Here is a 922,746-nt window from a genome sequence, read left to right as displayed (position 1 = left end):
CCCGGTCCAGGTCGAGGACATCGCGCACGTCGCCCTCGCCGAGGACCTCGCCCACGGCGTGGACGTGACGAGCGTCGCGACCGTCCCCGCCGACGCCGTCGCCACCGGCGACTTCACGGCCCGCAAGGGCGGCACGGTCGCCGGACTGCGCGTCGCGGAGGCCGTCCTGTCCCTCGTCTGTACGGAGGACTTCGAGGTCGAGCGGCACGTCGAGGACGGCGACCGCGTCGAGCCCGGCCAGAAGCTCCTCAGCGTCACCACCCGCACCCGGGACCTGCTCACCGGCGAGCGCAGCGCGCTCAACATCCTGTGCAGGCTCTCCGGCATCGCGACCGCCACGCGCGCGTGGGCCGACGCCCTCGAAGGCACCGGCGCGAAGGTCCGCGACACCCGCAAGACGACACCCGGACTGCGCGCCCTGGAGAAGTACGCGGTGCGCTGCGGCGGTGGCGTCAACCACCGGATGTCGCTCTCCGACGCCGCGCTGGTCAAGGACAACCACGTGGTGGCGGCCGGCGGGGTCGCGGAGGCGTTCAAGGCCGTCCGGGACCAGTTCCCCGACCTGCCGATCGAGGTGGAGACCGACACCCTCCAACAGGTCCGCGAGGTGCTCGACGCGGGCGCCGACCTGATCCTGCTGGACAACTTCACCCCCGCCGAGACCGCCGAGGCCGTCGCGCTCGTCGCGGGCCGCGCGCAGCTGGAGTCCTCCGGCACGCTGGTCCTGGAGAACGCCCGCGCGTACGCCGGGACCGGCGTCGACTTCCTCGCCGTCGGCGCCCTCACCCACTCCGCCCCGATCCTCGACATCGGCCTCGACCTGCGTGAGGCGGCTGTCTGATGCTGCTCACCATCGACGTCGGAAACACCCACACCGTGCTCGGCCTGTTCGACGGCGAGGAGATCGTCGAACACTGGCGCGTCTCCACCGACTCCCGCCGTACGGCCGACGAACTTGCCGTCCTCCTTCAGGGACTCATGGGGATGCACCCGCTGCTGGGCGAGGAGCTGGGGGACGGCATCGACGGCATCGCGATCTGCTCCACCGTGCCCTCCGTCCTGCACGAACTGCGTGACGTGACCCGCCGCTACTACGGCGACGTGCCCGCCGTCCTGGTCGAACCGGGCATCAAGACCGGCGTGCCCATCCTGGTCGACAATCCCAAGGAGGTCGGCGCCGACCGGATCATCAACTCGGTCGCCGCCGTCGAGCTGTACGGCGGCCCCGCCGTCGTCGTGGACTTCGGCACGGCGACGACGTTCGACGCGGTCAGCGCGCGCGGGGAGTACACCGGCGGCGTCATCGCGCCCGGCATCGAGATCTCCGTCGAGGCGCTCGGCATACGGGGTGCCCAGCTGCGCAAGATCGAGCTGGCGAGGCCGCGCAGCGTGATCGGCAAGAACACCGTGGAGGCGATGCAGTCGGGCATCGTGTACGGGTTCGCCGGCCAGGTCGACGGGGTCGTGACCCGGATGGCACGCGAACTGGCGGACGATCCGGGCGAGGTGACCGTGATCGCGACGGGCGGCCTGGCGCCGATCATCCTGGGCGAGTCCTCGGTGATCGACGAGCACGAGCCGTGGCTGACACTGATCGGCCTGCGCCTGGTCTACGAACGGAACGTCTCGCGCATGTAGGGCCGTGGTGTCCCCGGGGAGGGCGGCGCCGGGCCCGTCAGCGCCGGTTCCCGTCCGGGCGGGGCGGGGCGGGGCCTCGGGCCGCTGGGCCTCGGATGGGTTCACCGCCGGGGAGGCCACCGACTACGGGCGTGTCCCAGGGTCCCGGGGTACGACTGCGGGCCCTGTCCAGTCCCGTAGGGGCGCCGGCGGGTGCCGTGCCGGGGCGCCGGGGACGGGGGCGTACGGGAAGGCCGAACCAGGGCTGCCGGGGTACGGAGGCCGTACGGGGCGCCGTGCGGTGGCCGTACTGGCCGTACCAAGCCGGGGCTCCTCGGTGAGCACCGCTCGACTCCCGACCGCCGTCCGCACCCGCGCGGGCGGCCACCACCCGTCGGGCCGTCCGCACCCGCGCGCGGCGTGTCCCGCGCGGCGTTCGTCCTCGCCGAGCCGCCCGCGCCGAGGCCGCGCCCCGCGCCCGCGCGGCAGTCACCACCCGTCGCGCCCCGCGCCGAGCCCACCCGCGCGGTGGCCACCCCCGCCGAGCCCACCGGACCCCCGCCCCCGCCGCGCCGCACCCGTCGCGTTTAGACGATTTTGTGCGATTCGTGAGTATCGTCACCTCATGCCCACGCCCTACGGATCCCGCGGCGGCATGGCGTTCGGCGCAGACGAGTTGCGTGTGCTCCGAGGCGCCCTCGCCGTCGCCCTCCACCCCGCTCCCCTCCCCGACGCGGACGTTCAGGCGTGCCTGCGCCTCGCCGAGTCCGTGGACGAGGCGGTCCGCGAGGCCGGCCGGCTGCGCGCCTTCCTCCTCGCCGACCTCGCCCGCTACCGTGCCGCGCTCCCCGGCTCGGCCGCCGGCTATCTGGAGCTTCTCCAGGACGCCCTGGCCGCCGGGTACGACCCCCGCCCGGAGGACCTCATGGCTCTGCGTACCCTGCGCGCCGCACCCGCCGCCGAGGCGCTGCTCGGCCGCTGCCAACGGCTCGCCGAGAGCTCCGTACGGGCCCGGCTCGCCGGCCGCTCTCCCGCCGCCCCCGCGCCCCGTACCCGGCTGCTCGCCCTCCAGGGGGGCCGCGCCGCCGCCGACCCGGACCGGCCCGAGGAGGAGCCGGACAAGGCACCGGCCAAGGACCCCGTACCGCCGCGCCGCCCCGCCGCGCCGGGGCGGCCCGTACCCGGCCGCCCGATGCCCAAGCCGTCCGAGGTCTTCCCGCCGCGCCGCAAGCCCTCGCCCCCGCCGGAGCGGCGAGCCGCCGGATAGCTACTCTTGGGCCATGGACTACGTATCCGCTCTCCTGCCGCCCGTGGTGATGGCCGCCTTCTTCATCGGCCTGGTCGTGACGATCGTCAAGAGCCAGGGCGGGGACAACAAGGCCAAGGAGGACGCGGCCGTGGACGCGGCCCTCGCCCGCGCGGAGGCCGCGGAACAGCCCGGCGGCGCCACCCGCGCCTGAGGGCCCACCTCCCACCGCCCGACGGCGGCAGATCAGGACGTACGACTTCCGTCATGTCGTACGTCCTTTTTGTTACGTCAATAACCGGCCATTCGGGCATCCCGCACTAGGGTGACGATGTGCCCCGCCAATTGGGAGACCTGGAAGACGCCGTCATGAGCCGCGTCTGGCAATGGAACCGTCCGGTCACCGTCCGGGAAGTCCTCGAAGACCTTCAGCGGGAACGGTCCATCGCCTACACGACCGTCATGACCGTAATGGACAATCTCCATCAGAAGGGCTGGGTCCGCCGGGAAGTCGACGGCCGCGCCTATCGATATACGGCGGTCTCCACCCGCGCCGCCTACGCGGCCGCCCTGATGAACGAAGCCTGGTCGAAGAGCGACAACCCCGCGGCGGCCCTTGTCGCCTTCTTCGGGATGATGTCCCCGGCCCAGCGCGACGCACTGGAGGACGCGGTCCGTATCGTGCGGCCCGACCGGCGGGAGGCCGCTGTCCCGCGTACGCCGCCCCCGTCGCGCACGTCATCCGAAGTCCCGCCCGAAGTCCCGCCCGAAGTCCCGCTCGAAGGCCCTCGGGAAGTCCGGTCCGACGGGCCTGCTGAAGTCCCGGGTGAAGTCCCCGCCGAAGTCCCGTCCGAGGGCGCCGACCGAGAGCCTCCCGGAGGGCGATAGCGTCGAGTCATGTCCTCTGAGGAACCGAAAGCCGCGGCGAATGGCATCACCGTCCGGCGGGCCAGGACGAGTGATGTGTCCGCCGTCCGCCGTCTCGTCGACCCGTACGTCGGCGAAGGCATCCTGCTCGACAAAGCGACGGTGACTCTTTACGAGGACATCCAGGAGTTCTGGGTCGCGGAACGTGACGACGACGCCACGGTCGTCGGATGCGGCGCACTCCATGTGATGTGGGAAGACCTCGCCGAAGTGCGCACACTCGCGGTGGATCCGCGCTTCCGGGGTGACGGCATCGGACGCCATGTGCTGGACAAGTTGTTGCAGACCGCCCGTTGGCTCGGCGTCCGGCGGGTATTCTGCCTGACCTTCGAAGTCGACTTCTTCATGAAGCACGGCTTCGTGGAGATCGGCGAGACTCCTGTCGACGGAGATGTCTACAGTGAGCTGCTGCGTTCCTATGACGAGGGTGTCGCCGAGTTCCTCGGTCTCGAACGGGTGAAGCCGAACACCTTGGGCAACAGCCGGATGCTTCTGCACCTGTGAGTGGCTGAAGAACCCGAGGTTCTATGTCCGAATCGCGCACGTTTCCCGTGTTCCTGTGCTACAGAACCTCTGCCGGGGGTTTGTGTTTTCCTGAGAAAAGCGGTTTCCTTTCGGCGTACTGCATTTTCGATGAAAGGAAAACCCGGTGGCACAGAAGGTTCAGGTCCTTCTTGTTGACGACCTCGACGGCGGCGAGGCGGACGAGACCGTCACGTTCGCGCTGGACGGCAAGACCTACGAGATCGACCTCACGAACGCGAATGCGGACAAGCTCCGTGGGCTGCTCGACCCGTACACCAAGAGTGGCCGTCGTACCGGTGGCCGCGCCGCCGGTGGCCGGGGCAAGGGTCGCGCCGCAGCGGGAGGGAACAAGGACACCGCGGAAATTCGCAAGTGGGCCAAGGAGAACGGCTACAGCGTCAACGACCGCGGTCGCGTTCCGGCCGAGATCCGCGAAGCCTACGAGAAGGCCAACGGCTGACATTCCGCACCGGCCGATACCCCACGAAGCAATCGGGCCCGGTGGCACTCCGCCGCCGCCGTGTCCACGAGTCGAACGAGATGGGGGACATCCCCACCGCTGTCCCCATGTCCGGCACTGCCTCCGGGCCCGTGTCCGAAATGAGTGAGAGCCGGCAGCACCGGCTCCACCTCGCGTCCCGGCTCGGGGGGCCGCAGCCACACGGCGGCCCCCTGCTCCGCCCCCGCCCGACCCTCCCGCGTCCCGCCGCGATGCCGGACGCCCGCCGGTCCCCGGGGGCCGCCCGCCCCCGGCGGCTCCGGGGCGGTCATCCGTCCGCCGGAACCCAGGGCGGTCAGTTCCAGCGCGACGCCGCCCCACTCCAGCCAGTCCAGGAGCCCCGGCAGCTCGTCCGCGCCTCCCGCGGCCACCAGGAACCGCATCCGGCCCGCCACGAGGGCCACCGGCCCCGTCCCGGCCGCGCCGATCCGCCGCAGCACGGCGGCGCCCGCGCCGGCCGGCAGCTCCAGCACGTCGAAACGGAGCCCGGTCAGCAGCGCGACCGGCGGGCCCGCCGCCGTGGCCCAGCCCAGCTCGTGCTCGTACCAGGAGGCGACACCGCCTTCGAGCGGCAGCGGCGCGCGGGGGAGCGGGACGGGAAGGGTCACGCACGGACCAACTCCCCACCCCGGCTTCGAGTTACGCGGTGAGGTCGCCGTCTCGCTCCATGTGTTCGTTCCGGGGGCGCGCGGAAGCGTTCGGGAGTGCAAGGGTGTTCGCCCGTAGCGGAGCCAACCGGGGTGCGCCGCATGGAGTGTCAGTGCTTACGGGTAAGACATTCCTAGTGGGAGGGGCGACACGCGGTTCCGGACGTCTCGCGTTCGCCATCGGCGTACCGATAGCGGGGGTATCTGTCTGGCCTGCGGGAACATCGTCTCGCACGATCAGGTTGGAGCATGTGTCGGCTGTTCGTGAGGAAAGTTCGCCGCCGAGGCGGGGTGATCACGGCGGATGTCGGCAGTTGGAATGAGCGGTCCCCGCTTGCGGGACTAAGCTGCGGAAGGACAGGGAGGGGACCGACCCCTTTACTGCCTGACCGCTCTGAGGAGCGATTAACGATGTTCGAGAGGTTCACCGACCGCGCGCGGCGGGTTGTCGTCCTGGCTCAGGAAGAAGCCCGGATGCTCAACCACAACTACATCGGCACCGAGCACATCCTCCTGGGCCTTATCCACGAGGGTGAGGGTGTCGCCGCTAAGGCCCTGGAGAGCCTCGGGATTTCGCTCGAGGCGGTCCGCCAGCAGGTGGAGGAGATCATCGGACAGGGCCAGCAGGCTCCGTCCGGCCACATCCCCTTCACGCCCCGTGCCAAGAAGGTCCTGGAGCTGTCGCTCCGCGAGGCCCTTCAGCTCGGCCACAACTACATCGGCACCGAGCACATCCTGCTCGGCCTGATCCGCGAGGGCGAGGGCGTCGCCGCCCAGGTCCTCGTGAAGCTGGGCGCCGATCTGAACCGGGTGCGGCAGCAGGTCATCCAGCTGCTCTCCGGCTACCAGGGCAAGGAGGCCGCCACCGCCGGCGGCCCGGCCGAGGGCACCCCCTCGACCTCCCTCGTCCTGGACCAGTTCGGCAGGAATCTCACCCAGGCGGCCCGCGAATCCAAACTCGACCCGGTCATCGGGCGCGAGAAGGAGATCGAGCGGGTCATGCAGGTGCTGTCCCGCCGTACGAAGAACAACCCCGTCCTCATCGGCGAGCCCGGTGTCGGCAAGACGGCGGTCGTCGAGGGACTGGCCCAGGCCATCGTCAAGGGCGAGGTGCCCGAGACCCTCAAGGACAAGCACCTCTACACCCTGGACCTCGGCGCCCTGGTCGCGGGCTCCCGCTACCGGGGTGACTTCGAGGAGCGCCTGAAGAAGGTCCTCAAGGAGATCCGTACCCGCGGCGACATCATCCTGTTCATCGACGAGCTCCACACCCTCGTGGGTGCGGGCGCCGCCGAGGGCGCGATCGACGCGGCTTCGATCCTGAAGCCCATGCTCGCCCGCGGTGAGCTCCAGACCATCGGTGCCACCACCCTGGAGGAGTACCGGAAGTACCTGGAGAAGGACGCGGCGCTGGAGCGCCGTTTCCAGCCCATCCAGGTCGCCGAGCCCTCGCTCCCGCACACCATCGAGATCCTCAAGGGTCTGCGCGACCGTTACGAGGCGCACCACCGCGTGTCCATCACGGACTCCGCGCTGGTCGCCGCCGCGACGCTCGCCGACCGGTACATCTCGGACCGCTTCCTGCCCGACAAGGCGATCGACCTGATCGACGAGGCGGGCTCACGGATGCGCATCCGCCGGATGACCGCTCCGCCGGACCTCCGCGAGTTCGACGAGAAGATCGCGAACGTCCGCCGCGACAAGGAGTCGGCGATCGACTCCCAGGACTTCGAGAAGGCAGCCTCTCTCCGCGACAAGGAGAAGCAGCTGCTGGCCGCGAAGACCAAGCGGGAGAAGGAGTGGAAGGCCGGCGACATGGACGTCGTCGCCGAGGTGGACGAGGAGCTGATCGCGGAGGTCCTGGCGACCGCCACGGGCATCCCCGTCTTCAAGCTCACCGAGGAGGAGTCCTCGCGCCTGCTGCGCATGGAGGACGAGCTCCACAAGCGGGTCATCGGCCAGAAGGACGCCATCAAGGCGCTCTCCCAGGCGATCCGGCGTACGCGGGCGGGTCTGAAGGACCCCAAGCGACCCGGCGGCTCGTTCATCTTCGCCGGCCCCTCCGGAGTCGGTAAGACGGAGCTCTCCAAGACGCTCGCCGAATTCCTCTTCGGCGACGAGGACGCGCTGATCTCCCTCGACATGTCGGAGTTCAGCGAGAAGCACACGGTGTCACGGCTCTTCGGTTCCCCGCCCGGATACGTGGGGTACGAGGAGGGCGGCCAGCTCACCGAGAAGGTCCGCCGCAAGCCGTTCTCCGTCGTCCTCTTCGACGAGGTCGAGAAGGCCCACCCCGATATCTTCAATTCCCTTCTCCAGATCCTGGAGGACGGTCGGCTGACCGACTCCCAGGGCCGGGTCGTGGACTTCAAGAACACGGTCATCATCATGACGACCAACCTCGGGACCCGGGATATCTCCAAGGGCTTCAACCTGGGCTTCGCCGCCCAGGGCGACACCAAGTCCAACTACGAGCGGATGAAGAACAAGGTCAACGAAGAGCTGAAGCAGCACTTCCGGCCCGAGTTCCTCAACCGTGTGGACGACACGGTCGTCTTCCACCAGCTGACCGAGGAAGACATCATCCAGATCGTCGACCTCATGGGTGCCAAGGTGGACGAGCGCCTGAAGGACCGGGACATGGGCCTGGAGCTCTCCCCGTCCGCCAAGGCGCTGCTCGCCAAGAAGGGCTACGACCCCGTGCTGGGCGCCCGGCCGCTGCGCCGGACCATCCAGCGCGAGATCGAGGACATCCTCTCCGAGAAGATCCTCTTCGGTGAGCTGCGCCCCGGTCACATCGTGGTCGTGGACACCGAGGGCGAGGGCGACGAGAAGAAGTTCAACTTCCGGGGCGAGCAGAAGTCGGCACTGCCCGACGCTCCGCCGATCGAGCAGGCGGCCGGCGGCGGTGCCGGTCCGAACCTCGCGAAGGAAGCGTGAGCGGACGCTGAACGCGGACTGAGGAGCGGCTGAGCCCAGTCCCAAGGGGTGGCCCGAGACCGTACGACGGTCTCGGGCCACCCCTTTGTCGTGCTCCGGGACGGACGCGGGGTGCGGGTGCGGGTGCGGGCGGGGGCGGGGGTGGGGTTCAGGCGGCGTTCCGCCGTGCTCCGGGGCGGTCGCGGGGGTGTCGGTGGGGGTGGGTCCGAGTGTTTCCGGTGGACCCGGGTGGGTGGACGAGGGGGTGGGGTTCGGGCGGCGCCCCGGCGCGCCCCGAGGTGGTCGCGGGGGTTCCGGCGGGAGTGCGTTCGGCGTGCTCCCGTTGCCGACAAGGGGCGCGGACGCTGCGGTTCGCTGGTGTTCCGGCGTACCGGAGCGAACCGGGGTGGGCGAACGACGGGTGGCTCGGGGTGCCCCGGCGAGCCCGCCGAGGGGCGTCGACCGGGGTGGGCCGTCGGCGCTCCGGCGCCGCTGCGCCGGGGCATCGACGGCCTCCGGCGTGACAAGCCGCACAGCCGTTTCCCGGCCTACGACCCGGAATAGTGGTGAAGCGGGCTTTTCGGGCGGGACCATCGGACAGGCCGGACCCGGGACCTTGGTCCCGAGGCTCCGGAGGGCCGCCCCGCCCCGGCCGTCCGACGGAGAAACACCCGCCTGACGTGCGCATAAGCGTCTCCTTATATCGGACATTTCCTATCCGGTGGGACGGGCGGCCGGTGTCGTCAAGGGGTCGGGGTGCCGGTGTCGTGGCTACGACGACATGTCGTAGATGGGTGGTTTGGGGTGGGATGGGCGGTCGGGTTACCAAGGGTGGGCAAGCCCCCGGTGCCCATGAAGCGCCGGGTCCACCGACGCCCGGAGGTTTCTCCATGTCGCAGCGCACCACGCCCCGCCAGTCCACGCTCCGTACCCGTGCCGCCGTTCTGGCCGGCGGGCTCGGAGTGGCGACGGCGCTCGGAGCGGGGGTCGCGTTCGCCGCGAACGACAGCGGTGACGCCGGCGCCCCCCGAGCGTCGGCCACCGCCGCCGACCACCAGCACGCCGAGAAGGCGGGCTTCTCCCAGGCCGCCGGCAAGAAGGAGACCAAGCGGCACCCCACGTGGGCCAAGCCGGTCTCCAAGTACACCCTCAGCGCCACCTTCGGTATCGGCGGCGGCCGATGGGCCCACAACCACTCGGGCCAGGACTTCGCCGTGCCCGTCGGTACGAACGTGAAGGCCGCGCACGACGGCACCGTCGTCAAGGCCGGCCCCAACGGTGCCGGTGACGGCCCCGCGTACGGCAACGCCATCGTCGTCAAGCACGGCGACGGCCCCGGCGCGAAGTACACGCAGTACGCGCACCTGTCCAAGATCAAGGTGAACATCGGCGAGAAGGTCGACAAGGGCGAGCGCATCGGGCTCTCCGGCAACACCGGTAACTCGAGCGGCCCGCACCTGCACTTCGAGATCCGTACGACGCCCAACTACGGCAGTGCGATCAACCCGGTGAACTTCCTGCGTTCCGCCGGTGTCACGGTGTGAGGCCCTGACCCCGCACCATCAGCTCGATGGCGACCTCGAGGGCGGCGTTCCGCTTCTCCTCGGGGTCGCCCTCGACGTCCTGGAGTGCCATCAGTCCGGCGTGCATCGCGAAGATCGCGGCGAAGCACCGTACGCGGTCGGACAGGGTGCCCTCGGACCGGTTGAGCAGTTCCATCAGCCGCAGCATGTGGTTCTTGAACGGCTTGCCCACGCTCAGGTCGCGCATCGCCGCCTGGTTCTCCTGCGCGAAGCGGAAGAGGGGCGCCGCGGCGGCGAGCGAGTCGCTGTAGCGGCGCAGGATCTCCTTCTTCACCTCCAGGGTCGACGGCTGGCTCTCGCCCCAGGCGATCAGCTCGTCCATCGGCCGGGACAGGTCCTCGAAGAGGCCGACGACGATGTCTTCCTTGGTCTTGAAGTGGTAGTAGAGAGCGGCCTTCGTCACATCGAGGCGCTCGGCGATCTCGCGCAGCGAGGTCTTCTCGTACCCCTGCTCGGTGAAGAGTTCCAGCGCCACGTCCTGAATGCGCTGACGGGTGCCGCCCCGACGCGGCTGCGCTGTGCTGTCCATGGCTGCTCTCCCGAGGATTACTTACTTGACGACCGGCAAGTGAACCGTCTACCTTCCCAAGTGTACTTAACTTGCCGGGCGGCAAGTAAGTGGCGGGGACGTACCAAGACAGACCGGATGCAGGGGAGTTGGGGACCATGGCGCTCGACGCGGTGGGGTCGGAACGGAAGAAGGCGGAGCCTGAGCCGCGCAGCGTGCGGGTCGTCCTGCTCGCACTCATGATCGCGATGCTTCTCGCGATGCTGGACAACATGATCATCGGCACCGCGATGCCCACGATCGTCGGCGAACTCGGCGGACTGGAGCACCTCTCCTGGGTGGTCACCGCCTACACGCTCGCCACCGCCGCCTCGACCCCGATCTGGGGCAAGATCGGCGACATGTACGGGCGGAAGAACATCTTCCTGCTCGCCATCGTCATCTTCCTCATAGGCTCCGCGCTCAGCGGCATGGCGCAGGACATGGGCCAGCTCATCGGCTTCCGCGCGATCCAGGGCCTGGGCGCGGGCGGCCTCATGGTCGGCGTCATGGCGATCATCGGCGACCTCATCCCGCCCCGCGAGCGCGGCAAGTACCAGGGCATGATGGCCGGCGTCATGGCCCTCGCCATGATCGGCGGACCGCTGGTCGGCGGCACCATCACCGACCACCTCGGCTGGCGCTGGAGCTTCTACATCAACCTGCCGCTCGGCGCCGTCGCCCTCGCGATGATCGTGACCGTGCTGCACCTGCCCGCCGTGGAACGCGCCAAGCGGAAGATCGACTACCTCGGCGCCGCCCTGCTGACGGTCGGCATCACCTCGATCGTGCTGGTCACCACCTGGGGCGGTACGGAGTACGCCTGGAGCTCCCCGGTCATCATGGAGCTCATCGCGATCGGCGTCGTCACCCTCGTCGCGTTCGTGTACGTGCAGACCAAGGCACCCGAGCCGATCGTGCCGCTGCACATCTTCCGCAACCGCAACTTCACCCTCATGCAGATCATCGGCTTCCTGACCGGCTTCGTGATGTTCGGAGCCGTCCTCTTCCTGCCGCTCTACCAGCAGTCCGTGCAGGGCGCCTCGGCGACCAACTCCGGGCTGCTGCTCCTGCCCCTGCTGCTGTCGATGATGGTCGTCTCGCTCTTCGCGGGCCGGGTCACCACCAACACCGGCAAGTACAAGATCTTCCCCATCGCGGGCAGCGCCCTCATGGTCGTCGGCCTCCTTCTGCTGGCGCAGATGGACACCGGGACCTCCCGGCTGACCTCGGGCCTCTACATGGCCGTGCTCGGCGCCGGCATGGGCTTCCTGATGCAGATCACCATGCTCGTCGCGCAGAACAGCGCCGAGCCGAAGGACATGGGCGTCGCCTCGTCCACCACCACCCTCTTCCGTACCCTCGGCAGCTCCTTCGGTGTCGCCATCATGGGCGCGCTGTTCACCAGCCGGGTGCAGGAGGAGATGACGGCGCGCGGCGGTGACGCGGTGACCCAGCAGTCGGCTCAGCTGGACGCGGCGAGCCTGGCCAAACTGCCTGAGGCGGCGCGCGAGGCGTACCAGTTCGCGGTGGCCTCCGGCACGCACGTGGCGTTCCTGGTGGCCGGATCCGTCGCCGTGATCGGCTTCCTCGCGGCGTTCTTCGTCAAGGAGGTCCCGCTGCGGGGCACCGGGCCGGAGAAGGCGGACGCCGCCAAGGGCACGGCGGCCGACGGCGGCGGCGCGGCGGCTGCGGACGGGGACCGGGTCCCGCAGTCCGCGTAGCGCGGGCGCCCGGCACGGCGGCGTCGCGCACTGCGGGGCCCCTGTGGACAACCGGGGCGTTGTCAGTGGGCCGTGCCAGCATCGAAGACGTGAACAGTACGCACACAGGTCAGCAGCCGCAGGTGCCCGTCACGCACCTGCGGCAGCTGCGTCTCGCCAAGGACGCCATGGACCGGGACTGGGCCGGACCCCTCGACCTGGACGCGGTCGCCGCGCACGCCGGGTATTCGCGCTACCACTTCCTGCGCGCCTTCAAGGCGGTGTACGGGCAGACCCCCGGCCGCTATCTCTCCCGCAGGCGGATAGAGCGCGCCGCGGAGCTGCTGCGCTCGGCGAATCTCACGGTCACCGAGATCTGCGTCCTCGTCGGCTTCAGCAGCCTCGGGACCTTCTCGAAGAGGTTCAAGGAGCAGACGGGCATCAGCCCGAGCGCGTACCGCGCGAAGCACGCGGGCCGGGGGGCCGCGCGCATACCGGGGTGCTACGCGCTGCTGTGGGCCGGTGGCTTCCCGCCCCGTGACGCCGCCGCGCCCGCCCCGGACCGGCCCGCCGAGGACCGCAATTCCGGAGAAGCCCGCTGACCGTGCCGGTGCCTACCGTGGGACTGGAAGGACGGGGCACGGGAGCGACTCGTGCACCGCACATCTCTGCGAGGAGCGCGTCATGATCAAGGGTCTCGCCATCTCCACCGTCTGGGTGCTCGACCAGGACCGGGCCAAGGAGTTCTACGTGGACAAGCTCGGTCTGGAGGTCCGCACGGACATGACCCTGGGCGAGGGCGGAATGCGCTGGCTGACGGTCGGTGCCAAGGACCAGCCCGATGTGATGCTGACCCTGATGCTGCCGGGCGGGCACGCGGTGGACGAGGAGTCCGCGGCGGCGATCAGGACACTCGTCGGCAAGGGCATGCTCGGCGCGGGCGTGCTGGCCACCGACGACATCCACGGGGACTACGAGAAGCTGAAGGCCAAGGGCGTGGAGTTCCTCCAGGAGCCTCAGGAGCGTCCGTACGGCACGGAGGCGATCTTCCGTGACGACTCGGGGAACTGGTTCTCGTTCACCCAGGTCAAACAGGGCGATCTCGACCTGGAGAAGGAGTGGGCGTCCTGACCGGGGGCGGTGACGGGGGTGGTGGCCGGTGCCGGGCGGCGGCGGGCCGGGGTGCTCAGTCGGGGAGGGCGATGATCGGGAAGCTGCCGGTGGTCGTCGGGGCGTGTTCGGGGAGCCAGAGGACGGCGATCGCACCGCCCGTCTCCTGCGGCGCGGGCGCGGGTGCCGATGCCGATGCCGGTGAGGGGGCGTTCCGTGTCGGGCCCCGGGGCGGGTCCTGGGTCTGGTCTTGGGCTGCGGGGTCCTGGTTTGCCGGGTCGCCGGGCGGCGCTGTTGCGCCCGACACTGCTCGGGGCGCGGGTACCTCGGCCGATGCTGCCTTGCTCGACGATGTCCTGCTGGCCGGTGCCCTGGTCGGCGGTGTCGTCGGGGGAGCTGTCTCGGTCGGTGGTGTGTCCGGCGGCGCGTTGCGGAAGGTCAGACGGGCCCCGAGGACCCGGGCCTGACCCGCGGCGATCGTCAGCCCGAGTCCGTGGCCGTGGCCCGCGCGGTCGCTGGCTCCCGTACGGAAACGGCTCGGCCCTTCGCGCAGCAGCTCCCCGGGGAAGCCGGGCCCGTGGTCGCGTACGCGCACCACCCGGCCGTCGACGGTCACCTCCACCGGTGTGGCGCCGTGCTTGGCCGCGTTGGCCAGCAGATTGCCGAGGATGCGCTCCAGCCGGCGCGGATCGGTGTTCACCCACGACTCGTGCACGACCCGGACCCGGACGTCCGGATCGAGCAGCGCCACCCGCCTGCCGACGAACTCACCCAGCTCGATCTCCTGGAGCTCGGCCCGTTCCGACGCGCTGTCCAGCCGGGCCACCTCCAGTACGTCCTCGACCAGCGTCCGCATCGCCTGCGCGCGGTCCCTGACCAGTTCGCTCGGACGGCCGGGCGGCAGCAGTTCGGCGGCCGTCAGCAGGCCCGTCACGGGGGTGCGCAGCTCGTGCGCGATGTCCGCGGTGACCCGGCGCTCCGCCTCGATGCGTTCGTGCAGCGCGTCCGTCAGGGCGTCGACGGCGCGGGCCAGCTCGTCGGTCTCGTCCCGTACGACTCCGCCGACCGCCTCCCGTACCCGCACATCCGTGTTGCCCTGCGCGACCCGGCCCGCCGCCGCTGCCGCCTTGCGCAGCCGCCGCGACAACTGCCCGCCGATCAGCACGCCCAGCGCACAGCCCCCGACCACCACGCAGACCGAGCCGATCAGCAGCGCCCGGTCCAGGTCCTTCATGATCGTCACGGACCGGCCCGCGAACTCGCCGCGCAGCGAGAGCACCCCGTTCTCCAGCGGTACGGCGGCCCAGACATCGGGCGTGCCGTCCGGCGACTCACCCACATAGGTGGCGACCCTGCCCTGCCGCGCCGTCCGCCGCAGCTCGTCGGGGAGCGCGGGGTCGTTGAGCGTCGTGCCGAACTTCAGCTCGTGCGTCGACTCGTACATGCGCTGTGCGAACAGCAGCCGCTCCAGCTGCACCTCGCGCGCGTTGTCCAGCATCGAGACCTTGGCGGCGTTGTGCACGACGAGGCTGAGCGCCATCGCGGTCAGCGCGCCGACCGCCGCGATCGCGACGCTGATCTTCCACCGGACGCCGGTGCGCAGCGCGAACCGCTTCATGCCTTGAGTTTGTAGCCGAAGCCGCGGACGGTCTCGATCCGGTCCTGGCCGATCTTCGCGCGCAGCCGCTGCACATGGACGTCCACCACGCGCGTGTCACCGCCCCAGCCGTAGTCCCAGACGCGTTCCAGGAGCCTGTCGCGGGAGAGGACGGTGCCCGGCGCGGCCGAGAACTCGATCAGCAGCCGCATCTCGGTCGGTGTCAGTGCCACCGGTTCGCCCCCTTTGCGGACCTCCATGCCCTCCGTGTCGATCTCCAGATCGCCGAAGGACCGCGCGCCCTGCGCGTCCGCCCTGTCCTGCCCGCCCCACTCCCCGGCCGGGCCGCCCGCGTGCCCGAACCGCCGCAGTACGGCCCGGATCCGGGCGACCAGCACCGCGCCGTCGAACGGCTTGGTCACGTAGTCGTCGGCCCCCGCCTCCAGGCCCAGCACCACGTCGATCGAGTCGGCGCGCGCCGACAGCATGATCACGGGCACCGTCGACTCGTCCCTGATCCGGCGGCACAGACTGACCCCGTCGAGGCCCGGCACCATCACGTCCAGCAGTGCGATGTCGGGCCGGTCGGCCCGGAACGCCTCCAGACCGGCGAGGCCGTCCGGCACCGCCGTCACCGTGAAGCCGTCGCGTTCGAGGGCGAGTTGGGTGGCCTCCCGGATGACGTCGTCGTCCTCCACGAACAGGACATGGGTCTCCACCATGCGGCAGCTCTCAGCTCTCTCGGTTCTCTCGGTACGCGGCCTGCTCGGCGGTCGTGGCTCTCGCGGTACGGGCGACGTTCTCAGCACTCTCAGCCGTCACTCTCAGCCGTCACTCAGTCGTCGTTCCTCAGCTGTCGTTCCTCAGCCGTCCGTCTTCACGGAAGGGGCCGGGAAGACGGTCAGGGGGTCGTCGCCGTCGGCCCCGCCGCTGCCGAAGTGGTTGCGCACCCGGTAGCGCTCGGTGAAGGTGGTGCCGCCCCAGGCGTACGTCGCGATGTCCTCGCCGGACGGATACGCCACGCGGTCGCTCCACGCGTACACCTGGCGGGTCACCACCAGCTCGTCGCGGTCGATCGTGGCGTAGACGCCGGGGGTGTCGGCGGCGAAGACGTTCGTGTAGGGGCGGGCGCCCGCCTTCCGGTAGACGTACGTCCCCAGTCCGACGGTGTCGTCGCACGTCCGCACGTTGATCACCACGTCCGGCTCGGTCCCGCCGGTGAGGTTTCCGTAGGAGACGTCCAGCGGGTAGGCGTTCCTGGCGCAGGGCTTGAGATCGGTCTTGAGCCGCGCGTTCACCGCGGGGTCCCGGCGGAGCAGGGTCAGCGCGTCGTCCGGGGCGGGCACCACGACGAATCCGGAGGCCGGCGGCGGGGAGGGGGCCACGGTGGTCAGGGTGGCGGGGCCCTCGTCCCGGACACCGGTGGCGCTGCTGGAGCCGCCGACGGTGAAGAGTCCGAAGACGAGGAGGGCGGTCAGCGCGACACCGCAGGTGGCGGCCGTCGCGCTCGGCTTCATCCACCGCAGGACCCGGATACTCCGGCCGGGCCCGCCCGGATCCTCCCCGCTGCCGGTGCCCCGGCTCTCGCTTCCGCCCCTGCCCCGGCGTTCGCCGCTGCCGGTGCTGCCGGTGCTTCGGCCGCCGCCCGCCCGCGTCAGGCCGCGCACCTCTCCCGCACCTCTTCCCCCTCGCACCGCTCCCGCCCCCGTTCGTCACCGCAGTCCCGTTCGCGGCTCTCCAGCTCCTCGCGGAGCCGGGCCAGTGCCCGGTGCAGCGTGCTCTTCACCGTACCGGTGGACATACCGAGCGCCGCCGCCGTCTCCTCCGTGCTCATCCCCTCCCAGTGCCGCAGCACGACGACACTGCGCTGCTTCGGCGCCAGCGCCCCGAGGATGTCGATGAGCAGGGCCCGGTCGGCGTGCTGTGCGGAGCCGTCCTCGACGCGCGGCTCGGGCAACTGCTCGGTCGGCACTTCCTCGAACTTGCGCGCCCGCCACCACTCCGTACGCGTGTTGATCATGACGCGGCGCAGATAGGCGTCGGCGAGGCTCTTGTCCGCGATGGCGTCCCAGCGGCCGAACGTCCTGGCCAGAGCGGTCTGGAGCAGGTCCTGCGCGTCGACGGGGTCGGGGACCAGCCGCCGGGCACTGCGCAGCAGGGCCTCCTGCCGGGCACGTACGTACTCCTCGAACGCGAGCACCTCGCCGTGCGCCATGCCAACCGCCTCCCACCCCGTGAAACCGTCCACCGCTGCCGTGATCGTCCTGGCCCTGCGGTTCTGAAATTACGGAGGCGTTGTCACGAGGCCGTCCGCTCCGCCCCTCGGCGGGCGCACGGACATCCATCGGTTGTGTAACGGCGGGGACGGAACGGACGTACGAGCCGCGATCGAATGCGAGCCCGAACGGAGGTGGCGGGCGCCTGAGAAGGCCCCGCGCGGCCCGCTCCGGCACGGACGGACCGCCCGTGCCGGAGCGAGGAGAACGCGTGGTCAGCTGAGCGGCAGCCGGTACAGATCGTCGGCCAGCGGCTCGACCAGCCCGTCGGCCACCAGGCCGTCCAGCGCCCTGGCCCGCTGCACCGGTTCGTCCCAGACCCCGTCGAGCACCGCCAGCGGGACGGGCGCGACCGCCTCCCGCAGTACGGCGAGCAGCTTGCCGCGCACCTGGCGGTCGGTACCCGCGTACGTCTGGCCGCGCCGGGCCGGACCCTGGTGCAGCGGTTTCCCGGCCAGCCGCCAGGCGCACCGCGAGGCGATGGGGCAGCGCGCGCAGTCCTCGTTCTTCGAGGTACAGACCAGCGCGCCGAGTTCCATGGACGCGGCGGCCCAGCGGGCGGCCGTCTCCTCGTCGTCGGGCAGCAGCGCGCGGGCCATCTTGCGCTCGGCGGCCGTCGTCGCGTTGGGCGGGTACTGGACTCCGGCGGCGGCGCGCGCGAAGACCCGCCGTACGTTCGTGTCGAGGACGGCGTGCCGCTGTCCGTACGCGAACGACGCCACGGCCGCCGCCGTGTACTCACCGATCCCGGGCAGCGCGAGGAGGTGGGAATGCTCGCGCGGTACGTCGCCGCCGAATCGCTCCGTTATCGCCAGGGCCGCCCCGTGCAGCCGCAGGGCCCGGCGCGGATAGCCGAGCCTGCCCCAGGCGCGTACCGCCTCGCCGGGTGCCTCGGCGGCCAGGTCGGCCGGGCGTGGCCAGCGCGCGAGCCACTGTTCGTACACCGGGAGCACCCGGGCGACCGGGGTCTGCTGGAGCATGAACTCGCTGACCATCACACCCCAGGCGCCCGTTTCGGGGCGGCGCCAGGGCAGGTCGCGGGCGTGCGCGTCGAACCACGCGAGGACGGGGTCGTGGAGGGCGGCCGGGTCGGGAGCCGGCGCCGTAGTCGCATAAGTCGCAGTCATGGCAGCTCCGATCCTGGCACGTTCCGGGGTGGGGGCGGTGCAGCGGGCCGCTGTGGGCCGGGCGTCGCAGGGGGGTGAGGGGGCGTGAAGGGGGCGCGTCGGCGGTTGTACGCAACCGGCCGACCGGGAAAACCGCCCCGCCCGCCCCCTGCCCGTGTGCCCGACCCGTACCGCACTCCCCTTTACCGCTCCGGGTGCGCGGCCGCTCAGCCGCGTGAGCCGGGCTGGTCCGGCTCACGGCGGCGCCTGCCGGACCCCGGCACCGCCCGGTGATCCGCCCGGTGATCCGCCCGGTGATCCGCCGGGCGTTCCGGTCCCGCGCCGGACGCCGAGCCGTACCCCGGTCCGTACCCGGCTCCGTACTCGCCGCCGCCCCCGTGCTCGCCCCCGTACCCGTACCCGTACCCGTACCCGTGCCCGTATCCGCCGGCCCCGTGGCCGCCCTCGTACCCGCCTCCGTACCCGGAGGCCGCGTCCCCGGCCGGCCCCGCAGGGTCCTGCCCACCTGAGTACTGCCCCGCGGAGTACTGCCCGGCGACGTGCGTCCCCGCCAAGTGCGTTTCGGCGGCGCGCGGTTCGGCGGGACGTACGTCACCGGTCAGCGGGCCGTGTCCCGCGAACCAGACCACCACACCCGTACGGCTCGTGCGCATCGTCTCGATCAGCGCCCGTGCCGGGCGCGTCAGCCCGAACACCACGAGCACCGCGACCAGTCCGCCGAGCAGCAGCCCGACCGCCACGTCGTGCGGGTAGTGCACCCCGACGAAAACCCGTGAGAAGGCGGCGAACAGCGCCAGCGGAAGGGTCAGGAACGCGATCGCCCGCCAGGCGAGCGCGAGCGCGACCGCCGACGCCGCGGCTATGGTCGAGTGGTTGCTGGGGAAGGACCAGTCGCCGACCGGCGGGCAGGTGGCCAGTGAGGCGGCGGCTCCGGCGACCGCCCGGCAGGGACGTTCCTCCTGCACCGCGCTCTTGAACACTTCGCTGCACACGTACGCGACGGCCGTGGCCAGCGGTCCGACGACCGCCTTCGCCATGGCGCGGGAGTCGCGGGACCGGGTCCGCCACCAGCTGATCAGGAACAGGACCGCGAGGACGACGATCACGGCCTCCGTCCCGATTTCCACGAAGTGCCGCACCCAGGACGGCGATTGATGGGCCAGATCGGTAATGTCGCGGTAAAGCCCGCTGGTGACGGAGGGGTCCATGGTCACGGACCGTACCTTCCGAACTCCCGCTCGCGCACCTCGTGTTCGGAGTCGGAGGCCCTGACGGACGTGGTAAATGGGGTCACAGAGGTGGCCGTTCCGGGATGATGATCCGTAAAACTTGCACGACGGGCCCCATATGGGGCAAGAGTTGGCCAGGAACTCTCGTAGAGTTGCGCCGTGGGATCTATGCGCAATCCGGTCGGGCCGCTTCCCTCCTCCATCTACTGGCGACGGAGGGCGATCGCGGCGACTCTGACCGCCCTGCTCGCGTTGCTGGTCGTGTGGGTCGTCACCTCCGGTGGCGACGACGGCGGGAAGAAGCGCGACGACGGGGCCAACGGCGACACTCCCGCACCGTCCATCACCCCCGGCCCCTCCGGATCGGGCCCCGCCATAAGTGAACAGCCGGGCGGACGCGACGAGCCGGGCGACACCGAAGGTGACACCGGCAGCGCCGGAACCGGCGGCGACCCGGGCGGTACGGACGCGGGCGCCGACGACGGGGGCACCGGTGACGGCGGCAGCGGCGGTACGGCGGGTTCGGCCGGGGCCGGCGGCACCGCGAACGGCGGCGGTGCGGGCGGCGGTGTCGCCGACGGCGCGAGCGGCAGCACCACGGGCGAGCGCCTGCCGGCCGGATCGGCACTGCCCACCTGCTCGGCGAGCGCGCTGACGCTGAAGCTGGAGAGCCGCAAGGTCGCCTACGAGCCGGGCGAGAAGCCCACGTTCAGGATCGTGGCCACCAACGGGTCCGCCAAGGACTGCAAGGCCGACCTCGGCCCGAAGTCGGTCGTGCTGACCGTGACGGACTCCGAGAGCGAAGAGATCTGGTCCTCCAAGGACTGCCCGAAGACCGACCGGCTGCTGCTGAAGGTGCCCGCGGGCGGAACGGTCACCAGGACCGTCGTCTGGGACCTCAACCAGAGCGCCCCCCGCTGCGCCACGCCCCCGCCGGGCAAGGCCGGGCCGGGTACGTATCTGGTGGAGGCGGCGGCCCCCGGCGCGACCGTCAAGCAGGGCCAGACGTCGATCCGCCTCGACAAGGACTGACCGGGAGCCCGTTTCCTGCATACGCCTTCGTCCAGGCGTCTTCGTCCGGATGTCTTCGTCCAGATGTCTTCGCCCGGACGTTTTCACCCGCACGTTTTCGTACGTACGTCAGGAGGGCCGCACCACCGCCTTGACGGTGCTGCGGCCCTCCTCCCTCACGTATGACCGACGTACGACTGCGGTACCACCGCCCGACGTACGAGGCGCGCCCCCGGGCGAACCCCCGCCAGGAATGTCAGACGTACCGCTCCAGGATGGACGACTCCGCCAGCCGCGACAGGCCCTCGCGCACGCTGCGCGCCCGCGCCTCGCCCACCCCGTCCACCGTCTGGAGATCGTCCACACTCGCGGCGAGCAGCTTCTGGAGCCCGCCGAAGTGCTCGACCAGCCGCTCGATGATGGTGCCGGGCAGCCGGGGCACCTTGGCCAGCAGCCGGTAACCGCGCGGCGAGACCGCCGAGTCCAGCGTCTCCGGCGAGCCGCTGTACCCCAACGCCCGTGCCACGACCGGCAGATCCAGCAGCTCGGTGTGGGAGAGCGCGTCCAGTTCGGTCATCGCCTCGGCGACCGTACGGGACCGCTTCGCGGTCGGCTCCGGTACGTAGTCCCGGACGACCAGCTCCCGCTCGGGCTCGACACCCGCGATCAACTCGTCCAGCTGGAGGGCGAGAAGCCGCCCGTCGGTGCCCAACTCGACGACGTACTCGGCGATTTCCGTGGCGATCCGGCGCACCATCTCCAGGCGCTGCGAGACCGCCGACACGTCCCGGACCGTGACCAGGTCCTCGATCTCCAGCGCGGACAGCGTGCCCGCGACCTCGTCCAGCCGGAGCTTGTACCGCTCCAGCGTCGCCAGGGCCTGGTTGGCGCGCGACAGGATGGCCGCCGACTCCTCCAGGACCCGGCGCTCCCCGTCCACGTACAGCGCGATCAGCCGCATCGACTGCGACACGGAGATCACCGGGAACCCGCACTGCTTGGACACCCGGTCCGCCGTGCGGTGGCGGGTGCCCGTCTCCTCGGTGGGGATGGAGGCGTCCGGGACGAGCTGCACCCCGGCCCGCAGAATCTTGGTGATGTCTTTGTCGAGGATCAGCGCGCCGTCGAGCTTGCACAGCTCACGCAGCCGCGTCGCGGTGAACTCCACGTCCAGCACGAAGCCGCCCGTGCACATCGTCTCGACGGTCTTGTCCATGCCCAGGACGATGAGACCGCCGGTGTTCCCCCGGAGGATCCGCTCCAGGCCGTCGCGCAGCGCCATGCCGGGCGCCACGGCGCTCAGCGAGGCCCGCATCAGCGCTTCGGTGCGGGATCCACCGGAGCCACCACCGGACTTTCCGGGTGCTGCTGCCCGGTCGTTGGCTGCCACTGCACTCCTCCGGCTCGTACGGATGGGCGAGACCAGGGCAAAGTCTACCGGCGGTCCCTGTCGTCCCGTGGGGCCTCCGCGCGAGCCCGGCGCGGAAGCACGCTCAGCGCCGCTCCCATGTCGGCGACTTCTGTGACCTTCATACCGGCAGGGATCCTTCCCGGGTCGGTCGGCACCAGGGCGTGGGTGAAGCCCAGCCGGTGTGCCTCGGCCAGTCGGCGCTGGACGCCCGTGACCCGTCTGACCTCGCCCGCGAGGCCCACCTCGCCGATCGCGACGAGGTTCGTCGGCAGGGGGGTGTCGCTCGCGGCCGACGCCAGGGCGAGCGCGATCGCCAGGTCCGCGGCCGGTTCCGACAGCTTCACACCGCCGACCGTCGCGCTGTAGATGTCCCGCTTGCCGAGGGCGCTGATCCGGCCGCGCTGCTCCAGCACGGCCAGCATCATCGAGACGCGGGAGGTCTCCAGGCCGGACGTGGTGCGCCGGGGGGACGGGATCTGCGAGTCGACGGTCAGCGCCTGCACCTCCGCGACCAACGGGCGGCGGCCCTCCAGCGTGACCGTGAGACAGGTGCCGGGGACGGGCTCGTCGCGGCGCGTGAGAAAGAGGCCGGAGGGGTCGGCGAGGCCGATGATGCCCTCGTCGTGCAGCTCGAAGCAGCCGACCTCGTCCGTCGTGCCGTACCGGTTCTTGACGCCGCGCACCAGCCGCAGCCGCGCGTGCCGGTCGCCCTCGAAGGACAGCACGACGTCCACCAGGTGCTCCAGCAGCCGGGGCCCGGCGATGGCGCCGTCCTTGGTGACGTGGCCCACGAGCAGGGTGGCCATCCCGCGCTCCTTGGAGACCCGGATGAGCGCGCCCGCGACCTCCCTGACCTGCGCCATCCCGCCGGGAGCACCGTCGATCTCCGGCGACGCGACCGTCTGTACGGAGTCCAGGATCAGCAGCGACGGCTTCACCGCGTCGAGATGCCCGAGGACGGCGGAGAGATCCGTCTCGGCCGCGAGATACAGATGGTCGTCGATGGCCTTGATGCGGTCCGCGCGCAGCCGCACCTGGCTCGCCGACTCCTCGCCCGTCACATACAGCGTGCGGTGCTCGGCGTCGGCGGCCTTCGCCGCGACGTCCAGGAGCAGCGTGGACTTGCCGACGCCCGGCTCACCGGCCACCAGCACGACGGCTCCCGGCACCAGCCCGCCGCCGAGGACCCGGTCCAGCTCGGGCACGCCGGTCGAACGCGCCGTGGCCGTACGCCCGTCGACCTGGCCGATCGGGAGGGCGGGCGAGGAGACCCGGCCGGCGGCGGTGGTCCGGACGGCGGGCGCGCCGTACTCCTCGATCGTGCCCCATGCCTGGCACTCGGGGCAGCGGCCGAGCCACTTGACGGTGGTCCAGCCGCACTCGGTGCAGCGGTAGGACGGCCGGTCCTTGGCGGATTTCGTACGGGCGGCAGGCATGGCGCCACCGTATAGGCGACCACTGACAGTCCGTGCCGCGGCGGGGACTTGGGGGGTCGCCGGGTTGAACAGGCGGGGCAGGACACGGCCCGCGCGTCCGTTTCACCCGTAAGGATTAAAAGTAGGCAAGGGTGGAGAAGGTGGTGCGCTCCCCTGTCTACCGTCGCCGGGTGACGAGCAGCAGACTGGAGCCCCCGACACACACCACCGACGCATCTCGCGCGCCCCGGCGCGCGCCCGGATCGGAGCCGTCGCCCCCGTCCGGCACGTCCGGCGCCTCCGGACCGGAGCCGTCCCCACCTCGTACGGACCGGCCGAGGGACGACCGGCCGAGGAGCGAACGGTCGCGTACGGACCGGTCGCCCGCGCGGTACGAGCCGTATCTGGACGGGCTGTTCACCTACTGCCTCTCCGTGCTCTGCGACCACGACGCGGCGACCGCCGTGCTGGGCGAGGTCCTGGCCGTCTCCGAGCGTCACCACGGGCGCTGCCCGGCGGGCGACGGCCCGCGCCGCGCCTGGCTCTACGCGCTCGCCCGGTGGGCCTGTCTGCGGCGGCTCACCGAGCAGCGCGCGAGCCGCCCGGGGGCGCACGCCGGGCGCCGCGAGCCGGGACCGGCCCGCCCGGCGGCCCCGCCCGCCGCCGTACCGCCGGACGTCGCCGCCCGCCGGCGGCGTGAACTCGCCACGCTGGCCTGGCCCGAGGCCGCGGGCACCACCCCCGAGCAGCGCGAGGTGCTCGAACTCGCGGTACGTCACCGGCTCGACGCCCGCGACATCGCCGCCGTGCTGTCCCTGGCGGCGCTGCCCGCCCGCGAACTGCTCAACTCCGCCGCCTGCGAGGTCGAACGCACCCGGGCCGCCCTCGCGGTGGCCGAGACGGGCCACTGCCCCGCCGTCGCCCAACTCATCGGCGACGAACAGGTGTTGCTCTCGGCCGCGCTCCGCCGCGAGCTCGTCCGGCACGTGGACGACTGCCCGCGCTGCCGCCGCGCCGCCGAGCGCGCCGAGGCGGCGGGCCCCTGGCCGGGCTCTACCGCCGCCGCGCGCGCCAGGCGCCTCTCCGGCCCGGTCCCCGACGGCGAGCCCTCCCGGAAGCTGTCCCCCGCCGTCCTGCCGCTCGTCGAGGCACCCCGGGCGGCGGTCTACGGCGCCGTCGCGAACACCCCGCGCTCCCGGGCCACCACCCCGCGCTTCGGCCGCGACGGTTTCCCGATGGACCCCAAGGACCGCGCCGCCCGCCGCGACCGCATCCGCGCGCGGGCCGTCACCACCACCGTCGTGGCGACCGTCGTCGCCGCGCCCGTGCTCGCCCTCTGGGCCGCCTACCGGGGCGAGGCACCGGCCACCGGCGACGGCGGCGGGACCTCGGTCAGCGCGGGCGAGGCCGAACGGCACGGTACGCAGGGCGCGGATCCGTACGACACGTACGACATGTACGAGAACGCGGGCAGCGCCCGGAACCGGGCCGGCGGCGGTGGGGGCCCGGACGTCTCGGTCGAGGTCGTCGGCGACGGTACGGGCGCCCGGCCCGGCGGGTCCGGGGCGGGCGCGGGGCGGCTCGCCGTCACGGCCGAGTCGTCCGGCGACCGTACGAGGATCACGCTCACCGCGACCGGCGGCGAGGCCGTCACCTGGTCCGCCCGGACCGGCGCGTCCTGGCTGCGGCTGAGCGGTACGTCCGGCACACTCCCGCCCGGCCGTTCCGTCACCGTCCATGTCCACGTCGACCACGCCCGCGAACCGTCCGGCCCCTGGCGCGCCCTGGTCGCGCTGACCCCGGCGGGCTCGGCGGTGGCGATCAGCGGTTACGGGTACCGGCCGCCGTCCTCGTCGGACCCCGGCCCCGCCCGTCCGCCCGCCCCGACCCACCGGCCGTCCTCGGCCCCGCCGGACCCGGGCGGCCCCGGCCCGACCCACCCGGGCGAACCTGCCGACCCGGGCCCCGGCACCCCGACGCCCCCGACCACCCCACCCCCCACCACGTCGGCCCCGACCACCCCCACGGACCCACCCGGCCCGAACACCCCGGCCGCGCCCTAGCCGGTCCGCAGGCGGTCCACCGCCCGCACCCCACCCACCGCGCTGGCCTGGTCACCCGACCCCACCGGGTGACCTCACCCGACCTCACCCGGTCACCCCACCCGCCGCGCTGGCCCGGTCACCCGGTCGCCCGACCTCACCCGGTCACCCCACCAGCCGCGCTGGCCCGGTCACCCGACCTCACCCGGTCACCCCACCCGCCGCGCTGGCCCGGTCACCCGACCCCACCGGGTCACCCCACCCGCCGCGCTGGCCTGGTCGCCCGACCCCACCCGGTCACCCCACCCACCGCGCTCACCCGGTCAGCACGCTCCGCCCGGCTCACCCGCCCGTCGGGTCCGCCGGGTGGGGTGCGACCAGGGGCAGCGCGCTCGCCAGGCGGGTCTCGCACAGGCCCACCAGCACGTCGTACCCGGCCTTGCCCATCAGTTCGGTCAGCTCCGGCGCGTACGTCCGGAACACCGGCTCCCCCGCCCCGTGCGCCGAGGTCGCCGACGTGCACCACCAGTGCAGGTCGTGCCCGCCGGGGCCCCAGCCCCGGCGGTCGTACTCGCCGATCGTCACCTGGAGCACCCGCGACTCGTCGGGCCGGTCGATCCAGTCGTACGTCCGCCGCACCGGCAGCTGCCAGCACACGTCGGGCTTGGTCTCCAGCGGTTCGCGGTCCTCACGCAGCGCCAGGATGTGCAGGGCGCAGCCCGCGCCCCCCGCGAAGCCGGGCCGGTTCTGGAAGACGCACGAGCCCTCCCAGCGGCGCGTCTTGCGGGCGCCGTCGTCGTCCTTCTCCACCCAGCCGCTGTCCGTCCCCACGTCGTGGAACTGCCACAGCTCCGGCGTGAGGCGCTTCACATGCCCGGCGACCCGCTTCTCGTCGTCCTTGTCGGAGAAGTGCGCCCCCAGCGTGCAGCACCCGTCGTCCGCGCGCCCCGCCTCGATCCCCTGGCAGCCGCTGCCGAAGATGCAGGTCCAGCGCGAGGTGAGCCAGGTCAGATCGCACCGGAAGACCTGCTCGTCGTCGGCCGGATCGGGGAACTCCACCCAGGACCGCGCGAAGTCCAGCCCCTTCTCGTCGGGGACAGCGGGGACAGCGGACTTGTCGGACGTGGCACGCCTGGCCGGCTTGTCGGCCCCGGCGGGCGGAATCTGCTTGCGCTGCTTCTGGGCGCCGAGGGCTTTGCCCGGCTTCGCCTTGTTCGTCTTGGGCACGCCTCCAGCGTATGCGTGTCGTCGCAGTAGCGTTCGCCCATGAGACTCGGAGTTCTCGACGTCGGTTCGAACACCGTCCACCTGCTGGCGGTCGACGCCCATCGCGGCGCGCGGCCGTTGCCCGCCCATTCCCACAAGACCGAGCTGAGGCTCGCCGAACTGCTCGACGCGGACGGCGCGATCGGCCCCGAGGGTGTCGAACGGCTCGTGGCGACGATCGCCGACGCGCTCCAGGCCGCCGAGGACAAGGGCTGCGAGGCGGTGCTCCCGTTCGCCACGTCCGCCGTGCGCGAGGCGAGCAACGCCGACCGGGTTCTCGCCCGGGTCAAGGAGGAGACCGATGTTGACCTCCAGGTCCTCACCGGCGACGAGGAGGCCCGGCTGACCTTCCTCGCCGCCCGCCGCTGGTTCGGCTGGTCGGCGGGGAAACTGCTGGTCCTCGACATCGGCGGCGGCTCGCTGGAGATCGCGTACGGCATGGACGAGGAGCCCGACGCCGTCGTCTCCCTCCCGCTGGGCGCCGGCCGCCTCACCGCCGGGTGGCTGCCCGGCGACCCGCCCGACGCGCAGGACGTACGGGCGCTGCGCCGCCATGTGCGGGCCCAGATCGGCCGTAACGTCGGCGAGTTCACCCGCCTCGGCGAGCCCGACCATGTCGTGGCCACCTCGAAGACGTTCCGGCAGCTGGCCAGGATCGCCGGGGCGGCCCGTTCCGCCGAGGGGTTGTACGTCCAGCGGGACCTGAGCCGTAAGTCGCTGGAGGAGTGGGTGCCGAAGCTGGCCTCGATGACCGCCGCGCGGCGGGCCGAACTGCCCGGTGTCTCGGAGGGGCGGGCGCACCAGCTGCTCGCCGGGGCGCTCGTCGCCGAGGCCGCGATGGACCTGCTCGGCGTCGAGGAGCTGGAGATCTGCCCCTGGGCACTGCGCGAGGGTGTGATCCTCCGGCGGCTGGACCAGCTGCCGGTGACCGAGGAGTAGGACCCCGGGGCGGAGAGCCGGGGGAACCGGGGAACCGGGGCCCGGACGGCCGGGAGAGTCGGGGAAGCCGGGGACGGAGGGCCGGCGGCGCCGGGGGCGGAACGGGCACCGGGGAATGCCGGGAGGAGAACGGACGAACCGTTGCACTCGTCACTTTCCGCTTCCTGGCCCGCGATGCGGCCCACCGCTGCCCGTACCCTGTCCCCGTGGCAGAACCAGTGGTGCGCGTCCCGGATGCGAAGGTCGCCCTGTCGACGGCCTCCGTCTATCCGGAGTCCACGGCGACGGCCTTCGAGATCGCCGGGCGCCTGGGCTACGACGGCGTGGAGGTCATGGTCTGGACGGATCCCGTCAGTCAGGACATCGAGGCCCTGCGCCGCCTCTCCGACCACCACCGGGTACCGATCCTGGCCATCCACGCGCCCTGTCTGCTGATCACCCAGCGGGTCTGGTCGACGGACCCGTGGACCAAGCTGCTGCGCGCGCGGTCGGCCGCCGAGCGGCTGGGCGCCTCCACCGTCGTCGTGCATCCCCCGTTCCGCTGGCAGCGCCAGTACGCGCGCGACTTCGTCTCCGGAATCTGGCGGATGGCCGGTGAGACGGATGTGCGCTTCGCCGTCGAGAACATGTACCCGTGGCGCTACCGGGACCGCGAGGTGCTCGCGTACGCCCCCGACTGGGACGTGACGAAGGACGACTACCGGCACTTCACCGTCGACCTGTCGCACACGGCCACCGCCCGGTCCGACGCGATGGCCATGGTCGAACGCATGGGCGACCGGCTGGGCCACATCCATCTCGCCGACGGCAACGGCTCCGCCAAGGACGAGCACCTGGTCCCGGGGCGCGGCAGCCAGCCCTGCGCGGAACTGCTGGAACGGCTCGCGGGCAGCGCCTTCGACGGGCACGTCGTCATCGAGGTGAACACCCGGCGCGCCATGTCCTCGGCCGAACGGGAGGCCGATCTCGCGGAGGCGCTCGCCTTCACCCGGCTCCATCTGGCCGCCGCGCCGTCGGCCGCGCGGGCGACCGCACAGCCGGAGGGGCCGTCGGAGGGGCCGCCGACAGGACCACATGCGGGACCGGCGGCACGAACACCGGCCGGGCCGTCGGCGGAGACCCGCCCCCCGGGCCCCCGTGTCTCCCACGCCGGGACCCGGCCCCGGACCCGCCGCCGATGACCGCCGCGGCCCCCCGCCGCCGTGGCCGCCCCGCGCGTACGGACGCCGACACCGGGCCCGGCACCCGTGAGCGGATCCTGACGGCCGCCCGCAAGGAGTTCGCCGACCGCGGCTACGACAAGGCGTCCGTGCGCGGCATCGCCAAGGCGGCCGGGGTCGACCCGGCCCTCGTGCACCACTACTTCGGTACGAAGGAAGAGGTCTTCGGCGCGGCCATCGAGGTCTCCTTCGAACCGGCGCTCGTCCTGCCCGCGCTGCTGACCGGCGGCAAGGAGGGCATCGGCGAGCGGCTGGCGCGCTACTTCATCAGCGTGTGGGAGAACCCGGCCTCCCGCGCCCCGCTGCTCGCGATCCTCCGCTCGGCCCTGACGAACGAGGCCGCGGCGGCCCTGTTGCGCAAGTTCGTCCTGCGGCGGCTGCTGGAGCGGATCGCGGTGGAACTGGACGTGCCCGATCCGACCCTGCGCGCCGAACTGGCCGCCTCGCACATGATCGGGATCGCGTTCCTGCGGTACGTGCTCAAGGCGGAGCCGCTGGCGTCCGTGGAGACCGAGGAGATCGTCCGCCGGGTCGCCCCGACGCTCCAGCGGTATCTGGCCGAGGACTGACGACCGGGCGCGGTGAGCCGTGGAGCAGGGCCGGGGGACCGTGCGGCCCTCCGGACCGCGACCGGGTGCGACTGTTCGGGAGTGACTGTTCGGGTGCGACTGTTCGCGAGGAACCGTTCGGGGGTGACTGTCCGGGGGTGACTGTCCGGGGGTGACTGTTCGGGAGTGACCGTTCCCGACCGGATACTCGATACCGGATACGCGATTCGCGGCCCGTTCCCGACCGAAAGCTGAACGGGCATCCCGCATTCCGGACCGAGCGTCCACACCCTGGAGCCGGGGGCGTACGCTCGAAAAAGCCCCGTCCGCCGAAGGATCTGCCGAAGGAGCGAGCGACGATGCCCGAGCTGAGGTCCCGCACTGTCACCCACGGCCGCAACATGGCGGGCGCACGCGCCCTTATGCGGGCGTCGGGCGTAGCGAGCGAGGACATCGGCAAGCCGATCGTCGCCGTCGCCAACTCCTTCACCGAGTTCGTCCCCGGCCACACCCACCTCGCCCCCGTCGGCCGGATCGTCTCCGAGGCGATCAAGGCCGCCGGGGCGGTCCCGCGCGAGTTCAACACGATCGCCGTGGACGACGGCATCGCGATGGGTCACGGCGGCATGCTCTACAGCCTGCCGTCGCGCGACCTGATCGCCGACTCCGTCGAGTACATGGTCGAGGCGCACTGCGCGGACGCGCTGATCTGCATCTCCAACTGCGACAAGATCACGCCGGGCATGCTGATGGCCGCGATGCGGCTCAACATCCCCACGGTCTTCGTCTCCGGCGGCCCGATGGAGGCCGGCAAGGCCACCCTGGTCGACGGCACGGTCCGCAAGCTGGACCTGATCAACGCGATCTCGGACGCCGTCAACGAGTCCGTCTCGGACGAGGACATCCTCCGTATCGAGGAGAACGCCTGCCCGACCTGCGGCTCCTGTTCCGGCATGTTCACCGCCAACTCGATGAACTGCCTCGCCGAGGCCATCGGTCTCGCCCTGCCCGGCAACGGCTCGGTCCTCGCAACCCACACCGCCCGCCGGGCGCTGTACGAGAACGCGGGCCGCACGGTGGTCGACATCACCAAGCGCCACTACGAGGGCGGCGACGAGACCGTCCTGCCCCGCGCCATCGCCACCCGCGCCGCCTTCGACAACGCCATGGCGCTCGACATCGCCATGGGCGGCTCCACCAACACGATCCTGCACCTCCTCGCCGCCGCCCAGGAGGCCGGGCTCGAATACGGACTGGACGAGATCGACGCCGTCTCCCGGCGTGTCCCGTGTCTGGCCAAGGTCGCGCCGAACGTCGCCCCCGGCGGCACGTACTACATGGAGGACATCCACCGGGCCGGCGGCATCCCCGCCATCCTGGGCGAGCTGTACCGGGGCGGTCTCCTCGACGAGGGCGTCCGCTCCGTGCACTCGGACTCGCTCGACGAGTGGCTCAAGACCTGGGACGTGCGCGGCGGTTCACCTTCCGAGGAGGCCGTCGAGCTGTGGCACGCGGCGCCCGGCTGCAAGCGCTCGGCGAGCGCGTTCTCCCAGTCCGAGCGGTGGGACACGCTCGACCTGGACGCCGAGGGCGGCTGTATCCGCTCGGTGGAGCACGCGTACTCGAAGGACGGCGGGCTCGCCGTGCTCAGGGGCAATCTGGCGGTCGACGGCTGCGTGGTGAAGACCGCGGGCGTGGACGAGTCGATCTGGACCTTCGAGGGCCCGGCCGTCGTCTGCGAGTCGCAGGAGGACGCCGTCGAGAAGATCCTCCGCAAGGAGATCGCGGAGGGCGACGTCGTCGTCATCCGTTACGAGGGCCCGCGCGGCGGCCCCGGTATGCAGGAGATGCTCTACCCCACCTCGTACCTGAAGGGCCGCGGCCTCGGCAAGGCGTGCGCCCTGGTCACCGACGGCCGCTTCTCCGGCGGTACGTCGGGCCTGTCGATCGGCCACGCCTCGCCCGAGGCGGCGTCCGGCGGGACGATCGCGCTGGTGCGGGACGGCGACCGCATCCGGATCGACATCCCCGGCCGCTCGATCGAACTGCTCGTCGGCGAGGAGGAGTTGGCGGCCCGGCGGGAGGCGCTGAACGGGGTGTACGAGCCGGTCGCGCGGGAGCGCAAGGTGTCCGTGGCGCTGCGCGCGTACGCGGCGATGGCGACGAGCGCGGACAAGGGCGCCGTCCGGGACATCACCCGCCTCGGCTGACCCGGGCGCCGCACGTCGGGCGCCGGGCACTGTCGCCATACGACGGCCCGGCCCTGTCGGTCGGTCACCACGGCCCCGGCACCCGGTGTGTGTCACCAGACGCGTGTCACCAGGTGTCGGGGTTCTCGCTGTCCACCGCGAAGACCGAACCGTCCGGCGCCCCGGCGTAGACCCGGCCGGGCGCGGTCACCGGCGCGGGCAGCGTCGACATGTACGCGAGCCGGCCCGACAGCAGCCGGGGCTTGGTCCGGCCGATCACCGCGCCGTCCGCCGTGTCGACGGTGAACAGCTGACCGTCGGCGGCGGAGAAGTACAGCCGGTCGCCCGCCGTCACGACGGGCCGCGACGCGCGGGCCACGTCGGTCTCCAGCTCCCAGCGCACCTCGGGGCTCCGGCCGTCGCCCCCGCCGTCCCGGCCCGCGCCGCCGTCTCCGGTCCCGCCGCCTTCACCGCCGCCGTCGCCCGCGCCGCTTTCGCCCGTACGGCGCCCGGCGGTGACGTCGAGGGCCAGCAGGGTGCCGCCGCGCGCCAGCAGGTACGCGGTGTCCCCCCGTACCGCCACCTGCGCGTCGGGCAGGGAGTAGGGCAGCGCCGTACGCCGCACCTCCCCGCTCCCGGGGTCGTAGCGCACGACCGCGTCCGTCATCGACTCCGCGTCGAGCGATGTGAGGAACAGCGCGCCGTGCTCGGTGGCCACCGGCGTGAGGTTGCCGTCCAGCCGCCGCTGCCAGGCGAGTTGACCGGTCTGCGGGGCCACCGCGCTGACCAGGGTGGTGTGCCCGTCGTCCGAGGACTCGGTGGCGTACGTGTGACCGGTCTCCGTGCTGTGCAGGGTGAGGACCGGGTAGGTGTGCCCGGCCAGCTCCCGCTCCCAGCGCCGCTTCCCCGTCGCGCCGTTCAGCGCCTCCACCCGTCCGCCGCCCTTGACCACCAGGACGGTGTCCCCGGCGTGATGGACCCCGCCCTGACCGGCGGACACGTCCACCGTCCAGGCCGGGGTTCCGTCGTCCTTCTCGTACGCGCGCAGCCGCGCGCCCTTCGCGGAGGTGAGCACGGTGTGGACGAGGCCGCCGGAGACGACGGGCACGGACGCGCTCTCGCCGTCCTCGGTGCTGACCCCACCGTCGCCGCTCTCCGTACCCTTCCCGCTCTCCGCGTCCCGCGACCAGAGCATCCGCCCGTCGGCCGGGTCCAGCCGTGCCGCGGCGATACCGCCCGACGAACAGAGCAAGGTCGCGGGCACACCGGACGCGCCCGGGGTGTACGAGCACGCGGGCGCGGCGCCCGCCGTCGCGCCGTCGCCGAGGGACGGGGTCCGCCACGGCGTGAACGCGGCACCACTCGGGTCCGCCGCGTTCCCGCCCGGCCGGGCCGCCGGGTCCCGCGCGTCACCGAAGCCCTGCGCGGCCCAGAGCCCGCCGTACACCAGCACGACGACACCGACCGCGAGCGCCGGCCACTTGAACCGCCCGAGGGGCCGGCGTCGATCGCCCGCCGCCCCCGGTCCGTCCGATCCGCCGGTTCCGCCGTTCCCCGCCCCCGGGGCGGTGTCCCGCGCCGCGTCGGCCCCCACGCCCGTCGTCGCTGTCGAACGTGCCCCCACATGGGTGCGCTCCGGGTCCGCCGTCACCGTCAACGGGCGCTCCAGGGAACGCCGTTGGGACGGTATGAAGGCGTCCGCCTCGTACGACGGCGGGAGCAGCTCCGACATGATCTCGTCCGGCGTGGGCCGCTTCTCCGGTTCCTTGGCCAGACACCGCCCGACCAGCGGCACCAGATCGTCGGGCAGCCCGACCAAGTCCGCCTCGTCGTGGACCACTTGGTAGGCGACGATGTAGGGGCTGTCCGAGTCGAACGGCCCGCGCCCCGTCGCCGCGTGGACCAGCAGCGAGCCGAGTGCGAACACGTCGGCCGCGGGCCCCACTTCACGCGGGCGCTGGAACTGCTCGGGCGCCATGTAAGGCGGCGACCCGATCAACTTTCCCGTCTCGGTGCGCAGTTCACTGTCGACGGGCCGCGAGATGCCGAAGTCGATGACCTTGGGGCCGTTGTCCGTGAGGAGTACGTTGCCCGGCTTGAGGTCCCGGTGGACGACCCCGGCCCGGTGGATGTCCCGCAGCGCCTCGGCGAGGCCCGCCGTCAGCCGGCGCAACTCGGCGGGCGACAGCGGGCCGTTGGTCTTCACCTGCTCGGCGAGGGTCGGACCGGGGATGTACGAGGTGGCCATCCAGGGCCGTTCGGCGTCCGGGTCCGCGTCCACGACGGGAGCGGTGAAGGCGCCGCTGACCCGGCGCGCGGCGGCGACCTCTTGGCGGAAACGCGCCCTGAACTCCGGGTCGGCCGCGTACTGCTGGTGCACCACCTTCACGGCGAGGCGCAGCCCGGACGCGGAGCGGGCGAGATGCACGACGCCCATGCCACCGGAGCCGAGGCATGCCTCAAGGCGGTAACTCCCGGCGTATTCCATGTGTGAGTCCCCCGTGCCGCTTCGAACGAGCGCGACGCACGGAGCCTAGTCGATGCCGCGACGATGGCCGAAGAGTGTTGCTAGCCTGCGAGTCGTAGAGGATGAACGTTCAACAAGATCATCAAGGGGGAGGACAGCGATGTCTGTTGAAGAGGTAGGAGAGGTTACCGAGGCGAGAGAGCCTGAAGGGCCTATTGAGGTGTCGGCGCAGACGGGGGTGGATGTCGAGATCGGGGGTGCCGACGCCGCCGTGGTGACGCTCGACGCGACCGTGGCCCGCTATCCGATCGCACCCGGATACCGCGTCAACGTCCGCTCCGGTCCGGGTACGCACTACTCGGTCGTACGCACATTGCCGTACGACGCGACGGTGCCGGTCTACTGCCAGAAGGCCGGACAGTCGGTCGCCGGTCCCTACGGCACGTCGAACATCTGGGACAACATCGGCAACGGACAGTTCGTCGCCGACGCGTACGTCAGGACGGGCAGCGACGGATACGTCGCCCCGCGCTGCGCCTGAGCGTGCCGCGCTCGACCTGCCGCGCCTGAGGCCGTCCCGCCCGAGCCCGCGTCGCCCGGGGCCGTGACCCCGGGTCCCGTTCCGGTGCCGAGGTGAGGCCCAAGGACGGTGGAGGCACGGCCGGCGGACGTGCGAGGTGAGGCCGACGGCCGGCCTGGGGACGTTCGAGGGATAATCGCGGCGTGAGCGAAAGCAGGAGCGAGACCAAGGGCGCGAGCCCGCAGGAGCGCGGCGAAGCCGCCGGGACCACCCACGCGGAGAGCGCGGGCGGCCCCGGCGGTCCCCGGCCCGAACCCCTCCGTTTCTTCGGTACGACCTGGGTCGCCCACGACGGCGGCTACGCCGCGCGCCGGGCCGCCGTCGCCGTCGGATCACTGGCCGTCGCGGCGGGAGCCTGCCTCCTGCTGCGCTTCGCGTACCAGGGGCTGACGATCGCCGACGCCAGTCCGTTCGTCGGCGGCCTCGTCGTCGTGATGTTCGCGGTGTGCAGCGCCATCGCCTTCCGCAAGACCTGGGAGGGCTTCTCGCGGCGCCCCGTCGACCGCGCCCGTGAGGAGGCACTCCGCAGCCTCAAGGGCATCGGCTTCATCGGCTCACTGCTCGCGTATTTCGTGCGCTCCCTCACCGAGGCGCCGGGGGAGCGGCTGCGGCGTACGGAGTACGAGACGGCCGTCGGACAGTACGAGCGCCGCCGCACCACCCGCACCGGCAACCCGGCCGCCCGCGACAAGTCCAGGACCAGGCGCCCCAGGCGCTGAACGCGCGCCGGGCACGTCCCGCCGTCCGGCACCTCCTGCCGCGCGCCCCCTGGACCCCGCGACCTCGGCCCGTCCCCGGCCCCGCCGTGCTCCGCGCCCCCGAGCCCGTCCCCGCCGTACGCCGCGCCGCTGAGCCGACCCGTTCGACCCCGCCCGGGACATCTCCGGACGTCCCGCGCCACCATGGGCCCATGACCGATCGCGCGCTCTCCTTCGACTCCGTCGCCGGGCAGTACGACTCCGCCAGGCCCGGCTACCCACCCGCACTGCTCGACACCGTCGAGCACCTGTCCGGCCGCCCCCTCCGGGGCGCCCGCGTCCTCGACATCGGCGCCGGGACCGGCATCGCCACCCGCCTGCTGCGGGCACGCGGCGCCGACGTCACCGCCGTCGAACCCGGCCCCGGCATGGCCGCCGTACTCCGCGCCACCGAGCCCGGCACCCCGCTGGTCAGGGCCTTCGGCGACGCCCTGCCCTTCGCGGACGCGTCCGCCGACCTGGTGACATACGCCCAGTCCTGGCACTGGACCGACCCCGCCCGCGCCCTCCCCGAGGCCCTGCGGGTACTGCGCCCCGGCGGCGCGCTCGCCCTGTGGTGGAACATCGCCGACACCACCGTGCCCTGGATCGCCGCCCAGGAGGAACGCCTGCTCGGGCTCTCCGGCCACGGAGCCCACAGCTCCGACGGACACCGCGCCGAGAACCTCCCCGACGGCCAGCGGCGCGAACGCCGCGTCCTGCGCTGGACGCGCACCGTGCCCCTCGCCACCCACCTCGCCAACCTCGACAGCCACTCCCGCTTCCGCCTGATCGGCGAAGAGGCCACCGCCGCCTGCCTCGCCCGGGAACGCGCCGAACTGCTCACCGTCTTCCCGGACGGCATGGTCGAGGAGGCGTACGCGGTCGAACTGACCGTCACACTTCGTCCCCCCGCGTCGTCATCCGTGGGAGACCCGCCGTCCGAGCGCTGACGCCTCCGGGCGTCCACGGCGGGCGTGACCCACGCACCCGACCCGGCAGAGGAGCACCCGGCCATGGCAGACCTGGCGGACTTCGAACACGAGCGCACGAGGCTCTGGGGCATCGCGTACCGCATCACCGGCTCCGTCGCCGACGCCGACGACGCCGTGCAGGAGACCTGGCTGCGCTGGCAGCGCATCCCCGACGGGGAGGCGGACGACCCCCGGCCGTATCTGACGACCGTCGTCAGCCGCATCTGCTACGACCAGCTCGGCTCCGCGCGCGCCCGCCGCGAGTCGTACGTCGGGCCCTGGCTGCCCGAACCGGTGGTCACCGAGGGCGGGCCCGAGGACCGGGTCACGCTGGACGAGTCCGTCGGATTCGCGATGCTCACCGTGCTGGAACGGCTGACCCCGGCCGAACGCACCGCGTTCATCCTGCACGACGTCTTCGCCGTGCCCTTCAAGGAGATCGCCGACGTGGTGGGCCGTACGCCCGCCTCCGTAAGGCAGTTGGCCTCCCGCGCCCGCCGCCGCGTCCGGGACAAGGCGCCGCGCCGCGCCGTCGACCGGGGCGAACACCGGAGAGCCGTCGACGCGTTCCTGTCCGCCGTGACGGGCGGCGACTTCGACGGGCTGCTCGCGATCCTCGACCCCGAGGTGGTGTGGCGCACCGACGGCGGCGGCAAGGTCACCGCGGCCCGGCTGCCCGTGGTCGGCGCGGAAAAGGCCGCCCGCTTCTCACGGCACCTCATGCGCGACTTCGACCCCCGCACCATGCGCGTCGCCGTACGGGAGGTCAACGGCGCGCCCGGCCTGCTGTTCACCGACCCGCTCCGCGGGCGGGTCGTCGTCTTCGCCTTCCACGTCCAGGACGGGCTGATCACCGAGATCGGCGCCGTCGTCAACCCGGAGAAACTGCGCCACCTCGACCCCGGGGAGCTGTGACCCCGGGGAGTCGCGATCCGGGAGTGGTGACCCGGGAGTCGCGACCCAGGGGTTGTGAGCACGCTCACCGTCACAGAAGGGCGGGCCGTCTCGTCACGTTGACATGACACCCACCCAGGGCCCTTCCGCTTCCTCTTCCCCCTTCTCTTCCTCCTCTTCAGAAGGACGGCGCCGGGTCGTCGTGGTCGGCGCGGGCTACGCGGGGCTGATGTGCGCGCTGCGCCTCGCCCCGTACGCCCACGTCACCCTCGTCGACCCGGCCGACCGGTTCACCGAACGTGTACGGCTCCACGAACGCGCGTCCGGCCGCCCCGACGTGACCCACGCCCTCGCCCCCTGGCTCCGCCCGGCCGGCATCACCCATGTCGCCGCCCGCGCCACGGCGATCGACACCGGGGCCCGCGAGGTCCGTACGGACGACGGCAGGACCCTTCCGTACGACCGGCTGGTCCACGCCCTCGGCAGCCGCACCCGCACCACCGGCGACCACGAACGCGCCTACACGGTCGAGTCCGCCGCCGAACTCCACAAGCGCCTCCGGGACACCCCCGGCTCCCTGACCGTCGTAGGAGGCGGCCTCACCGGCATCGAACTGGCCGCCGAACTCGGCGAGACCCACCCCCACTGGCGCGTCGGCCTCCTTACGGAGGGCGTCGTCGGGCCCGGCCTCTCGGAACGGGGTCGCGCCCATGTCCGCGCCGCCCTCACCACCCGGGGCGTACGCCTCGAAGAGGGCCGCCGCGCCACCGGCCCCGACGACATCGACGCCGACGTGGTCGTCTGGGCCGCCTCGATGACCCCCAACTCCGAGGTGGCGCGCGCCGCCGGGATCGCCCTCGACGCCCGGGGCCGCGTCGAGGTCGACGCGGCGCTGCGGTCGGTGTCCCACCCGGAGGTGTACGCGGTGGGCGACTCGGCGGCCGGGCACACCGCCACGGCCGGTCCGCTCCGCATGGGCTGCGCCGCCGCGCTCCCCTCCGGTTCCCAGGCGGCGGGCGCGATCGTCGCCGACCTGCGGGGCGAGGAGCCGAAGCCGCTGAACTTCTCGTACTCCATCCAGTGCCTGAGCCTGGGCCGCCGGGACGGACTCGTCCAGTTCGTCCGGGCCGACGACTCGCCCCGCGACCGCGTCCTCACCGGGCGCCCGGCGGCGTACGTGAAGGAAGGCATCGTCCGGGGCACGGTCGGGGTCCTGAAGCAGGCGTCCCGCCGGCCCGGCCTGATCTCGCACATCCCGGGCTTCGCCTGACCGCGCCAGGTCCCACCGTCCCCGCTCTCACCGTCCCGGTTCCCGCTGTCCGGTTCCCACTGTCCCGGCTCCGGACGACCTCACCCGGTCGGCCGCGCCTGCCCTGACCACTCCCGCGCCGACCGTCCCGGCTCTCACTGTCCCAGCTCCGGACGGCCCCACCCCGTCGGCCGCGCTTGCCGCCGACATCGACGTCCCACCGACCGCCTCTGCCCCAGCCGTCCCCACCCCCGCCGTCCCAACCCCCCTGTCCCGGCTCCGGGCAGCCCCCAACCCACCCTCCGAACCCCCGGCTTCTTGACGGTGCGGCGCGGGCGGGCGCATTATTCATCGCATGATGAATAAACCGCGCGACGCCGTCCGCGCCCACGGGCTGCACGTCACGAGAGGCGACCGCACCGTCCTGCGTGATCTCGGTTTCGCCGTACCGCCCGGCCGGATCACCGGCCTCCTCGGCCCCTCCGGCTGCGGCAAGTCGACCCTGATGCGCGCCGTCGTCGGCACCCAGGCCAAGGTCACCGGCACCCTGGAGGTCCTCGGCCGCCCGGCGGGCGACCCCGCCCTCCGGGCCCGCATCGGCTACGTCACCCAGGCGCCCTCCGTCTACGACGACTTGACGGTCCGTCAGAATCTGGCCTACTTCGCCGCGATCCTCGACCCCGGCCGCTCCAGGCGCGACGCCCGCGAGGAGACGGTCCACCGCGCCATCGCCGACGTCGACCTCGCGTCGCACGCCGACGCCCTCGCGGGCCGGCTCTCCGGCGGCCAGCGCAACCGCGTCTCACTCGCGGTCGCCCTGCTCGGCACCCCCGAACTCCTCGTCCTGGACGAGCCGACCGTCGGCCTCGACCCCGTACTCCGCCGTGACCTGTGGGAACTCTTCCACCGCATCGCCGCCGACCGGGCCGCCACCCTCCTCGTCTCCTCCCACGTGATGGACGAGGCCGAACGCTGCCACCGCCTCCTCCTCATGCGGGAAGGCGAGATCCTCGCCGACGACACCCCCGACGCCCTGCGCACCCGCACCGGCTCCGACACGGTCGAGGACGCCTTCCTCCACCTGGTGGACGCGGCCAACGCGCAAGCCGAAGTCCGCACCCCCCGCCAGGAGACCTCCCGATGACGACCACCCCGGCCCCGCGCACCGCCCCCACCCCGGCCACGGCTCCCGCCGCCCACGCCCCGCGCGCCCTCTCACCCGCCCGTACCCTCGCCACCGCCGCCCGCGTCCTGCGCCAGCTCCGCCACGACCCCCGGTCCATCGCCCTGATGATCCTCGTGCCGTGCGTGATGCTGGTCCTCCTGCGCTACGTCTTCGACGCCGACCCCCGCACCTTCGACGCCATCGGCGCCTCGCTGCTCGGCATCTTCCCGCTGATCACGATGTTCCTGGTCACCTCCATCGCCACCCTCCGCGAACGCACCTCCGGCACCCTCGAACGCCTCCTCGCCATGCCCCTCGGCAAGGCCGACCTCATCGCCGGTTACGCCCTCGCCTTCGGCGCGCTCGCGGTCGTCCAGTCCCTCCTCGCCACCGGACTCGCCGTCTGGGGCCTCGGCCTGGACGTCGTCGGCTCGCCCTGGCTGCTCCTGCTGGTCGCACTCCTGGACGCCCTGCTCGGCACGGCACTCGGACTGTTCGTCTCGGCCTTCGCCGCCTCCGAGTTCCAGGCCGTCCAGTTCATGCCGGCGGTGATCTTCCCCCAGCTGCTGCTCTGCGGACTGTTCGCCGCCCGCCCGACCATGCACCCCGTACTCGAAGCGATCTCGAACGTCCTGCCGATGTCGTACGCCGTGGACGGCATGAACGAGGTCCTGCGCCACGCCGACGCCACCGGGAACTTCGTACGGGACGTGCTGATCGTCGCCGGATGCGCCCTGCTCGTCCTCGGCCTGGGAGCGGCGACCCTCCGCCGCCGCACGGCGTAACCCCGCCCCGTGGCGCCACCCCGGCTCGCCGGTCCGCCACTCGGACACACCGGGCCCGCCCCCGCCGCCGGTGCGAGGATGGCCCGGATGTTCCGTACGACGGCTCGACCCACCCCACCGGCGAGGTGACCCGCATGACCAAGACCATCGCAGTCCTCGGTACCGGCAAGATCGGCGAAGCCCTCCTCAGCGGCATGATCCGCGCCGGCTGGCGCCCCGCCGATCTCCTGGTCACCACCCGCCGGGCCGACCGCGCCGCCCAGCTCCGCGACCGCTACGGCGTCGAACCGGTCACCAACGCCGAGGCCGCCAAGCGCTCCGACACGCTCATCCTCGCCGTGAAGCCGCAGGACATGGGCACCCTCCTGGACGAACTCGCCCCGTACGTCCCCGCCGACCGCCTGATCATCAGCGCCGCCGCGGGCATCCCCACGGCCTTCATCGAGGAACGCCTCACCTCCGGCACCCCCGTCGTGCGCGTCATGCCGAACACCCCCGTCCTCGTGGACGAGGGCATGTCCGTCATCTCGGGCGGCAGCCACGCCACCCCCGCCCACCTCCACCACACGGAGGAGATCTTCGGCGGCGTCGGCAAGACGGCGCGCGTCCCCGAGTCCCAGCAGGACGCGGCGACCGCCCTGTCCGGCTCGGGCCCCGCGTACTTCTACTTCCTGGTCGAGGCGATGACCGACGCCGGCATCCTCCTCGGTCTGCCCCGCGCCCAGGCCCACGACCTCATCGTGCAGGCCGCCATCGGCGCCGCCGTCATGCTCCGCGACAGCGGCGAGCACCCGGTGAAGCTCCGCGAGGCCGTCACCTCCCCGGCGGGCACCACCATCAGCGCCATCCGCGAACTGGAGAACCACGGGGTGCGGGCCGCCCTGATCGCCGCGATCGAAGCGGCCCGCGACCGCAGCCGCGAACTGGCCTCCGGCAACGGCTGACCGTCACGCCCCCCGGCGTCCGGTCAGCCGGACGCCGCCGCCTTCACCAGCTCGTCCGTCGCCACGACCGTCGCGAAGCCGCCCCCGTGCAGGGACACCGCGGTCGCCCGCGCCAGCTCCGCCGCGCTCAACTCCCATCCCCAGGGCCCCTCTTGACCGAAGGTGTACGTGGCGTCGAAGGCGAAGAACACCTCGTAGCCGAGATTCCCCGCCATCCGCGCCGTCGTCTCCACGCACATGTTGGTCTGGATCCCCGCCACCACCAGCTGCCGGATTCCCGCCGCCGTCAGCCAGGCGCGAAGGTCCGGCGTGCCGTAGAAGGCGGAGTTCACCTCCTTCACCACCACCAACTCCGGGCCCGGCGCGCCCTTCTCACGGCGCCGCTGGACGTACGCCTTGAAACCGTTCCCCTCGTACCCCGGCCGCAGCGGCGAGTCCGGCTTCGTCGAGTCGTGCCGCGTGAACACGACCGGCCGCCCGGTCGCCTGCCACGCGTCGATCAGCGCGGCGATGTTGTCGTCCGCCTCCGGGTTGTTCCGTACGCCCCAGTGCTCCACCTCCTCGAATCCCTGCTGTACGTCGATGACCACCAGTGCCGCGTTCTTCGCAATGTCCATGGACACCATGCTGCGGCCGGGAATCGAGGGACTCCAGGGGTACAGAAGTCAGCGGTCGATGGTTTACTGCCACGCATGGCCGACCTGTCCGCCCCCGCTCCCGTCCCGGTTCCGGCCGTGACCCCGGCTCCTGTTCTGGCCCCGGTCCTGGCTCCTGTTCCGCAACGGATCGCGCTGCTCGCCTTCCCGGGTATCCGCGCCTTCGACGTCTCCGTCATCACCGAGGTCTGGGGCGTCGACCGCACCGACCGGGGTGTACCGGCCTTCGACCTCCACCGCCCGGCGGCCGACCCCGCCCCCATTCCGCTACGGGGCGGACTCACCCTCACCCCCGACCGCACCCTGGGCTGGCTCACCCGCGCCGACCTGATCGTTGTCCCCGGCCTGGACGACCACGTCACCCCCGCACCCGCCCCGGTACTCGACGCCCTCCGCCGCGCCCATGCCCGGGGGACCACGATCGCCGCCCTCTGCGGCGGCGCCTTCACCCTCGCCCAGGCCGGCCTTCTCGACGGCCGCCGCGCCATCACCCACTGGAACCTCACCGCACTTCTCCGCGCGCACCACCCCCAGGTCACCGTCGTCCCCGACGCCCTCTTCCTCCACGACGGCAACATCTGGACCTCCGCGGGAACAGCGGCGGGCATCGACCTCTGCCTCCATCTCGTCCGTACGACCCACGGGGCCGAGACCGCCGCGACCATCGCCCGCTCCATGGTCACGGCGCCCTACCGCACCGGCACCCAGGCCCAGTTCATCGAGCGGCCCACGCCCCGTGCCGACCGTGACGAGGACGCCCTCGCCTCCGTACGCGCCTACGCCCTGCACCATCTCGACGAGCCGCTCACCATCACCGACCTCGCCGCCCACGCGGGCATGTCCGCCCGCTCCTTCGCCCGCCACTTCCAGGCCACCACCGGCACGACCCCCCTGCGCTGGCTCATCGCACAGCGCCTCGCGGCGGCCCAGAAGCTCCTCGAACGAACGGACCTGCCCATGGCCGAAGTCGCGGGCCGTACGGGCTTCGGCAGCGAGGTGACGATGCGCCAGCACTTCGCGACCCAGCTGGGCACGAGCCCACGCGACTACCGCGCCGCCTTCCGCCGGCGGGCCGGGGCCGGCCCGATCGCCTCGTAGGCCGAGTGCGCCACCGGCCGGGCTCCTGCCCCCGTACGCCCCGAGGTTGACACGTCCGGGGCCCCTCCGTAATGTTCTCCGAGCTGTCCGACGTGAGCATCGACCCCGGTCGATCCCCGGACAGTCATTCCGCAGGACCCCGCAATCGCGCGACACCCGGTCGCTCTCTTTTGCGTGCGCTTTTGCGAAATGAGGAATCCGTGTTCGAAGGAACGCGAACCCCGATTAGCGTCGGGGGAACGGTTCCGCTAAAGTCTCACTCGTCGGAACGGCCGCAGGGCCGGAAAGACAATCCCGCTGACTGGGAATCAGGCGCCGAAAGGTTCTGATAGAGTCGGAAACGCAGGACAGCAACACAAGCAAGACAGCAAGACAGAGTAGGACAGCAGAACAGTAGAAAAGTAAGACCGAAGGGAAAGCCCGGAGGGCCCGGAGACGGGGCCGAAGGAAGCGTCCGTTCCTTGAGAACTCAACAGCGTGCCAAAAGTCAACGCCAGATATGTTGATACCCCGGCCTGGTCCACGGTTATCTGTGGGTTGGGTTGGTGGTTCCTTTGAAATGAAACACAGCGAGGACGCTGTGAATGACCGGTCTTATTCCGACTGGTTGTTCCGCTCTCGTGGTGTCACCCGACTGGTAACGGTTGGGAAAGCATTCACGGAGAGTTTGATCCTGGCTCAGGACGAACGCTGGCGGCGTGCTTAACACATGCAAGTCGAACGATGAAGCCTTCGGGTGGATTAGTGGCGAACGGGTGAGTAACACGTGGGCAATCTGCCCTGCACTCTGGGACAAGCCCTGGAAACGGGGTCTAATACCGGATAATACTGTTCCCCTCCTGGGGAATGGTTGAAAGCTCCGGCGGTGCAGGATGAGCCCGCGGCCTATCAGCTTGTTGGTGGGGTAATGGCCTACCAAGGCGACGACGGGTAGCCGGCCTGAGAGGGCGACCGGCCACACTGGGACTGAGACACGGCCCAGACTCCTACGGGAGGCAGCAGTGGGGAATATTGCACAATGGGCGGAAGCCTGATGCAGCGACGCCGCGTGAGGGATGACGGCCTTCGGGTTGTAAACCTCTTTCAGCAGGGAAGAAGCGCAAGTGACGGTACCTGCAGAAGAAGCGCCGGCTAACTACGTGCCAGCAGCCGCGGTAATACGTAGGGCGCAAGCGTTGTCCGGAATTATTGGGCGTAAAGAGCTCGTAGGCGGTTTGTCACGTCGGGTGTGAAAGCCCGGGGCTTAACCCCGGGTCTGCATTCGATACGGGCAGACTGGAGTGTGGTAGGGGAGATCGGAATTCCTGGTGTAGCGGTGAAATGCGCAGATATCAGGAGGAACACCGGTGGCGAAGGCGGATCTCTGGGCCATTACTGACGCTGAGGAGCGAAAGCGTGGGGAGCGAACAGGATTAGATACCCTGGTAGTCCACGCCGTAAACGTTGGGAACTAGGTGTTGGCGACATTCCACGTCGTCGGTGCCGCAGCTAACGCATTAAGTTCCCCGCCTGGGGAGTACGGCCGCAAGGCTAAAACTCAAAGGAATTGACGGGGGCCCGCACAAGCAGCGGAGCATGTGGCTTAATTCGACGCAACGCGAAGAACCTTACCAAGGCTTGACATACACCGGAAAGCATCAGAGATGGTGCCCCCTTGTGGTCGGTGTACAGGTGGTGCATGGCTGTCGTCAGCTCGTGTCGTGAGATGTTGGGTTAAGTCCCGCAACGAGCGCAACCCTTGTTCTGTGTTGCCAGCATGCCCTTCGGGGTGATGGGGACTCACAGGAGACCGCCGGGGTCAACTCGGAGGAAGGTGGGGACGACGTCAAGTCATCATGCCCCTTATGTCTTGGGCTGCACACGTGCTACAATGGCCGGTACAATGAGCTGCGATACCGTGAGGTGGAGCGAATCTCAAAAAGCCGGTCTCAGTTCGGATTGGGGTCTGCAACTCGACCCCATGAAGTCGGAGTTGCTAGTAATCGCAGATCAGCATTGCTGCGGTGAATACGTTCCCGGGCCTTGTACACACCGCCCGTCACGTCACGAAAGTCGGTAACACCCGAAGCCGGTGGCCCAACCCCTTGTGGGAGGGAGCTGTCGAAGGTGGGACTGGCGATTGGGACGAAGTCGTAACAAGGTAGCCGTACCGGAAGGTGCGGCTGGATCACCTCCTTTCTAAGGAGCACTTCTCACCAGGTTCGCCTGGTCAGAGGCCAGTTCATCGGCGAACGTCCGGTGCTGGTTGCTCATGGGTGGAACGTTGACTATTCGGCACAGTGGGCTGGTTGTTCTCGCGAGTACTGCTCTTCTTCGGAAGAGTGTGGAAAGCGGGGGTGACGGGTCGGCTGTGCCGGGCGCGCTGTTGGGTGTCTGAAGGTACGGGCTGTTGCTCGTCCTTCGGGATGCCGGCCCCGGTGAACTCGTCCTGTACAGGGTGGGGTGGCGGGTGGTTGGTCGTTGTTTGAGAACTGCACAGTGGACGCGAGCATCTGTGGCCAAGTTTTTAAGGGCGCACGGTGGATGCCTTGGCACCAGGAACCGATGAAGGACGTGGGAGGCCGCGATAGGCCCCGGGGAGCTGTCAACCGAGCTTTGATCCGGGGGTGTCCGAATGGGGAAACCCGGCAGTCGTCATGGGCTGTCACCCATACCTGAACACATAGGGTATGTGGAGGGAACGAGGGGAAGTGAAACATCTCAGTACCCTCAGGAAGAGAAAACAACCGTGATTCCGGGAGTAGTGGCGAGCGAAACTGGATGAGGCCAAACCGTATGTGTGTGATACCCGGCAGGGGTTGCGCATGCGGGGTTGTGGGAGTGCACTTGATCAGTCTGCCGGCTGGTCGGAGAGTCAGAAACCGTACAGGTAGGCGAAGGACATGCGAAAGGTCCGGCGTAGAGGGTAAGACCCCCGTAGCTGAAATCTGTACGGCTCTCTTGCGTATTTCCCAAGTAGCACGGGGCCCGAGAAATCCCGTGTGAATCTGGCGGGACCACCCGCTAAGCCTAAATATTCCCTGGTGACCGATAGCGGATAGTACCGTGAGGGAATGGTGAAAAGTACCGCGGGAGCGGAGTGAAATAGTACCTGAAACCGTGTGCCTACAAGCCGTGGGAGCGTCGCTGGCAGCACTTGTGCTGTCAGTCGTGACTGCGTGCCTTTTGAAGAATGAGCCTGCGAGTTTGCGGTGTGTTGCGAGGTTAACCCGTGTGGGGAAGCCGTAGCGAAAGCGAGTCCGAACAGGGCGTCTCAGTAGCATGCTCAAGACCCGAAGCGGAGTGATCTAGCCATGGGCAGGTTGAAGCGGCTGTAAGAGGTCGTGGAGGACCGAACCCACCAGGGTTGAAAACCTGGGGGATGACCTGTGGTTAGGGGTGAAAGGCCAATCAAACTCCGTGATAGCTGGTTCTCCCCGAAATGCATTTAGGTGCAGCGTCGTGTGTTTCTTGCCGGAGGTAGAGCACTGGATAGGCGATGGGCCCTACCGGGTTACTGACCTTAGCCAAACTCCGAATGCCGGTAAGTGAGAGCGCGGCAGTGAGACTGTGGGGGATAAGCTCCATGGTCGAGAGGGAAACAGCCCAGAGCATCGACTAAGGCCCCTAAGCGTACGCTAAGTGGGAAAGGATGTGGAGTCGCAGAGACAACCAGGAGGTTGGCTTAGAAGCAGCCATCCTTGAAAGAGTGCGTAATAGCTCACTGGTCAAGTGATTCCGCGCCGACAATGTAGCGGGGCTCAAGCGTACCGCCGAAGTCGTGTCATTCGTACACATAGCCCCAACGGGCGTGCGGATGGGTAGGGGAGCGTCGTGTGCCGGGTGAAGCCGCGCCGGAAGGCAGTGGTGGACGGTTCACGAGTGAGAATGCAGGCATGAGTAGCGATACACACGTGGGAAACGTGTGCGCCGATTGACTAAGGGTTCCTGGGTCAAGCTGATCTGCCCAGGGTAAGTCGGGACCTAAGGCGAGGCCGACAGGCGTAGTCGATGGACAACCGGTTGATATTCCGGTACCCGCTTTGAAACGCCCAGTACTGAATCCTCTGATGCTGAGACCGTGAAGCCGTCCTGGAGCCTTCGGGCAAAGGGGAGTGGTGGAGCCGTCGGACCAAGGTGGTAGTAGGTAAGCGATGGGGTGACGCAGGAAGGTAGTCCAGCCCGGGCGGTGGTTGTCCCGGGGTAAGGGTGTAGCCCGAGAGATAGGCAAATCCGTCTCTTATTGAGGGTGAGACCTGATGCCGAGCCGATTGTGGTGAAGTGGATGATCCTATGCTGTCGAGAAAAGCCTCTAGCGAGTTTCATGGCGGCCCGTACCCTAAACCGACTCAGGTGGTCAGGTAGAGAATACCGAGGCGTTCGGGTGAACTATGGTTAAGGAACTCGGCAAAATGCCCCCGTAACTTCGGGAGAAGGGGGGCCATTTCTGGTGATCACTCTTGCAGTGTGAGCTGGGGGTGGCCGCAGAGACCAGCGAGAAGCGACTGTTTACTAAAAACACAGGTCCGTGCGAAGCCGTAAGGCGATGTATACGGACTGACGCCTGCCCGGTGCTGGAACGTTAAGGGGACCGGTTAGTCACATTTCGGTGTGGCGAAGCTGAGAACTTAAGCGCCAGTAAACGGCGGTGGTAACTATAACCATCCTAAGGTAGCGAAATTCCTTGTCGGGTAAGTTCCGACCTGCACGAATGGCGTAACGACTTCTCGACTGTCTCAACCATAGGCCCGGTGAAATTGCACTACGAGTAAAGATGCTCGTTTCGCGCAGCAGGACGGAAAGACCCCGGGACCTTTACTACAGTTTGATATTGGTGTTCGGTTCGGCTTGTGTAGGATAGGTGGGAGACTGTGAAGTGGCCACGCCAGTGGTTGTGGAGTCGTCGTTGAAATACCACTCTGGTCGTGCTGGATGTCTAACCTGGGTCCGTGATCCGGATCAGGGACAGTGTCTGATGGGTAGTTTAACTGGGGCGGTTGCCTCCTAAAGAGTAACGGAGGCGCCCAAAGGTTCCCTCAGCCTGGTTGGTAATCAGGTGTTGAGTGTAAGTGCACAAGGGAGCTTGACTGTGAGACCGACGGGTCGAGCAGGGACGAAAGTCGGGACTAGTGATCCGGCGGTGGCTTGTGGAAGCGCCGTCGCTCAACGGATAAAAGGTACCCCGGGGATAACAGGCTGATCTTCCCCAAGAGTCCATATCGACGGGATGGTTTGGCACCTCGATGTCGGCTCGTCGCATCCTGGGGCTGGAGTCGGTCCCAAGGGTTGGGCTGTTCGCCCATTAAAGCGGTACGCGAGCTGGGTTTAGAACGTCGTGAGACAGTTCGGTCCCTATCCGCTGCGCGCGCAGGAGTCTTGAGAAGGGCTGTCCCTAGTACGAGAGGACCGGGACGGACGAACCTCTGGTGTGCCAGTTGTCCTGCCAAGGGCATGGCTGGTTGGCTACGTTCGGGAGGGATAACCGCTGAAAGCATCTAAGCGGGAAGCCTGCTTCGAGATGAGGACTCCCACCCACTTGATGGGGTAAGGCTCCCAGTAGACGACTGGGTTGATAGGCCGGATATGGAAGCACTGTGAGGTGTGGAGTTGACCGGTACTAATAGGCCGAGGGCTTGTCCTCAGTTGCTCGCGTCCACTGTGTTAGTTCTGAGACAACGAATGACTGTGTTTTCGCCCGGTTGTTCAGCAGTTTCATAGTGTTTCGGTGGTCATTGCGTTAGGGAAACGCCCGGTTACATTCCGAACCCGGAAGCTAAGCCTTTCAGCGCCGATGGTACTGCAGGGGGGACCCTGTGGGAGAGTAGGACGCCGCCGAACAATCTTTAGCCTCAACCCCCGGCCCATGGCCGGGGGTTGAGGCATTTCTGCGTTCGGAACGAATTTCAGGAAGCGGTTTTCACCGGCCGTCTACAGTCGGCCCATGAGCTATGCACTCGTCATCTTCGACAACGACGGCGTCCTGGTCGACAGCGAGCCCCTGTCCAACACCCTCCTCGCCGCCTATCTCACCGAGCTCGGTCATCCGACGACGTACGAGGATTCCCTCCGCGACTACATGGGCTCCGCCATGCACCGGGTGCACGACCTCGTACACGAGAGAACCGGGCAGCAGCTGCCGCCCGACTTCGACGAGACCTTTCACGGCCGGGTCTTCGCCGCGTTCGAGCGGGAGTTGGAGCCCGTGGAGGGTGTCACCGATGTGCTGGGCAAGCTGGCCGCCGAGGGGCGGCCGTACTGCGTCGCGTCCTCGGGGAGCCATGAACGTATCCGGGTGGGACACCGCAAGACCGGGCTGGACCGGTGGTTCGAACCCGGGACCGTCTTCAGCGCGCAGGACGTGGGACGGGGGAAGCCGGCCCCGGACCTCTTCCTCCACGCGGCCGACCGCATGGGCGTCTCTCCCGCCCGGTGCGTCGTGGTCGAGGACAGCCCGCTCGGCGTGAGGGCCGCGCTGGCGGCCGGGATGGACGTCCTCGCCTTCACCGCGATGACCCCCGCGGAGAAACTGCCCGGCGCCACCGCGTACTTCTCCTCGATGGCCGAGCTGCCGGAACTGCTCGGCTGATCCATCTACCCCTCGGTAGCGGGGAGCCCTACGCTGTCCGGCCATGACAGCCAAGCCGGTCGGCACCGATGTACGGCTGAGACACGGGCGCTTCGCCCTGGCGCTGAGCTTCCTCGTGCAGGGAGTCGCCTTCGCCCTCCTCGTCACCCGCATCCCCGCCATCCAGGACCGGTACGGGATATCCGACGGCATGCTGCCCGCGTTCCTCGCCGCCGTGCCGATTCTCGCCGGGGTGGGCAGCGTCCTCACCGAGCGCGTCGTCGCGAGCGTGCCGCCCCGCCTCGTGCTCCGCTGGACCCAGCCGCTCGTACTGCTGGCTCTGCTCGGCGTTGCCGCCGGCGACCAGGTGTGGCAACTGGCCGTCTCGCTCGGCGCGTTCGGGCTGTCCGTGGGTGCGCTCGACGCGTCGATGAACATGCTGGGGGTGCGCCTTCAGCGGGCGTACGGGCGCAGCATCATGCTCGGCTTCCACGCCGCGTACAGCCTCGGCGGCATCGTCGGCGCCTCCCTCGCCTGGGCCGGTGCCCACTGGGACCTGTCCCTGCTGGTGTCGTATCTGCCGGTCGTCCTCGTCCTGCTGCCGGCCACGCTCGTCGGCAGCCGCTGGTACACGGACGCCGACACCGGCTCCGCCACCGCTACGCCCACGCCGACGGAAGGCCGCGGCGCCCCCGGGAGCGCCGTGGCCTTCCGGGCGCTCCTGCCGCTGTGTCTCGTCATGACCTTCGCCTACATCGGCGACTCCACCGTCTCCAACTGGAGTGCCAAGTATCTCCAGGACACCCTCGGCAGCTCCGACGAGCTGGCCACCGTCCCGTACAACGCCTACATGGTCACCACGCTTCTCGGCCGCGCCGCCGGCGACCTCGGTGTGCGGCGCTTCGGGCCCGTCGCGGTCGTCCGGTTCGGGGCACTGTTCGCCGCCGCCGGGTTCGCCGTCGTCGCGATGGCGAACGGCGCGTGGGCGGGAATCCTCGGGTTCACGATGCTCGGGTTCGGGCTCTGTGTGCTCGTGCCGCAGTGCTTCGCCGCCGCCGGGCGGATGTTCCCGGACGCCGGCGACGCGGCCGTCGCCCGGCTGAACATCTTCAACTACGTGGGCTTCCTGATCGGCTCGCCGCTGGTCGGGGCGCTCGGTGACGCCTGGAGCTACCGGGGCGCGATGCTCGTACCGATGCTGATGATCCTGGCCACCCTCGTGTACGCCCGCTCGTTCGCCGACGGTGCCGCCCGATACGGTGGCGGGCATGACCGCTCGCGCGCTGCTGATGTGGGATGACGCCGTCACCGCCTACGACTTCGGGTCGAGCCATCCGATGGACCCGGTACGGCTGGCACTGACCAGGGAGCTCGTGCGCGCGTACGGGCTCGACGACCAGGTGGACGTGGTGTCCGCGCCGGCCGCCGGGGAGTCCACGCTGAGGCTCGTGCACCACGAGGAGTACCTCGACGCGGTTCGGCGCTGCTCGGCCGATCCGGGGTCCGCCGACGGGTCGTACGGCATCGGGACCATGGACGTACCGGCCTTCGCCGCGATGCACGAGGCGTCCGCGCTGATCGCCGGCCAGTCGGTCGGTGCGGCCGAGGCCCTGTGGCGCGGCACGGCGACCCACGCCGTTAACTTCGCCGGCGGCCTGCACCACGCCATGCCCGGCGCGGCCTCGGGCTTCTGCGTCTACAACGACGCGGCCCTCGCCGTCGCGCGCCTGCTGGAGCTGGGCGCGGAGCGCGTCGCGTACATCGATGTGGACGTGCACCACGGGGACGGTGTGCAGGCGGCGTTCTGGGACGACCCGCGGGTACTGACCGTGTCGCTGCACGAGCACCCCCGCACGCTGTTCCCGCAGACCGGCTGGCCGGAGGAGACCGGCGGCGGCGAGGGCGAGGGCGGCGCGGTCAATCTGCCGCTGCCCGCCGGGACCGGTGACGAGGGCTGGCTGCGGGCCTTCCACGCGGTCGTGCCGGAACTCCTGGCCGACTTCCAGCCGCAGGCGCTGGTGACCCAGCACGGCGCCGACACGCACTTCGAGGATCCGCTGGCGCATCTCGCGGTGTCGCTGGACGCGCAGCGCGCCGTACAGGCGTCCTGCCACGAACTGGCGCACGCGTACGTCGAGGAGGCCCGCTGGCTCGCGCTCGGCGGCGGTGGCTACTCGATCGTGGACGTCGTGCCGCGTTCCTGGACGCATCTGGTGTCGATCGCGGCCCACGCGCCGATCGACCCGGCGGCTCCGGTGCCGGAGGACTGGCGGGACGCGGTCTACGCCCGTACACGGGAGTCCGCACCGCGCCGGATGACGGACGGGCGGACACCGGACTGGCGGCCGTGGGAGGCGGGTTACGACCCGGCGGACCGGGTGGACCAGGCGATCCGCGCGACCCGCAAGGCGTCCTTCCCGCTGCGGGGGCTGCTGGCCTGACCTGGGCGGTCGGGTCCCGGTCGGTCGGGTTCCGGGCGGCGCGCGGTCTCCGGCCTCGGTTTCCGCCGGCGTCATCGTCGAGGTGTCGGTCGGGACGCCGGTCGGGGTGTCCGTTACGCCAACTGTGCGGCGGGCGGGCTGTTCTGGCCCCGTCGCCGGTGCCGTACGGAAGTATCGGGCCCGTGTTGAGCACCGGACTTCCACGGGCCCGTCTGCGGGACCATCTGCTGGCCGCCGGACTTGCCGGGCCGGTGGCCACCAACCGTGAGGACAGCCTGCGCAGTTACCGGCTGTTCGCCGCCCACGATCCGCGCGCGACCCTGGGCCTCCGCCCCGAACAGCCCTGGCCCGAGCGGGACGTGCTGCGGCTCATGGCCGACCGGTGCGGTGTCTCCGGCGATCCCGCCGAGGTCTCGGGCGGTGATGTCATCGACCCCGAGCGGACGTTGAGCGGTCTCGACGCCTTCGCCGGGCGACTGCGCGCGGCGGCCGGGCGACGCGCTCCCGTGCTGTTCGGGACCGGGCACCCTGACCGGCTGGGCGGCTTCTACGGGGGGCTGGCAGACGCTTTGTCGGCGGCCGGGTGCCTCGTCATCACCCCTGCGAAGGGGCGATGTATCGACATAACGACCCGGTTCGGCGTACGCACGCATGCCCTGGACTACGTACGGGGAGTCGCGTTGGTGCGGAAATCCGGGGCATCGCGCGCCGGGAGTGAGACCGGCGCGCACAGCCATTCGCCCCTCCCCGTTCGGGTGGCTCTGGAGTCCGCGGCGGCGCTCGGCGGGCCCCTTCCCGAGCTGGTCGTCGGGGACCACGGATGGGTCTGCGGGGCAGGTCAGTTGGGGATTGAGGCCATCGGGCTCGCCGCCACCGACGACCCGGCGCTGTTCGTCGGGGAGGCGGAGGGACGGGTGTCCGTGGTGGTTCCGGTTGACGACGGTGTCCGGTCGGATTGCTACCGGCCACTGACACGCTATGTACTCAATCGAGCGTGTCTGTCACAGTAGGCGGCCTTGTGCTGCTCCTCTTCCCCACTCGTATCACCCGCCCCTACTCTGGTTGTGAGCGCACAACGACGAAGAGTCACCGGAGGGGAAGCCGGTACGCGTCGGGTGCGGAAGGTACAGGTGGATTTTCATGACTGCTGGCAGCGAGACGCCTCTCAACGAGGTCAGGTTCCTTACCGTGGCGGAAGTCGCCTCGGTGATGCGAGTGTCGAAGATGACCGTGTACCGGCTGGTGCACAGCGGTCATCTGCCGGCGATCCGGGTGGGCAGGTCTTTCCGGGTGCCGGAGCAAGCGGTTCACGAGTATCTCCGCGAGTCCTTCGTGGGGGTCGAATCCGCCTGAGATTTCCCTCGGATTACGTCCCTCACTCGGCGGCGGGTAGGCTGGGCCAACGTAGGTCGTGTGGGCCCAGACGCCCCGCACCGAGTGAAGAGAAGTGAGCGAGGGTTGTCGTGGGCTCTGTAATCAAGAAGCGGCGTAAGCGGATGGCCAAGAAGAAGCACCGCAAGCTGCTCAAGCGCACCCGCGTTCAGCGTCGTAACAAGAAGTGAGCGACAGCTGTTCGTGACACCGCGGCCCTTCCACCTCACCGGTGGAAGGGCCGCGGTGCGTTCCGGGCGGGGCCCCGCGTGCCCGTGCGGCGTGTCCGTCCTGCTGCCCGTCCGGGTGGCGCGGGTTCCGCTCCGCGGTCGGTTCGGGTCAAAGATTCGCGAAGGTGCGGGGGAGAGCCCCGTGACGCGGTCCGGGGGCAGCGGCGACCCGCTACGGTGACGGCTGGGGCAGGCAAGGTGCTTGGGCCAGACATCGAAATCCAGGGGAAGGCGCTGATCTTGGGCAAGGTCGTGCTCGTGACCGGAGTGGCCCGCCAGCTCGGCAGTCGTCTCGTACGGAGAATCCTGCGCGACCCCGAGGTGGACCGGGTCGTCGGCGTGGACGCCGTCGCTCCCGAGCAGCGGCTCGGCGGCGCCGAGTTCGTCCGCGCGGACATCCGCCAGCCCGCCATCGCGCGCGTGCTGGCCGAGTACGCCGTCGACACCGTCGTGCACATGGACGTGACGGGCACACCGCTGGGCGCCGGCGGCCGGACGGCCGTCAAGGAGACCAACGTCATCGGCACCATGCAACTGCTCGGTGCCTGCCAGAAGTCGCCCACCGTCCAGCGCCTGGTCGTCAAGTCCAGCACCAGCGTGTACGGTTCCGCGCCCCGCGACCCGGCCGTCTTCACCGAGACCACCCCGCCCAAGTCGCTGCCCAGCGGTGGCTTCGCGAAGGACGCCGTGGAGGTCGAGGGGTACGTGCGCGGCTTCGCGCGCCGCCGGCCCGACGTCGCCGTCTGTGTCCTGCGGTTCGCGAACATCCTGGGGCCCGCGGCCGATTCGCCGCTCGCCGAGTATCTGTCCCTGCCCGTGCTGCCGACCGTCCTCGGCTACGACCCCCGGCTTCAGTTCGTCCACGAGGACGACGTGCTCGACGTCCTGCGGATAGCCCTGCACGAGCCCCGGCGCGGCACGCTCAACAGCGGGACCTTCAACATCGCGGGTGACGGCGTGCTGTTGCTCTCGCAGTGCTCCCGGCGGCTGGGCCGGCCGACGGTGCCCGTGCTGCTGCCGGCCGTCACCTGGGTCGGCTCCGCGCTGCGGACGCTCGGGGTGACGGACTTCTCGCCGGAGCAGATCCGGCTGCTGACCCACGGCAGGGTCGTCAGCACGGATCAGATGCGCGAGACACTCGGGTTCACCCCCACGTACACGACGGCGGAGACCTTCAGCGATTTCGCACAGAGCAGGGGTGCCGGGCTGTTGCCGCCGGAGGCTGTCGCCGACGCGGTCGACCGGTTCGCCACCCTCGTCAGCAAGGAGCGCAACTGACATGGCCGATGCCAAGGTCATCCCCTTCGGCGAAGAGCCCCGGTCCCGGCGGGCGGCGCGGCGGCGCGCCGCCGCTTCCGGGTCGGGGGCGGCGCCCGGCCCGAACGCGCTCTCGTCCGTGCCCGGCCGTCCGGGCGACGGCGGGGGCTCCCCGGAGGGCTCCCCGGAGGACTCCTCGGAGGGTTCGTCGGCCGCCGACGCGCGTACGCCTGACGCCTCGGGCACGCCTGACGACCCGCGGCCCGAAGGGCCCCTGACGGAAGCCGAGGCCGGGCCCGGAGACGAGCCCGCCGGTGAGGGCTGGGACCGGCGGCTCGCCCAGGGGCTCGCCTTCCTGCGGCGCCGGGTCACCGGGGACTACGAGGTCGACGAGTTCGGTTACGACAAGGAACTCACCGACCAGGTCCTCATGTCGCTGATCCGGCCCCTCTACGCGAACTACTTCCGCGTCGAGGTGAAGGGCATCGAGAACATCCCCTCCGAGGGCGGCGCCCTGGTGGTGTCCAACCACTCCGGCACCCTGCCGCTCGACGGGCTGATGATGCAGGTCGCCGTCCACGACAACCACCCCGCCGGCCGCCATCTGCGGCTGCTCGCCGCCGACCTGGTGTTCATGCTGCCGGTGGTCAACGAACTGGCGCGCAAGGCCGGTCACACCCTGGCCTGTGCCGAGGACGCGGAACGGCTGCTGCGGCGCGGCGAGATCGTCGGCGTGATGCCCGAGGGCTTCAAGGGGCTGGGGAAGCCCTTCGGCGAGCGGTACAAGTTGCAGCGCTTCGGCCGGGGCGGCTTCGTCTCGACGGCCCTGCGGCACGGGGTGCCGATCGTGCCGTGCTCGATCGTGGGGGCGGAGGAGATCTACCCGATGGTCGGCAACTCCAGGACGCTGGCGCGGCTGCTGGGATTCCCGTACTTCCCGATCACGCCGACGTTCCCGTGGCTCGGGCCGCTGGGCGCGCTGCCGCTGCCGACGAAGTGGACGATCCAGTTCGGCGAGCCGATCCCCACGGACGGCTATCCGCCGGAGGCGGCGGACGACCCGATGCTGATGTTCAACCTGACCGATCAGGTACGGGAGCAGATCCAGCACACGCTCTACAAGCTGCTGGTGCAGCGCCGGTCGGTCTTCTTCTGACCCGCTGACCCGCTGATGACCGGCTGACCCGCTCCCCGGTCCGGGCACGAACGAGAACGGACGAGAACGAGAGAGGCGAGGGCCCACCGGCCCTCGCCTCTTCCGTTCCGCGCTCAGTGCTCAGTGCTCAGTGCTCAGCGCTCAGCGCCTCGCGTCAGTCTGCGTCCCCCGTGCCGATGCCGAGACCCGGCAGCAGGTCGGGCAGCAGCGGCGGGATCGTGACGTCCGGAGCGGGCGGCAGGCCGCCCTGGCCGGGCGCCGACGGCAGGTCGCCGTCCGAGGGCGGATCGAGCAGATCGCCGGGGGCGCCGGGCAGCAGCCCGGTGTCCTCGGAGGCACCCGGACTTGACGGGCTCGGCCGCTCCGCGCCGTCCGGGCGGCCCGTGTCGGGGGCCGGGTTCGACGGCGACGGCCCGTTCTCCGTACCGTCCCCGCCGTCGGAGTCCTGGGTGGCTCCGCCGGGGTCCTCGGTGGGCTTGTCCTTGTCGGGCGGATTCGGCAGCAGCGCCTGCAACGGGGCGACGTCCTCGTCCATGGCGTCGAACACCGAGCTGACCTGGCTGCCCACATCGTTCAGCTGCGGTGGCAGCCGGTCCCGCAGGCCGTTCCAGATGGCGCGGTGCGACTCCGAGAACGAGGAGAGCGTCGCGATGGACCTGATCTGTCTGTCCCGCTCGTACGCCTGGTGGAGCAGCCGGTGGCCCTCCGTGGCGTCGTGCTTCATGCCGTTGAGCGCCCGGCGGATCTCGCCGAGCGATTCGTGGTCCAGCGAGCCGGACCGGCCGCGCTCCAGCAGCCGCCGGGCCTCGCTGAGCCGGGTCGAGGCATGGTCGAGGTAGAGGCCGCCGCGATCGGCGTCCTCGTCGGCCATGCCGAGCTTGAAGTCCTCCATGCCGCGCTTCAGCCCGTACAGCGAATCACCGGGCAGCGCGTCGGAGCTGGCGGCGGCGACCCCGCCGAAGGCTCCGGCGGCGACACCGACCGTGAGTCCTCCGGCCGCGAGCCCCTTGGACCAGCGGGATCGGGGGCGGAGCTTGCGGAGCGGGGACGCCCGGTGGGCACCCCGTCCGGACGCCCGCCGCTGCTCGGGCACCGCGGGGCCGGTGGACGCCTCGCCCGCCGTGCCCTCCTGTGCCATGGCCTCCATGGCGGCCACGAGCCGGGCTCGTTGCACCACTTTGACCTCGGGGTCCAGCGTGGGTCTCGGTAGCTCGCCGAGCCCGTTCGCCAGGGCCAACAGCCGTCCCTGTTCGGTCGGTTCCGTCGGTTCCGTCGGTTCGGCCGGCGCGGCGGGCTCCTCCGCCGCGCCGCCCCGGGGCGTCCGGTCGTCCAGGGCTTGGGCGAAGGCGTTCGCCCGCCGGTGTGCCGAGACGTTCGCGATCACTGGCGGCACCTCCTCTCGTCATGACATCGACTCCCCTGGGGGTTCGGAAGGTTGCACGCCTAGAGCGCATCCACAGGGAGCCTGCATCCCGCACAACGAGCGTCGCGGCACTTGGGTTACGCGCGAAGGATGATCGGACCAGTGCGTGATCGTGGGGTCACCGAGGCGTCACCGACGGTGAGTTGAACGGCGGGCCGGGACGGCGGCCGGCGTCAGCGGGCGTCCTCCGGGAGCAGCCGCGCCAGCGTGCGCACGGCCCGGTACTGCAAGGTTTTGATCGCTCCTTCGTTCTTCCCCATCACCCGTGCCGTCTCGGCGACCGAGAGTCCTTGCAGGAAGCGCAGGGTCACGCACTCCTGCTGCTGGGGATTGAGTTTCCGTACGGCTTCGAGCAGCGCGGCGTTGGAGAGGGACTCGAGGACGGAGTCCTCCGGGCTGCGCTGCACCTCGTTGGCGTCGAGCATCTCGCCGGTGGTCACTTCCAGTCGGAAGCGGCTCGATTTGAAGTGGTCGGCGACCAGGTTGCGGGCGATCGTGACCAGCCAGGCGCCGAAGTCGCGGCCCTGCCAGGTGAAGGTGGAGATCCGCCGCAGGGCGCGCAGGAAGGTCTCACTGGTGAGGTCCTCCGCCGTCGCCTTGCTGCCCACCCGGTAGTAGATGTAGCGGTAGACGGTGTCGCTGTACTGGTCGTACAGCCGGCCGAACGCTTCGGCCTCGCCGGCCTGGGCGCGCTCGACGAGTTCCATCATGCGGGCGCTGTCGCTGTCCGCCGTGGGGCGGCGGACGGGGGTGGAGGCGCCGGTGGTGCTGCTGTTTCGGCTTCCCCGTCTGCCGACCGCCGCACCGCCGTTCGCCAGGGCATAGCAAGGACCAATCGGGCCGCTCACGGCAGGGGCCGCGGCGGCGAGTGCGGGGACGGCGTACGCGGTGGGGACGAAGCCGCGCAAGCGGTCGAGGACCGATGCGCGCAGCGTAGCCAGGCCCGAGGCGTCAACCCCGACGTGTGGGTACACGGGACTCCCAGAGGCAGAGCTTCCATCACGTTCAGTGCGGGACCGTTCACTCGTCATGGCGACGTGTGGGGTCCGGTATGCGTCTGAGGAGAATAACGCTTCGTATAGGCGGGACTACACCCAGTTGCCCAAATCATCGATTACGTCGCTTCTGTTACGCCTATACGGCGAATCAAGTAGCACGTCGTGAGCGCTTTTTGATCGCTTGTAGTCACGATGTGTCGGCTGACGTGATCGATGACGCTCGGTTTCCGGACGGAGTCATGCGTCCGCGCGCCCCGTACAGCACCGTGTCCGGTGCTGTGCCCAGTGCGGTGTTCAGCGTCGCGTGCGGTGTCTGTCCGGCGTCGAGTGGGGCATCGGGTGCGGTGTCACGTCCGGTGCCGCGCCCGGTGTCGCGTTCAGCGGCGGCGGCGGTGCAGTGCCACCGCGGCGGCCGTACCGCCCGCCAGCGCGCCGACCCCGGCGGCGGCCGGGATGCCGACCTTGGCCGCCTTGCGGCCCGTCCGGTAGTCGCGCAGCCGCCAGTCGTTGTCCTTGGCGTGCCTGCGGAGCTTGCTGTCCGGGTTGATCGCGTACGGATGTCCGACCAGCGACAGCATCGGGATGTCGTTGTGCGAGTCGCTGTACGCCGCGCAGCGGTCCAGGTCGAAGTCCTCGGTCGCCGCCAGCGCCCGTACCGCCTCGGCCTTCGCCGGGCCGTGCAGCGGCTCGCCGACGAGCTTGCCGGTGTAGACCCCGTCGACGGACTCGGCGACCGTGCCGAGCGCGCCGGTCAGCCCGAGGCGCCGGGCGATGATGGTGGCCGTCTCCACGGGCGCGGCGGTCACCAGCCAGACCTGCTGCCCGGCGTCGAGGTGCGCCTGGGCGAGGGTGCGGGTGCCCGGCCAGATCCGGTCGGCCATGTACTCGTCGTAGATCTCCTCGCCGATGGACATCAGCTCGGCGACCCGGTGGCCCTTGACGATGGACAGGGCGCTGTCGCGCGCGTCCTGCATGTGCTGCGGGTCCTCGACACCGGCGAGCCGGAACCAGGTCTGCTGCCAGGCGAATCTGGCCAGTTCGCGGCGCTGGAAGAACTTCCGTTTGTACAGCCCGCGCCCGAAGTGGAAGATCGCGGCGCCCTGCATGACGGTGTTGTCCAGGTCGAAGAACGCCGCCGCGCGCGCGTCCCCGAAGACGGGGAAGTCGGGAACGGCGGGGTCGGCGATACCGCTCGGTGCCGCGCCGACGCCGTCGATCTCCTGCGACGACTTGAGTCCTGCCTCTGCTGCGGCCTCACCCGCGAGCACGCTCCGTGCCGTCGCGGAGCGCTTGCGGGGGGTGAGCCATCCCAGTGCGGCCATAGCGTGAGCATAGTCAGTCTGTTCGGTACTTCCGCCCGCGCCGGGGTGCCGTCGGTGTGAACTCTCCGGGAACCGGAACGCGCGCGGGCGCGGCGCGGGGGCCGCGCGAGGGTGCGGGCGCGGGTGCGGGCGGCCGGCGGGCGCGGTCGCGGGACGGCGGAGAATGGCCGCCATGAGCCCTCTTCTGCGCCGTACGAGGAAGAACCCCGCCGACCGGCTGGTGACGCTGGTCTCCCGGCCCGGCTGTCATCTGTGCGACGACGCGCGCGCCGTCGTGGCGGCGGTGTGCGCCGAGACCGGGGCGTCCTGGGAGGAGAAGGACATCACCGTCGACGAAGAGTTGCACCGCGCCTACTGGGAGCAGATCCCGGTGGTGCTCGTCGACGGCGAACAGCACACCTTCTGGCGGGTGGACGCGGATCGGCTGCGCAAGGAACTGGGGCGCTGACAGAAAGACGGTTACGATCGTGGGCGCTTTGCCGAGCCTTTTCCGGAGAGCCGGTTGGTCGGCTCCGGCGGGCGCGGCGAAGCGGTCTCGGGGGCAGTTTCATGAGGAGTTGTACGGTTTTGCCCCCACCATGGGTTGAACGGGCCGGTACGGCCGAGCGTTCAAAGATCGCCCGTTCGGGTTGCGTGACCCCGGTCACGTTGCACGGACAAAGCGGACACAATCTTTGTGCACGCGTTCACAAAGGCATAACCTGCACAGGACGGGGCGGTCCTGGGACATACGGCCGCCTACAGCCCCGCTCATCCCGCAGGAGCACCGTGGCAACTGGCCGAACTCACCGACCGGCGACCCGTAGCCGAGGAATCCCCGAGGCCACGGTCGCCCGGCTTCCGCTGTATCTGCGGGCGCTGACCGCGCTTTCCGAGCGCTCCGTACCCACCGTGTCCTCCGAGGAACTCGCCGTGGCCGCCGGGGTCAACTCCGCGAAGCTGCGCAAGGACTTCTCGTATCTCGGTTCCTACGGGACCCGCGGTGTCGGATACGACGTGGAGTACCTCGTCTACCAGATCTCCCGCGAACTCGGCCTCACGCAGGACTGGCCCGTCGTCATCGTCGGCATCGGCAACCTCGGCGCCGCGCTCGCCAACTACGGCGGCTTCGCCTCCCGGGGTTTCCGGGTCGCCGCGCTCATCGACGCCGATCCCGAGATGGCCGGCAAGCCGGTCGCCGGGATTCCCGTCCAGCACACGGACGAGCTGGAGCGGATCATCAGCGACAACGGCGTCTCCATCGGCGTCATCGCGACCCCGGCGGGCGGTGCCCAGCAGGTCTGCGAGCGGCTGGTCGCGGCCGGTGTCACCTCGATCCTCAACTTCGCGCCGACCGTGCTGACCGTGCCGGACGGGGTGGACGTACGGAAGGTCGATCTCTCGATCGAGCTCCAGATCCTCGCCTTCCACGAGCAGCGCAAGGCCGGTGAGGAGGCCGCCGCGGCCGAGGCCGCGGGCACACCGCCGCCGGTCCGCTCCACCACCGGCCGGAAGGGACCCGACGGGGACGTCCCCGCCGTGATGCCCGCATGAGTCTTCTGGTCGTCGGTCTGAGCCACCGCAGCGCGCCCGTGAGCGTGCTGGACCGGGTGTCGCTGTCCCCGGACAGCCAGATCAAGCTGCTCCAGGACGTGCTCGCCGCCGAGCCCGCGACCGAGGCCGCCGTCCTCGCGACGTGCAACCGGGTCGAGCTGTACGCGGACGTGGACAAGTTCCACGCGGGCGTGGCCGAGTTGTCCACGCTCCTCGCCCGGCACAGCGGTGTCGGCCTGGACGAGCTGACCCCTCATCTCTACGTGCACTACGAGGACCGGGCCGTCCACCATCTCTTCTCGGTGGCCTGCGGACTGGACTCGATGGTCGTCGGCGAGGGCCAGATCCTCGGCCAGATCAAGGACGCCCTCGCGCGCGGCCAGGAACTGCACACCGCCGGACGGCTCCTCAACGACCTCTTCCAGCAGGCGCTGCGCGTCGGCAAGCGCGCCCACAGCGAGACCGGGATCGACCGGGCCGGGCAGTCGCTCGTCAGTTTCGGTCTCGAACAGCTCGCCGCGGGCGCGGACGTCGCCGCCTGGGCCGCCGGCCGGCGCGCGCTGGTGATCGGCGCCGGGTCGATGTCCTCGCTCGCCGCCGCGACCCTCGCCCGTGCCGGGGTCGCCGAGATCGTCGTCGCCAACCGCACCGCCGCCCGCGCGGACCGGCTGGTGGCGATCCTGAACGAGCCCGGCGGGACGGGGGTCAGGGCCCGCGCCGTCGGCATGGCCTCCGCCGAGACGGAGTTGACACGTGCCGACATCGTCGTGTCCTGCACCGGCGCCACCGGTCTCGTCCTGACCGCCGACACCGTCGGGACGGCACTCGCCGGCGGCCGGGAACTCGCGCTGCTCGACCTGGCCATGCCGCGTGACATCGACGCGGCCGTCCACCGCCTGGGCGGCGCCCGGCTCGTGGACATCGAGTCGCTGGCGGACGCGTCCGCCGACGCCCCGATGGCGGCCGACGTCGACCAGGTCAAGCGCATAGTCACCGACGAGGTCGCGGCTTTCGGCGCCGCCCAGCGCGCCGCCCACATCACCCCGACCGTGGTCGCCCTGCGGGCCATGGCCGCCGACGTCGTCACCAGTGAGATCACCCGCCTCGAAGGCCGGCTCCCCGGCCTGGACGAGCGGCAGCGCGCCGAGGTCACCCAGACCGTCCGGCGCGTGGTCGACAAACTTCTGCACGCCCCGACCGTGCGGATCAAGCAACTGGCCGGCGAGCCCGGCGGCGCCGGTTACGCGGACGCGCTGCGGGAGCTGTTCGACCTGGACCCGGGGACGGTCGCGTCCGTCAGCCGGGCGGACCGGGGCGGAGCACCGGACGAGGCCACCGGCCGCACCACGGTCGACGTGGGCACGGTCGACGTGGCCGCCCTCGACCTGAGCGTGGTTGACCTCGGCACGGCCGACGCCGGAACCCGGGGGCGGCCATGACCCACCCGACACCCGGCACCGGGACACCCCTGCGGCTCGGCACCCGGCGCAGCAGGCTCGCCCTGGCCCAGTCCGGCCAGGTGGCCGCCGCCGTCACGGAGTTGACCGGACGGCCGGTGGAGCTGGTCGAGATCACCACGTACGGCGACACCTCCCGCGAGCAGCTGGCCCGGATCGGCGGCACGGGTGTCTTCGTCACCGCGCTGCGCGAGGCACTGCTGCGCGGCGAGGTCGACTTCGCCGTCCACTCCCTCAAGGACCTGCCCACCACGCAGCCCGAGGGCCTGACGCTGGCCGCCGTGCCGCGCCGCGAGGATCCCCGGGACGTGCTGATCGCGCGCGACGGGCTGACCCTGGACCGGCTGCCGCACGGCGCCCGGATCGGTACGGGCTCGCCGCGGCGCGCGGCGCAGCTCAACGCGTACGCCCGCGGTCACGGTCTGCTCATGGAGACCGTGCCGATACGCGGGAACATCGACACCCGTATCGGCTACGTCCACGGCGGTGAGCTCGACGCCGTCGTGCTCGCCGCGGCGGGCCTCAACCGCCTCGGCAGGGCGGCCGAGGTGACCGACTTCCTGTCGGTGGACTCCGTCCTGCCGGCCCCCGGCCAGGGGGCACTGGCCGTCGAGTGCGCGGCTTCCGACCCGGAACTCGCCGCCGCCCTCGCCGGTCTCGACGATCCGCGCACGCGGATCGCCGTCACCGCGGAACGTTCCCTGCTCGCCGCCCTGGAGGCCGGTTGCAGCGCACCTGTGGGTGCGCTGGCCGACCTGCTGGGCGACGGACAGGACGCGCGATTTGTCAACGAACTGCGCCTGCGTGGCGTCGTCGGCACAACCGACGGCTCGACGCTCGTGCAGTTGTCCATCACCGGTCCCGTACCCACGTCGCTCGGCGACGCCGTCGCGCTCGGTCGCGAACTCGCGTCCGAGATGCTCGCCAAGGGTGCGGCCGGTCTTATGGGGGAGCGAGCACATTGAGCCCCATCGCCGACCACCCGGCCGTCCACGCATCAGGGCACGTCACCTTCCTCGGTGCCGGACCCGGTGATCCGGGTCTGCTGACACTCCGCGCCGTCGAGGCGCTCGCGGGGGCGGAGGTACTGATCGCCGAGCCCGATGTGCTCGACGTCGTACGCGGCCACGCGCGTGCGAGTGTGAGCACCCCGGAGCTGACGATTGTTGACGATGCGTCAACAGCCGCCGGTATTCCCGCGATCAGGGATGCCGTCAATCTTGTCATGGAGGCCGCGCGCGGCGGCAAGCGGGTCGTCCGTGCGGTGACCGGGGACCCCGGTCTCGACGGCGACACCGGTGCCGAGATGCTGGCGTGCGCCGCCGCGGGCATTCCCTTCGAGGTCGTGCCCGGTATCGCCGCCGCCGTGGGGGTCCCCGCGTACGCGGGGGTCCCGCTGCGGGACGCGCACGGCACGGACGTCCGTTTCGTCGACAGCCGGACGGCCGGTGAGCGCTGCTGGACCGAACTCGGCGCCAGCGACGGCACGGTGGTCGTCTCGGCGACCCTCGACACGGTCGCCGCGACCGCCGGGGAGTTCGTCGCGGCGGGCCGCAAGCCGGACACGCCGATCACGGTCACGGTCGCCGGTACGACGACGCGCCAGCGCACCTGGACGGCGACGCTCGGCACGATCGCGCTGACCCTCAAGCAGGCGAAGGTCCTGCCGTCGGCGGCCGGGCACCAGCCGGTCATAGCCGTGGTCGGGGAGCGCAGCGCGCCCGCGCAGCGCGACCAGCTCGCGTGGTTCGAGTCGAAGCAGCTGTTCGGCTGGAAGGTGCTCGTCCCGCGTACGAAGGAGCAGGCCGCCTCGCTCTCCGACCAGCTCCGGTCCTACGGCGCGGTCCCGCACGAGGTCCCGACCATCGCGGTCGAACCGCCGCGTACGCCCCAGCAGATGGAGCGCGCGGTCAAGGGTCTGGTCACCGGGCGTTACGAGTGGATCGCCTTCACGTCGGTCAACGCGGTGAAGGCGGTGCGGGAGAAGTTCGAGGAGTACGGGCTCGACGCCCGTGCCTTCGCGGGGATCAAGGTCGCCGCCGTCGGTGAGCAGACGGCCGCCGCGCTGGTCGACTTCGGCGTCAAGCCGGACCTGGTGCCCAGCGGTGAGCAGTCCGCGGCCGGGCTGCTCGACGACTGGCCGCCGTACGACCCGGTCTTCGACCCGATCGACCGGGTGTTCCTGCCGCGTGCCGACATCGCCACGGAGACGCTGGTCGCCGGGCTGATCGAGCTGGGCTGGGAGGTGGACGACGTCACGGCCTACCGGACCGTACGCGCGTCGCCGCCGCCCGCCGAGACCCGGGAGGCCATCAAGGGCGGCGGCTTCGACGCGGTGCTGTTCACCTCGTCGTCCACCGTGCGGAATCTCGTGGGTATCGCGGGCAAGCCGCACAACGTGACCGTCATCGCCTGTATCGGTCCGGCCACCGCCAAGACGGCGGAGGAGCACGGGCTGCGGGTCGACGTGCTGTCGCCGGAACCGTCGGTGCACAAGCTCGCCGAGGCCCTGGCGGCGTTCGGCGCGCAGCGCCGGGCGGCGGCGCGGGAGGCCGGCGAGGCGGTCACCCGGCCGAGCGAGCGCCGGCCTGGTTCGAGACGGCGGCGTACGACGACCTGACGGGCGGCGGCCCCGCGCGGGCCGCTCGTCCGGTCGCGCGGGGGCGGTTGTACCGGTCGCGTGGTCCCGTCGCACGCGGTCCCGCCCACGGGGGCGGGACCGGGCGGCCGGGCGGCGTAGCGTGGACGGGGCACGGAACAGCTGTCCTTCCCGGATACATGAGGCGATCCACCATGACTGTGTACGGTTCCTTCCCCGGTTCCCGGCCCCGCCGGCTGCGGACCAGTCCCGCGATGCGGCGGATGGTCGCGGAGACGCGGCTGCACCCGGCCGATCTGGTCCTGCCCGCGTTCGTGCGCGAGGGCGTCGGTGAGGCCGTGCCCATCGCGGCGATGCCCGGGGTCGTCCAGCACAGCCTGGACACGCTGCGGAAGGCGGCCGTCGACGCGGTGTCGGCGGGGGTCTCCGGGATCATGCTGTACGGCGTGCCGGAGGAGGCCCGGAAGGACGCGCTCGGGACGGCCGGGACCGACCCGGAGGGCATCCTCCAGGTGGCGATCCGCGCGGTGCGCGAGGAGGTCGGCGACGATCTGGTGATCATGTCCGACCTGTGCCTGGACGAGTACACCGACCACGGCCACTGCGGGGTGCTCGACGCGGCCGGGCGCGTCGACAACGACGCGACGCTGGAACGGTACGCCGAGATGGCCCAGGTGCAGGCCGACGCGGGCGCCCATGTGCTGGGCACCAGCGGCATGATGGACGGCCAGGTCGGCGTGGTCCGCGACGCGCTGGACACGATCGGCAAGGAGGACGTGGCGATCCTCGCGTACGCGGTGAAGTACTCGTCCGCGTTCTACGGCCCGTTCCGGGAGGCGGTCGGCTCCTCGCTGACGGGCGACCGCAAGACGTACCAGCAGGACCCGGCCAACTCCCGCGAGTCCATGCGGGAGCTGGCACTGGATCTCGAAGAGGGCGCCGACCTGGTGATGGTGAAGCCGGCCGGTCCGTATCTGGACGTGCTGGCGAAGGTGGCCGCCGAGGTGGCCGTCCCGGTGGCCGCGTACCAGATCAGCGGCGAGTACTCGATGATCGAGGCGGCGGCCGAGAAGGGCTGGATCGACCGGGACAAGGCGATCCTGGAGTCCCTGACCGGGATCAAGCGGGCGGGCGCCGGCACGATCCTCACGTACTGGGCGACGGAGGTCGCGCGGAAGCTGTGACGCGGGCGCTCCGGGACGGGGCGCCGGGAGAGAGGCCGTGCGGGGCTGCGAAGCCCACCGCGCGGCCTCTTTGTGTTGCTGACCGGCGCGGCCGTGGGTCCGGACGGGATCATGGCCGGCCGCGGCCCGGCCACCGCCGAACTGCGGGCCCGGCCCGGCGCCGACATCGAGCTGGGCCGATGTGAACGGGGCCACCAGCCTGCCGCTGGCCCCGGGCGCCGGCGACCTGTGGGCGGCGGTGGAGGCCGTCACGTTCGGCGCCGCGGACGTATTCGTCGTCACCAAGGACTCCGGAGTGCCCGACGCCCTGGACACCATCGCCCGTATCCGGGCGGCGCTGCCGGACACACCGCTGGTGGTGGGCGGCCGGGTCGGCCCGGTCACCATCGCCGCCACGCGGGCGGCTGCCGACGGGGCGATCATCGGCGGCGCCCTCAAGAAGGACTCCGGCCACTTCACCCGCGTCGACGCGGCCCCGGCACGGGAGTTCACGGCCTGAGACGGCGGCGGCCCCCGCCTGGTCGACCGCCGCCGACGGAGGTCCCCCGCCCCCGACGAGCCGGACGCGCCCGGCTGGGTGAGAGCGCCGGGCGCGGTGTCGAGCGGCGGCCTCCGGCGCAGGACCCGAACCACCATCCGTAGCGGCCGTGTTGCATGTGACGAGCGTCACATGCGGGGATGTGTGGTCCGAAGCAGCGTTCCGGGGGCGGCTCGCTGTCTGGGGGGTGGATGGGACGACAGGGCCTGTCCGCTCCGGCCACCCGGGTCGGAGGCTGACGCTTCAGGGGAGTTGCTGATGATGTCCATCGGTTCGCACAGGCGGAAGTACGGACGGCGGGCCGTGGCCCTCCTGCCCGTGGTCGCGCTCGCGGGTGCCGCCGTCCTCGCGGCGGGCGCGGGAACGGCGGGCGCGTCGTCCACGAGCGCGGTCACCTCCGTCCGGGCGGCTTCCACGGCTTCGGCCGCTTCCGCGGCTTCGACCGTGCGGGTGGTCGCGCCGGGCGAGCGGATCGCTGTCGCGGCCAGTGAACTGTGGCTGAAGGAAGAGGGCCTGTACGTCGTCGCCCCGAAGGTCACCGACGATCTGGAGGTCGTCGAGGTCGGCGACGTCCTGCCCGGGAAGGTGTCCACGCTCGCCTGGGGCGACGCTGCCGGCGTGCTCTACGCGGGCGTCCACCGCGGCCCGCTGTCGCCGACGGCGAAGGTCACCATCAAGGTCGGGGCCCGCACGCTTCAGGCCGAGGTCGTCGCTCTCGCCGGTACGCCCGGCTGGGGCGCGTACTACGCCTTCGACGCGACGGGGGACCTTTCCGCGAAGCCCTCGATCACCGTCCAGAGCTGAGCCGGCGGAACACCGGCCGGGAACTGCCGCCGCCGCCCGGGGGACGGCGGCGGCAGTCGCGGCACGCGTTTCCGCTCACCCCCACCGTGGCGAGGTCCGATTGAGCAGCCCCAGCGACGACGAATTCCACACCTTCATGACCGGCCGGTGGCCCAGCCTGGTGCGTACCGCGTATCTGCTGACCGGCGGCCACCACGACGCCGAGGACCTGGCCCAGGCGGCGCTGGCCCGCGCCTACGTGAAGTGGGACAGGGTGCGGCGGAGCGACGACCGGGCCGCGTACGTCCGCAAGATCATGATCCACGTGCACGCGGACGGGTTCCGCCGGCGGACCGTCCGCGAGTGGTTCACCTCCCGGCTTCCGGAGACCGCGGTGGCCGACCGGACCGACCAGGTGGCCCACCGTGGCGCGCTCGTCGACGCACTCGCCGGGCTGCCGCTGCGGCAGCGGACGGCGGTGGTGCTCCGCTACTTCGAGGACATGACCCCCGCCCAGATCGCCGCCGCCATGGGCACCCGGGAGGGCACCGTACGCGGCCAGATCACCCGGGCCCTCGCGAAACTCCGCGACGACGGAGTCCTGGCGGCCCGTACGGGAAGCCCTCAGGAATCCCGTACGCACCCGAGCGACCCGGTCGCGCTGAAAGGAAGGCCCCGATGAACCAGGACGAGCCCCTGGCCACGGCGCTTCGCGGCGCCGCCGCGGCGGTGCCGGTGGGAACGGCCCCCACGTCCGCCGTGATCCGCCGGGGGAAGACGATGCGCCGCCGCCGGACGGCGCTGCGGTCCGCCGTCGTGGCCGCCGCGATTCTCGTCCCGGCGGGCGGCGTGCTGTTCGCCGCGACGTCCGGTCCCGTGCCCGCGCCACCGCTGCCGGTGGCGTCGGCACCCGCGTCGGCGCCGGTGCGGGTGGTGGACCCGGGGGAGGAGCTGCCGCTCGGCCGGGGCAACACGATGACGCTGACCGATCAGGGCATGTCCCTGGTGACGCCGGGCGTTTCGGGCGCCGAGGAGAAGTCGACGGAGGTGGGTGAGGCGCCGGGGGGCATCTCGGCCACCGTCGCCACCGACGACACCGGCACCTTGTGGGCCGGCATCCACCGGGGCCCCGAACCGCCCGCCCGCGTGACCGTCGCGGCGGGCGGCCGGACGACGACCGCCCGTACCGTCACGCTGCCCGGCCGCCCCGGCTGGTTCGCCTTCTACGCGGACGACGCCCGCGGCAGCACCGACGACTTCACCATCACGGTCCAGGGCTCCGACGGCGCGATCCTGGACACCCTGACCAAGTCCGGCAAGGGCTGAACTCCCTTGCCAACCAGGCCCGTTGTGGCGCCCGGGACGTGCTCGGCCGATCGTGGCGGTGGGCAGGCGGGCATGGTGCCGAGGGGAGCGTCCTCGCGAGATTCCTCGTGGCGCCGGACGACACGTCAGCGGCTCCGGCCCTCCAGGCCGGGCCGGGACGGGCATTCGCGTCTCACTCCTTCGGCGGCTTCGATCCCGAAGAGGCCGTGGCCGAGTGGGAAGGCCCGCTGTCCGGCGGCGGCTTCGAGGAACCCGTCGAAGCCGGTGACCCTCGCATTGTCGCCGCCGGACAGTGCGGGGCGCGTCGTCCTCGCCCTCCCGTCCCGCCCGTCCACCGCACTCGTGGACGCCGGGCACGGAAGAGGGGTACGTCAGATCAGCAGCCGGACCGGCTTCCCGATGGCCTCCCGCAGTGCGGCGAACCAGCGTGCGGCCAGTGCGCCGTCCACGGGCCGGTGGTCGGCGGAGAGGGTCAGCGTCATCATGTCCGCCGTCGCCAGACCGCCTTCCTCGGTGACGACCGGCGTCCGGGTCGTCGTACCGACCGCCAGGATCGCGGCCTGCGGCGGATTGATGATCGCGCCGAACTCCTCGACCCCGTACATGCCGAGGTTGCTGATGGTGATCGAACCCCCCTGGAGGTCGCTCTGGCGCAGCGCGCCGCTGCGGGCCCGCTCGCTGAAGGCGCGCACCTGGGCGGAGACGGCCGACAGGGAGAGCGACTCGACTCCCCGCAGCACGGGGGTGACCAGCCCGCTCTCGGTGGCGATGGCGACCGAGATGTCGACGGTGCGGAAACGGCGCACGGTGTCGGCCGTCCAGATGACGTTCATCTCGGGTACCTGGACGTGGGCCTTGGCGATGGCCTTGATGAGCAGGTCGTTGACCGAGATCCGCGTCTCGCCGTCGACGTTGATCCGCTGCCGCAGGGCGAGGAGTTCGCCGACGTGGATCTGTCCCTTGACGTAGAAGTGCGGAGCGTCGCGCTTGCTCTCCGTCAGTCTGGTGGCGATGGCCCGCCGGATCCGGGAGTGCGGGATCTCGTCGTACGCCGCGCCGACGAGGACGGGAGCCGCCGAAAGGGGCGCCGAACGGGGCGCGGCAGGAGGCGCGGAAGCCGTCTCCGTCTCCGTCTCCGTCGCCGTGGTCGTGGTCGTGGCCGTCACGGGACCGGCGGCGGGTGACGCTGTCCGGGCGGCGATGGCGTGGGTGACGTCGTCCCGGACGACTCGGCCCCCCGGCCCTGTTCCGGTGAGGGTGTCGAGGGCGATCCCCGCTTCGCGGGCCAGCCGCCGCGCCAACGGACTGGAGAAGATCCGCCCGCCGGACGGCGGGAGGGCGATCTCCGGTGCGGCGGCGGTCGGGATGGCCGGTCGGGGAGCCGGGTCGGTTGTCCGACCGGCGGTGGGACCGGCGGCCGGTCCGGTGGCCGGTCCGGCGGCGGGAACCTCCCGCCGGACGGCCGGCTCGGCCGTGGGCCGCTCCACGACGCCCAGTTCCGCGAGAAGCCTGTCGAGGTCGCCCACGTCCTCGCCCGGCGCGGCGATGACCGCGATCGGGCTGCCCACCTCGACCTCGGTGCCGGTGGGTACGAGCGCCTTGAGTACGGTCCCGTCCGCGTCGGCGGGCACGTCCACCTCGGCCTTGTCGGTCTCGACGGTCATGAGTACGTCGCCCGCGCGGAACGACGCCCCCTCGGGCACGGGCCAGCCGGACAGGACCGCCGCCGTCGAACCGGCCGCGACCTCCGGCATGCGGAGCAGCTCAGCCATGGTTTCCTCCGTGTTGCGTAGATGTCGGCGGTTCAGCGAGCGGTGATCTTCTCGAGCTCGGCGGCGACCTCGTCGGTCCCGGCGATGGCCGCCCGCTCCAGCACCTTGCTGATGCTCGGGGACGCCTCGCCTCCGGTGACCCGGCGGACGGGCTGGTCCAGCCAGTCGAAGAAGCGGCGCTGGATCTCGTCCGCCAGCCACCCGCCGTAGGACGTGCCGACAGCTCCCTGTTCGGCGATCAGGACGTTGTTGGTCTTCTGGATGCTCGCGCCGATGGTGTCCCAGTCGATGCTCGCCCGGTCCAGCCAGCGCAGGTCGATCACTTCGGCGTCCGTGTCGCCGCTCTCCACGGCCTCAAGTACGTGGTTCGTCATGGCCAGGTAGGTCAGCACGGTGAGGTCCGCGCCCTCGCGCCGTACCGCCGCCTTGCCCACCGGCAGGCAGAAGTCCAGGTCGTCCACGGGGACCTGGCCCGTGGACGGGTAGAGGTCCACGTGTTCCAGGACGACGACGGGATCGTCGCAGCGCAGCGCGCTGTTCATCAGACCGATGTAGTCGAAGGGCGTGGAGGGCGCGGCGACGCGCCAGCCGGGGGCGGTGGCGAAGATCCCGGCCGGGTCCATGGAGTGCTGGGAACCGTATCCGGTGCCCATGGCGACCTTGCTGCGCAGCACGAGGGGTACGTCGGCGGTGCCCCCGAACATGTGGCGGGCCTTGCCGATCTGGTTGAACAACTGGTCGGCGGCCACCCACATGAAGTCCGCGTACATGAATTCCACCACCGGCCGGTAGCGCCCTTCCAGCGCGATGCCGCCCGCCAGGCCGGCGAACGCGTTCTCGCTGATGGGCGTGCCCAGCACACGTCCGGGGAACGCGTCGGCGAGGCCCCGGGTGGCGCCGTTCGTCCCGCCTTTGAGCCGGTGGACGTCCTCACCGAGCACGATGATCCGCTCGTCCTCGGCCATGCGCCGTGCCATGACGTCGGCCACCGTGTCGATGAACTTGCGTTCCGTCAGCTTCCCTTGGACGGAGGCCGGTTCGGCGGTGCGCGCCCCGTCGAACTCGCGGAGGTCGCCGCGAATACCCACGTCCCGGAAGTCGGGGTCCGGCCACAGGCCCGGCCTGATCCGCCGCTGGCCCGGCTTGCCGCCGGGCTTCGGTTCGAGGAGTTCGTCCGCGACGGACTCCATCTCGGCCTTCACCGCCGCCGTGCACCGCGCCACCTGCTGCTCGGTGAGGATGCCCCGGCGGACCAGATGGGACGTGAGGAGTGCCAGCGGGTCGCGGTCCCGCCACTGCTTCTCCTCCTCCTTGGCGCGGTAGCCGAAGGCGCTGCCGGGGAACGGGCCGTTCTGGTGGAAGTAGCGGTAGACGTCCGCCTCCACGACGGTGGGGCCGCCTCCCGCCCTCATGTGTGCGACCGCTTCGCCGGTCGCGAGGTACACCGCGAGCGGGTCCATCCCGTCGACGCGCCAGCTGGGGATGTTGAAGCCCGATCCGCGTGCGGACAGCCGTGGTTCGGCGGTGACCTCGTCGACGTGGGTGGAGACGGCGTACTGGTTGTTCTCGATGAAGAAGCACATCGGGAGCCGCCATGCCCCGGCGAGGTTGAGGGTCTCCAGGACGGATCCGATGTTGACCGCGCCGTCCCCGAAGTACGAGACGGAGACGGCGTCCGTGGCGGCGTGCCGGGCCGACCAGGCGAATCCCGCGGCCTGCGGAACCCCGCCGCCCACGATGGCGTTGGTGCCCATGGCCCCGGCCTCGCGCCACTGGAGGTGCATGGATCCACCGCGCCCGCGACAGAACCCGTCGGCGAGGCCGCAGATCTCCGACAGGCCCCGGGAGAGCACCGTGCGTATCGCGTCGGGCAGGGGGACCAGCGGGTCGATCCCGTCGGGGGCGACGTACCCGAACGCCTTGGCGAGGAACTGGTGGTGCCCCCGGTGCGAGCCGTTGACGTAGTCGCCGCCGGTGAGTGTGAGCACCGAGCCGACGGCGCCGCCCTCCTGGCCGATGCTGGAGTGCGCGGGACCGTGCACCAGGCCCTGGGACGCGAGGGACAGGACGTATTCCTCGAAGGTCCTGATGAGGAGCGTCTGGGTGAACATCGAGGTCAGCAGCGCCGGTTCGGCGGCGTCCCAGTCCTTCCTCGTCGCGGCGACCTCGACCCAGGGGGCGGCCGGGCTGAGTTTCTTGTGTGTGGGCACGGACGCCTCCAGGACATGAGCACATGGCTCGGCTGGGCTCGAACACCCAAGCTCTTGCGATGTCTCACAGTCGCGCTCAATGGATCCATAATCAAGCTTAAGTTACCAATATGTTACTTAAGGATTGCAGGTCGGGGCATTGACTAGGCACGTTAAGAGCGTGATGGTCGGCGTTGAGCAATCATGGATCCATTGGAGGATGGTCATGTCGATGACACCGAACGACCCCAGCGACCTCCAGGAGTTCGAACAGGACACCTGGTGGGAAGCGGTACGGGCCGAACTCAACGCGGACGCCCAGTGGACGGAGGCGGCCAAGTACTTCTCCGCACGCATCGAGCTCCGTGGCGACCGCGCCTCGTGGACCGTGGACACGCGTGACGGGCATGCCGTATCGGTGCGGCGGGGCACCCACCCGCAGGGAGCCGACATCACCGTCGTCGCCCCGGACGCGGAATGGCGCCGGGTGATCGACGGGCGGACCGACTGGTTCGAGGGCACGTCGCCCGGACTCGGCCGCATCACGGTGGAGGGCGACGGCATCGCCGCCATGCGCAACGTCAAGGCGATGTGGCGGCTGCTCGGCGCGCTGTCCACGGCGGGCAGACCCCCGGCCGCGCCCGGCCCCTACTCGCCCGCCCCCGAGACCGGCCGCCACACCGCGGTCACCGGCCGCTACATCGAGGTCGGCGGACTGCGGACGTACTACGAGGAGGCCGGCGAGGGGATCCCGATCGTCTGCGTCCACGCGGCGGGCCAGGACACCCTGATGTACCGCCATGTCGTGGAGCAGCTGTCCGACGAGTTCCGCGTCATCTCCCTCGACGCCCCCGGCCACGGCAAGACCCTCGAACCGGCCGGCGGCGCCTTCCGCGACATCAGCGACCACGCGGACTTCAACGAGGCGTTCATCGACTCCCTCGGCCTGGAGAACCCGGTCGTCGTCGGCTGCTCGATGGGCGGCAACATGGTCCTCGAACTGGCGGCCCGGCGGCCCGGCTTCTACCGCGCCGTCATCTCGGCGGAGGGCTCCGACCACACGCCGACCGTCAGCGACACGCTGCTGGAGATGCTGCTGCTGAACGGCGCGCAGATCCTGGAGGGCTGGTCCCGCTCCATGACCGGCCACCGTACGCCGCCCGACCGGGCGCGCGAGGTCGTGTGGCAGTTGCGCCGGGTCTGCCCGGAGGTGATCGCCGCCGACCTCACCGGCTACGCGGGCTTCGACCGCCGCGATCAGGTCGGCCGTATCCAGAGCCCGGTGCTCCTGCTGCGCGGTGACGCCGACTGGCTGGTCCCGCAGGACATGGTCGAGCAGGTCTCCGGCCGTATCCCCGGCAGCCGCATCGCGGTCCTGGAGGGCACCGGCCACTACCCGATGATCGAGAACCCCGTCGAGTTCAACCGGGCCGTGCGCGACTTCGTCAAGGAGACCCTGTGATGAGCGGCCTCTCGGCCGGCCTCCCGCGTCCCGGCACGCTGCCCGCGCCGCTGGCGGGACTGCCGGTGGCCCAGATCGGCATCCTCGTACCCGACCTGGCGGCGGGCATCGCCACCTGGTCGGCACTGCTGGGAGCCGACGACTGGCTCGTCTACACCTACGGCCCCGAGACCGTTCCCCGGCTGACCTACCGCGGCGAGCCGGGCACGTTCCGGATGCGGGTCGCGCTCACCGGGGACGCCCCGCAGGTGGAACTCATCGAGTCGCTGGCAGGGCCGAGCATCTACACGGAGTGGATCGCGGAGCACGGCTACGGCCTGCACCACCTGGGCTTCCGGGTTCCGTCCGCGGAAACGGCCGTCCGCGAGATGCGGGCGAGCGGTGTCGGTCTGCTCCAGTCGGGCGGCGGATACGGGCAGGACGGTGACGGCGGGTTCGCGTACTTCGACACCCAGGACAGCGTCGGTCTGCTCGTCGAGGCCATCGAAGTGCCCGAGCGCCGCAGGCCCTCCGAAGCACCGCCCCGGGGGCGGGGGTGACTCCGGCAGGGCGGCGCGGCCTGCCGGGACTGGCGGGCGTCGAGCACATCGGCTTCACGGTGCCCGATCTCAAGGCGGCGACCGCGTTCTTCACCGAGGTCATCGGCTGCGAACCCGTCTACACGCTGGGGCCGTTCCGGTCCGACGGCACCTGGATGGCCGACCATCTCAACGTCCACCCGAGGGCGGTGGTGCACGGCCTGGCCTTCTTCCGCTGCGCCAACGGCCCCAACTTCGAGGTGTTCCAGTACGAGTCCCCCGACCAGCACCCCGTCCCGCCGCGCAACAGCGACATCGGCGGCCACCATCTGGCCTTCTACGTCCAGGACCTGGACGCGGCCGTCGCCCATCTGCGGGCGCACCGGGTGACGGTCCTGGGGAAGCCCACCGACAGCACCGGCCCGAGCGAGGGGCAGCGCTGGGTGTACTTCCTCACCCCGTGGGGCATGCAGCTCGAACTCGTCTCCTTCCCGCGCGGCAAGGCGTACGAGAGGGCGCTCGGTCAGCCGGACGGGCGCGGGGGCCGAGGGGTGAGACTGTGGCAACCTGAAGTGCCAGATGAGCCGCCACGTTAGGGAGACCATGCCAGGCATCGACGGTTCGTCCTCGGTCGCCAGTCAGCGGGTCGCCGACACGCTGCGCAAGCAGATTCTCCTGGGGAAACTGCGCCCCGGCGCGAGGATCATGCAGGAGGAAGTCGCGGCGTCCTTCGGCTCCAGCCGGCTGCCGGTCCGCGAGGCCCTGCGGATCCTGGAGTCCGAGGGTCTGATCGTCCTCAAGGCGAACAGCGGGGCGTGGGTCTCCCAGATGGACCTTGCCGAATGCCAGGCGACGTACAAGCTGAGGGAGCGGGTGGAGCCGCTGACTCTCAGCGAGTCGATCCCGAATCTCACGTCGGACGACTTCACAAGGCTGGACGAAATCCAGCGTGAGATCGAGGCGAACGACGATGTCGACCTTTTCCTCAGTCTCGACAGAGAGCTTCACCTGATCACGTACTCGGGCTGCGTCGATGAACAGCTCCGCACGATGGTGCGGCGTTTCTGGAATACGACCCAGCATTACCGGCGCGCGTACGCCCATCTCATTGATCCGACCGGGCGCGAGCTGATCAATTTCGAGCATCGGCTGATCATAGAGGCGATCAAACGAGGCGATCCGGTCGACGCCGAACGCTTCCTGGCGGGGCATATCCGCCGTACGCGGCTCGCGCTCTCCCGCCATCCGGAACTGTTCGCCGAGTAGAAGCCGAGTAGAAACAGCTGAGCGGCCCGGTGGCCGCGCAGCCGGACAACGGCACCATCAGCCGGCGCACCCCGCTTTCGCACGGCTTCGTTCACCTGCGTTCGTCCACTGCCGGGCGAGCTTCGTTCGCCTGTCCCCGTCGACGTCCGGGCGAGCTTCGTCCACCTGTCCCCGTCCACTTCCAGGCGGGCCGCGGTGCGGACGACCGCCCCTTTTCCCCTGCCTTGACAAGCCGTCCCGCGACCCGGGGCGCCCATCACGTCCATGGCCAATATGGATCCATAAAGTTGATCACGTTGCCGAATCGTGACCGATATTGTTCCATGCTGGCGATTGACGTGGGGTGATTCAAGGTGGAATCTCGGGAATGCCAAAGGGTTCTTCACTGATGGATCCATTTGATGGATGCCCCGCTCGGCGGAAGATCCCCGTCACCCGCGTCGTGGCTCATGCCCCACCCGGCCCACCACGGCGACGAGAACGCACCCCACCCGGGCTGTCGCCCCGGACCCACACCCTCAGGCCGCGCAGTCCCGCCCATGCCCTCGCATCGGCGGACTCCGCCGCTTCTCCGAAGGAGCGCGCCGTGAAACGCCGCACAACTGTCGCCATGACCCTCGCGATGTCCACCCTGACCGCTGCCCTCGCCGGCTGTGGTGCCGAGCCGGCCGGCGGCGCCGGGGGAGACGCCAAGACCGTCGGACTGATCCGGTTCTCCGGGTCGGACGTCTATGCCAACAGCGCTCTCGACGCCATCGCCGCCGCCGGCAAGAGCAAGGGCTGGAAGGTGACGGAGGTGGACGCCAATGGCAGCGTCGACGCCGCCAACACCGCGCTGACCAACCTGGCCACCAAGGGCGTCGACGCCATCGCCATCTCCGTGTTCCCCACCGAGGCCCTCGCGTCGGGCGTCGCCTCGGCGCGGTCCGCGGGCATCCCCGTCGCCAACTGGGGAGGCGGCCTCGGCACGGGCGTGCCCATCGCCGCGGACGTGTCCATCGGCGGGCCGATGGCACAGCGGGTGGTGGACGACCTCGGGGGCGAGGGCGCGCTGCTGGCGCTCGGCTACCGTCCCGGACTGCCCTGCCAGCGCCGTGAGAAGGCACTGGAGGAGGCGGTCGCGAAGACGGACATCACGGTCGACGCCCAGCAGATCACCATCCCCGGCCAGGTCGAGTCGGCGGACAAGGCGACGCAGGCGTGGGCCCAGGCCCACCCCAAGGGCGGCAAGCTCGCCGTGTGGGCCTGTTTCGACGACCCGGCGACGGGCGCCGCCGCAGCCCTTCAGCAGCTCGGCCGCACCGACGTCAAGGCATACGGCCTCAACGGCACCGCCGAGGCCCTGTCCCTGGTCAAGGCCGGGAAGCTGACCGCGACCGAGTGGATCGACGGACCGTCCCAGGGGCGCGAGATAGCCGAGCTGCTGGAGAAGTTCTGGGCCGCCCCCGACGACTTCGAGCCGGTCGAGATCGACGGCGACTACAAGATCGTCGACAAGTCCAACGTGGACGACTTCCTGGCCGAACACCCCGAGTTGAGGAAGTAGCCATGACAGCGTCACCGACGCCGGCTCCGCCACCGATGCCACCGACGGCGGCTCAGGCCCTGACGCCGCCCGGCGCCGGGGAGCCGGCACCGGGCGGCCGGACGGACCCCCTGGTCCGGGTGCGGGGACTCACGAAGGCGTACGGTGCCATCCGCGCCCTGCGCGGCGTCGACGTCTCCTTCCGGCGCGGCGAGATCCACGGGCTCGTCGGAGCCAACGGCGCCGGCAAGTCCACGCTGATCCGCTGCCTGGCCGGTCTGGAGCAGCCCGACGCGGGCGACGTCCTGGTCGACGGCGCGGTCACCCAGCTCCACGGTCCGGCCGACGCGGCCGGCCTCGGACTGGCCTTCATCCACCAGGAGCTGAACCTGGTGACGTCCTTCACCGGGTCGCAGAACATCATGCTCGGCAGCCACAAGGGCTCGATGCTGAGCCCTCGGCGATTCGGGGGTGTCCCCGGCGCGGTGCTCCGGGCCGCCCGCCGGGTCGGGATCGACTTCCCGCTCGACGTCCCCGTCGCCGGACTGACGGTGCATCAGCAATGGCTCGTCACCATCGCGCGAGCCCTGGTCGAGGACCGGGCCCTCATCGCCATGGACGAGCCGACCGCCTCCCTGGACGCCGAGGAGGCGGCCAAGCTCCTCGGGGTCACCCGTGAACTGGCCGCCTCCGGTGTGGCCGTGGTGTTCATCAGCCACCGGCTCGACGAGGTGACGGAGGTGTGCGACCGGGTCACCGCCTTCAAGGACGGATCGGTCTCCCTGTCGCTGCCCCGGGCGGAGATCACCCGCGAAGCACTCGTCCGTGCCATCGTCGGCCACGACGTCACGCCCGGTGCCGGTGTCACGGCCTTCGAGCCGGCGGAGCGCGCCGAAGCCGCCCTGAGCCTGCGGGGCATCGGCCGTGGACGGACCGTCCGCGACGTGTCCCTCACGCTTCACCGGGGCGAGGCCCTCGGTATCGCCGGCCTCGTCGGCTCCGGACGTACGGAGCTGGCCCGGCTGATCTTCGGCGCGGATCGCCCCGACAGCGGCACCATGGTGCTGGACGGCGAGCCGTACCGGCCGCGCACCATCGCGCACGCCATTGAGCGGGGTGTCGCGTACGTCCCCGAGGAACGGCGGTCCGAGGCACTCTTCCTCACACATTCGGTCGAGGAGAACCTCCACATCACGACATGGCACCGCCGCCGCCTCGGCCGGTGGCTGCCGTTCATCCGCCCCCGCGCGTCCCGGGCCGCCGCGAACGCCACCTGCCGCGCCCTCGGCATCAAGACGGCCGATGCCCGCCGACCGGTCGTCGGCCTCAGCGGGGGCAACCAGCAGAAGGTCGTCATGGGCCGCTGGCTGGCCACCGATCCGAAGATCCTGATCCTGGACGAACCCACCCGCGGCGTGGACGTGGGCGCGCGCGCCGACATCTACGCACGGATCCGCGCGGCGAACGAGTCCGGTTCCGCCGTCCTCGTCATCTCCTCGGAGTTCGAAGAACTTCTCGAGTGCGACCGCGTCCTCGTCATGGCCGAGGGCCACATCGTCGGCGAGCTGACGTCGGACGAGATCACCGTCCGGAACATGCTGCGCCTCTGCTACGCGTGAGCCACGCCGCGCGACCGAGAAAGCCGGGAAACCCGGAGAACCGAGAACGCGACCGAGAAAGCCGGGAAACCGGGCGAACCGAGAAACTGGAGAACCCCGCCATGGAAGGCACCATCGAACAAGCGGCGAAGTCGCCGGCCGCCCAGGGGGCCGCCGCACGGGGCGGCGCACAGCGCGTTCTGGTTCTGACGGGCAGGTACGGAACCCCCGGCGTCCTCGTCCTGCTCCTGATCGGCTTCACCGCCGCCGGTCCGACGTTCCTGACCGGTCAGAACCTGCTGAACATCCTCAACCAGAGCGCCACCCTGGCCGTCGTCGCCGGCGGCCTCACCCTGCCGCTGGTGGCGGGCAAGTTCGACCTCAGCTTCGCGGCCGTGGTCAGTCTCTCCGGCATCCTGGCGGTCGGCTTCCTGGAGCGCGGCGGACTGCCCTGGTTCGCCGCCATCCTGCTCGCCCTCGCGGCGGCCGGAATCATCGGGCTGGTCAACGGGCTGCTCGTCGCGCAGCTGCGCATCGACCCGATCGTCGCCACCCTGGGCACCAGCACCATGCTGCTGGGCCTCAACTACGCGTATTCCAGCGGCACACCCATCACTCTCGATTCCGGACCCTTCACGGAGATCGCGCGCGGCTCGGTGCTGGGCGTCCCCGCGCCCGTCATCCTCGCCGCGGCCGTGCTCGGCGGTCTGTGGGTCGCGCTGAACTTCACGCTGCTGGGGCACCACATGCGGGCGGTGGGCACCAACCAGGTGGCCGCCCGCATGGCCGGCGTACGGGTGGCCCGCATCACCGTGATCGCCTTTGTGATCTGCGGACTGTGCGCGGGCCTGGCGGGCGTCCTGCTGTCGGCGCGCATCGGCAGCGGGCAGGTGACGGCCGGTGACGGCTATCTGCTGAACGCGTTCGCGGCGGTGTTCCTGGGCGCGTCCGTGGTCAGGGACGGTGAATTCCACATCGTGGGCACGCTCGTGGGCGTGCTCATCGTCACCGTCACCTTCAACGGCCTGTCCCTGCTGGGCGCCGAGTCCTACGTCCAGTTCCTCTTCCAGGGCGGAATCCTGGTCGCCGCCACCGCCTTGAGCAGCACCAGCCGGCGCATGCTGCTCGACTCGGCCCGGCGCTGACGGCCCCAGGCGTACGCACCCGTTTCCCGTCCCACCGTTGCGAGAGGCATCCCATGAGCAGCACCGAAACCGAGAAGCGGATCAAGGTCAACGGAACGGAGCTCTTGGTCCGTGACACCGGCGAGGAGAACCTTCCCGTCGTCCTGGCCCTCCACTCGCTGTTCCTCGACGGCCGCATGTTCGAGGGCTTCAAGGACGCCGCCGCCGGTAGCTACCGGGTGATCCGCCCGGACTTCCGCGGTCAGGGCGGGAGCGCCGCGGCCGAGGGCGACTTCATCCATCTGGACACCGTCACCGCCGACGTCATCGCGCTGGCGGAAGCCCTGGGCCTGGAGCAGGTGCACCTGCTCGCCCAGTCCATGGGCGGTGACGTGGGCTTCCGGGTGGCCGCGGCCCGGCCCGGACTGATCAGGTCGATGGTCGCCCTCGGCTCGTCTGCCTGTTCCGAGCCCGCCGGTCAACTCGTCGTCTTCCGCGAGTGGGTCGACAAGGTCGGCCGCCAGGGCTTCGTCGGTGACGTGCTCCAGGAGACCATGGAGATCATGTTCGGCGCCACCACGCGCGACGACCCAGCCAAACGGGACATCGTCGCGCTGTGGGAGTCGCGGATCGCCGAAGTACCCAGGACCCTGCGCCCCGCGATGGCGGGTGTCATCGAGCGCGGCACCGCCGTGCACCTGCTGCCGCGGATCAGCGCGCCGGTCTTCATCGTGTCCGGCGAGGAGGACAAACCGCGTCCCGTCCCGTGGCAGGACGAAATGGCCGAGCACCTGCCGAACGCCACCCTGTGGCGCCTGGAGAAGATCGGTCACAGCCCCATCCTCGAAGCCCCGGACGTCGTACTTCCCCGCGTTCTCGACTTCTACGACCAGGTGGAGAAGTCCTAGGCGGTGTCCGGGGCCTCGGGAGTCTCCGGCGCCTCAGGTGTGTCCGGTGCGTCCGGAGCCTCCGGGGCTTCGGCCGGTTCGGGGGCATCGGGTGCGTCGGGTGTGTCCGGTGCGTCCGGAGCCTCCGGGGCTTCGGCCGGTTCGGGGGCCTCCGGGGGCTCGGCGCCCTCGATCATGTTGGTCTCGCCGAAGATCGTGGCGTGCTCCAGCACGTCCTCGGCGGGGTCGTCGATCTGGCCGATCGAGAGCACGGTGAAGCCGCCGTTGTGCGAGTTCGTGTGGGTCTCGTCAGCGGCGGCGCCACTGGCGGGAAACACAGCGGCCAGCGCCGCCGCGCTCAGGGTGGTCAGGGCGCGAATGACTCTCATGTGGTGGAAGCCCGTCTGCTCGTCGTACGACTCTTGGTCCGGTCTGTCTATTGCGCAGACCGACCGGAAAAGTCACGGCTGACAGCGTGTGTCGGGGTGGTTTTCACCTCACCGGCGCAGTGTGCACGACGGTCAGGTTCAGCGGACGACGTCCGAGGTGAAGGCCGCCCAGGCGGTGGGGGCGACGGTGAGCACCGGCCCGTCGGAGACCTTGGAGTCCCGGACGTGCACGGCGGCGGGGTGCGCGGCGACCTCGACGCAGTCGCCGCCTTCCTCGCTGCTGTAGCTGGACTTGGACCAGTGGTAGCCGACCTCGACGCAGGCGCCGCCCTCGTCGCCGCTGTAGCTCGACTTGCGCCACTCATAGGCGACTTCGAGGCAGTTGCCGCCCTCGGTGCCGCTGTAGCTGGACTTGAACCACTGACGTGGGGTGCTCATTACTCTCCTAGCAGCCGGTCCAACAGGCCCTTCGTATGTTCAGGGTTGAGGGCCTGCGTCCGCAGCATCGCATATTTGCGAGCCAGGATGCTGACCTCATCCGGGTCCTCGACAAAGAGGCTGCCCCGCTGATTCTCGATGTAGGCGACGTGCTGATGCTCGGGTGTCTCCATCAGGACGAACGGTCCGTTGAGTCCCGCGTGGGTGTTCCGGCCGAACGGCATGATCTGGAGGGTCAGCCACGGGAGGTCGGCGCTCTCCCGGAGATGGCGGAGCTGTTCCCGGTAGGTCTCCTCGTCGCCCAGCCGGTCGTGGAGTACGGCTTCACTGATCACGAAGCTGCACGTCGGCGGCTCCTCGCGCGCGAAGATACTCTGGCGCTCGATACGCGCGGTGGTACGCCTGATGATCTCGTCCGCGGTGAAGGCGGGCACCCTGTTGCGGAACACGGCTCGCGCGTAGCTCTCGGTCTGGAGCAGACCGGGCACCACCTGGTTCTCGTACCAGGAGATGGCGATGGCCTCCGCCTCCGTGTCGATGAACTGCTCGGCCCACGCCGGATACAGGTCCACCTCCGGCATGTGCTCAAGCGCCGTCATCAACGCCCCTTTTGTGTCCAGCACTTGATCCAGCAGCTCCGCCAGGTCGGGCTTCAGCAGCCGACGGCCCTGCTCCACCGACGCGATCGTCTCCTCGTGTACACAGGCGATCTCGGCGAGTTGGCGCTGCGTCAGGCCCGCCACCTGCCGGAAGAGGGACACCAGTGAGCCCACGAGCTTCATCGCCGAGGCGTTCTTCCGCAGTCGCTTTTTGTTGTGCATGCCCGTTCAACTCCCCGTCCCCGTTCGTACGTCACGCCTCTACCGCCCGTACGAAATCTTTGTACGGGCTCGCGCACTGCACCAGCGTAATCACGGGCAGTGACACTCGCCCTGTGAATGAGACGAAACCATCCCCCGCGACACGCGAGTGCTTCTACCGCCGTGAGCGCCGATCCGTGCCCGCCGCCAGGCAGTTCGTACGTGAGGCGGTGATCGACTGGGCCCTCGGGACCCGGCTGGACGACGTTTTGCTGTGCGTGAGCGAGCTGGCGACCAACGCCCTCATCCACGGGGTCCCGCCGGGCCGGGGCTACCGGCTGCGGCTGCGGTTGCTCCCGGACGGGGTGTTCCGGGTCGAGGTGCACGACAGCGGCGACGGCCGGCCCGACGTCCGCGAGCCGTGCGGCGAGTCGGGCCGGGGCCTGATGCTCGTCGCGGCGCTCGCCGACAAGTGGGGGGTGGCGGAACGCAGCCCCGGCAAGATTGTGTGGTGCGAGTTCGTGATCTGACGGGGGCCGCGCCCACCCATTCGGTTGATGGGAAACGTGCCCGTGAGCATTTACCCTGTGGGCGAATCGGCGAGGGTCGAATGCCGAACGGGATTTTCACCATCGGAGATCACGCATGAATGACCACAAGGATTCGCACGGGGTTTCCCGGCGTCAATTCGTCACGCTCTCCGGCACCATTGGTGCCGCCGGGCTCCTGGCCGGCGCGGGCGCGGCCGGGAGCGCGGCGGCGACGGCCGACCCGGTGTACGGCGAGCCGTTGACCGGCTCGTGCCCCACGCCGCCCCCGCCCGGGGGCGCGAACCCCTGCCCGCCCGCCCAGCTCCAAGCCCTCTGCGGCAGCCCGACCGACACCGATCCGCTGTGGCGGGACGTCCAGTCCTGCACGCAGGGGACCCCGGGCCCCAACTGCCTTCACGTCACCCCGAATTATGTGGTGCTGCACGGCAGCCCGCAGAACCAGCAAAATTATCTTCTGCTGCCGAGTTGCCGGATCAAGGGCATCGAATGCCCTTTCATCACGACCTCGGCGGCGGCGAACTACTGGAACGACGCGTGGGAAAATGCACGAAGCGGGGGGAGTGTTCCTGTTCAGTACCCCAATATCGGATTGGGGATCAACTCGCAGATCGCCCGGCGTTTCGACCAGCTGCACATTCATATGGCCGGTGTCCGGCCGAGCACACAGCGGCGTCTGCAAGAGCTGGAAATGACGGGCCGTATGGCGACCCAGCCCTCGCAATGGGCCGCCTCCCAGTACCAGGTGGCCGTCTCCGGCCCCCCGGGCGCGGGGGACCGCACGTACCGGGCCCTGAGGCTCCCCAACCTCGGGCAGAACCTCTTCACTCTGCTGTCCCGGTACGTGGTGGTGCCGAACGGGCTCGCCATGGCGAATCAAACGCTGATCGTGGTCCCGAAGATGACGGCGGCCGGGTTCGCCGGGACGTTCTACGTTCTGAACAGCGACCCCTCACTCCACGACGGCACGAGCACGTGCGACTTCCTGCTCGTGTACCGCTGACCTCGTGTGCCGCCGACGCGCCGGGTGGCGAGCGCGTACCGGCGTGGAGGCGAGGCCCGGCGGGGCCGGTCGGTTGTCGACCGCCGGGCGTGAGAGGTGACCGTCCCGTCCCGGACGAATTCGGCGTCGGCCTTCCCGGCGGTGCCGTGACCCGTCAGGTCCTGGGGGACATGGAGCAGGCTCAGCGGGGATCGGTGACCTGCGTGTGCTGTTCGGGGGCGGCGGCGGTGGCGTCCGCGGGGGAGTGGGACGCCCTCGCGCGGCGGAGGTCGTCGGCCTCGTCGCGAACAGCGTCGAGCCTGATCTCCAGGGTGGCGACCCGTTCACGGCAACGCTCCAGTTCGGCCCGGACGAACTCGGCGTCGGCCACCTGGCGGGCCGTGTCCTCGCGGATCGTGAGGGTCTCCTCCGCGAACTTCCGCTCCGCCGTGTCGAGCGCGTCGACAGCCATCTCGGCCGCCTCCTCGGCGAGCGTGGCCCGTTCCTCGGCGGCCAGGATGCGCTGTACGGACGCGCGGGTGACGCTGTCGATCCTCGCCTCGGCCGCCGCGGAGTCGGTGATGATCGCCAACTCCTCGATGTAGGTGGGCAGGTCGGCGGAGAGCTGCTTGATGAGCGCGACCAGTGCGTCACGCGACTGAGCGGCACGGTCCGCGTCTCCGGAGCCGTTGGCCGTCGGCGCGGCAGTCATCGACCCCGTCGAAGCGCCGGTCGCGCTTTCCCCCACGCCCGGGGCCTGGTTCGGGCCCCGGCCCGGGACCTGGGCTGCGGCGTACGCCGGTTCGGAGGGTCCCTCGGCCAGGGATTCCCCGTCAGGCCGGGGCGTCACCTCCGGGCACCCGTGGGTGTGGCCCGGAGCGGTAGCGGGCCGGGAGGGCTCGGCGGCGTGCGTCCCGGCCGACTTCGCGGCGTTCTTCGCCTCGGCGGCGGCGCGCTTGTCCTCCTTGCGCTGCTGCCGCTTGGCGCGGAACTTCCGGAAGGCGCCGAGCGCGTTGTGGTCGGGGTGCCCGCAGTAGCGGTGCGCCGCCCCCTCGGTACCCGGCTCGGCCGGGTTGTCGCAGTCCGGGTACGCGCAGGTGGGGACGGTCCCGGCGGCGGTGCTGTTCATGGTCTGCCTCTCATCGCTGGCGTGACGGAGTTCCGGGATTCCTGAACTCCGGGGCCACGTAGCCGAACTGGTGCTCGGTGCCCGCAGCCGGGGGACCGGTCCGGCCGTCGTTCGTCGTGGCCCGTGCCTACTCAGTGAGCCGAGGCCGCGGAACGTTACAAGCCGGCTCGACGACGGTCGGTTCCGCGACGGCCGGCTCCCCGGCGTCCGTGCTGTGGTCGTCCGTTCCGTGATCGTCCGGGCGGTTGTCTGTAACGTTCGGCGCCTTTCCGACTCTGAGTCCGGTGTGAACGCGACGCCAGGTCACCGCGACCACCACCGAACCGAAACGGAAACCCCCATGTGCCGAACCAGGCGCCACCGTCCCCTGCTCCGGATCACCACCGCACTGGTCGCCGTGGCCGTGGCTGTCGGGCTCTACCTCTTCCAGCCGTGGCGCCTGTTCACCACCGTCCGGGTGGACGAGAAGCCGCCGACCGCCACCGCGCAGCCTGCGGCGTCAGCCCCGGGGCAGTCCCCCTCGACCGCCGCCGAACAGCCGTTGACCGGCATGTTCCTCTCGCACGAGCACGAGACGAGCGGTTCGGTGTCCGTGCTCGAACCCGGTGACGGGACGACGACGCTGCGCCTGACGGACCTGCGTACCTCCGACGGCCCGGCGTTGCGGGTCTGGCTCAGCGACCAGCCGGTCGAGCGTGACGGGGGCGGCAACCTGGACGACGGTGAGCACATCGACCTCGGCTCCCTGAAGGGCAACGAGGGAAACCAGAACTACGCCATCCCGGCGGGAACGGACCTCGGCGAGTTCTCCACCGTGACGATCTGGTGCGAACGCTTCAGCGTGTCCTTCGGCGCGGCCGAACTGGATCGCCCCGCCTGACACGTCCGTGAGCCGGCCCCGGGGCGTGAGGACGCGCCGGGGCCTCCGCGACGGGGCCGGCTGTCTCCAGCAGGCCGCGCCCGTAAGCTCGGCCTACGGTCGGCTCCAGTCCCGGAACGCGTTGAGCAGCAGGCCCCTGGCGTCGGACGAGATCCCGTCAGGGGTCAGTTCACCGGTCGCGGCGATGGTCTGACGGAACTGATCCAGATACCTCTCGCACTTGGCACACTCGGCCAGGTGGCCGACGAACCGCTGCTCGTCCTCCTCGGAGAGGGCGCCCTCAAGGAAGTCGGTCACCAGTTCCACGAACTCGTCGCAGTTCACGCCAGCTCCCTTCCGGCCACAGCCTCATGGGCACCGGTCAGATACGTCTCCAGTTTGCCACGCAGCAGTGCCCTGGCCCGGTGCAGCAGAACGCGCTGGTTCCCGGCCGAGACCGCCAGCAGGGAACACACCTCGGCCGAGCCGTACCCCGCGACATCGCGCAGCACGAGCACGGCGCGCAGACGGGGCGGCAGCTCGTCGATCGCCTCCGCGATCACCCCGCGTACCTCGCCGCGCAGTACCTGCTCCTCGGGAAGGTGCCAGGGCTGCGGCTCCTGACCGACGGCCCAGTGCCCGGCGTACGGCTCACCCGCACCACGGAAACGCGAGGGGTCGACCGTCGGGCCCTCCTCCTCCGTGAGGAGACTGCCGAGGGGAACGGTCCTGCTCTCCTTCGTACCGCGCGCCTTGGCCGTGTTGACGAGTATCCGGTAGACCCAGGTCTTCAGCGACGACCGGCCCTCGAAGCCCCCGATGCCCTTGATGACGGCCAGCCAGGTGTCCTGGACGGTCTCCTCGGCGGACGCCTTGGTCGACACGAACGACATCGCGAGGCGCATCATGCCGCCGGACCAGCTGTCCAGCACCAAGGCGAACGTCTCCTCGTGACCCTCGCGCAGCCGGCTCACCAGCACGTCGTCCGGGGGCAGTTCACGTGCGCCCGCCATCCGTTCCCCCTCATCGACCGCCACTTGAGACGGCCACCCTATGCGCCGCGCCGGACTGAAGCGTTTCGCGTCTGCCTCAGCTGGTGCAAAGTCGCTCAACTCATCTTGTGGAAGGCTAAGTTGTGACGTGACGACCAAAGGGCCCGCGCCGCGGTGGTGTCACTCGCAGAAGATCTGCACCTTGGAGTCGGGGTCGTTGACGTCGACGATGACGTCGTCGAGTTGCTCGACAAGATCCTCAAGGTGCTGCGGCTTGAGCTCGGTGAGGTCGATCGGCACCCCTGACTTGCTCAGTTCCGTGTTGACCCGGGCGAGCGCCTGCGGCGGGAGAAGACTCGCGAGCCGGACCCCGGCGCGCAGCAGTTGCAGCGGAACCCGGATGTTGACCCGGCTCGCCCCGTCCTCGCCGTCGGCGGAGCCGTCCGTCGATTCGACCACCACGCGCAGGTACTTGGGGCGGGACTTCGGTCCGGACGGGGTGCCCGGCGACGAGTCGGGCCGGTCTCGTTCGAGGGCGGTGATCAGCCGCTCGGCCTCGTCGGCGGTGATCTTGCCCCCGGCCAGCATCTCCAGGATCTGGCGGCGTTGCTCGTTCACGGAGCTTCTTCCTCTCTGGCTCATCTGACGCTGACCAGGAAGGCGGTCCGGCCCTCCGCGATCTCGAATCGGGTACCGGGCAGCGCCCACACCAGCCGGCCGACGCCGCGCAGCGCGCCCAACGCGCCCACCGGGCTCACCCTGGTGGCGAGGCAGGCGATCAGCCCGCCCGGCACGGCGAGCAACAGCAGCGGTGACAGCATCAGCAGCACCGGCAGGACGGGGACGTACAGGCGCCGACGGCGGCCGTCGGAACGGCGGTAGCGCACCGTCACCAGCTGGGGGATCATCGAGGTCCCTCCAGCTCGGCCAGCGCCTCCTGGGCGGTGATCTCTCCCCGTCGCAGACGGTCGACGACGTCAGAGGCGCCGGTGGGCGCCGGGTCGCTGTCCACGAAGTCGAGGTGCTCGGCGATCCGTTTCAGCCGGGACTTGATCGTCGGGTAGCTGACCCCGAAGATCCGCTCCATCTCCTTGATCGACCCGTGCGACCGTACGAACGCGGCGACGAACACCTGGTCCTCGATGTCGAGTTGAGCCAGCTGCGGCGGCTCGAACTGCCCCTCGATCGCGACGCCGCTGCCGGCGAGGCGGACCCGCTCGACCACGAACGGCTGGCCGCGCGTCAGGTCCGTCAGTTCCTGCCAGTCCACCCTCGGCTCCCCCGCTCTCGGTGCCACGCCCTAGGTGCCACGCCCTAGGTGCCACGCTCACTATTCATTTGTATATTGAGTTTTTCAAAGCGTCAACCAGCTCACCTTGATTTAGTTAAGTCGATCTTCAAGGAACTTGATTGTTGGCCTGTCGGGGAGGATCAATCCCACCAGAACGTCCACGCCGGCTGCCCCAGCACCTGGTGGGCCGCGTAGGCCGACAGGGTCGTGTGGCGGCCCTGCTGGATGTTGTCCGGGCAGAACGCGAAGTGCTCCGCCGCGAGCGCCTCCGCCTCCTCCTGGGTCGTCGGCGGGGCGGCCACCGAGACCACCAGCTGGTCGAAGGTGAGGCCCACCACCCGTATGCCGAACCGGTCCTCCCACGACCGCAGCACCGCCGACAGCCGTGCCACGTCGTCCTCGTGATTGACCGGGCCCGTCCAGCCGATCGCCGCCGGGATGTCCGCGCTGCGGCGGGCCGGGACCAGGGCCAGACGGGCGCCGTGCATCCAACTGCCCTCGTCGGTGAGGATCGAGGCGACCTCGGCCGCCTCCTTGTCCGGGTCGGCCGACGACCCCGCCGGAGCCGCCGCCGGCCCCGGCCACTCGTCGTCCTCCAGGCCCTCCCACATCTCCGCGAGGACGTCCTCCGCGTCGTGGTCACCCGGATACGACACCGACTCCGGGCTCAGGTCCCACGACTCGGGCCACTCCTTGCGGTGCCCGCCGTGGACCAGCAGCGGATGCAGCCCGGCGGTCCTGCGGGCCGACAGCATCCCGGCCCACGCCCCGGGGGCCGCCGGTTCGTCCGCGTACCAGAGCAGTGGTTCGTGCCAGGTCCCGTCGATCGTCTCGTCGACCAGCCTGCCGGGCGGCAGGTCGAGACCGGCCTCCCGGCCCGAGGGGTCGGTGGCCAGAGCGGGCAGAGGATTGGGGAGCGTCGCCATGCGGAAAACCTTAAAGCCCGCCACTGACAACGCCGTTGGGCAGCGACGGCAAAGTGCCCGTGCGGGGCGGCGCGAGACGTAAGGATGGTGCGGACCAACCCGCGGACCCTGATTCCAGGAGCCTGAACTTGTCCTACGCGCACCATGTCGAGCAGTTCCACGGACTGCCCGCGTACAACTTCCCTCCGTACGCCGATCCCGCCGCCCTGCCCCCCGCCGACGCCGTCGCCTGGCGCTTCGAGCGGGAGCCGTACGACTTCGAGGAGGACGCGGACGTCTGCTGGAAGCGCTTCACCGAGTCGGTGGAGATGGAGAAGGTACGGGCGATGATCTTCGGACAGCCCTGGTACGACGGCGACGGCGGCATGTCCGACGACGGACTGATCCAACTCGCGCCCCGGCTCACCGCGCTCGAAGCGCTGTTCCTCGGTGATCTGGAGGACGAGCAGGCGATGATCTCCACGATCTACCAGAGCGACCTCGCCCCGCTCCTGGCCGCCTTCCCCCATCTCAAGGAACTGGCGATACGCGGCGGGGAGGGGCTCGACTTCCCCGTCTCCGGCCACGACGAACTGCGCGTCCTGCGCGTCGAGTCCGGCGGGCTGCCCCCGCACGCGGCCGAACACATCGCCGCCGCCCGGCTGCCGTCGCTGGAGCGGCTGGAGCTGTGGCTCGGCGACGAGAACTACGGCGGCGGCGTCACGGTCGAGCAGCTCGCCCCGCTGTTCGCGGGCGAGGGCAAGCCCGCGCTGCGCCATCTCGGCCTCCAGAACAGCTTCATCCAGGACGAGTTGGCCGTCGCGCTCGGCGCCGCGACGGTCGTGCCGCAGCTCACCTCACTGAGCCTGTCGATGGGCACACTCTCCGACGACGGGGCGGAGGCACTCCTCCAGGGGCAGCCGCTCACCCATCTCCACGAACTCGACCTGTCCTTCCACTTCCTCAGCCACGCCATGATGCTGCGGCTCTGGACGGCCCTGGAGCCGGCGGGGGTGCGGGTGAATCTGACCGTGAGGCACCAGGCCGAGCCGGACGACTGGGACGAGGACGGCCGGTACATCGCGGCGTCCGAATGAGCACCGTCCCGTTTCCGCACCCCTGTCGAAAGGCCGTACCACCATGTCCCGCGAACCCGTACCGCAGGCCGCCGAGTCCGCGGACCCGGACGACGTCCTGATCGCCAGCAAGTATCTGAACAGCCGATACCCCTGGCAGGATCCCGCCGAGCAGGTGCCGTACGGGCGCGTGCTGCTCATCGCGGCCACGCTGAAGTGGGACCCCGCCGCCGTCGCCGTACGGCTGGAAGCACTGGGGTACGCCGACATCGAGCGCCCCGAAGGCCCGTTCCCCGGCGCCGTCGAGCCCGACGACGTGCGGCTGATCACCGGTGTGGACAGGAGGTTCGGCGCCCAGCCGATCGACCTCGGCACGACCGTGTCCCTGCGGCAGGTGGCCGAGTCGGCGGCTCTGACCAACCGCGCCCCGGCCGATGTCGCACGGCGGCTGACCGACCTCGGTTACCGGGTCGGGACCGGCGCCGGGCCGCTGCCGGAGTCCCCCCATCTCCGTGACATCACCCTGGTCCGTGCCGACCGCAGGGGCGAGTACTTCGACTGGGGCGCCGAGGTGTCCGCCGGTCAGGTGCTGGAGCTGGCACAGGAGCTGTCGTGCAGCCCGTACGTCGCCGCCGCACGGATGGTCGCGCTCGGGCTGCGGCTGCCGTACACCCCCGACCCCGGCGACGAGCAGCTCCTCGGACACCGGGACGCCACCTCCACCACCCCCAACGGCGGCGGATGGTACGGCCGGTGGTGGTCCCCGCCCGTCGGGCACATCCTGACCGTCGCCCGTGAGACGGGCCGCTCGCACGCGGACATCATCGCCCGGCTGCGTGAACTGGGCTGCCAGCCGCCGGACGGGAACGTGCCCGACGAGCCGGAGCCGGACGACCTCGTCCTCCTCAGTGAGAACGTCGACGGCCGGGCGCCCTGGATGGTCAAGAACCACTCCGTCGGACTGCGCGTACGGCACATCCTGCGCGCGTCCCTCGCCACCGGGCGCAGCCCCGCGTACGTCGCCGGGCGGCTGACCGAACTGGGCCACTGGCTGCACGAGAACGCGATCCTGCCGGAGACCGCCGACGAGGCCGACATCCGTCTGCTGGCCACACTCACCCGCTCGTACAAGGACGACGTCCACCTGGAGGACGTCCTGCGCAGCGCGACCCTGACGGGCCGCAGCCCGTCGGACGTCGCCGCCCGTCTGACCGCTCTGGGCCACCGCCTGCCGGACGAGGCGACGTACCCGGACATCCGGCCGCTGGCGCGCGCGGAGTAGCTGCCTGGGTGGCCGCCCGGTGACTACGGGGCGGGCGTCTCCGGGCTGTCCAGCCAGAGGCGCCGGCCGGTGGGGGTGACGGTGAGTCCGTACCGGGCGCGGTCCGGTGAACCGGCCCGCCGCCACCGGGCGTACGCGGACTCCACCTCGTCCCAGAGGCGGCGGGGGCCGTGCTGCCGGACGTCGAACCCGGTGGCGCCCGGCACGTGGTCGACCGAGGCCCAGGAGCCGGTGGTGCGGTCGGCCAGCCAGACGGTGAACTCGCCGTCCGGGCCGTGGCCCACGGCGTAACGGCACTCGGGGACGAGGACGCCCGCGCTGAACGCGGCGTTCTCGTCCCCGAAGACCTCGCGGGGGTCGAGGCGCGTGCGGGCGGCCGTGGCGTCGTTCGCGTCCGTGGCCCGGACGGTGGCCATCACATCGCGCTCGGGGGCCTCCTGCCGGTTCCACATGAAGGCGCAGTCGCCGACGACGGGGCCGCTCGCCGTGCCGTCGTCGGCCACGGTGAGGCGCAGAAGGACACCGTTGTAGAGGCCGGTGCCCCACGGCAGCACGATCACCCCACCGGGCGTGGTCTGTTCCACGAAGGCGTACGGCACGGTGTGGAGCGCGTACGTGGCGATGACCCGGTCGTACGGCGCGCGGGCCGGCCAGCCCCGGTCGCCGTCCCCGGTGATGACGGTGGGGGTGCGGCCGGCGTCCTTCAGGCGGGCGCGGGCGGTGTCGGCGAGGCGGGGGTCCATCTCGACGGACACCACGTTCTGGTCGCCCAGCCGGGCGGCGAGCAGCGCGGCGTTGTAACCGGTGCCGGTGCCGGCCTCCAGGACCGTCATGCCGTCGGTCACCGCGAGTTGGTCGAGCATGAGGGCCACGACGCGCGGCATGCTCGCGGAGCTGGACGGGACGAGCGCGAGCGCGGTCGGTGTCGCCGTCGCGCTGTCGTCGTGGGCGTTGTTGTCCTCGTAGTCCTCGACCTGGGTGACCAGCGCCTGGTCGTCATGGACGAGCGCGCGCCAACGGTCCGGTTCGGTGGCGCGGTCGACCGGGTGGTAGCCGCCCTCGCCACGGACCCAGACCCGGTCGGGAATGAACAGCCCGCGGTCGACCCGGGTGAACGTGTCACGCCAGGAGGCGCCGAGACGGCCCGCCTCGGCCAACTGCCGGGCGAGACAGGCCGGAGAGCCTTCGCCGCTCACCTCTTCGGTGTCTCCGGACGCTTCGGATCGGGCGGGGGAATCGGCCGGTCGGGTTTGTGCCCGTCACTCTCGGCCGTGTCGGGCTTGCCGCCGTGGCCACCGCTCATGTCCGTTCCTCTCCACTACCGCTCCACACCGGCCCACTTGCCGTAGTCAAAGCGTAGCGGAGAGTAACTGCCCTCGGAAAGTGACACGTTCGAGTGATGCTCGGCAAGATCCAGCCGACAGGCCCTAGAGCCGCTCGGGCGTCCGGATGCCCAGCAGTGCCATGCCCCGGTGGAGGGTGCGGGCCGTCAGGTCGCAGAGGAAGAGGCGGTTCTCCGCGACCTCCTGCGGCGGGGCCGGCTTGATCACCGGGCATTCGCTGTAGAACGTCGTGAAGAGGGACGACAGTTGGTACAGGTACGCGGTCAGCTTGTGCGGTTCGTACGCCGTCGCCGCCTCCGTCAGTACCTCGCCGAACTGGTCCAGGTGCAGGCCCAGGGCCCGTTCCGCCGGGGCCAGTTCGAGCTCGGGGTGGGGGACCGGTGTGCGGTCGCCCGCCTTGCCGAAGATCGACCGGGTACGGGCGTACGCGTACTGGATGTAGACGCTGGTGTCGCCGTTCAGCGACACCATCTGGTCCAGGTCGAACTTGTAGTCCCGCGCGGCGGACGTCGACAGGTCGGCGTACTTGACCGCGCCGATGCCCACCTGTGTGCCGCGTTCGGCGATCTCGTCCTCCGTGAGGTCCTTCGCCTTCTCCCGGACCACCGCCGACGCGCGCTCGACCGCCTCGTCCAGCAGGTCCACCAGCCGCACCGTCTCACCCTCACGGGTCTTGAACGGCTTGCCGTCCTTACCGAGGACGGTGCCGAAGGCGAGCTGGACGGCGTTCACCCGGTCGTTCAGCCAGCCCGCACGGCGGGCGGTCTCGAAGACCATCCGGAAGTGCAGCGACTGGCGGGCGTCCACCACGTACAGGAGGGTGTCCGCCTTCAGGTTCCCGACCCGGTCGCGGATCGCGGACAGGTCGGTGGCCGCGTACCCGTAACCGCCGTTGGACTTCTTGACGATCAGCGGGGTCGGATTGCCGTCCGGGCCCTTCACGTCGTCGAAGAAGACGCACAGCGCGCCGTCGGAGCGGACGGCGACGCCCGTCTCCTCAAGGATGCGGCACGTCTCTTCGAGCATGTCGTTGTAGCCGGACTCGCCGACGACGTCCTCGTCGCGGATCTCCATGTCGAGCAGGTCGAACACCGAGTGGAAGTAGATGTTCGACTCGTCCACGAACCGCTGCCAGTGGGCACGGGTCCCGGGGTCGCCCGCCTGGAGTGCCACGACCCGGTCCCGGGCGCGCGCCTTGAACTCCTCGTCCGAGTCGAAGAGCGCGCGGGAGGTCTTGTAGACACGGTCGAGGTTCGACATGGCCTCCTCGCCGGAGACCTCGCCGCCCCGGTTGTGGTCCAACTCGTGCGGGTGCTCGGTCAGATACTGGATGAGCATGCCGAACTGCGTGCCCCAGTCGCCGATGTGGTGGCGCCGGACCACGTTCTCGCCGGTGAACTCCAGGATCTCGACCATCGCGGCGCCGATCACGGCGGACCGCAGATGACCGACGTGCATCTCCTTGGCCACGTTCGGCTGCGCGTAGTCGATGACCGTCGTGCCGGGGTCCGTGGCGTAAGGGACGCCGAGCCGGTCGTCCGCGAGGCGGGCGGCCAGCGTCTCGATGATCGCCCGGTCCGTGACGGTGATGTTCAGGAAGCCGGGGCCGGAGACCTCGACCTCCTTGAAGAGGCCGCCGCCCGCCAGCGCGTCCACGACCTTCGTCGCCAGCTCGCGCGGATTGCCCTTCAGCTTCTTGGCGAGGGCCAGCATCCCGTTCGCCTGGAAATCCGCCCGGTCGCTCCGTCGCAGCAGGGGGTCCGCGGGGCCGGCCTCCGGCAGGGCTGCCGAGAGGGCGTCCGCGATGCGCTGATCGACGGTCGAGGCGAGGGAAGTGACCGGGGCCATGGGCGGGGAGCCGTTCCGTTGGAGGGGGTGTGCGTGAACCTATTCTTCCATGGGGCAACAAGTCGTTTTCGCATTGTCGTAGTGGCCTGGGACAATGGCCGTCGCCGGTATCGCAGGCGTACGGGCGCATTCCGCAGGGCGTAGCAGCAGCAGAAAGAAGGACGTGCCGACCGTGGCTCAGAGCACCGAGACCGACTGGGTCTCCCGTTTCGCGGACGATGTCATCGCCGAGTCGGAGCGGCGTGCGCCTGGCAAACCGGTCGTCGTCGCGTCCGGCATCTCGCCCTCCGGCCCGATCCACCTGGGCAACCTCCGCGAGGTCATGACGCCGCACCTCGTCGCCGACGAGATCCGCAGGCGGGGGTACGAGGTCAGGCACCTCATCTCCTGGGACGACTACGACCGTTACCGCAAGGTGCCGGCCGGGGTCCCCGGCGTCGACGCGTCGTGGAGCGAGCACATCGGCAAGCCGCTGACCTCCGTGCCCGCCCCGGCCGGGTCCGCGTACCCGAACTGGGCCGAGCACTTCAAGGCGCAGCTGATCGCGTCGCTGGTGGAGCTGGGCGTCGAGTACGACGGGATCAGCCAGACCGAGAAGTACCTGGCGGGCACGTACCGCGCGCAGGTCCTGCACGCGATGCGGCACCGGGGTGACATCGACGCGATCCTCGGGCGCTACCGCACGAAGGACACGTCGGCCGGGAGTTCCGGCGGGAAGAAGCCGCAGCAGAAGAAGGTCGAGGAGGCCGAGCTGGAGGCCGCCGAGGGATCGGGCGCCGCCGGCGAGGACGACGGCAGCGGCGGCTCGGCCGGCTACTTCCCGTACAAGCCGTACTGCGGCGACGAGGGCTGCGGCAAGGACCTGACCACGGTCACGGCGTACGACGACGAGACGACCGAGCTGACGTACGTCTGCCAGGCGTGCGGCTTCGGCGAGACCGTACGGCTCAGCGAGTTCGACCGCGGCAAGCTGGTCTGGAAGGTCGACTGGCCGATGCGCTGGGCGTACGAGGGCGTGATCTTCGAGCCGTCCGGTGTCGACCACTCGTCGCCCGGCTCGTCGTTCGTCGTCGGCGGCCAGATCGTGCGCGAGATCTTCGACGGGGTGCAGCCGATCGGCCCGATGTACGCGTTCGTGGGCATCTCCGGGATGGCGAAGATGTCGTCCTCCAAGGGAGGTGTGCCGATCCCGGCCGACGCGCTGCGGATCATGGAGGCACCGCTGCTGCGCTGGCTGTACGCGCGGCGCCGGCCGAACCAGTCCTTCAAGATCGCGTTCGACCAGGAGATCCAGCGGCTGTACGACGAGTGGGACGCCCTGGAGCGCAAGATCGCCGACGGTTCGGCGCAGGCGGCCGACGCGGCGGCGTACTCGCGTGCCACCCGCACGGCCGCCGGTGAGCTGCCGCGTACGCCGCACCCGCTGCCGTACCGCACGCTGGCCTCCGTCGTGGACATCACGGCGGGTGCCGAGGAGCAGACGCTGCGCATCCTCGGCGATCTGGCCCCGGCCAACCCGCTGACCTCGCTGGACGAGGCGCGGCCCCGGCTGGACCGGGCGGAGAACTGGATCACCAGCCAGGTGCCGGCCGAGGCGCGCACCGTCGTACGCGACGAGCCGGACCGGGAGCTGCTGGAGTCGCTGGACGAGCAGACGCGCGACGGCCTGCGGCTGCTGGCGGCGGACCTGGACGCGCACTGGTCGCTGGACGGGCTCACGACGCTCGTCTACGGCGTGCCGAAGGTCCTGGCGGGGCTGGAGCCCGACGCGAAGCCGACGCCGGAGCTGAAGGCCGCGCAGCGGTCGTTCTTCGCGGTGCTCTACCGGCTGCTGGTGAGCCGGGACACCGGGCCCCGGCTGCCGACACTGCTGCTCGCGGTGGGGGCGGACCGGGTGCGGGTGCTGCTGGGCGGCTGACCTCGCACAACCCCTGATGAGGGCCCTTGTCCGACGGATCGGACGAGGGCCTTCGTCATGCCGCCGCCCAGGTCGCCGCAGGTGTTTCCGGGCCGTTCGGCGCAGGTGGCACCGCACCGCTCGGCGTGGTGTCACCGCATCGTTCGGTGCACTCGTGGTTCGGCCTCACGCACGACGAAATCCGGCATTTCGGACGCGACGCCGGAGGCATGAAAGAAACCGTGGAAATCGTCGGCTGGGTCCTCGGGATCCGGGGAGCCATCGGCGTCACCGGACGCGTCCTCAGTGACAGCGACCGGGGTCTGGTGCACACCGTCATCGACAGTCCGCCCACCGCGCTGTACGTGGTACTCGCGGTCGTGGGCGCGGCGCCGGCCCTGTGGGGGGAGGCGACCCGCGGGACACGCGAGCAACGTGTCTGAGCGTGTCCGAACTCGTCGAACGTGTCTAGGCGATGTGTTCGGCGTCCTGCGCGTCGAGTTGTTCCTGGTAGCGACGGCGGAAGTCCTTCAGGTACGCGCGCAGGGAGCTCTCGCTCAGCGGGCCGCCCGAGCGGCCCGTCACGCCGTACAGGTCCTGCAAGTAGATCGCGAACTGGCGGGCGTTGGGATAGTCCTGACGCTCACTGACGTACCTGCGGAAGGCCGTGAAGTACGCCTCCTCGCGGCTCATCCCGTCGGGCAGGGAAGCGGTCGGCAGCTCCTCCAGCTCCGGCTCGGGCTCGGACTCCTGCTCGGGAGCGGGCTCGAAGTCGGTCGGGGGCTGGGGGCCGAGGGGGCGGCGGGACGGGGCGTCCCGGTGGGGCTGCTGCGCCTGGTCCGGGGCGGTGGCCTGCTGGTCCTCGTACCGCTCGGCCGGGTCGGCCGGCTCCGCGTGCCGCTCCCCGTACGGGGCGTACCGCTCGTCGGCCTGCTGGTGCGCCTGCTCGTACGGCTCGTACCGCTCCTCGTACTGCTGAGGGTCGTACGCGGGGTCGTACGCCCCCTGGTACGGGGCCTCCGGCGGGCGCTGGGCGGCGAACCAGGGGTTTCCCTGCGGGGCGTCGACGGCGTCCGGGGCCTGGTGCTGCTCCTCCTGCTCGCGCGCCCACTGCTCCTCCTTCTGGAGCTGGATCCACTCCTCCTCGGTGAGCTGCGGCTGCTGTTCCTGCTCCTGCTCCCGGTCCCGCTGCTGCTCCTGTGCCTGCTTCAGCTTCGGCGGGGGTCCCACCTGGGGGAGTTCGGCCACGGGCGGGGCGGCTGTCACCGACTGGACGGGGGCGGGCGCGGGCGGGAGAAGGGCCGGTTCGATGCCGGCGGCGGCGAGTCCGGCGGGGCCGGTCTCGGTGAGCGGGACCCCGTACTTGGCGAGCCGCAGCGGCATCATGGCCTCGATGGGCGCCTTGCGGCGCCAGTTGCGGCCGTAGCGGGCCTGGAGACGCGCCTGGTAGATGAGGCGGTCCTGTTCGAGTTGGATGATGTCCTCGTAACGGCGGATCTCCCACAGCTTCATCCGGCGCCACAGCTTGAACGTCGGGATCGGCGACAGCAGCCAGCGGGTGAGGCGGACACCCTCCATGTGCTTGTCGGCGGTGATGTCCGCGATGCGGCCCACCGCGTGACGGGCCGCCTCGACCGCGACGACGAAGAGGATCGGGATCACCGCGTGCATACCGACGCCGAGCGGGTCGGGCCAGGCGGCGGCGCCGTTGAAGGCGATGGTGGCGGCGGTCAGCATCCAGGCGGTCTGGCGCAGCAGCGGGAACGGGATCCGCAGCCAGGTCAGCAGGAGGTCGAGCGCCAGCAGGACGCAGATGCCCGCGTCGATTCCGATCGGGAAGACGATCGAGAACTTGCCGAAGCCCTTCTGCTCGGCGAGTTCGCGCACGGCGGCGTAGGACCCCGCGAAGCCGATCGCGGCGATGAGAACGGCGCCGGCGACGACGACGCCGATGAGTATTCGGTGCGTGCGAGTGAGCTGCATCGCGGCCACCCGTGGCCCCTCCCGTCATGGACATCTGGCGGGCACAGCCTGGCACATGTGTACGGGTGCTGTTGCCCGGGGAGCCCTGCGCGGCCGGGGAGTTGGCGGGCGGGGGCCGGACGGGCGGGTGCTTTGTCCGTGATTGCCGGGCGGACTGTGATGGGGCTGTGACGGACTCGTGAGTGGCGGGAGCGGTGGCCCGGGGGAGCGGGGTGGGAGGGGCGGTCCGGGCGGGGGCGGTGGCCTGGTGGGCGGGGGCGCGCGTGGGCAGGCGGGGGCGGGGGAGCGGTCCGGTCCGGGCGGCCCCGGGCGTCGGCCGGGGGCCTCGCCGGCCCACGGCGTGGCCCGCACGCGGCGTCACCGGTCCACTGCCTTGCCGACGCACGGCGTCACCGGCCCGCTGCCTCACTCGCACGCGGCCTTACCTGCCCGTTGCCCCCGGGGCTCGGGGCGACCGGGGGCTCCGGTTGTCGGCCGGGAGCCGGGGGCCTTACCCGCCCACGGTGTCATCCGTCCGCTGCCTCACCGGCCCACGGCGTGACCCGCACGCTGCCTTACCGGTCCACTGCCTCAGCGGTCCGTTGCCTCACCGGCCCACGGCCTCACTGGTCCACGGCCTCAACGGCCCGGTGCCCCCGGGGGCTGGGGGCGGCCGGCGGCTCGGGGCGGCCCGGGGCGGCCCGAGGCCGACGTCAGCTCGCTGCCTTGCTCGCCGACGGCAGGGTCGCCACCACTTCCTTGGCCGCCTTCGTCGCGTCCGCCACCAGGTCCGCCGCCGCCGGGGACTTGGCGCCCGCGTAGCCCGCGCCGTTGTACGTGAGCGTGATCACCACGTTCTCCGAGCGGGCCGCGATCGTCACGTTGCCGAACAGCTCGTCCGTCATCGTTATGCCGTACGTGATCGCCGTCGCCTCCGAGCCGACACCGGCGGCCGGGGCCGACTTCACGTTCTTCGCGCCCTTGGTGCCCTGGGCGGTGGCGACCACTTCCTTGTAGTACTCCGCGGCGCGGTCCTGGCCCGAGCCGAGGGTCGCGTCGGAGTCGTACCGCATGAAGGAGACGTCCAGCCACCGGTACTGCGAGCCCTTGACGCCGTTGTCGTCCAGGCCGTTCCACGAGCAGCTGCCGCGCGTCGTGATGTCCGAGGACTTGCCCGCCGAGCCCGACTTGTCCTTCGTCGCGGGCACCAGGTCCGCGACCGTCTTCGCGCTGACCGTCTTGCACAGGTCCGCCGGCAGGGTGGCGAACTTCGCGGGGGCGACCTTGGCCTCGGCCTTCGACGTCGCGGGCGCGGGCTTGTCCGCGTCCGTGGGGCCCTCGGAGTCGGACGAGCAGCCCGCCGCGACGACCATCAGCGGGACGGCCGCGCACGCGAGCATGCGAAGGCGGGTGCGGGTGCGGGAGCTGCTGGGTCGCGGGGCTGATCGCTGCATGGTTCCTTCACTCGGTCACTCGGTGGTCGTACGGTCCGATCGGCCACGGTAACCGGCCGGGGCCCGCCGCCGGGTGCGAGCGGCGTACTCGGCCCCGCGCCGGCGCCCGGCCGCGACGGCGCTCCGGCGCCGCTACTCGTCGAGCTGGTCGGCCAGCTGCCGGGCCAGTCCCCTGGCCTTTTCCTGGAGTTCCTTGCTGTCGGGGACCGTCGTCGGGTAGGTCGGCTGCTCCGCGTACCGCACCGTCACGACGACGTTGGATGTGCGGAAGACCACGCTGACCGTACGGCGCTTCGCGGCCGAACCGGACGACGCGTATACGTCGTCCACGAACGCCGCGTCGCCGAGATCCTCCAGCAGGCGGGGCTGGAGGCCGGGGGGCGGGTCGCTCTCGGAGGGGGTGGAGGTCGCGCCGGTGCCGGGTGCTGAAGCGGTGTGCGGGGTCTTGTCGGCGGAGGGCGACCCGGAGGGGTCCGGGGCGGCGCCGCTCGCGACCGGTTCGCCGGCGTCGTCCGTCCCGCCCGGCTTGTCCGCGCCCTCCGCGCCCTCCGTGCTGGACGCCTCGTCGGACGGGTCCTGCGAGACCGCCGCGGGCGGCGGCAGGGCGGCGGCGTCCTCTTTCTTCGCGTACACCTCCTGCGCCTTGTCGGCGTCACTCACCGACGGGTCGTAGGAGACGACGCGTTCCACGTCGATCACCAGGTGGTGCGAGGCGCTCGGGGCGTCGGCGGACCACGAGCACCCGACGCGGCGGTCGGTGTCGTACGTCACCGCGGCCGTGCCCTTGAGCGCCTTCTGCTGCTGCTCCTCGGGGAGCTGGGCGGCGCCCGGCAGCAGATCGCGCAGCGTGGCGCGGTCCACGGAGCCGCACGGCTCGCGCAGGGTGCGGTACTTGCCCGGCGGCGCGCTGGAGGCGGTCGGCGTACCGGCCTTGGCGTCGATGCCGGAGTCGTCGCCGCCGTCGCCGGAGGTGCACCCCGCGACGAGCGTCACGAACAGCGCCATCAGGCCGGTCGCGTACGCCTTCGCCTTTCGCTGCACGGTCCCTGGGCTCCCTTGTCTGCGCGGTGGTCGGTGTGCTGGTCTGCTTGCTGGTCTGTCTTGTCCGGTCGGCGGGCGGATCCGTGTGCCGGTTCGCGTGAGGCGGACGTGAGTTCTAGCTGGTCGTACAGGCTAGAACTACGCAGGTGCCGCGCCGGTTCCGGGTCCGGCGCACATGGCGGGTTCATGCGAAAAGGGTTTGCCGCCGCATGGCGTGCGGTGGACACAATGTGTACCTCAAGCACTGCCGTAGATGCCGGTTCGTTGTCTGGTTTGGCGTTCCTGGTTCCGGTTTTTGCTCTTTCAGACTTTCGGGGGAATCGAGGAGTTATGTCGTACGTCGAAGTGCCGGGAGAGAACGTCCCCATCCGTATGTGGACCGACCCGGCGTCCGTCGAGGACGTCGCGATGCGCCAGTTGCGCAACGTGGCGACGCTGCCGTGGATCAAGGGCCTCGCCGTGATGCCGGACGTCCACTTCGGCAAGGGCGCCACGGTGGGCTCGGTCATCGCGATGCGGGACGCGGTCTGCCCGGCGGCGGTGGGCGTCGACATCGGCTGCGGCATGTCGGCGGTGAAGACGTCCCTGACGGCCAACGACCTGCCGGGCGACCTGTCCCGCCTCCGCTCCCGGATCGAGGAGGCCATTCCGGTGGGGCGGGGGATGCACGAGGACCTGGTGGAGCCGGAAGGGGCCGGGGCGGGCTGGAGCGACTTCTGGGCGCGGTTCGACGGGATCGCCGAGTCGGTCAAATTCCGTCAGCAGCGCGCCGTGAGGCAGATGGGAACACTAGGTGGCGGTAATCATTTTATCGAGTTTTGTATCGATTCGACTGGTTCCGTCTGGCTGATGCTCCACTCCGGCTCCCGGAACATCGGCAACGAACTGGCCGACTTCCACATCGGCGTGGCCCGGAGTCTCCCGCACAACCAGGACCTGATCGATCCCGACCTGGCGGTCTTCGTCTCCGACACCCCGCAGATGCGGGCGTACCGCAACGATCTGTTCTGGGCGCAGGAGTACGCGAGCCACAACCGTGCCGTGATGATGGACCTCTTCAAGGAGGTCGTCCGCAAGGAGTTCAGGAAGGCCGGGGTCACCTTCGAACCGGTCATCTCCTGCCACCACAACTACGTGTCGGAGGAGCGGTACGACGGCATGGACCTGCTCGTCACCCGCAAGGGCGCGATCCGCGCGGGCAGCGGCGACTACGGGATCATCCCCGGCTCCATGGGCACCGGCTCGTACATCGTGAAGGGACTCGGCAACGAGGCGTCCTTCAACTCCGCGTCGCACGGCGCGGGGCGGCGCATGAGCCGTAACGCGGCGAAGAAGCGTTTCTCGACCAAGGACCTGGAGGAGCAGACGCGGGGCGTGGAGTGCCGTAAGGACTCCGGCGTCGTGGACGAGATCCCGGGCGCGTACAAGTCGATCGAGAAGGTCATCGACCAGCAGCGGGATCTGGTCGAGGTGGTCGCGAAGCTCAAGCAGGTGGTGTGTGTGAAGGGCTGACGGGGGCGGTCGGGGTCGGTGAGGGCGAGGAGTTCCGTGCGCCGGAGCCGGCCCCGGCCCCGGCGGATGCCGATCAGCGCTCGCGGTGCACCTTCGTGTTGGACGCCTGGGCGCGCGGGCGGACCACCAGGAGGTCGATGTTCACGTGGTGGGGGCGGGTGACCGCCCAGGTGATGGTGTCCGCCACGTCGTCCGCCGTGAGCGGTTCGGCGACCCCCTCGTACACCTTCGCCGCCCGTTCGGTGTCCCCCCGGAAGCGCGTGGAGGCGAACTCCTCCGTCTTGACCATGCCCGGCGCCACCTCGATCACCCGGACCGGGGTGCCCACGATCTCCAGCCGGAGCGTTTCCGCGAGGACGTGTTCGCCGTGCTTGGCCGCGACGTAGCCGCCGCCGCCCTCGTACGTGCCGTGACCGGCGGTGGAGGTGAGGACCACCACCGTGCCGTTGCCGCTCGCGGTGAGGGCGGGCAGCAGGGCCTGGGTGGTGTGGAGGGTGCCGATGACGTTCGTCTCGAACATCCGGCGCCAGTCCTCCGGGTCGCCGCCGGCGACCGTGTCCGCGCCGAGCGCGCCGCCCGCGTTGGCGACCAGCACGTCCACGGACGGGAGTTCGGCGAGCCCGGCGGCGAACGCGTCGACGGCCGCGCGGTCGGTGACGTCGAGGACATGGGCGGTGGCGGAGTGCCCGGCCGCGTTGATCTCGGCGGCCAGCGCCTCGATACGGTCCTTGCGGCGGGCGGTCACGACGACGTGATGGCCTGCCGCGGCGAGCCTGCGGGCGGTCGCGGCGCCGATGCCGCTGCTCGCTCCGGTGACGACGGCGGTGGGGATGCCGGCGACGGTCATGGCGTGCTCCTCGCGCGTGGGGTCGGCTGATCGACTTGCGGCCAGGATAAGCGGGTTGCGACGGTCAGTGGCCGCGCGGGGCGTACATCAGCACGGCCATGCCGACGAGACAGATCAGCGCCCCGGTGATGTCGTAGCGGTCGGGGCGGTAGCCGTCGGCGACCACGCCCCAGGCGATCGAACCGGCGACGAAGACGCCGCCGTACGCCGCGAGGATGCGGCCGAACTCGCCGTCGGGCTGGAGCGTCGCGACGAACCCGTACAGGCCGAGCGCGATGACGCCGGCGCCGATCCAGATCCAGCCCTTGTGTTCGCGCACGCCCTGCCAGACGAGCCACGCGCCGCCGATCTCGAAGAGGGCGGCGACGGCGAACAGGGCGACGGAGCGGGCGACGAGCATGGGGCCAGCCTGCCACGGGGCGGTGACGGGCGGCCCGCCGGACGGCCGCACGGGATCCCCGCCGGGGTGTGCCGTGAGGTGTGCTGTGAGGTGCGGAGGCCGGGACCGCCGGGACCGGGCCCCGCCAACTACGCCGCCGCGCCGCCGAATTCGCGGACCGCCTCGTCCACGATCGCCGCGAGCCGGGCGTGGTGCGCGCCGCGCCAGTAGACCCGGTCGCAGGACGTGCACCGCGCGAACACGTCGTACGTACGCTGCGTGCCCCGCTCCAGTTGGTCCGCCACGGAGTCCTTGTCGGCGGGGCCGAGCGACCCGTTGCACGCCGTGCAGCGCGTCCAGGGGGCCAGCGCGGGCGCGAACCGGCGCAGTACGTCGCGCAGTTGGTCGTCCGTACGGTCGCTGTAGATGTACGCCCCCGCCCAGATCTCCCGGCGCCGCAGCAGACCCCGGTCGCGGGAGAGCATGACCCGCCGTTCCCTCGCCGACAGCGCGGCCAGCGCCGCGTCGCCGATGTCCTCGCTCTCGTACGCCGCGTCGACACCCAGCAGCCGCATCCGGCGGGCCAGCGTGCCGAGATGGACGTCGAGCAGGAAGCGCAGCGGCGCGCCCGGTACGTGCTGGGGGCGGACCACCGCCCGTACCTCCACCGACTCGCCCGCCGACGGGACGTGCGACCGGGCCACCGGGCTGCCGTCGACCAGGAGTTGACCGGCCTCGGTGAGGGGGACGCCCAGGGACTCGACCACATGGCCGAGCGTGGACGAGCCGTCCGTCGTGACGGCGGTGGGTCCGCCGCGCCGTCCGGCCGGGACGAAGACATGCAGCTCAGGGGCGAAGGTGAGGTGGATCTCCGGTCCGTTCACGCCGTCAGCATGACACCGGGGCGCTGCGGCGGGCCAGGGCTTTCCGGGCGAGGCGCCCGCTTCGTCCCGGGGCCGGTCGGAACCCTCCGGGGGGCCGGTCGGAACCGGTCGGGGGCCGGCCGTGACCGTTCAGGGCCGCCCGGGGACGGCCCCGCAGGACCGCGCCGGGCCCTCATATCGCCTCGTCCGCCCTTTCGCCTGCCGCTTCGAGGTCGAGCCGCCATTCGTTGCAGCGCATGAGGTGACCGGCCGGATACTCGATCTCGGCCTCCCCGAGCAGCACGAAGCCCGCCTTGCGGCAGACCCCGTTCGACGGCGCGTTCGCCACCGACGGGTGCGCCATCAGCCAGCGGTGCCGACCGCCCGCCCGCGCCAGCTTCGCCACCTCCCTCGTCGCGGCCACCGCGAGCCCGCGTCCCTGGAACTCGCCCAGCACCGTCCAGCCCGCCTCGTACACCCCCTGGTCCCGCCAGGTGGTCGGCCAGAAGCCGATGTTGCCCACCGGCTCCTCGTCCGGCAGCAGCACGATCCGGAACATCAGGCCGTCGGCCATCGGGTTGGTGCTCAGCGCCACGTATCTGAGATGCCGGGACAGGAGCCGCTCCTCCGACTCCGGGCCGCCCAGGTGCGTCATCAGCTCCGGCGCGTTCGCGGCACGCAGCAGCCCGAGGTCCCGCAGGGACCATGGCTCCAGCCGCACCCGGGGTGCTGTCATCTCCATGGAACCGACTGTAGGGCGGACCACTGACAACGCCCCGGGAAGCCCACCCCCACCGGGCCGACGGCGGACGACGGACAGCGGACGACGACGGCGGAAAGCGGACGGCGGCACAGCAGGCCGGCACATGGGCACACCGGCCACCCGCGCCCCGGCCGACCGGTGCCCCCGCGCGGCGGACTACTCGACCGCGCGCGCGTACGCCGTCGGCGGCACGCCCACCGTCGCCGTGAAGTCCCGCACCAGATGCGCCTGGTCGCTGTAGCCCAGTTCCGCCGCCAGCGCCGCCCAGTCCAGCTCCTCCCGCGCCTCGGCGCGCTCCAGCGCCTCATGGATACGGTGCCGCAGGATCACCCACTTCGGCCCGACCCCCACATACCCGGCGAACAGCCGCTGCAACGAGCGCACCGACAGCCCGGCCGCCGCCGCCAGCTCCGCCGCCCGCCGGATCGTGCGGTCCTCGCCGACCAGCCCGACCACCCGCATCGCCTCGTCGGCCCTCGGGTCGGGCCGCGCGCCCACACCGAGGAGATACGCGTCGAGCGCGGCCACCCGCGCGTCCTCCTCAGGAGGGTCCAGCACCGCCGCCACGTCCGGGTCCGTCGCGGGCAGCACCTCGGCGACCGGCACCCGGCGCCCCGACCACGCGGACACCGGCGACGCGGGCGCGTACGGCCGGAAACCGCCGGGGCGGAACTTCACCCCGCACACCCGCCCGCGCCCCTCCAGCCGCTGCGTGAACAGCTCCAGACCGATCCCCGCCACCTCGCCCCACGGCGGGGCCGCGCCGAACCGCTGGAAGACCACGTTCACCGAGGGATGCGGGACGACGTGCGAGTCGTACGGCTCCGACAGGTCCCAGTCGATCAGCCAGTACGACTCCACGTACCGCCGCAGCTCCGGCGCGGGCAGCCGGCGCCGGAAGTGGACCCGCGCGAACAGGGCGGAGGCGTCGACGATGCCTCGGGTGTCACGCCGTGGAGCTGCCATGGCGGGATCCTATGTCGCGTTTGTTCAATACCCGCAGGTCCGCCGTGCCTAGCGTCGGCCCCATGAACGACAGCATCAGCAGCCTCCTCGAAACAGCCTCCGCCGACGCCCTTCCCGTGCTGCGCGGAGTACGCGACGACCAGCTCACCGGTCCCACCCCGTGCCCCGACTACGACGTACGGGGCCTGCTCGACCACCTCTTCCAGGTGGTCACCCACTTCCAGGTGCTCGCGGCCAAGGGCGAGGCCGACTTCGGTGCCGCGCCCGAGCGGCTGGGCGACGACCGGGGCGAGCGTTTCGCCGCCGAACTCGCCGTGCTGGCCGGGGCGTGGGCCGCGCCGGGCGCGGAGGACGGCGTCACCGGCGCGATGGACATGCCCGCGCGGACCGTCGGCTCGATGGCCCTCGGCGATGTACTCCTGCACTCCTGGGACCTGGCCCGCGCGACCGGGCAGCCGTACGAGCCGGACGCAGCCGTCGTACGGATGGTGAGTGCCGAGTTCGCGGAGCTGGTGCCGACCGGGCGGAAGATGGGCGCCTTCGGCGAGCCCAGGCCGGTGACGGAGGACGCCACCCCGTTCGACTCGCTGCTCGCCCTGACCGGCCGGGATCCGGCGTGGCAGCCGTCCGTGGCGGTCGGAACCGCCGGGGCCGACCGTGAATGAGCGGACGTGATCGGACCGAGGGTTGGTCTGAACGAACAGGAAAGTATCTGAACAAATCCGGTGCTGGAGTGCGAGTGCGCGCACTCCAGCACCGGAAGTCTGTCCCCCGTTGTCCCCCGTGTTCGTGCTCCGATCCTGTCACCTCGACGGCCTTCCGCGCATTGCCGGATTCCGGCAATCTTTACGCGTCCTTGATGCCGGTTGCCATCGCCCGGCACGCGTCTGACAGGGTGGAGCGCAGCCGCGTTAAGAACACGTCAGGACGGATCGGGAAGCCGGGGGGCTCGAATGACGGAACGGACGACGGAACGTACGGCGGGACTGACAACGGAACTGAGGACGGAACGGGCGACGGAACGGGCAGCGGGGCGCACGCCGGGGCGGAGCACGTACCGGAGCGCCGGTCCGGGGCCGTTCCAGGAGTACCTGACGGGCTACGACCGCATCCTCCGGGACGTCTCGGTGACCGGCCGCCGCCTCACCCGCGACGAACTCGACTCCCGGCGCGCGCTGGGCGAGCAGGCCGCCGAGGCCGGGCACGGCCTGCGCGCCCTCGTCAGCGGGCATCTGACCGCGACCCGGGACGCCTGGCCGGTGTCCCCGGCCGACGCGGCGTCCGCCGACAGTGTGCTGGCCGCCGTGGAGCAGGCGGTGGACGCGTTCGCCGAGGGCTACGAGCGGGCCCAGCGGCTCGCCGTACGCCGGGAGGAGGCGTCCCGGCGGGAGTTCATCGACGACCTGCTGCACGGGCGCAGCGACCTCGGCAGGCTCGCCGAGCGGGCGGGGCGGTTCGGGCTCCAGCTCTCCCACGCGCACGCGGTGGCCGTGGCGGTCGGGGAGACGGCGTACGCGGAGACCGACTCCGTGCCGCGCCGGGTGGAACTCGCCCTGGTCTCCCGGTTCGGTGACCGCCGCATCCTCCTCACCACCAAGGACGGGCGGCTCATCTGTGTCGCGCCCGCCGACGAGAGCGACGTCCTCACCTACTTCGCGAAGCAGGCGCACGCGGCGACGGACGGCGGGCGGGTCGCCATCGGGCGTGCGCACCCGGGGGCGGGCGGTGTCGTGCAGTCGTACGAGGAGGCCCTCAACGCGCACGATCTCGCGGTGCGCATCGGACTGGACGAACCGGTGCTGCGCGCGGACGACCTCTTGGTCTATCCGGTGCTCAGCCGGGACCGGGAGGCGCTGACCGATCTCGTACGCAGCGCGCTCGGTCCTCTTAAGGAGGCGCGCGGCGGCGCCCGGCCGCTGCTGGACACACTGGCGGCGTACTTCGACTCGGGGTGTGTGGCGGCGGAGGCGGCGCGGCGGCTGAACCTGAGCGTGCGGGCGCTGACGTACCGGCTGGAGCGCATACACAAACTGACCGGATCGGACCCGGCGGACCCGTTCCACCGCTACACGCTCCAGACGGCCGTGATCGGCGCGCGGTTGCTGGACTGGCCGGCGAGGGAACTCTGAGGGCGAGGGAACTCCGAGAAGGAGAATCCGAGAAGGAGAATCCTGGAGAGGAGCCCGGAAGCGGGGTTCGGGAGCGTGGTCCGGGACCGGGGTTCGGACCCTGGGAGCGATCACCGCCCGACGGCACGGAAGCGAGATGAGTCACTCTTTGTGACCGATCTGGGCCCTCCCTTTCCATTTGCCATTCCTTTACCATGTTCTTCCGTCCCTTCGGCCGACCATGGCGGGGACACCCGACCGACCAAGAAGGAAGCAGCAGTTCCACGATGGAGCCTCCTAGTACCAGCCGTGCCAGTTCCCCTCCGCGTTGTGCGACCGGCGGAGCGGAGGTGGCACGGTGACCGAGATCCTTTTCCTGCTGACAGCCCTCGCGCTGACACTCGCCTGCGCCGTCTTCGTCGCCGCCGAGTTCTCCCTGACCACGGTCGAGCGCGACAGCCTGGAGCGCGCCGCCGAGGCCGGTGAGCGCGGCGCCGAGAGCGCCCTCAAGGCCGTCCGGCGGCTCACCCTCCAGCTGTCGGGCGCCCAGCTGGGCATCACCGTCACCTCCCTGGTCATCGGCATGCTCGCCGAGCCGTCGATGGCCGTGCTGCTGCGCGGCCCGCTGGAGGCGATCGGCCTCGGTTCGGCCGCCCCGGTGGTGGCCACCGTCCTCGGTGTCGCCGTCTCCACGGTCGTGCTGATGGTCATCGGCGAACTGGTCCCCAAGAACTGGGCGATCTCGCGGCCCCTGGCCGTCGCCAAGGTCGTCGCCGGCCCGCAGCGCGGCTTCACCGCCGCCTTCGGCCCGCTCATCCGGCATCTCAACAGCACCGCGAACCGGTTCGTCCGCCGGATGGGCCTGGAGCCCACCGACGAGCTGACCTCCGCCCGTACGCCCGACGAGCTGATCGCCCTGGCCCGGCACTCCGCCGCCGAGGGCGCGCTGGAGCAGGACTCGGCCGAGCTTTTCGTACGGACGCTGCGTCTCGGCGAGCTGACCGCCGAGAACGTGATGACGCCCCGCGTCGACGTCCAGGCGCTGGAGGCGGGCGCGACGGCCGCCGACGCCGCCAACCTCACGTACGCCACCGGCCTCTCCCGCTTCCCGGTCTACCGGGTCAGCCTGGACGAGGTGATCGGTACGGTCCACATCCGGGACGTCCTCGCCCTGGAGCCGGAGCGGCGCTCCCTCGTGTCCGTCACCGAGCTGGCGACCGAGCCGCTGCTGGTGCCCGACACCCTGCCCGCCGACCGGCTGCTGGACCGGCTGCGCGCCGCGCGCACGATGGCCGTGGTCATCGACGAGTACGGCGGCACGGCCGGGGTGGCCACCATGGAGGACATCGTCGAGGAGGTCGTCGGCGAGGTCCGCGACGAGCACGACCCCGTCGAGACCCCCGACCTGCTGCCCGCGCAGCCGAGCGCGGACGGGCGCGCGACCTGGGAGGCGGACGGCGGCGTACGGATCGACGAGCTGGCGCGGATCGGGCTGGCCGCCCCGGAGGGTCCGTACGAGACCGTCGCCGGGCTCGTCGCCGCCCGGCTGGCGCGCATCCCCGTCGAGGGCGACACCGTCGAGCTGGACGGCTGGCGGCTGGATGTCCTGGACATCGAGCACCATGTCGCGGAGCGCGTACGCGTCACCGCGCCGGCACGGGCCCGCACGACGGGTTCCGCAGACCCGGACGCGGAATCCCGGACGGACCCGAAGCCGGACCCGAAGGCCGACGCGAAGACCGATCCGGACCCGGACACCGGCGTGAAGACCGATCCGGACCCCGGCACCGGCTCCGGCGCCGACACACGCACCGCCTCACGCCAGTTCGCGGGAGAGACCCGATGACCGCCCTGCAACTCGCCATCGGCGCACTGACGCTGCTCACCAACGCCTTCTTCGTCGGCGCGGAGTTCGCCCTCATCGCGGTCCGCCGCAGCCAGGTCGAGCCGGACGCCCACAAGGGCGACAAGCGGGCCCGGACCGTCCTGTACGGGCTGGAACACCTGTCGGCCATGATGGCGACCGCCCAGCTCGGCATCACCGTCTCGTCGCTGGTCCTCGGCGCCGTCGCCGAACCGGCCATCGCGCACCTGCTGGAGCCCGGCTTCGAGGCGGCGCGGGTCCCCGAGGCGCTGGTGCACCCCATCGCGTTCGTGATCGCGCTGACCGTCGCCACGTATCTGCACATGCTCTTCGGCGAGATGGTCCCGAAGAACATCGCGCTCGCCGCGCCCGCCCGGACGGCGCTGCTGCTCGGCCCGCCGCTGGTCGCGCTGACCCGGGCGCTGCGTCCGCTGATCTTCGGCATCAACGCGTTCGCCAACGTCCTGCTGCGGCTGATCAAGGTGGAGCCCAAGGACGAGGTCGCCGCCGTCTTCAACGACGACGAACTCGCCCGTATGGTCGCCGTCTCCAGCGAGGCGGGGCTGCTCTCGCCGGCCGACGGCGAACGGCTGCGGGACGCGCTGGAGCTGGGCACCCGCCCGGTCGGCGACATCCTCGTACCGCTGCGCCGGATGGTCACCGCCGACCACCGGGTGACGCCCGAGGAGCTGGAGCGGATCGCGTCGTCCGCCGGTTTCTCGCGGATACCGGTCACCGGGCCCGCCGGAGCCGTCCTGGGCTATCTGCACATCAAGGACACGCTCGGCGTCGCCGACCGGACCAAGCCGTTCCCGCGCTCGGCGCTGCACACGGTGACCCGGGTCCGCATCGACACCCCGCTCGACGACACGCTGACCGCGCTGCGGGCCGCGGACAGTCATCTGGCGGCGGTGACGGGTGAGGCGGGCACGGTGCTCGGCTTCGTGACGATGGACGACGTGCTCGGCGAACTGGTGGGCGAGGCCGCCACGAGCTGACGGACCGTCACCTCCGTCCGGCACCCGGCGGCCGTCCTCCTGAAGAGGACGGCCGCCGGGGCGCGTTCCGCGTGCCTCCTGAAGCGCGCGCCTACTAAAGAGGACGCCCGACGCGCACGTTCCAAGCGTTCTGAGGAGCGCGCCTCCTAGAGAGGGCGCCCGACGCGCACGTTCCACCGGCCGTTCCGCCCGCTCAACTCCGTGGCCGTCAGCGGCAGTACGTCGAGCCGCCAGAACGCCCCCGGCGCCGCGCCCAGCGCGTGCACCGTCAGCGCCCGTACGACATCGGGCTCGGCCACCGCGACCAGGCGCCCCGACGCGGGGCTCCCGTCGGCCCCCAGCCCGTCGAGCCAGCGGCCGAGGCGGGTGATCAGCGACTCCAGCGGCTCGCCGCCGTGCGGGGCCGCCGCAGGGTCAACCAACCAGGCCGCGACGGCCTCCGGTTCCGCGGCGGCCACCTCGTCCAGCCGCCTCCCGTGCCACCGGCCCATCGCGCAGGAGCGCAGGTCGTCCAGCGGCTCCGCCGCCAGACCGAGGGCCGCCGCCGTCTGCCGGCAGCGCTCGGCGGGAGACGCGAACACCCGCCCGGAGCCGCCCCCTTCCCCGTCGGCGTCGGCCAACGTGCCCGGAGCGGTGGCGCCTTTCCCGTCGGCGTCGGCCAACGTGCCGGGAGCGGTGGCCCCTTCCCGGTCGGCGAACGCGTCCCGCGCCGCCTCGGCCGCGCGCAGCCCGGCCGGATCCAGCGGCCCGTCGCCGAAGCGCGCCTCCCGCAACGCGGTGCTGAGCGCGGGTGAGATCAACGTCACGCGGGTGGTCACAGGCTGCCCCTCCAGGCTCGTCAGGGTCGTACGGCCCCCGGTGTACGGCCCGCGCGGGGCACCCGGGCGGGACCTCCGGGAGCCCTCCCGCACCGGCCGTCTCCGGGATGCCCGAGCGGTCGGCCTCTTGGCCCACCTGCCCGATCGCGGTACGTTCACGTCGATATCACGACGGCGAGACGGAAGCCCGGTGGAATTCCGGCACGGTCGCGCCACTGTATGCCCGGCGGCTCCCGCGTACGCGCGGCGGGACGGCCTGGTGAGTCAGACCCGATGGCCGTCGTGCGAGCTCCACCGAACGGGACGCGAGTTCCCAAGGAGGTTGTGCCGTGGCTGAGTCCATCGTGCCCCCGGCCGTTTCTTCGTCCGCCGGATCGGCGATACCCCAGTTGACTCCCTTGCCCTTGCGGGCGGTTCTGCCCTGGGCGGTCTTCGTGGGGACGCTGATGCTGGTGCTGCTGTACTTCGTCGGTGCCGAACAGGGCGCGACGTCGGTGTTCTCCGGGGCGGGTGTGCACGAGTGGGTGCACGACGGCCGTCACCTTCTCGGCTTCCCCTGCCACTGATCCGACGGACGGAGCCCTTCGGAGAACACCACCATGCACACGTCCACCGTGAGAAACCTTCTGGTCCGCGGCATGATCGCCGGCGTCGTCGCCGGTCTGCTCGCCTTCGCCCTCGCGTACGTGGTGGGGGAGCCGTCCATCGACTCCTCCATCGCCCTGGAGGAGTCGCAGTCCGCGCCCGCGCACGAGCACGACGAGGCGGGTGCGCCGCCCGCCGAGGAGGAGGAAGCGGAACTGGTCACCCGGCCCGTGCAGTCGACCTTCGGCCTCGCCACCGGCGTCCTCGTGTACGGGGTCGCCCTGGGCGGCATCGCCTCGCTGGCGTTCGCCGTCTGTGTCGGCCGGGCCGGCCGGTTCCGGCCCCGGGCGACGGCCGCGCTGGTCGCGGGTGCCGCCTTCACCACCGTCTATCTGGTGCCGTTCCTCAAGTACCCCGCGACCCCGCCCGCCGTGGGCAATCCCGACACCATCGGGAAGCGCACGACGCTGTTCTTCCTGATGATCGTGCTGAGCGTGCTGGTCGCGGTCATCGCCGTCATCGCCGGGCGGCGGCTCGCCCCGACGCTCGGCAACTGGAACGCGACCGTCGCCGCCGGCGGCGGCTACGTACTGGTCATGGCGGTGGCCTGTCTGCTGCTGCCCGCCAACACCGACGCGGTACGGGAGACCTTCCCGGCCGCGCTGCTCTGGGAGTTCAGGCTGGCCTCGCTGGCGGTCCAGGCCGTGCTGTGGACGGCCTTCGGGCTGATCTTCGGGGCGCTCGCGGAGCGTGTCCTCAGTCCCGGTTCCGCCGATGTCCGGGCGGCCGGGCAGGGCGGGCAGGGTGATCGGGAGGCCGTCACCGGGACCTCGGCGGCGCGCACCGGCTGACGCCGGAGAGTGACGACCGTTCGTCTCCCAGTCTCCCCGTCTGCCTGCTTTTCTTGTGTTCGTGTGCCTGTGTGCCCGGCGGAATTCCCGCCGGGCACACAGGCACACGTCACGCAGGGCCCATCCGTATATGGGAACCGTCAAACGCGCCCCTCGCGCCGTATGGGACCCGTCAACGTCGCCGGCGTCCGGGAAAAAAGAGGATTCCCTCTAGAGGTCCACGACTTTCCGACCTCATTCAGGAGTCCACGATGGCCGATCCGGCCTTCGTCGCCATCACGATCGCACTGTTCGCGGTGGTGGCTCTCGTCGCCAAAGGTGTGGCGAAGCTGTGACCGCCGACAACATCGCCGGTCTCGTCGTCGCCGTCGCCCTGCTGGGCTATCTCGTCCTCGCCCTTCTCTTTCCCGAGAGGTTCTGAGGCCCGATGAGTCCCGTCCTCTCCGGTGTGTTCCAACTGCTCGCGCTCCTGGTGGCGCTGGCCCTGGCACACCGACCGCTCGGCGAATACATGGCACGTGTCTATTCCTCCCCGCGACATTTGCGGGCGGAGAAATGGATCTACCGTGCCATCGGTGCAGATCCGGCCACCGACATGCGCTGGCCCGCCTATCTGCGCGGAGTTCTCGGCTTCTCGCTGGTAAGCGTCCTCTTCCTCTACGCCCTGCAACGGGTCCAGGGCGCGCTGCCCGGCTCGCTCGGCTTCTCGTCGATCGATCCGGACCAGGCGTTCAACACCGCCGCCTCGTTCGTCTCGAACACCAACTGGCAGTCCTACTACGGCGAACAGGCCATGGGTCATGTCGTGCAGACCGGCGGCCTCGCGGTGCAGAACTTCCTGTCGGCCGCCGTGGGCATGGCCGTCGCCGTCGCCCTCGTACGGGGCTTCGCCCGCTCCCGTACCGGTGAACTCGGCAACTTCTGGGCCGACCTCGTCCGCGGCACGGTCCGTATCCTGCTGCCGATCTCGCTGGTCGCGGCCGTTCTGCTGGTCGCCTGCGGCGTGATCCAGAACTTCGCCGGCATCCACCCCGTCGGCCGGTTCACCGGCGGCGTCCAGCAGTGGAACGGCGGCGCCGTCGCCTCCCAGGAGGCCATCAAGGAACTGGGCACCAACGGCGGCGGCTACTTCAACGCCAACTCCGCGCACCCCTTCGAGAACCCCGGCGGACTCTCGAACCTCCTCGAAATCTTTCTGATCCTGCTCATTCCCCTCTCCCTCACCCGGACCTTCGGCCGGATGGTCGGCAGCGTCAAGCAGGGCTACGCGATCCTCGCCACGACGGTGATGATCTGGCTCGCCTTCACCGCGTTGATGATGTGGACCGAATTCCACCACGGCGGCCCGGCGTTCGACATCGCCGGAGGCGCGACGGAGGGCAAGGAGACCCGGTTCGGGATCGGTGCCTCGGCCATTTTCTCCGTGGCGACGACCCTCACCTCGACCGGTGCGGTCAATTCCTTCCTCTCCTCCTACACCGGCTTCGGCGGCGGAATCGCCATGCTGGGCATGCAGTTGGGCGAGATCGCACCCGGCGGAGTGGGATCGGGGCTGTACGGAATTCTCATCATGGCCGTCATCGCGGTATTCCTCGCGGGTCTGATGGTCGGCCGCACCCCCGAATACCTCGGAAAGAAGATCGGCACCCGCCAGATAAAATTCGCCGCCTGCTACATCCTCGTCACCCCGGCCCTGGTGCTCTGCTTCACCGGAATCGCGATGGCGATGGACACCCCGGAGAACTCGCTGACGAACAGCGGCGCGCACGGATTCTCCGAAATTCTCTACGCCTACACGTCCGGCGCCAACAACAACGGTTCGGCGTTCGCCGGGCTCAACGCCGACACGCAATGGTTCAACACCTCCCTCGGCATCGCCATGCTGCTCGGCCGCTTCCTGCCCATGGTGTTCGTCCTGGCGCTGGCCGGGTCGCTCGCCGAACAGCGGCCGGTGCCGACGACCTCGGGCACCCTGCGCACCGACAAACCGCTTTTCAGCGGTCTGCTCGTCGGCACGATCATGATCGTCGCCGGACTGACCTACTTCCCGGCGCTGGCGCTGGGCCCGCTCGCCGAAGGACTCGCGTCATGAGCACCGTCACCTCCACCCGCGCCACCCCCGCGCCCCGCTCCGGTCCGGGCGGCGACCGGCGCGTCGGGGGCGGTCTGTTCGACCCCCGGCAGCTGCTCGCGTCGCTCCCCGACGCCCTGCGCAAGCTCGACCCTCGCGTGATGGTCAGGTCACCCGTGATGTTCGTGGTCGAGGTCGGCTCCGTGGTGACCACCGCCCTCGCGATCACCGAGCCCGGCGACTGGTTCGGCTGGGCGATCGCCGTTTGGCTGTGGCTGACCACGATCTTCGCCAATCTCGCGGAGGCCGTCGCCGAGGGCCGCGGCAAGGCACAGGCCGACACGCTCCGCAGGGCGAAGACGGACTCGGTCGCACGGCGCCTGCGGGGGCGGAACGCGGAGCCCGTAACAGAAAATCGTGGGGCCGAGGCCGAGCGGAGGGCCTCCGGGGAGGACCCGCACGCGGACCGGGGTGCCGGGGCGCTGGAGGAACGGGCGCGCGGAACGCTGGAGGCGCGGGGCGCAGGGACCGAGCCGGGTGCGGGGACACTGGAGGCCCGGGGCGCAGGGGCCGAGCCGGGTGCCGGGGCGGTGGAGGAGCGGGTGCCCGGGACCGAGCTGCGGGTCGGCGACCTCGTCGTCTGCGAGGCGGGCGACATCATCCCCGGGGACGGCGACGTCGTACGGGGCGTCGCCTCCGTCGACGAGTCGGCGATCACCGGCGAATCGGCCCCCGTCATCCGCGAGTCGGGCGGCGACCGCAGCGCGGTCACCGGCGGGACGAAGGTCCTCTCCGACCGGATCGTCGTCCGGATCACCACCAAACCGGGCGAGACGTTCATCGACCGGATGATCGCCCTGGTCGAGGGCGCGGCCCGGCAGAAGACACCCAACGAGATCGCGCTGAACATCCTCCTCGCCTCCCTCACCGTCGTCTTCCTGCTGGCGGTGGTCACCCTCCAGCCGTTCGCGATCTACGCGGGCGCCGAACAGTCGATGATCGTGCTCACCGCGCTGCTCGTCTGTCTGATCCCCACCACCATCGGCGCGCTGCTCTCCGCCATCGGCATCGCCGGCATGGACCGGCTCGTGCAGCGCAACGTCCTCGCGATGTCGGGGCGCGCCGTCGAGGCGGCCGGTGACGTCTCGACGCTGCTGCTCGACAAGACCGGCACGATCACCCTCGGCAACCGCCGGGCCGCCGCCTTCCTCCCGGTCGAGGGCGTCACCGCCACCGAACTCGCCGACGCCGCCCAGCTCTCGTCGCTGGCCGACGAGACACCCGAGGGCCGCTCCGTGGTGGCGCTGGCGCGGGAGGCGTACGGCCTGCGGGAGCACGGGCGGGGCGAGCCGTCCCACGAGGAGTTGACAGGAGCGGAGTCGACGGGTGTGGATTCGACATACGAGGAGTTGACGCACGCGGAGTCGACGGGCGCCGCCGTGAGGGAGGCCGGTGCGACGGACACCGGCGCGACGGGCGCCGATCTGACGGGCGCCGAGTGGGTGCCGTTCACCGCGCAGACCCGCATGTCGGGCGTGGACGTGGACGGCCGCATGATCCGCAAGGGCGCGGCCGGTTCGGTCGTCGCCTGGGTCGAACGGCAGGGCGGCGGGCGCGTCGCGCCGGACGCGGGCGCCCTCGCCGACCGTATCGCCGAGGACGGCGGTACGCCCCTGCTCGTCGGCGTCCACGACGAACGCGGCGCACGCGTCCTGGGCGTCGTCCACCTCAAGGACGTCGTCAAGGACGGGATGCGCGAACGGTTCGGCGAACTGCGCCGCATGGGCATCAGAACCGTCATGATCACGGGCGACAACCCGCTGACGGCCCGCGCCATCGCGGCCGAGGCGGGCGTCGACGACTTCCTCGCCGAGGCCACACCCGAGGACAAGATGGCGCTGATCCGCCGCGAACAGGCGGGCGGCAAGCTCGTCGCGATGACCGGCGACGGCACCAACGACGCGCCCGCCCTCGCCCAGGCGGACGTCGGCGTCGCCATGAACACCGGCACCTCGGCCGCCAAGGAGGCCGGGAACATGGTGGACCTGGACTCCGACCCGACCAAGCTGATCGAGATCGTGGAGATCGGCAAGCAACTGCTGATCACCCGGGGAGCGTTGACGACGTTCTCGATCGCCAACGACGTCGCCAAGTACTTCGCGATCATCCCCGCGATGTTCGCCGTCGCGTACCCCGGCCTGGACAGGCTCAACATCATGGGCCTGTCCTCGCCCGAGTCCGCCATCCTCTCGGCGGTGATCTTCAACGCGCTGATCATCGTCGCGCTCGTCCCGCTGGCCCTGCGCGGCGTGCGCTACCGCCCGCTGAGCGCCGACCGGATGCTGCGGCGCAACATCGGGATCTACGGCGTGGGCGGCCTCATCGCCCCGTTCGCCGGCATCAAACTCATCGACCTGCTCATCTCCCTCATCCCCGGAATCGGCTGACGCCCATGAACATCTCCGTCAGAAGCACCGCACGGCTCCTCGGAGCGGGGCTGCGCGCCCTGCTCGTCCTCAGCGTCGTGTGCGGCGTGCTCTACCCGCTCGCCGTGACAGGCCTCGGGCAGGCCCTCTTCCCCCATCAGGCGAACGGCTCCGAGATCACCTCGAACGGGAAAGTCGTGGGCTCCGCGCTCATCGGCCAGCGCTACGACCTGCCCCTGAAGAAGGGCGAGGAGACACCGGCGCCGGACCTGAAGTGGTTCCAGCCGCGGCCGTCCAACGGGCTCGGCACCAACTCCGTCAACACGCGGTACCAGTTGATCCTGTCCGGCGCGACGAACCGGGCCGGCGACAACGCCGAGCTGATCCAGTGGATCAAGGACGCCAAGGCGGCGGTCATCAGGGACAACTCCGTGGACGGCCACCGCGTCAGGCCCTCGGACGTGCCGCCGGACGCGGTCACCTCGTCGGGCTCGGGCCTGGACCCGGCGATCTCCCCGGAGTACGCCGACCTCCAGGTCCCCCGGGTCGCGAAGCTGAACGGCCTGGACGAGGCGGCGGTACAGCGGCTGGTGGACAGGCACACGGACGGCCGCGTCCTCGGCTTCGTGGGCGAACCACAGGTGAACGTCCTGAAGTTGAACATCGCGCTCAAGGCGCTCGACGAAACGTAAGGCGAGGTGACGTGAGTTGAGGTGAGGTGAGGTGAGCCGGTGTGGCGGTCGCGGTGGCGCCGCACGACACGCCACACGGCACGACGGACCGGCGCGGCGCCATCGGCGAACACCGCACCGGTCCGTACCGGTTGGGCCGGAGTCCGTACCGGTCGGGACAGAGTCCGTACCGGTCGTACGGATCCGGAGTCAGGTCAGAAGGGCATCCGGCCACGCGTGCGGCGTCCGGCGGAGCCGCTGCGCCCGACGGCGCGCGAACTGCTGCTGAACGGCTTGCGCAGCAGCCTGCCGAGCGGCCCGGGGGCCTTGCCCGCGGCGCGTCCGCCGGCACCGAGCGTGCGCTGGGTGCCACGTTCGGGGTGGCGGGAGAGACGGGGTACCAGAAAGGCGAGCACGAGTAGTACTGCGCAGACGGCAACGATACCGACGATCATCATGTGCGGCCTCCTTGTGTGGTCTTCGTGGCGTTCGACGCGGCTTGGTGCGCGGAACGGTGCTGTGTTGCGGGTACCCGAAGGCCCGCCCCGTACGCGGCGGGAGTCCTTCCGGTACGCGGACGGACTCGTTCGCGTGTGCGGCCGGACCTGTTCGCGCATGCGGCTGGACCGTTCCGGTACGGGACCGGAGCCGGTGCCGTACGCGTCTTGACCTGGTCCCGTACCCGGCCGGTGCCGGTGCCGGTGCCGTACCCGGCCGGACCTGGTCCCGTACGCCGCCGGACCTGGTGCCGTACCCGGCCGGTGCCGTTCCCGTACCCGGCCGGACCTGGTCCCGTACGCCGCCGGACCTGGTGCCGTACCCGGCCGGAGCCGTTCCCGTACGCGCTGGTTGCCCTGTACCAACTCCGTCCGTGCCGTCGCGCGGCTACTCTGCATATCCGTAAATCTGGGTATGTACGCGGGGGCCGGGCGATGCGCCGATTACTGCTGTTGTTCGCCGTCACCGGGCTCCTCGCGCTCTCCCCGCTCTCCCCGCTGTCTCCGCTGTCTCCGCTCGCCCCGGCGGACCTCGCCTCGGCCGCCGAGGACAGCTGCCGGTCCGGGCAGTTGAAGACGGCGAGGGTCGCCACCTCGGTACGGCTCAAGCACGAGGGCGAGACGTACACGAAGGCGCAGACCGACCTCGTCGTACAGGTGCCGAAGTCCTGGAAGTTCGCGCGGGATCTGCTGCTGAACGGGGACACCGAGCGGTACCGGTCGGCGATGCGGTGCGTCCTGCGCTACCCCGACGACCCCTACACGTACCGCGACACGGAGGCCCGCCCCCGGCCGCCCGAGGTGACCGTCCAGAAGAAGTGGATCACGGTACGGCTGCGTGCCGTCACCTACGTGGACGGCACCAGGGACCGGGACTTCGGGGTCTGGCGCATCACCGCCGGCAAGCGCCACTGGACACTGACCCTGATGCGCCCGCCCGCCCTCGACACGGCGTGGTGGCAGAAGATCACGGTCGACCTGGGCGGACGTGCGGCCCGCAGCATGTCCCCGACCCCGACCGAGGGGTCCCCCACCCACCTCACCTGGGTCCGCGACAAGCCGGGCGGCGCACCGCCCGGGATCCGGATCGTGGTCCAGCCGCCGGCGAGCAAGTCCCTGATCACCGTGTGGGGCGAGAAGCCCTGGTACCTGGCGCAGTCGGTGATCTGGATGTCCTGGGACCTGGTGCTCCTGCCCGTCATGCTGTGCCTGGCTCGCACCCTCCGCCGTACCCCCGTCGCCACCCTGCCCACGCCGGCCGAGGAGGCCACCGGGCGCAATCTGCTCCTGTGGGTGTACGCGGGGTTCGCCGTGGTTCTGCTCTCCACACTGGACGACCTGCTCCCCAACCTGGCCGGCGACTACGGCGTGTTCATGTGGCTCCCGGACCACCGGACGGCCGTCCACCTGGTCGTCGCGGCGTGCGGCGGCGCAGCCCTCTGCCTGGTGGGCAGGCCCCGGATCGCCGCGTGGGCGGCCGTTCTGACCGCGACGGCGTTTCCGGTGGTGGTGGCGAGCGCGCCGCACTGGTTCGGGCTGCCCGCCGATTTCTGGCTGAACGATCACGACCTCGCCGCGGTCGAACTCCTCCGGCGGACGGGCGGGTTCCTCTGGCTCGCGTCAGCGTGCTGCTGCGTCGTCTTCGTCTGGCTCGTGGGCAGCGCGTCGGTGGCGCGACGGCTTCGAACCGCACCCGGCACCACCACGCCGGGGACGCCCCAGCGGGGCCACGTCCCCTGGTGGCTGCTGGTCGTCTGCGTCTTTCTGGCGGCCGTGATCGTGGCGCTCGCCGTGTGGGCCAAACAGAACACCTGGGAGCAGGAGTCATGGCTCGCGGCCACAGACGACCGGTACGACCGCTGGCACCTCTCCAACCTCCTCAACGCGGTGGCGTGGCTGCCCTCCGACTGGCCGGACTGGTTCACCGGCTGGATGGCGTGGGTTCTTCGTGCGGGAGCGCTCCTCGCCGTACTCGCGGCCCGGACCAGGGCGCCCCACGCGTCCCCGGTCCTGCCGGACACCCCGGAGACGCGGGTGCTCGCCGTGCTGTTCGTGACGTCGATCTCGCCGGTTCCGGGCTGGTACCTGGGTGTCTCCACTTCCGTGCTGGACGCGCTGCTGCTCCTGCTCGCCTGGTGGCTCCTGCTCGCTCTGGGACACCGGCGGTCGGTGCTGTCCAGGCAGCTGCCGACGGGTACGCCCCTGCGCGAGGTGATACGCGAGTCGGACCGCCCCTGGCTGGTGGAGTCCGCGCGCACCTACCGCGACTTGCACCTGCAACTGCGCCGCTGGGAACAGGGCGACCAGGAGGGCAACCGCGCCGACCTGGAGCAGAAACTGGACAGCCTGCACCGCTGGAACCCCGGCGACACCACCTCCCCGCACGCGGGCGAAGACCTGCCCGACTCCGTGGACGCCATAGAACTGATCCTGGCCTGGGGCCCCAGAGACACCTGGTGGCACAACGCCTGCCGGGCCGCGTTCCTCGCCGCGGTCGTCGCCCTGCCGGCCACGGCGGTCGCCTTCTGGGCGGACCTGGTGCGGGGGCCGCTGTGGAGCAACGTGGCCAGGGACCAGTTCGGGGTGATCAACCTCGTGCAGTACGTGCTCGCGTCGGAACTGATCTGGGGGGCCGCCGGCTTCGTCCTCGGCGCCCTCTGGCGTGTCCTGCCGGGCCGCCGCGGCCCGGCGAAGGCGCTGGGCCTCACCCTCGTGTACGCGGCCCCGGTCGGCCTCTACTGGATCGGCAGCCGCGCGCTCGGGGACACCATCGGCACCCTGGCCCTCGATGTCGCGCTGACCCTGCTCATCCTCACGACGACGGGCGTCGCGATGGACATCGACACCTTCCGCCAGGAGGGCCACCACTGGCCGACGAAGGCGGCCCTGCTCCTCTCCATCTACCAACTCCGCACGGCCTCCGTCCAACTGGCGTTCTTCGTGGCCCAGGTGGTGGCCCTGGTGAGCGTCTGGCAGCAGCTGAAGGGCAACGACCCGATGATCCTGATCGACCCCCAGGGCCCGACGGGCACCCAGGGCGGGCCGTCGACGGAGGACGGGCCGTGAGGTCACGCCGTCAGCTTGCCGCCCGGCCCGCCCAGACCCGGCGCTCCGTGCGGACCGTCAGGTCGTCGCGGCGCAGGACGCTGTGCGGGCCGGTGGTGTCGAGGAGACGGTCGAGGGCGGCGAGATCCTCCGGCGGGAGCGCTTCGGCGGCGGTGTCGCGCAGGCCGCGCAGGGATCTCAGGGCGTAGCGGGCGATCACCTCGTCGCCGGAGCCCTCGATGTCCACGGCGACGGTGCGTTCGCCGTCGACCGAGAAGCCGGCGGCGGTCAGCATCGGCCCCCAGTCGGCGCCCCGGTGGGGCACGTGCTCGGCGTGGAAACGGTCGGACGCCGCGTGACAGCGGTCCTCCAGACCGGGCCGGTCCTCGGGGGCGTCCGGGGGGAGGAAGCGGGGGAAACCGGCGAGCTCCACGACGGCGAACAGGCCGTCGGGCGCGAGGAGTTCGCGGACCCGGCGCAGGGTACGGGCCGGGTCGGCCATGTGGTGCATCGAGGCGGATGCCCAGACGAGGTCGGGTGAGCCGAGGTCGGGCCAGCTGTCCCCGTCGAGATCGGCCCACGTCGTACGGACCCGGTCCTCCACACCACGGGCGCACGCCTTCTCGCGCAGCCGTTGGAGATGCTCGGGGGAGGAGTCGACGGCGGTGATCCGCGCGTCGGGGAACCGGTCGAGGAGGGCGAAGGTGCCCGTTCCGGTGCCGCAGCCGAGGTCCACGACGTGGCGGGGATCGCCGGTGAGGGGCAGCCACGCGGTGATGGCGGCGATGTGCTCGGCGAGTACGTCCGCGTCCAGATCGAGGATCTCCGCCTGGGCGTCGGTGTCGGGCTGGCCGGGGTGTCCGTGCTGGCCGGGGTGTCCGGGGTGGGCCGGGTGGCGGTGGGCGTGGACGTGCGGGTGTGAGTGGGTCATGGCGTCACCGTAGGGCGGCGATGCGCGCTTGGCACGGTCTCTTTCGTATGACGCAAGACGATGGCCGTCTGTGCTGCCGCAGGCGCAAGATCACGCCGCCGCCGTCACTCGACGGGCTCCGGAGTTTCGCCGCCACGGTTGTCGCGCTGGTGCCCCCGGCGGGCGTCACGGTCGAAGATCCCCAGCAGCTCACACGGTCCCCCCTCCGCGCCGATCGCATGCGGCATCATCGTCGGGAACTCGGCGGCCTGGTTCGTCTCCACTCGGATACGCCGATTGCCCAGCATCAGGATCGCCGTGCCCGACAGAACGACGAGCCACTCCCGGCCGGGATGGGCGCGCATCCGCCCCGGATTGTCGGGCGGCGGCTCGGTCATCCGCTGGCGGATGACGCTCATACCCGGATCGCTCCTGACGGGCCAGCGCATCCGACCCCGGGCGGCATCGATCGTCGGGCTGATGACGACATCGTCCGTGGCGGTCTCGACGAGCTGATCGAGCGTGGTGTCCAGCGCACGGGCGAGCGTGACGAGCTGATCGAGCGCGAGCCGGCGCTGCCCGTTCTCGATCCGGCTCAACGAGGACTGACTGATCCGCGCCCGCCCGGCCAACTCCCCCAAGGACCACCCCTGCGCGAGCCGCAGCGCGCGGATGCGTCTGCGTACGAGGCTGTCCAGGCTGTCCGCCCCGCCGTCACTTTGCGTCATGGGCAACAGGGTATGCCTGAGGGGCGGGGGTGGTGGGGGTGGAGAGCGGGGGCGGGGCGGGCCTTGGGGTGGCCGGCGGGGGGTGTCGGCGCGCGGGCGGGCCGGCGCGTTGCTGGGGTGACAGCCGCACGCCCGAGGGCCAAGCCCCGCGTGGGCGGGGACTACACCGAGGCCGGGACCACCCGACAATTGGAGTTGTTGTCGGCTACCCGGGACTGACCCCGCATGCGCGGGGACCACGCGGTGTGCTGCTGGTTTGGCAGGGCAGCGGCGGGACCAACCCCGCATGCGCGGGGAACACCGGTCCCAGCGAGTGCCCGCCCGGCGGGGGCGGTGACCACCGTGACCGATCCAGCCAATGCTGGGCGAAGTTCATGGAACTCACGAGTGGTTACGTGCCGTCATCGTCTCGCCACGGTCCCGTGCCCCCGTCGCCGGGAACACGGGCCCGGCGAGCACTACCAGCCGTGCTCGGCCAGCACTCCGGAGCCGCTCAGGTAGCCGAGAAGTCCTCCTTCGGGGTACTCGATGATGTCCTCGGGCAGTTCGTGGACGCTGAACCACTGGAGCGCGAGGCATTTCGAGGGCTCCCTGTTGACGGGCTGCCCGGTCCAGTCGGTGGCTTCGAAGAAGAACCCGATCCGATCGACGGTCTCGCTCTGCTTGTGGTGCACGACGTGCACCAGGCGCAACCTGGCCGGGTCGACCTCGACACCGGTCTCCTCCAGCAACTCACGGGCGGCGCCCGCGCTGAGGGTCTCCATCTGATCCAGCTTGCCGGACGGCAGGTGCCATCGGCCGCGCCCGTACGGGCCTCCGCGCTGGGAGAAGAGGAGCTTGTCTCCATCGCGTAGAAGGACGTGCGTGTCGATAACGGGCTGTGCGGGGTGCGAGTTCATGGTTCCTGTGGGGTGCTCAGCGGTGTCGGGGCGGCCGACGTTACCGAGGGACGGGGAATCGCGTCGGCGATCGAGGCCGCGATCTCCGATGGGGTGACGTTGTCGGTGCCGACGATCAGTACCTTCACGTCCGCCGCCCTGAGCATCCGGGCTGTCCGCTCGTACAGCTCGACTTCGCGGCCGGGTGCGGTCGGGTCGAGGTGGAAGCGGTTGCGGGGGCCGCGTGCGGCTATTCGTTCGGCGACAAGGCGAGGGGAGGCGGTGAGGATAACTGCGAGGTCAGGCATCAGGACGTGCGCGTTCAGGTCGAGCAGGAACTTGACGGGCACGCCGTCGAGTTGTTGCATCACAAGCGTCGAGGCGAGGTAACGGTCGCAGACGACGGTGTCGCCGGCAATGAGCCGGGGCTCGATCTCGTGCTCGATGTGTTCGTACCGGTCGGCGGCGACAAGGCAGGCCAGGGCGCGCCCTCGGATGTGACTGAAGTGGTCACGGATGAAGGCGCCGAGGGGGCTGGTGGTCGGTTCCACGGTCTCGTGGACGGCCTGCCCCCGTCTGGCCAGTTCTTGGCTCAGGGCTTGGACGGTGGTGGTCTTTCCGGCGCCGCTGGGGCCGTCGAGGGTGATGAACCGACCGCGTGCCGACGTGATGGTCATGCCGCGGTCTCCCGGTTCGGCTGATTGCGTTCGTGCTGTTCGCGGGTGAGCGCGGCCAGGGTGCTGCGGACATCGGCCAGGGGAACGTCGCCGAACTGGATCCCGACGGAGAAGTTGAACTCGTCTCGCTGGCGCATCGACTCGTCGGCCCCGTCAGCGGTCAGGTCGACGTCTGTGTAGGCGAGCAGTGTGTCGGGGTCGTGACCGGCGTCCGTAAGGGTCTTCCATACGGGTGTTCCGGGGTAGGGACGGAATTCGAAGACACTGGCCCGTACGTCGCCAGGGGCTCGATCGGCGATGCTCCAGAGGTTGCGGATGTGTCGCACGGTCGCCCGGATGTCGTCCTGAGTCTCGCCGGGAAAGCCGAGGATGAAGTACCCCTTGACTCCGATTCCGTGTTCGACAAGGCGGCGGGTGACACGCTCGGTCATCTCGGCGTCGATGCGCTTGTCCATCGCGCTGAGGATACGGTCGCTTCCTGATTCGATTCCGAGGGCAACTTCTCGCAGGCCGTTCTTGACGAGCAGTTCGAGTTCGCTGTTGTCGAGCCGGTCCAGGACGTTGATACGTCCTGTCGCGTCCCACACGTACCGTTCGCCGATGTGGTGCCGTGCGCAGGCCGCCATCTGTGTGGTGATGACGCGTGAGACGCCGAGAAAGAGGTCATCGACGAACCGGAAGGCGCTGACACCGTACGCGGCGTGCAGCGTGTCGAGTTCGCCGATGATGTTCTCGGGCTCGCGAACCCGGATCGTGACATCGGGGTTGGCGCTGAACGCGGCTCCGCAGAAGGCGCAGTTGTAGGGGCAGCCTCTGGAGCCGACGATGTTGGCTTCCAGATGCCCGGTGCGGGCGGCCTTCGTCAGGAAGTCGGTGCCACGGCTGGTCGCGAGGTGGTGGTCGGCCCGGGTGGGTGTGGCCCGGTAGGGGTCCTGGGGCAGGAAGCCACGGTTGACGTATGGCAGGGCGTTGATGTCGGGACCGAGCAGGTGCGCACTCGATCTTCCGACCGGGGGGATCCCTGCGGCTCGGGTTCCGAGCAGGGGGTCACGCCACAGGACCCCAGGCAGTTCACGTCGGCGCTGTTCGTCGTCCAGGAGAGCGGCGACGCGCAGTTCACCCTCGCCGAGAACCAGCGCCCGCAGGTTGGCCATGCGCGGATCGGCCAGCACACGGTCCGGCATGGCCTTGGCATGGTGGCCGCCGACCATGAGGGCGATGCCCGGAGAGAGACCGGCCGCGATGCGGGCTGACATCTCGTAGGTGGGGGCGAGCAGGTTCATGGCAGCCCACCGGGGCTGCGCCGCGTTGACGAGTTCCGCTGTTTCCGCGACTCCCAGCCCGTGGGCTTCCGCGTCGAGGACGCCCACGTTGAAGCCGCCGACCTCCTTCGCGTACGTGGCGATGTAGGCCATGCCCAGTACGGGAAGCGTGTAGTCGTTGGTCCGGGGCCGTTGCCCGTAGTCACGCAGTGGCGCGTTCACGAAAAGCGCGTCAAGTGGGTGGGCCGGATCGGCACCGTTGATCAGCGATAACCGTGACATGGATCCTCCAGGTCAGCGGGCATGGGAGCCCCAGGTGAGTGTGGAGAGGGTCAGGGTGTGCAGGGCGGTGCGGTCAGGGCCGGCCATGGCGGCCCACTTCGGGCCGAACGACTTGTCCTTCTTTCCGGGCCAGTCGTGGCCAGGCGCGATCCGCGCGGCCCAGGTGCGTACAGCGAGATCGTCGTGGGGGTAGACGCTGAAATCGCCGGTGTAGTCGGCGGTCGCCGCAGCGGCCGTCCAGGGGCCGATGCGCGGGACACTCGTGAGCGCGGACACCAGATCGTGGGAATCCATTCGCTCCCACTCGGTACGGTGCCGCTGGTACGCGGCGGCGGCGGCCCGCAGGACGCCGCAGTGGAACTTGGCCCCGACATGCGCGAATTGAGTGTCGTCCAGTTCCAGGACCCGAGTGGCGGTCGGGGCGACGGACAACGTGCCCGCAGGACCCTCGACGGTGGTGCCGAAGGCGTCGCACCATGCCCGGTACAGCTTGCGAGCCTGCCCGGCCCGGACGACTTGCCGCAGGATCGCGGTGGTGAGGGCGTCCCACAGCCAGGGATTGGCCGGACGCCACGTCGGGCCGAGGTCGTCGAGGCCCCGCCGGAGTTCAGGGGGCACACTGCCGGGCAGGCAGCGGGGGTCCGTGGTGATGAACACCGGCTTTGCGTCTTCGGCGCCCTGCACGCACACCGTGTGCGGGCCTTCCTGATCCCACGACAGCACCCAGACACCGGAGGCCGTACGCGTGGCTCGTGCGTGGGCGCCGACGCTGGTCTCGGTCCAGGCGGGGTGATCAGTCGTCAGAACGCCGGGCATGGGTACTCCTCGTGGTGGGCGGGTGCTGCGTCGTAGCTTCCCGCGTTTGGATGGCGGACAGGAGGAGTTCCGCTTCCCGTGGGCCGATCGGGCCCAGCGTCAGAGCCGCGTCGCTGTCGCAGCGGACACAGTCGTGATGGAAATACAGATCGAGAAAGCCTCCGCCGGTGACGGTTCTGAAGGCGGCACCGAGTCTGCGCATGAGCTGTTGAGCCTCGGGCCACTGGTCCAGGTTCCGTTGGACCTGCTGCGCGGGCGCGCCCAGGAGGAGCGCGAGGTGGTCGGCGGTCGTGACGGTGACATCGCCGAGGACGATGCTGTCCTGGCGGGCGGCGAGACCGGGGATGTGGAGTCTGTGCTGTCGCAGCTTGGCGCTCAGGGCGTCGGCGGTCTGCTGGGTTTTCATGGAGTCTCCGGTGCGATGGAGGCCAGGCCGGTACCGGGTTTCATGCCCGAGCCGCGATCGCGGCGGTCAGGGCGAGGAGAAGTCCGGTGACGCTGAGGCAGGTGAAAAGGCCGTGGACGATGACGGGGTGCGTGTGGTGGGCGGTAAGGAAGCGGCCCGGTCGACGGGGATTCGGCATGTGTGGTTGTTCCTTGTCCGAAGGTGACGCGGCGGGTTCAGCCGGAGGAGTACTGCCGCTCCGTTTCGGCCCCGGCGCGGTGCGGTCGGGCTCGGTTCGCCCCGCTGGAGAGAACCGGGGCGTTCGTCGTGCTTGGACGCCTGCCGGCGTCGAAGGGTCTCCAGCAGGCGCCGCAAGGAGTCGATGTCCGTCTGTCGTTCGTGCTCGGCCACGACGAGGGGGAAGCCGGGCCGAGGCAAGGTCATCTCCCAGAATGCGCAGGGCACATGGGGTCCGTCGCCACTGTTCGCCAGCCGTGTGTCCTGCCCGGTCGCCATCAGTCCGGCACCGGTCCGACCGTGACCGTGCACCAGGTGCACGTCCCCTTCCGTCCCCACTCGCGTGCCAGGTACGCGACGAGCCGCAGTCCGCGTCCGCCCTCGTCGTCCGGGCCCGGGTCCCGCACTTCCGGAGTGCCGGTCGAGTGGTCGTCCACCTCGATCCGTACCTCACGGGTGCCGTCGCAGGTGAGCCGGAGCGACACCGAGCCGGCGTTGCCGTGCACGATCGCGTTCGTCACGATCTCACTGACCACCAACTGCACGGTCCCGATGGTGTCGTGGTCCGTGACACCGGCCTCGTCCAGTACGGCGGAGGTGACGCGGCGTGCGGTCGCCACATGCCTCGGCCGGGCGTCGAGTGACAAAAGAGCGTGCGCAGTTCTCATCGGGCCCATCCCAGTTGCCGTCTCGTCAACCTCCCGCGTGGTGTGGAGAGAAGCCGGTAAGCGACCGGACTCGACGGCCGAAGGGGGATCCGTCAACGGCACCAGGGGCATGGGACTCCTCCGAGATCCTGATTCACGGGTCATAGAACAACCCACGTCAGGAGATGTACTCACGCCCTGGATTCGCAGGGCGATCGGTGGGAGGACCAGTTGACCCCGAAGCTTCGTCACGCGAACAGGTCACTGTGGTTACCCAACGTGGGTAATCTTGAACGTGCCTGACCATCCGTTCAACGACGTCGTTCGTCCCGTGCAGCAGAGGAGTGCCAGTGCCCGGACCACTGCCTCAACCGCTTCCGCCGGAGCTGCTGACGAGCCCCGAGTGGCAACGAGCTTGTCGAGAGCGCGACTTCGAGACCGTATTCCGCCTGGTGAAGGTGAAGGCCGGTATCTATCCGTCTCGGGTGGCTGCCCTGTGCGGCCTGACTCCGAGCCGGGTCGGCGAGATCATGTCCGGGCAGCGCAGGCTCGCGCACATCGATGTCATCGAGCGCGTCGCGGACGGTCTGCGTATCCCTGGCGCCATGCTGGGACTTGCTCATCGACCCTGGGAAGTTCCTTCATCGGCCCCGATAAGTCCGACATCGCAGGCACGCTCAGCACCGAGAGACGGTGTCATGGGCTCCGACCCGGACAGTGACGTCGAACACCAGGAGGAACTGGACGAGTTGCTGTCGCTCGCCGACGGCAAGGTCACGCGATCGACGCTTCTCGCCCTCAAGTCGTCAGTGGAGGACTACTGGCGCCGAGACGACGAGCACGGAGGCGCGCCGTTGCGTCCGGCGGTCGTGGGGCATTTGCGTTATGTGATGGAGATGATGGGAAGCGTCCGCGCTCCCTTGCGTCAGGATCTCCAGTCACTCGCCGCCGAACTTGCCCGTCTTGCCGGATGGGCCTACTTCGACGCTTGCCAGTACAGCACCGCACGCACGTACTTCACGCAGGCGCTGCGGCTCTCCCACGGGCAGGACGATTACCTCTTCATGGCCAACGTGCTGTCCTGCATGAGTCTCCAAGCCACGTATGAGGGGCAACCCTCGGATGCTGTCGCACTGGCTTGTAAGGCTCAGGACACGGCCCGAGCGGCCGGGGACCAGCCACTCGTGATGTCGATGCTCCATATGCGCGAAGCGTTCGCTCACGCCACTCTCGGCGATGGTTCTTCCTGTCACCAATCCATTGGGCGGTCTCGGGACGCGTATGAGAATGCCCGTGACCGGGAAGACGAAGCGCCGTCCTGGGTCAGGTACTTCGACGAGACGAAGCTGATCGTTGACACTGGTATTGCGCTGGCCAAGCTGGGCGACTGCCATCGAGCAGAGCCGTTGATCGCCGAGGGTTTGCGCCGAGAGACCGACGCGCAGCAGCGCGGGCGCGCGTTCCACGCCTTCTGGCTGGCCACGGCCCAGCTGCAACAGGGACGGCTGGAAGCCGCGTGCGAGAGCGCCGGCTTTGCTCTGGATCTCAGCGCATCGCTCGACTCACCCCGCGTGGCGGGCCACGTTCGCGAATTTCACCGGCGCCTCGCCCCGTACGCGCGCGAGACGCCGGTGATTGTGTTTGAGCAGCGTCTCCGCGCGGCAGTCGGCTGACTGCTGTCGGCAGGGGACAGGCGTGCTAACCGACGGTTCCGGTCGCCTCGTCCAGCAGGAGGTACAGCAGGCCGACAAGGCTGCCACTGCTGACCACTTCACGACGGTCGATCATTCCGCGGATCTCCGAAAGCGGAATCCACTCGATGCGGTCGGTTTCGTTCTGCTCGGTCGGTGGCCCGATATAGGTGGCCGCGTCAGCGCGAAAGACGTGGTGCTCGGAGTCGGTGATCCCGTTCGCGGGCTGTGCGTACACCAGGGGTTTGAGAGACTCCACCCGCCATCCGGTCTCCTCCTCCACCTCCCGCGCCGCCGCCTCTTCGGGAGTTTCGTCGGCCTCGATCAGGCCCATCGGCAACTCCCAGCCCCACGTGTCCGTGATGAAACGGTGGCGCCACATCATCAGCACCCGTTTCTGCTCGTCCACGACCGCGGCGACAGCGAGATGCCGCATGCGGACCACATGGTGTTCCCAGCGCCGACCGTCCGGCTGCTGGACGTCGACCATCCAAAGGTTGACCCACGGGTTGCTGTAAATCTGGCGTTCGCCGTGAACTGTCCACCGCATGGGTCGACTCCCTTTCGCCTAAACGGGGCACACCCCCGGATGCGCGGCGACCAACCTGACTGCCTGGAGAGGGACTTGACGCAGTGGGACCAACCCCGCCTGCGCGGGGACCACAGCACCCAGCCGAGCAGCGAGTTGACGTCCGCAGGACCAACCCCGCGTGCGCGGGGACCGCCGGCCGGTGGGGCACGGTCACGGTGATGGCCTGGGACCACCTCCGCAATCGCGGGGACCGCAGCCCTCGCAGGCGGTGAGGCCAATGCTAAGGCGGACCAACCCCGCGTGTGCGGGGATCACAAGGTCCGACCTCGGCTTTTGCGCCCTCGGCCGGAAACCCCCCGCGTGGGCGGGAACCAACGCGGTGGTCACACCGTTCCAACGGCGGTGGGTCCACTTGACGTCGATGAGCGCGCGATCTCGCTGATTGCGGAACCAACTCGCGCACGCACGGGCCACTCCTGAGCGACTGTGGGCCGGCGGTGTGGGAACGGGTCCCCCTGATGCGTGGCCTTTGCGGAAAAACTGCAACACGCACCCGGACACGCCGATCTCCACCCGCATTCGCTGTGCGCGTTGCTGACGGCTCCCAGTTGGTTCCGGATCCGTCGCCCGGTATTTCCGACCGGCTCGGCGAACTGCTCGTTCAACTTTTCGACGTCGGCTCGATCTCCCCACGATCGAGGGGGGAACTGGCAGCCTTGCACTACGTTCTACGCGAGAGCCGAATGTAACGGACCGGAGGAAACGCCACATGGCTGACGAGACAGAGCAGGCCAAGGGCACTGCGGGATTCCTGCTCGAAATGGGAATGCTTAAGCGTGCCAAACGGAGCGGATGGTGGATCGCCGGAGTCAAAGACCCCGAGACGATCGCGGAACACAGCTTCCGCGTCGGTCTCATCGGCTCCGTGCTCGCGATGATGGAAGGGGCGGACCCAGCCAAGACCGCGCTCCTCGGCCTGTGGCACGACACCCAGGAGACCCGCGTCGGCGACATTCCGCACATTGGCCGGCGCTATCTGGAAGCCGCCTCGAACGAGAAGGTCACGGCGGACCAGGTTTCCGCCGCGCATGCGGCCGTACGCGAGGGCGCCCGGCGCATCGTTGAGGAATACGAGAACGGCGACTCGCTCGAAGTGACTTGCGCCCATGACGCGGACAAGCTCGAATGCCTCATCCAGGCCGTTGAATACCGCGAACAGGGCTACGCGAATGTTCAGGGCTGGATCGACAGCAGTCGGCAGGCACTCAAGACCGCTTCCGCTCAAGCGCTTGCCGAAGCGGCCTTGGCCATGACGTCGGTGGAGTGGCAGAAGACGTATCTCCGCTGACGCGGAGGCACGAACGGTAGGCGGTCCCCTCCATTCGGTCGGCGAATCTGGTTGCGATGGGAGGAACGGGTGACCCCGCGTGCGCGGGGACCACGTCACCCCGGCGAGGGGGTGGACGGTGTCCACGGGACCAACCCCGCGTGCGCGGGGACCACAGTGCGCGACCTGCGTCGTTAGTTGGGCGGGCTGCTGACTTTACTTACTTTGCACAGAGCTGACCTTTGGCGCAGAACGGGAAAAGGATGACTCATCGCCAACCCCCTCCCGTCACACGGCTTTCCAGGTCCTTCTGCGCCCAGAAGCCAAGCCGGCATGGCACCCCCCGAGCGTACCGGTCGAGTGATCAGCCGCACCGGCAAGGACCTCGCCCATGCCGCCGCGGGCACCCCGGAGCCACACCCCGTAGCGCGTTTCCCGGGGGCCGCGCGTTCGCGCCATCGCGTCGTCCTCCATCCCGGAATCGGAACCGCCCGCCGAACTCCCTCGCCCAGCGTCCGACTTGGTGCCCGCGCTGGCACACTGACCCCCGTGATGGAACTCAACGGCCGCGTCCCCGACCCCGAGCAGTTGAAGGCCCTGGGGCTGACCAACTACGGGCACTTCACCACCATGCGGGTCGACGGCCAGCGGGTGCGGGGGATGGAGTTGCACATGGAGCGGCTGGGGCGGGACTGCCGGGTCGTGTTCGGTGCCGCGCTCGATACCGGTCGCGTACGGGAGTACGTGCGTCGTGCCGTGCGTGCGCATGGCGACGGGACGTCGTTCGTGGTCCGGGTCAGTGTGTTCGATCCCGGGCTCGACATCGGGCACCCCTCGTCGCCCGCGACGCCGCACGTGCTGGTGACCACCCGGCCGGCCGGGGCCATGGCGCTTCCGCCGCTGCGGGTGAAGACCGTTCCGTATGTACGTGATCTGCCCGCGGTCAAGCATCTCGGGCTGTTCGGGGCCCTGCACGCCCGGCGGGAGGCGCAGTTGGCCGGATATGACGACGCGTTGTTCCACGGCTCCGACGGGCTCGTGTCCGAGGGAGGGACCTGGAACGTCGGGTTCGTCGATGCCGCCGGCTCCGTCGTGTGGCCCGAGGGCGACGTACTGCCGGGCGTCACCATGGCGTTGCTCCAGCGGCACCACGCGCACATCACCGCTCCCGTGACGCTCGGCGCCGTCGGCGCGATGGCGGCGGCGTTCGCCACCAACACGAGCATCGGTGTCCGGGCGGTCGCGGCCGTCGACGACATCGCACTGCCCACCGACCATCCGGTGCTCACGGCGATGCGCGAGACCTACCTGAGCCTGCCCGGCGAGGCGGTCTGAGGAGCGGCGGCCCGCCCCGAAGGCCCCGCCCGCTCAGGTGGACTCGCCGCTCACGGCCACACCAAGCAGTACGGCTGGTGCCCCGCCTCGTGCAACCGGTGGCTGAAGTCCTGCCACTCGTGAAGCAGTTGGTAGACGTTGAACGCGTCCCGGGGGCCGCCCCGGTCCGGGACCGTGGACCAGATGAAGGCCGCCGCGCCCACCGATTCCTCGCCGATGCCGCGCAGGGGGTCCACCGCCGTCATGGGGAGTTTGACCACCGCGTAGTCGGGGTGCAGCACCACCAGTTCCAGTGGCGGGACCTTGTTCAGGGGCATGCCCTGGATGCCCGTGAGGACCATCGCGGCTATCGTCTCGGGCTTGATCTTGGTGAACATGCCGCCCATGCCCAGCTCGTCGCCGCCCAGTTCCTCCGGGCGCATCGAGATCGGGACGCGGGCCGCCGTGGCGCCGTCCGGGGCGCCGAAGTACTTGTAGGTCACTCCCACCCGGCCGCTCCCGGGGATCCGGCCCTCGGTTCCGCCGACAGGGGGCAGGCCGCCGGCCTCGCGCTCGCGGCGCCGGTGCTTCCCCCGCCGGGCAGGGTCGGGCCCGAGGTCATCGGTCCCCTCGCCCAGTCCGCCACCGCGATGCATATCTCCACCCGACCACTCGCAGCCCTGGCCGCGCAACCCGATCATCGTGACAGTGACCTCCCCCACGGACGACCGGTGAAACACCCGTCCGCAGATACGTCGAAGCCTCTGACACCATGGATTGCGTGAGCTTCACCTATGCGCCCCAGTTTCGCAGACGCGGGGGCGTTGACGCCCTTATGTAATACGAGGAGACCGCGCGCCCCGCTCATCGGTGGCCGAGATCCTTCGCCCAGGCCGCCCGACCCCGAATCGCAGATCAGGACCAAAGTGTCGTATTCATACGAAGCCCCCGTATCGCAGGCCCTTTTCGACCGTGCGTCGATCGTGACCCCCGGTGGTGTGAATTCCCCCGTCCGGGCTTTCCGGGCCGTGGGCGGTACGCCCCGGTTCATGGTGTCCGGTGACGGTCCGTACCTCACCGACGCGGACGGGCGGGACTACGTCGACCTCGTCTGCTCCTGGGGGCCGATGATCCTCGGGCACGCGCGGCCCGAGGTGATCGAGGCGGTGCAGGCGGCCGTCGCGCGCGGGACGTCCTTCGGTACGCCGGGGGAGGGCGAGGTCGCGCTCGCCGAGGAGATCACCGGCCGGGTCGGGCCCGTCGAGCAGGTGCGGCTCGTGTCGTCCGGCACGGAGGCCACCATGTCGGCGATCCGGCTGGCCCGGGGGTTCACCGGGCGAGCCAAGATCGTGAAGTTCGCCGGCTGCTACCACGGGCACGTGGACGCGCTGCTCGCCGCCGCCGGCTCCGGGGTCGCGACGTTCGGGCTGCCCGACACGCCCGGCGTGACCGGCGCGCAGGCCGGGGACACCGTCGTACTGCCGTACAACGACCTGGACGCCGTCCGCGCCGCCTTCGCCGCGCACCCCGGCGAGATCGCCTGTGTGATCACCGAGGCGTCCCCCGGCAACATGGGCGTCGTGCCGCCGCGCGACGGGTTCAACGCCGGGCTCAAGGAGCTGTGCGCGGCCAACGGGGCGCTGTTCGTCTCCGACGAGGTGATGACGGGATTCCGTACGTCCCGGGCGGGCTGGTACGGCATCGACGGCGTCGCCCCCGACCTGATGACCTTCGGCAAGGTCATGGGCGGCGGCTTCCCCGCCGCGGCCTTCGGCGGGCGCGCCGACGTGATGGCGCACCTCGCGCCCGCCGGCCCCGTCTACCAGGCGGGCACGCTCTCCGGGAACCCGGTCGCCACCGCCGCCGGGCTCGCGCAGCTGAGGCTGCTGGACGACGCGGCGTACGCGAAGGTCGACGCCGTCTCCGCCGAGATCCGGGGCCTGGTCTCCGACGCCCTCGGTAAGGAGGGCGTCGCGCACCGGGTGCAGACCGCGGGCAACATGTTCTCCGTCTTCTTCACCGCCGACGAGGTCCGGGACTACGCGGACGCCAAGCGGCAGGAAGCCTTCCGCTTCACCGCCTTCTTCCACTCGATGCTCGCCGACGGTGTGTATCTGCCGCCGTCCGCCTTCGAGTCCTGGTTCGTCTCCACCGCCCACGACGAGCGGGCCCTCGAACGCGTCGCCGCCGCGCTGCCCGCCGCCGCCCGAGCCGCCGCGGAGGCCACCGAGGGCGGAGCGGGCGCATGAGCGAGCACCTGAGCGAGGAAGCGAACGAGCCGGTGAACGGGCGAGCGGACGGGCCGGTGAACGGGCGAGCGGACGAGCCGGTGAACGGGAGCGTGAACGGGCCGACCACCGTCGTCCATGTCGTACGGCACGGAGAGGTCGAGAACCCGGACGGCATCCTCTACGGGCGGCGCTCCGGCTACCACCTCTCCGAACTCGGCCGCCGGATGGCCGACCGCGTCGCCGAGCACCTCGCGGGCCGCGACATCACGTACGCCGTCGCCTCCCCGCTGGAGCGCGCCCAGGAGACCGCGGTGCCCGTCGCGGCGTCCCACGGCCTGACCCTGCACACCGACGACCGGCTCATCGAGGCCGCGAACGTCTTCGAGGGCAAGACCTTCGGCGTCGGTGACGGCGCGCTGCGCTCGCCCGCCAACTGGCGCCATCTGACGAACCCGTTCCGGCCCTCCTGGGGCGAGGCGTACGTCGACCAGGTCGCCCGCATGAAGGCCGCCCTGGCCGACGCGCGCGACGCGGCCCTCGGGCACGAGGCCGTGTGTGTCAGCCATCAGCTGCCGATCTGGATCGTGCGCAGCCACTTCGAGCGCCGGCGGCTGTGGCACGACCCGCGCCGCAGACAGTGCACGCTCGCGTCGCTGACCACGTTCACCTACGAGGGGGAGAAGCTGATCTCCGTCGCCTATACGGAACCGGCGCGCGACCTCGTACCCGCGCATCTGCTCGCCGGTGCCAAACCCGTGAAAGGCGCGTCGAAAGCCTTCGGAGCGTAGCCGCGCGAACGCCCACCGTTCTCGGCGGGGAGGGGCGCCGGAATGTCACCCTCGACCGTTCCCGAATGTCACAACGGCTGTCGCAGAGCAATGCTTTGTTCATATCTGGAAACAGTCGGAACCTGTGAGTTCCCTGTGCCCTCTCCCCTCATGTCATCCGCAGGACCGGCGGACGTGAGATGAGCGAGCGCGAATGGGGACGTGATGCGCGACCTGAGCCGAAGGAAGCTGCTCGGAGCCGGAATCGGGGCGGCGGCCACCGCGATCGGAATCGGAGGCTGCGGGAACCGGAGCGGTGTGCCCTGGGACACCGGTGCGGGCTCCGGCGCCGGCTCCGGTTCGGGCCCGGACGGAGGCAAGAAGGACGGCGGCCGGGCGGGCGCGAAGCCGAGTGGGAAGAACATGCGGCTGATCGGTGACGGTTCGACCGCCGACACCGGAAAGCAGCCGCACCAGCCGCCCGCGCCCGTACCGCTCGAACCGGGCCAGACCCCGCCGCAGTTCGTGGTCTTCTCCTGGGACGGCGCGGGCGAGGTCGGCAACGGCCTCTTCCCGCGCTTCCTCGACCTCGCCAAGGAGCACGGCGCGGCGATGACGTTCTTCCTCTCCGGCGTCTATCTGCTGCCGGAGTCGAAGAAGCGGCTCTACCGCCCGCCGGGCAACCCCGTCGGCGCCTCCGACATCGGCTATCTCACCGACCCGCACATCAAGGAGACCCTGGCGTGCGTCCGCCGGGCCTGGCTCGACGGCCACGAGATAGGCACCCACTTCAACGGGCACTTCTGCGGCGGGTCCGGCTCCGTCGGCAACTGGTCGCCGCGGCAGTGGCGCGACGAGACCGAGCAGGCCGTGAACTTCGTCACCGAATGGAAGACGAACACCGGCTGGAAGGACCTCGACCCGCTGCCGTTCGACTACCGCAAGGAGCTGGTCGGCGGCCGTACGCCGTGCCTGCTCGGCCAGGACCGGCTGCTGCCCACCGCCCGCACGATGGGCTGGCGGTACGACGCGAGTTCACCGGGCGGCCGGCAGACCTGGCCGGTGAAGCGGCTGGGGCTGTGGGATCTGCCGTTGCAGGCCGTGCCGTTCCCCGGGCATTCCTTCGAGGTGCTGTCGATGGACTACAACATGCTCGCCAATCAGTCCCGCGATTCGACGCAGGGGGTGCCCTCGAATTATCCGGCCTGGCGCACCCAGGCCACCGAGGCGTATCTCGCCGGATTCCACCGCGCGTACGAGTCGAATCGCGCGCCCTTCTTCATAGGCAATCACTTCGAGAAGTGGAACGGCGGCATATACATGGACGCCGTCGAGGAGGCCCTGAAGAAGATGGCGGACAAGAAGGACGTACGGCTCGTCTCCTTCCGGCAGTTCACCGACTGGCTCGACGTACAGGACCCGGCGGTCCTCGCGAAACTCCGTACGCTGGATGTCGGGCAGAGTCCGGCGGGGGGCTGGAGCGGGTTCCTGGGGGCCGCGTGAGGCGTACGGGCCACGGGTGAGGGGGGCGAACAAGATCCCCGAACGGCCCATGCGAAACTTTTCACATGAACTTCGGCCGAGCTCTCCCAAGCCGTTCGAACCGACGCCGCGCCGTACTCCCGGCCGTCGCCGCGCCGGTGGCCCTGCTCACCCTCGCGGCGTGCGGCGGCGGAGCCACCTCCGGCGGTGGCGGCGACACCAACTTCGTGACGAACACCGGCGGGATGCAGACCGTCGCCTCCGCCGACCGCGAACCGGTCAACAAGATCGCCGGGGAGACGCTCGACGGCAAGCGGCTCGACGTGGCCGACCTCAGGGGCAAGGTCGTCGTGCTCAACGTCTGGGGCTCGTGGTGCGGACCCTGCCGCGCCGAGGCACCGTACTTCGCGAAGGTCGCCAAGGAGACCGAGGCCAAGGGGCAGGACATCGTCTTCGTCGGGCTGAACGCCCGCGACGCCAACAAGGGCAACGCCATCGCCTTCGAGAAGGACTACGGCGTCACCTACCCGAGCATCTACGACCCGGCCGGCCGGCTCATCGTCAACGGCTTCCCGAAGGGCAGTCTCAACCCGCAGGCCATCCCCTCCACGATCGTGCTCGACCGGGACGGGAAGATCGCGGCCCGCTCGCTCAAGGCGCTGGACGACAAGAAGCTGCGCGAGCTGATCGACCCGCTGATCGCGGAGAAGTGATCCCGTGGAGGCACTGGCCGCGCTGCCCGACCTGAGCGGGACGATCACCGACGGGGCTCTGCTGGCCGCGCTGCCGATCGCGCTGCTCGGCGGGCTGGTCTCGTTCTTCTCGCCGTGCGTGCTGCCGCTCGTGCCGGGCTACCTCTCGTACGTCACCGGCATCAGCGGCACGGATCTGGCCGGGGCCCGGCGCGGGCGGATGGTCGCCGGCGCGGTGCTGTTCATCCTCGGCTTCACCGCGGTCTTCGTCTCCACCGGCGCGTTCTTCGGCTACATCGGCGGCAACCTCCAGGACGACCGGGGGCTGATCTCCCGGATCCTCGGCGTGCTCATGATCGCGATGGGCCTGTTCTTCATGGGGCTGATGCCCTGGCTGACGCAGCGCGAATTCCGCATCCACCGGCGGCCGGTGACCGGTCTGGCCGGCGCCCCGCTGCTGGGCGCGCTCTTCGGGGTCGGCTGGGCGCCGTGCATCGGCCCGACGTTCTCCGCCGTGAACATGCTGGCCTTCGATCAGGCGACCGCGGGGCGAGGGGCCATACTGACCGTCGCGTACTGCTTCGGTCTCGGGGTGCCCTTCGTGATCGCCGCCGTGGCGTTCCGCAAGGCGCTGGGGCTCTTCGGCTGGATCAAGCGGCACTACGTGTGGGTGATGCGGACCGGCGGCGTGATGATGATCGTGACCGGGCTGCTGCTGGTGACCGGCGTGTGGGACGGCATCATGCAGAACATGCAGACGTGGACCAACGGCTTCACGGTGGGGATCTAGTTCCATGAGCACGAGCACGAGCAGGACAGAGAGCAAGTCAAAGGGCGCGGCAGAGAGCACGGCGGAGCGCGCGGCGGACACAACGGACACGACGGCCGCCGGGACGCCCGACGTGGCCGACGCGCCCGACGCCTCCGACGTGACCGCCGAGGAGAGCGCGGCGGACGCCCAGGACCTGGGCGCCGCCGGGTCGCAGCTCTCCACCGCCCCCCGCGAGGAGTTGCCCGTCGGCGGCCCGAGTCTCGGCCCGCTCGGCTGGGCCCGCTGGTTCTGGCGGCAGCTGACGTCGATGCGCGTCGCGCTGATCCTGCTCTTCCTGCTCTCGCTCGCCGCGATCCCCGGCTCGCTCATCCCGCAGAACAGCGTGGACGAGCTCAAGGTCCGTACGTTCCAGGAGAAGCACGGGACGGTCACCCCGATCTACGAGAAGCTCCAGCTGTTCGACGTCTACAGCTCGGTCTGGTTCTCGGCGATCTATCTGCTCCTCTTCATCTCGCTGATCGGCTGTATCGTCCCGCGCACCTGGCAGTTCACCGGCCAGCTGCGCGGCCGTCCGCCGGGCGCCCCCAAGCGGCTGACCAGGCTTCCCGCGTACACGACGTGGCGTACGACAGCCGGTCCCGACGAGGCCCGTGAGGCGGCGCTCGCCCTGCTGAAGCGGCGGCGCTTCCGCGCGCACACCGTCGGGGACGCGGTCGCCGCCGAGAAGGGATATCTGCGCGAGGCGGGCAATCTGATCTTCCACGTCGCGCTGATCGTGATGCTGGTCGCGTTCGCCACCGGGCAGCTCCTCAAGTCCGAGGGCGGCAAGCTGATCCTGGAGGGGGACGGTTTCTCCAACACCCTCACGCAGTACGACGACTTCAGGTCGGGCTCGATGTACGACACCGACGACCTGGAACCGTTCAGCTTCACCCTCGACAAGTTCATCGGGACCTTCGAGCGCAACGGGCCGCAGATCGGTACGGCCCGCGAGTTCGAGGCGCACGTCAGTTACACGACGGACGCCGGCGGCAAGGAGCGCAAGGCGGTCATCGAGGTCAACGAGCCCCTGGAGATCAAGGGTTCGAAGGTCTATCTGATCGGGCACGGTTACGCGCCCGTCGTCACCGTCCGCGACGGCGCGGGCAAGGTCGTCTTCAAGGGCGCGACCCCGCTCCTGCCGATCGACAACAACATCACCTCGACCGGCGCGATCAAGGTGATGGACGGCTACCGCGACCGGAACGGCAAGAAGCAGCAGCTCGGCTTCAACGCCTTCTTCGTCCCGACGTTCGCGGGCAAGGGCAACGGCAACATGTTCAGCCAGTTCCCCGAACTGGACTATCCCGTGCTGGCGCTCACCGGTTACGTGGGCAGCCTCGGCGTCGACTCCGGGCTGCCGCAGAACGTGTACCAGCTCGACACGTCCAAGATGAAGCAGTTCAAGGACGCCGACGGCAACAAGCTGGCGAAGCGGCTGCTGCCCGGCGAGACGATGACCCTGCCGGGCGGCGCGGGCACGGTGACGTTCGAGAAGGACATCAAGGAGTGGGCGACCTTCCAGGTCTCCCAGCAGCCCGGCAACGGACTCGCCCTCGCGGGCGCGATCGGCGCCGTCCTCGGCCTGGTCGGCTCGCTCTTCATCCAGCGGCGCCGGATCTGGGTCCGTACGACGGCGGGCCCGGACGGGGTCACCGTCGTGGAGATGGCCGGGCTGGGGCGCAGCGAGTCGGCGAAACTCCCCGAGGAACTGGGGGACCTGGCGCTGACACTGATCGCCGGGACCCCGATCGCCCCGGCGGCGTCGTCGTCCGGACCGGCGTCGTCGTCGGAACCGGCGGTGTCGTCCGGACCGGCCGCCGAGGCGGCGCAGGACGCCCCGGGCGCCCGCGCCCTACCGGGCACGTCCACCACCGCCACCGCGAACCCCACCGCCACCACCACCGGAGAGCCTGTCGAAGGGGCTGAGAAGTGATCCTCGCCGCCACCACCAACGAGAGCCTGGCGAACACCGCCAACGTGCTGGTCTATTCGTCCATGGCCGTCTACACCCTGGCCTTCCTCGCCCACATCGCCGAGTGGGTCCTGGGCAGCCGCAGCAAGGTCGGCCGCACCGCCGCCGCGCTCACCGGCGCCGGGACCGCCACCGGCACCGGCACGACGGCCTCCGTCACCGTCGAGACGCGCACGGCGGAGCAGGACAACGGCGGCGGCACCACCGTCCTGGCGCGCCCCAAGGTCGTCACGCGCTCGTCCGGCGGGCGCCGCGACGTGCCCGACGGCCCCGGCGCCGCGGGCGGCACGCTCAAGGGCGATCTGTACGGCCGTATCGCCGTCGCCCTGACCGTGCTCGGCTTCCTGATCGAGGCGGCGGGCGTGATCAGCCGCGCGATGGCGGTGCAGCGCGCGCCCTGGGGCAACATGTACGAGTTCTCCACCACCTTCTCGACGGTGGCGGTCGGCACGTACCTCGCCTTCCTGCTCACCAAGAAGAACGTCCGCTGGATCGGACTGCCGCTGGTCACCACGGTCCTGCTCAACCTGGGCGTCGCGACGACCGTGCTCTACACCGAGAGCGACCAGCTGGTCCCCGCCCTCCACTCGTACTGGCTCTGGATCCACGTCTCCACCGCGATCTTCTGCGGCGCGGTCTTCTACCTCGGCGCCGTGGGCACGCTCTTCTACCTGCTGCGCGACGGGTACGAGTCCAAGATCGCCCGGGGCGCCACCGTCGGCCGCGCCTGGGCCTCGGTCATGGAACGGCTGCCCGCCGCCGCCACGCTCGACAAGTTCTCGTACCGCGTGAACGCCGCCGTCTTCCCCCTCTGGACCTTCACGATCATCGCGGGCGCGATCTGGGCGGGCGACGCCTGGGGCCGCTACTGGGGCTGGGACCCCAAGGAGGTCTGGTCCTTCATCACCTGGGTCGCCTACGCCTGTTATCTGCACGCGCGCGCCACGGCGGGCTGGAAGGGCCGCAAGGCCGCGACGCTGGCCCTGGTCGCCTTCGGCTGCTGGCTGTTCAACTACTACGGCGTCAACATCTTCGTCACCGGAAAGCACTCGTACGCGGGCGTCTGACCGGGTTCACGTCTACGACGCGACACAGCGGCGCGCCCCCGGATCACCGGGGGCGCGCCGCTGTCGTACGTGCGGAGACTCAGGCCGTCGGCGGGGCCTCGTCGGCGCTGCCGCCCTTCTCACGGCGCTCGATCTCGGCCTCCCGGCGGCGCAGCTCCGCCTCGCGCCGCGCCGGATCGGCCGGCGGACCGGCGTCGGTGCCGGACTTGGTGTCGGTCTCCGCGTCTGCGTCGGCGGAGGACTTCGCCTTGTCGTCGTCCTTCGCGGCCCCGTCCTTCGCGGCCCCGTCCTTCGCGGCCCCGTCCTTCACGGACGCGTCCTTCGCGGACCGGTCCGTCCCGGTCTCCTTCTCAAGGGACTTGAGGAAGTCGGGGTTGTCGTCCGGCGCGACCCAGCCGCCCCGGCGGCCCGCCCCGTCCGTGGAGGCGGTGCGGACCCTGCCGACGAGCAGCCAAGCGATCGAGCCGACCAGCGGGAAGAGCAGCACCAGAATGGCCCAGAGCGGCTTGGGGATGTGGCGGATGTCTTTCTCGTCGGTGGTGATGCAGTCGATGAAGGCATAGATGCTGAGAGCCAGCGGCACCAGAATCATCAGTACCCGAAGCATGGGCGGTCCCCCTGTGCGTGGAGATCGAGTACGGAGCGGTGGCCCCGGTTACCGGACCAGGGTAGCGAGTAGCAGATACTTGACGGCATGGCTTATGACGATCTTCGCTCCCTGCTCCGGGCGCTGGAGCGCGACGGTGACCTCAAGCGCGTCAAGGCGGAGGTCGATCCCCATCTGGAGGTCGGCGAGATCGTCGACCGGGTCAACAAGGCCGGAGGGCCCGCGCTGCTCTTCGAGAACGTCAAGGGCTCCGACATGCCCCTGGCGATGAACGTGTACGGGACGGACCGCCGGCTCCTGAAGGCGCTCGGGCTCAAGGCGTACACCGACATCAGCGACAAGATCGGCGGGCTGCTGAAGCCCGAACTGCCGCAGGGTTTCGTGGGGATGCGGGAGGCGTTCGGGAAGCTCGGCACGATGACGCACGTGCCGCCGAAGAAGGTGAAGCCCGGCAGCGCGCCCGTGCAGGAGGTCGTGCTCACCGGCGACGACGTGGATCTGGACCGGCTGCCCGCGCTGTTCACCTGGCCCGAGGACGGCGGCTCGTTCTTCAACCTCGGTCTGACGCACACCAAGCACCCGGAGACCGGCGTCCGCAACCTCGGGCTCTACCGGCTCCAGCGGCACGACAAGCGCACCATCGGAATGCACTGGCAGATCCACAAGGACAGCGCGAACCACTACCAGGTCGCGGCCCGGCGCGGTGAACGGCTGCCCGTCGCCATCGCCTTCGGCTGCCCGCCCGCCGTGACGTACGCCTCCACGGCTCCGCTGCCGGGGGACATCGACGAGTACCTGTTCGCCGGTTTCGTCCAGGGCAAGCGGGTCGAGATGGTCGACTGCCGTACGGTGCCGCTCCAGGTGCCCGCCCACGCCGAGGTCGTCATCGAGGGCTGGCTGGAGCCGGGGGAGATGCTGCCCGAGGGCCCGTTCGGCGACCACACGGGTTTCTACACGCCCCAGGAGCCGTTCCCCGCGCTGACGATCGACTGTGTGACGATGCGCGAGCGCCCGCTGCTCCAGTCGATCGTGGTCGGCCGGCCGCCGACGGAGGACGGCCCGCTGGGACGTGCGACGGAACGGTTCTTCCTGCCGCTGCTCAAGATCATCGTGCCTGACATCGTGGACTACCACCTGCCGGAGTCCGGTGGTTTCCACAACTGCGCGATCGTCTCGATCGACAAGAAGTACCCGAAGCACGCGCAGAAGGTGATGCACGCCATCTGGGGCGCCCACATGATGTCGCTCACGAAACTGATCGTGGTCGTGGACGCCGACTGCGACGTCCACGATCTGCACGAGGTGTCCTGGCGGGCGCTGGGCAACACCGACTACTCGCGGGACCTGACGGTCGTGGAGGGCCCGGTCGACCACCTCGACCACTCCTCGTACCAGCAGTTCTGGGGTGGCAAGGCGGGCATCGACGCGACGCGCAAACTCCCCGAGGAGGGATACACGCGGGACGGCGGCTGGCCGGAGATGGTCGTGTCCGACCCGGCGACCGCGGACCGGGTGACGAAGCGCTGGAGGGAGTACGGCCTGTGAGCAGTGCCGCCGAGGGAGCCGACGGACTCGTCGGGCAGGGACGGCAGGGAGGGCAGGGCCGCCGGGCAACGCCCGGTCGCCAGGGACGGCGGGGCCCGAAGGAACAGCAGGGGCCCCGGGAGCGGCGGGAACAGCCGCCGGGGCCCGGACCCGCGCGGTCCGGCAGCCGTACCCGGGCGTTCCTGCGCCTGGTGATGATCGAGCACTCGGTGTTCGCGCTGCCGTTCGCGTACATCGCCGCGCTGACCGCCATGTTCCAGGTCGACCGGTCCATCCACTGGGTCACGCTGCTGCTCGTCACGGTCGCCATGGTGGGCCTGCGGACCTTCGCGATGGCCTGCAACCGGATCATCGACCGCGAGATCGACGCCCGTAACCCCCGCACCGCCGGGCGCGAGTTGGTGACCGGCGCGGTGTCGGTGCGCTCCGCGTGGACGGGCGCGCTGGTCGCCCTCGTGGTGTTCCTGGGCGCCGCCGCCCTGCTCAACCCGCTCTGTCTGGTGCTCGCCCCGGTCGCCGTGGTCCCGATGGTCGTCTATCCGTACGGGAAGCGGTTCACCAACTTCCCGCACGCCATCCTCGGGTTCGCCCAGGCCATGGGCCCGGTGGGCGCCTGGATCGCGGTCACGGGGGAGTGGTCCTGGGACGCGGTGATCCTCGGGCTGGCCGTGGGCGTCTGGATCGGCGGCTTCGACCTGATCTTCGCCAGCCAGGACGTCGAGGCGGACCGCGCGCACGGGGTCAAGTCCGTGCCCGCGCGCTTCGGCATCCCGGCGGCGCTGTACGGCGCGCGGGGCGCGCACGTCGTGACGACGGGCCTGCTGGTCTGGTACGCGCTGGCCACCGGCGCGGGCGTGTTCTTCTGGGTCGGGCTGCTGATCGTGGCCGCCGCGTTCCTCTACGAGCACCAGGTCGTGAAGCCGCACGACCTGTCGCGGCTGAACCGGGCCTTCTTCACGGTGAACGGCTTCATCGGGATCACGCTGTTCCTGTGCGGGCTGCTCGACCTGCTCGTGCGTGGCCTGACCGCCTGACCGTACGGCGCCTGACCGTCGGGTCGTCGGGTCGTCCGGGCGCCCGGTCGTCCGGGCGCCCGGCCGTCGGCCGGTCAGCGCAGGGGCGCGACCGCCGGCTGTTTCGGCCGGCGGAAGAGGAACGCCGCCAGCACCCCGCCGATCAGCCCGAAGAGATGCCCCTGCCAGCTCACCGACGGATTCGACGGCAGGACGCCCCAGAGCGCCGAGCCGTACATCACCAGCACCAGCAGTCCCACGACGATGTCCACGGCCCGGCGGTTCACGAAGCCGCGTACCAGCAGATAGCCCAGCAGTCCGAAGACCACACCGGACGCGCCCGCCGTGACGGAGTTGTCCGCCGCCGTGAGCCAGACGCCCAGCCCGCCGACCACCATGATCGTGAGGACCACGCGCAGGAACAGGCCGATGCCGCTGAGCGCCGCGAGGAAGCCCAGCACCAGCAGCGGCACCGCGTTGGACGCCAGATGGTCGAAGCCGTGGTGCAGGAACGCCATCGGGATGATGTCGCGCAGCTCACCGGTGTCACGCGGGCTCAGCCCGTACGTGGCGAGCGCGCCCGTCGAGGAGTCCACCGCCTCCAGGACCCAGAGCAGCGCCACCCAGCCCAGCATCAGTCCGGCCGCCGCCTTGAGACGGCGCACCGCGGTTCTGTCGACGGATGAATCCGGCATGTCGCCCCCAAGGGTCGTCCTGCTCCCAACCCCTGGAACGCGCGAGGGACCGTCCCCGGTTCCTGCCCCGGGCCGCCGGATAGGGTCGGACGCGTGAAAGCCGGATCGGACCACGAGAGCCAAGAGGACCACGGGGGCCGACGGCGCGCCGAGCGGCCCGGGACGCGGCCCCGGCGGCCGTGGGTCGTCGGAGTCTCCGGCGCGTCGGGGACCCCGTACGCGGCGGCCGTGCTGCGCGGGCTGCTCGACGCCGGCGAGAGCGTCGATCTGATCGTCAGCCGCGCGTCGCGCCTCACCCTGCTGGACGAGACGGGGATCTCCTACCGGGACGCGCACTGGCGGGAGGACCTGCGGGCGTGGCTGGCGCGCGGCGCCGACGGGAAGCCGGGCACCTTCGCCCCCGACGTGTCGGACGTACGGCACTGGGCCGCCGGTGATCTGGCCGCCGGGCCGTCCTCGGGGTCGTACCCGGTCAAGGGGATGCTGATCGTCCCCGCCTCCACGGCGTGTGTGGCGGGTGTGGCGCTCGGCCTGTCGAAGGATCTGCTGCAACGCGCGGCGAGCGTCACCCTCAAGGAGCGCCGCGCGCTGGTCGTCGCCGTCCGGGAGACCCCGCTGGGCGGCGGGACCCTCAAGCACCTGGTGGCCCTGGACGAGGCGGGCGCCGTGGTGCTGCCCGCGTCCCCGGGCTTCTACGCGGGGGCGACGCACATCCAGGACCTGGTGGACTTCGTGGCCGGGCGCGTGCTGGACGCGGTGGGGGTGCCGCACGGGCTGTACCGCCGCTGGGAGGGGGAGCTGGGGGGCTCCCGTACCGAGTCGGAGGGCTCCAGCACGGGGTCGGAGGGCTTCCGTACCGAGTCGGAGGATTCCCGTACGGGGTCGGAGGGCTCCCGTACCGGGCGGGGAGCGGTGCGCGGGCCGGGCCCGGATTCCGACGGACGCTGACCACGTGCCGCCGTCCCGTCCCCCGGAGACTCGCCACCCTGCCTTAGATTGCATACGTCAATTTGCGAGATCGCTGAACAATGGAAGGCTTCAGGCATATGGACGCCGTGGATAGGCAGCTCATCCAGGCCCTCAGGGAGAACGGCAGAGCTTCGTACGCCGAACTCGGCCGGCTCGTCGGGCTCTCCGGGCCCAGCGTGACCGACCGCATCAACCGGCTGGAGGCGGCGGGCGTCATCATCGGCTACCGCGCCACCGTCGACTCCGCCTCGCTCGGTCTCGGGGTCACCGCGCTCATCGGCATCTCGCTCTCCGACGCCGCCGACCACGAGGACGTCGCGCACCGGCTGCGCGGGCTGGGCGAGATCGAGGACTGCTGGTTCATCGCGGGCGACGACTCGTACATGCTCAAGGTCCGCGCCGGGGACGTCGACGGGCTGGAGAAGACGATCCGCCGCCTCGGCAGTACGAAGGGCGTCTCGCGGACCCGTACCACCATCGTGCTCTCCACGAAATGGGAGAACCGGGTCGGGGAGCTTCCCGACGAAACGTAGGCGTACGGTGGGTCGCAGCCCGGTCACGTTCGGGCGTTCGGCGGGTTTTCGGGACAGCGGTCGGCACAACGGTCGGCATACACGGCACACAGTGGGAGGCGCCGCATGACTGCATCTGTCATGGATGTGGGGCTCAAGCGCGAGCTGGAGGAGAAGGTCAGAACCGGCGAACGGCTGACCCGTGAGGACGGCATCGCCCTCTACGAGTCCGACGACCTGGCCTGGCTGGGCGGTCTCGCGCACGAGGTGCGGACCCGCAAGAACGGTGACGTGGTCCACTTCAACGTCAACCGTCACCTCAACATGACGAACGTCTGCACGGCGTCCTGCGCCTACTGCTCGTTCCAGCGCAAGCCGGGCGAGAAGGACGCGTACACGATGCGCATCGAGGAGGCCGTACGGCTGGCCACGGAGATGCGCGGCGAGAGCCTGACGGAGCTGCACATCGTCAACGGGCTCCACCCGACGCTGCCTTGGCGCTACTACCCGCGTTCGCTCAAGGCGCTCAAGGAGGCGCTGCCGGAGGTCTCGCTGAAGGCGTTCACCGCCACCGAGATCCACCACTTCGAGACCATCTCGAAGCTGTCGGCCAGCGAGATCCTGGACGAACTGATCGACGCCGGGCTCGAATCGCTGACGGGCGGCGGCGCCGAGATCTTCGACTGGGAGGTCCGGCAGCACATCGTCGACCACCGCACCCACTGGGAGGACTGGTCGCGCATCCACCGGCTCGCGCACGAGAAGGGTCTCAAGACCCCGTGCACGATGCTGTACGGGCACATCGAGGAGCCCCGGCACCGGGTCGACCACGTGCTGCGGCTGCGTGAACTCCAGGACGAGACCGGCGGGTTCCAGGTCTTCATCCCGCTGCGCTACCAGCACGACTTCGTGGACATGCAGGACGGCAAGGTCCGCAACGTCCTCCAGGCCCGGACGACGATGGCGACCGGCGCCGAGGCGCTGAAGACGTTCGCGGTCTCGCGGCTGCTGTTCGACAACGTCCCGCACGTGAAGGTCTTCTGGGTGATGCACGGGGTGCAGACCGCCCAACTGGCGCTCCAGCACGGCGCGGACGACATGGACGGCTCGGTGGTCGAGTACAAGATCACGCACGACGCCGACAACTACGGCACACCGAACAAGCTGGGCCGCGAGGATCTGCTCGAACTGATCCGCGACGCGGGCTTCCGGCCGGTGGAGCGGAACACGCGCTACGAGATCATCCGGGAGTACCCGGGCCCGGACGACGGCCGGCGCGAGACGCCGCAGCCGATGCGGGTCTGAGAGCGGGACAGAGCCGGTCCCGTCCGGCCCGGCTTGGTTTCGTGAGGTGGCCCCGGCTCGTCGAGCCGGGGCTTCTCGCGTTCTGGAATGGGCTTGAGCGCGCGGCCGGGTAATGGCTAGCGTGCGCGTATGCCACTTACGTTCGTACTGGACCCGCCCGTCGGCCCGGCCCTGCGCGACGGTGTCGTCGCCCTCTGGACCGATGTCTCCGAGGCGGGCGGCGCCGTCGGGTTCGTCCCGCCGGTCAACCCCGACGACGTCCAGGCCGAGCTGGCCAAGCACCTCGTGGCGATGGTCGAGGGGCGGACCCGGCTGGTCGTCGGGTACGACGAGGCGGGCGCGGTGGCCGCCACCGCCTTCCTCACGCTCAACACCCACCGGCTGATGCGCCACTGGCTCTGGCTCTACACGGTGATGGTCCACCCCGGGCACCAGGGCAGGGGGTACGGCCGCGACCTGATGGACGCGGCGGCCCGCGCCGCGCGCGGCATCGACGGCATCGAGGCGATCCGCCTCACCTGCCGGGGCGGCACCGGCCTGGACCGCTTCTACGCGTCGTGCGGCTACAAGGAGGTGGGCCGGGTGCCGGACGCCATACGGGTGGGGCCCGGCGACGACCGCGACGACATCACGATGCTGCTGCCGCTGCACTGAGCGGTGCGGGCGGTGCGGGCGGTGCGGACCGTACGGGGCTGCCGGGGCTGTACGGGGACGGGCCGGGGGCCGGTCCAACCCCCGTACGGGCGGCGGCGCGCGGCGTGCTTCACTGGACGGGTACGTCGCCGCAGACGCCACCACGAGGAGAGAGGGCCGCCGTGACCGCCCGAACGAGCGCCACCATCCGCTACACCGCGATGCGCCTGGGCATCTTCGTCGGCTCCTTCGTCGTCGTCGCCCTGCTGGTCCAGTTCGGTGTGCTGCCCAAGGGGCTCGGCGACTCGAACGCCGTCTGGGTGCTGCTGCTCTCGCTCGTGATCTCGGCGCCGCTCAGCTTCGTCCTGCTCCGCAAGCAGCGTGACGAGATGTCCGCGCAGATCGTCGGCAGGGTCGACTCGGCGAAGGCCAAACTGGAGGCCAACCGTACGCAGGAGGACGGCGCGACGAGCTGACGCCCGTCGTTCGGGTCGGTCCGGGGCCCCGGTCCGGCCGCTCCCGCCTCCGCGCACGGTACGGCGGTGGTGCGGGGCCCGTTCGTCCCGTATGTCCCGTCGGCCGCGCATAAGCGTCGCGTAAGGGCCGGGTAAGTTTGGTCACACCCGTACGCCGTCCCCCGACACCCCGGCACCCGTCCGTGCCGGGGTTTCCTTGTGTCCAGGGGCAGTTCGCGCATCCCGTCGCGGACCGATATCTCAAAGCAGACCTTTCAGTATCCCAAAGCCCTGGTGTTAATGTATCGGCCATGAAGACATCAGTGCGCCCTCATGCCGTGAGCCTCGTGCTCGTGGCGCGCCTGCATGTCGACCTCTGCCGCTGCATGTCCGCGGTCTGTCGCCGCTCGCTCTGATCCGAGCTGGCTCCATGCGGCGGCGCCACCTCTGAGGCGCGGGCGCCGCACCCCCCAGTTCCACCCCTCGTCCCCGTACCCCCGTATGCCCAACTGGAGTGTGTCCGTGTCCACGAACTCCGAGCCCACCACCACCGGCAAGGCCGACCAGGCCGAACAGCCGGCCGGATCGGGCCCCGGTTTCTCCCTGCGCAAGGTCCCGTTCTGGGCCCAGATAGTCGCCGGTCTCGTCCTCGGTGTCCTGCTCGGCTGGCTCGCCCGCAGCCAGGACATCAGCTGGCTCTACAGCACCCTGGACCACATAGGCGGGATCTTCGTCCAGCTGCTGAAGCTGGCCGTCGCCCCGCTGGTCTTCTTCGCGATCCTGGTCTCCATCACCAACCTGCGCAAGGTCAACAACGCCGCCCGGCTGGCCTCGCGCACCCTGCTCTGGTTCCTGATCACCTCACTGATCGCCGTCGTCATCGGCATCGTGATCGGCCTCCTCACCAACCCCGGCTCCGGCACCGGCCTCACGCCCAAGGACGGCGGGAAGCCCGAGGGTTCGGGCTCCTGGATCGACTTCCTCACCGGCATCGTGCCGACGGACGTCATCACCCCGTTCACCGAGCTGAACGTCCTCCAGATCGTCTTCCTGGCCGCCGTCGCCGGTATCGCCGCGCTCAAGCTCGGCGACCGCGCCGCACCGGTCCTCGCGCTCAGCGAGTCCGTGCTCGAACTGCTCCAGAAGGCCCTGTGGTGGGTCATCCGGCTCGCCCCGCTCGGCACCGTCGGCCTCATCGGCACCGCCATCGCGGGCTACGGCTGGGACCTCCTCGGCGACTACGCGACCTTCACCGCCGACGTCTACATCGGCTGCGCGCTGGTCCTGTTCGGGGTCTACCCGCTGCTGCTGGTGACGGTCGCCAAGGTCAGCCCGCTCCAGTTCTTCAAGGGCGCGTGGCCCGCGATCCAGCTGGCGTTCGTCTCCCGCTCCTCGGTCGGCACGATGCCCGTCACCGTGCGGGTCACCGAGCGGCTCGGCGTGCCGAAGGAATACACCAGCTTCGCCGTCCCGTTCGGCGCCACCACCAAGATGGACGGCTGCGCCGCGATCTACCCGTCGCTGGCGGCGATCTTCATCGCGGAGATCTTCAACGTCCAACTCGGCATCCAGGACTACCTGCTGATCGCCTTCGTCTCGGTCGTCGGCTCGGCGGCCACGGCGGGCCTCACCGGCGCGACGGTCATGCTGACCCTGACCCTCTCCACGCTGGGCCTGCCCCTGGAGGGCGTGGGTCTGCTGCTCGCCATCGACCCGATCCTGGACATGATGCGTACGGCGACGAACGTGGCGGGCCAGGCCCTGGTCCCGGTGATCGTGGCCGCCCGCGAGAAGATCCTGGACCACGACAAGTACAACTCGGCGTCGGCGTCCCCGATCGACGAGCCGGAGCCCGAGCCGGAACCGACGGCCAAGAACGCGGTCCCGGTCGCCGCGTGACCCGCTGAACCCGCTGTCCCGAGGCGGCGCCCCCGGCCCTTCCCGGCCGGGGGCGCCGCCTCGTCGTGCCCACGGCGGGCCCCGGAGGCACGAAAAGGCAGGAGCGGGAAGGGCGGGACCGGGAAAAGGCAGGAGCCCTGCTCCCCGCACTGGACGTGCGGGGAGCAGGGCTCCTTGATACTGCGTGTTTTCCGTGCGCGATCGACCGACCCGGGCAACTAGGCCGGGGTGACGTTCTCCGCCTGCGGGCCCTTGGGGCCCTGGGTGACGTCGAAGTTCACGACCTGGTTCTCCTCGAGGGAGCGGAAGCCGGTCGCGTTGATCGCGGAGTAGTGGACGAAGACATCCGGGCCGCCGCCGTCCTGGGCGATGAAGCCGAAGCCCTTTTCAGCGTTGAACCACTTGACGGTTCCGGTAGCCATAAGCCCTCCTTGGGCCAAAGGGTTGCCCTGCTCCAGAACCTGCATACAAGTCTGAAAACTACAAAAGCCTGCGGGTCACATGCTCCGCAGGCTCTGTACTGCAAGGGAAACCAAACTGCAACTTGCGGCGAGCCTAGCACGCGTCTCACGGGCTGCGGTAGGGGGAAAAGATCACTCAAGGATCACCTCACCCGGATGTTTGAACAGCCCCTGGGACGCCTACGGGACCCGGTCCCCGGCCCGTCGCGGAGACCCGCCCGGCACCCCCTTCCGCCCCCCGCCGCCCCACGGGTCTAGCCTCGCGGTGTGGACAGCTCATCTGAAAGCACAGCGCGCCCCGGGGTGGACGGAAGCGATCACTCCCGTGTCCGGCCGCGCGTCGGTCACATCCAGTTCCTGAACTGCCTTCCCCTTTACTGGGGCCTCGGCAGAACGGGAGCGCTCTTCGATCTTGAGCTGACGAAGGACACCCCGGAGAAGCTCAGTGAACGTCTCGTCCGCGGTGATCTCGATATCGGTCCCGTCACCGTGGTCGAATTCCTGCGCAATGCCGAGGACCTTGTCGCATTCCCCGATCTCGCGGTCGGCTGCGACGGTCCCGTCATGTCCTGTCTGATCGTCTCCCAGGTGCCGCTCGACCAACTCGACGGCGCCCGCGTCGCCCTCGGCTCGACCTCCCGGACCGCCGTTCGGCTCGCGCAGCTGCTGCTGGCCGAGCAGTACCGGGTCAAGCCCGACTACTTCACCTGCCCGCCCGACCTCGGCGTGATGATGCAGGAGGCCGAGGCGGCCGTCCTGATCGGCGACGCCGCCCTGCGCGCCTCGCTGCACGACGCCCCCCGCCTCGGTCTCCAGGTCCATGACCTCGGGCAGATGTGGAAGGACTGGACGGGGCTGCCGTTCGTGTTCGCCGTGTGGGCGGCGCGCAAGGACTACCTGGCGCGGGAGCCGGAGACCGTACGCCTCGTGCACCAGGCGTTCCTCGCCTCCCGGGACCTGTCGCTGGAGGAGGTCACCAAGGTCGCCGAGCAGGCCGCGCGCTGGGAGACCTTCGACGCCGAACTGCTGGAGCGCTACTTCACGACTCTCGATTTCCGCTTCGGGCCCGAACAGCTCGCGGGGGTACGGGAGTTCGCCCGGCGCACCGGACCGACGACCGGATATCCCGCCGACCCCCGGGTCGAACTGCTCCGGGCCTGAGAAGGTAGGGGCAGTACGTACGGGGGACGGCGGCACGGGGAGGGGACGGGTATGCGCCCGCTCGACACGGACGAACCGCGCGTCATCGGCCCGTACCGGCTGCTCGGCAGACTCGGCGCCGGCGGCATGGGGCGGGTCTATCTCGCCCGCTCGGAGGGCGGCCGTACGGTCGCCGTGAAGATCGTCCATCCGCACTTCGCCCTGGACGACGAGTTCCGCACCCGGTTCCGCCGCGAGGTCACGGCGGCCCGCCGGGTCGGCGGCGCCTGGACGGCGCCGGTCCTCGACGCCGACCCGGACGCCGCCACACCCTGGGTCGCCACCGGCTACGTCGCCGGCCCCTCGCTGACCCAGGCCGTCGCCGCACACGGCCCGCTGCCCGCGCCGACGGTACGGGCGCTGGGCGCCGGGCTCGCCGAGGCACTGGGCGCGGTCCACGCGCTGGGCCTCGTCCACCGCGACGTCAAACCGTCGAACGTCCTGCTGCCCCTCGAAGGCCCCCGGCTCATCGACTTCGGCATCGCACGCGCCACGGACGGCACCGCCTCACTCACCTCGACCGGCGTCTCCGTCGGCTCGCCCGGCTACATGGCGCCCGAGCAGATACTCGGCAAGGGCGTCACGGGCGCCGCCGACGTCTTCTCGCTGGGCGCGGTGCTCGCGTACGCCACCGCCGGGGTGGGCCCCTTCACCGGCGACTCGTCCGCCGCGCTGCTCTACCAGGTGGTCCACGGGGAGCCCGAACTGGGCGCGCTGAACGGCGGGCTGAAGGACCTGGTGGCCCACTGCCTGGCCAAGGACCCGGGCGCGCGCCCGGCCCTGGCCGAGATCGCCGCGCGCCTCGCACCCGGCGGCGCGGCCCCCCTGATGGACGCGGGCTGGCTGCCGGACCCGCTGGTACGGGAGGTCGGCCGGGCCGCCGTACGAATCCTGGACCTGGAGACGGCCGCGCCCGTACGGGACACCTCCGGGCCGCAGCCGGTGTACTGGCCCGCGCCGCCGGGGCCCGACATCCACCCGCCGACGGCCGGGTCCGCCGGATCGGCGCCCCCGCTCGGCGAGTTCGGGGCACCGACGTACGACGACGCGCGGGGCGGCCCGGACCCCCGGATGTCCCTCTCCGTCACGGCGGGCCCAGACGGGCCGCGCCGCCGCAAGGTGAGCTGCACCGTCGTCCTCGCCGTCGCGGGGGCGCTGGCCGCCGTGATGCTCGGCGGCGTCCTGCTGTTCGACCAGCTCCGTACGTCCGGCCTGTCCGACCGCAAGGACTCGGCGGGCGGCGCCCCGAGCGCGTCGGCGCCGAGCGCGTCGGCGCCGAGCGCGTCGGATCCGGGGGACACCGACCCGGGCACACCGACACCGGGCTCACCGGCGCCCGGTACGTCGGCGCCGGGCGACAGCGCCACGGGCGCGCCCGCCGCCGTACCCCAGGGCTTCGTCGGCACCTGGACCGGCCCGACGACCACCGAGGACGGGCTGCCGCACGGCGACTACACGGTCGAGATCAGCGCGGGCGGCAAGGGCGACCCCGTCCTGCGGTCGACCAGTTCCCTCTCGCTCCTCGGGGTCGAGGCCGAGTGCCACGGGGTGGGCACCCTCGTCTCCGCCACCACGAAGGAGATCCGGATCGAGGAATCGACCGACCCCGAGCGGCCCGGCGACGAGGGGCTGTGCACGACCACGGAGGACGCCCCGCTGACGTTCGCCCTCACCGACGGCGGCGAACTGCGCTTCACCTCCCGCGAGGAGGCGGCGGGCAACCCGAGGGGCACCCTGACGAAGCGGTAGGCCGTACGCGTCCGGCCGCCGCCGCACGCCACCCCCGCCACCCCGCCAGCCCGCCACCCGGAGCGCGCGGGCCCCTGGCGTACGCTGGATCGGACCGTAGATCCACTGATACACCGCCGAAAGGTGACGCCCCGGTGACCGAGAAGGCCGACCAGCAGTCTGTGCTCGACCGTGCTGCCGAGGGTGGCCGGATCACCCCCGAAGAGGCGCTCGACCTCTACCGGTCGGCCCCCCTCCACGCGCTCGGCGCCGCCGCCGACCGGGCGCGCCGCCGGCGTTACGCCGGTACGGAGCACATCGCGACGTACATCATCGAGCGGAACATCAACTACACCAACGTCTGCGTGACGGCCTGCAAGTTCTGCGCCTTCTACGCGGCCCCCAAGGACACCGACAAGGGCTGGACCCGCGACCTCGACGACATCCTGCGCCGCTGCGCGGAGACCGTCGAACTCGGCGGCACCCAGATCATGTTCCAGGGCGGCCACCACCCCGACTTCGGTGTGGAGTACTACGAGGAGCACTTCGGCGCCATCAAGGCCGCCTTCCCGCAGCTGGTCATCCACTCCCTCGGCGCGTCCGAGGTCGAGCACATGGCCCGGATCTCGGACGTCTCCGTGGAGGAGGCGATCCGCCGGATCCACGCGGCGGGGCTCGACTCGTTCGCGGGCGCCGGCGCCGAGCTGCTGCCCGCCCGGCCGCGCAAGGCGATCGCGCCGCTGAAGGAGTCCGGCGAGCGGTGGCTGGAGATCATGGAGACCGCGCACGGACTGGGCGTCGAGTCGACGTCCACGATGCTCATGGGCACCGGCGAGACCAACGCCGAGCGGATCGAGCACCTGCGGATGATCCGTGACACACAGGACCGGACGGGCGGCTTCCGGGCGTTCATCCCGTACACCTACCAGCCGGAGAACAACAAGCTGAAGGGGCAGACGCAGGCCACGCTCTTCGAGTATCTGCGGATGATCGCCATCGCCCGGCTCTTCCTCGACAACGTCGCCCACATCCAGGGTTCCTGGCTCACCACCGGCAAGGAGGTCGGCCAGCTGTCCCTGCACTACGGCGCCGACGACCTCGGCTCGATCATGCTGGAGGAGAACGTCGTCTCGTCGGCGGGGGCGAAGCACCGCTCCAACCGGCTGGAGATCATCGACCTGATCCGCAAGTCGGGCCGGGTGCCCGCGCAGCGGACCACGACGTACGAGCACATCGTCGTGCACGACGACCCGGCGGACGACCCGGTGGACCGGCGCGTCGTCTCGCACATCTCCTCCACGGCGATCGCGGGCGGCACGGCGCACCCGGAACTCAAGCTGCTCGACGCCAACTAGCCGCCCCGTAACGAGCCACCCCGTGCTGACGATCCACGCCGCGCCACTGGTCCTGCCGGTCGGCGCGGCGGCCGTCGCGGACGGTGCGGTCGCGGTGGACGGCGACCGGATCGCGGCCCTCGGCCCGTACGACGAGGTCCTCGCCGCGCACCCGGCCGCCCGGGTCCGCCGCTGGCCCGGCCTCCTCACGCCCGGACTGCGCCAGGACCGGGCCCGCGAACTGCTCACCCGCTGCTACCACCCGGACCCCCGCGAGGCCGGCGAACTGGGCGAACTCCCGCTGTGGGGCGAGGAGTTCGCACGGCTCACGGCCACGATGGACGCGACCCGGCGGGCCGGCAGCGTCCGGCGCGGGCTCCAGCGGATGCTGCGGCACGGCACCACGCACCTGGCCGGCCCCTTCGACGCGGACGACGCGGCGCTGCGGACGGCCGTCTCCCGGTCGGGGCTGATCCCGGTCCGCGCCCCGGGCCTGCCCACGGGCCCGCCGGACCTGGACCCCTTCGCGGCGGGCGGCGATCTGGCCCGTACGGCGCACGGACCGCTCACCCCGGGAGGACGCGCGGACTTCGCGGTCTTCGACGTGCCCGACGAGACGGCCCTGTACGCGGGCGGGGCGGGGACCTGCGTGGCGACGGTGCTCGCGGGGCGGCTCGTGCACCGCGCCCGCTGACGCCGGCTCCTCGCCGGCTCGACGGCGTCCCGGGGCTCACGGCGTGCGACGAGCCCTCCAGGCGGCGCCCCGTGGCGCGGGACGACCACCGCCCGTGCCCGGGGCGGGAGTCCGGCGAGCGGTGAGAGCGGTACGACCCGGGGGCCCGCGCCCGGTGCGGGACTGGCCGCGAAGGGGGCGCGTCGCGGTGGTGGGCGAGCGGATCGCGTACGGTGCGGCGGCGTTCGGCCACGCAGGTGCGGACGACCACGGCCCTGGCGTGGACATCGGGGTTGTCCGCCCGGCTCGCCCACGCCCGTGCCGCAACGGCTTGACCAGTTCAAGGGCGGTGCGGCGGGTCAACCCCCCTGTCCGGGCGCGTCTCACTCCCTGGCGGCGCCCTGGTGCCCCCGCGAAGCGCTGTGCTAGAACAGCGCCCGTGACGGATCGTTTTCTGGTGGAGTGCCTCCCCATCGATCTCTGCCGCGTTTCCAGCGCTTGCTGTTGAGCCTGCCGCGGCATCCTCGGCGATGCCCGCGCAGTGCCCGCGCGCGTCCCCGGTAACCACGTTCCTCGCGCCTTCCGCGTCTCCGGTCCGCGCCCCCGGCGCCCCTCGCGCTTCTCCTTCTTCCGGCCTGCCCGCAGGTCCGGCGACGCTCCATGACTCCGGAGACCCCTCCATGCCGACCTCTCCGTCCTTACGGGAACGGACCCCCCGACCCCGCCACCCCCCTGACACCGGGCCCCTCGGCCGGGGAGCGCCGCCACCGTCCCGAACGCGCCGCCCGGCTGCGCCGCACCGGACTGCGCGTCGTCGCGCTCGCCGTCCTCCTCGGCGCCTGGCAACTGGTGACCGCCCTCCAGCTGTGGCCGCCGGTGCTGGTGCCCTCGCGGTCAGCAGCAGCGCGTCGCCATCGCCCGCGCCCTGGCGGGCGGCAAGCGGCTCCTGCTGCTGGACGAGCCGTTCGCCGCGCTCGACGTCCCTGACCCGGGAACGACTCCAGGAGGACCTGCGCACGGTGAGCGCCGAGGCCGGGACCACCTCGGTCTTCGTCACCCACAGCGTGGACGAGGCGGTCTTCCTCGGCACCCGGGCGATCGTCCTCACCAACCGCCCGGGAACGGTCGCCCTGGACATCCCGATCGACCTGCCCCGCACCGGCGCGGACCCCGACGAACTACGCGGCCTGCCCGCGTACGCCGCCCTGCGCGCCGAGATCGGCACAGCGGTGCGTCACGCGGCCCGCTGAGCCGACCAGCCACATCCGCCCCACCGGAGGAGGAGAACCATGACGACCACCACGACACCCCCCGCCCCGGCCCTGCGCGAACACCGCATCCCCGCCGACGGGCTGTACGAGGGCCCGCGCGAGCTGCGCCGTGTCCCGGAGGGCTGGACCGACCGCCCGTACGAGCGCTTCCGCCTGGTCCCGCTCGGCCGGGTCATCGGCGCCGAGATCCACGGCGTCGACCTGACCCGCCCGCTGGAGGCGGCCGTACGCGCCGAGCTGGACCGGGCGCTGCTGGAGTGGAAGGTGCTGTTCTTCCGTGACCAGCACCTGACCTCGCGGCAGCAGCGGGCGTTCGCCGGGCACTGGGGCGAGCTGGAGACCAACCCGCTGCTCGCCACCGGCGACGACCCGCAGGTCGCCCGGCTCGACCGGACCGCCGTCCCCACCTTCGAGAACGTCTGGCACGCCGACGTCACCTTCCGCGAGCGCCCCGCCCTCGGCGCGGTCCTCCATCTGCGCGAGGTCCCGCCGACGGGCGGCGACACCCTGTGGGCGGACATGGCCGCCGCGTACGACAACCTCCCCCGGGACGTGAAGGAGCGCATCGAGGGAGCGCGGGCGGTGCACGACTTCATCCCCGGCTTCTCCCGCTTCTACCCGCCGGAGCGGCTCGCGGCGCACCAGGAGCGGTTCCCGCCCGTCGAGCACCCGGTGGTGCGCCGCCACCCGGTCACCGGCCGCCGGACGATCTTCGTCAACGCCTCGTTCACCACCCGGATCGTGGGCTTCGCGCGGGAGGAGAGCGACCGGCTGCTGCGGCTGCTCTTCCAGCAGGCGCACGCCCCCGAGTTCCAGGTGCGGTTCGCCTGGCGCGCCGGCGATGTCGCGTTCTGGGACAACCGGGCCACCCAGCACTACGCGGTCAACGACTACGCCCCGCACCGCCGGGTCGCCGAACGTGTCGCCATCGCCGGGGACCGCCCCCACTGACGCGTACGGCGGGGCTGCTTGAATGGAAGGGTGACCCGAGCCTCTCTGGACAAGCAGCCGCACGAAGTCGCCGCGATGTTCGACGGCGTGGCGGCGAACTACGACCTCACCAACGACGTGATCTCCCTCGGGCTGGACCGGCTCTGGCGCAGGGAGGTCGCCAAGGCGGTCGGCGCACGCCCCGCGCAGAAGATCCTCGACCTCGCCGCCGGGACGGCCACCTCGTCCCTGCCGTTCGCCGCCACCGGCGCCTACGTCGTGCCGTGCGACTTCTCGCTGGGCATGCTCCGGGAGGGCAGGAAGCGGTACCCCTGGCTGCCGCTGACCGCCGGGGACGCGACGAAACTCCCCTTCCGGGACGGTGTCTTCGACTCCGTCACCATCTCCTTCGGGCTGCGCAACGTGCAGGACACGGACAGCGCGCTGCGTGAGCTGTACCGGGTGACCAAGCCGGGCGGGAAGGTCGTGATCTGTGAGTTCTCGCAGCCGACCTGGGAGCCCTTCCGGACCGTCTACACCGAGTACCTGATGCGCGCGCTGCCGCCCACGGCGCGGGCCGTGTCCTCCAACCCGGACGCGTACGTGTACCTCGCCGAGTCCATCCGCGCCTGGCCCGACCAGCCGGGCCTCGCCGGGCTGCTCCAGAAGGCCGGCTGGACGAAGGTCGCGTGGCGGAACCTGACCGGCGGCGTGGTGGCCCTGCACCGGGGGACCAGGCCCGCCGAGGTCTGAGCACGGGCGGGCCGGCCGGAACCGTACGAACGAACGGGACCGGGCCGGGCTCGCGCCGAGTGGGCGTGGCGCGGCCGGACCCGCCCCGCCCCCGGGCCGGGTCGGTCCGGTCACCGAGTTCCGGGGGACATCGCCCGCCGGGAGAGCCCTTCAACTCGTCGTCCGGGGCCCACCCCTAGACTGCTTCCGCACCTACATCTGCATCTGCGTCCGTACCTGTATCTGTCCAGTGCCGAACATTCACCGCCGTCGGTACGCCACGACCGGACCCGCCAGCCGAGTCCCACGAGTCTTCGGGAGATCCCGCCGTGACCGAGCCCCGCTCCGAACACACCGCGGACGTCATCGTCGTGGGGGCGGGCCCGGCCGGCTCCACCACGGCGTACCACCTGGCCAAGGCGGGACTGGACGTCCTGCTCCTGGAGAAGACCGCGTTCCCGCGCGAGAAGGTGTGCGGCGACGGTCTGACCCCGCGCGCCACCAAGCAGCTCGTCGGGATGGGCATCGACATCTCCGAGGAGGCCGGCTGGCTGCGCAACAAGGGCCTGCGGATCATCGGCGGCGGCGTACGGCTCCAGCTCGACTGGCCCGATCTGGCCAGCTACCCGGACTACGGACTCGTCCGCAAGCGCGACGACTTCGACGAGCAGCTGGCCCGGCAGGCGCAGAAGGCCGGGGCCCGGCTGCACGAGCGCTGCAACGTCGGCGCGCCGATCGTGGACCCGCGCACCGGCCGGATCACCGGCGTCAACGCCCGGATGGGCGAGGAGAAGACGCCCGTCACCTTCCACGCCCCGCTGGTCGTCGCCGCCGACGGCAACTCCACGCGGCTGTCGCTCGCGATGGGGCTGCACCGGCGCGAGGACCGGCCGATGGGCGTCGCCGTCCGTACGTACTTCACCTCGCCCCGGCACGACGACGACTACCTGGAGTCGTGGCTGGAGCTGTGGGACCGGCGCGGTACCGAGGACCGGCTGCTGCCCGGCTACGGCTGGATCTTCGGCATGGGCGACGGCACCTCCAACGTGGGCCTCGGCATCCTCAACTCGTCGTCCGCCTTCAAGGAGCTGGACTGGCGCGAGGTGCTCAAGGCGTGGTGCGCCTCGATGCCGGAGGACTGGGGCTACACCCCCGACAACATGACGACGCCGATCCGGGGGGCCGCCCTCCCGATGGCCTTCAACCGCAAGCCGCACTACACCAAGGGCCTGCTGCTGGTCGGCGACGCGGGCGGGCTGGTCAACCCGTTCAACGGCGAGGGCATCGCGTACGCCATGGAGTCCGGCCAGATCGCGGCCGAGGTCATCGTGCAGGCGCAGTCCCGGCAGACACCGGGGCAGCGCGAGATGGCCCTGCACCGCTATCCGCAGATCCTCAAGGACACCTACGGCGGCTACTACACGCTGGGCCGGGCCTTCGTGAAGCTGATCGGCAACCCGAAGGTGATGAAGGTCGCCACGCAGCGGGGCCTGACGCATCCGCTGCTGATGAAGTTCACGCTGAAGATGCTGGCGAACCTGACCGACCCGACGGGCGGCGACGCGATGGACCGCATCATCAACGGCCTGAGCAAGGTCGCTCCCAAGTCCTGACCGGCACCCTCTGGACCGTGTCGGACACCGCCTACTCCTCGGCGCCGCTGACCTGGAAGCCCTCGTCGGCGAGCGCCGCCAGGCTCTTGCCGCCGGCGCCCCCGGCCCAGCTCCGCAGGGCCGCGGCGTCGGCGAACCGGCCGACGTTCGTGTCGATCGGGGTGTCCGTGTACTGGTGGAACTTCCACGCGGCCTTGATCCGCGGCTTGCCCGCCGTCACGTAGTCCGCGATCCACAGGGCGTCGCCGGCCTCGCTGGTGGTCGGTGAGCAACGGACTCAACCGGGATCCACAGCAGGCAGGTCGCTTCTCGATCTGACGGCCTCGATCACTTCACGCGCCGCCTCCTCCGGGTCTTCGTGTTCCCACACACGGACGACCAGCCAACCGGCCTGGCGTAGCGCCTCGTTGGTTTCGGTGTCGCGTGCCCTGTTACCAGCGATTTTCTCCTGCCAGAATGCCGCACCCTTCTTGGCGGGACGGTAATGTTCGGGGCAGCCGTGCCAGTAGCAGCCATCGACGAAAACGGCGACGCGCGCCTTCGTGAACACCACATCGGCTGTGCGGCGCAGGTCCGAGACCGGTCTCACCCCCACGCGATAGCGCAGCCCCCGTCTGTGGAGGGCGGAACGCAGCAGCTTCTCGGGCTTCGTGTCCCGTCCCTTGTTGGCGGACATGACCGCTCGGGAAGCGGGCGAAGTGGCCCAGGAGTCAGGGGGAACGGTCTCGGTGGTCACGTAACCGGCGGCACGAGCCATCTGCCATGCCTGTGCCAGATTGGCCGCGCGAGTCGCACCGTCAACCTCGCCGACGTACCGTTCCCGCGTCTGGCCTTCCTGCGACCACCGCAGGTAGGCACGGACGCGACGGGTGCTGCGGTACAGACGCAGCGCGATGGACGCGCGCGCGTACCGACCTCCACCCCGCTCGACCGCGCGTGCCAGTCGACTGCCGGCGGCTCGATCCTGCTCAGCCGCCCGAGCCTCCCTGCTTCCGCCCGCCCTCGGCTTCCATGCCTGATCGGGAGGTGTCTGATCCTTCCACCGCCTCTGCCGATCGCTCGCGGGGCTGGTCACTTCCGCTTCTCCGGGGTCTCCAAAAGGCCAACGGACTTGAGAGCGTTCGCGACAGCCTCTGAGAAAGCCGTCCCCAGCTTGACGGGGACGGCGTTGCCCAACTGCCGCATCTTCTCTCCCCGTGGCCCATCGAGAATCCAACGGTCCGGGAAGGTCATGACTCGCGCCGTTTCTCGCACGGTCATGTATCGGTATCCGTCTCCTCCCCCGTAATTGACGAAGTCGACGTTGTCGAGCCGCATGACGGATTCCCCGCCAGGTACGCCGTGGACGCCCGCCTTCACGGTCTTGGCGGGCCGGTCCAGCAGGTTTGGCGTGTGCCCGGTATACATGCGCGCACCAGGCCATCCGACGTGGTCGGGGAAGCCGCCCACTTGGATTTTTTCCTTGACGGCTTCCTCCGTAATGTACGGAAGCGGTTTTCCTTCGTTCTCGTCGACTCCCGCGATGGCGTCGCGCAACGTACGCCACGGCTCCAGGTCCAGCTTCTTCTTGACTTTCTTGTTCTCGTAGTCGAGGTCGGGAAGGCCGGCGATGACACGATCGCGAACATCCGCAGGCACATTGTGCCGGTTCCAGTACGGTCCGCCCTCGCGCATGGAGTGGATCAGCGATTCCTGGGAGTGGGTCTCCCTCGGCATGAACTCGCCCCAGTCGACATCGAGGTCAGAGCGAAACGCTACGATGATCACTCGATTCCGAATCTGCGGGACACCGTAGTCGGCCGCGTTGACTTCCGCCTCGGTGACTACGTATCGCTGCGACGGCTCAACCGATTCGTTCGCGATCAGTTTTTCAAGTATGTCGTTGTGGTCTTCCCAGGTCGCGTTCTTTTCACGTTCCACGAACGGAAGCCGCATCTCGTTCAAGATGTAGTTGAAGTAGGGTTTGAAAGAAGGTCGGAGCAAGCCGCGAACATTCTCGCAGATGACCGCCTTCGGCTTCATCTCCCGGATGGCGCGGAACATCTCCGGGAACATGTTCCGTTCGTCCTCCATGCCTTTGTGCGCACCCCCGAGGCTGAACGGCTGGCAGGGAGGGCCGCCCGCGAGGACATCGACCTCCTCCGTGACAAGGTCGGTGAAGTCGATGTCGCGTACATCGCCCTGGACGAGCGGCCAGGGCTTCTCCGGCTCATCCGGGTCCGGTGGGTTCGATCTCAACGACTCACATGCTCGCTTGGCGTACTCGTTCACCAGCAGCGGGCGGAAGCCAGCGGCATGCACAGCCATCGCGAGTCCCCCGCCGCCGGCGAACAACTCGACGCAGGATCCGACCTCTTGGCGCTCTTCGCGCAGATCAGGCATGGAAGAACCATACCGCGGAGTGTGTGATCATGGTGTCACGTCTGGCAACTTGGCTCCCATGTGCCCCAGTTGGACCAGATAAGCTGTGTCGCGATCAAGGGTTTCAACGGAACGGGGTGCGCAGATGGGCGACGGCTACAGTGATCAGTTCCGGCTCAGTATCACGGAGGCGCTGAGCACGCAGCTGTACGCCGCCCTGAAGAAATTGGAGCCGGCTCCTCTCACCGCGGAGAATCTTGGCGCGCTCGCTCCGCAGGCTGAGAAGCTCGGCCTTCCCAACATGTCCGGGGTCTACCAGATCTTCCGCCAGGAATCAGGCAATGAGCGACAGCTCGCCTACGTCGGGAAGGCCGATGAGCCGCTTCCCGACCGTCTTGGGAATCACCTCTACAAGTTGTCCGGCCGAGAAGGCATTTCCATCGACGAGATGTCATTCAAGTGTTTGTTCGTTGAAGAAGATCTTTCCTCTGTATCTCCGGAAAAAATGCTGATCAAAAAGCATCTCAAGGAGGGAAAGATCGTCTGGAACAATCGTGGATTCGGAAACAACGATCCTGGGCGCAACCGCGACAAGACCGTGATCAAGAGAAATCACTTCGACCTTGAGTTTCCCATCGACCTTTCTCGCCACGTGGAAGGGCTCAAGCCGGGTGTTCAGTCGCTGCATGACGTGCTGGTGACGATCAAGCGCGGCATACCGTTCCTCTTCCGCTTCAAGCAGGCGGCCGCGTTCAGGGAACGAATGGTCAACGTCCCCGAGGGGGAAATTAACGTTGACCAAGCGCTTCGTTTCGTGGCGCGACACTTGACCGGCAGATGGCAAATCTGCTCTTTGCTCGGTTGGGTGATCATGTACGACGACAGCCCGACGTCCTATCCCAGTGCCCGTCGCTACTACCGGCCGGAGGGAGTTTTCGACCAGGAGCCGAGGACTCGGAAGCCTGGCAAGAACGAGGCCGAGGACGGGATCGAGAGCGAGGACGAGGATGGCACACTCGACGAGTGACGCCACGGAACCGAGAGCGCGTCTTTCTCGACCCTTTCTAGTGGGCCGACCGGGGAACGGGCGGGACCAACTCGAATCGCCTGTTTCTACTCCTCGGCGCCGCTGACCTGGAAGCCCTCGTCGGCGAGCGCCGCCAGGCTCTTGCCGCCGGCGCCCCCGGCCCAGCTCCGCAGGGCCGCGGCGTCGGCGAACCGGCCGACGTTCGTGTCGATCGGGGTGTCCGTGTACTGGTGGAACTTCCACGCGGCCTTGATCCGCGGCTTGCCCGCCGTCACGTAGTCCGCGATCCACAGGGCGTCGCCGGCCTCGCTGGTGGTGTCGTGGTTGAGCCAGAAGTCCCGGTTGCAGTACAGCCCGACGCGGTGGTCCGCGCCCCGCAGCCGCTGGACCTCCGCCAGGAAGGCGTCCTTCGACGCGCAGGAGACGTCCGGGTCCTCCCAGTCGGCGAACAGCGGGTCGCCCGCGTGTTCGGCGGCCTGCTTCACGAAGTACTCCGCCTGCGCCTTCACGCCGCCGGGCCGCAGGAAGTGGTAGAAGCCGACCACCAGCCCGGCGTCCCGCGCGTGCGAAGCCTGCGCCGCCATGCGGGGGTTGAGGTACGAGGTGCCCTCGGTGGCCTTGACGATCGCGAAGTCGAGGCCCTTCGTGGCGAACGACGAGCTCTGGTACGACGATACGTCGACGCCTTTGACAGTCATCGGTGGTGCCTCCTGCGTGGTGCCTGTGGGGGGAGAGGTCGTGCCCTGTCCTTCCGATGCCCGTGCGAGGCGGCGGGCACTCTCGAACACGCGTGTCGCGAGGGACCGTTGGGGGTACGCCGGGGCGCGGGGACGGTACGGAGGCGGGTACGGACCCCGGCGCCGTACGGAGGCGTACGGCACGGCGCCCACGGAGGCGGTACGGACCCCGGCGCCACGGCACGGCGAAGGGCCGCCGTTCCCCGGGGCGGGGGAGCGACGGCCCTTCGGTGGTGCCGGAGGTGCGTTCAGAGGAGCCGGACCGCGCCGGTCGGCGGGTCCCAGTCCAGCGACTTCTCGACCACGCCCGTACCGGAGTTCTGCGCGCCGATGAAGTTGCCGCCGCCGGAGTAGATCGCCACGTGGTACGCGCCGCCCGCCCCGCCCCAGTAAAGGATGTCGCCGGGCTGGAGGTTGTCCAGGGAGACCTGCGTACCGGCGGTCGACTGCGGGCCCGAGGTGCGGGGCAGTTCGACCCCGGCCTGGCGGTAGGCGGCCTGGACGAGGCCGGAGCAGTCCCACGAGTTGGGCCCGGTGGAGCCGAGCACGTACGCGTCGCCGACCTGGGCACGCGCGAACGCCAGCACGGCGGCGGCCGAACCGCTGGCCTGCGTGGTGCTGTACGAGGCCGGGGCGGCGGAGCCGGAGGCGGAGAGCGTGGTCCGCTCCTCGGAGCGCGAGGCGCGCTCCGAGGCGGCCCGGGCGCGGTCGGCGGCTGCCGCCTTCTCCTTCGCCTCGGCCTTGCGCTCGGCCTCGGCCTTGGCCTTCTTGGCGAGCTTCGCGGCGTGGGCGGCGGCGGAGTCCTGCCGTACCCGCAGGTCCAGGTCCGCGGCGATCCGCTGGGTCACCTCGGCGGAACGCGCGGTGCTGTCGGCCAGACCCGAGGTGAGCGTGGGCATCTCGATGGTCTCGGTGACCGGCTCGGCGTTGGCCGGAGCGGCGGCACCGGCCAGCGCCATGGTGCTGAGGACGCCACCGGCAACTCCGGACCGGATCGCCGTTTTCGACGCGCTTCGGCGGGGCTTCCGGTGGCTGGGTATGTGAGCGGTGTGGGACATGGGACCTATCGCTATCAGGGCCTCCGGGTTCCCTTCAAGAAACGTGTGTTGCGCCACAGTTACGTTCGGAATAGATCAATCCGCTTGACAGCGGCCTTTATTGACGCCGTAACGGTCATAACGGACACTCGTGATCATGGCTGTGATCAGAGCCTTTCGGCGAATCACCCCAATTGCCCGCCACCTACCATCCGTTCGCTCCGATGGCCAAGCCCCGCAAATGTCGGGGTTGGGTGGAGTGGTGCAGGTCACAGGAAGGTGACGGCTGAGAATCGTCGGTGAACCGCTCGTGAACGCGTGCACGTGATCCGCCCCCGGGGCCGGCCCCGGCGTCCCGCCGGTCCGTCCCGTCGACGCTCCGGCGTCCCGCGGGCCGATCGCGGACTCCTCCCGGACCTCTCCCGCGCTCCGCCTTCCCTCCGCTCCCGGGAGCCTCCCGGGCGGGCGTGAGACCCATCTATCACTCGCCCGTGTCCATCTCCAATTTGCTGCTCTCCGTGCCGCCTTGATAGGGACCGCACGCCTCCGACCAGCGGTGACTCTCCGCGTTGTTACCTCAAGTGACCGTGCGGGCGCTCCCTGTTCGGTGATCCGAGGGCGCTCCGACACATGATCGATCGTCGGGTGGTGGAGATCACAAACTCCTTCCCCCACCCCGTGTCGCAGATCACAGACCCTGAGGCATAGGATGCGGGGCAGTCCGGCTTGTGAACTGCCTCACATACGCGTGATCTTCGCGGGGCGGCGAGACAGAAGCTCGGTTGAGGACCAACGGTCAGGGACGACTGGAAGGAGCGAGGAGCGTGAATGCCTACGCGCCAATCCTCGTGCTCGGCGCTCTCGGTGCCGCGTTTGCGATCTTCTCCGTGGTGGCGGCCACGCTTATCGGCCCGAAAAGGTACAACCGGGCAAAACTCGAAGCGTACGAGTGCGGCATCGAGCCCACTCCCACGCCGGCCGGAGGTGGCCGCTTTCCCATCAAGTACTACCTGACGGCGATGCTCTTCATCATTTTCGACATCGAAGTCGTCTTCCTTTACCCCTGGGCCGTCACCTTCGACGCGCTCGGGCTTTTCGGGCTCGTGGAGATGCTGCTCTTCGTGCTCACCGTCTTCGTCGCCTACGCGTATGTGTGGCGGCGCGGCGGTCTGGAATGGGACTAAAGGCGCGGAGGGGCTAACCAATGGGACTCGAAGAGAAGCTGCCGAGCGGATTTCTGCTCACCACCGTCGAGCAGGCCGCGGGCTGGGTGCGCAAGTCGTCCATGTTCCCGGCGACCTTCGGCCTCGCCTGCTGCGCCATCGAGATGATGACGACGGGCGCCGGCCGGTACGACCTCGCGCGGTTCGGCATGGAGGTCTTCCGCGGTTCGCCGCGCCAGGCGGACCTGATGATCGTCGCGGGACGGGTGAGCCAGAAGATGGCGCCCGTGCTGCGGCAGGTCTACGACCAGATGCCGAATCCCAAGTGGGTCATCTCCATGGGGGTGTGCGCGTCGTCCGGCGGCATGTTCAACAACTACGCGATCGTCCAGGGCGTCGACCACATCGTCCCTGTCGACATCTACCTGCCGGGCTGCCCGCCGCGTCCGGAAATGCTGATGGACGCCATCCTCAAGCTCCACCAGAAGGTCCAGGGCTCCAAGCTCGGGGTCAACGCGGAGGAAGCCGCCCGCGAGGCGGAGGAGGCGGCGCTCAGGGCGCTTCCCATGATCGAGATGAAGGGGCTGCTGCGGTGAGTGACGAGCAGCGATCCGGGAGCACACCGGAAGACAACCAGCCCGGCGCGAACGTGCCGTCCGAGGTCGGCCGGGCCGGCGAGGTCATCGGCGTACGCAAGGGCATGTTCGGCACCGACACCGGTGGCGGTGACACCAGCGGTTACGGCGGTCTCGTCCGGACCGTGAGCCTGCCCGGTGCCGCGTCCCGTCCGTACGGCGGCCCCGACGGGGTCTTCGACGAGATCGCCGACGAACTCGAAGGCGCGCTGGAGGAGCAGGGACTGCTCCCCGCCCACGCCATCGAGAAGACGGTCGTCGACCGGAAGGAACTCACCTTCCACATCGCCCGTGAGCACCTGCTCCAAGTCGCCCGGACGCTCCGCGACGACCCGGCGCTCCGCTTCGAGCTGTGTACGGGTGTGTCCGGCGTCCACTACCTGGGTGACAAGGGCCGTGAACTGCACGCCGTCTACCACCTGCGGTCCCTGACGCACGGCCGGGTGATCCGCCTGGAGGTCTCCGCGCCGGACAGTGACCCGCACGTGCCGTCCCTGGTCGAGGTCTATCCGACCAACGACTGGCACGAGCGTGAGACGTACGACTTCTTCGGCCTGATCTTCGACGGCCACCCCGCCCTCACCCGGATCATGATGCCGGACGACTGGCAGGGCTTCCCGCAGCGCAAGGACTATCCCCTCGGCGGTATCGCCGTCGAGTACAAGGGCGCCCAGATCCCGGCTCCGGACCAGCGGAGGTCGTACTCGTGACCACCCCACACTCCACCCCACACGCCACTCCTCGTGCCACCACCGAGGGCACCGTCTACACCGTCACCGGTGGCGACTGGGACGAGGTCGTCGAGACCGCGGCCAAGTCGGACGACGAGCGCATCATCGTCAACATGGGTCCCCAGCACCCGTCGACGCACGGTGTGCTGCGGCTGATCCTGGAGATCGAGGGCGAGACCGTCACCGAGGCCCGCTGCGGCATCGGTTACCTGCACACCGGTATCGAGAAGAACCTCGAATTCCGCAACTGGACGCAGGGCACCACCTTCGTCACGCGCATGGACTACCTGACGTCGTTCTTCAACGAGACGGCGTACTGCCGTGCCGTGGAGACGCTGCTGGGCATCGAGGACGACATCCCGGACCGGGCGAACATCATCCGCGTCCTGCTGATGGAGCTGAACCGGCTCTCCTCGCACCTGGTCTGCCTCGCGACCGGCGGCATGGAACTCGGCGCGACCACGATCATGATCTACGGCTTCCGTGATCGTGAAATGATTCTCGACGCCTACGAGCTGATCACCGGACTGCGCATGAACCACGCGTACATCCGGCCCGGCGGCCTCGCCCAGGACCTTCCCCCGGGCGCCGTCGACCACCTGCGCGAGCTGGTGAAGACGCTCCGCAAGAACCTGCCGGAGTACGACGCGCTCGCCACCGGCAACCCGATCTTCAAGGCCCGTATGCAGGACGTCGGCTATCTCGACCTGGCCGGCTGCATGGCGCTCGGCGCCACCGGACCGATCCTGCGCTCGGCCGGCCTGCCGCACGACCTGCGCAAGACCGACCCGTACTGCGGTTACGAGACGTACGACTTCGACATCCCGACCGCCGACACGTGCGACGCCTACGGGCGTTTCCTCATCCGGCTGGAGGAGATGCGGCAGTCGCTGCGCATCGTCGAGCAGTGCCTGGACCGGCTGGAGCCGGGCCCGGTCATGGTCGGCGACAAGAAGATCGCCTGGCCCGCGCAGCTCGCGCTCGGCCCGGACGGCCTCGGCAACTCGCTCGACCACATCAAGAACATCATGGGCACCTCCATGGAGGCTCTGATCCATCACTTCAAGCTGGTGACGGAGGGCTTCCGGGTGCCGCCGGGGCAGGCGTACGCCGCCGTCGAATCGCCCAAGGGCGAACTCGGCGTGCACGTCGTCTCCGACGGGGGCACCCGCCCCTACCGGGTCCACTTCCGCGACCCGTCGTTCACCAATCTCCAGTCCATGGCGGCCATGTGTGAGGGCGGCCAGGTCGCCGACGTCATCGTCGCCGTCGCGTCCATCGACCCCGTGATGGGAGGCGTCGACCGGTGACCACCACACCGAATTCCGAGGTCAGCCTCGGAATGCCCCAACTCCCCGCCCCCGACTACCCGGCCGATGTGCGCGCCCGGCTGGAGACGGACGCCCGGGAGGTGATCGCCCGCTACCCCGACAGCCGCTCGGCCCTGCTGCCGCTGCTGCACCTGACCCAGTCCGAGGACGGGTACGTCACCCGTACCGGCGTCCGGTTCTGCGCCGAGATGCTCGGGCTGACCACCGCCGAGGTCACGGCCGTCTCGACCTTCTACTCGATGTACCGGCGCAAGCCGTCCGGCGACTACCAGGTCGGCGTCTGCACCAACACGCTCTGCGCGGTGATGGGCGGCGACGCCATCTTCGACGAGCTGAAGGAGCACCTCGGGGTCGGCAACAACGAGACCACCGAGGACGGCAAGGTCACGCTGGAGCACATCGAGTGCAACGCGGCCTGCGACTTCGCGCCGGTGGTGATGGTCAACTGGGAGTTCTTCGACAACCAGACCGTCGAGTCGGCGAAGCAGCTCGTGGACGACCTGCGGGCCGGCGAACAGGTCAGCCCCACGCGTGGCGCGCCCCTGTGCACGTACAAGGAGACCGCGCGCATCCTCGCGGGCTTCCCCGACGAGCGCCCCGGCGCCGTCGACGCCACCGGCGGCGCCGGCCCCGCCTCGCTGATCGGCCTCAAGCTCGCCAAGGGCGAGGCGATCCCGGCCCGTACGCCGCGCCCGCGCGACGGAGCGGCCCCGCGGGACACGCCCCAGCCCGGTGCCGAGCACCTCAGCTCGCACGACGCGCCGCAGCAGACCGCGGCGTCCGACCCCGCGAACCCCACGGGCCCCGCGGCCGAGGAGGGGGAGTGATGACCACCGCACCCGCCATGAACGACACCGGCCCGGAGAAGCTCCTCTCGCCGGTCCTGTCCGCGTTCTGGGACCAGCCCGACGCGTGGACCCTGGAGACGTACAAGAGGCACGAGGGGTACGAGGGGCTGCGCAAGGCCCTCGCCATGACCCCGGACGACCTCATCGCGTACGTGAAGGACTCCGGGCTGCGCGGCCGGGGCGGCGCCGGCTTCCCCACCGGCATGAAGTGGCAGTTCATCCCGCAGGGCGACGGCAAGCCGCACTACCTCGTCGTCAACGCGGACGAGTCGGAGCCGGGCACCTGCAAGGACATCCCGCTCCTCTTCGCCAACCCGCACTCCCTCATCGAGGGAATGATCATCGCGTGCTACGCGATCCGCTCCTCGCACGCCTTCATCTATCTGCGCGGCGAGGTCGTGCCCGTCCTGCGCCGGCTGCACGAGGCCGTGCGCGAGGCGTACGCGGCGGGCTACCTCGGCAAGGACATCCTCGGCAGCGGGATCGACCTCGACATCACCGTGCACGCCGGAGCCGGCGCGTACATCTGCGGTGAGGAGACCGCGCTGCTGGACTCGCTGGAGGGACGGCGCGGACAGCCCCGGCTGCGCCCGCCGTTCCCCGCCGTCGCGGGTCTCTACGCCTGCCCCACCGTGGTGAACAACGTCGAGTCCATCGCCTCGGTTCCCGCGATCCTCAACCGCGGCAAGGACTGGTTCAAGTCGATGGGCAGCGAGAAGTCCGCGGGCTTCACGCTCTACTCGCTCAGCGGCCATGTCACCAGCCCCGGCCAGTACGAGGCCCCGCTCGGCATCACCCTGCGCCAGCTCCTCGACATGGGCGGCGGCATGCGTTCCGGCCACCGGCTCAAGTTCTGGACCCCCGGCGGCTCTTCCACGCCGATGTTCACCGACGAGCACCTCGACGTGCCCCTGGACTACGAGGGCGTCGGCGCCGCCGGCTCCATGCTCGGCACCAAGGCGCTCCAGTGCTTCGACGAGACCACCTGTGTGGTGCGGGCCGTCACCCGCTGGACCGAGTTCTACGCCCACGAGTCCTGCGGCAAGTGCACGCCGTGCCGTGAAGGCACCTACTGGCTGGTGCAGTTGCTGCGCGACATCGAGGCCGGCAAGGGCGTCCCCTCGGACCTCGACAAGCTCAACGACATCGCCGACAACATCAACGGCAAGTCGTTCTGCGCCCTCGGCGACGGCGCCGCCGCGCCGATCTTCTCCTCGCTCAAGTACTTCCGCGAGGAGTACGAGCAGCACATCACCGGCAAGGGCTGCCCCTTCGACCCGGCGAAGTCCACCCTGTGGGCCGACCGACACGCGCACCTGGAGGTGAACGCATGACAGTCACCACGTCTGCCCCCTCCGGCGGCGGCGAGGCGGCGGTCCCGCCCGAAGACCTCGTCTCCCTGACGATCGACGGCATCGGCATCTCGGTCCCCAAGGGGACCCTGGTGATCCGCGCCGCCGAACTCCTCGGCATCGAGATCCCCCGCTTCTGCGACCACCCGCTGCTCGACCCGGCCGGCGCCTGCCGCCAGTGCATCGTCGAGGTGGAGGGCCAGCGCAAGCCGATGGCGTCCTGCACCATCACCTGCACCGACGGCATGGTCGTCAAGTCGCAGATCACCTCGCCGGTCGCCGAGAAGGCCCAGCGCGGTGTGATGGAGCTGCTGCTCATCAACCACCCGCTGGACTGTCCGGTCTGCGACAAGGGCGGCGAGTGCCCGCTCCAGAACCAGGCCATGAGCCACGGCCAGTCGGACAGCCGGTTCGAGGGCAAGAAGCGGACCTTCGAGAAGCCCGTACCGATCTCCACCCAGGTCCTTCTCGACCGCGAGCGCTGTGTCCTGTGCGCCCGCTGCACCCGCTTCTCCAACCAGGTGGCCGGCGACCCGGTGATCGAGTTCCTGGAGCGCGGCGCGCTCCAGCAGGTCGGCATCGGCGTGGGCGACCCCTTCGAGTCGTACTTCTCCGGCAACACCATCCAGATCTGCCCGGTCGGCGCGCTGACCTCGGCGGCGTACCGCTTCCGCTCCCGCCCGTTCGACCTGGTCTCCTCGCCCAGCGTCTGCGAGCACTGCTCGGGCGGCTGCGCCACCCGCACCGACCACCGGCGCGGCAAGGTCATGCGGCGCATGGCCGCCGACGACCCCGAGGTCAACGAGGAGTGGATCTGCGACAAGGGGCGGTTCGGCTTCCGGTACGCGCAGCGGCCGGACCGGATCACCACCCCCCTCGTCCGGGGCGCCGACGGTGAACTGGCGCCCGCCAGCTGGCCCGAGGCCCTGGAGGCCGCCGCCAGCGGTCTGAACGCCGCGCGCGGCCGGGCCGCCGTCCTGGCGGGCGGCCGGCTGACGGTCGAGGACGCGTACGCGTACAGCAAGTTCGCCCGGGTCGCGCTCGACACCAACGACATCGACTTCCGCGCGCGCGTGCACAGCGCCGAGGAGGCCGAGTTCCTCGCCGCCCATGTCGCCGGCCGCGGCCTGGACCTGGACGGCACGGGGATCACCAACACGACGCTGGAGAAGGCCCCGGCCGTCCTGCTCGTCGGGTTCGAGTCCGAGGAGGAGGCGCCCGGCGTCTTCCTGCGGCTGCGCAAGGCCCGGCGCAAGCACGGCCAGCGCACCTTCTCCCTCGCCACGCACGTCACCCCCGGTCTGCGGAAGGCGGGCGGCACGCTGCTGCCGGCCGCGCCCGGCACCGAGACCGAATGGCTCGACGCGCTCGCCTCGCAGACCGGGCTGGAGGGCGCGGGAGTCCGCGCCGCCGACGCCCTGCGCGAGAGCGGCGCGGTGATCGTCGTCGGTGAACGGCTCGCCGCCGTCCCCGGCGGGCTCACCGCCGCCGCGCGGGCCGCCACCGCCACCGGCGCCCGGCTCGTCTGGATTCCGCGCCGGGCCGGTGAGCGCGGCGCGATCGAGGCCGGCGCGCTGCCGACCCTGCTGCCCGGCGGCCGTCCCGCCGACGACCCGCGGGCCCGTGAGGAGACCGCCGAGGTCTGGCGGGTACGCGAACTGCCGCACGGCACCGGCCGCGACACCGGCCGGATCGTCGAGGCCGCCGCGACCGGCGACCTCGGCGCGCTGGTCGTCGCGGGCGTCGAGGTCGCCGACCTGCCGGACCCGGCACGCGCGCGCGAGGCGCTCGCCGCCGTCGGCTTCCTGGTCTCCCTGGAACTGCGGCCCAGCGAGGTCACCGACCACGCCGACGTCGTCTTCCCGGTCGCGGCCGTCGCCGAGAAGGCCGGCACCTTCCTCAACTGGGAGGGCCGGGCGCGGCTGTTCGACTCCGCGCTCAAGCCCGAGCAGATGACGCGCAGGCTGGCCACGGACGACGCGCGGGTGCTGCACATGCTCGCCGACGCCATGGACATCCCGTTCGCGCTGCCGAACCTGAAGGCCGTACGGACCGAGATGGACCGGCTCGGCCAGTGGAGCGGCGAGCACGCCGAACCGCCCGTCGCGTCGTCGCGTCCGCTGCCCCGTCCGGGCGCGGGCGAGGCGGTGCTCGCCGGACACCGGCTGCTGCTCGACCAGGGCCGGCTCCAGGACGGCGACGAGGCCCTGGCCGGTACGCGCCACGCGGCCGTCGCCCGGCTCTCGCCCGCCACGGCGGCCGAGACGGGTGTCGCGGACGGCGACGTCCTGGCCGTCACCGGCCCCGCCGGCACGGTCGAACTGCCGCTCAGCGTCACGGAGATGCCCGACAAGGTCGTCTGGCTGCCGCTGAACTCGACCGGCGGCGGTGTCCTCGCGGACACCGGCTCCCGGCCGGGCACGCTCGTCCGGATCGGCCCCGCCGAGGCCCCGGCCCCGGCCGACGCCGTCCCGGCGGACTCGGCTCCGTCGGACGCCGCTCCGTCGGACGCGGTCCCGTCGGATGCCGTTCCGTCGGACGCCGTTCCCGCTTCCGACGGACCGGAGGTCCGCGCATGAGCGCCCTCGCCCCACTCGGCGCGGCCCCCGCGCAGAGCGTCCTCGCAGCCGAGGACCTGTCGATGTTCGGCACCGACCCCTGGTGGCTGGTGGCCGTCAAGGCCGTCTTCTGCTTCGCGTTCCTGATGGTGACCGTGCTGGTCGCCATCGTCTGGGAACGCAAGGTGGTGGCCTGGATGCAGCTGCGCATCGGGCCCAACCGGCACGGCCCCTGGGGCATGCTCCAGTCGCTCGCCGACGGCATCAAGCTGATGCTGAAGGAAGACGTCATCGTCAAGCGGGCCGACAAGGTCGTCTACATCCTGGCGCCGATCATCGCCGCGGTGCCCGCCTTCATGGCGATCGCGGTGATCCCCTTCGGCCCGGCCGGCAACGAGGTCTCGATCTTCGGCCACCGCACGACGATGCAGCTGACCGACCTGCCGATCGCGATGCTCTACGTCCTCGCGGTCGCCTCGGTCGGCATCTACGGCATCGTCCTGGCCGGCTGGTCGTCCGGATCGACGTACCCGCTGCTCGGCGGGCTGCGCTCGTGCGCGCAGATGATCTCCTACGAGATCGCCATGGGCGCCGCGTTCGCCTCGGTGTTCCTCTACTCCGGGACGATGTCGACCTCCGCGATCGTGGAGGCGCAGGCCGACCGCTGGTACATCGTCCTGCTGCCGGTCTCCTTCATCATCTACATCATCACCATGGTCGGCGAGACCAACCGGGCACCGTTCGACATGCCCGAGTCCGAGGGCGACCTCGTCGGCGGCTTCAACACCGAGTACTCGTCGATCAAGTTCGCGCTGTTCATGCTGGCCGAGTACGTCAACATGGTCACCGTCTCCGCCGTCGCCACCACCCTCTTCCTGGGCGGCTGGCGGGCGCCGTACCCGATCTCCACGTTCTGGGAGGGCGCGAACCACGGCTGGTGGCCGATGCTCTGGTTCATCATCAAGGTCCAGCTGCTGCTGTTCTTCTTCATCTGGCTGCGCGGCACCCTGCCGCGCGTGCGCTACGACCAGCTGATGAAGCTCGGCTGGAAGGTCCTGATCCCCGTCTCGGTCGTCTGGCTGATGCTGGTCGCGACCGTGCGGGCACTGCGCAACGAGAACTACGACTTCCAGGACATCGTGCTCTACGTCGCCTCGGCGGTCATCGCGATCCTGCTGCTCTCCTTCGTCGCGGACATCTTCCGCGACAAGAAGGACAAGGCCGCGGCCGCGGCCGAACCCCCACCGCCGCCGTTCGATCCGATGGCCGGTGGATTCCCGGTGCCTCCGCTGCCGGGACAGACGCTGCCGCCCGTGCCGCGCCGGCGCTCACGCGGTGAGCGGGAGCTGGTTGTCAGTGGCGGGGTCAATACTGAGAGTGACGGAAAGGAGGCTGACGGTGCCTGACAACGCTTCCAAGGGTCCGAAGGGTGACGACCCCAACGAGCGCCGGCTGAATCCGGTCGCCGGCTTCGGCGTGACCTTCAAGGCCATGTTCAAGAAGCGGCTGACCGAGCAGTATCCGGAGACGGAGAAGGTGACGGCGCCGCGCTTCCACGGCCGCCATCAGCTGAACCGGCACCCGGACGGGCTGGAGAAGTGCATCGGCTGCGAGCTGTGCGCCTGGGCCTGCCCGGCCGACGCGATCTACGTGGAAGGCGCGGACAACACCGAGGAGGAGCGCTACTCCCCGGGTGAGCGGTACGGCCGCGTCTACCAGATCAACTACGCGCGCTGCATCCTGTGCGGGCTGTGCATCGAGGCGTGCCCCACCCGGGCGCTCACGATGACCAACGAGTTCGAGCTGGCCGACAGTTCGCGCGAGAGCCTCATCTACACCAAGGAGCAGCTGCTCGCCGGTCTGGAGGAAGGCATGGTCGAGTCCCCGCACTCGATCTTCCCCGGCACGGACGAACAGGACTACTACCGGGGCCTGGTGACCGAGGCCGCTCCCGGCACGGTCAGGCAGGTCGCGTACACCAAGGACGGCCGCCCGCAGGAGAGCGCCTCCAGCTTCGGCGAGGACGAACCGGCGTCGAAGAAGGTGATCGGGGAATGAACACGCTCGCCGCTTCCCTCACCTCGACCGGCGAGGCCGTCCAGTTCTGGATCCTCGGCACCGTCGCCGTGATCGGCGCGCTCTGCACCATCCTGATGAGGCGGGCCGTGCACAGCGCGCTCTGCCTCGCCGGGACCATGATCATCCTGGCGGTCTTCTACCTGGCCAACGGGGCGTACTTCCTGGGCATCGTCCAGATCGTCGTCTACACCGGCGCGATCATGATGCTGTTCCTCTTCGTGGTCATGCTCGTCGGCGTCACCGCCGCCGACTCGCTCACGGAGACGATCAAGGGCCAGCGCTGGTGGGCCGCCCTCTGCGGGCTCGGCTTCGGTGTCCTGCTGATCGTCGGCATCGCCAACGCGTCGCTGACGACCTCCGCCGGCATCGGCGTCGCCAACGCCGGCGGCAACGTGGAGGGCATCGCCGCCCTCCTCTTCACCAAGTACGTGTTCGCGTTCGAGATCACCGGCGCCCTGCTGATCACGGCCTCGATCGGCGCGATGGTGCTCACGCACCGCGAGCGGACCGAACGGGCCCTGACCCAGCGGGAGATGTCCGAGCGCCGGACCCGCAGCAAGCACCTGCCGCCACTGCCCGCGCCCGGCGTCTACGCCCGGCACAACGCGGTGGACATCGCCGGTCTGCTGCCCGACGGCACCACGTCCGAGCTGACGGTCAACAAGACCCTGAAGGACCGCGGCCAGATCCGGGACGTCTCCGGAGAGGCCATCGCCGACCTGAAGGCGCTGGAGCAGCGGTCGTCGGAGCGCCTCGGCCGCGCCGAGCGCCGGGACCGTGAGGACCGCGAGGAGGGAGTCACCAAATGAATCCGGCCAACTACCTCTATCTCGCCGCCCTGTTGTTCACCATCGGCGCGGCCGGGGTCCTGATCAGGCGCAACGCGATCGTCGTCTTCATGTGTGTCGAGCTGATGCTCAACGCGTGCAACCTCGCGTTCGTCACCTTCTCCCGGATGCACGGCAATCTGGACGGCCAGATCATCGCGTTCTTCACGATGGTCGTGGCAGCGGCGGAAGTCGTCGTCGGGCTCGCGATCATCGTGTCGCTGTTCCGTTCACGCCACTCGGCCTCGGTCGACGACGCCAGCCTGATGAAGCTCTGAGGGGTCGCTGAATCGTGGAGAACTTGATTGCGCCGCTCATCGCGGCGCCCCTGCTCGGAGCAGGTCTTCTGCTGTGCGGCGGGCGACGCCTCGACCGGGTGGGACATCTGCTCGGCACGCTGCTGGCCGCCACCTCCTTCGTGATCGGCGTGGTGCTGTTCGCGGACATGCTGGGCAAGGGCGGCGAGGACCGCACCCTGCACCAGCACCTGTTCAGCTGGGTCCCGGTGGAGGGCTTCCAGGCGGACATCGCCTTCCAGCTCGACCAGCTGTCCATGACGTTCGTACTGCTGATCACGGGCGTCGGCACCCTGATCCACCTCTACTCCATCGGGTACATGGAGCACGACGAGCGGCGCCGCCGCTTCTTCGGGTACCTGAACCTGTTCCTCGCCGCGATGCTGCTGCTGGTCCTCGCGGACAACTACCTCCTGCTGTACTTCGGCTGGGAGGGCGTGGGCCTCGCGTCGTACCTGCTCATCGGCTTCTGGCAGCACAAGCCCAGCGCGGCCACCGCCGCGAAGAAGGCGTTCCTGGTCAACCGGGTCGGCGACATGGGCCTGTCGATCGCGATCATGCTGATGTTCACCACCTTCGGCACGTTCGCCTTCGCGCCGGTGCTCGCCTCGACCGACGAGGCGAGCGGCGGCACGATCACCGGCATCGCACTGATGCTGCTGCTCGCCGCCTGCGGCAAGTCGGCGCAGGTGCCGCTCCAGTCCTGGCTCGGCGACGCGATGGAGGGCCCGACCCCGGTCTCGGCCCTCATCCACGCGGCGACGATGGTGACGGCGGGCGTGTATCTGATCACCCGGTCCGGCGCGATCTTCAACGCCTCGCCGGACGCCCAGCTGGTGGTCGTGGTCGTCGGAGCGGTCACGCTCCTCTTCGGTGCGATCGTCGGTTGCGCGAAGGACGACATCAAGAAGGCCCTCGCGGGCTCGACGATGTCCCAGATCGGCTACATGGTGCTGGCCGCAGGCCTCGGCCCGATCGGCTACGTCTTCGCGATCATGCACCTGGTGACGCACGGCTTCTTCAAGGCCGGGCTCTTCCTCGGCGCCGGTTCGGTCATGCACGGCATGAACGACGAGGTCGACATGCGCAAGTACGGCGGCCTGCGGAAGTACATGCCGGTCACCTTCGTCACCTTCGGTCTCGGCTATCTCGCGATCATCGGCTTCCCCGGTCTCTCCGGCTTCTGGTCGAAGGACAAGATCATCGAGGCGGCGTTCGCCAAGGGCGGCACCGAGGGCTGGATCCTCGGCGCGGTCACCCTGCTGGGCGCGGCCCTCACGGCGTACTACATGACGCGCGTGATGCTGATGACCTTCTTCGGTGAGAAGCGCTGGCAGCCGGACGCGGAAGGACACGACCCGCACCCGCACGAGTCGCCGAAGACGATGACGATCCCGATGATCATCCTCGCCTTCGGCTCGGTCTTCGCGGGCGGACTGTTCTCGATCGGCGACTCCTTCGTGAACTGGCTGGAGCCGGTCACCGGGCACGAGCACGGCCACCCGCCGATCGGCGCGGCCGTCGTCACCACCTGCACCGTCGTGGTGATGCTCATCGGCGTCGGCGCCGCGTACCTCCAGTACGGCCGCAAGCCGGTGCCGGTCACCGCGCCGCGCGGCTCGCTGCTCACCCGCGCCGCCCGCCGCGATCTCCTCCAGGACGACTTCAACCACGTGGTCCTGGTCCGCGGCGGCGAGCACCTCACCCGCTCGCTCGTCTACGTCGACCACACCCTGGTCGACGGTGTCGTCAATGGCACCGCGGCGTCGTTCGGCGGGCTCTCGGGCCGGCTGCGCAAGCTGCAGAACGGCTACGCCCGCTCCTACGCGGTCTCGATGTTCGGAGGTACGGCAGTGCTCATCGCCGCGACCCTGCTGATGAGGGCGGTGTAATCGGATGTCGTTCCCTCTTCTGACGGCGACGGCGGCCGTCCCGGCGATCGGCGCGATCGTCACGGCGGCCGTCCCGGCCGCCCGGCGCACCGCCGCCAAGTGGATCGCGCTGGCCTTCTCGCTCGCCACGCTCGTCCTGGCGGCGATCGTGCTGGTCCGCTTCGAACCCGGTGGCGACCGCTACCAGCTGACGGAGTCGCACGCCTGGATCGCCGACTTCGGCGTCCGGTACGAGCTGGGTGTGGACGGCATCGGCGCGGTGCTCCTCGGACTGACCGCGCTGCTGATGCCCTTCATCATCGTCGCGGGCTGGCACGACGCCGACCCCGTCGAGACGAAGAACACCCGCTGGCGGCCGACGCAGGGCTTCTTCGCCCTGATCCTGATGGTCGAGGCGATGGTGATCCTCTCCTTCGAGGCCACCGACGTCTTCCTCTTCTACATCCTGTTCGAAGCCATGCTGATCCCGATGTACTTCCTCATCGGCGGCTTCGGGGACCGGGCCCACGCGGGCGGCGACGAGGCGGCCGCCACCCAGCGGTCGTACGCGGCCGTGAAGTTCCTCCTCTACAACCTGGCCGGCGGGCTGATCATGCTGGCCGCCGTCATCGGCCTGTTCGTGTCGGCGGGCACCTTCTCGCTGACCGAGATCGCCGAGGCCCGCGCCAACGGCTCGCTGGACATGGCGACGAGCACGGAGCGGTGGCTGTTCCTGGGCTTCTTCTTCGCGTTCGCCGTCAAGGCGCCGCTGTGGCCGGTGCACACCTGGCTGCCCAACGCCATGGGCGAGGCCACCGCGCCCGTCGCCGTCCTGATCACCGCGGTGGTCGACAAGGTCGGCACGTTCGCGATGCTGCGCTTCTGCCTCCAGCTCTTCCCGGAGGCGTCCAAGTGGGCCACCCCCGTGGTGCTGGTGCTGGCGCTGATCAGCATCGTCTACGGAGCGCTGCTTGCGGTCGGCCAGCGCGACATAAAGCGGCTCATCGCCTACGCGTCGATCTCGCACTTCGGCTTCATCATCATGGGCATCTTCGCGATGACCAGCCAGGGCCAGTCGGGCGCGACGCTGTACATGGTCAACCACGGCATCTCGACGGCCGCGCTGCTGCTGGTCGCCGGCTTCCTGATCTCCCGGCGCGGGTCGCGGCTCATCGCGGACTACGGCGGGGTGCAGAAGGTGGCCCCGGTGCTGGCCGGCACGTTCCTGATCGGTGGTCTGGCGACGCTCTCGCTGCCGGGGCTCGCCCCGTTCGTGAGCGAGTTCCTGGTCCTGGTCGGCACGTTCAGCGTGTATCCGGTGATCGGCATCATCGCGACCCTGGGCATCGTGCTCGCCGCGCTGTACGTCCTGGTGCTCTACCAGCGCACCATGACCGGCCCGGTGAACGAGTCGGTCCGCACCATGCCGGACCTGAAGCTCCGTGAGCTGGCGGTCGTCACGCCGCTGATCGTGCTCCTCCTCTTCCTGGGCGTCTACCCGAAGCCGCTGACCGACATCGTGAACCCGGCGGTGGAGCACACCATGAGTGACGTACAGAAGACCGACCCCAAGCCCGAGGTGGAGGCCGCCCCGTGAGTGCGACAGCTGTCCACAGCCTGTGGACAACGGCGGCGGCGCCGGGAATCGACAAGATCCCGGCCCCCGACATCGAATACGCGCAGCTGGCCCCCACACTGATCGTGCTGGGCGCCGCCGTCGTGGGCATCCTGCTGGAGGCGTTCGTCCCGAGGAAGGGGCGCTACTACGCGCAGCTCTTCCTCTCGGTCGTCTCGCTGGCCGCCGCGTTCGCCGCAGTGGTCGCCCTGGCGGCGAACGGGTACGGCGGCACCAAGGCGCAGCTCGCCGCGATGGGCGCGATCGCCGTGGACGGCCCCGCGCTGTTCCTCCAGGGCGTCATCCTCCTGACGGCGATCGTCGCGGTCTTCACGTTCGCCGAACGCCGCCTCGACCCGGCCAGCCACGGCAACCGGGTCGACTCCTTCGCCGCCCAGGGCGCCTCGGTGCCCGGCAGCGACAGCGAGAAGGCCGCCGTCAAGGCCGGGTTCACCACCACCGAGGTCTTCCCGATCGCGCTGTTCGCGGTGGCCGGCATGCTGGTCTTCCCGGCGGCCAACGACCTGCTGACGCTGTTCATCGCGCTGGAGGTCTTCTCCCTCCCGCTCTACCTCCTGTGCGCGCTGGCCCGCCGCAAGCGGCTCATGTCGCAGGAGGCCGCGGTGAAGTACTTCCTGCTCGGCGCCTTCTCGTCCGCGTTCCTGCTCTTCGGCATCGCGCTGCTCTACGGCTACGCGGGCTCGGTGTCGTACGCGCGCATCGCGGCCGTCGTCGACGGCTCGGTCACCACGGTCGACCCGGTCCTCGCGGACACCATGGGCAACGACGCGCTGCTGCTCATCGGCGGCGCGATGATCCTCATGGGCCTGCTCTTCAAGGTGGGCGCGGTGCCGTTCCACATGTGGACCCCGGACGTCTACCAGGGCGCGCCCACCCCGGTCACCGGCTTCATGGCCGCCGCGACGAAGGTGGCGGCGTTCGGCGCCCTGCTGCGGCTGCTGTACGTCGTCCTGCCGGGGCTGCGCTGGGACTTCCGGCCGGTGATGTTCGGTGTCGCGATCCTCACCATGGTCTTCGGTGCGATCGTCGCCATCACCCAGACGGACATCAAGCGGCTGCTGGCGTACTCGTCGATCGCGCACGCGGGCTTCATCCTGGCCGGTGTGATCGCGATGACCGACGAGGGCATCTCGTCCGTCCTCTTCTACCTGGCGGCGTACTCGTTCGTCACGGTGGGCGCGTTCGCCGTGGTCACACTGGTGCGCGACGCGGGCGGCGAGGCGACGCACCTGTCCAAGTGGGCGGGTCTCGGACGGCGTTCGCCGCTGGTGGCCGCGGTCTTCGCGGTGTTCCTGCTGGCCTTCGCCGGTATCCCGCTGACCTCGGGCTTCTCCGGCAAGTTCGCCGTCTTCAAGGCGGCGGCGGACGGTGGGGCCGGGGCGCTGGTGGTGGTCGGTGTGATCTCGTCGGCGATCGCCGCGTTCTTCTACATCCGGGTCATCGTGCTGATGTTCTTCAGCGAGCCGAAGGCGGACGGCCCCACGGTCGCCGTGCCCTCGCCGCTGACGATGACGACGATCGGGGTGGGTGTCGCGGTCACGCTGGTGCTGGGCGTCGCCCCGCAGTACTTCCTGGACCTGGCGAGCCAGGCGGGTGTCTTCGTGCGGTAGCGCGTATCCCGCGCCCGTCCGTACATGCCGAGGGGCCCCACCGACATCCGGTGGGGCCCCTCGGCGTTCACGGACCGCTCGCCGTTCACGCCGCTGAGCCGGGCCGGGCCCTTCGGCGTTCACGGGCCTCCCGGCCGGGCCGGGCTCCTCGGCGCCGACGGGCCGCTCGCCGAGGCCGGGCCTTCGCCGTTCACGGACCGCTCGCCGTTCACGCCGCTGAGCCGCGCCGCGCCCTTCGGCGCTCACGGACCTCCCGGCCGGGCCGCGCCCCTCGGCGCCGACGGGCCGCTCGCCGAGGCCGGGCCCCTCGGTGTCCACGGGCCGCTCGCCGAGGCCGCGCCCTTCGCCGTCCACCGGCCTCCCGGCCGGGACCGGCCGCTCAGGGGGCGGGCGGCGGATTCTTCGGCAGGCGCAGCGCGCCGTCCACGCAGCCGGCCGTCCAGCGGTCGTTCACGCGTATGCCGTCGCTCTCCCCGTGCTCGCCGCACTCGGACTCGGCCGCCCCGGTGTCGGACGCGTCGGCGCCGCCCAGATGGCCGGCCGGGCCCTTGTCACGGCCGAAGGTGTAGCCGTCCTCGTAGCCGGGCTCGGGCCCGCGGCCCCGCAGGGCGAGCGCCGCCGCCAGTACCCCCAGCAGCACCAGGAGCAGGGCCAGCAGCGGACGCAGGCCCGTCCTCACCCGGCGACCACCCGGCCGGTGACCTCGCCCAGGCCGACCCGGACGCCGTCCGGGCCCGGCGCCCAGGCGGTGAGGGTGACCTCGTCGCCGTCCTCCAGGAACGTCCGCACCCCCTCCGCCAGTTCGATCGGCTCGGTGCCGTTCCACGACAGCTCGATCAGGGACCCGCGCTGCGCGCGCTCGGGGCCGCTGACCGTGCCGGAGCCGTACAGGTCGCCCGTACGCAGCGAGGCGCCGTTCACCGTCATGTGGGCCAGCTGCTGGGCAGCCGTCCAGTACATGCCGGCGAAGGGCGGCTCGGCGAGGACCTGGCCGTTGAGGCTGACCGTGATCCGCAGGTCGAAGCCGCCGGGTACCTCCTCGTCCGCGTCGTCCAGATACGGCAGCAGCCGGTGCGTACGGGCCGGGGGAGCCACCCGCGCCGCGTCCAGGGCCTCCAGCGGGGTCACCCAGGCCGACACGGACGTGGCGAAGGACTTGCCCAGGAAGGGCCCCAGGGGCACGTTCTCCCAGCCCTGGATGTCCCGCGCCGACCAGTCGTTGAGCAGCGACAGACCGAAGACGTGGTCCTCGAAGGCGGACAGCGGGACCGGGCGGCCCATCGGCGACGGGGCGCCGACCACGAAGCCGACCTCCGTCTCGATGTCGAGCCTGACCGAGGGGCCGAAGACCGGTTCGGCGTCGGCGGGGCCCTTACGCTGCCCGGACGGGCGCACCACGTCCGTCCCCGAGACGACGACCGTGCCCGCGCGGCCGTGGTAACCGATCGGCAGGTGCTTCCAGTTGGGGGTCAGGGCCTCGCCGCCGGGCCGGAAGATCCGGCCGAGGTTGGTGGCGTGGTGCTCGCTGGCGTAGAAGTCGACCCAGTCGGCGACCTCGTACGGCAGGCGCATCGTGACGGCGCCGAGCGGGTGCAGCAGCGGCTCTATGTCCGGGCGGTGCGCGGGGACCGTGACCCAGGCGGTGAGGGCCCGGCGCACATCGCGCCAGGCGGTGCGTCCGGCGGCCATCAGCGGGTTGAGACAGGGCTGGGCCAGCAGCGCCGCGTACGGGGAGCCCAGTGTCTGCGCGGCGGCCCCGGCGTCGAGCACGTACCCGCCGATACGGACGCCGAGCCGGCGGCGGTCGGGCTCGTCGGCCGTGCTGAAGACGCCGTAGGGGAGGTTGTGCGGACCGAAGGGATCGCCCTCGGCCAGTTCGAGCGGGCTCTGCTCGGGCATGGGTACTGCCTCGCTTTCCGGATCGATGGGGGACACGTTACGTGGGGGCCGCCCGCCGACGGGAGGGGCGAAGCGCGCGCTATGACCTGAATGGCCGGACTGGGGAGGGGCGTTGGGGTGCCGTGCCGGGGTAGCCCGATCGGGCAGGACGTACCGGCAAATGGGGTCAGTTCCTGTCTTATTTACTTATCGCGAACATACGGGCGGAGCCGGGAAGGCGCCCATGGTGATCGAATCCCGACCGGATACGCTGACTTGAATGACAGCAGCGACACATCGACAATCCATGTGATCGTCAGCAGACAGGAGTATCCCTCGTGACCGTCGTCGGGCCGTTCGGGCTGAGCGTGCGGGACCCGGCTCTTGAAGCCGATGTCCTGAGCGGATTGTCGGCCGTGGAGGCGGGTCTCCTCGAAGCCACCAAGAGTGACGTCCCCTTCATCACGGAGGCGGCCCAGCACCTGGTGCGGGCGGGCGGCAAGCGGTTCCGGCCGCTGGTCGTGATGCTGGCGGCCCAGTTCGGCGACCCGTACGCCCCCGGCATCGTCCCGGCGGCCGTGGTCGTCGAGCTGACCCACCTGGCGACGCTCTACCACGACGACGTGATGGACGAGGCGGACGTTCGCCGGGGTGTCGGCAGCGCGAACAGCCGCTGGGGCAACTCCGTCGCGGTCCTCACCGGCGACTTCCTCTTCGCGCGCGCCTCGCACATCCTGGCCGACCTCGGCCCGGAGGCCGTACGCATCCAGGCCGAGGCGTTCGAACGGCTGGTGACGGGCCAGATCCTGGAGACGGCGGGACCGCGCGACGGGCGCGACCCGGTCGGCCACTACCTCGACGTGCTCGCCGGGAAGACCGGCGCGCTGTTCGCCGTGTCCGGCCGCTTCGGCGCCCTGACCTCCGGTGCGGGCGAGGCGGTCACCGACATCCTCACCCAGTACGGCGAACGGCTCGGCGTCGCCTTCCAGCTCGCCGACGACGTCCTCGACATCGCCAGCGACTCCCACGAGTCCGGCAAGACCCCCGGCACCGACCTCCGCGAGGGCATCCCCACCCTGCCGGTGCTGCTGCTGCGCGCCCAGGCCCAGGAGCACGGCCGCCCGGACGACGTCGAACTGGTCGCGCTGCTGGACGGGGACCTGACGGACGACGCCCGGCACGCCGAGGTCCTGCGCAGGCTGCGCGCCCACCCGGCGCTGGAGCAGGCCCGGCGGGACACCGTCCGGTACGCGGAGGAGGCGCGTGCCGCGCTCGCGCCGCTGCCGGAGTGCTACGCGAAGGCGGCGCTGCTGGAGCTGTGCGACGCGGTGGTGCACCGGGCGGGCTGACCGTCCTGGTCGGGCGTTTCCGTCCGGGGGCCGATCCGCCTGGTCGGGCGGGTGGCGCGCGCGTCCTCGTCCGGCGGACCGACCCGCCTGGTCCACCGGAGTGGGCCGGCCGTTCCCGCGCGGCCGACTGCCGTCGTCCACCGGAGTGGGCCGGCTGTTCGCGCGCGGCCGACTTCCCTGGTCCCCCCTGCGGGCCGGCCTTACCGGCCCACCGGGCCCGCCGCGTACGCCCGTTGGCGCCCCTGGTCGCACACCCCCGACCCCTACTGGATGGGGGAGGGTACGGCTCCGATCGTCATACCGCAGCAGTACGCCAGGTTGCTCCCCCGGGCTGACGCCTCCGCGCGGCCGATTTGGTCTGATGGACAACACCCACCCGGACCACGACAGGTAAGAATGGCGGCAGGGTGGGTAAGCGCAGGGTCCGGAGCCGCCGACCACGGAGGTAACGCACACATGGCACCGAACGACAGCGCACTGATCACCGGCCGGTCCGGCGAGTCCGGCGACGCTCCGGCGGGCCGTGGCAGAGCGTCCCGCTACGTGGTCCCGATCGCGGTGGCCGGTGTGGCCGCGGCGACCATCGGACTCGTCCCCGCGCTCGCCGCGTCGGGCGACCCCGACCTGCCGAAGATCAGCGCCGAGGAGCTGATCGAGAAGATCGCGGCGTCCGAGACCGAGCGGTTCTCGGGCACGGTCAAGGTCTCCACCGACCTGGGCTTCCCGTCGCTGGGCGGTCTCGGCGGTTCCGCCGCCGGGGCGTTCGCGCCGAAGGGCGGCGCCGGGGGCAGCGGTTCGGCCGCCGACCCGACCGCCCGCGCGATGGAGCTGGCCACCGGCGAGCACACCCTGCGGGTCGCCGCCGACGGGCCCGAGCGGCAGCGGGTGTCGATCCTCGACAGCGCCGACGAGTACAGCCTCATCCACAACGACGACGAGGTGTGGGCGTACGACAGCGCCTCCAACGAGGCGTACCACGCCGAGGTCCCGGGTGGCGCCGCGAAGTCCCCCGGCAGGGACGCGGGCAAGGGCGCCGACAAGGGCGGGCCGGTCCCGGAGGACCTGCCCGCCACCCCCCGCGACTTCGCGCGTGAGGCGCTGAAGGCCGCGGGCGACACCACGGCGGTGACGGTGGACGGCACGGCGCGCGTCGCCGGCCGGGACGCCTACCAGCTGCTGATCAAGCCCAAGCAGTCCGGCTCGACCATCGGCTCGGTCACGGTGGCGGTCGACTCCGAGACCGGTACGCCGCTGAAATTCACCCTGCGGCCGAGCGGCGGCGGCAAGGCCGCCATCGACGTCGGCTTCACCAAGGTCGACTTCTCCCGGCCCGCCGCGTCCACCTTCGACTTCACGCCCCCCAAGGGCGCGAAGGTGACGGAGGCCGACGAGGCGGAGCGCGCCGGCGGGAAGGACACCCACAAGGCGCCCGAGGGCCTGAAGGACCTCAAGGACGCCGACGGTGTCATGGGCCCCGGCAGCGAGCCGAACGTCATCGGCGAGGGCTGGACCACCGTGGTCCGGCTCGACACCGGGGGCAAGGGGCCGGGCGGGGCGACGAAGGACGCGCCCGCCGAGGCGCGGCAGTTCCTGGACGCTCTCGGCGACAAGGTCGAAGGCAAGTTCGGTTCGGGCACGGTCTTCAAGACCCGCCTGGTGAACGCCCTGATGACGGACGACGGCGAGGTCTACGTCGGCGCGGTCACCCAGGACACGCTGGTGAAGGCGGCCAACGCGGCGAAGTAGCGCGAGACGCGGCGACGTCACGTCCTCGCCGCGCGTGAGTGGGTCCGCCCCGCCGTACGAAAGCGTACGGCGGGGCGGACCACTGTCCGGTACGGGAGCGGGCAAGGGCGTCAGTGCCTGACGGTGCCGCTCGGGCGCTGCCCGGGTGCTGCTCAGATGTTGCTCGGGGTGCTGCCCGGGTGCTGCTCAGGTGCGCGGACGCTCACCTGCGGTCACCGGGTGGTCAGACGCCCAGCGCCCAGATCGCGTAGGCGGCGGCGTCGCTGTTGCGGTTCAGGGCGGTGTCGCTGATGTTCGCCGTCGTGTCGCACGACGAGTGGTAGCAGCGGTCGAACGCCTGGCCCGACGTGCCGCCCCACTTCTGGACCTGGGCAGTCGTCTTCGTACGCCCGGCGCCGGTGAACAGCCCGCCGACCGGTATGCCGACGTTCTTGAACGAGGCGTGGTCCGAACGGCCGTCGCCCTCGGTCTCGATCTCCGTCGGGACGCCGAGCCCGGCGAAGTACGTCTTGAAGGTCTGCTCGATCGTCGGGTCGTCGTCGTAGACGAAGTAGCCCGGGTTCGGCGAGCCGATCATGTCGAAGTTGAGATAGCCGTCGAACTTGGCGCGCTCGGCGGACGGCAGGCTGCTCACGTAGGCGCGCGAGCCGACCAGCCCCAGCTCCTCCGCGCCCCACCAGCCGAACCGCAGATGCTTTGTCGGCTGGAGCCCGGCTCTGGACACCGCGAGCGCGGTCTCCAGGACGGCGGCGGACCCCGACGCGTTGTCGTTGATCCCGGCGCCCGTCGTCACGGAGTCGAGGTGCGCCCCGGCCATCAGGATCTGGTTCGGGTCGCCGCCGGGCCAGTCGGCTATCAGGTTGTAGCCGGTGCGCCCGCCGGAGGTGAACTGCTGGACGGAGGTGGTGAACCCGGCCGCGTCCAGCTTGCCCTTCACATAGTTGACGGAGGCCAGATAGCCGGGGCGGCCGTGGGCCCGGTTGCCGCCGTTGGCGGCGGCTATCGAGGAGAACTGGGTGAGGTGCGCCTTGACGTTGGTGAGCGATATGTCGGGCGCGGCGAGGACCTTGGCGGGCGCGGGCGTGGGCGCCGTCGCGGCGGGCGCCGGGGCGCCGGCGGCGAACAGCCCGCCGATCGCGAGGGCACCGACGAGGACAGCACGTGCGGGAGCGGTGAGCGTGGCGAGCTTCATGTGGGGGCTCCTGATTCCGTACGGGGGACTGACGGAAGGTGTGCTTGACGCGTGCTGATGGTCGATGTGCGCCTGAGCCACCGTCAAGAGGCGAAATCCGGACACGCGTGTTCGAACTCCGGACACCTATGCTCCTGTCATGCGACCCACTCTGTTCACCGTCGCCCTGCCCGGCCCCGGCCGGCTCAGCACCATGGCCCGCCCCCGGGGCGGCGACTGGCTGGAGGACGAGATGCGCGCGCTGCGCACGGCGGGCGTGGACGTGCTGGTCTGCGCGCTGACCGATCCCGAACTGGCGGAACTGGACCTGACGGACGAGGAGTCGGCGGCGGAGTCGGCGGGGCTGCGCCACGTCTGGCTCCCCATCCCGGACCGTACGACTCCGGACCTGCCGATGGTCCTTCCCACCCTCCGCGCCCTGACGGCGGACCTCGCGTCGGGCGCCCACGTGGTCACCCACTGCCGCGCGGGCATAGGCCGCGCGTCACTCCTGGCAGCCGCACTCCTGATCCTGCGCGGCACGACGGAGGCGGAGGCGTGGTCGGCCCTGAAGGCCGCCCGCGGCCTGCTGGTCCCGGACACGGCGGAACAACGGGCATGGACCTCGGGGCTGGCGGGGCCGGACATGCCCTGAGCGATGGAAGGTCGGCGCGGTGGCGCCCCTACTTCGCGCTGAGTTCGCGCGAGCGTTCGTAGATCTGCCGGGCCAGTGGGTTGGACCGGTAGGGCGAGAGGAGCGAGGGAATTCTCCTCACCTGTCCGTCGATCCGACCCGAGTGAATCGCCGGGTACTCATCCAGAATGGTGTTCCACGTGGTGCACGCCGCCTCCAGGTGACCGATTTGAAGTTGCCTTTCGGCAAGCAGCGAACTGAAGATCAGCTTACTGCGCTGCCTGTCCGTGGAGTCCCGGAGGCGGAAGTGATCGTGCAGAGACTCCACGCTTCCCTTCGGGTCCCCCAAGGCATGTCGAACTTCCGCAGTGGCGTACGCCAAGGTTGCCGAGCTGAAACCACCGAACCTTCTTCCTTGGCTTTCCGCCTGATTCACGGCGCGTTCCGCCTCGCGCAGACTGTTCAACGCGTTCGTCTTCTCGCCTGCCAGGGCGTACGCGTGGGCCTGCTGTCCCGCCATGAAGGCGCGCATGCGGGCGCCGGAATCGGGTGAGGCTTCTGCGGCGGCGTTCGCGAGCCGTACCGCCGGTGCGCCGTGGCCGAGATTCGCGGCCTGCACCGACATGCCCCGCAGCACATGGCAATAGGTCATGCGATCGCCGCTGGCACCCGCGAGTTCCAGACTCTTTACGTAATACTCCTGCGCCCGACCGTGCGCTCCCTCGTCCACCGCCATCCATCCGGTCAGATAGCAGAGGAGGGAGGCAGCGGAGATCATCGATTTGCGAGTTTCGCTCGATGCCGTTGCCTTGAGATACGGGGCAACGGTATTCACCAGGAAGGCGGCAGCCATGGGGCGTGCGTAGCGTCCACCGAAGTCGTCGTCAAGGTCGGACAGACGGTCGGTCATGTCCTTTACCGACTGAATTTCAGCCTGCCCGACGCGCCGCTTGGGATCGGTCCTCATGGCATCCATGCGGCCGACCGCATCGGGCCAGCCCGGAATGGTGAGCGCCACCGAGAAAAGCCCCACGCCGAGTACGCCTCGGCGGGACGGGTCCATGTCCTGCCTTCCGAGGTCGACAAGCCCGTCCAGCGTGGGTGGTTGGGGCGTCGACCCCCTCCGGGGTGCGGGAAAGCCTGCCTCGCTGTGCGTGATGGGGCGGAGCAGTCTCCGGGCGAACGCCTCCAGGATGACCGGCCGCGCGCTCTCCTTGGGCAACTGGCCGTTCAACCACTGTGTGACTGACGGCTGTTGGTACTTGAGAGGGGTTCCCCGTTCGGTTCCGACGCGGTTGATCTCCTGGGCGAGCTGCCGCATCGTCCACCCGGTCTCGCGATACAGCCGCTCAAGTGCTGCGTTCGGCTCCAGTGCCCCCACGGTTCGCATCCCCTCACGGCGGTCTTATGGGTCTTATGGCTTCGCGCCCTGACAAGCGTAGCGCTGTGCGTAGTCGTCGCGTTGCCCAGAGCGACAGGACGAGTTGGAGGAGAGCGGTGACGGACGAAGCAAGCGCCCCCGGGCACGAGAACCCCTCGCCGGTGAGCGAGGTCGAGCTGTTGCACACCCTCGTCGAGGACGGCGGGTTCTGGCGGCTGGCCCCGTCCTGGGTGCCGCGTACCGGCTACGCGCCGCCAACCCCCGCCGTTCTCAGGAGAGTCGCGGCCGGTCTGCGCGGGGGGCTGGAGCGGTGACCGACGAGGACGAGGACGAGGACCGGGACCCGGCCACCCCCGTACCGGAGCGGCCCGAGGACGTGGACCGGCCGCAGTCCGCCACCATGGCGCGCCTGCGGGCGCTGGTCGCCGAGGTGAACCGGCGCGCGTCCGTTCGGTACCCCCGGTGAGACGGACCGTTCGGCAGGTTCCACCCGTAGAAGACAAGAGGCACGACATGACAGGTGCGAAGCCCATGACGAACGACCCTCGCGAGATTGTCCCCGGCACGGTCGGGGACGACGTACTGACCGTGCACCGTCTACGCGTTCTGGACCACCTCACCCGGCAGGCGGTCTGCGGGGCGGGTACTCCCGACGGCGAGACCGACGAGTGGCGGCGCGCCGTGAACTGCCCGGCGTGCCTTGCCGACGGCAGAGAATGAGGCTCGGGGCCTTCGGGCTCGAACGCCGCTCAACCGACCGCGAGCGAGACCCGCACCGCGTCAAGGATGGAGCGCGCGCCCTGTCCGGGCTCGGCGGGAACAGGCCGCCCTTCGCCCGACGGGCATCGCCCGGACTCCTCAACTCGGCAGCGGGAGACGGGAATCCGGATCGGCCTGACCGTGGTGTTCCGAGGTCGTTTCGCTGTGTGCGCACCGGTACGACGGGCAGCCGCCGCCTCGCAGGGCTGCCACTGAGCACGGCCGAGTCCGTTACGGGGGTGGCGCCCGGCGCCCGCCCTTCCCACACTGGTGCCGTACGGGCGACGGGGGGCACGGACATGGCGACGCGCGCGGAACCGGCGGGGGCACCGTTACCGGAGCGGCGGGCGGAGTTGGACGCGATCCGGATGCTGGTCGTGGTCGGGCTGGTGTTCTTCCACTCGGCGCTCGTGTTCGCAGCCGACGACGACTTCTACGTGAAGAACGCCGAGACCACCGAAGCCGTCATGATCATCGCCGGGTTCGGGGTCGTCTGGGCCATGCCGCTGCTGTTCCTCATCTCCGGTCTCGGTGCCTGGCATTCGCTTCAGCGTCGCGGCGCGGGCGGCTTCGCCGGCGAGCGGCTGCTGCGGCTCGGTGTTCCGCTGGTCTTCGCGACCCTCGCGCTGAACCCGCTGCCGCAGTGGCTGCGGCTGCGCTCGGCCGACGCCGGCTACCGCGAGTCGTACCTCGGCTTCCTGCCCCGCTTCTACGACGTGCGCCTGGAGCCCGGGGAGTTCCCCTTCGTCGTCCAGGGCGAGCACTTCGAGACCGGCCATCTCTGGTTCGTCGTGCTCCTCCTGGTGTTCTCCCTCATGCTGGTGCCGTTCCACCGGTGGTTGCCGCGCGAACGCGTCCGCCGCGTCGTCGGCCTGGTGGCGGAGGCGAGCCTGCACCGGCGGGGCGTCGTGTTCCTGCCGGCCCTCGCCTTCGCGGCGATCTGTGCGTTCGCGGGGCTGGAGGAGCAGTACGCGGGCTGGCACCGCTGGTCGTACCTGCTGTTCTTCGTCGCCGGCTTCGCGCTCGCCGGCGACGACCGCTTCCGCACCGTGATGCGGCGCGACGCCGGGATCGCGGCCCGGCTCGGCGCCCTGCTGTTCGTGGCGGCCGGACCCGGGTTCGCCCTGGCCGACGAGCCCTTCACGGAGATGACCGCCCTGGCCACGGCCTCACGGGCGCTGTTCGGCGCGGCCGGATGGTGTCTGGTGATCGCCATCCCGGGTCTCCTCGACCGTCGGCGCCCGGAGCAACCGCGTACGGACCCGGACCCGGACCCGGCCCCGACGAGGCGTCGGCGCCTGTACGGCTGTCTCGCCGCGGCCGTGCTGCCGCTGTACGTCCTGCACCAGCCGATCGTGGTCGCGGTCGCCTACTTCGTGACCGGCTGGTCCGCGCCGATCCTGGTCGAGTACGCCGTGCTCGTGGTGATCGCCCTCGTCCTCACCCTCACCGCGTACGACCTGCTGGTCCGCCGCACGCGGGCGACCCGCTTCCTGTTCGGGATGCGGCCCTGGAGGCGGTTCGAATCTGCTGGTCACAACCGCTCGTTGACAGGCGCTCGTTGACCGCCGCTACGAGGTCGGTCGCCCCGTGGCGGACCGCTCGCCGCATCGTCCGGTCGGTGTTCGTACGACCCGGCGGCCGGTTCCTCCCCTCTCAGGGCCGGTCGACCCGGAAGAGGTAGCAGCCGTATTCGACGTCTCGCACGTGGACCTGGGCGGTGTCCGGGTCGGCGAAGGCTCCCGTCAGGGCGTGGTCCAAGGCAGCGTCGGCGTCGTCGGGCAGCTCCACCAGGTGGCCGCCCAGGATGTGCCCCTCGCTGTCGTAGCGGCGGACGGTGCGCAGGACGCCGGGGCGGGCCCACGGGTAGCCGGTGCCGTCCGGGTCCGGTCCGCCGCAGTCCTCGGCGTGGACGAAGACCGGGCCCTGCTCGTCGTACGCCCCGGGCTCGGCGCCCGTCTCCGCCGCCCAGCGGCGCAGCGGGGCGTACGAGACGAGGGCGATGCGGTCGCCCACGGCGCTTCTGCGCAGGCAGCAGCGGAGCGGGGCGCCGCCTTCCTCGTCTACGTAGGGGCTCATCGGGCGCCCGGCGTCGTCGCGGACGCGGAGTTCCTTCAGGGCGCTGGGGGCGAGGGGCCGGGGCTGGTGGGTCATGGTCATGGCAGCCAGCGTGGCGCGTCGGGGCGCGAGGTGCTGGCGGAAATCCGACGGAAGGTTCCGGGCCGACCGCCCCGCGCGAACCGGGCCGACCCTGACCCCTCGTTCGGCTCCCCGGCTCCCCGGCTCGGCGGCGCGCGTTCCTCGCCGGGTGCCGGGTGCCGGGTGCCGGGTGCCGGACAGGCGCGTTCCGGGTGGACCTACTCGCCGCCCGCCGCCAGGCTCGTCCGTGCCGCGTCGGGTGACTGGGTGCGGATCGCCGCCTGGGCCTCCGCCTGAGCCAGTGCCTGTGCCTGGGACTCGGCCTCCGCCCGGCGCAGCGTCTCCGCCCGCGCCCGCGTACGGCGTGACGTCCGCAGCGCGTCCCACGTCAGGAGCGACAGGGCCAGCCACACCAGCCCGAAGCCCGCCCATCGTTCGGCGGGCATCGCCTCGTGGAAGTAGAGGATGCCGAGGAGGAACTGGGCGACCGGGGCCAGGTACTGGAGCAGGCCCAGGGTCGACAGTGGTACCCGTATCGCCGCCGCGCCGAAGCAGACCAGCGGGACGGCCGTCACGACACCCGTGGCCGCCAGCAGCGCGGCGTGGCCCGGTCCCGCCGCCCCGAACGTCAGCTCGCCCGAGATCCCGAGCCAGACCAGATAGCCGAGCGCGGGCAGGAACAGGACCACGGTCTCGGCGGCCAGGGACTCCAGGCCGCCGATGTTGACCTTCTTCTTCACCAGGCCGTACGTCGCGAACGAGAACGCCAGGGTCAGCGAGATCCAGGGCGGCTGCCCGTAGCCGATCGCCAGCACCAGAACGGCGGCCAGGCCGATGAAGACCGCCGCCCACTGGGCGGGCCGCAGCCGTTCCTTGAGGAGCAGGACGCCCATGGCGATGGTGACGAGCGGGTTGATGAAGTACCCGAGTGACGCCTCGACGACATGGCCGGTGTTCACCGACCAGATGTAGAGGCCCCAGTTGACGCTGATCACGGCGGCGGCGACCACCAGGAGGCCGAGCTTGCGCGGCTGGGCCAGCAGTTCCCGTACCCAGGCCCAGCGCCGTACCACCAGGAGCGCGATCACCACGACGGCCAGTGACCAGACCATCCGGTGGGCGAGGATCTCCACCGCGCCGGAGGGTTTCAGCAGGGGCCAGAACAGCGGGACCAGGCCCCACATGCCGTAGGCACCGATCCCGTACAGCAGCCCTGCCCGCTGTTCGCCGTCCGAGGTCACCGGCCCTCCCTCCCGTGTCGCATACATCTGTTCGATGAAGGTAACGCCGGACGGGCCGGGCTGTCATGTCCGTATCGGCATACGGTCATGACAGTCGGCGGCGGGGAAACGACAGGGCAACGACAGGGCCCGGACCTCGTACGGAGACGAGATCCGGGCCCGGAGTGTGACGGACGGATCAGCCCGCGACCGTCCATGTGTCGTTGCCCGCGAGCAGGCGGGACAGGTCGCCCTTGCCGTGCTGTTCGACGGCGGTGTCGAGCTGTTCGTTCATCAGCGTGTCGTACACCGGCCGCTGGACGCTCCGCAGCACACCGATCGGCGTGTGGTGGAGCGTGTCGGGATCGGCGAGACGGGAGAGGGCGAACGCCGTGGTGGGGCTGGCGGCGTGCGCGTCGTGCACCAGGATCCGGTGCTCGTTCTCCGGCGTCACCGTCACGACCACGAGGTCACCGGAGTCCGGGGCCCGTACGACACCCTTGGAGCCGTCGGCCCCGAAGCGGATCGGCGCCCCGTGCTCCAGGCGGATGACCGCCTCCTGGGCGCGCTCCTTGTCCTTGAGGGCCTCGAAGGCACCGTCGTTGAAGATGTTGCAGTTCTGGTAGATCTCCACCAGCGCCGTGCCCGGGTGGTCGGCGGCCTGGCGCAGCACGCTCGTGAGGTGCTTGCGGTCGGAGTCGACGGTGCGGGCGACGAAGGACGCCTCCGCGCCGATCGCCAGCGACACCGGGTTGAAGGGCGCGTCCAGCGAGCCCATCGGCGTCGACTTGGTGATCTTGCCGACCTCGGAGGTGGGCGAGTACTGGCCCTTCGTCAGTCCGTAGATCCGGTTGTTGAAGAGCAGGATCTTGAGGTTGACGTTGCGGCGCAGGGCGTGGATGAGGTGGTTGCCGCCGATGGACAGGGCGTCGCCGTCACCGGTGACGACCCAGACGGAGAGGTCACGGCGGGAGGTGGCGAGCCCGGTGGCGATGGCCGGCGCGCGTCCGTGGATGGAGTGCATGCCGTAGGTGTTCATGTAGTACGGGAAGCGGCTGGAGCAGCCGATCCCCGACACGAACACGATGTTCTCCTTGGCGAGGCCGAGGTCCGGCATGAAGCCCTGGACGGCGGCCAGCACCGCGTAGTCGCCGCAGCCGGGGCACCAGCGGACTTCCTGGTCGGACTTGAAGTCCTTCATCGTCTGCTTGGCCTCGGCCTTGGGCACGAGGGACAGCAGCTCGTTGACGTGGGCCGTGTCAGGCATCGATGGCCTCCTTGAGGGCGGTGGCGAGCTGTTCGGCCTTGAACGGCATGCCGTTGACCTGGTTGTAGGAGTGCGCGTCGATCAGGTACTTGGCCCGCAGCAGGGTGGCGAGCTGACCCAGGTTCATCTCCGGGACCACGACCTTGTCGTAGCGCTTCAGCACCTCGCCCAGATTGCGCGGGAAGGGGTTGAGGTGGCGCAGGTGCGCCTGCGCGATCGGGTGGCCGCCGGTGCGCAGACGGCGTACGGCGGCGGTGATGGGGCCGTACGTGGAACCCCACCCGAGCACCAGGGTCCGGGCGCCGTCGGGGTCGTCCACGACCAGGTCCGGCACCTCGATGCCGTCGATCTTGGCCTGGCGGGTGCGGACCATGAAGTCGTGGTTGGCCGGGTCGTAGGAGATGTTGCCGGTGCCGTCCTGCTTCTCGATGCCGCCGATGCGGTGTTCGAGGCCGGGGGTGCCGGGCACGGCCCAGGGACGGGCGAGCGTGTGGGGGTCGCGCTTGTACGGCCAGAACACGTCGGTGCCGTCGGCCAGGGTGTGGTTGGGGCCGGTCGCGAACTGGACGCCGAGGTCGGGGAGTTCGTCCGCCTCGGGGATGCGCCAGGGCTCGGAGCCGTTGGCGAGGTAGCCGTCGGAGAGGAGGAAGACCGGAGTGCGGTACGTGAGCGCGATCCGGGCGGCCTCCAGCGCGGCCTCGAAGCAGTCCGCCGGGGTGCGGGGGGCGACGACGGGGACGGGGGCCTCGCCGTTGCGGCCGTACATCGCCTGGAGCAGGTCGGCCTGCTCGGTCTTGGTCGGCAGGCCCGTCGAGGGCCCGCCGCGCTGGATGGCGACCACCAGGAGCGGCAGCTCCAGCGACACCGCCAGACCGATCGTCTCGGACTTCAGCGCCACACCGGGGCCGGAGGTCGTCGTCACGGCGAGCGACCCGCCGAACGCGGCGCCGAGCGCCGCGCCGATGGCGGCGATCTCGTCCTCGGCCTGGAAGGTGCGGACTCCGAAGTTCTTGTGCTTCGACAGCTCGTGGAGGATGTCGGAGGCCGGGGTGATCGGGTACGACCCCAGATACACCGGCAGATCCGCCTGCTGTCCGGCGGCGATCAGACCGTAGGACAGCGCCAGGTTGCCGGAGATGTTGCGGTACGTGCCGGTCGGGAACGCGGTGGTCGCGGGGGCCACCTCGTAGGAGACGGCGAAGTCCTCGGTCGTCTCGCCGAAGTTCCAGCCCGCCCGGAACGCCGCCACGTTGGCCTCGGCGATGTTCGGCTTCTTCGCGAACTTCGTCCGCAGGAACCGCTCGGTGCTCTCGGTCGGCCGGTGGTACATCCACGACAGCAGGCCCAGCGCGAACATGTTCTTCGACCGCTCGGCCTCCTTGCGGGAGAGCCCGAACTCCTTGAGCGCCTCGATCGTCAGCGTCGTCAGCGGGACGGGGTGGACCTGGTAGCCGTCCAGCGACCCGTCCTCCAGCGGCGAGGTCAGATAGCCGACCTTGGCCATCGGGCGCTTGGTGAACTCGTCCGTGTTGACGATGATCTCGGCGCCCCGCGGCACGTCCGCGATGTTCGCCTTCAGCGCGGCCGGGTTCATCGCCACCAGTACGTTCGGCGCGTCACCCGGGGTCAGGATGTCGTGGTCCGCGAAGTGCAGCTGGAACGAGGAGACACCCGGCAGGGTGCCGGCGGGCGCCCGGATCTCGGCCGGGAAGTTCGGCAGCGTCGACAGGTCGTTCCCGAACGACGCCGTCTCCGACGTGAACCGGTCACCCGTCAACTGCATGCCATCACCCGAGTCACCCGCGAAGCGGATGATCACCCGATCCAGACGACGGACCTCTTTGGCGCCGACCGTGCCGACAGCGCCGACAGCGCCGACAGCGCCGACCGTGCCCGGCGCACCGGACGTGCCGTTCGCGTCGGTCACGGCGTTCACGTCAGTCATGGTGGTCACGGCGGTCACGAGAAGCTGTTCGCCGACGACGGACTCATTCATGTCGTCAGCCTCGTCGGCCTGCTCGGCTGGGCTACTGACCTGGCTGGTCACTGAACTGGACCTCCCTCGAGGCGGCTGCTGGGGCGGGGCGGAGCGACCGGCACACCCAGGGGCCACCCTACGTCGGTAAGGGTCACCTTCCCTTGGCCGCTCGTATGATGGACGGCAATTCGAGATGCGTGCCTGTGGCAATTTGCCATGTTTTCTCCGCCCTCGGGCGCTCTGTGTTCATACCTGTCTGTACTGATGTGAACTCAGTCTTTTGGACTAGGACCCGTCGCGCGCCCCCCTCATGACCCCTGTGTGACGTGCCGTCGGACACCGTCAGGAGTTGAGGTACGTCAGCACGGCCAGCACCCGCCGGTGATCTCCGTCACTCGGCGACAGGCCCAGCTTCTGGAAGATGTTGCTGACGTGCTTCTCCACGGCGCCGTCGCTCACCACGAGCTGCCGGGCGATCGCCGAGTTCGTCCGGCCCTCCGCCATCAGGCCCAGCACCTCGCGCTCCCGGGGGGTCAGCCCGACCAGCACGTCCTGCTTACGGCTCCGGCCGAGCAGCTGCGCCACCACCTCGGGGTCCAGCGCCGTACCGCCCCGGGCCACCCGGACGACCGCGTCCACGAACTCCCGGACCTCCGCCACCCGGTCCTTCAGCAGATAGCCGACACCCCGGCTGCTGCCCGCGAGCAGCTCGGTCGCGTACCGCTCCTCCACGTACTGGGACAGCACCAGCACCCCGACCTCCGGGTGGTCCTTGCGCAGCTGGACGGCGGCCCGGACCCCCTCGTCGGTGTGGGTCGGCGGCATCCGTACGTCCGCCACCACGACGTCGGGCGCGGCGCCCTCGCGGGCCAGGTCGCCGACGGTCTTCACCAGCGCCTCGCCGTCCCCGACACCGGCGACGACGTCGTGCCCCAGATCGGTCAGCAGCCGGGTCAGGCCCTCCCTCAGGAGCACCGAGTCCTCGGCGATGACCACTCGTACCCTGTCCTCCACGACCGTGTCGCCCCCATGTCGATCTGCGTCCGCGCTCCGCGTCCGGCCTGCGGTACCAGCATCTCAGTATGCGTACCGTCGTGGGGCCGTCGGCCGGGAAATGATCGGGGAGGCGGACGCTTTCGGAGCGCCGCGGGAGGCGCGCGGGCGACGTACGCGAGCCACGCGCACGAGCCACGCGCACGAGCCACGTACGCGATCCGGCGCACCGGACTGGGGCCGGTGCGCCGTGCTTCACGGGGCGGGTGCGGCCGGTGCCGGGGCGGGTGCGGGGCTGCGGGGGTCGGTGCGGGTCTGCCGGGGTCGGTGTGGGGCCGCGGGGGCACCTCCGGCCCGGCGGCCCCGCCGTCACCTGCGCCAGGGCAGCTCCGCCGTCACCGTCGTGGGGCCGCCGGCCGGGGAGTCTACGACCAGGACCCCGTCGACCGCGTCGAGCCGCTCCGCGAGACCGGCCAGACCGCTGCCCGAGCTGGTGGAGGCACCGCCCCGGCCGTCGTCGGTGACCTGGAGCAGCAGCCGGTCCTGGGTCCGCCACACCTCCACCGAGGCGCGGGAGGCGCGGGCGTGCTTGCTGACGTTCTGGAGGAGTTCCGAGACGGTGAAGTACGCGATGCCCTCGATGGCCGCCGCCGGGCGCGCGGGAAGCTCGACGTCCACCGTGACCGGCACGGTGCAGCGGGAGGCGACGGACGACAGGGCGGCGTCCAGGCCCCGGTCGGTGAGGACGGCCGGGTGGATGCCCCGTGCCAGGTCGCGCAGCTCCTGGAGCGCGACCTTCACCTCGCCGTGCGCCTCATCTACCATCCGCGCCGCCGCCTCCGGGTCCTCCAGCAGCTTCTCCTTCGCCAGCCCCAGATCCATGGCCAGGGCGACCAGCCGGGCCTGCGCGCCGTCGTGCAGATCGCGTTCGATCCGGCGCAGATCGGCGGCGGCCGTGTCGACCACGACCCCCCGGTCCGACTCCAGCTCCGAGACGCGCGTCGCCAGCCGGGACGGGCCGAGCAGCCCGGCGACCATCAGCCGGTCCACACAGGTCAGCGCCCGGACCAGCCACGGCGAGACGAGGACGAGGCCGAGCCCCGTGGCACTGGTCACGACGACCTCGAACGGGGTGTCCACGTAGAACTCCCGGGACCCGTCGCTGAAGATCGTGATCCCGTCCTGGTTCAGATACTCCGGGAAGACCCACTGCCACAGCGGATAGAGGAAGAGGCTCCAGCTGGTGACCACGAAGGTCACCGAGGTCACGAAGGAGAACAGCGCCCACGGCAGGTGGAGAAAGCCGTAGAGCAGATGCCGCCAGGACACCCCGCTCTTGAGGACCGCGCCGACCCAGGACATCACTCCGGCCTTCTCCCCCCGCACCGGCAGCGGGCTCGCGACGTCCAGATCCAGCAGGGCCCGCGCCCTCGCGCGCTCGACGGAGCCGAGCCCCCGGCAGCCGAGCAGGGCGCCGGCCAGGAGCGGGATGCCGAGGAAGGTGACGAGGAGCCCCGCGCTGAGCGAGACGGTCGTCACGACATAGGTGAAGAAGAGGATGCCCATCGGGAGGCTGAGGAGGAGATAGACGAACTCCTTCCACATGCGGCCCGCGAACGGGGCGCGCAGCGCCGTGGGGAGGGTGTGGCGCCCTGGCTCTGTCCGTACGCCGTACTCCGTGGCCATCGTGTCGTCCGTTCTGCCGTTCCGGGGGCGGGTGGTCGTTCTTCCTGTCCTGTCCCTGTCCATGCTGGCCGGTGGGCCGCGCCCGGACCATGAGGCCGGTATCCGTCTTCGCCCTGGGGTTTTCCCCACCCCGGTGGTGCGGTTTCGCGGTGGTCGGGGGGTTCGGTGGGTGTGGCCGAGCGGTTCGTACGGGGCGCCGGGCGGGGGCACCGTACGGGGCGAGGCGTCGGGCGCGGTTTCGGGCGGGGTTTCGGGTGGGGTTCGTGAGCGGGCGCACGCGGGACTCGTATGCCGTCGCACACCTCCGTACGCGGTCGTACGGGGTTGTACGCGGGTCGTGCCCGCGCGTACGGGGTCGTACGCGGGCGCATGCGGCCCTGCGCGCGGTCGCGCCCTGCCGGTACGCGCCCGAGCCCCGTTACGCGCGGTCCGGCCTCGTGGTCCTGGCCGCGTCGGTCATCGGCCTGAGCCCCGTACGCGCGCGGTACAGGTTCGCGCAGGCGGCGGCGCGCCGGTTCGACTCCGCTGGCCCCGTACGCGCGATCAGGCCCCTTCGGGCTTGTACTCGTGCCCGTGCCCGTGCGAGCGCCCCTGCGGGTGTCCGTGCTCGCGTTCACGTTCACGTTCGCGCCACGGCAGTTCGGCCGTGACGACCGTCGGACCGCCCTCCGGCGAGTCCAGTACGAACAGCCCGTCCACCGCCCCCAGCCGCTCGGCCAGCCCGGCCATCCCCGTCCCCCCGTCCAGCCGCGCGCCCCCGCGCCCGTCGTCGGTGACCTGGATCAGCAGCCGCTCCTTCGCCCGCCACACCTCGACGCCCGCCGTACGCGCCCCGCTGTGCTTGCTGACGTTCTGGAGCAGCTCGGAGACCGTGAAGTACGCGATGCCCTCGATGGCCGCCGCCGGGCGCGCGGGAAGCTCGACGTCCACCGTGACCGGCACGGTGCAGCGGGAGGCGACGGACGACAGGGCGGCGTCCAGGCCCCGGTCGGTGAGGACGGCCGGGTGGATGCCCCGCGCCAGGTCACGCAGCTCCTGGAGGGCCAGCTTCACCTCGCCGTGCGCCTCGTCGACCATGGTCGCCGCCGCCTCCGGGTCGTTCAGCAGCTTCTCCTTCGCGAGGCCGAGCCCCATGGCCAGGGCGACCAGCCGGGCCTGCGCCCCGTCGTGCAGATCGCGTTCGATCCGGCGCAGATCGGCGGCGGCCGTGTCCACGACCACGCCCCGGTCCGACTCCAGCTCCGCGATCCGGCTCTCCAGCTCGTCGGACGGCGACAGCAGCGCGCGCACCAGCGCCCGGTCTACGTTGGTCAGCCCGCGCGCGACGTACGGCAGCACCGGCCACAGCACGAACAGGCCCACCAGCGCGATCGTGAACGTCAGGATCCCCCAGGGCAGCCGGATGAACTCGTACAGCAGCGCCCGCCAGGCCACCGGGTCCGTCAGCCCCGTCCACAACCAGGCGAAGAACCCCTCCGAGTCGCGCTCCCGCCGCCGGCGCGGACCCCGGCCCCGCAGCGGGCTCGGCTCGTCGATCCGGACCCCCAGCAGGGCGCGCGCCCGCGCCCGTTCGGCCTTGCCGAGCAGCCGCGCCCCGGCCAGACCCACGGCCAGCCAGGGCAGCCCGATCACCGTGACGGAGAGGAGCGCCCCGGTCGGTACGACGAACATGACGTAGCAGAAGCCGGCCAGCGCGACCGGCAGATTGGCCAGGAGATGCGCGATCTCCTTCCAGGTGTGCCGGTCGAAGGCGAGGCGGACCGGCGGCAGGGGCCGGTCGTCGTCGGGGAGGAGATCACGGGCGGTCATGCCGACCAAGCCTGCCCGGCCGAGGAGGACGGCGCCATGGGGTGGCTGGGAGAGCCGGGGTGGGGATAACCCCCGCTTCCCGGCAAGCCTCCCGCGAACCCTCCCCCGAACCCGCCCGGAAACGGCTTCACCGCTGGTCGCGGCGTCATGTCATGTCCCCGTTCATGACCCCGTCGTGACTGAAGTGCGACCGACTGCTTACGGTCCCTTTAGCAGGGCCTAGACTCCCGTCCGTACAGATCACGGACGAGGATCCGAGGATCCGACGGACGAGGATCGACGGACCGGGACACACGGACCGGGACGCACGGACCAGGATTCTCGGACCGGGTATTCACGGACCGGGATGCGGCAACAGCGATCGGCGGAACGAGGGGCGGGTGACGGACGTGCCGGAACCGACCGTTCTCGCGTCGGAGTACTTCCAGAGCTATTCGGTGGTGGGGCTGCTCGCGGCCGTCGGCGTGCTCTTCGTCGCCGTGGCCTTCGGGGCGGGCCGGCTGCTGCGGCCGGTGGTACCGACGCCGGAGAAACTTCTCACCTACGAGTGCGGTGTCGACCCGGTCGGCGACGGCTGGGCGCACACCCAGGTCCGGTACTACGTCTACGCGTTCCTGTACGTCATCTTCGCCGTCGACTCGATCTTCCTCTTCCCCTGGGCGACGGTCTTCGCGGCTCCCGGATACGGCGCGACGACGCTGGTCGAGATGTTCATCTTCCTCGGCTTCCTGGCCGTGGGACTGCTCTACGCATGGAAGAAGGGCGTCCTGGAATGGACGTGACCCCCACGGATTCCCCCGCCGCCGGTCCCGGCCCGGTCCCGGCCGCCGCGCCGGTCGACCTGCCGGCCCCGCAACGCCTCGGCGTACTCTCCCGGTTGGCGCCCCAGCCGATGAAGGTCGTCCTCAACTGGGGCCGCCGCTACAGCCTCTGGGTCTTCAACTTCGGACTCGCCTGCTGCGCCATCGAGTTCATCGCCGCGTCGATGGCCCGGCACGACTTCATCCGGCTCGGTGTCATCCCCCTCGCGCCGGGCCCGCGCCAGGCGGACCTGATGGTCGTCTCCGGCACGGTCACCGACAAGATGGCCCCGGCAATCAAACGGCTCTACGAGCAGATGCCCGAGCCCAAGTACGTCATCTCCTTCGGCGCCTGCTCCAACTGCGGTGGCCCGTACTGGGACTCGTACTCCGTCACGAAGGGCGTCGACCAGATCATCCCGGTCGACGTCTACGTACCGGGCTGCCCGCCCCGCCCCGAAGCCCTGCTCCAGGGCATCCTCAAGCTCCAGGAGAAGATCTCGCGCGAGTCGCTGGGGGAGCGTTACGGCTCCGGGGGCCACCGGCCCGGTCCGGGCGCCCTGCGCAGCGGACTGGTCACGGCCCCGCCGACACCGGGAGAGACGACCTGATGACGGACGGCACCGCCGCCCCGGACGCGTACGACAGCCTTCCGGACGGCGTCACCGCACTCTTCGGCGCGGACGCCACGGCGGAACGCGCGTACGACCTCCTGACGGTCGACGTCCCCGCCGCCTCCTGGCTCACCGCGCTCGAAACGGCCCGGTCCGCGCTGGGATGCGGCTACTTCGACTGGCTGAGCGCCGTCGACGAACCGGGCACCGGCTTCCGCGTCGCCGCGCACGTCGTCTCGGTCGCACCCGGCTCCGTACGGCGCCTGCTGGTACGGACGACCGTCCCGCACGAGGCCCCCGAACTGCCCACGGCGCTCGGGATCTACGCGGGCGCGGGCTGGCACGAGCGCGAGACGCACGAGATGTTCGGCGTCACCTTCACCGACCACCCCAACCTGGTGCCCCTGTTGCTCCCCGAGAACTTCGAAGGCCACCCGCTGCGCAAGGACTTCGTCCTCGCGGCCCGGGTCGCCAAGGCGTGGCCGGGCGCGAAGGAACCGGGGGAGTCCGCGCCGGGGCACACGGGCCCCAAGCGCCGCCAGATGCTGCCGCCGGGCGTCCCGGACCCGAACGAGTGGGGCCCGCTCAAGGGCCAGCTCCCGCCGGCGCCGGCCCGTACCCCGCGCGCCGCCGGGGAGCGCCCGGCCCGTACGCCGGGTGCCGCCGGTGACCGCCCGACCCGGACCGCGCGCACGGCGGGCGCCACGGGCGAGCGCCCGCCGCGCCGCAACCGCAGCGTGTCGGACGGCTCCGCGACCCAGCAGCCCCCGCCCCCCACCCCTCCCTCGACCGACGCCCCGTGGCACGACCCCCGCCCCGCCTTCGACCCCCCGAATCCGACACCGCAGCCTGATCCGGAGTCCGGGCGGAAGGCCGGGCCCGACTCGGTGCCGGGTCCCGCCGGGACGCCGGACAGTGCGCCGGGCAACCAGCCGGATTCGGCGCCCGACTCCGCCCCCGGCCTCGCATCGGGTGCGACGCCTGGCACCGCCCCTGATGCTTTGCCGGAAGCCAACTCCGGTCCCGAGCCGGACGCCGGTCCCGCCGCGTCGGGGTTGGCGCCAGGCGCCGCACCCGATGCGAGGCCCGGCTCCGGTACCGGCCGTACGCCGGACGCGACGCCCGGATCGGGCGGTCCCACGCCGGATGCCGGTTCGGAGCCGGGTTCCGGCTCCGGTACCGCGCCGGGCAGCGGTCCCGAGCCGGGCCCCGTCGCGGGCGACGGCTCCGAGCCAGGCACGGTCTCCGGTCCCTCGCCCGCCAACAAGCCGGGTGCCGAGACCGGTTCAGCTCCTCGAACCGACGGGGGCGCGGTGCCCGGCACCGAATCCGGTCCCGCGACCGCGCCCGGCGAGGCGCCGAGCGGTACGGACGTCGGTCCGGAAGCGGACCGGGAGTCCGGCACCGGGCCCGACGCCGCGCCCACGCGCGAGCGGGCTCCCGGCCGGGAACCCGCCGCGGACGAGCGCCCCGCGCCGGACGCGGACCCGCGCCCCCGTACCGACGGCCCCGGTGCCGATGACGATGACGACCGACCCGGAGGAGACGCGTGAACGACGTGCTCGACGTCGCCGTTCGGCTGGCCGTCGTCTTCGCCGCCTTTCTCGTTCTTCCGCTCGTCGTCGGGCAGACCGAGCACAAGGTCATGGCCCACATGCAGGGCCGGCTCGGGCCCATGTACGTCGGCGGCTTCCACGGGTGGGCCCAACTCGTCGCCGACGGTGTGAAGTTCGCGCAGAAGGAGGACATCGTCCCGGCCGACGCCGACCGGCGGGTCTTCCAACTCGCCCCCGCCGTCGCGCTGCTGCCCTACCTCCTCGTACTCGTCGCGATCCCCGTCGGCCCCCAGGAGGGCGCGGTCGGCGAGATCGTCGACGCGGGGATCTTCTTCGTCCTCGCCGTGATGGGCATCGGCGTGCTGGGCTCGCTGATGGCCGGCTGGGCGTCGGCCAACAAGTTCTCGCTGCTCGGCGGTCTGCGTACGGCCGCCCAACTGCTCGCGTACGAACTGCCCATGCTCCTGACCGCCGCCTCCGTCGCGATGGCGGCGGGCACGGTCTCGCTGCCGGGGATCCTCGACGCCTTCGAGTGGTGGTGGGTGCCCTGGCAGATCGTCGGCGCGCTCGTCTTCTTCGTCGCCGGACTCGCCGAACTCCAGCGCCCGCCCTTCGACATGCCGGTCGCCGACTCCGAGATCATCTTCGGCGCGTACACCGAGTACACGGGACTGCGGTTCGCGCTGTTCCTGCTCGCCGAGTACGCGGGCATCGTCGTGCTGTGCGGACTGACCACCGTCCTGTTCCTCGGCGGCTGGCACGGCCCGTTCGGCGGTGACGAACTCGGCTGGCTCTGGACCCTCGTCAAGACGCTCCTCCTCGCCTTCGTCGTCATCTGGCTGCGTGTCAGCTATCCCCGGCTGCGCGAGGACCAGCTCCAGAAGCTCGCGTGGACCGTCCTCATCCCGCTCGCCCTCGCCCAGATCGCCCTCACCGGCATCGTCAAGGTGGTGATCCAGTAAGTGCCTCCGATCCCCGGTAGCGGCCTGGCCAAGGGGCTGGCCGTCACCCTTCGTACGATGACGCGCAGGTCCGTCACCGCCCAGTACCCGGACACCCAGCCCGAACTCCCGCCCCGCAGCCGGGGCGTGATCGGACTGTTCGAGGAGAACTGCACGGTCTGCATGCTCTGCGCCCGTGAGTGCCCCGACTGGTGCATCTACATCGACTCCCACAAGGAGACGCTGCCCGCCGCCGCCCCCGGCGGCCGTGAGCGCAGCCGTAACGTCCTCGACCGGTTCGCCATCGACTTCTCGCTCTGCATGTACTGCGGTATCTGCATCGAGGTCTGTCCGTTCGACGCGCTGTTCTGGTCACCGGAGTTCGAGTACGCCGAGACGGACATCCTCGAACTCACCCACGAGCGCGACCGGCTCCGCGAGTGGATGTGGACCGTGCCGGCCCCGCCCGCCCTCGACCCGGGCGCCGAGGAGCCGAAGGAGATCGCCGCCGCCCGCAAGACGGCCGACAAACTGGCCGCGGCGGCGGCCGTCACCGCAGCGGCGGAGGCCGCGCGAGCGGCGGAAGCCCTGGGGGCCGTACCGCCCGAAACCCCCGCGCGCCCCGCGCCCTCCACGCCCCCCGCGTCACCCGAACGGGAGGACGGCGAGTGACCCCCCTCGCGGCCGACCCCGGCTTCCTCTCCCCGACCGGCGTCGAAATCGCCTTCCTCCTCGTCGGCCTCGTCACCCTCGGCGCCGCCGTCATCACCGTCACCACCCGGCAACTGGTCCACGCCGCGCTCTGGCTCGTCGTCGCACTCGGCGGCCTGGCCGTCGAATACCTGCTGCTGACCGCCGAGTTCATCGCCTGGGTGCAGGTCCTGATCTACGTCGGCTCCGTCGTCGTCCTCCTCCTCTTCGGGCTGATGCTCACCAAGGCCCCCATCGGCCACTCCCCGGACGCCGACTCCGAACACCGGTGGATCGCGCTCGCCGTGGCACTCACCGCCGCCGTCGCCCTGGTGTGGGTGGTCGTCGACGCGTTCCGTACGACCTGGATCGACCTCGACGGCCCCGCCCAGGGATCCACCGAGGTCTCCGGCCAGTTCCTCTTCCGGCACTGGGTCCTGCCCTTCGAAGCGCTCTCCGTCCTGCTGCTCGCCGCGCTCATCGGCGCCATCGTCCTCTCCCGCAAGAACGACGCCGCGCGCACACCCACCGCCGCCCGTCACAACGACGCCCCCCGCACGCCCGGCGGCACCCGCGGCCCGCGCGGCAAGGAGCAGCGCTGATGCATCTCGCCTATCCCGCCGTCCTGGCGGCGCTGCTGTTCTGCACCGGCCTGTACGGGGTCCTCGCCCGCCGCAACGCGATCCTCGTCCTGATGTCCGTCGAGCTGATGCTCAACGCCGTCAACCTCAACCTCGTCGCCTTCGACGTCTGGCTGCGCGACACCCTGCACGCCGGGCAGGCCCTCACCCTCTTCGTGATCGCCGTCGCCGCCGCCGAGATCGGCATCGGCCTGGCGATCGTCCTGATGGTGTACCGCAACCGGGGCACCTCGGACATCGACCGGCTCCGCGACAGCGTCGAGAACGACGCCACCGACGAGGCCGCCGTCGCAGCGGTCGCCGCCGCCGAGGCCGACGTCCGGGCACAGAAGGCTGAGGCCACCGCGTGACCACGACCACCCTCGCCATCCTCGTCCCGCTGCTGCCGTTCCTCGGCGCGGTCGCCGGACTGCTCCTCGGCCGCACGGCCCCCGGATTCGTCCGGCCGCTCGCCGTACTGCCACCCCTCGCCTCCGCCGTACTCGCCGTACTCGTCGCCGTGGGCCTCGACGGCGGGGCCGACGGCCCCCGTTCCCCGGTCGACGCCGCCACCCGGCTCACCCCCACCGGCTCCGTGCCGATCGACCTCGCCCTGCACATCGACGGCTTCGCCGCCCTCGTCGCGATCCTCGTCGGCGTCGTCGCGACCTGCGTGCAGATCTATTCGACGGGCTATCTGCGGGACGACCCGCGCTACCCCTCGTACGCCGCGCTCGTCTCCCTCTTCACCTCCGCGATGCTGCTCGTCGTCTACTCCGGCGACCTGATGGTGCTCCTGGTCGGCTGGGAGATCATGGGCATCTGCTCGTACTTCCTCGTCGGGCACTACTGGGAGACACCCGAGGCGCGCGCCGCCTCACTGAAGGCGTTCCTCGTCACCAAACTCGGCGATGTCCCCTTCCTGCTCGGCCTGTTCGCGCTCGCCGTCGACACCGGCACGTTCCGGATCACCGGCGTCCTGCGGTCCGTCGCCGACCACGGGCTCGACCACCCCACCCTGATCGCGCTGCTGCTGATCGCCGGAGTCGCGGGCAAGTCGGCCCAGTTCCCGCTGCACACCTGGCTGCCCGACGCGATGGCCGGCCCCACCCCCGTCTCCGCGCTGATCCACGCCGCGACGATGGTCGCCGCCGGTGTCTACTTCGTGGCCCGTCTCCTCCCCGTCTTCGCCGCCTCCTCGGCGGCCCTCGTCGTCCTCGCCGTGCTGGCCGCGATCACCATGGTCGGCTCCGGGCTCGCCGCCCTCGCGCAGGACGACATCAAACGCGTCCTCGCCTACTCGACCATCGGCCAACTCGGCTACATGACCGGCGCGCTGGCCGTCGGCGACCGGGGCGCGGCCGTCTTCCACCTCATCGCGCACGGTGCCTTCAAGGCGCTCCTCTTCCTCGGCGCCGGCGTGATCATCCACGCCGCCGGCACCAACTCGCTCGCCGCCATGTCCCGCATGGGCGGCCTCACCAAGCGCGTCCCCGACGCCTACTGGACGATGACGATCGCGCTGCTCGCGCTCGCCGCCATCCCGCCCTTCGCCGGCTTCTTCTCCAAGGAAGCCGTCCTCGTCGCCGCCGAACACACCGCGCTCGGCTCCTCCGGCACCGCCCCGGCCGCCGCGGGCTGGACCGTCCTCGTGGCCGGTCTGCTCACCGCCCTCCTCACCGCCGCCTACGCGACGCGCCTGTGGCTCCTCGCCTTCCGGGGCCGCGGCGCCGAGGCGGCCGACCACGGCAGGCAGCCGCTGTCGATGAACACCGTCCTGTGGGTGCTCGCCGTCCCCTCCCTCACCTTCGGCCTCACCGTCGGCGTCATCGCCCCCTGGCTGGACGCCGACAGCCTCGCCCCGACCGTCACCACCGCCGTCCTCGGCACGGGCGTCGCCCTCGTCGGCGCGCTGGTCACCTACGGGGCCTGGACCCACACCACGGCCCTGGCCGCCCGCACCCCGCTGGGCGCCGTCGCCGCGCACCCCGACGCCGAACCCGCCCTCACCGAGGCCGAGGCCATCACCAGCCACACCCCCGCCTACGGCGACATCGCCTCGGCCCCCGACCCCGCCGACCCCGGCCGGCTCCTGCTCGGCCGGCTCCACCCGCACGCCGCCGCCGGCTTCCACCTGGACGCCGTCTACCGCGTCCTGTTCCAACGCCCGGTCCAGGGCGCGGCCTCGCTGGTCCGCTTCCTCGACCGCGAGGTCGTCGACACCTACGTACGCGGTGCGGGCACCGGCACCCGCTGGCTCGGCACCGCCGTACGCGCCGCCCAGACCGGCAACGTGCAGACCTACCTGGGCGCCCTGCTCGCCGGATCGGTCGTCCTGGCGATCGCCGCCGTCCTCGTCGCCGCCGGAGCGTGAGCCGTGATCGATATCAGCCCGTCCGTGATGCAGTTCCTTCTCGCGTTCACCCTCGCCGCCCCCCTGCTGGGCGCGGCCGCGGCCCTGCTGCCCGCCCCGCCCGGACTCCGCGGCACCGGCCCCGACCAGGCCGTACTGCGCCACGGCGTGACCACGACCGGCGTGATCCTCGCCGCCGCGATCGTCCTCGCTCTCGGCTTCGACCACGACCAGCCGTCCAGGATCCAGGCCACGACCGACATCAGCTGGATCCCCGCACTCGACGTGCGCGTCCACCTCGGCATCGACGGCATCTCCCTCCCCCTCCTGGTCCTGACCGCGCTGCTGACCTTCCTCTGCGCGCTCCACAGCTACTACAAGCCACCGACGGGCCCGTCCCCGAAGGCGTTCGTCGCCCTGCTGCTCCTCCTCGAATGCGGCACCCTCGCCACCTTCGCCGTCCTCGACCTGCTGCTCTTCTTCCTCGCCTTCGAGATCGTCCTCGTCCCCATGTACTTCCTCATCGCCCGCTGGGGCGGTGCCCAGCGGCAGGCCGCCGCCTGGAAGTTCATCCTCTACACGCTGCTCGGCTCCGTGGTCATGCTGCTCGGCCTGCTGCTCGTCGGGCTGCACGCGGGCACGTTCGACATGGTGGCACTCGCCACTGACAACGGCTCCGGACTGAGCAGGTCCGTGCAGGTCACCGCCGTTCTGGCGATCGGGATCGGGCTCGCGGTCAAGACCCCGATGTGGCCGCTGCACAGCTGGCTCCCCGACGCCCACACCGCCGCCCCGACCGTCGGCTCGGTGCTCCTCGCCGGGGTCATGCTCAAAATGGGTACGTACGGTTTCGTCCGTATCGTCCTGCCGATCGCCCCCGACGGCATGCGGACCTTCGCGCCCTACCTCGCCGCGTTCGCCGTCGTCGGCATCATCTACGGCTCCCTGGCCTGCCTCGCCCTCGCCCGGCGCGGCGCGGGCGGCGACCTCAAACGCCTCATCGCGTACTCCTCCGTCGGCCACATGGGCTTCGTCCTGCTCGGCATCGCGTCCATGACACCCACCGGCGTCAACGGCGCGCTCTTCGCCAACGTCGCCCACGGACTCATCACCGGCCTGCTGTTCTTCCTCGTCGGAGCCCTCAAGGACCGGTACGGCACGGCCGACCTCGACACCCTCGCCGGCGCCACCGGCGCCGCGCTCTACGGCCGGGCACCGCGCCTCGGCGGGCTGCTCGCCTTCGCCGCCGTCGCCTCGCTCGGCCTGCCCGGCCTCGCCGGATTCTGGGGCGAGATGCTCGCCATGTTCGGCGCCTTCGACCCCGCCCCCGGCCTCAGCCGCCCCGCCTTCCTCACCTTCACCGCGATCGCCTGCCTCGGCACGCTGCTCACCGCCGCGTATCTGCTGATCGTGGTCCGGCGCGTCTGCATGGGCGCCACCACCCGGCCGGCGGGCGCGGAAGCGGCCGGCCCGATGCCCGAACTCGCCGACGTCCACGGCTACGAACTCGCCGCCTGGACCCCGCTCGTCGCCCTCACCGTCCTCGCCGGACTCTGGCCCGCCGTCCTCCTCGGCCTCACCGACCCGGCCGTGCAGAAGCTTCTCGCAGGAGGCACGTCGTGATCATGGCCGCTGCCCAGGGCGCCACCGACGGCGCCGCCAGCCTGGTCCAGTCCGTCGACTGGCTCGCCCTCGCGCCCCCGGCCCTCACCGCCGCCGTCGCGCTGATCGTCCTGGTCGCCGACCTGTTCCTGCCCGGACGCCGCAAGCCGCTGCTCGGCGCCGTCTCCGTGGCCGGACTCGCCGCCGCGCTCCTGCTGCTCCTCCCGCTGCGCTCCGGCGACCGGTCCACCTTCTGCCTCACTGCCGACCCCGGCGTGTGCAGCTACACCGCCGACCACTTCACGCTCGCCATCCAGCTCCTGGTCCTCGGCGGCGCGCTGCTCACCGCGCTGCTCTCCGTCACCGAGGTCGGCGAGGCCGGCGAGACCGGCGTGGCCGCCGGGACCGCAGCGACCGGGGCCGCCGAAGCCGAAACCCGCGCCGGCGCGGGCGCCCGTGCCGACGCCGGAGCCCGTGCCGGAGGCACCAGCGGCACCACCAAGCTCCCCCCGGGCGAGTTCTGGTTCCTGCTGCTCTCCTCGGCCGCCGGAGCCGCCCTCCTGCCCGCCGCCCGCGACCTCGCCACCCTCGTCGTCGCCCTTGAGGTCGCCACCCTCCCCGCCTTCGCCCTCGTCGGCCTCAAACGCGGCGACCGCCTCTCCTCCGAGGCCGCCCTGAAGTTCTTCCTGTCGTCCGTGACGGCCACCGCCGTCATGCTGCTCGGCGTCAGCTTCGTGTACGCCGCCACCGGCACCCTGCATCTCACCGAGATCGCGGACCGCCTCGACTCCGTCCCCGGACAGCTCGGCACCCTGGCCTCGGCGGGCGTCGCCCTGACCCTCGTCGGCTTCGCCTTCAAGACCGCCGCCGCGCCCTTCCACTTCTGGGTCCCCGACACGTACGTCGGCGCGCCCCTGCCCATCGCCGCGTACCTCTCCGTCGTCGGCAAGGCCGTCGGCTTCTCCGGCCTCATCCTGGTGACGGTCGTCGCCTTCCCCGGCCACTCCGACGTCTGGGGCCCGCTCCTCGCCGTCCTCGCCGCCCTCACCATGACCGTCGGCAACGTCGCCGCGCTCCGCCAGTCGCCCACGCGCGCGTACAGCGCCGTACGCCTCCTCGCCTGGTCGTCCGTCGCCCAGGCCGGCTACCTCCTGGTGCCGATCGCGGCTGCGGCGTACGCCGGCACGGACCGGATCGGCTCCACCGTCGCGTACGCCCTGATGTACGCCGTCGTGAACCTCGGCGCGTTCGCCGTCGCGGCCGTGGTCGCCCGTACGAAGCCCCTGAACCGTCTCGCGGACTACCGGGGCCTCGCCTCCCGGCGCCCCCTCACCGCGCTCGCCCTGGGCTTCTTCCTGCTCTGCCTGGCCGGACTGCCGCCCGGTGTCATCGGCCTCTTCGCGAAGGTCACCGTCTTCTCCTCGGCCGTCGACGCCGGGCTCGGGTGGCTGGCCGTCGTGATGGCCGTCAACGTCGTCGTCGCGCTCTTCTACTACCTCCGTTGGACGGCGACGCTCTTCCAGGCCCCCGAGACCCCCGGGGCCGCGCGGGCGGCCGACGCCCCGGCCCCCGCCGGGCCCCTCGCGGTCCGCCCCGCCCCCGCCCCCGTCCTCGCCGCCGTCGCCCTGACGGCCGCCGCGGCAGTCGCCCTGTCCGGAGCCCCCCAGCTGGTCCTCCGCCTGGCGACCGAGAGCCTCTTCTGAGGGAGCCGCCGCCCCGGCGCCCCGCCTCCCCCGCCCGCCCCGCCACCCGTACGGCGTACGCCCCCGCACGGGCCCGCCGGGGAACCCGTGACCCCCGCCTGGCGTTGACCAGTGAGGAAGGGTCCACTGGAGGTGGAGCAGCGTCACGCAGAGGGTTCCCCTGCCGCACGATTTGGAGGGCGTTCCGTGCACCGCCGGCACAACGGGTTGAGGACCGCCGCACTCCTCGGGGGACTGTCCGCCCTCATCATCGTCATCGGCGGCCTCTTCGGCCGGACGGGGCTGATCGTCGCGGTCGTCGTCGCGCTCGCCACCAACGCCTACGCGTACTGGAACAGCGACAGACTCGCGCTGCGCGCCATGCGGGCCCGCCCGGTCAGCGAGTTCGAGGCACCGGAGCTCTACCGAGTCGTCCGCGAGCTCTCCACCACCGCGCGCCGTCCCATGCCCCGGCTCTACATCTCACCGACCCGGGCCCCCAACGCCTTCGCCACCGGCCGCAACGCCCGCAACGCCGCCGTCTGTTGCACGGACGGAATCCTCCAGCTCCTGGACGAACGGGAGCTGCGCGGCGTCCTCGGCCACGAACTGAGCCATGTCCACAACCGCGACATCCTGATCTCCTCGGTCGCCGGAGCCCTCGCCTCGGTCGTGATGTTCCTGGTGAACTTCGCCTGGCTGGTGCCCATCGGCCGCTCGGACGACGACGAGGGCCCCGGCATCGTCGGGCTGCTGCTGGTGATGGTGCTCGGTCCGCTGGCCGCGTCGGTGATCCAGCTGGCCGTGAGCCGTTCGCGGGAGTACGAGGCGGACGCGTCGAGCGCCCAGCTCACGGGCGACCCGCTGGCCCTGGCCAGCGCCCTGCGCAAACTCGAAACCGGCACCAAACAGCTGCCGTTGCCGCCGGAGCCACGGATCGAGACGGCGAGTCATCTGATGATCGTCAACCCGTTCCGTCCGGGGCAGGGGGTGTCGAGAATGTTCTCCACGCATCCGCCGACGGCGGAGCGCATCGCCCGACTAGAGCAGATGGCAGGTGGCCGTCCATGAAGACAATCCTCAACATCATCTGGCTCGTCCTGAGCGGCTTCTGGCTGTTCCTCGGTTACGTGTTCGCCGGACTGCTGCTGTGCGTCACGATCATCGGCATCCCCTTCGGCCTCGCGGCCTTCCGGATCGCCGTCTACGCGCTGTGGCCGTTCGGCTACACGACGGTCGAGAAGCGCGACGCGGGCTCGCCGTCGTTCGTCGGCAACGTCCTGTGGCTGATCCTGGCGGGCTGGTGGCTCGCCCTCGGTCACATCTTCACCGGGATCGCGCTCTGCGTGACGATCATCGGTATTCCGCTCGGCCTCGCCAACTTCAAGCTGATCCCGGTGTCGCTGCTGCCCTTCGGCCGCGAGATCGTCCGTACTGACGAGGCGTTCGCGGGCTGGTGACCCCATCGGGGGCGTACGGCGCGGGGCGCGAGCCCGACGTGCCGTACGCCCCGGAACGCCGCCGGAACCGCACGGAACAGCTCCCGCAACCGCGGCCCGGCCCGTCGGCGTCCTTACCGAGGACACCGCACGAAAGGCAGGTCCACGCCATGTCCCTGATCGGCTGGCTCGTCCTCGGACTCCTCGCCGGAGTCGTCGCCAAGATCCTGCTGCCCGGCCGCGACCCGGGCGGCCTCGTCGGCACCACCCTGATCGGCATCGCGGGCGCCTTCATCGGCGGCTGGATGTCGTCCCGCTGGCTGGACCGCCCGATCTCCAACGACTTCTACGACGCCGCCACCTGGGCCGCCGCCATCGCCGGCGCCCTGGTCCTGCTGATCGTCTACCGCATCCTCTTCGGCCACTCCCGCTCCCGCTGAACCCCGGACGGGCCGCCGCCGGGCGCCGAGCCCGGCCCGCGGGGGCCGCCCGTCGGCACGACGAGGGCCGCCGCCGGGTGCGCCCCGGCCGGCCGGCCCCCGTCCGTGCCCCGACGGGCACGCTCCGCCGTGCGGCCCGGCAACGCCCGTGCGCGCCGGACCGGTCGGTCAGCGGTAGTTCACGTACTGGAGCGCGAAGTCGAAGTCCTGCCCCTTCAACAGCGCCTGCACGGCCTGGAGATCGTCCCGGCTCTTCGAGCTGACGCGCAGTTCGTCGCCCTGTACGAGCGCCTTGACGCCCTTCGGGCCCTCATCGCGGATGATCTTGGCGACCTTCTTGGCGTTCTCCTGGGAGATGCCCTCCTCGATGGAGGCGAAGATCTTGTACTCCTTGCCGGACTGCTGCGGCTCGCCCGCGTCCAGCGCCTTCAGCGAGATGCCCCGCTTGATCAGCTTGGACTGGAAGACGTCGAGGATCGCCTTGACGCGCTCCTCGGAGTTGGCCTGCATCACGATCTTCTCGCCGGACCAGGCGATCGAGGCTCCGACGTTCTTGAAGTCGTACCGCTGGGAGACCTCCTTCGCGGTCTGGTTGAGGGCGTTGTCGACCTCCTGCCGCTCGACCTTCGAGACGATGTCGAAACTGGAGTCGGCCATGTCCTGTGGCTCCTTGGATCGGGTTGTGGAAAAGAGTGCCGCGACGTGCGCCGCGACCGGTGCCGAAAGCACGGCCGGACCGCCGCCCGCCGGTGCGAAGCCTAGCGATCCGCGCCTGCTCCCGGCCGGTTCAATCCGGTGGCGGAGCACCCCCGCGCATCGGGTATCGTTTACGTCGTCGCCAGGGAGCGGGGCTCAACGCGCCGGTCCCACCACGACATCCCATGGCGGTGTGCCCGAGTGGCCAATGGGAGCGGACTGTAAATCCGCCGGCTTAGCCTTCCCAGGTTCGAATCCTGGCGCCGCCACACGGAAGTAACGGCCCCCGGCCCGCGAGAAGCGGACCGGGGGCTGTTTCGTACCCGTCAGTGGGACGGCGGAGCGACGGCCCGCACCGCCTCACCGACCGGCACGGCCCCGCTGATCAGCTCAAGCGTCAGCCCCGCCGCCGACGGCGACTCCACCAACTCCGCCAGGGTCGCGGCCACATCGTCGCGCGGCACCGGACCACGGCCCGTGGACGGCGCCAGGTTCACCAGGCCCGTCCCCGCGTCGTTGGTGAGCATCCCCGGCCGCAGCACCGTCGCCTCCAGCCCCGGCAGCGACAGCACGTACGCGTCCGCCGCGCCCTTCGCCCGCAGATAGTGGTCGAAGACGTCGTCGCCCTCGTGGGACGCGTCGGCGCCCATGGACGAGACGATCACGTAGCGCCGTACGCCCGCCCGCAGCGCCGCGTCGGCCAGCAGCACCGCCGCACCCCGGTCGACGGTGTCCTTGCGCTCCACGGAGCTGCCAGGCCCCGCCCAGGCGGCGAAGACCACCACGTCCGCGCCCTCCAGGACGGCGGCGGTCTCGTCGACCGAGGCCGACTCCAGGTCGAGCACCACCGGTTCGGCGCCCGCCTCCCGCAGTTCCCGCTCCTGTTCGGCCTTGCGGACGATGCCCGCGACCCCGTGTTCGCGCGCGGCGAGCAACCGCTCCAGCCGCAGCGCGATCTGACCATGTCCTCCGGCGATGGCAATTCGCATGGTCACGACCGTACGTCCGACGGGCCGTCCACGCGCACACGCCACCGCTCCCCGCGCGCGCACCACCTCCTACAGAGGTCGCCGTCCCCACCGGCCGCGCCGGTCACGGCCCGCCCTCCGGCCGCCCCTGGCGTCCCTGCCTCGGCAGGTCGGGCGCCACGGCCACCGCCGAGTCGCGGTACTCCCGCACCGCGTTCGTCCGCGCCACCACCCGGCCCCGGTGAATGACGATCCTGCTGTACGCGAGCGACAGCACCCCCTCCAGCCGGTCCCCGCGCACCGCGAGCAGCTCGGCCGGGAAGCCCGCCTCCACCCGTACCTCCGGCAGTCCCATGACCTCCCGCGCGGCCGTGCTCACCGTCCCGTACGCCTCCGCCGCCCGCAGTCCTCCTTGGGACGCGAGCAGATACGCCGCCTCCAGGGGGTCCCCGCGCCCCACCGGATTGGCCACGTCCCGCACGGCGCCGCTGCCGGCCGCCACCCGCACCCCGGCCGCCCGCAGCAGCCGCACCGGAGCCACGCCCCGCTCCCGCGCCCCGCCGCAGCCGCCCTGGGGCAGACAGACGACCGTGACCCCCGCAGCGGCCAGCCCGTCGGCCGCCCGCCCCGCCACGTCCGCCGCCAGCCGGGACAGACCCGCGCAGGGCCCGATCGCGACACCGGGCCGCAGCCCGCCGGCCATCGTGGCGAGCCGCGCGAGCCGGGCCGGATCGCCGCCGTCCGTATGGAGGTCGACGGGACACCCGTGCTCGGCGGCGACGGTCAGCACCGCCTCCGTGTACCCGGCCGGGTCGGGGTCCAGGTCCGGACAGCCGCCCACCACGCCCGCGCCCATCTTCACCGCGTCCCGCAGCATCGCCAGCCCGTCGGCGCCCGCCACCCCGGTCAGCAGGCGCGGCACGGCCACCACCGACAGATCACCGAGCCCGCGCAGCGACCGCCGGGCCCGCAGTACCGCCGCCATGGGCTCCAACTCCTGCGCGTCGCCGATCCGTACGTGCGTGCGCAGCGTCGTCGCCCCGTGCCCGACCTGGAGCAGCGCGGCCTCCGTGGCGCGGCGCTGGACGTCGTCGGGGTCGTACGAGACGGGCCTGTCCGGGGCGACGGCGCTGAGCGCGGTGTCGCCGTGCGCGTGCGGTTCGGCGGGGGCGGGCAGCAGCAGGTGCCCGTCGAGGTCCACGCACGCCCCGGGCGCGGCGAGACTGCCGGCGGTGCCCACCGCCTCGATTCGGCCGCCGCTCAGCCGGACGTCCACGACGCGGCCGTCGGTGAGCCGGGCCCCGCGCAGCAGGAGCGCCGTGGCGTTGGCCGTGGCGCCGTGCGGCGGTCCCGGCTGAGGCTGGCTGTCGGGCATCGGGCTCCGTGCTGGTGGGTGGGGCGGGCTTCCGGACCGGGCCGGGGGCTCCGACCGAGGGCTCTGACGTGCGTGAACACACGGCGCGGACCGAGCCTAGAGCCGCCCGGGGCGGCCTTCGAGGAGGAAGCGAATAGTCATACCGGCGTGGCTCCCCGTGGTGCAGGGGCGATCCCCGGAGCGGCGCCGGAGCGGCACGGAAGCGGCATCGAAGCGGCATCGAAGCGGTGCGCGGGCGGTGCCCGGAGCCGTGCGCGGGCGCGGCACGACGAGCGCCTCGACGGGCTCCCGAAACGGGAGGGACGGGTGTGACGAGAGACGGACGAGGGACCGGGAAACGGATTTGGGCGATCGGCGAAGGAGCGTGTAATGTCTTCATCGCTCGCCCCAATAGCTCAGTCGGTAGAGCGTCTCCATGGTAAGGAGAAGGTCTACGGTTCGATTCCGTATTGGGGCTCAGATGTACGGCGCTCCTCGCCTCCGGGCGAGGAGATCCGGCATCGCAGCGGTGTAGCTCAGTCGGTAGAGCAAGCGGCTCATAATCGCTGTGTCACCGGTTCAAGTCCGGTCACCGCTACACACGGTAGCCGATGGTAGGGGCGATCCTTCGATCGGCTACTCTTTTATGCGTTAACCCGTCAATCTGTCCAGGAGCACTCACGTGGCTGCCACCGACGTCCGCCCGAAGATCACGCTGGCCTGCGTGGAGTGCAAGGAGCGGAACTACATCACCAAGAAGAACCGGCGCAACAACCCGGACCGTCTTGAGATGAAGAAGCACTGCCCTCGTTGCAACTCGCACACGGCTCACCGCGAAACGCGCTGACCCAGGCTCGCACCCGAGGCCGTCCCCTTAACGGGGGGCGGCCTCGTGTCGTTTGACGTGCCCGATCCATAGTTGTGCACCATTCATCAGGGCCATCTCATCAGGAGGGAACGCGTCCATGGCGCTCGACCAGTCCTTCGTCGGACGGAGCTATCCACCCACCGAGCCGTACGAGGTCGGCCGGGAGAAGATCCGCGAATTCGCCGAGGCGGTGGGTGACGCCAGTCCCGCGTACACCGACCCCGACGCGGCGAAGGCGTTCGGCCACCTCGACGTGATCGCTCCGCCGACCTTCGTGTTCGCCATCACCTTCAAGGCCGCCCGCGAGGTCATCGCCGATCCGCAGCTCGGGCTCGACTACAGCCGGGTCGTCCACGGCGACCAGAGGTTCACGTACACCCGGCCCGTCCGGGCGGGCGACCGGCTGACCGTCACCTCGACCATCGAGTCGGTCAGGACGATGGCGGGCAACGACATCCTCGACGTGCGCGGCGAGGTGCGTGACGAGGCGGGCGAGCACGTCGTGACCGCGTGGACCAAGCTGGTGGCGCGCGCCGCCGAGGGGGAGTGACACCGATGGCCACGAACATCGCCTACGACGACGTCGAGGTCGGTACGGAGCTGCCCGCCGCCGCCTTCCCGGTGACCCGCGACACCCTGGTGCGCTACGCGGGCGCGTCCGGCGACTTCAACCCGATCCACTGGAACGAGAAGTTCGCCGTCGGGGTCGGGCTGCCCGACGTCATCGCGCACGGCATGTTCACGATGGCCTCGGCGGTCCGGGTGGTGACCGACTGGGTCGGCGACCCGGGGGCCGTGGTCGAGTACGGCGTCCGCTTCACCCGGCCGGTCGTGGTGCCCGACGACGGCATCGGCGCGGTGATCGAGGTGACCGGGAAGGTCGGCGACAAGCTGGACGAGAACCGGGTCCGCGTGGACCTGACCGTGACCAGCGACGGCAAGAAGGTGCTGGGCATGTCCCGCGCCGTCGTCCAGCTGGCCTGACGCCTCGGCCCGACGCCCCGGCCGGACGCCTCAGGCCCTGACGCCCCGGCGCCCCCACGCCCGGCGGCGCCCGGACGACCCCGGACAACCCCTGAACGGCACGGTCCGGTGCGGAGACGATTCGTCCCCGCACCGGACCGTAGTCTTGTCCCGTGCAGGAACTCCACGACGCCCCCCTCGCCCCCCTGACCACCTTCCGCCTCGGCGGCCCCGCCACCCGGCTGATCACCGCGACCACCGACGACGAGGTCGTCGCGGCCGTACGCGCGGCGGACGACGCGGGCACCCCGCTCCTGATCATCGGCGGCGGCAGCAATCTGGTCATCGGCGACAAGGGCTTCGAGGGCACCGCCCTGCGGATCGCCACCCGTGGCGTCGACCTGGCCGGTACGGCGCTGGAACTGGCCGCCGGCGAGACCTGGACCGACGCCGTCACCCGTACCGTCGAGGCGGGCCTCGCGGGCGTCGAGTGCCTGGCCGGCATCCCCGGCTCGGCCGGCGCCACCCCGATCCAGAACGTCGGCGCGTACGGCCAGGAGGTGTCCAGCACCCTCACGGAGGTCGTCGCCCTCGACCGTGTCACCGGCGAGATCCTGACCCTCGGCAACGCCGACTGCCGGTTCTCCTACCGGCACAGCGCCTTCAAGGAGCACCCCGAGCGCCATGTCGTCCTGCGCGTGCGCTTCGCGCTGGAGGACGCGGGCGGGCTGTCCGCCCCCGTCAAGTACGCCGAGACGGCCCGCGCCCTCGGCGTCGAACCGGGTGACCGGGTCCCGCTGGCCGACGCCCGCCGGACCGTCCTCGGCCTGCGCGCGGGCAAGGGCATGGTGCTCGACCCGGCGGACCACGACACCTGGTCGGCCGGCTCCTTCTTCACCAACCCGATCCTGGACGACGAGGGGTACGCGGCCTTCCTCGCCCGCGCGGCGCGGCGGCTGGGCCCGGACGTCACCCCGCCCGCCTACCCGGCGGGGGAGGGGCGCGTGAAGACGTCGGCGGCGTGGCTGATCGACCGCGCGGGCTTCACCAAGGGGTACGGCACGGGCCGGGCCCGTATCTCCACCAAGCACACGCTGGCCCTGACCAACCGGGGCGACGCCACCACCGAGGACCTGCTCGCGCTCGCCCGGGAGGTGGTCGCCGGGGTGCGTGACGCGTTCGGGATCACCCTGGTCAACGAGCCGGTGACGGTCGGCGTCAGTCTCTGAAGCCGCTGACCGGCCCACGACGCGCCCCGACCGCACGCCCCGCCCCGCACCCCGCCCGCGCCGCACCCGGGCCCAGGCACCCGGCCCCGCGTCAGTCCTCCAGCCAGCCGTCGATCCCCGCCAGCAGCTTGTCCCGCGTGCCGTCCGGCGCCGCCGAGCCCCGTACCGACTGCCGCGCCAGCTCGGCCAGTTCGGCGTCCGTGAACCCGTGGTACTTGCGCGCCAGTTCGTACTGCGCCGCCAGCCGGTCGCCGAACAGCAGCGGGTCGTCCGCGCCCAGCGCCATCGGCACCCCGGCGTCGAACAGCGTGCGCAGCGGTACGTCGGCGGGCTTCTCGTAGACGCCCAGCGCCACGTTCGACGCCGGGCACACCTCGCAGGTCACCCCCCGCTCGGCCAGCTTGCGCAGCAGCCGGGGGTCCTCGGCCGCCCGTACGCCGTGCCCGACCCGGGTCGCGCGCAGATCGTCCAGGCAGTCCCGTACGGACGAGGGCCCGCTCAGCTCACCGCCGTGCGGCGCCGCCAGCAGCCCGCCCTCCCGGGCGATGGCGAAGGCCCGGTCGAAGTCCCGTGCCATGCCCCGGCGTTCGTCGTTCGACAGGCCGAACCCGACGACCCCCCGGTCCGCGTACCGCACCGCGAGCCGTGCCAGGGTGCGGGCGTCCAGCGGGTGCTTCATCCGGTTCGCGGCCACCACCACCCGCATCCCGAGCCCGGTGTCCCGGGCCGCCGCGTCCACGGCGTCCAGGATGATCTCCAGTGCCGGGATCAGCCCGCCCAGCAGCGGGGCGTACGAGGTGGGGTCGACCTGGATCTCCAGCCACCCGGAGCCGTCCCGTACGTCCTCCTCGGCGGCCTCGCGCACCAGCCGCTGGATGTCCTCGGGGGAGCGCAGACAGGACCGGGCGATGTCGTAGAGCCGCTGGAAGCGGAACCAGCCCCGCTCGTCGGTCGCCCGCAGTTCGGGCGGCTCACCGCCGGTGAGCGCCTCGGGCAGATGGACGCCGTACTTGTCGGCGAGCTCCAGCAGGGTCGTGGGGCGCATCGAACCGGTGAAGTGCAGATGCAGATGGGCCTTGGGCAGCAGACGGAGGTCGCGGGTGGCGCGGTCGTCGTGCGGATGGCGCGGGGGGCCGGAAACGTTCTCCATCCAGGGATCTTGCCGTACGCGGGCGGACTCCGGGACCCCCTTTCCCCCTTCGGGGTCTTGCCCGAACGCAAGAACGGGCCCCTGGACAGCGCGTCCAGGGGCCCGTGTTCTTCCGGTCACACGGCTGCCGGGGGCAGCCGGGCGTCAGTCGCGGGCCTCGGCCAGCAGCTTCTGGAGCCGGGCCGCCCCCTCCACCAGGTCCTCGTCGCCCAGGGCGTACGACAGGCGCAGATAACCCGGCGTACCGAACGCCTCACCCGGTACGACCGCGACCTCGGCCTCTTCGAGGATCAGCGTCGCCAGCTCGACCGAACTGGCCGGACGGCTGCCCCGGATCTCCTTGCCGAGCAGCGCCTTCACCGAGGGGTAGACGTAGAACGCGCCCTCGGGCTCCGGGCAGACCACGCCCTCGATCTCGTTGAGCATCCGCACGATGATGCCCCGGCGCCGGTCGAAGGCGGTCCGCATCTCGTCCACCGCGTCCAGTCCGCCGTCGAGGGCGGCGATCGCGGCGGCCTGCGAGACGTTGGCCACGTTCGACGTCGCGTGCGACTGGAGGTTCGTCGCGGCCTTCACCACGTCCTTGGGGCCGACGACCCAGCCCACCCGCCAGCCGGTCATCGCGTACGTCTTGGCGACACCGTTGACCACGACGCACTTGTCGCGCAGCTCCGGCACGACCGCGGGGAGCGAGGTGAACTCGGCGTCCCCGTAGACCAGGTGCTCGTAGATCTCGTCCGTCATGACCCACAGGCCGTGCTCGGCCGCCCAGCGGCCGATCGCCTCGGTGTCGGCGCGGCTGTAGACGGCGCCCGTCGGATTGGAGGGCGAGACGAAGAGCACGACCTTCGTACGCTCGGTGCGCGCCGCCTCCAGCTGCTCGACGGTGACCCGGTAGCCGCTGGTCTCGTCGGTCACGACCTCCACCGGGACACCGCCGGCCAGCCGGATCGACTCGGGGTACGTCGTCCAGTAAGGCGCCGGGACCACGACCTCGTCGCCCGGGTCGAGGATCGCGGCGAACGCCTCGTAGATCGCCTGCTTGCCGCCGTTGGTCACCAGGACCTGGGCGGGGTCGATCTCGTAGCCGGAGTCACGCAGCGTCTTGGCGACGATGGCGGCCTTCAGCTCGGGGAGCCCGCCCGCCGGGGTGTAGCGGTGGTACTTCGGGTCGTGGCAGGCCTCACTCGCGGCCTCGACGATGTAGCCGGGCGTCGGGAAGTCGGGCTCGCCGGCCCCGAAGCCGATCACCGGACGGCCGGCGGCCTTGAGGGCCTTGGCCTTGGCGTCGACGGCGAGGGTGGCGGACTCGGAGATTGCGCCGACTCGGGCGGAGACCCGGCGCTCGGTCGGAGGGATTGCAGCGCTCATACGGGCCATGGTCCCAGACCTCCGGAGACCGGGGCACGGCCGTTCCGCCGACTGGACAGCGGCCCGGCGGACGGGCGGCGGGTCCGGACAAGACCCGGTCCCGTGTTACCTGTTCGACGCATGGCCCCCGAGCACGTACACTCACTGGTCGTTGGCCCTCACCCGCCACCGCCGATCCGCACACACCGTGCTCCCGGTCGGATGCGGTAGGTTGGGGAAAACGCAAAGGGTCGTAGCTCAATTGGTAGAGCACTGGTCTCCAAAACCAGCGGTTGGGGGTTCAAGTCCCTCCGGCCCTGCTACACACTCCTCCGCCAGGATGTGTGCGCATGTACGTACTTCAAAAGCACTGCCGTGCGGCTCCATCGGGCGCGGCGCGGCCACGACCCGGAATCAGGTGAGAGAGCGTGACGGACGCCGTGGGCTCCATCGACAAGCCTGATGCTGACGATGACGAGACCGCAGAGTCGGGCAAGAAGACCCGCAAGGGCGGCAAGCGAGGCAAGAAGGGCCCCCTGGGCCGCCTCGCGATCTTCTACCGCCAGATCATCGCGGAGCTGCGCAAGGTCGTCTGGCCGACCCGCAACCAGCTGACGACCTACACGACTGTTGTGATCGTCTTCGTCGTCATCATGATCGGTCTGGTGACCGTCATCGACTTCGGCTTCCAGCGACTGGTCAAGTTCGTCTTCGGCTAGAGCCAACGGAGGCGGGGGACGCCGACAGGCGTCCTTTTCCGCATGTTCCACCCATTGTGAAGCGCAGGAAGAAGCAGCCACGTGTCTGACCCGAACCTGAACGACGCCAACGAGGCGGTCGAGTCCCGCGCGGACGAGACCGACATTGTTGAGGCGGCGGACGCTGTCGAGCCAGACGAGGCCGAAGCCGCTGACGCGGAGGCCGGCGAGCCGGCCGAGGAGTCGGCGCTGCACGGCGAGGACGCGGACGAGGACGACGAGGCCACCGACGGCGCCGAGTCCGACGAGATCACCGACGGCGCCGAGTCCGACGAGATCACCGCGGAGTCCGACTCCGACGAGGACGCCGAGCCCGCCGAGGAACCCGCCGTCGCGGCCGACCCGGTCGCCGCGCTCCGCGAGGAGCTGCGCGGGCTGCCCGGCGAGTGGTACGTGATCCACACCTACGCGGGCTACGAGAAGCGCGTGAAGGCCAACCTGGAACAGCGCGCCGTCTCGCTCAACGTCGAGGACTTCATCTACTCGGCCGAGGTGCCCGAGGAAGAGATCGTCCAGATCAAGAACGGCGAGCGCAAGAACGTCCGCCAGAACAAGCTTCCGGGTTACGTCCTGGTCCGGATGGACCTGACGAACGAGTCCTGGGGTGTCGTACGCAACACCCCCGGCGTCACCGGCTTCGTCGGCAACGCCTACGACCCGTACCCGCTGACGCTGGACGAGATCGTCAAGATGCTCGCCCCCGAGGCCGAGGAGAAGGCCGCGCGCGAGGCGGCCGAGGCCGAGGGCAAGCCGATGCCGTCCCGCAAGGTCGAGGTCCAGGTGCTGGACTTCGAGGTCGGCGACTCGGTCACCGTCACCGACGGCCCGTTCGCGACGCTCCAGGCGACGATCAACGAGATCAACGCCGACTCGAAGAAGGTCAAGGGCCTGGTCGAGATCTTCGGCCGCGAGACCCCGGTCGAGCTGAGCTTCGACCAGATCCAGAAGAACTGACGCGCCCCGCGCGCGCTCGCAAGCCATTTCCGAGCAGGTCGGACAGGCTCTCGCAGGGGATCGCGCCCCGTATGCGGGAGCGCGTCTGACCTGCTCGGTTTTTGGCCGTGCGACGGTACCCGTTATCGTTGCGCGGTATGCCCGCGTCCGGACGACCGGATTGCCGGGCCGGAACACTCTCACTAGGACCCGGAGAGAGCAATGCCTCCCAAGAAGAAGAAGGTCACGGGGCTCATCAAGCTCCAGATCTCGGCCGGCGCGGCCAACCCGGCTCCGCCGGTCGGCCCCGCGCTGGGCCAGCACGGCGTCAACATCATGGAGTTCTGCAAGGCGTACAACGCCGCGACCGAGTCGCAGCGCGGCATGGTCGTGCCGGTGGAGATCACGGTCTACGAGGACCGTTCCTTCACCTTCATCACCAAGACCCCCCCGGCCGCGAAGCTGATCCTCAAGGCCGCGGGTGTGGACAAGGGCTCCGGCGAGCCGCACGTCAAGAAGGTCGCCAAGCTCACCCGCGACCAGGTGCGTGACATCGCCACGACGAAGATGCCCGACCTGAACGCCAACGACCTGGACGCCGCCGAGAAGATCATCGCCGGCACCGCCCGTTCCATGGGCATCACGGTCGAGGGCTGAGTCCCGCCCGGCGTGCCCCCCGGGCGCGCCCAGTGGAAGGGCCATGCGCGGCCCGCACCACGACCTCCACACCTTGAATGAATCACCAGGAGCAGAAGTGAAGCGCAGCAAGGCACTCCGCAACGCGGACGCGAAGATCGACGCGGAGCGCAACTACCCTCCGCTCGAGGCCGTCCGTCTCGCCAAGGACACCACCACCAGCAAGTTCGACGGCACCGTCGAGGTCGCCATGCGTCTGGGTGTCGACCCGCGCAAGGCGGACCAGATGGTCCGTGGCACCGTGAACCTTCCGCACGGCACCGGCAAGACCGCCCGGGTCCTGGTCTTCGCGACCGGTGACCGTGCCGAGGCAGCGCGTGCCGCGGGCGCCGACATCGTCGGCTCCGACGAACTCATCGACGAGGTCCAGAAGGGCCGTCTCGACTTCGACGCCGTCGTCGCCACCCCGGACCTCATGGGCAAGGTCGGCCGCCTCGGCCGCGTGCTCGGTCCGCGTGGTCTGATGCCGAACCCGAAGACGGGCACCGTCACCCCCGATGTCACGAAGGCCGTGAACGACATCAAGGGCGGCAAGATCGAGTTCCGCGTCGACAAGCACTCGAACCTGCACTTCATCATCGGCAAGGTCTCCTTCGACGAGACCAAGCTGGTCGAGAACTACGCCGCGGCGCTGGAGGAGATCCTCCGTCTCAAGCCGTCCGCCGCGAAGGGCCGTTACATCAAGAAGGCGACCCTCACGACGACGATGGGCCCCGGCATTCCGCTGGACGCCAACCGCACCCGTAACCTCCTCGTCGAGGAGGACCCGGCCTCCGTCTGATCCCGGACGGCGGTCGCGGTCCACGCGGCGTCACAGGTGTCAAGAGCCGGTCCCGGCAGCTCCGTTGAGCTGCCGGGACCGGTTTTCTCATGGGCGGGCTGTCATACCCGTGGGTTACGGTTTCACCCAGGTACTTCGAAAAAGGGGTGGGGCATGACCATGTCGGCATGGGGGCGCATCGGCGTTTCGCTGACGGCGGTTGCCGTGGTGGCCGGTGCGGCCGGCTGTGAGAGCGGTTCCGCGGCGAAGGGCGGGCCGCAGTCGCGGGACACCGTGACGAGCGTCCTGACGGCGGCGTACGAGAAGACGGCGAAGGCGAAGTCCGCCAAGGTCGCCATGACGATGTCGATGCCGGCCGGCCTGCCGGGGGCCGACGGCGGCGGCGACGTCGACATGACCGGTGTCATGGGGTGGGACCCCATGACGATGGACATGACCGTCACCGGCTCGATGATGCGGGCCGAGCCCGGCGCGCCGGACAAGATCCGCATGGTGTGGGTCGAGAACGCGATGTACATGGACATGGGCGCCGAGGCGGCCGAGGACATGGACGGCAAGCGCTGGATGAAGCTGGACCTCGCCGCCGCGGCGGAGGCGTCCGGCGACCCGGCCGCCACCAAGGAGCTCACCGGTGGCCTGGAGAACATGAACCAGGACCCGGCGCAGCAGCTGGCGCTCCTGCTGGACTCGCCCAATGTGAAGCACGTCGGCTCGGAGAAGATCGACGGGGTCGAGACGGAGCACTACAAGGGCACGCTCACGGTCGCCGAGATGCTCAACTCGAACAAGGGCCTGGACGTGCTGAGCGAGAAGGAGCGCGACGAGCTCCTCGCCAACATCGAGAAGACCGGCATCGAGGGGTACGACACCGAGGTCTGGGTCAACGGGGACGACTACCCGGTGAAGATGGACATCGTGATGGACACCCCGCAGGGCGCCGTCACCATAGGCGCGCGGTACAGCGACTACGGGGCCAAGGCATCGGTCCAGGCGCCGCCCGCCGCCGACACCGTCGATCTGTTCGAGATGCTGGGCGACCTCGGCGCCGCCGAGGGCTCCGGTCTCTGATCCGTCCGGCCGGGCTGCCTGGATGCGGCGGCCCGGTCCGCCGCCCGTACATGCCCGCCCGGACGGGTTTACGGCCCCGGCGACCGGATTTGCTCCCGGGTGACCGTGTCACGTACTCTCCACAGGAAGCCAAAGACCGCTGGTCGTCGCCGTGCTCTCGTCAGAGGGTGAGGCGGCCGAAGGATCCGCTGAAAGCGGACGACCCGCGTAGGTGACCGTGGAGAGTTCCCAGGTTCGTCCTGGTTGAGCTACGCCCCGTGCGCCTGCGCCGGGGCGTTTCGTTTTGTGCAGCCCCTTCTGAGCGGTCCTCATCACCCGGAAGGAGGCCGACGCTCATGGCAAGGCCCGACAAAGCTGCCGCGGTGGCCGAGCTGACGGAGCAGTTCCGCAGCTCGAACGCCGCCGTGCTGACCGAGTACCGGGGTCTCACCGTGGCGCAGCTCAAGGAGCTGCGTCGTTCCCTCGGTGAGAACGCCCAGTACGCCGTGGTGAAGAACACGCTGACCAAGATCGCGGCCAACGAGGCCGGGATCAACACGCTGGACGACCTGTTCGCGGGTCCGACGGCGGTTGCCTTCGTCACCGGTGACCCGGTGGAGTCGGCGAAGGGTCTTCGTGACTTCGCCAAGGACAACCCCAACCTCGTCATCAAGGGCGGTGTCCTTGACGGTAAGGCGCTGTCCGCCGACGAGTTCAAGAAGCTCGCGGACCTCGAGTCCCGCGAGGTGCTGCTCGCCAAGGTGGCCGGTGGGATCAAGGCGTCGATGGCCAAGGCCGCGGCGACGTTCCAGGCCCCGCTGTCGGAGTTCGTCCGCACCGCGGACGCCCTTCGCGCCAAGCGTGAGGCCGAGCAGGGCGGTGCCGGTACGCCGGCTCCCGCCGAGGCCGACGCCGAGTAGTTCGGCGCCGCGTCACAGCGGGCCCGTACGCCCGCCGTCATATTCATCCGGCACCTGCCGAAATTAGTGGAAGGACCGCCACCATGGCGAAGCTGTCCCAGGACGACCTGCTCGCGCAGTTCGAGAACCTGACCCTCATCGAGCTGTCCGACTTCGTCAAGGCGTTCGAGGAGAAGTTCGACGTCAAGGCCGCCGCGCCGGTCGCCGCCGCTGCCGCCGGTGGCGCCGCTGTCGTCGTCGAAGAAGAGGTCCAGGACGAGTTCGACGTCATCCTCACGGGTGCCGGCGAGAAGAAGATCCAGGTCATCAAGGTCGTGCGTGAGCTCACCTCGCTGGGCCTCAAGGAGGCCAAGGACCTCGTGGACGGCGCTCCCAAGCCCGTCGTCGAGAAGGTCGCCAAGGAGGCCGCCGAGAAGGCTGCCGAGTCCCTCAAGGCCGCCGGCGCCTCCGTCGAGGTCAAGTGACCTCGTAGCACCACCTCGCCGCCACCCGGCCCGGGGAGCCCCGCACGGCTCCCCGCGCGCCGGTGTGACGGCGACCGCGCCGGCACGGCGCACAGCGTTGACGAACAGGGCGGTCATCCGTACGGGTGGCCGCCCTGCTCCGTTGCCGCGAGGGGTTCCTTGCTCTCCGGCCGGCTGGGAGTATGGTGATCATCGCCGTGCTCTCGATACGACCGGTAACCGTCCGTACGGGGCGGGGGGCCTTGACGAACCGCACGCGGCGCGCAATTCTCAGTTCGCGTCGCCAATATCGATCCGAATCCGAGGCATGAATCGGCGGCGAAGAGGGCAGGATCGATGTGCGCCTACGGCGTGGGTCCGAACGCAGTTGAGACAAGGTGTTGAGAACAACGAGGGTCTCGCAGAACCCGGCCTGGACATCAGTGTGCCAAGTGGCTACACTGACCCTTTGCGCTGCCTGTTAGCTGCTCCCTGCCCGTCACCAGGGGCACCCCCATGCATGACCACGTCGTCTGACCAGCCCTTTCGGGGCCTGTCATCCGGTGTGTCCAGCTCGGGACCGGTACGCGCGTAGTGAGTCCGAGCCCTCGGAAGGACCCCCTCTTGGCCGCCTCGCGCAACGCCTCGACCACGAATACGAACAACGGCGCCAGCACCGCCCCGCTGCGCATCTCCTTCGCAAAGATCAAGGAGCCCCTCGAGGTTCCGAACCTCCTCGCGCTGCAGACCGAGAGCTTCGACTGGCTGCTCGGCAATGCCGTCTGGAAGGCGCGTGTCGAGGCAGCTCTCGAGAGCGGTCAGGACGTCCCCAGGAAGTCGGGTCTGGAGGAGATCTTCGAGGAGATCTCCCCGATCGAGGACTTCTCCGGGTCGATGTCGCTGACGTTCCGCGACCACCGCTTCGAGCCGCCCAAGAACTCGATCGACGAGTGCAAGGAGCGCGACTTCACGTACGCGGCCCCGCTCTTCGTCACCGCCGAGTTCACCAACAACGAGACCGGCGAGATCAAGTCGCAGACGGTCTTCATGGGCGACTTCCCGCTCATGACCGACAAGGGCACCTTCGTCATCAACGGCACCGAGCGTGTCGTCGTGACCCAGCTGGTCCGCTCGCCGGGTGTCTACTTCGACTCCTCGATCGACAAGACGTCCGACAAGGACATCTTCTCCTCCAAGATCATCCCGTCCCGGGGTGCCTGGCTGGAGATGGAGATCGACAAGCGCGACATGGTCGGTGTCCGTATCGACCGCAAGCGCAAGCAGTCGGTCACCGTCCTGCTCAAGGCGCTCGGCTGGACGACCGAGCAGATCCTGGAGGAGTTCGGCGAGTACGAGTCCATGCGCGCCACCCTGGAGAAGGACCACACCCAGGGCCAGGACGACGCGCTGCTCGACATCTACCGCAAGCTGCGTCCGGGCGAACCCCCGACCCGCGAGGCGGCCCAGACGCTGCTCGAGAACCTCTACTTCAACCCCAAGCGCTACGACCTCGCGAAGGTCGGCCGCTACAAGGTGAACAAGAAGCTCGGCGCGGCGGAGCCGCTGGACGCCGGTGTGCTCACCACCGACGACATCATCGCCACGATCAAGTACCTGGTGAAGCTGCACGCCGGTGAGACCGAGACCGTCGGTGAGAGCGGCACCCAGATCCTCGTCGAGACCGACGACATCGACCACTTCGGCAACCGCCGTCTGCGCAACGTCGGCGAGCTCATCCAGAACCAGGTCCGTACGGGCCTGGCGAGGATGGAGCGCGTCGTCCGTGAGCGCATGACCACGCAGGACGTCGAGGCGATCACGCCCCAGACGCTGATCAACATCCGGCCGGTCGTCGCCTCCATCAAGGAGTTCTTCGGCACCAGCCAGCTGTCGCAGTTCATGGACCAGAACAACCCGCTGTCGGGTCTGACCCACAAGCGCCGGCTCAACGCGCTCGGCCCCGGTGGTCTCTCCCGTGAGCGGGCCGGCTTCGAGGTCCGTGACGTGCACCCGTCGCACTACGGCCGCATGTGCCCGATCGAGACCCCCGAAGGCCCGAACATCGGCCTGATCGGCTCGCTCGCCTCGTACGGCCGGGTCAACGCGTTCGGTTTCGTGGAGACCCCGTACCGCAAGGTCGTCGGCGGTGTCGTCACCGACGACGTCGACTACCTGACCGCCGACGAGGAGGACCGCTTCGTCATCGCGCAGGCCAACGCGACGCTGTCCGAGGAGATGCGGTTCACCGAGCCGCGCGTCCTCGTCCGCCGTCGTGGCGGCGAGGTCGACTACATCCCCGGTGACGACGTCGACTACATGGACGTCTCGCCGCGCCAGATGGTGTCGGTCGCGACCGCGATGATCCCCTTCCTGGAGCACGACGACGCCAACCGCGCCCTCATGGGCGCGAACATGATGCGCCAGGCCGTGCCGCTGATCACCTCCGAGGCGCCGCTCGTCGGCACCGGCATGGAGTACCGCTGCGCGGTCGACGCCGGTGACGTCATCAAGGCGGAGAAGGCGGGTGTGGTCCAGGAGGTCTCCGCGGACTACATCACCATCACCAACGACGACGGCACGTACACCACGTACCGCATCGCCAAGTTCTCCCGCTCCAACCAGGGCACCTCGGTGAACCAGAAGGTCATCGTCTCCGAGGGCGACCGGGTCGTGGAGAACCAGGTGCTGGCCGACGGTCCGGCCACCGAGCGCGGCGAGATGGCGCTCGGCAAGAACCTCCTCGTGGCGTTCATGCCGTGGGAGGGCCACAACTACGAAGACGCGATCATCCTCAGCCAGCGGCTGGTCCAGGACGACGTCCTCTCCTCGATCCACATCGAGGAGCACGAGGTCGACGCCCGGGACACCAAGCTCGGCCCGGAGGAGATCACCCGCGACATCCCGAACGTCTCCGAGGAGGTCCTCGCGGACCTCGACGAGCGCGGCATCATCCGTATCGGTGCCGAGGTCACGGCCGGGGACATCCTCGTCGGCAAGGTCACGCCCAAGGGTGAGACCGAGCTGACGCCGGAGGAGCGGCTGCTCCGCGCGATCTTCGGTGAGAAGGCCCGTGAGGTCCGCGACACCTCGCTGAAGGTGCCGCACGGCGAGACCGGCAAGATCATCGGTGTCCGCGTCTTCGACCGCGAGGAGGGCGACGAGCTGCCTCCGGGCGTGAACCAGCTGGTCCGCGTCTACGTCGCCCAGAAGCGCAAGATCACCGACGGTGACAAGCTCGCCGGCCGGCACGGCAACAAGGGCGTCATCTCCAAGATCCTGCCGATCGAGGACATGCCGTTCCTGGAGGACGGCACCCCGGTCGACATCATCCTCAACCCGCTCGGCGTGCCGTCCCGGATGAACCCGGGACAGGTCCTCGAGATCCACCTCGGCTGGCTCGCCAGCCAGGGCTGGAAGGTCGAGGGCTCCGAGGAGTGGATGGAGCGGCTCAAGACCATCGGCGCCGACGAGGTCGCGCCCGGTACGAACGTCGCCACCCCGGTCTTCGACGGCGCCCGCGAGGACGAGATCTCCGGACTCTTCGAGTCCACGATCCCCAACCGCGACGGCGAGCGGATGGTCAAGGCGTCCGGCAAGGCCAACCTGTTCGACGGCCGTTCCGGAGAGCCTTTCCCGGAGCCGATCTCCATCGGCTACATGTACATCCTCAAGCTCCACCACCTGGTCGACGACAAGCTGCACGCGCGTTCGACCGGTCCGTACTCCATGATCACCCAGCAGCCGCTGGGTGGTAAGGCCCAGTTCGGCGGTCAGCGCTTCGGTGAGATGGAGGTGTGGGCGCTGGAGGCTTATGGCGCCGCGTACGCCCTCCAGGAGCTGCTGACGATCAAGTCCGACGACGTGACCGGCCGCGTGAAGGTCTACGAGGCCATCGTCAAGGGCGAGAACATCCCCGAGCCCGGCATTCCCGAGTCCTTCAAGGTGCTCATCAAGGAAATGCAGTCGCTCTGTCTCAACGTGGAGGTGCTGTCCTCGGACGGCATGTCCATCGAGATGCGCGACACGGACGAGGACGTCTTCCGCGCGGCGGAGGAGCTCGGTATCGACCTGTCCCGGCGAGAGCCGAGCAGCGTCGAAGAGGTCTGACGGGTTCGCCGGCCGGACCACGCACCGCGTGATCCGGCTGGCTCTCCCAGACCCTCCCCCTGCGCCCTGGAGGCACGGGCGGGACCCGCTCAGACCATGATTTGAGACTCGACCCCGAAAGAGGGATTGACGACAAGTGCTCGACGTCAACTTCTTCGACGAGCTGCGGATCGGCCTCGCCACCGCGGACGACATCCGGACCTGGTCCCACGGCGAAGTGAAGAAGCCGGAGACCATCAACTACCGCACGCTCAAGCCCGAGAAGGACGGACTCTTCTGCGAGAAGATCTTCGGTCCGACCCGGGACTGGGAGTGCTACTGCGGCAAGTACAAGCGTGTCCGCTTCAAGGGCATCATCTGTGAGCGCTGTGGCGTCGAAGTCACGCGCGCCAAGGTGCGCCGTGAGCGGATGGGCCACATCGAACTGGCCGCGCCCGTCACCCACATCTGGTACTTCAAGGGCGTTCCGTCCCGGCTGGGGTATCTGCTCGACCTCGCGCCGAAGGACCTCGAAAAGGTCATCTACTTCGCCGCGTACATGATCACGTTCGTGGACGAGGAGCGCCGTACGCGTGACCTCCCGTCCCTGGAGGCGCACGTCTCCGTCGAGCGTCAGCAGGTCGAGAACCGCCGCGATGCCGACCTGGAGGCCCGCGCCAAGAAGCTCGAGACCGACCTGGCCGAGCTGGAGGCCGAGGGCGCCAAGGCCGACGTGCGCCGCAAGGTGCGCGAAGGCGCCGAGCGGGAGATGAAGCAGCTGCGCGACCGTGCGCAGCGCGAAATCGACCGGCTCGACGAGGTGTGGAGCCGTTTCAAGAACCTCAAGGTCCAGGACCTGGAGGGCGACGAGCTGCTCTACCGCGAGCTGCGCGACCGCTTCGGCACGTACTTCGACGGCTCGATGGGCGCCGCGGCGCTCCAGAAGCGCCTGGAGTCCTTCGACCTGAACGAAGAGGCCGAGCGGCTCCGCGAGATCATCCGGACCGGCAAGGGCCAGAAGAAGACCCGCGCGCTCAAGCGCCTCAAGGTCGTCTCCGCGTTCCTCCAGACCAGCAACAGCCCCAAGGGCATGGTGCTGGACTGCGTGCCGGTGATCCCGCCGGACCTGCGTCCGATGGTGCAGCTGGACGGTGGCCGCTTCGCGACCTCCGACCTGAACGACCTGTACCGCCGCGTCATCAACCGCAACAACCGCCTCAAGCGTCTCCTCGACCTCGGTGCCCCCGAGATCATCGTGAACAACGAGAAGCGGATGCTCCAGGAGGCCGTCGACGCGCTGTTCGACAACGGCCGCCGCGGTCGCCCGGTCACCGGTCCCGGCAACCGGCCCCTGAAGTCCCTCAGCGACATGCTGAAGGGCAAGCAGGGCCGTTTCCGCCAGAACCTCCTCGGCAAGCGGGTCGACTACTCGGCCCGTTCCGTGATCGTCGTCGGTCCGCAGCTCAAGCTGCACCAGTGCGGTCTGCCGAAGGCCATGGCGCTGGAACTGTTCAAGCCGTTCGTGATGAAGCGCCTGGTGGACCTGAACCACGCGCAGAACATCAAGTCGGCCAAGCGCATGGTCGAGCGTGGCCGCACCGTCGTGTACGACGTCCTCGAAGAGGTCATCGCCGAACACCCGGTGCTGCTGAACCGCGCCCCGACCCTGCACCGCCTCGGCATCCAGGCCTTCGAGCCCCAGCTCGTCGAGGGCAAGGCCATCCAGATCCACCCGCTCGTCTGCACCGCGTTCAACGCGGACTTCGACGGTGACCAGATGGCCGTCCACCTGCCGCTCTCCGCGGAGGCGCAGGCCGAGGCCCGCATCCTGATGCTGTCCTCGAACAACATCCTCAAGCCGGCCGACGGCCGTCCCGTCACCATGCCCACCCAGGACATGGTGCTCGGCCTCTTCTTCCTCACCACGGACGAGGAGGAGCGCGAGGTCATCGGCGAGGGCCGGTCCTTCGGCTCCACGGCCGAGGCCACGATGGCGTTCGACAACCGCGAGCTCTCGCTCCAGGCGAAGGTCGACATCCGCTTCCCGGTGGGCACCATCCCGCCGCGCGGCTGGACCCCGCCGGTCGGCGAGGACGGCGAGACGAACACCCAGTGGCAGCAGGGCGACCCGTTCCGGCTGCGTACGACCCTGGGCCGGGCGCTCTTCAACGAACTGCTGCCCGAGGACTACCCGTTCGTCGACTACTCGGTCGGCAAGAAGCAGCTCTCCGAGATCGTCAACGACCTCGCCGAGCGCTACCCCAAGGTCATCGTGGCGGCGACGCTCGACAACCTGAAGGCGGCCGGCTTCTTCTGGGCGACCCGCTCCGGCGTCACCGTCGCCATCTCGGACGTCGTCGTGCCCGAGGCGAAGAAGGCGATCGTCCAGGGTTACGAGGCGCAGGACGAGAAGGTCCAGAAGCAGTACGAGCGCGGTCTGATCACCAAGGACGAGCGCACGCAGGAGCTCATCGCGATCTGGACCAAGGCGACCAACGAGGTCGCCGAGGCGATGAACGCGAACTTCCCGAAGACCAACCCCATCTTCATGATGGTCAACTCGGGCGCGCGCGGAAACATGATGCAGATGCGTCAGATCGCCGGTATGCGTGGTCTGGTGTCCAACGCCAAGAACGAGACGATTCCCCGTCCCATCAAGGCGTCCTTCCGTGAAGGTCTGTCCGTGCTGGAGTACTTCATCTCCACGCACGGTGCCCGTAAGGGTCTGGCCGACACCGCCCTGCGTACCGCCGACTCGGGCTACCTCACCCGTCGTCTGGTCGACGTCTCGCAGGACGTCATCATCCGCGAGGAGGACTGCGGCACCGACCGCGGCCTCAAGCTGCGGATCGCCGAGCGCGGCGCCGACGGTGTCCTGCGCAAGGCGGAGGACGTCGAGACGTCCGTGTACGCGCGGATGCTCGCCGAGGACGTCGTCGTGGACGGCAAGGTCATCGCGCCGGCCAACGTCGACCTGGGCGATGTCCTGATCGACGCGGTCGTGGCCGCGGGCGTCGAGGAGGTCAAGACCCGCTCGGTCCTGACCTGTGAGTCCGCCGTCGGCACCTGTGCCTTCTGCTACGGCCGTTCGCTGGCCACCGGCAAGCTGGTCGACATCGGTGAGGCGGTCGGCATCATCGCCGCCCAGTCCATCGGTGAGCCCGGCACCCAGCTGACGATGCGTACCTTCCACACCGGTGGTGTGGCCGGTGACGACATCACGCAGGGTCTGCCGCGTGTCGTCGAGCTCTTCGAGGCCCGTACGCCCAAGGGCGTCGCGCCGATCTCCGAGGCCGCGGGCACCGTCCGCATCGAGGAGACCGAGAAGACGAAGAAGCTCGTCGTCACCCCGGACGACGGCAGCGAGGAGACGCCGTTCCCGATCTCCAAGCGGGCCCGGCTGCTCGTCGGCGACGGCGACCGCGTCGAGGTGGGCCAGAAGCTCACCGTGGGTGCCACCAACCCGCACGACGTGCTGCGCATCCTCGGCCAGCGCGCGGTCCAGGTCCACCTGGTCGGCGAGGTCCAGAAGGTCTACAACTCGCAGGGTGTGTCGATCCACGACAAGCACATCGAGATCATCATCCGGCAGATGCTGCGCCGGGTGACGATCATCGAGTCCGGCGACGCGGAACTGCTGCCGGGCGAGCTGGTCGAGCGCTCGAAGTTCGAGACGGAGAACCGCCGCGTGGTGACGGAAGGCGGCCACCCGGCCTCCGGCCGTCCCCAGCTGATGGGTATCACCAAGGCATCGCTGGCCACCGAGTCGTGGCTGTCGGCGGCGTCCTTCCAGGAGACGACCAGGGTCCTCACCGACGCGGCGATCAACGCCAAGTCGGACTCCCTGATCGGCCTCAAGGAGAACGTCATCATCGGAAAGCTCATCCCGGCGGGTACGGGTCTCTCCCGCTACCGCAACATCCGGGTGGAGCCGACCGAGGAGGCCAAGGCCGCGATGTACTCGGCCGTGGGCTACGACGACATCGACTACTCCCCGTTCGGCACGGGCTCCGGCCAGGCCGTTCCGCTGGAGGACTACGACTACGGTCCGTACAACCAGTAGGAGAGCAGCTCGTTTCCGACCTGAGGGCGGCCACCCCGTTTCGCACGGGGTGGCCGCCCTCGGGCGTTTCAGGGCCGTCGTGCGATGTGACGGCGGAGGGCGTGCAGCCGGGCGCGGCTGTTGGGTTGGGACGCCAACAGACGGGCCATGAGGGCGGTCACGCCGTGTTTCCCATCGGCATTCCCGCCGGTCTGTCCATCGGCGAGTGCGCTGCTGAACAGCGCCGTGAGCTGGGGTGCGAGGCCCAGCCCGCTCGCGTACCGGTCCGCCCGCAGTTCGGCGCTGCGGCCGACCGCAGAGATCAGGAACGGCCCCGCCACCACCAGGAGCACCGCGCCGTTGGTGAAGACGACCGCCAGAAAGGCCACCGCTCCCAGGGTCAGCGCGATCGCCTCCCCCATGATGGGAGAGCGACGATGGACCAGAAGGACACCCCTGAGAAGGAGCCGCCAGGCCAGTCGGCCGGGCAGCGCATACCAGTACGTGACGAGCGCCGACCACGCGTGACCACCCGCGTGGTGGCCGAGTTCGTGCGCCAGGACCGCCGCGAGCTGTCCGTCCGGCAGTTTCTCCACGGCATGGCGGGTGACGCTTACGACGTGCCCGCCGGCCACCGTGGAATTGATCTCCGGACTTTCCTCGATCCACAGCGTGTACGCCGCGGCGTCGACACCCGCCCTCGCGGTCACCTCGCGCCAGAGCGGCCGTAACCGGGCCAGTTCGCCGGAGGTCGGGTGGTGAAGTCCGAATACCAGTCGTGCCAGGAGGTCGTCGGACGACCGACAAAGGGCGAGCGCGCCGCTCGTCGCCCATATGCCGACCCACGCCGGGGCGGGTAGCGAGGTCAGTTTCGCCAGGACGAGCGACAGGGCGAGCACGATCAGCAGGCTGAGGAACACCTGGGGAATGTGCAGCGCGAGGTGGACCACCGTGGCCATGTCGACACCGCGATGACGGGCGGTGATGTGCACACGGCCGTCGTGGAGTCCCAGAGCCTCGGGGTCGCTCTCAATGCCCGCCGCCCGATTCGTCTCGTGTTGGGGGTACGAGTGCTCCGCCCGGTCGGGGTATCTGGGTTCGGAACCGGTCACGGCTGGCTCCTCTCGATCGCCGCGCCGGACACGGGCGGCGAGTCGGTACCGGGCTCGATGTAAGGGGGCGGGGACGAACTCGTCAGGACCCGGTTGATTGTCTCGACCACGTAGTTCTTCGTTCCCTCCAACTGGTGGCTCTCCAGTCCGTGTTCGGAGAGAATCTTGTCCACCAGATGCAACTGGTTCGCGATCAGTTCGCTCTGGTCCTTGCGCAGATGCTCCACGACCAGGTGAGTGTCCTCCGGGTGCTGGACCAGATGGATCACCAGCGCGGCGAGGCCGCCCTTCGCCAAGTGGTGCTCGTAGAAAGCGATCTTCTCTGCGGAGATTTTCCGCTCGTACTCCTGCGCTTCGAGGTCCCGGCGTAGCCCTTCCATCCGAACCCGGTGCTCCGGAGGCGCCGCTACGGATTGGTGCCGGGCGACACGCAGTCGCTCGCTCTGCGACCGTTCGCCCTCGTCCGTGCGCAGGCGTACGGTGCAACCCACCCGTAGTCCTTCGTCCTCGGCCAGTGGCGGCGATGCATGGACGGACCGCTGGACCGCTGCCTCGGCCTCCCGGACCGCGTCGATCGGATACAGACGGCTTGCGTGTCGCAGGAGTTGGCCCACACGGGGACCGAGCAGGGCGGGTACGTCACGGACTCCGCAGTCGATCACCTTGTCGGGCGCCAGGACTTGCCAGGTAAGATCCGCGACTGCTTCGAACTGGAACGCGTCCACCGCGCTGGGCAAGGGGAGTCCGAGCCTGAAGTGGTGCAGCGCCATGTCCACCTCGTAGAGCGCGATGTATTGCTTGCCCGGGGCGTCGCTTCTACGCGGCCGGTGCGGTGGTGTGAACACGTCGTAGGTGGCCTGGGCGGTCACGAACACGAGCGCGTGGTCGACATGGGTCCTGGGGCGTCGCCTCGCGTACTCGAAGCGGGAGAGCTGTCGTACGGTGCGGACCGGGTCCTTGAGACCGGTCGGCCGGTCGGCCGGTCGGGCAAGCTCGGGCGGCACGGGGGACTCCGTCATCGATTCTCCTCTCCGAGTGTTTGGCGCGGGACGGCCGTTAGAAGTCGCCCGGCGACCGGCGGGGGCGGGCCGCCGTCCCCACCCGGCATTGTCCGCAGCAGATGGCCGAGCCGTCGGATCTCGGACGGTTTCCGGGCGAGGTCCATCACTAGCCGCGCGAGTACGGGTTCCGCCGCCGGTGCCTGTTCGGCGTGCCTCACCCAGTCGGCCATGATGGCCAGGGCCTGGTCGGTATGGCGGCGATCGTTGAGTGCGAGGCGCCAGAGCGCGGTCAATTGGTCCGCCTGTGAGCCTGACTCACCTAGAGCACCGGCGTACCACTCCAGAACGAGTGGGTGGGAAGCTGCCTCCTCGTCTTCCTGCTCGCAGGCCAGCAGGAAAGCACTGAGTAACGGGCCACGGACTGAGGGATCGTCATCGGCCAGCCTCGACAGCTCGGCAAGCACGGGGCCGCGCGCGGAGAGCAAGAGGAGTTGGACGGCCTCGACCAGTTCCAGCAACTCGTCGTTGAGCTCGCCCTCTACAGGTTCCGTCGCCCGGTCTCTCGTGCGGCAGTACTCGCGTGTGGCCGCGATCAGCGCCTTCAGCGCTTTGTCGCGAAGGACTGGCCCCAGTAACCCGTAGGCGCGGATTGCCGTCCATCGGAGGTTTTCGTCCTCGCCCACGCACCAGTCGTGGAGGATCTCCGGAATGGCCGGTGCTTTGAGGAGGTGTGCGAGGGTGAGGGTGTTGGCTGCGGCAAGTCGCGTGGCGTAACTCCGGCCCTGGGCCCACGGTTCGACGAGATGGGCCAGACCGGAGGATAGATCGGACTTGGTGAGCACCGCCGCAGCGGCCGAAGCCCGGGTGCGAACGAGCGGGCGTCCATCAGTCGCGAGTTCGCGGAGCCACGCCACCAGGGCGGGGCGGGCCGACGGGTAGAGCATCCATGCCGTGTCCAGCAGACGGGTAGGCAGTGCGTCGTCCTTGAAGGCAGCCATGTACTGGTCGACCGGGCCCCAGGCCGTCACCTCGGTTTCCTGGTAGCCGCGTGCGCGGGCAAGACCCAGGCGGGCGGCACGCGAGCTTCCGAAGACGGGCACACCCTGGTGTCTGTTCGGGTCCTCGACGGCGTGCAACAGGAGAAACAGGCTGTCGGCCAGCTCCGCCGCGAGTACGTACGGCGCCCGGTCGAAGACGCCCAACGAGAGGAGAAACGCCTTGTCCCGCAAGTGCTTGGTATCGTCCGTGAACCAGGACTCGACCTGCGTCTGCGCGGACTCAGCCCCGTAGGCGGACAGGTCCTCCTCCGTGGCGTCGCCTGTGAGCACCGCGACAAGCTGCCGTGCGAAGTCGGCGGCCTCCGCCGGGTTGTGATCTTGGTTGAGGAATCCGCTTACCGCAGCTAACTTCCGGACTTGTGCCCATCCCGACGTGCCTCGGCGCGCCTGGACATGCGCGGCCAGGATCTCTTCGATGGGAGGCGGTTCCCAGGACAGGTGCGCAAGGTCCAGCCGCGTGGCCGACTCGGCCACCGTGATGACCAGATGACCGTTCCTGCGAATCAACTGCTCGCGCATGGCGAGCAGATGGGTCTCGCGCAGAGGCCGGGTCCGGCTCACCGCCATGTTGGCCAGCAGATATCCGGCGGGGACGCTGAGAAGATCGCGTACGGCCGCTGGGCTTGTCGTGGAATCGATGGAACGGATGGGCCCGGCACCGAGTCGGTGGAGGAGCATCAGCGCGGCGGCGCGGCGGCCGGTGGAGTCTCCACCGGAGAGAACGAGGACGCGTTCGTCACGCAGGCGGGCCAGCGCCTCCGCGAAGGGCGCGCCCTCCACGAAGGCGACGGACATCCGGGCCAGGGAATCCGACGGGATCTCCCCGGACAACGCGAGCGTCTCGTGGTCCCCGCCCATGTGGAAGCTGATGTTGCCGTGGACGACGCCACCGCCGGTCAGGCCGTACTGGCTCCCCTGGACGAGGTTCCCGGCCAGATTGCGCGGGCTGTGCTCGATGAGATCGCGTCGGGCCGCCCAGGCCGGCGGGCGTTGCTCAGGAGCCGTGTCTGCCTTTTCCCGCTTCTCCTCTTCTCCTCCTTCGGCGGGTTTCTCATCGTCGGTCGTCTTCTCCGGCACCGTCTGGCTCACGTTTGTTCCTTCCCGGCTCGCTGGTCGAAGGAGAAGGTGAAGTCACCCTGGTTGGCGCCGCCGGCCACGCCGTACTGGTTGCCCGCGATGTGCGTGGTGCCCGGGATGCGAAGTTCGACAGGCTTTGCCGCTGCCTTGGTGTCCTCCTCGCCCGAAGTGTCGGACTCCGGTGTTCGCACACCGCTTTCCGTTCCCCTTCGCCGGTCCGTCCCGGGCGCGGGCACCGGTCCGTACAGCCAGGCGGAGAGCCGGCCGTTCTTGCTCTCGGGTGCGATGTGGTGGAAGTCCTCCGGCCGGATGCCGGGGTGGCCGTGCCGGACGATCCCCTGATGAACACTGTCGGACACGCAGAGCGCGAAGTCGTCGGGGCGTTCGCGCAGCGCGTTCCGCAACAGGGTCGCGTCGAGCAGCCGGCAGGCATGGTTGAGATCGGAGCCGACCCACCCGTCGTGCGCGTCGACGGCGACGTACCCGGTGGCGAGGACGGCGCGCAGCCGGATCTGCGCGCTGCTGGCGGCCAGGCGGTTGGTCCTGCGCAACTGGACCGGTACTTCTGTGAGCAGGGTGCGCAGCAACACGCTCACCGGGGCGTTGGCGTCGATCAGTTCCATCACCGAGTCGCCACGATCGGCGCGCAGTCGCTGGGGCGAGCCGATGCCCGCGGCGTCCAGGGTCTGATCGGCGATGTCGTAGAGCATCCGGCGCAGGAACGCCTGCTCGATGTCGTCGCGGTCGCTGTATCGCTCGATGTCGAGGAGCAGGATCGTGCGGTTCAAGGGGGTATTCATGGTCGCCTCTCGGTCGGTTTGCCGAACGACGGCAGACTGGCCGGAGCCGTACCGGAGGGGTGAGGAAGGATGACGCTGATGAAGTGTGACCGTTTGCACAGAAGGGGGCTGGCCCTGTGGAGGTCAGCCGCTGCCGCCCACCCGGCGCAGCACGTCCGGACGGAGGATGATCAGTGTCCGACGGCCGGTCACGATGACCTCGCGCTCACGCAGATCCTTGAAGAGGCGCTGCACCATTTCTCGTGAGGCGCCGATGGAGCCCGCGAGTTCCATCTTGCTCAGGGGTACGGCCAGTTCGATGCCTTCGGGGATGCGGCGGCCGTGTGTCCTGGCCAGTTCCAGCAACAGCGCGGCAAGACGTTCTCGTACGGTGAGTGAGGCGAACTCCAAGCGGCGGCGGTCGCCAGCTCGGCTCCGGTCGCTGGCGAGGCCCAGCAGCTTGAGCATGGCCTCGGGGTGATCGGCCAGATATTTCTGGAATCCGTCGTGGTCGATCACGACGGCCCGTACTGCTTCGAGCGCGGTCACGGTGGCCGAGCGTGGTCTGCCGGTGAGGCTGGCCGACTCGCCGATGATGTCGCCGGGTCCGCGGAGTGCCAGGAGCATCACGTAGCCGTTGGCGGCTGCGGCCGTGACCTTGGTCCAGCCCTGGAGGACCAGCAGGATGTGGGCCGACGGCTCGTACTCGCGCAGCAGTTCCGCACGAGGTGCGAATCGCATCTCGCGCCCCAGGGTGAGCAGCGCCTCACGTTCCGTCGCTTCGAGTCGCGCCAGATACGGGACCCGGTCGTCGAGTCCGTCGTCGCCGGGAATGGGTACGCGTACCACGAACGCTCCCGTCCCTCGCACAGGTCTCGGAATCAACGTGCGGTATCAACGTACTGAAGCGGGCCGCCGTCCAGGGCGGAAACGGCTGAGAGAGCCCTGCTGGCAGCGATCCCGGGCCAGTGAATCGGGCGCCGTCCTGGCCTGTCAGCATTTGTTTTGACCGGAGTCCATGAGGTAGGTACGCTCAGACCTTGTGCCTGGGGTGTGCCTGGGCTCCTGTGCGTGTCCTCAACCGCATGGTGAGTCCGGTCAAAGGCCACCGCGATCTGCGCTCTCTCGCCTCCAGCGGGGTCTTGCAGTATCCGACACACCCGACCGCGTGGGTCGGCGAGTGTTCCAGGTTAGTTTTACTGACGGCACACAGAAACCGGAGAAGTAGTGCCTACGATCCAGCAGCTGGTCCGTAAGGGCCGGCAGGACAAGGTCGAGAAGAACAAGACGCCGGCCCTTGAGGGTTCCCCTCAGCGCCGGGGCGTCTGCACGCGTGTGTTCACGACCACCCCGAAGAAGCCCAACTCCGCGCTGCGGAAGGTCGCGCGTGTGCGTCTGACCTCCGGCATCGAGGTCACGGCGTACATTCCGGGTGAGGGACACAACCTGCAGGAGCACTCCATCGTGCTCGTGCGTGGTGGCCGTGTGAAGGACCTGCCGGGTGTTCGCTACAAGATCATCCGCGGTTCCCTGGACACCCAGGGTGTCAAGAACCGCAAGCAGGCCCGCAGCCGCTACGGCGCCAAGAAGGAGAAGTAAACAATGCCTCGTAAGGGCCCTGCCCCGAAGCGCCCGGTCATCATCGACCCGGTCTACGGTTCTCCTCTTGTCACCTCGCTGATCAACAAGCTTCTGCTCAACGGCAAGCGTTCCACCGCCGAGCGGATCGTCTACGGCGCCATGGAAGGCCTCCGCGAGAAGACCGGCAACGACCCGGTCATCACGCTGAAGCGCGCGCTTGAGAACGTCAAGCCGTCGCTCGAGGTCAAGTCCCGCCGCGTCGGCGGCGCCACCTACCAGGTGCCGATCGAGGTCAAGCCCGGTCGCGCCTCCACCCTCGCGCTGCGCTGGCTGGTCGGTTACTCCCGCGCCCGTCGCGAGAAGACCATGACCGAGCGCCTCATGAACGAACTGCTCGACGCCTCGAACGGCCTCGGCGCTTCGGTCAAGAAGCGTGAGGACACGCACAAGATGGCCGAGTCCAACAAGGCCTTCGCGCACTACCGCTGGTAGTCAGCGCCCCCATCGAGACCGAGAGAAGATTGAGCCTCATGGCCACCACTTCGCTTGACCTGGCCAAGGTCCGCAACATTGGGATCATGGCCCACATCGACGCGGGCAAGACGACCACCACCGAGCGGATCCTCTTCTACACCGGCGTGAGCTACAAGATCGGTGAAGTCCACGACGGCGCTGCCACGATGGACTGGATGGAGCAGGAGCAGGAGCGCGGCATCACGATCACGTCCGCCGCGACGACCTGCCACTGGCCGCTCAACGATGTCGATCACACGATCAACATCATCGACACCCCGGGTCACGTCGACTTCACCGTCGAGGTGGAGCGTTCGCTCCGCGTCCTCGACGGTGCCGTCACCGTGTTCGACGGTGTCGCGGGCGTCGAGCCGCAGTCCGAGACCGTATGGCGTCAGGCGGACCGCTACGGCGTGCCGCGTATCTGCTTCGTCAACAAGCTCGACCGGACCGGCGCGGAGTTCCACCGCTGCGTCGACATGATCTCCGACCGCCTCGGCGCGGTTCCGATCGTGATGCAGCTTCCGATCGGTGCCGAGATGGACTTCAAGGGCGTCGTCGACCTCGTGTCGATGAAGGCCTTCGTCTGGTCCGCCGAAGCCACCAAGGGCGAGATGTACGACGTCGTCGACATCCCGGACACGCACACCGAGGCCGCCGAGGAATGGCGCGGCAAGCTCCTCGAGGTCGTGTCCGAGAACGACGACGAGATGATGGAGCTGTACCTGGAGGGCCAGGAGCCCACCGAGGAGCAGCTGCACGCGGCGATCCGCCGTATCACGCTCGCCTCCAAGGGCGCGGCCGACTCCGTCACCGTCACGCCCGTCTTCTGCGGAACCGCGTTCAAGAACAAGGGTGTTCAGCCCCTGCTCGACGCGGTCGTCCGCTACCTGCCTTCTCCCCTCGACGTCGACGCCATCGAAGGCCACGACGTCAAGGACCCGGAGCTGGTCGTCCGGCGCAAGCCGTCCGACGACGAGCCGTTCGCCGGCCTGGCGTTCAAGATCGCGAGCGACCCGCACCTGGGCAAGCTCACCTTCGTCCGGATCTACTCCGGTCGCCTCACGGCCGGCACCGCGGTGCTGAACTCCGTGAAGGGCAAGAAGGAGCGCATCGGCAAGATCTACCGTATGCACGCGAACAAGCGTGAGGAGATCGAGTCGGTGGGCGCCGGCGACATCGTCGCCGTGATGGGCCTGAAGCAGACCACCACCGGTGAGACGCTGAGCGACGACAAGAACCCGGTGATCCTGGAGTCCATGGACTTCCCGGCGCCGGTCATCCAGGTCGCGATCGAGCCCAAGTCCAAGGGTGACCAGGAGCGTCTGGGTGTCGCCATCCAGCGCCTCGCGGAGGAGGACCCCTCCTTCCAGGTTCACTCGGACGAGGAGACCGGCCAGACCATCATCGGTGGTATGGGCGAGCTTCACCTCGAAGTGCTTGTCGACCGCATGAAGCGCGAGTTCCGCGTGGAGGCGAATGTCGGTAAGCCGCAGGTCGCCTACCGTGAGACGATCCGCAAGGCCGTCGAGCGTATCGACTACACGCACAAGAAGCAGACCGGTGGTACCGGCCAGTTCGCGAAGGTGCAGATCGCGATCGAGCCCATCGAGGGCGGCGACGCGACCTACGAGTTCGTGAACAAGGTCACCGGTGGCCGTATCCCCCGTGAGTACATCCCCTCGGTGGACGCGGGCGCGCAGGAGGCCATGCAGTTCGGCATCCTGGCCGGCTACGAGATGGTGGGCGTGCGCGTCACGCTTCTCGACGGTGGCTACCACGAGGTCGACTCCTCCGAGCTCGCCTTCAAGATCGCCGGTTCGCAGGCGTTCAAGGAGGGTGCCCGCAGGGCGTCGCCCGTGCTGCTCGAACCGATGATGGCCGTCGAGGTCACCACGCCCGAGGACTACATGGGCGATGTCATCGGCGACCTCAACTCCCGCCGTGGCCAGATCCAGGCCATGGAGGAGCGCAGCGGCGCTCGCGTCGTGAAGGGCCTCGTGCCCCTCTCGGAGATGTTCGGCTACGTCGGAGACCTCCGCAGCAAGACCTCGGGTCGCGCAAGCTACTCGATGCAGTTCGACTCCTACGCCGAGGTTCCCCGGAACGTCGCCGAGGAGATCATCGCGAAGGCCAAGGGCGAGTAGCTCGTCCCGAGCACGCTTTAGGCTTGTCACCGGCAAGCCCTGGGGGGCCGGGCACCGCGTACGGGAAACCGCGCGCGATGTCCGGTGCCCCGGGCCCCGGCATCCCAGCAAAGATCACCTGGCGCCGATGAGTAAGGCGTACAGAACCACTCCAGGAGGACCCCAGTGGCGAAGGCGAAGTTCGAGCGGACTAAGCCGCACGTCAACATCGGCACCATCGGTCACATCGACCACGGTAAGACGACCCTCACGGCCGCCATTACCAAGGTGCTGCATGACGCGTACCCGGACCTGAACGAGGCCTCGGCCTTCGACCAGATCGACAAGGCTCCCGAGGAGCGCCAGCGCGGTATCACGATCTCGATCGCGCACGTCGAGTACCAGACGGAGTCGCGTCACTACGCGCACGTCGACTGCCCCGGTCACGCGGACTACATCAAGAACATGATCACGGGTGCGGCGCAGATGGACGGCGCCATCCTCGTGGTCGCCGCCACCGACGGCCCGATGCCGCAGACCAAGGAGCACGTGCTCCTGGCCCGCCAGGTCGGCGTGCCGTACATCGTGGTCGCGCTGAACAAGGCCGACATGGTGGACGACGAGGAGATCCTCGAGCTCGTCGAGCTCGAGGTCCGCGAGCTGCTCTCCGAGTACGAGTTCCCGGGCGACGACCTGCCGGTCGTCAAGGTCTCGGCGCTCAAGGCCCTTGAGGGCGACAAGGAGTGGGGCCAGACCGTCCTCGACCTGATGAAGGCCGTCGACGAGTCGATCCCGCAGCCCGCGCGTGACGTCGAGAAGCCGTTCCTCATGCCCATCGAGGACGTCTTCACGATCACCGGTCGCGGTACGGTCGTCACCGGCCGTATCGAGCGTGGTGTCCTCAAGGTCAACGAGACCGTCGACATCGTCGGTATCAAGACCGAGAAGACCACCACCACGGTCACCGGCATCGAGATGTTCCGCAAGCTGCTCGACGAGGGCCAGGCCGGTGAGAACGTCGGTCTGCTCCTCCGTGGCATCAAGCGCGAGGACGTCGAGCGCGGCCAGGTCATCATCAAGCCCGGTTCGGTCACCCCGCACACCGAGTTCGAGGCCCAGTCGTACATCCTGTCGAAGGACGAGGGTGGCCGTCACACCCCGTTCTTCAACAACTACCGCCCGCAGTTCTACTTCCGTACGACTGACGTGACCGGCGTCGTGACCCTCCCCGAGGGCACCGAGATGGTCATGCCGGGCGACAACACCCTCATGTCGGTCTCGCTGATCCAGCCGATCGCCATGGAGGAGGGCCTGAAGTTCGCCATCCGTGAGGGTGGTCGTACGGTGGGCGCCGGCCAGGTCACCAAGATCACGAAGTAGTTCGCGTGTCTTGACCTGGTAGCTCGACTGCGAGCGACCAAGAAGTGGGCCCCGCACCGATGTTGGTGCGGGGCCCACTTCTTTGCCTCCCGCATGCGTGATGTGATGCGGCGCACATCCCGGTTGGTGATCAAGATATTACTTTGTGTCGTTTTATATCGCTGGACCGGACCTTTGCTCACTGACTATCTTCTCCATGATTCCTTCAAGTGATCTTCATGGTTGTGGGTGGAGTGTGTTTGTGTCCGGAGGGCGTATCGGCGTGCGCGGTGTACGAGTGGCGCTGGCCTTCGCGTTGAGCTGCGGAATGATCGCGGGGTGGTTCCCCGCCGCGGCAGCCGCGGCGCCTGTCCCGTCGGCATCGGGCAGTCGGACGGTCGCCGCCGAGAAGGCCGAGGCCGACCCTCCCGCGCTCTCGGAGGCGGAGGCACTCTCCCAGGCCAAACTCTCCGGTCAGGACGTCGAGGTCGTATCCCTGCGGGGAGAGAGCAGCGAGACGTTCGCGACGCCTGAGGGAAGTCTTGAGGCTCGGGAGTATCTGCGTCCGGTGTGGACGCGGGAGGCTGGGGAATGGCGGCCCATCGACACCGACTTGGCCCGATCGGCCGACGGCGGCATGATCCGACCGGGTGCGACGACCGTGGGGCTTAGCTTCTCCGGTGGTGGTGACGGTCCGCTGGTTCGCATGGAGCGCGCGGGACGGACGCTGGCTCTCTCCTGGCCGTTGGGCGATGTCCCCGCGCCGGTCGTGGACGGTGAGACGGCCACCTACCCGGAGATCCTGCCGGATGTGGATCTGCGTCTGGGGGCGCAGGAGGACGGCTTCTCCCAGCTCCTCGTCGTCAAGTCGGCGGAGGCGGCGGGGAACGAGGCGCTGGAGGAGCTGAGGCTGGCTCTCGCGACCGAGGGCATGCACGTGCGGACCACCGATTCCGGTGGCCTGGAGGCGGTGGACGCGGGCGCTGCGGGAACCGTGTTCGAGGCTGCGACACCGGTCATGTGGGACTCAAGTGCTGCTCCCGCAGGCGAGGGGCGACAGAGCCGCGTGCGCGAGCAGCGGGAGGGATGGATGCCGCGGAGGCGGAACCCGGTCCTGGAGAGTCCGGGAAGCTCGCAGCCGTAGGTGTGGAAGTCTCCGCCGACGGCGATGAGTTGCGGCTCACGCCCGACGCGGACGTGCTCAGGGGTGAGGACACGGTCTATCCGGTCTTCATCGATCCGCAGTGGTACTCACCCAAAGCAGCCGCCTGGACGATGGCCTCCGAGTACTGGGCCTCGTCCCCCCCAGTGGAAGTTCAACGGCAACTCCGACGAGGGCCTGGGGTACTGCGGCTGGGACTATTGCGCGCCGTACGACACCAAGCGGCTCTTCTACCGTCTGCCGGTCTCGAAGTTCGCCGGCAAGTCCGTTCTCAGTGCGGAGTTCGTGGTCCGGAACACGTGGTCCGCTTCGTGCACGGACCGCAGTGTCGAGCTCTGGCGCACCAAGGACATCTCCTCGTCGACGACCTGGAACTCGCAGAACGCCCCCGGCTTCTGGATCAAGGAACTGAGCGCGAAGTCGTTCGCCTACGGGCACGACGGATGCGCGGCCAAGGACGCCGAGTTCAGCGTCAAGGCGGCGGTGCAGGAAGCCGCGGACAAGAAGTGGTCGACCATGACGTTCGGCCTTCGCGCGGCGAGCGAGGGCGACCGCGTGGCGTGGAAGCGCTTCTCGGACAACGCGTTTCTGCGGGTCGAGTACAACCGGGCACCCGCCCAGATCAAGATGTCGCAGCTGGCGATGGAGTACGGAGGCACCTGCAAGAAACCGGCCGCCGCCGCGCGCGTCCGCACGCTGGGCGCGATCTACGCGAACGGTGTGACCGATCCGGACGGTGACACTGTCCGCGTGCAGTTCCAGGCGAAATGGGACTCGGGTGACGGCAAGGGCTTGATCGCCCGCTGGAGCCCGGCGCTGACGTCCGCGAAGAAGTCCGGCTCAAGTTTCTCGATCGCGCTACCCGCTTCCGTGCCGACCAACAGGCAGATCAACTGGTACGCGCGGTCGTACGACGGTGCGCAGTACTCGCCCTGGTCGTACACGGGCGACGACCCGACCGGCTGCTACTTCTTCTACGACACGAGCGTGCCGAAGGCTCCCGCCCTCTCGTCGGGAGAGTATCCGGCGTCCAACCCCGAGAATCCGGACGATCCGTGGTTCGACGGAGTGGGCAAGTACGGTGCCTTCACCCTCGACTCGCCCGAGTCCGATGTGACGAAGTACTGGTACGGGATCAACGCGGATCCGAGTTCGAAGAACACCGTCACCACATCAGCCGGCGCGGCGCAGACCGTGCAGGTGCTGCCGGCGGAGTCGGGGCTCAACTTCGTGACCGCCCAGGCATTTGACGCGGCCGGCAACGGCAGCGAGATCCGCACCTACCAGTACCGGGTCAGGGCGGGTCAGCCGGAACGTGCCGCCTGGCAGTTGGACGAGGGCACGGGCACCACTGCGGCGCAGGGCTCCTCCGGCGCGAGAGCGGCAGCGCTGCGCGGCGGCGCCCTTGCCGGAGTTCCTGGCGTGAAGGGGAACGCGGTGTCCTTCGACGGAGTGGACGACTACGCCGTCACCGACATTCCCACGGTGAACACCGAGATCGGCTTCTCCGTGTCGGCCTGGGTGAAGCTGTCCGGCGTTCCCAGCCACGCCGCGATCGTCGCGGCCCAACCGGGCAACCACTCGCCCGGCTTCGAGCTCTACTACTCGCACTCCTACGGCCGTTGGGTGTTCAATCAGTACACCTCGGACTCACCCGGCGCCCCCGTCGCTCGTGCGATGGCTCCACAGCCGGGTGGGGTGGAGGCGAACCGGTGGACGCATCTGGTCGGTGTCTACAGCGGAAGCACGCAGGACCTCCGTCTCTATGTGGACGGCACCTTGGTCGGCACCACGCCGTACACCACCGCGTGGGACGCCCGCCGCGGGCTGCAGATCGGCGCCGGTTCCTACAGCGGAAGCGCGGCCTCGTTCCTGCCGGGGCAGATCGACGAAGTCCGGATCTTCGACAAGCCCGTGAGCGCGACTGAGGCGGGGCGCCTGTTCCGCCATGAGGGGATCGGCACCGGACGCACCGCACGCGCGGTGTTCCCGCTCGACGAACCGGCAGGCGCCCTGGAAGTGACCGGGCGGGCCGACACCCAGCCGCTCGCCCTTGCCGGTGACGCGCGGCTCGGGGCAACCGGTGTGGCCGGCAACGCCCTGGAGCTGGACGGCACGGGGGACTACGCGCACACGGCGGCTCCTCACCTGGACACCCAGCGTCCGTTCACGGTGTCCGCGTGGGCGAAACTCGACCGCGTACCGGGAGAGGGAGCTACCGTCGTCGCTCAACTCGGCCAGAACCGGCCGGGCTTCGAGCTGTACTACTCCAAGACGTACAACCGCTGGGGGTTCACCCAGTACTCCGGCGACGTACCTGGTGCGACGCAGATCCGTGCCGTGCAGCCGGAGGGGACTTCGGCACGCGTGGGCGAGTGGGTCCATCTCGTGGGCGTGCACGACGCGACCGCGAACACCCTGACGCTGTACGTCAACGGTGTGAAGTCCGCCAGCGTCGCCCAGCCCGCCTCCTGGTATGCGGGCGGCCGGGTCCAGGTCGGTGCGCTGAGCATCGACGGGGGCAGCCTGATTCAGTACTTCCCGGGCTCCATCGACGACATCAGGTTCTTCGACCGCCCGGTGGCCGAGGACGAAGTGCGTCAGCTCTTTCAGCGACGCCCGCTCGTCAAGGCCCGCTGGAAGTTCGATCAGCCCGGCACCGTGACCACACCGGACAACTCCGCCGCGGGTAACGACCTGACCCTGGGCGGCGGCGCACAGCTCGGATCGGGCTGGGTGGACGGGGGACTGATCCTCGACGGTGTCGACGACTACGCCGCCAGCGCGGCGGCGCCGGTGGACACGAGCACCAGCTTCACCGTGACCGCGTGGGCGCAGGCAGCGGCGGTGCCACAGTCCGGTGTGACGCTGCTCAGCATGCCGGGAGCACAGCAGAACGCGTTCGCGGTCCGGTATGTGCCCAGTGCGACACCCGATTCCGATCCGGGCCGTTGGCGCATCACGGTCCCCGACGAGGACAGCGGGAGTGCCGGCTCCGTCGATGTGGAGAACGGCCAGTTCTACAGCGCGGCCGACTGGACCCATCTGGCGGTCGTCTACGACGGGTTCGCCAAGCGATTGCAGCTCTACGTGAACGGTGAACTGGAGGAGTCGGCCTGCGTCGACGCCGACGGCAACGGCGAAGGCGACGACACCGCCTGCACCGACAGGATCTCCTGGTCCGAGAACGTGATCTCTTTCAGGGCGGCCCAGCCGCTGCAGATCGGCAGGCTCAAGAGCGGTACGTCCTGGGGCCAGTACTGGCCCGGCGTTCTCTCCGACGTGTGGGCGTTCCAGGGCACGCTGACCGGTCGCCAGGTAGCCGAGTTGGCGTACGGATTGCCTGGTAGGCCCACCGAGGTTCCCGGCGGCGACGCCTGATCCGCGGCAGTGCCGGGCCCAGGTCGAACGGCCCGGGCCCGGCACTGCCACGACACCTGGGACTCACCATCCACAATCCGCCGGGCGGGCCTGCCCGCGGCGAAGAGAAGGACAAGACAACAGGATGAACGGCAGACCCACGCAACGGCACCCGAACCTGCGGCGCCGCCTGGCACTGGCCTCCGCCGCGGTCATGGTCGGCACGCTCCTGCCGGCGGTGGCCCAGCCCATCGCGGCAGCCGCCGACGGCACCCGGGCTGCCCCGGCCGCTTTCGAGAAACCGGTGGCCGGTACGACCGCCAAGGTCACACCACGCACCGTGATGAAGGGCGCACGCACTCCCGCCGCGCCCCCCGACAGCAAGTGGCCCGTGGCGTCCACCAGCGTGGTGGCCCTGCCCGGTACCGACGCCGTCGGCGCCAAGCCCGCCCTCGTCCCCGGCCTGCCCCTGACCCTGGACACCAAGGTCGGCTCCGGTGCCAAGCCCGCACATGGCGGCGTCGAGACCCGTGTTCTCAGCCGCGCGGCGACCAGGAAGGCCGGCGTCGACGGTGTGCTGTTCACCCTTCGCGGCAAGGACACCACGTCCAAGGGCGTGCCCGGCCAGGTCCGCGGCTCGCTCGACTACTCCGGCTTCGCCGACGCCTACGGCGGCGGTTACGCCTCCCGGCTGACACTGGTCGAACTGCCCGCCTGCGCACTGACCACCCCCGACAAGTCGGGCTGCCGCACGGCCAAGCCCGTCAAGACGGTCAACGACGCCGAGAAACAGACCCTCACCGCCCCGGCAGTGACCCTGCGCGCGGCCGCCCCCACCGTGCTGGCGGCCGTCGCCGCGACCGGGAGCGCCAACGGCGACTACAAGGCGTCCCCGCTCGCGGCGTCGGCGACGTGGAGCACCAATCTCAACACCGGTAATTTCAGCTGGTCCTACAACATGGCGGTGCCCGCCGTACCCGGCAACCGGGTCCCCAACGTCGGTCTGTCCTACTCCTCCGGCTCCGTCGACGGCCGCACCGGCAACACCAACAACCAGGCGTCCTGGACGGGCGACGGCTTCGAGATGTGGCCCGGCTACATCGAACGCCGCTACAAGCCCTGCGCCGACGACGGTCAGCAGGCCGACGACGGCGTCAACAAGCCGGGCGACCTGTGCTGGGGTTATGACAACGCCTACCTGTCACTGAACGGCAAGGCCGGGGAACTGGTGCCCGACGGCACCGACACCTGGAAGCTCCAGAGCGACGACGGCACAAAGATCGAACGCCTCTCCGGGACAACGCGGAACAACGGCGCCCGAAACGACGAGTCCTGGCGGGTCACCGCCCCCGACGGCACCCTCTACCACTTCGGCTACCACCGACTGCCCGGCTGGGACGAGGGCAAGGAGACCACCGACTCGACCTGGACCACCCCCGTCTACGGCGACGACAGCGGGGAACCCTGCCACGGCGCCACCTTCGCCGACTCCTGGTGCCAGCAGGGCTGGCGGTGGAACCTCGACTACGTCGTCGACACCCACGGCAACGCCGTCACCTACTTCTACGACAAGGAGGACAACCACTACGGCCGTAACCTGGAAGCCGAGGACGGCACCCCCTACGTCCGCGGCGGCACCCTCGACCGTATTGAGTACGGACTGAAGTCGACCTCGCTCTACACGGCCAAGCCGCTGGCCAAAGTCACTTTCGTCAACAGCGAGCGCTGCCTGAGCAACGCGCAGACCACCTGCTCCGACATCGACACCGATGCCGCCCACTGGTACGACACCCCCTGGGACCTCGACTGCGACAGCGGCGAGGACTGCGACCAGGGACGTCTGTCCCCGTCCTTCTTCACCACCAAGCGCCTGACCGAGGTCAACACCCAGGTCTGGGACGGCAGCGCCTACCAGCCCGTCGACTCGTGGAAGCTGAGTCACCGCTGGGGCATGGCCGACACGGACTACCAGTTGCTGCTCGACTCCGTCCAGCACACCGGCCGGAGCACCACCCCGGCCATCACCCTGCCGAAGACCACCTTCGCGTACACACAGCTCACCAACCGTCTCGACAGGACCGGCGACGGCTACGCCCCGTTCATCAAGGGCCGCCTTTCCACCATCGCCGACGAATCCGGCGGCCAGATCGACGTCAACTACTCCGCGCCGACCTGCTCCTTCGACGCACTGCCCACCCCGCAGACCAACACCACCCGCTGCTTTCCCCAATACATCGGCGGCAGTGACAGTGACGACCCCGAGCGGCAGTGGTTCAACAAGTACGTCGTCGCCTCCGTCACCGGCACCGACCGCACCGGCAAAGCACCCGACCAGGTCACCGGCTACGACTACCTGGGCGGCGCCGCCTGGCATTACGACGATGACGACGGCCTGACCAAGGAGAAGTTCAAGACCTGGTCCCAGTGGCGAGGTTACGGCCAGGTGCGTGTCCAGACCGGCGGCCAGGGCGGCGCCGGGGCGATGAAGACGCAGAAGGACACATACTTCCTGCGGGGCATGGACGGCGACCGCGAGAACGCCTCCGGCGGTACCAAGGACGTGACCGTCTCCCTCGGGGCCGGCGAAGGAGACCCGATCACCGACCACGAGTCGGCGGCAGGCTTCACGTACAAGACCGCCACCTACTCCGCACCCGGCGGCAAGATCCTCTCCAAGTCGGTCAACCGGCCCTGGCACCACGAGACCGCCAAGAAGGAACGCGACTGGGGCACGGTGACCGCCAACTTCACCGGCACCGCGTCCAGCCGTACCTTCGCCTCCCTCGACGACGGCGTCGGCAGCACGTGGCGTACCACCTCGGCCGCCACGACCTACGACACCGCGACCGGCCGCGTCACCCGGACCGAAGACCTGGGCGACGACAGCCTTCCCGACGACAACACCTGCACCCGCACCACCTACGCCACCAACACCACCAAGAACATCCTCAGCCTCCCCGCTCGGGTCGAAAGCGTCGCCAAGGGGTGCGACACCACACCCAGCCGCCCCGGCGACGTCATCTCCGACGTGCGCTCCGCCTACGACGGCGGCGCATACGGCGCCGAACCCACCAAGGGCGACACCACCGCGACCGCCCTGCTGAAGAAGTACGACGGCACCGTCGCCGCCTACATCGAGTCCGGCGCCACCCACGACGCCTACGGCCGCACCCTGACCAGTACCGACCTGAGCGCCGACGTGACGGTCACCGGTGCCGGGACCGTCACCCGCACCCCGCGTACGGACGGGCGCACCACGACCACCGTCCACGCACCGGCCACGGGCTTCCCCGCCTCCGTCAAGACGACCACACCGCCGGCCGTCGCCACCGACACCACCACCGCGCAGACCTCCACGACCACCCACGAGGGCCGGCGCGGGCTGCCGCTGACCAAGACCGACACCAACGGCAAGGTCACCAACCTCGCCTACGACGCGCTCGGCCGCTCCACCAAGGTGTGGCTGCCCGACCGGCTCACCGGCCAGACCCCGACCTACGAGTTCACCTACAGCACCACCGAGAACAAGCCCGTCTCCGTCGGCACCAGGACGATCGCGGAGAACGGCACCCAGGCCAGCTCCTACGTCCTCTATGACGGCTTCCTCCGCCCCCGCCAGACCCAGGAACCCGGCCCGGACGGCGGCGCCCTGCTCGCCGACACCTTCTACGACGAACGCGGACTCGTCACCAAGGAGTTCGCCCCCTACTACATCGAGGGTGCCCCCTCAGCCGGCCTCTTCCAGCCCGAGAACGCGCTGAGCGTCGAAACACAGAACCGCACCGCCTACGACGGCCTCGGCCGACCGGTCGAAGCCAAGCAGATCGCCGGCAACGGCGACGGCGGTACCGTCCTCAACACCACCACGACCCTCTACGGCGGAGACCGCGTCACCACCATTCCGCCCGTCGGCGGCACTGCCACCACGGTCCTCACAGACGTCCGTGGACAGACCACCGAACTGCGCCAGCACCACAGCCGCAGCGCCACCGCCGCCTATGACACCACCGCGTACCGGTACACACCGCGCGGCGAGCCGGCCAAGGTCACCGACCCGGCCGGGAACGCCTGGACCTATACCTACGACCTCCTCGGTCGGCGAACCACGTCCACGGACCCCGACAAGGGCACGACGGTCAGTCAGTACGACGACCGCGGCCAACTTCTCCGCGCGGACGACGCCCGCCCCGGCACCGGCGCCCTGTGGTACACGTACGACGGCCTCGGACGACAGACAGAGCTCCGCGAGGGCTCCGCCACCGGAACGCTCCGCGCCACGTGGGTGTACGACACCATCAGCGGCGCCAAGGGTCACCTCGCCGAATCCACCCGCTACCACGGCGGCCACGCCTACACCGCCAAGGTCGTCGCCTACGACCGCCTCTACCGCCAGTTGCGCACCTCCTTCACCATTCCTGCCGTCGAAGGTGCCCTCCAGGGGACGTATCTGAGCGGTACCACGTACAACGTCTCCGGCACTGTCCAGGGCACCGGTTATCCCAAGGCGGGCAGCCTGGCAGCCGCCACCGTCGTGTACGCCTACGAGGACCAGACCCTTCGGCCCATCGGGATGAGTGGCATCCAGGGCCTGAACTCCACCACCAAGTACAGCCTCACCGGCAAGCCGCAGAGCTACGAGCTGTGGAACGGGGCCAGCAAGAAGGTCATAGCGACCAATACCTACGAGTGGGGCACCCAGCGTCTGGCCACCTCGCGTATCGACCGTCAGGACATCGCCGGCGTCGACCAGTACAACACCTACCGTTACGACGAAGTCGGCAACATCCTTTCGGTTTCGGACACTTCCCGCTCCGGCACCGACACACAGTGCTTCGCCTACGACGGCCTGCGCCGTTTGACCGATGCCTGGACACAGACGCTCACCAGTTGTTCCTCGGCGCCGAATGGGGTCGCCCTGGGCGGTCCCGCTCCCTACCGGAACTCCTACACCTACGACAAGCTCGGCCAGCGCCTGACGGAGACCGTCCACGACATCGGTGGCGACACCGCCAAGGACATCAGGCGCACCTACACCTACCCGGCCGCCCTCAGTTCGCAGCCGCACGCCCTCACCTCGGTCGCCACGGCCGGCCCGTCCGGGACGTCGCAGGACACCTATACCTACGACGAGACGGGCAACACCGTCACCCGCACTCAGGGCGGAGACACCCAGGAACTCACCTGGGACGCGGAAGGCCACCTGGCCAAGGTCACCGAACCGGTGGAGGGAAGCGCCGACAAGGTCACCGAATACCTCTACGACACCGAGGGCAACCGCCTGATCGGCCGCACCCCGACCGAGACCACCCTCTACCTCGGCTCGACGGAAGTCACCCTGGCCAAGGGCGCCACGACCACCAAAGGCACCCGCTACGTCGACCTCGGCGGCGGCCACCGGGCCGTGCAGCAGAACGACGGCAGTGTCTCCATCACCCTTGCCGACCACCACGGCACGGCTCAGATCGCCATCAACACGGGCACCCAGGCCCTCACCCAGCGCCGCACCCTGCCCTTCGGTGGGGTCCGTGGCACCGAACCCACCAGTTGGCCCGGTACGAAAGGCTTCGTCGGAGGCACCGACGACACCAGGACAACCGGCCTGACCCACCTCGGTGCCCGCGAGTACGACCCCGTGACCGGCCGCTTCATCAGCGTCGACCCGCTGTTGGAGACCGACAAGCCGCAAACCCTCAACGGCTACACCTATGCGGCCCAGAACCCTCTCGCCTTCACCGACCCCACGGGCCTCGGCCTTGCCTGCGGAAGCGGCGGAGACGGATGCCCCGACGACGGTGACCCCATGCCCGAGGGCCCGAAATCCGACGGCAACGGCCTCAATTACGGAGACAAGCCCGGCAGTGACGGGCCCGCTCCGACCGGGGGCGGCTCCGGAAATCTGGGAGAGGAGATCGGCTACGACTTCAACGAAGACGGACTCATCTCGTTCTGGCCCGGAATCAACGTCCCCGCAAACTGGAAGAACGCACAGAGCTACATTGCCGCCTTCTACCAAAAAATGGACTACCTGTGCGAGTCCGGACGTGAGACCTGCGGGGACCCGGCTTTCGCCCTCTTCTCCTCCAATACCAACGGCGCAAAGGGAGAAGCCTGCCGGGCGGTGTTCGGAAAGAACTGCACGGGACGCTTCAAGCAGCTTGGTTGGGGCATGGGAGCCCAGATGCTCGCCGGTCTGGAAGCCGCTGCCATGGGCGGTGAGGGGCCGGCGGGCGGTGGACCGTTCCTCCCGCGGTGGGGTAGCAGTCGCTGTGCCGGAAACAGCTTCACAGCTGATACCAAGGTCGTTCTCGCGGATGGCACCGTAAAGCGCATAGAAGACGTGAGGATCGGCGACAAGGTCCTCGCCACCGACCCCAAGACCGGCAAGACCTACTCCAAGAAGGTCACAGCCGAAATCAAGGGCAAGGGTACGAAGAACCTCGTCAAGGTAACGATCGACACGGACGGCAAGAAGGGAACCAGAACGGCCTCGGTGACGGCGACCGACGGCCACCCCTTCTGGGTACCCGAACTGAACGTGTGGATCACGGCAACGGCCCTCAAGCCGGGCCAATGGCTCAAGACAAGGGCCGGCACGGACGTCCGCATCACCGCACTGAAGCGCTGGACGCAGCAGGCCCCGGTGTACAACCTCACCGTCGCTGACGTTCACACGTACTATGTGCTGGCGGGGCAGACTCCGGTCCTTGTCCATAACTGCAACAAGAATCAGGGCGTGTACGAGTTTCCCGATCAGTGGAACCCTGGGAAGACATACGTCGGCAAGACGCTGAACTTCAAGAACAGGCTCAAGGATCACCTTGACAGTGGGCGGTTGAAGAGCCTCGATGACGTCAAGTGCACGCACGTATGCGGCACAGAGGACGACGTTTTCATCGCTGAGCACCTCCGCATGGAGGAGTTGAAGCGCCAAGGGGTTCAGTTGGGTAACGACCTTACTTCGCCTGGTAAGAAGAAGCTGCAACAAAGAGGGTTCCAGCAGTTGGAGCTCTGGTGAGGGTGGATCGCGTGACCGACTTCTGGAGCATCATCGGGTCGAATCCCGCTCAGTCGGGAGACGATGTGCGGTCAGCTCTCGATCGGGTCTCTGGGCGACTTGATGGGCTGGATGCGACCGATTTGGTCAAGTTTTCCGAGGAGCTGCGCGAGGCTCTTTATAGGATTGACAGGCGGGAGCTAGCGGAGATCCCGGTGGTGTCGGCGGTTGGATTGGAGCTGCCGCAAACAAGTGACCACTTCCTGTATGCGCGTTGCGCGTGCATCTTGGGTGGCAGGGATGCGTACGATGCGGTCTTGGGATCGACCTCAGAGTTCACGTGTTTCGTCAGGCCATTCTTCCAGGCCGCCGAGGGGCTTCTCTATCTCGCTCCTAGCGTTTACAAGAAAAAATTCGGCAGTGAAATGGTGGCGGTCGGCGGATTCCCCATTGAATCAATGTCGAATGCGCAGGGCTGGGCGGAATAGGTCTACCGTGAACGGCGTGCTACGCAAACGCGCCAGTGGTCTTCTGGCATTGCGCCAGCGGTCCTCTGAGCTGCTTTGACGGCAACGCTGACGGCAACGCAGCCGGACGTTGACGGCCCCACGAGTCTTCTCGTGGGGCCGTCGGCCGTTCTGGATGAGTGCAGTGCTACTGGCTGGCAGCCTTGCTACCGAGGACGCTGCCCAAGGTGTCGATGGCTTGGCGTTGGAGGCGGAGTCGGACGTGGGCGTAGACGCCAGCGGTGACGCCGATGTGGGCGTGGCCGAGGAGTTCCTTGATGACGACGAGGTCGACGCCTTGCTCCAGGAGCAGGGTGGCGGTCGAGTGCCGCAGGTCGTGGAAGCGGATGCGTCGGAGGCCGGCCCGGTTGAGGAAGCTGCGGAAGCGGCGGGTGAGGTTGGCCGGGTCGAGAGGTCCACCGGTCGGGGTGGCGAAGACGAGGCCGCTGTCCTTCCATCCCACCCCGGCCTCTCCCTGCTCCCTGTCCTGCCGTTCCTTGTGCTTCTTGAGGGAGTGGATGCATTCGGTCGGGAGCGCGATGCGGCGCTCGGACGCTCGGGTCTTGGTGGGCAGATGGGTGAGGCCGCCGGTGCGGGTGCGCTGGAGTGAGTGTCGGATGGTGGCCGTTCCTGTGTTGAGGTCGAGGTCTTCCCAGTGGAGGCCGAGGAGTTCGCCTTTGCGGAGGCCGGTGCGTAGGGCGAGTTCATACAGCGCGTGGAGCGGGTCGGCGCGGGCTGCGTCGAGAAACTGACGGGCCTCTACTGCGGTGAGCGGACGGAAGCGCCTGGGCTGGTGCGTGGTGGTCTTGACGTTGCGGGCGACGTTTCGGGGCAGTTCGTCTTCGCGGACGGCGTGTTCCAGTGCCGACTTGAGCACCGAGTGCACGTAGGTCACGGTCAAAGCGGACAGCTGCTTCTGGCAGCACTCGCCGATGGCGCAGCACCTCTTCTGTTCGGTGTCCAGGCCCTGGGCGCAGCACTGGCAGGTGGTGCGCAGGCGATCAAGGCGACCCGCTGGCGCGGGTCGCGCGCGGCACGGCCGCCCACCCGGCCCGCTCTCGGCTCCGCCACCGCAGGCCGGCCAGCGACCAGGCCGCGCAAAGACAGCGCAGCGGACGACCGGAAGCGCGGAGGAAGCCGGACGCGTCAGCACGGCGAACGCCAGGCCGAGGGCGAGGCGACGGCGGGGAATTGGCCGGGACGGAGGCCCGGAGGTGGGGCCGGTCGGCTCCGTGGGCTTTACCCACCTCCCCGGGCCGGGGCCCGCGTCGGGCAAGGCCAGGGGGCCACTCGTTCAAATTCCGGGCAGGATCACGACCTGCCCGAGTTGCCGGGCCAGCGTACGGCCCCCTGACCATGCCCGACCCCAACCCGGGCAGGACACCGGCCAAAGCCCACTCCACCCCCCTGACACGCGTAGCCGTCTGACGGCAACGCCGACGGCAACACGGGCGCACAACACGGCACTTCCACGTACTCCAACGGACAGGCCGGAATTCGCTGACCAGCGAAAATGCAGGTGACGACCGCCCGGCGAGCACACGTACTATGTGCTGGCGGGCGAGACTCCGGTACTCGTTCACAATGCAACGCCAGGTCAGAAATGCGATCTGACGCTGGGTGCTGGTCCGAATGCCCGAGAGGGAGTAGGCCTGGAGAACGGTGACATTGAGGCAGATGGCGTTCGAGATCTGATCAATGAATCCGGAAATGCGCACGGCTGCCACACCTGCGATGCCACGACGCCCGGCACCAAGGACGGGGACTGGATCCCAGATCACCAGCCGCCGTCTAGTCTCGTCGCTCCCGGATCTCCTCAGACGGCGTACCCTCACTGTCTGCTCTGCGCTAGGCGGCAGGGTGGGGTCGCCTCACAACTTTCACAAGAAAAGAGCAAGAAGGAATGGTAGCTAATAGTCCTGTAGTTGCATTCCTGGCAAAAATCGAGCACGGATGCCTGATCTTGCGGGATGCGGGAAGTGGCGATGACGTCAGCGACTGGGATCCGGCGTCGAGCAGCTGGTACCGAGAGGGCAGTTCACTCATCTTCGGCGTTCAGGCGAGTGTCGACGGTCCTGTCGAATGCGAGGTATGGAAGTCGGCTCCGCCTATGGTGCTTCCTGCGAACCTCTTCGAGGTGTCGCTCCCGTGTCCGTCCGGGTGGCTCGTATTGCACGATCCGAACGAATACGCCCGAATGCAATTTACGGGATTCCGCAGCTCTGTGATCTGTTCGGTAATGGTGGATGATCCGCAATTTCCGTCAAAGGTTCAGATCTTGCTGAGGGGAGAAGGAAAGTAGCTTCTTGAGGCTCGCAGGAACGGGTGACGCTCTACTCGGGGGGTCTCGCCCGTTCCTCGCACGCGGAGCGAGGGCGTCATTCCGCTGGGGGATGTCGACCTCACCGCGCCCTTCCGGACTGCAAAGTTGAAGCCCCGTCAGGTACGTCCTGAAGGGGCTTCTGCATGGGGTGACTGCAGTAGTTGACGGCAGCGTCAGCGGACGACGGCCGTGGCGGGTGGGTCGTCGGGTCGTTGCGCCGGCGTTCAAACGCGCGGTCAGCTCCGACAGATCAACTTCGCGGTGTCTGACGGCAACGTCGACGGAGAGCCGCTGCTTCAGAGGGGCTGTTGGTGAGGGCGCTGTGGAGGCGTGGGCCGTTATTCGATGGAACCGTTTCCTCATTCACTTCTAGGGTTGCCGGGCAGCAGCTAGATGCGAGGCGACGGGGGAGCAGGGCGATGCGTACGGCGTATCCGCGGACCGGGCATGTGGCCTGGTCGCCCGGGGTCGCGGACGACGATGTGCGGGTGGGGGAGCTGGGTGGGCTGTGGGGGCGGGAAGTTGTCGTCACCGAGAAGGTGGACGGCGAGAACACCACCCTGTACCGCGACGGGCTGCACGCGCGGTCGTTGGATTCCGGGCATCATCCGTCGCGGGCCTGGGTCAAGGGGTTGCAGGGGCGGATCGGGGCGTTGATCCCCGGTGGGGTGCGGGTGTGCGGGGAGAACATGTATGCCCGGCACTCGATCGCGTACGAAGAGTTGGAGAGCTGGTTCTACGGGTTCTCCGTGTGGGACGGCGACTGGTGTCTCGGCTGGGACGAGACCGTGCGGTTCCTGCGGGGGCTGGGGATTCCGGTGCCGCCCGTGCTGTGGCGGGGGACGTACGACGAACGGGCCCTGCGCGCGCTGACGTTGGACCCGGCGCGGCAGGAGGGGTACGTCGTACGGACCGTCGAGGGCTTCGTACGGGGGGAGTTCGGGGCGCGGGTGGTCAAGTGGGTGCGGCCCCGGCACGTACGGACCGGTACGCACTGGATGCACGCGGCGGTTGTCGAGAACGGGCTCGGGGCGGGCGCGGCGTTGTGGGACGTGCGGGCCGGGGGAGCGGTGGACGCGGGAGCCCTGGCCGCGGCGGTGGGTGTGGAGGGGGACGCGGCGGCCGTCGGGGAAGTTGTCGGGCGGCTCGACGCCGACGGGCGGCGGTACGGGGACGACCGGCTCGCAGGGGTTCTCGCCGCGTATCTGCACCGGGTTCCGCGCGGCCGGCTCGCGGGCCGGCTCGTCGCGCCGCTCGGGATGGCGCAGGCGCGGCGGGTCGCGGACCTGGTCGGCCTGCATCCGGCGCTGCACCGGCCCTTCCCCGACGACGAGCGTCGCGCCGGGCTCGCGCGCATGGCGCTCGCCGCCGACCTCGGGGTGCTGCACGCCGTCGCCGGCGCGGTGGCGGCGGACGCGGGGGCGCGGGAGCAGGTCGAGTGGTCCGCGCTGGTCGCCGAGGAGGCCGGGCTCCTGGACCCGGAGCCCTTGCGGGCGCTGCGTACGGGGCTGCGTGCCGAACTCACGGGTCTCGTGGGACGCGCGGGGTTCGACGGGCTCGACGGGCTCCGCCCGGACGCCGTCGAACGCTGCTGGGCCGAAGCCCGTGACGCCTGGGCCGACGGCCGGCTCACCTCTGTCGAGGAGGCCGTCGCCGCGACCTGGCGGTGGCGCGACGGCCACTTTCCACGGCTCATCCAACTCGTCGGTCCTCCAGGCAGCGGGAAGAGCACCTTCGTAGGAGGACTCACCGGGGTCGGGACGCGGATCTCGCTGGACGACCTGCGGGAGGAGCGGGGAGGGCGCGCCGATCAGCGCGCCAACGGGGACGTCCTCCGGGACGGCCTCGACCGGCTCGACCGGGCGCTCGCCGCCGGGGGCACCGTCGTGTGGGACGCCACGTCCCTCAACCGCCAACAGCGTTCGCTCGTACGGACGGTGGCCCGGCGCCGCGACGCCTTCGTCACGTATGCCGTACTCCTCGTGGACGAGGCGGAGTTGGCCCGCCGCAACGGCGTACGGCCGCACCCGGTGCCGCCCGACGTGCTCGCGGGACAGCTGCGCCGCTTCGTACCGCCTTATCCGGGCGACGCGCACCGCACCTGGTACATCGGCGCGGGCGGCGCCGTCGAGGACACCGACGCCGTGACGGCGGGGGGCATGTGATGCGGACCAGTGATCAGCTCTACCACCAGGTGCGCTGGGACCCGCGCTTCGACCCGGCGCGGTTCGTGGTCGGCGTGAGCCGGCGCGGCACGACGCCCGGCCGGATCCCACTGCCCGCGTTCGTGCCCGGCGGGGACATCCCGTGGCACCGCGTGCTGTTCGTGGAGGCGGACGGCGAGGTCGTCTGGGACCGGGCCACCGGCGTCGACCGCATCGACACGACCGACGCGGGACGCGTACGGCACACGCGTCTGCTGCGGGCGCCGTACTTCACGGCGTGCACGGCGTACGCGTACGACGGCCACGACTGGGTTCCGGCCCAGGCCGTCGCCGCCCCAACTCTCCCCGCCACGTTGCGCGTTCTGACCTGGAACACCCTCTGGGACCGCTACGACAGCGACCGCGTCCACACCGCCGCCCGCCGCCCCCTGCTGCTCGCCGCCCTGGAGGAGTCGGACGCCGACCTCGTCGCACTCCAGGAGGTCGAGCGCGAGTTGCTCACGATGCTCCTGAACGCGCCCTGGGTAAGGGCGAGTTACACCCTCGGCGGCGATCCGGACGGGCGGGGCGTGGACGACGACGGGCTGCTGCTCCTCAGCCGGCTGCGCGTACGCGAGGCCGGACGGCATTCCCTCGGCCCCCACAAGGCCGTCACCGCGCTCACCGTGGAGACCGCGACGGGCCCGCTCGTCGTGGCCGCCACCCATCTGAGCAGTGACCACTCCCCGGACGGCGTGGCCCGGCGCCGGGCCGAACTGGCCTCCCTCGCCGAGGGGTTGAGCGGCGTCGACGCCGAACTGATCCTGCTGGGCGACTTGAACGACGGGGCCGGTGGGGACGGCGGGCCGGCTGCCGCGCTCGGGCTGCGGGACGCGTGGAGCGAGGTGTACGGCTCCGAGGACTCCACGCCCACGTTCGATCCGGTCGCCAATCCGCTGGCGGCGGTGGCGTCGCTCTCGGGCCGGGCCGCACGGCTCGACCGGGTACTGCTGCGGGGGAGCGGGGCGGTGACGGGCGCCGTGCTGCGCGGTGACACACCGGACGACGCCACCGGGCTCCACATCTCCGACCACTACGGGGTGGAGGTCAACCTCCGTGTCGGGGAAGCCGGTTCATCTCAGGATGTGCTTGATGCGCTCGACGTGGCCGCCACCGCCCGTACCGCCGTCGCCTGGATACCGCCCCGTGAGCTGTGGCCGCCGCTCCAGGCCGTACGGCACGAGCACGACCCGCAGATCGACCGCTGGCCGCCGCACGTGAACCTGCTTTTCGGCTTCGTCCCGGAGTCCGACTTCGAGCGCGCGGCCCCGCTGGTCGCCGCAGCCGCCGCCGGGACCGCGCCATTTGCCGTACGGCTGGCGGGAGTTCACACCTTCGGACACCGCGAGGACGCCACCCTCTCGCTCGATCCGGCGGCGAGCGGGGGAGACGGCGACGGCTGGACGGGGCTTCGGGAGGTACTGGAGAGGCGGTTCCCGCGCTGCGGCGGCCGGCGGGTCGAAGGGTTCACGCCGCACCTCACGCTGGGGCGGAGCCGGAACCCGCAGCGAGACGCGGCGGCCGTCGAGACACGGGTCGGCGAACTGATCTCGACAGTCGGTGAGTTGGCACTGCTGTCACGGCGGGGCGACGAGCCGATGCGCGTACGGGCGACGGTCGCGCTCGGCACGGGCGGGATCCGCTGGACGGAGGAGGAGGGGCCGAGTGCGTGCCCGGAGACCGTGGACTCCGACGACCTCGCGCGCCTGCTTGCCCGGACCCTGCCGGAGGGCGCCGTGCACGTCGTGGGCTCCCGCCGGATGGGCTGCGCGCCCGCCGGGGCGGACCTGGACCTGGTGGCGGCGCTGCCGGGCGCGGTGGTGGACATGGACGAGATACGGGGGCGGGTGGCTGCCGCGCTCCCGGCCGGCGCGTCCGCCGTACGGGAGGTGCTGGGCGCGCGGGTGCCCGGACTCCGTTTCGCGGTGGGCGAGTTGGGCGTCGATCTGGCCGTGGTCGCGACCGGGGACCTGGACCCGGCCTCGGCCGTAGAGCGCCGGGCCGAGCTGGGCGGGCCGGCCGCTGTCGCGCTGAGCGCGGTGAGCGACGCGGCGGCCGTACGGGACGCGGTCGGCGACCGCCACGACGCCTTCGCCCGGCTGGCGCGGGACGTGAAGACCTGGGCGCGGGCCCGTGGCCTGGACTCGGCGCCGTTCGGCGGGACTCCGGGGCCGGCCTGGGCGGTGCTGGCGGCGCGCACGGTCGCGGACGGCGGGTCGCTGGACCACGGGGAGCTGCTCAGGGACTTCTTCGGGAGCTGGGCGGCCTGGGACTGGCGGATCCAGGTCGGCCTCGCCGACGGGGCCGCCTCGACCACCGCCCCGGTGACGGTCCTGACCCCGACCGCGCCCGTCCGCAGCTGTACCGAGCAGGTCGGACCCGGCCAACGCGACTTGCTGGTGCGGGAGTTGTACCGGGCCTGGGAACTCCTGGAGGACACAGGCGCCTTGGTGTCCGTGCCTCCGCCCCTGCATCGCAGGCACGCCGCGTGGGCGGTGGTGACGGTGAACACGCGGCGCCCGGACACCCTGGGCCGATTCCGAGGCCGCGTAAGGGCGTTGCTCACCGCGCTCGAAGCGGCGGGGGCGCGGGACGCGCACGCCTGGCCCCGGCCGTTCGCGACGGACGCGCACTCCGTCCGCTACGCGATCGGTCTCGGCGCCGATCCGCCGGATGCCGCGACGCTCGCGGGCATCGTGGAACCGTGGGGCCGTGGTCTGCGGGACGTCGATGTCGCGTGGGCGGCGGGCGGCGACGTACCGACGCAGTCCTGACCGCCCGTTGACCGCTGGTCGAGTGGTGGGTGGTGAGCGGTGCGGCGGGTCTGCTCGGGCCGGGTTGCCGGGCAGGGCCGCGCAGCCCTCGCTCACGGACGGGCCCCGTTGTCAGTGGCTCGGTATACGGTGCGTCGCGGTAGGCCGGACAGAGATCGTCAGGGACTCGCGGCCATGGGGGGTGGGTCGGACAGACCCCGGCAGCCGGCTCGGGACCGGAGTCGTTGTGCCGTGTCCCCACCCCCCACTCCGCGCGCCTTAGCAGCCGCCCGCCGCCAATCGCGAGGACCGCGAGGACCGCGACGACCGCGAGGCATGGGAGCTATCCGGAGCGTCGCCCGCCGTCGGCCGCACCACCGTGATCACGGACGGCTGCCGCCGGGGCACCGGCCTGCGCGTTGTCCGTGCAGTCGCGGCAGCAGCCCGGTTCCGCCGCGCGGAAGGCGCGTTCGCGGCGGTCGCAGTTCTGGAACGGGAGCGGGCGTACGACCGCGGGCGCTGCCGGTAGCGGCGGCGGCAGCAGGGCTGTGAGGCGGTGGGCCAGTAGCGCGGCCGGGTGGCGGGTGTCGTCGGGGAGCCGGGCGGCCAGTGTCCGCCGTACGGAGGCGGGCTCCACCCCGCGCTCCAGCCAGGCCGCGACCCCGTCCGAGAGCCGCCCGACATCGCCCTCGGCGAGCACCAGCCGCGAGTCCTGCTGCCTGAGCCCCGCGAGCAACTCGGCTGCGGCGCGGCGCTGTTCGGGGTCGGGGACGGCGGGCCGGGGGAGCGGCGGCGGGGCCGGTCGCGAGGGTGTGGGCGATGGCGATGGCGATGGCGCGGGCGTGGGTGCCGGTTCGCGCTCCGGTGCCGGTTCGCGGTCCGGTGCGGGTTCGGGTGTGGGGTCGGGCTTCGGTACGCCTACGGGTGCCGCTTCCCGCACAGGCACAGGCACAGGCACACGTACAGGCTCCGATACGCGTACCGGCTTCCGTGCTCGTACGGGCTTCCGCGCCACCGACGGCTGGTTGTAGGACACCGTGCGCGTGACGACCCGCCCGCCGGGCAGCCGCTCGCGCGACCGCTCCAGATAGCCCGCCGCCTCCAACTCCCGCAGCGCGGAGGCGATCCGGGCCTCGCTCTCCGGGAAGCGGGCCGTGAGGCACTTGATGCCGATCAGGGCCCCGCCGGGCAGCGACTGGATGTGGACGGCGAGTCCGATCGCGACCAGGGTCAACTCGCGGTGCTGCGCGAGGTGGTTGCCGATGACCGTGTAGCGGTTGGTGCGCCGGGTGTTGACGTGGACGACACCGGATCGGGCGACGGGCCGGGGAACTCCGGCGGTGGCGCGAGAGGGCGCGCTAAGGTGCTGAACATCCATGGGGAAGGGGTGTACTTCCTGCGTGGTCAGGCCCTCGCCCGGGATGTCCGTCCCGGCGGGGGCCGTCGTCTGTGGTGGAGCTGTCGGCGCGAGCATATGCCTGCCAACCCGGTCGAAATCCAGCCCAGTTGCCCGAATTCACCCCTGTGGGTGACGGGAGGCTGGTGGGGTTGGGAAGGGTCTTTTTCCCACGTCCTTGAGAGTTTCTTACGTCGTGCGCCACCCGGTCGCGGCCCACCCGGTCGCGGCCCACCCCGTCCCGGCGCACCCCGTCGCGGCGCACCCCGTCGCGGCCCACCGGGTCGCGGAGACCCGCGACCCGGTGAGCCGCCGCGCCTGTCCCGCCCGTCCCTGCCGGGGAACGGCAAAGCGCGCCGCGCGGGAGACCGCACGGCGCGCTGCGACGGGGTGAGGCACCGACAGGCCGGCGCCGGTACCCGCCGGAGGAACGGGCTTACTCCGTCCCGAAGACCTCCTCGGCGGAGGACGCGGTGATGGACCGCAGGAACCACTCCCGCAGAAGGCCGGCGTCCGCGCAGGTCGTGATCCGCTCCCGGGCGTCGTCGGAGAGGTGAACCTCGCGCCGCTCAAGAATCAGCAGAATGTCTTCCGCCCGGGTCTCGGTACGAGCCTCGTCGCGGATCTCTTCCGAGAGGGGTGAGGTGTAGAAAGAAAGGTCCACGGCCACCAGGTTCCTCCACTGTTCTGCGGCTGGGCGCCTGCCCAGGCCCTGTGCGGTGAGTTCGACGAGCGGGCCGGTGAGCGATTCCGGCGCCTCCCGTAGTGCGGCGGACAGCGACTTCAGTATGGCACCGATGTCCGGATCGTCAGCGTGTGTGATCGCCGAGAGAGTGGCGAGCGCCAGGTCCTTACGAGCCTCGGCCGTGTTCGTGATCAGCGGCATGTTGTGCGGACCGGCGACAAGTGGGCGCAGCGTGAGCGACGCCCATTGCGAGGGGCCGATGTGCACAGGGCGGGACGCCCATTCCGCTGTCGCTCGGTCCTGGCACACGACCAGGAGCAGCGGCGGCGTCTTGTACTTCGCGTACAGATACGACAGGTAGTACGTCCAGCTGGCGGGCTTGTCGATGTCCTTCTTCCCCTGTGCCTCGACAGCGAGAAGTAAGGGCTCGTCGTGCTCGGTCTCCAGGCGCAGGAGCGTGTCGACCCGGCGTTCCACCGGCCGGGCCTCGGTGAGGTCGGTCGGCAGGACCGTGACCGAAGTAGGTGGGGAGAAGGCGACGCCCAGCACCTCGGAGACGCGGGAGAACAGCCCCGGGTACTCCTGGAAGATGCGGTGCATCGCCTCGTGGGGCGCGCTGACCATTCGGGTTCCTGTGGGGTAGTTCGATGGGGCGGGGCATGCCTTCGGCATATGCCATCGCAGCTGTTTCGCTGATCATAAGAGGACAATCCGCCCCATCCGCCGCTCAGTTGGGCGTATTCACCCGCACGGGTGAGTCGGGGCGTACGAGGTCCAGCTCCGCCCACACCGTCTTGCGCGGCACCGGACCCGACACCACTCCCCACCGGTCCGCCAGTGCCTCGACCAGCAGCAACCCACGCCCCGACTCGTCGTCCGGAGAGGGCTGTTCGCGGTCGAGCACGGGGAGGCGGTCGCCCCGGGTGTCCGTCACCTCGATACGGAGCACGTGCCCGTCGTCCGCCCTGTGCAGCTCCAGCAGGAAGTCCCGCCCCGACAGTCGGCCGTGGGTGGCCGCCCTGGCGGCGAGTTCCGCGGTCACCTGTTCCGCCGTCTCGATCGTCCGGGTCGGTTTTCTCGCGTACGCCTCCGAGCGCTGAGACCTGCGGCGGCCTCGTCCGGTTCGACAACGGGGCCGCCCGTACGCGATCCGCAGTGGCAGGAGACCGGCCCCGCCGCACGGCGGCCGACGGCCCAGTGGTCCGGAGTTCCGACCCTCGGCATCGGGATCAGAGCGCGGATGTGCCGCTCACCCCCGGGCCGGCGGCCCGGCCGGGCTCAGTCGGTCGTCTTGACCACCCGGGCGGGGACTCCCGCGACCAGGGTGTGGGCGGGCACATCGCGACTGACCACCGCACCTGCGGCGACCACCGCACCCGCGCCGATGGTCACGCCCTGCAAGATCACGGCGGACGTCCCGATCCACACTCGATCTTCGATGACGATCGGGGCGTAGGTGAGGTACTCGCGACGCTCGGCGAGCGGCAGAGGGTGGCCCCCGGTGATGAGGCTGACCTTCGGGGCGATCATGACACCGTCGCCGATGCGGATTCCGCCCCTGTCCATGAACGTGCATCCCTGGTTGACGAAGACGTTCTTCCCGAACGTCGTGTTCAGTCCGTGCTCGGTGAAGAACGGCGGGTAGATCGTCACCGACTCCGTGAGCGGGCCACCGAACACAACGGAAAGTAGTTCCGCACGGCCTTCGGTGTCGCTGAACGGCAGCACGTTCAGGCGGGACGTCGCGTCGGTCACCTCGGCGATTCGCTCCGCGTGGCGCGTGAACTCGGGTGACCGGACATACATGATCTGTTCTGTGCGGGTGGACATACGACGATCCCACCACCCCGAAGAGGGAGCGATCAAACAACCGCACGGCCTCTCGGGCACAACCGGTCGTTGTGGAAGTAGGTTGAAGCCGTGGATGTCGAAACTCTGCGGACGTTCGTGGCCGTCGCCGGGACCGGCCAGTTCGGGGCAGCGGCCGACGAGCTCGGGATCAGCCAGCAGGCGGTCTCCAAGCGGATCGCGACCCTGGAGAAACACGTTGAGGTCATGCTCCTGGTGCGAACCTCGCGGGGATCCAGGCTGAGCCTGGACGGGCAGCTTTTCCTGCCGCACGCCAAGAGGGTCCTTGCCGCCTTCGAGCAGGCCGAGCGGGCCGTACGCCCGGGCACCCGGCCCCTGCGCGTCGACGTCCTCAACCGGCGCATCGCTCCGGCCCAGGCCGTCTACCAGTTCTACCGCCATCACACCGGGATGAACCTGGACGCGGTCACACTGGGCAACGAGAACGCCGCCCAGGCCGTCCAGGCGGTGCTCGAAGGAACCGTCGACGCGTCCTTCCGCGCCCTGCCGGTGAGCCAGGCCCCCGCCGGGATCGGCGCCGAACGACTCCTGGACTCACCCCTGGAGCTCCTGGTCGGGCCCGGCCACCCCTTGGCGAACGTGCCTCGGGTCAGGCCCGCGGATCTGGCCGGCCACCGCATCTGGATTCCCGGGATCAGGCCGGGCACGGAGTGGGCGGCGTTCTACCAGTCGCTGTCCGGGGCCTTCGGTCTGAGCATCGACGCGCTCGGCCCCCACTTCGGTGACGAGGCGCTGATGGACGCGCTGGCGGACTCGGACTCGCTGGCCACCCTCGTCGGCAGCGGGGACCGGTACCTGTGGCCCCAGACTCACGATCTGCGGCGCGTCCCGTTGCGCGAACCGACCCCGGTGTACCCGCACGTGCTGCTGTTCCGGGCCGGGGACCGGCACCCCGTACTGACCGCGTTGCGCGACCATCTGCGCACCTCAGGGCCCCGTACCCCGGACGACGCGTGGATGCCGGAGTGGATGGACCGCTGATCCGGACGCCCGATTCACCGGACACGCCCCAGGTCCGTGACGCCGCGCCGAGTGTGATCGCGAAGGCGCCTCCACGCTCTGCGGCATCCCCGGTTGCGGAGCGTGAGAGTCCGGGTTGCCCGGTGGGCCGGGGCGCCGGTTGACTGCCGGGCATGGTGGACGACATGGAGCAGGCCGGGGCGTACATGCTCGCGGAGTTGGACGCGACCCCGTTGGGGGAGCTACGGCGGCGGGCCGCGATCGTCGGTGCCCTGTCGGCCGGGCCCGCGTCCTTCTCGCAGGAGTCGGTGTCCTACCGGGTGGACGGCGCGACGCGGTTCGCGTGGAACGACAGCGGCGGCCAGTCGGTCAAGTGGTACTTCACCGACGGCGGGCGGGCGCTGCTGCTCGCGTTCGAGCACGAGGGCGAGTTGAACTACCCCGGCCCGCCGGGCGAGTTCGCGCACCAGCTGTCCTACTACCGGGGTGTCCCCGACGACCTGATGCGGTACGCGGGGGACCGTACGAAGGCGTACGAGAACATGACCGTGGCCGATCCTGACACCGGTGCGGAGCTCCTGACGGCGACCGGGGTGTGCTGGTACGACGGCGCTCACTGGCACGTGGCGGACGGGCTGACGGCGTACTGCGGGGAGAACGGCATCGACCTCGACCTGGAGGCGGGTCTCGACATGAGCCCGTACGTCCTCGACCGGGACTTCACGCCGGAGACCTACCTCGACCACTACTGGTACCGCGACGAGACCGGCGCTCCACCGGCCGCCGAGCGCGCCGCCCTGCTCGACGCCGTCCGCCCGGTCTTCGACCGGTACCCTCCGGCCGGCTGACGCGCCCGCCGTCAGCCCCGGGGTTCGCCCGTCCCCCCGTGGGGTACGCTCTCCGGCCGCGATTGGCCAGGGCTCCGGGGCATATGGCACACTGCTCAGGTTGCTCGGTTGAGTGCCGATGCTGCGCGCCTCCCGTCGGGAGGACCGGAAGCGAGTCCCACAGTACTCGTCGTCCTATCTGCCGCTCACGGCAGCAATGGGGCGGACGTACGGGAATCTTCTGGGAAGCGTCAGCGGGGTACCGGCCAGGCTCCCGGTGGACTTTCGTCCCCGATCTCGTGGGCATCGGGCCCGCATCCCCTCGCAGGGAAGTCCTTCGGGATTTCGTACGAAGAGGGAATGCGACACGCCCGACCGCGTGGGTCGGAGACAGGCGCGATGTGCAAGTGTCGCGAGCCGCCCGGGGGCCAGAGCGTTTCGAGAGAACAGGACTACTGAGTAGCCATGGCGGGACAGAAGATCCGCATCCGGCTCAAGGCCTACGACCACGAGGTCATCGACTCTTCGGCGAAGAAGATCGTCGAGACGGTGACTCGCACTGGTGCGTCGGTCGCGGGCCCGGTGCCGCTGCCCACTGAGAAGAACGTGTACTGCGTCATCAAGTCGCCGCACAAGTACAAGGACTCGCGCGAGCACTTCGAGATGCGTACGCACAAGCGCCTGATCGACATCCTCGACCCGACGCCCAAGACCGTTGACTCGTTGATGCGCCTGGACCTTCCGGCCGGCGTCGACATCGAGATCAAGCTCTGAGAGGCGCGGAAGAGATGGCAAAGCAGATCAAGGGTGTCCTGGGCGAGAAGCTCGGCATGACCCAGGTCTGGGACGAGAACAACCGTGTCGTCCCGGTGACCGTGGTCAAGGCCGGACCCTGCGTCGTTACCCAGGTCCGTACGAATGACTCCGACGGCTACGAGTCGGTCCAGATCGCCTTCGGCGAGATCGACCCGCGCAAGGTGAACAAGCCCCTCAAGGGCCACTTCGCCAAGGCCGACGTGACCCCCCGCCGCCACCTGGTGGAGCTCCGCACCTCCGACGCCGGCGAGTACACGCTCGGCCAGGAGATCACCGCTGCCGCGTTCGAGTCCGGCGTCAAGGTCGACGTCACGGGCAAGAGCAAGGGCAAGGGCTTCGCCGGTGTCATGAAGCGTCACAACTTCAAGGGCCTCGGCGCCGGTCACGGAACCCAGCGCAAGCACCGCTCTCCCGGCTCCATCGGTGGCTGCGCCACCCCGGGCCGTGTGTTCAAGGGCCTCCGCATGGCGGGTCGCATGGGCAACGAGCGGGTCACCACCCAGAACCTGACCGTCCACGCCGTTGACGCGGAGAAGGGCCTGCTCCTCATCAAGGGCGCGGTCCCCGGTCCGAACGGCGGCCTTGTCCTGGTCCGCACCGCGGCGAAGGGGGCCTGACGACATGAGCAGCACCATCGACATCATGTCGCCCTCGGGCGACAAGACCGGGACCGTCGAGCTCCCGGCCGAGATCTTCGACGCCAAGGTCAGCATTCCGCTGATCCACCAGGTCGTCGTCGCGCAGCTGGCCGCGGCCCGTCAGGGCACGCACAAGGTCAAGCGTCGTGGCGAGGTCCGCGGTGGTGGCAAGAAGCCCTACCGCCAGAAGGGCACCGGCCGCGCCCGTCAGGGTTCGACCCGTGCGCCGCAGTTCGCCGGCGGTGGCGTCGTACACGGCCCCACCCCGCGTGACTACTCGCAGCGGACCCCGAAGAAGATGAAGGTCGCCGCGCTGCGCGGGGCCCTCAGCGACCGGGCCCGCAACGCCCGTATCCACGTCGTCTCCGACGTGGTCGAGGGTGCGGCGTCCACCAAGGCCGCCAAGTCCCTGCTCGGCAAGGTCAGTGAGCGCAAGAACGTGCTCCTGGTCGTCGAGCGGAGCGACGAGGCCGCGTGGCTGTCCGCGCGCAACCTCCCCGAGGTCCACCTGCTGGACCCGGGACAGCTCAACACGTACGACGTGCTTGTCTCCGACGACGTGGTCTTCACCAAGGCCGCCTTCGAGTCCTTCGTGTCCGGCGGGGCTGCGCGACAGACTGCCGAGACCGAGGGGAGCGAAGCCTGATGGCCGAGATCACCAGCAAGACCTACACGGACCCGCGTGACGTTCTCGTCAAGCCCGTGGTGTCCGAGAAGAGCTACGCGCTGCTCGACGAGAACAAGTACACGTTCATCGTGGCGCCCGGCTCCAACAAGACCCAGATCAAGCAGGCCGTCGAGGCGGTCTTCTCGGTCAAGGTCACCGGGGTCAACACGATCAACCGGCAGGGCAAGCGCAAGCGCACCCGCACCGGTTTCGGCAAGCGCGCGGACACCAAGCGCGCCATCGTGACCCTCGCCGAGGGCGACCGTATCGACATCTTCGGCGGCCCGACTTCCTAACGGGAGTCGGATCGTTCAGAAGTCCGGAATATTCCGAGGACTGAGAAATGGGTATCCGCAAGTACAAGCCGACGACCCCGGGCCGTCGTGGCTCCAGCGTCGCCGACTTTGTCGAGATCACGCGGTCCACGCCGGAGAAGTCGCTGGTCCGCCCCCTGCACAGCAAGGGCGGCCGTAACAACGCCGGTCGTGTGACCGTTCGCCACCAGGGTGGTGGCCACAAGCGCGCCTTCCGTCTGATCGACTTCCGTCGTCACGACAAGGACGGCGTGCCGGCCAAGGTCGCGCACATCGAGTACGACCCGAACCGCACCGCGCGCATCGCGCTCCTGCACTACGCGGACGGCGAGAAGCGCTACATTCTCGCGCCGCGTGGCCTGGCGCAGGGCAGCCGTGTCGAGAACGGCCCGTCCGCCGACATCAAGCCCGGCAACAACCTGGCGCTGCGCAACATCCCGGTCGGTACGACCATCCACGCCATCGAGCTGCGTCCCGGCGGCGGTGCCAAGTTCGCCCGTTCCGCGGGCACTTCGGTGCAGCTGCTGGCGAAGGAGGGCGCCATGGCGCACCTTCGTATGCCGTCCGGAGAGATCCGGCTGGTCGACGTCCGCTGCCGCGCCACCATCGGCGAGGTCGGCAACGCCGAGCAGTCGAACATCAACTGGGGCAAGGCCGGCCGTATGCGCTGGAAGGGCGTCCGCCCGACCGTCCGCGGTGTCGCCATGAACCCCGTTGACCACCCGCACGGTGGTGGTGAGGGCAAGACCTCCGGTGGTCGCCACCCGGTCAGCCCGTGGGGTCAGAAGGAAGGTCGTACGCGTTCGCCGAAGAAGGCGAGCAACAAGTACATCGTCCGCCGCCGCAAGACGAACAAGAAGCGCTAGGAGCGGGTTTAGATGCCGCGCAGTCTCAAGAAGGGGCCCTTCGTCGACGGCCACCTCATCAAGAAGGTGGATGTCCAGAACGAAGCTGGCACCAAGAACGTCATCAAGACCTGGTCCCGTCGCTCGATGATCATCCCGGCCATGCTGGGCCACACCATCGCGGTGCACAACGGCAAGATCCATGTCCCGGTGTTCGTCACCGAGTCGATGGTCGGCCACAAGCTCGGCGAGTTCTCGCCGACTCGCACCTTCCGCGGCCACGTCAAGGACGACCGGAAGTCGAAGCGCCGCTAAGCGCGGGGTGGAAACGACTATGACTTACACCGAAGGGACAACCATGGAAGCCAGGGCCCAGGCGCGGTACATCCGCGTCACGCCCATGAAGGCCCGCCGCGTGGTGGACCTCATCCGTGGCATGGACGCCACGGAGGCTCAGGCGGTCCTGCGTTTCGCCCCGCAGGCCGCGAGCGTGCCGGTCGGCAAGGTGCTGGACAGCGCCATTGCCAACGCCGCGCACAACTACGACCACTCCGACGCCTCTTCGCTGGTCATCAGCGAGGCGTACGTGGACGAGGGTCCGACCCTGAAGCGGTTCCGGCCGCGTGCCCAGGGCCGCGCCTACCGGATCCGTAAGCGGACCAGCCACATCACCGTGGTCGTCAGCAGCAAGGAAGGAACCCGGTAATGGGCCAGAAGGTTAACCCGCATGGGTTCCGGCTCGGTATCACCACGGACTTCAAGTCCCGCTGGTACGCCGACAAGCTGTACAAGGACTACGTCAAGGAAGACGTCGCCATTCGTCGCATGATGACGAAGGGGATGGAGCGTGCCGGTATCTCCAAGGTGGAGATCGAGCGCACCCGTGACCGCGTCCGCGTGGACATCCACACCGCACGTCCGGGCATCGTCATCGGCCGCCGCGGCGCCGAGGCCGACCGCATCCGCGGCGAGCTGGAGAAGCTGACCGGCAAGCAGGTTCAGCTCAACATCCTCGAGGTCAAGAACCCCGAGGTGGACGCTCAGCTGGTGGCCCAGGCCGTCGCCGAGCAGCTGTCCTCCCGCGTCTCCTTCCGTCGCGCCATGCGCAAGAGCATGCAGTCGACGATGAAGGCCGGCGCCAAGGGCATCAAGATCCAGTGCGGTGGCCGCCTCGGCGGTGCCGAGATGTCGCGCTCGGAGTTCTACCGCGAGGGCCGCGTGCCCCTGCACACGCTCCGCGCCAACGTCGACTACGGCTTCTTCGAGGCCAAGACGACCTTCGGCCGGATCGGCGTGAAGGTCTGGATCTACAAGGGCGACGTCAAGAACATCGCCGAGGTGCGCGCCGAGAACGCCGCGGCGCGCGCGGGCAACCGCCCGGCCCGTGGCGGCGGCAACGACCGTCCGGCCGGCCGCGGTGGCCGCGGTGGCGAGCGTGGCGGTCGCGGTGGCCGCAAGCCGCAGCAGGCTCCCGGTGCCGAGGCCCCCAAGGCCGACGCCCCGGCTGCTCCGGCCGCGGAGGCCGCTCCCACGTCTACCGGCGGAACGGAGGTCTGACCGACATGCTGATCCCCCGTAGGGTCAAGCACCGCAAGCAGCACCACCCGAAGCGCAGCGGAATGTCCAAGGGCGGTACGCAGGTCTCGTTCGGCGAGTACGGCATTCAGGCCGTGACGCCGGCGTACGTGACGAACCGTCAGATCGAGGCCGCCCGTATCGCGATGACCCGCCACATCAAGCGTGGCGGCAAGGTCTGGATCAACATCTACCCGGACCGTCCGCTCACCAAGAAGCCCGCCGAGACCCGCATGGGTTCCGGTAAGGGTTCTCCCGAGTGGTGGATCGCGAACGTCAAGCCCGGCCGGGTGATGTTCGAGCTGTCCTACCCGAACGAGAAGGTTGCCAAGGAGGCGCTGACCCGCGCCGCCCACAAGCTTCCGATGAAGTGCCGCATCGTTCGGCGCGAGGCAGGTGAGTCGTGATGGCGGCCGTTACCAAGGCGTCCGAGCTGCGTGAACTGGGCAACGAGGAGCTTGTCGGCAAGCTTCGCGAGGCCAAGGAAGAGCTGTTCAACCTCCGCTTCCAGGCGGCGACCGGTCAGCTCGAGAACCACGGCCGGCTCAAGCTGGTCCGGAAGGACATCGCGCGGATCTACACCCTGATGCGTGAGCGCGAGCTGGGCATCGAGACGGTGGAGAGCGCCTGATGACTGAGAGCAACGTGACTGAGACGACCGAGAAGACCGAGCGCGGTTTCCGCAAGACCCGTGAGGGTCTGGTCGTCAGCGACAAGATGGACAAGACCGTCGTCGTCGCTGTCGAGGACCGTGTGAAGCACGCGCTGTACGGCAAGGTCATCCGCCGTACGAACAAGCTCAAGGCGCACGACGAGCAGAACGCCGCCGGGATCGGCGACCGTGTCCTCCTCATGGAGACCCGGCCGCTGTCCGCGACGAAGCGCTGGCGCATCGTCGAGATCCTCGAGAAGGCCAAGTAATCCCTCCCAGGGCATTCCCTGGGAGTAGTTCCGCCAGGCTCGGCGGGGGCCCCGCACACGCGGCGGCCCCCGCCGGGAACCGGCAGACGATCAGGAGATAGACGTGATCCAGCAGGAGTCGCGACTGCGTGTCGCCGACAACACTGGTGCCAAGGAGATCCTTTGCATCCGTGTTCTCGGTGGCTCGGGTCGCCGCTACGCGGGTATCGGTGACGTCATCGTCGCCACCGTCAAGGACGCGATCCCCGGTGGCAACGTGAAGAAGGGTGACGTCATCAAGGCGGTCATCGTTCGCACCGTGAAGGAACGCCGCCGCCAGGACGGCTCGTACATCCGCTTCGACGAGAACGCCGCCGTCATTCTGAAGAACGACGGCGACCCTCGCGGCACCCGTATCTTCGGCCCGGTGGGCCGTGAGCTGCGCGAGAAGAAGTTCATGAAGATCATCTCGCTCGCGCCGGAGGTGCTGTAAGCATGAAGATCAAGAAGGGCGACCTGGTTCAGGTCATCACCGGCAAGGACAAGGGCAAGCAGGGCAAGGTCATCGTCGCCTTCCCCACGCAGAACCGCGTCCTGGTCGAGGGTGTCAACCGGGTCAAGAAGCACACCAAGGCCGGCCAGACCGCTCGTGGTTCGCAGACCGGCGGCATCGTGACGACCGAGGCCCCTGTTCACGTCAGCAACGTTCAGCTGGTCGTGGAGAAGGACGGCAAGAAGGTCGTCACCCGCGTCGGCTACCGCTTTGACGACGAGGGCAACAAGATCCGCGTTGCCAAGCGGACCGGTGAGGACATCTGATGACGACCACCACTGCGCCGCGTCTCAAGACGCGGTACCGCGAGGAGATCGCCGGCAAGCTGCGTGAGGAGTTCTCCCTGGAGAACGTCATGCAGGTCCCCGGCCTCGTCAAGATCGTGGTCAACATGGGTGTGGGCGACGCCGCCCGCGACTCCAAGCTGATCGAGGGTGCCATCAAGGACCTCACCACGATCACCGGTCAGAAGCCGGCCGTCACCAAGGCCCGCAAGTCGATCGCGCAGTTCAAGCTGCGCGAGGGGCAGCCGATCGGCTGCCACGTCACCCTCCGCGGTGACCGCATGTGGGAGTTCCTGGACCGTACGCTGTCGCTCGCGCTGCCGCGTATCCGTGACTTCCGCGGCCTGTCGCCCAAGCAGTTCGACGGCCGTGGCAACTACACCTTCGGTCTCACGGAGCAGGTCATGTTCCACGAGATCGACCAGGACAAGATCGACCGGGTCCGGGGCATGGACATCACCGTGGTCACCACGGCGACCAACGACGACGAGGGTCGTGCCCTCCTTCGTCACCTCGGCTTCCCGTTCAAGGAGAACTGACCGTGGCGAAGAAGGCTCTGATCGCTAAGGCCGCCCGCAAGCCGAAGTTCGGCGTGCGCGGTTACACCCGCTGCCAGCGCTGCGGGCGCCCCCACTCCGTCTACCGCAAGTTCGGCCTCTGCCGTGTCTGCCTTCGTGAGATGGCACACCGCGGCGAGCTGCCGGGCGTCACCAAGAGCTCCTGGTAATCCCACTTCCGGGATCAACCAGACGCTCTCGGTAAGCAACTGGTCGGCGGAAGCCCCGTCCCGCATGCCGTAGGCTTGCGGGGTTGGGCGTCCGCCGCCCAAACACTTACTACGCCGTAGGTCCCCGCACCGCACCCGTCCCGCCGTCGAGCGGGGAGAGGGATGGCGCATACAGGAAACCCCGGCGAGAGAGGCCGAAGGCCAATTCATGACCATGACTGATCCGATCGCAGACATGCTCACGCGTCTGCGTAACGCGAACTCTGCGTATCACGACACCGTCGTGATGCCGCACAGCAAGATCAAGTCGCACATCGCGGAGATCCTCCAGCAGGAGGGCTTCATCACCGGCTGGAAGGTCGAGGACGCCGAGGTCGGCAAGTCCCTCACCCTCGAGCTGAAGTTCGGCCCGAACCGCGAGCGTTCGATCGCCGGCATCAAGCGCATCTCGAAGCCGGGTCTGCGCGTGTATGCCAAGTCCACCAACCTGCCCAAGGTTCTCGGCGGCCTCGGCGTGGCGATCATCTCCACGTCCCACGGTCTCCTGACGGGCCAGCAGGCGGGCAAGAAGGGCGTAGGTGGGGAAGTCCTCGCCTACGTCTGGTAGTCGGGAACGGAGGAAAAGCTCATGTCGCGAATCGGCAAGCTCCCCATCCAGGTTCCCACCGGTGTGGACGTCACCATCGAAGGCCGTACGGTCGCGGTGAAGGGCCCCAAGGGGACCCTCTCGCACACCGTCGCAGCGCCGATCGAGGTCTCCAAGGGCGACGACGGCACCCTTCAGGTGCTGCGCCCGAACGACGAGCGTCAGAACAAGGCCCTGCACGGCCTGTCCCGCACGCTGGTGGCGAACATGATCACCGGTGTGACCCAGGGATACACCAAGGCGCTCGAAATCAGCGGTGTCGGTTACCGCGTCCAGGCGAAGGGCTCCAACCTGGAGTTCGCGCTCGGATACAGCCACCCCATCGTCGTCGAGGCGCCCGAAGGCATCACCTTCAAGGTCGAGTCCCCGACGAAGCTGAGTGTCGAGGGCATCGACAAGCAGAAGGTCGGCGAGGTCGCGGCGAACATCCGCAAGCTGCGGAAGCCCGACCCGTACAAGGCCAAGGGCGTCAAGTACGCGGGCGAGGTCATCCGCCGCAAGGTCGGAAAGGCGGGTAAGTAGCCATGGCATACGGTGTAAAGATCGCCAAGGGCAAGGCATACAAGGCCGCTGCCATCAAGCGGCGTCACATCCGCGTACGCAAGAAGGTCTCGGGCACGCAGGTCCGCCCCCGGCTGGTCGTGACGCGTTCCAACCGCCACATGGTGGCCCAGGTCATCGACGACATCGCGGGCCACACGCTCGCCTCGGCGTCGACCCTGGACACCTCGATCCGCAGCGGCGAGGGCGACAAGAGCGCCCAGGCGCAGCGGGTGGGCGCCCTGGTCGCCGAGCGCGCCAAGGCCGCCGGTATCGAGGCTGTCGTGTTCGACCGTGGTGGCAACCAGTACGCCGGGCGGATTGCCGCTCTGGCTGACGCCGCCCGTGAAGCCGGGCTGAAGTTCTAAGCCCCGGTTCCGGAGCTAGCGGACGTAACAGAGAGAGGTAAATCCAATGGCTGGACCCCAGCGCCGCGGAAGCGGTGCCGGTGGCGGCGAGCGGCGGGACCGGAAGGGCCGTGACGGTGGCGCTGCCGCCGAGAAGACCGCGTACGTCGAGCGTGTCGTCGCGATCAACCGTGTCGCCAAGGTCGTGAAGGGTGGTCGTCGCTTCAGCTTCACCGCGCTGGTCGTGGTGGGCGACGGTGACGGCACCGTGGGTGTCGGTTACGGCAAGGCCAAGGAGGTGCCGGCCGCCATCGCCAAGGGTGTTGAGGAGGCCAAGAAGCACTTCTTCAAGGTCCCCCGTATCCAGGGCACCATCCCGCACCCGATCCAGGGTGAGAAGGCGGCGGGCGTCGTCCTGCTCAAGCCCGCGTCCCCCGGTACCGGCGTCATCGCCGGTGGTCCGGTGCGCGCGGTGCTGGAGTGCGCCGGCGTCCACGACATCCTGTCGAAGTCGCTCGGTTCGTCGAACCCGATCAACATCGTGCACGCGACCGTGGCGGCCCTCCAGGGTCTCCAGCGTCCCGAGGAGATCGCGGCCCGCCGCGGTCTGCCCCTGGAGGACGTGGCCCCGGCGGCCCTGCTCCGTGCGCGTGCGGGAGCGGGTGCGTGATGGCCCGTCTCAGGATCACGCAGACGAAGTCGTACATCGGCAGCAAGCAGAACCACCGCGACACCCTTCGCTCGCTGGGCCTCAAGCGGCTCAACGACGTGGTGGTCAAGGAGGACCGTCCCGAGTTCCGCGGCATGGCCAACACCGTGCGGCACCTCGTGACGGTTGAGGAGGTCGACTGACATGGCGGAGCAGAAGCCGCTGAAGGTCCACAACCTCCGTCCTGCCCCCGGAGCCAAGACCGCCAAGACCCGCGTGGGTCGTGGCGAGGCGTCCAAGGGCAAGACCGCGGGTCGTGGCACCAAGGGCACCAAGGCCCGTTACCAGGTTCCGGAGCGCTTCGAGGGCGGGCAGATGCCCCTCCACATGCGTCTCCCGAAGCTCAAGGGCTTCAAGAACCCGTTCCGCACCGAGTACCAGGTGGTTAACCTGGACAAGCTGGCCGAGCTCTACCCGCAGGGTGGCGAGGTCACGGTGGCCGATCTGGTCGACAAGGGCGCGGTCCGTAAGAACAGCCTCGTCAAGGTCCTGGGCCAGGGCGAGATCTCCGTAGCGCTGACGGTTTCGGTTGACGCCGCCTCCGGCTCCGCCAAGGAGAAGATTGCCGCCGCGGGCGGCTCCGTCACCGAGCTTGTCTGAGACGACTCGGACAAGTTGATGGATTGAACGTCCAACCGGGGGTGCCTCTCAAATGGGGCATCCCCGGTTGGTCGTTCCTAGGGGACAGGTACGCCGGTAAGGTGGCGTGCACTGTTGCTGTATGAACCCGGGGGTCCGCCCCCGGACCCCGAGCCACGCGGACTCTCCGCAGGGGTGGTCGCGTGGCTTTTTTGCCTGATATGTATCCGTCGATCCTCAAGACCGTCACCCTTGACGCGCGAGCGCGGGGGTCGCAGGAGGCACCGTGCTCACCGCGTTCGCCCGGGCGTTCAAGACGCCCGACCTGCGCAAGAAGCTGCTCTTCACGCTGTTCATCATCGTGCTGTACCGGCTCGGGGCGCACATCCCCGTGCCCGGGGTCAGCTACGAGAACGTACAGACGTGCGTCGACGCAGCCCAGAAGGGCAACAACAGCCTGTTCGGCTTGGTGAACATGTTCAGCGGCGGAGCGCTGCTGCAGATTACGATCTTCGCGCTCGGCATCATGCCGTACATCACGGCAAGCATCATCCTTCAGCTGCTGACTGTGGTCATCCCCCGACTCGAAGCCCTCAAGAAGGAAGGGCAGTCCGGCCAGGCCAAGATCACGCAGTACACCCGTTACCTGACCGTCGCCCTCGCGGTGCTCCAGGGCACCGGCCTGGTGGCGACCGCCCGTACCGGCGCTCTCTTCAGCGGCTGCCCGGTCGCCTCGGAGATCGTTCCGGACCAGTCGATCTTCATCACCGTCACCATGGTCATCACGATGACCGCCGGTACGGCCGCCGTGATGTGGCTCGGTGAGATGATCACCGACAAGGGCATCGGCAACGGCATGTCCATCCTGATGTTCATCTCCATCGCGGCCGGCTTCCCCGGCGCGCTGTGGGCCATCAAGGAGAGCGGCAAGCTCGCCCAGGGCTGGATCGAGTTCGGCACGGTCATTCTCATCGGCTTCGTGATGGTGGGCCTGGTCGTCTTCGTCGAACAGGCGCAGCGCCGGATCCCCGTGCAGTACGCGAAGCGGATGATCGGCCGCAGGTCCTACGGGGGTACGTCCACGTACATCCCGCTCAAGGTGAACCAGGCGGGCGTCATCCCCGTCATCTTCGCCTCGTCGCTGCTCTACATCCCGGCGCTCATCGCGCAGTTCTCCAGCTCGCAGTCGGGCTGGAAGACATGGATCGAGGCGCACTTCGTCAAGGGCGACCATCCGTACTACATCGCGACCTACTTCGTGCTGGTCGTGTTCTTCGCCTTCTTCTACGTGGCCATCACGTTCAACCCCGAAGAAGTCGCGGACAACATGAAGAAGTATGGTGGCTTCATCCCGGGCATCCGGGCAGGTCGACCTACTGCCGAGTATCTGAGTTACGTACTCAACCGGATCACTTGGCCGGGCTCGCTGTACCTGGGGCTGATCGCTCTTGTCCCAACGATGGCGTTGGCAGGCTTCGGTGGCGCGAACCAGAACTTCCCGTTCGGCGGGACGAGCATCCTCATCATCGTGGGTGTGGGTCTGGAGACCGTGAAGCAGATCGAGAGCCAGCTCCAGCAGCGTAATTACGAAGGGTTCCTCCGCTGATGCGAATCGTCCTCGTCGGACCGCCCGGTGCCGGCAAGGGAACGCAGGCTGCGTACCTCGCCACGAACCTCTCCATTCCACACATCTCGACAGGCGACCTCTTCCGCGCCAACATCAGCCGGGGCACCGACCTCGGTGTGCAGGCGAAGAGCTACATGGACGCCGGGAACCTCGTTCCCGACGAGGTCACCATCGCGATGGCGCTGGACCGGATGGGACAGCCGGACGCCGCGAACGGCTTCCTTCTTGACGGCTTCCCCCGCAACGTCTTCCAGGCCGAGGCGCTCGACAAGGCGCTCACGGCGGAAGGGCTGCACCTGGACGCCGTACTGGACCTGGAGGTCGACGAGGACGAGGTGGTCAAGCGGATCGCCGGTCGGCGCGTCTGCCGCAACGACAGCTCGCACGTGTTCCACGTCACGTACAGCCCGCCGAAGGAGCAGGGTGTGTGCGACGAGTGCGGCGGCGAGCTGTACCAGCGTGACGACGACTCCGAGGAGACCGTCCGCACGCGGCTGGAGGTCTACCACACGCAGACCGAGCCGATCATCGACCACTACCGGGAGCAGGGCCTCGTGGTCACGATCTCGGCGCTGGGCAAGGTCGCCGAGGTGACCGAGCGTGCGATGGCCGCTCTGGAGGGTGGCCGGGTCCCGTAGACCCGGACTCCTTCACGGCGCGAGGCACGGCGCGACACGCACCGGGCACGACGCACCACACAGCACGGCACAGCGGTACGGCCGGGGCGCCCCCAGGGGCACCACGGCCGTACTGCTGTCCGGGCACTACCGTAGAAAGTCTCCCGGCGACGGCACGCTCGTGAAGCCGCCGGGGAGAACCGTTCCGTCGACCGAGTGAGGCAGGCCGCCGTCATGGTGGAGATCAAGACCCCCGAGCAGATCGCGAAGATGCGTGAGGCGGGGCTGGTCGTCGCGGCGATCCACGCGGCCACCGCCGAGGCGGCGGTGCCCGGCGCCACCACCAAGGACCTGGACGAGGTCGCGCGCAAGGTCCTCGCCGACCACGGCGCGAAGCCCAACTTCCTCGGTTACGGCGGGTTCCCCGCGACGATCTGCACCTCGGTCAACGAGGTGGTGGTGCACGGCATCCCGGACGCCGTCACCGTACTGAAGGACGGCGACCTCATCTCGGTCGACGCCGGCGCGATCGTGGACGGCTGGCACGGGGACGCGGCCTTCACCGCGTTCGTCGGCGAGGGTCACGCGCCGGAACTGGTCGAGCTCTCCCGCGTCACGGAGGAGTCGATGTGGGCGGGGATCGCCGCCATGCGGCTGGGCGCCCGGCTGGTCGACATCTCGCGCGCCGTCGAGACGTACATCCGCCGCCAGCCGAAGCCCGGCGGCGGCAAGTACGGCATCGTCGAGGACTACGGCGGCCACGGCATCGGCAGCCAGATGCACATGGACCCGCACCTGCTGAACTATGTCTCGCGCAAGCGCGGCAAAGGCCCGAAGCTGGTCCCCGGCTTCTGCCTGGCGATCGAGCCGATGGTCTCGCTCGGCACTCCGCGCACCGAGGTGCTGGCCGACGAGTGGACGGTCGTCACCACCGACGGCACCTGGTCCTCGCACTGGGAGCACTCGGTCGCGCTGACCGAGGACGGCCCGCTGGTGCTGACGGCGGTCGACGGCGGCAGGGCGAAGCTGGCCGCGCTCGGGGTGACGGCGGCGCCCGATCCGCTGGCGTGATCGGCCCGGCACGGCGGGGTGATCGGCCCGTCTCGGCGGTGATCCGGGTGTCCGGCACCCGTTCCGGGGCGGCGGCGCGGACAGGGCCGTACGGGCGCACGGAGGCGTCCAAGGGTTGGTGATCTCCGGGGATGGGCAGACTCAACGGATTCGTCTTTTGGGGAGCCCTGCCGTAGACTGACGCGTCGGCTCTGGTGTACCCGTGTGTCCACATGCGGGGGCCCGGAGTCGATCAAGGTAGCCGATTCGAAGGGCGAAGCGTGGCCAAGAAGCAAGGTGCCATCGAAATTGAGGGCACCGTGATCGAGTCCCTCCCGAACGCCATGTTCAAGGTGGAGCTCCAGAACGGTCACAAGGTCCTCGCGCACATCAGCGGCAAGATGCGGATGCACTACATCCGAATCCTTCCGGATGACCGGGTCGTCGTGGAGCTGTCTCCCTACGACCTGACGCGTGGCCGGATCGTCTACCGATACAAGTAGATCTTGCCCCACCCCGTTTTCCGGGGTGCCGGCACTGACCCGGAGAACCTCACACCATGAAGGTCAAGCCGAGCGTCAAGAAGATCTGCGACAAGTGCAAGGTGATCCGCCGTCACGGCCGGGTCATGGTCATCTGCGACAACCTGCGCCACAAGCAGCGCCAGGGCTGACGTACGACCTCCTGCATCTCGCAGTACTTCGCGCGACGCGAGCAGCACACGTACATACGCAGTGTCCGACGTCATCCGCACCGGCTGATGGCGCCGACACCTCCGGCGGAGGCCGGGGACCCGGAGAGACCGTCCGGGAGAGTCACTGCGGAAGACCTCCGAATCACACTGGAGCCATGAATGGCACGCCTCGCAGGCGTTGACCTCCCGCGCGAAAAGCGCGTGGAGGTCGCCCTCACCTATGTCTTCGGCATCGGGCGCACCCGGTCCAAGGAGACCCTCGCCGCCACCGGCGTGGACCCCAACGTCCGTGTCCGCGACCTTGCCGAGGAAGACCTCGTCAAGATCCGTGAGTACGTGGACGTGAACCTCAAGACCGAGGGTGACCTCCGTCGCGAGATTCAGGCCGACATCCGCCGCAAGGTCGAGATCGGCTGCTACCAGGGTCTGCGCCACCGTCGCGGCCTGCCGGTCCACGGCCAGCGCACGAGCACGAACGCCCGTACCCGCAAGGGTCCGCGTCGCGCCATCGCCGGCAAGAAGAAGCCGGGCAAGAAGTAGTCCTCAGCGGACGCTCATCAGCGGTCTTCGCTGTAGGACCGACCACCTCCCGTAGGAGTAAGAGATGCCCCCCAAGGGTCGTCAGGGCGCTGCCAAGAAGGTGCGCCGCAAGGAAAAGAAGAACGTCGCTCACGGGCACGCCCACATCAAGAGCACGTTCAACAACACGATCGTCTCGATCACCGACCCCTCGGGCAACGTGATCTCCTGGGCCTCCGCCGGCCACGTCGGCTTCAAGGGCTCGCGCAAGTCCACCCCCTTCGCCGCGCAGATGGCCGCCGAGTCGGCCGCCCGCCGCGCGCAGGAGCACGGCATGCGCAAGGTCGACGTCTTCGTCAAGGGTCCCGGCTCCGGCCGTGAGACCGCGATCCGCTCGCTCCAGGCCACCGGCCTGGAGGTGGGCTCGATCCAGGACGTCACCCCCACCCCGCACAACGGCTGCCGCCCGCCGAAGCGCCGCCGCGTCTGACCCCGCGCACCCCCCGGGGGTGTGCGGAATCACGGGCGGTACGGGGCTCCGGCCTCGTACCGCCCGTATCCTTGTGCTGTTGGCATCAAATAGTGGGTGCCAAGACTGGAGGCATTTTCCATGCTTATCGCTCAGCGCCCGTCGCTGACCGAAGAGGTCGTCGACGAATACCGCTCGCGGTTCGTCATCGAGCCCCTGGAGCCGGGTTTCGGCTACACGCTCGGTAACTCCCTGCGCCGTACGCTCCTCTCCTCGATCCCCGGTGCCGCTGTCACCAGCATCCGGATCGACGGGGTCCTGCACGAGTTCACCACCGTGCCGGGCGTCAAGGAGGACGTCACCGACCTCATCCTCAACATCAAGCAGCTCGTCGTCTCCTCGGAGCACGACGAGCCGGTCGTGATGTACCTGCGCAAGCAGGGCCCCGGCCTGGTCACCGCCGCCGACATCGCGCCCCCGGCCGGTGTCGAGGTCCACAACCCGGACCTCGTCCTGGCGACGCTGAACGGCAAGGGCAAGCTGGAGATGGAGCTGACCGTCGAGCGCGGTCGCGGCTACGTCTCCGCCGTCCAGAACAAGCAGGTGGGCCAGGAGATCGGCCGTATCCCGGTCGACTCCATCTACTCGCCGGTGCTCAAGGTCACGTACAAGGTCGAGGCGACCCGTGTCGAGCAGCGCACCGACTTCGACAAGCTGATCGTCGACGTCGAGACCAAGCAGGCCATGCGCCCCCGCGACGCCATGGCGTCCGCGGGCAAGACGCTGGTCGAGCTGTTCGGCCTGGCGCGCGAGCTCAACATCGACGCCGAGGGCATCGACATGGGCCCGTCGCCGACGGACGCGGCGCTCGCCGCCGATCTCGCCCTGCCGATCGAGGAGCTTGAGCTCACCGTTCGGTCGTACAACTGCCTCAAGCGCGAGGGCATCCACTCCGTGGGTGAGCTCGTGGCGCGGTCCGAGGCGGACCTGCTCGACATCCGCAACTTCGGCGCCAAGTCGATCGACGAGGTCAAGGCGAAGCTGGCCGGCATGGGCCTGGCGCTCAAGGACAGCCCGCCCGGATTCGACCCGACGGCCGCCGCAGACGCGTTCGGCGCGGACGACGACGCGGACGCCGGTTTCGTGGAGACCGAGCAGTACTAGAACACACCCCGGGCCCGGCGCTGGTTCTCCGGCGCCGGACCGGCCGCACCGCCTTTCCGCGGACAACCGTCCGCGGGGAACTGACACCGGTACCTGATACGGCCGGTGCAGATATGAAGGAGTAACCCCATGCCGAAGCCCGCCAAGGGCGCCCGTCTGGGCGGCAGCGCCGCGCACGAGCGGCTGCTTCTCGCGAACCTCGCGAAGGCGCTGTTCGAGCACGGCAAGATCACGACGACCGAGGCCAAGGCCCGCCGCCTGCGTCCGGTCGCCGAGCGCCTGGTCACCAAGGCGAAGAAGGGCGACATCCACAACCGTCGCCTCGTTCTCCAGACGATCACGGACAAGAGCATCGTGCACACGCTCTTCACCGAGATCGCCCCGCGTTACGAGAACCGCCCCGGTGGCTACACCCGCATCACCAAGATCGGCCCCCGTCGTGGCGACAACGCCCCGATGGCGGTCATCGAGCTGGTCGAGGCCCTGACCGTGGCGCAGGAGGCCACCGGTGAGGCCGAGGCCGCGACGAAGCGCGCCGTCAAGGAAGACGCCCTCAAGAAGGAGGAGTCCCCCAAGGAGGACGCCCCCGTCGAGGACGCCAAGCCGGCCGAGGCCGACGCCAAGGACGATGCCAAGGACGGGTCGAAGGACGCCTGAGCGTCTTCACGACAGTCCGGCGGACGGGCCCGCTCCCTCACGGGGGCGGGCCCGTTCCGTTGCGAGAGGAGCTGTGGGTGACCGAGGTGGAAAGCAACGAGGGTGCGGGTCCCGGGTTCGCGCGGGTGCGTGACGACGAGGGTGCCGAGGGTGCGGGTCCCGGGTTCGTACGGGTGCGTGACGACGAGGGTGCCGAGGGTGCGGGTCCCGGGTTCGTACGGGTGCGTGACGACGAGGGTGCCGAGGGTGCGGGTCCCGGGTTCGTACGGGTGCGTGACGACGAGGCTGCCGAGGGTGCGGGTCCCGGGTTCGCGCGGGTGCGTGACGACGAGGGTGCCGAGGGTGCGGCGCCCGGGTTCGTACGGGTGCGGCTGGACCTGAGTTACGACGGGAAGGACTTCTCCGGGTGGGCGCGGCAGGCCACCCGGCGGACCGTCCAGGGGGAGATCGAGGACGCGCTGCGGGTCGTGACGCGGTCGGCGGAGACGTACGACCTGACCGTCGCCGGGCGCACGGACGCCGGCGTGCACGCGCGCGGGCAGGTCGCGCACGTCGATCTGCCCGACGGGCTGTGGGCGGAACACCGGGAGAAGCTGCTGCGGCGCCTCGCCGGGCGGCTGCCGCACGACGTACGGGTGTGGCGGGTCGCGGAGGCCCCGGCGGGCTTCAACGCCCGTTTCTCGGCGATCTGGCGGCGGTACGCCTACCGGGTCACCGACGACCCGGGCGGTGTGGACCCGCTGCTGCGCGGCCATGTGCTCTGGCACGACTGGGAGTTGGACGTGGACGCGATGAACGCCGCGTCCGCCGGGCTGCTCGGGGAGCACGACTTCGCCGCGTACTGCAAGCGCCGCGAGGGCGCCACGACGATCCGTACGCTCCAGCGGCTCGACTGGGAACGGGACGCGCGCGGCGTGATCACCGCGACCGTGCGGGCCGACGCCTTCTGCCACAACATGGTGCGCTCGCTCGTCGGGGCGCTGCTCTTCGTGGGCGACGGGCACCGGCCCGTCGAGTGGCCGGCGAAGGTGCTGGCCGCCGGGGTACGGGACTCGGCCGTGCACGTCGTACGGCCGCACGGCCTGACCCTGGAGGAGGTCGGCTACCCCGCCGACGACCAGCTCGCCGCGCGCAACCGGCTGGCCCGCAACAAGCGGACCCTGCCGGTCGCCGGGGACGTCAGGTCACTGGTCGACCGGGGCTGCGGCGGCTGCTGACGCCTGGATCTCGCCGCGGCGGTGGATCTGGCGGAAGGTGAACTCGGCGACGTCGTCGCCCGTGGTGAAGACGTCCTTGTCGCTCTTCACGACGTCCTTGCCGTCGAGGAAGCCGCCGACGGTGAAGTACACGTATCTGCCGTAGGAGTTGGTCGTCCTGCGGCAGATCGTGCCGCCCCGGCAGAACGTATCGACGCCCGAGCCGGACAGCGACGCCAGACCGCCGCGCGCCTCCTCCTTCGCCTTCAGCGCCTGCGCCTCGGTGGAGAAGACCGCGACGCCCACGGTCACGGCCGTGCCGTCCCGGGTGAACGTGGCGCGGATCACCTGGTCACAGGTGTTCGAGGCGAGGATCGAGCCGAGGTCGCCCTGGGTGGCGCCCGCGCAGTTCGTGGTGCGGTTCGTCGGGCCCTTGGAGTACGTGCGGTCGCCCATCGTCAGCTTCGCGTCGGGGAACAGGGTGTCGGCGCCGAGCGGGGCCGTGTCCTTGTCCTCCGCGGAGATGAAGTCCTTCGGGTTCGGCGGCGGCAGCGGATCCGCCTCGGAGAAGGACGGTTCGGGCTCGGCGGTCTCGCTGGGCGCCGCGGGCAGGTCGCTGGTGCTCGCCGCGCCCGCCCGGTCACCGCCGGCCCCGTCGCCGTCCGTCGACACGACGGCCGTCGCGACGATCGCCGCGACCGCGGCCGTGGCGATCGCGCCGCCGCCTATCAGCATCCAGCGCCTGCGGCGGGCCCGTTGGGCGGAGGCGTCGGCGAGCGCGGCCCAGTCCGGCGTCTGCCCCTGCGAGGACCCGTAGGGCCCCCCTTGACCAAAGCTCATGGCGGGAGTTTAGCGCCGCCCGGGACCGCCGCCGTAAGCGGAATTGGGTTGGAGAGCGGGCCGGGGGGCGTGACAATGCCAGGTATGGGACATCTGGAGGCCGCACACCTGGAGTACTACCTGCCGGACGGACGGGTGCTCCTCGCGGACGCCTCGTTCCGGGTCGGCGAGGGCGCCGTCGTCGCGCTGGTCGGAGCCAACGGCGCGGGCAAGACGACACTGCTGCGGCTGATGGCGGGTGACCTCCAGGCGCACGGCGGGACCGTCACCGTCTCCGGCGGGCTCGGTGTGATGGCGCAGTTCGTGGGCTCCGTACGGGACGAACGCACGGTCCGCGACCTGCTGGTCTCGGTGGCCCAGCCGCGCATCCGGGAAGCGGCGCGGGCGGTGGACGCCGCCGAGACCGCCGTCATGGAGCGCGACGACGAGGCCGCGCAGATGAGCTACGCGCAGGCGCTGAGCGACTGGGCGGAGGTACGCGGGTACGAGGCCGAGACCCTCTGGGACATCTGCACCGTCGCCGCGCTCGGCGTCCCGTACGAGAAGGCCCAGTGGCGCGCCGTGCGCACCCTGAGCGGCGGCGAGCAGAAACGGCTCGTGCTGGAGGCGCTGCTGCGCGGCCCCGACGAGGTCCTGCTGCTCGACGAACCGGACAACTACCTGGACGTGCCCGGGAAGCGGTGGCTGGAGGAGCGGCTCAAGGAGACCCGTAAGACGGTCCTGTTCGTCTCCCACGACCGGGAGCTGCTGGCCCGCACCGCCCAGCGCATCGTGAGCGTGGAGCCGGGCCCGGCCGGGTCGGACGTCTGGGTGCACGGCAGCGGGTTCGCCACCTACCACGACGCCCGGCGGGAGCGCTTCGCGCGCTTCGAGGAACTGAAACGGCGCTGGGACGAGGAGCACGCGCGGCTGAAGGCCCTCGTGCACCGGCTGCGGCAGCAGGCGGCGATCAGCCCCGACATGGCGTCGCGCTACCGGGCGATGCAGACACGCTTCAAGAAGTTCGAGGAGGCCGGGCCCCCGCCGGAACCGCCGCGCGAGCAGGAGATCCGGATGCGGCTGAAGGGCGGCCGGACCGGAGTACGCGCGGTGACCTGCGAGAACCTGGAGCTGACCGGGCTGATGAAGCCCTTCTCGCTGGAGGTCTACTACGGCGAGCGGGTCGCGGTCCTCGGATCGAACGGCTCCGGCAAGTCGCACTTCCTGCGGCTGCTGGCCGGCGACCCGACGGTCGCGCACACCGGCACCTGGAAGCTGGGCGCGCGGGTCGTGCCCGGCCACTTCGCCCAGACCCACGCGCACCCGGAACTGCTCGGCCGCAGCCTGGTCGACATCCTGTGGACCGAGCACGCGAAGGACCGGGGCGGGGCGATGAGCGTGCTGCGCCGGTACGAGCTGGAACGGCAGGGCGACCAGCCGTTCGACAAGCTGTCGGGCGGGCAGCAGGCGCGGTTCCAGATCCTGCTCCTCGAACTGTGCGGGACGACGGCGCTGCTGCTGGACGAGCCGACGGACAACCTGGACCTGGAGTCGGCGGAGGCGCTCCAGGACGGGCTGGAGGCGTACGAGGGGACGGTGCTGGCCGTCACGCACGACCGGTGGTTCGCGAAGAGCTTCGACCGGTACCTGGTGTTCGGGTCGGACGGGGTGGTGCGGGAGACGGCGGAGCCGGTGTGGGACGAACGGCGGGTGGCGCGGGCGCGGTAGCCCGTGCGGGGCGGGTGGGTGGGTGTGGGGTGGCGGCGTGGGGGCGTGGCAATGGGGTGGGGTGGGGGCGTGGGGACGGGGTGGGGTGGCCGCTGCGCGGGGCTGTCCCCTACCCGCCCCTTCCCGAACCGGGGCTCCGCCCCGGACCCCGCTCCTCAAGCGCCGGAGGGGCTGGGTGCAGCCGCTCCTGGGAGAGCCGGGGGAGCGGGGTGGAGCGGCTCCTGGGAGAGCCGGGGGAGCGGGGTGGAGCGGCTCCTGGGAGAGCCGGGGGAGCGGGGTGGAGCCGCTCCTGGGAGAGCCCGACAGGCGGGGGCGGCCGGGTGCCGGACGGGTGTGCGCGGGCCTCGTTTTGACCCGTACGGCGCACCCTGGGTATCCTTCTGGTTCGTTATGCGTATTGGCTTGTTCATTCTCACGTGAGAGGCCCTTACGCCGGTCCACCGGGCCGATGATCCAGCGGCAGGCACGGGTTGCGTCCCCGGCGTCTGCCAGGGCTGTTCGATCGTCCGGGTGGCCTTGTCAGGACTCACTCACTGAAGAAGCGAAGGCTACGACCGTGCGTACGTACAGCCCCAAGCCCGGCGATGTCACGCGCCAGTGGCACATCATCGACGCGCAGGACATCGTCCTGGGCCGTCTGGCGACTACGGCAGCGAACCTCCTCCGGGGCAAGCACAAGCCGATCTACGCCCCTCACATGGACATGGGTGACTTCGTCGTCATCATCAACGCCGACAAGGTGCACCTCTCCGGGAACAAGAAGACCCAGAAGATGGCGTACCGCCACTCCGGGTACCCGGGTGGTCTGCGCTCCGTCCGCTACGACGAGCTGCTCGCCAAGAACCCCGAGAAGGCCGTCGAGAAGGCCATCAAGGGCATGATCCCCAAGAACACCCTCGGCCGTCAGATGCTCTCGAAGCTGAAGGTCTACGCGGGCGACCAGCACCCGCACGCTGCCCAGCAGCCGGTCCCGTTCGAGATCATCCAGGTCGCGCAGTAATTCCGGCCACCGCCTAAGACGAAAAGAAATCTGAGGAATATCGTGGCCGAGACCACCGCAGAGACCCCCGTGGACGCCGCCGAGGGCGAGGAGACCTTCGCCGAGGTGACGACCTTCGAGTCGGAGACCCCCGTCGAGGGCGAGTACACCTCCGAGTCGCTGGCCTCCCGCTTCGGCGACCCGCAGCCGGCCGCCGGCCTGGGCCGCCGCAAGAACGCCATCGCCCGCGTCCGGATCGTTCCGGGCAGCGGAAAGTGGAAGATCAACGGTCGCACCCTTGAGGACTACTTCCCCAACAAGGTGCACCAGCAGGCGGTCAACGAGCCCTTCAAGGTGCTTGAGCTCGACAACCGCTACGACGTCATCGCCCGTATCTCGGGTGGCGGCGTCTCCGGTCAGGCCGGCGCCCTGCGCCTCGGCGTGGCCCGCTCGCTGAACGAGGCGGACGTGGACAACAACCGCGGCCCGCTCAAGAAGGCCGGCTTCCTCAGCCGCGACGACCGTGCGGTCGAGCGCAAGAAGGCCGGTCTGAAGAAGGCCCGCAAGGCGCCGCAGTACAGCAAGCGCTAGGCTCGCTCGGCCCTACCCCGCCCCGGCCCTTGCGGCCGCACGGCACAGGTATGGCATATGTTCGCCCCGGCGGCACTCTGTGCTGCCGGGGCGTTCGTTTTCCGAGCTTCCCGTTCCCTGGACGATTCCCCGGGCGATCCCCGTGTTCTTCTCCTCGGTTGTCGGCGAAGCTTTTCTCGGGGCATTTCTGAGCATTTTTCGGAGGGACAACTGTGGGACGACTCTTCGGCACGGACGGCGTGCGCGGTGTCGCCAATGTGGACCTGACGGCGGAGCTGGCGCTCGGCCTCTCGGTCGCGGCGGCGCATGTACTCGCCGAGGCGGGCACGTTCGAGGGCCATCGGGCGACGGCGGTGGTCGGGCGTGATCCCCGCGCGTCGGGCGAGTTTCTGGAGGCCGCCGTGGTGGCGGGTCTCGCGAGCGCGGGCGTGGACGTCCTGCGCGTCGGTGTGCTGCCCACCCCCGCGGTGGCGTATCTCACCGGTGCGCTGGGCGCCGACCTCGGCGTGATGCTCTCCGCGAGCCACAACGCCATGCCGGACAACGGCGTCAAGTTCTTCGCGCGCGGCGGTCACAAGCTGGCCGACGAGCTGGAGGACCGGATCGAGGCCGCGTACGACGAACACCGCACGGGTGCTCCCTGGAAGCGGCCGACCGGTGCGGGCGTCGGCCGGGTGCGTACGTACGACCAGGGCTTCGACCAGTACGTGGCGCACCTCATCGGTGTCCTGCCGAACCGGCTCGACGGGCTCAAGGTCGTGCTGGACGAGGCACACGGCGCCGCCGCGCGGGTGTCGCCCGAGGCGTTCACGCGGGCGGGTGCCGAGGTTGTGACGATCGGCACGGAGCCGAACGGCCTGAACATCAACGACGGTTGCGGCTCGACCCATCTGGGCCTGCTGAAGGCCGCCGTCGTGGAGCACGGCGCGGACCTCGGCATCGCGCACGACGGCGACGCCGACCGGTGCCTGGCCGTGGACGCGGCGGGCGAAGAGGTCGACGGCGACCAGATCCTGGCCGTGCTGGCGCTGGCGATGCGCGAGGCGGGCACGCTGCGCGGTGACGCGGTGGTGGCGACGGTCATGTCGAACCTCGGCTTCAAGATCGCGATGGAGCGGGAGGGCATCACCCTCGTACAGACGGCGGTCGGCGACCGCTACGTCCTGGAGTCGATGAAGGAGCACGGTTACGCGCTGGGCGGCGAGCAGTCCGGGCATGTGATCGTCCTGGACCACGCGACCACCGGCGACGGCACGCTGACCGGTCTGATGCTGGCGGCACGGCTGGCGAGCACGGGCCGTTCGCTGGCGGACCTGGCGGGCGTGATGCGGCGGCTGCCGCAGGTGCTGGTCAATGTGCCGGACGTGGACAAGTCGCGGGTCACGACGTCGGCGGAGCTGGCGACGGCGGTGTCCGAGGCGGAGCAGCAGCTGGGGTCGACGGGCCGGGTGCTGCTGCGGTCCTCGGGTACGGAGCCGCTGGTCCGGGTCATGGTCGAGGCGGCCGACATCGAACAGGCGCGCGCGGTCGCGGGGCGGCTGGCGGACGTGGTGAAGTCGGCACTGGGGTAGGGGTGTTGGGGGCTGGGGCTGGGGCTGGGGCTGGGGCTGGGGCTGGGTGCCGGGGGTCTGGTTCGGGGGCCGGGCGCCTCAGGTAGTCCGGCCGTCCTGGGTCCCCGTCCCGGCCCCAGCCCTCCGGCCGTCGTGCTCCCCGGCCCGGCCCTTCGGCCCTCCGGCCGCCTGGCCCGTGTCCCGGCCCCTTCGGCCCTCCTGCTCCCCGGCCCGGTTTCCGTCCCGCGGCCCCTCCTACGGCCGCGCTACTCCCCGGTCCCTCCGGTGGCCGCCTTCCCGGCGGCTGTCCGCATGCCGCCGCGCTTCGCCCAGAGCGCCTTCTGTACGAGCAGGGTCAGGGTCCCGGCCAGGACGATGCCGCCGAGGTTGATCAGCAGCTGTTCGCTGGAGCCCCACACCTGCTTCATGTCCGCGTAGGCGAGCGCGACGGCGGCGTTCGCGGCGGCCGGGACAGTGGTCACCGAGATGGCGACGCCGACCAGCGCGCCCGACTTCGCCGAGGTCAGCGAGAGCACGCCGGCCACCCCTGCCAGGACCGCGACCACGAACGAGAACAGGTCCGGGGCGTAGACGAAGGCCGTGTTCGGGCGTTTCGCGTGCAGCATGGACTCGCTGAACAGGCCGAACGCGTTCATCAGCAGGCTGAAGCCGGTCGTCAGCAGCATCGCGGCGGCGAACCCGACGAGCAGCGTGACCAGTGAACGGACGGCGAGTCGCCGGGAGCGCCGTACCACCGCCGTACAGATCCCGGCGAGCGGCCCGAATTCCGGGCCCACGGCCATCGCGCCGACGATCAGGACCGCGTTGTCCAGAACCACACCGCAGGCCGCGATCATGGTCGCGAGGGTGAGGAAGGCCAGATAGGTCACCGACAGCGTGGACTCCTCCTGGGTGGCCTCCGCCAACTGCTCCCACAGCACGGCGTCCGCGCCCTCGCCCGGGGCGTCGTCCTCCGCCTTGTCGGCGCGGCGGGACAGCGACAGCCCGATGTCCTCGACGGCGATCGAACCGCTGTCGTCCACACCGAGGGCGCACAGGTCGGCGATGAGCTCGTCGCCCGCCTCGCGCGCGACGTCGCACAGGACGAGATCACCCGCCGGGTCGCGGGCTGCGCCGGGGACGACGACCACGTGCGTGGTGCCGACGGTCTCCTCGATCGTCTTCACGACCTGGTCGGTGAGCGGGGCGGGCACGATCATTCGCAGATGCAGCACGGTGACTCTCCGAGCCTCGTTCAGAGTTTGCGCAGGGACAGCCGCTGCACCTTGTGGTCCGGGCCCTTGCGGAGGACCAGGGTGGCGCGGCCGCGGGTGGGCGCGACGTTCTCCAGGAGGTTGAGCCGGTTGACGGTGCGCCAGGTGGTGCGCGCGTAGTCGAGGGCTTCCTCCTCGGAGACCTGGGTGTAGGTACGGAAGTACGACGACGGGTCCTGGAAGGCGGTCTCGCGCAGCGCGCGGAACCGGTTCAGGTACCAGCTCTCGATGTCCTCGGCCCGCGCGTCGACGTACACGCTGAAGTCGAAGAAGTCGGCGAGCCCGACCCGCGTACGGCCGTCCTGGCCGGGCAGCGCGGGCTGGAGGACGTTCAGCCCCTCGACGATGAGGATGTCGGGCCGCCGTACGACCAGCTTCTCGCCGGGCACGATGTCGTACTTCAGATGCGAGTAGACGGGCGCGGTGACCTCGTCCTTGCCGGCCTTGATGTCGGCGACGAAGCGGGTCAGCGCCCGGCGGTCGTACGACTCCGGGAAGCCCTTCCGCGACATCAGCCCGCGCGCCTCCAGTTCCCTCATCGGCAGCAGGAACCCGTCGGTGGTCACGCGCTGCACGCTCGGGTGCTCGGGCCAGCGGGCGAGCAGCGCCTGGAGCAGCCGCGCGACGGTCGACTTGCCGACGGCCACACTTCCCGCGACCCCTATGACGAAGGGGGTGCCGCGCTGGGCGCCGTGCCCGTTGCCGGCGTGGCCGAGGAACGTGTTGAGCGCGCCCCGCAGTTGGCCGGTGGCCTGCACGTACAGGTTGAGCAGCCGGGAGAGCGGCAGATAGACGTCCCGCACCTCGTCCAGGTCGATGACGTCCCCGAGCCCGCGCAGCCGCTCGACCTCGTCGGCGGTGAGCGGCAGCGGCGTCTTGTCCCGCAGCGCGCTCCACTCGGCCCGGCTGAGATCGACGAAGGGCGTCGGCCCGTGCTCGGCGCGTCGGGGGGTGGCCGGGGGATGCGGGGGCGGTGTGATCACGTCCGCCATTGTCGGGGGTGGGGGGGTGGTTGTGGGGGGTGGGGTGGGTCACGTGGGGCGGGGGTGATGGACCTGGGGGCCGGGGGCGCGCCCCTGCGGTGATTCCCACCGTGGGAGCGCCCCCGTCCCGGTGGGGTCAGGCCGGCGACCTGACGCGGTCCCAGGCCCCGTCGGCCCCGACCGTCACCGGAATGCCCGCGGATGTCCCGCCGCCGCTCCGGAAGCGCAGCTCACCGGGTGCCGTCGTCCACAGGTCGGCGATGCCGTCGCCGTCCGTGTCGCCGGGCGCCGCGATCAGCGGGTGGGCGGCCGGGGTGAAACCGGTGCCGTACGCGATCCGCCGCGTGTCGTCGGCCAGCGAGAGCGGGTCGGTGCCGCCGTCGGCGGCCGTACTGCCCCGGTACAGCCAGAGCGTGCCGTCGCTGGTGTCACGGGCCGGCAGGTCGGTCCGACCGTCGCTGTCCAGATCGCCCGGAGAGACGATCGTGCGGTCCGACCACCCGTCGGCGGAGATCAGTTGGGCGGCGTCGAGGTAGCCGTAACCCATGTTGGGCAAGTACCAGAGCACGTCGTCGACGACGGCGAGGAGGTCCGGCGTGCTCAGGCCGGGGCTCGGCCGGAGATCACCCAGGGAGATCACCTGGTCGATCGTCGCCGGATCGATCCCGCCCTCCCCGGGTGCGTAGAACTGGTGGATCTCCTGCTCGCCGTTCCGCTCGAGCCGCCCCAGGCCGTCGGTCGGGTGGTACCGGAGCTTGCCGTCCGCCCGGCGGCTCACCAGGTCGTCGTAGGAGTCCCCGTTCCAGTCGCCACGACGGGTGAGCAGCGCGCCGTCCCAGCCCTCGGCGACGGTGACGGGGACGCCCACGGCCCCGTCGGGCCCGGAGCCCCGGTGGAACCGGACCGTGCCCGTGTCGTCGACCGTGTAGAGGTCGGAGTAGCCGTCACCGGTGGTGTCACCGGGACTGTCGGGCAGGCCGGGATCCGCGGCATGGAAGAGATAGCGGAAGGTGACGGATCTGTTGCCGGCCCGGTCGGTGGCGTACACGTACAGCGTGTGCGGACCCATGCGGCCGGGAGTGAATTCCACGGTGACGGAGTTGCCGGCCGGCGGGACGTCGACCCGGGCCGACGGCTCCGAGGAGCCGAACTCGTAGGTGTACGAGACGATGTCCTCCCCTCCGCCGGGGGAGAAGGTGAAGCGACCCGTGGTCCGGGCGGGCGCTCCCTCCTGCCCGTTGTGACCGCTCGGGAACTCGGCCGACACCACCTGCGGTGGCAAGGGGTTGGCGGACCGGGAGGCGCGCGGCGCTTCCGGCGTGACTGCGGGAGCGGCATGCGCGGGGGCGGCGGCCAGGAGGCAGGCGAGAGCGGCTGCGGCGGCGGACAGCCGGAGACGTCCGCGATGCGGAGCACCGGCTCTGCTGACGATGGGCATGATGTGTCCTTCTGTCAGGAGGAGGCGTCCGAACGGGGAGCGGAGGTGGCGGATGGACCGTCAGTTTTTGTCCGGTCATGGCTTTTTGATGGAAGAAAACTGATCGAGTCATTACACAACCTTCACTCGTGCGGGCGCGCCTGCTTTTTGTGTCACGCGGCTCCACGAAGTGGCGTCGCAGTGGACGTCGGCGCGCACGCCGACGTGGGCATCTGTGGGTGGAGGCGTGGCAGTGGATCGTCGGAGTTCAGGCGACCGAGGTGTCCCGCTCGGGGGACGCCGCGTTCGGCCGCGCCGCGCCCTCGGGCGGGGGGCTTTTGAGCAGGGCGGCAGCGACGACGAAAGCCGTCAGGGTGAATCCAGCCGCCGCCAGGAAGGCCGCCTGGTAGCCGCCGAGCAGAGATTCCGCCTCGGTTCCTCCTGCGGCGGTGAGGGTGTTCGTACGGGTGCTGACGATGGCGCTCAGTACGGTCAGGCCGATCGCGCCGCCGATCTGCTGCGTCGTGTTGAACAGGCCGGAGGCGATGCCTGAATCGGCCGGCGTCACGGCCGTCATGCCGAGCCCCATGGCGGCGGGCGCCGCCAGACCGACGCCCAGGCCCATGACGAGGCTGGCCGGCAGGAAGTCCACGAGGTAGACGCCGTCGACGCGGGCGAACGACAGCGTGAGGAACGACCCGGTGATGAGGGCGAGTCCCAGGAGAAGCGTCGCGCGTCGGCCGATCCCGGTGATGAGCCGGGTCGAGAGACCGAGGGACACCGCCGCGATCACCACGGCGACGGGGACGAATCCGAGTCCGGCCTCCAACGAGTCGTATGCCAGCACTCGTTGGAGGTAGAGCGTGCCGAAGAACAGCAGGCCGAACATGCCGGCGATCATCAGGAACTGGACGAGGTTGGCCGCGCCCACGCTTCGCGAGCGGAAGAACCTCAGCGGCAGCAGGGGGTTGGCGGCCGTGGCCTGGCGGACGACGAACCCGGTGAGCAGCAGAAGCGCCAGGGTGCCGAGCAGCAGGGTCCGGGTCGTCCCCCAGCCGATCCGCCCGGCGTCCACGACGGCGTACACCAGGAGCGTCATACCGGCCGTGACCAACAGGGCTCCCAGGAAGTCGGTGCCCTTGCCGATCCCCTCGCCGCGATCCCGGGGGAGTGCCCGCGCGCCGACCAGGGCGAGGACAGCACCGATCGGGGCGTTGATGAAGAAGATCCAGTGCCAGCTCAGCAGATCGGTGAGGACGCCGCCGAGCAGCGGTCCGACCGTCCCGCCGCCCGCGGACGCGAAGCTGTAGGCGGCGATGGCCTGGGCCTGGCGGCGGCGCTCGGAGAACACGGTCGCCACCATGCCGAGGACGCAGGCGGAGGCGACCGCCCCGCCGATCCCTTGCAGGAAGCGGGACGCGATCAGCGCGGTGTCGCTGGTCGCGACACCGCACAGCGCTGACGAGGCGCTGAAGAGCACGATTCCGGTGAGGAAAACGGATTTCCGCCCGATCAGGTCACCGAGCCGTCCGGCCAGCAGCAGGAGCCCGCCGAAGGGGATCACGTAGGCGTTCACCACCCAGATGAGATTCTCGGAGGAGAATCCGAGATCGCGCTGGACCGCGGGCAGCGCCACGTTCACGATGTTCTGGTCGAGGACGATCATCATCTGGCCGACGCAGAGCAGACCGACAGTCAGCCAGGGCGATCTGTCCGCCCGTGTGGTGGGCGCCCGCGTGATGGGCGTGGGTGTGCTGGGTGTGGGCAGGGGCATGGGTCGGCCTCCCTTTGGGGAACTATTTGTTACAGCGGTCATCTTCTGTAACCGTGTACGCCCGGGGAAGGAGGCACTTTTATGTCACGCAGTCACACGGATGTGACCGACCAGGTCACGGCCGAGGCGTGTCCGCTCGTCGAGGTGATCGATCACGTGGCGGGCAAGTGGAGCATCAGCATCCTGGTCGCGGCGGCACGCGGCCCGGTCCGGTTCACCGAGCTGGAACGGTCCGTCGAAGGCATCAGCCGCCGGATGCTCACCCTGAACCTGCGCAGACTTGAGCGCGACGGTCTGCTGACGCGGACGGTTCATCCCACCGTGCCGCCGAAGGTCGAATACGGCCTCACCTCCATGGCGCGCGAGCTGCACTCCTCCCTGGTCGGCCTCGTGGAGTGGGCGGACCGGCATCGCGGCACCATCGCGGAGGCGCGGGCCGCGTACGACTCGGGGTCGGCGGCCTCGGGAGCGGCGGAGACACCGCCGTCGGGGGCGTCGGCGGGCCGGTGAGACAGCTCCGGGCCGGCGCGGAGGTCCCGGCGATGACCGCGCGGAGGTCCCGGCGATGACCGTACGAAGGTACTGGCGATGGCCGCGTGAAGTGACCGCGCCGGGTGACCGCATGGAGTAGTGCGATACCGCCGTCCTCCCAGGTCGGCGCCGATCGGACGGTGTCGTACGCGAGCGCTCCCCGGACCGCGTGACCGCCCGCCGTAGGCTGCCGCGCATGTGTGGAATCGTGGGATATGTCGGCGGGCAGCCGGCGCTCGACGTGGTCATCGCCGGTCTCAAGCGGCTCGAATACCGGGGGTACGACTCCGCCGGAGTCGCCGTCCTCGCCGGGACCGGCACCGGGACCGGCATCCGGCTCGCCTCGTCCAAGAAGGCCGGCAAACTCGCCAACCTGGAGAAAGCCCTGGTGGAACGGCCGCTGCCGGGCGGCTTCACCGCCATCGGCCACACCCGGTGGGCCACCCACGGCGGCCCCACCGACGCCAACGCCCACCCCCACGCCGACAACGCCGACCGTGTCGCCGTCGTCCACAACGGCATCATCGAGAACTTCGCCGCCCTGCGCGCCGAACTGTCCGGCCGGGGCCACACCCTCGCCTCCGAGACCGACACCGAGGTCGTGGCGCATCTGCTCGCCGAGGCGTTCGCGGAGTGCGGCGGGCTCGCCGAGTCGATGCGGCGGGTGTGCGGGCGGCTGGAGGGCGCGTTCACGCTGGTCGCCGTGCACGCGGACGAGCCGGACGTCGTCGTCGGCGCCCGCCGCAACTCGCCGCTCGTGGTGGGTGTCGGCGACGGCGAGTCCTTCCTCGCCTCCGACGTCGCCGCCTTCATCGACCACACCCGCTCCGCCCTCGAACTGGGCCAGGACCAGGTCGTCGAGCTGCGCCGGGACGGCGTAAGGGTGACGGACTTCGACGGCGCGGACGCCGACGTACGCGCCTACCACATCGACTGGGACGCCTCCGCCGCCGAGAAGGGCGGCTACGACTACTTCATGCTCAAGGAGATCGCCGAGCAGCCGAAGGCCGTCGCCGACACCCTCCTCGGGCGCGTCAACGCCGAGGGCTTCCTGACCCTGGACGAGGTACGCATCCCCTCCCGTGTCCTGCGCGCTGCCGACAAGGTCGTCATCGTCGCGTGCGGGACCGCCTTCCACGCCGGGCTGATCGCGAAGTACGCCATCGAGCACTGGACCCGCATCCCGTGCGAGGTGGAGCTGGCGAGCGAGTTCCGTTACCGGGACCCGATCCTCGACACCCGTACCCTCGTCGTCGCGATCTCCCAGTCCGGCGAGACGATGGACACGCTGATGGCGCTGCGGCACGCGCGCGACCAGGGCGCCACCGTCCTCGCCATCTGCAACACCAACGGCTCGACCATCCCGAGGGAGTCGGACGCCGTCCTCTACACGCACGCGGGCCCGGAGGTCGCGGTCGCGTCCACGAAGGCGTTCCTGACGCAGCTCGTCGCCTGCTACCTGGTCGCGCTGTATCTGGGGCAGCAGCGCGGCACGAAGTACGGGGACGAGATCCGGGCCGTCATCCGCGAACTGTCGCGGATCTCGCACGAGGTCGAGCGGGTGCTGGAGACGATGGAGCCGGTACGGGAGCTGGCCCGCTCCCTCGCCGACAAGCGGACGGTGCTCTTCCTGGGGCGGCACGTCGGCTACCCCGTGGCGCTTGAGGGCGCGCTGAAGCTGAAGGAACTGGCGTACATGCACGCCGAGGGTTTCGCCGCCGGTGAGCTGAAGCACGGGCCGATCGCGCTGATCGAGGAGGACGTGCCGGTGGTGGTCGTCGTACCGTCGCCGCGTGGGCGTTCGGTGCTGCACGACAAGATCGTGTCGAACATCCAGGAGATCCGGGCGCGGGGAGCGCGGACGATCGTGATCGCGGAGGAGGGGGACGAGGCCGTGGTGCCGTACGCGGACCATCTCATCCGGGTCCCGGTGACGCCGACGCTCCTTCAGCCGCTGGTCGCGACGGTGCCGTTGCAGGTCTTCGCCTGCGAACTGGCGACGGCGCGCGGCAACGAGGTGGACCAGCCGAGGAATCTGGCGAAGTCCGTGACGGTGGAGTGATCCGCGGCGCGGACCGTGACGGTGGAGTGATCGGTTCGACGGTGAAGTGATCCGGCGAGCCGGCGGAGTGAGAGGCGGGACAAGGCAGTGATCATCGGGGTGGGGATCGACGTGGCGGAGATCGAGCGCTTCGCGGCGGCGCTGGAGCGTACGCCCGCCATGGCCGAACGGCTGTTCTCGGAACGGGAGTTGCTGCTGCCGGGCGGCGAGCGGCGCGGGATCGCTTCGCTGGCCGCCCGGTTCGCGGCCAAGGAGGCGCTGGCCAAGGCGCTGGGCGCGCCGGGCGGACTGCACTGGACGGACGCCGAGGTGTACGTCGAGGAGACCGGGCAGCCACGGCTGCGGGTACGGGGCACGGTCGCGGCGCGCGCGGCGGAACTGGGCGTACGGTCCTGGCACGTGTCACTCAGCCACGACGCGGGAATCGCGTCGGCGGTGGTGATCGCGGAGGGCTGAGCCGGTGCCCCGTCGCGGGGCCGTGGTGCTGATCGCGGAGGGGTGGGCCGTGCTTCCGTGAGGCTGATCGTGGAGGGGTGACGCCCGGAGTTCTGCGGCAGACTCGTGGGCATGCGTACCGCTTACAGCGTGGAGACGGTAAGGACCGCCGAGGCCGAGCTGATGGACCGGCTTCCCGACGGCGTACTGATGGAGCGCGCGGCGGCCGGGCTCGCCGCCGCGTGCGCGGACCTGCTGCGGCGCCGGGGGCGGGTGTACGGCGCGCGCGTCGTGCTCCTCGTCGGCAGCGGCGACAACGGCGGCGACGCGCTGTACGCCGGCGCGCGGCTGGCCCGGCGCGGCGCCGGGGTCTCGGCGGTGCTGCTGACGCCCGCGCGGGCGCACGCGGGCGGGCTCGCGGCGCTGCGCGCGGCGGGCGGGCGGGTCGTGGACGACCCGTCACCGGCACTGGCCGCCGCCGACCTCGTCATGGACGGCATCACCGGCATCGGCGGGCGCGGCGGGCTGCGGCCCGACGCGGTGCCGGTGGCGCGGGCGGCCCGGCGCTCGGGCGCGCTGGTGGTCGCCGTCGACCTGCCGAGCGGGGTCGAGGCGGGCAGCGGCCAGGTGGTGGGGGAGGCGCTGCGGGCGGACGCGACGGTGACGTTCGGCGCGTACAAGCCGGGCCATCTCATCGACCCGGCGCGGGAGTTCACGGGCGCCGTCCGGCTCGTCGACATCGGACTGGACGCGGTCCTGCCGCCGGTGCCGGAACTGGAAGCCCTGCAACACGCGGACCTGGCACGGCTGTTGCCGGTGCCGACGGGCGAGAGCGACAAGTACCGGCGCGGGGTCGTGGGAATCGTGGCCGGTTCGGCGCGCTATCCGGGGGCGGCGGTGCTCGCGGTGGCGGGCGCGCTGCACGGCGGTGCTGGAGCGGTGCGGTACGTGGGCCCCGCCGGGGACGCGGTGATCGCCCGCTTCCCCGAGACCCTGGTCCACACGGGCCCGCCGGCGAAGGCGGGGCGCGTCCAGGCGTGGGTGGTCGGCCCCGGCCTCGGCGACGAGCCGGGCGTCGCGGACGCGCTGGCCTCCGACGTACCGGTGCTGATCGACGCGGACGGCCTGCGCGGCCTGGACGCCGGGGCCGTACGCGCCCGTACGGCCCCGACGCTGCTCACCCCGCACGCGGGGGAGGCGGCGGCACTGCTGGGGGTGCCGCGCGAGGAGGTCGAGTCGGCCCGGCTGGCTTCGGTACGGGAACTGGCCGCCCGCTACGGCGCGACCGTTCTGCTCAAGGGCTCCACCACCCTGGTGGCCTCCCCGGACACCGCCGTCCCGGTCCGCGTCAACCCGACGGGCACACCCTGGCTGGCGACAGCGGGCAGCGGCGACGTGCTGTCGGGCCTGACGGGTTCGCTGCTGGCGGCGGGACTGGACGCCCGCGACGCGGGCTCGGCGGGCGCCTACCTCCACGGCCTGGCGGCCCGCCTCGCGGCCCGGGGCGCCCCGGTGAGCGCGGAGGACGTGGGGGCGGCGCTGCGGGGGGCGTGGCGGGACGTGGTGGCGGGGGAGTGAGGGACGGGAAGCGATGCGGCGCGGGGAAGTGAGGGACCGGAGGCGCGTCGCCGGGAGTCGGGTCGGGGGAGGTGCGTCGCGGGCGCGCCCGGTGCCGGGAGCCAGCCGGCCACGGTGACCTGCCAGGAGTCAGGTCGCCATGGCGATGTCCTGCGGGAAGAGTTGGAGGACTTCGTGCCGGAGGAGCCCGACGCCGTCCTCGGAGCCGTACGCGGCGAACGTCCCGGACAGGTCGCGGATCTGCCGCACACAGCGCGACGCGCCGATACGGGTGGCGAGGCCGAGTGAACGGCGTGCCAGGTCCGCGGCCTGCTGCACCTCGCCCCGGGCCAGCAGGCTCTCGGCCTCGTACGCGAGGAAGACCGCCTTCGTCTTGTCCCGGGTATCGGGAAGTAGCCCGACGCCCTCGGTGATGTGGTCGTGCGCGCGGCGTGGCCGGCCGAGGTCGATCAGGCATCTGCCGGTGTCCACGGCGAGGTCGGCGTGGCTCATCCACGCACACCACCCGGGCGCGGGCTCGGCCGTCGAGTGGAGAAGCTTCTCGGAGCGGGCGAGCGCGCGGTAGCAGTCGCGGGCCTCGCCGAGCATCGCGTGTGCGCGCGCCTTGCGCAGGAGAAGCAGCGAACGGGCCGTGGGGCTGACGGTGCGTGAGAGCGCGTGGCCGAGGCAGTCGACGGCGGCACGGGGCCGGCCGAGCCAGATGCTCTGATACGCGAGGTCGGCGAGGGCCCCGGCGCCCAGGTCGGTGTTCCCGGCCTCGTGGGCGGAGTGCACGGCCGCGTGCCAGTGGCGATGGGCGGCGGCGTGCCGCTCGTGGTCGAACCGGTGCCAGGCGACGGTCTGGGCGAGGGCGGAGGCCAGGGTGTGCAGACGGACACCGAGGGCGCGGGGGTGGCCGCCGCGCTCCAGCAGGCCGACGACGGTCTCCAGATGCCCGTCCAGGAGCGGGCCGGCGTGCTGCCGGAGCGCGGTCGGCATACCGGTGAGGGCTCGGGCCGATTCCTCCAGCCGGTCGACGAACGCGGGGTCCACCGCGCGTCCACCGGTGGCGCCGGCCGCCCATGCCGGTTCGACCGTGGCCCACTGGAGGGCGAGGGACCCGACGGCGGCCGGAGCGAGGGCCAGAAAGGTACGGCGGTCGACACCCATCAGCAGGGCCTTTCTCAGAACGACGACGGCGAGCCCGGCCCCGAGGGCGACGGGAATCTCGTGACCGGGTAACCAGTGGGGCCAGCCCAGAGCGGTGATCTGTTCCCGGGGCACGTCGAAGACATCACCCAGCAGCGCCTGCGAGAACGCGTCCGGCACGACCCGCCTCTCCCACACGGACACCCGCTGCCTCGACGTCCCGGCCCGCAGCCCCCGCCGCCGGGCGGCGTCTCTCATCTGCCGGGCGAGCTCGCTCTGGGACCAGCCGCGCAGCTGCCGCGCGTACGCGAGAGGGTGCCGGATGAGGTCGTCCACGCTCTTATGAAAGCAGGGGCCGCCCGCCCCGGCGGCCGATCGGGGGACCGGGATGACAGGGGGATGACACCGGAACGGTGGTGCGGGGGAGGCGGGTTGCCTTGTAATCGGGATCCGGGCCACCGATCCCGTGCGTGGGGCCGGGGCCCGGACAGGACATGAGCGTCACCGACACATCGAGGGGACAACGCATGGCGACGCACGCACTCCAGGCTCCGTGGGCGATGCGGCTGATCACCGACCGGCTTCCGGTCGGCCTGCCGTCGTACGCGACGGTGACGCTCGATCCGGTCACACAGACGGCCCGCTACACCGACACCGCCGGGCAGGTGATCGAGATGGGCAAGCACGGCACGTCCAGGACGACCGGCACCGTGTCGATGTCCGGCGGCGGCGACGGGCAGGGTCCGCAGTCGCAGACACAGGACGACCACACCACCGACTACCAGTCGGACTGACCGATGGCTCCGACCGTCCTGGTCGTCACCGCGCTGGAGGACGTCACGGCGGACTGGGTCGTCGCCGCGCTGAACGAGCGTGGCGCGCCCGTCGCGCGCCTCGATCCCGCCGACATCGGGCCCGCCCTGACCTTCGGATTCCGCATTGGCGCGGGCGGCCCGGCGTGGGGCGGCCGACTGCGTACGACGAGCCGTGAGGTGGAACTGGACGAGGTGACGGCGGTCTACCACCGCCGCCCCACCCCGTACGCCGTCCCGTTCACGCACCTGCCCTGGCAGCAGCGGGAGTTCGCGACGGCGGAGGCCCGGCACGGGCTCGGCGGTGTCCTGAACCATCTGCGCGGTGCGATCTACGTCAACCACCCTTCGGCGGTCGCCCGCGCGGACTTCAAGCCCGCTCAGCTCCGGCGCTTCGCCGAGCTGGGCCTGGCGATCCCGCCGACCCTCGTCACCAACGACATCGAGGCGGCGCGGGCGTTCGCAGTCGACCACGAGCACGTCATCTGCAAGACGTTCCGTGGCCTGCCCGGCGGCGAGGACGGGCACACCGGGGCGATCTGGGCTCAGCGCGTCGATCCGGAATCGTTCGATGACGCGCTCACGGTGACCGCGCACCTCTTCCAGGCGGAAGTCCCCAAAACGGGTGACGCGCGGGTGACCGTCGTCGGCCGCCGGGTGTTCGCCCACCGGGTCACCGCCCCGGACGGCGTCCTGGACTGGCGCAGGGGCGACTGGGATGAACTGATCCAAGCCCCGGTCACCGTCCCGCCCTCGATCGAGGCCGCTCTGCACAGCTACCTGGCATCGTTCGGACTGGTCTTCGGCTGTTTCGACTTCGCCCTGACCGGTGACGGCAGCGACCCGGCGCACTGGACGGCGATCGAGTGCAACCCGAACGGCCAGTGGGGCTGGCTCCCGGACGCGCCGGCCATCGTCGCCGCGTTCGCCGACATCCTGAGTTCGCGTACCGAAGGAGGCGGCAGACCGTGACGGAAGACCTGCGGCTGCGGGAGACGATGGTGAAGGCCCTCGCCCGGGAGGGCGTTCTCGCCGACCCGGGCTGGCGGCGGGCCGTGGAAGCCGTGCCCCGGCACCTGTTCGTGCCGGGCTGCTATCTGCCCGGGGCCGGACGGGACGGGAACGGGCTGACGGTGTGGGAGCCGGTGACCGCCGCCCTCGACCGGGGCCGGTGGCTGGCCGCCGCGTACGCCGACACCACGCTCGTCACGCAGTTCGACGGCGACGAACCCGACTGGGCGCGGCCCGCCGTCCGCCACGGGGGCGTGCCGACGTCCTCGTCCACGCTGCCGTCCCTGGTGGTACGGATGTGGACGGACGCCGGGATCGCCGAGGGGCACACGGTGCTGGAGATCGGCACCGGGACCGGCTACTCGACCGCGCTCGCGTGCGAACGGCTCGGTTCCGCCGGGGTGACCAGCATCGAGGTGGACCCGCGCCGTCTGGAGACGGCCGCGAACGCGCTGTACGGCTCCGGCTACACCCCGACCCTGGCGGTGGCCGACGGGCTGTACGGGTACCGGCCCCAGGCGCCGTACGACCGGATCGTCGCCGCCTGCTCCTTCCGCGCCGTGCCCCGCCCCCTCCTCGCGCAGGTCCGGCCGGGCGGGAAGATCCTGCTCACCCTGTCGGGCTGGCTCCACGGCTACGCCCGCGTCCTGCTCACGGCCCGCGGGGACGGCACCGCCGAGGGCCAACTGCTGGGCGGCACGGTGTCCTTCATGCCGGCCCGCACCCACGCGGCCCCCGCGTTCGGCAACCCCGCCCACTGGGCCGCGTCGCTCCCCGATACGGCCCGCCCCGCGCGGCACGGCCCCCAACGGATCGACGCCCCGACCGAAGAGGCGTTCCACCTGCGCTTCCTCGCCCAATGCGCCGTGCCCGACGCCCAGACGACCACCGTCGGCGAGGTCGTGCACCTGATCGACGCCGTCTCCGGCTCCACCGCCACCCTCACCCCCGTCGACGGCACCTGGCAGGTCCGCGAGGCCGGCCCGCTGCACCTGTGGCAACGCGTCGAAGACGTCCTGGACGCGTACGACACGGCCGACCGGCCGGGCCCGGAGTCGTTCACCCTGCACGTGTCCGACGAGGGACAGCGCCTGCGCCATCCGGGAATGCGGGGTCTGGCGCTGCCGCGGTGCTGATCGAGTACTCCGGTCTGATGGCGTATTGGGGCCCGACCCCTCACGACTTCGAATCGCGTATTCTCCGCCAGAAGGGTTAACTGCGAAAATCTAGGTCGAACCCTTTTCTTCAGCCTGATTATCACCGTCTGACGCCGTTACGTAAGAAGCTTGGGTAACGGGCACTTGATTTGAGGGAGGTATGAAACAGGGCCCATTTCGGGGCTGAACCAACCCTCATCTGCCAAGGCAGTCTCAATAATTGGGCAGTCTAGGAGGTGCTGTGGGGTAGTCGTCTGGTTCAGAGCCTGCGGGCGTTGATCAGGAGCGTCGTCGGTACGGCTGGCTTGGCGGGATTGTGGAGTTCCCAGCTTTGGCTGAGGCGAAATCCCGATCGGGCAAGCACAGTTGACCACTTCGAGAGGTCCAGCTCCCAGCGGGGCAATGCCCTGCGGGTGCCGTCAGGGAAGGTGAGGAAAGTGGTCTGCGGCAAATCGGAGGCCCGCCTGTGTGCTGATCGGGCGGGGTGTGGCACGGAGAAGACCAACGGCCGGTGGCGGTTCAGACGTGCGTGAATGGCGGGCAGGAGAATAGCGGGGTCGATCAGACCTACAGCGCCGAACACCGAGTAGACCGCGTCGTAGACGTCGGTTCCGTACCGGAGGAAGCGCATCGCCTCACAGGTGAACAGGGTGAGGCGCGAGATGTGCTCGTAGTAGCTCCGGGCTCGGCGAATCTGGAGGTCGATCATGTCGACGGCGGTGACATGGGCGCCCGCCTGATCAGCGAGGTACGCGGCGTTGTGACCGGCTCCGCAGCCGAGTTCGAGTACGGTCCTGCGACACAGGTCCCGGCCGAACGCGTCGTTCCCCGGACCTGTCCACCGGTGAGTTCCCCACTCGAAGCGAGCGGGCGGAGAGTGCGGGCCGTCATCTTTGTGGGGCGTCTGGGCGGCATAAGCCTGCCAGGGAGAGGTCAGCGTGATCATTGGTGGCTCCGGGGACGGCGACGCGTCGTCAAGAGGTGCGGGTTCTGTGAGGCGGAGATGGGTCCGCCCGGGGTGCGATTCCTCGGGCGGACCCACAGCGCTGGAGGGGCAGGAATTCGGTTACGGGACTACCGCTGAGTCCCGCGCGAGGATCAGCCGGCTGTGATCCGGTGGCTGTAAACCTGGGCCAGCCAGCTGCTCTTGAACGCCGTCAGGTCGTCGCGGAAGATCGACATCGACGCGCCGTAGGGGGCAACGACGCCACCCGACTGGTCGGGCACCGATTGGCAGCCGTGAACGAGACGGCCGCCCAATGCGGCATGAGCTTTGATCGACTCGATGCGGCGGTGCTCGTTGAACCAGGCGCCGTGGTACACCTCGTCGAGCATGGCGGCTACTTCGTCCTCCAGTCCGAAGACGACCGACGTTGCCGCGGGAAAGAACCAGCACGGTCCCACGTTGGAGATGTGTCCGTCGATTTCGACCTTGTTGAGAGCCATGAGCGTCGCGGCTTCGCGGAGCATCCGCAGATGATCGGCTGTGATGCCGGGAAGGCCGAGGCCGGTGAGGTGTTCCTCGCGGAACAGGTAGCTGTAGACCTCGTGGGCCGTTGAGAGCACACGTGCCGCATCCCGAGTCTGGACGGCATGGCGCTTGATGAATTCCAGCGCCTTCTGCTCGACCGAGCTTTCGGTGGTCTCCTCCACCGGGACGAGTTCCGACTTCACCAGCTCCCAGTCGGCGACGAGCCAGCTGTCCGAATCGAACCGGAAGAAGTACTCCGCGGGATTGATGGTGATCCGGCGTCCGTCGACACAGATGCCTGGGAGTCGATTCCACCCCCGGTCGAAGTCGACCGGAAGTTCCACAAAGATGGTGCCGTCAGCGACGGCCATGGTTTCTGTGATGGTCATTCGTTTCCTTCGTGCTGTGTGGAGCGGGTTTGCCCGGAAGATGGCGGGCCGGCCGAGAGGGCCGGATTCCTTTGTCGGGTAGTGGTGTTGTGGACAGAAGTGCCGAGGTGAACGGCGTCTGGCCTGTGGGGCTGCCACGAATTTGCGGATGCGGGGAAGTGCGTGCGAGCCAGCGATTCCTCCTGTCGAATGCGCCGTTCGAAATCGAAGATCCGTTCCATTGAAGTGGTCTCCAGGGAGCGGATTGGGGTGAACTGTAGGGACGGGAGGCAGCGCATGGCCCCGGAAAATGACAGCTAGGGCATTCTGGATTTTCTGGCTGCCCTCATGGTCCATGAGGGGGAATCGTCTCTCTCATGTCATATGAGATGGGCGCGGAAGAAATAGTCCGCGTAGGAACGGTGGAAGGAGCGGGACGGCATGAGTGTCGGAGGTGCCGGAATTCCCCGACTGCAGGAGTTGATCTACGTGGAGACGGCCGCCCAGGCGGTGGAGGAGGGGAGGACTTTTGAGCAGATCCGGGCCGCCATTGTCAGACGAGCGGCCCGTCACGCCCTGGAACAGGACACGGCAGGGGCGTACGACCAATCCAAGTGGCAAGCCAGGGAAGCCGACCCGCAACAGCACGTGCACAACACCGTTGATGTGCTGAAGGAGTTGATGCGACTGGGCTGGATCGAGCGACATATCCTGCCGTCCACGCGTACGTCAGCGGCGGCCCACAGCGGAGTCACGTTTTCCATGACTCCGGAAGGTCGTGCATGGATGGAGCTTGTCAAGCACAGTGAGTCGGAGGGGTTCAATGCCCTCGCGGGCGCTCTGATCCAGGCTCATCCGCAGTTCGACGGATATCTGCGATTGGTGGGAGCCCGCCCGGACAGTCAGGACGATCACCTCACCATTCCCCTGCTGCGCAGCGAGCGATCGCTCGACGAGGAACACGGGCATGGCGATTCCTACCTCGACGCGTTTGTCATGAATGTCGCGGCGGCGGTTCGCGAAGGAGGGCTGGGCTGGTCGGCACCGGAGCAGGTGATCGACACGGAGCTGCGCGCGTATGTGTCACAGGCGCTGGGCAGGGCCGCCTCCCGCTCCGTTCCGGGGCAGCAAAACGGGGCCGCGCGGGTGCGGGGTGAGATGGGGACATCGCACCCCGTCGCGCCGCTGTCCGCCGCACAGCGCCGTCGTCGCTTGGTGACGTTGTGCGAAGAGGCCGCGGTTCGTTTGGTGTTCGGGGCAGCCGGGTGTCGGCTGGACTACATCAGCCATGAACTGCTTCGCAGATGGACCCGGTTCCTGGGGCTGGCCAACTTCAGCTATTACGCTCCCGGTCCGGCCGCGCTCCGCCTGTGGGCGACCTCGACGGTGACCGGGTCGGGTGCGGCAGCGGGCTTTCGACGTGCGACCACTCCGGAGCATCACCGCATCGCGATGGATGCCCTGCCCCGCATCTGGAAGACGGAGCGGGGGGTCGCCGGGCAGGAGATGTACCGGCCGGTGTGGCGCATCAGGGCAGCGGTCTGCTGGGAACGGCGCATCAGTGACAGTGTCTTCGATGCGGCACTTGCTTCAGCGGCACGCGGCGAGATGCCGGGCTTGGGATTCAGGGTTCACCTTGACGAGGCGTCGCACGGGCGTACTCCTAGCTCCGCGCGACCGCTGCTCCTGCCGACGAGTTCGGGCCGCTGCCGTGTCTACCACGTCATGCGGATCGATGAGGAGAACAGCCTTGACGGGGTGAAGACATGACGTACAACGGTGATCTGGTCTCGCCGGTCCTCTGGATCAAGCGCGAATGGAACCTGAGCCGCAATCCCTTCCCGGCGACCGGAGTGGCTCGTTTCGGAGGAATCGAGGCACGTGAGAATGGCCTCCTGTACGAGCCGGATGTACATGCCGAGCAATTGAGGCAAGTTGTCGAGAAGTTCGTGCTTCGTATGTCTTACGGCGGATTAAAGTTCGGGTACTTGTGGTCGGAAGGCGTCGTCAACGGCGACTCCGACGCTCGCGGATTCGGTAAGTCCGTTCTCATGCAGCACATGGCTGCTCGGATCAATGCCGATTTTGGCGAGGAGGTCTATCTGTCGGCCGGACTGGACGAGGACGACGCGGCCGAAGTGCCGATCTGCTGTCTATTGACCGGATTTGATACCGTGCAAGTACGCACGCTGGCGGCCGCTTTCTTTGCGGCAGTGGAGAACGCGATCAAGGTTCGGGCCGAGGACGGGACCACACTTGCCGGAAGGATCCGGAAAAGGATCGTGGACAACACCGGAATCAGCGACGTAAAGAAACTGGCTGCCGTCGTGTCCGCCGGACACCGCTCTCTTCTCGGCCGCACTCTCGGGCCGCCTGACGAAAAGCTCATCGCCGCACTGTGTGAGGGTGATCCAACAGCGGCCGAGGAGTATGTGACGGGTATTACCCCGACAACACGTTCGCGCAGTGGTGCTGTCCAGATGGCGACTTTTCTACTCTTCGCCGCAGCAGCGGGAGTGAAGCATGTACTCGTCTTCTGCGACCAGTTGGAGGACTTGGCGAACAGCGGGACGGCGAAGGCAAAGCGTGAGCTGGAGGTTGAACGGTTCCGTGACCTGATCGTCGAAACGATGCCCATGGCCGACATGGTCACCCTGGTCGTAACCATGCACCCCAGGGCGGCCATCACCCTCGAGAATCCCTGGCGGCTGGCCGACCTGCCATCGTTCGCGCTCACCGAACAGAACGCGGGATGCACCGTCAAGCTGCCCCCGCTGCGTGATGCCGCGCAGGCTGCCCAACTGTTGCGCCCCTACCTGCGTGCGGCGACCAAACCGGGCGTCACCCGGGTATGCGGCGACGAACTGTATCCATTCACCGAGGAAGCCGTGAGCTGCCTGTTCAACCGATCCCTGCGGAAACCGCGTGATGTTCTGCGCAAGGCGCACGAGGTGCTGGAGGCTGCGGCCGGCAGAAACCTGGATCGTGTCGATGCTCAGGACGTCATCGACTTCTTCGACGTGACCGATCCTGTGCCGACCGGACTCGGTCGGCCGTCCGGTGTCGACTGGACCCGCGGATGACGGTCGGCGGGCACGGACCGGCCGCCGGTGCGAGAGTGGGCGACAGCTCTCCGATGAGCCTTGGCTGGCAGCGGCCGGGAGCCGAGGCGGCTGCAGGTCGCTGTCCTTGGTGCGCGGCTCCGCTCAGCGTGTGGGAGATCGAGGAATGCGCCTGCCGAGGACCGGCCGAAAAGCGGCAGCAGGACCTGTTGTACGCCGCGGCATGCACGGCCGGCTCACCACAACCGGTGGACCGGCTGAGGGTCATGGTGGAGCGCAAGTTCGACCGGGACATCCCGATGGCTTCCGCAGTGACGGCGCTGGCGGCGGACCGCAGATTCTGCTGGGCAGGACCTGGCCGGTACGGCCTCTTCCGGCACGGTCCGCTCCCCGGACCGCGCACCCTCGAGCAGGTGACCCGGCTGACTCTCCACGCCTGCTCCGGGCCCTTGCGGCTGACGCAGATCCATCACTGGCTGGCCGCATTGGGATATGTCTACCGCCGTGGGTCTCTGCTGCGTGCTGTTCGCGCCTCGCAGTGGATCGTGAGCGGTACGGGCGAAGAGTTGGCCCTGAGCTCGGGCGATCTTGGTTTGCTCCGGCTGAGGACTGACATCGCGCCGGAAACGGCGGACTCGGACTGGCTGTTGCTGCGCGACGGGGTTGCGGGACGATTCGCAGATTTCCGGACCGAAGAGACCATGCGCTACTCGCCTTTGTCGGTACCACCGTGGATGTCTCACGGGCCGGACTGGAGAATCCGGCGGCCGTGAGATGTCCGGCGCTTCTGGCGTCAGCGCACGAGATGATGCCAGAGGGTAAGCAGCGGGGCTTTCATGCAATACATGTGCTGACCAGGCTCGATCCGCCGGTAGCGCTCGACTAGTTCCTCGGCCGCCGTGATGGCGGCAGATCCTACCTCTGATCGATTCATCTCGTCCCAGGGGAAAACCGAGGTGGGGTCGTGCAGTTCCTTACGGGGGAGAATCCGACAGGCTGCCCAGATAATGAGTTCGGGGGCGTACTGCAAGAGGCGTCCATGACCCCTGGTGGAACGAGACAGCGGCAGGGTCGCCAGAGCGTCGCGGGCCGCCCTCCGCGCTTCGATGGCGCGTACGACACCTACCGGCTCCATGCCTGCGTGGAACAGCGCGCGGTAGGCGCCGGAACTCTGATCGTTCCAGAGCGCTTCGAGTCCTTCAGGGGTGGACGCTGTGTGCGCGAGGTCCGGTCCGTCTCCTGAGATGCACGCGAGAGCCATGGTGACCTCGGCCATGGTGTACGGGACAGCGTGCGGGCCGCTGGAGACGCCGCGGAGAGGATTGAAGCTCCCTCGCTCCCAGTTGGCGTTCATCAGCCGTGTGATGTTGGGGCAGGACACCAGACGGTCCTGCGCATTTCGGCCGTTGACGAACTCGTCAGCACGGTCGTGCAGTCGGCGTGCGCGCGCTCGTTCGGTTTCGGTGAAGACATCGATGCGGAAGACCGACTCTTCGAGCAGATCAATCTGGCACGATTCGATGGCTTCGTCGATGATCCGCAGACGCTGCAGGCCGTCGATGCATTCGACTCCGTTCAGCCGAAGTTGTGCCGCGAAGGGCGCTGGTCCCGGTACCGGGCTGACGCTGTCGGCCCCGAGGACGATCGTGCCGACCGCACCGAAGTCCCGCGGAGCTGTCTTCAGCAATTGCGCCAGGGCGAGCGTGCGGCTGCTGTCGTTAAGGTATCCCCGCCTCGCCCTCAGCCGGTGGGGGTCACGTGCTTCGGCGGCCAGCGATGCGAGTTCCAGCGCTGGTACCTCAAGCGCCCAATGCCGCGTGAAGGGCACGGCACGCAGGGGACTTAGACAGATGGAGGGCCCGCCGTAGGACGTGGCCCCGGCGTGAAGCATGACGGTCATAGCCTGTCCAACGCTTGACAGGACGGAGCGTGACGGTCGATTGCTGGCACTTTCCCCGATGTTGTTGCCATCGTGAGGAAAACACCCGGGACGGGTGAAGAGAATCCGGATCGAGCGCCTGGCTACCACGTCCAGTACGACTACTTCTGGTGGTTCCAGCAAGTCCTCGCCACTGCTGAGGCCGTGCTCGGAGCGTTTACCGGCGACGGAGACTACGACCTGCCGCACTTCGAAACGCCGACTGGCCCGACCAAAGTGCAGCGCGACCAGGTGGAGGCGCGTTGGGGCCAACTCCTCACGACTTCGGCTCCCGTATCGTCCGCCGCTGCTCTCACGGCAGAACGTCGACGGGCCCCACCGGTCGTGTCGGCCCCATCGACGTTGTGAAAAGTCGCGTCGCCCACCGCGTTGAGCTATGTACGCGCACCGTCCAACCGCCCGCCGTCCTTCCGCTCTCCCCGGTGTCGGCGGGCCGCAGGTGGGCGGGTCGTGTCGTCCGCCGGACCGGGGCCGACTGCGGTGATGGCAACTCGATCGAGATCACGCGGACACACGGCGGACCCAGATCGCCGTTTCCATGCTGAGGACACGCATATTCGTATCCCTCGCTAGGAGCCTCCGATCAAAAGCAACTCCGCAGCTCGTGAACGGTTCGACCGGCGTCACGCCACCGCCCTCGCCATGGCCGTCCTGATGGTCGCCGGTACGGCGTCGGTGACCACATCCAGAGCCGACGCGACCGGGCGTCATTCCGAGAGACCCTTGTCCATCGACCTCGGGACGGTGACCGTAGCCCAGTTGGACGGTTTCCTCAGCTCCGGCAAGGTCTCCAGTACCACGCTCACCAAGGCGTATCTGGAACGCATACGGGCCCTCAACTCCCAGGGGCCCTCGCTCAACGCGGTACGCTCCGTCAACCCCGACGCGATGAAGGAAGCCGCCGCCGCCGACCGGGCGCGGCGGGGCAAGGGGCCGCACAGCCCGCTGCTCGGTGTACCGGTCATCGTCAAGGACAACATCGATGTGGCGGGTATGCCGACCACGGCGGGTTCGGTGGCGCTCGCCGACTCGTATCCCGCGAAGGACGCACCGATCGTCGCGCAGTTCCGCAAGGCCGGCGCGGTCATCCTCGGCAAGGCCAACCTCACCGAGTTCGCCAACTACCTGACCAGCGGGATGCCCGGTGGCTACAGCTCGCTCGGCGGGCAGGTGCTCAACGCGTACGACACGAGCCAGACGCCGAGCGGATCCAGCGGCGGTTCGGGCGTCGCGGCCTCGATCGGCCTTGCGGCCGTCACCGTCGGGACCGAGACCTCCGGATCCATTCTCAGTCCCGCGTACTCCAACTCCGTCGTGGGCATCAAGCCGACCGTGGGGCTGGTCAGCCGTACGGGCATCGTTCCGATCGCCGCCAGCCAGGACACGGCCGGCCCGCTCACCCGCACGGTCGCCGACGCCGCGGCCACGCTCACCGCGCTCGACGGCAGGGATCCGGCGGACCCGGCCACCGCCTCCAACCCGCTCGTCGGGCACGACTTCGTCAAGGATCTGTCGACCACCGCCCTGGAAGGGGCCCGTATCGGCGTCGTCGCCAGTCAGGTCCCGGCCGCGGGAACCGACAACCGGGCCCTCTGGGACGCGGCCGTCACCGCTCTCACGGCCCAGGGCGCGACGCTCGTCGATGTCACCCTGGACACCTCGGGCCGCTCCTCGACCGTCCTGTCCTACGAGTTCAAGCGCGACCTGAACGCGTATCTGGCCCGGCTTCCGAAGAAAGCCCCGATGAAGACCCTCGCCGACATCATCGCGTTCAACAACGCCCACGCCGGTGCGGCGTTGAAGTTCGGACAGGTCAACGCGCTCAACTCCGAAGCCAAGGACCTCGGCGCCGACAGCGCCGACACGGCCGCCTACCGGGCGAGCCGGGCGCAGGATCTGGCCGACAGCAAGGACCGCATCGACGCCGTCATGAAGGACAACGACCTGACGTCGCTGCTTTTCGCCAACAGCGGGAGCGCGGGCATCGGCGCGAAGGCGGGGTACCCCTCGATCAGTGTCCCGGCCGGCTACCAGGCCGCCAACAGGCGGCCGTTCAGCATCTCGTTCCTCGGCCGGGCGTGGAGCGAGCCCACCCTCGTCGGATACGCCCATGACTACGAGCAGGCCACCAAGCTGCGCCGGCCGCCGACGGTGATCAATCCGGCTCCGTACCGCTGCACGGCTCTCACCGTTTCCACCCGCCCCGGGGACTCCTGCGCTCCCTGACGCGGCCCCGGCCCGGCGGGTATCCCCGGCGCTCGTTTCGTACAGGGGTCCGCCGGCCGGCCACCGGCGGACCCGCTCCCTCCGGGCCTTCTGAGCCCTCCGAATCCCCCGAGCCTTCTGGCGCTCCGAACCCCCCGAGTGCTGGAGCGCGTCACCGATCTCCAACAGGCGGGCGGTGGACATCAGTTCCGGCCGGGCCAGGCGAGGCCGGGCCCGGCCGGTATGCCACGTGGTGCCGACTCAGGTGATCGGCTTCGTCTGCGTGCAGTTCGTCCATTCCACCCACGGCCGCGCGCCGCCGTTCTTGGGTCCGGTGGCGTACGTGGGGTCACCGGTGATGGTCTGGTTCTTCTCCTCGTGCGTGATGTCGATGCCGAAGAGTTTGAACCCGGCGGTGATCTGGCCGGCGGCGATGCCGAAGCCGATGCCCAGCGAGGCGTTCCACCAGTCGGTGTTGGCGTTGTAGTCGAGCCGGGACAGCTTGCCCTTGTCGTGCAGCAGCCGCTCCAGCGGTCCGGCGTTCGCGCCGGGGACCTCCGCCGCCTCCGACGGGGTGGGCAGGACGTCACTCGCGGGGAAGTCGCCCCGGCCGCGCAGCCAGTCCTCGACCAGTTTGCTGTCGGGGTCGTTGTCGAGCACGACCTCGGCCGACTCGGTGTGAATCTTGGACTCGATGGTGCCGCCACCGCCGCCGACGTCGATGGTCACCGGCGTACCGGGGATGTTGGCACCGGCGCCGACCTGGACTCCGGCGCCCGCGCCGTTCTCCTCACTCGTCGTGATGACCAGCTTCTCGGGGCGGTGCTCCTTGCCGTCCTTCTCCTCCTGGTCGTACGTCGCGGCGTTGTACGTCACCGCGACCTGCTGCATGCGCGTGGCCTTGCCCTGGGCGATCTCGCCGCCCTTGGCGTCGACGCTGAAGGTGTAGATGAAGGTGATCTTCCCGGCGTCGGGGCCGGTCTTGGCCCGCATGACCACGATGTCCTCGGTCATGGCGCCGGTGCCGAACTCCCCGGAGATGCTGCCGAGGTCGGTCGGCTTGCCGTCCTTGTCCTTGCCGCCCTTGCCCTTGGTGAAGCCCTTGCCGAAGCTGATGCTGCCCGACTTCTCGGTGCTGGTCTTGGTGATGTCGACGTCCGGCGCCCGCTCCGGCGGGATGTCGGGCATCTTGGCAGCCGCGTCCTGCTGGCAGGCGATCATGTTCGCGCCGGGGTTGTAACCGCTCTGGTAGCGGCATCCGTCGTTCTGCCTGAGGGCGCCGGCGAACGCCTTGGCGTCCGCCAGGTTCAGTTCCAGGTCCTTCTGCGGGTCACCGGTCTTGTTGCCGTTGAACATCCACTGGCCGCCGCTGCCACTGCCGCTCATGTAACTGCCGCTCAGTGACGCGCTGCCGCCCCAGTCCTTCAGGCCGGGTATCCCGGCGGAGATGCTGGCCGTCGCACCGATGCCGCCTTCGCCGACGCGTTCCAGGGTGACGGTGCCGTCCGACCACTGCTGGAGCTTGAGCTGCTCGGAACCGCTGATCTTGATGAAGAGGATCTGGATGACGACGGTGTCCTTCGTCTGCTCCTGCGACAGCAGGCACTTCGCGGGCTGGAACGGGTCGCCCGGCGGCCCGCCGTCGTCGTCCCCGCCCCCACCGTCGTCCCCGTCCCCGTCACCCTTGCCCGAATCGCAGTCCGCGCCGTCGTCGGCGGCGTTGACGATCCGGCACACCGCGTCGTCCAGCGCCACGGCGGTGTCGTCGGGAACGCTGAGCGCCAGGATCGCGCCGATGATCGCCGCGACCACGCCGATCACCGCGACGTACTCGACACCGCCCTGGCCGCGCTCGCCACGGCCGGGAGCTCCGCGTACGCACCGTATGCCTGCCATCCGGACTCCTCCGTACCCCGTCGTACCCGGTCCACCCCGTGGTTCCGAGGAGACTAGAGACAGGTCCGGGCCCACGCGCAGGGCCCCGGGGCCCACTGATGGGCCCAGTTGAGGAAACCGGACCCCAACGGACGCTGAACGGGGCCGATACGGACCGCTGTGGTGTGGCAACGGGCGCATCGCAGGTCGGGGCGAACCGCCCAAGGCGGTCGAAACCGCCGCGTCGGGCCCCCGCCCGTACGCGGGGCGTCGCCGTTACGCCGCCGTGACGACTACCCCTCGTCGAGCCAGATCACTATCCCGGTCAGGTCGTTGAGCACGGCCGCGACGCCCGCCCTGATCGCCGCCGCGCAGCGCTCGGCGGTGAACGAGGCCGGGTCGTACGCCGAGGACGCGGCCAGCCCCTCGCCACGGAACGACGCGCCGGTCCAGTCGACCGCCGTGACATTGCCGGTGGCTCGGCCAGTTCCGCGCCCACGACGAGGAAGGGCTGCGACAGGTGGCTGGGCGTGACCGTCGCGAGCGGGTCGATCAGGTCGTTGCCCGCGCTGACGACGAGGTCGGGGCGCATCTCCATGCCTGCTGGCGAACATGGCAGCGCCGCCTGGTCAAAGTCTCTACCAATCAGGGCATTTGGCCTGTTCGGGTGAGTGAGCCGGGGGGTTGTTCCGTCGTGCGGGAGCCCCCGGCGCCGGCCCGTACCCGTGCGCCCGGAAGCTGCTTGTCGGACGCGGCTCAGCCCCAGGTGAGCGGGTCGAGATGGAGGTAGAAGCTCAGCCGTTCGTGGTCGAGGGCGACGCCGTAGCGGGTGGCGAGCGCCGTGTAGGCGGTCCGCGCCCGGTTCTCGTCCGGCCAGGTCTCCCGCGCGTTGGCGAGCAGCAGGGCCAGATCGGCGTGGCGGTCGGCGGGGCCGAGGCGGCCGAGGTCGATGAAGCCCGACACGTCCAGGGTCCCGGGATCGAGAATGATGTTGGGCAGACACAGGTCGCCGTGGCAGACGACCGTGTCGGCGGCCTCCTGCTCCCGTCGCCGGGGCACCTGCGGGACAAGGCGGGCCAGCAACTCCCCTGCGGGTGTGTGCTGTTGCTCGACGGGAAGAAACTCCGGGTTCACCGCGTCTCGGGCCACGACGTCGCGCGCCACGGCGACCATGGAGTCCAGCCCCCGCCGGAACGGGCACCGGGACACCGGCACCTCGTGCAGTCGGCGGACCGTGTCCCCGATGCGCTCCCAGGCGGCCCACAGCTCCTCCGGGGACACCTGATCGGCGGGTACACCGACGACGGCGCTCGTCACCAGACAGGCGCCCGCGTCACCGGAGTGCCAGTCGAGAACCTCGGGCCCCGGCAGGGACTGTTCGCCCAGCCATGTGATCCGGTCGCGCTCGCCTCTCAACTCGTCCGCGTCCGACGCCGGTACGCACTTGGCGTACCGCGTGGCGTCCGCACGGCGAAAGACCGAGGCACCCGACTCGCCCGAGGTGACCGGCAGCCACTCGCCGTCTCCGCCCCCGGCCCCGACCCCGAGCAGCGTGGGCGACAGGGCCCGGGGCCCGGCGTGATCGCTCATGGCGGTCACTCTAGACACTCCGTCACGGTCCGCCACGATGCGCCTCGGTTGTCGCGGGCCGGCGGGTTCAGAGTGGTTGGCGGAGCGGGCGAGCACGGTGGTCACGACCGAGCCGTGACGCCCAACTCGGCGAGCAGGCCGCGCACGCGCCGCTCGATCTCGTCGCGGATCGGCCGGACCGCCTCGACACCGTGCCCGGCCGGATCGTCCAACCGCCAGTCCAGATACCGCTTGCCCGGGAAGTAAGGGCACGCGTCCCCGCAGCCCATCGTGATCACGACGTCCGAGGACCGCACCGCGTCCGCCGTCAGGATCTTCGGCGTCTCGGCGGAGATGTCGACGCCCGCTTCCTTCATGGCCTCCACCACGGCCGGGTTGACGGCGTCGGCGGGGGCGGAGCCTGCCGAACGGACCTGGACCGTTTCCCCGGCCAGGTGGGTGAGGAACGCGGCGGCCATCTGGGACCGGCCGGCGTTGTGAACGCAGACGAAGAGTACGGAGGGAACGGCGGCGGAGGCAGTCATGGAACCAGGGCGCTTTCTTCGGTCGGTTCAGCGGGATCAGCGGGATAAGCAGGCTCGGTGGAGTCGGTGGAGTCGGTGGGACGAGTGGTCACGGTGGCCCCGGTGGAGTCGGTGGAACCAAGGGCGGCGGGCTGCCGGTCGCCACCCGCACCCGCACCCGCACCCGCGCCCGTCCCCTTCCCCTTCCCCGCGCCTTCGTTCTCGTCCGCGGGAGCCGCCCGGCCGAAGGTGATCGCGACCAGGCCCACGCCTAGCGCGGCACCGATCAACTGAGCGCCGAGGAAAGGCGCGACGGAGCTGGGGGCGATCCCGGCGAAGGTGTCGGTGAACGCGCGGCCGATCGTCACGGCCGGGTTGGCGAAGCTGGTCGAGGAGGTGAACCAGTACGCCGCGCCGATGTACGACGCGACGAGTAGTGGCGCCCGCTCCGCACGTCCGGCGCGGGCCAGGCCGAGGACGAGCCAGATCAGTCCGGCGGTGGCCACGATCTCTCCCAGCCACAGGTGGCCCGCGAACCGGTCCTGGGCGGAGAACCGGACGAGCGGCCTTCCGAACATGGCATCGGCCAGCACGGCGCCGCCGATCGCCCCGGCGATCTGCGCGGGCACGTACAGCGCGGCGTCGCGCGCGGTGAACCCTCCGTCGGTCCGGCGATCGGCGAACCGGACGGCCAGGGTGACCACCGGGTTGAAGTGCGCCCCGGACACCGGGCCGAGCAGCGCGATCAGCACGGCGAGTCCGAAGACGGTGGCCAGCGAGTTGGCCAGCAACCGCACCCCGACGTCCTGGGTCAGTCCGGTGGCCTGGATACCGGAGCCGACCACCACCGCTACCAGCGCGCCCGTGCCGAGCCCCTCCACGGCCACCCGCCGCAGCAGCGGGGCCCGGCTGCTCACGCGGGAATTCCGGCGGGTACGGCGGGGGCCTGGAGCAGGGCGGACAGCTGGGCCAGGGCCTCGGGAAGCACCCAGTAGTACACCCAGGTCCCGCGCCGCTCGGACCCGACCAGACCTGCCTCCCGCAGCACCTTCAGATGGTGGGAGATGGTCGGCTGGGAGACGTCGAACGGGCCGACGAGGTCACATACGCACGCCTCGCCGCCCTCGTGCGAGGCGATGAGGGACAGCAGCCGCAGCCGGACGGGGTCCGACAGCGCTTTGAACATCCGGGACAGCTCGGCGGCGTCCCGCTCGCCCAGCGGCTCACGGACCAAGGGCGAGCAGCACACCGCGTCGTTCTGCCCGAGGACCTTCGGACCAGCTTGTTTCGACATACCTCTATGTTGACGGATATCTAATCGGGTGGCAAGGTCGACTATATCGACGAACGTCGAAACAAGCTGTTTCCGGATGGGAGTCCGCCATGTCCCGCGTTCAGCTCGCCCTGCGCGTCGCCGACCTCGAAGGGTCGATCGCCTTCTACTCCAAGCTGCTGGGCGCCGAGCCCGCCAAGCGCCGCGAGGGCTACGCCAACTTCGCCGTCGCCGAGCCCCCGCTGAAGCTGGTCCTCATCGAGGGCGGGGCCGGCGAGGAGACCCGACTGGACCACCTCGGCGTCGAAGTCGCCACCGTCGAGGAGGTCACCGCCGCCACCGGCCGCCTGAAGGAGTCCGGCCTGGCGACCTTCGAGGAGAACGACACCTCCTGCTGCTACGCCCTCCAGGACAAGGTCTGGGTCACCGCCCCCGGCAACGAGTCGTGGGAGGTCTACGTGGTGAAGGCCGACGCCGGCACCCTGGGCCGCAGCGCCGGGACCGCCGCTGCGACCTGCTGCGGCACCACCGCCTGCCGCACCCCCGACGACCGGTCCGTCGACCCGTCCCGGTCCCCGGCCGAGACCAAGGCCGCCGCCGGATGCGCCTGCGGCGGCTGAGGTCGCGACGACGGGTGACGGCTGCGCGCCACGGCTGAACGTCCCACGGCTGTGCGGCCTACGGCTTCGGGACATCCACGACGGTCACGCCGCGCAGCTCGCGGTGCACGCGGGCGGCGAGCATGCCGGGGTGGCGGGGCTTGCCGTACGGGGTGAGTACGTCCTCGTCGGAGGCGCGCCAGCCGTGTTCGGTCATGCGGTGGAGAGCGCCGGAAACCCCGTACAGCAGCGGCTTCCGCACACGGAGCACGGCGTGTTCGGTCCGGCGCGGGAAGGGGCACTGCCGCAAGGAGAGTTGGACGTGCGCGGCGCACAGCGGCGGCATGGCCGTGAGGGACCTCTCCGGCCAGGTCGGCGGTGAGTCCTCGCGGCGCCAGTCGATGAACAGCCGGCCGTCCTTGTCGCGGTCGGCGGGTTCCGCGCAGACCTGGCACAACATCCGCTCCATGCAGGCGCGTTGCCGGGCCGGGTGCATGGAGTCGTACAGCACGCCCCCCGGATCGCCGGGCGCCTCCATCCGCACCCACAGGTTGCCGTGGCTGTCCCGGTCCCCGGGGCGGGGGCGGGTGTACGCGAGCCGGGCCCCCTTCGGGCCGAACTCGACCGTCAACTCCGCCAGTTTTGACGCCTGTTCGGCGCTGCGCGCGGCGACGTACGGTGTGGCACGCGGCATCCCTATGCCCCCTCGGCGTCGAGGTCGGCGTCCAGACAGGCCGGGCAGTTCACGGCGCGCAGCCACTCGTCCGTCACCCCGTCCGGGTCGCCCGCGCCGCACACGGCCCGGCGGGTGTGAAGGTCAAGCACACGCAGCTTGTGCACGGTTCGTACGTCGTCCCCGACCGTGCCGGCGACGATGTCCGGTCCGTTGTTGGTCATGGTTCTCACGCGTCTCCATTCGTGTCCGTTCCGCCGACCACCGCGCTCACAGCACTTCACCCCGACTTCGGGCGTTGCGGCGGGAGTTCTCGGCGCGAAGTCGCTCTACGGGGGTGGCCGGACGTACGTGTACGGGCTCCGCCTCCCACCCGGCCCCACCACGGACAGGCCGCAGGAACCGGCGCGGGCCGGTGACACCCCTGAACTCCCCAACGCGGTCAGCTGAGTTGGTGTCAACGACGAGCGTTCCGAGGGCCGGGGGGAAGTGGTGTACGGGCACGGGCCGTTCCTCTCCGTAGTGGTTTCACTACCAAGGGCGCTCAGCGTGTCCCAGAGTGGGGAAACTATTCAACGTGTTGGACAGGCACGAAAGGTTGATGACGGCCCCTTGAATCGCAAGGAGTTGAACCCCGACAGTTCTCCCCAAGCGGCCTTTGGGGCGCGTCTGCGCAGCTCGCGAGAAGATCGCGGCTGGAAGCAGGAGGACTTGGCGCATCGGATGGGATATTCCAGCACGCATATTTCCTCCGTTGAAACTGGGCGGAAGCTTCCTACTTTGCGTTTCTCGCGCAGAGCGGACCTTGCCCTTGGCACCGGGGACGCATTCGAGCGTGAGTGGCGCGAGATGCGGCACGGGGTACTTCTGGAGGGCTTTCCGGAGTACGTCGGCTATGAGGGGCGTGCGGTTGAGATCCGGTTGTATGAGATCGGGATCATTCATGGCCTGCTTCAGACGCCGGAGTACGCACGGGCCCTGGCGGACAGCGCCGTACGTCGGGGGGTAGTCACCCCCGAACAGGCAGCTGAAAGGATCTCGTACCTGACGGAACGTCAGAACATGTTGGCCCGGCCGCGCCCTCCCGCGATGCTGGTGGTGATGGACGAGAGCTGTATCCGGAGACAGGTCGGTGGGCACGCGGTCATGTGTGCTCAGCTTGACCGGCTGCTGCAATTCGCCGAACTTCCCAACACCGTCCTCCAGATCGCTCCCTTCGAAATAGGGGAACGTCGTCCGTTCAACTTGCCACTCACTGTGTTGACGCTGTCGGATCTGTCCGTGATCGCGTACGCGGAGTCCCAGATCCGGGGACACCTGGAGCGCGAAACCACCTCTGTGCTGCCCATGTTGGCGGGCTACCATCAGCTACAGGCCGAAGCACTGTCGCAGGCGGCATCGGTGGCCATGATCAAAGAGGTACGAAAGGCAACCTTGTGACGACCAGGACCGAGTCCCCCCGTTGGTTCACGTCCTCCTACAGCGACAACGGCGGCCAGTGCGTCGAGGTCGCCGCCAACTTTGCCGCCACGCGTGGCGTGGTCCCGGTGCGTGACTCCAAGGATCTGGGCGGTCCGGTTCTCGCCTTCCCCGCGAGTTCGTTCGCCTCGTTCGTGGCGGGCGTCAAGGCGGGGGAGTTGGGCGCCTCGTGACCGAGTCCCCCCGTTGGTTCACGTCCTCGTACAGCAACAACGGCGGCGACTGCGTCGAGGTCGCCGCCAACCTTGCCGTCACCTCCGGCGTCGTCCCCGTCCGTGACTCCAAGGACCCGAGCGGCCCGGTTCTCGCCTTCCCCGCCCATGCCTTCGCCGCCTTCGCCGCCTTCGCCGCCTTCGCCGCCTTCGTCGGCGGCGTCAAGGTCGGCAAGTTCGGCGTCGGCTGAAGCAGGCCGCTCCGCGAAGACTCTTGAAGCACCGCGCCCGCCTCTTCGGACGCGGGCGGTCAGCCTTGCGTGTTCCGACCTGCGTTCATGGCACGACTACCCATGGAGAGGGGCCTGATGGTCGACTTTCTCGCTGTACTGAGCACGACGGACGCCGAGGACAAGGCGCGGGCTCTCGCCGCGACGGCCGTGGAGCTGCGTCTGGCCGCCTGTGCGCAGATCGACGGTCCGGTCACGAGCGTCTACCGGTGGGAGGGGCGGGTGGCGACCGACACCGAGTGGCGGGTGCTCTACAAGACGACGGCCGAGCGGTACGACGAACTCGCCGCGCATATCAAGGGTGTTCACGACTACGACACCCCCGAGATCATCGTGACGCCGATCACCGGGGGCAGCGACGAGTACCTCGCGTGGCTGAGGTCCGAGACGAGCCGACCGCAGACGAACAGCTAATCAGCGAGCCCGGCGAGCAGCTCGCCGCGTCGAAGTCCGGTGGCGCAGGGCGCCAGGACCCGGCCGTCTCGGGCCGGTTGACGTACGTGCGGGACGCCTCCTCCCGCGCGTCGATCGGGACCGCCGGCCCGCCGATCGCCTTGACGGACGGTCAGCCCGTCGCGACCATTGAGAGCGCTCTCTTTGTCGTGGACATGATCGGGAGGAACCTGATGTCCCCCACGCGATGGCTCGCCCGCATCGTTCCCCTCGCACTCGTCGGCGCCCTCGGCCTCGGGCAGGCGACCGCCGCCGAACCCGCCGGACCCGCCGGACCCGCCCGGACCGGACCCGCCCAAGCCGCCCCCGCCCAGGCAGTCGCCGCCGTGACGGACGGACCGCCCTCCACCCTCGGCCGCCCCCTCGTCGGCGGCGCGGATCCGAGTGTCATCAAGGTCGGTGATCTGTACGTCTCCGCCAAGTCCGTGGACGGCGGGATCGCCGTGCGGTCGGCGACCACGATGGAGGGGGTCGCCACCGCGCCCAAGCACCAGGTGTGGCAGGACACCGGCGGCCTCGGCGAGGTGTGGGCGCCGGAGATCGTGCACCACGACGGGCAGTACCGCATCTACTTCGCGGCCGGGACCGGTGGAGCCCACCGGACCTACCACATCAGTTCGGTCAGCCCGGACTCCGGCTACTCCGCCGCCACCAAGGTCGCGCTGCCCGACGACAAGTGGGCCATCGACGGGGTGCCGTTCACCTTCGGCGGCCAGCGGTGGTTCGTGTGGTCGGGCTGGTCCGGCGACAGCAACGTCGAGCAGAACCTGTACATCGCCCGGATGAGCAGCCCCACCGCGACCACCGGCGCCCGTTACGTCATCTCGCAGCCGCGCGAGCCGTGGGAACGCGTCGTGGGCAATCCGTACATCAACGAGGCGCCCCAGCCGATCGTCGATCCCAGCGGGCAGTTGCACATCGTGTACTCCGCGAACGGGAGTTGGAGCAACCAGTACTGCATCGCCGACCTGCGGCTGCGGGCCGGTGGCGATCCGACGTACGTGTGGGACTGGTACAAGAGCAACGGCTGTCTGTTCGGTTCGCACGCCGCGACCATGATGGCGGGCTGGGACCCCACGCTGAACGTCGACGGCCCCGGTCACCACACCTTCGTCCTGCCGCGCGGTGACGTCGCCGCCGGGCCGCCGTCCGGCAACCGGTTCCCGACCATGTTCCACGCGGTCGCCAAGGGCACGCCGTATTCATGGGCCAACCGTTACTGGTACAGCGGCACCGCTGTGTGGTGGGGCAACACCACGTACCGCCGGGCCAATGTCCCCGGCGCCACCTCCACCGTCGGGTTCAGCCTGAAGTTCTTCGAGTGAGAGCCCCCTCCGGGCGCCGGGTGCGGTGACGTGGTCCCGGGAAGCGGGGCGGGGCCGGGACCGGGTCGCCTCCGGCGCCGAAAACGCCTGGGCCGGGGGCGGTCCGGCTGCCACCATGCAGGTGTTTCCCGTACGGAGGACGCTTGTTCGTTTTCGTGTGCGCGGGGTGCGGCGCCGAGCTGACCGCCCCGCTGTCCCAGGTCGCCCTGCCGGTCCACGCCCACCAGTCGTACGGGAACGGGATCCAGCTCCCGGTGCTCATGGAATCGGGCACGTACGCCGTGAACCCGGAGCCCTCGGGGCCGCCCTGGCGGCGGTGGGAGGAGATCGATCCCGACGAGGCGGCGGCGCGCGGCGTGTACGCCCCGGTCCACAGCCTGTCCGACGGCGTGCCCGGCGCGGTCGTCGTCGCGCCCGGCGATACGCGCGGCACGGTGTTCGTCCCGGAGAAACGCGGCGGTGCCTGCTGCGGTATCGACGGGGCCGACGGTCCCAACATGGCGTGCGCGACATGCGGCCTTCCCGTGGCGAGCCGGATCGACGACTGCTCGCTCTGGCAGGCGGTGTGGCTCGCCCCCGACGCCGTACGGCGCGTGAACGTCGGCGGCGCCGGCCCCGCGCCGCTCTCCTGGGCGGAGTTGGCGGCGGAGTGGACGGCGGAGGGCAAGGGCACACCACCGTTCGAGCCCATCGCCGCCTGGTGGGGGCGGCCCGCGTCGGACTTCTTCTGGTCGTGGAGCCCGCGCTGGGAGGCCGCCGCCGGCCGGGCGCTCGCCCATCTGCTGGCGGCCTCGGAGGGCCGACGGGTGAACGTACCGGAGGGGTTGACCGCGGTCGTGTTCCAACGTGCCCTCGACGCAATGCTGTTGACGGGTCCACCGGTACGGCGTGCCGTCCTGGCCGGACCGGGGCTGCCCGCCCCCGACCCGGACGCCGGCATCCTCCTCGTACCGGAGCACACGCGTACGGGGGAGGCCTGGGCCCCGGCCGGATCGGTCGGGTCGGCCTGCCGGGTGCCCCTCCCGTTCGGGATATGGCGATGGCTGTCCCTGCCCGAGCCGCACCCGCCGGTCCCCGCGTCGGGCGTCCTGCCCGACGGCGTCCTCCGCGACGACCCGCCCGCGCCAGGCCCGCACCGCGTGTTCCGGATGGACCGGAACACCTTCGAACACACCCTGGTCCGGCTGCCGCCCGTCCGTGACCCTTGGCTGCGCGCGATCCTGGCCGACCTCAGGAATCCCGAACTGGCCCGCCTCTTTTAGGGGTTCGGGCGGGACCTCAAAACTGACGTTGCGTCACCGAACTCTCAAGGGGGCCGCGCCGCCGAGGAGTTGAGAGGCCCCCGGGGTCAGCGCCAGGCGTGGCGGATCTTCAGGCGGCCGAAGCCCATCGTGCCCGTGATCCGTATCGTCGGGCCGCCGGTGCCGGCGCGGCGACCGGGGCGGTAGCGGGTGTCCTTCCACCCGGTGGCCAGGCCTTCGACGTCGACCGTCGCGTCGCGCGGCACGGTGATCTTCGCCCGGCCGGTGCCGAGTTGGAGCTCGATGTCGACCTCGGAGTGTTCGACGACCGCACGGGACAGGTCCAGATGCACCCGGCCCATCGCGGAATGGACCGTGAGGAACCGGGGCACCCGCCAGACGCCGCGCCGCTTGATCCGCCCACTGGCGGCGGCGATCGTGGACCTCGTGGCCGCCTTCTCCGCCGGGAGCGAGCTGAGGGCCGACGTGAGGTGGCCGTGCGTGGTGGCGGTGAGGACCTGGCCGAGGCGGACGTCCATCTCCTCGTGGGAGAGGTGGCCTTCGGCGTACGCGTCCTGGAGGCGCCCCACTGCCCTGTCGCGGTCGTCTTCACGGATGAGCGCCAGCGGGTCTTCCGGCAGAGAAGTCACCTTTTCACTCTAGTGCCGTGCCGGTGCCGCCCACCCGGCCGTTTCCCGCGCGCCCCGTCGTTTCCCGCGCACCTCGCCGATTCCCGCCCGCGCCGCCGTTTCCCGGGCACCCGGCGCGGCTTCGCGTACCGGTCGAGCGGTTCCCGACAGCGCCCGCCTCCCCGCGCTTCGCGTTCCGGCGGGCGCCGGTGGCTCTGAGAGACTGGTGGGGATGACCGGAACCGTACCCACCTCGTCCCCTCGCGCCCGCGCCGAGATCGATCTCGGCGCGCTCCGCGGCAACGTCCGCGCCCTGCGCGCGGGGCTCTCGCCCGGCGCCGAGCTCATGGCCGTCGTGAAGTCCGACGCGTACGGGCACGGCATGGTGCCCTGCGCGCGCGCCGCCCTCGACGCGGGGGCGCGCTGGCTCGGCACCGCGACGCCGCAGGAGGCGCTCGCGCTGCGGGCGGCCGGGATCACCGCGCCGATCCTGTGCTGGCTGTGGACCCCCGGCGACCCGTGGCGCGCGGGCGTCGAGGCCGGTCTGGACATGTCGGTCAGCGGTATGTGGGCGCTGCGCGAGGTGACCGGGGCCGCCCGCGCGGCCGGGCGGACCGCCCGTGTCCAGCTCAAGGCCGACACCGGGCTCGGCCGCAACGGGTGCCAGCCCGCCGACTGGCCCGAACTCGTCGCCGCCGCCCGCGCCGCCGAGGCGGAGGGCACCGTACGCGTCACCGGACTCTGGTCGCACCTCGCGCGCGCCGACGAGCCCGGCCACCCCTCGGTCGACGCCCAACTCGACGTGTTCCACGAGATGGTGGCGTACGCCGAGAAGGCCGGCATCGAGCCCGAGGTCCGGCACATCGCGAACTCCCCTGCCACGCTGACCCTCCCCGAGTCGCACTTCGACCTCGTACGGACGGGCATCGCGGTCTTCGGCATCTCGCCCGGCCCCGAACTCGGCACCTCCCGTGAGCTGGGCCTGCGCCCCGTGATGACGCTCGCCGCGTCCGTCGCGCTGGTGAAGCGGGTGCCGGAGGGGCACGGCGTCAGCTACGGCCACCGGTACCGCACCGCCGCCGACACGACGCTCGGCCTGATCCCTCTCGGATACGCGGACGGTGTGCCGCGCCACGCGTCCGGCCGGGGCCCGGTGCTCGTCGGCGGGGCGGTGCGGCGGGTGGCGGGGCGGGTCGCGATGGACCAGTTCGTCGTGGACCTCGGTACGGGGCCGGAGGCCGACGCCGTCCACGAGGGCGCGCCCGCCGTCCTGTTCGGGCCCGGCGATCACGGTGAGCCGACCGCCGCCGACTGGGCGGAGGCGGCCGACACCATCGCGTACGAGATCGTGACCCGTATCGGCGCCCGGGTGCCGCGCGTGTACGTGAACGCGGACGCGGACGCCGACCGGGAGACGGCGGGCGGCGACGCGTACGTGGACGGGGACACCGACAGGGACGCGTACGGGCACGGGCACGGGGACTTGGGCGAGGACGGACGGGGAGACGCACGGTGAGCGAGAGCAGCGCGGGGGACATGGTCTCGGCCGCCGCGGAGGCCGCCGCCGGAGGCACCGGAGGCACCTGGCGGCTGGCCGGTATCGCCGGGACGGCGATAGGCGTGGTCGCGGCCGGGGCCGCCGCCGGTGTCGCCATCGAGCGGCTGACCGTCGGCCGGGGCATGCGCAAGAAGGCCCGGCTCGCCCTCGACTCGACGGGCCCGTACGGCGCCCTGCGCGGCACCCCCGGCAAGGCCGTCGCCGACGACGGCACCGAGCTGTACTTCGAGGTGGACGACATCGACCCGGAGACCGGCACGGGCGCCCCGCGCCGCCGCCGGCTCTTCGGACGCAAGGCCCCGGCGCCCGTCACCGTGGTCTTCAGCCACGGCTACTGCCTCAACCAGGACTCCTGGCACTTCCAGCGCGCCGCCCTGCGCGGGCTGGTGCGCACGGTCTTCTGGGACCAGCGCAGCCACGGGCGCTCGGCGCGGGGCGCGGCGCAACAGGGCCCGGACCGGGTGCCCGTCTCGATCGACCAGCTCGGGCGCGACCTCGGCGCGGTCGTCGCGGAGGCCGCGCCCGAGGGGCCGGTCGTGCTCGTCGGTCACTCCATGGGCGGGATGACGATGATGGCGCTGGCGGGCCAGTTCCCGGAGTTCGTACGGGACCGGGTCGTCGGCGCCGCGTTCGTCGGCTCCTCCAGCGGCAAGCTCGGCGAGGTCAACTTCGGGCTGCCGGTGGCGGGCGTGAACGCCGTACGCCGGGTGCTGCCCGGTGTACTGAAGGCGCTCGGCTCCCAGACCGAGCTGGTCGAACGGGGGCGGCGGGCCACGGCGGACCTCTTCGCCGGGCTGATCAAGCGCTACTCGTTCAGCTCGAAGGACGTGGACCCGGCCGTCGCCCGGTTCGCCGAGCGGCTGATCGAGGGGACGCCGATCGATGTGGTGGCGGAGTTCTATCCGGCGTTCACCGAGCACGACAAGTCGGGGGCGCTGCCGGCCTTCAAGGACGTCCCGGTGCTGGTGCTGGCCGGGGACCGCGATCTGATCACCCCGAGTTCGCACAGCGAGGCCATCGCGGACCTGCTGCCGGACTCCGAGCTGGTGATCGTCCCGGACGCCGGGCACCTGGTGATGCTGGAGCACCCGGAGGTGGTGACGGACCGGCTGGCCGACCTGCTGGTACGGGTCGGTGCCGTGCCCTCAGCCACTAACGTGGGGTCGCATGGAAGCCCAGCACAGCCCGGCACCTGAGACCGGCCGGACACCTGAGACTCGCCGGACACGCGCGACCGGTCGGACACCGGACAACGGTCGGACACCGGACAACGGCCGGACGTCAGACAACGGCCGGACGTCAGACAATGGCCGGACGTCAGACAACGGCGGGATGCCTGACGTCGCCACGGCGACCGGGACCGTGGCCGTCGGCCGTACGCCCTCCGTCGCCGTACGTCTCTCCATCGACTCACCCGAACGGATGACCGAACTGGGCCGGGGGCTCGCCGCGCTGCTGCGCCCCGGCGACCTGGTCATGCTCACCGGCGAACTCGGCGCCGGGAAGACGACGCTGACCCGGGGGCTGGGCGCCGGGCTCGGTGTACGGGGCGCGGTCACCTCCCCGACCTTCGTCATCGCCCGGGTGCACCCCTCGCTCGGCTCGGGCCCGCCGCTCGTGCACGTGGACGCGTACCGGCTCGGTGGCGGACTCGACGAGATGGAGGATCTGGACCTCGACGTGTCGCTGCCGGAGTCGGTGGTGGTCGTGGAGTGGGGCGACGGGAAGGTCGAGGAACTGTCGGACGACCGGCTGCACGTGGTGATCGACCGGGTGCTGGCGGAGGGGAACGGTAGCGGTACGGACCCGCTCGCCGTGGCGGAGGACGACCGCCGCGAGATCACGCTCACCGGGATCGGCGCCCGCTGGAAGGACGTCGACCTGGCGTCGGCCCTCGCCTGAACGGCCGCCGGTGGGCCGACCGCCGCCGGTGGGCCGACCGCCGGGCGGCCGGGGCAGGGGCGGGGACGCTGTCCGCGTCGATTCCGACGCGATGTCGGTAAACTGTTGCCATTGCCATGGGGCGCGTGGTCACATGGTGAACGAGACGTGGTTAGGTCTACCTAACCCGGCCTGCCCCCGGAGCCTCAGGAGGCATCCATGTCGGCATCAGAGAGCACCGAAGCGCGGAGCACCGACCCGCGACCGTCGGAGCCGACGACCCTGTCCCCGTCACCGGACCAACCGCCCCTGTCGATGCACGCCCTGCTGGCCTCGTGCGCGGCGGCCGACGCCGTCTCGACCCCACCGCGCCCGGCCCCGCCCCGTACGACCGGGTCCCGTACGACCCGGTCCCACGAGGGGTGCGAGGACGAGGCGGCCTGATTCCTCCCGCCCGGCGGTCGTCCGCAGGGCTCCGCAGGACGGTGGGCGCGGCGATTACGGCGACTACCGCGACCAGGGCGACTACGGCGGCTAGGGCGTCTAAGGAACGACGACGACGTTCGAGCCGAGCGTCGCGAACTTCCACATCACGTCGCCGTCCGCCGGTGTCATCCGGACGCCGCCCGTGCGCAGGTTCGGGTCCGGGGTCGCCATCGTGCCGTCGACCGCCGCGCTGAAACCGATGGCCACCTGGTCCACGCTGGTGAACCGCACCACGTGTTCGATGTCCACGCCGTCCGAGCCCGTGACCGAGCCGGACCGTGAGGTGACCTGGTACGTGGCCGGCGGCGGGCTCACCGTGCTCGGCATGACCGGGAACGTACGGGGCTTCTGCCCCTCCTCGCCCACCAGCCACACGCGCTTGGCCTTCAGCGCGTAGACGACACGCGGCCCGGTCCCCGACGCGGCCGGTACCGGGTACGCGTCCTTCTTCTTCTCCTTGGGCGCCGGGGCGGCCGACGCCGAGGCGCCCGGCCTTCCCGGGGCGGCGAGGTCGGCGGGCATGTTCGCCGATGCCTGGTACGCGAGGAAACCGACGGCGGCGACAGCCAGCGCGGTGAGCCCGGCCACAAATCCCGAGCTGCTCCTGGACACCTTTATCCACCTCTCGTACGTACGTCTGCCTGGTGACGTTAGCAGCAGTGCCGAGAGGGGGTCGGGCGCCGTGCCCGGCCCCGGCGCCCCTCCGGGGAGCCGTAGGCTGTTCGCGTGCTTCTGCTCGCCCTGGACACCGCCACGCCCGCCGTCACCGTCGCCCTCCACGACGGGGATTCCGTCCTCGCCGCCGAGAGCCGCATCGACGCGCGCCGGCACGGCGAACTGCTGCTGCCCGCCGTCGACCGCGCCCTCGCCCGTGCCGGTGTCGCGCTCGGCGCCGTCACCGGTCTGGTCGTGGGCGTGGGCCCCGGCCCGTACACCGGACTGCGCGTCGGACTCGTCACGGCCGCCGCCTTCGGCTCGACTCTCGGCGTGCCGGTCCACGGGCTGTGCACGCTGGACGGGCTCGCGTACGCCTCCGGTCTCGACGAGCCCTTCGTGGTGGCGACGGACGCCCGCCGCAAGGAGGTCTACTGGGCGCGGTACGCGGACTCCCGCACGCGGCTGACCGAGCCCGCCGTCGACCGGCCCGCCGACGTGGCGGGCGAGCTGGCCGGGCTGCCGGTCGTCGGGGCGGGCGGCGCGCTCTACCCGGACGCGTTCGGGGACGTACGCGAACCCGCGCACCAGTCCGCCGCCGCGCTCGCGTCCCTCGCCGCGGAGCGCCTGGCGGCGGGCGGCGGGCAGGGGGGTGACGGGCAGGGGGGTGACGGCGGTGACGGATTCCTGCCGCCGCTGCCGCTGTATCTGCGCCGCCCGGACGCGCAGGTGCCCAAGAACTACAAGGTGGTCACCCCGAAGTGACCGATGCGACCGGCGAGACCGACGCCACCGACGCGACCGATGAGACCGGAGCGACCGACGAGACCGAGGTGACCGATGAGACCGACGCCACCGACGTGACCGGCGAGACCGGAGTGACCGACTCCGTCGGCGCCCCGGACTCCCGTGGCGGCAACGGCGTGGCCCTGCGCGAGATGCGCTGGTGGGACATCGAGCCCGTGCTGGCCATGGAGGACGACCTGTTCCCCGAGGACGCCTGGTCGCCGGGCATGTTCTGGTCCGAACTCGCCCACGCGCGCGGCCCCGCCGCCACCCGCCGGTACGTCGTCGCCGAGACCCCCGACGGCCGGATCGTCGGCTACGCCGGACTCGCCGCAGCCGGCGGCCTCGGCGACGTACAGACCATCGCCGCCGCCCGCGACCAGTGGGGGACCGGCCTCGGCTCGCGCCTGCTGACCGAACTCCTCCAGCACGCCACCGCCTTCGAGTGCGAGGAGGTGCTGCTGGAGGTGCGGGTGGACAACCCCCGCGCGCAGAAGCTGTACGAACGGTTCGGCTTCGAGCCCGTCGGTTTCCGGCGCGGCTACTACCAGCCGGGCAACGTCGACGCGCTCGTCATGCGCCTGTCGATGAAGGACGGGCGGCCCTCGCCCGGGGAAGGAACCGAGACCCATGGCTGACGAACCACTCGTCCTCGGCATCGAGACCTCGTGCGACGAGACGGGCGTGGGCATCGTCCGCGGTACGACCCTGCTCGCCGACGCGATCGCCTCCAGCGTGGACGAACACGCCCGCTTCGGCGGAGTCGTCCCCGAGGTCGCCTCGCGCGCGCACCTGGAGGCCATGGTGCCGACGGTGGAGCGCGCGCTGAAGGAGGCGGGGGTGAGCGCCCGGGACCTCGACGGGATCGCCGTCACCGCCGGTCCCGGTCTCGCGGGCGCGCTGCTGGTCGGGGTGTCGGCGGCCAAGGCGTACGCGTACGCCCTCGGCAAACCCCTCTACGGCGTGAACCACCTCGCCTCGCACATCTGCGTCGACCAGCTGGAGCACGGGCCGCTGCCCGAGCCCACGATGGCGCTGCTGGTCAGCGGCGGCCACTCGTCCCTGCTGCTCGCGCCGGACATCACCGCCGACGTGCGGCCGATGGGCGCGACCATCGACGACGCGGCGGGCGAGGCGTTCGACAAGATCGCGCGGGTGCTTCAACTCGGCTTCCCCGGCGGCCCGGTGATCGACCGGCTCGCGCGCGAGGGCGACCCGGCCGCGATCGCCTTCCCGCGCGGACTGACCGGTCCGCGCGACGCGCCGTACGACTTCTCCTTCTCCGGGCTCAAGACGTCCGTCGCCCGCTGGATCGAGGCGAAGCGCGCGGCGGGCGAGGACGTGCCGGTACGGGACGTGGCCGCGTCCTTCCAGGAGGCCGTGGTGGACGTGCTGACGCGAAAGGCGGTGCGCGCCTGCAAGGACCAGGGCGTGGACCATCTGATGATCGGCGGCGGGGTGGCCGCCAACTCCCGGCTCCGCGCGCTGGCCGCCGAGCGCTGCGCGCGCGCGGGCATCCGGCTGCGGGTGCCCCGGCCGGGGCTCTGCACGGACAACGGCGCGATGGTCGCCGCGCTCGGGGCCGAGATGGTGGCGCGGAACCGGCCGCCGTCGGACTGGGACCTGTCGGCGGACTCCTCGCTGCCGGTGACGGAGACGCACGTACCGGGGCGCGGGCACGCTCATCACGGCGGTGCCGTCTCTCACGAGCACGTTCATGAAGTCAGCGGCGAGAACCTGTACTCATGACGGTTGACTCATGACGGTCGCGCTGATGTGGGAGGCCAAGGCCGCGCCCGGCCGGGGTGACGCGTTGCTGGACTGGGCCCGGACCCGGCACCTCACCCCCGCGCCGCCGCGCCGCGAGACGCTCACCGCGCCCGGCGGCCGGGTGCTGGTGCTGACCTGGTGGGACGCCCCGTACGGCGCGGACCTGCCCGAACTCCCGGATCCCCCGGACGAGTTGGTGGCGCGGGCCGTACACCGCTGGCGGTTCGAGACGGCCGACTGACCGGCCGGGGCGGGGCGGGGCGGTCGGGGCCGGCGGAGGCCGGCGCCGGGCTCACGCCTCGGGCAGGGTCTCGCCCGTCTCCAGCAGCGTCTTCAGGCTGGACAGCAGCGCGGGCCAGCCCTCGCTGACGCTCGCCAGGATCGTGGAGCCGGGGGCGAAGCCGTCGTGGGTCACGGTCAACTTGACCGTCTCGCCCACCGGTTCGATCTCGAAGGTCACCTTCGACCGCCGCTCGGCCGCCGCCCTCCGCCGGTACTCCTCGCCCAGCCCGGCCGCCCCGGCGAACTCCGGGGTCATGGTGTGCCAGGTGTAGGAGAGCCGGCGGTACGGCTCCGACTCCAGCACGACCTGTTCCGGGTCGGTGATCGTCACACCGAACTGTTCCCAGGACATCGGCGAACCGGCCCGCCACTCCGACGCGAAGGTCACCCCCCAGTAGCGCCTGGTGAACACCGGGTCGGTCAGCGCCCGCCACAGCTTCTCGGGGGTGGTCCTGATGTAGGTGCGGTAGACGAACGCGGGATCGCCGCCGGTCCTCTCGTTCTGCGTCATCGTGTTCTCCTCCGGTTCCGTTCCCGGTTTCTGCTCCGGTTCCGATTCCAGTGCCGTTCTGAGGTCCGCGAGGGCGGTCGCCCGTGCGCGGTCGTACTTGTTCATCCAGCGGTCGGCGATGGCGTTGATCGGCACGACGTTGAGGTAGTGCAGCTTCTCCCTGCCGCGCCGGACGGCGACGACGAGATTCGCCGCCTCCAGGACCGCCAGATGTTTGCTGACCGACTGCCTGGCCATGTCCAGCTCCGCGCACAGCTCGCGCAGGGTCTGCCCGTCGCGGGCGTCGAGACTGTCCAGCAGCCGCCGTCGGCCGGGGTCGGCCAGCGCTCTGAAAACGTCGTCCATCACGTCGTCCGCCACGCCCCTCACTCATATGCAGCCGTCTGGCTGCCTAAAATTTAGGCAGCCAGACGGCTGCATGTCAAATGGGCGGGAAATCAGGCCATACGGGGCACGAGTGGCGTGGAGTGGCGCCTGATGTCCGGATGTGCCCCGAAGCAGCCGTCGGCTCTCTGAGGCGGTTCCTACGCCGCGCGTTCTATCCTGGGGGGAACGCATGCGCCATTTCATGGGGTGAAGGGGCGGCGGATGAACTGGCTCTGGTGGATTTTCGTCTTCTTCATGATCGGCGGCTTCAGCTGGGTCGCCGATACGGGCCGGAGCGCGCTGCGTACCCGGCACGAGCGACGAGTGGAGCGCATCAAGCTCGTCGAAGGCCGTCGGCTCGCCCTCGCGGAGTCGGCGAGGCCGCCGGAGCCCGTCTGCGGGTGCGCGCACCATCTCGCCAAGCACGACAAGCAGGGCAAGTGTCACGAGAACGTGGAAGTGGCGACGGCCTGGGACGAGAACAGGAAGCCGAAGCGGTACAAGCTGGCGCGGTGCAACTGCCAGCAGTACGTCGGGCCACAGCCGCTCTCACAGATCTACGCGGACGACATCACGGACCTGGACGCGCGCATCATCGACGCCCAGCTCGAACACGCGCGGCGCGAGGCGGTGCGGCGGGAGGAGCAGGACGCGCTGGAGCGGGCGGAGGAGCCCGACGAGCTGGAAGGGCCGGAGCGGGCGAACGAGCCGGAGGGGCCGGAGGAGCTGGAGGGGCCGGAGGAGCGGGCCGCTCGGGAGGTGCCGGAAACGCCGACACGGCTGACGAAACGGGAAACACCGGAAACACCGGAAGCGCCGGAACCACCGGGAGCACCGGACGGCACCGAACCCGGGACCACGAAGGACTAAGGACGACGACTGACGGCCGGCGGGCCGTGCCGTGCGTCGGCCCGGTCCGTAGGTCAGTCCGTCCCGTACCTCAGCCCGGCGTGTCGCCCGTGCCGTCCCGCCCCGGTCGCGCGTCGCGGACCGCGCCGAACAGCACCACGGGCTCCTCCGCGTCCTGCTGCCCCACGCCCACGGCGACCAGCCGTCCGCCCACCCGCCAGGTCCGCAGGTCGCCGAAGTAACCCAGATCGAACAGGGTGGCGTGGAACGGCTCCACCGGCTCCCCGGACAGGTACCGGTCGGCGCGGTCCGCCGTGCCGACACTCCGGTGCGTACCCCACCGGGCGTCGAGGGCGAGGACGACGCCCCAGAGCTCGGTCTCGTAAGCGTCGGTCACGGCGGCATGGCGTCCGCCCTCCCCGGCCCCGGCTTCCTCCCCGGCCCCGTCCGCGTAGAAGTCCTGGCTCACCCGCAGCGCGACGACCGCGAAGTCCGCCCCCGCCCCGGACCGGCCCGGGTCCACGCCGTCCGGCCAGGGCGGACCGTACGGCGCGGTGGCGAGCCGCTCCACGGCTGCGGTCAGCCCGTCGACCGCCGCCTTGAAGGCGAGCGCGCCGCCCCCGGCTCCCGTTCCCTCCGGGGCCCCGGAGGTCACAGCTTCGGCCGGTCGGCCGGGTGCGGGAGCGGCTCCAGCGCGCCCGCGTCGGTGAGCGTCTTGTGTGCCGCGAGCACGGCGTCCGTGGTCGTACCGATATTCAGTACGACTCCGCCCGGCCCGGCTTCCAGGCGTGGCGCGGCGAGGTCGGCGGGCACCCGCGCGGCCCGGTTCGCCGAGAGGAAGACGGACCAGCCGCAGCGCGGCTGGGAGGGCCGCAGGCCGTAGGCGGTCCTGAGGGCGGCGAACAGCTCACGGTCGTGCGTGCTGCCGGTGTCCGCGTCCCAGATGCCCGCCACGGCGGCCAGCGCCTCCGGAAGCCGGTCCGCGAGAGGCACGGGGGCCTCGGGGGCGCCGGGGAGGAGGAGCAGGGCGGCGGTGAAGGGCGAGTACTGGTTCGTACCGCCCGCCACTACCTTGAGCTGGGCGTATCCGCCGTCCGACCGGCGGCCGACCGCGTAGGCCGTGCTGCCGATGATGTCGGCGTCGTCGTGCGGGTTCGCCGTCTCGATCGCGGCGGCGAGGACGTCGATGTCGTCCGGCACACCTGCGCCGGGTGAGGCGCCGTGGGAGTCCCAGCGCCAGTCGGCCAGGGCGCCCGCCGACAGCTCGGTCAGCCGGGTGATCAGCTCCAGCCAGCGCCCGGCCAGCTCCTCGGAGGACTCGGGCCTGGGCCCCCAGGACGCCTTGACGATGGTCTCGCTGGACATGCTCGGCACTCCGCTCGCACTCGTACTTCCGGCTTCCGGCTCCGGCTCCGGGCTTCCGGTGTCAGGATTCCGGCTTTCCGGATTTCCGGCTTCTCGGCTGTTCACTTCTCCCAGGGCGTGTGCACCACGCCCACGTCGATCTCGGCGTCGTCGAACGCCTTCTGCGCGGCGTCGGCGGTCGCCTGGTTGGAGAAGTTCCATTCGACCGGCTTGCCGTTCGCCGCCCGGAGCTGACGCTGCGCCTGTTCGACCCAGCGTGCGGCGACGGCGGGTTCCAGAGTGCCATCCGGGCGCACCTTGTTGCTGTAGCCGAACTTCGCCTCCTTGAACGTCTTGGTGCCGGAGTCCCAGCCGTCGAAGTCGACGGGGCGACCGGTCTGCGGGTCGTTGACCGCGTACTCCTTGCCGCGCTGCACCCCGGAGACCTGCTCCTGGTAGCGCATCCAGCGCTCCATGTGGGGGCCGTACGCGACCGACTTCTTCTCCTTCCAGGTGCCGGTGCCGCCGTCCGCGGAGCCCGTGACCGGATCCTTCAACGAGTCGTACCAGCTCGGCTTCTTCCAGTTGGCGACCTCCTGGCGGCCGGCCTCCCGCGCCGCCTCCTTCGCCGCCGCCGCGTCCTTCTTCGCCTGTTCGGCGGCGGCGACCTCCTCGTCGGAGGCGCCCTCGCACTTCTTCTCCAGCGGCAGGAGTACGGGGACGCCGCCCGCCCGGTAGACCGCGACCGTCCGCCCGGCCGCGTTGACCCCGCCGCTGAGCGAGGGCCGTTCGGTGCCGGGGAGTCCGGGCGGGCCGGGCACCCGGCCGCCGAGCGGGCCGGAGCTGATGAAGCAGCCCTTCGCGGCCAGTTCCCTCTCAGCGTCGTCGGCGTGTTTCTGCGCCTCGGCCGCCGCCTCGTCGGCGGCCTTGACGTCGCCCTTCCCCGCCGCCTTCCGGGCCCGTTCGGCAGCCTCCGCCGCCTTGTCGGCGGCCTCGCCCAGCTTCCCGAGTTTGCCCAGCTTGCCGACCTTGCCGACTTTGCCGCCGATCTTCGCGGCGTTGTAGCCGGGGATGAACGTCGACCCGATGTTCCAGATGACATCGGTGACGGCCCGTGTCTTCTCGCCGTTGTTCCACCGCTCGCGGACCTCGTCGCCGACGAAGACGTCGTCGCCCACCCCGACGACCGTGTTGACGGAGGCGCCGCCCCAGTCGGTCAGCGCGTCGAGGTAGTCGCCGCGCCCCCACTTGTCGCCGGCCTCCGCGGCGTCGTCGGACCACTGCTCGGCGAGGCCGCTGCCGTAGTCCTTGAGGCCGTCCAGGGTGCCGCCGGGGTCGGTGACCAGGTCCCAGACGCCCTTGACGTCGCCCCAGACGCCGTCCACGACGAGGCCCTTGCCGACCTGGGTGACCCGGTCGGCCGCGCAGGAGAAGAAGCCCCAGCCGCCGCAGTCCTCCTCCGGCTCCTGCTGCTCCCCGCCGCCGTCGCCACCTTCGCCGCCGCTCGCGGCCTCGTCGTCCTCCCAGCCGGGTTCGCCGTCCGCGCCCTCGTTCCGGTCCTCGTCGGTCTCCACGGCCACCGGGACGGTGCCGCCGGGGCCCTCGGTCCGGGGATCGGCGGGGTCCGACGGCTCTCCCGGTTCACCGGGGGCGTCCGGGCCGCCGGGGCCGTCCGGGCCGTCCGGGTCACCCGGCTCGTCCGCCCCGTCACCCGCCTCGACCGTGCCACCGCCCCCGGCCGGGCACCCCGCCCCCGTGATCGAACAGACAGCCGACCGCAGGCCGTCCGAGACCTGCCCGCCGACACCGCTCACCACGAGACCGACGACGATCGCCGCGACCACCACGAACAGCCCGGCGTACTCGACCGTCGTCTGGCCCCCGTCCCGCCGCCACCGGATGAACCGCGCGAAGGAGAACGGCCGGTGCTCCGCCCGCAGTTCGGGGGCGAGACGCACCCACTCCCGGCTCTCGGGGCGGCTCAGGAAGACCAGGATCAGTACGGGCAGCAGGAGTTGGGTGAAGCCCTGGAAGGACCCCTCCGCGACGGTGGCGAGGGCACCGACCAGCAGCCACACCTGTACGGCGATCAGCCCCCGCCACCGCCGGATGCCGCCGGTGCGCAGCCGCCTGACGAGCAGCCAGCCCGCCGTACCGGGCGCCGCCGCCCACAGGGTCAGCCCGACGAGTTCGGCGTCCACCGCGTCCGCGTCGGAGGCCGAGAGGAGCAGACCGATCCCGCCGAGCACCGTGAAGCCGAAGATCGCGTAGACCAACCACCGTGCGGCGTCGAGCGGTTGGGGCATCGCGCGCCGCCCCGCCGGACCGCCGGGCGGCAACGCCCCGTCGTACGCCGAAGTTCCCCCGTGCACCGTCATGTCTCCGCCCCCAACTACCCTCGCCGACAGCAGTGTTCGGGCAGCGCGCGTCAAGTCGCCCCCGTGCGGTGGAGCTTATGGCTTGATCACATCGGGGCGCATGGGTCCGGGCGTCCTAAAACGGTCACAAGACTGTCCGCACTGTCCACGCGGAGGATCGGGGCGGCCGGACAGCGGCGGCAGGGCGGCGGCGGAGGCGACACCTTGACGGAGCGGGCGGAGAAGCCGGTCACGGACTCCCGGCGGGGTGGCCGAGCAGCATCGTCGGCGCGCCCGCGACGCGCGTGAGGAAGACCGTGGCGGACGCCCGCCCCTGGAGCTTCATCCTCCGTCGCAGTTCCTCCGGTTCGACCGGCGAGCCGCGCTTCTTGACGGTCAGGACACCGACCTCGCGCTCGCGGAGCAGGGCCTTGAGCCGCTTGAGGTTGAACGGCAGCCGGTCGGTGATCTCGTACGCCGTCGCGTACGGCGTCGGGCGCAGCTCGTCCGCCGTGATGTACGCGATCGTCCCGTCGATCAGCCCGCCGTCCAGCTCGGCGGCGGCCTCGGCGACCAGATGCGCCCGGATGACGGCGCCGTCCGGCTCGTACAGATAGCGGCCGACCTCCCGGACCGGGGGGTCGGGCAGTCCGTGCCCGGTGAGTGTGACGCCGGCGGGCAGCAGGGTGGCGCGCCGGGCGCCCGGCGTGATCGCCGCGCCGTCCGGGGCGTCGGCGGGGTGCCCGTGCGGGGCGTCGGCGCGGTGCCAGAGCACCGCCTCCTTGACGTCGCCGCCGTCCGAGATCCACTCGGCCTCGAAGTCGCCGGGGACCAGTTCGTGCGGGATGCCGGGGGCGATCTTGATGCCGCCCGCGCCGACCGCCCGCACCGCCGCGACGGCCCAGGACAGCGGTGGCGAGTACGCCTCCGGGTCGAAGATCCGCCCCCGGCCGCCGCGCCGGGCCGGGTCGATGAACAGGGCGTCGGGGGCGGGCGCGGCCGACAGGTCGTACGTCGTGACGTCCGCGCACACGACGGCGGGCGGCGGCGCGTCCGGTGCCAGCGTCCGGATGTTGTGCGCGGCGATCTCGCAGGTGTCGGGGGAGCGGTCGACGGCGGTCACGGCGAAGCCCGCGCGGGCCAGTTCGATCGCGTCGCCGCCGACACCGCAGCACAGGTCCGTGATCCGCGCGGGGAGCCCGCCGGGGCCGCCGAGGCCCAGATCCCGGAACCGGCGCGCCCGGTGGGCGGCGACCGAGGTACGGGTGGCCTGCTCGACGCCGTCCGGGGTGAAGTACATGCGGTACGCGTCCCGCTCGCCGAACTTCGCGACCGCCCGCTGCCGCAGCCGGGCCTGGGCGAGGGCCGACGAGACCAGCGCGGCGGGGTGGTCGCGGCGCAGCCGGGTCGCCAGGGCCAGTTCCCGTGCCGGGTCGTGGTCGCGCAGGGCGGTGAGCAGGCTCTGGCCCTCGTCGGAGAGGAGCGCGGCGAGCGCCGAGGGGGAGTGCGGGGCGGGCCCCGGCGGGGGACTGGGGGAGGGGGTGCGGTCGGTCACCGGGCCATTGTGGGCCAGCCGGGCGGACCGTCGTCGCGCCCCGGCGGTGCCTGCGGGGCGCTCGGGCCGGGCGCTGACAGGATGCGGCGCCATGCATCTAGTACGACAAAAGGAAGAAATGGGAGCGGAGTCCCGGAGCGCGCGCCGACGCGGACGGACCCGGACGACCCTCGCCGTACTGCTGATCGCCGCGCTCGGCTCCGCCTGCGCGGCGGAGCAGGGCGACCGGGGCGGCGGGCGGCCCGGCGGCGACGGCGGAGGCGGCGGTCCCGGCCGCGCGCCCGCCGGCGACGGTGGCGGTGCCGGCAGGGGCGGAGGCGGCGGCCCGGTGGAGTCCGCCCCCGCCGGGCCGGTGCCGGCCGGTGTGCGCTCCGCCCCCGCCTGGTTGCGCGGCCCCGGCCCCGAGGCCGGTGCCGCGCGGAAACCCGGGGCGGCGGGAAAGCCCGGCGCCGCCCAGCGACTCGACGCCGCCGCCGTCGCCAGGGTCCAGGCGCTGCGCGCCGTCGCCGCCAGGAAGTGGAGACTCGCGAAGACACCCCTCGCCGCGCCCCCGCCGCCCGCCGTCAAACCCCGGATCACCACCCGCAAGGGCTTCGAGGTCACCGGCGGCGCGAACCTGCCGCCGGTCTTCACCGCCGTCCCGACCAAGGAACGGATCGTCTTCCTCACGATCGACGACGGTGCCGAGAAGGACCCCGAACTGCCGCGCATGATGGACGAGTTGAGGATCCCGTACAGCGCCTTCCTCAGCGACTACGTCATCAAGGACGACTACGGCTACTTCACGAAGATGCGCGACCGGGGCGTCGGCCTGCACAACCACACCCTCACCCACCCCTACCTCCCCGGACTCTCGCCCCGGGAGCAGAAGCGGGAGATCTGCGGCCAGCAGGACCGGATGAAGAAGCGGTACGGCACCCGGCCCGAGCTGTTCCGGCCGCCGTACGGCAACTACGACGCCGCCACCCTGCGCGCCGCCAAGTCCTGCGGCGTCAAGGCCGTGCCGCTCTGGGCGGCCGAGGCGTTCCCGGACCACCTGGAGTGGCGCGAGTGGGACCGGAAGCTGCGCCCCGGCGACATCGTCCTCACGCACTTCCGGGGGAAGGGCGACTGGAAGGGCTCGATGCCCGACATGATCCGCAACGTCATGAAGACGATCACGGAGAAGGGTTACGCGGTCGCGAAGCTGGAGGACTACGTCTGAGGGTCCGTGTCCCGGCCCGGCCGGTCCCGGACGCGGGCCCCGGGAACGGCCCGCCCCGGGGCCCGGGGGAGTCCGTCGGCTCCCCGTCGGCCGCCCGTCGGCCGTCCGTCAGCGTCCGGCCGGAGAGCCACCTCATCGGGCGGCGCGCGGCGCTGAATTGGCACTCAGCTTGACCGAGTGCTAATCGCGGTCATAGTGTCATGTCTGGCACTCCCCACTGGAGAGTGCCAAACGCGTGACACGTCAGGTCCGGCACCCGCGACGACGGATCGGGACTGGTCACGCCACCCAGAGACAGTTAACCCCGTGAGATCTCCGAAGGGGGAGGTCGGATCGTGACGACCGCCAGCACCAAGGTTGCCATCAAGCCGCTCGAGGACCGCATTGTGGTCCAGCCGCTCGACGCAGAGCAGACCACGGCCTCTGGCCTGGTTATTCCGGACACGGCCAAGGAGAAGCCCCAGGAGGGCGTCGTCCTGGCCGTCGGTCCGGGTCGCTTCGAGAACGGCGAGCGGCTTCCGCTCGACGTCTCCGTCGGCGACGTCGTTCTGTACAGCAAGTACGGCGGCACTGAGGTGAAGTACAGCGGCGAGGAGTACCTCGTCCTCTCGGCCCGCGACGTGCTCGCGATCATCGAGAAGTAATTCCACAGTCCCGCTGTGAACTGCGCCCCTGGCCCCCGCATCGCCGGGTGGCCCGGGGCGTAGTTGGTTGTTCGTTCGAGAGGTTGAGAGAAAGCTGCCATGGCGAAGATTCTGAAGTTCGACGAGGACGCCCGTCGCGCCCTTGAGCGCGGCGTCAACAAGCTTGCCGACACGGTCAAGGTGACGATCGGCCCCAAGGGCCGCAACGTCGTCATCGACAAGAAGTTCGGCGCGCCGACCATCACCAACGACGGTGTCACGATCGCCCGCGAGGTCGAGCTCGACGACCCGTACGAGAACCTCGGCGCCCAGCTCGTGAAGGAGGTGGCGACCAAGACCAACGACATCGCGGGTGACGGCACCACCACCGCCACCGTGCTGGCCCAGGCGCTGGTCCGCGAGGGTCTGCGCAACGTCGCCGCCGGCGCCTCCCCGGCCGCCCTGAAGAAGGGCATCGACGCCGCCGTCGCCGCCGTCTCCAAGGAGCTGCTGGACACGGCCCGCCCGATCGACGACAAGTCGGACATCGCCGCCGTGGCCGGGCTCTCCGCCCAGGACTCGCAGGTCGGCGAGCTGATCGCCGACGCGATGGACAAGGTCGGCAAGGACGGTGTCATCACCGTCGAGGAGTCCAACACCTTCGGCCTGGAGCTGGAGTTCACCGAGGGCATGGCCTTCGACAAGGGCTACCTCTCGCCGTACATGGTGACCGACCAGGAGCGTATGGAGGCCGTCCTCGACGACCCGTACATCCTGATCAACCAGGGCAAGATCAGCTCCATCCAGGACCTGCTGCCGCTGCTGGAGAAGGTCATCCAGGCGGGTGGCTCCCGGCCGCTGCTGATCATCGCCGAGGATGTCGAGGGCGAGGCGCTCTCCACCCTCGTCGTCAACAAGATCCGCGGCACGTTCAACGCCGTCGCCGTGAAGGCCCCCGGCTTCGGTGACCGCCGCAAGGCCATGCTCGGCGACATCGCCACCCTCACGGGCGCGACCGTCATCGCCGAGGAGGTCGGCCTCAAGCTCGACCAGGCCGGTCTCGACGTGCTGGGCTCGGCGCGCCGTGTCACCGTCTCCAAGGACGACACGACCATCGTCGACGGCGGTGGCGACTCCTCCGAGGTCACCGGCCGCGTCAACCAGATCAAGGCCGAGATCGAGTCCACGGACTCCGACTGGGACCGCGAGAAGCTCCAGGAGCGCCTCGCGAAGCTGGCCGGCGGCGTGTGCGTGATCAAGGTCGGCGCCGCCACCGAGGTGGAGCTGAAGGAGAAGAAGCACCGTCTGGAGGACGCCATCTCCGCGACCCGCGCCGCGGTCGAGGAGGGCATCGTCTCCGGTGGTGGCTCCGCCCTGGTGCACGCCGCCAAGGTGCTGGAGGACGGCCTGGGCAAGACGGGCGACGAGGCCACCGGTGTCGCGGTCGTCCGCCGCGCCGTGGTCGAGCCGCTGCGCTGGATCGCCGAGAACGCCGGTCTTGAGGGCTACGTCATCACCGCGAAGGTCGCCGAGCTCGACAAGGGCCACGGCTTCAACGCCTCCACCGGCGAGTACGTCGACCTGGTGAAGGCCGGCGTCATCGACCCGGTCAAGGTCACCCGCTCCGCGCTGGAGAACGCCGCGTCCATCGCCGCGCTGCTGCTGACGACCGAGACCCTGGTCGTCGAGAAGCCGGCCGACGACGAGGGCGACGCCGGTCACGGCGGCCACGGCCACAGCCACTGAGGTCCGCAGGTCTTCGGTACGACGCGCCGAGGCCCGGCACCCCTTCGGGGGTGCCGGGCCTCGGCGCGTCAACGGCCGGTCATGCCGAGTACGGCAGCTCCGACGGGCGTACGGGGTCGCGGAACGGCAGCCCCTTCGCGAACCGCTCCACCTCGTCCAGCGCGTGGTCCGCCATCCGGTGCAGCTCACCGCCCAGCGAGCCCGCGACATGCGGGGTCAGCAGCACGTTCGGCAGGTCGTACAACGGCGAGTCGGGCGCGGGCGGTTCGGGGTCCGTCACGTCCAGCACCGCGTCCAGCCGCCCGGCCACCAGTTCCGGCAGCAGCGCGTCCTCGTCCACGAGTGTGCCGCGCGCGGTGTTGATCAGCGTCGCGCCGTCCGGCATGGCCGCGAGCTGGGCGGCGCCGATCAGACGACGGGTGGCCGGGACCTGCGGCGCGTGGACGGTCACCACCTGGGAACGGGCGCACAGTTCGTCCAGCGGTACGGACTCGACGCCGAGCGCCGCCGCCCCGGCGGCGTCCACGTACGGGTCGTACAGCAGGACGTCGAGATCGAACGGGCGCAGCAGTTCGATCACCCGGCGGCCGATCCGGGAGGCGCCGACGATCCCGACCGTACGGCGGTAGTTGCCCACCCCGGCGGTACGGCCCATCCCGCCCCCACCGCCGACCCCGCCCGCCGCCCCGCCCAGTTCCGCGTGCCAGTCGTGCGCCCCGCGCACCTCGCGGAAACGGTGCGCCGAGCCGAGGACCCGTTTGCCCGCGAAGAGGATCGCGGCCAGCGTGTACTCCGCCACCGGCAGCGCGTTGGCCCCCGCCGCCGACGCCACCGCGATGCCGCGCTCCCAACAGGTGTCCGTGACATGGTGCTTGACCGACCCGGCGGCGTGCACCACCGCGCGCAGCCGGGGTGCGGCGTCCAGCACCTCGGCGGTGAGGGGCGGCGCGCCCCAGCAGGTGACGAGCAGTTCGGCGCCGGCGAGCGCGGCGGCGACGGCCGGGTCGAGGCCGGGGCCGGTCAGGGTACCGGCGACCAGGCGCGGATCGACGCGTACGAGCCGGGTCAGCCGGTCGAGACGGTCGGGCGGGAACAGCCGCTCCGCGACACCCGGCCCCATCGAGAGCAGCGCGGACGGCCGGTTGTCAGTGGCGTCGTGCATGGTGGTGGTCGGTCCCCTCGATGGTCCGGGTCGGCCCGCGTCGGTCCTTCGTGGTGCTCCTCGGTGGTCGTGCCCCGACGCGGGGTACGGGGGTACGGCGCGATCGGCCGGTTCTCCGGGGCCGGGTCACCTGGGCCCGTACTTGCGGCCCGTCTTCGACGTGATCCCGCCCAGCAACCCCCGGGGTGCCAGCTTCACCGCGCCCATCAGGGCCTTGTAGCGCGGGTCCGGCACGGACACCGTCCGGCCGCGCGCCAGGTCCGCCAGTGCCGCCGACACCAGCTTGTCGGCGTCCAGCCACATCCAGTTGGGGATGTTGTCCGTCCCCATTCCCGCCCGGTCGTGGAACTCCGTACGGGTGAAACCGGGGCAGAGCGCCATCAGCCGTACCCCGCTGTCCGCCAGGTCCCGCGCGGCGCCCTGGGTGAACTGCACGACCCACGCCTTCGACGCCCCGTACGTCCCGCGCGGCAGGAACGCGGCCACCGACGCCACGTTCACCACACCGCCGCGCCCCCGCTCGCGCATGCCGATGACGGCCGCCGACGTCAGCCGCAGCACCGCCTCGCAGTGCACCTTCAGCATCGTCAGCTCGTCGGCCATCGACACGTCGAGGAACGGGCCCTTGTTGCCGAACCCGGCGTTGTTGACCAGGAGATCGATGGGGTGCTGGCGGTCGTCGAGCCGCTTCTCGACCGCCTCGATGCCCTCGTCCGTGGCGAGGTCGGCGGTCAGCACCTCGGCCTCGATGCCGTGCAGGTCGTGCAGTTCGGTGGCCTGACGCCGCAGGCGTTCCGTGTCGCGGGCGACCAGTACCAGGTTGTGGCCGCTTCCCAGCCCGCCGGACTGGGAGGTGCCGCCCGCCGCCAGCCGCCGCGCGAAGGCGGCGCCGATCCCCGCGGTCGCACCCGTAATCAAAGCAGTCGTCATAGGCGGCACGTTAGACGGTCGCGCGCCCGGCGCGAACGCCCGTCCGGCCACCGGGAAGTGCTACGCCGCTGCGATACGCGCGCCGGGCGCACGCTCCCACCCTCAGACCGCGCCGGCGCTCTCGACACTGCCGACCGTGTTCCCCACGGTGTCGCCCACCGCGTCCCCCACCGTGCCGCCGTACTTCCGCACGTACTCCCGGGCCGCCCGCAACTCCTCCGTGTGCAGGGCCTCCCCGGCCGCCAGCACCCGGGGCAGCAGCTCACGCTCGGTCGTCGCGGCGCGGAAGGCGAGCGCCACCGTCACCTCGTGGTCGGGCCGGTGCAGCACCTCGATCGGGTCGCCCGCGCGGACCTCGCCCGGCACCAGCACCCGGAAGTACGCCCCGGTCACGCCCTGCCGGGTGAAGCGCCGGACCCAGCCCCGCTCACCGAGCCAGCCGCCGAACGTACGGCACGGAATCCGGCCGCTGGTCGCCTCCAGCACCAGATCAGGGCCCACCCGCCAGCGCTCCCCGATCTTCGTCCCGTTCAGATCGGCACCCGACGTCGTCAGGTTCTCCCCGAAGCTGCCGTTGGCCAGCGGACGGCCCAACTCGCGCTCCCAGAAGTCGAGATCCTCCCGCGCGTACACGTACACGGCCTGGTCGCTGCCGCCGTGATGGCGCAGGTCGCAGACCGTGTCCCCGGCCAGACCGCTGGCTCCGACCCCCTTGGGGCCGGGATCGCGCACCGCGACCGGGCCGTCCACCGGCCGCTTGTCGATGCCGGTCGCCCCGCTGGGCGACTCCGTGTACCCGGCGGTCATGGGCTGTCCCACATTCACCGTCAGAAGTTTCATGACGGCACGCTAACCCTCGCCCGCCGCCCACGCCTCTCAAATGCCCGACCGCTCATTTTCGCCATACCCCAAGCATCGCTTATGGTCGAAGGGTGATCGAAGCACGCCACCTCCGTGTCCTGCGCGCCGTCGCCACCACCGGCTCGTTCTCCGCCGCCGCCCGGGAGCTGGGCTGTACGCAGCCGGCCGTCAGCCAGCAGATGAAGGGCCTCGAAGCGTCCGTCGGCACGACCCTGCTGATCCGCACCAGCCGCTCGATGCGGCTCACCCAGGCCGGCGAGGCGCTGGTCCGGCACGCGGCGGGCATCCTCTCCGGACTCACGGCCGCCGAGGAGGAGGTCGCGGCCATCGCGGGCCTGCGCGCCGGCCGGGTCCGGCTGGTCTCGTTCCCCAGCGGAAGCTCCGCGCTGGTCCCCGCCGCGCTGGCCGCGCTGCGCGCCGCCCACCCCGGCACCCGCGTCTCGCTCGTCGACGCCGAACCGCCGCGCTCCGTCGAGATGCTGCGCGACGGCGACTGCGACGTGGCGCTGGCCTTCCGTTACGACTCCACGGGCGGCGCCGGCGAGGGCGAGTGGGACGACCTGGTCGTACGCCCGCTGCTCACCGACCGGCTCGTCGGGCTGCTCCCCGAGGGCCACCGGCTGGCCGGGGCCGACACCGTCTCCATCGCGGACCTCGCCGACGAATCGTGGATCGCGGGCTGCCCGCGCTGCCGCCACCAGCTGGTCGACGCCTGCGAGAAGGCCGGGTTCACCCCCCGTATCGACTTCGCGACGGACGACTACCCGGCGGTGATCGGGCTGGTCGGGGCGGGGCTCGGGGTCGCGTTCCTGCCGGAACTGGCCATGGAGTCGGTGGCGCCCAAGGCGGCCCGGACAGTCACCGTGGAGCCCGCCGTACGGCGCGAGATCGTCGCGCTCACCCTGCCCGACCTGGCAAGGGTCCCGGCGGTGGCGGCCACGCTGGACGAGCTGGAGCGGGCCGCGTCGCGCTGACACCCCTGCGCGCCGCCCGTGCGTGCGCCTGCGGCCGACGCCTCCACATCCCGCCCACGTCGCCCCTGCCTTCGCTCGCGCACTGCCCGCCCGGCCCGGCCGGGTGCGCGATCGGGGCATCCGTCATCGGGGCATGCGTCAGCGACTGCGGGAACCGAATGCAGGAACGTTTCTGCGAAAGGTGGTGACGGGTCAGTCGTGATCCGCCCCGCTCGACCCGTTCACGCCGTTCGTGCCGTCCGGCCCGTCGGATCTGCTCGGTGCGGCCGGTGCTTCCGGTGCGCCGGGCCCGCTCGGCCCGTTCGTCGCCGAGGTCGTGACCAGCCGGGTGCGGGCGCGCCCCATCAGCTCCTCGCGCTCGTCCTCCGTCAGCCCGCCCCACACCCCGTACGGCTCCCGGACCGCCATCGCGTGCGCCGCGCACTGCGCCCGGACCGGGCATCTCATGCAGACTTCCTTGGCCGAGGTCTCGCGGGCGCTGCGAGCCGCGCCCCGCTCTCCCTCCGGGTGGAAGAACAGCGAACTGTCGACGCCGCGACAGGCGGCGAGGAGCTGCCAGTCCCACAGATCCGCGTTGGGTCCGGGAAGGCGGGAGAAATCTGCCATTGCTCATGTCCCCTTGAATCCGTGGAAGCGGGGGTCGCCAGGGCGTGGGATGCGCCCCAGGGCGCCGGGCAGGAGCCCGACGCGCTGACCGCATCGTGCGCATGACCGTACATCTCCTGTGTAAGTAGATGTAAATATGACTCATTGCCAATTTAGCTACAGACACTAGCTAAAGCTCGGAAAAGGCGCTAAATGGGGCATGGCACAGAGTGATCGCACGATGACCTGCGAGGCTCTGCTCTGTGTCCGCACCCTCACGTAGAGTGCCGAGAGCGATTCCTGACCCGTAACTCTTTCGAGTGACCGTCGTTGAGTGGTCGAGGCGGTTGAAGGAACTGGCGATCGGGCACATGCCCGATGGCGTCAATCGCACAGGTGAACACATGTACTCAGCCTGGAGGCTCAAGGTGACGCGCATCAGCTGCGGAGGGCGGCCATGACATCCGTCCTCGTCTGCGACGACTCCCCGCTTGCCCGAGAGGCGCTGCGCCGCGCGGTTGCGACCGTGCCCGGCGTCGAGCGCGTGACGACCGCGGCCAACGGTGAGGAAGTCCTCCGCCGCTGGGGCGCCGACCGCTCGGATCTGATTCTGATGGACGTACGCATGCCCGGTCTGGGCGGTGTCGAGACCGTCCGGCGGCTGCTGTCCGCCGATCCGGGCGCCCGGATCATCATGCTCACGGTCGCCGAGGACCTGGACGGTGTCGCACTCGCGGTCGCCGCCGGTGCCCGCGGCTATCTGCACAAGGACGCGTCCCGCGCGGAGCTTCGCGCGACGGTGACGCAGGCGCTCGCCGACCCCACGTGGCGGCTCGCCCCGCGCCGGCTGCGGTCGGCCGAGATGGGCGCCGCGCCGACGCTCACCGCGCGGGAGATCCAGGTGCTCGAAGGCATGAGCCACGGGCGGTCGAACGCGGAGATCGGGCGTGAGCTGTTCCTCTCCGAGGACACGGTCAAGACCCACGCCCGCCGGCTGTTCAAGAAGCTCGGCGCCTCGGACCGCGCGCACGCCGTGGCCCTCGGATTCCGCTGGGGTCTCGTCCGCTAGGCCTGTCCGCCGGACAGGGCCGCGCGCCCCGGGTCGGCCCTGGTCGGAGCCGTACGGGCAACTCCTCCGGACCGTCGCGGAACCCCGTCCGCCCTGCGGCGGACGGGGCGGCGGAACGGGCCGGCGGCGCCCGTACGCCACAGTTTCCCGCCCGATGCCGCATCCTTGAGTTGTGGAGTTCCTCGGGGACGAGTCGGTCGAGCGGAAGAGGAGGGCGCCAGAGATGAGTTCCGGCGCACCTGCTCATAACGCTTCGGTGCACAACTACGAACGCGGTGCCACGGATCGAAGGCCATCGGGGCACCATGGTCCGATGCGCGATGACGAGACCACGGTGATCGGTGCGCTCGTTCATCGTGCCGTCGAGGGGGACGGGCAGGCCACGCACGATCTTCTGGCCCGGGTGCACCCTCTCGCGCTGCGCTACTGCCGCACCCGGCTCAACCGACTGCCCGGCGACGCCCGCCACTTCGTGGAGGACCTCGCGCAGGAGGTCTGCGTCGCCGTACTGATGGCGCTGCCGCGCTACAAGGACACGGGGCGCCCCTTCGAGGCGTTCGTCTTCGCCATCGCCGCGCACAAGGTCGCCGATCTCCAGCGGGCGGCCATGCGGCACCCGGGCTCCACGGCGGTGCCCTCGGACGAGATGCCCGAACGGCCCGACGACTCCCTCGGTCCCGAGGAGCGCGCACTGCTCAGCAGCGACGCCGAGTGGGCCAAGAAACTCCTCGCCAACCTCCCCGACAACCAGCGCGAGCTGCTGGTGCTGCGGGTCGCGGTCGGGCTGACCGCCGAGGAGACCGGGCAGATGCTGGGCATGTCGCCCGGCGCCGTACGGGTCGCACAGCACCGCGCGCTCAGCAGACTGCGCGCGCTGGCCGAGCAGTAGACGTCCCGGGCAGTAGACGTCCCGGGCAGTATCGAGCGGCAGACGTCCCGAGCGGCAGGCGCCCGGCATCCGCGGCGGGCGCCCGGGGCAGGCGTACCGGCCGGGCGTCCGGAGCGTGGAATCAGACGCCCCCGCTTCCCGTTAGCATGGGCGTCCGCACCGAGCAAGGCCATTGGGGAAGGTGTCATGACTGCAAACGTCGACGGAGTGCCCGGGAAGTTCGCGACGCTCGGGCTGACATACGACGACGTGCTGCTGCTCCCGGGCGCGTCCGACATGGCGCCCGACGAGATCGACACCTCCTCGTACCTCTCGAAGAACGTCAAGGTGAACATCCCGCTGCTGTCGGCGGCGATGGACAAGGTCACCGAGGCGCGCATGGCCATCGCCATGGCGCGGCAGGGCGGCGCGGGCGTCCTGCACCGCAATCTCTCCATCGCCGACCAGGCCAACCAGGTCGACCTCGTGAAGCGCTCCGAGTCCGGCATGGTCACCGACCCGATCACGGTCAACCCCGACGCGACGCTCGGCGAGGCGGACCGGCTCTGCGCCAAGTTCCGGATCAGCGGCGTCCCGGTCACCGACCGCGCGGGCAAGCTGCTCGGCATCGTCACCAACCGTGACATGGCCTTCGAGTCGGACCGTACGCGCCAGGTGCGCGAGGTCATGACGCCGATGCCGCTGGTCACCGGCAAGGTCGGCATCTCCGGCGTGGACGCCATGGAGCTGCTGCGCCGGCACAAGATCGAGAAGCTGCCGCTGGTGGACGACGCGGGTCTGCTCAAGGGCCTCATCACGGTCAAGGACTTCGTCAAGGCGGAGAAGTACCCGAACGCCGCCAAGGACGGCGAGGGCCGGCTGATCGTCGGCGCGGCCGTCGGTGTCGCCGGGGACGCGTACGAGCGCGCCCAGGCCCTCATCGAGGCGGGCGTCGACTTCATCGTGGTCGACACCGCCCACGGCCACTCGCGGCTCGTCGGCGACATGGTCTCGAAGATCAAGTCGAACGGCTCCGTCGATGTCGTCGGCGGCAACATCGCCACCCGCGACGGCGCGCAGGCGCTGATCGACGCCGGTGTCGACGGCATCAAGGTCGGTGTGGGCCCCGGTTCCATCTGTACGACCCGCGTCGTCGCCGGTATCGGCGTCCCGCAGGTCACCGCGATCTACGAGGCGGCGCTGGCCGCCAAGGCGGCGGGCGTCCCGGTCATCGGCGACGGCGGCCTCCAGTACAGCGGCGACATCGCCAAGGCCCTGGTCGCGGGCGCCGACACGGTGATGCTCGGCTCGCTGCTCGCGGGCTGCGAGGAGTCGCCGGGCGAGCTGATGTTCATCAACGGCAAACAGTTCAAGTCGTACCGAGGCATGGGCTCGCTGGGCGCCATGCAGAGCCGTGGCGACCAGCGCTCGTTCTCCAAGGACCGGTATTTCCAGGAGGGCGTGGCGTCCGACGAGAAGCTGGTGCCCGAGGGCATCGAGGGCCAGGTGCCGTACCGGGGCCCGCTCTCCTCGGTCGTGCACCAACTGACCGGCGGCCTGCGGCAGTCGATGTTCTACGTCGGCGGGCGCACCGTTCCGGAGCTCCAGGAGAACGGCCGTTTCGTACGGATCACCTCCGCCGGTCTCAAGGAGAGCCACCCGCACGACATCCAGATGACGGTCGAGGCGCCGAACTACACCCGGCGCTGACACGGCCTCCCGCACGCCCGTGAGGGGCGGTCCCGACAGCTTTCGGGACCGCCCCTCACGGGCGTGCCGGGACGGTTCGGGGATACTGGACCGGCAGACGCAGAGGAAAGGCCACACATCGTGACTGAGATCGAGATCGGCCGCGGCAAGCGCGGACGCCGGGCGTACGCCTTCGACGACATCGCCGTCGTCCCCAGCCGGCGCACCCGCGACCCGAAGGAGGTCTCGATCGCCTGGCAGATCGACGCCTACCGCTTCGAACTGCCCTTCCTGGCCGCCCCCATGGACTCCATCGTGTCGCCGGCGACGGCGATCCGCATCGGTGAGCTGGGCGGTCTCGGTGTGCTCAACCTCGAAGGACTGTGGACCCGTTACGAGGACCCGCAGCCCCTGCTGGACGAGATCGCCGGGCTGGACGGGGCGACGGCCAACCGCAGGCTCCAGGAGATCTACGCCGCGCCGATCCAGGAGGAGCTGATCGGGCGGCGTATCAAGGAGGTGCGCGACTCGGGCGTGGTCACGGCCGCCGCGCTCTCGCCGCAGCGCACCGCGCAGTTCTCCAAGGCCGTCGTGGACGCCGGGGTCGACATCTTCGTCATCCGGGGCACGACGGTCTCCGCCGAGCATGTCTCGGGCGCGGCCGAGCCGCTGAACCTCAAGCAGTTCATCTACGAACTGGACGTCCCGGTCATCGTCGGCGGCTGCGCCACGTACACCGCGTCGCTGCACCTGATGCGCACGGGCGCGGCCGGGGTGCTGGTCGGCTTCGGCGGCGGCGCCGCGCACACCACCCGTAACGTGCTGGGTATCCAGGTGCCGATGGCGACGGCCGTCGCGGACGTGGCCGCCGCCAGGCGGGACTACATGGACGAGTCCGGCGGGCGGTACGTGCATGTGATCGCCGACGGCGGGGTGGGCTGGTCCGGCGACCTGCCGAAGGCCGTGGCGTGCGGTGCCGACGCGGTGATGATGGGCTCCCCGCTGGCGCGGGCGAGCGACGCGCCGGGCAACGGGCACCACTGGGGCATGGAGGCCGTCCACGAGGACGTGCCGCGCGGCAAGCTGGTGGACCTGGGTGTGGTCGGTACGACCGAGGAGGTCCTGACCGGGCCCTCGCACAGCCCCGACGGGTCGATGAACTTCTTCGGCGCGCTCAAGAGGGCGATGGCGACGACGGGTTACAGCGAGCTCAAGGAGTTCCAGCGCGTCGAGGTGACGGTCGCGGACTCGCAGCACAGCCGCTGAGCGCACGCACGCGACGCCCCGGACCCGTGGTTGTGGAACCAACCGGACACGGGTCCGGGGCGTTTCCGTGTGCCCGGCGCAGTGTCTCGGGGCTCCCGGGATTCGGGCTCCGTGCATGCGGGCTCACTGTCTCCTGCTCCCTGCTCCCTGTTTCCGGGCCCCGGCGACCGGTCGGAGCGCGGTCAGTACAGTGGCGCGCGTGGCGAATCTACGCGAACGGATACAGGCGGAACTCGGCGTCAGGGCGGTCATCGAGCCGGGGGCGGAGATCCGGCGACGGGTCGGCTTCCTCAAGGACTTTCTGCGGTCGACCCCGGCCACCGGCTATGTGCTGGGGATCAGCGGCGGTCAGGACAGCACCCTGACGGGGCGGCTCTGCCAGCTCGCCGCGGAGGAACTGCGTGCCGAGGGGCACGAGGCGACCTTCGTCGCGGTACGGCTGCCGTACGGCGTCCAGGCCGACGAGGACGACGCGCGGATCGCGCTGGAGTTCGTCCGGCCGGACCGCTCGATCGAGGTGAACGTCAAGCCGGGCGCGGACGCCGTCGCCGCCGAGGCGGCCCGCGGTGTGCGGGAACTGCTGGGGGACGAGTCCCGGCTGCGGGATTTCGTCCGGGGCAACATCAAGGCCCGTGAGCGGATGGTGATCCAGTACGCGGTCGCCGGTCAGCTGGGACTGCTCGTCGTGGGGACGGACCACGCGGCGGAGGCGGTGACCGGGTTCTTCACCAAATACGGCGACGGGGGTGTCGACCTCACACCGCTGACCGGACTGACGAAGCGTCAGGGTGCTTCCCTGCTACGGGAGTTGGGCGCTCCGTCCAGTGTCTGGGAGAAGGTGCCGACCGCCGATCTGGAGGACGACCGGCCCGCGCTGCCGGACGAGGTGGCGCTCGGGCTGACGTACGCCGAGATCGACGACTATCTGGAGGGCGCCGGCGTCACTCCGGAGGTGGCGGCCAGGCTGGAGTCGGTCTTCCTGGCGACCCGGCACAAGCGGACCGTGCCGGTCACCCCGCTGGACGACTGGTGGCGGAGCTGACCGGCCGAGCGCCGGTCCGGCTGCCCGGTCCGTACGGACACCCGCCGTTTCGTGTCTATGTCCGTGTCGATGTCGGCGTTCGTACCGGTGACGGACCGGGGGCGGCCGGGGCGGGGTGCCCCGGCCGGACGGGTCAGGCTTTCTTCGCCGCCGAGAACGCCGCGAACCCGGCGAGGGCGAAGAACAGGAACGTCATCGCTTCCTTGCCCATGTTCCACGCCTCGGTCAGCAGGCCGAAGTTGTCGAAGAGCATGTCCGTCACGGGCACACCCAGCTCGTCGGACCCGATGATCGCGATGCCGAAGATCTGGCCCAGGTAGACGGCGCCCAGGGCGAGGACGGCGCTGGCCACGGCGAGGATCGGGTTGCGCCCGCCGACCTTGCCGGCGACCAGGCCGATGAGGAAACCGACGCCGATGGCGGCGAAACCGATCTCGCTCTCGATGGCACCGGCGATACCGCCGTAGATCGCGGCGGCGACGATCGCGGTGACCACCGCGGCTCCCAGACCCAGAGCGAGGTTGTTCCGGACCGGCGCGGGCGGCGGCGCGGGCGCGAACGGGTTGCCGGAGGCGGGGGCGGCGGGGCCACCGGCGAAGGGGTTGCCGGAAGACGGCGGTACGGGGCCGCTCGCGTACGGGTTGCCGGAAACGGGCGCGTTGCCGGAGGCGGGCGGCACGGAATCGCCGCCGAACGGGTTGCCGGGCGGCGGAACAGACTGGCTCATTTGAGAAATCCCCCCAGGAATGCCCGCACCGTTGTACGAGCGCCCTGGACCATAGCAGTCCGCTACGACACCGCAGTAGGCAATTGCCCGGCTGTGGCCAAGCGGCGCACCGGTTGCCGGCCGTCCTCGGTGGCCCCGCCGTCCTTCCCGTCCGCGCCGTCAGAGCCGGTGTGCCGCGCCCGCCGGGCTCGCTCCCCGCGTGTCGAGCAGCAACTGCGCCTTCACGGCGAGCCCTTGGAGGTCGTACGTCCGGTGGTGCTGGAGCAGCACCGTCAGATCCGCGTGCGCGGCGGCCTCGTAAAGAGAGTCGGCGCGCGGCACCGGCAGCTCGCGGACGCGCCAGTCGGGGACGTGCGGATCGTGATAGCTGACGGCCGCGCCCAGGTCCATCAGCCGGCGGGCGATCTCGGTGGCCGGTGAGCTCTCCTGGTCGGCGTGGTCCTGCTTGTACGTGACGCCGAGCAGCAGGACGCGGGCGCCGCGCGCGGACTTGCCGTGCTCGTTGAGGAGGGTGGCGCAGCGCTGGATCACGTACTGCGGCATCCGGGTGTTGATCTCCTGGGCGAGGCCGACCATCCGCAGCGGGTGGCCGGGGGTGCGCCCGGCGTGCGGGAGGTAGCTGGGGTCCATGGGGACGCCGTGGCCGCCGACGCCGGGGCCGGGGCGGAACGCCTGGAAGCCGAACGGCTTGGTCTCGGCGCAGCGGATGACGTCCCAGAGGTCGACGCCGAGGTCGTGGCAGAGGACGGCCATCTCGTTGACGAGCGCGATGTTGACGTGCCGGAAGTTGGTTTCGAGGAGTTTGACGGTCTCGGCCTCGCGCGGTCCGCGCGCGCGGACGACCTTGTCGGTGAGGCGTCCGTAGAAGGCGGCGGCCGACTCGGTGCAGGCCGGGGTGAGTCCGCCGATCACCTTGGGGGTGTTGTGGTGGCCGTGGGTGCGGCGGCCGGGGTCGAGACGGCTGGGGGAGTAGGCGAGGTGGAAGTCGCGTCCGGCGCGCAGGCCGGAGCCCTCCTCCAGGATGGTGCGCAGGAACCCTTCCGTGGTGCCGGGGCCCGCCGGGGATTCGAGGAGCACGGTGGTGTGCGGGCGCAGCCGGGCGGCCAGGGCGCGGGCGGCCTCGCCGACGGCGGTGAGGTCGAGTGTCCGGTCGGGGCCCAGGGGGGTGGGGGCGCAGATGACGGCGGTGCGGACCCGGCCCAGCTCGGTCGGGTTGGTGGTGGGCCGGAAGCCGCCGGCCAGCATCCGGCGCACCTCGGAGGCGGCGAGCGAGCCGTCGACGGGGGTGCGGCCGGCGGCCAGTTCGGCGACGGGCCGGGGGTCGGTGTCGTAGCCGACGGTCTCGATGCCGGCCGCCACGGCGGCCTGGGCGAGGGGCAGGCCGAGATGGCCGAGTCCGATGACGGCGAGGTCTGCGGGCATGTGGGCCGTCCTTTCCCATAACCGGAGGCGACAGAGAGCGCAACCCGTGTGGACAGAACGAGCGAGCGCAATGTCAGACTAGGCGTAAATATGACCGATATGCGTCATTACATGGCCGTGCAATACGGGGCAAGTCGGTGGATTTGGCGGACCGGATTCGTCTGTCGTCCGGTGTTGTCCACAGCCGGTGGCTGAAGTCGGTGAGGGCGGACAGAATCGAATAGCCCGAACAACACGGGGGCGACGGGAGGCAGCGGTGAGGACAGCGACACTGGGACCCGAGGAGCGCGCCACGGCTCTGGCGGAGATGGCCGAGCGTGAACTGGACGTGCTGGTCGTGGGCGCGGGGGTGGTCGGCGCCGGGACGGCGCTCGACGCCGTCACCCGCGGCCTCTCGACCGGGCTCGTGGAGGCGCGCGACTGGGCGTCGGGCACGTCGAGCCGGTCGAGCAAGCTGATCCACGGCGGCCTGCGCTATCTGGAGATGCTCGACTTCGGGCTGGTCAGGGAGGCACTGAAGGAGCGCGGGCTGCTGCTGGAGCGGCTGGCCCCGCACCTGGTGAAGCCCGTTCCGTTCCTCTATCCGTTGCGGCACAAGGGATGGGAGCGGCTCTACGCGGGATCGGGCGTCGCGCTGTACGACGCGATGTCGGTCTCGGCGGGCCACGGCCGGGGCCTGCCGACGCACCGGCATCTCTCCCGCCGGAACGCGCTGCGGGTGGCCCCGGCGCTCAAGAAGGACGCCCTGGTCGGAGCGCTTCAGTACTACGACGCCCAGATGGACGACGCGCGCTATGTGGCCACCCTCGTGCGTACGGCGGCGAGCTACGGGGCGCATGTCGCCAGCCGCGCCCGTGTGGTCGGCTTCCTGCGCGAGGGCGAGCGGGTCGTCGGGGCCCGGGTGCGGGACGTGGACGCCGCGGGTGAGTACGAGATCCGGGCCAAGCAGATCGTCAACGCGACGGGGGTGTGGACGGACGACACCCAGGCGCTGATCGGTGAGCGCGGACAGTTCCACGTCCGGGCCTCCAAGGGCATCCACCTGGTCGTCCCCAAGGACCGCATCCACTCCTCGACCGGACTGATCCTGCGGACCGAGAAGTCGGTGCTGTTCGTCATCCCCTGGGGCCGGCACTGGATCGTCGGCACGACCGACACCGACTGGGACCTCGACAAGGCGCACCCGGCCGCCTCCAGCGCGGACATCGACTACCTCCTGCAACACGTCAACGAGGTCCTGGCCGTCCCGCTGACGCGTGACGACGTGGAGGGCGTGTACGCCGGGCTGCGCCCGCTGCTGGCCGGCGAGTCCGACGCGACGAGCAAGCTGTCGCGCGAGCACACCGTGGCGCATCCGGTGCCGGGCATGGTCGTCGTCGCGGGCGGCAAGTACACGACGTACCGGGTCATGGCGAAGGACGCGGTGGACGAGGCGGTGCACGGTCTCGACCAGCGGGTGGCGGCGTGCGTGACGGAGGACACCCCACTGCTCGGCGCCGAGGGCTACCGCGCCCTGTGGAACGCGCGCGCGGGGATCGCCGCGCGCACCGGACTGCATGTGGTGCGCGTGGAGCATCTGCTCAACCGCTACGGCGCGATGGTCGAGGAGGTGCTGGAGCTGATCGCCGCCGATCCGCGCCTCGGCGAGCCGCTCGGCGCGGCCGAGGACTATCTGCGGGCCGAGATCGTCTACGCGGCGTCGCACGAGGGGGCACGGCATCTGGACGATGTCCTGACCCGGCGCACCCGGATCTCGATCGAGACGTTCGACCGGGGCACGCTCAGCGCCCGCGAGTGCGCCGAGCTGATGGCGCCGGTGCTCGGCTGGGACCGGGACCAGGTCGACAAGGAGGTCGAGCACTACCGCAAGCGGGTGGAGGCGGAGCGCGAGTCGCAGCGTCAGCCGGACGACCTGACGGCGGACGCGGCGCGGCTCGGGGCCCCGGACATCGTGCCTCTGTAGAAGGCGCGCGGGGGATCCCGTCGGTGGATCCGCCGGGGCGTGGGACGTTCTGGTGTGATTCCAGGGCGAATTGAGGCGGGTGGGGCGCCCGGTGCGCGGCTTCGCGGCCAGGTTTCGGGCGCCCCAGTTCGAGATACGAACTGGGTTCTGACCTGCGGTCCGTTCGGCCGTACCCCGCCCAACGGCCCCGCGCCCGCGCCCGCTCGGGCCGTCGTCCCGCCGGATCGACGACCCGGGAGCATCGCATGCCCCGGAGTGAGGGACAATGAAGGCTCTGTCAGGGCGCGTTACCGCGCCGCGCGCGGGCAGGCGTCAGGGCATGTCGTCAGACTGGCGTCGTTCGCCCGACGGGCGGGCATTCGGCAGTGCGACGGATGCCGGGCGCAGGCGGACACCAGGGATCGCAGAGGGGACGCATGGCGGAGGCGGAGCAGTCGCGGGACACGGCGCGGGACCCCGGGAACGACGCGGACGACACGGAGCGCCAGGTCGAGGTGGAGGCTGAGGCAAAGGCCGAGGGCCGGCTGCTGGCCGGACGGTACCGGCTCGGTGACGTGCTCGGCCGGGGCGGCATGGGCACGGTCTGGCGGGCCGTCGACGAGACACTCGGCCGTACGGTCGCCGTCAAGGAACTGCGCTTCCCCAGCAGCATCGACGAGGACGAGAAGCGCCGTCTGATCACGCGCACCCTGCGCGAGGCCAAGGCGATCGCCCGTATCCGCAACAACGGGGCGGTCACGGTCTACGACGTCGTGGACGAGGACGACCGCCCCTGGATCGTCATGGAACTGATCGAGGGCAAGTCCCTCGCCGAGGCCGTGCGTGAGGACGGGGTGCTCACCCCCCGGCGCGCCGCCGAGGTCGGGCTGGCGATCCTGGACGTACTGCGCTCGGCACACCGCGAGGGCATCCTGCACCGCGACGTGAAGCCGTCCAACGTGCTGATCGCCGAGGACGGCCGGGTCGTGCTCACCGACTTCGGCATCGCGCAGGTGGAGGGCGACCCGTCGGTCACCTCGACCGGCATGCTCGTCGGCGCCCCCTCGTACATCTCGCCCGAGCGCGCCCGTGGCAAGAAGCCCGGCCCGGCCGCCGACCTCTGGTCGCTGGGCGGACTGCTCTACGCGTCGGTCGAGGGCTGCCCTCCGTACGACAAGGGGTCGGCCATCGCGACCCTCACGGCCGTCATGACCGAACCGCTCGACCCGCCGAAGAACGCGGGCCCGCTGGAAGAGGTCATCTACGGCCTGCTGGCCAAGGACCCGGCGCTGCGGCTGGACGACGCGGGCGCGCGGGCCCTGCTCCAGGGCGTCGTCGACGCCCCCGACTCCCCGGGACCGGAGCCCGCTCTCGACGCGACGCGTGTCGTGGCGCTCCCGCCGCTCGAACCGGAGTCCGGGGACCGGCCGAAGGTGCCCAGGAGCAGGACCGAGGAAGCCGCCGTGAACCGGGGCGCCGCCGCGGCGGGCGCCGCGGCGGGCCGGACGAAGGGCGCCGCCGCGGCGTCCGGCGCGGGCACCGCGGGCGCGGGAGTGGTCACCGCGTCCCCGTCCGTCGGCGCCGGTACCCCCGACGGGGGCACCGCGCGGACCACGGCGACGCGGGCCTCGCTCGCCGACGTCGTCCCGCGCCGCACCCTGATGATCGTCGCCGGGGTCGTCCTGCTGGCGATCCTCTCCGTGGTCCTCGTGGTCGCGCTCAACGGCGGTTCGGACGACAAGGGCGGCGCGGCCAAGGACGATCCCGCCACGTCCGCCGGGAGCACCGCCGGGGACGACAGCAAGAGCGGCACCGGCGACACCGCGGGCCAGGACAAACCGCAGGATCCCGCCGACGGCGGCGCCGGCGAGCCGTCCGACGGCCCGTCGGCCGACAAGAGCTCCGGTACGGACAACTCCGGTACGGGCAGCGGGGATTCGGGCTCCGGCTCCGGTTCGGGACCGGACGGCAAGGGCGTGCCGGACGACTTCAAGACGGTCACCGACAAGCAGTTCCGCTTCTCCATGGCGATGCCGGACGACTTCCGCCGTACCGGTACGGCGGGCCAGAACTCGGGCGCCATCTACAGCGAGGACGGCGGATTCCCCCGTATCCAGGTCGACTTCAGCACCAACCCGACCGACGACGCCAAGCGCGCCTGGGAAGGGCTCGAAGCCCAGATAAAGGGAAGCCTCGGCAACTACAAGCGCCTGAGCCTGGATTCGGTGGAGTACAACGGCTATCCGACGGTCGCCGACTGGGTGTTCGAACGCGATCAGAGCGGCGAACGGGTGCGGGTGCAGAACCGGGGCTTCAAGGTCGACTCCAGCCACGGCTACGCCATCATGATCACCTGTGAGGCGGCCGAGTGGGACGACGACGAGTGCCGGACGCTCCGTGAGACGGCTTACAGCACTTTCAAGCCGACCGGCTGACGGCGGGCGCGGAGGCAGGGCGTAACGAACGGGCCGCGTTGGCGCGAACTCGTGGGTAGTACGACCCGTTCCGGTCATTGATGCGACGCCCGTGAGGGCGGTTCGGGTCGGCGACCGGGGCGGGTCGTGGCCGGTAGGCGCCCGATGCGCCGGGGCGTACGGGCGCGGCTCGCCGGGAAGGTTAAGACCTGTGTTGCGGTGACCCGGCGGCAGACTGGCCTCCGGCCACGTATCGTGAGAAGTCGCGAACCGTACGCAGCCACAATGGGCCGGTAAACGACCGGAATTGGCGGTTTCGCGAGGTCTTCGAGGCTCCGGAGACCCAGGGACAGCGCGTGTGGGAGGCGTCGTGGACGACTACGCGGGACGGGTACTCGCCGACCGCTACCGCCTTCCCCTGCCTCCGTCCGACGAGTTCGACCTCGTCGAGACGCGCGCGTTCGACACCTACAGCGGGCAGGAAGTCCTCGTCCGTCAGGTGCCGTTGCCCGAGGTCGTGGACGCCGAGATGGTCGACCCGGAAGCAGCGGCGGCCACCCGGCGGGTCTCCGGCCGCACCACCCGCAGGCCCACGGACCCGGCGGTCCGGCGCGCCATCGAGGCCGCGCAGAGCGCCGCGCAGATCCCCGACCACCCCCGGCTCGACCAGGTCTTCGACGTCTTCGCCGAGGGCGGCTCGCTGTGGATAGTGAGCGAACTGGTCGCGGCCAGGCCGCTGGCGGCCCTCCTCGCGGAGCGCCCGCTCAACCCCTACCGGGCCGCCGAGATCGCCTCGGACGTGCTCACGGCCGTCCGGGTGCTGCACGCCCACGGCTGGACCCACCGGAACATCACCATCCGCACGGTGCTCGTCTGCGACGACGGCCGTGTGGTGCTGACCGGCCTCGCGGCGGGCGCCGCCGAGGAGGCGCTCTGCGGCTATGTGCCGGTGCCCCAGACGGTCGGCGAGGGCGGCTTCGACGCCGGTTACCGGCCCGCCGGTGAGATCCCGGGACCCTTGCCGGGCACCGTCCCGGGCTCCCTGCCCGGCGCCGGACACCCGCCGGGGACCGGGACGGGCATCGGAGGCGGCGCACGGACGTCGGGCGTGCCGATCGGACCGGCGGGCGGCGGCACGGGCCTCCCGGCGGGCCGGACGGGGCACTCCGAGGCACTGCCGCCGGGGACCGGCGCGCTGGGCGTACCGGTCGGACCCGCGTCGCCCGGCCGCGCCGCGCTGGAGACCGCCCGCTCGGCGGACGGCCCCTACCCGGACGGCTCGTACGGCGACGGTTCCTACGGCGACGGTTCGTCGTACGGCACCGGTGCGTACGGAGCCGGGGGAGGCGACGGGCGGTACGCCGAGGGGCGCCCGTACGGCGATTCGTCCTACGGCGAAGTCCCGCACGGCACCGACGCGTTCGGCCGGCCCCTCGCGGGCCACGGCCCCGACACCGGCGGCACCGAAACCGGCCGGGACGGTCCGCACGGCGGCCCGCACGACCCGGGGGCCGGCGACACGCGTGACCCCCACGACCTCCGCGATCCCCGCGACGGCGATACGGGCGGTCAGGCCCCCGTCGTCCCCTACAGCCCCCGGCCCGCCCTGCCGGCCACCCCCTCACGCGGCGGCCCGGCCGACACCCGCGCCGCCCGCGCCGGAGCCATCGCCGCCTACCGCGCCGGAGCGCGCGCCGCCGCGCGCGTCAACGAGGACCAGCAGCGCGACAGCGGCAGCGTCCCGGTGCAGCGTCCCGTGCCCCTGTCGGACCCCTCGGCCCCCGCGGGCCGGGGCGGCGGCCCCACCGGCGGTACCGGCACGGCAGGCCCCTCGCAGGACGCGAACGACCCCGACTGGTGGGCCGTTCCCCGCGACGGCGACCAGCCGGGCCACGACACGTACGGCTCCGACACCCCCGGACAGGACCCGGACCCCGACGACCCCCAGCCGCCCCGCCGCGTGCGACTCGCGGGCACCTGGCACGACGGACCCTCGGGCCCCGGCGACGGCTCCCGCCCGCTTCCGGCCGGCGGCGGCGACCCGTACCGCCGGGCGCCCGGCACCCCCGGCGTTCCCGCGCTGCCCCAGGCCGGCGGCACCTCCCCGTACCTCCGCCAGGACAACGCGGCCGGCGGCACCGGCGGTGGCGGCGGCTGGCACCCCTCCGGCAGCGGCGACGCCATGCGCGCCGACGCCCAGCGGCAGTCGTCCCAACTGCCCGCCGTCCCCGGATCGTCCGCCTCCCCCGGCCGCTGGGACGAGGTCGTCGCGGGCGGGACGACCCCCGCCTACCGGGGCCCCGCCACCCCGCTCGCCGCCGAACGCGCACGGCAGGCCCGGATAGCCGTCGTCGGCGCCGTCACCGAACGCTGGGCCCCCGAGCAGGCCGGACCGGTCCACGAGAACTGGCAGCTCGCCCCGCCCATCGGCCCGTCCACCGACCTGTGGGCACTCGGCGCGCTGCTCTACCGCGCGGTCCAGGGCCACGCCCCGTACCCGGAGGAGAACGCGGCCGAACTGGTCCAGCTCGTCTGCTCCGAACCGCCCGCCTTCGCCGAGGAGTGCGGCCCGCTGCGCCCCGTCGTCGAGTCGCTGCTGCGCCAGGACCCCACGGAGCGGCCGGACTTCGAGGAGCTGCGCGGCTGGCTGCGCTCGCTGATCCGCTCGGCCCCCGAGCCGGACGCCGGTCTCGACGTCGTCGCCGTGCCCTCCGTGGACGAGCGGCTGCCCATCGTGCGCCGCCGCGGCGAACTGGTCCGCAAGCGCCGCGGCCGTCGGGGCGACGGACGGCACCGTCACAAGAAGGCCAAGGAGCGCCGGGAGAAGGGCGGCCGGTCCGCCGCGCGCGCGTCGCACGGCGAGGCGTACGCCGAGCCGCGCCACGAACAGCCGGAGCGCGTCCTCCCCGAACGGGACCACCGCGACGACGACTTCGGCGAGCGGGAGTACCGCGAGCCGCGCGGCGGCGGTTCGCGCGGGCCCCGCTCGCTCGGCCGGGTCCTGCTCGTGGCGATCCTCACGCTGATGATCGCCGTCATCGCCCTCGCCGTGATGCTTCTGCCGAAGGCCGACGAGGAGAAGCCCGGAACCGGCGCGGCGGCGGACCCGAGCGCGCCCACGAGCGCGCAGCCGCAGAACCCCGACACCGGTCCGGACACCACTCCGGACGGGGGCGACGACGAACCGGACGTCCCCAACTCCTCGACGCCGCAGACCTCCGGGAACCCGGCCGACCTCGCGGACGGCTACGCCCTGCGCAAGGACCCCGAGGGCTTCGAGATCGGCGTGGACAAGACCTGGCAGCGCCGTCCGATCAACGACAGTGGTCAAGTCCGCTACGGGCGCGGCGACTTCACGCTCATCGTGGTGCCGGGCCGGGACACCGTCGCCGACAACGGCGACGACCCGCTCGCCTACCAGCGGGATAAGGAAAGGGAGTTGCAGCCCTTCCGGGACTCCTCCTGGGCCACGGCCTCCGGGCTGCGCCGGATCGACGTGGGCCAACAGCGCATGGCCGAGGGCCAGTTCACCTGGCAGAGCAGCGGCGGCGGCGAGGTCTACGTCCGGAACCTCGCGATGATCGTCGGCGACAGCTACCACATCGTCCAGGTCATCGGCCCCACCGACCAGCGCGACAAGGTCAGCGAGATCTACCAACAGGCCACCGGCTCCTACCGGATCACCGACTGACCGCGCACGCCCGGCCACGCGCCGCGCCCGTACCCCGGCCTCCGCGCCCGTAGCCGCGCCGCGCGTACGCCCGCGCCCGGCCGGGCCGCGTGTCACGGTGCTGTTTCAGGCACGGGGCGCTGTTCCGTGCCGGCGCGTCCGCTCCGTAACCTGTCATTTCCGAGGAACAGGCAGGGGCACGTGGAAGATTCTGAGGGAACGCGCGAGGGGCAACTGCTCGCCGGGCGCTACAGGTTGGGCCCGGCGATCGGCAGCGGCGGCATGGGCAAGGTGTGGCGCGCCTACGACGAACTGCTCAACAGGACAGTCGCGCTCAAGGAGTTGACGGCCGCGCTGTACGTATCGGCCGCCGACCGCGCCATGTTGCACGCCCGCACCCAGAAAGAGGCCCGAGCCGCCGCCCGGATCAGCCACCCCGCCGTGGTGACGGTCCACGACGTGCTCGACCACGGCGGCCGGCCGTGGATCGTCATGCAGTACGTGGACGGCTCCTCGCTCGCCGAGACGCTCGCCTCCCGCCCCGTCGAACCGCGCGAGGCGGCACGGATCGGCCTCCAGGTCCTCGACGCCCTGCGCGCCGCGCACGCGGCCGGGGTGCTGCACCGCGACGTCAAGCCCGGCAACGTCCTGCTCGCACGGGACGGCCGGGTGCTGCTCAGCGACTTCGGGATCGCCGCGATCGAAGGCGACGCCACCATCACCCGGACCGGTGAACTCGTCGGCTCCATCGACTTCCTGGCGCCCGAACGGGTACGCGGCAACGACCCGGGACCGGCCTCCGACCTGTGGTCGCTCGGCGCGACGCTGCACACGGCGGTGGAGGGCACCTCCCCGTTCCGCCGCACGTCGGCGGTGGCCACCATGCAGGCGGTCATCGCCGAGGACCCGCCCGTCTCCGAACGCGCCGGGGCCCTCGGCCCGGTGATCACGGCGCTGCTCCACAAGGACCCGGCGGCCCGCCCGGACGCCGCCGGGGCGGAACGGATGCTGCGGGAGGTGGCGGACGGGCGGGAGCCGCAGGCACCTCAGACACCACAGGCGTACGCACCGACCACACAGGTCACGGCCCCGCCGCCCCAGCACCCCGCGCTGTCCCCGCAGCCGCAGTTCCCGACGCCCCCGCCGCAGACCGCCGCGTCGTACCCCTCGCCGTACGGCCAGGCCCCGTCCTACGGCTACCCGCACACCGCGCACACCGCGCCCGCTCCGCCCGCCGCACCCGCCCGGAACGGCCGTTGGCGGGTCGCGCTCGTCGCGGTCGTCGCCGCCGCGCTGATCGGCGGCGGCGCCGGCTACCTGGCGCTCCAGGAGAACAACCAGGACGATCGAAGCACCGGCGCGGACACGGGCGGGGGGCCCTCGGACGACGGCAAGGAACAGAACGCGAGCGGTACCGGTGGTACCGGCGGCGACAGCGCGGACAGCACCGGCGGGACCGACGCGACGGGCGGCGGCGAGTCCGACCAGGACCCGGGCGCCGGCGACGTCCCGGAGGGCTGGGAACGGGTGGACGACCCGGCGGGCTTCAGCCTCCTCGTCCCGCAGGGCTGGCAACGTCTGACGGACGGCGACCAGATCGACTACACCCCCGACAACGGCCGCCATCTGCTGCGCATCGCCGTCGACACCACCCCGGACTTCAAGGACCCGTACACCCACATGCTGGCCTTGGAGGAGGAGGTGGGCAAACTGCCGGAGTACGACCGGATCAAGTTGCGTCCCAACACCTTCCGGGACCAGACGAAGGCCGCGATCTGGGAGTTCACCTGGACCGAACGGCAGGGTCACGACGGCGAGCGCCGCGCGATCGACCAGATGCACTACTCGCCCGACGGCCTGACGGAGTACGCGCTCTACATGGCGGGCCCGGCCGAGGACTGGTCCACCACCCGCGTCCAGTTCGAGACCGTGCTCACGGGCTGGGAGCCGGACGGCGCGGGCGGCCCGCCGGAGCGCTGATGTCACGGCTCTGCACCCGCTGTCGCCCCCTGGTGGTTTTCGCGGGGCGACGTCCGTAAGGATGTGCGCATGACGAACGACGGGGGACGGGCGAACGAGCCCACCAGCTACGAGCTTCGGCCGCCGCAGCCGCGGTCGCCTCAGGCGCAGTCACCGCAGCCGCAGGGCGGCGGGCACCAGCCGCAGGTGCCGCAGCAGGCGCCCCCCGTCCCCCAGGGCGCCGGGTACGAGCCGACGCAGGCGGCACGACAGGCGCCCATGCGGCCGGACCCGTCGGTCGGGCGGGTGCTGGGCGGGCGGTACCGGCTCGTCTCGCGGCTCGGCCACGGCGGCATGGGCACGGTCTGGCTGGCGCACGACGAGGTCGTGGACCGTGACGTGGCGGTCAAGGAGCCGCGCGTTCCCGACCACTTGAGCGAGCAGGAACGCGACACCGTCCACCGGAGGATGCGCCGCGAGGCCACCTCGGCGGCCCGGATCGACCACCCCTCGGTCGTCACCATGCACGACGTGGTCGTGGAGGACTCCAAGCCGTGGATCGTCATGGAACTGGTGCGCGGCCAGTCGCTCGCCGACCGTCTTCAGGAGGGCACGCTCGACCCGCGTGAGGCCGCCAGGATCGGGCTGGCCGTACTGAACGCCCTCAACGCCGCCCACGAGGCCCGGGTCCTGCACCGTGACGTGAAGCCGGACAACGTCCTGCTCGGGCGGGCCGACCGCGTCGTCCTGAGCGACTTCGGCATCGCCCAGGTCGAGGGCCAGCAGGGGCTCACCGAGACGGGTGCCTTCGTCGGCTCACCGGAGTACATCGCCCCCGAGCGGGTGCTCGGACAGCGCCCCGGCCCCGAGTCGGACCTGTGGTCGCTGGGCGTGGTGCTGTACGCGGCGGTGGAGGGCATGTCCCCGTACCGCCGCTCGAACATCCCCGCCACCCTCCAGGCCGTGCTCTCCGCCGAGCCGCAGATTCCCGCGCGCGGGTCCGGTGCCTTCGGCATGCTCGTGATGCAGCTCCTGCGGAAGGACCCGGCGGCGCGTCCCACGGCCGCCGAGGCACGGGCCGTACTGGAGTCGGTGGCCAGTCCGCCGCTGCCGCCCACGGCGGTGGTACCGCACCCCGCGGTGCCCGGCGGTTCGGACAACAAGTGGGTCCCGCCGGTCCTGTACCGCAACCGCAAGGCCCGGTACGGGCTCGGCGCCGGGCTCCTCGCGGTGGTCCTCGCCGTGGTGCTGATCTTCTTCAACCCGCTCGCCGCCGAGGAACTGCCGGAGGGCTGGGGAGTGCGACCGGAGAAGGAGATCCTCCAGGCCGAGCTGGCCGTCCCGAAGGACTACCGGAGATTCCAGGAGAGTCCGACCGACGAGACGCGCGTCAGCTTCCGCGATCCGAGCGGGGTCTTCGGCATCTTCATGGAGCGGGTGCAGAAGCTTCCCGACAACGAGGTCCTGGCCGCCGCGCCGAACGCGTTCGAGGCGTACTACAAGGGCGGCGGTGAGAACGCCACGGAGATGAAGGACGCGAAATACCGTGAGGCCGACGCGTCGTTCGAGGGCTCCGGCAAGGCTTTCGAGAACATCGTCGACTTCACGGACTACACCGACTCGTCCGAAGTGCCGATCCGCTACCGCTACCACGAGCTCGTCGTCCCCGGAGAGGACGGCCTGCACTGGCGGCTCCGTGTGTCGATGCCCGCCGAGGGGAACGCCGTGACGGACGGCGAGGAACTCTTCTCCGACCTCGTCGAGCACCTGGTGATCGAGAGCGACCAGCTGGCCTGAGCCGCGCGCCGGCGCACCCGCGCCCGGTACCTGGCGAAAAGGTGTTACCGGCGGGTACCCAAGGGTACGGACGCGACATACGCTCGCACTCATGACGGACTCACAGGCCCCCACGACCAACCCCGTCGCTCCGGTGCCCCCGGGCGTCCGCACCGCCGCCGACGTGGTCACCCCGGAGGTGCTCGCCCAGCTCATCCGGGGTGTCGTGGGCTCGGGCCGTACCGCGAACCACGATCCGTCCACCGGCGAGAAGCTCGCCGACCTGCCCGCGTCCACCCCCGAGGACGTCGCCGCGGCCTTCGCGCGCGCCCGCGCCGCGCAGCGGCTCTGGGCGGCCACTCCCGTACGGCGCCGGGCCGCCGTCCTGCTCCGCTTCCACGACCTGCTGCTGGAACGCCAGGCCGAGGTCCTCGACCTCATCCAGCTGGAGACCGGCAAGGCCAGGCTGCACGCGCACGAGGAGGTCCAGGCCGTCGCCGTCGCCGCCCGGCACTACGGGCGCCGGGCCCCCGCGTATCTGCGGCCGAGACGGCACCTCGGCGCCGTACCCCTGCTGACCAAGGTCACCGAACTGCGCCAGCCGCGCGGGGTCGTCGGCCAGATCGCCCCCTGGAACTACCCGCTGGAGCTGTCCGTCGGCGACGCGCTGCCCGCCTTCGTCGCGGGCAACGCCGTGGTGATGAAGCCCGACACCGAGACCGCGCTCACCGCGCTCTGGGCGCGTGACCTGCTGGTCGAGGCCGGACTCCCGGCCGGGGTGTGGCAGGTGGTGATCGGCGAGGGGCCGGTCGTCGGGCCCGAGGTCGTCGAGCGCGGCGACTACATCTCCTTCACCGGCTCCACCCGCACCGGCCGTGAGGTCGCGCGGCGCGCGGCGAGCCGGCTCGTCGGCGCGTCCCTCGAACTCGGCGGCAAGAACGCCATGCTCGTCCTGCACGACGCCGACATCGAGAAGGCCGCCGCCGGGGCGGTGCGCGCCTGCTTCTCCACCGCCGGCCAACTCTGCGTCTCCATCGAGCGGTTGTACGTCCACGAGTCGGTCGCCGACACGTTCCTGGAGCGGTTCGTCGCCCGGACGAAGGCGATGCGGCTCGGCAGCGCGCTCGCGTACGGCGCCGACATGGGCTCCCTGATCAGCGAGCGCCAGCTCCGCACCGTCACCGGCCATGTGGAGGAAGCCGTCGCCAAGGGCGCGCGGATCCTCGCGGGCGGTGTCGCGCGGCCCGACATCGGACCGTACTTCTACGAGCCCACCATCCTGGAGGGCGTCGAGCCGCCGATGTCGGTGTGCGCCGAGGAGACGTTCGGCCCGGTCGTCTCCGTGTACCGGTTCCGCGACGAGGACGAGGCCGTCGAACTGGCCAACGCCACGCCGTACGGCCTCAATTCGAGCGTGTGGACGCGCGACGGCGGACGCGGGCACGCGATCGCCGCCCGGCTGCGCACCGGCACCGTCAACATCAACGAGGGCTTCGCCCCGGCGTACGGGAGCGTGCGGGCACCGATGGGCGGCATGAAGGACTCCGGACTCGGCCGCAGGCACGGCGCCGAGGGCATCCTCAAGTTCACCGAGGTCCAGACCGTGGCGGAGCAGCGCGTGCTCCCGATGGCGCCGTCGATGGGGATGGACGACGAGTCGTACGCCGCGCTCATGACCAGGAGCCTGCGCGCGCTCAAGGCATTGCGGCTGCGCTGATCCGACGGGGAGGAGAGCCGATGTCAGGGGAGAACCGAGCGCGGAGCGCGGAGGACGCGGGCGGGAAGCCGGGTGAGGACGTGGGTGAGGGCGTGCGCCAGGACGCGGGCGGGGGTGCCAGTGACGCGGGCACGGAAGGGGGGCCGGCCCGCGACGGCGACCACGCTTCCGACCACGCTTCCGACCGCGCCGCCGGCTCCGGCTCCAGTCGCGACAACGAGAACGACAACGATCAGGGCCGTGAACACGACCGCGACCAGGACCAGGACCAGGACCACGGCCACGGCCACGACTACGACGTCATCGTCGTCGGGTCCGGCTTCGGCGGTGCCGTCGCCGCGCTGCGCCTGACCGAGAAGGGCTACCGCGTCGCCGTACTCGAAGCCGGCCGCCGCTTCACCCCCGGCACCCTCCCGAAAAGCTCCTGGGACCTCAGGAACTACCTGTGGGCCCCGGCCCTCGGCCTCTTCGGCATCCAGCGGGTCCATCTGCTCGGCAATGTCATGGTCCTCGCCGGCGCGGGTGTCGGCGGCGGCTCGCTCAACTACGCGAACACGCTGTACGAGCCGCCGAAGGCGTTCTTCGAGGACCGCCAGTGGGCCGGTATCACCGACTGGCGGGCCGAACTCGCCCCGTACTACGACCAGGCGCGCCGCATGCTCGGCGTCCGGCTCAACCCGACCATGACCCCCTCGGACGTCCATCTCCGGGCGACCGCGCGGGCGATGGGCGTGGGCGACACCTTCCACCTGGCGCCCGTCGGGGTCTTCTTCGGCGACGGACAGGACGCCGACGGGACGGCGCGGGCCGAGCCGGGCGCCTCCGTCGGCGACCCGTACTTCGGCGGCGCGGGCCCCGCGCGACGGGCCTGCGCGCAGTGCGGGGAGTGCATGACCGGCTGCCGTCACGGCGCCAAGAACACCCTCAACGAGAACTATCTGTACCTCGCCGAGCAGGCGGGGGCGGTCGTCCGCCCGATGACGACGGTGGTCGACATCACCGAGGACCCGGCGGGCGGCCACCGTGTCGGGACCGTCCCCACGCACCGCCGCACTTCCGCGCCGCGCGTGCTGCGGGCCCGCCATGTGGTCGTCGCGGCGGGGACGTACGGGACGCAGACCCTGCTGCACACGATGAAGGACCTGGGGCGGCTGCCGCGCCTCTCCGACCGGCTCGGTGAGCTGACCCGTACCAACTCCGAGGCCCTGGTGGGCGCGCAGACCACCGACCGGCGCTACCGGAAGAAGCACGGCGCGGCGGCGTCCGGCGCGGCAGCGGGCGTGGACTTCACCCGGGGGGTCGCCATCACGTCGTCCTTCCACCCGGACGCCGACACCCATGTGGAACCGGTCCGTTACGGCAGGGGCTCCAACGCGATGGGTACGCTCTCCATCCTCCAGGTCCCCTACAGTGAGAACGGCCGCCGGTTCGCGGGCTGGCTCGGCAACGTGGCCAGGCACCCGGTCCGCGCGGCCCGTTCGCTCTCCAACCGGCGCTGGTCGGAGCGGACCGTCATCGGCCTGGTGATGCAGTCCGTCGACAACTCGCTGACGACGTACCGCAAGCGGAAGGGCCCCGGCAAAGGGTTGCTGACGGCCCGTCAGGGACACGGCGCGCCCAACCCCCAGCAGATCGAGGCGGGTACGCGGACGGCGTCCCTGCTCGCCGACGAGATCAACGGCTTCGCGGGCTCGAACATCGGCGAACTGATGGGCACCCCGCTCACCGCGCACTTCCTCGGCGGCTGCCCGATCGGCGCCGGGCCGGAGCACGGGGTGATCGACCCGTACCACCGGCTGTACGGGCATCCCGGCATCTCGGTCGTCGACGGTTCGGCGGTCTCGGCCAACCTGGGCGTCAACCCGTCGCTGACCATCACCGCCCAGGCGGAGCGCGCGATGTCCTTCTGGCCCAACAAGGGCGAGCCCGACCCGCGTCCGGAGCAGTCGGCGGGGTCGGCGGGGACGGCGTACGTACGGTGCGGGCCGGTCGCGCCGAAGTCGCCGGCGGTCCCGGCGTCGGCGTTCGGCGCGCTGCGGCTGCCGTTCCTCGGGATACCGGCGGTGCCGCCGAAGAAGCGGCCGTAGAAAGCACCCTCCGTAGGAGGAGCGAGGGTAGGAAGAAAGCGGCCTTGGCGGGCGCCTTCCGTAGGAGGAGCGGGCCGCCGCTCCGCGTGCGGGCAGCAGGGAGGCGCTGCACCCCCCTCCGAGTGCAGCGCCTCCGGTCGTGCGGTCGTGCTGTCCTGCTCCGCGAACGCGGCCGTCCGGTGAACCCCGGCTGCCCGGTGGAACTCCCGACGGCGGGTGGCGGAGATCGTTGTTCCCCATGCAGGACCCGCGATCCGGGCGGATGGTTGCCCTTTTCCTCACGGAATCTTTATGTGTCGCGCGTCACATCGCGCCGTACGGGGGCGCCGACCGGCCGACGGGGGCCAGACACGGCAAGGGCCCCGCGGGCCCGGTCCGAAGCGAACCGGACGGGCGCCTGCGGGGCCCTTGGCATCGGCACCGGGGCGTCAGGGCGGCGCGCCGGTGCCGGATCGCGGCGCCGGGGGGAGCGCCGCGCGTTCGGGACGGTGGAGTGGTGAGCGGGGAAGCATCGACGGGGCGGTCGGGGCGGCGGTCGGGGGACTGCGGACGCGGACGGGGACTCGTCCTCCGTATGCGGTCGGCGCCGGGCGTCCCCGGTGCCGACCGCTCTCGGGGTGACCGGGCATGCTGTCCCCTGCCGACCGGTCACTCGAACTGGAGCGAGGTCCCACGACGCACCTGCGCGGTACGTCACACGCCCCAGCGAAGCCACGCGTGGTTTGTTCGGGCCCGCCCCTGGCTGACACGGACACCGGGACCAACGAAGCCTGTCGGGCCGGGTCACGCGCCGTACGGGTGAGGACGCGCCCGAATCCATGTCCGTACGGCCGGAGCCGTCCGCCCACGCGCGGCCCCACCGCTCAGATCCGGCCGCGCGAGAGCTCCAGCAGCGTCATGGCGAGCGAGGTACCCGGTGTGCCGAGCGCGTCCCTGAAGCGGCCGAGGATCTGGTTCTCGCGGGAGAGATTGAGCCGGCGTCCGCCCGACCTGATGCGGGCCTCCTGGACGACCGCCGAGACAGCCATCCGTTCCTGGACGAGGCCGATGATCCGGTCGTCCAGCGCGTCGATGCGCTCGCGCGCGCCGTCGATCACCGTGGCGGCCTCGCCGGTGCGGGCGCCGGTGCGGTCGGCGGGGGCGGTGCGATCGGCGGCAGCGTGGGCGTGATCGGTGGCAGCGTGGTCGGTGGTGGTCATGGAGGGCTCCTCTGTACGAAGGGGAGACCCCGGGCGGTGAACTGCCGGCCCGGACAACGCGGAACGCCCCGGGCCTTGTCGGCCCGGGGCGCCTGGGAAGTCGCTTGTCAGCTCAAGCGGCACGACCATGGCAGCCGGTCGGGCCGGTGCCATAGGTAAAGAAGACGGTCGAGTGCTCGCGCATGCCGGCCAGTATGCCGGAGGGGCCCGGGAGCCCCTCGCGGGGTTCGGATGCTGAGACGAAAAGCCGCCTACGGCCCCCGTTAGAATCGGCCGAACCGAACCCCTTCACCGCCGGAAGGCCGCGCCCGTGCCAGCAGTGCCCCCCGCCACCCCCGACGCCGTCCTCGTCGTCGACTTCGGCGCGCAGTACGCCCAGCTCATCGCCCGCCGTGTCCGCGAGGCCCGGGTCTACAGCGAGATCGTCCCCTCGACGATGCCGGTGGCCGAGATGCTGGCCAAGAACCCCAAGGCGATCATCCTTTCCGGCGGCCCCTCCTCCGTGTACGCCGAGGGCGCCCCGACCGTCGACCGGGCGCTCTTCGAGGCCGGGGTCCCGGTCTTCGGCATGTGCTACGGCTTCCAGCTGATGGCCACCACCCTCGGCGGGACGGTCGACAACACGGGCTCGCGCGAGTACGGCCGTACCGAACTGCACGTCTCCAAGTCCGGCTCCACCCTCTTCGAGGGCACCCCGGACGAGCAGCAGGTCTGGATGTCCCACGGCGACGCATGCTCCGCCGCCCCCGAGGGCTTCACCGTCACCGCCTCCACCGACGTCGTGCCGGTCGCCGCCTTCGAGAACGACGAGAAGAAGCTCTACGGCGTCCAGCACCACCCCGAGGTCATGCACTCCACGCACGGCCAGCAGGTCCTGGAGCACTTCCTCTACCGGGGCGCCGGCATCGAGCCGACCTGGACCACCGGCAACGTCATCGAGGAACAGGTCGCCCTCATCCGCGAGCGGGTCGGCTCCAGCCGCGCGATCTGCGGCCTGTCCGGGGGCGTGGACTCCGCCGTCGCCGCCGCCCTCGTACAGAAGGCGATCGGTTCGCAGCTGACCTGCGTGTACGTCGACCACGGGCTGATGCGCAAGGGCGAGACCGAGCAGGTCGAGAAGGACTTCGTCGCGGCCACCGGTGTCCAGCTGAAGGTCGTCGACGCGCAGGAACGCTTCCTGGCCGCGCTGGCCGGGGTCTCCGACCCGGAGCAGAAGCGGAAGATCATCGGCCGCGAGTTCATCCGGGTCTTCGAGCAGGCGCAGGCGGAGATCGTCGCCGAGGCGGAGCCCGGCGAGCCGGTCGAGTTCCTCGTCCAGGGCACGCTCTACCCGGACGTGGTCGAGTCCGGCGGCGGCACCGGCACCGCCAACATCAAGTCGCACCACAACGTCGGCGGGCTCCCCGAGGACCTGGAGTTCTCCCTGATCGAGCCGCTGCGCCAGCTGTTCAAGGACGAGGTCCGGATGGTCGGCCAGGAACTGGGCCTGCCGGAGGAGATCGTCCAGCGCCAGCCCTTCCCGGGACCCGGCCTCGGTATCCGTATCGTCGGCGAGATCACCCGCGAGCGCCTGGACCTGCTGCGCGAGGCCGACGCCATCGCCCGCGAGGAACTGACGGCGGCCGGACTCGACCGCGACATCTGGCAGTGCCCGGTGGTCCTGCTCGCCGACGTGCGCTCGGTGGGCGTGCAGGGCGACGGCCGCACGTACGGCCACCCGATCGTGCTGCGCCCGGTGTCGTCGGAGGACGCGATGACGGCGGACTGGACGCGGATGCCGTACGACGTGCTGGCGCGGATCTCCACCCGCATCACCAACGAGGTGGCGGACGTGAACCGCGTGGTCCTCGACGTGACGAGCAAGCCGCCGGGGACGATCGAGTGGGAGTGACCTCTTTTTGAGGGGTCTCCCGATATTTCCAGGTCAACGCCGATGCCGTCGCTCATTCGTTTGGGTGGCGGCATTGGCATATGCCCTGGGTAGGCTTGTTGTACGGACCAGAATGTCGTCCATGGGAGGAACCATGACCGCTGAGCCGCTGCCCACCACTCCGTGGCCGGTGCCGCCGCAGGACGGTTACACCGTGGACGACCTGCTGACGCTGCCCGGCCTCCCGCCGCACACAGAGTTGATCGACGGGAGTCTGGTTTTCGTGAGTCCGCAGCGCTATTTCCACAGCATCGTGATCGACATGCTGATGGCCGGACTGCGTCGCACTGCGCCGTCGGAGGTGAAGGTTGTCCGCGAGATGACCGTCCAGCTCGACGAGAGCAACGGCCCCGAGCCGGACCTCTGCGTCGTCCGGGCCGAAGCGGTGACCAGCCGCGAGCAGACCCGCTTCGACGTGGCCGATGTCTCGCTCGCCGTCGAGGTCGTCTCGCCGGACTCCGAGGCACGCGACCGTGACACCAAACCGCACAAATACGCCGGGGCGGGCATCCCGCACTTCTGGCTGGTCGAGATGGCGGGCGCGGACCAGCACCCGGTCGTCCAGGTGTACGAGTTGTCCACGGTGACGAAGTCGTATGCCCTCGTCGGCATCCACCATGAGCGTCTGAAGCTCTCCGTCCCGTTCGACATCGACATCGATCTCGCCGAGGTTGACAATCTGTAGCCCCGCGCAGCCCCTCCCCGGCATCTGACACCCCTCCCGATACGGCACAATTCCCTTTCACGGCAAGGAAGTTCACCCGACAAGATCCACGCGGGGTCCAGGGGTGCGGGGCGGGGAAGGCGGTATTCGGCGTGGCGGTGCAAGTGGCGGGGAAGAGCACGCACGGCGGGGGCTGTACCTGCGGGGACTGCCCGTACGGGGCCCTGGCGGGACATCGGCGGGCTGTCGCGGCCTTCCTCGCGAAACGGGAGGAGTTCGCCGCCGGGCAGGGACTGCCCGCCGCGCTCGCGCACTCGCCGGGCGCGTCCCGGCAGTGGGTGTCCGACGAACTCACCCAGTCCGCGCGCGCCGTCGCCGACCGGAGCCGTGAGGCGGGCGACGCCTGGCTGCACGCCGTCCGGCGGCACACGCTGCTCGTCGTGTGGGGCGCCGTCGCCGCGCTGGCGCTGGTGCAGGCGGCCACCGCCATCGGCGCGGGCTGGAGCGTCGCCCGTACGGCGGGCCTGGTCTCCGCCCTCGTCGTGGCCGGACTGCTCAGCGCCGCCGCCACCCTGCACCGTGCGCGCGGCGGTCTCCTCGCCCCGCTCATCGGCGAGGACAACCGGCTGTCCACCTCCCGTACGGTCGCCTCCGCCTGGGTGCTGCTGTTCGTCTTCGCCGTCCTGGTGCTGGCGCTCCAGCTGGCGGGGGCGTCCGACCACGAGTCGCGCGACGAGCTGATCGCCGGACTCGAAATCGCGCGTGGCGCGGGCATGCTGACCGTGCTGGCCGTGGTGTGCGCGATCGCCGTCGTCGTACGCCGCCTGGTGGGGGTACGGGTGGGTGACCGACGCCTCCAGAAGGTGCGGGCGGCGCGCCCCCGTCTCGCCGACCTGCTCTGCGACGACGGCGGGCGCGGCAGCTTCGCCGACGTCCAGTACACGCTGGTGACGGCCGTCGCCGTGCTCTTCTCGGGCGTACGGCTGGCCCGCCGCCCCGAGCAGCTGCCCGATCTGCCGTGGGCCCTCGCCCTGCTGGTGCTGGTCTCGGCCGCGACGTACTTCGCCGCGAAGTGGGCCGAGGGCGGTCCGCCCGTCGTGCTGTCCGTCGTGCGGGCCCGGGAGGCCGGGGACCTGGACGCGCCGATCCGGACCGGCGACGACATCGAGATCCGGGGGACCGGCTTCGTGCCGCCGGGCGCGGGCACCCCGGACCGGCTGGCCGGCATGGTCGTACGGATCGGGCCCGTCCACATCCATGTCCCGCTCGTACCGGTCCCCGGCGGTTTCCAGAACCCGTCGGACACCGTGCTCACCGTTCCCGTGCCGGTGGACGTGGAGCCGGGGCGGCTCGACGTGCAGGTGGTGACGGCGGCCGGGGTCGAGACCAACCGGGTGCCGATCGACGTCCAGGACTGAGCCCCGGTCCCGCCCGCCGGGCGCGGCCGGACCGGGTCGGGAATCCGCCCCTTCCGGACCGCTGAGCGGAATGTCCGTCCCCTCCGTATGCATGTACGAGGCACGCGGGCACAATCGAGCCCTGCGAGCGACGTGGGCGGCGGAAAGGCAGGGCGTGCGATGACGCACGGATACCGGACGGACAGCTACGGAACGGTCGGTGGTGAGCCCCGGGGCTGGAAGGAGACGGCGGCCAAGTACGCCCTCCTCCCCCTGAGGATCTTCCTCGGCGCCACCTTCATCTACGCGGGGCTCGACAAACTCACCGACAGCGGCTTCCTCGCGGCCGACGGGCCCGGCTCGATCGGCGAGCTGATGCGCAGCGTCCGCGGCAGCTCCGCGATACCCGCGCTGGTCGACCTGTCCCTCAAGAACCCCGAGGGCTTCGGCTACGCCATCTCCCTCGGCGAGGTGGCCGTCGGCCTCGGCACCCTCTTCGGACTGCTGGGCCGGCTCGCCGCGTTCGGCGGCGCGCTGATCTCACTGAGCCTGTGGCTGACGATGAGCTGGCAGTCGGACCCGTACTACTACGGCAACGACCTGGCCTACCTCATGGCGTGGCTGCCGCTGGTGCTCGCCGGAGCGCCGGTGTTCTCCCTCGACGCGGCCCTGGCCAACCGGCGGCGCCGCATGCGGTAGTCCGCCATCGACACGGCGGAGGCCAGGGAGAGCCCCCCACAGATGATCGGGATCATCACGAACCACGGGGTGTCCCACCAGCCTCCGGCGTCACCCGCGAAGACGGTGGCCGCGCCCGTCACCACGAGGCCGGCCACCAGCTTGCCCGGCCTGAACTCATGCCGCAGCACGGGCCACCTCCACCTGTCCGACACCGACGTCGAGTCGCAGGTCCAGTGTGCCCCCGGGCGTCACACCCTTCGGCGGCGCCACCGTACGCGTCCGTTCCCGCCCCGGTGAGAGGTCGATGTCGTTCGGCGCCTCGCCGGGGAGCCGGATGTCCGCCAGCCCCGTCGCCACCCGCACCCTCAGGGTGACGTCGCGCGGTACGACGACCTTGAGCTTTCCGGCGCCGACCTCGGCGCTCGTACGGAGCGTCCGTCCGGCCGGAACCTCGACGGCGGCCAGGTCGAGGGTGCCGACGCCGGTGCCCAGTTCGTACGAGGGCGACACCGAGGCCACGGCCGCCGGGCGCCAGGTCGTGCGCACCCAGTCCGTGCCGATGTCCTTCGGTACGGCCGCCGACGCGGCGAGCAGACCGGCGGTGAGGACCGCGAAGAAGAGCGTGCCGAAGCCGGTGCGGCCCAGGAAGGCGCTCACGGCGAGACCGAGGCCGAACACGCCCAGCGCGGCGGCCAGTCCGATCTGGAGGCTCGTACCGAGCGGCTGGTCGTCCCACGACAGCCGCAGCCCGAGGCCGCCCGCCAGCACGGCCAGCAGGAAGACCGTGCCGCCGATCCCGCGCGGGCCGTGCCGCCCGCAGGAGGCCCCCCTGCGGGCCCCCGCGCCCCGGCGCCGCGCCCCGGTGTCCTCGTCGTCGGGACCCCACAGATAGCCGGACGCCGGCACCGGGCCCGTCGTGCCGTCCTTGACGATCGGGTCGCGCCACCACGACGGGCCGCCGGGCGCCGGCGGCGCCTTCGTCTCCGGGGGAGCCTCCGCCACGGCCGCCGCCGTCCCCGGGTCGAGCGGGCCGCCCTCCTCGATCGTGGCGCGGCGGCGCTGCGACCAGACGCCGGCGCCGATCGCGGCGATCGACAGCATCGTGGCGAAACCGAGCGTGCCGCCGTTGTTGAGGGTCGACAGGAACAGGCCACAGCCCACGAGGGCGAGCAGGACGGCTATCAGTGAGGCGCCGTCGACGCGGCCCGACAGGAGACGGCGCAGCTCGTTCTCGTACTCGCCGTCGACCGGGACCAGCAGCCAGGCGAAGCCGTAGAAGATCAGACCTATGCCACCGGTCAGCGTGAGTACGACGATGACGATCCGGAAGATGACCGGGTCGAGGTCGCAGTACCGCCCCAGCCCGCCGCAGACACCCGCGACGACCTTCTGCCGGGGCGCGCGCACCAGCTGCGGGGGCCGCGGCTGAGGCGGCCGGGTCGAGGTGTGCGGGGCGGACGGAGTCATACGTACATGGTGACCGCCCGCCCGCCCCGTCTCCAGCCGCCCCGACCCTGGCCGGTCCCTGATATCGGGCGGCGGGCGGGCGGGGCGTGTCAGGGTCGTTCTCGGGGCCGCTCTCAGGGCAGGGCCCTGATGCCGGGGCGCGCCCGCGCGTGTGACCATCGGTGGCATGCCGCCCGCCAGCCCCCAGCCCCCGCAGCCTCTGCCCTCGTCATCGTCCGCTTCGTCCTCGTCCTCGTCCTCGTTCGCGTCCGCGTCGTCGTCCCTGTCGTCCGAGCCGTCCGCGTCCGGGGCGTCGTCGGCGTCCGGGTCGTCCGCAGGCACGGGAACGGGGCCGGGAACGGGGCCGGGCGCGGGCACGGGACGGGGAGGCGGACCGGGGGCGGGTACGGGTACGGCGAGCGCGTCCCGCAGCCGCAGCCGCCCGGCGGGAACGGCCCCCGGAGCCGACGAGCCGCCCCTGCGCAAGCTCTACCGCAGCGCCGACGGCAGACTCCTCGGCGGCGTCGCGCGCGGTCTCGCCGGCCATCTGGGACTGCCCGTCGGCTGGGTGCGCCTCGTCTTCCTGGTGCTGTTCCTCGCCCAGGGGCTCGGCGTCCTGCTGTACGCCATCTTCTGGATCGTCGTCCCGCTCGGCGTCGGCGGTACGCCCGCCGAGTCACGCCCTCTTTTCGAGGTCACCGACGACGGGCGGCGCAGGCTGCGCACACCCGACCGGGGCCAGACCTTCGCCCTCGTCGCGCTGTTCGCCGTCGGAACGGTCTTCGTCGGCAGCGCCGACTTCGGCCGGGCCGACACCGGCCGCTACATCTGGCCGACGCTGCTCATCGGCGCGGGCGTCGTCCTGGTCTGGCGGCAGGCCGACAACGCGCGCCGCGCCCAGTGGGCCTCCCTCTCCACGGACAGCAGGCGCCGCCGGGTCTTCCAGCTGGCGCGCGGACTCGCCGGAGTCGCCCTCGTCGGCCTCGGACTGACCGTCTTCATGGTCGTACGGGGCTCGGCGGCCCAGCTCGGCAACGTCCTCACGGCCGCCATCGCCGTCGTCGCCGGGGTCGCGCTCCTCGCCGGACCCTGGCTCGTCCGCATGACCCAGGACCTGTCCGACGAGCGCCTGATGCGCATCCGCGCCCAGGAACGCGCCGAGGTCGCCGCGCACGTCCACGACTCCGTGCTGCACACCCTCACCCTGATCCAGCGCAACGCCGACGACGGCGGCGAGGTCCGGCGCCTGGCCCGCGCCCAGGAACGGGAACTGCGCGCCTGGCTCTACAAACCGCAGGGCACCGGCAAGGACGAGGCGACCGGGCCCGACACCCTCGCCGAGGCCGTGAAGGCGACCGCCGCCGAGGTGGAGGACCACCACGGCGTACCGATCGAGGTCGTGGTCGTCGGCGACTGCCCGCTCGACGACGGACTGACCGCACTCGCGCAGGCCGCGCGCGAGGCGATGGTCAACGCCGCCAAGTACGGTGGCGAGGGCGGGGCCGTACAGGTGTACGCGGAGGTCGAGGGCCGTACGGTCTTCGTGTCCGTACGCGACCGGGGACCCGGGTTCGACCTGGACGCGGTGCCCGGCGACCGGATGGGCGTACGCGAGTCCATCTTCGGGCGGATGGAACGCAACGGCGGTACGGCGAGAGTGCGTTCGGCTCCCGACGGGGGCACGGAAGTGGAGCTTGAGATGGAGAGGGCGGCGGAGGCATGAGCGGTATCGGCGGGACGACGGGCACCAGCGGCGAGGGCGACAGCGGCACCGGAGGGGCGGAGAGCAGGCGCGTACGGGTGGTCCTCGTCGACGACCACCGGATGTTCCGGACCGGCGTGCAGGCCGAGATCGGGCAGACCGCGACCACGGGCGTGGAGGTCGTCGGCGAGGCCGCCGACGTCGACCAGGCCGTCACGGTCATCACGGCGACCCGTCCCGAGGTCGTCCTGCTCGACGTGCACCTGCCCGGCGGCGGCGGGGTGGAGGTCCTGCGCCGCTGCGCCCCGTTCATGGCGGCGGCCGAGAACCCGGTGCGCTTCCTGGCGCTGTCGGTGTCCGACGCGGCGGAGGACGTCATCGGCGTGATCCGCGGCGGTGCGCGCGGCTATGTCACCAAGACGATCACCGGCGCGGACCTGGTGGACTCGATCTTCCGCGTCCAGGACGGCGACGCGGTCTTCTCACCGCGTCTCGCCGGCTTCGTGCTCGACGCGTTCGCGTCGACGGACGCGCCGCCCGTGGACGAGGACATGGACCGCCTCACCCAGCGCGAGCGCGAGGTCCTGAGGCTGATCGCGCGGGGTTACGCGTACAAGGAGATCGCCAAGCAGCTGTTCATCTCGGTGAAGACGGTCGAGTCGCACGTCTCGGCGGTGCTGCGCAAGCTCCAGCTCTCCAACCGGCACGAGCTGACCCGGTGGGCGACGGCGCGCCGACTGGTGTGACCTTCTGCCGGTGCGACCTTCTGTAGGAGGCGGCCGTCCCCAGCGGCGGGTCTCCTCGGGAGGCCGTCCCAGGAGCCGGCCGGGGTCGGTCAGTCCGGGCACAGCCACTCGGTGACGTACTCCCGGTCGCCCTGGCCCAGCAGGCCGCGTACGCATTCACCGGGCGCCGTGTCCAGCGTGCCCGTCAGCGCGGCCGGCGCGTCCTCCGTACGGAGGGTGCCGAACCAGCCGGGGAAGGCGGTGATCCGCGCGTCCGCGCGCTGGTAGCCCAACCGGAGGGCGGTCTCGGGACCGGCGCCGTGCCGTATGTACCGGGTCGTGAACGTCCCCGTACCGCCCACCGGGCCCTCGACGCACAGCCGGCCGCCGGTGAGATCGCCGCAGCCCTCCGGGGTGACACCGGAGGGCGCGAGGAGCAGCCCCGCGCCGAGGGTGAGGGCGGCGGGGGCACGCAGCTGGCGGACGGTCGCGCGGACCCGCCGGTGTCTCATGACGTTCATCGTCCTGCGGGGCGGCCGGCGGGGCATCCGGGCATGGGCCGGGTGGGCGGCTCCGGGGCTCGCGGGCGTGGCGGGCCCGGCAGACGTGGCGTCACGTCCTGCGGGGGCTGCACGTGGGCTACGCGGGGCGGCTGGCGCCCGCGAAGGGCATCTGGTCGATGGGGGCCAGCCGGACGCCCGTGCCGGGCCGGGGCGCGTGGATCATCTGCCCGCCGCCGACATAGAGCCCGACGTGCGAGATGCCCGAGTAGAAGAACACCAGGTCACCGGGGGCGAGCTGGGAGCGGGAGACCCGCCGGCCCGCGTTGATCTGGGTGTACGTGGTGCGGGGCAGGGCGACTCCGGCGGCACGCCAGGCGGCCTGCGTCAGCCCGGAGCAGTCGAACGCGTTCGGCCCGGTGGCTCCCCACACGTACGGCTTGCCGAGTGCCGCGCGCGCGTAGGCGACGGCGGCGGCGGCGCGGGGACCGGGCGCGGCCACGGCCCTCACGACGGCGCCGCTCCGCGCGCGATCGGCGCGCGGCTCGGCCGGTCCGACGCTGCGCGCGTACTCGGCGCGTTCGGCGGCGGTGAGCCGGTCGAGCAGCCTCTCGGCGTCGGCGAGCTTGTTCCGGACGGTCGACTTGTGCGTGGCCAGGTCGGCCTGACGGCTTTTCAGTTCGTCGAGTTTCGCGTCGGCCTTCTTACGTAAGAGGCCGAGTTCCCCGAGTTGCGCGCGCATCCTGGTGAGGGCCTTCGCCTGCTGGAACCCGGCCCGTTCGGCGAGCGCCGCCCCCCGCAGGTACTGGTCGGGGTCGGAACTGAGGGCGAGCTGTACGGCGGGGTCGAGGCCACCGGCGCGGTACTGAGCGGTGGCGATCGCCCCGAGGGCGTTGCGCGAGGCGTTGACCTGCTCCGTCCGCCGCGCCGCCCGGTCCCGCAGCCGGTCCAGGGCCGCGCTCGCGTCGGCGGCCCGCTCCTTCGCGCCGTTGTACTTCTCGGTGGCGATCTCCGCCTCGTGGTGGAGCTTGTCGACCTGCGCCCTCACCTGCGCCGAGGTGAGCCGGGGTTCGGCGTGCGCGGGAGCGGGCGCTTCTAGCCCGGCGGCCGTCGCGGCACCCGCGAGGGCGAGGGTGGCCGCCGTACGTCCGTAGGGGCCGCTGAACGGCCGGTGCTTCGATCGGGGTCGGCGGTGCGCTGCCACGAGGGCGTCCACATCCTTCTTGGGGCTTGGGGCTTGGGGCTTGGGCCGGGGCTTTGCGTTCCGGTCGTCCGTCGAGGACGCTAGGCGGCCCGCTCGTGGAAGCGCGTGTCCATGCCCGCTATTGCCCGGAGCCGGTGGTTCAGCGGCGGATCGTGATCACGTACGGCGGTGAATTCGCCGATTCGCGACGGGAGTTGATCGCTCCGCTGATGCGGGACACCGGACGGCCCACGGCGGTACGGGAGCGGGAACCCGGACCGCCCGGCTGTCGGTGGGCCCGCGTAGTTTTTCGCATGACCACGCGGGGTGAACGCCGAGCGGGCCCGTTCCCGGTCCCTTGGGGGGCGAGGGCGGGACGGGACGATCGGCCACCGCCGTCACGGCTCTGCGGGCTCGGCCGCCCGAGCGCAGCCCGATGCCGGACCGATGCCGGACCGCTGCTGGGCCGGGTCCGTTTCCGGCCGGGGGTGTGTCGTCGGGGGCGCAGGGCCCGGCGAGGACCGTCACGGGGGCGGCGCCTGGCGGCCCCGTGACGGTTCGTACGGGGGCGGGCCGGTATCGGGCGGTCGGGCGCCCGACGGCGTGATTGCCACCGATCCGCTGCGGGCATCACCGCGCGGGCGGCGTGGATGCCGATCGGCCGGCTCGCCTTCGTGCCCTCCGATGCCGGAGGGCCTCCTCTTAGGACCGAGGACCGAGGACCGTGTGCCGCGGGGCGTTGTCCGGACCGGGTGTCGCCGCCGTCGCTCCCGACGGCCCGGCCCGGCCCTGGGACACGGGGCCGGGCCCGGCGTTATGCGCCGGTACCCGTCGTTGTGACCAGCGGTGGCCTGCCGCTGGTCATCGGCCGGAGCGGCCCGGGACCGTCGCGCCGGTCAGACCGGGTGTCGCCGCCCTCACCCCGATGGCCGGGCTCTGATCGCTGCCGGGTGCGCCCGCCAGGACGGGACGGACCCGCCGTCGTGCGTCGGCGCCCGCCGGTACGATCGGCGGTGGCCCGCCACCGCTCACCGGCCCGAGCTGCCCGAGCTGGCTGCCGGAGCCGCCCGAGCCGCCCGAGCCGTCGGGTCGGTCAGGCCGGGCGTACCCCGCCGTAGATCGGCATGTAGTAGATCGACTCCTCACGTACGTTCGCCCCGGGCTTCGGCGCGTGGATCATCATGCCGTCGCCCTTGTAGATACCGACGTGGCTGATGTCGTCGTAGAAGAAGATGAGGTCACCGGGGAGCAGGTCCTCGGTGGCGACGCGCTGGCCCACCTCCACCTGGTCCCACGTCGTACGGGGAAGCTGCACACCCGCCTCCCTCCAGGCGGCCGCCGTCAGCCCCGAGCAGTCGTACGAGCTGGGGCCGGTGGCGCCCCACACGTACGGCTTGCCGATCTGGGCACGGGCGAAGGCGAGCACCTTCTGGGCCTTGGCCGCGTACGTACCGTCCGAGACGCCCGCACCCGCACCCGAGCCCGTTCCCGCGCCGGTGCCCGTACCGCCGCCCGTCGCGGGCGGCTGCTCCTGCCGGGCCGCCTCCTGGCGCCTGCGCTCCGCCTCCTTCTCGGCCTTCGCCTCGGCCTGGCGGCGCGCCTCCTGCTCCTTCTCGCGCTCCAGCTCCGCGAGCCGCGCCTTCTCCTCGGCCGTCAGCTCCGCCAGCAGCGACCGGGCCGCCGCGAGCTTGTTCTGGACCCGCTGCTTGCCCGCCTTCAGCGTGGCCTGCGACTCCGTCAGCGTCTCCAGGCTCTTCGTCGCGTCTGCGCGCTGCTCGGCCGCCGACCGCTGCTCCTTCTGGAAGTCCTCGACGGCCTGCTGCTGGCGGTCGGTCATCCGGTCCATCAGATGCGTCTGCTCGAAGTACGACTCCGGGCTGTCGGCGAACATCAGGGCGGCGGTGGGACCCACCGCTCCCGCGCGGTACTGCGCCGCCGCATACGTACCGAGGTCGCGCCGGGCCTCGTTCACCTTGTCGGCGCTCCGGGCCACCTGGTCCAGGGCCCGGTCCACCGACTCGCGCTGGGTGTCGGTCTCTTCCTTCGCCTTGTTGTACTGCTGGGTCGCCGTACCGGCCTGCCGGTACAGGTCGTCGACCTTCTTCTGTACCTCCTCCACCGAGGGATTCGGCTCGGTGGGCGCGGCGGTGGCGCTCTGCGACGAGAGCAGCGTGACCGAGGCGAGCGCCGCCGTCGTGAAACCGACGGCAGGGGTGTTCGCGCGCACTCCGGTGCGAGTGCGCGATTTGCGATGCGACGCCAAGGCCGGCATCTCCTTCCGTGGACCGCCTACCGGGTTAGCTGTCGGGTTCGGGCGGAACGGAAGGCTGCCCTACGGGCCGGGGAACACGGCCCGATTCACCCCGGTGGAACATGTGGGTCCCCGGTTCCGAACTCCCGTCGTGGAAGCCCGGATTCGGCGCGGACGGTCCGCTTGGCGCTGATCGCCGGTGGAGTACGAACCGCCTCGGCAGGCACGCTAGCCAATATGTGGTGCGGCTGTGAAGGTTGATGGCCGATATGCCCGATACGTTTTCGTGACCTTTCGCATAAACCTCCGTCCGCACCCCCGCGAGGCCATGTGGCGGACCACTGTCGGTGCGGCACTCTAGACTCAGGAAGCGATGAGCAGCCTCTTTGACGACAGCTTCCTGGCGGACCTCCAGACCTCGGCCGAGGAGGAGCCACCGCCGCCACCCGAGGACGCCGAGCCCGGGGGCACCGCTCCGGAGCAGGTGCCCGACGATCTCTTCGGAGGGAAGTTCGACGTGCCCCCGCCCCGGGACGCATACCACCGTGACGGCGCCCCCCGCACGGTCGTGGACCCGGCGGCGCTGCTCGAAGGGCTCAATGACGAGCAGCGGGCCGCCGTGGTGCACACGGGATCGCCGCTGCTCATCGTGGCGGGCGCGGGCTCCGGCAAGACTCGCGTACTGACCCACCGGATCGCGCATCTGCTGGGGACCCGTCGCGTACACCCCGGCGAAATACTGGCGATCACCTTCACCAACAAGGCCGCCGGTGAGATGAAGGAGCGCGTCGAGCAGCTCGTCGGACCGCGCGCGGCGGCCATGTGGGTGATGACGTTCCACAGCGCCTGCGTACGCATCCTGCGCCGCGAGTCGAAGCGGCTGGGCTTCACGTCCTCGTTCTCGATCTACGACGCGGCGGATTCCAAGCGGCTCATGGCCCTGGTCTGCCGCGATCTGGACCTCGACCCCAAGCGGCACCCCCCGAAGTCGTTCAGCGCCAAGGTCTCGAACCTCAAGAACGAGCTGATCGACGAGGAGACCTTCGCCGGCCGGGCCACGGACCCGTTCGAGAAGACGCTGGCCGAGGCGTACCGGATGTACCAGGGACGGCTGCGCGAGGCCAACGCCCTGGACTTCGACGACATCATCATGACGACGGTCCATCTGCTCCAGGCGTTCCCGGACGTCGCCGAGCACTACCGCCGCCGCTTCCGCCATGTCCTGGTGGACGAGTACCAGGACACCAACCACGCGCAGTACACCCTGGTCCGCGAGCTGGTCGGCCCCTCCGGCGAGGGGCAGGACCCGGCCGAGCTGTGCGTCGTCGGCGACGCCGACCAGTCCATCTACGCGTTCCGGGGCGCCACGATCCGCAACATCCTCCAGTTCGAGGAGGACTACCCGAACGCCACCACGATCCTGCTGGAGCAGAACTACCGCTCCACACAGACGATCCTCGGCGCGGCCAACGCGGTCATCGAGCGCAACGAGAGCCGCCGCCCGAAGAATCTCTGGACGAACGCCGGAGCGGGCGCCCGCATCACCGGTTACGTGGCGGACACCGAGCACGACGAGGCCCAGTTCGTCGCCGACGAGATCGACCGGCTCACGGACGCGTCCAAGGCCAAGGCGGGCGATGTCGCGGTCTTCTACCGGACGAACGCGCAGTCGCGTGTCTTCGAGGAGATCTTCATCCGCGTCGGCCTGCCCTACAAGGTCGTCGGCGGGGTGCGGTTCTACGAGCGCAAGGAGGTCCGCGATGTGCTGGCCTATCTGCGGGTGCTCGCCAACCCGGAGGACAGTGTCCCGCTGCGCCGCATCCTGAATGTGCCCAAGCGCGGGATCGGTGACCGTGCCGAGGCGATGATCGACGCACTCGCGGCGCGCGAGCGGATCTCCTTCGGGCAGGCGCTGCGCCGGGTGGACGAGGCGTACGGCATGGCGGCCCGCTCGTCGAACGCGGTGAAGCGCTTCAACACGCTGCTGGAGGAGCTGCGTACGGTCGTCGAGTCCGGCGCCGGCCCGGCGACGGTTCTGGAGGCCGTGCTGGAACGGACGGGGTATCTGGCGGAGTTGCAGGCGTCGACCGACCCGCAGGACGAGACGCGGATCGAGAACTTGCAGGAACTGGCCGCCGTGGCGCTGGAGTTCGAGCAGGAGACGGCCCAGGCCGCGGGGGCGGCGGCGGACGGTGACGGGCCGGGGGACGCGGGCGACGCGGACGGCGACGCGGACGGCGACGGGGGCGGTGACGGGGGCGGTGCGGCCGGGACCGAAGGCCCCGGCGCCGCGCCCTCCGGCACCCTCGCGGCGTTCCTGGAGCGCGTCGCGCTCGTCGCCGACTCCGACCAGATCCCCGACGAGGACGAGGAAGGCTCCGGCGTCATCACCCTGATGACGCTGCACACGGCGAAGGGCCTGGAGTTCCCGGTCGTCTTCCTGACCGGCATGGAGGACGGCGTCTTCCCGCACATGCGCGCGCTCGGCCAGCCGAAGGAGCTGGAGGAGGAGCGCCGGCTGGCGTACGTCGGCATCACGCGCGCCCGTGAACGGCTCTACCTCACCCGGTCCTCGATGCGCAGCGCGTGGGGCCAGCCGTCGTACAACCCGCCGTCGCGTTTCCTGGAGGAGATTCCGGGCGAGCACCTGGAGTGGAAGCGAACGGGTCCGTCGGCCGCCCCGGCCGGGCCCACGTCGGGGATCACCTCGTCGCTGTCCGCGTCCCGTTCGCGGTCGGGCCCGGCGGGCTTCGCCACCCGGCGCGCCACCGAGAAGCCGGTCATCTCGCTCGCGGTGGGGGACCGGGTGACCCATGACCAGTTCGGGCTCGGGACGGTCGTCACGGTGACGGGGTCGGGCGCCGACGCGCAGGCGACGATCGACTTCGGCGACTCCAAGCCGAAGCGGCTGCTGCTGCGGTACGCGCCGGTCGACAAGCTGTAGCCACCGTCGTGGTCGGCGAGAAGCCGTAACTGCCGGAAGGACACACGGAAACGGCGGGCCCGGGGAGGGCCCGCCGCTTCGTTGTCGTTGCCTTCGTTGCTGTTGCTTTCGCTGCCGGGGGTTCTGGCGCCGGGGGTACGGTCCGGGCCGGGCCGGTTACGTCGGGTCGAGACCGTGGCTGCGGAACCAGGACAGCGGGTCGATCGCCGAGCCGCCGGCCGGCCGTACCTCGAAGTGCAGGTGCGGGCCGGTGGAGTTGCCCGAGTTCCCGGAGTACGCGATCTCGTCACCGGCCTTGACCGGGCCGGAGCGGATCTTCGTACTGCTGAGGTGGCAGTACCAGGTCTCCGTGCCGTCGGCGGCGGTCACGATCGCCATGTTGCCGTAGGCGCTGTTCCACTGGGTACGGACGGTGCCGTCGGTCGCCGCCATGACCGGTGTGCCGTACGAGACGGGGAAGTCGATGCCGGTGTGCATGGACATCCAGTTGACGCCGGCCTGGCCGTAGTAGGCGCTGAGGCCGTGCATCGCGACGGGGAGCGCGAACTTGGGGCGGGCGGCCTCGCGGGCCGCGGCCAGCTCCTCGCGCTTCTTCTTCTCCGCCGCCTGACGCTCCTTCAGGTCGATGCGCTCCTGGGTGCGGCTGGCGCGGTCCCCGAAGTCACGCGCGTCGGCGTCGAGAGCGGCGAGCTGGGTGTCGAGCTTGTTGTTCACCGCGACGGGCTTGATCGCGGTCGCGTCGGCGGCGGTCAGCGTGGTCGTCTCGTCCTTCGCCTCTTCGGCGGCGCCGAGGCCGCCGACCGAGGCGGCGGCGATACCGGCGACACCCATCACACAGGCGGACGGCACGGCGACGGTGAGCAGCGCCGAACGCTTCGCGGGAGTGCTGCGGCGCCTGCTGCGGTTGCCTCCGGCGGCCCGGCGTACGGGGCGGGGGGCGATCGTCGCGGCGGTGACCGTGGCGGCGGACGCGAGGAGTTGGTCCTCGTCGGAGTGACCGGAGTGACCCGAGCGGTCGGAGTACGCGTACGCGGAGTTGTCCGGATCGAGATCGAACTCCGATTCCGACACCTGTTCAGGCTCCGGACCGGGTGTGTCGTACTCGTGCTCGCTCGCGTACGGGGCGCCCTGTGTGTAATCAGGCTGCGCGTAGTCGGGCTGGTCGTACGAGGACTGGTCGTGCGACGACTGCTCGTACGCGTTGTCGTGCCGGAGATCGGCCTCGGGCTCGTACGCGGCCGGTTCAGGCACGGCCGGGTCGAAGGCGTGGGGGTCGAATGCCGTGGGGTCGACGGCGGCTGCGGGGTCGAAGGCCGTCGGATCGAAGGCCGGTGCCTCGTAGGAGTCGTACGCCGCGCCGTCACCGTAGTACGGGGGTCCGGCCTGGAACGGTACGTCCGGCTGGGCCGCCTGGCCGCCCGCGTTCCACGCGGTGGCGTCGTAGGTGCCGCTGTCGGCCACGGGCGCCGCCGCCCACTGGTCGGGCGGGGTGGTCGGCGCGGTCGCGTCGTACCCGTAACTCGCCGCCTGGTCGGCCTCGTTCCAGCCGTTCGCGTCCCACTGCCCGCTCGCGTCGTACGACTGCTGGGGCTGCTGGGCCTCTCCCGGATACGCGTCGTACGCCTCGTACGCCGGGTACGGAACCTGGGGAGCGCCCGGCGCGTAGGGGTCGTAACCCGCGCCGCCGGCGCTCCACTGCGCCGACTCGAACTGACCGCTGTGGTCCGCCTCGTACGTGACCGTGCCCACCGGGCTCGTGCCCGGAAGCGCGCCGAAGAGCGGGTCACTGTCGAAGCTGCCATTGGATTGGCCGTCGTGGGCGGCGTATCCGGCGTGGGGGTGCTGGTCGTTCACCAACTTCTCTCTCGCCTCGGCAGCAGGACCAGGGTTCCCGGAGCCGCCTCGACGAACAGCGGGAACCGGAAGGGAAAGCGTGGCCGCGACTGTACCCGGCGGTATGCGGCGGCGACAATCTTCCGCGGCTCCCAGGGCTTTGGGAAACGGGCATTCGGCCGCCTTTCGGCGAACTGCGGGCACACCTTTGGCCCTACGTTCGATATTCGTTCGATTTATTGGATGTCGATGAGGTGTCGAACCGACATCGAATCGAGCGGGAGCACAACTTATTTCGGCGCGGCGGTTTGAGTCGGCGCCCGGCCGTCATGCCACCGATATCGCGCCGCCGGCCTGACCTCCCGTGCCTTCCGCACCGTTTTCCGCCCATGCGGCGGCCTCGGCCAGCTCCGCGTCCGTGAGCTTCTCCGTGCCCTCGTGCTCCAGGACGTACCGGATGCCCGCCGCGAGGGCCGGATGGACCGGCAGCGCCAGATGGCCGATACCGGTCACGCCCACGTTCTGCGCGACCAGGTCCGGGTGGTCGACGCGGGCCGCCTCCACGGGGGACATGACCTGGTCGAGATCGCTCCAGAAGCTCACGAACCGGGTCCGGCAGTCCGGCGCCGGCTCCCTCAGCTCCTCGATCAGGTCCGAACCGGGCCGCATCTGCCGCACGACGGGGTGTGCGCTGGCGAGCGGGATCGCGGCCGTGCCCGCATGTGGCGTGCCCATGGTGATCAGGGTGCGCACCCGCGTGTCACCGCCCTGTCGCTGTACGTAGTACCGGGCGATCAGGCCGCCCAGACTGTGGCCGACGATGTCGACCTGCCGGTGACCTGTCCGCTCGCAGACCTCCTCGATGTGCTGCCCCAGCACCTCCGCCGCGAGCCGGATGTCGCTGGTCAGGGGGGAGAAATTCAGCGATTCCAGATGCCGCCAGCCGTGCCGGGCCAGCGAGCGGCGCAGCAGGACGAAGACGGACCGGTTGTCCACGAAGCCGTGCAGCAGCAGGACCGGCGGGCGGGAGCGGCCCTCGGTGGGCAGCGCCGTGGCTTCCGGGGGCAGCGCGGGGGCAGGGCGCTCCCGGGCGATTCCACCCGGATAGAGGACCAGGTGACCGGCGAGGATCGCCATCTCCAGGAACGAGGCCCGCAGGAGCGTGACCGGCAGCTCCCAGGGCGCCGGACGCCTCACCACGGACGGAAAGACCGACGGGAGGACCGACGGAAAGGGCGAGAAGAACTCGGCGAAAGGCGGGATCTTCATTGACCTACCTCCCTACACCGCGCGGGAAGCGGACTTCCCTTGCGGCTCCCGTGCCGGGTGGGGCCGGCACGACGCAGAGTGAACATGTCCCTGTGTGTGATTTCCCCCTCCCCGGCCACCGCGAAACAGCCGGGTACGAGATGCTGGAGATAACGTTCGTTCACCTCTCCGTCCCTCGCCGGTACGGGGACCCGTGCCAATGACGACGAAGTCGGTATGTGGAGGCAGTGATGGGTGTGACCGGTCCGATCCGTGTGGTGGTGGCCAAACCGGGTCTCGACGGCCACGATCGCGGGGCCAAGGTCATCGCGCGCGCGTTGCGGGACGCCGGTATGGAGGTCATCTACACCGGTCTGCACCAGACGCCCGAGCAGATCGTCGACACGGCCATCCAGGAGGACGCCGACGCGATCGGTCTGTCGATCCTGTCCGGCGCGCACAACACCCTCTTCGCCAAGGTCATCGACCTGCTGGCGGAGCACGACGCGCTGGACATCAAGGTCTTCGGCGGCGGGATCATCCCGGACGCCGACATCCCCCCGCTGAAGGAGAAGGGCGTCGCGGAGATCTTCACGCCGGGCGCGACGACCACCTCGATCGTGGACTGGGTGAACGCGAACGTACGTCAGCCCGCGGGCAGCCCGTAACCGCCCGTCGGTATCGCGCGCGACGCCGGCGTTGCCGGTGCGCCACGACGTCCTGTCGCGGGGGACCGGCTCACCCGCCGGGCCCGGCACGCCGGATTCCTCGCGGCGCCCGGTCACGCGCCTGGCCGGTACGCCGGTTCCGTCGCGGGGCCCGGTCACGCGCCGGGTTGGTGAGCGCGTTCCGTCGCGGCGACCAGTTACGCGCCTGGCCGGTAGGCCGGTTCCGTCGCGGGGCCCGGTCACGCGCCTGGCCGGTACGCCGGTTCCGTCACGGCGCCCGGTCATGTCCCCGCCCGGTCATCGAGGCGATCGGGCGGTCCGGGCGGTCCGGTGGGTCCGGCCGGCCCGGTGGGGGTGGTGGGGCCCGGGTGCGGCCCGGCCGGACGCTGCGCGTCGCCGACGAACAGCCGCTCCTCCGCTGCCACTTGCGGGTCCGCTGTCGGTGGTGGCAGCAGACCGGCCGGGCCGCCTGCGGATGCGGGCCCGCCGTGTGGACCTCCGTCCGGCGGGGCCTCGGTGAGGCCCGTCAGTTCCGCCGTCATCGCGGCGCGCAGCCGCAGCGTGGAGACCAGCCGCTGGAACGCCTCCGACCAGTAGCCCCCCGCCCCCGGCGACGCGCCCTCCGATTCGTCCGGGGTGGCGGTGAGACTGTCCAGCTGGGACGCCTCCGAGGGGTCGAGGCACCGCTCGGCCAGCCCCATCACCCCGCTGAAGCTCCACGGGTAACTCCCGCCGTCCCGCGCGATGTCGAGCGCGTCGACCACCGCCCGGCCCAGCGGCCGGGACCACGGCACCGCGCAGACCCCGAGGAGCTGGAACGCCTCCGAGAGTCCGTGTGCGGCGATGAACCCGGCGACCCAGTCCGCCCGTTCGGTCGGAGGCAGAGTGGCGAGCAGCTTCGCCCGCTCGGCGAGGGACGACGCGCCCGGTCCGGTGGCCGGGGGCGTGGCGGGCGGGCCCAGCAGGGCGCGCGCCCAGTGGGCGTCGCGCTGGCGTACGGCGGCGCGGCACCAGGCCGCGTGCAGTTCGTCCGTCCAGTCGTCAAGGACGGGCAGGGCCACGATCTCCTCGGGCGTACGGTCCCCGAGCCGGCCGGACCAGACCGACAGCGGGGTCGCCTCCACCAACTGGCCGAGCCACCATGACCGTTCACCCCGCCCGCTGGGCGGGGTCGGGCTCACCCCGTCGCGCTGCATCGCCGCGTCGCACTCGTGCGGCGCCTCGACCACGACGGTCGGACCCGCCGGGCCGCCGCCGAGGTCCAGGCTCACGCACGTCGCCGCCCGCGCCGCCATCCGCGCGGCGAGCGCCGAGTCCGGCAGCGCGGACAGCAACTCGGCGGCCGTCGCACGGACGTTGCGGCTGCGGTCGGAGAGCGCGTCCTCCAGGAACGGCTCGTCCGGGGCGGACAGCCCGGCGCGCAGCGAGTCGAGGAACATCAGCCGGTCCTCGGCCCGCTCCGTCGACCAGGTCGTGGCGAGCAGCGCCCGCGCCGCGCCCGCGTCCCGCGCGCGGACGGCCGCCAGCAGCGCGACCCGCTCGGCGAACAGCCCCTCCTCCCACAACTGCCGTACCGCTTCGGTGTCCTGGACACCCGGCAGGACGGCTCCGCCCGAGGCGCCGCGCAGCGCGAACTTCCAGTCCGGGTTGAAGCGCGCGAGCCACAGTCCGCGCGGCCCGGCGAACGCAAGGGCGTGCGGACGCAGATCGTTGCGCCCCCGCGCCGCGTCGAGGAGCGCCGGCAGCGCGGCGGCGGGCGCGCGGTAGCCGTGGTCGTTGGCGGCGGTGAGCCACTGGGGGAGCAGCTCGGTGAGATCGGGTGCCGTACCGCGCCGGCCTCCCGTACCGGCGGGGGCCGAGCGGTCGGCCAGCAACTGGGTCAGGCGCCGGCCCGCGGGCTCGGGCAGTTCACGCCGGTCGTCGGACGGCGCGGGGTCCGGCCGGGCGGCGGCGCGCGCGGGGAGCAGCCCCGCACGCCGCCGCAGGGTGTGCACGGCGGCGGCGTCCAGCAGCGCGGCGGGCGCGTCCCGTCCCGGTGCCATGACGTCCGCCGGGGGCGGGCGGCGGTCGGTGCCGAGCAGGGCCGAGGTGACGAGTTCTTCCCAGGCCGCGCTCCCGGTGCTCGCGCCGCCGGGGAGACCGCCGGGGAGAGTGGTGCCGGTCATCGGGTGCCTCCGTACCTATGAGATGGAGAGGACAGACGGACGGACAGGGTGTGAGGAAGGACGGCTGAACAGGTGGGCCGTGTCCGACCCCGCGCGGCGGCCCCGCCTCGCACGCTCCCGGCGGCCCGCACGGCCGGGCTGTCGGCGACGACGATCCGCCAGGCGTGGTGAGCGCACGCCCTGCCGTTCTGCCGAGCGGCCCGCCGTACGCGCGGACGGCGGCGTGAGGCGGAAGCCGCCGCACGGGTGGTCCCGGCCGTACATAAGGACACGCCGTACGTACGGACGAGGGCCGGGCGGCCGGGCCGCCCCGCTCATGTCAGCTGGACCGTCTCCGGGGAGTGCGCCGACCAGACGGAGAGCGGGGTGAACCCCCGGTGCCCGCACTCGCCGAAGACCGTGACGGGGTCGCCGCCGGACACCGCCACGAGCCGCCACAGCCCCGGCCGGGTGAGCGCGGCGGGCGCGATCGGGAGCGCCGACTCCCCTTCGGCGTCGGCCAGTTGCCAGCCGCCCCCGGCGCCTCCCCGGTCGCCGGGGGCGCCCGGGACCGGCACCGGTATGACGTCGGTCAAGGTCACCGGCCAGGACTCCAGCCATGGGTCGTCGCACAGCGCCGAGCCGTACGCCTCCACCGCCGCCCTGGCCGTCCCGCCCGGTGGCGGCCCCCCGTCCGGCTTCGCGGCACCCGCAGCGGGCTCCGCGCCGACCACCGCCTCGCCCAGATCGGCACGCAACTGCCCCGCCCCCGCGTGCGGCGTCAGCTCCGCCTCGATCACCCGGCCCACCGGCAGCGCCCGCTGCGGCGAACGGCCCGCCGCGCCGAACCCCATTACCAGCGCTGTACGCCCCGACGCCCGCCCGTACAGCCAGATCCGGCGCGTGGTGATCTTGCCGTCATACGTGTCGTACTGCGCGAGCACCAGCCACCGGTCCCTCACCGGCGGCCCCTCGGCGGAGGACGGAAGACCCACGCGCGTACGAACGGTCGTCGCCAGGGGCGCGGGCAGCCGGTCGAGCCCCAGCCAGCCCCGGCCCAGCAGACGCACCATCGCCGACTCTTCGAGCAGCCGCACCGGCCAGCCCGCCCCCGAGCCCGGTATCGCCCCCAACTCCCGCACCCGCGCGGCCAGTCCGGGCGCCTGCGCGTCCACCATGCGCGCCGCTGTCTCCTCCCAGGTCCCGTACCCCGACTGCTCGGCGCCCGCGAGCCCGCCGCGCAGCAGATCCGCCAGCCGGCGCTCTAGCTCCAGCACCCCCTCCGTGATCCTGGCCGCCCTGCGCTCCGCCCGCCGCCTGGCCGCCTCCGGATCGGCCTGCCCGGCCGCCCCACCGGCCGCGTCCCCCGCCTTCGCCTCCCGCTCCGCCCCGCGCTTCCGGCGCTCCGCCAGCCACTCCTCCGCCCAGTCGGGCGCCGCGCCGTCCGCGACATCCGCGACCGTCCGCACGGCGGAGGTCCCCTCGCCCGCCCAGAGCAGCAGCAGCCCCAGCGCGTGCTTGCACGGGAACTTCCGGCTCGGGCAATCGCATCTGTACGCCGGACCGTTCGTGTCGATCACCGTCCGATACGGCGTCTTGCCGCTGCCCTTGCACAACCCCCACACGGCCCCCTCCGCGCTGCTCCCCGCCCCGGACCACGGCCCGGCCGCGCTCAGCCGGGCCCCCGCCTTGCGCGACGCATCGTCCGGCGCCAGGGCCAGCACCTGCTCCGCCGTCCAGCGCACCCCCGCTTCATCCATGCCCACGACGGTAGGCGCCCCCACTGACAATCAGCTCCGACCTGCGGAAACGGCCGATTGTCAGTGCCATGGTGCACGGTGGTCCCCGACCCGGTCGAACGATCTGGAGGGGGATCCATGACCATGCCCGAGACGAGTGCGGTGAGCGCGACGAGCACGAGCACGGGGCCGGTCGGGGGCGCCGGTGCCGAGGTCCTGCGACCGCACGCCGAGGACGCCTTCGCCGACGAACTGGCCGCGCTCGCCGCCGCCGACGACCGGCCCCGGCCGCCCCGCTGGCGGCTGTCGCCCTGGGCGGTCGCCACCTATCTCCTCGGCGGCACACTCCCCGACGGCACGGTCGTCACCCCCAAGTACGTGGGCCCGCGCCGGATCGTCGAGGTCGCCGTCACCACCCTCGCCACCGACCGGGCCCTGCTGCTCCTCGGCGTCCCGGGCACCGCCAAGACCTGGGTGTCGGAGCATCTGGCCGCCGCCGTCAGCGGCGACTCGACGCTGCTGGTGCAGGGCACGGCGGGCACACCCGAGGAAGCCATCAGATACGGGTGGGACTACGCGCGGCTGCTCGCCCACGGCCCGAGCCGTGACGCGCTCGTGGCCGGACCCGTGATGCGGGCGATGGCGGAGGGCATGACCGCCCGGGTCGAGGAGCTGACCCGTATCCCCGCCGACGTACAGGACTCGCTCATCACGATCCTGTCCGAGAAGACCCTGCCGATCCCCGAGCTGGGGCAGGAGGTCCAGGCCGTCCGCGGGTTCAACGTGATCGCCACCGCCAACGACCGCGACCGGGGGATCAACGACCTGTCGAGCGCGCTGCGGCGCCGGTTCAACACCGTCGTGCTGCCCCTGCCCGCCAGCGCGGAGGCGGAGGTCGAGATCGTCTCGCGGCGCGTCGACCAGATCGGGCGCTCCCTCGACCTGCCGGGCGGCCTCGAAGGCATCGCCGAGATCCGCCGGGTCGTCACGGTCTTCCGCGAACTGCGCGACGGCGTCACGGCCGACGGCCGTACGAAGCTCAAGTCCCCCTCCGGGACACTCTCCACCGCCGAGGCGATCTCCGTCGTCACCAACGGCCTCGCCCTCGCCGCGCACTTCGGCGACGGAGTGCTGCGCCCCGGCGACGTCGCGTCCGGGATTCTCGGCGCCGTCGTCCGCGACCCGGCCGCCGACCGGGTGATCTGGCAGGAGTACGTGGAAACGGTCGTGCGCGAGCGTGACGGCTGGAAGGACTTCTACCGCGCCTGCCGGGAGGCCGGCGTATGACGCTCCCCGTCCGGCACCCGGACGCGCGGCCCGGCGCGACCGCCACGACCGGTCACGCCGCCCCGACGGCCGGCTCGACTCCCGCGCCCGTCGGTGGCCAGGTCACCGGCGTGACCCCCACGCTCGGTCTTGCCGACCCGACGGCCGACGCGACCCACACGACCGGTCTTGCCGACCCGACCCACACGACCGGTCATGCCGACCCGACGGCCGGCGCGACTCCCGCGCCCGTCGGTGGCCAGGTGACCGACGCCACCCCCACGCCCGGCGCCGGCCCGGCGTGGCCGGCCGCAGGCGGTCCGCTGCTGCTCGGTGTCCGGCACCACGGGCCCGGCTCCGCCCGTGCCGTACGGGCGGCGCTCGACGCGGCGTCCCCGTCGGCCGTCCTGATCGAAGGCCCGCCCGAGGGCGACGCGCTGGTGCCCCTCGCGGCCGACCCCGCGATGCGTCCACCCGTGGCGCTGCTCGCCCACGCCGTGGACGACCCGGGGCACGCGGCGTTCTGGCCGCTGGCCGAGTTCTCCCCGGAGTGGGTCGCGATCCGCTGGTCCCTCGCGCACGACGTCCCGGTCCGCTTCATCGACCTCCCCGCGACGCACTCGCTGGCCTTCCCCGACGACCGGCGGGACGACGAGGCCGGGGTCCCCGAAGCGGACGAGGGGACCCCCGACGGTGCCCGTGCCCACGACCGATCGGCCCGTGCCCTGCGGATCGATCCGCTGGCCGTCCTCGCCGAGGCCGCCGGGTACGACGACGCCGAGCGGTGGTGGGAGGACGTCGTGGAGCACCGGGGCGGCGCCGGCGACGACCCGTTCGCGCCGTTCGCCGCCGTCGGCGAGGCCATGGGAGCCCTCCGCGAGGAGTACGGCGACGGCGGACACCGCCGCGACCTGGTCCGCGAGGCATACATGCGACTCCAACTCCGTTCTGCCCGGAAGGAGTTCGGGGACGACCGGGTCGCCGTCGTCTGCGGCGCCTGGCATGTCCCCGCACTGGGCGCCCGGACCACCGCCACCGCCGACCGCGCCCTCCTCAAGGGACTGCCCAAAACCAAGTGTGAGCTGACCTGGGTGCCGTGGACGCACCAGCGGCTGGCCCGGCACAGCGGATACGGCGCCGGGATCGACTCCCCGGGCTGGTACGGGCACCTCTTCGGCGCACCCGACCGCCCCGTGGCGCGCTGGATGACCAAGGTCGCGGGTCTCCTCCGTGAGGAGGACCGGCCCGTCTCCTCCGCCCATGTCATCGAGGCCGTCCGCCTCGCGGAGACCCTGGCCACCCTGCGCGGCCGGCCGCTCGCCGGGCTCACCGAGACCACCGACGCGATCCGGGCCGTCATGTGCGACGGCTCCGACGTGCCGCTGGCACTGATCAGGGACCGGCTCGTCGTCGGTGACGTCCTGGGCGAGGTCCCCGACTCCGCCCCGGTAGTGCCCCTGCAACGTGATCTGACCCGCCTCCAGCGCTCCCTGCGGCTGAAACCGGAAGCACAGGAACGCGAACTGGACCTCGACCTCCGTAAGGAGACCGACACCGGCCGCAGCAGAATGCTGCACCGGCTGCGGCTGCTCGGCATCGGCTGGGGCGAGCCGGCCGCCGGCCGGGGCAGCACCGGCACGTTCCGGGAGAGCTGGCGGCTGCGCTGGGAGCCGGAGCTGTACGTACGGGTCGCCGAGGCCGGGGTCTGGGGTACCACGGTCCTCTCCGCCGCCACCGCCAAGGCCGAGTCCCGAGCGCTCTCCGCGACCGCGCTCTCCGAGGTCACGTCCCTGGCCGAGCAGTGCCTCCTCGCCGAACTGACCGACGCCCTGCCCGTCGTGATGAAGGCGCTCGCCGACCGTGCCGCGCTGGACGCCGACGTCGCCCACCTCGCCCAGGCCCTGCCCGCCCTCGCCCGATCGCTGCGCTACGGAGACGTACGGTCCACCGACACGGCCGCGCTCGGTGAGGTCGCCGCCGGGCTCGCCGAACGGATCTGCGTCGCCCTGCCGCCCGCCTGTGCCGCCCTCGACGCGGACGGCGCGGCCGAGATGCGGGGCCATCTCGACAACGTCCACACCGCGATCGGCCTGCTCCCCGACACCCCCGGCCGCCCGGCCGGGGACCTGGCCGGACGCTGGGGCGCCGTCCTGCGCGCACTGGCCGCCCGCGACACGGTGCCGGGCGTCGTCCGGGGCAGGTCCGCCCGGCTGCTCCTGGACGACGGGCGCCTTCCCGAGGACGAGGCGGCCCGCCTCATGGGCCTCGCCCTGTCACCCGGCACCCCGCCGGCCGACGCCGCCGCCTGGATCGAGGGGTTTCTCGGCGGAGCCTCCGGCGGCGGACTGCTCCTGGTCCACGACGAGCGGCTGCTCGCGCTCGTGGACACGTGGCTGACCGGGGTGCCGGACAGTTCGTTCACCGGCGTGCTGCCGCTCCTGCGCCGTACGTTCTCCGCGTACGAGCCCGGAGTACGCCGCACCCTGGGCGAGTTGGTCCGGCGCGGCCCGGCGGGCGACGGCGCGCGGCCCGGACCCGCCACCGCCGGAATCCCCGGCTTCGGAACCGGCGTCGACGAAGCCCGCGCGGACGCGGTCCTCCCGGTCCTGCGCCTGCTCCTCGAAACAACCCCGGCGACCACCGGCACAGCAGCGGACCGGGAACACCGGAACAGCGACAACGACCTCGCGGGGGTGGCCCGATGACCACGGCCGGAACGACGCCGACGACGGACCCGACGACGCGCGCGACACCCGACACGAGGACGGACGTGACGGGGGACGCGACGGGGGACGGCACCACGGACACGGGCCGGGACAGCGCTGCCGACGAGCGGTCGAGGCGCTGGCGGCTGGTGCTCGGCGGAGAGGACGCCGACGGCACCGGCCGGACGCTCACCGGCCAGGACGCGGCGATGGACGGCGCGTTGACGGCGCTGTACGGAGGCGGAGGCGGCGCCCCGGGCACCTCCCGCAGGAGCGGCGGCCCCCGCTCCGCCGGCCTCGGCGCGTCCGCGCCCTCGGTCGCCCGCTGGCTCGGCGACATCCGTACGTACTTCCCCAGCTCCGTCGTCCAGGTCATGCAGCGTGACGCCATCCAGCGCCTCGGTCTCTCCGCCCTGCTGCTGGAACCGGAGATGCTGGAGGCCGTCGAGGCGGACGTCCATCTCGTCGGCACCCTCCTCTCGCTCAACAAGGCCATGCCCGAGACGACGAAGGAGACAGCGCGCGCCGTCGTGAGGAAGGTCGTGACCGACATCGAGAAGCGGCTCGCCACCCGCACTCGCGCGACGCTCACCGGCGCACTCGACCGTTCCGCGCGGATCAACCGCCCGCGCCACCGCGACATCGACTGGGACCGCACGATCCGCGCGAACCTCAAGCACTATCTGCCGGAGTACGGCACGGTCGTGCCCGAACGCCTCGTCGGACACGGCCGCGCCTCGCAGTCCGTGAAGAAGGAGGTCATTCTCTGCGTCGACCAGTCCGGGTCGATGGCCGCGTCCGTCGTCTACGCCTCCGTGTTCGGCGCCGTCCTCGCGTCGATGCGCTCGATCTCCACCCGCCTCGTCGTCTTCGACACCGCCGTGGTCGACCTCACGGACCAACTGGACGACCCCGTCGACGTCCTGTTCGGCACCCAGCTCGGCGGCGGCACGGACATCAACCGCGCGCTCTCCTACTGCCAGTCGAAGATCACCCGGCCCGCCGACACCGTCGTCGTCCTGATCAGCGACCTCTACGAGGGCGGCATCCGCGACGAGATGCTGAAGCGGGTCGCCGCGATGAAGGCGGCGGGCACCCGGTTCGTGGCGCTCCTCGCGCTGTCCGACGAGGGCGCCCCGGCGTACGACCGCGACCACGCGGCGTCCCTGGCCGCCCTCGGTGCCCCGGCCTTCGCCTGCACGCCCGACCTGTTCCCGGAGGTGATGGCGGCGGCGATCGAGAAGCGACCGCTTCCGATACCGGACACGGTCACTTCCTGATCCACACCTGTCCGGGCAGGGCAGATCAGCGAGTGGACACCCGGGCGGACCGGTGCCTGTGACAGGTATCACCGCTCAGGGGTGATCCGCGATTTAGGGGTGCACGGCCCTCGGGGATAACCTGCGAGACGGACATGCCGCGCTCCGGGACTCCGTCTGCGCCCTCCTTGTGACACACGCAGTCACGTTGCCCATCGCGGCACGCCCACGCAGATTACGAACCGCGATCACTGCGAATCTTAGAAGACAGACAAGGGACGGACGCGCGTGGACCTGTTCGAGTACCAGGCGAGGGACCTCTTCGCCAAGCACGGTGTACCGGTGCTGGCCGGTGAAGTCATCGAAACGCCTGAGGCGGCGCGCGAGGTGACCGAGCGTCTCGGCGGCAAGGCCGTCGTCAAGGCGCAGGTCAAGGTGGGCGGCCGGGGCAAGGCGGGCGGCGTCAAGCTGGCCTCCGACCCGGCCGACGCGGTAGCCAAGGCCGACGCCATTCTGGGCATGGACATCAAGGGCCACACGGTCCACAAGGTGATGCTGGCTCAGACGGCTGACATCGCGGAGGAGTACTACGTCTCCTTCCTCCTCGACCGCACCAACCGGACCTTCCTGGCCATGGCCTCCGTCGAGGGCGGCGTGGAGATCGAGGTCGTCGCCGAGCAGAACCCCGACGCGCTCGCCAAGATCCCGGTCGACGCCAACGAGGGCTGCACCCCGGAGAAGGCCGCCGAGATCGTCGCCGCCGCGAAGTTCCCGGCCGACATCGCCGACCAGGTCGCGAACGTCCTCCAGAAGCTGTGGACCGTCTTCATCAAGGAAGACGCCCTGCTGGTCGAGGTCAACCCGCTGATCAAGTCCGGTGACGGCACGATCATCGCCCTGGACGGCAAGGTCTCGCTGGACGAGAACGCCGACTTCCGCCAGCCCGACCACGAGGCTCTCGAGGACAAGGCCGCGGCCAACCCCCTCGAAGCCGCGGCCAAGGCCAAGAACCTCAACTACGTCAAGCTCGACGGCGAGGTCGGCATCATCGGCAACGGCGCGGGGCTCGTGATGAGCACCCTCGACGTCGTCGCGTACGCGGGCGAGGCCCACGGCGGCGTGAAGCCCGCCAACTTCCTCGACATCGGCGGCGGCGCGTCGGCCGAGGTCATGGCGAACGGCCTGGAGATCATCCTGGGCGACCCGGACGTCAAGTCCGTCTTCGTCAACGTCTTCGGCGGAATCACCGCGTGCGACGAGGTCGCCAACGGCATCGTCCAGGCCCTGGAACTGCTCAAGTCCAAGGGTGAGAACGTCAGCAAGCCCCTGGTCGTGCGCCTCGACGGCAACAACGCGGAGCTGGGTCGCAAGATCCTGTCGGACGCCAACCACCCGCTCGTGCAGCGTGTGGACACCATGGACGGCGCGGCCGACAAGGCCGCCGAGCTCGCGGCTGCGAAGTAAAGGTAAAGGTCACCAACACCATGGCTATTTTCCTGACCAAGGAAAGCAAGGTCATCGTCCAGGGGATGACCGGTGCCACCGGCATGAAGCACACCAAGCTCATGCTCGCTGACGGCACCAACATCGTCGGCGGGGTCAACCCGCGCAAGGCCGGTACGACCGTCGACTTCGACGGCACGGAGGTCCCGGTCTTCGGCTCCGTCAAGGAGGCGATGGAGAAGACCGGCGCCGACGTGTCCGTCCTCTTCGTGCCGCCGGCCCACGCCAAGGCCGCGGTCGTCGAGGCCGTCGACGCCGAGATCGGTCTCGCGGTCGTCATCACCGAGGGCATCGCCGTGCACGACTCCGCCGCCTTCTGGGCGTACGCGTCGAGCAAGGGCAACAAGACCCGCATCATCGGCCCCAACTGCCCCGGCCTCATCACGCCGGGCCAGTCCAACGCCGGCATCATCCCCGGCGACATCACCAAGCCGGGCCGTATCGGTCTCGTGTCCAAGTCCGGCACGCTGACCTACCAGATGATGTACGAGCTCCGTGACATCGGCTTCTCGTCCGCCATCGGCATCGGCGGCGACCCGGTCATCGGCACGACGCACATCGACGCCCTCAAGGCGTTCGAGGCCGACCCCGACACCGACCTCATCGTGATGATCGGCGAGATCGGCGGCGACGCCGAGGAGCGCGCGGCCGACTTCATCGCCAAGCACGTGACGAAGCCGGTCGTCGGTTACGTCGCGGGATTCACGGCGCCCGAGGGCAAGACGATGGGCCACGCCGGCGCCATCGTCTCCGGTTCGTCCGGTACGGCCGCCGCCAAGAAGGAGGCCCTGGAGGCCGCCGGTGTCAAGGTCGGCAAGACGCCGACCGAGACGGCCGGTCTCGCGCGGGCCATTCTCGCGGGCTAGGTCGATCTCGCGGGCTGACTCCAGCTTGTCCTGGCTGTACGGTCGTACGCAGCACGGCAGTCGTCACGCCGCTCCACTCGCGTGGGCCCGCACCTTTCAGGTGGTGCGGGCCCACGCGCGTTCCGTTTTCCGGGCGGGGCGGGGCGCGTGAGAGCGGGCGGGGCGGGGCTCAGGGAATCCGGGGGCGCAGCCGCTCCGGCCCGTTCAGGGGCACGGCGTGCAGCGTGGCCCGCAGCTTCAGGTCCTCGCCGGTCAGCCGCTGCGGCCCCATCGGCGCCGGGATCCCGCCCACCCGCTGACCGGGCGCGGGCGCCGGCTCGTACTGCCTGGGCGCCGTGGCGACCGTGAAGGCCGTGGCCCCGATGATCAGCACCGTGACGGCGATCGCGGCCCGTGTCCACAGCCTGGCACGGCGCTCACCGCTCAGCCGTACGGCGGAGCCCGGCGCGACCGCCGGGGCCGACACCGTCTCCACCAGCGCGCGTAGCCGCTCGTGCAGCACCTCCCCGTTCTCCAGGTCGGGCAGCCGCTCCAGCACGGCCTCGCGCGCGTGCAGCAGCCGGTGCGCGGCGGCCGGGGTGGTGGCCTCGGTCTCGGCGGCCGTCCCCGGCAGGTCGAGGCCCAGACCGTCGTAGAGCAGCAGCGTGCGCCGGTGCATCGGCGGCAGGTCGAGCAACGCGCCGCGCAGCGGGCGCCCTTCGCGGTCGCCGCCGGGCGGGTCCGGGTGCCGGTGGGCGCGGCGGAACCGGTGCCAGGGCGAGGTCGCGTAGTCGTACGCCGCCATCCGTACCCACCCGGCCGGGTCGCGGTCGACCGCGACCTCGGGCCAGCGGTGCCAGGCCAGCTGGAAGGCGCCCTCGACGGACTCCTGGGCGAGCGTGCGGCGGCCGGTGAGCAGATAGGTCTGGCGTACGAGGGCCGGGGAGGCACACGCGTACAACTCGTCGAATGCCTGAGCGGGCGTCAGCCTCTCGGTCTCGGCCTCGGCGGCGGCCTCGGAGGAGCTGGAGGCGGCGGCTCGGGCCGGGGTTTCGGAGGGGCTCCCGGGCTCGACCGCGCGGACGGGGCGGCGGTTGAGCGGTCTCTTGGGGCTGGGCTCGCCGGGGAGGACCTTCCGGAGGGAGATGCCGTCGGCGGTCGAGGTCCCCTCGGCGCGGGCCCCCTTCTGCCGCGTCGCCGCCCGGGAGGCCGCAGCGGAGTCGTTCACGTCGGGCGCGTTCGTCGTGTCCGGCGTGTCCATCGCGGCCGGCGCTTCTTCGAACGGTCCCGACGGCTCCCCGCACGCCGGCTCCCCGCCCGCCGCCGCGTCGAGTTCCGCCGCGTACGCCGCCAGCAGCCGGGCGTACGCCTCGCGTCTGCGCCCTCGCGGTGTCGTGCGCCCGGTCTCCCAGGAGCGGACCGTCGCCCGTGTGACTCCCAGCGCCAGAGCGACCTGCTTCTCGGTCATCGCCTTCGCCTCGCGCAGTCGGCGCCGCTCCTTGGGGGAGGGGAGCGGCGGCGCGGAAGAGGTACGAGTGGTGCTCTGCGTCATCGAGCACTCCTCGCAGCACTGTACTGGCCGAAAAAGTACATAAACGTATATTGAGCGACACAGCGGCTATCCGCCTGTTACCCGGTTTGAGCGCGTGTCGTTGGGAGCATGGCCGGGTGACCCAAGTGAGCGAGCGTCGCACCACGTTGTCCTCGGCCTCCGCCACCGAACGGGGCCGGGCCGCCGCGCTGACCGCCGCGTTCCTCCGGGGAGGACTCGCCGCGGGCCTCGGCCTCGGCGCCCTCGCCGTACTGGTCGTCGCGGCCTGGATCAGCTCGCCGTACCCCGACAGCGGAGCCGGGGGAGCCCTGCGTATCGCGGCGGCGCTCTGGCTGCTGGCCCACGGCGCCGAATTGGTCCGGCCCGACACGCTGTCCGGGGTGCCCGCGCCCGTCGGACTCGTCCCCCTGCTGGTCACAGCCCTGCCGGCCTGGCTGGTCTACCGGTCCGCGCGCGACGCGCTGGAACCGGACGAGAACCGGCCCCAGCTCACCGCGCTCGGCGCGGTGTGCACCGTCGGGGGCGGATATCTGCTGGTCGGCGCCGCCGTCGTGCTCTACGCGCGAGGCGGGCCGCTCTCCACGAACACGCTCGACGCGGCCGTCAGACTGCCCCTCGTGCCGCTCCTGTCGGCCGTCGCCGGATCATGGGTGGCGAGCGGACGGCCGCTGCGCCCGCTGCTGGCCCGGCTGCCCGGCCGCGGGGGCGCGCCCACCCGTGCGGTCGGCAGACGCCGCCGGGCCGTCGTCGCCGTGCGGGCGGCCACCGCCGGGACGACGGTGCTGCTGGGCGGCGGTCTGCTGCTGGTCGTCGGCGCGCTGGTGTGGCACGGGGGCGCGGCGCAGGAGTCGTTCCTGGGGCTGACGGCGGACTGGTCGGGGCGGATCGCGGTGCTGCTGCTGTCCCTGGCGCTGCTCCCGAACGCGGCGGTCTGGGGCGCGTCGTACGCCCTCGGCCCCGGCTTCGCCCTCGGCACGTCCGTGACGGTCACCCCGCTGGCCGTCACGGGCAGCCCGGTCCTGCCGCCCTTCCCGCTGCTGGCGGCCGTGCCCGGCGAAGGGCCCGGCATGCCGGTGACATGGGCGGCGGGGGTGGTGCCGCTGGTGGCCGGGCTGGTGATCGCCGGATTCACCGTAAGGGTCGCCGCCCCGCCCTACTCCGAGCGGGACGAAGCCTGGAGCGCACGCGAGACCACCCTCGCGGTGACGGCCGCCGGTATCGGGTGCGCGGTGCTGATCGCGGTGCCGGCCGCGCTCGCGGGCGGGCCGATCGGGACGGGGCGGCTGGCCGAGTTCGGCCCCGTCTGGTGGCTGACCGGGGCGGCGGCGCTGGCCTGGACGGTGGGCATCGGCGTACCGGCGGCGCTGCTCGTACGGGCCTGGCGGCTGCGCGCGCGGCGCGCGACGCACAAGAGAGGAGAGACGAACGGGGCGAACGCGAAGAGGAAGAGGACGGGCGGGAAGAGGGCGGGCGGGACACGGGAGGGCGGCGCGGCGGAGGTTGCGACGACCGGCGCGCGGGCGGTGTGGTGGCGGAGGCGGCCGTGGGGGCGCGGACGGGCGACCGGGGACGGTACGGCCGCCGGGGACCACAGGGGCAACGGGGACGCCAGGGACGACGAGGCGACGGAACCGGCACCGGCGCAGGCACAGGCATCGGCGCAGGACCCGGGCCCTGAGCCCGCGAAGAGCGGGACCGGGGAGGGAAGAGCGGACGGTCCGCCGTCCGGCCGGGCGGACGAGCCGTACCCCTTCCCGCCGATGGAGGTCTGGCACGACCGGGACGCCCAGGAGGCACGCTGGGCGGCGATCCGGCAGGCGTCCGGCGGCCTGATGGCCGACTTCCCGCCGACGCAGCCGCCGACGCCCTCCGAGCAGGAGGCCGAGCCCGAGCCCGCCGAGTATCCGGAGCCCCGGCCCCGGGCCGCACCCTCGCCCCGGTCGGAGGCCGAGCCTTTCCCAGACCCGCATTCAGACCCGCATCCAGACCCGCGTACCGACCCGGCCCCGAACCTCGCCCCCGCCCCTCACCCGGCCTCCGACCCCGAATCGGCCCCGGATCCGCAGCCGGCCCCGCAACCCACCGCCACCACCCCCGCCCCGGCCCCAGCTCCCGAAACCGCCCCCGCCACCGCCGACTGACCCGCACCACCCGAACGAGCGGCGGCCCCGTCCCTTCCCGAGACCGGGAGGGACGGGGCCGCCGTCACACGCGCCAGGGTGCCGCCCCGGCTACTTCTTGACGCCGAAGGCCCACTCCAGGGAATCCGGAAGCTTCTCGTTGCAGGCCAGTTGGCCCGTCTTCGTCAGCGCGTCGTTCAGGCAGGTGAAGTAGTCGCGGTAGATGAGCTGGACGCTGAACGTCGTCGCCACGGCCAGCAGCGCGATGGTCGCCATCACGATCCCGCTCACCGCGACCGGCTTCTGCGGCTTGCGCCCCGTCGCGCCCTGCGCCGGCGTGTCCGGGCCGTCCGAGGTGGCCGGCGTCCGGGCCGCCGCATCCGATGCGCTGTCCGGCCGGGAGGCCGTACGTACGTCGCCGCTGCGCGCCCCCGCCCGGCCGTCGGTGCCCGTACGCGGCAGCTGCGCCTTGGCCCGCAGCGAACTGACGCCCCAGTAGAGCGCGAGCGCGCCGAGGAGCAGCGCGACGTACGGGAAGCCGAAGACGGCGAAGAGGGCCCACATGCCGGCGAGCAGCGAGTAGCGGGCGCGGCGCTGGAACGGGTCGGTCGGGTCCCAGCGCAGTCCGCCCCTGCCGGGCCGGTCGTCCGGACCGTCCTGGCGGCCACCGGGGCCGTCCTGGCCGCCCGTTCTGTTCTGGCTCCCGGATCCGCCGCCGAAACCGCCCGACGAGCGGCCCGGCTGGCGGTTGCTCCACTGACCGCCCCAGGAGGGGCGGTCGCCCTCCGACGACCGGTCGTCGGACGGGTCGCCGCCGTTCTGCGGATCGCGGGGGCGCCACGGCTGGTCGGGCCGGTCCTCCGGCGGCGGCGCGAACGGATTGTCGTCCGAGGAACCCGAGGACCCGGAACCCCCTGAGGATCCCGACCCCCCCGAGGACCCGGAGGACCCGGACGAACCCGAGGACCCGGCCCCCTCGGAGGAACCCGAGGAACCCGAAGACCCAGGCCCGTCGGAGGAAGAACCCGAGGACCCCGTGGACGAGGAGGACTGGCGTTCCCGCAGCAGTAGCACCGGCCCGGCGGGCTGCGGAACAGGGAGTGCCGTGCGGTGTCGTCGGTCCGGCATCTGGTGAACGTCTTCCCCTCAGACCCTTGGCGCAAGGGGTCTCGTGTCGTATGGCCCGCCCTGGAGACGGGGCCGTGTCCCCAGACGCTACCTCCCGCCCGCGCCCCCGTCCCCCGGGGGCCGTGCGGTGTGCCGGTATCGTTGCTGACGGTCGGCTCCTTCGTAGAGTTCCCCGACACGGGGAGCGCGAGTCGTTCGTACGACCACACAAAGCCGCACGACCCGCACGACCCGCGAGGCTGTGCTCGCTTCCAGAAAGGCGTTCCGCCGTGGCCTCCCCGCCGTCCCCGCCCGCCCCCGACGACCCGGTCACCCCGCCGGAACCCGGCTCCCGGGTCGAATTCGGCTCCCCGGCCCGGCTCGTGGTCCTGGTCTCCGGCTCCGGTACGAACCTCCAGGCCCTGCTCGACGCCGTCGCCGCCGATCCCGGGGGTTTCGGTGCCCGGGTGGTCGCCGTCGGCGCCGACCGGGACTCCGTCACCGGCCTCGAACGGGCCGAGCGGGCCGGGCTGCCGACCTTCGTCTGCCGCGTCAGGGACCACGCGACGCGCGACGAGTGGGATGCCGCGCTCACCGCGGCCACCGCCGCGTACGACCCCGACCTCGTCGTCTCGGCGGGCTTCATGAAGATCGTCGGGAAGCGTTTCCTGGCCCGTTTCGGCGGGCGGTTCATCAACACCCACCCCGCCCTGCTGCCCAGTTTTCCCGGTGCCCACGGGGTCCGCGACGCGCTCGCGTACGGGGCGAAGGTCACCGGTTGCACCGTCCACTTCGTCGACGACGGCGTCGACACCGGCCCGGTCGTCGCGCAAGGCGTGGTCGAGGTGCGGGACGAGGATCACGAGGACGGTGGCGTCGCGCTCCACGAGCGCATCAAGCACGTCGAGCGACGGCTGCTCGTCGATGTCGTGGGGCGTCTCGCCCGGCACGGCTACCGCATTGAGGGACGAAAGGTAACAATCCCGTGAGCGTCGAGAAGACCGCCGAAGAGACCGCCGGAACGGCCAGGGCAGCGACTGCCGAGACCGGCGCGGCGACCGCCGCCGAGACCGGCACGGCGCCGGCGGAAGGGACGAAGCGGCCCGTCCGCCGCGCGCTGGTCAGCGTCTACGACAAGACCGGCCTGGAGGACCTGGCCCTCGGTCTGCACGCGGCGGGCGTCTCGCTCGTCTCGACGGGCTCCACCGCCTCCCGGATCGCCGCCGCCGGTGTGCCCGTCACCAAGGTCGAGGAGCTGACCGGCTTCCCGGAGACCCTCGACGGCCGCGTCAAGACGCTGCACCCGCGCGTCCACGCCGGCATCCTCGCCGACCAGCGGCTCGCCTCGCACCGCGAACAGCTCGCCGAACTGGACATCCAGCCCTTCGAGTTGGTCGTCTGCAACCTCTACCCGTTCCGCGAGACCGTCGCGTCCGGGGCCACCCCCGACGAGTGCGTCGAGCAGATCGACATCGGCGGCCCCTCCATGGTCCGCGCCGCCGCGAAGAACCACCCGTCGGTCGCCATCGTCACCAGCCCCGCGCGGTACGGCGACGTCCTCAAGGCCGTACAGGACGGCGGGTTCGACCTGACGGCCCGCAAGCGCCTGGCCGCCGAGGCGTTCCGGCACACCGCCGCGTACGACGTCGCGGTGGCGTCCTGGTTCGCGGCCGACTACGCCGCCGCCGACACCTCCGGGCTCCCGGACTTCCTGGGCGCGACGTACGAGCGGACGAACGTCCTGCGCTACGGCGAGAACCCGCACCAGCCCGCCGCGCTCTACACCGACGGCACGGGCGGCGGACTCGCCGGGGCCGAGCAACTGCACGGCAAGGAGATGAGCTTCAACAACTACACGGACACGGACGCCGCGCGCCGTGCCGCGTACGACCACTCCGAGCCGTGCGTCGCGATCATCAAGCACGCCAACCCGTGCGGCATCGCGATCGCCGGCGATGTCGCCGAGGCGCACCGCAAGGCCCACGCGTGCGACCCGCTCTCCGCGTTCGGTGGTGTCATCGCCGTCAACCGGCCGGTCTCCGTCGCGATGGCCGAGCAGGTCGCCGAGATCTTCACCGAGGTCATCGTCGCCCCCGGTTACGAGGACGGCGCCGTCGAGGTGCTGTCCCGCAAGAAGAACATCCGCGTGCTGCGCTGCGCGGGCGCCCCCGCCGCCACCGTCGAGACGAAGCCCGTCGACGGCGGCGCGCTGCTCCAGGTCACCGACCGGCTCCAGGCGGCCGGCGACGACCCGTCGACCTGGACGCTCGCGACCGGCGACCCGCTGTCCGACGCCGAACTGCGCGAACTGGCCTTCGCGTGGAAGGCGTCCCGCGCGGTCAAGTCGAACGCGATCCTGCTCGCCAAGGACGGCGCGAGTGTCGGCGTCGGCATGGGACAGGTCAACCGCGTGGACTCGGCGAAGCTCGCCGTGGAGCGCGCGGGCGAGGAGCGGGCGCGCGGGTCGTACGCGGCCTCGGACGCGTTCTTCCCGTTCCCCGACGGTCTGGAGATCCTGCTGGAGGCGGGGGTCAAGGCCGTGGTGCAGCCCGGCGGTTCGGTGCGCGACGAGCTGACGGTCGAGGCGGCGAAGAAGGCGGGCGCGACGATGTACTTCACGGGGACGCGGCACTTCTTCCACTGATCCCCGCTGATTCCCGCTGATCCCGGCGCGGGCAACAAGCTGTTGTCCGGACCGAGTTCGCACCGCGCCCGCACCGCGCCCGCAGTGGGAGACCGCACGGCCTCTGTGCCGACGAACGGCGGAAGGCCGTAACCCCCTTCACCGACAAGGGAGTTACGGCCTTCCGGCAGACGCGGGTGCGGCGGTGTCAGTAGCGCGGACGGTTGAACCACGCGGATGCCTGCGAGGTCACCATCGACGCGAGGATGATGCCGCCGATCACGAGCCCGATGACGGCGCTGACGGCGCCGCTCGCCTGGCCGGTCGCGAAGTTGGTGAGCGCGCCCAGCAGGATCAGCGACGCGTAGACGATCGTGCAGACCCGGACCGCCGTGCCGCCGGTGGAGAACTTCACCGCGAGGAAGATCGTCGCGCCGGAGACCACCAGCAGGATGACGACACCGATGAAGCCGAGGCCCGCCAGCGCGTCGCCCGACTCGCTGTCGGCCACGTCCGAGACGGCGGCCAGCGCGATGGCGAAGATGATGGCGGCGATGATCTGGAACCCGGCCATGATGTACATGAGGACACGGGCCGCGGTCATCAGACCGGGCATGGACTGCGGGGGGCCGCCGCCCATGGGCCCCTGCGGGTAGCCGTAGCCGGGCTGGACCGGAGGCGCCTGCGGGTAGCCGTAGTTGGGCGGGGGCGGCTGCTGGGGCTGGCCCTGCTGCGGGTAGCCGTAGCCCGGCTGGCCCTGGGGCTGGCCCTGCTGTCCGTACGGGTTGTTCGGGTCGCCAAAGCTCATGGCGGGGTTCCTCCGTTGATGATGCGGGGAGATCGCGGATCGAAGGAGGAACGTCAAGAACCGAGCGGTCTGTCCCCCAACACTGCCGCGCGCTGCGCGGCTCATCGTGCGTTTGGCATCGACCTTTTGTCCAGCCGGTATCGGTATGCGTTGTGCAAGCGCAACCTGGGCATCTGCCGATGATCTTGACTCCCCGACCGGGCGGGGCACCGCGTCCCGGCCGCCCCCGACCCCCTCGCCGGCCGTGTCCGCGACCCTTCCCCGGCCGTGTCCGCGACCTCCTCCGACCGTCGTACGCGACCCTTCCCCGGCCTCGAATTGGAACAGCGGCGGGGTCATCCGCGAAGATGGGCGCATGACCGCCCAGATTCTCGATGGCAAGGCCACCGCAGCCGCGATCAAGTCCGACCTGACCGTCCGCGTGGCGGCCCTCAAGGAACGGGGCATCACGCCCGGCCTCGGGACCCTGCTCGTCGGGGACGACCCGGGAAGCCGTTGGTACGTCAACGGCAAGCACCGCGACTGCGCCGAGGTCGGCATCGCCTCCCTCCAGCGTGAGCTGCCCGACACCGCCTCCCAGGAGGACATCGAGGCAGTCGTCCGCGAACTCAACGCCAACCCCGAGTGCACCGGCTACATCGTCCAACTCCCGCTCCCCAAGGGCATCGACACCAACCGCGTCCTGGAGCTGATGGACCCGGAGAAGGACGCCGACGGGCTGCACCCGATGAGCCTCGGCCGGCTGGTGCTGAACGAGACGGGGCCGCTGCCGTGCACCCCGTACGGGATCATCCACCTGCTCCGCGCGCACGGCGTCGAGATCAAGGGCGCGCACGTCGTGGTCGTCGGCCGCGGGATCACCGTGGGCCGCTCGATCCCCCTGCTGCTCACCCGCAGGTCGGAGAACGCGACGGTGACCCAGTGCCACACCGGCACCCGTGACCTCTCCGCGCATCTGCGGCAGGCCGACATCATCGTGTCGGCGGCCGGGGTGCGCCACATCATCAAGGCGGAGGACGTCAAGCCGGGCGCCGCGGTGCTCGACGTCGGCGTCAGCCGTGACGAGAACGGCAAGATCGCGGGCGACGTGCACCCGGACGTCGCCGGGGTGGCAGGCTGGATCTCGCCGAACCCCGGCGGGGTCGGCCCGATGACCCGCGCACAGCTTCTGGTCAATGTCGTCGAGGCGGCGGAGCGCGCCGGAAGCGGTAGCGGAACGTGAAAGGGGCACCCATGGGTGCTGGTACGAGTACGGGTGCCGACGCGGCGGAGTCCGCCGACCCCGGCAAACCGGGCGCGCCCGGCGACGGCGGGTCCGTGAGCGGGGCCGCCGTCGCGAGCGGCGGCACGGGCACAGGTGCGGGTACGGGTACGGCGTCGGACGGCGTACGGCACGAGACCCGCGGCGGCGGAGAAGCGGTCGCGGTGCCGACCGGACGAGCGGAAGGCGGCGACAGGGGCGAGGGCGGCTCCGGCGCGGGCGAGGCGGGTGACGGCCCGCCCGGCGCGGGCGGGATCGCCGAGGGCGAGACCGGCGAGGGTGAGGCACGGGGCAGGGCGGACACGGCCCCCAGCACCTCCCGCCGCTTCCCGACCGTCACCCAGGACACCGCGCGCCCCGAGGGCGGCGGCCGTGCCGCCCCGGGCGACGCGCCCGCGCCCGCGCGCCAGTGGCCGCTGCTCACGGTGCTCGGCGCTACGGGGCTGGGTCTGCTGATCGTCGGGGTCGCGCCGTTCGAGGAGTCGTTCCGCTACGGCACGATCCTGATCGGTGTGGCGTTGATCACCGGAGCGATCCTGCGGCGGGTCATGCCGTCGGTCGGCATGCTGGCCGTACGGTCGCGCTTCACCGACATGGTGACGTACGGGCTGCTGGGGGTCGCGATCGTGCTGCTGTCACTGATGACGCAGCCGAGCCCGTTGCTGGAGATCCCGTTCCTGGAGGACGTGGTCCACTCCACGGTTCCGTAGGTCCCTGTCCCGGACGACTTTTGCTCCTGGGCACGCACCCCGGCGAACTCGCACCACAACGAACACGCACGACAGCGAACACGCACGAACGCGCACGACAGCGGACGGCGCCCATCCCCTCCCCCGAGTCAGGACGGGCGCCGTCGGCATGTGGCCAGCGTCACGGACACGCCAAAGGGGATCAAGAGCCCGCAGGTGCCTGTGGCATGGAGGTGACCATTCCGGCATGGTGTGATCGCCGGGAAACGGATGCGAGACTGGGGGACGGAATCGGAGACGGCGTGCGAGGGGGCGCGAGGACCGTCCCGATCGCTCCGGCGCACTTCCTTTTCTGGAACTGAAGCCCCGGTTCCACGCATCCCTTGGGGTGGTCGTCGGCCGGCGGGGGGCGCGCCCGGCACACGGCACATTCAGGAACGCCTGGTGGGACAAGGGGGAAGTAATGCCTCGCTGGAAGGCACTACCGGAGGAACTCGACCCTCAGGTCAAGGAGTTCGCCACGCAGCTGCGCCGGCTCGTCGACAAGAGCGGCCTGAGCATCGCGGCCGTGGCGGACCGCACCGGCTACAGCAAGACCTCCTGGGAGCGCTACCTCAACGGCAGGCTGCTTCCGCCCAGGGGCGCGATCATGGCCCTCGCCGAGGTGACCGGGACCAATCCGCTGCACCTGACGACGATGTGGGAGCTGTCGGAGCGGGCCTGGAGCCGCGCCGAGATGCGCCACGACATGACGATGGAAGCGATCCGGATAACCCAGGCGCGGGACGCGCTGGGGGAGTACGGCGGCGACCCGGTCGGCGGCCCCGGCGGCGCCGGGAGCAGCCGCCCCGGCGGCCGTACGGCGACACCTCCGGGTTCCGGCTCCGGCAGGTCCGGCAGGGGTCCGGCGCCGGACCCCGGGCACGCGGGCGCGTACCGGCCTCCGGCGAACGCCCCGGCGGGTGCGCCGGCGGGCCCGCCGCCCCGCTCGGGCGGGCGCGGCAGGCGCAAAGCGGTGATCTTCGCGGTGGCCCTCGTCGGCGCGCTCGCGGTGCTGGCCGGCGCCTTCCTGCTGACGGATCTCGGAGGCGGCGACACGAAGGAGACCGCCGCGCCCCCGGCGCCGAAACCGACCACGAGCGCGCCCGCGCTGCCCGCCGGGGTGAAGTGCGCGGGTGACGAGTGCGAGGGCGAGGACCCCGAACTGATGGGCTGCGGCGGCGAGTTCGCCGTGACGTCGGCGACCGCGACGGTCGGCACGGCGGTGGTCGAGGTCCGCTACAGCGAGACCTGCGGCGTGGCCTGGGCCCGGATCACCCAGGCCGCCCCCGGCGACACCGTCGACATCGCCTCGGAGCAGGGCGAGGGCACCCCCCAGACGGGCACGGTCAACGCGGACCGGGACGCGTACACCCCGATGGTCGCGGTAGCCACGTCCGACGAGGCGAAGGCGTGCGCGACGCTGACGACGGGCACGAAGGGCTGCACGACACCGGCCCAGTGACCGCTCGGCGCGTTCCCGTGGGGCGCCCCGTTCCGGAGGCCGTACGCCCGGTCGCTGTCCCGGCCCGGCCCCGGAGGCCCGTACCCCGCTGGTCGCGGTCCTCGCCCCGGCCCCGGAGGCTGTGGGCCCAGTCGCTGTCCCCGGCCCGATGGGTCGTGGGCGCGTTGCCCGTGGCGTACCTCCGGCCCAGTGGGCTGTCGGCCAGTTCCCGTGGCGCGTCCCGGCCCCGGAGGGCCGTACCCCGCTGGTCGCGGTCTTCGCCGGGCCTTGGAGGCCATGGGCCCGGCTGCTGTCCCCGGCCCGATGGGTCGTTGGTCGGGGCCCGTTCACCTGGTATCTCTGGCCCCGTGAGTCGTCGGCCTGACCTCCTGGGTGCGTCCCGGCCCGGAGGCTGTGTTCCGCTGGACGCGGTCCTCGCCCCGCTTCGGAGGCCGTACCCCGCTGGTCGCGGTCCTCGCCCCGGCCCCGGAGGCCCGTACGCCTGGTTGCTCCCGGCGGCCCCGTGAGCCGTCGGCCCGTTTCCGCAGCGCGCCCACGTCCCGGAGGCCGTACGCCCGGTCGCTGTCCCCGTCCCGGCCCGGAGGCACTACCCCACCCGTACGCGGCCCCGCCCGGGTCCCCGCTCGTCGCGCCCCGGACGGATGGGGAGGCGGGGCGTCGGATAGCCTGGCCGGCGGTTGTCTCTTCACGTCAAGACAAGATTCACCCCGCCGTCGGAGAGATGGCCCGCCCCAGGGGCACGGCCCCTGCCGCCCGCCGTTCCACCGCTGTCTAACGGAGACCGCCATGACCCGCACTCCCGTGAATGTCACCGTCACCGGCGCAGCCGGCCAGATCGGCTACGCGCTGCTCTTCCGTATCGCCTCCGGCCAACTGCTCGGCGCGGACGTGCCGGTCAGCCTGCGTCTCCTGGAGATCCCGCAGGGCCTGAAGGCCGCCGAGGGCACCGCCATGGAGCTCGACGACTGCGCCTTCCCGCTGCTCCGCTCCATCGACATCACCGACGACGCGAACACCGCCTTCTCCGGCGCCAACGTCGCGCTGCTCGTCGGCGCCCGCCCCCGTACCAAGGGCATGGAGCGCGGCGACCTGCTCACCGCCAACGGCGGCATCTTCAAGCCGCAGGGCAAGGCCATCAACGACAACGCCGCGGACGACATCAAGGTCCTCGTCGTCGGCAACCCGGCCAACACCAACGCGCTCATCGCGCAGGCCGCGGCCCCCGACGTACCGGCCGAGCGGTTCACCGCGATGACCCGTCTCGACCACAACCGGGCGATCTCCCAGCTCGCCGCGAAGACCGGCGCCGCCGTCTCCGACATCAAGCGCCTCACCATCTGGGGCAACCACTCCGCGACCCAGTACCCGGACATCTTCCACGCGGAGATCGCGGGCAAGAACGCCGCCGAGACGGTCAACGACGAGCAGTGGCTCGCCGACACCTTCATCCCGACCGTCGCCAAGCGCGGCGCGGCGATCATCGAGGCCCGCGGCGCGTCCTCGGCGGCCTCGGCGGCCAACGCCGCCATCGACCACGTCCACACGTGGATCCACGGCACCCCCGAGGGCGACTGGACGTCCATGGGCATCCCGTCGGACGGTTCGTACGGCGTCCCGGAGGGCCTCATCTCGTCCTTCCCGGTGACTGCGAAGAACGGCACGTACGAGATCGTCCAGGGCCTGGAGATCAACGACTTCTCGCGCGCGCGCATCGACGCGTCGGTGAAGGAGCTCGCCGAGGAGCGCGACGCGGTGCGCGAGCTCGGGCTGCTCTGACCCCGTAACCCCGCTGCTCCGTAACCCCGCGACCCGGGTAACTCCGCGACCGGAGAAGTCCGTTACCGGGGAACGGCCGCGATCCCGGGGCCCAGGCCCCACGCCTCACCCGTACGTACGCGGAAACACGTGGCACGACCCGGCTCCCGGCAGCCGCCAGCAGGCCGCCGGGAGCTCTGTCGTGTCCGGGGCCGCCGGGCCGCTCCGGGCCAACCGCCGCACGGGGAAAGGGCGTTGTTTTGCCGCTCCGGGTTTTCCCGTTCCGGACAACTCACAGCACCGGTTCGCGCACACTGAGTGCATGAACGGATACGGAGAGGGGCTGCCGGCCTACCGGACCATCCGGATGACGCGGCAGGAGGGGCCGATCGCGGCGTTCGCCGACGAGGAGGCGTGGCGGGCGCGCGAGCGCTACCCCAGGATCGTGGCGATGGGGCTGCCGGTCTTCGTCGGCGCCAGGGAGTGCGAGCGGGGCGGCTGGGAGATCTTCGACCGGGGTGGGGACACCCCGCAGTCGGCCCGCGACAGCCTCGGCGCGTACTTCCGGCGGCTGGCCAAGGACGCGGAGGAAGCCGGGCGTACGAAGGACAGTGCCGCGTACGGCGCGGTGGCCAAGAAGCTCGACTGGGTCGCGGTGAACGAGCTGAAGGTGCTCGGGACGCGGTATCGCGTGGTGCGCGTGGAGCAGTTCATCCGGCTCGGGCCGGACGGGCCCGAGCCGCCCAGGCCGTCGGACCCGGACGCGGGCGAGGTCGGGGAGGCGCACCGGCTGCCCAGCCGGACCCAGGGATTCGTCATCGACCCGTACACCGGTACCGGGATCGCGGACGGGCTGCTCAAGTTCGATCTGACGCAGTTCGTGCTGAAGGCGGGGAGCGCGCCGCCCGAGGTGCGCGGGGACTCGCTGCGGGCGGTGGAGACGCACCCGGGCGGGGTGCTGCTGCCGGCGGCGTTCGCGGTCGCCGAGTGCGGCGAGGGCGGGGAGTGGAAGCCGCACTCCGGCGCGGCGCCGAGTCCGCAGGCGGCGCGGGACCGGCTGGCGATCGACTTCCGGGTCCTGATGCCCGTTCAGCGGCGGCTGAGCGAGGCCGAACGCGAGGTGTACGCGAAGGCGGCGGACCGGCTGGACGAGAAGCGCGGGCCGGGGATCGCGGTGCGCGGCGTGCGGTTCCGGGTGGCGCGGGTGGAGCAGTTGGTACGGATCGGGCCGGACGGCCCGGAGGGGCCCCGGCCCTCGGACTTCGACCCGGACCCGCCGATCGAGGCGCACACGAAGCAGTTGCGCGAGGAGGGACTGCTGGACGCCGGCGAGGAGGACGAGGACGAGGCGTACGAACTGCGCGAGGACGCGAGGGAGATGCAGCGGCTGCTGGAGAAGGAGGAGGTGAGACGGGAGGCGTGGAAGGCACGCAAGGAGGCGCAGAAGGCGGCAGCACGCCGGAACGCGGGCGGCACCGGGAGTACTGGCGGCACCGGGAGCACCGGGAATGCGGGAAACGCCGGGAGCACCGGGAAGGACGGCGCGTAGGGCGCGAAGAGGCGGGGACCGGAGCCGGGCGCGGCAGGGCGGGACCGGGGCGCGGCGCGGCGCGGCCGGGCGCGGCGGGCAATCCGTGCCGGACGGAGCCCGGTTGGCCGGCGGACGTGGCCGAAGCCGGACAGCGCCAGGTGTCCATCGAGGGGCAAGTTGCCCCCTATATCACTGAGTTGGTTCCCTGTTTCCCGGTTGTTTCGTCATGAGCATGGTGACAGCGCGCACATTCTGCGGGACCATTCCGGCGTCGGTCATCGCGCGTAGACCCGTGCGGCGGCCACCGCACGCTCTGAGGGACCTCCGTGTCAACGGACACGGAGTGTCAACCTGTACCCCACCGGAGGTTCTGGAAATGCGCCGACGTCTGGCCATGCCGCTCGCGGCTCTCGCTCTCGCTCTCCCCGCCACCCTGATGTCGGCGAGCTCGGCCGCCGCCGCGCCCGCCGACAAGCCGCAGGTCCTGAGCAACTGGACCCAGACGAGCGCCGCGAGCTACAACTCGTGGGTCTCCGCCCGCAACAACCAGGGCTCCTGGTCCGCGTACGGCTTCGACTGGTCGACGGACTACTGCTCGTCCTCGCCGGACAACCCCTTCGGCTTCCCGTTCCAGACCTCCTGCGCGCGCCACGACTTCGGCTACCGCAACTACAAGGCGGCCGGCACCTTCAGCGCCAACAAGTCCCGTCTGGACAGCGCCTTCTACTCCGACCTGAAGCGCGTGTGCGCCAACTACTCGGGCGCCACCAAGGTCTCCTGCGACGGCACGGCGTGGACGTACTACCAGGCCGTCAGCATCTTCGGCCGCTCCGCGCTGGTCGACGGCAACAAGTCGGTCGCCTGACCCGCACCACGGCGCCCTGACGCGCCGCGGTCCCCCCTGCTCGAAGGCCCCTCGCCTCCCCCAGCGAGGGGCCTTCGTGCTGCCCGGCCCCGCGCCCGGCCCCCGTCGGCCACCCTCGACTCCGAGTGACCCCGAACACTTTCGGCCACCGCGTACGCATGCTTTCCCGGTCCGGGGGCAGGGGCACGGATCCCCAGTGCCGCTGGTGCTGGGCTACGGGGACGGAAGGCCAAACGCGACGTGTCGGCACAACAGACCATCTTTGTGGACGGGAAATGGCGGAATGCCGCCTCCGGAGCCACCCGCGAGATCATCGACCCCGCCGACGCCACGCCGTTCGCGGTGGTGTCCGAGGGCGGGGCCGAGGACGTCGACCACGCCGTGGAGGCCGCGCACCGGGCCTTCGACGGCGGCGCGGGCGAGTGGCCCCGGACCGCCGTCGCCGAGCGGGCCGCGCTGCTGCGGCGCGTGGCCGGGCTGTTGCGGCGGGACCGGGAGAGCCTCGGCGCGCTGGAGAGCCGGGACGCGGGCAAGACCGTCGAGGAGGGGCGCGTCGACGTCGACTGCGTCGCCGACGCCTTCGGCTACTTCGCCGACCTCGTCGCCAACGAGAGCGCCGGCCGGGTCGTGGACGCGGGTTCCCCGGACGTGCACAGCGTCGTCGTGCACGAACCGGTCGGCGTCTGCGCCCTCATCACCCCCTGGAACTACCCTCTCCTCCAGGCGAGTTGGAAGATCGCCCCGGCCCTCGCCGCGGGCAACACCTTCGTGGTCAAGCCCAGCGAGATCACCCCGCTCAGCACCGTCGCGCTCCTCGCGCTGCTCACCGAGGCCGGTCTGCCGCCCGGTGTCGCCAACCTGGTCACCGGCCCCGGCGACCCTGTCGGCGCCCGGATGGCCGAACACCCGGACGTGGACCTCGTCTCCTTCACCGGCGGACTCGCCAGCGGTACGCGGGTGATGCGGGCGGCGGCCCCCGGCGTCAAGAAGGTCGCGCTGGAGCTCGGCGGGAAGAACCCGAATGTCGTCTTCGCCGACTCCTGCGCCACCGACGAGGACTTCGACACCGCCGTCGACCAGGCCCTGAACGCCGCGTTCATCCACAGCGGCCAGGTCTGCTCCGCCGGTTCGCGCCTCATCGTCGAGGAGGGCCTGCGCGAGCGCTTCGTCGCCGAACTCGCCCGCCGCGCCGCGCGCATCCGGCTGGGCCGGGGCTCCGGCGAGGGCGTCGAGTGCGGACCGCTCGTATCGGCGGGGCAGTTGGCGAAGACCGAGGAGTACGTCGCGTCCGCGCTCGCCGAGGGCGCCGTCCTGCGCTCCGGCGGCAAGCGGCCACCGCCCGGTGAACTGCGGCCCGCCGCCGGGTACTTCTACGAGCCGACCGTCCTCGACCAGTGCCACCGCGAGATGCGCGTCGTCCGCGAGGAGGTCTTCGGCCCCGTCCTGACCGTCGAGACCTTCCGTACGGAGGACGAGGCCGTCGCGCTCGCCAACGACACCGAGTACGGGCTGGCAGGCGGCGTCTGGACGGCGGACCCCGGCCGGGCCCGGCGGGTGGCCGGACGGCTGCGGCACGGCACCGTCTGGATCAACGACTTCCACCCCTATCTGCCGCAGGCCGAGTGGGGCGGCTTCGGCAAGTCCGGCATCGGACGCGAACTGGGGCCCACCGGTCTCGCCGAGTACCGCGAGGCCAAGCACATCTACCAGAACCTCGCGCCCCGGCCCGTGCGCTGGTTCGCCGGCTGACCGCACGCGCGCGGCACCTCCGAAGCGCCGACGCGCCGAAGCCTCCGACGCACTCCGACGCACTCCAGGGAAGTGGAGCAGACGACACCCATGACCAGACACGACGACGCGCACGAAGACGCCGGCACGCACCACGCGCACGCCGCGCACGACGCCGTCTCCGACCACGGTGAGGACCGTGACCACGACCGCGCTCACGGCGACGACCACGACCGCGCTCACGACGCCGTTTACGACTACGAGTACGACTACGTCGTCGTCGGAGGTGGTACGGCGGGATCGGTGATCGCCTCCCGCCTCACCGAGGACCCGGGCGTCACCGTCGCCGTCATCGAGGGCGGCCCCTCCGACGTCGACCGCCCGGACGTGCTGACCCTCCGGCGCTGGATGGGACTGCTCGGCGGCGAGCTGGACTACGACTACCCCACCACCGAACAGCCGCGCGGCAACTCCCACATCCGGCACAGCCGCGCCCGCGTGCTCGGCGGCTGCTCCTCGCACAACACCCTGATCGCCTTCAAGCCGCTGCCCTCCGACTGGGACGAGTGGGCGGCGGCCGGGGCGGACGGCTGGGACGCGGCCTCCATGGAGCCGTACTTCGGCAGGCTGCGCAACAACATCGTGCCGGTGGACGAACGGGACCGTAACCCGATCGCCCGAGACTTCGTCGACGCGGCGCAGTCGGCGCTCGGCGTCCCGCGCGTCGAGGGTTTCAACCGCAAGCCGTTCCACGAGGGCGCCGGATTCTTCGACCTCGCCTACCACCCGGAGGACAACACGCGTTCGTCCGCGTCGGTGGCGTATCTGCACCCGTTCCTGGACCGCCCCAACCTCCGTCTGTTCCTTGAGACCTGGGCCTTCCGGCTGGAACTGGACGGCACCCGCGCGACCGGCGTACGCGTACGCGCGGCCGACGGTACGGAGTCGTACCTGCGCGCCCGGCGCGAAGTCGTCGTCTGCGCCGGTGCTGTCGACACCCCGCGTCTCCTTCTGCACTCCGGCATCGGACCGCGCGCCGACCTGGAAGCCCTCTCCATACCCGTCAGGCACGACCTGCCGGGCGTCGGCGAGAACCTGCTCGACCACCCCGAGTCGGTCGTCGTCTGGGAGACCGACGGGCCGATCCCCGAGAACTCCGCGATGGACTCCGACGCGGGCCTGTTCGTCCGGCGCGACCCGGAGGGCCGGGGCCCGGACCTGATGTTCCACTTCTACCAGATACCGTTCACCGACAACCCCGAGCGGCTGGGGTACGAACGCCCCCCGCACGGCGTCTCCATGACGCCCAACATCCCCAAGCCCCGCAGCCGTGGCCGGCTGTACCTCACCAGCGCCGACCCGGACGTCAAACCGGCCCTGGACTTCCGGTACTTCACCGACGAGGACGACCACGACGGCCGTACCCTCGTGGACGGCATCCGGCTCGCCCGGCGCGTCGCCGCCACCGAGCCGCTCGCCAACTGGCTGATCCGCGAGGTCTGTCCGGGACCGGAACTCACCTCCGACGAGGAGCTGAGTGAGTACGCCCGCCGCTGCGCCCACACCGTCTACCACCCGGCCGGCACCTGCCGGATGGGCGCCGTGGAAGACCAACAGGCCGTCGTGGCACCCGATCTGACGATCCGTGGGCTGAGCGGTATCCGCATCGCCGACGCGTCCGTCTTCCCCACCATCCCGGCCGTGAACCCGATGATCGGTGTCCTGATGGTCGGCGAGAAGTGCGCCGACCTGCTCACCGCCACGGCCACGGCCACGGCCGCGACCACCGCCACGTCCGGCGCCACTGCGACCGCCGTGTCCGCGTCGGCACCCGCGTCAGCACCCGCGTCGGCATCCGCCTCCACGTCCACATCGGCATCCGCAGGGACGTCCTCCTCCACCACCGCACCACCGACCCAGACAACCGACCCCACCACCGCACCGGGAGGTGATGCGTGATGACCGCCACCGAACCGGTCTTCTCCGTACGCGATCTGTGGAAGGTCTTCGGACCCAAGGCCGACCGCGTACCGGGGAACCAGGAGTACGCGGCCCTGTCCGCCGAGGAGTTGAGGGCCCGCACCGGCTGCACCGCCGCCGTCCGCGACGTCTCCTTCGACGTGCGCAAGGGCGAGGTCTTCGTTGTCATGGGCCTGTCCGGCTCGGGCAAGTCGACCCTCGTACGCTGCCTCACCCGGCTCATCGAGCCGACCGCCGGACACGTCTCCATGGACGGTGAGGACGTCCTCGCCATGGACAAGACCCGGCTGCGCGAACTGCGCCGCCACCGCGCCGCCATGGTCTTCCAGAACTTCGGACTGCTCCCGCACCGCTCGGTGCTCGACAACGTCGCCTACGGCCTGGAGATCCAGGGCATGCCCCGCGCCGAACGCCGGCTCAAGGCCGCCGAGGTCGCCGCGCTCGTCGGTCTGGGGGGCCTGGAGGACCGCCGCCCCGGCCAGCTGTCCGGCGGCCAGCAGCAGCGCGTCGGTCTCGCCCGCGCACTCGCCGTGGACCCTCAAGTCCTGCTGTTCGACGAGCCGTTCAGCGCGCTCGACCCGCTGATCCGCCGCGACATGCAGGAGGAGGTCATCAGGCTCCACCGCGAGGAGGGCCGCACGATGGTCTTCATCACCCACGACCTGAACGAGGCACTGCGCCTCGGCGACCGCATCGCCCTGATGCGCGACGGCGGGATCGTGCAGCTCGGCACCCCCGAGGAGATCGTCGCCAACCCGGCCGACGACTACGTACGCGACTTCGTCCGGGACGTCCCGCGCGAGCAGGTCATCTCCGTACGCCGCGCCATGCGCCCCGCGCACGCCGGGGAGGACGTGGCGGGCGTCGCGCTCCCGCCGGACACCCTCGTCTCCGGCGCCATCGAGGCCGTCGCGCGCAGCGGCGCGCCCTGCCGGGTCGTGGAGAACGGCCGCACGCTCGGACTCGTCGGTTACCCGGAGCTGCTCGCCGTCGTCGCCGGGCTGGACGGCGAAGCGGAACCGAAGGAGGAGGTGGCGGCGGTATGAGCGCCGCTCCCCACCCCGTGATCGAGAAGCCCGGCCCGGCCCCGCGCGACCCCGGCCGCCCGGACGACGCCCGCACGGGCGGCACCGCCCCCGGCACCGCCCCCGGCCTCCTGGCCCGGATCGCCGGGAACCCCCGCGCGACCCTCGTCCTCGCCGCCGTCCTCGTCGCGATCGTCGGCGCCGTCGTCACCCGGGACGGCAGCTGGCCCGGCGGCCTGACCGTCGACGTCCGGTCACCGCTGGACGACCTCAACCGCTGGCTCGTCGACAACCGCACCACCCACCCCCTCTTCCTCTACTTTCTCCTCCACATCAGCAACACCGCCGAAAGCGCGGTCGACGGCGTGCTGAGCGCGCTGGAGGGCCTCGGCTTCATCGGCGTCACCCTCGCCGCCGTCCTCGTCGCCTGGTACGCGGGCGGCGCCGGAGCGCGCCGCCGGGCCCTGCGCACCGCCGCCACCGCCCTCGCCACCTTCGCCGTCATCGGACTGCTCGGCATGTGGGAACCGGCGATGGAGACCCTGGCGCTGATGGTCGTCGTCGTCATCGTCTCGGCAGTGGTCGGCGTCCTGCTCGGGCTCGCGGCGGGACTGTCCGACCGCTGCCAGCGTGTCCTGCGGCCGGTCTTCGACACCATGCAGGTGCTGCCCGCGTTCTCGTACCTGCTGCCGTTCGTGCTGCTCTTCGACATCGGCACGCCGTCCGTCTTCGTCGCGACCGTGATCTACGCGGCCCCGCCGATGGCCCGCCTGACCGCGCTCGGGCTGCGCGGCGCGGACGCCGCCGCGCTGGAGGCGTCCGCCTCCCTCGGCGCCAGTTCCTGGCAGCGGCTCACTACGGCGCGGCTGCCGCTCGCCCGCAAACAGATGCTCCTCGGCCTCAACCAGACGATCATGATGTCCCTCTCGATGGTCGTGCTCGCCTCGATGATCGGCGCGGGCGGACTCGGCGACGAGATCTTCACGGCCCTGTCCACCGTCGACGTCGGCCTCGCGCTGCCCGCCGGAATCGCCGTCGTCCTGCTGGCGATCTGGCTGGACCGTACGACGGCCGCCGCCGGCGAGCAGCTCGAAGACCCCGCCGCCGCGACCCGGGGCACCTGGTGGGTGCTGTGGGGAGGCATCGTCGCGGCCGTCGCCGGGGGCGCGGTACTCGGAGCCGTACTCGGCCGCAAGGAGTGGCCGGAGGCATGGACCGTCTCCATCAGCGCGCCGGTCAACACGGCCGTCGACTGGATCGAACGCGAACTCGGCTCCGGCGTACCGGTGTTGGGCGGCACTCTCACCTGGTCGGAAGGGTTCGCGAACTGGGTGATCAACCCGGTGCGCGACGCGCTCCTCGCCACCCCCTGGTGGGCGCTGCTGCTCCTGGGCGCGGCGCTCGCGCTGCGGGCCGGCGGGCGGGCCGTCGTCACCGTGGTGCTGTCACTGGCCGCCATCGGCGCGATGGGGCTCTGGGACCGCTCGCTCGACACGCTCTCCCAGGTCCTCGCCGCGCTCGTGGTCACCCTGCTGCTGGGCTTCGCCGTCGGCATCCTCGCGGCGCGCGTCACCCGCGTCGAGCGGGCGATCAGGCCGGTGCTCGACATCATGCAGACGATGCCGCAGTTCATCTATCTGATCCCGGTGATCGCCCTGTTCAGCGGGGGTCGTACGGCGGCCGTCGCCGCCGCCGTGGTCTACGCGCTGCCCGCCGTCGTCCGCATCACCACCCAGGGAATCCGGGAGATCGACCCGTCGGCCCTGGAGGCGGCACGCTCACTCGGCGCCGGTACGGGACAGCAACTGCGCCAGGTGCAGCTCCCGTTGGCCCGGCCCGCCCTGCAACTCGCCGTCAACCAAGGCGTGGTGCTGGTCCTGGCCATCGTCGTCATCGGCGGCATGATCGGCGGCGGCGCGCTCGGCGTCGACGTGGTACGGGGCCTGGCCAAGGGCGATCTGGGACTGGGCATGACGGCCGGCCTCGCGATCGTGTGCCTGGGGCTGCTGCTGGACCGGATCTCGCAGCCGAGCACGGCGGCGAAGGAACGCGCCCTGCTGTGACGGCGGTCGACCCGCGCCGTACGCGCCCGACCACCCCATCCCTGTCCCTGTTCCACGCCCACTCCCGCCTATCCCACCGACATCACGGCTGACCCACACGACCGACGCCCCCACCTGACACCGCGACAGAGAGAAGAACGACGACGTGACCCGAGCGACCCGAGACACCCACGTGAACCACAGCCAGCGGATGCGCACCACCCTCGTCGCCGGAGCCGCCGGGCTCGGCCTGCTCGCGCTCAGCGCCTGCGCCGCCGACATCGGGTCCGGGTCCGCGGCGGCCTCCGACGAGGTCACCCTGACCGTCCCCTCCTGGGTCGGCGCCCGCGCCAACGCCGAGGTCGCCAAGGTGATCATGGAGCGGGAGCTGGACGTGAAGGTCGAGCTCCAGCAGCTGGACGAGCCGGTCGCCTTCGACGCGCTCAACAACGGCAAGGCCGACGCGATCATGGAGGACTGGGGCGGCTCCCCGAAGAAGGAGAAGCTCTACGTCGAGGACAAGAAGACCGTCGTCAAGGGCGGCGACCTCGGCGTCGTCGGCCACATCGGCTGGTTCGTCCCGAAGTACTACGCGGACGCCAACCCCGAGGCCATGGACGCGAAGAACCTCAACGCCTTTGCCAAGGACTTCCGTTCGGCGAACAGCGGTGACCAGGGCGAGTTCCTGGGCGCGGCGCCCTCGTACGTGACGTACGACGAGCACCTGATCAAGAACTTCAAGCTGAACTTCAAGATCAAGGAGACGGGCAACGAGGCCGCCCAGATCAAGGAGATCCAGCAGAAGTACCGCGACAAGGAGCCATTCATCACCTACTGGTGGGACCCGCAGTGGCTCAACGCGGACATCGAACTGGTCGAGGTGAAGCTGCCCGCGTACGAGGAGGGCTGCAACGTCCCCGACACGGCGACGGACTGCGCGTACGCCAACACCCCGCTCCAGAAGTACCTCAACGCGGACTTCGCGGAGAACGGCGGTGACGCCGCCGAGTTCATCAAGAACTTCAAGTGGAGCACCGAGGACCAGAACACCGTGGCGAAGGCGATCGCCAAGGACAAGATGAGCGGTCCGGAGGCGGCGGAGAAGTGGGTCGAGGAGAACAAGTCGACCTGGGAGGCATGGCTCCCGAAGAAGTAACCCCTCGGTCCCGTACCGACGTTCGGCCCGGCACCGAGCCCGGTCCGGCACCGGGTCCGGACCTGGCCCGCCACCGACGTACGGCCCGGCAACGGTCCGGTCCAAGCCGGACCCGGCCCGCCACCGACGTACGGCCCCGGACTCCCCGACCCCCCGGCCCCCGACACCCGGACCCGGCCCGGAGCACCGCCGCTCCGGGCCGGGTCCGGGTGTCCGGGGCCCTACCTCAGAAGTGGCTCAACTCCCTTGAGGCGCGGTGTCCTTGGCGGCCAGTATCCGACGATGAAGACATTCGCGAAGAAGCCGCCGGAGTTCGCCGTTCTCGTCGTACGCGACGCCGACGAGGTCGCCCGCGCCGTCGACCGCGCGCTGGCCATCGCCGGTCCCGACGAACGGCCCAGCCTGGAGCGTGCCGCCGCCCTGCTCGCCGCCGCCCATGAGGCCACCGACCTCGAAGCGCCCGCGAGCTGGGCCTCGCTGCCGGTCGGCACCGCCTGACAGCGACGGCACGAACCGGAACAACGGCCCTGTACAGCAGGGGAGTTACGCCGACTCCCGCAGCACCAGCGTCGGCGTGAAGATCATTGACGGCGGCGGACTGCCCGGCGCCGCGATCTGCTTCAGCAGCAGCCTGGCCATCTCCGAGGACATCTCCTCGACCGGCTGGCGTACCGTCGTCAGCGCCGGATCGCAGGTCAGCGCCGCGTTGCTGTCGTCGAAGCCCACCACGGCCACATCGTCGGGCACCTGTCTGCCCGCCCGCAGCAGCACCGGCAGCGCGCCCAGCGCCATCAGGTCGGAGGCGATGAACACCCCGTCCAGATCCGGGCGTTCGGCCAGCAGACGCCGCATCGCCGCCGCGCCGCCGGTATGCGTGAAGTCGCCCTCCGCGACCGTCACGTCCTCGATCCCGTGCGCGGCCATCGCCGTCCGGAACCCTTCGAGCCGTACCTGCCCCGCCGGCATGTCCTGCGGACCGGCGACCGTACCGATCCGGCGCCGCCCCAGCCCGGCCAGATGCGCCGCGGCCAGCCGCGCCCCCGCCACCTGGTCCGCCTCGACGTAGGTGAGCGGCAGCGGGTGACCGGGCCGGGCCGCCAGCACGGCGGGCAGCCGGATCTCGTGGACCAGCCGGGGCAGCGGATCACCCGCGTGGGACGAGATCAGCACGATGCCGTCGACATGACCCTGCCGCAGATACGACAGCAACTGGTCACGGGAGGTGGCATCGTCCGCCAGCATCAGCACCATCTGCACCCCGGCGGGCCGCAGTACGTCGAGCAGTCCGCCCACGACCCGGCCGAAGTACGGGTCGGAGAACATCCGCCCCACGAACGGCTCGGCCACCGACCGCCGTTCCTGCTCCGACACCACCAGCGCGATCGAGTCGGTACGGCGGGTCACCAGGGAGCGCGCGGCGCGGTTCGGCACGTAGTGCGTGGTCGCGATGGCCTCCTCGACGATCGTGCGCAGCGCCGGGTCCACCGTCGGCGCCCCGTTGATCACCCGCGACACCGTCGCACGTGAGACGCCTGCCACGGCGGCCACGTCCTCCAGGGTCGGGCGCGCGGGCGGGGAGATGTCGGCAGTCATGCAGCCTTTATACCGGTTGGTACTCGGCGGCCGGCGTGGGTCCCCCGGGCAGCGCCGGCCCGGCTACGAGGTGGCGCGCTCCAGGTCGTCCAGGGTGTCCAGTTCGGCCTGCCGCGTTGTGATCAGCGAGGCCGCCAGCTTCTTCGCCGCCGCCTCGCTGCCCGCGTCGACCTCGGAACGGGACAGCTGCACGGAGTGCTCCAGATGCTCACGGATCTGCGTGACGACGAGCGTCTCGAAGGCCGGTCCCGCGGCGTCGCGCGCCTTCGCGAGATCGCCGGGCGTGACCATGCCGGGCATCTCGTGACCCTCGTGAACGTTGGTGAGCGGCAGGCCGAGCTGGGTCAGCATCGGTCGCATACGGCCGAGTTCGGCACGGTGCCCGGTGGCCAGTTCCTTCGCCCAGCCGCGCAGCCGGGGATCGGCGGACCGGTCGACCGCCATGGTCAGCAGTTCGACCGCGCCCTCGTTCATGGGCGTCATGAGCTGGAGCCAGGCGATGTCGGTCGTGCCGTTGAGCGTGCTGACCGGGCTGGGCTGTACGGGAGTTGGCGTGGGCGACGCGTCGCCACCGGCCGCCGAGGAGGACGAGCAGCCCGTCACGGCCAGAGCGGCGAGGAGAGCGAGGAGGGCCGCCGCCGTACCGCGTACCGCCTTCATGGGGGAGTCCTTCCGTGGGGAGCCGTCTTGGACGAGAGGGCGCGAGATGTGAGGGCACGAACGAGAGAGCACGGACGAGAGCGTGAACGGGGAGCGCGGGCACGGGCTCCCCGGCCTGGGACGGGGAGCCCGGCGGAGGGGCGGATGCCCGGGGTCCGGCCGGGGCGGCGCAGCCCCGGCCGGACCGATCAGGACCGTTCCCGTCAGGAAGGCCGTCCGTCCGCACCGCACTTGATGATGGGACGGATGCAGTCGCGTACGCGCCGCTCCATCTCCGCCACGGGCCAGACGTTGAAGAAGTCGCCGTGCATCGTGTAGCCGCGACCCGACGCGAGGGAGAGCCGTGCCGGGTTGCCGTTGACCGGGTACCTCAGCACCTGGCGCAGCTTCGGCACCGGCACCGGGTGGGTCGACGGGCAGGCGCCCGCCACCGGGTACGACATGTGGCTCTTGTGGTCCGCCGAGTCGAGGTCACGCCCGTTCCAGCACTGCGGGAAGTCCAGGTACGACTCCAGCATGGCCCCGGCCGGGCAGTTGACGAAGTCGGTCGACGGATTGACCTCGCCGTGGTGCAGACACGACCAGCGCGCCCGCGTGTTGTCGTTCGGGCCGGTCGCCTTGGCGTTGCCCGCCACGATCCGCAGTCCGTACGGCAGCGGCTGCGTCTGGGCGATGATGTCGTCCCGCACGCCCTCACCCAGGTAGTAGAAGGTGGTGCCGGTCGGCTCCACCTCCCGGGTGCCGTCGTACATGGTCGGGACCCAGTACGACGAGAGGTCCTCCTGCGGAGCACACGTGCTCCGGCCGCGCGCCAGACTGTTCACGTCGGAGCGCGCGTTGGTGGTGTCGTTGCCGAAGAAGCTGTGCATGTGCGAGCCGCCGGGCAGCCCGGGGGCGACGATCGGGTCGTCCGGGAGCCGGTGGCTGTACGGACACTCGGCGAGGAACTCCGAGACGCGGACGACAGCGGCACCCTTGGTGCCGGACTGCGCCTGCCCGCTCGCGGCTGACTCGGTGCTCGCACTGCTCATGTTGGCCTGGAACAGCGTCGCGCCGAGCGCGACGAGGGCCAGGGCGACGACGCGCCGCCGCCAGGACATCAGTCCTTTGCGCAGGGGCGAGCCGGTACGGGAGTCGCGGGGGGTGCGCGGGGTGCGGGAGGGTCTGTGGAGCACGGCACTCCAATCCGAGGAATGGGGGGGTTCCTTGATCACGTCAGAGAGCGCTCTCTTGCGCTGAACGTAAGAGCGGTGCCCAGGGGTGTCAATAGATGCGGCAGCACCAGTCAAGTGGCCCCATATTCAGGGGAGTTGCTCGTTATGAGAGTAGGAGAGCGCTCTCTTGTTCCGGGCGTCCGGGATGGGCGAAATCGGTGACGGGGAGGCGCGGTGGGCGGTGCCGTACACGGTGCCGTGCGCCGGGTCGTACGCCGTGCCGTGCGCCGGGTCGTACGGCACCGCGTACGGCACCCGCGCTCCGACCCTCACCCGGCTTCGGCACCCGGCCCCGCGTTCCCGCCCGTGCCCGGCTCCCTGACCCCGCGCCCGGCCCCCGCCCCGGTGTCCTTCCCACGCCGTCCCCGCCCCGGCGTCTCGCCGCGCCGCCCCCGCACCCGCCCCGCCCCCCCGGGCCCCGTGGCGTCAGCCGCGCAGCCGCGCCGCGCTCTCCCGGACCGCCGCCATCGCCTGCCGCTGGAGCCCCGGCCCGAACGTGACGCGCGTCGCGCCGAGCCTGCCCAGCCCGGCGAACTCCGCCGGGTCGCCCGGAGCCGCCCAGACGTTGAGCGGGCCCTCGATCCCGGCCCGGAGCGCCGGGATCGCCTCGCGGGGCACGGCGATCGGGTACACGCAGTCGGCCCCGGCGGCGACGTACAGCCGGGCGCGGGCGATCGCCGCCGCCGGGTCGGGCACGCCACGGAGGAACGTGTCGACGCGCGCGTTGACGAACAGCGCGTCCCCGGCCGCCGCGCGCACCTCCGCCAGCCGGTCGGCCTGTTGGCGCGGGTCCTTGAGCCGGCCGCCGGCCGAGTCCTCCAGGTTGCAGCCCACGGCGCCCGTGGCCAGCAGCCGCTCCACCAACTCGGCGGGCGCCAGTCCGTACCCGTCCTCGATGTCGGCGCTGACCGGCACGGGCGGCGTGTCGCCGGTGGAGACGGCCCGCACGATACGGGCGACCGCCGCGAACATCTCGTCCGGCGGGGTGGAACCGTCCTCGTACCCGAGCGACGCCGCCACCCCCAGGCTCGGCGTCGCCAGCGCCGGGAAACCGGCCTCCGCGAAGACGCGCGCGCTGGCCGCGTCCCAGGGGCCCGGCAGGACCAGCGGATCCTCGGGCGCGCGGCCGTGGTGCAGCGCGCGGAACACCGTCACCGGGCGGTCCGCGTCCACGCGAGCGACCCCGGCGGGGCGGTCCGCCGTCACGCGAGCGACCCGGGCGTGTGGTGGCCGGGAACCATCCGTGTCGTCACGGCGAACCGGTTCCAGGAGTTGATGACCGTGATCGCCGCGATCAGATGGGCGAGTTCGGCCTCCTCGAAGTGGGCCGCCGCCCGCTCGTACACCGCGTCCGGCACGAAACCGTCCGTCAGTACGGTGATCGCCTCGGTCAGCTCGATCGCGGCGATCTCCTTCGCCGAGTAGAAGTGGCGGGCCTCCTCCCAGGCGGTGAGCTGGACGATCCGCCGCGCCGACTCCCCGGCGGCCAGCGCGTCCTGCGTGTGCATGTCCAGGCAGTACGCACAGTGGTTGAGCTGCGACGCACGGATCTTCACCAGCCCGTACAGCACCGGATCCACGCCACGCCGCACGGCCCGGTCCAGCCCGACCATGGCCCGGAACACCTCGGGCGCGAGTGCGGCCCACGCCATCCGTGGCCGGTGCTCGGGGGCCCGGTCGGTCCCGTGAGTCCCGTCGGTCCCGTGGGTGTGGGCCGTCGTGGCTGTGGTGGCCTGTTCGCTGTCGTTCGTCGTCGTCATACCCATGACGCTACCCGCCTGGTGGCGCAGCGGTATGGTCCATTTCCATGACGGAATCATGGGCCAATTCGCCGGGCGGCCGGGAGCGGTCGGAGAGCGACGGGCGGCCGGTATCCCCCGCCTTCTCCACCTCGTCCCTTGCCCCCGCCTCGCCCGCCTCCTCCGCCACTTCCGCTGCTGAGGTCGCTCCGGTCGCGCCTGTCACCCCTGTGGTGCCGGCCACGTCCGCGGCGTCTGTCACCTCGGTCACCGTCGGCTCCGATCTGCATCTGGAGGTGCGCGGTCCCGGGCTCCGTACGGGGTTGATGGACGCGCTGCGCGAGGCCGTCCGCACCGGGCGGCTGACTCCCGGCACCCGGCTGCCCTCCTCCCGTACGCTCGCCGCGGATCTGGGCATCGCCCGCAACACCGTGGCCGACGCGTACGCCGAACTCGTCGCCGAGGGCTGGCTCACCGCGCGGCAGGGCTCCGGGACGCGGGTCGCCCGGCGGGCCGCGCCGCGCGCCCGGACCCCGAGCGGCCCGCCCGCGCGGCCGGCGCGGCCCACGCCCACGCACAGTCTGCGGGTCGGCACCCCGGACCTCGGCTCGTTTCCGCGGGCGGAATGGCTGGCCGCCGCCCGCCGGGCGCTGGCCGTCGCGCCGTACGACGCGTTCGACTACGGCGACGAGCGCGGGCGGCCCGAACTGCGCGCCGCCCTCGCCGACTACCTGGCCCGCACGCGCGGCGTGTACGCCGACCCCGAGCGCGTCGTGCTGTGCTCCGGGTTCGTGCACGGGCTGGCCCTGATGGGGAGGGTGCTCGCGGCCCGCCGGGGACGACCCACGGGGAAGGCGCGGGGCGGGGCCGCCGGGAAGGCGCGGGCGGTGGCCGTGGAGTCGTACGGGCTCGACTTCCACCGGGACATCCTGACCGCCGCCGGACTGCGTACGCCCGCGCTCCCGCTGGACGAACTCGGCACCCGCACGGCGGAGTTGGCCTCGGGCGAAGGCGAACTGCGCGGCGTCGACGCGGTGCTGCTGACCCCGGCACACCAGTACCCGACCGGCGCCGCGCTCCACTCCGACCGGCGTGCGGAAGCGGTCGACTGGGCGCGGCGCACGGGCGGGCTGATCCTGGAGGACGACTACGACGGGGAGTTCCGTTACGACCGCCAGCCCGTGGGCGCCCTGCAAGGACTCGACCCGGAACGGGTGGTCCATCTGGGCACGGCGAGCAAGTCCCTGGCTCCCGGGCTGCGGCTCGCGTGGATGGTGCTGCCCGAGGCACTGGTGGGGGAGGTGACCGGGGCGAAGGGGCGGGTCGGCACGGTGCCGAGCGCCCTGGACCAGCTCACCCTGGCCGAGTTCCTCGCCTCCGGCGCGTACGACCGGCACGTCCGGTCGATGCGCCTGCGCTACCGGCGCCGGCGCGACCAGCTCGTGGAGGCGCTGGCGGCGCGCGCGCCGGAGTGCCGGGTGACCGGTATCTCCGCCGGACTGCACGCCGTGGTCGAGCTACCGCCGGGCAGGGGTGAACGCGCCATGACCGACTCGGCGGCCCGCCACGGCCTGGACATCCGGGGCCTGTCCGCCTTTCGCCACCCCTCGCTCCCGCCCGTTGCCCGCGAGGCCCTGGTCATCGGCTTCGGCGCGCCCACCGAGAGCGCCTGGCCGGGGGCGCTGGACGCGCTGTGCCGGGTGCTGGAGTGAGCGCTCTCCGGTGGTGCGTCGGGCGGCGGGCGGGCAGCCCCTTCGGTGCGGCGGCGGCCGGGCGCGGGCCGGGCGCGGGTCTGACAAGCTGAGCCGCCCGGCGGCACACCGCACCGATCCGAAGTCGAGGCACCGACCATGAACCAGGCACTGCGCACGCGGCGGTTGGCCGACTTCGCCGCCGTCGGAGCCGTCCTCGCGCCGCTCGGCGACCGGCGGCTCGGGCAGCTCGTCGCGGGGGCCGACCCGCTCGGGGCCGGGATCGGCGGTCGGTCGGGGGAGCTGGACGTCGGCGGCAGGCGCGTTTTCGTCAAGCGGATCCCGCTCACCGAGCTTGAACTGCGTCCCTCGCACGCGCGGTCGACCGCCAACCTCTTCGGGCTGCCGCTCTTCTACCAGTACGGCATCGGCTCCGCCGGATTCGGTGCCTGGCGAGAGCTCGCCACCCACACCCTGACCACCCGGTGGGTCCTCGATGACGCCGACGCCTACCAGGGTTTTCCGCTGATGTACCACTGGCGGGTGCTGCCCGGTTCCGCCCCCGACGGATTCGTGGACGGGTTCGGCGGCATCGACAAGGCCGTCTCGCACTGGGACGGTTCACCCGCCGTACGCCGGCGGCTGGAGGCCCTCGGGGCGTCGACGGCCGAATTGGTGCTGTTCCTTGAACATGTGCCGCACACACTCGGCGGTTGGCTGGCCGAACGGCGGCACGGGGCGGACGGGGAGCCGTCGCCGTACCCCTGGGTCGTGGACGCCCTGACCCGTGGCGCCGACTTCATGAGCGCGCGCGGGCTGGTCCACTTCGACGCCCACTTCCGCAACGTCCTCACCGACGGGCGGCTGATCTACTTCGCCGACTTCGGGCTCGCCCTCAGCTCCGGCTTCGAACTCGCCCCGCCCGAGGCCGACTTCCACGCGCGTCACCGGCTGTACGACCGCTTCTACACGACGACCCATCTCATCCGGCACCATCTGTTCGACGACGAACGCGACGATGCGCGGCACGTCCGGTTCCTGCGCGCGTGGACGGCCGGGCGGCGGCCGGAGGGCGTACGCGATGACGTCGGCGCGCTTCTGGACCGGTACGCGCGTTCGGCGCTCGTTTTGGAGGAGTTTCAGGGGCGGCTGCTCGGCGAGAGCAGGCGGACCGTGTTCCCGGCGGACGAGATCGAGCGCGCTCTCTCTTGATAGGCAAGTGAATGTTTGCCTATGCTCGGGTCGTGGCCGACGACGTCTTCAAAGCCCTGGCCGACCCGACCCGTCGCATCATCCTGGACGAGCTGACCGAGCACAGCGGCCAGACGCTCTTCGAGATCTGCTCGCGGCTGAGCATGAGACACCGGCTCGGCCTCTCACGCCAGGCGATCTCGCAGCACCTCGCGGTGCTGGAGGCCGCCGGGCTCGTCGAGACCCGGCGGGAGGGCCGCTACAAATTCCATGACCTGAACACCGCCCCGCTGCGGCAGATCACCGAGCGGTGGCCCACCACGCCCACCACACCCGCCACGACAGGTCCGCGCCACTCGCCTGCCGTACCCGGCCAACCCACAGCACCGGACACGTCCGTCGCGTCCCCCTCGGAAGAGAGCACCCCGTGAAGATCCATCTGACCAGCGTCTTCGTCGACGACCAGGCCAAGGCCCTGACCTTCTACACCGAGGTCCTCGGCTTCGTGAAGAAGCACGACGTCCCCTTGGGCGAGACGGACCGCTGGCTCACCGTCGCGTCGCCGGAGGAGCCCGGCGGGACCGAACTCCTCCTGGAGCCCCTCGGCCACCCGGCCGCCAGAACCTACCGCGACGCGCTCGTCGCGGACGGGATCCCGCTGGCCCAGTTCGCCGTGGACGACGTCACGTCGGAGCACGAGCGCCTCACCGGCCTCGGGGTCCGCTTCGTCCAGGCCCCTCTGGAGATGGGACCGGTCACCACCGCCGTCTTCGACGACACGTGCGGCAATCTGATCCAGATCGCCTCCCAGGCGCAGTAGCGGGTCCGGTCCCGTCGGCGGCCGGTCCCGCCGTCGCGACAGCTCGTCAGGACAGCTCGTCAGGACAGTCCATCGCGACGGTCCGTCACGACACCGGGGCCACCGCCGCCAGCTCCGCCACGCTCCCCGACATGATCGTGCGCACATGCGCGGTGATGTGCTCGACGGGCCAGTCCCACCACGCGATCGACAGCAGCCGTTCGACGTCCGCGTCCCCGTGGCGGCGGCGGATCAGTGTCGCGGGGTTGCCCCCGACGATGCCGTAGTCCGGTACGTCCCCGACCACCACCGCGCCCGACGCGATCACCGCTCCGTGGCCGATCCGGACACCGGGCATGACCATGCTGCCGTAGCCGAACCACACGTCGTTGCCCACCACCGTGTCACCCCGGCCGGGCAGCCCGGCGAGGAGATCGGCGTGCTCGCTCCAGGAACCGCCCATGATCGGGAAGGGGAACGTCGAGGGCCCGTCCATCCGGTGGTTGGCGCCGTTCATCAGGAAGCGCACCCCCGTGCCCAGCGCGCAGTACTTCCCGATGACCAGCTTCTCCGGCCCGTAGTGGTAGAGCACGTTCCGCGTCTCGAACGCCGTGGGCTCGTCGGGGTCGTCGTAGTAGGTGAAATCCCCGACCTCGATCAACTCCGAGGTGATCAGCGGCTTCAGCAGCACCACCCGTGGCTGGCCGGGGATCGGGTGGAGCAGGGTCGGATCGGCGGGACGGCCGACGGCGTCGGACATGGCGCTTCGCTCTCCTCGGGCTCGGCTGCGACGGGCTCCCGCCGTTTGGCGAGCAAGGCGGCAACGGGTCACCGCATCCTGCCCGACGGGTCGTTCCGCCGGACAATGGGTTTTTCTCCCTCGCCACGCCCGTCCCACCCGGAACAAAGGCCGTAAAAGGGTGGGGATGGCGGTCAGTTGGCGCACCACCTTGGCCCCTGCGGCAACCGGGCATCTAGTGTGTGCGGCGAGCACGGGATTGACAGGGTCGGCGAACCGGCCGGCAGACGGGGGAGGACGGGGCCATGGCCGCCGCGAAACAACGCAGGCTGCGGTCGAGCACAGTGGTGCTCGGCGGTATGGGGATACTCGCTTTGACGATCACCTCGTGCGGGTCCGAGCCGGACCGGCGCTGCGCCGACCGCAACTCGTACGAGGAACTGTCCTCGAACGAATGCGACGACGACGGCAACGGGGCCTACTACTACGGCGGCAAGAGCAGCAAGGGCCGCGTCCACGGCGGCAGCTTCGACAAGTCGGCGGTCGACCGGGGCGGCTTCGGCTGTTCCTCCGGCTCCGGCGGCGGATGAGCGTGCGCCGCCGCCCCACGACGCCGGGCACGCGCTGATGCGGCGGCGGACCATCGAGCCGCGCCCCGGCTGGCAGCAGACCGTCGAGGAGCAGGGGCTCGTCTACCCGCTCACCCGCCACCCGGACGGTTCCCTGCGACCGTACTGGGACGAGAGCGCCTACTACGTCTTCTCCCTCCCCGAGGTCGAGGCCCTCGAAGCCGTGGTCGAGGAACTGCACGCCCTGAGCCTCGCCGCCGCCGCCCACATCGTGAAGAACGACCGCTTCACCGACCTCGGCATCACCGACCGCCGGCTGGCCGCCCTGATCACCGAGTCCTGGCGGCGCCGGGACGAACTGCCCTCCATATACGGGCGGTTCGACCTCCGCTACGACGGAACCGGCCCGGCCACGATGCTGGAGTACAACGCCGACACCCCCACCTCCCTGGTCGAGGCCGCGAGCCCGCAGTGGTTCTGGATGGAGGAACGATTCCCCGGCGCCGACCAGTGGAACTCCCTCCATGAACGGCTGGTCGAAGCCTGGCGCCGCCAGGCGCCGCTACTGCCGCCGGGCCCCCTGCACTTCGCCCACTCCGAGGGCGACGAGCTGGGCGAGGACCTGATGACCGTCGCCTATCTGCGGGAGACGGCCCAGCAGGCGGGCATCGACACCGAGGCCCTGTCTGTCGAGCAGATCGGCTGGGACCGGCTGACCAGGCGTTTCGTCGACGAACGGCTCCGTTTCATCCGCAGCTGCTTCAAGCTCTATCCGTGGGAGTGGCTGACCACGGACCGCTTCGGATCGCGCGTGCTCGACACCCTCGACAACGGCGGCGGCACCGGCAGCACCTGCTGGATCGAGCCCGCCTGGAAGATGCTCCTCTCCAACAAGGCGCTGCTGGCGATCCTCTGGGAGCTCAACCCGGGCCACCCGAACCTGCTGCCCGCCTATCTCGACGGGCCCCGCGAACTCGCCCTGAACGGTGGTTACGTCTCCAAGCCGCTGCTCGGCCGCGAGGGCGCCGGAGTCGTCGTCCACGAACCTGGCCTGGCCCCGGTCGTACGCGAAGAGGCGTGCTGCTACCAGGAGTTGGCGCCGCTGCCGGACTTCGACGGCAACCGGGTCGTGCTCGGCGCCTGGGTGGTCGAGAACGAGGCCGCCGGGCTCGGCATCCGGGAGTCCTCGGGCCTGATCACCGACGAGTACGCCCGCTTCCTCCCGCACGTCATCCTGTAGCGGGAAGAGTTCCCCGGACGCCGGGCGGGCTGTCCCGGATCCGAAGGACCGCCGTCCGGACCCGGGGAGGGTGGCACAGGCCCGACAGTCCGTCCGGACCCGGGTGGCCGGGTGCCCCCGCCCGTCGCACGCCCGACCCCCCGGTCCCGGCCCGCCGAGTTCTCCGGCGCCCGACCGCCCGACCACCCGCCGCCCGTCGGCCCCGCCTACCGGGTCAGGACCGCCCCCAACTGCTCCAGTCCCCAGTCCAGATCCTCCTTGCTGATGACCAGCGGCGGTGCGATCCGGATCGTGGAGCCGTGCGTGTCCTTCACCAGCACCCCCCGGCCCATCAGCTTCTCGGAGATCTCCCGGCCCGTGCCGTACGACGGAGCGATGTCCACGCCGGCCCACAGGCCCCGGCCGCGCACCGCCTCCACCGCGCCGCCGGTCGTCATCAGCCCCAGCTCGTGGTGCAGATGATCGCCCAGCTCCGCCGCCCGCTGCTGGTACTCACCCGTGCGCAGCATCGCGACCACCTCCAGGCCCACCGCGCACGCCAGCGGATTCCCACCGAACGTCGACCCGTGCTCGCCCGGCCGGAACACACCGAGGATCTCGGCCGACGACACCACCGCCGACACCGGTACCACCCCGCCGCCCAGCGCCTTGCCCAGCACATACATGTCGGGCACCACGCCCTCGTGCTCGGAGGCGAAGGTCTTGCCGGTCCGGCCCAGCCCCGACTGGATCTCGTCGGCGATGAACAGCACGTTCCGGTCCCGGGTCAGCTCCCGTACGCCGGAGAGATAGCCCGGCGGCGGCACCAGCACCCCCGCCTCGCCCTGGATCGGCTCCAGCAGGACGGCGACGGTGTTGTCCGTCATCGCGGCTTCGAGGGCGGCGAGATCCCCGTACGGCACGATGTCGAAGCCCGGCGTGTACGGCCCGTAGTCGGCACGGGCCTCCTCGTCGGTGGAGAAGCTGATGATCGTGGTCGTACGGCCGTGGAAGTTGTCCGCCGCGACGATGATCCGCGCCGCGCCGTCCGGGACGCCCTTCCGCCGGTAGCCCCACTTGCGAGCCGTTTTGACGGCGGTCTCCACCGCCTCCGCGCCCGTGTTCATCGGCAGCACCATCTCCATGCCGCACAGCTCCGCGAGCTGCGTGCAGAAGTCGGCGAACCGGTCGTGGTGGAACGCCCGCGAGGTGAGCGTCACCCGGTCGAGCTGGGCCTTGGCGGCGTCGATGAGACGACGGTTTCCGTGACCGAAGTTGAGCGCCGAGTAGCCGGCGAGCATGTCGAGGAAGCGGCGTCCCTCCACATCGGTCATCCACGCGCCGTCCGCCGAGGCGACGACGACGGGCAACGGGTGGTAGTTGTGTGCGCTGTGCGCCTCCGCAGAGGCGATGGCACGCTCTGTTGTCGCCACGGGTTCTCCGTTCGGTCGAGACAAGCCATCCGGTCGGGGCGGGGTAGTGCCCCTGTTTCTATCGTCACTCGCCGGTGCGGACGAAGAAACCTTGCCCCCGGCGTGCCTGGAGAGACAACCCCACGGGCGGACCCGGTTGGATCACGTGTCCGGAAGCTGACGGCGCCCACCCGGCCCCGCCCTCCGTCCGCCCTGTCCGGACAGCGGCCGGGGCAGCCTCCCGGCCAGTGGACGCAGTACCAGACCGAGCACCACTCCTGTCCCCAGCGCCGGTATCGCCCACCACCGGCCGTCCCCGCCGCCGCCCGAAGCTGCTGCCGCCGTCCGCCGCTCCGGAACCCGCGTCCACTCCTTCGCGGACGGCGACGGCGACGCGGCGCCGGACCCGGAGTCCTTCTTCTCGCCCATGACTCCGATCCCCGTCAACAGCGCTCGCAGCGCGGCCGGTTGCTTCGCCCGGTGCCAGACCCCGGTCTCCGGCTCCGTCGCGTTGATCGACGTGTGTATCCAGACCGTCGAGGTGTCCGAGCCGGGATACACCCGGTCCCACCGCCAGGGCCAGGTGTCGTGGGCCATCCATGTGACATTGATCTGCCGTGCGTCCTCGGCCGGGTCCAGCGATGAGGGGCGCTTCGCCGGGCCCTCCGGCGGCCTCCCCGGCTCCTCGCGGCCAGTCTCCGCACTGGTCGGCTCCTGAGCGCCGAGCTGCTGGCTCAGTGCCTCGTACTCCGCGTCGCTGTAGTAGAGCGATGCCGTCTCCGCCCTTTCCGGGGAGGCGATCAGCACGCTCGTGGGTCCACCGGCCGACGCGCTGGGGATGAACAGCATGGTCAGTGCCGTCACCGCGAACAGGACGGCGAGCTGCCCGGCCCTGCTTGTACGGAGAAGCCGCATGATTCCCCCTGCCGACGCCCGCCCCGGACGGTCCGGACCGTGTTGGCGTCACTTCCTGTACACCGCCCGGAACGGACTGGTTCCCATTCCCCGGCACCGAGGGCCGGGGGACGAGAGTCGGGTCACGGGACGACGGGACGACGCGGCAGGGGGTTGGCGCACGCGGTCAGGGCATCGATTCCGCGACGGCCTTCGCGTGGTCCAGCGAGCCCACGCCTTCCAGCCGCAGCGTCAGCGATTCGCCGTCGCCGCTCCCGCCGCCGTACTCCCAGAGCAAGGTGGGACCCGCTGTCCGCGCCGAAGCCGTCCAGTGCGTACCCCGCCTGTCGATCATGCGGAACCGCAGCAGATGCGGATCGGCGAACCACAGGCCCGGAGTCCCGTTCGACTCCCCGGTGTTCAGCGCCACCCACGTGACCTCCTGCCGGATCTGCTTCGAGAACATCAGGTCGAGGCCGGCCCGGAACTGTTCCAGTCGTACAGTCCGGCCGCCGGAGTCCGTCCAGCACAGACTGATGACCGGACGGCCCTCCGCCCCGTCGACCGACACCCGGTGAGGCGCCCCCAAGGCGGTCGGGACCCGTGGTGCGAATCCCGCCTCTCGCTCCGCTTCCCCCATCGAGACCGGATCGGCGCAGCCCGGCGCCCGCGCGTTCGGACCGGGTGTCGCCCTCGGGTCGTATCTCACCCGGACCCCGCCGAAGTCGAACCAGTCCGCCACGGCCGCGCGCACCGGAGGCGTCAGCGTCAGCGCCACCAGCAGCCCCGCGAGTCCGGCCGTCCACGTACGCCTTCCGCGTCGTGGCAGCCCACGGACCCGCACGGCACGAGCGGCCCGCCCCGACGTCCGATCGGGCACCCGAGCCACCGGTCGAGCGGACAGACGAGCCGGGACCTGAGCCGGAATCAGCGTCCGACCCGACCCCGGGCCCGACTTAGATGCCGACGCCAGCCCCGACTCAGAACCCGACCCCGCACCTGGATCAGATTCCCGTTCCGGTTCCGACGCCAGGGCCGGTGTCGGTGTCGGCGTCCGCGTGGACGACGGCACGGGAGCCGCATCGGCGAGGAGTTGGGCCAGCACCCGCTCCGCCATGGTCTCGCCGTCGACGTCCGGCAGCCGCATTCCGCGACCCAGCGCCCGCAACTCCCTCTCCAGCTCCGCCCCGCGCCCCTCCTCCTCCGCGCGCTTGTCGTCAGCCACGGTCGCCACCCCCTTTCTCTCCAGATGGCTTCTCCGCAGACGGCTTCGCCACATTCGACTTCGCCACGGACGGCGACGATGACGGCGATTCCGGCGCGGGGCCGGACGTCAACAGCCCGCCCATCAGCTTCAGCGCGCGGCTCAGCCGTGATTTCACCGTGCCCCGAGGCCAGCCCAGCGCCTCCGCCGTCTCCGCCTCACTCATCTCCAGCAGATAGCGGCACGCCACCACATCGCGGTGGTCGTCGCTCAACTCGTCCAGCGCCGACCACAGTTCGGCATTGCGCTCCTCCTCCATCGCGGCCACCGCCGGGTCCGCCGATTCCGGTATCAGCGGCTCGTCCCGCAACAGGGCCGCCTCACGGCCAGCCACCGCCCTCAGCCGGACGGCGGACCGCACGGTGTTCCTCGTCTCGTTGGCGACGATCCGTATCAACCAGGGCCGGAACGGCGCACCGTCCCGGAAACTCCCCAGCGACAGATACGCCTTGATGAACGCGGACTGCACCACGTCCTCCGCATCCGCGCCCGCGCCGCAGGCCACCGCCACCCGGAGCGCGATCCCCGTATAGGCCCGCACCAACTCCGCGTACGCCTCCCGCTCGCCGGAACGCACACGCGCGACCACAGCCGACTCGTCCGCGACCGTCAGGGTGCGGCCCCCCTCAAGCGTCCCCTCCCGTGTCCTCACACCTTGGATACACCGGTCACCGGAGATCCGTTCCCGACCTGTCGGTGCCACCTGAGACAATGTCCGTATGGTCACTCGTCCTCGCGCGCTCTCCGGTATCCAGCCCACCGCAGGCTCGTTCCATCTCGGGAACTACCTCGGTGCGATCCGGCAGTATGTGGCGCTGCAAGAAACGCACGACGCCTTCTACATGGTCGTGGACCTGCACGCGATCACGATCCCGCAGGAGCCCGCCGCGCTGCGCGCCAACACCCGGCTCGCGGCGGCGCAGCTGCTCGCCGCCGGTCTCGATCCGCAGAGCTGCACCCTCTTCATCCAGAGCCATGTGCCCGAACACGCGCAGCTCGGCTGGGTGATGAACTGTCTGGCGGGCTTCGGCGAGGCGTCCCGGATGACGCAGTTCAAGGACAAGTCGGCCCGGCAGGGTGCCGAGCGCGCGACCGTCGGACTGTTCACGTATCCGATCCTCCAGGTCGCCGACATCCTGCTCTACCAGGCGGACGCGGTGCCGGTCGGCGAGGACCAGCGCCAGCACGTGGAGCTGACACGTGACCTTGCCGAGCGGTTCAACACCCGGTTCGGTGACACGTTCGTCGTCCCCCGGCCGCACATCGTCAAGGAGGTCGCGAAGATCTACGACCTCCAGGATCCGACGGTCAAGATGAGCAAGTCGGCGTCCACGCCGAAGGGCCTGGTCAATCTGCTGGACGACCCCAAGGTCACCGCGAAGAAGATCAGGAGTGCCGTCACCGACACCGGCACCGAGATCCGCTTCGACGCCGAGGCCAAGCCGGGCATCAGCAATCTCCTCACGATCTTCGCCACGCTCACCGGCACTCCCGTCGCGGATCTTGAGCAGCGGTACGAGGGCAAGGGATACGGCGCGCTGAAGGTGGATCTGGCGGAGGCCATGGTCGACTTCGTCACACCGTTCCGCAGCCGTACCCAGGAATATCTGGACGACCCGGAGTCGCTGGACTCGATCCTGGCGGAGGGCGCCGAGAAGGCCCGCGCGGTGGCGGCGGAGACGCTCGCCCAGGCGTACGACCGGGTCGGCTTCCTGCCCGCGAAGCACTGAGCAGGCGCCGAGCACGCCCTGAGCGCGCGCTCGGGACGCTTTGAGCAGGCGCTGAGCAGGCGGGTCGGCGGACGGCCCGGCAGGCACCGACCACGCGTCGGGCGGGCATCGGGAAGGCACCGGATCCACGCCGGGCAGGGGCCGCCGAAGCGGTGAGGGGTCCTGGTCCGGCGGGCCACGCGGGACCCTCCCGTTCCGCCCGGGTCCGCCGCCTGGCCTCTTATCGCATCCGGGCCGCCCGCGCACTGCTGACCAAGGACCCTGGCCAGCAGTGCGGTACGAGCGTCACACTGACTCCGGGACGGAACCGGCCACACCCGTGGCCCTTGCGTCCCGGCGCCACCGCAGGACCAGCGGCACCCGGCAGGACTCGCAGCACCCCGCAGGACCCGAACCACCCGCGACAACCGCACACCACATGGAGGAGAACGACGTGGGGACCGTAACGCTCGGCGTTTCGATCGCGGTCCCGGAGCCGTACGGCAGCCTGCTCCAGGAGCGCCGCGCGGGCTTCGGCGACACGGCCGCGTACGGCATCCCCACCCACGTCACCCTGCTGCCACCGACCGAGGTCGACGCCGCCAAGCTGCCCTCCGTCGAGGCGCACCTCGCCTCCGTCGCCACGGCGGGCCGCCCCTTCCCGATGCGGCTCTCCGGCACGGGCACCTTCCGTCCGCTGTCGCCGGTCGTCTTCGTCCAGGTCGTCGAGGGCGCCTCGGCCTGCACCTGGCTCCAGAAGCGGGTCCGGGACGCGTCAGGTCCGCTGACGCGAGAACTCCAGTTCCCCTACCACCCGCATGTCACCGTGGCGCACGGCATCTCCGAGGAGGCGATGGACCGGGCGTACGGGGAGCTGTCCGACTACACGGCCCATTGGAGCTGCGCGTCCTTCGCCCTCTACGAGCAGGGCCCGGACGGTGTCTGGCGCATGCTGCACGAGTACGCCTTCGGCGGCGGTACGGAGATCGCGGGAGTGCCCTCGCAGAGCACCCCCGCCGGCCTGCCCGCCACCTCGTCCCCGCGTACGTAGCCGGCCCGCAGGCCCGCGCGCCGGACCGGCACTCGCCGGCCCGCAGGCCCGCGCGCCTAACCGGCACTCGCCGGGACACCGCCCGCACACCAGCCCCGCCACCTCCGTCCACCGCCCTCGGCGGACTCAGATCGGCAGTCGCCGGAACACGGCCCTCGGCAGGTGCCGTACCAGCGACATCGCCACCCGCAGCGCCCCCGGCACCCACACCGTCTCCGAGCGCCGCCGCAGCCCCAGCTCCACCGCCACGGCCACCGCCTCCGGAGTCGTCGCCAGTGGCGTCTGCTCGCGCCCGGCCGTCATCCGCGTCCGTACGAAGCCGGGCCGTACGACCATCACATGGACGCCCGTGCCATACATGGCGTCCCCGAGCCCCTGCGCGAACGCGTCCAGACCCGCCTTGCTCGACCCGTAGATGAAATCCGCCCGCCGCGCCCGCTCGCCCGCCACCGACGACAGCACCACCAGCGAACCGTGTCCCTGTGCCTGCATCGCCGCCGCGCACACCAGCCCCGCCGAGACGGCGCCCGTGTAGTTGGTCTGGGCGACCCGGACGGCGGCCGAGGGGTCGGCCTCGTCGTGCGCCTGGTCACCGAGGACACCGAAGGCGAGGAGCGTCATGTCGATGTCGCCCTCCGCGAAGACCTTGCCGAGGACCTCGGCGTGCGCGCCCGGGTCGAGAGCGTCGAACTCCACGGTGCGCACGTCCGCGCCCTGCGTACGCAGCTGGTCGGCGGCGGCGTCCAGCGCGGGCGACGCGCGCCCGGCCAGCCAGACCGTACGCGTACGGCGGGCGATCAGCCGGCGTGCCGTGGCGAGCCCGATCTCGGACGTCCCACCGAGGACGAGCAGGGACTGCGGGATGCCGAAGGCGTCCTTCATGGTGCGGTGCTCCTTGCGGGGAGAGTGCGGTGCGGGATGGTTCAGACGGAGAGGGCGGAGAGGGCGGGACGGGTGGCGGCGGCCGTCGGGGCGGTGCGGCCCCGTCCGGCGACGCGGCCGGTGACGCGACGGCCGGCAACCCGGTCGGTGACGGGGCGGCCGGTGACGGGGTCACGGACGGGGCCGGTGATCGCGGGAGGCATGGACGAGACGGTATCGCCCGTAACGTCATTCTTTGCGCAGTAAGCCGCTATTGATGGCGTACTCGTATGAATGGGTGGTTCGCGGGTGTCGGTGACCGGTGACGTGAGATCGGGCTTCCGGGGTACCCGACCGTTGGTTCCCCGATCCCAGGGCAGGTCTCCGTATGGACTGGCTGAAAAAAATCCCCGTCGTGGGCCCCCTCGTGGCCCGGCTGATGCTGACCCACGCCTGGCGTTCGTACGAGACCCTGGACCGCACCCACTGGACCCGCCTCGCGGCGGCCATCACGTTCATCAGCTTCCTGGCGATCTTCCCGCTGATCACCGTCAGCGCGGCGATCGGCGCCGGGCTGCTCAGTCAGGACCAGCTCGACCGGCTCCAGAACAAGATCAGCGACCAGGTCCCCGGCATCTCCGACCAGCTCGACCTCCACTCGCTGGTCGACAACGCGGGCACCGTGGGGCTGGTCGCGGGCGCGCTGCTGCTGCTCACCGGCATCGGGTGGGTCGGCTCGATGCGGGAGTGCCTGCGCGCCGTGTGGGAGCGGGACGACGAGGAGGAGGGCAACCCCTTCGTCACGAAAGGCAAGGACGCGGTCATCCTCGTCGGCCTCGGCGCCACCGGCCTCGCCTCGTTCGGCGCGTCGGCCCTCGGCTCGACGGCCATCGGCTGGACCGCCGACCGGCTCGGCATCCCGGAGGGTGGCGTGGGCGGGGTGCTGCTCCAGATCGCGGCGATCGTCGTGGCCGCCCTGGGAGGCTTCCTCATCCTGCTGTACGTGCTGACGCTGCTGCCCGGCGTCCATCCCCCGCGACGCCGGCTGATCGTGGCCGCGGTCATCGGCGCGATCGGCTTCGAACTGCTGAAACTGCTGCTCGGCGGCTATGTGCGGGACGTCGCGGGCAAGAGCATGTACGGGGCGTTCGGGGTGCCCGTCGCACTGCTGCTGTGGATCAACTTCACGGCCAAGCTGATGCTGTTCTGCGCGGCCTGGACGGCGACACCGAGCAAGGACGAACCGGCCGGCGGCGAGCGGGAGTCCGTGTCGGCGGGCGGGGGCACCGGAGGGACATCGGCGGGAGCGACGGCGCAGGGCACCGCTCCCCGGCCGACGTGATCCCGGACCGGGCACTCCGAAGAGGCGACTCCGGGCCCCGCCTGATCCCGGACCCCCTGATCCCCGGACCGGCCTCAGGTTGTCAGTCCGGCCCCCGCCTGATCCCCGGACCGGCCTGACCCCCGGACCGACCGGGGCCAGGTCGTCAGGCCCGCCTCCGCCTGATCCCGGCCCCCGCCCGATCCCCGCGCCGGCCCGCCGTTCCTGCTCTAACCCCCCGTACGGCGCTTGACCAGATCCGGCAGCGGCCAGCGGCGGTTCACCAGGAACACCGCGGCCGCCAGCAACAGCAGCGCCCCGCCCGTCACGGCCACCGCGATCCCCATGCCGCTCGCCCCGGGCTTGTCGCCCAGCCCGGCCTGGTCCGTCCCGCCACCCCCGTCGCCTTCACCGTCGCCCGTACCGCCCGCCTCCGTCCGGCCCACGGCCTCCTTCTCGGAGTCACCGCCGACCGTTCCGGGCTTCACCAGTTCGCCGACCGGCTCGACCTTCCCGGCGGCCGTGAAGCCCCAGTCCAGCAGCCGGCTCGTCTCCTGGTAGACCGCCAGGCTCTCGTCGTCGGAGGGGCTCATCACCGTCACCAGCAGGACCCGGCCGTCGCGCTCGGCGACCCCGGTGAAGGTCGAGCCCGCGTTGGTGGTGTTGCCGTTCTTGACCCCGGCGATGCCCTTGTACGGGTCGAGACCGGCATCGCCGGTCAGCAGCCGGTTGGTGTTCTGGATCTCGAAGGTCTCCCGCTTCGGGGCTTTCTTGCCCTTCTTCGGCTTCTTCTCCTCGCCGGGGAACTGCACCCGCACGGTTGACGCGTACTCCCGGAAGTCGCTCTTCTGAAGCCCGGAGCGGGCGATCAGCGTGAGGTCGTACGCGCTGGAGACCTGGCCCTTCTCGTCGTAACCGTCCGGCGAGACCACGAAGGTGTCGAGGGCCTGGAGCTCCTTGGCGTGCTTGTTCATGTCGGCGACGGTCTTCTCCACGCCGCCGTTCATCTGCGCCAGCACATGCACCGCGTCGTTGCCGGAGCGCAGGAACACCCCCATCCACAGATCGTGGACGGTGTACGTGCTCTCCTCCTTCACCCCCACCAGACTGCTGCCCTCGCCGATCCCCGCCAGGTCCTCGAACGTCACCTTGCGGGTCTGCGTCTTCGGCAGCACCGGCAGGACCGTGTCCGCGAAGAGCATCTTCAGCGTGGACGCGGGTGGCAGCCGCCAGTGCGCGTTGTGCGAGGCCAGGATCTCGCCGCTCTCCGCGTCCGCGACGAGCCAGGACCGCCCGGTCAGCTTCTTCGGCAGCACGGGCACGCCCGGCGCGAGGTTGACCTGGGTGCCCGGCTTGCCGAGCAGCGCACCGCCCACCGTGGACATCGACGCCGGCGGCTTCGGCTGCTTGTCCTCCGACCGGTCCGCGGTCGCGTCGTCCGCGAGGACGGGCGCGGCGGTCAGAACGGGCAGCAACACGGCGGCGAGGACCGTCAGCACGGTCTTTTTCAATGCGGGCACGGTCGGAAACGTACATGCCCGGCCTGACGATCCGAACACCGGCGGCCTGACCCGCCGCCACCACCGCCGGGACAGACCACTTTCCGGCCACCCCCGCCCCCCGGTAAGCGGTGGGAAGGCCTCCGGCGATACTGGATTCATGAAGCTCAGCCGCCCCGTGTCCTGGTTCCTGCTCTCCTTCGGGGTGTGGAGCTGGTTCATCTGGATCACCTTCGTCAAGAACCTGTGGCAGGACGGCAGCGGACTCGCCTTCGACGACGCCGGTGACCCCACGGGGTACTTCTGGGTCCATCTGCTCCTCGCCGTCACGTCCTTTCTTCTGGGGACGGGAGTCGGGGCGGTGGGGTTCCGCGGACTGCGCGCGTCGCGGACCCCGGACGGGGGCGGGTCGCGGAACGAACGCGGTGACGAGCACGTAGTACAGAGACAGCGACAGGGATAAAGGGGAATCGGCTCGTGATCGTCGTGGGTGTACTGATGGCGGTTGCCGCCGTCGCGCTGGTGGCCGGCGCGCACTACTACATATGGCGGCGTCTGGTACGCGACACGACCGCCACCGGGGGCACGGCCCGCCGGATCGGCACCGTCGTCGTCGTGGCCCTGCCGCTCCTGGCCTTCGCGGGCGTGTCCGTCGGGCGCGTCGAGGGAGCGCCGTTCGCGCTGAAGCAGATCCTCGGCTGGCCCGCGTACATGTGGCTGGCGACGCTGCTGTATCTGCTGCTCACGCTGCTGGTCGGCGAGATCGTACGGCCGGTGCTGCGCCGGGTGCTGGAGCGCCGGGCGGCGGCGCCCGGTGAGGCGGAGACGGCGGAGCGGACCGCTCCCGTCGAGGAGCCCGCGACCGTCGGCGCCCCGGCCGCGCCGGCCGCCACGACCCCTCCCGGCGCGCCGGAGCGCCCGGCCGCCGACCCCTCCCGGCGGTTGTTCGTCTCCCGCGTCGTGGGCGGCGCCGCTGCCGCCGCCACGCTCGCCACTGTCGGCTACGGCACCGCGAACGTCCTGAGCGGCCCCACGATCAAGCGCGTCACCGTGCCCCTGGCGAAGCTGCCGCGCTCCGCCCACGGCTACCGCATCGCGGTCGTCAGCGACATCCACCTCGGCCCGCTGCTGGGCCGGGCGCACGCGCAGCGCATCGTGGACACCATCAACTCCACCAACCCCGACCTCGTGGCCGTCGTGGGCGACATGGTCGACGGTACGGTCGCCGACCTCGGCCCGGCGGCCGAGCCGCTGGCGGGGCTGCGGGCCAAGCACGGCTCGTTCTTCGTCACCGGCAACCACGAGTACTTCGGCGACGCCCGTGAATGGATCGACCGCGTACGGGAGTTGGGCCTGCACCCGCTGGAGAACGCGCACGTGGAGCTGGCCGGGTTCGACCTGGTCGGCGTCAACGACCTCGCGGGCGAGGACGAGGGCGAGGGCCCCGACTTCGCGAAGGCGCTCGGCGGACGCGACCCGGCGAGGACGTCCGTGCTCATGGCGCACCAGCCCGTCGTCATCCACGACGCGGTCGAGCACCGCATCGACCTCCAGCTGTCCGGGCACACGCACGGCGGCCAGATGTGGCCGGTGAACTACATCGCGGCAGCCGCCAACCCGACCCTGGCCGGACTTGAGCGGTACGGCGACACCGCGCTGTACGTGACGCGCGGCGCCGGGGCCTGGGGCCCGCCCGTCCGGGTCGGCGCCCCCGCCGACGTCACGGTCGTCCAGCTGGCGTCCCGCCAGGCGTAGGCCGCCGGGACCCTCGTGAAGGGCGCCGTCCCCCGGGCGCCGTCTCCAGGCGCCGTCCCCCCGGGTGCCGTCCGCCGCCCCGTCGGCGACAGTCGGAGCATGATGCGCGCCGAGGACGTACTGGCGGTCCTGGAACTGCTCGAACGGGCCGCCGTCGAGGTCTGGCTCGACGGCGGCTGGGGCGTCGACGCCCTCCTGTGCGAGCAGACCCGGCCCCACGAGGACCTGGACCTCGTCGTACGGGCCGAGAGCCTGGAGCACTGCGGGCGCGCGCTGCGCGACCACGGCTTCCGGCTGTCGGGCCAGGACGGGCCGTACCCCCCGGCCCGGGTGGACGACGCGGGCCGGCGGATCGACGTCCGGGCCCTGGAGCTGGACGTCACTCGAACGCATGAACGGGACGCGGCTTCGCTGACCGGCAGCGGACGTGTCCGGGGCCGCCGGGTCGACTGCCGTACGGCGGAGTCCCAGATCGCCGCCCACACCGGCTACCCGATCGGGGCGGACGACGAACGGGACGTCCTGGCCCTGCATCACCGCTTCGGGGTACCGCTGGCCGGGCGGGTGCGCACCTGGCACGAGGCGGCGGGATGGGGCGTGCTGGACGCCGACAACCTCCGGGACGACGTGTGGGCGCACTTCTCGGCCGTCGAGGGCGACGGGCGCGTCGAGCCGAGCGCGGGCCAGACCGTCCTCTTCTCCGTCGAGGACGCCCCGGACGAGGACCCTTCGGTGGAGGGCGCGGCACGGGGCGGCTGCCGCCGCCGCGCGCTGACCGTCCGTCCGGCGAGTCCGGTGAGCCCGGCGCTCGCCCGGCACGTTCACGGCGCGGAAAGGCCCGCCCCGTACGGCCGTTACGGCGTCGTACGGGGCGGGCCCTCACCGGACTGAGCGCGCGCCCCCGGAAACGGTGAGCCGGAAGCGGCGTTCCGCAAGCGGTGTTCCAATAACGGTGCGTCAGAAGCGCCGCGTGATCAGCGCGCGCTTGACCTCCTGGATCGCCTTCGTGACCTCGATACCGCGCGGGCAGGCGTCCGTGCAGTTGAACGTCGTACGGCAACGCCACACGCCGTCCTTGTCGTTGAGGATCTCCAGGCGCTGCTCGCCCGCCTCGTCACGCGAGTCGAAGATGAACCGGTGCGCGTTGACGATCGCCGCCGGGCCGAAGTACTGCCCGTCGTTCCAGAACACCGGGCACGACGACGTGCACGCCGCGCACAGGATGCACTTGGTGGTGTCGTCGAACCGCTCGCGGTCCTCCGCCGACTGGAGCCGCTCACGCGTCGGCTCGTTGCCGCTGGTGACCAGGAACGGCATCACGTCGCGGTACGCCTGGAAGAACGGCTCCATGTCCACGATGAGGTCCTTCTGGACCGTCAGACCCTTTATCGGCTCGACCGTGATCGGCTTCGCCGCGCCGGTCTTCTTGTCGAAGGACGTGATGTCCTTGATCAGGGTCTTGCACGCGAGACGGTTCTTGCCGTTGATCCGCATCGCGTCCGAGCCGCAGATCCCGTGCGCGCAGGAGCGCCGGAAGGTCAGCGAGCCGTCGATGTCCCACTTGATCTTGTGGAGGGCGTCGAGGACCCGCTCCTTGGGGTCGATCTCGATCGAGAAGTCCTCCCAGCGGGACTCCTCGGAGACCTCCGGGTTGAAGCGGCGGATCCGCAGGACGACCGTGATGTACGGCGACGCGGCGGACTCGGCCTCGACCTTGTCGAGTACGGGAGTTGCCATCAGTACTTACGCTCCATCGGCTGGTAGCGGGTCTGGACGACCGGCTTGTAGTCGAGGCGGATGGACTCCGTGCCGTCGTCGCCCACCTCGCGGTACGCCATCGTGTGGCGCATGAAGTTCACGTCGTCCCGGTTGGGGAAGTCCTCGCGGTAGTGACCGCCGCGCGACTCCTTGCGGGCGAGCGCCGACACGGCCATGACCTCGGCCAGGTCGAGCAGGTTGCCCAGCTCGATCGCCTCCAGCAGGTCCGTGTTGAAGCGCCGTCCCTTGTCCTGGACGGACACCCGCAGATAGCGGTCGCGCAGCTCGCCGATCTTCTCGACGGCCGTCTTGATCGTCTGCTCGGTGCGGAAGACCATGACGTTCGCGTCCATGGTCTCCTGGAGCTCACGGCGGATGTCGGCCACCCGCTCGCTGCCCGTCGAGGCGCGCAGCCGCTCGACCTGCGCCACGACGAGGGCGGCCGGGTCCTCCGGCAGCTCCACGTGGTCGGTCTTCGCCGCGTACTCGGCGGCGGCGATGCCCGAGCGCTTGCCGAACACGTTGATGTCGAGCAGCGAGTTGGTGCCCAGCCGGTTGGCGCCGTGCACCGAGACGCACGCGACCTCGCCGGCCGCGTACAGACCGGGCACGACCGTGGTGTTGTCGCGCAGGACCTCGCCCTGGACGTTGGTCGGGATGCCGCCCATCGCGTAGTGCGCGGTGGGCTGGATCGGGATCGGGTCGGTGTACGGCTCGATGCCCAGGTACGTCCGCGCGAACTCGGTGATGTCCGGGAGCTTGGCGTCCAGCTGCTCCGGCGGCAGGTGCGTCAGGTCCAGGTAGACGTGGTCGCCCTCGGGACCGCAGCCGCGGCCCTCGCGGATCTCGGTGTAGATCGACCGCGAGACGACGTCGCGGGAGGCGAGGTCCTTCATGACGGGCGCGTACTTCTCCATGAAGCGCTCGCCGTCCTTGTTACGGAGGATGCCGCCCTCACCGCGGGCGCCCTCCGTGAGGAGGATGCCCATGCGCCAGATGCCCGTCGGGTGGAACTGGAAGAACTCCATGTCCTCCAGGGGCAGTCCGCGCCGGTAGCAGGCCGCCTGGCCGTCGCCGGTGAGGGTGTGCGCGTTGGACGTCACCTTGAAGAACTTGCCGGTGCCGCCGGACGCGTAGACGACCGACTTGGCCTGGAAGACATGGATCTCGCCGGTGGCCAGCTCGTACGCGACCACACCCGCCGAGGTCTTCACGCCGTCGATCTCGACGATCAACTGGTCCAGGACGTAGAACTCGTTGAAGAACTCCACGCCCTCCTTGACGCAGTTCTGGTAGAGCGTCTGGAGGATCATGTGGCCGGTGCGGTCCGCCGCGTAGCAGGACCGGCGGACCGGGGCCTCGCCGTGGTTGCGGGAGTGGCCGCCGAAGCGGCGCTGGTCGATGGTGCCGTCCGGGGTGCGGTTGAACGGCAGACCCATCTTCTCCAGGTCCAGGACCGCGTCGATGGCCTCCTTCGCCAGGATCTCGGCGGCGTCCTGGTCGACCAGGTAGTCACCGCCCTTGATCGTGTCGAAGGTGTGCCACTCCCAGTTGTCCTCCTCCACGTTGGCGAGCGCGGCGGCCATGCCGCCCTGCGCGGCGCCCGTGTGGGACCGGGTGGGATACAGCTTCGTCAGTACGGCGGTACGGCTGCGCTTCGTCGCCTCGATGGCGGCGCGCATGCCGGCGCCGCCGGCCCCGACGATGACGGTGTCGTACTTGTGGATCTTCATTGCTCTGGTCAGCCCCGGCTCTAGCGGATGTTCGGGTCGAAGGTGAAGATCACCAGCGAGCCCAGAAGGATGGTGAACACCGTCGCGGTGTACAGCAGCCCCTTGAGCCACAGGCGCGTGTTGGCACGCTCCGCGTAGTCGTTGATGATCGTGCGCATGCCGTTGGCGCCGTGCAGCATCGCCAGCCACAGCATCAGCAGATCCCAGACCTGCCAGAAGGGGGACGCCCAGCGGCCGGCCACGAAGGCGAAGCCGATCTTGCTGACGCCGCCGTCGAGCACCAGTTGGATGATCAGGTGGCCGATGACCAGGACGACGAGGACGACGCCGGACAGGCGCATGAACAGCCAGGCGGCCATCTCGAAGTTGCCGCGCGTCGATTTGGGGGTCTTCGCGGTGCGCTTGCGGGGCGCCTCGATGAGCGGGGCCGGGTTGTCGGCGTCGTAGAGGCTCGCGCCCTCGACCGGACCGATCACGGCGGTGGAACCCGTCGCGGTGGTGTCTGCGGACATCGGGTCAGCTCCCCCAGATCTCACGTGCGGCGTGGCCGAGCACGGGGTAGATGGAGCCCAGCATCAGGACGAGCCAGACGCCGACGACGCTCCAGAGCATCTGCTTCTGGTAGCGGGGGCCCTTGGACCAGAAGTCCACGGCGATGACACGCAGCCCGTTGAGCGCGTGGAAGAGGACAGCGGCGACGAGGCCGTACTCCAGCACGGCGACGAGGGGCGTCTTGTAGGTCGCTACGACGTCGTCGTATGCCTCAGGGGAGACGCGGACGAGTGCGGTGTCCAGCACATGGACGAACAGGAAGAAGAAGATGGTGACGCCGGTGACTCGATGAGCCACCCATGACCACATTCCTTCCCGGCCGCGGTACAGCGTTCCAGCCGGCACGGAAAAGCCCTCCGGGAGCGGGGATCGGGGCCGGCCGCCATCTTCTACTCGATGAAGCACAGTGGTGTCGGTCGCGCCCGGCCGGGTACGGTCCACCGGCCCTGGCCATCGTAGCGACGCTTTGTCGGTTCGATCGCCCGGGGGCCCGTCGGTGTGATCAAACAGGCAGTCAAACAGCCACGGACGGGCTATCCGGACGGCCGAAGTCGTTCGATTCCTGCGAAACGCGGGGAGCGGGCGGCTCCGCCCTCCGTTCGGACCGGTGCTCGGACCGGTGCTCGGGCCGATTCCCGGGCCGATCCCCGGGCCGGTGTTCGGCGCGCGGTTCGAGCGTGTGCTCGGGCCGGTGTTCCGTGCGCTGTTCGGGCAGGCGCTCGGTCCTCCGTTCGGGCAGCGGCTCCGCACACCGCTCGTCGCCCCGTTCCCCGACCAGGCCCGCGACGCGCGAGCGGGCCAGCCGGCGCAGTTCGTCGGCGGCCACCCCCCACTCCTCGTCGGAGTCGTGAGCCAGCCGCTCGTGGATCCCGGCCAGCACCTGGTTCAGCCGTTCCTCCGGACGGAAGCGGTCGAGGCTGATCACAAACGCGTGCCCGAACGTACTCTCGTACGCGGCGTGGGCCGCCCGCAGCGCGGTCCGCGCGACGGGCGGCGCGTCGTCGTGCGGACCGGCGGACGTCTCGCCCGCGAGCGCCCCGGCGAGATCGGCGGGGGACAGGTCGTAGCTCGCCTCGTCGGCGGCGGCGAGCAGCGCCTCGACCGTCGGGTACGGGCGGTGGTCGGTGAGCCTGCGGGCCCAGCGGCGGTTGGCGCAGCAGGCCAGCAGCGCGCGCTCGACGGTGGCCGTCGGCGCGGAGTTGAAGCGCGTCAGACCGGCGTGCGGATCGCGGGACAGCGGAGGCTCCTCGGACTACGGCGTCATGACCCGGCCGGACCCGTCCGCACACGTCCGACGGGAGGCCGAACGGGTGACAGGAGCAGGGGCAGGAGTGAAGCGGGAGTGACGGAAGACATGGACGAGGCGGATGTTTCGCCACGCTATCGAGGGCGGGTGACGGGTGCCCGACAGATGCGCGAATTTCACCCGGACGGGATGGACTCCACTCGCGCGAGGCACGCACCCGTGGGACGTTCGCCCTACTTCCTTCCTCTTTCTACTCGCCACGCAAGGGATGATCACGCATGAGGTGGAACTCCCCAGGAGCACTGGCCGGCGGCGCCGCCGTCGTCGCGGCGGCCGTCACCCTCACGGTGGTGGCGTGGCCCGACAGCACGCCCGACCACGCCGGTCCGGCCGGTACGGCCACCGCACCGGCCGCCACCTCGGACGCCTCCTCGGCACGCTCCGACACCCGGCCCGCCGCGCCCACACCCTCGCGCAGCTTCGCGCTGTCCGAGGCGCCGCGGACGGTGCCCTCCGTACGGGAGCACCAGGCGGCGCGCGGACCGGGCTGGCGGCCCGGCGGCGGCAGCGCCGTGGTCGTCGCCAAGAACAGCGGACAGCTGGCCGACGAGGGACAACTCCTCGCCAAGGAGCTGAAGATCGACTACCGGGGCACCGCCGGGGCCCGCGCCGGTGACGTCGAACTGGCCCTGGAGTCCGGCAAGCAGGCGGGCCCCGAGTCGTACACCCTCACCGCCCGCGACGGGCGGGTCCGGATCGCCGGACCCGACGAGGCGGGCGTCTTCTACGGCACCCGCACGCTCAAGCAGTCGGTCGCGGCGGACGGCGCGATGCCCGAGGGAGTCGTCCAGGACCGGCCCGACCGCCCGCAGCGCGGACTCAACCTGGACATCGCGCGCAAGTACTACACGGCCGGCTGGATCGAGGACCGGCTGCGCGAGATGGCCGACCTCAAACTCAACCAGCTCGGTCTGCACTTCTCCGACGACCAGGGCTTCCGTATCGCGTCGGACACCCACCCCGAGATCGTCTCGAAGCAGCACCTCACCAAGGCCGAGGTCAAGGGAATCGTCGCCCTCGCCGGAAGCCTGCACATCGATGTCGTGCCGGAGATCGACAACCCCGGGCATCTGGGCGCGGTCCTGGCGCCCCACCCCGAACTCCAGCTCAGGAACGTCGACGGGCAGCCCACCCGAGGGGCCATCGACATCTCGAAGCCCGCGTCCGCGCGGATCGTGGACGAACTGCTGCGCGAGTACGACACGCTGTTCCCCGGCTCGTACTGGCACATCGGCGGCGACGAGTACCAGGCACTGGTCGTCAAGGACCCCGCGGCGTCCTTCCCCCAACTGGCCGCCGCCGCACAGAAGAAGTACGGCTCCGGCGCCTCGGTCCAGGACCTGGCCACCGGGTGGACCAACGACCGCGCGGCCGTGGTCCGGCCCAGGAAGAAGAACATCCAGGTGTGGAACGACGGCGTTCACGCCGGCGGCGCCGTCAAGCCCGACCCGAAGCTCCAGATCGACTACTGGACCGGCAAGGAGATCGGCGCGCGGCCCCCGCTGGACTACCTCCGCGAGGGCCGGACGGTCGTGAACCTCAACGACGAGTTCCTCTACTACGTGCTCGGCCAGCCCAACGACTTCGTCTATCCGACGGGCCGGCGGATCTACGAGCAGTGGACGCCGCTCGTTCTGCGCGGCACGTCGCCGGTGCCGCGGAAGTACTCGAAGCAGATCCTCGGCGCCCGGTTCGCCGTCTGGGGCGACATCGCGAACGCCCAGACGCCCGCCCAGGTGGCGAGCGGGATCAGGCTGCCGCTGGCGGCACTCTCGCAGAAGGTGTGGAACCCGGCGAAACCCGCGCTCGGCTGGAGCCAGTTCACGGCGCTGGTCGACAAGGTGGGCGGATAGCGGACACCGCGGGGGCGGTTCGTGCGGCCCGTCCCGTCAGGTCGTACGGTCCGTCTGGACCGGCGATTGCGGACGTAACCGGTCGCGGTCGGGCCTTCCGTACGTAACGAACCCCACTTTCTTGGCCACGAGTGACGTTTTTCAGCCGTCGGGCGCTTTAATGAGCAGTGCTCTGCCCGCGACAGGAGACGTGAATGAGCCTGCTGGAACTGATCGTTCGGGCGGATGAGCGGGGCCTCGCCGCGAGCGGCGTCGCCTGCCTCGACCGCTGCCTGCCCCTGCTCGCCGACGAGGGCGAGGTGCTGCGCCCGCTCTGGGCGTCCGTCGCCGACGGCGAGCAGAACTGGGCCCCGCGTCTCGAAGCCGCCAGGGAAGCCATGGAGACGGCGGCCGTCATCCACGACGAAACCGCCGTCCTCGTAAGGAAGATGCTCGCCGCCGCGCCCTCCGACTGGGCGGCGGAGCCCCTGCGCGTCTGGGCCGACGGCTGCTCGGTCGCGGCCCTGGAGATCCACCAGCAGTTCGACGCGGCGGGCGACCGGATCATGGGCGCGCCCGGCACCGTCGCCGACGGCACCTACACCGGCTGGGTGGAGCGCTGCCGTACGGGAGTGGCCGACGGCCCCGAAGGACACCCCGGCGTCGGGCCGTTCACCGCGGGCCCCATGGTCTCCGGGGAGCTGCGCCGGCAGATCCAGATCCTGGAGATCCTCGCCGAGACGGACGGCGCGGCGGGATTGCGCCAGGCGCTGGATCTTTCGACGGAGGGCCGGCGGGTGCTGCGCGCCGTCGTCTCCCGGCGGGCCAGGGCCCGCAACTGACACCAGGGTGCCGACGGCACCCGTCCGGCGCCCGAGCGGGTCAGGGGCCGCCCGGCGGGCCGCTTCGCGCTGCCCGCGAACCGGCGAGCCCGCGAACCGGTGAGTGCGCGGGCCGGGCCGCCGCACCGTACGCCTTCCAGAGCCGGCCTCCCTGGCCCCTCCATCCCCTTGAGACACCGTCGGACAACCCGAGTTCCGCTCCCGGGATGACCAATTCAAGGCCCTGTCGCGGCCCCGTCGTTCATCTCGGACGATAAGTTCCCGGCGAACTCGATGTTTTTCAACTTCCTTTATGAGGAAGGAATCTTGCGGTGGATATCGGCGGATTCCCGAAGGATATGCGGAAGCGGCGGGCCCGGAGAACGTGAACGCGCGCCGGGTGGTGGGGAGTTCCCTCCGTTCCCGTCAAATGCGGGATCGCATCGGTGACTTCCGTGGCGGCGAATTCGCCGTTACTCTCCACCCTCAGGGAAACGTGGTACAGACCAGCATTGCCACGGTTGTTCACAGGGGTGGCCCGTGGCGGGCCGTACGGAAACCGGAGTTGAGTGATGGCGAAGTCCTCGGGATCGGTGACGCCTTCGTCGCGTCCGACGAGAGAGCGTGCCCGTTTCGACTGGGCCGGGCTGCGCGCCGATCTGCGGGGCGCGGTGCCGGACGCCTCACTGGCCCTGGTGATCACCGTGCTGATCTACTGGCTGCTCTACGTCCGCGCGGAGAACGGGACTTCGGCCACCGTCAAACTCATGCCGACGATGATGAACGCCGGCGAGTACTGGATGTACTGGATGTGCCAGGCGTTCGGCTGGTCGGCGATGCTCTGGGCGTACGGCACCGTGATATTCGGCCTGATGCGCTCCGGCCCCCGGCCCAGCTGGGGATGGCTGCCCGCCGCCCGGCTGGAGAAGTGGCACCGCACCACGAGCCTGACGACCATCGGTCTGATGTTCATGCACGCGTTCTTCTTCTTCACCGACCAGATCAAGGCCAACCAGGCCGAGTGGTCGCTCGGGCGCAGCGTGTGGGCCGCGTTCGTCGACTCGTTCGTGCCCGGCGGGTACGCGACGGGCACCGGCCGCGTCGCCATCCTGATCGGCCTGCTGGCGATGTACCTGGCCGTTCCGCTGGGTCTCGCCTTCTACCTGCGGCACCGGACCGGTTCGCGCATGTGGCTGGCCCTGCACCGGTTCGTCATCGTGGTCTACATCCTGAGCGCCTGGCACACGCTGCTGTACAGCAGCCAGGCGTGGTTCGACGGCCCGTTCCGCACGATGGTCTGGGCGTTGCAGATCCCGATCGCCGTGCTGCTCCTGGTCCGTCTGATGGCACCGGCCCGCCCCGGCGAGCGCCTGCGGCTGCGCGGCGAGCGGCGCCGTGACGCCGCCCTGCCGATCAGCGCGCGACTGCTCGCCCGGATCGTGGTGGGCGCCACGATCGTGGGACTGGTGGCGGTCATCGTCACCGGCGTGGACGGCGGACGGGCGCCGGAGGCCGCCTCGCTCGTGCCGTGGCCGCACAAGTGGGTGATCTGGGCGGGGCTGGGGCTGTTCACCGCGGCCGTCGCCGCCGTTGTCCTCAGGCTCCGGCCCCGGGCGGCCGGTTCGGCGAGGCCCCAGGGTCCCGCGGCCCCCGCGGAGGAGCGCGCGACGGACACGGTCGACCGGGTCTGACACCCGGCGCGTCGACGGGGACGGCCGCCCGGCGGGCGGGCGGCGGACGTGGGCCGGCGGGGCCGGACGCGGCCGGTTCTCCCGGGAACCGGCCCTTTCCGGCCGCCCCGGATTTCGCGAAAGCGCCGACACGCAGAGATCCGGGGATCCGGGCGACCCGCCGATCCGGGGATTCGCCGATCCGTACTTCCCGACTTCCGTACTTCCGAGTTACGGAGAGCGGGGGATCGGGAGATCCGGAGGTCCGCGCCCAGACCCTTCGGATCTTTTACGACGCGGTGCTCGACGGCCGGGTGTGTGAGATTCGGCCCCGGCCGAGGCGCATTGTTTCCACCCGCCTGAAATCGCCGGGAACTCGGCGGGCTTCGCGGACGACTTCTCAAGTGGGACCCCACCGTCCGAGAAGCGGAGGCGACAATGCGTGGACGTGACAACGCCGGGGCCGGGCCCGCCTGTCGGCCCGCGCCCGGTGCCGGTCCGGGCCGTCGGTACGCACCCGGCGCCGGGCCCGCGCGGCGGACCGCCCCGGTGACCGGCCGGTCCCGGACCTCCGGTCGATGACCACCTCGACCTCGCCTTCCGCGCCTGCCCGACGGCGGCGCCTCCCCGACCCACGGGCGTGGCGGGTCCTCGGCGGCGCCCAACTCGCCCTGCTGGTGGGCGGGTCGCTCATCAACATCGGCACCTTCGCCGTCTACCCGTACCTCGCCGTTCTGCTGCGTGAGCGACTGGGCGTCGGGATCGCACAGGTCGGCGTCATTCTCGGGGCGGCCACACTGGTGCAGTTCGCCGGCGCGCCGTTCACCGCCGCGTTCGCCGAACGCGTCGGGCTGAAACGGTCCCTGGTCCTCGCCGGCTGCCTCTACACCCTGGGCGCCCTGATGTACCTGGGCGGGATGGGCGAGCCCGCGCTGATGGTGGTGGCCCTCTTCCTCAGCTGCGGCGCGGGGGCGCTCTACTCGCCCGCGTACCGCGCGTATCTCGTGCGGTCGGCGACGGTCGAGCAGCGTCCCCAGGCGGTGTCGGCCGGTAACGCCGCCGGTAATCTGGGCATCGCTCTGGGGCCGGTCGCCGGGGCGCTGTTCCTGCGTGATCCCGAGACGCTGTTCACCCTGAGCACGGCCCTCTACGCGGTGCTGACGGTCGGCCACCTGTTCCTGCGTACGGAGCGCCCGGAGCGTACGGAGAGCCCTGAGGGGCCGGAGGGCCCGGCCGAGGTCGGGCCGCCGACGGTGGAGCCCTTCCGGCGGGTGCTCCACGGCCTCGCCCGGGTGCCGTTCGCCGTCACCGCGCTCACCCACTACCTGTACATGCAGTTCTACCAATACCTGGCGGTGTACGTGGACGGGCGGCTGGCCCCGGCCGCCTACGGCGCGATCATGATGGGTTACTCGCTCGGCCTGGCGGTGGTCCAGCCGCTGGCGGCGAGACGCGTCGGACGGACGTCCCACCCGGCGGTGATGGCCATCGGCTTCTCCCTCATGGCCGTCGGTATGACGGCGTTCGCCACCGGCCACCCCGCCGGGGTGGCAGTCGGCGCGGCGGCGATGAGCGCGGGCACGGCGGTGCTGTTCCTCAAGAACGAACTGGAGGCGCTGGCCCTGTCGAAGCGGTCGGCCACGGTGACGTTCGGGCAGCAGCGGCTGGCGGTCGGCGTGGGCGCGCTGCTCAGCGGAGTGGTCGGCGGCGCCGTGTACGGGGTGTTCGAGCGGGCGGAGTGGCTTCCCGGGTTCTGGCTGGTCGTCGCCGCGCAGTGCGTCCTGCTGCCGCCGCTGGTGTTCGTGGCGGGGCGCCCACGGGCCCGGACGAAGGCCAACCCGACCGGCGCGGTGTGAGACCGGGGTGCCGGGGACACGCCCCGGCACCCCGGTCCGTACGACCACCGCGGCACGACCGTGCCCGGGGCCTTTCAGGAGGCGGGTGTCGCGGGCTTCTCGTAGACGGTGACGTAGTTGCCCTCGCCCCTGAACGCCTCACCGCGCCAGCCGCCCCACCGGCCGACGGACGCCAGTCCGGCCAGCCGGGCCATCAGATCGAGTTCGCTGGGCCAGGCGTAGCGCATGAACGCGGGTGCCAGCCGCATCCCGTCGTTCGTGATCAGCATGTGGTGGCCCTCGAACCGCTGCTCGACCGGGTCGTGCCGTACGGCGGTGAGCCGTACGTGTCCCAGACCCACGTCGTGCGCTTCCACCCGCTGGTTCCGGTCGTAACGTGCCACGTCCGGCATCGGGCACTCCAGGACGAACCGTCCTCCGGGAACGAGGCGCTTCGCCACGTTCTCGAAGCAGCGCACCTGTTCGTCCTGCGTCATCAGGAAGAAGAACGTGGAGAACACGACGAACACCATCGCGAACTGTTCGTCTGTCTCGGGGGCGACGTCCGCCATGTCACCGATGGTGACCGGAATCCGCTCCCCGCCCGGCTTGGCGCGCAGGCGCGCGACCATCGCCTCCGACGCGTCGACACCGTGCAGATCGATCCCCTCGGCGGCCAGCGGGATCGTCACGCGCCCGGTACCGACGGCCAGTTCGAGAACCGGCCCCGCGGGCCCCTCCTTGACGAGCTCGGCCAGGAACCGGACCGCTTCCGCCGGATCGATCGCGTGCCATTCGTCGTACACATCGGCGTTCAGCTCGCCGTACGTCTCCGGCCCGTGCTTCTCCATGAAGAGTCCTCCTGGAAGATCGAGTCGCCGCCGGGCACGGCCGGAAGCCCGTGCCGCGCGACGAGGGTCCACTCCACAGGTCGGCCGGCCCGCCCGGAGAGTTCCCCGACCGGACCGGGGACCGGCCGCAGCCCTCGTACGGGCCACCCGCCGCCGCGCCCCGGACGCGGAAACGGGGGCGGCGCCGACGGGCCATCCAGGCGCGCGTGTCCATCTGTCGGCCTCGGCTTCGTCCTGTCGGACTTGGCTTCGTCCGCGGCGGCGGCCCGGCCGGTCGGGCCGGACCGCCGCGCTTCTCTTCGCGGAGGGATCGCCCCGCGCGACGGGCCGATCCCTCCGTATTACTCCCTGTGGCTACTTCTTGAAACCACAGTGGTCGTTGAATCGCTGCTGGAGGTCGTCAAGATATTCGCCGCCCCAGTCGATGCAGCTGCCCGGGGCGTTCACATACACCGGACCCGCGTACGAGGTGTAATTCCCGCTGTCGATGTCCTCGGACGCCGGATCGCCGGCACGCCGTATTGCCGCGCCCACCAACTGGGCGGTTCCCACGGTGTCGCGCTTGGTTATCACGCAGTTGTTTCCTGTCGCGCTGGAGTAGGTGAGATAGACCGTGGCCCCGGTGGAAAGAGGGAACGAGTCGATCTGAACAAATCCGGACCCGCATTCGCCGGCGTACGCCCGTGCGGTTGGTGCCGCCTGAGCGGTTCCCGGCGCGATGAGCAGCGAGGCCGCGGTGAGTGCCATGATTCCCCCGACGGTCGCGAGGCGCCTTCCCGTCTTCGCAGTCGACGAATTTACGCCATTCGCACTTCTGGTCATGGTGAATTCTCCTGTCTTCTTGCTTCGGATGAGAAAAGCCTAACGGAGTGATCGTCGGTGAAAAAGGGCGCCGTTTGCGCCATTGTCACCGATTCAGGCCATGGTGCATGTGAAGTACCCGTACAGTTCATCAGAACCAAACCCCCGGTATCCACGCCGTGTCCGCCCTCGCCATCCCGGCGCGCGGAGACGTTGTCCATCCGGGGAATCACTGGTTCTGCCCCCCTTCGAACCTTTCCCCATGGCTGGTCGAATCACATCAACCGTGGCACCCGGCAGTCAATGAACTGCCGATTCCTTATCCGGTTCGAGGATTCGGAAAATCCGACAGGCCGGCCTTCCTCACGTGGCGAGCCGGTCACCCCGCTCGGCCATTCGATTCGCCACCTGGTCGACGAACAGCCTCATCTCCCGGCCGGGCGGCGGGTGTCGGCGCATGACGAGCCGGGTGTGGACGGCGGGCGCCGGGCCCCGGTCGGGAAGCCGCTGGTCTCACCCGGACGGCGGCCGACCGCCCGATCGGGTGCACGCGGCGGGGGACCCTCCGACGGCCGGGCCGGGGGCGCCGGGCGGTGGCCGGGGCCCCTGGTTGGCGGCGCGGCGTTGCCCCGGGTGGCCGGTCGCCTGACAGTAGGGTGCGGTCGCAGGGAGGGGCTCAGGCGCGTTTCGGCGCATCGAACGAGATTCGAAGAGGACCCATGGCCGTAGAGATCTCGCCTCTGATCAAACCTTCCCGACTGCGGGGTCGGGCAACGCTCGGCGGTGAATGCCTGGCAGAGTTCCTCGGTACGTTCGTTCTCCTCTCCTTCGGGTGCGGAGTCGTCGCGATGGCCGTCGCGGGCCTTCCCGGATCGGGCCGCACCGAGGGACCCACCACGTTCTTCCTGGGCTCCGGGGACTGGCTGCTGATCACCTGGGGCTGGGCGATGGCCGTGGTCTTCGGCGTGTACGTGGCGGGCGGGGTCAGCGGAGCGCACATCAACCCGGCCGTGACCCTCGCGTTCGCGGTGCGCCGCAAGTTCGCGTGGGTGAAGGTCCTCCCGTACATGGCGTCCCAGCTCGCCGGCGCGTTCGTCGGCGCCGCTCTCGTCTACGGGGTCTACGCCGACGCGATCAACGCCTTCGACCTCGCGATGAAGGGGCCGAAGGTCCACGGGCACACGAACGCGACGTTCTCCATCTTCGGCACGTTCCCGGCGCCGTACTTCAACGGAGCTATCTGGGGACCGCTGTTCGACCAGATCGTCGGCACGATGTTCCTGCTGATGTTCATCGTCGCCGTCGTCGACCTGCGCAACACCGCCGTGAAGGCGAATCTCGGCCCGCTGATCATCGGGTTCGCCGTCGCGGCGATCGGCATGTCGTACGGGGCGAACGCGGGTTACGCCATCAACCCGGCCCGTGACCTCGGTCCGAGGCTGCTCGCATGGATCGCGGGCTGGGGGGACCTGGCGGTACCCGGCACCCTGTCCGGGGCCTTCAGCAACTACATGTGGATCCCCATCGTCGGCCCGCTGGTCGGCGGGGTGCTCGGTGTGCTGATCTACGACCTGTTCATCGGCGACGTCCTGCACGTCCGGGCGCAACGCGCCGTGGCGCAGGAGAGCGGCGCGACCAAGCCCGAGAAGGGCACGGACGAAGACTGACCGCACCCGCCGGCCGCAGCACGCCCCGCCGGCACGTCACTGCCTCTCCTCCTACGGACCCGGTCGCCGCGCGCGACCGGGTCCGCGGCAGGACCGCGACTGTCCGGAGACCTGGAACCCGTGCGCGTCAGCCAGGCTGACGCACCGTCTGCGAGTGGAGTCCGCCATGCTCCTGCTTCTGGTCGTCCTCGGCGGGGCCGGGGGCGCCGCGCTCCGCGTCGTCGTCGAGAAGTGCGTCCTGCGCGTATGGCGCGGTGACCTTCCCCCCGGGGTGCCGTTCGCCGTCAACTTCATCGGGTGCTTCCTGCTCGGAGCCGTGCTCGGCGCTACCAACTCCCGGATCCCGCCCGCCGTGTCGTACGTCCTGCTCGGCGGGGCCGTCACCACCTTCAGTGTCGTCAGCCACCAACTGCTGGACCTGTACCGGGGAGGCCACCACCGGATGGCGGGCCTCAGAGCCGCCACCAACTGGCTGATCGGCTCGGCGGCGGCGGTCTGCGGGATCGTGACCGTCAACTGAGCCCGGCCCTTGGCCGCGAGCGGGTCAGATCGGCAGAGAGCCGTACAGCCCGGCGCCCACAGCCGCGAAGACCGCGCCCGACCACCAGGGCCAGGACGGTGTGCGTCTTCCCGCCGCGTAGGAGAGAGCCGTGGCAGCCATGGCGGGCCACAGAATGCCGAAGCCGGCACCGGCGGCCGAGACGTGGTCCGCGGCGACGGCGCGAACCCTGAGGCAGCTGGACCCTCGATTGGGCCAACGTCGGACACCCGGGCGACCGGGCGCACGAGGGCCGGTGTGACAGCAGGGAGAGGACCGCGGTCTTGCCGTCGTGGGTGGTGAGTCCGCGCCACTGCTCGACGCGGCGTTCGACGGTGTTGCGCTGTGCGCATCGGCCCCGGGAGGGCCGGCCACGTTCCGGACGCGTTGGTCACGTGGTCGGCCACGGAGGCACCTGGGCCCCGCATGCGCGTCGGCCGGAGGCGTGGAAGTCGTGAGGACGACCGGGGCCGCCACCCCCCACAGGAGAGGCCCCGGTCGTCATCGACGGGGACGGTGTACGGCCCCGTACTCATGTCAGCGCCGAGAGAGCGTTTTCTGTCACACCGGGGTTCGCCCGCAAAGTTGTTGCGAGTTGTACAAATTATGGACTTGAGCCTCAGGGAGGCCGTAGCGTGCAGGAGCGCGTGGGGGCGCGCGGCAGTGACCAGCTGCGATTCAAGACGGGTTGTGTGGAGTGCTGGGGGACGACGCGGAGCTCACCGCCGCGGTGCTCGCGGCACAGGACGGGAACGAGACTGCGTTCCGGACTGTGTACCGCGCGGTGCACCCGCGGTTGCTGGCTTACATACGGACACTCGTCGGCGAGCCTGACGCCGAGGACGTGGCTTCTGAGGCATGGCTCCAGATAGCCCGTGACCTCGAACGTTTCAGTGGCGACGCCGACCGCTTCCGCGGCTGGAGCGCGCGTATCGCCCGTAACCGCGCCCTCGACCACATACGGATGCGCGGCCGGCGCCCGGCGGCCGGTGTCGACGAGACGGAGCTGGCGGGCAGGGCCGCGGATTCGGACACCGCCGTCGAGGCCATGGAGGCCCTGTCCACCGGTACGACGATGGCGCTGATCGCCCAGCTGCCGCAGGACCAGGCGGAGGCCGTCGTGCTGCGGGTCGTCGTCGGACTCGACGCGAAGAGCGCGGCGCGTACGCTCGGCAAGCGCCCCGGCGCCGTACGGACGGCCGCGCACCGGGGCCTGAAACGGCTGGCCGAACTCCTCGGTCACGAGGACCCGGACGGGCCGTTGGCCATGGACGGCGCGGACCGCCCGGCGGTCGCCCGGGGCGCGCGCGAGGTCGCGGCGAACGGTCTGGGGCTGGGGCCCGTGCCCCAGCAGCGTGCCCGCCACCTGGGCACTCCCGAGCCGGCGGGTGTGACGCATTCACCGCCGGGGACGCAGAAGGACATGTGATGGCGCACGAGCGTGAGACGTGGCTCGACCACGGCACCGCGGAGCTTCTGCTGCGCGGGTTGCCGGTCGAGACCGCCGACGTACACGCGCAGGCGCGGGCGGACCGGCTGGCCAGGGTGCTGGCGGAGGCCGCGCGCGCCGGATACGTGGGCGGGGGAGAGGACACCCCCGGCACGGTGACCACCACGGCGGGTACGGACGTCGGTAGGGCGTTGCCCCAGGCACCCGGTACGGCCTTCGGTACGGCGTCCGATCCGGCGTCCGGCCGGGAGTCCGGCCCGGCAGTCGGCCCGTCTCACGGTTCGGCCTCCGGTGCGGCCGAACTGCCCGGTGAGGCCGCCGCGTTGGCCGCCTTCCGGCAGGCCGTCGGGACCTCGGGCCGCCCCGTCACCCGGTCCCTCTCCCTTTCGCCGTCCCTTCCGGGGAGCGTCCGAGACGCGGGAACCCCGGCCGCCGACGCCATCGGGACCGTACGTCTCGGGCCCGAGCGGCGCGGCGTACGGCTGCCGAGCTTCGGCCGGCCGCTGCGGTTCGGACTGGCCGCCGCCATGGCCGGATGCGCGCTCAGCGGGGTGGCCGCCGGGGCCGGCTACCTGTACGCGCCGTCCGCCGGCGAGGGCCCGCCGCGCCCGACCACGTCCTTCTCCGGCGTCGAGACACCGCGACCCCTGGAGTCCGGCTCGCCGAGCGCCCGCAGCACCGCGCCCCTCCCGGCCGATCCGCCCGGTGACGGTACGGGCCCGGCCGCGCCGGGAACCTCGGATGCCGACCCCCGGCCGGGCACCTCCGGTGCCCCGGCGGGCCCGGAGGACGGCGACAGGGGTACGGCGTACCACGACGGCTGGAATCTCAAGGGGGGCGAGGACTGGCTCGCCCGGCTCGTCCAGGCGTGCCACGAGTACCGGGACGGCACGATCGCCGCCGAAAAGAAGACGTTCCTGGAGCATGTCGCCAACGGGCCCGACGGTGTCGCCCGCCTCTGCGCCCAGGTCCTGCGCGACGGACCGGACGACGACCACCACAACGGCGCCCACGGCAACGGCGGCAACGGGAATGGGAACGGCAACGGGAACGGGAACGGTGGTCCCGGTGGCGGTCCCGGCAGTCCTGGCGGCGGCCCCGGCGGCGGTGGCGGCGGCATCGACGTGCCGGAGAGCGCCGGTCCCGGTTCGGGCGGTACACCGCCCGGCGGGTCGGTCGGCGGCCCGGACGGCGGCGGGAACGCCGGTCCGGACGGCGGGTCGGAGGACCCGACGACCCCCTGGCCCGGCGGCGACTACGGCGAGACGATCGGGCTGTTCCCGCCCGAGCCCGACGGGGCGGTTCTGCTGCCCCAACTCCCGGCGGAGCCGGGCGGCGACCCGAACCTGGGCACGGATCCGAAGCCGGGCGCGGACCCTCTCCCGACGGAACCTGACGCGGACCTGGGCCCCGGTGCCCCGGCCTCCTGAACGCACCGACCGGACCGCACCGACCTGAACGCACCCGTCTCAACGCGCCCCCGCAGCGCACCGGTTGAGCACGCACGGAAGGTGTCGTCGCTCATGGCCGGTTCCCGGCGCCCAATCCGGTCACCCCGCCCCCACTTGCCCGCCCGGCCCCTGTTTTTCGGCCAGAACCGGCGTCCTCGATCATGGTGTGACGTTTTTCCACACGCCGACGCTGTACAGAGTGAGCCGACTGGTCATCGGCCGCGTCGGAGCCGGGGTTCCCCCCGTACCTTCGGCTCGACGCACAGTTGGCGCGGGCGGGATACGTTCCCCCGGTCCCGCCCGCGCCTCTCAACTCCGCTCCGGGCTTCACGCCCGGGTGTCACTTCTCCCAGTACACGACGACCTTGTCGCCCGTCCGCACCTGGTCGAACAGCGACGCGATCTTCTTCTTGTCCCGTACGTTGACGCACCCGTGCGACGCGCCGTTGTAGCCGCTGGCCGCGAAGTCCGCCGAGTAGTGCACCGCCTGGCCGCCGCTGAAGAACATCGCGTACGGCATCGGGGTGTCGTACAGCGTCGAGACATGGTCCTTGGACTTCCAGCCCACGCTGAACACACCCTCGCGGGTCGGTGTGTACTCCGAACCGAACCGGACGTCCATCGTGGACAGCATCTTGCCGTCGATCATCCAGGACAGCGACCGGCTGGTCTTGCTGATGCAGAGCACCCGGCCCGTCATGCACCGTGCGTCGGGCTTCGCCGGCGCGGGCTCGGCGGCCGGCGGACGCAGCTGCGCGGCCGTCGGCTTCTTCGTCGTCGTGAGCAGCCGCTGCCAGGTGACGGTGTCGGTCGTACCGGTGGCCGGCAGCCCGCGCTTGGCCTGGAACGACGACACGGCCGTCGCCGTGACCGAACCGTAGTAGCCGGTGGGGGCACGGTCGAAGTGCGCGAGCTGCCGCAGCCTGGCCTGGAGTTCACGTACCTGGTCACCCTGGTCGCCGGTCCTCAGCACCGTCTTCGGGGTGGGCTTCGGCGTCGTCCTCGGCGGCGCGGACGTCTCGCTCGCGCTCTTCGACGGCTGCGTGGAAGGGGTGGCCGGAGGCTTCGACGCGGCGATCGGCCGGGCCGACGCGGTGGTCTCCCGAGGCGTGCTCGGTTCCACCGCGGCCTCGGTGCCGCTGTCCGGTTTGTCGTTCGTGCCGCCCGTCGGATCGGTCACGACCTGGGCCGAACAGCCCGCGGTGACGGCGAGCACGGCACCGGCGGCCAGCACGACGCGCAGCGTCGCCGTACGCGGCCGTCGCGGCCCCGTCCACGCCCGCGCTCCCGGCCGCGTTGATGTCCTGGACAAGTCCGTCCTCCTGTCTGCCACTGAGCTGTCCGAATGGCGAGTATTCGTGAGTCGTGGTCGTTCCGGTGTGCATCTCATGAGACCGTCCGGGACTCCTTCCGGTTGCCCTGAGAAGGTCTTTTTCGAGTAAAAATTAAGCTGATCGAATTCTGTACGGGACTCCGTATAGGAGAGATCCCGAACGCAGAGCTTTCCCGACGAACGCGGCCACGCGCAACCACGCCAAATCGGAAACGCGAACCAGGAAGGAGGCCGGAGGGGAAGCGGGCGGCAGAGGAGGGGAGGGGAGGGGCTGAGACGGGAGGGGAGGGGGCCGGGGTCCAGCCCTCGCAGTGCCGCTGCCACGACTGGCTCGAACGAAGCGCCCATAAAGGACGTACGGCATGTGGGGTCGACATTTCTCCCCGGTGTGGGAGGCACTCGCGGGGGAGTAACGGGTCCACGCGGGAGAGCCGTGCCCGAATACGTCCGTAGGTCCGCACGTCCGAGGGTCCGTTCGTTCGTACGGATCCGTCGCCGCCCGGAATGAACGGGGGCGACTTCACGCCCCGGCTCATCGGTGGCGGTAGCGGCATCTTCGTCTTCGTCTCTTCGCCGCCCGGACAAATTCCCTGTCCCGCAACGCATTTGACCGCCAATCATGCGCGCGGAATTCGACGGGCCGAATGCCACGTTTTCGATCTTCCGCTTCCGCATCCACCCGGCGCGCGATCCCGCCGCCGACCAGGTCGCACAGGGGTGGGCCGGGCCCTCGCGATACCCGCTCGTCGGCCTTCGCAAGCCCGTGCCATACTCCGCCGCATGCTGGGTGCGACCAATCTGCCGACCTATCTCGTCGGCGTCGTCATGATCATTCTGTTGCCGGGGCCGAACTCCATCTACGTCCTGTCGCTGGCCGCCCGCCGGGGTGTCCGCGAGGGCTACAAGGGTGCCGCCGGTGTCTTCTGTGGCGACGCCGCACTGATGGTCCTCTCGGCGGCGGGAGTCGCCTCCCTGCTCCAGACCAACCAACTGGCCTTCTCCGTCGTGAAGTACGCGGGCGCGGCCTACCTCACGTACCTGGCCTTCGGCATGCTGCGCACGGCCTGGTCGATCTGGCGTACGCGGCACGAGAACCCGGTGGACGAACGAGTCGCCGTGGCGGGCGAGGAGTTGAGGGCCGAGGACGAGCGGCCGTTCCGGCGGGCGTTCCTCATCTGCCTGTTCAACCCCAAGTCGATCCTCTTCTTCATCTCCTTCTTCGTGCAGTTCGTGGACCCGGCCTACGCGCACCCGGAACTCTCGTTCCTGGTGCTCGGGGTGATCGCGCAGGCGGTCAGCCTCCTCTACCTGACAGGGCTGATATTCGGAGGCACGGCACTCGCCTCCGCCTTCCGCCGCCGCAAGCGCCTCTCGGCGGCGGCGACTTCGGCGATCGGCGCGCTGTTCCTGGGCTTCGCGGCGAAGCTCTCGCTGAGCGGCGCGTAGCTCTTCCCGCCGGGCTGTTCCCGCCGGAACCCGTCAGCCCTGGGGGAGGGCAAGCTCCGCCCAGACGCATTTCCCGGGCCCGTTACGGTCCTTCACCCCCCAACTGTCCGCCAGCGCCGCGACGAGCGTGAGCCCCCGGCCGCCGGGCGCCTCCAGATCCGGTTCGCGCACCTCGGGCCAGTCCGACGAGGCGTCGTGCACCTCGATCCGCAGCGTGTCGGCCAGCCGTACGTACCAGGTCTCGATCTCCCGCCCCGGCGAAACGCGGGCATGCCGCCCGGCGTTGGTCAGCAGCTCCGACAGTACGAGCACGGCCGCCTCCTCCAACGGCGCGAGCCCCCACACCGTGAGCGCCTTCCGCAACTCCCACCGCGCCAGCCCGACGCAGCGCGGGTGCCGGCTCCAGCGGAGCACGACGGAATCTCCGAGGTCCGAGTTCATCGATTTCTCCAAAGTTGCTCTCTGTGACATTTCACTCACAGATTGCGGTGCTTGGAGCTAGCCTGTGAAGAGGTTCGATCTTGACAACGAGCCATTCAAGGTGGGAGTTGAACGCATGATGGAACAACGGGCGCCACGCAGTCCTCGGGAGAAGTACGGGGAGGAGCTCAAACTGCGACGTTTGGCGCTGGGCATGACGCAGGACGCGGTGGCCCAGGAGATGATGTGCTCGCCGACGCTGATCAGCCACTACGAGGCGGGCCGCCGCCTGCCGAGCCCGGCGGACGCGAAGCGGCTGGACAAAGTGCTGGGGACGGACGGGTTCTTCGAGCGGTGGCTGGAGGACCTGGACTCCAAGTTCGCCCAATTCTTCTCCGCCGTCGCTGAGTTGGAGAAGCAGGCCGTTGAGATCCGACAGTGGGGTCTCGCTCTCGTGCCGGGCCTTTTGCAGACCGGCGACTACGCCCGTGCGGTATTCCGCGCGTACAGCCCGAACTACCGCACGGAGGAGCTTGACAGACTTGTGGTCAACCGAACGGAAAGGGCCGAGATGCTTGAGGGGGCGTCGGGCCCCGTACTGTGGACGCTGCTGGACGAGGCCGTCATCCGACGCCGTGTCGGAGGGCCGCTGGCGATGGCGGTCCAGCTACGCAAGATCGTCGACATGGCCGAGACGGGACGACTGCGGCTGCACGTAATGCCTTTCGGAGCGGGGGAGCACTCCTTGATGGAGAGCCCCCTCGACCTGATGAGCTTCGAGGACGCGGCTCCGGTCGCGTACGTCGAAGGTCTCCAAACCGGCCACCTGATGGACGATCCGGCCCTGGTTAGCCACTGCCAGGCGGCGTACGATTTGGCCCTCAGTGACGCGTTGTCACTCAAAGAATCACTGGCCCTGGTCCGGGCTGTAGCGGAGGAACACGAACATGGTCAGCAGTGAGCGCTGCACCGCGTGGCGGAAGTCGAGCTACAGCGGAGGAAGCAACGGCAACTGCCTGGAGGTCGCCGACGGCCACCCCATCGTCCCCGTCCGCGACTCCAAGACCCCGCAGGGCCCCGTGCTCGTTTTCCCGGTCACCGGCTGGACGTCGTTCGTGGGAGCGGTCAAGGCGGGGACGCTCGACGGCTGAGCCGCGCATCCCGACCGGGGCCGGAGGACACCGGCCCAATGGATCAACGTGACCAGACCGTCCGTCTCGTACGCGATGTACTGGGTCCGGAACTCCTCGGCACCTGTCTGCACGGCTCGGCCGTGCTCGGGGGTCTTCGCCCGGCGAGTGACCTTGACATCCTCGCCGTCAGCCGGCGGAACTCGGACGACGCCTTCGACCCACTTGTCGGACAAGGGTCGGCCGCAACCAGGTGCCGGGCGGACCCATGAGGATCCGCCCGGCGGAGTGCTGTCGGCAGGAAACTACCGGCGGTCCAGGCCGCGGTCGACGGCCTTGATCAGTTCGCCGTCGGCGGTGTCCCCGTCCAGCGACCAGAACATCGCGCCGCCGAGTCCCTTGGCACGGACGTACGCGGACTTGGTGCGCAGCACCTGCGGGTCGTCGTAGGTCCACATCGTCGTACCGTCGAAGAGCCAGGCGTGACCGTTCCTGAGGTCACGGTGCACGGTGAACGCTCCCGAGTCCGCGAGCTTCTTCAGCGCCTTGTAGTCCTCGTTGCCGTTCGCCCAGGTGCCGGGAGCGGCGCCGGTCGCGGGCTGGCCCATGCCGTTGCCCTCGCCCGAGACGCCGGTCCAGCCCTGGCCGTAGAAGGGCATGCCGACCACGAGCTTTCGCGCCGGGGCGCCGCGCCGCAGCCAGTCGTTGACCGTCTGGTTGACACTGAAGTCGTCAGGCTTGGCGAAGAGCGCGGACTGCTGGGCGGTGGTGGGCTCCCAGGTGCCGTGGAAGTCGTATCCCTGGAGGTTCACGAAGTCGAAGTCCCGCATGACCTTGGCGACTTCGAAGCCCGCGTCGATCTTGGCGGGGGCGGTGGGGACGAAGGCGGTCAGCTCGTAGTGCTTGGGCTTCCCGTGGCCGTGGCGGCCCTTCTGGGACTTGGAGTACGCGTCGAGCTGCGCGCGGAACTCCCGTACCAGCGCCGTGAAGTTCTGCTTGTCCTCGGGGCGGAACACCGTGCCGACGTCGCCGGCCGAACCGGGCCACTCCCAGTCGAGGTCGATCCCGTCGAAGAGCCCGGCCGCCGCGCCCGCGCCGCCGCGAGTGCCGTCGACGGGCAGATTGCCCTTGATGTAGAGGTCGACGCAGGAGGAGACGAACGCCTTGCGGGAGGCGGGGGTGAGGGCGGCGTCCGAGAAGTTCTTGGACCAGCTCCAACCACCCAGCGAGATGAGGACCTTGAGACCGCGGTGCTTCGCCTTCAGCTCACGCAGCTGGTTGAAGTTGCCGGCGAGGCGCTGGTCGTCGGTGTCGGCCACCCCGTCGACGGATCCGGCCGCATCCAGCGGGCGCCCGTAGTCGGCCCAGGCGTCGGACTCTCCGGGGGTGTTGCCGGTGAAGCACTTCCCCTCGGCGCTGACGTTCCCGAAGGCGTAGTTGATGTGGGTCAGCCTCGCGGCGGCCCCACTGGTGTCCATGTCCTTGACCTGGTAGTTCCGCCCGTACACACCCCACTGGGCGAAGTAACCGACGCGCTTGTACGACTCGTGCCGGTCGTGCGAGCCGTGCTTGTCGCCCTGCGAGCCCTGCGAGCCGTGCGAGCCGTGCTTGGCTCCTTGCGGGGCGGGGCTGGCGCCCGCCGAGGGGGCGAGGGTGGCCACAAGGCCGAGGGAGAGGGCGGCGATGGCCAGCCGGGAAAAGTGCTTTCGAGGCATGAGGCTCGTTTCCTGTGCGTGTGCCGGAAGGGAGCGGTGTTCTGCGGTGCGCACAGGAACGTATTGGTCTGGACCATTAACGTCAAGATATACGGCAGTTTTACCAGGGGTAAGTGTCTGTAGAGAGCCAAATCCCCACTCCGGGCGCTAAGTTGCCCGATACCTGCGAGCCGCGACTGGCGTCGGGGCGCGCGTCCGGGCGTGCGCCCACGGTGCGGCCTGGCGCGTCACAGTCCGGAACGAACCTCGGGCTTCCATCTCGGCGAACCTGGCCGCGCGGCTCAGCGCACTGGTGGGTATGAGTGCGGATGCGACGGCGTCGGCGAGCCTCCACCGCCTCCCGGAGACTCAGAACGACACGGTGAGGGCGATGACGACGATGTTGGCGATGAGGTACAGGCCCGTCGCGATGGCGAAAGTGCGGTTGTTGAAGCGCCGCGCCGCCGATTCTGCCATGGGATCGGTCAACAGCCTCATGACGTAGGTGGCGTTGGCGACGCCGACCAGTACGTAGAGCAGGCTCATGAAGTGGATCTCTTCGACCAGCGTCACGTTCAGGAAGGTGCCCAGCGCCTCGTCGACTGCCCGCAGGTTGAGCATGATCGTGAAGAGCGCGGCACCGAGAATCCCGAGCCGTGCGACCATGGCGACCTCGTTGTCCTTCGACCAGATCAGAAACGAGATCAGGGCGACCATGAGAGCCACATATACCGGCAGGATCTGCTTGCCGAAACTCGTGAGGTCCACGCGGGTGAGCTGGAACTCGATCACCAGCTGGGAGTAGTGACTGCTGCCTCCTTGTTTGAGCCGGGGATCGCCGAAGCTCGTCGTGTAGAGCGCGTCACCGACGCCGATCCGGAATCGCGTGATCTTGAAGTCGCCGGGATGGATCCTGGAGTTGTACGTGGAGTTCTTCGCATCCGCCCGGTAGACGAACCGTGACTTGTCCAGTTTGTTTTCCTCAACCTGGATCCGGACGACCTGTTTGTCGAACGGGAAGTTCGTCAGGTTCAGGGTCTGCCGGAAGGTCCCGGCCACTTTGACCTGAGTCCAGTACTCGTTGTCCACCTTCTCGCTGGAAGGCGCGGTCAGCGTCGTCTTCGTCGCGTTGGTGAATTCGAGACGCTGGACAGCGGCGAGGTCCTTGCGTGGGCATACGCTCCACAGCCACAGCTCCGCGTTCACGGTGCTCGCGACCGGATCCACCGCGTAGAGGTCGGTGACGTACGCCCCGACCCTGCAACTGGGCACGGCCGCGGCGGCGGGCGTGGCGATGATCAGCGTGCTCAGCACCGCAGCGACCGCTGCGAGCAGGGCGGCCGCTCCTGACGGGAGCCCGGCCAGGAAGCCACGTCGGCCGTTCGCCGGCCCGCCGTACGAACGGGGCATACCTGCGAGCCTCCAAGGACGCCGGCGGAAGCAGCGGGAACTGCCTCAGGGGAGCGTTTCCACGCGGACCTTAACCCGGCGGCCGAGGCAAGATCGCGATCGGAGCGGCCCGCCCCGCAGACCGGCTCAGATGCACCCGTTCGGCCCCTGCCCAGGGCCGCGGCGCGACTGTCGACCACGCAGGCGGCATGCTCATGACCGCCCAGGCGGTGTCGTCTGTGTGGGCCTGCGGCGGGGCGGTGCGTGCGGTTTCGTCCCATCCCCACGAGAGGACACGATCATCGCGCGCCGACTCCGTTTCAATGCTTCAACTCGCCGTGCGCTACGGAGCGTTCACCGCGTAGGCGGCTCCCGTCGACCGGGGCCCGTCCGGCACGCGGGCCGGACAGGCCCCGGTCGTTCCCGGGGAGGGACGGGGAGGGCTCAGCGCTTCAGCGTGAAGGTGAAGTCGCCGGAGAGCGTGCCGCTCAGGCGGACCGCCGCGACGAGCTTTCCGGTCGTGATCAGCCTCTCGACCTCGGACCGGGACAGACCGCGGCCCTCCGCGATCAGTCGTGCCGGACGGACCGGGATCCGTGCCGCGAAGCGGACCGAGACATCGATCACCTCGCGGTCCAGGTGATCCGATCCGCCCGTGTCGAGGCGCCAGGCGCCGTCCCAGTCGAGAGCGACGCGGTTACGGCGCCGCAGGACCGGATCCCGCAACAACTCGGCTGCCAGAGAGGGGTCGTTGGCATGGAGCCGGTCCAGCAGCTCGGGCCGTACGGAGCGCACATTCGTCCGCTCCAGGACCGTGAGCTTCGTGGTTTCCCCGCATGTGGCGCAGAGTGCGAGGAGCCAGACGTCGATGAGCTTGTGGTGGGCGTTGACGCGGAATTTACCGCTTGTCCGGAAGCGCCCGGACGCGCACGCGTGGCAGCGGCGGCGGACGAGCGGCAGGCAGGTGGGCATGACCACCCAGGTGGTGAGCACAGGAGTACACCGGTTTCAGTGTGAGAAATCCGCAGCAAGAAGCAGCGCGGCGCACCAGCGCGACGCGCGACCGTTCAGCTCTCGGGAGGTCTCACAGGGTGTACAACGGCGTGTCCTTCACCAGACGACGTGGTCCGGCAGCACGGTAATCGCGCACGGCGGCACCGCTCCACCGGTTTTCGAACGACTCGGCGCGTGGGCGGGCTCCGCCGGAGGGACCGGTTTGAGCAGGGGCCGTTGCGTGGTGGAAGGTCGGGCCGAGGGACACATAACCGGCACCGAAACGCCCACGGAGGTAACCGCTCGCGTTCCGGTGCGTCCGCGGTGGTGGGAAGACGGTCCGCGCATCGCCGACGGCGGTGTGCGCGGGATCTCGGACGTCAACGACGGTTGAGGCCGAGCCGCCAATTGCCGCGTCGCGGCGCGCCGGTGGGGCGGGCAGCTGTCCCCGTCCGGTCCCGCCGGGTCGACCGCGTATCCGGGTCCTGGTCCGCCTCGAACAGGCGGGCGCGCCCCGTGTGTTCGGCGCGCCGGGCTTGGGGGCCGGGGCCGGTCAGGATTCCGCGCGGACGCTCTTCTTCGCCAGTTCGAACGCCGGGAGCATCGCCTCGTGTTCGGCGGTGTCCATGCCTCCCAGGTGCATCACCACCAGGCCGTCCGCAGTGGCGAAGGCCAGGGACCGCCTCTTCTGCGGTGAGTCGTTCAACTCGCTGTTCTCCAGGTAGGCGACCTCCACGGCCTGGTAGGGGCCCACCGGGATCTCGCTGTACGTGGCGTCCTCGCTGTCGGGGGACTCCTCCGCGGTGAAGGCTTCGAGGGCCTCGCGCGGGTCGTCGTCCGCCGTGCCGCCCGTCCACACGCGCAGGAAGCCGATGTGACCAGCGGGCTTGGCGTCGATCTCGCAGGCCAGCGAAACGGGCCCCTGGGCGAACGGAACCTCCACCGCCCCGGCGGTCCACTTCTCGGCGATGTCGAAGGTCGCGGGCAGGACGCACGCCGAGCCCTTCGGGCCGACCGTGCCGCCCTTCTTCGCCGCCGGTGCCGGACCCGGTGCCTTCGCGGGCGGTGCGGTGGCCGGCCCGGTGGCCTTCGCCTTCACACTCGTGCCCGGGGCGTCGGCCTTCTCCCCGGCGCAGCCGCCGAGCAGTCCCAGCAGCGCGACCAGCCCGACAGCCGTCACGGTGCTCCGATTTCGGGCCATGACAGTCCGCCGCCCCCACACGATGCACCCCACGCCCGACGACCGCCGAGCCCCGAAGCGGATCATACGGGTACGGTCCGGGCGCCCCGCGACAGCCCGACGGGCAATGCGCCCCAGGTCAGCAACCGTCTCCGTACACTCACGGGCATGGCATGCCGAATCAGCGAACTGGTCATCGACGCCGCCGACGCCGAGCGTCTCGCCGCCTTCTGGTGCGAGGTACTCGGCTATGTCGAACTCGGCCGGGAGGACGACGGAAGCATCGAGATCGGGCCGCCCGGCGTCGGTTTCGGCGGACCGCAGCCCACGCTCGTCATCAGCCCCACCACCGATCCGCGCCCCGCGAAGCTCCGGCTGCACATCGACGTCAGCCCCACCGACACCGACCAGGAAGCCGAGTGGGAGCGCCTGCTCGCCCTGGGCGCCCGCCCCGTCGACATCGGCCAGACGGGCGACGAAAGCTGGCGCGTCCTGTCCGATCCGGAGGGCAACGAGTTCTGCCTGCTGCGCAAGCGGATCCCGGCGCTCTGACCGCTCGCGGGACGGACCACAGGCACTAGATCACCGGCGGTCGGCCCAGCCGGGACATCCGCCACACCGTGCGCCAGCCCATCGGGTGCCGGCTGCCCCCACTGGTCCGGATCCCCTCCGCGAAGCCGCCGAACCAGGCGCGCAGGCCCGACAGGGATCTCGTACGGAGCAGGGTCAGGGCCATCCAGACGCCCAGGTAGACCAGCACGTCGACGTCGCCGAAGTCGCGCAGCCGCCGCCAGGCGGCGTTGCGCCCGCCGGACACCCCCAGGTTCTCCTCCAGTTCCAACTGGGTCACGCCGTAGGGAAGTTCGGGGAGAACCGCTCCGTTGCCGACGACGACCACCCGGGCCGGGGGTTCGTCCTGACCGGCCACCGACTCCAGCAGAGCCAGCAGTTCGGGCATGCGATCGCCCATGGTCAGCACCGCGACACCCACCCGCGGCCGGATCCTGTCCGTCATCACCGTTTCCCTCAAGCCGGCATCGGATGAACGGCGAGCGTACTCCGGAAGGCATCGATGCAGACGAGCCGGGTGGGCGGCGACTCCGTCCTCCACGCGAATCGTCACCGCGGTCGCGGGTGAAACTACCCGTGGTGATTGAACGTTGCTGTCGGGCGCCCATCAGACCGAGCACCGAAATCTCGTCCTATTGAGACGCGGACTAAGTGGCGGAGCCAGGAGGATTTCGCTACGGTTCTGAGATGTTAAATATTGGTCTGGTCCATCGCCTCGGCGCATCGGACGCCGCCCTGTTCGCGAGTGAAGCGGATACGGCCTCGGAACGTGAGCGGAGCAAACGATGAGTCATCAATCACCGGCGGGCGGGGATGATTCCTCGTGCATCTTCTGCCAGTTGCATCGTCCTGATCTCAATCGGATCATGCAAGAGAATGAGACGTTTTACGTCCGCTATGACAATTTTCCTGCCGCTCCTGGTCATGTGGAAATCGTTCCCAAACGACACGTGGAATCCTTCTTCGATCTGACGCCCGGTGAGTTGCAGGACGCCTACGCTCTCATTCTGGCGGCCCGGGAGAGAATCACCGAGGAGTCCCGCCCCGATGGATTCACCATCGGGGTCAACGAGGGGAGGGCGGCCGGGCGGACTGTCGACCACCTTCATATCCATGTGATTCCACGGCATTTCGGTGACGTCGAGGACCCTCGTGGCGGAATCAGGCGCGCGGCTCCCAACTGCGACCCGGACGCCTGGACGAAGAACGGCGCCACGCCGGGCGGGCTGAGGGAATTGACCGACGTCCGGCCGGGCTCTCGCTGACAGCCGGGAAACGGGGGTGGCTTGGCCGGGCGCGGGTGGAACGGGGGCGCCGGCCGGCCGGAGACGCCGGACGATCCTGGGCTTCGGGCAGGTCAGGGTGTCGGACAGGTCATGGGCGTGGGGCAGGCCGGGACCCCCGGCAGGTCAGGGCCTCAGAGGACATCGAAGTCGTCGTGGCCCAGCCGGGAGCAGAGCGAGTTCACCTCGTGCCAGAAGTCGTCCACGTCCATGTCGTCATGACCGTGCCGGGCGTCGACGCTGATGCATCCGATGAAGTCGCCGCTCCGGTCTCTTATCGGGCTCGCGAAAACGGCTCCACGATGGGAGACACGCTGGAATTCAGACCAGGAGAATCCCATCACGGCGTCGGCGCCCGCAGTTGCCCGGCGGGTGTCGAATTCCTGCCGGTTCGTCAACTCGCCGGCCAATGTCCGGACGTCGTACGAGACTTCACCGTTGCGCTTCCAGCAGAGGCCGACGACGCCGACTCCCCTGACGGGAGCGAAGGACCTGGTGATGGGAGTGCTTCCCAGGCGGTACGTGGCGACGCGCCGGAGATATCCGCGCCAGGGATGACGAAGAGACCGGCGAATCAGCCATATATGGAGGCTGAGATCGCCGGTCTCCACGGGAGGTCGGGCATTTCTTGCCACGACCAGCATTTTTCCGAAGTGCAGCAGAACTTGATGGCGGACGACGGAGCGGCGCTCCGCTCTTTGTCTGCTCGCGTACGCCTGGAAAGGCGTGAGGGCGCCGAAGAGTCCGACCGTGCATATGAGTGCGAGAAGCACATGGGGACGCTCTTCCGTCGTCTCGGACCAGAACAGCTCGTTGGGCACGTCGTATTGACGCGCCGCCAGGCCCAGAGTCGCGGCGAGCAGTACCGATCGGTCCGCGATCTTGGCGGTGAGCGTTTTCATGAAGCTACTTTATTCCGGGGGCGACCCGGCTCACCATGTCCCGTCACGTGGAAGAATCACGCGGATTTTCGCTCCCTATGTGTCCCTCCTCCCTGCCTATGTGTCCTCCGATCCGGAGGCAAGAAGACTGATGTCTGACTTCTGATGCTTCCACGCCACCCCCGGAAGTGGCCGGACACCGTTGTCATCCACCACAAGAGCCTCTCCGTCCTCCGTCGCCTCACCAATAACAGTGAAATCCAGACCGGTGGAGGTGAATTCCGCACGGCAGGCGGCCAGGTCGTCCGCCGCGACGGTGAAGGCCAACTGGAAGTCGGACGAGGCGCTCATCGTCAGGGCCAGCGGATCGACTCCCATGAGGTCGGCCACGTCGCGAACCACCGGGTCCACCGGAACGTCCCGCGCGTTGACACGGAAACCCACCCCGCTGGCGCCCCTCAGTTGCTCGATGGTCGCCTTGAGTCCGTCCGAGGTGTCCTGGCAGGCCGTGGCATACGGCTTACGGGCCAGCACACGGCCCTCGGCCACCCGGGCGCGGGGCTTCTTCCAACTGTCCAGCAGTTTCTGTTCGCTGTCCGCCGGCAGCGTTCGCGGGAAGGTGCCCCGCCGGGGGAAGTACGCGACCGCCGCGCCCAGGAGGCCGCACGCTCCGGTGACACAGAGCAGGTCTCCGGGACGCGCCCCGGATCGCCTCAGGACTTTCCCGGGCGGGCAGACGCCCAGGGCCGTGCCGGAGAGGATGAGACGTTCGGCGTTCCCGATGTCGCCGCCCACGTTGAGCGTGCCGAAATCCGCGCACGCCTGATGAATTCCGGCGACGACCTGCCGGAATCCGGCGTCGTCCATCTCGTGCGGGTAACGGATGACACTGAGCAGACCGATGGGAGTGGCGCCCATCGCGGCTATGTCACTGATGTTGGCCACCGCCAGGTAGTAGCCGATGTCGAAGTCCGACAGATGCCCCAGTTCATGCAGGATGAACTTCGGCCCTCGAACGTAGTCCGAGCCGACCACCAGACTCATCGGTGAGCCGATGTCGTAGACCGCGCAGTCGTCCCTCGCGTCGGCCCCCACGCTCAGCAGGACATCCAGGCCGTCCGGTCCCACATCCGCCCCGGACTGATTGTCGAAGAATTGGCTCACGAGTTGTCGCACCCGGGTCGGCTCGTCCGAGTGGACCGGTTCGTGGAGGCTCACGTCTCATCGCGCCTTTCGCCGAGGTGTACGGGATGCCGACCCAGCCGGTTCAGGGCGCTCGCGAATACCGCGGAGGCGGGAAGGTGGGTCGAGTCGATGTCGAGGGGGTGGGGAAGCGCCCGTACGGCGACGCGATTCTCCTCGTCGTGTGCCGTCGGGGGCCCGACCGCCGTGGAGCGGTCGGCCCGGTCGCGGTACTGCGCGCGTCTGCGCTCCCTGCGGACCGCGAGACCGGCGGTCAGATAGATCTGAAGATCCGCGCGGGGGAGAAGGGTGACCGCCACGTCCCGTCCGACGACGACCACATCTCCGCAGTCCTCGACGATGTCGCGGTGCACACGCAGAATTTCCTGCCGCAGATCCGGATCCCTGGAAACCCTCTTGAGATGGTCGTCCAGGGAGGAATCCCAGATGTCCTCCGTGATCTCCTTCTCCTGGAAAAAGACGGCATGGCTCCGAATCAGCTCTCCCGACGGGCCGTATACGGCGGGGAGATGTCTGAGGTCGGAAATCAGGGTGGCCCGCGCCTGCCCGTCGGGCTCCCGCGAGAGCGCGTAGGCGAGGCTCCTGAAGGTGAGTCCGGTGTCCAGAAAAGCCAGGCCGAAGAACTGGGCCAGGCTGCTCGCCAGCGTGGTTTTCCCACTGGCCGTGGGGCCGTCGATGGAAATGGTGATGTGCGGCATGTGCCGCCCTCCGTACGCGTTCGCATTCACGTTCATGTTCACGTTCAATTTGAAGGTTCGTCGTCGGTCGGGCCGGCCCACCAGTCGTGGGTCCGTGTCATGGTCTCGCGCAGCAGTTCCTGGCGGACGACCAAGGCGTAGTCCCACAGCGGGTCGGGTATTCCGAGCAGCCGGCCGACGACGGAGCGAAGATATTGACTTCGAATCGGGCGGCTCCCGTCGAATATGTGGTACTCGCCTTCGTGGCCGCAGAGGAAATACGGCTCTCCGCCGAAGGCCGTCAACTCCCGCAGATCCGTCAGGGCGGTCGACGCGAGTCCGTCGGTCCGGATGAGGGATATGACGTCATGGGCGTCGACGGGAAGCAGATGAAGGTGCGCGTGAGAAATACAGGCGCCGGATCTCATGGCGGAGGACGAACCGTGCTCGAGGATGGTGAGCCGGCCGAAGGTGTGCCGGTACCGGTCGCTCACTTCCGCGAGGATCGTCGCCAGTTCCGCGCCGTGCTCACTCATGAGTTCGGCGAAGCTCAGATAGTGGTCGACCGGAATCAGAAGAAGGTGGCCGGCGCACAGCGGCGACATGTCGACGATGAGGCGGAAGCGCTCGGTGTCCAGCAGGACCCGGCTCGGCGGATCGCCTCGGTACACGGACGAGAACGTCGTGTCCTGCGCGCCGATGATTTCGTCGCAGAAGTCGGATTCGGCGCACTGAATTCCATGCTGCATGGCCGCCCCTTGCCACGGGAATGATCAGGTGCGCCGTTGTGAATGGTTTGCGGGCGTAGTTTACGAAAATTCGGCGCGCCCGCGCAAGCGGCCGAGGTCGCTCGCCTCCGATGTGGCCGAAAGTGACGAGGCGGGAGTCCGTTCGTATGAGTGTCGTCCACCGGTTGACCAGGCGGGAAATTTCTCTGGAGTGGGAGGGCTGGTCCCTTGGTCTACTGTCGAATAGACGCTCGGGTCGAATGCCGAGAAATGATCTCGTTGTCGCTCGAAAGACCGATGCCCGGCATGGGGCCACTGACATAGCGTCGGGGAAGCATCGGCTCCTCACCTGAGCCGGAGAAGCCACGGCCGGAGAATCGCATGCCGCTCATCGCGGGGACGGCGGGCTACGGCGCCGCCGCGGAAGATCTTGCACGTCAGTACGAAAGCGTCTCTTTCCAGGAGGTCCATGGCGAGACACTTCCCTTCTTCCCTCCGCCGCCCGGCAGAGCCGTCGATCTGGGGGCGGGCTCGGGCAGGGACGCGGCGGCGCTGGCCGGGCTGGGATACGACGTGGTGGCGGTCGAACCGACGGCCGAGCTCCGCGAGATCGGCCGCCGGACGCACGCCGACGCACACGTCCACTGGATCGACAGCGCGCTCCCCGGCGTCGAGGGAGTGCGGGGGCCGTTCGACCTCGTTCTGAGCGTCGGTGTGTGGATGCATCTGGACCAGCGGGAACGACGAACGGCCATGGAACGCGTCCGGTCCCTTCTCGCTCCCGGGGGCCGGGTGGTCATCACCCTTCGCCATGGCCCGATTCCCGTCGGGCGGCGGATGTTCGACGTTTCGCTCTCCGAGGTGGTCGTCCTGGGACGCCGTACCGGGCTCCTCCCCCTGCTGGCGCGGGAGCAGCCCGACCGGCTGGGGCGTGCGGGGGTCTCCTGGAGTGTGGTGGTGCTGGAGGCGCCACGCACCTAGGCCCCGTCCGGCGGGCAGGCGGGCAGGCGGGCAGGCGGGGCGGCGGGCACGGTGCGGACCCGCCCCCGTCCTTATCCCTCCGCCCGCGGGATCGACACGTACGAGCCCGCCCCCAGCCGGACCTCGCCCCGTGCCGCGTGGTTGGTCTCGTACCAGCGGTGCGGGGCGCGGAGGCGGAGGCCGAAGCGGTCGCCCGGGGAGACCGCGCGTGAGACGAACGTGAGGGTCAGTTCCACGGGGTGCGTCAGATCGTGGTGGCGGGCGCGGAACGGGGTCTCCGTCAGGAGGGTCGCGTCGTCCTCCCCGGACGGCAGCAGGTACAGCTGGACCAGCAGGTCGAAGTCCGGCAGGTCCGAGGAGAGCGTCAGCACCACGCGCGGGCGGCCCGTGACGGCGTGCGCCGGGGCCGTATGTACGAACGCGGTGTCCGTCAACTCCTCCCGGAAACCGTCGGGTTCGTCCTCCACCAGATCCGGGTCCAGACGCAGCGTGGTCGCCGGTAGGTCCAGCCGGGCCGGTGGGCCCTCGGGCAGGGACGGGGAGTGCCGCCAGCCGCCGCCGATGTGGAAGTACGTGACCCGGTCGGCCAGGAAATCGGGACACGGGCCCCGGCCGAGCACCCAGTCGTACCAGTCGGCGTGCAGGGCCGGCAGGTCGATCACGCAGTCCTGGGTGAACTCCAGCCCGCCGAAGGAGCGTGCCGCCGAGCGGGTGCCCGGGTGGTCCCAGGGGCCCATCACGAGGTGCGAGGCGGTGTGCCGGTCGGGGGGCAAGGGTGCGCCGGGGTGGCCGGCGTCGTGCCGGTCGAGATGGGTGAGGGCGCCGAGCTGGTCGTCGTCGTACTGGCCGGTGATCGTCAGCACCGGGACGGTGACCGGCGCGGCGGGGGCGAAGGACGCCCAGTACGCGTCGTACGCCGGGTGGTCCAGCCACTCCTGGAAGGCCGGCAGCCGTTCGCCGACCGAGGCCACGTCCAGGTCCCGGAACGGCCGGTCGCCGTGCTCCCGGTGGATCTCGCGCCAGTACGCCCTGTCGCCGAACGGCCCGCTGTTGAGGCGGCGCCCGCGGACGAAGGTGAGCCACCGGACGGCGTACGCGGCCGTGAGCCCGCCCACCGCCGGGAAGTCGACGCCCGGACACACCGACGCCACGGGCGCGAGCGCGCGCAGCGCGGGGGGCCGGGTGCCCGCGAGCGCCCACTGGACGAATCCGCTGTACGAGGCGCCGTACGTGACGACGTCGCCCGTGCTCCACGCCCGTTCGGCCAGCCACTCCACCGCGTCGTGCCCGTCGGCCGCGTCGTCGTGGAACGGGCGGAACTCCCCGTCGGAGTCGCCGCGCCCGCGCGAGTCGAGGCTGACGAAGTGGTAGCCGCGCGAGGCGAAGAACCGGCCGTCCGCGTGATACCGGTCCGCCCCGTACGGCGTCAGGACCAGCACCACCGGGCCGGGGTCGGCCGGCGCGTGGTGGATGCCGCGCAGCACGGTGCCGTCGCGGGTCGGTACGGCGACGAATCGCAGGCTCATCGCGCCTCCACCCGGGCCACCGAGCCCGATTCCAGCGCGACCCACAGCGCGCCGTCCGGGCCGACCGCGATCCCGTGCGGCTCCGAGGACGGGGACGAGGCGGGGGATGGAGACGGGGAGGGGGACGGGGACGGCAGGTCGTACTCCGTGACCGTGCCGTCGCCCCTGATCCGGCCCACCCGGCCGGTGCCCCACTCGGTGAACCAGCAGTCACCGGGACCCCTCGCCACGATCGCGTGCGGCTTGGCGGCGCGGTCCGGCAGGGGAAACTCCCGCAGGTCACCCGTCACCGTGATCCGGCCCACCCGGCCCGCGACGATCTCCACGAACCACACCGCCTCGCCGTCCGACGCGATCCCGACCGGGCCCGCGCCCGTCGTCGGCAGCGGATACAGCGTGACGTCGCCGGTGACCGTGACGCGGGCGAGCGCGTCGGCCTGGTTGAGCGTGCACCACAGGGCCCCGTCGGGGCCCGCCGTGATCACCGACGGGTAGGCGCCCGTCACGGGCAGCGGAAACTCGGTGACCACCCCGTCGACGGTGATACGTCCGACCCGGTCGGTGTTCATGGCGGTGAACCAGAGCGCGCCGTCCGGGCCGGAGGCGATGCCGTACGGGGCGCTGCCGGGCGTCGGCAGCGGATACGAGGTGACCTCGCCGGTGACCGTGACGCGGGTGATCGCGTCCGCCTGGTTGAGCGTGCACCACAGGGCCCCGTCCGGGCCCGCCGTGATCACCGTCGGGCGGACGTCCGGCGCGCCCAGGCCGTGCACGGTCACCTCGCCGTCCGTGCCGAGCCGGGCGACCCCGCCGCTCCGCGCCAGAGTCACCCAGAGCGCCCCGTCGGAACCGGCGGCGATGCCGTACGGCCCCGACTCCCGCCCCGGCAAAGGGAATTCACGTACGACGGGTCCACCCGGTCCGGTGGGTGAGGGGTCCTCGGGGCGTGGCACGGGGGGTCCCTTCCGGTGCCCGGGAGTACCCCCGGGGCCGGTTCGGCCGGGCGCGTCCGGGTACCCGCTGGTTCGGAGTACGGCCGACGAGCCTCCCGCCGGGACACCCGTCGGCGCAACCATTTTTCGGGCTCCCGCCGTTCCATCCGCCGTCGTGGTCAGTTCATCTTCCCGTCGCGCGGGTTTCCTAGTCTGTCGCGGACCCGCAACCTGATCGCGGGCAGTCAGACGCTTGGGAGCACCATGACGAAGGTCCGCAACCGATGGCTCAGGCCGCGCGACGGGGACGGCCCGGCCGGGCCGCCCGACGGAGCAGGGCAGATCCCGGGCCGGGGGGACCGGATCACGCCGACCGAGCTGGACGTGTGTCTGCGCGCCTGCGCCGTACACAGCGGAAAGGTGGTCGGCAGCCTCGCCCGCAGACGCGCCGAGCTGGCCGAGCGACTGCGTGCCGTACTGGCCGCCCACGCCTCCGGGCCCGCCGAGAGCGCCCCGGCCGCGCCCGCCGCCACGCCGCTGATCCGCCGGGCGGCCAAGAAGGTCGTCGCCGGGACGGTCGCCGGGACGGGCGGCTCGCTCAGCGGTGAGCTGCTCGACGCGCTGCTGGCCGCCGGGAACAAGGCCCTGGAGTGCGGGTACGAGGACGAGCGGAAGCTGGCGCTGCTGATCAGCGACGCCGTACTGACCCAGCGCAAGAACTCGCGGGCCGGCTGGCGGCTGCGCGCGCGCACGCTGGAGGCCATGGGCGACGAGCCCGCCGCCATCGCCGCGTACGAGCGCTACCTCACCCTGACCGAGGACGACGGCTTCGGGGTCGCGCCCCGCATCGTCGGTCTGCGCACCGCCGGTGAGAAGCAGGACGAACTGCTGCGGCTCCTCGAACGCGGCTGCCCGCAGGCGGCGGAGTACGCGGACGGCCGCGCCACCGACGCCTGGGCCGAGGGCGTCGCGCGGCACGAGGCCGGCGACCGGGCCGGTGCCGAGCCGCTGCTGGTCGGCGCGCTGCTCGCGATGCGCGGCGACGGCAGCCCGGTGACGGACCTTCAGGTCTCCATCGGTCAGTATCTGGACCTGCGTCTGGCGGCCGGCGGACCGGTCGAAGAGGCGCGTGAACTCGCCGCCCTCTACGGCGACATGCGGCGCGGCCGGCTGCGCGGACTGGTCCCGGACCCGACGTTCGGCGACGTCCAGTGGCTGACGCTGGGTGAGTTCCGCAACCAGATCGCCGGCAAGTCCATCTGCCTGATCGCCAACTCGCAGCGCGTCGGGCGCGGTTCGATGGGCGCCGAGATCGACGCGTACGACCTGGTGGTCCGCTTCAACTCGTACCGGATCGACGCCCCGGCCACCGGCCGGCGGACCGACATCCACACCACCATCCACAAGCACGGCTTCAACTGGGACCAGAAGGTCACCACCCGGCTGGTCTTCGGCGGACTCAGCCACGACTGGAAGAACTCCCTGCGCAACCGGCTGGTGCCCGGCGCCCAGACCTACGTCAACGACGAGTCGCTCCGCTGGCCGCTGCGCAACATCGGCCAGGTCGACACCGACGTGTGGGCCGCCATTCCGACCAGCGGCTTCAACATGCTCTGGCTGCTGGACTTCCTGGACGTCAGCCCGACGCTCGACCTGATCGGCTTCGACTTCTACGAGAGCGGTGCCTACCGCGTCAAGGAAGCGATGCGGATGCCCATCACGTCCGTGCACGAGTACACCAGCGAAAAGGCGTGGGTCATGGAACGCGCCCAGAGCGTGACCGACATGAGGATCTCCCTGCGATGACCGCCACCCCCCATGCCCTCGTCGGGCCCACCGCCGCACCGCTGTCCGCCAACGAGCTGACCGGCAAACGGCGGCTGGCCTTCGCGTCCTTCGTGGACGAGAACTACCTGCCGGGCTTTCTGGCGCTGCTGCGCAGCCTGGCGCTCTCCAACCCCGGTGTCTGCGAGGACTTCATCGTCCTCCACGACGACCTGCGGCCCCAGTCGGTCGCCTCGATCCGGGCCCTGCACCCCCGGGTCCGGTTCCACCGCGTGGACGCCGGGCGCTACGACGCGTACGAGAAGGGCGACCAGGACAACTACCTGGTCCGCAAGGCGTACTTCATCCTCGACGTGTTCCGGCTGCGCGACTACGACACGGTCATCACCCTCGACACCGACATGGTCGTCCTCGGTGATCTCTCCGAACTGCTCAAGCTGCGCGACGGACTTGCCGCCGTACCGCAGTTCTTCTACGGGGAGCACAAGCTCAACAGCGGACTGCTCGTCATCCAGCGCGAGTATCTGAGCGACGAGTTCTGCGCCCGGATCGACGCCACCGGACGCGGCGGCGACTACGAGCTGAACAAGCACGACCAGGGCATCCTCAACGCGGTGCTCGACGGGGACTTCGTCCAGCTGGACTCGCGGTACAACTTCGTCAAGCGGCGGCTCTCCGGCGATCTGCCCGTCCCCGAGGACACCGCCGTCCTGCACTTCACCGGACGCCACAAGCCCTGGCAGGGCGGCGAGGCCGGATACGCGCAGGCCGAGGACCGCTGGCGCGAATTCGACCTGACGGACGCGGAGTTCTACGCCGCGTTCATGGACCTCCCCGGCGAACTGCACCACGAACTGGTCATCAAGTACGGCACCGAGCACGTCGAGCGCACCGGGGACGTCGAGTGCGCCCGCAGGGTCGCCCACGCGCACATCAACACGGGCGGCTTCCAGGAGGCCGCGGACATCCTCGGCAGCGTGCACATCCCGGTCGACGAGGCCTGGCCGCACGAGGTGCTGGGACACGCGCTGATGAGCGTCTCCCGGTACGCGGAGTCCGAGGTCCATCTGCACCTCGCGACGACGTTCCCCAGCCGCGCCGCGACGTCCTTCGGGCGCCTCGCGCAGATCGCCTGGATCCACGGCGACGACGCGACGGCGCACGAGTACGCCATGCGGGGCCTGGCCGCCGACCCCACGCACCGGTCCAACCGGCTGATGCGGCTGCGTACCCGGGGCCACGACCTGCCCGCCCCGCGCGAGGGTGCCCCCGAGGACCAACTCGCCCACGTTGCCTTCTACATGCCGCAGCAGGGCAACGCGGGAGACAAGCTGCTGCCGGAGACCGTACGGCTCGCGGTCGGCACCAGCACCGGCCCGAACGGCGGCGCCGACACCGACACCGGCCCGGCCCGCTGGCACTCGATCCACGCCCACCGCCTCTTCGACAAGGCGGCGCTCGCACGGGTCAACGCCCGGCGCGGCCTGGTCATCGGCGGCGGCGGCCTCTTCATCCCGGACACCGCGCCGAACGGCAACAGCGCCTGGCAGTGGAACGTCCCCGACGAGAACCTCAACGGTATCGACGTCCCGATCGTCGTCTACGCGGTCGGCTTCAACGCCTTCGACGGCCAGTCCTACCGCGCCGGGCGCTTCAACTCCTCCCTGCGCCAACTGGTGGAGCGCAGCGCCTTCTTCGCGCTCCGCAACCACGGTTCCATCGACAAGGTCCGCGCCCTGCTGCCGGCCTCGCTCCAGGACAAGGTGCGCTTCCAGCCCTGCCCGACCACGGTGCTGCGCCAGCTGGTCGACGGCTGGACCGACCCGGCCCCCGGGCAGCGCGAGAACACCGTCATGATCAACGCCGCGTACGACCGGGCGGGGCTGCGCTTCGGCCACGACTACGCGCACTTCCTCGCCGAGATGGCGAAGGCGGTACGGGAGCTGGGCAAGCACACCGAGGTGCGCTGTGTGGCGCACTCGCTGGACGACGAGAAGATCGCGTTCGACCTGCGGCGTGAGCACGGCGTGTCGCTGCCGGTCGTCCCGATGTACGACTTCGACAACGACGCGATCAGGGACACCTACGCCCGTACGAAGCTGGTCATCGGCATGCGCGGTCACGCGGGCATGATCCCGTTCGGCTGCGGCACCCCGATCATCTCGCTCATCTCGCACCCGAAGATGGCGTACTTCCTGGCGGACATCGACCGGCCCGAGTGGGGCGTCTCGGTGCACGACAAGAACCTCGGCGCGGTGCTCACCGAGCGGGCGCTGGGTCTGCTCAACGACCACACGGCGTCGGTGGCCGACGTGCACGGCAGACAGCAGGAGCTGTGGAAGGTGACGCAGTCGAACGCGGCGGACCTGCGCGCGATCCTGCGCGGCTGACCACCGGGTGGCGGGTGCCGGCCGCTGACCGCCGACCCCTGACGGCTGACGCGTCACCGTTCCGTTCTCCGGCGCCGTACGGGCTCGTGGCCCGTACGGCGCCGTACGCTGTTTCGGTCCGGGAACATTTGCCCGCTTTTCCGGCGCTGGGCGGAATCCTCTGAGATCGTGCCGTGATGAGCGAACGGGTGGAGCATGTCGACGAGAACGACCAGGTGCTGGGGGTCGTCGAACGCGAGGAAGCGGTACGGAAGAGGTGGCCGCACCGCGTGGCGGCCACGTTCTGCCGTGACCCCGCAGGCCGGATCCTGGTGGTGCGGCGGGCCCGGACGCTGGCCAGGTTCCCGGGGTACTACGACGTGACGGTCGGCGGCGCCGTGGACGTCGGTGAGTCGTACGAGGCGGCGGCCGGCCGCGAACTGGCCGAGGAACTGGGCGTCGGGGCCCCGGTGCGCTTCCTCTTCAAGTTCCTCTGCCGGGGCGGCGTGAGCCCCTACTGGCTGGGGGCCCACGAGGCCCTCGTACCGACGGCCGTGCTTCCGGACCCCGCCGTGATCGACTGGTGGGACTGGATGACCATGGCCGATCTGCTCGACGTCGTGGACGAATGGGGCTTCACACCGGGAGGGCGGGAGGCCCTGCACCGGTATGTGACATCCGGACCCGGGCGCGGACCCGGACCCCGCGACGGCGACGGTGAGGAGAAGCGGCCGGCCCGTCAGTAGTGGACCTGCGGGAACGTCGCCGTCGGGCTGAACAGCGCGGCGTACGCCTCCTCGTGGTGGCGGCGGTGGCGGCCCGCGCGGTTCGCCTCGGACGTCTGGGACGACGACGGGGTCAGCATCCCGTTGTCGGCCAGGGCCTGCACGCGCATCAGCAACGCCCGGATGTCCAGGCCCAGTTCACCGGCGACCGTCTGGAGGTCGAGTCCGGACTGCCAGCTCCACAGCAGCACCGAGTCCATGCTGGACGACCAGACCACCGCGTTGTTCTCGGCCTCCGCCGGGTGGAGCGGGGCGGACAGCGTGTCCGGGTGCGGGCCCGTCTCGCCGAGCGGGGCCGACTCGGCGCGCGGGTGCGGCAGATGAAGGTCCCCCTGGACGCCGCCGCCGTGCGCCTGCTGCTGGTACATCGCGGCGTGCGGGTCGCCGTACGGATCGTCCGCCGGGGCGACGGGCGGCAGCACCTGCTGCGGGACGGGCGCCGGGGCCTGCACCGCCTGCGGAATCGGCTGGGTGTGGATGCCCGACGGGCGGTCCAGCAGCTCCTCGGCGACACTGCGCGCGTCGCTCTTGCCGACCGTGCGCCGCGCCAGCCGCACCTCGCGCTCGCTCAGCCCCATCAGATCCGCCACCGCCCCGTCGTTGCCGACGGTGACGGCGAACGCGGCGAGGGTACGGCTGCGCTCCGCCTGCGCCTCGTCCAGTACGGTCTGGGCCTGCCGTACCTGCTCGTCGGTGGCGCAGAACGCCTCGGCGAGGACGCTGTTCCGATCCCAGAGTTCACGTGGTTCCACGTGGCTAACAACGCGCCGGAACCGGTTGAGAATGCAACCTTCCGTAAATTGCCACCAAATGGATCAAAGATCCACTATCGTACAAAACGGTGAGAGACAGTCGGTCGGCACCAAGTGCGGCCCCGCCCGACCACCCGTCCAGCCCGCTCCCCGCGCGCTCCCCGTGCGCTCAGGCGCGCAGCCGGAGCACCGCCCTGCGCAGCCGCCGGGCCCGGCGCACCACGCGCTGGGCCGCCGCGTTCTGCGGGATGCGGACGAGCTGCGGGCCCACCGCGCCCGGCAGCCCGAGCGTGGTCAGCCGGCGCCGTTTGAAGTACCGCAGCGTGTCCGGGTCAAGCCGCCCCGCCAGGAAACGCTCCGTCGCGGGCCGCAGCCCCGGGTGCATCTGCGGCTGCATCGTGAAGCCGACGGCCGTGACCAGACCGGCGGGGGCCGGCTCCGGGCGGAACGCACCGTCGTCGTCCAGCGGCGGCACGAGCGCGTGCACCAGCGTCACCGGCACCCGGTTGCTGTTCTGGAACGGGGAGAGCCGGTCGAGCAGCAGATCCGTGCCGGTGCGGGCGACCGGGATGCCGAAGAACGCCGACGCCGTGAACAGCGCCGTCGAGAAACAGCCCACCACCAGCGCCGGCTTCAGCCGCGTGTACAGCACCTCGGCCAGAACCGGGCTGTCCAGCACGGTCAGTTCGGCGCCGAGCGCCGCCGCCTCCTCCTCCAGCCGCCGCGACCAGAGGGCCGGGGCGGTGGGATGCGGCTTGAACACCACGTGCCGGTGCCCGAGCGCGACCGCGCCCCGCACCATCCGCAGATGCAGGTCCTCCTCCTCGCGCTCGGTGAGAATGCCGAGCGCCGCGAGGTACTGCCCGAGCAGCAGCGCCGGCGCCGGGTCCGGGGTCGCGAAGTCCCCCGCCACGTCGGTGAGCTGACCGAGCACCCGCTGGAACGCCGGGGTCGGCACCGGCTCGGACGGCACACCGAACTCGGTGAGCAGCAGCGGTACCAGACCCGGTACGAGATCGAGGTGCAGCAGCCTGCGCACCCGGGCGCCGACCTGGAGGTCGAGCCGGTTGCGGGTGGGGCCGTAACTCATCAGCCCGTCCGCGTACACCTCGATCGGCGCGGCCGTGAAAATCTCCGCGAGCGTCAGCGCCGGGCTGACCTGGATCGATTCGAGGACCAGCTCCACCGTGTCGTCGCCCAGGCCCCAGGCGAGGCGCAGATGGCGCTCCCACAGCGGCAGGTCGTCCTCGCGGGGCACCCAGCCGCCGGGGTGGAACGGCGCGATCACGCCGTTCCAGGACAGCACCTCGCCGAACCGGTCGCGCAGCGCCTCGAAGCCGGGCATCTCGTGGACGGCGGGGGTCAGTTCGGGCGTACCGGCGTTGTTGCTCACCACCAGCACGGAGCGGTCGGCGGCCGGGAACAGCCCGGCGTCGATCGCGGCGGCCAGGGTGGCGGCGCCGTACAGGGTGGAGGCGTAGAACACCCGCGTCGTACGGCCGGAGGGGACGGGCAGGGACATCAGGCCGCCGCCTTCCCGGTCGCGCCCTGGCGCCGGCGCAGTCTGCGCAACTGGGTCGAGCGGTCCAGGTCCATCGAGTTCAGCGCCTCTTTCAATACGTCCTGCGGCAGTCGTCCCATGGCCGCCGCACTCATCGTGCGCAATTTTCGAGCCACGGCCGGTTCGAATCGTTCCTTGGCCGCCAGGTGATGCGAAATGATCGCCAGATAGGTGCGTACGGCTTTCAGCAGAAAGCGCTCACCCTCACGGTCCGCCGCCGTTTCCTCGATGACCTGGTCGAACGCGCGGATGAAATCGAGCTGCCGTACATCGCCGATCTGGGTGAGCGACGAGGCGACCCCGCGCCGGTAGAAGATCCCGAGCAGCCCCACGGCGGCGAACGACCCGGCCTCCCGGTGCAGCCGCCAGATCCACGGCCGGTCCTCGGCGGTCCGCAGCCCGTCCGTGAAGTGCAGCAGCCCCCGGTCCGCGAGCCGCCGGTGATAGATCCCGGCCCAGGCGTACGCGTAGTCCACGGACGTCGTCCGGTCGGCGGGCAGGATCGTCTCGCGCGGCGTCAGCACCACCCCGCGCGGGCCCACCGGCACCCGGTGCACGGTCCGCGTCCGGCCGGTGAACTGGACATGATCCGTACGGACGAAGTCGCAGCCCAGCCCCTCGACGGTGGCCAGCAGCCGCGCGTAGTGGCCCGGCGCCACCCAGTCGTCGCCGTCGAGAAAGGTGAGGTACTCACCGCGCGCGGCGTCCAGCCCCGTGTTGCGCGCGGTGGCCAGCCCCCCGTTCTTCTCGTGCCGCAGCAGGACCGCGCCGGGCAGCTCGCGCTCCGCCCGGCGCAGGAGTTCCAGGGTCCCGTCCGTCGAACAGTCGTCGACGAGCAGGAACTCGACATCCTTCCCGCTGTTCGCCGCGAGGCTTCGGAGGGTTTCGGGGACGTATGTCTGCACGTTGTAGAACGGCACGACCACAGAGAGCTTCACCACCCCGGTGACGCTAGGGGGCCGCTCGTCATTCGTTCCGACATTCCAGGGGATGCGAGGTGAACGACACATGGCCGAATGGTTAACCCGCCCCGATCCTGTGCCATTTCGTTCGCTGTCGACCCGCTGTTAACCCTTTATTGCAGTGCCGTTGGGCCGCCAAACGGAATGGCTTCCTAACGTCCAACACGTGCCCTCACGTACCGACCAAGCGGTCCGGATCGCCGTCCTCGCCGACTCCGACACCCGGTGGAAATGGGGCGCGCTCACCGCGCGCCGCATCGCTCCCGCCGACCGCGACATCAAGCTCAGCGGCTTCCTGCTGCGCGGACGAGCGACCCCCACCGCCCGCCAGCTCGCGGAGGTGGGGGCCGAGGCCGACGCCCTGCGCGAGATGACCGGAACGGAGTTCCTGGACGTCCTCCGTGAGGAGGCGTACGACGTCGTCGTCCTCGCCCTCGTCGGCGGCGCCGTCCAGGCGATGCTGCACGGGATCGCGGCACTCGGCCTGCCCGACCGCCCCGTCCTCGTCACCGGCTACGTCGGGGTCGTCTACGAGAAGCTGTCCGACGGGCTCCTGCTGCGCCACGGCGCGGACGTCGTCCTCGCCAACTCCCGCCACGACGCGGCCCGTTTCCGCGACGTGTACGAGGGAGTGGGCGCCGGCTCCGAGGCGGTCACCGAGGCCGCGCTGCCCTTCCTCGGCGGCGCCCGCTACGCCCCCCGGGAGGACCGCGACACCGTCGTCTTCGCCGCCCAGCCGTCCGTCCCGCTGACCCGGACCGACCGCGCGTACCTGCTGCGCCGGCTCGTCGAGCACGCCCGGCTGCACCCGCGCCGCGAGGTGCTGCTCAAGCTGCGCAGCCGGGTGGGGGAGCAGACCACGCACGTCGAGGAGTTCCCGTACCAGCGCCTCGCCGAGAAGCTGCCCGGCGGACCGCCGCCCAACTTCCGCCTGGTGTACGGGAACATGGGCGAGGTCCTGGACGGCACCGACCTGCTGGTCACCGTCTCGTCCACGGCCGCGCTGGAAGCCCTGCACCGCCGTATCCCCACCGCGATCCTCACCGACCTCGGGGTCCGCGAACCCCTCGGCAACCACCACTTCATCGGCTCCGGCTGCCTCGCCTCCTGGGACCAGCTCGACGGCGGACAGCGGCCCAAGGCCGACCCCGTCTGGGCCGACCGGCAGGGCGTCGCCGCCGACGGCTCGTACGCCTCCGCCTTCGACACGGCCCGCACGCGCCTCGCCACACTGCTGGACGGCGGCGCGCTCCCGCCGATCAGCCCCTACTACACGGCGACCACCGCCCCCGGCTACCTGCCGGGCCTCCTCGCCCGCTACCACCTCGCGGCCGACGGCACCCCGCTGACGGCGGCCGGCCGCGCCGGCGCCGCCGGACCCAGTGGCGTCCGCCGCGTGGTCCGCGACACCGTCCGCGCGGCGGCCCGGGGGGCGTACCGCCACGGCGTCCAGCGGGTGGCCCCGGTGATCCGGCGGATGGGCGAACTGTGACCCCGGACCGGACGGGCCCCGACCCGAAGACCGCCGCTTCGGCGGAGGGCCGCGCGGTGAGCCCGGTGCACGGCGACGTGGCGGCTGCGGCGGCTGCTGCGGTTGTGCCCGGCTCCGTGGCCGCTCCCGGCTCCGGCTCGGTGGAGGCCCCGGTTCACGGTGACGTGGAGGCCCCGGTTCACGGTGACGTGGCGGCTGCTGGGGTCGTGCCCGGCTCCGTGGCCGCTCCCGGCTCCGGCTCGGTGGTGGCCCCGGCCTCCGGCCACGCGACCGCTCCTGTGTCCGGCTCCGACCACACGGCGGCCGCGGCGGTCGTGCCCGGTCATGCGACGGCTGCGGCCGTCGTACCCGGCCCCGTGGCCGCGCCGGTTCCCGGCCCCGGCCCTGCGGTGACCTCGTCCGTCCCGCCCGGCTCCGCGGCGACCTCGGCCGTCGTGCCCGGCCCCGGCCCCCGGGTGCGTCGTCGCACCCTGCCGGGCGACGCGCTCGCCGGTTACGGCTGGTCCGGCTGGTCCGGCGGGGCCGAGCAGGCATCCGCCGACGCGGCGGAGGAACGCCCGTACGGACGGCACGACGCCGGGGGAGCACACACCCCCGCGCACCAGCACGACGCAGCAGAGCAAGGAGAACCCCCCATGACCGTCCTCGCCGTGATCCCCGCCCGCGGTGGATCCAAGGGCGTCCCCGCCAAGAACCTCGCCCAGGTCGGCGGAGTCCCGCTCGTCGTGCGCGCCGTGCTCGCCTGCCGGGCCGCCCGGCGGGTGACCGACGTCGTCGTCTCCACCGACGACGCGGCCATCGCCGACGCCGCCCGCGCCGCCGGCGCCGACGTCGTCCTGCGGCCGGCCGCCATCGCGGGCGACACCGCGACCAGCGAGGCGGCCGTCCTGCACGCCATGGACGCGTACGGCGCGATGCGCGGTGCCGCGTACCGGACCGAGGTCGTCCTCCTCGTGCAGTGCACCAGCCCCTTCATCACCCCCGGCGACCTCGACGGCGTCGTGGCCGCCGTCACCGACGGAGGCGCCGACAGCGCGCTGACCGTCGCCCCGACGCACGGCTTCATCTGGCGCTCCGAGAGCGACGGCTTCGGCGTCAACCACGACAAGTCGAACCGGCCCCGCAGGCAGGACCGCCCCCAGGAATACCTGGAGACCGGCGCCGCCTACGCGATGCGCGCCGACGGCTTCCGGGACGCCGGACACCGCTTCTTCGGGCGCACCGAACTGGTGAGCACCGACCCCGAGCGCGTGCTGGAGATCGACGACCCGCACGACCTGGAGCGGGCCCGCGCCCTCGCGCCGCTCCTGGACACGCCCGCGCTGCCCGGCCGCGCCGACATCGACGCGGTCGTACTGGACTTCGACGGCACCCAGACCGACGACCGGGTGCTCGTCGACTCGGAGGGCAAGGAGACCGTCGCCGTACACCGCGGCGACGGCCTCGGAATCGCCGCCCTCCGCCGCGCCGGCCTGGAACTGCTCATCCTCTCCACCGAGCAGAACCCGGTCGTCGCCGCACGCGCCCGCAAGCTGCGCGTGCCGGTGCTGCACGGCATCGACCGCAAGGATCTCGCACTGAAGCAGTGGTGCGACGAACACGGGGTCACCCCTGAGCGGGTGCTGTACGTCGGGAACGACGTCAACGACCTCCCGTGCTTCGCGCTCGCCGGCTGGCCGGTGGCCGTCGCGAGCGCTCACGACGCCGTACGCGCGGCGGCCCGTGCCGTCACCACGACCCCCGGCGGCGCCGGGGCGATCCGTGAGATCGCCACCTGGCTCCTCGGTCCCGGTCTGGACGTCAACACCCCCGCGCCCCCCCATGGCACCACCGCCGACATCTCGACCAAGTAAGGACCTTCTGATGAGCTCGCTGAGCACCAACTCCCGTCTCCGTACCCTCGGCACCCGCACCGCGGGTCCCGGCCGCCCCGTCTACGTGACCGGTGAGATCGGCATCAACCACAACGGCGACATCGACAACGCGCTCGCGCTGATCGACGCCGCCGCCGAGGCCGGCTGCGACGCCGTCAAGTTCCAGAAGCGCACCCCGGAGATCTGCACCCCGCGCGACCAGTGGGACATCGAGCGCGACACCCCCTGGGGCCGGATGACGTACATCGACTACCGTCACCGGGTCGAGTTCGGCGAGGACGAGTACCGCACCATCGACGCCCACTGCAAGAAGCGCGGCATCGACTGGTTCGCCTCCCCGTGGGACACCGAGGCCGTCGCCTTCCTGGAGAAGTTCGACGTCCCCGCCCACAAGGTGGCCTCCGCGTCCCTCACGGACGACGAGCTGCTGCGCGCCCTGCGCGCCACCGGACGCACGGTCATCCTCTCCACCGGCATGTCGACGCCGAAGCAGATCCGCCACGCGGTGGAGGTGCTGGGCAGCGAGAACATCCTGCTCTGCCACGCCACGTCGACCTACCCGGCCAAGGCCGAGGAGCTGAACCTGCGGGTCATCAACAGCCTCCAGGCCGAGTACCCGAACGTGCCGATCGGCTACAGCGGCCACGAGACCGGTCTCCAGACCACCCTCGCCGCCGTCGCCCTCGGCGCCGCGTTCGTCGAGCGCCACATCACCCTCGACCGCGCCATGTGGGGCTCCGACCAGGCCGCCTCCGTCGAGCCGCAGGGCCTCACCCGCCTCGTCCGCGACATCCGCACCATCGAGGCGTCCCTCGGTGACGGCGTCAAGAAGGTGTACGAGTCGGAGCTCGGCCCGATGAAGAAGCTCCGCCGGGTCGCCGGTGTCGTCGCCGAGTCCGCGGACGGCGCACAGCCCGTGGCGGTCTGACAGCCATGAGCCGTCCCTCCGGGGTGCGCACGCCCCCGCCCAGCGCCATCGCATTCGTGGAGAGCCCGGTCCAACTCCTGAACGTGCTGGAGTGGGCGCGGGCGAGCGCGACCGGTGCGGAACTCACCGTGGTCGTCCTGTCGCCCACCGACCCCATGTCGCGCGGCCAGCTCCGCCGGATGGCCGAGCTGGCCCGCGACGCGGGCTTCACGGTGCGCTGGCAGGAGGCCCGCGGCGGCGCGGGAGCGCCGCTGCGGACCGTACGGGAACTGGCCCCGCTGCTGCGCGGGGCCCGGCGGATCGTCATCGGCGACCCGTTCTCCCGCTACGTACAGCTGCTGCTGACCCTCGTCAGCGGCAAGGAGCTGACCGTCGTGGACGACGGGACGGCGACGATGGAGTTCATCGCCCAACTCGTGCACGGCGAACCGCTGGTGCGCTGGCACCGCCGGGGCGGTCGGCGCGGGCCGCGCGAATTGGTGCTGGCGCCGGTCTCCGCCGTCGCGCGGCGCCGGCTCACGCCCTCGCGCACCCGCGGCGTCGAGGTCTTCACCTCGATGCCGGTGGAGGCGGTGCCCGGCATCACGGTCACCCCGAACACCTTCGAGTGGACCAAAGCCACCTTCGGCCCGCCCCGGATCGCCAAGGGCGCGGACATGGTCGGCACCTCGCTCGTGGAGACGGGCGTGGTCGACCTGGAGCAGTACGTGACGGCGGTCGGCTCGCTCGCCCGCACCCACGGCGCGAAGCGGTACTTCGCGCACCGCCGCGAGAGCGTGGAGAAACTGCACCGGCTCGCCACCGAGACGGGGCTGGAGATCGTACGGCCCGACCTGCCGCTGGAACTGATCGCCCGGCGCGGCCCGATCGGGTCGACCGTGCTCAGCTTCCCGTCGACGGTCGTGCACACCCTGCCGCTCGCGCTCGCCGGCACCGGCGTGCGGGTCGCGGTGTGGGACATCGCGCCGGAGTGGCTGAAGGACAACGCGTCACCACGCGCGCAGGGCTTCCTGTCCGGGGTCACGGGAACGGCCAGGGACGTCCACAGGCTGCCGAGGCTGCCCGCCTCCGCGTGAGGCGGGCAGCCGCAGCGCGCGGCGCCGTTCGGTGCCGCGGCGGGCTACGACGCCGGGACGAGTGACGGCTCGGGCTTGAGCCCGCCGCCGTCCTCACACTTCAGCTCCTTCGCCATGGCGAGGGCGAAGGAGTGGGCGAGGGTGGCGTAGGCGTTCTTGAGCGGTCGCACATCACCCTCGGCCTCCGTCGGCATTGCCCGTGACTGCGCCCAGACACTGACGTGGTCGGGCGACGCGAGAGGCTTGTCCTCCGGCGAGCAAGGGAACGTGACGAACGCGGAGTCGTGAGCCGCACCGGCTTTCTCGCCCATGGGAAGCCTGGTGAATTTCCGGGCGGTGTCCTCCTTCGGCGGGGTGCTGCTCAGTCTCCAGACGATACGAATCTCATCGGCCGGGCCGCCGGATTCGGGACGCGGATAGATACTGCAGATCTCTCCGGTCCCGGAGCCCAGGGGTGCGGCCACTCCGGTCAACTCCCCGGCCGCGGCGGCGACGGCGGACTCCCCACCGGTGGGAGCGAACAAGGTCGTACCGGTGATGACTTCGAGCGCCCCGGCCGCGCCCTTGTTCACGGCTCCCACGGCGCACAGTTCGTCGGCCGTCACGGACGTGTCGGCCGCCTTCGCGTCCGTGCCGCCGGATCCACCGCAGCCCACGGCCCCGAACCCCAGGGAACCGGCCAGGGCCACGCAGAGGAGCCCGTGTGTCCTCCGGCGGGTGGTCATCATCAGCATCCTTCTCCGTAGACGTCGTGGTGCCGGTTGACGGGTGCCTTCAGCCGGTTTCCGGATCGTGGCCCTGTTGCTCGGCACGACTGTTGCCCTTTTGATAGCCGGCCAGTTGGGATTCGGTGAGATCAGCGCCGAACTCGCCCTCGGGATCTATTCCATTTCGCGCCATGAACTCGTTCAGCGGCGCCATGGCCCGACCTTCGCCGGAGGAATAGATCGTGCGCCTTTCGCCCTCGTTCAATTCCTTGACCTTGTCCTCGTTCTCGTCCACCGATTTCTCGGAGATCGCACCGACGATCTGGCCGACGGTCCCTTCGACCAGGGGTGGGCCGGCGTCGGAGGCGAGCGGGATGAGGACCGCGGCCGCGCCCACCGCCGGAGCGGCGGGCAGGAAGGCGACAGCAGCGCCCACCCCGACAGCCGTCCCGAATTCGATCAAACCAGCGCGTTTGGCTACCGCCTTCTCGAATTCCTCATGGCTGTCGAGGTTGTCGGCAATCACCTGGTCGGCGCGTGTCTGGTCGAGCATGCCCTGCACCTCGGAGCCGACACGGATGGCGGTCCTGGCGCCCCCCTCATCGACCTTGCCGTCCGGTCCGACCTGCGCCTCCAGCACGCTGCGGGTGTAAACCTGCTCGGCGGTGGAGAGCGTGGCATAGGCGTCGGGGTGCTGACCCACGGCGCTGAGGAAATCGCGGACGGTGCTCTCGCCGTCGCCGCCGGAGGAGTAGTCGAAGTCGATGCGGCCTTCCGTCGGCCCCCCACCGAACACGCTGCCGGGGCCGGTGCCTGCGAGCGCCCAGTTGATGTCGTTGATGTAGCCGGCTCCCATGGTCCCGAGACTGTCCGCCAGCGCCTTCTGCTGATCGAGCAGGGCCGGGTCCGTCCCGTACTTCTCCATGACCTGCCGCATGACCGCCGCGTTGTCCGCGTCCCGCGCGACGTTGCCGTCCGGGTGTCCGGCCGGATAGCCGAGGGTCGCGGCTTCCAGTGCCCGGCCCAGGGCGTCGGGCATGTGGGCGACGGATTTCTCCGCGTCGTCCGGGTGATGCCCGTTGATGTCGGGGAAGCTTTCCCACTTCTCGTTGCCGAAGAAGTCGAGGTAGTTGGTGATCGCGGTGTCGCCGGTCTTGCCGAGGCCGGCCGTCGCGCCGGCGTTGACCGTGCCGTCCTCGTTGTACGCGGTCGGCGGGTCGGTGAAGAACTGCTTTGCCGCGTCCGGGCTGTTGCCGAGGGCCTCCAGCATGGCGGTCATCGGGTCGTAGCCCGCGCCGCCCGCGCCCGACGGGTTGAACGGGTTCGCCATCGTGCCGGGCATCATCTTGCTGTCGGCGAACAGGTACGGGTCCTTCTGGTGGAGCTGGGCCACGTGTTCGGCCATCGGGTTGAGGAACTTCGGGTCGTAGTTCCCGGTCCGCATGATGCCGCCGAGGAGCTGGTACCCGAAGGCCCCGTTGTAGTCACCCTTGTACAACGGGATGCGTTCCGTGCCCAGTTTGCGCAGCTCCGGGCCCCATTCGGCGGTGAACTTCGGGTCGTGGGAGGCGGTGGCCAGGTTCAGCCCCAGATTCCGCTGAAGTTCCTGTACGTCCTTGAGCCGTTCGCTGTCGACCTTGCCGTAGGTGGACGTGTCGGTGGCCAGCTCACCGAAGAACGCGAGGGACTTCTCCGGGCCGAGCTTCTCGTAGAAGTTCCTGGAGAACTCCACCGACTTGCCGTTGTCCGCCAACAGCTCGTTGAGGGCCTGGAGTTCGGTGTGGGTGAGGTCCCGGCCCCTGGCCGCCAGCGCGGCGGCCCGCGCGGCCTCCTCCTGGTCCAGCTTCGTGTACGTCGGGCCGCTGAAGTCCTTGCGGTCGGTGACGTTGGCCTCCAGGGCGTTCTTGAACGCCACGTCGGTGTCACCGCAGGTCTCGACGATCTTGTCGATCTTCGCCTGCCAGGCTGCGACGTTCCGCCTTTCCTGCCGGAGGATCTCCTGGTAGTCCGGATCGTGCGCGCGCTGTTGCGGCGTCAGCTCCTGGATCGAGTTCCGGGCGGTGACCTTGCCCGTGGCGCCCACGTGGACACCGGCCGCCGGACCCTCGTGGTCGCGGATGTTCAGCAGGTCGTCCCTGGCCTTCTTGATGGCCGCGTAGCCGTCGTCCAGGATCAGCTTCACGCCCTTCGCCTCGGCGGCGGCGTCCGTGAACTCCTTGGCCGTCTTGGCGATGAACTCCTTGGTGACGCCCGCGTTGACGCCCTGCCAGGCGGCCTTGTCCGCACCGGACTTCATGCCGTCCTGGGCGTCCTGGGCCAGCCGGTCCAGTTTGCCGGTCATCTCCGCCCAGTCGTCGGCGGCTGCCTTCAGCTTCTCCACCGGGGCATCGACGATGTCCTCGTACTTCAGCATGCCGAACTTCCCCCGACCGCTCCGTCACGTGTCCTGTGCGCCTGTCCGGTTCGTGTGTCCGGTGCGCGTGTACTACTTCAGGTATTCCGAAAGCTTGGAGACCGAGGTCAGATCGCCCTCGATCTTCACCTCGTCCTTGGAGTGGGCGGCCTTCGTGTAGTCCAGGTGGTTCGAGATCCGCGCGCAGGCGTCGAGCAGTGTCCTCAGATGCGTGCTCCAGCGGTCGTTCACCTTGAGCAGCGCGGAACCGCTGGTGAACTGGCTGTTGGTCAGCGCGATCGCCGCGTCGTGGGTGGTGGTACGGGCGTGGTCGCCGTCCTTGGAGAGGCGGACCCGCAGACCGTACGCGTCGTTCCCGATCCGGCCGAGGTCGTCCCGGTTGACCACCAGATCGGCCGCGCCGCCCCCGCCTCCGCCGCCGTCGGCCGGAAGGCTGTTGAGCCGCATGGAGTTGCGCTGGGCCGCGGCCTCACGGAGTCCGGCCCATTCCTCGTCGAACGACATGAATCCCCCGTACGCGTGCCGACCGCTCCGTCCGGTGAACGTGGTCACGGACTCGTACATCTCGCATACACCGTAACGGTTTTGCCGTCGCGGCCGTCAAGTGACCTTGTGAGGAAGGGGAGTTGTGCCGACTTCACCTGAGGCCGCGGGCGCCTGCGGGGAGCACCGGTCTCCGGCGCCCGGCTCGCCCGACACGGAGGCCGGTGTCGGACACCTCGGCACGGGTCGTCCGCCCCGGGCGTCCGGGCGGCCGGTCACCGTCCGTACGGTGGCGGGGCAGGGCCGTACAGCCGTACGGAGAGGCGGAACGGGACACGGCCCCGGCGCTCCGGACCGGAGCGGCCGTCACTGTCCGTCGCCACCCCACGACGGAGGGGCGAGTTTACCCGCCCCCGGGATCCGCTACTCGCTCCTCGCCGCCCTTTCTTACGCCTTTCGGGCTGAAGTTTTGTTGATCGCCGGGCAGCCGCCCCCTCCGAGGGCCTACCCTTCAACAGGTGAACCAGTTGATGTCCCGCGAGTCCGAAGCCGATGCCGACCAGTCCGGAGAGTCCAGCGCGACGGCGCTGCCCGGCACGCTGCCCGAAGCGCTGCGTACCGAGCTGATCGCCTTCCGCAGAGACATGCACATGCACCCGGAGCTGGGCAACCAGGAGTTCCGTACCACCGCCGCGCTCAAGCGCCGCCTGGAGCAGGCCGGTCTCACCCCGCGCGTTCTCAACACCGGCACCGGACTCTTCTGCGACATCGGCACCCACGACGGGGCCACCGGCGCCCGCCCCATGCTCGCGCTGCGCGCGGACATCGACGCCCTGCCGATCCCGGACACCAAGGCCGGGGTCGCGTACCGCTCCACCGTGCCCGACCGCGCGCACGCCTGCGGTCACGACGTCCACACCACCGCCGTCCTCGGCGCCGGTCTCGTCCTGGCCGAGCTGGCCCGCGAGGGCCGGCTGCCCCAGCCGGTGCGGCTGATCTTCCAGCCCGCCGAGGAGGTGCTGCCCGGCGGCGCCCTCGACGCGATCGAGTCCGGTGTCCTGGAGGGCGTCGGCAAGATCGTCGCCGTGCACTGCGACCCGCGTGTGGACGTCGGCACCATCGGCCTGCGTACCGGCCCCATCACCTCCGCCTGCGACCGGCTGGAGGTCTCCCTCGACGGCCCCGGCGGCCACACAGCCCGCCCGCACCTGACCACCGACCTGGTCACCGCCGCCGCCAAGGTCGCCACCGAGGTGCCCGCGCTGCTGGCCCGCCGCGTCGACGCCCGCGCCGGACTCGCGCTCACCTGGGGCCGGATCGCCGCCGGTCACGCGTGCAACGTCATCCCGCAGCACGCCGAACTCTCCGGCACCGTCCGCTGCCTGGACCTGAAGTCCTGGCGCGAGGCGCCGGACCTGGTGCACGCGGCGATCGACGAGATCTCCGCGCTCTACCACGCCAAGTCGCAGATCAACTACGTGCGCGGGGTGCCGCCTGTCGTCAACGATCTGATGGTGGCGGAGCTGCTGCGGGACGCGCAGACCGCCCGGCGCGGTGTCCAGTCGATCGAGGACACCGAACAGAGCCTGGGCGGCGAGGACTTCTCCTGGTACCTGGAGCAGGTGCCCGGCGCGATGGCCCGGCTCGGTGTCCGGATTCCGGGGGACACCGCCCGGCGGGACCTGCACCGGGGCGATTTCGACGTGGACGAACGGGCGATTCAGGTCGGTGTGGAGCTTTTCACCGCCGCCGCGCTGATTGACGGCGACCGTTCGTAACCGGATATGTCGTTTCCCGTTATCGGAGGTTTCGTATCCTGTTCGCGACGATCCGATAACGGCTTCCGTACAGGGCTTTATCTGACATCTACGCGCGTTACGATCGGCGCGAAACCAGCGCCGAGCAGAGGCGCTTTTTGGTCGCCTTGAAGGAGCCCTCCCTTGCGCCGGATCACCAGGATCGCAACCGTGGGCGTCGCGTCCGCGGCGCTCGCGCTGACCGCCACCGCGTGTGGCAACACCTCCTCCTCGGACGCCGCGTCCGACTCCAAGGAGAAAAGCGTCGCCCTCGCCTACGACATCGGTGGTCGCGGCGACCAGTCGTTCAACGACGCCGCGTACGCGGGTCTGGCCAAGGCCGAGAAGGAACTCAAGGTCAAGGGCCACGACGCCGAGCCCTCCGACGGTGAGGCCGACGCGGACAAGATCCAGCGTCTGACCGAGCTGGCCCGCGCGGGCAACAACCCGGTGATCGGCGTGGGCTTCGCCTACGCGCCGGCCATCAAGAAGGTCGCCCCGAAGTTCCCGAAGACCACCTTCGGCATCATCGACGACGCCTCCGTGACCGGCGCGAACATCGCCAACATGGTCTTCAACGAGGAGCAGGGCTCGTACCTCGCCGGTGTCGCGGCGGCCAAGGCCAGCAAGTCCAAGACCGTCGGCTTCATCGGCGGCGTCGAGACCCCGCTGATCAAGAAGTTCGAGGCGGGCTACGCGCAGGGCGTCAAGGACACCGACCCCTCGGTGAAGGTGCTCACCCAGTACCTGACCCAGCCGCCGAACTTCGACGGCTTCTCCAAGCCCGACCTCGGCAAGGCCGCCGCCCAGGGCCAGCTCGACAAGAAGGCCGACGTGATCTACGCGGCGGCCGGTCTGGCCGGCTCCGGTTCCATCGAGGCGGTCTCCGCCGCGGGCAAGTGGAACATCGGCGTCGACTCCGACCAGTACAAGCAGGCCGGTCTCGCGCAGTACAAGGACAGCATCCTCACCTCGGTCACCAAGGACATCGCCGACGCGGTGTTCAACCTGATCAAGTCGGTCGAGGACGGCAGCCCGCAGAACGGCGAGATCCGCTACGGCCTCGACAAGGACGGCGTCGGCCTCACCGACTCCAACCCGGCCTACACCAAGATGGCCGAGGTCACCGCGGCCGTGGACAAGGCCAAGCAGGGCATCATCGACGGTTCCATCACCGTCAAGACCGCTCCGTAGTCACGTAACGACCGCGGCCGGCGGCCACGCCGTACGAGAGACACGGACGACGTCACCGAACCGCGGGCCCGGAGCGACGGCGCGAGCCGCCGCCGCTCCGGGCCCCGGTCACGAGAACCGGCCCCGGTCGTGGTCACGGCCCCGGTCGTGGTCGCGGTCGCGAGGACCGGGACCCGGTCGGTCACGGCGACCGCAGGGGTCACGGCGACCGGCCCGATCGGTCGCCGGATTCCGGTCCCGATCGGTCACGAGATCCGGGCCGGTCACCGGAAACGGCCCCCTTCTCCGCAAGATCTACGCTCACGATTCGGCAGCGCTACGCGTGTAGATGCCTCTCCGGCGCGATAGCTTCACCCCCGCCCTGCCCTCCGCCCCGCCCCCGCTCCTGGCCAAGGAGAGTGCGTCATCAACGCGTCCAGCAGTCCCCCCGCCGTCGAACTGCACGGCATCACCAAGCGGTTCCCCGGCGTCGTCGCCAACCACGACATCGCCCTCACCGTCCGCAAGGGCACCGTGCACGCCCTCGTCGGTGAGAACGGCGCCGGCAAGTCGACCCTGATGAAGATCCTCTACGGCATGCAGAAGCCCGACGAGGGAACCATCACCGTCGACGGCCGGCCGGTCACCTTCACCAGCCCCGCCGACGCCATCGCGCGCGGCATCGGCATGGTGCACCAGCACTTCATGCTCGCCGACAACCTCACCGTCCTGGAGAACGTCGTCCTCGGCGCCGAGAAGCTGCACGGCATCGGCCAGGGCGCCCGCCGGAAGATCACCGAGATCTCCGACGCGTACGGCCTCGGGGTCCGCCCCGACGCCCTCGTCGAGGACCTCGGGGTCGCCGACCGCCAGCGCGTGGAGATCCTCAAGGTCCTCTACCGGGGTGCCCGGATACTCATCCTGGACGAGCCCACCGCGGTTCTCGTCCCCCAGGAGGTCGACGCGCTCTTCGACAACCTGCGCGAGCTCAAGGCCGAGGGCCTCACCGTCATCTTCATCTCGCACAAGCTGGGCGAGGTGCTGTCCGTCGCGGACGACATCACCGTCATCCGGCGCGGTACGACGGTGGGCACGGCCGACCCCGCGCACACCACGACCAAGCAGCTCGCCGAGCTGATGGTCGGCAGCGAACTCCCCTCGCCCGAGACCCGCGAGTCGACCGTCACCGACGTCCCCGTGCTCACCGTCACGGACCTGCGGCTCACCGCGACCGACCCCGACGGTGTCGTCCGCGAGGTGCTCGCCGAGATCGGCCTCACCATCCACCGCGGCGAGATCCTCGGCATCGCGGGCGTCGAGGGCAACGGCCAGACCGAGCTGATCGAGACCCTGATGGGCCTGCGCGACCCGGACGGCGGCGTGATAGCGCTCGACGGCGCCGACATCTCGCACGCGCCCACCCGCACCCGCCGGGAGAGCGGCATCGGCTACATCCCCGAGGACCGGCACCGGCACGGACTCCTGCTGGACGCGCCGCTCTGGGAGAACCGCATCCTCGGCCACGTCACCGAGCGGCCCAACAGCCGCCGCGGACTCCTCGACCCCAAGGCGGCGCGCACCGACACCAAGCGCATCGTGGTCGAGTACGACGTCCGCACGCCCGGCATCGACGTCACGGCCGCCTCCCTGTCCGGCGGAAACCAGCAGAAGCTGATCGTCGGCCGCGAGATGAGCCACGCCCCGAAGCTGCTGATCGCCGCGCACCCGACACGCGGTGTCGACGTCGGCGCGCAGGCCCAGATCTGGGACCAGATCAAGGCCGCCCGCCGGGACGGACTCGCGGTGCTGCTGATCTCCGCCGACCTGGACGAGCTGATCGGTCTCTCCGACACCCTGCGCGTGATGTACCGCGGCCGGCTCGTCGCCGACGCGGACCCCGCGACCATCACCCCGGAGGAACTGGGCACCGCCATGACCGGCGCCGCCACCGGACACCTGGCAGCCCCGGAGGACGAGGCCCGATGAAGAAGTTCGACAAGGACCGGCTGATCCTGGGCCTGGCCGGCCCGGTACTCGCACTGGTCGTCGCCATCGCCCTCACCACGGTGGTGCTGCTCGTCTCGGGCACCAACCCGTGGGAGCCGTACCGGATCATGTTCCAGTCGGCGAGCTACGTCGACGTCCAGGTCCTGATCGTCAACCAGGCCGGTACGTACTATCTCGCCGCGCTCGCCGTCGCCGTCGGCTTCCGGATGAACCTGTTCAACATCGGGGTCGACGGCCAGTACCGGCTCGCCGCGATGATGGCCGCGCTCGTCGGTGCCAGCGTCAGCCTGCCCGGCCCGCTCCAGATCGCCCTCATCGTCGTCACGGCGATGCTCGTCGGCGCCTTCTGGTCCGGTATCGCGGGCATCCTCAAGACCACGCGCGGGGTGAGCGAGGTCGTCTCCACGATCATGCTCAACTCCATCGCCACCAGCCTCGTCGCCTGGCTGATCCTGCCGAAGAACTTCGGCGAGCAGCCCGCCGGGTCCAACAACCTGACGACGGGCGAGATCCCGGAGTCCGGCTGGTTCCCCGGCCTGTCCATGGGCGCCGAGGCCGGTGAGATCTACGGCTTCACGTTCGTCGCCGCGCTCTGCGGTGTCATCTACTGGTTCGTCCTCGGCCGCACCCGCTTCGGCTTCGACCTGCGCGCCACGGGCGCCAGCGAGAGCGCCGCGCAGGCGTCCGGTGTCGACGCCAAGAAGATGGTCCTCACCTCGATGCTGATCTCGGGCGCGGTCGCGGGCCTGGTCGGTATGCCGACACTGCTCGGCGACAGCCACACGTACAGCCTCGACTTCCCCACCGGTATCGGCTTCACCGGCATCACCATCGCGCTGCTGGGCCGCAACCACCCGGTGGGCATAGCCTTCAGCGCCCTGCTGATCGCCTTCCTCGACAAGTCGTCCGCCTCTCTCGACCAGCACGGGTACGAGAAGGAAATCGCGACGATCATGCAGGGCCTGATCGTGATCTCCGTCGTGGTCAGCTACGAACTGGTCCGCCGTTACGGCCTCCGCCGCCAGCAGCAGAAGGTCGGCGAGGAACTCGCGGCGGGCGGCGCGATCCGCACCGAGGCCGACTCCGGGCCACCCGGTCCCGGCTCCGACGGCCCCGGCACCGGCTCGGGTTCCGACGGCCCCGGTCCTGGTTCCGACGGCCCCGGCTCCGATTCCGTGTCCAAGAACGACAAGGGGGCTGCCCTGTGAGTACCAGCACCGTCACCGCGACGAGCGCGGCTCCCAAGAAGGGCGGGGGCCGGCGCAAGCTGACCCTGCCCGTCGTCCTGCTGATCATCGCGGGCGGACTGGCCCTGATCTCCCTGGTGCGGCTGATCAGCGGCGCCGACGACATCACCTCCGTCGGCCAGGTGGCCGGCGCGCTCGAACTCGCCGTCCCCATCGGCCTCGCCGGACTCGGCGGCCTGTGGGCGGAGCGCGCGGGCGTCATCAACATCGGCCTCGAAGGGATGATGGTCCTCGGCACCTGGTTCGGCGCCTGGGCCGGATTCCAGTGGGGCCCCTGGGTCGGTGTCCTCTTCGGCATCCTCGGCGGCGCGCTCGGCGGACTGCTGCACGCGATCATCACCGTCACCTTCGGCGTCAACCACATCGTCTCCGGTGTGGCCATCAACATCCTCGCCGTGGGCGTGACCCGCTACCTCTCCAACTTCACCTTCGCCACCGAGCCCGGCGGCTCCTCCAAGCAGTCGCCACGCATCGACTCGATCACCGAGATCACCATCCCCGGACTCGCCGACGGGCTGGCGGATCTCCAGCAGAAACACTGGTTCCTGATCTCCGACATCGCCGGGGTCCTCGGCGGACTGGTGACCGGCCTGTCGCTGCTGACGATCGTCGCCCTGCTGCTGATCCCCGGCACCTGGTGGATCCTGTGGCGTACGTCCTTCGGGCTGCGGCTGCGCTCCTGCGGCGAGAACCCGATCGCCGCCGAGACGCTGGGCGTCAACGTCTACAAGTACAAGTACATCGCCGTCACCGTCTCCGGCGGCCTCGCCGGCCTCGCCGGTGCCTTCCTGGCCATCGTCGCCACCGGCATCTACCAGGAGAACCAGACCGGCGGGCGCGGTTACATCGGTCTCGCCGCGATGATCTTCGGCAACTGGATGCCGGGCGGCATGGCGCTGGGCGCCGGGCTGTTCGGCTTCACCGACAGCCTCAAGCTGCGCGGCGGCGCGGAGAACGTGCACGCCATGCTGCTCCTGCTGGCGATCCTGCTGGTGCTCGTCGTGGGCTGGCAGCTCTACAAGCGCAAGTACGTCTCCGCCGGGATCTCGGCGGCCGTCGCCGCGGTGCTGTTCCTCTGGTACGGGCTGACGGACCAGGTCCCGAGCCAGTTCGTGGACGCCGCCCCGTACGTGACGACCCTGCTCGTCCTCGCCCTGTCCGCACAGCGGCTGCGCATGCCGAAGGCCAACGGCATGACGTACCGCAGAGGCCAGGGCACATGACGGGCGCCGCCACCGACGCCGGTGTCGACTGGGAGGCCCTGCGCGCGGCGGCCCGGGACGCCATGTCCCGCGCGTACGCCCCGTACTCGGGCTTCCCGGTCGGCGCCGCCGCCCTGGTGGACGACGGCCGCACCGTCACCGGCTGCAACGTGGAGAACGCCTCGTACGGCCTCGGCCTGTGCGCCGAGTGCGGGCTGGTCTCCGCGCTGCACAGTACGGGCGGCGGCCGGCTCACCCACTTCACGTGCGTCGACGGCGCGGGCGCGCCGCTCGTGCCGTGCGGCCGGTGCCGTCAGCTGCTGTACGAGTGCGGCGGGCCCGGCCTGCTGCTGGACACCCCGGCGGGCATCGTCACGCTCGCCGACATGCTTCCGCAGGCGTTCGGCCCGCAGCACCTCGCGTAACTCCGGTTCGCGCGGCTCCCGTTCGCGCCGGCCCCGTTCGCGCCGGCCCCGTTCACGCCACACCCGTTCGCTCCCGCCGTAAGGAACACCATGGACGTCATCTCCGTCATCCGCACCAAGCGGGACCGCGGCGAGCTGAGCCCCGAGCAGATCGACTGGGTCATCGACGCCTACACGCGCGGTGACGTCGCCGACGAGCAGATGTCCGCCCTCGCCATGGCGATCCTGCTCAACGGCATGAACCGGGCGGAGATCGCCCGCTGGACCGCCGCCATGATCAACTCCGGCGAACGCATGGACTTCTCCTCGCTGTCCCGCCCCACCGCCGACAAGCACTCCACGGGCGGCGTCGGCGACAAGATCACACTGCCGCTCGCGCCGCTGGTCGCCGCGTGCGGCGCGGCCGTGCCGCAGCTCAGCGGGCGCGGCCTCGGCCACACCGGCGGCACCCTCGACAAGCTGGAGTCCATCCCCGGCTGGCGGGCCCGGATCTCCAACGCCGAGATGCTGGACGTGCTCGGCTCCGCCGGCGCCGTGATCTGCGCCGCCGGGGACGGTCTGGCCCCGGCCGACAAGAAGCTGTACGCGCTGCGCGACGTCACCGGCACCGTCGAGGCGATCCCGCTCATCGCCTCCTCGATCATGTCCAAGAAGATCGCCGAGGGCACCGGCTCGCTCGTCCTGGACGTCAAGGTCGGCTCCGGCGCCTTCATGAAGACCGTCGAGGACGCGCGTGAACTCGCCGCGACGATGGTCGGCCTCGGCACCGACCACGGCGTACGGACCGTGGCGCTGCTCACCGAGATGGCCACCCCGCTCGGTCTCACCGCGGGCAACGCCCTGGAGGTACGGGAGTCGGTCGAGGTCCTGGCGGGCGGCGGCCCGGCGGACGTGGTCGCGCTGACGCTGGCCCTGGCCCGCGAGATGCTGGACGCCGCCGGTCTGCCGGACGCCGACCCCGCCGGTGCGCTGGCCGACGGCTCCGCCATGGACGTCTGGCGCCGGATGATCGCGGCCCAGGGCGGCGACCCGGACGCGGCGCTGCCCGAGGCCCGGGAGCACGAGGTGATCACGGCGCCGACCTCCGGGGTGCTGACCCGGCTCGACGCGTACGACATCGGCGTCGCCGCCTGGCGGCTCGGCGCGGGCCGGGCCCGCAAGGAGGACGCGGTGCAGGCGGGCGCGGGCGTCGAACTGCACGCCAAGCCGGGCGACACCGTGACGGCGGGCCAGCCGCTGCTCACGCTGCACACCGACACCCCGTCGAGGTTCGACTACGCGCGGGAGACGCTGACGTCGGCGTACGACATCGCCCCGGCCGGGACCGCGTTCACCGCGTCCCCGATCGTGCTCGACCGGATCGCCTGACGCTCCCCTCCCGGCGGTCCGTACGCGTCCTGTACGAGTCCGCTGCGGGGCCTCCGCGGGGGACCCGCGCGGGACTCGTACGGACCGTGTCCGGGGCGCTGCGATGAGTTCCGGCCCCGGGGCCGGTCTCATCGGGTGTGGAAGCCATCAAGACGATCCTTGTCGGCCTGCGCGGACCGGTCACCGCGGCGGACGTCCCCCAGCTCTGCGACCAGCTGGCCGCGCGGCTGAGGGACAGCGGGGCCACCGACGCCGTGTGCGACGTCGCCGCCCTCGGCCGCCCGACCGCGGTGACCGTGGACGCCCTGGCCCGGCTGCACCTCGTCGCCCGCCGGCACGGCTGCCGGATGCGGCTGCGGGGCGCGTGCCCCGAACTGCTCCTGCTGCTGAACCTGACGGGCCTGACGGAGGTCCTGCGGCCCGAGGGAACCACCCGCGACGGCGGCTCCGACGCGGGCCGGGGACCCCCGGGGCACCCGGACCGGCGGAACGGGCGGGCGGGTCCTACCCGGCGTCCTACTCCAGCCGCGCCGGGAGGTCGAACAGCGGGAACCAACGCTCCGTGTCCAGGAACGAGTTGATCCCCGTGATCCGGCCGTCCGCGATCTCGATGACCATGAGCGCCCACGCCGTGTACCCGTCGCCGTCCGGGCTCGGGTGGTAGTGCGCGAACGCGGGCGTGCCGTTGGCCACCGTCGGGACCAGCCGGGAGCCCCGGCAGACCTCGCCGACCCCGAGCATCCAGCCCACGATGTTGTCGTGGCCGCGCAGCCACAGGTCGTACGGGGGCATGGAGAGCGTCGCGTCCTCATGGAGGAGGGCGGTCAGCGCCTTCATGTCGTAGCCCTCGAACGCGGCCACATACCGCTCCAGAAGCTCCTTCTGCTCCTCGTCCAGCGGGTCCGCCGCGTCGGTCGCGGCCGGCGCGGACTCGGCGATCGTCGCGCGGGCCCGCTGGAGCGCGCTGTTGACCGAGGCGACCGTCGTCCCCAGCAACTCGGCGACCTCGCTGGCCTTCCAGGCCAGCACCTCGCGCAGGATCAGCACGGCGCGCTGCTTCGGCGGCAGATGCTGGAGCGCGGCGACGAAGGCCAGCCGGATCGTCTCCCGCTCCACCGCCGTCTCCGCCGGGTCCACCACGGAGGGCAGCACCCGCCCGTCGGGCACCGGCTCCAGCCAGGTGACCTCCGGACGTGAGTTCAGCTTCGCCTGGGACACCGGGGTCGCCTCCGAGAGATCCATCGGCCTCGCCCGTCGATTGCCCGCGTTGAGCATGTCGAGGCACACGTTCGTCGCGATGCGGTAGAGCCAGGACCGCAGCGAGGAGCGGCCCTCGAACTTGTCGAAGCTCCGCCAGGCCCGCACCATCGTGTCCTGCACGGCGTCCTCGGCCTCGAAGGCCGAGCCCAGCATGCGGTAGCAGTAGCCGGTCAGCTCCGTCCGGTGCTTCTCCAGCCGTGAATCAAGATCCTCTGTTGTCGCCAGATCACTCATCGGGTCACCCCAGTCGCCCCCTATGGAACCGTCCCTCGGAAGCTACCTCAGCCCACTGACAATCGCCCCGCTACAGGCGAAAGTCCCAGGTCCCCGGGGCGTACGTACTTTCGGCGGCCCGTCCTGCTCCGGCGGCGCGTGCCTCCGCGTGCCCGGTGGCGCGTACGTCCGGGTGGCGGGTGGCGGGTGGCGGGTGGCGGGTGGCGGGTGGCGGGTGGCGCGTGCCTCTGCCCGGCGGCTCGTACGTCCCGGTGGCCCGCCCGATCGGCGACCCGCCCCGTTCAGCGCCCCGCCACCACCGGGGCCCGCCGCTCCACGCGGGCCGCGTGCGTCCCGTACAGCGTCACCGAGACCACCCCGAGCACCGCGAGCAGCCCCAGCGCGGCCGTCGCGTTCCAGCCGCCCGCGTGGAACGCCACCGCGCCCAGCGTGCCGCCCGCGCTGCTGCCCATGTAGTAGGCGCTCTGGTAGAGCGCCGACGCCTGTGCGCGGCCCGTCCTGGCCGTCCGGCTCACCGCCGACGAGGCGACCGCGTGGCCCGCGAAGAAGCCCGCCGTGATCAGGACCAGCCCGGACAGTACGGCCACGAGCGAGTCCGTCAGCGACAGCAGCAGCCCCGCCGTCGTCGTCCCGACCGCCAGGTACAGCGCGCCGCGCCGCCCCAGCCGCCCCACCAGCCGCCCGGCCGCCGCCGAGGAGACCGTACCGACGAGATAGACCAGGAAGACGGAACCGATCACGCCCTGCGGCAGGCCGAACGGCGCCTCCGCGAGCCGGAATCCGATCGCCGTGTAGACCGCGCCGAACACCGTCATGAAGAGGGCGCCGATCGCGTACAGCCGGCGCAGCAGCGGGTCGGCCAGATGACCGCCGACGGTCCGCGCCAGCGTGCGCGGGTCGAGCGTGCCCGGCGTGAAGTGGCGCGGCCTCGGCAGCAGGACCCGGAACACCACCACGCACACCAGCGCGAGCAGCCCGATCGCCGCGAGCCCGGCGCGCCAGCCCCACACCTGGCTGATCCAGCCCGCCACGATCCGGCCGCTCATGCCGCCGACACTGTTGCCGGCCACGAACAGCCCGATCGCGCCCACCAGCGCCCTCGGCGGTACCTCCTCCGCGAGATACGCCATCGCGGAGGCGGGCAGCCCGGCCAGTGCCGCGCCCTGGACCGCGCGCAGCGCGATCAGCCACTCCAGGTTCGGCGCGAACGGCACGAGCAGTCCGACGGCCACCGCGACCGTCAGCGAGACGGTCATCAGCGTGCGCCGGCCGAAGCGTTCGGACAGGGCGCTGAGCGGCAGGACGAACAGGGCGAGCGCGCCCGTGGCGGCCGACACCGTCCAACTCGCCTGCCCCGCCGTGACCCCGAGGTCGGCGGCGACGGCGGGCAGCAGTGCCTGGGTCGAGTAGAGCAGGGCGAAGGCCGCGATCCCGGCGGCGAAGAGGGCGAGGCTCATCCGGCGTTGGCCAAGGCGGCCGGGAGCCGGGGCGGAGGTGTCGGCGGTTGTTCCGGTGGACGCGGAGGTGAGGGCACCCGTGCGGACGGGCGCCTCTGTACTGAGGTCGGGCATACGACGAACGTACGGAGCCTTCTCTCATGCGTCCAATGCATGGAATCGCCATAATCGTTCCCATGGCGCATCAACGCAGGTCCGACCCCCGGCCGTCATCGAGCGGTTACGTACACGACACCGCACCGTCGAGCCGGCCGCCCGCCCCGCCACCCACGGCGGACCTCGACCCCGCGTCCTGGTCCGCGCTGCTGGCCCCGCGCCTCGCCCAGTTCGCGGGCGTCGCCCGCCACGAACACGTCACCCGCGCCGCGCAGGACATGAACGTCCCGCAGTCCACGCTCTCCCGCGCCATGGTCCGGCTCGAACAGGACCTGGGCGTCGCCCTGTTCGCGCGCACCGGCCGAACCGTCTCGCTCACCCCCGCCGGCCGTGCCTTCCTCACCTCCGTGGAAGGCGCCCTCGCGGAGGTGGAACGGGCGGCGGAGTCCGTACGCGCCGACGCCGACCCCGCCTCGGGCAAGGTCGCCTTCGGCTTCCTGCACACGATGGGCTCCGAGACCGTCCCCGAACTGATCCGCGCCTTCCGCGCCGACCACCCCCGGATCCGCTTCCAACTCGTCCAGAACTACGGCGAGGCGATGCTGGAACGCCTGCGCGCGGGCGACCTGGACCTCTGCCTCACCTCCCCGGTCCCCGAGGCCCCCGACCTCGTCGCCCGCCGCCTCGACGAACAGCGGCTGCTCCTCGTCGTCCCCGACGACCACCGGCTGGCCACCCGCCGCCGGGTCCGGCTCGCCGAGGCGGCGGACGAGACGTTCGTGACCCTCGAACCGGGTTACGGGCTGCGCCGCATCACCGACGACCTGTGCGAGGCGGCCGGGTTCCGCCCCCGGGTCGCCTTCGAGGGCGAGGAGGCCGAGACCCTGCGCGGCCTGGTCGCGGCGGGCCTCGGCGTCGCGCTGCTGCCGCCCCCGGCGGTGGCCCGCCCCGGCGTCGTGGAACTGACCGTCACGGCGCCCCGCGCCGTCCGCGAGGTGGGTGTCGCCTGGCTCGACGGCCACCCCGACACGCCGCCGGTGGCGGCCTTCAAACGCTTCCTGCTCTCCCGCCGGGGCCGCCTGCTGCCGTAGGGCTCGCGGCACCCGGCACGCGCCGGCCGGGGCACCCGCCGCGTCACCGTCGCAGCGACCGCCCGAAGCCCGCCGCCAGCGGCATCCGCAGGCCCAGCGGCGGCGGCGCCGCCAGGGCGTCGGCGACCGGGCGCGAGTAGGTGCGCGACAGCAGCGCCCCCAGGACGAAGTCCGTCGCCAGCGCCAGGACCTCGCCGTGGTGCTGGCGCAGCGCGTGCCCGTCCGAGTGAACCTCGAAGCGGCAGGTGTGCCGGTTCGCCTTCCGGGCACGTTCCGCCAGCCGGTAGGAGAGCGTGGGGTCGCTGCGCTCGTCGTTGGTGCCGTGCACGATCAGCACCTGCCGCCCCGCCAGCTGCGTCACCGGCTCCGGCTCACCGCCCGCCGGCCCGTCGGGCAGCCAGGGCGCCAGCGCCAGTACGGAGCTGACCGCCGGGTGACCGGCGGCGCGCAGGGCCGCGCGTCCGCCCATGCCGTGCCCGGCCAGACAGACCGGCACGTCGCCGTAGCGCCGTACGACCTCGTCCGCCGCCCACAGGGCGTCCGCCGAGAGCTGCGCGTCGGCGCCGTTCCACCCGCGCGAGCGGTAGCGCACCATGTGCACCAGCAGCCCCTCGGGCGCTCCCGCGCGGGCCAGTGCCCGCGCGAGCGGCAGCATCGAGGCCCAGGCCACGGCGGAGGGCCCCCGCGCGGACGTCTGCTCGCCCGGCGGCAGCACGAGCACCACCCCGCCCACCTCAGGAGGCGGGGTCGGGGCGGAGACCGCCCGTCCCAGCCTCGCCCGTGACTCCGTACGACGTCCACGCACCCCCGTGCCACGCCCCGGCGCGCGCCCGCCGGGGCCGGGAACCGCCCGCTGTCCCATAACAGAACAGTCTCAGAAGGTGAGGTGTACGTCAGCCGTACCCGTGGTCACCGTTGGGTATCGGCGACGAGTGATCTACGCGCGTAGGCGTTAGGCTGGCGACATGACGAGCCAGACCCGCCGGCCGCCCACGGCCGACCAGATCCGCCGCGCCCCCAAGGTGCTTCTGCACGACCATCTCGACGGGGGCCTGCGCCCCGCCACGATCGTCGAACTCGCCCGTGAGAACGGCTACGACGGCCTTCCCGAGACCGATCCCGACAAGCTCGGCCTCTGGTTCCGCGAGGCGGCCGACTCCGGCTCGCTGGAGCGGTATCTGGAGACCTTCGCGCACACCTGCGCCGTCATGCAGACCCGCGACGCGCTGTTCCGGGTCGCCGCCGAGTGCGCCGAGGACCTGGCGCGGGACGGTGTCGTGTACGCGGAGGTGCGCTACGCCCCCGAGCAGCACCTGGAGGCCGGGCTCACCCTCGAAGAGGTCGTGGAGGCCGTCAACGAGGGCTTCAAGGAGGGCGAGCGGCGGGCCCGCGCGGCCGGCCACCGGATCCGCGTCGGCGCCCTGCTGACCGCGATGCGGCACGCCGCCCGCGCGCTGGAGATCGCCGAACTGGCCAACCGCTACCGGGACTCGGGCGTCGTCGGCTTCGACATCGCGGGCGCGGAGGCGGGCTTCCCGCCCACCCGCCACCTCGACGCCTTCGAGTTCCTGAAGCGCGAGAACAACCACTTCACCATCCACGCGGGCGAGGCGTTCGGCCTGCCCTCGATCTGGCAGGCGCTCCAGTGGTGCGGCGCCGACCGGCTGGGCCACGGCGTACGCATCATCGACGACATCGAGGTCGCCGAGGACGGCTCGGTCACGCTGGGACGGCTCGCCTCCTACGTACGCGACAAGCGGATCCCGCTGGAGCTGTGCCCCAGCTCCAACCTCCAGACGGGCGCCGCCGCGTCGATCGCCGAACACCCCATCGGCCTGCTGCGCCGGCTCCACTTCCGTGCGACGGTCAACACCGACAACCGGCTGATGAGCGGCACGAGCATGAGCCGTGAATTCGAGCTGCTGACCGAGGCGTTCGACTACACGCTCGACGACATGCAGTGGTTCTCCGTCAATGCGATGAAATCAGCATTCATTCCTTTCGATGAACGACTGGCCATGATCAACGACGTGATCAAGCCCGGATATGCCGAGCTGAAATCCGAATGGCTGTTCACGCAGACCGCCACGACCAGCGATTCTCTGGGCTGAGCAGCACGATCGACGTGCCGCCGGAGCGGACCGGGACACGCGTCCCGGTCCGCTCCGGGGTGTTTGCGGACGGAGTGCGGCCATGGCTAGCTTGCGGGGCCGCTCGTATTCCATTTCCGTCGCTTTCCCCCATTCCCCAAGGGACGTCATTCCTCATGAAGCACTCCGCCGCCAAGACTCTCGGTGTCGCCGCCCTCGGCGCCGCCTTCGCCGCCACCGCCGCGGGTAACGCGTCCGCCGCGACCCCCGCCGTCCCGGACGCCGGTGCCGCCCTCGGCGGCGTCACCAAGACCCTCCCGACGGAGTCCCTCACCGCGAACCTCCCCGACGGCACCTCCGAGGGTGTGACCGCCGCCCAGAGCGCCCTCGGCAGCGGCGTCGGCACGGTCAGCCACACGGCCCCCACGGCCCTCTCCGCCGTCACGGCGGCCAACCCCCTCACGGGCCTGCTGGGCGGCCTCCCGATCGGCGCCCTGGGCAAGTAGCAGGACGGCCCCGGGCCACGCACCACGACGGCGGGGTCCTCCCGAAACTCCTGGGGGACCCTGCCGTGCGGTCGTCGCCGCCCGTCTACCAGGCGGAGGTCGTCGCGTGCTTCTCGCTCGGCAGGAATGCCCAGAGCGCCAGGTACAGCAGCACCTGGGGGCCGGGCAGCAGGCAGGAGACCAGGAAGATCACGCGCATCGTCGTCGCGGAGGTGCCGAAGCGCCTGGCCAGCGCCGCGCACACTCCACCGATCATGCGTCCCTCGCTCGGGCGGACAATCGTGGACATGTCGGTCTCCTTCGTGAGTCCTGGGCGGGAGCTTCTCGTGCGCTCCCCATGACTCCATGGTGCTCCCGAAGTCCGGACAAAGCATCGCTCTACGGGGCGATGCCGACCCTGGTAATCGTCGGGGTCGTGCCCTGAGACGACGGAGACGACGCCTCACGCCGGGCGCGGCCCTCGTCGCGCGCCTCGGACACCCCGCGTCCCACGCCCCGGCCGCGCCGCAGCCACGCCCGGCCCGCCGGGACGACCAGCAGGTGCGCGAGCGCCACGCCGACCGTGTTGAGCAGCAGCGAGTCCACGTCCACGACCTGCCCGGGGATCCCGGTCTGGAGCAGTTCGATCGCCAGGGAGATCAACGCCCCGGCCGCCGACGTACGGGCCAGCGAGGCCAGCGGCGAGACGGTCAGCCTGCCCCCCGCCGCGGGGAGGAGAACCCCGAGCGGGGCCAGCAGGAGCAACCCCTCGCTGATCCGCCGGAACGCCTGGAGCGGCCCGAGGGCGAGATCGGCCTTGATGCCCGCGAGCGGTTCGAAGTTGGCCGCGGTCATCCACATCACGTCCAGCGGGCGCAACGTCAGCCACGCGACGAGCAGCAGATGCGCGAGGAGGAGGATGACCCCCGCCACGCGGAAGCGGAAAGCGGCACTGCCGCCGGGACCTTGGCGCTGCACGACCCCCAAGACGCGGCCGTCGCCGCCAACGGTTCCGGGCCGTTCCAAATGGAGGCCCGCGTGAGACCGGTGTCACTCCCGGGCGGCCGACGGCCCCGGCCGCCCGGCCCGCACGTCCGCGCGGCGCGCCCTCTTCAGGAGGCGGCGGTTCGGGGAGGCGGAAGGCGCGCCAAGCGGACCCGTCGTGCGGCACGCCCTCCTCAGGAGGCGGACGACGCTCCGGAGGACGTAAGGCTCCGGAAGCGGACGCTCCACGAGGTGGCGGGGCGGCGGGGCGCCGGGGCGCCAGAACCGACGCTCGGCGAGGCGGCGGCTCAGGAGGCCGGCGCCCGCGGGCCCGTCGTCGGGACGGGCGCGTCCGGGTGGCGCTTGGTGTCGTCGTCGCAGCGGTAGCCGCGCGCGCCGTACGCGCCCGGCCCGCCCAGCACCACCGAGCCGTCCGTCCAGGCGGCCTCGGTCAGCGTGCACACGATCTGCGCCAGGGCCGCCGTCTGGAGGTCCTCCGGCTGCCGGCTCAGCCGCAGCGTGCCCGCCGGGTCGCCGTCGCGCGCCTCCGAGACGTGCAGCGGGCCCCGTACGTACGTCGTGAAGCCCGCCTCCTGCTCCGTGGCGGACGTCCGCTCCCGCAGCTCGTTCACGAGCGCCTGAGCCATCCGTACGCGCTCCCCGGTCGCCTTCTCGGTCGGCAGCGACGCCGCGCGCTCCACCGGGACCAGCTTGGACCCGCACACCAGATAGACCCGCACCGCGAGCCCCGGCCCGCCCTGGGTGGTCAGATTCCCCCCGGCCACCTCGCACGGCACCCGTGAGGGCGCCGGGCCCGCGTTCACCGGTACCGCCGTCGTCCTGATGCCGCAGCCGCCCGCGGTGCCCGCCAGCGCCAGCGCGCCCGCCAGTACGGCGAGGGACCGGCCGGACGATGTCCTCGACCTCACTGCGCCTCGTCTCCCTCTCCGCGTATCTCCCCGGCTCCCCGGACGCCCCCGGCGCCGTCGTCGCCGAACTCCGCCGGGGCGTCCTCCGACTCGCCGTCCGGCAGCCGCAGTACGAACACCGCGCCGCCGCCGGGGGCGTTGGCCGCGGTGATGTCCCCTCCGTGGATGTGCGCGTTCTCCATGGCGATGGACAGCCCCAGACCGCTGCCCTCCGACCGGGGGCGGGACGCGCTCGCCTTGTAGAAGCGGTCGAAGACGTGCGGCAGTACGGCCTCCGGGATGCCCGGCCCGTTGTCCCGTACCTCGATCACCAGCTCCGGGCCGACCCGGCGCACCGAGACCCGTACCGGCGAACCGCCGTGCTTCAGCGCGTTGCCGATCAGATTCGCCAGGATCACGTCGAGCCGGCGCGGATCGAGGCGGGCCATCATGCCGCGCTCGGCGTCCAGCTCCACCGCGTCCAGCCAGGCCCGCGCGTCGATGCAGGCGGTCACCTGGTCGGCCACGTCGACGTCGTCCAGGACGAGCCGCGCGGTGCCCGCGTCGAAGCGGGTCACCTCCATCAGGTTCTCCACCAGGACGTTGAGCCGGCGGGTCTCGCTGACCACCAGCGTCACGGCGGGCGCGATCATCGGGTCCAGCGTGTCCGCCTCGTCCTCCAGCACCTCCGTGACGGCGGTCAGCGCGGTCAGCGGCGTACGCAGTTCGTGCGACATGTCGGCGACGAAGCGGCGGCTCGACTCCTCCCGCGCGCTCATGTCGTCGATCTTCTTCTGGAGGGAGGCGGCGGCGTTGTTGAACGTCCGCGACAGATCGGCCAGTTCGTCCGTCCCCGACACCCGCAGCCGGGTGTCCAGCTTGCCCTCGCCGAGCCTGCGCGCCGCGTCCCCCAGCCGCTGCACCGGTTTCAGTACGGTGCTGGCCGCCGCCTGCGCGAGCAGCGCCGAACCGATCAGCGCCAGCCCCGTGGCGATCGCCAGCGACCAGGCCAGCGCGTTGAGGTCCTCCCGCTCCTGCTCCAGCGACAGGAGGACATAACCGGTCGGCCCGCCGCCGTTGACGCGGCTGCCGCCGACCAGATACGGCGTCTTGCCGCGCTGGGTGCGCTGCCAGAAGACCTGGTACGGCGCGGAGTTGCGCGAGGTGACCTTCTGCTTGTCGTTCACCGCCGTCCGCAGCGACACCGGTACGTCCTCCAGCGTGAACGTGTCCTGGTCGGACACCCCCGCCACCGGCTTGCCCTCGGCGCGCTCACCGATCAGCACCACACTGAACCCGGCGCTGCTCCGGGCCATCTGCCGCGCGGTGAACTCCAGTTCGGCCTGCGTCGGGCGCAGCGGCAACTGCGCCGCCCGGTCCCGCATCTCCTGCTTGAACTGGTCCAGCGCGGCCGTCTGCGTACGGGAGAGCACCGACTCGCGGTTGAGCCAGTACGCGATGCCGGACGCCGAGACGGCGGCGGTCAGCGCGACCGCGCCGAAGACGACGACCAGGCGCAGCCGCAGACTCGTCCAGCGCAGCCCGGCGAGAAAGGCCCGCTTGCGGGTGCGGGGGCGGTCCGTGCCGTCCGCCGGGCGCCCGGCGGAGCCGGTGTCTCCGTCCGGGGCGCCGGGCCCGCCGGCGGTGGGGTGCTCGTCGGTCACGAAGGCGCGTCCAGCCGGTAGCCCACGCCCCGCACGGTACGGATCAGGGTCGGCGACGACGGTACGTCCTCCACCTTCGCGCGCAGCCGCTGCACACAGGCGTCGACCAGCCGCGAGTCGCCGAGATAGTCGTGCTCCCACACCAGCCGCAGCAACTGCTGCCGGGACAGCGCCTGGCCGGGCCGCCGGCTCAGCTCCAGCAGCAGCCGCAGCTCGGTCGGCGTCAGCTGGAGGTCGTCACCGTTCTTCGTCACGGTCATCGCCGAACGGTCGATGACCAGGCTGCCGAAGGTCGCCGAGTCGGTCGCCTCCCGCTCCCCGCGCCGCAGGACGGCCCGGATACGGGCGTCCAGCACCCGGCCCTGCACGGGTTTGACCACATAGTCGTCCGCGCCGGACTCCAGCCCGACGACCACGTCGATGTCGTCGCTGCGCGCGGTCAGCAGAATGATCGGCAACTGGTCGGTCCGCCTGATCCGACGGCACACTTCGAAACCGTCGATACCGGGCAGCATCACGTCCAGAACGATCAGATCCGGGCGTTGTTCTCGCAGCAGATTCAGGCCGTCCTCTCCCGTCGCCGCAGTGGCCACCCGGTGGCCCTGGCGTGACAACGAGAGTTCGAGGGCCGTGCGGATGGCGTCGTCGTCCTCGATCAGCAACAGGAAAGGCACGGAGGTCATTCTGGCCCATGGGGGGACCACAGTTCGACAGTTGGAGCGCTCCCACCCATACCGCATATCCCACGCCAAGATCAACAACCCCTGTGACACGGCTGTGACAGTCGGCAGACAGCCCCATGAAACTGGCCCGGCAATCTCTTGGTCAGACGGAAAGAGCACACAGAAAAACAGACTCCAGCCGACGGGGGGCGCGAGATGAACTCAACTCACAGCACGGCCTCGAGCGCAGTGGTCACGCGTCTCCACGACGTCGCACGGAGCACCGAGAAGTCCGGCGCCGTGAACGGGCGGGGGTGCGTTCGCGGCGCCGGGCGTCCGTACCGGCCGCCGTACATCGCGGTGGTCGAAACGGCGCCGAAGCCCGCGGGGGAGAACCCGGGCCGGGAGACCGGTCGGGAGAAGGCCGGTCGTGAGCAGGCCGGGCGGGGGAACGAGGGCACGGCGTACGGGAAGGTCACGGGGGAGCGCACCGTACGGACGGAGGCCACGGACGCCGAGACGGCGTTCACCGCCTACGTCCAGGAGCGCCGGGCCTCCCTGTACGCCACCGCCTACCACCTCACGGGCGACCGCTTCGAGGCCGAGGACCTGCTCCAGAGCGCGCTGTTCTCCACCTACCGCGCCTGGGACCGGATCAGCGACAAGGCGGCCGTCGGCGGCTATCTCCGCCGCACCATGACCAACCTGCACATCAGCGCGTGGCGCAGGCGCAAGCTCAACGAGTACCCGACGGAGGAGCTGCCGGAGACGGCGGGCGACACCGACGCGATGCGCGGCACGGAGCTGCGCACGGTGCTCTGGCAGGCGCTCTCGCGCCTTCCCGAGACGCAGCGCACGATGCTGGTGCTGCGCTACTACGAGGGCCGGACCGATCCCGAGATCGCGGACATCCTCAACATCAGTGTCGGCACGGTGAAGTCGAGCATCTGGCGGTCGCTCCGCCGGCTGCGCGAGGACGAGGTCCTCAGCTTCGGACGTGACGAGGAAGAGTCCTTCGGCGAGCTGGTGGCCTGAAGGCAGCGGGGGGAAACACCCTGGGGGGAGCAACACCGGGGGGACATGGGGAAAGTGGGGGAGCGGCCGGCGTCTCTGGGGGAGACGGCGGAAGCGAACCCGGGGGCACGGGGGTGCACCGAAGCAGGACCGGACAGGCTGGGGGGCCTGTCCGGTCTTTGCGCGTTCCGGGGCCGTCGGAGGGGGCCGGTGGCCGTCGGGAGGGCGAGGGCGGGCGTCGGGGCGCGGGCCCGGCCCGCTCAGCGACCGCTGTTCGCGGGGCGGACGGGCGCGGACGGGCCGTGCGACGCGGACGGGCCGTGGGGCGAGGACGGACCATGGGTTGCGCGTGGGCCGTGCGATACGGATGCGCCGTGAGACACGGACGGGCCGCAGGACACGGACGATCCGTGGGGTGCGGACAGGCCGACGGATGCGGACGGGCTGTGGGGTGAGGGCGGGCCGACGGACACGGACGTGTCGTCCGTCGTCGCCGTACGGGGACGGTCGCCGTCCGCGAGGGCGTCGGCGATCCGGGCCAGCGCCTCCGTCTTGGCGCACGGGTGCGCCCCCAGCGCGGTCTGCCGGGCGACGATGCCCCGTTCCGCGCGCATCAGCCGCCAGCCGCGCCGCAGCAGGAACGGCACCGACTTCCGGCCCTCGCGCAGATCCCGCAGCAGCCTGCGCCGGAACGTCGTCGACGGGCGGCCCCGCAGACACAGCGCGTCGGCCAGCACCCCCAACTCGGCGCAGCGCGCGACCACATCGGCCGCGAAGATGCCCTCGGCGACGAACAGCGGCGTACGGCCGATGCCGAGCGCCTCGGTGCCGGTGCGGGAACTGGTGGCGATCGAGTACACCGGGACGGTCGTACGGCCCGTACGGCACAGCTCCAGGATCGCCGCGACCGCCGCGTCCGCGTCCCAGGACAGCGCGGAGTCCCAGTCGATGTCCGAACTGCCCGCGACGAGCGGCAGCGTCGGATCGTCGCCCTCCTTGTAGAAGTCGTCGAGACGGAGCACGGGAAGGCCCGCGCGGGCGGCGAGCGACGACTTGCCGGAGCCGGAGGGGCCCGCGAGCAGGACGACACGCGCGGAGGCGGTTCGGTGGAGACTCACGGGACACCAGTGTGAGGCATACACCCGCACGTGGGATCCCCGGCGACGGCGTTGGTATCGAGGGTCACACCTCAACTACTCTGCGTGCCGTCTCCCTTACACTTCACCGGCGCGCAGACAGGACTTCCATGGCACGTCATTCAGCTCCCCCCTCCCGGCGCCGCGCGCTGCTGCGCGCCGGGCTGACCCTCACGGCCGCAGGCGCGGCGATCGGGCTCGGCGGCGCCGCCGCACAGGCGGCCCCGGCGGCCCCGGTGCCCGCGTCCGGCCCGGACAGCGCGCTCGCCGAGGCCGGGAAGGCGGCCGGCGCGGGCCTCGCGGGCGGGCTCGGGCACGGCCTGGCCGGGGCCCTCGGGCCGGTCAAGGACCTTCAGCTCAACCCGCTCGCCAAGACGGGAGTCGACCCGCTGGACAACGCGGTGGGCACGCAGGTCGCCGACTTCAAGCCGCTGTCGACGGCGGTCCTGACGGAATCGGTCACCGAGGGCGGCGGCCTGGAGGACCTGCCGCTGGTCGGGCCGGCGACGGGGCTGCTGCCCGGCTGATCGGCTCGGTGACAGGACCGCCGCCCGGCTGAGGTGGGCGGCGCGCGTGCGGGTGCGGGGGCGCACCAGAGGCGGTGCCCGCGCGAGGCGCCGAGTGGGCCGTGTGCGCGTGCCTGTGCCCGCGCGGCCCCGGGGCGGACTCGCGTACGAGGGGCGCGTGGGGGCCGCGTACGAGAACTCGCGGGAACGAGGCCTCCTGTACCCGCCTACGTACAGCGGCCCGGCCGAGCGGGGTGCGTGACGGATCCGTCGGCCGCCGTCGGCCGCCGCGCGCAGATTCGGCACGGGTGCCGCAAACGCTGCGGCGGTGCCCGCGTGAGGCGCCGAGTGGGCCGTGTGGGCGTGCCTGTACCCGCGCGGCCCCGGGGCGGACTCGCGTACGAGGGGCGCGTGGGGGCCGCGTACGAGAACTCGCGGGAACGAGGCCTCCTGTACCCGCCTACGTACAGAGGCCCGGCCGAGCGGGGTGCGTGACGGATCCGTCGGCCGCCGCGCGCAGATTCGGCACGGGTGCCGCAAACGCTGCGGCGGTGCCCGCGTGAGGCGCCGTGTGGGCCGTGTGGGCGTGCCTGTGCCCGCGTGGCCCCGGGGCGGACTCGCGTACGAGGAGCGCCCGGGGGCCCGCCCACGAGTACCCGCGCGTGCGCGACGCCGCCCACGTACAGAGGCCCCGCCCGAGCCCGCCCACGTACAGAGGCCCCGCCCGAGCCCGCCTACGTACCCAGGCCCGCCCGCGCCCGCCTCGGTACAGAGGCCCGCCGGAGCCAGCCCGCCTACGGACAGAGGCGGGGTCGAACTCACCTGCCTACTCACCTACGTAAGGAGGCCCGGCCGTCACGACGACGGCCGGGCCTCCTTGCGTGAGGGCGGGGACGGGTCAGTAGCCGGAGCCCGACGCGCCCAGGCTGCCCGTCGGGTGCCACACGGTCTTCGTCTCCAGGAACGCCGTCAGCCGTCCCGTGCCGGGGTCGGCCGTGAAGTCCACCGGGTACGGGCGCACCACCCGCTTGAGGTTGTCCGCCGCCGCGATCTCCAGCTCCTTCGCCAACTCCTCGTCGGCGCCGCACAGATCGATGCCGTTGACGTCCTGGTGCGCCGCGAGCGGGGCGCCCAGCTCCGCCGTACGGCCCGAGAGGACGTTGACGACGCCGCCCGGCAGGTCGGAGGTGGCCAGTACCTCGCCCAGCGACAGGGCGGGCAGCGGGACGCACTCGCCGGCCACGACGACCGCCGTGTTGCCGGTGGCGATCACCGGGGCGACGACCGAGACCAGGCCGAGGAACGACGACTCCCGCGGCGCGAGGACGACCACCACGCCGGAGGGCTCCGGGGTGGACAGGTTGAAGTACGGTCCGGCCACCGGGTTGGCGCCGCCCGTCACCTGGCCGATCTTGTCGGTCCAGCCCGCGTACCAGACCCAGCGGTCGATGGTCGCGTCCACCACGGACGCCGCCTTCGACTTGGACAGGCCCTCGGCGGCGGCCACCTCGGCGGTGAACTGCGCGCGGCGGCCCTCCAGCATCTCGGCGACGCGGTAGAGCACCTGGCCCCTGTTGTACGCCGTGGCGCCCGACCAGCCGCCGAACGCCTTGCGGGCGGCGGAGACCGCGTCACGGGCGTCCTTGCGGGAGGACTGGGGCGCGTTGGCGAGCCACCGTCCCTTCGAGTCGCTCACCTCGTACACCCGGCCGCTCTCGGAGCGGGGGAACTTGCCCCCGACGTACAGCTTGTAGGTCTTGAAGACGGACAGCCGCTCGGACCGCCGTTCCGACTGCCGTTCCGACTGCCGGTCGGACTGTCGCTCGGACTCAGACATCGAGATACGCCTCCAGGCCGTGGCGACCGCCCTCGCGGCCGTAGCCCGACTCCTTGTAGCCGCCGAAGGGCGAGGTCGGGTCGAACTTGTTGAACGTGTTGGCCCACACCACACCCGCGCGGAGCTTGCTCGCCACGGCGAGGATGCGGGAGCCCTTCTCCGTCCAGATACCGGCGGAGAGGCCGTACTGCGTGTTGTTGGCCTTGGCGACCGCCTCGTCCGGTGTGCGGAACGTCAGGACGGAGAGCACCGGGCCGAAGATCTCGTCGCGCGCGACGGTGTGCGCCTGCGTGACGTTGGTGAAGAGGGTCGGTGCGAACCAGTAGCCGGACGACGGGAGTTCGCACGCGGGCGACCAGCGGTCGGCGCCCTCCGCCTCGCCCGCGTCGGCCAGCGTACGGATCCGGGAGAGCTGCTCGGCGGAGTTGATCGCGCCCATGTCCGTGTTCTTGTCCAGCGGGTCGCCGACCCGCAGCGTGGACAGCCGCCGCTTCAGCGAGTCCAGCAGTTCGTCCTGGACGGACTCCTGGACCAGCAGCCGCGATCCGGCGCAGCAGACCTGGCCCTGGTTGAAGAAGATGCCGGTGACGATGCCCTCGACGGCCTGGTCGATCGGGGCGTCGTCGAAGACGATGTTGGCGCCTTTGCCGCCGAGTTCGAGCGTGACCTTCTTGTCCGTGCCCGCGACCTGCCGGGCGATGGCCTTGCCGACGGCGGTCGAACCGGTGAAGGCGACCTTGTTGACGTCCTCGTGCGCGACGAGGGCGGCGCCCGCGTCGCCGTACCCGGGAAGGATGTTGACGACTCCGCGCGGCAGACCGGCCTGGCGGCAGATGTCGGCGAAGAACAGCGCGCTGAGCGGGGTGGTCTCGGCGGGCTTGAGGACCACGGTGTTGCCGGTGGCGAGCGCCGGGGCGATCTTCCACGCGAGCATCAGCAGCGGGAAGTTCCACGGGATGACCTGGCCGGCGACGCCCAGCGGGCGCGGCCCGCCGTGTCCGTCCGCCGTCCTCCGGCCGAAACCGGCGTGGTCGAGCTTGTCGGCCCAGCCCGCGTAGTAGAAGAAGTGCGCGGCGACCAGCGGGAGGTCGGCGTCGCGGGTCTCGCGGATCGGCTTGCCGTTGTCGAGGGTCTCCAGGACGGCCAGTTCGCGCGAACGCTCCTGGATGATCCGGGCGATCCGGAAGAGGTACTTGGCGCGCTCGGCGCCCGGCAGGGCCGACCACTTCACGAACGCCCTGCGGGCCGCCTTCACGGCCCGGTCGACGTCCTCGGCGCCCGCGCGGGCGACCTCGGAGAGGACCTCCTCGGTCGCGGGGGAGACCGTCTTGAAGACCTTGCCGTCGGCGGCGTCGGTGAACTCGCCGTCGATGAACAGGCCGTAGCTCGGCGCGATGTCGACGACCGAGCGCGACTCGGGGGCCGGTGCGTATTCGAAAGCCATCGTGTATCAGTCCACTGTGACGTAGTCGGGGCCGGAGTAGCGGCCGGTGGAGAGCTTCTGGCGCTGCATCAGCAGGTCGTTGAGAAGGCTGGACGCGCCGAAGCGGAACCAGTGGTTGTCCAGCCAGTCCTCGCCGACGGTCTCGTTGACCAGCACCAGGAACTTGATCGCGTCCTTGCTGGTCCGGATGCCTCCGGCGGGCTTCACGCCGACCTGGACACCGGTGAGGGCACGGAAGTCGCGTACGGCCTCCAGCATCAGCAGTGTGTTGGCGGGGGTGGCGTTGACGGCGACCTTGCCGGTCGACGTCTTGATGAAGTCCGCGCCGGCGGCCATGCCGAGCCAGGAGGCGCGGCGGATGTTGTCGTACGTGGACAGCTCACCGTTCTCGAAGATCACTTTGAGCCGGGCGGTCCCGCACTCCGCCTTCACGGCGGCGATCTCCTCGTAGACCTTCAGGTAGTGACCCCCGAGGAACGCGCCCCGGTCGATCACCATGTCGACCTCGTCGGCACCGGCGGCGACCGCGTCCCGTACGTCGGCGAGCTTCACCGCGAGGGCGGCGCGGCCCGCCGGGAAGGCGGTCGCGACGGAGGCGACCTTCACGTCGCTCCCGGCGAGCGCGGCGACGGCGGTCTCCACCATGTCCGGGTAGACGCAGAGCGCGGCCGTCGTCGGGACGGTGCGGTCGGTCGGGTCCGGGTGCAGGGCCTTGGCGGCGAGCGACCGGACCTTGCCCGGGGTGTCGGCGCCTTCGAGGGTCGTCAGGTCGATCATCGAGATGGCCAGGTCGATGGCGTACGCCTTGGCCGTCGTCTTGATCGAACGCGTACCGAGCGAGGCGGCGCGTGCCTCCAGGCCGACGGCGTCGACGCCGGGCAGGCCGTGGAGGAACCGGCGCAGCGAACTGTCGGACGCGGTCACGTCGGCGAGGGGGGCACCGCCCACGGCGAAGCCTGTGGGCGAGGGTGCAGTCGTGGGCATGGTCACCACATGAGCATATCTACGCGCGTAGCAGCATGTACAGGGGGTGGGGTTACGGGGGAGCCGCTGTGACGTGGAGCTACGTCACACGGGGGAGAGGGCGGCGCGGAGGCGGTGAGAGGACGGCGCGGGGGGCGATGAAGAGGTCGGTGGGGGTGCTGCGGGGGCGGCGCGGGAGCGATGAGAGGACGACGGTGGGGGAGCGGTGCTGGGTGGTGCGCGGGCGTTACGGGAGCGGTGCCGGGGCGCTGTCGGGCCGGTGCCGGGGCGGTGCGGCGACGGAGCCGAGGCCGGTATGTCCGCGGCGTACGGCAGAATCGACAGCATGACGAGTTCCGAACAGCCCTCCGAGCCGACCTACGCGGAGCGTGTCTTCCGGTCGCCCGCCGGTATCGCCGGCGGTGTGCTGCTGCTCGCGCTCGGGGCGTGGTTCGGGATCGACGCCGTGGTCCGGGGCCACGGCCGGACACCCTGGCTGGCGCTCGCGGGCCTGCTGTTCGCCGTGCCGCTCGTGGTGGCCTTCACGATGCGGCCGGCGGTGTTCGCGGGCGACGACCGGCTGCGGATCAGGAATCCGTTCCGCACGATCGTGCTGCCGTGGGCGTCCGTGTCCGACGTACGGGCCGGTTATTCGAGCGAGGTGTTCACCGAGGGCGGTACGAAATACCAGCTCTGGGCGGTGCCCGTCTCGCTGCGCAAGCGCAAGCGCGCGATGCGCCGCCCGCCGTCGCGCCGCCGCGGGTCGCCGGCCGCGGACCTGACCGAGGCGCCGCCGCACACCCCGGACGCGGACCACGCGGTCGCCGAGCTGCGCACCCAGGCGGAACGCTGCGCGCCCCGCCCGACGGCGCAGGGCGAGCCACGGGTGCGCTGGGCGTACGAGATCCTGGCCCCGACCCTGGCGGGCCTGCTGGTCCTGGTGATCCTGCTCGCGACGGGGTGACGCGGGGTTCCGCGCGCGTTCCGGAGGTTTCGCGGGGGGCGGGTACGGCGGGCGGGCTCCGGGGTGCGTACGGCGCGCGCTGCGAGCGTGCCGACGGCCGGGGAAAATCGCTGTCCGGCCGCCGGAGCACGGTGATAGACAGCCCGCGTGGAGAAGACCCTGGAGTTCCCTGTCCTGCTGCGGATGATCGACGAGCGAGCGGTCGTGTTCCGGGCCGCCGTCGCCTCCGCGCCCAGCCTCGACGTACGGGTGCCGACCTGCCCCGAGTGGACGCTGCTGGACCTGGTCCGGCATCTGGGCGAGGTGCACCGCCACTGGGCCGACGTCGTCACCGCGGGGCTCACCGAGGGTTCCCCGGCCGACCCGGCATCCAACAGCGACCCTGAGACCGCACTCGACGCCGGACCCGTCAGCGACCCCGAGGCCCATCCCGGGACCGCCCCCGGCACCGCACCCGACAGCGACCCCCAGGCCCATCCCGGTACCGCCCCCGGAACCGAATCCGACCCCGCGCCCGACGTCGCGGCGGGGGCCGCCCCGGCCGTGCCCGGTGAGCCCGCGGCCCTGCTGGCCTGGTCGGCCGGGTCCACGGAGCGGTTGCTGGGCGCGCTGCGGGAGTCCGGCCCGGACCGGGGCTGCCGGACGTGGTGGGGCGGGTCGCAGTCGCCGCAGACCAGCGGTGCCGTCGCCCGGCACCAGGTCCAGGAAGCCGCGGTGCACACCTACGACGCCCGGATCACCGTGGGCGCCCCGCAGCCGCTGCCGGACGACGCGGCGCTCGACGGGGTCGACGAGTTCCTCTCCACCTGCTGCGGAGGCTTCGCGTGGCCGTACGAGCCCTCCGTGATCGACTTCCACGCCACCGAGGGCGCGTCCTGGCGCCTCTCGCTCCCCACCGGCCGGGCGCGGCTCACCCGCCTTCCCGTGCCGGGTACGGGGCCCGAGGCCGCCACCGCCGCCGACGACCCGGACGTGGCGTACGCCTCCGCCCGGGGCACGGCCGCCGAACTGGTGCTGGTTCTGTACGGCCGTGTTCCGCTGGACTCGCTCACGCTGGGCGGCGAACGGCGCCTCTTCGACCTGCTGGAGGCGTGGGACCCGGAGGAGTAGGCCGTGGCCAGGTACTCCCTCGTACGCCGTGAAGGCACCGTACGGGGACCGAGTCCGGCCGGGCGCGCTCCGCCGGGAATCCCCCGGGAGCGCGCCCGTCCGAGGGCTCAGATGCCCGCCGCCTCCGACAGGTCCCGCTTCAGGGCCGACAGCAGCTCCGCGCCCCGTGCGCGGGCCGCCGGCAGGCCGGAGGCGTCCGTGACCGGGATCACCGCCTCCAGGTAGCACTTCAGCTTCGGTTCCGTACCGCTCGGGCGGACGATCACCCGGGCCCGGTACGCGCCCTCCAGGTGGTAGCGCAGCCCGTCCGTCGGCGGGAGCCCGCCCGCGCCCGCCGAGAGGTCCTCCGCCGAGACCACCGTCAGACCGGCCAGCTCCGTCGGCGGCTCGTCGCGCAGCCGGTCCATGGCCCGTGCGATCAGCGACAGGTCCCGTACCCGCACCGACAGCTGGTCCGTGGCGTGCAGGCCGTGCGCCAGCGCCAGATCGTCCAGCAGGTCCGTCAGGCCCCGGCCCTTCTCCTTCAGCGCGGACGCCAGTTCCGCGACGAGCAGCGCCGCCGTGATGCCGTCCTTGTCGCGTACGCCGCCGGGGTCGACGCAGTAGCCGAGCGCCTCCTCGTACCCGTACCGCAGACCCTCCACGCGGGCGATCCACTTGAAGCCGGTGAGCGTCTCCTCGTACCCGACGCCCGCCGCCTCCGCGATCCGCCCGAGCAGCGACGACGACACGATCGACTCGGCGAACACGCCCGTCGCGCCCTTGCTCACCAGGTGCGCGGCCAGCAGCGCGCCCACCTCGTCGCCGCGCAGCATCCGCCAGCCGCTCGCCGCCTCCGCGTCCGGTACGGCCACCGCGCAGCGGTCCGCGTCCGGGTCGTTGGCGATGACGATGTCCGGGGCGGCGCGCCGGGCCGCGGCGAACGCCAGGTCCATCGCGCCCGGCTCCTCCGGGTTCGGGAACGCGACGGTGGGGAAGTCCGGGTCGGGCGCGGCCTGTTCGGCCACCGCCACGGGCGCGGGGAAACCGGCCCGCGCGAAGGCGGCGTTCAGGGTCTCCGTACCGACGCCGTGCAGCGCCGTGTGGACGACACGGGCGGTACGGGGCGAGCCGGGGCTCAGGACGGTCAGCGCGCGCTCCAGATAGGCCGTCAGCACCTCGTCGCCGAGGACCTCCCAGCCGTCCTCCGGGCGCGGCACCGTCGCCAGCGGGCCGACCGCGTCGATCTCCGCCGCGATGGACGCGTCCACGGGCGACACGATCTGGGAGCCGTCGCCGAGATAGACCTTGTAGCCGTTGTCACGCGGCGGGTTGTGGCTGGCGGTGACCTCCACCCCGGCCACGGCGCCCAAGTGCCGTATGGCGAAGGCCAGTACGGGGGTCGGCAGCGGACGCGGCAGGACAGCGGCGCGCAGCCCCGCCCCGGTCATGACGGCCGCCGTGTCGCGCGCGAAGTCGGCGGACTTGTGGCGGGCGTCGTAGCCGACGACGACGAGTCCGTCGCCCTGGCCCGTGGACCTGAGGTACGCGGCGAGCCCGGCGGCGGCGCGGATGACCACCGGGCGGTTCATCCGCATCGGCCCGGCGCCCAGTTCGCCCCGGAGCCCGGCCGTGCCGAACTGGAGCGTGCCGGCGAACCGTTCGGCCAGCGCGTCCGGGTCACCGGAGTCGAGGAGCTTCCGCAGCTCGTCCCGCGTGTCCCCGTCCGGGTCCTCGGCCAGCCACGCCTCGGCGCGCGCGATGAGGTCCTGCTGCACTGTGGATTCCCTTCCTGAGTCCCGGGGTCGGCTGCGCCGCGCGGTGGGTCACCCGGGTCGGACCGGTTCTGCGTCTGCGCCTGTGTCTGCCGTACGTCGGTGCTCACGTTTGGTGCTCAGCGTTTGGTGCTCAGCGTCTGGTGCTCGGTGCTCGGTGCTCGGTGCTCGGTGCTCGGTGCTCGGTGCTCGGTGCTCGGTGCTCGGTGCTCGGTCGCCGGTGGCGCGGGCGTCGGTGGCGGTCTGTGGCCCGTGAGGGTACGCCCGCCCGGCCGTCCCGGCCGGTCGTCCCGCCCCCGCATCCCTCAGATGCGTTCCAGCACCCGCGCGAGCAGCGCGCCCATCTGCGTCGCCGAGTCCCGCCCCGCCTGGAGCACTTCCTCGTGGTTCAGCGGCTCGCCCGACAGGCCCGCCGCCAGGTTCGTGACCAGCGAGATGCCCAGGACCTCGGCCCCCGCCTCCCGTGCCGCGATGGCCTCCAGCACGGTCGACATGCCGACCAGGTCGCCGCCGAGCACCCGGACCATGTTGATCTCGGCGGGCGTCTCGTAGTGCGGGCCGGGGAACTGGACGTACACGCCCTCCTCCAGACCCGGGTCCACCTCTTTGCACAGCGCCCGCAGCCGGGGCGAGTACAGGTCGGTGAGGTCCACGAAGTTGGGGCCGACGATCGGCGAGGCCGCCGTCAGGTTGATGTGGTCGCTGATCAGCACCGGCTGGCCAGGCCGCATGCCCTCGCGCAGCCCGCCGCAGCCGTTCGTCAGCACGATGGTCTTGCAGCCGGAGGCGACGGCCGTACGGACGCCGTGCGCGACCGCCGCGACGCCGCGGCCCTCGTAGTAGTGCGTACGGCCCAGGAAGACCAGCGCGCGCTTGTCGGCGATCGCGTAGGAGCGGATCGTCCCGCCGTGGCCGGCGACGACCGGCGGGGGAAAGCCCGGCAGTTCGGTCACCGGGAACTCGGCCTCGGGTGCTCCCAGCGCGGCGACGGCGGGTGCCCAGCCGGAGCCCATCACCAGGGCCACGTCGTGGGTCTCGGCGCCGGTGAGCTCGCGCAGGCGCACCGCGGCGGCGGAGGCGGCGGCGTGGGGGTCGGCGGATCCGTCGGCCGTGGCCGGGATAACAGATGCGTTCACGCGGATGAGCGTAACCGTTCAGGCCCTACGCGCGTAGATGCCCCCGAGCGCGGTCGCCGGATCGTTGTGCGGTCGTTTCCGGCAAACACGCAAGTCAGCCGCGTGCGGGGGTCGCCGGGACCGTGACCGGCATCACCGTGCGGATCGGGTGCCGGTTCAGCACGCGCGCTTCCGCAGTTCCATCACATAGTCGTGCGGGGCCCCGGCCGACTCGGCGGCCTCGGCCAGTTCGCCGAGATAACGCGCCGACGGCAGGCCGCCCTCGTACCCGTTGAGGACGTACAGCCAGGCCGGCTCCTTGCCGTCCAGCGTGTCCACGCGCACCCGCATACGCCGGTAGATGTCGAGCCCGACACCTTCCCAGCGGTCCATCGAGTCCTCGTCCATCGGCGCGATGTCGTACAGCGCGACGAAGACCTGCGAGCGGGGCGCCTCCACGAGGGTGGCCAGCGCGCCCTCCCAGCCCATCTGCTCTCCGCCGAACGTGAGCCGCCAGCCGTTGAGCCAGCCGGTGCCGCGCAGTGGGGAGTGCGGGGCGCGGCGGGACATCAGCCGCGCGTCGAGGTTGCCGGCGTACGCGGCGTAGAGCGACATGGGGACGAGGGTACGGGAGGTACGCGCGTGCCCGGTGAATGCCCGGCACCCGGTCGGTTCCGGTCGCCGCCCGGTCGCCGCCCGGTCGCCGCCGGGCCGCTGTCGGCTCGCCGCCGGGTTGTCGCCGGGTAGTCGTCCCTCCGCCGTCGGGCCGGGCTTCGGTCCGCTGTCCGGTCGTTGTCCTTCCGAGTGCTTCCGTCGTCGGGTCGTCGTCGGGTCGTCGTCGGGTCGCGGTCGGTTCGCTGTGGGTCCCCGTCGGCTCGACCCGCGGCCCGCTTCCCGCACCCGCGCCGGGACGGTGCCGGGCCCGTATCCGGGCGCGCGTCCGGCCCTCTTCCGTGCGGTTTCCGGGCCGCGCGGGGACCCGGGGCGAAGCATCGTGACGCGTGCGGGACAATGGCGTACGTACTGCATCCTCCGGGGACTCCCCGGACTCCCGGCCGGGACGGCAGACGGGTCGGGTCGACAACGCGAGGCGGACTTTTCGTGACCCGGATCGTGATCATCGGTGGCGGACCCGGCGGGTACGAGGCGGCCCTGGTGGCCGCGCAGCTCGGCGCCGAGGTGACCGTCGTGGACTGCGACGGTCTCGGCGGGGCCTCCGTGCTCACCGACTGCGTGCCCTCCAAGACCCTCATCGCGACGGCCGAGGTGATGACCACCTTCGACTCCTCGTACGAGGAACTGGGCATCATCGTCGCCGACGACACCCCGCCCCTCGAACAGGCCGCCCGCGTCGTGGGGGTCGACCTCGGCAAGGTCAACCGGCGTGTCAAGCGCCTCGCGCTCGCCCAGTCGCACGACATCACCGCGTCCGTCACCCGGGCCGGCGCCCGCGTGGTGCGCGGCCGGGGCCGGCTGCACGGCCAGCAGGCCACCGACGGCTCCCGCAAGGTGATCGTGACCTCGGCCGACGGCGCCGAGGACACCCTGACCGCCGACGCCGTGCTCATCGCCACCGGCGCGCACCCGCGTGAGATCCCCGACGCGCTGCCCGACGGCGAGCGGATCCTCAACTGGACGCAGGTGTACGACCTGACGGAGCTGCCCGAGGAACTGATCGTCGTCGGCTCCGGCGTCACCGGCGCCGAGTTCGCCGGCGCCTACCAGGCGCTCGGCTCGCGCGTCACGCTCGTCTCCTCCCGCGACCGAGTGCTGCCCGGCGAGGACCCGGACGCCGCCGCCGTCCTGGAGGACGTCTTCCGCCGCCGGGGCATGAACGTGATGTCGCGCTCCCGCGCCGCGTCCGCCAAGCGCGCGGGCGACCGCGTCGAGGTCACGCTGGACGACGGCCGGGTCATCTCCGGCACGCACTGTCTGATGGCGGTCGGCGCGATCCCCAACGCCGAGGGCATGGGCCTGGAGGACGCCGGGGTCCGGGTCAAGGACTCGGGCCACATCTGGACCGACCGGGTCTCGCGTACGTCCGCACCCGGCGTCTACGCGGCGGGTGACGTGACCGGCATCTTCGCGCTCGCCTCGGTGGCGGCGATGCAGGGCCGGATCGCCATGTACCACTTCCTCGGCGACGCCGTCGCCCCGCTCAACCTCAAGACGGTCTCGTCCAACGTCTTCACGGACCCGGAGATCGCGACCGTCGGCTACAGCCAGTCGGACGTGGACAGCGGGAAGATCGACGCACGGGTCGTCAAGCTGCCGCTGCTGCGTAACCCTCGCGCCAAGATGCAGGGCATCCGGGACGGTTTCGTCAAAATACTGTGCCGTCCGGGCACCGGGATCGTCGTCGGCGGTGTGGTGGTGTCGCCGCGTGCCAGCGAGCTGATTCACCCCATCTCGATCGCGGTCGACAACAATCTGACCGTGGAACAGATCGCAAACGCTTTCACTGTGTACCCCTCTCTGTCGGGCTCGATCGCCGAGGTGGCGCGACAACTGCACAGCCGCCAGGGCGGGGACGAGGGTTGACGCAGGTCATGGGCGTGCGCGGGCCCCGGGCCCGCCCACCCATACCACGTGTCACCGTCCCATACGTACACCTTCCGATTTTCGGCGCGAAGCTCTGAAAACGGACGGCCGTTGGGGTTACTGTCAGTTTCGTGTTCGCTGCAGAACGTCGTCAGTTAATCCTTGAAATGGTGCGCGCCAACGGAGCCGTGTCGCTCCGGGAGCTCGCCCGCGTCGTCCAGACCTCCGAAGTGACCGTACGGCGGGACGTGCGGGCGCTGGAGGCCGAAGGACTCCTCGACCGCCGGCACGGCGGTGCGGTACTGCCGGGCGGATTCACGCGAGAATCCGGCTTTCCGCAAAAATCCCATCTCGCCACGGCGGAGAAGACGGCCATCGCCGATCTCGCCGCGAGTCTCGTCGAAGAGGGCGAGGCCGTGGTGGTCGGCGCCGGTACGACCACGCAGGAGCTGGCCCGCCGGCTCGCGCGGATTCCCGGTCTGACCGTCGTCACCAACTCGCTGCTCGTCGCGCAGGCGTTGGCCCATGCCAACCGGGTCGAGGTCGTCATGACCGGCGGCACCCTGCGTGGCTCCAACTACGCGCTGGTCGGCAGCGGTGCCGAACAGTCGCTCCAGGGGCTGCGGGTCTCCCGCGCGTTCCTGTCCGGGAGCGGGCTCACCGCGGAGCGCGGCCTGTCCACCTCCAACATGCTCTCCGCCAGCGTCGACCGCGCGCTGGTGCAGGCGGCGGCCGAGGTCGTGGTGCTCGCCGACCACACGAAACTCGGCACCGACACCATGTTCCAGACGGTGCCGACGGACGTGATCACCCGGCTGGTCACCGACGACCCGCCCGCCCACGACGACCGCGCCGGTACGGAACTCCAGGCGCTCGCCGACCAGGGCGTGCAGATCACGGTCACGGGCGGCGCCGCCGGGACGGGCCCCGGCGGCCCGGGAGGCGGCGGCGAGGCCCTCCCGCCCCCGCCGGGCCGCCAGGCCCGCCGGGACACCCCGCTGCCGGGCCAGCGCCGTACGCACGGGGGTGGCGGGCCGGGCCCGCAGCCACTGCGGGGCGCGACGTCGGGCTCGGCGGGCACCCTCGCCGACCAGCCCCCGGACCGCGCCCGGGTGTCGGACCTGCGCCGCCGGTAGGCGTGGTGGCGGGGGCGCACCTCGGGTGTCGGTGGGTGCGGCGGCCAAGTCGCCGGGCGGCCGCGTCATCGGTGGGCGCGATGGCCGGGCGACGGGCCTCCGCCGGGTGAGCCTCAGCCGCGCGGGGGACCTCCGCCGCCGGCAACGCGGCGGCGGCATCCGAACCCCCGCCACCGGCGGGCGCCGTGGCCGGTCTGCGGATCTCCGCCAGGTCGGCCGTGCCCGGCGGGGTGCCGCGTTCCTGTCCGGGCGGCAGGGAGGGTGATCCCTCGGTTGTCGCAGCCGACCGGGCGCGTCCCGTACGGGCTCCGAAGCCGACGTCACCCCGGGGGACACCCGGGCACCCGCCCGGCGGGTGACCGGGTAGGCGAAGGCCCGCAAGACCGGCCGGGGGCGCCAGCCCCGCCCCCACAACGTGCCCCGCACGTCAGCTCAAGCCGTCCCCGCCCCCGTAAAGCCCACCCCGCTCGTCCGCTCGGTCCGCCCCCGCCCCGGCACTCGGAGTGCTCAGGCAGACCCGCCCGGGGCCGCCCCCTCCGGAGCGCGTAGCCCCGTCAGCGTCAGGGTCAGCAGCCGGTCGGCCAGTTCCGGGTCGTCCGGGGTCTGTTCGGCGGCGAGGGCGATCGCGTTCGTCAGTTGCATCAGGTCGTCGATGGACACGTCCGCGCGTACGGCACCGCTCAGCCGCGCCCGTACGAGCAGCCGTTCGCCCGCCGCGCGGAGCCCGGAACTGCACTGCGTCAGAGCCGAACTCTCGTCGTGCGACGCCGACATGAGCGCCCGCGACAGCCCCCGGTACTCACCCGCGTGAGTGATCAGCGCACGCAGCCAGGCCACCAGCGCCTGGCACGGCCGCTCGGCGCCGGCCAGTTCGCGCGAGCGGTCGAGCAGATCGGCGAGGGCCTCCTGGAAGACCGCGTTCATCAGCGCGTGGCGGGTCGGGAAGTGCCGGTACAGCGTGCCGATGCCCACCCCCGCCCGCCGCGCCACGTCCTCCAGCGAGGCGTCCGTGCCGTGCGCGGCGAAGGCGGAACGGGCCTCGCCCAGCAACCGCTCGTAGTTGCGGCGCGCGTCGGCGCGCATGGGCCGGGGCGGCGCGTCGCTGCTGCTCGCCATCGCGGTCCTCCTGTCGCTGCGGGGGCCTGAGCCGTACGGCGGCGGTCCGGGTCTCCAGCATGCCACCGCGCCCGCGCGCCCCATGCCCGTGCGTCCCTGCGCCTCCACGCCCCGTACGCGCTCCACGCCCCGCGCCCGCACGCCCTGCGCCTCATGCCGTACGTCCCGCACCCGTACGTCCCGCACCCGTACGTCCCGCACCCGTACGCCGACGGCCCCGCCGGTCGTACCGGGCGGGGCCGTCGTAGCGCGTAAGGCGAGCGGGTCAGTCCTTGATCTCGCAGATCAGCGCGCCCGAGGTGAGCGACGCGCCGACCTCGGCGGTCAGGCCCTTGATGGTGCCGGACCGGTGGGCGTTGAGGGGCTGTTCCATCTTCATGGCCTCCAGGACGACGACCAGGTCACCCTCCTCGACCCGCTGGCCCTCCTCGACCGCCACCTTCACGATCGTGCCCTGCATCGGCGAGGCGAGGCTGTCGCCGGACGCCGCCGAGCCCGCCTTCTTCGTCGCGCGCCGCTTGGGCCGGGCACCGGCGGCCAGCCCCGTACGGGCCAGGCTCATGCCGAGGCTGGACGGCAGCGAGACCTCCAGGCGCTTGCCGCCGACCTCCACGACCACCGTCTCGCGGCCGGGCTCGTCCTCGGTGTCCGCGTCCGCCGGGGCGGCGAACGGCGCGATGGTGTTGACGAACTCGGTCTCGATCCACCGGGTGTGGATCGTGAACGGGTCGGCGGTGAACGCCGGGTCGGTGACGACGGCCCGGTGGAACGGGATCGCCGTGGCCATGCCCTCGACCCGGAACTCGCCCAGCGCGCGCGACGCGCGCTGCAACGCCTGCTCACGCGTGGCACCGGTGACGATCAGTTTGGCCAGCAGCGAGTCCCAGGCCGGGCCGATGACCGACCCGGTCTCCACCCCGGCGTCCAGGCGCACGCCCGGCCCGGTCGGCGGACGGAAGAGGCTGACGGTGCCCGGCGCGGGCAGGAAGCCCCGCCCGGGGTCCTCGCCGTTGATACGGAACTCGATCGAGTGGCCCCGCACCGGCGGGTCGTCGTAACCCAGCTCCTCGCCGTCGGCGATGCGGAACATCTCCCGTACCAGGTCGATGCCCGTGACCTCCTCGGTCACCGGGTGCTCCACCTGGAGACGGGTGTTGACCTCCAGGAACGAGATCGTGCCGTCCGTCCCGACGAGGAACTCGACCGTGCCGGCGCCGACGTAGCCGGCCTCCTTCAGGATCGCCTTCGACGCCGCGTACAGCTCGTCGTTCTGCTCCTGGCTCAGGAACGGCGCCGGGGCCTCCTCCACCAGCTTCTGGTGGCGGCGCTGGAGCGAGCAGTCACGGGTGGAGACGACGACCACGTTGCCGTGCGTGTCGGCCAGGCACTGGGTCTCCACGTGCCGCGGCTTGTCGAGGTACCGCTCCACGAAGCACTCGCCGCGCCCGAAGGCCGCGACCGCCTCGCGGACGGCGGAGTCGTACAGCTCGGGGACCTCCTCCAGCGTGCGGGCGACCTTCAGCCCGCGCCCGCCACCGCCGAAGGCGGCCTTGATGGCGATGGGCAGACCGTGTTCACGGGCGAACGCGACGACCTCGTCGGCGCCCGACACCGGGTCGGGGGTGCCAGCGACCAGCGGGGCACCGGCGCGCTGCGCGATGTGCCGGGCGGCGACCTTGTCGCCGAGGTCGCGGATCGCCTGCGGCGGCGGACCGATCCAGGTCAGCCCCGCGTCCAGCACCGCCTGCGCGAACTCGGCGTTCTCGGACAGGAATCCGTAGCCCGGGTGGATCGCGTCCGCGCCGGAGTCCTTCGCGGCCTGGAGGACCTTGGCCATGTCGAGATAGCTGGCGGCGGGGGTGTCACCACCCAGCGCGAACGCCTCGTCGGCCGCGCGCACATGCGACGCGTCCCGGTCGGGATCGGCGTACACAGCCACCGAGCCGATCCCGGCGTCCCGGCACGCACGAGCAACACGGACAGCGATTTCGCCACGGTTGGCGATGAGCACCTTGCGCACGATGGCTCCCTCCTGGAAACAAGCTGAGTTTAGGGACTGCCGACACGCACGATCGACCCGTCCCCAGTGGTGATCTTCCCCACACGCAGTGTGATCCGAGGCCCGCCCACATCGCGAAATCCCTTGTGACGCCAGGGTACGCCGGGACTCCGAGCCGCACAGTAATCGGCTTACGCGGCTCTGGTCTCTGTCAGAGCACCCCGGCGCGTCTCGTGAATCTTTGTTGAGTCCCCACTAACGGCTTCCTGTTTCTTTGCCTCGGTCCGGGCCCTTGTCCGGGGGTTTACCGGTCAGTAGCCTTCCCGATGCCGAACGTACTTGAGGTAACAGCCGGGATGACAGGGGGACGAGATGGGTGCCGTGGTGCGCAGACCGGTGGCGGGGGTGGCCGCGCTCGTCCTGCTCGTGGAGGCGGTCGGCTTCGTCTTCCTCAACGGGGTGATGGCCACCGTCGTCGACAACCAGCAGATGTCACTCGCCGGACTCCACCCCGACGCCATGTCCACCGGCGCCTGGGCGGCGGGCGCCGCCCTCGGCCTCTTCCTCGCGCTGTGCGCGCTCCCGCCGGCCCGCGCGGCGCTCACGGACCGCGGCTTCGGCCGGGTGGCGCGCCCCGTGCTGGTCGTCTGCGCGATCCTGCACGCCGTGCTCGGCGCGCTGGCGGTGGGGCTGGTGGGGTGGACGGCGTTCCTGTACCTGATGGTGGTGCTGGGGCTGATCGTGCTGACCCTGGTGGCGTACGAGGGCCGCCCGGCGCCGGGCGCGGTGACCGCGCCGACCGGGACCGACCCCACCGCGGTCTGAACTCACCGCACCTGAACTCGCTTTGGGCCCACGGGAATTCAGGTCCAGAGGTCCGTGATCGCCACACCGTGCTGGGCCAGCAGGCCGCGCAGCAGGGGCAGGGAGAGACCGAGCACGTTCCCGTGGCTGCCCTCGATCGCCTCCACGAACGGCGCCCCGTACCCGTCCAGCGTGAACGCGCCCGCCACATGCAGGGGTTCGCCCGTCGCGACGTACGCCGCGATCTCCTCGTCCGTCGGCTCCCCGAACCGGACCGCCGTCGAACCGGTCGCCGACACGCTGCGCCCGGAGACGGTGTCGATGACGCAGTGCCCGGTCTGGAGCACACCCGCCCGGCCGCGGATCTGCTTCCAGCGCGTGGTGGCGGTCTCGGCGTCACCGGGCTTGCCGTACGCCGCGCCGTCCAGCTCCAGCACCGAGTCACAGCCGACGACCAGCGCGCCGGCGGCTTCCGGGAGCGCGGCCACGACGGTGGCCTTGGCCTCGGCGAGCACCCGTGCCAGATCGGCGGGCGTGGCGGCGGACAGGGCGTCCTCGTCCACCCCACTGACAATCACTTCGGGCGCGAACCCGGCCTGCCGCAGCAGTCCGAGACGAGCGGGCGACGCGGAGGCGAGTACGAGACGACGGCGCTGATCGGTCATGACGAGCAGGGTAGCCACCCGGGGACGGCTTCGGCGCGGGGCCCTGTCGGCCACGGGGGAGGGGGCTCGTCGATCACTGGCAGGACGCCGCGCAGCGTCCGTAACCGGTACGACTCGTCAACCGCGGTGGAACGCCAGGTCATTGACCACGTCGGTAGGGGTCCGCGTACGGCTCCATGGACTGGCGCACCTCTTCGCGGACCGGGTCCATGAGGGGGCCGGGGGCGTAGTGGCGGGCCCGGGCCCTGCCGTGGGGGACGAGCCAGCCACGGGCGACGAGTTCTCGGATGTCGCGGATGGCCTGCTGGTCGCTGAGGTCGGCGTCCTGCTGGTACACGGTGCGGCGGACCTTCGCGTCGGAGAAGGCGGGGAGGAGGGCGTGGACGACTCGTTCGTCCATGCCGGCCGCTTCGACGCCGTCGGCCAGGCGGGTCCAGGCCCGCGACATGACATCGAAGCGCCGCCGGGCCTGCTGGGCCTGGCGGTGGTGTGCCGTCAGGCAGAACCGGATCCAGGGCCGGGTGTCCCGCTCCGGACTCCAGTGCGGGCCGCCCACGTCCTCCAGGATCTGGTAGTACGCGTAGGTGTTCTGCCCCCGGCCGAGCCACTCCTCGATGGAGGAGAACTCGGGCGGTATCAGGGCCTCGCGGGAGAACACCAGGGTGGACAGGGCGCGGGACATGCGTCCGTTGCCGTCCTTCCACGGGTGGATCTTGACGAGGTTGAGATGGGCCATGGAGGCGCGGACGTGGACGGGGGCGTCGAGGTCGCCCTGGTTGAGCCAGTCGATGAACTCCGACATCAGAGGGGGGATGTCCGCCTGGTCGGGTGCGGTGTACGCGGGGACGAGGGGGTCGTCGGGGCTGGTGACGTAGACCGGGCCGTCGCGCCGGCGGCCGGGGCGCTTGTCGAGGTGGTGGCCCTGGAGCATGAAGTGCAGTCCGTTGAGCAGGCCGGCGTCGTACCGGAAGTCGTCTCCGGCGTCGGCGAGGGCCTGGATGTAGGTCATGGCGCGCTGGTAGCCCTCCAGCTCGGCGCGCGTCCTGTCCCCGGTCTCCAGGGGTTCCTCGCCGGACATGAGGGCTTCCACGTCGTCGACCGTCGCGGCGTATCCCTCGATGGTGTTCGATCCGGCGATCGCGCGGGCGGTGAGGTTGCGGCGCAGCTGGCGGGTCCAGCGGGGGGTGGCCCGGAGCATGTGGCGCAGGGAACGGCGCATGCTCTCGATCTCGTCGAGCGCCCGCCGGTCGTCGGCGTCCAGTGAGGGAGTCGCGTACAGCATGACTCCATGACACGATAATTGTGTCATGGAGTCAAACGTGGAGGGCGGATACGGATCACCGTGGCCGGAGCGCTCCGGCCACGGTGGACAGATCGTGGACGCGCCGCGGCGCCGCCCGCGCGTGCGGACGGTGGTGTCGGCGTTCTCCTCGTGGAGGGCCGTCCGCACACGACCGCGCCGCCCGCCCGGCGCCCCGCCGTCTCGTCAGCGCATGCCGGAGACGATCATCGCGAGCACCATCGCCAGGGCGAGGACCACGCCCGCGCGGCTCATCATCGCCTGCATGTCCCGCATGTCCTCGGGGGGTTCGTTCTCAGGATCGGACCACAGCATGCCTTCGATCCTGCGCGTGCGGCGGGCGGGACGCCTGAGTACTCGTACTCAAGCCTCCCGCCCGTTTCGTCGGGCGCCGGCCGGTGGGGTCGGCCCGCTCAGCCCGGCCAGTACGTGCGCGCCCACGCCGTCGGACCCGGGCGGCGGGTCTCGCGGCGGGCGATGCGCGCCGGGTCCGACCAGCCCGGCGGGGGCTGCTCGGCGCCCGGCGCGGGTTCGGCGCCGGCCGCCGCGCGGGCCCGGACCACCGCGAGTGCGGCGGCCAGTTCCTCGGGGGTCGGGTTGCCCCGTACGACCTTGATCATCGCGTCCTCCTACAGAGGGATGTTGCCGTGCTTCTTCGGGGGCAGGCTCTCCCGCTTGGTCCGCAACTGCCGCAGCCCCTTCACCAGATGCGCCCGTGTGTCCGACGGAAGGATCACCGCGTCGACGTAACCGCGCTCGGCCGCCACGTACGGGTTGAGCAGCGCGTCCTCGTACTCCGTGATCAGCCGGGCGCGCGTCGCCTCCTGGTCGTCGGCGGCGGCGATCGTCCGCCGGTGCAGGATGTTGACCGCGCCCTGCGCGCCCATCACCGCGATCTGCGCCGTCGGCCAGGCCAGATTCAGGTCGGCGCCCAGATGCTTGGAGCCCATCACGTCGTACGCGCCGCCGAACGCCTTCCGGGTGATCACCGTGATCAGCGGGACGGTCGCCTCCGCGTACGCGTAGATCAGCTTGGCGCCGCGCCGGATGATGCCGCCGTACTCCTGGTCGACGCCCGGCAGGAAGCCCGGTACGTCCACGAAGGTCAGCACCGGGATGTTGAAGGCGTCGCAGGTGCGGACGAAGCGCGCCGCCTTCTCGGAGGCGTTGATGTCCAGACAACCCGCGAACTGCATCGGCTGGTTGGCGACGACGCCGACCGGATAGCCCTCCACCCGGCCGAAGCCGGTGATGATGTTCGGCGCGAACAGCGCCTGCGTCTCCAGGAATTCGGCGTCGTCCAGCACGTGCTCGATCGCGGTGTGCATGTCGTACGGCTGGTTCGCCGAGTCCGGGATGAGGGTGTCCAGCGCCAAGTCCTCCGCCGTGGGCGCCAGTTCGGCCTCCTCGGGGAAGGCGGGCGGCTCGGAGAGGTTGTTCGACGGCAGATAGGAGAGCAGCGACTTCACGTACTCGACGGCGTCCTTCTCGTCGCCCGCCATGTGGTGCGCCACGCCCGACGTCGTGTTGTGCGTACGCGCGCCGCCCAGCTCCTCGAAGCCGACGTCCTCACCGGTGACGGTCTTGATCACATCGGGACCGGTGATGAACATGTGCGACGTCTGGTCGACCATCACCGTGAAGTCGGTGATCGCGGGGGAGTAGACGGCGCCGCCCGCGCACGGCCCCACGATGAGGCTGATCTGCGGGACGACCCCCGACGCGTGCACGTTGCGGCGGAAGATCTCGGCGAACAGGCCGAGCGCGGCCACGCCCTCCTGGATACGGGCGCCGCCGCCGTCGTTGATGCCGATGACCGGGCAGCCGGTCTTCAGCGCGAAGTCCATGACCTTGACGATCTTCTCGCCGTAGACCTCGCCGAGCGAGCCGCCGAAGATCGTGAAGTCCTGCGAGTAGACGCAGACCGGGCGGCCGTCGACCGTGCCGTAACCGGTCACCACACCGTCCCCGTAAGGACGGTTCTTCTCGATCCCGAAATTGGTGGAACGGTGCCGGGCGAACTCGTCCAGTTCGACGAACGACCCCTCGTCCAGCAGGAGGTCGATCCGCTCGCGGGCCGTCAGTTTGCCCTTGGCGTGCTGTTTCTCCACCGCCCGCGCGGAGCCCGCGTGCGTGGCCTCCTCGATCCGGCGCTGGAGGTCCGCGATCTTGCCCGCGGTGGTGTGGCTGTGCTCTGTTCCGCGGGCGGTTTCCGGCTCGGACATGGGGATGCGGCTCCCTGCGGGTGTGGCGGTCTGGCTGCCTGACGGTCTGGCGGTTCCGAGGCCCGGTCGGTCCTGGGCCCGGTCGGCTGTGATGCTCGGTCGGCTCTTGGGCGTGCGGTCGGATCCGGCGTGCGGTGGTGCGTGCCGTGGTGCGTGCCGTGGTGCGTTCGGCGGGACATGGGGTGGGACATGCGGTCGTGCGTCCGGTGGTCGGCGGTTCGGCGCGTGACGGCTCTGCGTGCGCAGCGTCGGCGCGCGGCTACTGATCCGTAGCGTATCGGCGGGCCCCGCATTCGGCAGTGCGTCGTTGGCCACACCTACGCTTGCCCCCATGACCGAGCACAATGCCGCGGGCAGCCGCTGGAACGACCTCGAACGACCCCCACTGAACCCCACCGCCCTGCGCCGGGGGCTGATCGGGCCGGGGCGCCTCTGGACCTCGCTCGACGTCGTCACCGAGACCGGGTCGACCAACTCCGACCTCGCCGCCCGCGCCGACGGCCTCCCGGAGGGCGCGGTGCTCGTCGCCGAGGAGCAGACACGGGGGCGCGGGCGGCTGGACCGTGCGTGGTCGGCGCCCGCCCGTTCCGGGCTGTTCCTCTCCGTACTCCTGCGGCCCGGACCGGCCGTGCCCGTGGCCCGCTGGGGGTGGCTGCCGCTGCTCACCGGTGTCGCGGTGGCGACGGCCGTCTCGCGCGCGGCCGGTGTGGACACGGCGCTGAAGTGGCCCAACGACCTCCTGGTGACCGTCGGCGGCAAACAGGGCGACGAGCACGCCAAGGAGGAACGCAAGGCGGGCGGCATCCTCGCGGAGCGCGCGGGCGAGGACGCCGTGGTCGTCGGCATCGGCCTGAACGTCAGCCTCACCGAGGCGGAGCTGCCCGTCCCCGGCGCGGGCTCGCTGGCCCTCGCCGATGCCGTGTCCGTCGACCGCGACCCGCTCCTGCGGGCCGTGCTGCGCGGACTGGAGCGGTGGTACGGCACCTGGCGGGACGCCGCGGGGGACCCGGCCGCGTCCGGTCTCCAGGAGGCGTACGTGGCGGGCTGCGCGACACTCGGCCGTGCGGTGCGCGCGGACCTGCCGGGGGAGCGTCAACTGGTCGGCGACGCCGTCGCCGTCGACGGCGACGGGCGCCTGGTGATCGCCACCGAGGGCGGCGGCCGGGAAGCGGTGGGCGCGGGCGACGTGGTGCACCTGCGGGCGGTGTAGGGCCGGGGTGGTGGTGTGCAGGGCCCGTGGTGGCGCGCGGGGACTGGGAGCGGTGCGGTGCGGTGCGGGGCTGGGCGGTCCGGGACCGGTGAGGAGCGAGGGCCTGGTACGTGTACGCCCGGCGCGTCATGCGGGCCCGGGGGGGGTGCGGAGGGTGCCCTTGTACGCGTACGCCCTGCGGGCGGTGCGGGCCCGCGCGTGGTGCGGGCCGGGGGTGGGGCCGGTGGGGAGCGGAGGGCCCTTGTAGGCGTACGCCCGGCGCGTCATGCGGGCCCGGGGGGTGCGGAGGGTGCCGTCGTACGCGTACGCCCTGCACGCGGTGCGGGACCCGTGAGGAGCAGAGGGTCTCGTACGCGTACCCCCGCCCTGATCCCGGCCGCAGCCACCCGCCCTCACCCGGGCTGGCGCTTCCCCGTACGCCGTGATCCACGGTGGCTCCCCGGACCGCCTCCCCGCCCCCGGGCGCCCCCTCCGCGAGCCCCCTTCCGCCCGCCCGTGGCAACTACCCGCAACGTCGACCCCGACAGCTCCGACCTGCCGTATCGTTGAGGCGACCCACGACAGATCGGCAGGGCAGTGCGCAGGGAACGGGCAGGAGGCGGCTGGTGACGGTCGACGACACGACCTCCGGTGGGGACGAAAAGCCACCGTCGGACTCCTCCGGTCACCCCACCCCGCACCACGCCGTCGACCACACGGCCGAGCCCACCGACGACCCCCTCGCCATCCGGCTCGAACAGCTGATCCTCGGCGCCGAGCGCCGCTACACCCCGTTCCAGGCCGCCCGCACCGCCGGGGTCTCGATGGACCTCGCCTCCCGCTTCTGGCGCGCCATGGGCTTCGCCGACATCGGCCAGGCCCGCGCCCTCACCGAGGCCGACGTCCTCGCGCTGCGCCGCCTCGCCGGTCTGGTCGAGGCCGGGCTGCTGAGCGAGCCGATGGCGATCCAGGTCGCCCGGTCGACCGGGCAGACGACCGCCCGGCTGGCCGAGTGGCAGATCGATTCCTTCCTCGCCGGGCTCACCGAGCCGCCGGAGCCCGGCATGACGCGGACCGAGGTCACGTACCCCCTGGTCGAGCTGTTGCTGCCGGAGCTGGAGGAGTTCCTGGTGTACGTGTGGCGGCGCCAGCTCGCCGCCGCCACCGGGCGCGTCGTCCAGGCCGCCGACGACGAGGAGATGGTCGACCGCCGGCTCGCCGTCGGCTTCGCGGACCTTGTCGGCTTCACCCGCCTCACCCGCCGCCTGGAGGAGGAGGAACTGGGCGAGCTGGTCGAGGCGTTCGAGACGACCTGCGCCGATCTGGTCGCCGCGCACGGCGGCCGGCTCATCAAGACCCTCGGCGACGAGGTCCTGTACGCCGCCGACGACGCGGGTACGGCCGCCGAGATCGCCCTGCGGCTCATCGAGACCATGACGCACGACACGTCGATGCCCGCGCTGCGGGTGGGCATCGCGTTCGGCACGGTCACCACGCGGATGGGCGACGTCTTCGGCAACACCGTCAACCTCGCGAGCCGCCTCACCTCGATAGCCCCCAAGGACGCCGTCCTGGTCGACGGCGCCCTCGCCGAGGAACTGATCCGCACCGGTGACACCCCCGTGTCCGAGGCCGAGGCGGCGAAACAGGCGACGGAGGCGGAGAAGGCGGGCGAGGAGCCCCCCGTGTACCGCTTCGGCATACAGCCCATGTGGCAGCGGCCGGTGCGCGGTCTGGGCGTCGTCGAGCCGTGGCTGCTCACGCGACGCCCCAAGCCCGAGAACTGACCCGGGCGGACCGGGCTGCCCCACGGACGAACCGCCCGCCCGACCGGCCGGGCGGCCCGGCCCGGCGCTGAACCGACCGACCGGGCCGGCCGATGGACGAACCGGCCGAACCGCCTCGCCCGACCGACCCCTGCCGAACGCGTCGGCCACCCCCGTCGAACTGCATCGGCCGCCCCCGCCAAGCCCCCGCTGCACCGCTCCCGCCACCCCCCCCGCCAAGCCCCCGCCGAACCGCGCCCAACCGGCGGATCCTGGCCGATCCCGGCGCCCCCCTCCGCGCCCGCGCGGACGCCGCCTATGATCCCGGTCAACGATCGTTAACCGGGAAGCGGGTGGGTGCGGTGGGTGCGGTGGGCGCGGAGAGCACGCGGGGCACGGAGGGCGACGACCGCCGGTTCGGGGAGTACGTCGCGGTGCGGCGGCACGGCCATGTGGCTGAGCTGGTGCTCGACCGGCCCAAGGCCATGAACGCGGTCTCGACGGAGATGGCGCGTTCCATCGGCGCGGCCTGCGCCGCGCTGGGCGCGGACCGGGACGTACGCGTCACCGTCCTCACCTCCACCCACGAACGCGCGTTCTGCGTCGGCGCGGACCTCAAGGAGCGGAACTCGCTGACCGACGCCGAGCTGGTACGGCAGCGGCCGACCGCCCGCGCCGCGTACACCGGCGTTCTGGAACTCCCGATGCCCACCATCGCCGCCGTGCACGGCTTCGCCCTCGGCGGCGGCTTCGAGCTGGCGCTGTCCTGCGACCTGATCGTCGCCGACCCGACCGCCGTCGTCGGACTCCCCGAGGTGTCGGTGGGCGTGATCCCCGGCGGCGGCGGTACGCAGCTGCTGCCCCGCCGTGTCGGCGCCGCCCGCGCCGCCGAACTGATCTTCACCGCCCGGCGGTTGACCGCTCCCGAGGCGCTTGGGCTGGGCCTGGTCGACCAGCTCGCGGGCGAGGCGGCCGACCGCGACGAGGCCCTGGCGCTGGCCTCCCGGATCGCCGCGAACTCGCCGGTCGGACTCCGGGCGGCCAAGCGCGCCCTGCGGCTCGGGCACGGCCTCGACCTGCGGGCGGGACTGGAGGTCGAGGACGCGGCGTGGCGGTCGGTGGCCTTCTCCGGGGACCGCGCGGAGGGTGTCGCCGCGTTCAACGAGAAGCGCACGCCGGAGTGGCCCGGCGAGTAGCGGCGCCGCCGCCGTACCGCCCCGCACCCCCACCCGATGGTGGACGGAGAGTGACGATCACTTGCTCCGAGTGATCGAATCCCCCCGAAGCGCCCTAAGGTGGAGTGATGGGAGAGGACGTACGGCTGCGCGCCGTCGTGGAACTCGCGCAGAACATGGCCTCGGCGCACACCCCGCACGAGTCCTGGCTGGCCGCCGCGCTGGGCGCGCGGGACGCGCTGGCCGGCAGCTTCGCCGCGCTGTCCGTCTGGGAACGGGACCTGGGGCAGCTCAAGGTCCTGGTGAACGCGGGGGAGCTGGCCGAGGGGGAGGAGGAGTTCCCCGAGGACGAGTCGTATCCGGTGCACCGCTTCCCCGAGATCGCGGAGTTTCTGCACGAACGGTGGGCGGGCGGCGGCGAGCCCAACGCGTGGGTCGAGACCGCCGACGGCCCGGCCGCCGAGTCCGGTGAACCGGGCTACTGCCACCAGCGGGTCGCCGCCCTGCGCAGACGCGGCCGGGGCTGCTGCGTCGTCGCGCCGATCGTGCTGCACGGGCGGGCGTGGGGCGAGCTGTACGTGGCGAGGCCGCTCGGCGTCCCGGTCTTCGCGCGCGCCGACGCCGACTTCGCGACCGTCATCGCGTCCGTCGTGGCATCGGGGATCGCCCAGACGGAACGGCTCGAAGAGGTCCGGCGGCTGGCCTTCACCGACCCGCTGACCGGGCTGGCGAACCGCCGCGCGGTCGACTCCCGTCTGGACGAGGCGATCGCGCTGCACCGTACGGACGGTTCGGTCGTCAGCCTCGTCGTCTGCGACCTCAACGGCCTCAAGCGGGTCAACGACACCCAGGGTCACGCGGTCGGCGACCGGCTGCTGGAACGCTTCGGCTCGCTGCTCTCCGTCTGTGGGGCCCGGCTGCCCGGGGCGCTGGCGGCGCGGCTGGGCGGCGACGAGTTCTGTCTCCTCACGGTGGGGCCCCGCGCGGACGCCGTGATCGGGGTCGCCGACGAACTGTGCCGCCGGGCCGCCGAGTTGGAGCTGGGCGAGGGGGTGGCGTGCGGTGTCGCGTCGACCGGGGACGCGATCGGGCCGCTGAGGTCGGCTCGCCGTCTGTTCCGCCTCGCGGACGCGGCGCAGTACCGCGCGAAGGCGGCGCGGGCGGCGGGCCCGGTGGTGGCGGGCCGGGACGGCGAAGTCGTCCGCCTGGCGGACGAGCCGCCCCGTCCCCCGGCGCCGGGGGAGCGCCGGCGGTTCCGGGGCACCCCGCGTACTCCGCCCGGAGGGGCGTCGTCGGGCTGAGGAGCGGCGCCGCCGGTCCGCTGCGGGAAGCCGGGGCCGCCCCGCCCCGCCCCGACGCGGCCTCGCCACCCCCCTAGTGACACGTTGAGTTTCAGTCCGTACGCTCCTGAATATGGATATGCACACTGTCGTCGTGGGGACGTCCGGCACCACCGCCGAAGACGTCGTCGCCGTCGCCCGCGGCAACGCCCGTGTCGAGCTCTCCGCCGACGCCCTCTCCGCGCTCGCCGCCGCCCGCGAGATCATCGAGTCGCTCGCCGCCAAGCCCGAGCCCGTGTACGGCGTCTCCACCGGCTTCGGCGCGCTCGCCAGCCGGCACATCGGCCCCGACCTGCGCGCGCGGCTCCAGCGGAACATCGTCCGCTCGCACGCCGCCGGCATGGGCCCCCGCGTCGAGCGCGAGGTCGTGCGCGCCCTGATGTTCCTGCGGCTGAAGACCCTCGCGTCCGGGCACACCGGCGTGCGCCCCGAGGTCGCGCTGACCATGGCGGACATCCTCAACGCGGGCATCACACCCGTCGTCCACGAGTACGGCTCCCTCGGCTGCTCCGGCGACCTCGCGCCGCTCTCGCACTGCGCGCTGACGCTGATGGGCGAGGGCGACGCCGAGGGCCCCGACGGCGTCCTGCGGCCCGCCGGCGAACTGCTCGCCGCGCACGGCATCACGCCCGTAGAGCTGCGCGAGAAGGAGGGCCTGGCGCTCCTCAACGGCACCGACGGCATGCTCGGCATGCTCGTCATGGCCCTCGCCGACCTCCAGCGTCTCTACACCTCCGCCGACATCACCGCCGCGCTGACCCTGGAGGCCCTGCTCGGCACCGACCGGGTCCTCGCCCCCGAGCTGCACGCCATCCGCCCGCACCCCGGCCAGGGCGTCAGCGCCGACAACATGCTGCGGGTGCTCGCCGGGTCCGGGCTGACCGGGCACTTCCAGGAGGACGAGGCACCCCGCGTCCAGGACGCGTACTCGGTGCGCTGCGCCCCCCAGGTCGCGGGCGCGGGCCGGGACACCCTCGCGTACGCCCGGATCGTCGCCGACCGCGAACTGGCCTCCGCCGTGGACAACCCGGTGGTGCTGGCGGACGGCCGCGTCGAGTCCAACGGCAACTTCCACGGCGCCCCCGTCGCCTACGTCCTCGACTTCCTCGCGATCGTCGCCGCCGACCTCGGCTCCATCGCCGAGCGCCGCACGGACCGGCTGCTCGACAAGAACCGCTCGCACGGCCTGCCCGCGTTCCTCGCGGACGACCCCGGTGTCGACTCGGGCCTGATGATCGCCCAGTACACGCAGGCCGCGCTGGTCAGCGAGATGAAGCGGCTCGCCGTCCCGGCCTCCGTCGACTCCATCCCGTCCTCGGCGATGCAGGAGGACCACGTGTCGATGGGCTGGTCGGCGGCGCGCAAGCTCCGTACCGCCGTCGGCCATCTGACCCGGATCGTGGCGGTCGAGCTGTACGCGGCGACCCGGGCGATCGAACTGCGTACCGGCCTGACGCCCGCGCCCGCCTCACGGGCCGCCGTCGACGCGGTGCGCGCGGCGGGGATCGAGGGGGCCGGGCCCGACCGGTTCCTGGCGCCGGATCTCGCGGCGGCGGAGGAGTTCGTACGGGAGGGCCTGCTGGTGGCGGCGGTGGAACCGGTGACCGGCCCGCTGGCGTGAACCCGCCGGCCCGACGGCACGTGGAAGGGCCGCCCGACAGCCCGGCGGCCCCCTCCTCGTACCGCGAGGCGTACTGCTGGGCGTAACCGACGCCTCAGAGCGCGCCGGCCGCGTCCCGGCGTACCGAGTGCGCGACGAAAGCCGCGCCCAGGAGCAGGAACGCCGTCCCGCCGACGAGATACGGCGTGGTGTCCACGCCGCTTCCGGTGTCGGCGAGAGCGAGCTCCGCGGAGGATCCCGCCGGGGACTCCGCGGCGGAGCCCGCCGCGGGCTCGGCCGAGTCCTTCGGGGCGGTGCTGGTGGACTGCCGCTGACCTGGGCCCTGCTCGTTCGTGGCGTTCGCCGAGGGGACGAACCACAGGGCGCAGAGCAGGATGCCGGCGGCTATGGCCGTCAGCAGCGGTCGGCGTACGGAGACGTACACGAAATCGATCTCCCTTGGGAACACGCTTGGGAAAACGCCGAATTGGCCGGCTGCGCCGATGCTAGTGAAAGCAGCGGGTCGCAGGAAAGTCGCGTGAGCCCGGAAGCCTACTCTCCAGTTATGAGTACTTCGGAGACATCCCGTTTTGTCCGGCTGCACGTGGAACTGGTGCTGGAGATCACCGACCCGGAAGAGCTGACCGCCGCCGCGCTGACCCGTGTGGAATCGGACGATTCCCTGCCCGACGAGGAACGCGCGCATGCCCGCTCCGCCGTACGGGAAGACGAGGCGGAGGCCCTCGCGTACCTGGTGGAACCGTCCGAGCTGATCGGCGAGGTGCCCGGGGTGGAACTGACCCAGGCGTCCTGGAGCAGCGAGGAGATCGACTACGACCCGGAATCCGTGGAGTGGGCCATGGAGGGAGAGGCCGACGACGAGGACAGGGACGGCGAGGACGGCGACCGCGAGGACGGTGACGGCGGCGCCGGCCGGTGACCAGGGGTACCGGAACGGCCACGGCTGCGGAATCGGACGGCACCTCGGCTCCGTTCGGTCCGCGGGCGTGACACCCTTGGGCCCCGGGACGCCGTCGAACGCGGCCCGGGGCTTTCGCACGCGCTTTCCGTGTAGTCCCGGAGCGCGAGTGGTGTTGCCCACATCTTCGTCCGAGAGGGAACCGGACGAACCGGTACGGGTGTTCTTAAAGGTCATAGGCAGGGAATCGGCGACGATGGAGAAGCGTGTGATGACGAACGGCAAGCGGCGCAAGGGCCTCGCGGCCGCGTCCGCACTGCTCGGCGGAGTGCTTGTGCTCTCGGCGTGCAGTACCGGCGACGGCGGGAAGGACGAACCCGGAGCCGAGCGTTCGAAGGATGCGCAGGCGCAGGTGGACGAGGCGGCGGCCAAGGAGACTTCCGAGGCCCAGATAACCATCTCGCCCAAGAACGGCGCCGACAACGCGGGCATCAACGACGACGCGAAGGTCACCGTCACCAAGGGCACGCTCGTCAACGTCGAGATGACGGCCGCCGACGGCACCGCCGTCAAGGGCACGATGGCCGGCGACGCGAAGAGCTGGAAGCCGGACGGCCAGCTGGAGCGCTCCACCACGTACAAGATCGTCGCGTCGGCGAAGGACGGCAAGGGCCGTGAGGCCCACGAGAACTCCTCCTTCACCACCGTCTCGCCGAACAACAGCTTCATCGGCAACTTCACGCCCGAGGACGGTTCGACGGTCGGCGTCGGCATGCCGGTCTCGCTCAACTTCGACAAGGGCATCACCAACAAGGCCGACGTGCAGCGCGGGATCACCGTCACGTCGAGCAGCGGCCAGGAAGTCGTCGGTCACTGGTTCAACGAGCAGCGGCTCGACTTCCGCCCCGAGCAGTACTGGCAGGGCGGCTCCACCGTCACCCTGAAGCTGGCGCTCGACGGGGTCGAGGGCGCGGACGGTGTCTTCGGCGTCCAGCAGAAGACGGTCACCTTCACGATCGGCCGCAACCAGGTCTCCACGGTCGACACCAAGGCCAAGACCATGGTCGTCGAGCGGGACGGCAAGACGATCAAGACCATCCCGATCTCCGCCGGCTCCCCGGAGAACCCCACGTACAACGGTCAGATGGTGATCTCCGAGCAGTTCAAGGAGACCCGGATGAACGGCGCCACGGTCGGCTTCACCGACGACGACGGCAAGGGTGAGTACGACATCAAGGACGTGCCGCACGCGCAGCGGCTGTCCACGTCGGGCACCTTCATCCACGGCAACTACTGGGGCAACGACTCGGTCTTCGGTTCGACCAACACCAGCCACGGCTGCATCGGTCTGAACGACGTGAAGGGCGCGGGCGACAAGAACCAGCCGGCCGCCTGGTTCTTCGACAACTCGATGGTCGGTGACGTGGTCGTCGTCAAGAACTCCCCGGACAAGACCATCCAGCCCGACAACGGCCTCAACGGCTGGAACCTGAGCTGGGCGGACTGGAAGGCCGGCTCCGCCGCCTGATCCCTGTCCACTGTCCCGAACGCGTACGGCGGCGGCACCCGGTCCCGGGCGCCGCCGCCGTACGCGTTCGCGGGCCCGGTGCCCGCCCGGGGGTGCCGCTCCCGCAGGGGCTCCCGCCCCGGGGGTGCCGCTCCCTCCCGTACGCCTGCCCGCCCCGGGGGTGCCGCTCCCTCCCGTACGCGTGCCCGCCCCGCGTGTTGCTCGCGTACGGGGTCCGGCCCGGGGTTCCGCTCCGGTACGGGTGCCCGCTCGGGGGTGCCGCTCCCTCCCGTACGCCTCTCGGCCCCGCATCTCGCTCGCGTACGGGTCCCCGAGCCCCGTGTCCGCCGGGACTCCTGAGGTTTCTGTGTCCTCCCGGGCAACCAATGGCGTCGTCCGTCCGTCTCACTGACCGGAAGCCCGCACAACTCGGGGGCGCGAGCCGGGCAGTGAGCGTAGGTTCGGATCATGCTGAAGACTCTGAGAACCCCGCCGTCGGAGGCGGAGACAGACGCCTGGCATGACGTGATCGCGGCTGCCCATCTCCACGACGTGCCCGCGTCCGTACCGGAACCGGGCCGCACCGAGACGGCCGGAAAGCTGCGCGTGCAGTCGCCCAACGGGCGCGTGCGGCACCTCGTGCGGGCCGCCCCCGACGGATCGTACGACGGCGTCGCCGCGCTGCTGCTCTTCACCGAGGAGAGCAACCGGCACACCGCCTTCCTCGACGCCCTGGTCGTCCGCCCCGAGGCGCGGCGGCGCGGTGTCGGCGCCGAACTGTGGAGCGCGATACGGGCCGAACTGACCGCCGACGGGCGCAGTTCGGTCTCCGCCATGCTCGAACTGGGCGGCGCGGGCGAGGCGTTCGTCGACGGGCTCGGCTTCACGAAGGTGCTGCCGCTGGCCTGGTACGTCCAGCGCGTCCGGGAGGCCGACGCGCGGCTGCCGGAGGCCCAACTGCCCGACGGCTACCGGTTCGCGGCATGGGACGGCGTCGTGCCCGACGCGCTCGCCGACGAGTTCGCGCGGGCGCACGACGCGATGGAGGACGCGCCCGCCGGCGGCATGGACGAGCGGACGCCGCGCTGGGACGCGGAGCGCGTACGGAACGCGGCCCGGCTCGTCGACGACCGCGGCGGCGTCATCCTGACCTCGGTGGTGCTCGCCTCGGCGGACGGCGCGGGCCGGGGCACCGACCGGGTCGCCGCGTACACCGAGGTCGTACTGCGCGATCCGTCGCACGCCCGCGCGCTCCAGTACGACACGGTGGTCGTCCCGGAGCACCGCGGCCGCGGACTCGGCCGCGCCGTCAAACGCCATCTGCTCGCCACGCTCGCCGAACTCCACCCGGGCGTACGGGAGATCAGCACCAGCGTCGCCGACGACAACGCGCCGATGCTGGCCGTGAACGCGGCACTCGGCTACCGGCGCGAACGCCCGGCCGGCATCTTCCAGGCCAAGCTGTAGCCGAGCCGAGCCGAGCCGTCGCCGCACGTCGACGCCCCCGTCTCCCGTTCTCACGTCTTCCGCTCTCCCGACGTCCGCTCGCGGGTTCTCCGCACCACGCTCACCTCACCTCACCACGCTCACGACTCACAACTGCGAGGCCAGTGCGAAGGCATGGGCCGAGACCCAGGTGTACGCCGCCCGTATCTCGTCCACCACGCCGCGCGCACGCAGCTCCACCATGGCCGGATCCCCCCGCTCGGCCGCCGCCTCGATCCCCCGCCAACTGCGGTCCTGCCACCAGAGAATCGTCCGGACGATGCCGTCCCGGTCGTCCAGCCCGTACGCGTCGCAGACCAGCGTGATCCGGCGGGCGGCGTAGGCCACGTCGGGCACGCGCGGGCCGAGATCCAGGAATCGCCAGCACAGCTGTGCCACGTCGTGGATCCGCTCGCCGGGAGCCGCAAGGTCCCAGTCGATCAGAGCCACGGGCAGCGGTTCACCGCCGTCCGGCGCCGCGTAGACGGTGTTCCGGGGGGACAGGTCGTTGTGGCAGACCACCTGGTGCCACCCGCCCGGCGAGGACCCGGCCGTCAGATCGTGAAACTCCCGTACGAGCTCCGCGACCCGCACCAGCCGCGCGTCCGACACCGGCAGATCCGTCAGCCCCTCGATGTGGTCGAGAACCTCCCGCCCCCGCTCGTCCACACCCCGGAACCTCGGCGCCCCGTGCCAGCCCCGCTCCTCGAAGTCCGTCAGCAACTGCCGTACGTACGCGGCACGATGCTCCGGCACGGTGGAAGAACGCCGCACGGTGTCCCCGACCCGTACGACCCGATCGATGAACCCGCCCGGCAGAGGAGTCTCGTCCATGCCCCCACGATGCCAGGACCGGCGCCCCGTGGACGAGGGCCGGGGGAGGTCACGCGCCCTTGCGGATACGGGCGCGCGCCTCGGTCCCCCGGACCGCCGTCGTCCGGGTCGTCGTGTAGAACTCCACCGGGTCGCGGCGGGTGCGCCAGGGAAGCGCGTTCACATAGCCGTCGACCAGACGGAACTGCTCCAGGGCCTCCTCGTGCCGGGACTGGCGCGTCAGGAAGTACGCCAGCAGATGCCGCACCTCCGGCAGCCGGGGATGGTCCGGGGACGCCGCCGCCGTGTCCACCAGGGCCGCGTCCACCAGCGCGGTCAGCGCCGGATCCGTGTAGTCGCGCGTGGTCGCGGAGGCGTCGTGGTGGTCGAACCAGGCGATCAGCGGGAACGCCGACATCAGCGTGCCGGGGGGCGCGTCGGCCGTCGCCTGGGCGGCGAACTCCTCGGCCAGCTGCGCCGATCCGTGCCACCGCTCACCCCAGTACTGGAGGGCGGCCTCGTGCGCCCGGTACAGCGGCGCCGACGTCGGGTGCGGCGTACGGGCCGTGATCTCCGCCCACAACTCCCGCATCTTCTCGGGGCCGTAGCCGAAACCCAGCGCCGTACGGATCTCCACGATGTACGGCGTCGGATCCTCCGGGCCCAGCGCCGCCGCGCGGGCGGTCTCCTCACGGGCCTCCGGCAGCAGCTCGTGGAACCGGTCCGCCTGCTCCGGCGTGGCGTGCCCGACGTACGGCGAGCGCCGCAGCAGCCACGCCCGGCAGAGTGTCGCCGACGCCTGGACCAGCTCCGCGTCCGCGTCCGGGGAGCCCTGGCCGCGCGCCGCCCGCCAGGCCCGCAGCCACGCGTCGTCCAGCGCCGCCGCCTCCCCGAGCACCCGTGTGTACAGCGCCCGCCGCTCCCAGTCCCGGTCCTTCCCGGTCCTGGCCATCACCTCGGCCCCGGCCTCCCACCGCCCCGCCCGCGCCTCCGCGAGCGCGTGCTCCAGCGCGTGGTCCGGCCCGGCCAGATCCGTGTTCTGCCGGTCCCGGGGCAGCAGCCCCAGCTCCGCCTCGGTCCCGAACAGCGAGGACACGGTCCGGCGGGCCCTCAGCCAGAACCAGATACCGATCGCGAAGAGGACAAAGGGCAGAACACGTGCCATCGGTGGCCCCCAGGGACTAGGGAGAAACAGGTGAAGATACGTTGTGGGGGAGATGTGAAGTATGCACGACCGCAGGTCAGGGGGGCAATGGTGCCTGGCGGAACCCGGTCCTTCCGCTTCCCGGTGTGCGCGGCGCCCGCGCCGTCCGGCCCGCCCGTGAAGCTGCGGCGGCCCGGACGGCGCGGGCATGTCGGTTCAGCCGGTTCAGCCGTGGTACGGCGCGGCGACGTCGAGCACCCAGGTGACACCGAAGCGGTCGGTGAGCATGCCGTACAACGGCGCCCACTTCGCGGGCTCCAGCGGACTCACGACGGTCGCGCCCTCGGCGAGCTTCTCCCACAGGGCGCTGATCTCCTCGGCCCGGTCGCCGCGCACGGAGACGAAGAACGAGTTCTCGCCCCGGTTCCAGGGCTGCTGCGAGGGCACGTCGTAGGCCATGACGTGAAAACCGTCGTCACCGGCCACCTCGCCCCACATCACCCGGTCCGCCTCGCTCTCGTCCCGTACGGCGCCCGCGTCCCGGTAGGTGACCACGACGATGCGTCCGCCGAAGACGGACTGGTAGAAGCCCAGCGCCTCACGCGCGGTGCCCCGGAAGTTCAGGTGAGTGGTGGTCGTGACGGACATGACCTGCTCCTTGCCTCGGTGTGACCCATGTGTGCCGCCGCCCCTCCCTGCCGAGCGGCGGCTGCCGTGACCAGGGGGTATGCCTCCCGGGCGGCTCGTATGCCACGGTGGCGGAGGTATAGGACGGGGAGTGTCCGGTACTCCGGGAAGGACGGCGAACCTCACCTACGAGAGAGCGAATCCTTCTGGGCCTTCGCCGCGATCGAGGTCCTGCGCGACGAAGAAGTCCAGGTCCGGGGTGAAGTACCGGCAACTCGGCCGTCCACTGTCCACCTCGGCATGCCCGACATCCGCCGCGACACCGGACGCGGCAGCACCGAGGAGAGATCTTCCATCGGTCCTAAGCTTCGCGGATGACCTACGAAGAGCTGTGCTGGGAACCGACAGCGGCGCTTCCAGAAGGCGAGCCCGAGACGTCCTTCGGCGGGCGTTGGGAGGACCGGCTCTGGTTGAACGTTCCTGGCCCTTTCTACACCGGCATCGCCGACAACTGTTGGACGGGCCGACCGCACGCATCGCGTCATGTGCTCTACGGCGGCGAGTACTTCGGTGAATATGTGTATCGCCAGCCGACGACCACGGTCGAGGTCCTGAACCTGGTGAAAGCGGCCCAGGAAGATCCGTACCGCGGCTATGCCTGCGACGGCGACAGCCGATGGACACCGGAGGCTGTTCGGGACTGGTGGCGCGACCGTGGGCGGGTCACCGAGTATCTGGAGTCCCTTCTGCCCAGATGGTCGTCCAGCGACAGGCCTGGCGAGCGGGAAGCCGCAGAGGGGCTGAGGGACTTTGCCGCCTACATCACTGAAGGGCTCGGCGCGGACCTCCGGAAGTACCTCTTCCGGCTTGAAGAGGGCTGCTACCCGAAGAACTCCGGACCACTGCCTGAGCTCCGATAAGCAATGACGGCCATGGGGTGCTTGGCGCGCTCGCACCTGGACAGCCGTGGAGTGGACGCGGGTGCGAGATGGCGCGACCTCGCGGCCCGACACAGCACCGTCCATCTCAGCTGGCCCGATTTCCGCGGCATCGTCGCGCGCACCGACTCCGAGGAGCCAAACGAAGGTGCGAAGCAGCAGCCCTGAGGACTACAACGAGGAGATGACCGTCTTCCTCTGCTCCAAGTGCGGCACCGCGATCACGCCGGAGCTGGCCGAGCTGGCCGCCGTCCCCGGCCCCTCCGGCGACGAACAAGACCGGGACAAGGAGACACGCCGGGCACCCTCCACTGTTCCGCGAGGCCGCTACGCGATCGATCCCGAGCCCTGGGGACCTCCCTACGTCGTGCAGGACGATCAGGAGGACCCGAAGCCGGCTCAGTCCCGGGGGCCGCTGGTCTGCCGCGAGGGGGGCTTCGTCATCTCGGAGGGCGTCCCGGGCACGGTGCTGATGCACCCTGAGGACGCCCCCGGCCTTCAACCGCTGCCTGACTGGGACAACAGCACCGGCTGCTGCGGGCCGACGGGTGACGAAGGACTCAACCGCGCCTGTCCCTGCGGCTCCCCGGTCGCGACGCTCGCGGCAGACTGCTTCGGGCCCTACGAACTGCACCTCGACCCCGTCCGAACCTACGCGTTCTCCCAGTAGCCACGTTGAACTGCCGCCCTGGAATGCGGACACGCTGGGGACGGCCTCTTGCCCGGCGACTTCACTACTACTTTCCGTTGCGAAAGCACTGTGATGACGAGCTGAGCGTCGAGATGGGCTGGTCCGGACAAGCCTGTGTCAGATGCTCGCTCCTTCGGCCTGATCCGGCCCAACGGCCACGGCCGACTGGCATCCGCTACAACCTGATCGCCCGGATCGCCGAGGCGGAGCGGGAAGGATGGCTGGGCGAAGTCGAGGGCCTCCAGGTCGGCCTCGCTGGCGCGCAGGGCAGCCTGGACGAGCTCGATGCCGAAGCAGCCCGCCGACCCGCCACAGTCGATCTCGGCATGCCGACCTTCGCAGACATCGTCGACCGCACCACCACGTCGACGGATCAGCACTGCCCTATCCTTGGCCCACCAAGTCAGTCCGGGACAGTCAGGATGATCGGATTGCTGAGTGCCGCCATGTGCCCGTCGGGATGACGTACCTCGATACGTACGAACGCCGAATCTGCCGCACTGGTGTGCCACTCCACGACATCCGATCCCGAGTCGGGAAGTGGCACACGGTGCACTTCTCCTCGCTCGGTGTGAAAGCTGACAATGCCCGACTGAACGCCGCGTATTTCCACCCTCGCCACGGCCGGCTCACCGCCGGTCTGCAACCGTTCACCGATCCCGGCGCTCTGAGCACCCGCAGAGATCGTGAACAACAACTCGACTGCGGCCGATTCGGCTGTCCAGCTCCGGCCCGCACGGATCCCGGCGAGGATTTCGCCGGGACTCAGATCCTCGGCCAGTACGACAGTGTGCGGGACGCCGATCTGGTCCTTGAGGTGGGTGTCGCTGTTGCCCATCGCCGGCCGCCACGGTCCCTGTCGGATGTCCGCAGTCAGACTCCGCCCCCAATCGGCCAGGGCCGCCTCATTGTCCGCCTGCCACGGCACGTCCGAACTCCACGGCCCGTTCCACACCTCAACCGCATCGAATCCCTGGTACGGGTACATGAAGGTGCCAGAGGGGTAGGGCGCGTGCGGGTGGGCCACGACACAGAGCCCACCGGCTCGGTGGACCTCGTCCAGATGCCGATCGATCGCGCTGTCCTCCACGCCGTAGCGCCAGTCGACCACCTGACCTGAGGGGACACCCAAAGCGAGCCAGTGCCCGGTTCGGGTGGTGACCTCTTGACCCAGGATCACCAGCGGATCGTCGTCGGCGTCCCGACTCCAGGCGTTGTGCGTCTCGGACGTGTTGTGCTCGGTGGCTGCGAGGAAATCCAGCCCAGCCGCGCGGGCATCAGCCACAAGCTGGGCCGGCGTCAGCTCGCCGCCGCTCGACGCCAGCGAGTGCACATGGCAGTCACCTCGGTACCAGCCGCGCCCCCCGCCAGCCATCTGCGGCGGAGAGGTTTCCAACTCCGACATCCATTTCCCCCACTTGACCCATTGAGAATCTCGAAGCTCAGAGCCGCCCACCGGGATTCCACTCCGCGACGTCGTTCCCGGTACCGATGTCGCATCTGTGGCTCAGCCCGGTATCGGTGCCGCGATCTGGCTCCACGCCACCGACGTTCAGGCCATTCACGATGCTCTCGCCGCCGACGGTCGCACCATCGTCTCCGCACCGGTCGACGGCCCCTTCGGTCGGGCCTTCGCCTTCGCCGACCCCGACGGCTACCACATCACGCTCCACGACCGCGCCTGACAGGCCGAACGCGCCCGTGATCAGCTGTCCGGCTCACGTTCTCGGTCCGGGGTGTGCAGCCCGTCCCACAGGCCGGGAGCAAGCCGACGGGCCATGCGCGGGCCGGCCAGCCGTGACCTGTGGATCGATCACACGGAATCGATCCCGGCGAAGGCACCGGCAGACACCTCCGCCGGCGGTGCGGCCTCAAACCACCCGTGAGAGGGAAACAGCACCTGAGACGGAGCAGGGTCAGCGGCAACTCCAGCCGGGACGGCGGTCCGGGCCTGCCCAGGTCAGGAGTGTGAGGGCGGAGAACCCGGGCACTGGGCGGAGCCGTTCCCGCCGCCGAGCGGGAACGCCCTCGCGGAGCACCTCGTCACCCTTTCTCCGAGCTGCGGTGATGTCCCACAACCGGAGCCGGTGGCGTTCTGACGGTCTGGTTCGCGGCCCGAATCGCGGTTGCCGACCGGATCACTCCGTTACGGGCAGGCACTCGGTGAGCAGGTCGATGACGTCGTGCCAGGCGCGTTGCGCGTGCCGTGGGTGGTAGGCGACACCGGGGACCGTGGGGTGGTCGACCGGCGGGTGGTGGAAGGCGTGCAAGGCGCCGCCGTAGACCACGAGGCGCCAGTCGACGCCCGCGGCCTGCATCTCGGCGGTGAACGCGTCCCGTTGAGCGGGCGGCATGATCGGGTCTTCCGACCCGACCCCGGCCCATACCGGGCAGCGGATGCGCGCCGTCTCGCCCGGTCGGCCCGTGGTCAGTGCGTTGACTGTGCCGATCGCCCGCAGGTTGACGCCGTCGCGCCCGAGTTCCAGAGCGATGGCGCCGCCGGTGCCGTAGCCGACGGCGGCGATCCGGTCGGGGTCGGTGCGTGGTTCGGCGCGCAGCACGTCGAGCGCCGCGTGGCCGATGCCCCGCATCCGGTCGGGGTCGGCGAGCAGCGGCATGCAACGGGCCAGCATCTCGGCCGGGTCGCCCAGATGGCGCCCGCCGTGGATGTCGAAGGCCAGCGCCACGTATCCCCGTTCGGCGAGCGCGTCGGCCCGGCGGCGCTCGACGTCGCTGAGCCCCGGGCCCTCCGGTCCGAGCAGCACGGCGGGCCGGCGGTCGGCGCCGGCCGGGAGCGCGAGGTGCCCGATCATCGTCAGGCCGTCGGCCGGGTACTCGACCGTGCGCGTGGTGATCGTCGTCACGAGCGTCGTCATGAGACTGGACCGTAGTGACCGTCGAGCCCGGTCGGGCCGGTGTTCTGCCACTGGCAGAACGGCGCGGGCGTGACAACAGGAGACAGGAAACAGGTTCCCTACCTGGCTCCTGCCCGCCCGACCGCCCGACCGCCCGACCGCCCGACCGACGGCCCCACCGCACCGGCGCCCCTACCGCGGCAGCGTCGCCGGGTTGCCGCCGTTCGCCTCGTAGCCCGCCACCGCCAGGGCCCGGTGCAGGGTGTACTCCGCCGCCGGGTCCTCGCTGAGGGTCCACGGGAGCGCGCCGACGTGGCCGTCCACCAGGACGAACTGGTGCATCGCCTCCGACCACCGCTCGCCCCGCACCAGGAAGAGCAGCAGCAGATGCCGCACGTGCGCGAGCATCGGGTCGTCGGGGCGGGCCGCGTGGACCGCGAACAGCGCGCCCTCCATGGCCTTCGACACCACCTCGCTGCGGTAGAAGTCCCGTACGAGCGTGATCTCCGGCAGATGCTCGAACACCGCGAACAGCGGCAGCGCCGCCAGCAGCGACCCCTGCGGGGCCCGCGCCGCCGAGGCCGTGGCGAAGCGGTCCGCCTCCTGGCGGGAGCCGTGCCACTTCTCGCACCAGTAGTGCAGGGCCGCCAGATGAGCCCCCATGTGGTCCGGCGCGCGGTCGATGATCTTCGCCCAGAGCTGGTCGAACCGCTCGTGCGGATAACCGAGCCCGCGCGCCACGGCCAGTTCCACGATGTACGGCACCGGATCGCCGGGCGCCAGCAGCGCCGCCTCGTCGCAGACCGAACGCGCCTCCTCCAGGATGATCCGGAAGTCGTCCGTGCCCGCCGCCGAGGAGCGCCACGCCTGCTGCACCAGGAACTCCGCGTGCACCTGCGCCCCGCCCGCGTCCTTCGGCGACTCCGACCGCCACGCCCGCAGCCACGCCCCGCCGACGCCCGGCTTCTGCCGCAGCTCCAGCGACGCCGCGCCCGCGAACGCCTGCACCCGCTGCCAGCGCACCTCGCCCTCCTTGGGCGTCCCCGCGAGGAGCTGCGCCGCCGCCCGCCAGTCCTGGGTGCGCTGGACCACGTCGAGTACGTCGAGCAGGTCCTGGTCCGGGCCGGGCAGCCGCAGGTCCAGCTCCTCCTGCCGTACGAACGCGTACGCGTCCGGGTCTGCGGCGTCCGGCGAGCCGGGCTCGACCTGGTGGATGCCGCTCCGGCGGCGCCGGGCGAGCGGGCCGACGGCGGCCACGACCAGGCCCGTCGCGATCAGGAACCAGAGAATCTCCATGCGTCCCATTGTCCCGGACCCCGCACGCACTCCGAGCCCGGACCCCGCACGCACTCCGAGCCCGGACCCGGCAGGCGCTCCGAGCCCGGACCCGGTCCCGTCCGGCGGGGAGGTCCCGGCCGCCCCTCGGACCTGTCCGGCGGAGAGCCCCCGGCCCCGCTACCCTCGGGGCTCATGAGCGACCAGCACAGCTTCGAGACCATCGCCATCCACGCGGGGAACACGCCTGATTCCCTCACCGGCGCGGTCGTACCCCCCATCTATCAGGTGTCCACGTACAAGCAGGACGGCGTGGGCGGACTGCGCGGCGGCTACGAGTACAGCCGCAGCGCCAACCCCACGCGCTCCGCCCTGGAGGAGAACCTGGCGGCCCTGGAGGGCGGCCGGCGTGGCCTCGCCTTCGCGTCGGGCCTCGCCGCCGAGGACTGCCTCCTCCGTACGCTGCTGTCCCCGGGCGACCACGTCGTGATCCCCGACGACGCGTACGGCGGCACCTTCCGGCTCTTCGCCAAGGTCGTCTCGCGCTGGGGCGTGGAGTGGTCGGTGGCCGACACCTCGGACCCGGTGGCGGTACGGGCGGCCCTGCGCCCCCGTACGAAGGCGATCTGGGTCGAGACCCCGTCCAACCCGCTCCTGGGCATCAGCGACATCCAGGCCCTCGCCGACATCGCCCGCACGGCCGGCGCGAAGCTCGTCGTGGACAACACCTTCGCGAGCCCCTACCTCCAGCAGCCGCTCGCCCTCGGCGCCGATGTCGTCGTGCACTCGACGACCAAGTACATGGGCGGTCACTCGGACGTCGTCGGCGGCGCGCTCGTCACCTCCGACGACACGCTGGGCGACGAACTCGCCTACCACCAGAACGCGATGGGCGCGATCGCAGGCCCCTTCGACTCGTGGCTGGTGCTGCGCGGTGTGAAGACCCTCGCCGTACGGATGGACCGGCACGGCGAGAACGCGGCGCGCGTCGCCGAGATGCTGGTGCGGCACCCGAAGGTCACCCAGGTGTACTACCCGGGCCTGCCCGAGCACCCCGGCCACGAGGTGGCCGCCAAGCAGATGAAGTCCTTCGGCGGCATGGTGTCCTTCCGGGTCGCCGGCGGCGAGCAGGCGGCGATCGAGGTCTGCGGCCGGGCGAAGGTCTTCACCCTGGGGGAGTCCCTCGGCGGGGTCGAGTCGCTGATCGAGCACCCCGGACGCATGACGCACGCCTCCGTGGCGGGGTCCGCGCTGGAGGTGCCGGACGACCTGGTGCGGCTGTCGGTCGGCATCGAGTCCGGCGACGACCTGCTGACGGATCTTCAGCAGGCCCTCGCGTAAGACTCGCGTAGGAGAAGTCCCCCCGTATCAGGGCCGGTCGGGCCGACGGGGGAGAGACGGGCCGGCGCGGGCCGGGAGAGCGGTGACCACCGCCCGCGCACCGGGCCGGAGTTCAGGACGCCGGTGGAAGCTCCGTACCGGAAGGGGCGTCCACCGGGGTCCGCTGTCCGGCCTGTTCGGCCGGCGCGGGCCCCGACTGCCGTGCCGACAGGGCGGAGTTGAACCGGGTGAGGAGCGTGCAGAACGACTCCCGCTCGTCCTCCGTCCAGCCCTCCGTGACCTTCGACATCAACTCCCGCCGCGAGGAACGGACTTCTTCGAGGCGGCTCATCCCGCGCACGGAGAGTTCCAGGACGACGGCACGGCCGTCCTCCGGGTGCGACGTGCGCTTGACCAGGCCGGTGTCGACCAGCGGCGCGACCTGGCGGGTGACGGTGGAGGAGTCGATGCCCATCCCCGCGGCGAGCGCCTTGACGCCCATCGGCCCTTCCGAGTCGAGCCGGTTGAGCAACAGATAGGCGGCGCGGTCCATGGAGTTGCGCACCTGGCCGACACCGCCGAGGCGGGTCTGTTCCGCCCGTCGGGCGAAGACGGCCACCTGGTGCTGGAGGGAGTCGAGCAGTGCGGCGACATCGCCCGGCATGCCGTCGTCGGAGACGGCGTCGTTCACCGCGGCGTCGTTCGAGCCGATGTTTTTCGACGCGGTGTGGTGGGAGCCGATGTCGCGGGAGGCGATGTCGTCGGACACGCCGTCTGTTGAGGCGGTGTCAGCCGCGCGGGTGGATTCGGTACCGGCGGACGACGCCGGTGCGGACTCTAAAGGTGCGGAGCCGGAAGGTTCGGAACCGGAGGATTCGGAGCCGGAGCCCGGGGAGGCCGACACAGCGGAAGTCATGTCCTGAGTAGGGGGCATGGCTGGGGCTCTCTCGTGCGGTGGTCGATTGGTGGGGGACAGAGTACGCGGCTGTGTGCCTGGCCGTACGGGCCCCGCGTAAACCGGTGGCGACCCCGGGGGCGGGCCGGCCGGCGGGTCCGGCGCCGGGCGGCCGGCCGCTCGTTGAGCTGCGAGACTGGCGGTCATGACCTTCGGTACGTCTCGTTCCTCCGGATCATTCACCTCCGCCTCCCCGTACCGCTCCGTGCCCGCCCCGATCCTCGACGACATCCGCGGCGCCCGGAAGATGCTCGCCGGTGTGGCCCGGACGACCGCGCTGGAGGGCAGCCGGCATCTGACAGGTCTGGTCGGCGCCCCGGTCCTGCTCAAGTGCGAGAACCTCCAGCGGACCGGATCGTTCAAGCTGCGCGGCGCGTACGTGCGGATCGCCGGGCTCTCCCCGGAGGAGCGCGCGGCCGGGGTCGTCGCCGCCAGCGCGGGCAACCACGCGCAGGGCGTCGCGCTCGCCTCCACCCTCCTGGGTGTCCGCTCCACCGTGTTCATGCCGGTCGCGGCGCCACTGCCGAAGGTCGCCGCCACCCGCGAGTACGGCGCCGAGGTACGGCTGCACGGCCAGGTCGTGGACGAGACCCTGGCCGCCGCGCAGGAGTACGCGCGGGAGACCGGCGCGGTCTTCATCCATCCCTTCGACCACCCGGACATCATCGCGGGACAGGGCACGGTGGGCCTGGAGATCCTGGAGCAGTGCCCCGAGGTGAGGACGATCCTCGTCGGTCTCGGCGGCGGTGGTCTCGCCGCGGGCATCGCCCTCGCGGTCAAGGCGGTACGGCCGGACGTCCGGGTCGTCGGCGTCCAGGCGGCGGGCGCCGCCGCGTACCCGCCCTCGCTGCGCGCCGGCCACCCGACCTCCGTCCACGAGCCGAGCACCATGGCGGACGGCATCAAGGTGGGGCGGCCGGGCGAGATCACGTTCCCGATGATCCGGGACCTGGTGGACGAGGTGCGTACGGTCTCCGAGGACGAGCTGGCCGGGGCGCTGCTGCTCTGTCTGGAGCGGGCGAAGCTGGTCGTGGAGCCGGCCGGGGCGAGCCCGGTCGCCGCGCTGCTGAGCACCCCGCGCGATTTCCGCGGGCCGGTGGTCGCCGTCCTGTCGGGCGGCAACGTGGACCCGCTGCTGATGCAGCGCATCCTGCGGCACGGGATGGCGGCGTCGGGGCGGTACCTGGGGCTGCGGGTACGGATCACCGACCGGCCGGGGGCGCTCGCGACGCTGCTCGGGGTGCTGTCGGTGGCCGACGCGAACGTGCTGGACGTGAGCCACGTACGGACCGACCCCCGGCTCGGCCTGACGGAGGCGGACGTGGAACTGCATCTGGAGACCAAGGGCCCGGAGCACTGCCGGGACGTCGCGACGGCACTGCGTGAGGCGGGCTACCCGATCCTCGACTGAGCGCGGCGGGATCGTCCGAGCACTGCTGACGCGGCGGGACGGTCGCGACAACGCCGAGCGCGGCGGGACCGTCAGCGCGCCGCTGACCACGAAGGGATGGTCCGAGCACCGTCGGACCCCGATCGTCCCGTCATAGCGACAGCGCCTCTCCCTTCACAGGACCCCGCCCGTCCCTTTACGTCGCTTTACATCCCTTTACGCAGAACTGACACAACTCCCTTGTTGCTCGCGATGTATCGCGTTAGCGTCAGGGCCCTCCCCTGTCGGCTTAAGCTGGCCGATGGCACGGATCGTCCTGTTTGACAGCGTTTACATCACTCCGGGAGTACCTCTATGCCAGGCGCCATCTACGCCGAAGCCCTGGTCAAGACGTTCGGCGACGTACGAGCACTGGACGGCGTCGACCTCGACGTCCCCGAAGGCACGGTCCTGGGCCTGCTCGGCCCCAACGGCGCGGGCAAGACCACCGCGGTCCGGGTGCTGACCACCCTCCTCGAACCCGACAGCGGAAAGGCCGTCGTCGCGGGCATCGACGTGCTCAAGCACCCCAACGAGGTGCGCAGGAACATCGGTCTCTCCGGCCAGTTCGCCGCGGTCGACGAATATCTGACGGGCCGTGAGAACCTCCGGATGGTCGGCCGGCTCTACCAGCTCGGTGCCCGCGAGGCGAAGGTCCGGGCCACCCAACTGCTCGAACGCTTCCATCTCACCGACGCCGCCGACCGCACCACCAAGACCTACTCGGGCGGCATGCGCAGACGCCTGGACCTCGCGGCGGCGCTCGTCGTCTCCCCGCCGGTGATGTTCATGGACGAGCCGACCACCGGCCTCGACCCGCGCAACCGTCAGCAACTCTGGTCCATCATCGAGGAGTTGGTCGCGGGCGGTACGACGCTGCTGCTCACCACCCAGTACCTCGAAGAGGCCGACCACCTCGCCGACGACATCTGCGTCATCGACCACGGCAAGGTGATCGCCCGGGGCACCGCCGACGAACTCAAGGCCCGTACCGGCGGCGAACGGGTCGAGGTCGTCGTCCACGAACGCGACCAGATCACCCCCACCCGCGACGTGCTGGCCCGCCTCGGAAAGGGCGAGGTGATGGTCGCCGACCACACCCGCAAGCTGACCGTCCCGGTCACCGGCGGGGCGAAGCTGCTCGCCGAGATCATCAGGGAACTCGACGCCCGGGGCGTCGAGATCGACGACATCGGACTGCGCCGCCCGACTCTCGACGACGTGTTCATCTCCCTCACCGGCCACGCCGCCGAGGACGCCAGGAACGCCGAGAACGCCGAGAACGCCGACAACGCCGACAACGACAACGACAACGCCGACGACGCGGCGAACGCGGCCCCGGACAAGAAGGACGCGGGCACCTCCGACGAGCCCGGCACCACGGACCCGAAGGAGAACACCAAGTGAGCACCGTGACCGACTCCCTGGTGATCGCGCGGCGGAACCTGATCCGCATGACCCGGATCCCCGAGATGCTGCTCTTCGGGATCATCCAGCCGGTGATGTTCGTGGTGCTGTTCACGTACGTCTTCGGCGGCTCCATCAAGGTCGGCGGCAACACCAACCCCGACGTCTACAAGAACTTCCTGATGGCCGGCATCTTCGCGCAGACCGTCACGTTCGCCACCGCCGGATCGGGCGCGGGCATCGCCGACGACATGCAGAAGGGGCTCATCGACCGCTTCCGCTCGCTGCCGATGGCCCGGGGCGCCGTCCTCACCGGCCGTACCGTGGCCGACCTCGTACAGACCGCCATCACCCTGCTCGTCCTCGCCATCGTCGCGCTGATCGTGGGCTGGCGTCCCGGCACGGCCGAACCCACCAACATCGGGAAGATCCTGGCCGGCTTCGGTCTGCTGCTTCTGCTGGGGTACGCCTTCACCTGGATCGGCGCGCTGATCGGTCTGTCCGTACGCACACCGGAGGCGGCGACCTCGGGCGGGATCATCTGGCTGTTCCCCGTGACGTTCGTCTCGAACGCCTTCGTGGACTCCAGCCAGATGACGCCCTGGCTGCGCCACATCGCCGAGTGGAACCCCTTCAGCGCGACGGTGCAGGCGTGCCGGCAGCTCTTCGGCGATCCCGGCCTGTCCCGGTCCAGCGCGTGGCCCATGGAGTACCCGGTGTGGGCGTCGCTGATCTACTCGATCGTGATCGTGGTCGTCTTCCGCGTCCTCGCGATCCGCAAGTACCGCAAGGCGGCCAGCTGACCCCGCCCCACGACCACGACCGTGTCACCCACACCCACACCCACGCCCGCACCCACGCCCGCACCCGCATCCGCACCCGCACTCACCCGACGTACGTACGCGGACGGCCCCCGCCCATGAGAACTCACATGGGGCCGGGGGCCGTCGACGCGTGTCGGGACCATGAGCCGGGGGACCGGCCCGGGTACGGCGATCAGCCCTGGTACGGCTTGGCGGCCAGGATCTTCACGGACGCCTTCTTGCCGTTCGGCAGTTCGTACTCCGCCTCGTCGCCGACCTTCTTGCCGTTCACACCCGTACCCAGCGGCGACTGCGGCGAGTACGTCTCGATGTCGCTGCTCGCGTACTCCCGCGAGGCCATCAGGAACGTCAGGGTGTCGTCCTCGTCGCCGTCGAAGGCGATGGTCACGACCATGCCCGGCTCGACGATCCCGTTGTCGGCCGGAGCCTCGCCCACCTTGGCGTTCTGGAGGAGCTGGGTGAGCTGGCGCACCCGCAGCTCCTGCTTGCCCTGCTCCTCCTTGGCCGCGTGATACCCGCCGTTCTCCTTCAGGTCCCCCTCCTCGCGGGCGGCCTCGATCTTCTGGGCGATCTCGACGCGCGCGGGACCAGACAGGTAGTCCAGCTCGGCCTTGAGCTGGTTGTACGCCGCCTGGGTGAGCCAGGTGACGTTCTCGCTGGTCTGGGTCACAGGTGCTCCTCGTAGGTACTGGGGATACAAAGCATCGCCCTACCCAGAAGCATGTGCCTTCTCGGGTGGGCGAAACCACGAGCCTAACAATTCCGCGCCGTCAGGGCAGGACGAAAGGCACCAGAATCACATTCTCGCAGATCAGCGACGTGAAACCGAAGGTGATCCGGGCGGGGCCGGGGCCGTACCGGGCCTGGACCACCCGCTCCGGCGGGCGGCTCAGCCGCCGTCGGCCGTGCAGCCGACCAGCTCCGCGCTCGTCGCGCCCGCCGTCGTACGGACGGTGACGACCCGGTCGATCCGCGTCTGCGGCCCCTCGAAACGGACGTCCTTGCGACCCACCTCGGCGCCGTCCTCCGAGCGGGAACGGAGTGTGCACGTCCCGGCAGCGTCGCGGTCCTTGCGGACCTCCAGATGCACCTCGACCTCGGAGTCCGAGACGAGCTTGAATTTGATGAGCTCGCCCGAGACACTCTGGCCAGCCACATAGTCGTACCCGAACCAGCCCACGAGCGCGAGCAGGCCGACACCGAGCACCGAGCCGACGATCCTGAGGCCGCGGTCCGCGCGCTCGTCCGACGAGCGGCCGTAGCGGCCCTCGGGAAGAACCGGTGGGCGTACCGCGGTCATCGATGATTCCTCTCCGGAATTTTCCGTGTCCCGATTCCGTCACTATAGAAGCCGCCCGTTGCGACATATCACCGAGGACCGAGTCTTGACTGACCAGCTGCGTTTGATGGCCGTGCACGCCCACCCCGACGACGAGTCGAGCAAGGGCGCGGCCACCATGGCCAAGTACGTATCCGAGGGGGTGGACGTGCTGGTCGTGACCTGCACCGGAGGCGAGCGCGGCTCCATCCTCAACCCCAAGCTCCAGGGCGACGCCTACATCGAGGCGAACATCCACGAGGTGCGCCGGAAGGAGATGGACGAGGCCCGCGAGATCCTCGGCATCCGCCAGGCGTGGCTCGGTTACGTCGACTCCGGCCTGCCCGAGGGCGACCCGCTGCCGCCGCTGCCCGAGGGGTGCTTCGCGCTGGAGGACGTCGACGAGGCGGCCGGCCGGCTGGTCAGGATGATCCGCGAGCAGAGGCCGCAGGTCGTCACGACGTACGACGAGAACGGCGGCTACCCGCACCCCGACCACATCATGACCCACAAGATCACGATGGTGGCCTTCGAGGGGGCGGCCGACGCCGTGAAGTACCCCGAGGCCGAGTTCGGACCGGTGTGGCAGCCGCGGAAGCTCTACTTCAACCAGGGCTTCAACCGGCCCCGCACGGTCGCCCTGCACGAGGCCCTGCTGGCGCGCGGACTGGAGTCCCCGTACGCGGACTGGCTGAAGCGCTGGGAGGAGTTCGGGCGCGCGGAGCGGACGCTGACCACGCATGTGCCGTGCGCCGACTTCTACGAGATCCGCGACAAGGCGCTCGTCGCGCACGCCACGCAGATCGACCCCGACGGCGGCTGGTTCCGGGTCCCGATGGACATCCAGCGGGACGTCTGGCCGACGGAGGAGTACGAGCTGGCGAAGTCGCTCGTGGACACCTCCCTCCCCGAGAGCGACCTCTTCGCGGGCATCCGCGACAATGCCTGACATGGATGCGACCCAGGCAGTGACACAGCTCGTCCCGCTCGCTAAGGAACTGGACGAGAACAAGGTGACGCCCGGCGTCCTCGGCTTCGTCGTGTTCGCGGTGATGGCGGGCGCCGTGTGGCTCCTGATGAAGTCGATGAACCGCCACATGGGCAAGGTCGACTTCGACGAGGAGTCGACGGAGACGGAGACCGGGCCGACGGCGAAGGAGACGGCCCGAACGCCGGACACCGCCCGCGCGTCGGCGGCCCCGGCGGGTGACGGGCGGACGACGCGGGGCGCGTAGCGGGGAGAGGCGTTCCTGCGGCGCGTGTACGTCGGGGCGGTTCCTGACCCGCGGGCGGACCGGGCTGGTTTGCGGGCGGGCGTGGGCGTGTGACGCCTGGGCGCGTAACCGGGAAAGGCGCGTTCCTGCCGCGCGTACGGATGGCCGGCCCCCTGCCACTGGGTGACCGGCGCGGCTGGCCGAGGACGTTTCGGTACGAGGCCGGTCGGCCGGTCTTGCGGCTGCTGCGGCGCGCGCCCTGCCGTACGGGCGGACAGGGCCGGTCCGGCACGTACTTCTACGCGGGGCTGCCCAGGGCCGGGCGGGCACGCCCGCGTGTGACCGGTCGTTTGCCTTGCGGTTGGCAGCGGGGCGCGCGTTGAGGAGCCCGGGGTCCGCACGCACGTCGAGCACCGGCGGGTGACCGCCGTCCACCACCCCCGTCGGCAGCCCTTCCGGGTGCTGGGTCCGTCCGGGCGGGCCCGCCGCGCGTAGCGATACGTGACCGCGGCCCGTCGGACGCCGGTGGTGCCTCTCCGCTCACCTGAGGCGAGGCCCCCGGGGAGCCGCCTCTGTCAGCTGCGGCCCACCGCACCAACGCCGTTGTCCCCGAACGACTGCCGGAAGGGACCGCGCCGGGCCGGCACGCCTCAACGCACGGCCACGGCTACGGCCCCCGGCCACGACGCACGGTCCGTACGGCCCCGGCTGCCTCAGGCCGCGTGCGGCCTCAACGCGCGCCCACGGCCCCCGGCCACGGCGAACCGCCCGGACCCCCGCCGCCCCGAACCGCGCGGCACCCGCCCGTCCCACCCGAACCGCGCGGCCCCGTCCCACCCGAACCGAGCCGGGCTCAGGCCCCCGCCGATTCCACCCGGACCCCCATCACCTCCCGCGCGTGGCGGCTCGGGACCATGCCCAGGCGCCAGGCCTGCCAGCCGTCCTCCAGCGTGACCCCGCGCTCCAGCATCACCGCGAACGTCGCCGCGCACTCCTCCAGCTTCCCGTCCCGCGACGGGTGCCCGGCGGCCCGCAGTTCGGCGAGTTCCTGTTCCGCGACCGCGGAGCCGACCTCCACGCCGCCCGCCGAGCTGTACGGCAGCAGCGTGCACCGCAGGAAGCGGGCCCAGTCCGCGCCGCGGCGGTCGCCGTACGAGGTGAACAGCCCGGCCGCCTCGTCGCACAGGGCCAGCGCCGACGCCGCCTTGCTGTTGCCCGCGTCGATGATCGCCAGCTCCAGACAGGTCCAGCCCTCGCCGTGCGCCACCCCGATCCGGTGGAAGTCCGCACGGGCGTCCATCAGCAACTGCCGGGCGAAACCGGAGTTGCGGAGATTGCCCGTCTGCGCCGCCCGCTGGTCACGGGTGACCCGGCCCGAGTGGTGCCGGGCGCACGCCAGCCCGTACACGTCCCGCATCCGCGAGAACATCGAGCGCGCCCGTTCCAGTTCACGCACCGCCTGCGCCGCGTCGCCGCACTCCTCCAGCGCCTGGCCCAGGTAGTACAGCGTCCACGCCTCGCCGCGCGCGTCCTCGTTCTCCCGGTGCCGCGCCAGCGCCTGCCGCAACTGGTCGGCCGCCGCGTCCTGTTCACCCTCCACCAGCCGCGCGCGGGCCAGCTGCGTCAGCGCCCACGCCTCGCCCCGGCCGTCACGGGTGCGGCCGTACAGCTCCAGCGCCTGGCCCAACTCCGCGTCGGCGCGCGGGACATCGCCCCGGCGCAGGCAGACCTGCCCCAGCTGGAAGTGCGTCCACGCCTCGCCGTGCAGCGACTCGCCCTCCCGGTGCAGCACCAGCGCCGTCGACAGCAGCGCGGTCGCCTCGTTGAGATTCGCCCGGTCGCGCTCGACGGCCGCCAGCGCGTGCAGCGTCCACGCGCGGTCGGTGCCGAGCGCGGCCGGGGCCTGGAGTTCCAGTGCCTCGCGCAGCTTCGCCGACGCCTCGACCAGATTGCCCTGGTGGTGCAGGGTGATGCCCAGCGAGCACAGCGCGCGGGCGACACCCGCGTCGTGCTGCGCCTCGCGGTACAGGTCGACCACGGACGTCAGGGTGGTGCGGGCCTTGTCCAGCTCGCCGAGCTGCCGGGCCGCGATGCCCGTGCGCCACTGCACGGACCGGGCCAGCAGCCCCTGGTCCACCGCCTGCGTCAACTCGCTGATCTCACCGAGCCGGTAGAGGTCCCCGCGCAGCAGGCAGTAGTCGCACAGCGCGCCCAGCAGATGCAGCACGGCCGCCTGGTCGACGCCCTCGGCGTGCCGCACCGCGTCGGTGATGAAGCTCGACTCGTCGTCCAGCCAGCGCAGCGCCGCGTCCAGCGAGGCGAAACCGTGACCGCCGAACTGGTCCGCGCGCGTCGACGTCTTGCCGTCGACCAGCCGGATCACCGAGTCCGCCAGCTCCGAGTAGTTCCGGATGAGCCGCTCCTGGGCGGCCGTACGCGCGGCGGCGTCCTCCTCGTCCAGCAGCCGGGCGAGCGCGAAGGTCCGTACGACGTCGTGGAGCCGGTAGCGCCCGGACCGTACGGGATCGAGCAGCCCGGCGCGCGAGAGCACCGTCAGCAGCCGCTCGGCCTCCCGCTCGTCCGTGCCGAGCAGCGCGGCGGCGGCTGCCGCGCCGAGCGAGGCGGGTCCCGCCAGCGCCAGCCGCCGCAGCAGCCCGCGCGCCTGCTCGCCCTGGTCGGTGTAGCGCAGCCACAGGGCGCGCTCGGCCGGGGCGACCGGGCCGTACGCCTCCAGATCCGCGGCCAGCCGCTGCGCGGTCCGGGTGCCGAGCGACGAGCCCGCGATCCGCAGCGCCAGCGGCAGCCCGCCGCACAACTCGCCGACGCGGTCCACGCTCTGGGCGTCGTACGGGGCGTCCGCAGGCTCGTCGCCGACGGCCCGCAGCAACTCCTCGCAGCCCGCGCCGTCCAGCGCCTCCACCGGCAGATGGTGCACCCACGCCGGGGTGCCGGGGTCCAGCTCCACGGGCTGACGGGCCGTCACCAGCACCAGGCTGTCCGAGCGTTCGGGGATCAGGGTGCGTATCTGCTCCGCGTCCGAGGCGTCGTCCAGCACGATCGTCACGGGCAGGCCGGTCAGCTGCTGGTGGTACAGCTCGCTCAGCCGCCGGACCTGCTGCTCGGGCGACGACCGCTCACGGAACAGCAGTTGCTCGCGGGGCGCGCCGAGCCGGTTCAGCAGATGCAGCAGCGCGTCCCTGGTCGACAGCGGCGCCTCGCCCGTGTCGCCGCCCCGCAGGTCCACCACGCACGCCCCGCGGAACTGGTCCTTCAACTGGTCCGCCGCCCGCACCGCGAGGGTGGTGCGGCCCGAGCCGGGCGCGCCGTGCAGCACGACGACGGTCGGTTTCGTCTCCGTCGACGCGCGGGCCGCGTGCACCCAGCGCGCGATCTGCCCGACCGCTTCCCGCCGTCCCGCGAACGGTCCTTCGGTGCGCGGCAGATGACCGAAGGACTGTTCGAGCACGCTGCGCCTGCGTGCGGCGGCACTGCGGTCGGAGCCGCGCAACTTCGGCCCGGAGGCGGACTTCTTGCTCGTACGCCGGGTCGCCCGGGTGAGGACCTGCTGCTGGTCCAGATAGGGGCGGATGCCCCGTACCTCCAGCGCCGACAGCCACTGAAGTCTCAACTGCTCGATGTGGCGCGCCTGTTCGGCGGCCCCGGCCCGTCCGGCGGGGCGGCCCGAGGACGCCACCCGGGCGACGCCCGTCGCCGTCCCGGCGACCGCCACCACCACGCCCGTGCCCAGGGCCGTACCCGCGCCCGTGCCGAAGGCCATGTCCGCGGCGACCGCCGAGGCGGCGGCGACGCCCGCCACCAGGGCGGGAGTCCCCAGCGCGCCCGAGCCGAACCGCTCCGACAACGGCCGCCGGGATGCCCCCGCCTCGGCCAGCGCCGCCTCGTACAGCGCGTACTCCTCAACGGCGGCCCCCGCGATCGTGTCCCACGCGCCCCGCCCGCGCGACAGCAGGACCGCGCCGTCGATCCGTCCGCCGGAGCGCCGTACCTCTTCCTCGACCGCCCGTGTCAACAGCCTCTCGGCCTCCGCCCGGTGGCTTTCCCGCATGTGCGTCCCCCTCCGAGTACATCCGGTAACGGGCCCAGTGTCCTGCGCGGAACGCGGGAGCGCGAGGCGGTCCGCGAAGGTGGTGACCCGGCCCCGGGGGGTTTACGCCCCCGGCGGAAACCCCGGCCGGGCGGGCGGCCGGCACCTACGCTCGGACGGCGGGGCGGACGGTACCGGTGTGCGGCTGCGGGAGGCAACCATGGGTGAGGGAGTCCCGAGGGCCGTGCCACGGGCCTTGCCACGGGCGGTACCGGGGCCGGGCGAGGAGGGGCGCGAGGTGCGTGCCGTGGACCGTGGCTTCGGACGCGGCGACTCGGGTGGCGCGGGCCGGGTCACCGGACCCGACGGATCGGACAGGCCGTACGGGTCCGGCCGCTCGTACGGGTCCGGCAGGCCCGGCCCGCCCGGCGCATCCGACGAGCCGCTGCTGCGCGACCTCGTGGGAGCCGCGCTGCGCCGCGCCCGGCTGCGACAGGGCCGGACACTGCGGGACGTCGCCGACCGGGCCCAGGTCTCGCTGCCGTACCTCTCCGAGATCGAGCGCGGGCGCAAGGAACCCTCGTCCGAGGTGCTCGCGGCCGTCTGCCGCGCGCTCGGCCTGCACCTCGTGGACCTGCTGGGCGCCCTGCACACCGACCTCACGTCGACCGCGCCCGTCACGGTGACGGTCTCGCTCACCTCCCGCCTCGGCACCCGGGCCTCGGCCCCGGCGCACCGTGGCCGTCCGCACCGGAACGCCGGCCGTCGCGACGGCCAGGCGATGGGCGTGCTGCTCGCGGCCTGAGCGGGCCGACGCCGCCGCACGGCTGCCGTGCCGGGACCGCGACGGTGTGGACGGACGGTATGGCTGAAGCCGTACGGCCGTACGCCGTACGGATGACGCCCCGTCATGGGACAGCCGAACAGCCCCGCTTTCCGCGGGGGTTCACCAGCTGTCTGCAAGAGTTCTCACAACTTTGCACAGGGGTGACGGACATCGTCTTACGCATCGCGCGTAGATGTGCAATCTTGTCTCCGTGACCGGCGGTGCCGCCCGACACAAGGCGCAACCCATGCTCATCGAGGGTGGGTTGGGGCTTGTGCGCGGTTCGGTGCAACTGGCCATGCTACGCGCGTAGTTGACCTCCCCGTCCCCCACCGCAGAGGAAAATTGCTGTGAACAAGTTCATCCGCAGCGCCGCGATCGGCACCTCCGCCGTCGCCCTGGCGTTCTTCTCCTTCCCCGCCGCCGCCCAGGCCGCCCCCGCCGACACCAAGGCCCCGGCCGGCGCGCTCGCCAAGCTCAGCCACGCCACCGCCGCCTCCCAGCTCAGCAGCGCCGGCATCGGCATCCGCTCCAGCGGCGGCTGCTCGAACCGCAACAACCCGACCTGTACCTCCCTCGACCAGGTCAACTCCGCCACCATCCAGGGCGCCATCACCCTCAAGCGCGCCACCGGCTGCGCCATGACGGTCACCGGCGGCACGGAGACCGGCCACGCGTCGGGCACCTACAGCCACTGGAACGGCTACAAGCTCGACTTCGCCATGTCGAGCTGCCTGACCAACTACATCACCGGCACGTTCACCTCCATCGGCGGCAGCAAGTGGCAGTCGGGCTCGGGCAACGTGTACTACAACGAGGTCAACCACTGGGACGTGACCTACCACAACTGCGGCGGCTGCTGACCGGCCTTCCCGCCTGACGTAGGACAGTCGCAGGGTGCTCCCTCGCACACGGGGGCGAGGGCACACCCTGCGAGGCCCGCGCGTGCGGTGCCGCCGCGGGCGTGGGTCACTCGTCGAGACGCGGACGCGGACGTGCGACGGGTGACAGGGCGAGCTCCGCCCAGACGGCCTTGCCGGGTCCGTGCCGGTCCTCGACACCCCACCGGTCCGCCAGCGCCTCCACGAGCACGAGGCCCCGGCCCCCGCACTCCCCGGCCCCGGGCTGCCGCTTCTCCGGCCGCTCCGCCGACGCGTCGTGCACCTCGATCCGCAGCCGGCCGGCCGTCCGCGCATAGCGGGTCTCGATCTCCCGCCCCGGCGACACCCGGGCATGCCGTCCGGCGTTGGTCAGCAGCTCGGACAGCACGAGCACGGCGGCGTCCTCCACCCGCGAGAGCCCCCACCGCGCCAGGGCCTTCCGCAACTCCTCCCGCGCGAGCCCGACGCACCGCGGGTGCCGGCACCACCGCGACACGACGGCGTCATCCTGGTGGGTGTCCATCAGGCCGCCGTCCTCGGCCGACGGGCCGGTGCGGTTCGTTGTACCGCCCTTTGGTTCATGTGGACTTCCTCATCTGCCGTCCTTGTTGCACGTGTCTCCAGGCAATCTGCTGCCGTTAATCCGGACCAGAGCGAACGCAGTGCATTCATCAGGCATACTCAGAGCAATGGTCGCTCTGACCTGGGAAGTTGTCTCCGAACAGAGCCAAGGGGCAGGCATGGGTCCACGTCACGAGCTGAAGCGGCGCCGAAAGGCGCTCGGCTACAGTCAGGAAGAGTTCGCCCTGACCCTCGGCGTTGCCACATCGACCATCGGACGCTGGGAGCGAGGAGAGATCGTTCCCCGCGACTACATCCGCCCGAAGCTGTCCGCGCTGCTCCGAGTGACACTGGCCGAGCTCGACACCTTGTTGACTCCGGAGAACCCGGAGTGCACCGAGGGGCCGACCAAGCAGGACCCTCATGGGACTGCGGTGAGTTACGCGGCATCCGACGACTACTTAGGTACCGGTGATCTCGACGCGATGATTCGGCGTGATTTCCTGCGGGTGCTGACCGTCACCGGGACGTTTCTGACGCTTCCGGTCGAGAGCAACGCTGTTGCCGAGGACCACCCCGGCGACGTACCCGCCACTGAAGAGCTCGCTGCGTACGCCGCGATCAACTCGTCCCTGTGGCAGCTCTTCTCGTGCGCGACGTCCAAGAAGGCCGCCCTTCCGCTCGTTCGAGATCAGCTGAACAGCGTCACGGGGAGCCTCACACACGCTCGAAGTGACCGAGAGCATCGACAACTCTGCTTGGCTGCCGGTGACCTTTTCCAGTTGGCGGGGGAAGTCTTCTTCGACGCCAACAAGTACACGGACGCCGCGCAGTGTTACACCCTCGCGGGCGGTGCCAGCCGCGAGGCGAGGAGCCCGGATCTGTGGGCGTGCGCGCTTGTCCGGCACGCGTTCGTGAGTATCTACGAACGTCGGTTCAGGGACGCGATGCCACTGCTGACAGCGGCGGCACGGCTTGCTCAACGGGGCGACAGCCAACTGTCCACTCGGTACTGGGTGGCGGCGGTGCAGGCCGAAGCGTACGCCGGACTCGGCGAGTTGGACGCCTGCCAGCGCGCGCTGGACCGCGCCGAGGAAGTCCACGCCCTCAACGGCGTCGTTCAGAACGGGGGTTGGCTACGCTTCGACGGCTCGCGGCTCGCTGAAGAGAGAGGCACGTGCTATGTGGTGCTCGGGCGACCCGATCTGGCGGAACGAGCCCTGGCCAATGCCCTGGGCCAGTCGCTATCCCCCCGCCGTCGGAGCGGAGTACTCACCGACCTCGCAGCCCTCGGCGCCCAGAGGCGGGACGTCGACCAACTTCTCAGCTACGCGTCCAGGGCGCTGAAACTCGCCTCACAGACGCAGTCGGGCTACATGGTGCGCAAGCTGGACGGTCTCCAGCGGCAACTGTCTCCGATGCGTTCCGACAAGCGCGTCGTGGATCTGAGCGACCAAATCTCGGCGCTGACAACCGTTCACTGATCAACCGGCAAAGAGGGGAACCACCGTGACCGAAGAACAAGGCCGCGTCTTCCGTGAGGCGTGGATCACGGGCGTGAAGACGCACTTCCCCGGGGAGCCCAAGCCCGGGTACATCACCCCCTGGGACGACACCCCGAAGTGGGAGCGGCAGGCGGCAGCGGCCGTCTGTGCTCAGGTGCGGGAGTTCGTCAGGATCAGCGACGGCAACACGGCGAACCTCACCCGCGAGCAGAAGGGCCGGTTCGTCGCCACCTGCTGGATCGCGCAGATCCACAAGCACATCGAGGTGCCCAAGCCCGGGTATGTCGCCGACTGGTCCGACCTTCCGGCCTGGCAGCAGGAGACGGACGCCGATATCTTCGAGGCCATCGAGGCTCTTGATGCCGTCGATACCGTCGAGGCGATCTGACCGGCCCCGCACGCGCCCCGCACTCGCCGCACCCCGGTCGGTACCCTGCCGGGGTGACGGAGCAGACCGGGCAGACCGGGCAGGGCGGGCGGCGGCCCGCGAACGACGGGCCGAAGGCTGCCGCCCGCAACCACGCCGCTCTGGTCTCCGCCGCCCGCGAGGTATTCGCGGAGCACGGTCTGGAGGCTCCGCTGTCCGCGATCGCGCGCCGGGCCGGGGTCGGGCAGGGCGTTCTGTACCGGCACTTCCCGGACCGGACCGCCGCGGTGGCCGCCGTTCTGGAGGAGAACGTACGGCAGATCGAGCAGGCCGCCGAGGACGAGGACGCGACCTTCGCCGGCGTTCTCGGTGTGCTGACATGGCATCTCGTGGAGTCGGCGGCGTTCATCGGGCTTCTGCACGCCGACCGCGCGGGCAGCCGCTTCGACATTCGCGCGCACGCCTCGGCCCTGTCCGAGCGCGTCGAGCGTGCCCTGCGAAAGCACCTGCCCGAGGGGCACCGGCTGAGCGCCGCGAACGACTTCGGGCTCGCGATCGCCATGGTCTCCGTGGCCGTCACCGGCCCCACCCGCGAGAAACGGGAACACCAGGCGCTCGCCGCCTGGCGGTTGCTCGGCGTCGAGGTGGGAACCGTGCGGCCGTACGGCGGCGGTTGAGCGGAGACGAGGTGCGGCCGTACGGCGGCCGACCGCCGAAGGCCCCTGTGGTCAGCCGCCGTTGGACTGCCGGATGCCTTCCGCCAGTGCGTCGAAGGCGTACAGGTAACCCCCGGCGGGACCGCTCACCGTCATGTACGCCCTGGTCCCGCCGGGTGTGATGGCCACGTTCGTCGCCGACTCCAACCCCTTGGTCCGGGCGGGCAGTTCGACCGTCGCCAGCCGCTCACCGTGCTTGTCGTACACGGCCATCGCGGCCCGCCCGTGCAGGCCCTGGTAGAGGTTGCCGTCCGCGTCCACGGCGATCGAGTCGGTCTGGGCGATTCCTCCGTCGACGCGGATGGCGGTGTGCCGGGAGGTCACCTCGCCCTCCTTGTCGAGGAGCAGGTAGGAGATCCGGTTCTCGGTCAGTTCGCTGAACCACAGTCCGCGGTGGTCCACGTCGAACGAGATTCCGTTCGGTGCGGCCAGCTCCCCGGCCGGCACGGTGGCCTTCGCGCCGTCACGGCTGATCCGCACCACCCGTCCGAGCGGCTCGCCCTCGGACATGCCGCGTGAGTCGCTGACGTACAGGTTGCCCTCCGGGTCGAAGGCGATGTCGTCGGGGTTCATCCGCGCGCCGTCGACCTCGCCGGAGAAGAACGTCCGTTTGTCGCCACCGCCGGGGGCCAGGCTCACGATCTCGCCGTGGACGAAGTCGCTGAGGTAGAGCCGTCCGTCGTACGGGCTGAACTGCGCCGAGGTGTACGTTCCCCGGCCGTCGGTGTGGACCGACCGGGACGTCCTTGTCCTGACGTCGACGCGCATGACCTTGGGCCTGCCCTCGGGCGCGGTGACGTCGACGACCAGCAGGCCGCCGTCCCCGGCGAACACGGGACCCTCCAGCAAGGTCATCCCGGTCTCCTCGTGCACCTCGGTCAGGTGCATGAACTTCTGCGCGCGGATGGTCCGGTCGGCGGTCGCGGAAGCCGTCTCCCGCGCGGGATCGCCGCTCTCCTTACCGCATCCGGTCAGCATCAGTGTGCCGATCGTGGCGAGCGCGGCAAAAGATCGGGCCGAAAGTCGCTGCATGGGGGGATCACTCTTCCTGTCCACCGGGGGCTCTCTTGACCAGGGGGTACGTGGCGCGCCGGAGGCGCGGACGCGCCCTGGCCGGATGTCGCCGTACCCGCCGAACACCAACCGGACACCACTGTCCGGTCGTTGTTACCGTAGCGGACGCCGCCCACCCGGGGCGGTCCCACCGTCCAGGATCGAGGGCCCCACATGACGACCCCTCACGCGCCGGCTCCCCACGAGGTCGCCGCACTGAGGCAGCGCTACCGCCTCGAACGCGAGCGGCGCGTCCGTCCCGACGGCGCCGCCCAATACCGTTCCGCGGAAGCCGAGTTCGGCTACTACGCCGCCGACCCGTACGTGGCGGGACCGACCGGGCGCGACGCGCTCCGGGACACCGTCGACGTCGCCGTGATCGGCGGCGGCTTCGGCGGCATCCTCGCCGGGGCGCGGCTGCGGCAGCAGGGGGTGGAGCGCGTACGGATCGTCGAGAAGGGCGGCGACGTCGGGGGCACCTGGTACTGGAACCGGTACCCGGGCGTCCACTGCGACATCGAGTCGCACGTGTACCTGCCGCTGCTCGACGAGACCGGCTACGTACCGGAGTGGAAGTACGCCCCCGGTGAGGAGATCCGCCGCCACGCGATGCGGATCGCGGACGCGTTCGACCTCTACGCCGACGCGCTGTTCTCGACCGGGGTCACCGCTCTCACCTGGGACGAGGCATCCGAGACATGGATCGTGGAGACCGACCGCGGTGACGCCTTCCGGGCCACCTACGTCATCGCCGCCACCGGCACGCTCACCGACCCGAAGCTCCCCGGGATTCCCGGCATCGAGGACTTCAAGGGCCACACCTTCCACACCTCGCGGTGGGACTACTCCTACACCGGCGGCACCCCTGAGGGCGGCATGACCGGCCTCGCGGACAAGCGGGTGGGCGTCGTCGGCACCGGGGCCACCGGCATCCAGGTCATTCCGATGCTGGCCGAGGACGCCGCGCACCTGTACGTCTTCCAGCGCACCCCCTCCACCGTGGACGTACGGGCCAACCGCCGCACCACCGCCCGGGAAGTCGGCGCCGACCGCGAGGGCTGGGCCCGGAGCCGGCGCGAGAACTACCTCCGCATCGTCTCCGGCGAACCGGAGGACCGGGATCTGGTGGCGGACCGGTGGACCGCGTCGGCGGGCCTGCTGGAGAAGCTCCTGCCGAGCTTCCGGCGCCGGGGCGACCGGACGGCCTTCGAAGCCGCGTACGAGCTGGCCGACGCCGCCAAGATGAACGAGCTGCGCGCCCGCGTCGAGGGAACCGTCACCGACCCGGAGACGGCCGAGAAGCTCAAGCCCTGGTACCGCTACGCCTGCAAACGCCCCACCTTCTCCGACCTGTACTACCCGGCGTTCAACCGTGACAACGTGACCCTGGTCGACACGGCGGACACCCACGGCATCGAGCGTGTCACCGAACGCGGCGTCGTGGTCGGCGGAACCGCGTACGAACTGGACTGCCTGATCTTCGCCACGGGATTCGACGTCGGGACCTCCGGCATCCTCTCAGGCAGGCTCCCCGTCCACGGCCGGGGCGGCGCCCAACTGCTGCACGCCTGGGCGCGGCGGGGACCCCGCACGCTCCACGGCTTCACCAGCAACGGCTTCCCGAACCTGATCCGGATGGGCTCTCTGCACAACGCCAGTAGCGTCAACTTCACCCATGTGCTGGACGAGCAGGCCGTCCACGCCGCCGCCCTCGTCGCCGCCGCCGAGGCCAAGGACGCCCTGATCGAACCGTCCCGCGAATCCGAGGACGCCTGGCTCGCCGTCCTGGCCGAGGACGCCCCCGACCACGAGCGGTTCCACGCCGAGTGCACCCCCGGCTACTACAACCGCGAAGGCCAGGGCCGCCCGAACGGCCCCTCCGCCTACCCGCACGGGGCCGTCGCCTTCCACCACCTGCTGGAGCGGTGGCGCGACGCGTCCCTGGTCGAAATCCTCCGGACGAGGACGGCCCCGCGTACCTGACGGCGGCGCGCGGACAGGTGCCCGCCTACTGGATGGTTCCCCGCTGTCAGACGGTTCCCAGGTCTACCGTGACGGAGAAGGGCACGGCGGCCTTGATCACGCCGGTGAACATCTCGCCGTCCCGGTACGCCTTGGTGGCGGGGTCGAGGACGTAGGTGTAGATGAGGGGGACACCGGTGGCGGCGTGTTCGACCCGCCAGTAGAAGGGGATGTCGGCCTTGGCGTACTGGTCCACCTTCACGATCCGGTCGGTGGTCTCCGAGCCGGGTGACACGACCTCGACCACCAGGAGTACGTGTTCGGGGCGGGTGGGCGTGAGGTCGATGGTCTCCGCGCGGTAGACGACCACGTCCGGACGGCGGTTGGTGAGGGGAAGGTCCTGCAGGCGCACGTCGAAGTCCGTGTCGGCGTTCCAGTCCGGGCCCGCGGCGGCGTCCAGGGCATTGGCAGGATCCGGGCCGGCCGGTTGTGCCGCTTGGACGCGCTTGGGCTCACAACGACCATCCCGTCCACGATCTCGATCCCGGCACACTGCTCCTCGGACCAGGAGTCGTACTGCTCCGCGCTGATCTGCGTATGCATCCACGCGGGCGCCACCATCTCGGCGGTCATCACGTACCTCCTTCGAGGAGCCTCGACAGGTCCGGTGCTGCTCGGCTCAGCCTGCTGTCCCGCGATGCCACCGCGCCCGGTCCGGAAGCCCGTCGGCAGGAGTCCGCCCGCGCGGGGCCCGTCGACAGCTCCGGGCCCTGTGAGAGGCTGGATCGTATGAACCGGCTCGCTGGTGTGACCTCGCCGTATCTGCTCCAGCACGCCGACAATCCGGTCGACTGGTGGCCCTGGGGGGCGGACGCTTTCGAGGAGGCCGGGCGGCGGGATGTGCCCGTCCTGCTGAGTGTCGGGTACAGCGCGTGTCACTGGTGTCATGTGATGGCCCGGGAGTCCTTCGAGGACGACGTGACCGCCGCGTACCTGAACGAGCACTTCGTCAGTGTCAAGGTCGACCGCGAGGAGCGGCCCGACGTCGACGCCGTGTACATGGAGGCCGTGCAGGCGGCGACCGGGCAGGGCGGGTGGCCGATGACCGTGTTTCTCACCGGGGACGGGGAGCCGTTCTACTTCGGTACGTACTTCCCGCCCGAGCCCCGGCACGGCATGCCGTCCTTCCGGCAGGTCCTCGAAGGGGTCCGGAGCGCGTGGACCGAGCGGCGGGACGAGGTCGGGGAGGTGGCCGGGCGGATCGTGGGGGAGCTGGCCGGGCGGTCGCTCGCGCACGGGGGGCAGGAGCCGCCCGGGGCGGCCGAACTCGACGCGGCCGTAAGGGCGTTGAGCGGGGAGTACGACGAGGAGCACGGCGGTTTCGGCGGGGCGCCCAAGTTCCCGGCGAGCATGGTCGTGGAGTTCCTGCTGCGCCATCACGCGCGTACGGGCGCCGAGGACGCGCTCCGGATGGCGGAGGGCACCTGCGAGGCGATGGCGCGCGGCGGGATCTACGACCAGCTGGGCGGCGGGTTCGCCCGCTACTCGGTGGACCGCGGATGGATCGTGCCGCACTTCGAGAAGATGCTCTACGACAACGCCCTGCTGTGCCGCACCTACGCGCATCTGTGGCGGGTCACCGGGTCCGGCCTGGCCCGGCGGGTCGCCCTGGAGACCGCCGACTTCATGGTGCGTGAACTGCGCACCGCCGAGGGCGGGTTCGCCTCCGCGCTGGACGCGGACAGCGACGACGGCGCCGGGGAGCACGCCGAAGGCGCGTACTACGTCTGGACACCCGGGCAGCTCAGGGACGTACTCGGCGCCGAGGACGCCGAGTTCGCCGCGCGGCTGTACGGCGTCACCGAGGCGGGCACCTTCGAGGAAGGCGCCTCCGTGCTCCAACTCCCTGAGGGCGCGGGCGACATGGACGCCGAGCGGGCGGAGTCCGTACGGCGGCGGCTCCTCGCGGCGCGCGACACCCGGCCGCGCCCGGAGCGGGACGACAAGGTCGTCGCCGCCTGGAACGGGCTCGCGATCGCCGCGCTCGCCGAGACCGGCGCGTACTTCGAACGGCCGGATTTGATCGAACGTGCGACCGAAGCGGCCGATCTGCTCGTGCGCGTGCACCTGGACGAGACCGGCCGGCCGGCCCGGACGTCCAGGGACGGCCGCGCCGGCGCGAACGCCGGCGTACTGGAGGACTACGGCGATGTCGCCGAGGGCTTCCTGACGCTGGCCTCGGTGACCGGCGAGGGCGTCTGGCTCGACCTTGCGGGGCTGCTGCTCGGCACCGTCATGGAGCGGTTCACCGGTGAGGGCGGGGCGCTGTACGACACGGCTGACGACGCCGAGCCGCTGATCCGCAGGCCCCAGGACCCGACGGACAACGCCACCCCGTCCGGCTGGACCTCGGCCGCCGGGGCGCTGCTCTCGTACGCCGCCCACACCGGTTCCACCGCCCACCGCACGGCCGCCGAGGGCGCTCTCGGCGTCGTCAGGGCGCTCGGGCCGCGCGCGCCGCGCTTCGTCGGGTGGGGGCTCGCCGTCGCCGAGGCGCTGCTCGACGGGCCCCGCGAGGTCGCCGTCGTGGGGGCGCGCGGCGACACGGCGACCGCCGCGCTGCACCGTACGGCGCTGCTGGGCACGGCGCCCGGCGCGGTCGTCGCGGTCGGCGGAACAGGTGAGGCCGGCGAAGCCGGGGCGGCGGAGTTCCCCCTCCTCGCGGACCGGCCGGCGGTCGGCGGGCGGGCCACGGCCTATGTGTGCCGGGGGTTCGTCTGCTCCGCTCCCACCACCGAAGTCGACGTGCTGAAAACCCAGTTGGCCGTACGCGTGTAGCAATAGGCTCTGCCTCGGGCACACTTCGGGGCCGCTGTGAAGCATGCGATGTCGGACATAATCGGGGAGTTCATCGATTTGGACCCTCTGTCGTCACACTTCCCTCTTATCTTCATCACGTAGGACAGGCAACAAGTACGCATGGGGGGCATGCGTACAGGGTGATACCGGGGGGAACCGGCGGCCAGGGGGGCCTTGCCGCCGTTCACCCTTGGCCAAGGGGGGCCATGTGGTCACGTCCGTATTCATCGCCGCCGTTTCGCTGGCGCTGTTCTGGATGGCGGCGTTCACGCTGTGGTGGCAGATGCACGCGTGGCGTACGCCGGAGACACTGGCGGCGACACGATTCGACCGGCCGGACGGGGGACCCGCACGCTCGTTCTCGCTGCTCCTGCCCGCCCGTCATGAACAGGCGGTCCTGGAGCACACCGTCGAGCGGCTGCTCAGATCCAGCCACTCCCGTTTCGAGATCATCGTCATCGTCGGGCACGACGACCCGGAGACCGCCGAGGTCGCCGAACGGGCCGCCGCCCGCGATCCGTCCCGCGTCCGGGTCGTCGTGGACACCCATCCGGCCAAGAACAAGCCGAAGGCGCTGAACACCGCACTGCCCCACTGCACGGGCGAGGTGGTCGGGGTCTTCGACGCCGAGGACCAGGTCCACCCCGAACTGCTCACCCACGTCGACCACGCCTTCCGCAGCACCGGCGCCGACGTCGTCCAGGGCGGCGTCCAGCTCATCAACTTCCACTCCAGCTGGTACAGCCTGCGCAACTGTCTGGAGTACTTCTTCTGGTTCCGCAGCCGGCTGCACCTGCACGCGCAGAAAGGCTTCATCCCGCTGGGCGGCAACACCGTCTTCGTCCGGACCGACGTCCTGCGCGAGGCGGGCGGCTGGGACCCGGACTGTCTCGCGGAGGACTGCGACCTGGGCGTACGGCTCTCCAGCGTCGGCAAGAAGGTCGTCGTCGCCTACGACTCCGACATGGTCACCCGCGAGGAGACCCCCGACTCGCTGATGTCGCTCCTCAAGCAGCGCACCCGCTGGAACCAGGGCTTCCTCCAGGTCTACCGGAAGAACGACTGGCGCCAACTGGCCACCCCCGGGCAGCGGTTGCTCGCCCGCTACACCCTCATGACGCCCTACTTCCAGGCCGTCACCGGCGTGGTCATCCCGCTCAACGTGGCGATCGCGCTCTTCCTCGACGTGCCCGTCGGGATCGCGTTCATCACCTTCCTGCCCGCCGTGACCGCCCTGGTCACCTTCGTGTTCGAGCTCGTCGGGCTGCACGACTTCGGGCGGCAGTACGGACTCAGGGTCCGCTTCTCGCACTACCTCAAGCTCGTCGCCGGCGGCCCCTTCTACCAGGTGCTGCTGGCCGGCGCCGCCGTCCGCGCCGTGTGGCGCGAGCAACGTGGCCGCCGCGACTGGGAGCTGACCGCACACGTCGGCGCGCATCTGACCCGAGAGGACCGCCCCGCGTGACCTCCACCCTCCCCGCGGAGGCGACGGAACCGGCCGGCGGCCGGACCACCGACATCGCCCCCGTGACGATCAGCCCTGCCCCGGGCCGCACCGCGCCGGGCCACGCCCCCGCGCCGGACCCCGGCCCCGAGCCCGCACGGGGCCGCCATGCCCCACCGCCCACGGACCTCCGACGGCCGTCGCCCGCACGCCGGTCACCGATACCCCGCCCCGGCTTCCGCTTCCGTTCCTCCCGCCCCGACCTGGCCCTCTGCGCCGTCCTGCTCCTGGTGATCATGGCCGTCCAGGGCTGGAACATCCAGCACTACCCCACCCTCAGCGACGACGAGGGCACCTATCTCGCCCAGGCATGGGCCGTCCAGCAGGGCGAAGGGCTCGCCCACTACACGTACTGGTACGACCACCCGCCGGTCGGCTGGCTCCAACTGGCCGCGCTCACCTGGCTCCCGTCGCTCCTCGTCCCCGAATCCATGACCGTCGGCACCATGCGCTTCGCGATGCTGCTGGTCAGCGCCGCCTGCGCGGTACTGCTCTACGTACTCGCCCGCCGCCTGTCGCTGCCCCGCTGGGCCGCCGGTCTCGCGATGGCGATCTTCGGGCTCTCGCCGCTCTCCGTCGTGCTGCAACGCGAGATCTTCCTCGACAACATCGCCGTGATGTGGATGCTCCTCGCCTTCTGCCTCGCGGCCTCGCCCAACCGGCATCTGTGGCACCACTTCGCCGCCGGCCTCGCCGCCGCCGTCGGGGTGCTCACCAAGGAGACGATGCTCGTCGTCCTGCCCGCCGTCCTCGTCACCATGTGGCGCCACGGGCACGCCGACACCCGTAAGTTCGCGGTCACCGGAGCCGTCACCGCCTGCGTGCTCGTCGGGCTCTCGTATCCTCTCTTCGCCCTGCTCAAGGGCGAGTTGCTGCCCGGCGGCGGCCATGTGTCGCTGTGGGACGGCGTCGTGTACCAGATGACCCGGCCCGGCTCCGGCTTCCTCCTCGACCCCGGCTCCGGCTCCCACGGTGTGCTGCGCTCATGGCTCTACTACGACCGGGTGCTGCTGCTCGGCGGACTGGCCGGCGCGCTCCTGCTGCTCCTGACGTACCGGTGGTCCGTCACCGCGCGGGCGCTCGCCGGGCCCGCGCTCGCCGTCGCCATCCTCACGGCGGTCGCGCTGCGCCCCTCCGGCTATCTCCCGGCGATGTACGTCATCCAGGGGCTGCCGTTCCTGGCCCTGATGTCGGCCGGGATCGCGGCCTCCGCCGCGCACGCGCTGCTCCGCAGAGGCCGCCGCCCGCACGAGAACCGGGCACTGACCGGTGTCCGGTGGACGACCGCCGTCGTCCTCGCCGGGGCCTGTGCCGCGTACGTCGCGCCCCGCTGGTACGACGGCAACCGCACCGCCCTGACCACCGACGCCAACGCCCCCTACCGGGCGGCGGCCTCCTGGCTGGCCACCGAGGTGCCCGACCCGGCCCGCACCCGTGTCCTCGTGGACGACGCCCTGTGGCTGGACCTGGTCCACGCCGGCTACCGGCCGGGTCTCGGCGCCATCTGGTTCTACAAGGCAGACCTCGACCCGGCCGTCAGCAGGACCCTGCCCGGCGGGGTCCGGGACATCGACTACGTCGTGGCGTCACCGACCGTTCGGCGCGACGCCCCCGACCTGCCGCGGGTACGCGACGCGCTCAACCACTCCACCCCCGTGGCCGTCTTCGGGAACGGCCAGGACCGGATCGAGATCCGACGGGTCACGGACCCCACCCCCACCGCCGGAGGCGAACGATGAGCGCACTTCCTGTCCCTCCCCGGAGAACCGGTGAACTGACCGACGCCGAGATCGAGTCCACCGCCGTGGCCGAGCCCGGCGCGGTGACCGTCATCATCCCCACCTTCAACGAGGCGGCGAACGTACGGGAGTTGCTGCGCCAGCTCACCGAGTCCGTACCGGCCAGGCTGCCCTGCGAGGTGCTGTTCGTGGACGACTCGACGGACGGCACCCCCGAGGCCGTCGCCGAGGCCGCCCAGGACTGCCCGTTCCCCGTCGCCGTCCTCCACCGGGACGAACCGGTCGGCGGCCTCGGCGGCGCGGTCGTCGAAGGACTGCGCACCGCCGGGTCCGAGTGGATCGTCGTCATGGACGCCGACCTCCAGCATCCGCCGTCCCTGATACCGGAGTTGGTCGCGGCGGGCGAGCGGACGACCGCCGACCTCGTCGTCGCCAGCCGGTACGTCCCCGGCGGCAGCCGGGCCGGACTCGCGGGCGGCTACCGTGTCGCCGTCTCCCGCGCCGCGACCTGGCTCACCAAGGGCCTCTTCCCGCGCCGGCTGCGCGGCATCAGCGACCCGATGAGCGGCTTCTTCGCGATCCGGCGCAGCGCGGTCACGGCCGACGCGCTGCGCCCGCTGGGCTACAAGATCCTGCTGGAACTGGCCGTACGGTGCCGGCCGCGGGAGATCGCGGAGGTGCCGTTCGTCTTCCGCGACCGGTACGCGGGCGAGTCCAAGTCGACCGCCAGGGAAGGCGCACGGTTCCTGCGGCACCTCGTGGAACTCCGTACGGCGTCGCCCCTCGCCCGCATGGCGGCCTTCGGACTGATCGGGCTGACCGGCTTCGCCCCGAACCTGCTCGCGCTGTGGGGGCTCACCGGGGCCGGGATGCACTATCTGCCGGCCGAGATCGTCGCCAACCAGTTCGGGGTGGCGTGGAACTTCGTCCTCATCGAACTGCTGCTGTTCCGCAGCCGCCGGGCCCACCGCCACTGGGCCGACCGGGTCGGGCGCTTCGCGCTGCTCGCCAACGCCGATCTGCTGCTGCGGATACCGCTGATCGCGCTGCTGGTCGGCCGGTTCGGGATGGAGCCCGTACCGGCGACGGCGGCGGCGATGCTGGCGACGTTCCTGCTGCGGTTCGTGGGGACGGAGACGCTGGTCTATCTGCCCGGACGCGGCGGGCGGCCTGCCGCCGGGGCCTCCGGAGGCGCGCCCGGACGCGGCGGGCGCCGGTCCGTCCCGTCCCCGGGCGCCGGCCCGGAGCGGGCCCACCCCGGAGGGAGCGCCCGATGACTCCCTTCCGCAGGCCGCCCGCCCGGCCCGGCCGCCGTACCGCGCTGCTCGGGGTCGTGGCGATGGCCGCCGGACTGCTGCTCGCCGTCCCCCAGCCCGCCACCGCCGGGCCCAACCTCGTCAAGAACCCCGGCTTCGAGACCCCCGGCGCGGGCGGCGCCATGCCGGACTGCTGGTCGCGGTCCGGCTGGGGCGACAACGACCACACCTTCACCACCGTCCCCGACGCGCACAGCGGCACCGCGGCGATGCGGGTCGAACTCACCCGGCGCGTCGACGGCGACCGCAAGGCGCTGGTCACCGAGTCCGCGGCGTGCGCGCCCGCCGTGACGGAGGGCACGCGGTACGACCTGTCCCTCTGGTACAAGTCCACCACCCCGGACACCGCGATCACGCTGTTCCGGCACGACACGACGGGCGGCTGGCAGTACTGGACGGACCTCAAGACCCTTGACCTGAGCGCCGATTACCAGCGTGCCGAGGTCCGTACCCCCGCCGTGCCGCCCGGCACCGACCGGATCAGCTGGGGTGTCTCCGTCTTCGGCACCGGCAGCGTCACGACCGACGACCACGCCATGGAGGAGGTCACCCTCCCGGCGTCGGACCCGGACTGCACGGGCTCGGCCGCCGACTGCGCCGACGGCCGCTGGGAGGTGCTGGCGACGGAGAATCCGGTGCGTTCCATGCACGCGGTCGTCCTCAACAACGGCAAGGTGCTGCTGATCGCCGGGTCCGGCAACGACCCGGAGCGGTTCGAGGCGGGCACGTTCACCTCGGCGGTGTACGACCCCGAGGACGGGACGTACGAGACGATCCCCACGCCCAGGGACATGTTCTGCTCCGGCCATGTCCAGCTGTCCGACGGCCGGGTGCTGGTGATGAGCGGCAACAAGGGCTATCCCTCGGCGGACGGCACCGTCGGCTACCAGGGATACAAGGACTCGTACGTCTTCGACCCGGCCACCGAGACGTACGCCAGGACCAACGACATGAACGACGGGCACTGGTACCCGTCCGCCACGATCATGGGCAACGGTGACGTGCTGTCCTTCGGCGGGCTGCGCGAGGACTCGTCCGGTTCGGTGACGGCCGAGCGCTGGTCGGCGGCGCAGGAGAAGTGGCTGCCGCTCGGGCAGGTCAACCAGACCTGGTCGTACTGGGGTCTGTACCCGTCGATGGTGCTGATGCAGGACGGCCGGCTTTTCTACACCGGCAGCCACACGTTCGGCAACGGCACGCCCGGCACCGGCGCCTCGATCTACGACTACGACGCCAACACCGTCACCGACGTGCCCGGTCTGCGGAACAAGGACGAGCGCGACCAGTCGACGAGCGTGCTGCTGCCCCCGGCGCAGGACCAGCGGGTGCTGACCATCGGCGGCGGGAACATCAACTCCAACCCGGAGGCGAACCGGCTGACCGACCTCATCGACCTCAAGGAGCCGGACCCGGCGTACCGGGCGGGGCCGCCGCTGCCGCAGGGCACGGTGGACTTCGGCGGCCCCGGCGGGCCGCAGCCGCAGACCGGTGACCAGGGGAAGATGTACGGCTCCGCCGTGCTGCTGCCGGACGGCACGGTCCTGGAGACGGGCGGCGCGCTGCACAACCGGGCCGACCCCGTGTACTCCGCGTCGGTGTTCGACCCGGTGACGGAGACGTACGACCCGGTGGCGGCCGACCCGCAGGCGCGCGGCTACCACTCGTCGGCGTTCCTGCTGCCGGACGGGCGGGTGATGGCGACCGGCGACAACCCGGGCAACGGCTCGTGGAACCACCAGGTGTCGCTCTACTCCCCGGCGTACCTCTTCAAGGGGCCCCGCCCGCGGATCACTTCACCGGTCGACCCGGAGTGGACCTACGGCGACACGCGGCGGATCACCGTCGACCGGCCCATCGCGAATGCCGAGTTGATCCGGCCGGCGGCGGTGACGCACTCCTCGGACCCCAACCAGCGGTTCGTGGAGCTGCCGTTGACCGTCGAGGAGAACGGGGAAGGAGAAGGGGAAGGGGAAGGGGTCACCGTCGATCTGAACGTGACGGCCAATCCGAACCTCGCCCCGCCGGGCTGGTACATGCTCTTCGTGGTGGACACCAACGGGGTTCCCTCGGTGGCCGAATGGGTGAAACTGGGCGGTCCGGCCGCGCTGGCGGACCAGGCACCGAGCGCCCACGCGCACGATTTCGCGGGCGAGTTGGGCAGGCCCGCGAAGAAGCCGCTCAAGAAGCGGACGTCGGTGCCGGTGAGCCCGGAGGTCTCCGGCTGCGACCGGCACTACGGGTCGGCCGACGTCTGCGTACCGACGGTCTTCCCGGACACGGTCCGGGCGACGAAGCGGACGACGCTCACCCGCGCGCGCTGCGACTGGCTCGCGGCGAACGGCTACGGGGCGCTGAAGGTCAACGGGAAGGACGATCCGCTGCGGCTGGACCCGGACCGCGACGGGAGGGCGTGCGCCTGAGGAGCCGGCAGGCGTACGGGGGCGGGCGGGCGTGTGCCTGAGGACACCCGTACACCGAACGGGGGCGGGCACGGCCGGACAACTCCGGCCGTGCCCGCCCCCGTTCGGCGTACGGCCGCCTCGGGACGGTCAGGAGTGCTGGTACGCCACCAGGGAGATCCCGACGTAGTGCGTGACGAACGCGGCCAGCGTGAGCGAGTGGAAGACCTCGTGGAAGCCGAACCAGCGCGGTGACGGATTGGGGCGTTTGAGCCCGTAGATCACCCCGCCCGCGCTGTAGAGCAGTCCGCCGACCACGATCAGGACCAGGACGGCGATGCCGCCGGTGCGCAGGAAGTCCGGCAGGAAGAAGACCGCGGCCCAGCCCATGGCGATGTAGCAGGGCGTGTAGAGCCAGCGGGGGGCGCCGACCCAGAAGACCCGGAAGGCTATGCCCGCCGCCGCCGCGACCCAGACCGCCCAGAGCAGCGTCCGCCCGGTGGAGTCCGGCAGCAGCAGCATGGTCAGCGGCGTGTAGGTGCCCGCGATGATCAGGAAGATGTTGGCGTGGTCGAGCCGGCGCAGGACCGCCTCGCCGCGCGGACCCCAGGTGCCGCGGTGGTAGACGCCGCTGACGCCGAACAGCAGGCAGGCCGTGACGACGTAGATCGCGCAGGCCACCCGGGCCCGGGTCGACTCGGCCAGCACGATCAGCGTGATTCCCGCGATCACGACCGCCGGGAACATCCCCAGGTGGAGCCAGCCGCGCATCATCGGCTTGACCGGAGTCGGCAACTGGAGCTCGGCCGGTCCCCCTTCGGATGGCAGGGGGTTCGCGAGCGAGTCGGAGGCGGGAGGAGTCATGCGCTCATGCTACCTACGGGACCGTAGGTTTCGGTCGGTTGTCCGGCTCTTGGCCGACAGTCCGTGTGCCGTACGGGACAGCGAGTGGTGATGCTCACATGTGCGGCCCTCTGGACAGATGGGCGCGAGGGTCGGATGATCAAATGAGTGCGGTCGGCACCGGATGAGCGGGAACGAAGCGTCCGGGTCGCAGCCCCCACGGGGCACCTACCTACAGAACCCTCACCAAGGAGTAACCGTGGCGCGCGACGCAGGGCTTTCCGGCGGAGAACCCCTCAATCCCGTGGCTTCCACCGCCCCGACCGGCCAGGCGGTCCTGACCCGACCGGACGCCCCGACCGGACACAAGGAGCTCGTCTCCTGGGTCGAGGAGATCACCGAGCTGACCCGGCCGGACCAGGTCGTCTGGTGCGACGGCTCGGAAGCCGAGTACGAGCGCCTGTGCGAAGGGCTCGTGGCGAAGGGCACGTTCACCAAGCTCGACCCCGCCAAGCGGCCCAACTCGTACTACGCGGCCTCCGACCCCACCGACGTGGCGCGCGTCGAGGACCGCACCTTCATCTGCTCCGAGAAGGAGGAGGACGCGGGCCCCACCAACAAGTGGAAGGCCCCGGCGGAGATGCGCGACATCTTCACCGGTGAACAGGGCGTCTTCCGCGGCTCGATGCGCGGCCGGACCATGTACGTCGTCCCGTTCTGCATGGGCCCCGTCGGCTCGCCGCTCTCCGCGATCGGCGTGGAGATCACCGACTCCGCGTACGTCGCCGTCGCGATGCGCACCATGACCCGCATGGGCCGCGCCGTCCTGGACGAACTCGGCGACGACGGCTTCTTCGTCAAGGCCGTCCACACCCTCGGCGCCCCGCTCGCCGACGGCGAGGCCGACGTGCCGTGGCCGTGCAACACCACCAAGTACATCTCGCACTTCCCCGAGGACCGGGAGATCTGGTCCTACGGCTCCGGCTACGGCGGCAACGCCCTGCTGGGCAAGAAGTGCTACGCGCTGCGCATCGCCTCCGTCATGGCGCGCGACGAGGGCTGGCTCGCCGAGCACATGCTGGTCCTCAAACTCACGCCGCCGCGCGGGGAGTCGAGGGCCCCGCAGTACATCGCCGCCGCCTTCCCCTCGGCCTGCGGCAAGACCAACCTCGCGATGCTGGAGCCCACACTCCCCGGCTGGACCGTCGAGACGATCGGCGACGACATCGCGTGGATGCGGTTCGGCGAGGACGGCCGGCTGTACGCGATCAACCCGGAGGCGGGCTTCTTCGGTGTCGCGCCCGGCACCGGTGAGCACACCAACGCCAACGCCATGAAGACGATGTGGGGCAACTCCGTCTTCACCAACGTCGCGCTCACCGACGACGGCGACGTGTGGTGGGAGGGCATGACCGAGGAGCAGCCCGAGCACCTCACCGACTGGAAGGGCAACGACTGGACCCCGGCGTCCGGCACCCCGGCCGCCCACCCCAACGCCCGCTTCACCGTGCCGGCCGGGCAGTGCCCGATCATCGCGCCCGAGTGGGAGGATCCCCGGGGCGTCCCGATCTCCGCGATCCTGTTCGGCGGGCGCCGGGCCTCCGCCGTGCCGCTGGTGACGGAGTCGTTCACCTGGCAGCACGGCGTGTTCCTCGGCGCGAACGTCGCCTCCGAGAAGACCGCCGCCGCCGAGGGCAAGGTCGGCGAACTGCGCCGCGACCCGTTCGCGATGCTGCCGTTCTGCGGCTACAACATGGGTGACTACATGGCCCACTGGGTCAAGATCGGCGCCATGGCCGCCGCCCGGGGCGACGAGGCGAAGCTCCCGAAGATCTACTACGTCAACTGGTTCCGCAAGAACGACGCGGGCCAGTTCGTGTGGCCCGGCTTCGGCGAGAACAGCCGCGTACTGAAGTGGATCGTGGAGCGCCTGGAGGGCACCGGCGAGGGCGTCGAGTCCCCGATCGGCGTGCTCCCGGCGAAGGGCGCCCTGGACACCGAGGGCCTCGATCTGCCCGAGGCGGACCTGGACTTCCTGCTCACGGTCGACAAGGAGGTCTGGCGCGACGAGGCGTCCCTGATCCCGGCCCACCTCAACACCTTCGGCACGCACACGCCGCCGGAGCTGTGGGACGAGTACCACGCGCTGGTGAAGCGCCTGTCCTGACCGTCCTCTTGGACCATTCCCCGGGTACGCCCCCGGAGCCGTTCCCTCACGGCTCCGGGGGCTTCGGTGTTCCCGTGCGCCGGCCCGCGGCCGACCGCTACCCTCGCCGGGTGACCGTGACGCGCGATCTCTACAACGTCCGCCCGCTGCCGTCGGAGCAGGACCCCACCCCGCCGACCCCGGACGAGGAACGCCGGGCGCGGGCAACGCTGTTCACGGAACTCGGCAACGCCGTCGCCGACCACCGCTGGACCCGCTACCCGGCCCACACCCCGGCGGAGCGCCGACGGCTGGTCGAGGTCGGCCGCATGCTGAGCGCGCACTGGGGCGTCCCGGTCACCGTCGAGGCGGAGGACGAGTGCCGGATGCGGTTGTCGCTGCCGGGGCACGAGCTCGGCGCCGCCGGGGGTCCCCCGATGTGCTGAACCCGTGCCCCGTGCGCGAGTTCACCCGCCGCCCACGCGCAGTGGGCCCACGGCCGCCGTCAGCCGGTCACCGCGAGCGTACGGTCCCGGTCGTCCGGGGCCCGCAGCGCCGCCGTGTGCGTGTCCATGAGCTGTGCCGCGAGGATCGCCGACGTCGTGTCGGCGCGGGAGGCGGCGACCACCAGGGCGCGGCCCGCGAGGGCGAGGGCGCGGCGGTGCAGCGCGGCGGGCGAGCCGGACGCGGGGGCCGGGACGTGCGGGGGCCGGACGCCGCGCAGGGCGGTCAGCCGGGCGGTGATCCGCTCCGCCGCGTCGGTCTGCCCGAGGGCGTCGGTGACGGCCAGCAGGGCGGCGAGATGGCCGACGAGCTGGGTGTCCAGCTCCTCCTCGCGGCTTCGGTGCGGGAAATCGGGGTCCGCGTCGGCCATGGTGTGGACCGACTTGGTGCGGATCGGCTCATACATGCGGATGGCCTCCTGCCAGGGTCAGAAGGCCAATCCTACATTGGAATCAGTCTAAAGTTGAGTCTGGTCGAGATCGGATCGGGCGGAGCGCGTACGTCCCGGTGGCACGCCCCTCCGGGAGGGGCCTACGGCTGCGCGTACCCGTCCAGGAAGTTCGCGATCCGGGTCACCGCGTCCGCCAGGTCCCGCACCGCGGGCAGCGTCACGATGCGGAAGTGGTCCGGCTCCGGCCAGTTGAAGCCCGTGCCGTGCACGACCATGATCTTCTCGCGTCGCAGCAGGTCCAGGACCATCTGCCGGTCGTCCTTGATCTTGTAGACCTTCGGATCGAGCCGGGGGAAGAGATACAGCGCGCCCTTCGGCTTCACACAGGTGACGCCCGGGATCCGCGTCAGCAGCTCGTACGCCGTGTTCCGCTGCTCCAGGATGCGCCCGCCCGGCAGGACCAGGTCCTCTATCGACTGCCGGCCGCCCAGCGCCGTCGCCACCCCGTGCTGCGAGGGCATGTTGGCGCACAGCCGCATGTTCGCCAGGATCGTCAGGCCCTCGATGTACGACGACGCGTGCGTCTTCGGCCCGCAGACCGCCAGCCAGCCGGAGCGGAAGCCCGCGACCCGGTAGTTCTTCGACAGGCCGTTGAACGTCAGGGTCAGCAGGTCGGGCGCGATCGCGGCCGTCGGGGTGTGGGTCGCGCCGTCGTACAGGATGCGGTCGTAGATCTCGTCCGAGCAGACGATCAGACTGTGCCGGCGGGCGATGTCGGTGAGGCCGCGCAGCATCTCGTCGTCGTAGACCGCGCCGGTCGGGTTGTTCGGGTTGATGATCACGATCGCCTTGGTGCGGTCGGTGATCCGGCGCTCGACGTCGGCCAGGTCCGGCATCCAGTCGGCCTGCTCGTCGCAGCGGTAGTGCACGGCGGTGCCGCCCGCCAGCGAGACGGACGCCGTCCACAGCGGATAGTCCGGTGCCGGTACGAGGACCTCGTCCCCGTCGTCGAGCAGGGCCTGCATCGACATCTGGATCAGTTCGGAGACGCCGTTGCCGAGGTAGATGTCCTCGACGTCGAGGTCGATGTTCTTCGTCTGGTAGTGCTGCATCACGGCGCGCCGCGCGGAGAGCAGCCCCTTCGCGTCCCCGTAGCCGTGCGCGCCGGAGAGATTGCGGAGGACGTCCTCCAGGATCTCGGGCGGGCACTCGAAGCCGAAGGCCGCCGGGTTCCCGGTGTTGAGCTTGAGGATGCGGTGGCCTGCTGCCTCCAGCCGCATCGCCTCGTCGAGGACGGGACCCCGGATCTCGTAACAGACATTGGCGAGCTTGGTTGACTGGATGACCTGCATGACGGCGAGCTTACGACCGGGTTTCGCGGGGCGCCTGGTGTTTTTGACCACGCCTGTCCACAGTGTGGGACGGCCGGGGCGCGACACGCCCGGCGGGGCCCACATGGAGTTGAGGCAGTGTTCACCTGAGCGGCCCGGACAGTTCACCCGCGCAGCGGCGGGTCGCACAACGCTGGGCGCTCATGAAGAAGCGCAGCACACTCCTCGGCCTGGCGACCGTCACGGTCCTGGCCACCACCACCGCCATGCTCCCGTCGGCACTGGCCACCGGCTCGCACGGGGGCGGCCACGGTCACGGCAAGCCCGGTCACCACCAGGGCGGCACGCTCGACCTGACCTTCCTCGGCCGCTACGAGAGCGGCAAGTTCGACGAGGGCGGCGCGGAGATCACCGCGTACGACGCCCGGACCCGCCGGGTCTTCACGATCAACGCGGAGGCGGGCACCGTCGACATCCTCGACATCCGCGACCCCGCCAAGCCCACGAAGACCGGGCAGCTCAGCACGCCCGGCGCCAACAGTGTCAGCGTCCACGACGGGCTGGTCGCCGTCGCCCAGGAGGCCGCCACCAAGACCGACCGAGGCACGGTCGCGTTCTTCCGCGCCTCCGACGGACGCAAGCTGAGGGAGGTACGGGTCGGCGCCCTGCCCGACATGGTGACGTTCACCCCGAAGGGTGACCGCGTCGTCGTCGCGAACGAGGGCGAGCCCGACTCGTACTGCCCGCCCGGCGGCGAGGAGCCCGCGGGCGTCGACCCCGTCGGCTCGGTCAGCGTCATCGAACTGGACCGGGGGCGCGGCGGCGAGCTGCGTGGCGCCACCGCCCGTACCGCCGGTTTCGAGAAGTGGGACCGGAAGAAGAACGAGCTGATCCGCGACGGCGTCCTGATCTACGGACCGAACGCGTCCGTCAGCCAGGACATCGAGCCCGAGTACGCCGCGGTCTCCGCCGACGGCCGCACCGCCTGGGTGACCCTCCAGGAGAACAACGCGCTCGCCGTCGTCGACCTGCGCCGTGCCGAGGTCGAGAAGATCGTTCCGCTCGGCGAGAAGGACCACTCCAAGCGCGGCAACGGCCTCGACGCCTCCGACAAGGACGGCGTCAACATCCGGACGTGGCCGGTCAAGGGCCTCTACAAGCCCGACGGCATCCACGCCTTCACCGCGGGCGGCTCCTCGCGCGGCGAGTACACCGTCAGCGCCAACGAGGGCGACGCCCGCGAGTGGGACTGCTTCGCCGAGGAGGTGCGGGTCAAGGACGTCGAGCTGAACCCGAAGGCGTTCCCGGACGCCGCCGCGCTCCAGAAGGACGACGCGCTCGGCCGCCTCAACATCTCCAGCACCTCGCCGGTCGACAGCCAGGGCCGGGTCACCGAGCTCAACTCGCTCGGCGGCCGTTCCGTCTCCGTGCGCGACGAGCGCGGCCGGCTCGTCTGGGACTCGGGCGACGACCTGGAGCAGCTGACGGCGAAGGCGTTCCCGGACGACTTCAACACCGACAACGCCGAGAACGACCCCGACAGCCGCAGCGACAGCAAGGGCCCCGAGCCGGAGGGCATCACCACCGGCACGGTGCGCGGCACGACGTACGCCTTCGTCGGCCTGGAGCGGCCGGGCGGGGTCGCGGTGTACGACCTGAGCGACCCGCGCCGTCCGAGGGCCGCCGGATACGTCAACTCCCGTGACTTCGCGGGTGACCCGGAGGCCGGCACGGCGGGCGACCTGGGTCCGGAGGGCGTGCTGTTCGTCCCGGCGAAGGACAGCCCGATCGGCTACCCGCTGCTGGTCGTCGGCAACGAGATCAGCGGTACGACCTCGATCTACCGCGTCAAGTAGCGCGTCGGGCGTCGGGCGTCAGGCGGGGGGCTTCAGGCGCCGGGCGCCAGATGGCGGAAGGGTTGATCAGGGGCGGTCGGTGGGCGTACGCCGTACCGACCGCCCCGCCAGCACGTCCGTGCGCCGCCCGTCCTCCATCACGAACCGGCCGTCGATCAGCACGTGCGGAATACCCACCGGGAGGGTGCGCGGCGCGGCGAACGTCGAGCCCGCCGCCACCGTTTCCGGATCGAAGAGCACCAGGTCCGCCCGGTGGCCCTCCCGGACCAGCCCCCGGTCGGCCAGCCGCAGCCGGGCCGCCGGGCGCGAGGTCAGCCGGGCCACGCACTCCTCCAGCGAGAGCACCCCCAACTCCCGCACGTAGTGGCCGAGATACCGGGGAAAGGTGCCGTACGCGCGCGGATGCGGCTTCGCACCCTGGAGGATGCCGTCGCTGCCGCCGGTGTGCAGGCGGTGGCGCATGATGGCCCGTACGTTCTCCTCGTGGCCCACGTGCTGGAGGATCGTGGAGCCCAGCCGGTCGTCGATCAGCAGCCGGCGGGCGGTCGTCCAGCCGCTCTCGCCGCGCGCCCGCGCCGTCGCCGCGACCGTGCGGCCGACCTGCGCGGTGAGCGCCGGATCGGCGACCCCGGAGATTTCCACGGTGTCCCAGTCGACCGGCACGCCGTGACAGCCGTCCGCGCCGGTCACCTCCATGTGGTGCCGGATCCGCTCCGCCGTCGCCGCGTCCCGCAGCCGCTCCAGGATCGCGTCCTGGCCCCCGGAACTCGCCCAACCGGGCAGCAGCGCCACGAGAGTCGTACAGCCCGGCGTGTAGGGATAGGTGTCCAGCGAGAGGTCCGCGCCGTCGTCCAGCGCCCGGTCCAGCAGGGCGAGCAGTTCGGGCGCCCGGCCCTCGTTCACGCCGAAGTTCATGGTGGCGTGGGCGAGATGAAGGGCGCAGCCCGCCGTACGCGCGAGGTCGACCATCTCCTCGTACGCGCGCAGGGCGCCCGCGCCGTAACTGCGGTGGTGCGGGCAGTAGTAGCCGCCGTACGCGGCCACCACCCGGCACAGCGCGGTGAGTTCGGCGTCGTCCGCGTACATGCCCGGCGTGTACGTCAGCCCGGACGACATGCCGACGGCGCCCTGCTCCAGGGACTCGGCGACCAGCCGCCGCATGCGGTCGAGTTCGGCGGCGGTCGCCGGGCGGTCGTCCGGGCCGACCGCGTACATCCGCACCGTGCCCTGCGGCACCAGGTACGCGGCGTTGACCGCGATGCCCCCGCCGTCGAATCCCTGTCCCTCGAAGGCCCGGTCGAGCCGGTCCAGATACTCGCCCACGGTGCGCCAGTCGAAGTCGACGGAGGTGTCGCCGGGCCCGCCGCCGTTCCAGCCGGTGATCGCCCGGCGCACCTCGGCCAGCGTGCGGTCGTCCACCGGGGCGTAACTCAGCCCGTCCTGGCCGATCACCTCCAGGGTCACGCCCTGCGCGGCCTTCGCGGAGTGGTCGGGATCGCGCAGCAGCGCGAGATCGCTGTGCGCGTGCATGTCGATGAAGCCGGGGGCCAGCGCCAGGCCCCCGGCGTCGAGGACCCGGGTCCCGGAGAGCCGCGCCCCGGCGGCGGGCCCGGCCGGGTGGCGGCGGATCTCCGCGATCCGGCCGCCGCTCACGCCGACATCGGCCCGGTACGACTCCCGGCCCGAGCCGTCGACCACCCGCGCGTCCCGTATGACGAGGTCCATGGGGGCGACGGCCTCAGAAGAACGTACGGACGAACTCGCCGACCGTGCCGTCCGACTCGGTGACCGGGATCAGCTGCCACTTGTCGAACGACGTGCACGGATGCGACAGGCCGAAACCGACCCAGTCGCCGACCTCGATCTCCGCGTCCGGCGACGTGTGCAGCTTGCCGTGCTGGTCGGAGAGACCGGTGACGGTGACGCCGCGTGCCGGGCGGATCTCGCCCGTGCGCGCGTCGCGCACCACCTGGGCCTCCGGGAGGTCGAGGTCGTACGCCGCGTCCCGCTTGCCCGCGTTGACGAACGCCTGCTCGGGGGAGGGCCGGGAGACCACCTGGCCCCACAGCCGGAAGGCGGGCCGGAGCGCCCCCTCGTCGGGGACCCGGTTGAAGGGCGTCAGCCGCTGGTAGTGACCGGAGTCGTGGGAGACGTACGCGCCCGAACGCAGCAGCTTCAGCACCGGCCGGGAGAACACCGGGAGTTCGGCGAAGACCTCCGCGACCGCGTCGAACCACGCGCTGCCGCCCGCGCTGACCACCACCTCGTCCACCGTCCCGGAGAACCGGCCCGCCGCGTCGAAGTCGGCGGCCAGCGCGGTCAACCGGCGCAGCCAGGCACGGACGGTCGTGCTGTCGGCGTGCGGCACCTCGCCCTCGTAACCGGCGACGCCCACCAGCCGCAGGGTGCCCGTGGCGGCGACGGCGTCGGCGACCGGCACGCAGTCCGCCTCCTTGCGCACACCGGTACGCGCGCCCTCGCCCGCGCCCAGCTCCACCACGACGTCCACGGGGCGTGAGCCGCCCGCCTCGCGCAGCGCCTCGTCCATCAACTCGACGCCGCGCACGGAGTCGACGTAACAGATGAAGCGGAAGCCCGGGTCGGCGTCCAGCTCGGCGGCGAGCCAGCGCAGCGCGACCGCGTCGACCAGTTCGTTGGCGAGGAAGATCCGCTGGATGCCGAACGCCCGGTAGACCCGCACCTGGTGGGGGAGCGCGGCGGTGATCCCCCAGGCGCCGTGGTCGAGTTGGCGCGCGAACAGCTGCGGGGACATGGACGTCTTGCCGTGCGGGGCGAAGGCGAGGCGGTGGCGCTCGGAGTACGTCTCCAGGAGCGCGAGGTTGTGGGTCAGGGACTCGGCGGACAGGGTGAGCACCGGGGTGGTGAAGCCGCCGGTGAACAGGTTGCGGCGCTCGGCGGCCAGCTCGGCGACGGTGCGGCCGTCGGCGTCGGGGGGCAGCCCCTTGAAACGGTGGTCCAGACGCTCGTCCTTCAGGTGCTCCACGCTGAGCCGTCCGCCGACCGTCACAGGGCCTCCTTCAGCCATCGTGTTGCACCCTGTGCAACACCCATTGCGTATAGCGCTTCGCGTTGTCTAACATCCGAGCCGTCGCCGGGTCAATGAGCGGGCCCGCCGTCCCCGGTCGGCGGACTCGGGACCGGCGACCCCTTCCCCACCAGCGACGACCGACGAGCGAGGAGTCCCGAGTGCCCGCACCGGTGGAGCCGGACCAGCCGTCCCGCGTGCCCGGCACGCCGCTGTCGCACGGGACGCACCAGACGCACGGATCGCATGTATCGCACGGGACACGTGTCACTTCTGCCCCGTCCGCTCCCGTCGACGCCGTCTGTCTCGGCGAGTCCATGGTCACCTTCCTCCCCTCCCGCCCCGGCCGCCTCGCCGACGTCCCCGCCTTCACCCGCGCCATCGGCGGCGCCGAGTCGAACGTCGCCTGCGCGCTCGCCGCCGCCGGGCACACCGTCCGCTGGATCAGCCGCGTCGGCTCCGACGGCTTCGGCGACCACCTCGTGGCGGCCGTCGGCGCGTACGGCGTCGACACCTCCGCCGTACGCCGCGACCCGGACGGCCGCCCGACCGGCGTCTACTTCCGTACGGCCACGGACCGCGCCACCACCGCCCACGAAGTCGCCTACTACCGCGCCGGATCGGCCGCCTCCGCGATGTCCCCGGAAACCATGGACCCCGCCGACCCGTGGTCCGGCCGGCTCCTGCACCTGTCCGGCATCACGGCCGCCCTCTCCCCGGACTGCCTCGCCCTGATGCGCGACCTCACCGCCCGCCGCCCCGGCCGCCCGCTGCTCTCCTTCGACGTCAACCACCGCCCCGCACTGTGGCGTTACGGCCCCGGACCCGGCGCCGCCCCGGGGGTGCTGCGCGATCTCGCGCGCGGCGCCGACCTCGTCTTCGTCGGCGACGACGAGGCCGCCGGACTGTGGGACCTGCACACCCCCGAGGCGGTCCGCGAGGCACTGCCCGAACCGGCCGTCCTGGTGGTGAAGGCGGGCGCGGGCGGCGCGACCGCCTTCGTACGGGACCCGGGGACCGGCCCGGACACCGGCGCCGACACGGTCACCTCCGTACCGGCACTGTGCGTCGACGTCGTCGCGCCCGTCGGCGCGGGCGACGCCTTCGCCGCCGGCTTCCTCTCCGCGACCCTGCGGGACCTGCCGGCCGCCGACCGGCTGCGGCACGGCCATCTGACGGCCGCCGCCGTGCTCACCGACGCGGGCGACGTCTGCGTCCCGCCCGCCCGCGCCCACGCCGACGCCCTCGCCGCGCTGGACGACCGGGCGTGGCGCGCGCTGCGGCTCGGCCCCGGCTGGGCGTCCGGCGCCCGGGACACCGGCGGCAGTCCCGAAGCGGTGACCGCACCATGAGGACCGCACCGTGAGCCAGACCGTCGACCGCGCGCTCAGCATCCTGCCGCTCCTCGCCCGGGGCCCCGCCGACCTCGGACAGGTCGCGGCCTCCCTCGGCGTCCACAAGTCCACCGCTCTGCGGCTGCTCCGCACCCTCCACGAACACGGCCTCGTCCACCGCCAGCGGGACCAGCGCTACCGCCTCGGCGCCCGCCTCTTCGCCCTCGCGCAGGAGGCCGCGGAGAATCTGGACGTACGCGAGATCGCCCACCCGCACCTGGTGGCGCTCGGCGAACAGTGCGGCCACACCGTCCACCTCGCCGTGATGGAGGACCACGAGGTCCTCTACATCGACAAGGTCGAGAGCCGCTACCCGGTGCGGATGTACTCCCGGATCGGCAAGCCGGTCGCCCTCACGGTCGCCGCCGTCGCCAAGGTGCTCGTCGCCGACCTGCCCGAAGCCGAGCGCCGCGCACTCGCGGATCGCCTCGACTTCCCCCTGTACACCCCCCGTTCGGTCCCGAACGCCGCCGCCTTCCTCAAGGAGCTGGCGACCGTACGCGAACAGGGGTGGGCCACCGATCTCGGTGGTCACGAGGAGTCCATCAACTGCGTCGGCGCGCCGGTCCGCGGCGCCGACGGGCGCGCGGTGGCGGCCATGTCGGTCTCGGCACCGAACGTCGTCGTCTCCGCCGACGAACTCCTCACCCTGCTCCCGCTGTTGTGCCGGACCGCCGACGCGATCAGCCGCGAGTACTCGGGCGGCCCGCCGCACCCGGGATCCGCACTTCCCGCTCCTCAGAAAGTGAACCCATGAGCGACCAGACCCCGAAGACCGCCGTCGTCCCCGCCACCCATGCCACACCGCCGGCGAAGTTCTCGCACGGCGTCCGCAAGGGCAACATCCTCCAGGTGGCGGGGCAGGTGGGCTTCCTGCCCGCCGCCCCGGGCGAGGCCCCGGCCGTGGCGGGCCCGACGCTGCGCGAGCAGACGCTCCAGACCCTCGCCAACGTCGCGTCCGTCCTGGAGGCGGGCGGCGCGAGCTGGGACGACGTGATGATGATCCGCGTCTACCTGACGGACGTCGCGCACTTCGCCGAGATGAACGAGATCTACAACGCGTACTTCGAGGAGCGGAACCTGAAGGAGGCGCCCGCCGCCCGCACGACGGTCTACGTCGGCCTGCCCGCAGGGCTGCTCGTCGAGATCGACGCGCTGGCGGTCCTCGGCTGAACGCCCGGCCGCGCCGGGCCCGGTGACCCCCGGGCCGGGCGCGGCCGGTACGGCACGGGCGCGGGACTCGGTACGGTACGGCTCATCCGCACAGCTCACGGAGGGTGGAGATGAGCGATCAGTACGGCGGCCCGGTGCCGGGGAATCCGTACGCGCAGCCGCAGCCGCAGCCGCAGCAGCGACAGCCGGGAGCGCAGGGGGCCTTCGGGCCTCCGCCGCCCGCGTACCCGCCCGGCCCGGTGCCCCCGTACGCGCCACCGCACCCGAGCCCGTACGCGCCCACATACGGGCCCACGCATCCGGATCCGCGGCCCGAGTTCCTGGCCGCCGACAGCCGTAGCGGCATCGTCGTCGACGAGAACGGTGTGACCTTCGACATCGAGGGCCGGACGGCCGAGTTCCCGTGGTCCGTCGTGCGGAGCGTCCACTCCAGGCCGGGCGCGGTCGGCCACCGTCTTCTGGTGGCCGTCGTCCTGCCCGACGGCCGCTTCTACGAGTGCGGCGTGAAGGCGCGCAACCGGGCGACGCTGGACCGGTGGTTCCGTGAACTCGGCCACGTGCTCCACATTTTTCTCTTCTCCCGCCAGAACGGTCCGGCCGCCTTCTGAACCCCTGACCGATCTCGGCCCGCCCTCTTGCGCGATCTTCGCCGCCCCGCTTTGGTGACCCAAGTCACTGACGGGGACGAGCGTGGAGGCCGACGCATGGCAGATATCACCGACAGCGGTACGGACACCGCCAAATCCCGCCCGCGCAAGTCCAGTTGGCGGTACATCGGCCCCGGCATCGTCGTCGCCGCGACCGGCGTCGGGGCCGGTGACCTGGTCGCCACCCTCATCGCGGGCAGCAAATTCGGCTACACGCTGCTCTGGGCGGCCGTCATCGGCTGCGTCGTGAAGATCTCGCTCGCCGAGGCGGCCGGGCGCTGGCATCTCGCCACCGGCCGCACGCTGTTCGAGGGCTGGCGCAGTCTCGGGCAGTGGACCACCGTCTACTTCGCCGTCTACGTCGTGATCTGGGGCTTCGTCTACGGCGCGACCGCCATGTCGTCGAGCGCGCTGCCGATCGTCGCGCTCTTCCCGGACGGCCCCGGCCTCAAGACCTGGGCCGTCGTCTTCGGCCTGCTGGGGCTGCTGTTCGTCTGGTTCAACCGCTATCTGGTCTTCGAGAAGTTCATGACCGTCGTCATCGGCATGAAGTTCCTGATCGTCGTGTACGTCGCGATACGCGTGGCGCCCGACCTCGGATCGGCGTTCGCGGGCCTCGCACCCGTCCTGCCGGACGGCTCGCTGCTCTACACCCTCGGGCTGATCGGCGGCGTCGGCGGCACGATCACCATGGCCGCGTACGGCTACTGGGTCAACGCCAAGGGCTGGACGAACACCAACTGGATGCGGGTGATGCGGATCGACAACCGCGTCGCCTACGTCACCACCGGGGTCTTCGTCGTCGCCATGCTGATCATCGGCGCCGAACTGCTCCACTCCTCGCAGATCGCCCTCACCTCCGGCGACCGGGGCCTGATCGACCTCGGGGTGATCCTGGAGGACCGCTTCGGCGTGGTGACGGCCAAGCTCTTCCTGATCGGCTTCTTCGCCACCTCGTTCGGCGCGCTGGTCGGCGTCTGGCACGGTGTCAGCCTGATGTTCGCGGACTTCGTGGAGCGTTTCCGGCGCGAGCGCGCGACCGGTGCCGCCGTCGGCGAGGGCACGGTCGAGGAGGTCGCCTCGGGCGCGCGCGAGCGGTCGGTGCCGTTCCGGGCGTATCTGCTCTGGCTGACGTTCCCGCCGATAGGGCTGCTCTTCCTGGACCAGCCGTTCGGCCTGGTCGTGGTCTACGGCGTGCTGGGCGCGTTCTTCATGCCGTTCCTGGCGCTGACGCTGCTGTGGCTGCTCAACTCCTCGCGTACGCCCGCTGAATGGCGCAACGGCGTCGTGAGCAACGTGATGCTGGCGGCGGGCGGGCTGCTGTTCGTCGTCCTGTGCGTGCAGCAGGTGCGGGATCTGCCCTGGTGAGGTGACCTGCCGGGGCGGAACGCGCGGTGGCGCCGTCGGACGTCGACGGCGCCACCGGTCTGTGCGCGGATCGCGGTGCGGCGGTACCGGTGGCGGTGGTGCGCGGTACGGCGCTGCCCGGTACGGCGTCAGGAGTACGGCTACGGCAGGGCGTCCACGTGCGGGCCGACCGCGTTCGACCAGGCGCTGCCGCCGGTGGCGTCCCAGTTGGTGGACCAGGTCATCGCGCCGCGCAGCCCCGGGTAGGTCTTCGGCGGCGTGAACGAACCGCAGTTGGTGCCCCGCGTCAGACAGTCCAGCGCGTCGTTGACGACGCCCGGCTCGACGTAGCCGCCGCCGGCCGCGCTCGGTGTGGCCGGCAGACCCAGCCCGACCTGGGACGGGTCGAGACCGCCTTCGAGCTGCACGCAGGCGAGGGCGGTGAGGAAGTCCACCGTGCCCTGCGAGTAGACCTGTCCGTCGCAGCCGAGCATCGAACCGCTGTTGTAGTACTGCATGTTGACGACGGTCAGGATGTCCTTCACCGCGAGCGCCGTCTTGAAGTACTCGTTGGACGTCGACTGCATGTCGATGGTCTGCGGGGCCATCGTCAGGACGAAGTCGCCGTCCGCCGAGGCGGCGATCGCCTTCAACGCCTGCGTCATGTAGGTGGAGTTGAGACCGTTCTCCAGGTCGATGTCGACACCGTCGAAGCCGTACTCGTCCATCAGCGCGGACACGGACGAGGCGAACGCCTCTGCCGACGCCGCGTCGTTGACCGCGACCGTGCCCTTCTCGCCGCCGATGGAGATGACGACCGACTTGCCCGCGGCCTGCTTGGCGGCGACGTCGGCCCGGAACTGCTCGTCGGTGTAGCCGCCGAGACCGGCCGAGTCGAGGGTGAAGTCGACCTGTCCCGGAGTCGCGGTGGCGTCCGCGAAGGCGACGGCGATGATGTCGTACGCGTCCTGGACCTCGGCGAGCGTCTGGACGGCCGCCCCGTTGTCGAAGTTCTGCCAGTACCCGGTCACGGCGTGCGCGGGAACGGCGGCGGGGGCGACGGGTGCGGTGAGGGCGGCGGGAGTGTTCGCGGCGGGCCGGCCGGTGGGTCCGCCGGCGGCGTTGGCCGCGGGGACGGCCAGCCCGGCGAGGGCGAGGACGCCCGCCGTGGCGATGAGTCGAAGCGTGCGGGAGCGCGTGTTCCTGGGCACTGCATGGCCTCCGTGGGGGGAGAGGTACGGGCGGAGCTGTGGGGGTGGTACGTGAACGGTGGCCACCGTTGGACGTACAAACTGGTCCAGACCATTGGCCTTGTCAAGGGCCGGGACGCGATGGACCCGGAAAACGCAGCAGCGCCACCGGGGGAGCGGTGGCGCTGCTGGTTCGGTGCGTGGGGGTGGGTGTGTCCCGCCGTTACGGCAGGGCGTGGACGTGCGGGCCGACCGCGTTCGACCAGGCGTTGCCGGCCGTCGCGTCCCAGTTGGTGGACCAGGTCATCGCGCCGCGCAGGCCCGGGTAGGTCCTCGACGGCTTGAACGAGCCGCAGTTGGTGCCGCGCGCCAGGCAGTCGAGGGCGTTGTTGACGATGGTCGGGGAGACGTAACCGCTGCCCGCGCCCCGCGTGGAGGCCGGGACACCGATGCCCACCTGGGAGGGGTCGAGGCCGCCTTCGAGCTGGATGCAGGCGAGGGCGGTGAGGAAGTCGACGGAGCCCTGCGAGTAGACCTTGCCGTCGCAGCCGAGCATCGAACCGCTGTTGTAGTACTGCATGTTGACGACCGTGAGGATGTCCTTCACCGCGAGGGCCGCCTTGAAGTACTCACCGCCGGTCGACTGCATGTCGATGGTCTGCGGCGCCATGGTGAGGACCATCGACGGGCCGGCCTTCGCGGACAGCTGGCGCAGCGCCTTGGTCAAGTAGGTCGAGTTGATGCCGTGTTCGAGGTCGATGTCGACGCCGCTGAAGCCGTACTCCTGCATCAGGGCGTAGGCGCTGTTGGCGAACGCCGTGGCGGAGGCGTCACTGTTGATCGTGACGTTGCCCTTCTCGCCGCCCACCGAGATGATCACGGACTTGCCGGCGGCCTTCTTGGCGGCGACGTCGGACTTGAACTCGGCGATTCCCGAGTAGCCGACGGCCGGGTCCAGGTTGAAGACGATCTGTCCGGCCGTGGTGGTCGAGTCGGCGAACGACACGGCGATGATGTCGTACTGCGCCTGCACGTCACGGAGCTTCTGGACGGTCGCGCCGTTGTTGAAGTTCTGCCAGTACCCGGTCAGCGCGTGCTTCGGCACACCGGGCGTGCCCGGGTTGCCGCCGCCCGTCGAGGTCCGGCCGGTGACGGCACCCGACTTGGCGGACTCACCGACGGAGTTGGTCGCCGACACCTGGAACTGGTACGAGGTGTTGGCCGCCAGCCCGGTCACGGTCGCCGAAGTCCCGCCCGCCGTCTGGACCTTGGTGCCGTCCCGGTAGACGTTGTACCCGGTGGCGCCGTTCACCGCGTTCCAGCTCAGCGCCACCGACGACGCGGTCACCGCGCCGACACCGAGCCCTGCGGGCGTGCCCGGGGCCTGCGGGTCGGGGTCCGGGTCGCTGCCCCCGCCGCCGTCCGGTCCGAAGACGGAGACGTCGTCGACGAGGTACGCGCTCTGCCCGTACCAGCCGTGCGTGTAGACGCTCACGGCGCGGGTCGAGGCACCGGTCCGGAACGTCGTGGTGAGCTGCTTCCAGCCGCTCTCGCCGGGCGTCCAGGTCGACACGTCGGTCGTCCCGGTGCCGGAGGCGCCGAGGTACGCGTAACCGCCCTGCACCCACGCGCTCAGCGTGTAGGTCGAGTTGGGCTGGACGGCCACGGACTGCGAGCAGCGGGCGTTGTCCTGCCCGGCGGGCGTCCCCCGCAGCGCGCCGGCCCCGGTCCGTACGGGGGAGCCGACCACGGCCCCGCTCCCGCCGGTACAGGACCAGTTGGCGAGCCCGGACTCGAAGCCGGCGTTCTTGGCGACGTTGATGTCGGCGGCCTGGGCGACACCGCCCAGCCCGCCCACACTGAGGGCCCCGGCGGCCACGACGGCCACCACCCCACCCAGCCAACTCCGCGCCCGCCCCCCGAGGGGTTTGCGTGCCACGGGTCCGGGTCTGCGTCTGCCGTCGGGTACGCGTTCCACTTGTTGCCTCCGCTGGGGGTGTCGGGGAGAAGACGTGCGGGTCAGGAACGGTGGCCACCGCCGGACAGGACCTGGCCGTTAAAATGGTCCAGACCATTCAAGTTGTCAATACCTCCGGCGTCACATTCCCCGACGGGGCGGGTGCGGGCGTACGACCCCCGTGCCGCCGCCCCCGTCGACATGGCGGCCGTCCGCGCGTGGGCCCGTGAGAACGGCTACGTGGTGCCCGCCCGGGGCCGGGTTCCGCCGGGCGTGCTCGACGCGTGGGACAGCTCACGGGGACGGTAGGGCCGGAGGCCCGGAGCGGGACCGCCGACGTTCAGTCGTCCTGGAGGCGGTCCGCCGACGAGCCCGCCACCACGCCCACCACCAGGACCGCGTTGGACATCAGGACGCCCTCGGTCTCCAGGGCGTGCCACTGGAGCGCCATGTTCAGACCCTGGGCCGCCGTGGCGACCGTGAAGACCGCCAGGGCGTGCTGGAACGTCGAGTCGCGGAACGGGTCGCGGTGGAAGCGGCCCGACGCCCAGGTGGCCAGGGCGATGCAGACCGCGTTGGGGATGTGGATCAGCATCAGTCTGCCGTTGAAGGTCTCCAGGTTCTCCGAGGTGGCCAGATGGTCGTTGACCAGCGTCGTCCCCATGTACTCCGTCAGGAGCAGGACGACGATGCCGGCCGCCCAGGCACGCGCGAGCGCGAACACCGCCGCTCCGCGTCCCTCCTCCCGCTGGACGGACGCCCCCGGGTAGCCGTACCTCGTCATCGCCGACCGCCTCCATCAGTGCTCGTGCCTGTGCCTGTCGGTCGAGGGGCGGGAACCTGAATCCCGCGCCCTCAGACCACCGTGAGAATCAGAACCGCCGCGAAGCCGGCCGCCGCCAGCCCGCAGCCCGCCACCAGCACCCCGTACCGGAGCACCGGCGACCAGTTGCCCCGGCCCGCGACCGTCGCCGTACGGGCCGGGGCGGCCGGGTCGTACGTCACCGTCACCGGGTCGCCGACCCGTACGGACCGGCCCGCCAGGTCCTCGAACTCGATCTGCTCGCCGTCCGGTGTGCGGAACGCGAAGAACTGCCGTCGCGCGTCCGACCGGTTGTACGGCTCACGTTCTATCCGTACACACGTGCCCTCTGCCCGATTTCCCGCCCGCAGCGCCCGATTCACGCCCGAAAGACGACGCGCGTAGTGTGCGGTCAACCAGCCGAAAAGAAGAATCATGCCGCCGAGGAAAAGGAAATCACCGCCCGGAACATCCATCGTCAACCGCCTATTCGACCGTGATCGAGTCGATGATTTTGTTCAGATCGCCCTTGCTGAGTTTTCCCTTGACCGCGTCGATCCGTACGGCGTAGGTCCGGTCGTCCGTGTCGAGTCCCGCGACGATCACCCCGTCGACCCGGGTGCCGGCCTTCGGGTCCAGCGTCCCGCCCGGGGTTCCCGTTCCCGAGCCGGCGGCCGAGTCCCGCTGGGTGAACGCGAAGGTGACCTGCCGGGCCTCCAGGTCGCCGTCCGGCCCGGAGACCGTGATCTCCTCCTGCTTGCCGAGCGTCGAGCCGAGCGCGACCCCCGCCTCCGCGCCGATCGCCGCCTCCTCCACCGAGTCGGCGTCGGTGAAGTCGAGCTGCACGGTGATCATGCCGACGGCCCCGCTCTCGTCGGAGAGCGTCGCCGCCGCCGCGTTGTACTTGCTCCGCTCGGCCGCGCTCTGCGCCTCGAACGCGGGCGGATGGGCCACCGTGACCGCCGGGGTCCGGAGCTTCCCCCAGCTCTCCGGGACCGCCGCGCTCTCCGACTCCGTGCCGCAGCCCGCGGCCAGCAGCAGCGTCGCGAGCACACCGGAGACGGTGGCGGTCAGGGTGCCGGAGGGCGACCGGCCGGCCGGCCCGGCCGTCGTCGTCCCCGCCTCGGAATTCTTGCCGTTCTTCCTGCTCATGACGTATGTGCTCCTGTCCCCGGGATCAGTTCGCACAGTAGCTGTACGGGACATAGCTGCGGTTGCCCCCCTGCGGCGCACCCAGGAACTGCGCGTCGTCGAGGTTCTCCTCCTTCTTCTCGGTGGAGACCGAGAAGCCGAAGCTCAGACCCAGGTTCAGCTCGAACCCGTACTCCGCGGCCTCCGTCTGCCCGGTGTACGTGTTGCGGCTCGACAGGCCCTCGTCGAAGAGGAGCTGTCCGAACGGGTCGTCCGCGCCGGGACGCTTCGTCGGCGCGTGGTCGTCGAACATGTAGGAGAACGGTGCCGCGTTGTCGCCGCTGCCGTCCAGCCACTTCTGGGCGATCGCGCGCTGCTCGGCACCCTCGGGGCCCGGCTTGAGGACGACCGAGTTGGTCACGACCTCGATGCCCGTCCGGTTCTCCGTGCCCTTCACACTGCCGCTGCCGCCGCGCTTGTCGTCGCCGTCCTTGCCGTTGTCGCCGCCGACGGTGACCCCGTCCTTGGTGGCGCCCTTCTCGACCGTGCGGGTCATGTCGATGCGCAGCAGCTCACCGGTCGTCTTGTCGTGGCTGACGGTGATGGTGCCGGTCTGCGTCGTGGTGCCGCTCGACTCGCCGCTCAGCGGCCCCGCCTCGTAGCCGACCTTGCCCGTGTACTCGATGGCGGCGCTGTACGTGTACGACTTGATGTTCCGGTAGGTGTTGTCGGTCCAGGTCACCTCGGGCGAGAACTTGAAACTGCCGCCGAGCGTCGCGCTGAGCTTCTTCTCGTCGCCGGGCGACAGCTTCAGACCACCGGCGGCGCTGGCCTCCAGGCCGACCTTGCCGTAGCTGATGTGACGGTTGCCCAGCCGCTCCTCGATGCGCTTGCGCAGCTGCTCCTCCTCGTACATCGGGCCGCTGTCGAAGAGGTAGAGGATGCTGTTGCCGAGCCCGCCGCCGCGCGAGTTGGAGTGCCGGTTGGCCAGCTCGTACGTCTTCAGTTCCTCGATGTCGTCCCGGAACTTCGCGGCCTCCTCCTCGCTGTCGAAGACCCAGGTGTCGCCGTTCGTCACCTTGATCCCCGCACCGAGTTCCACCTTGTCCGAGCCGAACTTGCCGACCTTGGCGCCCGGTTTCCAGTCCTTCTTGGCGGCGACGGACGCGGCGTCGGTGAAGGTCATCATCACCTGCTGGTCCCGGTCGTCGACCGTGCCGTCGCCGTTCACGTCGGTCTTCGACTGGAACGTCTGCTGCTGGAAGCCGTACTCCTCGCCCCACTCGATGAACAGCAACTTGCCCTTGGCGCCCGCCTTGTCGCTGATCGAGGAGATCTGGCAGAGCGGCGGCTCGTAGTCGGCGTCGGTCTTGGGCGCGGCCTGGTTCTCGCCGCCCCCGCCGGTGTCGCACGGGCCGAACCTGACCAGGCACTTGAGCTGTTCGGCGATGGTGGTGTCCACGCCGGTGCCCACCAGGGCCCCCACGACGGCCGCGACGACCACCACCATGCCCGCGTACTCGGTGGCGGAGGTGCCGCGGTCGTCCCGTGGGCCCCCTCGTATCGCTGTCCGTCTCATCCGACCGTCCCCCTCGGTGCCGTGCGACTCGGTGGTGCGGGTACGCGGTTCGCGTGCGGGCGACCGTGTACGTAATCGAACTCGGAGGGTACGGAGGGGCGGACGTCCCTGGCGTGGGTCCGTGGACCCAACCCGGACCCAAAGCCACCTGGGTAACTGGCACCGTCCACCCGGGTCGGCTAGTTTCAACTTCAAATGAAACATGGGTTAACGCCTGACTGCTTCGCCCGATTTGGTGGTGCCTACGAAGTGCCCGGCGAACCACTCTCATCGGAGAGGTGTTCTCTGCGCCCTAAGTCGTGGATAAAGTGCTCCGCAGCAGTCGACGATGAGCGAGTCGCCCGAAGTCGAACTCGCCCGAAGTCGAACGGCTGCGAACAGAACTACCGAACACCGAGCAGCAGTACCCAGCAGAAAAGATCTGCGGCCGCCGGAACTCCGACGGCCGAGCTGAACGGGGATCGCAGGTGTCTACCGCCATAGCTGTCACCAGTCACGACCTGGTGCTGCCACCCACCGACCAGCAGACGCCCCCCGCGGCTCTGCTCCAGGCACCCGATGTCCAGCCGCTGGAGGCCGCGCTGGCGGACATGCAGGTCCTGGTGGAGCAGCACGGTTATGTCGTCGCCGTCTACCCCGCCTCCCTCCCGGTGGCGCACGAACAGCGACTGCACACCGTCCGCTCCGTCCTGGAGAGCGACCGGATCGCGTTCCTCAAGCTGGACCTCCCGCCGCTCGGACTCGCCGTCCTCGTGCGGCAGTTGCGACAGCTGTCGATCTGCGACTTCAGCGCGGGCGTCGTCGCGTCGGCCGCCCGGCTGCTCTCCCACTACATCCACGCGGGAGCGCTCCTCAACTCGGTCGCGAAGCTCGACCGGGTCCCCGTCAGCCTCAAGTCGCACGCCAAGTCCTGGGTGCCCGGGTCACAGTTCGGTGTCCTGGCCAACCCCGACCCCCAGTTGATCAAGATCGGGAACGGTGAACTCACCGGGCCCGAATTCGGCACTCAACTGCTGGTCGGAAAAGGACAATTGCAGTCGGACTGGGTGACGGCGACCCTCGCGCCCGCCTGGAAGGTCCAGGGAGTGCACGAGATGCCACTCCTGGGTGATTCCCCGCGCTGGTGGGGTACGTCCAAGATGGTCGAGTTCGCCGCGTTCCTGCCGGATATCTCCGTTCTTTACCAGCTCGTTTCGTCCGTACGGCGAGAGGTGTGTTCCTGGTGCGGTCTCGAACTCATCGGTGACCGCTGCGGTTTCTGTTCCGCGCCACTCGCGTCGGCGGAGAACCACACACCCGCTCCGGGTGTCCTCAGTCAAGGACCACCAACGCGCCACGGGTCGTAACCCGCCCACCAGGCGGTGCGTACGGACCGGAGGAGACGGCCGGTGACGTGCGGCGACCCGCCCGCCCCGTGCCCGTCCCGCCCCGTCAGTCCCGCCCCAGTCTTCGAACGAGGTTGTCCCGCTCATGAATTCACGGCAACGCCGCGGCATCATTCTCCTTCTTCTCTCCGTCCTCTGCGCCTTCGGCGCCTTCGCCGGCGTGCTCTCGGTGATCAGCGACGTGAATTCGAAGGTCGGCCCCGAGGTGCCCGCGTACCGGCTGAAGGCGGACGTCGCGCCGTACACGGCGCTGGAGGAGGGGCAGTTCGAGAAGATAGAGATGCCCAAACGCTGGCTGTCGGACAACGCGGTGACCGACCTGTCGCTCGTCAACGGCAAGATCGCGGTCACCCAGCTCAAGAAGGGGTCGCTCCTCCAGGACGACATGATGGTCAAGCGGCCCGCGCTCGCCAACGACGAGCAGGAGATCGCCATCATGATCGACGCCGCCACCGGTGTCGCGGGCAAGATCAACGCGGGTGACCTGGTCAACATCTTCGCGACCTTCGCCGCCGAGAACGACGAGACCAAGGCCCAGTCGCGGATCATCGTCCCCAACGCCAAGGTGATCGACGTCGGTTCGCTGACCCCGCTGGAGCCCAAGGAGGACGACCGCGGCCGCAGCGGCGGACCGATCAAGGCCGTTCCCATCACCTTCGCCCTCAAGACCAAGGACGCCCAGCGCGTCGCCTACGCCGAGTCCTTCGCCCAGCACGTACGCCTCGCTCTGCTTCCCGACGACAGCCCCACGACGCTGCGCCCCGGAGAGAGCACCTACACGCTCGAAGGGGACAAGTGAGGGACGCATGACGACCAGACTCCTCCCGGTGGTCGGTGATGCCGACGCCGCCAGATCGATCACCACACTGCTCAGCCAGTTGCCCGACGCGGAGCCGGCCGGGCCGGTCGGCGACTCGACCTCGCTGATCGACACCCTGGCCCGGCTGGCCGCCGAGTCGATCGACGAACTGCCCGAAGTCGTCCTGGTGCACGAGCGGATCGGCCCCGTGCCGGCCCTTGAGCTGATCCGGGAGGTGGCCCTCCGCTTCCCGGCGGTCGGGGTCATCCTGGTCACCGCCGACGCCAGCCCCGGCCTCTTCTCGGCCGCGATGGACTCCGGCGCCCGGGGACTGGTCGGGCTCCCCCTCTCGTACGAGGAACTCGCCCAGCGCGTCCAGGCCGCCGCGGCCTGGTCCGTGGGCGTACGGCGCCATCTCGGGCACGGCGGCGACGTGTTCACCGGTCCCGGCGGCACCGTCGTGACCGTGAGCGGGGCGAAGGGCGGGGTCGGTACGACGGTCGCCGCCGTCCAACTCGCCCTCGCCGCGCGGACGTCGGGCATGACGGTGGCGCTCGCCGATCTGGATCTCCAGGCCGGCGACGTCGCCTCGTACCTGGACGTGCAGTTCCGCCGCTCCATCGTGGACCTCGCCACCATCCAGGACATCTCGCCCCGCGTGCTCCAGGACGCGGTCTTCACCCACCCGACCGGGATCGGGCTGCTGCTCGCGCCGGGCGAGGGCGAGCGGGGCGAGGAGATCAACGACCGGTCCGTACGCCAGATCGTCAGCGCGCTGCGCAACCGCTACGAGGTCGTCATCGTCGACTGCGGCACGCAGACGACGAGCGCGAACGCGGCGGCGATCGAGATGGCGGACACCACCCTGCTGCTGACCACCCCCGACGTGGTGGCGGTGCGGGCGGCCAAGCGCATGGTGCGCCTCTGGGACCGGCTCCAGATCCGCAAGGCGGAGGAGACCACGATCGTGGTCAACCGCTACATGCGGAACACCGAGATCCAGCCGCCGCTCATCGAGAAGATCACCAGCACCAAGGTGTCGCGGGTCGTGATCCCGGCGAACTTCAAGGAGCTGCACGCGGTGGTCGACGCCGGCCGCATGCAGGACCTGGAGTCCAAGTCGACCGTGAAGCAGGCGCTCTGGGCGCTCGCCGGGGAACTGGGCCTGGTGAAGGCCCCCGAAGGCGACCGGAAACAGGGGAAGCTCAAGGGGGACCGGGGCTCCGTCGGGGTCCGGCGCGGGCGGACGAAGTAGTGGACCAGGCAGCGGGCAGACCCGCGTGGCCGACAGGCCGACGAGCTGAGGGGGCACGTTGAACCATGAGCAATCCAACAGCAGAGACGCCGGACGAGGGCGCAGCGGTGACCGCGCCCCGCGGTGACACGCCGCGCCGGGGCCGGACGCGGGACGACCGGGGCCAGGCCGCCGTCGAGTTCACCGGAATGGTGCCGCTCATCCTGGCCGTCCTGATCCTGCTCTGGCAGGGCGCGCTCGTCGGCTACACCTTCTCCCTCGCGGGCAACGCCGCCGACGAGGCGGTCCGCGCCGCGACGGTGGCGGAGAACAGCCGGATCGACGAGTGCACGGACGCGGCGGAGGAAGACCTGCCGGACTCGTGGGACATCGCCGGCATCGACTGCTGGGCCGAGGAGGAGAACGACCTCGTCCGGGCGGAGGTCGAGCTCGACGTACCGATCCTCTTCCCGGGCTTCGACATCGACGTCAATGTCACCGGCAAGGCCGCCGCGCCGAGGGAGAGCTGACCCATGGTGAACCGAAAGCTCCGGGGCGAGGACGCGGTACGGGCGCGGGACGCCGTACGGCACGAGGCCGCCGTACAGCACGACACCGCCGGGTGGCAGGACACCGCCCTGCCGCACGACGCCCCCGTACGGCAGGACACCCCGGTACGGAAGGACGCCCCCGTACGGGACGGGCACCCGCGCCGCGCGTACCGGTCCGACGGCGGCCAGGCGGCGATCGAACTCGCCGGCACCGTCTTCATCCTGCTCATCGCCGGCCTCGCCGTCATCCAGCTCGGCATCGCCGCCTACGCGGTCCAGCAGGCGGGTACGGCCTCCCGGGCCGCCGCCCGCGCCGCCTCCCAGTACGACGCGGGCTGGCAGCAGGTGGGCGAGTCCTCGATGAGCGACTGGCTCGCCCAGGGCACGACGTTCACCTCCCAGCCCGGTGCCGAGGACTACGAGGTCACGGCCGAGGTGGAGATCCCCTCGATACTGCCGATCTTCGACCTGGGCGAGGCGACCAGGAGCACCACCATGCCGATGGACTGACGCTCCGCCCGCCCCGCCGCCGGCCCGCCGGAGCCGGCCCGCCGGAGCCGGCCCGCACCACCCACAGCATCGCACCAGCACCACCTGGGAGTTGAGGACATGAGCCTGAGGGCGCGCATCAGCAGCCCCGAGCCCACCGGACGCAGCGAGGAAAGCCTCCTCGTCGGTGTCTACCGGGCCAAGCTCCTCGAGGAGATCGACCTCGCGGAGATGTCCGCGCTGGCCGCGGCCGAGCGCCGGGCCAGGCTGGAGCGGGTCCTCGGCCACATCATCAGCCGCGAGGGCCCCGTGCTCTCCACCGGCGAGCGTTCCCAGCTGATCCGCCGCGTCGTGGACGAGGCTCTCGGCCTCGGCATCCTGGAACCCCTGCTCGAAGACGCCTCCATCAGCGAGATCATGGTCAACGGACCCGAGCAGGTCTTCGTGGAGCGCAGCGGCCGGCTGGAGCTGCTGCCGATGCGGTTCGCCTCCAACGAACAGCTGATGCAGACCATCGAGCGCATCGTCTCCACGGTCAACCGCCGGGTGGACGAGGCCAATCCGATGGTCGACGCGCGACTGCCGTCCGGTGAGCGTGTCAACGTCATCATCCCGCCGCTGTCCCTCAGCGGTCCCATCCTCACGATCCGGCGCTTCCCGCGCGCGTTCACCCTCCAGGAGCTGATCGGACTCGGCTCGCTCGACGAGCAGATGATGGTGCTGCTGTCCGGACTCGTCCGCGCCAAGTTCAACGTGATCGTCTCCGGCGCCACCGGTACCGGCAAGACGACCCTCCTCAACGCGCTCTCCGGCCTCGTCCCGTCCGGCGAGCGCATCGTCACCATCGAGGACTCCGCCGAACTCCAGCTCCAGCAGCCGCACGTGATCACCCTGGAGACCCGCCCCGCCAACGTCGAGGGCAAGGGCCAGGTCACCATTCGCGACCTGGTCCGCAACTCCCTGCGTATGCGGCCCGACCGCATCATCGTCGGTGAGGTCCGCGGCGGTGAGACCCTCGACATGCTCCAGGCCATGTCCACCGGTCACGACGGCTCGCTCGCGACCGTCCACGCCAACAGCGCCGAGGACGCGCTGATGCGACTCCAGACCCTGGCCTCCATGTCCGAGGTCGAGATCCCCTTCGAGGCGATCAAGGACCAGATCAACAGCGCCGTCGACGTCATCGTGCAGCTCACCCGGCACGCCGACGGCTCCCGGCGACTCACCGAGATCGCCATCGTCGACTCGCACGGCCGCGAGGAGTACCGGATCGTCTCGGTCTGCCGCTTCCTGGCCCAGCCCATGTCCACCGAGGGCCAGGTCAAGGGCCACTTCGAGTACTACCCGCTGCCCCGCAGGATCGCGGAGCGCCTCTACATGCGGGGCGAACCCATCCCGCCCGCCTTCGGCGTCGCGCAGTCCGAGGACGACCTCGCGCTGCGTACGGCGGTCGCCTGATGACCGCCGCGAACCCCGCGTACCCCGAGACCCACGTGACCGCCGCGCCGGCCCCCGGGAACGCCGCCGCCCCCGACCACCGTCCCTGCCCGCCGCCCACCGAGAAGGTCCCCGCACGACATGGATAATCTTCCGCTTCTGACGATCGGCGTCACACTGCTCACGTGTGTGCTCGGCGTCATCGGCGTGCACGTCTACTCGTCGGGCAAGGCCCAGCGCGAGGCGCTCGTCGACCGGATGTCCCAGACGGGGCAGATCACGACGAGCGGCCGGCAGCGCCGCTTCGGAGCCTTCGACCGGCGCCTGCGCGCCACCGGCTTCGGCAAGCGCGTCGAGCGCAAGATCACCGTCACCGGCCTCGACCTGACCCCGGGCGAGTACCTGGTCTACATGGCGGCCGGACTGCTCGGGCTCTACTTCCTCATCGGCGCCGTCTTCGCCTCGTTCTTCGGCGTGCTGGCCGCGCTGGCGGGCCTCTGGGGCGGCAACGCGTTCCTCAACTGGCAGCGCGTCAAGCGCACCGAGGCGTTCATCAACCAGCTCCCCGAGCTGACGCGCGTGCTCGCCAACGCCACCCAGGCCGGTCTCGCGATGCGTACGGCCCTGGTCATGGCGTCCGAGGAACTCGACAACCCGGCCGGCGAGGAACTGCGCAAGGTCGCCGACCAGCTGGCCGTCGGCCAGTCCCTGGACGACGCCCTCGACGAACTCGCCCAGCGCCTGCCCTCCCGCGAACTCGTCGTCCTCGTCACCACCCTCGTGCTCTCCAGCCGGGCCGGCGGCCAGGTCGTCACCTCGCTGCGCAACCTCACCGAGACCCTGGAGGAGCGCAAGGAGACCCGGCGCGAGGTCAAGACGGTGCTCTCGCAGATCCAGGTCACCGCCCTCGCGGTCCCCGCGATCGGCCTCGGCTTCCTGCTGCTCATCAACAACATGACACCCGGCGCGCTCGACAAGATGACCGGCGCCACCGCCGGACAGGTCGGCACCATCCTCGCGTTCGCGCTGTACGCCGTCGGATACATCGCCATCCGGCGGATGTCCCGGATCCAGGTCTGAGAGGGGGAACACGACAATGGGACTGATTCTCGCCGCCGTCGTGGGACTCGCCGTGTACGGCGCCTTCCACGGAGTCCGCCTCTACCGGGCCGACGCCAAACTCCCCAGCGACCTCGCGATCGCCCTGGAGGTCGGCGCCACCCGTACCACCGCCGTCGGTTCCGGCATCGACCGCATGGGCATGCGCTACGCCCCGTCCGTCCTGCGGATGATGGGACCCAAGCGCGTCGACGCGATTCGCCGCCGCCTCGACATGGCGGGCAACCCCGGCGGTATGACCGTCGACCGCTACGCCGCGCGCCGCGCCGTCTACGGCTTCCTCGGCGGCTTCGCCTGCTTCGCCCTGATCATCCGCGGCCAGGTGCCCCTCGGGATCTTCGCCCTGATCTACGGGTTCTTCTGGACCGACGTCATCATCCGCGTCGCGATCAGCAAACGCCGGGACGACATCGAACGCACCCTGCCCGACTTCCTGGACGTCCTCGCCGTCGTCGTCTCCGCCGGACTCGGCTTCCGGCAGGCCCTGGAGCGGGTCGCGGAGCGCTACAGCGGCCCCTGGGCGGACGAACTGCGCATCACCCTGCGCCAGATGGACATGGGCGTCAGCCGCCGGGAGGCCTTCGACCATCTGCGCCGGCGCAACGACTCCGACCAGGTCTCGATGTTCGTCACCGCGCTCCAGCAGGGCGAGGAACTCGGCGCGCCGATCGTCGACACCCTCATCCAGATCGCGAACGACATGCGCCGCACCGACGCGCAGAACGCCCGCCGCAACGCGGCCAAGGCCGTTCCGAAGACCACGCTCGTCGTCACGATGGTCATGCTCCCGGCCACCATGATCCTCATCGTGCTGAGCTTCTACTACGGCTCCGGCGTCGACTTCGCGAACATCCTCGGCTGACCGGGCCGATGCCCGACCGAACGCAGTCCAGCGACAACCGAGCGGGAGGTGAGTCCTCATGACCCCGGCACTGGCCGTACTCACGGGCGGCATCAGCAGCGAACCACTCGGGCAGACCACCGCCACACGCCGCAACGTGCCCTCGCTGCCGATCCAGATCAACGCCCTCCAGGCGCTGTGCCGTCAGGTCTTCGGCTTCCGCCTGGCGATGATCGCGCTCGCCTCCCCCTTCGCGCTGCAACGCACCGCGGCGGGGATCGGCACCTGGCTCGTCGCCTCCGCGGTGGTGGTCACGTTCATGGTGTCGTACCTGCTGTTCCGCGACTGGGAGCGGTTCGGGCCGATCCTGCTGAGGCATCCGCTGCTCCTCGCCGCCGACACCGTGGTCGGCGCGCTCCTCCTCGTCACCGCGTCGCCGGACTCGACCGTCGCGTACGTCACCATCTGCACGCCCCTGCTGGCGGGGCTCGTCTACGGCTGGCGCGGTGCCGTCCTGTTCGCCCTCCTCCAGGCCCTGCTGGTGGCCGGCGCGTACGCCGTCAACACGGACGTCGAGGTCGGCTTCAGCGCCCTGCTGCTGCCCGGCCTGTGCGTCATCGCGGGCGCCGTGGGCACCACCCTGCGCAACCTCATGATGGGCTTCGGCACCGCCAGCCAGGCGCTCACCGAGGCGCGCGCCCGGCTCGCCGTCACCGGCGCGGTCGAGGAGGAACGGGCCCGGCTCGCCCGCGAGATGCACGACTCGGTCGCCAAGACGCTGCACGGGCTCGCGATGGCCGCCGACGGTCTCGCCAGCACCGCCGACCGCATGGACCCGCTCACCGTCAAGCACCAGGCGGAACTCGTCGCGCGCTCCGCCCGCCGGGCCGCCGCCGAGTCCCGCGAACTCCTCTCCGACCTGCGCCGGGAGTCCGGCCTGGACGGCGGCGTGGACGTCGTGGACGAACTCCGGGCGCGCACCGAGGACTTCACCCGGCGCCACGACCTCCCGGCGTCCTTCCGGCCGCTCGGCGAGACGGCCGTGCCGCCCATTCCGCACGCCGTCGCCCGGCACGCCCTGACCATCGCCACCGAGGCGATGGAGAACGCGATGCGGCACGCGCAGCCGTCGTACGTCGAGGTGTCGGCGGGCGTCGTGCGCGACGTCCTGCGCATCAGCGTGTACGACGACGGCAAGGGGCTGCCCCAGGGCACCTCGCTCGAAGACCTCCGGCGGGCGGGCCACTTCGGTCTCGTCGGCATGGTGGAGCGCGCGGCATCGATCGGCGCCCGGATCCGCATCGGCCGGGGCCGGGCGGCGCAGGGCACCGAGGTACGGCTGGAGATCTCGCTGCACGCCCTCGGCCTGTCCCGCACCGGACACCATCCGCACCATCAGCAGCAACCCGAACCTCTGCTCACGTGATCCCCGCTCGCCCGACCCGGATCACCGCTCCGTACCGGTCCGGGACCACCAGCCCACCCACCGTTCCCATCCATGGAGAGGAGGCCGCAGCCATGCCGGACGACGTCTCAAGGAGTTCCGGGCAGCACTGGACCCAGCAGTCGCACGTGTCGCAGCACTCGTCGTCGCACGCCACACCGCTCAGCTCGGAGCAGACCGCCGGAATCCCCACGTCCGCACCGCCGACGGCATCCGGAGGATTCCCCGCCCTGCCGGGCCCGATGCCCGCCGCCCCCGCGCTGCGCGTGGTGGTCGCCGACGACAACCCGGTGGTACGGGCGGGACTGACCGTCCTGCTGTCCGGCCGCGACGACATCGAGGTCGTCGGGGAGGCGGTCGACGGCCGCCAGGCATATGAACAGACGGTCCAGCACCGGCCGGACGTCGTCCTGCTGGACGTGCGTATGCCGGGTGTCGACGGGATCTCCGCCCTGCCGCACCTGGTGCGGCTCGCGCCCGTACTGATGATGACGTACAGCCGGGAGAGCGAGATCGTCCACGAGGCGCTGCGGCTGGGCGCGGGAGGCTATCTCGTGCACGGTGAGTTCACGGCCGACCAACTGGTCGCCGCCGTACGGGACATCAAGCAGGGCCGGGCCCACTTCACGCACTCGGCCTCCAGCGCGCTGCTGGCGAGCGTGCGGGGCGGCGGTGGCGCCGACCCGGGGGCCGGGGCGCTGCCCGAGGGGCTCGGTACGGCGTTCACGGGTGCCGGTTACCAGCCCGTGCAGCCGGGTCATTCGTCTGCGAACGCACATGCGGCTCCTGGCCATCCCCCGTATGTTTCTCCGACAAACAGGCAAGTAACACCCGGAGATCGGGAGTTGAAGCCGCAACAATTTGCTCAAAGGTCTTCGCTTTCGCAAGCGGATATGGCACATTCTCCTCAGGGACAGGCGGTGCCGGGGATGCCGGGCACGGCCGGGGCGACCGGGTCACCGGAGGGCCTCTACTCGGAACTGAGCCAGCGGGAGGTGGAGATCATGGATCTGATCGCGTCGGGCATGACCAATCAGCAGATCGCCGCCGCCTGCTTCATCAGCCAGAAGACTGTCAAGAACCACATCAACCGCATCTTCGCCAAACTGAACGCGGGCAGCCGGGGCGAGGCCATCGCCTTCTGGCACGGTGCGCGCGGAGGGGCGGGCGGCCGTGGCTGAGCGGACGGACAGGCCCGGATCCGGGCGCTGGTACCGGAGTTGGGCCCCGTGGCCCATGGTGTCGGGTGTCGCACCGTCGTACGGTTCTCCTGTTGTCGGCGGGTCCGGTCGGGAGGAAGCCGGAACCGCGAACGACGGCAACGACTCGTACGAGCCGGCCGGTGGACGGCCGGCCGACACACAAGGGGACTCACATGTCGAGCGTCACGCCGAAGACGGCCACCACCACTCTTCTGTCCGTGCGGACCTGGGCGAACACGGCCGTCACGGCGATGAAGCGCCGCGGCGACCGGGGACAGGGCGCGGTCGAGTACGTCGGCGTCATCGTCCTGGTGGCACTGATCATCGCCGCGATCGTGGGCTCGGGCGTCGACGAGTCGATCGCCAACGGACTGACGGAGAAGGTCGGAGAGATCCTGGGCGGGGGAGAGTGACCCGACGAGGCATCCGCGAGTCAGGGCAGGCCGCCCCCCTCTACGTCACGATGGTGGCGGGCCTGCTCTTTCTCGCGCTCGCGTTCTTCGCCGTGGGCCAGGCCGGTGCGGCGCGCAACGGCGCCCAGTCCGGGGCGGACGCGGCGGCCCTCGCGGCGGCCCAGGAGTCCCGCGACGCGTTCGGGGACGAGTTCCTGGCGAACTTCTTCGACCCGGACTTCCTCGAGAACGTCTTCAACGGCGATCTGGTCGGCCCCTTCGTCGGCTGCCCGGCCGCCGAGCAGCTCGCCGACAAGAACGACGTGACCGTGAAGCCGGGCGAATGCCGGCCGGCGGACGGTTTCCGCTGGGGCGTCACCGTCGGGGTCGAGACCCAGGAACCGATGGGCGACAACATCCTGGCCGACACGGCGGACGAGAAGGCCGAGGCCACCGCCACGGCGGTCGTCGTCCCGCGGTGCACGTTCGAGCGGGCGCCGGAGGAAGAGGAGCCGGAGGAGGGCGAGGAGCCCGAGGAGGGCGCTGACGAGCCCTCGCTGCCCGGTGAAATCCGGTGCGACGGCGGGCTCCTGGACCTGAACCCCACGAATCTGGTGCTGCCGGACATGTCTGTCCTGTTCTCCGTCCGACTGGCCGAGGACTGACCGCGAGTGAACGCAAAGGATCAACACTGATGAATATGCGGCATGGAACGAAGGCACGCAGGGCGACGGGGTGTGCCCTCGCGGCTGTGGCGCTGACCGTGTCCCTGACGGCGTGCGGCAGTGGCGACGGGGGCGGCAAGGACGACGCCGCCACGTCGTCCGCCGCGCCCGGCGAGGACAAGTCGAAGGACGACGACGGCGGTACCACGGTGCCGGACACCAGCCAGACCCTCGCCACCATCAACGGCGACGAAGGCATCCAGCTGGTCGTGCACACCGCCGTGCGCGACGAGGCCGGCTTCCTGACCGTGACCGGAACACTCAAGAACACCACCTCGCAGCGCGTCACCGTGCCGATCTCCTGGAACGGCGACGAGAACCAGGTACGGCGCACCGGCAGGTCCCTCGCGGGCATGACGCTGGTGGACAAGCAGGAGAAGAAGCGCTACTTCGTGCTGCGGGACACCGAGGGGCATCCGCTCACCACGACGGGCATCTCCACCTTCAAGGCCGAGGAGAGCTTCACGGTCTTCGCCCAGTTCCCGGCGCCGCCCGACAGCACGTCCCAGGTCGATCTCCTGATGCCGACGATGCCCGCCGCGACGATTGAGATCTCGTGATGGCCGTGACCGCGCGCACGCGCCGGGCAGTCGCCCGGCCCGCGGCGGTCGCCGTCGCCGCGGCCGTCCTGTTCACCAGCGTGCAGTTCACCCTGGCCACGAGCGCGTCGGCCGACGAGTCGCCGAGCACCCCGCCGGGGACCGAGTCGACCTCACCGCCGCCCGAGGTCAACGGCACCTCCCCCGGGCTCAAGCTCCGCGACGGCGCGACCCTCGCCCCGGCGCGGGTGCTTCCGATCATCTCGGTGGTCGAGTCCGAGGGCGGTGAGGAGCGTCGCGAGGACACCAGCGAGACGGTGAAGTTCGCGCTCCAGGCCGAGGTCCTCTTCGGGAAGGACAGCGCGAAGCTCTCCAGCGCCGCGAACTCCCGGATCGCCGCCATCGCCGCGGAGATCGAGAAGGAGGGCGCCACGAAGGTCCGCGTCTTCGGCTTCACGGACAACCTCGGTTCGTCCGCCCACGGCGACGTGCTCTCCAAGCAGCGGGCCGAGGCCGTGCACGGGGTCCTGGAGAAGGAACTCGCCTCCGCGGGCATCCAGTACGAGATCCGCGGTTACGGCGAGCAGTTCCCGATCGCGGACAACGGCAACGAAGAGGGACGCAAGAAGAACCGCCGCGTGGAGGTCTCCTTCCCGCGCGGCGCGGCGGACGCGGCGCAGAACTGAGCCCACCGGGTCGGCAGACCCCCGCACATACGGTCGGCCCGGACTTCGGTCCGGGCCGACCGTATGTGCGCCGGCCGGCCGGCCGGCCGGTGGTCGTTCCCTCCCGGGCCCAATCGTCCGGTTGGGCCCGGGATTGGGCCTGCGGGCCCATGCCCGGGAGGGCGGGGCGCCGTAAGTTCTTCCATGTCGCCAGCGGCTCCGGCCAGGAGGAAGCCGGAACCGCCGGCGGCACCCAAGAACTGATGAGCGTCGGCCGGTTCGGCCGGCCGACACACAAGGGGACGCCATGTCGAACGTCACGCTGAAGGCCGCCACCAACGCCAAGCTCTACGTCGGCTCCTGGGCCAACACGGCCGTCACCGCGATGAAGCGCCGCAGCGACAAGGGCCAGGGCGCGGTCGAGTACGTCGGCGTCATCGTCCTGGTCGCCCTGATCATCGCCGCCATCGTCGGCACCGGTGTGGACGAGACCATCGCCAACGGTCTGACGGAGACCGTGGACGGCATCCTCAGCGGCGAGTGAGCAAGCCACCGCCAGCCCCCACAGGGAAGGCCCGCCGGCATCGTGCCCCGATGCCGGCGGGCCTTCTCTTTGTGCGCGGACGGGCGGGCGGCGTCGGGCCGGCCGGACCGCGTCCGACGGTCAGCCGGCCGAACGGGTCGGTCGCGTCGGGCCGGGCGGGTGGCTTCCACCGGGCGGGTGGCTTTGATCGGGAAGATCGGGCAGGCCGGAGCACCGGGCGTATCGCTTCAGGCCCGGCACCCCTCGCGCGCCGACCGGGCTCGGCCGCGCCGACGACCCGCCGCGTGGGCGAGATCCTGTCCGGCGGAGGATCGTGGATCGGCCCCGGGGCGGCCGGTGCGGGGCACCGCGAGGCGGAGGCCGTCGCTCCAGGACGGCGAGCAGCCCGGGGTGCGGGCCGAGCGGACGGCCGTACGTGTACGAGATCCCCGGACGGCGCCCCTGCTCGCGCTTCGGGGCGGTCGGTATGTCGCCCTTGGTGTGCCCGGCGGACACCGGCATCAACGGCACGGCGGGGAAGCGTCTGACGCCCCGTGCTCGTACGGGGCGTACCCGGGCCACTCCGAACACGCCGCGACGTGCCGTGCCGGACGTTCCGGGCGCGCGAAGATCCGCCGGACACGGCCGAGATGAATAGCCTCTCGTCCGGGATCGTGCCGGGGCGGCGCTTCCCGGCACGCACGATGTCTCCTGTGCCCCCGCAGGGCGCAGGAGGTGCCGCTGCGGGCTCGTCGGCCGCACGCACCCACGTCACCCGACCGCCGGTCACGGCCCCGTCCGCACGGACAGGCCCTACCGCCCGGACACGTCCTCGGGCGTCGTGGACACGGTCAGGCGGACGCCCGGACGGACACCCCAGCGCTCCATCGCCCCGGCCTCCGCCTCCAGTACGTGCCGGGCCCGCAGGCGGGGCAGGGGCATCCGGCCCGGTTTGACGGTGTGCACGTGGACGACCCTCAACTCCTTGTCCAGATAGGCCACATCGATCGTGAAGCGCATCCGGAAGGTGTGCACGCTGTTGCACGGCGTGATCAGCAGAGCGCCGTCGAGCCCGGTCCGCCCGAGCAGGCCGCGCCGCCGGGTGCCGTACGAGGCCGCGATCTCCAGCTCCACCGGCTCGCCCCGGCCCTCGACCGTCAGTCTGCCCTTGCCGTTCCGCCAAGTACCCATGGCGGTAGACCCTACGACCCCACCGTCCGGGCTCCCTTCGCGGTGCCGGGCAGTGGGCCCCTGGACCCATGACCCGCCCCGCGACGCCCCTTAAGGTCGACCTGTGTACGCCACGCTGATCGTTGTCGCCGCCCTCTGGGGCGCGGGCGCCGGGCTGCTCCTGCCGCGCGCCGCCTACCGGCTCTCCGTGGAGCCGGACCAGCCGTACCGCGACAGCTGCGAGGCCGGGCACCCGATCACCGGGCCCGCCAACGGCTGGCTCGGCAGGGCCGGTTGCGCGACCTGCGCGGCAGCCGGCGGCCTGGTCACGGCGCCGGAGCCGGGCGCGCAGGCGGGACCGGCGGCCGGCGCGCCTCCCGGGCGCACGGAGTCCGGTTCGGCGGCGCTCCCCACCACCGACGAGTCCGGCACCCCGTCCGACGAGCCCCGGCCCGTCCTGCGCGGCGCGCGCTACGTCCCCTCGCTCCCCGCCGTCCTGGTCACCGCCCTCGTCTGCGGGCTGCTCGCCGCCGCCACCGGGCCCCGCCCCGAACTCGCCGTCTGGCTGCTCCTCACCCCCGTCGCCGGACTGCTCGCCCTCGTGGACCGCAACGTGCACCGCCTGCCGGACCAGTTGACCCTGCCGCTCGCGGGGGCCGCCGCCGTACTCCTCGGCCTCGCCGCGCTCCTGCCGGCCCACGGCGGCTCCTGGCCGACCGCGCTCCTGGGCGGACTCGCCCTCGGCGGCTGCTACTTCGTCCTCTTCCTGATCAACCCGAACGGCATGGGCTTCGGCGACGTCAAGCTCGCGCTCTCGCTCGGTGTGATCCTCGGCTGGTACGGCTGGCTGGTGCTGTTCGTGGGGGCGTTCGCCGGTTTCCTGTTCGGGTCGCTGTACGGACTCGGGCTGATGGCCCTGCGCCGGGCGAACCGCAAGTCCGCGATCCCGTTCGGCCCGTTCATGATCGCCGGGGCGCTGCTGGGCGTCCTGCTCGGCGCGCTCGCGGCCTGACTTCCAGGGGCGCATCGCGCGACGGAACCCGCGCGAGGGACCCCGGCTCCGGAAAAACGTTCGCGGCCCGTCCGGAGCCCCTGCGACGATCCCCCCATGTCCACCGCGCCCCGTCCCCGCCCCGATTCCTTCGACGCGCTGGTCGCCGAGGCCGACGCCGTCCCCGTCGACGGCTGGGACTTCTCCTGGCTGGACGGGCGGGCCACCGAGGAGCGGCCCCGTGGGGGTACGCGCGGTCGCTGGCCGCGCGGATGGGCCGGGCTGGCGCCGCCCTCGACCTCCAGACCGGGGGCGGTGAAGTCCTCGCCTCCGTACCGGTGTTGCCCCCGCTCACCGTGGCCACCGAGTCCTGGCCGCCGAACGTCGCCCGCGCCGCCGCGCTCCTGCGCCCGCGCGGCGCGGCCGTCGTGGCGGCCCACGACGCACCGCTGCCCTTCGCCGACGCCGCGTTCGACCTGGTCGTCAGCCGCCACCCGGTGCGCGTGCGGTGGACCGAGGTCGCCCGGGTGCTGCGGCCCGGCGGCACCTACTTCTCCCAGGAGGTCGGCCCGGCGAGCGTCTTCGAACTGGTCGAGTGGTTCCTCGGGCCGCAGCCGGCCGGCGCCCGTGGCGCGCGCGACCCCGAACGGGCGAGGAAGGCGGCCGAGGCGGCCGGGCTCGATGTCGTGGACCTGCGGACCGCTTCGCTGCGCACCGAGTTCCACGACATCGGCGCCGTCGTGTACTTCCTGCGGAAGGTGATCTGGATGGTGCCCGGCTTCACCGTCGACCGGTACCGGGACCGGCTCGCCGCCCTGCACCGCCGCATCGCGACCGAGGGCCCGTTCACCGCCACCACGACCCGCTTCCTCGTAGAGGCGGTCAGACCGCGCTGAACGCCGCCGCGCGCCCCCGGATCGCCGGGGGCGTCACGCCGGCGCCCAGCACGGGACTCGCCGACGCCCCCATTGAGTGGCGACTTCTCGCCACTCAAACGGGCCGGAGGGCGCCGCCAACCCGCTGTCCAGCGACTTTCCCTCGCGGGCGCGGCAATCAGGAAACTCCGGAGCGTAACGACGGGCGTGTGTGGCACGCAGCACCACTTACGAAGGGTTATGGTGGAAACCCCCCCTCGGGCCGGTCCGTATCCCCCCCCACGGACCGGCCCGTTTTCTGTTCCCGTCCCGCTCCCCGGCCCACGTCGTCACCGGACAGCTTTCCCGGCCGGGCCCGAGAACCGTGCGACCAGCCCCGCCAGGACCGTGATCAGCCCCGTCCGGCCCAGATGTTGGTGCCCTCGGTGTCCACCGCGAACGTGTCGATCTCCGTCAGCTCCTCGGCCGACAGCGGCGCCCCGGACAGCGCCGCGACATTCTCGTCCAGCTGCTTCACGCTTGACGCGCCGATCAGCGCCGACGTCATCCGCTTGTCGCGCAGCACCCAGCTGATCGCCAGCTGCGCCAGCGACTGCCCGCGCCGCCCCGCGATCTCGTTCAGCCCGTTCAGCCGCCGCACCACCTCGTCCGACAGCAGATCCGGGTCCAGGGACTTGCCCTGGGTGGCCCGGGACCCCTCCGGAATGCCGTGGAGGTACTTGTTCGTCAGCAGCCCCTGCGCCAGCGGTACGAAGGAGATACAGCCCATCCCGGCCGACTCCAGCGCGTCGAGCAGCCCGTCGTCCTCGATCCAGCGGTTGATCATCGAGTACGACGGCTGGTGGATGAGCGCCGGAACGCCCATCTCCCTCAACAGCCGGGCCGCCTCGGCGGTCTGCTCCGCGTTGTACGACGACACACCCACGTACAGCGCCTTGCCCTGCCGCACCGCCGACGCCAGCGCGCCCATCGTCTCCTCAAGAGGCGTGTCCGGGTCGAAGCGGTGCGAGTAGAAGATGTCGACATGGTCGAGGCCCATGCGCGTCAGCGAGGCGTCCAGCGACGACAGCAGGTACTTGCGGGAACCCCACTCGCCGTACGGACCCGGGTGCATCTCGTACCCCGCCTTGGTCGAGACGATCAACTCGTCCCGGTAGGGCGCGAAGTCCTGCGCGAAGAGCTTGCCGAAGTTCAGCTCGGCGGACCCGGGCGGCGGGCCGTAGTTGTTCGCCAGGTCGAAGTGGGTGACACCGAGGTCGAAGGCGCGGCGCAGGATCGCGCGCTGCGTGTCGAGACTCCGGTCGTCGCCGAAGTTGTGCCAGAGGCCGAGGGAGAGCGCGGGCAGCTTGAGACCGCTGCGTCCGCTGCGCCGGTACTCCATGGAGTCGTACCGGTCGCCGGCGGCGGGGTACGAGGGGAATTGAGTCACGCGTCCTTCCCTATCACGGACTTGTGACAGACCGGGTTGGGCCGTCTCGCCGTCGGCGCAGTAATGTGACGGCTCCGGGTGCCGATGGCTGTCCCCTCTTCTCCTTTTCCCGCGGACGGCCCTTCCTGTGACGAACGGGTGGCCCCGCGGTCCGCCCGGCGGGCGGTCCCCGTTCAGACATCGAGAGGTGGACTCAGTGAACTTGCGCGACCTGGTGTACAGGCTTTACGCACGCCGGGTGGAAAGGCGCCTCGACCACACCCAGGTGCTGCCCAAGCACATCGGTGTCGTCCTCGACGGGAACCGCCGCTGGGCCAAGGCATCCGGCGGTACGACGGAACAGGGCCACAAGGCGGGCGCCAGCAAGATCCAGGAGCTTCTCGGCTGGTGCGACGAGACGGACGTCGAGGTGGTCACCCTGTGGCTGCTGTCCACGGACAACTTCGAGCGCCCCGACGAGGAACTGATCCCGCTCCTCGGCATCATCGAGAACGCCGTGCGCGACCTCGCCGCCGACGGCCGCTGGCGCGTCCACCACGTCGGCACGATGGACCTGCTCCCCGACCGTACGCAGACCGTCCTGAAGGAGGCCGAGCAGGCCACGGACGGCAACACCGGGATACTGGTCAACGTCGCCGTCGGCTACGGCGGCCGGCAGGAGATCGCCGACGCCGTCCGCTCCATGCTCCTGGACCACGCGAGCAAGGGCACCTCCTTCGAGGAGCTGGCCGAGATCGTCGACACCGACCTCATCGCCTCCCACCTCTACACCCGCGGCCAGCCCGACCCCGACCTGGTGATCAGGACGAGCGGCGAGACGCGGCTCTCGGGCTTCATGCTCTGGCAGAGCGCCCATTCGGAGTACTACTTCTGCGAAGTCTTCTGGCCGGCTTTCCGCAAGGTCGACTTCCTGCGGGCGCTGCGCGACTACGCGGCGCGCCACCGGCGCTACGGCGCCTGAGCCCCCGCCCCCCAAGCCCTCCGATACCCCTCCCCGGAATCCGCCCGGCGACCCCTCCCGGGCGGTGTCCGCGCCCGGCGGGCCGCCCCGTCGTCCGAGGTTCACCCGCTGTCCGTCATATGCCGTGGCATGGCGGCGGGCGTTCGAGGGAATATCTCCTCCAGGTCGACGTCCGAGCAGAACCGTCAGCGATGACGGCGGGCGTCGAATCTCAGCGGTCGGCCCAGCCGTCCGCCCGGGAGGCCCTTTGCACCAGGTCGAACGTACGGTGACGCGTACGGGCGCCGTGGAGGGCCGGTCCTCGGCCCGCGCACTTGGGCCCGAGTCCGGTCCGCCGTCCGCCGCCAGGCGGGCGACCACAGCCCGTGACGCCGTCGCATCCCGACCTCGTCCGAGGGGGTATGTCCTTCCGTGGTGACAAGCACAAAGCGCCGCATGCCCGACAGGCGCACCTATGTTCTCGACACCAGCGTCCTGCTGGCCGATCCCAACGCCATGCTTCGCTTCGACGAGCACGAAGTCGTGCTGCCGATCGTGGTGATCACGGAGCTGGAGGCCAAGAGGCACCATCCGGAGCTCGGATACTTCGCCCGGCAGGCCCTGCGCCTGCTCGACGACTTCCGCGTCCGGTACGGCCGCCTCGACGCCCCCATTCCGCTGGGCGACCTGGGCGGATCGCTGCGCGTCGAGCTCAACCACTCCGATCCCGGTGTCCTTCCCGCCGGCTTCCGACTGGGGGACAACGACTCGCGGATCCTCGCGGTGGCGCGCAATCTCCAGGCCGAGGGGTACGACGTCACCGTCGTCTCCAAGGACCTGCCGCTGCGCATCAAGGCGTCGTCGGTCGGTCTCCTCGCCGAGGAGTACCGCGCCGAGCTCGCCATCACCGATTCCGGCTGGACCGGAATGAGCGAGATGGCGCTCTCGGCCGAACAGGTCGATCTCCTCTTCTCCGAGGAGACGCTGTACGTGCCGGAGCTGAGCGACCTGCCGGTGCACACCGGGCTCGTCCTCCAGTCCGACCGGGGCAAGGCCCTCGGCCGGATCACGCCCGAGGGCAATGTCCGGCTGGTGCGGGGCGACCGGGAGGCCTTCGGCATCCACGGCCGCAGCGCCGAGCAGCGCATCGCGCTCGACCTGCTCCTCGACCCGGAGATCGGCATCATCTCGATGGGCGGCCGGGCGGGCACCGGCAAGTCGGCACTGGCGCTGTGTGCGGGACTGGAGGCGGTGCTGGAGCGACGCCAGCACAAGAAGGTGATGGTCTTCCGGCCGCTGTACGCGGTCGGCGGGCAGGAGCTGGGCTATCTGCCGGGCACCGAGGCCGAGAAGATGAGCCCGTGGGCGCAGGCGGTCTTCGACACCCTGTCGGCCGTCGCCGGCCGTGAGGTCATCGAGGAGGTGCTGGGGCGCGGCATGCTCGAAGTGCTGCCGCTGACGCACATCCGGGGACGGTCGCTGCACGACGCGTTCGTCATCGTGGACGAGGCCCAGTCACTGGAGCGGAACGTCCTGCTGACCGTGCTGTCCAGGATCGGGGCCAACTCCCGTGTGGTGCTGACCCACGACGTGGCGCAGCGCGACAACCTGCGGGTGGGCCGGTACGACGGAGTGGTCGCCGTGGTCGAGAAACTCAAGGGGCATCCGCTGTTCGCGCATGTCACCCTCAACCGCTCCGAGCGCTCGCCGATCGCCGCGCTCGTGACCGAAATGCTGGAGGAAGGTTAGTTCTCCCCCTGAATGCGGTGGTTGGCGCCGCCCGGAGAGGCCCAAGGAGCCTAGCCGGGCGGCGCCGTGCCGCGCCGCCATTTCCGTGAAACTGATGTGGCAAACGGGGTGTGAGCTATCCCACGCAACGAAGAATTGCCTTGCGGCGTCGGCGTCCGGCAGAGTCTTGCTTCCGTCAGGCCCCGCATACGACACCCCACGCATCATTCAGGGATGCCGCACCACCACAACTCCACAGTCGACGTCGTATGCCGCCCGTGCTTCATCCGGCTACTCCCGTCAAGGGAGTTGCCGACGGGTCCGTGTCTCCCGTGACATGCGGTACGGAGACCAGTGTCAGGGGCACGATTGCATCCGCGAGGTCACGTACGCGGACGCTGCTGGAAGGAAAACCGTGTGAGCCGGATCTCGGTCCGGGGATTCGCCGTGGCATCAGCTACAGCGGTCACCACCGTCGGCGCAGTCGTGGGTGTGGCTTCGGGCACCCCCCAGACCTCGGACGACAATTTCGAGGCGATCGCAGCTGACACGACACTCCTCGCAGACATCCCCGCGGGTCAGCACGCCCAGGTCCAGACCGCGTCTCTGACGCAGCAGGCCGACGTGCAGGCCAGCGCCGCCGACGCCGCGGCGAAGAAGTCCGCCGAGGAATCGGCTCGTATTCAGGCCGCCAAGGACGCCAAGGCGAAGAAGGAAGCCGCCGAGGACAAGGCGGAGAAGGAGCGCGACGCGAAGCTGGCCGAGGAGCGCGCCAGCCGCTCGGAGACGCGCGAGTCGGCCTCGTTCGCGGTGCAGAGCTCGTACTCCGTCGCCGACGTACAGGCGATGGCCCGGCAGATGGTCCCCGCCGACCAGTTCCAGTGCTTCAGCAATATCGTGAACCACGAGTCCACCTGGAACTACCAGGCCGAGAACCCCTCCTCGGGGGCGTACGGACTCATGCAGGCGCTGCCCGCCTCCAAGATGTCGTCCGCGGGCTCCGACTGGCGCACCAACCCGGCCACCCAGATCAAGTGGGGCCTGAGCTACATGGACAACCGCTACCAGAGCCCGTGCGGTGCCTGGGAGTTCTGGCAGGCCAACAACTGGTACTAGGCCGGCCCCGGACCTGACCGGCCCGGTTCGCCACGCTGCTCCGCTCAACCCCGGGAAGCCCCTCTCCGTCCTACGGTGAGGGGCTTCACGCGTGTACGGTCAGATGCACGACTCCGGGGAAGAAGGATCAGTATGTCGAAACTGCCGGGGTGGCTGGGCCGGGTCGGAGCCGAACTGACACAGCTCGGCGAGAGGTTGGGGGAGCGCCGGGCCGAGGCCACGGCGGACGACGCGCCGGTGGGCGGTGCCGTACGGGACAGCGTGCCGGCCCCGCCGGACTACGCGCCCACCGTCGCGGCCAAACCGGAGCCGACCGCCGCCATTCCCTGGGGCATGCGGGTCGCCGCCGAGGCCGCCTGGCGGCTGCTCGTACTGGCCGCCATGATCTGGGTGCTGATGAAGATCATCAGCGCCGTCGAACTCGTGGTGCTGGCCTTCGTCGGCGCGCTCCTCGTCACCGCGCTCCTCCAGCCCACCGTCGCCCGGCTGCGGTCGTGGGGACTGCCGCGCGGACTGGCCACCGCACTGACGGCCGTCGCCGGCTTCGTCGTCATGGGCCTCATCGGCTGGTTCGTGGTCTGGCAGGTCGTGGAGAACATCGACGTCCTCTCCGCCCGCGTCACCGACGGCATCGACGAACTCAAACGCTGGCTGCTCAACGGCCCGTTCCATGTCACCGAGCAGCAGATCAACGATCTCGCGAAGAGCCTCAGCGACGCGGTCGGCACCAACACCGAGGAGATCACCTCCGCCGGTATCCAAGGTGTCACCGTGGTGGTCGAGTTGCTGACCGGCGTCCTGCTCGCGGTCTTCTCCACCCTCTTCCTGCTCTACGACGGCCGGCGGATCTGGGAGTGGTCGCTCAAGCTGGCGCCCGCCGCCGCCCGTCCGGGACTCGCCGGGGCGGGGCCGCGCGCCTGGCGCACCCTGACGGCGTACGTACGCGGCACGTTGATCGTGGCGCTGATCGACGCGGTCTTCATCGGCCTCGGGATCTACTTCCTCGATGTGCCGCTGGCGGTGCCGCTCGCCGTCTTCATCTTCCTCGGCGCGTTCATCCCGCTGGTCGGCGCGGTGATCTCGGGCGCGCTCGCCGTGGTCGTCGCGCTGGTCACCGAGGGCGTGTTCACGGCGCTGATGGTGCTGGTCGTCGTCCTGGCCGTGCAGCAGATCGAGGGCCACATCCTCCAGCCGTTCATCCTCGGCCGCGCGGTGCGGGTGCATCCGCTGGCCGTGGTGCTGGCGGTGGCGACCGGCGGCCTGGTCGCCGGGATCGGCGGGGCGGTGGTGGCGGTGCCGCTGGTCGCCGTCACCAACACCGTGGTCGGTTATCTGCGCGCGTACAGCCAGGACCTGACGCGGCGGGACGGGCCGGTGCCGCACGGTACGACGGCGCCCGTCCCCGCGCCCGCGCCTGCCGCGCCGATCCCGGCGCCGAGCCCGCCCGCCGCACCCCCGGCGCCGCCGGTCCCGCCCGCTCCGGAGGCGCCCGACGTGTCCGACGCCGGCCAGGACACCTCCGGCTCCGGCATACCGCCCGCCGAACCCCGAAGCGGCAAGGAATGATCTCCGAACCGGAACTGGAGGGCGAGCTCCCGGCAGCGGTCCCGGCTCCGAGACGGGGCGACGGCCACGGGCCCGGTCCGGTACTCGGCCAGGGACTCGACCACGAGCCCGAGACGGTGGACTTCGAGGGGAGTTCCCTGGTCGGAGGGGTGTCCCTGCGCCGCAGCCCCTGGGTGTGGGGGCTGGCCGGGGTGCTGCTCGCGTCCGCCGGGTGGGCGGGCGGCCTGTGGGCGTACAACCGGGCGGGACCGGATTTCCAGGGATACGGGGTCAGCCGCAATCTGTGTGTCGACGCCGAACTCCCGGCGCTGACCTCCCGCATCGGCGCGAAGCGGGACCCCTTCGCGGCGACGGACGAGGACGTCACGCTCGACCAGGCCGTCTGCACGGTCAACCTGGTGCCGCAGCGGCCCTGGGAGCCGAAGGGCCACCGGGGGCCGAGCGTGGGGGCGTACGCCGAGATCACGTACTCCCTGCACAAGAAGACCGATCCGGGACCGCAGTTCGACGCGTCCCTGATCCACCCGGCCGACCAGGGGGCGGGGGAGCAGACCCTGAAGCTCGTCAACGGGGTGGGGGAGCGCGCGTATCTGGTGGGCCGGCCCGGTGACGACATCCCCGTGCTGTGGGTCCTCGACGGACAGGCGGTGTTCTCGCTCACCGTGGGCCAGGTCGTCACGTATGACGACGACGAGGACGGCAAGGGCGACGACGGGAACGGGGCGGGCAGTGGTCTCGACCTCGACCAGCAGGCGCTGCTGCATTTCGGCAGGCTGGAACCCGTGCTGGTCGAGGACATGCTGGCGCTGATGGAGCGGCTGAAGAACGCACGGTGAGCGCGGCCCCGCCGTCGGCGGTGGTGGTCTCAGGCGCCGCCGGAACCGTTCATCACGGCCTCGGCGTCGAGCGTCGTCCCCACGGCCTCGATCACGGCCGCGATCTTGATGGCTTCCTGGACGGTCGCGCGCTCCACCCCCAGTCCGCTGAGCACCCGTTCGTGCGCGTCGAGGCAGAGACCGCAGGCGTTGACCGCAGACACCGCGAACGACCAGAACTCGACGTCGGCCTTCGGGACGTCGGGATGGGCGCGGGCCGTCATCCGCAGACCCGTGCGGAGTTCGCCGTACGCGGGGTCCGAGAGCAGATGCCGGGTCCGGTGGAACACGTTGCTCACCGCCATCAGGGCGGCGGCCGACTTCGCCGCCGTGAACGCGTCGGCGGAGAGGCGGGCCCCGGCCTCGGGCGCGACCTCGCGCAGCACGCGTGCGGAGCGGGCGGCGATCGCGCAGGCCAGGAGCGTGCCCCAGAGCCGCTGTTCGGAGAGCCCGTCCTGTTCGGTCACCGCGTCGAGATTGCGGCGCAGGTCCCGCGCGTACTCGGGCAGTGCGGCCTTCAGTGCGTCGAGTGACATCGGAATCTCTCCTTGAGGGGGTGTCGGCCGGGCCGGATCGGTTCAGGTCGGCTCGGGTCGGTCCGGCCGGGGTCCGTGGGTTGTGTCAGGTGTGCCGGGGGTGTCGCGGACACCGGTGCCGGGACCGTTCCCGGGATCGGCCCGCTCCGGGGCGTCCGCCGGCCGCGCCGCCTTCGGCGGGCGGCCCCGGCGCGGGATCGGCCGCGCGTCGCCCGGGAGCCGGCCCGCCTCCGCCAGGGCCCGGCGGAGCAGGAACTCGATCTGCGCGTTGGCGCTGCGCAGTTCGTCGGACGCCCAGCGTGCCAGGGCGTCGTACACCGCCGGGTCCAGGCGCAGGAGGACCTGCTTCCGTTCCGTCACTGGTAGAGGGTGCCCGTGTTCACGACCGGCTGGGCCGCCCGGTCGCCGCAGAGTACGACCAGCAGGTTGCTGACCATCGCCGCCTTCCGCTCGGAGTCCAGTTCGACGATGTCCTGCTCGGTGAGCCGGGTCAGTGCCGCCTCGACCATGCCGACGGCGCCGTCCACGATCAGCCGGCGGGCCGCCACGACCGCGCCCGCCTGCTGGCGCTGGAGCATCGCCGAGGCGATCTCCGGAGCGTACGCGAGGTGGGTGAAGCGTGACTCGATGATGTGCACACCGGCCGCCTCGACCCGGGCGTGCAGTTCGACGGCGAGCTTCTCGGTGATCTCCTCGGCGTTGCCGCGCAGGGAGAGCCCGTCCTCGTCGTGGGCGTCGTACGGGTACTCGATGGCGATGTGCCGGACGGCGGCCTCGGTCTGGGTGGAGACGAACTCCAGGAAGTCGTCCACCTCGAACAGCGCCTGCGCGGTGTCCTCGACCCGCCAGACGACGACGGCGGCCAGTTCGATCGGGTTGCCGTAGGCGTCGTTGACCTTGAGGACGGCGGTCTCGTGGTTCCGTACCCGGGTCGAGATCTTGGCGCGCGAGGTGAGCGGGTTCACCCAGCGCAGCCCGTCGGTCCGGATCGTGCCCCGGTAGCGGCCGAAGAGCTGGACGACGCGGGCCTCGCCCGGCGCCACCATGTTCAGCCCGCACATGGCGAAGGTCGCGGCGATCGCGAGCAGCACGCCCAGCACGATCAGCGCCACCTTCGCGGCGGTCGAGCCGAGGGTCGCGCCGGTCACGACGAGGGCGACCCCGCCGATCAGGCCGACGAGTCCGAGCAGCAGCGCGAGACCGCCGCCGATGCTGCGGGCCTGGAACTCCCGGACCCGCGGCGGCGGCATCTCGGGCAGGTCGTCCACGAGTGGAGTGCTGGTCCTGGACATGAGGGGTCCCCGTTCGTCGTACGGCGGCGCCACTCGGCGCCGCTATCATTGTGATTACACATTAACGCGTTTCGCAACCCTCCGCCCCTCTCATGAGTCGGTTCCGGTGAGACAGGTGCTGATTGTCACGTCGGATACGACCAGATCGGGGCTGTTTGTCACAGGGGACGGTGTTAGCTTTCTGAGCTGATTCCGGTGATTCCGGTGAATCCGGCAACTGAGACACATGGACGCGGTCCGGCGGGACGAACCCCAGACCGGAGAGCGGAGCGGCGGAGCGATGGGCCGAGCGGAAGCGCGAGGGGCCCGGCGGCGTGGAGCGCGCCGGGCGAAGAGGCAGACCGGGGGCATACGCGGCTTCTTCACGCTGAAGAAGCTGCTCGGTACGTTCCTGGGGCTGTGCCTGCTCGGCATGGGCGCGTTCGTGGTGATCTATTTCCTGGTCCCGGTGCCGACGGCCAACGCGCAGGCCGAGATGCAGAGCAACGTCTACAAGTACGCCGACGGCACGGTCCTGGCGCGGACCGGCGAGATCAACCGCGAGATCGTCGGCCTGGAGAAGGTCCCCAGGGACGTCCAGCGGGCCTTCGTCGCCGCCGAGAACAAGACCTTCTACCGGGACTCCGGCGTCGACTTCAAGGGCACCGCCCGCGGCCTGATGAACACCGTCTCGGGCAAGGGCAAGCAGGGCGGCTCGACCATCACGCAGCAGTACGTGAAGAACTACTACCTGAGCCAGGACCAGACGGTCACCCGCAAGCTCAAGGAACTGGTGATCTCGCTCAAGGTCGACCAGCGGATGGACAAGAACGAGATCCTCGCCGGCTATCTGAACACCAGCTACTACGGGCGGGGCGCGTACGGCATCCAGGCGGCGGCCCAGGCGTACTACGGCGTCGACGCCGCGAAGCTGAACGTCGCGCAGGGCGCGTATCTCGCGGCGCTCCTCCAGGCCCCCAACCAGTACGACTGGGCGCAGGCCACGCCGACCGGCAAGCGGCTCGTCACCGCGCGCTGGAACTACGTCCTGGACAACATGGTCGGGCAGAGCTGGCTGGCCGCCTCGGAGCGCACCGGGATGAAGTTCCCGGTACCGGGGAAGCCCAAGCCCGCGCCGGGCGCCGAGGGCCAGGCCGGGTATCTCGTCGAGGCCGCCAACAGCGAGCTGGAGCGGCAGGGCGTCGACAAGGCCGCCATCGACGCCGGCGGCTGGACGATCACGCTCAGCGTCGACAGGAAGCACCAGAAGGAACTGGTCGAGGCCGTCGACAAGCAGCTGGAGTCCAAGCTGAACCGCGAGAAGAACAAGGTCGACGCGACCGTGCAGGCGGGCGCCACCTCGGTGAACCCCAAGACCGGCGCGGTCGTCGCGCTCTACGGCGGGGTCGGCGCCACCGAGCACTGGATCAACAACGCGACGCGCACCGACTACCAGCCCGCCTCCACCTTCAAGCCGGTCGTGCTCGCCTCCGCGCTGGAGAACGGGTCGAAGACCCAGGACGGCGACCCGATCGGGCTCCGGACGATCTACGACGGGACGAGCAGGCGGCCGGTCGTCGGCAGCGACACGCCCTTCAAGCCGCAGAACGAGGACGACCGGGACTACGGCGACATCACCGTCCAGCAGGCGGCCAACAACTCGGTCAACTCGGTCTTCGCGCAGCTGGTCGTGGACGTCGGCCCGGCGAAGGTGAAGAAGACCGCGCTGGACCTGGGCATGCGGGACAAGAACTTCCCCGAGCGGCCCGCGATCACGCTCGGCACGATGGAGGCGTCCACCTGGGACATGGCGGGCGTGTACGCGACGCTCGACAACCACGGCGAGAAGGTCACGCCGTCGATCCTGAAGTCCGCCCGGCACAAGGACCGTACGGTCGACCTGCCCGAGCGGATCGGGAAGCAGGCGGTCAGCCGCGAGACCGCCGACACCGTGACCTCGGCGCTCACCGGCGTGGTGAAGAACGGTACGGCGCACGAGGCCAGTACGGACGCGTACGAGGCGGCGGCCAAGACCGGTACCTCGGAGGACAACAAGTCGGCGTGGTTCGCCGGCTACACGCCCGAACTGACCACCGTGGTCGCCCTGTTCGGCGAGTCGACCAAGGAGGGCGGCGGTCAGGTCACCCTCACCGGGACGGCCAACTCCGGCCGCGCCAACGGTGGCGGGTTCCCCGCCCGTATCTGGGCCGACTACACGCTGGACGCGCTCGGCGGCGGCTCCGACGCCTCGTTCGACCTCCAGGTCGCCGAGGACACCTACACCCCGCCGCCCCCGCCGCCCACGCCCTCCCAGAAGCCCCCGGAGGACGAGGAGTCGAGCCCGCCGCCCGGCGAACCGGACCCGGGCGGCTCCCCGAGCGACCCGCCGGTCTCCGAGCCCCCGCCGTCCAGCGAGCCGCCCGCCCCGCCGCCCGAGCCGGGCGCCGACTCCGGAGGCGGCGGTGACACCGGCGGCACCGACGGCGGTGCCGACAACGGCGGTACCGGCTCCGGGGGCGGAGGCGGCGACGACGGGGGAGGCGGTGGCGACGACCGGCCACCGGGCTTCAGCCCCTGGTCGCCGTAGGCCCTGCCCGTCAGGCACGCGGAACGGCCGCCCGGTTCCTCCGGGCGGCCGTTGCGCGTACGGGTCCCGGCGCGCTCAGCCGCCGTTGACCTTCGCGGCGATCCGGTCGCCGATCGTCTTGTCGATGCTGCGCCAGTACTGGAACGCCCGGTCGAGGACCGGCCGGCTCACGCCCTGGAGCAGATGACCCGACACGTTCGACACCAGCCGGTCGCGCTGCGCGTCGTCCAGCACCGTACGGACCTGGGTGCCCGCCTGGCCCCAGTCGTCGTCCTCGCGCCGCTTCGTGTACGCCTCGCGCACCATCTCGCCCGCTGCGGCCCAGCCCGCCGGGTCGCCGAAGCGCTCCGTGTCGGCGGCCGGGCCGCCGTAGGAGTTCGGGGCGTACGGCATCGCCGCGTTCGACGGGACGTACCGCATCGGGCCGTCCTTGGCGTACGAGTTGACCGGCGAGTGCGGCCGGTTGGGCGGCAGCTGCGCGTAGTTCGGGCCGATCCGGTACCGGTGGGTGTCCGGGTACGAGAAGAGACGGCCCAGCAGCATCTTGTCCGGCGAGGGGCCGATGCCCGGCACCATGTTCGACGGCTCGAAGGCGGCCTGCTCGATGTGGACGAAGAAATTGTCCGGGTTCCGGTCGAGCGTCAGCCGGCCGACATCGATCAGCGGATAGTCGCCGTGCGGCCACACCTTCGTCAGGTCGAACGGGTTGAAGCGGTAGTCGGCCGCGTCCTCGAACGGCATGATCTGGACCTTCAGGCTCCAGGACGGCGCGTTGCCCGAGGCGATCGACTCGTACAGGTCCCGGCGGTGGTGGTCCGCGTCCGAACCGGCCAGTTCGTCGGCGTCCGCCTGGGTGAGGAAGTCGATGCCCTGGTCGGTCTTGAAGTGGTATTTCACCCAGAAGCGTTCGCCCCCGGCGTTGACCCACATGAAGGTGTGCGAGCCGTAGCCGTTCATGTGGCGGAAGGACTTGGGGATGCCCCGGTCGCCCATCAGCCACGTCACCTGGTGCGCGGACTCCGGCGACAGGGTCCAGAAGTCCCACTGCATGTCGTTGCTCCGCAGGCCGGTGGCCGGATGACGCTTCTGCGAGCGGATGAAGTCCTGGAACTTGATCGTGTCGCGGACGAAGAAGACCGGCGTGTTGTTGCCCACCAGGTCGTAATTGCCCTGTTCCGTATAGAACTTCAGGGCGAAGCCGCGCGGGTCGCGCCAGGTGTCGGGGGAGCCGAACTCACCGGCGACCGTGGAGAAACGGGCCAGCGTCTCGGTGCGCTTGCCCGGCTGGAAGAGGTCGGCCTTGGTGAACTGGCTGACATCGTGGGTCACTTCGAAGACGCCGTACGCGCCCGAGCCCTTGGCATGGACCACCCGCTCGGGGACCCGTTCGCGGTTGAACTGGGCCATCTTCTCGATGAGGTAGTGGTCCTGGAGCAGAATCGGACCGTCGGGCCCGACGGAGAGGGAATTCTCGTCGCTCTCCACCGGGATGCCGGCGTTGGTGGTCGTGTACGGAGCCTTGGGCGTCGACTCGGTCACGAGCGTCCTCCCGTTCGATAGGGGGGTCCCGCGGCCGGAATCACGCACCACGGGACGAAGGCGGTCGTGACGACCGCCTGCCCCAGTCAAACCCGCGGACACATCGTCGGCAACATGTGGCCGGGAGGGCGCGGGTACGCGCCCGGCCTCCCGGCTCCGGCTACGGGCGGGTCGAGATCTCGAACCAGACGATCTTGCCGGTGGACAGCCGGGTCGCTCCCCAGCGCCTGGCCAGCCGGTTGACCAGGAACAGCCCCCGGCCGCCCTCGTCCGTGTCCCGGGCCCGGCGCTGACGCGGCAGCTGCGGCGAGTCGTCGCCGACCTCGCAGCGCAGGACGTCGGTCCGCAGCAGCCGCAGCGTGACGGGCCGCTCCGCGTACCGCACGGCGTTGGTCACGACCTCGCTGATCAGCAGCTCGACAGAATCGCTCAGCTCGTCCATGCCCCAGCGCGAGAGCGCCTTGCGAGCGAGCCGCCGGGCCCGGCCGGGCGCCGCGTCCTCCGGCTCCAGGAACCAGTAGGCGACGTCGCTCGGCGCGATCCCGTCGAAGCGGGCCGCCAGCAGGGCGATGTCGTCGTCCCGGTCACCGGGCCCCAGCACGTCCAGCACGTCGTCGCAGAGCGCCTCCAAAGGAGGCGAGTGGTCCGGTCCGGTGAGCTGGGCCGTCGCGGCGAGCCGCTCCCGCAGCTGCTCGATGCCCGTCCAGACGTCACGCAGCCGCGACTCCACGAGCCCGTCCGTGTAGAGGAGCAGCGTGGCCCCGGCGGGCGCGTCCAGCTCGACGGCCTCGAAGTCCACCCCGCCGACGCCGATCGGGGCGCCGGGCGGCACCCGCAGCACCTCGGCCCGGCCGCCCAGATGGAGCAGTATGGGCGGCGGGTGACCGGCGTTGGCGATGGTGATGCGGTGCGAGACCGGGTCGTACACCGCGTAGAGGCACGTCGCCATCCGGTCGGTGCCCAGCCGCTGCGCCTGCTCGTCGAGATGGTGCAGGACCTCCTGCGGCGGCAGGTCGAGACCGGCGAGGGTCTGGGCGGTCGTTCGCAGCTGGCCCATGATGGCGGCCGAGGTCATGGAGTGGCCCATGACGTCGCCGACGACCAGGGCGACCCGGCTGCCGGGCAGCGGGATCGCGTCGTACCAGTCGCCGCCGACCCGCGCGGTCTCGGCGGCGGGCAGATAACGGGAGGCGAGCCGGACGCCCGTGGGCTGCGGCAGCCCCTCCGGGAGCATGGTGCGCTGGAGTTCGTCGGCGATGTACGCCTCGCGGCCGTAGAGCACCGCCTTGTCGATGCCGAGCGCGGTGTGGGTCGCGAGCTGCGCGGCCACCAGCAGGTCGTTCGCCTCGAAGGCGGGACGCTCGGGTCCGCGCAGGAAGACGGCGGCGCCGATGACGCGCCGCCGGCCGCGCAGCGGGGCAAGGATCGCGCGCCGGCCACCGGGGACGGCCATCTCCTCGCCGAGCAGCTCGGGCAGGGCCGCGCGGGCGGCGGCGGAGTCGCCGAAGACCGGCCGGACCCCGCGCAGCACCTCGGAGAGCGCGCCGCCGGGCGGCACCTCGCACAGCTGCGCGGCGGGCATCACATCGGTCTGCGGGTCGAGGACCGCGACCCGGCCCGCCTCGGACTCCGGCATCTGGATGCCCGTACCGGCCGTGCCGGTGGTGTCGCCGTCGTCGTCGGTCAGCCGCAGCCGGTCCGTACGGCGCAGCCTCAGTACGAAGGGCGCGACCGGGCGCTCGTCGCCGACGGGCAGCGGGTCGCGCAGATAGACGAGGATCGCGTCGGAGAAGGTCGGGACGGTCGCCCGGCACAGGCCGAGGACGATCTCGTCCAGGTCGATGCCCCGCGCGATACGGCGGGTGGCGGCGCCCACGAAGCGCAGCCGGTCGCCCTCGCGCCGCGCGATGCCGACCGCGTCCTGCGGGGGCGCGACCGGGACCGTCGCGGGCGAGGGCACCGGTGGTGCCGACGGCTGCGGTACGGCGGCGGCGGTGGCCTCCTGCCGCGGCCGGGTGCGTTCCTGGGACCGGGCAGCCACGGGCTGCCGGCCTTCATGGGAGGTGGGATGCTCCGTCACGCGTGGGATTCCGTCCGTCCGGGCCGGTGGTGCGAGACAACCGTTTCGACTGGCGATGCCACCCTGCTCCTGGGCGCCCCGGGTCTGAGCCCGCGGGAGCCCGCGCCGCCGGGCGCGCCGGGCACACGGGGTGCGCCGGGCGGCCGGGGCGCGCGTGGCACGGCGGTCGCGCCGGGTATGCGAGGCGCGCCCGGCGCACCGGGTACGGAGGCCGCCGGGACCGCGCGCCGGACACCCGCCGGAACGCCGGGCCGTGTGCGGCCCGCGCCACCGTCCGCCCGGGGGGCGGCCGGTGCCTGGCCGGCGCGCGAGGACAGCGCGGCGGAAGCGGAGTCCCGTACGAGGCTCACCCGTCCGGCTCCGGCGACGCCACGGTGGTTTCCTCCGCGACCGCGCGGGGGCACGGGGGCGTGTGTGCCGGGCGTCGCGCGCCGGGCGGGGTGCGAGGGACACGGCCCCGGGGCGTGGACGTCAGGGCGGCAGGCGTCCTGCACGGCTCCACCCCCTCGGTCGGTGTCCAGCGGCCCATCCGCGGCTGTCTGCTGCCTGCCGCGGCTCGTTCGTCGTGCGAACCATTCTCGCGTGCGTCGTACGTCGTACGGCTCGAAGGTCCGGTGGTCATGACTTTAAGTCAGCTCCGCCGGAGTGCCCCCGCGTTGGTCCGCACAGGACCTCGCGGACGACGATCCTACGGTTGACCCCCAGGGGCGCTTCAAGGGTCTCACGGCGTCGGCTGACCCGTCCCGGCGATCACCAAGGCGATCACCGGGGACATCCGCCGTACCTGCCCTTTTGGCTCATCTGGTCCGGACCTTTGCCGGTTCGGGCTCCCGGTCCCAGCCCTCCGGTAACTCCGGCACCGGCCACCCCGGATCGGGCCGCCAGTTCTCCCAGCCCTCGGAGAACGGCGCACCCCACGCCTTGATCATCTCGACCGCCGCCGCCCCGGCCTCCCGGACCCGCAGCGCCTTGCCCGCGTCCAGCAGCCCGGCCCGCTGGGCCTCGGCGAACTCGTCCTCGTCCCGCCAGAGCCAGCTGCGGTCCGGGTAGACGGAGATGTCGAGGAAGTGGTCCTCGGAGTCGATGCCGCCCGACCAGCGCAGCCGGGGCTCCTCCAGATTCACGTACCAGCTGCGGAACTCCCAGCCCGGTTCCCAGAACAGCCACACCGACCAGGGCTCGTCGCGCCTGGCCAGCTTCAGCACACCCGTGCCCGTCCAGTGGGCGCGCGCCGTGGTGCGCGGGGCCGTGTAGCGGGTGGCGAGAGGTTCGTGGTGCACGGGAGTGCCATCGGCGAGCACCGGCTTGACGCACTCGGTGCCCGGCGCCATCCAGACCGCCAGCAGGTCCTCGGTGTCCCGCACGACGGTCACGGGGCGGCAGATGTGCACATGGGCCGAGCCGTTGTCCCGGTAGCGCCAGAGAATCCGCTCGCCCGGGGCCCAGTGTCGAATGCCGTCCGCTCCTGTCATGCGCAGATCCTAGGGCCTGTCGTGCGGATCGGGCCGGGTCATCCGCAGGACGTCCAGCGCCTCGTCCAGTTGCGCCACCGTGAGAACGCCGCGCTCCACGTAGCCGCCGTCCAGCACGACCTCGCGGATCGTGCGCCGCTCGGCCAGCGACCGCTTGGCGACCCGGGCGGCCTCCTCGTAACCGAGGTAGCGGTTGAGCGGGGTGACGACGGACGGGGACGACTCCGCGTACTCGCGGGCCCGCTCCACGTTCGCCGTGATGCCGTCGACCGTGCGGTCCGCCAGCAGCCGGGAGACGTTGGCGAGCAGCCGGACGGACTCCAGGACGTTGCGGGCGATCACCGGCAGCATCACGTTCAGCTCGAAGTTGCCCGCCGCGCCCGCCGTGGCGACGGTCGTGTCGTTGCCCGTCACCTGGGCGGCGACCATCAGGACGGCCTCCGGGACGACCGGATTGACCTTCCCCGGCATGATCGACGATCCGGGCTGGAGATCGGGCAGATTGATCTCGGCGAGCCCGGTGCGCGGGCCCGACGCCATCCAGCGCAGGTCGTTGCAGATCTTCGTGAGCGAGACGGCGACCGTACGGAGCTGGCCCGAGGTCTCGACCAGCCCGTCGCGCGCGCCCTGCGCCTCGAAGTGGTTCCGGGCCTCGGTCAGCGGCAGCCCCGTCGTACGCGCCACCTCGGCGATCACGGCGGCGGCGAAGCCCGGCGGGGTGTTGATGCCGGTGCCCACCGCCGTACCGCCCAGCGGCAGTTCGGCCAGCCGGGGCAGGGCGCCGCGCAGCCGCTCGACGCCGTAGCGCACGGCCGCCGCGTAGCCGCCGAACTCCTGGCCCAGGGTGACGGGCGTGGCGTCCATCAGATGCGTACGGCCCGACTTCACGACGTCCGCGAACTCCTCGGCCTTGCGCTCCAGCGCGCCGGCGAGCCGGTCCAGCGCCGGGATCAGATCGGCGGTGACGGCGGCCGTCGCGGCGATGTGGATGCTGGAGGGAAATACGTCGTTCGAGCTCTGTGACGCGTTGACGTGGTCGTTCGGATGCACCTCGCGGCCCAGCCGCTCGGTGGCGAGGGTCGCGATGACCTCGTTGGCGTTCATGTGGGACGAGGTGCCCGAGCCCGTCTGGAAGACGTCCACGGGGAAGTGGTCGTCCCATTGGCCCTCGGCGACCTCGTCCGCCGCGCTCCGCACCGCCTCGGCGATGTCCCGGTCGAGCACGCCGAGTTCGGCGTTGACGGTGGCGGCGGCGGCCTTGATACGGGCCAGGGCCTCGATGTGGGCCCGTTCGATGGGCCGGCCCGAGATGGGGAAGTTCTCCACCGCGCGCTGGGTCTGGGCGCGCCACTTGGCGTGCGCCGGGACCTGGATCTCGCCCATGGAGTCGTGCTCGGTGCGGTAGTCCGTCTCGTTCGTCATCGTCGTCGTCCCTCCGATGAAGGTGAGCAATTGTCTTGTTCGAAGTGTTCCCAAGTCCCTTACCCGCCAGTAAAAACCTCTGGTAACACTGAGATCGGGGAGGCCATGCACCGTACGAGAGCCACGTTCCGAAGTACCGCCGCCACGCTCGCCGCGTTCGCGACCGTCGTCGGCGGACTTGTCGCACTTACCCCCGCGGCCCAGGCGTCAGCCCCCGCGGGCGCGCCCGCCGCCGTCCGCGCGGCGACCCCGCTGCCGCCCGCCCTGGAGGCGATCCGCGCGGCCGAGGCCACCGAGCTGTACGGCGACCCCGCCGAGCGCCCGGTCGACCAGCGCAGGAGCGGGCTCGTCTCGCTCGGCGACAGCCAGATATCGGGCGAGGGTGTCGGCACCTACGAGCCGGGCACGGACGGGCCCGACAACTGGTGTCACCGATCGCCCGACGCCGCGATCCACCGCACCGGGATCGCGGCCGACGTCACGTACAACGTCTCCTGTTCCGGTGCCTCGTCCGTCAACATCCGGGTCGGCGGCACCGCGCAGTACGCCGACGAACTCGTGCAGAGCGACAACCTCGCCATCAAGGCGCGCAACACCCGGATCAAGATGGTGCTGCTCGTGGCCGGCGCCAACGACGACCTCCGGTTCGGTCCGGTGATGACCGACTGCGTACTGCGCTGGTTCACCCTCCAGGGGCCGTGCGTCGACAAGTACCGGGCGGGCTGGCAGGCGCGGATCGACGGGCTCGTCCCCAAGGTCGAGTCGACCGTCGGCGACCTGCGGGGCGTCATGCGCGACGCGGGGTACGCCGACGGCGACTACAAGCTCGTCGTGATGGGCTACCCGGGCCCGCTCAGCCCCGACCAGGGCGACAATCCCGGCTACTGGGGAAAGATCCCCGGCGGCTGCACGGTGCACGACGAGGACGCCGCCTGGGCCCGTGACGGCGCCGTCCCCGCCTTCCAGAGCGGCATGCGGAAGGCCGCGCGGAACGCGGGCGCGGTGTACCTGGACAACTCGCGGCTCTTCCACGGCCACGAGGTCTGCCAGGACGACGACTGGGCCCGGGGCCTGTTCGTCGACGTCACCAACCCCTTCCCGCCGAGCGAGAACTCGGTCCGGCAGTCCTTCCACCCGAACGCCGCCGGGCACGGCGCCTTCGCGTCCTGCCTGACGCAGCTGTACGACTCCGGTCTGAGCGAGGCGAGTTGCGCCGACCCGGCGAGCACGGGGCGGCCCGTCCTCCAGCCGGGCAACTGGGACGACGTTTTTCAGCCACTGAAGAACGAGGGGACCGGCACCTGTGTCGACGTCACCGGCTCGAAGACCCGCAACGGCTCCAAGGTCACCGGGGCCGGCTGTGACGACGGCCGTGACCAGGGCTGGTGGTACGACACCGGCGCCGGCGCGGGCGCCCGGTCGCTGCACAGCGAGCTGAGCCACGACCGCTGCCTCGACATCCCGTCGGGCGCGGTCCGCGCGGGCACCCAGGTCCGGCTCTGGGACTGCGGTGGCGGCGCGAACCAGAAGTTCACGCGCGAGGCGGGCACCGTCCGGCCCGCGTTGGCGGGCACGCTCTGCCTGACGCTGGCGTCGGCGCAGGACCCGCTGCGGCTCCAGAACTGCGACGGCTCGGCGAGCCAGCGGTTCGTCTGATCCGCTGATCGGTCGATCGGCCGATCAGCTGTTCCGCGCGGCGGAGCACGCGACGCATCCGGCGTCCGCGTGCTCCGCCGCGCTGCTGCTGTAGCGCCGCCCTGCTGTTCTGTCGCCCTGTCCTCGGCCGCCCTGTCGCTCGGGTGGTCGGGTGGTCGGCCTCACCCGGATGGTCCAGCGGCGCGATTGACGGCGTGGGTCGTCGCGTAAAGTGAACTGTCGATCACGTCAAGTGGTCGATCGTTTCCGCTCCGCTTCTCCTCTTCATCGCCGAGGTGGTCGTGTCTCCTGCGCGGGCGCCGAAGAGGCCCCACCCGCACGCGCCGTACCCCCGTGACCTCGACGCGCGGGTGGCTCAATTCGCCTCCCCGGTCACCCGGATACTGCTGGCCGGCGAAGGTCTCACCACACCGCTGCTCCAGGCGGCCTCGGACGGGCGCCTGCGGGCCCGGGTGTGGTCGCTGCGGGAGGTCGCCGCCGAGCAACTGGACCCGGGGGCGCGCAAGCAGTTGCGGCTCTCCGGCCCCGAGCGGTGCCTGGTACGGCACACCGGGCTGGTGCTGGCCTGCGGCGCCCTGGTGTCCGACAACGTCGTGGTGGCGCGGATGGGCGTGGACCCGAGGGTGGACCGGGTCGTGGGCGACAGGGGACGGCCGCTGGGGTTCGCCCTGGCCGACGCCGGGGTCGTGCTGGAGCGGCGGGTGCACTGGGTCGGGCGGCGGCGCTGGCGCGGCGGCGGCCCGTGCGTCTGCAAGGCGTACACCCTGCACGCGGCAGCCGGACCGCTGGTGCACGTCGAGGAACTGTTCAGTCCGCGGGTCGTGCCGGCCGACGTCCGCCTTCCCCAACTCCCGCAAGGACAGCCGACATGAGCGCCGAGACGGGTCCAGGGCCGAATGTGTTCCGTGCGGCTCTGCTGTCGGCCCTGGCGGCGGGCGGCGGGCGCCCCGCCGTCATCGAGGACGACACCACCCGGTCGTACGCCGATCTGGACCGCTGGTCCTCGGACCTGGCCCGGAGGTTGCGTCGGTCGGCCGCCCGGTCGGCTGACCGGCCGCTTGCCCGGCCTGTTGCCCGGCCGCCGCAGGAGGAGCGGCCGTGTGCCGCCCTGCTGCTGCCCAACGGCGCTTCCTGGCTGGCCGCGTATCTGGCGGTGCTCAAGGCGGACATGGTGGCGGTCCCGTTGAACTACGCCCTGACCGGCGCCGAGATCGGCCGCGTCCTGGAGCACACCCGCCCCCGTGTGGTGCTGTGCGCTCCGGAACGAGAGCCGGAGATGCGGGAGTTGGTGGCCGTGCTGTCGCCGACAGGGGCGCAGCCTCAGGTACGGACGGTCGGTCCGGTCCCGCCCGCCGTCGGCACCCCGACCGAAGCCACGTCCCTGCCGCGCGCCGAACGCGGGCCGGAGGCACCCTGCCTGGTGATGCACACCTCGGGGACCACCGGACGCCCCAAGGCCCTGGTGCAGACCGAACACGCCCTGCACCTCACCACCGGCCACTGGCGCCTCCGGCACCGCACCCCCGACGACGTGGTGGCGCTGCCCATCCCGTTGGCGCACACCTACGGCCACCTGGTGGCCGCCGCCACCCTGCTCGCCGGGGCCGCGCTGATCGCCGTCCCCGAGGCGTTCGACCCGCAGCGCTGGGTGGCCAGGCTGACCCGTCATCGGGCCACCGTCCTGGAGGGCGTACCCGCCCTCTACGCGCGGCTGCTCACCGCCGACGCCCCCGCCGTCTCCGGGGGCAGCCTGCGCCGCTGCCTGTCGGCGGGCCAGGAGGCACGGGCGGAGCTGCGGCGCTCCTGGGAGGAGCGCACCGGAGTGCCCCTGCTGGAGAGCTGGGGCATGACCGAACTGGCCGGTCCCGGCCTGGACCCGCTGCCCGGAACCTGCCGCGGCAGCGCGGGCACCCCGGTACCGGGCCTGGAGACGCGCCTGGTGTTCACCGGAGCGGGCGGTACGGGTCCGGGTGGCGCGGGAGTGGGCGGTACGGGTCCGAGTGGCGTGGGAAGGGACGGCGCGGGTCCTGACGGTTCCGGTCCGGGTGGGGGCGGTACGGGTCCGGGTGGCGCGGGAGCGGGCGGTACGGGTCCGAGCGGCGTGGGAAGGGACGGCGCGGGTCCTGACGGCGCCGGTCCGGGTGGGGGCGGTACGGGTCCGGGTGGCGCGGGAGCGGGCGGTACGGGTCCGAGCGGCGTGGGAAGGGACGGCGCGGGTCCTGACGGCGCCGGTCCGGGTGGGGGCGGTACGGCTCCGGGCGGCGTGGGAAGGGACGGCGCGGGTCCTGACGGCGCCGGTCCGGGTGGGGGCGGTACGGGTCCGGGTGGCGCGGGCGGTCCGGGAGCGGGTGGTGGTGCGGGTGGTACGGCGGGGGAACCGGGCACGGCGGGCGAGTTGTGGGTGCGCGGACCGCAGGTCACCCCCGGCCACCGCACCGGCACCGGCGCCCTCGTGCCGGTCTGCGACGAGCGGGGCTGGCTGCGTACCGGCGACCTGGCGGTCCGGGACGAGCACGGCTGCGTCACGCTGACCGGGCGCCTCAAGGACGTGATCACCACACGCGGCTACACCGTCCACCCCGCCGAGATCGAGGCGGCGCTGCGCGAGCACCCCGGCGTCGCCGACGTGGCGGTGGTCGGCCGGGCCGACCCCGAGCGCGGGGAGGCTCCGCACGCCGTCGTGGTCGCCCACCGCGGCCGCCCGGCCGTCCCCGTCGCGGAGCTGCGCGAGCACTGCCGCGGCCTGCTCGCCCGCCACAAGGTGCCCCGGACCATGGAGTTCGTCCCGAGGCTGCCCGTCTCCGCCACCGGAAAGCTCGACCGGGCCGCGCTGCGCGGGCCCGCCGCCACCGCGGTCGAGGAAGGCTGAACCGCCGTGACATCCCCCGATCGTCCTGTCGTCCTCCTCACCGGGGCCACCGGCGGCCTCGGCACCGCCGTCGCCGCCGCCCTCGCCGCCGACGGGGCGCGTCTGGCCCTGACCGCCCGTACCGCACAGGCCCTGGCGGACCTCGCCGACGAGATCCGGGCCGCCGGCGCCGAGGCGCTGCCGCTTCCGGCGGACATCACCGATCCTCGGGCTGCGGGCGCGGTCGCCCGGCGAACGGTCGACGCGTTCGGCCGGATCGACGTGCTCATCGACAACGCGGGGGTGGAGGGCCCGATCGGCCCGTTCTGGGACCTGCCGCTCGACGACTGGTGGGAGACGGTGCGCGTCAACGTGATGAGCGGCGCGGCGGCGGCGCACGCCGTGCTGCCCTTCATGATCGGGCAGGGCGGCGGGCGTGTCGTCAGCATCAGCAGCGCGGCCGGGCGGAGCCGCTGGCCCACGCTCTCCGCGTACTCGGTCTCCAAGGCGGCGGGCATCACGCTCATGGAGAACATCGCCCACGAGGCGCGGGACCACGGTGTCAGCACCTTCAGCCTGCACCCCGGCATCGTGCCGATCGGACTGACCACCGCCGCTGTCACCGACGACGCTCCCGCCACGCCCTGGCACGCACGCCGGCGTGACTGGCTGCTGCGGCAGCTCGGCGAGGGGCGGGGCACTCCGGTCGAGCGCGCCGTCCGGGCGGTCACCGCCCTCGCCGCGGGGACCGCCGACCACCTCTCCGGCCGGTACCTGACCGTCGACGACGTCCTCGGCACCCCGGAACGGGCGGAGAACGGCCCGGACCTGGCCCCGCGCTGACCGGACCGGACCGGACCGGACCCGACAGGAAAGGACCGGACCGGACCCGCCCGGACCCCGCCCGGACCCCCGGACCCCCGGACCCGACAGGAAACGACCGGACCGGACCGCCCGGTCCCGGCGCTCGGACGACGCGGCGCCGGGTCCCGTCAGCAGTCCGGGCGTCGATCGCCGGCTTCCGCCCTCACGGACACCCCACCACGCCCCTGGCGGAGCGGGACGTTCCGCTACCCGAGGCCCGGCCCCCGCACGGGGATGCTGGTGAACGTCGGCGCGGGCGCGGGCTCGGTGAAGAAGTCGTTGCCCTTGTCGTCCACGACGATGAACGCGGGGAAGTCCTCCACCTCGATCCGCCAGACCGCCTCCATGCCCAGCTCCTCGTACTCCAGGACCTCCACCTTCCGGATGCAGTCCTGCGCGAGCCGGGCCGCCGGGCCGCCGATCGAGCCGAGGTAGAAGCCGCCGTGCGAGGCGCAGGCGTCGGTCACCTGCTTCGAGCGGTTGCCCTTGGCGAGCATGACCTTCGAGCCGCCCGCCGCCTGGAACTGCTCCACGTAGCTGTCCATCCGTCCCGCCGTCGTCGGGCCGAACGACCCGGACGCGTACCCCTCGGGCGTCTTGGCGGGCCCGGCGTAGTACACCGGGTGGTCCTTCAGGTACCGCGGCATGTCCTCGCCCGCGTCCAGCCGCTCCTTGATCTTGGCGTGCGCGATGTCGCGGGCCACGACCAGCGTGCCGGTCAGCGAGAGCCGGGTCTTGACGGGGTGCCTGGTCAGCTCGGCCAGGATCTCGTCCATCGGCCGGCCGAGGTCGATCCGTACGACGTCGCTCCCGTCCTCCTGGTCCAGATGCTCGTCGGTGGTGTCGGGCAGGAAACGCGCCGGGTCGGTCTCCAGCTGTTCCAGGAAGACACCCTCGGCGGTGATCTTCGCGAGGGCCTGGCGGTCGGCGGAGCAGGACACGGCGATCGCGACCGGCAGGGACGCGCCGTGCCGGGGCAGCCGGACGACCCGCACGTCGTGGCAGAAGTACTTGCCGCCGAACTGCGCGCCGATGCCGATCTTCTGCGTCAGCTCGAAGACCTTCTCCTCCAGCTCCTTGTCCCGGAAACCGTGGCCGGCGGGGGAGCCCTCGGTGGGCAGCTCGTCCAGGTAGTGCGCGGAGGCGTACTTCGCGGTCTTCAGCGCGAACTCGGCGGAGGTGCCGCCGACGACGATCGCCAGGTGGTACGGCGGACAGGCGGCCGTACCCAGCGAACGGATCTTCTCCTCCAGGAACTTCATCATGGAGGTCTCGTTCAGGACGGCCTTCGTCTCCTGGTAGAGGAACGACTTGTTGGCCGAGCCGCCGCCCTTGGCCATGAAGAGGAACTTGTAGGCGCCGCCGTCGGCCGCGTACAGCTCGATCTGCGCGGGCAGGTTCGAGCCGGTGTTGTTCTCCTCCCACATGGTGAGCGGGGCCATCTGCGAGTAGCGCAGGTTGAGCTTGGTGTACGCGTCGTAGATGCCGTGCGACAGGGCCGCCTCGTCGCCGCCCTCCGTAAGGACGTTCTGGCCGCGCTTGCCCATCACGATCGCGGTGCCGGTGTCCTGGCACATGGGGAGCACGCCGGCGGCGGCGATGTTGGCGTTCTTCAGGAGGTCGACCGCCACGAACTTGTCGTTGGAGGACGCGTCCGGGTCGTCCACGATCCGGCGCAACTGGGCGAGGTGGGCCGGGCGCAGATAGTGCGAGATGTCGTGCATGGCCTCGGCGGCCAGGGCGCGCAGTGCCTCGGGGGCGACCTTGAGGAACGTACGGCCGTCGGCCTCGACGGTGGAGACGCCGTCGGCGGTCACCAGGCGGTACGGCGTGGTGTCCTCTCCCAGCGGGAGCAGATCGGAGTACGCAAACTCTGGCATTTCGGCCATTCCTCACTCGACAGGCGGCGGCTGGCCTCCATCGGGCAGCGCGCCTCTCAGCCTAAGTCGTGATGCGAGGGGCGGTCGGGGTGAGGTGAGACTCAGTAGGAGGCCGGGGTGTGACGCCTTCCCCGAACCTCCCTCGCGCCGCCCCTAGTCGCGATCTATCGCGTTTCGCTACTCTGGTCCGGTGGACCTCGAAAAGCACCCCCAGAAGCCGGTCGTGCCGGCCGAGCCCGACGCCGGTTTCCGGGCCTCCGACGCCGACCGCGACCGGATCGCCGACATCCTGAAGGAGGCGCTGGCCCTCGGCCGGCTGGACGCGGAGGAGCACTCCGAGCGGATCGACGCCGTCTACCGCGCCAAGACCATGGGTGAACTGGAGCCGCTGGTGAGGGACTTGCCCGCGACGGGCGACGGCGTACGCCCGGTGGGCGCGGCGCACGCGTACGGCCCGGAGGACACGGGCGAGCCCGTCGACTCGATGGTCGCGATCTTCAGCAGTTCGCTCCGCAAGGGCCGTTGGCGGGTGGGCCGCCGGACCAACGCCTTCACGCTCTTCGGCAGCATCGAGATCGACCTGACCGAGGCGATATTCGCCCAGCGCACCACCGTGATCAACGCGACCGCCATCTTCGGATCCGTGGAGGTGCGGGTCCCCGAGAACATCTCGCTGCGCGGCGGCGGCACCGGGGTCTTCGGCAGTTTCGAGGTCAGCACCCTGGAGAGCACCGAGCCGGACGCCCCGGTCGTGGTGGTCAACGGGTACGCCGTCTTCGCCTCCATCGAGGCCAGGCCGAAGCGCGGGAAGTTCATCGCGGACCTCAACAAGCGGCTGCGCAAGCACCTGGGCCACTGACGGGCGAACCACCGACCCGGTTCACCGACGGGCGATCCGGCGGCTGTTGATCGGGCGGCCGTCGAACCGGCGGCCGTCGATCCGGTTCCGGTTCGGCGTCCGCGCGTGCTGCGCTTCCGCGTTCGCGTCGGCATTCGGCTCCGCATCCGCTTCCGGTTCCGTCTCCGGTTCCGTATGGGCGCCCGGCCGGAGGAGGGCGAGGGTCCCGATCGCTCCGCTTTCAGGGCGTATTCGGGCACTTCCGGCGGCGCGGACGTGCGCGGGCGTGGTTCCGAAAGACGTTCCGCGCACCGCATCCAGGAGCCACTCAGTGCTTAGGCGTGCGCACAGCGGGTAGGGACTGCTGCATCGTCTCTCGCTCGCGAAGCCGTCGTCAGGAGTGGACCGTGCTGCCATTGCCGCATCAGCCCCTGCAGGTCGCCGCCGTGCCGCCCCAGCGGAGTCCCGCTCGGGAGGATCAGGCCGGACCCTGGCATTCGGAGGCGGTGTGCCGCCGGGACGAAGCCGGCTTGTTCTTCGCCCCTTCCAAGGAACCGACGGCCGCGCGGCTCGCCCGTGAGGAGGCCGCCAAGCGGGTCTGCGGACGCTGCCCCGTGATGGTCGACTGCCGGGAGCACGCGCTGCTCCAGCCCGAGCCGTACGGCGTCTGGGGCGGGCTGACCGCCGCCGAGCGCCGGGTGGTCCTGGCCCGCCGCAGGCGGCGCGAGATCGAGTTGCGGAACGCGGCGTCGGCCGCGGGCCGGATCGCCGCCGCAGGCTGACCGCCCGGCCGGTCACCGTCCGGGTGCCGGGGCGCCCCTCCGTGCCGGAGGGGCGCCCCGCTCCCGCGTGTGCCGTCGGGCCCGGTCGGCCGGGGAGCCGTTCCGTGCGCCGATTCGCGCGGCCTGGTGGTGTGCGTGGTTCTGCGCGCGGCCTCGTGGTTCGCCGAGGGGCCTCGGGTTTCCGCGAGCCTCGTGCTTCTCCGCGCGGTCAGAGGACTGCTTCGCGCAGTCGGGCTACTTCGCGCGGTCGAAGTCGATCGTGCTGTAGGCGCGCAGCTTCGACAGCCGGTGGGTCGAGTCGATCTGCCGGATCGTGCCGGACTTGGACCGCGTCACCATGGACTGGGTGGTCGCGGTCTCCGAGCGATACCGCACTCCGCGCAGCAGTTCGCCGTCCGTGATGCCCGTGGCGACGAAGAACACGTTGTCCCCGGCGACCAGATCGTCGGTCGACAGCACCCGGTCCAGGTCGTGCCCGGCGTCGAGCGCCCGGCGCCGTTCGGCGTCGTCCTTCGGCCAGAGTTTGCCTTGGATCGTGCCGCCGAGGCATTTGATGGCGCACGCCGAGATGATGCCCTCCGGGGTGCCGCCGATGCCCATGAGCAGGTCGACGCCGGTGCCCTCGCGTACGGCCATGATCGAGCCGGCCACGTCGCCGTCCGAGATGAACTTGATCCGCGCGCCCGTCTCGCGGATCTCCCGCACGATGTCGTCGTGGCGCGGGCGGTCGAGGACGACGACCGTGACGTCCTCGGGAGCCGAGTTCTTGGCGCGGGCGACCCGGCGGATGTTGACGGAGACGGGGGCGTTGATGTCGACGAAGTCGGCGGCCTCGGGCCCGGTCACGAGCTTGTCCATGTAGAAGACCGCCGACGGGTCGAACATCGCGCCCCGGTCGGCCGCCGCGAGTACGGCGATGGCGTTCGGCATGCCCTTCGCGTTGAGCGTGGTCCCGTCGATCGGGTCGACGGCGATGTCGACCTCGGGGCCCGTGCCGTCACCCACCCGCTCGCCGTTGAACAGCATCGGGGCTTCGTCCTTCTCGCCCTCGCCGATGACGACGACGCCGTTCATCGAGACCGTCGAGACGAGGGTGCGCATGGCGTTCACGGCCGCGCCGTCCGCGCCGATCTTGTCGCCGCGTCCGACCCAGCGGCCGGCGGCCATGGCGGCGGCCTCCGTGACCCGTACGAGTTCGAGAGCGAGGTTGCGGTCCGGGGCCTCCGGAGCGACCTCCAGCGGTGACGGCAGTTGATGCTCGGTCATCGGAACGCACCTTTCTGTACGGCGACGGCCGGAAATGAGGGTGCTGCGACTCTATCCGCACATCGAATAAATGAGCAGTGGGGCCCACGTATGAGCGAGAACCCGTGATGCGACCATGGGGAGGTGGCACGTGAGCGAGGTAAACAGACGGCGCGGGACATGTTTCTGTCGATGGCGGTGATCGTCGCTGTCGCCGGGGCCTTCTACCTGGCCAACCCCCATGACGAGGACGCGGATCCGCTCCCGGCGGTCGACTACCGCGTCGAGCTGACGACGGCGCAGCGCGCGGCGCCCTATCCGGTGCTGGCGCCGGAGGGGCTCGCGAAGGGCTGGAAGCCGACCTCCGTCTCGTACGCGCGGCAGGACGGTGACGCCTGGCACCTCGGCTTCCTCGATCCCGACCGCGAATACGTGGCCGTGGAGCAGGCGACCACTCCGGCGAGGCAGTATGTCCGGGATGTCACGCACGACGCCGAGAACACCGGGGAGAGCGAGCGGGTGGGCGGCGAGGAGTGGCAGCGGTGGGAGGGGCCGAAGTACGACGCCCTGGTGCGGGACGGTGACGGGGTGACGACGGTCGTGACGGGTACGGCGCCGCTCGAACGGCTCGTCGAGATGGCGGAGGCGCTGGAGTCCGGCGGGGCGTGACGGACGCGCGCGTCCCGGCGGATGCGCCGAGCGGTCATGGGCCGGGCGGTCATGGGCCGGGCGGTCATGAGCCGGGTGCACCGGGTCTTCCGGGTGCTCCGGGTGTTTCTGGTGTTCGGGCTGTGAACGACGGGGCCGCCACCCGGAGGAGGGTGGCGGCCCCGTCGTGCGCCCGGGGGCCGGGCCGGGGGCGCGTGTGCGCCGTGCGTCCCGGACGCTCGGCCGTCGCGTGCTCGTACGTGCGCGTACGTGTCGGTACGCGCGCGTACGTGGTCCTGCGCGGTCGTGCGCGGTCTCAGACGGTCGTGACGACCTCGTCGAACGACAGGCGCGGCGAGCGGGGGTACGAGGCGTTCTCGCCCGGCTTGCCGATGTTCACGACCATCAGGGGCGTGTGGTCGCCGTCCAGGAACTCCTTCTGGACACCGGCGTGGTCGAAGCCGCTCATCGGGCCCGCGGCCAGACCGGCGGCGCGGATGCCGACGATGAAGTAGGCGGCCTGGAGGGCGGCGTCCATGCCGGCGTTCTGCTCACGGACCGGGCGCTCGGAGAAGAAGGCGTCCTTCGCGGCGGGGAAGGCCGGGAAGAGGTTGGGCAGTTCCTCGTGGAACTCGTTGTCCGCGGCGAGGACGGCGACCAGCGGCGCGGTGGACGTCTTGGCCTTGTTGCCCTCGTTCATGTGCTGGACAAGGCGTTCGCGTGCCTCGGGGGAGCGGACCAGGACGACGCGCAGCGGGGTCTGGTTGAAGGCGGTCGGGCCGAACTTCACCAGGTCGTAGACCGCCTGGATCTGCTCCTCGGTCACCGGCTCGTCGGTGAACGTGTTGGCGGTGTGGGCCTCGCGGAAGAGGAGGTCCTGGGCGGCGGGGTCGAGAACGAGAGACATCGGGGGAGTACCTTCCGGGACGGACAGGGCGACCGAATGATCGATCAGGCGAACGTCGCCAACGTACGCCCTCGGTGTATTAACTTTCAACTAAATCAGTCGATCGGGTGACTCGCTTCACACACTGTTGACAATTCACCGGGTCGTGGCGTGCGGGCGCCACGCGTCCCGGCGTCCCGGGGCCGAGGCATCGACGCGCCGACACACCGGCCGCAGGGTGCCGCGACCGGCTCAGGAGTCGCGGTCCGCAGCGGACGCCCCGGACGCCGGGTCGGTCAGGGAGGCGTCCAGCCGGGCGCGGGCGCCCTCCAGCCAGCGGCGGCACACCCGGGCCAGCTCCTCGCCGCGCTCCCACAGCGCCAGCGACTCCTCCAGTGTCGTACCGCCCGTCTCCAGGCGCCGTACGACATCGATCAGCTCGTCCCGTGCCTGCTCGTAGCCGGGCGCCTCCGCGCCGGCGGCCGGCGCCGTCCCGCTGTCCTTGTTGGCCATGTGATCCACCCTCCGTGCGCTCTACGACAACGACATGTACGCGAGGAACGCGCGGCTCACCCGGTGCCGGTGACCCGCACCGTGAACTCGCCCCCGGACACCCGGGCCCGCAGCTCCTGGTCGTCCGAGACGTCCGCCGGGGCACGCACCACCGCCCCGTCCGGCCGCTGGAGCACCGCGTAACCCCGCTCCAGCGTCGCCGCGGGCGACAGCGAGACCACGCGCGCCCGGGTGTGCGACAGCTCCGAGTCCGCGCGGTCCAGCAGATGCCGCAGCACCCGCCTGCTCCGGTCCGCCAGCGCGTCGATCTCGCTCTCGCGCTCCTCCACCATCCGCCGGGGCCGCTCCATCACCGGCCGGGCCAGCGCGTGGGCGAGCCCGCGCTCCTCCCGGTCCAGCAGCCCCTGGACCGTCCTCAGCGCCCGGTCCCGCAGCCCCTGCACCCGGTCCAGCTCCTCGCCGACGTCCGGCACGACACGCTTCGCCGCGTCCGTGGGCGTCGACGCCCGTACGTCGGCGACGAGGTCCAGCAGCGGCGAGTCGGGTTCGTGGCCGATCGCCGACACGACCGGCGTACGGCAGGCGGCCACCGCCCGTACCAACTGCTCGTCCGAGAACGGCAGCAGATCCTCCACGCTGCCCCCGCCACGCGCCACGACGATCACGTCCACCTCGGGCAGCGCGTCCAGCTCCTCGACGGCCTCGACGACCTGGCTCACCGCGTTGACCCCCTGGACGGCGGTGTTGCGCACCTCGAAGCGGACGGCGGGCCAGCGCCGGCGCGCGTTCTCCAGGACGTCCCGCTCCGCCGCCGACGCCCGGCCGCAGACGAGCCCGACCAGGCGCGGCAGAAAGGGCAGCGGCCGTTTGCGGTCGGCGGCGAACAGCCCCTCGGCGCCCAGCGACTTCTTCAACCGCTCCAGCCGCACCAGCAGTTCACCGATGCCGACCGGCCGTATCTCGGCGGCCCGGAGCGACAGCTGGCCCCGCGGCGCGTACCACTCCGGCTTCGCGTGCACCACGACCCGCGCGCCCTCGGACACGACGTCGGCGATCGCGTCGAAGGTCTGCCGGTAGCAGGTGACGCCCACGGAGATGTCGTACGACGGGTCCCGCAGCGTCAGGAACACGACCCCGGCACCGGGCCGCCGCGACAACTGCGTGATCTGCCCCTCGACCCAGACCGCGCCGAGCCGGTCGATCCAGCCGCCGATGAGACGCGACACCTCACCGACGGGCAACGGGGTGTCCGCGGACGTGTGGAGAGCCATGCACCGAGCGTATCGGCCGCCTATGACAACGCGGACCGACGCCGGGACGCGCGGGCCGGGACTTGTGGGCCGAGGACGCGCGGGCCGGACCGCCGCCGCCCCGGACCGTGCGTCCTCGTTTCCTTGTTTCCTTGTTTCCTCCGACTCTCCCGTGTCCCGAGGGGCACGGGAGCCTGGTTCTGGAGTCCCCCCGTGGACGTCAACAGGCGGTTCGAGGCAGAGGACCCGGCGGGAGTACGGCGAGGAGCCCTGGGACTTCGACACGGCGGAACTCGCCTTCCTCACGGCCCTGCGATCCCGGGCCGCCGACGGGCGGGTGCCGCCGGCTCCCAGCCAGGCCGGACGGCCCGAGGACGAATCGTCGCCCCTCGTCGACGCCTGCCTCCTCGACGAGGAGCGACGGCTGGCGCTCGGCGACTGGGCCGCCCACTTCCACGGCACCCAGTGCGGGCGGGGAAGGTCAGCGACCACCTCTACCACCTCCACGCGCCACCCGCGTGGGACTTCTTCCGGGCCTCCGGCACGCCCGAGGAACTCGCGGAGCGCTGCGCCGACTGGTTCGAGAGCCTGCTGAGCCGCCCGGTCGTCCGTACCGAGTGGCTGGGCGAGGCCGCGACGTACGCGACCCGCTGGGAGTTCGCCGACACGGCGGAGGCCCTGGTGGCGAGCGGCGTCACCCCGCCCGAAGGCCCACCGTCCCGCCGCGTGCGGGTCCGCCCCCGACCCGCCGGACAGGGCCGCACGGAGCTTCGCCGCCTCGCCCCATGACTCCTCCTACAGAGCCTCCCTCTGCGACTCCTCCTAACAGATGCTTCTCCTACGTCGCCTCCGGTGCGAACCCTCCCCTCCTTACGGAGCCTTCGGCGCCACCGCGCGGCGCCGCCACCACTGGACCGCGAACACCAGCAGCCCCAGCGCCAGCCAGATCGCGCCCACCACCTGCGCCGACTCCGCCGCCTCCACGATCACCGCGACCAGGATCCCGGCGCCGATCACCGGGGCCACCACATGCGCCAGCACGCGCGGACGCCCCTCCGCACGCCGTACCGCGAACCACCCGACCACCGAGGCGTGCAGCAGGATGAAGGCCGTCAGCGCCCCGATGTCGACCACCGACACCAGACGGTCGAGACCGTCGTCCCGCCGGGCCGCCCAGACGGCGGCGATCAGCGTCACCACCGCCGAGAGCAGCAGCGCCACGCGCGGTGTCCCGCCGTCCGTACGCGACAGCAGCCGCGGCAGCCGCCGCTCCCGGCCCATCGCGAAGAGCAGCCGCCCGGCGGCGGCCTGCCCCGCCAGCGCCGCGAACGCCGCGCCGATCGCCTTGCTCACCGCGACCAGATCGTGCAGCCAGCTTCCTACGGAGGCGTCCACCGCGTCGTAGAAGGCGGACCCCTGCTTGACCGGATCGGCGGCGAGCTGCGCCGAACTCAGCGGCTCCAGGAGCGCCACGAGATACGTCTGCGCCACGAACAGCACACCGGCGAGCGCCAGACAGAACAGCACGGCCCGCGCCACCTTCCGCGAGCCGCCCGTCACCTCCTCGGCGAACGCGGCGATCGCGTCGAAGCCCAGATACGACAGCACCGCGACCGACACCGCGCCGAACACCGCCGTCAAGGAGAAGGTCACGTCCCCGGTGAACGGCGACAGCCAGCCGCGCGTCGCCCCGTCCCGTACGAGCACCACGATCGCCGACACCACGAACACCAGCAGCACCACGATCTCCAGCGCGAGGACGAAGAAGCCGACCCGCGCGGCGGCCCGTACCCCCCACAGATTGAGCAGCGTCGTGACCACGACCGCGATGCCCGTCCAGATCCACCGGTCCACGGAGGGCACCAGCGCCTCCATCGCGATCCCGGCGAAGAGATACGCGACGGCCGGGATCAGCAGATAGTCGAGCATCGCCATCCACCCGGCGATGAAGCCCGGCCCCTCGCCCAGCCCCTTGCGCGCGTACGCGAAGACCGAGCCGGCCTGCGGGGCGACCCGGATCATCTGCGCGTAACTGAAGGCCGTGAAGGCCATCGCCACGGTGGCCACGACGTAGACCAGCGCCACGGCGCCGTGCGACTTGGCGTCGAGCGTGCCGTACACCCCCACCGGTGCCATGGGCGCGATGAAGAGGAGCCCGTAGACGACGAGATCACGGAACCCGAGCGTGCGCCGCAGCCCCCCGACTCCGTGCGCGCCGGGCGGTGTTCCCCCGGGCGGGGCGTCGGCGCCCGTACGCGGAGCCGTACCGCTTCCGCCGCTACGGCCGCTTTTGCCGGCTCGGCCCCCGCCTCCCGTGTCTCCCGTACCCCTGTCGGCCATCGCGTCCCTCCGTCGATCACACGGGCCCGGTCCCGGCCCGCCGGGCGATCCGCCGCCCCGTCCGGGCGGCCTTACGATGGTGAGCATGACTGCTACGCCCAGCCCGACGCCCGACGCCACCCCGAGTGGAGACGCCGCGCGCCGCACCGGCAAACGCGTGCTGCTCGCCGCGCCCCGCGGTTACTGCGCGGGCGTCGACCGTGCCGTGATCGCCGTGGAGAAGGCCCTGGAGCAGTACGGGGCACCGATCTACGTCCGCCACGAAATCGTCCACAACAAGTACGTCGTGCAGACCCTTCAGAAGAAGGGCGCGATTTTCGTCGAGGAGACGGCGGAGGTCCCCGAGGGATCGATCGTCATGTTCTCCGCGCACGGCGTGGCCCCCGTCGTCCACGACGAGGCGGCCGAACGCAGGCTCGCGACCATCGACGCGACCTGTCCCCTCGTCACCAAGGTCCACAAGGAAGCCGTCCGCTTCGCCAACGAGGACTACGACATCCTGCTGATCGGCCACGACGGCCACGAGGAGGTCATCGGCACCTCCGGCGAGGCCCCCGACCACATCACCCTGGTCGACGGCCCCGAGGACGTCGCGGGCGTCGAGGTCCGCGACGAGTCCAAGGTGGTCTGGCTCTCCCAGACGACCCTCTCCGTGGACGAGACGATGGAGACGGTCGACCGGCTCAAGGAGAAGTTCCCGCTGCTCATCTCGCCGCCCAGCGACGACATCTGCTACGCGACGCAGAACCGTCAGATCGCCGTCAAGCAGATGGGCGCCGACGCGGACCTGGTCATCGTCGTCGGGTCGAAGAACTCGTCCAACTCGGTACGCCTGGTCGAGGTCGCCCTCGGCGCGGGCTCCCGCGACGCCCATCTGGTCGACTCCGCCGACGAGATCGACGAGGCGTGGCTGGACGGCGTCACCACGGTCGGTGTCACCTCCGGCGCCTCCGTGCCCGAGATCCTGGTCGAGGGCGTCCTGGAATGGCTCACCGGTCACGGCTTCGAGGACGTCGAGATCGTCAAGGCCGCCGAGGAGTCGATCGTCTTCTCGCTGCCCAAGGAACTGCGCCGCGACCTGCGCGCGGAGGCCGCGATCCTGGCCGAGAAGTAGGGAAGCCCGGTCATCTCCCCGTAACGTTGCGTCCATGAACGTCTTCGGAGTGGACATCGGCGGCTCGGGCATCAAGGGCGCGCCCGTGGACCTGGAGCGCGGCGAACTGGCAGAGCCGCGACACAAAGTGCTCACCCCGCAACCGGCCACGCCTGACGACGTGGCCGGTTGCGTCGCCGAGGTGGTCGGCCACTTCGGCTGGACCGGTCCGGTGGGCATCACCTTCCCCGGTGTGGTCACGGGGCCGGTCGTACGCACCGCCGCCAACGTCGACAAGAACTGGATCGACCTCGACGCGGGCAAACTGCTCGGCGACCGGCTGAATCTGCCCGTCACGATCCTCAACGACGGGGACGCGGCGGGCGTCGCCGAGATGACCTTCGGCGCGGGCAAGGGCCGGCACGGCACGGTCTTCCTGCTGACCTTCGGTACGGGGATCGGCAGCGCGCTCTTCATCGACGGCCATCTCGTCCCGAACACCGAGCTGGGCCACCTGGAACTGAACGGCCACGACGCGGAGAAGCACGCGTCGACCAAGGCCAAGGAGGACCACGACCTCAGCTGGCACCACTGGGCACACCGGGTGCAGAAGTATCTGGCGCATCTGGAGATGCTGTTCTCGCCGGAGCTGTTCATCATCGGCGGCGGGGTCAGCCGCAAGGCGGACAAGTTCATTCCGCTGATCGAGGACATCAAGGCGGAGATCGTCCCGGCGGAACTCCAGAACAACGCGGGCATCGTGGGGGCGGCGATGATGGCGGCCGAACGCTGAGTCACACGGATCGCGGGCACCGGACGACGAGTCCGGCGCCCGCGATCCGCGCGCGGTGTGTGTACTCACGGCTACGGCTACGGCTACGGCTACGGCTACGGCGATCCGGCCGGCACCGGCCACCGGCCACCTGTCCGGCGTCCGAGGTCCGCACCGCACGGTCCGGCGTCCGAGGTCCGCACCGCACGGTCCGGCGTCCGAGGTCCGCACCGCACGGCCACTTGTCCGGCGCCCGCCGCGTCCCCTACCCCCGCCTGACGACGGCGCCGCCCGCCTTCGTGGCGGCCCCGGCTCCCACCCCCGCGCCCGTCCCCGGTCCGCCCTGGGCACGCACGGCCAGGTCCCGGGCGTGCTGCCGTCGTCCCATCTGACGGATCTTCCGTACGGAGGCGATGACACCGGCGACGAGCGTGCCGCCGTACAGCCAGCCCGCCTGCACGGCGAGAGCCGTCACGACAGCCATCGTCTGCCCGCCGAAACCACCCTCCCCGCCGGAGATCGGGATCGTGCCGAACGCGAAGGCGATCGGCACCCCGATCGGGGCGGTCACCAGATCGGCGCCGCGCACCCAGAGCGCCGTCAGGGCGCTGACCGGCAGGAAGAGCGCCCCGTACACCAGGGGCTCTCCGTCGAACAGCCACTCGTCCAGACAGCCGATCCCGAACATCGTGGCGGCGGCGAAGAGCCCGGCGCCGAGCCCGGTCAGCCGGGGACTCGGGAGTCTGCGCAGGGTGCGTACGACGGGCGGCACCCGGCGCGCGGCCGGGGCGGGAACGCGGGGCGCGGCGGCCTCGGCGACACCGCCGCGCGGACGGAGAGGGCTCTGCGGCGGACGTGGCCGGCGCTGGGGGGGACGTGTCCTGTGCTGCTCCACCGGACCAACCTAGGTCGCGGAGGTACCGGAATCAGGCGATGGACACGCCCTTGGGGCCACCTTGGCGTGGCGTTCGACGGGCACGCGGCGTGTCGGGCCCACGGGCGGCGCGGGGGCGCCGCGCGATGCGGCCGTACGCCGTACCGACTGCCGTCCGGTGCCGGGACGGCCCGCCCGTAAACTGGGGGATCGGCCCCCGTCCGGGCCGGGTCGGCCATCCGGCCGTACAGGCCCGACCAGTCCTCACTCCAGGAAGTCGCCAACGTGTCGCTCACGATCGGAATCGTCGGTCTGCCGAATGTCGGCAAGTCGACCCTGTTCAACGCCCTGACCAAGAACGACGTGCTGGCGGCCAACTACCCGTTCGCCACGATCGAGCCCAACGTCGGCGTCGTCGGCGTCCCCGACCCGCGCCTCGCGGTGCTCGCCAAGATCTTCGACTCGCAGCGGATCCTGCCCGCGACGGTCGACTTCGTCGACATCGCGGGCATCGTGCGGGGCGCGTCGGAGGGTGAGGGCCTGGGCAACAAGTTCCTCGCGAACATCCGTGAGTCCGACGCGATCTGCCAGGTCATCAGGGCTTTCAAGGACGAGAACGTCGTCCATGTCGACGGCAAGGTCTCGCCCAAGGACGACATCGAGACGATCAACACCGAACTGATTCTCGCGGACCTCCAGTCGGTCGAGAAGGCGGTCCCGAGGCTGACGAAGGAGTCCCGCCTCCAGAAGGAGAAGGTCGCCGTCCTCGCGGCGGTCGAGGAGGCCCAGAAGATCCTCGAAGCGGGCACGACACTCTTCGCGGCGGGCATCTCGGCGGGCACCGAGAAGGGCAGGCTCCTCCATGAACTGCACCTGCTCACCACCAAGCCGTTCCTCTACGTCTTCAACGTCGACGAGGACGAACTGGTCGACGAGGACTTCAAGAACGAACAGCGCGCCCTGGTCGCCCCGGCCGAGGCCATCTTCCTGAACGCCAAGATCGAGTCGGAGCTCATCGAACTGGACGACGACGAGGCCCTGGAACTGCTCCAGTCCATGGGCCAGGAGGAGCCGGGCCTGGCCACTCTGGGCCGCGTCGGCTTCGCGACCCTCGGCCTCCAGACGTACCTGACGGCGGGCCCGAAGGAGACCCGCGCCTGGACGATCAAGAAGGGCGCGACGGCTCCGGAGGCGGCGGGCGTGATCCACACCGACTTCCAGAAGGGCTTCATCAAGGCCGAGGTGATCTCCTTCGCGGACCTGGTGGAGGCGGGCTCGGTGGCCGAATCCCGCGCCAAGGGCAAGGCGCGCATGGAGGGCAAGGACTACGTGATGCAGGACGGGGACGTGGTGGAGTTCCGCTTCAACACATAGAAAGTCAATACTCTCTTTTCTGAGCTCATCGGAAACTTGAGAAGGGCTCGCCTCCGAAGGCGAGCCCTTCTCTGTTGACACCGCATCGGTAGCCACTGAGACCGGTATACGAGCGGCTCCTGCCTAACCCTTCCCACCAGAGCGCGGCCGGGGTCTGCTGCAGGTTTATTCGCAGGCAACATCCGCGCTCCTCCTCACAGACTTCCGGATCCCACGGACAGGCCAACGGCCCGCTGCATACCCTGCACTCACCACAGACACCCCAGCGAGGCGCGATGCAGGAGTCTTGGAACAGCGACCGCCGCCGCACAGCGATCGGCCGAGCCGCCCTTTCCGTCCCTGCCCGCCAAGCCCTGGCGGACAGACAACTCGCTCCGGACCGAACAGTCCTTGACTACGGATGCGGGCGCGGCGGAGACGTCAGATCACTGAAACGGCTCGACTGTCGCATCACTGGCTGGGACCCGTACTACAGCCCTGACTCACCCACCGTTCCATCCGACGTCGTCCTGCTCACCTACGTGCTCAACGTCATCGAGGATCCGGAGGAGCGCCGCCAGACACTGCTACGCGCCTGGGAACTGGCGACCGCTGTCCTGATCGTCTCCACTCGCCTCTCGTGGGAGAAGTCCAAGGTCCGCGGTGAGGAGTTCGGGGACGGCCTACTCACCAGCCGCCGCACCTTCCAGCACCTCTTCGGCTCCAGCGAGATCCGCAATTACGTCGAGGAGACCACGGGTACACGCTGCGTCTCCGCGGCCCCCGGCATCGTTTACGCGTTCAAAAACGACAGTGCTCGCCTGAGCTACCTCGCCCACCGCATCGTGCCGGACGCTGAATGGCTCACCTCCGAGGACACCACCACGGCCATCGCGTCACTCATCGACTACGTCGAGCGTCGCGGCCGACCACCCCGCGTCGAGGAGATGCCACGCCCCGTGGCAGAGCTACTCGCTCACCTCAAGCCCGGCGACCTCAAGCGCGTCACCCGTGATTCCGCCGACGCAGACAAGATCAACGAGGGCGGCAAGCGCACCACCCTCAACACCCTGCTCTTCCTGGCCGTCGAGCTCTTCAACGGCCGCGGCCCTTTCAGCAACTTGCCGCTCAGCGTCCAGCTCGACGTCCGCGCATTTTTCTCCTCGTACAAGGAGGCGTGCCAACGGGCGGACCGTCTCCTCCTGAAACTCCGAGACGACGGCTACGTGCGCAGCGCGATGCACGCATCCGCCGTCGGCAAGCTCACTCAGACCGCGCTCTACGTGCACCGCCGCGCGGTCGATCGAATGCCGACCATCCTGCGTCTGTACGAGCACTGCGCATCGATCGCCGCCGGCCGCCCGCAACAGTGGGCCGTCGCCAAGCTCAAGCACCAGGGGCGCGCAGTGAGCTGGCTCGACTACCCAGAGTTCGACACGGATCCTCACCCACGGATCGCGTCGTCGTACCTCGTAGACCTGAAGACGCTCGAGACCTCACACATCTCCTACGCCAACTCCACCAATCGTCCTCTGCTCCACAGGAAGCAGGAGTTCTTGGCGCCCGATGACCCGGACTCCCAGAAGTACCGCCGTCTCACCGACTCGGAGATCAAGGCTGGCCTTTACGAGCACCCTCACCTCATCGGCACCGTGCACGGCTGGGAAGCCGAGCTTATCCGCTGCGGGCGTGAACTGCGCGGCCACCGACTGGTGCGCCGCGCAGTCGACTGATCTCGGGACGCGCACCTCCTTCAGGAGGCGTCCGGCTGCATCCGTGCGACGGTCTCCGCAAGCTCCTCCGGATCGAAGTCGAGAACCTGACTGGGGAACCAGGAGAAGCGCAGCCCGTTCGCGGCGACGTCCTCAGGAAGCCCCATCGCGGTCAGGACGTGACTTGGCGTGTACGAAGCGCTGGTGCACGCCGATCCGGTGGCGACCGCGACCTGGCTCTTCAGCCTCACGATCAGCGCTTCCGCGTTCAGGCCATCGAAGGTCACGTTCAAGATGTGCGGTACCGAGTGATCCGCATCGCCGTTGACCTTGAACCGCGTCTTGCCGAGCGCCGTCAGGATGCGCTCGCGCATGTCGCGCGCCTCCCGCTCCCAGTTCCCCCGTCTCTCCTGGAAAACCTTGGCGGCCTCGTAGAACCCCATAATCAGCGGCACAGGCAACGTCCCCGGACGAAGCTTCCGCTCCTGCCCGCCCCCAAACATGATCGGTTCCAGCGGCACCTTGTCCCAGCCACGCCGCCGCGTTACCAGCGCTCCCACGCCCTTCGGTGCCCCTACCTTGTGGCCGCTGATGCTGATCAAGTCGATGGGGGCCTTCAGATCCTCGGGAAGCTTCCCGTATCCCTGGGCAGCATCCACATGGAAGTACGTCGGCGTCTCCCGCAGCTTCTCTGCGAGCTCAGCTACCGGCTGGATGACGCCGGTCTCGTTGTTCACGTGCATCAGCGAGACCAGGAGGGTGTCCGGACGTAGCTTCTCCAGCACGGCCTCCGTGGTGATCCGGCCCGAAGGGCCAGGCTCCAGGAAGTCGACCTCGAACCCCTTGCTCTGAAGATGCAGCAGGGGCTCAACGACTGCCTTGTGCTCGATGGCGGACGTGATGATGTGGCGGCGCTGACGCTTCTGGCCGTACGGGGCGATGCCCAGGAGCGCGATGTTGTTGGACTCAGTGGCTCCGCTAGTGAAGATGACCTCTTCAACCTTGGCTCCGACCGTTCCTGCCAGGAACGCTCGCGCCTCCTTGACCGCCCTCTTTGCCCTGGTTCCGTATTCATGAGTGCGACTGCCGGCGTTCCCGAAGTCTTCGGTCATCCAGTGGAGCACCACGTCAGCGACCCGGGGGTCGACACGTGTTGTTGCTGCCACATCAAGGTACGCCACCAAATCAGCCACCCACTTCTTGGTCATCCATCTGTTGCCATGTACGTCAATCCGTTAACGTACACGCTTACCTGCTAACACACAGCAGGACGTCACCCTGTATGTCAGCAACAAAAGCAGCTCACGTCATCCCCGCGGGTGGCAATGCATCAAGACGGGCACACCCATCCCGCTGATCGCCTCCACTGCTCCTACTGCGCCCTACGCACGCAGGAGGATGTCTTGATACATCGACCGAGGGACACCAGCGACCGCGAGTACGTTAAAGTTGCCGAAGTGGAGAACGAAGCCGTGGCACCTACGACCCGAGTCGTCACCCCACGCACATCTACCGGGTTCGAGTACACCTTCCCGGCAATTCGAGGCATCCAGGCTGGTCGCGAGTTCTATGTCTCGATGTGCCCGCTACGCCTGATCCCCAAGATCTTCATCTTCGACGAGGAAGAGTTGTCCCCCGAGCTGCGCGCCCAGCGCATCCTCAATAAGGGACGCCTCCCCGCCCTGTCCAAGTACATTCTGGACAACCCGGACGACTACATCTTCAGCGCCCTCACTGCCTCCGTCGATGGAGACATGGATTTCGAGAGCCACAGCCCTGACGGCATCGGCTTCCGGACAGGGCAGCTCCGGATCCCCATGGACGCTCGGTTCTTGATCAACGACGGTCAGCACCGTCGTGCCGCCATCGAGCTCGCACTCAGGGAGAACCCCGATCTGGGCGAGGAAACAATCGCCGTCGTCTTCTTTCAGGACGCCGGGCTTGCCCGCTGCCAGCAGATGTTCGCCGACCTCAACCGGCATGCGGTGCGACCGGCGCGCTCCATTGGCGTCCTCTACGACCATCGGGACACGTCGTCCGTGGTGGTCCGCTCGATGATCAGCCAGTCGACCACCTTCAAGGGTTACGTCGAGATGGAGAAGAGCAACCTCTCGCCTCGGTCCCGGAAGATGTTCACGCTCAGCGCGCTCTACTTCGGAACCCAAGCCCTGTTGCAGGGGCTGGAGATCGAGGGCGACAAGGCCACCGATCTCGCGCAGTCGTACTGGGAGGCGATCGACAAGTCGCTCCCGGAGTGGGCGCAGGTCCGTGCCAAAGAACTCTCCGCGACGGAGATGCGCCGAGACTTCATTCACAGCCACGGCATCGCGCTCCACGCCTTGGGCCGTATCGGGAACTCCCTGTTCCGAGAGTCCACCGCACCGTCCAAGTGGAAGAAGCAACTGGCACCGTTGAAGACTGTGAACTGGACCCGGGTCAATCCCCACTGGGAAGGACGCGCGATCGTGGGAGGCCGCGTCTCCAAGAGCCACCAGAACGTAACCCTGACCGTGAACTACCTGCGTACCCACCTGGACCTGGACCTCAGCCCAGAGGAACAGCGTGTGGAAGACGCCTATCTGCGAGGCGAAGCATGAGCACTCCGCTACCTCTTGGTATCCCCGCCGTTCGCCGACTGCCGTTCGACGGGCGGTCCCTCGACGAGGTCACCACCAAGCTGACCGAGGAGATCCGCGAGCTGTATACTGCAGACGAGGTTCCTTGGGTCATCGGTTACAGCGGTGGCAAGGACTCCACTGCAGTCCTCCAGCTGGTCTGGACTGCTCTCAAGGAACTTCCGGCCGAGAAGCGGATCAAGACAGTTCACGTCATCAGCACGGACACCCTGGTCGAGAACCCTGTAGTGGCCGCCTGGGTCACCACGTCGCTGGAAACTATGGAGAAGGCCGCTACTGAGCAGGGTCTCCCTGTTGAGCCGCACAAGCTGACCCCGGAGATCAAGGACACCTTCTGGGTCAACCTCATCGGCCGCGGCTACCCGGCACCGCGTCCGAAGTTCCGCTGGTGCACCGAGCGACTCAAGATCAAACCGTCGAACTCCTTCATCCGCAACGTCGTGGCGGCCCACGGCGAGGCCATCATGGTCCTCGGTATTCGGAAGACGGAGAGCCAGGCCCGCGCTCGTGCGATGGAGAAGCACGAGAAGCGGCGCGTCCGTGACCGTCTCTCCCCCAACGCGAATCTTCCCAACTCGCTCGTCTACAGCCCCGTCGAGGACTGGACCAACGACGACGTCTGGGAATACCTGATGCAGAAGCCCAATCCCTGGGGCTACAACAATCACGACCTGTTGACCATGTACCAGGGCGCTTCGGAAGACGGTGAGTGCCCGCTGGTCGTGGACTCGACCACGCCGTCCTGCGGCTCCAGCCGCTTCGGCTGCTGGACCTGCACCCTGGTCGAGCAGGACAAGTCCATGACAGCCATGATCAGCAACGACGAAGAGAAGGAGTGGATGCAGCCACTCCTGGACCTGCGGGACAAGCTCGACTCCCCCTTCGGATTCGTCGAGGACAAGGACGACCCCGACTACAACCCGGTCAAAAAGCTGCCCCATGCCCGCCCCGACCGTCCGGCCCGCGACTTCCGCCGGATGAACGGCCAGGTAAACCTCTTCACCCGTCGCAGCGACGGTGAAGACGTAGTCGTCCACGGCCCGTACCTCCAGAACTTCCGGGAGAAGTGGCTCAAGGACCTCCTCGACGCCCAGACCTGGATCAGGGCCCATGCTCCCGAGCATGTTCGCAACATCGAGCTGATCACTCCTGCCGAACTCCACGAGATCCGCCGTATCTGGGTCTTCGACAAGCACGAGGTCGAAGACACCGTGCCGAGGATCTACAAGGAGGCAACGGGCGAGGACTTCCCCGGCGGCGCCCTCGATGAACAGCTCGTGATGGGCGCCGACGAGATGGAGCTCCTCAAGGAGGTCTGCGAGGGCGACGAACTGCACTACGACATGGTGCGTGAGTTGCTCTCCGTCGAGCGCAAGTATCGGACCATGTCCCGGCGCTCCGGCCTCTTCCAGGCTCTCGAATCGGCCGTCCAGAAGGGCTTCTACGAAGACCGCGACGACGCGTTCGCATTCGCTCAGCGCAAGAAGCAGTGGCGCAAAGACGCAGAGACCACCCTGACTTTCGACGAAGAGACCGGCACCGATGCTCCTGCGTAAGATCACCCTCGAAGAGTTCGGGGCGTACCGAGGTAAGCAGTCCCTTGACCTCACCGTGAAGAAGAACAAGCCGATCATCCTGATCGGCGGTCTCAACGGCTGCGGCAAGACGACCCTCCTCGACGCCATCCAGCTCGTGCTCTATGGCCCTCGAGCCCGCTGCAGCAGTCGCGGTAACAAGTCGTACGAGACTTTCCTCCGCGAGAGCATCAACCGGCAGCACGACCCGACCCGCGGCGCGTCGATCACCTTGGAGTTCACCGTCACGGTGGATGCCAAGGAGCACTACTACAAGGTCGACCGGAGCTGGCACACCAGCGGCAAGTCCTTGAAGGAGTTCCTCAACGTCCAAGTGGACGAGAACTACGGCGACAAGGGCCAGGCCACACGCCGTGCACAGCCCGGGCTCAAGTACAGCCGGCATCTCAGCCAGGGGTGGGCTGACCATGTCGAGGACCTGCTCCCGCTGGAAGTCGCGTCTCTGTCCTTCTTCGACGGGGAGAAGATCGAGTCGCTTGCCGATCCCGAGCGCGCGGCGACCGTGATCGAGTCGGCTGTCCACTCGCTGCTCGGTGTAAGCACGGTGGAGCAACTTCGCACCGATCTCCTCGCGCTCCAGCGCCGTCAGAAGCTCTCCGACGAAGAGCAACATCTGATGGACAACATCCACGCTCAGGAACAAGAGCTTGCTTCTGTTCAGGAGAAGTTGGATGTTGCAGCGCAAGAACGTGCCGATCGCGCGAAGACCCTTCGCAAGGCTGAACGTGACCTCGGCTCCCTCGAGGATGAGTTCAAGAAGGAGGGAGGCGGGCTCTTCGAGCGCCGCGTTGAGCTGGACGCCGAACGCAAGCAGGCAGCTGGCCAACTGGCCGACCTACGTATCTCGCTGGTCCAGTTGGCAGCTGGCCCACTTCCCTTCCTCCTCATGGGAACGCAGCTCAAGGAGCTCCGTAAGCAGGCCAAACATGAACACTCTGCGGCAGCGGCCGGGCAGGTGCTTGATGTCCTCACCGAACGCGATGAGTGGCTACTCAAGCTCCTGCCTGAGAGCGTCCGCAACGAAGTGACGGAGAAGCTGGACCAAGACAGGGCGAAGCGCTCGAAGTCCACTGCGCTGAAGGTCAACCTTGGCCTGCCTCACGACGCGCTGGCGCAGATCTCCGTACTAGATGAGGGCCTGGTCCGCGATAAGGCCAGAGCAGCACAACTCCTGGAACAGGCTGCCGCCGCCTCCGAAGAGGTGGACCAGCTGGACCGCCAGCTGGCCGGCGTCCCTGAGCAGAGCAAGGTGGAGGCTCTCCAGGACGCCCGGGACGAGCAGATTCAGAAGGTCGTCCGGATTCAGGAGAGTATCGCCCGCGACGACCAGCGGATCCTTGAGCTGAAGCGACGACGAGAAAACGTCACGGCCGCTCTGGAACGAGCTCACAAGAGCTTCGTTCAGGCCAAGGTCAAGGCCGAAGAGGTCGAGCGAATCATCAAGTACTCGGAGAAGGCCCGCAGCACTCTGGAACGCTTCGGAGAGGCTCTTCTCCAGCGCCACATCAACCGCCTGGAAGTCGCCGTCCTGCAGAGCTTCAAGGAGCTCATGCGGAAACAGGGTCTGGTCCATGATCTGAGGATCGATACCGACAAGTTCACGCTCACTCTGTCCGACGGAGAAGGCGAAGCCCTCGACCCCGGGCGGCTCAGCGCTGGCGAGCGACAGCTCCTGGCCGTGTCCCTCCTGTGGGGAGTGATGAAGGTGGCCGGCAACCGCCTGCCTAGCGTCATCGACACGCCTCTCGGCCGCCTCGACAGCCGTCACCGGGAGCACCTGGTCGACCGTTACTTCCCGCACGCCAGCGAACAGGTTCTCCTTCTCTCCACGGACGAGGAGATCGATGAGTACCTGCTGGGCCGCCTGAAGAACTCCGTCGCCCACACGTACACCCTGGTCCACGACGACTCGAACTTCACCACCAGCGTCGTCGAGGGCTACTGGTGGAACGTAGGAGCCCAGAATGTCGCTTGAGAACATCCGCCTCGCTACCCCGAGCAAGGACCGTCTATCGCGCCTCAAGCACACCACCGGCATCACCCAGTGGAACGTCCTGTGCCGCTGGGCCCTCGCCCTCTCCCTGGCAGATGCCTCCACCCCGCTGGTCAAGGAAGTCGTCACCGACTCCAACGTCGAGATGTCCTGGAAGACCTTCGCCGGCCAGCACGGGGACCTCTACCTCGCGCTGCTGAAGCAACGCTGCGTCGCTGACGGACTGGAGCCGACGGACGAGAACGTCTCCAAGACCCTCACGGTCCACCTTGCTCGGGGGATCGGGTATCTCGGTGCGCACAAGGAGATGACGACGGTCGAGGGGCTGATCGGTTCCGTCGCAGCTGCCTAACGACAACTCCGCCTGCCGAGTGGGCCCGCCACCTTTCACGAATGGCTGGCCCGCTCGGTTTTCCGCAGTTACAACCCTGCGGTGACAATCCTTCAGCTTTGATAGATCACTTAACTGGTCGCGACCTAGGATGTCCCTCATGGCATCGGGTCACGGCAGCACCTCTCTCCAGCTCAACCTCCTCGGCATTGGGGAGATCCTCCGCAACAACCGGCTAGTAGTCCCTCAGTTCCAGCGCTCGTACTGCTGGAAGGTGGACCAGGAGGTGCGGGACTACTGGACCGACCTGAGCCGCGCGATCGAGACGGGGGCCGATGAGGACTACTTCCTCGGGACCATCGTCCTGACGCAGGATGGACCTGACGACCGTAAAAAGATCATCGATGGGCAGCAGCGCCTCGTCACCTCTTCTTTGTTGATTGCAGCCATCCGGGAGACCCTGGAGGGCCTCGGCCACACCCAGGCTCGACGGATCGAGGACGACTTCCTGGCCAGCCAGGCATGGGATGCCGAAGATACGGAGCCGCATCTCAAGCTCAACGAGGAAGATCATCCCCCGTACCACGGGATCGTCACCAGGAGTGGGTTGCCGCTCGCGGCCCCAAAGCGTAACGACTCCGACATCTTCAAGGCGTACCGCTACTTCTGCGCGCGGCTCAAGGAGCTCGCCAGTTTGCACGGCGAGTCGGCCACGAATGAGCTCAAGAAGTGGGTCAAGTACATCCAGCACCGGGCCCAGCTCGCTGTCGTAGAGACCCCCTCCGAGGCCGATGCGTACGTAATCTTCGAGACGCTCAACAACCGGGGCGCCGACCTGACGACGGCGGACCTTCTGAAGAACCATCTCTTCGGGGCAGCCAAGATGCATCTGGACTCGGTGCGGAACAACTGGCACAAGAGCATCGGCGCCCTGTCATTGGCTACCGCCGACGACAAGTTCACCAAGTTCCTGCGCCACTACTGGAGTTCACGGGAAGGAAAGGTCACCGAACGCGACCTGTACGCCAAGATGCGGAAGGAGGTGGTCCAGAGCCAGGACGCTCTGTCGTTCTCCCAACAGCTTCTGACAGGTGCCCGCATCTACGCCGCGCTGTCCGACCCGAACCACGAGCTCTGGCTCGACAAGTGCCCTGGTCGAAAGCCGGCCCTCAACACTCTGGTGCTGTTCAATCTAGTCCCGAACAAGATTCTCCTCCTCGCCGCAGTCGAGCACCTCCCAGCTGGCCAGATCGAGAAGTTGCTCAAGGCTCTGATCAGCTGGTCCGTACGCGGCATGGTCATGGGAACAATCAACCGAGGGCGCTATGAGGACGTCTACTCCCAGATCGCGGTAGATATCCGTAAGGGGACCATCGCGAACATCTCCGAGATCCGCGCCCGCGTGAACGAACTCATTGCTTCCGACATCGACTTCAAAGCTCAGTTTGCCCTGCATACCGTCGGACGCAATGAAGCGAACAAGAACGCCCGGTACTTCCTGGGTGCGCTGGAGAGAACGCACAAAAACGAGGCCGAGCCCGAGTTCATCCCGAACGACAACCCGGCTGAGGTCAATCTCGAACACGTGTACCCTCAGAGCGCGGTCGTCGGCGATTGGTCGGAGTTCATCGCAGTAAGTGGAACTCAGGAGGATGCGGACAAGTGGATCTACCGCATCGGCAACATGGTCCTTCTGCAGGCCAGCGTTAATTCACATATCGGAAATAAGCCATTCAAGAATAAAGCCGAGGTGTTTAAAGCCTCTCAGTTTGCGCTGACGAAGATGGTCGGCGAGTGTCCCGCGTGGACGCCGGAAGCTATCCAGTCCAGGCAGGAAATACTGGCTGGCCTAGCAGTCCGAACCTGGCCACGTTAACGCGCTCAGCCGGACCTTCGCCCTCAAGGTCAAAGGTGGCGCCGGTACACACAGAACGGCACCACCTTCGAATCAGCCTAGTTACCAGTCTAGGGAGGCGCTGGCCAAGATCTCGCCGACGTCGTCCTTCTTCTCCTCTGGAGAGTTCCGGAGCCCCTCGAGGACCAAGTTAGAAATGATGACCTCGAGATCCTGGTGCGGCTGACGGCTTATCAGCGTCTGTAGGTGCGCAAGGCCACCGTTCGCATACTCCTCGAAGATCAGGACTCGCTCATCCTGCCGGTCATTCCCGAGGATCTTTGGGTCGTCCTCATGCTCTACTGCTGCGAGCATGTCGAGAAGGACGTCACCGTAGAGTCGGCCCTCCATCAGTGCCAGACGAATCGGTTCGTCGGACTTCTCGAACGCGACGCGCTCACCCTTGCGGCGCCCAAGCACTGCGGCGAACATCATCGCTTCGACCATGGTCGCGAATGGTCCGGTCTTCTTGTCTGCGAGCTTTTCCAGCAGGGGTTCGTAGGAGTGCGGGCGGCGGAAACGATCCGTGGTAGCCATCAGACGGTCACCTCCTCCAGGACAGTGTGCTCGAATTCGCCGTAGGAAACGTACGGCACTGCACGGTTGTTAATCTCCATGGTCTCTTCTTCAGCCGCCCTGTTCGGCGTGAAGGTTCGCAGCACATACATCCGGTTGGCCGCATGCTGTAGGTTCTCCATGACGTGGCCACGAGCCTGTGACTGCGACAGCAGAGTAACGATCTGCGACGTCAAGGCCGGAAGCGCCTTCGAGATCTCTTCCTGATAGGTGAGATCAAGGCTCCCGAAGGGTGCATCCATCACAACTGGGTAGACGCCACTTCCACTGCTTTCAATCGTCGCCTCATCTGCATGACTCTTTCGGGCATTGATACTCCGGGCCACTTCGGAAACGGCTCCTACGAAACTCAGCCCGAGAATCTGGTTCTCGCCGGTGGAGCGGATGGCCACACCGCTCGGCGCGCGCAACTCCAACTCGAAGGAATCATTGAGTTCGGGGATGTAACTCTTGATGAAGATACGGGAGAAGACTTCCTTAACCTTCTTGTCGAGCTGATCCCGGACCTCTTCTGTCTTGATCGCCAGAATCTCGATCAGCGCGTTTCGAACCGACTCGACCAAACCGACCTGAGTCTGAATCCTGCGAGACTCCTCATTCTTGGCCACCGCAGACTTGTATTGGCGAGCAACGCTCGCCAATTCCTGCTCGATCAAGGCCATACGGTTCTCGGATTCCCTGTGCGCAACACGGGCCTCGGTCTCCTTCTCGCCATACTCCTTGCGGCGCTCGACCAGGCGTTTCACGTCCTGAATGTTCACGCCGTCCAGCTGACGGTCCACGTCTGACCGCTCCGCTTCCAGCTGGCTGATGGCAGCGTCCGCGTTCTGAATGTCAGAAGCGTTCAGGGTAAATTGGTCTAGGAGTTCCTGTCGCTTGTCGCTCATGCTGCGCATCTCGCCGCTGACGTGCATCCAACGATGCTGTACATCCTCAAGACCAGCGTTGTACTTCCGCTTGGTGATCTCCTCGTACTCAGGAGTCCCCTCCTCAACGGTGCGGCCACACATGCACAGCTGTTCTTCGAGAATGTCCTCAATGAAGCTGCGTTGGATGCCGGCTGGCAGCTGCCTGCGCTCACGCATGCGGTCCGCAAGTTCGACGACCTTGTCGTCGAGCCCGCCGGTGAGGGCCAGGAAACCATGTTTGGAAAGCAGTTCACGCTTGCGGCTCTTATGGTCCGCAAGGCGTTCCTTCTCCTGGTTGATACGGCGAGTGAGTCGCTCACGCTCTTTCTGTAGCGGCTCGGCCTGCTCGTTTTGACGCAGAGCGCGGCCAATCGACTCAATTTCCTTCTGAAAGGCACTGATTGCTGCGGAATGGCGGAGCTTATCCTCTTCCTCCACCTTCGCCTGTCCCGCCAGTTCCTCCTGGCGATCCGTGAGCTGTTTCAGCCGAGTATCGCCCTTGGAGTCGATCGCACGGGCAAGCTGACGAGAAGCCTTGGGGAGATCGTCGATGGCCCGCTCAATGGCCTCCAAATTGAGGAGCGTCTTGATGGCCTTCTTGACCCCTTCGTTTTCGTTGTTATCGTCGCCGGAGAACATTTTCTCCATGCGCTCGCCGTTGAAGAAGAAGAACTGCCGCAGCCCCTTGGGAAGGATCTTCTCGATCCGGTCCTGGCCATTCGGCACAGACTTGGCTTCGCCGTCGGGCCCGACCTCGGTGACTGTCAGAGACGGGCTAACCTTCTGCTGTTCGTCCGTCTGCTTGTTGACGGTAACGCTCCGACTCACGGAGAAGCGGATGCCCTCGTGCTCGAAGTCGAGTCGGACCCAGGTCGTCGCTTCCTCCCCAAAGGGGGTCTCTTCCCACTTCTTGTCATGGATCAGCCGGTGTTGCTGTTCGACGTCGTCCGAGAAGGTGTCGTACAGCACCCATCCGAATGCGTTGAGCAACGTGGTCTTGCCCGCGCCGTTGTTACCGAAGATGAGAACGGCCGGCTTGTCCTCTCTGACAGAGAGGTCGAGGACCTGCTCACCGTAGAAGGCGCGGAAGTCCCTGAGGGTCAGCTTGAGCAGCTTCACTTGGTCAACTCCCTCACGGCATCCACAATGCTGGGAACCACCTTCGTCGATTCCCTGATGTGGATGTTCTCGTTTTCGAGGTCGATGACCTTCTGAACGAGGTTCCTAGCAGCCGGCGACAGCTCTTTCAGCACCTCACGCACTGTTCGCGCGGAGGGAGGGCCGGCTGTTTCGTCGCTCACGGGTTACTCCTGATTCAAGTCGAGATGCGGGATAGACGAGGGGGCTTGGCGTGAGGTCTTAGGTGTCGAACAGGCCGTAGCGCTCGCGTACAGGTCGTAGGACGTCGAGGGTGACCGCTTCGTTCTCGGCGAGGTAGGCGAACTCTTCGACGCGAGCGAACTCACGGCGGAGCAAGCTGCGCTCGGTCTCGTACTGAATCGCGTCGCCTCCCGCAGGCGGTACGACGACAAAGTCGATGATGTCCGCCCGGTCCTTCCCAGGTGCCTTCCGTAGTACACGGCCGCGGCGCTGGATGAACTGGCGGGGATTGGACGAACTCGCCATGAGGTAAGCGGTGCGCGACGCGGGCACGTCCACACCCTCATCCAGGCAGCGCATGGACGAGATGATTTGTAGCTCGTTGCCTTCAAAGCGGCGCAGAATGTCCTGCCGCGCGGGTCGTTTCGTTTCGGAGGTATAGCGGGCGGCAGCCAAATGAATTTCGTTGCCCACCATGTCCATCACCTGGTCGATCTGACGCGGCCCTTCGATGCCCTGCTCGTAGAGGAGCGGGTGCTTGCCCTCCGCACAGTAGATCAACTGATGGCTGGTCTCCCGGCGCTTCTCAAGCTCCGTACGCAGGACCTGCAGCTTGCCCCGGGCGTGGCCAATAATGTCCGCACGCTTCTTCAGGAGCCGGCCGAGCGGGCTATCTCGGTCGGCCGTCTCCCTCAAATCCGTACCGGACGCGATAAGTCGGGCGATCTTTGCGCTGGTCTCGGCATAGAGTTCGGCTTCTTCGTCGTCCAGCTCTACAAGAACAGGCGTATAGGTGTAGCGACACAGAGCTCCGCGACCGATGGCCTCTCCAATGCCCATCTCGAAGACGATCTTGCCGAAGTAGTGAGTGAGGGCGTCGGTTCCCTCATCGTCGAACCAGCGTTCCGGCGTCGCTGACAGGCCGAGTCGGTACTGGGCCTTCTCGGGCAGCTGAGTGCGAAGATGCCGAGCGCCGAGATTGTGTGCCTCGTCCGCGATAACGAGAAGTTGGCCCCTGTAAGCATCAAGCAAGTTCTGGAAAGTGTCGCCGCCGAAGGTGGCGTTGGTGGTCACAATGACTCCGCCGCTCATACCTCCCAGACCAAGGTTCTGCAGGAGAGCATGGGCACGTGGGGACCACTTGGTGGACGACTCGTACGCGCGAAGCGGGGTCACACCGAACCATTCGATGTCCTTGGCCCACTGATCGACCAGGTGCTGGAACGGGGCCACGACGATGACGAGCAGCGAAGCGTTGTCATCGTTCTTACGCAAGAACGATCCGAGTTGAGCTGCTGCAGAGAGAGCGGTCAGGGTCTTCCCTGTGCCAGTGGCCATGCGCAAGATGCCGCGACCATGATTGCGGAACCAGTTCTGCACAGCTTCTTTCTGGTAATCGCGCACTGCCAGGCTCTGCGGGATCACGAGCGCTCCGGCCGGCGATTGCGGAGACGTCACGATGGGCACCCCGCTAGTCGGAAGATCGTCCAGCTCGTAGCGACCAGCTGTCGCCATTGCACTGCGCTCGACAACCACCTTGGCTGCCTCGGTGAACGACACGACGCGCAGCGTCGGAGTCCGGTCGTGCCACAGGTCTTCGAAGTCTTTACTTATCCGCGCAGCACGATCGGTGTCCCGAGGATCCCAGCTGCGGTATACCTCGATTGCTTCGAAGTTGCCGATGAGGCCTGATCGGGTCTCGTTCGCGCTCCCCTTGAAGGCGACGATGTCGTGACCGTCCCGGAAGACACCGATCTTCTCGTGGTACATCCCAACACGACCACGCTCTTCGACATACGCCAGCTTGAAATCGACCCGCCCCTCGGCGACCAGACGCCCAAGCTTGCCGAGTCCTCGCGCAGCACGCTGGTCTTCCACCGCCTGCTCAAGGTCGCGCAGAGCGGCTCGGTGAAGGACTTCGCGCAGCTCGTACCCCTCTTCGATGTCCTTGATGTCCGCCGGCTCAAGGTAAGGAGACGCAATGATTCGCATGGTGCCGCCGCGCTCGGTGAAGTCGTCGACGCCCTGGCCGAGCGTGGCAATCACTGAGGCTGCGAAGTAGCCCACGGCCCGGTCGTACGTGGTGGAGGCCGCGAGAGCGGGCAGATAGAAATCTTCGACCAGGTGACTGCGATCGCTTCTGTAGTCAGACTCCATGTTGCACCCACGCAGTCGATGTTCCCCAGCCATCAGGTCAATCCCATCTTGCCCATGAGGTCGTCTACGTCAGGCGCTTCATCGACCGGGCGTCCGGATTCCTCGGCGGTCGCCGCAGGTCGGCTAGCCGGGATAGACACCTCGCTCTCACGGAAGCCCTCCCCGAGGCGACGGACCGTTCCCCCGCGCGTAGCGAAAGGAGGGGAGGACATGGTCTGCCGCAGGCTCGACTCCTTGATCTCAAAGTCACGCCGGAGAAGCCGGATGACCTCGTCGGCAGCGACCGCACCGCCGTGGGCGTCGACCAAGTCCGAGACCAACTCCTTGATCGGCTTGTAGACAGGCATACCCCACTCGACCAGAGCCCACATCGTCTTCTGGCTCCGATTGAAGCGCGGATCCGCCTCGATCTGCTGCCTCAGATAGTGGTTGCCGAGCGTGACCCCAGTCTGCGCCTTCAGCTCATCGATGCTCAGTGGGCGGTCTACCTCGCGAAGCACAGCCTCGATCTTGTCGAGCCTCTCGTTCCCACGCTGTGCTGGACCGCACGCCCCTGCTCTAGCAGAGGTAGTGGGAGCTCCACTCGCCGAGGAGTCAGCGTCGGCGACGACTTCAGTGATGGTGAAGAGGGGTTGTTCTGGGACCTCGGCAGTTGGGGAAGCCGCCCCAGTTGTGTTCTGTAGGTACCAGGACCCCTGATGCGTGATAGCGAAGCGGTCCTCCCCGAAGAGCGCCTTCACCACCTGCTCTTGGGAAACCGCCGCACCAAGGGCTTCCTTAATGAGTGAACTACTCAACCCTTCGGGCCTACCTTCGAGCAAGCCTGCGATCCGGTCGGCGGGGGACGGGTACTCTCCAACGTCACCCAGCGGCGTCTCTCGGGCCGGATCTCCTGCATCCGCCTGCTCGCGCCCCGCTGAGTTGTCTGGATGGCCAGAAACGGGAGAGTCGTCACTCTCCGCAATAGGCGTAGTGGATCCACTCGTTCCGGAAATTGCGATCAAGGCAGATTCTGCAACGGGAGCTGGGCGTAGATCCTCATCCGCTGCATTGGCCTCACAGGGCCTCTTTGTGGATGTCTTGTCGGGAATGACCCACATTCCACCCCCCAGAAACGTCGAATCCCGAAGCCGGCAAACCACCTCACCCAGCTCACCGCCATACATCCCTGCCTTCTGTATAACTTCACCGAGGGTTACGTTCGCAACGGGATTTCCATTTACTTGGAGAAGTGTGGTGAGACGCTGCATGAGCTGAGACAGGTCCTCAGTCGCTTCGACGGTCGGAGTGGCCGTGACCTCGGGTTCCTGAAGGGACCACGAGAGCTGATGGCCATTGCTCTCGAACCCGCAGTAGCCCAGCCAATTACCCAGGTCATCAAGGTGCTCAGGCACTGGCACCGCGCTCGTCTGGAGGAGGCGAGCCGCCGTCGACAGGCTGATGACTTCGTCAAGGCTGAGATCAAGCGCCTGTACGGTCGCATCCTCGCATTCGCGCAGATCGGAGCCGTAGATCCACTGTCCGCTCGTGCTCGTGGTCGCATCGTGCCAGTACATGCCTGTGAGGAGACGCAGGACCGTCAGTCCACCTCCGACGCTCTCGCCGAGCCAGGGGTAGCGGTGCAGGAGCCCGCTGATGACATGCGGCTTCTGCAGCTCAAGTTCAACTTGGGCTATCCAGCCACGCGGAACCGAACTGTCGGCCACGCACTGGTTGAAGCTGTAACAGAGATAGCTCCGGCGCTGCTGTATCGCCTCAGAGGAGATGCCATGCTTTTGGGCCAGTTGCTCCAGTGGCACTGGAGCAACTGCACAGAGAAGCTGCAAGACGATGTCCCGGCTGAGGCTGCTGAGCTCCTCGTACCAGCTGCAGATTGTGTTCATGGCCCTCAGAAAGATCGATGTGAGTCCGATGATCTCTATACCGAGGCAGCCACCCACAGCGTGCGGCGGGGAACAACTGAGGCCACCCTCTGAAGATGTCACTACGTTCTGCCCCGCGTACCCCCCTGCACTGAGTCTAAGTTCCCTCCCAGCACCTCAGCGACAGCGCGGTCGTATCAACGGTACAGGGGGTGCCATAGAAGCGCCTTGAGTCCGTTGATCTTGCATGGCCGCGATCTGCCGTCCAGTTGCCTTCTCGCGTTCCGTGCTGTTCACCGTCGCCCCCGAACAGTGACGGTCAGAGGTCCGCGATGAGTGTGGCCTTGCGTTCGCGGAGGACTTCCATGACGACGGCCGGGAGGTTACCGAGGCGGGCGTATCGGGCTTCGAGGTCGTTGTGGTTGGTGGGGCCGAGCTCAAATCAGGTACGCGTGGTCTGGGTCGGTGAGGTCATGTCGATGTCTCTGGGTCTGGCGGTGTGCGGCGGAGTGGCCCGCGGGGGCTCCGGCTATTAGGTGTTGTCCGGGCGATCATGTTCGGAGCCAGATGGTGAGGGCGGCGGCGGTTGCGGTGCCGAGGTAGACGTAACGGCGTTTGTCGTAGCGAGTGGCTACTGCCCGGTGCTGCTTCAGCAGGTTGATGGCCCGTTCGACGGTGTTGCGTTTCTTGTACCGCTCTTCGTCGAAGCCCGGTGGCCGTCCGCCGCGTGACCCTTTGCGTAGGCGGGCGGCCTGGCTGTCGGTCTTCTCCGGGATCGTGTGCCGGATGCCCCGGCGCCGCAGGTACTCGCGGCACGGCCTGTTGCTGTACGCCTTGTCGGCCGCGACGCTTTCCGGCTTCCTGCGGGGCCTTCCCGGGCCGGGCTTCGGGACGCGGATCTTCTCCAGGACCACCTTGAACTGGGTGCAGTCTCCCCGCTGACCTGGGGTGACGATCAGGGACAGCGGGCGGCAGTAACCGTCCGCGCTCAGGTGGAGCTTGGTGGTGAACCCGCCGCGGGAGCGCCCCAGGCCCTCACCTCCCGCACCACCTCCACCAGGCGGGCGTACAGACTCTGCCACGCGGTTTCGCCCTGGTGTTCTGGACCTTCGCCCCCCTTTGAGGCGGGCGCGGGAGGCGGGGTCGGTGCGGGCGCCGGCCGCGTGCTGATGCGCCCGCACGACGGTGGAGTCGACCGAGATGTCCCAGTCGATCTCACCCGCCGCATCGGCGGCGGCCTGGACCTGCTGGAGCAGACGCTCCCACGTCCCGTCACCCGACCACAGCCGGTGCCGTTCGTAGACGGTCTTCCACGGGCCGAACCGTTCGGGCAGGTCACGCCACTGAACACCGGTCCGGACCCGGTGCAGAATCCCGTCGATCACCTGCCGATGATCCTGCCACCTGCCACAACGCCCGTTGCCGACCGGCAGGAACGGCCGCAGCCGTTCCCACTCGGCATCACTCAGATCACCCCGGCCCATGTCCACATCAACGACCCGGACATGAACTAGTCACATGATCGACCGGACAAGCCCTAGGCGCCGGGGTGGGTGATCTAGGCGGCCAGGGCTGAGTCCGTGATCTCCGTGTCTGGCTTGAGGAGGAGGGTCTGGCGCATTCGAGCCGGTGATGAAGGCCGCGATGACGAAGGTTCGGGGGCGGCCGACACCGGAAGACCTTGTCGGTGATGTGGATGTCGGGGACGTTGAGGGCCGGCATGGCGACCGCGGCACCCATCGTCCAGACCTGGACCGGATCGTCCTGGTGGCCGTTGGTGACGACGATGCGGGGGGCGTCCTCGCGGAGGATCGCCGTCTTGGATCCGGAGGAGAGGGCGCGGGACTCAACTGTCACGTCCTACTGGGTTTCGGCTCAGGAGGTCGGGTTCGGTGGAAGGAGGATCCGGCGGTGTCCGGGAATGACGCGCAGGTAGGCGTCGTCGACGGAGATCTGGACGTCATAGCCGGTGATCGGGGCGAGGTTGTACCGGCCGCGAACGACGACTTCGACCCCGTTGGTGACGGTCCAGCGAGTGACGTCTTCTGCATCCGAGCACTAGAAAACACACTGCCCTGCCGTCCAGAAGCGCAGCTCAATCGGGATCGTCGGCCGCTCACCCAATAGACGAAGGCTCGAAGTTCACCAAGAAGGTCGGATTAGCGACGTAAGTCTTGTCCACGTGTGAGGAGATGGCAACGATTTGAGGGGCCGGATCCAGCTGCAGATCGGGGTATTGGATGGCGAGCGTCTTTCAGCGGTGTAAGCAGGACGCTAAGGATCGGAACTATCCCTGTGACCGCCCAAGGTGCGCCCATGGGTGGACCGTTCGGTACCTGGAGGCGGGTGGCCGAAGAGGGCGGCAGCGGGAGAAGTCGTTTCCGCGGAGGATTGGCCTGGACGGTGCGGACGCCTTCGCCGCTGGCGTCGAGAGCGACAAGAAGGCGCGTATCGGCTTCGATCCCGCGGCGCGGTGCCCTTCCCCTGTCGGTATGGGTCCAGGGGTGGCTTGAGCGGCGAGTCATCGGGGAGTCGACCCGCCGCAACTACGAAGGGTTCGTCCGCAACCATCTCGTGCCACACCTGGGGAACAAGCCCCTGGCAGGGCTGGCACGACGGCACTTTGAGAAGTTCGCCAAGGACATCCACGGATCCGGTGCGGGGCTGGCTGCTGCCACGGTCAATGCCCGCATGGTGATGGTGGCCGCCGTGCTGGAGGCGGCCGTCGTCGACAAACGCATCCCGGACAATCCCGCGCGGGGCATCAGGGTGACTCGGCGGGATGCGTCGGCAGTGGACGAGGACGAAATCCCGACTCCGGCCGAGGTCGACCTCATCGCAGCGCACATCGCGCCGCAGTACCGGCCCACCGTCTACCTTCAGTCCGGAACCGGCCAACGGCCCGGCGAGGCTCTGGCCTTCTCAACCGAATGCCGACGGCCCGGCTCCGTCAGAATCCGTTGGCAGGTCAGCTCAAAGGCCAACCGAGAGGACTGCCGGACGGCCTTCGTTCCCCCGAAGAACCGAGTGGAGGGCGAGTATCGCGACGTTCCGGCTGCCCCTTTCATCGAGCAGGAGATTGACTCTCACCTCGCGAGGTGGAAGCCGCTGCCCGTGGCCTTCATCGGGCGGAAGGGTAAACGGCGGTGCCTTGAGGTCTTCTTCGCGCCGCGTCAGCGTGGCAAGGGTGTGATGCCGACCGCCTCCACCTACGGCTACCACTTCAAGAAGGCGTGCGCGTCGGTCGGCCTGCTCGATGTGGACGGCACGGCGAAGTACACGCCGCATAGCCTGCGACACTTCTTCGCCTCGACTGCCTTGGCTAACGGTGTTCCAATCCACGAGGTTTCGCGCTGGTTGGGCCACCGGTCGGTCAAGACCACGATCGACATCTACGGGAACTCTCAGGAATTGCATCAGGCGGGCGAGAAACTGTAGGTCGCGAGGTCAGGGCGGGGCCTGACGAGGACTCCACCCTCCTGCAACTTGGAGGCCTGAGCTGGGAATTTGGCGATCAGATCCCATCTGATGCAGGATTTGCCCTCTGAGGGGGAGGGTGAAAGTGGGTCTACAGCGACGCGCCGACCTGGCGGGGGCAGCTCACCTGGAACTGGTGTCCGCGGTGGCCCAGCTGCGTCCGCAGGACGCGATGGTCGAAGCGATGGTGCGGGGCTGGAGGGCCCAACAAGCCGCTCGCGGGCTCCGCGAGGACACCGTCACCGCCCGGGAACGACTCGTACGCCGGTTCCTGGAGTACACCAACGAGTACCCGTGGGCCTGGGCTCCTGGCCATGTGGACGAGTGGTCACTGTGGCTGACCAGCGAGAGGCACCTCGCGCCGTCCACGATCCGCAGGTATCAGGGCAGTCTGCGCCTGTTCAGCGAGTTCTTGATCGACGGTCGTTACGGCTGGTCGGTGGCCTGCGAGGAAGCCTTCGGGACTCACCCGGTGGCCATCTGCCACGAGTGGAACACCATCGCCCACCTCAATGACTACGAGGGGCGCCCCGAGGCGAGGCCGTTCACCCGCGAGGAGATCCAGCGCTTCCTCGACTACGCCGACGACCAGGTCGAACGGGCGGTCCGGGCCAAGCGCAAGGGAGCCCTCGCCGCCTACCGCGACGCCACCCTCTTCAAGGTCATCTACGGGTGGGGTCTGCGCCGGACTGAGACATCAAAGCTGGATGTGGTGGACTTCGGGCGGAACGCGAAGGCTCCGCAGTTCGGGCGGTACGGCACACTCAACGTCCGCTACGGCAAAGCGAAGAAGGGGCAGCCGCCGCGTCGTCGGAACGTATTGTCGGTGATGGACTGGGCGGTGGACGCGGTCGCCGACTATGTGGAGAACATACGGCCGCGGTTCGGCTGCGAGGATCACCCGGCCTTGTGGGTGACCGAGCGGGGCGGCCGGGTCAAGCCGGCCGAGATCAACGCCCGGTTCGTCGCCTACCGCGACGCGCTGAAGCTCCCGAAGGCGCTGACGGTCCACTCCGCTCGCCATTCTTACGTCACCCACCTCACGGAGGACGGGGTTGACCGGCGGTTTCTGCAGCAGCAAGTCGGTCACGAGAATGACAGCTCCACCGCTATTTACACCCACGTCAGCGACGACTTCATGAACACCGTGCTCCACAGGGCACTTGCGCCCGCGCTTGCCTCGTTCCCCGCAAACAAGGACCGCTGATGGCCGCGAAGCTCGACTACCACTGGCACTTGCGGAAGGTCATGGCCGACCGAGGGCTGTTCTCCACCACCGACCTCATCCCGCTACTGGACAAGCGGGGCATCACCCTGTCGTCCAGCCAGGTCTACCGGCTCGTCGTCGAGCGCCCCGAGCGGCTCAGCCTGAAGATCCTCATGGCCCTGCTCGACATCCTCAACTGCACGATGGACGACCTCATCGAGCCGACCGCCGCGGCTGGTGCCGAAACCGCTACCCGAACAAAGAAGGCTGTCGGTGCCGAGGCAGGCGTCGGTGACCTGCGACCCAAGCGAGCCCGCATCAGCGGTATCGAGCGGCCGTGACCGCACCCGGGCACCCCGAGCGGGCCGTCTCCGACCCGATCGGGCTCATCGCGGACCTGGTCGCGGCCATCGAACATCAGCTGGAGCCGGACCGGATCCGTGCCGTGGTCGCCATCGTCGCGGGCGGACGCTCGAAGTCACGCCTCCTCGCGGCACACCTCACTAAGCATCCTCACGTGCTGAACGACGGTCGCTCGCCGGCACCCAGGGCCGTCGGCGACCTGCTCATCGCCCTGCGTGAGGCCGGGGCACAGGCGGTCTCGCCGCCGTGTTGCGCCGAATGCGGCAGGCAGATACGAACGCTCCAGCGCCGCGGCCAGGACTGGTACTGCTGGAACTGCGGGCGGCCACAGCCCGAGCCATGTGCTGCCTGCGGAAACACCCGCCGGGTCACTTCACGCGACCGGACCGGGCAGCCACGATGCGCCAAGTGCCCGGACGACGACGGACGCGACCCCATCGCAGTGATCGGCGCCCTGATCGCTGAACTGGATCCGCAGGCCGAACGGGAGACGGTCTCCGAGGCGGTCCGTCGATCGGCACCTCGTCCCTCCTACCAGCGGAAACTTGCCTGGGCCCTGGAATCCCACCCAGCTCTGCTGACCGGCGACGGTCACCTCGCACCCCACCCCGCGACCCTCAAGCTGATCGACCTGCTGCACGAGGCCGGCATCGCCGGGATCGTCCGGCCGTCCTGCCCCGGCTGCCACAGAGCCGTACGCATCGACAAGCCTCTGGACGGAAAGCGGGTCTGCCGCATGTGCATCTCCCACTCCCGCATCGAGGAGTGCTCGGGATGTGGAGCCCGCCGAGAGCCCGCCACCCGCGACGACCAAGGCCGGCCAGTATGTCCGAACTGCCTGGTCAGCGATCCGGCGAACCTGGAGACCTGCATCAACTGCGGCCGACGAAGGGTCGTGAACACCCGCACACCGGACGGCCCGCTCTGCCAAGGCTGCCCCTCCTTGCCCACCGCAATTTGCAGTATCTGCGACGCGGAGAGACCCTGCGGCACCTCCCGGACTACGGGTCGGCCATGGTGCCTGGACTGCCAGCGTCACTCCGCGCCGTGCTCGGCCTGCGGCGGCGTCGCGGCGGTCGTCTCCGGCACCCTCGACCAGCCCCTTTGCCTGGGCTGCACCACGCCTGAGGTCTGGCACACCTGCCCCACCTGCAGCGATCCCGATTACCCGCACCCCGGCCAGTGCGCTCGTTGTCTCATCAACCGGCGCCTCAACGAGCTCCTGGGCCCTCCGTCTGATGCCCTCCACCCCGGTCTCGAAGCCCTGCGGAACAACATCGCCACCACCGAGCACCCGCTCACCGCCAATCGGTGGCTTAACAAGCCGTCCGTGTCTCCGGTCCTGGCCGACCTCGCGGCCGGCAGACGAGCCCTGAGCCACGAGGCCCTCGACGAGCTGCCCGACAGCCCGCCACTCGCCCACCTCCGCCAAGTCCTCGTCGGCGTCGGTGCCCTGCCCGAGCGGGACGAGTACATGGTCCGCCTCGAACGCTTCCTCACCGACCTCCTCGCATCACAGCAAGACCCCGAGCAACGCAAAGTCCTGCACCAGTACGCGATCTGGCACCTGACCCGGCGGCTTCGTCGACGCAACAACGGCCGCCCCGTCACCCCGCAGCAGTTCGCCTCCGCGCGTCAACGCACCCACGCGGCCGTCGCCTTCCTTACCTGGCTTCAGGTTCACGACCTCGCCCTGGATACCTGCCGACAGGCCGACCTCGACCAGTGGCTCACCGACGACTCAGCGACCTACCGCCACACGGCCGGACACTGCGTCCGCTGGGCTCGCACCAACAAGCTCACCACCGTCCACGTCCCCGCTGTCCGCTGGAACGGCCCCACCCAGCCACTCGATGACGAGCACCGGTGGAACGTCGCACGCCGACTCCTGCACGACGACACCCTCAAGCCCGAAGAGCGCCTCGCAGGACTCCTTCTCCTCCTCTATGCCCAAGGACCTTCAGCGATCGGCCGGTTGACCATCGAGGACGTCGAGGCCGGCGCTCAGGAAGTGCGTCTCCGTCTCGGCGACGCCCCCGTTCAACTGCCCGAGCCTGTCGCCGCACTGGCCCGCGTGGTTGCAGCGAACCGCAAGGGTCACGCAACCATCGGGGCCTTGACCCCGTCTCCATGGCTCTTCCCCGGCGGCCAGCCCGGACGGCCGATCAGCACCACACAGCTGACCCAGCGCCTGAACCAGCTTGGGATCCGGCCCAATCAGGCCCGCAGCACCGCGCTCTTCCAGCTCGCCACCGAAATCCCGGCCGCGATACTCGCCCGCACGCTCGGCATCCACGCCGACGTCGCTGTCGCCTGGCAACGTCTCTCCGCAGGCGACTGGGCCAACTACGCCGCCGAAGTCAGCCGCCGATAGCGCTCGGCACCTCGACGATCAGCGCGTTGGCGACGGCCGCCAAGCCGTCACCACGGCCGATCCAACCCAGCCCCTCGGGAGTTGCAGCGCCGAGGAACACCGGGGCACCGAGCGCAGCCGCGAGTACCTTCTGGGCTTCCGACCGACGCGGGCCCAGCTTCGGGCGCTCTCCGATCAGCTGGACCGACACATTGCCGATCTCAAACCCGGCGTCCCTGACCAGGCGAGCAGTCTCGGCCAGCAGCGCCGTCGGAGCGGCACCCTCCCACTCCGGGGCGGAGGTGTCGAAATGGGTGCCCAAGTCGCCGAGATCCGCCGCAGTCAGCAGCGCGTTGCACGCGGCATGAACAACAACGTCCCCATCCGGCTCCCCAGCCAGACCCACAGGTTCATCCGGCCAGTCCAACCCTGCAAGACGCAATGGCCGCCCCGCCACAAACGGATGGATGTCCACCCCAGTCCCGATCCGAGGCAGAGGGAAGCGACTACGGGGAACGTCACCAGACGGCGTCGTCATCGGAACGAAGATCTCCTTCGAGAGCAGCCAGTGGCAGGACCACTCCGACACTACCGAAGGGGCTCCAGCTACCGTCCCCCCGCCTGAGGCCAAGTCATTCGGGCAGTTCCAATACCCGACGTCACCATTACACCTCGTACCCCGCGCCTGGCATCGCTGGCGGGAGGTCCTGCAGAACGCCATGCGTCCGGTATCCCGAGGTTCCTCGGAGTGCGACTCCACCGCCTGATGTGCTGGATGTGATGGGTGAACCCCAACGGTGCTGGATCGGTGCTGGATATGATCACTTGAAGGAACGTTTCTTGAATCCGCTTCAACGTGTAGCGGGCGATACGGCCGCCACGTGGGTGGCGCACCACATCGGCAGCTCACAGGGACCCGACTCTTCGGAGTCGGGTCCCTGAGCTGTCCGTGCCGAGATCGCGCTGGGGATGCCCATGAGATGCCTGTGCGGGAACGCGGGCCGCATCTTCCCAGGAGGTGTTCAGGTCGAGAGAGATGTCCGGAGGGAAGCTCGGAGAGCCGACCGCCTACCTGCTCAGTTCCCGCCCTCGGCGTCCTCGTCCCGTGCGCGAGATGCGGCGGGGTGCGGGCTTTGCGGGGTGTCCCAGACGTACGGAGGCGTTGCGCCACTGTCCCTCGTCCCGAACCAGCCTTGGTCCCGTTCGCCAGTGCCGCTGTCCGACGCCCCCGGGCTGAACGTGCCCGCGCCCACGTCGGCATCCGGGTGCGAGGCCGCGTCGGGGAACGGCGAGCCCTCGGGAGCCGGGGAGCCGGAGGCCCAACGCCCGCTGGCTCCCCCGTCGTCCGAGAGTCCACCCTCCGGCCCCTCGCCCCCGTCCTCCTCGGGCGTCGGGAGGAGGGTCCGTCTGATCTCCTCGGCGGCCTCGTGCAGCCCGGTCGCTTCCAGGCCGCGCATCACACGGTGCACCAGCACCGTGTGCTCGTCCATGTCCGGCTTCACGCCCGCCGCCGCCAGCAACAGGAGCAGCCGATCCGCAACCCCTACTTCCTCCTCACGGTCGAACGTCCCCCCACCCTGGCCCTGTCCGTGCCACAGCGGCCCCCCGGCGGACGCGCCCACGGGCGGGACGAGGAGGTGGCGGAAGAGCTCGGGCACCTCCTCGTCGTTGGCCGCCGCCGTGATCTGGGCGAGCGGGCCGATCATGTCGACCGCCTTCTCGATCTCGTTCTCGTGACGGGCCAGCCACCACACGACCGCACTGCCCGCGCTCTTGAGCACGTCGTCGCCCAGGTAGCGCCGCTTGTTGCGCTCGTGCTGGCGCTCGTACTCCCAGATCTCCTCATCCTTGCGAAGGTCGTCCAGCTTCCGAAGGCGCTCGCGGTCGGCGAGCGTGAGGGTCAGAGTCACATCGGCCGCCAGGGCCTTCACCCGTCCACTCCGGTCCGGGAGCAGCACACCCAGCTCGCCCTCCAGGAGGTACCGCGCGAAGCTCGCCCGGCCGGGATTCTCGTGGCGGACGATTTCCAAGGCCCGGCTGATGACCGAGGACACGGCGAGGGCCGACGAGGCGTCGCTGGACCGATTGGCGTGCTCGGGGACCGGCCGCCACCACACGGTCGCGGAGAAGAGGAAGTCGTAGCCGTCCGTCGCGCTCGGCAGCGCCGCGTCGATCACCCGCGTCTCCTGGTACGGCTGCTCGGCGGGCGCCGCGAGCGGCTCGGATTCCCCGGGCTCGTACGGACCGGCCGGCGTGCGCCCACCGCTGAGTACCGTCATCACGATCAGCAGGGAGCCCGAGGCCGTGACCATGGACATGAAGCCCCACAGCCACGCCGACCAGTTCAGGGCGCTTCCGAGTACAGCCGGTGCGAGGCCGCAGAGGGCGACGAACAGCAGGCTGGAAAAGCGGTGTTTCATCGTTCCTCTTCCGTGGTCCGGTGGCCGGTGCCCGCACGCTCGGCACTCTCCGTGCGGGCGTACTGCGCGTGGTCGATATGCTGCCAGCAGAGGGCGGCGACGGCCGCCCGGGACGGGTGGGGCGTGGGCCCCGCCCACTCGCACGCGATGGCATAGAGACGGTGGAGAGCGGCCGGGTTGTCGCGCGTAGCCCCGACCATCACGCTCAGCGCCATCTCCCGCGCGCTGTCGCCCACCACGGCGTTCAGCCAGCTGCTCACCAGCGGGTTCCAGAGCTCCGTAGGCGACTGGGAGAAGACCGCTTCCCAACCCAGGAACAGGTCCGGCCACGGCGGCGGGTCCGGTGTCCGGTCGCTCCTCAACAGCTCCGTGAGCAGCCGGAGATGGGGATCGGAGCCGTGAGGCGACCGGCGTATCCGGTCCCGCAGGCGGTCGATCAGTAACCGGAAGAGCCGACGGTCGCGGGCGGCGAGGTCGAGAAGTGTCTTCTTGGCCTTGAGTGCCGCCTCCCCCTTCCGTACGGCGAGGTGGTGGAGTCGCACCAGTGCCTGATCCGGGTGCGTGGCGCCGAGACTCTGGAGACAGGCGGTGGTCAGGACGCGGGAGAGGCCGTCCGACAAGGGACCGGACCTTGCACAGTCATACATACGCTTGCGGAACCATCCCCCGAACCTCTCGTGACTGAGACCGAGTTCGAGCGCGGCCACGGCTCGCGGGTCGAGGGACCCCCCGGTCGCGCCGTCCGCCCAGCGCACCACGAGATCGAAGAGGTGGTCGGGCCGCCCGACTGCCAGTGACCGCTCACCGAAGCGGACGACGACGTTCATCCGGTCGTCGGCGCTCAGGCCGTGCAGCCCCGCGGCACGACCGATCCAGTTCTTGAGGTCGTCACGCACCCCGGGAAAGTTCGTCCAGAAGTACGTTCGTACCGCGTCGGCGTAGGCCAGCCGACGGAAGCGGAGTCGTCCGTCCGCGCCCCGCTCGATCTCGAGAGCCGTCAACCGCTCCCCGAAATCCATCCGTCCGAGCTCGGTCGCCGTTTCTTCCGCGTGCCTCACCGTCCTCATCAGACCGTGCCAAGCCTCGTAGACGGTGTCGGCGCGGGCCTCCTCGAACAGCGCCGTCGCGAGCAGCAGGGCTCGCTCGGGCGCGGAGCGGACCGCGGTCACCTGTCGGCCCACCTCGCCGGCGCGGTCGGTTACCGCGTGCATCGCGTGGTCGAGCCACCCCGCGAAGTCGGCGCCGAACCGTCCGCTGTCGCGAGCGGCCCTCACCAACCCCGTGAGCCGTGCCAGTTCCCGCATGGGAGAGCGGTCACAGAGACGCTGGAGATCGGCGCCTCCAAGGTCTGCGGGGCGGAAGGCCATTCGGTCCATACGGAGGTGCCGGGTGACCACGGCGATGCCCCGGGGGCGTCCCAGCGTCACCGTGTCCGGTACGAGTTCCGGCGCGTGGGCGTGCTCCATGCCCGATGGCAGGACGACGACCATGTGGGCCCCCGCCTCCTGGACCTGTGAGCGGTGCATGGCCAGACGGCTCTTGGCCTCCGCGTACACCCCTTCGTCGGCGATGCCGGAGAGGTCGAGGAGGAAGCGGTCCCCCACCCCGGGGGCGAGAGGATCCGCGCCTTTCTCGTTGCCCGCGGCGGGAAGCTCCTCGAACCGGACCGCCTCCTGGTCTGCGTCCCCGTCCCCACCGAGCTCGTGCAGCAGCATGATCGCCGCGGCGCGGCGGCCACTGCCGGGTGGGGCCTCCAGCAGCACCACCGACCCCGGCTTCTCCAGGTGGTCGGCGGCGATGCGATAGCCCGCCGGCGGGGCGAACCGGTCGGCCAGACGCATCCGGTCCTCGCGGACGATCCGGAGGGACCCGACCCCTTTGCGGATCATCCAGTCCGGGCCGTCACCGTAGAAGACGTACTGGGATCCCACGCCGTTGTTCACCGGGCCACGCGGATCGTTGACGGTGACGCCGTCCCGCTCGGTCATCGCTCGTCGTCCGAACGCAGGCGTTCGCGCTCGAAGCGCTGATGGACCGTGCCGCTGTTGTCACCCGCCGTGAACTGGACCCCGGTGTTGTCACCCTGGAAGTGAGGGGCGTTGTACTGGTGCCCCCGACCGGTGTTCACGGGCCCCTGAGGCTCGTTGACGAAGGTGCCCGAGAGGTCTCCGTTGAGGTTCCCGATGCCGCCGCGCACGCGCTGCTCGACGTCACGGGTCCGCATCCTGGTGTGTCCGACCTCCTGGGCCGACTTCTCGCGCGATTCCGCCTCCACCCGCTCTCGCGCCGCACGGGCGTCGCGGTCCACCGCGCCGAGTTCGGGCAGCAGCCGGGCGAGAGCGTCGCCGAGCGCCCTCAGGTCCGGTTCGGCGTTGCGGTGGTCGAACCGCCTGTACTGGCAGTCCGCCAGCTCCCGCAAGTCGTCCGGGAGGATGAAAGGGTCGATCCGTGTCGCCTTTCCGACGAGCACGGGGATCACCAGGATCCCGCGGTCGAGCGCGGCCTGGATCTCACGACGGGTCCAGTCCTGCTCGGCTTCGAGGGCGGGGCGGCCGTCGGCCCCCCGCACCTCCGCCCAGCGCGGGCCGATCACGGCGAGGAGCGCCTGACACTCCTCCACTGCCCGGACCAGTTCCACCGGGAAGCGGTGTCCGGGTTCGATCGAGTCGCTGGCGAAGAAGATCCGCTCGCCGCCGAACCGCCTGATGAGCTCCCGGGCGATCATGGTCGCGGCAGATTCCTCATCGCCTGTGCGGTAGTTGACGAAGACCTCGGGCATAAAGGTTCCCTTCGTAAGAGGAAGACAGGGGTGAACGGGCGAACCCAGGGACTGCGGACCAGGACTCCGGGGCCACGATCCGTCCGGGTCATGAGGTCCCGACCGTGCGACGGCATGGCGTGTCCACGGGAGTGCGTACGAATGGGGCCGCATCGCCCGGCGCGTTACCGGTCGTACGTGACCCGATGAAGCCGGGGCCCGGTGCGACGCGTCGGGGCGGGGGCAGACAGTTCCGCCGGCAGTCGCGGGATGCGCGGGCCCGGAGGGGCCGGGCGGTCCAGCGAGCCGGGCTGCTCGACTCGTTGTCAGGTCGTGGAGTCGGTCAGTCGTGCGCGGGGGCAAGCGCCCGTGCCAGCGCCGGTTGCAGATCGCGTACGGCCCGGCTGCTCCGGAACCGGGAGAGTTCCCGTGCCAGACGCCTGACGTCGCTGTTCACCGTTGCCGACGGCACGGCCGGCATGACGCCCAGGAGTTCCCCGGCGATCATGCACGCGTGCTCGACCTCTCCGGAGGCGGCGTGCGCCAAGGACCTGCGGAAGCCGTACCGGGCGCGGGTTCGCATCGCGTGCGAAGGGAGGCGGCGGCACTCCCGGTCGAGGATCTCGGCGGCGGCCTTGGGGCGACCGAGGTCGTACATGCACCAGCCGGTCGTCATCGCCGCCGGATCACTCACGTGGGTGGTCCCGATCACCGGCTCGGAGCCACTGCGGGCGTCGTCGCTGTCGAGCAGCGCGCGCGCCCTGTCGAGGCTGCGGAGGCAGTCGCGCTCGTCACCGGCGAGCGCGTGTCCCTGCGCCTCCCGTTGCGCCGCGAGTCCCCTGATGCGCGGCGGGAGTTGGTCGCTCTGGGCCCGGCGGGCCAGGGCGATGGTGCCCGCGGCGTCGCCGCCGTAGAACGTGACCAGGGCGCGTCGCACGAGCGCGTAGGAACCGAGGTGCGGATCGCCCCCGGCGCGTGCCAGTTCGGCGGCCTCGGCGGTCCAGCCGAGTGCCGCGTCGCTGTCGCCGGATTCTTGGGCCATCCAGCCGGTGAACTCCGCGAACCGCGAGGCGAGCAGGAGTGCGGGGACCCGAGTGGCGGACGCGGCGTCGGCGGCGAGCCCGGCGACCGTACGCGTCTGCGTCTCCAGCAGAGGAAGCAGGACCTTCGGGGCGGTGGACTGGCCCAGCTTGCGCAACTGGTCGAACTGCACTCGGAAGGACGGAAGGAGAGCGTCGACGGCAGCGGATGTCTGACCACCGAGTCTCAGCCCGAGGCCGATCACCGATCCCGTACCCACCGCGAGGACCGCCCGGCGCCCCACGCGCGAGAGGCTCGGGGTGGAAGGGGTATCGCTGGTGTCCGAGCCGGTCTCGGGGCGGACGACCAGGCTCCGCAGCTCACCGTTCGCGCCGAGGAACGCATCGCACCGCAGGGCCAGTTCGGGGGACGCGGAACGCTTCCCGCATTCGACCTTGCTGAGGTGCCCCTTGTCGTAGTTGAGAGCCACGGAGAACTCGGTCAGGGTGAGCCCCGCTTCCTGTCGTAGTCGACGAAGTTCCGGGCCAAATTGCAAGGTTTTACTCATCTCTGACCTCCCCTTGAATGGCGACCGTGAGAGCCGTGCGCCCTCACGGGGCCTCCGTTCGACGTTCGGCGACCTCCACGAAGGCCGACGGCGAACACCCTTCGTGACGGAGTTGTTTCGCTTCGCATCCGAGAGCGAGTTTGGCACGAGGTGCGTCTTGGAAATCGAGGTTCGGCGGGGTTGCCCGTTGCCTCTTCCGTTCTCCCTCTGTTCCTTGTTGTGGCCGGAGTCGGCCACGACCGGGACAAAGCAATCGAGAAGGGCAAGGGTTTGTGCGGGTCGGCGGTCGCCCCGCCCCCCGTCGTCACCTCAGGGTGAATCACTGGCCCATGCTTGCGGCCGACAACCAACGGTTGCCAGAGTGTCGCTGTCTGTCAACCTGTTGGGGGAGTGGCCCTGTGGCGTTCGGTGAGCAGCCGGCCTATCTGCGCGTCGCCGGTGATCTGCGGCGGAAGATCGTCGACGGTGCCCTGCCACCGAACACCCGGCTGCCCTCGCAGGCCCGGATACGCCAGGAGTACGGCGTCTCCGACACCGTCGCTCTGGAAGCCCGCAAGGTGCTCATGGCGGAGGGGCTCGTCGAGGGCCGTTCGGGGTCCGGCACGTACGTCCGGGAGCGGCCCGTGCCCCGGCGGATCGCGCGGTCCGGGTATCTGCCCCTGTCCGGCGCCAGTTCCTTCCGGCAGGAGCAGGCCGAGGTGGGGGTGAGCGGTACGTGGGAGTCGAGCAGCGACCGCGACGAGGTGGCGCCGGAGATCGCGGCGCGGCTGGGAATAGAGCCGGGGGATCCGGCGATGCGGACGCGCTACGTCTTCCGGGACGCCGGGGAGCCGATGATGCTCTCCACGTCCTGGGAGCCGCTGGAGGTCACGGGGCGGACGCCGGTGATGCTCCCCGAGGAGGGGCCGCTCGGCGGGCGCGGGGTGGTGGAGCGGATGGCGGCCATCGGTGTCGTGGTGGACAACGTCGTGGAGGAGGTGGGTGCCCGGCCCGGACTGGCGGACGAACTCCTGTCGCTCGGCGGGGTGCCCGGCCATGTCGTGATGGTGGTGGAGCGGACGTACTACGCGTCGGGCCGCGCGGTCGAGACGGCCGACGTGGTCGTCCCGGCGGACCGCTACCGCGTCGCCTACCACCTTCCGGTCAAATGACGGCCGGCGTGCGCGGGCGGGCCGGTCCGTCGCGCTCCGGTTCCCGGGGCGGGGCCGTACCGCCTCAACTGGTGCGCGGGCGACGGAAGATGACGAGCGCATACATCCGCGCCCCGCACCGTGCCCTGCCTTGTCATGGCCAGATGTGTACCTCCTTGTGGCCTCCCGCATCCGCTGAGTGAAGGTCAGGCGTACGCTCGGGCATATGCGGATCGGGGTTTCCAGGAGATCGGCCGAGCGGTGCGGGCTGTGGGCGGGAGGGGCGCGATGACCGACGTCGGAGCCGGGCTCCCTTGGCTGGTCATATGTCAGGACGGGAACGGCAACCGGTACCGCGTCGGCCGGTACGCCACCAAGGACGAGGCCCAGAAGGTCGCCGACGGTTTCGGCGCCCGGGGGCACGGCCAGTCCTATCTGGTGGAGCGCCTTCAGCAGACCACCCGCTGACCTGCTTTTCTCCGGCCGCCGGGGTGGATCACGTACCGGGGCGCGGGTTACGCTCCGGCGCATGAGTGACGGTGGGATTGCGGACGGCGCGGCCACGACGGTCTTGATCGACACGGTCGCCTGGGTCCGGGTGGAGCGGGGCAGAATCCTCTGCGCCCGTTCCCGGGGCAAGGATGTCTTCTACATCCCCGGCGGCAAGCGTGAAGGCGCCGAGACCGACCTGGAGACCCTGCTGCGCGAGGTCGGGGAAGAGATTGACGTGGCCGTCCTCCCCGCCACGGCGGTGCATCTGGGGACGTACGAGGCCCAGGCCCACGACCGGCCCGAGGGCGATCTCGTCCGGATGAGCTGCTACTCCGGCGACTACACGGGCACCCCGGCGGCCAGCAACGAGATCGAGGAGATCCGCTGGCTCGGCTACGCCGACCGGGACCGGGTCGCCCCCGTCGACCAGCTTCTCTTCGACGATCTCCGGGCCTCCGGCGAGCTGGCGTGAGTCCGCTCGGCGGAGTCCGCGCCCCGGACCGGCCGGGACGCAGGGCCCGTACGCCGGTTGGGCCGTTCTCGCCGAGCCGGATGCCGTACGCGCCGCACACCGTCCCGTACGCGGCGCGCGCCCGGCCGACCGTGTCCCGCGCCGTCCCGTACGCGATCTCGTGCAGCCGTCCCGCCGGTCGCGTGCTCCGCGCGATGGCTGGGTACATGCCCGGGGGAGAACGGGTAAGACGGTGTGGTTCGAGCCGCCGCTCCCTGGTTAGGAGTGTGAAGGGACGACGATCACATTGGTCTCGGCTCAAAAAGAACGAGACTGTGCTGTGATCGTGAACGCCGTACCGGTCCGGGCCGTAGTGCTGAATACTGCGGTGATGGCCGGTCCGGTGCGTGAGCTGGAGGGGACGGTCGCGTGAGCGAGATACCTGGAACGGCGGACGACGTCGTGTGGCAGAGCAGTCCGCCCGGTTCGATCTATGACTACGTGAGAGTCGCCTCGTTCTCGATCGGTCCCGACGGGCTGGTCGACCAGTGGAGTCTGCGCGCCGCCGAGCTGTTCGGGGTCGCCTCCGAGGAGGTCAGGGGCAAGGACCCGATCGAGGTCTTCGTCCCCGCCGACCTGCGCACCCGTGGGCACCGCAAGATCGCCGAGATACTCGACGGCAAGGAGTGGACGGGCCTCGTCCCGTTCCGGATGCCCGGCGAACGCGGCTCGCACGGCATCGCCGAGGTCTATGTGATGCCCAGTGAGACCGACAGCGGCGAACGGGCCGCGCTCTGTCTCGTCGTGGACGTCCAGGCACTCCGTCAGATCGAGACGGAACTCGCCTCGTCGCAGGCCATTTTCGGCCAATCTCCTTTCGGCTTCCTGCTGTTCGACACCGACCTCACCGTCCGGCGCGCCAACCAGCGCTTCGCCGCCGTCTTCGGCGGCTCCGCCGACGACCACCGCGGGCGCACCGTCCACGACTACCTCTCCCGTTCCGAGGCCGACCGGCTCACCGCCCTGCTCCGCCGGGTCCTGGAGACCGGCGAGTCCGCCACCGACATCCAGCTCGTCGGCATGGCGCCCGGCGGCAAGGACCGCCGGCACTGGGCGGTCAACCTGTACCGCGTGCACAGCGGGGCCGGCCGCCCCATCGGCGTCGCCGGGATCGGCACCGACGTCACACGCCGTCAGATCGCCGCCCGCGAGGCCGCCAGCGCCCGCCGCAACCTCGCGATCCTCAACGAGGCCAGCGCCCGCATAGGCAACTCCCTCGACCTGGAGACCACCGCCCGGGAACTCCTCGACGTCGCCGTCCCCGGCTTCTGCGACCTCGCCTCCGTCGACCTCTACCAGGGACTGCTCACCGGTGAGGAGGCCCCGCCCGGACGCGGCGGCTCCTCCGGCTCCGAGACCGGCGGCGGCAGCGCCACCATGCGGCGCGTCGCCTTCGCCAGCGCCGTCGCCGACGCGCCCCTGCTCGGGATCGACCTGACGGGCGACGGCGGGGCCGAACCCCCCGCGGCGGGCGCCGTCCACCGCTACCCCTTCAATTCCCCCTGCGCGAACGCCCTGCGCACCGGCCGGGTCCAGACCGTGCCCGGCGGCCCCGGCAGCCTCGTCCAGTCCACCTTCGCCGTGCCGATGGTCGCGCACGACACCGTCGTCGGACTGGCCCAGTTCTCCCGTACGAAGGGCAGCGAGCCCTTCGGCGAACGCGACCGCGCCCTCGCCGTGGAACTCGCCGCGCGCGCCGCCGTCTGCATCGACAACGCCCGCCTCTACCGCAGGGAGCACGAACGCGCGCTGATCCTCCAGCGCAGCCTGCTCCCGCCGGGCGACCCCGAGGCCGCCGGACTGGACATCGCCTGCCGCTATCTGCCGGGCAACACCGCCACCGAGGTCGGCGGCGACTGGTTCGACGTCATCGAACTGCCGGGCCACCGCACCGCGTTGGTCGTCGGCGACGTCATGGGCCGGGGCCTGCGCGCCGCCGTCGCGATGGGCGAACTCCGTACGGCCGTACGGACCCTGGCGCTGCTCGACCTCGAACCCGCGGAGGTGCTGTCCGCGCTGGACGAGATCGCCCGGGGCCTCGGCACCCCGAGCGGCGCCCAGCAGGCGTCCCGTGTCGCGCACCGGTCGCGCGACGCCGACCTGTCCGAGGTGTACCTCGCGACCTGTGTGTACGCCGTCTACGACCCGGTCACCCGCCGCTGCACCTTCGCCAACGCCGGACACCCCCCTCCGGTGCTCGTGGAACCCGGCGAGGAGGCACTGCTGCTCGACGTGCCGCCCGGAATGCCGCTCGGGGTCGGCGGGGAGCCGTTCGAGCAGGTCGAGGTGGAGATCCCCGAAGAGGCGCTGCTCGCGCTCTACACGGACGGTCTGGTCGAGTCCCGGGACCACCCGATAGACGAGGGTCTGTCGGCCTTCCGGCGGGCGCTCGGCAATACCGCACGGCCGCTCGAAGACGTCTGCGACCACGTGCTCAACACGCTCGACACCCGGCACGGCGAGGACGACATCGCCCTGCTGATGGCCCGTATCCAGGGGCTGCCCGCCGAGGCCGTCGGCGACTGGCAACTGCCGCGCGAACCGCGCTCCGTGGGCCGCGCCCGCGAGGTCGCCCGCGCCCAGCTCCACTCCTGGGGCCTCGATCCGCTGGTGGACACCGTCGAACTGCTCGTCAGCGAGCTTGTCACCAACGCGATGCGCTACGGCGAGGGCGAGATCCGGCTGCGGCTGCTGCGTGACCGCACACTCGTCTGCGAGGTCTGGGACGCGGGCCTCGTCCAGCCGCGCAGGCGCCGGGCGCGCGACACCGACGAGGGCGGTCGCGGGCTCCAGCTGGTGGGGCTGCTCAGCGCGGCCTGGGGGTCGCGGCGTACCCCGCACGGGAAGACGGTCTGGTTCGAACTCGCGCTGCCCGACGGGGACTCGACGGCGGAGCCGACCGTCGAGCAACTCCTCAGCATGTTCTGAGGCGTGCGCTGAGGCGTGCGCTGAGGCGTGCGCTGAGGCGTGCGCTGAGGCGTGCGCTGAAGGGTGTGCTGACGCTTGTTGTGACGCGCGTGCCGGCTCGGCCGGCGGGGCGGCGTGCGGGCCGGGGCGGGGTGCGACTGGGTGCGGTCGAGCGGGGTGCGGCGGGCTGAGCGGGTGCCGGTGTCCGGTTCGGTGCCGCGGACGGCCGGGCGGCCGGGCGGCCGGGCGTCGTGAGGCCGGTGTCTGTCCGCTGTCCCGTCCACGCGATCGGTGTCCCGTACTCCCGCTGTCCCCGCCGCGCGGTCGGTGTCCCGTGCTTCGGTGTCCCGCCGTCCCGCCGTCCCGCCGTCCCGCCGTCCCGCCGTCCCGTCAGAACCGTGCCCGGCCCGCCATCCGGCCCCGGGTGGCGCCGCCGCCGAAGGCGCCGGGCCCGGTGCCCCGGCCACCGTCGTACGGGCCGCCGAGGACGATCCCGCCCCGTACGGCGCCACCGAGCCCGTCCGCCGCCCCCGGTGCCGCGCCGGGCCCGGCCCCCGTCCCGTACGCCGCCACGTCCCGCTCCGCGAGACCCCGCGCGTCACGGGCCAGCCGGTCCGCGTGCTGCGCCTCCGCCAGTGCTCCCCGCGCGTCCCCCAGCTCCGCCGGCGCCCCGGACCGGCCGAGCCGCCGCCGGGCCTCCGCCAGCCGGGTCCGCGCCCCGACGCCCACCGCACCCCGGCGCGCCGTGAGGTAACCGGCCGCCGCGCCGATCGCCGCGCGGGCGCCGAGCGCCGCCGGGCCGAGCAGCGCCGCCGCCCGCCCCTCACCCGGCGCGCTCCCGCGTATCCCCGCCAGCGTCTCGTCCAGTGCCGCGTCCGCCTCCTCGACCCGGCGCAGCGCGTCGAGCGGGTCGTACGGTCCGGACGCCATCTCGCGCCGTACGTCGGCGGCCACCGCCCCGGCCCGTGCGATCCGCTCCCGGAGGCCGGTCACGGGCGGGTCCTCCGGGGCGTCGTCGGGGGAGTCGTCCTCGGAGGTCTCCTCCAGCAGACCGCGCGCCTCCGCCAGGGCCGTCTCCGCCCCGGTCAGCAGGGCGGGCAGCGCGTCGTCGGCCTCGGCGAGTTCGCCGGAACGCCGTTCCACCGCGCCGATCAGCTCCGCCGCCTGGGCGACGGCGCTCTCCGCCGCCCGTACGTGCACCGCGGCCCGGCCGTGGTCGCCCGCCCGGACCGAGCGCCCGGCGTCACCGAGGCGCGCCGTCGCGAACACCAGCCGGTCGTCGGCCTCCTCGACGGCGCACCCGACGGGGGCCGAGGCCGACTCCGCGTACCGCTCGCGCATCGCGCCGAGGGTCGCGGCGGCTTCCCCGCGCCGCCCGGACACCTCCCGGTACGCCGTCTCGGCGGCGGCCAGCGCCTCCGGGGCGGTGCGTTCCCTGTCGCGCAGCTCGTCGAAGTCCGCCGCCACGTCGTCCAGCCGGGCGCCCGCGTCGGTGCACCGGGCCAGGATCTCGTCCAGCACCCGGCGCCGGGTGTCGTCGCCCGCCGGTGGCGCGTCGTCCAGCTGCTGCCGCAGCCGGAAGGCGGCGGCCAGCTCACCCTCGGCGCCGGTCACGGCGGCGAGGAAGGGCCGCGTCGCCTCCTCGCCGAACTGCGCGGTGGCGAAGCCCAGTTCCTCCCGGCTGGTGTGTACGGCGTCGTCCGTGTCGACGAGGGCCGCCCCCGCGCGCCGTTCCAGCTCGGCCGGCGCGACGTGCGGGCGCTCCGGCACCTCGTGGCCCGGCGGGCCGCCGGGCCGCAGCGTCGTACGGGACACGGCGCGGTGCCTGCGCTTGAGGTAGGTGTACGTGCCGAGGATCACCGCGCAGCACACGAGCACGATCGGCAGGATCAGGGCGACGCCCGAGGTGGTGGAGGACGGCGCGCCGGCCGCGGGAACGGCGTCGGTGGCGGACCGCGCGTGGGCGGACGGGGTGTGGGCGGACGGGGTGTGGGTCGTGGGAACGGCGTCGGTGGCGGACCGCGCGTGGGCGGACGGGGTGTGGGCGGACGGGGTGTGGGTCGTGGGAACGGCGTCGGTGGCGGACCGCGCCTGGGCGGACCGGGTGTGGGCGGACGGCGCGTCGGCTGCGGGACCGGCGTCGGCGGTGGACCGGGCGTGGGCGGACGGGGCCTCGGTCGTGGGAACGGCGCCCGCGGGCCGCGTGTCGGCGGCGGAGTGCGCGTACGCCCGGTCGGGGGAGGCGGTGACCCCGCCCTCCCGGTGGCCGGGGCTGGCCGCCGGGACCGTGATCCGGCTCTGCGACGGCGGGGTGACGGGCTCGGCCGCGCGCGCGTCCGGCGACCCGGCGGGCAGCAGCCACAGGGCCGCCATCGGCAGAGCCGTCACCGGCGGGCCCGGCAGGCTGCGGGCGGCCGTGCGTATCCGGTGGCGGCTCGCGGTCTGCGTCACATGTCGGAGGTTATGTCCGGCCCCGGCGGCCCGCGACCGGACGTACGGCGTCCCCTCGGGCGCCCCGGTCGCGGGGCCCGGCGGCCCGCGACAGGGGCGCCCGAGGGTCGCGGTGACTCAGATGCTGAAGCGCTCCTTGCCCAGCATGGGACGGACGCGGGAGGCGAAACCACCGGTACGGAAGGGGCGCTGGAGCAGCCCGGGGCGCAGTTCCTGCGCGAGCGCGGCGGCGATCATGCCCTGGTCCAGCGCGAGAGCCGAAGCGCTGACATGGCCGGTGCTCACATTGACCGAGTCCCGGAAGCCGTACCCGTCGTGGTACGCGCCGAAGTCGCCCGCGATCGCCTTCAGGTTGGCCAGCGCCTCGGAGCGCGCGTAGGGCAGGGCGAGGAACGAGGCGTGCGGGGTCACCACGCCGTTGGTGTACGCGGAGGCGGGCGGCAGCGGCTCGCCGTGCGTGACATAGGTGCGGTCGGTGTTGGAGGCGTAGCCGTCGATGTTCATACCGATCGCGTCCACGCCGTACTCCTGGTAACCGCCCTCGGGCACCTCGGCGGGGGAGAAGCCCCAGTAGCCGTACTCCGCCTCCTTCAGCCCGTGCTCGATCTGGGAGTGGACGAACCGGCGGTGCGTGGTGCCCCAGGAACGCGGCGACCACTCCGGCTCGGGCACGAACAGCGGTACCATCAGGGCCTCGAACATCGAGCCGCCCCAGGTCGGGACCAGCTTGCGGCCCCGGTAGGTGTAGTGGCCCTGGAAGACCCGGATGCCGTCGACGGTGTCGTAGCCCCCGCCGGGCGGCTGCTCCTGGCCGTTCTCGGGGACCATGGTGCGGAACATGTGCCAGTAGTGGTCCGTGGGCAGGCTGCCGTCCGCTATGCCCAGGTAACTGGCCATGCGCGGCTCGGTGTTGAGCGCCCCGTAGTGGTGCGCGGTGGGCTCGCCGGTGTCGGTCCAGAAACCGCCGCGCAGCTGGCCGGGGCCGGCGACCGGGTCGGCGGCGTCGTACGGCGTGTAGAAGTACGACCAGTCGGCGGTGGACAGCAGCCGGGCGACCCGGCCGCGCAGCCGGCTGTCCGCGTCGGCGGCGATGAGCAGGCCCGTGACCAGCCACGCGTTGTCGACCGAGGAGAGGAAGGGGCGGACCGGGTCGCCGGTGCCGGGCCAGCTGGTGAGGACGGAGCCGTCGTGGGCGTCGTACCAGTTGAGCCAGAAGCCGTGATGGCGTTCCAGCTTCTCGACGGCGGTGACGGTCCGGTCGAGCCGGCGGCGCAGGGTTTCCTGGTCGATGACGCCGAGTCCGGCGGCGGCGACGGTGGACCAGAGGCCGCAGCCGATGTTGGTCGGCGAGGTGTTCCGCGACGGGACGGGCCCGCCCGGCGCGGTGAGGTCGATCTTGTCGGCGGCGAGACCGATGTCGGTCGTCATCGCCTCGATCGAGTGATACGTGTCGCGGAACCAGCGCAGCAGCAGCGGTGTATCAGAGGCATGAACAACATGAGCGCGCGACGCGGCGGTGGCCGGCGCGGACAGGGCGGGTGTGGCGGCGGCGCCGAGGGCCAGGGCGGTGGCCCCGCTGCCGGCGGCGGCGAGAAAGGTACGACGGTCCATGAGAGTCCAGCTCCCCTTGGCGGGTGGGTGTGGGGTGATGGCCGGGGGCGTTCCCCGGCCGGGAGGGTGGCCGCCGCCGTGGCCGGAGGTCCCTGCGGAGGGCCGGCCACGGCGGCGGTTCTGTCACGGGAGCGGACGGCGGTCAGGTGCCGACGACTCCCGGACTGTGGGGGGAATTGCGTGGGGGGAAGTAGGGGGACGGGGGATCGGGCGGGGATACGGGGTCGTGGGTCAGGCGCGGGCGAGGCGCAGGAACCGGATGCCGGGGTTGGGGAGCGGGACGGTCAGCGAGACCGTGCCCGTCTCGTCGGCGACGACGGGCGCCAGGGTCTCGACCGGCAGTGTGTCGGCGGCCCGCAGCTTCGCCCACTGGGGCTCGTCGGGCCAGTCGCCGCCGCCGAGGTCGTTCCAGACGGCCTGGATGTTGGCGTGCCGTTCGTCGACCCGATGCGAGAGGGGGGTGTAGCCGGTGCCCGGCTCAAGTCCGTTGATCCGTACGGTCACTGTTCGGTCCAGGGGCGCGTGGCCGTCGATCTTGGACTGGTCGAGTGTGCCGTTCCAGACGAGGACATCGACGGTGGAGCCGTCGTCGGCGCGGGTGGACAGCGACTCCACCAGTGCCTCGGCGCCGTCGCCGGTCACGGCGGCGGGAATCCGTCCGCCGGTCAGCTGGGAGAGCAGATACAGCGCCCAGAAGCGCGGCTTGCGGAGATTGCCGACCGTGAGCAGGCCGAAGCCGCCGTGGAAGAGCCGGGGCGGCCAGCCCAGTTCCTCGAACTGGTCGGAGGCGACCCAGTAGGCGAGCGCGTCGGTGGACGACAGGGCACTCTTCATGCCGCGCAGGACGAACGGGGCGGCGAAGACGGAGTCGCTGACCCGGTGGAAGTGGGTGGGCGTGACACCCCACTCGGTCCACAGGATCTCCGGCTCGGGCCGGCCGGTGGCCGCGGCGAACGCGCGGGTCATCGGGCGGAAGTCGAGCGGCGCGTTGCCGTAGGTGTGGGTGGAGACGAAGTCGACGGGTACGTCGCGCTCCTGGCAGTACTCCAGCAGCGCGCCGACCCAGCCCGCGGCGGCGGAGGACGGGCCGCCGACCCTGATCCGCTCGTCCACGCCCTTCACGGCGCGTACGGCGACCTCGTAGAGCCGGTGGTAGTCGTCCTGGGTGCCGTTCCAGAAGACCTCCAGATTGGCCTCGTTCCAGACCTCGAACTCCCAGCCCGCGACGGTGTCCCGGCCGTAGCGGTCCTGGAGGTGGACGGTCACTTCGCGGCAGAGGTCGCCCCAGTGCTCCCACACGGCGGGCTTGGAGACCAGGGCCCGGTAGTCGAAGACGGTGTACTCCGGGTCGGCCGCCAACTCCTTGGGCATGAAGGAGAGTTCGACCACCGGCTGAAGGCCGGTCGCCAGGAACCGGTCGTACACCTCGTCCAGGCCCGAGAAGTCGAAGGAGCCGTCCGGCCGGACGGCCAGGGTCTCCGGGAGGAAGGTGCCGTGGGCCCGTACGGAGCGCACGCCGATCTCGTCGCGGACGATTCCGAGCGCCTGCGCGTACTCCGCCGCCACGTCCGAGCCGCCCGCGCCCGGCTTGTCCCAGGTCAGCAGCGAGAAGTGCTCCGCGCCGATCATCCGGTTCCAGACCCCGGGGAGGGGGGTGGCGGCCGCCGCCGCGTCGACGGTGACGGTGACCGGGGGAGGGGTGGTGCCGACGGCCCTGGCGCAGCCGGGAACCGCCTCGGAGAGGGAGCCGGCTCCGCCGTCGGACCAGGTGGCGACCTTGTAGAAGTAGCCCCGGCCCGGTGCGGCGAGGGTGTCGGCGTACGGGGGGTGGGGCACGGCCAGCACATCGCCGCCGAGGTGGTCGAGCGGCAGATAGGGGCCGTCGGGGGTGTCGGCGCGGTGTACGAGATAGCCGAGCGCGCCCGGGACCGGCTGCCAGGTCAGCAGCACATGTCCGGTGCCGTCCTCGGCGGACAGCCCGCCGGGGGCCGGGAGTTCCCCGATGCCGGTGAGCCGCTGGTCGCTGGGCTTCCCGATCCGGGTCTCCCAGTCGGCACGAGCGATGGACTTCTCGGTCATGTCGGTACAAACCTTTTCGTCGATGGGTGCGCGGCGATGGCGCGGTGGCGGTGGAGCCGCGGTACGCGTCGGGAAGACCGGCGGGTGGAGGAGGGAGTGGCTACTTCAGGCCGGTGGTCGCGAGGCCCTGGGTGAAGTGCCGTTGCAGGACCATGAAGACCAGCAGCACCGGCAGGATGATCAGCAGGGAGCCGACCATCAGCATGCCGTTGGAGCCGTCGGACTGGTTGGGGTCGGTGGCGAAGGTGGCGAGCGCGACAGGGAGGGTGTATTTCCCCGGGTCGTTCGTCGCGATCAGCGGCCACACGAAGTTGTTCCAGGAGCCCAGGAAGATCAGGATCGACAGCGTCGCCAGGGCCGGTTTGACCAGCGGCATCGCGATCCGCCAGAAGATGTACCACTCGCGGGCACCGTCGATCCGGGCCGCCTCCAGCAGTTCGTCGGGGATCGACTGCATGAACTGCCGCATCAGGAAGACCCCGAACGCCTGGGCGGCGAACGGCAGGACGAGCCCCGCGTACGAGTCGATCAGCTGGAGCTTGCTCATCAGGACGAACAGCGGAAGGAGCATCAGATTGCCGGGCACCATCAGTGCGGCGAGCACCAGCGCGAAAATCTTGTTCTTGCCGCCGAACCTCAGCTTGGCCAGTGCGTAGCCCAGCATCGAGCAGAACACCAGATTGCAGAGCGTCACGAGGACGGCCACGGTGAGGGAGTTCAGGAAGTACAGCGGCACGTCCAGCTTGTCGAGCAGTTCCCCGAAGTGCTCCGTGGTCCATTCGGTGGGGATCCACACGGGCGGGCTGGCGTTCAGCTCACGGTCCGTCTTGAAGGCGGACAGCCCCATCCACAGGAACGGCGCCACCATCAGCAGCAGGCCGAGCGAGAGGAGCGCGTAGACGGCGGCCTTCCGGAGCCGCGCGGCGGGTGTCGGCCTCGCCGGGCCGGCGGACGACACGGGCCCGGCGGGCTCGTTCGTCCCGGCGGGAGCCGTGGGCGGGGGCGTGGTGGTCGGTGCGGCGCTCATTTCGTGTTGTCCTTCAGCAGACGGAGCTGGAGCACCGTGATCGCCATGATCACGACGAAGAGCACATACGCCATGGCGCTCGCGTAGCCCATGTGGAAGAAGTTGAAGCCCTCGCGGTACATGGAGAGCGACACGGTGAGGGTGCTGTTCGACGGCCCGCCCTGGGTCATCACGAACGGCTCCTCGAAGACATTGAGATAGCCGATGGTCGTGATGACCGTGGTGTAGAGCATCGTGGGCCGCAGCAGCGGCACGGTGATCCGGCGGAACTCCTGCCAGGTGCTCGCGCCGTCCAGCCGCGCCGCCTCGCGAATGTCCGGCGGAATGGCCTGGAGACCCGCGATGAAGAGCACCATGACCGTACCGAGATTGCGCCACACGGCCATCACGATCAGCGACGGCATGGCGAGCGCCTCGGAGCCGAGGAAGTCCGGCGAGGTCAGGCCGACTTCGGAGGCCAGGCCCGCGATCAGTCCGTCGGACGGGTCGAGGACGAAGCGCCAGACGACGGCGATGGCGACGATGCTGGTCACGACCGGGGCGTAGAAACCGACCCGGAAGAAGGTGCGGGCCCGGTCGATGCCGTTGTTGAGCAGGACCGCGACGAACAGGCCGACGCCGACGGTCAGCGGGACGCCCACGACCACGAAGTACGCCGTGTTGAAGAGGGACGTGAGGAACTTCTCGTCGTCCATCAGCTTCGTGTAGTTCTCGAAACCGATGAACTCCGCCGAGAACGGGTCGGTGACATTGCGCAGCCCGAAGTCGGTGAAGCTCATGACGAGCGTCGCGACGATCGGCAGAGCCATGAAGACGGCGAAGAGCACCAGGAAGGGGGTGGAGAACAGCCAGCCCGCCCGATGCTGGACGGCGACGGGCCGCAGCCCGCGGCGGCCCGCGCCGCCGGGCGGGGGAGGGGCTCCCGGACCGGTCTTCACCGGGGCCGCGTGCGCGGCCGGTTCGGTCGTGGTGCTCATGACGACTACTCCACAAGCCCTTCGATTTCGGACTGTGCCTTCTTGGCGGCGTCCTCGGCGGACTCCTTGCCCTGGGTCACCTCGGATATGGCCTCGTCGGCCTTGGAGGAGATCTCGGTCCACTTGGGCAGGACCGGCCAGGACTCGGCGGTCTCCAGTTGCTCACGGAAGACCTTGAAGTGGGGGTCGGCGGCCAGCTTGCCGGACTCCCAGGCGCTGGTGTTGGCGGGCAGGTCGCCCGAGCGCGTGAACCAGTCCGCCTGGCCCTCGGTGCCGGTCAGGTACGTGAGGAACTTCTTGGCCGCTTCCTTGTGCTCGCTGTCCTTGGAGACGACGAGGCTGGAGCCGCCGGCCATGGAGGCGGAGGTCTGCTCGGCCGGGACCTTGGCGATGGCCCACTTGCCTTCGAGGTCGGGGTAGTTGTCCTTGATGCCCGTCATGCTCCAGGGGCCGGAGTAGAACATCGGGACATCACCGCTGTTGAAGTCCTTCAGGACGTCGTAGCCGGGGGTGAAGGTCTTGTTGGAGAGCCCCTTCTCGAAGTACGTGCCGTACTCCGCGAGGGCCTTCACGGTCTCCGGGCTGTCCATGGTGGCCTTGCCGTCGGAGACGATCGAGCCGCCGGCCGAGTACAGGAAGGGGGACAGGCTCTGCACCGCGTCCAGGCCGCTGGGCTGGAGATGGAGGCCCCACTTGGTGCCGGCCTTCTCCTGGAAGGCGGCGGCGGCCTGCTGGAGCTCGGGCCAGGTGGCGGGGGGCTTGGTGAGGCCGGCCTTCTTCGCCAGGTCGGTGCGGTAGTAGAGGGCGCGGGTCTCGACGTACCAGGGGACGCCGTAGACCTCGCCGTCCGCCACGCCCTGCTCCCAGGCGGCGGGGAAGAACGTGTCCTTGCTGAAGGTCTTGGTGTCGACCGGCTCCAGGACGCCGAGTTCCACGAACTCGCCCAGGTAGCTGCTGCCCATCTGGGTCACGTCCGGCAGGGTGCCGGCGGCAGCGGCGGAGACCAGCTTCTGGTGGGCGACGTCCCAGCCGATGGGGGTGACCTTGACGGTGATGTGCGGGTTCGCCTTCTCGTACGCCTCGGCCACGTCGGCGAGCTTCTCGCCCTCGGTGCCCATGGCCCACACGGTGAGGGTCTGCTTCTTGTCGGCGGCGACACCCGCGCCTCCGGAGCTTCCGCATGCGGTGATTCCGGCGGCCATCGTGAGGGCGATGGCGGCAGAGATGGTTCTGGCGGTGCGATGCATGGGGCGGCTCCTCCTTGAGCTCTCCGATGTATGCGCTGCCTGTAAGCGCATACATCACTCTGGTACAGGTGTTCCGCGAATCGCAAGAGGCTTGAGTCACACTCGTACAACGGGCCGGTCGGCCGGAGACCCGTTTCCGCAGGCCGGGCACGCTGTGGGCGCCGGAGAACCGGATGCGGGATTTCCGGTCGCGGCCGGCCGCGAAGGGCCGGAGCCTCCGCGAACCGCTCGACATCCGGGCGTCTGCCCCTCGGAACGGTTTCGACGCGTGCGCCGACGAGGCGGTTCTCGACGGGGCGGTTCCTGGATGGGCGGTTTGCGGGTGGGGCCCGGCTGGCCGGTTGAGGGGGAGCTTGGCCGGCGGGGCCCGGCTCTGCTGCGACCAGGGCCGAAGGTGGCGGGGCGCGTGGGTGCTCGGTACGGCGGGAGACCTGCGGCCCGGCGGCGGGGTGCGGGGACGCGTACGGCGGGAGACCTGCGGCCCGGCGGCGGGGGCGTGGGTGGGTACGGCGGGAGACCTGCGGCCCGGCGGCGGGGGCGTGGGTGGGTACGGCGGGAGACCTGCGGCCCGGCGGCGGGGTGCGGGGACGCGTACGGCGGGAGACCTGCGGCCCGGCGGCGGGGGTGTGGGTGGGTACGGCGGGAGACCTGCGGCCCGGCGGCGGGGGTGTGGGTGGGTACGGCGGGAGACCTGCGGCCCGGCGGCGGGGGCGTGGGTGGGTACGGCGGGAGACCTGCGGCCCGGCGGCGGGGGCGTGGGTGGGTACGGCGGGAGACCTGCGGCCCGGCGGCGGGGTGCGGGGACGCGTACGGCGGGAGACCTGCGGCCCGGCGGCGGGGGTGTGGGTGGGTACGGCGGGAGACCTGCGGCCCGGCGGCGGGGGTGTGGGTGGGTACGGCGGGAGACCTGCGGCCCGGCGGCGGGGTCCGGCCCTGCCGTGACCGGGGGCGCCTGGTGGCCCGGCGGCTGGTTCGTGGGTGACCGGGTGCCTCGGGTACGCCGGGGCCGGGCGGCTCGATCCGGCCCCTGCCCGATCCGGCCCGACCCGGCCCGGTAAGCCGGGACGCCCGTACGGCAGCCTCGCGGCTCGGGGCGCGCCGACCGGATGCCCCGTGCGCCCGGCGACCGCACCCCCGCCGCCCCCGTGACCCGACGGGACGCCGCACCCGATCGGCGCCGTACGACCCGTTCCTGCGACGGAAGCGGAGCCGCCTAGATCATGAGGACGCTGCGGGCGCCGGCAAGGAGTGCGCGGGCGGCTCTGCCGAGAACCGTGCCGTCGGCGACGGCCAGTACTCGAAGGTGCCCCTTCGACCTTCGCCCCGTGGCTCAGCCGCAGCCGCAGCTCGCGCGGTGGACGACCGAGACCGGGAGCATCAGGGAGACCGGGTCGCGTGCGGGGTCGCGGAGGCGGTGGACCAGGAGGTCGACAGCCTCCTCGCCGAGGCGGCGCATCGGCTGGCGGACCGTTGTCAGGGAGGGGCGGACGATCCGGCTCAGCGGGATCCCGTCGAAGCCGGTCACCGCGATCTCCTCGGGCACCCGCACGCCGCGCCGCTCCAGCGCGTGCAGCGCGCCGATCGCCATCTGGTCGTTGGCGAACAGGATCGCCTGCGGCCGCTCGCCCGGCCCGGCCCGGTCCAGCAGCGCGTCCGTCGTCCGTTCGCCCTCGGCGCGGGTCATCATCTCCGCGCGCAGGTCCGGTTCGCCGGTCACCGGCAGTCCCGCCTCCCGGCACGCCTCCTGGTAGCCGCGGAAGCGGGCCTCCGCGTCCGGCGACTCGCGCTCACCGCCCACGAAGGCCAGCCGACGCAGTCCGTGGTCGGCGATGAGGTGGCGGGCCAGTTCCCGCTCGCCGTCGGAGTTCGCGACCTCGATGTGGTCGAGATGGTCGATCTCGCGCGGTCCCGCCAGCATCACCACCGGCAGCCGTCGCGAGATGACCTCCAGGTCCTCGGTGGGCACGGTCTTCGCGAGCACGGCGAATCCGTCGACGCGCCCCGCCACCTTGGCGACCAGGCTCTCCGGACCGCCGACCAGCGAGGCCGCGATCAGCAGCGCGTACCCGTGCCGCCGGGCCGCCCGCTCCATGCCCCGGATGATCTGGTCGGAGTAGAGCATCGCCGCGGAGTCGTCGGCCTCGGCGTCCGCCTCGGCCTGTGCGTCGGTCTCGGCGTCCGGGTCCGCGTAGTCGGGGAAGCAGAGTCCGAGGACGCCCGTGGTCCGGCTGGCCAGACCCCGGGCGTTTCCGCTCGGTACGTAGCCGAGGGCGCGGGCCGCCTCCAGGACGCGGTCGCGGGTCTGGGCGCGGACCGAGTCCGGGTTGCGGTAGACGCGCGAGACCGTCGCGATGGACACGCCGGACCGCTCGGCCACGTCGTACACAGTGGGGGCACTCAAACGATCCGACCGTCCGATCTCGCCGGTCGGCCTCAGGCTTCCGGCTCTTCGCTCTCCAGTGGGCCTCGGCTTACCTGCGCCGGGGCGCGTGTAAGCGCATTCACTCTAGGTGCCCGTCTGTGCGGGAGCAAGGTCGCCCTGTTCGGGAGCGGCCTTGCCGCTGCCCGTCGCGCGCCCCGCCGTGCCTCTGAGCACGGTGAACGAGTAGGCCGCGGCGCCCACCATGACGACGGCCGCGCCGGCGTACGCCAGCCCCATCCCGTGGGTGAACGCGTCCCGCGCCGACTCCAGCACACCCGCGCCCGCCTCCGCCGGGAGCCGGGCGGCCACCGCCGCCGCGCCGCCCAGCGTCTCCCGTACCGCGTCGGCGTCCCCGCCCGGGAGCGCCCCGCCGACCCCGGCCGGCAGCGCGTCGGCCATGTCCCGGCTGTAGACCGCCGCGCCGATCGAACCGAGCGCGGCCATGCCCAGCGCCCCGCCCAGCTCCTGGCCGGATTCGAGCACGGCGGCGGCCGAGCCCGCGCGGTCCGGCGGGGCCGCGCCGAGGGCGAGTTCGTTGGCGAGGGTCATGGCGGCGACGAGCCCGCCGATGTAGACGGCGGCTGCCGCGAGGACGAACCAGAGCGGCGAGTCCGTGCGGATCTGGGTCATCCAGGAGCAGCCGGCCGCCGCGAGGACGAAGCCGCCGCCCATCACGTACGCGCGGTCGATCCGCTGCGCGAGAACCGCCGACACCGGCGCCGCCACGAGCACCCCGGACGCGGGTACGAGACTCCACAGCGCGGCCTCGAACGGGCTCAGCCGCTGCACCGACTGAAGGTACTGGGTGAGGAAGACGGCCGTGCCGACCGTCGCGAACATCGCGAGCACGTTCGCGAACACGGGCCCGCCGAAGGCCCGGCGCCCCAGCAGTTCCAGGTCGATCATCGGCTCGTCGAGCCGCTTCTGGCGGCGTACGAAGGTGTATCCGAGCGCCAGTCCGACGACCACGGCCAGCGCGGGGACCGGCGCGAGCCCGTGGCGGGCCCACTCCTTGACGCCGTAGATGAAGGTGAGCAGGGCGGCGAGCGAGAGACCCGCGCTCACCAGGTCGAACGGCTCCCGCTCCTCGCCGGCCTCGTCCGCCCCGTTCACCGCGCCCGCCGCAGACCGTGACTCCGGCACCAGGAACGGCACCAGCACCAGCAGCAGCGCCATCGCCGGCAGATTGATCAGGAAGACCGAGCCCCACCAGAAGTGCTCCAGCAGCAGCCCGCTGACCACCGGCCCGAGCGAGATGCCGGTGGTCATCACACCCGTCCAGATCGTCACGGCCTGCCCGCGCTGCTTCGGGTCGTGGAAGAGGTTGCGGATCAGCGCGAGCGTCGACGGCATGAGCGCGGCGCCGCCGAGCCCGAGCAGCGCCCGTACCCCGATGAGCGTCTCCGCCGAGTACGCGTACGCGGCGGCGACCGAGGCCGCGCCGAAGACCGCCGCGCCCGCCAGCACGAGCTTGCGCCGCCCGATCCGGTCGCCGAGCGCGCCCATGGTGATGAGCAGCCCCGCCAGCACGAAGCCGTACATGTCGAGGATCCACAGCTGCTGGGTGGCGCTGGGCGCCAGGTCCTGGCTGACGTACGGGATCGCGAAGTACAGGATCGAGATGTCCATCGAGACGAGGAGCAGCGGCAGCATCAGGACGCCGAGGGCGATCCATTCCTTGCGGCCCGCGCGGCCGGGTGCGTGTGAGTTCTCCATGACCGGTACGTAATCGGCTGCGCGCGTACGGGGCAAACAGCTGCCTAGTGCACCGGCCCCGATGCCCTGTCCGTGCGGGGAGTCGGGGGTCGGAGCGCACTAGTACGGTGGGTCCATGGCCGTCGATCCGCCCTACCTCCCGCCGTACCTCCGTATCGCTGCCGCGCTCCGCCGCCGTATCGCCTCCGGGGAGCTCGCCCCGGGCGACCGCGTGCCGTCGACCCGTCGCATCACCCAGGAGTGGGGAGTCGCCATGGCGACCGCGACCAAGGCGCTCACCGCGCTCAACCAGGAGGGGCTGGTCCGGGCGGTGCCCGGCGTGGGCACGGTGGTCGCGGAGCCCGACCGGAGCCGGGGCCGGGGCGCGGCCCCGGGGGAGGGGCTCAGCCGTGGCCGCGTCGTGCGGGCGGCGATCGCGCTGGCCGACGCCGAGGGGCTGGGCGCGCTCTCGATGCGGCGGGTGGCGACGGAGTTCGGTACGTCCACGATGGCCCTCTACCGCCATGTCCCCAACAAGGCCGAGCTGGTGCGGCTGATGTCCGAGGAGGTGTTCAGCGGCGGTCCCTCGGGGCCCGAGCCCGCCGGGTGGCGGCCCCGGCTGACACGGGAGGTCCGCTGGCTGTGGAGCCAGTACGAGCGCCATCCGTGGCTGGCGCGGGCCATGGCCGGGCTCACCCGGCCGATGGCCTCGCCGCACGCGATGAGTTACACGGAGCGGACGCTGGGGACGCTGCGCGGACTGGGCCTGACGCCGTACGGGATGATCCATGTCCATCTCGCCCTGCTGGGGTACGCCCAAGGGGTCGCGATGGCGGTCGAGTTGGAGTCGCAGGCGCGCCAGGACACGGGGATGACGGCCGAGGAGTGGATGGCCGCCAACGAGTCACGGCTGGACCCGGTCCAGCTCGGCGGCGCGTTCCCGGTGCTGACGAGTCTCTTCGGGGACGGCGAGTTCGACCTGGAACTCGGCACGCTCTTCGAGTTCGGCCTGGAGCGGATGCTTGACGGCATCGCGTCGCTGATCGAACGCTCCTCGTAGCCGTAGCCGTAGCCGTAGCCGTAGCCGTAGCCGTAGCCGTAGCCGTAGCCGTAGCCGTAGCAACGGCGTCAGCGGTACGGGCCCCGCCCGGTGGTGCGCCGCGATCAGCGGCGCACCACCCGGACAAGGGACCGGGACAAGGACCGGGGCCCGCGCAAGGACCCGGACAGAGGTCCCGGACCGGGCGCCGGAAAAGACCTACCCGTTCCTGCGGCGGATCTTGTCGCCCAGCCAGACCAGCGGGTCGTACTTCTTGTCGGCCACCCGCTCCTTCAGCGGGATCAGCGCGTTGTCCGTGATCCGGATGCCCTCGGGGCAGACCTCGGTGCAGCACTTGGTGATGTTGCAGTAGCCGAGCCCGTGTTCGTCCTGGGCGGTCCGCTTGCGGTCGAGGCCGGTCTCCTCGGCGGCGTCCAGCGGGTGCATGTCCAGCTCGGCGACCCGCATCAGGAAGCGCGGCCCGGCGAACGCGGACTTGTTCTCCTCGTGGTCACGCACCACATGGCAGGTGTCCTGGCACAGGAAGCACTCGATGCACTTGCGGAACTCCTGCGAGCGTTCCACGTCCACCTGCTGCATCCGGTACTCGCCCGCGGCGACCTCCGGCGGTGGCACGAACGCCGGTATCTCGCGCGCCTTCTGGTAGTTGAAGGACACGTCCGTCACCAGGTCCCGGACGACGGGGAAGGCCCGCAGCGGGGTGACGGTGATCGTCTCCTCGCGGCTGAAGGTGGACATCCGCGTCATGCAGAGCAGCCGGGGCCGGCCGTTGATCTCGGCGCTGCACGAACCGCACTTGCCCGCCTTGCAGTTCCAGCGCACCGCCAGGTCGGACGCCTGCGTCGCCTGGAGGCGGTGGATGATGTCGAGGACGACCTCGCCCTCGTTCACCTCGACGGTGAAGTCCTTCAGCTCGCCGCCCTCCGCGTCGCCCCGCCAGACCTTGAAGGCGGCGTCGTACGAGGTGGCGGGAGCGGCGGCGCCGGACGCGCCGGACGTGGTCGGAGTCGTACTGGCACTCACTCGTGGAGCTCCTCTTCGGCGAGATACTTGACCAGCTCTTCCTTGTCGAACAGGTCGAGCAGGTCGGGACGGATGGGCTCGGTCGTCTTCCGGGAGAGGTCGATACGGGGGAGCGCCGGGTCCGCCGACGGGTCCCGTGCCGTGTCCCGGAGCCGGCAGCGCAGATTGACCCGCCGCCAGTCGAGAGCCATGCCCGGCCAGTCCTCACGGGTGTGACCGCCGCGGCTCTCGGTACGCTCCAGCGCCGACAGGGCGACGCACTCGCTGACCAGCAGCATGTTCCGCAGGTCGATCGCCAGGTGCCAGCCCGGATTGAACTGCCGGTGCCCCTCCACCCCGGCCCGCGCCGCCCGCCCGCGCAGCTCGCCCAGCCGCTCCAGCGCCTGCGCCATCTCGCCCTCGCGCCGGATGATGCCGACGAGGTCGTTCATGGTCTGCTGGAGCTCCTGGTGGACGGTGTACGGGTTCTCGGGCGGGCCCTCGGCCCCGGCCCCGGTCCCGGACGCGCCCGTGGCCGCCGTCTCCGGCTCCCCGGCGCCGAACGGCCGCAGCGCCTCGGCCGCCGCCGCGTCGATCTGGTCCTCGTCCAGCACCGGCCGGACATCGAGCCCCGCCGCGTACCCGGCCGCGTGCTCGCCGGCCCGACGGCCGAAGACCAGCAGGTCGGAGAGCGAATTGCCGCCCAGCCGGTTGGAACCGTGCATGCCTCCCGCGACCTCACCGGCCGCGAACAGCCCGGGGACCCCGTCGGCGGCGGCGGTGTCGGAGTCGACGGCTATGCCGCCCATCACGTAGTGACAGGTGGGGCCGACCTCCATGGCCTCCGCCGTGATGTCGACGTCCGCCAGCTCCTTGAACTGGTGGTACATCGAGGGCAGCCGGCGCTTGATGACCTCGGGCGACATCCGCGTGGACACGTCCAGGTACACCCCGCCGTGCGGTGTGCCGCGCCCCGCCTTGACCTCGGAGTTGATGGCGCGCGCCACCTCGTCGCGGGGCAGCAGTTCGGGCGGGCGCCGGTTGTTGTCCGGGTCCTCGTACCAGCGATCGCCCTCCTCCTCGGACTCCGCGTACTTCTCCTTGAAGACGTCCGGGATGTAGTCGAACATGAACCGCTTGCCCTCGGAGTTGCGCAGCACCCCGCCGTCGCCCCGCACCGACTCGGTGACCAGGATGCCCTTCACCGACGGCGGCCAGACCATGCCCGTCGGGTGGAACTGCACGAACTCCATGTTCAGCAGCGGGGCCCCGGCGAGCAGCGCCAGCGCGTGCCCGTCGCCCGTGTACTCCCACGAGTTGGACGTCACCTTGAAGGACTTGCCGATCCCGCCGGTCGCGAGGACGACGGCGGGCGCCTCCAGGACGAAGAAGCGGCCGGACTCGCGCTCGTAGCAGAACGTGCCCGAGACCCGCTCGCCCTCCTTCAGCACGGAGGTGACGGTGCACTCCTGGAAGACCTTCAACCGGGCCTCGTAGTCACCGAATTCGCGGAAGTCCTCCTGCTGGAGGGCGACGATCTTCTGCTGGAGCGTACGGATCAGTTCCAGTCCGGTGCGGTCACCGACATGCGCGAGGCGCGGGTACTCGTGGCCGCCGAAGTTGCGCTGGGAGATCTTCCCGTCCGCCGTGCGGTCGAAGAGGGCGCCCCAGGTCTCCAGTTCCCAGACCCGGTCGGGCGCCTCCCGCGCGTGCAGTTCGGCCATCCGCCACTGGTTGAGGAACTTCCCGCCGCGCATGGTGTCGCGGAAGTGGACCTGCCAGTTGTCCCCGGAGTTCACATTGCCCATGGAGGCCGCGATGCCGCCCTCGGCCATCACCGTGTGGGCCTTGCCGAAGAGCGACTTGCAGATGACAGCGGTACGGGCACCCCGCTCCCGTGCCTCGATGGCGGCGCGCAGACCGGCTCCGCCGGCGCCCACCACCACGACGTCCCACTGCTCGCGTTCGAGTTGCGTCATTGCTGAAGGCTCTCCCTAGCACTAGAAGAGGCGTGGATCGTCGAAGACCCCGCTGGCGAGCAGATACACATAGAAATCGGCGAGGGCGACGCTGATCAAGGAGGCCCAGGCAAGCTGCATATGACGGTGATTCAGCTTCCCGACCCAGCCCCACAACCGGTAGCGCACCGGGTGCTTGGAGAAGTGCTTCAGCTTGCCGCCGATGACATGGCGGCAGGAGTGGCAGGAGAGGGTGTACGCCCAGATCAGCACGATGTTGACGACCATGAGGAGCGTGCCGAGGCCCATGTGGCCCCACTCGTAGTTCTCGTCACGGAAGGCGAGCACCGTGTCGTACGTGAGGATGAGCGCCACCGGCACGGCCGCGTAGAAGAAGTAGCGGTGCAGGTTCTGGATGATCAGCGGGAAGCGCGTCTCGCCGCTGTACGTCTTGTGCGGCTCGGCGACGGCGCAGGCGGGCGGGGAGGCCCAGAAGCCCCGGTAGTACGCCTTGCGGTAGTAGTAGCAGGTCATCCGGAAGCCCAGCGGGAAGATCAGGATGATCAGCGCGGGGGACAGGCCCCACCAGCTCCCGAACAGCTCCAGATTGGGGCCGCCCTTCATGGGCGCGCAGTTCTCCGCCAGACAGGGCGAATAGAACGGTGAGACGTAGGGCGCCGCGTAGTAATGGGCGTTCCCGAAGGCCCGCCAGGTCGAGTAGACGACGAAGGCGAGCAGTCCGGCGGCCGTCGCGGCGGGCGCCAGCCACCAGCGGTCGGTCCGCAGATGGCGGGCGGGGATGGCGGCACGCGAGGTGTCGTGCACGCCCGTGTTCACTTGGGGTCGTTCCGTGCCTGTTGCCAACGAGGACTCCGTGTGGAGTGGTGTGTGGGATCGGACGGGGGAGGGGTCGCAGGGGCGGGGGACGGATGCGGGAGGCTCGGCGGGAGGGCGGGCCCCGTCAGGGGGCGCGCCGGTTCTGGAGGCCCAGACCCTCGTCGTCGGAGTCGGTCCACAGGGCCGCGTTGTACGGCGTGTCCGGGATGGTGACCACGTCCGCGCGCTCCTGGGGCACGGGCCTGGCCGGTACGGCCGGGACGGCGTCGTTCAGTCTGCCGACCATCCGTTCCAGGTCCGCGACGCGCTGGGCGAGTTCGTCGATACGACGGTGGAGTGCGGTCGGATCTTCCGGCTGGGACATGACGTGCCCTCACTTCCGCAGGGGACCGATGCCATCGGTAACGCGCCTGCGAGTGTCGCGCGCCACATCCCCGCTTGTGAAGGGACGTGCAGGGATTCCCCGGAGCCTGGCCGGGACACGCGGGCGGCTCCGCCGGTTCCGCGCCGCTCCGTTCCGCCGCTTTCCGGGGCCCCGCGGGGGCGCGCTGGGCCGTACGGGTGGGCCCCGCGCGGCCTGTCGCCGTGTCGCCGCGTCCGGCGGGAACCGGTGCCTTTCAGTGGGTGGGCAATAGGTGTGATCATCTGCAAATTCCACACCCTGGACGAAGTTCCACACACTGGATGAAGAGGGAGAAGTCATGTCCCAGGTCGGCCCCCCACGCGGGAGGACATGCTCCCGGACCATCCGCTCCCTCGCGCTGCTCACCACCGGTGTGCTCGCCGTGCCCGTACTCGCCGCCTGCACCCCGGGCGAGAACCGCTCGCAGGCGAAGTCCGCCGCCCAGGACATCGGGTCGGCCGCGCGGGACCGGCTCGCCGACGGCGGGACACTGCGCTGGGCCGTGGACACCGTGCCCACGACGCTCAACGCCTTCCAGGCGGACGCCGACGGCACGACGTCACGGATCGCCGCGGCCGTTCTGCCCGCCCTCTTCACGCTCGACGGGAACGGCCGCCCGCAGCGCAACCCGGACTATCTGGAGTCCGCGAAGATCGTCGAGCGCGAGCCCAAGCAGGTGGTGCTCTACAAGCTCAACCAGCAGGCCGTGTGGAGCGACGGCCGCGAGATCGGCGCGGCGGACTTCGTCGCCCAGTGGCGGGCGCTGAGCGGCAAGGACTCCGCGTTCTGGACCGCGCGCAACGCCGGGTACGAGCGCATCCAGAAGATCGAGCGCGGCGCGAACGACCTGGAGGTCCGGGTCACCTTCAACAAGCCGTACGCCGACTGGAGGGCGCTGTTCACCCCGCTCTACCCGAAGGGCGTGACCGGCGCGCCCAACTCCTTCAACGACGGCGCCCGCGCCTCGCTCAAGGCCACGGCCGGGCCCTTCCGGATCAAGGAGGTGGACCGCGCGGACCGCGAGATCACCCTGGTCCGCGACCCCCGCTGGTGGGGCGGGCGGCCCAAGCTGGACACGATCGTGCTGAGCGCCGTGCCACGCGACAAGCGCGCCGCCGCGCTCGCCGCGGGCCGGCTCGACCTCGCCGAGATCGACAGCCCGGTGGCGCGGCGCATCCAGGCGGCCCGCGACGGCAAGGGCAGCGGCGCGGTGGCGGGACCCGGACCGGCCGAGGCGGTCGCCGCGTACGCCGAGGAACAGCGGGGCCTGCGGGACTACGTCGTACGCAAGTCCCTGGAGCCCGCCTTCACGCAGCTGGCGCTCAACGGGGAGACCGGGCCGCTGGCCGACGAGCGGGTACGGCGGGCCGTCGCCCGCGCGCTCGACCGGAAGGCGCTGGCCGAGGCCGTGCTGAAGCCGCTCGGCCTGCCCGCCGACCCGCCCGGCAGCCATCTGGCGCTGGCGGGCCAGCACGCGTACGCCGACAGCAGTGACGCGCTCGGGGACCAGAACACCCAGGAGGCGCAGGCGCTGCTCGCCGACGCGGGCTGGACACCGGGCGGCGCGCTGAAGAAGGACGACGGTACGAAGGCCGGGGGCGAGGCCGAGACAGACAAGACAAGCAAGACGAAAAAGACGGACAAGGAGTCCGAGGGCAGGACGGACGAGAAGACGACGGACGGGCAGACCGACGGGTCCGGGAAGCGGTCCGAGAAGTTGGCCGAGAACGAGGACGGCAGCGACTCCGGCTCCGGCGCGGACGCTGGCTCGGGCGCGGACTCCGGCGCGGACTCGGGCTCCGGCGCGGGCGCGTCGACCGGTGGTGACGACAAGCCCGGCCGCGCCGCCCCCGTCTCCGAGAACGGCACCCGGGTCATGGCCCCGGCGCCCGGCACCGCCTTCCGGGCGTCGATCCTGAGCCGGCGGGCCGGGTGGCCGGCCGAGGCGGAACTCGGCGCGCAGGACCGGCAGCCGGGCGGCATGGCGGGCGCGTACGCCCCGATCGGTACGGCGGCCCCGTCCTCCGAGGCCCCCTCCGAATCAGAATCAGAATCGGATTCGGAGTCGCCGTCGCCGTCGACGTCGGGCTCCGCCTCCGCCTCGACGCCGGCGCCCGCGCCCGTCCCCGCCCGGCCCGGCTCGCTCGCCAAGGACGGCAAGCCGCTCACCCTCCGGTTCGTCCTGCCCTCCGGGCCCGGGTCCGAGCAGTTGCGTACCGTCGGCGAGAAGATCGCGCGCATGCTCGACCGGATCGGTATCCGTACGGACATCAGCAAGGTCGCCGACGCCAACTACTTCAAGGACCACGTCGCGTCCGGCGACTACGACCTCGCCCTGTACTCCTGGCCCGCGACCGCGTACCCGGCGACCGACGGCCGTCCCATCTACGCCAAGCCCGTCCCGGCCTCCGACGGCTCGCTGCTGGTGGAGCAGAACTACACCCGTGTCGGTACCGACCACATCAACCAGCTCTTCGACCAGGCCGCGTCGGAACTGAACGAGGGCGCGGCCCGCGATCTGCTCCGGAAGGCCGACGCCCGTATCTGGGCGGCGGCCGGATCCATCCCCCTCTACCAGCGCCCGCAACTGGTCGCGGCCCGGCCGGACGTGGCGAACGCCGGGGCCTTCGCCTTCGCCTCCCCGCGCTACGAGGACATCGGCTTCAAGGAGTCGGGCCGCGGCGGCCCGCAGAACCCGACCGCGTCCCCGGCGACGACCACATCGCCCGGCGCGACGATGTCCCCGTCCCCGTCCCTGTCCCCGGGCTCGGAGTCGTCCGCCCCCGCCAAGAAGTCCGTGTCCCGCGAGGCGACCGGCGCGGACACCGCCGAGGCAACCGACGGCGAAAGCGACACGGAGTAGAAGGACAGCGGTAGCGCAGAAGAAGAATCGGAGAGAACCACCAGGTCAGACCGTGGAGACCGGACAACGCGCTTGCCCGCCGGGCCTCCCGGCGGGCAAGATCGTGCCGATCCCCTGACCCGGGCGATTCCACACCCCTCGTCGGCTTCCCGCAGCCGCCCCACCTGCACTCCCCGCGCGCGCTCCCCAGCGCCCCCGCCTCTTCTCGGATCGGGCCCGGAAGTCCCGGCCGCACCAGCCCCGTACGATGGGGTAGGCCGTGGCGTGTCCGCCCGGCAGGCGTACGAGGAAAAACAACGCCGCATCCCACGATCGAGAGAAGCGCCAGCCAGCATGCCCACGCGCCACGACATCCGTAACGTCGCCATCGTCGCCCACGTCGACCATGGCAAGACCACTCTGGTCGACGCCATGCTGAAGCAGGCCGGCGCGTTCGCCGCGCACGCCGCCGAGCACCTCGACGACCGGATGATGGACTCGAACGACCTGGAGCGTGAGAAGGGCATCACGATCCTCGCCAAGAACACGGCGGTGAAGTACCACCCCAAGGAGGGCGGTACGGGTGACCTCCCGAACGTGGTCACCATCAACATCATCGACACCCCCGGTCACGCCGACTTCGGCGGCGAGGTCGAGCGCGGTCTGTCGATGGTCGACGCCGTCGTCCTCCTGGTCGACGCCTCCGAGGGCCCGCTGCCGCAGACCCGTTTCGTCCTCCGCAAGGCGCTCGCCGCCAAGCTGCCGGTGATCCTCTGCATCAACAAGACGGACCGCCCCGACGCCCGGATCGCCGAGGTCGTCGACGAGACGTACGACCTCTTCCTCGACCTGGACGCGGACGAGGACCAGATCGAGTTCCCGATCGTCTACGCCTGCGCGCGGGACGGCGTCGCCTCGCTGACCAAGCCGGAGGACGGCACGGTCCCGTCCGACAGCACCAACCTGGAGCCGTTCTTCACCACGATCCTGAGCAGTGTCCCGGCTCCGGTGTACGACGAGGACGCGCCGCTCCAGGCCCATGTCACCAACCTGGACGCCGACAACTTCCTCGGCCGTATCGCGCTCTGCCGCGTCGAGCAGGGCGAGCTGCGCAAGGGCCAGACCGTCACCTGGATCAAGCGTGACGGCTCGATGTCCAACGTCCGCATCACCGAACTGCTGATGACCGAGGCGCTGACCCGCAAGGCCGCCGAGAAGGCGGGCCCCGGTGACATCTGCGCCATCGCCGGTATCCCGGACATCATGATCGGCGAGACCCTGGCCGACCCGGAGAACCCGATCGCGCTGCCACTGATCACGGTGGACGAGCCGGCCATCTCGATGACCATCGGTACGAACACCTCGCCGCTCGTCGGCAAGGGCGGCAAGGGCCACAAGGTCACCGCCCGTCAGGTGAAGGACCGGCTGGACCGCGAGCTGATCGGTAACGTCTCGCTGCGCGTCCTGGAGACCGAGCGCCCCGACGCCTGGGAGGTGCAGGGCCGCGGTGAGCTGGCGCTGGCCATCCTGGTCGAGCAGATGCGGCGTGAGGGCTTCGAGCTGACGGTCGGCAAGCCCGAGGTCGTCACCAAGGACATCGACGGCAAGCTGCACGAGCCGATCGAGCGCATGACGATCGACTGCCCCGAGGAGCACCTGGGCGCGATCACGCAGCTGATGGCGACCCGCAAGGGCCGGATGGAGACGATGACCAACCACGGGTCCGGCTGGATCCGGATGGAGTGGATCGTGCCGTCCCGCGGTCTCATCGGTTTCCGTACGGAGTTCCTCACCCAGACTCGCGGCACCGGCATCGCGCACTCGATCTTCGAGGGTCACGAGCCCTGGTTCGGCGAGCTGCGGACCCGTAACAACGGCTCGCTGGTCGCGGACCGTTCGGGCTCGGTGACACCGTTCGCGATGGTGAACCTCCAGGAGCGGGGCGTCATCTTCACGGAGGCCGGCACCGAGGTCTACGAGGGCATGATCATCGGTGAGAACTCGCGCGCCGACGACATGGACGTGAACATCACCAAGGAGAAGAAGCTCACCAACATGCGTGCCGCGTCCGCCGACACCACGGAGAACGTGGTGCCGCCGCGCAGGCTCTCGCTGGAGCAGTCGCTGGAGTTCTGCCGCGACGACGAGTGCATCGAGGTGACCCCGGAGACGGTCCGTATCCGCAAGGTCGTCCTGGACCAGAAGGAGCGCGGACGCGCGGCCTCCCGCGCCAAGCGCTGACCGCCGGCCGCGCGCCGTACACCGCACCACCCGTCCGCCGGGGCCGTCACGACGGCCCCGGCGGACGTACGTCACCCCCCAGGACCGGACCCGTGAGAAGCGGCGCCGGAGCCCCGGCGTGTCCACCTGTCGGACCGCGCCCTACCGCCTGGTAGCCCGGTCGACGTAGGCTGTTTCGACCCGACATGGGGCGGAACGCTGTCAACTCGTTTTCCCTCCCCAGACGTCCGGATAACGGGTACCGGTCACCGGAAGCTGCGTTAACAGTCCGTTTCGCGGGTGTCTGTCTGTGCTTACTTTGTCCGGATTTCGGGCGTACGGGGCCGGTCGATGTTGTCAAAACGAGACGCTGTAAGTGTGGTTTACAGGTCAGCCGTACTTAATAGTTGGCTGAGCTCGGGTCAACGGGTCAAGCGCTGTGGGGGCGCCGACTCACGAGCACACACGGTGCACTGAACGACCGCCGTCAGGGGTGTCGGCGTCATGGCAGTGCCCGCCCGTCTTGTTTGTGACAAGTGGACTCATGAGGAGGAACCCATGCGCGGTGTCGAGTGCGCCAGTGAGGCCGGGCCGTCGCCGACGACTCGTGCGAGGGGTTATTGCCAGCGCCGCTCATCCGGTCGGGTCGCGGGCAGCGACCGACCCTTCTGAGACCCGGACCACCGCTCAGCTCGCGTTCCTGGGGTGAAATCCACCCCGATCGACGCTTCTCCAGCCTTTCCGCCGTCGGACACTCCCCGGGCGGGGGGTTCGGCGCGGACACATCCGCTCCGGACACCGGGCAGGCACGGAGGAGTATCGCGCGGCGGACCCGGCGGAACGAGTGCACACCACTCGGCCGCTCATCGTGCCGCAGGACCGCGGGTCACCCGACACCCGTGAATGGACACATCATGACCAGTCCAACAGAGACCGAGGCCAACGGACCCTCGATCACCTTGGACAGCGAGACCGCGATCAAGACGGACACCGCGGACGGCAAGCCCCACACCGGGCAGTCGCCGGGCCAGTTGATGTGGACGCGCTTCAAGCGCGACCGGACCGGTGTGATCTCCGCGCTCGTGGTGATCTTCTACTTCGCCGTCGCGGCGCTCGCGCCCGTCATCTCGGCCCTCTACGGCAAGAACCCCTACACGCTCTACGCGCAGGAGCCCGACTACCCCTTCCTGCTCGACGACTTCGCGATGCCCACGGGCAGCTTCGGCGGTGTCTCCGGGGAGTTCTGGTTCGGTGTCGAGCCCAACCTGGGCCGTGACGTCTTCACCATGCTGATCTACGGCATGCGCACCTCCCTCTACATGGCGCTCGTGCTGACCTTCCTCAGCGTCCTCACCGGCGTGATCATCGGTATGGTCGGCGGTTACTTCGGCGGCAAGACGGACTACTGGCTCGGCCGGGTGACGGACTTCTTCCTCGCGTTCCCCAGCCAGCTGTTCTTCATCGCGTTCATGCCCGTCGTGGTCTCGCTGTTCGTCTCCCCGACGGACGAGACCCCCACCTACCTCCGCTCGGTGGCGATCATCCTCGTGATGTGGTTCCTCGGCTGGATGGGTATGGCGCGCCTGGTGCGAAGTTCCGTACTCACCCTGCGCGAGCGGGAGTTCGTCGAGGCGGCCAAGGTGTCGGGTGCCTCCCGGTGGCGGATCGTCCGCAAGGAGATCCTGCCCAACATCGTGACGCCGATCCTGGTGCAGGGCACGTACATGCTGCCCAGCGCCATCCTGACCATCGCGTTCCTCTCCTTCGTCGGCGTCGGCTTCGTCGAACCGACCCCGGACTGGGGCCGCATGTTCGCCATCGGCGCCAAGATCTACGAGCAGGACCCGGCGTTCATGCTCTTCCCGGGCGCCGCACTCGTGATTTTCGTCCTGGCCTTCAACCTTCTCGGTGACTCGGTCCGCGACGCGTTCGACCCCAAGACCGGACGGTGACGTCCATGAGCGGGGGGCCGCTGCCTCCCCCAGCGCCGGGCAACCGGATGGCCGGGCAGCACTTCTGGATAACAAACTCACAGGTAGGTGCAAGCAGCATCATGAAGCCCATCCGATCAAGCCTGATGCGGACCGCGGTCATAGCCGTGGCCGCCGGCTCACTGGCGCTCACCGGTTGCTCGAACGACGGCGGCGGTAAGAGCAACACCAAGGACGAATCCAAGACGCAGGAGGACGCGGCGGCTCAGTCGGCGCCCGTCGCCTACGGTGACGTCGCCGCGTCGACCGGTCCCGCCAAGGAAGTTCCGGGCGCCAAGCCCGGTGGCAAGATCGGCGTCTACCTCCAGTCCGACCTGACGCACATGGACCCGGGTCAGATCTACGTCAGCGACGCCGGTCAGTTCGCGAACCTGATCCACCGCAAGCTGACGAACTACCAGGAGGACGCGAAGGGCAACCTGACCGTCGTCGGTGACATCGCCACCGACTCCGGCAAGTCCTCCGACGGCGGCAAGACCTGGACGTACACGCTGAAGGACGGCATCAAGGACGAGGACGGCACCGTCATCACGTCCGCCGACGTCCGCCACTCGATCGAGCGGATGTACGCGGAGTTCATCTTCGACGGCCCGAGCTTCATCCAGACCTGGCTGAACGGCCCCGAGTACCGCAAGGCGCTCCCGGACGGCCCGTACAAGGGCAAGCACCTGCCCGACACGGTCCTGGAGACCCCGGACGCGAAGACGGTCGTCTTCCACTTCGACAAGGCCCAGCCGGACCTCCCGCAGGCGCTGGCCATGGCCGGCTACGCCATCGTGCCCGAGAAGCAGGACACGAAGGAGAAGTACGACAAGGCGCCGAAGTCGCTCGGCCCGTACAAGATCGCCGACTACAAGGCCGGCAAGTCGATCACGCTGGTCAAGAACACGAACTGGGACCCGGCGACCGACTCGGTCCGTCACCAGTACGTGGACGGCTACGACTTCACCACCACCGTCGAGGCGTCCAGCCAGACCAAGCGTCTGATCGCCGACCAGGGTGAGGCCAAGAGCGCCATCCAGTTCACCACCCCGGTGGACCCCGCGCAGATCCAGGACGTCGTGGGCGACCCGGCCGTCAACAAGCGCACCATCAAGGGCTACCAGCCCTACGTGTGGCAGCTGACGTTCAACCTGGACCGGGTCAAGGACAAGAAGGTCCGTGACGCGATCACCTACGCGATCCCGAACCAGGCCATGATCCAGGCCGACGGTGGCAAGTACGGCGGCGAGCTGGCCGGTGGCCTGATGGCCCCGACCCTGCCCGGCTACGACGCGTCGTACGACCCGTTCGGCAAGCAGAAGACCCCGAACGGCAACGTCGAGAAGGCCAAGGAGCTGCTGAAGGAAGCGGGCTTCAAGGACGGCACGAAGCTGACCTACGCCTACTCGAACACGCCGCGCGCGCAGAAGCAGCAGGTCATCATCAAGGACGCGCTGTCCAAGATCGGCATCGACGTCCAGGCCAAGGAGATCGACTCCGCGAGCTTCTACGAGCAGATCGGCAAGCTCGACAACGCCTTCGACATGTACATGTCCGGCTGGGGCCAGGACTGGTCCTCCCCGTCGACCGTCATCACGCCGGTCTACGACGGCACGCTGGTCGCCGATGGTCAGCCGAACTACTCGCACATCAACGACCCGCAGGTCAACAGCCTCATCCAGGAGGCCGTGAAGCTCGAGCCCGAGGCCGCTGCCAAGAAGTGGGAAGAGGCTCACCACCGCATCGTGGAAGAGATCAACCCGGCCGCCCCGGTCTACTACTCGAAGCAGCTCATGCTGTTCGGTTCGAACGTCGGTGGCGCCCGCTACAGCACCAACTCCAGCTACATCAACATCAACGAGCTGTACCTGAAGACGCCGTAGTGGCACAGCACGGCTGATTCCCGGGGGTGCGCGCCAGGCGGAGCGCACCCCCGGGACCCTCCACGCCCCTCACGTCCAGCCGCTTCCGAAGAGAGCAGCCACCCGCCATGCTTCGTTTTCTCCTCCGCAGGTTGACCGGTGCGGTCGTCATCATGTTCTTGATCGGCGCCTTCACCTTCTTCCTGTTCTACGCGATCCCCCAGGACTTCGCGGCCCTGTCGTGCGGCAAGAACTGTTCGCCTGAGAACCTCGCGGTCATCCGGGCGAATCTCGGTCTCGACAAGCCCATTCCCACGCAGTTCTGGGACTTCATGGTGGGTATCGTGGCCGGCCGTGACTTCGCCATCGGTCACTGTGCCGCCCCGTGTCTCGGTGTCTCCTTCGACAGCGGCAACTTCGTCTGGGACTCGATCATGGACCGCTTCCCGCTGACGCTGTCGCTGACCGTCGGTGGTCTGGTCATCTTCCTGGTGCTGGGCCTCGGTTCGGGTCTGCTCGCCGCGTGGAAGCGCGGCACCGCCCTCGACAAGGTCGTCAGCGGCGCCTCGATGGTGCTCAGCTCCTTCCAGATCTACTTCCTGGGGCCGATCGTTCTCGGGCTTTTCGTCTACAGCACGGGCTGGATGGAGAACCCCAAGTACGTTCCGTTCACGGAGGATCCGGTCGGCTGGGCCGTCGGCCTGCTGATCCCCTGGGCCGTCATGGCGACGATCTTCACCGCGCAGTACACCCGTATGGCGCGCTCGACGATGATCGAACAGCTTCAGGAGGAGCACGTCCGCACCGCGCGTGCCAAGGGCATGCGGCGCTCGTACGTCTTCTTCCGCTACGCCTGGCGCGGCTCGCTCGCCCCCATCGTGACCATTCTCGGCATGGACCTCAGCGGTCTGCTGGCCGGCGCCGTGGTCACCGAGTTCACCTTCGACCTGGCCGGTGTCGGCCGCCTGGCGGTGGAGTCCTCCCTCACCAAGGACCTGCCGCTGACGATGGGTGTGATGCTGTTCGGAGCGTTCTTCATCCTGCTCCTGAACATCGTCGTGGACCTCGCCTACGCCCTCATCGACCCGCGCGTGCGCCTCGCCTAGGAGAACGACCGTGACCACACTGACCAAGACAGAAGACACCCCGGCCCCGACCGGGTCGGAGGCCTTCCTCTCGGTCCGCGATCTGCGGGTGCAGTTCTCCACCGAGGACGGCATCGTCAAGGCGGTCGACGGCCTGTCCTTCGACGTCGAGCGGGGCAAGACCCTGGGAATCGTGGGCGAGTCGGGGTCCGGCAAGTCCGTGACGAACCTGGCCGTCCTCGGCCTGCACAACCCCAAGAGCAGCACGGTCACCGGGCAGATCCGGCTCGACGGCCAGGAGCTGATCGGTGCCCGCGAGGGCGACCTGGAGAAGATCCGCGGCAACAAGGCCGCGATGATCTTCCAGGACCCGCTGACGGCGCTGTCCCCGTACTACACGGTGGGCCGCCAGATCGCGGAGCCGTACATGAAGCACACCGGCGCCTCCAAGAAGGAGGCGAAGGCGCGCGCCATCGAGATGCTCGACAAGGTCGGCATCCCGCAGCCCGCGACCCGCTTCAGCGACTTCCCGCACCAGTTCTCCGGCGGTATGCGCCAGCGCGCCATGATCGCCATGGCCCTGATCTGCGACCCCGACCTGCTGATCGCCGACGAGCCCACCACCGCGCTGGACGTCACCGTGCAGGCCCAGATCCTGGACCTGCTCAGAGACCTCCAGCAGGAGTTCGGCTCCGCGATCGTCTTCATCACCCACGACCTGGGCGTCATCGCCAACATGGCGGACGACCTGCTGGTGATGTACGCGGGCCGGGCGGTGGAGCGCGGCACCGTCCGCGACGTGCTCCGGGAGCCCAAGCACCCCTACACCTGGGGTCTGCTCAGCTCGATGCCGCGCCTGGGCGGCGACCTCAACGAGGCGCTCATGCCCATTCCGGGCAGCCCGCCGAGCCTGCTCAACCCCCCCTCCGGCTGCCCGTTCCACCCGCGCTGCGCCTTCACCGAGCAGGTGACCGGGGCCCGGTGCTCCGGCGAACGGCCCCCGCTGGCGGACGGACGCGCCGCGGCCTGCCACCTCACGGCGGACCAGAAGCAGACCATCTTCATTGATCAGATCAAGCCCCGGCTTGGCTAGGGAGACGCAGAGACATGAGCGAGAACGTCACTCTGCCGAAGCAGGGTTCAGTCGAGGCGACCGACGGGCGGGGCGAGCCCCTGCTCTCCGTCGAGAACCTCGCCATGCACTTCCCCATCTACGGCGGCTTCCCCTTCAAGCGCCGGGTCGGCGCCGTCAAGGCCGTGGACGGCATCGACCTGTCCATCTACGCGGGTGAGAGCCTCGGCCTCGTCGGCGAGTCCGGCTGCGGCAAGTCCACCACCGGCCGGCTCATCACCCGGCTGCTGGAGCCCACCGCCGGCACGATCACCTACGCGGGTCGCGACATCACCCACGCGGGCCGCCGCCAGATGGCGCCCATCAGGTCCGAGATCCAGATGATCTTCCAGGACCCGTACTCGTCGCTGAACCCCCGGCAGACCGTCGGCACCATCATCAAGAGCCCGATGGAGGTCAACGGCATCAACCCGGCCGGTGGGCGGGAGGCCCGCGCGCGGGAGCTGCTGGAGATCGTCGGCCTCAACCCGGAGCACTACAACCGTTTCCCGCACGAGTTCTCGGGCGGCCAGCGGCAGCGCATCGGAGTCGCGCGGGCGCTGGCGCTGGAGCCGAAGCTGATCGTCGCCGACGAGCCGGTCTCCGCGCTCGACGTGTCGATCCAGGCGCAGGTGGTCAACCTGCTCCAGAAGGTCCGTGACGAGCTGGGCATCGCCTTCCTCTTCATCGCCCACGACCTGGCCGTGGTGCGGCACTTCTCCGAGCGCGTGGCCGTGATGTACCTGGGCAAGGTGGTGGAGGTCGCCGACCGCGAGTCGCTCTACAACCGGCCCCGGCACCCGTACACCCACGCCCTGCTCTCGGCCGTGCCCGAGCCGGACGTCGACTCGGCGAAGAAGGAGCGCATCCGCCTCTCCGGCGACGTGCCCTCGCCGATCATGCCGCCGTCCGGCTGCCGCTTCCGCACCCGGTGCTGGAAGGCCCAGGAGAAGTGCGCGACGGACGAGCCGCCGCTGGTCCAGATCACCGGCAACCGGCCGGGCCACCTGACCGCGTGCCACTTCCCGGAGGAGCCGACCATCGCTCCCCGCGAGGAGGACGTGGTCCTGGACCCGGCGCTGGTGAGCCTCGAAGAGGAGCACGGCGCGCCGAGCTAGTACGCGGGCTCCCCCGCGTACGAGCCCTCCCGCGTACGAGGCGGAACGCGCCCCGCGGCACGCACCGCCCGTACCACCCGCGCGTGTACGACCCGGACACCCCCGGCCGCAGCAGCGGCCGGGGGTGTCGTCGTGGGGCGGTCGTCGCGGCCCGGGGCGTTCCCGGACGGCCGTAGTTAACGCGCGCCCCCGTCCCTGATGGAGTGATATTTGGGCCTAAGCGATATTCGGGACTCAGGAGGAACTCCATGAGCGGAGCCACGCACGCCAAGTGGGCCGCGGGCGCGCTCGCCGTCGCCCTCACCGCGACCGCCTGCGGCGGCGGTGGGGGCAGCGGCAGCGGCGGCAGCGGCGCCGACGGAGTCCTCAGCTCCTCCTGGGGCGACCCGCAGAACCCGCTGGAGCCCGCCAACACCAACGAGGTCCAGGGCGGCAAGGTCCTCGACATGGTCTTCCGGGGGCTCAAGCGCTACAACCCGAAGACCGCCAAGGCCGAGAACATGCTCGCCGAGAAGATCGAGACGAAGGACTCCGTCAACTTCACCGTCACCGTGAAGAACGGCTGGACCTTCAGCAACGGCGAGAAGGTCACCGCGAAGTCCTTCGTGGACGCCTGGAACTACGGCGCGAACCTGCGCAACAACCAGCGCAACGCCTACTTCTTCGGCCAGATCGACGGCTACCAGGCCGTCCACCCCGACTCCGGGCAGCCCACCGCCACCACCCTGTCCGGCCTCAAGGTCACCGGCCCGCAGACGTTCACCGTCAAGCTGTCCCAGAAGTTCTCCACCTGGCCGGACACCCTCGGGTACGCCGCGTTCGCGCCCCTGCCCACCGCGTTCTTCAAGGACCACGCGGGCTGGCTCGCCAAGCCCGTCGGCAACGGGCCGTACGCCGTCGACTCGTACACCAAGGGCTCGCAGATGTCCCTGCGCACCTGGGACAAGTACCCGGGCCCCGACAAGGCGAAGAACGGCGGCGTGGACCTGAAGGTCTACACCGACAACAACACCGCCTACACCGACCTGACGGCCGGAAACCTCGACCTCGTCGACGACGTCCCGGCCTCCCAGCTCAAGAACGCCCCCGCCGACCTGGGCTCCCGCTACATCAACACCCCCGCGGGCATCATCCAGACCCTCGCCTTCCCGTACTACGACAAGGCGTGGAACACCCCGGACGCGGTCAAGGTCCGCACCGGTCTGTCGATGGCCATCAACCGCGAGCAGATCACCGAGACCATCTTCCAGAAGACCCGTACCCCGGCCACCGACTGGACCTCCCCGGTCCTCGGCAAGGCCGGCGGCTTCCAGGCCGGGCTCTGCGGCAAGGCGTGCGACTTCGACCCCGCCGCCGCGAAGAAGATGATCGCCGACGGCGGCGGACTGCCGGGCGGGCGCATCCAGCTCACGTACAACGCGGACACCGGCTCCCACAAGGACTGGATCGACGCCGTCTGCAACAGCATCAACAACACCCTCGGCGACGACCGGGCGTGTGTCGGCCGGCCCGTCGGCACCTTCGCGGACTACCGCAACCAGATCACCCAGAAGAAGATGCCCGGCCCCTTCCGGGCCGGCTGGCAGATGGACTACCCGCTGATCCAGAACTTCCTCCAGCCGCTCTACTTCACCAACGCCTCGTCCAACGACGGCAAGTGGACCAACGCCGAGTTCGACAAGCTCATCGACCAGGCCAACGCCGAGAGCGACACCGCGACCGCGATCAAGAAGTTCCAGCAGGCCGAGGGCGTCGTACGGGACAACATGGCCGCCATCCCGCTCTGGTACCAGAACGGCAGCGCCGGCTACTCGGAGCGGCTGAGCAACGTCGAGCTCAACCCGTTCAGCGTCCCCGTCTACAACGAGATCAAGGTGAGCTGACACCGGACGACCGCCCGGCCCGGCGCACCCCCGCCGCGCCCCGCCGGGCGGTCCCCGCGTCAGGCCCCAGGCCCGACCACGACCCCGGGAGCCCCGCATGGGACGTTATGTGATCCGGCGTCTGCTCCAGATGATCCCGGTCTTCATCGGTGCCACGCTGTTGATCTTCCTCATGGTCAATGTCATGGGCGACCCCATCGCGGGCCTCTGCGGCGAACGGCAGTGCGACGCGGCGACCGCCGCCCAGCTCCGCCGCGAGTTCGGCCTCGACAAACCCGTATGGCAGCAATACGCCACCTACATGGGCAACGTCTTCACCGGCGACTTCGGAACGGCCTTCAACGGCCAGAAGGTCACCGAACTCATGGGCACGTCCTTCCCGATCACCATCCGGCTCACCCTCGTCGCGATCGTCTTCGAGATCATCATCGGCGTCACCCTCGGCGTGCTCACCGGACTGCGGCGCGGCCGGCCGATCGACAGCGGCGTCCTGCTGCTGACCCTCGTGGTCATCTCCGTACCGACCTTCGTGACCGGACTGATCGTCCAGCTGCTCCTCGGCGTGAAGTGGAACCTCATCTCCCCGTCCGTCTCCACCGCCGCCCCCCTCGGCGAACTCATCGTGCCGGGCCTGGTGCTGGCCTCCGTCTCACTGGCGTACGTCACCCGGCTGACCCGCACCTCCATCGCCGAGAACACCCGCTCCGACTACGTCCGCACCGCCGTCGCCAAGGGCTTGCCCCGCCACCGGGTCATCACCCGGCATCTGCTCCGCAACTCGCTGATCCCCGTCATCACCTTCATCGGCACCGACATCGGCGCCCTGATGGGCGGCGCGATCGTCACCGAGCGGATCTTCAACATCCACGGCGTCGGCTACCAGCTCTACCAGGGCATCCTGCGCCAGAACACCCAGACCGTCGTCGGCTTCGTGACCGTCCTCGTCATCGTCTTCCTCCTCGCCAACCTGCTGGTCGACCTGCTGTACGCCGTACTGGACCCGAGGATCCGCTATGTCTGAGCCCACCGCCCCCAAGGACGAAGGAGCCATCGCGCCCACCGGCTTCGGCGGCTCGATGGACCTCGCCACCAGCGACGGCGCCGACCTCGAAGGGCTCGAACAGGGCGGTGGCGAAGGGCCCGGCGAGAAACCCCGCAGCCTCTGGTCCGACGCCTGGCGCGACCTGCGCCGCAACCCCGTCTTCATCATCTCGGGCCTCGTCATCCTCTTCCTGGTGATCATCTCGATCTGGCCCCAGTCGATCGCCTCCGGCAACCCGCTCTCCTGCGACCTCGCCAAGGCCCAGGAAGGCTCCCAGCCCGGCCACCCCTTCGGCTTCACCGCCCAGGGCTGCGACGTCTACACCCGCACCGTCTACGGCGCCCGCGCCTCGGTCACCGTCGGCGTCTGCGCCACCCTCGGCGTCGCCCTCGTCGGCACCGTCCTCGGCGGGCTCGCCGGCTTCTTCGGCGGCTTCTGGGACGCGATCCTCTCCCGCCTCACCGACATCTTCTTCGGCATCCCCGTGGTGCTCGGCGGCCTCGTCCTGCTCTCCGTCGTCACCAGCTCCAGCGTCTGGCCCGTCATCGGATTCATGGTCCTGCTCGGCTGGCCGCAGATCTCCCGGATCGCCCGCGGCTCCGTCATCACCATCAAGCAGAACGACTTCGTCCAGGCCGCCCGCGCCCTCGGCGCCTCCAACTCCCGGATGATGCTGCGCCACGTCCTGCCCAACGCCGTCGCCCCCGTCATCGTGGTCGCGACCATCGCGCTCGGCACGTACATCGCCCTGGAGGCGACCCTCTCCTACCTCGGCGTCGGCCTCAAACCGCCCTCCGTCTCCTGGGGCATCGACATCTCCGACGCGTCCAAGTTCATCCGCAACGCCCCGCACATGCTGCTCTGGCCGGCCGGCGCCCTGGCCGTCACGGTGCTCGCCTTCATCATGCTCGGCGACGCGGTGCGCGACGCCCTCGACCCCAAGCTGCGCTGAGGAGCCCGCCATGTTGCTCGAAGTGCGCGATCTGCACGTGGAGTTCCACACCCGCGACGGTGTCGCCCGCGCGGTCAACGGGGTCAGCTACGCGGTCGACGCGGGCGAAACCCTCGCCGTGCTCGGCGAGTCGGGCTCCGGCAAGTCCGTCACCGCGCAGGCCGTCATGGGCATCCTCGACATGCCGCCCGGCCGGATCACCGGCGGTGAGGTGCTGTTCAAGGGCCGCGACCTGCTCACCACCAAGGAGGACCAGCGGCGGAAGATCCGCGGCGCCGAGATGGCGATGATCTTCCAGGACGCGCTCTCCTCGCTCAACCCCGTCCTCAGCGTGGGCGCCCAGCTCGGCGAGATGTTCACCGTCCACCGGGGCGCGTCCCGCAAGGACGCGCGCGCCAGGGCCGTCGACCTCATGGACCGGGTACGCATCCCGGCCGCGAAGGAACGGGTGAACGACTACCCGCACCAGTTCTCCGGCGGAATGCGCCAGCGCATCATGATCGCCATGGCGATGGCCCTCGAACCCTCGCTGATCATCGCCGACGAACCCACGACCGCCCTCGACGTCACCGTCCAGGCCCAGGTCATGGAACTCCTCGCGGACCTCCGGCACGACCTCGACATGGGCCTCATCCTGATCACCCACGACCTCGGCGTCGTCGCCGACGTCGCCGACCGGATCGCCGTCATGTACGCGGGCCGGATCGTCGAGTCCGCCCCCGTCCACGACATCTACAAGGCCCCCGCCCACCCCTACACCCGCGGCCTGCTCGACTCCATCCCCCGGCTCGACCAGAAGGGCCGCGAGCTGTACGCCATCAAGGGCCTGCCGCCCAACCTCCAGCGCATCCCGTCCGGCTGCGCCTTCAACCCGCGCTGCCCCCGGGCCCAGGACATCTGCCGCACCGACGTCCCCCCGCTCTTCGAGGCCGGCGACAACCGGCACAGCGCCTGCTTCTTCTGGAGGGAGACCCTCGATGGCTGAGCCTCTCCTGGAGGTGCGCGACCTGGTGAAGCACTTCCCGCTCACCCGGGGCATCCTCTTCAAGAAGCAGATCGGCGCCGTCAAGGCGGTCGACGGGGTCTCCTTCGGCCTCGCCGCCGGCGAGACACTCGGCGTCGTCGGCGAGTCCGGCTGCGGCAAGTCGACCGTCGCCCGGATGCTCGTCAACCTGGAACGCCCCACCGCCGGCCAGATCCGCTACAAGGGCGAGGACATCACCCGGCTGTCCGGCCGCGCCCTGAAAACCGTACGGCGCAACATCCAGATGGTCTTCCAGGACCCGTACACCTCACTGAACCCGCGCATGACCGTCGGCGACATCATCGGCGAGCCCTTCGACATCCACCCCGAGGTCGCGCCCCGGGGCGAACGCCGGCGCCGCGTCCAGGACCTCCTCGACGTGGTCGGCCTCAACCCCGAGTACATCAACCGCTACCCGCACCAGTTCTCCGGCGGCCAGCGCCAGCGCATCGGCATCGCCCGCGGACTCGCGCTGCGCCCGGAGATCATCGTCGCCGACGAACCGGTCTCCGCCCTCGACGTGTCCGTACAGGCCCAGGTCGTCAATCTGATGGAACGCCTCCAGGACGAGTTCGGCCTGAGCTACGTCTTCATCGCGCACGACCTGTCGATCGTCCGGCACATCTCCGACCGGGTCGGCGTGATGTACCTCGGGCGGATCATCGAGATCGGCACGGACACCCAGATCTACGACCACCCCACCCACCCCTACACCCAGGCGCTGCTCTCCGCCGTGCCCGTGCCCGACCCGGCGGCCCGCTCCCGGCGCGAGCGGATCATCCTCACCGGCGAGGTGCCGTCCCCGGCCCACCCGCCGTCCGGCTGCCGGTTCCGCACCCGCTGCTGGAAGGCGGTGGAGCGCTGCGCCCTGGAGGTGCCGCTGCTCGCCGTGCCCGCGGTCTTCCGGGACACCGGCGGCCCGGCGGAGCACGACTCGGCATGCCACTTCGCCGAGGAACGGCAGGTGGTGGCGGTGACGACGGGGCCGGGGGAGACGCCCGGGGAAGGTGGCGGCCCCGGGGCGGACGGTCCGGATCCGGACAACGAGATGTGATTGAGACGTCCAGCCCGTTGACACGCAGGAAACGTCACCGACGTCTCGCCGATATACGGACGGGCCACATTGGTCGACGTACGGCCGTGCGGGTGCCGTTGGACCGGCCGGGATCCTGAGATCCCGGCCGGTCGCCCAACTCACCTCGGGGACATGGCGGTTGCCCGGAGCCGTTCGGTGGCACGCGGGCCGCGGGCCGTCCACCTCCCTTTCCCGGTGCGGCGGTTGCCGATGCCCGAGTCCGGTCCGCGACCCGGCGGACGGCCGGCGCCGTCGGGCGGTGCGGCGGGTGCCGGTCGCCCGAGCCCGGTGCGTGGCACGGTGGCGTCCATCTCCCCTTCCGGTGCGGCGGTTGCCGATGCCCGAGTCCGGTCCGCGACCTGGCGGACGGCCGGCGCCGTCGGGCGGTGCGGCGGGTGCCGGTCGCCCGAGCCCGGTGCGTGGCACGGTGGCTGCCCAAAGTCCCTCCGTGGCAAAGAAGTTGCCGGGCCGCCCGAAGCCCGTCGGTGATGCGGCAGATACGCCGGATGCGGTGGATACGGCAGGTGCCTCGGGGGCCCTTGTTCCGGGGGCGTTCTGACGGGACCATCGCGGGGTGACATTCACCCGCGGGGCCAGGATCACCGGCGTGGTGCTCTGCGCCGCGCTCGCCGTCGTCGTGACCGCGTGGATCGTACGGGACCTCCGGGTGACGAACGGGCCCCTCGCGCTCTGGTGGCACTGGGCCGATCCGGGCGCCGCCGCCGTCGCACCCCCGCCCGTGACCACCCCGGCGGACCTCGTGCTGCTGGCCGTGTACGCGGTCGTGGCCGTCACCGCCGGACGCTCGGCCGTCGCCGCGTCCGCGATCTTCGCCACCGGACTGCTCACCGTCGCCGTCCGGCTGCCCCAGCTCTGGGTGCTCGGCTCGTCCTGGACGGACGGCCGCGTCCCGGACGGACTGCGCACGCGCGCGCTGTACTGCGCCGTCGGCGCGCTCGGCGCGGGCGTACTGCTGCTCGTCACGGCCGCCGCCGGGCGCAGGGCGCCGGGGGCCGCGTACGGGCGTACGCCCACCCGGCCCACCCAGGGCGTCTCCGTCGCCGCCTTCCTGCTGCTGGGCTCAGCCGCGGGCGTCTGGGCGGCCTGGGAGGTCCACTGGGGGCTCCGGCTCGGCCTCCGCGCGTATCTCGACCGTCTCACCGGCGAGTCGGCCCTGATGCCGCTGCTGGGCACCCCGCCCGGCTGGCTGAACGTGGTGACCGTGCTGCTCTGCCTCGTGGCGGCGGTGGGCGCGCTCTTCCACACGCCGTTCTCCCGGCCGCTCGGCATGACGGCCGCCGCCCTGCTGCTGGGGGCGGGGGTCCCGGCGCTGGCGACGGCCCTGCGGTACGACCGGCTCACCCACCTCGGCGCCCTGCCGGCGGTCGAACTGCTCACCCTCGTCAGTCTGCTGCTCGGTCTCTGCGCGGGCTGCGGGGCACTGGCCGCGCTCGCCCGCGAGGGCGAGGAGGAGACACCGGGAGCCCGCCCGCCCGGGGCGGCCTGGGGACGCCCGGAGCGGTACGGAGACCCGTACGGGTACGGACAGGGGTACGGCCACCCGGCGGGCGGCGGCGGGAGCGGCGGCGGGTTCGCCCCGCCGCCGTCCTCGGGCCCGCCGCCCCGCAGGTGAGGGCGGCCGGCGCTACTCCCCGGACCCGGACCCGGCTTCGGACCCGACGTCCGTCCCGGACCGCGGCCCGGACCCGGACCCGGCCGTTCCGAGCGACCTCTTCAGGAAGTCCACCTGGAGCAGCAGCAGATTCTCCGCGATCTGCTCCTGCGGCGTCATGTGTGTCACCCCGGTCAGCGGCAGCACCTCGTGCGGCCGGCCCGCCGACAGCAGCGCCGACGACAGCCGCAGCGTGTGCGTCATCACGACGTTGTCGTCCGCCAGCCCGTGGATGATCATCAGCGGCACCGCCGGACCCGCGGCCTCCACCAGCCCGTCGTCCGTGACCAGCGAGTTGGCCGCGTACACCTCGGGCGCCTCGGCCGGATGGCCCAGATAGCGCTCCGTGTAGTGGGTGTCGTAGAGCCGCCAGTCGGTCACCGGGGCGCCCGCGACCGCCGCGTGGAAGACGTCGGGACGGCGCAGTGCCGCGAGTCCGGCGAGGTAACCGCCGTACGACCAGCCTCGGATGGCCACCCGCGTCAGGTCCAGCGGGAACCGCCCGGCGAGCGACTGGAGCGCCTCGATCTGGTCGTCCAGGGTGAGCGTCAGATTGTCCTTCACCGCCTTCTCCCAGCCGGGCGAGCGGCCCGGACTGCCCCGGCCGTCCGCGATCACGACGGCGAAGCCCTGGTCGGCGAACCACTGGGACGTGAGGAGCGGATTGTGCGCGGCCACCACACGCTGGCCGTGCGGACCGGCGTACGGGTCGAGCAGGACCGGCAGCGGACCGTCCACCTCCCGGTAGTGCGTGGGGAGTAGCACGGCGCACGGAATTCGATGTGCGCCCCCCTCCGTGAGCTGGACGCGCGGGCTGAGATTCGGCTGCTGGGCGTACGACGTGACCTCGGCGAGCTGCTTGCCCTCGGCCACCACCCGGACCGCCGCACCGCTGACATCCGGCCGGGCGGAAACCAGCACCACGACCTCGCCCGCGCGGACGGCGGTGTGCACCCCGGCCCCCTCGGAGACCCGCTCGGGCCCCTCCGTGACGGCTTCCCGGGCGCTCTCCCCGGCCGCTGTCCCGGCCGTCGCCCCGGACGGGGCGGCGGGCCCGTACGGGATCCGGTAGACATGGATCTCGCCGATCTCCGGCACCGCGGCGGCCTCGCCCGCCGTCGCCGACACCAGTACGTCCCGCTCACCGACGTCGAGCACCGCCCGCAGGTGCAACTCCGGCCCGGTCAGCGCCCGGTCACCGACGAACAGCACCCGCGCGCCGCCCGCCGCCTCCTCGGTGGCCGGGGTGTCCTCTATCCGCACCAGCTCGCCGCCGGGCGTCAAGGCCGGTGCGCCGGCGATGAGTTCCAGCCAAACCGGGTCCGTCTCCTCGTACAGCGACCGTGTTTCACCGGTCTCCGTGTCGACGGACAGATACCGCTGCGCGCGCTGGTCCCGCGCCTGCACGAGCAGTACGGGATCACCCGCCGACGACCAGTGCACGGCCGCGAGGTACGGCGCGGCGGCCCGGTCCCAGACCACCTCCGTACGCGACCCGTCCAGACCGGTCAGGAAGAGCCGCACGTCGGCGTTGGGGGTGCCGGCCGACGGGTAGGCGACGGCGGACGGTTCGCGCTCGGGGTGCGCGGGGTCCGCGATCCACCAGCGCTGTACGTCGGCGCCGTCCACGCGCGCGACCAGCAGCCGGTCGGAGCGCGGCGACCACCAGTAGCCGCGTGAGCGGCCCATCTCCTCGGCGGCGACGAATTCGGCCAGACCGTAGGTGGTCCGGTCGTCCTCCGGCGCGGCCAGTTCGCGGTCGCCGTCCCCCTCGGCGCCCGTCACCCGCAGCGCGCCCCCGGCCACATAGGCGATGTGCCGGCCGTCGGGCGACGGCCTCGGGTCGATCACCGGCCCCGGCACGGGCAGTTCACGCGCCGTCCCGGCGCGCAGCTCGGCGGTGAACAGCCGCCCCGACAGCGCGAAGGCCGCCAACTCGGCCGCTCCGTCGACCGCGTAGCCGACGATGCCCGCCGATCCCTCCCGGCTGCGCTCCCTGCGGGCGCGCTCCTCGGCCGACAACTCCTCCGGTGAGCCCGCCAGCAGCGTTTCGGGGTCGGCGGCGATCCGCTCGCGCGCCGCACCCGATCTGTCGTCCAGGTCGAGCACCCACAGCCGGTTCGTACGGTCCGTTCCCGAGGTGGAGCGGAGGAAGAGCACCCGTGAACCGTCGGGGGCCACCGTGAAGGCGCGCGGAGCACCGAGCGTGAACCGCTGGGTCCGTGCGTACTGGCGAGGAAAGGAGAGTTGTTGCCTCGAGGTCATACGACCGAACCTAGCGTCCCTCCGGGCCGTCCGTGCGCCCCCGTGTGCTGCCGTGCACCGATCGATGCCTTCCGGCGGATAGTTATGATCCATAGCGTCATGTGGGTATGTACCCGCAGGCACATGCGTGTTGCCTGTCCCGATCGAATATCCGCCGACCATCTGTGGAGGTGAACCGCCGTGGCACTCTCGATTTCGGCGGTGGTGCTGCTGGCGATCGTTGTCGTCCTGCTGATCCGGAAATCCGGACTGAAGGGCGGACACGCGTTTGTCTGCGTCTTACTCGGCTTCTACCTGGCCAGCTCCTCGATCGCACCCACGATCAGTGATCTCACCTCGAACGTGGCGGGGATGATCGGCGACCTTCAGTTCTAGCGCGTCCCGTCCGGCGGTTCCGGGGCGGCCGGTCCGATCGGTCCGGCCGGTCATGAAAAGGGCGGTTCTGGGGCCTGGTCCGTACGGCGGGCCCCGGGCGCTCGGGAGGATCGTTCCGGCGTCCGGGCGGTCCCGGCGTGCCCGTGCGGGCCCGCCTCGTACGCTGTGCGTATGACCGATCTTCCCGACCGTCGTCTGCTGCTGGTCCACGCACACCCCGACGACGAGTCGATCAACAACGGCGCCACGATGGCCAGGTACGCGGCCGAGGGCGCCCGGGTCACCCTGGTGACCTGCACACTCGGCGAGGAGGGCGAGGTGATCCCGCCCTCGCTCGCCGCTCTCGCGCCCGGCGGCGAGCCGACGGGCGCCTTCAGCGCGCTCGGAGCGCACCGCGAGGGTGAACTCGCCGCGGCGATGCGGGAACTCGGCGTGGCCGACCACCGGCTGCTCGGCGGCCGGGGGCGGTTCCGTGACTCCGGGATGATGGGCCTGCCGCAGAACGGCCACCGGGACGCCTTCTGGGGCGCGGACGTGGACATCGCCGCCGGGTACCTCGTGGAGGTGATCCGTTCCGTACGGCCGCAGGTGCTGGTCACGTACGACCCGCACGGCGGCTACGGCCACCCCGACCACATCCAGACCCACCGCGTCGCCACCCGCGCCGCCGAACTGGCCGCCGACGCGGCCTTCCTGCCCGGCCTCGGCGCGCCGTACACGATCGCGAAGGTCTACTGGAACCGGGTGCCGCGTTCGGCGGCCGAGGAGGGCTTCGCCCGACTGCGCTCCTCCGGGCCGGAGTTCGGGGGCGTGGCGGACATCGGCGACGTGCCCGGTGTGGTGGACGACGGCGAGATCACGGCGGAGATCGACGGCGGCGCGTACGCGGCACGGAAGGCGGCGGCCATGCGGGCGCACGAGACGCAGATCGTGGTGGACGGGGCGTACTTCGCGCTCTCCAACGGCCTCGGCCAGCCGCTCCTCAGTACGGAGTACTACCAGTTGGTACGGGGCGCCTCCGGCGCGGAGCCCGGCGCGCGCGAGACGGATCTCTTCGCGGGCCTCGGCGCGGGTCCTGCCGGGGCTCCCGGTACGGGTCCCGGCGCGGGGGTGGGCGCGTGAGCGGGCGCGAGGCCGGACGGGACGGAGCCGGGGGCCGTCCCAAGGCCACCGGCGGCGCGACCCGGGCCGACACCGGTGCGGGCGGCGGAGCGCCGGCCGAGTACGGGGCGTGGCTCACCTCCCCGCCGAAACCCGGCCGTATCGCCGCGTACCTCGCCCTCGCCGTCCTCGGGGCGGTGGTCGGCACGGCGGGCGCCCTCGTCCAGGGCGGCTGGTTCCCCGGCGGTCTGATCCTCGCGCTGGCCGCCTCGGCGGGCCTCTTCCACGGAGGCCGCACCGCCACCGGCTCGCAGTTCGGCGTCGGGGCCCCGGCGGCGGGCTGGCTGGTCGCCGTCATCCTGCTCAGCCTCGGCCGGCCCGAGGGCGACGGCGCCTTCGGCGCGGGCATCGGACCGGTGATCTACCTGCTCGGCGGTGCGGTGGTGGCTGTGATGTGTGCCACCATGTCGCGGTCACCGCAACCGGCCGCGAACTCCGGCCGACTGGGAAAGTGATGCGCCCGTCGCGTAACCGTCGGCCTGAATTGACCCCGTCCGTACGGTCGGTGGAATAAACGCTTCCCCCGCTCGGCGGGTGTGGTCCGGAGCAGGACAGTATGGTGGTGCGCGCTCCGGGCCGTCCCCTGGCCTCCGGCTCGGGGGGACCCACTCAGTTGAGTACCAGTAAGAACGGGCGGCGGAGCCAACCCGGGAGAACCTGCTTTGAGTCGTGAAACTGACAGTTCGTCCTCTGGACCCCAGGGGCGCGGCGGAGCCGCGTACCCCTCGGGGACACCGCCGTACGGATCCCGCCAGTATCCGTCGCTGCACCCTGAGCAGGACGCTCCGGACGAGACATCCACGGCCCCGGCCCCGCCGGACGAGCCGAAGACCGAGACCACACTGACCACGCGCATCCGGATCAACATCCCGGGTTCGCGTCCGATCCCGCCCGTCGTCATGCGTACGCCGATGAGCGACGTGGACGCCGGCCCCCCCGGTGCGGGCGGACCGGCCGGTCCGCCCGCACCGGCGGGCCGGGGCGACGACACGGGCGGCGTGCCACGACCCGGCACCGGACCCGACGGCGCCGCCGACGAGGCCCCCCCGGCGGGGGAGAAGAAGCCCCCGGCCAGCGACTGGTTCGCGCCGCGCAAGGCAGGCGCGCCCGGTGGCATGGGCGCGGGCGCCGCCGTGACGGCGCAGAGCCCGAAGGCCCCCGGTCCGGGCGCCGGCGGCGGTGCGCCCGGCGGGCGTACCGACCTTCCGTACGGCGGCGCCGGCGGGCCCGACACCCGGGGCGGCGCGGGCGTACCCCGCCCGCCGGCCCCCGGGGGCAACGCCTTCATGCCGCCCGGCAGCGGCGGCACACCGGCGTACGGCACGTCCGCGCCCGACGGGCCCACCACGGGCCCCGCGAGCGGGACGTCCTCGCTCGCCTTCCTGGACCTGCCGCCCGGCGCCGACCTGGGCGCCTCGGGCGGACCCGCCGGCCCGGCGGGCGCCGGAGCCGGGGGACCGGCCAGGCGGAACGCGCGCGACGACCGGGACGAACGCGGCGGCCGGCCGCGCATGTCCGACGACACCGCCATACTGACCCCGCAGACACCCGCCCCCGAGCCCCCCGGCGGGCTGACCGCGCACCTCGCGGGCGAGGCGGCCACCACCGGTATCCCGGTGGTGCCCCCGGACAGCCGTTCGCCGTTCCCGCCCGGGGACATGTCGGGCGGCCGGTTCCAGGACGGGCAACTGCCCCCGCCCCCCGGCGCGTCGACCGGGCTCTCGTCCCGGGCCGGCGGACCGGACCTGGCCTCGCCGGACTTCCCCGGCCCGCCCGGACCGGCGTCCGGCGGACCCGGCTCAGCCCCGGCACCCGCGCGGTCGGCGAGCCCGCCTCCCAAGAAGAAGGGCCGCTCCAAGCTGATGGCGGCCGGTGTGGGCGTCGTCTTCCTGGTCGCCGTCGCGTACGGCGCCGGGCTGCTCATGAACCACTCCGACGTGCCCAAGGGCACCACGGTCCTCGGTGTGGACATCGGCGGCGGCACCCGCGACGACGCGGTCAACAAGCTCGAAGCGACCCTCGGCAAGCGGTCGACCGCGCCGCTCCAGCTCTCCGTGGGCGGCAAGAAGCGGGAACTCGGCCCGGACAAGGCGGGGCTGAGCCTCGACAGCCAGGCGACGGTCCGCAACGCGGCGGGCAGCGACTACAACCCGGTCTCCGTGATCGGTTCGCTGTTCGGCGGCGAACGCGTCACCGAGCCGGTGATCCCGGTCGACGAGGAGAAGCTGCGCGTCGCGCTCACCGACCTCGCGGGCGACTCGGGCTCGGCGGCCGAGGGCACGATCACCTTCGAGCCGGGCCAGGCCGTCGCCGTACCGGGCAAGACCGGCACGGCACTCGACGTCGAACGCTCGATGATCTCGGTACGGGACGCCTACCGCGCCCAGGTCGAGACGGGCAAGCCCAACGGCGTCGAACTGCCCATCAGCAGCCGCGAACCGACCATCGGCCAGGCCGAACTCGACCGTGCCATGAAGGAGTTCGCGGAACCGGCGATGTCCGGACTGATCACGATAAGGGCGGGTGGCCGGGAGATCCAGTTCGGCCCCGACCGGTCGCTGCCGCAGATCCTCTCCATGAAGGCGGTCGACGGAAAGCTGGTCGAGGTCTACGACAGGGCCGCCATCGAGAAGCTGCTGGACGGTGTCTTCGAGGGCCTGACGATCACCAGGGCCGACGGCAAGGAGCACCCGCTGAACGCCACGGACGTGGCGCAGGCGATGCAGCAGCCCCTGCTGGGCACGAACGCCGAGGAACGCACGGCGGAGATCGACCTGAACCCGCAGGGTTAGGTTCTGTCGCTCGGATCGGGCCGGATCGGTGAGCGCGCGCCGCGTCGGCGGCCGATGTCACGTGGGTGCCGTGGACCGCACGGCGGAGATCGACCTGAACCCGCAGGGTTAGGTTCTGTCGCTCGGATCGGGCCGGATCGGTGAGCGCGCGCCGCGTCGGCGGCCGATGTCACGTGGGTGCCGTGGACCGCACGGCGGAGGAGGGAGGCACGGCGGATGCCGTGCCTCCCTCCTGTGCTGTCAACGGCGTCGAGGCGTGGTGCCGGGGCGCGCGAGCCCGGCCCGATCCGGACGACAGGCCCCGGAGCGGCCGTGTCCGGACAGCCCCGGCCGGCGCGGCGCCTCACGGTGCCGCGCGCGTACGTCACGTACGAGGCCGGTCCGCCGGACGGACCCCGAGCGACACCCGGAAGCCCGCCCCGCCCTACCGGGCCGGGGCGGGCTTCCGCCGGTCGGGGCAGACGCCGGGGCGGGCGCGCCGGCCCCACCCGGTCGCGGTCAGTTGAGTCTCGCCCGTGCCGCGCGGGCCTTGGCGCGGATCGTGGAGGCCGTGGCCGGTTCCACCGCCTCCACCACCGTCGCGTACTCGTCCAGTTCCGCCGCCCCCGCCAGGAAGTCGCCCCGGCGCACCAGCAGTTGCGCGCGCTCGTAGCGGAGGCGGGCCGGATGGGACGGGAGCAGGAGGCTCAGTTCGACGGCCCACAGCGCCACGTCGCCGCGCTCGGGGCGCGTCGAGGCCCACGCGCGGATGTTGTTCAGGATCCGGATCACGACGTGCAGCGGCTCGGCCGGGTTCAGCATCGACGGCTCCAGAGGGGCGCCTGTCGCCCCCGTGACCATCGTCTCGGTCTCCTGCCGGGTCAGCGGCCGCCCGCCCGCGTACGGGTCCACCAGGACGCTCCGGGCGGGCTCCTCGGGCGTGCCCAGGCCGACGACGAAGTGGCCGGGCAGCGCCACCCCGTACACCGGTGCCCCCGCGCGGCGCGCGACCTCCGTCCACAGCACGGACAGCAGGATCGGCAACCCGCGCCCGCGCCGCAGGACTTCGTGGAGCAGGGAGGACTCCAGCCGGGCGTACTCGCCCGGCGTGCCCCGGAAGCCGAGCCGGGCGCCCAGCAGTTCCTCCAGCGCCCGCGCCCACGCGTGCGGGCCGGTGAGGCCGAAGGGCAGCATCCCGGCGAGCCGGTCGAGTTCGATCTGCGCGGCGTCGAGCCCGGCCTCGTCCAGCGCGGGGTCCGCCTCCGTACCGATGAGGAGGCACAGGAGCGCGACGTCGGGCCGCTCCGCGCGCGCCTCGGCGGCGAACCGGGCGCGCCGGTCCTTCTGGGGAAGAGAGGAATCCATGGCCGGTCGCTCGCTCCTCACGCGGCTCGGAAGTGGTGGTAGTGGTGGTGCGTGGCGAAGCCCAGCCCGTCGTACAGGGCGCCCGCCGCCTCGTTGTCCGACTCGACCTGGAGCCACGCGGCGGACGCGCCCTCCTCCAGCGCGCGGGCGGCCAGCGCCCGCATCACCGCGCTCGCCAGCCCCTGCCGCCGCCGCGCGGGATCGACCTCGACGGCCATGAAGCCCGCCCACCGCCCGTCCACGACGCACCGCCCGATCGCGGCGGGTACCCCGCCCGCCCCGTCGCCCTCGGAAGCCTCCTCGGCGACCGACGCGAACCACACGGACGGCCCGGCGCCGAGCACCGTCAGCACGTGCGGCCCCGGTTCCTGGAAGCGCTGGTAGCGGCGCAGCCACGCCTCGTCGCACGCCCGGTCCAGCCGTACGGCCGTCGCACCGGCGGGCGGCCCGTCCGCCAGCGGCGCGAGCGCGCCGATCCGCAGTTCGGCCGTCACCTCGCGTGTCCAGCCCCGCGCCTCCAGCTCCGCGCAGAGCCGCTCCTGGGTCCCCTCCGCGCCCGTGGCGGTCTGGACGTACGCAGGCAGCCCCCGTTGCCCGTACCAGCTCCGTACGCGCTCCAGGGCGTCGTCCAGGGGCATCTCCGGGCCGCCCAGCGGCAGCACCGAGTTGGCGCGCCGGGTGAAGCCCGCCGACGCCCGCAGTTCCCACTCGCCGAGCGCCTCCCGTTCGACGGGCTGCCAGGCCCGCGCGGCCACCCGCGCCAGCTCCGGGAAGGAGGCGGCGGGGCCCCTCCGCCGGGCCGGCGCCGACGGAACGACCTTGCCCGCGACGAGCGAGGATTCCGCGATGCGGACAGTCTCACCCGTACGCCGTGTGATGAGGACCACATCGCCGTCCCAGGATGTGAGCACACCGACCGTGTCGGTGAACTTCCCCGTGCCGTCGAAGGCCCCGGTCAGGCGGCGGACCGAGACGCGTTTGCCCACGTCGGCGGGGGTGATCCGGACCTCGAGCCGTCCTCCGGCCGTGAATTCCACTGCTCTGCGTGCCCCTCCTGTGCGGATCGTGCCCAGGAACGGAGATACTAGGTGCGGGCATCGACGACGCCGCGCTCCCGCGCGCCCGTGGACGGAGCCGCAGATGGCCCGCCGCGCCCTATCGAGGAGGAACGACAGCGTGACCTACGTCATCGCGCAGCCTTGTGTGGATCTCAAGGACAAGGCGTGCATCGAAGAGTGCCCGGTCGACTGCATCTACGAGGGCTCCCGGTCCTTGTACATCCACCCGGACGAATGCGTCGACTGCGGCGCGTGTGAGCCGGTCTGCCCGGTCGAGGCGATCTTCTACGAGGACGACACCCCGGAGGAGTGGAAGGACTACTACAAGGCCAACGTGGAGTTCTTCGACGACCTCGGATCTCCCGGTGGCGCGTCCAAGCTCGGTCTGATCGAGCGGGACCACCCCGTCATCGCCGCACTGCCGCCGCAGGCCACGAACGACTGACATGCGCGCCCCCGGTCCCGTACGGCAGCCTCGCCGTACGGGACCGAGGTGTTTCCCCGTCGTGCCGAAGTACCGTGTGCCGGAGCCGGAGCCGGAGCCGGAGCCGGAGCCGGAGCCGGAGCCGGAGCCGGAGCCGGAGCCGGAGCCGGAGCCGGAGCCGGAGCCGGCACCGGACCCGGTCTCCGCACCGGAACCGGGCCCGGACATCGCACCGGCACCGGACCTGGCCGTCGGCCGCGCGCCGCAACCCCTCGCACCGAAGAACGAGCACCGTCGAGAGAGTGAGCACCGTGTCCGCAGTCTCATCCCGTCTGCCGGTCTTCCCCTGGGACCGGCTGGAGCCCCACAAGGCCACGGCGGAGGCCCACCCGGACGGCATCGTGGACCTGTCCGTCGGGACACCCGTCGACCCGGTCCCCGAGCTGATCCGTCGGGCCCTGGTCGCCGCGGCCAACTCGCCCGGCTATCCCACGGTGTGGGGCACGGTCGAGCTGCGCGACGCGCTGACGGGCTGGGTCGAACGGCGCCTCGGCGCGCGCGGCGTGACGCACGCCAACGTCCTCCCGGTGGTCGGATCCAAGGAGTTGGTGGCCTGGCTGCCGACCCAGCTCGGTCTCGGCGGCGGTGACCGGGTCGCGTATCCGCGGCTGGCCTACCCCACGTACGAGGTGGGCGCCCGGCTGAGCGGCGCGGAGCCCGTTCCGTACGAGGACCCCACCGCGCTCGACCCGGCGGGGCTGCGGCTGCTCTGGCTCAACTCGCCGTCCAACCCGACCGGCCGGGTTCTCGACAAGGCCGAACTGACCCGGATCGTCGCCTGGGCCCGCGAGCACGGCGTGCTGCTCGTCAGCGACGAGTGCTACCTGGAACTCGGCTGGGAGGCCGAGCCCGTCTCCGTCCTGCACCCGGACGTCTGCGGCGGCTCGTACGAGGGCCTGGTGGCCGTCCACTCGCTCTCCAAGCGCTCCAACCTGGCCGGGTACCGCGCGGCGTTCGTCGCGGGCGACGCGGACGTCCTGGGCGGCCTGCTCCAGATCCGCAAGCACGGCGGCATGATGGTCCCGGCCCCGGTGCAGGCGGCGACCGTCGCGGCGCTGGGCGACGACACGCACGTGACCGAGCAGCGCGCCCGGTACGCGGCCCGCCGCGCCGCCCTGCGCACCGCCCTGGAGAACCACGGCTTCCGCGTCGAGCACAGCGAGGCGAGCCTCTACCTGTGGGCGACGCGCGACGAACCGTGCTGGCTCACGGTGGCGCACCTGGCGGAGCTGGGCATCCTGGTCGCGCCGGGGGACTTCTACGGGCCCGACGGCGCCGCGTTCGTACGGGTGGCGCTGACCGCCACCGACGAACGCGTGGAGTCCGCGGTCAAGCGGCTCGGCTGACGGCCGGAGACGAAAGCCTCCTACGGAGGCCGCCGGAAGGCCGCGTACGACGACGCGAAGGGGCCCGGGGAGTACGACGACTCCCCGGGCCCCTTCACGTGCCTTCCCGCGATCCGCGCGGATCGGCCGATCCGCCGGTCTCAGCCGAGCGGCAGGCTCTTGCCGAGGGCACCGGTGGGCAGGCCCTTGCCCAGGGAGTCCGTCGGCAGGCCGTTCTCGGTGACGGAGGTCGCCGCGTCGCCGAGGGTCCGGCCGGCGCTGCCGGCGGTCTCACCGGCGGCGCGCTGGGCGACGGGGGTCGCGGCCTTGGCGACGCCGCCGAGGGTCTCGCCGGCCCCCGGGACGGACGAGGCGATCGTCTCGCCGCCGACCTCGCCCGCCAGACCGGTCGCCTGCCGGGCGCCGTTGTCCAGCGTGCTGCCGAGCGCGGCGCCGTCCAGCTGGGAAACGCCGCCGAGGTCGGCGGTCTGCGGGAGGGCAGCCGCGCCGGCGGAGCCGGCCGCACCGACCACGGGGGCTGCGCCCGCCGCGATGAGCAGCGCGGCACGGGCGATCCGACGGGTCAGGGGGAGGGACATGGTGCTCCTTCGACGGAGAGGAATGTGTCGTGTCCGGCGATCGGACGCAGTGACAACCCCTCGAAGGGCACCCGAGGTTGCGGTGTGCGGGAGTAAAGAATTGGTAACGCGTCGCATTATCCGCTCCGGATAAAAACGGTCAAAAGATCCTCGGTGCGGCGATCCGGCGAACCGTCACTTCCCTGGCAGGACACGGCGACGAGCGCCATGTGGGGGACCACCCCCGGAGGGCGTGTCACGCCTCCCGATCCGTCGCCGCCGCCCCGTCCGGGTGACCCCGCCGTACTACTGCGCGATACGCAGACGGACGTCGTTTCCGGTGGATTTCTCCGGACCGGACGCGCCCTCGGTCTTCCGCCAGCCCTCACGGGACCGCTCGACGCTCCACACGCGGCCCTCGACGGCGACCTCGGTGATCCGCAGATCGGCGGAGTGCGCCACCGCCCAGTGGGCCAGCTCCCAGCCACGGGCGCCGTCCGAGGCGTCGACCGGTACCGCGACCTCGGCCGGGCCACGGGAACCGGCCTCCTCGCCACCCGCCTGACCGCCGGTCTCCTGCCCGCCGGCTGCCCGCGCGTCGGCTGTGGCACCGTCGGTGGACGCACCGTCCCTCGTGCTGCCTCCCGTCGCGGCCCCGCCCGCCTCCGCGCCGCCCGTCCCGGCATCCTCCGCCGGTGTCCCGCCGGACGCCGACCCGGACGCCGACACCCCGCCCGTGCCGTCCGTGCTGTTCCCGGATCGCCGCTCCTCGCCCTTCGCCGCTCCGGCGTCCGCGTCGTCGGTGCGCGGCAGCACCTCCGGCCCGAAGGCGCGCGTCAGTTCGGCCCGTACCTTCGCCGGATCGCCCGGCTCCGGGACGGCGCCGCCCGTACACGTGAGGGTCGCGGCGGCCCGGCCGGTGAGCGCGGCGGACAGCAGCGCCGCGTCCGGCTCGTGCTTCGCGTACGCCTGCGGGAAACCGCTGCGCTGGACACGCTGCGCCGCCTCCGTAAGAGGCAGCCGCGAATAGCCCGGCACCTCGGCCAGCCCGTCGTAGAACTTCCCCGCCGAGTACACCGGGTCCAGGATCTGCTCGACCGTGCCCCATCCCTTGGACGGGCGCTGCTGGAAGAGACCGACCGAGTCCCGGTCGCCGTACTCGATGTTGCGCAGCGCCGACTCCTGGAGCGCGGTCGCCAGAGCGATCGTGACGGCGCGCTCCGGCAGCCCCCGGGTGGTGCCCACCGCCGAGATCGTGGCCGCGTTCGCCGCCTGGTCCGGACTCATCTCGTAGGTGGGGACGTCCCCGTCCGACGGACCGGCCGCCCGCGCCGTGCAGCGCGGCGGTCCGGCGTCCTGGGAGACGTAGCGCACCACGACGTAGCCCGCCAGCGCGAGGAGCACGGTGAACGCGGCGGTGGTACGCAGCAGTCGGCCACGACGGGAGGGGGAGGCGGTCTCGGACACGCCGCCCACCGTACCGGCCCCGACCGCCGGACAGGACCGGCCCGTCCGACCCCGGCCGCGACCGGCGGGCACCGCCCGCGTCATAGGGTCTGGCCATGCCCGATACGAAGCCGGCGACCACGCTGGATCTCACGCTGGACGGCCCGGGGCTCACCGCCCGGCTCGTCGACATCCCCTCCGTCAGCGGCACCGAGGAGCCCCTCGCCGACGCCGTCGAGAACGCGCTGCGCACCCTCCCGCACCTGACCGTCGAGCGCCTCGGCAACAACGTCGTCGCGCGCACCGACCTCGGCCGGGCCGAACGGGTCGTCCTGGCCGGGCACATCGACACCGTCCCGATCGCCGGCAACGTCCCCTCCCGGCTGGACGACAACGGCGTCCTCTGGGGCTGCGGCACCTCCGACATGAAGGCGGGCGTCGCCGTCCAGCTGCGGATCGCCGCCACCGTCCCGGCGCCCAACCGCGACCTCACCTTCGTCTTCTACGACAACGAGGAGGTCGCCGCCCACCTCAACGGCCTGGGAAAGGTCGCCGCCGCCCGCCCCGACCTGCTGGAGGCGGACTTCGCCGTCCTCCTCGAACCGTCCGACGCGCAGGTCGAGGGCGGCTGCCAGGGGACCCTGCGGATCCACCTCCGTACGGAGGGCGAGCGGGCGCACTCGGCGCGTGCCTGGATGGGGTCCAACGCCATCCACGCCGCCGCGCCGATCCTGGCCCGCCTCGCCGCGTACGAACCGCGCCGCCCGTTGATCGACGGACTGGAGTACCGGGAGGGCCTGAACGCCGTCGGGATCGAGGGCGGCGTGGCGACCAACGTCCTCCCCGACACCTGCACCGTGATCGTCAACTACCGCTACGCGCCGGACCGGACCGAGGAGGAGGCGGTGGCGCACGTACATGAGGTGTTCGCCGGCTGCGGGGTCGCGGAGTTCGTCGTGGACGACCACTCGGGCGCGGCTCTGCCCGGCCTCTCGCACCCCGCCGCGGCGGCGTTCATGGCGGCCGTGGGCGGCACCGCGCAGCCCAAGTTCGGCTGGACGGACGTCTCGCGCTTCGGCGCGCTCGGCGTCCCCGCCGTCAACTACGGCCCGGGGGACGCCCTCCTGGCCCACAAGCGGGACGAGCACGTGGCCGTCGAGCGGATCACGCACTGCGAGAACCGGCTCCGGGAGTGGCTGACCTCCTGAACGCGGCGGCCCGTCGTCCTGAAGAGGCGCGGCCGGAACGGTCGGTACGGCGGGGAGTCGTACCGACCGTCGGAATTTCGCCGTTTGTCACCGCCCTCGCTCTACGCTGGCCGGGAAATGGCACAGCAGCGGAGGGAGCAGTCCATGGGGAGTCCTGAGGAAGCACGGAAGCCGGACTCACAGCGTCTGGGGCCGGTGCTGCGCCGCCGGGACCAGGTCCAGGCGGGCACCACCGACCAGCGGCTGCTGGACACCGAGGGCGACTCCGAATGGGTGCACACCGATCCCTGGCGGGTCATGCGCATCCAGTCGGAGTTCGTGGAGGGCTTCGGCGCGCTCGCCGAACTGCCCAGCGCCATCAGCGTCTTCGGCTCGGCGCGGACCCCCGCCGACTCGCCGGAGTACGAGGCGGGCATCAGGATCGGGCGGGCCCTGGTCGAGGCCGGATTCGCGGTGATCACGGGCGGCGGCCCCGGCGCGATGGAAGCGGCCAACAAGGGCGCGCGGGAGGCGAACGGCGTCTCCGTGGGACTCGGCATCGAGCTGCCCTTCGAACAGGGGCTCAACCCGCACGTCGACATCGGGGTCAACTTCCGTTACTTCTTTGTCAGAAAGACCATGTTCGTCAAATATGCCCAGGGATTTGTCGTTCTGCCCGGCGGACTCGGCACCCTGGACGAACTGTTCGAGGCACTGACGCTGGTCCAGACCCGCAAGGTGACCCGCTTCCCGATCGTCCTCTTCGGTACGCGGTACTGGTCCGGTCTCGTCGACTGGCTGCGGGACACGGTCGTGGCCCAGGGCAAGGCGTCCGAGAAGGACCTGATGCTGTTCCACCTCACGGACGACGTGGACGAGGCGGTGGCGCTGGTGACCAAGGAGACCGGCAAGTAGCCGCCTCCTCGCCGGGTCGCCGCTGGACGCCTCCGTAAGGAGGACGCCGCCCCGGCCGCGCGACGGACCGGACCCGAGGCCCGGGGCCCGGTCCGCCGGACCGGGCCTAGGCCAGTCCCCGGCGGGCGACCGCCGGGGGCCGGTGGCCCGCGATGGACGCCACCATGTCCAGCACCTGCCGGGTCTCGGCCACCTCGTGCACCCGGTAGATCCGCGCCCCCAGCCACGCCGAGACGGCGGTCGTCGCGAGCGTGCCGATCAACCGCTCCTTCACCGGCCGGTCGAGGGTCTCGCCGACGAAGTCCTTGTTGGACAGCGACACCAGTACCGGCCAGCCGGTCTCCGTCAGCTCGCCCAGCCTGCGGGTCGCCTCCAGGGAATGCCGGGTGTTCTTCCCGAAGTCGTGCCCCGGATCGATCATGATCCCGTCCCGGCGTACCCCCAGCTCCACGGCCCGCTCCGCCAGCCCCAGCGTGACCCGGAGAATGTCCGCGACCACGTCGTCGTACGCGACCCGGTGCGGCCGGGTCCGGGGCTCGGCCCCGCCCGCGTGCGTGCAGACCAGCCCCGCGCCGTGGCGGGCCGCGACCTCGGCGAGCGCCGGATCCACCCCGCCCCAGGCGTCGTTCAGCACATCGGCGCCCGCCTCGCAGACGGCCTCGGCGACCTCGTGCCGCCAGGTGTCGACGCTGATCACCACGTCCGGATGGCGCCGGCGGACCTCGGCCACGAAACCGACCGTGCGGCGCGCCTCCTCCTCCGCCGTCACCTCGTCGCCGGGCCCCGCCTTCACCCCGCCGATGTCGATGATCGCGGCGCCCTCGGCCACCGCCTGCTCCACCCGGTCGAGCGCGGGCCGGTCACGGAACGTCGCCCCCCGGTCGTAGAACGAGTCCGGCGTCCGGTTGACGATGGCCATGACCACCGGCTCGTACGGGCCGAACTCCCGCCGCCCCAATCGCAGAATGCCGCCGCTCATCCGCTGGTCACCGCCCGTTCCGCCTGTCCGTTCCGCCGCCGGCGACCTGAGGGCCCGGCGCGACAGACCCTAACTGTCAGTGCCGCATGGCACGATCGGCACCGGACGTTTTCCTGCCCCGGGAGAAGCACGTGTTCTTGTTCCTGCTCATCGCGATGGTCGTCGTGGTCACGGCCGTCACCCTCGCCGTGGTCGGCGGCGGCGACCGTGAGGTGCTGCCCGAGTCCGCGCCCGACCGGCTCGTGGACCCGCTGCCCGTCAGCCGCCCGGTCTCCCGCGCCGACCTGGAGGCCCTGCGGCTGCCGGTCGCCCCCCGCGGCTACCGGATGGCGGACGTGGACGAGGTTCTGGCCCGGCTCGGCGCCGAGCTCGCCGAGCGGGACTCCCGGATCGCCGAGCTGGAGGCCGGTCTGGCCGGCGCCCAGGCGACAGCCGCCGGCCGCCCCGACCTCTTCGAGAACCCGGGCGGGGAGGACCGGCGATGAGTGACGGCGTGGTGACGGGACCGGACGGCGAGTCGCGCTGTCCCTGGGGCCTGTCGACCGAGGACTACGTCACGTACCACGACGAGGAGTGGGGCCGGCCCGTCCACGGCGACGACGCCCTCTTCGAACGGCTCTCCCTGGAGGCGTTCCAGTCCGGTCTCTCCTGGATCACGATCCTGCGCCGCCGTGAGGGGTTCCGCCGGGCGTTCGCCGGCTTCCGTATCCCGTCCGTCGCCGCCTTCACCGACGCGGACGCCGCCCGGCTGCTCACCGACGAGGGCATCATCCGCAACCGCGCCAAGATCGACGCGACCCTCGCCAACGCGCGCGAGCTCGCCGGCTGGTCCGCCGGCGAGCTCGACGAGCTGATCTGGTCCTACGCACCGGATCCGGCCACCCGCCCGGTGCCGAGGACGGGCGCGGACGTCCCGGCGGTCACCGACGAGTCCACCGCCCTGGCCAAGGCGCTGAAGAAGCGCGGCATCCGGTTCGTGGGCCCCACCACGGCGTACGCGCTGATGCAGGCGTGCGGCCTGGTGGACGACCACCTCGCGGGATGCCTGGTCCGCCGGAGTCTCGACCGCTGACCGCTGACCGCCGGCCGCCGGCCGCCGCACCGACCGGCGGCCGTCACCGGGACCGCCCGGTCGTCATGCGGCGGCGGTCACGAAGACCCGCTCACCGGCCCACGTAGCGGGGCTTGGCCTTCTCCAGGAACGCCTGGACCGCGATGCCGTGGTCCTGCGACGCGCCCGCCCGGTTCTGGAGTTCGCCCTCCTTCTCCAGCGCCTCGGCCAGCGTGTGACCCGCGCCGTACGCCAGGGACTCCTTCAGCGCCGCGTACGCCAGCGTGGGCCCCTCCGCGAGCGCCCGCGCGACGGCCAGCGCCTCGGCCGCGAGATCGGCGGCCGGGACCAGCTTGTTGACGATCCCCAGCTCGTACGCCTGCTCGGCACTGATCGACCGGGGGAACATCAGCAGGTCGGCGGCCCGGCTCCCGCCGATCAGCCGGGGCAGCGTCCAGGACACCCCGGAGTCGGCCGACAGGGCCACCCCCGCGAAGGAGGTGTTGAAGGAGGCGGTGTCGGCGGCGACCCGGTAGTCGCAGGCGAGCGCGAAGCCGAACCCGGCCCCGGCCGCGACGCCGTTCACCCCGGCGACGACCGGCTTCGGCATCTCGGCCAGCGCCCGCACGACGGGGTTGTAGTGGTCCCGTACGGTGCTCATCGTCCCGCCGCTGCCGTCGGCCGCGTCGGCCGCCAGCAGGGAGACGTGCTCCTTCAGGTCCTGCCCCACACAGAAGGCCCGCCCGCCGGCGGTGAGCAGGACGGCCCGTACGGCGGAGTCGTCGGCGGCCGTGCGCAGCGCGTCCCGAAGGGCGACCTTGGCGGCCACGTTCAGCGCGTTCATGGCCTCGGGCCGGTTGAGCGTGACCGTGGCGAGCCCGTCGCTCACTTCGTACAGCACCGTGTCGGCCATGATGGGATCTCCTCTGCGACTGTGACTGGCTGTCCCGCTGTCCTGTGCCGCCCCAGCATGGCGGAGATCACCGCGGCCCGGCATGTGACCTGCGTCAAACAATCCCGGACGGCAGGGCCGTGAACAGCGGCGAAGTATCGCAGGCGGATCGCCGAATTGAGTCGTTTTGAGAGAGCGCGTTGCGCAAGCGATGCCGTCCGATGTTGGTCATCGGGTCCCGGCATGCGGGATAATGGCCTGGAAGCAATGTGTTCGATGCCGGTGACACAGCGCCTGTCATGGGGCCGCCGGCTGCGATGAGCTGGTTTCAGGAAGGGGAACGAGCATGGCGGCCATGAAGCCGCGGACGGGCGACGGCCCGCTCGAGGTGACCAAGGAGGGGCGGGGCATCGTCATGCGCGTTCCGCTCGAAGGCGGCGGTCGGCTGGTCGTCGAGCTGACCCCCGACGAGGCGGATGCGCTGGGTGACGCCCTGAAGAAGGTCGTCGGCTGACGCGGACAGAACGCGCATTCCTGTGCTGCCCCGCCGCGGACCCGTCCGTGACGGGGCAGCTTTACGCCGTCCCGCCCTTGCCGCCCGCCGTTCCGTCCCCGCCCGCCGTCCCGCCCTCCGACCGCGGACCCGGCTAGCGGCGCACCGCGCACAGCAGCCCGTCGCCCACCGGCAGCAGCGACGCGACCAGCTCGTCCTGCATCTCCCTTATCGTGCGCAGCAGTTCACGCACCCGGAGCACCTCGTGCGGCTGGGCCGCCGAGTCGACCGTACGGCCGTCGGCGAAGACACCCTCGAAACACACCAGCCCGCCGGGTCGCAGCAGGCGCAACGATTCAGCGAGATAGTCCAGGCACTCCAGCCGGTCACCGTCGCAGAAGACCAGGTCGTAGCCGCCGTCGGCGAGCCGGGGAAGCACGTCGCGGGCCCGGCCGGGGATGAAGCGCGCGCGATTGTTGGTGAATCCGGCCGCCCGGAACGCCTCGCGGGCGAACTGCTGCCGCTCCGGTTCCGTGTCGACCGTGGTCAGCACCCCGTCGGGCCGCATGCCGTTCAGCAGATAGATCCCGGAGACCCCGGTGCCCGTACCGATCTCCGCCACCGCCTTGGCGTCCGCCGTGGCGGCAAGCAGACGAAGCGCGGCGCCCGTGCCCGGTGACACCGAGCGGAGCCCCATGTCCCGGGCCCTGTCGCGGGCCCAGCGCAGTGCCTCGTCCTCGGCGACAAAAGCGTCGGCGAACGCCCAGCTTGTCTGCCGGTTGGCGGTAATGACCCTCTCCTGTCCCCGTAGTTGGCGCACGGTGACTGTATCCGCTGCGCGCGGGAACCCGCTGATGGGACCGGGCGTTGTGAAGGTGTGGGGGGACACATGGACGAAGAGCCGGGACCAGGCGCAAATTCACGCAAAGATTCTTATCCGGAGCTAACGGGCGAGGTGGCTATGGTAGGTGCTCCGCTGGACACCACCAGAGTCGATAGGGGAGGTGCGGCTGCGCCCGCGGATCGGGGAGGAGCGTTCAGGCGCTTTCTCAGGCCGGCCGGTGAGCCGAAATCCGTGACCAACTTCGCTGACCGTTCTCGCTCGACCGACTCCGCAGCTACGGCGACCTTCGCATCGGATGCGGAATCGCAGGCGTGGACGCCTCCCACCTGGGAGGAGATCGTCAGCACGCACAGCGCCCGTGTGTACCGCCTGGCGTACCGGCTCACCGGCAATCAGCACGACGCCGAGGACCTCACCCAGGAAGTCTTCGTCCGGGTGTTCAGATCCCTGTCGACGTACACCCCCGGCACGTTCGAGGGCTGGCTGCACCGCATCACCACCAATCTCTTCCTCGACATGGTCCGCCGCAAGCAGCGGATCCGTTTCGACGCGCTCGGCGACGACGCGGCCGAGCGCCTGGCCAGCCGGGAGCCCTCGCCGCAGCAGGTCTTCCACGACACCCACTTCGACGCGGACGTGCAGCAGGCGCTGGACACCCTGGCCCCCGAGTTCCGGGCCGCGGTCGTCCTGTGCGACATCGAAGGACTGTCGTACGAGGAGATCGCCGCCACCCTCGGCGTGAAGCTCGGTACGGTGCGCAGCCGCATCCACCGGGGCCGTTCGCATCTGCGCAAGGCCCTCTCGCACCGTTCCCCGGAGGCTCGGGCCGAGCAGCGCACCTTCGCGGGCGTCGCCGGGGAGGGCGGAGTCGCGTGAGTGGCACAGGTCCGACCCCCGCTGAGCAGCACCTGGGAGACCGGCTCGCCGCCCTGGTGGACGGCGAGCTGGGTCACGACGCCCGGGAGCGGGTGCTGGCGCACCTCGCGACCTGCGCGCGGTGCAAGGCGGAGGCCGACGCCCAGCGCCGGCTCAAGACGGCGTTCGCCCAGTCCGCGCCGCCGCCGCTCTCCGAGGGCTTCCTCGCCCGGCTCCAGGGGCTGCCCGGCAGACCCGCCGACCAGGACGACGACGAGACCCCCGGCCCGTTCGACGGCTCGGCTTTCGGCGGCGGTGTATTCGGCACGCGCGGCGACGCCTTCGGCTACCGCCCGGCGGTGCCGGGCCACTCACCCCTGCCCGGCGCACCGGTGTCCGGCGCGGGCTTCAGGATTCACGAGGTCGGGCGCGTCGAGGCCGATCGCTCGCCGTGGCGGGGCCGCCGGTTCGCCTTCGCCGCCGCGAGCGCCGTGTCGTTCGCCGCGATGGCGCTGGGCGGTGCGCTGCCCGTGGCCGGCCCGGCCGACACCACGGCGCGCGGGACCGGCGCCGGTGTCACGCCGCTGACCAGGGCGACCACCACGGCGCCCGGCGGTGCGACACGGGGCAGGCAGGGCGGCGAGCGGGCCGCGATCCTCCCGCAGTCCGTCGACAGCGCGCGGGAGCTCGCTCCGGGGACGGCGCGTGAGCCGTTCACCCCGCACCCGTTCCGGTTCGCGGTGCTCGACCACTTCTCCACGCCTCCCCTGATACGTCCGGCGGGCTCCGCGTTCCACCTGGCGGCGAACGCCGGACCGGGCGTCCCCCCGGCCACGCCCGACCCCGGCAGTCTCGCCTCGCCCACCCAGCCCGGCGTGCCGCTTTCGCGGCGTCGGTGACCGGGTCCCTGCGCGGCCGTTCGTAAACCTGGTTGAATCCCTGCACGGGTGCCCTTGTCGGGGCATGGACGAGGCAGCTGCGGGGAGAGCATGGACGACGGCAAGCCCACCGGACCCAAGGCGAAGTGGTGGAGCCGCCCGGCATCGGGACGCGCGATACCGCGGGAGCCCGAGGCGCCGGAGCAGCGGAGCACGGAGGACACCACGGAGCTGTCTCCGGTCACCGACGCCGTGCCCCCGCGCCCCGGTGGTGTTCCGCAGCCCCGACCGGCCGAAAGCACCTCGGAGCGCGCCCCGGGGCCGGGGCCCGAGCCGGACGACGGGGACCATCTGCTCGCCCCGCCCGCGCGTACGCCCTCGACGGTGGACGCGGCGGCGGGCAGCACGACGGGCGACACGACGACGGCCACGACGGGCACGGAGCCGGGACCGTCCACCGTCAGCACGGCTGCCGCCACCACCGGCCCGGGACCGGCCGGCGGGACGGAGTCCGCGAGCGGTGCCCCGGCGGGCCGCCCGCAGCCGCTGCACGACCCCGACCCGTACAGCACCCCGCCCTACGGCGGTCCCGGCCCCTGGGCACCCGCGCCGCCCGTGCAACGGCCGGTTCCCACTCCGGCCGGGGGAACCCCCGTACCGCCGGGCCACTACACCGGCCCTGCGGACCAGGTCCCCCCGGCTCCCCTGCCGACCTCGGGATACGGCGTCCCGCCCCAGGGCCCGCCCCAGGGACCCGGGCTCCAGGGCCCGCCCCAGGGACCCGCGCCGTCACCCGGGCTCCCGCCCCAGGACACCGCCCCCCGCCCCACCCACTGGCTCCAGTACGACCCCTGGGGCGCCCCCGGGCACCAGGAGGCGCTCTCGTACCCCGACCCGGGCGAATCCCGCCCCGGGCGCCGGGGCGTCGGCCTGGTGGGCGTCCTCACCCTCGCGCTCTGCACCGCCGTCATCGGCGGCGGCGTCGGCGCGTACATCGAGCGCAACGGCGGCATCACCAGCGTCGACCTGCCCCAGGCGGGCCGCGACGGCGGGAACCGCCCCGCCGACAGCGTCGCCGGGATCGCCGCCAGCGCCCTGCCCAGCGTCGTCACCCTCCATGTCAGCGGCGGCGGCGAGCAGGGCACCGGCACCGGCTTCGTCCTCGACCGCGAGGGCCACATCCTGACCAACAACCACGTGGTCGATCCGGCCGGCGCCGCCGGCGACATCTCGATCACCTTCAGCGGCGGCGAGACCGCCACCGCGAAGCTCGTCGGCAAGGACAGCGGCTACGACCTCGCCGTGGTCAAGGTCACCGGGGTCTCCGGGCTCAAGCCGCTGCCGCTCGGCAACTCCGACAACGTCCAGGTCGGCGACCCGGTCGTGGCCATCGGCGCGCCCTTCGACCTCCAGAACACCGTCACGGCGGGCATCATCAGCGCCAAGGAGCGCCCGATCACGGCCGGCGGCGAGAAGGGCGACGGCAGCGACGTCAGTTACGTCGACGCCCTCCAGACCGACGCGCCGATCAACCCCGGCAACTCCGGCGGTCCCCTGGTCAATTCGAAGGCGCAGGTCATCGGCATCAACAGCGCGATCCGCGGCGCCGAGGGCAGCGGAACGCCGGACGGCGCCCAGGCGGGTTCCATCGGGCTCGGTTTCGCCATACCGATCAACCAGGGCAAGCGCGTCGCCGAGGAGCTGATCAACACGGGCAAGGCGTCCCACCCCGTGATCGGTGTCACGCTCGACATGGAGTACACGGGCGACGGCGCCAAGGTCGGGGCCAAGAGCGCCGACGGCGGCCCCTCGGTGGAGGCGGGCGGCCCGGCCGCGAAGGCGGGTGTCCGGACCGGCGACATCATCACCGAGGTGGACGGCCAGCGGGTGCACAGCGGCGAGGAGCTGATCGTGAAGATCCGCGCCCACCGTCCGGGTGACGAACTGGCGCTGACCATCCTGCGGGGAGGTAAAGAGCGGACCATGACTCTGGTCCTCGGCAGCGCGGACGGCAGCTGAGTGGCGAATGAAGGTACCCTCCGGCCGGTTCCGCCGGGTACCGTGGAGCGGTCCGGGCCTCGACCCGTCACAGGCCCGGCCGACTCGGTCCCGGCCAGGGGTACGGAGAACACAAGGAGCAGCTAGGTGTTCAATGACATAGGCGCGCTCGAACTGGCGACGCTCGTGATTCTCGCCGTGCTCGTCTTCGGCCCCGACAAGCTGCCCAAGGTCATCCAGGACGTTTCCCGTTTCATCCGCAAGGTCCGCGAGTTCTCCGACAACGCCAAGGAAGACATCCGTTCCGAGCTGGGACCGGAGTTCAAGGACTTCGACTTCGAGGACCTCAACCCCAAGAAGTTCGTCCGCAAGCAGCTGGCCCAGCAGGAGGACGAGCTGGGGCTGAAGGAGATCCGCGGCAGCTTCAACCTGACCAAGGAGATGAACGAGGTCGCGGACTCGGTGCACGGCCGGGGCGACAGCGGTGGCACGGACAGCGGCACGGGTGACAGCGCTCCGCCGAGCCTCACCAAGAGCCCGTCCGGTACCTCTGACCTGCTCAAGAAGGACCTGAGTCCCCGGCAGGCGGATCGCCCCCCGTTCGACGCGGACGCCACCTGAGGCCCTCCCTGCCCGTCCCGCCGGTAACGGGTGGCTATCCTCCATCTGTCCGGCAGTGAGACGCCCGTGAGGGCGGGCCGCTCCGGACCCTGAGACGGAGGAGGCGGTCCGGACAGATGGAGACGACGAGTCGGCTGGGGGCGGAGAGCACGGCCGAGGGCTTTCGGCGGGCCACCTTCCCCTGGTACGGACTGGACGACGCGTTCACCGGCCCCCGATGGCTCATGCAGGTGGGCACGGCGGCCGACGGCAGCGTCCAGCACGGTTCCACGGGGCACGGCGAGGAGCCGTCGGCGAGACCGGACCCGTCGGGCGGTGAGAGGGAACGTTTCGCGGCGGTCGTCACGGTCGCCGCGAGCCCCGTGCGGCGCAGCGGTGACGGTACGGGAGTCCTCGACGCCACGACGGTGTCCTCGGCGGCCTGGCTGGCCGGTTCCGCGCTGCTGGTGTCGACCTGGCCCGCACAGCTCGACCACACCCTGCGCGACGACTGGCTGGACCAGCAGACCGAGACGGCCTTCACCCTGGCCGACGATCTGAACGGGTCCGCCTGGTCGGTGCTCTCACTGCCCGTGGACGGCGTACCGACGCCCTTCCACTACCGCGAGTCGGAGTTCGGCTGGGTGCTCGCCGGCTCGACCGCCGACGGCGAGGCCGGGGGCGGGGTGCACCTCGGCGCGTACGGGCGCGGCATGAGCGCGTACGGCCTCGGATTCTCGGTGATCCAGGACCTCGGCAGCTACCTGGGCGAATAGCCCCCCGGGGCACACGGAAGGGGCGTCCGCCACGGCGGACGCCCCTTCCGTGTGCCAGGAACGGATCAGAACTTGTTGCGCGGCGTCAGACCCAGCGTCATGCCCGCCAGGCCGCGCTGCCGGCCGCCGAGCTTCCCGGCGATCGCCCGCAGCGCCGCGCCCGCGGGGGAGTCGGGGTCGGAGAGCACGACCGGCGTGCCGTCGTCGCCGCCCTCCCGGAGCCGTACGTCGATCGGGATCGAGCCGAGCACCGGCACCGAGGCGCCGGTGGTGCGCGTCAGCCCGTCGGCGACCCGCTGGCCGCCGCCCGTGCCGAACACGTCGACGATCTCGTCGCAGTGCGGGCACGGCAGCCCCGCCATGTTCTCGACCACACCGACGATCTTCTGATGGGTCTGTACGGCGATGGAGCCGGCCCGCTCGGCGACCTCGGCGGCGGCCTGCTGCGGGGTCGTGACGACCAGGATCTCCGCGTTCGGCACCAGCTGCGCCACCGAGATCGCGATGTCACCGGTCCCCGGCGGCAGGTCCAGCAGCAGCACGTCCAGATCGCCCCAGTACACATCGGCGAGGAACTGCTGGAGCGCGCGGTGCAGCATCGGGCCGCGCCACACCACCGGCGCGTTGCCCGGCGTGAACATGCCGATCGAGATGACCTTCACCCCGTGCGCCGACGGCGGCATGATCATGTTCTCGACCTGGGTGGGCCGGCCGTCGGCCCCCAGCATGCGCGGCACGCTGTGGCCGTAGATGTCCGCGTCCACGACGCCGACCTTCAGACCGTCGGCGGCCATCGCCGCCGCCAGATTGACCGTCACCGAGGACTTGCCGACGCCGCCCTTGCCGGAGGCCACCGCGTACACCCGGGTCAGCGAGCCCGGCTTGGCGAACGGCACCTCGCGCTCGGCCGTACCGCCGCGCAGCGACGACGCGAGGTCCTTGCGCTGCTCGTCGCTCATCACGTCGAGCGTGACCTCGACCCGGGTGACGCCCTCGACGGCGGCCACGGCCTCCGTCACGTTCGTGGTGATCGTCTCGCGCATGGGACACCCGGACACGGTCAGATACACGGTCACGGCCACCGCGCCGTCCGCCCCGATGTCGACCGATTTCACCATGCCGAGGTCGGTGATGGGCCGGTGGATCTCGGGGTCGTTCACCGTCGCCAGTGCTGCGCGCACCGCTTCCTCCGCGGGAGCGACGGTTCCGTGCGTCTCGGTAGCCATAGGGAGATGGTACGGCGCCGGGGACACGCGCCGGAAAGCGCGTCGGTGCCGGGGCGGGACGCGACGGACAGGGCGTCAGGGACGGTTGGACCCGTCCCGCCCGCGCCCCGGTTCGGGCGGCGGCAGGACACCCTGGTCGGCCAGGTCCCGGAGCAGGTCCTGGAGCTCCGAGCGGATCCAGTCACGGGTGGCGACCTCACCGAGGCCGATGCGCAGCGACGCGATCTCCCGGGTCAGATACTCGGTGTCGGCGATGGAACGCTCGTTCTGCTTGCGCTCCTGCTCCTGGGTGACCCGGTCCCGGTCGTCCTGGCGGTTCTGGGCCAGCAGGATCAGCGGGGCCGCGTACGACGCCTGGAGGGACAGCATCAGGGTCAGGAAGATGAACGGGTACTCGTCGAAGCGCACCGCCTCGGGCGCGAAGATGTTCCACAGCACCCACAGGATGATGATCAGCGTCATCCAGACGATGAAGCGCCCCGTCCCCAGGAAGCGCGCGATGCGCTCGGAGAACCGGGCGAACGCCTCGGGGTCGTAGTCCGGCAGCAGTCTGCGCCGGGGCGTACGCGGCTGGTCGAGCCGCCCGCGCGGCCCGCGCGCCGGGGTACCGCCTCCCGAGAGCGCCGCCGCCCGCTCCCTGCCGTCCCTGTCCGCCCGCTCAACGGCCACGCGCGGCCTCCTCCAGACCGTCGAACCCGGTCTCCCGCCAGTCCTCCGGCAGCAGGTGGTCCAGGACGTCGTCGACCGTCACGGCGCCCAGCAGCGACCCGCTCTCGTCCACGACCGGTGCGGCCACCATGTTGTACGCGGCGAGATAGCCGGTCACCTCGGTCAGCGGCGTGTCCGGCGCCAGTGGCGGCAGGTCGCTCTCCACGATCGAACCGACCAGCGTGAACGGCGGGTCCCGCAGCAGCCGTTGGAAGTGCACCGTGCCCAGGTACTTGCCCGTCGGCGTCTCGTCCGGCGCCCGGCACACGTAGACCTGCGCGGCCAGCGCGGGCGACAGGTCCCGCCGGCGTACCCGCGCCAGCGCGTCCGCGACCGTCGCGTCCGGCCGCAGCACGATCGGCTCGGTCGTCATCAGACCGCCCGCCGTCCGCTCCTCGTACGCCAGCAGCCTCCGTACGTCGGCGGCGTCGTCGGGCCGCATCAGCGTCAGCAGCCGCTCCTGGTCCTCCTCGGGGAGCTCGGAGAGCAGGTCGGCCGCGTCGTCCGGGTCCATCGCCTCCAGCACGTCGGCGGCCCGGTCGTCCTTCAGCTTCCCCAGGATCTCCACCTGGTCGTCCTCGGGCAGCTCCTCCAGGACGTCGGCCAGCCGGTCGTCGTCCAGGGCGGCGGCCACCTCCGCGCGCCGCTTCGGCGTCAGATGGTGCAGCACGTTGGCCAGATCGGCGGGGCGCAGCCGCTCGAACGTCGCGACGAGGTTCTCCGCGCCCTGCCCGTCCTCCTCCAGCGTGAAGCCGGTGACGGCGGACCAGTCGACGGTCAGCGTCTCGCCGCGCCTGCGCAGCGCGCCGGTCTTGCCGCGCCGTACGAAGACCTTGCCGATCTCCCACTCGCGGCGGGCGGGCAGCTGCTCGACGGCCACGTCGAGGACGGTCACCCGCTCGTCGTTCTCCACCAGCACCACCCGCCGGTCGAGCAGTTCGCCCAGGACCAGCCGTTCGGCGGCCCGCTGTTCGAAGCGCCGCATGTTGACCACGCCCGTGGTGATCACCTGACCTGCGGCGACGCCCGTGACCCGGGTCATCGGCAGGAAGATCCGACGCCTGCTCAGCACCTCCACCACCATGCCCAGGACCCGTGGCGGACGGCCGCCGACGCGCAGCATCGCCACCAAGTCGCGCACCCGCCCGACCTGGTCGCCGTTCGGGTCGAAGACCGGCACACCGGCGAGGTGCGAGACGAATACCCGGGAGGTGCTCGACGCCATCACACTCTCCTCCCGGTCCCGGCAACGGGTTCAGGCTAGCCCGTACCGCCGGGCGCCGCCCCGGCGGATCGGTCCGTACGGTACGGGTGGTTCATGGCCGGGACTCGTTGTCGGCGGGCGCGGCCGTCACCGGTACGCTGCGGTCTGCCGACCCCCCGCCGCGCATGAGAGGCAGTGCGTTCGTGACCCTTCTCCGGTCCTCCGTCCGACTCCGCCGGGCCGTGATTCCCGTAGCACTCTGCGTCGGGATGACCGTCGCGCTCACGGCGTGCGGCGGCGACGAGGATCCGGACGCGGGGACCAACGGGGTCGGGAAACTGCCGCCCGCCGGGATCGAGAAGAAGGCCAAGGCGGCGGCGGCGAGCGCGGACGCGGTGCGCCTGTCGGGCACGGTCGTCACCGGCGGCCGGACGTACAAGCTCAGCATGTCGCTCAAGGAGGCCGGCGGGACGGGCTCCGTCAGCTCGGAGGGCGGCGGCGCGTTCGAACTGCTGCGGGTCGAGGACGAGCTGTTCCTGAAGGCCGGCGCGGACTTCTGGACCCACGCCGACGACAAGGGCGACGACGGGTCGGCGGAGGCGCCCAGCGAGGCCGACGCGGAGGCCGCGGAGAAGCTGGACGACAAGTACGTGAAGGTCCCCGAGGACGACCCGGCCTACAAGCAGCTGCGCGGTTTCACCGACAAGAACCTGCTGCTCGACGGCCTGCTGGGGCTGCACGGCAAACGCGGCAAGGGCGACCGCGCCAAGGTCGGGGGCGTCCGCACCATCGAGGTCAACGGCAGCGAGGGCGCGGGCGGCTCGCTCAAGGTGTCGCTGGAAGGTACGCCGTACCCGCTGCAACTGGCCCGCGCGGGTGACGCGGGGACCCTGACCCTCACCGACTGGGGCAAGGACTTCCCGCTGGAGGCCCCGGCGGAGGACGAGACGGTCGACTACGGCACCACCTTGCCCGGCACCTGAGCCGCGCGGTCGGGGTGCCCGCACCGGTTCACCCGAGCTGCCGGACGGCGCACCTGGGCCGCCCCCCGGCCGGGCACGTGCCCCGCGCGGCCCGAGCATCCGGGCAGCCGGACGAGGGACCTGCGCCGCGCGGTCCGAGCATCCGGCCGCCGGGCCGGGCACATGGAGCCGGCCCCGAGCACTTGAGCCGTCCGCCCCGCCCGCTCCCGGCCCTCGGCCTCAGTCGCGCTTCTTCGCGCGCCGGAACAGCAGACGCGGTACGGCCGCCGGAGCGGGCTCACGCGTCGTCGCGGGTGTCGGCAGCGGCGCCGCCGCGTGTGAGCCCTGCGGCAGGTCCGTGATCGCGTCGCGCGGCTCCAGGCGCAGCACCCGCGACTCGCGCGCCCAGCGGTCGGTCATCGTGTCGAAGTCCGGCGCGTTCAGCCGCTTGCCCTTCAGTTCGGCGACGGCCGCCTCCCACGCCTCCGTACGAGGAGCGAGCTCGGTGACGGACGCGGTCCAGGCCACCAGCCGCCCGCCCTTGTCCTTGCTGCGTACGGTCACCTCGGCCGTGGAGCCGTCCACCAGCCCCGGCAGCGGCTGCTCGCCGTCACCGTCCCCGACGAGCAGCGCGGCGCCGTCCAGCCAGACGTGCCACAGGGTGCGGGCGGGGCCGCCCGCCCGCACCCAGATCAGGCCGGACTTCTTGGTGGCCTCCTCGACCAGGGCCGTGCCGAGGTGCGGGGAGCCGGGTGCGGTGTCAGTCATGCCCGGCAGCCTAGGCCCTGACCGTTACGGCCCCGGCGTGCCTACAGCCACCCGTTGCGCTTCAGCATCCGGTGGATGGTGAGACAGACCACGGCGATGCCGCCCAGCACCATCGCGTAGCCGTACTTCCACTGGAGTTCGGGCATGTGCTCGAAGTTCATGCCGTACACCCCGCAGACCGCCGTCGGTACGGCGATGATCGCCGCCCAGGACGTGATCTTGCGCATGTCCTCGTTCTGCGCGACCGTCGCCTGCGCCAGATTGGCCTGGAGGATCGAGTTCAGCAGTTCGTCGAAGCCGACGACTTCCTCGTGCACCCGGGCCAGATGGTCCGCCACATCGCGGAAGTACTTCTGCACGTCCGGCTCGACCAGCCGCATCGGACGTTCGCTCAGCAACTGCATCGGACGCAGCAGCGGGGCCACCGCCCGCTTGAACTCCAGTACCTCGCGCTTGAGTTGGTAGATCCGCCCGGCGTCCGAACCGCGCGGGCTGCCCTTCGCGGGCGCCGAGAACACATCGATCTCGACCTCGTCGATGTCGTCCTGCACGGCGGCGGCCACCGCGATGTACCCGTCCACGACATGGTCGGCGATGGCGTGCAGGACGGACGACGGCCCCTTCGCGAGCAGGTCGCTGTCCTCCTCCAGCCGGTGCCGCAGCGCGCGCAGCGAGCCCTTGCCGCCGTGCCGCACGGTGATGACGAAGTCCCGGCCGGTGAAGCACATCACCTCGCCGGTCTCCACCACCTCGCTGGTCGCGGTGAGTTCGGCGTGCTCGACGTAGTGGATGGTCTTGAAGACGGCGAAGAGCGTGTCGTCGTACCGCTCCAGCTTGGGCCGCTGGTGCGCGTGCACGGCGTCCTCGACGGCGAGCGGGTGCAGCCCGAACTCGGCGGCGATACCGGCGAATTCACCGTCGGTCGGCTCGTGCAGACCGATCCAGGCGAACCCGCCGCCCTTGCGCACCTCCAGCATCGCCTCGTGCGGCGTCAGACACGGCTCGTCCTTCATCCGGCGGCCGGACCGGTAGACGGCGCAGTCCACGACGGCGCTGGAGGCCGAGGGGTCACGGGTGGAGTCGTACGTGCTGTAGGCGGTGTTGCTCTTGCGCAGGGACGGACGGACCGCCGCACGCAGGTCACGGATCATCGACATGGCTGGCTCCTCACGGAGAGGCCGTCGGCGGGGCGTGGCGCGGCCCGGAACGGGGACGTGCGGCGCGGCCGCGCCGACACGGGGTCGGCGGCGGTGTGCCCTGACGGGGCACGGAACACGACGCGGCGCGCATACGTCCACAAAGCGGGCGGCACCGCGAGGACGCGGTGACGGCGTTCGCTACAGACAGGCAAAAACAGTGCTGGTGCAGTGCTCTTCCGTCGTGCGACAAGCCGCGGGCCTGTACGGGGCAGGGCCTCAGACTGAGGCGGTACAGCGCGAGGAAGAGCGGCTGGTACTGGCCGGGTGACTTCGATCCACCGCAGCCTCACCTCCTCCTGCCGGTCCCCCGTGGGGGACGACGTATGTCGGGACCGGAGAGCGACGCTTCCACGTGCTGTCCCGACCGGCGGCCCAGACTAGCAGCCGTTCGGGGCCAATTCGGTCTCTTGCCCGTTAACACGGCGTTCTATGCTCACCGGATGGCAGAAGTTCTCTCACTGGTCGAGGCCCGGTTGCGCTCGGTGTTCGGCGAACCCGACGCGCGTGCCGCGATGACGTTCGTGGGTACGGACCGGATCGAGGTACTCCGCTTCCTCGACACCGGGGACCCCGCCGGACCGGACGGGGGTGCCCTCGTGCGGTACGCCACGCTCGGCATGTCCGCGCGGCCCATGGCCGACCCCACGGTCGTCGTCCCCGACCCGTCCCGGGGACCGCGCGCCGAACTGCTCCTGACCGTACGCGCGGGGCACGCCGACACCGGCAAGGTGCTGCGCCCCCTCGCCGTCCTGGCGGCGTCGCCCCAGGTCGAGGGAGTGGTCGTCACACCGGGCGCCTCGCTGGACATCGGTGAACCGCTCTGGCCGGGCGCCCCGTTCAGCTCCGTGCTCGTCGCGGAGCCCGGCGGACTGGTCCCCGACCTCGAACTGGACGCGCCCCTCGACCCCGTACGGTTCCTGCCGCTGCTCCCGATGACCCCCAACGAGGCCGCGTGGAAGCGGGTCAGGGGAGCGGCGGCCCTCCAGGAGCGCTGGCTGGAACGGGGGACGGACCCGCGCGACCCCCGGCGCGGGTCGGTGGCGCTGGACTGAGCCCGCGGGACGGGGGCAGGGGCGGTTGTACGTGTGAGCCCCCCGGGCCGGGGGTGTACGCGTGGGCCCTCCGGGGTCGCGGAAACCCGTACGCCGCCGGGAGGAGTCACCGTCCCGTACAGGCCACCGGTATGTGCCGGGGTTCTGTGCCGGACGGGTGATCGTCCTTGACGAGGCGTCGACCAGGGAGGACCGTGGGGCAGCATGAGGGGCGAACCAGGGTGCCCGAAGTGCGCCGGCCGGGTCAGGGCACCCGGTCTCTTCGCCGACTCCTGGCAGTGCGACACCCATGGCGCGGTGCATCCGTTGCAGCCGGTCATACCGCCCAGCGTGGAAGCCCTCGGTGTGGTCGTGAACCGCGCCCGTGTCCCCGTCTGGATGCCCTGGCCGCTGCCCGTCGGCTGGCTCTACACCGGCGTGGCGTACGCGGGTGACGACCGCAGCGGCGGCCGGGCCACCGCCGTCGCCTGCGAGGGCCCCGGCCCGCTGGGCGGCACGGGGGAACTGCTGCTGGTCGCGGAGGAGCTCGGGGTCGGCCTCGGGGCGCGGTACGCGGGCATCGAAGGCCCCGACCCGGGGCCGCACATCTGCGTCGACAAGCCCGCCCACGCCAAACTGCTGGCCGCCGGCCGCCCCACCCCGCTCTGGCAGGTGCCCGAGGCCCCGCCGGACCGCGCGGTCTTCGCGGGCGAGGCGCTCGGGCTGTGGCTCTGGGCGATCGTCTGGCCGGAGCAGGCGGGGCTGCTGATGTACGACGAACTGGTGCTCACCGATCTGCGGGACGCGGGCGCCGAGGTGGACCTGCTGCCGTGCGGGGCGCTGTCCCCGCGCCTGCTGCGCTGACGGGCCCCGGGGCACGGGCCCGGGGCGGCGGGCGGCGGGGCCCGAGGTGGCGGGACTCTTCGGCGCCCGCCACCCGTGTCCGCCGCCGTCCCACCTCCGCCGGGCGCCCGTATCCGCCCCGTCCCCGCCCCTTTCCGCCCGCCACCCGTATCCGCCCCGTCCGCCGCCACCCGGCGCCCGTATCCGTCGCCGTCCCCCGCCACTTGCTGCCCCGTTACGCTGGAGCCCCCTTCCCGCCCCGGCCCCTGGAGTACCCGCCGTGCGCATCGACCTGCACACCCACTCCTCGGCGTCGGACGGTACGGACACCCCGGCCGAGCTGGTGCGCAACGCGGCGGCGGCCGGGCTGGACGTCGTCGCGCTCACCGACCACGACACGACACGCGGCCACGCCGAGGCGCGCGCGGCCCTCGACGCGCTGGACGACACCACCGGCGCCGGGCTCACCCTGGTCCCCGGCGCCGAGCTGTCCTGCCGGACCGGCGACGTGGGCCTGCACATGCTGGCGTACCTCTTCGATCCCGACGAACCCCGCCTGCTGCGCGAGCGCGAGCTGGTGCGCGACGACCGGGTGCCGCGCGCGCGGGCGATGGTGGCCAAGCTCCGGGAACTCGGTGTGCCGATCACCTGGGACCAGGTCGCCCGGATCGCCGGCGACGGCTCGATCGGCCGCCCGCACATCGCCTCCGCGCTGGTCGAGCTGGGCGTGGTGGACTCCGTCGACGAGGCGTTCAGCTCCCGGTGGCTCGCCGACCACGGCCGGGTGCACGTCCCCCGGCACGAACTGGACCCCTTCGACGCGGTCCGGCTGGTCAAGGCGGCCGGCGGTGTCACCGTCCTCGCCCATCCGCTGGCCGTGACCCGTGGCCCGGTCATCTCCGAAGCGGTTCTCGGGCGCCTGGCCGAGGCGGGACTCGACGGCGTCGAGGTCGACCACATGAACCACGACGAGCCCACCCGCGCCCGGCTGCGGACACTCGCCGCCGATCTCGGCCTGCTCACCACGGGCTCCAGCGACTACCACGGCAGCCGAAAGACGGTCCGGCTCGGGGAGTACACCACCGACCCGGAGGTCTACGCCGAGCTCGTCCGGCGCGCGGCGGCAGCGGAACGCCCCCGCACGGATGCTGCTCCGTACGGGGGCGTCTCGACATGAGCCGACCCGAAGAATCCGGCGCGGAACCGGTGTGACCGGCGGATCGGCGGGTTCGGGCGGGTCGGGTCGGGTCGGGTCGGGGAGAGAGTTACGAGGCCGGTGAGTCGGCCGGACGGATATAGAGGCGCTGCCCTGTCGAGGCGGCCTGCTGCACGATCTGGCTGACGGAGGCGGCGTCCACAACGGTGCTGTCGACGGCGCTGCCGTCCGCATCGTTCAGTCGCATGATCTCGAAGCGCATACGGCTTCTCCCTTCGTCTGATCCTCCGTAGGAGAACTGTGGGTGACGGCTGGTCCGTCGGTGATTACATAAGGCCACAACGTCTTGCCCTCTGCAAACATTCCCTACACTAAAGAAAATTTTCGGCTGGCTAACCACCGGCGGGCACTCACCGGTACTCGGGGGCACTGGCGGGTCCCGAGAGGCGCACGGACAATGGACCGCGTATGAGCGAGGCAGAGATCACCCCCGAGACGCCCGACACCCCCGGCGTCGCCGAACTCGGCGCCCGCCTGGAGCGCACCAACGAACTGCTCCAGCGGATGCTCGCCGAGGTCGCCAAGACGCCGTCCACCCACGCCATCTTCGTGGACGCCGGTTACGTCTACGCTGCGGCCGGATTACTTGTCGCGGGCACCGAGGACCGCCGGTCCTTCGACCTCGACACCGAAGGGCTCATCGAGGCGTTCATCGACAAGGCGCGGACGATCTTCGCGGACAGCAGACTGCTGCGGGTCTACTGGTACGACGGCGCCCGCCGGCGCATCCACACGCCCGAGCAGCAGGCCATCGCCGAGCTGCCCGACGTCAAGGTCCGCCTCGGCAACCTCAACGCCAACAACCAGCAGAAGGGCGTCGACTCCCTGATCCGCACGGACCTCGAATCGCTCGCCCGGCACCGCGCCATCAGCGACGCCGCGCTCGTCGGCGGCGACGAGGACCTGGTGTCCGCCGTCGAGGCCGCGCAGGGGTACGGCGCGCGGGTCCACCTCTGGGGCATCGAGTCCGGCGGCGGGCGCAACCAGGCCGAGCCACTTCTCTGGGAGGTCGACAGCCAGCGCACCTTCGACCTGGAGTTCTGGCAGCCGTACGTGACGCGGCGGCCGGTCACCACGTACGAGAACGAGGGCGAGCCGCCGCCCTCGCGCGAGGAGGCGCGTTTCATCGGCGCGCAGATCGCCGCGACCTGGCTGGTCGAACGGGGGCGGGCGGCGATGGCGGAACTGCTGCCGGGCCGTCCCTATCTGCCCGGACCGGTGGACCAGGACCTGCTGATCGAGGCGGAGAGACTGCTCCAGCGCTCGCTGCGCGGGCACTCCGTCCTGCGGCGGGCGCTGCGGGACGGCTTCTGGCAGCACATGGAGAGCCAGTTCTGAGTACGGCCGTGCCGGCCGCCCCGGCTCAGTGCGCGTCCCAGAAGGCGCTGAGCGCGGCGGCGGTACGCAGGGGCTGATCGGTGTTGGGGGAGTGCTCGGCGCCCTCGATCACCGTCCGGCGCGCCTCCAGCCGCCGCGCCATGTCGTCGAACGCCGCCACCGGCCAGACGTCGTCCCGCTCGCCGGAGACCACATGCTTGGGCAGCGGCCGTACGGCGGCCAGCTCACCGACCCGGTCCGGCTCCACGGTCAACTGGCGCCCCGTGGACATCAGTTGGGCCGGGCTGTGGCGCAGCCAGCGGCGCCGCAGCAGTCCGCCGTCCACATCGGCCTCCTCCGGCGGCTCCATGGCCTGGATGGCCGCCCAGACCTGCTCCATGTCCAGGCGCGGGTCGGCCAGTACCTCGCTCAGCAGCCGTACGCGCTCCACCTGCGGGGGCGAGATCCTGGCCGGGCCGGACGAGATCAGCGTCAGCGTCAGGAACGGCGCGGGGTCCGCCAGGACGGCCGCGCGCGCGATCTGCCCGCCCAGGGAGTGCCCCACGAGATGCACCGGCGGCCCGACGGCCTCCGCCTGCGCCAGCACGTCCGCCGCCAACTCCCGCTGCGCGTAGGCGTCCTGGGAGTCGGGCCCGTCGGACTCGTACTGCCCGCGCCCGTCCACGGAGACGACACGGTAACCGGCCGCGGTCAGCGGCTCCAGCATCGCGATGAAGTCCTCCTTGCTCCCGATGTACCCGGGCAACAGGAGCGCGGTACCCCGCGCCACCCCCTCGGGCCGCGCGTCGAGCACGGCGAACTCCCCGCGCCGCGTGACCAGCCGCAGCGCACGGGTACGGGGCGGCGGAGTAAAGGTGCGCGGCCGACTCATCCCACGAGCGTAAGACCCACCAACCTCAGCCGCCTCATCCGCAGGGGCCGGCCTCGTGGGGACGGTGGTTTGGGGTGCGCGGTTGGGACCTGGTCGTGGCCGGGGGAGCCCGGGACGCGTGTATGCGTCGTACGGCGGCGGGGCGGTCGCCGCGGGCGCGCACGCCGGTGAGGCCGGGGTCGTGTCTGGCATCGGTGCGGCGGTTCGGGCGCGGCGGGTGCCCAGGTACGCCGGGCATGTCCGCGTGTGTGGCGTCGGCGTGGCGTCGTGGCCGCGCCGGGTCGGCTTCTCGGAGTGACGGTTGCGGCCCGGCAGGGAGTCGGAACCGAGCCGGACGCGTCCCGCCGTGGCGGAACGGCGGTTGGGGCGCGGGGCTTCGGGGCCTGAGCGGCTCGGGTTCCGGTGCGGTGGTTGCGGCCCGGCAGGGAGTCGGAACCGAGCCGGACACGTCCCGCCGTGGCGGAACGGCGGTTGGGGCGTGCGTACATCGGCGCGGCCCCGGGTGTTGTGGCGCCGTTACGACCCTGCGGGCGCCCCGGAACGCCGACGGCCCGGCACCCCCTGCGGGGTACCGGGCCATCGGCGTACGCCGGGTGTCAGCTGTCGGACGGGGCCGCTGTCGCGCGGGTGCGGCGGCGGCGCGGCTTGGTGGCCGGCTCGGCGTCGGCCTCCGGCGCGACCGCCACGGCCTCGACGGGGGCCTCGACCGAGGTCTTGGCGCGGGCCCGACGGCGGGGCTTGGTCTCGGTCTTCGTCGCGGCGTCGACGGCCACGTCCGTGGTGTCGGCGACCGAGGCGTCGGCCACGGTCTCGACCACGGGCTTGGCCGCGCGCGTACGCCGCCGACGCGGCTTGGTCGCCGCCTCGGGTTCGGCCTCCGCCGCCTCCGGCTGCGCCATCGGTTCGACGAACACGTCACGCGCCGGTTCCGCCACGGTCGCCGCGACCGCGTCCGCCGCCTCGGCGGGCACACCCACGCGCGTACGCCGACGGCGGCGCGGGACACGCGGCTCGGCCGCGTCCGCACCCTCGGCGGTGTCCACCGCCGTGGTCGCGGACGGCTGAGCCTCGCCGCCCTCCAGCGTGCTCCCGCCGCGCGTACGGCGGCGCTGCCGCGGCGTACGCGTACGCGCCGGGCGCTCCTCCGTCACGGCGGTCGCCGTCCGCGCGGACTTGCGGCCCCGGCCGCCCGTCTCGCCCAGGTCCTCGACCTGCTCCGCCGCCAGACCGGCACGTGTCCGGTCCGTGCGCGGCAGGATGCCCTTCGTCCCGGCGGGGATGTCGAGCTCCTCGAACAGGTGCGGTGAGGTGGAGTACGTCTCCGGCGGGTCCGGGAAGCCCAGGTCCAGCGCCTTGTTGATCAGCTGCCAGCGCGGGATGTCGTCCCAGTCGACCAGCGTCACGGCGATACCGGACGCGCCCGCGCGGCCGGTGCGGCCGATCCGGTGGAGGTAGGTCTTCTCCTCCTCGGGCGACTGGTAGTTGATGACATGCGTCACGCCCTCGACGTCGATGCCGCGCGCGGCGACATCCGTGCAGACGAGGACGTCCACCTTGCCGTTGCGGAAGGCGCGCAGCGCCTGCTCCCGGGCGCCCTGGCCCAGGTCGCCGTGGACGGCGCCGGACGCGAAGCCGCGCTGGGCGAGCTGGTCGGCGATGTCGGCGGCCGTACGCTTCGTACGGCAGAAGATCATCGCCAGCCCGCGCCCCTCGGCCTGGAGGATGCGCGCGACCATCTCCGGCTTGTCCATGGAGTGCGCGCGGTAGACCCGCTGGGTGGTGTTGGCGACGGTCGCGCCCGCGTCGTCGGGCGACGTGGCGCTGATGTGCGTCGGCTGCGTCATGTAGCGGCGGGCGAGACCGATGACCGCGCCCGGCATCGTGGCCGAGAACAGCATCGTCTGGCGCTTCGCGGGGAGCAGCTGGATGATCCGCTCGACGTCCGGCAGGAAGCCCAGGTCGAGCATCTCGTCCGCCTCGTCCAGGACGAGGCCGCGCACGTGCGACAGGTCGAGCTTGCGCTGGCCCGCCAGGTCGAGGAGCCGGCCCGGCGTGCCGACGACCACGTCGACGCCCTTCTTGAGGGCCTCGACCTGCGGCTCGTAGGCACGGCCGCCGTAGATCGCCAGCACCCGTACGTTGCGTACCTTGCCGGCGGTCTGGAGGTCGTTGGTGACCTGCTGGCACAGCTCGCGGGTGGGGACCACCACGAGGGCCTGCGGGGCGTTGGTGAGCTGCTCGGGGGTGCAACGGCCCGCCTCGACGTCGGCGGGGACGGTGACACGCTCAAGGAGCGGCAGTCCGAAGCCGAGAGTCTTGCCCGTGCCGGTCTTGGCCTGGCCGATGACGTCCTTGCCGGACAGCGCGACCGGGAGGGTCATCTCTTGGATGGGGAACGGAGACACGATGCCGACCGCTTCAAGCGCTTCGGCCGTCTCGGGGAGGATTCCGAGGTCTCGGAAAGTCGTAGTCAGGGTGCTGCCTCTTCTGTGAGACGCGGCACGAGGCGAACGCTGGGGGTCGTACCGCACCTGGGTACTCGGCCGGCCGTGGATTGGCCGGATGGCGCGGGACCACTGCCGTCGCTCGAGCGCTCTTACCGCTGAGGGGGCCCCTCATCTGCGGTCCTACGCAACTGTGCGTGCGGTCCGCGCGGAGGGCGGTCGGGTCGGAGCCGATCGGGCCACCGACCGGGCATCCTCATGGGGCCTGTCCGGGACGATCTCCCGGTCAAACACTGCGATGGCCCACCGAACACTCGGCAGGCGCATTACCACTGTACCCCGGAATCGCGCACATGTGTCGGACGAATTCGCCGGAACGCTCTGCGGGCACCCGCCGGCCGGGCCCCCGGACGGTGTCCGGGACGGGCTCTGCGCGGGGCGCGGGGCGGGCTATTGTGCGCTCCATGGAGACGTCTGACAACGCCACTGCGCCCGAGTCCGCACCGGGGTCCACGCCCGGATCCGCGCCCGCGCCCGTATCCGGGTCCGGGTCCGCGGAGCCCACCGGGATCGCCGCCCAGGACTGGGCGACGGCTTCCGCCGACCCGAGGTACCGGGCGGCGGTCGTGGATCTGCTGGGAGCACTCGCCTACGGCGAACTGGCGGCCTTCGAGCGGCTCGCCGAGGACGCCAAACTCGCTCCGACGCTGGACGACAAGGCGGAACTCGCGAAGATGGCCTCCGCCGAGTTCCACCACTTCGAGAGGCTGCGCGACCGGCTCGGCGAGATCGACGCCGATCCGACGGGCGCGATGGACCCCTTCGCCGCCGCCCTGGACGACTTCCACCGCCAGACCGCGCCGTCGGACTGGCTGGAAGGGCTGGTCAAGGCGTACGTGGGCGACTCGATCGCCAGTGACTTCTACCGTGAGGTCGCCGCACGGCTGGACACCGACACCCGTGGTCTGGTGCTCGCGGTGCTGGACGACACCGGCCACGGCAACTTCGCGGTCGAGAAGGTCCGGGCCGCGATCGAGGCCGAGCCCCGGGTCGGTGGCCGTCTCGCGCTGTGGGCGCGGCGGCTGATGGGCGAGGCGCTGTCGCAGGCGCAGCGGGTGGTGGCCGACCGCGACGCGCTCTCGACGATGCTGGTGGGCGGGGTCGCCGACGGCTTCGACCTGGCCGAGGTGGGCCGGATGTTCTCCCGGATCACCGAGGCGCACACCAAGCGGATGGCGGCGCTGGGTCTGGCCGCCTGAGACCGCGCGCGAGGCGGGTGCGGCGGGTCAGGAGGGCATCGGCCCGCGCAGGACATGGCTCGCGGGGCGGAGCAGCAGCGACAGCAGGACCGTCCCCACGACCACGGCGCCGACCAGCGTCGCGACGAGATGACCGGGGCCGAGCACCGCGTGCGTGAGCAGCGCGCCGAACAGGGAGCCGAGGGAGCCCGCGGCGAACACCGGGCGGCGCGCGGGGAGCCGGTGGGGCAGCCGCTGGAGCGCGGCCCACGAGGCACCCAGTCCGAGCAGGACCGCACCGAGAGCTTCCAAGATCACCGCTGATCACCTCACCAACCGCGCCGTCCGACCGGGTCGTCCGACCGGGTCGTAGCCCGGTCTACCCGGAGTGCGCGCGGGGCAACCCTCCGCGACCCGAAGAGACGGCGAAGGAGTGGCCGGCCCACCACGAAGGAGTGGCCCGGCGGGAAAATCCCGCCGGGCCACTCCCGTTGTCTCGTGGTGCTGTGCGGACGTTCCGAGGTTCCGACCAGGAGCGTCGGCCTGGAGCGCCGAGCCGACCCGGGACGTGCCCGCCGCCCGGCGCCTGCCCCTGAGGGCGGGCGCCGCTACTCGTCGGAGACGACCTAGAGCGCGCCGAAGCCCACCCGTCGTGTCGTCGGCTCGCCGATTTCCACGTACGCGATCCGGTCGGCAGGTACGAGCACCTTCCGCCCCTTCTCGTCCGTGAGGCTGAGCAGCTTCGCCTTGCCGGCGAGTGCGTCGGCCACGGCGCCCTCCACCTCCGCGGCGGACTGCCCGCTCTCCAGAACGATCTCGCGGGGCGTGTGCTGCACGCCGATCTTGACCTCCACCGCCATGTCCCTCCGAACGGTCAGTGCGTTGCGCGGTCAACCGCGCGGTACGCAGCACACATTAGCCCGGAGAGGCGGTGCTCAGGACGGCGACGGGACATGCCCGCAGCGAACACGGACCGCCGGGGCCGCACGGGCCGTGCGGAAGCGCGTGGTCGACCGGCCGGCGCGAGGGCCCGGCACGCGGGCGGGGCGCCGCGTCAGGCGCCGGGGTGCTGCTCGCTGCCGTGCAGCGGGAATCCGGCGATGCCGCGCCAGGCGAGGGAGGTGAGGAGCTCCACGGCCTTGTCGCGGGGAATAACCGATTCGCTGGAGAGCCAGTAGCGGGCCACCACCTGGGAGACACCGCCGAGTCCGACGGCCAGCATCATGGACTCCTCCTTGGAGAGGCCCGTGTCCGACGCGATCACGTCGGAGATCGCCTCGGCGCACTGGAGCGCCACCCGGTCGACGCGCTCGCGCACGGCGGGCTCGTTCGTCAGGTCGGACTCGAAGACCAGCCGGAACGCGCCGCCCTCGTCCTCGACATAGGCGAAGTACGCGTCCATCGTGGCCGCGACGCGGAGCTTGTTGTCGCTGGTCGACGCCAGGGCCGTACGCACGGCGTGCAGCAGGGCCTCGCAGTGCTGGTCGAGGAGGGCCAGGTAGAGGTCCAGCTTTCCGGGGAAGTGCTGGTACAGGACGGGCTTGCTGACGCCCGCGCGCTCGGCGATGTCGTCCATCGCCGCGGCGTGGTAACCCTGTGCGACGAACACCTCCTGGGCCGCGCCCAGAAGCTGATTGCGTCGAGCGCGGCGTGGCAGGCGCGTGCCTCGCGGGCGCGCCGCCTCGGTCTGCTCTATGGCTGTCACGCCGCCTCCCAGAATCGTTCCGTTGCGCGCTGTGCGCCGCCTTGCCATCGTACTTTTGGGTAACCCGGGTGTGCGTGGTCGGGCCGGAGAATTTCACGGACCGGACGGTCGGTGAGCCGCTCGTCCGTCCCGCCGCGAGAACGGCGGCGGAGAAATGTATCCATTGCTGACAAATCCCGGACCCGGTCCTGAGCGCTCGCTCAGCGGTAGTCGTCCTCGTCGAGGGTGACGATACGCGCCTGCTCGGCGGCGTCCGCCTCGTCGGCCTCCGACGACCCGATGCGGGCCGGTGGATCGTCTTCCGACGGCCGTACCTCGGTGTGCTGCTCCGCGGCGTCGGCCTCCGGCGTCTGCGCGTCCAGCTCCTCCGGGGTGCCGGAATCCGTCCCGGTCGTCGGATCTTCCTCGTCGGTACCGTTCGACAATGTGTCCGGGTCGCTTGGGTTCGCCGTCATGAGGCGCCCCTTCCTCTCCGGTTGTCCTGCGTACTTACGAGGGTAGGATCTCCGCCCCGTCAATGCCATGTGCCCCTGTGACGCTGAACACGCGAACCCCTGCGTGACGGTCTCGTAACATTGCCCGCATGTCTTCGACCGAGCTGCCGGAAACCCTCGCCGCCGCCGTCCCGCGGGTGAGTGCCGTCCGGGTCGCCGAAGGTGAGCGGCTCCGTACGGTCTCCCTGCCGGGGCTGACCCTCCACGTCCGCGCACGCCCCGGGACACGCTCCGGGCTGCCGCGCGCGCTGTACGTGCACGGTCTCGGCGGCTCCTCGCAGAACTGGTCCGACCTGATGCCGCTCCTGGCGGACGTGGTCGACGGCGAGGCGGTCGACCTGCCCGGCTTCGGCGACTCCCCGCCACCCGGCGACCGCAACTACTCGGTCACCGCCCACGCGCGTGCCGTGATCCGGCTCCTCGACTCCGGCGGCCCGGCCCGGGGCCCGGTGCACCTGTTCGGCAACTCCCTGGGCGGCGCCGTCGCGACCCGCGTCGCCGCCGCCCGCCCCGACCTGGTGCGCACCCTCACCCTCGTCTCGCCCGCGCTGCCGGAGATCCGCGTGCAGCGCCAGGCCCTGCCGACAGCCCTGCTCGCGCTGCCCGGCGTCGCGTCCCTCTTCGGACGGATGACGCGCGAGTGGACGGCCGAGCAGCGCACCCGAGGGGTGATGGCCCTCTGTTACGGCGACCCCGGCCGGGTCTCCGAGGAGGGGCTGCGGCACGCGGTGGAGGAAATGGAGCGCCGGCAGAGCCTTCCGTACTTCTGGGACGCGATGGCCCGCTCCGCGCGGGGCATCGTCGACGCGTACACCCTCGGCGGGCAGCAGGGGCTGTGGAGGCAGGCCGAGCGGGTCCTGGCGCCGACGCTCCTGGTGTACGGAGGGCGGGATCAGCTCGTTTCGTACCGAATGGCCCGGAAGGCGTCGGTGGCGTTCCGGGATTCCCGGCTCCTGACGCTTCCGGACGCCGGGCATGTTGCCATGATGGAGTACCCGCGGGCGGTCGCGGAGGCCGCGCGCGCACTCGTCCGCGAATCGGAATCCGGCGGAGCGGCGAGTGAGACGAACCGGCCCGCCGGCCGTACAGACGGTGAGAACGCCGGTGGCGACGACCGCAGTGACGACGACAGTGACAGGAGCTGATCCGGGGCGTGGGACGACACAGCCGTAAGGGCCCCGCACCCCGGCGGTCCGACAGCGGGCAGCGGCCCTCGGCCGCGGGCGGCCCCCCGCCCGGCGAAGGGCCCCCGCGCCCCCAGCCGCCCGCCGAAGGCCAGGACCGGGCCGCACCGGCGTACGGCACCCCCGCGCACGGCGTGCCCCGGGTGCGCGGCGGTCATCCCGAGCACCGTGAGCCCGGCGGCGGCTGGGGCGATCAGCAGCGGTACGGCGACCGGCCGGGAGCCACTCCGGGCCGCCCTCCCTATCCGCAGGGCCCCGGAGGCCCGACGCGGGATCCGATGGGACCGGGCGGGCCCACACGGGGAGCGCGCCAGGACGTGCGGTCGGCGCCGCCCGCGCAGCGCCGGTTCCCCGGGCCGCGACGCGAGTTCGTGGAAGCCTTCGACGCCCCGCCCACTCCGCGCACCCGCCCCGACCCGTACGGCACCGGCCGTGACGCCGACGACGCGCGGTGGCGGCCCGATCCGTACGCCTCCGTCGCCGACTGGGACGACGAGAACAGCCGCCCCGGCGCGGCCTCCACCGCCCTCGCGGGCGACTCCGGGCGCGGCTCCGACCGGGACGGCCCCATGGGGCTCCGGGACGCCGACGGCGCCGGGGAACGGCCCGTCAAGGGCGGTCTGGGGCGCACCTTCACCGGGATCGCTGCCATGGCCGTGACCACCGTGCTCGCCGTCGTGGTGGCCGGTCAGGTCGGCGCCGGCGGGGGCCCCCGGGCCGACGCCCTCCCGGCGGGCGGCCTCGCCCGCGACGGCGAGGGCGCCGCCTCGCGCTCGGACGGGCGGCCGACCCCGCAGGAAGCGCCTGTGGCCAAGGCGCCCGCGCCGCCTCCCACCTTCGGCCAGCTGATGGCCCGGCAGTTCCCGCTGGCCGCCGATCTGAGCGGGCCGGGCGAGTTCGACGCGGTGCCCGGCCTCGCCGGTGCGCCGGGCGAGGGCCGCAAGGTCCGCTATCGCATCGACGTCGAGAAGGGCCTCGGGCTCGACCCGGCGCTGTTCGCGGACGCCGTGCACAAGACCCTCAACGACGAACGGAGTTGGGCGCACGACGGCGCCATGACGTTCGAGCGGATCGCGGGCGGCTCGCCCGACTTCGTGATCACGCTGGCGAGCCCACGAACGACGGCCGAGTGGTGCGCCAAGTCCGGCCTCGACACCACCGTCGACAACGTGTCCTGCGACTCGGCGTCCACCGACCGCGTCATGATCAACGCGTTCCGCTGGGCCCAGGGGGCCAAGACGTACGGCCCCAAGGCGATGCTCACCTACCGGCAGATGCTGATCAACCACGAGATCGGCCACCGGCTCGGGCACGACCACGTGAGCTGCCGGACCCCCGGCTCCCTCGCGCCCGTCATGCAGCAGCAGACCAAGACGCTCAGCCTCGACGGCGTCACGTGCAAGCCCAACCCGTGGCCGTTCCCCGGCAGTTGACGCGTCGGCCGGAGCCTGACGCAGGGTGACCGGATGAGTCCTTATCGCGACCGAACGCAATCGCGGTGGGAAAGTTACGTGCATTCACCCCTTCTGGTGGTGTGACGGACAACCGTCCGCCGTTCCACCGTCATGTCCGCTTACGGTCGTCCCGCTGCGAGTCGCCGATCCAACGGCGGCTTCCCACAAGGGAGATCGGGGGTGTGCTCGTGCGGATCGGACTCCTCACGGACGGTGGGTACCCGTATGCGACGGGTGAGTCCAGGCTCTGGTGCGACCGGCTCGTACGCGGGCTCGCCGGGCACGAGTTCGACATCTACGCGCTCAGCCGCAGCGCCCACCAGGAGGGCGCGGGCTGGATACAGCTGCCGCCCCCGGTGCGGCGGGTGCGCACCGCGTCCCTCTGGTCGGCGGAAGGCGACGGGAGGGCGTACGGGCGGCGCGAACGGCGTCGCTTCACGAGGCACTTCGGGGAGCTGATCACCGCCGTGTGCGCCCCGGACGCGGGCGCAGACGGAGGCACGGACGGCGCGGGTGGCGGCACGGGCGTGGCGGGCGGCGCGAGTGGTGCGGAGCCCGGCACGCGCGCGGTGGGCCGCCCGGACGGCACGGACGGCACGGGCGTGAAGCGTGGCGTGAGCGGCGCGGACGCCGTCGCCCCGCGTGGTGCCCGCGCCTTCGCCGACGGGCTGTACGGGCTCGCCGACCTCGCGCGCGACCACGGCGGCCTGCCCACGGCGCTGCGCTCGGAGACCGCCGTACGGATACTGGAAGCCGCCTGCCACGCCCCCGGCGCGCGCCGGGGCGTGCGCGGCGCCGGTGTCCCCGACTACCTCGCCTTCGCCGACCGGGTGGAACGGGCACTGCGCCCGCTCTCCCTCGACTGGTACGACGACGACGGCCTCGGCACCGCCGATCTGTGCCACGCGACGACCGGCGGTCCCGCCGCCCTTCCCGGACTTCTGGCCAAACGCTTCTTCGGCACGCCGCTCCTGGTCACCGAGTACGGCGTCCATCTGCGGGCCCACTATCTGGCCGCCGGACCCGCCGGGGAAGCGCCCCCGCGCATGCCGGTGCGCGCCCTGCTCGCGGCCTTCCAGGGCAGGCTCGCCGCCGAGGTCTACCGGCAGGCGGCCGTCATCACCCCCGGCAACACCCACGCCCGCCGCTGGCAGGAGCGCTGCGGCGCCGACCGCGCCAAACTGCGCACGGTCTACCCCGGTATGGAGACCGGGCGCTTCCGGTCACCGGCCGCCCCGGACGAGCGTGACCCCGGTGACCCGCACACGCTCGTCTGGGTCGGCCGGATCGAGCCCGCCAAGGACCTGATCTCCCTGCTGCACGCCTTCGCCCACATCCGTAAGGAGGAGCCCTCCGCCCGGCTGCGCGTCGTCGGCGCCGCCGCGCAGGGCGCCGAGGCGACCGCGTACCTCGCCCACTGCCGCTTGCTGGCCGCCCGGCTGTTCCCGGACGAGGCGGCCGACGCGCACCCCGACGGCGGGAGCCCCGTCTCCTTCGAGGAGGCCGGCGGGCCCGGCGCGGCGGAGCTGGCGCAGGTGTACGCGGCGGCCGGGGTGGTCGTCCTGTCCAGCATCGTCGAGGGCTTCCCGGTCAGCCTGGTCGAAGCGATGTTCTGCGGGCGCGCGACCGTCTCCACCGATGTCGGCGCCGTGGTCGAAGTCGTCGGCGGTACGGGGCTGGTGGTGCCCCCGCGCGACCCGCGGGCGCTCGCCGACGCCTGTCTCGCGCTGGTGCGCGACCCCGAGCGCCGCGAACGGCTCGGCGCCGCCGCGCGGGCACGCGCGCTGGAACTCTTCACCGTCGAACAGAACCTGGCGGCGTTCCGCGCCCTCTATCTGGAACTCGTCGCGCACACCCCGGTCCGCCACCCCGCCGGGACGGCGGACACGCGGCATGGCCCGCTGCCGTTCGCCGGCCCGGCGGAGGGCCGCATCCCCGGCCACCGGCCCACCGCCCGGGTGCGGACCGTCCCGATCCCCGGCCTGTCGCCGGTCCCGATGGTGCCCCCCGTGTCGATGTCCCCGCCGCCCGCCACCGTCTCCGTTGCCCCGCCCGCGCGGCCCCGGGCGCCACGCCCTTCCACGGAGGCCGTCGCCGTGGGCGCCGGACAGACCGCGGGGGAGAGCGATGCCTGACACGGACACCACCGGCCCGCGCCCGACCCGCCCCGCCCCGCGTCCGGGCCCCGCCGACCCCGTCAAGACGCTGCTGCACAGCCACCGCGAACTGTGCGCACGCGCCGTCGACCCCCTGGAGATCGCCGCCGGCCTGGAGGCGCACGGCGTCACCGACCGGGCGGCCACCCGCTTCCGGCACCGGAACGTCTTCTCCCTCGCCGAGGAGCTGTACGCGCGCGTCCCCCGCCCCGCCGCCACCGGCCGCGCCACCGAGACCTCCCGGGCGAGCGCCCCCCGCCCGGCACGCGCCGCCGACCCCCGCGCCGTGTGGGCCGCGCGCGGGCTGCTCCCCGGCGCCGTGGCGGTCGTCGGCGTCCTCGCCCTGTCGTACGGAACCGACGGCGCCGGGGAGGGCATCGGGCTCGCGACAGGAGCGGCCGGGGCCCTCGCCCTCGGCGCCGCGCTCACCGTCGCCCTCCGGCGCGGCCCACTTCGCGTCGAGGACCACACCGCGCGCGTTTCCCGCCTGTGGGCGTGCTGGCTGCTGGCATACGTCCTGTACGGCGACGGCCTCACGCACCTGACGGGCGGCGCGGGCGGCGACGGTCCCCGGGGGACACCGTCCCCGGCCGAGGCCGCCGCGCCGCTCGTGGCCCTGGCCCTCGGGGTGGTCCCCGCGCTCTGGTGCGCCCACCTGCTGTCCGTCCGGGCGCGGCACGCGCTCGCCGACAGCCACGGGCTGGCCGACTTCGCCGCGCGTGTCCGGCCCGTGCTGCTCGGTCTGCTCGCGCTGCACGCCCTGGCGCTGACCGCACTGGCCGTCCTCGCCGGACTCGCCCTCGGCGGGTCCCCGGGCACCGGCACCGCCCACCCCGTCGCGACCGTCGCCCTCGGCTCGCTGCTCTTCCTCGACCGGCTGCTCACCGTCCACGGCTTCCCCCGGGCGGCGGCCACCGGCCTGATCACCGCCTGCGCCGTCGAGGCGGCGGCCCTCGTCCTCGCGACAGCGGGCGGCGTCCCCGGCTTCGAGCCGGTCGGCGCCCCCGTCCGGGCCCTGGTCGACACGGGAGGAGCCGGCGCCGTCCCGGCACTCGCCTGCGGCGCCGCCGCGCTCGGACTGCTGATCCACTCCTCCGTCGCCCTCACCCGGGCCTCGGCCCACACCTGACCACCGGGGGACCGCCGCACTCCGGCGCACGCCCCCGCGGTCCGGACCCGTCCCGGACCGCCCCGACCTCCCGCGGAGCCGACGCCGCGGGCGAACCCGAAGCACACGGCAATCTTCCAAGGAGACGACAGACCATGACCCCTCAACCCCCAGCACCGACACGTCGGAACGAAGGGGCAGCGCGATGAGGGTCCTGCTGCTCGGCGCCAACGGCTTTCTCGGGCGCTTCGTCGCCGACCGGCTGCTCGCCGACCCGGCCGTGCATCTGACCGCACTCGGCCGCGGCGACGACGCCGACGTCCGCTTCGACCTCGCCAACGGCAGCCCCGGCGCCCTCACCCGGTTCCTGGACGCCGTCCACCCCGGCGTCGTCGTGAACTGCGCGGGTGCCACCCGGGGCGGCGCCCGCGAGCTGACCCGGCACAACACCGTCGCCGTCGCGACCGTCTGCGAGGCCCTGCGCCGCAGCGGCTGCGGCGCCCGCCTCGTCCAGCTCGGCTGCTCCTCCGAGTACGGGCCCTCCCAGCCCGGCTCCTCGACCGCCGAGGACGCGGTGCCACGCCCCGGCGGGCCGTACGGCGTCAGCAAGCTCGCCGCCAGCGAACTGGTCCTCGGCTCCGGGCTCGACGCCGTCGTCCTGCGGGTCTTCTCCCCCGTCGGACCCGGCACCCCGGCGGGCTCACCGCTCGGCCGGCTCGCCGAGGCCATGCGCCGCGCCATCCAGTCCGGCGACGGGGAGCTGAAGCTCGGCGGGCTCGGTGTGCAGCGCGACTTCGTGGACGTACGCGACGTGGCCCGCGCCGTGCACGCCGCCTCGCTCTCCGCCGCACAGGGCGTCGTCAACATCGGTACGGGGCGCGCCGTCCGGCTCCGGGACGCCGCCGCCGTCCTCGCCAGGGTCGCCGGATACGGAGGCGCCCTGCACGAACTGGACACGCCCCCCGGCCCGCCGCGCGCCCATGTGTCGCACGGCCCGCACGCCACCCTCGGCCCGCCGCGCGGCGAGCACCCGTCGGAGCAGCTGGGCGCGGGGCCGTACCCGTACCCCGACGGCTGCGGCGGCTGGCAGCAGGCCGACGTGCGTACCGCGCGCGACCGGCTCGGCTGGCGGCCCCGGATCAATCTGGAGGAGTCACTGGCCGACATCTGGATGGAGGCGGCATGCCGTATCTGACGACCGCCGGTGGCGGCGCGTCCGTCACCGGCGCCGCCCGTCCCGGTGTCGGCGTACCGGGCGACGCGCACCCGCCTCCCACCCCCGTCGGGCGGGCCGAACCGGCCCGCACCGGAGCGCCGTTGGTGCCCGGGGCGGGCCAGCCGAATCCGGCGTATCCGTCCATTCATGACGCTGCCCGGTCACTGGGACGAAAACGTCTCGCGGACCGGACCGGGTGTCTCGGAATGAGAAGCGGCGTGGCAGTGTTACGGAAGGAACAAACGTACTGACCAATCGACCAATCCCCTGTTGAGGTCCCTGTGTCGCTGCCACCCCTGGTAGAGCCCGCTGCCGAGCTCACCGTCGACGAGGTCCGCAGGTACTCCCGTCACCTGATCATCCCGGACGTCGGGATGGACGGGCAGAAGCGGCTGAAGAACGCGAAGGTGCTCGTCGTCGGCGCCGGCGGGCTCGGCTCGCCCGCGCTGATGTATCTGGCCGCCGCCGGTGTCGGCACGCTCGGCATCGTGGAGTTCGACGAGGTCGACGAGTCGAACCTCCAGCGTCAGATCATCCACAGCCAGGCGGACATCGGCCGTTCCAAGGCCGCGTCCGCGCGTGACTCCGTCCTCGGCATCAACCCCCTGGTGAAGGTCGTCCTTCACGAGGAGCGGCTGGAGTCCGAGAACGTCATGGAGATCTTCGCCCAGTACGACCTGATCGTGGACGGCACGGACAACTTCGCCACCCGCTATCTGGTCAACGACGCGTGCGTGCTGCTGGGCAAGCCGTACGTATGGGGCTCGATCTACCGCTTCGACGGTCAGGCGAGCGTCTTCTGGTCCGAGCACGGTCCCTGCTACCGCTGCCTCTACCCGGAGCCGCCGCCGCCCGGCATGGTGCCGAGCTGCGCCGAGGGCGGTGTCCTCGGCGTGCTGTGCGCGTCGATCGGATCCATCCAGGTCAACGAGGCCATCAAGCTCCTCGCCGGGATCGGTGAGCCGCTGCTCGGCCGTCTGATGATCTACGACGCGCTGGAGATGCAGTACCGCCAGGTGAAGGTTCGCAAGGACCCCGACTGCGCGGTCTGCGGCGAGAACCCGACCGTCACCGAGCTCATCGACTACGAAGCCTTCTGCGGCGTCGTGTCCGAGGAGGCCCAGGTGGCGGCGGCCGGTTCGACGATCACTCCGAAGCAGCTCAAGGAGTGGCTCGACGACGGCGAGAACATCGAACTCATCGACGTGCGGGAGCCCAACGAGTTCGAGATCGTCTCGATCCCGGGCGCCCGGCTGATCCCGAAGAACGAGTTCCTGATGGGCAACGCGCTCCAGGATCTGCCGCAGGACAAGAAGATCGTCCTGAACTGCAAGACGGGTGTCCGCAGTGCGGAAGTACTCGCGGTCCTGAAGTCGGCGGGCTTCGCCGACGCCGTGCACGTCGGCGGCGGAGTGATCGGCTGGGTCAACCAGATCGAGCCGGAGAAGCCGGTCTACTGACCCGCGTCCACGGATCGACGTTCACGGATCCGCGTTCACGGTCCACGTTCACGGATCCACGTGATCCACCCGGGAGGCCGGTCCGCACACGCTGTGCGGACCGGCCTCCTCGGTGTGGGTGCCCGGTGGTGGGCGCCCGGGTCAGGCGCGGACCGTCCCGGACCTCACGTGCAGACGGTCCCGGACTTCGGGACCTTGCCGTCCAGCAGATAGCCATTCACGGCGTTCTGCACACAGTCGCTGCCCGCGTTGTACGCGCCGTGCCCCTGGCCCTTGAACGTCAGCTCGACGCCCACGCCCTTGCCGAGCGCCTTCACCATCGCCTTCGCGCCCGCGTACGGCGTCGCCGGGTCACCGGTGTTGCCGATGACCAGGATCGGCGCGGAACCGGGCGCGCCGACGTCCGTCCGCTCCGACCCGCCCGGCACCGGCCACTTGGAACAGCCCAGCAGACCCCAGCCGAGGAACTCCCCGAAGACCGGTGACGCCGCGCGGAACTCGGGCAGCTTGGCCTTCGTCTGCGCGAGCGTGTAACGCTCCTTGGCGTCCACGCAGTTGACGGCGGCGTTGGCCGCCTGGATGTTGCTGTACTGGCCCTTCTCGTTGCGGCCGTTCATCGCGTCCGACAGGACCAGCAGGAGCGCGCCGCTGCCGCCGTCGGCCTCGTCCAGCCCCTGTTCGAGCAGCGGCCAGTACTCCTTCGAGTAGAGCGCCTGGGCGATGCCGTTGGTGGCCTGGGTCTGGGTCAGCTTGCGGTCACCCAGCCCGGCGATGGGCTTCTTGTCGAGCCGGCCGAGCAGCGCGACGACGAAGTCCTCGATCTCCTGCGGCGTACTGCCCGGCAGCTGACAGGCGTCGCCGCGCTTCACGCAGTCCTTCGCGAAGTTGGTGAGCGCGAGCTGGAAGCCCTCGGCCTGGCCGAGCGAGCCCTGCTCGGGCGTCTCGCTCGGGTCGACCACCGCGTCGAAGACGGCGCGGCCCACGGACTTCGGATACAGATGGGCGTAGACGCCACCCAGTTCGGTGCCGTACGAGATGCCGAAGTAGTGGAGCTTGTCGTCGCCGAGGACCTGGCGCATCAGCTCCATGTCGCGGGCCGCGTTGACGGTGCCGACGAACGGCAGTTCCTTGCCGGACCTCTGCTCGCAGCCGGAGGCGTACCAGGAGAGGCCGTTCACGTACGACTTCTGCTCGGCGGCGGTGTCCGGCGTCATGTCCGTCGCGTAGTACGCGTCGAGCTGCTTGTCGTTCCGGCACTCCACCGGGTCGCTGCGGCCCACGCCGCGCGGGTCGAAGCTGACCAGGTCGTAGCGCGTGCGCAGCTTGTCGTAGTCGGTGCCGAAGGAGGGCAGTCCGCTGACCCCGGAGCCGCCGGGCCCGCCGAAGTTGAAGACGAGCGAGCCGATGCGTCTGCCCGGGTCGCTGGTCCGTCCCCGGACGAGCGCCAGGTCGATCGTGTCGCCGTCCGGCTTCGCGTAGTCGAGCGGGGCGGCCATCGAGGCGCACTCCCACTTCGTGCCGCCGGGCAGCGGCGACGGGGCCGGACCGCCGCCCTCCGCCGCCGACGGGGCGGGGCACGGCTTCCAGTTCAGCTTCTGGGACGTCAGATTCCCGGGGGCGGAGCTGCTTTCGGCCCTGTTGCGGCCTTCCTGGCCGTTCGTGCTCGTGTCCGTGTCGTTCCGGCCGCCCGGTCCGTCGCCGGCCCCGGAGTCACCGTCCGGACCGGAGCATCCGGCGGCGGCCAGCAGGGCGGCGACGGTGACGGCGGTGACCGCGGTCAGGGCCGGGCGGCGCCGCCCGGCGGGAGGGGCGGGCGTGGGGAAGGAGGGCGTCGGCATCTCCCCATGGTGCGCCGGGACGGGGAGCGGCGCGCGGCCCGGGGGTCCGGCCGGGTGGTGGCGAGGTTCCGTACGCCCGCACAGAACAGCCTGCATGCATGGAAATGCCGCCTACGGGGCATGCCGCTCCGGCGACGCGGCCCGTGCCGGGCGCCTCCTTCAGAGAGCCCCCTTGCGCGTCAGGTGGTTGAAGCAGATCCACCCCGGCAGCACCGGCAGCCACAGCGTCATCAGCCGGAACAGCAGAACCGCCGGGGCCGCGACCTCCTTCGGCACACCCGTCGCGATCAGACCGATCGTCAGCGCGCCCTCGACGGCGCCCACACCGCCCGGTGTCGGCGCCGCCGACCCGAGCGCGTTGCCCGCGAGGAACACCACGGCGAGGCTCGCGTAACTCAGCTGCTGGTGCCCGTCGTCGAACGCCCGGATCGAGGCGTCCAGGCACAGCACGAACACACCGGTCAGCAGCAGCATCCCGCCGATGCCGGTGACCAGCTTCATCGGCCGCTGGAGCACGTCGAGCATGCGCGGCACCACCCCCGCGAACAGCGAACGCAGCCGGGTCACCACGAACTTCCGGAGGAACGGGATCGCCGTCACGACCAGCACCAGCACCGCGACGGTCAGCAGCCCCGCGATCACCGTCCTCGACGGCGTGAGCGAGGTCGTCTTCTCCGTACCGGTCAGATAGCCGAAGGTGAGCAGCAGCAGGATGTGCGCGCCGAGCCCGAAGAGCTGCGAGGCACCCACACTGGCCACGGCGAGCCCGGGGCGTACGCCCGCGCGTTGCAGGAAACGGGTGTTGAGCGCCACACCGCCGACGGCGGCCGGGGCGACGATCTTCACGAAGGACCCGGCGACCTGCGCCACGACCGTACGCAGGAAGCCGACCCGTTCCGGGACGAAGCCCAGCAGGCTCATCGCGGCGGCCACATAGCTGATCACCGAGAACAGGGCGGCGGCTGCCACCCAGCCCCAGTGCGTCTGCGCGAAGACATTGCCGAAGTTGATCCCGGCGAGCTGGGTGAGCAGGAAGTACGCCGCGATGGCGCCCGCGATCAGACTCAGGAGCGTACGCGGTCTGATGCGCTCCAGCCGGACCGGTTCGACCGGCGCCTGCGGTCTGATCAGCAGCACCTGCCCCCGGATCTGGGAGAGCAGATCCTCCTCGCGCGCCTCGTCGAGCGCGTCCTCCATGGCTTTTTTCTCGGCCTGCTTCTCCGCGCGCAGCGCCTTGCGGGCCGCCTTGCGCTCGGCCTCCGTGGTCGCCGCCACGGCCGCCTCCGTACGGGAGAGCTTCGCCGCCTCCGTCGCCCGCAGCACCGCGTCCCGCTCCCGCTGGGACCGCTCACGGGCGAGCCGGCGCAGTGTCGTGCGCGTGGAGCGGCTGAGCGCGATGGGCTGGAGGAGCGGCAGACAGTCGGCGACGGCGTCCGGGCCGAGGACGTCCACGGCCGTGGACACCGCCCGCTCCGCGCCGATCCGCAGCCCGACGGTGGTGAGGAGCTGCGCGATGTCCATCCGCAGCACCATGTCGCCCGCGGCGATCTCGCCGCCGCGCAGATCCGTGACGATCACCTTGCCGTCCCGGTCGACCAGCAGCGCGTCGCCGGTGAGCCTGCGGTGGGCGATACGGCGCGACTGGAGCGCCCTCACCTGCTCCCAGGCGCCGCGCACCAGCGCGTCGGTGATCTCGCCGTCCGTCAGCGAATCCAGGGAGCGCCCGCCCACGTGTTCGTACACGAGGATGACGGCGTCGGGGCCGAGTTCGGAGGTGGCGATCAGCTTGGGGGCGTTGGCCCCGGCGGCGATCGCGGCGTACGCGAGGAGCGCTTCCTGTTCCAGCGCCTGGCGCAGGGACGGGATCGAACGGCGGGTGCTGATCGAACGCAGGGTGAGCCGGCGCCAGACCCGGTAGAAGAAGCCCTGTGCCTGCTGCTCGCGGTCGACGACCGTGACGTCCAGCGGGGGGCCGTGGTCGAGGGTCACCAGATAGCGGCGGCCCCGTTCGCCCTGCTCGGTGGTGTCACCGGCCTCGTCCGGTTCGGCGCGCATCGCGCTGACCGGACGGAAACCCACATGGCGCAGACCCGCCATCAGCGTCTGGCCGGTGGGCCGTACGTTCGGCGAGCCGACCGCGTAGAGCGTGCCGTAAGCGACGGTCCAGCCGATCAGCACGGTGAGGATGATCGAGAACGGGGTGGTGTAGCCGGCCACCAGCATCGCGAACGCGTCGAGCAGCAGCACCACCCACAGGACGACCCGCCAGCGGGGTCTGCGGGCCATGCCCACGGCGGTCATGTAGGCGATGACGGGCGCCAGATAGCCGTGGACGGGGTCGGTGAGCCCCGCGCCGGGCTGCGCGCGGGTGAGCGCGTCCTGGATGGAGCCGGGCGCCGCGCGGGCGACCCACAGGTCGGTGGCGAGCGTCACGCCGTGCGCGAGGACGGCGGCGAGCACGCCGTCCGCGATCCGCAGGCCGTCCCGTTTGATCAGCCGCTCGATCGCGAAGGCGACCGGGACGAGCAGCACGGCGATGCTGGAGATCAGCCCGGCGACCTTGACGAGCAGGTCGGGGGCCTGGCCGGTGCCCTTGCTGATGTCCTGTTCGAGACCGGAGGTGGTGCCGTGGGCGAACGCGGAGAGGGCGATGACGACGGCGATCGCCAGGACGCCGATGAGCAGCCGCAGCAGGTCGGAGGGGCGGTGGACGCGGGCGGCGAGCAGCGGCTCGTCGCCGGAGAGCGGGTCGGCGTGGCTTCCGGGGGGCGCGTCGCGGCGGGCCGAGTCCTCGGCCCCGGTATCGGCGCCCGCCTCGCTTCCGGCGCCGGGCCGGGAGCCGGTCGCGGGCGCGTCGTCGGAGGTGCCGGTGCCGGTGCCCGTGTCCCCGCGCGCGTCGCCGCCCGTGTCGCGGTCCATGTCTGCGGCGCTGTCTCCCGCGCTGTCTCCCGCGCCGTCTCCGGCGGCTTCTCCGGTGGCGTCCGCACTCGTGTCACCCGAGGCGCCGGTGCCGGACCGGCCCGCTTCGGTCGAGGCGCGCTTCCGGGCCCCGGCGGGGGCGTCGGGAGCCGGTTCGGGGCGTGGCTCGGCGTCAGGGGTGCCGGCCACCGTCGGAGGCTGCACGTCCTGCTCCTCTGTCGAATCCGTGTCTTCTTGGTCTCGTATCACCAGTCACCGCCCGCATGATGGTGGCACGCCAGGGTGACAGAGGGGGGTATCAGGGTGCATTGGGGAACACCGCGTCGGGCGTGGCGGACGCGGTGGGCGCGGCGGACGGTGCGGGGGTGCGGCCGGGTCCCGGTCGTCGCGCGGGCGGACTGTCGGTGCCGTGCGGCAGGATGGGGCGGATGAGGAGCGACGAACCCGACGAGTCGGCCGCGGCCCTGCCCGACTACGCGGAACGGGTGCTCGACGTGGCCGACCTGATCCCGCCCGGCCGGGTGATGGCGTACGGCGACGTCGCCGAGTGGCTCGGCGAGGGCGGCCCCCGCCAGGTCGGCCGCGCCATGGCGCTGTACGGGTCGGCCGTGCCCTGGTGGCGCGTGATCCGCTCGGACGGCGTGCTGCTCGCCGGTCACGAGCTGACGGCCCTGGCCCACTACCGCGAGGAGGGCACCCCGCTGCGGGAGGCCACGCGTGCCTCCACGGGCCACCTGCCGCGCGTCGACATGAGACGGGCGCGCTGGGACGGCCGCCCGCCCGAATCGGACGCCGACGAGGGCGATGCTGCTCACATCTGACATTTTCTGATATTCCACCCCGACGCGGAAGCTCCAGCGCGTCTCCTGAGGACCGTACGGACGAGCGGGCGCCGCGAGCAGCGGCCCGCGCACCGGATCGCGCGTCTCAGAAGACCCCGTCACCACCAGCACCCCTCCAGGACCGGCGATCCACGTGAGCTCCTTCTCTTCCACCGGACGTATTCCGCACCGTCGGGTACGGCAGCGGGACTCCGCCGCGTACCGGCTCGTGCGTACGGCACCGGCGCCGGCGGATCCCCCTGTGCTGGACGCAGCGCAGCGCCCGGTGGTTGACCACGACCGCGGACCGCTCCTCGTCCTCGCGGGTCCGGGCACCGGGAAGACGACCACGCTGGTCGAGAGCGTGGCCGCGCGGGTCGCGCGGGGCGTCGATCCGGAACGGATGCTCGTCCTCACTTTCAGCCGCAAGGCGGCGGTCGAACTGCGCGACCGCACGGCGGTGAGGCTGGGTGGTGCGCAGGGGCCGCGGGCGACCACGTTCCACTCATTCTGTTACGCGCTCGTCCGCGCCCACCAGGAGGCCGAGCTCTTCACCGAGCCGCTGCGGCTGCTGTCGGGACCGGAGCAGGACGTCGCCGTACGTGACCTGCTCGCCGGCCAGCTCGACCTGGAGCGCGAGGGCCGGGCGCACATCCGCTGGCCCGGCGACCTGCGGGCCTGCCTCACCACGCGCGGCTTCGCCGACGAGGTGCGCGCGGTGCTCGCCCGCAGCCGGGAACTGGGCCTCGGCCCGGACTCCCTGGCGGTCTTCGCGCGCCGTACGGGCCGCCCCGACTGGACGGCCGCCGCGTCCTTCCTCGCCGAGTATCTCGACGTCCTCGACATGCAGGGCGTCCTCGACTACGCCGAACTGGTCCACCGCGCAGTGCTCCTGGCCGAGCGGCCCGAGGTGGCCCGGCAGCTGGCGGACCGGTACGACGCGGTGTTCGTGGACGAGTACCAGGACACCGACCCGGCACAGGTCGCCCTGCTCAGGGCGATCGCCGGGAACGGCCGCACACTGGTCGCGTTCGGCGACCCGGACCAGGCGATCTACGCGTTCCGGGGCGCCGACGTCAACGGCATCCTCGACTTCCCCCTCGACTTCCCGCGTACCGACGGCCGCCCGGCCCCGGTGCGGGTCCTGACCACGTCCCGGCGCTCCGGCGCGGAACTGCTCGCCGCGACCCGGCTGCTGACCGGGCGGATGCCGCTGGGCCGGCTGCCCGCCGAGAAGGTGCGGGCACACCGGGAGCTGGCCGCCGTGCGGGCGGGCGGCCGGGTCGAGGCGTACACCTATCCGACCCCGTCGACCGAGCTGGAGAACGTCGCGGACATCCTGCGCCGCGCGCATCTTGAAGAGGGCGTGCCGTGGCGGGAGATGGCGGTGCTGGTCCGGGCCGGCGGCCGGACCATCCCGGCCGTGCGGCGGGCCCTGACCTCGGCGGGCGTGCCCCTGGAGATCGACGGCGACGACGTGCCGCTGCGTCACGAACCGGCGGTGGCGCCGCTGCTGACGGCGCTGCGCGCGGTCGCGAGGGCGGCAGTCCGCCCGGCGGACGAACGGACGGCGGACGAACGGACAGCGGACGAACGGACGGCGGACGAACGGACGGCGGACGAACGGACGGGGGGCGAACGGACGGGGAGTACGGAGACGGACCCGGGGGCGGAGGCCGGGGACGGGGACGGCGCCGACGGTGAGACCGGGATCGGGAACGCGGCCGGGATCGGGAGCGGCTGGCTCGACGTCGAGACCGCGCTCACCCTGCTCGGCTCCCCCCTCGGCGGCATGGACGCCGCCGACCTCCGGCGGCTCGGCCGCGCCCTGCGTGACGAGGAGCGGGCCGCCGGCACCCGCGTACCCCCGCCGTCCGACGTCCTCCTGGCCCGCGCCCTCGCCGAGCCGGAGCGGCTCGTCACGCACGACCCCGCCCACGCGCGCGGCGCCCAGGTCCTCGGGGCGCTGCTCGCCAAGACGCGCGCCCTGCTGGCGGGCGGCGGCACCGCCGAGGAGGCGCTGTGGGAGCTGTGGGACGGTACCCCCTGGCCGGCCCGGCTGGAGCGCTCCGCCCTGCGCGGCGGCGCCGCGGGCCGCAACGCCGACCGGGATCTCGACGCCGTGTGCGCGCTGTTCGACGCGGCGGCACGGGCCGAGGAGCGCAGCGGAGGGCGCGGCGCCCTCAACTTCCTTGAGGAGATCGACGCCCAGGACATCGCCGCCGACACCCTGAGCGGCCGGGCGGTACGGCCCGACGCCGTCCGTCTGATGACCGCGCACCGCTCCAAGGGGCTGGAGTGGCGGCTCGTCGTCGTCACGGGGGTCCAGGAAGGGCTCTGGCCCGACCTGCGGCGGCGCGGCTCTCTTCTGGAGGCCGACAGGATCGGCCGTGACGGCCTGGCGGAACCCCTCACACCCGGCGCCCTCCTTACGGAGGAGCGGCGCCTGTTCTACGTGGCGGCGACCCGCGCCCGCGAACGGCTCGTCGTCACCGCCGTCAAGGCGCCCGCCGACGACGGCGACCAGCCCTCCCGTTTCCTCACCGAACTGGGCGTCGAGCCCAGGGACGTCACCGGCCGCCCGCGCCGCCCGCTCGCCGTCGCCGCGCTCGTGGCCGAACTGCGCGCCACCACCGTCGATCCGGAGGCCACGCCCGCGCTGCGCGACGCGGCGGCCCGGCGCCTCGCCCGGCTCGCCGCCCTCAGCGACGAGGAGGGCCGGCCCCTCGTCCCCGCCGCCCACCCGGACCGCTGGTGGGGCCTGTACGAGCCGACGCGCAGCGCCGTCCCGCTGCGCGACCGGGACCGGCCGGTCGCCCTCTCGGGCAGCGCCCTGGACCAGCTCGCCAACACCTGCGCGCTCCAGTGGTTCCTCGGGCGGGAGGTCAAGGCGGACGAACCGGCCACCGCCGCGCAGGGGTTCGGCAACGTCGTCCACGTCCTGGCCGACGAGGTGGCCTCCGGCCGTACCCCCGCCGACCTCGACGTCCTCATGGAACGGCTCGACTCGGTCTGGGACGCGCTCGCCTTCGACGCGCCCTGGAAGTCCCAGCAGGAGAAGCAGCACGCGCGCGTCGCGCTGGAACGCTTCCTGCGCTGGCACGTGATGGACCGCGCCGGCCGCACCCCGGCCGCCACCGAGCACGCGTTCGACGTGACCCTGGAGGCGGGCGCGTACGAGGTACGGATCCGGGGCTCCATGGACCGCGTGGAGCAGGACGCCCAGGGACGCGCCTACGTGGTCGACTTCAAGACCGGCAAGGCGGCCCCTACCAAGGAGGAGGTCGCGCACCATCCCCAGCTCGCCGTCTACCAGCTCGCGGTGGCCGAGGGCGCGGTGGACGAGGTCTTCGACGGGCGGCGGCCCGAGCCCGGCGGCGCGGAACTCGTCCAGCTGCGGCAGGCCGCGCCGAAGAAGGAGGGCGGCGAGGTCCTGCCCAAGGTGCAGGCCCAGGGGCCGCTCGCGGGGGAGTGGGTCGGTGACCTGCTGGCCACGGCGGCCGGGCGCGTACTGGACGAACGGTTCACGCCCAGCACCGGCCAGCACTGCGCGCACTGTTCGTTCCGCGCGTCGTGCAGCGCGCGGCCGGAGGGGCGGCAGATCGTGGAGTGAGTGCCTCTCCCGGATGAATCCCTCGCGCACATGCACCCTTCGCGACGCCTCCCGCGCCGGAACGGGAACGGCACGAAGGGCACGGAGTACGAGACGTGCCAGAGGTGCGAGGAGACAACAGATGACCGCGATCACGCGGAAGTTCCTGATGCCGGCGCTGGCGGGAGCCCTCACGGTGGCCGGGGCGGCGGGCTGTTCCACCGGAGGGGCCGCCCGGGTGGCCGAGAACGCCGCCGCGAGGGAGGTGGCCGCCGCCGAGCAGGCGGCGTCCTCCACGGGAAGCGCGCCGGCCGACCCGTTCGCGGGACTGAGCGCGGCCGGGATCGCCCGGAAGGCCGTGACGGCGACCAAGAACGCGCGGTCCCTGCGGCTGACGGCGGAGAGCACGGAGAACGGACGCCGCCTCAAGATCGACTTCTCGCTGGACAAGCGGGGCACGTGCTCCGGAGGTCTGCGCCGCGACGACACCGAGGCGGAGTTCGCCGTGGTGGACGGCGTCACGTACATCAAGGGCGACGACGAGTTCTGGCGGGCCATCGGCTCCGCCACCGGCAACGGCAACGACGGCACCGACCCGGACGCGCGCAGCGCCGACCCCGACGGGAGCGCCCCGCCCGACCGGTCCGACGAACTGGTCCAGCTGCTCAGGGGCAAGTGGCTCAAGATCCCGGCGGGCGGGAGCGCCGCCGCCCAGGGCCTGGGCGGCGCGTGCGACCTGGACGCGATGCTCGACGCCCTGGAGACCGCCGACACCACCGGAGTGACCCGGGGCGACGCCGCCGAGGTCGACGGCCGCAAGGCGGTCACGCTGGTGAAGCGGGGCGCCGAGGGGACCCGGACGACGTTCGTGGCCGCCGAGGGGGCGCCCTATCTGCTGAAGGTCTCCGGCGAGGGCGGCCGGACTCCGGGCACCGTCCTCTTCCGGGACTTCGGCGTGCCGGTCCAGGTCACGGCCCCGCCCGCCGACGAGGTGGTCGACCTGGCGGACATCAGGCAGTCGGCGAGCCCGGAGCCCGGCTTCTGACGCCGCGGGGGCACCGGCCGCCGCCGGACGGAGGCGGCCGACGGGGCGCGGGGCGGCAGGTGTGGAGAGGTGGGGTGCGGGGTCCAAGTGGGCAGGGTCGTCAACGTACGACCGTCTGAACACCCGTTCGCGGAACGGACGGTGAGATCCCGCACCCGGCGGTCGTGACGCCCCGATCTGCCCCATCTGTCCGTCATTCGCCTGTCAGTGGTCCCCGATAGCCTCTCTGAAGTGTCCGCACCCCTCACCGATCCCGCACAGCTCAACGAGCTGCTGGGCATCCCGTTCACCCCGGAGCAGCTGGCGTGCGTCACCGCGCCGCCCGCCCCGCAAGTGATCGTCGCGGGCGCGGGCTCGGGCAAGACGACGGTGATGGCCGCACGCGTGGTGTGGCTGGTGGGCACCGGCCAGGTCGCCCCCGAACAGGTCCTCGGCCTCACCTTCACCAACAAGGCGGCGGGCGAACTGGCCGAGCGGGTCCGCAAGGCGCTCGTACGGGCCGGGGTGACCGACCCCGACCCGCTCGACCAGGACAACCCGCCGGGCGAGCCCCGTATCTCCACCTACCACGCCTTCGCCGGACAGCTCCTCACCGACCACGGCCTGCGGATCGGGCTGGAGCCGACCGCCCGGCTGCTCGCCGACGCCACGCGCTACCAACTCGCCGCGCGGGTCCTCAAGGAGGCCCCCGGCCCGTACCCCCACCTGACCCGCTCGTTCCCCGCCCTGGTCGGCGATCTGCTCGCCCTGGACGCCGAGTTGGCCGAGCACCTCGTACCGGCCGGTGAACTCGCCGCGTACGACACCGAACTGCTCGCCTCCCTCGACGGCGCGCCGCTCACCAACGCCGACCTGCGCAAGGTGCCCGAGACCGCCACCGCGCGCCGCGAACTGCTCGAACTGGTCGGGTACTACCGCAAGGCCAAGCGCGCCCGTGACCTGCTCGACTTCGGCGACCAGATCGCCCTCTCCGCCGAACTGGCCCGCACCCGCCCCGAGGTCGGCCGCATCCTGCGCGACGAGTTCCGCGTCGTCCTCCTGGACGAGTACCAGGACACGTCGGTCGCCCAGCGCCTGCTGCTCTCCGGCCTCTTCGGCTCCGGCACCGGCCACGCGGTGACCGCCGTCGGCGACCCCTGCCAGGCGATCTACGGCTGGCGCGGTGCCTCCGTCGCCAACCTGGACGACTTCCCCGCCCACTTCCCGTCCGCCGACGGCACCCCCGCGGCCCGCTACTCGCTCAGTGAGAACCGGCGCAGCGGCGGCCGGCTGCTGGACCTCGCGAACGGTCTCGCCGAGCCGCTGCGCGCCATGCACGAAGGCGTGGAGGCCCTGCGCCCCGCCCCCGGCGCCGAACGCGACGGCATCGTGCGATGCGCCCTCCTCCGTACCCATGCCGAGGAACTGGACTGGCTCGCCGACTCCGTCGCGCATCTGGTGCGCACCGGCAAGGAGCCCGCCGAGATCGCCGTGCTGTGCCGTACCGCCGGTGACTTCCCCGCCATCCAGAGCGCCCTCGTCGCCCGCGACGTGCCCGTCGAGGTCGTGGGGCTCTCCGGGCTGCTCCATCTCCCGGAGGTCGCCGACCTCGTCGCCATGTGCGAGGTCCTCCAGGACCCCGGCGCCAACGCCTCCCTGGTACGGCTGCTCACCGGCCCGCGCTGGCGCATCGGCCCCCGCGACCTGGCACTCCTCGGCCGCCGGGCCCGGCTCCTGGTGCACCGCTCGAACGGCGCGCCCGACGGGCCCGATGCCGCGGACGAACGGCTGGCGGCGGCCGTCGAGGGCACCGACCCCGCCGAGGTGATATCGCTGGCGGACGCGCTCGACACGTTCCTGGAATCGGCCGGCGGCAAGGACGACGGGCTGCCGTTCTCCACCGCCGCGCGCGTGCGCTTCGCCCGGCTGGCGGCCGAACTGCGCGATCTGCGCCGCTCGCTGGCCGATCCGCTCATGGACGTGCTGCACCGGGTCCTCACCACCACCGGACTGGAGGTCGAGCTCTCCGCGTCGCCGCACGCCCTCGCCGCGCGCCGGCGGGAGACCCTGGGCAACTTCCTCGACATCGCCGCCTCCTTCGCCGCGCTCGACGGGGACGCCACCCTCCTCGCGTTCCTCGCCTTCCTGAGGACGGCGGCGCAGTACGAGAAAGGGCTGGACAACGCCCTGCCCGGCGGCGAGAACACCGTCAAGGTCCTCACCGCGCACAAGTCCAAGGGCCTGGAGTGGGACGTGGTGGTCGTTCCCGGGCTGGTCACCGGACAGTTCCCCAACAGCCGGGCGCGCGACGCGTGGACGTCCCAGGCGAAGGTCCTGCCGCACGCCCTGCGGGGCGACGCGCCGACGCTCCCGGAGGTGCCGGGGTGGGACGCCAAGGGCATCAGGGCGTTCAAGGACGAGATGCGTGAGCACCAGCACACGGAGGAACTGCGCCTCGGTTACGTGACGTTCACCCGCCCGCGCTCACTGCTGCTGGGCTCCGGCCACTGGTGGGGCCCGGCGCAGAAGCGTGTCCGGGGCCCGTCGGACTTCCTGCTCGCCCTGCGCGGGCACTGCGAGGCGGGCCTCGGCGAGATCGAGGTGTGGGCCGACGAGCCGCCCGAGGACGAGGAGAACCCCGCGCTGCTCGCGGCGGCCGTGACGCGCGCGTGGCCGCTGCCGCTGGACCCCGAGTCGCTGGACCGGCGCCGTCGCGCGGCGGACACCGTCCTGGCGCACCTGGACGCGCTGACGGCCTCGCCGTGGGCACGGGAGCCGGCGGGCGACGGGGCGGTGGATGACGGGCCCACGGACGCGTCTGTGTGGGACGAGCCCGTGGAGGTCGTGCCGGTGGACGACGGATGGGCGGGCGACGGGCCGCTGTGGGACGAGCCCGTGGGCGACGGGTCGGTGGGCGAGGGATGGGTGGGCGACGGGCTCGCGGACGCCGGGTCGGTGGACGACCGGCATGCGGGCGACGGGCCGTTGTGGGACGGACCGGCGGGGCCGGAGGACCGGGGGCACGCCGAGCCGGGTGAGGCGTACGAGTGGGGGGACCCCGACGCGTGGGAGCCCGCCGGTCCCGACGCGTGGGGTGAGCCCGCCGACCGGGACCACGACGATCCGGCGGACCGGGACCAGCAGGACGGGTGGGACGAGAGGGACGGACGGGACGAGCAGGACGGGTGGGAACCGGGCCGCCCGGCCCGGCCCCGCCCCGCCCGCCCGCACGACCGGGTGACCCCGACGGCCCCGGTGACCCCGGAGCCCCCGGAGCCCCCGGACGACGACCACGTACCCGCCACCCGGCTGCCCGCGCCCCGTCCCGGGGCAGGCCCGCCTCCTGAAGGAGGAGAGCGCCAGGACCGGCTCACCCCCGAGGAGAGCCGCACCCTCGACTCCTGGGACCGTGACCTCGACGCGCTCTCCGGCGAGCTCCTGCGCGCCCGCGCGCGCGTCCGTGACGTCCCCGTCCCCCCGTCCCTCACCGCCTCCCAGCTGCTGCGCCTGGCCGCCGACCCCGACGGCTTCGCCCAGGAGCTGGCCCGCCCCATGCCCCGCCCGCCGCAGCGCGCCGCCCGGCGCGGCACCCGCTTCCACGCCTGGGTCGAGTCGCGGTTCGACGCGCTGCCGCTCCCGATGCTCGGCCCCGACGAGCTGCCCGGCGGCGCCGACGACGAGCCGGAGATCGCCGACGAACGCGACCTGGCAGCCCTGAAGGAGGCGTTCGACCGCACCCCGTACGCCCGCCGCACCCCTTACCGCGTCGAGGTGCCCTTCCAGCTCACCCTCGCGGGCCGGGTGATCCGGGGCCGTATCGACGCGGTGTACCGCGACGTCGACCCGGTGACGGACACCGTCACGTACGAGATCGTGGACTGGAAGACCGGCCGGGGCCGCACCGCCGACCCGCTCCAGCTCGCCGTCTACCGGCTGGCCTGGGCCGAACCGCGCGGCCTGCCGCCCGAGGCGGTCACGGCCACCTTCCTGTACGTACGCAGCGGCGACGCCGTACGGCCCGCGGGCCTGCCCGGCCGCGCCGGACTGGAACGCCTCCTCCTGCACGGCTCCCACGGAGGCGTGGACGACGGGCCCGGCGGAGGACCGGGCGAGGGCATCGACGGCTTCGGCGACCCGGCCGCCCGTACCGCCACCGGCGCCCCCGGCGGACACCCGCCTTCGGCCCGTCCCGAACGGTGAACGCCCGACGGGACCGCCCCCGGGGCCGGATAGGCTCGACGTATGAGCGAGACCCCGGACAGCGCCGTCCGTACGCACACCCGTGACTACATCCGGTCCCACCGGGCGGCCTTCCTCGACGACCTCGCCGAGTGGCTGCGCATCCCGTCGGTCTCGGCGCAGCCCGACCACGACCCGGACGTACGGCGCAGCGCCGACTGGCTCGCGGCGAAACTCGGCGAGACCGGCTTCCCGGTCGCCGAGGTCTGGGACACCCCCGGTGCGCCCGCCGTCTTCGCCGAGTGGCCCTCCGACGACCCCGGGGCCCCGGTCGTCCTGGTCTACGGACACCACGACGTGCAGCCCGCCGCCCGTGAGGACGGCTGGGCGACCGACCCCTTCGACCCCGTCGTCCGGGACGGCCGGCTGTACGCGCGCGGTGCCGCCGACGACAAGGGGCAGGTGTTCTTCCACACCCTCGGCGTCCGCGCCCATCTCGCCGCCACCGGCCGCACCACCCCCGCCGTCCATCTGAAACTTCTGGTCGAGGGCGAGGAGGAGTCCGGCTCCCCGCACTTCCGTGCCCTGGCCGAACAGCACGCGGACCGGCTGGCTGCCGAGGTCGTGATCGTCTCCGACACCGGCATGTGGTCGGCGGACACCCCCACCGTCTGCACCGGGATGCGCGGCCTCGCCGAGTGCGAGGTCGAGCTGTACGGCCCCGACCAGGACATCCACTCCGGCTCGTTCGGCGGCGCCGTACCCAACCCGGCCACCGTCGCCGCCCGCCTCGTGGCGGCCCTGCACGACGAGCACGAGCGGGTCACCGTGCCCGGCTTCTACGACGGTGTGACGCCGCTCGGCGACACCGAGCGCGCGCTCCTCGCCGAGCTGCCCTTCGACGAGGAGGCGTGGCTGCGTACGGCCAAGTCGCACGGCACACTCGGCGAGGCCGGCCACTCGACCCTGGAGCGCATCTGGGCCCGCCCCACCGCCGAGGTCAACGGCATGGGGAGCGGCTACCAGGGCCCCGGAGGCAAAACGATCATCCCGTCGTCCGCCCGTCTGAAGCTCTCGTTCCGGCTGGTCGCCGGCCAGGATCCGGAGCGGATCGAGCAGGCCGTCACCGACTGGATCGACACCAGGATCCCGGCGGGCATCCGCCACCGGACCACCTTCGCGGCGGGCACCCGCCCCTGTCTGACCCCGCTGGACCACCCCGCGCTCCAGTCGGTCGTCCGGGCCATGGGCCGCGCCTTCGACCGGAAGATCCGCTTCACCCGCGAGGGTGGATCCGGTCCCGCCGCCGACCTCCAGGACGTGCTCGGCGCACCCGTGCTGTTCCTGGGCATCTCCGTACCGTCCGACGGCTGGCACGCGCCGGACGAGAAGGTCGAGATCGACCTCCTGCTGAAGGGCGTGGAGACCACCGCCTATCTCTGGAGCGATCTCGCCGCCGCTCTCCGCTGAACAGACACCCATCCATCCGGGGGAGTTGGAAGTACCAGTGAGCACCACCACCAGCGGCGCGGACATCGCCGCACACCGGCCGATCGTCCTCGCCTCCGACAGCGGCATCGACCGGGCCGCGCACCACCGTCTCGACGAGGCGTGGCTGGCCGCCGCCTGGAGCCACCCGACGACGCGGGTCTTCGTCGTCTCCGGCGGTCAGGCGCTGGTCGACGACACCCCGGACGGCCGGACCGAACTCGTCATGACGCCCTCCTTCGAGGCGCCCCTCACCGAGACCCACCGCTACTTCCTCGGTACGGACGAGGACGGTGTCAGCTACTTCGCTCTCCAGAAGGACTCCCTGCCGGGCCGGATGGACCAGCAGGCCCGCCCGGCGGGTCTGCGCGAGGCGGGGCTGCTGCTGTCGCCGCGCGACGCGGGGCTGCTGGTCCACGCGGTGGCGCTGGAGAACTGGCAGCGGCTGCACCGCTTCTGCTCCCGCTGCGGCGAACGCACCGTCATCGCCGCGGCCGGTCACATCCGGCGCTGCCCGGCGTGCGGCGCCGAGCACTACCCGCGTACCGACCCCGCCGTGATCATGCTGGTCACCGACGAACGGGACCGCGCGCTCCTCGGCCGCCAGGTGCACTGGCCGGAAGGCCGCTTCTCGACGCTGGCGGGCTTCGTGGAGCCGGGGGAGTCGATCGAACAGTCCGTGATCCGCGAGGTGTTCGAGGAGGCGGGCATCCGGGTCGGCGAGGTGGAGTACGTCGCGAGCCAGCCCTGGCCCTTCCCGTCGAGCCTGATGCTGGGCTTCATGGCCCGCGCCACCTCCTCCGAGATCACCGTGGACGGCGACGAGATCCAGGAGGCGCGCTGGTTCTCCCGGGACGATCTGCGCGTCGCGATCGAGTCGGGCGAGGTCCTGCCGCCGTCCGGCATCTCGATCGCGGCACGGCTCACGGAGCTCTGGTACGGAAAGCCGCTGCCCAGACCGCTGAACTGACCCGCGACGACGTACAGGAGGCCGGGGGCTTTGTGCCGGCGCGCGCGGGGAGTCCGCCCCCCGGCGCGCGGAAGTGTCCGGCCGACACGCGGGAGCCCCGCAGACGCACGGGAGCCCCCGCCGAGGCGGGGGCTCCTGCGATGCCGTGCCGTGTGCCGTGCCCGTGGGCTCAGGCGCCGACCTTCTGCTTGACCTGCGCGAGAGACGGGTTCGTCAGCGTCGAACCGTCCTCGAAGAGCAAGGTCGGCACAGTCTGGTTACCGCCGTTGGCCTTCTCGACGAACGCCGCCGAGTCCGGGTCCTGCTCGATGTTGATCTCGGTGTACGCGATGCCCTCGCGGTCCATCTGGCCCTTGAGCCGACGGCAGTATCCGCACCACGTGGTGCTGTACATCGTCACGGTCCCCGGCATGTCGTCTCGCGCTCCTCTGGCAGGTTCGAAATCTCTTCGCAGTGGACTGAACGTACGTGACCTGGTCACCATTCCCGCACTTGTAAGACCAATGTGACTCCCCTGTGGACAACCACGGCACCAGCCCCACGGGACCTGGCAGCATGGCGGGGTGACAGCAGCAACGCACTCCTCACCCTTCCCACAGGATTCCGACGGCGGTCAGATCGTGGCCCCGCCCCGTGACGCCGACGCGGTGCTCGACGGACTCGATCCCGAGCAGCGCCAGGTCGCGACGGCACTGCACGGGCCGGTGTGCGTGCTGGCCGGTGCCGGTACGGGCAAGACCCGCGCGATCACGCACCGCATCGCGTACGGCGTGCGGGCCGGGATCCTCCAGCCCGCCAGCGTCCTCGCCGTCACCTTCACCAACCGGGCGGCGGGGGAGATGCGCGGCCGGCTGCGCCAGCTCGGCGCGGGCGGGGTCCAGGCGCGGACGTTCCACTCGGCGGCGCTGCGCCAGCTCCAGTACTTCTGGCCCAAGGCGGTCGGGGGCGAGATGCCCCGGCTGCTGGAGCGCAAGATCCAGCTGGTCGCCGAGTCGGCGGCGCGCTGCCGCATCCGGCTCGACCGCAACGAACTGCGGGACGTCACCGGCGAGATCGAATGGGCGAAGGTCACCCAGACCGTGCCCGCCGACTATCCGGCCGCCGTCGCCAAGTCCCACCGCGACGCCCCCCGCGACCCGGCGGAAATCGGCCAGGTCTACGCGATGTACGAGCAGCTGAAACGGGACAGGTCGGTGATCGACTTCGAGGACGTCCTGCTGCTCACCGTCGGCATCCTCCAGGACCGCCACGACATCGCCCAGCAGATCCGCGGTCAGTACCAGCACTTCGTGGTGGACGAGTACCAGGACGTCAGCCCGCTCCAGCAGCGGCTCCTCGATCTCTGGATGGGCGACCGGGAGAACCTCTGCGTGGTCGGCGACGCCAGCCAGACCATCTACTCCTTCACCGGCGCCACCCCGGACCATCTGCTGAACTTCCGTACCCGCCACCCGGACGCGACGATGGTCAAGCTCGTCCGTGACTACCGCTCCACCCCCCAGGTCGTGCACCTGGCCAACGGCCTGCTGAATCAAGCCAGGGGCCGCGCCGCCGAACACCGGCTGGAACTGATCTCGCAGCGCGACGCCGGCCCCGAGCCCGCCTACACGGAGTACGCGGACGAGCCCGCCGAGGCCGAGGGCACCGCCCACCGGATCCGCGACCTGATCGCCGCAGGCGTCCCGGCCGGTGAGATCGCGGTGCTGTACCGGATCAACGCCCAGTCCGAGGTCTACGAACAGGCCCTCGCCGACGCCGGTGTGCCCTACCAACTGCGCGGCGCCGAGCGGTTCTTCGAGCGCCAGGAGGTACGGGAGGCGGGCGCCGCCCTGCGCGGCGCGGCCCGCTTCGGCGACAACGACGCCCTGCTGGACGACATCGTCGACCTGCCGTCCCAGGTGCGGGCCGTGCTCTCCACCAAGGGCTGGACCACCGACCCCCCCACCGGCTCCGGCGCGGTGCGGGACCGCTGGGAGTCGCTGGCCGCGCTCGTCCGGCTGGCCGAGGACTTCGTCCGGGCCAGGCCGGAGGCGACCCTGGCCCATCTCGTGACGGAACTGGACGAGCGCGCCGCCGCCCAGCACGCCCCGACCGTCCAGGGGGTCACCCTCGCCTCGCTCCACGCGGCCAAGGGCCTGGAGTGGGACGCCGTGTTCCTGGTCGGCCTGACCGAGGGCATGATGCCGATCACCTACGCCAAGACCGACGAACAGGTCGAGGAGGAGCGCCGGCTCCTCTACGTGGGGGTCACTCGCGCCCGGCTGCACATCTCCCTCTCCTGGGCGCTCTCCCGGGCCCCCGGTGGCCGGGCCTCCCGGCGTCCCACCCGCTTCCTCGCCGGACTGCGGCCCGGCTCCGCCGCGCCGGGGACACCGGGCGCGGCGGCGGGCGGCGCGGCGGAGCGCGGCGGCAGGCGCAAGCGGCGCGGCCCCGTGCTGTGCCGTGTCTGCGGCACGACGCTCACGGACGCGGGCGAGATGAAGCTGATGCGCTGCGAGGGCTGCCCCTCGGACATGGACGAGGGGCTGTACGAGCGGCTGCGCGAGTGGCGCTCCGACCAGGCCCGGCAGTTGGGCCAGCCCGCCTACTGCGTGTTCACCGACAAGACGCTGATGGCGATCGCCGAGGCGGTGCCGGGCGACGACGGCGAGCTGTCCAGGATCTCGGGTGTCGGCGGGCGCAAGCTGGAGCGGTTCGGAGCCGATGTTCTGGCCATCTGCGCAGGTGACGAGCCTGCTGGGGAGGACGCGGAGAGCTGACGAAAACTCGTCGGGAAAATAGTTTGCGCGCGCCCCGCGAATCACCATAGGTTCTTAACCACCGGGACAGCAGGCTTCTCCGAGGCCCTGTTCCCGTGCTCTACTTGTCCGAAGTGGTATCCGGATTTCGACACGCCGAGAGGAGGCGATTCCAGTGATCAGCATCAACAGCCGCTCCGTCAGCACCGCCAAAATGACCGATCTTCCGATCGCCTCTGTCTGCACTCTCGCCGTGCTGCGTGCCGGACTGCTCGCCAGTGATGGATCCACGTTCTTCGCCACCGGTCTGTCCGGCGTCCGCGCCGGCCGGATCAACCCCGTGGCTGTTCCTGCCACGGGCGGCAATGAGCGACCGATCAAGGCACTGGCGGCAGAAGCAGCAGCGACAGAGGCCACCGCCTATGCCGTGGCGGCGGCCGGTGCCGAATCGAAGAAGCAGACCAAGCAGCACCACACGATGTGGGCCATCCGTGGGCCTGAACCCTGGAGTGATCCAGCCTGATTCATGATCAGGCCGGCGCCTTCAGGGCCGCGGAACCCCACCCGGGATCCGCGGCCCTTCTGTTTGTCCCGAACGGGACGGACGGAACGAAGGGGCCTCGGGAGACGAACCACCCGGTACCAGCCGACAACCGGCCAACAGGCCGGACCGAACAGACGAGGAAGACACCGCCGTGCAACTCGAAGCGCACGCCCCGTCCGTACCGCCTTCCGAAACGATCACCCCGCCCTGCGCCACGGAGGACTCCACCTTGACCCCCCTCACCGCGCTCACCGCGCTCGACGACGCCATCGAGAACCTCGGCGTCCCCGTTCCCTGCCGCGCCTACGACCCGGAGGTCTTCTTCGCGGAGTCCCCGGAGGACGTCGAGTACGCCAAGTCCCTCTGCCGCACCTGCCCGCTGATGGAGGCATGCCTCGCCGGCGCCAAGGAGCGGCGTGAGCCCTGGGGTGTCTGGGGTGGCGAGCTGTTCATCCAGGGTGTGGTCGTCGCCCGCAAGCGGCCCCGCGGCCGTCCGCGCAAGAACCCGGTCGCGGCATGAACATCACCGGCACCGTCGACCGCCCCCACACGCACGATCCCAAGAAGCTGGCCCCCATGACCTCTTCCCTGCATGAGCCGTCCGGCTCCGCCACCTCAGCCGTCAGTACCACCGGCGCGAGCGACTCGCGCCAGAACAGGACCCGCGAGATGCAACTCATCCCAGAAGCCATGGCACGCGCGCATATGAGCGAGCGCCTGCGTGAAGCCGACGCGGAACGCCGGGCCGTGCGCCTGGTCGCCGCGCGGCGGATGCAGCGCCGCGCCGAGCGCGTGTCGTTGCGCGCCCGCCGCGCGCTGGCCCTGGCGGTCATGCACTGACCCCCACCGGCCGGGCGCTACAACACAGCTGAATCCCGGAAACCCTCCGCCTCGGGGGCCGGTCCTCACGGACCGGCCCCCGAGGCGCGTTCACCGGCGGACCGGTCGCCGTCTCAGGCGCCCGCGCCCGAGTCCACCTCGTCCTGGGCCTTCTTGCCGGTCTTCTTCCGGGCCTTCTTACCGGGCTTGACGTGGGCCTTGTCCTGAGCCGGGATCCCGGCCGGAATCCCCGCCGTCGCCCCGGACGCCGCTTCATCCGCGACGGGTTCCACCGCCACCGGCTCCTCCGCGACGGCTTCCTCCGCCACCGGTTCTTCCACCAGGAAGCCCGGGAGCCACTCCTCCAACTCCTCGCGCAGCCGCACCGTGGCGTTCAGCTGGCACAGCACCCCGATCGTGCTCAGCGTGACGCGGTGTATCAGCAGATAGGAGGGCGGCAGATTCAACTGCTTCCCCAACTGGTGCGCCGGAGAACGCGGATCGGCGATCCGGGCCGCCTGCGTGCGCATCCAGCCCCGGGTGAACGTGAATTCCTCCGCCTCCGCCGGCTCGATGATCGGCAGCAGATACTCCAGCACCGCTTCCGGGTCGAGGGCGATGGACTCCTTGACGAACCCTTCCGTGCGCAGCAGCTCGTACACCGTCTCCGCGTCGCGCTCCAGCGTCAGCCGCAGCGACTCGCCGATCGTCTCGGGCAGCCCGCCCGGCAGCCGGTCCACGGTGCCGAAGTCCAGCACGCCGAGCCGCAGTTCACCCTCGGCCGCCATCCCTTCCTCCCCGGCACCGGCGGGCGGCAGCAACCGGAAGTTCCCCGGATGCGGATCCGCGTGCAGCAGCCCCGTCCGGGCCGGACCCGAGAAGAGGAAACGCGCCAGCAACTGACCCGCCCGGTCGCGCTGCTCCTCGGTGCCGTCCGTGATCACATCGGCCAGCGGCATGCCGTCGATCCACTCCGTGACCAGCACCTGCTCGCTCTGGTGCACCACGTCGGGCACCACCACGTCGGGATCGTCCGCGAACTCCACCGCGTGCTCACGCTGGGCCCGCGCCTCCAGCTCGTAGTCCAGCTCCTCCGAGACCCGGTCACGCAACTCCGTGATCAGGGGCTTGACGTCCATGCCCGGCACCAGCGGCCCCAGCAGCCGGGCGAACCGGCTCAGCTGCGTCAGGTCCGACAGGAGCGCCTCCCCGGCACCCGGGTACTGGACCTTCACGGCCACGTCCCGCCCGTCGTGCCACACCGCCCGGTGCACCTGGCCGATCGAGGCGGCGGCCGACGGCTTCTCCTCGAACTCCAGGAACAGCTCGCGCCACTCCTCGCCCAGCCGCTCCGCCAGCACCTTGTGCACCGTGCTCGTCGGCATCGGAGGGGCCGCCTCCTGAAGCTTGGTGAGCGCCGCCCGATAGGGGCCCGCCACCTCCTCCGGCAGTGCCGACTCGAAGACGGACAGCGCCTGCCCGAACTTCATGGCACCGCCCTTCAGCTCACCGAGCACCTTGAAGAGCTGGTCCGCCGTGCGCTGCTGGAGCTCCCGGCCCACGATCTCCGCGGACATTCCGCCGATCCGCTTGCCCAGGCCCCAGGTGGCACGACCGGCGAAGCCCAGTGGCAGCGCGGCCAACTTGGCAGTTCGGGTGACCGCCTTCCGGGGAAGATCAGACATGCGCCCCTCCAAATCCCAGACAGCCGAGCCGCGTACGGCGATTACCCCACCATTGTGTCGTGCGGCGCGTCCGCAGGGGTCATACCCTCGCGCCCCGGCTGTCCGGCCGCCCCGCACGGGCAGCCCGGACACGGCCTGATCCGCTCCGCACGCCATTCGAGCAGGGGCTGGGTGATCTCCCAGCGCGCGCCGGTACTCGCCGGCAGCTCCCCGTCCAGGAAGGACAGCGCGTGGGCGACGGCGAGACCGGCCACCGTCGTCGCGAGCCCCAGGTCACAGGCCGGGGTGACCGACGCCCGGCGGCCCGACCGCCACTGGGCCAGCATCAGCGGCCACCCCGGCTCCCGGCCGGTCCGCTCCTCGTGCACACACCCCGCGCACGCGGTACCTCCCGGCAGCACCAAGGGGCCCACCACCCCCGTGGCCTCCACGACTCCCGCGTAGAGATGCGGGGTCCCGGTGCCGATCCAGCGTTGCGCGGACACCGGATCCGGCGCGTACGCCGCCAGCCCGTCCCGGGGGGCGACGATCACCAGCGACAGCCCCGCCCCGCTCCCGCTCGCCGTCGCCGCCCGCACATCGGCATGGTCGGAACGCCCGGCCACCGCCCGCCCGCCCCACCGGTCGGTGTCATCGGGGTCCCCCGCGTCCGCCCCACCCGCACCAGCCGGGCCGGCCTCGTCCATCGGTTCCCCCCGATGGCCACGACCGGACGGGGCCCCGTCACCCGCCGCCCACACCGCTCCCGGCGATGCCGCCCTGCCGGATCTGCCCGGAGCCGAGCGCCGCACCAGCTGCCGGGCCGCCACGTCCCTGCGCTCACCCACCGACTCCACCGGCAGCCCGCCCGGCGCCACGTCCCACGCCTCGGTGAGCCCGCCCTCCAGCACATCCACCTGGCCCACCCCCGCGGCCGAGAGCCCGGACGCGATCACCGCCCCCACCCGGCCGGCCCCGCGCACCTGGACCCGCATGGTGCGCCGCGCCGCCAGCCGCTCCATCGCCGCCCCCGGCTCACGATGTGTGACGGACAGCGACGCCAGATCCGCCCGCAACCGGTCCAGCTCGACCTTCCGGCTCCGCAACGCCTGGGCGGCCCGTCCCCCCGCCGTGCTGTCGTCCAGCAGCCCGGCCGCCGCCAGCCGGTCCACCAGCGCGTCCGCCCGGCCCTCCGGCAACCCCATCCCCCGCGCCTCGTCCCGCAGCAGCTCCAGCCCCCGGGTGCCGTCGAGCAGGTCCAGAAAGCTGCCCGTGGCCGTATCGACCGGACCCACCACCACCGCGTGCGCGGGAGTGATTCCGAACTGGACCGTCTGCCGCTCCCGCCAGGCCCGGCGCAGGGCGGGCTTCACCATTGGATGCATATTCGTCTCCCCCGTGATGCCTGATGTGCGATCCGATTCCAGAATGCAGGGAACCGGTGAGAGCTGCGGAGAGTTATCCACAGGCGTGGGGAATTAGCCGTTCAAATGACGGGTGCATGGAGTGGATCAAGATCAATTGGTTCCCGCGACGGGACTTCCCGCACGGACAGCGGGTAACGTCGACCTGTGTCCGTCGACCCTTCCCCGCCCGTCGCCCAGGAATCCCCACCGGAGCGCGCGGGAAACCAGGAGACCGGCGTGACCGGCCGTGCGCAGCGCGGCCCCGCGACGAGCGCCGTCGAGGTCCGCAGAAGCGCCCGGCGCAACAGGACGGTCTCCGCGTACCGCGAGGGCGACCGCACCATCGTGCTCATCCCGGCCCGCATGTCGGAGGCCGAGGAGCAGCGGTGGGTGACCGTGATGCTCGACAAGCTCGCCGCCCAGGAGAGCAAGCGCGTCCTGGGTGACAACGACCTGACGGCGCGCGCCAAGCACCTCTCCGACCAGTACTTCGAGGGCCGGGCCCGCCCCGCCTCCGTCCGCTGGGTCACGAACCAGAACACCCGCTGGGGCTCCTGCACCCCGGCCGAGGCCAGCATCCGCCTGTCCCACCGGCTCCAGGGCATGCCCGAGTACGTCGTCGACTACGTGCTCGTGCACGAACTCGCCCATCTCCTCGTGCCCGGCCACGGCCCCCGCTTCTGGGAGCTGCTGGAGGCGTACCCCCGCACCGAACGGGCCCGCGGCTATCTCGAAGGGGTCGTCGCCGCCGAGCGGCTGCCGCATCTCCCCGACGCCCCCGGACAGTGATCGCGGCCCTTCGGTGATCGTGTACCGAATGTGTACCGGCTTGGCTCAATGTCGCACCCAGCCGTTAGCCTGACGCGACGTGTTCAGTTCGGGATGGGGGACGGTCGTTACGTATGGCGAGGGAATTCCAACGCGGCCACAAGGCCAAGGTCAGTGACCTCACGCCGGGGACGGATCTGTACGTAGGTGTGCAGATCGCGGGGCCCGGCCTGACGTTCGACATCAGCTGTTTCGGCCTCGACGCCAATGAACAGCTCTCGGACGACCGGTATTTCATCTTCTTCAATCAGCCGAAGTCTCCTGAGGAATCAATCCAGTTGCTCGGCGCGCAGTCCGGCGACACCGAATCGTTCCGCGTCACGCTCGACCGCGTTCCCGCCGCCGTCCGGCGGCTCTCGTTCACGGCCACCGTCGACGGCGCCGGACAGATGTCCCAGGTGGGTCCCGGCTACATACGGATCGTCGCGGGTGGCGAAGAGGTCGTCCGGTACGCGTTCGACGGCTCCGAATTCAGCACCGAACGCGCGCTGATGCTCGGGGACTTCTATTTCAAGGACGTCTGGCGGTTCGCCGCCGTCGGCCAGGGCTTCGACGGCGGTCTCGACGCGCTGCTCAGGAACTTCGGCGGCGAGGTCGCCGAGGAGGAGCCCCCCGCAGCCGCGCCGCCCGCGAGCGCCGCCGTGCCGTCGTTCGCCCCACCGCCCGCGGCCCCCGCGCCGTCCTTCGGGGCCCCGCCCGCACCCCAGGCCCCGGCGCCCCCGCCGTCCTTCGGCGCACCGCCGGGGACCCCCGCGCCCGAGCCGCAGCCGGTGCACGGCGCCCCGACCCTCGCCGCGCCGCTCGCACCGCCCCCCGCTCCGTACGGCCAGCCGCCGGGTCCGCCGGGACCCCCGCAGCAGCCGCAGTTCGGCCAGATCCCGGGCCAGGCTCCCGGTCATGCCCCCGGCCAGTTCCCCGGTCAGGGACAGCCGCCGGGCGCGCCCGCGCCGTACGGTCAGCCGGCGCCGCCTCCGTACGGAGGCCACACCCCCGCCGCGCCGACCCCGGCCGTGCCCCAGACCGGCCCAGGGCTCCAGGCAGCGCTCCAGCCCTACCGCGAGGCCCCCACCGGCCAGCGCTGGACCCCGCAGAACCAGCAGCTCATGCGGGTCGACCTCGGCAAGGGCGACGCACCCGTGCTGGCCCGCCAGGGCAGCATGGTCATGTACCAGGGGAAGGTCGACTTCGGCTACAAGAGCGCCGGATTCGCGGGCCGCATCGTCGGCAACGCGACCGGCCAGGAGATGCAGCTGATGCGCTGCACCGGGCGCGGCCAGGTGTTCCTCGCCGAGGAGGGCGCGCATCTGCACCCCATCGAGCTCCAGGGTGACGCCATCTGCGTCTCCGCGGAGAACGTGCTCGCCTTCGACGAGGCCCTTCAGTACGAGGTTCGCCGTATCGAGGGCCACGGCATCCCCGGCGGCGCCCTGTTCACCATGCAGTTCCAGGGCACCGGCACCGTCGTCGTGAAGACCCACGGCGTCCCGGTCGTGCTGCCGGTGACGCCCACGACGTTCGCCGACGCCAACGCCGTCGTCGCCTGGTCGGCCGCCTCCCAGGTGATCCTCTCCAGCCAGGTCCGGCTGCGCCGCAACGCGTATCCGGGGCACAGCGGGGAGACCGTGAATCTCCAGTTCCGGGGAGCCCCCGGCAACTTCATCGTCGTCCAGCCGTACGAGGTCTGAGGGAGCCCTTCACATGAACCAGCAACTCGCGGGCTTCGCCCCGACCCCCGTCACGGCCCGGATGGAGAATCACGGCCGTTCCATGCTCAAGGTCGCCATGACCAGCGGGCAGGACCTGTACGCGCGCACCGGCTCGATGATCGCCTACGAGGGCTTCGTCCAGTACGAGCCCAACCCGCCCGCCGTACGCCAGATCGCCGGCCAGTGGGTGGCGGGCGAGGGCACCCCGGTCATGAAGTGCGCCGGTGACGGCCTGCTCTACCTGGCCGACTACGGCGCCGACGTCGTCGTCGTCAACCTCAACAACGACGCCCTCTCGGTCAACGGCACCAACCTGCTGGCCTTCGACGCGCACCTCCAGTGGGGCGTCGAGCGGGTCAAGGGCCTGGCGAAGTTCGCCGGCCAGGGCCTGTGGAACGTGACGGTCTCCGGGGTCGGCTGGGTCGCGCTGACCTCCCGCGGCACACCGATCGTGGTCGACTGCGGCCGGGGCGAGGACGAGACGTACGTCGACCCCGACGCCCTCGTGGCCTGGTCGCCCGCGCTCAAGGTCAAGGGCAAGCGCAGCTTCAAGGCCTCGTCGCTGATCGGACGGGGCAGCGGAGAGGCGTTCCAGATGGCCTTCTCGGGCCAGGGCATCGTCGTCGTACAACCGAGCGAGGACAGCACCGACCGCCTGCGGGTCCGGGGCTGAGGGGGAGGGAAGCACCATGCAGAGCCCGCTTTTCGGACTCGCGGAGACGCAGTCCCAGGAACGCTATGTCGTGCAGAACCCGCAGCTCCTGCGGGTCGCGCTCACCGGCCAGGACGACGTCCTCGCCCGCAAGGGCGCGATGGTCGCCTACCAGGGACTCGTCGACTTCGACGGCGAGTACCAGCCCGGGGGGCGGCGGCGTTCCCGCGCGCGCACCGGCGAGGGGCTGGACCTGATGCGCTGCTCGGGACAGGGCACCGTCTACTTCGCCAACCTGGCGCAGTACGTGCATGTCGTGGACGTCGAGCAGGAGGGCATGACCGTCGACAGCGCCTATGTGCTGGCGCTCGACTCCACGCTGCACACCGAGGTCATCGCGGTGGACAGCCAGTACGGCATCTCCGGCTCCGGCAAGTACCAGCTCAACATCTCGGGCCGGGGCAAGGTCGCCCTGATGACCTCGGGACAGCCGCTGATGATGCACGTGACGCCCGACACGTACGTGAACGTCGACGCCGACGCGATCGTGGCGTGGTCCTCCGCGCTGCGGGTGCAGATGCAGGCGCAGACGCACTCCTCGGGGGTCCGGCGCCGGCGGGGCAGCACGGGGGAGGGCTGGGAGCTCAGCTTCCTCGGCCAGGGCTTCGCCCTCGTCCAGCCCAGCGAGGTCATGCCGCCGCAGCACGCGGACATCGGGCAGGGTCTGCGCGCGCAGTACGGCGCGGGCCAGCAGGGCGCGCACGGGCAGAACCAGAACAACGTCTGGAACTAGGGTCTGTCGCCCTGATCAGGCCCGGTCCGCGAAGACCTCTCCCGAGGGCGGGTCTTCGCGGACCCGGCCTGGGCACCCGGATCACCCGGTCCTGTCCGCGGGGATCGCGGGGACCCGCTCCGCCGGGCGGAACCGGATCGCCGCACCCGCGTTCCCTACGCGACGGGGCGGCCTCCTGAAGAGGCCGCCCCGTCGCACACGGTCGTGACCGTCAGCCGGGAACCCGCTCGGAGAGCGCGGCGCGGGTACGGGCCAGCAGCCGTACGACCGACCCGTCGGCGACCCCCGCCACCTCGTCGTACTCGAACCAGCGCAGGTCCAGCGACTCCTCGCTGATCGCCTCCACCGCCCCGGGCGGCGCCGACGCCGCGTACTGGACGTCCAGATGCCAGTGGCAGGGCGCCGGAATCGCGTGCCGGTCGAGCTGTACGGGACCACCCGGCAGCAGCGTCAGTCCGGGAATCCCGGACTCCTCCGTGGCCTCCCGCAGCGCGGCGGCGGCCAGCGACCCGTCGGCCGGCTCGCAGTGGCCGCCCATCTGGAGCCACATGCCGAGCTTCTTGTGAAGGGTCAGCAGGACCCGGCCCCGTTCGGGGTCGATCACCAGGGCGCTCGCGGTGACATGCCCGGCCCCACAGGCTTTCCACATGCCGTCCGGGTGGGCCGCCAGGTGTGCCAGATAGATCTCGCGCAGCTCCGGCTGGCCCTCGTACCTCTTCAGTACGCGGACGGTGTCGTCGTGCAGGTTCACTTCGCGCTGTCGCCCTTGTCCTCGCCCGTGCCCGGGTCGTCCTCGCCCCGGTCGCCGTCCTCCGCCTTCCCGTCGCCCGTCCCGTCGGCCTTTCCCTCGGCCGTCCCGTCGGTCCCGTCCCCGGCCCCGCCGGTCCGTCCCGCGGGCTTCGTCCCGCCGTCCGCCGCCTCGCCGAGCAACTTGTCCAGCTCGGAGAAGTCCGCGTGCTCGTGGTGCACGAAGCCGTCCGGGTCGTCCAGGTCCGAGGCCGTCGGCAGCATGTCGGGGTGCGCCCAGAGCCCGTCGCGGCCGTCCACGCCCCGCGCGTCCGTCAGCGAGGCCCAGAGCCGGGCGGCGTCCCGCAGGCGCCTGGGGCGCAGCTGGAGGCCGATGAGGGTGGCGAAGGTCTGCTCGGCCGGACCGCCCGACGCGCGGCGCCTGCGCAGCGTCTCACGCAGCGCGTCCGCCGAGCTGAGCCTGGTCCTGGCCGCCTCGTGGACCACCGCGTCCACCCAGCCCTCGACCAGCGCCAGCGCCGTCTCCAGACGGGCCAGGGCGGCCTTCTGCTCGGCCGTGTCCTCCGGCTGGAACATGCCCTGCTGGAGTGCTTCCTGAAGCTGCTCGGGGTTGGACGGGTCGAGCTGGCTGACGGCGTCCTCCAGCTTGGACGAGTCGACCTTGATGCCGCGCGCGTACCCCTCGACCGCGCCGAACAGATGGGACCGCAGCCACGGCACATGGGCGAAGAGCCGCTGGTGGGCAGCCTCGCGCAGCGCCAGATACAGCCGCACCTCGTCCTGCGGGATGCCGAGGTCCTTGCCGAAGGCGGCGATGTTCAGCGGGAGCAGCGCGGCCTTGCCGGCCGGGCCCAGCGGCAGACCGATGTCGGTCGAGCCGACCACCTCGCCCGCCAGCGCGCCCACGGCCTGCCCGATCTGCTGCCCGAACATGGCGCCTCCCATGGAGCGCATCATGCCGATCAGCGGCCCGGCCATGGCCTGCATCTCCTCGGGCAGCACGTCGCCCATGGCGGCGCCGACCCGCTCGGCCACCGGGTCGACCAGCTGCTGCCACGCCGGCAGGGTCGCCTCGACCCACTCGGCGCGGCTCCAGGCCACGGTCGATCCGGCGCCGGACGGCAGGGACGTCACGGCGTCGAGCCATACGTCCGCCAGCCGTACGGCCTCTTCGACAGCCGTCCGCTCGCCGGGGCCCACGCTCGCGTCCTTGGTGCCGTCGGGGGTGCCCCGGGAGACCGTCTGGCGGGCGATCTGCTTGGCCATGTCCCAGTTCACGGGACCGCCGTCGTAGCTGAGCATCTGGCCCAGCTGCTGGAAGGCCGCACCGAGGTCGCCCGGGTTCATCGAGCCGAACATCGCGGCGAGCGGGTTGTCCCCGCCCGCGCCGCCGCCCGGCAGGCCGAAGCCCGAGAAGGGGTTGCCGCCACCGCTCCGGCCGCCGCCCTGACCACCTCCGGCGGGGTCGTTCTTCTTGCCGTCGCCGTCCTCTGGCTCCTCCGGCGGAAGGCCGAATCCGAATGGGGTGTCACTCACGGGTTTCCTCGGCTCGTTGGGCCGCCGGCACTCCTGCCGGCGGCGACTGCCCGACACCACCAGCGTAGACATCCGAGGCCGCATCCGGGCTCGGTGCTCCGCCAACGCTCGGCCTGCGGCAGGATGGACGCCACCTGGTACGTACGTGTCATACACGTCCGTACTGAAGACAACCGCTGGAGACGCCCGGTGAGTTCCCCAGATCCACAGGTTCGCGGAGCGCGAAACCGCTCGGCCCCGACCCCGTCGCGCGGTCCCGTCGTGGCGGTCACCGGAGCCGCCTCGGGCGTCGGCGACCTGCTCACCCGGCGCCTCGTGGCGTCCGGTGAGATCAAGCAGGTCATCGCCATCGACGAACGCCGCGGCGAGGTGCCGGAGGCGCGATGGCACATCCTCGACGTACGGGATCCGGCCATCGCGGAGAAGCTGCGCGGCGCGGACGTGGTGGTGCACCTGGCGCTCGACCTGGACCTGGAGCGGGACGCGGCCGCCCGTACGGCCTACAACGTCCGCGGCACCCAGACGGTGCTCACCGCGGCCGCCGCCGCCGGGGTGCACCGTGTCGTCCTGTGCACGTCGGCCATGGTCTACGGGGCCCTGCCCGACAACGACGTCCCGCTGTCGGAGGACGCGGAGCTGCGCGCCACCGCCGAGGCCACGGGCGTCGGCGACCTCCTGGAGATGGAACGGCTCGCCCGCCGCGCGCCCCGCGCGCACCCCGGCCTGAACGTCACCGTCGTACGCCCCGCCGTCCTTGTCGGCGGCACCGACACCGCCCTGACCCGCTACTTCGAGTCACCCCGGCTGTTGGTCGTCGCCGGGTCCCGGCCCACCTGGCAGTTCTGCCATGTGGACGACCTGGTGAGCGCCCTGGAGTACGCGGCGCTCGAAAAGGTCGAGGGCGAGCTGGCCGTCGGCTGCGACGGCTGGCTCGAACAGGAGGAGATCGAGGAGCTGAGCGGCATCCGCCGTATGGAGCTGCCCTCCGCCGTCGCCCTGGGCGCCGCCGCCCGGCTGCACCGGATCGGCCTCACCCCGTCCCCGGCGGGCGACCTCGCGTACACGATGCACCCCTGGGTGGTCAGCGTCGGCCGGCTCCACGACGCGGGCTGGCGGCCCCGCTGGACCAACGAGGAAGTCCTCGGCGCGCTCCTCGAAGAGGTCGCGGGCCGTCACACCGTCGCTGGCCGGCGGCTCGGCCGCAAGGACGCCACGGCCGCCGGTGCCGCCGGCGCGACGGTCGCCCTGCTCGGCGCGGCCGCGGTGGTGCGCCGGGCCCGCAAGGCGCGCCGCCGCCTCTGACGGGCGGCAAGCGCTCCCCGGACCCCCGTCCTGTCGCCGACCTCTCCAGGAGGCGGTGGCGCGGGCGGGCACCGAACAGCGGGTACGGGAAGGCACCACTCCGCGGCGCTCGTGCCGTACGGCACGATGGACCGTATGGCAGGCATCGAGGCACAGCGCACGAAGGTGGCGGACACCCGAACGGCCCGCACCGCGGCCCACCCGGGCGAGCGGGCGGCGCGACACCCAGTCCGGCTGGTGGCGATCCGCGAGACCCCGCTGTCCGTGGACGAGGTCTTCCGGGCGGTCGGCGACGACGCGGCGGGAGGCACCGCCCTGTTCGTCGGAGCGGTCCGCAACCACGACGGGGGCGCCGATGTCGACGCCCTCGGCTACTCCTGCCACCCGACCGCCGAGGCCGAGCTGCGCCGGGTCGCCGAGAAGGTGGCCGCCGCCTTCCCCGTCCGCGCGCTGGCGGCCGTCCACCGGGTGGGCGACCTCGCCGTCGGAGACCTCGCGGTCGTGGTCGCCGTGTCCTGCCCGCACCGCGCGGAGGCGTTCGACGCCTGCCGGCAGTTGATCGACGACCTCAAGCGCGAGGTACCGATCTGGAAACATCAGACCTTCTCCGACGGTACGGAGGAGTGGGTCGGCGCCTGCTGAGCCCGTTCGGCACCCGCCCGAAGCCCTGTCGGCACCCGACGTGTCGCCCTCTGTTCCCATGTGGCCCGATTTGCGTAACCGCACCCCTGCGCGGAGCGTTGAAGCAGCGGATGACTAATCTGCTGATCACTCGGTTCGTACACACACATCGGGTTCATACACAAGGGGTAAGGAGGTACGGATGGCCGCGCTCGCCTGGTTGCTGATTCCGTTCTTCGCCGCCGTCGGCGCGGCGATATGGGGAGGCTGGGCCTCAAGGAACCGAACCATCGGAGATGTCGCCGAACTGGCCGGCTACGCACGCTTCCGGGACGCGATGGCGAAGCCCACTCCCGCCCCGACGGACGCCGCCTGAGCCACCCGCACCGCCCGGTCGACCCCGCCCGTCCGGCGGATGCCCGCCGGGGCGCCCACGCCCCCGTACGGACCGGCCCCGGGGGTGCTCCGACAGACCCTTACCGTACTGTCGTTCCATGCCACGCCGCACCGCGACGATGCTCGCCTCCACCCTCGTCCTCATCGCGCTGCTCTGCGCGGGAGTGTTCATCCCGGTCCCGTACGCGGAGATGAGCCCCGGTCCGACGGTGAACACGCTCGGCAAGGCGAACGGCGAGCCGGTGCTCCACATCTCCGGTCGCAAGACCTATCCCACGACCGGTCATCTCAACATGACGACCGTCAGGGTCACGGGCGCGGACTACCGGATGAATCTGGTCGAGTCGGTCCACGGCTGGCTGTCGCACGACAACATCGTGGTGCCGCACAACACGCTCTATCCGGACGGCAAGACGGAGGAGCAGTCCACCCAGGAGAACGCCGAGGAGTTCAGCCAGTCCCAGGAGAGCGCCAAGGTCGCCGCCCTGATGGTGGAGAACATCCCCGTCACCTCACGGGTCGTGGTCTCCGCTGTGGTCAAGGACAGCCCCTCCGAGGGCACGCTGCACGCCGGTGACGTGATCAAGGCGGTGGACGGAAAGACGGTCACCGCGCCGCCGGACGTCGCCGAGATCGTCACCGAGCACCGGCCGGGCGAGGACGTCGTCTTCACCATCGTCCCCGCCAAGGTCGCCCAGGCCGCCGAGAAGGCCGGCAAGGAGCCCGAGGGCAGCGAGCGGGTCACGATCAGAACGGTGCCGTCGGACGAGGGCGACGACCGCGCCATTGTCGGCATCCAGGCCGGGACGGACCACACCTTCCCGTTCGAGATCGACATCAAGCTGGCCGACGTGGGCGGTCCGAGCGCCGGTCTGATGTTCGCCCTCGGGATCGTCGACAAGATCACCCCCGGTGATCTCACGGGCGGCAGGTTCGTCGCCGGGACCGGCACGATAGACGACAACGGCAAGGTCGGACCGATCGGCGGGATCGGGATGAAGCTCGTCGGCGCGCGGGACGCGGGCGCTCGGTACTTCCTGACGCCGGACGAGAACTGCGCCGCGGCGGCCTCCGACATCCCCGACGGCCTGACCCTGGTGCGGGTGAAGAACATCAAGGACGCGACGGCGTCCCTGGGGAAGATCAGGAGCGGCGACACGGCCGGTCTGCCGAGCTGCTCCACCGGCTGACCTGGACGGTCGGCGGGCTGCCCCTGGCGCTGCGGATCGTCGCCGCCCGGCTGCTGACGCCACGTTCTCGCACGTCCGGACGGGCCGCGGGTGCGGCCCGTCCGGACGTGTCTCGTCAGTGCTCCGTGTGGTCGGGCAGAGGTCGGGCAGCGCTCCGGCAGATGTTCGGGCAGTGCTCCGGCCGTACGAGGTCCTACGCCTCGAAGGTGGCGGCCAGCGCCTCGGCCAGCCCCGGCACCAGGCCGGCGCCGGTCAGCACCTGCGTCGGTGAGTCCTTCTCGCGCAGCCGCAGCGCCGAGTCGCGCGTCCCGTCACGCAGTACGGCGACGGTCATCCGTACCTCCTGCCGGTCCGGATGCGCGGCGACCCAGTCCACCAGCGCGGACTCGTCCAGGTCGTCGGGCACCGACGCCTCGGCGGACGGCGGCAGCATCAGACGCTCCACCGTGATCGCGCAGCCCGCCACCGCCCCGGGCCAGGCGATCGTGGCGAGGAACTCGTCCAGCGGTGTGCCCGCCGGGATCTCGTCCTGCTCGACGGGGGTGAGCGGGGCGGGTGTCGCGTCGTCGTCCAGCCCGAGCTGGCCGGCCAGCTCGGGCTCGTCGGCGCGCAGCCGGGCGGTGTCGACAAGGGCGAAGAGTCTGGCCGGCTGGTCCCAGCCCAGGCCGGAGGCGTACTCGTCGATCTCCAGCACCGCGCGGGTGATGGGGGTCGAGGCGACCGGGCCCGACGCCGGGCGGGGCCCGTCGGACGAGGACGCGGAGGAAGAGGAGGAGGAAAGGTTGGACATGGCCAACATCCTGCCTCCTTCCGACCCCCCTGCGGGAACTAGGTAAAGCCTCAGTAAGTTGCATGAGTGGGCCCTACGATCGCCGGGGCCCGTTTACAGTCGCCGATTCAGTTGTTTTCACACGACCGCGAACTTCGAGGTGCGCACGTTGGCTTTCCAGATGCCGGACCGCGGCGGAGGCCCGACCGGGCCACGGATCAGAGTGGGCCGGCCGTCCAGACGTGCCCGGACCCTGCTCATGACACTGGGCATCCTGGCTGTGCTGGCCATGATGTTCGTCATGTTCGCGGGGTTCTGGACCGACTGGCTCTGGTATCGCTCGGTGCATTATTCGTCCGTTTTCACCACCACCCTCTGGACGAAGATCGGCCTGTTCGCGGTCTTCGGTCTGCTGATGGCGGCGGCCGTCGGCGTCAACATCTGGCTGGCGCACCGGCTCCGTCCGCCGCTGAGCGCGATGTCGCTGGAGCAGCAGAGTCTCGATCGTTACCGGATGGGCATCGCCCCGTACAAGAAGTGGGTGCTGGCCGGGATCACCGCGCTGGTCGGGCTGATCGCCGGCGCGTCGGCCGCCGGTCAGTGGCGCACTTGGCTGATGTGGGTCAACGGCGTGCCCTTCGGTCAGAAGGACCCGCAGTTCCACATGGACGTGCAGTTCTACGCGTTCGACCTGCCCTGGTACCGCTTCATGCTCGGATTCGGCTTCGCCGCCGTGATCCTGGCGCTGATCGCGTCCGCGCTGACGCACTATCTGTACGGAGGGCTGCGCGTCACCAGCCCCGGCGCGCGTGCGACAGGCGCGGCGACCGGTCATCTCTCCGTGCTGCTCGGTCTGTTCGTCTCACTCAAGGCCGTGGCGTACTGGCTCGACCGGTACGGGCTCGCGGTCAAGTCGAGTGATTTCAAGGCCACCGGCAACTGGACGGGTCTGCGGTACGTCGACGCCAACGCCTATCTCCCGGCGAAGACGATCCTGTTCTGCATCGCCGCCATCTGCGCCGTGCTGTTCTTCGCGACGCTCTGGCGCCGTACCTGGCAGCTGCCGGTGATCGGCTTCGGTCTGATGGTGCTGTCCGCGATCCTGATCGGCGGCCTCTACCCGGCCATCGTGCAGAAGTTCCAGGTCCAGCCCAACGAGCAGGCCAAGGAAGCCCCGTACATCGAGAAGAACATCGATGCCACACGGGCCGCCTACGGGATCGACGACGCCGACGTGACGGACTACTCCGGCAAGGGCGACCCCGCGCAGAAGTCGCAGCAGCGCGAGGAGGCCGACTCGGCCGCCAGCTACCGGCTGGTCGACCCGAACGTCGTGTCGCCCGCCTTCCAGCAGCTCCAGCAGGAGCGCAAGTACTACCAGTTCCCGGACACGCTGGACGTCGACCGCTACCTCGGCCCGGACAAGAAGCCGCAGGACACGGTCATCGGTCTGCGCGAACTGAACATCGCCGGTATCCCCAAGCGCAACTGGATCAACGACCACTTCACCTACACCCATGGGTACGGAGCGATCGCGTCCAAGGGCACGGGGACGGTCACCGACGAGAACGACGGCACGGTGGGCGCGCCCGACTTCACGGAGTCCGGGCTGCCGACCACCGGCCAGCTCGGCGAGTACGAGCAGCGGATCTACTACGGCGAGAAGACCCAGCAGTACTCGATCGTGGGCGGCCCGCAGAAGGAGCTCGACTACGAGAAGAACGGCGAGAAGACCACCAGCTACAAGGGCGACAGCGGTGTCGACCTCTCCAACCCGGTGAACCGCGCGGCGTACGCCGTGGCGTTCAACGAGCCGCAGATGGTCTACTCGGGCGCCATCGGCGAGGGTTCGCGGATCCTCTACAACCGCACGCCCAAGGAGCGCGTCGAGGCGGTCGCACCCTGGCTGACCATCGACGGCGACGCCTACCCGGCCGTGGTCGACAACAAGATCAAGTGGATCGTCGACGCCTACACCACGACGAACGGCTACCCGTACGCCTCCCGTACGACGCTGGGCGACACCACCGCCGACTCGCTGACCAACAACCAGCGCGCGGTCGTCGCACAGCAGAACCAGGTCAACTACATCCGCAACTCGGTGAAGGCGACCGTCGACGCGTACGACGGCTCTGTCGAGCTGTACCAGTGGGACACCGAGGATCCGGTCCTTAAGACCTGGATGAAGGCGTTCCCGGACACGGTGAAGCCCAAGACGGAGATCAAGCCGGACCTGCTGGCCCATCTGCGTTACCCGCAGGACATGTTCAAGGTCCAGCGCGAGCTGCTCACCCGCTACCACGTCACGGACGCCGCCCAGTTCTACAGCGGCTCCGACGCGTGGCAGGTGCCCGACGACCCGACGAACAAGGACAACAGCGCGGTCCCGCCGTACTACCTGAGCCTGAAGATGCCGGGACAGTCCGGGCAGAAGTTCTCGCTGACGACGACCTTCACCCCCAACGGCCGCCCCAATCTGGGGGCGTTCATGGCGGTGGACGCCGACGCCAACAGCGACGACTACGGCACGATCCGGGTCCTGAGAGTGACCTCCACGGTCCAGGGACCCCAACAGGTGCAGAGCGAGCTGAACGGTGTACCCGAAGTCGCCACGTTCGTCCGGGACATGAGAGGCACCGACTCGGACATCGAGTACGGCAATCTCCTGACGGTCCCGCTCGGCGGCGGTTTCCTCTACATCGAACCGGTGTACGCGCGCGGCGGCAGCGCGAACTATCCGCTGCTGAAGAAGGTCGCCGTCTCCTACGGAGGCAAGCCGGTCTTCAAGGACAGTCTCTCCGAGGCGCTGAACGCGGTGTTCGGAGTGGACGGCGCCGAACCGCCACCGGAGACGACACCGCCGGGCGACGGTGACACCACGACGCCGCCGGCCACCGGCGACGCCGCGCTCACGAAGGCCATCGCCGACGCCCAGAAGGCGTACACGGACGGTGAGGCGGCCCTCGCGAAGCAGGACTGGGTCGCGTACGGAAAGGCCCAGGAGGCCCTCCAGGACGCCCTGGAGCGGGCCGCGGCGGCGGAGAAGGCCACCACCCCGGCGCCGCCGGCCGAGGCCCCGGCGGACGGGGGCGAGGACCCGAGCTGATCAGCAACCACCCCGCGTCGTGGTACGGTTGGGACACAACGACGCGGGGTGGAGCAGCTCGGTAGCTCGCTGGGCTCATAACCCAGAGGTCGCAGGTTCAAATCCTGTCCCCGCTACTCGAAAGACAGAGGCCCGGATCCGATCAGGATCCGGGCCTCTGTCGCGTGCTGCGCCATGTCGGTGTCTGTTCGTGGTCGGTCCGTGACCGTCCGTCGGGTGAAGTGGAGGGTGAGCGGCGGGAGTTGGCGTGAGAAGAGTTTGAGTTGTCTCTCTGTGGGCATGTCGACAAAACGCTGAAGTGACCTTGCTGGCCGCGCTGTACCGGGTGTACGCGGGTAACAGGTGGTGCAACGATGGACTTTATGGGGGACAGGGCAACTCTGTTGGAGACGGGGTGGTTTGTGCAGCCACGGGCGAAGAGTGCGGCCGACGCGGAGAATTCCGGGGACGCGACCGGTGCCGCGAATGCCGACGGCCCGACGGGGAACGCCGACGCCGAGACCGAGGCGCGCCACCGGCGGGCCGCCGACGCCGGTGACGTCGCGTCCATGAGCGTGCTCGGCTCGCTGCTGCTGCGCCGGGGCGATCTCGACGCCGCCGAGACCTATCTGCGCGCGGCCACCGCCGAGGGCGACCGCGCTGCGGCCAACAACCTGGGCGTTCTCCTCCATCAGCGCGGCTACCCCGAGGAGGCGTCGGGCTGGTGGCGCGTCGCCGCCGTCGCCGGGTCCGCCGCCGCCGCGCACGCGCTGGGCCGGTACTACCGCGAGCAGGGCGACGAGCCCGCCGCCGAGTACTGGCTGCGCCAGTCCGCCGAACAGGGGCACGCGCTGGGCGCGTACGCCCTCGCCGACCTGCTGGAACACCGCAGCGACGTCGGCTCCGAGCGGTGGCTGAGGGCCGCCGCCGAGCAGGGGCACCGGGAAGCCTCGTACCGCCTCGCACGGGCGCTGGAGCGGCGCGCCCGGCAGTCCGCGCGTACCGGCCACAGTGCCCGCGCGGTCGTCGCGGTCAAGGGCGTGACCACGGGCCGGGGCGCGGGCCCCGGCGCGCAGACCGGCGCGCGCAAGGGCGCGGGGGGCAACGGCGGTACGGGTCCCGGGCCCGACGCCGACGCGGGCCAGTCGCTCCTCGCGGAGGCCGCCCAGTGGTACCGGCAGGCGGCGGCGCGCGGCCACCGGCGGGCCGCGCTGCACCTGGGCGCGATCCTGGAGAGCCGCGGCGAGCTGAAGGAGGCGGGACGCTGGTATCTGACGTCCGCCGAGGACGGTGAGGCGCGTGCCGCCTGCGCCCTCGGCTTCCTGCTGCGCGACGCCGGTGACGAGGAGAGCGCCGCCGTCTGGTGGCTGCGGGCCGCGCAGGACGGCGACGGCAACGCCGCCAACGCGCTCGGGGCGCTGCACGCTGCGCGCGGCGAACAGCAGACCGCCGAGCGCTGGTACCGCGCCGCGATGGACGCGGGAGACGTCAACGGTGCGTACAACCTCGGGCTGCTCTGCGCGGCCCAGGACCGCACCGTCCAGGCCGAGCAGTGGTACCGCCGGGCCGCGTACGCGGGCCACCGCGAGGCGGCCAACGCGCTCGCCGTGCTGCTCCTCCAGGCCGACGACCCGACCGGCGCCGAACCGTGGTTCTCCAAGGCGGCCGAGGCGGGCAGCGTCGACGCCGCGTTCAACCTGGGCATCCTGCACGCGGGCCGCGACGACGACCGCGCCGCCCTCCTCTGGTACGAGCGGGCGGCGGCGGCCGGGCACACCGAGGCGGCCCTCCAGGTCGGCATCGCGTGCCTCAGGGACGGCGACGAGCAGGCGGCGGAGCGGCACCTGCGGTGCGCGGCCGGCGGCGGCAGTACGGAGGCGGCCTTCCGGCTGGCCACCCTGCTGGACGCCCGGCAGCCCCCGCCCGGCGCTCCGGCGCTCGGCCAGGGCCAGCCGGCCAAGACCGAGTGCGAGCAGTGGTACGAGCGGGCCGCCGAGCACGGCCACCGCCGTGCCCAGGTGCGCGTCGGGATGCTCGCGGCGGGGCGGGGCGACATGACGGACGCGGCGCGCTGGTACCGGGAGGCGGCGGAGGCGGGCAGCCGCAACGGCGCCTTCAACCTGGGACTCCTGCTGGCCCGCGAGGGCAGCGAGCGCGAGGCGGCGCTCTGGTGGTCCCGCGCGGCGCAGGCGGGCCACGGGCGCGCCGCGCTGCGCCTGGCGCTGCTGGCCGCCCGGCGCGGTGAGCTGGCCGAGGGCCAGCACTGGTGCGCCCGCGCGGTGGAGCTGGGTCCGTCCGAGGTGACGGAGCGCGCGGCGCGGCTGCGCGAGGCGCTGCACCAGGAGCTGACCGCGTGAGCGGCGATCACCGGGCGGCCCCGGGCGGCGGGGTCTGACATCGGCTGCCGGTGCCCGGTGCCCGGTGCCCGGTGCCCGCTCGCCGGTCGCTGGTCGGCTCGTCGGCGTTCGTGGGCCGGGGGAGCCCGGCGGGTGCGGCCGCCAGCCCGTCACGAGGCGGAGGACCCGTGTCGTGCGGGGTCACCTCCCCGGTGCCCCGCGTGAGGTGCTGGGCGGGTGTCCTGCCCCCGCCGAAACGGATTTGCGCTGGTCGACGGGGTCACGTAATGTCAGGTTCACCGACGCGGGGTGGAGCAGCTCGGTAGCTCGCTGGGCTCATAACCCAGAGGTCGCAGGTTCAAATCCTGTCCCCGCTACTCGCAGAGAACGAAGGCCCGGATCCGGTCAAGGATCCGGGCCTTCGTCGTGTTCGGGTCATGGGGCGGGCGCGGGGTCGAGCGGGACGTCCGGAACGTCGTTGCCGGGAGTCAGGCCGCGGCGCAGGTGGGGCAGGTGCCCCGGTACGTCACTTCCACGTCCGAGACCGAGAAGCCGAAACGCTCCGCCGCGGGCAGGTCGGCGAGCGGGTCGCCGGTCGGGTGCACGTCGCGGATCGTGCCGCACCGCGCGCAGACCAGGTGGTGGTGGGGCCGGTGGGCGTTCGGGTCGTACCGCTTGGCGCGGCGGTCCGTCGACACCTCGATGACCTCGCCGAGGGTCACCATCTCGCCCAGGGTGTTGTAGACCGTCGCCCGGGAGATCTCGGGCAGTCGCGCGACGGCACGCGCGTGCACCTCGTCGGCCGTGAGATGCACGTGGTCCCCGTCGAGGACCTCTGCCACCACACGGCGCTGGGCGGTCATCCGCCAGCCGCGTTCGCGAAGTCGTTCCAACAGGTCACTCATGAGGGTCAGCTTAACAGTGAGGGTCCCTAGATCCTGAACGAGTGTCGAGTTGGACTCTTGCTTGACTTAGACAAAGTCCACCGTAGGATCGTGGCAGGCATTCGCCGGGGGACGGATCGGGCAGACGATGACGCAGGAGGCGTACGTGACGCAGGGACCGCTCACCACGGAGGCCGGCGCGCCGGTCGCCGACAACCAGAACAGCGAGACGGCGGGCGTCGGCGGCCCTGTGCTGGTGCAGGACCAGGCCCTTCTGGAGAAGCTGGCCCACTTCAACCGCGAGCGCGTCCCCGAGCGCGTCGTGCACGCCCGGGGCGCCGGCGCGTACGGCACCTTCACGGTCACCCGCGACGTGTCGCGGTGGACGAGGGCGGCGTTCCTCTCCGAGATCGGCAAGCAGACCGAGACGTTCCTGCGCTTCTCGACCGTCGCGGGCAACCTCGGCTCGGCCGACGCGGTGCGCGACCCGCGCGGCTTCGCGCTGAAGTTCTACACCGAGGACGGCAATTACGACCTCGTCGGCAACAACACCCCGGTGTTCTTCATCAAGGACGCCATCAAGTTCCCCGACTTCATCCACACCCAGAAGCGCGACCCGTACACCGGCAGCCAGGAGGCCGACAACGTCTGGGACTTCTGGGGGCTGAGCCCCGAGTCGACGCACCAGGTGACCTGGCTCTTCGGCGACCGGGGCATCCCCGCCACGCTGCGCCACATGAACGGGTACGGGTCCCACACCTACCAGTGGAACAACGCGGCCGGCGAGGTCTTCTGGGTCAAGTACCACTTCAAGACCGACCAGGGCATCAAGAACCTCACCACCGACGAGGCGAACCGGCTCTCCGGGGTGGACCCCGACAGCCACCAGCGTGACCTGCGCGAGTCCATCGAGCGCGGTGACTTCCCGTCCTGGACGGTGCAGGTCCAGGTGATGCCGGCGGCGGAGGCGGCCACGTACCGCTTCAACCCGTTCGACCTGACCAAGGTCTGGCCGCACGAGGACTACCCGCCGGTCGAGATCGGCAGGCTGGAGCTGAACCGCAACCCGGAGAACATCTTCGCCGAGGTCGAGCAGTCGGTCTTCAGCCCGGCGCACTTCGTGCCGGGGATCGGCCCCTCGCCGGACAAGATGCTCCAGGGCCGTCTGTTCGCGTACGGCGACGCCCACCGCTACCGCGTCGGTGTCAACGCCGACCATCTGCCGGTGAACCGTCCGCACGCCACCGAGGCGCGTACGAACAGCCGGGACGGTTTCCTGTACGACGGCAGGCACAAGGGCGCCAAGAACTACGAACCGAACAGCTTCGGCGGCCCGTTCCAGACCGACCGGCCCCTCTGGGAGCCCCTGCCCGTCGCGGGCGCCACCGGCAGCACGGAGGCCCCCAGTCACGCCGAGGACAACGACTTCGTGCAGGCCGGGAATCTCTACCGGCTGATGTCGGAGGACGAGAAGGCACGGCTGATCGACAACCTCGCCCAGTTCATCTCCAAGGTCTCGCGCGACGACATCGCCGAGCGGGCGGTCACCAACTTCCGTCGGGCGGACGGAGACTTCGGCAAGCGGCTCGACACCGCGGTCCAGGCCCTGCGCGGCTGACGGCCCTCGCCGAATGAGGTGGAGGCCGGGTTCCGGGACGGACCCGGCCTCCATCGTTTTTCCCGGCAGTCAGCGCCAGCACTCGCGGCCCGCCGTGCGGGTGCCGGTCCGGGCGGAGTCCGGCCGGCCGGACCGGCGGATCGGACCCTGCGCGGGATCGGCTTCCGCCCGGCAGGAACGCGGGACCCGGATCGACCGGTCGGCCCGGTCGGCCCGTACGCGGCCCGGAGCGGCCCGGCCGCAACGGCGGCCCAGACCGGCCTCAGCCGGTCAGCGCCGCCGGCCGCCGCTTGGCCGGGGCCCAGCAGCGGATGATGTCGCGTACCGACACGATGCCGACCGGCTCCCGGTCGTCGCAGACGATCAGATGGCGAAAGCCGCCGTGCGTCATCGCCTGGGCCGCCTCCTCCAGCGTCCAGACCGGTGAGGCGAAGACGACGTCGGTGGTCGTGTGGGTGCCGGCGAGTTCGACCTCGGGATCCTGCCCGCTGCCGATCGAGATCAGGATGTCGCGCTCGGTGATGATCCCGAGTCCGCAGGTGTCGGTGTCCAGCACGACGGCCGCACCGATACGGCGCTCCGCCATCAGTTGCGCGGACTGGCGGAGTGTGTGGGTGGGCCCGATGGTGAGGACCACCGTGCTCATGGCGTCACGGACGAGCATGGGGTGGAGCCACCTCCTCGGTGAACCGGTCCCTCTGCTGGAGAACGGATTCACAAGTTCACAAGTGGGGGGACTTTCAGAGTGGCACCCCCGCCGTGACGCAACAAGGGGGCGGGTGAGGTGAGGAACCCGGCGTGCGGTGATCGACGTCGCACGCCCCAGGCGCGCCAACGACTCCGATTCCCCCGAATGGCCGAGTGTCCAGGCAACAGAACTTGCCAGGACGGCATCGTCCGGTCGGCGGGACCGTCAGTAGCGCTGGTTCAGATAGCCGAGCAGTTCCTCGTGCAGCAGCCCGTTCGACGCCGCCGCGTTCCCGCTGTGCGGTCCCGGACGGCCGTCCAGACCGGTGAACCGCCCGCCCGCCTCCTGGACGACGATCGACGGCGCCGCCATGTCCCACAGCGACAGCTCCGGCTCCGCGCACATGTCCACCGACCCCTCGGCGACCATCATGTACGGCCAGAAATCGCCGTACCCGCGCGTACGCCAGCAGACCCGGGTCAGATCCAGGAACCCGTCGAGCCGGCCCTGCTCCTCCCAGCCCGTCAGCGACGCGTACGCGAACGAGGCGTCCTCGACGCGCGAGACCTGTGACACGTGCAGCCGGCTCGCCGACGAGAGGCTGCGGCCGGTGTACGCGCCGCCGCCCTTGGCCGCCCACCAGCGCCGCGCCAGCGCGGGCGCCGACACCACACCGACCACCGGCTCGAAACCGCCCTCGCCGGCCACCATCAGGGAGATCAGCGTCGCCCACACGGGCACACCGCGTACGTAGTTCTTGGTGCCGTCGATCGGGTCGATCACCCAGCGGCGCGGGCCGGTTCCCTCGATGCCGTACTCCTCGCCCAGCACCGCGTCCCGGGGCCGCGCACGCTGGAGATTGCCGCGGATCTGCTCCTCGGCCGTCTTGTCGGCCTCGGTCACCGGGGTCATGTCCGGTTTCGTCTCGACCTTCAGGTCGAGAGCCTTGAACCGGTCCATCGTCGCGGCGTCGGCCGCGTCCGCCAGGACATGGGCGAGTCGCAGATCATCGTGGTAATCGGGCATGGTCGTCACAGTATCGACCGCGTCCGAGATCGGGCTACGGGCGGCCGGGGAGCGGGACGGCCGCCGCGGACCCTTGACAGCGTGCGAGCCTGCGTCAACTCTGAGTGCGGAGCCGATCGGCCCGGGAGGCAATGATGCCTACAGCGCGTGAAGCCCTACTCAATTCCGCCCTCGCGGCGGTCACGGACCAGCCCTGGTCCGCCGTCAGGATGGTCGACGTCGCGTCGTCCGCCGGAGTCTCCCGGCAGACCCTCTACAACGAGTTCGGCAGCAAGGACGGTCTCGCCCGCGCGCTGGTGCGGCGCGAGGCGGATCTGTATCTGCACGGCGTCGAGCGGCTGCTGGCCGAGCCCGCGGACCCGGTCGACCGGCTGGTGTCGGTGGCCGAGTGGACGGTCTCCGAGGCACGCTCCAGGCCGCTGCTGCGGGCCCTGCTCACGGACGGCTGGACCGAGCGTCACCCGGCGCCGCGTCCCGTACGCCCCTCGGCCGCCCCGGGCGGGGCGCCCGCCCAGCGCCGCGCGGATGCCGGGCCGCCCGCCCCGGCGGACCTGGTGACGGCGGTGCGGAACAGAGCCGTGGTCGCGCTGGACCCGTCGCGGGGCGACCGGCGGGGGCGCCCGGAGCCCGCGTCCCCGCCCCGTGCGGAGCCGGGGCGTGTACCGGCCGGGCGGCTGCGACGGCCGCGCGTGGACCAGGCCCGTGTCGATCAGGCCCGTGTCGATCAGGCGCGGGCCGAGCACGTACGGACCGAGCAGGCGCGGGCCGATTCCGCGCGTACGGATCCGGCGCGCACCCCGCCGCACCGCAGGGCCGAGCCCGTCCTCCGTACGAAGGACGACTCCGCCGAGCTGGCCTTCCGCTGCGAGCTGGCCGTACGTCTCGCCCTCGCCCACGTCGTGGCACCGGACGGCGAGTCCGTGGGCCGCCTGGTGCGCGCCGCCGTCGCCGGGCCCGCCAACGGCGGCGGAGGCGGCGGTGCGGTCAGTGCTGCGAGCCCGAGAGCTGAAGGCCGATGACTCCGACGATGACCAGGGAGATCGAGACGATCTTCAGCGCGGAGACGAGATCGTCCAGGAAGATCATCCCGTAGATCGCCGTACCGGCCGCGCCGATTCCCGTCCACACCGCGTACGCCGGCCCGACGTCGAGCTTCTTGAGAGAGAGGGTCAGCAGACCGAAACTCGCCAGCGCGAAGGCCGCGAACGCGATGGTCGGCCAGAGCCGGGTGAATCCGTGCGAGAGCTTGAGACAGACGGCGAAGCCCGTCTCCAGCAGCCCCGCGACCACGACCAGCAGCCACGCCATCGTCCTGTGCCTCCCGCATCCCTGACCGCGCGTTTCGACATGCCTTGCGGTGTCTTGTCAGACCTTGCCAGGGAGGGGCCGGTTTTATGTGCTCGACCGGGCGTGGAGGCGGCAGACATCCCGCGATCAGTCGCCCTCGCGCCGCTCCCGGGTGGAGAGCAGCCGGCGCAGCGAGTCGAGCCGCGAGGGATCGGCGTGGCCCTCGGCGACCCAGGCGTCCAGCGCGCAGTCCGGTTCGTCGTGGCCGCACCCGCGCGGGCAGCCCTCCGTCCCCGGCACGAGATCCGGGAAGGCGAGGATGACCCGCGAGGGGTCGACGTGGTTCAGCCCGAAGGAACGGATACCGGGTGTGTCGATCACCCAGCCGTCGGCCTTCTCAAGAGGCAGTGCCAGCGCGGAGGTGGTGGTGTGCCGGCCGCGCCCGGTGACCGCGTTGACCTGACCGGTCGTCCGGCGGCGGTCGTCCGGTACGAGCGCGTTGACCAGCGTCGTCTTGCCGACGCCGGAGTGCCCGACGAAGGCGGTCGTGCGGCCTTCGAGCGCCTCACGCACCCGGTCGGCGGCCTCGCCGGTGGCCAGTTCGTCCCGCCGGGTGACCACGTAGCCGATGCCCAGCGGCCGGTAGGTGTCCAGCAGTTCGTCCGCCGGGGCGAGGTCGGACTTGGTGAGGATCAGCAGCGGTTCGAGCCCGGCGTCGAACGCCGCGACCAGACAGCGGTCGATCAGCCGGGGCCGGGGCTCCGGGTCGGCGAGGGCGGTGACGACGGCGAGCTGGTCGGCGTTGGCGACGATCACGCGCTCGAAGGGGTCGTCGTCGTCCGCCGTGCGCCTCAGTACGGAGCGGCGCTTCTCGATCCGTACGATGCGCGCCAGCGTGTCCTTCTTGCCGGTGAGGTCGCCGACGAGCATCACCCGGTCGCCCACCACGGCGGCCTTGCGGCCCAGTTCCCGGGCCTTCATCGCGAGGACGACGGTGTCGCCGACCAGACAGGTGAGCCGGCCGCGATCGACGGTGAGGACCATGCCCTCCGCCGCGTCCTCGTGCTTGGGGCGGATGTTGGTGCGCGGCCGGTTGCCCTTGGGGTTGGGGCGGCTGCGGATGTCGTCCTCGTCCGGGTTCTTGCCGTAGCGGCGCATCGCGTCAGGCTCCCGCTCCCGCGAGCATCTCGGTCCACATCTGCGGGAAGTCGGGCAGTGTCTTGGAGGTCGTCGCGACGTTCTCGATCTCCACGCCCTCGATCACGAGACCGATGACCGACCCGGCCGTGGCCATGCGGTGGTCGTCGTACGTGTGGAAGACACCGCCGTGCAGCGGGCGCGGGCGGATGTGGAGACCGTCGGCGGTCTCGGTGACGTCACCGCCCAGTTCGTTGATCTCCTTGGTGAGGGCGGCCAGCCGGTCCGTCTCGTGGAGCCGCAGATGGGCGACGCCGCGCAGGGTCGAGGGGCCGTCCGCGAGGGCCGCGACGGCGGCGATGCCGGGGGTGAGTTCGCCGACCTCGCCGAGGTCGATGTCGATGCCGTGGACCCGGCCGCCTCCGGTGAACGTCAGCCCGTGGGGCGTCAGTTCGCAGGAACCGCCCATTTCGGTGAAGATGCGGCGCAGTACGTCGCCGGGCTGCGTGGTGCGCGAGGGCCAGTCCCGTACGGTCACCCGGCCGCCGGTCACCAGGGCGGCGGCGAGGAACGGCTGGGCGTTGGACAGGTCCGGCTCCACGGTCAGGTCCCGGCCGAGCACCGCGCTGGGGGAGACCCGCCAGACGTTCGGCTCGCCGCCCGTCTCCGGCTCGTCGACCTGGGCGCCGACCCGGCGCAGCATGTCGACGGTCATCCGGATGTGCGGGAGGGACGGGAGGGTGGCGCCCACGTGCCGTACCTCGACGCCCTGGTTGAAGCGCGGGCCGGAGAGCAGCAGCGCGGACACGAACTGCGACGACGCGGAGGCGTCGATCTCGACGGCGCCGCCGTCCAGCGCGCCGCCGCCGTGCACGGTCAGCGGGAGCGAACCGCGGGACTCGTCGTCGACCCGGGCGCCGAGCGCGCGCAGGGCGTCGATGACGCCGTGCAGCGGGCGTACGTAGGAGCGCGGGTCGCCGTCGAAGTGGACGGGGCCGTCGGCGAGGGCCGCGACGGGCGGCAGGAAGCGCATGACCGTGCCGGCGTTGCCGACGTCGACCGTGGCCGGGCCGTGCAGGCCGTTGGGGAAGATCCGCCAGGCCTCGCCGGTGTACGGGGCGCCGCCCCCGGCGCCCACCGGGGTCATGGAGCCCGCGGCGGCGGAGCTGGAGGAGACCGTCTCCTCGATGCCGACGCCCATCGCGCGCAGGGCGTCCGCCATCAGGAGGGTGTCCCGGGAGCGCAGGGGGCGGCGCAGCCAGCCCGGCTCGGCGGCCAGCGCGGCGAGGACGAGGCCGCGGTTGGTGACCGATTTCGAGCCGGGCACGGTCACCGTCGCTTCGACGGCTCCGCTCGCGTGGGGGGCGGGCCAGAGGGCAGGGTGCACGGCGCTTTCGGTCATGCTCTTCACTTTAGTGGCTGCTCAACGAGCCTGATCTCGATCAAATACGGGGAAATCAGGGCGTAATAATGAGGTGGTATGAGGACGCGGCACCGGTTCGGGGGTCCGTGCGCGTCGCCGGCGGCCCATGAGTCCCGGCCGCCCCACCGGACGCCGACCGGGTGAGCGCCGGGTCCCCGCCGTGCGTCACAGGCCCAGCAGCCAGGTGCCGCCGCCGATCAGCGAGCACAGCGAGACGGCGTGGAAGAGGAACAGCCACAGCACCGCCGGTACGTGCGTCAGCCGGGAGAGCTGGTCCGCGTCGGAGTCGGGGGCGCCGCCGTGCCGTCGCTTGGACTGGAGCTCGAAGGCGGGCCGTACCCCGCCGAGCAGCAGGAACCAGACGGCGGCGTACGCGAACGCGGCCTGGGTGGTGGGGCCGGTCAGCCACGAGATCAGCAGGAAGGCCGCGCCCGTGACGACGACGGTCAGCGCGCCGTACGCGTTGCGGATCATCACCAGCATGGCCAGCAGCAGGGCCGTGGCCAGCCACAGCAGCAGGGTGATGTGGTGCGCGGCGAGCAGCCAGGCGCCGCCGAGGCCCAGCAGGGACGGCGCCGTGTAGCCGGCCGCCGCGGTGAGGATCATGCCGATGCCGGTGGGCCTGCCGCGGCTGACGGTGAGCCCCGAGGTGTCCGAGTGCAGCCGGATGCCGTCGAGTCTGCGGCCGGTGAGGAGGGCGACGAGGCCGTGGCCGCCCTCGTGGGCGATGGTGACCGCGTTGCGCGAGACCCGCCAGACCGGGTGCGGGCCGACGGCGGCGAGCGCCACGACGGCGGTGGCTATCACCAGCCAGTCGTCCGGGACGGGCTGGGTGCCGAAGACGCGGTCCCACAGCTCGGCCGGCGAGGAGGCCGCGAGGGCGCGGGAGGCGGTACTGATCATCGCTCGGACGACTCCTTAGGAGGATGTGCGTCGTCGCAGTGTGGCACTTGCGCGCATGCCGTGACCCGCCCATACGACCTAGAGGGTTTCAAGCCACGTGCGGTCAAGGGCAGTTCAAGTCTTGACGCCACCCGAAAGCGGCTGCCATGGTCTAGACCTAGTAGAACATGGGAGTGGCCAGGCCCCCGCGACAGTGCTCCACCGGACCGTCACCGGACTTCTGCCGCTGTCGATGCAACTGTTCGTGCACCTTCGCGAGTTCCCCACACGAGTGAGTCCGTCAAGGTCGGAGCCGGTCATGTCGCCGGCGTCGGCCGTCCGGACATCGCCACGAAGGAGTTGTCATGCACAAGAAAACCCGTCTCGCGCTCGTCCTGAGCGCGGCGGTGGCACCGATCATCGCCGTCACCCTGCCCGCCCCGGCCGCCTCCGCGCACGGCTGGATCAACTCGCCCGCCAGCCGGCAGGACCAGTGCAAGACCGGCGTTGTCTCCTGCGGCGACATCAAGTGGGAGCCGCAGAGCGTCGAGGGCCCGAAGGGCCAGACCAACTGCCACGGCGGTGTGGGCAGATTCTCCGAGCTGAGCAACGACAGCAAGGGCTGGCAGCGCAGCAACATCAGCGCCAACCAGACCTTCAACTGGACGCTGACGGCGCGGCACCGCACCAGCACCTGGCAGTACTTCGTCGGCAACACCAAGGTCGCCGAGTTCAACGACGGCGGTGCCCAGCCCGGCGCGTCGGTCAGCCACAACGTCAACTTCGGCAGCATCCGCGGCAACCAGAAGGTCCTGGCCGTCTGGAACGTCTTCGACACCGCGAACGCCTTCTACGCCTGCGTCGACGTCAACATCCGCTGACCCGAGCGGAGTCGTAGCCGGCACATGTCCCTGTCGGGGCCGGGACGCACCCCCGGCCCCGACAGGCTTCGGGTGGCGGCGGCCCCACCCTCCCGGCCGCCGCCACCCGTCCCGGCATACCCCGACCCCCTGCGCGCGTCACCGCGGAGTGGGTAGCGTGATCACGCGTCGAGGCGCCGGATCACGGCGGAGGAGTGGTGCAGCATGTGCGGTCGGTACGCGGCGAGCCGGACCCCGGAGGATCTCGCCGAGGTCTTCGAGGTCGAGGCGTGGGAACCTCCGGAGAACGGGGACCCCCTCCCGCCCGACTGGAACGTGGCGCCTACCAAAGAGGTGTACGTCGTCCTGGAGCGCCCGGTGAAGGGCGCCGACGACCCCGCCCCCGTACGACAGCTCCGCACGCTCCGGTGGGGCCTCGTGCCCTCCTGGTCCAAGACCCCCGAGGGCGGGGCCCGGATGATCAACGCGCGCGCGGAGACCGTGCACGAGAAGCCGTCCTTCCGCGGCCCCTTCGCCTCACGGCGCTGTCTCATACCGGCCGACGGTTACTACGAATGGGTGACCGCGCCGGACGAGCGGCGGCTGGAGGAGCAGGGAAAGAAGAAGCGGCCACGCAAACAGCCGTACTTCGTCACCCCGGCCGACGGCTCGGTGATGGCCCTGGCGGGCCTGTACGAGTTCTGGCGCGACCGGACCCTGCCCGACGATCACCCGAACGCCTGGTGGGTGACCTGCTCGGTCATCACGACCGAGGCGGAGACCGCCCCGCTCGGCGTGGCCCCGGCCGAGGGCCCGGCCTCGCTGTCCGACATCCACCCCCGGATGCCGCTGATGCTGCTGCCCGAGCGCTGGGACGCCTGGCTGGATCCGGCGCGTACGGATCCGGACGGACTGCGCGAGCTGCTGGCGCCGCCGCCGGAGGGGCTGATGCGGGCCTATCCCGTGACGACGGCGGTCAGCAACGTACGGAACAACGGTCCGGAGCTGCTGGAGGAACTGGCGGCGCCCGAGGAGGGCACCCTCTTCTGACCCCCTTCGGGCCCTGATCCTCGTCGGGTCCGATCCGCTGCGGGCTTTCGCTTCGGGCGCGGGCTTCCCCTTCGGGGTTACCGGCCCGGTGTCCGTCCGGTGTGATCCTTGGACTCATGCAGAGCGAGATCGTCGACACCCCGGCGGGCGACGCCCGTATCACCTGGCACCCTCCTGAGGAGGAGACGGCGGCCCGCCTCGTGCTCGCCGTCGGCCACGGCGCCGGCGGCGGCGTCGAGGCCCGCGACCTCCGTGCGCTCGCCGCGGCGCTGCCCGCGCTCGGGGTCACCGTGGCGCTGGTCGAGCAGCCGTGGCGGGTCGCCGGGAAAAGACTCGCGCCCGCGCCGAAGACCCTCGACACGGCCTGGCGGGCCCTGTGGCCCGCCCTCGGGAAATCCGGCCTGCCCGTCGTCGCGGGCGGGCGCAGCGCCGGGGCGCGCGTGGCCTGCCGTACGGCGCGGGAGCTGGGCGCCCACGCCGTACTGGCACTGAGCTTCCCGCTCCACCCGCCCGGCCGGCCGGAGAAGTCCCGCGCCGACGAACTGCTCGGGGCCGGGGTACCGACCCTCGTCGTCCAGGGCGGGAACGACCCCTTCGGGAAGCCGGCCGAATTCCCCGGCGGCGCGCGCGGGCCCCTCGGTGCACCGTACGAGTTGCTGGAGGTGCCGTACGGCGACCATTCCTTCGCCCTCCCCAAGAGGGCGGCGCTCACCCAGGACGAGGCCCTGACCGTCCTGACGGACGGCGTCGGGCAGTGGATCCGGTCACAGTCGGCCCGCTGACGACGACGGACGACCACGGCTGGCGACCCGGCGCAGCCCCCCACGCCTCACCGTCGGCCCCCTGACGGAGCGTGCGCGGGCACCCGGGAATGCGTCGCCGGTGACGGCTGTTGTGGGGGATGTCGGTACACAGAAGCTGGAAAGGAAGTCCGTCGCATGGGTTCGACCCTCTGCACCAGCCGGTCGCGCGCCTCCGAGATGGAGTGGACGGTCCTCTCCGCACCGAGGACCGCGACGGCCCGGTCGTCGGCCGAGACCGCCGCGAAGCCCGCCCCGGCACAAGGTCGACTATTCTCCGATTCGAGCGGGTCCGCCTTCGGGCCCGCCGCAGCGTTGGAGGAGGTGGGTCCGGTCACTGGGACCGACACAGGGACCGACGACGGCCGCAGGGAAGAGTCCGCCGCCGAGCGCAACGCCCGTTTCGAGCGGGACGCACTCGGCTATCTCGACCAGATGTATTCGGCCGCCCTGCGCATGACGCGCAACCCGGCCGATGCCGAGGACCTCGTGCAGGAGACCTACGCCAAGGCGTACGGCTCCTTCCACCAATTCCGTGAGGGAACCAACCTCAAGGCGTGGATGTACCGCATCCTCACCAACACCTTCATCAACTCGTACCGCAAGAAGCAGCGCGAGCCCCAGCGCAGCGCCGCCGAGGAGATCGAGGACTGGCAGCTGGCACGCGCCGAGTCGCACATGTCGACAGGTCTGCGCTCCGCCGAGTCCCAGGCGCTCGACCACCTCCCCGACTCCGACGTGAAGTCGGCCCTCCAGGCGATTCCCGAGGAGTTCCGCATCGCCGTGTATCTCGCCGATGTCGAGGGCTTTGCGTACAAGGAGATCGCGGACATCATGGGGACACCCATCGGTACGGTGATGTCGCGACTGCACCGGGGCCGGCGTCAACTGCGCGGCATGCTTGAGGACTACGCCCGCGAGCGCGGGCTCGTCCCGGCCGGCGCCGGAGAGTCGTCGGACGATCGGAAAGGCTCGGGCTCATGAGTTGCGGAGAGCCGCACGAGACGGATTGCGCCGAAGTTCTCGACCACCTCTACGAGTACCTCGACCGGGAGATGCCGGACAAGGACTGCACCAAGTTCGAGGAGCACTTCGACGAGTGCTCGCCGTGCCTGGAGAAGTACGGGCTCGAACAGGCCGTGAAGAAGCTGGTCAAGCGGTGCTGCGGGCAGGACGACGTCCCGGCCGACCTGCGGGCCAAGGTCATGGGACGCATCGATCTCCTGCGCGCGGGTCACGCCGTGCCGGACGAGGACGTGACGGTCGAGTCGGACCGGGCCACCAGCACCAAGGAGTAGCCGGGCGCCGCGGCTGCGGCGCCCGCTGATCGCACCCGCCCCGCCAGTTCGTCGCGGACTCACGCACTCGCCGATTCACGGAGCTTGCGGACTCACGGACGAGTGAGCTGTACACCTGCGGGGCGCGAAAGGCGCACTCAACAGCGCGCCCCCACGTACGCCGCACTCCCACTTCACCCGATGGTGCGAACCACCGCCGTACGCCCCTGAGCCGCCGCCCAACTCGCTAGCCTGACCCTTTGTTTCAGGCCGGTGCCGAGGGTCGAGCGCGGGGTCGAGGGGCGGGGGTGACCGCGAGGTGAACGCCATTCCGGGAGCGGCACGCGCGTACATCTGCTGCGCGGTGCTGGGCGCCCTCGCGTGCGTGCTTCCCGCCTTCGCGACGCCCGGACCGCGCTCCGGCGGGGACCCCGGCTCCCTGGCGGGACCGGGCGGCCTCTGGCCCGTCGTCCTGCTGCTCGGCGCGCTGTACGCGCTCTGCGAGGCGCCGGCCCGCTGCCGCGTCCTGGGTGCGTCGGTACGCGGCTCCATGCCCGTCGCCGCCGGGTCGTTCTTTCCCGTGCTGCTCGCCGCCGCGTTCCTGCTGCCGCCCGCCGCCGCCGCTCTCGTGGCCCTCCCCGGCGGGCTCTGCGGCCAGGTCGCGCACCGGCCGGCCGGGGTCCGCCGGGTCTGGCGCGCGGCCCAACTCGCCCTCGCCACCTGGACCGCGGCCGGGACACACCGGCTCCTCGGCGGACCGGCCTCCTTGGGAGGCGCCGAGTACCCCGGCCACGGCGCCCCCGGTCAGGGTCTCTCCGGCCTTCCCGACCTCCCGTACGCGCTGCTTCCCGCCGGGGCCGCCGCGCTCGCCTTCTGCCTCGTCCTGACCGTGCTCGACGGCGGCATCCTCGTGACCGCCGAGCGCCGCCCCGTACGCACCGCCTGGCGCGGCCTGCTGTCGCGCTCACTCGCGCCGTACGGGGCGCACGCGCTTGCCGGGCTGGTGATGGCCGTGCTCTGGCGCAGCCCGTACGGTCCGCTCGGCGCGCTCCTCGTGCTGCCGCCGATGTACGTCTCCTGCTGGGTCGTCACCCGGTACCACCGCGAGCGCGCCGCCCATCAGCAGACCATCAGGGCGCTCGTCCAGGCCGTCGACCTCAAGGACCGCTACACACGCGGGCACAGCGAACGCGTCGGGCGCGCGTCGGCGATGATCGCCGGTGAGCTGGGGATGGCGGGGGAGCGTCTGGAAGTACTGCGGTTCGCCGGGATTCTGCACGACGTCGGCAAACTCGGCGTCCCCACACGGGTGTTGCGCAAGGACGGGCCGCTGACCCCGGAGGAGCGCCGGGTCATCGAACTGCACCCCGAGTACGGCCACGAGATCGTGCGCGGCATCTCCTTCCTGGGAGAGGCCCGGCTGGCGATCCTGCACCACCACGAACGGCTCGACGGCAGCGGCTACCCGTACGGCCTCGCGGGGACCGACATCCCCGAGTTCGCCCGGGTGGTCGCCGTCGCCGACGCCTTCGACGCGATGACCTCCCACCGCACCTACCGGCGGGCCCGGCCGGTGGCGACGGCGGTGGAGGAACTGCGGCGCTGCGCGGGGACACAGTTCGACCCGGCGATGGTGCGGGCGCTCGTGCGGGCGCTGGACCGGCACGGCTGGCAGACGGCGGTCACGTCCGACGAGACGAGCAAGACGGGCGGGACGGGCGGGACGGGCGAGACAGGCGGGACGGGCGGGACGGGCGGGACGGGCGGGACACGCGGAGCAGCCGGGGCAGGCGGCGCGAGCGAGATGGACAAGGCGGACGAGGCAGGCGGGACGGGCGGGACGGGCGGGACGGGCGGGACACGCGGAGCAGCCGGGGCAGGCGGCGCGAGCGAGATGAACAAGGCGGACGAGGCAGGCGGGGAGGGCGGGGCGGACGAGGCAGGCGGGGAGGGCGCGAAGGACCGGGCGGGGACGCCGGATGTGCCGCCGCCGGTGCCGGACGCGTCGCGGAGGGCGCCGGACGGGCCCTCCGCGACGCCTTCCCTCCCCGCCGAAGCGCTGCTCACAGGCCCTGCGGACGCCCTCACCGCCCCGCGAAAAAACGTCCCGCCACCGAGCCGCCCGCACGACCCCCGCCCGACACCGAACCCCGGCTTGCCCGGCGTGCCCGGCAGCCGCCGGTGAACGCCGGCCAGGGATGCACCGGCGCCCGCACGGCGCGTGCCGCCCGGTCCGCGACATCCGGTCCGTACTCGTCCGGCGCCACGGCGGGTCACCGGAGCCGTGCGAGCGGGTCCGGCGCTCGCGGAGTGCCCCGCCGCTTCACCCACGGCCCGCGCAGCGCTCCCGCCACCGCGGCGGCCTCCGACCGCCACGGACCCCGCCCCCGCGTGCCCCCACGCCCCGCCACCGCCTCCGGCGGCCACGAATGAACCCCCTGCCCCGCGCCTCCCTCACCGTCGCCGCCGTCCACGGCGCCGCCCTCGCGCTCGCCGGGATCGCCCTCGGGCACACCCTCCGGCAGGGACTCGCCGAGCCCCGCACCGCCCTCGCCTTCGGCGTCCTCATCGCCGTCGGCGAAGCCGTCCACCGGGGCGCCCCTCCCGGCGACCGTGACCACGACCGTGAACGCCCCCGCGCCCCCGTGCCCGCCGGACCGGGTCTCGGGACGGCGGGGGCCCTCGCGTACGCCCTGCTCGGCCAGAACGCGGGCCGCCCGGCCGAGCACGGGGTCCTCCAGACCGTCGCCGTCGTCGGCGCGGCGCTCCTCGTCGGAGCCGTACCGCGTCTGATGACCGGCCACGCCCCCGCGCGCGACCACCTGGCGCGCCTGGTGCTCTCCGTCGGCTTCGTGGCCGTCTGCTTCCGCCCGTTCGCCGCCTCCGGTGCGTGGGGCGGACGGCTCGGCGAGGGCCCTGCCCATGTGCTTCTGCTCCTCCTCCTACTGACGGCGACCGCCGGGTGCGACGCGGTCCTCGCCGCGCTGCTCCGCCGTGCCCGCACCCGCCGGCCGTACGCCGCGCTGCTCCGCGACGAACTGCGCGCCCTGGCGGGCATCGGCTCGGCCGTCCGCGCGACCGCCGCGCTGCTGGCCCTGGGCGTCGCCGTCGCCGGGCCGTGGGCGCTGCCCGTCTTCTGTGTGCCGCTGCTGCTGACCCAGCTGTCCGACCGGCGGTACGCGGCGGTCCGCACCACCTACGGCCAGACCATCACCTCCCTCGCCCGCGCCACCGAGATCGCCGGGCACACCCGCCGGGGCCACGCCCGCCGCGTCGCGGAGCTGAGCCGTGCCGTCGGCCGTGAGCTGGGACTCTCCGGCGCCGAGCTGACCGTCCTCGAACACGCGGCGCTGATGCACGACATCGGCCAGCTCTCCCTCGTCGACCCCGTGCCCGACGGCGCCACCGCCCCGCTGCCGGCCGCCGAGCAGCGCCGGATCGCGCTCCTCGGCGGGGCCGTCGTCCGTCAGACCGGCGTCCCGTCGGCGGTCGCCGTCGTCGTGGAGCGGCAGGCCGATCCGTACCGGGAACAGCCGCTCGCGGCCCGCATCGTCCGCGCCGTCAACGCGTACGACGACCTCACCGGTGCGAGCGGCGGGACCGCTGCCGGACTTGACGCCCTGGAACGGCTGCGCCTGCGCACCGCCCACGACTACCAGCCCGAGGTGGTGGAGTCTCTCGCGCGCGTCCTGTCACGCGGTGGTCTGACCCCTGGTCGGGCTGGGTAACCCATGGGTAAGGAGCGAGTGTCCGACCGGGCATGGTTGGATGCGAAGAGGAGTCCAAGAGGGTGTCCGGGGCGACAGACCCGAGCGACCGGCAGGCGGGAATCGTGAAGATCTTCGGGAAGGTACGGCATCGGCCCTCCGCCTCGTGGCGGCAGGCCACCGACCGCGCGTTCACGCTGATCGGCGACGGACGGTACGAGGACGCGGGTGCGCTGCTCACGCGTGCGGCGGATCTGGAGCCCTGGCTGTCGGAGTCCTGGTTCAACCTGGCTCTGCTGCACAAGTTCCGCCACGACTGGGAGCAGGCGCGGGCCGCCGGGCTGCGCGCCGTCGCGCTGCTCGACAAGGAGACCGGGGCACCCGATTGGTGGAACGTCGGCATCGCGGCCACCGCCCTCCAGGACTGGCCGCTGGCGCGGCGTGCCTGGCAGGCGTACGGCCTTAAGGTGCCCGGCGGCCAGTACACGAACGCGGCGACCGGTGAGCCGGTCGGCATGGACCTGGGCAGCGCGGCGGTACGGCTCTCTCCGGAGGGCGAGGCCGAGGTCGTCTGGGGCCGCAGGCTCGACCCGGCCAGGATGGAGATCCTGTCCATTCCGCTGCCGTCGTCCGGCCGCCGCTGGGGCGAGGTCGTCCTGCACGACGGTGTGCCGAACGGCGAGCGCACGACGGCCGCCGGCTCGCACGGTGCGGCGCGCGCCTTCCCCGTCTTCGACGAGATCGAGCTGTGGGCGCCCTCGCCGGTGCCGACCTGGGTGGTCCTGCTGGAAGCGGCGACCGAGTCCGACCGGGACGCCCTGGAGCGCCTGGCGGCCGACGCGGGCTTCGCCGCCGAGGACTGGTCGTCCTCCGTACGACTGCTCTGCCGGGCCTGCTCGGAGAGCCGCATGCCGAGCGCCGAGGGCGACGGCGAGCACCTCGACCCGCACGACCACAGCGAACCGGGTCACCCGGGGCCGCTCGGCCACCGCACGGAGGGCGAGCTGTGGGTGCCCGAGCGCGAGTGCGGCATAGCCGCGCCGCCCGGACTGGTGCGCGGTCTGCTCGACGGCTGGGTCGCCGACAGCCCGCAGACGCGCGAGTGGCGGGATCTCGAAGAGGTCTGCTGACGCCGCGGGGGCGGCCGCCGGGGCCGTAGGCTGTACGGGCACATCGCGCAGGCGGCGGTGTACAGGCAGCAGCGGGTACCGAGGAAGGCGTACTGCGGACATGACGCAGCAGGAGACGGACCAGAAGACCGAGGGCGGGGCCTCCGGGGCGGAGCGGGAGGACGGGTTCGTCGCGGGCGGCGAGGCGGTCACGGGCGGCGACGGGCTGGTGGACGACGAGGGCTTCGTCGTCGACAGCGAGAACGCGGAGGCCCGCGAGGCGGCGTACCGCGCGCGCGGCACGTCGCGTCCGATCACCGTCGTCGGCAACCCGGTCCTGCACAAGGAGTGCCAGGACGTCACCACGTTCGACGACGAACTCGCGTCGCTGGTGGACGACATGTTCGCGAGCCAGCGGACGGCGGAGGGCGTGGGCCTGGCCGCCAACCAGATCGGTGTGGACCTGAAGGTCTTCGTCTACGACTGCCCGGACGACGACGGGGTGCGGCACGTGGGCGTCGTCTGCAATCCGGTGCTGGACGAACTCCCGCCGGAGCAGCGCAATCTGGAGGACGGCAACGAGGGCTGCCTGTCGGTCCCGACGGCGTACGCGGAACTGGCGCGCCCCGACTACGCGGTCGTGCGCGGCCAGGACGTGCGGGGCAAGCCGATCAAGGTGCGCGGCACGGGCTACTTCGCGCGCTGCCTCCAGCACGAGACGGACCATCTGTACGGCTATCTGTACATCGACCGGCTCGCCAAGCGCGACCGCAAGGACGCGCTGCGGCAGATGGAAGAGGGCACACCGCGGTACGAGGTCGTACCGAACGCCTGAGCACGGACACGGCGCCCGCGCTGAGGCGCGGCGAACACGGCCCCCGGCGCCCGCGCTGAGGCGCAGTGGACGCGGCCCCCGTCTCCGCCTCGGGCGCGGCGAACACGACCCCCGGCTCCGGTGCCCGGCATCGCTGGCCGATGTCGGACGCCGTCGGCGTCCCGGCGTGTGAGCGGCCCCGTCCCGGACATCCGGGACGGGGCCGACGTCATCGTGCGTGGCGGTACCGGGTCGGCGGCGAGGCGTGCCGCCGTCGCCATTGGTCCGACAAATGGCCCTGGTCGGCGGCGGGTTGACGCGCGTCGACCGGTACGCCACTCTCTGCCGTACATCTCGCCTCGATTATGGAGACCCGATGCTCCGACGCACCTCAAGACTCCTGCTCAGCATTGTCATGACCCTGTCGTTTGCCTGGGCAGGCTCACTGGTCACCGCCGGCACCGCGCAGGCGGACGGCTGCTACACGTGGTCCGGTTCCCTCTCTCAGGGAGCCAGCGGCGCCGCCGTGACCCAGCTCCAGATCCGGGTGGCCGGCCACGCGGGCAACGGCGCCGTACTCACCATCGACGGCGCCTACGGCCCGGCGACCGCCGCCGCCGTCAAGCGCTTCCAGTCCGCGTACGGACTGGCCGCCGACGGCGTCGCGGGTCCCGCCACGTTCAACAAGATCTACGAGCTCCAGGACGACGACTGCACGCCGATCCACTTCACGTACGCGGAGCTGAACAACTGCAACTCCGACTGGTCGGGCGGCGCGGTCAGCGCGGCCACCGCCAAGTCCAACGCCCTGCGCACCATGTGGAAGCTGGAGGCCCTGCGGCACGCCCTGGGTGACCAGCCGCTCCGCGTCACCAGCGGATTCCGCTCGCACGCCTGCAACAACGCGGTCGGCGGCGCCAGCGGCAGCCGCCACCTGTACGGCGACTCCGCCGACCTCGGCGCCGGTCCGCACACCCTGTGCGCCCTGGCCCAGAACGCGCGGAACCACGGCTTCAACGGGATCCTCGGCCCGGGTTACCCGGACCACAACGACCACACCCACGTCGACCACCGGCCCAGCCGCTTCTGGTCGGCGCCGAGCTGTGGCATCTGACGCACCCCGTCTCAGGCAGGGGCCTCACGCGACGCGCGTGGGGCCCCTGTTGACGTGTGCGCCAGGGCGGCGGCAGCGGCACCGACCGCGTACCAGAGCAGGTCGGGCGCGTTGAAGGTGGACCCGAGCACCAGCCGTACGATCACACTCTCCTGGGCCGGTCCGGCGGTCACCCCGGTGAGCTGAAGCAGCTCGACACCACAACTGAACGCGAACGCCACAGTCCCCGCGACGACGGGCCGTACCCGGGGAGCGACACACACCACGAGCACGTACACGAGCACGGTGTACAGCGCGACGCCCCCGTACTTGGCGACATCCCCGCCCGCGACGACCCGGAGCCCGAGCCCCGCGCCGACGACCCCGAGGGCGACCACCCCACCGGCGAGGCGCGTCCGCGCGACAAGATCCATGCGACCAGCCTAGGCGGCCCCCGCCGGCCGAGACCGTGGGCGGGCGGCCGGGTTGACCGGCCGTCACCCCGGCACCCCCCCAGCGGTGGCGAAGGACCGGCTCCTCATATGAGGAGCGCGACGAGTCAGCCCGCCGCCCACGCCTCGCGGCGCAGCTCCCAGGTGGCCAGTTCGACGGTCCGGCCGTTGTTCTCGCGCAGCAGCAGGGGGTCGTCCGAGAGCCGGAAGCCCGTCGTGCGCGCCACCGCCGCGCTGGCCTCGTTGGACGGTTCGATGCGCAGTACGGCGCGCCGGACCGATGTGGCGTGGAACGCCTGGGGGAGCAGCAGACGTACGGCGCGTGAGGCCAGGCCCCGGCGGCGGTACGGGGCGCCGATTCCGTAGGCCAGTTCGACCTCCGTGCCGTCCTCCTCCGCCACGGACACCATCACCTCGCCCAGGGGCGCCCGCCCGTCCGTCGTGACGGCGAGCTGGAGCGAGCGGCCCTCCGCGCGGCGTACCACGGCGTGGGCCAGATACGCGCGCGCCGCCGCCTGGTCGAACGGCGAGCGCAGCGGCGTCCAGCGGTCCATCTCGGGGTCGTCGAAGAGGGCCGACAGGGCGGCCACGTCGGCGGCGGTCCACTCCCGCAGCTGAAGGCCCTCACCGGCGGGGAGGGGCAGGGGGAGCGGGGTGGTGAACATGCGGTCATCATGCCGGAGCCCCGTGGCGTGTTCCACGGGGCCCGGCACTCCGCGACTCCGCCGGGCCGGCGGACGCCGACGTAAGCCGTCCTCTTTGGAAGTCGTCGTCGAATTCAGAAGTCGTCGTCGAAGCCGACCGTTCCCTCCACCGCCACCTGGTACGCCGACGGGCGGCGCTCGAAGAAGTTCGTCAGCTCCTGGACACCTTGCAGCTCCATGAACGAGAACGGGTTCTCCGAGCCGTACACCGGCGCGAAGCCCAGCCGCTGGAGCCGCTGGTCCGCCACGCACTGGAGGTATTCGCGCATCGACTCCGTGTTCATGCCGGGCAGCCCGTCCCCGCACAGGTCGCGGCCGAATTGCAGCTCCGCCTCGACGGCCTCCTTCAGCATGTCCGTGACCTGCCGCTGGAGCGCGTCGTCGAAGAGGTCGGGCTCCTCCTTACGGACGGTGTCCACGACCTCGAAGGCGAAGTTCATGTGCATCGTCTCGTCGCGGAACACCCAGTTGGTGCCGGTGGCCAGCCCGTGCAGCAGGCCGCGCGAGCGGAACCAGTAGACGTACGCGAACGCTCCGTAGAAGAAGAGGCCCTCGATGCACGCCGCGAAGCAGATGAGGTTCAGCAGGAACCGGCGCCGGTCCGCCTTCGACTCCAGGCGGTCGATCTTCTCGACCGAGTCCATCCACCGGAAGCAGAACTGCGCCTTCTCCCGGATCGACGGGATCTCCTCCACCGCGTCGAACGCCGCCGCGCGGTCCGCCGGATCGGGCAGATAGGTGTCCAGCAGCGTCAGATAGAACTGGACGTGCACGGCCTCCTCGAACAGCTGCCGGGAGAGATAGAGCCGCGCCTCCGGGGAGTTGATGTGCTTGTAGAGCGTCAGCACCAGGTTGTTCGAGACGATCGAGTCGCCCGTCGCGAAGAACGCGACCAGCCGGCCGATCATGTGCTGCTCGCCCGGGGAGAGCTTCGCGAGGTCCGTGACGTCGGAGTGGAGGTCGACCTCCTCGACCGTCCAGGTGTTCTTGATCGCGTCCCGGTAGCGCTCGTAGAAGTCCGGGTAGCGCATGGGCCGCAGCGTCAGCTCGAAGCCCGGGTCGAGCAGGTTCTTTTCCACGGAAGGGGACGGCATTACTGGCAGGCCTCGCAGGACTCGGGGTTTTCCAGGGAGCAGGCGATCGCGTCGGCGTCCGGCGCCGGCTGCGCGGGCACGGCGGCGGCCACCGGCTGGGACCTCGCCGCGCGGGCGATCCGGGTGGCGGGGCGCGAGCGCAGGTAGTACGTGGTCTTCAGCCCCTTCTTCCAGGCGTACGCGTACATCGAGCTGAGCTTCCCGATGGTCGGCGTCTCCAGGAACAGGTTCAGCGACTGGCTCTGGTCCAGGAACGGCGTACGCGCCGCCGCCATGTCGATCAGGCCGCGCTGCGGGATCTCCCACGCCGTGCGGTACAGCTCCCGCACGTCGGCCGGGATCCAACTGAAGTCCGCCACCGAGCCGTTGGACTCGCGCAGCGCCTCACGGGACTGCGCGTCCCAGACGCCGAGCTTCTTCAGCTCCGCCACCAGGTAGGCGTTGACCTGGAGGAACTCACCCGACAGCGTCTCGCGCTTGAAGAGGTTGGACACCTGCGGCTCGATGCACTCGTACACCCCGGCGATCGAGGCGATGGTGGCCGTCGGCGCGATCGCGAGGAGCAGCGAGTTGCGCATGCCGGTCGTCGCGACGCGGGCCCTGAGCGCGTCCCACCGCTCCGGCCAGTTCGGCGTCACGTCGTAGTGGTCCGGGTGCAGCACGCCGCGTGCGGCGCGGGTCCGCTCCCAGGCGGGCAGCGGGCCCTCGCGCTCGGCGAGGTCGCAGGACGCCTCGTACGCGGCGAGCATGATCCGCTCGGCGATCCGGGTGGAGAGCGCGGCGGCCTCGGCGGAGTCGAACGGCAGCCGCTTCTTGAAGAAGACGTCCTGGAGGCCCATCACGCCGAGGCCCACGGGGCGCCACTTGGCGTTCGAGCGGCCGGCCTGCTCGGTCGGGTAGAAGTTGATGTCCACGACCCGGTCGAGGAAGGTCACGGCGGTGCGGACGCTGTCGTCCAGCCGCTCCCAGTCCAGTTCGCCGCTCTCCGTGACGAACGCGCCGACGTTGACCGAGCCGAGGTTGCAGACGGCCGTCTCACCGTCGTCGGTGACCTCCAGGATCTCGGTGCAGAGGTTCGAGGAGTGCACGACGGTGCCGGGCTCGGCGGTCTGGTTCGCCGTACGGTTCGACGCGTCCTTGAAGGTCATCCAGCCGTTGCCGGTCTGGGCGAGGGTGCGCATCATCCGGCCGTACAGCTCGCGCGCGGCGATGGTCCGGCGGGCCTTGCCCGCGGCCTCGGCGGCGCGGTAGGCGGCGTCGAAGTCGTCGCCCCACAGGTCGACCAGTTCGGGCACGTCCGAGGGGGAGAAGAGCGACCAGTCGCCGTCCGTGTCGACCCGGCGCATGAACTCGTCGGGGATCCAGTGCGCGAGGTTCAGATTGTGCGTACGGCGCGCCTCCTCCCCGGTGTTGTCGCGCAGCTCCAGGAACTCCTCGATGTCCGCGTGCCACGTCTCCAGATAGACGCAGGCCGCCCCCTTGCGCCGGCCGCCCTGGTTGACGGCGGCGACCGAGGAGTCCAGCGTGCGCAGGAACGGCACGATGCCGTTGGAGTGCCCGTTGGTGCCCCGGATCAGCGAACCACGCGCGCGGATACGGGAGTACGAGAGGCCGATGCCGCCCGCGTGCTTCGAGAGGCGGGCCACCTGGTGGTAGCGGTCGTAGATCGAGTCCAGCTCGTCCAGCGGGGAGTCCAGCAGATAGCAGGACGACATCTGGGGATGGCGGGTGCCGGAGTTGAAGAGGGTGGGGGAGGAGGGGAGGTAGTCGAGCCGGCTCATCAGGCCGTACAGCGCGGCGACCTCGTCCACGGCGGCCGGGGAGTCGTCCTTGGCCAGCCCGGAGGCGACACGCAGCATGAAGTACTGCGGCGTCTCGATGACATCGCGGGTGATCGGGTGCCGCAGCAGATAGCGGCTGAACAGCGTGCGCAGGCCGAAGTAGCCGAAGCGGTCGTCGGCGGCGGGGTCGATCAGCGCGTCGAGGCGGGCGGCGTGGCGTGTGACGAACGCGGCCGTACGGTCGGCGATCAGGCCCTCCGCGTGGCCCACGGCGATCGAGGACGAGAACGACACGGCGCCCTGGCCGGCGGCCTCGTCCGCGATGGTGCGGGTGAGGAGACGGGCGGCGAGGCGGGAGTAAGCGGGGTCCTCGGAGATCAGCCCGGCGGCGGCCTCGGTGGCGAGCTGCCGCAGCTCGGCCTCGTCGGAGGCGGCGTTACGACCCCGGAGAGCGGCGGCGGCGACCTTGCCGGGGTCGGTGTCGGGCAGGTCGGCGGTGAGGCCGGTGAGGGTCCGCAGCAGGCCCGTGCCGGGCGCGTCGGCGGTCTCGTGGGCCGCCCCGCCGGACGCAGCGGCGGTGCCCCGTCCCGGCTGGTCCCGTTCCCGCTCTGCCTGGACCCGCTCTTCCTGTCCCCGCTCTTCCTGTCCCCGGTCGGCGATCGCTGAAGCCGGATCGGCTGGCGCGATGGTCACGTGGTGCTCTCCCTCGCTCGGCTCTGGGTCAGGAGAGAAGGGGCACGGCGGCGCGCGCCCGCGTACGCCGTCCCGGATGCGGGCAGCGCGCGGCGCGGCGTCACCGGCCCAACCTCGAGGCCCGGACGTCTCGGCACCCGGCTCGGTCGAACCGGATGCGCCGTCGGCAGGTGCTCGGACTCGCGGGCGCGGCAAAGCGCACCACAGCACACCGTTGCGGGACAGTTCCGGATTTGCACCGGATTCTCCTGCGGCGACAGCAGACTTGAGCATACATGTGGGGCCCGTGGGGAGCGGCACCCCCCACATGTTGTGTCAGAGGTGTTTCGCCTTGCCCGGAAAGAGCCCCTACGGGCCTTGGATTTCCAGGCGGTAGGTGAGCAGCGGCGCGAGCTCCTCGTACGGTGCCCAGTCCCGTTCCGGGGTCCGTACGAAGCCCAGCCGCTCGTAGATCCGGTGGGCGGCCCGCATCTTCTCGTGGGTCGACAGCCGCACCCGTACACACCCCTCGGTGGCCCGCGCGCGCTCCACACAGGCCAGCACCAGCGCCTTGCCGACACCCCGGCCCCGGGCGGCGGACGCCACGGCCAGCATGCGGAACTCGGCCTCGCCCGCCCCGGCCACATTGGCCCACGCGGTCCCGCCGGCGGCGTACGTCACCCCGCCGAGCACTTCCCCGTCCGCCCCGGCGGCCACGAGCACCTCGGCCCCGGCGGCGCGCGCGGCGACGTCCCGCAGGCTCGCCAGATACGGGTCGTCCTCCCCGAAGTCCAGCAGCCCGTCGTCCAGATAGGCCCGCGCGGTGATCTCCCCGAGAAGGCCATGCTCGGCGGCCTCGGCCGCCCGTATCAGAAAGCCGGTCTCCGGCTGTATCACCTGTTTCATGACAGCAGTGTGCGACACGGGACGAGAGGGGCGTTGTCGGAGGTCGCCGCTGTCGTCGGAAGCACCTTGCACGGCTGCATGGTGCGCGGCGATCAACGGCGAAGGGCCGCCGTCCCCTCGTCGGGAGACGGCGGCCCCTCACCGGCTCGCTCAGCAGCAGCGGAACCCTTCCCTCGGGTCCGCCTCCCGGGCGTCCGTGCGGCTCCGTTCGAAGGCGCGCCGGGTCATCGGCTCCGCCGTGGGGTCACAGGCGCGGGTGTGCGCCACGTAGTGGTCGTACGCGGACTCGCCCGTCAGCTCCCGTACGTACCAGCGGACCCGGCCCACCGCGTGGCGTACCTTCGCCGCCGGCGTCATGACGCGCCCGCCCCGCTGGGTGCCTTCGTGCGGGCCTCCGCCGCCGCCAGTTCCGCCTTCTCCTCCGGGGTCGCGAACATGCCCGCCGGCGCGACCAGTTCGGACTTCACGTACGGCGTCTCCGAGAGCTTCACGCTCTCGGGGTGGCGGATCGCCCGGTAGCAGACCCGGCCCGCGTCCGCGATCACGACGATGATCAGGATCGCGAAGAGCGCGCAGAGGACGCCGTCCACCGTGGAGTTGGTGACGACCGTGTGCATGTCGTCCATCGTCTTGGCGGGCGGGATCACCTCGCCGTTCTCGATGCCCGTCAGGTACACGTCGCGCTGGGTGAAGAAGCCGACCTTCGGATCGTCGGAGAAGATTTTCTGCCAGCTCGCGGTGAGCGTGACCGCCGCGTCCCAGGCGAGCGGGACCGCCGTCACCCAGGCCCATTTCAGCCGTCCCGACTTCACCAGCAGCGTCGTACAGACGGCCAGCGCCACCGCCGCCAGCAGCTGGTTCGCGATGCCGAACAGCGGGAAGAGCTGGTTGATGCCGCCCAGCGGGTCGTGCACCCCGACCCAGAGGAAGTAGCCCCACGCGCCGACCACCACGGCGCTGGCGAACCAGACGCCGGGCTTCCAGCTGACCTGGCGCATCGGCTTGTACACGTTGCCGAGCATGTCCTGGAGCATGAAGCGCCCCACCCGCGTGCCCGCGTCCACCGTCGTCAGGATGAACAGCGCCTCGAACATGATCGCGAAGTGGTACCAGAACGCCTTCATCCCCGCGCCGCCGATCACCGACGAGAAGATGTCCGACATCCCGAGCGCGAAGGTCGGCGCGCCGCCCGTACGGGAGAGCAGGCTCGACTCCTCGACGTCCTTGGCCGCCCGGGCGAGCTGGTCCGGCGAGATCGTGAAGCCGAGATTCGCGACGGCCTGGGAGGCGGACTCGACCGTGCCGCCGATGACTCCGGCGGGGGAGTTGACCGCGAAGTACAGCCCCGGGTCGATGACGCACGCCGTGATCATCGCCATGATGGCGACGAACGACTCGGTGAGCATCGCCCCGTACCCGATCATCCGGATCTGGGTCTCCTTCTGCACCATCTTCGGCGTGGTGCCCGAGGCGATGAGCGAGTGGAAACCGGACAGCGCCCCGCACGCGATGGTGATGAAGACGAACGGGAACATCGAACCGGCGAACACCGGACCGTCGCCCCGGCTCGCGAAGTCGGTGATCGCGTCCATCTTCATCGTCGGCAGCGCGACGACCACACCGATCGCCAGCAGCGCGATCGTGCCGACCTTCATGAACGTCGACAGGTAGTCGCGCGGCGCCAGCAGCATCCAGACCGGCAGGACGGAGGCGAGGAAGCCGTAGACCACCATCCAGATGACCAGCGTGCCGGCCTCCAGCGTGAACGTGCCGGCGAGCGAGGACTCCGCGACCCAGCCGCCCGCCACGATCGCGAGCAGCAGCAGCGCCACACCGATCAGTGAGACCTCACTGACGCGGCCCGGCCGCAGCACCCGCAGATACACGCCCATGAAGAGTGCGATCGGGATGGTCATCGCGATGGAGAAGACACCCCACGGCGAGTCGGCGAGCGCGTTGACGATGACCAGGGCCAGCACCGCGAGCAGGATGATCATGATGAGGAAGACCGCGATCAGCGCGGCGGCGCCACCGAACGGCCCTATCTCGTCGCGCGCGATCTGGCCGAGCGAACGGCCGTCGCGGCGCGTGGAGAAGAACAGCGTGACCATGTCCTGGACCGCGCCCGCGAAGATCACGCCCGCGACGATCCAGATGGTGCCCGGCAGATAGCCCATCTGCGCGGCCAGCACCGGACCGACGAGCGGTCCCGCGCCCGCGACGGCGGCGAAGTGGTGCCCGAAGAGCACGCGCCGGTCGGTTGGGTGGAAGTCCACGCCGTTGTCGAGCCGTTCGGCGGGTGTGGCCCGCGTCCGGTCGACCTTCAGCACCCGGTTCGCGATGAATCTGGAGTAGAAGCGGTAGGCGATCGCGTACGACCCGAGTGCCGCCGCCAGCATCCACGCGGCGGAGATGTCCTCACCGCGCGACAGGGCGAGAACACCCCAGCCGACCGCGCCCACCAGGGCGACGAGCGCCCAGATCGCGATCGATTTCGGCGTGAGACGCCCGGACGAGTCCTGTGTGGCACGTGCTGGTGCCGGCTCTTGCATGGCGAGTCGTCCCCTCAGTGGTCACCTGCTGAAACTCGCAGGAAATCTAAGGGACCGTCTCGTCACGCGTCACCCCCCTCGCCCGCACGAACGACACGGCGACGGCGTACGGGAACCAGGGAGGTGACGGTGCGCCAGGGGCTGAACATGCCCCGTTCCACGGGGCGTTCACACACCGGGCCGAAGGTTGGCCGATATCGGCCGTCCCGCCCTTCGTGGTCGATCGCCGGTGGGGCTCCGCTCCGAGCCGGCCGGCGCGGCCCTCGGCCCGAGCGGGTCGTCACCGGCCCCTGCCCCGAGCCCGTCGTCACCCGCCCGCGCTTCCGAGCCGGTCGGCCCCGGCCTTCGCCGCCGATGCCCCCCGCGCGCGCCGTGCGGCCCCGTGCCCCCGTCTCAGTCGGTCGGCCTGCGCAGTCGCGCCACGAACTTGTACCGGTCCCCCCGGTACACCGACCGCACCCACTCCACCGGCTCCCCGGCCGTGTCGATCGAGTGCCGCGAGAGCATCAGCATGGGCAGGCCCACGTCCGTCCCCAGCAGTCCCGCCTCGCGCGGTGTCGCCAGCGACGTCTCGATCGTCTCCTCGGCCTCCGCCAGATGCACCCCGTACACCTCGGCCAGTGCCGTGTAGAGCGAGGTGTACTTGACGAGCGACCGGCGCAGCGCCGGGAAGCGTTTGGCCGAAAGGTGCGTGGTCTCGATGGCCATCGGCTCGCCGCTCGCCAGCCGCAGCCGCTCGATCCGCAGCACGCGCCCGCCCGTGGTGATGTCGAGCAGCCCGGCGAGCGTGTCGTCGGCGGTGACGTAGCCGATGTCCAGCAGTTGCGAGGTGGGCTCCAGGCCCTGCGCCCGCATGTCCTCGGTGTACGAGGTGAGCTGGAGCGCCTGCGAGACCTTGGGCTTGGCCACGAAGGTGCCCTTGCCCTGGATCCGCTCCAGCCTGCCCTCCACGACCAGCTCCTGGAGGGCCTGGCGCACGGTGGTGCGCGAGGTGTCGAACTCCGCCGCCAGGGTGCGCTCGGGCGGTACGGGCGTGCCCGGCGGAAGAGTCTCCGTGATGTCCAGCAAGTGACGCTTCAATCGGTAATACTTGGGCACGCGGGCGGTTCGGGTGGCCGCCCCGCTCTCGCTCTCGGTACTGCCCCCGTCCGTGGCCATGGCCTGCCTTCCCGACTCCTGCGCTGCTGCCGTCACCGGCTCCTCCGTCTGTCGCGGCTCACATCGTGGCACGGTCCGGTCGCGGGTCGTCTGCCCGATCCAGGTGTCGGTCCGATAACGGACGCGACAGCCCTCTTATACACCCTTGACACCCCTAAAGGTCTAGGCCAAGCTCCCCGTACTGGTCTAAACCATTAAAGGCCAGGTCTCAGCCCCGGTGGTACTCGTCGTAATTCTTCGCGGTGGGGAGGGGGTTGCAGCAGTCCCTGAGGAGGGTGTGGCGTGAAGCGCAAGCTCATCGCGGCGATCGGTGTCGCGGGCATGATGTTCTCGATCGCGGCGTGCGGATCGGACGACAGTGGTGCGGCGAAGGACCCGAAGGACCGTAGTGACACAGTCACTGTCTGGCTGATGGTCGACGCGCAGAGCACCTGGCCGGAACTGGTCAAGGATGTCAACGCGCAGTTCAAGGCGAAGTACCCGAAGGTCAAGGTCGACGTCCAGTACCAGCAGTGGGCGGACAAGGCCAAGAAGCTCGACACCGCCCTCGGCGGCGACAAGTTCCCGGATGTCGTCGAGCTCGGCAACACCGAGACCATGCAGTACATCCTCAACGGCGCGGTCGCCGAGATCGACCCCGAGAAGTACGACAACTCGGACACCTGGATCCAGGGCCTCAAGGACACCTGCACCTACGAGGGCAAGCAGTTCTGCGTGCCCTACTACGCCGGTGCGCGCGTGGCGATCTACAACAAGGACATGCTCAAGAAGGGCGCCGGCCTCGACACGCTGCCCACGACCGAGACCGAGATGCTCGCGGCCATGGACAAGGTCGCGAAGGAGAACGGCAAGAAGGACAAGCGCTCCTCCAGCCTCTACCTGCCGGGCCGTTACTGGTACGCCGCCATGTCCTACGTCGCCGCGTACGACGGCGCGATAGCCAAGTACGACGAGGGCGAGGCGCAGTGGAAGGCGTCGCTCTCCACGCCCGAGGCGCAGAAGGGCATCCAGCACTTCGTCGACCTGGTCAAGAAGTACAACAAGGCCGACCAGACGAAGGACGAGCAGGACCACGCCAACGTGATGGCCAACGAGAAGGCGGCCCTCATCTACGGCAACGGCTGGGAGTCCGGCTCCGTCGTCGACGGCGCGAACAACGGCAACCCCAAGCTTGAGGGCAAGATCCTCACCGCCGGAATGCCCGGCCCGAACGGCAAGGCGCTGCCCTCCTTCATCGGCGGCTCCGACCTCGCCATCACCAGCAAGTCCAAGGTCCAGGACCTGGCCGAGGAATGGGTCTCGCTGTTCACCAGCGAGAAGTCCATGGAGGTCCTCGCGGGCAAGAACATCCTCCCGAACAACGAGAAGCAGCTGGAGCCCCTGAAGGCGAAGCCGGAGACGGCCCCGATCGCCAACGCGGTGCCCGACGCGTGGTTCACCCCGATCGCGCCCGGCTGGACGTCCATCGAGAAGGAGGAGGTCCTGGAGAACATGCTCCTGGACATCCTCAAGGGTGACTCCGTGGCCGACGCCACGAAGGCCGCCGACGCCAAGATCGACGAACTGATCAACGAGCAGTCCTGACCCACGCGGTCCCGGCCGGGGCCGTGACCCGCACCCCCGGGTCACGCGCCCCCGCCCCAGGGTCCTGAGCGCCAGGGCCTCCGGCGCCCCCGCCCCCGGAGGCCCGTCGGCTCACCGGCGGGTGGGCGGGGCCCGGTCATCACCGGCCCCCGCTCCCCGCCTTTTTTCGGGCGCGGATTCGGTGCAGAGAATGCAGAGAATCAAACGGAAGGTCAGTCACGTGACTGCTGCCGACACGCAGGAGGCCGCCGGACCCCCGGCGCCCCCGGTACCGCGTGACCCGAAAGGGACACCCGGCCGGCCCGCCCCCGAGAGGGGAACGGACCGGACCACAGGGAAGAGACGCCGCAAGAAGGGCGAACTCCTTCCGTTCCTGCTGATTCTCCCGGCGATCATCGCCATCGCCGCCGTGTACGCGTTCCCGCTCACCAAGACCGTGATCATGTCCTTCCAGGACATGGGACGGCGTGAACTCTGGACGGGGGAGCCGGCCCCCTGGGTCGGTTTCGAGCAGTTCACCAACATCCTCGCCGACTCCGAGTTCTGGTATGTCACCGGCCGCACCGTCCTGTTCATGGTCGTCTGCGTCGGACTCACCATGGCCATCGGCCTGCTGGTCGCCCTGATGATGACCCGGCTGACCACCTGGGTACGCCTGACGCTGACCGCGGCGCTGATCGCCGCCTGGTCGATGCCCCTGATGGTCGCCGCCTCGATCTTCCGCTGGCTGTCCGACTCCGACTACGGCCTGCTGAACACCCTGATAGCCAAGGTCGCCGGCGAGGACTTCCTCGGCCACAACTGGTTCCTCGACCCCTGGCAGGGCTTCGCGATCATCACCCTGCTCGTCGTCTGGGGCGCGATCCCGTTCGTCGTGATCACGCTGTACGCGGCCCTCACCCAGGTCCCCCGCGAACTGGAGGAGGCGGCGGCCCTCGACGGCGCCAACGTCGCCGGCATCTTCCGCTTCGTCACCTGGCCCGTCATCCGCCCGGTCTTCGTCATGGTCACCACGCTCTCGGTGATCTGGGACTTCAACGTATTCGGCCAGATCTGGCTGCTGCGCGGCAACAAGCCCGAACCTGAGTACGAGACCCTCGGGCTCTACTCGTTCTCCAAGGCGTTCGAGTCCACCTCCTTCAGCCAGGGCAGCGCGATCGCCCTGATCACCGTTGTGCTGCTCTCCGGCGTGGCCGTGTTCTACCTGCGTCAGCTGATGAAGACAGGAGAGGTCGAATGAGTACCTCCACCACCGCGCCCGCGCCCCTCCCGGCCCCTGTGAAGACCGGGCAGACGCTGCGCCCGGACCGCAAGAAGAGCCGTACGGTCTACGACGTCCTGGGCCTGCTGTTCGCCGTCGTCATGGCGTTCCCGGTGTACTGGCTGATCATCAGCGCGCTGCGGCCCAACCACGAGATCCGGTCGTACGACCAGACGCTCTGGCCGTCGTCGCTGACCTTCGACAACTTCGTCCGCGCGGTCGACCAGCCGAACTTCGGCACCGCCGTCCAGTCCAGCCTGATCGTCTCGGTCACCGCGGTCCTCGGCGGCATGATCATCGCGACCCTGGCGGCCCTCGCCATCGGCCGGTTCCGGTTCTTCGGCCGCCGCGCGCTGCTGATGGTGCTCATCCTCGTCCAGATGCTGCCGCCGACGGCGATGCTGATCCCCATCTACGCCCAGCTCAACGCGATGGGCGGCCTGGACGAGTACTGGGGCCTGATCGTCGTCTACCTGGTCTCGACCCTGCCGTTCGCGATCATCATGATCCGCGGCTTCGTCGTGAACATCCCGGTGGAGCTGGAGGAGTCGGCCATGGTCGACGGCTGTACGCGCATGGGCGCCTTCCGGCGGGTGATCTTCCCGCTGCTCGCCCCCGGCCTCGCGGCGGCGTCGATCTTCGCGCTGGTCAACGCGTGGAACGAGTACCTCTTCGCGTACATCCTGATCAACGACAACTCCAAGTACACGCTCAACGTGTGGCTGATGACCTTCACCACCGAGCGCGGCACCGACTACGGGGCGCTGATGGCGTCCTCGACCATGATCGCGCTGCCCGTGGTGGTGTTCTTCATGATCATCCAGAAGAAGATGGCGACCGGGCTGACCTCCGGCGCGGTAAAGGGATAACGCCGTATGACCACTCTCACGCACAGCTCGGACACCCTGACCCGCGACGCCCTCACGGTCCTCCAGCCCGGCTTCGTCGGCACGACCGCACCGGACTGGCTGCTGCGGCGGATCGGCGAAGGTCTCACCTCCGTCGGCCTGTTCGGCCGCAACATCAGCTCGCCCGACCAGCTGGCCGCGCTCACCGCGCGGCTGCGGGCCGAACGGGACGACATCCTCGTCGCCATCGACGAGGAGGGCGGCGACGTCACCCGTCTCGAAGTGCGGGACGGATCGTCCTTCCCCGGCAACTACGCGCTCGGCTCCGTGGACGACGTGGAGCTGACCCGCGCCGTGGCACGCGAGCTGGGGTCCCGGCTCGCCGCGTGCGGCGTGAACCTCAACTGGGCGCCGTCCGCCGACGTCAACTCGGACGTCGACAACCCCGTCATCGGCGTCCGTTCCTTCGGCGCCGACCCGGCACTGGTCGCCCGCCACACGGCCGCCTATGTGGAAGGGCTCCAGTCCGCCGGGGTGGCCGCCTGCACCAAGCACTTCCCCGGACACGGCGACACGGCGGTCGACTCGCACCTCGCGCTGCCCCGTATCGACGTGGACTCCGACACGCTCCACGCCCGTGAACTGGCGCCCTTCCGCTCGGCGATCGCCGCCGGTTCCCGGTCGGTGATGAGCGCGCACATCCTGCTCTCGGCGCTCGACCCGGACCGCCCCGCCACCCTCAGCCCGCAGATCCTCACCGGTCTGCTCCGTGAGGACCTGGGCTTCGAGGGCCTCATCGTGACCGACGGCATCGAGATGCGGGCCATCGCGTCGACGTACGGCATCGGACGCGGTTCCGTCCTGGCGCTGGCGGCGGGCGTCGACGCCATCTGCGTCGGCGGCGGCCTGGCCGACGAGGAGACCGTCCTGCGGCTGCGCGACGCGTTGGTCGCCGCGGTACGGGAAGGCGAACTGCCCGAGGAGCGACTGGCCGACGCGGCGGCGCGGGTACGCGCCCTGGCCGACTGGGCGCTGCGGGCGCGGGGGTCCTCGGGGCCGGGCGCGGCCGTACAGGAGGGGACCGCGCCCGGCACCGACGTCGGACTGGTCGCGGCCCGCCGCGCGGTACGGGTGACCGGCACGGGCGCGCCTCTTACGGAGGCGCCCTACGTCGCCCGGTTCGCCCCCGTCGCGAACATCGCCGTCGGCGACGAGACCCCCTGGGGCGTCGCCGACGAGCTGGCCGCGCTGCTGCCCGGCACCGCGGGCGACTCCTACGTCAACGGCGCCGGCGCGGCCGGGGTACTGGCGGCGGCGGCCGGTCGCAGGATCGTCGCCGTCGTACGCGACCAGCACCGGCACCCGTGGATGGGGACCGTCCTGGAGGACCTTCTCCGGGCCCGCCCGGACACCGCCGTCGTCGAGATGGGGGTCGACCACGCCGAGCCCCAGGGCAGCCCGCACATCGCCACGTACGGCGCCGCACGTGTCTGCGGCCGGGCGGCGGCCGAGGCCCTGACCGGCCGGGGCGCCTGAACACGACACCCACGCACACGACGGAGGCCGGGAACCTGGCGGGGTTCCCGGCCTCCGTCCGTCGTGTCCCGGCAGACCTCAGATGCCCTGCCAGTCCGGCTTCGCGGCGTACGTGGCGCGGAAGTAGTCGGCCAGCTTCAGCTTGGACGCGGCGGCCTCGTCCACCACGACCGTGGCGTGCGGGTGCAGTTGCAGCGCCGACGCCGGTACGACGGCGGCCACCGGCCCCTCCACGGTCTGCGCCACCGCCTCGGCCTTCCCCTCGCCGGTGGCCAGCAGCACCAGGTGCCGGGCCTCCAGGATCGTGCCGATGCCCTGGGTGATGACATGGTGCGGGACCTCGTCCGGGCTTGCGAAGAACCGGGCGTTGTCCTCGCGGGTCTGCCGGGTGAGCGTCTTGATACGGGTGCGGGACGCCAGCGACGAGCACGGCTCGTTGAAGCCGATGTGCCCGTCGGTGCCGATGCCGAGCAGCTGGAGGTCCACCCCGCCGGCCTCGGCGAGCGCCCGGTCGTACGCCTCGCACGCCGCCTGGACGTCCTCGGCGGTGCCGTCCGGCCCCATGAACGCGTCCTCCGTGAGCCCGAGCGGCTCGACGACCTCACGCAGGACCACCGAACGGTACGACTCCGGGTGCCCGGCCGGCAGACCGACGTACTCGTCCAGCTGCGCGACCCGGGCCCCCGAGACGTCCACCGCGCCCGCGCGCACCCTGGCCGTCAGCGCCCGGTAGACGGGCAGCGGGGTCGAGCCCGTGGCGACGCCGAGCAGGGCGTCGCGCTTGCGGCGCAGCAGGTCCGCGATGGTCTCCGCTATGAGTTCGCCGCCGGCGACGGCGTCCTGGACGATGACAACTTCCACGCTGCGCCCGCCGATCTGGTGAAGGGTGGTCTTCCGACTCTTGTGGTATAGACCAATCTAGCAGAACGGCCCCCGGCGCCGCCGCTCCTTCGGCCCGGCGGAAGCAGGGTTCTCCCCGCCGACGCGCCCGGGTCTCCTGACGGTCATCCCGGGTCCATCCCCGGTCGGCCCGCGCGCCGGACGGCGTCCCGCGACGCGTGCGTACGGCGCCCGGAAACACCCGCGGGCCGCGGCGCCGGGACGGGACCCTCAGCCCGTCCGGCACCGCAGCCCGGAGTTGCAACGGCCGCGAAGGCCGTGAAGGAGGTAGCGACGCAGTCAGGGCAGAGAGCGCCGGTTACCCCGTTCCGCCCTCCTGTGCGGGGAGAGCGGAAGCTTTTACCTGAACATTGTGGACTAGACCATTCTGATCTGTCCATGGATCGGCGACGGCATTTTCCGACCCACCCCCACCACGTCACCCCGACCGCCCCGGTTCACCCCACGGGTACGCTCGCACCCGTGCCCTCCATGAACGACCTCGTACGCCAGCACACCGCCCTGACCGAGTCCGACCTCGAATGGCTCCATCTGCTGGTCTCGGAGTGGCAGCTGCTCTCCGACCTGTCCTTCGCGGACCTCGTCCTGTGGGTCCCCACCCGCGACGGCGCCCGCTACGTCTCCGTGGCCCAGATGCGGCCCAACACGGGCCCCACGTCCTACCAGGACGACATGGTCGGCCATCTCGTCCCCCGGGGCCGCAGACCGCTCCTGGACGCCGCCCTGGACGAGGGCCGGATCGTGCGGGAGGGCGACCCGGAGTGGCGCGAGGAGGTCCCGGTGCGGGTCGAGTCCATCCCCGTACGCCGCGAGGGCCGCGTCCTCGGCGTCATCGCCCGCAACACCAACCTCCTCACCGTCCGCACCCCCAGCCGACTGGAGCTCACCTATCTCCAGTCCGCCTCCGACCTCGCGCAGATGATCGCCGCCGGATCGTTTCCCTTCCCCGGCCAGCAGGTCGACATGGACGCCTCACCACGCGTCGGCGACGGTCTGATCCGGCTCGACGTCGACGGCGTCGTCCAGTACGCCAGCCCCAACGCCCTCTCCGCGTATCACCGGCTGGGACTCGCGTCCGACCTGGTGGGACACCATCTCGGCCGGACCACCGACGAACTGGCCCCGGCGCGCGGCCCGGTGGACGAGGCCATGGTCAAACTGGCCAGCGGATACGCCCCGCGCGAGACCGAGGTGGAGAGCAGCGGCGGGGTCATCCAGCTGCGCGCGATCCCGCTCAAACCGAAGGGCACCCGGATCGGTTCGCTCATCCTGCTCCGGGACGTCACCGAACTGCGGCGGCGTGAGCGCGAGTTGATAACGAAGGACGCCACCATCCGGGAGATCCACCACCGGGTGAAGAACAACCTCCAGACGGTCGCCGCGCTGCTCCGGCTCCAGGCGCGCCGGATGGACTCGCCGCAGGGGCGCGAGGCGCTCAACGAGGCGGTGCGCAGGGTCGGTTCCATCGCCATCGTCCATGAGACGCTTTCCCAGAATCTGGACGAACGCGTGGAGTTCGACGAGATCGCGGACCGGGTGCTCGCGATGGTGTCGGAGATCTCACCAGGCAAGACGGTCCGCCGGACGGGCCGGTTCGGGATTCTGGACGCGGAGGTGGCCACACCGCTCTCGATGGTCCTCACCGAGATCCTCCAGAACGCGCTGGAGCACGCCTTCGACACGGGGGAGCGCGGCACCGTGGAGGTGCATGCCGTCCGCAGCGGCGGGTCCGCCGCCAAACGCCGTACCGACGGCGGCCGTTCGGACGCCCGGCTGCTGATCACCGTCCAGGACGACGGCCGGGGACTTCCCGAGGGGTTCGACCCCCGGCGGGCCGGCAACCTGGGGCTCCAGATCGTACGGACGCTGGTGGAGGGCGAGTTGGGCGGCGGGTTCGACATGCTGCCCGGCCAGGAGCGGGGTACGCGGGTGATCCTCGACGTGCCCGTGGAACCGCACAAGTAGCCGGGCCGCGAATACCCGGCCGGGCGCGGGACCTCGCGCACAACCGACCCGTGCTCGTACAAGTGACCCAATTTCAACGGGTGTTCACCGAGTGCACAGCAGAGAGCCCCGGACCGTGGTGACGGTCCGGGGCTCTGCCTCAAGCTCTGTGACGTTGCGCATCGGGGGGTACTGCGCGCTGCGTTTCGGGGGCGGGGTCATACGTACTCGCTGTACGTGCCGCCGTGCTCAAGGTGGTGCGGGGCTCAGGCGGTCGCGTTACGCGCCCGGTTGCGAGCGGCACGGCGCTTCATCGCGCGGCGCTCGTCCTCGCTGAGGCCACCCCAGACACCCGAGTCCTGGCCGGACTCGAGCGCCCACTGCAGGCACTGCTCCATGACGGGGCAGCGACGGCAGACGGCCTTGGCTTCCTCGATCTGCAGCAGCGCAGGACCGGTGTTGCCGATGGGGAAGAAGAGCTCGGGGTCTTCCTCGCGGCAAACGGCGTTGTGACGCCAGTCCATGGCTGCTACCTCTCTGGGTGTTACGTGCTGATTGCTTGTGAATGTGAACGCTTTCACGAATCCCCCGACAAGGGAAGGGCCGACTCCCAGACGAACTGGGGTGGTCCTGTGTTTGTTGGGGGGGTTCTGGCACTCAGCGGAGGCCGGTGGTGCGGGCCGTCCCGAGCGCCATGTAGAGATTCGCAAACCTCGGCGGCGGATACAACCCCTTCAGGAAAGTTTTTTTTGATTCCTCGGTGTCGACTCAGTCACAGCCGTACTTCCATGGGGTGGATGCCAGCCTAAACGTTCGAGTGAAAGGACTTTTCTTACTTCCACTCACACAATCACACGCAGTGCACGGCGTACGCCTGTGAACGTCACGCTCGTACGCAGTCCCAGGTGGTCGCCGTCCATCTGGAAGGGCAGTGGGACCTTCGATTGCAAGGTGAAGTCGGTCAGGTCGTGCAGCGAAACCGCGTGCCTGCCGTGCGGTCCGCGATCGGGGGTCGAATTGAGCAACTGCGTCGCATAACGAGCCACCGCCGGAGTCGACAGCCGGCTCAGTCCGAGGACATCCAGAGCGGTGTCGAACGAGGCGCCCGGCGACGCGTACAGCGGACGATTGCCCAGGTAGGAGTAGGGAGCGGTGTTGCAGACTATCGACAGTACAAGATCCGTGACCGGCTTCTCGCCGGGGCGGACGAGGCTGATCATGCCGTGTCTGCGATGGGGCTCGTCGAGGAACTGCCGTACCACCTGGCGCACATAGAGCGCGTGCGTCGAACGCTTACCGCGCTCACGCTGTTGTTCGACCCGGCCGACCACTCCGGCGTCGAATCCCAATCCCGCGCAGAAAGTGAACCAGCGCGCGGGAACTGATTCGTCGTCGGTTCCCGGGGTCCCGGCCGCCAGTCCCAGACCGACCGTGCGTTCGCTCCGGTTACTCAGCGCGTCCAGAATGGCGCCGGTCGCTTCCACGGCATCATTGGGAAGCCCCAGCGCGCGGGCGAAAACATTCGTCGAACCGCCCGGTACGACGGCCAGTCCGGGCAGCCGTTCGGGGTCAGGACCGTTGTGCAACAGCCCGTTGACGACCTCGTTCACCGTCCCGTCACCGCCGAGCGCGACGACCAGCTCTATGTCGTCGGAGTCCGCGGCCCGGCGCCCCAGGTCACGGGCGTGCCCCCGGTACTCGGTCGTCACCGCCTCCAGCTTCATCTCGCTGGCGAGCGCGTGGATGAGGACGTCTCGTGTGCGGGCACTGGTGGTGGTTGCTGCCGGATTGACCACAAGGAGTGCGCGCATACGGACGAGATTACCGGCCACCGGCCGCTCACTCGTTCCGGGGCGGACCGCGCGCCGTCCGGGACCGTCCCCCGGGGCCCGCGGGACACCGCGCACCGGCCGCTACGCTGGCGAGGTGACCAGCAGTGAACGGAACACCCCCGACCCGAGTCCCCGGCCCGGCCGGCTGACCGGCGCCGCCGCCTGCGCCGGGCTCGAAGCCCTCGCGCTCGTCGCCGGCGGCGTCTACATGCTCGTGATGGGTCTGCTCGGGCGCCCCGACAGCCCGCAGCAGGCCGGGATGGGCGGCCTGACCCTCGTCGCCCTCGGTGCCATCCCGCTGATCGCCGCGCGCGGCCTGCTGGGGCGCCGCGCCTGGAGCCGGGGCCCGGCCGTCGCCACCCAGATCCTCGCCCTGCCGGTCGCCTACACCCTGCTCGGCGCCAGCGGCGCGCTGATCCCGGCCGGGATCGCGCTCGCGCTGGTCGCCGTGACGGCCCTGGTCCTGCTGCTCAGCCCGACGACCGCGGAAGCGCTCGGCATCCGCGGCCCGGACCGGGCCCGGGGCTGACGGCGGGAGTCCCGCCACAGGCCCGAGAGCTCCCGGGCCCCGGACCACGTCCCGCCGGGCCCGCGCGTCTCATGCGCCGCGTCTCACTCGTCCACGAGCAGCTTCTCGCGCAACTGCGCCAGCGTCCGGGCCAGCAGACGCGAGACGTGCATCTGCGAGATGCCCACCTCCTGCGCGATCTGCGACTGCGTCATGTTCCCGAAGAACCGCAGCAGCAGGATCCGCTTCTCGCGCGGCGGCAGATCCTCCAGAAGAGGCTTCAGCGACTCGCGGTACTCGACGCTCTCCAGCGCCTCGTCCTCCGAGCCCAGCGTGTCCGCCACCGCCGGTGACTCGTCGTCGGTGTCCGGCACGTCCAGCGACAGCGTGCTGTACGCGTTGGCCGACTCCAGCCCTTCGAGGACCTCCTCCTCGGAGATCCCCAGCCGCTCCGCCAGCTCGTGCACGGTCGGCGAACGGCCGTGCTGCTGGGAGAGTTCGGCCGTCGCCGTCGTCAGCGACAGCCGCAGCTCCTGGAGCCGGCGCGGCACCCGCACCGCCCAGCCCTTGTCACGGAAGTGCCGCTTGATCTCACCCACGACGGTGGGTGTCGCGTACGTCGAGAACTCGACACCCCGGTCCGGATCGAACCGGTCCACCGACTTGATCAGGCCGATCGTCGCGACCTGCGTCAGATCGTCCAGCGGCTCGCCGCGATTGCGGAACCGGCGGGCCAGATGCTCCACGAGCGGCAGATGCATCCGCACCAGCTGATTGCGCAGCAGCGCGCGTTCGGGAGAGTCCTCGGGCAGCTCGCGCAGCTCGATGAACATCGCCCGCGCCCCGCTGCGGTCCTGGGGGTCGTGTTGCCTGTGCTCGCTCATCGTGGCCGCCCGCTCTGCCTGCGCCTGCTCCGCCGCCGTCTGGCCGTCGGGCCCGTCCACCGGATGGGGCCGGGCCTGCTGCTCCGGAATGCCCGACTGCGCGCCGGCCGGGTCCTCCGGGACCTCGTGCCCGTCGCGCGGATCCCGGGGGATCCGCTCCTCGTCACGCACCGGACCGTCCCCGTTCCTCACGCCGGCCCGGGTCCCGCGCCGCGCTGTTTGTACAGGCTGATGGAGACCGTGCGGTCCTCGGCCACCGTCGCGTCCACCTTGCCCGCGAGCGCCGACAGGACGGTCCACGCGAACGTGTCACGCTCCGGCGCGCGTCCGTCGGTCGTCGGCGCCGAGACGGTCACTTCGAGCGAGTCGTCGATGAGCCGGAACACACAGCTGAGTACGGAGCCCGGTACGGCCTGTTGCAGCAGGATCGCGCACGCCTCGTCGACCGCGATGCGCAGGTCCTCGATCTCGTCGAGGGTGAAGTCCAAGCGTGCTGCCAGCCCGGCCGTAGCCGTACGGAGCACGGACAGGTAGGCACCCGCAGCGGGCAGCCGGACTTCGACGAAGTCCTGGGTCCCGGGCTCGCCTGCGATCTGGGACACCCTCACCTCCAAGGTGGCACAAGCTTCTCAGGGCTCCGGGAAGGGAAACTCCCGGAGCCTTGCGGTACGTAGTCGGTACGCAGCCGGTCTGGACTGGCGACGCTATCGCGATCCATGGTCCCGTGTCGCAGGGACCCCCGGGCCGGGGCCGCGCTGTCAGTTACTCATAGTAGGCATATGGGTACGCACAGTGGCTAGAGGGGTGCGGCAACCAATTGCGAAGAACAGGCGGATGGTTGACGTACCCAGGGCTCAGACGATCGAACCGTCCACGTAGCACCAGCGCCAGCTCTCGCCGGGTTCGAAACTACGCATGACGGGGTGGCCCGTCTCCCTGAAATGCTGCGTGCCGTGCCGGTGCGGTGACGAGTCGCAGCACCCCACATAGCCGCAGACCAGGCAGAGCCGCAGCTGTACGTGGTGGCTGCCCGACGCCTGACACTCCCGACAGGTGTCGCTCAACGGCTCGGGCTCGGGGCGTGGGAGGTCGGCGACGTGCTGGCACTCACTCATGATGGCCAGATTACGACGTCGGTGGAGGACAGTGGGATGGACCCGTTGCAGCTGATCGCCCTGGTGGCGGGGAGCGCCGTGATCGCGGCGGCGGCCAGAAGGACGCCCGTCCCGGCACCGCTCCTCCTCGTCACGGCGGGACTCGTCGCCGCGTACGTGCCGGGCGTGCCCAGCTACGTACTCGACCCGCACATCGTGCTGCCCCTGCTGCTGCCGCCCCTGCTGCACATGGCCGCCGTGGACAGCTCGTACCTGGACCTCCGCGCCAATGTGCGGCCCGTCGGTCTGCTCTCCGTCGGCTACGTCCTGTTCGCGACACTCGTCGTCGGCTACCTCGCGTACACCTTCATCCCCGACCTGCCGCTGACCGCCGCCCTGGTGCTCGGCGCCGTCATCGCGCCGCCGGACGCGGTGGCCGCCACCGCGATCGCCCGGAAACTGGGGCTGCCGAGCCGGATCACGACCATCCTCCAGGGTGAGTCCCTGGTGAACGACGCGACCGCGATCACCGCGTTCAAGGTGGCACTCGCCGCGGCGGTCGGGGAAGGCGCGAGCTGGGCCGGCGGGATCGGCGAGTTCGCGCTGGCCTCCTTGGGAGGCATCGGCATCGGAATCGTCCTGATGGTCCCGCTCCACTGGCTCCGTACGCATCTGCGCGAGGCACTGCTCCAGAACACCCTCTCGCTGCTCATCCCGTTCGTCGCCTACGCGGCGGCCGAGCAGGTGGGCGCCTCCGGTGTGCTGGCCGTCGTGGTCGTCGGGCTCTACCTCGGACACCGGTCCTGGCAGGTCGACTTCGCCACCCGGCTCCAGGAGGACGCCGTGTGGAGGATGGTCTCCTTCCTCCTGGAGTCCGTGGTCTTCGCCCTGATCGGGCTCCAGCTGCCCTATGTACTGAAGGGGCTCGGCTCCTACGGAGCGGCGGAGGTCGCCGGTTACTCCGTCGGGGTGTTCGTCGCCGTCGTCGTGGTCCGCTACGTATGGGTCTTCCCGGCCACCTTCCTGCCGCGCCTGCTGTCGCGGCGGATCAGGGAACGGGAACCGGACACCACCTGGAAGGCGCCGCTGATCGTGGGCTGGGCCGGGATGCGCGGCGTGGTGTCCCTGGCCGTCGCCTTCTCCATCCCGCTGACCATGCACGACGGCGACGCCTTCCCGGCCCGCAATCTCGTCCTCTTCCTGACGTTCACCACCGTCATCGCCACCCTCGTCGTCCAGGGCCTCACCCTGCCGCCGCTGATCAGGCTGCTGAAGCTGCCGGGGCGCGACACGTACGCGGAGACACTGGCCGAGGCGCAGGCGCAGAGCCGGGCGTCGGAGGCGGCCGAGCGCCGCTTGGACGACCTGCTCGCCGACGAGCACAACGCCCTGGCCGAACCGCTCGCCAACCGGCTCCGGGACGTGCTGGAGCGGCGGCGGAACGCGGTGTGGGAGCGGCTGGGCACGGTCAACGAGCTGACCGGCGAGTCCGCCGACCGGACCTACCAGCGGCTGTCGCGGGAGATGATCGGGGCCGAACGGGATGTCTTCGTGACACTGCGGGACGAGCGGCGGATCGACGACGAGATGCTGCGGACCCTGCTGCGCCGGCTGGACCTGGAAGAGGCGGTGGCCTACCGGGAGGAGGCCGGCTGACGCCGGCCGGAGTCGTCGCACCCGGGGCCGGATCAGGGTCCTTCGGCGGGCTCCGGGCGGCCGGTGATCACGGCGGCGACCGTGCTGCCCGCCGGGAAGGCGCCCTCCCCGGCGAGGACCGTCAGGCCGTGGAGCAGTTTGGCCACGTAGAGACGTTCGACGGGGAGCCCGTGGCGGTCCTCGAAGTCGGCGGCGAAGGAGTCCAGGCCGGGTGTCGTACGGGCGTAGCCGCCGCCGTGGAAGCGTTCGTCGAGGCTCCACGCGCCGCGCGGGCCGCCGAAGGCCGCCAGCTGGAGCGCCCGGACCTCCCCGGCCAGGAAGCCACCCCGCAGCACGGGGAAGCCGATCGCCCGCTGTCCGGGGGCCAGCCCCGCCGCCAGGCCCGCGAGGGTGCCGCCGGTGCCGCAGGCGACACCCACCACGTCCGCGGCGCCGCGCAGTTCCTCTCCCAGCGCCGTACAGCCCCGCGCGGCAGGGGAGTTGCTGCCGCCCTCGGGGATGACGTACAGCCGTTCGGGAGGCACGGACAGTTCCTCGGCCGCGCCGGTCAGCAGCGACCTCAGGACGGCGGGCTCCGCCTTGCGGCGGTAGGTCGCGCGGTCGGTGAAGCGCAGCCGCATGCCGTCGGCGGCGCAGCGGGCGAGGGAGGGGTTGAGCGGGCGGCCGGCCAGTTCGTCGCCCCGTACGACGCCGACCGTCGTGAAGCCCAGCAGCCGGCCCGCGGCGGCGGTGGCCCGCAGGTGGTTGGAGTAGGCGCCGCCGAAGGTCAGCAGGATCCGTCGGCCGCCGTCGGCCGCCGCGCGCAGATTCGGCACGAGCTTGCGCCATTTGTTACCCGGCAGCGCGGAGTGGATCAGGTCGTCCCGTTTCAGCAGCAGTCGTACGCCGTGCCGGGTGAAGCGCTCGTCCTCGACGGCCGTCAGGGGTGACGGCAGCCGTGGCCGCAGGGCGGCGAGGCCGGGGCCGAGCACGTCGGGGTTCACCCGTCCATTGTCGCGCCGGCCGGCGGGAAGGCCCGGGGGACCTACTTGAGGCGCTCGGCGACGCGTCTGCGCAAACCGGTCATGGAGACACCACGGGGATCGATCTTGCCCGGCTGCCACTCCAGATGGCCGATGACCGAGGGCGCGTTCCAGTCGTGGACGCGGCAGACGGCCGCCGCCGCGGCCTCCATGGCCTCGACCTGGACGGCGGGCCAGGGGTCCGTGCCGTCGCCCAGGTTCTCGCACTCGAATCCGTAGAAGTGCCGGTTGCCGTCCGTGTTCGCCTCGTTGTCGGGCGGCAGGGCCTTCTCGGCGATCACGGCGCGCAGCACGTCGTCGTCGCCCGAGCCCGCGTGGTTGGCCCGCCCGTAGCCGACCAGATGGACCCGGCCGTCCTTGGCGATCACGCCGTGGCACAGCGGTCCGGGCAGCCCCGCGTAGCCGTCGCGGCAGATGCGCACGGTGTTCGCGGTGCCCTTGGTGACCGTGTGGTGCATCATCACGCCGTGGACCGGGCCCCAGGGCCCCACGTGGTTGCGGTTGTGGGTGCGCCAGTCGCCGACCTCGACGACGGTCAGGCCCTCGTTCTTCAGCGCGCGGATGAAGCTGCTCGCAGACATGGGTGTGGCCATGGCCGCCTCCTTGACCGGTATGTGGAACGTCTCGTACCGCTGGCTCCTACCCGAACACCCCGGAGTGGACCATGGATTCGCACGTTGTGCGAGCCGATCCGGTCACTTTCCGCGCTCCGGCTGTCCGGCTGTGACAGAAGCCGTGAATGTGCCCCGACCGCGAAGATCCAGTCCCACTCATTTGTGTGATGGCGTCTCAACTGTGCGTGGTGCAAAGCTTGTTCACGCAGGTCAGCCCAAGATGGAGAGGGAGACTCATGTCGGTTGGTGACGAGGTCCGTACAGTGCAGCCGCCTGCCCAGCAGAGCCTGGGGACGGCTGCGGCGCGGAACCTGGCGACCACCACGAAGACGCCGCCACAGATGCAGGAGATCACCTCGCGGTGGCTGCTGCGCGCGCTGCCCTGGCTACAGGTGCAGGGTGGTACGTACCGGGTGAACCGTCGGCTCAGTTACGCCGTCGGTGACGGGCGTGTGACGTTCGTGCAGACCGGAGACCGGGTGGCGGTCATCCCCGCGGAGTTGGGCGAGTTGCCGGCGCTGCGCGGCTTCGACGACGAGGAGGTGCTGGCCGAACTGGCGAACCGCTGCGAGCAGCGGGACTTCCGCGCGGGCGAGACCGTGGTCATCTCCGGGGACGCGGCGGACCGGGTATATCTGCTGGCGCACGGCAAGGTGGAGCAGGTGGGGGAGGGGCCCTACGGGGACGAGACCGTGCTCGGAGTCCTCGCCGACGGGGCGTATTTCGGGGATCAGGCACTGGTGGACGGCAACGCCACCTGGCAGTACACGGCGCGGGCGGCGACGGCCTGCACGGTGCTGGTGCTGACCCGGCTGGACGTGCTCAACCTCGCGGAGCGGGCGGGGTCGCTGCGCGGACATCTGGACGGGCTCGCGTCCGTCCCGGCGCAGCGGACGAACAAGTACGGCGAGGCGGCGATCGACCTGTCCGCCGGCCATGTCGGCGAGGCCGTGGTGCCGCACACGTTCGTGGACTACGACGCGGCGCCCCGGGAGTACGAGCTGAGCGTCGCGCAGACCGTGCTGAAGGTCCACAGCAGGGTCGCCGACCTCTACAACGAGCCGATGAACCAGACCGAGCAGCAGTTGCGGCTCACCGTCGAGGCGCTGCGCGAGCGCCAGGAACACGAACTGGTGAACAACCGCGAGTTCGGCCTGTTGAACAACTGCGACTACGGGCAGCGGATCCAGCCGTACGACGGCGCTCCCACCCCCGACGACATGGACGAACTGCTGTCCCGGCGCCGTGGTTCGAAGCTGTTCCTCGCCCATCCCCAGGCCATCGCCGCCTTCGGCCGGGAGTGCAACAAGCGAGGGCTCAATCCGGCCACGGTCGATGTCGGGGGCCAGCACGTGACCGCCTGGCGGGGGGTGCCGATCTTCCCCTGCAACAAGATCCCGATCTCGGGCGCCCGGACGACCTCGATCATCTGCATGCGTACGGGTGAGAAGGAACAGGGCGTCGTCGGGCTCCAGCAGAGCGGTGTCCCGGACGAGATCGAGCCCGGCATGTCGGTCCGGTTCATGGGCATCGACGAGCAGGCGATCATCTCCTATCTCGTCACCGCCTACTACTCGGCCGCGGTGCTGGTGCCGGACGCCCTCGGCGTCCTGGAGAACGTGGAAGTGAGCAACTGGCGCTGATCCGGTAGGTACGGGTGGGGCCCGCCGTGACGGACCGGACCCGGACCTGTGTCCGGATCCGCGTGCGTCATCGGTCCGCCGTACGGCCGGGCCCCACCCGTCGCCCTCCGGAACGGCCACCCGTTCCGTCCCGGTTCCCCGTCCGCACCAGAGGAAGTGACCTCGACCATGACCAGCACGGATGCCGTCGTCGACGGCCACGAGGCCGTGGCGCTCCTGGAGCGTGCGCGCAGCGTCGTCCACCCCGAACTCCGGGCGGCGGTGGAGTCGTTACCCCCGGCCGTACGGCGCGTCGCGCGCTATCACTTCGGCTGGCAGGAGGCGGACGGCTCACCCGCGAGCGCCGGCGCGGGGAAGGCGATCAGGCCCGCGCTCGTCCTCGCGGCGACCCGGGCCCTGGACGGGGAGCCGCACCGCGCCGTCCCGGCGGCGGTCGCGGTGGAGCTGGCGCACAACTTCACCCTGCTCCACGACGACGTGATCGACGAGGACCCGACCCGCAGACACCGGCCGACCGCCTGGACGGTCTTCGGGACCACCGACGCGATCATCGTCGGCGACGCCCTCCAGTCGCTGGCGCTGCGGCTGCTGGCCGAGGACCGGCATCCGGCCTCCTCACGGGCCTCGGTGCGGCTGACCAACTGCGTGATCGAACTGTGCGCGGGACAGCAGACGGACTGCGCGCTGGAGTCGCGCGGGCCGAACGACGTGTCGCTGGACGAGTGCGTGACCATGGCGATGGCCAAGACCGGCGCACTGCTGGGGACGTCGTGCGCGCTCGGCGCGCTCTACGCGGACGCGGACGACGAGGCGGTGGTGGCGCTCGACGCGTTCGGGAGGGAGGCGGGGCTGGCCTTCCAGCTCATCGACGATCTCATCGGGATCTGGGGCGATCCGGGGCGTACGGGCAAACCGGCCGGTGCGGATCTGGTGGCCCACAAGAAGTCGCTGCCGGTCGTCGCCGCACTGGTCTCGGGGCATCCCGCCGCCGAGGAACTGGCAGACCTCTACCGGCGGCCGATGGACGAGAGCGCCGTCGCGCGGGCCGCCTCGGCGGTCGAGCGGGCCGGCGGACGTGACTGGGCCCAGTCGGAGGCGGCCGACCGGATGGCGCGCGCCGTCCACCAACTCTCCCTGGCCGTACCGGATCTGGCGGCGGCGGGGGATCTGCTGGCCCTGGCCGAGTATGTGACGCGCCGGACCAGCTGAATCGCGCCGAATCGCCAAGTCGCCTGCACCGAAAGGAGGTTGATCGATCTGGACGGATGAAGCAAGGTAGGCGGACCGTTCGGGGTCGCGCACCCCGGACCGACACCGGGCACCGACCCCCGTAACCCCTTCCGCCGCCCCGCTCAGCAGAGGAACGACGTGCGCAGACTCAGCTACTTCATCGCCGCGTCGATCGACGGCTTCATCGGCGACCCCACCGGCGAGGCGGCCTTCTTCACCCGCTTCGTCGACGAGGAGTACTTCGCCTTTCTCAAGGAGGAGTTCCCCGAGACGCTGCCGACCCAGGGCCGTCGGCCGCTCGGCATCGACCATCTGGAGAACAAGCGGTTCGACACGGTCATCCAAGGCCGACGCAGCTACGACGTCGCGCGGGACGCCGGTGTCACCAGCCCGTACGCGCACCTGCGCCAACTGGTGGCGTCACGGACTCTCACCGCCGAGGACCCCGCCGTGGAGATCGTGTCCGGAGACGTCGTCGCCCGGGTCCGGGAGCTCAAGCGGGAGGACGGGCTCGACATCTACCTCTGCGGCGGCGCCACCCTGGCCGGCGCACTGAGGGACGAGGTGGACGAACTGATCGTCAAGAGCTATCCGGTTCTCCTCGGATCCGGAATGCCCATGTTCGGATCGGATTGCGCCCAGGGGGAGTTCACCCTGGAGGCGCACCGGGTCTTCGGCAACGGAGTGACCGTCAGGACGTACGGCCGGAAGCGGTGACCCACGCGGCGACGGAGGCTCCGCTACCGCTACAGTCCGCGCCATGACAGCGGAGTCGACGGAGTCTTGGGCGGGTTGGTACCGGGACCGCCGCGGGGCGGAGCCCATCACGATCATCGCGGACGGACGGCAGGTCCGTACCCGAATAAGGGGAGTTGCTTACGAGGGGGCCGATTTCTCCGTGCTCGAACCCACGGAGGCGGGAGGGGTGTTGTCGTCCTGCGTTCTGGAATGGGACATACCCATGCCCGTGCACGCGGGGGACACGGTCCAACAAGCCACGCTCAGCTGCCTGCTGACGCTCCGTGACAGGCCCTCGGGCGCGCCCTCGTCGTCGGGCCGCGCGGAGCTGAGCCTCACGCTGCGCTGCGGCGGGGCGGCGTACGACTCCGGCATCGTCGGGGCGGGCTTCCAGGACGCCCTGGACCGGATCCGGCGGCAGATGCCGGAGGACACGGAGTTCGGGGGCAGAATCCTGGTGAACGCCTGACGGCGCCGGCGGCCCATGCGCGGACCGGCGGTCCTGCCCGGACCGGCGGCCTTTCTCGGACCGGCGGTCCTGCCCGGACCGGCGGGCCGTTCCGGGCAGGGCCGGCCGGACGTGCCGGGCGTCGGTGCCCGTCCGATGCCGCGCCTGTCCGATGCCGGCCACGTGCCCCACGCCGTCACCGGCCCGGGAAAGCGCTCCGGGCGCACCGGTACTCGACAGCGAGTACCGGCACGCCCGGTGGGTGCCTGATCCGGTGGGGGGTTCGCGATCTGCCGATCGGCGGATCAGCGACGGATCAGGAGGTCTTGGCCAGTGCGGCGGCGAAGCCGTTCGCCCAGAGGCTCTCGACCTGGCTGCGCTCGGCCGCGTCCGGCTGCGAGTTGGTGCAGGACGTGCCGGGACCGCCGCCCGACATCAGCTTGCTGCACGGGGCGGTGTAGTTGTCCGGCAGGCCGAGCACGTGCCCGGTCTCGTGGGCGGTCACGCGCAGGGAGTCGTACTGCTGGTTCTGCGCGTAGTCCAGGAAGATGTAGCCGCGGCCGTGCCCGTCGGTGCTCGCGTACGAGCCACGCGGGTCGTTGCCCTCTTCGTAGGTGAAGTCGGCGTTGCTGCCCTGCTGGAGCTGCACGTTGCCGACGGAGCTGTTCCAGATCTGGGTGCTGCTGGCTATCTGGCCGGCGAACGACGGCGCGCCGGAGGCGTCGTAGACGACGGTGACGGCGCGGACACCCGGGTTGGCGGCGCGCTTCTCGGCCACCGACTTCATGACGGCCTTGTAGAACGCCTTGGTGGCGGCGGCGTCCTCCGAGGAGCCCTCGTACGCGGCGTACGAGGCGGTGGTGGCGGGCGCGACGCCGGTGGGGGCGGCGACGGCGGCCGGGGTGGCGGTGAAGGCGGTGGCGAACGCGAGGGACAGTCCGGCGATCGCGGAAAGTGCCGTGCGGTGGAATCTCATGTGGGGGGCTCCTACTCGTCCGACGAACGGGTTCGGTAGGCAAGAGTGTTGTGCCTCACAGCGCTCTGGGGATGATGCCGAAGGGCGATAGCACGAGAGCATCACCCGGCGTTCCGGCTCGCCCAATTTCCCGCGAATCCAAGCCAATTACTGCGGTTTGAGTCCCTGGCGTCGAGTACCTGTGCGGGCCTACTCTTCAGTACATGGAGCTGGAGGTGAGGCATCTACGCGCACTGTGTGCCATCGCCGACGCCGGAAGTCTGCACAAGGCCGCCCGGCAGCTCGGCATGAGCCAGCCGTCCCTGACGACGCAACTTCGGCGGATCGAGAACTCTCTCGGTGCCGAACTCTTCTCCCGTGAACGCACCGGCTGCCGGCCGACCCTGCTCGGTCACACCGTGCTCAGCCGGGCCAGACCCCTGGTCGCCGGAATGGCCTCGCTCATCACCGAGGCGAGAGCCGCCGCCGACCGGTCCGCCGGGCCCCGGCTGCGGATCGGCGCCACGGCCAGCCGCGCCCTGGCGGGCTGGCTGCGCAGACTGCGCGAGCGGCTGCCGGGCACCGACATCTCGCTCCAGATGGACGTCTCCGCGAACGCGCTGCTGCGCGAGGTCGCCGGGGGCGGGCTCGACGTGGCGTTCGTGCACGAGGTGGAGGGCTGTCCGCTGCGGGTGCCGCCGGACCTCGAACGGCGGGTACTGGTCGAGCGCGAACCGCAGTTCATCTCACTGGCCCGGGACCATCCGGCTGCGGGCAGCCAGGTCGTGGAGCTGTCCGACCTGGCGGCCGACCGCTGGATGATCGACCCGACCGTGGACGGCGAGTGGGACGGCGTACGCCGCGTCCTGGGCGACGCCGGGCTCAACCCGCCGGTCCTGCACGGGGATTACCTGACGGCCTCGTCACTGATCGCGGGCGGCGAGGCGATAGCGCCCTGCCAGCCGACCTCGGTCCCGCGCGAGGACATGGTCGTACGGCCGCTGCGCGACGACCCGCTGGGGGTGCGGCTGCTGCTGTTCTCGCGGCCGGGGGCGTACGACGGCTCCGGCCTCACCGGCGCGGCGGAGGGCGCCGGTGAGGGACCCGGAGGCGCGGAGGTGTACGCGGACCTGCGGGCGGCCTACCGGGAGGCGGCGTTGCAGGCGGTGGGCTACCGCCAGTGGCTCACGCGCAACAAGAGCCCGCTGTTGCAGGCGTCCGCGTCGGCTGCCTAGGACCGGAGGCGCCCGGGGCCGCGCGCCGGGCGCCCGCGGGGCGGCGCGCCCGGCGCGGAGCCGTTGATGTCTCCGCCGGTGTGTGCGACGGCGCGGCGGAGGATCGACGGGGTGGACGGCCCTGTCGTACGTGGCCGCTCCGACAACACAGGGGGACCTTCCGTGCCCCCTCGGGTCCCCGGGGGAGAGCGCCCGTGCCGGGCGCCGTGACCGTGCGGGACGCACGCCCCACGGCCCGGGACCGGAGGCGCCCGGCGCACGGCCGGGCGCGACACCCGCGGGTCGGCCACGTACGGACCTCGTCGCTGCGCCGACGGCGGCGGGCCGCGTCGGCCCACCCGCGCACGGGCACGGTGCCGGGCGGGAGACCGGGGGCAACCCGCGGAAGCGGGGGCGCCGTCATTGGGGGCCACCCGCGTACGGGCCCGGCCGCTGCGGCGGACAGCGCCGGTACGGGTCACCCGCGCGGGCACACGCCCCTGGCCCCCGGAACGGGTGTCGAGGACCCGGACGACCCGGTCAGTTCTCGGTGAGCATGCCGTCCCGGAGTTTGGCCAGGGTGCGGGCCAGGATTCTGGAGATCTGCATCTGGGAGACGCCGAAGCGCTCGCCGATCTGGGACTGGGTCAGTTCCTGTCCGTAGCGGAGCTCCAGGATCTGGCGCTCCCGGTCGTCCAGCGTGCTCAGGAGCGGCGCGAGACTCTGGAAGTCCTCGACCAGTTCCATGCCGGGGTCGCAGGCCCCGACGAAGTCGGCGACGGACGCGCCGCCGCCACCGGCGCCCGCGTCGGAGTCGGCGGGCAGGTCCAGCGAGTCGGAGTTGTAGCCGTTGGCCGCGACCAGCCCCTCGATGACCTCTTCCTCCGTCAGCTCCAGGTGCTCGGCCAGCTCCCGTACCGTCGGGTCCCGGTCGAGCCGTACCGCGAGCGTGTCCTTGGCCCGCGCGAGCTGGATCCGCAGCTCCTGGAGGCGGCGCGGCACATGCACGGCCCAACTGGTGTCACGGAAGAAGCGCTTGATCTCGCCGACGATGTACGGCACGGCGAAGGAGGTGAACTCCACCTCGCGCGAGAGCTCGAACCGGTCGATGGCCTTGATCAGCCCGATCGTCCCCACCTGGACGATGTCCTCCAGCTGGTCGTCCCGGTTGCGGAAGCGCTGGGCGGCGAACCGGACCAGCGACAGGTTCATCTCGATCAGGGTGTTGCGGGCGTACTGGTACTCGTGGGTGCCCTCTTCGAGCACCTGGAGCTGCTCGAAGAACACCCGCGACAGCTCACGCGCGTCACGCGGCGCGACCTTCCCCGCGTCCTCGATCCACGGAAGATCCCCGACCCGTGGCCCCGTCTGCGGTACGGCTCTTGTGGAACGGCTGGATACGGACATGGTGTCGATCCCTTCCCGGATCAGGCGAACAGAGGTTCGGCGTCGCGACGGGTGCCCCGTCCGGGCCCCGTCATGCGCGTCCCACGCCACTTTTTCCGTCACTGCCCGGACAGACGACCGCACCCGGTCCGTCGGGCGGGCCGGGTGCGGTCGTTGATGCCTGGTGACACGGGTGGTGCCGGTGGTGCGAGCCCGATGAGACGGAAGGTCAGGCCTTCTTCGTCTCCCAGAAGATGGTGTCGATCCGGGCGATCAGGTCCAGGGCCTTCTGGCCCGTGGCCGGGTCCGTCGAGCCCTTCGCCGCCGACAGCGCCTTCAGCGTGTCGTTGACGAGCTGGTGCAGCTCCGGGTACTTCTCGAAGTGCGGGGGCTTGAAGTAGTCGCTCCACAGGACCGAGACGTGGTGCTTGGCGAGCTCGGCGCGCTGTTCCTTGATGACAGTGGCGCGGGCCTGGAAGTGGGCGTCGTCGTTGCCCGCCATCTTTTCCTGGACGGCCTTCACCGACTCGGCTTCGATGCGGGCCTGGGCGGGGTCGTACACGCCGCAGGGGAGGTCGCAGTGGGCGCTGACCTTCACCTTGGGGGCAAACAGGCGGGAGAGCATGGAGCTGTCCTTCCTCGTGATCGTCTTCTCAGGTGGGACATTACTCGGTGAGACCCCGGATTTTGCGAGTGCCCCCTGGGGCTTAGGACAAAAGTCCGGGGTCGAAATGGGACGGACGGCGGAACGTACCGTGTGACCGGGAGGTGTCGGATGGCCGAGCACGGGCGCGAGCCCAGAGCGCTGTTGGGGATCGCGGAGGTGTCGGGACCGTCCATGTATCCCACCCTCAGACAGGGCGATCAGCTGCTGGTGCACTATCACGCACCGGTCAAGGCGGGGGACATCGCCGTCCTGCGCCATCCGCTCCAGCAGGATCTGCTCATCGTGAAGCGGCTGGTCGAGCGGCGGGACGGCGGATGGTGGGTGCTCGGCGACAATCCGGGTGCCGAGGGCGACAGCCGGGTGTTCGGCGCCGTCCCGGCCGAGCTGGTGCTCGGCCGGGTCCGGGCCCGCTACCGGCCGCGCGACGGGGATCAGCGTTCCGTGGCCGGCGCGCTCAGCTGGGCCTTCTCGGCGCTGCGGCCGGTGCTCTGCGACCGCTCCGTCTCCAGGCGTTTGCGGGCCCGGTAGGCGGCCACGTTGGCGCGGGTGGCGCACCGATCGGAGCAGTAGCGGCGCGAGCGGTTGGTCGAGGTGTCGAGGTACGCGTTGCGGCACGGCGCGGCCTCGCAGAGCCCGAGCCGGTCCACGCCGTACTCCGTGAGGTGGAACGCCAGGCCCATCGCGGCGATCGCGGCGTACCCCGCCGTCGCGTTCGACGGGTGCTCGGCGAGATGCAGGTGCCAGCGCGGGCGGCCCTCGTCGTCCAGGAAGTCGTGGCCGGAGATCTGCGGGCTGACGGGGAACTCCAGCAGCAGCGAGTTGAGCAGGTCGACGGCGTGCGTCGCCTCGCCGTCGTCGGCCGCCGTGAAGACCGCGCGCAGCCGGGCGCGTACGGAGCGGAAGCGGGTGACGTCCGCCTCGGTGGCGCGGCGCGAGAGCTGCGTGGACTCGCCGAACAGGGCGCGTACGGCGTCGACGGAGGTCAGTGTGTCCGTACCGCGGGCCGGTTCCTCGGTGTTGACCAGGCGCACGGCATAGTCCGAGTAAGAGGCCAATTCCACTTGTAGTCCTTACGGCAGCGGTCTAAGGTCGGGGTCTGAGATCGGTGTAATGGCTGGTCTTGCGTACAGGGTATTACGGGCCTGCGGGAAATCACGGGAGCGGAGGGTTCCGACGGTGGACACGGAGACGGACGCGGGAGCGGCGGCGAGTGCGGGGACCGGGGCGGGCACGGGCCCGGCGGCGGGACCGCCGCCCCCGGGGCGGGCCGACTGGCGGGCCTGGCAGGACAGCTGGGACCGCCAGCAGGAGTGGTACATGCCGGACCGCGAGGAGCGCTTCCGGGTGATGCTCGACATGGTCGGCGCCCTGGTCGGGCCCGAGCCGCGGGTCCTCGACCTCGCGTGCGGGACCGGCAGCATCAGCGACCGGCTGTTCCGGCGGTTCCCCGCCGCCACCAGCACCGGCGTCGACCTCGACCCCGCGCTGCTCGCCATCGCGGGCGGCCACTTCGCCGGCGACACCCGGCTGACCCTGGTGCGGGCCGACCTCAAGGACCCCGGCTGGACGGCGAAGCTGCCGTACGCGTCGTACGACGCCGTCCTCACCGCCACCGCGCTGCACTGGCTGCACAGCGAGCCGCTGACCGTGCTGTACGGGCAGATCGCCGGCCTCGTCCGGCCGGGCGGCGTCTTCATGAACGCCGACCACATGAAGGACGGCGCCACACCCCGTATCAACGAGGCCGAAAGCGCCCACCGCCACCGGGAGCGGGAGCGCGCCAAGGCCGAGGGCGCGCTCGACTGGGCCGACTGGTGGGCGCTGGCCGCGAAGGACCCGGTGCTCGCGGGGCCGACCGCCGAACGGTTCGCGATCTACGGCGAGCACGCGGACGGCGACACGCCCTCCGCCGCGTGGCACGCCCGCGCGCTCACCGACGCGGGCTTCGCCGAGGCGCGTGCCGTCTGGTCCTCGCCGTCCGACTCGCTGGTCCTCGCGCTGAAGTAGGCGGACACGACGGCGGGGAGGGGCGTGACAACCCGTCACGCCCCTCCCCATCGCTGTTGTCCGCCGCTCAGGGCCTACAGCACCTTCGACAGGAACGACTTCGTCCGTTCGTGCCGCGGATTGGTCAGGACCTCGCGCGGATGGCCCGACTCCACGACCACGCCGTCGTCCATGAACACCAGCGCGTCGCCCACCTCGCGGGCGAAGCCCATCTCGTGCGTCACGACCACCATCGTCATGCCGTCCTCGGCGAGATCGCGCATCACGTCCAGCACGTCGCCCACCAGCTCCGGGTCGAGCGCCGACGTCGGCTCGTCGAAGAGCATCAGCTTCGGCTCCATGGCCAGCGCGCGGGCGATCGCCACCCGCTGCTGCTGGCCGCCGGAGAGCTGCGACGGATAGCCGTTCGCCTTGTCGGAGAGCCCCACCCGGTCCAGCAGCTTCTCGGCCCGCGCCCGTGCGACGGCCTTCGTCTCACGGCGCACCTGTACCGGTGCCTCCATGATGTTCTCGATGGCCGTCATGTGCGGGAAGAGGTTGAAGCGCTGGAACACCATGCCGATGTCCCGGCGTTTCAGGGCCACTTCGGCGTCGCGCAGCTCGTACAGCTTGTCGCCCTTCTGGCGGTAGCCGACCAGCTCGCCGTCGACGTACAGGCGCCCGGCGTTGACCTGTTCCAGATGGTTGATGCAGCGCAGGAAGGTCGACTTGCCGGAGCCGGAGGGCCCGATCAGACAGAAGACCTCGCGCGGCGCGACCTCCAGGTCGATGCCCTTGAGCACGTGCGCCGCGCCGAAGGACTTGTGCACGCCCTCGGCCTTGACCATCGCGGTCGCGCCGTTCGTCGTCCGGCCGTTCACCGGGTTCACGCTGGCGGTCATGCGGTGCCTCCCTTCGGGCGGCCCAGGGACAGCAGGTTGGCCTTGATCCGCTGGAACGGGGTCCGCGGCAGGGTGCGCAGCGAGCCGCGCGCGTAGTGCCGCTCCAGGTAGTACTGACCGATGCTCAGGACCGAGGTCATGAGCAGGTACCAGGCGGCGGCCAGGAACAGCATCTCCACCGGGGCGCCGGACGTCTGCCCGATGTCCTGCGCGTACCTGAGCAGTTCGTAGAACTGCACGGTCGCCACCAGCGACGTCGTCTTCAGCATGTTGATGACTTCGTTGCCGGTGGGCGGCACGATCACCCGCATCGCCTGCGGGATGACGACCCGGCGCAGCGTCTTGGCGTGGCTCATGCCCAGCGCGTGCGACGCCTCCGTCTGCCCCTCGTCCACCGAGAGCAGACCGGCACGGCAGATTTCCGCCATGTACGCGGCCTCGTTGAGGCCGAGGCCGAGCAGCGCCGTGAGGAACGGCGTCATGAAGCTGGCCCAGTAGTCCTTGTAGATCGGCCCGAGGTTGATGTACTCGAAGACCAGACCCAGGTTGAACCAGACCATGAGCTGGACGAGGACCGGGGTGCCGCGGAAGAACCAGATGTACGACCAGGCGATGGACGACATCACCGGGTTCTTGGACAGCCGCATCACCGCGAGGACGATGCCGCCGATGACTCCGATGGCCATCGACAGGACGGTCAGGAGCATGGTCTGACCGACACCCTTGAGGATGCGGTCGTCGAAGAAGTAGTCGGGTACGGCGCCCCAGTTGATCTTTCCCTGGGAGAACGCGTAGACGATCGACGCCAGCAGGGCGAACGCCACGACCGCGCTCACGTACCGCCCGTAGTGCCGCACCGGGATGGCCTTGATGGCCTCCGGTGAGGTGGTCACCGCGGGCGGCGCGCCGGGGGAGCCGTCCGACTTCGATATCTCAACGGACACGGATGCCGCCTTTCGGGAGCCTGCGCGGATCAGGTGCCGGCGTTGATCGTGGCTTCCTTGACCGCGCCGTCCGCGACGCCCCACTTGGCGATTATCTTGTCGTACTCGCCGTTCTCGATGAGCGCGTCGAGCGCGGCCTTCAGGGCCTCGCTCAGCTCGGTGTTGCCCTTGGCGACCGCGATGCCGTACGGGGCGGCCTCGACCTGCTCGCCGACGAGCTGGAAGTCGTTGCCGCCGCCCGAGGTCTTCACCGCGTACGCCGCGACCGGGAAGTCCGACGAACCGGCGTCGGCGCCGCCGGCCCGCAGCCGGGTCTGGGCCTGCTGGTCGTTGTCGAACGGCTCGATCGTGATGGCCTTGCCGCCGCCGTCCACGCACTTCGTCGACTCGGCCTTGGCCAGGTCGTGCGAGACGGTGCCGCGCTGGACGACCATCTTCTTGCCGCACAGGTCCGCCCAGCTCGCGATGCCCTTGTCGTCGCCCTTCTTGGTGTAGATCGAGACACCGGCGGTGAAGTAGTCGACGAAGTCGACGCCCTCGCCGACCTTCTTGCCGGTCTCGGAGTCCACGCCGTCCTGACGGGCCTTGGTGTCGGTCATGGCCGACATGGCTATGTCGTAGCGCTTGGAGCGCAGACCCGTGAGCAGGGTGTCGAAGGTGCCGTTCTCGAACTCGAACTTCACGCCGAGCTGCTTGCCCATCGCGTCGGCGAGGTCCGGGTCGATACCGACGGTCTTGCCCGCGTCGTCCTTGTACTCCACCGGCGGGTACGCGATGTCGGAGCCCACCTTGATGACGCCCTTGTCGGCGATCGCCTTCGGCAGCTTTCCGGCCAGCGGAGCGCTCGCGGAGGCGGTGCCGGAGTCCTTGCCGGAGTCCTTCTTCCCGCTGTCGGTCTGGTCGCCACAGGCGGTCAGCAGCAGCGCGCCGGCGACCGCTATCGCGCCGACCGCGGCGATCCGGGACTTCCCGGCGGTGGTACGACTGGTGAGGCTGGCGGTCATGATGAGGATCCTCCGGGCGGACGAGAGACTGTCACGCGGTGGGCACACGCCATCGAGTGTCGCGACCGAGTGTGATTGATTAGGGCATCTTGCCATTCGGACTGGTCCGTTCAGGGGCCTCGTCATGTCAAAATCGGATAACGGGTGACCCTCGTGTCCCAGTGGACCGGCACATCACGACCGGACCAACCACTGGTGAACCTTCTTCCGGCCGGACAATCTCCGGCTCGTCCTTCTTCTCCGGGTGTTTCGTGTCGTACGGCGGATGTGGCTGGAAACTCCGCTATGAGTCATGTCACCGCGTGGAGAAGGGGCGAACGACGACCCGGCGACGAGGCCCGTCCGGTATGAAGGACAGCTACACCCCTCATCCGGGGCTCAGGGCGCGTGTGCGGCGCGCCCGCGCGTGCGTACCTCCTCCTGTCGGGCGTCACCGGCGCCGGCGACGGAGCACGTACGCGGTGCCAGCCCACCCCTCCGTATCCCAGGAGTGGACACCCTCAACTGATGAAGAGACTTAAGGGGTCAAGAACATGGCAGCGGAGATCGTGAATCCTCGGAGTGAGAGCGACACCGCCGGCGACGGCGGCGAGGCACGCGACCGCATCGGAGACAGCGCCACCGACGAACCCTTCGATCCGGCCTTCGCGCTGCACCGCGGCGGGAAGATGGCCGTCCGGGCCACCGTGCCGGTCCGGGACAAGGACGACCTGTCCCTCGCGTACACGCCCGGTGTCGCCAAGGTGTGCACCGCGATCGCCGAGAACCCGGAGCTGGTCCACGACTACACCTGGAAGTCGCAGGTCGTCGCCGTCGTCACGGACGGCACCGCCGTCCTCGGCCTCGGCGACATCGGCCCGGAGGCGTCGCTGCCCGTGATGGAGGGCAAGGCGATCCTGTTCAAGCAGTTCGGCGGCGTCGACGCGGTGCCGCTGGCGCTCGCCACCACCGACACCGACGAGATCATCGAGACCGTCGTGCGGCTCGCGCCGTCCTTCGGCGGGGTCAACCTGGAGGACATCTCGGCGCCCCGCTGCTTCGAGATCGAGCGCAGGCTCCAGGAACGGCTCGACATCCCCGTCTTCCACGACGACCAGCACGGCACGGCCGTCGTGACGCTCGCCGCCCTGCGCAACGCCGCGAAGCTCACCGGGCGCACCCTGGGCGAGCTGCGCGCCGTCATCTCCGGGGCGGGCGCCGCGGGGATCGCCATCGCGAAGTTCCTGCTGGCGGCGGGGCTCGGCGACGTGGCCGTCGCGGACCGCAAGGGCATCGTCAGCCCGGACCGCGACGACCTGACCGACGTCAAGCGCGAACTGGCCCGGCTGACCAACCGCGCCGGCCTGTCCGGCTCGCTGGAGGCCGCGCTCTCGGGCGCGGACGTGTTCATCGGGGTGTCCGGCGGTACAGTGCCGGAGCCGGCGATCGCGTCGATGGCCCCGAACGCGTTCGTCTTCGCCATGGCCAACCCGACCCCCGAGGTCCACCCCGACATCGCGCACCAGTACGCGGCGGTGGTGGCGACGGGCCGCAGCGACTACCCGAACCAGATCAACAACGTGCTGGCGTTCCCGGGCATCTTCGCGGGCGCGCTCCAGGTCCGGGCCTCGCGCATCACCGAGGGCATGAAGATCGCGGCGGCGACCGCGCTGGCGGACGTGGTCGGCGACGACCTGTCGGCGGAGTACGTGATCCCGTCCCCGTTCGACGAGCGGGTGGCCCCGGCGGTGACGTCCGCGGTGGCGGCGGCGGCCCGCGCGGAGGGCGTGGCACGGCGGTAGCCGCTTCCGCACGCGGGGCCGCCTCGACGGAGGGGCCCCGTGTGCGGGCGGGTGTGCGGGCGGGCCGGCCGCCGGTGGTGCCCGCGCCGGTGGACGTACGCCGTCGCCCCCCACCCCCCCTCGGGCCTCGCGGGAGCGGGAGCCGGCTCACACGTGTGTGTGGTTCCGTGGGCCACGCCGCCGTTCTAGGGTCAAGGTCATGTTCGCCGCCTACGCAGCCCGTATCGACCGCGACCAGCCCCTCGACGGCCTTGAGTTGGGCGAACGCCCGGCTCCCGGGCCGCGCCCCGGCTGGTCCACCGTGACCGTCAAGGCCGCCTCGCTCAACCACCACGACCTCTGGACCCTGCGCGGGGTCGGGATCTCGGAGGACCGGTTGCCCATGATCCTCGGCTGTGACGCCGCCGGGATCGACGAGGACGGCAACGAGGTCGTCATCCACTCCGTCATCGGCCAGACCGGCCACGGCGTCGGCCCCCGCGAGCCCCGGTCGCTCCTGACCGAGGTCTACCCGGGCACCTTCGCCGAGCGGGTCTCCGTCCCCACCTGGAACCTGCTGCCCAAGCCCGCCGGGCTGAGCTTCGAAGAAGCCGCCTGTCTGCCGACCGCCTGGCTCACCGCGTACCGCATGCTCTTCACCAACGCCGGTGTACGGCCCGGTGATTCGGTCCTGGTCCAGGGCGCGGGCGGCGGTGTCGCGACCGCCGCGATCGTCCTCGGCAAGGCCGCCGGGCTGCGGGTGTACGCCACCAGCCGCGACGCGGCCAAGCGCGGGCGCGCCGTCGAACTCGGCGCCACCGAGGCGTTCGAGCCCGGCGCGCGGCTGCCGCACCGGGTGGACGCCGTCATCGAGACGGTGGGCGCCGCGACCTGGTCGCACTCGGTCAAGTCGCTGCGGCCGGGCGGCACCCTGGTGATCTCCGGCGCCACCAGCGGCGACCGGCCCTCGCACCCCGAACTGACCCGGATCTTCTTCCTCGAACTGAAGGTCGTCGGCTCGACCATGGGCACCAAGGACGAGCTGGAGGACCTGCTCTCCTTCTGCGCGGCGACGGGCATCCGCCCCGTCATCGACCAGGTACTGCCGCTCGACCGGGCGCGCGAGGGCTTCGAGCGGATGGCCGCGGGCGATCTGTTCGGAAAAATCGTGCTGACCGGCTGAGGGGGAGCCGTGAACACCCTGCTGCCGCCGCTCGCGGTCGTCGGCTGTCTCGTCGCCGTGCTGGGCGCCTTCGGCCTGCTCGCACGGCACGTCCGGCGCCGGGGGACCGCGGGCGCGGCGATCACCGCGGCCATGGCCTCGTACGACGAGGCGTTCCGGGTGACCGCCTACGAGGCGCATCAGGAGATCCAGGCGCGGGCCGGGTGGCGGGCGCCGCTGCCGTCGCCGGACGGTCCGGGCCGCGCGGTCCGGGCGGATCCCCCGCCGGACCGGCCGTACGGGCGGCGCCCCCGGCCCCGTACCCGCCGCTCCGTACTGCGGCGTTGGGCGCGGCGAGCGCGCGGCTGACCCCCGAGTGTCAATCTGCGTTGACATGACCGAGGTGTCAACGTAGATTGACGTCATGAGTGATGCGACGGATCTCGCCGAACGGGCGGGCGACCGTGACCCACGAGTCGGGCTGAGGGCGGTCGCCGCGCTGCGGCGGCTGCTCGAACAGCTCGAAGCCGTCCAGGTCCGCAGCGCCCGGAACCAGGGCTGGTCGTGGCAGGAGATCGCGGCCCAGCTCGGGGTCAGCAGGCAGGCAGTACACAAGAAGTACGGGAGGCAGTGATGTTCGAACGGTTCACGAAGGGCGCACGGGACGTGGTCACGGGCGCCGTCACCCAGGCCGAGCGCACCTCGGCGTCACGGGTCACCGACGAGCATCTGCTGCTCGCGCTCCTCGACTCGCGGGGCACCCGCTCGGCGTTCGCCTTCGCCTCCCTCGGCGTCCTGGACCGGCGGGCCTCCGTGGAGGCGGGACTGGCCGACGCCCGCCGCCAGGGCGGCATGTCGCCCGCCGACACGGCGGCGCTCGCCGGGATCGGGATCGACGTCGCGCGGATCGTCTCGACGGTCGAGGAGACGCACGGGGCGGGCGCGATGCGGGTCGGCGGGTGGGCGAAACGGGGGTGGACGTCGCACCGGAAGTTCGCCCCCGAGGCGAAGAAGGCACTGGAGCAGTCCTTGCGGATCGCCCTGGGGCGCGGCGACAAGGAGATCTCCGACGCCCACATCCTGCTGGCGCTGACGGTACGGCCGGGGGTGGTGTCGGAGGTCCTGGCGGACCACGGCGCGACACACGGCGCGCTGGAGCGGGCCCTGTTCGGGTGACGCGGTGACGCGGTGACGCGAACGGCGGGTCCGGTGGGTGCGGCGGGTGCGGTGGAGCTGGGGGAGACCCTCACCTCCACCGCACCCTTCCTAACCCTTCCGGCCCCGCAGCAGCGCGTCGATGCGGGCCGCCGCCGTCGACAAGTGGGCGCGGGCATCGGTGAGTTGGGCGTCCGTGATGCCGTGGTCGCGGGCCGTGTCGCGCACGTCGTCGCGGAAGCGGTCCAGCAGGCGGTCCAGATCGCGGGCCGGCTCGCCCGTCGCGGGGACGTCCTCGGCCCACGACGGCGCCTCGTCCGGCGCCTCGGGCGACTCGGCCGTGTCCGGCCCGGGTTGCGGGGGCCATACCGAGCCCTTCGCCAGGCCGCCGAAGTGGGTGGACAGTTCGGACAGGCCCTCCCGCAGGCCCGTCGGCCAGTCGCCGCGCGCGAAGTGGCCCTGGACCTGGTCCTGGACCTGCTTGGCCATCCGCAGCATCTCCTGCCGCGCCGTCTCCTGCGCCTCCTTGGCCTGGCGGCGCGCCCGCTGGGCGTCCTCGCGGGCCCGGCGCGACTCGTCCTTCGCCCGGCGGGCCTGTTCCTTCCACTCCTGCTTGGCGCGGCGCAGCTCCTCCTTGGCCGCGCGCCAGGACTCGCCGTCCCCCGGCCAGTCCTCCCGCTCGGTGCCCGCGCCGGACGGGGTGCCGGCCGACGCGGAGGCCGCCGCCGCGCGCATCTCGTTGCGCAGCCGGCCCGCCGCGCCCCGTACGTCGTCCCGGATCTCCGCGGCGAGTTCGGAGACGGACTCGCGGATCTCCAGCTCCAGATCGGCGAGTTCACCGCCGCGGCCCGCCAACTCCTCGCGGCCCGCCTCGGTGATCGAGTAGACCTTGCGGCCCCCCTCGGTGGCGTGCGTGACCAGACCCTCCGCCTCCAGCTTGGCCAGGCGCGGGTAGACCGTGCCGGCGGAGGGCGCGTACAGGCCCTGGAAGCGCTCCTCCAGCAGCCGGATCACCTCGTAGCCGTGGCGCGGCGCCTCGTCCAGCAGTTTGAGCAGGTAGAGGCGGAGGCGGCCGTGGGCGAAGACCGGGGGCATGTCAGAGCTCCTTCTTGTCGGCGGGCGCCGCGTCGGTCGGGGTCGTGCCGGTCGGCGTTCCGCCGGCCGGGGCCGGGGGGTGGTCCGCGTCGTACGGGTTCGGGTCGTCCGCCGGCGGCCTGCGCAGCAGGGCGATCGAGCCGGACACCGTCACGGCCTTCAGCCGCCCCGTGCCCGCCCCCAGCGTGCCGGTGATCTTCTTCGCGCCCCACTGACCGCCCACCCGCAGGTCCTCGAACGCGTTGGAGACCGAGCCGCTGGCCGTGTTGGCCTCGACCTTCGCGTCGGCCGGGTGCGGGAGCCGGATGGCCACCTCGCCGGAGACCGTGTTGACCTTGATGTCCGTCGGTCCGCCCGCGGGTTCGAGGTCGATGGTCATGTCGCCGCTGACGGTGTCCGCCCGCACCGACGAGCCTCCGCAGTCCACGACGGTCAGATCGCCCGAGACCGAGTGGAAGCGCAGATCGCCGGTGACGGCCTGGGCCTCCACGTTCCCGGTGACGGTCTCCGCGCTGACCCGTCCGGCCAGACCGACGAGGGTGGTGTCCCCGCTCACGCCACGGATCTCCGTACGGCCCCTGACCCCGGAGATCACGGCGCTCGCGCCGACGACGCCGACCTCGACGCCCGCCCCCGCCGGGACGGTGAGGGAGACGACGGCACGGCGGCGATGACCTTTGCCGTCGAGCCAGTTGAGGAGGTTCTGCCAGGGCAGGTCCTGGTAGGCGATGGTGAGGGTGGTGCCCGAGCGGGTGACGATCAGGGGCGGCCCGTCGATCTCCGAGATGTCCAGGCGCGCCCCGCCCTGTTCGGCGAGGACCGCGTCGTCGATTCCGACGATGTTGACGGCGCCGTTCACGACGCGCACGCTGAGCGCCGTCACCGGGTCGTCGAATGTGAGCTTCTTGGGCTCACTGACTTCCCACGTCGACTCTGCCATGGTGCTGACCCCCTGGGACCCGGCCACGACGCAACATATCGCGTCTCTTGTTCGACACGATATATCGTGGGTTGGGGAAGTCAAGACCTATCGCGATGCCTGCCGTGGGGGCCTTGGGCGCGTCACTCGTCCCTGCCGGGCATCAACTCGTCCGTTGCGGGCGTCACTCGTCGTCCTCGTCGTCGTCCAGCCGCGCGAGCCATGTCGCCAGACGTTCCACCGGAACCTCGAAGTCCGGGTTGAGATCGACGAACGTACGCAGTTGCTCGGCCAGCCACTCGAAGGTGACCTCCTCCTCGCCCCGGCGCTTCTCCAGTTCCTCGATCCCGCGATCAGTGAAATACATACGGCCAGCGTAACCACCGGATGGGGAGGGGAGGTATCGCACAGCGGCCCCACGGCGAGCGGCACGGAGCGGGCGGCGGAGGAAGCGGAAACGGGGGAGGAACGACGGTGGACCACGACCGAGACCACGGCGAACAGGGCCAGGACGTGCGGGAGGTGACGCTGCCCGGCGGACAGACCATTCTCGCCAGGGTCGGCGTGCTGCGGCCGGACGAGTCGGTCTTCGACGACGTCGGCGCCGTCGACCGGCTCCGGGCGGGCGTGACCCGTGTCAACGAGGTGATCGCGGCGGTCGGCGCGACCGTGGTGGACGCCGCGCGGGCGGCGGGGCCGAGCGAGGTCAGCGCCACGTTCGGCATCGAACTGGCGATGAGACCGGGCGCCGCCGTGGCGGCCGTCCTCGCCGACGGGGAGGCCAAGGCGTCCATCTCCGTCACCCTCACCTGGCAGCCGGGGCGGGAGCCCGCCGGACCACCGGCCCCCGGGAACGAGCCCGCCGGACCACCGGCCCCGGGGGACGCGCCCCGACCGGAACCGCTCCCCCCTGCCGGATCATCCGGCTAGCCTCGTCCCACGTGTCTCAACTTCGGGGGAACGGGGTACGCATGAAAGACGGTCGGTTCGTCGGGGAGCCGCTGGTCCGGGAGCCGCTCGGCGGCGGTACGGGGCGCGGCGCTCCCGGACGGGCCCCGGCGCCCATGTGCGTACGCGCTCCGGCGCGCGGGCGCGTGGCAGGTCGCGGGCCCGTGCGGGTGGCAGGTCCGGGCGACGTGCCCACACTCCGGTTGTCCGCGTCAGCCCCCTCGTCCACGGAGTTCACGCCCTCGTACGCCGCGCGCTCCCCGCGTGTCGACGCATGAGCTCCCTCGAAGACCCCGTGAGCCGGGGAGTGGTCCGCATCGGGCCCGGTGGGTCCGGGTATGACAGGGGCAGTGCCGGATTCTGGGGCAGCGGATTCTTCGTCGCCCCGGAGTGGGTCGTGACCTGCGCGCATGTCGTGGACAAGAGGGTGGGTGCGATGGAGCGGGAGCCAGGGGGCCCAGTCACGGTCACCACCTACGACGACGACCGGCTGGAGGGCGAGATCGCCCGGGTCCTCACCGGTCACGACCTGGCGCTCGTCCGCGTGCCCGGCGCGGGTTTCGCCGACTGCCTCTGGCTCAGCGACCGTTCGGCGGCCACCCCCGCCGAGGTCGAGCTGTACGGCTGGGCGCAGACGTCGGGGGCGTACGGCGGCGAGGAGTTCCTCTCCACGACGGCGATGGCCACCGGAGGCCGCCGCCGCAACCCGATGTGGCTCCAGAACGGACTGGTCCTGCACGGCTGTTCGGGCGGCCCCGTCATCGACGCCCGGCACGGATCGGTCATCGGCGTCATCAAGGGCAAGGGCCAGGGCGACGCCACCATCGGCCGCGCCGAGTCCGTCACCGCCCTGCGCACCCTCGGCGACCAGGGCGCCGACTCCCTCTGGACCGAGGTCCTCGCCGCCCACGACCGGCACCATCTGCGCCGCTTCGAGGGCTCCGGCGACTGCTGGCCCCGGCTGCACACCCGGCTCGCCGCCGCGTACGGCCAGCCGCACAGCTTCACCTCCCAGTCACGTACACAGCTGTACGGGCTCTTCGCCGACGTCGAACCACCGTCCGGCCCCGGCCAGGTGCTGCACCTGGTCAACGGCGCGAGCCGCCGGCTGCTGCGCAGCCCGCAGCGTATGGAGTCCAACGACCCGCGCACCTGGCGCGAGGGCTCCGGGCTGCTCTACGACCCGCGCGAGGGCACGGAGGCCGGACTGGCGGGCCGGGACCTCGAACAGGAAGCCGTCGTGCTGTACGCGGCGATGGTGTACGCCACGCTGCGGGCGTCCCGCGACACCCCCGGCGCCGGGCGGCTCCGCGACTGGGTCGAGAAGGCCGCCAACGCCCTGGAGACCGAGGTGATCCGCGAGGAGAGCCTGGCGCTCCTCGCCGGCGACCCCGAACCGAAGGACGAGCGGTACGCCGAGCGGCACCCCGCGCCGAACCCCGGCCCCGACCGGGCGGGCGGCCCGGTCCACGACGACGTGCTCGTCGTCATCGAGCCCGAGGTGTACGGCACCCACCCCTGGCGCGTCCAGCTGCTCGACTCCGACGGCGGCACCACCACCGTCCGGTACGACGAGGAGGGCGTCCCCCGCTCCGGCCTGGAGGCCGCCGTACGCCAGGGGCTGAGCGAGGCGCTGGCCCGCGCCGACGCCGGGCAGTACGTCGCGGCCGTCGACTTCCTGCTGCCCCGCGCCCTGTTCGACGAGCCCGTCGACGAATGGCGCTCCCGGCTGCCGCGCGCCGACGACCCGCCCAGCGTGCACACGCTCCCGATCGGACGGCGCCGGGTCGTCGCGCTGCGCGACCAGCTGCGCCGCCGCGACGGCGTGACCCCGGAGTGGAACCGGGGCAGGCGGGCCACCGACCGGGGGCCGCTGGTGGCCGTGCCGCTGTGCCTCGACGTCCCGGACGCCGGTCACTCGGCCGCCGCGCCCGAGGGAGAGGAGGCGGCGTACGCCCGGCTGTCGGTGAGCACGGCGGGCGTCACGGGCGCCACCCTGCCGGTGTACTGCGCCAGTACGGCCACCGGGCGCGGCTCCCGCGTCCTCACCCGCGCCTTCCACGCCGGGCATGTCGCCGTCCTGTTCCGCCGCACCGGCGAGGACGGGCACGACGACTGCGCCGAGTTCTACCGCGAGGCCGCGCGCCTCGTCCACGACGTACCCACCGGGGACGCCCTGCGGGAGCGCGTACGGGTGCTCCGCAACCGTGGCGCCGACCCCGATCAGGGCGACCGGGAGACCGCCTGGGCACGGCACCTCGTCCTCATCTACGATCCGCCACACCGGCCGGCGCTGCCCGACGAACCCCTGCGCGCACCTCGGTCATGACAGCCGCACACTCCCGACCGACGACCTGCCGCGGGCCGGATACGGACGACCAGGCTGGGTACGGAGGTCCACGACGCCGGGCACACTCCGGGCCGACACCGACGAGGAGCCAACAGTGAGCGACTGGCGCATCTACCGGGGAGCGGGACTGCCGCACGACGGTGCGCGGCACTTACCCGATCCGCCCCCCTGGCGGGAGTTCACCGCGCGGGACACCGGCCGCACGGCGGGTACGGACGGCGCGAGCGGCACGGACACGGGCCACCGTACGCACGGTACGCCGCGGGAGGCGGACACCGAGGAGGTCGACAACGCGCGCCGGCTGGGCGTCAAACGCCGCCTCGTGGAGTCGTTCCACCCGCGCCCCGAAGAGGTCGAGGCCGTCAACGCCGCGCTGCAACTGCGCCGTCCGCTGCTCGTCACCGGCAACCCCGGCACCGGAAAATCGACCCTCGCCCACGCCGTCGCCCACGAACTGCGCCTCGGCCGCGTCCTGCGCTGGCCCGTCGTCAGCCGCACCACCCTCCAGGACGGCCTCTACCACTACGACGCCATCGGACGGCTCCAGGACGTCCAGCTCGACCGGGCCGTCTCCGGGGACACCGTGCGCCAGCCGCCCATCGGCTCGTACATCAGGCTCGGCCCGCTCGGTACGGCGCTGCTGCCCTCGCCCGACGGGCTGCCCCGGGTGCTGCTCATCGACGAGTTCGACAAGAGCGACATCGACCTGCCGAACGACCTCCTGAACGTCCTGGAGGAGGGCGAGTTCACCATCCGGGAACTGGAGCGGCGGGTCGAGCGCGAACCCGCCACCGACGTCCTGACCGACGACGGGACACCGGCGACCGTCACCGGCGGCCGGGTGCGGTGCACCGCGTTCCCGTTCATCATCCTCACCTCCAACGGCGAACGGGACTTCCCCGCCGCCCTGTTGCGCCGCTGCATCCAGCTCGACCTGAAACCGCCGGGCGAGAAACAGCTCGCCGCGATGGTGGCCGCGCATCTGGGGGAGGAGGCCCTGGAGGAGGGCGCCGAGCTGATCGAGCGGTTCCTCCAGCGCGAGCCCGGCGAGGTCGTCGCCACCGACCAGCTGCTGAACGCGCTGTACGTGACCCAGCGGGCGGCCGACGCCGAACAGGTCACCCGCAACCGGCTCGCCGAGATGCTGCTCCGCCCGCTCGACCGTCCGAGGTGATGGTGTGACCGCCCCCGGCCCGCCCCCCGGTGCCACGCCCCGCCCGCCCCCGGGCGGGGCGCCCGACCCGTCCGCCGACCCGTCCGCCGACCCGTCCGCGGGGCCGGTCACCGAGCCGTCGGCCGGGACCTCCGGCGCGGCCGACGGGCTGACGGAGCTGGTCGCCCGGCTGCGCGCGGCGGGCCGCGACATGTCGGCCGAAGCGCTGGCCGACGCCCTGTGGCTGGCCCGGCTGACGACCCCCAGGGCCCGGACACCGGACCGTCCCGGCCATGACGGCCCGCCCACCGCCGGGGCCACCGCCTCCGACACCGCCGTCGGCCCGCCCACCGACGAGCAGGCGCCCCCGCCCGAGCCCCCGCCCCCCGGCCCCGAACAGACCGCGCCCCTGTCGCTGTACGCCCCCTCCGGCGCCGAGGCCGTCCCCACCCGCTCCTTCCCGATACGGGCCCCCGCCACCGGGGCCCTGTCCGGACTGCTCGGCCTGCAACGCTCGCTGCGCCCCCTGCGCGGCTACCAGCCGCCCGTCCCCCCGGTCCTCGGTACGGATCTGGACGAGGAGGAGACCGCCGAACGCAGCGCCGCCGACGGCCTGTTGCGCCCCGTACGCCGCCCGGCCGCGCGCCGCGAGGCCGAGATCCAGCTCCTGATGGACGCCTCCCCGACCGCGTCCGTCTGGCAGCCGACCCTGGAACGTCTCCGCCAGGCGTGCGAACGGCTCGGCGCCTTCCGCGACGTCCAGGTGCACTATCTGCACCAGGGCCCGGACGGCTCGGTGATGGCGGGCACCGGGCCCGACCCGCACCAGACCCGGCTGCGCCCCGCCGGCCGGCTCCGCGACTTCTCCGGCCGCCGGCTCACCCTCGTCATCAGCGACTGCGTGGGCCCGCTGTGGCAGTCCGGCGCCGCCCAGCGGCTGCTGTACCGGTGGGCCGAGACCTCCCAGATCGCCGTCGTGCAGCCGCTGCCGCCCCGCCTGTGGGACCGTACGGCGCTGCCCGCCGACCCGGGGACGCTCGTGCACGAGCCGGGAGTGGGGCGCGGCACCCGGTTCCTGCCCGACGAGACGCACGGCCGCGAGACACCGCCCGCCGGGGCGCTCCCGGTGCCCGTCCTGCTGCCGACGGACCGGGTGCTCGGCCACTGGGCCCAACTGCTCGGCGGCACCGGCACCCGGACCATGCGCGGCGCGGCGGGCTGGGTCCTGCCCCGGCACCCGGCACGGCACGCGGCGGGGCCGTACTCCGGGGCACGCACCCCGCAGGCGCGGCTGCGCGATTTCCGCTCCGGCGCGTCGCCCGGCGCCCTCGAACTGGCCGTGCACCTCGCGGCCGTACCGCTCTACCTGCCCGTCATGCAGCTCGTGCAGGAGGCCCTGCTGCCGGACACCGGGCCGATGCAACTGGCCGAAGTGCTGCTGGGCGGGCTGCTGGAGCGGCTGCCGGACATCGCCGACATGCGGGGCCCGCGCTACGACTTCGCGCCCGGCGTCCGCGAACTGCTGCTGGAGATGCTCGACCGGGGCGCCGCCGAACTGGTCCTCAAGTACCTGTCGGAGTACGTCACCCGGCGCTTCGGCAAGGGCATGCGCAACTTCCCGGCGCTGGCCGTCGCCCGCCTCCAGGGACTGGACACCGGCCACCCGGTGGTGCCGGAGGACCCGGACGGCGGACCGCAGGCCGACGAGGAGCTGTTCGCGCAGGTCCCCGCCCGGGTGGTGCGCTGGTACCAGCCCGTACGCCCGGTGCCCGGCCGGCTCGACGAGGCGGAACGGCTGCTGGGCCTCTGGCGCGACCGGCGCGACCGGCAGATGCTCTTCGACGCGCAGGCGCTCGCCGAGGCGGCGCTGGCCGCCGAGGGAGGCGGGCGCTCCCGGCATCTGCTGGGCCGGGTGCTGTTCGCCCGCGCCAACACGGCGGAGGCACGCCGCGACCCCGCCGAGGCACGTCGGCTGCTGGTCCGCGCCGAAGGGCTGTTCACCGGGCGCGAACCGGCCACGGCGGTCGCCCGCGCCGACGTCCGGCACGAACTGTGGCGCCAGGACGGTGACGTCCAGTGGCTGCACGCGGCCGTCGCCGGACTGGTCGAGATGGCCGAGGGAGGAGACCTCGCCACCGAGACGGCGCGCCGGCTGCGGATGGGCCGGGTCCTGCTCGACCTCGCCAGGACCGGACCCGAACGGGAGGAGCCGGCCGGCGCCGCCGCCCGCGAACTGCGCTCCGCCCTGCCCCTGCTGGCCGAACTGGAGGCCCCGCCGCCCCGCCGGGCCGGCGCGCTCCTCGACCTGGTGGCCGCGCTGCGGCTGACCGGCGAACGCGACACGGCGGAACTCCTCTCCCTCACCGACGCGGCCGAGTCGGCCGCCGGGGACAGCGCCCGCCTGCTGCTGCGGGCCCGGCACGAACGCGCCTGGATCCACCGGGAGGCGGGGGACACCGAGGCGGCGGACACCGCGTACCGGCAGGCGGAGCGCGGCGAGCCGCGCGACAGCCGCGCCCGCTGCGAACTCCTCGCCGAATGGGGCGAGATGCTGCTCACCGTGACCGGCCGGCCCGACCGCGCGGAGGGCATCCTGCGCGAGGCGCTGACCAACGTCTCCTCCCGCGCCCCGCTGCGCTGGCGGCTTCATCTGCTGCTCGGTACGGCGCTGCTGGGCCGCTACCGGGGCACCGGGGCGGGCGCCGGTTTCCTGCCCGACGTCTACGAGGGCTGCCATCTGCTGGAGTTGTCGGCCCGCCGCGCCGACGACCCGGTCACCCGGGCCCGCGCCTGGCTGGCGCTGGCCGGCGCGCGGCTCGAACTGCCCGACGCCGACACGCACTTCGCCTCCGTGGAGACGGCCTACGGGCGGGCGCTCAGCGAGGCCCCCGCCCCTTCCGTGATCGCCGCCCGCGCCCTGCACGGCCGGGGCGCCCTGTACGAACGCATGACCCGCCCCTTCGCCGCCCTGGCCGACTACCGCGCGGCCGACCGCCATTGGCGCCGGCTGACGGACCACGGCACCCCGGTCCCGGAGGCCGAGGTCCGGGCGACCCGCGAACGGATCGAGAGACTGAGCCGGTGAGCCGGTGAGCCGGTGAGCCGCTGAGTCGGTGAGCCGCGGACGGCGGACCGGGCCGCCACGCGGGCGCGCCCGGCCGGGCCTGGCACCGTCCCGTACGCGGTGCGCCAACGGCCCGGCGCCGGGGGCGTGTTCGCCCTGCCGGCCCGCCGGTGACGCCCCGGCGTGTGCGACCCGTGGGGGCCTTGGTGCGCCCCGTACGCGCTCCCCGTGGCCCGCCCGGGGCGCCCCGCCCGGCGGCCGGAACCCCAACTACCCCGCTGGGGAACGGGTTTCCGATTCACGGGGGTCGGGAAGAAGAATCCTCACGGCGACGCCTCCCGGAGGCGTGCCAGGAAACACAGCGCCGTCCGCCCCGCAGAGCGGTGCTCGCGGCGTCTGGTGTGTGTGCGTACGCGAGGCGGGACTCGTGTACGTGAGGCGGGACTTTCACCACACGCCCTCGCGGGCATCGGGGAGGAGCAACGTGCTGGAGCAACGTGTGCCCGGATCCGCGGCGCAGATCGGCGGCCCCGAGCTCCCCGATCTCACCGGTGTCGACCTGCGCACCCTCCGGAGACTGGACGACGACGCGCTGACCGCGGCCGTCGAGGACGTACTCCGCTGCCCCGGCTCCTTCACCGACGCGTGGAACGACGGTCCGTGAACCGGCCCGCGCGGCGGCGGGATCCGGCCGGTTTCGCGGCGTGGCGGAGGTGATGGCTCCGGTCCCGGGGGCTTTCGCGGTCCCGCCCGGCGCCCTCGTGCGGCTCGCCGCCACCCGCCAGCGGACGTCCGACCTCGACCTGCTGCACGCGGCGCTGCACAGTCGGCGGCTGGTCCTCCTCAAGGCGCTCCTCGCCCGCGTCGGGCACGGCGGCTTACCGTCGGAGGCCGCCGCCGCGTTCGACCGCGACTGGCGCCTCCTGGCCCGCGCCGAAGCACCCGCCCCGGCCGCCGCCCGGCGGCAGCTCGACTACCCCGCCGTCGGCGGCTGGATCGTCGCCGCCCTCAACACGGACGGACCGGACGCCCTCGCGACCGCCCTCCGCCCCCTCGGGGGCATCGCCGTCGGGACGGCGCTGCGCACCGGGGCCCGGCTCGACACCGTACTGCCCACCGCCGACGGGCACCTGACCCTTCCCGGCATCGGCGTCCACGCCACCCGCACCCGCCACGTCCGGGTCCGCTCCGGCCCGCGCGGGGTCCTGCTCACCCCCCAGGGCCGCCGGACCCGCTCCGTCCTCCTGGGCCCCGGCGGCCGGGGCACCGGGGCCGGCTGGACCTCCCTGGCCGTGCTGCCCGGCAGCGCCGCCCGCCTCGACGACCTCGGCACCGGGCCCGCCCCCGGCCCCGGCACCGACCGCGCCGCCTGGCTCACCCGCTGGCGCGCCGCCGTGGCCCTGCTGGAGGCCGCCGACCCCTGGCGGGCCGGCGAGGTCACCGGGCTCGTACGGTCCGTGGTCCCGATGACCCCCGCCGCCGAGGGCGCCTCCAGCGGCACCCTGCGGGCCGCCCCCTGGGCCGTGCACTCCGCGCTGCCCGGCACCGCGCGACGGTTCGCCGAGGTGCTCGTCCACGAACTCGCCCACAGCAAGCTCGCCGTCCTCGCGGACCTGCTCCCGCTGCACGACGCCGACGCCTCCGCCGTGCACCGCGTCGCGTGGCGCGAGGACCTCCGCCCCCTCGGCGGCGTACTCCAGGGGACGTACGCGCACCTCGCCCTCGCCGACCTGTGGTCGCGGGTCGCGACCCGCCCCGGCGCCTCCCCGGACGCCCGCCGCGCCGCCCGCGCCCGCCGCGCGGAGTACGGCGAACAGGTGGCCGACGCGCTCCCCGTCCTGCTGAACAGCCATCAACTCACCCACCACGGAACCCGGTTCACGGTGTCGATGAAACAGCACCTCCACACCCTCGGCCAGGGCCGGAACACCCCGCACGAGCGGTCCGATTCCCTGTCAGGCGACGGTGACGTTCGGTAACATTTCAGACGCGCCGTCAGGGAATGGCGCGGTTCGATTGAATGAGGAGACGCGCACATGGTCGCTCAGCGGCACCTGACGGGGGACGGCGGCCCCGATCAGGAGTCCCAGCATTTCGTGGTCGTCTTCCCCGGCCACCACCGGCCGTGGGCCACCTGGATCGCCCGCCGGCTCGAAGCCCACGGGCACCGGGTCACCACGCACCGCTGGGACCCGGACCGCGAACAGGCCCTGGAGGACGCCCTCGGCGACCTCCTGCTGGCCAGAGGCCGGGTCCTGCTGGTGCTCAGCGACTGGTTCTTCAAGCTCGGACCGCGCCGCGACGGCGAGTGGAACGACGTGCTGCGCGGCTTCGTCGCCGACCACGCCGACCGGTTCGCGGCCGTCAACCTGACCAACCGCTCCCTCGCGCCGGCCACCGCGGTCCTCCAGCCGGTCGACCTGTGGGGCATCGGCGAACAGGAGGCGGAGCGGCGCCTGCTGACCCAGCTCTCCCTCGAACCGGCGGCCCCCCGCCCGGACATGACGCCCTCCCCGTCCCGCTACCCCAGCGACGCCCCCGCCGTCTGGGGTGAGGTGCCGCGCCGCAACCTCCGCTTCACCGGCCGCGACGACCTGCTCAACCGGGTGCAGGAAGCCCTCACGGAGGTCCAGCCCGGCGCCGCCGTCTGCGCGCTCGTCGGCATGGCGGGCATCGGCAAGACCCAGCTCGCCGCCGAGTACGCCCACCGCTTCAGCGCCGACTACGACGTCGTCTGGTGGGTCAACTCCGACCAGCGCGGCATCCAGCGCGACCGGTTCGGCGAGCTGGCGCCGGCCCTCGGCCTGCGCAGCGGCTCCGAGCCCGGCGAGCGGATCCGCGCGGTGCGCGACGCCCTGCGCCGGGGCGCCCCGCACGGCCGCTGGCTGGTGATCTTCGACGGCTGGGAGGAGGTCGAGGAGGCCGCCGCGATGCTGCCGCGCGGCGGCACCGGCCATGTGCTGATCACCTCGCGCAACCACGGCTGGCGGGCGGTCGGGGACCTCGTGGAGGTGCCGGTCTTCCAGCGCGCCGAGTCG

The 922,746-nt window shown here is 71.0% G+C and carries 799 protein-coding genes, 6 tRNA genes, 3 rRNA genes, 19 pseudogenes and 2 riboswitches (2 of these 829 cut by a window edge); of the genes and pseudogenes, 512 read left to right on the top strand and 315 right to left on the bottom strand.

Translation table 11 applies throughout. The features are described from left to right. The 7 genes from nadC to OG875_RS12835 form a co-directional block, all read left to right on the top strand. Nucleotides 1-841, top strand: the 3' portion of a protein-coding gene (nadC, locus tag OG875_RS12865) for a carboxylating nicotinate-nucleotide diphosphorylase (protein WP_330174351.1). Its footprint begins 182 nt before the window's first position; 841 of the gene's 1,023 nt are visible here — the last part of the coding sequence; its start codon lies beyond the left edge, outside the window; the stop codon is at nt 839-841. Beyond that, nucleotides 841-1,638, top strand: coding sequence for a type III pantothenate kinase (locus OG875_RS12860; protein WP_330174350.1), 798 nt, complete (start codon nt 841-843; stop codon nt 1,636-1,638). The genes nadC and OG875_RS12860 overlap by 1 nt, the downstream gene beginning before the upstream one ends. A 634-nt stretch (nt 1,639-2,272) precedes the next feature. Further along, complete coding sequence (locus OG875_RS12855; protein ID WP_330177729.1) at nt 2,273-2,884, top strand: hypothetical protein; 612 nt, start codon at nt 2,273-2,275, stop codon at nt 2,882-2,884. Nucleotides 2,885-2,897: 13 nt separating this feature from the next. Beyond that, complete coding sequence (locus tag OG875_RS12850; RefSeq protein WP_330174349.1) at nt 2,898-3,077, top strand: hypothetical protein; 180 nt, start codon at nt 2,898-2,900, stop codon at nt 3,075-3,077. Between the two features lie 155 nt (nt 3,078-3,232). Then, complete coding sequence (locus OG875_RS12845; protein ID WP_443079108.1) at nt 3,233-3,751, top strand: BlaI/MecI/CopY family transcriptional regulator; 519 nt, start codon at nt 3,233-3,235, stop codon at nt 3,749-3,751. 9 nt (nt 3,752-3,760) lie between these two features. Further along, nucleotides 3,761-4,294 carry an amino-acid N-acetyltransferase gene (locus OG875_RS12840; RefSeq protein WP_330174347.1) on the top strand — a complete coding sequence of 178 codons (534 nt, stop codon included), beginning with the start codon at nt 3,761-3,763 and terminating at the stop codon, nt 4,292-4,294. Between the two features lie 145 nt (nt 4,295-4,439). Then, the gene (locus tag OG875_RS12835; protein WP_023539576.1) at nt 4,440-4,775 is read left to right on the top strand and encodes a histone-like nucleoid-structuring protein Lsr2; all 336 of its coding nucleotides are present in this window, start codon (nt 4,440-4,442) and stop codon (nt 4,773-4,775) included. Here OG875_RS12835 and OG875_RS12830 read toward each other — a convergent pair. After that, complete coding sequence (locus OG875_RS12830; protein WP_330174346.1) at nt 4,754-5,422, bottom strand: SCO3374 family protein; 669 nt, start codon at nt 5,420-5,422, stop codon at nt 4,754-4,756. The genes OG875_RS12835 and OG875_RS12830 overlap by 22 nt on opposite strands. 450 nt (nt 5,423-5,872) lie before the next feature. On the opposite strand from OG875_RS12830, the gene OG875_RS12825 reads away from it, so the two are divergent. Then, nucleotides 5,873-8,401, top strand: coding sequence for an ATP-dependent Clp protease ATP-binding subunit (locus OG875_RS12825; RefSeq protein ID WP_330174345.1), 2,529 nt, complete (start codon nt 5,873-5,875; stop codon nt 8,399-8,401). 869 nt (nt 8,402-9,270) lie between these two features. Continuing rightward, nucleotides 9,271-9,924: a M23 family metallopeptidase gene (locus OG875_RS12820; protein ID WP_330174344.1), complete on the top strand. Its 654-nt coding sequence runs from the start codon at nt 9,271-9,273 to the stop codon at nt 9,922-9,924. Here the strand turns inward: OG875_RS12820 and OG875_RS12815 are convergent. After that, nucleotides 9,914-10,492, bottom strand: coding sequence for a TetR/AcrR family transcriptional regulator (locus OG875_RS12815; protein ID WP_330174343.1), 579 nt, complete (start codon nt 10,490-10,492; stop codon nt 9,914-9,916). The genes OG875_RS12820 and OG875_RS12815 overlap by 11 nt on opposite strands. A gap of 137 nt (nt 10,493-10,629) precedes the next feature. On the opposite strand from OG875_RS12815, the gene OG875_RS12810 reads away from it, so the two are divergent. The 3 genes from OG875_RS12810 to OG875_RS12800 all read left to right on the top strand — a co-directional run bounded on the left by OG875_RS12810 (nt 10,630) and on the right by OG875_RS12800 (nt 13,344). Next, entirely contained in the window at nt 10,630-12,234 is a 1,605-nt protein-coding gene (locus OG875_RS12810) for an MDR family MFS transporter (protein WP_330174342.1), read from the top strand. Nucleotides 12,235-12,401: 167 nt separating this feature from the next. Continuing rightward, entirely contained in the window at nt 12,402-12,815 is a 414-nt protein-coding gene (locus OG875_RS12805; protein WP_330177728.1) for a helix-turn-helix transcriptional regulator, read from the top strand. Nucleotides 12,816-12,897: 82 nt separating this feature from the next. Continuing rightward, nucleotides 12,898-13,344: a VOC family protein gene (locus OG875_RS12800; protein WP_330174341.1), complete on the top strand. Its 447-nt coding sequence runs from the start codon at nt 12,898-12,900 to the stop codon at nt 13,342-13,344. Nucleotides 13,345-13,399: 55 nt separating this feature from the next. Here OG875_RS12800 and cseC read toward each other — a convergent pair whose 3' ends face one another. The 6 genes from cseC to OG875_RS12770 all read right to left on the bottom strand — a co-directional run bounded on the left by cseC (nt 13,400) and on the right by OG875_RS12770 (nt 19,531). Further along, complete coding sequence (gene cseC / locus OG875_RS12795) at nt 13,400-14,941, bottom strand: two-component system sensor histidine kinase CseC (protein WP_330174340.1); 1,542 nt, start codon at nt 14,939-14,941, stop codon at nt 13,400-13,402. Beyond that, on the bottom strand, nt 14,938-15,642 hold the full coding sequence (gene cseB, locus OG875_RS12790) for a two-component system response regulator CseB (RefSeq protein WP_330174339.1): 705 nt from the start codon (nt 15,640-15,642) through the stop codon (nt 14,938-14,940). Before cseB ends, cseC begins: the two co-directional genes overlap by 4 nt. 141 nt (nt 15,643-15,783) lie before the next feature. Further along, nucleotides 15,784-16,587, bottom strand: a complete 804-nt coding sequence (locus OG875_RS12785; protein WP_330174338.1) for a hypothetical protein — start codon at nt 16,585-16,587, stop codon at nt 15,784-15,786. Then, complete coding sequence (locus OG875_RS12780; protein WP_330174337.1) at nt 16,575-17,135, bottom strand: SigE family RNA polymerase sigma factor; 561 nt, start codon at nt 17,133-17,135, stop codon at nt 16,575-16,577. The genes OG875_RS12785 and OG875_RS12780 overlap by 13 nt, the downstream gene beginning before the upstream one ends. 276 nt (nt 17,136-17,411) lie before the next feature. After that, on the bottom strand, nt 17,412-18,323 hold the full coding sequence (locus tag OG875_RS12775) for an A/G-specific adenine glycosylase (RefSeq protein ID WP_330174336.1): 912 nt from the start codon (nt 18,321-18,323) through the stop codon (nt 17,412-17,414). A gap of 206 nt (nt 18,324-18,529) precedes the next feature. Continuing rightward, nucleotides 18,530-19,531: a phosphatase PAP2 family protein gene (locus OG875_RS12770; RefSeq protein WP_330177727.1), complete on the bottom strand. Its 1,002-nt coding sequence runs from the start codon at nt 19,529-19,531 to the stop codon at nt 18,530-18,532. A gap of 180 nt (nt 19,532-19,711) precedes the next feature. On the opposite strand from OG875_RS12770, the gene OG875_RS12765 reads away from it, so the two are divergent. Then, nucleotides 19,712-20,584: a hypothetical protein gene (locus OG875_RS12765; RefSeq protein WP_330174335.1), complete on the top strand. Its 873-nt coding sequence runs from the start codon at nt 19,712-19,714 to the stop codon at nt 20,582-20,584. 235 nt (nt 20,585-20,819) lie between these two features. On the opposite strand, the gene disA is transcribed toward OG875_RS12765, so the two are convergent. Together disA and radA are read right to left on the bottom strand one after the other, a co-directional pair. Beyond that, complete coding sequence (gene disA, locus OG875_RS12760; RefSeq protein WP_330174334.1) at nt 20,820-21,953, bottom strand: DNA integrity scanning diadenylate cyclase DisA; 1,134 nt, start codon at nt 21,951-21,953, stop codon at nt 20,820-20,822. A gap of 44 nt (nt 21,954-21,997) precedes the next feature. Further along, nucleotides 21,998-23,410, bottom strand: coding sequence for a DNA repair protein RadA (radA, locus tag OG875_RS12755; RefSeq protein ID WP_330174333.1), 1,413 nt, complete (start codon nt 23,408-23,410; stop codon nt 21,998-22,000). A gap of 170 nt (nt 23,411-23,580) precedes the next feature. On the opposite strand from radA, the gene OG875_RS12750 reads away from it, so the two are divergent. Then, complete coding sequence (locus OG875_RS12750; protein ID WP_330174332.1) at nt 23,581-25,452, top strand: BACON domain-containing protein; 1,872 nt, start codon at nt 23,581-23,583, stop codon at nt 25,450-25,452. Nucleotides 25,453-25,773: 321 nt separating this feature from the next. Here the strand turns inward: OG875_RS12750 and OG875_RS12745 are convergent, their stop codons facing one another. Next, nucleotides 25,774-26,658, bottom strand: coding sequence for a hypothetical protein (locus OG875_RS12745; protein WP_330174331.1), 885 nt, complete (start codon nt 26,656-26,658; stop codon nt 25,774-25,776). 39 nt (nt 26,659-26,697) lie between these two features. Here OG875_RS12745 and OG875_RS12740 point away from each other — a divergent pair, with 39 nt between their 5' ends. The 4 genes from OG875_RS12740 (at nt 26,698) to ilvD (ending at nt 31,614) form a co-directional block, all read left to right on the top strand. Next, nucleotides 26,698-27,636 (top strand): Ppx/GppA phosphatase family protein, encoded by a 939-nt coding sequence (locus OG875_RS12740; RefSeq protein ID WP_330174330.1) that lies wholly within the window; start codon nt 26,698-26,700, stop codon nt 27,634-27,636. 206 nt (nt 27,637-27,842) lie between these two features. After that, nucleotides 27,843-28,817, top strand: coding sequence for a sugar phosphate isomerase/epimerase family protein (locus tag OG875_RS12735; protein ID WP_330174329.1), 975 nt, complete (start codon nt 27,843-27,845; stop codon nt 28,815-28,817). After that, nucleotides 28,814-29,425, top strand: a complete 612-nt coding sequence (locus tag OG875_RS12730) for a TetR/AcrR family transcriptional regulator (protein WP_330174328.1) — start codon at nt 28,814-28,816, stop codon at nt 29,423-29,425. Before OG875_RS12735 ends, OG875_RS12730 begins: the two co-directional genes overlap by 4 nt. Nucleotides 29,426-29,763: 338 nt before the next feature. Next, entirely contained in the window at nt 29,764-31,614 is a 1,851-nt protein-coding gene (gene ilvD / locus OG875_RS12725) for a dihydroxy-acid dehydratase (RefSeq protein WP_330174327.1), read from the top strand. A 106-nt stretch (nt 31,615-31,720) separates the two neighbouring features. Here the strand turns inward: ilvD and OG875_RS12720 are convergent, their stop codons facing one another. Then, complete coding sequence (locus OG875_RS12720; protein WP_330174326.1) at nt 31,721-34,081, bottom strand: serine/threonine-protein kinase; 2,361 nt, start codon at nt 34,079-34,081, stop codon at nt 31,721-31,723. A 139-nt stretch (nt 34,082-34,220) separates the two neighbouring features. On the opposite strand from OG875_RS12720, the gene OG875_RS12715 reads away from it, so the two are divergent. The 8 genes from OG875_RS12715 (at nt 34,221) to proC (ending at nt 41,388) form a co-directional block, all read left to right on the top strand. Then, nucleotides 34,221-34,601 carry a hypothetical protein gene (locus OG875_RS12715; protein WP_443079107.1) on the top strand — a complete coding sequence of 127 codons (381 nt, stop codon included), beginning with the start codon at nt 34,221-34,223 and terminating at the stop codon, nt 34,599-34,601. 182 nt (nt 34,602-34,783) lie between these two features. Next, on the top strand, nt 34,784-35,359 hold the full coding sequence (locus OG875_RS12710) for a hypothetical protein (protein ID WP_330174325.1): 576 nt from the start codon (nt 34,784-34,786) through the stop codon (nt 35,357-35,359). 191 nt (nt 35,360-35,550) lie between these two features. Next, the gene (locus tag OG875_RS12705) at nt 35,551-36,330 is read left to right on the top strand and encodes a class I SAM-dependent methyltransferase (protein ID WP_330174324.1); all 780 of its coding nucleotides are present in this window, start codon (nt 35,551-35,553) and stop codon (nt 36,328-36,330) included. Between the two features lie 63 nt (nt 36,331-36,393). Then, complete coding sequence (sigJ, locus tag OG875_RS12700; protein WP_330174323.1) at nt 36,394-37,266, top strand: RNA polymerase sigma factor SigJ; 873 nt, start codon at nt 36,394-36,396, stop codon at nt 37,264-37,266. A 181-nt stretch (nt 37,267-37,447) separates the two neighbouring features. After that, complete coding sequence (locus tag OG875_RS12695; protein ID WP_330174322.1) at nt 37,448-38,515, top strand: NAD(P)/FAD-dependent oxidoreductase; 1,068 nt, start codon at nt 37,448-37,450, stop codon at nt 38,513-38,515. A 334-nt stretch (nt 38,516-38,849) separates the two neighbouring features. Beyond that, nucleotides 38,850-39,638, top strand: coding sequence for an ABC transporter ATP-binding protein (locus OG875_RS12690; protein WP_330174321.1), 789 nt, complete (start codon nt 38,850-38,852; stop codon nt 39,636-39,638). Beyond that, nucleotides 39,635-40,444, top strand: coding sequence for an ABC transporter permease (locus tag OG875_RS12685; protein WP_330174320.1), 810 nt, complete (start codon nt 39,635-39,637; stop codon nt 40,442-40,444). The genes OG875_RS12690 and OG875_RS12685 overlap by 4 nt, the downstream gene beginning before the upstream one ends. A 134-nt stretch (nt 40,445-40,578) precedes the next feature. Next, nucleotides 40,579-41,388 (top strand): pyrroline-5-carboxylate reductase, encoded by an 810-nt coding sequence (proC, locus tag OG875_RS12680; protein ID WP_330174319.1) that lies wholly within the window; start codon nt 40,579-40,581, stop codon nt 41,386-41,388. A gap of 23 nt (nt 41,389-41,411) precedes the next feature. Here proC and OG875_RS12675 read toward each other — a convergent pair whose 3' ends face one another. Then, nucleotides 41,412-42,005 (bottom strand): cysteine hydrolase family protein, encoded by a 594-nt coding sequence (locus OG875_RS12675; protein WP_330174318.1) that lies wholly within the window; start codon nt 42,003-42,005, stop codon nt 41,412-41,414. Between the two features lie 168 nt (nt 42,006-42,173). On the opposite strand from OG875_RS12675, the gene OG875_RS12670 reads away from it, so the two are divergent. The 12 genes from OG875_RS12670 to OG875_RS12615 all read left to right on the top strand — a co-directional run bounded on the left by OG875_RS12670 (nt 42,174) and on the right by OG875_RS12615 (nt 56,141). Further along, nucleotides 42,174-43,142 (top strand): GlxA family transcriptional regulator, encoded by a 969-nt coding sequence (locus OG875_RS12670; protein ID WP_330177725.1) that lies wholly within the window; start codon nt 42,174-42,176, stop codon nt 43,140-43,142. A 655-nt stretch (nt 43,143-43,797) separates the two neighbouring features. Continuing rightward, nucleotides 43,798-45,320, top strand: a 16S ribosomal RNA gene (locus tag OG875_RS12665). Nucleotides 45,321-45,638: 318 nt separating this feature from the next. After that, nucleotides 45,639-48,762, top strand: a 23S ribosomal RNA gene (locus tag OG875_RS12660). Between the two features lie 80 nt (nt 48,763-48,842). Beyond that, a 5S ribosomal RNA gene (gene rrf, locus OG875_RS12655) occupies nt 48,843-48,959 on the top strand. The 16S, 23S and 5S rRNA genes sit together here, the layout of an rRNA operon. 103 nt (nt 48,960-49,062) lie before the next feature. Continuing rightward, complete coding sequence (locus tag OG875_RS12650) at nt 49,063-49,707, top strand: HAD family hydrolase (RefSeq protein WP_330174317.1); 645 nt, start codon at nt 49,063-49,065, stop codon at nt 49,705-49,707. A gap of 43 nt (nt 49,708-49,750) precedes the next feature. Beyond that, nucleotides 49,751-50,986: an MFS transporter gene (locus OG875_RS12645; RefSeq protein ID WP_330174316.1), complete on the top strand. Its 1,236-nt coding sequence runs from the start codon at nt 49,751-49,753 to the stop codon at nt 50,984-50,986. After that, nucleotides 50,955-52,127: an acetoin utilization protein AcuC gene (locus OG875_RS12640; protein WP_330174315.1), complete on the top strand. Its 1,173-nt coding sequence runs from the start codon at nt 50,955-50,957 to the stop codon at nt 52,125-52,127. The genes OG875_RS12645 and OG875_RS12640 overlap by 32 nt, the downstream gene beginning before the upstream one ends. A gap of 182 nt (nt 52,128-52,309) precedes the next feature. Further along, nucleotides 52,310-53,137, top strand: a complete 828-nt coding sequence (locus tag OG875_RS12635) for a phosphatase (RefSeq protein ID WP_330174314.1) — start codon at nt 52,310-52,312, stop codon at nt 53,135-53,137. A 130-nt stretch (nt 53,138-53,267) separates the two neighbouring features. Next, complete coding sequence (locus OG875_RS12630; RefSeq protein ID WP_330174313.1) at nt 53,268-53,480, top strand: helix-turn-helix domain-containing protein; 213 nt, start codon at nt 53,268-53,270, stop codon at nt 53,478-53,480. 110 nt (nt 53,481-53,590) lie between these two features. Further along, nucleotides 53,591-53,689, top strand: coding sequence for a 30S ribosomal protein bS22 (locus OG875_RS12625; RefSeq protein ID WP_003948845.1), 99 nt, complete (start codon nt 53,591-53,593; stop codon nt 53,687-53,689). A gap of 279 nt (nt 53,690-53,968) precedes the next feature. After that, nucleotides 53,969-55,006 carry an NAD-dependent epimerase/dehydratase family protein gene (locus tag OG875_RS12620; protein WP_330174312.1) on the top strand — a complete coding sequence of 346 codons (1,038 nt, stop codon included), beginning with the start codon at nt 53,969-53,971 and terminating at the stop codon, nt 55,004-55,006. A 1-nt stretch (nt 55,007) separates the two neighbouring features. After that, on the top strand, nt 55,008-56,141 hold the full coding sequence (locus tag OG875_RS12615) for a lysophospholipid acyltransferase family protein (protein WP_330174311.1): 1,134 nt from the start codon (nt 55,008-55,010) through the stop codon (nt 56,139-56,141). A gap of 154 nt (nt 56,142-56,295) precedes the next feature. Here OG875_RS12615 and OG875_RS12610 read toward each other — a convergent pair whose 3' ends face one another. The 3 genes from OG875_RS12610 to OG875_RS12600 all read right to left on the bottom strand — a co-directional run bounded on the left by OG875_RS12610 (nt 56,296) and on the right by OG875_RS12600 (nt 59,884). Further along, on the bottom strand, nt 56,296-57,525 hold the full coding sequence (locus OG875_RS12610; protein ID WP_330174310.1) for a DUF5667 domain-containing protein: 1,230 nt from the start codon (nt 57,523-57,525) through the stop codon (nt 56,296-56,298). Nucleotides 57,526-57,737: 212 nt separating this feature from the next. Beyond that, complete coding sequence (locus tag OG875_RS12605) at nt 57,738-58,538, bottom strand: ECF subfamily RNA polymerase sigma factor, BldN family (RefSeq protein WP_330174309.1); 801 nt, start codon at nt 58,536-58,538, stop codon at nt 57,738-57,740. Nucleotides 58,539-58,939: 401 nt separating this feature from the next. Then, entirely contained in the window at nt 58,940-59,884 is a 945-nt protein-coding gene (locus OG875_RS12600) for an HAD family hydrolase (protein WP_330174308.1), read from the bottom strand. 172 nt (nt 59,885-60,056) lie between these two features. Between OG875_RS12600 and OG875_RS12595 the strand changes: the two genes are divergently transcribed. From OG875_RS12595 to OG875_RS12550, 10 genes are all read left to right on the top strand, one after another. Continuing rightward, nucleotides 60,057-60,332, top strand: coding sequence for a glutaredoxin family protein (locus OG875_RS12595; RefSeq protein ID WP_330174307.1), 276 nt, complete (start codon nt 60,057-60,059; stop codon nt 60,330-60,332). A gap of 320 nt (nt 60,333-60,652) precedes the next feature. Beyond that, nucleotides 60,653-61,417, top strand: a complete 765-nt coding sequence (locus OG875_RS12590; protein ID WP_330174306.1) for a redox-sensing transcriptional repressor Rex — start codon at nt 60,653-60,655, stop codon at nt 61,415-61,417. Then, the gene (locus tag OG875_RS12585) at nt 61,414-62,856 is read left to right on the top strand and encodes a glutamyl-tRNA reductase (protein WP_330174305.1); all 1,443 of its coding nucleotides are present in this window, start codon (nt 61,414-61,416) and stop codon (nt 62,854-62,856) included. The genes OG875_RS12590 and OG875_RS12585 overlap by 4 nt, the downstream gene beginning before the upstream one ends. Next, nucleotides 62,853-63,839: a hydroxymethylbilane synthase gene (hemC, locus tag OG875_RS12580; RefSeq protein ID WP_330174304.1), complete on the top strand. Its 987-nt coding sequence runs from the start codon at nt 62,853-62,855 to the stop codon at nt 63,837-63,839. Before OG875_RS12585 ends, hemC begins: the two co-directional genes overlap by 4 nt. Beyond that, entirely contained in the window at nt 63,836-65,494 is a 1,659-nt protein-coding gene (locus OG875_RS12575) for a bifunctional uroporphyrinogen-III C-methyltransferase/uroporphyrinogen-III synthase (RefSeq protein WP_330174303.1), read from the top strand. The genes hemC and OG875_RS12575 overlap by 4 nt, the downstream gene beginning before the upstream one ends. A gap of 173 nt (nt 65,495-65,667) precedes the next feature. Continuing rightward, a complete protein-coding gene (gene hemB / locus OG875_RS12570) occupies nt 65,668-66,657 on the top strand; it encodes a porphobilinogen synthase (RefSeq protein ID WP_330174302.1) in 990 nt (329 codons plus the stop codon). Nucleotides 66,658-66,838: 181 nt separating this feature from the next. Next, complete coding sequence (locus OG875_RS12565; protein WP_330174301.1) at nt 66,839-67,156, top strand: hypothetical protein; 318 nt, start codon at nt 66,839-66,841, stop codon at nt 67,154-67,156. A 297-nt stretch (nt 67,157-67,453) separates the two neighbouring features. Then, nucleotides 67,454-67,999: a hypothetical protein gene (locus OG875_RS12560; RefSeq protein WP_330174300.1), complete on the top strand. Its 546-nt coding sequence runs from the start codon at nt 67,454-67,456 to the stop codon at nt 67,997-67,999. A 100-nt stretch (nt 68,000-68,099) separates the two neighbouring features. Beyond that, nucleotides 68,100-68,660, top strand: coding sequence for a SigE family RNA polymerase sigma factor (locus OG875_RS12555; RefSeq protein ID WP_330174299.1), 561 nt, complete (start codon nt 68,100-68,102; stop codon nt 68,658-68,660). Further along, on the top strand, nt 68,657-69,304 hold the full coding sequence (locus OG875_RS12550; protein WP_330174298.1) for a hypothetical protein: 648 nt from the start codon (nt 68,657-68,659) through the stop codon (nt 69,302-69,304). Before OG875_RS12555 ends, OG875_RS12550 begins: the two co-directional genes overlap by 4 nt. Nucleotides 69,305-69,675: 371 nt before the next feature. Here OG875_RS12550 and OG875_RS12545 read toward each other — a convergent pair whose 3' ends face one another. Together OG875_RS12545 and OG875_RS12540 are read right to left on the bottom strand one after the other, a co-directional pair. Further along, nucleotides 69,676-71,076 carry a 2-oxo acid dehydrogenase subunit E2 gene (locus OG875_RS12545; protein ID WP_330174297.1) on the bottom strand — a complete coding sequence of 467 codons (1,401 nt, stop codon included), beginning with the start codon at nt 71,074-71,076 and terminating at the stop codon, nt 69,676-69,678. A 32-nt stretch (nt 71,077-71,108) separates the two neighbouring features. Further along, nucleotides 71,109-73,286: an alpha-ketoacid dehydrogenase subunit alpha/beta gene (locus OG875_RS12540; protein ID WP_330174296.1), complete on the bottom strand. Its 2,178-nt coding sequence runs from the start codon at nt 73,284-73,286 to the stop codon at nt 71,109-71,111. Between the two features lie 205 nt (nt 73,287-73,491). Here OG875_RS12540 and OG875_RS12535 point away from each other — a divergent pair, with 205 nt between their 5' ends. The 8 genes from OG875_RS12535 to OG875_RS12500 all read left to right on the top strand — a co-directional run bounded on the left by OG875_RS12535 (nt 73,492) and on the right by OG875_RS12500 (nt 81,666). Further along, on the top strand, nt 73,492-74,727 hold the full coding sequence (locus OG875_RS12535) for an alpha/beta fold hydrolase (protein ID WP_330174295.1): 1,236 nt from the start codon (nt 73,492-73,494) through the stop codon (nt 74,725-74,727). Next, a complete protein-coding gene (locus OG875_RS12530) occupies nt 74,727-75,266 on the top strand; it encodes a VOC family protein (protein WP_330174294.1) in 540 nt (179 codons plus the stop codon). Before OG875_RS12535 ends, OG875_RS12530 begins: the two co-directional genes overlap by 1 nt. Further along, a complete protein-coding gene (locus OG875_RS12525; protein WP_330174293.1) occupies nt 75,263-75,841 on the top strand; it encodes a VOC family protein in 579 nt (192 codons plus the stop codon). Before OG875_RS12530 ends, OG875_RS12525 begins: the two co-directional genes overlap by 4 nt. 7 nt (nt 75,842-75,848) lie before the next feature. Beyond that, the gene (locus OG875_RS12520; RefSeq protein WP_330174292.1) at nt 75,849-76,511 is read left to right on the top strand and encodes a GntR family transcriptional regulator; all 663 of its coding nucleotides are present in this window, start codon (nt 75,849-75,851) and stop codon (nt 76,509-76,511) included. A gap of 586 nt (nt 76,512-77,097) precedes the next feature. Continuing rightward, a complete protein-coding gene (locus OG875_RS12515; protein ID WP_330174291.1) occupies nt 77,098-78,057 on the top strand; it encodes a sugar ABC transporter substrate-binding protein in 960 nt (319 codons plus the stop codon). 2 nt (nt 78,058-78,059) lie between these two features. Further along, nucleotides 78,060-79,655 (top strand): sugar ABC transporter ATP-binding protein, encoded by a 1,596-nt coding sequence (locus tag OG875_RS12510; RefSeq protein WP_330174290.1) that lies wholly within the window; start codon nt 78,060-78,062, stop codon nt 79,653-79,655. Between the two features lie 101 nt (nt 79,656-79,756). Beyond that, nucleotides 79,757-80,779 carry an ABC transporter permease gene (locus tag OG875_RS12505; RefSeq protein ID WP_330174289.1) on the top strand — a complete coding sequence of 341 codons (1,023 nt, stop codon included), beginning with the start codon at nt 79,757-79,759 and terminating at the stop codon, nt 80,777-80,779. Between the two features lie 53 nt (nt 80,780-80,832). Then, on the top strand, nt 80,833-81,666 hold the full coding sequence (locus OG875_RS12500; protein ID WP_330174288.1) for an alpha/beta fold hydrolase: 834 nt from the start codon (nt 80,833-80,835) through the stop codon (nt 81,664-81,666). Here the strand turns inward: OG875_RS12500 and OG875_RS12495 are convergent. The 3 genes from OG875_RS12495 to OG875_RS12485 all read right to left on the bottom strand — a co-directional run bounded on the left by OG875_RS12495 (nt 81,663) and on the right by OG875_RS12485 (nt 83,293). Next, nucleotides 81,663-82,034, bottom strand: a complete 372-nt coding sequence (locus OG875_RS12495) for a hypothetical protein (RefSeq protein WP_330174287.1) — start codon at nt 82,032-82,034, stop codon at nt 81,663-81,665. The genes OG875_RS12500 and OG875_RS12495 overlap by 4 nt on opposite strands. A 138-nt stretch (nt 82,035-82,172) precedes the next feature. After that, nucleotides 82,173-82,472, bottom strand: coding sequence for a DUF397 domain-containing protein (locus OG875_RS12490; RefSeq protein ID WP_330174286.1), 300 nt, complete (start codon nt 82,470-82,472; stop codon nt 82,173-82,175). Next, a complete protein-coding gene (locus tag OG875_RS12485; protein WP_330174285.1) occupies nt 82,472-83,293 on the bottom strand; it encodes a helix-turn-helix domain-containing protein in 822 nt (273 codons plus the stop codon). Before OG875_RS12485 ends, OG875_RS12490 begins: the two co-directional genes overlap by 1 nt. Before the next feature lie 113 nt (nt 83,294-83,406). Between OG875_RS12485 and OG875_RS12480 the strand changes: the two genes are divergently transcribed. Beyond that, complete coding sequence (locus OG875_RS12480) at nt 83,407-83,802, top strand: ATP-binding protein (RefSeq protein ID WP_330174284.1); 396 nt, start codon at nt 83,407-83,409, stop codon at nt 83,800-83,802. Between the two features lie 115 nt (nt 83,803-83,917). Further along, complete coding sequence (locus OG875_RS12475; RefSeq protein WP_330174283.1) at nt 83,918-84,823, top strand: CDP-diacylglycerol diphosphatase; 906 nt, start codon at nt 83,918-83,920, stop codon at nt 84,821-84,823. A gap of 181 nt (nt 84,824-85,004) precedes the next feature. Here the strand turns inward: OG875_RS12475 and OG875_RS12470 are convergent, their stop codons facing one another. Continuing rightward, nucleotides 85,005-85,931 (bottom strand): hypothetical protein, encoded by a 927-nt coding sequence (locus OG875_RS12470; RefSeq protein ID WP_330174282.1) that lies wholly within the window; start codon nt 85,929-85,931, stop codon nt 85,005-85,007. A 340-nt stretch (nt 85,932-86,271) separates the two neighbouring features. On the opposite strand from OG875_RS12470, the gene OG875_RS12465 reads away from it, so the two are divergent. Continuing rightward, on the top strand, nt 86,272-86,811 hold the full coding sequence (locus OG875_RS12465; protein WP_330174281.1) for a DM13 domain-containing protein: 540 nt from the start codon (nt 86,272-86,274) through the stop codon (nt 86,809-86,811). A gap of 93 nt (nt 86,812-86,904) precedes the next feature. On the opposite strand, the gene OG875_RS12460 is transcribed toward OG875_RS12465, so the two are convergent. From OG875_RS12460 to OG875_RS12435, 6 genes are all read right to left on the bottom strand, one after another. Further along, nucleotides 86,905-87,135 (bottom strand): anti-sigma factor family protein, encoded by a 231-nt coding sequence (locus OG875_RS12460; RefSeq protein ID WP_330174280.1) that lies wholly within the window; start codon nt 87,133-87,135, stop codon nt 86,905-86,907. After that, complete coding sequence (locus tag OG875_RS12455; RefSeq protein ID WP_330174279.1) at nt 87,132-87,803, bottom strand: RNA polymerase sigma factor; 672 nt, start codon at nt 87,801-87,803, stop codon at nt 87,132-87,134. The genes OG875_RS12460 and OG875_RS12455 overlap by 4 nt, the downstream gene beginning before the upstream one ends. A 159-nt stretch (nt 87,804-87,962) precedes the next feature. Next, nucleotides 87,963-88,400 carry an SHOCT-like domain-containing protein gene (locus tag OG875_RS12450; RefSeq protein WP_330174278.1) on the bottom strand — a complete coding sequence of 146 codons (438 nt, stop codon included), beginning with the start codon at nt 88,398-88,400 and terminating at the stop codon, nt 87,963-87,965. 20 nt (nt 88,401-88,420) lie between these two features. Then, nucleotides 88,421-88,690: a hypothetical protein gene (locus OG875_RS12445; protein WP_330174277.1), complete on the bottom strand. Its 270-nt coding sequence runs from the start codon at nt 88,688-88,690 to the stop codon at nt 88,421-88,423. Continuing rightward, nucleotides 88,687-89,052: a DUF2089 domain-containing protein gene (locus OG875_RS12440; RefSeq protein WP_330174276.1), complete on the bottom strand. Its 366-nt coding sequence runs from the start codon at nt 89,050-89,052 to the stop codon at nt 88,687-88,689. The genes OG875_RS12445 and OG875_RS12440 overlap by 4 nt, the downstream gene beginning before the upstream one ends. 161 nt (nt 89,053-89,213) lie before the next feature. Beyond that, nucleotides 89,214-89,999 (bottom strand): DUF4253 domain-containing protein, encoded by a 786-nt coding sequence (locus OG875_RS12435; RefSeq protein ID WP_330174275.1) that lies wholly within the window; start codon nt 89,997-89,999, stop codon nt 89,214-89,216. A 128-nt stretch (nt 90,000-90,127) separates the two neighbouring features. Here OG875_RS12435 and OG875_RS12430 point away from each other — a divergent pair, with 128 nt between their 5' ends. Both OG875_RS12430 and OG875_RS12425 read left to right on the top strand, forming a co-directional pair. Further along, on the top strand, nt 90,128-91,075 hold the full coding sequence (locus OG875_RS12430; protein ID WP_330174274.1) for an STM4015 family protein: 948 nt from the start codon (nt 90,128-90,130) through the stop codon (nt 91,073-91,075). A 43-nt stretch (nt 91,076-91,118) separates the two neighbouring features. Then, nucleotides 91,119-92,336, top strand: a complete 1,218-nt coding sequence (locus tag OG875_RS12425) for a wHTH domain-containing protein (RefSeq protein WP_330174273.1) — start codon at nt 91,119-91,121, stop codon at nt 92,334-92,336. 23 nt (nt 92,337-92,359) lie between these two features. Here OG875_RS12425 and OG875_RS12420 read toward each other — a convergent pair whose 3' ends face one another. Together OG875_RS12420 and argS are read right to left on the bottom strand one after the other, a co-directional pair. After that, nucleotides 92,360-93,532 carry a methyltransferase domain-containing protein gene (locus tag OG875_RS12420; RefSeq protein WP_330174272.1) on the bottom strand — a complete coding sequence of 391 codons (1,173 nt, stop codon included), beginning with the start codon at nt 93,530-93,532 and terminating at the stop codon, nt 92,360-92,362. 231 nt (nt 93,533-93,763) lie between these two features. Continuing rightward, nucleotides 93,764-95,527 (bottom strand): arginine--tRNA ligase, encoded by a 1,764-nt coding sequence (gene argS, locus OG875_RS12415; protein WP_330174271.1) that lies wholly within the window; start codon nt 95,525-95,527, stop codon nt 93,764-93,766. A 163-nt stretch (nt 95,528-95,690) separates the two neighbouring features. Between argS and lysS the strand changes: the two genes are divergently transcribed. Together lysS and OG875_RS12405 are read left to right on the top strand one after the other, a co-directional pair. Next, complete coding sequence (gene lysS, locus OG875_RS12410) at nt 95,691-97,445, top strand: lysine--tRNA ligase (protein WP_330174270.1); 1,755 nt, start codon at nt 95,691-95,693, stop codon at nt 97,443-97,445. 209 nt (nt 97,446-97,654) lie between these two features. Further along, nucleotides 97,655-97,867, top strand: coding sequence for a hypothetical protein (locus tag OG875_RS12405; protein ID WP_330174269.1), 213 nt, complete (start codon nt 97,655-97,657; stop codon nt 97,865-97,867). A gap of 25 nt (nt 97,868-97,892) precedes the next feature. On the opposite strand, the gene OG875_RS12400 is transcribed toward OG875_RS12405, so the two are convergent. The 3 genes from OG875_RS12400 to OG875_RS12390 form a co-directional block, all read right to left on the bottom strand. Beyond that, nucleotides 97,893-99,416: a DUF2637 domain-containing protein gene (locus OG875_RS12400; protein WP_330174268.1), complete on the bottom strand. Its 1,524-nt coding sequence runs from the start codon at nt 99,414-99,416 to the stop codon at nt 97,893-97,895. Between the two features lie 683 nt (nt 99,417-100,099). Next, nucleotides 100,100-100,840: a DUF3558 domain-containing protein gene (locus OG875_RS12395; protein WP_330174267.1), complete on the bottom strand. Its 741-nt coding sequence runs from the start codon at nt 100,838-100,840 to the stop codon at nt 100,100-100,102. A 132-nt stretch (nt 100,841-100,972) separates the two neighbouring features. Further along, a complete protein-coding gene (locus OG875_RS12390; RefSeq protein ID WP_330177724.1) occupies nt 100,973-101,845 on the bottom strand; it encodes a DUF3558 domain-containing protein in 873 nt (290 codons plus the stop codon). 366 nt (nt 101,846-102,211) lie between these two features. Here OG875_RS12390 and OG875_RS12385 point away from each other — a divergent pair, with 366 nt between their 5' ends. Further along, nucleotides 102,212-103,393 (top strand): RtcB family protein, encoded by a 1,182-nt coding sequence (locus OG875_RS12385; RefSeq protein WP_330174266.1) that lies wholly within the window; start codon nt 102,212-102,214, stop codon nt 103,391-103,393. Between the two features lie 73 nt (nt 103,394-103,466). Here the strand turns inward: OG875_RS12385 and OG875_RS12380 are convergent, their stop codons facing one another. The 5 genes from OG875_RS12380 to OG875_RS12360 form a co-directional block, all read right to left on the bottom strand. Next, on the bottom strand, nt 103,467-104,240 hold the full coding sequence (locus OG875_RS12380; RefSeq protein WP_330174265.1) for an SDR family oxidoreductase: 774 nt from the start codon (nt 104,238-104,240) through the stop codon (nt 103,467-103,469). Between the two features lie 64 nt (nt 104,241-104,304). Continuing rightward, nucleotides 104,305-104,640: a YnfA family protein gene (locus OG875_RS12375; RefSeq protein WP_330174264.1), complete on the bottom strand. Its 336-nt coding sequence runs from the start codon at nt 104,638-104,640 to the stop codon at nt 104,305-104,307. 128 nt (nt 104,641-104,768) lie between these two features. Further along, nucleotides 104,769-105,503: a Mut7-C RNAse domain-containing protein gene (locus OG875_RS12370; protein WP_330174263.1), complete on the bottom strand. Its 735-nt coding sequence runs from the start codon at nt 105,501-105,503 to the stop codon at nt 104,769-104,771. Between the two features lie 172 nt (nt 105,504-105,675). Continuing rightward, entirely contained in the window at nt 105,676-106,224 is a 549-nt protein-coding gene (locus OG875_RS12365; RefSeq protein WP_330174262.1) for a GNAT family N-acetyltransferase, read from the bottom strand. A gap of 177 nt (nt 106,225-106,401) precedes the next feature. Next, entirely contained in the window at nt 106,402-107,211 is an 810-nt protein-coding gene (locus OG875_RS12360; protein WP_330174261.1) for an AraC family transcriptional regulator, read from the bottom strand. A 62-nt stretch (nt 107,212-107,273) separates the two neighbouring features. On the opposite strand from OG875_RS12360, the gene OG875_RS12355 reads away from it, so the two are divergent. The 4 genes from OG875_RS12355 (at nt 107,274) to OG875_RS12340 (ending at nt 112,181) form a co-directional block, all read left to right on the top strand. Beyond that, the gene (locus OG875_RS12355; RefSeq protein ID WP_330174260.1) at nt 107,274-107,876 is read left to right on the top strand and encodes a TIGR03086 family metal-binding protein; all 603 of its coding nucleotides are present in this window, start codon (nt 107,274-107,276) and stop codon (nt 107,874-107,876) included. A 288-nt stretch (nt 107,877-108,164) separates the two neighbouring features. Then, nucleotides 108,165-109,340 (top strand): PucR family transcriptional regulator, encoded by a 1,176-nt coding sequence (locus OG875_RS12350; RefSeq protein WP_330174259.1) that lies wholly within the window; start codon nt 108,165-108,167, stop codon nt 109,338-109,340. 337 nt (nt 109,341-109,677) lie between these two features. Beyond that, nucleotides 109,678-111,165, top strand: a complete 1,488-nt coding sequence (locus OG875_RS12345) for a hemolysin family protein (RefSeq protein WP_330174258.1) — start codon at nt 109,678-109,680, stop codon at nt 111,163-111,165. Then, entirely contained in the window at nt 111,162-112,181 is a 1,020-nt protein-coding gene (locus OG875_RS12340; RefSeq protein WP_330174257.1) for a hemolysin family protein, read from the top strand. The genes OG875_RS12345 and OG875_RS12340 overlap by 4 nt, the downstream gene beginning before the upstream one ends. Before the next feature lie 146 nt (nt 112,182-112,327). On the opposite strand, the gene OG875_RS12335 is transcribed toward OG875_RS12340, so the two are convergent. Continuing rightward, complete coding sequence (locus OG875_RS12335) at nt 112,328-112,999, bottom strand: histidine phosphatase family protein (protein WP_330174256.1); 672 nt, start codon at nt 112,997-112,999, stop codon at nt 112,328-112,330. 329 nt (nt 113,000-113,328) lie between these two features. On the opposite strand from OG875_RS12335, the gene OG875_RS12330 reads away from it, so the two are divergent. The 6 genes from OG875_RS12330 (at nt 113,329) to OG875_RS12305 (ending at nt 119,624) form a co-directional block, all read left to right on the top strand. Then, the gene (locus OG875_RS12330; RefSeq protein ID WP_330174255.1) at nt 113,329-113,565 is read left to right on the top strand and encodes a CbtB domain-containing protein; all 237 of its coding nucleotides are present in this window, start codon (nt 113,329-113,331) and stop codon (nt 113,563-113,565) included. Between the two features lie 33 nt (nt 113,566-113,598). Continuing rightward, nucleotides 113,599-114,435 (top strand): CbtA family protein, encoded by an 837-nt coding sequence (locus OG875_RS12325; RefSeq protein WP_330174254.1) that lies wholly within the window; start codon nt 113,599-113,601, stop codon nt 114,433-114,435. 331 nt (nt 114,436-114,766) lie between these two features. Continuing rightward, on the top strand, nt 114,767-114,856 hold the full coding sequence (gene kdpF / locus OG875_RS12320; RefSeq protein ID WP_330174253.1) for a K(+)-transporting ATPase subunit F: 90 nt from the start codon (nt 114,767-114,769) through the stop codon (nt 114,854-114,856). Between the two features lie 6 nt (nt 114,857-114,862). Beyond that, nucleotides 114,863-116,527, top strand: coding sequence for a potassium-transporting ATPase subunit KdpA (gene kdpA / locus OG875_RS12315; protein WP_330174252.1), 1,665 nt, complete (start codon nt 114,863-114,865; stop codon nt 116,525-116,527). Then, complete coding sequence (gene kdpB, locus OG875_RS12310) at nt 116,524-118,953, top strand: potassium-transporting ATPase subunit KdpB (protein WP_330174251.1); 2,430 nt, start codon at nt 116,524-116,526, stop codon at nt 118,951-118,953. Before kdpA ends, kdpB begins: the two co-directional genes overlap by 4 nt. Nucleotides 118,954-118,958: 5 nt before the next feature. Next, nucleotides 118,959-119,624: a potassium-transporting ATPase subunit C gene (locus OG875_RS12305; protein ID WP_330174250.1), complete on the top strand. Its 666-nt coding sequence runs from the start codon at nt 118,959-118,961 to the stop codon at nt 119,622-119,624. Between the two features lie 194 nt (nt 119,625-119,818). On the opposite strand, the gene OG875_RS12300 is transcribed toward OG875_RS12305, so the two are convergent. Beyond that, the gene (locus tag OG875_RS12300) at nt 119,819-120,061 is read right to left on the bottom strand and encodes a DUF6411 family protein (protein ID WP_330174249.1); all 243 of its coding nucleotides are present in this window, start codon (nt 120,059-120,061) and stop codon (nt 119,819-119,821) included. 474 nt (nt 120,062-120,535) lie between these two features. Here OG875_RS12300 and OG875_RS12295 point away from each other — a divergent pair, with 474 nt between their 5' ends. After that, complete coding sequence (locus tag OG875_RS12295) at nt 120,536-123,166, top strand: DUF6185 family protein (RefSeq protein WP_330174248.1); 2,631 nt, start codon at nt 120,536-120,538, stop codon at nt 123,164-123,166. Between the two features lie 10 nt (nt 123,167-123,176). On the opposite strand, the gene OG875_RS12290 is transcribed toward OG875_RS12295, so the two are convergent. From OG875_RS12290 to OG875_RS12250, 9 genes are all read right to left on the bottom strand, one after another. Beyond that, nucleotides 123,177-124,076: a class I SAM-dependent methyltransferase gene (locus OG875_RS12290; RefSeq protein ID WP_330174247.1), complete on the bottom strand. Its 900-nt coding sequence runs from the start codon at nt 124,074-124,076 to the stop codon at nt 123,177-123,179. Between the two features lie 104 nt (nt 124,077-124,180). Then, a complete protein-coding gene (locus OG875_RS12285) occupies nt 124,181-124,783 on the bottom strand; it encodes an XRE family transcriptional regulator (protein WP_330174246.1) in 603 nt (200 codons plus the stop codon). Between the two features lie 458 nt (nt 124,784-125,241). After that, nucleotides 125,242-125,682, bottom strand: a complete 441-nt coding sequence (locus OG875_RS12280) for an NUDIX hydrolase (RefSeq protein WP_330174245.1) — start codon at nt 125,680-125,682, stop codon at nt 125,242-125,244. Continuing rightward, nucleotides 125,679-126,338 (bottom strand): dTMP kinase, encoded by a 660-nt coding sequence (gene tmk, locus OG875_RS12275; protein ID WP_330174244.1) that lies wholly within the window; start codon nt 126,336-126,338, stop codon nt 125,679-125,681. Before tmk ends, OG875_RS12280 begins: the two co-directional genes overlap by 4 nt. After that, a complete protein-coding gene (locus tag OG875_RS12270) occupies nt 126,335-127,882 on the bottom strand; it encodes a B12-binding domain-containing radical SAM protein (protein ID WP_330174243.1) in 1,548 nt (515 codons plus the stop codon). The genes tmk and OG875_RS12270 overlap by 4 nt, the downstream gene beginning before the upstream one ends. A 12-nt stretch (nt 127,883-127,894) precedes the next feature. Further along, on the bottom strand, nt 127,895-128,698 hold the full coding sequence (locus tag OG875_RS12265; protein ID WP_330174242.1) for a hypothetical protein: 804 nt from the start codon (nt 128,696-128,698) through the stop codon (nt 127,895-127,897). Next, nucleotides 128,676-129,104 (bottom strand): hypothetical protein, encoded by a 429-nt coding sequence (locus OG875_RS12260; RefSeq protein ID WP_330174241.1) that lies wholly within the window; start codon nt 129,102-129,104, stop codon nt 128,676-128,678. Before OG875_RS12260 ends, OG875_RS12265 begins: the two co-directional genes overlap by 23 nt. A 40-nt stretch (nt 129,105-129,144) precedes the next feature. Then, a complete protein-coding gene (locus tag OG875_RS12255) occupies nt 129,145-129,282 on the bottom strand; it encodes a hypothetical protein (protein WP_330174240.1) in 138 nt (45 codons plus the stop codon). A gap of 316 nt (nt 129,283-129,598) precedes the next feature. Continuing rightward, nucleotides 129,599-129,988, bottom strand: coding sequence for an ATP-binding protein (locus OG875_RS12250; protein WP_330174239.1), 390 nt, complete (start codon nt 129,986-129,988; stop codon nt 129,599-129,601). Between the two features lie 329 nt (nt 129,989-130,317). Here OG875_RS12250 and OG875_RS12245 point away from each other — a divergent pair, with 329 nt between their 5' ends. Continuing rightward, nucleotides 130,318-131,640 (top strand): hypothetical protein, encoded by a 1,323-nt coding sequence (locus OG875_RS12245; RefSeq protein WP_330174238.1) that lies wholly within the window; start codon nt 130,318-130,320, stop codon nt 131,638-131,640. A 25-nt stretch (nt 131,641-131,665) separates the two neighbouring features. Here the strand turns inward: OG875_RS12245 and OG875_RS12240 are convergent, their stop codons facing one another. After that, complete coding sequence (locus OG875_RS12240; RefSeq protein WP_330174237.1) at nt 131,666-132,208, bottom strand: NUDIX domain-containing protein; 543 nt, start codon at nt 132,206-132,208, stop codon at nt 131,666-131,668. A gap of 751 nt (nt 132,209-132,959) precedes the next feature. On the opposite strand from OG875_RS12240, the gene OG875_RS12235 reads away from it, so the two are divergent. Next, nucleotides 132,960-133,538 carry an HD domain-containing protein gene (locus OG875_RS12235; protein WP_330174236.1) on the top strand — a complete coding sequence of 193 codons (579 nt, stop codon included), beginning with the start codon at nt 132,960-132,962 and terminating at the stop codon, nt 133,536-133,538. A gap of 531 nt (nt 133,539-134,069) precedes the next feature. Next, nucleotides 134,070-134,852 carry an aminotransferase class IV family protein gene (locus OG875_RS12230; RefSeq protein ID WP_330177723.1) on the top strand — a complete coding sequence of 261 codons (783 nt, stop codon included), beginning with the start codon at nt 134,070-134,072 and terminating at the stop codon, nt 134,850-134,852. Nucleotides 134,853-134,902: 50 nt separating this feature from the next. On the opposite strand, the gene OG875_RS12225 is transcribed toward OG875_RS12230, so the two are convergent. Continuing rightward, a complete protein-coding gene (locus tag OG875_RS12225) occupies nt 134,903-135,487 on the bottom strand; it encodes a hypothetical protein (protein ID WP_330177722.1) in 585 nt (194 codons plus the stop codon). 270 nt (nt 135,488-135,757) lie between these two features. On the opposite strand from OG875_RS12225, the gene hemL reads away from it, so the two are divergent. From hemL to ccsB, 7 genes are all read left to right on the top strand, one after another. Further along, complete coding sequence (gene hemL, locus OG875_RS12220) at nt 135,758-137,080, top strand: glutamate-1-semialdehyde 2,1-aminomutase (protein WP_330174235.1); 1,323 nt, start codon at nt 135,758-135,760, stop codon at nt 137,078-137,080. Beyond that, on the top strand, nt 137,077-137,850 hold the full coding sequence (locus OG875_RS12215) for a histidine phosphatase family protein (protein ID WP_443079106.1): 774 nt from the start codon (nt 137,077-137,079) through the stop codon (nt 137,848-137,850). Before hemL ends, OG875_RS12215 begins: the two co-directional genes overlap by 4 nt. 204 nt (nt 137,851-138,054) lie before the next feature. Further along, nucleotides 138,055-139,332: a hypothetical protein gene (locus tag OG875_RS12210; protein WP_330174234.1), complete on the top strand. Its 1,278-nt coding sequence runs from the start codon at nt 138,055-138,057 to the stop codon at nt 139,330-139,332. A gap of 65 nt (nt 139,333-139,397) precedes the next feature. Continuing rightward, nucleotides 139,398-140,024, top strand: a complete 627-nt coding sequence (locus tag OG875_RS12205; RefSeq protein ID WP_330174233.1) for a TlpA family protein disulfide reductase — start codon at nt 139,398-139,400, stop codon at nt 140,022-140,024. Between the two features lie 4 nt (nt 140,025-140,028). After that, a complete protein-coding gene (locus OG875_RS12200; RefSeq protein WP_443079105.1) occupies nt 140,029-140,793 on the top strand; it encodes a cytochrome c biogenesis CcdA family protein in 765 nt (254 codons plus the stop codon). A 4-nt stretch (nt 140,794-140,797) separates the two neighbouring features. After that, a complete protein-coding gene (gene resB / locus OG875_RS12195) occupies nt 140,798-142,750 on the top strand; it encodes a cytochrome c biogenesis protein ResB (RefSeq protein WP_330174232.1) in 1,953 nt (650 codons plus the stop codon). Then, the gene (ccsB, locus tag OG875_RS12190; protein ID WP_330174231.1) at nt 142,747-143,856 is read left to right on the top strand and encodes a c-type cytochrome biogenesis protein CcsB; all 1,110 of its coding nucleotides are present in this window, start codon (nt 142,747-142,749) and stop codon (nt 143,854-143,856) included. The genes resB and ccsB overlap by 4 nt, the downstream gene beginning before the upstream one ends. A gap of 79 nt (nt 143,857-143,935) precedes the next feature. Here the strand turns inward: ccsB and OG875_RS12185 are convergent, their stop codons facing one another. Continuing rightward, nucleotides 143,936-144,463 carry a PLD nuclease N-terminal domain-containing protein gene (locus tag OG875_RS12185; RefSeq protein ID WP_330174230.1) on the bottom strand — a complete coding sequence of 176 codons (528 nt, stop codon included), beginning with the start codon at nt 144,461-144,463 and terminating at the stop codon, nt 143,936-143,938. Between the two features lie 87 nt (nt 144,464-144,550). Here OG875_RS12185 and OG875_RS12180 point away from each other — a divergent pair, with 87 nt between their 5' ends. Together OG875_RS12180 and mqnP are read left to right on the top strand one after the other, a co-directional pair. Beyond that, nucleotides 144,551-146,008: a menaquinone biosynthesis decarboxylase gene (locus OG875_RS12180; RefSeq protein ID WP_330174229.1), complete on the top strand. Its 1,458-nt coding sequence runs from the start codon at nt 144,551-144,553 to the stop codon at nt 146,006-146,008. Nucleotides 146,009-146,202: 194 nt separating this feature from the next. Then, entirely contained in the window at nt 146,203-147,042 is an 840-nt protein-coding gene (mqnP, locus tag OG875_RS12175) for a menaquinone biosynthesis prenyltransferase MqnP (RefSeq protein WP_330177719.1), read from the top strand. Between the two features lie 74 nt (nt 147,043-147,116). Here mqnP and OG875_RS12170 read toward each other — a convergent pair whose 3' ends face one another. Continuing rightward, on the bottom strand, nt 147,117-147,716 hold the full coding sequence (locus tag OG875_RS12170) for a rhomboid family intramembrane serine protease (RefSeq protein WP_330174228.1): 600 nt from the start codon (nt 147,714-147,716) through the stop codon (nt 147,117-147,119). 93 nt (nt 147,717-147,809) lie between these two features. Between OG875_RS12170 and OG875_RS12165 the strand changes: the two are divergent. The 6 genes and pseudogenes from OG875_RS12165 to OG875_RS12140 all read left to right on the top strand — a co-directional run. Continuing rightward, nucleotides 147,810-148,529, top strand: a pseudogene (locus OG875_RS12165) (UbiX family flavin prenyltransferase); the annotation flags it as partial. 233 nt (nt 148,530-148,762) lie between these two features. Beyond that, nucleotides 148,763-149,218 (top strand): Lrp/AsnC family transcriptional regulator, encoded by a 456-nt coding sequence (locus tag OG875_RS12160; protein WP_242571036.1) that lies wholly within the window; start codon nt 148,763-148,765, stop codon nt 149,216-149,218. Nucleotides 149,219-149,338: 120 nt separating this feature from the next. Next, entirely contained in the window at nt 149,339-150,502 is a 1,164-nt protein-coding gene (mqnE, locus tag OG875_RS12155; RefSeq protein WP_330177718.1) for an aminofutalosine synthase MqnE, read from the top strand. A gap of 129 nt (nt 150,503-150,631) precedes the next feature. Then, nucleotides 150,632-151,156: a GNAT family N-acetyltransferase gene (locus OG875_RS12150; RefSeq protein ID WP_330174227.1), complete on the top strand. Its 525-nt coding sequence runs from the start codon at nt 150,632-150,634 to the stop codon at nt 151,154-151,156. Between the two features lie 200 nt (nt 151,157-151,356). Continuing rightward, nucleotides 151,357-151,611: a DUF4229 domain-containing protein gene (locus OG875_RS12145; RefSeq protein WP_443079257.1), complete on the top strand. Its 255-nt coding sequence runs from the start codon at nt 151,357-151,359 to the stop codon at nt 151,609-151,611. A gap of 480 nt (nt 151,612-152,091) precedes the next feature. Next, nucleotides 152,092-153,489: a dicarboxylate/amino acid:cation symporter gene (locus tag OG875_RS12140; protein WP_330174225.1), complete on the top strand. Its 1,398-nt coding sequence runs from the start codon at nt 152,092-152,094 to the stop codon at nt 153,487-153,489. A 218-nt stretch (nt 153,490-153,707) separates the two neighbouring features. Here OG875_RS12140 and OG875_RS12135 read toward each other — a convergent pair whose 3' ends face one another. Continuing rightward, nucleotides 153,708-153,911, bottom strand: a complete 204-nt coding sequence (locus OG875_RS12135; RefSeq protein ID WP_017948713.1) for a cold-shock protein — start codon at nt 153,909-153,911, stop codon at nt 153,708-153,710. Nucleotides 153,912-154,217: 306 nt separating this feature from the next. Here OG875_RS12135 and OG875_RS12130 point away from each other — a divergent pair, with 306 nt between their 5' ends. The 8 genes and pseudogenes from OG875_RS12130 to OG875_RS12095 all read left to right on the top strand — a co-directional run bounded on the left by OG875_RS12130 (nt 154,218) and on the right by OG875_RS12095 (nt 163,431). Beyond that, nucleotides 154,218-155,111 carry a menaquinone biosynthetic enzyme MqnA/MqnD family protein gene (locus OG875_RS12130; RefSeq protein ID WP_443079104.1) on the top strand — a complete coding sequence of 298 codons (894 nt, stop codon included), beginning with the start codon at nt 154,218-154,220 and terminating at the stop codon, nt 155,109-155,111. Nucleotides 155,112-155,162: 51 nt separating this feature from the next. Next, complete coding sequence (locus tag OG875_RS12125) at nt 155,163-156,899, top strand: serine/threonine-protein kinase (protein WP_330174224.1); 1,737 nt, start codon at nt 155,163-155,165, stop codon at nt 156,897-156,899. 134 nt (nt 156,900-157,033) lie between these two features. Then, the gene (mqnC, locus tag OG875_RS12120) at nt 157,034-158,233 is read left to right on the top strand and encodes a cyclic dehypoxanthinyl futalosine synthase (RefSeq protein WP_330174223.1); all 1,200 of its coding nucleotides are present in this window, start codon (nt 157,034-157,036) and stop codon (nt 158,231-158,233) included. Between the two features lie 22 nt (nt 158,234-158,255). Beyond that, nucleotides 158,256-158,906, top strand: a complete 651-nt coding sequence (locus OG875_RS12115; RefSeq protein WP_330174222.1) for an imidazolonepropionase-like domain-containing protein — start codon at nt 158,256-158,258, stop codon at nt 158,904-158,906. Between the two features lie 841 nt (nt 158,907-159,747). After that, nucleotides 159,748-160,135: pseudogene (locus tag OG875_RS12110) on the top strand (ATP-binding cassette domain-containing protein); the annotation flags it as partial. A gap of 39 nt (nt 160,136-160,174) precedes the next feature. Beyond that, nucleotides 160,175-161,107 carry a TauD/TfdA dioxygenase family protein gene (locus OG875_RS12105; protein WP_330174221.1) on the top strand — a complete coding sequence of 311 codons (933 nt, stop codon included), beginning with the start codon at nt 160,175-160,177 and terminating at the stop codon, nt 161,105-161,107. 30 nt (nt 161,108-161,137) lie between these two features. Further along, nucleotides 161,138-161,839 carry a demethylmenaquinone methyltransferase gene (locus tag OG875_RS12100; RefSeq protein ID WP_330174220.1) on the top strand — a complete coding sequence of 234 codons (702 nt, stop codon included), beginning with the start codon at nt 161,138-161,140 and terminating at the stop codon, nt 161,837-161,839. A 308-nt stretch (nt 161,840-162,147) separates the two neighbouring features. Beyond that, on the top strand, nt 162,148-163,431 hold the full coding sequence (locus OG875_RS12095) for a geranylgeranyl reductase family protein (protein ID WP_330174219.1): 1,284 nt from the start codon (nt 162,148-162,150) through the stop codon (nt 163,429-163,431). A 31-nt stretch (nt 163,432-163,462) separates the two neighbouring features. Here OG875_RS12095 and OG875_RS12090 read toward each other — a convergent pair. The 3 genes and pseudogenes from OG875_RS12090 to OG875_RS12080 form a co-directional block, all read right to left on the bottom strand. Next, nucleotides 163,463-163,693, bottom strand: a pseudogene (locus OG875_RS12090) (hypothetical protein); the annotation flags it as partial. 15 nt (nt 163,694-163,708) lie between these two features. Further along, a complete protein-coding gene (locus tag OG875_RS12085; RefSeq protein ID WP_330177716.1) occupies nt 163,709-164,188 on the bottom strand; it encodes a very short patch repair endonuclease in 480 nt (159 codons plus the stop codon). A 314-nt stretch (nt 164,189-164,502) separates the two neighbouring features. Next, nucleotides 164,503-165,813, bottom strand: a complete 1,311-nt coding sequence (locus OG875_RS12080; protein ID WP_330174218.1) for a DNA cytosine methyltransferase — start codon at nt 165,811-165,813, stop codon at nt 164,503-164,505. 124 nt (nt 165,814-165,937) lie between these two features. Between OG875_RS12080 and OG875_RS12075 the strand changes: the two genes are divergently transcribed. Next, entirely contained in the window at nt 165,938-166,819 is an 882-nt protein-coding gene (locus OG875_RS12075; RefSeq protein WP_330174217.1) for a GIY-YIG nuclease family protein, read from the top strand. 86 nt (nt 166,820-166,905) lie between these two features. On the opposite strand, the gene OG875_RS12070 is transcribed toward OG875_RS12075, so the two are convergent. Together OG875_RS12070 and OG875_RS12065 are read right to left on the bottom strand one after the other, a co-directional pair. Continuing rightward, the gene (locus OG875_RS12070) at nt 166,906-167,517 is read right to left on the bottom strand and encodes a glycoside hydrolase family 25 protein (protein WP_330174216.1); all 612 of its coding nucleotides are present in this window, start codon (nt 167,515-167,517) and stop codon (nt 166,906-166,908) included. A 287-nt stretch (nt 167,518-167,804) separates the two neighbouring features. Further along, the gene (locus OG875_RS12065) at nt 167,805-168,614 is read right to left on the bottom strand and encodes a C40 family peptidase (RefSeq protein ID WP_330174215.1); all 810 of its coding nucleotides are present in this window, start codon (nt 168,612-168,614) and stop codon (nt 167,805-167,807) included. Between the two features lie 803 nt (nt 168,615-169,417). Between OG875_RS12065 and OG875_RS12060 the strand changes: the two genes are divergently transcribed. The 14 genes from OG875_RS12060 to nuoN are packed head-to-tail and all read left to right on the top strand — an operon-like array spanning nt 169,418 to nt 185,530. Further along, a complete protein-coding gene (locus tag OG875_RS12060; protein ID WP_023539436.1) occupies nt 169,418-169,777 on the top strand; it encodes an NADH-quinone oxidoreductase subunit A in 360 nt (119 codons plus the stop codon). A gap of 20 nt (nt 169,778-169,797) precedes the next feature. After that, complete coding sequence (locus OG875_RS12055) at nt 169,798-170,352, top strand: NuoB/complex I 20 kDa subunit family protein (protein ID WP_330174214.1); 555 nt, start codon at nt 169,798-169,800, stop codon at nt 170,350-170,352. 53 nt (nt 170,353-170,405) lie between these two features. Next, nucleotides 170,406-171,101, top strand: coding sequence for an NADH-quinone oxidoreductase subunit C (locus tag OG875_RS12050; protein WP_330177715.1), 696 nt, complete (start codon nt 170,406-170,408; stop codon nt 171,099-171,101). After that, the gene (locus OG875_RS12045) at nt 171,098-172,432 is read left to right on the top strand and encodes an NADH-quinone oxidoreductase subunit D (RefSeq protein WP_330174213.1); all 1,335 of its coding nucleotides are present in this window, start codon (nt 171,098-171,100) and stop codon (nt 172,430-172,432) included. Before OG875_RS12050 ends, OG875_RS12045 begins: the two co-directional genes overlap by 4 nt. Nucleotides 172,433-172,464: 32 nt before the next feature. Beyond that, nucleotides 172,465-173,280, top strand: a complete 816-nt coding sequence (nuoE, locus tag OG875_RS12040; RefSeq protein ID WP_330177714.1) for an NADH-quinone oxidoreductase subunit NuoE — start codon at nt 172,465-172,467, stop codon at nt 173,278-173,280. Next, the gene (gene nuoF / locus OG875_RS12035; protein ID WP_330174212.1) at nt 173,280-174,635 is read left to right on the top strand and encodes an NADH-quinone oxidoreductase subunit NuoF; all 1,356 of its coding nucleotides are present in this window, start codon (nt 173,280-173,282) and stop codon (nt 174,633-174,635) included. Before nuoE ends, nuoF begins: the two co-directional genes overlap by 1 nt. Next, entirely contained in the window at nt 174,632-177,232 is a 2,601-nt protein-coding gene (locus OG875_RS12030; protein ID WP_330174211.1) for an NADH-quinone oxidoreductase subunit G, read from the top strand. Before nuoF ends, OG875_RS12030 begins: the two co-directional genes overlap by 4 nt. Continuing rightward, nucleotides 177,229-178,617, top strand: a complete 1,389-nt coding sequence (gene nuoH / locus OG875_RS12025) for an NADH-quinone oxidoreductase subunit NuoH (RefSeq protein ID WP_330174210.1) — start codon at nt 177,229-177,231, stop codon at nt 178,615-178,617. Before OG875_RS12030 ends, nuoH begins: the two co-directional genes overlap by 4 nt. After that, nucleotides 178,610-179,269 carry an NADH-quinone oxidoreductase subunit NuoI gene (nuoI, locus tag OG875_RS12020; RefSeq protein WP_330174209.1) on the top strand — a complete coding sequence of 220 codons (660 nt, stop codon included), beginning with the start codon at nt 178,610-178,612 and terminating at the stop codon, nt 179,267-179,269. The genes nuoH and nuoI overlap by 8 nt, the downstream gene beginning before the upstream one ends. Beyond that, nucleotides 179,266-180,099 carry an NADH-quinone oxidoreductase subunit J gene (locus OG875_RS12015; protein WP_330174208.1) on the top strand — a complete coding sequence of 278 codons (834 nt, stop codon included), beginning with the start codon at nt 179,266-179,268 and terminating at the stop codon, nt 180,097-180,099. Before nuoI ends, OG875_RS12015 begins: the two co-directional genes overlap by 4 nt. Continuing rightward, nucleotides 180,096-180,395 carry an NADH-quinone oxidoreductase subunit NuoK gene (nuoK, locus tag OG875_RS12010; RefSeq protein WP_330174207.1) on the top strand — a complete coding sequence of 100 codons (300 nt, stop codon included), beginning with the start codon at nt 180,096-180,098 and terminating at the stop codon, nt 180,393-180,395. The genes OG875_RS12015 and nuoK (OG875_RS12010) overlap by 4 nt, the downstream gene beginning before the upstream one ends. A gap of 14 nt (nt 180,396-180,409) precedes the next feature. After that, nucleotides 180,410-182,305, top strand: coding sequence for an NADH-quinone oxidoreductase subunit L (gene nuoL, locus OG875_RS12005; RefSeq protein WP_330174206.1), 1,896 nt, complete (start codon nt 180,410-180,412; stop codon nt 182,303-182,305). Nucleotides 182,306-182,309: 4 nt separating this feature from the next. Then, complete coding sequence (locus OG875_RS12000) at nt 182,310-183,881, top strand: NADH-quinone oxidoreductase subunit M (protein ID WP_330174205.1); 1,572 nt, start codon at nt 182,310-182,312, stop codon at nt 183,879-183,881. Next, entirely contained in the window at nt 183,878-185,530 is a 1,653-nt protein-coding gene (gene nuoN / locus OG875_RS11995; RefSeq protein WP_330174204.1) for an NADH-quinone oxidoreductase subunit NuoN, read from the top strand. Before OG875_RS12000 ends, nuoN begins: the two co-directional genes overlap by 4 nt. Nucleotides 185,531-185,909: 379 nt before the next feature. Here nuoN and OG875_RS11990 read toward each other — a convergent pair whose 3' ends face one another. Then, a complete protein-coding gene (locus OG875_RS11990; protein ID WP_330174203.1) occupies nt 185,910-186,209 on the bottom strand; it encodes a hypothetical protein in 300 nt (99 codons plus the stop codon). Continuing rightward, nucleotides 186,206-187,429, bottom strand: coding sequence for a fumarylacetoacetase (fahA, locus tag OG875_RS11985; protein ID WP_330174202.1), 1,224 nt, complete (start codon nt 187,427-187,429; stop codon nt 186,206-186,208). Before fahA ends, OG875_RS11990 begins: the two co-directional genes overlap by 4 nt. 317 nt (nt 187,430-187,746) lie before the next feature. On the opposite strand from fahA, the gene OG875_RS11980 reads away from it, so the two are divergent. After that, the gene (locus tag OG875_RS11980) at nt 187,747-188,757 is read left to right on the top strand and encodes a polyprenyl synthetase family protein (protein WP_330174201.1); all 1,011 of its coding nucleotides are present in this window, start codon (nt 187,747-187,749) and stop codon (nt 188,755-188,757) included. A gap of 456 nt (nt 188,758-189,213) precedes the next feature. After that, a complete protein-coding gene (locus tag OG875_RS11975) occupies nt 189,214-190,503 on the top strand; it encodes a DUF2092 domain-containing protein (RefSeq protein ID WP_330174200.1) in 1,290 nt (429 codons plus the stop codon). Nucleotides 190,504-190,726: 223 nt separating this feature from the next. Here OG875_RS11975 and OG875_RS11970 read toward each other — a convergent pair whose 3' ends face one another. Further along, on the bottom strand, nt 190,727-191,695 hold the full coding sequence (locus tag OG875_RS11970; protein WP_330174199.1) for a M28 family metallopeptidase: 969 nt from the start codon (nt 191,693-191,695) through the stop codon (nt 190,727-190,729). A gap of 139 nt (nt 191,696-191,834) precedes the next feature. Between OG875_RS11970 and OG875_RS11965 the strand changes: the two genes are divergently transcribed. Then, a complete protein-coding gene (locus tag OG875_RS11965; protein WP_330174198.1) occupies nt 191,835-192,329 on the top strand; it encodes a protein-tyrosine phosphatase family protein in 495 nt (164 codons plus the stop codon). A gap of 28 nt (nt 192,330-192,357) precedes the next feature. Here the strand turns inward: OG875_RS11965 and OG875_RS11960 are convergent, their stop codons facing one another. After that, complete coding sequence (locus OG875_RS11960) at nt 192,358-193,689, bottom strand: tetratricopeptide repeat protein (protein ID WP_330174197.1); 1,332 nt, start codon at nt 193,687-193,689, stop codon at nt 192,358-192,360. A gap of 116 nt (nt 193,690-193,805) precedes the next feature. Between OG875_RS11960 and OG875_RS11955 the strand changes: the two genes are divergently transcribed. The 4 genes from OG875_RS11955 (at nt 193,806) to OG875_RS11940 (ending at nt 196,013) form a co-directional block, all read left to right on the top strand. After that, complete coding sequence (locus OG875_RS11955) at nt 193,806-194,003, top strand: hypothetical protein (RefSeq protein WP_330174196.1); 198 nt, start codon at nt 193,806-193,808, stop codon at nt 194,001-194,003. Further along, nucleotides 194,000-194,155: a hypothetical protein gene (locus OG875_RS11950; protein WP_330174195.1), complete on the top strand. Its 156-nt coding sequence runs from the start codon at nt 194,000-194,002 to the stop codon at nt 194,153-194,155. The genes OG875_RS11955 and OG875_RS11950 overlap by 4 nt, the downstream gene beginning before the upstream one ends. A gap of 65 nt (nt 194,156-194,220) precedes the next feature. Continuing rightward, a complete protein-coding gene (locus tag OG875_RS11945) occupies nt 194,221-194,409 on the top strand; it encodes a hypothetical protein (protein ID WP_330174194.1) in 189 nt (62 codons plus the stop codon). A 338-nt stretch (nt 194,410-194,747) separates the two neighbouring features. Further along, on the top strand, nt 194,748-196,013 hold the full coding sequence (locus OG875_RS11940) for an acyltransferase family protein (RefSeq protein WP_330174193.1): 1,266 nt from the start codon (nt 194,748-194,750) through the stop codon (nt 196,011-196,013). 91 nt (nt 196,014-196,104) lie between these two features. On the opposite strand, the gene OG875_RS11935 is transcribed toward OG875_RS11940, so the two are convergent. The 7 genes from OG875_RS11935 to OG875_RS11905 form a co-directional block, all read right to left on the bottom strand. After that, the gene (locus tag OG875_RS11935) at nt 196,105-196,602 is read right to left on the bottom strand and encodes a DUF1203 domain-containing protein (protein WP_330177713.1); all 498 of its coding nucleotides are present in this window, start codon (nt 196,600-196,602) and stop codon (nt 196,105-196,107) included. 203 nt (nt 196,603-196,805) lie between these two features. After that, nucleotides 196,806-197,771, bottom strand: a complete 966-nt coding sequence (rarD, locus tag OG875_RS11930; protein WP_330177712.1) for an EamA family transporter RarD — start codon at nt 197,769-197,771, stop codon at nt 196,806-196,808. Between the two features lie 235 nt (nt 197,772-198,006). Beyond that, entirely contained in the window at nt 198,007-199,074 is a 1,068-nt protein-coding gene (locus OG875_RS11925) for a 2-oxoacid:ferredoxin oxidoreductase subunit beta (RefSeq protein WP_330174192.1), read from the bottom strand. Then, a complete protein-coding gene (locus OG875_RS11920; RefSeq protein ID WP_330174191.1) occupies nt 199,067-201,121 on the bottom strand; it encodes a 2-oxoacid:acceptor oxidoreductase subunit alpha in 2,055 nt (684 codons plus the stop codon). Before OG875_RS11920 ends, OG875_RS11925 begins: the two co-directional genes overlap by 8 nt. A 273-nt stretch (nt 201,122-201,394) precedes the next feature. Continuing rightward, nucleotides 201,395-202,066, bottom strand: coding sequence for a response regulator transcription factor (locus tag OG875_RS11915; RefSeq protein ID WP_330174190.1), 672 nt, complete (start codon nt 202,064-202,066; stop codon nt 201,395-201,397). 348 nt (nt 202,067-202,414) lie between these two features. Beyond that, nucleotides 202,415-203,731: a sensor histidine kinase gene (locus OG875_RS11910; RefSeq protein WP_330174189.1), complete on the bottom strand. Its 1,317-nt coding sequence runs from the start codon at nt 203,729-203,731 to the stop codon at nt 202,415-202,417. A 543-nt stretch (nt 203,732-204,274) separates the two neighbouring features. Continuing rightward, a complete protein-coding gene (locus OG875_RS11905) occupies nt 204,275-205,540 on the bottom strand; it encodes a sensor histidine kinase (RefSeq protein ID WP_330174188.1) in 1,266 nt (421 codons plus the stop codon). Between the two features lie 380 nt (nt 205,541-205,920). On the opposite strand from OG875_RS11905, the gene OG875_RS11900 reads away from it, so the two are divergent. From OG875_RS11900 to OG875_RS11840, 13 genes are all read left to right on the top strand, one after another. Beyond that, a complete protein-coding gene (locus OG875_RS11900) occupies nt 205,921-206,322 on the top strand; it encodes an NADH-quinone oxidoreductase subunit A (protein ID WP_330174187.1) in 402 nt (133 codons plus the stop codon). After that, the gene (locus OG875_RS11895) at nt 206,313-206,951 is read left to right on the top strand and encodes an NADH-quinone oxidoreductase subunit B (RefSeq protein ID WP_330174186.1); all 639 of its coding nucleotides are present in this window, start codon (nt 206,313-206,315) and stop codon (nt 206,949-206,951) included. The genes OG875_RS11900 and OG875_RS11895 overlap by 10 nt, the downstream gene beginning before the upstream one ends. After that, the gene (locus OG875_RS11890; RefSeq protein WP_330174185.1) at nt 206,951-208,507 is read left to right on the top strand and encodes an NADH-quinone oxidoreductase subunit C; all 1,557 of its coding nucleotides are present in this window, start codon (nt 206,951-206,953) and stop codon (nt 208,505-208,507) included. The genes OG875_RS11895 and OG875_RS11890 overlap by 1 nt, the downstream gene beginning before the upstream one ends. Next, nucleotides 208,504-209,472 carry a complex I subunit 1/NuoH family protein gene (locus OG875_RS11885; RefSeq protein WP_330174184.1) on the top strand — a complete coding sequence of 323 codons (969 nt, stop codon included), beginning with the start codon at nt 208,504-208,506 and terminating at the stop codon, nt 209,470-209,472. Before OG875_RS11890 ends, OG875_RS11885 begins: the two co-directional genes overlap by 4 nt. Further along, on the top strand, nt 209,473-210,123 hold the full coding sequence (locus OG875_RS11880; RefSeq protein ID WP_330174183.1) for a NuoI/complex I 23 kDa subunit family protein: 651 nt from the start codon (nt 209,473-209,475) through the stop codon (nt 210,121-210,123). Then, on the top strand, nt 210,120-210,743 hold the full coding sequence (locus OG875_RS11875) for an NADH-quinone oxidoreductase subunit J family protein (protein ID WP_330174182.1): 624 nt from the start codon (nt 210,120-210,122) through the stop codon (nt 210,741-210,743). The genes OG875_RS11880 and OG875_RS11875 overlap by 4 nt, the downstream gene beginning before the upstream one ends. Continuing rightward, nucleotides 210,743-211,132 carry an NADH-quinone oxidoreductase subunit NuoK gene (gene nuoK / locus OG875_RS11870; protein ID WP_330174181.1) on the top strand — a complete coding sequence of 130 codons (390 nt, stop codon included), beginning with the start codon at nt 210,743-210,745 and terminating at the stop codon, nt 211,130-211,132. The genes OG875_RS11875 and nuoK (OG875_RS11870) overlap by 1 nt, the downstream gene beginning before the upstream one ends. After that, nucleotides 211,129-213,135 (top strand): NADH-quinone oxidoreductase subunit 5 family protein, encoded by a 2,007-nt coding sequence (locus OG875_RS11865; RefSeq protein WP_330174180.1) that lies wholly within the window; start codon nt 211,129-211,131, stop codon nt 213,133-213,135. The genes nuoK (OG875_RS11870) and OG875_RS11865 overlap by 4 nt, the downstream gene beginning before the upstream one ends. A 3-nt stretch (nt 213,136-213,138) precedes the next feature. Then, the gene (locus tag OG875_RS11860; RefSeq protein ID WP_330174179.1) at nt 213,139-214,737 is read left to right on the top strand and encodes a complex I subunit 4 family protein; all 1,599 of its coding nucleotides are present in this window, start codon (nt 213,139-213,141) and stop codon (nt 214,735-214,737) included. Nucleotides 214,738-214,739: 2 nt separating this feature from the next. Then, a complete protein-coding gene (locus OG875_RS11855) occupies nt 214,740-216,419 on the top strand; it encodes an NADH-quinone oxidoreductase subunit N (protein WP_330177711.1) in 1,680 nt (559 codons plus the stop codon). A gap of 186 nt (nt 216,420-216,605) precedes the next feature. Then, the gene (gene htpX, locus OG875_RS11850) at nt 216,606-217,469 is read left to right on the top strand and encodes a zinc metalloprotease HtpX (RefSeq protein WP_330174178.1); all 864 of its coding nucleotides are present in this window, start codon (nt 216,606-216,608) and stop codon (nt 217,467-217,469) included. Next, a complete protein-coding gene (locus OG875_RS11845; RefSeq protein WP_330174177.1) occupies nt 217,466-217,858 on the top strand; it encodes a YccF domain-containing protein in 393 nt (130 codons plus the stop codon). Before htpX ends, OG875_RS11845 begins: the two co-directional genes overlap by 4 nt. A 149-nt stretch (nt 217,859-218,007) precedes the next feature. Beyond that, nucleotides 218,008-218,277, top strand: a complete 270-nt coding sequence (locus OG875_RS11840; RefSeq protein ID WP_330174176.1) for a GlsB/YeaQ/YmgE family stress response membrane protein — start codon at nt 218,008-218,010, stop codon at nt 218,275-218,277. Between the two features lie 168 nt (nt 218,278-218,445). Here the strand turns inward: OG875_RS11840 and OG875_RS11835 are convergent, their stop codons facing one another. Further along, a complete protein-coding gene (locus OG875_RS11835) occupies nt 218,446-218,934 on the bottom strand; it encodes a YajQ family cyclic di-GMP-binding protein (protein WP_330174175.1) in 489 nt (162 codons plus the stop codon). A gap of 226 nt (nt 218,935-219,160) precedes the next feature. Between OG875_RS11835 and OG875_RS11830 the strand changes: the two genes are divergently transcribed. Beyond that, nucleotides 219,161-219,242 (top strand) — tRNA-Tyr (locus OG875_RS11830). A gap of 57 nt (nt 219,243-219,299) precedes the next feature. Here the strand turns inward: OG875_RS11830 and OG875_RS11825 are convergent. Beyond that, on the bottom strand, nt 219,300-219,962 hold the full coding sequence (locus tag OG875_RS11825; protein WP_330174174.1) for an SDR family oxidoreductase: 663 nt from the start codon (nt 219,960-219,962) through the stop codon (nt 219,300-219,302). Nucleotides 219,963-220,065: 103 nt separating this feature from the next. Further along, the gene (locus tag OG875_RS11820) at nt 220,066-221,316 is read right to left on the bottom strand and encodes an amidohydrolase family protein (protein WP_330174173.1); all 1,251 of its coding nucleotides are present in this window, start codon (nt 221,314-221,316) and stop codon (nt 220,066-220,068) included. Between the two features lie 384 nt (nt 221,317-221,700). Here OG875_RS11820 and OG875_RS11815 point away from each other — a divergent pair. The 6 genes from OG875_RS11815 to OG875_RS11790 all read left to right on the top strand — a co-directional run bounded on the left by OG875_RS11815 (nt 221,701) and on the right by OG875_RS11790 (nt 224,355). Further along, nucleotides 221,701-221,773: transfer RNA gene (locus tag OG875_RS11815), tRNA-Thr, on the top strand. A gap of 47 nt (nt 221,774-221,820) precedes the next feature. Next, nucleotides 221,821-221,893, top strand: a tRNA-Met gene (locus OG875_RS11810). An 84-nt stretch (nt 221,894-221,977) separates the two neighbouring features. Beyond that, entirely contained in the window at nt 221,978-222,142 is a 165-nt protein-coding gene (gene rpmG / locus OG875_RS11805; protein WP_003956487.1) for a 50S ribosomal protein L33, read from the top strand. 118 nt (nt 222,143-222,260) lie between these two features. Continuing rightward, nucleotides 222,261-222,713 carry a MaoC family dehydratase N-terminal domain-containing protein gene (locus tag OG875_RS11800; protein ID WP_330174172.1) on the top strand — a complete coding sequence of 151 codons (453 nt, stop codon included), beginning with the start codon at nt 222,261-222,263 and terminating at the stop codon, nt 222,711-222,713. A gap of 5 nt (nt 222,714-222,718) precedes the next feature. Further along, nucleotides 222,719-223,147 carry a MaoC family dehydratase gene (locus OG875_RS11795; protein ID WP_330174171.1) on the top strand — a complete coding sequence of 143 codons (429 nt, stop codon included), beginning with the start codon at nt 222,719-222,721 and terminating at the stop codon, nt 223,145-223,147. A 152-nt stretch (nt 223,148-223,299) separates the two neighbouring features. Continuing rightward, nucleotides 223,300-224,355, top strand: coding sequence for a UDP-N-acetylmuramate dehydrogenase (locus tag OG875_RS11790; protein ID WP_330174170.1), 1,056 nt, complete (start codon nt 223,300-223,302; stop codon nt 224,353-224,355). 91 nt (nt 224,356-224,446) lie between these two features. On the opposite strand, the gene OG875_RS11785 is transcribed toward OG875_RS11790, so the two are convergent. Continuing rightward, entirely contained in the window at nt 224,447-225,505 is a 1,059-nt protein-coding gene (locus OG875_RS11785) for an adenosine deaminase (protein WP_330174169.1), read from the bottom strand. Between the two features lie 144 nt (nt 225,506-225,649). Continuing rightward, the gene (locus OG875_RS11780; protein WP_330174168.1) at nt 225,650-226,876 is read right to left on the bottom strand and encodes a pyridoxal phosphate-dependent aminotransferase; all 1,227 of its coding nucleotides are present in this window, start codon (nt 226,874-226,876) and stop codon (nt 225,650-225,652) included. A gap of 226 nt (nt 226,877-227,102) precedes the next feature. Here OG875_RS11780 and OG875_RS11775 point away from each other — a divergent pair. The 10 genes from OG875_RS11775 (at nt 227,103) to OG875_RS11730 (ending at nt 240,582) form a co-directional block, all read left to right on the top strand. Further along, nucleotides 227,103-227,175: transfer RNA gene (locus tag OG875_RS11775), tRNA-Trp, on the top strand. Nucleotides 227,176-227,283: 108 nt separating this feature from the next. After that, complete coding sequence (gene secE, locus OG875_RS11770; protein ID WP_330174167.1) at nt 227,284-227,574, top strand: preprotein translocase subunit SecE; 291 nt, start codon at nt 227,284-227,286, stop codon at nt 227,572-227,574. A gap of 81 nt (nt 227,575-227,655) precedes the next feature. Continuing rightward, nucleotides 227,656-228,567, top strand: a complete 912-nt coding sequence (nusG, locus tag OG875_RS11765; protein WP_330174166.1) for a transcription termination/antitermination protein NusG — start codon at nt 227,656-227,658, stop codon at nt 228,565-228,567. A 201-nt stretch (nt 228,568-228,768) separates the two neighbouring features. Next, a complete protein-coding gene (gene rplK, locus OG875_RS11760; RefSeq protein WP_023539372.1) occupies nt 228,769-229,203 on the top strand; it encodes a 50S ribosomal protein L11 in 435 nt (144 codons plus the stop codon). Nucleotides 229,204-229,300: 97 nt separating this feature from the next. Beyond that, nucleotides 229,301-230,023 (top strand): 50S ribosomal protein L1, encoded by a 723-nt coding sequence (gene rplA / locus OG875_RS11755; protein ID WP_330174165.1) that lies wholly within the window; start codon nt 229,301-229,303, stop codon nt 230,021-230,023. A gap of 153 nt (nt 230,024-230,176) precedes the next feature. Next, nucleotides 230,177-231,091: a DUF6612 family protein gene (locus tag OG875_RS11750; protein WP_330174164.1), complete on the top strand. Its 915-nt coding sequence runs from the start codon at nt 230,177-230,179 to the stop codon at nt 231,089-231,091. A 335-nt stretch (nt 231,092-231,426) separates the two neighbouring features. Beyond that, nucleotides 231,427-231,990, top strand: a complete 564-nt coding sequence (gene rplJ, locus OG875_RS11745; protein WP_330174163.1) for a 50S ribosomal protein L10 — start codon at nt 231,427-231,429, stop codon at nt 231,988-231,990. A gap of 83 nt (nt 231,991-232,073) precedes the next feature. Beyond that, complete coding sequence (gene rplL / locus OG875_RS11740) at nt 232,074-232,454, top strand: 50S ribosomal protein L7/L12 (RefSeq protein ID WP_330174162.1); 381 nt, start codon at nt 232,074-232,076, stop codon at nt 232,452-232,454. A 603-nt stretch (nt 232,455-233,057) separates the two neighbouring features. Next, on the top strand, nt 233,058-236,540 hold the full coding sequence (gene rpoB / locus OG875_RS11735; protein ID WP_330174161.1) for a DNA-directed RNA polymerase subunit beta: 3,483 nt from the start codon (nt 233,058-233,060) through the stop codon (nt 236,538-236,540). Between the two features lie 136 nt (nt 236,541-236,676). Next, complete coding sequence (locus OG875_RS11730) at nt 236,677-240,582, top strand: DNA-directed RNA polymerase subunit beta' (protein ID WP_330174160.1); 3,906 nt, start codon at nt 236,677-236,679, stop codon at nt 240,580-240,582. Nucleotides 240,583-240,650: 68 nt separating this feature from the next. Here OG875_RS11730 and OG875_RS11725 read toward each other — a convergent pair whose 3' ends face one another. From OG875_RS11725 to OG875_RS11705, 5 genes are all read right to left on the bottom strand, one after another. After that, entirely contained in the window at nt 240,651-241,553 is a 903-nt protein-coding gene (locus tag OG875_RS11725) for a M48 family metalloprotease (protein WP_330174159.1), read from the bottom strand. A 116-nt stretch (nt 241,554-241,669) separates the two neighbouring features. After that, a complete protein-coding gene (locus tag OG875_RS11720) occupies nt 241,670-242,692 on the bottom strand; it encodes a hypothetical protein (RefSeq protein ID WP_330174158.1) in 1,023 nt (340 codons plus the stop codon). Beyond that, on the bottom strand, nt 242,689-244,821 hold the full coding sequence (locus tag OG875_RS11715; RefSeq protein WP_330174157.1) for a hypothetical protein: 2,133 nt from the start codon (nt 244,819-244,821) through the stop codon (nt 242,689-242,691). The genes OG875_RS11720 and OG875_RS11715 overlap by 4 nt, the downstream gene beginning before the upstream one ends. Continuing rightward, nucleotides 244,818-245,609 (bottom strand): hypothetical protein, encoded by a 792-nt coding sequence (locus OG875_RS11710; RefSeq protein ID WP_330174156.1) that lies wholly within the window; start codon nt 245,607-245,609, stop codon nt 244,818-244,820. Before OG875_RS11710 ends, OG875_RS11715 begins: the two co-directional genes overlap by 4 nt. 123 nt (nt 245,610-245,732) lie before the next feature. Beyond that, on the bottom strand, nt 245,733-246,437 hold the full coding sequence (locus OG875_RS11705; RefSeq protein ID WP_330174155.1) for a Crp/Fnr family transcriptional regulator: 705 nt from the start codon (nt 246,435-246,437) through the stop codon (nt 245,733-245,735). 378 nt (nt 246,438-246,815) lie between these two features. Here OG875_RS11705 and rpsL point away from each other — a divergent pair, with 378 nt between their 5' ends. From rpsL to OG875_RS11665, 8 genes are all read left to right on the top strand, one after another. Next, nucleotides 246,816-247,187 (top strand): 30S ribosomal protein S12, encoded by a 372-nt coding sequence (gene rpsL / locus OG875_RS11700; protein ID WP_003948652.1) that lies wholly within the window; start codon nt 246,816-246,818, stop codon nt 247,185-247,187. A 3-nt stretch (nt 247,188-247,190) separates the two neighbouring features. Beyond that, nucleotides 247,191-247,661 (top strand): 30S ribosomal protein S7, encoded by a 471-nt coding sequence (gene rpsG / locus OG875_RS11695; RefSeq protein WP_023539364.1) that lies wholly within the window; start codon nt 247,191-247,193, stop codon nt 247,659-247,661. Between the two features lie 38 nt (nt 247,662-247,699). Further along, nucleotides 247,700-249,829: an elongation factor G gene (gene fusA / locus OG875_RS11690; protein ID WP_330174154.1), complete on the top strand. Its 2,130-nt coding sequence runs from the start codon at nt 247,700-247,702 to the stop codon at nt 249,827-249,829. A gap of 165 nt (nt 249,830-249,994) precedes the next feature. After that, entirely contained in the window at nt 249,995-251,188 is a 1,194-nt protein-coding gene (gene tuf / locus OG875_RS11685) for an elongation factor Tu (protein ID WP_330174153.1), read from the top strand. Between the two features lie 277 nt (nt 251,189-251,465). Next, nucleotides 251,466-252,311: a hypothetical protein gene (locus OG875_RS11680; protein WP_330174152.1), complete on the top strand. Its 846-nt coding sequence runs from the start codon at nt 251,466-251,468 to the stop codon at nt 252,309-252,311. 303 nt (nt 252,312-252,614) lie between these two features. Further along, nucleotides 252,615-255,710 carry a LamG domain-containing protein gene (locus OG875_RS11675; protein ID WP_330174151.1) on the top strand — a complete coding sequence of 1,032 codons (3,096 nt, stop codon included), beginning with the start codon at nt 252,615-252,617 and terminating at the stop codon, nt 255,708-255,710. Nucleotides 255,711-255,834: 124 nt separating this feature from the next. Further along, nucleotides 255,835-262,704: a polymorphic toxin-type HINT domain-containing protein gene (locus tag OG875_RS11670; protein ID WP_330174150.1), complete on the top strand. Its 6,870-nt coding sequence runs from the start codon at nt 255,835-255,837 to the stop codon at nt 262,702-262,704. A gap of 11 nt (nt 262,705-262,715) precedes the next feature. Further along, nucleotides 262,716-263,171 (top strand): DUF4240 domain-containing protein, encoded by a 456-nt coding sequence (locus tag OG875_RS11665; RefSeq protein ID WP_330174149.1) that lies wholly within the window; start codon nt 262,716-262,718, stop codon nt 263,169-263,171. A 166-nt stretch (nt 263,172-263,337) separates the two neighbouring features. Here OG875_RS11665 and OG875_RS11660 read toward each other — a convergent pair. Further along, a pseudogene (locus OG875_RS11660) lies at nt 263,338-264,195 on the bottom strand (tyrosine-type recombinase/integrase); the annotation flags it as partial. A gap of 1,736 nt (nt 264,196-265,931) precedes the next feature. Between OG875_RS11660 and OG875_RS11655 the strand changes: the two are divergent. The 3 genes and pseudogenes from OG875_RS11655 to OG875_RS11645 form a co-directional block, all read left to right on the top strand. Further along, nucleotides 265,932-267,677 carry an RNA ligase family protein gene (locus OG875_RS11655; RefSeq protein WP_330174148.1) on the top strand — a complete coding sequence of 582 codons (1,746 nt, stop codon included), beginning with the start codon at nt 265,932-265,934 and terminating at the stop codon, nt 267,675-267,677. Continuing rightward, nucleotides 267,677-270,490, top strand: coding sequence for an RNA repair domain-containing protein (locus OG875_RS11650; RefSeq protein ID WP_330174147.1), 2,814 nt, complete (start codon nt 267,677-267,679; stop codon nt 270,488-270,490). The genes OG875_RS11655 and OG875_RS11650 overlap by 1 nt, the downstream gene beginning before the upstream one ends. A gap of 295 nt (nt 270,491-270,785) precedes the next feature. Beyond that, nucleotides 270,786-270,884: pseudogene (locus tag OG875_RS11645) on the top strand (IS5/IS1182 family transposase); the annotation flags it as partial. A 1,417-nt stretch (nt 270,885-272,301) separates the two neighbouring features. Here the strand turns inward: OG875_RS11645 and OG875_RS11635 are convergent. The 3 genes from OG875_RS11635 to OG875_RS11625 all read right to left on the bottom strand — a co-directional run bounded on the left by OG875_RS11635 (nt 272,302) and on the right by OG875_RS11625 (nt 274,380). Next, nucleotides 272,302-273,174: a hypothetical protein gene (locus OG875_RS11635; RefSeq protein ID WP_330174146.1), complete on the bottom strand. Its 873-nt coding sequence runs from the start codon at nt 273,172-273,174 to the stop codon at nt 272,302-272,304. Nucleotides 273,175-273,277: 103 nt separating this feature from the next. Then, nucleotides 273,278-273,706 carry an ATP-binding protein gene (locus OG875_RS11630; RefSeq protein ID WP_443079256.1) on the bottom strand — a complete coding sequence of 143 codons (429 nt, stop codon included), beginning with the start codon at nt 273,704-273,706 and terminating at the stop codon, nt 273,278-273,280. Between the two features lie 122 nt (nt 273,707-273,828). After that, nucleotides 273,829-274,380 carry a DapH/DapD/GlmU-related protein gene (locus tag OG875_RS11625; protein ID WP_443079103.1) on the bottom strand — a complete coding sequence of 184 codons (552 nt, stop codon included), beginning with the start codon at nt 274,378-274,380 and terminating at the stop codon, nt 273,829-273,831. Between the two features lie 90 nt (nt 274,381-274,470). Between OG875_RS11625 and OG875_RS11620 the strand changes: the two genes are divergently transcribed. The 33 genes from OG875_RS11620 to truA all read left to right on the top strand — a co-directional run bounded on the left by OG875_RS11620 (nt 274,471) and on the right by truA (nt 294,360). Beyond that, nucleotides 274,471-275,400: a LysR family transcriptional regulator gene (locus tag OG875_RS11620; protein WP_330174145.1), complete on the top strand. Its 930-nt coding sequence runs from the start codon at nt 274,471-274,473 to the stop codon at nt 275,398-275,400. Between the two features lie 152 nt (nt 275,401-275,552). Continuing rightward, on the top strand, nt 275,553-276,227 hold the full coding sequence (locus OG875_RS11615; protein WP_330174144.1) for a hypothetical protein: 675 nt from the start codon (nt 275,553-275,555) through the stop codon (nt 276,225-276,227). 444 nt (nt 276,228-276,671) lie between these two features. Then, nucleotides 276,672-276,980: a 30S ribosomal protein S10 gene (rpsJ, locus tag OG875_RS11610; protein WP_003948644.1), complete on the top strand. Its 309-nt coding sequence runs from the start codon at nt 276,672-276,674 to the stop codon at nt 276,978-276,980. Between the two features lie 14 nt (nt 276,981-276,994). Further along, nucleotides 276,995-277,639, top strand: coding sequence for a 50S ribosomal protein L3 (rplC, locus tag OG875_RS11605; protein WP_329383132.1), 645 nt, complete (start codon nt 276,995-276,997; stop codon nt 277,637-277,639). Between the two features lie 4 nt (nt 277,640-277,643). Beyond that, nucleotides 277,644-278,306, top strand: a complete 663-nt coding sequence (gene rplD / locus OG875_RS11600) for a 50S ribosomal protein L4 (RefSeq protein ID WP_330174143.1) — start codon at nt 277,644-277,646, stop codon at nt 278,304-278,306. Continuing rightward, nucleotides 278,306-278,623, top strand: a complete 318-nt coding sequence (rplW, locus tag OG875_RS11595; protein WP_023539344.1) for a 50S ribosomal protein L23 — start codon at nt 278,306-278,308, stop codon at nt 278,621-278,623. Before rplD ends, rplW begins: the two co-directional genes overlap by 1 nt. Nucleotides 278,624-278,670: 47 nt before the next feature. Beyond that, entirely contained in the window at nt 278,671-279,507 is an 837-nt protein-coding gene (gene rplB / locus OG875_RS11590; RefSeq protein WP_330174142.1) for a 50S ribosomal protein L2, read from the top strand. 12 nt (nt 279,508-279,519) lie between these two features. After that, the gene (gene rpsS / locus OG875_RS11585) at nt 279,520-279,801 is read left to right on the top strand and encodes a 30S ribosomal protein S19 (protein ID WP_023539342.1); all 282 of its coding nucleotides are present in this window, start codon (nt 279,520-279,522) and stop codon (nt 279,799-279,801) included. A gap of 43 nt (nt 279,802-279,844) precedes the next feature. Then, nucleotides 279,845-280,192 (top strand): 50S ribosomal protein L22, encoded by a 348-nt coding sequence (rplV, locus tag OG875_RS11580; RefSeq protein WP_016645177.1) that lies wholly within the window; start codon nt 279,845-279,847, stop codon nt 280,190-280,192. Next, nucleotides 280,192-281,043, top strand: coding sequence for a 30S ribosomal protein S3 (gene rpsC / locus OG875_RS11575; RefSeq protein ID WP_330174141.1), 852 nt, complete (start codon nt 280,192-280,194; stop codon nt 281,041-281,043). Before rplV ends, rpsC begins: the two co-directional genes overlap by 1 nt. A 5-nt stretch (nt 281,044-281,048) precedes the next feature. Next, entirely contained in the window at nt 281,049-281,468 is a 420-nt protein-coding gene (rplP, locus tag OG875_RS11570; protein WP_330174140.1) for a 50S ribosomal protein L16, read from the top strand. Further along, on the top strand, nt 281,468-281,692 hold the full coding sequence (gene rpmC / locus OG875_RS11565) for a 50S ribosomal protein L29 (RefSeq protein ID WP_330174139.1): 225 nt from the start codon (nt 281,468-281,470) through the stop codon (nt 281,690-281,692). The genes rplP and rpmC overlap by 1 nt, the downstream gene beginning before the upstream one ends. Then, nucleotides 281,692-281,982 (top strand): 30S ribosomal protein S17, encoded by a 291-nt coding sequence (rpsQ, locus tag OG875_RS11560; protein WP_330174138.1) that lies wholly within the window; start codon nt 281,692-281,694, stop codon nt 281,980-281,982. The genes rpmC and rpsQ overlap by 1 nt, the downstream gene beginning before the upstream one ends. Nucleotides 281,983-282,085: 103 nt before the next feature. Then, nucleotides 282,086-282,454, top strand: coding sequence for a 50S ribosomal protein L14 (gene rplN, locus OG875_RS11555; RefSeq protein ID WP_023539336.1), 369 nt, complete (start codon nt 282,086-282,088; stop codon nt 282,452-282,454). Between the two features lie 2 nt (nt 282,455-282,456). After that, entirely contained in the window at nt 282,457-282,780 is a 324-nt protein-coding gene (rplX, locus tag OG875_RS11550) for a 50S ribosomal protein L24 (RefSeq protein WP_330174137.1), read from the top strand. Further along, nucleotides 282,780-283,337, top strand: coding sequence for a 50S ribosomal protein L5 (gene rplE, locus OG875_RS11545; RefSeq protein WP_330174136.1), 558 nt, complete (start codon nt 282,780-282,782; stop codon nt 283,335-283,337). The genes rplX and rplE overlap by 1 nt, the downstream gene beginning before the upstream one ends. 2 nt (nt 283,338-283,339) lie before the next feature. Then, entirely contained in the window at nt 283,340-283,525 is a 186-nt protein-coding gene (locus OG875_RS11540; protein ID WP_003948630.1) for a type Z 30S ribosomal protein S14, read from the top strand. A gap of 208 nt (nt 283,526-283,733) precedes the next feature. Further along, nucleotides 283,734-284,132: a 30S ribosomal protein S8 gene (gene rpsH / locus OG875_RS11535; RefSeq protein WP_330174135.1), complete on the top strand. Its 399-nt coding sequence runs from the start codon at nt 283,734-283,736 to the stop codon at nt 284,130-284,132. A gap of 21 nt (nt 284,133-284,153) precedes the next feature. Next, nucleotides 284,154-284,693, top strand: a complete 540-nt coding sequence (gene rplF, locus OG875_RS11530; protein WP_330174134.1) for a 50S ribosomal protein L6 — start codon at nt 284,154-284,156, stop codon at nt 284,691-284,693. A gap of 2 nt (nt 284,694-284,695) precedes the next feature. Beyond that, entirely contained in the window at nt 284,696-285,079 is a 384-nt protein-coding gene (gene rplR / locus OG875_RS11525; protein ID WP_330174133.1) for a 50S ribosomal protein L18, read from the top strand. Nucleotides 285,080-285,125: 46 nt separating this feature from the next. Further along, nucleotides 285,126-285,728 (top strand): 30S ribosomal protein S5, encoded by a 603-nt coding sequence (gene rpsE, locus OG875_RS11520; RefSeq protein ID WP_023539330.1) that lies wholly within the window; start codon nt 285,126-285,128, stop codon nt 285,726-285,728. After that, the gene (gene rpmD, locus OG875_RS11515; RefSeq protein ID WP_330174132.1) at nt 285,728-285,910 is read left to right on the top strand and encodes a 50S ribosomal protein L30; all 183 of its coding nucleotides are present in this window, start codon (nt 285,728-285,730) and stop codon (nt 285,908-285,910) included. The genes rpsE and rpmD overlap by 1 nt, the downstream gene beginning before the upstream one ends. A gap of 1 nt (nt 285,911) precedes the next feature. Continuing rightward, nucleotides 285,912-286,367, top strand: coding sequence for a 50S ribosomal protein L15 (gene rplO, locus OG875_RS11510; protein WP_023539328.1), 456 nt, complete (start codon nt 285,912-285,914; stop codon nt 286,365-286,367). A gap of 265 nt (nt 286,368-286,632) precedes the next feature. Beyond that, complete coding sequence (secY, locus tag OG875_RS11505; protein ID WP_330174131.1) at nt 286,633-287,952, top strand: preprotein translocase subunit SecY; 1,320 nt, start codon at nt 286,633-286,635, stop codon at nt 287,950-287,952. Further along, a complete protein-coding gene (locus OG875_RS11500; RefSeq protein ID WP_330174130.1) occupies nt 287,952-288,611 on the top strand; it encodes an adenylate kinase in 660 nt (219 codons plus the stop codon). Before secY ends, OG875_RS11500 begins: the two co-directional genes overlap by 1 nt. A 213-nt stretch (nt 288,612-288,824) precedes the next feature. Further along, nucleotides 288,825-289,661, top strand: coding sequence for a type I methionyl aminopeptidase (gene map / locus OG875_RS11495; protein WP_330177708.1), 837 nt, complete (start codon nt 288,825-288,827; stop codon nt 289,659-289,661). Nucleotides 289,662-289,921: 260 nt separating this feature from the next. Further along, the gene (gene infA, locus OG875_RS11490) at nt 289,922-290,143 is read left to right on the top strand and encodes a translation initiation factor IF-1 (RefSeq protein ID WP_003956442.1); all 222 of its coding nucleotides are present in this window, start codon (nt 289,922-289,924) and stop codon (nt 290,141-290,143) included. Nucleotides 290,144-290,199: 56 nt separating this feature from the next. Then, a complete protein-coding gene (gene rpmJ, locus OG875_RS11485; protein WP_003956441.1) occupies nt 290,200-290,313 on the top strand; it encodes a 50S ribosomal protein L36 in 114 nt (37 codons plus the stop codon). A gap of 180 nt (nt 290,314-290,493) precedes the next feature. Beyond that, nucleotides 290,494-290,874 (top strand): 30S ribosomal protein S13, encoded by a 381-nt coding sequence (rpsM, locus tag OG875_RS11480; RefSeq protein WP_330174129.1) that lies wholly within the window; start codon nt 290,494-290,496, stop codon nt 290,872-290,874. Between the two features lie 64 nt (nt 290,875-290,938). Continuing rightward, nucleotides 290,939-291,343, top strand: coding sequence for a 30S ribosomal protein S11 (gene rpsK / locus OG875_RS11475; protein ID WP_003956432.1), 405 nt, complete (start codon nt 290,939-290,941; stop codon nt 291,341-291,343). A gap of 120 nt (nt 291,344-291,463) precedes the next feature. Next, nucleotides 291,464-292,486 (top strand): DNA-directed RNA polymerase subunit alpha, encoded by a 1,023-nt coding sequence (locus tag OG875_RS11470; RefSeq protein ID WP_003956430.1) that lies wholly within the window; start codon nt 291,464-291,466, stop codon nt 292,484-292,486. Between the two features lie 129 nt (nt 292,487-292,615). Beyond that, nucleotides 292,616-293,143 carry a 50S ribosomal protein L17 gene (gene rplQ / locus OG875_RS11465; protein WP_330174128.1) on the top strand — a complete coding sequence of 176 codons (528 nt, stop codon included), beginning with the start codon at nt 292,616-292,618 and terminating at the stop codon, nt 293,141-293,143. 317 nt (nt 293,144-293,460) lie between these two features. Next, on the top strand, nt 293,461-294,360 hold the full coding sequence (gene truA, locus OG875_RS11460; protein ID WP_330177707.1) for a tRNA pseudouridine(38-40) synthase TruA: 900 nt from the start codon (nt 293,461-293,463) through the stop codon (nt 294,358-294,360). Here the strand turns inward: truA and OG875_RS11455 are convergent. Then, nucleotides 294,328-295,179 carry a hypothetical protein gene (locus OG875_RS11455; RefSeq protein WP_330174127.1) on the bottom strand — a complete coding sequence of 284 codons (852 nt, stop codon included), beginning with the start codon at nt 295,177-295,179 and terminating at the stop codon, nt 294,328-294,330. The genes truA and OG875_RS11455 overlap by 33 nt on opposite strands. Before the next feature lie 84 nt (nt 295,180-295,263). Between OG875_RS11455 and OG875_RS11450 the strand changes: the two genes are divergently transcribed. The 4 genes from OG875_RS11450 to glmM all read left to right on the top strand — a co-directional run bounded on the left by OG875_RS11450 (nt 295,264) and on the right by glmM (nt 300,027). Then, a complete protein-coding gene (locus OG875_RS11450) occupies nt 295,264-296,886 on the top strand; it encodes an ABC-F family ATP-binding cassette domain-containing protein (RefSeq protein ID WP_330174126.1) in 1,623 nt (540 codons plus the stop codon). Nucleotides 296,887-297,442: 556 nt separating this feature from the next. Beyond that, the gene (rplM, locus tag OG875_RS11445; RefSeq protein ID WP_330174125.1) at nt 297,443-297,886 is read left to right on the top strand and encodes a 50S ribosomal protein L13; all 444 of its coding nucleotides are present in this window, start codon (nt 297,443-297,445) and stop codon (nt 297,884-297,886) included. Between the two features lie 42 nt (nt 297,887-297,928). Further along, a complete protein-coding gene (gene rpsI, locus OG875_RS11440) occupies nt 297,929-298,456 on the top strand; it encodes a 30S ribosomal protein S9 (RefSeq protein WP_330174124.1) in 528 nt (175 codons plus the stop codon). A 212-nt stretch (nt 298,457-298,668) separates the two neighbouring features. Beyond that, nucleotides 298,669-300,027, top strand: a complete 1,359-nt coding sequence (gene glmM, locus OG875_RS11435; protein WP_330174123.1) for a phosphoglucosamine mutase — start codon at nt 298,669-298,671, stop codon at nt 300,025-300,027. A 245-nt stretch (nt 300,028-300,272) separates the two neighbouring features. Here the strand turns inward: glmM and OG875_RS11430 are convergent, their stop codons facing one another. The 4 genes from OG875_RS11430 to OG875_RS11415 form a co-directional block, all read right to left on the bottom strand. Beyond that, a complete protein-coding gene (locus OG875_RS11430) occupies nt 300,273-301,241 on the bottom strand; it encodes a DUF389 domain-containing protein (RefSeq protein WP_330174122.1) in 969 nt (322 codons plus the stop codon). Nucleotides 301,242-301,261: 20 nt separating this feature from the next. Continuing rightward, nucleotides 301,262-302,272 carry a type I pantothenate kinase gene (gene coaA, locus OG875_RS11425; protein WP_330174121.1) on the bottom strand — a complete coding sequence of 337 codons (1,011 nt, stop codon included), beginning with the start codon at nt 302,270-302,272 and terminating at the stop codon, nt 301,262-301,264. Nucleotides 302,273-302,399: 127 nt separating this feature from the next. Further along, the gene (locus tag OG875_RS11420) at nt 302,400-303,701 is read right to left on the bottom strand and encodes a hypothetical protein (RefSeq protein ID WP_330174120.1); all 1,302 of its coding nucleotides are present in this window, start codon (nt 303,699-303,701) and stop codon (nt 302,400-302,402) included. A gap of 247 nt (nt 303,702-303,948) precedes the next feature. Continuing rightward, a complete protein-coding gene (locus tag OG875_RS11415) occupies nt 303,949-305,454 on the bottom strand; it encodes an MFS transporter (RefSeq protein ID WP_330174119.1) in 1,506 nt (501 codons plus the stop codon). A gap of 81 nt (nt 305,455-305,535) precedes the next feature. On the opposite strand from OG875_RS11415, the gene OG875_RS11410 reads away from it, so the two are divergent. The 4 genes from OG875_RS11410 (at nt 305,536) to OG875_RS11395 (ending at nt 310,060) form a co-directional block, all read left to right on the top strand. Continuing rightward, entirely contained in the window at nt 305,536-305,964 is a 429-nt protein-coding gene (locus OG875_RS11410; RefSeq protein WP_330174118.1) for a winged helix-turn-helix transcriptional regulator, read from the top strand. A gap of 217 nt (nt 305,965-306,181) precedes the next feature. After that, nucleotides 306,182-308,047 (top strand): glutamine--fructose-6-phosphate transaminase (isomerizing), encoded by a 1,866-nt coding sequence (glmS, locus tag OG875_RS11405; protein ID WP_330174117.1) that lies wholly within the window; start codon nt 306,182-306,184, stop codon nt 308,045-308,047. Nucleotides 308,048-308,134: 87 nt separating this feature from the next. Then, nucleotides 308,135-308,503, top strand: a complete 369-nt coding sequence (locus OG875_RS11400) for a holo-ACP synthase (RefSeq protein WP_330174116.1) — start codon at nt 308,135-308,137, stop codon at nt 308,501-308,503. A 111-nt stretch (nt 308,504-308,614) separates the two neighbouring features. Beyond that, on the top strand, nt 308,615-310,060 hold the full coding sequence (locus OG875_RS11395; RefSeq protein ID WP_330174115.1) for an NAD(P)H-hydrate dehydratase: 1,446 nt from the start codon (nt 308,615-308,617) through the stop codon (nt 310,058-310,060). Between the two features lie 129 nt (nt 310,061-310,189). Here OG875_RS11395 and OG875_RS11390 read toward each other — a convergent pair whose 3' ends face one another. Further along, a complete protein-coding gene (locus OG875_RS11390; RefSeq protein WP_330174114.1) occupies nt 310,190-311,524 on the bottom strand; it encodes a helix-turn-helix transcriptional regulator in 1,335 nt (444 codons plus the stop codon). 224 nt (nt 311,525-311,748) lie between these two features. Here OG875_RS11390 and OG875_RS11385 point away from each other — a divergent pair, with 224 nt between their 5' ends. From OG875_RS11385 to tgmC, 3 genes are read left to right on the top strand one after another with little or no spacing between them, the layout of a single operon-like run. Then, nucleotides 311,749-311,982, top strand: coding sequence for a putative ATP-grasp-modified RiPP (locus OG875_RS11385; RefSeq protein ID WP_443079255.1), 234 nt, complete (start codon nt 311,749-311,751; stop codon nt 311,980-311,982). Nucleotides 311,983-311,985: 3 nt separating this feature from the next. Then, on the top strand, nt 311,986-312,972 hold the full coding sequence (gene tgmB / locus OG875_RS11380) for an ATP-grasp ribosomal peptide maturase (RefSeq protein WP_330174112.1): 987 nt from the start codon (nt 311,986-311,988) through the stop codon (nt 312,970-312,972). A gap of 26 nt (nt 312,973-312,998) precedes the next feature. Further along, nucleotides 312,999-314,147, top strand: coding sequence for an ATP-grasp peptide maturase system methyltransferase (gene tgmC / locus OG875_RS11375; RefSeq protein ID WP_330177706.1), 1,149 nt, complete (start codon nt 312,999-313,001; stop codon nt 314,145-314,147). A 280-nt stretch (nt 314,148-314,427) separates the two neighbouring features. Here the strand turns inward: tgmC and OG875_RS11370 are convergent, their stop codons facing one another. Next, entirely contained in the window at nt 314,428-315,114 is a 687-nt protein-coding gene (locus tag OG875_RS11370) for a class I SAM-dependent methyltransferase (RefSeq protein ID WP_330174111.1), read from the bottom strand. Nucleotides 315,115-315,266: 152 nt separating this feature from the next. Further along, complete coding sequence (locus OG875_RS11365; RefSeq protein ID WP_330174110.1) at nt 315,267-316,028, bottom strand: hypothetical protein; 762 nt, start codon at nt 316,026-316,028, stop codon at nt 315,267-315,269. Nucleotides 316,029-316,448: 420 nt separating this feature from the next. On the opposite strand from OG875_RS11365, the gene OG875_RS11360 reads away from it, so the two are divergent. The 3 genes from OG875_RS11360 (at nt 316,449) to OG875_RS11350 (ending at nt 319,842) form a co-directional block, all read left to right on the top strand. After that, a complete protein-coding gene (locus tag OG875_RS11360) occupies nt 316,449-317,777 on the top strand; it encodes a hypothetical protein (protein ID WP_330174109.1) in 1,329 nt (442 codons plus the stop codon). Beyond that, a complete protein-coding gene (locus OG875_RS11355; protein ID WP_330174108.1) occupies nt 317,774-319,090 on the top strand; it encodes a hypothetical protein in 1,317 nt (438 codons plus the stop codon). The genes OG875_RS11360 and OG875_RS11355 overlap by 4 nt, the downstream gene beginning before the upstream one ends. 128 nt (nt 319,091-319,218) lie before the next feature. Next, a complete protein-coding gene (locus OG875_RS11350; RefSeq protein WP_330174107.1) occupies nt 319,219-319,842 on the top strand; it encodes a hypothetical protein in 624 nt (207 codons plus the stop codon). Between the two features lie 20 nt (nt 319,843-319,862). Here OG875_RS11350 and OG875_RS11345 read toward each other — a convergent pair whose 3' ends face one another. Continuing rightward, on the bottom strand, nt 319,863-320,897 hold the full coding sequence (locus OG875_RS11345) for a hypothetical protein (RefSeq protein WP_330174106.1): 1,035 nt from the start codon (nt 320,895-320,897) through the stop codon (nt 319,863-319,865). An 834-nt stretch (nt 320,898-321,731) separates the two neighbouring features. Here OG875_RS11345 and OG875_RS11340 point away from each other — a divergent pair. Continuing rightward, the gene (locus OG875_RS11340) at nt 321,732-323,234 is read left to right on the top strand and encodes an amidase family protein (protein ID WP_330174105.1); all 1,503 of its coding nucleotides are present in this window, start codon (nt 321,732-321,734) and stop codon (nt 323,232-323,234) included. Nucleotides 323,235-323,474: 240 nt separating this feature from the next. Here OG875_RS11340 and OG875_RS11335 read toward each other — a convergent pair whose 3' ends face one another. The 5 genes from OG875_RS11335 to OG875_RS11315 form a co-directional block, all read right to left on the bottom strand. Continuing rightward, nucleotides 323,475-325,109 carry a hypothetical protein gene (locus OG875_RS11335; RefSeq protein WP_330174104.1) on the bottom strand — a complete coding sequence of 545 codons (1,635 nt, stop codon included), beginning with the start codon at nt 325,107-325,109 and terminating at the stop codon, nt 323,475-323,477. Between the two features lie 735 nt (nt 325,110-325,844). Continuing rightward, nucleotides 325,845-326,678, bottom strand: a complete 834-nt coding sequence (locus OG875_RS11330; protein WP_330174103.1) for an APH(3'') family aminoglycoside O-phosphotransferase — start codon at nt 326,676-326,678, stop codon at nt 325,845-325,847. 101 nt (nt 326,679-326,779) lie between these two features. Further along, a complete protein-coding gene (locus OG875_RS11325; RefSeq protein ID WP_330174102.1) occupies nt 326,780-327,202 on the bottom strand; it encodes an arsenate reductase ArsC in 423 nt (140 codons plus the stop codon). Beyond that, a complete protein-coding gene (locus OG875_RS11320; RefSeq protein WP_443079102.1) occupies nt 327,199-328,098 on the bottom strand; it encodes an aquaporin in 900 nt (299 codons plus the stop codon). The genes OG875_RS11325 and OG875_RS11320 overlap by 4 nt, the downstream gene beginning before the upstream one ends. Beyond that, complete coding sequence (locus OG875_RS11315) at nt 328,095-328,475, bottom strand: ArsR/SmtB family transcription factor (RefSeq protein ID WP_330174101.1); 381 nt, start codon at nt 328,473-328,475, stop codon at nt 328,095-328,097. The genes OG875_RS11320 and OG875_RS11315 overlap by 4 nt, the downstream gene beginning before the upstream one ends. A gap of 89 nt (nt 328,476-328,564) precedes the next feature. Here OG875_RS11315 and OG875_RS11310 point away from each other — a divergent pair, with 89 nt between their 5' ends. Next, nucleotides 328,565-329,074 (top strand): ArsI/CadI family heavy metal resistance metalloenzyme, encoded by a 510-nt coding sequence (locus tag OG875_RS11310; RefSeq protein ID WP_330174100.1) that lies wholly within the window; start codon nt 328,565-328,567, stop codon nt 329,072-329,074. Between the two features lie 58 nt (nt 329,075-329,132). Here the strand turns inward: OG875_RS11310 and OG875_RS11305 are convergent, their stop codons facing one another. Genes OG875_RS11305 through OG875_RS11295 form a run of 3 tightly spaced genes read right to left on the bottom strand, consistent with a single transcriptional unit; the run spans nt 329,133 to nt 330,230 of the window. After that, nucleotides 329,133-329,747, bottom strand: a complete 615-nt coding sequence (locus OG875_RS11305) for a hypothetical protein (protein ID WP_330174099.1) — start codon at nt 329,745-329,747, stop codon at nt 329,133-329,135. Between the two features lie 2 nt (nt 329,748-329,749). Then, nucleotides 329,750-329,950: a hypothetical protein gene (locus tag OG875_RS11300; protein ID WP_330174098.1), complete on the bottom strand. Its 201-nt coding sequence runs from the start codon at nt 329,948-329,950 to the stop codon at nt 329,750-329,752. Nucleotides 329,951-329,996: 46 nt separating this feature from the next. Then, entirely contained in the window at nt 329,997-330,230 is a 234-nt protein-coding gene (locus OG875_RS11295) for a hypothetical protein (RefSeq protein WP_330174097.1), read from the bottom strand. 108 nt (nt 330,231-330,338) lie between these two features. Between OG875_RS11295 and OG875_RS11290 the strand changes: the two genes are divergently transcribed. The 6 genes from OG875_RS11290 to OG875_RS11265 all read left to right on the top strand — a co-directional run bounded on the left by OG875_RS11290 (nt 330,339) and on the right by OG875_RS11265 (nt 334,687). Then, nucleotides 330,339-331,166 carry a helix-turn-helix domain-containing protein gene (locus OG875_RS11290; protein WP_330174096.1) on the top strand — a complete coding sequence of 276 codons (828 nt, stop codon included), beginning with the start codon at nt 330,339-330,341 and terminating at the stop codon, nt 331,164-331,166. Then, complete coding sequence (locus tag OG875_RS11285) at nt 331,163-331,378, top strand: DUF397 domain-containing protein (protein WP_330174095.1); 216 nt, start codon at nt 331,163-331,165, stop codon at nt 331,376-331,378. Before OG875_RS11290 ends, OG875_RS11285 begins: the two co-directional genes overlap by 4 nt. After that, nucleotides 331,375-331,608 carry a DUF397 domain-containing protein gene (locus OG875_RS11280; RefSeq protein ID WP_330174094.1) on the top strand — a complete coding sequence of 78 codons (234 nt, stop codon included), beginning with the start codon at nt 331,375-331,377 and terminating at the stop codon, nt 331,606-331,608. The genes OG875_RS11285 and OG875_RS11280 overlap by 4 nt, the downstream gene beginning before the upstream one ends. An 87-nt stretch (nt 331,609-331,695) precedes the next feature. Beyond that, on the top strand, nt 331,696-332,061 hold the full coding sequence (gene cutA / locus OG875_RS11275) for a divalent-cation tolerance protein CutA (protein WP_443079101.1): 366 nt from the start codon (nt 331,696-331,698) through the stop codon (nt 332,059-332,061). Between the two features lie 212 nt (nt 332,062-332,273). Then, the gene (locus tag OG875_RS11270) at nt 332,274-333,425 is read left to right on the top strand and encodes a glycoside hydrolase family 43 protein (RefSeq protein WP_330177704.1); all 1,152 of its coding nucleotides are present in this window, start codon (nt 332,274-332,276) and stop codon (nt 333,423-333,425) included. Between the two features lie 143 nt (nt 333,426-333,568). Continuing rightward, on the top strand, nt 333,569-334,687 hold the full coding sequence (locus tag OG875_RS11265; RefSeq protein ID WP_330174093.1) for a hypothetical protein: 1,119 nt from the start codon (nt 333,569-333,571) through the stop codon (nt 334,685-334,687). An 86-nt stretch (nt 334,688-334,773) separates the two neighbouring features. On the opposite strand, the gene OG875_RS11260 is transcribed toward OG875_RS11265, so the two are convergent. Then, on the bottom strand, nt 334,774-335,316 hold the full coding sequence (locus OG875_RS11260; RefSeq protein WP_330174092.1) for a DUF1707 SHOCT-like domain-containing protein: 543 nt from the start codon (nt 335,314-335,316) through the stop codon (nt 334,774-334,776). Between the two features lie 211 nt (nt 335,317-335,527). Between OG875_RS11260 and alr the strand changes: the two genes are divergently transcribed. The 4 genes from alr (at nt 335,528) to OG875_RS11240 (ending at nt 339,178) form a co-directional block, all read left to right on the top strand. After that, nucleotides 335,528-336,811: an alanine racemase gene (gene alr, locus OG875_RS11255; protein WP_330174091.1), complete on the top strand. Its 1,284-nt coding sequence runs from the start codon at nt 335,528-335,530 to the stop codon at nt 336,809-336,811. After that, nucleotides 336,808-338,049, top strand: coding sequence for an alpha/beta fold hydrolase (locus tag OG875_RS11250; RefSeq protein ID WP_330174090.1), 1,242 nt, complete (start codon nt 336,808-336,810; stop codon nt 338,047-338,049). Before alr ends, OG875_RS11250 begins: the two co-directional genes overlap by 4 nt. A 136-nt stretch (nt 338,050-338,185) precedes the next feature. Beyond that, nucleotides 338,186-338,755 (top strand): tRNA (adenosine(37)-N6)-threonylcarbamoyltransferase complex ATPase subunit type 1 TsaE, encoded by a 570-nt coding sequence (gene tsaE / locus OG875_RS11245; RefSeq protein WP_330174089.1) that lies wholly within the window; start codon nt 338,186-338,188, stop codon nt 338,753-338,755. Between the two features lie 198 nt (nt 338,756-338,953). Continuing rightward, a complete protein-coding gene (locus OG875_RS11240; protein WP_330174088.1) occupies nt 338,954-339,178 on the top strand; it encodes a hypothetical protein in 225 nt (74 codons plus the stop codon). A gap of 99 nt (nt 339,179-339,277) precedes the next feature. Here OG875_RS11240 and OG875_RS11235 read toward each other — a convergent pair whose 3' ends face one another. Next, nucleotides 339,278-339,832, bottom strand: coding sequence for a hypothetical protein (locus OG875_RS11235; protein WP_443079100.1), 555 nt, complete (start codon nt 339,830-339,832; stop codon nt 339,278-339,280). A gap of 114 nt (nt 339,833-339,946) precedes the next feature. Here OG875_RS11235 and tsaB point away from each other — a divergent pair, with 114 nt between their 5' ends. The 4 genes from tsaB to OG875_RS11215 all read left to right on the top strand — a co-directional run bounded on the left by tsaB (nt 339,947) and on the right by OG875_RS11215 (nt 342,671). Continuing rightward, nucleotides 339,947-340,639, top strand: coding sequence for a tRNA (adenosine(37)-N6)-threonylcarbamoyltransferase complex dimerization subunit type 1 TsaB (gene tsaB / locus OG875_RS11230; protein WP_330174087.1), 693 nt, complete (start codon nt 339,947-339,949; stop codon nt 340,637-340,639). Between the two features lie 173 nt (nt 340,640-340,812). Further along, nucleotides 340,813-341,298, top strand: a complete 486-nt coding sequence (gene rimI, locus OG875_RS11225; RefSeq protein ID WP_330177702.1) for a ribosomal protein S18-alanine N-acetyltransferase — start codon at nt 340,813-340,815, stop codon at nt 341,296-341,298. Then, nucleotides 341,291-342,409: a tRNA (adenosine(37)-N6)-threonylcarbamoyltransferase complex transferase subunit TsaD gene (tsaD, locus tag OG875_RS11220; protein WP_330174086.1), complete on the top strand. Its 1,119-nt coding sequence runs from the start codon at nt 341,291-341,293 to the stop codon at nt 342,407-342,409. The genes rimI and tsaD overlap by 8 nt, the downstream gene beginning before the upstream one ends. A 10-nt stretch (nt 342,410-342,419) precedes the next feature. Beyond that, a complete protein-coding gene (locus OG875_RS11215) occupies nt 342,420-342,671 on the top strand; it encodes a hypothetical protein (RefSeq protein ID WP_330174085.1) in 252 nt (83 codons plus the stop codon). 51 nt (nt 342,672-342,722) lie between these two features. On the opposite strand, the gene OG875_RS11210 is transcribed toward OG875_RS11215, so the two are convergent. After that, nucleotides 342,723-343,568, bottom strand: a complete 846-nt coding sequence (locus tag OG875_RS11210; RefSeq protein WP_330177701.1) for an ArsR/SmtB family transcription factor — start codon at nt 343,566-343,568, stop codon at nt 342,723-342,725. A gap of 243 nt (nt 343,569-343,811) precedes the next feature. On the opposite strand from OG875_RS11210, the pseudogene OG875_RS11205 reads away from it, so the two are divergent. Continuing rightward, nucleotides 343,812-344,168, top strand: a pseudogene (locus OG875_RS11205) (hypothetical protein); the annotation flags it as partial. Between the two features lie 361 nt (nt 344,169-344,529). Here OG875_RS11205 and OG875_RS11200 read toward each other — a convergent pair. The 4 genes from OG875_RS11200 to OG875_RS11185 all read right to left on the bottom strand — a co-directional run bounded on the left by OG875_RS11200 (nt 344,530) and on the right by OG875_RS11185 (nt 349,694). Next, a complete protein-coding gene (locus OG875_RS11200; protein ID WP_330174084.1) occupies nt 344,530-345,093 on the bottom strand; it encodes a hypothetical protein in 564 nt (187 codons plus the stop codon). Next, nucleotides 345,090-345,803 carry a hypothetical protein gene (locus tag OG875_RS11195; RefSeq protein ID WP_330174083.1) on the bottom strand — a complete coding sequence of 238 codons (714 nt, stop codon included), beginning with the start codon at nt 345,801-345,803 and terminating at the stop codon, nt 345,090-345,092. The genes OG875_RS11200 and OG875_RS11195 overlap by 4 nt, the downstream gene beginning before the upstream one ends. 101 nt (nt 345,804-345,904) lie before the next feature. Further along, nucleotides 345,905-348,088 carry a Tox-REase-5 domain-containing protein gene (locus OG875_RS11190; RefSeq protein ID WP_330174082.1) on the bottom strand — a complete coding sequence of 728 codons (2,184 nt, stop codon included), beginning with the start codon at nt 348,086-348,088 and terminating at the stop codon, nt 345,905-345,907. A 301-nt stretch (nt 348,089-348,389) separates the two neighbouring features. Continuing rightward, nucleotides 348,390-349,694, bottom strand: coding sequence for a class I SAM-dependent methyltransferase (locus tag OG875_RS11185; RefSeq protein ID WP_443079099.1), 1,305 nt, complete (start codon nt 349,692-349,694; stop codon nt 348,390-348,392). 118 nt (nt 349,695-349,812) lie between these two features. Between OG875_RS11185 and OG875_RS11180 the strand changes: the two genes are divergently transcribed. The 3 genes from OG875_RS11180 (at nt 349,813) to groL (ending at nt 353,267) form a co-directional block, all read left to right on the top strand. Then, nucleotides 349,813-350,898, top strand: a complete 1,086-nt coding sequence (locus OG875_RS11180) for a polysaccharide deacetylase family protein (protein WP_330174081.1) — start codon at nt 349,813-349,815, stop codon at nt 350,896-350,898. 335 nt (nt 350,899-351,233) lie between these two features. Further along, a complete protein-coding gene (groES, locus tag OG875_RS11175) occupies nt 351,234-351,542 on the top strand; it encodes a co-chaperone GroES (protein ID WP_023539274.1) in 309 nt (102 codons plus the stop codon). A gap of 99 nt (nt 351,543-351,641) precedes the next feature. Then, nucleotides 351,642-353,267 (top strand): chaperonin GroEL, encoded by a 1,626-nt coding sequence (groL, locus tag OG875_RS11170; protein ID WP_330174080.1) that lies wholly within the window; start codon nt 351,642-351,644, stop codon nt 353,265-353,267. A 79-nt stretch (nt 353,268-353,346) separates the two neighbouring features. On the opposite strand, the gene OG875_RS11165 is transcribed toward groL, so the two are convergent. From OG875_RS11165 to OG875_RS11155, 3 genes are all read right to left on the bottom strand, one after another. After that, entirely contained in the window at nt 353,347-354,429 is a 1,083-nt protein-coding gene (locus OG875_RS11165) for a hydroxyacid dehydrogenase (protein ID WP_330174079.1), read from the bottom strand. A 126-nt stretch (nt 354,430-354,555) separates the two neighbouring features. After that, a complete protein-coding gene (locus OG875_RS11160; RefSeq protein WP_330174078.1) occupies nt 354,556-355,359 on the bottom strand; it encodes an SDR family NAD(P)-dependent oxidoreductase in 804 nt (267 codons plus the stop codon). Nucleotides 355,360-355,461: 102 nt separating this feature from the next. Continuing rightward, on the bottom strand, nt 355,462-356,199 hold the full coding sequence (locus OG875_RS11155; protein WP_330174077.1) for an MOSC domain-containing protein: 738 nt from the start codon (nt 356,197-356,199) through the stop codon (nt 355,462-355,464). 92 nt (nt 356,200-356,291) lie between these two features. Between OG875_RS11155 and OG875_RS11150 the strand changes: the two genes are divergently transcribed. Beyond that, nucleotides 356,292-357,194, top strand: a complete 903-nt coding sequence (locus tag OG875_RS11150) for a LysR family transcriptional regulator (RefSeq protein WP_330174076.1) — start codon at nt 356,292-356,294, stop codon at nt 357,192-357,194. Between the two features lie 282 nt (nt 357,195-357,476). On the opposite strand, the pseudogene OG875_RS11145 reads toward OG875_RS11150, so the two are convergent. Beyond that, a pseudogene (locus OG875_RS11145) lies at nt 357,477-357,800 on the bottom strand (WhiB family transcriptional regulator); the annotation flags it as partial. A 436-nt stretch (nt 357,801-358,236) separates the two neighbouring features. On the opposite strand from OG875_RS11145, the gene OG875_RS11140 reads away from it, so the two are divergent. From OG875_RS11140 to nadE, 5 genes are all read left to right on the top strand, one after another. Continuing rightward, nucleotides 358,237-358,848, top strand: a complete 612-nt coding sequence (locus tag OG875_RS11140) for a response regulator transcription factor (protein ID WP_003948568.1) — start codon at nt 358,237-358,239, stop codon at nt 358,846-358,848. Nucleotides 358,849-359,161: 313 nt separating this feature from the next. Next, nucleotides 359,162-359,737, top strand: coding sequence for a sigma-70 family RNA polymerase sigma factor (locus OG875_RS11135; protein WP_330174075.1), 576 nt, complete (start codon nt 359,162-359,164; stop codon nt 359,735-359,737). A 186-nt stretch (nt 359,738-359,923) separates the two neighbouring features. Beyond that, complete coding sequence (gene guaB, locus OG875_RS11130) at nt 359,924-361,426, top strand: IMP dehydrogenase (RefSeq protein WP_330174074.1); 1,503 nt, start codon at nt 359,924-359,926, stop codon at nt 361,424-361,426. 120 nt (nt 361,427-361,546) lie between these two features. Beyond that, complete coding sequence (locus tag OG875_RS11125; protein WP_330174073.1) at nt 361,547-362,671, top strand: GuaB3 family IMP dehydrogenase-related protein; 1,125 nt, start codon at nt 361,547-361,549, stop codon at nt 362,669-362,671. Nucleotides 362,672-362,870: 199 nt separating this feature from the next. After that, nucleotides 362,871-363,713: an ammonia-dependent NAD(+) synthetase gene (gene nadE, locus OG875_RS11120; RefSeq protein ID WP_330174072.1), complete on the top strand. Its 843-nt coding sequence runs from the start codon at nt 362,871-362,873 to the stop codon at nt 363,711-363,713. A gap of 133 nt (nt 363,714-363,846) precedes the next feature. Here nadE and OG875_RS11115 read toward each other — a convergent pair whose 3' ends face one another. Next, nucleotides 363,847-364,440, bottom strand: a complete 594-nt coding sequence (locus tag OG875_RS11115; RefSeq protein WP_330174071.1) for a hypothetical protein — start codon at nt 364,438-364,440, stop codon at nt 363,847-363,849. 159 nt (nt 364,441-364,599) lie between these two features. Beyond that, nucleotides 364,600-365,862 (bottom strand): nucleotide sugar dehydrogenase, encoded by a 1,263-nt coding sequence (locus OG875_RS11110; protein WP_330174070.1) that lies wholly within the window; start codon nt 365,860-365,862, stop codon nt 364,600-364,602. A gap of 256 nt (nt 365,863-366,118) precedes the next feature. On the opposite strand from OG875_RS11110, the gene OG875_RS11105 reads away from it, so the two are divergent. From OG875_RS11105 to OG875_RS11075, 7 genes are all read left to right on the top strand, one after another. Next, nucleotides 366,119-367,825: a glycerol-3-phosphate dehydrogenase/oxidase gene (locus OG875_RS11105; protein ID WP_330174069.1), complete on the top strand. Its 1,707-nt coding sequence runs from the start codon at nt 366,119-366,121 to the stop codon at nt 367,823-367,825. 416 nt (nt 367,826-368,241) lie between these two features. Beyond that, nucleotides 368,242-370,239: a serine/threonine-protein kinase gene (locus tag OG875_RS11100; RefSeq protein WP_330174068.1), complete on the top strand. Its 1,998-nt coding sequence runs from the start codon at nt 368,242-368,244 to the stop codon at nt 370,237-370,239. A 349-nt stretch (nt 370,240-370,588) separates the two neighbouring features. Continuing rightward, nucleotides 370,589-373,909, top strand: coding sequence for a protein kinase (locus tag OG875_RS11095; RefSeq protein ID WP_330174067.1), 3,321 nt, complete (start codon nt 370,589-370,591; stop codon nt 373,907-373,909). A gap of 180 nt (nt 373,910-374,089) precedes the next feature. Further along, nucleotides 374,090-375,868 carry a serine/threonine-protein kinase gene (locus tag OG875_RS11090; RefSeq protein ID WP_330174066.1) on the top strand — a complete coding sequence of 593 codons (1,779 nt, stop codon included), beginning with the start codon at nt 374,090-374,092 and terminating at the stop codon, nt 375,866-375,868. 69 nt (nt 375,869-375,937) lie between these two features. After that, a complete protein-coding gene (locus OG875_RS11085; protein WP_330174065.1) occupies nt 375,938-377,644 on the top strand; it encodes a serine/threonine-protein kinase in 1,707 nt (568 codons plus the stop codon). 91 nt (nt 377,645-377,735) lie between these two features. Continuing rightward, nucleotides 377,736-379,340 (top strand): succinic semialdehyde dehydrogenase, encoded by a 1,605-nt coding sequence (locus OG875_RS11080; protein WP_330174064.1) that lies wholly within the window; start codon nt 377,736-377,738, stop codon nt 379,338-379,340. Nucleotides 379,341-379,360: 20 nt separating this feature from the next. Next, nucleotides 379,361-381,427 (top strand): GMC family oxidoreductase, encoded by a 2,067-nt coding sequence (locus OG875_RS11075; RefSeq protein ID WP_330174063.1) that lies wholly within the window; start codon nt 379,361-379,363, stop codon nt 381,425-381,427. Between the two features lie 863 nt (nt 381,428-382,290). Here OG875_RS11075 and OG875_RS11070 read toward each other — a convergent pair. Next, nucleotides 382,291-382,626 (bottom strand): chorismate mutase, encoded by a 336-nt coding sequence (locus OG875_RS11070; protein ID WP_330174062.1) that lies wholly within the window; start codon nt 382,624-382,626, stop codon nt 382,291-382,293. Nucleotides 382,627-382,936: 310 nt separating this feature from the next. Between OG875_RS11070 and guaA the strand changes: the two genes are divergently transcribed. The 4 genes from guaA (at nt 382,937) to OG875_RS11050 (ending at nt 387,316) form a co-directional block, all read left to right on the top strand. Further along, nucleotides 382,937-384,517 carry a glutamine-hydrolyzing GMP synthase gene (guaA, locus tag OG875_RS11065; protein ID WP_330174061.1) on the top strand — a complete coding sequence of 527 codons (1,581 nt, stop codon included), beginning with the start codon at nt 382,937-382,939 and terminating at the stop codon, nt 384,515-384,517. 133 nt (nt 384,518-384,650) lie between these two features. Continuing rightward, complete coding sequence (locus OG875_RS11060; RefSeq protein WP_330174060.1) at nt 384,651-385,241, top strand: Uma2 family endonuclease; 591 nt, start codon at nt 384,651-384,653, stop codon at nt 385,239-385,241. Nucleotides 385,242-385,372: 131 nt separating this feature from the next. Further along, nucleotides 385,373-386,638, top strand: a complete 1,266-nt coding sequence (locus OG875_RS11055; protein WP_330174059.1) for a hypothetical protein — start codon at nt 385,373-385,375, stop codon at nt 386,636-386,638. 159 nt (nt 386,639-386,797) lie between these two features. Then, nucleotides 386,798-387,316, top strand: a complete 519-nt coding sequence (locus OG875_RS11050; protein WP_330174058.1) for a DoxX family protein — start codon at nt 386,798-386,800, stop codon at nt 387,314-387,316. Between the two features lie 156 nt (nt 387,317-387,472). Here the strand turns inward: OG875_RS11050 and OG875_RS11045 are convergent, their stop codons facing one another. Then, entirely contained in the window at nt 387,473-388,765 is a 1,293-nt protein-coding gene (locus tag OG875_RS11045; protein WP_330174057.1) for a PspC domain-containing protein, read from the bottom strand. Nucleotides 388,766-388,931: 166 nt separating this feature from the next. Between OG875_RS11045 and OG875_RS11040 the strand changes: the two genes are divergently transcribed. Both OG875_RS11040 and OG875_RS11035 read left to right on the top strand, forming a co-directional pair. Beyond that, nucleotides 388,932-390,467: a PspC domain-containing protein gene (locus OG875_RS11040; protein WP_330174056.1), complete on the top strand. Its 1,536-nt coding sequence runs from the start codon at nt 388,932-388,934 to the stop codon at nt 390,465-390,467. Beyond that, on the top strand, nt 390,464-391,192 hold the full coding sequence (locus tag OG875_RS11035) for a response regulator transcription factor (RefSeq protein ID WP_330174055.1): 729 nt from the start codon (nt 390,464-390,466) through the stop codon (nt 391,190-391,192). The genes OG875_RS11040 and OG875_RS11035 overlap by 4 nt, the downstream gene beginning before the upstream one ends. An 89-nt stretch (nt 391,193-391,281) precedes the next feature. Here the strand turns inward: OG875_RS11035 and OG875_RS11030 are convergent, their stop codons facing one another. From OG875_RS11030 to OG875_RS11020, 3 genes are all read right to left on the bottom strand, one after another. Next, nucleotides 391,282-391,683 carry a hypothetical protein gene (locus OG875_RS11030; protein WP_330174054.1) on the bottom strand — a complete coding sequence of 134 codons (402 nt, stop codon included), beginning with the start codon at nt 391,681-391,683 and terminating at the stop codon, nt 391,282-391,284. Nucleotides 391,684-391,810: 127 nt separating this feature from the next. Further along, complete coding sequence (locus OG875_RS11025; protein WP_330174053.1) at nt 391,811-392,875, bottom strand: C40 family peptidase; 1,065 nt, start codon at nt 392,873-392,875, stop codon at nt 391,811-391,813. A 1,072-nt stretch (nt 392,876-393,947) separates the two neighbouring features. Beyond that, the gene (locus tag OG875_RS11020; RefSeq protein ID WP_330174052.1) at nt 393,948-395,126 is read right to left on the bottom strand and encodes a C40 family peptidase; all 1,179 of its coding nucleotides are present in this window, start codon (nt 395,124-395,126) and stop codon (nt 393,948-393,950) included. Continuing rightward, a riboswitch (cyclic di-AMP (ydaO/yuaA leader) is annotated at nt 395,125-395,286 on the bottom strand. It overlaps the preceding gene by 2 nt. 192 nt (nt 395,287-395,478) lie before the next feature. Here OG875_RS11020 and OG875_RS11015 point away from each other — a divergent pair. Beyond that, nucleotides 395,479-398,049, top strand: a complete 2,571-nt coding sequence (locus OG875_RS11015; protein WP_330174051.1) for an ATP-dependent DNA helicase — start codon at nt 395,479-395,481, stop codon at nt 398,047-398,049. 156 nt (nt 398,050-398,205) lie between these two features. Here OG875_RS11015 and OG875_RS11010 read toward each other — a convergent pair whose 3' ends face one another. Together OG875_RS11010 and OG875_RS11005 are read right to left on the bottom strand one after the other, a co-directional pair. After that, entirely contained in the window at nt 398,206-399,903 is a 1,698-nt protein-coding gene (locus OG875_RS11010) for a peptidoglycan DD-metalloendopeptidase family protein (protein ID WP_330174050.1), read from the bottom strand. Between the two features lie 306 nt (nt 399,904-400,209). Beyond that, the gene (locus OG875_RS11005; protein ID WP_443079098.1) at nt 400,210-401,151 is read right to left on the bottom strand and encodes a lipase family alpha/beta hydrolase; all 942 of its coding nucleotides are present in this window, start codon (nt 401,149-401,151) and stop codon (nt 400,210-400,212) included. Nucleotides 401,152-401,381: 230 nt separating this feature from the next. Between OG875_RS11005 and OG875_RS11000 the strand changes: the two genes are divergently transcribed. Next, a complete protein-coding gene (locus OG875_RS11000; protein ID WP_330174049.1) occupies nt 401,382-401,798 on the top strand; it encodes a cobalamin B12-binding domain-containing protein in 417 nt (138 codons plus the stop codon). Nucleotides 401,799-402,079: 281 nt separating this feature from the next. On the opposite strand, the gene OG875_RS10995 is transcribed toward OG875_RS11000, so the two are convergent. Together OG875_RS10995 and OG875_RS10990 are read right to left on the bottom strand one after the other, a co-directional pair. Further along, nucleotides 402,080-403,963 (bottom strand): DUF5691 domain-containing protein, encoded by a 1,884-nt coding sequence (locus tag OG875_RS10995; RefSeq protein WP_330174048.1) that lies wholly within the window; start codon nt 403,961-403,963, stop codon nt 402,080-402,082. A gap of 314 nt (nt 403,964-404,277) precedes the next feature. Next, a complete protein-coding gene (locus OG875_RS10990) occupies nt 404,278-405,702 on the bottom strand; it encodes an SWIM zinc finger family protein (RefSeq protein WP_330174047.1) in 1,425 nt (474 codons plus the stop codon). 117 nt (nt 405,703-405,819) lie between these two features. On the opposite strand from OG875_RS10990, the gene OG875_RS10985 reads away from it, so the two are divergent. From OG875_RS10985 to sucD, 5 genes are all read left to right on the top strand, one after another. Next, nucleotides 405,820-406,968 (top strand): ATP-binding protein, encoded by a 1,149-nt coding sequence (locus OG875_RS10985; RefSeq protein ID WP_330174046.1) that lies wholly within the window; start codon nt 405,820-405,822, stop codon nt 406,966-406,968. After that, the gene (locus OG875_RS10980) at nt 406,965-409,652 is read left to right on the top strand and encodes a DUF5682 family protein (protein ID WP_330174045.1); all 2,688 of its coding nucleotides are present in this window, start codon (nt 406,965-406,967) and stop codon (nt 409,650-409,652) included. Before OG875_RS10985 ends, OG875_RS10980 begins: the two co-directional genes overlap by 4 nt. Continuing rightward, on the top strand, nt 409,649-410,932 hold the full coding sequence (locus tag OG875_RS10975; RefSeq protein WP_330174044.1) for a vWA domain-containing protein: 1,284 nt from the start codon (nt 409,649-409,651) through the stop codon (nt 410,930-410,932). Before OG875_RS10980 ends, OG875_RS10975 begins: the two co-directional genes overlap by 4 nt. 267 nt (nt 410,933-411,199) lie before the next feature. Beyond that, nucleotides 411,200-412,375, top strand: coding sequence for an ADP-forming succinate--CoA ligase subunit beta (sucC, locus tag OG875_RS10970; RefSeq protein ID WP_330174043.1), 1,176 nt, complete (start codon nt 411,200-411,202; stop codon nt 412,373-412,375). 20 nt (nt 412,376-412,395) lie between these two features. Further along, nucleotides 412,396-413,280, top strand: coding sequence for a succinate--CoA ligase subunit alpha (gene sucD / locus OG875_RS10965; RefSeq protein ID WP_330174042.1), 885 nt, complete (start codon nt 412,396-412,398; stop codon nt 413,278-413,280). A 169-nt stretch (nt 413,281-413,449) separates the two neighbouring features. On the opposite strand, the gene OG875_RS10960 is transcribed toward sucD, so the two are convergent. After that, complete coding sequence (locus OG875_RS10960) at nt 413,450-414,811, bottom strand: helix-turn-helix domain-containing protein (RefSeq protein ID WP_330174041.1); 1,362 nt, start codon at nt 414,809-414,811, stop codon at nt 413,450-413,452. A gap of 125 nt (nt 414,812-414,936) precedes the next feature. On the opposite strand from OG875_RS10960, the gene OG875_RS10955 reads away from it, so the two are divergent. After that, nucleotides 414,937-416,952 (top strand): cell division protein PerM, encoded by a 2,016-nt coding sequence (locus OG875_RS10955; RefSeq protein ID WP_330174040.1) that lies wholly within the window; start codon nt 414,937-414,939, stop codon nt 416,950-416,952. A gap of 90 nt (nt 416,953-417,042) precedes the next feature. Here the strand turns inward: OG875_RS10955 and OG875_RS10950 are convergent, their stop codons facing one another. Then, the gene (locus OG875_RS10950) at nt 417,043-418,059 is read right to left on the bottom strand and encodes a hypothetical protein (RefSeq protein WP_330174039.1); all 1,017 of its coding nucleotides are present in this window, start codon (nt 418,057-418,059) and stop codon (nt 417,043-417,045) included. Between the two features lie 362 nt (nt 418,060-418,421). On the opposite strand from OG875_RS10950, the gene purN reads away from it, so the two are divergent. After that, entirely contained in the window at nt 418,422-419,027 is a 606-nt protein-coding gene (gene purN / locus OG875_RS10945; protein WP_330177698.1) for a phosphoribosylglycinamide formyltransferase, read from the top strand. Beyond that, nucleotides 419,024-420,682, top strand: coding sequence for a bifunctional phosphoribosylaminoimidazolecarboxamide formyltransferase/IMP cyclohydrolase (purH, locus tag OG875_RS10940; protein WP_330174038.1), 1,659 nt, complete (start codon nt 419,024-419,026; stop codon nt 420,680-420,682). The genes purN and purH overlap by 4 nt, the downstream gene beginning before the upstream one ends. Before the next feature lie 187 nt (nt 420,683-420,869). On the opposite strand, the gene OG875_RS10935 is transcribed toward purH, so the two are convergent. Then, entirely contained in the window at nt 420,870-421,469 is a 600-nt protein-coding gene (locus OG875_RS10935; RefSeq protein WP_330174037.1) for a hypothetical protein, read from the bottom strand. 355 nt (nt 421,470-421,824) lie between these two features. Here OG875_RS10935 and OG875_RS10930 point away from each other — a divergent pair, with 355 nt between their 5' ends. From OG875_RS10930 to OG875_RS10875, 12 genes and pseudogenes are all read left to right on the top strand, one after another. Then, entirely contained in the window at nt 421,825-422,691 is an 867-nt protein-coding gene (locus tag OG875_RS10930; RefSeq protein WP_330174036.1) for a bifunctional methylenetetrahydrofolate dehydrogenase/methenyltetrahydrofolate cyclohydrolase, read from the top strand. 11 nt (nt 422,692-422,702) lie between these two features. Then, a complete protein-coding gene (locus tag OG875_RS10925) occupies nt 422,703-423,440 on the top strand; it encodes a DUF3017 domain-containing protein (RefSeq protein WP_330174035.1) in 738 nt (245 codons plus the stop codon). Nucleotides 423,441-423,882: 442 nt separating this feature from the next. Continuing rightward, nucleotides 423,883-424,923 (top strand): DUF2690 domain-containing protein, encoded by a 1,041-nt coding sequence (locus tag OG875_RS10920; protein WP_330174034.1) that lies wholly within the window; start codon nt 423,883-423,885, stop codon nt 424,921-424,923. Between the two features lie 786 nt (nt 424,924-425,709). Beyond that, nucleotides 425,710-426,699, top strand: a complete 990-nt coding sequence (locus tag OG875_RS10915; protein WP_330174033.1) for a malate dehydrogenase — start codon at nt 425,710-425,712, stop codon at nt 426,697-426,699. A gap of 301 nt (nt 426,700-427,000) precedes the next feature. Beyond that, on the top strand, nt 427,001-428,227 hold the full coding sequence (locus OG875_RS10910) for a DUF5954 family protein (RefSeq protein WP_330174032.1): 1,227 nt from the start codon (nt 427,001-427,003) through the stop codon (nt 428,225-428,227). Between the two features lie 358 nt (nt 428,228-428,585). Next, entirely contained in the window at nt 428,586-429,074 is a 489-nt protein-coding gene (locus OG875_RS10905) for a phospholipase (RefSeq protein WP_330174031.1), read from the top strand. 240 nt (nt 429,075-429,314) lie between these two features. Beyond that, nucleotides 429,315-430,823 (top strand): aldehyde dehydrogenase family protein, encoded by a 1,509-nt coding sequence (locus OG875_RS10900; protein WP_330174030.1) that lies wholly within the window; start codon nt 429,315-429,317, stop codon nt 430,821-430,823. Nucleotides 430,824-430,913: 90 nt separating this feature from the next. Continuing rightward, nucleotides 430,914-432,569 (top strand): annotated as a pseudogene (locus OG875_RS10895) (GMC family oxidoreductase); the annotation flags it as partial. A gap of 191 nt (nt 432,570-432,760) precedes the next feature. Next, a complete protein-coding gene (locus tag OG875_RS10890; protein ID WP_330174028.1) occupies nt 432,761-433,828 on the top strand; it encodes a quaternary amine ABC transporter ATP-binding protein in 1,068 nt (355 codons plus the stop codon). Continuing rightward, complete coding sequence (locus tag OG875_RS10885) at nt 433,825-435,870, top strand: ABC transporter permease subunit (protein WP_330174027.1); 2,046 nt, start codon at nt 433,825-433,827, stop codon at nt 435,868-435,870. Before OG875_RS10890 ends, OG875_RS10885 begins: the two co-directional genes overlap by 4 nt. Nucleotides 435,871-436,060: 190 nt before the next feature. After that, nucleotides 436,061-437,005 (top strand): glycine betaine ABC transporter substrate-binding protein, encoded by a 945-nt coding sequence (locus OG875_RS10880; protein WP_330177697.1) that lies wholly within the window; start codon nt 436,061-436,063, stop codon nt 437,003-437,005. 282 nt (nt 437,006-437,287) lie between these two features. After that, complete coding sequence (locus tag OG875_RS10875; RefSeq protein WP_330174026.1) at nt 437,288-437,503, top strand: hypothetical protein; 216 nt, start codon at nt 437,288-437,290, stop codon at nt 437,501-437,503. Between the two features lie 45 nt (nt 437,504-437,548). Here the strand turns inward: OG875_RS10875 and OG875_RS10870 are convergent, their stop codons facing one another. From OG875_RS10870 to OG875_RS10845, 6 genes are all read right to left on the bottom strand, one after another. Then, nucleotides 437,549-438,598 (bottom strand): LacI family DNA-binding transcriptional regulator, encoded by a 1,050-nt coding sequence (locus tag OG875_RS10870; protein ID WP_330174025.1) that lies wholly within the window; start codon nt 438,596-438,598, stop codon nt 437,549-437,551. A gap of 63 nt (nt 438,599-438,661) precedes the next feature. Next, entirely contained in the window at nt 438,662-439,258 is a 597-nt protein-coding gene (locus OG875_RS10865; RefSeq protein WP_330174024.1) for a DUF305 domain-containing protein, read from the bottom strand. A gap of 203 nt (nt 439,259-439,461) precedes the next feature. Continuing rightward, nucleotides 439,462-440,433 carry a DUF1996 domain-containing protein gene (locus tag OG875_RS10860; protein ID WP_443079097.1) on the bottom strand — a complete coding sequence of 324 codons (972 nt, stop codon included), beginning with the start codon at nt 440,431-440,433 and terminating at the stop codon, nt 439,462-439,464. A gap of 126 nt (nt 440,434-440,559) precedes the next feature. Next, nucleotides 440,560-440,745 carry a hypothetical protein gene (locus OG875_RS10855; protein ID WP_330174023.1) on the bottom strand — a complete coding sequence of 62 codons (186 nt, stop codon included), beginning with the start codon at nt 440,743-440,745 and terminating at the stop codon, nt 440,560-440,562. Nucleotides 440,746-440,898: 153 nt separating this feature from the next. Continuing rightward, nucleotides 440,899-441,645 carry an isocitrate lyase/PEP mutase family protein gene (locus OG875_RS10850; protein ID WP_330174022.1) on the bottom strand — a complete coding sequence of 249 codons (747 nt, stop codon included), beginning with the start codon at nt 441,643-441,645 and terminating at the stop codon, nt 440,899-440,901. 29 nt (nt 441,646-441,674) lie between these two features. Beyond that, entirely contained in the window at nt 441,675-442,232 is a 558-nt protein-coding gene (locus tag OG875_RS10845) for a carboxymuconolactone decarboxylase family protein (RefSeq protein WP_330174021.1), read from the bottom strand. Nucleotides 442,233-442,444: 212 nt separating this feature from the next. Here OG875_RS10845 and pdxR point away from each other — a divergent pair, with 212 nt between their 5' ends. The 4 genes and pseudogenes from pdxR to OG875_RS10825 all read left to right on the top strand — a co-directional run bounded on the left by pdxR (nt 442,445) and on the right by OG875_RS10825 (nt 445,913). After that, nucleotides 442,445-443,923 carry a MocR-like pyridoxine biosynthesis transcription factor PdxR gene (gene pdxR / locus OG875_RS10840; protein ID WP_330174020.1) on the top strand — a complete coding sequence of 493 codons (1,479 nt, stop codon included), beginning with the start codon at nt 442,445-442,447 and terminating at the stop codon, nt 443,921-443,923. 138 nt (nt 443,924-444,061) lie between these two features. Then, nucleotides 444,062-445,114 carry a protein kinase family protein gene (locus tag OG875_RS10835; protein ID WP_330174019.1) on the top strand — a complete coding sequence of 351 codons (1,053 nt, stop codon included), beginning with the start codon at nt 444,062-444,064 and terminating at the stop codon, nt 445,112-445,114. Nucleotides 445,115-445,146: 32 nt separating this feature from the next. Beyond that, a pseudogene (locus tag OG875_RS10830) lies at nt 445,147-445,452 on the top strand (ArsR/SmtB family transcription factor); the annotation flags it as partial. Between the two features lie 68 nt (nt 445,453-445,520). Next, on the top strand, nt 445,521-445,913 hold the full coding sequence (locus OG875_RS10825) for a VOC family protein (protein ID WP_330174018.1): 393 nt from the start codon (nt 445,521-445,523) through the stop codon (nt 445,911-445,913). Nucleotides 445,914-445,998: 85 nt separating this feature from the next. On the opposite strand, the gene OG875_RS10820 is transcribed toward OG875_RS10825, so the two are convergent. After that, complete coding sequence (locus OG875_RS10820; protein WP_330174017.1) at nt 445,999-446,652, bottom strand: CatB-related O-acetyltransferase; 654 nt, start codon at nt 446,650-446,652, stop codon at nt 445,999-446,001. A 284-nt stretch (nt 446,653-446,936) separates the two neighbouring features. On the opposite strand from OG875_RS10820, the gene OG875_RS10815 reads away from it, so the two are divergent. Both OG875_RS10815 and OG875_RS10810 read left to right on the top strand, forming a co-directional pair. After that, nucleotides 446,937-447,221 (top strand): hypothetical protein, encoded by a 285-nt coding sequence (locus OG875_RS10815; RefSeq protein ID WP_330174016.1) that lies wholly within the window; start codon nt 446,937-446,939, stop codon nt 447,219-447,221. Between the two features lie 37 nt (nt 447,222-447,258). Continuing rightward, nucleotides 447,259-448,440 carry a glutathionylspermidine synthase family protein gene (locus OG875_RS10810; protein WP_330174015.1) on the top strand — a complete coding sequence of 394 codons (1,182 nt, stop codon included), beginning with the start codon at nt 447,259-447,261 and terminating at the stop codon, nt 448,438-448,440. Nucleotides 448,441-448,646: 206 nt separating this feature from the next. Here the strand turns inward: OG875_RS10810 and rocD are convergent, their stop codons facing one another. From rocD to OG875_RS10790, 4 genes are all read right to left on the bottom strand, one after another. Then, nucleotides 448,647-449,852 carry an ornithine--oxo-acid transaminase gene (gene rocD, locus OG875_RS10805; RefSeq protein ID WP_330174014.1) on the bottom strand — a complete coding sequence of 402 codons (1,206 nt, stop codon included), beginning with the start codon at nt 449,850-449,852 and terminating at the stop codon, nt 448,647-448,649. Between the two features lie 141 nt (nt 449,853-449,993). Next, on the bottom strand, nt 449,994-450,746 hold the full coding sequence (locus OG875_RS10800; protein WP_330174013.1) for a hypothetical protein: 753 nt from the start codon (nt 450,744-450,746) through the stop codon (nt 449,994-449,996). A 166-nt stretch (nt 450,747-450,912) separates the two neighbouring features. Continuing rightward, entirely contained in the window at nt 450,913-451,503 is a 591-nt protein-coding gene (locus OG875_RS10795; RefSeq protein ID WP_330174012.1) for a hypothetical protein, read from the bottom strand. 439 nt (nt 451,504-451,942) lie between these two features. Continuing rightward, nucleotides 451,943-452,641 (bottom strand): RNA polymerase sigma factor, encoded by a 699-nt coding sequence (locus OG875_RS10790; protein WP_330174011.1) that lies wholly within the window; start codon nt 452,639-452,641, stop codon nt 451,943-451,945. 67 nt (nt 452,642-452,708) lie between these two features. Here OG875_RS10790 and trpS point away from each other — a divergent pair, with 67 nt between their 5' ends. Beyond that, nucleotides 452,709-453,719: a tryptophan--tRNA ligase gene (trpS, locus tag OG875_RS10785; RefSeq protein ID WP_330174010.1), complete on the top strand. Its 1,011-nt coding sequence runs from the start codon at nt 452,709-452,711 to the stop codon at nt 453,717-453,719. A 433-nt stretch (nt 453,720-454,152) separates the two neighbouring features. Then, nucleotides 454,153-454,749: a 2'-5' RNA ligase family protein gene (locus OG875_RS10780; RefSeq protein WP_330174009.1), complete on the top strand. Its 597-nt coding sequence runs from the start codon at nt 454,153-454,155 to the stop codon at nt 454,747-454,749. A gap of 126 nt (nt 454,750-454,875) precedes the next feature. On the opposite strand, the gene OG875_RS10775 is transcribed toward OG875_RS10780, so the two are convergent. Together OG875_RS10775 and OG875_RS10770 are read right to left on the bottom strand one after the other, a co-directional pair. Next, a complete protein-coding gene (locus OG875_RS10775; protein WP_330174008.1) occupies nt 454,876-455,631 on the bottom strand; it encodes a decaprenylphospho-beta-D-erythro-pentofuranosid-2-ulose 2-reductase in 756 nt (251 codons plus the stop codon). A gap of 41 nt (nt 455,632-455,672) precedes the next feature. Beyond that, nucleotides 455,673-455,834, bottom strand: a complete 162-nt coding sequence (locus OG875_RS10770) for a hypothetical protein (protein WP_330174007.1) — start codon at nt 455,832-455,834, stop codon at nt 455,673-455,675. Between the two features lie 164 nt (nt 455,835-455,998). Between OG875_RS10770 and OG875_RS10765 the strand changes: the two genes are divergently transcribed. Continuing rightward, on the top strand, nt 455,999-456,952 hold the full coding sequence (locus OG875_RS10765; protein WP_330174006.1) for a YihY/virulence factor BrkB family protein: 954 nt from the start codon (nt 455,999-456,001) through the stop codon (nt 456,950-456,952). 209 nt (nt 456,953-457,161) lie between these two features. Here the strand turns inward: OG875_RS10765 and OG875_RS10760 are convergent, their stop codons facing one another. After that, nucleotides 457,162-458,451: a D-alanyl-D-alanine carboxypeptidase family protein gene (locus OG875_RS10760; RefSeq protein WP_330174005.1), complete on the bottom strand. Its 1,290-nt coding sequence runs from the start codon at nt 458,449-458,451 to the stop codon at nt 457,162-457,164. A gap of 139 nt (nt 458,452-458,590) precedes the next feature. On the opposite strand from OG875_RS10760, the gene OG875_RS10755 reads away from it, so the two are divergent. From OG875_RS10755 to OG875_RS10745, 3 genes are all read left to right on the top strand, one after another. Further along, nucleotides 458,591-458,893, top strand: coding sequence for an SCO4848 family membrane protein (locus OG875_RS10755; RefSeq protein WP_330174004.1), 303 nt, complete (start codon nt 458,591-458,593; stop codon nt 458,891-458,893). 14 nt (nt 458,894-458,907) lie between these two features. Further along, complete coding sequence (locus tag OG875_RS10750) at nt 458,908-460,185, top strand: metallophosphoesterase (RefSeq protein ID WP_330174003.1); 1,278 nt, start codon at nt 458,908-458,910, stop codon at nt 460,183-460,185. A 99-nt stretch (nt 460,186-460,284) separates the two neighbouring features. Continuing rightward, nucleotides 460,285-461,076 (top strand): cold-shock protein, encoded by a 792-nt coding sequence (locus OG875_RS10745; protein WP_330174002.1) that lies wholly within the window; start codon nt 460,285-460,287, stop codon nt 461,074-461,076. A 66-nt stretch (nt 461,077-461,142) separates the two neighbouring features. On the opposite strand, the gene OG875_RS10740 is transcribed toward OG875_RS10745, so the two are convergent. The 5 genes and pseudogenes from OG875_RS10740 to OG875_RS10720 all read right to left on the bottom strand — a co-directional run. Further along, complete coding sequence (locus OG875_RS10740; protein WP_330174001.1) at nt 461,143-461,922, bottom strand: succinate dehydrogenase iron-sulfur subunit; 780 nt, start codon at nt 461,920-461,922, stop codon at nt 461,143-461,145. Beyond that, entirely contained in the window at nt 461,922-463,676 is a 1,755-nt protein-coding gene (gene sdhA / locus OG875_RS10735) for a succinate dehydrogenase flavoprotein subunit (RefSeq protein ID WP_330174000.1), read from the bottom strand. Before sdhA ends, OG875_RS10740 begins: the two co-directional genes overlap by 1 nt. Nucleotides 463,677-463,696: 20 nt before the next feature. After that, on the bottom strand, nt 463,697-464,188 hold the full coding sequence (locus tag OG875_RS10730; protein ID WP_330173999.1) for a succinate dehydrogenase hydrophobic membrane anchor subunit: 492 nt from the start codon (nt 464,186-464,188) through the stop codon (nt 463,697-463,699). Nucleotides 464,189-464,192: 4 nt separating this feature from the next. Next, a complete protein-coding gene (gene sdhC / locus OG875_RS10725; RefSeq protein ID WP_330173998.1) occupies nt 464,193-464,573 on the bottom strand; it encodes a succinate dehydrogenase, cytochrome b556 subunit in 381 nt (126 codons plus the stop codon). Between the two features lie 415 nt (nt 464,574-464,988). Then, nucleotides 464,989-465,465, bottom strand: a pseudogene (locus tag OG875_RS10720) (2-oxo-4-hydroxy-4-carboxy-5-ureidoimidazoline decarboxylase); the annotation flags it as partial. Between the two features lie 287 nt (nt 465,466-465,752). Between OG875_RS10720 and OG875_RS10715 the strand changes: the two are divergent. The 4 genes from OG875_RS10715 (at nt 465,753) to OG875_RS10700 (ending at nt 471,713) form a co-directional block, all read left to right on the top strand. After that, a complete protein-coding gene (locus OG875_RS10715; RefSeq protein WP_330173997.1) occupies nt 465,753-467,387 on the top strand; it encodes a beta-N-acetylhexosaminidase in 1,635 nt (544 codons plus the stop codon). 194 nt (nt 467,388-467,581) lie between these two features. Then, the gene (locus tag OG875_RS10710) at nt 467,582-468,208 is read left to right on the top strand and encodes a hypothetical protein (RefSeq protein WP_330173996.1); all 627 of its coding nucleotides are present in this window, start codon (nt 467,582-467,584) and stop codon (nt 468,206-468,208) included. Nucleotides 468,209-468,759: 551 nt separating this feature from the next. Continuing rightward, nucleotides 468,760-469,878, top strand: coding sequence for a ferric reductase-like transmembrane domain-containing protein (locus OG875_RS10705; RefSeq protein WP_330173995.1), 1,119 nt, complete (start codon nt 468,760-468,762; stop codon nt 469,876-469,878). 557 nt (nt 469,879-470,435) lie between these two features. Then, entirely contained in the window at nt 470,436-471,713 is a 1,278-nt protein-coding gene (locus tag OG875_RS10700; protein WP_330173994.1) for an MFS transporter, read from the top strand. Nucleotides 471,714-471,787: 74 nt separating this feature from the next. Here OG875_RS10700 and OG875_RS10695 read toward each other — a convergent pair whose 3' ends face one another. Next, the gene (locus tag OG875_RS10695) at nt 471,788-472,543 is read right to left on the bottom strand and encodes a class I SAM-dependent DNA methyltransferase (protein ID WP_330173993.1); all 756 of its coding nucleotides are present in this window, start codon (nt 472,541-472,543) and stop codon (nt 471,788-471,790) included. A 354-nt stretch (nt 472,544-472,897) separates the two neighbouring features. After that, a complete protein-coding gene (locus tag OG875_RS10690) occupies nt 472,898-473,290 on the bottom strand; it encodes a spore-associated protein A (protein WP_330173992.1) in 393 nt (130 codons plus the stop codon). Nucleotides 473,291-474,063: 773 nt separating this feature from the next. Between OG875_RS10690 and OG875_RS10685 the strand changes: the two genes are divergently transcribed. The 4 genes from OG875_RS10685 to OG875_RS10670 all read left to right on the top strand — a co-directional run bounded on the left by OG875_RS10685 (nt 474,064) and on the right by OG875_RS10670 (nt 478,429). Beyond that, nucleotides 474,064-475,011 (top strand): MIP/aquaporin family protein, encoded by a 948-nt coding sequence (locus tag OG875_RS10685; protein WP_330173991.1) that lies wholly within the window; start codon nt 474,064-474,066, stop codon nt 475,009-475,011. 166 nt (nt 475,012-475,177) lie between these two features. After that, on the top strand, nt 475,178-475,531 hold the full coding sequence (locus OG875_RS10680) for a fluoride efflux transporter FluC (RefSeq protein ID WP_330173990.1): 354 nt from the start codon (nt 475,178-475,180) through the stop codon (nt 475,529-475,531). Nucleotides 475,532-476,246: 715 nt separating this feature from the next. Then, the gene (locus OG875_RS10675) at nt 476,247-476,978 is read left to right on the top strand and encodes an RNA polymerase sigma factor (RefSeq protein ID WP_330173989.1); all 732 of its coding nucleotides are present in this window, start codon (nt 476,247-476,249) and stop codon (nt 476,976-476,978) included. Continuing rightward, nucleotides 476,978-478,429, top strand: a complete 1,452-nt coding sequence (locus tag OG875_RS10670) for a hypothetical protein (RefSeq protein WP_330173988.1) — start codon at nt 476,978-476,980, stop codon at nt 478,427-478,429. The genes OG875_RS10675 and OG875_RS10670 overlap by 1 nt, the downstream gene beginning before the upstream one ends. Before the next feature lie 361 nt (nt 478,430-478,790). Here OG875_RS10670 and OG875_RS10665 read toward each other — a convergent pair whose 3' ends face one another. Beyond that, nucleotides 478,791-479,762 carry a L,D-transpeptidase family protein gene (locus tag OG875_RS10665; protein ID WP_330173987.1) on the bottom strand — a complete coding sequence of 324 codons (972 nt, stop codon included), beginning with the start codon at nt 479,760-479,762 and terminating at the stop codon, nt 478,791-478,793. 801 nt (nt 479,763-480,563) lie between these two features. Here OG875_RS10665 and leuE point away from each other — a divergent pair. Next, on the top strand, nt 480,564-481,229 hold the full coding sequence (leuE, locus tag OG875_RS10660) for a leucine efflux protein LeuE (RefSeq protein ID WP_330173986.1): 666 nt from the start codon (nt 480,564-480,566) through the stop codon (nt 481,227-481,229). 33 nt (nt 481,230-481,262) lie between these two features. Here the strand turns inward: leuE and OG875_RS10655 are convergent, their stop codons facing one another. Next, nucleotides 481,263-481,670, bottom strand: coding sequence for an ATP-binding protein (locus OG875_RS10655; protein WP_330173985.1), 408 nt, complete (start codon nt 481,668-481,670; stop codon nt 481,263-481,265). 115 nt (nt 481,671-481,785) lie between these two features. Between OG875_RS10655 and OG875_RS10650 the strand changes: the two genes are divergently transcribed. The 3 genes and pseudogenes from OG875_RS10650 to OG875_RS10640 all read left to right on the top strand — a co-directional run. Continuing rightward, nucleotides 481,786-482,610, top strand: a complete 825-nt coding sequence (locus OG875_RS10650; RefSeq protein ID WP_330177695.1) for a helix-turn-helix domain-containing protein — start codon at nt 481,786-481,788, stop codon at nt 482,608-482,610. Next, nucleotides 482,597-482,800: a DUF397 domain-containing protein gene (locus tag OG875_RS10645; RefSeq protein ID WP_330173984.1), complete on the top strand. Its 204-nt coding sequence runs from the start codon at nt 482,597-482,599 to the stop codon at nt 482,798-482,800. The genes OG875_RS10650 and OG875_RS10645 overlap by 14 nt, the downstream gene beginning before the upstream one ends. A gap of 38 nt (nt 482,801-482,838) precedes the next feature. Further along, nucleotides 482,839-482,991 (top strand): annotated as a pseudogene (locus OG875_RS10640) (nucleotidyltransferase); the annotation flags it as partial. A 93-nt stretch (nt 482,992-483,084) separates the two neighbouring features. Here the strand turns inward: OG875_RS10640 and OG875_RS10635 are convergent. The 4 genes from OG875_RS10635 to OG875_RS10620 all read right to left on the bottom strand — a co-directional run bounded on the left by OG875_RS10635 (nt 483,085) and on the right by OG875_RS10620 (nt 488,035). Beyond that, on the bottom strand, nt 483,085-484,494 hold the full coding sequence (locus OG875_RS10635) for a glycoside hydrolase family 18 protein (RefSeq protein WP_330173983.1): 1,410 nt from the start codon (nt 484,492-484,494) through the stop codon (nt 483,085-483,087). Between the two features lie 348 nt (nt 484,495-484,842). Continuing rightward, on the bottom strand, nt 484,843-485,883 hold the full coding sequence (locus OG875_RS10630; protein ID WP_330173982.1) for a hypothetical protein: 1,041 nt from the start codon (nt 485,881-485,883) through the stop codon (nt 484,843-484,845). A 423-nt stretch (nt 485,884-486,306) separates the two neighbouring features. Continuing rightward, entirely contained in the window at nt 486,307-486,855 is a 549-nt protein-coding gene (locus tag OG875_RS10625) for a DUF1062 domain-containing protein (RefSeq protein WP_330173981.1), read from the bottom strand. A 553-nt stretch (nt 486,856-487,408) separates the two neighbouring features. Next, nucleotides 487,409-488,035, bottom strand: coding sequence for a lipoprotein (locus OG875_RS10620; RefSeq protein ID WP_330173980.1), 627 nt, complete (start codon nt 488,033-488,035; stop codon nt 487,409-487,411). Between the two features lie 168 nt (nt 488,036-488,203). Here OG875_RS10620 and OG875_RS10615 point away from each other — a divergent pair, with 168 nt between their 5' ends. Continuing rightward, nucleotides 488,204-488,587, top strand: coding sequence for a VOC family protein (locus tag OG875_RS10615; RefSeq protein ID WP_330173979.1), 384 nt, complete (start codon nt 488,204-488,206; stop codon nt 488,585-488,587). Between the two features lie 25 nt (nt 488,588-488,612). Here the strand turns inward: OG875_RS10615 and OG875_RS10610 are convergent, their stop codons facing one another. Continuing rightward, entirely contained in the window at nt 488,613-489,050 is a 438-nt protein-coding gene (locus tag OG875_RS10610; protein WP_330173978.1) for a glycosyltransferase family 2 protein, read from the bottom strand. Nucleotides 489,051-489,390: 340 nt separating this feature from the next. Here OG875_RS10610 and OG875_RS10605 point away from each other — a divergent pair, with 340 nt between their 5' ends. After that, on the top strand, nt 489,391-489,870 hold the full coding sequence (locus tag OG875_RS10605; protein ID WP_330173977.1) for an HIT family protein: 480 nt from the start codon (nt 489,391-489,393) through the stop codon (nt 489,868-489,870). A 152-nt stretch (nt 489,871-490,022) separates the two neighbouring features. On the opposite strand, the gene OG875_RS10600 is transcribed toward OG875_RS10605, so the two are convergent. From OG875_RS10600 to OG875_RS10585, 4 genes are all read right to left on the bottom strand, one after another. Continuing rightward, entirely contained in the window at nt 490,023-490,790 is a 768-nt protein-coding gene (locus tag OG875_RS10600) for a hypothetical protein (protein ID WP_330173976.1), read from the bottom strand. Nucleotides 490,791-490,886: 96 nt separating this feature from the next. Then, complete coding sequence (gene thiL / locus OG875_RS10595; RefSeq protein WP_330173975.1) at nt 490,887-491,987, bottom strand: thiamine-phosphate kinase; 1,101 nt, start codon at nt 491,985-491,987, stop codon at nt 490,887-490,889. Further along, nucleotides 491,984-492,706, bottom strand: a complete 723-nt coding sequence (locus tag OG875_RS10590; protein WP_330173974.1) for a (d)CMP kinase — start codon at nt 492,704-492,706, stop codon at nt 491,984-491,986. Before OG875_RS10590 ends, thiL begins: the two co-directional genes overlap by 4 nt. 8 nt (nt 492,707-492,714) lie before the next feature. Beyond that, complete coding sequence (locus OG875_RS10585) at nt 492,715-493,398, bottom strand: HIT family protein (RefSeq protein WP_330173973.1); 684 nt, start codon at nt 493,396-493,398, stop codon at nt 492,715-492,717. Between the two features lie 360 nt (nt 493,399-493,758). On the opposite strand from OG875_RS10585, the gene OG875_RS10580 reads away from it, so the two are divergent. Next, nucleotides 493,759-494,358: a class I SAM-dependent methyltransferase gene (locus OG875_RS10580; RefSeq protein ID WP_330173972.1), complete on the top strand. Its 600-nt coding sequence runs from the start codon at nt 493,759-493,761 to the stop codon at nt 494,356-494,358. Nucleotides 494,359-494,429: 71 nt separating this feature from the next. Here OG875_RS10580 and OG875_RS10575 read toward each other — a convergent pair whose 3' ends face one another. Further along, the gene (locus tag OG875_RS10575; protein WP_330173971.1) at nt 494,430-495,884 is read right to left on the bottom strand and encodes a CocE/NonD family hydrolase; all 1,455 of its coding nucleotides are present in this window, start codon (nt 495,882-495,884) and stop codon (nt 494,430-494,432) included. Beyond that, entirely contained in the window at nt 495,881-496,837 is a 957-nt protein-coding gene (locus OG875_RS10570; protein ID WP_443079096.1) for a Vgb family protein, read from the bottom strand. The genes OG875_RS10575 and OG875_RS10570 overlap by 4 nt, the downstream gene beginning before the upstream one ends. Nucleotides 496,838-497,080: 243 nt before the next feature. Between OG875_RS10570 and OG875_RS10565 the strand changes: the two genes are divergently transcribed. The 3 genes from OG875_RS10565 (at nt 497,081) to OG875_RS10555 (ending at nt 501,716) form a co-directional block, all read left to right on the top strand. Continuing rightward, nucleotides 497,081-498,622 carry a hypothetical protein gene (locus OG875_RS10565; protein ID WP_330173970.1) on the top strand — a complete coding sequence of 514 codons (1,542 nt, stop codon included), beginning with the start codon at nt 497,081-497,083 and terminating at the stop codon, nt 498,620-498,622. Further along, entirely contained in the window at nt 498,619-500,991 is a 2,373-nt protein-coding gene (locus OG875_RS10560) for a glycosyltransferase (protein WP_330173969.1), read from the top strand. The genes OG875_RS10565 and OG875_RS10560 overlap by 4 nt, the downstream gene beginning before the upstream one ends. 176 nt (nt 500,992-501,167) lie before the next feature. Beyond that, nucleotides 501,168-501,716 (top strand): NUDIX hydrolase, encoded by a 549-nt coding sequence (locus OG875_RS10555; RefSeq protein ID WP_330173968.1) that lies wholly within the window; start codon nt 501,168-501,170, stop codon nt 501,714-501,716. Here OG875_RS10555 and OG875_RS10550 read toward each other — a convergent pair. From OG875_RS10550 to OG875_RS10540, 3 genes are all read right to left on the bottom strand, one after another. Further along, the gene (locus OG875_RS10550) at nt 501,710-502,507 is read right to left on the bottom strand and encodes a hypothetical protein (protein WP_330173967.1); all 798 of its coding nucleotides are present in this window, start codon (nt 502,505-502,507) and stop codon (nt 501,710-501,712) included. The two genes, OG875_RS10555 and OG875_RS10550, sit on opposite strands and share 7 nt — an antisense overlap. A gap of 169 nt (nt 502,508-502,676) precedes the next feature. Continuing rightward, nucleotides 502,677-504,029: a polysialyltransferase family glycosyltransferase gene (locus tag OG875_RS10545; RefSeq protein ID WP_330173966.1), complete on the bottom strand. Its 1,353-nt coding sequence runs from the start codon at nt 504,027-504,029 to the stop codon at nt 502,677-502,679. Continuing rightward, the gene (locus OG875_RS10540) at nt 504,029-505,009 is read right to left on the bottom strand and encodes a glycosyltransferase family 2 protein (protein ID WP_330173965.1); all 981 of its coding nucleotides are present in this window, start codon (nt 505,007-505,009) and stop codon (nt 504,029-504,031) included. The genes OG875_RS10545 and OG875_RS10540 overlap by 1 nt, the downstream gene beginning before the upstream one ends. A gap of 187 nt (nt 505,010-505,196) precedes the next feature. Between OG875_RS10540 and OG875_RS10535 the strand changes: the two genes are divergently transcribed. The 4 genes from OG875_RS10535 (at nt 505,197) to OG875_RS10520 (ending at nt 510,400) form a co-directional block, all read left to right on the top strand. Continuing rightward, entirely contained in the window at nt 505,197-506,522 is a 1,326-nt protein-coding gene (locus OG875_RS10535; RefSeq protein ID WP_330173964.1) for a DUF6716 putative glycosyltransferase, read from the top strand. Nucleotides 506,523-507,157: 635 nt separating this feature from the next. Further along, a complete protein-coding gene (locus tag OG875_RS10530) occupies nt 507,158-508,375 on the top strand; it encodes an acylneuraminate cytidylyltransferase (RefSeq protein WP_330177693.1) in 1,218 nt (405 codons plus the stop codon). A 10-nt stretch (nt 508,376-508,385) separates the two neighbouring features. Beyond that, on the top strand, nt 508,386-509,324 hold the full coding sequence (locus OG875_RS10525) for an N-acetylneuraminate synthase family protein (RefSeq protein WP_330173963.1): 939 nt from the start codon (nt 508,386-508,388) through the stop codon (nt 509,322-509,324). 5 nt (nt 509,325-509,329) lie between these two features. Beyond that, nucleotides 509,330-510,400 carry a hypothetical protein gene (locus tag OG875_RS10520; RefSeq protein ID WP_330173962.1) on the top strand — a complete coding sequence of 357 codons (1,071 nt, stop codon included), beginning with the start codon at nt 509,330-509,332 and terminating at the stop codon, nt 510,398-510,400. Nucleotides 510,401-510,444: 44 nt separating this feature from the next. Here the strand turns inward: OG875_RS10520 and OG875_RS10515 are convergent, their stop codons facing one another. From OG875_RS10515 to OG875_RS10505, 3 genes are all read right to left on the bottom strand, one after another. Further along, complete coding sequence (locus tag OG875_RS10515) at nt 510,445-511,128, bottom strand: hypothetical protein (protein WP_330173961.1); 684 nt, start codon at nt 511,126-511,128, stop codon at nt 510,445-510,447. A 46-nt stretch (nt 511,129-511,174) separates the two neighbouring features. Beyond that, the gene (locus tag OG875_RS10510; RefSeq protein ID WP_330173960.1) at nt 511,175-513,520 is read right to left on the bottom strand and encodes a hypothetical protein; all 2,346 of its coding nucleotides are present in this window, start codon (nt 513,518-513,520) and stop codon (nt 511,175-511,177) included. 72 nt (nt 513,521-513,592) lie between these two features. Beyond that, nucleotides 513,593-514,024: a hypothetical protein gene (locus OG875_RS10505; protein WP_330177692.1), complete on the bottom strand. Its 432-nt coding sequence runs from the start codon at nt 514,022-514,024 to the stop codon at nt 513,593-513,595. Nucleotides 514,025-514,533: 509 nt separating this feature from the next. On the opposite strand from OG875_RS10505, the gene OG875_RS10500 reads away from it, so the two are divergent. From OG875_RS10500 to OG875_RS10465, 8 genes are all read left to right on the top strand, one after another. Further along, on the top strand, nt 514,534-515,781 hold the full coding sequence (locus OG875_RS10500) for an amidohydrolase (RefSeq protein WP_330177691.1): 1,248 nt from the start codon (nt 514,534-514,536) through the stop codon (nt 515,779-515,781). A gap of 162 nt (nt 515,782-515,943) precedes the next feature. Next, nucleotides 515,944-516,993 carry a BMP family lipoprotein gene (locus OG875_RS10495; RefSeq protein WP_330173959.1) on the top strand — a complete coding sequence of 350 codons (1,050 nt, stop codon included), beginning with the start codon at nt 515,944-515,946 and terminating at the stop codon, nt 516,991-516,993. Nucleotides 516,994-517,431: 438 nt separating this feature from the next. Continuing rightward, nucleotides 517,432-518,958 (top strand): ABC transporter ATP-binding protein, encoded by a 1,527-nt coding sequence (locus OG875_RS10490; protein WP_330177690.1) that lies wholly within the window; start codon nt 517,432-517,434, stop codon nt 518,956-518,958. Further along, on the top strand, nt 518,955-520,187 hold the full coding sequence (locus OG875_RS10485; RefSeq protein WP_443079095.1) for an ABC transporter permease: 1,233 nt from the start codon (nt 518,955-518,957) through the stop codon (nt 520,185-520,187). The genes OG875_RS10490 and OG875_RS10485 overlap by 4 nt, the downstream gene beginning before the upstream one ends. Further along, nucleotides 520,184-521,449 (top strand): ABC transporter permease, encoded by a 1,266-nt coding sequence (locus OG875_RS10480; RefSeq protein ID WP_330173958.1) that lies wholly within the window; start codon nt 520,184-520,186, stop codon nt 521,447-521,449. Before OG875_RS10485 ends, OG875_RS10480 begins: the two co-directional genes overlap by 4 nt. Next, on the top strand, nt 521,446-521,853 hold the full coding sequence (locus tag OG875_RS10475; RefSeq protein ID WP_330173957.1) for a cytidine deaminase: 408 nt from the start codon (nt 521,446-521,448) through the stop codon (nt 521,851-521,853). Before OG875_RS10480 ends, OG875_RS10475 begins: the two co-directional genes overlap by 4 nt. 90 nt (nt 521,854-521,943) lie before the next feature. Next, nucleotides 521,944-523,221 (top strand): thymidine phosphorylase, encoded by a 1,278-nt coding sequence (locus OG875_RS10470; protein ID WP_330173956.1) that lies wholly within the window; start codon nt 521,944-521,946, stop codon nt 523,219-523,221. A 137-nt stretch (nt 523,222-523,358) separates the two neighbouring features. Further along, on the top strand, nt 523,359-523,802 hold the full coding sequence (locus OG875_RS10465) for an STAS domain-containing protein (RefSeq protein ID WP_330173955.1): 444 nt from the start codon (nt 523,359-523,361) through the stop codon (nt 523,800-523,802). On the opposite strand, the gene OG875_RS10460 is transcribed toward OG875_RS10465, so the two are convergent. Together OG875_RS10460 and OG875_RS10455 are read right to left on the bottom strand one after the other, a co-directional pair. Continuing rightward, nucleotides 523,738-524,715: a sigma-70 family RNA polymerase sigma factor gene (locus OG875_RS10460; protein WP_330173954.1), complete on the bottom strand. Its 978-nt coding sequence runs from the start codon at nt 524,713-524,715 to the stop codon at nt 523,738-523,740. The genes OG875_RS10465 and OG875_RS10460 overlap by 65 nt on opposite strands. 281 nt (nt 524,716-524,996) lie before the next feature. Then, on the bottom strand, nt 524,997-526,286 hold the full coding sequence (locus OG875_RS10455) for an MFS transporter (RefSeq protein WP_330173953.1): 1,290 nt from the start codon (nt 526,284-526,286) through the stop codon (nt 524,997-524,999). A gap of 62 nt (nt 526,287-526,348) precedes the next feature. On the opposite strand from OG875_RS10455, the gene OG875_RS10450 reads away from it, so the two are divergent. Further along, the gene (locus tag OG875_RS10450) at nt 526,349-527,359 is read left to right on the top strand and encodes a LysR family transcriptional regulator (protein ID WP_330173952.1); all 1,011 of its coding nucleotides are present in this window, start codon (nt 526,349-526,351) and stop codon (nt 527,357-527,359) included. Nucleotides 527,360-527,402: 43 nt separating this feature from the next. Here OG875_RS10450 and OG875_RS10445 read toward each other — a convergent pair whose 3' ends face one another. After that, on the bottom strand, nt 527,403-528,083 hold the full coding sequence (locus OG875_RS10445; RefSeq protein ID WP_330173951.1) for an alpha/beta hydrolase: 681 nt from the start codon (nt 528,081-528,083) through the stop codon (nt 527,403-527,405). 241 nt (nt 528,084-528,324) lie between these two features. On the opposite strand from OG875_RS10445, the gene OG875_RS10440 reads away from it, so the two are divergent. Beyond that, the gene (locus tag OG875_RS10440) at nt 528,325-529,470 is read left to right on the top strand and encodes an adenosine deaminase (protein ID WP_330173950.1); all 1,146 of its coding nucleotides are present in this window, start codon (nt 528,325-528,327) and stop codon (nt 529,468-529,470) included. A gap of 155 nt (nt 529,471-529,625) precedes the next feature. Next, entirely contained in the window at nt 529,626-529,955 is a 330-nt protein-coding gene (locus OG875_RS10435) for an ATP-binding protein (protein WP_330173949.1), read from the top strand. An 85-nt stretch (nt 529,956-530,040) separates the two neighbouring features. On the opposite strand, the gene OG875_RS10430 is transcribed toward OG875_RS10435, so the two are convergent. From OG875_RS10430 to afsQ1, 5 genes are all read right to left on the bottom strand, one after another. After that, nucleotides 530,041-530,244, bottom strand: a complete 204-nt coding sequence (locus tag OG875_RS10430; RefSeq protein WP_330173948.1) for a PspC domain-containing protein — start codon at nt 530,242-530,244, stop codon at nt 530,041-530,043. An 89-nt stretch (nt 530,245-530,333) separates the two neighbouring features. Continuing rightward, a complete protein-coding gene (locus OG875_RS10425; protein ID WP_330173947.1) occupies nt 530,334-530,912 on the bottom strand; it encodes a VanZ family protein in 579 nt (192 codons plus the stop codon). Between the two features lie 314 nt (nt 530,913-531,226). Then, nucleotides 531,227-531,847 carry a hypothetical protein gene (locus OG875_RS10420; protein ID WP_330173946.1) on the bottom strand — a complete coding sequence of 207 codons (621 nt, stop codon included), beginning with the start codon at nt 531,845-531,847 and terminating at the stop codon, nt 531,227-531,229. Then, the gene (locus tag OG875_RS10415) at nt 531,844-533,490 is read right to left on the bottom strand and encodes an ATP-binding protein (RefSeq protein WP_443079094.1); all 1,647 of its coding nucleotides are present in this window, start codon (nt 533,488-533,490) and stop codon (nt 531,844-531,846) included. The genes OG875_RS10420 and OG875_RS10415 overlap by 4 nt, the downstream gene beginning before the upstream one ends. After that, nucleotides 533,487-534,164, bottom strand: a complete 678-nt coding sequence (gene afsQ1, locus OG875_RS10410; protein WP_330173945.1) for a two-component system response regulator AfsQ1 — start codon at nt 534,162-534,164, stop codon at nt 533,487-533,489. Before afsQ1 ends, OG875_RS10415 begins: the two co-directional genes overlap by 4 nt. Nucleotides 534,165-534,368: 204 nt before the next feature. Between afsQ1 and OG875_RS10405 the strand changes: the two genes are divergently transcribed. Further along, nucleotides 534,369-535,187, top strand: coding sequence for a SigE family RNA polymerase sigma factor (locus OG875_RS10405; protein ID WP_330173944.1), 819 nt, complete (start codon nt 534,369-534,371; stop codon nt 535,185-535,187). A gap of 470 nt (nt 535,188-535,657) precedes the next feature. Here OG875_RS10405 and OG875_RS10400 read toward each other — a convergent pair. Next, nucleotides 535,658-536,308: pseudogene (locus OG875_RS10400) on the bottom strand (uridine kinase); the annotation flags it as partial. Between the two features lie 104 nt (nt 536,309-536,412). On the opposite strand from OG875_RS10400, the gene OG875_RS10395 reads away from it, so the two are divergent. Next, a complete protein-coding gene (locus OG875_RS10395; protein ID WP_330173943.1) occupies nt 536,413-536,829 on the top strand; it encodes a hypothetical protein in 417 nt (138 codons plus the stop codon). Between the two features lie 877 nt (nt 536,830-537,706). On the opposite strand, the gene OG875_RS10390 is transcribed toward OG875_RS10395, so the two are convergent. Genes OG875_RS10390 through deoC form a run of 3 tightly spaced genes read right to left on the bottom strand, consistent with a single transcriptional unit; the run spans nt 537,707 to nt 541,073 of the window. Next, on the bottom strand, nt 537,707-538,645 hold the full coding sequence (locus OG875_RS10390; protein ID WP_330173942.1) for an aldehyde dehydrogenase family protein: 939 nt from the start codon (nt 538,643-538,645) through the stop codon (nt 537,707-537,709). Then, nucleotides 538,638-540,089: an aldehyde dehydrogenase family protein gene (locus OG875_RS10385; RefSeq protein WP_330173941.1), complete on the bottom strand. Its 1,452-nt coding sequence runs from the start codon at nt 540,087-540,089 to the stop codon at nt 538,638-538,640. Before OG875_RS10385 ends, OG875_RS10390 begins: the two co-directional genes overlap by 8 nt. 6 nt (nt 540,090-540,095) lie before the next feature. Continuing rightward, nucleotides 540,096-541,073: a deoxyribose-phosphate aldolase gene (deoC, locus tag OG875_RS10380; protein ID WP_330173940.1), complete on the bottom strand. Its 978-nt coding sequence runs from the start codon at nt 541,071-541,073 to the stop codon at nt 540,096-540,098. A 325-nt stretch (nt 541,074-541,398) separates the two neighbouring features. Between deoC and OG875_RS10375 the strand changes: the two genes are divergently transcribed. Then, entirely contained in the window at nt 541,399-542,016 is a 618-nt protein-coding gene (locus tag OG875_RS10375) for a PH domain-containing protein (RefSeq protein ID WP_330173939.1), read from the top strand. A 147-nt stretch (nt 542,017-542,163) separates the two neighbouring features. Continuing rightward, nucleotides 542,164-543,126 (top strand): maleylpyruvate isomerase N-terminal domain-containing protein, encoded by a 963-nt coding sequence (locus OG875_RS10370; protein ID WP_330173938.1) that lies wholly within the window; start codon nt 542,164-542,166, stop codon nt 543,124-543,126. A gap of 107 nt (nt 543,127-543,233) precedes the next feature. Here OG875_RS10370 and OG875_RS10365 read toward each other — a convergent pair whose 3' ends face one another. The 3 genes from OG875_RS10365 to OG875_RS10355 form a co-directional block, all read right to left on the bottom strand. Next, nucleotides 543,234-544,883, bottom strand: a complete 1,650-nt coding sequence (locus OG875_RS10365) for a phospho-sugar mutase (protein ID WP_330173937.1) — start codon at nt 544,881-544,883, stop codon at nt 543,234-543,236. A gap of 302 nt (nt 544,884-545,185) precedes the next feature. Further along, a complete protein-coding gene (locus tag OG875_RS10360; RefSeq protein WP_330173936.1) occupies nt 545,186-546,016 on the bottom strand; it encodes a purine-nucleoside phosphorylase in 831 nt (276 codons plus the stop codon). 156 nt (nt 546,017-546,172) lie between these two features. Next, nucleotides 546,173-546,610: a gamma-glutamylcyclotransferase gene (locus OG875_RS10355; protein ID WP_330173935.1), complete on the bottom strand. Its 438-nt coding sequence runs from the start codon at nt 546,608-546,610 to the stop codon at nt 546,173-546,175. A gap of 486 nt (nt 546,611-547,096) precedes the next feature. On the opposite strand from OG875_RS10355, the gene OG875_RS10350 reads away from it, so the two are divergent. Together OG875_RS10350 and OG875_RS10345 are read left to right on the top strand one after the other, a co-directional pair. Then, a complete protein-coding gene (locus OG875_RS10350; RefSeq protein WP_330173934.1) occupies nt 547,097-548,536 on the top strand; it encodes an NAD(P)H-quinone dehydrogenase in 1,440 nt (479 codons plus the stop codon). Between the two features lie 131 nt (nt 548,537-548,667). Further along, nucleotides 548,668-549,672 carry a DeoR/GlpR family DNA-binding transcription regulator gene (locus tag OG875_RS10345; protein WP_330173933.1) on the top strand — a complete coding sequence of 335 codons (1,005 nt, stop codon included), beginning with the start codon at nt 548,668-548,670 and terminating at the stop codon, nt 549,670-549,672. A gap of 507 nt (nt 549,673-550,179) precedes the next feature. Here the strand turns inward: OG875_RS10345 and OG875_RS10340 are convergent. Both OG875_RS10340 and OG875_RS10335 read right to left on the bottom strand, forming a co-directional pair. Further along, nucleotides 550,180-550,788, bottom strand: a complete 609-nt coding sequence (locus OG875_RS10340; RefSeq protein WP_330173932.1) for a TetR/AcrR family transcriptional regulator — start codon at nt 550,786-550,788, stop codon at nt 550,180-550,182. Nucleotides 550,789-551,053: 265 nt separating this feature from the next. After that, complete coding sequence (locus OG875_RS10335; RefSeq protein ID WP_330173931.1) at nt 551,054-552,808, bottom strand: acetyl/propionyl/methylcrotonyl-CoA carboxylase subunit alpha; 1,755 nt, start codon at nt 552,806-552,808, stop codon at nt 551,054-551,056. 351 nt (nt 552,809-553,159) lie between these two features. On the opposite strand from OG875_RS10335, the gene OG875_RS10330 reads away from it, so the two are divergent. After that, nucleotides 553,160-553,612, top strand: coding sequence for a hypothetical protein (locus OG875_RS10330; protein ID WP_330173930.1), 453 nt, complete (start codon nt 553,160-553,162; stop codon nt 553,610-553,612). Nucleotides 553,613-553,650: 38 nt separating this feature from the next. Here the strand turns inward: OG875_RS10330 and OG875_RS10325 are convergent, their stop codons facing one another. From OG875_RS10325 to OG875_RS10305, 5 genes are all read right to left on the bottom strand, one after another. Next, a complete protein-coding gene (locus tag OG875_RS10325; protein WP_330173929.1) occupies nt 553,651-554,256 on the bottom strand; it encodes a Maf family protein in 606 nt (201 codons plus the stop codon). Nucleotides 554,257-554,395: 139 nt separating this feature from the next. Next, the gene (locus OG875_RS10320) at nt 554,396-555,538 is read right to left on the bottom strand and encodes a Fic family protein (protein ID WP_330173928.1); all 1,143 of its coding nucleotides are present in this window, start codon (nt 555,536-555,538) and stop codon (nt 554,396-554,398) included. 204 nt (nt 555,539-555,742) lie between these two features. Further along, complete coding sequence (gene mmpB, locus OG875_RS10315; protein ID WP_330173927.1) at nt 555,743-555,871, bottom strand: morphogenic membrane protein MmpB; 129 nt, start codon at nt 555,869-555,871, stop codon at nt 555,743-555,745. Nucleotides 555,872-555,969: 98 nt separating this feature from the next. Further along, on the bottom strand, nt 555,970-556,176 hold the full coding sequence (locus OG875_RS10310) for an acyl-CoA carboxylase epsilon subunit (RefSeq protein WP_330173926.1): 207 nt from the start codon (nt 556,174-556,176) through the stop codon (nt 555,970-555,972). 9 nt (nt 556,177-556,185) lie between these two features. Continuing rightward, on the bottom strand, nt 556,186-557,781 hold the full coding sequence (locus OG875_RS10305) for an acyl-CoA carboxylase subunit beta (RefSeq protein ID WP_330173925.1): 1,596 nt from the start codon (nt 557,779-557,781) through the stop codon (nt 556,186-556,188). Nucleotides 557,782-558,112: 331 nt separating this feature from the next. On the opposite strand from OG875_RS10305, the gene OG875_RS10300 reads away from it, so the two are divergent. The 5 genes from OG875_RS10300 (at nt 558,113) to hutH (ending at nt 564,872) form a co-directional block, all read left to right on the top strand. Next, nucleotides 558,113-558,991: a biotin--[acetyl-CoA-carboxylase] ligase gene (locus tag OG875_RS10300; RefSeq protein WP_330173924.1), complete on the top strand. Its 879-nt coding sequence runs from the start codon at nt 558,113-558,115 to the stop codon at nt 558,989-558,991. A 605-nt stretch (nt 558,992-559,596) separates the two neighbouring features. Next, nucleotides 559,597-560,757: an adenylate/guanylate cyclase domain-containing protein gene (locus OG875_RS10295; protein ID WP_330173923.1), complete on the top strand. Its 1,161-nt coding sequence runs from the start codon at nt 559,597-559,599 to the stop codon at nt 560,755-560,757. Nucleotides 560,758-561,107: 350 nt separating this feature from the next. Then, entirely contained in the window at nt 561,108-561,932 is an 825-nt protein-coding gene (locus tag OG875_RS10290; RefSeq protein ID WP_330173922.1) for an enoyl-CoA hydratase/isomerase family protein, read from the top strand. A 107-nt stretch (nt 561,933-562,039) separates the two neighbouring features. Then, complete coding sequence (locus OG875_RS10285) at nt 562,040-563,212, top strand: GGDEF domain-containing protein (protein WP_330173921.1); 1,173 nt, start codon at nt 562,040-562,042, stop codon at nt 563,210-563,212. A 112-nt stretch (nt 563,213-563,324) separates the two neighbouring features. Continuing rightward, entirely contained in the window at nt 563,325-564,872 is a 1,548-nt protein-coding gene (hutH, locus tag OG875_RS10280; RefSeq protein WP_330173920.1) for a histidine ammonia-lyase, read from the top strand. Nucleotides 564,873-564,966: 94 nt separating this feature from the next. On the opposite strand, the gene OG875_RS10275 is transcribed toward hutH, so the two are convergent. Continuing rightward, nucleotides 564,967-565,320 carry a hypothetical protein gene (locus OG875_RS10275; RefSeq protein ID WP_330173919.1) on the bottom strand — a complete coding sequence of 118 codons (354 nt, stop codon included), beginning with the start codon at nt 565,318-565,320 and terminating at the stop codon, nt 564,967-564,969. Between the two features lie 96 nt (nt 565,321-565,416). On the opposite strand from OG875_RS10275, the gene OG875_RS10270 reads away from it, so the two are divergent. The 3 genes from OG875_RS10270 to OG875_RS10260 all read left to right on the top strand — a co-directional run bounded on the left by OG875_RS10270 (nt 565,417) and on the right by OG875_RS10260 (nt 568,744). Next, a complete protein-coding gene (locus tag OG875_RS10270) occupies nt 565,417-565,791 on the top strand; it encodes a hypothetical protein (RefSeq protein WP_330173918.1) in 375 nt (124 codons plus the stop codon). A 235-nt stretch (nt 565,792-566,026) separates the two neighbouring features. Further along, nucleotides 566,027-567,298, top strand: coding sequence for a L,D-transpeptidase (locus tag OG875_RS10265; protein WP_330173917.1), 1,272 nt, complete (start codon nt 566,027-566,029; stop codon nt 567,296-567,298). Between the two features lie 447 nt (nt 567,299-567,745). Then, nucleotides 567,746-568,744: a GNAT family N-acetyltransferase gene (locus OG875_RS10260; RefSeq protein ID WP_330173916.1), complete on the top strand. Its 999-nt coding sequence runs from the start codon at nt 567,746-567,748 to the stop codon at nt 568,742-568,744. 126 nt (nt 568,745-568,870) lie between these two features. Here OG875_RS10260 and OG875_RS10255 read toward each other — a convergent pair whose 3' ends face one another. The 3 genes from OG875_RS10255 to OG875_RS10245 all read right to left on the bottom strand — a co-directional run bounded on the left by OG875_RS10255 (nt 568,871) and on the right by OG875_RS10245 (nt 571,367). After that, nucleotides 568,871-569,596, bottom strand: a complete 726-nt coding sequence (locus tag OG875_RS10255; protein WP_330173915.1) for a phosphotransferase — start codon at nt 569,594-569,596, stop codon at nt 568,871-568,873. A 49-nt stretch (nt 569,597-569,645) separates the two neighbouring features. Then, nucleotides 569,646-570,740 carry a hypothetical protein gene (locus OG875_RS10250; RefSeq protein ID WP_330173914.1) on the bottom strand — a complete coding sequence of 365 codons (1,095 nt, stop codon included), beginning with the start codon at nt 570,738-570,740 and terminating at the stop codon, nt 569,646-569,648. A gap of 204 nt (nt 570,741-570,944) precedes the next feature. Further along, nucleotides 570,945-571,367 carry a VOC family protein gene (locus OG875_RS10245; RefSeq protein WP_330173913.1) on the bottom strand — a complete coding sequence of 141 codons (423 nt, stop codon included), beginning with the start codon at nt 571,365-571,367 and terminating at the stop codon, nt 570,945-570,947. 353 nt (nt 571,368-571,720) lie between these two features. Between OG875_RS10245 and OG875_RS10240 the strand changes: the two genes are divergently transcribed. Both OG875_RS10240 and OG875_RS10235 read left to right on the top strand, forming a co-directional pair. Then, the gene (locus tag OG875_RS10240; RefSeq protein WP_330173912.1) at nt 571,721-572,266 is read left to right on the top strand and encodes a hypothetical protein; all 546 of its coding nucleotides are present in this window, start codon (nt 571,721-571,723) and stop codon (nt 572,264-572,266) included. Between the two features lie 166 nt (nt 572,267-572,432). Then, nucleotides 572,433-572,954, top strand: a complete 522-nt coding sequence (locus OG875_RS10235; RefSeq protein WP_330173911.1) for a hypothetical protein — start codon at nt 572,433-572,435, stop codon at nt 572,952-572,954. Nucleotides 572,955-573,378: 424 nt separating this feature from the next. Here the strand turns inward: OG875_RS10235 and OG875_RS10230 are convergent, their stop codons facing one another. Next, a complete protein-coding gene (locus OG875_RS10230; RefSeq protein ID WP_330173910.1) occupies nt 573,379-574,380 on the bottom strand; it encodes a CehA/McbA family metallohydrolase in 1,002 nt (333 codons plus the stop codon). Between the two features lie 61 nt (nt 574,381-574,441). Here OG875_RS10230 and OG875_RS10225 point away from each other — a divergent pair. Continuing rightward, nucleotides 574,442-574,660, top strand: a pseudogene (locus tag OG875_RS10225) (VOC family protein); the annotation flags it as partial. 453 nt (nt 574,661-575,113) lie between these two features. On the opposite strand, the gene OG875_RS10220 reads toward OG875_RS10225, so the two are convergent. Then, nucleotides 575,114-575,839: a dienelactone hydrolase family protein gene (locus OG875_RS10220; RefSeq protein WP_330177688.1), complete on the bottom strand. Its 726-nt coding sequence runs from the start codon at nt 575,837-575,839 to the stop codon at nt 575,114-575,116. Between the two features lie 183 nt (nt 575,840-576,022). Next, nucleotides 576,023-577,126, bottom strand: a complete 1,104-nt coding sequence (locus tag OG875_RS10215) for a hypothetical protein (RefSeq protein ID WP_330173909.1) — start codon at nt 577,124-577,126, stop codon at nt 576,023-576,025. A 174-nt stretch (nt 577,127-577,300) separates the two neighbouring features. On the opposite strand from OG875_RS10215, the gene OG875_RS10210 reads away from it, so the two are divergent. Next, complete coding sequence (locus OG875_RS10210) at nt 577,301-578,446, top strand: cystathionine gamma-synthase (protein WP_330173908.1); 1,146 nt, start codon at nt 577,301-577,303, stop codon at nt 578,444-578,446. Between the two features lie 112 nt (nt 578,447-578,558). Here OG875_RS10210 and OG875_RS10205 read toward each other — a convergent pair whose 3' ends face one another. Then, nucleotides 578,559-579,089 (bottom strand): MarR family winged helix-turn-helix transcriptional regulator, encoded by a 531-nt coding sequence (locus OG875_RS10205; protein ID WP_330177687.1) that lies wholly within the window; start codon nt 579,087-579,089, stop codon nt 578,559-578,561. A 436-nt stretch (nt 579,090-579,525) separates the two neighbouring features. Here OG875_RS10205 and ilvA point away from each other — a divergent pair, with 436 nt between their 5' ends. The 3 genes from ilvA to OG875_RS10190 all read left to right on the top strand — a co-directional run bounded on the left by ilvA (nt 579,526) and on the right by OG875_RS10190 (nt 583,019). Beyond that, nucleotides 579,526-580,791, top strand: a complete 1,266-nt coding sequence (gene ilvA / locus OG875_RS10200) for a threonine ammonia-lyase (protein ID WP_330173907.1) — start codon at nt 579,526-579,528, stop codon at nt 580,789-580,791. 333 nt (nt 580,792-581,124) lie between these two features. Beyond that, nucleotides 581,125-582,216 carry an ATP-binding cassette domain-containing protein gene (locus tag OG875_RS10195; protein ID WP_330173906.1) on the top strand — a complete coding sequence of 364 codons (1,092 nt, stop codon included), beginning with the start codon at nt 581,125-581,127 and terminating at the stop codon, nt 582,214-582,216. After that, nucleotides 582,213-583,019 (top strand): ABC transporter permease, encoded by an 807-nt coding sequence (locus OG875_RS10190; protein ID WP_330173905.1) that lies wholly within the window; start codon nt 582,213-582,215, stop codon nt 583,017-583,019. The genes OG875_RS10195 and OG875_RS10190 overlap by 4 nt, the downstream gene beginning before the upstream one ends. Before the next feature lie 193 nt (nt 583,020-583,212). On the opposite strand, the gene greA is transcribed toward OG875_RS10190, so the two are convergent. Next, nucleotides 583,213-583,710 carry a transcription elongation factor GreA gene (greA, locus tag OG875_RS10185; protein ID WP_330173904.1) on the bottom strand — a complete coding sequence of 166 codons (498 nt, stop codon included), beginning with the start codon at nt 583,708-583,710 and terminating at the stop codon, nt 583,213-583,215. 219 nt (nt 583,711-583,929) lie between these two features. Continuing rightward, nucleotides 583,930-584,340, bottom strand: coding sequence for a DUF4307 domain-containing protein (locus OG875_RS10180; RefSeq protein WP_330173903.1), 411 nt, complete (start codon nt 584,338-584,340; stop codon nt 583,930-583,932). Between the two features lie 85 nt (nt 584,341-584,425). Between OG875_RS10180 and mca the strand changes: the two genes are divergently transcribed. Both mca and OG875_RS10170 read left to right on the top strand, forming a co-directional pair. After that, a complete protein-coding gene (mca, locus tag OG875_RS10175) occupies nt 584,426-585,307 on the top strand; it encodes a mycothiol conjugate amidase Mca (RefSeq protein ID WP_330173902.1) in 882 nt (293 codons plus the stop codon). After that, a complete protein-coding gene (locus OG875_RS10170; protein WP_330173901.1) occupies nt 585,300-585,593 on the top strand; it encodes a hypothetical protein in 294 nt (97 codons plus the stop codon). Before mca ends, OG875_RS10170 begins: the two co-directional genes overlap by 8 nt. Before the next feature lie 832 nt (nt 585,594-586,425). On the opposite strand, the gene OG875_RS10165 is transcribed toward OG875_RS10170, so the two are convergent. Further along, nucleotides 586,426-589,638 (bottom strand): tetratricopeptide repeat protein, encoded by a 3,213-nt coding sequence (locus OG875_RS10165; protein WP_330173900.1) that lies wholly within the window; start codon nt 589,636-589,638, stop codon nt 586,426-586,428. A gap of 286 nt (nt 589,639-589,924) precedes the next feature. Between OG875_RS10165 and OG875_RS10160 the strand changes: the two genes are divergently transcribed. Next, nucleotides 589,925-590,422, top strand: a complete 498-nt coding sequence (locus OG875_RS10160) for a helix-turn-helix domain-containing protein (RefSeq protein ID WP_330173899.1) — start codon at nt 589,925-589,927, stop codon at nt 590,420-590,422. Between the two features lie 365 nt (nt 590,423-590,787). Further along, entirely contained in the window at nt 590,788-591,306 is a 519-nt protein-coding gene (locus OG875_RS10155; RefSeq protein WP_443079254.1) for a hypothetical protein, read from the top strand. Between the two features lie 106 nt (nt 591,307-591,412). Here the strand turns inward: OG875_RS10155 and OG875_RS10150 are convergent, their stop codons facing one another. Further along, nucleotides 591,413-591,847, bottom strand: coding sequence for an ATP-binding protein (locus tag OG875_RS10150; protein ID WP_330173898.1), 435 nt, complete (start codon nt 591,845-591,847; stop codon nt 591,413-591,415). A gap of 166 nt (nt 591,848-592,013) precedes the next feature. On the opposite strand from OG875_RS10150, the gene OG875_RS10145 reads away from it, so the two are divergent. From OG875_RS10145 to OG875_RS10135, 3 genes are read left to right on the top strand one after another with little or no spacing between them, the layout of a single operon-like run. Beyond that, nucleotides 592,014-593,369: a helix-turn-helix transcriptional regulator gene (locus OG875_RS10145; RefSeq protein WP_330173897.1), complete on the top strand. Its 1,356-nt coding sequence runs from the start codon at nt 592,014-592,016 to the stop codon at nt 593,367-593,369. Nucleotides 593,370-593,394: 25 nt separating this feature from the next. After that, complete coding sequence (locus OG875_RS10140; protein WP_330173896.1) at nt 593,395-593,778, top strand: hypothetical protein; 384 nt, start codon at nt 593,395-593,397, stop codon at nt 593,776-593,778. A 53-nt stretch (nt 593,779-593,831) separates the two neighbouring features. Continuing rightward, nucleotides 593,832-594,434: a TetR/AcrR family transcriptional regulator gene (locus OG875_RS10135; RefSeq protein ID WP_330173895.1), complete on the top strand. Its 603-nt coding sequence runs from the start codon at nt 593,832-593,834 to the stop codon at nt 594,432-594,434. 51 nt (nt 594,435-594,485) lie between these two features. Here OG875_RS10135 and OG875_RS10130 read toward each other — a convergent pair whose 3' ends face one another. Beyond that, complete coding sequence (locus OG875_RS10130; protein ID WP_330173894.1) at nt 594,486-595,505, bottom strand: SMP-30/gluconolactonase/LRE family protein; 1,020 nt, start codon at nt 595,503-595,505, stop codon at nt 594,486-594,488. A gap of 195 nt (nt 595,506-595,700) precedes the next feature. On the opposite strand from OG875_RS10130, the gene OG875_RS10125 reads away from it, so the two are divergent. Next, entirely contained in the window at nt 595,701-597,509 is a 1,809-nt protein-coding gene (locus OG875_RS10125) for a flavin-containing monooxygenase (RefSeq protein ID WP_330173893.1), read from the top strand. Between the two features lie 46 nt (nt 597,510-597,555). Here the strand turns inward: OG875_RS10125 and OG875_RS10120 are convergent. Next, nucleotides 597,556-598,121 (bottom strand): annotated as a pseudogene (locus tag OG875_RS10120) (Uma2 family endonuclease). Between the two features lie 156 nt (nt 598,122-598,277). Here OG875_RS10120 and OG875_RS10115 point away from each other — a divergent pair. The 5 genes from OG875_RS10115 (at nt 598,278) to OG875_RS10095 (ending at nt 607,326) form a co-directional block, all read left to right on the top strand. After that, on the top strand, nt 598,278-600,326 hold the full coding sequence (locus tag OG875_RS10115) for a thioredoxin domain-containing protein (protein WP_330173892.1): 2,049 nt from the start codon (nt 598,278-598,280) through the stop codon (nt 600,324-600,326). A gap of 229 nt (nt 600,327-600,555) precedes the next feature. Next, nucleotides 600,556-601,812, top strand: coding sequence for a glycosyltransferase (locus OG875_RS10110; RefSeq protein ID WP_330173891.1), 1,257 nt, complete (start codon nt 600,556-600,558; stop codon nt 601,810-601,812). Nucleotides 601,813-602,012: 200 nt separating this feature from the next. Beyond that, the gene (locus OG875_RS10105; protein ID WP_443079253.1) at nt 602,013-603,590 is read left to right on the top strand and encodes an ArnT family glycosyltransferase; all 1,578 of its coding nucleotides are present in this window, start codon (nt 602,013-602,015) and stop codon (nt 603,588-603,590) included. Continuing rightward, nucleotides 603,587-604,867: a glycosyltransferase family 2 protein gene (locus OG875_RS10100; protein WP_330173889.1), complete on the top strand. Its 1,281-nt coding sequence runs from the start codon at nt 603,587-603,589 to the stop codon at nt 604,865-604,867. The genes OG875_RS10105 and OG875_RS10100 overlap by 4 nt, the downstream gene beginning before the upstream one ends. 62 nt (nt 604,868-604,929) lie before the next feature. Further along, nucleotides 604,930-607,326, top strand: a complete 2,397-nt coding sequence (locus OG875_RS10095) for a galactose oxidase early set domain-containing protein (protein ID WP_330177685.1) — start codon at nt 604,930-604,932, stop codon at nt 607,324-607,326. A 129-nt stretch (nt 607,327-607,455) separates the two neighbouring features. Here the strand turns inward: OG875_RS10095 and trhA are convergent, their stop codons facing one another. Then, nucleotides 607,456-608,169 carry a PAQR family membrane homeostasis protein TrhA gene (trhA, locus tag OG875_RS10090; RefSeq protein WP_443079093.1) on the bottom strand — a complete coding sequence of 238 codons (714 nt, stop codon included), beginning with the start codon at nt 608,167-608,169 and terminating at the stop codon, nt 607,456-607,458. Nucleotides 608,170-608,485: 316 nt separating this feature from the next. On the opposite strand from trhA, the gene OG875_RS10085 reads away from it, so the two are divergent. Together OG875_RS10085 and OG875_RS10080 are read left to right on the top strand one after the other, a co-directional pair. Then, the gene (locus OG875_RS10085; protein ID WP_443079252.1) at nt 608,486-610,315 is read left to right on the top strand and encodes a phosphoenolpyruvate carboxykinase (GTP); all 1,830 of its coding nucleotides are present in this window, start codon (nt 608,486-608,488) and stop codon (nt 610,313-610,315) included. Nucleotides 610,316-610,425: 110 nt separating this feature from the next. Next, a complete protein-coding gene (locus tag OG875_RS10080; protein WP_330173887.1) occupies nt 610,426-610,740 on the top strand; it encodes a hypothetical protein in 315 nt (104 codons plus the stop codon). A 59-nt stretch (nt 610,741-610,799) separates the two neighbouring features. Here the strand turns inward: OG875_RS10080 and OG875_RS10075 are convergent, their stop codons facing one another. Beyond that, nucleotides 610,800-611,204, bottom strand: a complete 405-nt coding sequence (locus OG875_RS10075) for an SCO4983 family protein (RefSeq protein ID WP_330173886.1) — start codon at nt 611,202-611,204, stop codon at nt 610,800-610,802. A 125-nt stretch (nt 611,205-611,329) separates the two neighbouring features. Then, complete coding sequence (locus OG875_RS10070) at nt 611,330-612,541, bottom strand: pyridoxal phosphate-dependent aminotransferase (protein WP_330173885.1); 1,212 nt, start codon at nt 612,539-612,541, stop codon at nt 611,330-611,332. 182 nt (nt 612,542-612,723) lie between these two features. Between OG875_RS10070 and OG875_RS10065 the strand changes: the two genes are divergently transcribed. Next, on the top strand, nt 612,724-614,376 hold the full coding sequence (locus OG875_RS10065; protein ID WP_330173884.1) for a choice-of-anchor I family protein: 1,653 nt from the start codon (nt 612,724-612,726) through the stop codon (nt 614,374-614,376). 66 nt (nt 614,377-614,442) lie between these two features. Here the strand turns inward: OG875_RS10065 and OG875_RS10060 are convergent, their stop codons facing one another. Beyond that, entirely contained in the window at nt 614,443-616,101 is a 1,659-nt protein-coding gene (locus OG875_RS10060) for an N-acyl-D-amino-acid deacylase family protein (protein ID WP_330173883.1), read from the bottom strand. 13 nt (nt 616,102-616,114) lie between these two features. After that, entirely contained in the window at nt 616,115-617,404 is a 1,290-nt protein-coding gene (locus OG875_RS10055; protein ID WP_330173882.1) for an amino acid deaminase, read from the bottom strand. Between the two features lie 92 nt (nt 617,405-617,496). Here OG875_RS10055 and OG875_RS10050 point away from each other — a divergent pair, with 92 nt between their 5' ends. The 5 genes from OG875_RS10050 to OG875_RS10030 all read left to right on the top strand — a co-directional run bounded on the left by OG875_RS10050 (nt 617,497) and on the right by OG875_RS10030 (nt 622,004). Continuing rightward, nucleotides 617,497-618,774, top strand: a complete 1,278-nt coding sequence (locus tag OG875_RS10050) for a sugar kinase (RefSeq protein ID WP_443079251.1) — start codon at nt 617,497-617,499, stop codon at nt 618,772-618,774. A 10-nt stretch (nt 618,775-618,784) separates the two neighbouring features. Then, nucleotides 618,785-619,573, top strand: coding sequence for an IclR family transcriptional regulator (locus OG875_RS10045; protein WP_330173881.1), 789 nt, complete (start codon nt 618,785-618,787; stop codon nt 619,571-619,573). Further along, the gene (locus OG875_RS10040) at nt 619,570-619,989 is read left to right on the top strand and encodes a RidA family protein (protein WP_330173880.1); all 420 of its coding nucleotides are present in this window, start codon (nt 619,570-619,572) and stop codon (nt 619,987-619,989) included. Before OG875_RS10045 ends, OG875_RS10040 begins: the two co-directional genes overlap by 4 nt. Nucleotides 619,990-620,099: 110 nt before the next feature. Next, nucleotides 620,100-620,597: a hypothetical protein gene (locus OG875_RS10035; protein WP_330173879.1), complete on the top strand. Its 498-nt coding sequence runs from the start codon at nt 620,100-620,102 to the stop codon at nt 620,595-620,597. 96 nt (nt 620,598-620,693) lie between these two features. After that, complete coding sequence (locus tag OG875_RS10030; RefSeq protein WP_330173878.1) at nt 620,694-622,004, top strand: Nramp family divalent metal transporter; 1,311 nt, start codon at nt 620,694-620,696, stop codon at nt 622,002-622,004. 140 nt (nt 622,005-622,144) lie between these two features. Here the strand turns inward: OG875_RS10030 and OG875_RS10025 are convergent, their stop codons facing one another. Together OG875_RS10025 and OG875_RS10020 are read right to left on the bottom strand one after the other, a co-directional pair. Continuing rightward, nucleotides 622,145-623,194 carry a chitinase gene (locus OG875_RS10025; RefSeq protein WP_330173877.1) on the bottom strand — a complete coding sequence of 350 codons (1,050 nt, stop codon included), beginning with the start codon at nt 623,192-623,194 and terminating at the stop codon, nt 622,145-622,147. Between the two features lie 202 nt (nt 623,195-623,396). Then, on the bottom strand, nt 623,397-625,112 hold the full coding sequence (locus tag OG875_RS10020; protein ID WP_330173876.1) for a chitinase: 1,716 nt from the start codon (nt 625,110-625,112) through the stop codon (nt 623,397-623,399). 219 nt (nt 625,113-625,331) lie between these two features. On the opposite strand from OG875_RS10020, the gene OG875_RS30980 reads away from it, so the two are divergent. Beyond that, nucleotides 625,332-625,439, top strand: a complete 108-nt coding sequence (locus tag OG875_RS30980; protein ID WP_443079250.1) for an Lsr2 family DNA-binding protein — start codon at nt 625,332-625,334, stop codon at nt 625,437-625,439. A 31-nt stretch (nt 625,440-625,470) separates the two neighbouring features. Here the strand turns inward: OG875_RS30980 and OG875_RS10015 are convergent, their stop codons facing one another. The 4 genes from OG875_RS10015 to OG875_RS10000 form a co-directional block, all read right to left on the bottom strand. Further along, nucleotides 625,471-625,914 (bottom strand): hypothetical protein, encoded by a 444-nt coding sequence (locus tag OG875_RS10015; RefSeq protein WP_330173875.1) that lies wholly within the window; start codon nt 625,912-625,914, stop codon nt 625,471-625,473. Between the two features lie 71 nt (nt 625,915-625,985). After that, complete coding sequence (locus OG875_RS10010) at nt 625,986-626,369, bottom strand: DUF3592 domain-containing protein (RefSeq protein WP_443079092.1); 384 nt, start codon at nt 626,367-626,369, stop codon at nt 625,986-625,988. Nucleotides 626,370-626,418: 49 nt separating this feature from the next. After that, nucleotides 626,419-627,084 (bottom strand): hypothetical protein, encoded by a 666-nt coding sequence (locus OG875_RS10005; protein WP_330173874.1) that lies wholly within the window; start codon nt 627,082-627,084, stop codon nt 626,419-626,421. A gap of 25 nt (nt 627,085-627,109) precedes the next feature. Beyond that, nucleotides 627,110-628,642 carry a hypothetical protein gene (locus tag OG875_RS10000; RefSeq protein ID WP_330173873.1) on the bottom strand — a complete coding sequence of 511 codons (1,533 nt, stop codon included), beginning with the start codon at nt 628,640-628,642 and terminating at the stop codon, nt 627,110-627,112. Nucleotides 628,643-629,109: 467 nt separating this feature from the next. Between OG875_RS10000 and OG875_RS09995 the strand changes: the two genes are divergently transcribed. The 15 genes from OG875_RS09995 to OG875_RS09925 all read left to right on the top strand — a co-directional run bounded on the left by OG875_RS09995 (nt 629,110) and on the right by OG875_RS09925 (nt 642,008). Beyond that, nucleotides 629,110-629,988 (top strand): hypothetical protein, encoded by an 879-nt coding sequence (locus tag OG875_RS09995; RefSeq protein ID WP_330173872.1) that lies wholly within the window; start codon nt 629,110-629,112, stop codon nt 629,986-629,988. A gap of 124 nt (nt 629,989-630,112) precedes the next feature. Further along, nucleotides 630,113-630,826, top strand: a complete 714-nt coding sequence (gene cpaB / locus OG875_RS09990) for a Flp pilus assembly protein CpaB (protein ID WP_330173871.1) — start codon at nt 630,113-630,115, stop codon at nt 630,824-630,826. Between the two features lie 7 nt (nt 630,827-630,833). Then, nucleotides 630,834-632,081, top strand: coding sequence for an AAA family ATPase (locus OG875_RS09985; RefSeq protein WP_330173870.1), 1,248 nt, complete (start codon nt 630,834-630,836; stop codon nt 632,079-632,081). Between the two features lie 65 nt (nt 632,082-632,146). Beyond that, on the top strand, nt 632,147-632,590 hold the full coding sequence (locus OG875_RS09980; protein WP_330173869.1) for a TadE family protein: 444 nt from the start codon (nt 632,147-632,149) through the stop codon (nt 632,588-632,590). A gap of 3 nt (nt 632,591-632,593) precedes the next feature. After that, nucleotides 632,594-633,121, top strand: coding sequence for a TadE family protein (locus tag OG875_RS09975; RefSeq protein ID WP_330173868.1), 528 nt, complete (start codon nt 632,594-632,596; stop codon nt 633,119-633,121). A 99-nt stretch (nt 633,122-633,220) separates the two neighbouring features. Next, nucleotides 633,221-634,558: a CpaF family protein gene (locus OG875_RS09970; protein WP_330173867.1), complete on the top strand. Its 1,338-nt coding sequence runs from the start codon at nt 633,221-633,223 to the stop codon at nt 634,556-634,558. A gap of 120 nt (nt 634,559-634,678) precedes the next feature. After that, on the top strand, nt 634,679-635,617 hold the full coding sequence (locus tag OG875_RS09965) for a type II secretion system F family protein (protein WP_330173866.1): 939 nt from the start codon (nt 634,679-634,681) through the stop codon (nt 635,615-635,617). A 16-nt stretch (nt 635,618-635,633) separates the two neighbouring features. Continuing rightward, the gene (locus OG875_RS09960; protein WP_330173865.1) at nt 635,634-636,518 is read left to right on the top strand and encodes a DUF5936 domain-containing protein; all 885 of its coding nucleotides are present in this window, start codon (nt 635,634-635,636) and stop codon (nt 636,516-636,518) included. Between the two features lie 58 nt (nt 636,519-636,576). After that, entirely contained in the window at nt 636,577-637,923 is a 1,347-nt protein-coding gene (locus tag OG875_RS09955) for a sensor histidine kinase (RefSeq protein ID WP_330173864.1), read from the top strand. A 92-nt stretch (nt 637,924-638,015) separates the two neighbouring features. After that, nucleotides 638,016-639,122: a response regulator transcription factor gene (locus tag OG875_RS09950; protein ID WP_330173863.1), complete on the top strand. Its 1,107-nt coding sequence runs from the start codon at nt 638,016-638,018 to the stop codon at nt 639,120-639,122. Between the two features lie 194 nt (nt 639,123-639,316). Beyond that, on the top strand, nt 639,317-639,556 hold the full coding sequence (locus OG875_RS09945; protein ID WP_330173862.1) for a hypothetical protein: 240 nt from the start codon (nt 639,317-639,319) through the stop codon (nt 639,554-639,556). Then, complete coding sequence (locus tag OG875_RS09940) at nt 639,553-640,200, top strand: pilus assembly protein TadG-related protein (RefSeq protein WP_330173861.1); 648 nt, start codon at nt 639,553-639,555, stop codon at nt 640,198-640,200. The genes OG875_RS09945 and OG875_RS09940 overlap by 4 nt, the downstream gene beginning before the upstream one ends. A gap of 86 nt (nt 640,201-640,286) precedes the next feature. Continuing rightward, nucleotides 640,287-640,820: a hypothetical protein gene (locus OG875_RS09935; protein WP_330173860.1), complete on the top strand. Its 534-nt coding sequence runs from the start codon at nt 640,287-640,289 to the stop codon at nt 640,818-640,820. Next, complete coding sequence (locus tag OG875_RS09930; protein WP_330173859.1) at nt 640,820-641,485, top strand: OmpA family protein; 666 nt, start codon at nt 640,820-640,822, stop codon at nt 641,483-641,485. Before OG875_RS09935 ends, OG875_RS09930 begins: the two co-directional genes overlap by 1 nt. A gap of 286 nt (nt 641,486-641,771) precedes the next feature. Further along, the gene (locus tag OG875_RS09925; RefSeq protein ID WP_330173858.1) at nt 641,772-642,008 is read left to right on the top strand and encodes a hypothetical protein; all 237 of its coding nucleotides are present in this window, start codon (nt 641,772-641,774) and stop codon (nt 642,006-642,008) included. 356 nt (nt 642,009-642,364) lie between these two features. Here OG875_RS09925 and OG875_RS09920 read toward each other — a convergent pair. Next, nucleotides 642,365-642,542: pseudogene (locus OG875_RS09920) on the bottom strand (CbiX/SirB N-terminal domain-containing protein); the annotation flags it as partial. A gap of 258 nt (nt 642,543-642,800) precedes the next feature. Continuing rightward, the gene (locus OG875_RS09915) at nt 642,801-643,178 is read right to left on the bottom strand and encodes a DUF192 domain-containing protein (protein WP_330173857.1); all 378 of its coding nucleotides are present in this window, start codon (nt 643,176-643,178) and stop codon (nt 642,801-642,803) included. Nucleotides 643,179-643,281: 103 nt separating this feature from the next. Between OG875_RS09915 and OG875_RS09910 the strand changes: the two genes are divergently transcribed. After that, the gene (locus OG875_RS09910; RefSeq protein WP_330173856.1) at nt 643,282-644,169 is read left to right on the top strand and encodes a prepilin peptidase; all 888 of its coding nucleotides are present in this window, start codon (nt 643,282-643,284) and stop codon (nt 644,167-644,169) included. Nucleotides 644,170-644,265: 96 nt separating this feature from the next. After that, nucleotides 644,266-645,044 (top strand): annotated as a pseudogene (locus OG875_RS09905) (class I SAM-dependent methyltransferase). 370 nt (nt 645,045-645,414) lie between these two features. Here the strand turns inward: OG875_RS09905 and mgrA are convergent. Beyond that, complete coding sequence (gene mgrA, locus OG875_RS09900; RefSeq protein WP_330173855.1) at nt 645,415-646,452, bottom strand: L-glyceraldehyde 3-phosphate reductase; 1,038 nt, start codon at nt 646,450-646,452, stop codon at nt 645,415-645,417. Nucleotides 646,453-646,648: 196 nt separating this feature from the next. Between mgrA and OG875_RS09895 the strand changes: the two genes are divergently transcribed. The 5 genes from OG875_RS09895 (at nt 646,649) to OG875_RS09875 (ending at nt 652,638) form a co-directional block, all read left to right on the top strand. Then, complete coding sequence (locus tag OG875_RS09895) at nt 646,649-647,413, top strand: isoprenyl transferase (protein ID WP_330173854.1); 765 nt, start codon at nt 646,649-646,651, stop codon at nt 647,411-647,413. A gap of 411 nt (nt 647,414-647,824) precedes the next feature. Next, nucleotides 647,825-649,141, top strand: coding sequence for a PhoH family protein (locus tag OG875_RS09890; RefSeq protein WP_330173853.1), 1,317 nt, complete (start codon nt 647,825-647,827; stop codon nt 649,139-649,141). 396 nt (nt 649,142-649,537) lie between these two features. Next, the gene (locus OG875_RS09885) at nt 649,538-650,236 is read left to right on the top strand and encodes a transglycosylase SLT domain-containing protein (RefSeq protein WP_330173852.1); all 699 of its coding nucleotides are present in this window, start codon (nt 649,538-649,540) and stop codon (nt 650,234-650,236) included. A gap of 132 nt (nt 650,237-650,368) precedes the next feature. Beyond that, nucleotides 650,369-651,802, top strand: a complete 1,434-nt coding sequence (locus OG875_RS09880) for an AI-2E family transporter (protein WP_330173851.1) — start codon at nt 650,369-650,371, stop codon at nt 651,800-651,802. After that, entirely contained in the window at nt 651,799-652,638 is an 840-nt protein-coding gene (locus OG875_RS09875; RefSeq protein WP_330173850.1) for a hypothetical protein, read from the top strand. Before OG875_RS09880 ends, OG875_RS09875 begins: the two co-directional genes overlap by 4 nt. A gap of 29 nt (nt 652,639-652,667) precedes the next feature. Here OG875_RS09875 and OG875_RS09870 read toward each other — a convergent pair whose 3' ends face one another. Genes OG875_RS09870 through OG875_RS09860 form a run of 3 tightly spaced genes read right to left on the bottom strand, consistent with a single transcriptional unit; the run spans nt 652,668 to nt 654,505 of the window. Then, a complete protein-coding gene (locus OG875_RS09870; protein ID WP_330173849.1) occupies nt 652,668-653,213 on the bottom strand; it encodes a carboxymuconolactone decarboxylase family protein in 546 nt (181 codons plus the stop codon). Nucleotides 653,214-653,255: 42 nt separating this feature from the next. After that, the gene (locus tag OG875_RS09865; RefSeq protein ID WP_330177681.1) at nt 653,256-653,624 is read right to left on the bottom strand and encodes a hypothetical protein; all 369 of its coding nucleotides are present in this window, start codon (nt 653,622-653,624) and stop codon (nt 653,256-653,258) included. Further along, nucleotides 653,570-654,505 (bottom strand): SPFH domain-containing protein, encoded by a 936-nt coding sequence (locus tag OG875_RS09860; RefSeq protein ID WP_330173848.1) that lies wholly within the window; start codon nt 654,503-654,505, stop codon nt 653,570-653,572. The genes OG875_RS09865 and OG875_RS09860 overlap by 55 nt, the downstream gene beginning before the upstream one ends. A 280-nt stretch (nt 654,506-654,785) precedes the next feature. Between OG875_RS09860 and OG875_RS09855 the strand changes: the two genes are divergently transcribed. Beyond that, nucleotides 654,786-657,071 carry a transglycosylase domain-containing protein gene (locus OG875_RS09855; protein WP_330173847.1) on the top strand — a complete coding sequence of 762 codons (2,286 nt, stop codon included), beginning with the start codon at nt 654,786-654,788 and terminating at the stop codon, nt 657,069-657,071. 75 nt (nt 657,072-657,146) lie between these two features. On the opposite strand, the gene OG875_RS09850 is transcribed toward OG875_RS09855, so the two are convergent. The 4 genes from OG875_RS09850 to OG875_RS09835 all read right to left on the bottom strand — a co-directional run bounded on the left by OG875_RS09850 (nt 657,147) and on the right by OG875_RS09835 (nt 663,584). Then, nucleotides 657,147-658,610: a catalase gene (locus tag OG875_RS09850; RefSeq protein ID WP_330173846.1), complete on the bottom strand. Its 1,464-nt coding sequence runs from the start codon at nt 658,608-658,610 to the stop codon at nt 657,147-657,149. Nucleotides 658,611-658,770: 160 nt separating this feature from the next. Further along, nucleotides 658,771-660,690, bottom strand: a complete 1,920-nt coding sequence (locus OG875_RS09845; RefSeq protein WP_330173845.1) for an ATP-binding SpoIIE family protein phosphatase — start codon at nt 660,688-660,690, stop codon at nt 658,771-658,773. A gap of 797 nt (nt 660,691-661,487) precedes the next feature. Beyond that, nucleotides 661,488-662,162, bottom strand: coding sequence for a cytidylyl-2-hydroxypropylphosphonate hydrolase (gene fomD, locus OG875_RS09840; RefSeq protein ID WP_330173844.1), 675 nt, complete (start codon nt 662,160-662,162; stop codon nt 661,488-661,490). Nucleotides 662,163-662,171: 9 nt separating this feature from the next. After that, the gene (locus OG875_RS09835) at nt 662,172-663,584 is read right to left on the bottom strand and encodes a class II fumarate hydratase (protein WP_330173843.1); all 1,413 of its coding nucleotides are present in this window, start codon (nt 663,582-663,584) and stop codon (nt 662,172-662,174) included. A 105-nt stretch (nt 663,585-663,689) separates the two neighbouring features. Here OG875_RS09835 and OG875_RS09830 point away from each other — a divergent pair, with 105 nt between their 5' ends. The 4 genes from OG875_RS09830 (at nt 663,690) to OG875_RS09815 (ending at nt 668,931) form a co-directional block, all read left to right on the top strand. After that, nucleotides 663,690-665,240, top strand: a complete 1,551-nt coding sequence (locus OG875_RS09830; RefSeq protein WP_330173842.1) for a ricin-type beta-trefoil lectin domain protein — start codon at nt 663,690-663,692, stop codon at nt 665,238-665,240. A 281-nt stretch (nt 665,241-665,521) separates the two neighbouring features. Further along, entirely contained in the window at nt 665,522-666,112 is a 591-nt protein-coding gene (locus OG875_RS09825) for a hypothetical protein (RefSeq protein ID WP_330173841.1), read from the top strand. After that, nucleotides 666,109-668,109: a class I adenylate-forming enzyme family protein gene (locus OG875_RS09820; RefSeq protein ID WP_330173840.1), complete on the top strand. Its 2,001-nt coding sequence runs from the start codon at nt 666,109-666,111 to the stop codon at nt 668,107-668,109. Before OG875_RS09825 ends, OG875_RS09820 begins: the two co-directional genes overlap by 4 nt. Before the next feature lie 6 nt (nt 668,110-668,115). Then, entirely contained in the window at nt 668,116-668,931 is an 816-nt protein-coding gene (locus OG875_RS09815; protein ID WP_330173839.1) for an SDR family NAD(P)-dependent oxidoreductase, read from the top strand. 227 nt (nt 668,932-669,158) lie between these two features. Here the strand turns inward: OG875_RS09815 and OG875_RS09810 are convergent, their stop codons facing one another. Further along, a complete protein-coding gene (locus OG875_RS09810; RefSeq protein WP_330173838.1) occupies nt 669,159-670,841 on the bottom strand; it encodes a fumarate hydratase in 1,683 nt (560 codons plus the stop codon). A gap of 181 nt (nt 670,842-671,022) precedes the next feature. Here OG875_RS09810 and OG875_RS09805 point away from each other — a divergent pair, with 181 nt between their 5' ends. Beyond that, on the top strand, nt 671,023-671,691 hold the full coding sequence (locus OG875_RS09805; protein WP_330173837.1) for a DUF1707 SHOCT-like domain-containing protein: 669 nt from the start codon (nt 671,023-671,025) through the stop codon (nt 671,689-671,691). A gap of 386 nt (nt 671,692-672,077) precedes the next feature. Further along, a complete protein-coding gene (locus OG875_RS09800) occupies nt 672,078-672,452 on the top strand; it encodes a WhiB family transcriptional regulator (RefSeq protein WP_330173836.1) in 375 nt (124 codons plus the stop codon). A 234-nt stretch (nt 672,453-672,686) separates the two neighbouring features. Here OG875_RS09800 and glpX read toward each other — a convergent pair whose 3' ends face one another. After that, nucleotides 672,687-673,718 (bottom strand): class II fructose-bisphosphatase, encoded by a 1,032-nt coding sequence (gene glpX / locus OG875_RS09795; protein ID WP_330173835.1) that lies wholly within the window; start codon nt 673,716-673,718, stop codon nt 672,687-672,689. 123 nt (nt 673,719-673,841) lie between these two features. Between glpX and OG875_RS09790 the strand changes: the two genes are divergently transcribed. Continuing rightward, a complete protein-coding gene (locus OG875_RS09790) occupies nt 673,842-674,366 on the top strand; it encodes a DUF4245 domain-containing protein (protein ID WP_330173834.1) in 525 nt (174 codons plus the stop codon). Nucleotides 674,367-674,661: 295 nt separating this feature from the next. On the opposite strand, the gene OG875_RS09785 is transcribed toward OG875_RS09790, so the two are convergent. The 3 genes from OG875_RS09785 to xseA form a co-directional block, all read right to left on the bottom strand. Further along, entirely contained in the window at nt 674,662-675,252 is a 591-nt protein-coding gene (locus tag OG875_RS09785; protein WP_330173833.1) for a malonic semialdehyde reductase, read from the bottom strand. A gap of 231 nt (nt 675,253-675,483) precedes the next feature. Then, nucleotides 675,484-675,744: an exodeoxyribonuclease VII small subunit gene (locus tag OG875_RS09780; RefSeq protein WP_330173832.1), complete on the bottom strand. Its 261-nt coding sequence runs from the start codon at nt 675,742-675,744 to the stop codon at nt 675,484-675,486. 56 nt (nt 675,745-675,800) lie between these two features. Beyond that, nucleotides 675,801-677,015 (bottom strand): exodeoxyribonuclease VII large subunit, encoded by a 1,215-nt coding sequence (gene xseA, locus OG875_RS09775; protein ID WP_330173831.1) that lies wholly within the window; start codon nt 677,013-677,015, stop codon nt 675,801-675,803. Nucleotides 677,016-677,459: 444 nt separating this feature from the next. Here xseA and OG875_RS09770 point away from each other — a divergent pair, with 444 nt between their 5' ends. Then, nucleotides 677,460-677,783: a hypothetical protein gene (locus tag OG875_RS09770; protein ID WP_330173830.1), complete on the top strand. Its 324-nt coding sequence runs from the start codon at nt 677,460-677,462 to the stop codon at nt 677,781-677,783. Between the two features lie 81 nt (nt 677,784-677,864). Here OG875_RS09770 and OG875_RS09765 read toward each other — a convergent pair whose 3' ends face one another. Beyond that, on the bottom strand, nt 677,865-679,334 hold the full coding sequence (locus OG875_RS09765) for an APC family permease (protein ID WP_330173829.1): 1,470 nt from the start codon (nt 679,332-679,334) through the stop codon (nt 677,865-677,867). Between the two features lie 85 nt (nt 679,335-679,419). On the opposite strand from OG875_RS09765, the gene OG875_RS09760 reads away from it, so the two are divergent. Together OG875_RS09760 and ppgK are read left to right on the top strand one after the other, a co-directional pair. Continuing rightward, nucleotides 679,420-680,448: a 4-hydroxy-3-methylbut-2-enyl diphosphate reductase gene (locus tag OG875_RS09760; RefSeq protein WP_330173828.1), complete on the top strand. Its 1,029-nt coding sequence runs from the start codon at nt 679,420-679,422 to the stop codon at nt 680,446-680,448. A gap of 34 nt (nt 680,449-680,482) precedes the next feature. Further along, nucleotides 680,483-681,220 (top strand): polyphosphate--glucose phosphotransferase, encoded by a 738-nt coding sequence (gene ppgK / locus OG875_RS09755; protein ID WP_330173827.1) that lies wholly within the window; start codon nt 680,483-680,485, stop codon nt 681,218-681,220. Nucleotides 681,221-681,464: 244 nt separating this feature from the next. Here the strand turns inward: ppgK and OG875_RS09750 are convergent, their stop codons facing one another. After that, nucleotides 681,465-682,094, bottom strand: a complete 630-nt coding sequence (locus OG875_RS09750) for a DUF6542 domain-containing protein (protein ID WP_330173826.1) — start codon at nt 682,092-682,094, stop codon at nt 681,465-681,467. A gap of 264 nt (nt 682,095-682,358) precedes the next feature. On the opposite strand from OG875_RS09750, the gene ychF reads away from it, so the two are divergent. Both ychF and OG875_RS09740 read left to right on the top strand, forming a co-directional pair. After that, nucleotides 682,359-683,447: a redox-regulated ATPase YchF gene (gene ychF, locus OG875_RS09745; RefSeq protein WP_330173825.1), complete on the top strand. Its 1,089-nt coding sequence runs from the start codon at nt 682,359-682,361 to the stop codon at nt 683,445-683,447. Between the two features lie 275 nt (nt 683,448-683,722). Continuing rightward, nucleotides 683,723-685,159, top strand: a complete 1,437-nt coding sequence (locus OG875_RS09740) for a DNA phosphorothioation-associated putative methyltransferase (protein ID WP_330173824.1) — start codon at nt 683,723-683,725, stop codon at nt 685,157-685,159. Nucleotides 685,160-685,179: 20 nt separating this feature from the next. On the opposite strand, the gene dndA is transcribed toward OG875_RS09740, so the two are convergent. Then, nucleotides 685,180-686,346, bottom strand: a complete 1,167-nt coding sequence (dndA, locus tag OG875_RS09735) for a cysteine desulfurase DndA (RefSeq protein ID WP_330173823.1) — start codon at nt 686,344-686,346, stop codon at nt 685,180-685,182. 249 nt (nt 686,347-686,595) lie between these two features. Between dndA and dndB the strand changes: the two genes are divergently transcribed. The 5 genes from dndB (at nt 686,596) to OG875_RS09710 (ending at nt 693,569) form a co-directional block, all read left to right on the top strand. After that, the gene (dndB, locus tag OG875_RS09730) at nt 686,596-687,735 is read left to right on the top strand and encodes a DNA sulfur modification protein DndB (protein ID WP_330173822.1); all 1,140 of its coding nucleotides are present in this window, start codon (nt 686,596-686,598) and stop codon (nt 687,733-687,735) included. Next, nucleotides 687,732-689,330, top strand: a complete 1,599-nt coding sequence (dndC, locus tag OG875_RS09725; protein WP_330173821.1) for a DNA phosphorothioation system sulfurtransferase DndC — start codon at nt 687,732-687,734, stop codon at nt 689,328-689,330. Before dndB ends, dndC begins: the two co-directional genes overlap by 4 nt. Next, the gene (gene dndD / locus OG875_RS09720) at nt 689,317-691,344 is read left to right on the top strand and encodes a DNA sulfur modification protein DndD (RefSeq protein WP_330173820.1); all 2,028 of its coding nucleotides are present in this window, start codon (nt 689,317-689,319) and stop codon (nt 691,342-691,344) included. Before dndC ends, dndD begins: the two co-directional genes overlap by 14 nt. Further along, nucleotides 691,334-691,714, top strand: a complete 381-nt coding sequence (gene dndE / locus OG875_RS09715) for a DNA sulfur modification protein DndE (RefSeq protein WP_330173819.1) — start codon at nt 691,334-691,336, stop codon at nt 691,712-691,714. Before dndD ends, dndE begins: the two co-directional genes overlap by 11 nt. A gap of 139 nt (nt 691,715-691,853) precedes the next feature. Further along, nucleotides 691,854-693,569 (top strand): DUF262 domain-containing protein, encoded by a 1,716-nt coding sequence (locus OG875_RS09710; protein WP_330173818.1) that lies wholly within the window; start codon nt 691,854-691,856, stop codon nt 693,567-693,569. Between the two features lie 81 nt (nt 693,570-693,650). Here OG875_RS09710 and OG875_RS09705 read toward each other — a convergent pair whose 3' ends face one another. The 6 genes from OG875_RS09705 to OG875_RS09680 all read right to left on the bottom strand — a co-directional run bounded on the left by OG875_RS09705 (nt 693,651) and on the right by OG875_RS09680 (nt 701,843). Continuing rightward, a complete protein-coding gene (locus tag OG875_RS09705; protein WP_330173817.1) occupies nt 693,651-694,124 on the bottom strand; it encodes a DNA phosphorothioation-associated protein 4 in 474 nt (157 codons plus the stop codon). Next, nucleotides 694,124-696,190: an AAA family ATPase gene (locus OG875_RS09700; protein ID WP_330173816.1), complete on the bottom strand. Its 2,067-nt coding sequence runs from the start codon at nt 696,188-696,190 to the stop codon at nt 694,124-694,126. Before OG875_RS09700 ends, OG875_RS09705 begins: the two co-directional genes overlap by 1 nt. Next, complete coding sequence (locus OG875_RS09695) at nt 696,187-696,372, bottom strand: hypothetical protein (RefSeq protein WP_330173815.1); 186 nt, start codon at nt 696,370-696,372, stop codon at nt 696,187-696,189. The genes OG875_RS09700 and OG875_RS09695 overlap by 4 nt, the downstream gene beginning before the upstream one ends. A gap of 58 nt (nt 696,373-696,430) precedes the next feature. Continuing rightward, on the bottom strand, nt 696,431-698,548 hold the full coding sequence (locus tag OG875_RS09690) for a DEAD/DEAH box helicase family protein (protein WP_330173814.1): 2,118 nt from the start codon (nt 698,546-698,548) through the stop codon (nt 696,431-696,433). A gap of 32 nt (nt 698,549-698,580) precedes the next feature. After that, nucleotides 698,581-700,431, bottom strand: coding sequence for a hypothetical protein (locus OG875_RS09685; RefSeq protein ID WP_330173813.1), 1,851 nt, complete (start codon nt 700,429-700,431; stop codon nt 698,581-698,583). A 530-nt stretch (nt 700,432-700,961) separates the two neighbouring features. Next, a complete protein-coding gene (locus OG875_RS09680; RefSeq protein ID WP_330177680.1) occupies nt 700,962-701,843 on the bottom strand; it encodes an IS5 family transposase in 882 nt (293 codons plus the stop codon). Between OG875_RS09680 and OG875_RS09675 the strand changes: the two genes are divergently transcribed. From OG875_RS09675 to OG875_RS09655, 5 genes are all read left to right on the top strand, one after another. Then, nucleotides 701,802-701,924: a hypothetical protein gene (locus OG875_RS09675; RefSeq protein ID WP_330177965.1), complete on the top strand. Its 123-nt coding sequence runs from the start codon at nt 701,802-701,804 to the stop codon at nt 701,922-701,924. The two genes, OG875_RS09680 and OG875_RS09675, sit on opposite strands and share 42 nt — an antisense overlap. 802 nt (nt 701,925-702,726) lie before the next feature. After that, on the top strand, nt 702,727-703,848 hold the full coding sequence (locus OG875_RS09670; protein WP_330173812.1) for a tyrosine-type recombinase/integrase: 1,122 nt from the start codon (nt 702,727-702,729) through the stop codon (nt 703,846-703,848). Nucleotides 703,849-704,032: 184 nt separating this feature from the next. Further along, nucleotides 704,033-705,094 (top strand): tyrosine-type recombinase/integrase, encoded by a 1,062-nt coding sequence (locus OG875_RS09665; protein ID WP_330173811.1) that lies wholly within the window; start codon nt 704,033-704,035, stop codon nt 705,092-705,094. After that, on the top strand, nt 705,094-705,435 hold the full coding sequence (locus OG875_RS09660; RefSeq protein WP_330173810.1) for a helix-turn-helix domain-containing protein: 342 nt from the start codon (nt 705,094-705,096) through the stop codon (nt 705,433-705,435). The genes OG875_RS09665 and OG875_RS09660 overlap by 1 nt, the downstream gene beginning before the upstream one ends. Continuing rightward, nucleotides 705,432-707,831 (top strand): site-specific integrase, encoded by a 2,400-nt coding sequence (locus OG875_RS09655; RefSeq protein ID WP_330173809.1) that lies wholly within the window; start codon nt 705,432-705,434, stop codon nt 707,829-707,831. The genes OG875_RS09660 and OG875_RS09655 overlap by 4 nt, the downstream gene beginning before the upstream one ends. Here the strand turns inward: OG875_RS09655 and ispF are convergent. The 5 genes from ispF to OG875_RS09630 all read right to left on the bottom strand — a co-directional run bounded on the left by ispF (nt 707,818) and on the right by OG875_RS09630 (nt 714,576). Further along, entirely contained in the window at nt 707,818-708,348 is a 531-nt protein-coding gene (gene ispF / locus OG875_RS09650; RefSeq protein ID WP_330173808.1) for a 2-C-methyl-D-erythritol 2,4-cyclodiphosphate synthase, read from the bottom strand. The genes OG875_RS09655 and ispF overlap by 14 nt on opposite strands. 538 nt (nt 708,349-708,886) lie before the next feature. After that, a complete protein-coding gene (locus OG875_RS09645) occupies nt 708,887-710,230 on the bottom strand; it encodes a hypothetical protein (protein WP_330173807.1) in 1,344 nt (447 codons plus the stop codon). After that, nucleotides 710,227-712,218, bottom strand: coding sequence for a hypothetical protein (locus OG875_RS09640; protein ID WP_330173806.1), 1,992 nt, complete (start codon nt 712,216-712,218; stop codon nt 710,227-710,229). The genes OG875_RS09645 and OG875_RS09640 overlap by 4 nt, the downstream gene beginning before the upstream one ends. Then, nucleotides 712,215-713,009, bottom strand: a complete 795-nt coding sequence (locus OG875_RS09635; protein ID WP_330173805.1) for a toll/interleukin-1 receptor domain-containing protein — start codon at nt 713,007-713,009, stop codon at nt 712,215-712,217. The genes OG875_RS09640 and OG875_RS09635 overlap by 4 nt, the downstream gene beginning before the upstream one ends. 322 nt (nt 713,010-713,331) lie before the next feature. Further along, nucleotides 713,332-714,576, bottom strand: a complete 1,245-nt coding sequence (locus tag OG875_RS09630; protein ID WP_330173804.1) for a helix-turn-helix domain-containing protein — start codon at nt 714,574-714,576, stop codon at nt 713,332-713,334. A 398-nt stretch (nt 714,577-714,974) separates the two neighbouring features. Between OG875_RS09630 and OG875_RS09625 the strand changes: the two genes are divergently transcribed. The 4 genes from OG875_RS09625 to OG875_RS09610 all read left to right on the top strand — a co-directional run bounded on the left by OG875_RS09625 (nt 714,975) and on the right by OG875_RS09610 (nt 719,637). Then, a complete protein-coding gene (locus OG875_RS09625) occupies nt 714,975-715,727 on the top strand; it encodes a GntR family transcriptional regulator (protein ID WP_330173803.1) in 753 nt (250 codons plus the stop codon). 267 nt (nt 715,728-715,994) lie between these two features. Then, nucleotides 715,995-716,174: an SPOR domain-containing protein gene (locus OG875_RS09620; protein WP_330173802.1), complete on the top strand. Its 180-nt coding sequence runs from the start codon at nt 715,995-715,997 to the stop codon at nt 716,172-716,174. 61 nt (nt 716,175-716,235) lie between these two features. Further along, entirely contained in the window at nt 716,236-716,670 is a 435-nt protein-coding gene (locus OG875_RS09615; RefSeq protein ID WP_330173801.1) for an NUDIX hydrolase, read from the top strand. A gap of 408 nt (nt 716,671-717,078) precedes the next feature. Beyond that, complete coding sequence (locus OG875_RS09610) at nt 717,079-719,637, top strand: SpoIIE family protein phosphatase (RefSeq protein WP_330173800.1); 2,559 nt, start codon at nt 717,079-717,081, stop codon at nt 719,635-719,637. A 369-nt stretch (nt 719,638-720,006) separates the two neighbouring features. Here OG875_RS09610 and OG875_RS09605 read toward each other — a convergent pair whose 3' ends face one another. The 8 genes from OG875_RS09605 to OG875_RS09570 all read right to left on the bottom strand — a co-directional run bounded on the left by OG875_RS09605 (nt 720,007) and on the right by OG875_RS09570 (nt 733,146). Continuing rightward, nucleotides 720,007-722,067 carry a TPM domain-containing protein gene (locus OG875_RS09605; protein WP_330173799.1) on the bottom strand — a complete coding sequence of 687 codons (2,061 nt, stop codon included), beginning with the start codon at nt 722,065-722,067 and terminating at the stop codon, nt 720,007-720,009. 117 nt (nt 722,068-722,184) lie between these two features. Further along, complete coding sequence (locus tag OG875_RS09600) at nt 722,185-723,678, bottom strand: glucoamylase family protein (protein WP_330173798.1); 1,494 nt, start codon at nt 723,676-723,678, stop codon at nt 722,185-722,187. A gap of 231 nt (nt 723,679-723,909) precedes the next feature. Beyond that, nucleotides 723,910-725,757 (bottom strand): GH39 family glycosyl hydrolase, encoded by a 1,848-nt coding sequence (locus OG875_RS09595; protein WP_330173797.1) that lies wholly within the window; start codon nt 725,755-725,757, stop codon nt 723,910-723,912. Between the two features lie 100 nt (nt 725,758-725,857). Next, complete coding sequence (locus OG875_RS09590; RefSeq protein WP_330173796.1) at nt 725,858-726,784, bottom strand: carbohydrate ABC transporter permease; 927 nt, start codon at nt 726,782-726,784, stop codon at nt 725,858-725,860. Continuing rightward, nucleotides 726,781-727,761: a carbohydrate ABC transporter permease gene (locus OG875_RS09585; protein ID WP_330173795.1), complete on the bottom strand. Its 981-nt coding sequence runs from the start codon at nt 727,759-727,761 to the stop codon at nt 726,781-726,783. Before OG875_RS09585 ends, OG875_RS09590 begins: the two co-directional genes overlap by 4 nt. A gap of 5 nt (nt 727,762-727,766) precedes the next feature. Next, nucleotides 727,767-729,008 (bottom strand): sugar ABC transporter substrate-binding protein, encoded by a 1,242-nt coding sequence (locus OG875_RS09580; protein ID WP_330173794.1) that lies wholly within the window; start codon nt 729,006-729,008, stop codon nt 727,767-727,769. 1,330 nt (nt 729,009-730,338) lie between these two features. Beyond that, the gene (locus tag OG875_RS09575; RefSeq protein WP_330173793.1) at nt 730,339-731,409 is read right to left on the bottom strand and encodes a LacI family DNA-binding transcriptional regulator; all 1,071 of its coding nucleotides are present in this window, start codon (nt 731,407-731,409) and stop codon (nt 730,339-730,341) included. Nucleotides 731,410-731,514: 105 nt separating this feature from the next. Continuing rightward, nucleotides 731,515-733,146 (bottom strand): MFS transporter, encoded by a 1,632-nt coding sequence (locus OG875_RS09570; RefSeq protein ID WP_330173792.1) that lies wholly within the window; start codon nt 733,144-733,146, stop codon nt 731,515-731,517. A gap of 115 nt (nt 733,147-733,261) precedes the next feature. Here OG875_RS09570 and OG875_RS09565 point away from each other — a divergent pair, with 115 nt between their 5' ends. Further along, nucleotides 733,262-734,185: a TetR/AcrR family transcriptional regulator C-terminal domain-containing protein gene (locus OG875_RS09565; RefSeq protein ID WP_330173791.1), complete on the top strand. Its 924-nt coding sequence runs from the start codon at nt 733,262-733,264 to the stop codon at nt 734,183-734,185. A 198-nt stretch (nt 734,186-734,383) separates the two neighbouring features. On the opposite strand, the gene OG875_RS09560 is transcribed toward OG875_RS09565, so the two are convergent. The 4 genes from OG875_RS09560 to OG875_RS09545 all read right to left on the bottom strand — a co-directional run bounded on the left by OG875_RS09560 (nt 734,384) and on the right by OG875_RS09545 (nt 738,346). After that, nucleotides 734,384-735,208: a succinate dehydrogenase/fumarate reductase iron-sulfur subunit gene (locus OG875_RS09560; protein ID WP_330173790.1), complete on the bottom strand. Its 825-nt coding sequence runs from the start codon at nt 735,206-735,208 to the stop codon at nt 734,384-734,386. Further along, on the bottom strand, nt 735,205-737,166 hold the full coding sequence (locus tag OG875_RS09555) for a fumarate reductase/succinate dehydrogenase flavoprotein subunit (RefSeq protein WP_330173789.1): 1,962 nt from the start codon (nt 737,164-737,166) through the stop codon (nt 735,205-735,207). Before OG875_RS09555 ends, OG875_RS09560 begins: the two co-directional genes overlap by 4 nt. Before the next feature lie 21 nt (nt 737,167-737,187). Next, nucleotides 737,188-738,009 carry a hypothetical protein gene (locus tag OG875_RS09550; protein ID WP_330173788.1) on the bottom strand — a complete coding sequence of 274 codons (822 nt, stop codon included), beginning with the start codon at nt 738,007-738,009 and terminating at the stop codon, nt 737,188-737,190. A gap of 97 nt (nt 738,010-738,106) precedes the next feature. Then, a complete protein-coding gene (locus tag OG875_RS09545; protein ID WP_330173787.1) occupies nt 738,107-738,346 on the bottom strand; it encodes a hypothetical protein in 240 nt (79 codons plus the stop codon). A gap of 337 nt (nt 738,347-738,683) precedes the next feature. On the opposite strand from OG875_RS09545, the gene OG875_RS09540 reads away from it, so the two are divergent. From OG875_RS09540 to OG875_RS09480, 13 genes are all read left to right on the top strand, one after another. Then, nucleotides 738,684-741,248, top strand: a complete 2,565-nt coding sequence (locus OG875_RS09540) for an ABC transporter family substrate-binding protein (protein WP_330173786.1) — start codon at nt 738,684-738,686, stop codon at nt 741,246-741,248. 333 nt (nt 741,249-741,581) lie between these two features. Continuing rightward, complete coding sequence (gene typA, locus OG875_RS09535; protein WP_330173785.1) at nt 741,582-743,468, top strand: translational GTPase TypA; 1,887 nt, start codon at nt 741,582-741,584, stop codon at nt 743,466-743,468. Between the two features lie 893 nt (nt 743,469-744,361). Then, nucleotides 744,362-745,399 carry an ABC transporter permease gene (locus OG875_RS09530; RefSeq protein WP_330173784.1) on the top strand — a complete coding sequence of 346 codons (1,038 nt, stop codon included), beginning with the start codon at nt 744,362-744,364 and terminating at the stop codon, nt 745,397-745,399. 101 nt (nt 745,400-745,500) lie between these two features. After that, nucleotides 745,501-747,303 (top strand): ABC transporter substrate-binding protein, encoded by a 1,803-nt coding sequence (locus OG875_RS09525; RefSeq protein ID WP_330173783.1) that lies wholly within the window; start codon nt 745,501-745,503, stop codon nt 747,301-747,303. A gap of 107 nt (nt 747,304-747,410) precedes the next feature. Continuing rightward, nucleotides 747,411-748,388 carry an ABC transporter permease gene (locus tag OG875_RS09520; protein ID WP_330173782.1) on the top strand — a complete coding sequence of 326 codons (978 nt, stop codon included), beginning with the start codon at nt 747,411-747,413 and terminating at the stop codon, nt 748,386-748,388. A gap of 10 nt (nt 748,389-748,398) precedes the next feature. Further along, nucleotides 748,399-749,460 carry an ABC transporter ATP-binding protein gene (locus tag OG875_RS09515; protein ID WP_330173781.1) on the top strand — a complete coding sequence of 354 codons (1,062 nt, stop codon included), beginning with the start codon at nt 748,399-748,401 and terminating at the stop codon, nt 749,458-749,460. A gap of 14 nt (nt 749,461-749,474) precedes the next feature. After that, nucleotides 749,475-750,596, top strand: a complete 1,122-nt coding sequence (locus OG875_RS09510; RefSeq protein WP_330173780.1) for an ABC transporter ATP-binding protein — start codon at nt 749,475-749,477, stop codon at nt 750,594-750,596. 248 nt (nt 750,597-750,844) lie between these two features. After that, complete coding sequence (locus OG875_RS09505) at nt 750,845-752,479, top strand: peptide ABC transporter substrate-binding protein (protein WP_330173779.1); 1,635 nt, start codon at nt 750,845-750,847, stop codon at nt 752,477-752,479. Between the two features lie 97 nt (nt 752,480-752,576). After that, the gene (locus tag OG875_RS09500) at nt 752,577-753,500 is read left to right on the top strand and encodes an ABC transporter permease (protein ID WP_330173778.1); all 924 of its coding nucleotides are present in this window, start codon (nt 752,577-752,579) and stop codon (nt 753,498-753,500) included. Beyond that, the gene (locus tag OG875_RS09495) at nt 753,493-754,473 is read left to right on the top strand and encodes an ABC transporter permease (protein WP_330173777.1); all 981 of its coding nucleotides are present in this window, start codon (nt 753,493-753,495) and stop codon (nt 754,471-754,473) included. Before OG875_RS09500 ends, OG875_RS09495 begins: the two co-directional genes overlap by 8 nt. 10 nt (nt 754,474-754,483) lie before the next feature. Beyond that, nucleotides 754,484-755,458: an ABC transporter ATP-binding protein gene (locus OG875_RS09490; protein WP_330173776.1), complete on the top strand. Its 975-nt coding sequence runs from the start codon at nt 754,484-754,486 to the stop codon at nt 755,456-755,458. Then, nucleotides 755,451-756,551, top strand: coding sequence for an ABC transporter ATP-binding protein (locus OG875_RS09485; RefSeq protein ID WP_330173775.1), 1,101 nt, complete (start codon nt 755,451-755,453; stop codon nt 756,549-756,551). The genes OG875_RS09490 and OG875_RS09485 overlap by 8 nt, the downstream gene beginning before the upstream one ends. 595 nt (nt 756,552-757,146) lie before the next feature. Beyond that, entirely contained in the window at nt 757,147-758,205 is a 1,059-nt protein-coding gene (locus OG875_RS09480; RefSeq protein WP_330173774.1) for a hypothetical protein, read from the top strand. Between the two features lie 81 nt (nt 758,206-758,286). Here the strand turns inward: OG875_RS09480 and OG875_RS09475 are convergent. After that, nucleotides 758,287-760,509 (bottom strand): annotated as a pseudogene (locus OG875_RS09475) (prolyl oligopeptidase family serine peptidase); the annotation flags it as partial. Nucleotides 760,510-760,689: 180 nt separating this feature from the next. On the opposite strand from OG875_RS09475, the gene OG875_RS09470 reads away from it, so the two are divergent. From OG875_RS09470 to OG875_RS09455, 4 genes are all read left to right on the top strand, one after another. Beyond that, nucleotides 760,690-760,884: a hypothetical protein gene (locus tag OG875_RS09470; RefSeq protein WP_330173772.1), complete on the top strand. Its 195-nt coding sequence runs from the start codon at nt 760,690-760,692 to the stop codon at nt 760,882-760,884. A 171-nt stretch (nt 760,885-761,055) separates the two neighbouring features. Beyond that, complete coding sequence (gene mshB, locus OG875_RS09465) at nt 761,056-762,006, top strand: N-acetyl-1-D-myo-inositol-2-amino-2-deoxy-alpha-D-glucopyranoside deacetylase (protein WP_330173771.1); 951 nt, start codon at nt 761,056-761,058, stop codon at nt 762,004-762,006. After that, the gene (locus OG875_RS09460) at nt 762,003-762,500 is read left to right on the top strand and encodes a DUF6113 family protein (protein WP_443079091.1); all 498 of its coding nucleotides are present in this window, start codon (nt 762,003-762,005) and stop codon (nt 762,498-762,500) included. The genes mshB and OG875_RS09460 overlap by 4 nt, the downstream gene beginning before the upstream one ends. 207 nt (nt 762,501-762,707) lie before the next feature. Further along, a complete protein-coding gene (locus OG875_RS09455; RefSeq protein ID WP_330173770.1) occupies nt 762,708-764,837 on the top strand; it encodes a hypothetical protein in 2,130 nt (709 codons plus the stop codon). Between the two features lie 498 nt (nt 764,838-765,335). On the opposite strand, the gene OG875_RS09450 is transcribed toward OG875_RS09455, so the two are convergent. Both OG875_RS09450 and OG875_RS09445 read right to left on the bottom strand, forming a co-directional pair. Next, a complete protein-coding gene (locus OG875_RS09450) occupies nt 765,336-766,181 on the bottom strand; it encodes a transglutaminase-like domain-containing protein (RefSeq protein WP_330173769.1) in 846 nt (281 codons plus the stop codon). Nucleotides 766,182-766,198: 17 nt separating this feature from the next. Further along, nucleotides 766,199-767,218, bottom strand: a complete 1,020-nt coding sequence (locus tag OG875_RS09445; RefSeq protein ID WP_330173768.1) for a GNAT family N-acetyltransferase — start codon at nt 767,216-767,218, stop codon at nt 766,199-766,201. Nucleotides 767,219-767,357: 139 nt separating this feature from the next. On the opposite strand from OG875_RS09445, the gene fdxA reads away from it, so the two are divergent. Both fdxA and dapC read left to right on the top strand, forming a co-directional pair. Then, nucleotides 767,358-767,684 (top strand): ferredoxin, encoded by a 327-nt coding sequence (gene fdxA / locus OG875_RS09440; protein ID WP_330173767.1) that lies wholly within the window; start codon nt 767,358-767,360, stop codon nt 767,682-767,684. Nucleotides 767,685-767,974: 290 nt separating this feature from the next. After that, entirely contained in the window at nt 767,975-769,069 is a 1,095-nt protein-coding gene (dapC, locus tag OG875_RS09435; protein WP_330173766.1) for a succinyldiaminopimelate transaminase, read from the top strand. A 140-nt stretch (nt 769,070-769,209) separates the two neighbouring features. Here dapC and OG875_RS09430 read toward each other — a convergent pair whose 3' ends face one another. After that, nucleotides 769,210-769,647 (bottom strand): ATP-binding protein, encoded by a 438-nt coding sequence (locus OG875_RS09430; RefSeq protein ID WP_330173765.1) that lies wholly within the window; start codon nt 769,645-769,647, stop codon nt 769,210-769,212. Between the two features lie 285 nt (nt 769,648-769,932). Further along, nucleotides 769,933-771,093, bottom strand: coding sequence for a hypothetical protein (locus OG875_RS09425; protein ID WP_443079090.1), 1,161 nt, complete (start codon nt 771,091-771,093; stop codon nt 769,933-769,935). Nucleotides 771,094-771,188: 95 nt separating this feature from the next. Between OG875_RS09425 and dapE the strand changes: the two genes are divergently transcribed. Together dapE and OG875_RS09415 are read left to right on the top strand one after the other, a co-directional pair. Then, nucleotides 771,189-772,280 carry a succinyl-diaminopimelate desuccinylase gene (dapE, locus tag OG875_RS09420; RefSeq protein ID WP_330173763.1) on the top strand — a complete coding sequence of 364 codons (1,092 nt, stop codon included), beginning with the start codon at nt 771,189-771,191 and terminating at the stop codon, nt 772,278-772,280. Between the two features lie 144 nt (nt 772,281-772,424). After that, entirely contained in the window at nt 772,425-773,174 is a 750-nt protein-coding gene (locus OG875_RS09415; RefSeq protein WP_330173762.1) for a TIGR00730 family Rossman fold protein, read from the top strand. Nucleotides 773,175-773,280: 106 nt separating this feature from the next. On the opposite strand, the gene folP is transcribed toward OG875_RS09415, so the two are convergent. After that, nucleotides 773,281-774,153 (bottom strand): dihydropteroate synthase, encoded by an 873-nt coding sequence (gene folP, locus OG875_RS09410; protein WP_330173761.1) that lies wholly within the window; start codon nt 774,151-774,153, stop codon nt 773,281-773,283. A gap of 86 nt (nt 774,154-774,239) precedes the next feature. Here folP and OG875_RS09405 point away from each other — a divergent pair, with 86 nt between their 5' ends. Both OG875_RS09405 and OG875_RS09400 read left to right on the top strand, forming a co-directional pair. Then, nucleotides 774,240-774,638, top strand: a complete 399-nt coding sequence (locus OG875_RS09405) for a hypothetical protein (protein ID WP_330173760.1) — start codon at nt 774,240-774,242, stop codon at nt 774,636-774,638. Beyond that, on the top strand, nt 774,635-775,225 hold the full coding sequence (locus OG875_RS09400) for a DNA-3-methyladenine glycosylase I (RefSeq protein ID WP_330173759.1): 591 nt from the start codon (nt 774,635-774,637) through the stop codon (nt 775,223-775,225). Before OG875_RS09405 ends, OG875_RS09400 begins: the two co-directional genes overlap by 4 nt. 91 nt (nt 775,226-775,316) lie before the next feature. Here OG875_RS09400 and OG875_RS09395 read toward each other — a convergent pair whose 3' ends face one another. After that, a complete protein-coding gene (locus tag OG875_RS09395) occupies nt 775,317-776,117 on the bottom strand; it encodes an enoyl-CoA hydratase/isomerase family protein (protein ID WP_330173758.1) in 801 nt (266 codons plus the stop codon). Nucleotides 776,118-776,442: 325 nt separating this feature from the next. Between OG875_RS09395 and OG875_RS09390 the strand changes: the two genes are divergently transcribed. After that, the gene (locus OG875_RS09390; protein WP_003966491.1) at nt 776,443-776,610 is read left to right on the top strand and encodes a DUF3117 domain-containing protein; all 168 of its coding nucleotides are present in this window, start codon (nt 776,443-776,445) and stop codon (nt 776,608-776,610) included. A gap of 133 nt (nt 776,611-776,743) precedes the next feature. On the opposite strand, the gene OG875_RS09385 is transcribed toward OG875_RS09390, so the two are convergent. After that, entirely contained in the window at nt 776,744-777,409 is a 666-nt protein-coding gene (locus OG875_RS09385) for an O-methyltransferase (protein WP_330173757.1), read from the bottom strand. A gap of 141 nt (nt 777,410-777,550) precedes the next feature. On the opposite strand from OG875_RS09385, the gene sigE reads away from it, so the two are divergent. The 5 genes from sigE (at nt 777,551) to OG875_RS09360 (ending at nt 782,540) form a co-directional block, all read left to right on the top strand. Beyond that, nucleotides 777,551-778,309 (top strand): RNA polymerase sigma factor SigE, encoded by a 759-nt coding sequence (gene sigE, locus OG875_RS09380; protein WP_330173756.1) that lies wholly within the window; start codon nt 777,551-777,553, stop codon nt 778,307-778,309. Then, nucleotides 778,306-779,187, top strand: coding sequence for an anti-sigma factor family protein (locus tag OG875_RS09375; RefSeq protein ID WP_330173755.1), 882 nt, complete (start codon nt 778,306-778,308; stop codon nt 779,185-779,187). Before sigE ends, OG875_RS09375 begins: the two co-directional genes overlap by 4 nt. A 90-nt stretch (nt 779,188-779,277) precedes the next feature. Then, nucleotides 779,278-781,185, top strand: a complete 1,908-nt coding sequence (locus OG875_RS09370; protein ID WP_330173754.1) for a S1C family serine protease — start codon at nt 779,278-779,280, stop codon at nt 781,183-781,185. 126 nt (nt 781,186-781,311) lie between these two features. Then, nucleotides 781,312-781,785: a sec-independent translocase gene (locus OG875_RS09365; RefSeq protein WP_330173753.1), complete on the top strand. Its 474-nt coding sequence runs from the start codon at nt 781,312-781,314 to the stop codon at nt 781,783-781,785. A gap of 116 nt (nt 781,786-781,901) precedes the next feature. Then, nucleotides 781,902-782,540, top strand: coding sequence for a hypothetical protein (locus OG875_RS09360; RefSeq protein WP_330173752.1), 639 nt, complete (start codon nt 781,902-781,904; stop codon nt 782,538-782,540). A gap of 65 nt (nt 782,541-782,605) precedes the next feature. Here the strand turns inward: OG875_RS09360 and OG875_RS09355 are convergent, their stop codons facing one another. From OG875_RS09355 to OG875_RS09345, 3 genes are all read right to left on the bottom strand, one after another. After that, nucleotides 782,606-783,766 (bottom strand): Mrp/NBP35 family ATP-binding protein, encoded by a 1,161-nt coding sequence (locus tag OG875_RS09355; RefSeq protein WP_330173751.1) that lies wholly within the window; start codon nt 783,764-783,766, stop codon nt 782,606-782,608. Nucleotides 783,767-783,841: 75 nt separating this feature from the next. Then, complete coding sequence (locus OG875_RS09350) at nt 783,842-784,435, bottom strand: DUF1003 domain-containing protein (protein ID WP_330173750.1); 594 nt, start codon at nt 784,433-784,435, stop codon at nt 783,842-783,844. After that, nucleotides 784,425-785,699, bottom strand: coding sequence for a magnesium transporter MgtE N-terminal domain-containing protein (locus OG875_RS09345; RefSeq protein ID WP_330173749.1), 1,275 nt, complete (start codon nt 785,697-785,699; stop codon nt 784,425-784,427). Before OG875_RS09345 ends, OG875_RS09350 begins: the two co-directional genes overlap by 11 nt. Before the next feature lie 164 nt (nt 785,700-785,863). On the opposite strand from OG875_RS09345, the gene OG875_RS09340 reads away from it, so the two are divergent. Then, a complete protein-coding gene (locus OG875_RS09340) occupies nt 785,864-786,661 on the top strand; it encodes a hypothetical protein (RefSeq protein ID WP_443079089.1) in 798 nt (265 codons plus the stop codon). A 219-nt stretch (nt 786,662-786,880) separates the two neighbouring features. Here the strand turns inward: OG875_RS09340 and OG875_RS09335 are convergent, their stop codons facing one another. Further along, nucleotides 786,881-787,408, bottom strand: coding sequence for a hypothetical protein (locus OG875_RS09335; protein WP_330173747.1), 528 nt, complete (start codon nt 787,406-787,408; stop codon nt 786,881-786,883). Between the two features lie 41 nt (nt 787,409-787,449). Next, nucleotides 787,450-788,565, bottom strand: a complete 1,116-nt coding sequence (locus OG875_RS09330; protein ID WP_330173746.1) for a magnesium and cobalt transport protein CorA — start codon at nt 788,563-788,565, stop codon at nt 787,450-787,452. Between the two features lie 482 nt (nt 788,566-789,047). Between OG875_RS09330 and OG875_RS09325 the strand changes: the two genes are divergently transcribed. The 3 genes from OG875_RS09325 to OG875_RS09315 all read left to right on the top strand — a co-directional run bounded on the left by OG875_RS09325 (nt 789,048) and on the right by OG875_RS09315 (nt 791,658). Then, nucleotides 789,048-789,659: a suppressor of fused domain protein gene (locus tag OG875_RS09325; protein ID WP_330173745.1), complete on the top strand. Its 612-nt coding sequence runs from the start codon at nt 789,048-789,050 to the stop codon at nt 789,657-789,659. A gap of 204 nt (nt 789,660-789,863) precedes the next feature. After that, nucleotides 789,864-790,502: a DUF6758 family protein gene (locus OG875_RS09320; RefSeq protein WP_330173744.1), complete on the top strand. Its 639-nt coding sequence runs from the start codon at nt 789,864-789,866 to the stop codon at nt 790,500-790,502. Nucleotides 790,503-790,761: 259 nt separating this feature from the next. Continuing rightward, nucleotides 790,762-791,658: a PHP domain-containing protein gene (locus OG875_RS09315; protein ID WP_330173743.1), complete on the top strand. Its 897-nt coding sequence runs from the start codon at nt 790,762-790,764 to the stop codon at nt 791,656-791,658. A gap of 88 nt (nt 791,659-791,746) precedes the next feature. On the opposite strand, the gene OG875_RS09310 is transcribed toward OG875_RS09315, so the two are convergent. Beyond that, complete coding sequence (locus OG875_RS09310) at nt 791,747-791,899, bottom strand: hypothetical protein (RefSeq protein ID WP_330173742.1); 153 nt, start codon at nt 791,897-791,899, stop codon at nt 791,747-791,749. A gap of 206 nt (nt 791,900-792,105) precedes the next feature. On the opposite strand from OG875_RS09310, the gene OG875_RS09305 reads away from it, so the two are divergent. Further along, nucleotides 792,106-793,035, top strand: coding sequence for an NYN domain-containing protein (locus OG875_RS09305; RefSeq protein WP_330173741.1), 930 nt, complete (start codon nt 792,106-792,108; stop codon nt 793,033-793,035). A 25-nt stretch (nt 793,036-793,060) separates the two neighbouring features. Here OG875_RS09305 and OG875_RS09300 read toward each other — a convergent pair whose 3' ends face one another. Beyond that, nucleotides 793,061-793,906, bottom strand: coding sequence for an alpha/beta fold hydrolase (locus OG875_RS09300; RefSeq protein ID WP_330173740.1), 846 nt, complete (start codon nt 793,904-793,906; stop codon nt 793,061-793,063). Between the two features lie 596 nt (nt 793,907-794,502). Further along, on the bottom strand, nt 794,503-796,287 hold the full coding sequence (locus OG875_RS09295; RefSeq protein ID WP_330173739.1) for a DEAD/DEAH box helicase: 1,785 nt from the start codon (nt 796,285-796,287) through the stop codon (nt 794,503-794,505). Between the two features lie 527 nt (nt 796,288-796,814). Here OG875_RS09295 and OG875_RS09290 point away from each other — a divergent pair. Beyond that, a complete protein-coding gene (locus OG875_RS09290; RefSeq protein ID WP_330173738.1) occupies nt 796,815-797,609 on the top strand; it encodes a ferritin-like fold-containing protein in 795 nt (264 codons plus the stop codon). 27 nt (nt 797,610-797,636) lie between these two features. Here OG875_RS09290 and OG875_RS09285 read toward each other — a convergent pair whose 3' ends face one another. The 4 genes from OG875_RS09285 to OG875_RS09270 all read right to left on the bottom strand — a co-directional run bounded on the left by OG875_RS09285 (nt 797,637) and on the right by OG875_RS09270 (nt 799,748). Next, a complete protein-coding gene (locus OG875_RS09285) occupies nt 797,637-797,906 on the bottom strand; it encodes a hypothetical protein (protein WP_330173737.1) in 270 nt (89 codons plus the stop codon). A 308-nt stretch (nt 797,907-798,214) separates the two neighbouring features. Further along, complete coding sequence (locus OG875_RS09280; protein WP_330177678.1) at nt 798,215-798,442, bottom strand: DUF3107 domain-containing protein; 228 nt, start codon at nt 798,440-798,442, stop codon at nt 798,215-798,217. Nucleotides 798,443-798,642: 200 nt separating this feature from the next. Next, nucleotides 798,643-799,293 carry a TetR/AcrR family transcriptional regulator gene (locus OG875_RS09275; protein WP_330173736.1) on the bottom strand — a complete coding sequence of 217 codons (651 nt, stop codon included), beginning with the start codon at nt 799,291-799,293 and terminating at the stop codon, nt 798,643-798,645. Nucleotides 799,294-799,493: 200 nt separating this feature from the next. Then, on the bottom strand, nt 799,494-799,748 hold the full coding sequence (locus tag OG875_RS09270) for a hypothetical protein (protein ID WP_330173735.1): 255 nt from the start codon (nt 799,746-799,748) through the stop codon (nt 799,494-799,496). 128 nt (nt 799,749-799,876) lie between these two features. Here OG875_RS09270 and OG875_RS09265 point away from each other — a divergent pair, with 128 nt between their 5' ends. From OG875_RS09265 to moeZ, 6 genes are all read left to right on the top strand, one after another. Further along, entirely contained in the window at nt 799,877-800,932 is a 1,056-nt protein-coding gene (locus tag OG875_RS09265) for an alpha/beta fold hydrolase (protein ID WP_330173734.1), read from the top strand. A gap of 8 nt (nt 800,933-800,940) precedes the next feature. After that, nucleotides 800,941-802,404, top strand: coding sequence for a DUF3152 domain-containing protein (locus OG875_RS09260; protein ID WP_330173733.1), 1,464 nt, complete (start codon nt 800,941-800,943; stop codon nt 802,402-802,404). Between the two features lie 209 nt (nt 802,405-802,613). Continuing rightward, nucleotides 802,614-804,560, top strand: coding sequence for a glycosyltransferase (locus tag OG875_RS09255; protein ID WP_330177677.1), 1,947 nt, complete (start codon nt 802,614-802,616; stop codon nt 804,558-804,560). Beyond that, a complete protein-coding gene (locus OG875_RS09250; protein ID WP_330173732.1) occupies nt 804,553-805,710 on the top strand; it encodes a hypothetical protein in 1,158 nt (385 codons plus the stop codon). The genes OG875_RS09255 and OG875_RS09250 overlap by 8 nt, the downstream gene beginning before the upstream one ends. Before the next feature lie 184 nt (nt 805,711-805,894). Then, a complete protein-coding gene (locus tag OG875_RS09245) occupies nt 805,895-806,884 on the top strand; it encodes an NAD-dependent epimerase/dehydratase family protein (RefSeq protein ID WP_330173731.1) in 990 nt (329 codons plus the stop codon). Nucleotides 806,885-807,186: 302 nt separating this feature from the next. Beyond that, on the top strand, nt 807,187-808,365 hold the full coding sequence (gene moeZ, locus OG875_RS09240; RefSeq protein WP_330173730.1) for an adenylyltransferase/sulfurtransferase MoeZ: 1,179 nt from the start codon (nt 807,187-807,189) through the stop codon (nt 808,363-808,365). Between the two features lie 164 nt (nt 808,366-808,529). Here the strand turns inward: moeZ and OG875_RS09235 are convergent, their stop codons facing one another. Continuing rightward, entirely contained in the window at nt 808,530-810,203 is a 1,674-nt protein-coding gene (locus OG875_RS09235; RefSeq protein ID WP_330173729.1) for an alpha/beta hydrolase, read from the bottom strand. Between the two features lie 159 nt (nt 810,204-810,362). Beyond that, nucleotides 810,363-813,326 carry a lysylphosphatidylglycerol synthase domain-containing protein gene (locus tag OG875_RS09230; RefSeq protein ID WP_330173728.1) on the bottom strand — a complete coding sequence of 988 codons (2,964 nt, stop codon included), beginning with the start codon at nt 813,324-813,326 and terminating at the stop codon, nt 810,363-810,365. Between the two features lie 224 nt (nt 813,327-813,550). Between OG875_RS09230 and OG875_RS09225 the strand changes: the two genes are divergently transcribed. The 6 genes from OG875_RS09225 to nudC all read left to right on the top strand — a co-directional run bounded on the left by OG875_RS09225 (nt 813,551) and on the right by nudC (nt 825,196). Next, nucleotides 813,551-813,943, top strand: coding sequence for an MGMT family protein (locus tag OG875_RS09225; RefSeq protein ID WP_330173727.1), 393 nt, complete (start codon nt 813,551-813,553; stop codon nt 813,941-813,943). A 154-nt stretch (nt 813,944-814,097) separates the two neighbouring features. Further along, entirely contained in the window at nt 814,098-817,556 is a 3,459-nt protein-coding gene (locus OG875_RS09220) for an ATP-dependent helicase (protein WP_330173726.1), read from the top strand. Between the two features lie 121 nt (nt 817,557-817,677). Next, nucleotides 817,678-818,580 carry a hypothetical protein gene (locus OG875_RS09215; RefSeq protein ID WP_330173725.1) on the top strand — a complete coding sequence of 301 codons (903 nt, stop codon included), beginning with the start codon at nt 817,678-817,680 and terminating at the stop codon, nt 818,578-818,580. Between the two features lie 231 nt (nt 818,581-818,811). Next, nucleotides 818,812-822,759, top strand: coding sequence for a UvrD-helicase domain-containing protein (locus OG875_RS09210; protein ID WP_330173724.1), 3,948 nt, complete (start codon nt 818,812-818,814; stop codon nt 822,757-822,759). A gap of 42 nt (nt 822,760-822,801) precedes the next feature. Further along, nucleotides 822,802-824,208 (top strand): dipeptidase, encoded by a 1,407-nt coding sequence (locus tag OG875_RS09205; RefSeq protein WP_330173723.1) that lies wholly within the window; start codon nt 822,802-822,804, stop codon nt 824,206-824,208. A gap of 37 nt (nt 824,209-824,245) precedes the next feature. Next, complete coding sequence (gene nudC / locus OG875_RS09200; protein ID WP_443079088.1) at nt 824,246-825,196, top strand: NAD(+) diphosphatase; 951 nt, start codon at nt 824,246-824,248, stop codon at nt 825,194-825,196. Nucleotides 825,197-825,365: 169 nt separating this feature from the next. On the opposite strand, the gene OG875_RS09195 is transcribed toward nudC, so the two are convergent. Continuing rightward, nucleotides 825,366-825,608, bottom strand: a complete 243-nt coding sequence (locus tag OG875_RS09195; protein ID WP_330173722.1) for a mycoredoxin — start codon at nt 825,606-825,608, stop codon at nt 825,366-825,368. 151 nt (nt 825,609-825,759) lie between these two features. Between OG875_RS09195 and OG875_RS09190 the strand changes: the two genes are divergently transcribed. The 4 genes from OG875_RS09190 (at nt 825,760) to OG875_RS09175 (ending at nt 829,318) form a co-directional block, all read left to right on the top strand. Then, nucleotides 825,760-827,955 (top strand): ATP-dependent DNA helicase UvrD2, encoded by a 2,196-nt coding sequence (locus tag OG875_RS09190; protein WP_443079087.1) that lies wholly within the window; start codon nt 825,760-825,762, stop codon nt 827,953-827,955. 154 nt (nt 827,956-828,109) lie between these two features. Further along, on the top strand, nt 828,110-828,457 hold the full coding sequence (locus tag OG875_RS09185) for a hypothetical protein (RefSeq protein WP_330173721.1): 348 nt from the start codon (nt 828,110-828,112) through the stop codon (nt 828,455-828,457). A gap of 172 nt (nt 828,458-828,629) precedes the next feature. Then, nucleotides 828,630-828,998 carry a WhiB family transcriptional regulator gene (locus OG875_RS09180; protein WP_330173720.1) on the top strand — a complete coding sequence of 123 codons (369 nt, stop codon included), beginning with the start codon at nt 828,630-828,632 and terminating at the stop codon, nt 828,996-828,998. Next, nucleotides 828,995-829,318 carry a hypothetical protein gene (locus OG875_RS09175; RefSeq protein ID WP_330173719.1) on the top strand — a complete coding sequence of 108 codons (324 nt, stop codon included), beginning with the start codon at nt 828,995-828,997 and terminating at the stop codon, nt 829,316-829,318. Before OG875_RS09180 ends, OG875_RS09175 begins: the two co-directional genes overlap by 4 nt. 113 nt (nt 829,319-829,431) lie before the next feature. On the opposite strand, the gene OG875_RS09170 is transcribed toward OG875_RS09175, so the two are convergent. Next, the gene (locus OG875_RS09170; protein WP_330173718.1) at nt 829,432-830,982 is read right to left on the bottom strand and encodes an ABC1 kinase family protein; all 1,551 of its coding nucleotides are present in this window, start codon (nt 830,980-830,982) and stop codon (nt 829,432-829,434) included. Between the two features lie 41 nt (nt 830,983-831,023). Beyond that, nucleotides 831,024-832,346 (bottom strand): ThiF family adenylyltransferase, encoded by a 1,323-nt coding sequence (locus OG875_RS09165; protein WP_443079086.1) that lies wholly within the window; start codon nt 832,344-832,346, stop codon nt 831,024-831,026. A 186-nt stretch (nt 832,347-832,532) separates the two neighbouring features. Between OG875_RS09165 and OG875_RS09160 the strand changes: the two genes are divergently transcribed. From OG875_RS09160 to OG875_RS09145, 4 genes are all read left to right on the top strand, one after another. Continuing rightward, nucleotides 832,533-833,156 (top strand): M48 metallopeptidase family protein, encoded by a 624-nt coding sequence (locus tag OG875_RS09160; RefSeq protein WP_443079085.1) that lies wholly within the window; start codon nt 832,533-832,535, stop codon nt 833,154-833,156. A 113-nt stretch (nt 833,157-833,269) separates the two neighbouring features. Next, the gene (locus tag OG875_RS09155) at nt 833,270-834,880 is read left to right on the top strand and encodes a TerD family protein (protein ID WP_330173716.1); all 1,611 of its coding nucleotides are present in this window, start codon (nt 833,270-833,272) and stop codon (nt 834,878-834,880) included. A gap of 13 nt (nt 834,881-834,893) precedes the next feature. Then, nucleotides 834,894-835,574 (top strand): AIM24 family protein, encoded by a 681-nt coding sequence (locus tag OG875_RS09150; protein WP_330173715.1) that lies wholly within the window; start codon nt 834,894-834,896, stop codon nt 835,572-835,574. Between the two features lie 16 nt (nt 835,575-835,590). Next, nucleotides 835,591-836,346 carry an AIM24 family protein gene (locus tag OG875_RS09145; protein ID WP_330173714.1) on the top strand — a complete coding sequence of 252 codons (756 nt, stop codon included), beginning with the start codon at nt 835,591-835,593 and terminating at the stop codon, nt 836,344-836,346. Nucleotides 836,347-836,557: 211 nt separating this feature from the next. Here the strand turns inward: OG875_RS09145 and OG875_RS09140 are convergent, their stop codons facing one another. Next, nucleotides 836,558-837,097: an NUDIX hydrolase gene (locus OG875_RS09140; RefSeq protein ID WP_330173713.1), complete on the bottom strand. Its 540-nt coding sequence runs from the start codon at nt 837,095-837,097 to the stop codon at nt 836,558-836,560. Next, nucleotides 837,094-838,629: a zinc-dependent metalloprotease gene (locus OG875_RS09135; protein ID WP_330173712.1), complete on the bottom strand. Its 1,536-nt coding sequence runs from the start codon at nt 838,627-838,629 to the stop codon at nt 837,094-837,096. Before OG875_RS09135 ends, OG875_RS09140 begins: the two co-directional genes overlap by 4 nt. A gap of 189 nt (nt 838,630-838,818) precedes the next feature. On the opposite strand from OG875_RS09135, the gene OG875_RS09130 reads away from it, so the two are divergent. The 4 genes from OG875_RS09130 to OG875_RS09115 all read left to right on the top strand — a co-directional run bounded on the left by OG875_RS09130 (nt 838,819) and on the right by OG875_RS09115 (nt 842,138). Then, nucleotides 838,819-839,931, top strand: a complete 1,113-nt coding sequence (locus tag OG875_RS09130) for an SDR family oxidoreductase (RefSeq protein ID WP_330173711.1) — start codon at nt 838,819-838,821, stop codon at nt 839,929-839,931. A gap of 135 nt (nt 839,932-840,066) precedes the next feature. Further along, nucleotides 840,067-840,573, top strand: a complete 507-nt coding sequence (locus OG875_RS09125; protein ID WP_330173710.1) for a molybdenum cofactor biosynthesis protein MoaE — start codon at nt 840,067-840,069, stop codon at nt 840,571-840,573. Nucleotides 840,574-840,754: 181 nt separating this feature from the next. Next, the gene (locus OG875_RS09120; RefSeq protein ID WP_330173709.1) at nt 840,755-840,928 is read left to right on the top strand and encodes a hypothetical protein; all 174 of its coding nucleotides are present in this window, start codon (nt 840,755-840,757) and stop codon (nt 840,926-840,928) included. 118 nt (nt 840,929-841,046) lie between these two features. Then, complete coding sequence (locus OG875_RS09115; protein WP_330173708.1) at nt 841,047-842,138, top strand: YlbL family protein; 1,092 nt, start codon at nt 841,047-841,049, stop codon at nt 842,136-842,138. 193 nt (nt 842,139-842,331) lie between these two features. On the opposite strand, the gene OG875_RS09110 is transcribed toward OG875_RS09115, so the two are convergent. After that, nucleotides 842,332-842,928: a PPA1309 family protein gene (locus OG875_RS09110; protein ID WP_330173707.1), complete on the bottom strand. Its 597-nt coding sequence runs from the start codon at nt 842,926-842,928 to the stop codon at nt 842,332-842,334. A gap of 160 nt (nt 842,929-843,088) precedes the next feature. Between OG875_RS09110 and OG875_RS09105 the strand changes: the two genes are divergently transcribed. The 4 genes from OG875_RS09105 to OG875_RS09090 all read left to right on the top strand — a co-directional run bounded on the left by OG875_RS09105 (nt 843,089) and on the right by OG875_RS09090 (nt 848,705). Then, nucleotides 843,089-846,013, top strand: coding sequence for a UPF0182 family membrane protein (locus OG875_RS09105; RefSeq protein WP_330177673.1), 2,925 nt, complete (start codon nt 843,089-843,091; stop codon nt 846,011-846,013). 42 nt (nt 846,014-846,055) lie between these two features. Continuing rightward, a tRNA-Met gene (locus tag OG875_RS09100) sits at nt 846,056-846,129 on the top strand. A 237-nt stretch (nt 846,130-846,366) separates the two neighbouring features. Next, nucleotides 846,367-848,349 carry a tetratricopeptide repeat protein gene (locus OG875_RS09095; protein ID WP_330173706.1) on the top strand — a complete coding sequence of 661 codons (1,983 nt, stop codon included), beginning with the start codon at nt 846,367-846,369 and terminating at the stop codon, nt 848,347-848,349. A gap of 282 nt (nt 848,350-848,631) precedes the next feature. Continuing rightward, nucleotides 848,632-848,705 (top strand) — tRNA-Met (locus OG875_RS09090). A 111-nt stretch (nt 848,706-848,816) separates the two neighbouring features. Here the strand turns inward: OG875_RS09090 and OG875_RS09085 are convergent. Beyond that, complete coding sequence (locus OG875_RS09085; RefSeq protein WP_330173705.1) at nt 848,817-849,233, bottom strand: Fur family transcriptional regulator; 417 nt, start codon at nt 849,231-849,233, stop codon at nt 848,817-848,819. A gap of 127 nt (nt 849,234-849,360) precedes the next feature. Here OG875_RS09085 and OG875_RS09080 point away from each other — a divergent pair, with 127 nt between their 5' ends. Then, the gene (locus OG875_RS09080) at nt 849,361-850,830 is read left to right on the top strand and encodes a catalase (protein ID WP_330173704.1); all 1,470 of its coding nucleotides are present in this window, start codon (nt 849,361-849,363) and stop codon (nt 850,828-850,830) included. A 262-nt stretch (nt 850,831-851,092) separates the two neighbouring features. Here OG875_RS09080 and OG875_RS09075 read toward each other — a convergent pair whose 3' ends face one another. Then, nucleotides 851,093-851,494: a CBS domain-containing protein gene (locus OG875_RS09075; RefSeq protein ID WP_330173703.1), complete on the bottom strand. Its 402-nt coding sequence runs from the start codon at nt 851,492-851,494 to the stop codon at nt 851,093-851,095. A 249-nt stretch (nt 851,495-851,743) separates the two neighbouring features. Further along, complete coding sequence (hisN, locus tag OG875_RS09070) at nt 851,744-852,544, bottom strand: histidinol-phosphatase (RefSeq protein ID WP_330173702.1); 801 nt, start codon at nt 852,542-852,544, stop codon at nt 851,744-851,746. A gap of 134 nt (nt 852,545-852,678) precedes the next feature. On the opposite strand from hisN, the pseudogene OG875_RS09065 reads away from it, so the two are divergent. Further along, nucleotides 852,679-853,167: pseudogene (locus OG875_RS09065) on the top strand (TetR/AcrR family transcriptional regulator); the annotation flags it as partial. A gap of 361 nt (nt 853,168-853,528) precedes the next feature. Here OG875_RS09065 and OG875_RS09060 read toward each other — a convergent pair. From OG875_RS09060 to OG875_RS09045, 4 genes are all read right to left on the bottom strand, one after another. Beyond that, complete coding sequence (locus tag OG875_RS09060) at nt 853,529-853,852, bottom strand: DMT family transporter (RefSeq protein ID WP_330173701.1); 324 nt, start codon at nt 853,850-853,852, stop codon at nt 853,529-853,531. A 126-nt stretch (nt 853,853-853,978) separates the two neighbouring features. Then, complete coding sequence (gene rsgA / locus OG875_RS09055) at nt 853,979-854,989, bottom strand: ribosome small subunit-dependent GTPase A (protein WP_330173700.1); 1,011 nt, start codon at nt 854,987-854,989, stop codon at nt 853,979-853,981. Nucleotides 854,990-854,993: 4 nt separating this feature from the next. After that, nucleotides 854,994-856,370: a 3-phosphoshikimate 1-carboxyvinyltransferase gene (aroA, locus tag OG875_RS09050; protein ID WP_330173699.1), complete on the bottom strand. Its 1,377-nt coding sequence runs from the start codon at nt 856,368-856,370 to the stop codon at nt 854,994-854,996. 186 nt (nt 856,371-856,556) lie between these two features. Then, on the bottom strand, nt 856,557-857,294 hold the full coding sequence (locus tag OG875_RS09045; protein ID WP_330173698.1) for a M50 family metallopeptidase: 738 nt from the start codon (nt 857,292-857,294) through the stop codon (nt 856,557-856,559). 344 nt (nt 857,295-857,638) lie between these two features. Between OG875_RS09045 and OG875_RS09040 the strand changes: the two genes are divergently transcribed. From OG875_RS09040 to OG875_RS08995, 10 genes and pseudogenes are all read left to right on the top strand, one after another. Next, nucleotides 857,639-858,154: a lytic polysaccharide monooxygenase auxiliary activity family 9 protein gene (locus tag OG875_RS09040; protein ID WP_330173697.1), complete on the top strand. Its 516-nt coding sequence runs from the start codon at nt 857,639-857,641 to the stop codon at nt 858,152-858,154. A 204-nt stretch (nt 858,155-858,358) separates the two neighbouring features. Further along, the gene (locus OG875_RS09035; RefSeq protein WP_330173696.1) at nt 858,359-859,183 is read left to right on the top strand and encodes an SOS response-associated peptidase; all 825 of its coding nucleotides are present in this window, start codon (nt 858,359-858,361) and stop codon (nt 859,181-859,183) included. 116 nt (nt 859,184-859,299) lie between these two features. Next, nucleotides 859,300-859,965, top strand: a complete 666-nt coding sequence (locus tag OG875_RS09030) for an alpha/beta hydrolase family protein (RefSeq protein ID WP_330173695.1) — start codon at nt 859,300-859,302, stop codon at nt 859,963-859,965. Between the two features lie 342 nt (nt 859,966-860,307). Further along, entirely contained in the window at nt 860,308-860,967 is a 660-nt protein-coding gene (locus OG875_RS09025) for a sigma-70 family RNA polymerase sigma factor (protein WP_330177672.1), read from the top strand. Beyond that, complete coding sequence (gene rsrA / locus OG875_RS09020) at nt 860,964-861,281, top strand: mycothiol system anti-sigma-R factor (RefSeq protein ID WP_330173694.1); 318 nt, start codon at nt 860,964-860,966, stop codon at nt 861,279-861,281. The genes OG875_RS09025 and rsrA overlap by 4 nt, the downstream gene beginning before the upstream one ends. A 298-nt stretch (nt 861,282-861,579) precedes the next feature. Then, nucleotides 861,580-862,956: pseudogene (locus tag OG875_RS09015) on the top strand (HD-GYP domain-containing protein); the annotation flags it as partial. A 733-nt stretch (nt 862,957-863,689) separates the two neighbouring features. Next, nucleotides 863,690-864,988, top strand: a complete 1,299-nt coding sequence (locus OG875_RS09010; protein WP_330173693.1) for an HD-GYP domain-containing protein — start codon at nt 863,690-863,692, stop codon at nt 864,986-864,988. Between the two features lie 104 nt (nt 864,989-865,092). Next, nucleotides 865,093-866,097 (top strand): tetratricopeptide repeat protein, encoded by a 1,005-nt coding sequence (locus OG875_RS09005; RefSeq protein WP_330177671.1) that lies wholly within the window; start codon nt 865,093-865,095, stop codon nt 866,095-866,097. Between the two features lie 100 nt (nt 866,098-866,197). Beyond that, entirely contained in the window at nt 866,198-866,911 is a 714-nt protein-coding gene (gene def / locus OG875_RS09000; protein WP_330173692.1) for a peptide deformylase, read from the top strand. Nucleotides 866,912-867,266: 355 nt separating this feature from the next. Continuing rightward, nucleotides 867,267-868,004: a D-Ala-D-Ala carboxypeptidase family metallohydrolase gene (locus OG875_RS08995; RefSeq protein ID WP_330173691.1), complete on the top strand. Its 738-nt coding sequence runs from the start codon at nt 867,267-867,269 to the stop codon at nt 868,002-868,004. Nucleotides 868,005-868,015: 11 nt separating this feature from the next. Here the strand turns inward: OG875_RS08995 and OG875_RS08990 are convergent, their stop codons facing one another. From OG875_RS08990 to OG875_RS08955, 8 genes are all read right to left on the bottom strand, one after another. Continuing rightward, nucleotides 868,016-868,417, bottom strand: a complete 402-nt coding sequence (locus tag OG875_RS08990) for a ribosomal maturation YjgA family protein (protein ID WP_330173690.1) — start codon at nt 868,415-868,417, stop codon at nt 868,016-868,018. A gap of 125 nt (nt 868,418-868,542) precedes the next feature. After that, entirely contained in the window at nt 868,543-869,100 is a 558-nt protein-coding gene (locus OG875_RS08985) for a GNAT family N-acetyltransferase (RefSeq protein ID WP_330173689.1), read from the bottom strand. A gap of 113 nt (nt 869,101-869,213) precedes the next feature. Further along, nucleotides 869,214-870,233 (bottom strand): ribonucleotide-diphosphate reductase subunit beta, encoded by a 1,020-nt coding sequence (locus OG875_RS08980; protein WP_330173688.1) that lies wholly within the window; start codon nt 870,231-870,233, stop codon nt 869,214-869,216. Continuing rightward, a complete protein-coding gene (locus tag OG875_RS08975) occupies nt 870,233-872,707 on the bottom strand; it encodes a ribonucleoside-diphosphate reductase subunit alpha (protein WP_443079084.1) in 2,475 nt (824 codons plus the stop codon). The genes OG875_RS08980 and OG875_RS08975 overlap by 1 nt, the downstream gene beginning before the upstream one ends. A gap of 160 nt (nt 872,708-872,867) precedes the next feature. After that, nucleotides 872,868-872,967, bottom strand: a riboswitch (adenosylcobalamin-variant (AdoCbl-variant) riboswitch). Nucleotides 872,968-873,055: 88 nt separating this feature from the next. Further along, nucleotides 873,056-873,592, bottom strand: coding sequence for a GNAT family N-acetyltransferase (locus OG875_RS08970; RefSeq protein WP_330173687.1), 537 nt, complete (start codon nt 873,590-873,592; stop codon nt 873,056-873,058). A 150-nt stretch (nt 873,593-873,742) separates the two neighbouring features. Then, a complete protein-coding gene (locus OG875_RS08965; protein ID WP_330173686.1) occupies nt 873,743-873,949 on the bottom strand; it encodes a YbdD/YjiX family protein in 207 nt (68 codons plus the stop codon). Beyond that, the gene (locus OG875_RS08960; RefSeq protein ID WP_330173685.1) at nt 873,946-876,144 is read right to left on the bottom strand and encodes a carbon starvation CstA family protein; all 2,199 of its coding nucleotides are present in this window, start codon (nt 876,142-876,144) and stop codon (nt 873,946-873,948) included. Before OG875_RS08960 ends, OG875_RS08965 begins: the two co-directional genes overlap by 4 nt. Before the next feature lie 393 nt (nt 876,145-876,537). After that, a complete protein-coding gene (locus OG875_RS08955; RefSeq protein WP_330177669.1) occupies nt 876,538-877,302 on the bottom strand; it encodes a GntR family transcriptional regulator in 765 nt (254 codons plus the stop codon). A gap of 282 nt (nt 877,303-877,584) precedes the next feature. Here OG875_RS08955 and OG875_RS08950 point away from each other — a divergent pair, with 282 nt between their 5' ends. The 4 genes from OG875_RS08950 (at nt 877,585) to OG875_RS08935 (ending at nt 882,531) form a co-directional block, all read left to right on the top strand. Next, nucleotides 877,585-878,886, top strand: a complete 1,302-nt coding sequence (locus OG875_RS08950) for a sugar ABC transporter substrate-binding protein (RefSeq protein WP_330173684.1) — start codon at nt 877,585-877,587, stop codon at nt 878,884-878,886. A gap of 220 nt (nt 878,887-879,106) precedes the next feature. Further along, the gene (locus OG875_RS08945) at nt 879,107-880,126 is read left to right on the top strand and encodes a carbohydrate ABC transporter permease (RefSeq protein ID WP_330173683.1); all 1,020 of its coding nucleotides are present in this window, start codon (nt 879,107-879,109) and stop codon (nt 880,124-880,126) included. Next, a complete protein-coding gene (locus tag OG875_RS08940; protein WP_330173682.1) occupies nt 880,123-881,016 on the top strand; it encodes a carbohydrate ABC transporter permease in 894 nt (297 codons plus the stop codon). Before OG875_RS08945 ends, OG875_RS08940 begins: the two co-directional genes overlap by 4 nt. Before the next feature lie 6 nt (nt 881,017-881,022). After that, on the top strand, nt 881,023-882,531 hold the full coding sequence (locus tag OG875_RS08935; protein ID WP_330173681.1) for a glycoside hydrolase family 3 protein: 1,509 nt from the start codon (nt 881,023-881,025) through the stop codon (nt 882,529-882,531). A gap of 78 nt (nt 882,532-882,609) precedes the next feature. On the opposite strand, the gene nagB is transcribed toward OG875_RS08935, so the two are convergent. Then, the gene (gene nagB / locus OG875_RS08930; RefSeq protein WP_330173680.1) at nt 882,610-883,392 is read right to left on the bottom strand and encodes a glucosamine-6-phosphate deaminase; all 783 of its coding nucleotides are present in this window, start codon (nt 883,390-883,392) and stop codon (nt 882,610-882,612) included. A gap of 501 nt (nt 883,393-883,893) precedes the next feature. Here nagB and OG875_RS08925 point away from each other — a divergent pair. Continuing rightward, the gene (locus OG875_RS08925; protein WP_330173679.1) at nt 883,894-885,396 is read left to right on the top strand and encodes a histidine kinase N-terminal domain-containing protein; all 1,503 of its coding nucleotides are present in this window, start codon (nt 883,894-883,896) and stop codon (nt 885,394-885,396) included. A 245-nt stretch (nt 885,397-885,641) separates the two neighbouring features. Here the strand turns inward: OG875_RS08925 and OG875_RS08920 are convergent, their stop codons facing one another. Beyond that, complete coding sequence (locus OG875_RS08920) at nt 885,642-885,899, bottom strand: WhiB family transcriptional regulator (RefSeq protein ID WP_004937597.1); 258 nt, start codon at nt 885,897-885,899, stop codon at nt 885,642-885,644. A gap of 318 nt (nt 885,900-886,217) precedes the next feature. Next, nucleotides 886,218-887,186, bottom strand: a complete 969-nt coding sequence (locus tag OG875_RS08915) for a diacylglycerol/lipid kinase family protein (RefSeq protein ID WP_330177668.1) — start codon at nt 887,184-887,186, stop codon at nt 886,218-886,220. Nucleotides 887,187-887,301: 115 nt separating this feature from the next. Between OG875_RS08915 and OG875_RS08910 the strand changes: the two genes are divergently transcribed. Next, nucleotides 887,302-887,736 (top strand): hypothetical protein, encoded by a 435-nt coding sequence (locus OG875_RS08910; protein ID WP_330173678.1) that lies wholly within the window; start codon nt 887,302-887,304, stop codon nt 887,734-887,736. Nucleotides 887,737-887,819: 83 nt separating this feature from the next. On the opposite strand, the gene OG875_RS08905 is transcribed toward OG875_RS08910, so the two are convergent. The 3 genes from OG875_RS08905 to OG875_RS08895 all read right to left on the bottom strand — a co-directional run bounded on the left by OG875_RS08905 (nt 887,820) and on the right by OG875_RS08895 (nt 889,714). Then, nucleotides 887,820-888,791, bottom strand: coding sequence for an RNA polymerase sigma factor SigF (locus tag OG875_RS08905; RefSeq protein WP_443079083.1), 972 nt, complete (start codon nt 888,789-888,791; stop codon nt 887,820-887,822). Next, on the bottom strand, nt 888,788-889,201 hold the full coding sequence (locus tag OG875_RS08900; protein WP_330173677.1) for an anti-sigma regulatory factor: 414 nt from the start codon (nt 889,199-889,201) through the stop codon (nt 888,788-888,790). Before OG875_RS08900 ends, OG875_RS08905 begins: the two co-directional genes overlap by 4 nt. Nucleotides 889,202-889,453: 252 nt before the next feature. Continuing rightward, nucleotides 889,454-889,714, bottom strand: coding sequence for a UBP-type zinc finger domain-containing protein (locus OG875_RS08895; protein ID WP_330173676.1), 261 nt, complete (start codon nt 889,712-889,714; stop codon nt 889,454-889,456). 36 nt (nt 889,715-889,750) lie between these two features. Between OG875_RS08895 and OG875_RS08890 the strand changes: the two genes are divergently transcribed. Next, nucleotides 889,751-891,349: a Na+/H+ antiporter gene (locus OG875_RS08890; RefSeq protein ID WP_330173675.1), complete on the top strand. Its 1,599-nt coding sequence runs from the start codon at nt 889,751-889,753 to the stop codon at nt 891,347-891,349. Nucleotides 891,350-891,381: 32 nt separating this feature from the next. Here OG875_RS08890 and OG875_RS08885 read toward each other — a convergent pair whose 3' ends face one another. Together OG875_RS08885 and OG875_RS08880 are read right to left on the bottom strand one after the other, a co-directional pair. After that, a complete protein-coding gene (locus OG875_RS08885; RefSeq protein ID WP_330173674.1) occupies nt 891,382-892,332 on the bottom strand; it encodes a 1-aminocyclopropane-1-carboxylate deaminase/D-cysteine desulfhydrase in 951 nt (316 codons plus the stop codon). 41 nt (nt 892,333-892,373) lie between these two features. Further along, nucleotides 892,374-892,964 carry an N-acetylmuramoyl-L-alanine amidase gene (locus OG875_RS08880; protein ID WP_330173673.1) on the bottom strand — a complete coding sequence of 197 codons (591 nt, stop codon included), beginning with the start codon at nt 892,962-892,964 and terminating at the stop codon, nt 892,374-892,376. A gap of 257 nt (nt 892,965-893,221) precedes the next feature. Here OG875_RS08880 and OG875_RS08875 point away from each other — a divergent pair, with 257 nt between their 5' ends. The 4 genes from OG875_RS08875 (at nt 893,222) to OG875_RS08860 (ending at nt 897,065) form a co-directional block, all read left to right on the top strand. Further along, the gene (locus OG875_RS08875) at nt 893,222-894,628 is read left to right on the top strand and encodes a family 2B encapsulin nanocompartment shell protein (protein ID WP_330173672.1); all 1,407 of its coding nucleotides are present in this window, start codon (nt 893,222-893,224) and stop codon (nt 894,626-894,628) included. A 168-nt stretch (nt 894,629-894,796) separates the two neighbouring features. After that, nucleotides 894,797-895,837: a family 2 encapsulin nanocompartment cargo protein polyprenyl transferase gene (locus tag OG875_RS08870; protein WP_330173671.1), complete on the top strand. Its 1,041-nt coding sequence runs from the start codon at nt 894,797-894,799 to the stop codon at nt 895,835-895,837. A 159-nt stretch (nt 895,838-895,996) separates the two neighbouring features. After that, the gene (locus OG875_RS08865) at nt 895,997-896,575 is read left to right on the top strand and encodes a dihydrofolate reductase family protein (RefSeq protein WP_330173670.1); all 579 of its coding nucleotides are present in this window, start codon (nt 895,997-895,999) and stop codon (nt 896,573-896,575) included. Between the two features lie 43 nt (nt 896,576-896,618). Beyond that, nucleotides 896,619-897,065, top strand: coding sequence for a DUF6304 family protein (locus OG875_RS08860; protein WP_330173669.1), 447 nt, complete (start codon nt 896,619-896,621; stop codon nt 897,063-897,065). Between the two features lie 295 nt (nt 897,066-897,360). On the opposite strand, the gene snpA is transcribed toward OG875_RS08860, so the two are convergent. Then, nucleotides 897,361-898,020, bottom strand: a complete 660-nt coding sequence (gene snpA / locus OG875_RS08855; protein WP_330173668.1) for a snapalysin — start codon at nt 898,018-898,020, stop codon at nt 897,361-897,363. A 203-nt stretch (nt 898,021-898,223) separates the two neighbouring features. Between snpA and OG875_RS08850 the strand changes: the two genes are divergently transcribed. Next, nucleotides 898,224-899,234 (top strand): LysR family transcriptional regulator, encoded by a 1,011-nt coding sequence (locus OG875_RS08850; protein ID WP_330173667.1) that lies wholly within the window; start codon nt 898,224-898,226, stop codon nt 899,232-899,234. A gap of 519 nt (nt 899,235-899,753) precedes the next feature. Here OG875_RS08850 and OG875_RS08845 read toward each other — a convergent pair. Both OG875_RS08845 and sodN read right to left on the bottom strand, forming a co-directional pair. Beyond that, a complete protein-coding gene (locus OG875_RS08845; RefSeq protein WP_330173666.1) occupies nt 899,754-900,620 on the bottom strand; it encodes a SigB/SigF/SigG family RNA polymerase sigma factor in 867 nt (288 codons plus the stop codon). A 208-nt stretch (nt 900,621-900,828) separates the two neighbouring features. Beyond that, nucleotides 900,829-901,224, bottom strand: a complete 396-nt coding sequence (sodN, locus tag OG875_RS08840) for a superoxide dismutase, Ni (RefSeq protein WP_330173665.1) — start codon at nt 901,222-901,224, stop codon at nt 900,829-900,831. Between the two features lie 150 nt (nt 901,225-901,374). Here sodN and sodX point away from each other — a divergent pair, with 150 nt between their 5' ends. Then, entirely contained in the window at nt 901,375-901,794 is a 420-nt protein-coding gene (sodX, locus tag OG875_RS08835; RefSeq protein WP_330173664.1) for a nickel-type superoxide dismutase maturation protease, read from the top strand. On the opposite strand, the gene OG875_RS08830 is transcribed toward sodX, so the two are convergent. Further along, nucleotides 901,698-902,327 carry a CGNR zinc finger domain-containing protein gene (locus tag OG875_RS08830; protein WP_330173663.1) on the bottom strand — a complete coding sequence of 210 codons (630 nt, stop codon included), beginning with the start codon at nt 902,325-902,327 and terminating at the stop codon, nt 901,698-901,700. The two genes, sodX and OG875_RS08830, sit on opposite strands and share 97 nt — an antisense overlap. Before the next feature lie 256 nt (nt 902,328-902,583). Between OG875_RS08830 and OG875_RS08825 the strand changes: the two genes are divergently transcribed. Next, nucleotides 902,584-903,273, top strand: a complete 690-nt coding sequence (locus OG875_RS08825; protein ID WP_330177666.1) for a class I SAM-dependent methyltransferase — start codon at nt 902,584-902,586, stop codon at nt 903,271-903,273. Between the two features lie 74 nt (nt 903,274-903,347). On the opposite strand, the gene OG875_RS08820 is transcribed toward OG875_RS08825, so the two are convergent. From OG875_RS08820 to OG875_RS08810, 3 genes are read right to left on the bottom strand one after another with little or no spacing between them, the layout of a single operon-like run. Continuing rightward, complete coding sequence (locus OG875_RS08820; RefSeq protein WP_330177665.1) at nt 903,348-904,100, bottom strand: amino acid ABC transporter ATP-binding protein; 753 nt, start codon at nt 904,098-904,100, stop codon at nt 903,348-903,350. A gap of 50 nt (nt 904,101-904,150) precedes the next feature. Beyond that, on the bottom strand, nt 904,151-905,098 hold the full coding sequence (locus OG875_RS08815) for an amino acid ABC transporter permease (RefSeq protein WP_330173662.1): 948 nt from the start codon (nt 905,096-905,098) through the stop codon (nt 904,151-904,153). Between the two features lie 29 nt (nt 905,099-905,127). After that, nucleotides 905,128-906,102 (bottom strand): ABC transporter substrate-binding protein, encoded by a 975-nt coding sequence (locus OG875_RS08810; protein WP_330173661.1) that lies wholly within the window; start codon nt 906,100-906,102, stop codon nt 905,128-905,130. A gap of 533 nt (nt 906,103-906,635) precedes the next feature. On the opposite strand from OG875_RS08810, the gene OG875_RS08805 reads away from it, so the two are divergent. From OG875_RS08805 to OG875_RS08785, 5 genes are all read left to right on the top strand, one after another. After that, nucleotides 906,636-907,883, top strand: a complete 1,248-nt coding sequence (locus OG875_RS08805; RefSeq protein WP_330173660.1) for an NAD(P)-dependent malic enzyme — start codon at nt 906,636-906,638, stop codon at nt 907,881-907,883. 199 nt (nt 907,884-908,082) lie between these two features. Then, nucleotides 908,083-909,045: a zinc-binding dehydrogenase gene (locus OG875_RS08800; protein WP_330173659.1), complete on the top strand. Its 963-nt coding sequence runs from the start codon at nt 908,083-908,085 to the stop codon at nt 909,043-909,045. A 9-nt stretch (nt 909,046-909,054) separates the two neighbouring features. Then, complete coding sequence (locus tag OG875_RS08795) at nt 909,055-909,393, top strand: hypothetical protein (RefSeq protein WP_330173658.1); 339 nt, start codon at nt 909,055-909,057, stop codon at nt 909,391-909,393. 55 nt (nt 909,394-909,448) lie between these two features. Beyond that, nucleotides 909,449-909,658: a helix-turn-helix domain-containing protein gene (locus OG875_RS08790; RefSeq protein WP_330173657.1), complete on the top strand. Its 210-nt coding sequence runs from the start codon at nt 909,449-909,451 to the stop codon at nt 909,656-909,658. Then, complete coding sequence (locus OG875_RS08785) at nt 909,658-910,200, top strand: Clp protease N-terminal domain-containing protein (protein WP_330173656.1); 543 nt, start codon at nt 909,658-909,660, stop codon at nt 910,198-910,200. Before OG875_RS08790 ends, OG875_RS08785 begins: the two co-directional genes overlap by 1 nt. A 90-nt stretch (nt 910,201-910,290) precedes the next feature. Here the strand turns inward: OG875_RS08785 and OG875_RS08780 are convergent, their stop codons facing one another. The 3 genes from OG875_RS08780 to OG875_RS08770 form a co-directional block, all read right to left on the bottom strand. Further along, nucleotides 910,291-911,274, bottom strand: coding sequence for a PadR family transcriptional regulator (locus OG875_RS08780; RefSeq protein ID WP_330173655.1), 984 nt, complete (start codon nt 911,272-911,274; stop codon nt 910,291-910,293). A 1-nt stretch (nt 911,275) separates the two neighbouring features. Beyond that, on the bottom strand, nt 911,276-912,214 hold the full coding sequence (locus tag OG875_RS08775; RefSeq protein ID WP_330173654.1) for a DUF4097 family beta strand repeat-containing protein: 939 nt from the start codon (nt 912,212-912,214) through the stop codon (nt 911,276-911,278). 163 nt (nt 912,215-912,377) lie between these two features. Then, nucleotides 912,378-912,560 (bottom strand): DUF6104 family protein, encoded by a 183-nt coding sequence (locus OG875_RS08770; protein ID WP_019058231.1) that lies wholly within the window; start codon nt 912,558-912,560, stop codon nt 912,378-912,380. A gap of 107 nt (nt 912,561-912,667) precedes the next feature. On the opposite strand from OG875_RS08770, the gene OG875_RS08765 reads away from it, so the two are divergent. The 7 genes from OG875_RS08765 to fxsT form a co-directional block, all read left to right on the top strand. Then, entirely contained in the window at nt 912,668-913,123 is a 456-nt protein-coding gene (locus OG875_RS08765) for a CU044_2847 family protein (RefSeq protein ID WP_330173653.1), read from the top strand. Nucleotides 913,124-913,415: 292 nt separating this feature from the next. Then, nucleotides 913,416-915,470 carry a VMAP-C domain-containing protein gene (locus tag OG875_RS08760; RefSeq protein WP_330173652.1) on the top strand — a complete coding sequence of 685 codons (2,055 nt, stop codon included), beginning with the start codon at nt 913,416-913,418 and terminating at the stop codon, nt 915,468-915,470. A gap of 115 nt (nt 915,471-915,585) precedes the next feature. Then, complete coding sequence (locus tag OG875_RS08755) at nt 915,586-916,665, top strand: AAA family ATPase (RefSeq protein WP_330173651.1); 1,080 nt, start codon at nt 915,586-915,588, stop codon at nt 916,663-916,665. A 4-nt stretch (nt 916,666-916,669) separates the two neighbouring features. Next, on the top strand, nt 916,670-919,729 hold the full coding sequence (locus OG875_RS08750; RefSeq protein ID WP_330173650.1) for an SAV_2336 N-terminal domain-related protein: 3,060 nt from the start codon (nt 916,670-916,672) through the stop codon (nt 919,727-919,729). 463 nt (nt 919,730-920,192) lie between these two features. Further along, nucleotides 920,193-920,372 (top strand): hypothetical protein, encoded by a 180-nt coding sequence (locus OG875_RS08745; RefSeq protein ID WP_330173649.1) that lies wholly within the window; start codon nt 920,193-920,195, stop codon nt 920,370-920,372. A gap of 52 nt (nt 920,373-920,424) precedes the next feature. Beyond that, complete coding sequence (locus OG875_RS08740) at nt 920,425-921,687, top strand: aKG-HExxH-type peptide beta-hydroxylase (RefSeq protein ID WP_330173648.1); 1,263 nt, start codon at nt 920,425-920,427, stop codon at nt 921,685-921,687. A 57-nt stretch (nt 921,688-921,744) separates the two neighbouring features. Further along, on the top strand, nt 921,745-922,746 hold the 5' portion of the coding sequence (gene fxsT / locus OG875_RS08735; protein ID WP_330173647.1) for an FxSxx-COOH system tetratricopeptide repeat protein. The gene runs 2,022 nt beyond the window's last position; the window shows 1,002 of its 3,024 coding nt (coding positions 1-1,002); it begins with the start codon at nt 921,745-921,747; the stop codon falls past the right edge of the window.

Source organism: Streptomyces sp. NBC_01498 (assembly GCF_036327775.1).
Taxonomy (GTDB): Bacteria; Actinomycetota; Actinomycetes; order Streptomycetales; family Streptomycetaceae; genus Streptomyces.
This window is presented reverse-complemented; position numbering and strand designations above follow the sequence as displayed.

Excerpts from the sequence above, each read along its gene's own strand:
- OG875_RS10170 (WP_330173901.1), top strand. The coding sequence starts at position 585,300 with ATGCCTGACATGGATGCGACCCAGGCAGTGACACAGCTCGTCCCGCTC.
- OG875_RS09950 (WP_330173863.1), top strand. The coding sequence starts at position 638,016 with ATGCCGGACGACGTCTCAAGGAGTTCCGGGCAGCACTGGACCCAGCAG.
- OG875_RS10070 (WP_330173885.1), bottom strand. The coding sequence starts at position 612,541 with ATGCAGGTCATCCAGTCAACCAAGCTCGCCAATGTCTGTTACGAGATC.
- OG875_RS10915 (WP_330174033.1), top strand. The coding sequence starts at position 425,710 with ATGACCCGCACTCCCGTGAATGTCACCGTCACCGGCGCAGCCGGCCAG.
- OG875_RS08870 (WP_330173671.1), top strand. The coding sequence starts at position 894,797 with ATGACCAGCACGGATGCCGTCGTCGACGGCCACGAGGCCGTGGCGCTC.
- OG875_RS12260 (WP_330174241.1), bottom strand. The coding sequence starts at position 129,104 with ATGAAAACCCAGCAGACCGCCGACGCCCTGAGCGCCAAGCTGCGACAG.
- rsgA (WP_330173700.1), bottom strand. The coding sequence starts at position 854,989 with ATGCGCCGCTACGGCAAGAACCCGGACGAGGACGACATCCGCAGCCGC.
- OG875_RS10890 (WP_330174028.1), top strand. The coding sequence starts at position 432,761 with ATGACCGCCACCGAACCGGTCTTCTCCGTACGCGATCTGTGGAAGGTC.
- hutH (WP_330173920.1), top strand. The coding sequence starts at position 563,325 with ATGGATATGCACACTGTCGTCGTGGGGACGTCCGGCACCACCGCCGAA.
- OG875_RS12545 (WP_330174297.1), bottom strand. The coding sequence starts at position 71,076 with ATGGCTGAGCTGCTCCGCATGCCGGAGGTCGCGGCCGGTTCGACGGCG.
- OG875_RS12085 (WP_330177716.1), bottom strand. The coding sequence starts at position 164,188 with ATGGCTCGTGCCGCCGGTTACGTGACCACCGAGACCGTTCCCCCTGAC.
- OG875_RS12150 (WP_330174227.1), top strand. The coding sequence starts at position 150,632 with ATGCCACTTACGTTCGTACTGGACCCGCCCGTCGGCCCGGCCCTGCGC.
- OG875_RS11940 (WP_330174193.1), top strand. The coding sequence starts at position 194,748 with ATGGCGACGCGCGCGGAACCGGCGGGGGCACCGTTACCGGAGCGGCGG.
- rpsK (WP_003956432.1), top strand. The coding sequence starts at position 290,939 with ATGCCCCCCAAGGGTCGTCAGGGCGCTGCCAAGAAGGTGCGCCGCAAG.
- OG875_RS11315 (WP_330174101.1), bottom strand. The coding sequence starts at position 328,475 with ATGTCGAAACAAGCTGGTCCGAAGGTCCTCGGGCAGAACGACGCGGTG.
- OG875_RS09875 (WP_330173850.1), top strand. The coding sequence starts at position 651,799 with ATGATCTCCGAACCGGAACTGGAGGGCGAGCTCCCGGCAGCGGTCCCG.
- OG875_RS12530 (WP_330174294.1), top strand. The coding sequence starts at position 74,727 with ATGAGCGGCCTCTCGGCCGGCCTCCCGCGTCCCGGCACGCTGCCCGCG.
- OG875_RS11070 (WP_330174062.1), bottom strand. The coding sequence starts at position 382,626 with ATGACCACCACCGACCACGCTGCCACCGATCACGCCCACGCTGCCGCC.
- OG875_RS10485 (WP_443079095.1), top strand. The coding sequence starts at position 518,955 with ATGAAGAAGTTCGACAAGGACCGGCTGATCCTGGGCCTGGCCGGCCCG.
- OG875_RS09855 (WP_330173847.1), top strand. The coding sequence starts at position 654,786 with ATGGGCCGAGCGGAAGCGCGAGGGGCCCGGCGGCGTGGAGCGCGCCGG.
- OG875_RS12535 (WP_330174295.1), top strand. The coding sequence starts at position 73,492 with ATGTCGATGACACCGAACGACCCCAGCGACCTCCAGGAGTTCGAACAG.
- nuoH (WP_330174210.1), top strand. The coding sequence starts at position 177,229 with ATGAGCGCCCTCGCCCCACTCGGCGCGGCCCCCGCGCAGAGCGTCCTC.
- fahA (WP_330174202.1), bottom strand. The coding sequence starts at position 187,429 with ATGCCCGAGCAGAGCCCGCTCGAACTGGCCGAGGGCGATCCCTTCGGT.
- OG875_RS09945 (WP_330173862.1), top strand. The coding sequence starts at position 639,317 with ATGTCGAGCGTCACGCCGAAGACGGCCACCACCACTCTTCTGTCCGTG.
- OG875_RS09570 (WP_330173792.1), bottom strand. The coding sequence starts at position 733,146 with ATGGAGAACTCACACGCACCCGGCCGCGCGGGCCGCAAGGAATGGATC.
- OG875_RS11195 (WP_330174083.1), bottom strand. The coding sequence starts at position 345,803 with ATGTCCAGCGAGACCATCGTCAAGGCGTCCTGGGGGCCCAGGCCCGAG.
- OG875_RS08995 (WP_330173691.1), top strand. The coding sequence starts at position 867,267 with ATGCTCCGACGCACCTCAAGACTCCTGCTCAGCATTGTCATGACCCTG.
- OG875_RS12405 (WP_330174269.1), top strand. The coding sequence starts at position 97,655 with ATGAAAGAAACCGTGGAAATCGTCGGCTGGGTCCTCGGGATCCGGGGA.
- rpmD (WP_330174132.1), top strand. The coding sequence starts at position 285,728 with ATGGCCCGTCTCAGGATCACGCAGACGAAGTCGTACATCGGCAGCAAG.
- OG875_RS09980 (WP_330173869.1), top strand. The coding sequence starts at position 632,147 with ATGAGCAATCCAACAGCAGAGACGCCGGACGAGGGCGCAGCGGTGACC.
- cutA (WP_443079101.1), top strand. The coding sequence starts at position 331,696 with ATGGCACGACTACCCATGGAGAGGGGCCTGATGGTCGACTTTCTCGCT.
- OG875_RS09630 (WP_330173804.1), bottom strand. The coding sequence starts at position 714,576 with ATGAGTAAAACCTTGCAATTTGGCCCGGAACTTCGTCGACTACGACAG.
- OG875_RS12385 (WP_330174266.1), top strand. The coding sequence starts at position 102,212 with ATGTCGTACGTCGAAGTGCCGGGAGAGAACGTCCCCATCCGTATGTGG.
- OG875_RS11410 (WP_330174118.1), top strand. The coding sequence starts at position 305,536 with ATGTCACGCAGTCACACGGATGTGACCGACCAGGTCACGGCCGAGGCG.
- OG875_RS08790 (WP_330173657.1), top strand. The coding sequence starts at position 909,449 with ATGAGTGATGCGACGGATCTCGCCGAACGGGCGGGCGACCGTGACCCA.
- OG875_RS12465 (WP_330174281.1), top strand. The coding sequence starts at position 86,272 with ATGTGCCGAACCAGGCGCCACCGTCCCCTGCTCCGGATCACCACCGCA.
- OG875_RS12845 (WP_443079108.1), top strand. The coding sequence starts at position 3,233 with ATGAGCCGCGTCTGGCAATGGAACCGTCCGGTCACCGTCCGGGAAGTC.
- OG875_RS12720 (WP_330174326.1), bottom strand. The coding sequence starts at position 34,081 with ATGGAATACGCCGGGAGTTACCGCCTTGAGGCATGCCTCGGCTCCGGT.
- OG875_RS11625 (WP_443079103.1), bottom strand. The coding sequence starts at position 274,380 with ATGTCCACCCGCACAGAACAGATCATGTATGTCCGGTCACCCGAGTTC.
- OG875_RS10885 (WP_330174027.1), top strand. The coding sequence starts at position 433,825 with ATGAGCGCCGCTCCCCACCCCGTGATCGAGAAGCCCGGCCCGGCCCCG.
- OG875_RS12145 (WP_443079257.1), top strand. The coding sequence starts at position 151,357 with ATGCGCCTGGGCATCTTCGTCGGCTCCTTCGTCGTCGTCGCCCTGCTG.
- OG875_RS11040 (WP_330174056.1), top strand. The coding sequence starts at position 388,932 with ATGCCGCCCGCCAGCCCCCAGCCCCCGCAGCCTCTGCCCTCGTCATCG.
- OG875_RS11110 (WP_330174070.1), bottom strand. The coding sequence starts at position 365,862 with ATGCCCGCAGACCTCGCCGTCATCGGACTCGGCCATCTCGGCCTGCCC.
- hemC (WP_330174304.1), top strand. The coding sequence starts at position 62,853 with ATGACCCACCCGACACCCGGCACCGGGACACCCCTGCGGCTCGGCACC.
- rpmJ (WP_003956441.1), top strand. The coding sequence starts at position 290,200 with ATGAAGGTCAAGCCGAGCGTCAAGAAGATCTGCGACAAGTGCAAGGTG.
- OG875_RS12285 (WP_330174246.1), bottom strand. The coding sequence starts at position 124,783 with ATGACGCAAAGTGACGGCGGGGCGGACAGCCTGGACAGCCTCGTACGC.
- OG875_RS09400 (WP_330173759.1), top strand. The coding sequence starts at position 774,635 with ATGAGTGACGGCGTGGTGACGGGACCGGACGGCGAGTCGCGCTGTCCC.
- OG875_RS09585 (WP_330173795.1), bottom strand. The coding sequence starts at position 727,761 with ATGAGCACCACGACCGAACCGGCCGCGCACGCGGCCCCGGTGAAGACC.
- OG875_RS10260 (WP_330173916.1), top strand. The coding sequence starts at position 567,746 with ATGCTGAAGACTCTGAGAACCCCGCCGTCGGAGGCGGAGACAGACGCC.
- OG875_RS09685 (WP_330173813.1), bottom strand. The coding sequence starts at position 700,431 with ATGAACACAATCTGCAGCTGGTACGAGGAGCTCAGCAGCCTCAGCCGG.
- OG875_RS11840 (WP_330174176.1), top strand. The coding sequence starts at position 218,008 with ATGTCCCTGATCGGCTGGCTCGTCCTCGGACTCCTCGCCGGAGTCGTC.
- OG875_RS12180 (WP_330174229.1), top strand. The coding sequence starts at position 144,551 with ATGGCTTATGACGATCTTCGCTCCCTGCTCCGGGCGCTGGAGCGCGAC.
- OG875_RS11905 (WP_330174188.1), bottom strand. The coding sequence starts at position 205,540 with ATGACCGCCCGTGATCTCCTCCCCGACGACGACCGGCCCCTGCCGCCG.
- OG875_RS09490 (WP_330173776.1), top strand. The coding sequence starts at position 754,484 with ATGTTGCTCGAAGTGCGCGATCTGCACGTGGAGTTCCACACCCGCGAC.
- OG875_RS11500 (WP_330174130.1), top strand. The coding sequence starts at position 287,952 with ATGCGAATCGTCCTCGTCGGACCGCCCGGTGCCGGCAAGGGAACGCAG.
- OG875_RS12000 (WP_330174205.1), top strand. The coding sequence starts at position 182,310 with ATGTCGTTCCCTCTTCTGACGGCGACGGCGGCCGTCCCGGCGATCGGC.
- OG875_RS10555 (WP_330173968.1), top strand. The coding sequence starts at position 501,168 with ATGAGCGAACGGGTGGAGCATGTCGACGAGAACGACCAGGTGCTGGGG.
- OG875_RS12455 (WP_330174279.1), bottom strand. The coding sequence starts at position 87,803 with ATGGCGGGCGCACGTGAACTGCCCCCGGACGACGTGCTGGTGAGCCGG.
- dndE (WP_330173819.1), top strand. The coding sequence starts at position 691,334 with ATGTCGCTTGAGAACATCCGCCTCGCTACCCCGAGCAAGGACCGTCTA.
- OG875_RS12800 (WP_330174341.1), top strand. The coding sequence starts at position 12,898 with ATGATCAAGGGTCTCGCCATCTCCACCGTCTGGGTGCTCGACCAGGAC.
- OG875_RS09155 (WP_330173716.1), top strand. The coding sequence starts at position 833,270 with ATGGCGAGGGAATTCCAACGCGGCCACAAGGCCAAGGTCAGTGACCTC.
- OG875_RS10405 (WP_330173944.1), top strand. The coding sequence starts at position 534,369 with ATGAACTCAACTCACAGCACGGCCTCGAGCGCAGTGGTCACGCGTCTC.
- OG875_RS10265 (WP_330173917.1), top strand. The coding sequence starts at position 566,027 with ATGGAGAAGCGTGTGATGACGAACGGCAAGCGGCGCAAGGGCCTCGCG.
- OG875_RS08780 (WP_330173655.1), bottom strand. The coding sequence starts at position 911,274 with ATGCCCCCGGTCTTCGCCCACGGCCGCCTCCGCCTCTACCTGCTCAAA.
- OG875_RS09105 (WP_330177673.1), top strand. The coding sequence starts at position 843,089 with ATGCCGGACCGCGGCGGAGGCCCGACCGGGCCACGGATCAGAGTGGGC.
- OG875_RS12235 (WP_330174236.1), top strand. The coding sequence starts at position 132,960 with ATGGCTGACGAGACAGAGCAGGCCAAGGGCACTGCGGGATTCCTGCTC.
- OG875_RS11085 (WP_330174065.1), top strand. The coding sequence starts at position 375,938 with ATGACGAACGACGGGGGACGGGCGAACGAGCCCACCAGCTACGAGCTT.
- OG875_RS12065 (WP_330174215.1), bottom strand. The coding sequence starts at position 168,614 with ATGTCCCACACCGCTCACATACCCAGCCACCGGAAGCCCCGCCGAAGC.
- OG875_RS10685 (WP_330173991.1), top strand. The coding sequence starts at position 474,064 with ATGGCCGTAGAGATCTCGCCTCTGATCAAACCTTCCCGACTGCGGGGT.
- OG875_RS11845 (WP_330174177.1), top strand. The coding sequence starts at position 217,466 with ATGAAGACAATCCTCAACATCATCTGGCTCGTCCTGAGCGGCTTCTGG.
- OG875_RS10635 (WP_330173983.1), bottom strand. The coding sequence starts at position 484,494 with ATGCCTCGAAAGCACTTTTCCCGGCTGGCCATCGCCGCCCTCTCCCTC.
- glpX (WP_330173835.1), bottom strand. The coding sequence starts at position 673,718 with ATGACCGAGCATCAACTGCCGTCACCGCTGGAGGTCGCTCCGGAGGCC.
- OG875_RS12375 (WP_330174264.1), bottom strand. The coding sequence starts at position 104,640 with ATGCTCGTCGCCCGCTCCGTCGCCCTGTTCGCCGTCGCCGCCCTCTTC.
- OG875_RS10285 (WP_330173921.1), top strand. The coding sequence starts at position 562,040 with ATGGGAGAGGACGTACGGCTGCGCGCCGTCGTGGAACTCGCGCAGAAC.
- OG875_RS09615 (WP_330173801.1), top strand. The coding sequence starts at position 716,236 with ATGAGTGACGGTGGGATTGCGGACGGCGCGGCCACGACGGTCTTGATC.
- tsaE (WP_330174089.1), top strand. The coding sequence starts at position 338,186 with ATGCCTGACGTCGCCACGGCGACCGGGACCGTGGCCGTCGGCCGTACG.
- OG875_RS10130 (WP_330173894.1), bottom strand. The coding sequence starts at position 595,505 with ATGCAGCGACTTTCGGCCCGATCTTTTGCCGCGCTCGCCACGATCGGC.
- OG875_RS09880 (WP_330173851.1), top strand. The coding sequence starts at position 650,369 with ATGTCGAAACTGCCGGGGTGGCTGGGCCGGGTCGGAGCCGAACTGACA.
- rpsG (WP_023539364.1), top strand. The coding sequence starts at position 247,191 with ATGCCTCGTAAGGGCCCTGCCCCGAAGCGCCCGGTCATCATCGACCCG.
- OG875_RS11615 (WP_330174144.1), top strand. The coding sequence starts at position 275,553 with ATGGTGGACGACATGGAGCAGGCCGGGGCGTACATGCTCGCGGAGTTG.
- OG875_RS10215 (WP_330173909.1), bottom strand. The coding sequence starts at position 577,126 with ATGGAGATTCTCTGGTTCCTGATCGCGACGGGCCTGGTCGTGGCCGCC.
- OG875_RS12740 (WP_330174330.1), top strand. The coding sequence starts at position 26,698 with ATGAGACTCGGAGTTCTCGACGTCGGTTCGAACACCGTCCACCTGCTG.
- OG875_RS10250 (WP_330173914.1), bottom strand. The coding sequence starts at position 570,740 with ATGGCACGTGTTCTGCCCTTTGTCCTCTTCGCGATCGGTATCTGGTTC.
- OG875_RS09060 (WP_330173701.1), bottom strand. The coding sequence starts at position 853,852 with ATGGCGTGGCTGCTGGTCGTGGTCGCGGGGCTGCTGGAGACGGGCTTC.
- OG875_RS12325 (WP_330174254.1), top strand. The coding sequence starts at position 113,599 with ATGCACACGTCCACCGTGAGAAACCTTCTGGTCCGCGGCATGATCGCC.
- OG875_RS12390 (WP_330177724.1), bottom strand. The coding sequence starts at position 101,845 with ATGGCGCTGTTCGTGACGCTCGTCGCGGGGTGCACCTCCGGCGACGGC.
- OG875_RS12715 (WP_443079107.1), top strand. The coding sequence starts at position 34,221 with ATGTCTGTTGAAGAGGTAGGAGAGGTTACCGAGGCGAGAGAGCCTGAA.
- OG875_RS09085 (WP_330173705.1), bottom strand. The coding sequence starts at position 849,233 with ATGAGTGACCTGTTGGAACGACTTCGCGAACGCGGCTGGCGGATGACC.
- rimI (WP_330177702.1), top strand. The coding sequence starts at position 340,813 with ATGCGCTGGTGGGACATCGAGCCCGTGCTGGCCATGGAGGACGACCTG.
- OG875_RS09970 (WP_330173867.1), top strand. The coding sequence starts at position 633,221 with ATGAGCCTGAGGGCGCGCATCAGCAGCCCCGAGCCCACCGGACGCAGC.
- OG875_RS12585 (WP_330174305.1), top strand. The coding sequence starts at position 61,414 with ATGAGTCTTCTGGTCGTCGGTCTGAGCCACCGCAGCGCGCCCGTGAGC.
- OG875_RS09010 (WP_330173693.1), top strand. The coding sequence starts at position 863,690 with ATGAACCCCCTGCCCCGCGCCTCCCTCACCGTCGCCGCCGTCCACGGC.
- OG875_RS12015 (WP_330174208.1), top strand. The coding sequence starts at position 179,266 with ATGAACACGCTCGCCGCTTCCCTCACCTCGACCGGCGAGGCCGTCCAG.
- tmk (WP_330174244.1), bottom strand. The coding sequence starts at position 126,338 with ATGACCATCACGTCGGCACGCGGTCGGTTCATCACCCTCGACGGCCCC.
- OG875_RS10305 (WP_330173925.1), bottom strand. The coding sequence starts at position 557,781 with ATGTCCGAGCCGGAAACCGCCCGCGGAACAGAGCACAGCCACACCACC.
- OG875_RS09690 (WP_330173814.1), bottom strand. The coding sequence starts at position 698,548 with ATGGAGTCTGACTACAGAAGCGATCGCAGTCACCTGGTCGAAGATTTC.
- OG875_RS10145 (WP_330173897.1), top strand. The coding sequence starts at position 592,014 with ATGGTCGCTCTGACCTGGGAAGTTGTCTCCGAACAGAGCCAAGGGGCA.
- OG875_RS12075 (WP_330174217.1), top strand. The coding sequence starts at position 165,938 with ATGGGCGACGGCTACAGTGATCAGTTCCGGCTCAGTATCACGGAGGCG.
- snpA (WP_330173668.1), bottom strand. The coding sequence starts at position 898,020 with ATGAGATTCCACCGCACGGCACTTTCCGCGATCGCCGGACTGTCCCTC.
- OG875_RS12205 (WP_330174233.1), top strand. The coding sequence starts at position 139,398 with ATGAACTTCGGCCGAGCTCTCCCAAGCCGTTCGAACCGACGCCGCGCC.
- OG875_RS09705 (WP_330173817.1), bottom strand. The coding sequence starts at position 694,124 with ATGGCTACCACGGATCGTTTCCGCCGCCCGCACTCCTACGAACCCCTG.
- fomD (WP_330173844.1), bottom strand. The coding sequence starts at position 662,162 with ATGACAGGAGCGGACGGCATTCGACACTGGGCCCCGGGCGAGCGGATT.
- OG875_RS11160 (WP_330174078.1), bottom strand. The coding sequence starts at position 355,359 with ATGACGACTGCTTTGATTACGGGTGCGACCGCGGGGATCGGCGCCGCC.
- OG875_RS11240 (WP_330174088.1), top strand. The coding sequence starts at position 338,954 with ATGTCGGCATCAGAGAGCACCGAAGCGCGGAGCACCGACCCGCGACCG.
- OG875_RS10030 (WP_330173878.1), top strand. The coding sequence starts at position 620,694 with ATGGCAGATATCACCGACAGCGGTACGGACACCGCCAAATCCCGCCCG.
- OG875_RS11970 (WP_330174199.1), bottom strand. The coding sequence starts at position 191,695 with ATGAAGCTCGCCACGCTCACCGCTCCCGCACGTGCTGTCCTCGTCGGT.
- OG875_RS09145 (WP_330173714.1), top strand. The coding sequence starts at position 835,591 with ATGCAGAGCCCGCTTTTCGGACTCGCGGAGACGCAGTCCCAGGAACGC.
- OG875_RS12215 (WP_443079106.1), top strand. The coding sequence starts at position 137,077 with ATGAGCGAGCACCTGAGCGAGGAAGCGAACGAGCCGGTGAACGGGCGA.
- OG875_RS12340 (WP_330174257.1), top strand. The coding sequence starts at position 111,162 with ATGACCGCCCTGCAACTCGCCATCGGCGCACTGACGCTGCTCACCAAC.
- OG875_RS10210 (WP_330173908.1), top strand. The coding sequence starts at position 577,301 with ATGAGCGACCAGCACAGCTTCGAGACCATCGCCATCCACGCGGGGAAC.
- OG875_RS10695 (WP_330173993.1), bottom strand. The coding sequence starts at position 472,543 with ATGGAGAAGCACGGGCCGGAGACGTACGGCGAGCTGAACGCCGATGTG.
- OG875_RS12475 (WP_330174283.1), top strand. The coding sequence starts at position 83,918 with ATGAATGACCACAAGGATTCGCACGGGGTTTCCCGGCGTCAATTCGTC.
- OG875_RS10925 (WP_330174035.1), top strand. The coding sequence starts at position 422,703 with ATGGGTGCTGGTACGAGTACGGGTGCCGACGCGGCGGAGTCCGCCGAC.
- sigE (WP_330173756.1), top strand. The coding sequence starts at position 777,551 with ATGGTAGGTGCTCCGCTGGACACCACCAGAGTCGATAGGGGAGGTGCG.
- OG875_RS09600 (WP_330173798.1), bottom strand. The coding sequence starts at position 723,678 with ATGGACCGTCGTACCTTTCTCGCCGCCGCCGGCAGCGGGGCCACCGCC.
- OG875_RS09120 (WP_330173709.1), top strand. The coding sequence starts at position 840,755 with ATGGCCGCGCTCGCCTGGTTGCTGATTCCGTTCTTCGCCGCCGTCGGC.
- OG875_RS12860 (WP_330174350.1), top strand. The coding sequence starts at position 841 with ATGCTGCTCACCATCGACGTCGGAAACACCCACACCGTGCTCGGCCTG.
- OG875_RS09290 (WP_330173738.1), top strand. The coding sequence starts at position 796,815 with ATGGAGACGTCTGACAACGCCACTGCGCCCGAGTCCGCACCGGGGTCC.
- OG875_RS08960 (WP_330173685.1), bottom strand. The coding sequence starts at position 876,144 with ATGCAAGAGCCGGCACCAGCACGTGCCACACAGGACTCGTCCGGGCGT.
- OG875_RS08895 (WP_330173676.1), bottom strand. The coding sequence starts at position 889,714 with ATGAGTGAGTGCCAGCACGTCGCCGACCTCCCACGCCCCGAGCCCGAG.
- OG875_RS10355 (WP_330173935.1), bottom strand. The coding sequence starts at position 546,610 with ATGTCGCTCTACGCCGCGTACGCCGGCAACCTCGACGCGCGGCTGATG.
- OG875_RS11710 (WP_330174156.1), bottom strand. The coding sequence starts at position 245,609 with ATGAATACCCCCTTGAACCGCACGATCCTGCTCCTCGACATCGAGCGA.
- rsrA (WP_330173694.1), top strand. The coding sequence starts at position 860,964 with ATGAGTTGCGGAGAGCCGCACGAGACGGATTGCGCCGAAGTTCTCGAC.
- OG875_RS10565 (WP_330173970.1), top strand. The coding sequence starts at position 497,081 with ATGACGAAGGTCCGCAACCGATGGCTCAGGCCGCGCGACGGGGACGGC.
- OG875_RS08970 (WP_330173687.1), bottom strand. The coding sequence starts at position 873,592 with ATGAAACAGGTGATACAGCCGGAGACCGGCTTTCTGATACGGGCGGCC.
- OG875_RS09565 (WP_330173791.1), top strand. The coding sequence starts at position 733,262 with ATGGCCGTCGATCCGCCCTACCTCCCGCCGTACCTCCGTATCGCTGCC.
- OG875_RS10575 (WP_330173971.1), bottom strand. The coding sequence starts at position 495,884 with ATGAGCCTGCGATTCGTCGCCGTACCGACCCGCGACGGCACCGTGCTG.
- OG875_RS08915 (WP_330177668.1), bottom strand. The coding sequence starts at position 887,186 with ATGCGCGCACTCCTTGTGGTCAATCCGGCAGCAACCACCACCAGTGCC.
- rpsH (WP_330174135.1), top strand. The coding sequence starts at position 283,734 with ATGACCATGACTGATCCGATCGCAGACATGCTCACGCGTCTGCGTAAC.
- OG875_RS09150 (WP_330173715.1), top strand. The coding sequence starts at position 834,894 with ATGAACCAGCAACTCGCGGGCTTCGCCCCGACCCCCGTCACGGCCCGG.
- OG875_RS10510 (WP_330173960.1), bottom strand. The coding sequence starts at position 513,520 with ATGCTGAAGTACGAGGACATCGTCGATGCCCCGGTGGAGAAGCTGAAG.
- OG875_RS10075 (WP_330173886.1), bottom strand. The coding sequence starts at position 611,204 with ATGTATGAGCCGATCCGCACCAAGTCGGTCCACACCATGGCCGACGCG.
- mmpB (WP_330173927.1), bottom strand. The coding sequence starts at position 555,871 with ATGCTGTGGTCCGATCCTGAGAACGAACCCCCCGAGGACATGCGGGAC.
- OG875_RS10815 (WP_330174016.1), top strand. The coding sequence starts at position 446,937 with ATGGCCGCCGCGAAACAACGCAGGCTGCGGTCGAGCACAGTGGTGCTC.
- OG875_RS08985 (WP_330173689.1), bottom strand. The coding sequence starts at position 869,100 with ATGTTCACCACCCCGCTCCCCCTGCCCCTCCCCGCCGGTGAGGGCCTT.
- OG875_RS10650 (WP_330177695.1), top strand. The coding sequence starts at position 481,786 with ATGATGGAACAACGGGCGCCACGCAGTCCTCGGGAGAAGTACGGGGAG.
- OG875_RS11415 (WP_330174119.1), bottom strand. The coding sequence starts at position 305,454 with ATGCCCCTGCCCACACCCAGCACACCCACGCCCATCACGCGGGCGCCC.
- OG875_RS11210 (WP_330177701.1), bottom strand. The coding sequence starts at position 343,568 with ATGGACGACGTTTTCAGAGCGCTGGCCGACCCCGGCCGACGGCGGCTG.
- OG875_RS12640 (WP_330174315.1), top strand. The coding sequence starts at position 50,955 with ATGACCGCTCGCGCGCTGCTGATGTGGGATGACGCCGTCACCGCCTAC.
- OG875_RS10545 (WP_330173966.1), bottom strand. The coding sequence starts at position 504,029 with ATGTCCCTGCCCGTCCCCTCCGGCCGTACGACGCGGGTGTTCTACGCC.
- OG875_RS11115 (WP_330174071.1), bottom strand. The coding sequence starts at position 364,440 with ATGAGCCAGTCTGTTCCGCCGCCCGGCAACCCGTTCGGCGGCGATTCC.
- dndC (WP_330173821.1), top strand. The coding sequence starts at position 687,732 with ATGAGCACTCCGCTACCTCTTGGTATCCCCGCCGTTCGCCGACTGCCG.
- OG875_RS09640 (WP_330173806.1), bottom strand. The coding sequence starts at position 712,218 with ATGACCGAGCGGGACGGCGTCACCGTCAACGATCCGCGTGGCCCGGTG.
- OG875_RS12600 (WP_330174308.1), bottom strand. The coding sequence starts at position 59,884 with ATGGCCGCACTGGGATGGCTCACCCCCCGCAAGCGCTCCGCGACGGCA.
- OG875_RS10060 (WP_330173883.1), bottom strand. The coding sequence starts at position 616,101 with ATGGACCTCGTCATACGGGACGCGCGGGTGGTCGACGGCTCGGGCCGG.
- trpS (WP_330174010.1), top strand. The coding sequence starts at position 452,709 with ATGGTCACTCGTCCTCGCGCGCTCTCCGGTATCCAGCCCACCGCAGGC.
- sigJ (WP_330174323.1), top strand. The coding sequence starts at position 36,394 with ATGGCAGACCTGGCGGACTTCGAACACGAGCGCACGAGGCTCTGGGGC.
- OG875_RS08845 (WP_330173666.1), bottom strand. The coding sequence starts at position 900,620 with ATGTCCGTATCCAGCCGTTCCACAAGAGCCGTACCGCAGACGGGGCCA.
- OG875_RS09830 (WP_330173842.1), top strand. The coding sequence starts at position 663,690 with ATGCACCGTACGAGAGCCACGTTCCGAAGTACCGCCGCCACGCTCGCC.
- OG875_RS10330 (WP_330173930.1), top strand. The coding sequence starts at position 553,160 with ATGGGTGCCGTGGTGCGCAGACCGGTGGCGGGGGTGGCCGCGCTCGTC.
- OG875_RS09740 (WP_330173824.1), top strand. The coding sequence starts at position 683,723 with ATGCAGGAGTCTTGGAACAGCGACCGCCGCCGCACAGCGATCGGCCGA.
- OG875_RS10730 (WP_330173999.1), bottom strand. The coding sequence starts at position 464,188 with ATGTCCGCAGACACCACCGCGACGGGTTCCACCGCCGTGATCGGTCCG.
- OG875_RS09225 (WP_330173727.1), top strand. The coding sequence starts at position 813,551 with ATGAGGAGCGACGAACCCGACGAGTCGGCCGCGGCCCTGCCCGACTAC.
- OG875_RS09985 (WP_330173870.1), top strand. The coding sequence starts at position 630,834 with ATGACGACCAGACTCCTCCCGGTGGTCGGTGATGCCGACGCCGCCAGA.
- OG875_RS10630 (WP_330173982.1), bottom strand. The coding sequence starts at position 485,883 with ATGCCCCGTTCGTACGGCGGGCCGGCGAACGGCCGACGTGGCTTCCTG.
- OG875_RS10835 (WP_330174019.1), top strand. The coding sequence starts at position 444,062 with ATGAACCAGGCACTGCGCACGCGGCGGTTGGCCGACTTCGCCGCCGTC.
- OG875_RS11360 (WP_330174109.1), top strand. The coding sequence starts at position 316,449 with ATGAGTGTCGGAGGTGCCGGAATTCCCCGACTGCAGGAGTTGATCTAC.
- OG875_RS09670 (WP_330173812.1), top strand. The coding sequence starts at position 702,727 with ATGGGTGGACCGTTCGGTACCTGGAGGCGGGTGGCCGAAGAGGGCGGC.
- OG875_RS09075 (WP_330173703.1), bottom strand. The coding sequence starts at position 851,494 with ATGCTCGTCCGTGACGCCATGAGCACGGTGGTCCTCACCATCGGGCCC.
- OG875_RS09360 (WP_330173752.1), top strand. The coding sequence starts at position 781,902 with ATGGAGACGACGAGTCGGCTGGGGGCGGAGAGCACGGCCGAGGGCTTT.
- OG875_RS10960 (WP_330174041.1), bottom strand. The coding sequence starts at position 414,811 with ATGACGCAGAGCACCACTCGTACCTCTTCCGCGCCGCCGCTCCCCTCC.
- OG875_RS12650 (WP_330174317.1), top strand. The coding sequence starts at position 49,063 with ATGAGCTATGCACTCGTCATCTTCGACAACGACGGCGTCCTGGTCGAC.
- nuoK (WP_330174207.1), top strand. The coding sequence starts at position 180,096 with ATGAATCCGGCCAACTACCTCTATCTCGCCGCCCTGTTGTTCACCATC.
- OG875_RS12485 (WP_330174285.1), bottom strand. The coding sequence starts at position 83,293 with ATGCACAACAAAAAGCGACTGCGGAAGAACGCCTCGGCGATGAAGCTC.
- OG875_RS11975 (WP_330174200.1), top strand. The coding sequence starts at position 189,214 with ATGGCACCGAACGACAGCGCACTGATCACCGGCCGGTCCGGCGAGTCC.
- rplO (WP_023539328.1), top strand. The coding sequence starts at position 285,912 with ATGGCGGAGCAGAAGCCGCTGAAGGTCCACAACCTCCGTCCTGCCCCC.
- OG875_RS09430 (WP_330173765.1), bottom strand. The coding sequence starts at position 769,647 with ATGTCCCTCCCCCTGACCCGTCGGATCGCCCGTGCCGCGCTGCTCATC.
- OG875_RS08800 (WP_330173659.1), top strand. The coding sequence starts at position 908,083 with ATGTTCGCCGCCTACGCAGCCCGTATCGACCGCGACCAGCCCCTCGAC.
- OG875_RS12510 (WP_330174290.1), top strand. The coding sequence starts at position 78,060 with ATGACAGCGTCACCGACGCCGGCTCCGCCACCGATGCCACCGACGGCG.
- OG875_RS10240 (WP_330173912.1), top strand. The coding sequence starts at position 571,721 with ATGACCTACGAAGAGCTGTGCTGGGAACCGACAGCGGCGCTTCCAGAA.
- OG875_RS10385 (WP_330173941.1), bottom strand. The coding sequence starts at position 540,089 with ATGGCTTTCGAATACGCACCGGCCCCCGAGTCGCGCTCGGTCGTCGAC.
- OG875_RS11795 (WP_330174171.1), top strand. The coding sequence starts at position 222,719 with ATGGCCACGAACATCGCCTACGACGACGTCGAGGTCGGTACGGAGCTG.
- OG875_RS11000 (WP_330174049.1), top strand. The coding sequence starts at position 401,382 with ATGGGTGTGACCGGTCCGATCCGTGTGGTGGTGGCCAAACCGGGTCTC.
- OG875_RS12305 (WP_330174250.1), top strand. The coding sequence starts at position 118,959 with ATGAACATCTCCGTCAGAAGCACCGCACGGCTCCTCGGAGCGGGGCTG.
- OG875_RS09325 (WP_330173745.1), top strand. The coding sequence starts at position 789,048 with ATGGCAGAAGTTCTCTCACTGGTCGAGGCCCGGTTGCGCTCGGTGTTC.
- OG875_RS09245 (WP_330173731.1), top strand. The coding sequence starts at position 805,895 with ATGAGGGTCCTGCTGCTCGGCGCCAACGGCTTTCTCGGGCGCTTCGTC.
- OG875_RS09710 (WP_330173818.1), top strand. The coding sequence starts at position 691,854 with ATGGCATCGGGTCACGGCAGCACCTCTCTCCAGCTCAACCTCCTCGGC.
- OG875_RS08920 (WP_004937597.1), bottom strand. The coding sequence starts at position 885,899 with ATGGACTGGCGTCACAACGCCGTTTGCCGCGAGGAAGACCCCGAGCTC.
- OG875_RS12780 (WP_330174337.1), bottom strand. The coding sequence starts at position 17,135 with ATGGCGCACGGCGAGGTGCTCGCGTTCGAGGAGTACGTACGTGCCCGG.
- OG875_RS12355 (WP_330174260.1), top strand. The coding sequence starts at position 107,274 with ATGAACGACAGCATCAGCAGCCTCCTCGAAACAGCCTCCGCCGACGCC.
- OG875_RS09660 (WP_330173810.1), top strand. The coding sequence starts at position 705,094 with ATGGCCGCGAAGCTCGACTACCACTGGCACTTGCGGAAGGTCATGGCC.
- OG875_RS08820 (WP_330177665.1), bottom strand. The coding sequence starts at position 904,100 with ATGGTCAAGGCCGAGGGCGTGCACAAGTCCTTCGGCGCGGCGCACGTG.
- OG875_RS09345 (WP_330173749.1), bottom strand. The coding sequence starts at position 785,699 with ATGGCGTCGAGCACCTCCCGGGTATTCGTCTCGCACCTCGCCGGTGTG.
- OG875_RS09590 (WP_330173796.1), bottom strand. The coding sequence starts at position 726,784 with ATGAGCGCCGCACCGACCACCACGCCCCCGCCCACGGCTCCCGCCGGG.
- OG875_RS11890 (WP_330174185.1), top strand. The coding sequence starts at position 206,951 with ATGACGGACGGCACCGCCGCCCCGGACGCGTACGACAGCCTTCCGGAC.
- mshB (WP_330173771.1), top strand. The coding sequence starts at position 761,056 with ATGACCGATCTTCCCGACCGTCGTCTGCTGCTGGTCCACGCACACCCC.
- OG875_RS11080 (WP_330174064.1), top strand. The coding sequence starts at position 377,736 with ATGACGGACTCACAGGCCCCCACGACCAACCCCGTCGCTCCGGTGCCC.
- OG875_RS11075 (WP_330174063.1), top strand. The coding sequence starts at position 379,361 with ATGTCAGGGGAGAACCGAGCGCGGAGCGCGGAGGACGCGGGCGGGAAG.
- OG875_RS08760 (WP_330173652.1), top strand. The coding sequence starts at position 913,416 with ATGAGCTCCCTCGAAGACCCCGTGAGCCGGGGAGTGGTCCGCATCGGG.
- OG875_RS09620 (WP_330173802.1), top strand. The coding sequence starts at position 715,995 with ATGACCGACGTCGGAGCCGGGCTCCCTTGGCTGGTCATATGTCAGGAC.
- OG875_RS11455 (WP_330174127.1), bottom strand. The coding sequence starts at position 295,179 with ATGAGCTTTGGTCAAGGGGGGCCCTACGGGTCCTCGCAGGGGCAGACG.
- folP (WP_330173761.1), bottom strand. The coding sequence starts at position 774,153 with ATGAGCGGCGGCATTCTGCGATTGGGGCGGCGGGAGTTCGGCCCGTAC.
- OG875_RS10875 (WP_330174026.1), top strand. The coding sequence starts at position 437,288 with ATGAAGACATTCGCGAAGAAGCCGCCGGAGTTCGCCGTTCTCGTCGTA.
- OG875_RS11750 (WP_330174164.1), top strand. The coding sequence starts at position 230,177 with ATGACCATGTCGGCATGGGGGCGCATCGGCGTTTCGCTGACGGCGGTT.
- OG875_RS08825 (WP_330177666.1), top strand. The coding sequence starts at position 902,584 with ATGCCGGACCGCGAGGAGCGCTTCCGGGTGATGCTCGACATGGTCGGC.
- OG875_RS10430 (WP_330173948.1), bottom strand. The coding sequence starts at position 530,244 with ATGTCCACGATTGTCCGCCCGAGCGAGGGACGCATGATCGGTGGAGTG.
- OG875_RS09270 (WP_330173735.1), bottom strand. The coding sequence starts at position 799,748 with ATGACGGCGAACCCAAGCGACCCGGACACATTGTCGAACGGTACCGAC.
- OG875_RS09405 (WP_330173760.1), top strand. The coding sequence starts at position 774,240 with ATGGCACGATCGGCACCGGACGTTTTCCTGCCCCGGGAGAAGCACGTG.
- OG875_RS12140 (WP_330174225.1), top strand. The coding sequence starts at position 152,092 with ATGCCCAACTGGAGTGTGTCCGTGTCCACGAACTCCGAGCCCACCACC.
- sodN (WP_330173665.1), bottom strand. The coding sequence starts at position 901,224 with ATGCTCTCCCGCCTGTTTGCCCCCAAGGTGAAGGTCAGCGCCCACTGC.
- OG875_RS08810 (WP_330173661.1), bottom strand. The coding sequence starts at position 906,102 with ATGACCGCCAGCCTCACCAGTCGTACCACCGCCGGGAAGTCCCGGATC.
- OG875_RS11835 (WP_330174175.1), bottom strand. The coding sequence starts at position 218,934 with ATGGCCGACTCCAGTTTCGACATCGTCTCGAAGGTCGAGCGGCAGGAG.
- OG875_RS12470 (WP_330174282.1), bottom strand. The coding sequence starts at position 85,931 with ATGAACAGCACCGCCGCCGGGACCGTCCCCACCTGCGCGTACCCGGAC.
- OG875_RS12775 (WP_330174336.1), bottom strand. The coding sequence starts at position 18,323 with ATGACTGCGACTTATGCGACTACGGCGCCGGCTCCCGACCCGGCCGCC.
- radA (WP_330174333.1), bottom strand. The coding sequence starts at position 23,410 with ATGCCTGCCGCCCGTACGAAATCCGCCAAGGACCGGCCGTCCTACCGC.
- OG875_RS10950 (WP_330174039.1), bottom strand. The coding sequence starts at position 418,059 with ATGCCGGACCGACGACACCGCACGGCACTCCCTGTTCCGCAGCCCGCC.
- OG875_RS09595 (WP_330173797.1), bottom strand. The coding sequence starts at position 725,757 with ATGACCGAGAAGTCCATCGCTCGTGCCGACTGGGAGACCCGGATCGGG.
- OG875_RS12280 (WP_330174245.1), bottom strand. The coding sequence starts at position 125,682 with ATGAACTCGCACCCCGCACAGCCCGTTATCGACACGCACGTCCTTCTA.
- OG875_RS09355 (WP_330173751.1), bottom strand. The coding sequence starts at position 783,766 with ATGGCTACCGAGACGCACGGAACCGTCGCTCCCGCGGAGGAAGCGGTG.
- hisN (WP_330173702.1), bottom strand. The coding sequence starts at position 852,544 with ATGCCCGATTACCACGATGATCTGCGACTCGCCCATGTCCTGGCGGAC.
- OG875_RS09645 (WP_330173807.1), bottom strand. The coding sequence starts at position 710,230 with ATGAAACACCGCTTTTCCAGCCTGCTGTTCGTCGCCCTCTGCGGCCTC.
- OG875_RS09335 (WP_330173747.1), bottom strand. The coding sequence starts at position 787,408 with ATGACTGACACCGCACCCGGCTCCCCGCACCTCGGCACGGCCCTGGTC.
- OG875_RS10985 (WP_330174046.1), top strand. The coding sequence starts at position 405,820 with ATGACCATGCCCGAGACGAGTGCGGTGAGCGCGACGAGCACGAGCACG.
- OG875_RS09415 (WP_330173762.1), top strand. The coding sequence starts at position 772,425 with ATGGGGAGTCCTGAGGAAGCACGGAAGCCGGACTCACAGCGTCTGGGG.
- OG875_RS09300 (WP_330173740.1), bottom strand. The coding sequence starts at position 793,906 with ATGAGTCGGCCGCGCACCTTTACTCCGCCGCCCCGTACCCGTGCGCTG.
- OG875_RS10100 (WP_330173889.1), top strand. The coding sequence starts at position 603,587 with ATGAGCGCACTTCCTGTCCCTCCCCGGAGAACCGGTGAACTGACCGAC.
- rplR (WP_330174133.1), top strand. The coding sequence starts at position 284,696 with ATGGCATACGGTGTAAAGATCGCCAAGGGCAAGGCATACAAGGCCGCT.
- OG875_RS12225 (WP_330177722.1), bottom strand. The coding sequence starts at position 135,487 with ATGCATCGCGGTGGCGGACTGGGCGAGGGGACCGATGACCTCGGGCCC.
- OG875_RS08875 (WP_330173672.1), top strand. The coding sequence starts at position 893,222 with ATGTCGGTTGGTGACGAGGTCCGTACAGTGCAGCCGCCTGCCCAGCAG.
- OG875_RS09125 (WP_330173710.1), top strand. The coding sequence starts at position 840,067 with ATGGCAGGCATCGAGGCACAGCGCACGAAGGTGGCGGACACCCGAACG.
- OG875_RS10475 (WP_330173957.1), top strand. The coding sequence starts at position 521,446 with ATGACGGGCGCCGCCACCGACGCCGGTGTCGACTGGGAGGCCCTGCGC.
- OG875_RS10440 (WP_330173950.1), top strand. The coding sequence starts at position 528,325 with ATGACGAGCCAGACCCGCCGGCCGCCCACGGCCGACCAGATCCGCCGC.
- OG875_RS10615 (WP_330173979.1), top strand. The coding sequence starts at position 488,204 with ATGGCATGCCGAATCAGCGAACTGGTCATCGACGCCGCCGACGCCGAG.
- trhA (WP_443079093.1), bottom strand. The coding sequence starts at position 608,169 with ATGACTCCTCCCGCCTCCGACTCGCTCGCGAACCCCCTGCCATCCGAA.
- OG875_RS11965 (WP_330174198.1), top strand. The coding sequence starts at position 191,835 with ATGCGACCCACTCTGTTCACCGTCGCCCTGCCCGGCCCCGGCCGGCTC.
- OG875_RS11820 (WP_330174173.1), bottom strand. The coding sequence starts at position 221,316 with ATGCCCGACAGCCAGCCTCAGCCGGGACCGCCGCACGGCGCCACGGCC.
- OG875_RS12445 (WP_330174277.1), bottom strand. The coding sequence starts at position 88,690 with ATGATCCCCCAGCTGGTGACGGTGCGCTACCGCCGTTCCGACGGCCGC.
- OG875_RS10990 (WP_330174047.1), bottom strand. The coding sequence starts at position 405,702 with ATGGATGAAGCGGGGGTGCGCTGGACGGCGGAGCAGGTGCTGGCCCTG.
- OG875_RS11330 (WP_330174103.1), bottom strand. The coding sequence starts at position 326,678 with ATGAGCGATCACGCCGGGCCCCGGGCCCTGTCGCCCACGCTGCTCGGG.
- OG875_RS10560 (WP_330173969.1), top strand. The coding sequence starts at position 498,619 with ATGACCGCCACCCCCCATGCCCTCGTCGGGCCCACCGCCGCACCGCTG.
- OG875_RS11635 (WP_330174146.1), bottom strand. The coding sequence starts at position 273,174 with ATGGTCAGCGCGCCCCACGAGGCGATGCACCGCATCTTCCAGGAGTAC.
- OG875_RS09510 (WP_330173780.1), top strand. The coding sequence starts at position 749,475 with ATGAGCGAGAACGTCACTCTGCCGAAGCAGGGTTCAGTCGAGGCGACC.
- nuoE (WP_330177714.1), top strand. The coding sequence starts at position 172,465 with ATGCCCCAACTCCCCGCCCCCGACTACCCGGCCGATGTGCGCGCCCGG.
- OG875_RS10800 (WP_330174013.1), bottom strand. The coding sequence starts at position 450,746 with ATGCGGCTTCTCCGTACAAGCAGGGCCGGGCAGCTCGCCGTCCTGTTC.
- OG875_RS09780 (WP_330173832.1), bottom strand. The coding sequence starts at position 675,744 with ATGGCCAACAAGGACAGCGGGACGGCGCCGGCCGCCGGCGCGGAGGCG.
- OG875_RS11655 (WP_330174148.1), top strand. The coding sequence starts at position 265,932 with ATGCGTACGGCGTATCCGCGGACCGGGCATGTGGCCTGGTCGCCCGGG.
- aroA (WP_330173699.1), bottom strand. The coding sequence starts at position 856,370 with ATGACCGAAAGCGCCGTGCACCCTGCCCTCTGGCCCGCCCCCCACGCG.
- mqnP (WP_330177719.1), top strand. The coding sequence starts at position 146,203 with ATGATCGAGCACTCGGTGTTCGCGCTGCCGTTCGCGTACATCGCCGCG.
- kdpA (WP_330174252.1), top strand. The coding sequence starts at position 114,863 with ATGAGTCCCGTCCTCTCCGGTGTGTTCCAACTGCTCGCGCTCCTGGTG.
- OG875_RS10010 (WP_443079092.1), bottom strand. The coding sequence starts at position 626,369 with ATGATTCTTCTTTTCGGCTGGTTGACCGCACACTACGCGCGTCGTCTT.
- OG875_RS09530 (WP_330173784.1), top strand. The coding sequence starts at position 744,362 with ATGACCAGTCCAACAGAGACCGAGGCCAACGGACCCTCGATCACCTTG.
- OG875_RS10710 (WP_330173996.1), top strand. The coding sequence starts at position 467,582 with ATGAGCCTGCTGGAACTGATCGTTCGGGCGGATGAGCGGGGCCTCGCC.
- OG875_RS10450 (WP_330173952.1), top strand. The coding sequence starts at position 526,349 with ATGGCGCATCAACGCAGGTCCGACCCCCGGCCGTCATCGAGCGGTTAC.
- tsaD (WP_330174086.1), top strand. The coding sequence starts at position 341,291 with ATGGCTGACGAACCACTCGTCCTCGGCATCGAGACCTCGTGCGACGAG.
- nuoF (WP_330174212.1), top strand. The coding sequence starts at position 173,280 with ATGACCACCGCACCCGCCATGAACGACACCGGCCCGGAGAAGCTCCTC.
- OG875_RS12840 (WP_330174347.1), top strand. The coding sequence starts at position 3,761 with ATGTCCTCTGAGGAACCGAAAGCCGCGGCGAATGGCATCACCGTCCGG.
- rpsJ (WP_003948644.1), top strand. The coding sequence starts at position 276,672 with ATGGCGGGACAGAAGATCCGCATCCGGCTCAAGGCCTACGACCACGAG.
- OG875_RS11165 (WP_330174079.1), bottom strand. The coding sequence starts at position 354,429 with ATGCACGACGCCACTGACAACCGGCCGTCCGCGCTGCTCTCGATGGGG.
- OG875_RS11325 (WP_330174102.1), bottom strand. The coding sequence starts at position 327,202 with ATGACTGCCTCCGCCGCCGTTCCCTCCGTACTCTTCGTCTGCGTTCAC.
- dapE (WP_330173763.1), top strand. The coding sequence starts at position 771,189 with ATGCCCGATACGAAGCCGGCGACCACGCTGGATCTCACGCTGGACGGC.
- OG875_RS12810 (WP_330174342.1), top strand. The coding sequence starts at position 10,630 with ATGGCGCTCGACGCGGTGGGGTCGGAACGGAAGAAGGCGGAGCCTGAG.
- OG875_RS12645 (WP_330174316.1), top strand. The coding sequence starts at position 49,751 with ATGACAGCCAAGCCGGTCGGCACCGATGTACGGCTGAGACACGGGCGC.
- OG875_RS09540 (WP_330173786.1), top strand. The coding sequence starts at position 738,684 with ATGTCCCAGGTCGGCCCCCCACGCGGGAGGACATGCTCCCGGACCATC.
- OG875_RS11335 (WP_330174104.1), bottom strand. The coding sequence starts at position 325,109 with ATGGCAGGCATACGGTGCGTACGCGGAGCTCCCGGCCGTGGCGAGCGC.
- OG875_RS10320 (WP_330173928.1), bottom strand. The coding sequence starts at position 555,538 with ATGCTGTACGCGACTCCCTCACTGGACGCCGACGACCGGCGGGCGCTC.
- OG875_RS09045 (WP_330173698.1), bottom strand. The coding sequence starts at position 857,294 with ATGATCAGTACCGCCTCCCGCGCCCTCGCGGCCTCCTCGCCGGCCGAG.
- OG875_RS11045 (WP_330174057.1), bottom strand. The coding sequence starts at position 388,765 with ATGACTCCGTCCGCCCCGCACACCTCGACCCGGCCGCCTCAGCCGCGG.
- ispF (WP_330173808.1), bottom strand. The coding sequence starts at position 708,348 with ATGACGACGCCGTCTGGTGACGTTCCCCGTAGTCGCTTCCCTCTGCCT.
- OG875_RS10525 (WP_330173963.1), top strand. The coding sequence starts at position 508,386 with ATGAGCTCGCTGAGCACCAACTCCCGTCTCCGTACCCTCGGCACCCGC.
- OG875_RS09835 (WP_330173843.1), bottom strand. The coding sequence starts at position 663,584 with ATGACGAACGAGACGGACTACCGCACCGAGCACGACTCCATGGGCGAG.
- OG875_RS10180 (WP_330173903.1), bottom strand. The coding sequence starts at position 584,340 with ATGACCGCGGTACGCCCACCGGTTCTTCCCGAGGGCCGCTACGGCCGC.
- rplL (WP_330174162.1), top strand. The coding sequence starts at position 232,074 with ATGGCGAAGCTGTCCCAGGACGACCTGCTCGCGCAGTTCGAGAACCTG.
- OG875_RS11385 (WP_443079255.1), top strand. The coding sequence starts at position 311,749 with ATGCGGCTGATCACCGACCGGCTTCCGGTCGGCCTGCCGTCGTACGCG.
- OG875_RS09675 (WP_330177965.1), top strand. The coding sequence starts at position 701,802 with ATGATCCTGCCACCTGCCACAACGCCCGTTGCCGACCGGCAGGAACGG.
- OG875_RS09030 (WP_330173695.1), top strand. The coding sequence starts at position 859,300 with ATGCAGAGCGAGATCGTCGACACCCCGGCGGGCGACGCCCGTATCACC.
- OG875_RS10930 (WP_330174036.1), top strand. The coding sequence starts at position 421,825 with ATGACCGCCCAGATTCTCGATGGCAAGGCCACCGCAGCCGCGATCAAG.
- OG875_RS08965 (WP_330173686.1), bottom strand. The coding sequence starts at position 873,949 with ATGACGCCGGCGGCGAAGGTACGCCACGCGGTGGGCCGGGTCCGCTGG.
- rplC (WP_329383132.1), top strand. The coding sequence starts at position 276,995 with ATGGCAAAGCAGATCAAGGGTGTCCTGGGCGAGAAGCTCGGCATGACC.
- OG875_RS11155 (WP_330174077.1), bottom strand. The coding sequence starts at position 356,199 with ATGAAACTTCTGACGGTGAATGTGGGACAGCCCATGACCGCCGGGTAC.
- argS (WP_330174271.1), bottom strand. The coding sequence starts at position 95,527 with ATGGCCCCGGTCACTTCCCTCGCCTCGACCGTCGATCAGCGCATCGCG.
- OG875_RS11270 (WP_330177704.1), top strand. The coding sequence starts at position 332,274 with ATGTCCCCCACGCGATGGCTCGCCCGCATCGTTCCCCTCGCACTCGTC.
- OG875_RS12690 (WP_330174321.1), top strand. The coding sequence starts at position 38,850 with ATGATGAATAAACCGCGCGACGCCGTCCGCGCCCACGGGCTGCACGTC.
- OG875_RS10580 (WP_330173972.1), top strand. The coding sequence starts at position 493,759 with ATGCCGCTCATCGCGGGGACGGCGGGCTACGGCGCCGCCGCGGAAGAT.
- OG875_RS09785 (WP_330173833.1), bottom strand. The coding sequence starts at position 675,252 with ATGTCTCTCGTTCTCGACCCCGCCGCCCAGGACCTCCTCTTCCGCGAG.
- OG875_RS11945 (WP_330174194.1), top strand. The coding sequence starts at position 194,221 with ATGACGAACGACCCTCGCGAGATTGTCCCCGGCACGGTCGGGGACGAC.
- OG875_RS11720 (WP_330174158.1), bottom strand. The coding sequence starts at position 242,692 with ATGACGGAGTCCCCCGTGCCGCCCGAGCTTGCCCGACCGGCCGACCGG.
- OG875_RS11305 (WP_330174099.1), bottom strand. The coding sequence starts at position 329,747 with ATGCCGCGTGCCACACCGTACGTCGCCGCGCGCAGCGCCGAACAGGCG.
- OG875_RS09930 (WP_330173859.1), top strand. The coding sequence starts at position 640,820 with ATGGCCGTGACCGCGCGCACGCGCCGGGCAGTCGCCCGGCCCGCGGCG.
- OG875_RS09205 (WP_330173723.1), top strand. The coding sequence starts at position 822,802 with ATGAGCGAGACCCCGGACAGCGCCGTCCGTACGCACACCCGTGACTAC.
- OG875_RS09095 (WP_330173706.1), top strand. The coding sequence starts at position 846,367 with ATGGACTTTATGGGGGACAGGGCAACTCTGTTGGAGACGGGGTGGTTT.
- OG875_RS11370 (WP_330174111.1), bottom strand. The coding sequence starts at position 315,114 with ATGATCACGCTGACCTCTCCCTGGCAGGCTTATGCCGCCCAGACGCCC.
- rplD (WP_330174143.1), top strand. The coding sequence starts at position 277,644 with ATGAGCAGCACCATCGACATCATGTCGCCCTCGGGCGACAAGACCGGG.
- OG875_RS12395 (WP_330174267.1), bottom strand. The coding sequence starts at position 100,840 with ATGCAGCGATCAGCCCCGCGACCCAGCAGCTCCCGCACCCGCACCCGC.
- OG875_RS11855 (WP_330177711.1), top strand. The coding sequence starts at position 214,740 with ATGGCCGCTGCCCAGGGCGCCACCGACGGCGCCGCCAGCCTGGTCCAG.
- OG875_RS10255 (WP_330173915.1), bottom strand. The coding sequence starts at position 569,596 with ATGGACGAGACTCCTCTGCCGGGCGGGTTCATCGATCGGGTCGTACGG.
- guaB (WP_330174074.1), top strand. The coding sequence starts at position 359,924 with ATGACTGCAAACGTCGACGGAGTGCCCGGGAAGTTCGCGACGCTCGGG.
- OG875_RS12265 (WP_330174242.1), bottom strand. The coding sequence starts at position 128,698 with ATGCCCGGCGTTCTGACGACTGATCACCCCGCCTGGACCGAGACCAGC.
- OG875_RS09370 (WP_330173754.1), top strand. The coding sequence starts at position 779,278 with ATGGACGACGGCAAGCCCACCGGACCCAAGGCGAAGTGGTGGAGCCGC.
- OG875_RS30980 (WP_443079250.1), top strand. The coding sequence starts at position 625,332 with ATGGCGGCCGTCCGCGCGTGGGCCCGTGAGAACGGCTACGTGGTGCCC.
- OG875_RS09975 (WP_330173868.1), top strand. The coding sequence starts at position 632,594 with ATGGTGAACCGAAAGCTCCGGGGCGAGGACGCGGTACGGGCGCGGGAC.
- OG875_RS10040 (WP_330173880.1), top strand. The coding sequence starts at position 619,570 with ATGAGCGACCAGACCCCGAAGACCGCCGTCGTCCCCGCCACCCATGCC.
- OG875_RS12170 (WP_330174228.1), bottom strand. The coding sequence starts at position 147,716 with ATGCCGGATTCATCCGTCGACAGAACCGCGGTGCGCCGTCTCAAGGCG.
- OG875_RS11135 (WP_330174075.1), top strand. The coding sequence starts at position 359,162 with ATGCGCGATGACGAGACCACGGTGATCGGTGCGCTCGTTCATCGTGCC.
- OG875_RS12240 (WP_330174237.1), bottom strand. The coding sequence starts at position 132,208 with ATGCGGTGGACAGTTCACGGCGAACGCCAGATTTACAGCAACCCGTGG.
- nuoK (WP_330174181.1), top strand. The coding sequence starts at position 210,743 with ATGCATCTCGCCTATCCCGCCGTCCTGGCGGCGCTGCTGTTCTGCACC.
- OG875_RS09525 (WP_330173783.1), top strand. The coding sequence starts at position 745,501 with ATGAAGCCCATCCGATCAAGCCTGATGCGGACCGCGGTCATAGCCGTG.
- OG875_RS12815 (WP_330174343.1), bottom strand. The coding sequence starts at position 10,492 with ATGGACAGCACAGCGCAGCCGCGTCGGGGCGGCACCCGTCAGCGCATT.
- xseA (WP_330173831.1), bottom strand. The coding sequence starts at position 677,015 with ATGGCTCTCCACACGTCCGCGGACACCCCGTTGCCCGTCGGTGAGGTG.
- rplW (WP_023539344.1), top strand. The coding sequence starts at position 278,306 with ATGGCCGAGATCACCAGCAAGACCTACACGGACCCGCGTGACGTTCTC.
- OG875_RS10230 (WP_330173910.1), bottom strand. The coding sequence starts at position 574,380 with ATGTCGGAGTTGGAAACCTCTCCGCCGCAGATGGCTGGCGGGGGGCGC.
- OG875_RS09960 (WP_330173865.1), top strand. The coding sequence starts at position 635,634 with ATGGGACTGATTCTCGCCGCCGTCGTGGGACTCGCCGTGTACGGCGCC.
- OG875_RS10775 (WP_330174008.1), bottom strand. The coding sequence starts at position 455,631 with ATGAAGGACGCCTTCGGCATCCCGCAGTCCCTGCTCGTCCTCGGTGGG.
- OG875_RS12855 (WP_330177729.1), top strand. The coding sequence starts at position 2,273 with ATGGCGTTCGGCGCAGACGAGTTGCGTGTGCTCCGAGGCGCCCTCGCC.
- rarD (WP_330177712.1), bottom strand. The coding sequence starts at position 197,771 with ATGTGGGGCCTGGTCCCGCTGTTCTGGCCCCTGCTGAAACCCTCCGGC.
- cseC (WP_330174340.1), bottom strand. The coding sequence starts at position 14,941 with ATGAAGCGGTTCGCGCTGCGCACCGGCGTCCGGTGGAAGATCAGCGTC.
- OG875_RS12070 (WP_330174216.1), bottom strand. The coding sequence starts at position 167,517 with ATGACTGTCAAAGGCGTCGACGTATCGTCGTACCAGAGCTCGTCGTTC.
- OG875_RS09545 (WP_330173787.1), bottom strand. The coding sequence starts at position 738,346 with ATGTCCCAGCCGGAAGATCCGACCGCACTCCACCGTCGTATCGACGAA.
- OG875_RS12705 (WP_330174324.1), top strand. The coding sequence starts at position 35,551 with ATGACCGATCGCGCGCTCTCCTTCGACTCCGTCGCCGGGCAGTACGAC.
- OG875_RS12350 (WP_330174259.1), top strand. The coding sequence starts at position 108,165 with ATGACGGAACGGACGACGGAACGTACGGCGGGACTGACAACGGAACTG.
- OG875_RS10610 (WP_330173978.1), bottom strand. The coding sequence starts at position 489,050 with ATGACGGACAGGATCCGGCCGCGGGTGGGTGTCGCGGTGCTGACCATG.
- OG875_RS10865 (WP_330174024.1), bottom strand. The coding sequence starts at position 439,258 with ATGAAGGCGGTACGCGGTACGGCGGCGGCCCTCCTCGCTCTCCTCGCC.
- OG875_RS09810 (WP_330173838.1), bottom strand. The coding sequence starts at position 670,841 with ATGGCCGAAATGCCAGAGTTTGCGTACTCCGATCTGCTCCCGCTGGGA.
- OG875_RS09110 (WP_330173707.1), bottom strand. The coding sequence starts at position 842,928 with ATGTCCAACCTTTCCTCCTCCTCTTCCTCCGCGTCCTCGTCCGACGGG.
- glmS (WP_330174117.1), top strand. The coding sequence starts at position 306,182 with ATGTGTGGAATCGTGGGATATGTCGGCGGGCAGCCGGCGCTCGACGTG.
- OG875_RS10530 (WP_330177693.1), top strand. The coding sequence starts at position 507,158 with ATGACCGTCCTCGCCGTGATCCCCGCCCGCGGTGGATCCAAGGGCGTC.
- fusA (WP_330174154.1), top strand. The coding sequence starts at position 247,700 with ATGGCCACCACTTCGCTTGACCTGGCCAAGGTCCGCAACATTGGGATC.
- OG875_RS11050 (WP_330174058.1), top strand. The coding sequence starts at position 386,798 with ATGACGCACGGATACCGGACGGACAGCTACGGAACGGTCGGTGGTGAG.
- OG875_RS08980 (WP_330173688.1), bottom strand. The coding sequence starts at position 870,233 with ATGCCGTCCCCTTCCGTGGAAAAGAACCTGCTCGACCCGGGCTTCGAG.
- OG875_RS11060 (WP_330174060.1), top strand. The coding sequence starts at position 384,651 with ATGACCGCTGAGCCGCTGCCCACCACTCCGTGGCCGGTGCCGCCGCAG.
- OG875_RS12210 (WP_330174234.1), top strand. The coding sequence starts at position 138,055 with ATGCGCGACCTGAGCCGAAGGAAGCTGCTCGGAGCCGGAATCGGGGCG.
- OG875_RS10325 (WP_330173929.1), bottom strand. The coding sequence starts at position 554,256 with ATGACCGATCAGCGCCGTCGTCTCGTACTCGCCTCCGCGTCGCCCGCT.
- OG875_RS10645 (WP_330173984.1), top strand. The coding sequence starts at position 482,597 with ATGGTCAGCAGTGAGCGCTGCACCGCGTGGCGGAAGTCGAGCTACAGC.
- groL (WP_330174080.1), top strand. The coding sequence starts at position 351,642 with ATGGCGAAGATTCTGAAGTTCGACGAGGACGCCCGTCGCGCCCTTGAG.
- OG875_RS10705 (WP_330173995.1), top strand. The coding sequence starts at position 468,760 with ATGGCGAAGTCCTCGGGATCGGTGACGCCTTCGTCGCGTCCGACGAGA.
- OG875_RS09195 (WP_330173722.1), bottom strand. The coding sequence starts at position 825,608 with ATGCCGGGGACCGTGACGATGTACAGCACCACGTGGTGCGGATACTGC.
- OG875_RS09080 (WP_330173704.1), top strand. The coding sequence starts at position 849,361 with ATGACGCAGGAGGCGTACGTGACGCAGGGACCGCTCACCACGGAGGCC.
- OG875_RS09505 (WP_330173779.1), top strand. The coding sequence starts at position 750,845 with ATGAGCGGAGCCACGCACGCCAAGTGGGCCGCGGGCGCGCTCGCCGTC.
- OG875_RS12250 (WP_330174239.1), bottom strand. The coding sequence starts at position 129,988 with ATGAGAACTGCGCACGCTCTTTTGTCACTCGACGCCCGGCCGAGGCAT.
- OG875_RS10770 (WP_330174007.1), bottom strand. The coding sequence starts at position 455,834 with ATGCCTCCCGCGATCACCGGCCCCGTCCGTGACCCCGTCACCGGCCGC.
- rpsC (WP_330174141.1), top strand. The coding sequence starts at position 280,192 with ATGGGCCAGAAGGTTAACCCGCATGGGTTCCGGCTCGGTATCACCACG.
- rpsS (WP_023539342.1), top strand. The coding sequence starts at position 279,520 with ATGCCGCGCAGTCTCAAGAAGGGGCCCTTCGTCGACGGCCACCTCATC.
- OG875_RS12380 (WP_330174265.1), bottom strand. The coding sequence starts at position 104,240 with ATGACCGTCGCCGGCATCCCCACCGCCGTCGTCACCGGAGCGAGCAGC.
- rplJ (WP_330174163.1), top strand. The coding sequence starts at position 231,427 with ATGGCAAGGCCCGACAAAGCTGCCGCGGTGGCCGAGCTGACGGAGCAG.
- OG875_RS11825 (WP_330174174.1), bottom strand. The coding sequence starts at position 219,962 with ATGCGAATTGCCATCGCCGGAGGACATGGTCAGATCGCGCTGCGGCTG.
- rplE (WP_330174136.1), top strand. The coding sequence starts at position 282,780 with ATGACGACCACCACTGCGCCGCGTCTCAAGACGCGGTACCGCGAGGAG.
- OG875_RS09320 (WP_330173744.1), top strand. The coding sequence starts at position 789,864 with ATGAGGGGCGAACCAGGGTGCCCGAAGTGCGCCGGCCGGGTCAGGGCA.
- OG875_RS09295 (WP_330173739.1), bottom strand. The coding sequence starts at position 796,287 with ATGACCCTCCCGGTCGCGCTGTCCGGCAAGGACGTCATCGGCCAGGCC.
- OG875_RS12505 (WP_330174289.1), top strand. The coding sequence starts at position 79,757 with ATGGAAGGCACCATCGAACAAGCGGCGAAGTCGCCGGCCGCCCAGGGG.
- cseB (WP_330174339.1), bottom strand. The coding sequence starts at position 15,642 with ATGGTGGAGACCCATGTCCTGTTCGTGGAGGACGACGACGTCATCCGG.
- OG875_RS12230 (WP_330177723.1), top strand. The coding sequence starts at position 134,070 with ATGGAACTCAACGGCCGCGTCCCCGACCCCGAGCAGTTGAAGGCCCTG.
- OG875_RS08935 (WP_330173681.1), top strand. The coding sequence starts at position 881,023 with ATGACCACTCTCACGCACAGCTCGGACACCCTGACCCGCGACGCCCTC.
- OG875_RS10590 (WP_330173974.1), bottom strand. The coding sequence starts at position 492,706 with ATGAACGTGAATGCGAACGCGTACGGAGGGCGGCACATGCCGCACATC.
- sodX (WP_330173664.1), top strand. The coding sequence starts at position 901,375 with ATGGCCGAGCACGGGCGCGAGCCCAGAGCGCTGTTGGGGATCGCGGAG.
- OG875_RS12630 (WP_330174313.1), top strand. The coding sequence starts at position 53,268 with ATGACTGCTGGCAGCGAGACGCCTCTCAACGAGGTCAGGTTCCTTACC.
- OG875_RS11650 (WP_330174147.1), top strand. The coding sequence starts at position 267,677 with ATGCGGACCAGTGATCAGCTCTACCACCAGGTGCGCTGGGACCCGCGC.
- OG875_RS10655 (WP_330173985.1), bottom strand. The coding sequence starts at position 481,670 with ATGAACTCGGACCTCGGAGATTCCGTCGTGCTCCGCTGGAGCCGGCAC.
- dndD (WP_330173820.1), top strand. The coding sequence starts at position 689,317 with ATGCTCCTGCGTAAGATCACCCTCGAAGAGTTCGGGGCGTACCGAGGT.
- OG875_RS08890 (WP_330173675.1), top strand. The coding sequence starts at position 889,751 with ATGGACCCGTTGCAGCTGATCGCCCTGGTGGCGGGGAGCGCCGTGATC.
- OG875_RS09500 (WP_330173778.1), top strand. The coding sequence starts at position 752,577 with ATGGGACGTTATGTGATCCGGCGTCTGCTCCAGATGATCCCGGTCTTC.
- OG875_RS12055 (WP_330174214.1), top strand. The coding sequence starts at position 169,798 with ATGGGACTCGAAGAGAAGCTGCCGAGCGGATTTCTGCTCACCACCGTC.
- OG875_RS08770 (WP_019058231.1), bottom strand. The coding sequence starts at position 912,560 with ATGTATTTCACTGATCGCGGGATCGAGGAACTGGAGAAGCGCCGGGGC.
- OG875_RS09860 (WP_330173848.1), bottom strand. The coding sequence starts at position 654,505 with ATGTCCAGGACCAGCACTCCACTCGTGGACGACCTGCCCGAGATGCCG.
- OG875_RS09915 (WP_330173857.1), bottom strand. The coding sequence starts at position 643,178 with ATGGGTACTTGGCGGAACGGCAAGGGCAGACTGACGGTCGAGGGCCGG.
- OG875_RS12615 (WP_330174311.1), top strand. The coding sequence starts at position 55,008 with ATGGCCGATGCCAAGGTCATCCCCTTCGGCGAAGAGCCCCGGTCCCGG.
- OG875_RS11800 (WP_330174172.1), top strand. The coding sequence starts at position 222,261 with ATGGCGCTCGACCAGTCCTTCGTCGGACGGAGCTATCCACCCACCGAG.
- OG875_RS11180 (WP_330174081.1), top strand. The coding sequence starts at position 349,813 with ATGGGAGCGGAGTCCCGGAGCGCGCGCCGACGCGGACGGACCCGGACG.
- ilvA (WP_330173907.1), top strand. The coding sequence starts at position 579,526 with ATGACCTTCGGTACGTCTCGTTCCTCCGGATCATTCACCTCCGCCTCC.
- OG875_RS10820 (WP_330174017.1), bottom strand. The coding sequence starts at position 446,652 with ATGTCCGACGCCGTCGGCCGTCCCGCCGATCCGACCCTGCTCCACCCG.
- OG875_RS10920 (WP_330174034.1), top strand. The coding sequence starts at position 423,883 with ATGCCTCGCTGGAAGGCACTACCGGAGGAACTCGACCCTCAGGTCAAG.
- coaA (WP_330174121.1), bottom strand. The coding sequence starts at position 302,272 with ATGGCGGACGTGATCACACCGCCCCCGCATCCCCCGGCCACCCCCCGA.
- OG875_RS09395 (WP_330173758.1), bottom strand. The coding sequence starts at position 776,117 with ATGGCCGACACGGTGCTGTACGAAGTGAGCGACGGGCTCGCCACGGTC.
- rplF (WP_330174134.1), top strand. The coding sequence starts at position 284,154 with ATGTCGCGAATCGGCAAGCTCCCCATCCAGGTTCCCACCGGTGTGGAC.
- proC (WP_330174319.1), top strand. The coding sequence starts at position 40,579 with ATGACCAAGACCATCGCAGTCCTCGGTACCGGCAAGATCGGCGAAGCC.
- resB (WP_330174232.1), top strand. The coding sequence starts at position 140,798 with ATGAGCACGAGCACGAGCAGGACAGAGAGCAAGTCAAAGGGCGCGGCA.
- OG875_RS12675 (WP_330174318.1), bottom strand. The coding sequence starts at position 42,005 with ATGGACATTGCGAAGAACGCGGCACTGGTGGTCATCGACGTACAGCAG.
- OG875_RS12820 (WP_330174344.1), top strand. The coding sequence starts at position 9,271 with ATGTCGCAGCGCACCACGCCCCGCCAGTCCACGCTCCGTACCCGTGCC.
- OG875_RS10880 (WP_330177697.1), top strand. The coding sequence starts at position 436,061 with ATGCGCACCACCCTCGTCGCCGGAGCCGCCGGGCTCGGCCTGCTCGCG.
- OG875_RS12290 (WP_330174247.1), bottom strand. The coding sequence starts at position 124,076 with ATGACCCACTCACACCCGCACGTCCACGCCCACCGCCACCCGGCCCAC.
- OG875_RS11365 (WP_330174110.1), bottom strand. The coding sequence starts at position 316,028 with ATGACCATCACAGAAACCATGGCCGTCGCTGACGGCACCATCTTTGTG.
- OG875_RS12730 (WP_330174328.1), top strand. The coding sequence starts at position 28,814 with ATGACCGCCGCGGCCCCCCGCCGCCGTGGCCGCCCCGCGCGTACGGAC.
- rplQ (WP_330174128.1), top strand. The coding sequence starts at position 292,616 with ATGCCGAAGCCCGCCAAGGGCGCCCGTCTGGGCGGCAGCGCCGCGCAC.
- OG875_RS10435 (WP_330173949.1), top strand. The coding sequence starts at position 529,626 with ATGAAGCACTCCGCCGCCAAGACTCTCGGTGTCGCCGCCCTCGGCGCC.
- rplV (WP_016645177.1), top strand. The coding sequence starts at position 279,845 with ATGGAAGCCAGGGCCCAGGCGCGGTACATCCGCGTCACGCCCATGAAG.
- OG875_RS09340 (WP_443079089.1), top strand. The coding sequence starts at position 785,864 with ATGAGAGGCAGTGCGTTCGTGACCCTTCTCCGGTCCTCCGTCCGACTC.
- OG875_RS11015 (WP_330174051.1), top strand. The coding sequence starts at position 395,479 with ATGAGCAGCCTCTTTGACGACAGCTTCCTGGCGGACCTCCAGACCTCG.
- OG875_RS10150 (WP_330173898.1), bottom strand. The coding sequence starts at position 591,847 with ATGGACACCCACCAGGATGACGCCGTCGTGTCGCGGTGGTGCCGGCAC.
- OG875_RS10910 (WP_330174032.1), top strand. The coding sequence starts at position 427,001 with ATGAACGGATACGGAGAGGGGCTGCCGGCCTACCGGACCATCCGGATG.
- OG875_RS10600 (WP_330173976.1), bottom strand. The coding sequence starts at position 490,790 with ATGAAAACGCTCACCGCCAAGATCGCGGACCGATCGGTACTGCTCGCC.
- OG875_RS10520 (WP_330173962.1), top strand. The coding sequence starts at position 509,330 with ATGAGCCGTCCCTCCGGGGTGCGCACGCCCCCGCCCAGCGCCATCGCA.
- OG875_RS11670 (WP_330174150.1), top strand. The coding sequence starts at position 255,835 with ATGAACGGCAGACCCACGCAACGGCACCCGAACCTGCGGCGCCGCCTG.
- OG875_RS09265 (WP_330173734.1), top strand. The coding sequence starts at position 799,877 with ATGTCTTCGACCGAGCTGCCGGAAACCCTCGCCGCCGCCGTCCCGCGG.
- OG875_RS10905 (WP_330174031.1), top strand. The coding sequence starts at position 428,586 with ATGCGCCGACGTCTGGCCATGCCGCTCGCGGCTCTCGCTCTCGCTCTC.
- OG875_RS09520 (WP_330173782.1), top strand. The coding sequence starts at position 747,411 with ATGCTTCGTTTTCTCCTCCGCAGGTTGACCGGTGCGGTCGTCATCATG.
- tgmB (WP_330174112.1), top strand. The coding sequence starts at position 311,986 with ATGGCTCCGACCGTCCTGGTCGTCACCGCGCTGGAGGACGTCACGGCG.
- OG875_RS09955 (WP_330173864.1), top strand. The coding sequence starts at position 636,577 with ATGACCCCGGCACTGGCCGTACTCACGGGCGGCATCAGCAGCGAACCA.
- OG875_RS10500 (WP_330177691.1), top strand. The coding sequence starts at position 514,534 with ATGTCCCGCGAGTCCGAAGCCGATGCCGACCAGTCCGGAGAGTCCAGC.
- OG875_RS09310 (WP_330173742.1), bottom strand. The coding sequence starts at position 791,899 with ATGCGCTTCGAGATCATGCGACTGAACGATGCGGACGGCAGCGCCGTC.
- cpaB (WP_330173871.1), top strand. The coding sequence starts at position 630,113 with ATGAATTCACGGCAACGCCGCGGCATCATTCTCCTTCTTCTCTCCGTC.
- OG875_RS10680 (WP_330173990.1), top strand. The coding sequence starts at position 475,178 with ATGCTCCTGCTTCTGGTCGTCCTCGGCGGGGCCGGGGGCGCCGCGCTC.
- OG875_RS10700 (WP_330173994.1), top strand. The coding sequence starts at position 470,436 with ATGACCACCTCGACCTCGCCTTCCGCGCCTGCCCGACGGCGGCGCCTC.
- OG875_RS12185 (WP_330174230.1), bottom strand. The coding sequence starts at position 144,463 with ATGCTTCGGGTACTGATGATTCTGGTGCCGCTGGCTCTCAGCATCTAT.
- OG875_RS10460 (WP_330173954.1), bottom strand. The coding sequence starts at position 524,715 with ATGAGTGATCTGGCGACAACAGAGGATCTTGATTCACGGCTGGAGAAG.
- OG875_RS11310 (WP_330174100.1), top strand. The coding sequence starts at position 328,565 with ATGTCCCGCGTTCAGCTCGCCCTGCGCGTCGCCGACCTCGAAGGGTCG.
- OG875_RS09175 (WP_330173719.1), top strand. The coding sequence starts at position 828,995 with ATGAACATCACCGGCACCGTCGACCGCCCCCACACGCACGATCCCAAG.
- OG875_RS09450 (WP_330173769.1), bottom strand. The coding sequence starts at position 766,181 with ATGGATTCCTCTCTTCCCCAGAAGGACCGGCGCGCCCGGTTCGCCGCC.
- OG875_RS11450 (WP_330174126.1), top strand. The coding sequence starts at position 295,264 with ATGGGACATCTGGAGGCCGCACACCTGGAGTACTACCTGCCGGACGGA.
- OG875_RS10690 (WP_330173992.1), bottom strand. The coding sequence starts at position 473,290 with ATGGCACTCACCGCGGCCTCGCTGCTCATCGCGCCGGGAACCGCTCAG.
- OG875_RS12105 (WP_330174221.1), top strand. The coding sequence starts at position 160,175 with ATGACGACCACCACGACACCCCCCGCCCCGGCCCTGCGCGAACACCGC.
- OG875_RS08860 (WP_330173669.1), top strand. The coding sequence starts at position 896,619 with ATGACAGCGGAGTCGACGGAGTCTTGGGCGGGTTGGTACCGGGACCGC.
- OG875_RS10845 (WP_330174021.1), bottom strand. The coding sequence starts at position 442,232 with ATGACGACGACGAACGACAGCGAACAGGCCACCACAGCCACGACGGCC.
- tgmC (WP_330177706.1), top strand. The coding sequence starts at position 312,999 with ATGGTGAAGGCCCTCGCCCGGGAGGGCGTTCTCGCCGACCCGGGCTGG.
- OG875_RS09215 (WP_330173725.1), top strand. The coding sequence starts at position 817,678 with ATGACCGCGATCACGCGGAAGTTCCTGATGCCGGCGCTGGCGGGAGCC.
- OG875_RS10245 (WP_330173913.1), bottom strand. The coding sequence starts at position 571,367 with ATGTCCGTCACGACCACCACTCACCTGAACTTCCGGGGCACCGCGCGT.
- OG875_RS12850 (WP_330174349.1), top strand. The coding sequence starts at position 2,898 with ATGGACTACGTATCCGCTCTCCTGCCGCCCGTGGTGATGGCCGCCTTC.
- OG875_RS10745 (WP_330174002.1), top strand. The coding sequence starts at position 460,285 with ATGATGCGCGCCGAGGACGTACTGGCGGTCCTGGAACTGCTCGAACGG.
- OG875_RS10390 (WP_330173942.1), bottom strand. The coding sequence starts at position 538,645 with ATGTCTGAGTCCGAGCGACAGTCCGACCGGCAGTCGGAACGGCAGTCG.
- map (WP_330177708.1), top strand. The coding sequence starts at position 288,825 with ATGGTGGAGATCAAGACCCCCGAGCAGATCGCGAAGATGCGTGAGGCG.
- OG875_RS12550 (WP_330174298.1), top strand. The coding sequence starts at position 68,657 with ATGAACCAGGACGAGCCCCTGGCCACGGCGCTTCGCGGCGCCGCCGCG.
- OG875_RS08940 (WP_330173682.1), top strand. The coding sequence starts at position 880,123 with ATGAGTACCTCCACCACCGCGCCCGCGCCCCTCCCGGCCCCTGTGAAG.
- OG875_RS10870 (WP_330174025.1), bottom strand. The coding sequence starts at position 438,598 with ATGACTGCCGACATCTCCCCGCCCGCGCGCCCGACCCTGGAGGACGTG.
- OG875_RS12300 (WP_330174249.1), bottom strand. The coding sequence starts at position 120,061 with ATGATGATCGTCGGTATCGTTGCCGTCTGCGCAGTACTACTCGTGCTC.
- OG875_RS10095 (WP_330177685.1), top strand. The coding sequence starts at position 604,930 with ATGGCCGCCGGACTGCTGCTCGCCGTCCCCCAGCCCGCCACCGCCGGG.
- OG875_RS11030 (WP_330174054.1), bottom strand. The coding sequence starts at position 391,683 with ATGAGACACCGGCGGGTCCGCGCGACCGTCCGCCAGCTGCGTGCCCCC.
- OG875_RS11420 (WP_330174120.1), bottom strand. The coding sequence starts at position 303,701 with ATGCCCATCGTCAGCAGAGCCGGTGCTCCGCATCGCGGACGTCTCCGG.
- OG875_RS10395 (WP_330173943.1), top strand. The coding sequence starts at position 536,413 with ATGGCACGTCATTCAGCTCCCCCCTCCCGGCGCCGCGCGCTGCTGCGC.
- OG875_RS08955 (WP_330177669.1), bottom strand. The coding sequence starts at position 877,302 with ATGGCCACGGACGGGGGCAGTACCGAGAGCGAGAGCGGGGCGGCCACC.
- OG875_RS10455 (WP_330173953.1), bottom strand. The coding sequence starts at position 526,286 with ATGCCCGACCTCAGTACAGAGGCGCCCGTCCGCACGGGTGCCCTCACC.
- OG875_RS11005 (WP_443079098.1), bottom strand. The coding sequence starts at position 401,151 with ATGAAGATCCCGCCTTTCGCCGAGTTCTTCTCGCCCTTTCCGTCGGTC.
- OG875_RS10605 (WP_330173977.1), top strand. The coding sequence starts at position 489,391 with ATGAGTCATCAATCACCGGCGGGCGGGGATGATTCCTCGTGCATCTTC.
- OG875_RS10005 (WP_330173874.1), bottom strand. The coding sequence starts at position 627,084 with ATGAGCAGGAAGAACGGCAAGAATTCCGAGGCGGGGACGACGACGGCC.
- OG875_RS09965 (WP_330173866.1), top strand. The coding sequence starts at position 634,679 with ATGGATAATCTTCCGCTTCTGACGATCGGCGTCACACTGCTCACGTGT.
- OG875_RS08785 (WP_330173656.1), top strand. The coding sequence starts at position 909,658 with ATGTTCGAACGGTTCACGAAGGGCGCACGGGACGTGGTCACGGGCGCC.
- OG875_RS08880 (WP_330173673.1), bottom strand. The coding sequence starts at position 892,964 with ATGGCCACACCCATGTCTGCGAGCAGCTTCATCCGCGCGCTGAAGAAC.
- OG875_RS12595 (WP_330174307.1), top strand. The coding sequence starts at position 60,057 with ATGAGCCCTCTTCTGCGCCGTACGAGGAAGAACCCCGCCGACCGGCTG.
- OG875_RS10000 (WP_330173873.1), bottom strand. The coding sequence starts at position 628,642 with ATGAGACGGACAGCGATACGAGGGGGCCCACGGGACGACCGCGGCACC.
- OG875_RS10340 (WP_330173932.1), bottom strand. The coding sequence starts at position 550,788 with ATGGCGAGCAGCAGCGACGCGCCGCCCCGGCCCATGCGCGCCGACGCG.
- OG875_RS09235 (WP_330173729.1), bottom strand. The coding sequence starts at position 810,203 with ATGCCGACGCCCTCCTTCCCCACGCCCGCCCCTCCCGCCGGGCGGCGC.
- OG875_RS10505 (WP_330177692.1), bottom strand. The coding sequence starts at position 514,024 with ATGTCGTTCGACGAGGAATGGGCCGGACTCCGTGAGGCCGCGGCCCAG.
- deoC (WP_330173940.1), bottom strand. The coding sequence starts at position 541,073 with ATGCCCACGACTGCACCCTCGCCCACAGGCTTCGCCGTGGGCGGTGCC.
- OG875_RS10715 (WP_330173997.1), top strand. The coding sequence starts at position 465,753 with ATGAGGTGGAACTCCCCAGGAGCACTGGCCGGCGGCGCCGCCGTCGTC.
- sucD (WP_330174042.1), top strand. The coding sequence starts at position 412,396 with ATGGCTATTTTCCTGACCAAGGAAAGCAAGGTCATCGTCCAGGGGATG.
- OG875_RS10975 (WP_330174044.1), top strand. The coding sequence starts at position 409,649 with ATGACCACGGCCGGAACGACGCCGACGACGGACCCGACGACGCGCGCG.
- OG875_RS08805 (WP_330173660.1), top strand. The coding sequence starts at position 906,636 with ATGGCAGCGGAGATCGTGAATCCTCGGAGTGAGAGCGACACCGCCGGC.
- OG875_RS12080 (WP_330174218.1), bottom strand. The coding sequence starts at position 165,813 with ATGCCTGATCTGCGCGAAGAGCGCCAAGAGGTCGGATCCTGCGTCGAG.
- rpsE (WP_023539330.1), top strand. The coding sequence starts at position 285,126 with ATGGCTGGACCCCAGCGCCGCGGAAGCGGTGCCGGTGGCGGCGAGCGG.
- sdhA (WP_330174000.1), bottom strand. The coding sequence starts at position 463,676 with ATGAAGATCCACAAGTACGACACCGTCATCGTCGGGGCCGGCGGCGCC.
- OG875_RS11780 (WP_330174168.1), bottom strand. The coding sequence starts at position 226,876 with ATGAGCGCTGCAATCCCTCCGACCGAGCGCCGGGTCTCCGCCCGAGTC.
- OG875_RS10375 (WP_330173939.1), top strand. The coding sequence starts at position 541,399 with ATGACGAGTTCCGAACAGCCCTCCGAGCCGACCTACGCGGAGCGTGTC.
- OG875_RS10165 (WP_330173900.1), bottom strand. The coding sequence starts at position 589,638 with ATGCGGGAAAGCCACCGGGCGGAGGCCGAGAGGCTGTTGACACGGGCG.
- OG875_RS10740 (WP_330174001.1), bottom strand. The coding sequence starts at position 461,922 with ATGGCAACTCCCGTACTCGACAAGGTCGAGGCCGAGTCCGCCGCGTCG.
- OG875_RS10810 (WP_330174015.1), top strand. The coding sequence starts at position 447,259 with ATGCGGCGGCGGACCATCGAGCCGCGCCCCGGCTGGCAGCAGACCGTC.
- OG875_RS09495 (WP_330173777.1), top strand. The coding sequence starts at position 753,493 with ATGTCTGAGCCCACCGCCCCCAAGGACGAAGGAGCCATCGCGCCCACC.
- OG875_RS12435 (WP_330174275.1), bottom strand. The coding sequence starts at position 89,999 with ATGGCGACGCTCCCCAATCCTCTGCCCGCTCTGGCCACCGACCCCTCG.
- OG875_RS12825 (WP_330174345.1), top strand. The coding sequence starts at position 5,873 with ATGTTCGAGAGGTTCACCGACCGCGCGCGGCGGGTTGTCGTCCTGGCT.
- alr (WP_330174091.1), top strand. The coding sequence starts at position 335,528 with ATGACCGGAACCGTACCCACCTCGTCCCCTCGCGCCCGCGCCGAGATC.
- OG875_RS10015 (WP_330173875.1), bottom strand. The coding sequence starts at position 625,914 with ATGACGAGGTACGGCTACCCGGGGGCGTCCGTCCAGCGGGAGGAGGGA.
- rplX (WP_330174137.1), top strand. The coding sequence starts at position 282,457 with ATGAAGATCAAGAAGGGCGACCTGGTTCAGGTCATCACCGGCAAGGAC.
- OG875_RS09760 (WP_330173828.1), top strand. The coding sequence starts at position 679,420 with ATGACTGCTACGCCCAGCCCGACGCCCGACGCCACCCCGAGTGGAGAC.
- rplK (WP_023539372.1), top strand. The coding sequence starts at position 228,769 with ATGCCTCCCAAGAAGAAGAAGGTCACGGGGCTCATCAAGCTCCAGATC.
- OG875_RS10205 (WP_330177687.1), bottom strand. The coding sequence starts at position 579,089 with ATGCCGGGCGATGTCGCCGCACTGCTCGACTCCCTCCAGCACCAGGTG.
- OG875_RS09635 (WP_330173805.1), bottom strand. The coding sequence starts at position 713,009 with ATGCCCGAGGTCTTCGTCAACTACCGCACAGGCGATGAGGAATCTGCC.
- mqnE (WP_330177718.1), top strand. The coding sequence starts at position 149,339 with ATGGATGTGGGGCTCAAGCGCGAGCTGGAGGAGAAGGTCAGAACCGGC.
- typA (WP_330173785.1), top strand. The coding sequence starts at position 741,582 with ATGCCCACGCGCCACGACATCCGTAACGTCGCCATCGTCGCCCACGTC.
- OG875_RS09165 (WP_443079086.1), bottom strand. The coding sequence starts at position 832,346 with ATGCATCCAATGGTGAAGCCCGCCCTGCGCCGGGCCTGGCGGGAGCGG.
- leuE (WP_330173986.1), top strand. The coding sequence starts at position 480,564 with ATGCTGGGTGCGACCAATCTGCCGACCTATCTCGTCGGCGTCGTCATG.
- OG875_RS10995 (WP_330174048.1), bottom strand. The coding sequence starts at position 403,963 with ATGACCGGCACCACTCTCCCCGGCGGTCTCCCCGGCGGCGCGAGCACC.
- rpmC (WP_330174139.1), top strand. The coding sequence starts at position 281,468 with ATGGCGGCCGTTACCAAGGCGTCCGAGCTGCGTGAACTGGGCAACGAG.
- OG875_RS10670 (WP_330173988.1), top strand. The coding sequence starts at position 476,978 with ATGGCGCACGAGCGTGAGACGTGGCTCGACCACGGCACCGCGGAGCTT.
- OG875_RS10765 (WP_330174006.1), top strand. The coding sequence starts at position 455,999 with ATGGACTGGCTGAAAAAAATCCCCGTCGTGGGCCCCCTCGTGGCCCGG.
- ilvD (WP_330174327.1), top strand. The coding sequence starts at position 29,764 with ATGCCCGAGCTGAGGTCCCGCACTGTCACCCACGGCCGCAACATGGCG.
- def (WP_330173692.1), top strand. The coding sequence starts at position 866,198 with ATGACGCAGCAGGAGACGGACCAGAAGACCGAGGGCGGGGCCTCCGGG.
- OG875_RS09485 (WP_330173775.1), top strand. The coding sequence starts at position 755,451 with ATGGCTGAGCCTCTCCTGGAGGTGCGCGACCTGGTGAAGCACTTCCCG.
- rpsM (WP_330174129.1), top strand. The coding sequence starts at position 290,494 with ATGGCACGCCTCGCAGGCGTTGACCTCCCGCGCGAAAAGCGCGTGGAG.
- OG875_RS09820 (WP_330173840.1), top strand. The coding sequence starts at position 666,109 with ATGAGCGCCGAGACGGGTCCAGGGCCGAATGTGTTCCGTGCGGCTCTG.
- OG875_RS09390 (WP_003966491.1), top strand. The coding sequence starts at position 776,443 with ATGGCGGCCATGAAGCCGCGGACGGGCGACGGCCCGCTCGAGGTGACC.
- OG875_RS12685 (WP_330174320.1), top strand. The coding sequence starts at position 39,635 with ATGACGACCACCCCGGCCCCGCGCACCGCCCCCACCCCGGCCACGGCT.
- OG875_RS10050 (WP_443079251.1), top strand. The coding sequence starts at position 617,497 with ATGAGCGGGCCCGCCGTCCCCGGTCGGCGGACTCGGGACCGGCGACCC.
- OG875_RS11355 (WP_330174108.1), top strand. The coding sequence starts at position 317,774 with ATGACGTACAACGGTGATCTGGTCTCGCCGGTCCTCTGGATCAAGCGC.
- OG875_RS09170 (WP_330173718.1), bottom strand. The coding sequence starts at position 830,982 with ATGTCTGATCTTCCCCGGAAGGCGGTCACCCGAACTGCCAAGTTGGCC.
- OG875_RS09330 (WP_330173746.1), bottom strand. The coding sequence starts at position 788,565 with ATGTCGATGATCCGTGACCTGCGTGCGGCGGTCCGTCCGTCCCTGCGC.
- OG875_RS11190 (WP_330174082.1), bottom strand. The coding sequence starts at position 348,088 with ATGCCCCAACCGCTCGACGCCGCACGGTGGTTGGTCTACGCGATCTTC.
- OG875_RS09305 (WP_330173741.1), top strand. The coding sequence starts at position 792,106 with ATGAGCGAGGCAGAGATCACCCCCGAGACGCCCGACACCCCCGGCGTC.
- OG875_RS09250 (WP_330173732.1), top strand. The coding sequence starts at position 804,553 with ATGCCTGACACGGACACCACCGGCCCGCGCCCGACCCGCCCCGCCCCG.
- OG875_RS12500 (WP_330174288.1), top strand. The coding sequence starts at position 80,833 with ATGAGCAGCACCGAAACCGAGAAGCGGATCAAGGTCAACGGAACGGAG.
- OG875_RS11020 (WP_330174052.1), bottom strand. The coding sequence starts at position 395,126 with ATGCCGGCCTTGGCGTCGCATCGCAAATCGCGCACTCGCACCGGAGTG.
- OG875_RS10300 (WP_330173924.1), top strand. The coding sequence starts at position 558,113 with ATGACCGAGCACAATGCCGCGGGCAGCCGCTGGAACGACCTCGAACGA.
- OG875_RS12520 (WP_330174292.1), top strand. The coding sequence starts at position 75,849 with ATGCCAGGCATCGACGGTTCGTCCTCGGTCGCCAGTCAGCGGGTCGCC.
- OG875_RS11470 (WP_003956430.1), top strand. The coding sequence starts at position 291,464 with ATGCTTATCGCTCAGCGCCCGTCGCTGACCGAAGAGGTCGTCGACGAA.
- OG875_RS10035 (WP_330173879.1), top strand. The coding sequence starts at position 620,100 with ATGAGCGATCAGTACGGCGGCCCGGTGCCGGGGAATCCGTACGCGCAG.
- OG875_RS12560 (WP_330174300.1), top strand. The coding sequence starts at position 67,454 with ATGATGTCCATCGGTTCGCACAGGCGGAAGTACGGACGGCGGGCCGTG.
- rpsQ (WP_330174138.1), top strand. The coding sequence starts at position 281,692 with ATGACTGAGAGCAACGTGACTGAGACGACCGAGAAGACCGAGCGCGGT.
- OG875_RS09580 (WP_330173794.1), bottom strand. The coding sequence starts at position 729,008 with ATGCATCGCACCGCCAGAACCATCTCTGCCGCCATCGCCCTCACGATG.
- rplB (WP_330174142.1), top strand. The coding sequence starts at position 278,671 with ATGGGTATCCGCAAGTACAAGCCGACGACCCCGGGCCGTCGTGGCTCC.
- OG875_RS11935 (WP_330177713.1), bottom strand. The coding sequence starts at position 196,602 with ATGACCCACCAGCCCCGGCCCCTCGCCCCCAGCGCCCTGAAGGAACTC.
- OG875_RS10115 (WP_330173892.1), top strand. The coding sequence starts at position 598,278 with ATGAACCGGCTCGCTGGTGTGACCTCGCCGTATCTGCTCCAGCACGCC.
- OG875_RS09035 (WP_330173696.1), top strand. The coding sequence starts at position 858,359 with ATGTGCGGTCGGTACGCGGCGAGCCGGACCCCGGAGGATCTCGCCGAG.
- rplP (WP_330174140.1), top strand. The coding sequence starts at position 281,049 with ATGCTGATCCCCCGTAGGGTCAAGCACCGCAAGCAGCACCACCCGAAG.
- OG875_RS11140 (WP_003948568.1), top strand. The coding sequence starts at position 358,237 with ATGACATCCGTCCTCGTCTGCGACGACTCCCCGCTTGCCCGAGAGGCG.
- OG875_RS08775 (WP_330173654.1), bottom strand. The coding sequence starts at position 912,214 with ATGGCAGAGTCGACGTGGGAAGTCAGTGAGCCCAAGAAGCTCACATTC.
- OG875_RS11785 (WP_330174169.1), bottom strand. The coding sequence starts at position 225,505 with ATGGAGAACGTTTCCGGCCCCCCGCGCCATCCGCACGACGACCGCGCC.
- OG875_RS11895 (WP_330174186.1), top strand. The coding sequence starts at position 206,313 with ATGGACGTGACCCCCACGGATTCCCCCGCCGCCGGTCCCGGCCCGGTC.
- OG875_RS12365 (WP_330174262.1), bottom strand. The coding sequence starts at position 106,224 with ATGGAGATGACAGCACCCCGGGTGCGGCTGGAGCCATGGTCCCTGCGG.
- OG875_RS12495 (WP_330174287.1), bottom strand. The coding sequence starts at position 82,034 with ATGAGAGTCATTCGCGCCCTGACCACCCTGAGCGCGGCGGCGCTGGCC.
- OG875_RS09925 (WP_330173858.1), top strand. The coding sequence starts at position 641,772 with ATGTCGAACGTCACGCTGAAGGCCGCCACCAACGCCAAGCTCTACGTC.
- ppgK (WP_330173827.1), top strand. The coding sequence starts at position 680,483 with ATGAACGTCTTCGGAGTGGACATCGGCGGCTCGGGCATCAAGGGCGCG.
- OG875_RS10310 (WP_330173926.1), bottom strand. The coding sequence starts at position 556,176 with ATGATCAAGGTCGTACGGGGCAACCCGACCCCCGAGGAACTGGCCGCC.
- OG875_RS12805 (WP_330177728.1), top strand. The coding sequence starts at position 12,402 with ATGGACCGGGACTGGGCCGGACCCCTCGACCTGGACGCGGTCGCCGCG.
- OG875_RS08740 (WP_330173648.1), top strand. The coding sequence starts at position 920,425 with ATGGCTCCGGTCCCGGGGGCTTTCGCGGTCCCGCCCGGCGCCCTCGTG.
- OG875_RS10935 (WP_330174037.1), bottom strand. The coding sequence starts at position 421,469 with ATGAGCTTTGGCGACCCGAACAACCCGTACGGACAGCAGGGCCAGCCC.
- OG875_RS10755 (WP_330174004.1), top strand. The coding sequence starts at position 458,591 with ATGAAGCTCAGCCGCCCCGTGTCCTGGTTCCTGCTCTCCTTCGGGGTG.
- OG875_RS12295 (WP_330174248.1), top strand. The coding sequence starts at position 120,536 with ATGCGCCGATTACTGCTGTTGTTCGCCGTCACCGGGCTCCTCGCGCTC.
- OG875_RS12160 (WP_242571036.1), top strand. The coding sequence starts at position 148,763 with ATGGACGCCGTGGATAGGCAGCTCATCCAGGCCCTCAGGGAGAACGGC.
- OG875_RS11395 (WP_330174115.1), top strand. The coding sequence starts at position 308,615 with ATGCGTACCGCTTACAGCGTGGAGACGGTAAGGACCGCCGAGGCCGAG.
- OG875_RS11300 (WP_330174098.1), bottom strand. The coding sequence starts at position 329,950 with ATGACCAACAACGGACCGGACATCGTCGCCGGCACGGTCGGGGACGAC.
- OG875_RS12135 (WP_017948713.1), bottom strand. The coding sequence starts at position 153,911 with ATGGCTACCGGAACCGTCAAGTGGTTCAACGCTGAAAAGGGCTTCGGC.
- hemB (WP_330174302.1), top strand. The coding sequence starts at position 65,668 with ATGACTGTGTACGGTTCCTTCCCCGGTTCCCGGCCCCGCCGGCTGCGG.
- OG875_RS12030 (WP_330174211.1), top strand. The coding sequence starts at position 174,632 with ATGACAGTCACCACGTCTGCCCCCTCCGGCGGCGGCGAGGCGGCGGTC.
- OG875_RS12425 (WP_330174273.1), top strand. The coding sequence starts at position 91,119 with ATGTCCCGCGAACCCGTACCGCAGGCCGCCGAGTCCGCGGACCCGGAC.
- OG875_RS10125 (WP_330173893.1), top strand. The coding sequence starts at position 595,701 with ATGACGACCCCTCACGCGCCGGCTCCCCACGAGGTCGCCGCACTGAGG.
- OG875_RS12255 (WP_330174240.1), bottom strand. The coding sequence starts at position 129,282 with ATGCCGAATCCCCGTCGACCGGGCCGCTTCCTTACCGCCCACCACACG.
- OG875_RS12125 (WP_330174224.1), top strand. The coding sequence starts at position 155,163 with ATGCGCCCGCTCGACACGGACGAACCGCGCGTCATCGGCCCGTACCGG.
- kdpB (WP_330174251.1), top strand. The coding sequence starts at position 116,524 with ATGAGCACCGTCACCTCCACCCGCGCCACCCCCGCGCCCCGCTCCGGT.
- OG875_RS11925 (WP_330174192.1), bottom strand. The coding sequence starts at position 199,074 with ATGCCTGACACGGCCCACGTCAACGAGCTGCTGTCCCTCGTGCCCAAG.
- OG875_RS10515 (WP_330173961.1), bottom strand. The coding sequence starts at position 511,128 with ATGATGACCACCCGCCGGAGGACACACGGGCTCCTCTGCGTGGCCCTG.
- OG875_RS09040 (WP_330173697.1), top strand. The coding sequence starts at position 857,639 with ATGCACAAGAAAACCCGTCTCGCGCTCGTCCTGAGCGCGGCGGTGGCA.
- OG875_RS11215 (WP_330174085.1), top strand. The coding sequence starts at position 342,420 with ATGACGGTCGCGCTGATGTGGGAGGCCAAGGCCGCGCCCGGCCGGGGT.
- OG875_RS11910 (WP_330174189.1), bottom strand. The coding sequence starts at position 203,731 with ATGGCCACGGAGTACGGCGTACGGACAGAGCCAGGGCGCCACACCCTC.
- OG875_RS08850 (WP_330173667.1), top strand. The coding sequence starts at position 898,224 with ATGGAGCTGGAGGTGAGGCATCTACGCGCACTGTGTGCCATCGCCGAC.
- OG875_RS12770 (WP_330177727.1), bottom strand. The coding sequence starts at position 19,531 with ATGGACCCCTCCGTCACCAGCGGGCTTTACCGCGACATTACCGATCTG.
- OG875_RS10980 (WP_330174045.1), top strand. The coding sequence starts at position 406,965 with ATGACGCTCCCCGTCCGGCACCCGGACGCGCGGCCCGGCGCGACCGCC.
- OG875_RS11035 (WP_330174055.1), top strand. The coding sequence starts at position 390,464 with ATGAGCGGTATCGGCGGGACGACGGGCACCAGCGGCGAGGGCGACAGC.
- OG875_RS12360 (WP_330174261.1), bottom strand. The coding sequence starts at position 107,211 with ATGGCAGCTCCACGGCGTGACACCCGAGGCATCGTCGACGCCTCCGCC.
- OG875_RS09765 (WP_330173829.1), bottom strand. The coding sequence starts at position 679,334 with ATGGCCGACAGGGGTACGGGAGACACGGGAGGCGGGGGCCGAGCCGGC.
- dndA (WP_330173823.1), bottom strand. The coding sequence starts at position 686,346 with ATGACCAAGAAGTGGGTGGCTGATTTGGTGGCGTACCTTGATGTGGCA.
- OG875_RS09115 (WP_330173708.1), top strand. The coding sequence starts at position 841,047 with ATGCCACGCCGCACCGCGACGATGCTCGCCTCCACCCTCGTCCTCATC.
- OG875_RS10195 (WP_330173906.1), top strand. The coding sequence starts at position 581,125 with ATGCCAGGCGCCATCTACGCCGAAGCCCTGGTCAAGACGTTCGGCGAC.
- OG875_RS09555 (WP_330173789.1), bottom strand. The coding sequence starts at position 737,166 with ATGACGCAACTCGAACGCGAGCAGTGGGACGTCGTGGTGGTGGGCGCC.
- OG875_RS08990 (WP_330173690.1), bottom strand. The coding sequence starts at position 868,417 with ATGGATCTTGTCGCGCGGACGCGCCTCGCCGGTGGGGTGGTCGCCCTC.
- OG875_RS10270 (WP_330173918.1), top strand. The coding sequence starts at position 565,417 with ATGAGTACTTCGGAGACATCCCGTTTTGTCCGGCTGCACGTGGAACTG.
- OG875_RS12270 (WP_330174243.1), bottom strand. The coding sequence starts at position 127,882 with ATGTCACGGTTATCGCTGATCAACGGTGCCGATCCGGCCCACCCACTT.
- OG875_RS12490 (WP_330174286.1), bottom strand. The coding sequence starts at position 82,472 with ATGAGCACCCCACGTCAGTGGTTCAAGTCCAGCTACAGCGGCACCGAG.
- OG875_RS10470 (WP_330173956.1), top strand. The coding sequence starts at position 521,944 with ATGGACGTCATCTCCGTCATCCGCACCAAGCGGGACCGCGGCGAGCTG.
- OG875_RS09870 (WP_330173849.1), bottom strand. The coding sequence starts at position 653,213 with ATGTCACTCGACGCACTGAAGGCCGCACTGCCCGAGTACGCGCGGGAC.
- OG875_RS10585 (WP_330173973.1), bottom strand. The coding sequence starts at position 493,398 with ATGCAGCATGGAATTCAGTGCGCCGAATCCGACTTCTGCGACGAAATC.
- OG875_RS11100 (WP_330174068.1), top strand. The coding sequence starts at position 368,242 with ATGGCGGAGGCGGAGCAGTCGCGGGACACGGCGCGGGACCCCGGGAAC.
- OG875_RS10065 (WP_330173884.1), top strand. The coding sequence starts at position 612,724 with ATGAAGAAGCGCAGCACACTCCTCGGCCTGGCGACCGTCACGGTCCTG.